The sequence below is a fragment of the Pseudomonas sp. FA117 genome, from assembly GCF_057370475.1.
The window spans coordinates 2,206,808-3,110,657 of record NZ_CM170675.1 but is presented as its reverse complement, the minus strand read 5'-3'; the positions used below and the strand labels follow the sequence as shown (position 1 = coordinate 3,110,657).

The window sequence follows — 903,850 nt, the reverse complement described above, 5'->3', positions numbered from 1 at the left end:
CCGTCAAACCCGGCACGCCGGCCCAGCAGGGTGAACAGGCGGCTGAGGTTGATGCCGATCAGCCAGTCGGCTCGCGCTCGCGCCAGCGCACAATAATACAGCGGCAGGGTCTGCTCTCCTGGGCGAAGGGCGGCCAAGGCCCGGCGGATCGAGGCTTCGTCCAGGGCGGACAGCCACAGACGCAGGACCGGTCCGCGGTACTCGCAACGCTCAATGATTTCGCGAGCGATCATCTCGCCCTCGCGATCGGCGTCGGTGGCGATTACCACCTCGGAGCATGACTGCAGCAGGCCCTGGATAACCTTCAGCTGCTTGGCCACCTTCGGTTTGACGACGACTTGCCACTGCCCGGGGATGATGGGCAGATCCTCCAGGGTCCAGCGCTTGTAGCGCTCGCCATAGCTTTCCGGTGGCGCGGTCTCCAGCAGATGGCCCACGCACCAGGTCACCGTCACTCCCGACCCCGCCAGGTAGCCGTCGCCGCGCCGCGTGGCTTGGAGCACGCGAGCGATATCGCGCGCTTGCGAAGGTTTTTCACAGATGAACAGACGCATGAGCAGGCACTCCCAGTCGGTTCATAACAGCGTGCCGGGGTGGGAAGGCGAGGCCAGCGGAAAGCCGAATGGGCGGTGATCACTTCAGCCATCGGCCCGAGGGGGAAGGGAGGATAGTGCGCGGATCAACGGCGGGCGAGGTGTACGGCCAGTTGGCGTAAATTTTCCACAGCATACAGCCGATCGGCTTCATTCAAGTCTTGCAGCAGCTCAGCGATCACCAGCCCTTGATCGAGAGGCCGGCTGCTCGCGGCCAGCAACAGTTCGTCTGCCGTGCATTGGTAGATGTCCGCCAACCGCAGCAACTTGCTTACTGACAGGTCGACCTGACCCCGCTCCATACGGGAAATGGCCTCGCTGGTTACGTGCAGCTGCACGCCCACTTCTTCCTGCGTCAGATTGCAGGCAGTGCGTACCTTGGCCAATTGGCGGCCAATATGATGGCGTAGGCTAGGCTTCTTCGCGGGCAATGGGGCGCTCTCCAATTCGACCCATATGGTTGACCATCAACCCGCGCATATGAACGCCTCATAAGGTTGACTATCAACCTTTTGAGGCGTATCACCCCAATAAAGTGCAGTTGCCAACTCTCGTGGAGGGTAGGGACATGAACGAAAGCAAGGACGGTGGGGCCGAGGCTCTGCAATTGAAGGCGTACGAGTTGTTGCTTGCCACGCACCTGGAACCGGACAACCCTGGCGCTCGCACACGGCTTGAGCAGTGGCTGCGCGAAAGTCCCGAACACTGGCGCGCGTTCCGCGCTTTGGATGAACACCTGGAGCAGGCCTCATTGCTGCTGGCTCATAGCAGACTAGCGTCATCATCCCGCCATTGAGCGCACCCCTTATGGCGTTTCCCGCGTTGGTGGATGGCCGTGCTGAACCAGCTTCGCGCTGGCTCGGCCAGTCCACCGAGTACCACAGGATCAGCCTACTTGCGTGGGCTCTTCTTGCTCGCGGGTTTACGACTATGGCTGGCGCCGTCGCCTTTGCCGCCGTCCTGGTTCTTCTCGCGCATGGTCACCGACGCCAGCCGGTGGGGCAGGATGCCAATGCGCCGGGCCTCGACCTTGAACGTCACCCGCGCGTTATCCTCGCTGTCTTCCCACTCCTCCTTGACCGTACGGCCCTCGACCAGGATGCGCATGCCCTTTTGGAACAGCGTGCTCCAGTGCTCGGCTTCACGATGCCAGAGTTCGACCGGGGCCCAGTAGCCGCCGCGGTCCTCGTAGTTGCCGTCACGCGGTACCGGGTTGTCGAAATACACATTGAGCCGTAGGAGGCGGCGCGGCTCTTCGGGGTTGGTGTTGAACTCCTGAAACTCGGGGACGCTGCCGATGTTGCCTTCGCCAACAAATAAGGTGCTCATGGGATTGACTCCAGGTGGGGGGGAACGGAACTGCCGAGGGCGACCTCGGCGTCGAGTAACTGGTTGGCGGACGCCGAGGCCTGGCGGTGCAGTGAGTGCAGGCTACTCATTTGCAGGTTCAGCACCACGCGGTTGACCTCCAACTGGTGCAGCGCCTCGCGCACAGCAGGTGCCAGGTGCGGCTGCTCCATCGCCTGCTTCCACACCTCGGCGCCCATGCGGCTGAAGTCCCGGCTGCGCCAGCGCAAAAAATCCGTCCCGGCTGCGCTGTGCTGCACCACCAACCGCAGGTCTAGCAGCGAGAAGGGCGGCTGCGCCACGATCGCCAGCATGCCCGCCATCAGCCCGGCGACCTGGGTACGCAGGCGCAGGATCGATTCGGCGAACTGCTGCAGCTCCCCCTTACCCTTAAAAGGCTTTAAAAGGCCTTTTAGGGAGGCACCCTGTTCGAGCTGACGATAGGTATCCGTTGAAAGGCGCCGCGCGATGGCTTCGGCCAGGCTCATGCGTCACCGCCTTCCGGCACCGGTGGCACGATCGGGGGCTTGTCGGGGATCTCAGTCGGTGGTGTGACCAAACTCGCATCCATCGCCTGGCGCAGAATGGGCGGAGCAAAGCGGGAGCGGCGCGTACCCTCGAGGACGTCTTGCGGCGGTATGCCGAACTTGTCGACGGCCTCACGCGCGCGGGCGTTGTTGGCCGCCACGTCGTCTCGGCTGACGCCGGCCAGGCGGTAGCGCTGGGCCAAGCCGAACACGCTGCGCAGCAGGTGCGCGCCGCGGTCGATCCAGATCTCCATGTCGCCCCGGCCAATCAACGCGGTGTGGTGCGCCAGCAGTACCCGTCGCACCAACGTGTCGTAATCGGTCAACAGGTACACGGCGAGAAATCCCAGCTGACTGCCGATGAACAGCGGCAGGGTTACCGGATGGATATTGAGGTTGTCGCCGACATCGACCTGCGTGGGGAGATCGCGCTCCACCAGGCTGACTTGTTCGGTCAACGTCTGCAGATCAGCCTTCGCCTGCAGCAGCTTGTCTTCGAGCTGCAGCATGAACCAGTCGGCGAAGGGATCGTCCTGGCTGCAGGCCTGCTTGAGCAGGTTGGTCACGCTGATGTAGCCGGCCATCCCGAGGATGCCATGGACGCCCTCGCGGGCAGCTCGTCCCTGCCACAGTCGCGCGGCATGGTGGGTGTGCAGGGTGAGCGTAATGCTGCTGCGCAGTGAGCCCAGGTTGAGCTGGTAGTGGTCGACCATCGCCGGATCCTCGCCGTTGAATTGAGGCAGACGATGAGCTGTGTCATCGCCCTCGGCGTGGATCAACGCGAAGGTGCTGGGCTCGCATTTTCAAACAGTGGACGTCTGTGGATTTGATCACACTAGGCATCAAATCCACTGCGTTCCAGCACTAGGTCGACGCAGAGGGGACGCGGCAACGCAGTTTGAGTTCTTCCAGGCAGGCGAGAGCAAGTGGCGAGGCGGTGCGCTGATCTCCGGGCTGCCGGCGCTCGCGAGGTGGTTCAGCTTCCGGCGCCGCAGTCGGCGTGCGCCGAGGTGTGTGCTCTGGAGCAGTGGTATCGCTGCGTGCGGCCCACAGGTTGAATTCGCCGCGGCACGCCCGCTTGATCAAACCCATCAGATAGGCGACCGGTTTTCGGATCTCGCCGCGGGCGCATCGCACCGCCGCCTCGTTGATTACCGCTTGTTGCTGTTCCGGCTCGAGCGGGCGCATCGCCTGGGAGGCCATGCGCCGCTCGGATGGGCTCAGTTTTAGATCCTCTGGCCAGCGCGCTCGGCCGAACTCCACTTGCGCCAGTACTGTACTTTTTTTGCTTTTGTCTTTCTGTACTGTACGGCCGTCGTCGGCATTCCGAACGGCAGCGGTAATCGGGAGTTTGCCGCAGGATTCGGAATCCGGCCCCGGGGTCGTGAGATTCCGAACCGGGTGACTTTCGCCGCGTTCGGAATCCGCCGCCTCGTGGTTGGTCAGCGGCAGCGAGTGTTGCTCCGCCACGGCCGGGGGCGTCGCAAGCATGGTCTTGTCGACAGCGACCACCTTGGGGTCGGCCTGGATGTCCGCGATCACATGCTCGGTGACATCCCTGACGCCCTTGGTGGCATGGGTCAGATTCTGTAGCAGTAGTGACCGGTAGCCACTGTCGAGCTCCAGCTGCTCGGCCGCCGTCAACGGATCTCCGTGCAACACATAGACGCAGCCGCGCAGACAGCCTTGGGCATCCCGCGACCGCTCGACCAGACTGAGCCAGCGGGTGGTGCGTAAGACATTGAGCGCCCGGGCGATCGTTTCACGGGAAGCCTGGGTACCGCAGGGGCTGGTGGCCAGGTAGGGCTGAAGGTCCTGATAGCGCGGTGTCCGCACCTTGCGCTCGGTAATCAGCCAGCGCAGGACCTGCCAGGTATTGCGCTCCAGCGGCGTGAGGCGGCGGTCGTGCAACAGCTTCAGCGGTAGTGGATCGTTGTCGCCGTAGTAGATGGTGCGTACCGGAGCCTCTGCAGCAGCGGCCTCTGCCAGTTTTGCCTGGGCGGCCTGCCATTCCAAGCGCCGCCGGAGTGCGTCGTAGCACTGGCGCACGACGTCCTGCCAGTCGACCTCGTAGAAGCTCAGCATGGGGCACCTCCGTACAGTTCGATCTGTTGCCAGATTAGCGTCAGGCTGATGTGCTGCTCTTCAGCAAGCATCATCATCGCGTCGAGGGGGTCATTCTCCGGGTCTTCATGGCGTAGTTGGCTCCAGCGGTTCCAAACCGCATGCTCCTGCGCCTCGGTGAGTTGCACCGGTCGACCGCGGTGGGTTTCGATCTTGAGTACCCGCCGGCGCAGGGCGGTTTCCGAATGGTCCAGGCCGAAGCAGCGGTACATGATGCTGGAGCTGGCGCCGAGCTTCAGGGCTCGGTTGATCAACCGCTCGTTCAATTCATCCCGCTCGGCCTGGGCGATCAGCCGTCGCAACACGGTGGTATCCACCTTAATCTCTACCCAACTGATCGTCGAATGCGCCAGTTGCGACAGCGTGGTCGGCGGCAGCGACTGCAACACCTCAATGTCCTCATCTGCAAGACCGAGCGCTTTGCAGCGCTGCAAGCGTCCGTGGCGCAGCTCATGCAGCACCTGGTTCAACATGGCATGGTTCAACAGGTTGAAAGTCGTGGTCATGAGGTGGCTCCTCACGTTAGCGAAGGGTCGACAGCGTGGTATCGATCAGCTGCCGAGCATGGCGGATCAGGGCAAACAGCTGCTCAAGCTGTTCGTCTGGTAAGCGCTCGAGGCCAATGGTCAGGGCCGGGCGCTCGGCAAACGGTAGGTCGTAAGCGCCAATCAGCAATTGCCCAAACAGGGCGGCAGGGAGTTGTTGGCGTTGCGCCCAGGCCACGTCGTCCTGCAGACGCAGCAGCGCCGAGAGCAGCAGCTGGATGCCCGTGCGTCGAGGGGTGAGAGTGGCGTCCTGGTCCTGAGCGAGGATGAAGCCGAGGCCCTCTGATTGCCGACGCACCAAGTCGTCGGCATCGGCGTAAACCGCCAGGTTCTGCGCCAGCTCGGCACAGCGTTCCCGCAGGCCTTCGATGTCATCGGTAGCTTCAAATCCGGTGTCCGCCGGGGACGTGGTGCTTCGGTCTGAATCATCAATCTCAGATGGCCCGGTCCCGGACGATTCGCTTCCAAGCGCTTGCAGGATATGCGGCAGCCGAGGCCTCGGATCGGGAGTACTTTCAACTCTGGCCACGCCTGGATCAACGTGCGGCAACTTAGGCATCTGTACTGACTCGATAACCTGATCCGCTGATGGTGCTGGGCTGGGGTTTGCGGCTTGTCGCGACAGGCACGGCGTTGGCGGTGCCGGGTTCGACAGCGCGCGAAAGTCCTGTTGGATATCCAGCGCCAGGACTCGCGGCGATTGGTTCAGGTACACGGCCATCTTGGCGATGAGCTCATCCTGTAGCTCGCTGGTATCCAGCTCGGGTTTTTCGTCATCGAAGGCGGACAGCACCTCCATCCAGAGCAGCGCAAACTGCTGGGGATCACCGAAATACTGATTCCAGGTCGACTCTGCTCGGCGTCGCAGAGTAATCACGCGCTCGATGTTGGGTTTGCCGAGGCCTGCATAGAGCACTTGAGGAATGGAGGGCAGGAGAAACTCGAGTGCATCGAACATGCGGCTGATGTGCGATTGCGAGACGGGATACCCACCCTTGCTTAAGCGTGTGGCGAACTCACGCTGGCTGAGGGCCTCGCCGGGCTCCTGAAGCATGTCAAACAGCTTCGCGACTGCCAACGCTCGCTCGATGAACGCCAGTTGGCCATGCAGATCGCTTTCCGCCAGGTGTCCAAGCAACACATATGACTCGGACTGCCAGGGGCGGAACAGGCAGTTGAGACGAAAGAAGCGCTCCTCACGGGTTTCCTGCCACAGCTCACCGAGGATGCTCAAGCGAGTGTTGCCGCCGTTGCAAATGATGAAGTGCTGCTCGTTGGGCCGACGGGTGATGGACGGTGGATGGTCCAGGCCGCGTTCGCGAATGGAGGCTTTAAGCTCGTCGTACAGCGGGTTGCGGACCACGCGAGGATTGAGTTCGTAGGGTCGCAATTGCTCCAGCGTCACGACCATTGCCGTTTCACCGACCGGGTTGGCCGGCTGTTCACGGCTCTTCTGCGGGAAGTGCGCCTGCTGCAGTTGGCGGGTGACGTCTTCGGAGGTTGGCGGTTTCATCTTGCATCCTCCGATCAACTGTGCCCGGCCAGTCGACTGCTGTTGGCAGGTGCTAGCCGGCGACCGTTCACGGTCGCCAGGCAGAGCTTGTCCGCCCATTCGGGAAACAGCTCGATCGCCAAGCTGGTCATGACAGCCGCCGCGCAGCGGCTTCGGCTACCGGCTGGAGGCGTGGCTTCGACGCGATGCACCGGCAGCCCCAGCGACGCGGCGTTGAGGTACGCGACTCGGTCCGGAATGACCGTGTCGCACACGCTGACATGCGGATCACCTTCAAAGGTGTTCTGCAGGCTCTGCATGATCAAACGGGTGTCGCGGCGGTTGGCATTGACTTGGTTGAGCAGCAGCTTCACCGACGGCAGTGCCACACCCAAATACCGGTACGGCTCGAGCTCTTCGAACAACCCCAGCGTGCCACGCCGGAGTTCGCGTGCAGCGAGCATTTCCGGGGGGAGGGGACACAGGGCGCAATCGGAGGCCAGCACGGCCATCTCCACTACTACGCTGCGGGCACCTTGGGTATCCACGATCATCACATCGAACTGGTCGGCGAACGCCGGCAGCAGATTGCGCAGGCGCAGGCGGCCATCGGCGGCATGCAGTAACAGGGTGCTCAAGTGACCCGCTCGGTCGTTGGACACAATGAGCGACAGGCGCGGAATGACCGTAGCCGTGATGATCTGTTGTGTGTCCGTGAGCCCTTCGGTGATCAGCTCGTAGCACCCGACCTCACGCGGTAAATTCAAGGCGTAATAGCTGGACAGCGTAGGCTGACTGTCCAGGTCCAACATCAACACCCGCAGCCCCGCATCAGCCAGCAGGCCGCTGAGATTGGCGGCGACCGTGGTCTTGCCAGCGCCGCCTTTGGTCGAGATCAACGAGAAGACTTTCATGATCTCAATCTCCGGTGGAAAGGCGCTCTGTCACCCACTGCTCGATCTCGAGCGAATCCCACCCGACAGCCCGCGTGCCGATACGCCGGCACTGGGGAAACTGTCCGGCCTTCATCAGGTTGTAGATGTGTGAGCGTTTGAAGCCGGTTTTTTGTTCAACCTCATCTCGCCGCATGATGTGGCGGTCGGCGGAAGCGGAGGTGGGGGCTGTCAGTTGCATGATGTCACTCCTTAGCACCGAATGGCGCGTGGTGGGATGTGACATTCAGTCAACAACTGGAATCGCTGAAAGTCATTGCCAGGCAATCGCTCGGATTGCCTGGCAATCGCGGCTCATGCCCGCCCGGCTTGGGCGAATCGGCGTCGGGCTTCCGCAAATTTCCGATCAAGGGTGCGTTTCTTCAAACCCCGGACACCCGGGAAAAGCGTTGTCATGGCATCAACGATCGCTGCCTGATCGTCGAAGATGGATCGAGGAAGGCCCTTCTCCGTCTTGCCCAACATCAGCGCGAGCAGGGCACCTACGATCACGTAAAGCAGAAGTGCGGCATTTTCGGATAGGACTCCGGATTTCGACTTGGATTTTCTTGCCTTGGTTGGATCGTCGAGTTCAGGCGACTCCTTGTCGCAGAGCGCCGCATACGTGCGACGCAGGCTTTCGAGCTCGCGCAGCAAAACATCTCGATCCGCTTGAAGTGCGAGATGCACGCCCAGGCTTACGCAAAGGGAATGATCACTCTCCCGGGAAAACAGAAATGCTGGCTTTTCGTGCGGATAGGTGCGGGCGAACCAACCGTACAAATCTGGGTGGCGAATGGACCAGTAGGCGCGCTGCACGGGGTCGCTTAACCCAATGGGGCCTCCCAGGTAGGTTGCGGGCAACTCTCCGTTGATAATTGCGTCGCAGATGCGCTCAGCGTAGAGGTGGAGCGTAGGCCATTGGGGAAAGTGCTTGAGCAAGCCGCCTGGGTGCGTTAGCTCTACGTGCAGAATTTCGGCTTCGTGATCGGCGAGATCGCACCAAAGGATTGCCGCATCGATGGGGTGATAGGAACTTCTATACGAGACCATGGGACAGCCTCCTGCTTAACTATCCTTGTTCGCTGCGGGGCCGAGCAGGCCTCAAATCAGCGAGCCAGATCCGAACGTTTTTTGGGATCCAGTGGTGGTGACCAGAGTCTGAAAGGCGAGTTCTGCCTAATTGAATCGATTGCGACAGGTTTCGACGCGATCTTACCTCCATGTTCTGCTCTTGATCCTGCAGAATACATTAAGCATAAAAAGCTGATCGCTGTACCGGGTGCCCAATACGCAGGTACGGGGGAGTTGCCCTATGAGACTTTGCCTCGAGAACCTGCAGCTGCAACGTCGGTATTTTGTCTCACCGGCTGCGGGGAGCGGTTAGATGCCACAGGATGCCGTTGGCCTTCGCCGCTTCGGTCGCCTTAACGAAGCCGACCTGATGGCCGCCATGGGTCAGCACCGAAAAGTGCTGTATCGAGGGCATGAGCGCCGACATACTCAATGCACTACCCGTACCTCGAGTGGGTGCCGCTCGTGATCAGGCGGTGACCATTTTCGGTTGCTGATGCGCCTTCCGTGGCGACTGCAGGCTCGTCCGGCCAGTTTCAGAGAATTTCTAGAGGGTACTGAGTAATGATTCGGATCTGGTCAACATCACCATCGGCTTGGGCTGAGTTAGCACGGTGATTGGTCTGTTGGACCGTGAACGAGAGGTTCTTTGCGGGCCCGCTTTGCACTACATATTTGAATTGGATATCGCGCTCCCAGTGCTTACCATTATCCCCCAAAGGCGCGTAATAAGAGTAAGCACCGTTGAGGTCGACTTTGGAGTTGTCAATGTTCGAGCCGCGAAGATAGCGGGTCATGAAACTAAGCCCTGGGATGCCTAACGAGGCAAAGTCAAAGTCGTAGCGGGCTTGCCAAGAACGCTCATTAGGCGAGTTGAAGTCGGAGTAATAGACTGAGTTAGCGAGGTAGATTGAGTCTCCATCACCCAGATAGTCGAAGGGCTGGTCGCCGTCGATGCGCTGGTAGGCCAGCATAAACGCATGCGGTCCAGTCTTGAATCGGACGTAGCTACTCCAGCTGTCCGTGTCGATTTTGCCAGCTCGGGCGCTACCTTGATCCCGAGTGCGATAGAGATTGGCCCCGAGCCCTAGGGAGTTATGGTCATCAAGCACGAAAGTCTTTGAAAGGCTGACGTAGGTTTGATTCCAGACATCATCAAACCGCGCATGGTACAAGCTCAGAAGCCCGTCTCCTGCAAAGGTGTAGTCACCGCCAAAGTAACTTGCGGAGTCGTACGTCGTGCCTCCGTACTCCGTAAACAGCTCTCCGTCGTGGTTGGTGCTAGCCCTGCTGCGGGTGGAATGCACGCGCCCGCCCTGAAGCGTCAGGCCGTCGATTGAGGTATTTGTTAAAGACGCGCCATGGACGCTCTGGGGCTGTAGGCGGCCATCGCCGTGTTGGAAAACGGGCGTGATCGGGAAGAGATCCCCGACTTTGATTTCTGTATCGAAAGCGCGGAGCTTGATGGATCCCCCCGTTGCGGAATACTCATCGTCAGCTGCTCGCTGGCTATTGGGTGGTAGCAAACCTGTGCCTGAAGTGCCTCCGCCGCTGTCAAGCTTGATGCCAAGTAGTGCATGAGCGTCTACGCCGATGCCCACAGTGCCAGCTGTATAGCCAGACTTGAAAAAACCTTGGAAGCCTTGCGCCCATTCTTCTCGATAGCTTTGTTGACGACCATTAAATACACCATCGTCACGACTACGGTAGTCTCGGTTAAAATAGTAATTACGGTTGATCACTTGGAGGGAGCTTCCCTCGATAAAACCCTCTTCAGGTTTTTTTTCAGTGGCCGCCAGAAGCGGGAGGCTAATCATGAACAATGCGGCGCAGAGCCCAGGCTGAATGTAAGCATGAGACACGGAGTAAACCTCTGTTCTAGGTTTTTTATGAGGAGCAGTGTTATGTATGTGCTTACTACATTAGGTATTTGAGTAAGGCGCAGCCTAGCGTGCTGCGCTCTTATTTATTTAAGTCACTGATCAATTACCGCTCTGTTGGCGTTAATCCAAATTTTAGCTCCCTTTTCAGGTTTAGAGCTGCCATTGTCATTGATGGTTGACATCAACTGGTCTAGGGTTTTCTCGTCCATTTTCCATTGTTGGAACCAGCGCTCGACTTCGGGGTGGTTGCCTTTAAAGGACTTTGATGTAATTCCATAAATTGAGTCGGTAGTGCCGAACACACCTTTAGGGTCTTTCAGGTAGCGAAGATTTTTCTTGGCCCATACCCAGTGTGGCTTCCACAATGTGACCACGATAGGCTCTTTGCGCTGCATGGCACGCTCCAAGGACTGAAGCATTGCAGCCTCCGACGATGGCAGCAGGTTGTATTCAAGCTGATACGAGGTGATAGCTTTGTCTGTCAGCCCCATTAACCCTGTGCCCGCATCAATACCGAATATAGACGGCCTTCCGCGCCACTGGAACTGGTCCTTCGATGCATTGAGTTGCTCAATGCTGTCTATGTTGACGTAATCCGGAACTGCCAACCCTAGGTTTGCCTCACTCAACCAAGGGCCTATCAACTCAACCTTATCTTTGATGCTTTCGTAGGCCGGGCGATCTGATGTTGGTAGCCACACTTCGAAAGAGACGTCGATTTTGCCTTGTGCGACACTCTTCGTCCTGCTGTACACCGTCGTCTGGGCCATGGTTCAGACTGTTGATTCCGAGGGGGGGGCGTACATGCTGATCGGAGCGCTGTGTTTCGGGGCTTCATTCGTATATACGAAGCGTTTTATTTCTCCACTGAGAATACCTGCTGTAGCGCTCACCACCTACCAAATGGGCGCTGCCCTGTCCATGCTGGCTATTATTACACCAATGACCGGCATCACTCATCTCGCATCCAGGCCGTCGGCGATGATTGGTATCGTGATTGGCCTAGGCTTACTGAGCACTGGCGTCGCTTATATAGCTTATTATCGCTTGGTCGAAAGTGAGGGTGCAGTTGCTGCGTCTGTGGTGACGTATATACCACCGGTGGTGGCTCTGTTGATAGGTAGGGTGGCAGGGGAGCCTACGACTTCGAGTGAGTGGGTGGCGATGCTACTCATTCTCGGGGGCGTGGGGGTTGTTCAGCTTGGCGGTCGGTTGCACGCGCGTCTGGATTGCAGGTCAACCACAACTGAGCGTGATATTGGTCCCAGGCAATCATCCACTTGATTCCGCACTGGCGGACCAAGTCTTACCCTTGTGTTGCTTACCGTCGAAAATGAGTCCAGAATCAAGGCTATCCCGTTTTCAGGGATGGCTGAAAACCTTTAGATTTCAACAGCTCGCAAGCCCGATGCGAGTCTCGTTTCCCGCTCCAAATATCGATCTACAGAGTTTCATGGAAGTCTGTAAGTCATTGAAAAAAGGGCCTTATGGCCCTTTTTTCGTTCCAGCGGAAACCACCGAAAACCGGAAGTATCCGGAAAGTTTGAGGCCAGATTTTCTTCCGCACATCGGCGACCGCTCCATTCATGACATCACCCGGCATCTGCTGTGGGGCATTCCGCCGGAGATGGTCAAGCAATTGCAGCTCAAGATGCGCAAGAGCCGTAGTAGTGCGTCCAAGGTGCCGCCATACATCGTTCCGTTGTCAGTCCAGGCGATAGAAGTGGTGGCTGCTGCTTGATCGCGTAGTGCCCGCGTGGCGGCATTTGCTTGCCCATCGAAGCGACTTGAGCAAACGCATCAGCGAGAACACTTTGAACAGTGCGCTGCGCCATATGGGCTTTGCTGACAGGCTCAGACACAGGCGAGGTATGCGATGAGATTTTCCCTGAAAGTTGACTAAAAATGATGGGTGTGTTCCTGCAAGGTATGAGGTACGCCGAAAGTGAGCAGCCCATCTTCCTGGATCCAGGACCGAGTCGATTGATACGCCCGCTGCAGCAGTTGATTTGTATGGTTGAAGTCGAAGACCGATGTGTCCAATGGGCACAACGGTGGTACCACATTTATAGTGGACCTAGGACTGTATAGCTCAATGTCCCGTACAAGTTGGCGCATACTCATGAGATTGAGCGAATGCAGGGCTAGTGCCACCAAGCCTTTAGGCGGGCTAGTGCTAGCACAACCGAACCCCGTGGGTACGACAATAATGCGCGTTGCGCCCAGTATCACTGCGCTGGCAATCGGCGTGTTACTGGCCACGCCGCCATCGACTAAAAATTTATCATCAATTCGTGCCGTGGGAAATATTAATGGAATTGCCGCGCTGGCGAGCAACGCTTTTTCCAGGCTGCCACGGGATAGTAGTTCCTCGGCACCAGTGAGTAAGTTTGTGGTAGCGATGTGGAGCGGCAACGCTGCTTCTTCGATCAGTTGTATTGGTAATGATCGATGCAGTAAGGCTTGTAAAGCCGACGCACGAAGTAGGTGACCTCGTTTCAACAGAACGCCTATCAATGTATCGGAAAGCGAAAACGGAAATACATCGGACTTGCGTAGGTCACGCCAGAAGCGGGCAAGCTCGGAGACCCCTTGAGCATTCGGCCTCGCTGCAAAGTACGCGCCATTGATAGCGCCCACAGAAGACCCCACGACTAAATCGAATGTAACACCCACTTCAACGAGTGCCTGCAGCATGCCAACCTGCACTGCGCCCAGGCTTCCACCCCCCGCGAGAACGAGTGCAGTTTTTTCAATAGACAATCCAGCTCTCCTATCAAAATTCTCATGCTAAACGAGCCACTCGCGCAGCTTTTATGAATATTAGACTACCTCAATGTTGGGCGTAGCTATTTCAGAAAGGTGCCAAAAAAGGCGGGACGTGCTCGAAGAGCAAGTTTATGAGATATAAAGCGTCGACAATTGGGTACGTTGGTGCTGAGCTAGCCTGTTCATCCCGTCGCATTCGCATGAGGCTGCCGTTATGATCCATTTTTTTTTCCACCCTACACCCAACCCAGCCAAAGTCGCCCTCTTTCTCGAAGAAACTGCTATGCCATACCAGGCAATAGCCATTGACACGAGCAAAGGCGAGCAGCACACGGCGGCGTTTCGGGCTGTTAACCCGAACGGCAAAGTGCCGGCGATCATCGATACCGATGGCCCTGCAGGCCGGGAAGCGCGCGTGTTTGACTCGACCGCTATCTTGATCTACCTGGCCGATAAGTCGGGCCTACTGCTCGGCGAGCCGGAAGATCGTCCCGAACTTCTGTCTTGGCTGTTGTTCGTGGCTTCGGGTCTCGGGCCGTTTTCGGGGCAAGCCGTCCACTTTCAATATGCTGCCCCGCAGGGGCTTGGCTATGCAGTCAATCGCTATCGTCGCGAGGCTGACCGCCATTATCAGGTGCTCAACGATCATTTGATTGGGCGCGATTTCATTCTCGGCAACCAGTACACCATTGCCGACATTTCGGCCTGGGGCTGGATCGACCGTGCGTCACGTGTATTCAAAGGCTCTGATGATCCGTTGGCAGCGTTTCCCCAGTTACAGCGCTGGTTTGCCAACATTGACGCGCGCTCGGCAGTATGCCGAGCGAGAGCGCTTTTCAAGTGTCACGCCTTCAAAACGGTGAATGATGATGAGACCCGGCGTGCGCTCTTTCCGTCGAACTACCCGCCTGCAGCATGTAAACGCGTTTGAATGGGGAAGCCCTCACTAAATCGCAGGCGCAGTGGCGCCTGCTGTCGTCCAAGGCATCCCAACGTGTGCTTTAGAGGGTGGAGGTGGCATGCATGGGCAGGCTGCTTGGCTGGTTGATGGGCTTGGGTACAGGGCGGTGCTCGCCCGTGTCGGCATGCTTCAGAACTATGGAGATTCCATGTCCAACATCGATTGGTTGAGTCAGCTTTTGAAAATGGTCACCGTCACTGGGCAGCTGGAAGTCCGTTGTTCGTATGGTGCGCCATGGCGTGTGAGTTGGGGAAAATCTGCGGCACACGTAATTCCCTATCATGTTGTGCTAAAGGGGCGAGCCCTCGTCGAGGACTTGGCGAGTGGCACCACCAGAGAGCTCGTGGGTGGGGATATCGTGCTGCTACCTCAGGGTGAGGCACATGTTTTGCACGATGGCAGCGGCGAAGTGCCTGGTGCGGCCTCCCTCCGCCAGAGCGCAGCGGGGTGGAAGGTCAGTGAAAATCTAGGTACGGGAGAACGCCTGGATATGTTATGCGGGCGTTTCTTTATAGCGCCACCTCATCATCGATTGATTCGAGATTATCTGCCAGTGGATTTGGTAGTCCGGACTCTGGATAGTCAATTGGCAGACAATGATCTTTCTGTGTCAAGCCATTTGGCTGGCTTACTGGGGATCATGCGTATGGAATCCGCCGACGATAAGCCCGGCGCAGGTGCCATTCTCAATGCGCTGACATCTGCGTTGTTTGCATTGGTGCTGCGTGCCGCCAGTGAAGCTGCACAAGCGCCTGCGGGCTTGTTGACGCTTGCTGGCAATCCGCGACTGGCCCCGGCCATATCAGCCATGTTCACCCACCCTGCGCACCCTTGGAGCCTGCCCGAATTGGCCGAGCTTTGCAGTATGTCGCGCGCGACGTTCATGCGTCATTTCCACGACAAGCTAGGACGATCCGCCAACGAACTGCTGCTCGACATCCGAATGAGTTTGGCGGCTAATGAATTGCAAAAGACGACTATGACGACGGAGGCTGTGGCCGACTTGGTCGGCTACCGATCAGTGGCTGCTTTCCGGCGCGCGTTCACCGACAAGATGGGCATAACACCAGGGCAATGGCGACGGCAGGCACTCCGCTCGAGCGAATTTTACGTATCGTCATGAATCGCAGTTAGCAGGCGGGTTGATTTGATCCGACTTATTCGTCGCCCGCGATGTTGGATGCCCTGGCGTCTTGCCGACCGCGGCGGCCGCCACGAACGTTGCTATCTGATGGAGCGTTGCAGCAATCCTGATTGATCTTTTCTGGCATTCTCTTGATCCTATGCGGTCTCGAATGAGTTATCGAGTAGGCCTAGAGTGAAGTCTCCAAATCGACGCAGCAAACGACGGAGACATCGCATGACTAGAACTGCTGTTCTTAAATCCGAACAAGTCCCAGCCGAATCGCTAGCAACGCTCGACGCGTTCAGCAAGGGGTTGGGGTTCACCCCAAACATGATGGCGAGCTTTGCGCAAAGTCCGATTGCGTTCAACGCTTGGGCGACGTTGCTCGGCTCTCTGAGCAAGGCGCTCGACGTGAAGACTCGAGACAGCATTGGGCTCGCCGTTTCCGAAGTGAATGGTTGCAACTATTGCCTGGGTGTTCACAGCTTCACGGCTGAGCATATGGCGAAGATGCCATCCGAAGAAATCATGCTGGCACGCAAGGGCCGGGCGACTGACCCGAAGCGCGATGCGGCGGTGCAGTTCGCACGCAAAGTTGTCAAGGCCCGCGGCCAAGTCAACCACGCGGACCTGCAGGCGATTCGTCATGTTGGCTATACAGATGCGAATATCATGGAAATTATCGCCCTAGTGGCAATGTACTCGCTGACCAACTTCTTCAATAACGTCTTCGAGCCAGAGAAAGATTTCCCTGCAGTCACTCCTGCAGGCGCAATCTGAACGAACCGGCCGCGCCATATAACGGCGCGGCTGGCCAATGGAAAACTAGCGAGGGCCGCTTGGTCGTTGCATGTTCAAGCGCCGGCCGTTGCGCCACCTTGAGCCGCTGCAGCTACACACCTCACCGACACCCGACCGAGAGAAGGTCGGCATTTAACTGGCATGATCATCAGGATTGTTAGGAGCGGCGGCACCAAAGGCTTGCAGGTCCGCTTCCGTCGAGCGTCGCTGGCCCGGAGGCTACCGGGTCAGCGAGGCGCGATGGCTGTTCCGCGGAACGATCAACACGGGCCGGCCGGTTTCAATTGGGTGAGGTTTACACATGAAGGAACTCGATTGGTTGTGCCACTTTCAAAAAATGATCGCAATTAGCGGGCAACTTGAAGAACGCTGTGTCTATCGGGCACCGTGGTCGATGACTGGTGGGCGATCGTCGGCGTTGGAGATTCCCTACCATATCGTGCTTAATGGGCGGGCTACGATTGAAGATATCGACACGGGAGAAAAAGCGACATTGACAGAGGGCGATGTGGTGCTGCTGTTACACGGTACAACCCATGCCTTGCACGACGGCAGTGGGTATAGGCCGCACCGTAGTTGTCAGTATCAAAGTTTGTCAGGGTGGATGCTCAGTGAAAACGACGGCCACGGTGAGCGCCTTGAGATGCTTTGCGGCAGACTTTTCATCGACGCCCCTCACGATCGGCTTCTGCGCGTTTATTTTCCCCGGACATTAATCGTGAAGTCCAGCTGCACGCTAACTGAAAGCCTGACGAATACAGGCGCCAGTCGACTAGCCAGCCTCATTGCGCTGATGCGTGGGGAATCCTCTGCTGACAAGTCGGGCGGGCACGCGGTTTTCAAAGCATTGAGCGCCGCCTTGTTTACCCTCGTCATACGCACAGCGAGCGAATCCGGCATCGTTTTGACGGGGTTATTGGCGGTTACTGGAAGCCGACGCTTTGAACCTGCTATTTCAGCCATGTTTTCCAATCCGGCGAGAGACTGGAATTTGCCGGACTTGTCCAAGCTTTGCAATATGTCACGAACTACCTTCATGCGCCGTTTTCAGGGCAAGCTGGGTTGCTCTGCCTTTGAGTTGCTAACTGACATTCGCCTGGGCCTGGCGGCCAATGCATTGAGCAAAACGTCCATCGCCACGGAATCGATTGCGGCCTCTGTAGGCTATCGATCCGTTTCTGCCTTTCGCCGTGTATTCTGCAAAAAATTAGGGATGACGCCAAGGCAGTGGCGCCGAATGTCGAAAGACTCTGGTGCCCTTAACACTCCCCGCGATCCTCAAGACCTTGATCTCTCTGCCTGGAAAGACTTGAGGATGGTCTGAGCCCAGTGGCACATGTGGTGCTTACATGTTGATGTTCCGATTGATCCTTTTGGGCAGGTGATTGAGCAGATAGGGTCTCGAAGCCGCTATCTGGTTTTTCTAAAGTGAGGCCGCCCAACCATTTCCAAGGTGCGAACACCGTGAACAACCCCGTCATTGAAAATATCTTGAGCCGTAGCTCCGCCAAGTACTACGATCCTGCCGCCACGCTGAGCGATGATCAGATTCGTGACCTCGTACGCATCGGTACTTGTGCGCCAACTTCCTTCCATCTGCAAAACTGGCGTTTTATTGCTGTACGGACGCCCGAGGCCAAGGCTAGGTTGCGACCCATTGCATGGGACCAACCCGCAATCACCGAGGCCGCGGTCACCTTTATCGTCATCGGTCGACTGGCCAATGCTAGCACTATCCCTAATCGTCTAGCGCCGGTGGTAGCAGCCGGCATCATGCCCGGCCACCTGGTGCCTGAGTGGGAAAAGCCGGCGCGCAGTTTGTATGATGACCAACCTCAACAGCAGCGGGATGAAGCGGTGCGCACAGCAACCTTTGGCACGGCGGCGATCATTTACACCGCGCGTTCGCTGGGCTGGGGTTCAACACCAATGATTGGCTTCGATGCCGAAGCGGTGCATCGCCAATTTGGCCTGTTCGACGATGAAATTCCGGTGATGCTGCTGAGCGTTGGACCAGAGCGCGCCGGCAATTGGCCGCAAAAGCCGCGCATGCCCATAGCGGATGTACTGGAATTTGCTTGATCGTCGGCGCTTTTGGTAACCGGAAGGGTAAAAATTACCCTGCCGCAAGCGCTGTGCTGGGTCCCGAACACTACCGACCCGCGGTGAGCGGGTCCATCAACCCGACTTTCTCGCGCCCTATTCATCGCGTACGCTGACCACCATAGGGCTAAAGAAACGGGCCAGCATCGCAGTACTGAGTTCCTCGCTTTTCTGAGAGTGATCGATGCGTCAGTGCCTGCCGATATGCCGGTTCATCTGATCATGGATAACTACGCAACGCACAAGACTGACAAAGTCAGAGCCTGGCTTGCGGCGCGTCTACGCTACAACATCCATTTCACACCGACTTCGGCCTCGTGGCTTAATTTGGTCGAGCGCTTTTTCACAACGCTGAGCGAGAAATTGGATTAAGCGGCAAGCACACGTTAGCGTCAAAGATTTAGAGGCTTCGATTGAGCACTACCTGGAAACTTACAAGTAGAATCCGAAGACGTTTCGGTGGCATAAGAAGGCAGAAGATATTCTCGCCTCAGTCGCTCGTGCAGTGCAGCACGAGCGCTGGGAAAGTGATTTTTCGCGGTACTTCTGAAATACCACACTAGGCCAAAAGGTCTTCTGAGGGCACAGAAGACCCTTTGCAGCAGGGGGGGTTATTTCCCTTCGAGTTCGGTAATGGAGGTGCCGGCAATGAAGATTGAAGCCGCGAGAAGGCCTAGGTCTTTCAGCAGAAATTGACCAGGAACCACCGATATCGCAGGGAAGCCTAAGCTGGGTTCGAATACACCGGGCGTGGTGATCATGAATGAAAGCGTGGTAATGAACAAGCCTGCCGAGAGCACACCGCCCACGGCTGAGAACTTAGCTGAAAATATTCGGCCGGCGATGAGCAGGCCAACGGAGACCTCAAGTACTCCGAGGAAATTGGAGAAGCCCTGAATGCTCATGAAATTGTACATCCACGAAAGCAGGGGGCTATTGCTGACAAAGCCATGGATACCGTTTGCCTCGTAGCCGGTGAACTTCATGCCTCCAAACCAGAAGTATATGACGGCCATGGCAAAATAGATGCCTATAACCCCGATGCGAGTGACGCGGGTACCTAAGCCCGTTCTAAAAGAGCGAGCGGCATGGGTACGTTCAGCAATTGAAGTGTTCATTAGCAATCTCCAAAGTATCGTGGCTGCAGGGCTGTTCATCACGGTGTTCATCGCCTACATCGATTCGAAGCGAATAGCACGTCTGAGTACGGCTTCATCATGCAACGTGAAAGGTATTCTTTGGCTGCTGAACGTCTCGAATTTGATGCAGATCATCCAGAATCCAGGGCAACGCCGCCCTGCATCGCCTACCCAGGCTGCTGACGCCATACGGTGCCCGTACTGCGCAGTACTACGGCGGTGGCGATACGGCATTATTCTGTTGCTGCGACATCTTCCCGATCACCATCAGCTCGCATCGGGAATGGTGGCAAGCCTTGCTGATGAAAATTGCGTGGGTGGAGCGTCGCTCGATTCAGCCTTCAGCGGCGATGCGTGATGTTTTCGGTGGGACCGCACTCGGCAGAAAGCGCTATATTTTCCAATGACATAGCTCGCCACTGCGCGGGCGTTATCCCAGTGTGCCTTTTAAACGCCTTTTGGAAGGCCGCATCCGACTTATACCCGCTGTCTTGCGCGACCGTGGCGATGGAGTCGGAGGTCTCGGCGAGCTGCTTGCTAGCTTTCGTCATACGTATGTCGATCAGCAACTCGCTCGCTGATTTCCCTGCGGCTTCAGTAAACTGACGTGCGAAGGTGGCTCTAGACATTAGGCACAGGGCTGCAAGCTCATCGGATGTCCATGGTTTGGCGTAATCCTCGAAAATCGCGTTGAACGCAGGTTCAAGCCTAGGTCGCTGAGAGAGCCGCAATATACCGGTGGGGGGCGCATCGCTTGAGCACGCTAGGCGCATGACTACGCAGAAGAGTGCGCCCGACAGATGGTGCATAAGTTGTTGGCTAGCAGGGCCTTGCTCCAACGCTTCTTCATGCATCAAATTCACTAATCGAGCCAGGCGGGTGCTGGAAATTTCTTCATCGATGTCGGGGTCATTCGAGAGGTTGTCCGGTCGCCTGCGGATCACCAGTTGCTTAGGTAAAGTTTTTTCGAAGAGTGTTTTATGCGACGCAGGGAGGATGAATTTCCCGCACAACATGTTAACGGGCAAGAGTTGTGTGCCGTTGGTTCGTATTTGCAAACCTTTAACACACCGCATCGATTTCACATTCACAGGCCCATCGCCATTCTCATACAATAGATGGGGCACACCAGAGGGTATCAGTAAAATATCACCTGCCTGCATAACGGTAATAGGGTGAGAACCGTCATCCACATGGGCTGAGCCGCGCAGAAGGATGTGGTAAGGAATTTCGTCTGGGCCAGATGCCGCGTATTCAAGGCACCAGGGCGGGCTAAAATGACATCGGGTCTCCAGTTTACCAGTGACCGGCATCAGGTAAAGGAGTTTGCTTAATATATCCATTTGAAACACCCGTGTACAATAACAATGTATTATAGCACTTGTTTGCTCACCGTCTATCATTCGGTTGGTTTCGCCAGGGCTTCGTAGTGCCATAGACCTGATAAACGTTGCCAAAAAACTGTCGTCCGTGACAGCTAAGAGTATCTTGAAATCAACAGGCGTTAGGCGCTTGCTTATCCGGCGCAGCCATCTTCTGTGCGATAGGATGGGAAGTCGACCGCTGTATCATTTACTCTGTTGATCAAGGTGATCAAAATGGTATTGCTGACGATCAGGCATATCTCAATGAGATTTTTCTCTGTATAACCTGCTGACATGACTTTATGAATATGTTCAATGTCAATCACGCCCTTGGAATTAATCAAGGTTCTGCTGAAATTCAGAATGGCGTCCATCTGCGCATGTTCTGCGGGGCGTTTGTGAATGATATCTGCAATTACAGATTTCGCTAAGTCGGAGAACTGGCCGAGAAAGGCATACGCATTTATGCAGTATTCACAGTTCAGTTCTACACTGACCTGCAATCTGATGGCGGTGATCTCGGCTTCGGTAAGATTGCTTTCGCTTATCGCTTTATCCAAATCGATTGTTGCTTTGAGTCCATTCGGGCAATGAGACGCGAAGGCGGCATAAACATTGGGGACTATGCCGGCTGATTTTTTTATTTCAGTATAAATTTCTGCAGTAATACCTTTGGCAGTCGAAGTGGGGGTCGAGGGTAAACGAGACATTGGAGCTATTCCTTTTTTATAAAGCATCTTTATTCGGGATGCCTTTACAATGCGGGCTATTATTGTTTTGACGAGTAAGGTTGTTGTCCGTTGAGGGTGGACGAATCAAGCAACAGGCCAACGGCTAGCGTCAGTTCCTCCTTGTGAGTCGGTGCCTGCGCCAAACATATATCGTTGCCAAAGCATGCGGCTTGAAATGGTGTCGCTGTCGCTCGTGAAGAGCAAGTATCGATCGTCATCGGCGCTTGATATGAATTCCCTAGCGTAGTATTCGAAGGGGCTAGTGTGCGACACACAATGGGCGCGTTGCGACGGCCTTGATGGTGATCTACATAACTACCAGTCTCGCTATAAATTTTTAAGGTTAACTGTTCATGGAACAGCGTTTGGGGTTGTTTGAATGACAACTCATGATGGTGTTGCATGTTTAAATTTTAGCGATAGGCGTTTGCCTAGCCACGCGCAATGGTGACCTTCGAGCACGCATTGGCTCAAGTCCCCATCATTATTTAGAGCATACTCACGCCACTCGGCTCGGTATTTCAAAATCGTGCTTGATTTCATTGGCTTCGGACTTAGAAAGTGCACGCGTCATCGCTAATGATAAGTATATGCTTGTGCGAATTTGATCCGCCGCGACTGGCCAGTCCGGCGCGGCTCTTTAGATGATTGCTGCAGTATCGGGTTGGGGCACCAGCGAGCGACTCGGTGTTGCGGGATTGCTTGCCAGATCCTGGCGCGTGGGTCATTCAGCTTGCGGGTTTTTCCGCCATATATTCGCGGCGCTTCTCGAGGAACAGGAAGTGCTATAGCAATATTTTGAAAGAATGCGCTGGGTCGGCGAGGCTAAGGTGGTCACCTGCACGACGCCGCGCTGCCCCGTGCGCCCTAGGCGTTATCTGACGATGATCGCGGAGAAATACTTGATGAGTTCCGGTGAAAACAAGGTTCAAGTGTCATGCAGGGTACTGCTTTGGAAGCTTGGGCTATGCGGATTGGCATTGGGCCTGATCTGGATGGATATAGCAGTATATAAAACAAAAATAGTTGAGTTGTCTTTCGTGGAGGTGGCTCAAGAGATGATGCTGTTCATGTGCGCTGTGCTATATTTTGCAGCTGCATGGAAAGGAAAAAGGCGCGGTCTAAACGTGCTGGTGGGGGGCTTTTTTTCGTGCCTGCTTATGCGAGAGTTGGACGGTCTGCTCGATCCACTTAGCCATAGTGCCTGGTGCTGGCCCTTTATCGTTATCGCGTTCGTCTCGTTGTCATATTCACTCAATGAACGAAATCGGCAAGCGACGATGCGCGACTTTGCCTGCTTTTCGGGTACTCACACATTTGGTGCGATGACGACGGGGTTAAGTATCCTTCTCTTTTCTCGTGTGTTTGGAATGGGCGAGCTTTGGCATCTGATTTTAGGCGAGGGCTACGTGCGGCTTGCAAAAACAACCGCGGAGGAGGGGATCGAGTTGCTAGCCTATTCGGTGTGGCTCGCCGCCAGTATCGAAAGTATCACTTTCGGTTATAAGTCGGTGGCTGGCACTGTATCCGCACAGCCGCGCGCTGAGCCTGCGGTTCATCGGTCTTTAGGGCGTGAATGACTCACGCTTAGCTATCACTGGCCCAGTCCCGGGCACGTTAACCTATCGTGGCCGGTTCGGCAAAATTAGCACTTTTTTGAAATTAGCGCTCCGTCGTGAATGCTAGTATACCGAGGGTGGTTCCTCAGGCTTCCTTTACGGTTCACCTGTGCGCGATCTGGAGTATGAGTGCGAAATAAGAAAAGGTGCTACATACCTGGTTCGTATGCAACGTTTTTTAAATAGCCTGATCAGGAATGGCAAATGCAAATGATGGAGGTACGGCAAACATCAACAGACCACATATCAAATTCTCGAACGAGCGCCGGAGTGAGTGATGAACATTAAATTAGCTTTGACTTTATTCGTTGTTACCAGCGTTGTCTCGATCCCATCCTACGCGGCAGAAAATCTCTGCGACGTCAACTTGCGCAAAATTGACGACTTGCTTCATACGGCAGGCCAAAAACTAGGCGGGGGGATAGGCGGCGACCTCAAGCAGGCGAAGATAGACGGTATGAAGGCAAAGGAAGACGGAGATATTGATAAGTGTATTGCCTTGACCTTGCGCGTGCTGACCCGCACAGAAAATGCCAGCATGGGCGGAGGTTGATGAAATAAGTGCTGTCGACTTGGGGGCCTGCGCAGGCAGCCCAGAGACGCAAGCCAGCACAATAAACAATGGGCCTTGAGGGTCTGGCGGCTCAACGTCGGTTCGATAGATGATGTTCGTACCAGCAGGCACATCTACGAACCGGCGACCGTTTCAGGCCTCGGTATGTTTCTGTCTTTTGAGGGCTGCCTTTGATCGTCATTCGGGCTGTTGGCAATGACCCGCTGATCCGCTTCAATCCGCACCCCACGGTCTGCCCATCTGCCGCGATTGCCAGCATCCCGGTGGCCAGCGACGAAACTGCCCAGTGGAACGCCTCGATCAGGGCCTGGCGATACGGTGTTGGCGTGCTCGCATCTCTGCTGAAGCGGAACATGATGATGCCACGGCACAAAATATTTGGATCGCAATCATAGCTCAACCGCGTTAATAAACTGCTCTACGTTCTGTGGCGTTTTGTAAGAGGCTCGCTGGCCGCCAGCCACCATGAGTTAGGGTGCTACCCCACTTAATGCACAATAATGACTTGTCTTCCAGCAGGGTGCTGATATGAATACTCGAAAAATTAGAGCTGTATGTGCCTGCATGATGTTGACCACTTGCCTTTACACCGCGCTGTCAGCTACGGGTGTGCAGGCGGCCAGTGATAAGCCCACATACTCGGAAACATTCAAGCTGTATGTCGACCAAGATGGCAATATAAAAGTCCCCCAGAATTACAGAACTTCCTTCATCTTTCTTGGCTCTTTTGCCGTGCCGGGAGGAGATTCATTGGGGGGGCTGAAAGAGCTGCACCAGGTATACGTAGATCGCGACTCAGTGGAATACTACAAATCCCATGGTGAATTTCCTGACGGCGCTATTTTAGTCAAAGAATTGCAAGAAACCGCTGCGGCTGACCTGACCACGGGCCACGCGTCTTTTTGGAATAAAAACGTTGGCTGGTTTGTGATGATAAAAGACAACAAGGGGCGTTATCCGAAAAGTGGGGTATGGACGGACGGTTGGGGCTGGGCGTTGATTGCTCAAGAAGCCCCAGCAGTGACAACCAACAAAGATACGGGCACTTGCATCTCCTGTCATACGCCAGTCAAAAAAACGGATTGGGTGCATGTTTGGGGTTATCCGTTACTCGAGGCAGGTGACAAAATATCTACCCTTAATACTAAATAATCCTGGGTGGCGAGCGTTGTTTTGCGCTGCATAACGCTTCGCTTGAGTCTGATCAGTGCACCTGGACGGTGTAGGGGATTCATCTTCAGCATGGCATTGAAGGAGCATTAGTTGCGGCATTGTTGAAATAGGTAAATCGGCCGCGGGTGTGAGGGTGTCAATCACGTTCCCACCCGCGTACCTCCCTCCCAGTACCCGCCGGGCCGGCTAAATCAAACGGTTTGAACATCCAGGCGATGCGCTCGAATTTTCGATTTGGCGGGCTCCTCCATTTCAATTGTTTTCGACTTTCGCCTATCCGACCCGAATCCCACAGGGGAATGATACTTGTCTATTCAGCGAATTTTTACACTCATTTTTGCCACCATCATTGTCAGCGCGATCGCGCTCTGCCTGTTCGTATTGGCAATGATCAATAACCAGAAAAATCTAATGGAGCGCGAAGAAAATCGTTATAGATCCTATCTGCTAGCTGATGAATTCAGGCAAAGTTCAGATGATTTGAGTCGCATGGCGCGCTCCTTTGCGGTTACCGGAGAAAATCGCTACGCCGAGCTGTATCAGAAAATTTTGGCGATCCGCAATGGGCAAGATGCTCGACCCGCTAATTACAATGCGCCATACATTGATTTTCTGGCCGCTGGTCAGCCGGTTGATACGGCCTCCACGCCGGCAACTGCACTGCTAGAACTAATGCGCCTTCAGGGAATGAGCGATGAAGAGCTTGCACAACTCAGGGAGGCGGAGCGTGCATCGAACGAACTTTCGCAAATTGAGTCCCGGGCGATGGATACCGCCTGGGGGACGAATGGTTTACCAGCTGATCTAACGGTCTCTACACAGCTTGTCTACAGCCCTCGGTATGATGCGGAAAAAGCACGCGTCATGGGGCCTGTTAAACAATTTTTTGTCTTGCTCGATCAACGCACGCAGCACGAAGTCAACGACTTGCGCTCTACAAGTGCGATGTATATGACAGTGGTTTGTGCGATGGTGATCTTGCTCATTGTCATTGCGGTCGTTGGCATCGTCACCATACGTCGAAAAGTCGGTGGTGCGCTACTGCGGCTTTCCAATGATGCTCAACGCGTAGCTGAAGGCGATCTCAGTGCCACTTTGGAGGCTGAAAAGGGGGGGGAGTTTGGTGTTTTATCGAGTGCGTTCGCAGCGATGGTTAACCGGTTGCGCGAAGTGGTAACCAATGTGGTGAGTTCTAGTAGCCAACTGGGAGTCTCGGCTGAACAACTGAGCAACACGACACGCGTCACGTTGGAAAACGTGAGGCAGCAAGAGCTTTATACTTCTGAAGTAGCCACAGCCATCACGGAAATGGCGGCAACCGTCCAAGAAGTGGCGCATCATTCTGCGCAGACCGCAGAAGCCGCCCAGAAAGCGGACAGCTCAGCGGCGAATGGTCGTGCGGTGGTAGAGCAAATGGTGAGCATCATCCAACAGTTGTACGATGATATCGGTGATGCCGCTGAGGTGATAGAAGCGCTGGCCGCTGACACTGCCAGTATCGGCGGTATTCTGGACGTGATCCGCAGTATCGCCGACCAGACAAACCTGCTAGCGCTCAATGCTGCAATCGAGGCAGCCAGGGCTGGAGAACAAGGCCGAGGTTTCGCGGTGGTCGCAGACGAGGTACGTAACCTCGCCAAGCGCACTCAGGATTCTACCCAAGAAATTCAGGCGATGATCACGCGACTGCAGGAAGGTGCCAAGCATGCAGTGTGCGTCATGGATCAAAGTCGCAGTCAAGCAGGCGCGGGCTCACGGCAAGCTGACAACGCCGGCGCTGCGCTTGGGAGCATTACCCATGCAAACCGGGTGATCAGTGACATGGCCGCCCAGATTGCCAGTGCAGCCGAAGAGCAAGCTGCGGTCGCGAATGATATAAGCCGACGAATCGAGCAGATTCGCGAGTTAGCGAGCCATAACGCTGCCGGGTCTGATCAAGTGACGAGCGCTAGTGAGGGCGTTGCTCGTCTAGCTGAAGGTTTGTACGCTCAAGTCAGCCATTTCAACATCATAAAAAAATGACATTGAGTTTTTGGGAGGGCTACCAGCTTCACGGTGAGCAACCCGGTACGCGGTGAGTTCGCTTAAACAAAACCCCCTGCGAAAGTGGGACTTTCCAGGGGGCGGGTTGTGGGCTGACGAAAGGAGTTAGGGCAAAAAGAAACCGAACGATTCGATCGCGTTCACCCGCGCCTCGACACGCGGAAGAGGCGCGCAAAGTCAACCATAAGCGCTACAAGTCAACGGTCACCAACCCCTGCGCTCTGGAATTCGAAGGGAACCCGTCTTTCAAAAGCTCGGCTGAGGAAACAAACTTCAGCAACCCGTCTTTATCGACAGCAAAACTGTGTATTGCGTTGCCCGACTCGTTGGTATTTTCCTTGGTCTGATTGATCCTTTGATTGATGACGTAGAGGAAGTCTTCAGCAGGGGAGAGCGCTACCTCGAATGAGGTGCTGCCCGGTTGTTTAAGGTTTCGATTGTTGATGAAAGATTCGCCAGGCATTGGAACTTCAAGGACCTGCAGCTCCAGGGGCGAAAGCGCGTTTTCCCCGGAAATGTCATAAACCGATAGGGTACTTGCAGTTTGCGGGGTGCCCTGCCGTGGTAGGTTATTGACGGTGTACAGCCGAGTTGCCTGTTTGTTGACCAGAATCCAACAGATATCTTGACCACCATTGGTGACGGCGTTCACGAACTTCAAGCTCCCCGAATCGTCATGGGAAAATACACCTAGCTGATTTCTCGTGACAAAACCGGCGTACAATAAATTTCGTGATGGATGACTCCAAAGGCCCAGCGGCATCGAGGGTACTCCGGGCATACCCATGTAAAGGTAATCCTCAATCGTTTCCGGCAGTGTGGTCTCATTGACAACCGTTATCTTTCCGTTGTCATCCACCTTCAAGGTTTTAATCTGCCCTTGCACGCTGGTTTTCGGTCCTGCCAAGAATGAGCGTGTGCCATCCCCATCAAAGTCAGCATCCACCTGGAATTCGTCAGCGAAAAATAGATTTTTGACAGTCTGCGATGCATGAATCTGCGCAGGTTTTTGGAAGCCCGGCACCTTCAATGTATCGGCATGTACCAAGGTGCCATTTTGCTGGATTTGGAATGAAGTGTAACTGGCACCGTCGGGGTCGGCCAAACTAGCTTTTTGATGGTAATCCTCGTTCCGGTTGGCGGCGACCAAGATATTACCTGAAATGTTGATGCTCACTGGCGCAATGCCCTTTGATGGAAAAGGGGACCCGGGGAGTTCAGTGAGAGTGCCATCCTGCTCGATACTGAAACCGGAAATATCGTTGCTGTGGGTGTTCACGGCATACAGGTGTTTTCGATTCCCGCTAATAATGATTTGTGAGTCGTTGTCCTGCGGGCCAAGTTTCCCATGGGTATCGTTATTGATGCCTGTGCCGTTGGTCTTATAAAATTTTACAAACCGAAGGGAACCATCGCTTAGTCGTTGGTACTGGGCGACCGCATTTTCGTGTGCTTTAATATTGTTCGTCAGTGTGTACAGGTACTGTTTATGGCCGTCTGCGAATGTCGCGCAGCTGGCACAGAGTGCCGCGGCGGTTAAAATTATTTTTGGTATGGCTGGCATACGAACGTCCTCAAGTAAATTATCTATTAATGGTTTAGATAACTGCTGCGGTGAGCGCCGATTCATGCTGCTCGAGTGAAAAACCTAGCATTAACTTTAATCAGTTTGCTTTCAAGAAAGTGCCTTTTTCTTTACAGAAGATGAAATCGAAAGCACACAGCCGGAGGCGTCTAAGCCTGGCTGGCTAATGGGTGGGTGATTGAAATTCGGAGCCGAAGTTTTTCGGCCATGGAGTCACGCCTGGACGGGAATCGTTAAGCTCACTCAAGAGCGTATTCAGACCTGCTCAGGCGCTGAAAACACATGCACTGTCCACCTGTCGCAACTCGGGACGATAGGGCAGTGTTTGGTGAGGGTTTAGAACTTATACCCCAAGCCAACCATGTACACCCAAGGGTCGATGTCCACGTTCAGCTTCAAGTCGCCGACCCCGGCCAAATCGGCGTGAGCATTAGTATCAATGTCGATGTACCGCAACTGCCCGTTGATCATCCAGCGGTCGCTAATCATATAGTCAACGCCAACTTGTACGGCCATACCCCATGAGTCATCTAGATCCAGATTGCTGTACCCTTTGGCTTCAGCGCTGCTCGAGGTGTGCGTGTCATAGAAGGCGGTGTAGTTGATGCCAATGCCGGCGTACGGCTGAAACGCGGATCTTTTATCAAGCGGGTAATATATCAAGCTCAGGGTGGGAGGCAGATGCTTGATACTGCCCAAGTCACCGTTGAGCCCCGCTAAGTCTTGAGGTAAGCCGTGCACACCTACATCGTGCTTGAAAGTGGCGGCCAACAATTCGATGCCTATATGGCCAGTCACCATGTAGGCAACGTTGAGGCCAAGTTGAGTATCGCTGTCCACTGTTGCTTCGCCACCCAAGTTGCCAAGCCTGCTTTTCACGCCGGAACTGTCTTCGTTCGGTTCCACGGTGATTGCGCCAGCCCGAATGATGATGTCACCTGCATCATAAGCGCGCGCAAAACCTGAAGGTATCGCCAACATAAGTATAAAGCAATAAAGAGTCTTTTTTTTCATGGCTGTTCCGCTCAATTGCTAGGACGTTCACGAATGCTGATGTTTGGCTACTGAGTTCTAATGTAAGCTTGGATTGATCCGGCTGTAGGTGTGCGAAAACCCTATTGTGACAGTGCGGCATAATACCGTCGTTGGCGGGTGGCCAAAAACATGTTCGTGTAGACGCTAGCACGGTCGTTATCGGCCTGCTTTCAAAAAACTGCTGCATTCGTCGAGGGGTGAGTGCTACTCATTAGCGGCTTCTTGGGGGGGGGGGCACTGCGCAGGGTTGATGACAATGTTAGCAAGTTTTTGGAAGCGGCGCGCTTGGCACCGCGCTAGCCTTGACCGTGCATCAACAACATAATTGCGCATAGGAGAGCTTGCGGTGAAAAGTCTCAACTCCAAGACAATCAAGGTATTAACGATCACGGCGTGTTTGGGGTTATATATCTCGACCGCCCATTCCTCAGAGTATCCGGACGTAAAAATTGGTCCAAAATTTAACGATAAAGGGCAACTGATACAACCCAAGGATTTCCGCCAGTGGGTCTTCATAGGGGCACCGCTCACTCCCAATGGATTGAATAACGGAAAAGCGGGCTTCCCTGAATTCCATAACGTTTACGTGGAGCCAGCGGCGTTTGAGCATTATCGAAAAACGGGAGTTTGGCCCGAAGGGACGATGATGGTGAAAGAGCTGCACCTTACAGAAAAAGGACAACTGTCTGATGGCTCAAGAGTTGAGCCCTCGGGCAGAGGTTATTTCCCCGGCGGCGGCCCCAGTGGGCTAGACGTGTCGGTGAAAGACAGTAAACGATTCGCCAAGACAAAAAACTGGGGTTTCTTCAACTTCGGCCATCACGCTCCACCCTTTGCAGCAGTATCAACCGAAGCGCCAAAAGAAGCCTGTGCTGGTTGCCATATCGATAATGCCCAGGAAGATATGGTTTACGTCCAATTCTATAAGCCCATCCTGGATCCACTGCCGCTGCCTAAGCAATAACGTATCAACAATAAGCCTTACTTTCGGATCGGTAAGGCTTTTTTAGTTTCGGTGCAAGAGAGCGACTGACGATTTCGTTTCTCGATCAGCCAGCACAGCATACTCAAAACAAGTCGCCGTCGGTGCGATAGGCTGACGGGTCCATGAAAACCACGGAAAAGCGCACGTTTTTGTAATCTCCCTCTCGTTGATTGGGCTAGGCTTATCTCCAGAGCCGTCAACGGTAGCGCCGTCACGGACCTTGAACAGCCCGGGCTTGACCCGCTGGCCCAGGCGCGCACTGAACCCATCCAAGGGCAATACGATTCATTGCACACCTAACGGGATGGAGCGGACCGTTTGGGCGAGTAAGCTTCAAGCAAGAACTGTGCCTGTGCGTGCTACTGGAGCTTCCTGCAGATGTCAGCAACTCTGGTTTGCGTTAGAATGCCGCATCGCACCGTAAACAAGATTTGGGTTCTGATCGTACTTTAAAATCTTGCATAAAGCCGCAGGATATTTAATAAGTGAGGCGAAGATGACAACCCACCCCCTCTCCCTATCTCCTTCCAATCCTACAAAGACACAGGTTTACAATGTTGTCTCCGCGCGATTTATGAAGCAAAAAAGTAATCAGACTTACTCATCTAAAACGGGACAGTTGATAATATTAATTTTTCTTTCGGAAAATGGCATTTTGACATTGAAGGAACCCGAGGCGCCTTTTGAGGTAGAAATAAGATGCGGCACATGTATTGTGCTGGGGGGCGCCGAAATCGAAAAAATAGCTGCGTGGGATCATTCAAACGATTTTGTCGAAATCATGATAGACCATCATTTTTTATCAAGTTCAATTGAGTCGTTGAAATTAGATTTTGCGTCCCTGAAAAAAATCGTTGCACATTACGGTCCTGAGTTCGGCTTCGATTGCGTCGCACGTCGTATGGCCAATAAAATCGGGGAAGGTATCACATCCTACGCCAGCTTGATTAGAAGTGGCGTACATTGCCCGGCTGCGGCAAGATTCATTCTCGCGATGGTACTGAAAAGCGGCAAGACGACAGAGGCTGAATTTGACATCTCGCGCAGGAAATTACAATTGCCTGAGCCTAGGTTCAATAAGGTTGCCGATTATATCGGTGAACGTATCAGCTCGGCCATTCATGTTGGCGAACTGGCGAGTATTGCAGCGCAAAGTCATTTTCATTTTACCCGCACGTTCAAAGCCAGGACCGGGCAATCTCCGCATGCTTATGTTCTGGAGCATCGTATCCGTCGCGCCGAGCGCTTGCTGGCGGAAACCAGCATCAGTTTGTCGCAAATTTCACAGGATTGCGGGTTTAGCTCTCAGTCTCATTTCACCACTGCCTTCAAACAACATATCGGGTTAACGCCTGGTCACTATCGATGCCTATGGTTAAATTAAACGCTGATCCATCCTCGGTGACAGTGTTGCGAGTCCGCGTCTGGCCTGCCTTCTAGCGCTCGACGTATAGAGCGTTACACAAATAGCACATCGTGCAGCGCGGAAAGTAGGCAATTACCTATGATCGCCCGCGCTTGCACCTCGCCACCTCATGCACAGGCTAAATATTCGTTATCGTGTCGAGCGAACGTGGCGGACGATATCAGCTCCTTGATTCCTGGTCATCACGAGGTGTTACCCATTGCCAACACTACATGTTTTATTGTGCGTCAGTGTGTTGCTCGCGTTCATCATGGGCTTCGCTATAGTGCGCGGAGATATTTGTGCGGTCGCGGCGGTAAACTATTGGATAAATCAAAAACGTACCGCATACCTTAGGGCTTTCATCGCAGCATCAGCATCGGCCGGTCTCGCGCTTTTGCCCTGTGCTTGGTTTTTCCAGGACTTCGTAGCATTATCGAAAATTCACCCGGTTTCTACCGCCACGCTTGTCGGGGGCGCTTTTTTTGGCTTGGGTGCTTTTCTGAATGGCGCTTGTGTCTTTGGAACCATCGCACATATATCAAGAGGTGAAACTAATTATCTGGGCTCGATAGTGGGTATGTTTCTCGGGGGACTTTCTGCACCGTTTGCCACTTCGAACGCTGAGGTTTACAGCACTTCTCCATTGTCAAGTCCCACTATTTTGGCGGTCCTTGTCTGGCTGGCATTCATTGGTATCCTCATTCATCAGTTGTTTTCAAGGCACCGACTGATCCGGCTCAATTATTTTAAACTGACTGCGAAATATGAGTGGGATCCTATCTTGTCAATGACAGTGATCGGCATGACGGGGGGCTTGCTCTACGGTACAGTCGGCAACTGGGGCTATTTAACTGTGCTTTCTCAGGACGCTGCCAAGCTCACCAACCCGTACACGCCCAGTGTCGCAACCCCGGTTCTGACGGCCACGTCTGCGCTTTTCCTGGGCGCTATAGTGGCTGCCTGGAAGATGCATCGGCTAAACCTACGTAAACCCGAGGTTTTCAAGTTTGGTCAAAAGGTAATAGCGGGTATGTTAATGAGTGTTGCCGCGACTCTGATTCCTGGGGGGAATGATGTGTTATTGCTCTACGGTATACCATCGTTCGCGGTTCATGCGCTTGTGGCCTACCTCGTCATGCTCGCGACGCTGGCGATACTTTTTAAAAGCAGGAAAGCTCGCTGATTGAACGTTGTTTGCCTCCGTACGTGCGAGCTTAGGCCATTGGGCGTGTGAAAGTGTTGCAGTCGATCGTACTTTGAATTCATTAGGGCCGACCAGTGCCATTCATACTATCGCCGCATCGGGCCCCCCTGATCGTCAGCAGAGGAGCTCCGGTGTTCAGCTCTGGTTTTATGTGGCCAGCCTGGGGCTTCAAGCCATGGCTATATTTTTCGGCCTTCGATAGCCGAGAGGGAGTGACCAACCACTAGGATTGAAGCAGCCAGCAATCCGATATCCTTTAATAAAAACTGCCCAGGCACCACACTTATCGCTGGGAAGCCAATGGTCGGTTCGAATACCATAGGTGTACTGATCATGAATGAGAGCGTGGTGACGAACAGCCCTGTGGACAGCACGCCTCCGATGACTGACAGTTTCGGGGAAACGCACCTGGCTGCAATCAATAATCCGATAGCAATTTCAAGCACGCCTAGGAAATATGAAAACCCCCTGATGCTCATGAAATTATACATCCAGGACAAGAGCGGGCTGTTGCTGACGAAGCCGTGGATCCCATTGGCCTCGTAGGCGGTGAATTTCATCCCGCCAAACCATAAATAAATTATCGCGAGGGCAGCGAATATAGCGATCTCGCCGAGCCGGGTAATGAGTGACCCCATTGGCTCAGCTTCGCTGATGAGCGTGAGTTGGTCTTCCGGGTGATCAGTGGAATTACGCATGATACGTCCTCGAGGTGTGGATATTGGCTGGCGTCGATTATCCATCAATAGCAGGGTTTTGTTTGATGTTGCGGGTAGGCCACCGTAGCAGAACGACAAAGCCGTAAGAGATTTGAATTCCTGAGGTGAATGCATAGAAAGGCGATGTAGGAAAAAAGGAGCGGGCGCATAACCCTAAAGTTTGCGCCCGCCCAAGCGACGATCTTACTGGTTCCTTTAGCAAGACCCTTGGAGCATAGCGTACATAACGTTCTGGGGAGGTATTTCAGTTTTAGTGCAGGTACAGATTAACTTCGCCTTAACGCGATTTATTCCAGAATCGTGCTGACTTTTCGCCGTTTCGAGCTTTAAAGTGAATGGCGCCGGGCCAATTCACTGAACGTCGCCATCCCCTGCAGGGTGGATTGAAGGCTTCGCTGCGCGCAGCCAGGCACGCCGAAGATGCCCTCGTGCAGGTCTCGGGGAGCGCGCTGCCAGTCGCCGTATGTTTGGTCCTCCAGCACCGGCTGAATCGGCATTCATGGTTTCTCGTTGGTCACAGGCATAGCGGCAAACAAGGTTGGCCATGACGCTATTTGAGACGATCGAGCATAATAATCGTGAATGCTGACATTAACAGGACCACCCTCCAGGGCTAAGCTGACACGTGTCATAAATCGCTGTTGGAAGCCGTATCCAGAGGAGTTGCAGATGTCACGTCTTACCACTATGGATCCGCATGAAGCTACCGGATTAGTGGCTGAAACGTTTGCGTCTATAAAGCGAGCTGCGGGTATAATCCCCAACACCTATGTCACCATCGGTACGCACAGCCCTGAGGGCTTGGATGCTGTATTACGGTTGGATGAGGTTGTCGCCCAGAGCGGCATTTCAGACGCGGATTTGGAAGTCATAAGATTAGTCGTCAGTGTCTGCTCGGGCTGCCGCTACGGTGTTGCAGTCCACAGCCTCAAGGCTAAATTGTCCGGTCTATCGTATGATGTCATTACTCGGGTGCGAGGAGGTAGAAACACTGAAGATTCACGACGCGATGCGCTCATTGAGTTTGTTCGCCATATCGTATCCGGTACAGGAACGCTTAGTGCGTTGGATGTGGAGTCGATCATTGCCTTAGGTTATTCTGAACGCCAGATCATTGGCATATCATTAACGATAGCCTCAACTATTTTTATCAATGCAGTCAATCGTATCAATGATACCGTGCTGGATTATCCAGAAATTTGATCATTCAATTCCCGTGTTTTAGCGAGCCACAGTACCGCATGTGTTCGAATGGATTCAGGGTTCTCGTCCAGGATCGTTGACAACAGACATGGCTGATAAGTCCGACGTTACCGTCTAGTGTCCCGCTCGGGTGGTTCGTTAACCTGAAGGCCCCGGAATTATTGGGCGAAACAAGTTAAGTAGGTAAACGAATTATTCTTTGGGGCACTAGCACGGTGCGGTCGGCCCTTGTTAGTCGGCAGATCTTGAGCTTTTAATCTTGAAGGTGTGTCATGTTGCTTATTGCTTTTGTGGGCGGTATGTTGACTATTCTGAGTCCTTGTATTCTCCCTGTCGTGCCATTTCTATTCGCCGGTGCCAATCGCACCCGCTCATCGATCATCGTGACGCTTGTCGGGATGTCGCTCACGTTTGCCTTGGTATCCAGCCTTGCTGTCGTCAGTAGCGAGTGGGTGATCCAAGCCAGTAACAGCGGGCGGCATGTGGCGTTGGTGGTGATGGTCGTGTTCGCCTTATCGCTCATTTTCTCTCGGCTGGGGGATTGGTTAACTCGACCTTTTGTACACCTTGGGAATGTCCTCGATCCCATTGGCCGCGGCCTGTCAGGCCTGCCCGGCTCACTGATGATTGGCGTTGCCACAGGTTTGCTTTGGGGGCCGTGCGCTGGACCAATTCTTGGCCTGATTCTCACCGGCGCGATACTTCAAGGTGCCAATGTCAACACGAGCCTGTTGTTGGTGGCATACGGTTTAGGAAGTGCGGTCTCTCTTGGCGTCTTTATCTTCGCTAGCCGCAGTCTGGTCAGTCGCTTCAAACCCTCTGTCTCGGTGATGGGATGGATACGGCGAACCGGGGGGATAGCAGTGCTGTTCGGGGCGGGCGTTATTGCTACCGGCGTTGACAGTGTACTCCTCGCCGGTGTCTCGTCAGCGCGAGGTGATAAGCTGGAAGAAGGCATATTCAAACTACTTCCCCAATGGACAGGCAACCTCTCCGGTGCAGCCAGCGACCCAACCGACGAAAATGACGCGTATCCGATGCCGTCTTTGGCGGGCGCTGTTGAGTGGATCAATTCGTCAGAGCTCTCAAGCAACAGGTTGAGAGGTAAAGTCGTACTTGTGGAATTCTGGACGTTCGACTGCATCAATTGCAGGCGCTCGTTGCCTTTCGTCAAGCAATGGGCAAAAAAATACGAAAAGGAGGGGTTGGTGGTGATTGGTGTCCACACGCCTGAGTACGGCTTTGAGCGAATCATTGATAACGTCAAGAGCAAGGTGAAAGAATACGGGATCACTTACCCTGTTGCGGTTGATAATGACGGCCTGATCTGGCGCAGCTTTCAGAATCATTACTGGCCCGCACATTATTTCATTGATGCCAAAGGGCAGGTGCGGCTTTTTCATTTTGGTGAGGGCAGTTACCAAGAGCAGGAAGATATGATCAAGCAGTTATTGGCGGAAGCCAAGGGCGACGTTGCGACTGGCATGTAAATACCAAATTTTTATCTTGCGGTCTTTCAGTTGCATGCGGTTTTTCATCTTTGGTGGGTGACTGGGCCCAGGGCTTATTGGTGATCCAAGGTGAATGTGGTTTGATAAAACCTTTCAAAAACGTGCGGACTTTGCCGTTCACTTGATACGTAGCTTGACATCGAAGGGTTGCGTTCCGAGACTAACGTCGACTGAGGCATGCCTTAAGCATTCTGCAAGTGACCAAGTTAAATTCGCCTGTCGCGCATGAACGTGGTTTTTTCGTCCCTTGTTGCTGACCAACATGCCTTCATTTTTTGGGATTGAACTCTTTCATCATCCAGTGGTTAACGTTTGCATACGTGGGAGTGCTCTATGAAAACTTTTATCTTTGCTTCAGCCTTTATCAGCCTGTTGACTATTGTTTTGACGCCCTCCGCAGTCGCTGAGGAAGGCGATCCAACGCGAGGTGAAACAGTATTTCAGCAATGCTCAATTTGCCATCAGATTGGGCCGGGCGCGACAAATGGGATCGGCCCGAATCTGACAGGTGTGTTGAACCGAAAAATGGGGTCTGTAGCAGGGTTTTCGTACGACACAGGACTGAGCAAGGCATCGATGGCAGGACTCAGTTGGGATAAAGACAAGGTCTTCAACTGGCTGGGGGATCCCCAACGCTACATAAGAAGCATCGTGAAAGATGAGTCTGTTACCACGAAAATGACCGTGAAAGTCAGCGATGAGCAGGCCCGTCGTGATGTGATCTCGTACATCGAGACCTTTGTCGAAAAATGAGCGGCTCACCGTTGCCAGTGTGTCGTCGATCAAACAGCTCGCTGCCACAACCCAGCGCTGGGGCTCATAATTCGGAGATAACGCTATGAACTTCATCTGGTTTCATCGGCTGGGTTCACCCAAATGGTTTTATGGAATCAGTGGTCGTTTTCTTCCTTGGTTGAGTGGGTGTGCTGCATGCCTGGTGATGACGGGCATCATCTGGGGATTGGCCTTTGCTCCACCGGATTATCAGCAAGGTAACAGTTTTCGTATCATGTACGTCCATGTTCCAGCCGCCATGCTTGCACAGTCGTGTTACGTCTTGTTGGCGGTGTGTGGGGTGGTGAGACTCGTTTGGAAAATGAAACTTGCTGATGTCGCTTTAAAATGTGCCGCGCCTATTGGAGCCTGGATGACAGCGATAGCGCTGATCACTGGATCTATCTGGGGCAAGCCCACTTGGGGCGCATGGTGGGTCTGGGATGCACGGTTGACGTCTATGCTCATTTTATTATTTCTGTATTTCGGAATCATCGCGCTAGGTCACGCGATCACTAACCGTAACAGTGCAGCGCAGGCATGCGCGGTACTTGCGGTCGTGGGGGTCATCAATATACCCATCATCAAATACTCTGTCGAATGGTGGAATACGCTGCATCAAAGTGCCAGCTTTACACTGACTGATAAACCCGCCATGCCAGCTGGCATGTGGCTTCCGCTGTTACTCACTTCGCTCGGCTTCTACTGTTTTTTTTGTGTCGTGCTCGTGTTGCGTATTCGTTTGGAATTGCTCATGCGTGAGTCTCGCGCCGGGTGGGTACAAAACGAGGTTCTAAAGAGCCAGTCGGCCGCTGCCAGCAGGAGCTGAAACGATGATGTTTTCTTCTTTCAGTGAATTTATCACCATGGGGCAACACGGCCTGTTCGTTTGGTCAGCGTACGGCATATGTTTTTTGATTCTTTCTATCAATGTCCTGTTGCCGCTACTGGCGAGGCGGCGTTATCTGCAACAGGAGTCTCGGCGGTTACAGCGGGAGGGTGATACATGAGCAAGCTGCATAAATTGCGTTTGATGTTCGTGTTGAGCATGCTCGCCGGCATTGGCACTGCGTCCACGTTGGTATTAAGTGCTCTACGCGAAAACATCAATCTGTTTTACACCCCCACCCAGATCGCCAACGGCGAAGCACCCATTGACACACGCATTCGAGCGGGCGGTTTAGTCAAGGCCGGGTCATTGCAGCGCTCCAGCGATTCTTTGGAGGTTACATTCGTTGTCACTGACTTGAACCAGTCCGTGACTATCACCTATCGCGGTATCTTGCCTGACCTGTTCCGAGAAGGGCAGGGGATCGTTGCCTTGGGCAAGCTCAAGAAGAACGGTGTGGTAGCCGCCGACGAGGTGCTCGCCAAGCACGATGAGAAGTACATGCCTCCGGAGGTAGCCAAGGCCTTGGAACAAACTAGCCGGTTGCCTGCTGTTTCTGCGGAAAAGGGGTAACTGGTGGCGATGGGAATTGTTATCCCTGAACTGGGCCATTTGGCGATGATTCTGGCGTTTTGTTTAGCGCTGGTTCAGGCGGTGATTCCTTTACTCGGTGCGTGGCGCAGCGACCGGTTGTGGATTAACGTGGCCCAGCCCGCCGCCTGGGGCCAGTTCGTCTTTCTGTTGTTCGCCTTCGGTTGCCTGGTTTACGCCTTCGTGACGGATGATTTCTCCGTCGCTTATGTGGCCAGCAACTCTAACAGTGCCTTGCCGTGGTACTACAAATTCAGTGCGACGTGGGGCGCTCATGAGGGGTCGTTGCTGTTATGGGCCTTGATTCTTGGTGGCTGGACCTTTGCCGTGTCGGTGCTTTCGCGACAGTTGCCGCCGGTGATGCTAGCCCGCGTGCTGGCGATAATGGGCATGATCAGCACGGGTTTTCTGCTGTTTCTGATCCTTACCTCCAACCCATTTTCGCGCATCCTGCCGCAAATACCGGGTGACGGACGCGACCTCAACCCGCTGCTGCAAGACATCGGCCTGATCGTTCATCCCCCGATGCTCTACATGGGCTACGTCGGGTTCTGCGTGCCATTCGCGTTCGCCATAGCGGCACTGCTGGACGGCCATCTGGATGCAGCGTGGGCACGCTGGTCACGGCCATGGACCATCGTTGCCTGGGCCTTCCTCGGCATCGGCATTACCCTCGGCTCATGGTGGGCTTACTACGAACTCGGGTGGGGCGGTTGGTGGTTCTGGGACCCTGTGGAAAACGCCTCATTCATGCCATGGCTAGTGGGCACAGCGCTGATTCACTCACTGGCGGCCACGGAAAAACGTGGCGTATTCAAGAGTTGGACCGTGTTATTGGCAATTGCTGCATTCTCGTTGAGCCTGCTGGGCACCTTTCTTGTGCGCTCAGGGGTGCTGACTTCGGTTCACGCGTTCGCCTCCGACCCAGGGCGTGGCGTGTTCATCCTGATTTTCCTCCTGCTGGTGGTTGGCGGTTCGCTGGCCTTGTTCGCCCTGCGTGCGCCAGTGGTCAAAAGCCAGGTTGGCTTCAACCTCTGGTCGCGGGAAACGCTGTTGCTGGGCAATAACATTGTGCTGGTTGTGGCGGCCTCCATGATCCTGCTCGGCACACTGTATCCACTGGTTCTGGATTCAATCACCGGGGCCAAGCTGTCGGTTGGCCCGCCGTATTTCAATGCGTTGTTCATGCCGTTGATGGCAGTGCTGATGTTGGTGATGGCAGTTGGTGTGATGGTTCGCTGGAAGGATACCCCAGCGAAATGGCTGATGAGCATGCTGACCCCGGTGTTGCTTGGCAGCATTGCCATGGCGGGGGTGGCAGGTGCCGCGTACGGTGACTTCAACTGGGCGGTGCTCGCCACCTTCCTGCTCGCTGCCTGGGTGGTGCTTGCCGGAGTGCGCGACATCTTCGATAAAACCCGCCACAAAGGGCCGATCAACGGGCTGTTGGCACTGAGCCGCAGTTATTGGGGTATGCAGTTGGCGCACTTGGGTGTAGCGGTCTGCGCCTTGGGTGTGGTGTTGTCGAGCCAGAACAGTGCCGAGCGCGACCTGCGGCTTGCGCCGGGCCAGTTCATGGACCTGGCGGGCTACCACTTCCTGTTCGAAGGCGCAGAACATTTCGAGGGCCCGAACTTCAGTTCCGACAAAGGTACCGTGCGCGTGTTTAGCGATGGCCGAGAAATCACCGTGCTCCATCCGGAAAAGCGCCTCTACACCGTACAGAACGCGACGATGACCGAAGCGGGGATCGACCCCGGCTTTACCCGTGATATTTATGTTGCGCTGGGTGAACCGCTGACCGAGGGTGCCTGGGCGATGCGGGTACACGTCAAGCCGTTCGTGCGTTGGATCTGGGCAGGCGGCCTGCTCACTGGGCTGGGTGGATTGTTGGCAGCGCTCGATCAGCGTTATCGGGCCAAGGTAAAAAGCCGTGTGCGCGAGGTACTTGCCTGCTCGGGCGCTATGGAATGAAACGTTGGTTGATAATCGGTTTGCTGGTGGCGCTACCCATGGTGCGCTGGCCTGCCGCAACGGTTTTTGGCATGAGCAATCAAGCATGATTGATTTCTGGCTGGGTGTAGGCTTGCTGCTTCTGGTGGCCGCTGGCTTTTTGTGGATTCCGTTCGTGCGCGGCTGTCACGCTCTGCGCGAAGAGGACCGCACTGCGCTGAATGTAGCGCTGTATGAGGAGCGAGTAGCTCAGTTGCACGCTCAGCAGGTCGAAGGCGCGCTCGGTGCCGCGCAGGTGGAGGCTGCTCACGCCGAGATGGCCCGCGAATTATTGGCCGATACCGAGGGCCATGCCGCACCGCCGACTTTCAATCTTGGCGGGCCCGCCCCCTTAATGATCACGCTGGTGGTTCCGGCGTTCGCCTTAGGGTTGTATCTGCATTTTGGGGCTCGCGAACAGGTTGAGCTGGCTCGCGAACTTGCCCAGCCCCCCAGTTCATTGGCGGCCATGACCGACCGTTTGGAGCGTGCCGTTGCCATTCAACCCGAGTCTGCTCAAAGTGCTTATTCACTTGCTCAGAACTACAGGGCTCAGGGGCGCTCAAGTGATGCCGCTAAAATGTTTGAACGAACGGTGTCATTGGCCGGCCGCCGACCAGAACTATTAGGGCGGTGGGCTGAAGCACTGTATTTTTCTAATGGGCAGAAATGGTCAGCAACGATTCAATCCCTCACAGCCGAAGCGCTGGTGAATGATCCAGGTGAGAGGGTTAGTTTAAGCCTTTCGGGATTGGCGGCCTTTGAACAACAGCGCTACCGCGACGCCTTGAAATATTGGAATCAAGCGATAGCAACGTTAAGCCCTGACGATCCATCACGCTCAGCGTTGGTTGAGGCAATAAGGCAAGCTCATGAAAACATTTCAAAAAGGCGCTGAGAACATTCGTACCATCAAGGGTGATAGATTGTAAGGGGCCGGTGAACACACCTTCCGAACCTGCCCGGTAAGGGTAATTGTGTCCGCGTTTTTTTAAGCGGACGCAATTACCCTTAACGCCAGGATCGCTATGCGCCAACGTAAGTCCTATCCGAAATCCTTCAAAGCCCAAGTCGTCCAGGAGTGCGAGCAGCCTGGCGTTTCCGTCGCCGCCATTGCGATGAGTCACGGTATCAATCCAAACGTGGTTCGACGGTGGATACCCCTGTTTCGCGATCAGCGGATACTCGCGCTGCCAGCGTTTGTTCCCGTGAGAGTCGCGCCGACTGAGCCCAAACCAAAGGATCACGCTTCAGCGGTCATCGAGCTACTAGCTGGCAAGCAATTGGTCACGGTGAAGTGGCCAACGTCAGATCCAGAGGGATGTGCCCGCTTTATCAGAGGGCTTGCTTGATGATCCGCATCGACGCCATCTGGCTCGCCACCGAGCCTATGGATATGCGTGCTGGTACCGAGACTGCATTGGCCCGAGTGGTCGCGGTGTTCGGTGCGGCGAAGCCGCACTGCGCTTATCTGTTCGCCAACCGCCGCGCCAATCGAATGAAAGTACTGGTGCACGACGGCGTGGGTATCTGGCTGGCCGCGCGCCGCCTGAACCAAGGTAAATTCCATTGGCCAGGCACACACCGTGGCCACGAAGTTGAACTCGACGCCGAACAACTTCAAGCGCTGGTGCTCGGCCTGCCTTGGCAGCGGGTTGGTGCTAACGGGGTCATTACGTTGCTCTGAATCGGGTCTTTTAGCTGTGTCGAGTGCGCGGCGTTGGTAAAATACACGACATGACTTCCTTGCCCGATCTCGACCAAATGACCCCCGAACAACTGCGCACACTCGCTGCGCAGTTGCTGTCGAAGGTCGACACCATGGGCCGGAAGATCCATCGTGGCGAAACGATCATCGAGCAGCTCTCTCACGAGATCGCCATCCTCAAACGCCACAAGTTTGCCAAGCGCAGTGAGCAGATCAGCCCGGCGCAAGGCAGTTTGCTGGATGACTTGCTCAACACCGACCTCGAAGCCATCGACGCCGAATTGAAAGCACTTCGTCCTGCCCCAGCGCCGGATGAAGTACGCCAACAACCCAAGCGTGCAGCATTGCCACCGCAGTTTCCTCGTACCGTCATTTATCACGAGCCAGAGAGCACTCAGTGCTCCTGCGGCTGCCAACTTCAACGCATCGGCGAAGACGTCAGCGAGAAGCTGGACTACACCCCCGGCGTGTTCACCGTTGAACAGCACGTACGTGGCAAGTGGGCCTGCCGCCAATGCGAAACACTGACTCAAGCGCCGGTACCGGCACAAGTGATCGATAAAGGCATCCCGACTGCTGGCCTGTTGGCGCATGTCATGGTCGCCAAGTTCGCTGACCACTTGCCGCTGTACCGGCAGGAAAAGATCTTCGACCGTGCCGGCCTGGCGATCCCGCGTTCGACGCTGGCTCAGTGGGTCGGCCAAACCGGCGTACAACTGCAACCGCTGGTAGATGCACTGCGCGAAGCCCTGGTGGCCCAGCGAGTCGTCCATGCCGATGAAACACCGGTGCAGATGCTGGCGCCAGGAGAAAAGAAAACACATCGCGCGTATGTCTGGGCCTACTGCACCACGCCGTTCTCGGCACTGAAAGCAGTGGTGTACGACTTCAGCCCCAGCCGTGCTGGCGAACACGCACGCAACTTCCTGGGCACCTGGAACGGCAAGCTGGTGTGCGATGACTTCGCAGGCTACAAAGCCGGCTTCGAGCAAGGCATCACCGAGATCGGCTGCATGGCCCACGCCCGGCGCAAGTTTTTCGACCTGCATGCGGCGAATAAAAGCCAGTTGGCCGAACAGGCGCTGCACTCCATCGGCGGGTTGTACGAAGTCGAACGGCAGGCCAAGGAAATGAGCGATGAAGATCGCTGGCGATTACGTCAGGAAATGGCGGTGCCCGTCGCTGGGAAGTTGCATGAGTGGATGCTGGCCCAACGCGCACTTGTGCCCGAGGGATCGGCCACGGCGAAGGCGCTGGATTACAGCCTGAAACGCTGGGTAGCGCTGACGCGCTACCTGGATCATGGTGCTGTGCCCATAGACAACAATGCGGTCGAGAACAAGATCAGGCCGTGGGCGCTCGGTAGGTCGAACTGGCTCTTCGCTGGGTCACTGCGCAGCGGTAAGCGGGCAGCGGCGATCATGAGTTTGATCCAGTCAGCACGCATGAATGGGCATGATCCGTATGCTTATCTCAAAGATGTGCTGACGCGGTTACCGACCCATAAGGCTGGTGAGATCTCGAGTCTGCTACCTCACCATTGGTGTTAACGGGCTCCTCATCCTGCGGCACTGCCTCGTTGACCGGGGTGCGGTTGTAAGATTGCGCCTTTCACCGGTATTATTCGTGGGTCATTTCTACGACATCTCGAAGGGAATTACCTTTGCCCCGTTCCAACTGGCTGCCTACGCCGCCTTAGCGCTATGCCCCCTCGCAATACTCTGACCGCCTCATAGCTGCGGTCGCGTTCTGCTGCGCCTGATTTTTGGCCGCGGCTATCCCACAACCTAAATGAAGACAGAAGCACCTGCATTGCTCAGCGCTGGCCGCTGTGCGTCATGCCGTGCCTGCTATAGGTAAACCATGCTTGAAAAAATCAAAGCTGCCTGGCTATCAAATGTCCGGGCTGACGTTCTTGCTGGGCTCGTTGTTGCGCTCGCCCTCATTCCCGAGGCTATCGCCTTCTCGATCATTGCCGGAGTCGACCCCAAGGTTGGCCTTTACGCCTCATTCTGCATTTGTACCGTGATCGCATTTGTTGGTGGTCGGCCCGCAATGATCTCTGCGGCCACGGGTGCGATGGCTTTGCTTATGGTGAATCTGGTCAAGGATCATGGCCTTCAGTACCTGCTCGCTGCCTCATTGCTTTGCGGCGTGCTACAAATAGCAGCGGGATATTTAAGGCTGGGAGAGCTGATGCGCTTTGTATCGCGCTCGGTTGTGGCTGGTTTCGTAAACGCTTTGGCTATCCTGATTTTCATGGCGCAGTTGCCCGAACTGACTGGTGTTACGTGGCCGGTTTACGCCATGACCGCTGGAGGCCTCGCGATTATCTATCTCTTCCCTCGACTGCCTTTTGTAGGGAAGCTGCTGCCATCGCCGCTAGTGTGCATCATTGTGCTCACCGCAATCTCGGTATACATGGGCCTGAAAATTCATACGGTGGGAGATATGGGCTCATTGCCTGACAGCTTGCCGGTATTCATGTGGCCAAGCGTACCGTTGAATTTGGAGACCCTGCTGATTGTGCTTCCTTACTCAGCCGCGCTGGCAGTGGTAGGACTTTTGGAGTCCATGATGACCGCGACCATCGTGGATGACCTGACGGACACCACCAGTGACAAGAACCGTGAGTGCAAAGGTCAGGGAGTTGCCAATATCGCAACCAGCCTCATAGGAGGCATGGCCGGCTGCGCCATGATTGGCCAGTCTATGATCAACGTTAAGTCAGGCGGTCGCACGCGTCTTTCTACCTTGTTTGCCGGAGTTTCTCTGCTGATCATGATGATCTTCCTGGGCGATTGGCTGGCCCGGATACCAATGGCCGCGCTGGTTGCAGTAATGATCATGGTGTCTATCAGTACCTTCAGTTGGGGATCGATCCGAAATCTCAAGGAGTATCCGCTCTCAACCAACATCGTTATGGTTGTCACCGTTGTGGTTGTAGTTGCGACTCATAACCTGGCGTTCGGAGTGGTCGCAGGAACCCTGCTAGCCGCGATGTTTTTCGCAAACAAAATCGGCCACTACCTGGACGTGTCCTCTAAGCGTGATCCGGAAAATGCTCACCGGACGTACTACGTGACGGGGCAAGTATTCTTTGGTTCAGCAGACAGATTCTCCAATGCTTTTGACCTCAAGGAGCGGCTAGACACCCTGACGATTGACCTGCGTGAAGCTCATTTTTGGGACATCACAGCCGTGGCTGCGCTGGACAAGGTTGTGCTCAAGCTTCGCCGCGAAGGTATCCAGGTAGATGTGATCGGGATGAACCAAGCGACTTCGACGCTGGTGGATCGCTTCGGAGTACATGACAAACCCGATGGTATTGACACGCTGATGGGACATTAATGGTGATCCCCAAGGGCGATGTCTACCGACTCAATTAGATACATCCACGACCAATGGGAAGCCATTGGTCTGTGGCTAGCGGTCAATATGTGTTCACGGGACGCTTACGTACCGGAAACAAATCGGCAGCCTATACGCCAGCCAAAACGGCCTGTGTTTGCTCTGCAAGCAACCGATCACCAAGGAAACAGGGTGGCACGACCACCACATCATCCACCGGGCCTTTGACGGTGGTGACGCTTTGGCCAATCGGGTACTCTTGCACCCCAACTGTCATAACCAGCTCCACACGCGTGGTCTACACGTGACCAAGCCGGCTCCCCTTGGGGGCTTAAAGAAGGCTTGAGCCGTATGCGCTGAAAGGCGCACGTACGGTTCTTAGGGGGGAGTCAGCCAGCAATGGCTGGCTCCCACCCGACTTTCCAGCCGGCTCGGTGGGCTTCGATGTAATCCTCGGCTACCTCTTTGAAAGTCCTAGTGGGGGCGCTTCCTCTACTTGTTGAGGTTTGGAAAGTTGCTGCCTCAGCAGGACGGGATCTGATCCGGCCTTGACGATCCTCCTTGCCTGACTGGCTGAGTCCCTGGCTTGGACGAGCGTGATGTCGTCCACGGTACCCAGCCCCATATCTCTGGATCTCCCATTCAATTTGAATCGGTAAATCCAACTCCCGCTGCCCATAGCCGACACCTTCAGATACAAGCCCTGGCCATCGCTGTGCATGGCTTTTTCGCCCGAGCGGAGTAACCGCTCTACTGACTTGACCGTTAACAGGTTCGATTTCATTGCCGTCCTCCTCACTCTCAGCCCATACTCCAGCCCATACTTTGGATGCTGGCTTGGGTTGGAGCTCAATCGGTCTTATTGGAAGATGCTAACGCCTGATGCCCGATCTAGAGGTGCTGTTCGTCGGAAAAGCGTGCCGCAGTGGAAGGCAGTGGATGTCTATTTGGCGGACTACGCTGCATTCGAACTGATTTTCATAAGATACTGATTTCAATCAATAAAAATTTCGAAGTATCTAGCGGCCGTGTTGAGTTCGAATCCCTGATCATTCGCCAAATTCGGTTGTCATGCTGCGGGAAAGAAGGTTGGGTCGTTACAGTTGGGCTTTAAGTCAGGGGGAGACGCTTAATCTGCAAGCGCTAGCCTTGTATTGTTCCGAAGCTGATCTAAGTAGTTCGCCCACAGTTGCGCGGCTTCCCGGCGCTGACTCAAGAGTTGAGCGCGTGCATAAACGGCTCCCAGCGCACCTGGCATCCGATGCGAGAGCGACAACTCCAGTACAATTGGATCGATACCCAAATGCTCATGAGCGATCGTGCGGTAGGTAGCCCTAAAGCCGTGAGCGGTGATGGCGTACTCAGGCCAGACTTTTTGCAGCGACTTGAGGATGGACGTAGCATCGATTGACCTTCCTGGATAGACAGGCGATCCGAAAACCCAGCCGTTACCAGCATCATCAACCACCCGATTTTTGTGCAGCTCGCGCAGCAGGACTAGCGCTTGATCTGGTAGCGGCACGATATGCTTGCTCTTGTCCAGATGTTTGGTCTTGCTGACCACATATCGCCAATCGGCGCCGATCAGATCGACGTCCTCCCAGCGCATCTTCACAAGTTCACCCGGCCGAACCGGCAACAGCACCAGTAGGCGCATTGCATAGGCCACGCTGCCAAGGTTCAGATCATCGAGGCGCAACAGAAACCTACCCAGATCAGCTGGACGCTCAATGGCCGGGTTGCTGGTCACCACGTGGCGTATCTTAAGTTCTTCGGTATTGCTCAGGGCCACGTTTCGCTCAACCCAACCTCGTCCTTCGGCAAAGCCAAGGATGGAGCGAATAATTGTCCGCACGCGCCTAGCCATCGCCATGATTCGCTTATACCGCAGCTCGGTAATGATGGCCGTTATGTGCTCGAGCTTGATTTCGCTGACCGGCCGCTCGCCGATGGCGGGCAGAATGTGGTTGTTCAGTGCGCCGCGAAATCCTGAAACGGATTTGCTGACCAGGTCGGCGGATTTGAACTTCATCCACTCCTCAGCGACGTAGGCGAACGTACGTGCCTCGTTTAGCCATTGCGCCTCGATCTTGGCTTTTTTGGCTTTGAGTGGGTCGATGTGATTGGCCACACTATTGCGCGCTGCCCGGGCGAGCTCACGAGCTTCTTTCAAGCCCACATCCGGATACCTGCCGATCACGAACACATTTTCCTTGCCGCGAAGACGGTACTTCAGCCGCCAGTGCCGTGAGGGTGATTTACCAGGCTTGAGCGAGGCACGCACTTGGAGATAGAGACCCGAGACGTCGCCATCGGCATACTTGCCCGATGTGGTCAGCGAACGAATGAAAGCATCGCTGAGTTTCTGGCGGAAGGGTGGCGGTTTTTCGGGGGGCATGGTGTGGGGGTATCTTTTTTAAATCGGGCTTGGTGTCCCCCAAAGATACCCCCAGTCAAGCTGGAATTGAGTGGATTCCGATGGACGGCTACGGAAGATTATTTAATCTAACGCTATGAATTTAAAGGCTTTATGGCTCTTGGTGGAACTCGATCAGAGACTATCGGGGTCCCCAAAGAACATCTGTATCCGCGAACGCAACCACCGCTCCGCCGGATCGTTGTCCTGCGCACCGCGCCAGGCCATGTGCAGCTCGAAGGTGCGCACGTCCAGCGGCATGTCCTCGGCGCGCAGGCCGCCGGCGGCGGTGAGGGTTTCGGCGGCGTAGTCGGGCACGGTGGCGATGATGTCGGTGCCGGCCAGCAAGGTGCCCAGGCCGTTGAACTGCGGTACGGCGAGCACTACATGGCGCTTGCGGCCGATTTCCTCGAGGGTCTCGTCGATGAAACCGGACAGGTCGCCGGCGAACGACACCAGTGCGTGAGGACGGGCGCAGAAATCATCGAGGGTGATGTTGCCGGGCACGCTGTCGGCGCGCAGCAGCTTGGGCTTGCTGCGCCGCAGCACCTTGCGCTTGGCGTTGGCCGGCAGGTCGGCGGTGTAGCTCACACCCACCGAGATTTCGCCGGAGGCCAGCAGTGTCGGCATCAGCAGGTAGTTGACCCGGCGCACCACCAGGACGATGCCAGGCGCTTCGGCGCGGATGCGCTTGAGCAGCTTGGGCAGCAGGGCGAACTCGGCGTCGTCCGACAGGCCGATGCGAAACACCGAGGTGCTGGTGGCCGGGTCGAACTCGGCAGCGCGGCTGACCGCCGTGGAGATCGAGTCCAGCGCCGGGGAGAGCAGGGCGAAGATCTCGTGGGCACGGGCCGAGGGCTCCATGCTGCGGCCGGTACGCACGAACAGCGGATCGTCGAACAGGTTGCGCAGGCGCGACAGCGCCGCGCTGATCGCCGGCTGGCCGAGGAACAGCTTTTCGGCGGCACGGGTCACGCTGCGTTCGTGCATGAGCGTTTCGAACACGATCAGCAGGTTCAGGTCTACGCGGCGCAGGTCGTTACGATTCATCGGTGCGTTTCGCCTTGCTCAGGTGGGTCGGGGTGAATATTAAGGCCAAAGGCTGTTACCCTGCACGGGTTTACGGGGGCCAATGCAGCGATTTGCCCGTAGCCCAATCAATGACAGGCATGTCGACTATTAACAGCCACTGATGGTCTAACGTGCAAAGCCCGGATAAAGTCCGTGGTAATACGAGGTTCACAAAGGCGAGGTATGCGATGTCCCGCATGATCCGTTTCCACAAGTTCGGCGCGGCCGATGTGCTCCGTTGCGAGGAGCAGGCCGAACCGTCCCCCGCGGCGGGCGAGGTGCAGGTGCGCGTCGAGGCCATTGGCCTGAGCTGGTACGACGTGCTCTGGCGCCAGAACCTGGCGCCGTCGCAGGCACGCCTGCCGGCAGGGATCGGCCATGAAATGGCCGGTGTGGTCACACAGGTTGGCGAGGGTGTCGAGGATATCGCCGTGGGCGACCGCGTTGCCAGCTTCCCGGCCACCAGCCCCAACGAGCATCCGGTATACGGCGATGTGATCGTGCTGCCACGCACGGCCATCACCCGTTATCCCGAGCACCTGACGCCGATCGAGGCCAGTGTGCATTACACGCCGCTGCTGATCGCCTACTTCGCCTACGTCGACCTGGCGCGGGCCAAGGCCGGGCAGACGGCGCTGGTGACCGATGCCAGCCACTGCGCAGGGCCTGCCTTCGTGCAGTTGGGCAAGGCCCTGGGGCTGACCGTTTTCGCGGCTACCAAGGAGCCCGAGCAGCGCGAGTACCTGGTTGAGCTGGGTGCGGACAAGGTGATCGTCACCGAAGAGCAGGACTTGTTGATGCAGATCGGCAAGTACACCGATGGCCGTGGCGTCGACATGGTCCTGGATGGCATGGGCGGCCCGCAGATGTCGCTGCTCGGTGACGTGCTCGCTCCGCGTGGCAGCCTGGTGCTGTACGGCCTGCAAGGCGGCAACCAGACACCTTTCCCGGCGTGCGCTGCGTTCCAGAAGAACATCCAGTTCTACGTGCACTGCATCGGCAACTTCATCGGCAAGCCGGAGCTGGGGATTGCCCAGGACCAGGTAGCCTTGCAACGTGCGCTGCGTGATATCAACCAGTTCACTGCCGACAAGCTGCTGACACCGCAGATCATCAAGGTCTATCCCTTCGACAAGGTGGTGGAGGCTCACCGCCTGATGGACGAGTGTCCCTGTGGCGGGCGCATTGTGCTGGATATGGCCTCCCATTGATCGTTCAGCTTTCTGCAAGTATGAAAAAACCGGGCGCTGCCCGGTTTTTTTCTGACATTTCCTACAAGTAATTAATAACGAGCTTACATTGTGCAAGGGCTGGTGATATGCCCGGCCTGCTTGTTCGTGTGCCCGTCGAAAGGCTGCTGGGTTATTCTGTTTCGCGCTGCGTTTATTACCATCCCCTGAATGGTTTTTTTACCCTGATCTGTATCTTTTATTCAGTTGCCAACTCTCGATAATGGCTTCGTGATGCTTGTTGGCAGCCCAGCGCCGCAGATACCTTGGCGCCGGGGCTGTGGAGGCGCTGCGGGGTGGCATTCGATGTCTGGTAGACAGTAATGCGTCGAATCCTCCTAAGTGCTTGTAGGAAAAACCTTTGAACTTAACCGCGATCCATTTGCACGCCGGTGCATGCCGGATTTCTTTGCGCTCAAGGAATGGAGTGGAATACATGAGCAATATCCATGAGCAGGCCCTGCACTACATATACCAGCAAGTACTGGACCGCTTGCTGGAACATATGTCCCAGGCGCAACGAGCTTCTGTTCAGTTGTTGGTCCAGCGGTTGCTGGTGGCAGCAGGTGGCGTGGAGTACATCGGCGGGTTTCGTCTGCTGGTGGTGCAGGGGCCTGATGAAGGCAGCGCGCGTCTGCTGGCGTTCCTGCGAGCGGCCCAACTGAGCATTGCACTGCGTACCCCTGCGACTTTCCGGCTACAGGTGGTAGTCGCCTCGCGTCCGACGCCTGCACCTGACGCCCTGGAACAACTGGAACGTACCTTCAGTGCGTTGTTCCTGCAGGACGACCCGCGCGTCGAATTGCTCGTTCCTGGCGCCCATCACCTGCAGCCATTCACTCGCCAGGCTGGAGCGGTCACGGAAGATATCCAGCTCGGTCGCGAGGCATTGCTGGTGTTCGGTCATCTGTGCGGCGGTCAGCCTGAGGCCCTGTTTGGCAGTCGCCTGCACCTCGAGATGGCCGACGCCCTGCAGGCGGCATTGTCCCAGGCAACGCCGCCCGATGCCCTGGTCACGGCAGTACCCTTGCGCCAGCGGCGCCGATTTCTTGGCTGGAGCCGTGCCGCGGCGAGGCAATGTGGTGAGCGTGGCAACCATGTCATGCACCAGTGTGCCGCGGCCTTGTGCGAGACGCTGGGGCGCCTGCGTGCGCGCATTGCCCGGCCCCTGGACAGTCGCGCGGCAAACGCATCGGCGCATCTGGCAAAGGTGGCGGTACGGGTCATTGCGGTCGATGATCTGGTCCTGCCTGCGCAGGAGGGCGACCTCCTGCACTGCGTACTGGGTGTGCAAACCGCGCAGGGGCAGGGGCCGCTTGGCGCCGCCTTCGACCATGCCTATCTGGCTTACCTTCAACGCTTGCGCGACCGCTGGTTGCCGGGCACGGGCGAGCCGGGGCGGTTGCTCGCACAGCCGGTGCCGGACTTGTTCCAGCGCGGTTTTGGCGTCGATGACGAGCAACTGACCTGCCTGCTGTTCGCCCCTTTCGCCGAACAGGGGCGCCGCCTGGCGGCCTTTGTCCAGCGCTGTCACCCGACCATGCGCGTGGCGTTGCCTTACTTGCACCGAGCGCTGCAGGGGCAGCCGTGCCCCGAAGCGGTAGTCAACTGGCTGATCGGGACCAGCGGCTTGAGCCTGGCCCAGTTGCGCGCCATCTACTCGGGGCGACTGGCGCAGCCGCATGCCAGCCTGATGGCACGCATGGCCCGGCGTGATGTCGGGCTGCGGCTGCTGGCGCCGCCCTTGCCATGCGCCGACGCGATGGCCCGGATCGCCAGCTGATGGGCCGCTCCGTACAACGCGAATTCGCCTATCAGGCGGTGTATCACTATCTGGAGACATTGATCGCGCAGGCAGGCAACAGCGGCGCTCAATCACGCTTGCCCTCGCTGCGAGACCTTGCACGTCGCCTGCGTGTATCGCTGGCCACGGTGCAGTACGCCTACAGTTTGCTGGAGCGAGAGGGGCGGGTGCATTCGGTGCCCAAGTCCGGTTATTTCGTCAAGCTGCCGGTCAATGATCCGCCGGCGATGCGCCTGGCGCGGGCGCAGGCTGCGCCCTTCGTCCTGCCGCCGCTGCCGTGCGAAGCCCTTGAAACCTTGTTGCTGGCGCATGAGCGGCGCCTGGCGCGCCAGCGCACACAGGCCCAGGCGGGGAATGCGCTGTTGCGCAATGCATTGGCAGTCCGTCACACCCGCTCATCGACGCAGTATTGGCGTGCCGAGGATGTACACCTGGCCACGGATGTCCAGGCACTGCTGCAGACACTGTTGATCGCCCTTGACCTGCAGGGCTGTACGGTGTTGGTGGCCACGCCCTGCTGCTGGCGTCAGTTGCAGGTGCTGCAGCAATTGCAGATGCGCGTTCTGGAGTTACCCCTGGACGCCGTCGGCGGCCTGGACCTTGACACGCTCGCACAGTTGCTCAAGCACGAGAGCGTACGTCTGCTGCTGATGCCTTCGTGCCTGGCAACCCCTCCGGGCAGGCAGGTATCGGCGCACGAGCAACGCGAGGTGGCCCGCCTGCTTGCGGTCTATCCAGCCTGGCTGCTGGAGAACGACCTCGACAGCGAGCAGTGCTTCACGCTTGCCCCTGCATCGCGCCTGCGCGACTGGGTCGATCCGCACGGCTTGCTGGTACTGGGTTCGCTGGAGGGTATCGTCGGGGCAGAGGCGCCCTATGCCTATGTACTGAGTCGGCACCCGGCGGTGTGCGAAGCCTTCCTGCGCCGCAGCTTCGTGTTGCCGCCGCGACGACAGCACGCACTGGCCTGCCTGTTGACGCGCAACGATATCGACGGCCATCTGGAGCAGTCGCGCAGGAACCTCGAACTGCGCATGGCCATCCTCTGTCACGCCGTCGAGCAGCATTTGCGCGCCCTGGTGACCTTTGTCAGCCCCGAAGGCGGGCGCACGCTATGGTGCAGCCTGCAACGGGCGGTGGATGTGCGCCAGGTGCCGGACACGCTGGGGGATTCGACGCTGTGGGTCGCACCCGGTGGGCTGTTCAGCCTGCAGGGGCGCTATGCGCACCATCTGCTGCTGGCCTGGCTGGGTGATGACGCAGCAGAACTGGAGCGGGCGCTCGCCGAACTTGCGCAGCACCTGACGTATCTGGGAGAAGATCAGCCGCACGCGTTGAATTGACCACTGATCCGGCGTACTTGTCAGGCCTGCCGATCTGTATGTATAAACAGTACCTTCTGATTCCTGCGACGTTCCGCCGTGATTGCCCATTCCGTCGACGACCCACTGTATTACCTGCATAACTTCCGGCAGGTCCTGAGCTGGGTCGAACACCGCTATGCCGACCTGCTCGATGTCGATGAGCAGGATTTTCTTCGCGCGTTCGCCCGTCTGGCCGAACCTGCACAGGCCATGCTGGTGCGCATGGTGATGCGCAAGGGCGAGCTGTTTCGCGATGATCGCCTCGAGTATGCGGAAATCGGCAACGCAAGCGCGGCGCTGGCGCCTCTGCAGGCATTGGGGTGGGTCTGCGCGGCGCCGACGCTCAGCCTCGAGCAGCTGTTCGGGTTGCTGCGCAAGGATGAACTGGCGAGTTGTTTCGCCGACCGTCTGTCCCGTCCCAAAGCTGGCAAGGCAGTGTTGCTGGCCGAGCTGCAGGCGCTGGAGTTGACGGCAAGGCCGCTGGCTGCGTGGTTCGAGCAGGCGCCTGTAGGGATTCTGCACTGGCGCCTTCAGCCCTTGTGCGACCGGCTGCGTCTGCTGTTCTTCGGCAACCTGTACCAGGACTGGTCGGAGTTCGTCCTGGCCGATCTCGGGATGTTGCGCTACGAACAGGTGAACTTCAGCGCTGCTGATCGCGCCCTGCGAAAGCGCACCGAAGTCGACCTGGCGATGGCCCTGCACGCCTGTGCCGAGCGCCTGGACAACGGCGAGTCTCCCTGCACCGTGCTCGCCACGCTATCGTCGATGAACAGCGACAACGCCTGGCTGGCCAGGCGACGCGCACGGCTTCTGTTCGCCATCGGCCAGCGCTGCGAGCGCCTGGGCGAGTGGGACATGGCGCTGTCGGTCTACGACGGGCTGGATCATCCCGAGGCGCGCATCCGTCAGATTCGAGTGCTGGAGCGCAGCGAGCGATGGCAACAGGCGCATGATCTGGCGCAAGGTGTGGCCGGCTCAGCGGTCAATCCACTGGAGGCGCAGGCGCTCGCGCGCATGCTGCCGCGCCTGGCGCGCAAGCTGGGTGGCCCGCCGCGGCGCAGGGCGCGTGCTGCGGTGCAGACGCTGATCGAGCTCGAGTTACCGCTGGAGATGGCTGGCTCCGGGGTCGAGGAGGCCGTTCGCCAGCACTTGGCCGAGGCCGGTGGCCAGGTGCATTACGTCGAGAACACACTGTTCACCAGCCTGTTCGGCCTGCTGTGCTGGGAAGCGATCTTCGCGCCACTGCCCGGGGCCTTTTTCCACCCCTACCAGGCTGCCCCCCAGGACCTGCACGACAGCGACTTCCACGGGCGCCGAGAGGCACTGTTCGCGCGCTGCCTGGGGCGTCTGGACGATGGCAGCCACCGTGACGCGATCCTGGCCTGCTTCGCCGCCAAGCAGGGGTTGCAATCACCTTTCGTGTTCTGGCAGTTGCTCAGCCCGGCGTTGCTCGAGCAGGCACTGGCGTGCGTACCTGCCGAGCACCTCAAGCACTGCTTCCTGCGCTTGCTGCAGGACATCCGCAACAACCGCACCGGCATGCCCGACCTGATCCAGTTCTGGCCCGAGCAAGGGCGTTACCGGATGATCGAGGTCAAGGGGCCTGGCGACCGCCTCCAGGACAACCAGTTGCGTTGGCTGGATTTCTGCGCCGAGCACGACATGCCGGTCGCCGTCTGCCATGTACGATGGCAGGAAGCGCTGGCGTGAGCCTGAGCGTTGCAGTTCGCGCACTCTGCGAGTTCAGTGCCAAGGCTGGCGACCTGGACCTGCGTTTTACCCCCTCGCCATCCGCGCAGGAGGGTATCGACGGGCACCGGCGGGTGGTTTCGCGGCGCGATCCGGGCTATCAGGCCGAGGTGGCGCTGGAGGGCCAGTACCAGGGCCTGCGTGTGCGTGGCCGGGCCGACGGCTACGATCCGCTGCGCAATCGCCTGGAGGAGATCAAGACCCACCGCGGCGATCTCGAGCGCCAGCCAGACAACCATCGCCAATTGCACTGGGCGCAGGCCCGGGTCTATGCGTGGTTGTTGTGTCACCTGCACGGGCTGACGCGCATCGAGGTCACCCTGGTGTATCTGGATGTCGACAGCGACCGTCAGACCCTGTTCAGCGAACAGCAGGACGCCGCCGATCTTCAGCGTTTTTTCGAAGCCCTGTGCCAGCGTTATCTGGGCTGGGCGCAAGCGCAGTCCTCGCGTATCGGCCGCCGCGACGACGACCTGCAACGGCTGGCGTTCCCCTATCCGCAGTTTCGCCAGGGTCAGCGCCAGCTGGCCGAAACCCTGTACAAAGCCGTGGCCACCGGCCGCTGCCTGATGGCCCAGGCCAGCACCGGCATCGGCAAGACCCTCGGTACGTTGTTCCCACTGCTCAAGGCCATGCCCCTTCAGCAGTTGGACAAACTGTTCTTCCTCACCGCCAAGACGCCAGGGCGGGCATTGGCGCTGGAAGCCTTGCGCCAGATCACCGATTCCACTGCGCAGCCGCAACTGCGTGCGTTGGAGCTGATTGCGCGGGACAAGGCGTGCGAGCATCCGGGCAGTGCCTGCCATGGCGAGTCCTGCCCGCTGGCCAAGGGCTTCTACGACCGTTTGCCGGCTGCACGTGAAGCGGCCGCGCAGCGGCCATTGCTCGATCGCGCGACGCTGCGCGAGGTAGCCTTGGCGCACCAGGTCTGCCCCTATTACCTGGGCCAGGAGATGGCGCGCTGGGTCGACCTGGTGATTGCCGACTACAACTACTATTTCGATGCCCATGCCTTGCTGTTCGGCCTGGCCCAGCTCAACCAGTGGCGGGTAGCCGTGCTGGTTGACGAGGCGCACAACCTGGTCGAGCGCGGCCGGGCGATGTACAGCGCCAGTCTCGACCAGGGGCAGTTGCAGGCCTTGCGCCAGAGCAAGCCTGCCGGTCTGACGAATGTGCTGGATCGCCTGAACCGCCAATGGAACGCCCTGTACAAGGCGCAACAGGCGCCGTATCAGGCCAGCGAGAAGTTGCCCGACACCTTTGTACGAAGCCTGCAGCAGTGCATCGGTGCGATTCAGGAGCGTATGGAGCAGGCACCTGCTCAGCTTGATCCGCCGCTGTTGCAGTTCTACTTCCAGGCCCTGCAGTTCTGCCGGGTGGCGGAACTGTTCGATGAGCACTTCCTGTTCGATGTGGGGGTGCGCAACGGCCCAAAGCGTCGGCGTCTGGCGACCCTGACCCTGCGCAACGTGGTACCGGCCCGCCTGCTTGGCCCACGGATGCGCGCCGCACGCAGTGTCACCCTGTTTTCCGCCACCCTCGGGCCACGACGCTTCTACGCCGACCTGCTGGGCATGCCGGCCGACACCGCCTGGCTGGAGGTGGCCGCGCCGTTTCGCGCCGAACAGTTGCAGGTGCACATCGTCAGCGACGTCTCGACCCGTTACCAACAGCGCCAGCTTTCGCTGGCTCCGATCGTCGAGCTGATCGCCGCCCAGTATGAGCGTCAGCCCGGTAACTACCTGGCGTTCTTCAGCAGCTTCGAGTACCTGGAGCAGGTGGCCACGCTGTTTGCCCAGCGCCACCCCGAAGTGCCACATTGGCAGCAGGCGCGGGGCATGGACGAGAACGCCCGCGAGGGTTTTCTGGCGCGCTTCGTGGCAGACGGGCAGGGGATTGGCTTCGCCGTGCTGGGCGGTGCCTTCGGTGAGGGCGTCGACCTGCCCGGCAGCCGCCTGATCGGCGCCTTCGTCGCCACCCTGGGCCTGCCCCAGGTCAACCCGGTCAACGAGCAGTTCAAGCAGCGCCTGGGTCGCCAGTTCGGTGCCGGCTTCGACTACGCCTACCTGTATCCCGGCGTGCGCAAGGTGATCCAGGCAGCTGGGCGGGTCATTCGGGGAGACCAGGACCGTGGTGTGCTGTTCCTGATCGACGAGCGCTTCAGCGAGCCGCGGGTGCGGCAGATGTTTCCCGCCTGGTGGCAGGCCGGGATCAACTAATCCCGGCCTGCCATCGCGCGACCGTGCAACTCCCAGTACACTGCGCGTTCCAACACCTACATCCGTTGAACTCGAGGTTCTGCATGACGCTCAGTCCTTTGGCAGGCAAGCCGGCTCCGGCCAGCGTGCTGGTCGATATTCCCCGCCTGTTGACCGCCTACTACACCGGTCGCCCGGATGCGTCGATCGCATCGCAGCGCGTGGCCTTCGGCACTTCGGGGCATCGAGGCACTTCGTTCGAGCTGAGCTTCAACGAGTATCATGTGCTGGCGATCACCCAGGCGATCTGCCTTTATCGCCAGGAGAAGGGTATCGATGGCCCGCTGTTCATCGGTGCCGACACCCACGCGTTGTCGGCGCCGGCCAGCGCCAGCGCGCTGGAGGTCCTGGCGGCCAATGGCGTTCAGGTTCGGTTGTCCAAGGACGATGAATACACCCCGACCCCGGCGGTGTCCCATGCCATCCTCTGCTACAACCGCGGGCGCAAACAGGGCCTGGCCGACGGTATCGTCATCACGCCTTCGCACAATCCTCCGCAAAGCGGCGGTTTCAAGTACAACCCACCCAACGGCGGGCCGGCCGACAGCGACGTGACCAAGTGGATCGAGGCCAAGGCCAATGAGCTGCTGGCTGCAGACCTTGCGGGCGTCAAGCGCATCGAGCACGCCCAGGCCCTGCAGGCCGCCACCACCCAGCGCCACGACTACGTCGGCAGCTATGTGGCCGACCTGGGGAACGTCATCGATTTCGAGGTGATCCGCAAGGCCAACCTGCGCCTGGGCGTCGATCCGCTGGGCGGTGCCGGTGTCCGCTACTGGTCGGCCATTGCCGAGCACTATGGGCTGAACCTGGAAGTGGTCAACACCGAGGTCGATCCGACGTTCCGCTTCATGTCGGTCGACTGGGACGGGCAGATCCGCATGGACCCGTCCTCGCCCTACGCCATGCAGGGCCTGATCGGCCTGCGCGAGCGTTTCGACGTGGCCTTCGCCTGCGATCCGGACCACGACCGCCACGGTATCGTTACCGCTGATGGCCTGCTGCAGCCGAACAACTACCTGGCCGTGGCCATTGACTACCTGTTCCGTCACCGTCCGCAGTGGCGCCAGGACGCCGCCGTCGGCAAGACCGTGGTCAGCAGTGGCATGATCGACCGTGTCACGCAGCGCCTGGGGCGCAGGCTGCATGAGGTGCCGGTCGGCTTCAAGTTCTTCGCCCAGGGCCTGTTCGAAGGCTCGCTCGGCTTTGGCGGGGAGGAGAGTGCAGGGGCTTCGTTCCTGCGTCTGGACGGCAGCGTCTGGGCTACCGACAAGGACGGCCTGATTCCGGCCTTGCTGGCCGCCGAAATGACTGCACGCACCGGACGCAACCCGAGCCAGGCCTATGATGACCTGACCGCCGCCCTGGGCAAGCCCTACGCCACCCGTGTGGAAGCCAAGGCCGATGCGCGGCAGAAAGCGCTGCTGGGCAAGCTGGTGCCCGAGCAGGTCAAGTCCACCGAGCTTGCCGGCGAGCCGATCGAGCAGATCCTCAGCCACGCGCCCGGCAACGGCCAGGCCATCGGCGGCCTGAAGGTGATGACCGCCAATGGCTGGTTTGCCGCACGGCCTTCGGGTACCGAGGACATCTACAAGATCTACGCCGAGAGCTTCGTCGACGAGGCCCACCTGCAGCGCCTGGTGCAGGAAGCCCAGGCTTTGGTGGATGCTGCGATCAGCTGATTGGCACGAGGCAGCCGAGAAGCACCGGATCGTTCCTTTCGCCGCTTGATCCGCGACGGGAACGATCCGGTGATCTGCCTCAGGCCACATCCACCAGCACGATCTCGCTGTCTTCGAGCGCTGTCACCCGCAACACCTCTTCACCTTCCACGGCGATCCCGTCACGGGCCTTGGCCTGTACGCCGTTGGCCTCCACCACACCCTTGGCCGGCACCAGGTAGCCGCGCCGACCGGTATCGAAGCGGTACTCGGCGCTTTCACCTGCGCGCAGGGTGGCAGCTACCAGGCGGGCATCGGCACGAATGCGCAGGGCATCCTGGTCCTCGACACGGCCACTGGCCAGGGTCACGAAGCCTTCGCCTCGCTCGCCCTTGGGGAAGGGACGAGTGCCCCAGGATGGCGCCTCGCCAACCTTGTCCGGCACGATCCAGATCTGGAAGATGCGCGTATCGACCTTTTCCAGGTTGTACTCGCTGTGCACGATACCAGTCCCTGCGCTCATTACCTGGACGTCACCGACTTCGGTGCGGCCCTTGTTGCCCAGGTTGTCCTGGTGGCTGATCGCGCCTTCACGGACATAGGTGATGATTTCCATGTCCCGGTGCGGGTGCGGCGGGAAGCCGCTGCCAGCGGCGATCAGGTCATCGTTCCAGACGCGCAGGTTGCCCCAGTGCATACGCTCGGTGTCGTAGTACTCGGCAAACGAGAAGTGGTGGTGGGCGTCGAGCCAGCCATGGTTGGCGTGACCCAGACTTTCGAAGGGGCGCAGTTGCAGCATGATCAGGTCCTCGGTAAGTGGGAATGACGCCATGATGCCCTGTTCATGTATCGAAAATAAGCGTAAATATCGGCTCAAAAGTATCGGTTAAATCGATTTATAATGATGCTGTAAATTCTACGTTTCATCGCCTAATCCCATGATATGCAAGCATTCGCTGGCACTTTTCAGCATATCGGTGGAACATGCCTGATCGATCTGATCAGCGATGGAGTGAACGTGTCCCTCGAGCAGCCACCGGTGCCCCCGGACCTGACCCCGCCTGCCCAACTGCCCTGGTTGCGCCGGCTCGCCGCACGCCTGCTCGGGCGCGGGCTGAGCCGCTTGCAGGCACAGCACCGTGACTCCTGGTTCCTCGGCCACGCGACCGGTCAGCGCACCGGTCACGCCGACGGCCTGCGCGACGGCTATGAGCGTGGGCGCGCAGAAGGCTTCGAGGCGGGGCGCCAGGTGCTGGTGATCCGTGACAACCGTGCCGATAACGCGGCCGTGCCCGGCCAGGATGACAAGCTGTTCGACGATTGGCGCCTGCCCCTGAGCAGCGAGCTGAAGAAGCGCTTCAAGGCCGACGTCGCCCAACGCCTGCCTGCCGATGCCCAGCCGAGCGCCGCGCAGTGGAAACTGATCTTCAGCGACACGCCCACCACCTGCGTGGTCGCCGGCGCCGGTGCGGGCAAGTCCACCTCGCTGGTGCTGCGCATTCTACTGCTGCGTCACTACCTGGGCTTCGAGCTCGACGCGATGACGGTGGTCACCTTCACCCGTGAGTCGCGCAAGGACTTCATCAAGCGTCTGGTACAGGTGTTCACCCTGTGGCAGATCGATCTGCAACCGGCCCGTGCCCGTGAGTTGGTGCGGACCTTCCACTCGCGCATCCTGCCTCTGGTGCGCAGCCTGCCGGGCTTCTCCCAACTGCGTGCGTTCGAGACCCTGGGCAGTGATGTTCCGGCCGGCGCAGAAGCCGAAAGTGAAGGCAATGCCTTCGACCTGCGTCTCAACGATGCCCAGCGCCAACAACTCAATCTGTGCTACCGCGACCTGCTGCGCGACAGTCCGCGCTTTGCCGAGCTGGTTGCGGTGATGCGGCGCGAGGCCCTGCAACTCAAGGCGCTGGACCCTGATCATCCGGATGTGCAGAAACGGGTGCAGGTGACCCAGCTCGCGGCCCAGCGTGACGAAGAACTGTGTGACGTGATCGAGGACCTGTGGTTCGCCGCAGGGGCTTGGCCGATCAAAGGGATCGAACCGTGCCGGGATACGGTGCAGATTCGCGGCCAGCGTTTTCATGTGCATGGCCGCCTGGAAGGGCTGGATGCCTGGGTGGTGCTGGGGTTCGATTCGAGCGAAAGCGCGCAGTACCAGCGTCCCGGGGCCAAGCTGTCGGTGCGTGCAGAGTGGGCTGTGAAACGCACCCTGTTTCAAGCTTTCTGCGATAAGCCACTGATTTGGCTTGATAACTACGTTGCTGCCAAGCGCCTCGCCGCATCACTCGCAGGCGATGCGGTGGCGGGGCCAGGGTTCGAGTTCAAGGTCAAGGGCGAACTGGCGGCGGCGCCCTTGCTCGATGCCTTCGTCGGTGCAGCGAGCTTCATCGAGAACCTGGGGCTGGAGGTTGGCCCGGCAGTGGCCGGGATGAGCTTTGCGCCTGGCGACAGCGATGCAGCTTTCTTTGAAGCGCTGGCGCTGTACTGGAAAGCCCTGGAAGCGCACCTGCTGGGTCTTTCGCCGCCGGTGATGACCTACAACCGCATGTTCGCGCTGTTCGGCGAGAACAACCCGGAGAACCTGCAACTGCTGCCCGACCCGTTGCTGCGCCCGCTGGCGCACCTGATGATCGACGAATTCCAGGACGTCTCGCCACAGATCGTCAGCTGGCTGCGCGCCACGCTGGCGGAAATCCGCAGGCGCGGGCCGGGCATGCACACCGGGCGCAACGCCACGTATTCGTCATTGATGTGTGTAGGTGATGACTGGCAGTCGATCTACGGCTGGCGGGGCAGTTCGCCGCAGTACTTCATGGACTTCGCCAGGACCTTCCCGTCGCCGGCCACTACCCGGGTGATGCTGACCGAGAACTATCGCAGCCAGCAACACATCATCGATGCCGCGGAGCATCTGGTACGGGCGACGCCCGCGATCAGCGGCAAGAAGGCCAGGGCCAGTGGTGCTGCGGCCGACCTGCCGCTTTCACCGGTCAAGGTTTTCGAGCGCGATGAAGCCGCATTGGCGCAAACGCTGATCGAGCATTACCAGCGTGGCGAGTCAATCTTGATGTTATTTAGAAAAAGTAACGATAAGTTATTGATATCTGAGCATATCGACCACTTGATAAAGGCTGAATCCAACCTGCCGCCCGAGCAGCGCCGGTTACGCCAGCTGACGTACCACAGTGCCAAGGGGCTCCAGGCCGATGCGGTATTCATGCTCGGCGACTGCCAGTACCTGAGCAGTTCACCCTACAAGAACCAGGCCTACCGCATGGCAGGCCTGGGGCGTGCAGGTGATGCGCAGCCTTTCGATACCGCGCAGAAAGACGAGGTGCAGCGACTGGCCTACGTCGGGGTGACCCGGGCGATCAGGCACTGCTACTGGCATGTGGAGATGGCCTCGGGTGAAGCTGCGGCGCTGGCCCGTGCTTCTGCCCAGGTCCAGGGGCGGCAGGTCTTCTTCGAAGACCTGCGCGGCCAGTGAACGGCCTCAGGTGTTTTCCTCCTTGCGGGTGTAGCTTTCGTACAGCCCATTTTCTACCTTGGCCTGCTCGTCCATCAGTGCCCGGGCAGCGGTGTGGTATTGGCCATCGTTGAGCTCCATGCGCTGCAATTGGCCATCCTGCGCGGGCAACTGGACAGACAGCGCAGTTTCCAGCGTGCTCCTGACCGATGCGGATAGGCGGGTGATGGCTGGGGCAGTGGCGTCCAGGCAGTAGTCCAGATAGTCAAGGCCCGGTTGCCAGAACTCGATGTTGTCGGCGAACACCTGCGCGTGAGCCATGCGCAGGCTCTTCTTCCAGGTCGGTTGCTCGAGCAGCCAGCGTACCCGTGCGTCAGCGTTGGCTCCCATGCGCCTGACGTGCTCCACGACGTTGAACCTGACCCTGGTGTTGAGCCTGGCGGTAGCGGCGTACAGCATGTCACTGCCGGGCTCGGGGTAATCGAGCTCGTCAGCCAGGTCCTGGCGCAGAGACAGACGGACTTCGATGTCATCCACCGGACCGTCGATCAGTTCGTTGTCTGGATAGGCTGCTGCGTCGTCGAGCGGGTCAAGCGGTGGTAGGGCCTGTTGTTCACCGCTGCGCCGCGCTTGCAGGGCTGCCTTGCGCAAGGTTCGCGCGAGTGCAATGCGGTCGGCCAGGTCGTTGACCTGTGCCCTGCGGTAGAGTTTGCCCAGCAGCTGCCACTTGCTCCTGAGTGTCTCGTCGCCTGTGCTGATTTCCTCCAGGCTGACCTCCGCTTCCAGTGCGCTGAAGGCGTCCGAGCCCGCGTCCCCACAGGTCACCGGATAGGCGCCAGCGACCTCGTTCAGGTGCTCGCGCAGCTCGGTATTGCTTGCGGCCTTCTCGAGCAGCCGCCAGACGCGCACGCGCAGTCGCTGCGGTTGATAGCGGGCCTCGGCAGAATTCCTGAGGATGGACAACTGGTCGAACAATGGGGCGTTTTCCTGCATACCTTGCATTTCCTGCCAGTTCTGCAACTGGCTGTCGTTCATGCCCTCCCGCCAGAACTGCTGCCACTCCTGCAATTGCTCAAGGTCATCCTCGTACACCGTCAGCCCGATGCTGCGCAGGCGTGCGCGGGTCTGCTCTTCGTGCAGGTTGTAGTTGAAACTCCAGCGCCGGCCGGGAACGTGCGCGGCGATGTCCCGTGCGTAGGGTGTGACCAGGATGGTGTCGAGGTCTTCAGGGGTATCGATCTCATTGAACGACAGGTCGAGTTCGCGCAACTGGTACTGGGCCTGGCTCATCAACGTCGTCAGGCCATCCGGCCATTCGGTGAGCGCGGCGTTGGACAGTCTGAGGCTGGACAGGCGCGCCATGTAGCGAACGTCCGGCGCTTGTCCGAGGGGATTCATCGACAGGTTCAGCTCGCGAAGATCGATCATGTCCTGGAACTGCTCGGCCATGGCCTGATCGAGGGTGATACGGTTGCGGCTCATATTCAGGGCATCCAGCCGGCGTCCTGCGAGCAGAGCGAGATCTGGAGCGGCAAGCACCAGGTCGTTTCTGCTCAGGTCGAGTGTTCGCAGGTGAGGCATGTTGCCCAAGGCCGCCTTCAGCTCTGTGGAAAGTCCTGTCAGGGCATTGTTCTGCAGATTCAGCGTGCGCAGGCCAGGTGCCGACTGCAGTGCCTGGGCCAGCTCAACGGCATTGATCCGGGGATTACCCGTGATTGCGAGTTCCTCCAGAGCCGGGAACGATGCGAGGAGTGTCGGTTGCACGCTCTCCAGCTCAAGGCCATTGATCTTCAAGCGGGTAATCGCCGGGAATTTTGCAGGCAGGTCAGGCAGCGTGGCCAGTCTTGCCTGGTCCAGCGTCAGTTCGCCCGCCCCCTCGCGGCGCCAGGCCTGCTGCAACCGTTGTGAAACTTGCGCTCGGGCGTCGTGCTCGATGACATCGGTGGCGGACCACTCCCAGGTCCGCAGGCTTGCTTGTAGTTGCAGGTATTCGGCTTCCAGGCTTGCGAGGGCTTCTCCGAGATTTCCTGCACGGCCGAGCGTGCCTTCAAGCGTTGCACGCTCACTATCGGGCATCTCCGGATAGAGTGCACGCAGCCGTGCAGCGGGCCCTCCGCGTCCCATACGTCCGCTGAGGGGGTATCCCAGACGCCCGTTGCTCAAGCGCAGGGGGGAACGAAATCCGGGACGCACGGGTTGCTGGCCAATCAGACGGGCGGCTGCGGTGCGATCGGCAATCGCCGCTTCGAAGAGCTGCGCTCCTGTCTGTAGCGGGTTGCTTTGCAGCCCCGTGCGCAGCAAGGGCGTATCGGCCGTGGCAAGGTTCGGCTCGCGAAGGCCGAGAATGGCGCGGCTCAGGCGAATATCGGCTTGCAGCAGCCGGGCCTCCTCCAGTATTCGCAGCGGCACCCGGCCGTCGTCTGCCATCAGCAGTTCCAGCTCTGCAGTGCTGGCGCGCGCAACGAGCTCCTCCTGTGCACAGCCTGGCAAGCTGCCGAACTGCGCCTTCAGGCGTTGCATGCCGACGTCCGGAGGTATCTCGTTGCCTTGCACCAGTTTGGCAGCGAGATCCTTGCGCTGCACCTGCATCTGTTCGGCCAGCCGCGCTTGCAAGGCGGCGACGCGTGATTCGTGCGCATTGTCGAGGGGGGCCAGGGTCTGGCCCTGGGTTTCGTCCATCTGTTCGAGAACGACCTTGACCAGCTCTGCGTTTTCCAGTTCGTCGCGGCTGATCTGGATCCGTGTATCGGCGAAACGGGCAGGGCGCGGATAGGTGGTCGATTCGCCCCAGCGTTCGCTACCTGCAAATACTTCCAGCACATGGTCCTGTGGCCATTCGGGCAGGCTGGTCAGGATAGTGGCAACGGGCGTTCTGTGGGCAGCGATCGGCAAGCCTTCGCGCACTCGGGCGATCATCCGGCTGACCTCCTGATCGGCGCTCAGGCGCAGCAGCGCGTCCTGCAGCTGAGAAGGTGCCGGCTTCTGCTCGATCAGTTGGCGGCGCAGCACGTCCTCGTCGATGCCTGTGCTGGACAGCGCGGCCCTGCGTGTCTCGGCATCCAATCGTTGCGCTGCCGGACCTTGTCGCTCGATCAGGGTGTCGCTGTCCCAGCCGAGCGGGCTGTCGTAGGCCAGGCGCCAGCCCCCGGCCTGGTTGTGCACCAGTGGCGGGTTGTATGCCTGGTTGTCGCTGGGATGGCGGACGCGCCATTGACCATCGTTGTCCTGGAATTGCTCGTAGAGGGTGTCCTGCAGCCGGATGTACGTCTTGCCCGCATACCGATACTGGCCCTGGGGGTCAGGGTCCAGCGTCACCGGGAGCTCGTCGTTGCTGGCGTACCCCTGCATGTCCGGATGCCAGAGCAGTTCCTTCCCGGCGTGGTCGATAGGGGTCATTTCGTCGACGAAGGTGGAGGAGTGAATCGCAGCACCTCCTGCGACGGTCAGGCCGGTGATGGCCACGTTGACCAGCAGCGACTTGAGCTGGGCCAGAGCCTGGGCATTGTCGCCATCCTCCCAGGCCTGTACCGCATAGAACGCGCTGCCAACGATCTGCGAGCCACCCAGTGCAAGCATGACCGGCGACAGTGCCGGCACATAGAATGCGGCAATGTTGACCACGTTCATGCCCATCTCAAGCCAGAACTCGATGCGCTCGCGCCTGGCGTCGGCGTCCACATCGGCGGTCGGTACGGCGATGGCCCTGGCATCTGCCTTGATTCGTGCGACGTGCAGATGCTCCAGCTCCAGCCAGGGATCGGCGAGGAGGGCGGTGCTGACCTCGAGCTTTACTTTCGGGCGAGCGCTCAGCGCTGTACCGTCGCTCGCATCGGCATTGCTGTAGAGACGACCGAGCAGCTTGCGCTTGAGCGCGGGCTGCAGCTTCGCCGGCGCCTGGGCGATGATTCGATTGCGAAAAGGTTCTTCAAGCAGGCGTTGAGCGAAATGCGTACGGGCTTTGCTCCACGAGGCGAACTCGCGTACGGGTTCGTCGTCTCCAGGGAAGTACAGCACGACGGGATTCACGGCATTGTCGTCCGCCGGGCCGATCAGCATCAGGTCATGGATAGGCGTGCCTTCCAGGCTGATCAACCAGCAGTGCAGGGCTTTGCCAGCATAGGTCGGCTTGTCGCCCGGGCTCGCCAGGCCGTGCAGCGCGAGGAAGCCGGTGCTGCTGATGTGCCCTTTGAGTTCGGCGATCCGGGTGTGGACGCGCAACTGTTCCTGACGTGCCTGTATCGACAGAGCCTGAATCTGCGGCCCGTCGTTGCCATCGAATACCGAGGCCAGGTGGTTCTGGTAGTTCTGACCCAGATCTGCCGTGCGGCAGGCGAAGATGAAATTGGTCAGGCTCAGCCTCGAGGGCGCGCGAGTATTGTTGCGATCGGTTTGCAGGCCCGCGAAGCGGGCCGTATCGGTCACGCCCTTGAAGTTGTGCAGGGCGGCTTCCAGCAAGGTCTGCAGCCGCCGTTCGCCGTGGGGGCTGATCGTCGACTCGCCGAGCGGAGCGAGCCCGTCCTGTCTCGGTTTATCGACAGTGGCGGACTGTTGGTAGACGCACATCGTGTCGACCGATACCTGACGGGGCAGGTGTTTTTGCAGCAGTGGCCTGCAGTACTCGGAAACCCCCTGCAATGGCGCCAGCAATGACGCGAGCGCCTTCACCGTGCGGTCATGTGCCTCGATGGCGTTGCGCAAGCGGGTTTGCTGCGCGTCGGTGGCGTCGACATACCAGTCGTAGGGAAAGCCATCGGCATCGATCCAGGCTTTGCGCTGGCTGGCTATCAGTTGGCTGGCGTGTGCAGGGTGCAGGTCTTTGCTCCAGGTGGGCAGGTTCCTGAGAATCTGTTTGTGGTGAATCGGAGGAGAGGTGGTCATGACGGACTTCCGGATCTAGGGAACATGCATCAAATCGCGAAACCCCTGGCCCAGAGCGGTAGATACCTAGCACAATGACGGAGGCCACTACCAGGAGTCATGCCATGCAGCCTTTCGCCATTCGCCATATCGATCACCTGGTCCTGCGGGTCAGCGACCTTGCGCGCAGCGTGGCGTTCTACCGCGACGTGCTGGGGTGCCGGGTAAGCAAGGAGCGCCCCGACCTGGGCATGATTCACCTGGCGACCGGTACTTCGATGATCGACCTGGTCAGCCTGGAGGGTGTGCTCGGCCAGCCAGGTGGCGCAGCGCCGGGGCAGAGCGGGCGCAACCTCCATCATTTCTGCCTGGGGATCGAGCCGTTCGATGAGCAGGCACTGACGGCCTACCTGCAGGCCGCCGGCGTGGTCGTCGAGCCCGCCGAGCAGCGCTACGGCGCCGAAGGTGAAGGCTGGTCCCTGTACTGCTACGACCCTGATGGCAACCAGGTCGAGCTCAAGGGGCCGACCCGCCTGCAACAGGCGGACTGAGCCGCAGCTGGATATCCGCGCAATCCCGATTATGCTTCAACTTACCTTGCTGCGATCCTGGGCAGCGCGCCCCGTCGTGCTTCGCGCAACCGTAGTCCTGCTTAGACCCGGGGCCAGGGTGCGATGCTGTTTCTTTTGAGGTGCTCCGGCCTGACATGAACAAGACGGAGGCAACCCATGGCGGCAATCGACAGCACATCGACGGGCAGTGCGCCCCAACGCGGTATCAGTCGGGAGGAGCGCAAGGTCATCTTCGCCTCGTCCCTGGGCACGGTGTTCGAGTGGTACGACTTCTACCTCTACGGCTCGCTGGCGGCGATCATCGCCAAGCACTTCTTTGCCGGCGTCAACGAAACCACCTCGTTCATCTTCGCCTTGCTGGCCTTTGCCGCAGGCTTTGCCGTGCGGCCGTTCGGCGCGATCGTGTTCGGCCGACTCGGCGACATGATCGGGCGCAAGCACACCTTTCTCATCACCATCATCATCATGGGCCTTTCAACGGCGGTGGTCGGGATATTGCCCAGCTACGCCAGCATCGGTGTGGCGGCACCAGTGATCCTGATCACTTTGCGCCTGCTGCAGGGCCTGGCACTGGGTGGCGAGTATGGGGGCGCCGCCACGTACGTGGCCGAGCATGCACCGCCCGGCAAGCGCGGCTTCTTCACCTCGTGGATCCAGACCACCGCGACGCTGGGGCTGTTCCTGTCGCTACTGGTGATCCTCACCTGCCGCACGGTGATGGGCACCGAAGCCTTCGAAGCCTGGGGCTGGCGGATTCCGTTCCTGATCTCGATCCTGCTGCTGGTGATCTCGGTGTACATCCGCATGCAACTCAACGAGTCGCCGGTGTTCCTGAAGATGAAGGCCGAGGGCAAGGCGTCCAAGGCACCGTTGACCGAGTCGTTCGCGCGCTGGGACAACCTCAAGGTGGTGATCATGTCGCTGCTCGGCGGCACGGCAGGGCAGGCGGTGGTGTGGTACACCGGCCAGTTCTATGCGCTGTTCTTCCTCCTGCAGACCCTGAAGATCGACCCCCAGACCGCCAACCTGCTGATCGCCGGCTCGCTGCTGATCGGCACCCCGTTCTTCATCCTGTTCGGCAGCCTGTCCGACCGCATCGGACGCAAGAAGATCATCATGGCCGGCTGCATCCTCGCGGCGCTGACCTACTTCCCGATCTTCAAGGGCCTGACCGAGTATGGCAACCCGGACGTGTTCGTTGCCCAGGAGCAGAATCCGGTGGTGGTGATCGCAGATCCGGCCCAGTGTTCGTTCCAGTTCGATCCGGTGGGCAAGGCGAAATTCACCAGTTCCTGCGACATCGCCAAGAGCCTGCTGGCCAAGCGCGCGACCCCCTACGAGAACGAGCGTGCAGAGCCTGGAAGCGTGGCGCAGATCCGTATCGGTGAGCGCGTCATCCCGAGCTTCGAAGGCACTGGGCTGGCCGCAGCGGATCTCAAGACGCAGGGTGATGCATTCACAGCAACCCTTACCGGCGCGCTGAAGGAGGCCGGTTATCCCGAGAAGGCCGACCCTGCGAAGATCCACTACCCGATGGTGCTGTTGCTGCTGACCATCCTGGTGATCTACGTGACCATGGTCTACGGACCGATCGCCGCCTGGCTGGTCGAGCTGTTCCCGGCGCGCATCCGCTACACCTCGATGTCATTGCCTTACCACATCGGCAATGGCTGGTTCGGCGGATTCCTGCCGACGGTGGCGTTCGCCATGGTGGCCGCGACGGGCGATATCTACTACGGGCTGTGGTACCCGATCGCGATCGCGGTGATGACGGCAGTGCTGGGTATCTTCTTCATGCCGGAAACCAAGGATAGGGACATCAATCACGCCTGAACGCCCAGGACCGGACCGGGGAAAATCCACAGGAGCGGGCCAGGCCCGCTCCTGTGCTGTTCAGGGCTTGCCGCCGTTACCCTGGCCGCCAGTGCCTTCCGAGCCGCTGCCATCCATCCCGGGCAGGTCGCGGTTGTCATTCTGCTTGGCAGGCGGGCTTTCCGGGTCATTGCCCTGGATACGCGGATCGGTGTCGCGTGGCATGGGCTTTTCCACCGGGTTCAGGGTGCTGTCAACGCCCGGCTGCGGTGCCGGGTTGTGTGGGTCGTCCGGATAGGTGGTGCCAGTGCCCACCGCCATGGCCAGCGGCGAGCAGAGCAGGGCGGCGAGCAGGCAGGTACGGGTCAGGGATCGCTTCATGGGGCAAACTCCTTTGCGCAGGACGGGAGGGTCTTCCACTTGGGCTCCGTCCTGTGCAGCTAGGTGCCATGACTCCGACCGACGGTTACACCACCATCGACAGCAGCATGATGAAGATGATGCCGACCACCGAGAGGAGGGTTTCCATCATGCTCCAGGTCTTGAAGGTTTCGGCCACGGTCATGTTGAAGTACTGCTTGACCAGCCAGAAGCCGGCATCGTTGACGTGGGACAGGATCAGCGACCCAGCGCCGGTGGCCAGCACCAGCAGTTCGCGGTTGACCCCCGGCACCAGTTCGATCACCGGCGCGACGATACCGGCACCGGTGATGGTGGCCACGGTTGCCGAACCGGTGGCGATACGGATCACCGCCGCCACCAGCCAGGCCAGCAGGATCGGCGAGATCTCGGCCTGCACCGCCATCTGCCCGATGACGTTGCCGACGCCGGTATCGACCAGCATCTGCTTGAAGCCGCCACCGGCACCGACGATCAGCACGATCGCCGCTGTCGGTGCCAGGCTCTGGTCGAGCATCTTCATGATCTGCTGGCGACTGAAGCCGCGGGCCGAACCGAAGGTGTAGAAGGCCAGCAGCAGGGCAGCGAGCAGGGCGGTGATGGGGTGGCCGATCAGGTCCATCCACTGGCGCACGATATGGTCGGTGGGCAGTACCACGTCGGCGAAGGTCTTGAGCAGCATCAGCGCCACCGGCAGCAGCACGGTGACCAACGTGATGGTGAAGCTGGGCAGGTTCTTCTGGTCGGACTCGCGGGCGATCTGGTCCATCAGCTCCTGGGACGGGTTGCCCGGGATGTAGCGGGAGATGAAGTTACCGAACAGGGGGCCGGCGATCACGGCGGTGGGCAGTGCCACCAGCAGGCCGTAGAAGATGGTCTTGCCGATGTCGGCGTGGAAGATGCCGATCGCCAGCAACGGGCCTGGGTGGGGCGGCACCAGGCCATGCACCACCGACAGCCCGGCCAGCAGGGGAATGCCGATCTTGACCAGCGACACCCCTGAGCGGCGGGCGACGATGAACACCAGCGGGATCAGCAGGACGAAGCCGATCTCGAAGAACAACGGGATGCCCACCAGAAAGGCGGCGAACATCATTGCCCAGTGCACCTTCTGCTTGCCGAAGGCCCGGATGAGTGTCTGCGCGATCTGGTCGGCACCGCCGGAGTCGGCCATCAGCTTGCCGAGCATGGTGCCCAGGGCCAGGACGATGCCGACGAAGCCGAGTACGCCGCCGAAACCGTCCTGGAACGACTTCATGACCTTGGCCACCGGCATGCCGGAGGTCAGGCCGAGAAAGCCTGCGGCCAGGGTAAGGGCGACGAAGGGATGAACCTTGAAATGGGTGATCAGCAGGATGAGCCCGACGATGGTGACCAGCGCGTCGAGCAGCAGGTAGGTATCAGTAGCCAGTCCGAACATGGTGTCTATGCCTCGGTCTTGTCGTTGTTGTAATGGCGCAGCGTTATTGGGCGTTTCCGATTGAACTTCTCGCGCACAATGGCGTCGAGACAGCGCTGTCTTTGGTGAGCCGGAAAAACCGCCTGATCAGGCAGTTCGCGCCAGGGTCCGCTCACCGCAAGGCTTTAGCCAGTCGTGTACCGACTCGGCGAGCGCCTCGATAGGCAGGCTGGCATCGAGCGCCAGGGTAAGCGGCTCGCCCACGGGCGACTCGAGTGCGGCGAACTGGCTGTCGATCAGGCTGGCCGGCATGAAATGGCCGGGGCGGGCGAGGACGCGCTTCTCGGCCTCTTCAGGGCTCAGCTCGAGGAAGACGAAGCCCAGCCCCGGCATGGCCTGGCGCAGGGTGTCGCGGTAGCGCTGCTTGAGCGCCGAACAGGTGAGGATGGGGCGTTCGCCGGCCTTGACGATGGCCTGCAGCTCCTGGCCCAGTCGCACCAGCCAACCGGCACGGTCGTTGTCGTCCAGGGGAATGCCGGCGCTCATCTTCTGGATGTTCTCGGCAGGGTGGAAAGCGTCGCCCTCGATCAGGCGGCCGCCGCTGCGTGCGGCAATGGCCGAGCCGACGCAGCTCTTGCCACAGCCAGCGACGCCCATGACCACGATGGCACGAAGGGAAGGGTTCATCGGTACCTCCTGCGGGGTAAGACAGCGCTGTCTCACGCTCGACGAGCAGTGGTGCAGGCGCCACCCTCCCGGGTGTTATTGATCTTGTGATACGCAGTATGGACGCTGCGACGATTATTACGTTGCCTGCGTCCTGAGACAGCGCTACCTTAGTGACCGTTCCCACTTCTTGCAAGTAGTAAAATTACAACATTCATGACCCGCACCGGCTCCCGTACCACAGGTCGTCCCACCCTGGCCGAAGTCGCCAGGCTTTCCGGGGTTTCCCCCATCACCGCTTCGCGCGCGCTGCGCGGCGTCAGCACGGTTGCCCCGCAGCTGGTGGAAAAGGTCGTGGCCGCCGCTGCGAGCCTGGGCTACGTGGCCAATCCGGCTGCCCGCGCCCTGGCCTCGGCACGCAGCCAGTCGGTGGTGGTGCTGATTCCGTCGCTGTCCAACCAGCTGTTCATCGACACGCTGGAGGCGATTCACGAGGTGATGCGCCCGCGCGGCCTGGAAGTGCTGATCGGCAACTACCACTACGATGTCGCCGAGGAAGAGAACCTGATCCGCAACTACCTGGCCTACCAGCCCTGCGGCATCCTGCTCACCGGTTTCGAACGCAGCGAGGCGTCGCGGCAGATGCTCGCCGCCAGCGGCGTGCCCTGCGTGCACATGATGGAGTTGGGCGGCGAGCCTGGCGCCTTGTCGGTGGGTTTCTCGCAGCAACAGGCAGGCCGTGCCGCCGCCCGCCATCTGATCGAGCGCGGGCGGCGGCGCCTGGGATTCATCGCTGCGCAGCTCGATCCGCGGGTCATGCAGCGCGCCGAAGGGTTTCGCCAGGCGCTGGTGGAAGCGGGGCTGCAGGCACCCGAGCTGGAAATGCTCGACCCGCAACCCTCGTCCATCGGCCTGGGCGGTGAGCTTTTCAGCCGCCTGCTGGCCAAGGCGCCGGATGTCGACGGCCTGTTCTTCTGCAACGACGACCTTGCCCAGGGCGCGGTACTCCAGGCCTTGCGCCAGGGTATCGAGGTCCCCCGGCAGGTGGCGATGGTCGGTTTCAACGACCTGCCGGCCTCGGCGCACATGGTGCCGCGACTGACCTCGATCCGCACCCCCCGGGCGGCGGTGGGCCGCAGCGCCGCGCAGGCGCTGTTGAGCCTGCTCGACGGCAAGCGGGTGGCAGATGAGCAGCAGGACCTGGGCTTCGAGCTGGTGGTGCGCGAAAGCTCCTGAGCGCCAGGTCGCGCTCGCTTCAGGCGTGGCTGATATCACATGGCTTGCACGGCGCTGGCGCCCATCTATGCTCAGGAAATCCCTGCGCATACAAGGAGGCCCGGCGCATGTTCGAGTACCATCGCAAGTCCGACCTGATCGAGATTCAGCGCTGTCGCCAGGCGTTGGCGGGCATGGAAGCCAAACTGGCTGCGGTCAGCCGTTCCATGGCGATGATCGAGTTCGCCCCGGATGGCACCATCCTCGAAGCCAACGACAATTTCTGCGCGACCATGGGCTACAGCGCCGACGAGATACGCGGCAAGCACCATCGGCTGTTCTGCGACCCAGGTTATGCCAAGAGTGCCGAATACCAGCAACTGTGGCACGAACTGGGTCAGGGCAAGGCAATTAGCGGGACTTTCGAACGGCTCGACAAGGCCGGCCGCGAGGTGTGGCTTGAGGCAAGCTACATGCCGGTGCTTGACGACCAGCAGCAGGTTACCAGCGTGATCAAGGTCGCCGCCGACATCACCCGCCGAGTCAACGACGAGCACGAGAGCGAAAGCCTGCTCAAGGCGATCGGGCGCTCGATGGCGGTCATCGAGTTCACCCCTGAAGGGCGTGTGATCACGGCCAACCAGAACTTCCTCGACACCATGGGTTATCGGCTGGACGAAGTTACCGGCCGGCACCATGGCCTGTTCTGCCAGCCGCACGAGCGGGAATCGGCGCAGTACCGGGAGTTCTGGGCGTCGCTCAACCGTGGCGAGTACCACTCCCACCGCTTCGAGCGGGTCAACAAGCAAGGGCAGACGGTGTATCTGGAGGCTTCCTACAACCCGATCTTCGATGGCAAGGGGCGTCTGTACAAGGTGGTCAAGTTCGCCAGCGACATCACCAACCAGGTCAGCACCCAACAGAGCGCTGCCGATGCTGCCCACGCCAGCTCCGTGCAGACCGATGCCTGCGCGCGCAAGGGCACCCAGGTGGTGCAGCAGACGGTCCAGGTGATCGAGCAGATTTCCGAGGAACTCAACGATGCCGCGCGCAGCATCGATGCCGTGAGCCGGCAGTCGGAGCTGATCGGGCAGATCGTCCTGACCATTCGCGGCATCGCCGACCAGACCAACCTGCTGGCCCTCAATGCCGCGATCGAGGCAGCGCGGGCCGGCGAACACGGGCGCGGGTTCGCCGTGGTGGCCGACGAGGTGCGCAGCCTGGCCGCTCGCACCAGCAAGGCCACGCTGGAAATCGTCGAAGTGGTGCGACAGAACCACGACCTGTCGCTGACCGCAGTCGCCAGCATGCAGTCGAGCCTGTCACGCACCGGGTTGGGTGTGGAACTGGCCAACGAGGCCGGCACGGTGATCATGGAGATCCAGCAGGGCTCGCGGCATGTGGTCGATGCGATCAGCCAGATCAGTTCGACGCTGCAATTGCACTGAGCCCTTCGCGTAGCTGCTGCTCCAGCCCCTGGAGGTTCGCCTCCAGGCGCTTGAGCAAGGCCTCGCTGGGCTGATCATCGAGCAGCGCCTGCTCCACGGCTTCGCAATCGCGCACCACCCCCCTGACCCTGAGCATGCGTGCACCGCCCTTGATCCGGTGCACCAGTGCGTGCGTCTGGGTAGAGGCAGGATCGGGGCCCAGCGTGCGCAGGGCGTGGAGGTCCTGGGCAGTGCTCTGGGCCAACTGCTCGAGCAGGCGCCGTGTCACGATTGTGTCGTCCTGGGTGAGATGGCGCAGGTGGGCCAGGTCGAAGCCGCTATCCGGCGTCTCGTCCTCGCGCGAGCACGCCTGCCCACCGGCCTGGGGCAAATGCGCCTTGAGCGTCTGCAGGCCGATCGGCTTGAACAGGCAGTCGTCCATGCCATCGGCCAGGCACTGTGCCTTCGCATCGGCCTGGGCGTTGGCGGTGACGCCGAGTATTCGGCACGGCGTCTGGCCACGTTCACGCTCCAGGGTGCGGATGCGGCGGGTCAGCTCATGGCCGTCCATGACCGGCATGCTGCAGTCGGTGATCACCAGGTCGAACTGTCCGGCTTGCCAGAGGGCCAGGGCGACCTCGCCGTTTTCAGCCAGGCTCACCCGGTGCCCGAGGGTGCGCAGTTGTTTTTCGAGCAGTGTCAGGTTGGCAGGGTAGTCATCCACGATCAGCACCTGCAAGGGACCGGCCTGGAGCGCGTCCACCTGCTCGGGCGGGGGCGGGGGCGCCATCGGTTGCTCGCTTGGCAACCGCAGGTGCACATCGACCCGCGTACCGGCACCCGGCTCGCTCTGCAACTGCAGGGTGCCGCCCATGAGCTGGCATAACGTCCTGCTGATGACCAGCCCCAAGCCCGCGCCATGCCGTGCACGCTGACCGTCGAGCTGAGCGAAGGCCTGGAACAGCCTCGCCTGGTCGGCCTGGCTGATGCCGACACCGCTGTCCTGCACCTGCAGCTCCACGAGCGATTGGCCGTTACCCTGGGTGTGCACGGCAAGGCTGAGCTCGATTCGACCCGACTCGGTGAACTTGATCGCGTTGCTCAGCAGGTTGGCCAGCACCTGGCGCAGTCGTACCGGGTCGACGCTGACCCATACCGGCCTGTCCGGGAGCCTGGCGTGCAGTGCCAGGCCCTTGAGCCTGGCACTGGCATCGAAGGTCCGCAGGGTCGAAGCCATCAGCTCGACCAGCTCGGTGGTCACCGGCTGCAGGGTCATGTGGCCGGATTCGATGCGCGAGATATCGAGGATGTCGCCGACCAGGTCGAGCAGGCCGAGCGCCGAATCATGTGCCGTCTGCAGGCCATCAGGATCGCTGCGGCCCTGGCGGTTTTCCTCCAGGGCCAACTCGAGCAGGCCGATCACGGCATTCATGGGGGTACGGATCTCGTGGCTCATGATCGCCAGGAAACTGCTCTTGGCCCGGTTCGCCCGCTCGGCGTCTTCCTTGGCCTGGCGCAGTTGCTCCAGCAGGCCGCGGCTCAGTGCCAGCTGCGACTGCAGCGCACGCTGTGCTTCGCTGCGTTGACGGATCAGCGTGCGCAGGTAGCCGTTCCAGAAGCCGACCCCGGCGAGCAGCACGGCGGCCAGCACCAGCACCTGCAAGACCAGCGACCGGTAGTTGCCCCACAAGCTGTCGCTGACCACGGTGCTGGTACGCCAGCGATTGACCAACTGGTCGAGCTCCTCAGGGGGAATGCTGAGCAGGGCCTTGTCGAGGATCGATTGCAGTTGCGGCAGTTCGGGTGTCACGGCGAAGGCGGCGACCGCCTGGGTGTCGTCTTCGAGGCCGGCGATGCGCAGCTTGCCCTTGAACACGTGCGCCAGGTAGTAGGCTGCAGAGATATGGCTGATCAGCGCCACATCGGCATCGCCCTTGGCCACGGCCTCCATCAGCGACAAGGCGTCGCGGGCCTCGACCAGCCGCGCCTCTGGAGCGTGCTGCAGCAGGGAGGCGTACAAGGCGGTGTCGCGCACCAGTGCCACGCGCTGGCCGTCGAGGCTCTGTGTCGTCGCCGCCTCCTGACGCACCACGCGCACAGTTGGGCTGACCAGGTACGGGCGGGTGTAGCGCAAACGGGCTTCGCGCTCGGGTCCGTAGTCGAGGGCGCCGATTACTTCGGCATCGCCGCGGGCCACTTCGTCGATCATCGCCGGCACCGAATCGCGCTGCAGGATCTCGAAGCGCAGGCCGGTGCGCAGGGTGATCTGCTTGAGCAGGTCCAGGGTCAGGCCGCTGGGCTGTTGCTGGGTGTCATTGAAGGTCAGCGGCGCAAGCGTCGGGTTGATCAGCACTCTCAGGGTGGGGGCGTTCGCCAGCCAGGCCTGCTCCTCGGCGGTCAGGCTCGAAAGCTGGCGCTGCAGCAGCAGACTGGTGTTGCCGCTGGACCAGCGCCGCAGGATATTCAAGCGCTCGCTGTCGGTGATTCGCGCCAGGGCCTTGTCCACCAGGCGCAGCAGGCGGTCGTTGTGCTGGTCCACGGCAAAGGCGAACGCGCCAGCCGGGGCCTGCACGAAGTGATCGATGCGCACCAGGCCCTGATAGGCCCGGCCGATGGCGAAATCCGAACTGATGGCGTCACCTATGTAGGCGTCGGCCTCGCCCAGCGCAACGGCGCTGAGCCCGGCCAGGGTCGAGCGGTAGAGCACCGGTTGTGCCTTGGGATACAACGCACGGACGGTTTCGATCGGCAGATAATGATCGACCATCGCCAGCCGCAGCCCGTCCAGTTCGTCACCGTCGGGCAGGTCGCGGTCCTGGCGCACCGCGATCACCGGCAGGTCGTCGGCATAGGGTTGGCTGAGCCTGAGTTGCCGATCGGCCATTTCGTAACCGTTGGAACTGCCCAACAGGTCGATCTCGCCATGCTGCAGTGCAGCGATGGCCTGCGTCCGGCTGGGGTAGCGACGCACCTCTATCGGCACGCCGAGCTGTTCACCGATCAGGCCTGCGTAATCGGCGCTCAGGCCTTCGTAGTCGCGGGGGCTGGTATTGATCTCGAAGGGTGGGTAGTCAGGGCTCGAGCTGCCCAGCACCAGCACCTTGCGCTGCAGCAGCCATTGACGGTCCGCCTCGCTCAGTGCCAGGGGCGGCGTGGCACTGAGCGAGCGGGCAAGCAGCTCGCGTGGCTGGCTGCCTGCCTGGGCAGGGGCGGGCAGAACCAGGAGCACTGCCAGCAGCAGGGCTCCGAGGGCACCGTTCATGCGCGCGGTGCTCAGTTCACGCTGTTGCGCTTGGCGAGGTCGACCATTTCGACCAGCGACTCGGTCTTGAGCTTCTCGCTGATCCGGCCGCGGTAGGTGCTGATGGTCTTGGCGCTGAGGTTCATGGCTGTCCCTATGTACTTGTTGTTTTCACCCCGCGCGAGCCTGCGCAGGACTTCCATTTCCCGGTTCGACAGGCTGTTGAGCCTGACGGTCTCCGACTCGAGGGTACTGCTGTTGACCGACATCTGCGGAAAGGTCGAATAGCCCTTGACCAGTGCCTTGAGGGCGAACAACACGGCATCGAGGTCTTCATCCTTGTTGACGAAGGCCGCGATCCCCGCATCCAGGCAACGGCGTACGTAGAGCTCGGACGATTGCCCGGTCAGCACCATGATCTTCGGTGCAGGCTCGAGCATCTGCAAGCGCTTGATCACCTCCATGCCGTCCAGCCCGGGGAGCCCGATGTCGAGGATGACCACCTTGGGAGTGAGCTGGCGCGCCATCTGCACGGCCTCGATGCCGTTACCCGACTCACCCACCACCTGAAAACGTTCACGTTCGAGCAGAATACGCACCGCCAGCCGGACAGTAGGGTGATCATCGACCATCAGTACGGTGGTCATTGGGAAGCTCCTGTACGAAATAAGATTCTCTCCTGGGTTATCCAGGAATACGTCTGTAGGGCCAATCTGGCTGCGGGCACGATACGTCGCTCGACATCATTTGATAATGGCGAGTATAGGTGTGTGGAAAAAGCCACAATGGTTAGTTGAAAAGCCCTACAAAACAATCGCAGGTGAGCGGCGAATGCCGCCCGCGAACTGCGGTTGGGTGGGTGTTCCGCGGTGCGTCAGGTTCTGTACGAACAGTTTTGGGCCGGCCTTCAGGTTTTGGCGGATGACCGTACTGTTCGTACAGAACCAGGCTCAGGCCTGCCCAGGGCAGGACGGATGTGTCTTGTTCACACGCTGTATCGAGGCCGGGTTGTTCAGCAATGCCCGACCGGTGCGTGTCGGGCGTTGCAGCAGTTGGCCGGCACAGTTCGGGCACTGCCCGTGCAGATGCTGTTCGGCGCATCGGCGGCAGAAGGTGCACTCGAACGAGCAGATCAGCGCATCCACGCTGTCCGCGGGCAGGTCGGTGTTGCAACATTCGCAATTGGGGCGTAGCTCGAGCATGGGGCGACTCCTGTGCGCACGGGAATGCCAGTGTCCATCCGCGCCCCGCTTGCTGGCAATCCCCTCAACCGCCCGGGCGGTACAGATGGGCATGGCCGGCACGGTACAGTGCCGAGTCGGCGAATGGCGCATCACCGAGCACGTGGCCGACCAGAATCAGTGCAGTGCGCCGGAAGTCCTTCGTGCTGACGCCCTCGACGATGTCGCCCAGGGTACCTTTGACCCAGTCCTGGTCGGGCCAGGTCGCCCGATGGATCACCGCCACCGGGCAGTCGCGCCCATAGTGGGGCAGCAGTTCGGCAACGATGCGCGGCAGATGCCGAACCCCAAGGTGAATGGCCAGGGTACTGCGATGGCGCGCCAGATCGGCCAGTTGCTCGCCCGCAGGCAGGGGAGAGCTGTCGCCGTAACGGGTCAGGATCACCGTCTGCGACACATCCGGTAACGTCAGCTCGCAACCAAGCAGTGCGGCGCTGGCGGCGGTGGCTGTCACGCCAGGGATGATCTGGTAATCGATGCCGCGTTCGCGCAGGTGGCGGATCTGCTCGCCGATGGCGCCGTACAGGGACGGATCACCGCTGTGTACCCGGGCAACGTCCAGGCCTTGTTCATGGGCATCGGCAATGGCCTGGACGATCTGTTCAAGGTGCAGTTCGGCACTGTTGATCACGGTGTGCGCACAGTGGCCTTCGAGCACTGCCGGTGGCACCAGGGAGCCGGCGTAGATGATCACCGGGCATTGACGAATCAGGCGCTGGCCCTTGACCGTGATCAGCTCGGGATCGCCGGGGCCGGCGCCGATGAAATAGACCGTCATGGCAAGTCCTTGAAATGAATGGAACGCGATTATCCGCTGCACGCCAGCGCAAGGGTAGCGCTGTCGAGCACTTGCCGGCTGACCCGCAGAACGGGATCCGCGTGCCGGTCGCCGGCCGCTGCCAGCGCGGCACTTTCGGCCACGCCCCAGCAGCCGGTGGCTTCGAAGGCAATCGCGGAGCGGTGGCTGAGTCGGGGAAGGTAGGGCTGTAGCTGCAAGGCCGAGTAGAACACCAGGGGTAGTCCGAGTCGTTCGGCCAACTGCCGCAACCCTGGCTCGTCGGCCTTAAGATCGATACTGGCAATACCTCGCAGCTCTGCCAGCGCCAGGCCGTTGTCGGCCAGGGTGCGCCGCAACAGGGTGTCCAGCACCTGCAGCGGACACCCTCGACGGCAACCGAAACCGGCGTACAGCGCCGTCATCAGGCCTGCGCGGATCGGCGGTAGAGCCAGGCGCTGATCAGGCCCAGGGCCACCCAGAACGCGGCATTGGTCAGCCAGGAGGCGACCTTGAACTGTGCCTCAAGCGCTTCGGGCGCCAGGCTTTCGTGGACTTCGGGCTGAGGTGCGCCGATCAGGTGAGGCACCACCAGCAACGCTGCGCCCAGCACCTTGAGCAACCAGTGGCGGGCGAACACCAGCAGTGCCAGGCCCACGGCGGTGGCGGCAGCGGTGCCGATCCACCAGGTCTGGCGCTGGGCCAGGTCGGCAGCGGCGGTGCCGGGCAGTTCCGGTGGCAGGCCCAGGGTTGGCGCCAGGCAGAACACTGCGAAGCCGCCCAGGCCCCACAGCGCGCCAGTGCTGACCCGTCCAGGCTCGCGCAGGCTGTACAGCGCCGCAAGAATCAGGGCAAAGCCGACCGCCACCACCAGGTTGCCGCCCGTGGTCGACAGCACGCGCTGCCAGCCGTCTTCCGGCGACCAGGCTTCTTCACTGTGTTCATGGCCTGCGCCGGCTTCGCCGCCGGCATGTTCGTGCTGTTCGGCCGGCGCGGCGTTCTCGTAGGTTTCAGCCTGCAGAATCAGCGGCGCGACCCAGAAGCTTTGCAGCAGGGTCAGCAACAGGGCGGCCAGCAGACCGCTGAAGCCCGCGGTTCGGGCAATACGCTTGATCATTGCTGGGCACTCAGTGGCAAGGGAAGGCGGCGCTGTGGCGCGTGTCGTGGGCCGCGTTGTGCACGGCCTCCAGGTGCGAGAACCCGGCGAAGTACACCAGGCACAGGCCCAGCAGGCTGGCGCCGACCGCGACCACGAGGCGCTGGCTGAGGCTGACGGGAGTGGCGATGCTGTGTTTGGCGCTGGTGACGGACATGACGCATTCCTCTGCTTTTTTTTCATGGCGACAGGAAGCGCGGCGACCCCGGACGAACATCGCCCGGGGTCAGCAACAGCGCCCGCCCACCGCGGGGTGTGATCAAGGTACGTCGGGCCGGTCTCCGGGCTGACGAGCAGGAGCGGGGCTCCCGGTGTGGCGTCACCTTCCCATGCCGTACTGCCGACACAGTGGATCAGACGCGCGCTCGCTTACCGTTGCGGGGGCAGCACCGGACTTGTCCGGCCCATGACTGGACCTGGACGCACCGGTTTCCCGTTTCACCCCTGTGCGGGGCACCCTACGTAATGTATTAGCAAATCACGGCCGTGTTTGGCCGTCAATTCTTGTTACGAAATGCTCGGCAAGTGCGGCGCGGTGCCCGCTTTGCGCGGTTCGCCGCACTTTTTCCGATTCCCAGGCTCTATCCATGGCCAGGCTGCGCCGATCACCGGCCCGGCCACTGACCCCGGATCCCGGAGCAGATGCCCGTTTCTGTCTTTCATCGCTGCACCCGCCTGTTGCTTGCGGGTGTCATGACCGGCCTGTGCGCCTGTACCGCGCAGGATGGCCGCGACCTGTTCACGCAGTTGGGCAATGGCCAGCCGAGCGAGTTGTTCCAGACCAGCGTCGACCGCATGGCGACCCTGTCGATGCGTGACAACCTGCAGAGCCTGTACCTGCTGATGAACAAGCTGTACCTGCGCAATCCCAACCAGTGGAGGCAGTCCGGCTACCTGGATGCCGCCACCGCCGAACGGCAGATCCGCCAAGCCATCGAGCAGCGCCAGCCGCTGCCGCAATTGGGCGAGCGCCGCGACCTGGCAGCCTTGAGCTATGCCTTGAGCCCGGAGTTTCGTGGCGACCGGGTCGGGGCGTTCATCTATGCCATCGGCAGCATGCTGGTCACCGCCCATGGCGGTCGTACCGAGTTCTACATGACCGACGCCATCGATCCGTTGTTCGTCAACAACGCTGCGCGCAACATCGAGAAGGCCACCTGGATGCTCAGCCAGCGCCAGGACGCCAACGGCGTTTTGCTGCTGTTCTCCAACGAAATCTCCGAGGAAGGCAGCAATCTGAGCTTCGCGGTCGAATTCGGCAAGATCGTCGCGCGCCTGGACCTGCTGGCGCAGATGCTCGACGAGCGCTACCGGCGTATCGGCCTCAACTATGCGCAAAGCCTGTTGTTGATGAACTTCCTGCCGGTGCAGTGAGTGTCGGCACGCTCAGAGCAACGCCTCGATTGCCCGCCGGTAGCGCTGACCCGCCAGGCTCATGCTGTTGTTGTGGGTGGCCCCGGGCACCAGCAGCAGGGTCTTGGGCTCCTGCGCGGCGTCGAACAGCGCCTGACTGAAACGTGGCGGGACGAAGCGATCATCCTGGCCGTGCACCAACAGCAGCGGCAGGCCGACCTCGGCGATCTTGCCCAGCGAGTCGAACTTCTGCGACAGCAGCCAGCGCACCGGCAGCGAGGTGTCGGCCACTGCGGTGGCAACGTCGCCAAGGGAGGTGAAGGTCGACTCCAGGATCAGCCCGCGCGCGGGGACCGGCTGGCCATCCTCACGCGCATGGCGGCTCAGTTCCGAGGCCAGTTCCACCGCCACCGCACCGCCCAGCGAATGGCCGAAGATCAGGCGTTTGCCCGCTACCGGCTGCAGCTGGGCGAAGCGCTCCCAGGCGATGCGTGCATCTTCGTAGACCGTGGCCTCGGACGGCAGGTCGCCCCGACTCTGGCCAAAGCCGCGGTAGTCCACGGCGAGCACCGAATAGCCCATGGCATGCAGTTGCTCGATGCGGAACAACTGGCCGGTGAGGTTCCAGCGCACGCCGTGCAGGTAGAGAATCGCCGGGGCATCGGCGCGCCTGGCCGGCCACCACCAGGCGTGCAGGCTCTGGCCGTCGGTGAAGCTGCGCGGGCGCAGGTCCAGTTCCTGCACCTCGGCCGGCAATCCGCGGAACCAGCTGGCCTGGCCCGGTTCGATGCGAAACACCAGTTCCCGCTCCTTGTGCTGGAGCACGGCGCAGCCTGCCGGCAGGCCCACCACCAGCAGGGTCATGGCCAGCCAGGCCAGCCAGCGGCGTTTGAAGTGGGTCAGCAGGGATTCGGTCATGGGCGTCTTCGGCAGCAGGGGAACCGTCGCGTTTTAGCAGAAGCCGTGGTCCGTAGGCAGGAAATTTCTCCCCAGTGGTTGCATGACATGTTTGCAAGCTGTTTCCCAGGCGCTGTTCGTGCCGCTCAGGGCCTTGCCCGAGCGGGTGCCTGAGGGTAGGTTTGCCTGATTCAACCGATGGAAGGCTCACCTTGGACTCGATCACCCAAGCCGTACTCGGCGCCGCGTTGCAAGGGACGGTGCTCGGCCGCATCCAGGGCCGTCGCTCGCTGCTGTACGGGGCGGCACTGGCCACCGTGCCGGACCTGGACGTGGTGATCCACTACGCCGACCCCGTCTCGCAGATGACCTACCATCGCGGCTTTTCGCATTCGATCTTCGTGCTGACCGGCCTGGCGCTGCTGCTGGCCTGGGGTGTCGCCTGGCTCGGCCGACGGCGCTGGCCCGACAAGGGCTACCGCTGGCCGCGGCTGTTCCTGGCGTTCTGGCTGGTGCTGGTCACCCATCCTGTGCTCGATGCCTTCACGGTCTACGGCACACAGCTGTTCTGGCCGCTGGCGCTCACGCCGCAGAGCTGGGCCGCCGTGTTCATCATCGACCCGGTGTACACCGTGCCTTTGCTGTTGGCCGTCGCCTATGCCGCGTGGCATGGGATCAAGGATCGGGCGACCACGCTGATGGTGGTGGCGCTGGCCTTCAGCACGGCCTACCTGGCGTTTGGCCTGGCCGGGCGCATGACCGTCGAGCAGCGCTTCGAAGTGGCGCTGGAGCGCCAGGGTGTGGTCGCCAGCGAGGTGCGTGCGGTGCCCATGGCTTTCAACAGCCTGGTCTGGCGGGTCCTGGCCAAGACCCCTTACGGTTTCTACTACGAAGGGGTCGGCAGTGTGTTCGACCGCGAGCCGCCGGAGATGCTGCGCCTGCCGCTGAACCTGGACGCCGCGAAGGTGCTGGCCGATGCCCCGCTGCATGCGCGCCTGCGCTGGTTCACCGATGACTGGCTGCGCTACGACGTGATAGGCGATGCACTGGTGGTGACCGACCTGCGCATGGGCATTCCCGGCAGCTACAGCTTCCGCTTCCGCATGGCCCATCGTGACGGCCAGGGCCAGTGGATCGTCGATACCCCCTCGCGCTGGCTCGACGATGGCGTGGGCTCGATGTTCAACGGTCATGACCTGAGCCTGATCTGGCGGCGCATCTTCGAGCAGCAACCGCCGCTGCCGCTGGCTGCCTGGACGGCACGGGCCATCGGCGCGCCGCCGCATGCCGAGGTGACCCGCTGAACAGCCGCAGCGCCGGGCTCGACCGGGTCAAGTGGACGGCGATCCTGTGCATGGTCGCCGACCATCTGCGCTACCTGTGGCCCAACGCCGACGGGCTGTTTGTACTCGGTCGCCTGGCGTTTCCACTGTTCTGCCTGGTCATTGCCTGGCACGTGGCGCGCAGCCGGCCTGGCGCGGTGTATACAGCGGCCAATGCCCGCTACCTGGGCTGGATGCTGGCATTCTCGGTGCTGTCCGAAGGCCCTTATCGCTGGCTGGACACCGGCTCGCAGACCTTCAGCGTGATGCCCACACTGACACTTGGCCTGCTGATTGCGTGGAGTGTGCACCATCCTCTGCGCGTGGCACGTCTTGTCGGCGTGGCCAGCGTGCTGCTCGCCGGGTGGTTCGACGACCTGCTGATGTACGGCCTGCCAGGGGTGCTGCTGCCTGCAGCCTGCCTGATGCTGTGGCGCAAAGGTTGGCTGGCCTGGGTGTTGCCATGCCTGCTGGCGGTGGCTGGCAACCTGACCAACAGTTGGCTCCAGGCTCATCCGTGGCAGCCGTTTTCGCTGCTGGTGATGGCCAGCGCTGCCATGGCGATACCGCTGGGCTGGCGCATACTGGCTTTTCAGAGCGGGTCGATCATGCCCGTGGGACGCTGGGCCTATGGGTTCTACCCATTGCACCTGCTGCTGATCAAGGCCTTGCAATCTCTGGTTTTGCCCCCAACCTGAGCAACCCCGCCATCCAGGAAAATGCCCATGGAACCCAACCGCTTCGGCGATATCGCCGCCTTCGTCAGTGCCGTGAAGGCCGGCAGCTTCACTGCTGCCGCGGCTGGCCTGGGGCTGACTCGCTCGGCGGTGGGCAAGAGCATCGCGCGCCTCGAGGCGCGCATGGCCGTGCGCCTGCTCAACCGCACCACGCGCAAGCTGAGCCTTACGGACGAGGGGCAGGTCGCCTTCGAGCGCTGGCGGCAGATCCTCGATGACCTGGACGAGGTCGAGACCACCATGGCCCAGCGCCGTGGGCGGCCGACCGGTACCTTGCGCCTGACCGCACCGCTGTCGCTCGGTCAGCGCCATGTGCGGCCGATCCTCGACATCTACCTCAAGCAGTGGCCGCAGCTGCGCGCCGACATTCGTTTCACCGACCGCTTCGTCGACCTGGTGGAAGAGGGTGTGGACGTGGCGATCCGGATTGGCGCGCCGAAGGAGGACTCGCAGCTGTTGACGCGCACCGTGGGCTGGCAGCGGTTCGTCACCTGCGCCTCGCCCGAGTACCTGCAGCGCCATGGCGTGCCGCAGGTCCCGGCGGACCTGTACGGCCATGACAAGATCGCCTTCCTGGCGGGCGAGAAACCCAGCCCCTGGCGCTTTCACACCGATCAGGGGCTGCACCTGTGCCAGGAGCCGGGGCGGCTGAACATCGACAGCTCGGAAGCCATGCTCGATGGCGCCCGTGCAGGTTTCGGGCTGATCCACCTGCCCACCTACATCACCGGTGACGACCTGCGGGCCGGCACGCTGGTCGAGGTGCTGGAAAGCTATCGACCGCCGGCCGACCCGATCCGCATCGTCTACCCGAGCAAGCGTCACCTGTCTCCGCGGGTACGCGGCTTCATCGACCTTTTGGTGGCCGAGTGGGAGCAAGGCGTACCCTGGGAGCGCTGAGTGCAGGATCGGGCCGGGACGATCAGCCTTTCTTGAGCACCAGCGTCAGGATGTCGTAGCTGGCCACCAGCTCACCCATCTGGTTGGTCACCTCCACATCCCAGGCCACCACGCCCTGTGGCTGCCCGAGCGGGCTGGTCTTGCCCTGGTCGATCTTGCGCTTGCAGGTCAGCCGCGCCTGGATCGTATCGCCGATGCCCACCGGGTTGATGAAGCGCAGGGTGTCGAGCCCGTAGTTGGCCAGCACCGGCCCTTCGCCCGGTGAGACGAACAACCCGGCAGCCGCCGACAGCACGAAGTAACCGTGGGCGATGCGCTTGCCGAACTGCGACTGCTTCGCCGCGATCTCGTCGAAGTGCATGTAGAAATGATCGCCCGACAGGCAGCCGAAGTTCACCAGGTCTGCCTCGGTGACGGTACGTCGGTGGGTCAGCAGCGACTCGCCGATGCGCAGTTCATCGAAGTAGCGACGGAACGGATGTACCTCGGTCTCGATCACTTCGGCGCCGCGTACATGCTCGCCGGTGATCGCCGCCAGCATGCTCGGCGAGCCTTGGATCGCGGCACGCTGCAGGTAGTGCTTGACCGCGCGCAGGCCGCCGAGCTCTTCGCCGCCCCCGGCACGCCCAGGGCCGCCGTGCTTGAGCTGCGGCAGCGGCGAGCCGTGGCCGGTGGACTCTGGCGCAGCCTCGCGATCGAGTACCAGCAGGCGGCCGTGCCAGGCGGCGGCGGCGGGAATGGCCTTGGCGGCGGTGGCGCGGTCGCGGGTTACCAGCGTCGCCACCAGGCTACCCTTGCCACGGGTTGCCAGGGCCAGGGCTTCGTCCAGGTCGTTGTAGGCCATCAACGTGCTCACCGGGCCGAATGCCTCGATGTCGTGGGCGCCACCCTCGGCGTGCGGATTGCGCGCCTGCAGCAGGGTCGGGGCGAAGAACGCGCCCTCGGCCACGCCCTCGCCACGCGGTGCGAAGCCATCGTCGGCACCAAACAGCAGGTCGCAACTTTGCAGCAGGCTGTGCACGCGCTCACCGACGTCACGCTGCTGGTCGTGGGAGGCCAGCGCGCCCATGCGCACGCCTTCGACCGACGGATCGCCCACCACCACCTTGGCCAGGCGCTCGCGCAGACGGGTGGCAACGGCGTCCAGGTGTTTCGCCGGCACGATGACGCGGCGAATCGCGGTGCACTTCTGTCCCGCCTTGGTGGTCATCTCGCGCACCACCTCCTTGACGTACAGGTCGAACTCCTCGTCGTCCGGGGTCACGTCGGGCGCGAGGATGGCGCAGTTCAGCGAATCGGCTTCGGCGGTGAACGGCACCGAGTTGCGTACCAGGTTCGGGGTCATGCGCAGCTTGGCGGCGGTATCGGCGGAGCCGGTGAAGGTCACCAGGTCCTGGCCCTGCAGGCGCTCGAGCAGATCGCCGGTACTGCCGATCACCAGTTGCAGGCTGCCGGGCGGCAGCAGGCCGGATGCGTCGATCAGGCGCACCACGGCTTCGGTCAGGTAGCTGGTGGAAGTTGCCGGCTTGACGATGCACGGCATGCCGGCGAGGAAGGTCGGTGCGAATTTCTCCAGCATGCCCCAGATCGGGAAGTTGAAGGCGTTGATGTGCACCGCCACACCGGTGCGCGGCACCAGGATGTGGCTGCCGGCGAAGCGGCCCTGCTTGCCCAGCGCGATGGCCGGGCCTTCGTGCAGCAAGTTGCCGGACGGCAGTTCGCGGGTGCCGATGCCGGAGTAGGAGAACAGCGTGGCGTTGCCGCCTTCGATGTCGATCCAGCTGTCGGCGCGGGTCGCGCCGCTGTGGTGGGAGAGGGCGTAGAGCTGTTCCTTGCGTTCGGCCAGGTACAGCGCCAGGGCCTTGAGCCGGGCCGCGCGCTGCTGGAAGTCCAGGGCCATGAGCCCGGTCAGGCCCTGGCGCCGACCGAAGTCGAGCGCTTCGGCGAAGTCGGGGCGTTCTTCGTGGCTGTAGGCCAGGACATGACCGTCCAGGGCGCTGCGCAGGGCCTGGGCGCCGTGCTGGCCGATCCAGCGGCCGGCGATGAAGCTCTGCAGGGTGTGGGCGTCAGACATGCTGTTCTCCTTTGAGGGGCGCGGTTACCACAGCGCCAGGGTGTAGCCGATGATCAGGCGGTTCTCGTCCAGGGCATTGGTCAGGCCATTGCCGGAACGGAAGGTGACGTTGCGCCAGCGCAGGCTGACGTCCTTGAACGGGCCGCTCTGGATGACGTAGGTGATGTCGGTGTCGCGCTCGCGCTCGCGGCCATTGCTGACCGTCGCGGTTTCGGCGTGGCGGCCATCGGTGTAGCGGGTCATGAAGCTCAGGCCGGGAATGCCCAGGGCAACGAAGTCGTAGTCGTAGCGCAGTTGCCAGGAATCGAGCCCGGCACGGGTGAAGGTGTTGTAGGTGACCAGGTTGACCGTGTACGGATCACCGCCATTGAGGAAGGGGAAGGCGCTGTCACCGGACATCTGCTGCCAGGTGGCCGTGAACTTGTGGGCCTGTACGCCCAGGGTGAACATGGCGTTGAAGTTGCGGTTGTCGATGCGCCCGGCACGCTCGGCGCCGTCGCCGCGGCTGTCGAAGTAGCGCAGGTCGCTGCGCAGGCTCATGCCTTCGGCCAGGGGCTGGGTGTGCAACAGGCCCAGGTACTGCTGGCGGTAGATCTCGTCGAGCTTGGCGTAGTAGTAGCTGACGGTGGTCTGCGGGGTGATCGCGTAACTGCCGCCGCCGAAGTCGAAGTGGTCGCTGCTGGCCGTGCCGTAGCCGATGTCGTCGCGCCCGGAGGAGTCGCGCAGGTTGGCCTTGGTCAGGCGTCCGGCGTTGACGGTCAGGCCGGCGAGCTCCTGGATGGTCAAGAGCCCTCCCTGGAAGGTCGACGACAGCAGGCGCGTGTCGTTGTACACCACCACCGGCAGGATCGGCTGCAGCGTACCCAGGCGCAGCGTGCTCTTGGAGACGCGTAGCTTGGCGGTCAGCCCCAGCTCGCTGTAGTCGTCCACCGGCTCCAGGCTGTTCGCACCAAAGGGCAGCAGGCCGGTGTTGCGCCGGTCGCGGCTGGAGTCGAGCTTGATCCCCAGTTGCCCCATGGCATCGACACCCACGCCGACCGGGCCTTCGGTAAAGCCCGACTCGAAGCGTGCAGTGAAGCCCTGGGCCCATTCCTCGGCCTTGGATTGCGGCGCGCCGGACTGGCGGAAGTCGCGGTTGATGTAGTGGTTGCGCAGTTCGACGCGGGCGTGGCTGTCGGCGACGAAGTCGGCCAGGGCCGGCAGGGGCAGGGCAAGGGTGGCCAGCCAGGCGGCCGACTTGAGACGAGTGTGGTTCATTGTTGTTATATCCGACATTCGAGGTTCAAGGGTTCAGTGCTTGCTGGCGCCTGCGGCGCCGATACCGGTCATCGAGCGAATGAACTGGCCCAGGTAGCGGCCACGTTCCTCGCTGGCACGCTGCGAGCCGTCGCTGACCGAGAACGCCCAGGCACCGAGGAAGGCCAGGCTCATGGAGAACAGCGCCGGGTTGCTGTAGGGGAACAGCGCGCGCTCGTTGTGCAGCACGTTGACCCACACCGCAGGCCCCAGCACCACCAGCACGATGGCCGAGACCAGCCCTGCCATGCTGCCGGCCACGGCGCCGCGGGTGGTCAGGCCCTTCCAGAACATCGAGAGCAGCAGCACCGGGAAATTGACCGAGGCGGCGATGGCCAGCACCAGGCCGGAGAGGAAGGCGATGTTCTGCGACTCGAACAGAAGCCCCAGCAGCACGGCGAGCAGGCCGATCAGCAGGGTGGCGATGCGCGACATGCGCATTTCTTCCTGCTCGCTGGCCTGGCCCTTGCGCACCACGCAGGCATAGAGGTCGTGGGAGATGGCCGAGGCGCCGGACAGCGCCAGGCCGGCGACCACGGCAAGAATCGTGGCGAAGGCCACCGCGGAGATGAAGCCCAGGAACAGGTTGCCGCCTACCGCTTGGGCAAGATGGACGGCGATCATGTTGCCGCCGCCGATGATCGCGCCGCTGGCATCGCGGTAGGCCGGTTCAGTGCCGACCATGACGATGGCACCGAAACCGATGACGATCAGCAGCAGGTAGAAGTAGCCGATGAAACCCGTGGCATAGAACACGCTCTTGCGCGCTTCCTTGGCGTCGCTGACGGTGAAGAAGCGCATCAGGATGTGCGGCAGCCCGGCGGTGCCGAACATCATCCCCAGGCCCAGCGAGATGGCGTCGATAGGGTTGGACAGCAAGGCGCCGGGGGCCATGATCGCCTGGCCCTTGGCATGCACGGCCACGGCGCTGGCGAACATCGCCTCGGTGCTGAAACCGAAGTGCCTGAGCACCATGAACGCCATGAAGGTGGTGCCCGACAGCAGCATCACCGCCTTGATGATCTGTACCCAGGTGGTGGCGAGCATGCCGCCGAAGGTCACGTACAGCACCATCAGCACGCCCACCAGGGTGACTGCATAGAGGTAGCTGATACCGAACAGCAACTCGATCAGCTTGCCGGCGCCGACCATCTGCGCCACCAGGTACAGCAGCGCCACGGTCAGGGTGCCGAAGGCCGCGCTCAGGCGTACCGGTGCCTGCGCCAGGCGATAGGAGACCACGTCGGCGAAGGTGTACTTGCCCAGGTTGCGCAGGCGCTCGGCGATCAGGAACAGGATGATCGGCCAGCCGGCGAGCACGCCCAGGGCGTAGAGCAGGCCGTCGTAGCCGTTCATGAACATCATCGCCGAAATGCCGAGGAAGGAGGCCGCGCTGATCATGTCGCCCGCGATCGCCAGGCCGTTCTGCATGCCGGTCAGGCCGCCGCCTGCGGTGTAGAAGTCGCTGGTCGAACGGGTGCGTGCCGCGGCCCAGCGGGTCACCAGCAGGGTGAAGCAGACGAACACCATGAACATCGAGATGGCAGTCCAGTTCATTGGGCGCACTCCTGGCGAACCTTGTCGTTGAGCGGATCGATGACGCGGTTGGCGCGGTGCATGTAGATGCCGGTGAGGGCGAACGACAGCAGCACCATCAGTACGCCCACCAGCATGCCGACGCTGGTCACGCCGCCGCTGAGCGACTGGCCGAGAAGGCCGGGGGCGAAAGCCACCAGCAGCACGAAGCCGTAGTAGGCGGCGAGCATGGCCAGGGTCAGGCCGCCGTTGAGGCGGCGCTTGCGGCGGATCAGTTGCTGGAAGTCCGGGTGGTTGCTGATGGCGTCGATGTGCTCGGGTGTCATGGGAAGCGGTCCTCTGTCTTGTAATTGTTTTTTCAGGTCACGCAGGGGTTGCGGGGTTGCTGGCGGCCTCATCGCGGGACGAGCCCGCGATGAAGGCGACGCGGTCTCAAAGCTGATCGAAATCCAGCACCACCCGATCACTCAGCGGATAGCTCTGGCACGACAGCACATAGCCGGCGGCCACTTCGTAGTCCTCCAGCGCATGGTTGCTGTCCATTTCCACCTCGCCCTCGATCACCCGGCACTTGCAGGTCGAGCACACCCCGGCCTTGCACGAATAGGGCAGTTCGGCGCCGATGGCATTGCCGGCATCGAGAAGGTTCTGGCTGTTGCGCGGCAGGTCGAAGGCCAGTGCGCGGCCATCGCTGATCACGGTGATATGGCTCAGCGCCGAGTCCAGTTGGCGCGCGGCCTCGCGGGCTTCGCGCCGGGTTTCGCTGCCAGCGGCGGCGAACAGCTCGAAATGGATGCGTTCGCGTGGCATGCCGTTGTCTTCGAGGCTGGCGCGCACGGTTTCTGTCATCGCCTGCGGCCCGCAGATGAAGGCTGCATCGAGGGCCTGCACGTCGATCCAGCGGGAGAACAGCTGACCGCACTTGTCGGCGTCGATACGGCCGTTGTACAGATCGACATCCTGCTGTTCGCGGCTGAACACGAAGATCAGGTTGAGGCGATCCAGGTAGCGGTTCTTCAGGTCTTCGAGGCGGTCACGGAACAACGCGCTGTTGCTGGCGCGGTTGCCGTACAGCAGGGTGAAGCGGCTGTTGGGCTCGCAGGCCAGGGTCGTGGCGATGATCGACAGGATCGGCGTGATGCCGCTGCCTGCGGCCACGCCCAGGTAGTGGCCGTGACGTTCGGCGTCCAGCGGCACAAAGAAATTGCCGCTCGGGGGCATCACCTCCAGGCGGTGGCCGGCCTTGAGCGTCTCGTTGGCAAAGGCGGAGAAACGCCCGCCGGGCACGCGCTTGACCGCGACCCGCAGCTCCCCCTCCTGCACGGCGCTGCAGATCGAATAGGAGCGGCGCACTTCCTCGTCGTCGAGAAAGGTCCGCATCACCAGGTACTGCCCCTGGGTGAAGCGGAACGCCTCCTGCAGGTGGTCGGGGACCTCGAAGGCAATCGACACCGCGTCACGGGTCTCGTTGCGCACATGCTTGATGGTCAGGCTGTGAAACTGGCTCATGGTCGTCTCCACGGCTCAAATGCATTTGAAATAGTCGAACGGCTCCAGGCACTCGCGGCAGCGATACAACGCCTTGCAGGCCGTGGAGCCGAACTGGCTGAGCAATTCGGTGTGTGCGCTGCCGCACTGCGGGCAGCACACCTGGGGCGTCTCGCCAAGCAGGCTGCGCTTGCTGGCGCTGCCCTGCGGCGGAGCGATGCCATAGACCTGCAGGCGCTGGCGACCCTGCTCGCTGATCCAGTCGGTGCTCCAGGCCGGGGTCAGGCGCCGCTCCAGTTCGGGTTGGGCGAAGCCGGCCTGTTCCAGCGCCTGGCGGATGTCGCCTTCGATCACCTCGGTCGCCGGGCAGCCGGAGTAGGTCGGCGTCACCACCAGGTGCAGGTGGCCGGCGCGCCAGTTCAGGTCGCGCACGATGCCCAGGTCGACCACGCTGACCACCGGCACTTCCGGGTCCATGACCTGCTCCAGTACCGTCCAGGCCCGTGCCAGGTCACCCTCGCGCAGGCTGCGGGCGCCGCGGTCGCCGGCGATCAGCTCACCAGGTCGCATCGGGGTAGGCCCGTGGCAGGAACTGCATCTCGGCCAGCAGCAGGCCCAGGTGTTCGGTGTGCAATCCCTTGCGACCGCTCAGGTAGAAATGACTGGCGGGCGCGGGTTGCGGCAGCTCGACCGAGGCGAAGACGGCGCTGACCTGGACGAGCCAGGCGTGACCCACTTGCGCAGGATCTGCGGCGATACCCGCTGCGGCCAGGCGTGTCTCGCTTTCACTGCCCTGGCTCAGCTCCACGGTGAAGCGCCACAGGGCCGGGATCGCAGCGAGCATGCGGCGACGGCTTTCGTCGGTGCCGCCTCCCAGGCGTTGCACCCACTCAGCGGAGCGGCGCAGGTGGTAGGTGACCTCCTTGAGCGCCTTGGCGGCGATGCCGGCGATGCGCGGATCGCTGGAGGCGCACAGGCCCTCGAGCATCGCCAGGTGCCAGGCGTCGTAGAGGAACTGCTTGGTCATGGTCACGGCAAAGTCGCCGTTGGGTTGCTCGACCAGCAGCAGATTGTGGAAGGCGCGTTCGTCGCGGCGAAAGGCCAGGGCATCGGCATCGCGGCCGTCGTCCAGCAGTTCGGCGGCGTACTCGAGCCAGTTGCGCGCCTGGCCGACCAGGTCGAGGCCGACATTCATCAGCGCCAGTTCTTCTTCCAGCGCCGGGGCGTGGCCACACCACTCGCACAGGCGCTGGCCCTGGATCAGGGCGCTGTCGCCGAGCAGCAGCAGGTAGGGGATCAGATCGTCTCTATGCATGGTCGGCCTCACATGTGTCCGACTTCGTCGGGCAGTTCGTAGAAGCTGGCATGGCGGTAGACCTTGTCGTCAGACGGCGCGAACAGCGGGTCTTTCTCGTCGGGCGAGGAGGCGGTGATCAGCGCCGAAGGCACCACCCACAGGCTCACGCCTTCGCTGCGTCGGGTATACAGCTCGCGGGCATTCTCGATGGCCATGGCGGCGTCGGCGGCATGCACGCTGCCGACATGCTTGTGGTTCAGGCCGTGCTTGCTGCGCACGAATACTTCGTAGAGGGTCCAGACAGACATGTTCGATCTCCGCATCGGTCGCCGCTTCAGGCGGCGTTCTTGTTCTGTTGCTTGCGTGCGTAGGCCACGGCGGCCTCGCGGACCCAGGCCCCGTCTTCGATGGCCTGGCGGCGGGTGGCGACCCGCTCCTGGTTGCACGGGCCGTTGCCCTTGATCACTTCATAGAATTCATCCCACTGGATCTCGCCGAAGTCGTAGTGGCCGCGCTCGGCGTTCCACTTCAGTGCCGGGTCCGGGGCGGTGCAGCCGAGCAGTTCGAGCTGGGGCACGGTCTGGTCGATGAAGCGCTGGCGCAGTTCGTCGTTGGTCTGGCGCTTGATCTTCCAGGCCATCGACTGGGCGCTGTTGGGCGAGTGTTCGTCGCTGGGGCCGAACATCATCAGCGAGGGCCACCACAGGCGATTGATGGCGTCCTGGACCATGTCCTTCTGCGCCTGGGTGCCGTGGCGCATCATGGTCAGCAGCAGCTCGTAGCCCTGGCGCTGATGGAAGCTCTCTTCCTTGCAGATGCGGATCATCGCCCGCGAATAGGGGCCGTAGGAGGTGCGTTGCAGTACCACCTGGTTGACGATCGCCGCGCCGTCGACCAGCCAGCCGACCGCGCCCATGTCGGCCCAGCTCAGGGTCGGGTAGTTGAAGATGCTCGAATACTTGGCCTTGCCGCTGTGCAGCTTGGCGATCTCTTCGTCGCGGTCGGCGCCGAGGGTTTCCATGGCGCTGTACAGGTACAGGCCGTGGCCGGCTTCGTCCTGGATCTTGGCCATCAGCTGCAGCTTGCGCTTGAGGCTGGGGGCGCGCGTCACCCAGTTGCCTTCCGGAAGCATGCCGACGATTTCCGAGTGGGCGTGCTGCGAGATCTGCCGGATCAGGGTCTGGCGGTAGGCCTCGGGCATCCAGTTTTTCGGTTCGATCTTGATCTCGGCGTCGATCTTCTCCTGGAAGTGCCGCTCTTCGGGCGACATCTCTTCCAGTGACTTGACACGTTTGACGCCGGTTTCGACTAGCTGTGCGTACATGTTCGGGCTCCCGCCTCAGGGGTGGTTGGGGCATGGAGTCTTTTATAAGCGATACGCGATCTAACATCAAACATAAAATAATGTATCAGATAAAATTGTGTATCACATTACGCCCCATTGCGGGGCTGTGGGAGCGGGCTCGTCCCGCGATAGGGCCGGCAAATCCGGGGCAAAAAAAAGCCCCGGGCCAGGCCGGGGCGGAAAAGGCAGCCGAATCGAAAATCAGCTGGCCAACCGTTTGTCATAGACGTGGCAAGCCTTGCCCTCCGAGCGCTTGAGCGTGCCGCAGGGCTGCAGGCGGATCTGCGTGCTGATGCCGATGTAGGTCTTGATCTGCTTGCTCAGTTCACCCACAAGCGCCTTGCGCGCGGCCTCGTCCAGGTGCTGGCTGTCGGCACGCAACTCCACGTGCACCTCGACGCTATCGAGATTTCCGTTGCGATACAGATATATCTCGTAAAGCTCTGAAAGCTGTTTTATTTTCAGCACCTGTTCTTCGATCTGCGTGGGGAACACGTTGACCCCGCGGATGATCAGCATGTCGTCGCTGCGCCCGGTGATCTTGCCGATCCGCCGCATCGGCCTGGCCGTACCCGGCAGCAGGCGGGTCAGGTCGCGAGTGCGGTAGCGCACCATGGGCAGCGCTTCCTTGCTCAACGAGGTGAACACCAGCTCGCCCAGTTGCCCGTCCGGCAGTACCTCGCCCGTGACCGGATCGATGATCTCGGGGTAGAAGTGGTCCTCCCAGATGGTCGGGCCGTCCTTGGTCTCGAGGCACTCCATGGCCACGCCTGGCCCCATGATTTCCGACAGGCCATAGATGTCCAGCGCATTGATCCCGAGGCGTTGTTCGATGGAGCGGCGCAGTTCGTCGGTCCAGGGCTCGGCACCGAAGATGCCCAGGCGCAGCTTGAGGTCGTGGGGGTCGATGCCCTGGCGTTCGATCTCGTCGGCGAGATTGAGCATGTAGGAGGGCGTGACCATGATGATGTCGGGCTGGAAGTCGCGGATCAGTTGCACCTGCTTCTCGGTCTGGCCACCGGACATGGGGATCACCGTGCAGCCCAGGCGCTCGGCGCCGTAGTGCGCCCCCAGGCCGCCGGTGAACAGGCCGTAGCCATAGGAGACGTGCACCTTGTCGCCCTTGCGTCCGCCTGCGGCGCGGATCGAGCGGGCGACCACGTTGGCCCAGGTGTCGATGTCGTTCTGCGTGTAGCCGACCACGGTCGGCTTGCCGGTGGTGCCGCTGGAGGCGTGCAGGCGCACCACCTCCTGCTGCGGCACGGCGAACATGCCGTAGGGGTAGTTGTCGCGCAGGTCGCTCTTGCCGGTGAAGGGGAACCGCGCCAGGTCTTCGAGGGATTTCAGGTCATCGGGGTGAGCGCCGCAGGCGTCGAAGCGCTGGCGATACAGCGGCACATTGGCGTAGGCGTGACCCAGGCTCCAGCGCAGGCGCTCGAGCTGGTGCTGGCGCAGGGCGTCGACACTGGCGGTTTCCATCGGGTCAAGCAGGGCGCGTTCGGCATCGTGGTACATGTTCATGGCTTCACTCGAGTTGTTCTTGTACGGCGGCCCGTCGAGGGGCCGTGAGTGTCATGCAGGGCAGCATACTGCCCGTTGTTGCGTGGGTCGCGGTCCGTTGGTCGAAGGGCCTCAGAGGCGCTCGATGACCATGGCGATGCCCTGGCCGACCCCGATGCACATGGTGCACAGCGCATAGCGGCCAGCATTCAGCTCAAGCTCGTGCAGCGCCGTGGTGACCAGGCGTGCGCCGCTCATGCCCAGTGGGTGGCCCAGGGCGATGGCGCCACCGTTGGGGTTGACCCGTGGATCGTCGTCGGCAATGCCCAGCTCGCGCAGCACCGCCAGGCCCTGGGCGGCGAAGGCCTCGTTGAGTTCGATCACGTCCATGTCGGCCAGCGACAACCCGGTGAGCTCCAGCACCCTGTGTGTCGCCGGTACCGGGCCGATGCCCATGATCCGTGGTTCGACGCCTGCTGCGACCATGCCGACGATCCGTCCGCGCGGCTTGAGGCCGTGACGGCGGGCGGCGCTGCTGCTGGCCAGCAACAATGCACAGGCGCCATCGTTGACTCCCGAGGCGTTGCCGGCCGTGATGCTGCCGCCTTCGCGAAACGGCGTGCCCAGGCGCGCGAGTTGCTCCAGGGTGGTGTCGCCGCGTGGGTGCTCATCCTGCTCGACCAGCTTGGGAGGGCCCTTGCGCTGGGCGATCTCGACCGCAACGATTTCCCTCGCCAGACGGCCATTGGCCTGGGCGGCGGCTGCCTTGTGCTGGCTGCGCAGGGCAAAGGCGTCCTGGTCGGCGCGGGAGATGCCGAACTGCTCGGCAACGTTCTCTGCGGTCTCGGGCATCGAGTCGATGCCGTACTGTGCTTGCATCAGCCGGTTGACGAAGCGCCAGCCGATGGTGGTATCGAACAGTTCGGCCCCGCGACCGAAGGCCTGCTCGGCCTTGCCCATGACAAAAGGCGCTCGGGACATGGACTCGACGCCTCCCGCAAGCATCAGCCCGGCCTCGCCGCAGCGCAGGGCACGGGCGGCGTTGCCGATGGCGTCCAGGCCCGACCCGCACAGGCGGTTGAGGGTGGTGCCGGGCACGTCCACCGGCAGCCCGGCCAGCAGCGTGGCCATGCGCGCGACGTTACGGTTGTCTTCGCCGGCCTGGTTGGCGCAGCCGAGGATCACATCGTCGATGGCGCGCCAGTCCAGCTGGGGATGGCGCTCGACCAGGGCCTTGATCGGGATCGCTGCCAGATCGTCGGCACGCACGCTGCTCAGGGCGCCGCCGTAACGGCCGATGGGCGTGCGCACGGCATCGATGATCAGGGCGTCCTGAAGGGTCGGTTCAGTCATCTTGGGTCTCCTGCGCCAGCACGCTGCCGCGCAACTTGTAGGATTTGCCATGGAAGATCGCCACCAGCTCGCCGCGCTGGTTCTCCAGGCGCACGTCGTACAGGCCGGTGCGGCGCTTGCGCACCTGCTCGTGGGCGATGGCGGTGAGTTGGTCGCCCAGCAGAGCCGGGATCACGTAGTCGATGCTGCAACCCAGGGCCACGGTGGCTTCGTCGTGGCTGTTGCAGGCAAAGGCGAACGCCGAATCGGCCAGGGCGAAGAGAAAGCCGCCATGGCAGGTGGCGTGGCCCTGGATCATGTCGGCGCGTACGGTCATGCGCAGGCGTGCGCTGCCGGGGCCGGCATCCAGCAGTTCGATGCCCAGGCCCTGGGTGGCGTGGTCGCGGGCATACATGGCGTTGGCGCAGGCACGGGCCAGCGCTTCGGCGCTGCGGGGGGTGTCAGTCATGCAGGCGACCTCCTTCGGCGAGGGTACGGCGCAGCAGCAGGGACGGGCGGTAACGGCTTTCACCGTAGGCCTGCTGCAGGTGCTCGAGGGTGCGCAGGGTGTGCGCAAGGCCCATGTGGTCAGCCCAGGCCAGCGGCCCTTGCGGGTAATTGACCCCGGCGCGCATGGCCAGGTCGATGTCGGCCGCCGAGCCGACGCCCTGCAGGACGGCGTCGGCCGCTTCATTGGCGAGCATGGCCACGGTACGCAGCACCAGCAGGCCGGGGACGTCGGCCAGGGCGCTGACGTTCAGGCCGGCACTGCGCAGCAGGGCGACGACCTGGTCGCGGGCGTGCGCTGCAGTGCTGCTGGCCCAGCTGATGGCGATGCGGCTGGCGCTGGCGTAGTCCAGGGCCAGGTCGATCAGCACCAGGTTTTCCAGGCCCTCGTCGCGGGCGCGCTGGCTGGCCAGGCGGCCGTCCGACAGGGCCAGGGTGGCATCGCCGACCCGCAGCAGGCCGCTGCCGGCGCGTTCGGTCAGGGTGACGCCGGCAGTCCGCAGGCGCGGCAACAGGGCCTGCATGGCGCCCAGGTGACCTTCGACCACGCAGTGCGGGACATCGGCGTCGCTGTGCAGCTCGACAGGCTGTGGACGTTCGGCGTCCTGGGCATAATCGTAGAAGCCGTGGCCGCTCTTGCGTCCCAGGCGTCCGGCATCCACCAGGTCTTTCTGCAGCAGCGAGGGCTGGAAGCGGAAGTCGCCATAGTAGGCGTCGAATACCGAGCAGGTGACAGCGTAGTTGACGTCGTGGCCGATCAGGTCGGTGAGTTCGAAGGCGCCCATGCGAAAGCCACCGGCCTCACGCAGCAGTGCGTCGAGGGTGGCGCAGTCGCCAGCGCCTTCCTGCAGCAGGCGCAGGCTTTCGGCGTAGAACGGCCGGGCCACGCGATTGACGATGAATCCCGGGGTCGAGCGGGCGTGTACCGGTTGCTTGCCCCAGGCCTTGGCGGTGGCGTACAGGGTGTCGAGCACTTGCGGGTCGCTGGCCAGCCCTGCGACGATTTCCACCAGTGCCATCAGCGGCGCGGGGTTGAAGAAGTGCATGCCGACCACGCGCCCGGGCCGCTCAAGCCCTGCACCAAGACGGGTGATCGACAGCGACGAGGTGTTGCTGGCGAGGATGCAGCGGTCGCTGCACAAGGCTTCGAGCTGACCCAGCAGGCGCTGCTTGACGGCCAGGTCTTCGACGATCGCCTCGATCACCAGGGCGGCATCGGCCAGCGCTTCGAGACTTTCCACCGGCTCCAGGCGAGCGCTGATGGCTACGCACTCGGCTGCACTCAGCCGGCCTTTGTCCACCTGTCGCGTCAGCTGCCGGACGATGCCGTCGATGGCCTGCGCGGCGGCGCCCGGGCGGTTGTCGTAGAGGCGAACCGGATGCCCCGCCTGGGCGGCGACCTGGGCGATCCCGGCACCCATGGCGCCGGCGCCGATCACTGCAACCTGGGCGTCGAGCTGCAAGGGGCTCATCTCAGCACCCCTTGAACGCAGGGGAGCGTTTGTCGATGAAGGCGCTGACGCCTTCGCGGTAGTCGTCACTGCGCCCGGCCAGGCGCTGCAGGTCGCGCTCGAGGGTAAGCTGTTCATCGAAACTGTTGTCGAAACTGGCGTTGAGGCTGCGCTTGATCAGCGCCAGGCCGTAGGTGGGCTGGGTCGCAAGGTGCCGCGCCAGGCGCAGGGCTTCGTCGCGCAGTTCGGCATCGTCGACCACGCGGTGGATCAGCCCCCACTGCTCGGCCTGCTCGGCGCCCAGGCGCTCACCCAGCATGGCCAGCGCCTTGGCCCGGGCCATGCCGACCAGTCGCGGCAGTAACCAGGTGCCGCCGGAATCGGGGATCAGGCCGATGCGGCAGAAGGCCTGGATAAAGCTTGCCGAGCGGGCGGCAAGCACCAGGTCGCAGGCCAGCGGGATATTGGCCCCGGCACCGGCCGCCACGCCGTTGACCGCACAGATGACCGGCATAGGCAGGTCGCGCAGGCTGCGGATCAGCGGGTTGTAGAACTGCTCGATGGATTGGCCCAGGTCAGGCCGCTCGGCGCCGGGTGCGACGTTGCGGTCGGACAGGTCCTGGCCCGCGCAGAAACCCCGGCCTTCACCGGTCAGCAGCAGTACCCGGGCCTGCTCGCTCTGGCGCACTTGCTTGAGCGCCTCGCGCACTTCGAGGTGCATGGCGCTGTTGAAGCTGTTGAGTTGCTCGGGACGGTTGAGCGAGAGGAGGGCGACGCCGTCCTCGATGGAAAACAGGATGTGCTGGAAGCTCATGGGCAGACGCGCTCCGTCGGTCGGTGAAGTCGGGTTGTTCAGCGGCCGATGAAGCTGGCCGGACGTTTTTCCTGGAAGGCACGGATGCCCTCGTCGCGGTCGGCAGTGCCGGCCAGCAGGGTGAAGGCGTGGCGCTCGAAGCGCAGGCCGCTGGCAAGGTCGGTGTCCTGGGCCTTGAGCAGGGCTTCCTTGGCCAGGCGCACGGCCAGCGGCGCCTTCTGCGCAATGCTGCGGGCGACCTGCAGGGCGCGTTCGACAGTGAGCTCCGGCTCGCTCAGCTCACTGATCAGCCCGGCCTGCAGGGCATGGCGGGCGTCGATGCTCTCGCCGGTGAGTACCAGCTGCATGGCCAGCGGCTTGCCGACGGCGCGCAGCAGGCGCTGGGTGCCACCGGCACCTGGAATGATGCCGAGGTTGATCTCGGGCTGGCCGAAGCGGGCATCGGTTGCGGCGATGACGATGTCGGCGCACATGACCAGTTCGCAGCCACCACCCAGGGCGAAGCCGTTGACTGCAGCGACCAGCGGTTTGGGGAAGGCGGCGATGCGTTGCCAGTGCATGACCCGCGGGTCGTTGAGCACGCCGACCAGGTCGCGCTCGGCCATCTCCTTGATGTCGGCACCGGCGGCGAAGGCCTTGCGGTTGCCGGTGATCACCACGGCACGGGTGTGTTCATCCTGGGCGGCGGCGTCGAGTTCATCGGCGAGCTCGGCCAGCAGCGCGGTGTTCAGCGCATTGAGCGCCTGCGGGCGATGCAGGGTGATCAGGCGGACACCGTCCGCCGGGGCCTGCACAACGAGGTTGCTTGGCATGGTGGTACCTCAGGCTGCACGTTTGGCGCCGGCAGGGGCCGGCTTGTTCTTGGAGTCGGTTGCAGAATGGGGCAAGTATATGCCTAAAGCGATACGCAATATCAAGATAGAAATTAATAATGTGTATCTTGTTATGCTGTCGCTTCGGTTGTCGCCGCTTTGCGCTCGTCGCGCGATGTGACGCCGCTCCTGGGGCGCGTACCTGTTCACTTTGGGATAGCCTGGGATGTAAAGCGATACGCAAGGGGCGAAATTGACTGGTGGCCTTAAAGTGATACATGATTTATCAAATCCATGAATCACAATGAGTCATCAATCATGCCTTGCTACCGCCTCGATGGCCTGACCCCCGTGGTGCATCCCACTGCCTATGTCCACCCCACTGCCGTGCTGATCGGAGACGTGATCGTCGGCCCTGGCTGCTATGTCGGCCCGCTTGCAGCGCTGCGCGGCGACTTCGGGCGCATCATCCTGGAGGAGGGCGCCAACCTGCAGGACACCTGTGTCATGCATGGCTTCCCCGGCGGCGACACGGTGATCGAGCGCAACGGCCATGTCGGCCATGGCGCGGTCTTGCATGGATGCCGGATCGGTGCCGATGCGCTGGTCGGCATGAATGCGGTGGTGATGGATGGCGCGCACATCGCGCCGCGCTGCATCGTGGCAGCCACGGCATTCGTCAAGGCCGGGTTCGAGTGCCAGGCGCAGCACCTGGTGGTCGGCTCTCCGGCCCAGGCCCGGCGCATGCTGAGCGACGATGAAGTGGCCTGGAAACAGCGTGGCACCCAGGAATACCAGGCGCTGGCCCGACGCTGCATGGTCTCGATGGTGGAGTGCCCGCCACTCGCAGAGCCCGAAGCTGCACGACCGCGCATGGGCGACACCGGCCTGCGGCCCAAGACGGGGCAGGGCGCATGAACATCGCGCTGTCGCGCCATGGTCAGGGCAGGCGGGGTAAAGGTATAGTCGGGGCTTTCCCTGCGCCCAGTTCCCCCATGAGCAGCCTTGCACCCCTGAATCACCTGATCACCCGCTTCCAGGAACAGACCCCGATCCGCGCCAGTTCGCTGATCATCACCCTGTATGGTGACGCCATCGAGCCGCATGGCGGCACGGTCTGGCTGGGTAGCCTGATCGGTCTGCTCGAGCCCTTCGGCATCAATGAGCGGCTGATCCGCACCTCTATCTTCCGCCTGACCAAGGAAGGCTGGCTGACCGCCGAGAAAGTCGGTCGACGCAGCTACTACAGCCTCACCGGCACCGGTCGGCGCCGTTTCGAAAAGGCCTTCAAGCGCGTCTACAGCGCAAACCTGCCGGCCTGGGATGGTGCCTGGACGTTGGTGCTGCTGTCGCAGCTGGACAGTGCCAGGCGCAAGGCGGTGCGCGAGGAGCTGGAGTGGCAGGGCTTCGGTGTGATGGCGCCCAATGTGCTGGGTTGCCCGCGCGCCGACCGGGCTGACCTGCACGCCACCCTGCGCGAGCAGGACGCCGAGGAAGACAGCATCGTCTTCGAGACCCACGCCCAGGAAATCCTCGCCTCCAAGGCCATGCGTGCGCAGGTCCGGGAGAGTTGGGGTATCGAGGAGCTGGGCCAGCACTACAGCGAGTTCATCCGCCTGTTCCGCCCGCTGTGGCAGGCGCTGCGCGAGCAGGAGACGCTCGATGCGCAGGATTGCTTCCTCGCGCGCACCTTGCTGATCCACGAATATCGCCGCCTGCTGCTGCGTGATCCGCAGTTGCCTGACGAACTGCTGCCAGGCGACTGGGAGGGGCGTGCGGCGCGCCAGTTGTGCCGCAACCTCTATCGACTGGTATCGCCCAGGGCGGAAGCCTGGCTCAACGATACCTTGGAGACGGCAGACGGGCCGCTGCCCGACGCCAGTGAAAGTTTTCACCGGCGCTTTGGTGGGCTGAGCTGAGTCAGGATTCGTAGTACGTATCACGGTACGATACGCAAAGCCGTAGCGGTTGCCTCAGGCGCGCTCGACCAACCCGGTCAAGACGGTGTGCAGGTCGGTGCCTGCCCGCCGCGGTTCCCCCTCGAAGTCGATCCAGCCAGCATTGAAGCCGTCGAGCATCTGCAGGCGCGGGGTGGGGTTGTGCATGCCTTGCTCGCGGAACAGCGCCTCCCACGTCTCGCGCGGCACCGCCTGCGCCTGGACGTCACGGCCCAATACCCGACCGAGCGTGGCGGCAAGCTCCAGCGGCGTCACCGCGTGCGGCCCGGTCAGTTCGACCACCCGTACGCCTTGCCAGTGTTCCTGCAGCAGCTGCGCCGCCACGCGGCCAACATCGGCCGTGGCGACCATCGACACTGGCTTGTCCAAAGGTTGCAGGAAGCTGTGCAATACCCCCTCATCCCGCGCCGGGGCGATATCCCACAAGCTGTTTTCCATGAACCAGGCCGCGCGCAGGAAGGTTACAGGCATCGGCAGTTGGCCGAGCACGCGCTCCATCTCGCCCAGTTGTGAAAGCAGGTTGGGCTGGCTGGCCTGGGCACCGATGGTGGACAGGCACACCACACGCTCTGGCTGGCTGGCCACCAATGCCGCGTGCAGGTTGGCGATGACTGCGCGGGTCTGTGCAAAATCCGGGGCCGGATCGAAGTTCGGTGGCAGCAGTACGAACACCGCGGTTGCATTGGTGAAGGCCTCGGTCAGCGCGAGGCGGTCGTGCATGTCGGCGATGGCAACGCTGCAGCCCTGTGCCTGCCAGGGCTCGCCCTTGGCGGCATCGCGAACCACGGCACGCACTGGCTGGCCGGCAGCGAGCAGAGTGCGTGCCAGGGTGCTGGCGACCTGGCCGGTGATACCGGTAACGACGTACATGGTGTGAAACTCCCGAGTGCGGGCGGCGTTGTGCCGCGTTCGAGGCCAGTCTATGGCGGGCTTATTGATTAACCGATAACATGAATGTCATTTGATAAATGACCCTTTGGCATCAATATGCATTTCGACGAACGCAGCCTCAGCGGCATGAGTGTCTTTGTCGCCATCGCCGACAGCGGCAGCTTCGCTGCAGCGGCTGAGGTGCTGGACATGTCCCAGCCTGGAGTCAGCCGTGCGCTGGCCCGCCTGGAAGGGCGGCTGGGCATCCGCTTGTTCGACCGCACCACGCGCTCGGTCACCCTGACCGACGAGGGCCGCCAACTGTACGAGCAAGTGGTGCCGCTGCTGACGGCACTGGATGAAGCCGCCAGCTCGGTAACCGCAGGTGCGACGAGGGTTCGCGGGCGCCTGCGGGTGCATGTCGACCCGTTCTTCGCCCGGCTGATCCTCGGGCCACGGCTGGGCGGATTTCTCGAGGCGCACCCGCAGCTCGAGCTGGAGCTGATCACCCGCGATCGCCTGGGAGACATGGTCGCTGACGGCTTCGACCTGGCCGTCCGCTTTGGCGAACCCAGGGCCTCCAGCCTGGTGGCGCGCAAGCTGCTGGACACCCGTATCCTCACGGTCGCCGCACCGGCCTATATCAAGCGTTTCGGTCGGCCGGCGCAACCGCAGGCGCTGCTGGAGCATCGCTGCATCCAGTTTCGCGATCCACAGACTGGCCAGCCTTTCCCCTGGGAGTTTCATCGCGGCAGCGAGCGTGTGGTGGTCGACACCCGCGGGCAACTGCTGGTCAACGATGTCGGCAGCCTGCACAGCGCCTGCCTCGCCGGCTACGGGATCGCCCAGGTGATGGCGCTCGGCAGCGAGTTGCTGCTGGCCGAGGGGCGCCTGCTGGACATCTTCGAAGACTGGCCTGACGAACGATTCCCGCTGTACGCCTTCTACCCGTCGCGGCATCACTTGCCGGCCAAGGTGCGGGCGTTTCTCGACTTCGTGCTGGAACTGGTCAATCCGTTGCAGGCCTGAGGGCAGGGCAGGGCGAGCCTGCGCTGTCACGCAGGGCTTCGGCGAACCAGGTCATGAACCACAGCGCATCGTCGCTGGGCGGATGGGGTGGGGTCAGCAATTGATAGCTCTCCAGCGCAGCCGCAGCAGGGGTGCAGCGCACCAGGCTGCCTTCCTGCAGTTCACGCGCCACCAGCACTTCGTTGGCCAGGGCGATGCCCTGGCCGCGCTGGGCCAGGGTCAATGCGATGTCGTTGCTCAGGTGCGAGGTCTGCGCCTTGACCTTGACGCGCAGGCCCATGGCCGCGAACCAGCTGTTCCACCAGGCGCCATCGTCGACATGGATCAGGCGCGAGGAGGGCAGTTGCTCGAGCGTCGGCGGCGCTGGCAACTGCGCCAGGAACCCGGGCGAGCACACGGGAAACAGTTCCGGGCGCAGCAGCACCTCGCGCACACCGGACATTTCGCCAGGCAGGCCATAGGCAATGGCCAGATCGGCGCGGCGCGCCTCGACGCTGGTGAACGAAGCATCCGGCTCGATGGCGATACGCAGGTCCGGGCGCAGGCAGCGCAGCACTTCGATACGCGGCGTCAGCCAGCGCGAGGCGAAGGCGGGGCCGCAGAGAATGCGCAACCAACGCTCGTCATCACGGCGGCCGACCTCGCTGCCGGCGTCGGCCAGCAGTTGCAGGGCCTGGGCCACCGCCTGGTAATAGCGTGCGCCGGGCACCGTCAGCGACACGCCGCGGGAGGTGCGCTCCAGCAGGCGAATACCCAGCCAGTCTTCGAGGTTCTTCACGTGGCGGCCAATTGCCGGTTGCGTCACATGCAGCGCCTGGGACGCCGCGACATAGCTGCCCAGCCGCGCTGCTGCCTCGAAAGCACGGACTGCGTTGAGCGGTGGCAAGCGGTCGATCGCCATGGAAACACCTCGTCTGCTATTAGTTTTTGTATCAGCAGAGGCAAATTTATTGAGCTTTTCCCCGCGACTCAAGTTGTCGAGACTCGAGATGGCGCAATTTCGCGCCCTTCGAGGAGTCGACGATGTTCGCAACACCCATAATAAAACAGTCGCTCATGGGGCTCTCGGTACTGGCGCTGACTGGCGCCATGGCCAACCTGGCACAGGCTGCTACCCCGTCTCCCTGCGGCGTCCCTGGTCTGACCCAGTGCCCGCAGCCATTCGACCAGAGCCTTCCTGCGGCCAAGGACATGCTGACCTGGGACCAGGCCGCGCGGGTCGTGGGCTTTCGCAACACCTATCGAATGTACGAAGGCGACGTGTTCGCCCCGCGCGGCGCCACGCCATTCCCCTTGCCAGCCGCCAGCCAGCCCCTGACCGATGTGCACTACAGCCTGGGCGGCAAGCAGCACAACCTGGCCGATTACCTGGCCAACCAGAGCGTCACCGGCCTGCTGGTGATCAAGGACGGCAAGATCGCCTACGAGCACTATGCCCAGGGCAACACCGCGCAGACCCTGTGGACCTCGCGCTCGGTCGCCAAATCGGTGGTCAGCGTGCTGATCGGCATGGCGGTCAAGGAAGGCAAGATCCATTCGCTGGATGACCCCATCAGCCGCTATGTACCGGAGCTGGTGGGCAGCGAATGGCAGGAGGTGACCTTGCACCAGTTGATGCAGCACACCTCCGGCGTCACCTGGGACGAGAACTACGCCTCGAAGGATTCGGACTTCTCCCACATGACCCAGTGTGAAGCCAAGCCTGACCCGTACGCCTGCGTGCTGACGCTGGTCAAGTCGGTCAAGCGCAAGCCGGGGGTGAAACCGGGCGAGGTCTGGTCCTACAACACCGGTGGTGCCTGGCTGGTGGGCAGGGTGCTGGAAAATGCCACCGGCATGACCATCGCCCAGTATCTGGAAAGCCACCTGTGGAGCCGTTATGGCATGGAGCAGCCGGGCGTCTGGCATGCGCTGGTGCCGGGCAAGGTCGACATGGGCGGCCATGGCTTCAATGCCACGCTGCGCGACTGGGGACGCTTCGGACAGTTCGTGGCCAGCGGCGGACAGTTGCCGGACGGCGAGAAACTGCTGCCGGACGACTGGATCGCACGCTCGACGCAATGGACCCAGGCCAAAGGCTCGGTCACCGAGGCCGCGCCGAAAGGCCAGTACGGTTACCAGTGGTGGTACAACGACCCGGCACCTTCGGCTAAGGCGGTACCCGCAAGTCCGGCGCAGGGTGGCCAGACGTTCTGGGCACTGGGGATCTTCGGCCAGAGCATCGCGATCAACCCCAAGGAGCGTCTGGTCGTGGTGCAGTGGTCGACCTGGAAGAATGCCGAGTCGCCCAGTTCGCTGTATGACGAACAGGCCGTGTTCGTGAATGCGGTGAGTGCGGCGTTGGCCAACAAGCCGTAAGGACATTGGTGAATGTCACGCTGGCCGAGACCGGCGTGACATTCACAATGGAGCAGGGCATCGAGATCATTCATATAACTCAACTAAATGGTTATTTAGTTGAGTTATTTTTTTGGACTCATGCAAGGGCAGGGTGGTGGGGCCGACCTGCGGCGGCTTCGAGCACTATTTATTGTCGCACGATTACCATCGCCGACGGCAATAGTCTATTCCAGGTGGCGCATATAGAGAAGGCGATCGGGCTGCTTTACGCTGGCAGCGGTTCAAATTCAATTGATCGTATTCTCATATTTAAATGCTGAGCGAATGGTATGGACAACATTGTTTTCACACCCCTCGATTTCTCCCGAGGCCCTGCGCTGAAGAGCCGTATATTGCTGGCGCCGTTAACGACAGAACAAAGTCACGATGACGGTACTGCGTCGCAGGATGATTTCGACTGGATAGAAACCTGTGCCCGTGCCGGATACAGCATGGTGATGACCTGCGCAGCCCATGTCATGGAAAATGGCAAGGCATTCAACAGGCAGCTTGGCATTTACGATGACAGGCACGAGCCGGGATTACGCAAGATTGCAGACATCATTCGAGCCCATGGCGGCGTGTCGTCGGTTCAACTGCACCATGCGGGAATGCGTGCGCAGTTCAATGGCGACCAACAGAACCTGGGCCCGTCCGACATTGAAGAATACAACACCCGGGCAATGACCTTGTCGGAGGTGGAAGCGCTGAGGGACGCCTATATCAGCGCGGCGTCAAGGGCAGAAAGAGCAGGTTTCGACGGTGTCGAACTGCATGGCGCCTTCGGATGGGTGCTCACTCAGTTTCTTTCGCCCACATTGAACCGCAGGACGGACAGGTATGGCGGATCCCTCGATAATCGCGTTCGGCTGATGTTTGAAATTATTGATGGCATCAGGGCGCGTTGCCATCCTGACTTCCAGATCGGTGTGCGCCTGTCCTTCGAGCGCTATGGGCAAACGTTCGAGGATATTTATCAAATCTGCCAGATGCTGGTAGACAAGCAGCAAATCGACTTCCTCGACCTTGTGCCGTGGGATGTGCAAAAAACCGTAGAGTCAGGTCCCTTCGAAGGGCAGAAGATGCTGGAAGTATTCGGTCGCCTTGCCGGGACCTCGGTGAAAATCGGCACCTCGGGGAAAGTGATGAATGTACCCACGTTGATGGGCGTCTTCGAGCATGGCCTCGATTTCATCATGATCGGTCGCTCGGCCATCTTGAACAAAGACTTCATCAGCGAGATACAGGCCAATCCGGGTTACAGGTCTCCGCAAACCCCCGTGAGCAAAGCGCATCTGAAGCAGCAAGGCCTGGGTGATGCGTTCATCAAGTATCTGGATAACTGGAAAGGCTTTGTGGAGTGATGCTGCCGGTGAAATGGGTATCTCGCTGGTTGATGCAGTGCGCGTGACTTGATGCGTTCAGGGCGGTCCCGCATTATCGAGCCTTTGAAAGGAGATTTGCCCATTGAAAATGCCCGGACATCAAGCACCTGGCGCTGGCGATCGAGAGCGCTGGGCATCAGTTGCGCAGTCCCGTCCAGGAGCGCTGGTACCGCGACAATGACCGTTTGCACGGGCAACTCAATTTCCTGGTGCTCGATCCTGATGGCTATCTGTTGCGATTCGACCAAAGCCTCGGCTCGAAGGCTGCATGAGGGCGGTGAGGGTTTTCAGGTCTGCGGATGGTTTCAATCTGTCCACCTCACGGAGTGATGGCTGCATACGAAGGTTCGCATAATGTATATTATGTTAAATTGAGTATTGTCTTGTGTGCCTGTGCCTGGACATTTTCACGATCCTGTCTCGCGAATGCGGAAATTCGAGACTTTCCTTGCGAAACTCGCACGCACCCACGCCTAATTCGTAGAAATCTAGAACAGCCTCGCCCTAAAATTCTCAATTTTGAAATTTCCTCGCCCTAGGGGCTGCTTTCAGCCCTTATGTCTTGCACGTTGAATCCATCTAGAATTGACTAGACCTAGTCTTCATCCGTCACCCAACGTCACAAGTGAACCCTATGGATTCTCATGATGCGCAAATGCCTGCGTCAGGCCACCAGGTCCGAAAACCAACCGAGTATCTGACTCAAGCCAGAATCGATGAGCTAAGCCAGTTCAGCATTTTCTTGCTGGCGAAAGAAGGTTTCACGCTCCAAGACGTCCGTGCCATGGTCTCGACCTCCAAGCTCTATGCATCGTCGAAGGTCATCGAACGGATCGTTGGCAAGCCGAGGCATAAAAAAATCGGCAAGATCGAAGACTACTTGGGACGAGTCGAGTTTGGGATCTACCAGTAGGCCTTTCTATGCTTTTGTTGGTGCTAGAGAAGTGTTGTGGAAGCATCGTGTCGACGGTGCCCTCCCTCTACCCTTCCCCACTTGCTCACTTAGCGGCGCTTTAGCTTCGTTGGGATAGGTGTTCAAGAGAGGTTACCTCGGCCAGTTCATCCCTGATCGTCTGAAAAAGACGTTCAACGTCTTGATGGTCGTCTCTACCGATGTAGGTAGCGACGAGGATCGTGAGGGGATGCACCTTAAGGGCTCCAGCGAGTTGATTGATTTTCTCCAGCGTAGGGCTTTTCAGGCCTCGTTCCAGCGAGCTGAGATACGTACGGCTGCTCACTGTAGAAAAATCCTCTTGCGTGAGGTTTTTACTGGCTCGAACCTTTTTGAGCGCCTGGCCGAAGGCGATGTTGAGTTCCAATTTTCCGTTCCCACAAAAGGAACGATGAAGCGCTATCGAGCCCTATAGGGCTACAATCTATAGTGTTCATTTTAGGGGGTGCCATGTTTACTACCTATCCGCGTGCCGAAATAGCGTTTGACCTGCCCGATGAGCCAGCGTCTCCAGCCGGGCAAAGGGTGTGGAGCTTCGTTGAGCAGGAACTGATGTTGGGGAGCCCGCAGAATTCGGAAAAAATCGTACGCTAAGGTTTTCCGGGCAACCGTAGCGGCCTGAACTTCCCGTCCTCCAGCCTGCGGCTCTGCCGCCAGACGTAATCGCCGGTCAGGTTGATGTGTTCCCAGCCCAGCGGCGACAGGTATTGCAGCAACTCACCGTTCACCGGCTTGCCGACCTCGACCAACCCCTGAGTGGCGCGCTCCAGGTACACCGTGTTCCAGGGGTTTGGGGAGCAACGGAACAGAAAGTGCACTTAAGCCCTGCCATTTCCTCTCAGCGCCATAATCCAGGACCTTCATCTCCATCTCTCCTTGATTCCGTACTTAACTACGGAGATAGAGTCGGCTCGTGGGTAGAAAACCCGAGAGGAGGCTGTTATGAAATACCTAAGACTACTGCTGATAGTTGGTGCGACTCTGCTGTCATCCACCGTATGGGCCGAGAGCGGGAGCGACCGTTCAATCGAGCGAATCGCCGCTATGCGCGACAAGGCTGAGGCGGCCTTGGTGGCGGAAACCGCCAAGAAGATTGAGCAACTGGGGGCCACGGCGGCTGGCCGGGTCGAGGCGCAGCCCGGCTGTCCGCCTGCAAAGTAGAACATGAGCTGCTGATGCAGTACTAACCTGTGGCCTATGCAAGTGCTCCTTTGGCCATTCAGCGGCGCTCAATGAGCGCCGCTGTTTTGCCAAGCGCAAGCCGACCCCGGAGGTGCCTCACGCATCGGGAAATCCTCGGTTAACGCGCGGAGTCAGCGCAGTTCCTTTTCCCCCTGCAGCGAAACGATCAGCGGACAGGAAACCGTCCCGTGGCTCGCACAACAATCGTGAACCAGCCGCGCCAACACCGACTCGATCCGCCGCAGATCCGCGAGTTTCCCCCGCACATCCTCGAGCTTCTGCTCGGCGAGCACGCGCGCTTCGTCGCAGTGAGCGCCGTCATCCAATCGCAACAGCCCGGCCACCTCATCGAGGCTGAAGCCCAGTCGTTGCGCGGATTTGACGAATTTCACCCGGGCCACGTCCGCCTCGCCGTAGCGGCGAATGCTGCCGTAGGGCTTGTCCGGTTCGGGCAACAGCCCCTTGCGTTGATAGAACCGGATGGTTTCCACGTTGACCCCGGCCGCCTTGGCGAAGGCGCCGATGGTCAGGCTTTCCACAGTGTTTTCCATACTGCTTGACTCCGTACTTGACTACGGAAGTAACCTTAAACCATCGCTCACATGCTCGAAAGGAGAAATGCATGTCTGAACCATCAAACGGGCGCGCCCCTCTTGTCGCCGGGGGGCTTGCGGCGATTCTCGCCTCGACTTGCTGTCTTGGGCCGCTGGTTCTGATCGCACTGGGATTCAGCGGGGCCTGGATCGGCAACCTGACCGTGCTGGAACCTTACCGCCCGCTCTTCATCGGTGCGGCGTTAGTCGCGCTGTTCTTCGCCTGGCGACGCATTTTCCGCCCGGCTCAAGTCTGCAAACCGGGTGAGGTCTGCGCCGTGCCCCAGGTACGCACCACCTACAAGCTGCTGTTCGGGCTGGTAACGGCCTTGGTGCTGGTCGCGCTCGGCTTCCCCTACATCCTTCCCTTGTTCTACTGATCAGGAGTCCGCCATGAAAAAACTGCTTGCATCCTTCGCCCTCGCCACCCTAGTCGCCGCACCTGCCTGGGCGGCCACGCAGACCGTCACTCTGGCGGTGCCGGGCATGACCTGCGCCGCTTGCCCGATCACGGTGAAGAAGGCGCTGACCAAGGTCGAGGGCGTGACCAAGGCCGAGGTGAGCTATGAGAACCGCGAGGCCATCGTCACCTTCGATGATGCCAAGACCAATGTCCAGGCGCTGACTAAGGCGACCGAGGACGCCGGCTACCCGTCCAGCGTCAAGCAGTAGGCGGGCATTCCGATGGCAAACCCTTTCAATTTGTTCACGCGGATCGGTGACAAAGCCGGGTCCGTTGGCGTGCTGATTTCTGCCATAGGCTGTGCCTCGTGTTTCCCCGCCCTTGCCGGTCTGGGGGCCGCGATCGGTCTGGGCTTTCTGAGCCAGTGGGAAGGCCTGTTCATCACCACGCTGCTGCCGTTATTTGCCGGGCTGGCCCTGCTCGTCAATGCCCTCGGCGGGTTCAGTCACCGGCAGTGGCGACGCGCTGCGCCTGGCCTGATCGGCCCGGCCCTGGTGCTGATAGCGGTGTATTTGATGCTGGCTCACGGCTGGCGGAGCGGCTGGCTGCTCTATATCGGCCTGGCCCTCATGTTTGGGGTGTCCATCTGGGATCTCGTGTCGCCCGCCCACCGCCGTTGCTCCCCGACGTCCTGTCCGACTCCGCCAAAATGAAGGAATAACACTATGACCAAACTACAAATCGTCGGCATGACCTGCGCCTCCTGTGTCGAGCATGTGAAAGAGGCCTTGGAGAAGATCCCCGGCGTGCATCGGGCGGATGTTTCCTACGCCAGCGGGAAGGCCGAACTGAAGGTCGACGAGGGCGTAAGCCGTGAACAGATGCAGGCCGCCGTCGAGGCCCTGGGGTATCGAGCGGCGTTCGAAGACGCCACGGCACCTACCCGCTCAGGCCTGCTCGACAAGGCGCGGGGCTGGTTGAGCGGCAGCATTGGCGCCGGGAAAGATGGCGACAGGCTCCACGTGGCGGTCATCGGCAGCGGTGGCGCCGCCATGGCGGCCGCGCTCAAGGCGGTGGAAGGCGGTGCGCGCGTCACCCTGATCGAGCGCGGCATCATCGGCGGCACCTGCGTCAACGTTGGCTGCGTGCCCTCCAAGATCATGATTCGCGCCGCGCATGTGGCCCATCTGCGGCGCGAGAGCCCGTTCGACGCCGGACTGTCCACCACGAGCCTGACCGTCCTGCGCGAGCGGTTGCTCGCCCAGCAACAGGGTCGTGTCGACGAACTGCGCCACGCCAAGTACGAAGGCATTCTGGAGAGCACGCCGGCGATCACCCTGGTACGCGGCACCGCCCGTTTCCAGGACGGCCGCACGCTCAGCGTGGAACTGGCCGAGGGCGGCGAGCGCATCGTCGCCTTCGACCGCTGCCTGATCGCCACCGGCGCGAGCCCGGCCGTTCTACCGATTCCCGGACTCAAGGACACCCCGTACTGGACCTCGGACGAGGCGCTGGCGAGCGACACCATTCCTAAGCGGCTCGCCGTGATCGGCTCCTCGGTGGTGGCGGTGGAACTGGCGCAGGCCTTTGCCCGGCTGGGCAGCAAGGTCACGGTCCTGGCACGCAGCACGTTGTTCTTCCGCGAAGATCCGGCCATCGGTGAAGCGCTGACGGCAGCCTTCCGTATGGAGGGCATCGAAGTGCTGGAACACACGCAAGCCAGCCAGGTGTCCCACGTCGACGGCGAGTTCATCCTGAGCACCAATCATGGCGAGCTGCATGCCGACCGACTACTCGTCGCCACCGGCCGCACGCCCAACACCCAAGGCATGAATCTGCAAGGCGCCGGCGTGAAGCTGGACGAACGCGGTGCCATCCAGATCGACTCGGGCATGCGCACCAGTGCCCCGGATATCTATGCGGCCGGCGACTGTACCGACCAGCCGCAGTTCGTCTACGTGGCGGCGGCCGCAGGCACCCGTGCGGCGCTCAACATGACCGGCGGCGAGGCGAAGCTCAATCTCGACGCCATGCCGGCCGTGGTGTTCACCGATCCGCAGGTGGCCACCGTGGGCTACAGCGAAGCGGAGGCGCACCACGCCGGCATCGAGACCGACAGCCGCACCTTGACCCTGGATAACGTGCCACGCGCACTGGCCAACTTCGACACGCGGGGTTTCATCAAGCTGGTCATCGAGGAAGGTAGCGGACGGCTCATCGGCGTGCAGGCGGTGGCCCCGGAGGCGGGCGAACTGATCCAGACCGCCGCCATCGCCATCCGGGCGCGGATGACGGTGCAGGAACTGGCCGACCAGTTGTTCCCCTACCTGACGATGGTCGAGGGGCTGAAGCTCGCGGCGCAAACCTTCGCCAAGGACGTCAAGCAGCTGTCCTGCTGCGCCGGGTAATGAGCGCGCGAGGTTGAAGCATGAACGACACGGCAAGCGATCTCGGCAGTCGCGACAGCCTGCGCAAGACCTGGCAGGTAATCAGCTTATGGGGGCTGCCTGCCGTCGTGGCGACCATAGCGCTTGTTCTGGCGGATCGACGCCCTGCGTTGTTCCTGGCAGCGAGCGCCGCGCTACTCGTGATGGGCGGCGCCTGCCTGGTCAACGCCGCGCGCTGTCGCCGCCTTCACTGCTACATCACCGGGCCGTATTTCCTGATGCTCGCGCTGGGTGCGCTGCTGGCTTATGGGTTTGCCCCAAACGGCGAGTATCACTCCCGGCTGTGGTTGCTCCTGGCACTAGGGGTTACGCCATTGCTCATCTGGCTACCTGAACGCCTAGCCGGAAGGAAATATCTGAGCGCCCTAGTTTGCGGGGAAGACCGGGAGTGTCGGTGATGAATGCCTACACCATATCCAGACTGGCCGAGGACGCGGGCGTCAGCGTGCATGTGGTGCGCGACTATGTGCTGCGTGGCTTGCTGCACCCCGCGCGGCGCACGGAGAGCGGTTACGGCATTTTCGATGAGCGGTCCCTGGCGCGTCTGCGCTTCGTGCGCGCCGCCTTCGAGTCTGGTATCGGGCTCGACGAATTGGCACGGCTCTGCCGGGCGCTCGATGCGGACGATGGCGCCGACTTGATCGGCTGCGTCGAGTGCCTGCTCCGGCTAGTCACGGCACGGCAGGCGGCCTTAGCCGCAGTGGCAACCCAGCTGGCCGGGCTGACTCATTGCGCCGGCGAAGGTTCTGCCTATGCGTAACGCCGATCACGTTGAGTCAAGCAAGGTCTTCCGCTGGCGTGCTTACACCTGGGGCGTGCTCGCCGCGCTCACCTGCCCTTGCCATCTGCCGGTGCTGGCATTGCTGCTTTCGGGGACAGCGGCCGGCGCGTTCGTCAGCGAGCAGTGGAGCCTCGCGACGCTCGTGCTGGCGGTTTTCTTCATCCTCTTCCTGCGAGCGGCATTGCAGGCCTTTCGGAAGCGACCGTGACCCGCTCGGAGCACGGCGCGACCACCACTGCCGAGTTGGGCAGGGAGGCTGCAGGTCGATCGGCGCTCAGTCACGGGGGGAAAGCGTTGCTAGGTTTTCTTGGACGATGGAGGAACCCCCATCATGAACACAAACAACACCTCCACCATCAGCTGCTGCGAATGCTGCAAGGACATTCCCCTTGACGCCGCACTGACGCCGGAAGGTTCCGAGTATGTCGTGCACTTCTGTGGCCTGGAGTGCTATCAGCGTTTCATGTCGCGAGCAGATAAGAGGGCGGCATCCGAGCCTGATCACCCCTGCACACAAAAGGTCAGTACCCGTCAGGACGGCTAATTCGCGCTGCACCGGAAAAGTGGCTCTTGCTGGTCGCAGAAAGCGTGAGCCCGAGGACTCCGTCAGTCGCAATCCGTCTGAGCTGGAAGTGGCATCGAGTGCGGTGCCCGGCCGATTTCGAACCCAGGCCGTTACACCTACTGGTCGTCGTCCGGATTGCGCAGCGGCCGCAGTTCGCCGCGGGTAACCTCTTCCGGCACCGCGAAGGAGTAACGGCCCAGCATGTTGATGTGCTCGTGGATCAGTGGCGAGAGCCGCGCGACATCCTCCTCCAGCACCGGGTAGCCGTGCTGCCTGAGCCGTTCTACGGCCGCCGTCATGTAGAGGGTGTTCCACAGCACGATGATGTTCACCACCAGGCCGAGGGCGCCGAGCTGGTCCTCCTGGCCTTCGCGGTAGCGCTGGCGCAGCTCGCCGCGTTTGCCGTGGAACACGGCGCGGGCCAGGCTGTGGCGGCCTTCGCCCCGGTTCAGCTGGGTCAGGGTGGCGCGGCGCTTGGACTCGTCGTCGATGTAGGTCAGGGTGTGCAAGGTCTTCTCGATGCGACCGAACTCAGCCAGCGCCTGGGCCAGGCGGGTGGGACGATCCCCTGTTTGCAGGGTGCGCATGATGCCGGTGGCCGGCACTCGGCCGAGCTTGAGCGAGCCGGCCAGGCGTAGCAGGTCGTCCCAGTGCTCGGCGATCAGATCGAGCTTGACCGACTGCCGGGCCAGGCCGTTGAGTTTGCCGTAATCCGCCTCCGGGCGCGTGCGCCAGAAACGGGTACCGCCGACGTCGGCCAGGCGCGGGCTGAAGTGGTAGCCGAGCAGGCGGAACAGCCCAAACACCACATCGCTGTAGGCCCCGGTGTCGGTCATGATCTGCGTCGGCTGCAACTCGGTCTGCTGTTCCAGCACCACGGCCAGCAGCACCAGGCTGTCGCGCAGGGTGCCGGGCACGGTGATGGCGTTGAGGCCGGAGAACTGATCGGAAATCAAGTTGTACCAGGTGACGCCCCGGCCGGTGCCGAAATACTTCGGGTTGGGGCCAGCATGCACGGTGCGCACCGGTACCACGAAGCGCATGCCATCGGCGGAGGCGACCTCGCCGCCGCCCCAGACCTGGGCCAGCTCCAGTTGGCTCTGCGCCCCCACCAGAATGGCGTTTGCCACTGACAGCGTGTCGTCACGGATATAGTTCTGGCTGACCCAGGACAGCCGATCGCGGCGTAGCGCCTGATTGTCGGTGCGGATCAGCGGCTCCAGGCCGGTGTTGCAGGCCCCACCCAGCAGCACCGCGCAGAGGCTGGTGACCAGGTTGTCGGCCCGCGCATTGCGCTCGGACACATGGGTGAAGGCCTCGGCGAAGCCGGTGCGAGCGGCGATTTCCAAGAGGATTTCCGGCAGATCGACACGCGGCATCAGATCAGCCACGGCTGCTCGCAGTTGCAGCAGCGAGTTCGGCTCCTCCAGCTTGTCCAGTGTGCCGAGCGAGAGCTCGGTCTTGCCCTCGGCGTTCTCGCTCAGCTGGATCGCGGGGTTGTCGGGTAGGCGGGCCGCGACCGCCTGCCAGGTCGCATCCAACTCGGCGCTCAGCGCATCCAAGGTGGTGCCGGCGTCAATGGTCAGGCCCAGCGAGCGGCAGATGATCGGCCGCGCCGCCAGCCATTCGGCACCGTCGAGCAGGCCGAGACGCGGGTCGGCATAGCGCCAACTGGGCGAGACGAACACGTCGCGCCGGCGCAGGGCCGTGCGCAGCGCATCGAGCGTGCAGAACACATAGGCGCCCATGTCGAGGGAGCCATCCTCGCGGGTAATGTGCTTCTGCCAAGCCTTGGCCACGATCTCCTGCGGCGCGTCATCCTCCGGTTTCCGGCGGGGCAGGTTCAGCTGCAACCAATCCAGGCCGGCGACCACGCCTTTGCCGGCCGGGCTGAAGCCGAAGCGGATGTGCTTGAGCAGGTCGGGCAGGAAACGGCGCACACTGCGGTAGCGCGCCTCCAGGGCGAGAAAATACACATCGTCAACCGGGCGGATCAGCGCATTGACATCTTCCAGGGCTTTCTCCAGCGAGGCCCTCGGCAGGTCGTTGAACAGCCGGGCGCGCACGTTGTCATCGCTGATTGAGCTGTCCAGCACGACCTTGCACGCGGCGGCGAGCGTCGCCGCCGAGCGATCCAGGTCTTTCAGGCTGCGCATGCGGGCTTTCTTGTCGGCCTTCTCCGCGTTGCTGAACAGGTCGCGTAACAGCGCTTCCAGGACCTCCAGGGCGTCGTCGTGCGCGGTGGCCTCCAGGCACAGGGCGAACGCCACCAGTGTCGCCATCCGCCGCGACGCCGGCAGCCGGTTGATCGCCGTGACCTTGGCGGTGTTGGCGAAGCGAGCCAGGGCCGCGATACGGCTGGGCGGGATGTGCGCCGCCGCTGGCAAGGCGATGCCGATGCCGCGCACGTCATCAAGCCGGCGCAGCGCCCGAATCAGTGCGGGGCCACTGACCATCACCGGGCCGGAGCGCAGTTGATCCAGCCGGGAACTGCGGTTGCCTTCGGCGACCAGCAGCAAGTCCTGTAGCTGCTGCCGTTGCGCCTCGCTCACACTGCGGCCAAGGGTTAGCCAGAGGCGTTCTTCGACCCGGCTGCGCAGTTGGGCGATGAACCGTTCCAGAACGGTGACGCCGGGCAGTAAAACCTTGTGCGTCAGCAACCAGGTCGTCGCCCGATTGAACAACTCGCCAGGACGATCTGTCCCTGTCCAACAGAGCGCATACAGCCAGCGGGCAAGTCGAAAGCCGACGCTGGAATCAGCAAACACCCGATAGCCGTAACGCTCCTGAATCTCGGCGGCATGACGTTGACGTTGGCGGGTTTCGGCATAGGCCAGGATACAAGTTGGATCGGTAATGCCTAACTGGCGACTGAGCGCTTGCAGCACCTCTTGGGGGACGGCTGAAAAGTCGTCGGGAAAAGTGCCCAGGTAGCGGATGCTGGTCAGTTGGGTGGCGTAGCCAAGGCGGTTGTGCTCGCCGCGCAGCGGTAGGAGGATTTTGTGGTCGTCGTCGCTCAGGTGGAAGTAGCGTTCCAGCTCCTCACGACTGGGGGCATCGACATAGCGGCCAAAACCGTCGCGTTGCTCCTGGGTCAGAAAACCGACCGGCATCGATCACAGCACCTCGGCGCAGAACACGGCGGGCGTGACAATCCGCGTGCGTTCGATGTGCCCGCGTTGCAGCAGGCCGGCGCGGCGATCACCGGTCACCAGGTAGTCCGCATCGCCTGCCAGGGCCATGGCCAGCAGAAACGAGTCATCCGGATCATCGGCTTCGACCTCGATGGTCAGACGCTCCAGTACCACAGCCCGTTGCAGGTTATTGATCATGGCTCCCACTTTGGCGGGCTGAAGGATGGCCTGGAGCTTGGGGTAGCGGCTGGCTCGGCGGATTTCATCGAGCTGCATCCGCGAGGTCACTACCTCGAAACGCGCCGCCCGCCAGGCACGGTAGATCGCATCGGGCGCGCCATGCGGCGAGATCAGTGCGCTGAACAGGATGTTGGTATCCAACACGACCCGCATCAGCGCTTACGTGCCCAGTCGAGCGCTTCGTCAACCGCTTCGGTCAGCTCTGCCTCGCTCAGATGGGCATTAGCGGCCTTGGCCTGTTCGGCCGTCAGTTCCAGGATGTGGGCCCGCACCGCCTCTTCAATGAAGCGCGACAGGTCGCCTTTCCGGCCACCGCCCTGGCTGGCCAGAAACATCCGAAGCGACTGGTCGGTGTCGGCCGAGACGGCGACATTCCAGCGAATCGTATTCATGGCGTTCCCCGCTAGTAGGTGTTTGTGTGTTTATACGCCAATCACAAAGGGCTATGCAATGGTTCAAAAAAACCTTCGTTTTGCCGAACTTTAAGTGGACAGGAATCGGCTGGTTAACCTACCTGCGCTACGGTTCAAATAACTGGTACGCTTAATCAAAGTTCAACTATTACTAACGTAGTCGAGTAAACGGTACTTTTGATGAAGATCGGTTATGCGCGGGTGAGCACTCGGGATCAGAACGCCGACCTCCAGGTCGATGCCCTGAAACAGGCCGGGTGCGAACGCATCTATCAAGACATCGCCAGCGGCGCGAAAAGCGCCCGGCCGGAGTTGGACAAGTTGCTAGCCCATGTTCGAGCGGGCGACACCGTGGTGATCTGGAAGCTGGATCGCCTCGGGCGCTCCCTCAAACACCTGGTCGAGCTGGTCGGCGAGCTGGCAGAGCGCAAGGTCGGCTTGCAGAGCCTGAATGACCCAATCGACACCACCCACGCCCAAGGTCGCTTGGTGTTCAACCTGTTTGCCTCGCTGGCCGAGTTCGAGCGCGAGCTGATCCGCGAGCGGACTCAGGCGGGTTTGTCGGCCGCGCGGGCGCGGGGCCGGATCGGTGGCCGTCCCAAGGGCCTCCCAGCCAAGGCCGAGGCCACCTCCATGGCGGCCGAGACGCTGTACCGCGAGGGCCGCCTGAGCGTCAGCGCCATCGGCGAGAAGTTACACATCTCCAAGAGCACGCTGTACAGCTACCTGCGCCATCGTGGTGTTGAGATCGGCGCACACCAGAAGAGCGCCCAGCCGCGAGGTCAGCAACGCAATGTCGCGTCGCCGGCAGAGCCCGCCGCCGAGCAGGTGGCCACCGTCACGCTGCGCCTGGCGGTGGTGAACAACAGCAAGTTCGTTCGCGGCCGGAAACGGGCCAAGGAAAATATCGAGCGCTACTGCTTGGAGCCCTACAGTATGAAACGGCTGGAGTCGGGCAACTACGAACTGGCCATTCCGTATCGGAGCGACGATGAGCTGGACAAGACCGTGCATGACTTGCTGACCGAGATCAGCCAGGAAGCCGACATGCGCAACTGCTTTATCGAAGCCGATGCCTGGGAAGAAGGCTCTGAACGGCGCTGGTAGGGCTTAAGTGCACTTTCTGTTCCATTGCTCCCCAAACCCCATGTTCATTGAGAGTTAATCTATAGCTTGCTGCGATCAGGCTATTGGACTTTGTGACCTTATGGCACTTATGCATAAGTGCCTCCTCGCTGAGTCATTCGCTCGGACTTCCGAGGTCGACCAGGCTTTCGTTTTGCGACAGGCCCAGCAGAGTCAATTAAGTCGAGTTGAACAACATGCAGCTGCAGCCAACTCTCAACATCCGCACGACGCCACAATAGTCTGCCTGCACCAGGAATGCGGCAAACAGGAGGCAAGCGCGAGGGATTCTTTGAATGCTGGTTTTTGATGGTGCCGGTAGACCGGCCTAGGATCTCAGCGAGATCAGTAACGGTGAGAAGCTTTTCGAGCGACATGATTCATCCTCGCCCGACCAGAAGGTCAGGTTTGGATGGGTCCACGGCAGCGCTGGTGATTGAGCAAGTGGAACTGCTGCTTCAGTTCCAGGATGCGATCATCCAGACGCGGGGTTGTACCCACAGTCGCCCACGCTTTCCTCCGCACCGCGCCGATTATTTTCCGGCCCCATCAATGCCGGTAGCTTGGTGTCAATCAGGCGATTACCCCCGAGAGAGGGCATCCTTTCTTCCGTGACAGTCTCGTCCGCTTACTACTGCCACGGTGCCGGGCCGAGGGACCCTGCTAACCTTCATCGGCTGCCACACCATTAACAGATAGTGGGGGGCCTCAGGCCAGGGCATTTCTCGTACCTCGCCGGCGCGTTCGTATTCAGACTAATCATTGGCAGTCATCCGCGCAACCACCATGGCACACTTTTGTCACACTGAAGCTGTGAATAATGATGATTCAGCGTGATCGACGATTATCGAGAGCGCCGACGCAGCCCAGGGAAATAAAGGGATTTAACGCTTACAGGCTGTACTTTAAGGCCCCGGCATGACGCCAGGCTTTGCAGTTGCACTGCAAAGGCCCGACGGGGAAGGTTTCGCGGATCAGCTGGGGAGGCGTGGGTTGCATCGGGGTTCCTGCGGGTGGGTGGTGGTTTCTGGCAGGTGCAAAGGGTGAGCCCAAGGGGCGGCGTCATTCAAGCCCTGCCGCCGTGTTCATCGCGCCTGCGCAGCCCCGGCGCCCTGGCCCGGCAGCAGGTGTGCGCCGGGCGGGTTCGTTACCAGCGCAGCAGGTAGGGGCCGACGATAGCGCCGAACAGGGCGGGCAGCAGCATGCCGGACAGGTACCAGACGCCCCAGAACGGTACCTCCATTTCCGGGCAGTGCAGGCAGTAGGCCAGGGTTGCGGTGGAGCCGGCAAGCAGGCCGCCGCCTGCGCCTGCCAGGCGCAGACGGGTCGGGGCCAGGCCACGCAAGGCCCAGAACACCGAGATAAAACCCGGCACGGAAAGCATCGCGATGTTGAATGGGCATTCTTTCCAGCTTATGCCCAGCAGCATGGGCATGCGTGCCTCGGTCGGTGCTTGCCACAGGGCCGCTATCGCGGCCAGCCACACAACGATGATGGGCAGACACAGCGACGCCCAGGCCGCACCGCCTTCGACACCCGGCCGAGCCAGGCGCGTGGAAAGCCACAACGAGCCCAGGGCGAGACTCCCGGGCAAGGCGAGCTTGGCCCAGAACACCGGTGTGCGCGCCACTTCGGCCAGGTCTGGCCGCACCCCGAAATACAACGCCATCAGCACAACTGCCGCGACACCGCCGACGAGCAGTGCCAGGGCGAAACGCTTGGCCATGGCCAGCCTGTCCATTGCAGGCTCACCCGCAGCAAGCATGGAAATCAGGTCATCCGTTTTCATGGCTCTGTTTACCTCTGATCACCATCGCCAGCGCTTTCAGGCCGCGATGGATACCTACCTTGACCGCAGAACTGGAAAGACCGGTCAGTTGAGCCGTTTCCTCTACCGAACGGCCTTCCAGTTTCACATGAATGATGGGCAGACGCTGACGCTCGGGCAGGTGCTGTAACAGCTTGCCCAGATCACGCCGGGCCTCCGCCGGGCGGCTATCCTCCACCTCGAACATGTCTTCGTCCAGCGAATCGGACAGCGCATCGCGGCGGGCGAACGCACGGAAGTGATCGGCCAGCTTGTAGCGGGCGATCGCCTGCACCCACACGGTCAGCGGCTGTTCGGCGCGATAGGTGTGCCTTGCGTTGTGCACGGCCAGCAGTACCTCTTGCAACAGGTCCTCGACCTCTCCCGGGCGCTGCGCCAGGCGTCGGCGAAGGAAACCGCGCAGGTGCGAACTGAGCGCGGTGAGGAATTCGCGGTATGCGGCCTCGTCGCCAGCCAACCCACCCAGAAGCAATGACTGCAGGCGCTCTTCGCGCGTGGCCATGACCTCATAGCTTGTAGTTCGCTCCATTGGCCGCCTTAGTTACACCGCAGGTGGATATTTTTCATTGAGCCCAGACTGCATCATATCGGCCGCAACGCCAAAGGTTTCAATCGGCGCAGGTGCACCGAAAGAAATCTCAACATTTTTCTGCCGCGCTGTAACCGTATCGACTGCTACGACGAATTACCTGTCGGACCGTCACACCGAGCTGACGGCCATCCAGTCCATTACGGAGATATGCCATGAAAAGCATCGCCCTCGCTACCGCCGCACTCGCCCTCGCCTCCATTGCATCCACCGCCATGGCCGACAACCAGGCCACGCCAAGCGTGGAAAAATGCTACGGCGTCTCCCTGGCCGGCAAGAACGACTGCGCCGCCGGTGCCGGCACCAGCTGCGCCGGCACCTCCAAGGTCGACTACCAGGGCAATGCCTGGAAGAACGTCCCGGCAGGCACCTGCACCTCGATCAAGACCCCCAAGGGCATGGGTTCGCTCACGCCGATCAAGTCCTGACCCACGGGGTTGCCGACCACGCCCGCACGGCACCGATGCGTGGCGTGGCCGGCGCACCGCTTTAGCACCGCCTGCCCGTCACCACGCTGCGCCCATGCAGGCCGCAGCCCGGCGGGATGCAAGCACCAACGTTGTGTATTCCCTGACGCCTTGCCGATACGACAGGCAACGCGCCAGGCCGTTTCAACGATCAGGGAGCGTTCAGCATGTTCGCCGTAGTGGGTCGGTTCTTCGGTAAGTCAGTCCATGGCAAATTGACCCTGGGCTTTGGCGCGGTGCTACTGCTATCGATCACGCTGTCCGGGATCGCCCTGCGCAGCATCAATCAATTGACCGACCGCAGCGAAGCGCTGGTCGAGAGTGCCTCTCTCGCCACCCTGATCGCGGCGGTTCGCCTCAAGGAAAACGAATTCGACCGCAATGGCCAGAGCAGTGCTGCCCAGGCCTACACCCGCGAGGTCGAGAAGCTGGGTGCGCGGGTGAATGAAATCCGCGCCAGCCTGGGCCCCGAGGCCAGCGAAACCCTGGATCACATCAGCGCCGTGGCGGGAGACTACGAACAAGCATTCGACAAGCTGGTAACGGCACGCCACCAGGCGACAAGCGCAGAAAAGGCCATGCTCCCCGCCATCGAGGCCATCGAGCAGCACTTCGGCAATGTCCGCCAGGCACTGTTTGACCTGCTGCCGGGCGGCGACCCGCAGAGCATCGAGCGGGCGCGCATGATCGTTGAGCTCGAAACCATCATTTCCCGGCTGCGCGAGCAGGTCCAGAGCTACATCGCCCGCCCCACAGCCGAAGGCGAACAGCGGGTGGCCCAGACCGCCGACAGCATACGCAATCGCGGCAATGAACTGTGGGAGCGGCTACCCAACGACACCCTGCAGGCGCAACTGGTGGAAGGGTTGCGGGCCGTGCTGGCCTACCAGGACCGGGTAAAGGAGTTGCAAAGCAGCGTGAGCCAGAGCGAATCGGTGAAGCAGACCCTGCTCGCACACTCCGAGGAGCTGCAACGACTCGCCACGATCGCCTACCAGCAACAGGTGCAGGGGCGCGATACCGATGTGCGCTCCGCCCATGGCGAACTGCTGGTGGCCCAGGCACTGGCATTGCTGCTGGGCCTCGGCGCCGCCTGGCTGATCACCCGGCAGATCGTGCCGCAACTGCATCGGGCCCTGGCCCTGGCACGGCACATCGCCGCCGGGGACCTCACCGGCAACCTGGACCATCGCCTGCACGATGAACTGGGTCAGTTGATGGATGCCATGCGGGAAATGGCGCGTCATCTCAGGCAGATCATAGGCCATATCGGTGCGAGCACCGAACGCCTGACGGTATCGGCGACCGACCTGTCGGGCGTGGCGACCCGCAGCAGTGCCGGGCTCAGCGACCAGCGCCACCAGACCGAACAGGTGGCGACGGCCATGGGCGAAATGGTCGCCAGCGCCCGGCATGTGGCCGAGGACGCGCGCCAGGCCTCACAGTTGGCGATCACCACCGAAGCCCGCAGCGTCGAGGGCGACCGGGTCATCAGAGAAGCGGTCGAGCAATTCGAAGCCCTGGCCAGCAATGTGCAGGTGTGCAACCAGGCCATGGCCCGCCTGCGCCATGATGGCGAGCGCATCAGTGGTGTACTCAACGTGATTCGTGACGTCGCCGACAAGACCAACCTGCTGGCGCTCAATGCCGCAATCGAAGCCGCCCGCGCCGGTGAATCGGGGCGCGGGTTCGCCGTGGTCGCCGATGAAGTGCGGGCGCTGGCGCAGCGCACCCAGAGTTCCACGCGGGAAATCGAAGCGCTGGTCCATGCCCTGCACACCGGCACCCAGGAAGCCACCACGCTGATGGAGCGCAGCGAAAGCATGAGCCACACCAGCGTGCAGCTTGCGCACAGCGCCGGGCATGTACTCGAGGAAATCCGTGAGTCGGTGGCGTCGATCCAGGCGGCCAACCAACAGATCGTCGTCGCCGCAGACCGGCAGACACAGCTTTCCGAGCATATCAACGAAAACATCACCACCGTGCGCAGCATCACCGAAAACTCGACCAAGGCGGGTGCTCGCATCGCCTCGGCCAGCCAGGAGCTCTCCAGCCTGGGCGCAGAACTGAACGAGCTGATACGGCACTTCACGTTCTAGGCATTCGACTGAAACCATACGGCCCGACCAAGGAACGCCTATGAACATTCTCCACTTGCTGGGCAAGCGCCCCGCGCGCCCTGTCATCGACGAAGCCTTGCTGTCCAGCCTGCTGACGCTGGCCTGGGTCGTGGAAGCCCGCGATCCCTACACCGGCGGCCATCTCTGGCGCGTTGCCCAATACTGTGCGCTGCTGGCCGAAAAAAGCGGCTTCGCACCAGCGGAGGTGGCGCGCCTTGCCCTGGGTGGTTTCGTTCACGACCTGGGCAAGGTCGGCATCCCGGATGCCATATTGAGAAAGCCCGGCCCGCTGAACGATGACGAATACGCGGTGATCCGCACGCACCCGGAAATCGGCCGGCGCATGCTCGAAACCCATCCGATAGCCGCGCTGGTGATGGATGCCGTGGCCTCGCACCACGAAACCCCAGACGGCAGCGGTTATCCCCACGGGCTCGGCGCAGCGGATATTTCCACGATGGCCGCCATTACCGGTATCTGTGACGCCTTCGACGCCATGACCAGCTCCCGCGCCTACCGCCCGGGCATGCCGCTGGACAGGGCGCTGGGCATCATCGGTCAGAACCTCGGCACGCAGTTCAATACGCACTATGGCCGCCTGTTCATCGAACTGGGGCACGAGGGCCTGCTCGACGCCGTAATGGGGCATACCGACGCGGGCATTCCCCTGCGTCGCTGCGCGATGTGCGGCCCTACCGTGGTCCTACAGCAGGCTCACGTCGAGGGCGATCATGTCTTCTGCCCTTCGTGCGCCAGCGGCTACGAGTTGGTTCGCCCCACCCCGGACGCTGCCCTGGCACTGCGTGCAACCGGGCAAACCGGCAGCGCGGACGACCTTGCGCCCCAACCCGATACCGACCTGCTCGCCCGCCTGGCCCGGCAATTCAGCCCGGCCCGTGGCCCGGCCTGAGCCGACAGCCCCTACCAGCGCAACACACAACGCCCCAGCAACGCCCCCAATGCGGTGGGCAGGGCCATGCCCAGCACATACCAGACGCCCCAGAACGGCACGGTCATTTCCGGGCAGTGCAGGCAATAGACCAGGGTGGCCAGCGTACCGGCCAATGCACCGGCACCCGCCCCGGCCAGGGGCAGCCGGGTGGGCGCCAGGCCGCGCAGCGCCCAGGAAAAGGCAACGATACCGGGGAGCGAGAGCAGCAGGATCTTGAACGGGCAACCCTTCCAGGTTCTACCCAGGGTCAATGGCAAGCGGGCGGCCAGCGGTGCCTCCAGCAGGGTATAGGCACTGGCCAACCACAGCACCAGCAACGGTATGCACAGCATGACCCAGGCGCCGCCGACCCGCCCGCCCGGACACGCGGTGCGCCGCGTCAGGTACAGCGCCCCCGGCAGCAACGCGACCGGCAACGCCAGCTTGGCGTAGAAAAGCGGCAAGCGAGCCACCTGCGCCAGATCGGGACGTACCCCGAACAGCAGGGTCATCAGCAACGCGGCCCCCAGGACACTGACCACCAGCGCCAGGGCAAAGCGCTTGCCGAACAGGTGCTTGTCGACCGCCGGCACACCGGTCGCCAGCAGGGTAATCAGCTCGTCAGTCCTCATCGTCCAACTACCTCTGCTACCCGATGCCAAGCGGGCCTTGGCACCAGCGGGCGCCCGGCCATCGAAGCCATGTGCGGCCGAGCGCGGTGCCGTTGGCACCGGCCAGGCCCTGTGGAGGTAGTTCGCTGCCAAGGGGGTAACGGTTACAGCCTGGGTGAATTTTCCCGCGCTGTAGCACCAGGTGGTTGCGCCCCCGGGGCATGGGCAGGCGTCAAGGCGGCGAGCGTGAGCACGTCGAAGGAAATATTCGATGTGCTGTAACCAAGTGCGCCGCCAGAGCGAATTACTGGTCGGACCGTCACGTTGCGCTGGCGGCCATTGAGCCTCTCACGGAGATACACCATGAAAAGCTTCGCCCTCGCTACCGCCGCACTCGCCCTCGCCTCCATTGCATCCACCGCCATGGCCGACAACCAGGCCACGCCAAGCGTGGAAAAATGCTACGGCGTCTCCCTGGCCGGCAAGAACGACTGCGCCGCCGGTGCCGGCACCAGCTGCGCCGGCACCTCCAAGGTCGACTACCAGGGCAATGCCTGGAAGAACGTCCCGGCAGGCACCTGCACCTCGATCAAGACCCCCAAGGGCATGGGCTCGCTCACGCCGATCAAGTCCTGAGCGCAGGCGCCGCCGATCATGCACGCTCCTATGCCACTGGGTGCCGGCCTTGGTTTGAAGGCCGAGCACTACGACGCCGCCCGGGACTGCAGCGCAGCCGGGCTGTGGTTTGAGGTCCACCCAGAGAACTACATGGTTGGCGGTGCTCGCCTGGCCCACCTGGAAGCGGTGGGCGAACGGCATCCGCTGTCGCTGCACGGGGTCTCCCTGTCCCTGGCGGCGGACGCCGCCCCCGACCCGACGCACCTCCAGCGCCTGCGCAGGCTGGCAGACCACGTGCGACCGGCGCTGGTATCCGAACACCTCGCCTGGTCCACCTGGCGCAATCACTATTACCCGGACCTGTTGCCATTCCCGCGCAGCCACGAGGCCCTGGTACGCATCGCAGACAACATACAGCGTACCCAGGATGCCCTGGGGCGCAGCATTGCCATCGAAAATCCCAGCCATTACCTGCACCTGGACGGCCACGACTGGGATGAAATCGACTTTCTCACCGAGCTGACGCAGCGCACTGGTTGCGCCCTGCTGCTCGACATCAACAACGTGCACGTCAGCGCGCACAACATCGATTTTGATCCGGCCGCCTACATCGATCGCTTCCCGGGCCAGGCCGTCGCGGAGATTCATCTGGCGGGGCACAGCCATGACGCCGGCGGTGCGTTGCTCATCGACTCCCACGACGCCCCGGTCGCTGACCCGGTCTGGGCCCTGTATCAGCGCTTGATCCAGCGCATCGGCCCGCGCCCGACGCTGATCGAGCGCGATGACAACGTACCCGCGTTCACGGCATTGCTCGGCGAACGCGCGCACGCCCAGGCCATGCTCGACCGACTGGGAGCGACGCAATGATCAGACGTCTCGAACACTTCCAGGACGCCTTCATCGAGGCCTTGCAGGTACGTGCCGCCCCGGAACTGTCCGCCCTCACCGCGCAACCCGGCTTTCAGGTGTACCGCAATACCGTACTCAAGGGCTGCGTCGAGGCGCTGTGTGACAACTTCCCCAGCGTCGAACGCCTGGTCGGCCGTGACTGGCTGCGCGCGGCGGCGGTCGTTCATGCCAACGCCTGCGCACCAAGCGATGCCCGCCTGATCTTCTACGGGGCGGACTTTCCCGCGTTTCTCGCGGCCTTCGAGCCGGCCCGGGAGCTGCCCTACCTGGGCCCGGTGGCCCAACTCGACTACCTGTGGATAGAGGCCTTCTGTGCCGTGCAGGAGCCCGCGCTGGAACTTGCCAGCCTGGCCGGCGTGTCGCCCGAGGCACTGGCAACCTGTCACCTGCGCCCGCGCGCCAGCGCACGCTGGCGGTGGTTCGACGAGCAACCGATCTACAGCCTCTGGCGCTGCAACCGCGAAGGGGTGGACCTGCCTGACAACCTGCCCTGGCAGGGCGAAGGCGCTTTGCTGGTGGGCCATTGCGATGGCGTCACCTGGCACGCGCTCGAACCCGCTGGCTGCGTGTTTCTGGACGCCTGCGCTGCCGGACACGATCTGGAGCGGGCCTCGGCCCTGGCCTTGCAGCGGCAAGGCGACCTGGACTTTACCGACCTGCTCAGCCGCTTGCTGGGTGCCCGCGTGTTCTCTCCCCTTGTTCTTGCATGAAGGAAATAGCCATGGATATCACCCAGCCGTCGTCCAACAACAGCCGCGCCACAGTGCGTCAACGCTGGGACCAGGTGTGCGACCTGCTTCAGCGCCTGATCAGCGACTCGACGCTCAGCCTGGTGGCGCGCATCAGCGTTGCGGCGATCTTCTTTCTCTCGGGGCGCACCAAGGTCGAGGGGCTGTTGACCATCACCCCCGGTACCTATGAGCTGTTTCGTAGCGAATACGCCCTGCCGCTGCTGTCACCGCACCTGGCCGCCCACCTGGCGACCTATGCCGAGCATGTGTTTCCGCTGCTGCTGATCGTCGGCCTGTTCTCGCGCCTGTCTGCCCTGGCGCTGCTGGGCATGACTGCGGTCATCCAGGTATTCGTCTACCCCGATGCCTGGCCAACGCACCTGTCCTGGGCCGGATTGCTGCTGGTCATCATCGGCCGGGGCGCCGGGGCGTGGTCGCTGGACAGGCTGCTGCGCATTCGCTGAATGCGACTGGCGCAGGCAATGCTGTGCGCTTCAGGTCGTGGGCGCTCCGTGCCCCTCTACCGTTTATGAGAGAGGGGCAGGAACCGAGGCCCACGGCTGAATGCATCAAGGCTATTACGGCAGGTACGGCAGGCTCAGGGGCTCATTGCCCGGCCGGTACATTGCCCGCCGTCTGCCCGAAGAGGATCTTCTTGCCCGCCTCGGTCACCGTCGGGCGGCTGGAGAACGGCTCACCCCTGGCGTAGGCCCTGACCGTGGCCGGGCGCTGGGCGATGGCCTCGAACCAGCGGCGCACATGGGGGAAGTCGTCGAGGTTCTGCTGCTGGTTCTTCCACGGCACGATCCAGGGGTAGCACGCCATGTCGGCAATGCTGTACTGCTCGCCGGCAACGAAGGTGCTGTCCGCCAGGCGACGATCCAGCACGCCATAGAGGCGGTTGGTTTCGTTGACGTAGCGGTTGATCGCGTAGGGGATCTTTTCCGGTGCATAGATCCCGAAATGATGGTTCTGCCCGGCCATCGGCCCAAGCCCGCCCATTTGCCAGAACAGCCATTCCGTCACCGTCTTGCGGCCACGCAGGTCGGTGGGCAGGAACAACCCGGTTTTTTCCGCCAGGTACAGCAGGATGGCGCCGGATTCGAACACCGTCACTGCTTCCCCGCCATCGGCCGGCGCAGTGTCGATGATGGCGGGCATGCGGTTGTTCGGCGAGAACGCGAGGAAATCGGGCTTGAACTGGTCGCCCGCGCTGATATCCACCGGGTGGATGCGGTAGTCCAGGCCGGCCTCTTCCAGAAACAGGGTGATCTTGTGGCCGTTGGGTGTTGGCCAGTAGTAGAGCTCGATCATCGTTGGTGGTCCCCGTGAAGGTTCAAGTGACTGTCAAGCAGGGTCAGCGCTGGCCGTACCATGCCTTCGAGCAGTTCACGCTCCGGCCGCGTTCGGGCCAGGACGCGAACGCCCAGGAGAATGCCCAGCAGCAGGCGCGCCAGATCGTCCGCCGGCTGCGCGCAGGTAATGGCGCCGCTGTGCTGGCCGGCCAGCACGCAGCGCCGGAAAAAGGCCTCGATCTGTATCAGGACAGCAGCCACGGCGCGCTGGAAGTCGGGGTCGTCCGGTGAGGCCTCAAGGGCGGAATTCACCAGCATGCAACCCTTGTGCTGGGGGTCGTTGAGCGAGCGTTCGAGTATCTCGTCGAAGAACGCCCCGATGGCCTGGCGCGGCGGCAGGACGCCTTCGAATCGCCGCACCCGGTCGGCAAAACCCTCTTCGACGTAATGGTCCAGCGCACGGCGATACAGCGAGCGCTTGTCGCCAAAAGCGTTGTACAGGCTGGCACTGGTCAGCCCCATGCCCTGGGCCAGGTCACGCACCGAAGTGGCCTCATAGCCACGGGCCCAGAAACATTGAACGGCTGCATCGAGCACCGCCCTCTCATCGAACTCTCTTGGCCGAGCCATCCGTACTCCCATTGCCAGGCCAACACAGGTGTTGCCCTTTTTCTGTAGACGGCCCTATTCTAGATCGAACGATCTAAAACACAAGACAGGACCCCACCCGCATGATTCATTTCTACTACCACCCCACGCCCAACCCGGCCAAGGTCGCCCTGTTTCTGGAAGAAACCGGGCTGCCCTACCAGCTGGTTCCTCTCGATACCGGCAAGGGCGAACAGCACACCGCGCAGTTCCGGGCCATCAACCCCAATGGCAAGGTCCCGGCCATCGTCGACAGCGAAGGCCCCGGTGGCCGCGAGGCACGGGTGTTCGATTCGACCGCCATCCTGCTCTACCTCGGCGAAAAGACCGGGCAGCTCATGGGCGCGCCGACCGACAAACCCGAACTGCTGTCGTGGCTGATGTTCATCGCCACGGGTATCGGGCCGTTCTCCGGCCAGGCCGTGCACTTCCAGTATGCCGCGCCGGAGAGCATCCCCTATGCAATCAACCGTTACCGGCGCGAAGCCGAACGGCACTACCAGGTGCTGGATGAGCACCTCGCCGGGCGCGACTACATCGTGGGCGACAGCTACACCCTGGCGGACATCTCAGCCTGGGGCTGGATCGACCGTGCCTCGCGCGTGCTCAAGGGCGAAAGCGACCCGCTGGCCGCCTACCCCAACATCCAGCGCTGGTTCCAGGCCATCGATGCGCGCCCGGCGGCGGCCCGTGCCCGTGAAGTGGGCAAGGACCACGCCTTCAAGAAAGACCTCGACGAGCAGATGCGCCGCGCGCTGTTCCCCTCCAACTACCCGGCGTAAGCCTCACCGGGTCAGCGTGCCCAGCGCACGCTGACCCCCGGACACGATCCCCAGAGAGGTGTGGCATGCAACCCATTGAAGGCATCGTTTTTGATCTCTACGGCACGTTGTACGACGTGCACTCCGTCGTCCAGGCCTGCGAAAGCGCCTACCCGGGCCAGGGTGAGGCCATCTCCCGCCTGTGGCGACAGAAGCAGCTCGAATACACCTGGCTGAGCAGCCTCATGGGCCGCTATGCCAGCTTCGAGCAACGAACCGAAGAAGCCCTGCGCTACACCTGCAAGCACCTGGGGCTCGCCACGGATGAAACCACTCTGCGGCAGCTCGGCCAGGCCTACCTGCACCTGGCTCCCCACCCGGACACGACCGCGGCCTTGCGGCGGCTGAAAGCAAGCGGCCTGCCCATGGCCATCGCCTCCAACGGCTCGCACCACTCCATCGAGCAGGTCGTCAGCCACTCGGACATGGGCTGGGCATTCGACCACCTGATCAGTGTCGAAACGGTCAAGGTGTTCAAGCCGGACAACCGCGTCTACAGCCTGGCCGAACAAACCATGGCCATCCCCAGGGACAGGCTGCTGTTCGTCTCGTCCAACAGTTGGGATGCGACCGGCGCCCGGCACTTCGGCTTTCCGGTGTGCTGGGTCAATCGTCAGGGGGCCGTGTTCGATGAATTGGGCGCCACCCCGACCCGTGAAGTACGTGACCTGGGCGAGATGAGCGACTGGCTGCTCGATTGAAGCTGTCCGCGCGAACGGCGCCCATGGATGATGGCCGGGGCGCCGTTCGGGCCAGGGCTGCTAGTGAACAAGGCGAATGCCGTCGATGCGTACCTGTTCCCCAGGCGAGAAGGCTTGCCCCGGCGTACGGAAACGCTCGCGAGTGCCGTCATCGTTTTTCACCCTGTAGGCGTTTTCACTCAGGCCCGCCGATGCCATCGCTGCGCGGTGGGCTCAGAGGTTGTCGCTGTCGGTCAGGTAATTGACCAGGCGCCGAAGCCAGGGCGCGATCAACAGCACCACCGGAATCATCATCAGCCAGGACAACACCCAGGCCTTCGACCAGTGCCCCATGAACCGTTCCACGGGAAACAGCGGACGGCTGGCAATTGCCGAGGCAATCGCACAGGTAATGGCCGACTGCAACAACGCAAAAAGATGGTGCCCGTGGCGTTTCGATAGCTTGATCACTGTACATGCCCCCTGGTTACGGGAAGCGCGCCATGCGCCTCCGCCTCGATGCCCTCAACGTGTTGGCGCTGATGGAAAATTGACCCACCCTGCCGATTGAAATTTGACCCAGGGCGGATTGCTGATTTTGTTACCAGCAACTGTGGATAAGTCTACCAGCGCAGCTGCTGTTGCCCCCACTCCTTCGCTAGCCCAGTTCAGTTGTTTAAGACCTGCCACACGCAGCCATGTAGCAGGCCGTCGTCGCCATGAAATCAGAACGACTCATCGTCCTCCGGTTCCTGGCCGCCCTTACGCTTTCGCTCCCGTGATTTGATCTTGGCCTGGGCCGCCAAGCTACTGTGTTGCAGGCGATAGGACTCGTTACCGGTTTCGACGATGTGGCAGTGGTGGGTCAGCCGATCCAGCAGGGCGGTGGTCATCTTGGCGTCGCCGAACACGCTCGACCATTCGGCGAAGCTCAGGTTGGTGGTGATCACCACGCTGGTGTGTTCGTACAGCTTGGACAGCAGGTGAAACAGCAACGCACCGCCAGCCTGGCTGAACGGCAGATAACCCAGTTCGTCGAGGATGACCAGATCCATGCGCAGCAGTGCCTGGGCGATCCGCCCGGCTTTGCCGTCGTGTTTTTCGCGCTCCAGCAGATTGACCAGATCGACCGTGGAGTAGAAGCGCACGCGCTTGCCATGCCGGGTGATGCCGGACACGGCCAGCGCGGTGGCTAGGTGGGTTTTACCGGTGCCTGGCCCACCGATCAGCACCACGTTCTGCGCGGTGCCGGTAAAGGCCAGGCTGGCCAGCTCGCTGATCAGGCGTGCGTCGGCGCTAGAGGCGTTGAAATCGAAGCTGGCCAGATCGCGGTGCATCGGCAGCTTGGCCATGTTCATCTGGTGGCTCACCGAGCGCATGGCGCGATCTGTGTGCTCTTGTTCCAGCAGGTGTTCGAGCAGCCACTTGGACGAGGCTGTGTTCGACTCACCCTGTGCAGTTAACTCCGCCCAGGCCGTGGCCATGCCGTGCAGGCGCAGCTCCTTGAGTTCCGCCATCAAATCACGCATGACCGACCTCCTCGGTCTGGCCACGCAGGCGGTCGTAGCGCGCCGTGTTAGCGACGGGGGCTTCCTTGAGCAACAAGTGGGTTTCGACGCTGGGTGGTGGTTCGGTCGCGGCCAGGCGCGCCACGACATTGAGGATGTGTTCGGCGCTCAGGCTGCCGCTTTCCAGTACCAGCTCAACAGCCACCAGCACCGCATCGAGCCCGGCGACCGGTACGGCAGCCAGAACTTGCGCCATGATCCGGTCACCGCCGGCATGACGCCCCAGACCGTGCTTAAGCTGACGCAGCGGCGCCGGCAGATCAGCAAAGGGCGCGCCGTTGCGCAGCGCACCGGGCTTGCGTTCGATCAGCGGGAGGTAGTGCTGCCAGTCATAGCTGACCTGGTCGCGATCCAGCAAGCGGACATGGCTGGCGATCAGCGCGTCGTCAGCCACCACCTCGATTCGCGTCGGATACAAACGGCTGCTGACCCACTTACCCGCGTACTCACACGGCACCGAGTAGCGGTTGCGCCCGACGCTGACCAGGCAGGTGCTGGAGACCCGCGCAGGCCGCTCGACGTAACCGTCGAATGGCGCTGGCACAGGCATCAGTTCAGCGCGCTCCAACTCCAGCACTTCGGCCACACTCAGACCGCTGTATTGAGGGTGCGTCAGCTCGTTCCAAAGCGCGCGGCAGCGCTGGCCCAGCCAGGCATTGAGTTCCTCGAAGGAGTGAAACTGGCAGTCCTGGGCGTCTAGCCAGATACGCCTGCGGCTGTCTTGCACGTTCTTTTCAACGATGCCCTTTTCCCAACCAGCGGCGACGTTGCAGAAGTCCGGATCGAACAGGTAATGCGCGCACATCACCGCAAAGCGCGCATTCACCGCCCGGCCTTTGCCCTTATTGACCTTGTCGACGGCGGTCTTCATGTTGTCGTAGATGCCCCGGCGCGGCACGCCGCCCAAGGAGCCGAACGAGCGTGTATGGGCGTCAAATAACATCTCATGGCCCTGGCTCGGATACGCCACAAGCCAGAACGCACGGCTGGCACACAGCTTCAGATGTGCCACCTGCATACGCCGGTAAATGCCGCCGACCAGCAAGCCTTCCTCGCTCCAGTCAAACTGAAACGCCTCGCCAAGAGCAAAGGTCAGCGGCACAAAGGCCTGCGACGCCTTGCCCTGTCCCCCTCGCCAGGCACGGATAAACGCGGTGAGCTGGCTGTAGCCACCGTCATAACCTTCGGCTTTGATTTGCGCCAACAGCGCCTTGGCACTGCGCCGCTGTTGCTTGGGCCGCAGCGAATCGGCTTTTAGCGCCTGCTCCAGCGTGGCGTGAAAAGGGCTGAGTTTGTTGAAGATCGCGCGGCGTTGGTAGACCGGCGGCTTGGCCTCAGGTGCTCTGACCCACTTGCGAATCGTGTTGCGCGCCAACCCGGTGCGCTTGGCTATCTCATGCAGCGACAGCTTGTCGCGGAAATACATCCGGCGGATTTTGCCCATCATTTCCATACTGATCACCCTGTGTTCTCCTGCTCAAAAATTGAGCAGAAGCAGTTGAACACCTGGGTCAGTTTTCAGTCGGCAGAACAGCCTCTACTGGGTCAGTTTTCGGTCAGCGGCAACACTCTAGCTCCAATAAAGATGACTCTAAACCGGACGTGCTTAATGCCAGGGCGACACTATCGACATAATCGCCTTGTTTGAACTCAATAGCAGAGCAGTTCACCGCGACTATGAGTGCTCCAAGGCCCATGCGTTGCCAAGCCACGGCCTGTTCGCATGCAGTGGTAAGCAACCAACGCCCGATGGGCACGATTAATCCACTGGACTCCGCTTCAGCAATGAACTCCCCCGGGTATATCATTCCTCGAGAAGGGTGGCGCCAGCGCAATAATGCCTCTGCTCCGACTACCTCACCGCTGTCTAGATTCACCTGCGGCTGGTAGTGCAGCTCGAACTCATCGTTGTGTAGTGCAGCCCGCAACTCAACTTGCAGTTGTAGTGACTTCAGCGCGCGCTCCCCCATCGCAGGGGTGTAGAAGGTATGCCGGGCCCGACCGCATTTCTTTGCTTGATTCAGCGCAATGTCTGCAGCCTTGAATAAGTCGTCAAAGCTCGTCCCGTGATCAGGATGACAGGTAATACCAATGGAAGTCCGCACCTCCAACAAGCAGTTATGTACCAGCCAAGGCTCTCGCAGACGACTGTCAAGGTCGCGCAGCAACTGCTCCAACTGTTTTCTGGTCGTGGCTCTGACCAACATCAGATACTCATCTCCCCCCAAGCGGGCAGTAGTATCGATGCCCTGCAGACTTGTAAGACGCTGCGCCAGTTCGCACAGCACCTGGTCTCCGGCCACATGACCGAGGGAATCGTTGATGGTCTTGAAATTGTCCAGATCGAGGTACAGCAGGTGGAAACCTTCTGCGTCGACAATGGCTTCTTCAATGCGCTCACTGATGCGATGCCGGTTCGGCAGCCCGGTCAGGGCATCGTGGTACGCCATAAATGCGAGGTCGGCTGTCGCTCGTGACTCACGCCGTTGCGCACGATGCAGACGACGGTCCAGAGAGATGATCACCAAAAAGAACACGGCGCTGAGCGCACAGGCCCAACCGAAGGTGTAGTGCCATTCCTTTCGGTAATCGTCGGTGGCAAGGCCGATAGTTAATGCCAGCGGATACTCGCCTATACGTTTAAAGCCATACAGGCGCTCAATGCCATCCAGCGGTGAACGCATATAGAAGTCACCGTCACGGCGTCCGCTCACATGCTGCTCGTCCAGGGCGACGCGTTCCTGAGGATCAAGAGGATTGGCCAGGGGGGGATCGCGCAGCACGCTTTCCGGCCGATCCACTCGACGTACACTGATGACGCCGTGGAGCCCGACGTCTACCTCGTGGAACAGTTCGAGCACCGTTGCCAAATTTAGCGACGTGGCGACCCAACCCTGCCTGCTTCCCAAGCGATCAAAGATAGGTATGGCGAAGTGCAGCCGCGGTTGATTAGGATCTTGCTCGATCACCAGCGAGTCACCGTCTTGCGCTTGCCGAGCAAGCAGTGACCAGTATCGAAGTTGGTCGAAGGAAGGCGCGGCGGTGCCATCGAAGCTGCTAGCAACCAGGCGCCCCTTTTCGTCGATCAGTTCGAAGGGCATCTGGCTTGGCAGGCTAGCCGCCTCTTCGTGAAAGCGCCTGATCAACGTGGCATCCAAACCGTGGTTACTTACCTCCCCGCCCGATAGCCGGGTAGCCAGAGTACGCAGATTGGCGTGTAGAGGTTGTAGCAAGCCAGAATCAAGCCGCGCCTCTAGTGCGAGCCCCAGATTGCGAACATCCAGCCGCGCCTGACGCTCTGTCTGTCGGTAAGCCACCACCAAGAGGGCTGCGAGCAGCACGAACAGACCGCAGCCGAATACCTTCCACAGATGTCCACGCCATGTTTGTAGTGCCGAGCGTGCGCTGTCACGGGTCGAAATCATGGGGTTACACCGAAAAACGCGAAATCATACCCTTGAGCTGGACCGCCAGTTGTGACAACTGCAGGCTTGCCACAGACGTCTGGGTCGCACTCGTGGCGCAATGGTTGGACAAGGTGCGGATGCTGACCAGGTTGCGGTCGAGCTCACGGGCCACGAGGGCCTGTTGTTCGGAGGCGCTGGCAATGACCAAATTGCGTTCGTTGATCATTGAAACGGCCTCCGTAGTTCGCTGTAACGAACCGCTCACAGCCTGGGCCCTCTCAAGGGTCTGAGCCACTTGACCAACACTCATCTGCAAGGCCTCAACTGTGACGACTGTGCCCTGCTGGATCGCAGTGATGATGCTCTCAATCTCCAGAGTTGAACTCTGCGTACGCTGAGCCAGTGAGCGAACCTCGTCGGCTACTACCGCGAAGCCTCTCCCCGCCTCTCCGGCGCGGGCTGCCTCGATCGCGGCGTTCAAGGCCAGTAGATTAGTCTGCTCGGCAATGCCACGGATGACCTCCATAACCATGCTGATGTCTAGTACCTGATCCGACAGTCCACTTGCCTGCCCCGAGGAACGCGTGATGCCCTCGGCTAGAACCTGAATCTGGTCAACGATGTTGGCGACCTGGCTGTGACCATTGCGCATCTCCTCGTCCGACTCGCGGGACAACTCGGAGGTGGAAACAGCATTGCCCGCCACCTCATCCACGGCGCTGCTCATCTGGGTGATCGCGGTCGCGGCCTGTTCGATTTCCTCGCTTTGCTGTTGAAGGCCTCGAGTACTCTCGTCCATCGCCGTGCTCATCTGCTCCGAGGCGGTGGCCAATTGACCGGCAGAGTCACTGATCAGGCCGATAGTTGTGCGCAGGCTATGTTGCATTTCCGCCATCGCATGCAGCAACTGCGCGGGCTCATCCTTGCCGGAGGGTACGATCGGCCTGTCTAGGTGACCGTCAGCGATGGCACGTGCCGCCTGCAGCGCGGTATGCAACGGCCTGACGATGCTGCGGGTGAGTAGCAACGCAAGCAGTACGGTGGCCGCAATCGAGGCACACAAGGCAGAGGCGACGACCACGACCACTCGTTCGTACAGCGCTTGGGCCTGAGTGATGGCCTTCGCCCCCCCTGCTTGGTTCTGCGAAACAAGTGCGTCGATCTGTTCGCCGATCAGGCTCCCACTTTGTGCCAGGGCCGCATTGATTTCCGCCTGTTGCGAAGCATCTGGGGTGCCAACCTGCAAGAGCCGAAGCAACCGGTCCAGATTGCCCACGTAATTTGCTAGCTCTACCTCTAGCATCTCGACCATTTGTTTCTCTAGCGCCGAAATCCCGCGGTTCTTGTATCGCGCTAGCTCTTCGGTCAGCCGCTGCCGGGCAGAGATGATCAAGTCTTCACTGCGAACCAAGGCCTGTGGATCAGATGTCGACCGAATGCGCACGCTCTCAATTCGCATAACGGCAACCTGAGCACTGAAGGTTTGCAGGATGCTCATTCCCGACATCCAAGTATCATTCACATGTCGTGCTACTCGATTTAGCTCGGCCATGCGCGACAAGCTGAAGATTCCAGTGAGCAGGAAGATTAGTGTGACCACCGCGAAGCCCAAGGCCGCACGCTTGCCTATCGTAAGATTGCTCAAAAGCACTGCGACCCCCATCCAGATAAACCCAGGAGATACCTCTCCTACTCTTCTGCCGTGAGATAGCCAGATGCCATCTCCGGATGAGTCTCAATGATGGAGCAACGTCACGATCACGCCTGCCACACCTTGGACGAGCCGGCGTCATATCATGGTGCTAACGACTCATACCTTGGTATTAACGCCCGCGTCCAAGTCGGCCCGCCCGCTCGATCAGGCTTACCAACGTGCGACCATCAAAGGGTTTGCCAAGGAACTCCAGAGCCCCGGCGGCCAGAGCCTGCTCACGCCAGCGAGCCTCAGGAAACGCGGTAATGAAAATTAGCGGCAGGCATACGCCCAAGGTCAGTAGCTGCTGTTGCAGCTCGAGCCCGGACAGCCCGGGCATCTGCACATCAAGGATTAGGCAATCGCAGGTGTGCAATGCTTGCGACGCCAGGAATTCAGTTGCCGACCCAAAGGTGTCAGCGCAATGGCCCATCGAACGGACCAGCCCATCGAGCGCCATCCTGACGCTTTCATCGTCATCGACGATACAAATATGGTAGGGAGACAAGACGTACTACCTGAAAAGCCAAAGACCGAGCTTTAGACTATGCTGCACTTGGCCTGCTGCAAATCATGCTCTGGTATGCCCCTAGGCTTGACCTTGTGCTTGCCATTGCACTGATAACGCTTGAGCCATGCGCACTAATTCGGCGAACGAGCCGGCGTTCATCTTGCGCATCGCACTGCCTCGATGAATCTTCACCGTGACCTCGCTAATCCCTAGCTCGGCTGCAATTTGCTTGTTCAACAGGCCAGTCGTGGCCATGGCCATCACCTCCTGCTCACGTGTGCTTAGGCGGTTGTGGCGCTCACGCAACTCGATGATGCCTTCCTCGCTCACTCGGCGTTGACGATCATGCTCAAGAGCCTCTACTACAGCATCGAGTAGATCCTGATCGCGAAATGGTTTGGTGAGAAAGCCCAAGGCGCCGGCCTTCATGGCCCTGACGCTCATTGGGATATCCCCGTAGGCAGTCATCATGATTACTGGAATGTTCACCCGCAAATCGTCCATACGAGCTTGGAAGTCCAGGCCGCTAGCGCCTTTGAGGCGCACATCGAGAATCAAACAACTAGGAACCTCCGGACGCGGAAACTGGAGGAACTCATTCGGCGAAGCGAAGGTTTTCACGGCCAGATCAACCGAACGCAGAAGCCCAACTACGGCCTCGCACAGGTCGTGATCATCGTCCACCATGTAGATGCAGGTGTTTTTCATGCTATTACCTCCTCGCAGACTCTAGGCAGTACAAACGACAATGTCGCGCCTTCTCCCGCTCGGCTGTCGGCCCAGATGCGACCGCCATGCACCTCGATGATTGAGCGGCAGATGGGCAGGCCAATACCGATCCCCTCATCCTTGGTGGTGAAGAATGCGCTGAACAACATGTCGAGGTGCTCTTCCTCTATACCTGTACCACTGTCTCTGACCGTGACCTGCACCTGCTGATCCTGCTCACAAACCTCGATGTACAAATGGCGAGCTGAGCCTTCACGCTCGTCGATAGCGTCGATGCCGTTAATCAACAGGTTGATCATGACCTGTTGCAGCTGAATCCGGTCACCGCGTACCGTCAGACGACGGACCGGGCTTCGAAAGAGTTGTATCCGGCGATGCTGGATATCCCGCTCAAGGAGGGTCAGGGATTCGCTCACAACACTCTCTATATCCAGGCATTCATGCCGTGGCTCGGCCTTGCGGGTATGTTCGCGAATCCGCTGTATCACATCGCTCGCCCGTCGGGCATTGCTGGCCACCCTGCCAATTGCCACGCGCGCTTCATGTGCGTCGGCACGGTCCAGCCAACGTTGGGCCGCTTCGGCATTGGTTACGATGGCAGCCAGTGACTGGTTAACTTCATGAGCTATTGAGGTGCCCAACTCGCCCAACATGCTGACTCGGCTTACGTGGGCCAGTTCAGCCTGGGAGCGATGTAGTGCGACCTCGGCTAGGCGCCGGTCGGTCACATCGTTGTTACTGGCCAGAATCGCCCTGGGATTGCCAAGTTGGTCTCGGTGTAGCGACCATCGGCTGAGGATTGTGACCTCTTTGCCGGCGCGTGTTGTCTCGATCAGTTCGCCTTCCCAAACACCTTTTTCCAACAGCTCGGCCTTGATTGCCTGCGGTGCCTGTGATGAACGACTGCAGAGCAAATCCCAGCAGTCTCGTCCGATTACTTCATCGGCGGTCCAGCCGTAGAGCGCCTCGGCACCGGAATTCCAACTGCGAATACGGCTGTCAAACGTACAGACGATAATCGCATCATGGGTCTGCGACAGCAGTGCAAACTGCTCTCGTAAACGGTCGGTGACCTTCCGACTTTTCACGGCAAGCCAGCCAGCGACTGCAATGGCAACAAGGCTGACTAGGCAGCGGGCCAAAGCCTCACTGAAGAACTGGTTGTGGTGCGAAAGCAGGAAAGCCGCCAACGTCAGGCAACTACAAATCGCTGCTAGCAGACGTATGCCCCTCACCGAAAGACGGGTCGTGGCGATCATGATGACCAGTACGTAGAGGACGGCAACGGCGATCTCGAACGAAGTCAGAGTGTCGACAATGAAGATCGCCAGGGTGATGAGGCAGATGAAGCGCAAAAGCAGATCGTTGAACGCGCCACGCTCTGGCGCCATTGCATCGATCTCCTGGCCAGGAAAGCCCTGCATAGACAAATCCACTAATGAAGAAGGGTAACGGCGACGTCGCTACGGAAACGAGTGATATCCGCGCTTTTACAGCAAAAAAAATCCGGATTGGTAACACCGGAACTGGTATTCGTTTTTGCAGGTCCTCACAGCCCAAAGCTCAGTGCAATAGGTTGAAGGTACAACCTTCGAAGATGGCGCATACATACTTGGGCTTGATCCTCACTGGTTCCGGGGGCTGACAAAGGCATACGGCGCTATAGCTGTTTTTGAATCCTTCGCCATCGAGCAAGAGCACGGCCTCGTCTGCATACGAAGGTGCCGTCCAATATGTGGGGGTGTCATTATCCAATGATGGTACGGCTGTTCACATCCCCTACTGGCACAACACCTATGCTCTTTGGGGGCTTAATCCTCCTCCCCCACGTTTGTACAGTGACCTCGCACCACCGCTTTCATCGTTTATCAAGAGGTCATACCGTGAACAAACCCCTGAACGAGCAGATCATCTCAGCACGTCCGAGCTACTTAGCCGAAGCCGAATTCTTCGAGTACAGCAAAGCCGCCAATCCCATTGGCGCGAAGCTGATCTCTCGGGTGCCGTACCATACGTTTCCGGCGTCCCTATGTCAGGAGGGCGAGTCTCGAGTCATACCACTGGACTTAAGCCAAGCACTGGGTTGCGAAGGACCTGCCACGGGGCCGGGACTGTGCGCTAACTTCGTACGAGTACTTGCTGGCGACAGCTTGCGTCTAGCTCCTAACGCCACCTCGCAAGTGCTCTACGTCATCGAGGGTGAGGGTCGGTTGACCTATGACAAATCCACCTTCGAGTGGCATAAAGGCTGCTTCGTTGCGCTGCCGGCCATGCATGCGAGCATCCTTCAGGCGTCTAGCGACAGCCGATTCTACTATGTGCACGACGAACCGCTGCTTCGTTACCTGGGCGCCACACGCAGTGAGGACCGTTTTGCACCGACGCTGTATGCCAGCGAGGTCGCCAACGCCCACTTGCGCCAAGCCGCCGCCGACCCGCGGGCCAAGGACCGCAGCCGAGTCAGCATTCTGCTCGGTAATCGTAACTTCCCGCAAACTCGCACCGTCACCCACGTGCTTTGGGCGATGTATGGCCTGGTCCCGGCTGGTGCCGTGCAGAAACCCCACCGACACCAGTCCCTCGCGCTGGACTTTATCGTCGACTGCCCGCCAGGTTGCTACAGTCTGGTCGGTACACAACTCGACGAAGCCGGTGAAATCGTTAACCCGACTCGGGTCGACTGGACCCCAGGCCTGGCTTTCGTCACCCCGCCCGGTTACTGGCATGCCCACTACAATACTTCCGATCGTGAGGCGCTGCTGATCCCGATCCAGGACGCAGGGCTGCAGACCTGGTTGCGCGCCTTAGATATCCGTTTCAGTTGAGTACTGTGGCCGGCACTCAAAGACGCCAGTATGGAGCCTCGCCAATGCGTTGCACCATGAAGTCGATGAAGCTGCGCACCTTAGAGGAAACGATCCGTTTCGGCGGATAGATAAACCACAGCGAGGTACCTACCTCTCCAGGCTGGCACTGCCATGCTGATAACCAGCGCACCAACGTGCCTTGGCGGATCGCCGTAGCGACCAGCCAAGCCGGCAGCAGGACGGGGCCCTGCCCCGCCTGCGCGGCGACTAGCTGAGCCTCAAGGTCGTTGGTTCGCAACGTAACCGTGTGACTTTGCCGGACTGTCTCGCCAGCGTGGCTCCAATACAGGTCCAGACGTTGGCTGGACGCAATGAAGCCTTGATCCGCCAGGGCCTCTGGATGCTCTGGTCCGCTCGGCTCATGCCACAATGAGGGCGCGGCGCACAGCACCCACTGCTCGTCAGCAATCTTCCTGGCTTTAAGCGAGGAGTCCGGCAAGCAACCGAGACGTATTGCTAAATCGGCTCCGGCGTCGATGAGATTGACCTGACTCTCCTCACAGGTGAGATCGACTTGGATTTGTGGAAATCGCGCCCTGAACTCGCTCAGCGCCGGCACGATGTGGTGCCGGGCAAACGCCGGTGGTGCGTTAAGTTGGAGCACGCCACGGGGCTCGTCATTCAACGAAGAGGCTGCGGCGCGCGCGACTTCCAGTTCATCCAGCACGCGCTGAGCATGTACCAGGAATGTTCTCCCGCCCTCTGTCAGCCTCAGCGCGCGGGTTGAGCGATTAAACAAAGCAATACCCAGGTCCGTCTCTAAGTCTCTTACGTACCGAGAAATAGTTGAGGCCTTCACCTCCAGTCGTTCTGCCGCCCGTGAGAAGTTGCTCTGCCGCGCCGCCTCGACGAAGGCATTCAAAGCACTGAAATAATCCAAACCCCGACCTCTATAGCATCCATAGGGTGCATCGCTGCCCCCATCACTGTTCCCAATATCCGGGGCTCTGGTACACCAGCTTCAGGTACTCAATAAAATGCCGCACCTTGGCTGGCAAGAAGCGCTGCTGTGGATACACCGCTTGGATATCGTAGTCATCGAGGGCAAAGTCATCCAGAACCGTGACCAGTTCGCCGCTTAGCAACTCCTTCTGAATCTCCCACGTCGAGCGCCAGCCGATCCCCAAGCCTTGGCGCATCCATGAGAACAGCAGTTCGCCATCGTTACACGCGAGACTGCCGCTGACCCGCATCGCTACCTGTCGGCCATTCCGCTGGAATACCCAGCCCCGTTGCTGGCCGCCCTGCAAAGTAAATGCCAAGCAATTGTGGTCGGCCAGGTCCTCCAGGGTGGTCGGACGGCCATTCCGGGCAAAGTATTCAGGAGTGCCACAAACTACCCGACGATTGCTGAACAACTTGACCGCTACATAGTTCGGGTCGGTTACCCCGCCAATGCGGATGCTCATGTCGTAGCCCTCGCTAACCAGATCGACGAGGCTGTCGGTGAGGTTGAACGAGAGCTTCAAGTTGGGAAACTCTTGGTGAAACCCCAATGCGTGCGGGGCAACGTGAACTCTGCCAAAAGAAGCGGGCGCCGAAACCATCAGGTTGCCTTTGACCATAGAGCCGCAGCCACTGATATCGGCCTCCATGTCGTCAAAATCACGCAGCAGTAACCTAGCGCGCTCCAGCAATTGCTCCCCAAGTTCGGTCAGGCGCAAACCCCGAGTCGATCGGTGCATCAGTTTCACGCCCAAGCGTTTCTCCAATGCATCTAGTCGCCTACCGAGTATTGCCGGGGTCACCCCTTCGCTCAGCGCGGCAGAAGCGAAGCTGCCCTTCTGGGCAACCTGAACGAAGCTATGTAGCTCTGTGTACCGTGCCATTCGATACCTTTCATATCGACAGAAAACATTTTTCAGGTGTTCTAACGCACGCAAGCCTAATACAGACTGACCTCCACTACAAAAATTATCGACCCGTGCGAAGGAGTACACAATGGCCAAAATGAGAGCAATCGAGGCCGCCGTTCTGGTGCTGCGCCGTGAAGGTATCGATACCGCATTCGGTATCCCCGGAGCCGCAATCAATCCGTTCTACGCTGCCTTGAAAAAAATTGGTGGAATCGACCATGTATTGGCCCGCCATGTCGAGGGTGCCTCGCACATGGCCGAGGGCTACACCCGTACCCACGCAGGTAATATCGGCCTGTGCATCGGCACATCCGGCCCGGCTGGCACCGACATGGTCACTGGCCTGTACAGCGCCTCGGCAGATTCCATTCCGATTCTCTGCATCACAGGGCAAGCCCCTCGAGCTCGACTGCACAAGGAAGACTTCCAGGCCGTCGACATCACCAGCATTGTCAAACCGGTGACCAAGTGGGCCACTACTGTGCTGGAGCCGGGTCAGGTGCCCTATGCCTTCCAGAAAGCTTTTTACGAAATGCGCAGTGGCCGGCCCGGCCCAGTACTGATCGACCTGCCATTTGACGTGCAGATGGCCGAGATCGAGTTTGACATCGACGCCTACGAGCCGCTACCGGTGCACAAGCCCCAAGCCAGTCGCGTTCAGGCCGAGAAGGCTCTTGCCATGCTCAATGCCGCTGAGCGCCCGCTGATCGTCGCCGGTGGCGGTATCATCAACGCCGACGCCAGTGACAAGCTGGTGGCCTTCGCCGAACTGACCGGCGTGCCGGTAATCCCTACCCTGATGGGCTGGGGAACCCTGCCCGATGACCACCCGTTGATGGCGGGCATGTGTGGCCTGCAGACCTCGCACCGCTACGGCAACGCTACCCTGCTCGAGTCGGATCTGGTGTTCGGCATCGGCAATCGCTGGGCCAACCGCCATACTGGCTCTGTCGACGTCTACACCGAAGGCCGCACGTTTGTGCACGTGGACATCGAACCGACCCAGATCGGTCGTGTGTTCACCCCGGACCTCGGCATCGTCTCCGACGCAGGCGCCGCCCTCGATGTATTCCTCGAGGTAGCTCGCGAGTGGCAGGCCGCTGGCAAGCTCAAGGACCGCAAAGCCTGGGCTGAAGCCTGCCGTGAACGCAAACGCACCCTGCAACGCAAGACCCACTTCGACGAAGTGCCGGTCAAGCCGCAACGGGTATACGAGGAAATGAATCGTTTCTTCGGCAAGGATACTTGCTACGTCAGTACCATCGGTCTGTCGCAGATTGCCGGCGCCCAGTTCCTGCACGTGTACAAGCCGCGTCACTGGATCAACTGCGGCCAGGCGGGGCCGTTGGGTTGGACCATCCCCGCTGCTCTCGGCGTGGTGAAAGCCGATCCAGAGCGCCAGGTCGTCGCGTTGTCTGGTGACTACGACTTCCAGTTCATGATCGAGGAACTGGCGGTGGGCGCACAGTTCAACCTGCCGTACATCCACGTGCTGGTGAATAACGCCTACCTCGGTCTGATTCGCCAAGCCCAGCGTGGTTTTGACATCGACTACTGCGTGCAGCTGTCGTTCGAAAACGTCAACGCGCCAGAACTGGGTAGCTACGGCGTGGACCACGTGACCGTGGTTGAGGGCTTAGGCTGCAAGGCCATCCGTGTATTCGACGCGAACCAGTTGCCCGCCGCCTTCGCCCAGGCCCGCGAACTGATGGAAACCTTCCGCGTACCGGTGGTGGTCGAGGTAATCCTGGAGCGCGTCACGAACATCGCCATGGGTACTGAGATCAACGCCATTAACGAATTTGAGGCGCTGGCTACCAGTCGAGCCGACGCCCCTACTTCCATCCTGCCACTGGACTGACCCGGAGCCGATCATGCCTCGTTTTGCCGCTAACCTGTCCATGCTGTTCACCGAGGTGGACTTCCTGGACCGTTTTAAAGCCGCCGCCCAGGCCGGATTCCGTGGTGTCGAGTACCTGTTCCCCTACGATTACCCCGTAGAGGAGATCCGCGCCCGCCTGGATGCCAACCAACTGCAACAGGTGCTCTTCAATCTGCCCGCTGGCGACTGGGCTAAGGGTGAGCGTGGTATCGCCTGCCTGCCGGAACGGGTCGAGGAGTTCCGTGCCGGCGTCGACATTGCCATTGAATACGCCAAGGTGCTGGGTAACACCCAGGTTAACTGTCTGGCTGGCATCACGCCGCAGGGTGTAGACCCGTTCATGGTGCAAAACACCCTGCTCGACAACCTCGAGTACGCTGCCGACCGCCTCGAAGCGGTGGGCATCAAGCTGGTGATGGAGATGATCAATACCCGTGACATCCCCGGTTTCTACCTGAACACCACGAAGCAAGCGCTGGAGATTCGTGAACAGGTCGGCAGCCCAAACCTGTTCCTGCAGTACGACATCTACCACATGCAGATCATGGAAGGGGACCTGGCACGCACGATGGCAGCCAACCTCGCTGCGATCAACCACATCCAGTTGGCCGACAATCCTGGGCGCAACGAGCCCGGCACTGGCGAGATCAATTATGCGTTCCTGTTCGAACACCTGGACCGCATTGGCTACCAAGGCTGGGTGGGCGCGGAATACAAGCCACTGACAACAACCAAAGCGGGGCTCGGCTGGCTCAAGGCCTGATCGAGACCAAAGCCCCCATACAGTTCCGTGACACGTAACTGTATGGGGTCAATAAATAGAAAAGAGGCAATTTCTCATGGCTAAAATCGGTTTCATCGGCACTGGTATCATGGGCAAGCCCATGGCCCAAAACCTGCAAAAAGCAGGTCATGAACTGTTCGTTTCTACCCACCATGACCCGGTGCCCGCCGACCTCATCGCCACACCACTGCCCAGCCCAAAAGCGGTGGCCGAAGCAGTTGAGTTCATCATCGTCATGGTGCCCGACACCCCTCACGTTGAGGATGTTCTGTTTCGTCAAAACGGTGTAATCGAGGGCGTGGGCGAAGGCAAGGTGGTGATCGACATGAGTTCGATCTCACCAACCGCCACCAAGGTTTTCGCCGAGAAGGTCAAGGCCACCGGCGCTGCCTACCTCGACGCCCCAGTGTCCGGCGGCGAAGTCGGTGCCAAAGCCGCGACCCTGAGCATCATGGTCGGTGGCTGCCCGAACGCCTTCGAACGCGCTCTGCCGCTGTTCCAGGCCATGGGCAAGAACATCACCCGCGTCGGTGGTAACGGTGACGGCCAGACCGCCAAGGTCGCCAACCAGATCATCGTCGCCCTGAACATCCAGGCCGTCGCCGAAGCGCTGCTGTTCGCCGCCAAGAACGGCGCAGATCCTGCCAAGGTACGTGAAGCACTGATGGGCGGCTTCGCCTCCTCGAAGATCCTCGAAGTGCACGGCGAGCGCATGATCAAGGGCACCTTCGACCCAGGCTTCCGCATCAGCCTGCACCAGAAGGACCTGAACCTGGCCCTGCAAGGCGCCAAGGAACTGAACATCAACCTGCCCAACACTGCCAACGCGCAACAGGTGTTCAGCACCTGCGCGGCCATCGGTGGCAGCAACTGGGACCACTCCGCACTGATCAAAGGCCTTGAGCACATGGCCAACTTCTCGATCCGCGACGAGAAGTGATTCCCTAGCGACTACAGCGGTTTCTTCGCTGGAAGTTCGCAAAGCGTCCAGCACTGTCTGACTTGCGACCACGGGTCAGGCAGCGGCAATGAGCAATACCCGCCCTTGGTTCGGCCTGCACGGAGGCAGTTCCAGGGGCGTTTTCGATTCTGCAGAACAACAAGAATTTTGGGAGCCTGCCATGTCGGTCGATCCGCAAAAAATCCTTCGCAAGCTGTTCGATACAGCCATCAACGCCGCGCATCCCCGCCAGGTGCTCGAAGCCCATCTGCCCAGCGACCGCACCGGCCGCGTCATCGTCATCGGCGCTGGCAAAGCCGCCGCAGCCATGGCCGAAGTGGTCGAGCGCAGTTGGCAAGGCGACGTCTCGGGCCTGGTGGTCACCCGCTACGGCCACGGCGCCAACTGCTCGAAGATCGAGGTGGTCGAAGCCGCCCACCCGGTACCGGACGCCGCGGGCCTGGCCGTTGCCAAGCGCGTGCTGGAGATGGTCAGCAACCTCACCGAAGACGACCGTGTCATCTTCCTGCTTTCCGGCGGTGGCTCTGCCCTGCTGGCCCTGCCCGCCGAAGGCCTGACCCTGGCCGACAAGCAGCAGATCAACAAGGCGCTGCTCAAGTCCGGCGCCACCATCGGCGAGATGAACTGCGTGCGCAAGCACCTCTCGGCGATCAAGGGCGGCCGCCTGGCCAAGGCCTGCTGGCCGGCCACGGTCTACACCTATGCGATTTCCGATGTACCGGGCGACCTCGCCACGGTCATCGCCTCCGGCCCCACCGTGGCCGACCCGAGCACCAGCGCCGAAGCCCTGGCGATCATCAAGCGCTACAACATCGCCGCACCAAAAGCGGTGATCGACTGGCTGAACAACCCGGCTTCGGAAACCGTCAAGGAAAACGACCCGGCCCTGGCCCGCAGCCACTTCCAGTTGATCGCCAAGCCCCAGCAGTCGCTGGACGCCGCCGCCGTGATCGCCCGCAAGCACGGCTTCAGCCCGTTGATCCTTGGCGACCTGGAAGGCGAGTCGCGTGAAGTGGCCAAGGTGCACGCCGGCATCGCCCGGCAGATCCGCCTGCATGGCCAGCCGCTGGCCGCGCCCTGCGTGATCCTTTCCGGCGGCGAGACCACCGTGACCGTGCGCGGCAACGGCCGTGGCGGGCGCAACGCCGAGTTCCTGCTGAGCCTGACCGAAAGCCTCAAGGGCCTGCCGGGCGTCTACGCCCTGGCCGGTGACACCGACGGCATCGACGGTTCGGAAGAGAACGCCGGGGCGATCATGACCCCCGACAGCTACGCCCGCGCCCAGGCCCTGGGCCTGTCGGCCGCCGACGAGCTGGACAACAACAACGGCTACGGCTACTTCGCCGCGCTGGATGCGCTGATCGTCACCGAGCCGACCCGCACCAACGTCAACGATTTCCGCGCCATCCTGATCCTCGAGACTGCCCAACATGACGCCTGATAAAAAAGTAAAGATCCTTGCCACCCTGGGCCCTGCGATCAAGGGCATCGACGACGTACGCCAGTTGGTCGAGGCCGGGGTGAACATCTTCCGCCTCAACTTCAGCCACGGCGAGCACGCCGACCATGCGATGCGTTTCAAGTGGATCCGCGAAGTGGAAAGCCAACTGAACTACCCACTGGGCATCCTCATGGACCTGCAAGGTCCGAAACTGCGCGTTGGCCGCTTTGCCGAAGGCAAGGTCCATCTGCAACGTGGCCAGTCTCTACGCCTGGACTTGGATGGCACGCCGGGCGATGAGCGTCGAGTTAATCTGCCGCACCCTGAGATCATCGCCGCCCTGGAGCTGGGCATGGATCTGCTACTGGACGATGGCAAGTTGCGCCTGCGGGTGACCGCCAAGCACGCTGATGCTATCGACACCGAGGTGCTCAATGGTGGCGAGCTGTCCGACCGCAAGGGCGTGAACGTGCCGCAGGCGGTGCTCGACCTCTCTCCGCTCACCGAGAAAGACCGCCGCGACCTGACCTTCGGCCTGGAACTGGGCGTGGACTGGGTGGCGCTGTCGTTCGTGCAGCGCCCGCAGGACATCGTCGAGGCGCGCCAACTGATCGGCGACCGTGCCTTCCTCATGGCCAAGATCGAGAAACCGTCGGCCGTTACCCAACTGCGCGAGATCGCCGAACTGAGCGACGCGATCATGGTCGCCCGTGGTGACCTAGGTGTGGAAGTGCCGGCCGAAAGCGTGCCGCAGATCCAGAAGAGCATCATCACCATCTGCCGCCAGTTGGGCCGCCCGGTGGTCGTTGCGACCCAGATGCTCGAGTCCATGCGATTCTCCCCTGCCCCGACCCGCGCTGAGGTCACGGACGTAGCCAACGCCGTGGCCGAAGGTGCGGACGCGGTGATGTTGTCGGCCGAGACTGCCTCGGGTGACTACCCACTGGAAGCGGTGCAGATGATGAGTAAGATCATCCGCCAGGTTGAAGCGGGCCCGGATTACCAGGTGCAGTTAGACGTTGGACGGCCTCAGGCCGAGGCCACTGTCTCGGATGCGATCAGTTGTGCGATCCGCCGGATCAGCGGCATTCTGCCGGTGGCGGTGCTGGTGAATTATAGCGAATCAGGGGCGTCGACCCTGCGTGCCGCCCGTGAGCGCCCGAGAGCTCCTATCCTCAACCTGACACCAAATCTGAACACAGGTCGACGTCTGAGCGTCGCCTGGGGCGTCTATTCGGTCGTCAATCAACGGTTGCGGAAGGTCGAGGATGTTACGAGTACAGCACTCTCTCAAGTGCAATTGCTGGAAATGGCCAAGCCCGGCGACACGGTTGTCATAACCGCCGGTATGCCGTTTGGACGCCTTGGCAGCACCAACACGTTACGCATAGAACAAATTCCCATGAGCTAGGACCCTCAGGCCATAGTCCCGAGCACAGGCGCTTACAAGCGCCTGTTTTTATTTCCAACCTTCCAGGCGCATAGTCGCTCGAACCAGGCGTTGTTCTTCTTGCTCAATCTCTTGCAGGTTGTCACGGACGCTAGTGATGTGTTCTCGAGCAGCTCGTTGGGCCTGTTCGGGTAACTGCTCCATCACCGCATGGTAGAGCCGAGAGTGCTGGCGATCGATCTGCCGTTTCTGCGCTGGCCGACAGTAGAGATTATTGACGGAAGCAAACACCGTGCTGAGCGTCAAATCGCTGAGTGACTGCAAGGTGTGCACTAAGACCGGGTTATGCGAAGCCTCACTAATCGCTCTGTGGAAGGCATGGTCGCGCCGGGCGTGCTCACGTGGGTCATGGGATTCTGGATTCTCATGGGCGTCTACCATCTCGTCGTAGCGACGTTTGATCAGCACCCGATCAATATCAGTCGCACGTAGTGCGGCCAGTCTGGCCGACTCTGCTTCAAGAAGTGCTCGCACTTCCAGCAGGTCGAACAGCGTCCGCGGTTGTGAGCTAAAAAGGTGCATCAAAGGGGTCGCATTACCTGTCCTACTCAAATCTGCAACGAATGAACCCCGCCCTTGTTCGGTCTCAACAATGCCTCTGCCACGTAGCACTCGCAAACCTTCCCGTAATGCTGATCGCGAGCATCCCAGCTTCTCCACCAGACGTCGCTCAGAAGGCAATGCCTGGCCAACCTTGAGTACACCATCGACGATCAGCTTTTCGATACGTTCGGCCACTTGATCGGCGATCTGTACTTTTTCATGCTTCTGCGAAACCACGGTGTTCATTGCCACCTCTCAACTGGTAGGACCAGCTTCTTATTGTTATCTCGTTAGAGAAAGATTTTCACGCAAAAACCTCTCTACCACCACATTCATTTTAGCCATGCGGCAAAAAAGTGGTCCTACCAGTTGGCGTGCTCATCGACTCCCCGCGATAGAACGAGCAGCCTAATCTCGACTTCGGTCTGGTGAGCCAGCGTCGTATGGGTGATCCCCCCAGGCGCCCCGGCCACGCCAAAAAACAACAAAAATACAAGTGAGCCTTATGAATATTCTCTACGATGAGCGAGTCGACGGTGCCCTGCCGCGGGTCGACAAGGCTGCCCTGCTTTTTGAGCTACAAGAGTCCCTTCCAGATCTGGAAATCCTCCACAGCCAAGAAGATCTCCTTCCCTACGAGTGTGATGGTCTTTCCGCCTACCGTGTGGTTCCGCTGTTGGTGGTACTGCCTAAGCGGATCGAGCACGTCCAAGCCCTTTTAAAGATTTGTCATGCCCGTCAGGTCCCGGTGGTCGCACGCGGCGCTGGCACAGGTCTATCCGGAGGCGCCCTGCCACTGGAGCAAGGCATTCTGTTGGTAATGGCCCGCTTCAACCGAATCATTGAGGTCAATCCCGAAGGTCGTTACGCACGGGTTCAGCCCGGTGTTCGTAACCTGGCGATTTCTCAGGCGGCTGCGCCTCATGGGTTGTACTACGCACCTGATCCTTCCTCACAGATCGCTTGCTCAATCGGCGGCAACGTCGCCGAGAACGCAGGTGGCGTGCATTGTCTGAAGTACGGTTTAACCGTACACAACCTGCTCAAGGTTGAGATTCTCACCATCGAAGGCGAGTACATGACCTTGGGCAGCGATGCGCTAGACGCCCCAGGGTTTGACCTGTTGGCGCTGTTTACTGGTTCTGAAGGCATGTTGGGCATTGTCACTGAGGTGACTGTCAAACTGTTGCCCAAGCCCCAGGTCGCACGCGTTTTGCTGGCTAGCTTCGACTCGGTGGAAAAAGCCGGGCGCGCAGTTGGCGATATCATCGCCGCCGGCATCATCCCCGGGGGGCTGGAGATGATGGACAACCTGTCTATCCGCGCCACGGAGGACTTCATTCACGCCGGTTACCCCGTGGACGCTGCTGCCATCCTGTTGTGCGAGCTTGACGGCGTAGAGTCCGACGTGCAGGAGGACTGCGAATGCGTCGAGGCAGTGCTTCGGGCTGCGGGCGCGACCGACGTGCGTCTGGCCTGCGATGAAGCCGAGCGCGCGCGCTTCTGGGCCGGACGCAAGAACGCCTTCCCGGCGGTGGGGCGCATCTCTCCAGACTATTACTGCATGGACGGCACCATTCCACGCCGTGAGTTGCCGGGCGTGCTCAATGGCATCACGGAGCTTTCGGAACAATACGGTTTGCGTGTCGCCAACGTATTCCATGCCGGCGACGGCAATATGCATCCGCTGATTCTCTTCGATGCCAACCAGCCTGGTGAACTGGAGCGTGCCGAGGCGTTGGGCGGGAAGATCCTCGAGCTGTGCGTGGCAGTCGGTGGCAGCATCACCGGTGAGCACGGTGTGGGCCGCGAGAAAATCAACCAGATGTGCGCGCAATTCAACAGCGATGAGCTGACCCTGTTCCACGCCGTCAAGCACGCCTTCGACCCGCAGGGCCTGCTCAACCCCGGCAAGAATATCCCTACCCTGCACCGCTGCGCCGAATTTGGCTCGATGCACGTGCACCACGGCAAGTTGCCCTTCCCTGAACTGGAGCGCTTCTGATGCGACACGATCACGACGCTAGCGCTGCCCTGCTGGAGCAGGTCAATCAGGCGCTCAACGAACGCACGCCTCTGCGCATTCAGGGCAGCAACAGCAAGAATATGCTTGGCCGTCCGGTCACGGGCGAGGTGCTTGATACCCGCAGCCACCGCGGGATTGTCAGCTATGACCCCACCGAGTTGGTACTAACCGCCCGCGCCGGTACGCCGTTGGTGGACATCGAGGCCGCGCTCGACGCCGCCGGCCAGATGCTGCCTTTCGAGCCACCGCATTTTGGCCCTGGAGCCACCCTCGGCGGCATGGTCGCCGCCGGACTTTCCGGCCCACGCCGCCCTTGGGCCGGCTCGGTACGGGACTATGTACTGGGCACCCGCGTTATCACCGGTCACGGCAAACTGCTGCGCTTCGGTGGTGAAGTAATGAAGAACGTCGCTGGCTACGATCTCTCGCGGCTGATGGCGGGTAGTTTCGGGTGCCTGGGGGTGTTGACCGAAGTGTCGCTGAAGGTGCTACCCAAGCCGCGCAAGTGCCAGAGCCTGCGCTTGGAAATGGACCTGCACCAGGCCTTGGGCGAGCTGGCCGAATGGGGCCAGCAACCGATACCGATCAGTGCAGCCTCCTACGACGGGCATGCCCTGCACCTGCGCCTGGAAGGCGGCGAAGGCTCGGTGGCCTCCGCGGTCGAGCGTCTGGGAGGTGAGGACCTCGATGGTAGTTATTGGACTGACCTGCGTGAGCAACGCCTGGGCTTTTTCGAGGCCCCTCAACCGCTGTGGCGCCTTTCGCTGCCACACAACAGCGCGCCGATCGAATTGCCAGGCAGGCAGTTGCTGGACTGGGGGGGCGCACAGCGCTGGTTGAAGTCCGACGTCCCCGCAGAACTGATTCGCCAGGCGGTAGCCCGCATCGGCGGTCATGCGACTCTTTATGAATCAGATCCGGCGTCGTTCCATCCGCTGGTGGCACCGCTGCTGCGCTACCACCGCAATCTCAAGTTGCAACTCGATCCCCAGGGCATCTTCAACCCGGGCCGCCTGTACGCCGAAGTCTGAGAGTGCACCATGCAAACTAATCTGAGCGAACAAGCCAAAAGTCTTCCCCGTGCAGAGGAAGCCGAACGTATTCTGCGCTCCTGCGTGCATTGCGGGTTCTGCACGGCCACCTGCCCCACCTACCAACTGCTGGGCGATGAGTTGGATAGTCCACGCGGACGCATTTACCTGATCAAGCAGGTGCTCGAAGGCCAGCCGGTCACGGCCAAGACCCAAGCTCACCTGGACCGCTGCCTGACCTGCCGCAACTGTGAAACCACCTGTCCGTCCGGAGTTCAGTACCACAACCTGCTCGACATCGGCCGCGCCGTGGTTGAGCAACAGGTGCCTCGCCCGCTGGGCCAGCGGCTACTGCGTGAGGGCCTGCGTGCAGTGGTACCGCGTCCTGCACTGTTCAGGGCCTTGACCAGCACCGCCAAAGCCTTCCGTCCGTTGCTGCCGCAAACCCTACAAGCCAAGCTACCGCGCCATCCGCACCCGGCTAAGCCTCGTCCTCAACTGTTGCATGCACGTCGTGTGCTAATGCTCGAAGGCTGCGTGCAACCTGCCCTCTCGCCCAACACAAATGCGGCGGCAGCACGTGTGCTTGACCGCTTGGGCATTTCTGTGACTGCGGCCCGCGAAGCCGGTTGCTGTGGTGCAGTGGACTACCACCTCAATGCTCAAGAAAAGGGCTTGGAACGCGCCCGGCGCAATATCGATGCCTGGTGGCCAGCTATCGAGGCAGGTGCCGAAGCCATCGTACAGACGGCCAGTGGCTGCGGCGCTTTTGTGCGCGACTACGGCCATCTGCTCGAAGACGACCCTGCATACGCCGAAAAGGCCGCGCGGGTCAGTACTCTGGCTCGTGACTTGGTCGAGGTGTTGCGCGACGAGCCATTGGAACGGCTGGGTATCCACGGCGATCGTCGCTTGGCCTTCCACTGCCCCTGCACTCTGCAACATGCACAAAAGCTCGGTGGCGCTGTTGAAGGTGTGCTTGAGCGACTGGGCTTCAGCCTAACCGCCGTGCCTGACAGTCACCTGTGTTGCGGTTCGGCAGGCACCTATTCGCTGACTCAGCCGGAACTGTCATTTCAACTGCGCGACAACAAGCTCAACGCCCTGGAAAGCGGCAATCCGGAAGTTATCGTCACCGCCAACATCGGCTGCCAGACCCACCTCGACGGCGCTGGACGCACACCTGTGCGCCATTGGATTGAACTGGTGGAAGAAGCACTCGTTTAGGTGACTCCGATGATCTCCCACGGCGCTACGTTCCGTCCGTGGGAGTTCCCGAAGTGCCATTCGATACCTTTTGTATCGGCAGAAAACGCTTTCCAAGTGTTCTGCCGCTAACAAGCCTCATCCAGACTGATAGCCACAGAAAACCTAGTGCCATGCAACGCATAGCAGTATGCAAGAAGCACTAGCCAGGAGAACACCATGCAACGCAAAGCTGTGCTCGAACAAGCCGAAGTCGCCCGCATCCTCGCTGCCGCACGCGAAGAGGCGCAGCGTAACCAGTGGGCGGTGTGTATCGCCGTAGTCGATGACGGCGGCCACCCGCTGGCCCTCGAGCGCCTCGATGGTTGCGCCCCCATCGCTGCTTACATCGCCACCGAAAAGGCTCGCAGCGCAGCGCTCGGCCGACGCGACACCAAGGGTTACGAGGAAATGGTCAACGGCGGGCGCACCGCGTTTGTCAGCGCACCGCTGCTGACATCGCTCGAAGGGGGCCTTCCGCTGCGGGTGGACGGGCAAGTGGTTGCTGCCGTGGGCGTTTCCGGAGTGAAGGCCGAACAGGATGCCCAAGTGGCTGCAGCCGGGATCGCTGCGCTCTGAGCGCGGCTTCAAGAACAGATGAACCAAGCGATAGGAGAGACGAGAATGACCGAGCGCGTGCCATGCCAGCGTTTGCAGGTGGCTGAGAACTTCAAGCACTTCATCGAGGATGAGGTGCTCCCCGGCACCGAGATTACGTCGGATCATTTCTGGAGGGGGCTCGATGCCCTGGTGCACGATCTGGCGCCGCGCAACCGCGCTTTGCTGGCCGAGCGTGTTCACTTGCAGGGCGAATTGGATACCTGGCACCGCGCCCACCCCGGGCCGGTAACGGACATGGAGGCCTATCAGCGCTTCCTTGGCTGCATCGGTTATCTGCTGCCACAACCTGAAAAGGTTAAGGTCGGCACGGACCATGTCGACCGTGAGGTAGCAGTGCAGGCCGGCCCGCAGTTGGTGGTGCCGGTGATGAACGCACGCTATGCGCTCAACGCCGCTAATGCCCGTTGGGGCTCGTTGTACGATGCCCTGTATGGCACCGACGCCATCGCCGAAGACGGCGGCGCCAGCAAGGGGCCTGGATACAATCCGGTGCGTGGCGCTCGAGTCATTGCGTTCGCCCGCGCCTTCCTCGACCAGGCCTTCCCCCTGCAGGGCGGTTCTCACGTCGATGCCAGCGCCTACCAGGTAGTGGATGGTCAATTGCGGGTATCGCTGCATAGCGGTGAAGCGATCGGTTTGGCCCAATCGGATCAATTCGTTGGTCACCAGGGCGAAGCATTGTCACCGACCGTCGTACTGCTCGTGCATCGTGACTTGCACGTGGAGATCCAGATCGACCCGACCAGCCCAGTCGGCAGCACCGATGCCGCTGGCGTCAAGGACCTGGTGCTGGAGTCGGCCTTGACCACCATCATGGACTGCGAAGATTCAGTGGCCGCGGTCGATGCCGATGACAAGGTGGCTGTCTACCGTAACTGGCTGGGCCTGATGAAGGGCGACCTGACTGAAACCGTGAGCAAGAACGGGAAGGCATTCACGCGTACCCTGAACCCTGACCGCACCTACCAGGGCCGCGACGGTAAACCAGTAACCCTGCCGGGGCGCTCGCTGCTGTTCGTGCGCAACGTTGGTCATCTGATGAGCACCCCAACCATCCTCGATCAGGAAGGGCAGGAGATTCCCGAAGGAATTCTCGATGCCGTAATCACTAGCCTTGCAGCCGTTCACGACCTGCGCCGCCGCGGCAACTCGCGTAGCGGCAGCGTCTATATCGTGAAGCCCAAGATGCACGGCCCTGCTGAGGTAGCATTTGCCAACAGGCTGTTTGGTCGAGTTGAGGATCTTCTTGGCCTGGCCCCTCATACCTTGAAGATGGGCATCATGGACGAGGAGCGCCGCACCAGCATCAACCTCAAGGCGTGCATCGCCGAAGCCGCCAACCGAGTGGTGTTCATCAATACCGGGTTCCTCGACCGTACGGGCGACGAGATGCACTCGACCATGGAAGCCGGCGCCATGCTGCGCAAGGGCGACATGAAGTCGACTCCCTGGATCCAGTCCTATGAGCGCAACAACGTACTGGTGGGGCTGGACTGTGGCCTGCGTGGACGGGCGCAAATCGGCAAGGGCATGTGGGCCATGCCGGACCTGATGGCAGCCATGCTTGAACAGAAAATTGCTCACCCCAAGGCCGGCGCCAACACTGCGTGGGTACCTTCGCCTACCGCCGCGACGCTGCATGCGCTGCATTACCACCAAGTAGACGTGCGTCAAGTGCAACAAGAGTTGGAACGCATCGACCTGGACAGCCAGCGCGCCGAGTTGCTGCAAGGCCTGCTCAGTGTGCCGGTCAGTGTCGATCGCAACTGGAGCCCGGCCGAGATCCAGGCAGAACTGGATAACAACTGCCAGAGCATCCTTGGCTATGTAGTGCGCTGGATCGAACAGGGCGTTGGTTGTTCCAAAGTGCTCGATATCCACGACGTAGGTTTGATGGAAGACCGCGCCACCCTGCGTATCTCCGCCCAGCATATTGCGAACTGGCTGCACCATCGTGTGGTTAGCACTGGCCAAGTCCGTGCAGCGCTGGAGCGCATGGCTCAGGTGGTCGATGGGCAGAATGCTGGGGACCAAGCCTACCGCCCGATGGCGCCGGACTTTGAAAGCAGCCATGCCTTCCGCGCCGCCTGTGACCTGGTGTTCAAGGGACGTGAGCAGCCAAGTGGCTACACAGAGCCGCTGCTCCATGCCTGGCGGTTACGCTTCAAACAGGCTCGCTGAACCCGTACCTGCCCGTCGCTGATGAGCTCACTCCCACATGACTGCACCGCGTCTGTGGGAGATCCCAAATAACGTTTTCGCAGCATCCAGTGCCGACAGGATCTGGCTTGCCAGCGAGGAGGCATTGCTCACCGTCATACACATTCGACCAGCTAACCCCGTCGAAACATCCGCATCACCCTTACAAGCTATCAACAATAAAAAGAGGCTTTTAACATGCAAACTTGGGAACAGATGTACACTCCCCTCGGCAGCCTGGGCTTGTCAGCCTTGGTCGCGCTGATCCCGATCATTTTCTTCTTTATTGCTCTCGCCGTCTTTCGCATGAAAGGCTATATCGCCGGCACCATTACCTTGGTGTTGTCGATCCTAGTCGCCACCCTGGCCTACGACATGCCCTTGGACATGGCCTTTGCCGCTGCCGGTTACGGCTTCGCTTATGGTCTGTGGCCAATCGCCTGGATCATTGTCGCGGCCGTATTTCTCTACAAGCTTACGGTCAAAAGCGGTCAGTTCGAGGTGATTCGCAGCTCGGTGCTGTCGATCACCGATGACCAGCGCCTGCAGGTACTGCTGATCGGCTTCTCCTTCGGGGCTTTCCTCGAAGGTGCGGCCGGCTTCGGCGCGCCAGTGGCGATCACCGGTGCCTTGCTTGTGGGGCTGGGTTTCAATCCGCTGTACGCCGCAGGGCTGTGCCTGATCGCCAACACCGCACCGGTGGCCTTCGGTGCTTTGGGTGTGCCGATTATCGTCGCTGGGCAAGTGACTGGCATCGACGCGTTCAAGATTGGCGCCATGGCCGGACGCCAACTGCCGCTGCTCTCGGTCATCGTACCGTTCTGGCTGGTAGCGATCATGGACGGTTGGCGCGGCGTCAAAGAAACCTGGCCTGCCGCGCTGGTGGCCGGCGCGAGCTTTGCCATCACCCAGTACCTGACCTCGAATTACATCGGCCCGGAACTGCCGGACATCACCTCGGCGCTGGTCAGTATCGTCTCGCTGACGCTGTTCCTCAAGGTCTGGCAGCCGACCCGTGCCGCCGATCGTGAGGTGGTCAGCGTGTCCGGCGGTGCGGCGGTCATGGGCGGCTTCTCCGGCCCTCGCGGCGGTACGCCGTCGCCGTACAGCTTCGGGCAGATCCTCAAGGCTTGGTCGCCGTTCCTGATCCTCACTGTGCTGGTAACCATCTGGACGCTCAAACCATTCAAGGCGATGTTCGCCCCAGGTGGCGCGCTCGAGCAGTTGGTGCTGATGTTCAAGATTCCGCACCTGGACCAACTGGTGATGAAGGCCGCACCCATCGTCGCCCAACCCACCCCAATGGCGGCGGTGTATAAGTTCGACTTGGTGTCGGCGGGTGGTAGTGCAATCTTACTGTCGGCGCTGGTCTCGATGTTTGTCCTGCGCATCAACTGGAAGACCGGACTGGTCAGCTTTAAGGAGACCCTGGTCGAACTCAAGCTACCGATCCTGTCCATCGGCATGGTGCTGGCTTTCGCCTTCGTCACCAACTATTCCGGTATGTCTACCACCTTGGCGCTGGTGCTGGCCGGTACTGGCGCGGCGTTCCCGTTCTTCTCGCCGTTCCTGGGCTGGCTGGGGGTATTCCTGACCGGCTCCGACACCTCGTCCAATGCCCTGTTCGGCTCGCTGCAAGCCACCACCGCGCACCAGATTGGCGTCAGCGACACCCTGCTGGTCGCTGCCAATACCAGTGGCGGCGTAACCGGCAAGATGATCTCGCCGCAGTCGATCGCTGTGGCATGTGCTGCCACCAGCATCGTCGGCAAGGAGTCGGATCTGTTCCGCTTCACCTTGAAGCACAGCCTGATCTTTGCCGCCATCATCGGTCTGATCACCCTGTCCCAGGCATACGTGTTCACCGGCATGCTGGTGCACTGATACCCACCGGGCGCCGGGTTCACCGGCGCCTTTCCACCCCAATCATGATCGGTGAGAACCCATGACCTCCAATTTCAAGCAAGCAGCCCTGGACTATCATGAACATCCCACGCCAGGGAAAATCCGTATCGAACTGAGTAAGCCGGCCAACACCGCCAACGATCTTGCCTTGGCTTACAGCCCAGGCGTCGCCGAGCCAGTAAGGGCTATCGCTGCCTGCCCAGATGATGCGTACCGCTATACCAGCAAGGGCAACTTGGTCGCCGTTATCAGCAACGGTTCGGCGATCCTCGGCCTCGGCAACCTCGGCCCGCTGGCCAGTAAGCCAGTGATGGAGGGTAAAGCACTGCTCTTCAAGCGCTTTGCGGACATCGATTCGGTAGATATCGAGGTCAAGGCCACGACGCCCGAGACGTTTATCGATACCGTGGCACGCATAGCCGACACGTTCGGTGGCATCAACCTTGAAGATATCAAGGCGCCGGACTGCTTCGAGATTGAGCAGAAATTGATTGAGCTGTGCGACATCCCTGTCTTCCACGACGACCAACATGGTACGGCGATCGTGACTGCGGCCGGTCTACTCAATGCGCTAGAAATCCAGGACAAGCGCTTAGAGGACGCTCGCATCGTTTGTCTTGGTGCCGGTGCGGCAGCAACCGCTTGCATGAACCTGCTGGTTGCACTCGGCGCCCGTCGCGACAAGCTGTATATGCTGGACCGTCAAGGCGTGATCCACTCTGGTCGTGAAGGTCTCGATCCGCACAAGTTGGCATTCGCCAATGACTCAGGAGCACGCACCCTGGACGAGGCCTTGCAAGGCGCCGATGTATTCTTGGGTCTTTCTGGTGCGAACCTGTTGACCCCTGAGGCACTCGGCAATATGGCAGCGAGGCCAATCCTGTTTGCCTGCTCCAACCCTGACCCAGAGATTAGCCCTGAGTTGGCCAAATCCGTGCGTGACGATCTGATCATCGCCACCGGTCGATCTGACTACCCCAACCAAGTGAATAACGTGCTGGGCTTCCCATTCATCTTCCGTGGTGCCCTGGATGTGAGGGCTCGACATATCAATGAAGCGATGAAAATTGCGGCGGTAGAGGCACTGCGACAGTTGGCCAAAACCCCGGTCCCAAGTGACGTACTGCAGGCCTATCAACTGGACAGTCTGGCATTTGGCCGGGATTACATCTTGCCCAAACCGATGGATGCCCGCTTGCTGGTAGCGATTTCGAGCGCAGTTGCCAAGGCTGCAGTCGAGTCAGGCGTTGCCCGCCTGCCATACCCGGCGCATTACCCCGTATAGGGGTAAAGCAACACTCAGGCAGGCCACAGGGAACTGATCAGGGGGACGATCACTGCGGTCAACAGTCCATTAAGGCCAATGCCGACCGCCGCGAACGCAGCCCCCAACCCACTGAGCGGAGCAATCTGCGCGGCGGCTACCCCACTGCCGGCGACCCCAGCAGCCAGCCCATGGGCACGCCAGTCGTCGACACGTAGCCAACCCAACACACTCCGCCCCAAGACTGCGGCTACGATTCCCCCGGCAATGGCCAGGCTGGCGGTCAGTGCGGGGACTCCACCAACCTCCTCCGACAATGCCATGGCGATTGGCGTAGTGACCGATTTGGGTGCCATAGAAAGCGCCACACTCCGATCCCCTCCCAGTAACCAGACCAGCACAACACCGCTGAGCGTCGTGGTGAGCGAACCGGCCAGGAGGGCCAACCCTACCCCACTCAAGCTGCGCCTCACATGGCTGAGGTTAAGTGCGAGTGGTACCGCAAGTGCGACAGTTGCTGGTCCCAAGAGGAAATTGATGAATTGCGCACCAGAATAGTAGGTGTCGTAACCGGTCCCGGTCGCTTGCAGTACCACGACCATCAATACGATGGCTATCAACACGGGATTCGCCCAGGCGGCCCCTGCACATCGACGTTGCACCTGTTGACCGACCACGAAGGCTAACAACGACAGCGACAGCCATAACAGAGGAGAGACTGCCAATGGTGTCCATAACGCAAGCAATGAACTAATCATGCCCGATCCTCTTCACTCGCCGATGCTTGACGCCGTTCAGCCAGACGCGTCAGGTGATGCATCACCAAGCCAGTGACCACCAGGCCAAGCAGTGTAGAAACTAGAAGGCCGACCGCAATCGGTATCCAGTCTCGCTCGAGTACACCCAACTCGGCCACAATACCTACGCCAGCCGGTACAAACAGCAATCCCATGTTACCGATCAGCGACTGCGCCACTTGCGTCAACGGCGCCGGTGCCCCATCACTTGGGACAATCCAATGGTTGGCAAAAGTGACCAGTGCCACTGCGAGCAGGAACATACCAATCACTGGCCCAGGTAACGGCAGATGGAACAGGCGCCGGGCAATTTCCCCCAGCAGTTGTGCACCGATGAGCATGGCGAAAGCAGCGGGCATATGAACCTCAGTCTAAGGTGTTGCGACCCGCGACCAGTCTAAAAACCTGAGCCACCCAGAGGTTGAAGACCAGTACAATGGACCGAACAGAGTCAGAACATGGCCCGTTCCCCTTTGCATCTGGAAGGACCGACGAGGTCATGCTGGCCTTTCGGGGGCGCGCTGAAAACCACCCGACTGGCAAATGATTTGTGCGGAAAGGGTATTTGAATGGGTATCCGCTGTGGAGAAGACATGGATACTTTGGCGAGCACGCTTTCTGACCTTTCAATGGCAACGCTGCAGGGTTGAACGTTACCACCACAGCCCGCTGGCCAATCGCCTGTTTGCTGCCCTACTTCGCCTCATACCCCGGCCTCGGTGGCCTGGCCGGGTAGCGTCAATATCGGCATTGAGCGCCAGCAAGTTGGTCTGCTCGCCATCCAAGTGAAGCTTACGATCGGCGGGACATTACCGCCGAGGCAAGGGAGAACTGAAACGCCCCTCGACCGGGTAGCTAGGGTCAGTGTAGTGCGGCGTGGAGCAATGCCCGGGCGGTACCAGGCTGTCGACGAAGCACTCGTCCTGCTCCTCGATACGCACCTGCAATGCTTCTAGGTAACCGTACCACTGCGCCTCGGTGCGAGGCCCGGCGATGACCGAGCTCACGCAGCGGTTGTTGAGGACCCAGGCCAGAGCAAAGGCAGCGCTGCTGGTGCCGCGCGAGGCGGCGTGGGCGGCGACCGATTGGGCAATGTGCAGGGATTCGCGCCGCCATTCGGTTTGGCGGATGCGCTGGTCGCCGCGCCCTGCCCGGCTGTCCGACGGTGGCGGGCCGTCTGGAGCGTACTTGCCGGTCAGAACACCCCGCGCCAGCGGGCTGTAAGGCACAACACCCAAACCGTAGTGATGGGCGGCAGGCAAATGCTCGACCTCAACGCTGCGGTTGACCAGGTTATACAGCGGCTGGCTGGCCACCGGCCGGTCCAGGCCCATATCGTCGGCCAGACGCACCACTTCGGCAATGTACCAACTGCGGAAGTTTGACACCCCGAAATAACGTACCTTCCCCTGGCGGATCAGGTCGCCGACGGCGCGCACGCCTTCTTCCAAGGTCACACCGGGAACGGCACGGTGGAAGTAAAGGATGTCGAGGTAGTCGGTGCCGAGGCGCTTGAGGCTCGCTTCGACGACTTGGTTGATCCATTTGCGCGACTGACCCTGGCGGTTCGGGGCAGTATCGACGGGTGAGCCGAACTTGCTGGCCAGCACCCAGTCGTCGCGCTGGGAGGCGATGCCCCGGCCGACGATACACTCGGCGGCACCGCCGGTGTAAACGTCGGCGGTGTCGATGAAGTTGACACCCTGGGCATGGGCGTGGGCAATGATGCGCTGGGCGGTCGGTTCGTCGGTCGCGCCGCCGAACATCATGGTACCCAGGCACAAGGGGGAGACCTTCAGGGCGCTGTGGCCCAAGTAGCGGTAGTCCATGAATATCACCGTGGGGAGGGTTGGAAGTGTGCCTGCAGCGGCTGAGTCACGGGGCGAACTCGCGATAGCGCTGACGCGAGAGCCCCGTGCCAGGGCATCAACCCTGCTGGAACACCTCACGGGCACAGCGGAAGCTGTCCACTGCCGCCGGCACCCCAGCGTAGATCGCCGCCTGCAGGAACACCTCGCGGATCTCGTCCTTGCTCACCCCGTTGTTCAGCGCGCCACGAATGTGAAGCTTGAGCTCGTGGGGCCGGTTGAGCGCAGTCATGAACGCCAGGTTAAGCAGGCTGCGGGTGCGCCGGTCCAGGCCCGGCCGGTTCCATACATCGCCCCAGCAGTATTGCGACACCAGTTCCTGCATCGGCATGCCGAACTCATCGGCGTTGGCCAGGGCGGCGTCCACGTAGGCGTCGCCCAACACTTCACGACGGGTCTGCAGCCCGCGTTCAAACAGTTCCTGATTCATGCAAGGTTCTCCGTTTCGATACTGGATAAGTGCCGGGGCGCCAGCCGCCCCGGCGTGACTGTCACTTGGCCGCGGCGATCCACTGATCGAACTGCGCCTGGTTGGCGCCGATCCACTGGTCGGCGAGCTTGCGGATCATTTCCGGCGAGCCGCCCTCCTTACCGATCGCTGCCTCCCACTGCGACCACACGGCAGTGGGGAAATGCACCTGCTGCATCAGTTGCCGGATCGCCGGGTTGTCGGCGAGGAACTGCTTGTTCGCCACCGTGTGGTAGTTCCACGAGCCCATGGCCATACGGCACGGGTTGGCATCGCCGGCGCAGCCCTCGACGTCCTTGACCAGCGCCGAGCCGTCGTTGGGAATGTCCGGGGGCAGCGCGTCCTTGGGCGTAGGCAGCCACAGCACGTCGCTACCCGGTACCAGCGCATTGGTCACCCACGACGGGCTCCAGGCATAGAAGAACACCGGTTTGCCGCCCTTGACCTTGGTCACCACGTCGGCCATCAGCGCCTCGTACTTGCCACGCACCTGGCGCACCGTGCCGGTCAGTTCGAACGCCTTCATCTGGTAGTCGATCACCTTGCCACAGCTCCACGCCGGGTCGCAGCTGGTCAGCTCGGCCTTGCCACTGGAGCCGAACAACGCGGCGACCTTCGGATCTTTCAACTGTTCCAGGGTGGTGATGTTGTTGGCCAGTTGGCCAGTGCGGTCTTCTTGTCGATCAAGTATCCGAGCAGTTGGAGTACGGCATGGTCGCGCTCAACACGCCGAAATTCACCGGCGCACCGATTCCTTTCGGTGGCTGGAAACAGTCCGGCCTGGGCCGGGAAGGCTCAAAACATGGCCTGGCCGAGTACATGGAACTCAAATACGTCTGCGTCGGCGGCCTTTGATCAAATAACAGGAGAACAACCATGGACAAGCAAAAGATCGACCTCATTTCGGCCCAGGATCGTGGCGCGGTACTGCACCCGTTCACCCACCTGAAGGACTTCGCTTCCGGGAAACTGGGAGACCCAACAATCGTCGAGACCGGCAAAGGTATCACCATCACAGACGCGACCGGCCGTGAGTACATCGACGGCTTCGCCGGCTTGTATTGCATGAACGTCGGCTACGGCCGCACCGAGGTAGCCGAAGCCATCTCCCGCCAGGCCCACAAGCTCGCGTACTACCATACCTATGCCGCGCACACCACCGACGAGTTGGCGCGGCTGTCCGATCGGCTGGTAAAAATGGCCCCGGGCAAGATGAGCAAGGTGTTTTACGGCCTGTCGGGCTCCGACGCCAACGAAACCCAAGCCAAGCTGGTGTGGTACTACAACAACCTGCGTGGTCTGCCGAAGAAGAAAAAGATCATTTCCCGTGATCGCGGTTACCACGGCTGCTCAGTCGTTTCGGGGTCCATGACCGGTATGTCGTTCTACCACGACTTCATGGACCTGCCGGTCTCCGGTATCTTGCGAACCGGCGCTGCGCACCACTACTAGTGATCAGAACTGAAAAGACCAAAAAGCGGTAAGTCAATCCCCCAAATCGACCCTGCCGCACATTCCCTAAACATTAGTTCCAGGCCGCCCACCGCCATCACGCGGCCTTAGTCGTTCAACCTGGCCCTTTCTGTGTCTACTGTGTCATTGGGGGATTCCAAGCCGTTGCTTGAAAGCTCCACATCCGTGACGTACATACGATTCCGCTGAACGACCGCCCTTGCCACGTCGACCATAAAAACCACAAAGCTATGGCTTTGCTTACTGTTGATTTGGGGGCATGCTGTTAACGAAAGGTCGCGAGGGGAACAAGTCATGAACCAAGAGGCATTTCAGTTAACCGCGCTGTCGGCTGCAGAACTGGCTGATTACCTATGCAACACGAAAGGGACAACCTCTCCAGGGGAGCGTTACGCCAAGGTCTTTGGCCTCAACCCAGCTGAGTTTGACGTTTACCTCACTACTTATCGCCAAAGCCAGTCAGATGGTGCAACCATGCCTGACTCCGAAGCAGCGCTACGCTTCATAACAGATGTCCTACGGGTGGTTCTGACGGTGACTGAGACCGGAGTTACTGTCGAGCAAGCCATTGGCTGGTTCCGCCAAGATCAATTGTTAACTTTCGAAGGGCGAACTGCGGAACAACTGGTCAGTCAGGGCCAAGCTGAGCAGGTGCTGCAATTTCTGGCCTCCTGGCAGGCCGGGAGCCAAGGATGAGTAACGACGCCTACCTACAGACCGGCCAGAAACCGAACTATCACTTATGCTATCGAACCATCCTTTGCGCCATGGATGAGCGATACGACATACGCGGCTATGTACTGGCGGAAATGGTGAGAACATGTCTGAAACACCGAGCTTGTCTATCTGCGGAACAGCGCGAGTACTTTATGCGATATGCGCAACCGGCGGCGATCACCTATCTCGAAAATCTAACGGCCGATTTACTGTTTGGTCCACAGGGACGCTTTTCACCTGAGGAGTATCGTTATTCACAAACAGCAGATATCAATCAGTTTCGAGGTCTCTGGTGAATACATGAAAAGAGCGCGCGCAGGACATTGGGCAGGATCGAACTCGCGCTTTATTTCGAAACCGATGAATCGGAGTATCACCAGCGAGCTATAGGTCCAACCTTGATCAACCAGCGCTGTTTTGCACTCACCTGAAACCCGTTCCACATTGTCCGCCAGACAAAGAAGGCGGGGTCGTTGCTACTGAGCCTTTTGTTTTTCACTCTAGCTTAGCGGGCCGCAACGTCCGATCAGTCGCACATCAGTAATGACGCGATGATCCCTGGCGGCATCTCCAACTGATGAGTCCTCTTGCGTTCAAATCAACGGGCAGCGATTTCGCCCAGTCGGCATCAAAATAGTCGCCGTCTTCATTGCACGAGTGACAGCGACACGCATGCTAAACGGGCCTGACGCACGCGATCCGCGATTGCTTCGGTCGGCAAGAAAGGATGCTACGTTTAATGAGATTCAACTGACCACCTCTAAGGTAGTCAGCTGAGCCTGATCCTTATGATCTCATGAGCGCTTCAGGGGTGTGCTTCCTTCAAGTAATGCCTTAACTCTCTGATGCGCACCGGGCATTGACGACTCATGGCTCCTCCTATTTGGGCAATTATGAGGCTTGGAGGTGTCTAGGAAACCAGGGGCGATTCAGTACGCGGGTATTCCGATCACCGCGTTCCTGTTGGTATGCGCGGTGTTCGTACTGGTCCAACGTTTCGGCGTCGATCTGATCCGACTTAGCTACGACGCCTGCCACTACCTGCATCCAGGGTATTCGCCGTGACCTGCAGCAAGGAATTCCGTGGAGCCCATGGGCAGGTGGGTGCTGGACAGTGGTTTTCTCGATCGCCAATGAGGTAGTCATTGATCCGATCAGCAACGGGGTCCCTTTCACGTCCGCCTATAGCAATTTGCTAGCAGATCTGGTCGGTGTTGGCAGCTTTCTCTTGATCGTCCACCTGCTTCAGATGCGCTCTGTAGCTGGATCCTGCCTATCCGGAAACAACTGTCCCTAACCGCGAGACAGCTTGCTCGTCCTGGGCGCAAACATTGCGTTCCAGCAGCAGTTGTCGAGCCAGTATGGCGCGATGAATGAGACTGCAGAAAAGACCTCCGTAACGATCGCCAACAAGCCGTGAGGGCCAGAACTGGCGGTTGAGCGTACGCTCAAAACGACCCGGCCAGTCACGGGGAGTGACTGGCCGGGCAACTGAACTTCAAAACTAGAACAGATCCACCTACGATTTAAACAGCGATTGTACCTTCAATTGGGCGTTCGCCAGATCCGAGCGTAGCAGGTACTCGTTGAGCCCGATCACTGCGTGAACTCCTGCAGTGCCGCCAATGGGTTGCTGGCGCTCCAGACTATCGATGAGCCCCGGGTAGCAGCCCACCGCTACCGTTTTACCCTCTCGGTCAACCAGCAAGGGAGCAGAGGGAATCGAGCCAACCCTACAGGCATACCCTGCTAACTCAAGGCTGGCTCGAAGCTGGGCCAGTTTCACCATCTGCCCCGTCGCCGGCAAACATGCCGGCTCCTCTCCTCGTATGGCGTACCGCAAGAGCATCGAAGCCAAATGTCTATCAAGGCGGTGTTGAAGATGTTGGTTATGGAAGTGATTGAGGCATTCTGTGCAGGAGCTCTCACATGTACAGTTCTCTAACAGCTCAAGAGTCGCGTCCAAAACCTCCTCCATGTGTCGAGCTGCAATCTCTGCGTACCCTGCCCCCCCTGACAACGTGTCATACAAAAATACATCCAGGATGCGAGCCTCATCCAGCAGCGCGGGTTCAATCCTAAAGCCAGAGCCGAATTCGGCAGGGTCCAGATCTAATTGCCGATGCCGACTGGCCGCTAGCCGCAGCGCTTCTGCAAGCGAATGCAAGGCATCTTCGAGAATGCGCAACACCACCCCGTTGACCGTATCGGTAACAATTGGCGAGGCGATTTTGAGGCGTAACAGGAGAAGGTCCGTATCGAAGTCATGGCCTAGCAACACGCGTGCGAATTTACCAGAGCACTTCGGCGGTGTTCCTTTTGGACCGAGTTGTTTGTATGGACGTTCATGGGCCCCCGCGTTTGCCTCCTGATCGAAGACCGAGGCATTGCCGCATTCCATGCAGACTGAAAAGCCACCCTCGCCTGTGCCTTCCTTGCCTCGGTTGACGGTGACGAGCGTGCGGTCTACCGCATGGGTAAAGCTCGCGTAGGGACCACATGCGGAAAAACTGAAAATCTCCGGATCAACGGGTTGTGGCAACTGGGCCATCGTCGCGTAGGTGATTTCTTGCTCACGGTCATTATCTGGCAAGTCAGCGGCGCTCTCCGGCCCGAAAACTTCTGGCACAATCATCAGTTCAGTTATCAACTGTTGGCCGCAGACGGGACAACCCGTTTGTTCCTTCGCTGACCGATTGGGGTCACGCACAAACGAGCAGGCTTTACAGTGTGTATGCGGTTTGGCGTTCTCGAAGAGCGGGCCCGCACGATTCACAACTCCCGGCGGTAGATCTGCAAAGACGCCTCCCGAACGGTAGGTTTTCTTGTCAATAACGATGAGGCGCCCCGGGGCATACTCGCTTAACGCTTTGATAATCGACTGCTGCGGTCGTTGCACCGTGCGCACGTCCCAACGATCTCGCGCGTTTTTAGTCAGCTTTTCTACTAGGAAGCTGCATAAGCTGGTCGGAAACGCGTAGCTGGGGAGCAATCCGTGATAGAACAGAAACTCCAGAAGCTCCGCCTGTTCGATACTTGATGAGGGATTTTCAATGTCCTGGGCTTCTTGTCCAGCGATTTCCTCATGCGTGGCATTCACCTGGATGGTTGAACCAAGCTTCTTAAGTTCCACGAGTAAGCGTTGACTGGTCGCGGCTAACCACTCCATCAACGAAAGGCCGCGGGTATCCAACCCCGGCGGTAGCCAAGCCACAATTGACTCTCGGAGATCGCCGTCGCTGGCGAGCACCCGACGTGTCACCCAAGCCTCAAAGCTCTTCAAGTTCGGGCCGGATTGGTCGGAACTGCAGAAGAAATCCTCGGTCGGACCAAGCGCTTTGAGCAACGACGAGGTTTTTTCAGTCGACGCGCCAGTGCCTTGCGCCATGATTTCATGGAAGAAAGTCTGGATCAGGTACGCGTGAAGATGCCGGCGCGCGATTTTCGCATTGTCTATCTTGACCTCCGGTGTACGTGGGGGGCCCGCCACGATACGCGCTGGGTTCAAGAAGTAGTGGCTGTCATGTGGTCCATTCTGTGAATAGGTTACGACGGTGGATACCGACGAACCGCGCCGCCCTGCCCGGCCGGCGCGTTGCTGGTAATTTTCCCGCTGCGGAGGAACGTTCCTCAGCGCCACCGCTACCAGCGAGCCAATGTCGACCCCTACCTCCATCGTCGTTGTGCAACTGAGCACGTCAATCGGGCGGTCCCGATCCTCAATAAGCACGTCCTGGAATCGCATTTCGTAGAGTTCGGTGGTGGCATGCACTCGACTGCGGTCACGGTTCGACAACTGCGCCGTGTGTTCCTCGACGCTCATGTTGGATAGCTCTGCACCTGGTGTTAGGGCGCGCGCCACCGGAAGTCGCCAGAACTCTTTGCGAGCCGTGACGTAATCGCTGTTTATCGGATCGATGGAGGACGCCGCGTCGCTGCCGCACGCCAGGCAAACCTTACCTGCCAAAGCGAAGGGCATCAGGGCTGTGCAGTCAGCGCATTGCGCCCAACAATGCGCCAAGTCGACGACAATGGCTAGGGAGTCAGGCACCAGGAACCAGTGACCATCGTCCTCCTCTGCCAACTGATCTCGGAAGATCGCTTCAACGCGCTGAACCACCTCACTCGACCAACCGAAATGGTTGATCAGGCTCTCTTTCAGCGATTTACCAAATTGACCGTTGCTGCCCCATGCCGGTTTCGAGTAGCCCGCAGCCTTGTAGCGGTAGGCTGACTCAATCGATCTATCGAATGCGTACTCTTGCAGCATCGAGTCTATCCAACCTACGGCCAACTCGCGGACGTTCGCTTCGCTTATCGCAAGCTCGGCATTCACCAGGTGCTGCCTCAACTTTCTAAGTTTCAGAGGCGTTGGCTCAACGAAACCGACCATGGTTCCGGACAGTGAGTAGTAGTTGCCACAAAGCAATTTAAGAAGGGCAATTTGGTAGCGCGCCGGAATCTCTTGTAGTGAAAAATTCGCCTCAATGGCTTCCGCCAAGTCAGAGTCATAATTGTCATCAAATAACTTGCGTGCGCTCTCAACTCGTCTTGAATCACCGCCATCGAACATAGGGAGGTCATGCTTGGTCAACACGGAAAGAAATGCCAAGTAAAGCAAGCCGGCGGGTTTGGCGGGTTTGTCTAAGTCCTTCAGTTTCTGACATGCCAAGGCGACAGCCTGCCGAAACACGTCAAGTTCAATGTCGCGCGGAATGTCACGCGCTAGTCGAGCGGCCTTTTGTCGACCATCCGAGAAAATCAAAACCTTTCGCCCTGCATTGGGATGCCGGGCATCTTTGGCTCGACTGGCAGGCTGCTTCGCCATTTGCGTCCTAACGAGCGCAGTGAACGGAGCCTCCCCTTTGGTAAGGTGATCCATGATTTTCGATGGATCATCTTTGGTATTTCTAATCTTACGCGTGCAGACAGGGCAATGATCAAAAGTCAGATCACCTGCGTCTGCCGCCTTGTCCGGTACGCGGACCCTACGGAACCCGGTTTCGTCTCTCGGCTGATCATCCGTGAGGATGCCGCTGGCCATGTGTAACCATTTATCGATGTGACGACTGCGGGGATGAGTGGCATCCTCAACGCACAACTCTATCGGCATCAGCGCAGAAATCGCACCATCTGAAAATGGACCGCTGGGCTGGTGCCAAACGAAGTTCTGCTCCTCGTTCACAAAACCACGCAAGAAAGCTGCCCCGCAATCACGATGCGTAAGCAGTTCATACACACGTCCATTGGACTTACAACCGCACTGGGTCGAGGGTTTCGTATACAGGCGGCCGAGAATCGTGGGCCCGTCGTGATCACCTAAGCGCTTGGAGCAAGTAGGGTTCACGCAAGCGAACAACCCTGGCAACCCCCGATGGAAGAGGTGCAGGCGAGTCGGCAGCAAGACCCGGCCATCCGTGCTCCGCTGTGCGTAACTCCCCAGCGCCAAAAGCGTGTCGGTAGCTTTTTGTGCGTCGACCGCTGGGTAATTGCCAAACAGGAGATCACTTAACTCATCTAAGCGAACTGCGCGACCCGATACAGCGGTAATCAAGTTTTCCAGCGGTTCGAACCCCGTGAGACGTTCAAACAACCAGTTGCGAAACGCGGCATGGTCCTGACTCGGCGGTTGGCTCCAGCCCAACCGTCGTGCCAGTTGCGCTGCGGCCTCGGTGGCCGCGACGAGGTCATCGGCCGAGCGCTGGAAGTCCGCCAAATTGAAATCCGCCAGCGCATTGAGTTGTTCTGCTGGCGCTGCCTGTGATGCGGAACGTTCCTCCGGCGTCCCCTGGATTACCCTGACGCGCCGTGGTGATGTATCAGCCAAACCGGTCAAGTCCCGCGCAAAGCGCTCGCCATCGACTGCCGCAGTTTCAGCAGGTCCCAGACTCGCACTGGTCATAATGCAGCGCATGCGTTCTCGTGGAATATCGAGCCGAGCGCAGAGACGTCGGATCAGCAGGGCCACCTCGGCCCCCCCGGCCCCCCTGTACATATGTGCCTCATCCAGCACGAGGATAAACTCGTTACGCGAGTCCGCTTTGAGCCATGCCTTCGTCTGATCAAAGATGTCGCGCTCGATAGGCCGCATGAGCATGTATTCGAGCATGGAGTAGTTAGTAATCAATAACTCGGGACAACGTGCTTGCATTTCATGGCGAGTCATCATTTCGCGGTCGCCAGGCTGGGTTTGAAGCCGACCGGTCCAGTTTTTTTTGGTGAAATTGTCGCCTTTTTTCTTACCCGATCCGTAGGTCTTCGTTTCGATGGCTGCAGCGCCATAGAAACCTACCAAATCCTTGCTTGGCCAGCGCCCAATCCTCACGAGCTCACCTTTCACGGCAGGCTTTTCGGCGACTTTGTTATAAAACTCTTCAAACAGCGGCTCTATGAAGCGCTCGTCACGCTCTTTGGAGCGCTCTCCCGGGTAGGGGGTGCGCCCGGTATAACTGCCGAAGCGGATCGGGTGGGAACGAGTCTGCGTTAAGATCGACGATGCGTCAGTGTTTCCTACTAGGCGACGGATTCGCGCCAATTGATCATTAACCAAGGCGTTCATCGGATAAAGCAACAGTGCCCGACAACCCGGCAGTTGCGCCGAGTCGGGCCGTTCCTGTCCCTCAATGGCTAATTGACCAATAATTGGCATAAGAAAGCTTTCGGTTTTGCCGGAACCGGTACCTGTTGCGACAACTAAATCTGCAGCCTCGTCACCTAGAAACGCAGTTAGCGCTTGCGATTGGTGCTCGTAGGGCCGAGGGTAAAGCCCGAGCCCCATGAGCGACAACTGGGTGAGCATATCGGCGGCGACCTTGGGAATGGGAAGTCGGTTGAACGGATCTCCAATTTTGTAGACTGAGGTCGCTTCCACATAAGGCGTCTGGACAATCGTTTCAGAACTTAGGAGAAGAGCGTGGCGCTCTCTCACGAGCCCTTCATCGCGAATATGGTATTGAGCTTCGATATATTGTCGAAGACTATCCGCCAGGCTTTTCGCAGTCTCATGAACACCAGATGCTTCATTCATAGAAATCCCACCCATTATTAACTTCCCTCGGCAAACTGGCGCTCAGCCACTTCCACGCTCAACCCTGCAAGTGCTTGGCGCACGAGCGGAAACAGCTCACGTGGTATCACATAGTCGGTCGTCCCTACGCCGCCGCCGAGTGACGGCAGTTGCCAGCCCAGTAGCAGCGCTTTTGTCTCTTCCCGTGGCAGGTAACGATGCAGGCGCAGTCGAACATGTACTTGCGACACATGCGCTTCAACCTTCATGGGATGACCGGCTTGCACGTCGAAATAAAACTGCAAGCGCCTCGCCTGTTGCGGTCGCAGTCCCGTCAGTTGCCGCAGACACCCCCGCGACACCTGGACCACAAAATACTCAAACCGTAGACCTGTACGGCATCTGGCGAGGAAGAGCCCTTCGGCGGTCGCGCAAGCAGACAGCGCGATCCATTTACCACTGGTCCGAATTGAAATGTCCGCTAATTCAGTCGTCGCGGGCGCCAGTTGCTCTTTGGCGCTGGTTAACAACTGGGTCGACCACGCCTGCAATCCTTCGATGGGGGAGCCAATCCATTCGTTTGGCTCCCAGAGGTCAATCCGTTCCGCGCAGGCATCGACGTTGACTAGTCTGACCCGCCCTGCCCCGCGCATCGCGATTGGCCAGGGAAAGGTTTGTGCGGGCCCCCCGCCGATGATCACTGCCTGCTTGTCCCCAAGTCTGACCGCCTGGGGTGAAGGCGTTAACCAACGTCCGCCGTCGAGTCGCACCAAATCCCCAAGGTCACCCAGACTGTACAGAATCGCCTTGATACCTGGTTCAGCAGCGTGTTCGTCGTCGAGAGTCGGCCACAGAGGCGTCAAACGCTGGCGGACTATACTTGTCAAACTGAGCGTGGTCGCAGGCACCCAAGCTTCCCGGTCATTCCTGGGCGCGGAACAAAGATAGGATGCAGCCCGCAAGCACTCCGCTACTGCTGCGACCCTTAATCCTTCACCGTCGTTTCTGCAGCCCAAAGCGGCGGCCAAGGTTTTCCGGGTGGCGTCGCGATTAACCCCCACCCACTTCACTCAACACTCTCCGCGTGCACGGCGTCCGCGTCGATGTCGCTCAGTAACTCGGTCGTGCTGCGGGTAAGCGCCTCTACTGGCCCCCCGAGTGATTGAGCCCATGGCAGTGCCCATTGCTTCATCACGGTGTGAAGCGCTCGCTCAGAAGGACCTTGCAATACTAGTCGCAATTGAGCGTACGCTCGGTCAGCGATCCTGAGCCACAGGTTCCCTGGAGCAAAGTCCACCTGCCCTAGACGCTCCCTCAGCGTGCTTAGCAGTGCCAATGGAGTGTTTTCAGCCTGGTTGTGCAGGGCTTTCCAATCATCCACGGTCAGTTGGCCGAACTGCATTAACGGCATCTGCGCCGATAACCCACGCATAGCAAACTCGTCCGTATCAAACACCGGCCCGAGTTCTGACAGCGTCCCGCCGTCCGGAAACGCCGCAGGGCCGTGGGTCCAAGACGCAATCAGAACCAAGCGACTGTTAACACTCGTGGCGAACTGACGACGTGCCACAACATCGCGAATGGCACTGCCATACACCTCGAATGCCGACCTGTTCGCGCCTTTGAGCAACAAGCATCCAGACGACTCGGCTACCACTTCGAGGCAATCTGTCGCTGCGTCCTCTGATACTAGCCCTACGGGAACTCGCCACTCATGGAAGATCGCCCCTCCTACCGCTGCTGCGACCGCATCTGCGATTAAATCCGCGGTTGAACCTTTGAACTGAATAAGTTGGCCGCAGATGATTGCCGCCAAAATATGCCGCGCGTAGCTGTTGGCCTCGCGCTTCACTACGCCGCTTGCCTGAAGGTTGTTGGCAATGACCTGGCAGGCAACTTCTATGGAGTTTATTTCGACGAACGGACCTGTTGCTTCGTTCTCGATCAAGCGGACGCGTGATTGACCCCCGACTTCATGGCTCGGTCCGACGACTCGAGACTCCTGGGTGTTGACGCGCGCGTGCAGTGAAGCAAGGTTGGCTGCCGCGGCATCCCAGTCGAGACCCCGGGCGTTGAGGATCGCCAGTGCTTCCTCGAGCACTAAAACCCGCGCACGCTCGGCAACCAAGTTCTCTACCTGGGCAGCTAGGGCGCTTACCCTCTCCGAAATGAGCTCGCCGCGCACGTCTGAGTCAGCCAGTGCTGTCGACGCCTCCTGCTGCGCGCTACCCGTTGACTGAGCCAGTTCGCTTACCTGCTCCAAGCGCAGATCGACGCTTTGCAGTGCGGTACGCCACTCAGCGATATCCTTGTGAACACCACTGAGGTTGGCCGTCATCTGCTCAACCGCTTCGGTGGTTACTGTCGCCGTCAGTTCAAGTTGGTCAATGCGCTCGGCGATTTCCTCGGCCGCCGTTTCAGCTAAGTCAAAATAACCCTCAATTTTATCCAAACGGCCCGGCAAACCATCAATCATCCGATCCCTGGCGAGGGTGGAAGCCGGATGAAAGCTATTCAGGGCGGCCTGCATGGCAGGATCTTCGGCGAAACCACTGTACGTCGCCAGCCGCTCTACCGTTTCCCTTGAGGCATCAGGATACAACTCGGCTAAGCGCTTGAAGAAGCCAGCACCCGCATCCGCCAATTGGGGGGAGGTGTCTGCGGTGGGAAAGGCACTGTCCAAGCGGCTTTTGGCCCACGCTACCCACAGGCTAGCGAAGGCTTGCCAGTCAGCCTCGCTTTTATGTCCGGGCTGTGGATGCGCCAGATGCCCGATCAAGCGCCTCTGCTTTTCCTTGAATTCAGGTGGGGATCCTCGCCTAAAGCCGGGAATTGAGGCTTGACGATCAAAGAACGACTTGCGAAAGGCATGGGGTACCTCTTCGATGAACTCGGTAATCATCATTGTTCCGAGCGCCGAGATCCGCTCTCTTGCCTCTTGGCTGTACAGGTAACTCATCGCGAGACCCCATCTCCTGAAGATCGAATATCAAATCCACGTGCACGCACATCAGCCGCCAATTGCCGATAATTCGGTACCAGTCCCGGATTGGGACGCGCGGCCAAGAAGGCGTTGACCAACCCTTGGTCACTGCCAGAGAGTGCAATCGCTCCGCCAGCGTGTAGCTGAGATAGAAAACAACGCAGGCGCAATCTTAAAGACCGCCCAAGCGAAAGCAGTACGGTTGTTGGGTTGTCCATCGGCTGCGTAGCGCCGATGGACAACCGTCCGAACCCGCCGAAATCCAGGTAGATCTGGTATTTGGGGTCGGTGATATAAAGTTTGAGCAGGCTATTCAACGCAGGGGACAACTGGCATTTCTGCGAGGTGTGGTCATCCGTCACGTCGCTAGACACAAGGTGCCGGCTCTCCCTATGCCCATTAGGTGAAATAGCCTCTAGCCTTCCCCTGGTGCCCATCGGCATTGCCAGAGAATCGAAACACAGTTCCTGTGCTCTCGTCGCCATGACATAGGTTTGGCATCCCCTGCGGTGCAATGGGGCAACAACACGTTCCCCTTTATCGTCAATGAAAACCAAGTCTACCGTAGGGTGTTTGTAGCTTCGCGCCAGCGAATTATTCTTGGAAAAATACTTATCGACATCCGGATGCCCGGTTTTTCCGATCCTGAAATCATCGCTTCCTTCGCGTATCACAGTGAATAGCGCAGGTGACCGATCGGGCGCCGTTACAGAAATGCGATCATTCTGGTTAACGGCTTGCAAGGTTGGCCCGCCGTCGTGTGCTCCTCCCGGCATCCGGTGAGCGGCGAGGATGACCGCTTCAGACTCGATGTATTCAACCGTATTGATGCTGGAGTAACGGGTAAGGAACGGCCAAATGGTTGTGATCGAGGGTGTCGCAGGCATAACGCTCAGTTGGGTAAATTCTTCCAACCACTTTATGCAGGCCTCTGACGGGGTATCCGGAACCGTTACCAGGGCCAACTGCCATCCATGCCTTGACTTGAACCTGTCCACCAGCAGTTCCTCAGGGAAGACTGGTGTCGCCGGTACTGACCATAACAGGGCATAAGTCTCGGAGCGACTTAACACCTGCGCGCGGGGGAAGCCGCTGTCGCCATCCCGACCAATGGCGGTGAACACGGCTGCACCCACCGCAGATAGGCCTGGGCATGTCCTGGCAACGCCTGATACGAACAAAGGGTCCGGCTTGCCTTCGAAGGAAATGATTTTGTAGTCGTTTGCTGTGGGCTCTGCGGTTACCCTGAAACCTGAGCCCATCCCGCGCATATTAAGCTTCTGCACCCTGCCGCCGACATCGAGGTTGATGTAAGCGTGACATGTACGACAGGGAGGCAAGACTAATTCAATCCACCACGCCCCTGCGTTCTCACCTTTTTTTATCATCAAGCGCAGATCCATCTGCCGCATCGATGCTGGTTGAGCCTTATCAGAGTTGACATGGCTCAGTGGCCCGGACATGAAATAAGCGCAGGAACTGGAGGACACGCCACGCCAGTGGGCGAAGTAGTTTTTCCGCGATGGCCCTGAGCGAAGCCCCACCCGCATGCGGCAGAAAGAACAAATATAATATCCGGAGCGTGTCGCTAAATCTGCGGTAACCGGTTTATTCGTCACTCGATCTATGGCGTAATCCATCGCTCATACCCTTCGCATTCATCCGCGCAAACTGATAATACGCCGCGGCTCAGTGGCTAAATGACCGTGAGCCGCGAAAAGCCGTGCCTGATGGCCGTAGAGGTGGATGAGATCCGTAGATTTCCAACAGCGAAAGTCAGGCCTGTTCATTGAACGCGGGATCAACCACCGATTCAGTGCTAACTCACCGATTTCACGGACTGACAACAGTGATTGGGTATCCGGCTTTCCGCTGCCGCTGTGGAGAAGCTTCGCGGCGTTGGTTGCCAATTGACAAATAAATACTTCACGCTGGATGCCGTGGCGCATGAGGTCGTCCTTGAATCCTAGCGCCTTAAGCGCCGCTCGCGTGGTGCGCAACCGCCAGTTAGGACCTTGGCCAAAGGCGTGCTGGTCTGCATATTGATGATCGAGATCTCGGAGATAATCTCGAAGCTCAACAAACAACCAGTCGGGTATATGGAAATGGCCCCAGCCGCCGGTAAAGCCAATGGACTTGAGGTATTGCGTGCCACCCAGCTTCAATCGGTTGTAGACCGCGGAGCGCCCCATGGATGAGGTCGTCACGACCGCCAACAGACGCGCATTTTTTTCCGCCTGCGAGATAATGCCGGTGGACCCGCCGTAGGCACTGGCAAAATCATCATAAATGTCCCGACTGCGAAGGAGACAAGCAATCAGCTTACCGCCCAGCAAGGCGTTATAGGGTGGGATCGCGCCAAGGACATATGCATCCATCAGGTTGACCAGTCGGGCAGCTCGGTCATTAGTATTCCAGCCGATGAATTTGTCTCTTACGCCAAGGTTGAAAACCGGATCCCCTATGGCGATCAACCCCATCAGTTTGCCATTCGCCTGGTCCCAGACTAGGTAACGCAAGCGCCTGCCAAAACCATTGGACACGGGCACAGACCACGACAACGATGCGAGCCGAAAGAGTTCGCTCTGCCACGTACCTGACGAGACGCGCTCAAGAACAGGGGAAATTTTTTCTGGCACCACCTCTCGGCCATCGGCAAAGTACTGCATTAGCTTGGCGCCGCTGCGTACAACGAAGGCTTCACTGGCGGAGAGCCGTTCTTCTCGTTGGGCCCCATGCAATGCGCGGATCGCCTCTTTGCCATTTCCAGGTGGGCAAAGAGCACCTTCCTGGGTTTTAGTGAAACCTAGCTGGTGCAAATGCTCTCGCACTTTTCGCTTGAGATTCGCTTCTCTCGGATTAACTCCAATAATAATCGCACTGCCGGTTGGCATACTGTTGCATCCCTGCTTGGAGTTTATCTCAACGAGGTAGGCGAAATACAAGCCATGCTGTTTCGCTTCTGCCGCCCTCAAAAGTAATGCGCACAGACGCCAAAAGCACCGCGCGTCGAGGGGGAATACGGGTCACTGCCGCACGAGGTCCGATCCTACACCGCCCCCGCCATTTTATGAAGAGGCGTACAGGCAAACTGACATTACCGGCACCGAGTTCGCCTGTATGCAGAATGGAGCAACCATTCTCCTGCCCCATTGCCGAGACGATAAGGGTAGCGCCGGAATCAGCCCGATCGACCGCCCCGACCAAGGCCATCCTGAGGCACGCCTCATCCAGATCTTGAACGCAACCCAGAGCTGCCGCACCAAGCGGTAATTGCCCAGCGTTCTCACTCCGCCGCCCACAGGGCTTTCGCCCCAGCTTGACGAGGCGGACGCGAAGCACCTACCCGCCAAAGCGATGGGCAACGTTCGAATTGCTCAGCAAGCGTGTCGGCACGTGTACAGCCAGCAGCACACTGCTCACTAGCGCCAGCCAGGCCGACCTCGCAACGCAACGAGCGCTGCTGCACGACATCGTGCTGCTCGGTCCGCCTCCCCTGCGGCCAGCCGGAACTGTTCGACATGCTCCAGCAGTGTCCGCGCTTTGATCAGGGCGAATAGCCCCTGGGTTTCGCAGACCTCCCCAGACCATATAATGAGTCCCCAATAGGCAATACCATGGCCTTCGACGGGGGCATCGGAAAGTGTGTTGGCCGAACGGCTACATCAAATCGCCGAAGCCGTTGACACTGGGAACACCGCCGGCACCAGATCCTTCGAAAACTTTGCTCCGTCGGGAAGCGAGATGACCTTCAGGCTGTTCTTGGCGCGCCCCGCCGCGATCAGTTCTGCCATCGGTCCCGCGCCGCCGGCTGCCAGACAGTCTAGGTGCCCCAGGATGATGACTGAGTCACGCGCTCTGGAGAGCGCCACATTCAATCGATGGCGATCCAAGAGAAACTGGGTGTCCCCACTTGCTCTGGTCATCAACAGGATCACCATGTCAGCTTCTCCCCCCTGTACAGCATCGACAGTTGCAACGGACAACTGGAACGCATAGTGCTTATCCGCCGTATCACGCGTGACAATTTCCAGTTGCCCCTTGTATGGGCAGATAACCAACAGCTTCAAGGAGACTCTCGCTGCACTAACCCTTTTGTGCAGAGCATTGAGCAATTGATAGAGCGCGGCGCGCTCTGTGGAGTTGACCAACGAGTTAGGCGTGTCTCCCGTACCTGCCTTCCTATGCCGGTAATTCTGCATCTTGGAGAAATCTACAAACAGTGCGCGGGCATCGGTCAGGGACCAGTTCCCCGCTTTGCGATGAGACGTCAGTTGCTTCTGGTAAAACAGAGTACTGACTAGGTCACCAATGTTTTCATGCATCCGGTATTGCACGGTTAGCATGCCCTTGGCTTGCGGTCCTAGCCCCTCATACAGTTCCTGGAAAAAGTTCTTGCGCAGCAGGGTTTCGACCTCCGCCAGCGGCAACGTATACCCGATGCGCTCATCCAGCACATCAGTGGTCACCGTTGGCGGCAACTGGTTGTGATCCCCGACCAGGACTACCCGCCGAGCAATGGCCGCCGGGATCATCAGTTCGGCAGCAAAGGCCTTGCCTGCTTCGTCCACAATCACGCAATCGAAAGGTTCCTTCAACAAGGCGAAATCAGTACGCGCCATGCCCGTGCAGGTAGCACCGTGGATCAATTTGTCACGGAATGTCCAGCGGCTAGCAGCCTCACGCCCCTTGCGCGACTTCAGCAGAGACAGCCAAGCTTCGTGCAATTGAGGACTGATTTCTGCATCTCCCGCGCTCAAAGCATCGACTTTAATTTGATGCCAATTGGGCTCAAGCGCTTCACTAATCTTGTCCTGTTTTCCGTAACGCACTGTAACTGGCCGCAAATACTCTGCTGCCTCAAGCAGATCCTCGATCAGCTTGGTCACCGCGACGTGAGTAGGGCCGGTAATCAGGATACGCGGCCAGAGGTGGGGAGCTTGTTCCGGGAACAGTGTCTTGAGCCACTGAACCAGCGTGGTTGTCTTCCCGGCACCTGGAGGTCCCCACACCGCCACTACGGGCTCGCGCGACGCCAATACTTGAAGCACAGCGTCCTGCCCCAGATTCAACGTCTCGCCAGGCTCCGGGCTGAGTGTAAAGATGGCGTTGTGAACCGAGGGTGCCACAAAATCACCAGTGATCGCTTTCTCAAGAGCTTTGGATAGCGTTTCTTTTTGATTGCCCTCCCTGACCAATTCAAGCCGAAACAAATCGAAAGGGTTGATCTCGGCTTCGCTCATCCGCTTATGCGTGTCCAGGATGAATTCGCAAATACCAAGTTGGGCATCCAAAAGCTTGAACGACTGCAGAGGCCATACACGATCTCGCCCGACTGCTCGTAGGCGAGGTGAGCCTTGCTCGCCCAACGCGTCCTTCAACCAGCCAGGAACACCTTGGGAACCGAGCAAGCCTGTCACCTTACGCCCGTTTTCCTCGACCTGGCCGGGAAGAAAACCACAGCTTGCACTTTGCTCCAGGTAGAGCTGCTGCTCACGGTACACCAACGAGAGTTTGCGTAAATGCAGGGCAACCTGTCGTTGACGGGCAGCCTCGCGCTGGCCAAGGCGCTCTTCATTCAAGGCACACACAAAGGACTGGAAACGATTGCGGTTGGCCAACTCTTCATCCGTACTCCCTATGAGGACGGGGGTAAGGGCCACGTAGCACCGCAAAACGTCTTCAGGCGACTCACGAGCCTCAAGCGCGTCCAGCAACCGAAAACATCGCTGCTCGGCATCGGCCTCAGTGACTAGGGCATAACGGCCCAACTGAAAGACAAGACGGCCGTCATCATTCTCATAAATGTGCCAAGGCCTATCCTGGATTGCCGGTGTTTGAAAATAGTCCCACATCTGATGGATCAGGGGGATGTGCTCATCACAGATGCCCAGGGCGACTGGCCACCAATACTCTTCCAGGCCTGAGATACGAGGGTGCAATCTCACCGGCAAACTGTGGGACCGCGAATCACCGAGCACGTCGGTGAGCGTCCAGCCGTCCGCAAATACTTCCAACTCCGCGCCTGGTTTAATCCATTGCCCTTCCTGCCTGCCAAGTGGCAAACGCAAGGTGGCATCCTGCATCTGCAACTGGGCCTCATTGTTATCCAGGCGCACGACTGTCGCTGTCAACGGCTCGCCACTGCTGCCTCTTGCTGCATCCAACAATTTCACTTTGGCACTGCCAATGCGGGCGAAGCGTGCTTCATGATCAACCGCATAGAATACTCCTCGACCATCAAACGCTTCGGCCTCGACGGTATAATTCTGCAGACGCCCGCGTAGACCGTGTGGCAACGAAATCACGGCGCCCTCGCAAGGGTAGTCCGCAGGCATTTCCAGCCAGGCAACGGTCGGCAACTGTGCGGGCACCTCACCAAATAAGGTGCGAATATACTGCGCGGTGGTTTGAAGGTAGGCGCGTTCGGCTGTGACGCGCCCCCGGGCAAGCTCAATTTCAAGCATCATCTGACGGAAGCTAGCTGATTCACGCGCGCCAAAGCGGGCTTTCAGTATCTGTCTGGCCCGTGCGTGCGCCCGTTCCAACTCACTGGCGATTTCGGACCGCATCGCCAACTCTCTTTCAAACATCTTCACGAGTTGAACCAGGTAGGGACGAATCAGCGCAGCAGTTTTGCGTTCATGTGCACCATGAATAGCAGCCAGTTCAGCTTCTAATGCTTCAATCTCAGTATTTACATCATCCAGACGTTTCCCATTCCACCAACTGATGGCAGTGGAAGTCAGAGTGATGCCAGCCAGCAGTAGCATGAACATTGATCAGCGTTTCCCTGGTTGGACTAATTCGACCAGGCGACCTACCAGAACCTCCATGCTCGCCCGCACCTCGCGCTGGTGATCATCGTTGATCAAGGACGGATCCATGACGGCTTCAAGCTTCTCGAATACTCTCAGAAGGGGCTTGAGCACATCGTCAACTTGGTTCAACCGCTGAAGCTCGGGCGCATTCTGCGCCTGGATTTTTTCGAGCTCTTTTTGTGCATGTTGCACTTGCGCCTCGGCCAGGCTTACGCGTCCCTTCCATTCAATAGAGGTTTTGTGCAGTTCCACCGCCGAATGCAATACACCAACCAGATCACGAAGTAGACCAATACCCTCGGTAAGCACTTGGGCGCGATCGCCACTCATGGCGGTATCACGCTTGATCCGCGCCTGGCGCGTCTGCTCCTTGGCCAGGTCGAGGGCATCATTGCCCCCGTTGGTGGACTTGCTGCGGGGTGTAGCCTTGGCAAGACTGGCGGGTAGTTTGAATCGTTCATTGGTCATGGTTGAGACTCCGGTCAAGCAACACTGGTGTTGAAGTATTCCACGCTACGACGCAAGCCTTGATCAGCCTCCATTAACCGCTCCAGAGCCGTTTCAAATGACTGAACATCAGGCAGGTCGCCTTTCCTGATCAGCGCCAATTCATCCAGGCAATGGCGGGTCAGTTGAACGCAACGCAGCGTCATCCGCCCCACAACCTGACGAACAGCGGCTGCTTGTGTCATCTCCCTTCGCGCCAGATCAATATCCTGGGCAAGTGCCTCACGCTCAAGCTCCAGACGCTTTTCCTCCTTGGGGATCAGAGCCTTCAAGCCGTCGCGGTGCACCTGGGCTTGGCGTAAAGTCAAGTAGGAGTCGATCGCCCCGAGTACCGCTGATGCTGCTTCAATGCTCATGAGCACCGGGTTGGCGCCTGCAGTGGCTTTCTTCAGGCCTCCCGCAATGCCATGTCGACTGGCCGCCGAGATGAAGGTTTTTGTAAAGTAGAACGCATGCCTTGGTAACTGAGTGCCCATAGTCCTTCCACGTCAAAGCTGAACCCAACACCATGTACCAGGGCCTGCCTTTGCCAAGCGCTGAGCGATGTCGTCAGGCATGTGTTGAATGAAATCCTCCGCACACACTGAAGCCTCCTGGGCCTTGACGCCGCCCTCGCGCGGCGCCCAGAGCGTGCCCGTTGCAGGCTCCCAGTAGAGCTGTTGCGCTGAATCCCGATAACGCACCATGAGCAACGCGTCACACCCTCTCTCCTTGGGAGGTGGCCTGAACGGTGGTCGCCCTACAGCGTGAAAACTCTTCCACAGCCCTGCGAGCACCCAATGCTGGGATACCTCAAGTTTCAAGGCTCTCCAGTTGGGGGTATGCGACAGGAACAAGTGGACATGGGGGTTGCGGAGCATGGCCGTAAGCTGTTCACGTTGCACCTCGCCGATCTGAGCGCGGAGCAGCAGACCATCAGGCAACTCGTCCCCCCTCAATCGCATGAAACGGCTCTGTTGTTTGTGGCTGAATACTGGGGTGGGCAAATGTCGAGGGTACGTTTGAGCCACAGCGTCAATGGGATGAACTTGCTGCTCTGCAGGTGCCGCGCTTGCAAACAATCCAGCGACGCCAGAGTCATTGAGCAGTTTTGAAGTAGCCACGCCTGCTAATAATCGCTCGCCTGATTGAGTGATGGTCTCACCGGCCGCCAGCCCCTCTTCTCCAAGCAACGCCACAATCTCCTGGATTGAAACCAACGGAAGGCCAGTCAGTTCGGCGATTTCACTCACGCTCAAATGCTGGTTCAACGCCTCAAGTGCGAACAGTGCAACCGCGTCGCAGCGTCTGGGGACCCGCGCGAACGTGCGCACCTGAAACTCGGTTGCTTTGAAATACAACGTGATTCGTGGCGACTCAGGCTGTGGCAAGCAAGCCTTGATGCTGGCAGTAACACGCCCGTTGCGAGCACGCTTCTCCGTCAGCCAATTTTCCTCAAGCAAAATAGTACTGATCTGCACAATGTATTCTTGAGCAAGGTCCAGCACCTCTGAAGGATGATCTATCCAGCTCCAACTGATCTCGGCCAATGGCACCCGGAGCACAAGCGCGCCAGCCAACAGCCAGGCGCCTCGATCATCAAAACGCTCGACCCGCGCACGCACTGCCGTGCCTGGCTGCAGGTTGCCCAAAGCGTTACGCAGCCGGGCCTCGGTCAGCGCGTGAACGCTGCCCCGCCAGCCCCTCTGGTCCCGGCTGGTCAGCACGAACTCCACATTGTCGCCTACGCTGAATAGACTGACCGGGTTCTCGAACTTGGCGTTTGGGCTCAACAATTCATGTTGAGGAATCAGTACGGTCGTGTCTTGGTACTGTATCAATACAGATTTCGGCAAGATCTTGACAACGCTACCTGCAACGATCCTTCCACAGTTCTCCGCACCAAGCGAAGTACTCGGCCCCTTGGGAGGACGTGAGGGGGAAGCCGCGCGATGCGTGCGCTCCGGTTGAGAATTACGCCCCGATAGAGACGGCTCAAACGCGTTCAGTAATCGTGAAAGAAAATCGAGCAAGCAGCGTCTCCGTCCATTGAAGGCTGATAAAGATTGCCATCCGCATCATCGCATCATGTTGTGGACTGCCGGTGCGGTTTTCGCACTCGGGCCTTCAGCATCCGCTAACGGCTATCGACTCGCATTTGCCCTCCGCAATGTACGGTTGTGAAAAGTACTAAAACGCACTTTTCAATCCTCACGCAAGCCGCATTGGGCTTGTGCTGGATTGGCAGAAGGATGATTCATTCACCCCACTACTGTGGTGGAGTTCGGGCAAGCGCATTGCAAGCCTTATGTTAGAGGCTTTCTGCCATACCCACAACCAACGCACGGTCATGCATCAGGTTTCAGGCGCACACAATCAGATCCTCATGTGCTTGCAGCTACTGTTGGCCCAGCTTGGTAAACACGGCACCATAAGGATCCTGCAAACGCTCATCGCTGATGGGTAGCGGTCTGCGCAGAAAGCTACGCCACTGCTGCGCGTCACTGATCCTTAGCTGTTTGTCGAAGTGCACCTGTACGCACGCATCCATTTGCTCTTCCACCTGATGCTTGCGCTCGATGAACGAAGCAACCTGGTCTTCATCAACCGATCCCTGCAGAAACGGATAGTGAATGCTCAACTCCGCGTTACCTGACCGCTGCAGCCGCTGGTTCACGCAGCCAAACAGGCGATCCAACCGGCCCACGCGCTGCTCATTGTCACCGGGTGAGCCGGCTAGGCCGTAGTGATGGATCTGGTGGCACTGCAAATGCAGGTTGACCCCTTCCTGGAGTACCGAAGTGGACACCAACACGTTGGGATAGAACGGGCTATTGAAGCCGAGGATGAGACGCTGACGACCTTCGCTGTTGTCTCCACTGGCGTACCAGCATGGGCTGGTGAGGCGCTTGAGGCTGCGCCACTCCTCGTCCCATTGATCCAGGCCATGGTCGATGATCTTGCCGCATAGCGTGTCAAACGTTTCCAACGCGGCGGTGAAATAGCGCAGCATCAACGAGCCATCGACCCGTAGGCTTACCCAGTCATGAAAACCACGGTACGCACGCTGCACCTCACGCTCGCGGGTCTGCTGCCGGTATTCGACAAACCAGGCGTAGAGCTCGACGACGACAGGGCTCGCATAAAGAAACCCGGCCTTGATGTAGTTCGCGAAGTTCTCCGCAATCGCCTTGTTGTCGCGCGCCCAGCCTTCGAGCTTGCGATACAACGCCGGCGGCAGGCGCGGTACCAACAGCGACCAGACGCTGTGGAGCGGATGTTCCAGGCGGTCGCGCGGTGCACCTCGCATGCGGGCGGCGGCATCGTGGACCCCCGGCACGTCCCAACCGTGCAAGCGTACGTACTTGGCGGCATTGGCATAGTCGATCCGACCTGTCTCCGCCTTGGCGTAGAACGCGGAGTAACCGCCAGTCAGGTAGTCCGATGCCGGCTCGAGGAACAGTGCAAAGACGCTTTCCGGCTTGCTGAAGCGCAGGCGCACATTGGCGCAATCGGTTTGCCCACCTGAGCCTTTCTTGACCACGAACAGCTCGGCGATGCGCGATGCCAACTGCGTACCCTCCCCCTCGCCCTCGTCTTGCCCTGCCTCCTCGTGCGCGTCCACTTCGGCAAGCGAGTGCTTCACGCCTTCATGAAACTGGGCATAGCCATCGCGTGACCAACCCTGATGACGCCAATGCCTGACTGCGGGATCGTCCGCTTGCTTGCCCCATGCATTGACGATCATTCCGGCCAACAACTCGTCGTAGCGCTCGTTGATGCGCTGGGTCAGTTCACGAACAGAAGGTATACGCCGAACGAAAATCAGGTGCTTCAAGTCCTCGAGCGCAGTGCCGAGGCCATCAGCCGCCTTCGGCACGCACTGGTCGATCATCAAGCCGTACTTGGGGTGATCCGGGAAGGTGTGAAACTGGTCGCGATAGCGACGGGTAAGGTCGCGCAACAGCTCGGTATCGGTAGCCTTTGAGAAATCCTCCACCATCCGGTCTTCGACCGCATCCTGATAATCCGCATCGGCACCAGAATCGATCTGCGGTTTCCAGCCAAACGACTCGAACCCTTCCAGGTAGCCATAAGTGAGACTCTTGTTCTCCTTCTGCCGGCCCAGGTCGGCCACCAGCCGCTTCTGATACAGAGCAAAAAACATCTCGGCATCCGGACGCCCATCGAAGCTCGCAGGTACGGCTTTTTCGTGGCGGTAGTGCCGCTTGCCGTACAAACCGCCCTGTCCCTCCATCAACCGCAGACGCCGCAAGGCATACCGTTGCAGCAACTGACGCGTGCGCTCGGCGCCGCTCATGGCTTCAAGGGCAGGATCACGATCGAGCTGGGTAAAATAACCCAGGATGTTCTGCACATCATCCAACCGGGTATGGCTGGGCGTCGCAGTGAGCAATAGGTTCCAGACACCCAGCCGGCTGTCAGCGTTGCCAAACAGCGCTTTTGCGGCACTCACACGCTGCGATCCACCCGAGACGTTGCGCAGGTAATGCGCCTCATCGACGATGATCAGGTCAAAGCCCGAGGGCCCCAAGTGCTGCTTTAATCGATGATGGCAATTGGCCGCGATACTGCCTGCGCCCTCGGGGCCTTCCGCGCGCCGCTCGGGGCCGAGCAAGCCACTGAGCGCGTAGACCGTGGTGAGGTAAAGCTGCCCCTCATTGTTTTGCACCGACTGCACCAGGTGCTCCAGCTGGTAGCACTCACAGACCGTGGCTACGGGCATGCCATCTTCGGTTTTAACTCGGTCATCGGCTTGGCGAATGTGCTCACGAATGAAGCCTTCGAACTCCCTGCGCCAATGCCCGCACAAATGTCGATTGGGCGCCATTACCAGCACCTTGGCATCAGGCTTGTTTTTCCACAGCCATGCAGCCACACCCAACGCCTGGAAGGTCTTGCCCATGCCGACTTCATCCGCCAGTAGCGCCACTTTGCCCGCTACCAACAGGTTCCACAGGTAGGCCACCCCTTCGGTCTGCTTGGCCGCCATGGATTCGCGATCATCTGCCTGATAGGTCCAGTTGGAATCCTTACGCCCTTTGAAGTTGATCCACTGGGATACGGTTTCAGGGATGAGCACACCCTCTTCAAATCGACTCATGTCCCACCCCACTTGCTTTCCAATCCGCCGAGCTCCTGCTCAAGCATTTGCCGAAAATCATCATTGGTCTCGGCAGGTAACGGTGGCATATCGACCTTCAGTGTCCGCCAACGCGACAAGGCAATCCTGCTGTCATCCTTGGGCAAGCGTTGACGGAGTGCCAGCGCCAACTTGCAGAGCGCGTTAACCTCCTGGACCAGGAACCAGTCGAAAACATTGGGCGTAGATCCACGAAGTCGCTGGCGGGTCTTGTCTACCCATTCCTGCAGGCATCCCGGTCGCACGAACACCCAGTGTTCAAGCACTGACAATCGTTCAACCCCACGCAACCGGGCCGCGAATTGGTAGCTGGCCGTGAATAACCGAAAGTAGCTGATATGCGCAGAGTCTGAACCGTCTTGCTCGCTTGCCACGGCGCCTAGGTCGGCGCTCAGCCCATCAACCTGTGGCTCACCCGTTGCAGATTCGCGGACACGAAATCCGACATCATCCTGATTGGGCACAATATCGATTTGCGCCATGGCGTCGACCAGGCCAACCAAGTCGTCGTACCGCTGCGCGCGTCGGAACTCGGGGGTAGTCTCCAGCAACATGCCGACGAAGCACTCCCGGCCGTCCTTGAGCACCTGGAAGCTGTGATCGAACAACAGTGCATGCACGTGCGCCACCGGCACTCTGCACGCCTTCAATCCGTGGCTTCGTGGTTTCCAGTCGAGCGCGAATGCAGCGTCGATATCCGGCAACTTGATCCTATATCCCTGATCCGGTTCTTGCCCTATATGCCATTGGCCGCGCAGTTGGTAAACCTGCTCCGCCCAGTCGAACTCCACCACGATGTCAAAGGGAAGGTTCTGCGGGATTTTCAACGCTTGCGCCTGTAATGCTTCGTCGCTCAAGAACAATGCCGGGCTGGTGTCCATCGTGGCGCCGAGGACGCTTTCCACTGCACTGTTGTTCGGCAAGATAAAGCCCGCCTCGATGTTGTTGCCGGGTAGCCTTTTACCCCGTGAGTCGAGCAGCGAATTGCTGCCCGCCCGAGTGAAGTTCCACGAGCCGATGGCCAGGTGCGTGGAGGTTTTCCAAAGCTTGGCATGGGTCATCGGTGTGCGCTCATCGACCGTGGTCGGGTTGTGCCGCAAGCGCAACTCATCGTTTGCCAGCAGGTCTCCAAGCGCCTCGGTCCAACCGGTACGCAGGAACTGCCCATCGAGCCGGTCCGGCACCAGGCTGACCTTCATGCGCGCCTGCTCGTAGCTGCTCCTCAGGTGGCTGACGAACAGAGCCAGATCCTTCGGCAGATAAGGGGACCAGACTGCCAGGTGATGGCAAGCACGCTCGCCCAGCAACTGGACGAGAAACGGTTGCCTCTGAAAACTGTGGCAGAACCGCACGGCTGACTCAGCGCTGGCGAACGAGCTACTGCGCCTATTTTCCAAGGGGCACGGTACGCCCACATTTGTGAACAGTGCCTGGAAGAACGCTTTAACGGACTGGTAAAGCGAAAGCGCATTGATCGGCTGGAAGTGGAATACCTCCTGATTGCGCGCCCATCCGCTAAGTGTGAGGTTGGCACTGCCCGCGCCGAGCACGCGCCCCTGCTCACCTTCCAGATAGATCACCTTTGCATGCAACAAGCTGTCTTCGCCAACACCTGGGTAGCTCCATTCCGTTTTTTGCGCAGTACAGACACCGTGCACCTGGAGCGCCGTGCGCTTGTTCTGGTCGGCACCGATGAAACGCCGGTCACAAAAGACCCTGAGGTCGATTTGCTGCTCCGTCAGCGCCAACTGAAGCGCCTCGTACTCCATGCGTGTGCGGGGAGTCTCGGCACCCAGTACGGTTGGCAACACATAGGTTTCGATGAATTCGATATCGATGTTGAAGCTGGTAAGCCAAACCCTGCGCAACCGGCCGCAGGCCTTCACTTGCTCGCTGAATGCTGAATGCAGTTTCATGCCTGGCCGCCCCGATAACCGGTCACCAAATGGTCAAACTGGGGAATGTAGTACGTGTTCACCCAGCGCTGCATGGGCGTATCCTGCGCCTCAGGCAATGCCCTGGTACGAGCACTGAGCTTGACCTTCTCGGCCTGGTCGATTTGAACCCAGGGTATCTGGCCACGCTCGCGCATCACCGTCGCGTGGTAGTCCACCATGCCGAGAAACTGGTCACTGAAGCGTTCCTGACGCGCCAAGCTCATGAGTCGCTCCAGCCGTCGGCGGCCGGTGTGCGAAAGAATGCCGAGCAGTTCTGAATGCGCATCGATACGCGCGGCGGCCGCCGGCAAGGTTGCGGCATCGCGCCCCAGCCCTTGCCAGTGCGCCTCGATTTCGCCAAGGCTCTGGTGCCGGCCATGACAGGCCAGGGTAAACAGCAGATCGACCTGAGCAAGGAGTGGTTCGACCTGCTGCACGTGCACGAGCTTGCGTCGCTCGGGCGTTTCGCTGCAGTTTTTTTCGGCCAGGGCGAACAACTGCTGGATCGGCAGGTGGCCGTCTGGATTGTGTTGAACTTGATCATCCATCACCCGCAGCAGTGCACCCGCAGCGCCCGTGTCGAGGCCAGTCAAGGCTAGCCAGAAGTCGCGCGTGGCAGCGCCTACTTGCGCGGAGTTCGGCAGTGCTCTTCGGTAGGCCTTGATCAGACTGCCCGGTACTTGCTTGAGCGCGCTTCCGCCACCTGCTTTGAAGCGCAGGAAAATCCCCTGCAAATGCATGCGCGCTTCTTGGAACAACCTGTGAAACGGCTCGTGAGTTTGAATCATCCCCTTAACTTTCACCCACAACAGTCCTGCTTCTTGACTGTGGTGGTAGTTGTAGCGGTCGTTGAAGAAGCCTATCTGCATGAACGGTGTCTTATAGCGCCCACTCACACCCAAGCCCAACTGACGCACCAACAGGTGTCCGGCTGGTTGATGGGTGAAGCGCAGAAATGGGTTACTGTCGACCTCCAGACGTGCACGAGCCTTGCTGGCGCCCAGCACGCCTTGACTGTCAACGCCGGTATCGGGCGCAGCAGTCACCATGGCATACGTGAATATGTTCTCCAGATAGACTAGACAAGCCTGGCACAGCGCCAGCCCATGACGTCCTCCTGACTGCTCACGCAATGCTTTGCTCGGGCCGGTATCAACATCGTCGAACAGGTCCTTAATCACTGCATGATGCAGCAGATTGAGCGTGTAGTTTCGTACGTCGTTCGAAACCGAATTGACCCGGTTGCGAAAGATTTCCTGGCCAAAGGCAGACCAGATGGTCAGTACACCCAACGGATCAATCTGGCTGTCGCCACTGAGGTCTTCATCGTATTCAGTCAGGTATTGGCTCAACCGCATGAGGTTTCTCAAGACAAAGGATATCAACAACGCGACCGAGCAGCTGAGATTATGCTACGCCAGTCTCACGATACAGATTTCAAGCGAGGGTTAGGTGCTGCGGGCTACAGGGCAGGCGCGGGTGCAAGGCCTTCGACGCACCTTGTACGGATCGCCGACACCACGCCTCGCGTCAGTCGCGCAGCCCTGTTGCACTCTAGACATGGTATTGCGACCGCTTGCGGTGCTCCTCCCCGACCCATCACCGCTCCTTGATTCTGGACTTACGCAGCTTCGGCGCCTGCTGCTGGACCAGTTGCTGCTCCAGCGTGTCAGCACGCGCCTGCTGGGCCGCGGCCGTATGTCGCACCTCGTCAAGCATTTGCTGCATGGCATGTAAGCGGCCTTCCAGAGCTTGCCGCTGCTGCTCGCCCTGCTCCGCCGCCACTTCGGCCCGCGCCTGCTGGGTGGCTGCCTGGCGCTGCGTCTCGCTCAAGACGTGACGGTCTTGCTCCGATCGTTGCTGAAGTTGGTCGAACTGGCGCTGGAGCTCTCGGCGTTCAACCTGGCGTGTTTTGCTCTCCTCGCGCGCTCGGTCAATTTCGCGGTAGGCGCGCTCCTCGACACCGCGCACGTAGGCTTCTTGTGCCAGCCGAGCCTGCTCGACTTGATGCAGGGTGTCGTGCTGTTCGGCCTGCAGACCATGCAACTGCTGTTGCAAGGTGTCGCAGGCCAATTGCAAGGCGCCACGTTGTTCCTGCAGATCCTTAATCTGCGCCTGACGCTGGGCCAGCAGTAGCTCTAGATCGGTCAGGCGGGTTTCAGCGCTCTGCCGCACAGATATTGCCTCTGCCGTCTGCTGTCGCGCCTGAGCAACGTCCAGCCGGGCGCGGGTATCCAATGCTAGGAGCTCCTCTCTTTCCTCCGCGAGCACCTGCCGCTGGCTGGCCAGTGACTGCTCGACCACGCCTTGAGCCAAGGTGGTCGCCTGCTGCCAGATAGCGACAAAGGCCTGGGCCACTTCCGCCGGCAGTCCGGGCAACCGCGTTTCACCGCGCAGGCGGCCGGCCAACTGTTCCCACCATTGGTCGAGCAAGGCGCCGACCCGCGCCGGGCTGCCGCGACCCAGTTCCAGGCGCACCCGTTCTACCGTCGGCCGCTCGCCACGGGCCAGCACCGCGTCTGCCGCGGCAAACACCTCGCTTTCCGGTACGCCTACCGCCATGCCCTGCCCTCCGCTATATTAGGTCTGATAATGAATGATTATCCGACCTTATTAGATTGAATCTAAATTAATAATACGTAGAACGTAATGAATAATACAGAATCATTGCAGCCATCGATTGACACGCCACTGGCGCCGCACGAGTTGGCGGCCAGCACCCGCGCCGCCGCCGAGGCGTTCATCGCCGCCGGCACCGCCGCCAACACGGTGCGCAGCTACCAGAGCGCCCTCGCCTACTGGTCAGCCTGGCTGCGCCTGCGTTACCGGCGCGCGCTCGGCGACGCTGCCTTGCCGCCGGAGGTCGCAGTGCAATTCATCGTTGATCACCTTGCCCGCCCGGGCGCTGACGGCGGCTGGAGCCACCTGCTGCCCGCAGACCTCGATGCCGCCCTGGTCGCAATGGGAGTCAAGGGCAAGTTGGGAGCACTCGCGTTCAGTACGGTCAGTCATCGTCTCGCCGTGCTGGCCAAGTGGCACCGGTTGAAGCAATGGGACAACCCAACCGAGACGCCGGCGGTGAAGACCTTGCTGCGGGAAGCGCGCAAGGCCCAAGTGCGCCAGGGGGTGGCACAGCGCAAGAAAACTGCCGTGGTCCTGGAGCCATTGCAGGCAATGCTCGCCACCTGCAGCGACGGCGTACGCGGCGTGCGCGATCGCGCCCTACTGCTGTTGGCCTGGAGCGGTGGCGGCCGACGCCGCTCGGAGGTGATCGGCCTGCAGATCGAAGACCTGCGCCGGCTGGATGCCGACACCTGGCTGTACACACTTGGGGCGACCAAGACCGACACTGGCGGCGTACGCCGAGAAAAACCGCTGCAGGGGCCGGCGGCGCAGGCACTGAGTGCCTGGCTGGAAGCAGCACCGGCCTGCCGCGGCCCGCTGTTTCGCCGCCTGTACAAAGGTGGCCGGGTCGCACCGCATGGACTGTCCGGCGACCAAGTCGCGCGGATAGTCAAACGCCGCGCGGCGATGGCAGGTCTTGATGGGGACTGGGCAGCGCACAGTCTGCGCTCAGGCTTCGTCACCGAGGCAGGACGCCAGGGCGTGCCGCTCGGTGAGGTGATGGCAATGACCGAGCACCGCAGTGTGAGCACGGTGATGGGCTACTTCCAGGCGGGCGCCCTGCTTGACAGTCGGGCCAGTAAGCTGCTCGGATCGACACCGGGCGCGAGCGAACCCCCACCAGAATAAGCAGCCAGGTCAAAAGGGGGGGGCGCCTTCTGCGTCTCAACCATGACAAACGCGAAACACTGAAGCGGTTGTGCCACTGAACGATGTAAGCAAGTGCAGCGCATACCTGAGGTTACATGGGGAACAAGTCAATGGCGAAAATAGTTTTGCTGGGAGTACTGTTGTGATAGGACACTCGCGGCACCAACACACCCACGGGCAGACTACTTCTCAAGTGGCGTTCGACGCAGGCATACACAGAGAGGAAGAACCGCTCCAGTGCGTTGATCGCGGTACCTTCGTGATCCTCGTAGAAGTACGAGAGATAGCCCATGGCATCGCGGTCGTGGATAACCATGTCTCTATGCAAATGGTAGGAATGATCTAGGCCGGTGATTTCGTCCGGGAGGAACTGGAAAGTATCATGATCGAACTCCTGATAGCTGCCTGGGTGTCGAAATGAATGAAAGTGCCTGCTGACAGTCCCCAACGTCGGAGCGTTGAACATGAACAAGTACGTCCTCGCCGCCAATCGCAGGTTCTGGAAACTCTGGAAATAGCGAATCACCTCATGAAATCCGGCTCGGTTGATCGAGGTTTTTACTTCGATAATAGCAATCACCGCCTCCGCCGGCACCACAACCACACCCTCTACTCGATAGAACGGGGCATACCGGTGCGAGTCGTAAATCAGAATGTCGCACTGCTTGGATAAACCGCCCGCACTGTCGATGATGAAGCCCTGCTCCACGCTGACCGCCCCCGGCAGGTGGTCTTTGAGGAACTGGCGAAGCACCGCTTCGGCCAGTGCGCCAGTGGTCGGGTTGTGCCGGGTGATGTACACCTTGGCCTGGGCGATCTTGCTGTTGAGTTCCTGACTCGCATGATCAAAGTAGTGACTCATGCCTTCTCCCTTTAAAGGTAAGCTGCAAAGCTGATGGCCGCCGCCGGCCAATCCCCATCGATTGTCGGTATGACGCGCCATCTCGACGAGACGCCGCCGCGCTGGCAGTTGTACGCCTGCGGCAGCTCATCCTGCAGCGCCAACGCAGTGGCTTCCAAAAATTACGCGGAATTCAAAGGTCGAAGATCCGCGAACCGCCAGCATCCACGCGGAAATTTGACCACGCCCGCCGTCCTTGGCGCATTTCCTTGAGGCCGTCCTCACCAAATCGCGCGAGAATCTGCCCAAATAGCTGATCGGGCTCCAGTACTTCCAGGAGCCGGTAGGTGACCAGCGGACGGAGTAAAGACTGATGCTCCAGGGTGGGATCGTGAAACTGCCCTGCGTGCTCGATCAGTGCATGCCCCTCGACCCCTGCCTCCGGGTGATGAATGAGTGACAGTGCATAACGAAGCTGCGGATGTGAGGCCTGAAGACTCAGGATGGTGAGCAAACAGTTTTGCCAACAGAAAGTGGGCTGAGTGAGCATCGGCTTCCTGGCGTGCAGCTCCCGGATGAACGCCGGCGTAGGCGTCACCTGACCTGTAATGTCAATTCCTTGGAGGAACGGCTCCGGAAGCAGTGCAGTTTTCTTGTAGTTGAAGACTACGGCGTCCCCGGTGTAAGTATCCACAATCCGGTAGTGCTGGCCCTTGAAACTGCGCTGAGCCAAGACCTCGGCCTGTTTCAACGACGCAAACCGGCCGAACGGAAGTGGTGCAGCTCCGTTGACATACAGATCAAAGCGGCCAGCGCGACTGACGCCTTCTTCCGAAGGTGCACCCGCAGCGACCGTGGAGAACCACTTGCGAATCCATTGCAACACCATGATCTCTCCCGTGAGACGCCAGCGCTGGCACCGGGTAATCGCTTACTTTTCAGAACACGGAAAATAACACGGCGCTGCTCTTTTGGCACCAAGCGAGCATCTGTTGTTTGCCACTGTAGGTAAGCAAGGCTGACCACAAATAGTGGTCGCCCGGAAAGCCGAATGACCTACACAAGAATCGTCGTTACACCGTATCGCGGATGGAACTGACGGACGCTGCCGCTAGGATAGAAGCGATCACAGTCATGAATCGAGCAATTGCCTGTATCGCCTCCGACCATTTAGAGATCGTGATGCGTCGTGTCACAGCAATGCTCGACGAGCCCTGCAGGATTGCCCACTACTGCCGTTTGGACAATCTTAGACTCAGACCCTGCGCTAGAAAGGTGGTCACCAGAACCTTGTTGTCTCTCCCGAGACCGCGCGTTTATGGTTCGCGCAGCCGCACTTGGTGAAGTATTCGTTGTGGACGTGAAGCGTGGCTATTTGATATCGTCCAGAGCCCTATCTCGCACCTGTCGACATCCACAGTCGGCGTCACGCACTGGAGATGCCATGGAGTGGCCGAAACTCGACCTTAACGTTCCTTTCCGGTTGCTACTGACCTTCAATGCGACGTCTCTCCTAGTAATCGTATTTTTGGTTCAGAAGGGCTACGTGCTGGGGTCTTTTTTTCCTGAGCATGGCCTTGTTGTTGCGCTTCCCAATTTCGTGTCGTACGGCCTCTATCTCTGCGTCCCCGTGCTGCTCACAGGCTTAAGCTTGGTGCTAAGTCCATCGCTGGGCAAGGATGAGTTCAAGCCAGGCCAAGTTGACTCCATTGATCATGCTAATAATAGTTTTTTACCGAGCTATCTCGGATATTTTTTCGTGGCGCTCAGCGTTCCAAATTGGGAAACCCTGCTCTTTGTATACGGCGTTTTGTTTGTTTTCACCTACCGCTCGCAAGCACTGTATTTCAATCCGCTGTTTTTATTGTATGGCTACGAATTTTATAACATAACCACTACAGCGCGCGCGTCAATTTTCCTAATCTCACGAGCCGGGTACAAGTTACCGGATGACGTCGTGATCGAAAAAGCTTATAGAATCAATAACTACACATTCATAGAAAAAGGCTGAGCATATGGATTGCGTACTGGTAAAGGTGAAAAAACTCAGAAAAAAACCATTCTTCAAGTTGATTTCTGATTACACGCTTTTCGACGACTTGGGCATTGATCCCGCCGCTTGTGTAAATTACTGTCCTGATCACAATCTGGACGAGGATTCTTGGTTCAAAGTTGAGGAGTTTTCCGCACAAACATTTTGTGTGGAGATGCTGAAGGGCGATTTTGACGCAAAAGTGTATGACGATCTGGCCAAGCGACAGTTTAATGACATCTCTTACCTAGTGGCGAGCCAAGGGGAAGATTTTTATTTTCAGAAAGTCACACCTTCACTTTTTCTTAAACGGAAGACTGTAGTCTTCGGCGAGGTTGCGGAGATTGAAGAGTCCCAGAGCCGCTTAGTGATTAATGCTCAGCCAGATGCTGTCTACCTCAGAGCTTCTGACACCCTTATCTTCAAAAACCTAGCCACTATTTCCAGTATTTTCCCCGGGATCGATGAACTGTACAAAGAAGCAACGCAAGAGGAGGTTGAGCAGTTCCTTGATAAACCATTTATCACCTTATCCAACGATTTTGCAGCGGAGAAGGTTTCCAAACCGAATCGCAAGCGTATTGCTTTGGCGATGGCGACATTAGAGGCGTTACCCGAACAAGATAAAGCAGGAATGCTGACCTACATTGATGGCTACTGCGGCCAACAACTCGTCTTTAATGCCAACAGTGGTCAGTTCGAAATTTCGACAGACAATGAACTGAAACTCCTTATTTATGGCATTGAACAACGGTTCTATACCACCCAATTCGGACAAGAGAAAAGACTGGCCAACTCAGTTCAGGCCCTTGGCTGATGTGCCCGAGACGATGTAAAAAGCAAATCTGATGATAGCGAGATCTTCCATTTTTTGAGGCACTCTCGCCTACGGGAGAGTAGACGCGCTAAGGAAACCAGCGAAACGGATCCTCAGCCTTACGGCAACTGCCCGTAAAGCGAAAGTACGAACAGACATAGTTGGCGAATGTACCAGTGCATCGTTGCTTATCGCTTGAAGATGATGTGACAGCGGGCGGCTTGCACGTTGCGTGATTTCTTCCGTTTGCTAGGCTAGAACTAGATCTCAGTCAGGCGCAACGCAGGGATTTAGCATGAGCGCTAACGCACTCAATGATCACCACTTAGCACATCGTGCGCCGCTGCCTCGGGGTATCCAGTCAGCAGGCCTAGGATTAGTGTGCTTCTGGACCGCAACGACCGCCCTGTGAGCACGACCGTTCATAAGTCCATGGTTTCAAAGAAACCCTGCTGCAATACGCTTCGCTTGATCCGCGACGTGCGAATCTGTGCAACTGAAAGCCCCCCGTGCACGACTCATCAGTGATGATTGCCTGTCGGAGCAGCCCATGGCACTACTGCAAACTCTCTATTTCATCCCCTGTCTCGGTCAGGAAATCACCGATTTTCTGTTGCAAACCGTACCCCTACGTAGACGGCGTAAAGTGGCGCGTTACCTTCAGCATGTCGACTTATGGTTGCGCCACACACAGTACAAGTCGCTCAGTGATAGCCTGCTGCCGCTAGAGGCCTATGTGTATTTTTATCTTTCACATATCACTGTATACCCCGGACCGGCAGAACCCACAGAGCCCAGGAATTACTACCTTCCAGTCTACATTGATGACTTGCTCATCCAGCGTGAACTGAAAGGCTTGGGTCGACTGAGCAATCGCCAGGCCGCTTCCAGAATCGCCGCGGCCATGAACTGGCAGGAACATCGCTTCGGCGAAAATCTGGACCCCCTGCGTTCCCAGATGAAGAAGCTCTACCGTCAAGCCACTCGCTTTGCCCATGCTACTGAACTCACAGCACACACAAAACTGTACTCAGGCGAAAGCCTGGAACTGATTTGCGGAACCTGCAGAGGTGTGGAGCACTGGGTGAGGGATCTCGCGATGCTTCGTTTGTTACAAGAAACAGGATGCACCACATCGGATCTGGCCAAAGCAAAATGCACCGATCTTCTTTACGGATACAATGATGAGTGGTATTTCCAATTCGGCAAGGATAAGAAGATCTGCCTCAGCGAAGGGAGCGCGACCCTCCTGCAGGTGTTACTCGGCCGACATCATCATTTGGAGAAATATCGCGCTGGTCACCAACAATTGTTCAGCATGGGAGACGTTGGGGTCGAGTTCGAGATGAGTGCCCACGAGGTAGAAGTCGTATTGGAACGCCGCTACCGCTTTGCGCTAATGCTGAGCAGTGTGAACTGCCTATCGGTTGCCAATCTTTACGACCCTGTCGCCACGCCCTTCCCGGAAGGATTTGTCAGTGAACGTGCCGCACCCACTCCACACCTTGGAAAAATCCACAAGGCCGTCAACCTCCAATTTACGGCCGACTTTGATAAAGCACTTGAGCGCCCCACCTCAGCAGCCTCAGAAGACCAATACTTTTACGAAGATTGGGACGCTGCGATTCGTAACTCTCGACTAGCATTGACAGAGCCGGAGGATTTACACGCCACTGAAAGACCTGCCGAGACGCAAAATGCCAACCTGCGACAGAAGCGCGTGCTGATTGCCGGGGAAGGCATCGATGAAGCGGCCTGGGCCAATTGGGGCGTAGACTAATCGCTTATTACTGTGACAGCGACGCATACGTCTCTCGCTGCGCCGGTTTGCTCACCTTTGACCGACCGAGTTCAGCGAAAACGGAGCGGGCTGTAAAATGGAATTCACAAGCGGACTGCTGGGGAAGGACAATCAGCGCCCACGCAGCGGGCCCTACCCACCGGCGATAGACCACTTGACTGGGGGTCGTCCTAGAGCAGGTTAGATCCGATTCGGATAGCCGGCGTATCTGCCTGGTCATGAAAAAAATAATTTCATGAGCTAGTATTTTCGTCATCAGCCAATTTTTTTCGCGCTCCCCTTTGAGTGAAGCAAATACTTCGTGCGTCCGTTTCGATTCAAGCCAGGCTCCCAGTTTTTTTTTGACACATGACCTTGCTTTCGCGCACAAGTCGGATGGCGTTTTAACTCCGTACCAAAAACATAGCCAGTCAAGATAGCCGACGAGTTGATAGCCTTGCCTGGGCACATCACACTCCTCAATACTTCGCCAAATTCCGGCAAGATTTTTCTTGCTCAGTTTGATTTCAGGAAGAAAACACTTTCTAATTTTTCGGAAGATACACTTCAAAATCGGAAGTAGGTCATTGACTGTCAGCTCTATTACCGAGCTTTTCACTGTCGAGCAACGACTGATGTTACTGATTCTGTAAAAGCCCACTTTTTTATCACCCTGACCTGATGCCGCCCTAGCCTGAACCTCATTGAACAGCGCACGCTGATGCACCGCAAAATCGGTGATAGCCGAGGAAAACTGAGCGGCATTATCAAAGTAAATATTGGTCGGCTGATTGATATCAAAAAACACCTGACGATCCCTGCCGCGCTCAAAAATTCGATGGGCTAAAATCAGCCGGTTCAGCCCGGATCTATTCAAATAGGACCGGCCACTTTGACTTCCCTTGAGTCGCAGCAGATGGCCACAATAGTTGCAGCCGTATGGTTCACGGAACAACCTGCTGTTTAACGAGTAATCCATCGCCCCGCCGCAGGTCTGACACGCTTGGCTCAACTCGACCTGATGGATCGGGCACTTCTTGATGAGTAGGTATTGAAATAGGGAGTAGTGCACACCACGCACCATGCATACGGGACAAACTCTTAAATTGGCTGCAATGTGATCATTGCTCGGTACAGCTGAAGGTACTAAGAAAAGTGCATCTTGTTGCGCTCTATCAAGGGTAAAGCATTCGCGAATCGCTACCGGATTCACAGCCGCGCTGTGGGCGAGGTTTGGGAATCGGCTACGCTTACCATTACCCTCTCTCTGTGATGGCGCAAAGATTTTAACCAGTGTATCTCCGTGGATGACGTTATAAAGTGCAAACCGGCTTAGAATCGAATACGCAGATTCGTAAGCCATGTACAGTGGGGCCACCGGACAATACCTGGGATTGATGCTCATCGTTTTAGTATCCGGGACGATTATCATCATCAGGCGCTCGGATCAGCAGCTTTACTATTGCGCGTTGCGGCTTGAAACCAAGATTCACGGATAGATCGCAAGCTGAACTCCCTGGTAATCGTGTAGCCTGGGTGATCCATGTCAACACTATCGCGCAAAATAATTTCTATCGTTTTGCTGAAATACTGCATCGGTATTTCCATTTTGCTTTTTAGCTTTAATTCCTTGTAAGCATCACAAAAGGCATCCCACAGTATGTCTTTCACTTGCGCCAGCCTAAAGCCATTGGCATATGCCTGTGGGACAAAAAATTTGGTGAAAGTCCATGTGGAATTGGCCGGATAAGGGGTACTGTCAAAAAAGCCAAGGCAGGTCGCGAAATCTTCTTTTTCGCGTATGCCGCGGAAAGGGTGCTCGTAAAGCATGAACCTATTAACAATAGCCTCCCCCTCCACCCCGGTTTTGAGGAAGGCTTCCTTCTGATCAAGCAGTTGCTGCTGTCCTACCAGGATGGGAAGCAATGTCACACCCTTTAGCCGCAGGTCATTATAGATATCCTTGACCCAGTCAAAATGCTGCTGCTGAAGCCGCTGAGCTTCATCCATGAATAGAATAAAGACCTGCCGTGAATCCCTGCGCGCCGCTTGCTCCATGAAATTCACTAACCGAAGATGTTTTTTTGAGAGGCTAACATTGTCATTCCACTGCTTGTGACCGACAACCGCCAGCAGTGAGTTATAAAAATTACCTTTCGTGGCTGATATTTCTCGCTTCGCATTGTAAATAACAACAGGAAAATCAGGAAAATCTTGTGCAAGGCATTGCTGACAATAAAGCATTGCCCAAGTCTTACCGTAACGGGTATGCCCCCAGATCACTAAACCAGAGTCTCTGCGACGAATAACCTTAAGCACAAGCGCGTAAGTCTCACCGATCGAAAATGTCGGGATCAAATACCGCTGATTGCAGACAGGATGAAGATCAACCTCGACGGGTCGCGTATCCTGGATGTCCATTTGCACCCTCTATTCAAAAAGTGAAAACTTTAAACAGCTTTACTCTGTCGACTTGTGATTCCGATGTCGGAGGAGACGTTTCTTCCTCGACAGACGAACCTACTGAAGTCATGCCAGTATTTTTGTAGAGACTAGTCGCTCTCTCTCGAGTCATTTTGTTACCTTTCAATTGAAACCTACGGACAGCTTCAATGAATGACTCATTTTCCGTAAAGCGGAATTGTCCGTCCTTCACGGCCTTTGAAATCTCAGTCTGCAATCTGTAGCTGTGTGGCGTGTTTGAGTAGGGTGGCGGTGGTGTTAGCACACCAACAAATGCACCAGACTCATCAAGCAAATTGATCGAAGATACATCTCTACGAGAATACTCGATGATCATTTTCCGTCCTGCCGAATTACTCCGCAATACATCCGGATTTCGGTATTTCTGGTAAGCAAAGTTAATGAACGCGCCCCCGTATTTGGCATTTGACTGAACGATCTTTGGCTCGCGAATTCGCGTAAACGCTGCCTCATTTTGATAACGGGTAGGCAGTGTGTTCGGCGGCAATGCCCTTGCCTCCATACGCATGAGGAACAAGTCCAATGGGGTGTGGCCTTGGATTGACGCGTGCGGACGACCATTATAGTCAGAGATCACAATGTCTACGGAACTTTCCAACTCTTCTAGAGACAGCAACATCTTCAAAGGGTTTTTGGACTTTGGCGATAAACGTGCCTTGATCTCATCTGTGGATTCACTCCCCGTGGTACCAATTATTTTGTGAGAAAAGTTTTGCACCAAATAGAGAAAAAAACGCTCCACAATAGGGCGATCATTGGGGGTGTACGGTCTACCGAACTCCACCACACAGCCAAGCCTATCATTTAGCACCTCAATCACATGCTTCGCCTTATGCGCCCAAGCATTATCCAGTTTTAATGTGGACCACGTTTGCCACGCCCCCGAACTTTCTGAGGGGAATCCCCCTTCATCGCGATAACGGGTATCAGGAATATTCAGCGGTGGACGAACGTGCGGGCTCAGGGCTCTATAAATCGCCGTAAGCAAGTCTACTTGATCATACTGGTGGCCCAGTGCCAATGAATACCCCAACACACACCTTGAAAATTTTTCGATTAGACAAATTAACCAGACCCTGAGAATTTCATATTCAACAGGCTCCCCATAGGCATCCCTTTCGCGAATAACCAAGCGAAGATCCAATTTGTGTCCATCTGCTTCAACTTGCTCCAAGATGTCCGATGGATCAATATCTCGGACGCTCTCGTTAGCTTGTGAGGACTTCAGTTCTTGCTCCGCTTTCAATTCTCGGTGTTTATCCTGCAACCACCTCCTAAGCCCGCTTATACCTTCGGTTTTTTGATTTAATGGGTATTGATGTCTGGCAACTCCAGCCTCAATGCACCTGCGCACGAACGCTTTATGAATCGCTATAAAGTAGTCGCCGCCAGATTTTCGGGGTCTATATCTACGGGCTTGAGCTTTCAGCCACTCATCCACATCTGGATGTTGCTCAACGAAATGCGTAAAAGCGCCGGAATAGCCTTGCGTAGCGGATGAGCCGGGCTGCGCTTTCCGATTGTATTTTTTTTCACCACTGCGCTTATAAGGTATTGCAGCCACCCAGCCAGCGGGACTTCCGGACTTGTCTAGTGCTTCGCATTTGTCGATGACTCGATAAAGCGTTGAGCGAGGTATCCCATATTTTTCTTGAATTTCCTCTAGCGATGCGCCTTCCTTCAAGAACGCCCGGATAGCTTTAATACGATTCTCCGTCGGACCTCGAAGGGCGTCCGGCAAGACCGTTAAGTCAACCGCACGCCACTTGTCACAATCATAGCCTTCTCGTTCGCGTTCGGACCTAGAAAATCGTTGATCACTCATCCTGGGCATCTCCATGGCCTAATTGGGATGCCCCACTCAATTTAGTCGAACTCAAATTCTTGACGTTTAATCGGCCCTTTCTGACCAACTCGAACACCAAAGCTGCGCCCTTCTCGCCAAAATCCTGCTCAACCGCCTGCATAGCGCTGCTCACCGTAAGTCCATGCCTTGGGAGGAGTCTCATCACTTCGCGAAGATTGCGCTCAGTCAGTGCATCTCTCTGCTTGTTGATATAGGAAAGCATGAGTAGGTAGTTTTCGTAGCGGGTACGTTCAGATTTCAGGAAATCAGTATCTAAAATTTCGCAGAGAAAGCCGTTATCGTCGGCATAATTCTGGACTTCAACGCTCGTGCTGGAACCCAGGCATGACTTGGACACCACAATGAGTGACGCGTGGCTATTCTCAAAAGCGAGCGCGACCGGGATTCGAACTTTGTCCAATTCGATGAAACGCTGGTTCACGGTCAAATCGCTCACCCAAGGATCAAACTCCACCTCGGCGAATCGCCATAGAGTGGGTCGGCAGAACAAGCTGACCTTCTCGTTTTGCTTATGACTGAACACCACGAATTCTGGAGCGCCCGCTGGTCTTGAAGGATGGGAGAGTGGGTCCATTGCCTACCTTTTTGAATAATGCCATTGAAATCAACAAGTTACGAAGTTTCAAAATTGCACATGCACTCGATAGTTTCACAATTAGAGAGGGATTATGGGCGACAGATAGCGCATCGCTATATTTTATAAGAATAAAAATATATTATTTATTCCAGAATGGATTAATAGCTCAGCGAAAATGCTTAGGCGTGGTTGTTAAATACGATGAATCCATTTCAAATGCTGAGTTTCAAATTTTGAGAGTCTCGAATTTTCGAAGTCGCAAGCCTGTGAGCTTTCTTGTCAGCATCGAGAATCAATCGACGCCTCCCCTGAGCCTCGTCACCCACATAAGCTACGGCTTGCGCTCACGCCAAGCCTTTGGCAAGCAGATCTTGCAGCCGCATACTCGCCAACCTAGCGGATATCGATGCTATTTTTCATATTCGAACCAGCGTCCACGAAAATCACTTGTCCCTTGATCAGCTGGCGGCAATGGGGATTACTCCCATCACCATACGACAGGCAATTCTAGAGGCTCCATGCGCTTGGGTCGCCGAGGTCAATGGTGCCCCTGTAGGTTTTTCCATGGCTGATGTCGAGGACGGATGCGTATTTGCCGCTTTCGTTCTACCCGAATTTGAAGGGAACGGCCTGGGCCGCAGGCTGATGGATGAAGCAGAGACTTTCCTCTTTCAACACCACCAGACGATCTGGTTGGAAACAGCTGAGGCTAGCCGCGCGAATGGCTTCTATCGAAGCCTCGGCTGGCAGCCTGTGGAGAAATTACCAGAAGGTGATATTCGCTTCGAAAAGTGCCAGGTCGCGGGACAAGCCCGCTACCACGACTAAACCTGAAACTGTTCACGCAGCCGCGCCCTCCTCCAGGCCGTATGCGCGGCCTTCTGCGCAGCAAGCGCAGCCCCGCCTGGCCAGACGTATCTGGGCAAGCGGGAGGTGCCTTGCGAATGCAAGCTTCCAGGTTTCAAATCATGCAATCATGAATCCTGGCTAGATGATCCTGCACACCTCATCAAAACCCAAGCGAGGTTCCCTTGGGTAAAGTTTTTCTTCATCACCATAACCAAAAGTGCAAATGAAGTTTGACTTCCACGTAGTGCCCTGGAAGAAAAGCTCATCGACTTTTTCATTGTCGAAGCCCGACATGCCACACGCGTCGAGCCCCAGGGAGCGGATGGCAAAGATTAGATATGCCCCCTGCAGCGTACTGTTTCTGAACACGGTTTCCTGAACGAGCTTTTCATTGCCGTCAAGCAGAGGACGAGGATCATAGGTTTGAAAAAGCCTGGGAAGAAGCTCTATCCAGCGTTCATCGTAGGCCAGGATGGCCGTCACCGGTGCTTGCTTTACTTGACCTGGGTTCGACCCCCACATGGCAGGCGCCAGCTTTTCTTTTTCGGCCTCACTCTTGATGAAAATAATGCGTGCCGGATTTGAGTTGAGCGCTGTTGGTCCCCACTTCATGATTTCATATATCTCATGAACGACGTCATCAGAGACCCGACGGTCCGTCCAGTAATGGTACGTTCGCGCCTTGAGAAACATCTGCTCCATCGCTTCTTTTGAAATTGGTTTTCTGGACATCTGACTGCTCTTGACCTCTTGATGAATGCTGCTTGTTTGCTGGATTCGTGTTGCTTGCCGTACATCTTGATTTCCATGACCCCGCCCTCCTTCGTCTCCTTGGCATGTTCACGCCCCTGTGACACACCATTCTTTACTGATCAGTAAAGAATTGGTCGAAAAAAGGACCGCTCGTAGGCGGTCACCCTTTCAGGGTCAGAGGCGGGCTACCGTACCTTCCATGACATCCGTCAACACAGCTTTGTCGTCCACAGAGTGCCTGAAAATATTCAGCCCACAATAACTCGCTAGAAACACACGCGTCACTTCCAGGGCCGGGCGATCACTCGAGAACTCGCCATCGCGCTGCGCAGCAGAAATCGTCATGCACACGGCAGCCTCCAGGCTGGCAAAATAGTTCTGATTGATGTCGTCCACCATGGGGTCTTTCTTACTGCGCTCCAACGCTGAAAACAGTGCCATGCATGGGCGCTCGCCATTCGGGTCAAGCCCGCCAGTCACGACCCACTGCAACAAGGCTCTCAAACGATCCCTGGCCGAACCGGGCCCTTCCAGTATTTCAATTTGCGCTTTCAGTCCGCGCTCCTGGTAGCGACGCAGTGCTTGCTCGTAAAGGTTTTTTTTGCTGCCAAAGGCATGGTAGAGGCTGCCGCGGCCAAGGCCTGTCCGTTCACAGAGTTCCTGGGTTGAACTGGCCTCATAGCCCGCATCCCAGAAGACCTCCATCGCAGCATCGATCACACGCGTGTCATCGTATTCCTTGGGCCTTCCACTCATTACCGTATCCTTTGCGCTGTTCCGGTAGATGTATAACAATAATTTACCGATCAGTCAAAAATTCAGGATTGGTAGATAACGCCTCGGTGGAGTACGCAGCAACCGCAGCCTGCCAAGCCAGTGCCTCTCAGTGGGTGCCCTTGAACGGACAGATCAGGTACTTCTCTGCGGTTGTTCGCCTGGCGATCATTCGAGCTGTGTCCGGCTTCAACACCTCCTCCAGCGAAATCTGCGCTTTGTAGTGCATCGCGAAGGTTGTACGCAGCGCCTTGTTGGCACGCTCGCGCAGACGTTGCGCCGCTTTAGGCCCGATTTTTTCGAGGAAGTCGAACAAGAGCCACCCCCCTACTCCCCATGCCATGCCTACACGGGGAAGCACAATCGGGCGAGGATCCAGTATCCCGTACATGTAGATCTGCTTGTGGGTGGTTGAACCGTAGCGCTGATAGCCGCTGCTCAAACGGCCCAATGCCTGTTCCATGCAGTCCAGAACCGTTCCCGCAACGGGACCGCCCGACAGTGCATCAAAACACAAGGTGGCGCGGGTCTGGACAAGCGCATCGAGCAGGTCGACCTCGAAGGTCAGGGATGTGCTGTTCAGAACATGGCGTGCGCCCAGGTCTTCCAGCAGTTTTACCTGACTTTCGCTGCGCACTATGTTGACGAGGGCTATGCCCTCTTCGCTGCAGAGCTTGATCAACATCTGCCCTAGACTGGAGGCTGCAGCTGTATGGACGAGTGCCTGATGGCCTTCGCGTCGCATCGTCTCGACCATCCCCAGTGCAGTAAGGGGATTGACGAACGCAGCCGCGCCTTCGGCGGGAGTTATGTCGTCGTCCAGCACCATGCAGTCATCCCTGTGTATACGCCGATAGTGCGTGTACATCCCCCCTCCCACCATCGAAACAGTCTTGCCGAGCAAATCCGATGCCTGGGCCCCGGCTCGGATGACCACCCCTGCACCCTCATTACCGATCACAAGCGATTCATCGATGCGCGATCCAAGCCTGTCCATCGCTGCAGCACTGACCGGCGCAGTCATGCAAGGCCGTTCGCCTGTACCACACGCCTTTGCTTCGGACAGGTCGGCAGGACCGAAAAGCAGGCCGATATCCGACGGGTTGAGAGGGGTTGCCTCGACGCGAACGATCACTTCATTTTCCAGGAGATTACCCTGCTCTACCTGCTCCAATGTCAACTCGAGCATGCCTCGACTTGAAATGCAGGATCTCAACTCGAGCCCCATCAGCGGCTCGGTATGTTTCACCGATACTGGTTTTTTCCTGCTTGACGGATCGTTTCTCATTTATCAATTCCGGGGCGTTCAAAGGGGTAAATGCCTGCTGCTTCAGCTATGCATCACTGCTGCAGGACGTCCTCGAGAAAACGCACCCCGTTCACCAGTGCCTGCTCTCCCTCTGGAAGGATGTCAGCGAAGATCGGCCAAACGTGGAACATGTTCGGCCAGACTTCCAAGGACGTACGCACCCGGTTCTCGGCCAGATGGGTCGCCAGCCTTATTGCATCGCTGAGCATCACTTCATTTTCCCCGATCTGAACGAGTATCGGCGGTAAGCCTCGTACGTCTGCGAAGACCGGTGATGCTTCTGGATTATTCGCCAGGGCGCCGTTCAGGAAGCGACGGGCAATCAGGTCCAGTGCTTCTTTTGAGACGATAGGATCGATGCCGTTGCGGTTTTCCATCGACGCGCCTGTGTGCTCAAGATTCGCCCAAGGCGAAATAGCCACGCCACCGGCGGGCATCGGCAAACCCGCATTTCGCGCGGCGACCATCAGGGATACCACCATGGCGCCACCTGCCGAGTCGCCGGAAAAAACAATGGACCTGGCGTCATGACCTTGGGCGAGAAGCCATCGATAGGCTTCAAATGCATCATTGATCGGCGTCGGGTAGGGATGTTCAGGCGCCAGTCGGTAGTCTGGCATGAACACCTTCGCGTCAAGGCGCTTTGCATATTGACCGGCTATGCCGTGATACCCCTCGGGGCTGCCGCTGAAATAGCCACCTCCATGCAAGTAGAGCATGACTCTGTTGCTTCCCGACTGGACAGGCGCAACCAGTGTCCCAGAGACTGGCCCCATTTTTATCGCCTTGATCGCTACACCTTCGGGAGGTTGGTTGGAGGCCAGGAACTGAACGTATGCCTTACGCGCAACCTCGATGCTGACCTCACTCGGTTCCCCCCTCAAGTGCGGTGCCAAGTCGCTGAATGCAGCCTTCCAGTTCTTCAGTGCCGCCTGTACCTCATTGCCATACGTCATACTTCACCTCTTTGTAGATTAAAAACCGACAAATGGGATAGTATACAAAGTATTGGAGAATGGGCGTCTACACGCAGGCGACAGAACGGCGACACTGGAGGCGAGTGAGTGGCTGATTTCACCGAAGTCATGGCATTTGTGGGAGCCGTCGATGCGGGAAGCTTTGCTGCCGCCGGGCGCGCCCGAGGCTTAACCCGCTCGGCCATTGCCAAGGCAATTACCCGTCTTGAATTGCGACTCAACGTCAGGCTGATACACCGGACTACACGCAGTTTCAGCCTCACTGACGAGGGGCGCCGTTACTACGACAGATGCTGCCAGATACTTGCCGACCTGGAAGATGCCGAGGCCAGTCTCGGGCAGACCACACTTGCGCCACGAGGGGTGTTGAGACTGACTGTCCCGGACGCATTCGGACGGCGTTGCGTGCTGCCCGCAGTGTATGACTTCCTCAAGACGTGGCCTGCGGTCGAAGTGGAGGTCAGCTTCACCGATCGTATCGCCGATATTGTTGAAGACGGCTTTGACCTCGCGCTGCGTGTAGGCGGCACCCAGGTGGAAGCACACCTGATATCACGGACAGTGGCTCAGCACCGTTCAGTGATATGCGCCTCTGCGTCATATCTGGAAAAGCACGGCGAACCTCATCGGCTCGAGGATCTTGCCAATCATGACTGCCTGATCTTCAGTAGCTTGGGGCAGCAGCAGACGTGGTCTTTTCGCGTGGACCGCGAGTGGGTCGAGGTGAGCACACGCAGCCGGATGCGGCTGGACAGCGCGGAGGCGATTTGTCATGCCGCTGGCGCAGGCATGGGGATAGCCTGTCTCCCCTCCTTCCTGGTCGATGACGAGCTGGCACAAGGCACGCTCGTCCCCCTGCTCCCTGGCTTTGAAACCCGCCCGATCCCTATCTGCGCGATCTACTCGAACAAGCGTCACCTTTCGCCCAGGGTTCGGGTCTTCATAGACACTTTGGTTCGACGATGGCAGCCATGAGACGAACGACAGTGCGTGCCAAGCGCTCCCCGTTGTCTCGACTGACTCAACCCCGCCTCTTCGCTGCGTCTCAGAAATCCACGCTGGCCGAAACCCGCAATACCCGGGGCGTTCCCTGCGTCAGGTAATTGTTCGAAGTCGACGCCGACGCCCAATAGGCCTTGTTCGCAACGTTCTCGACATTGGCCCGCAGGGTCACTTGCTTGTCATCCACGTTGAAACTGTAACGCCCGCCCAGGTCAACCCGGGTCCAGGCGGGGATATTCAGGCTGTTGCTGGTGTTGACGTACTGCCCGCCGGTGCGCAGCACACGGGCACTGAGTGCGGCGCCTTCAATGCCGGGCACGTCCCAATCGGCACCGAGGTTGTACTGGAAGCGTGGCACTCCAGGGGCGCGGTTGCCGTCGTTGCTGCCATTGGCGGTGTTCTTCAATTCGGTGTGCATGAACACCGCGCCGGTCAGCAGGCGCAAGCCCTCCACCGGCTCGCCGAACAGATTCAGCTCGACGCCCTTGTTGATCTGCTCGCCATCCATGCTGAACGTGTCCTGGCTGGCGCCTGGAGAACGGAAGGTGGTACTGCTGGGCTGCTCGATGCGGTACACGCCGAAGGTAGCGCCAAAGCTGTCCCAGTCGAGCTTGACCCCCGCCTCCACCTGCTTGCTGCGCCTGGGCGGGAATACCTCATTGGCGTTGCTCACGCTCGACGGTGCGGTTGGCCCTTGAGCCAGGCCTTCGATGCGGTTTGCATAGAGCGATACATGGTCCCAGGGCTTGAAGACCAGGCCATACACTGGGGTCGTCACCGTCTCGCCATAATTGGCGTTGCGCACACCTGTGGCAGTGGCCCAGCCATCCACCTCGATCGTTTGCCTGCGCACGCCCACGGTCAGCAGCAGACGATCGTCGAACAGGCCCAGGGTATCGGACAGCGCCGCGCTCTTGACCCGGTTCTTGCCGACGATGCGTGGGTCGTGGAGGTCGCTGCCGGTGTAGGTTTTGGTGGGTCGCGGCACCTTGACCGGGTGGTAGAGATTGCTGTCATAGCGGTTGGCAGCGGTTACTGCCGCGTAGGCCGAGCGCTGCTCGCCCCACATGCCAGAGAGGCCGAAGTTGACCCGGTGGCTGACTGGCCCGGTGGCAAAGTGGCCATTGATTCCGGCCATGGCGCTCTTGTTATCCTCATCGTGCGGCGGGTACAGGTAGCCGCCGCGCGCGGTACCCTTTTCATCACTGACGTAGAGCGAGGAATACTCGCCGTTCTCGCGGGTGTGCTTGGCGCCGGCGCCAGCGTACAAGGTCCAGTTGTCGTCGAGGTCGTATTCACCGTTGACCATGCCATAGGTGTCCTCGAGCTGCGACCAGGTCCAGTCCTGGGTGTAGTTGTCGCGCGCCGAGGGGGCGTGGGGCACCTTGGTTCCGGTCGGGTAGATCACCGCACGGCCCTGGTTGATGCGCTCCTTCTGATAACCGAGGTCGGTGGACAGTCGCAGGCGCTCGCCGCGGTAGTCCAGGGCCACGGCCACCAGCGTGGAATGCTGCGCCTCCTCGTGCACGCCAGTGCCGCCGTCGTGCTGGGCCAGGTTGATACGTGCGCCGAAGCGGTTGTCCTCACCGAATCGCTTGCCCAGGTCAAGGTGACCACCGATGTTGGCACCCGTGGCGTAGTCGAGGGTGACGTGGCGGGTCGGGGTGTCCTCGGCGCGCTTGGGTACCAGGTTGACAGCGCCGCCGATGCCGCTGCCCTGAGGGGCGACGCCGTTGAGGAAGGCGTTGGGGCCTTTGAATACTTCGACGCGCTCCAGGGCTTCGGTGGTGATGATTTGCCGTGGCAGCACGCCATACAGGCCGTTGTAGCTGATGTCGTCGGTATTGAGCGGCAGGCCGCGTATGGTGAACACCTGCGAGAAGTTGCCAAAGCCTGCCGACTGGCGCACGGCGGCGTCGTTGAGCAGCACATCGCCCAGCGTGCGGGCCTGTTGGTCGGCAATGGTCTTGGCGGTGAAGCTGCTGACGCTGAACGGCACGTCGTTGATTGCCTGGTCACCGAGCACACCCAGGCGCGCGCTGCGGGCTACCTGGCCACCTTGCCAGGTGTCGCTGCTGGCCGCCATGTCGCTGTTGATGGTGGTCGCGCCCAGTTCCAGGGCATTGCCCAGGTCAACTGCCGGCGCCAGGGTGTAACCGCCGCTGTCGGTGCCGATCAGGCTGTAGCCACTGCCGGCGAGCAGGCGCTCGAAGCCTTCCGCCACGCTGTAGCTGCCCTGCAGGCCCGGGCTCTGGAGGCCGTTTAGCAGCGCCGGGTCGAACGATAACGGTGTTCCGCTACTGGCGGCAAAGCGCGCCAGCACATCGGCCAGCGGGCCTGCGCCGATGGTGTAGTTGTGGGAGCCGTTGCTGGCCATGGCATCGGCCGCCATCAGTGCCGAGGCCGGGGCGAAGGTACCGATGGCCACGGCCAGGCTCAGGGTCTTGAGGCGCAAGCGAGGGCTGGAACGATGCATCATGGGTTGATCCTGTGAATACAGAAATGAGGGTTCTGCACTCAGTACCGGACGACGCGGAAAAAGGTATCAGGCAAACGCAAGAAATCTTCAAGCCTGTGGTTCGACCGTGACCCAGTAGCGGGTCAGGCCATTGACCGTCACCGGGAGGGTGTCGACGAGCAGGCGCAGGCTGGTGTCGCTGTCGGTCAGCGGGAATGCGCCGGAAACCTTGAGCTCGGCCACGCCCGGGTGGCAGCGCAGCACCCCCGGTCGATATCGGGCCAGCTCCTGCAACAGGTCAGCCAGGCGCATGTTGCGCGCCAGCAGCATGCCGTGCTCCCAGGCCAGGTCCCCGGCGTCCAGGGGGCTGACCGGCTGCACCCGAGTGCTGTCGAAGGCGCTGCGTTCGCCGGCCTTGAGCAGCAGGTGGCTGTCGCCATGCAGCGGCTGGGTATCCACCGTGCCTTCGACCACGGCGACACGGGTCAACGGGCCGTCCAGCCGCACGCTGAAGCGCGCACCTGCGGTTTGCGCCTGGCCGTGCACCGTGCGTACAAGCAGTGGGCGCGCTGGCGTTGCGGGATCGGCCGCGCTGGTGACGAGGATTTCGCCAGCAAGCAGGTCGATGCGCCGTTGCCAAAGATCGAAGCGGATATCGATGGCGCTGTCGGTGTTCAGCAGCACCTTGCTGCCGTCTGCCAGGCTCAGCGGGCGCTGCTCCCCTACCCCTGTGTGGGCATCCGCTGTCCATTGCTGCCAGGGCATGTTGCGCCACGCCAGCCAGGCGGCGGGGGCCGCCAGCAGCATCAGGCCCAGGCGCTGCATGGCCTGGCGTCGGCTCAACGTGCCATTGCGGCTGAGCCGACGCAGGGTCTCGCCGCTGACCGGCTCCGGCAAGCACTGCAGGTCGCCCAGCAGCCTCTCGGCGCGTTGCCAGGCCTGGGCATGCTGAGCGCTGCGCTGGCACCAGGCCCGGACCGCGCGATGGTCATCCTCGGTGGCGCTGCCCGATTGCAACTGCACCAGCCAGTCGGCGGCCTCGCCAAGGATGGACGGGTCGATTCGGGCGCTCATCAGTCAAGGCTCAGGCAGGCAAGGAAGGCCGCACGCATGTCGCGCTTGATGGTGACCAATGACACCTGCAACTGCTCGGCGATCTGCGCGTAGGTCAGGCCGTCGAGCTGAGACAGCAGGAACACCTGGCGCACCCGTGCAGGCATTTCGCGGAGCATGGCATCCACCCGATAGAGCGTTTCGAGGATCAGCCAGCGGGTTTCCGGTGACGGCGCCTCGGGTTCGGGTAGATGGGCGATGGCTTGCAGGTAGGCCCGCTCGACATCCAGCCGCCGCCAACGGTCGACCAGCAGGCCCTTGGCGATGTGCGTGAGCAAGGCCCGCGGTTCGCTGCCAAGGTCCGCTTCGGCTTGGCGAACGAGCAGGCGCACGAAAGTATCATGGGCAACGTCCGCGGCATCGCAGGCATTGCCCAGCTTGCGCCCAAGCCAACCCAGCAGCCAGCCGTTGTGCTCGGTGTACAGCGTCTGGACCTGCAGGTTGAGGGGGATGTTGGCGGGCGGCATCGCGATCTTGTTCAAATGGCGCAATTAAGAATTGATCGCATTCTAATCATGGGGCCAGTGCCCTGGCAATGCACATCGCGTGTCGCGAGGGCGCCAGCCTATCGCGCGCCCTCGCAGAAGCGCTGAATAGCCTGGCACGCCGCACGCAGCGAGTCGTCATCGAGGGCGTAGGCGATGCGCAGGTAGCTTGCAAGGCCAAACGCACTGCCGTGGACGACTGCAACGTTGGCCTCCTCCAGCAACGCCAGGGCCACTGCCTCGTCGGTGAGCAGCTCACGACCCGCGGATGAGCGCTTGCCGATCAGCCCGGAGCAGTCGGCGAACGCGTAGAACGCCCCGCCTGGAACCTCGCAGCGGATGCCCGGGGCCTGGTTGAGCAACTCGACCATGAAATCGCGACGGCGCTGGAACACTTCTCGGCTGTGGGCGATGAAGTCTTTGGGGCCGTCGAGGGCAGCGATTGCGGCGTGCTGCGAAATGGAACAGGCACCCGAGGTCTGCTGCCCCTGAAGCTTCTCCATCGCGTCGAGCAGCCAGCGAGGACCGGTGGCGAAGCCGATTCGCCAACCTGTCATGGCATAGGCCTTCGACACGCCGTTCATGGTCAGTGTCCGTGCCGCCAGCTGGGGTTCAACCTGGGCAAGCGTGAGGAAGTCACGATTGTCGAAGATCAGGTGCTCATAGATGTCGTCGGCCAGAATCAGCACCTGCGGATGGGCTGACAACACTTCGGCCAGCGCCCGCAGCTCGTCGCGACTGTACACGGCGCCCGTGGGGTTGGACGGCGAGTTGAGGATCAGCCAGCGGGTTTTCGCGTCGATGGCCTCGCTCAGTGCCTGCGGGGTCAGCTTGAAGCTCGACGCGGCGCCGCAGGCAATGATGCGCGCCTGGCCCCCACACAGCTCGACCATTTCCGGATAACTGACCCAGTACGGCGCGGGAATCAGCACTTCGTCGCCTTCGTTGAGGGTCGCGGCCAGAGCATTGAAGATGACGTGCTTGCCGCCGCTGCAAACCAGCGTGTCCTGCCAGCTGACATCGAGGCCGTTTTCACGCTGGTACTTGCGCGCGATCGCTTCACGCAAGGCGCGAAGGCCGGACACCTGGGTGTAGCGCGTGTGCCCTTGGTTGATCGCACCGATGGCTGCAGCGCGGATGTGCTCCGGCGTGTCGAAGTCAGGCTCCCCCGCGCAAAGCGAAATGATCTTCGCCCCTGCTGCGCGCCGCTCGGCCACGCGGTCGATGATCCTGTAGGTTGCCGAAGGCTTGGCAGCCTGCAGGCGGCGGTTCAGCGTTTCCAGGCTCATGTGCGCTCCTGCAGGTGGGTAAGACCCATCAGATCCATGCTGGTATGACCCTCGCGCAGCTTGGCCATGAACACTGCCTCCTTGTCTGCACGCTTCTGACCTTCGCGCAGCGTGCGTTCGACCGCAGCCGCCGGGACGATGATCACACCGTCCTCGTCCGCGACCACCAGATCGCCAGCGCTGACCCGGGCACCGCTGAAGTCGAACGGCGTGCCGACCGAGGGCGTGGTGGCCTTGACGGTGCCCTTGACCGAGATCCCCCGCGCGAAGACCGGGAAACCCTGCGCTTCAAGCGCGGCGATGTCGCGTACACCGCCGTTGATGACCAACCCGACAATCCCTGCGGCTTGCGCCGCCACGGTGAGCACCTCACCCCAGTAACCTGCGATGAAGTCGGCGCAATCACAGACCAGGACGCTGCCGCGCGGCGCTTTGGCCACCGCCAGGTGCAGGCCCAGGTTGTCTCCGGGCGAACACTGCAGCGGATAGGCAGGCGCGGCTATGAATGCGCCCTTCCATACCGCGCGAATCTCGCGGTCGACCGCACATGGCAGGCCGCAGGCCTCGTACAGGGTCGAGCTGCCGAGGATCTTTGCAAGGTTCTGATAATCGTGTGGGAGGCTCATGCTTGTTTGCTCTGCAGGGTGTGATAACCGAGGGCGGCACGAGCGTCCTCGAGGCTTGTGCCAGTGGCGATGCGCTCGCGGATCTGCGCTTCGACCTGTTCGATGCGACGTGCGGTTTCAGCGACCTCCTGTGCACGGTCGCGCGGGACGATGACGACGCCATTGGCGTCAGCCACGACGATGTCGCGGGCGCACACGCGAGCCTGGCCCACCGATACCGGCTGGTTCACGGCTGCGACTTGCACGCGGTCCTTGCCGGTACGCATGAAGCGGCCTTTGCTGAACAGTGGGTAGCCTTCGCCCAGCGCCGTGTTCACATCGCGGCAGACACCGTCGATGACCGTGCCGGCAATTCCCCTGGCCAGCGCGTACTGGGTCATGATGTCGCCCCACACCGTGCAGTCGGTGCGGCCTTCATTGGCGATGACCAGCACGTCGCCTGGTGCTGCTTCATCGATGAAGTCCCCGACCGTGCCGGGCGGCGCGCTCGCACTGATGTACTGAACGGTGAAGGCAGGGCCGACCACGACCTGGCTGTAGTTCGCCAGTGGCGCGATACCGAAGGCCTGGCCTGCAAGGCCCAGCCTGTCCAGCGCGTCGGATACACCCGGGGTATCCAGGCCTTCGAACAAGGCAACCAGGTCTTTGTCAGAAAGGTTCATGTCACTGCTCCACCTTGATGGCTTCGAACTGCGTGTCGTGCATCACTTCCTCGACTGAGCGACCGGCGCGCACGGCGTCCACCATGCCGGCCTGGCGCCGGTCAATGCGCTCGGCCAGGTCCAGCACCTGCTCGATGGCATGGGCTGGAACGAATACCGTGCCGCATTCATCGGCGATCACATAGTCGCCTTCATCTACCTCGACGCCCGCCATGCGAACCTTGACGGCTGCGTCGACCTGGATGAGCCTGTTGCGCGCGCTGATCATGGTCACCCCGCGAGCGAAGACCGGGTACCCGATATCGGCACTGCCGCGGATGTCGCGGCTGAAGCCATCGATGATCGAACCGCGGATGCCTTTGCGCTGGGCCGCGTTGGCCAGGATGTCTCCCCAGCTGGAGATCCCGTCGACGCCACCTGCGATCACCAGCACGCGGTCGTCGCTGGTGACGCGTTCTACAGCCGGGGTAATCAGGTGCGCAGTGAGCGCCACGTCCTGCTTGGGGCCCAGCTGCACAGTGCTGGCCCGGCCGACGATTCTGGGGCAATTCCACAGCGGCATCAGGCCATTGGTGGCGCCGGGCAGTTCAAGGAAATCCAGCGCGTCCGACACCGTGTTGGTATCGAGCGCGGCCAGGCGTTCAAGCGGGGCTTTCAAGCTCATCGGTTGCAGGCCTCTTGTGGGTGAGGCTTGAGTATCTGCGGCGACGTTTGATACGTATATTCCGAAGAAGCTAAGCTTGTTATATCCGCAACCTATGGAAAGATACCGTGATCAACTTTCGCCTGATACGCCACCTCTGGCTGTTCCTGGCTGTGGCTGAAGACCAGAACTTCAGCCGCGCGGCCAGGCGCCTGGGCATGTCACAACCGCCGTTGACCGAGCAGATCCAGGCGCTCGAGCAATCGCTTCGCGTCCAACTGTTCACCCGGTCGCGCCGCGGTGCGCAGCTGACGGCCGCCGGCGCGGCGATTCTTCCGGCGGTGCGCAAGTTCGCTGATCAACTGGAGCGACTGGAGCTGGCGGTTCACGAAGCCGTCGCGGGCCATGCCGGTGTAGTGACGATCGGCGCGATCACCTCGGCCATGATCGACGTGCTGCCGCCTTTGATCGAGCGCTTCAAGCAGAGTCATCCCTTGATCACGGTATCGGTTCGGGAGATCGACAGTGCGCAAGCCATACCCGCACTGGAGGCAGGCGATATCGACATTGCCTTCGCCCGCCTGGAGGGGAACCTTGGCCGGCATCTTCAATCCTTGCCGTTGGCGCAAGACAGGCTGGCAGTCGCACTCCTCCAGGATCATCCTCTGGCTGCCAGTGAGTCCATCTCCCTTCAAGCCCTCGCGGACGAAACCTTGGTCATGGCTTCGCGGGATGTCAGTCCCGTGTACTTCGACTACCTGGTCGGGCAGTGCAAAGCCTGCGGCTTCTCGCCGCGTATCCTCCACCAGGTACGCTCCGTTTCGTCACAGGTCGCCTTTGTCAGTTGCGGTCAGGGCATCGCACTGGTACCCACGTCCATGGGCAAGATCGCACCGGACAACGTGGTTATCCGCCCACTGCATCCCGAGGTGAACGTGGTCACCACCGCCATGGCCTGGCATGACGAGCACAAGAATCCGCTGGTTGCGGCAATGGTCGATCATGCAAGACAGGGTGTGCTGTCTTAAGTCAGGGAACACGAAAAAACCGGGCCTTTTCAGGAAAAGACCCGGCTTTACGCTTGCTATGGCGTGTAAACGCGCAGCTTAGGCGGCCTTCTTGAGCTGGCCCTTGGCTGCGAGGATCCACTTCTCGATGTTGTCCTCGGTGAGATCATTGATATCGTGTACTTCGGGCTGATAGCCCAAGTTGAACGAGGTGAAGTCAAACTTTTGCTGGCTGTCGTTATTGATGACGAAGATCGGTACACCAGCTTCTTTGGCCAGGGTAATCTCTTCGTCGATGAACGCACGGCCTTTGGTATGGGCCCCGTTCAATACAACGAGGGCATCCTTGCCCTTGATCATTTTCTTGGCCCAGTCGCGGGGGCCATGTGGGGTGCTCTTGATCTTGTTCCATTCGGGCTCGGAGACCGTTTTGAAGTCCTTGACCGCGTTCAGGCTGCGGATCTTCGTCAGCGCGGAGCAATCATTTTTAAAATCCAAAACGCAGAAAACGTCGAACTCTTTCATGTTTTCACCTTCCATTTTTTTGGTGATTTCCGGACTTGAATTTCCGTTTCCACGTAGCGACCAGACTGTTTGGTTCACGCTGCGTCGTTCCATGGAACCTGTGTTAACAGGTGGCTTGATTGTTGGCGAGATTAACGGGCGGCGATACTGGCAAAAATACTAGGTCGCGCAGCGATGCGAGGGGGTAACGCAAGCGCTGGCATCTTGTTAATCGATATCTATGGGCGACATGGATGGCTTCAATAATCAATCTGATCGATAGCTTGAATCGCTGAGCTTCGTTTCCCGACGATATCCAACTCAGCCATGCTCGGCCTCACACGCAACCTGTGGAGCTGCCGACATGGCCACTGCCCTTCTCACCTCGTTCAAGCAAGGCGCCTACGCCGCAATCCTTGGCTACATCGTGTTGATGCTTTCGCTCATGGCCCTCAACGCCCAGGGGCTGCTGTCATGACGCGTGCCCCATCAGAACCCGCGCGCTCATGATTGTTTGTTCTGATGGAATTCTGATAACGATTAATGGCTGATTATTAGAGCTGAACCACCCTTTACTGTATGAGCCATATCCCCACCACGCACCGCAGTACGCGTGGCCTGATCCGGATAGCTTTCAATCTTCCATTGATAAAGGGTGCCTCTCATGTCGCAAATCATCCTCGTCACCGGTGCATCGTCCGGCTTCGGACTCATGACCGCCCAGGCATTGGCACGCGCAGGCCATACCGTGTACGCCTCGATGCGTGAAACCCAGGGTCGCAACGCTCCACGCGTGCTGGAACTGGCCCAGTGGTCCAGCGACAACAATGCCGATCTGCGCACCGTCGAGCTGGACGTGCAGTCGGACTCGTCCTCGGTTGCCGCCATCGAATACATCATCAAGGACGCGGGCCGGCTCGACGTGGTGGTGCACAACGCCGGGCACATGGTGTTCGGTCCGGCCGAGGCCTTCACGCCAGAGCAACTGATGCAGCAGTACGACGTCAACGTGCTGGGCACCCAGCGGGTCAACCGTGCTGCCCTGCCCCACCTGCGCAAGCAGGGCAAGGGCCTGCTGGTGTGGGTGGGTTCGTCGTCCACCCGTGGCGGCACCCCACCGTTCCTGGCGCCCTACTTCGCCGCCAAGGCGGCCATGGACGCTCTCGCCGTGGCGTACTCCACCGAGCTGACGCGTTGGGGCATCGAGACCACCATCATGGTGCCGGGCGCCTTCACCAAAGGCACCAACCACTTCGCCCACTCGGGCAAGCCGGCCGACACCGCCATCGCCGCCGAGTACGAGAATGGTCGCTATGCCGATGTGCCCGGCAAAGCGCTCGAGGGTTTGAAAAGCCTGGAACCGGAAGATGCCGACCCCGCCGAAGTGGCGCGGGAGATCGTACGTGTGGTTGATCTGCCGTTCGGCAAGCGTCCGTTCCGTGTGCACGTCGACCCGTCCCAGGACGGCGCCGAAGTGGTCAATGCCGTAGCGGACCGGGTTCGCCGCGAGATGTATCGAGCCATCGACCTCGAGGACCTGTTGTCGCCGGCACTCCCACAGCAGTGACAACGACGCTATCGAAGTCAGGGCACAGCGCGTTTGCGGCGTGTGCCCAGCTCGATCCATACAGGCGCATGGTCACTGGCCTTGGCTTCATTGCGCACCCAGGCATCGACCCCGGCCTGTTTCAGGTACGGGGCGAGCTCGGGGTTGAGCAGCAGATGGTCGATACGCAACCCGGCGTTGCGCGCCCAATGGTCACGGAAGTAATCCCAGAAGGTGTAGACGCGTGCCTGCGGGTGCAGGTGGCGCAGGCAATCGAGCCAGCCCTGCACCAGCAGTCGCTGGTAACACGCTCGTGACTCGGGCTGCAGCAGCGCATCCTTCAGCCAGGAGCGCGGGTCGTAGATGTCCAGGTCGGTGGGCACGACATTGAAATCGCCCGCCAGCACGGTCGGATGACCACTGCTGTACAGCCCTTGCGCGTGGGCGATCAGGCAGTCGAACCAGCGCAGCTTGTAGTCGAACTTCGGGCCGGGCTGCGGGTTGCCGTTGGGCAGGTACAGGCAGCCGACCAGAACGCCGTGCGCTGCGGCTTCCAGATAGCGGCTCTGTGGGTCTTCCTCCATGCCAGGCAAGCCACGGCGGACCTCCAGCGGTTCGCTGTCGCGGGCCAGGATGGCCACGCCATTCCATGAGGGCTGTCCGTGGAACAGACAGCCATACCCTGCCGCTTCGATCTCCTGGCGCGGAAACTGTTGATCCGCCATCTTGAGTTCCTGCAGGCAGGCAATGTCGGGCTGCTCGCGCTGCAGCCAGGCGAGCAGCGCCGGCAAGCGGCTGCGCATGCCGTTGATATTGAAGGTGGCGATCTTCAGGGCTTTCATGAGTCGGGATCGCTGACGTGCGCCTGCACGGCATCCTCCAGCGCCCGTACATGCGCTTCGTCGGCCAGGGCCTTGAGGGCCAGCCAGTCGTCCCAGTCGAGGGCGCCGTCGTCGCGCAGGGCCTGGGCAGTGCGCAGCAGTTCGTGATGATAGGCGTCTGGCGACTCGCGCCGGTAACTGACGTCGTCGTATTGCGCGTACCAGGCTTCAAGCTCGGGAATGCTGCGTTCGATGCTCATGAGGGTACCCTCGGCTCTTTTTCAGTCAGAGCGCTGCTCGTTGCCCGGCGTTCAATCGCAGGTCTCTCAAGCGCGCTCGGCAGCGCTCTGGGCCTGGGCCACGGGCGGCCTGGCAAAGTACTCCGCTGCAGCAACGCCCAGCAGCGCAACCCCGCCCCCCACCAGGTGATAGGCCCGGACCCCCTCCCCCAGCACCACTACGGCAATGGCTGCGGTCAGTACCGGCAGCAGGTTCATGAACGCTGCACAACGCGCCGGCCCCAGCAACTGCACGCCGCGTATCCAGAAGTACGGCAGCGCCACCGACGCCAGGCCACCGGCATACAGAATCAGCGGCAGTGTCTGCAGGTTCAACTGCCGCTCTGCTTCATGGGTGACCAGGAAGGCCGGCAGCATGATCACCAGCGCGCACAACGACTGCACATAGGTCGACTGCCAACTGCCGATCGGCAGCGCCCAACGCTTGAGCAGGACGCCATACAACGCATAGCCCAGTGCGGCGATGAAGATCAGCAGGTCGCCAATGTGGGCGCCGCCGTTGAACAGGCTGGCCGGGTCGCCCTTGCTCACCAGGTAGACCAGCCCCAGCAACGACACCACACCGCTGGCGACCGTGGCGGGTGTGGGCGAGTGCCTGAGCACGAGCGCACCGAGCATCAAGGTCAGCAATGGGGTCAGCGCGGTGAACACGGCAAGGTTGGTGGCGGTGGTCGAGGCCGCAGCGGTGTACGACATCACCTGGAAGAAGCACAGCGCCAGAAATCCGAGGATCGCCAGCTTGCCGATATGCGGCCAGATCAGCGCGCGGTTCGTCCAGGCGGGTGCGGCGACGAACAGGCTCATGATCAGTACCGCCAGCAGCAGCCGGTAGAAGGTGATAGCGCCGGGGCCGATGCTGTGTGCGGACAGGCGGGAAACGATGACATTGCCCGACCAGATCAGGATGGCGAGCAAGGGAAAGAGACAGGCAGCTCGGTTTCGCATGGACAGGTCCTCCGGATGCGATGATTATCGAGCTGAGAGACTAGGTGTTCTGCAGGCGTCCTTCCTGCTCTATAGTGGCCTGAACTGTAGGGATTGGGACATGCAGCAGGATATCTCGACCAAATACCTTGGCTACCACGATACCGGCTCGCCGCTGGTGGCCATGCAAGTCGACTGGCCGGATGGCGCGTCCACCGGCTGGCACAGCCATCCCAGCACTCAACTGCTGTACGCCATCGAAGGCCTGATGCTGGTCAGTTCGCGCGATGGCTGCTGGGTGGTGCCGCCTGACCGCGCCTTGTGGCTGGCGCCTGGGCTCGAGCATGAGGTGCGGATGACCGGCGACGTGCGGATGAGGACGGTGTTCATCGACACGTCGGTGATCGACGGGCTGGCGGGCGGTACGCGCGTGCTCGAGGTATCCGGCCTGCTGCGTGAGCTGGTGATCGCGGCTGCCGATTTGCCGGGCGACTACCCCGCCCACTCAAGGTCTGATCTGCTGATGCGCCTGCTGATCGAAGAGCTGCGTCTGTGCAAGGCGTTGCCCCTGCACCTGCCGCTGCCCCGTGATGAACGGCTCAGGTTCATCTGCGAGCACCTGCTCAGCTACCCGGACAACACCTTGACGGTCGCCGAGTGGGCCGAGCGCATCGAGGTGACGGCCAAGACGGTGCACCGCTTGTTCGCCCGGGAAACCGGCATGTCGTTCGCCCAGTGGCGTGACCAGGCCAGATTGCTGTTCGCCCTGCGCCAGATCGCCAGCGGGCGCAAGATCATCGACATCGCATTCGATTGCGGCTACTCGAGCCCGAGCGCTTTCACCGCGATGTTCAGGCGCCACTTCGGCGTGCCGCCTTCGACTTTCTACGACTGAACCCAGACTCAGCGCTGGCGCAAGAACGCCAGCATGCTCTGCGCATCGCTGACCTCGAACTTGCCGGGCGCCTCGACCGCCAGGTGCCTGACCACGCCATCTTCGACCAGCATGGCGTAGCGCTGGGAGCGACGGCCCATGCCGCGGGCCGAGAGATCCTGCCCCAGGCCGAGGGCATCGGTGAACGCCGCATTGCCGTCGGCGATCATCTGCACCGCATCGCCCACCTGCAAGCTGTTGCCCCAGGCATTCATGACGAAGGCGTCGTTGACCGAAAGGCACAGGATCTCGTCGATGCCGGCGGCAAACAGCTCTGCGGCCGAGTCCACGTAACCTGGGACGTGACGTTCAGAGCAGGTCGGCGTGAAGGCACCGGGCAAGGCGAAGATCACCACCTTGCGCTGCCTGCAACGCTCGAGCACGGAAAAGGCATCGGGGCCGATCGGGCAGCCGCCCTCGCCGTCGCTGTATTGGTGCAGCGTTGCCTCAGGCAATGAATCGCCGATCTTGATCATGGTCGCTCCTGGATGAATGTGGGCTTGCTTGGGAGGTTGTTTTAACAGCTTTGCGCGTCAGTGGCGTTCCTGAAAAAACTTTCATGATCCAAGGCGCCGAAAAGCAGGCTCAGCTAGTCATCTATATGAATCCATCCGGTATATTCCTTCAAGAGACGTAACAAGACATTACAAGAAGGGGTTTCCGTTGGATATTTCACATGCCGCGTGGCTCGCCCACGACACCCGCCTGGTGATCTGTTGCCTGGCGGCCATTGCCAGCATCATCGTGCTGATCAGTGTCACCAGGTTGCCGCCCTTCCTGTCGATCCTGATCGGTACCTTCGTCGCCGGCCTGGGCGCAGCCCTGCCGCCGGAAGAAGTCGCCAAGGCCTTCGGCAAGGGCGCTGGCAGCCTGCTGGGTGAAGCTGGGATCATCATCGCCCTGGGCGCGATGCTCGGTGCGCTGATGGCTGAATCCGGAGCTGCCGACCGGATTGCCTCGACGTTGCTGCGCCATGCCCGTGGCAAAGCCCTGCCCTGGGTCATGGCGTTGGTGGCGATGGTCATCGGCTTGCCGCTGTTCTTCGAGGTCGGCCTGGTGTTGATGGTGCCGGTGATCTTCGTCATCGCCCGCCAGTCCGGGCAGCCACTGCTCAGGGTGGCGATCCCGGCGCTGGCCGGCATGACCACCCTGCACGCTCTGATGCCCCCGCACCCGGGACCGCTGATCGCGGTCAGCGCCCTGCATGCCGACCTGGGTCTGACCATGCTGCTGGGCCTGTGCATTGCCGTGCCGGCCGTGGTTCTCGCCGGGCCGCTGTACGGTATCTGGCTGTCGAAGCGACTGGATGTACAGGAGCCTGCCGAGCTCGGGGCGCTGTTCACCGCCAAGGTCGAGACACGGCGCACGCCGAGCTTTGCCGTGTCGCTGCTGATCATCCTGCTGCCGGTGCTGCTCATGCTCGGCAGCACCCTGGCCAAGATCGCCATGGCGCCGCAGAGCACCCTGGCGATCAGCCTCAAGTTCCTCGGTGAGCCGTTGATCGCCCTGGGCCTGGCGGTGATTGCCGCAGTGATCTGCCTGGGCTGGTCGATCGGCATGGCCCGTGACCAGGTCGGCAGCGTGCTGCGCAAGAGCCTGGCGCCGATCGCCGTGCTGCTGCTGACCATCGGTGCCGGCGGCGGCCTCAAGCAGACGCTGCTCGAAGCCGGTATCAGCGACACCATCAGCAAGGTCGCCAGCGGCGCACACCTGTCGTATGTGCTGCTGGCCTGGCTGATTGCCGTGGCGCTGCGCCAGGCGACCGGCTCGGCGACTGTCGCCACCACCACGACCGCAGGCATTCTCGCGCCGCTGATGGCCGGCCTTGCATCCACCCAGAGCTCGCTGGTGGCCCTGGCCATCGGCGCCGGTTCGGTGTTCTTCTGCCACGTCAACGACGCCGGGTTCTGGATGGTCCGCGAGTACTTCGGACTGCAGCTCAAGCAGACGATCTGGGTGTGGTCGGTATTGCAGACCATCGTTTCGGTGGTCGGACTGGCCGGCACCCTGCTGCTGTGGCAATGGTTCCAGTAGTACGCCAGTGACCGCGCAGCCCGCAGGGCTGCGCGCCTGGCCCCTCGCTTACAGCGCAGACCTGCTGCGCTGTGTCCTGATCCACCAGGCCTGAACGGCCGCACCGATCACGAAGACCCCCAGCCAGGCCACCAGTGCGCCCCGTACCAGCGGCGAGGTCGGGCCGTCTGCCAACGGATGGCCGCTGGGCAGGCGCGTCAGGGTTTCGTTGATGCCCGGCACCAGCAGCAGGAAGAAGCTGAAGGCGAACGCCAGTTGCGTCAGGTACGGCCGCGCGCGGCCCAGCAGGCTGAGCCTGGGAATGACCAGCGCTGCCGCGACCACCAGCAGCGCAAGGATGCCAAGCGCATGTCCGACGTTGAATCCCCCCGTGCTGGAAAGCCCGAACGCGGTGAGCACCGACAGCAGCAGCCCGAGCTGGTAGCTGCGCGCAGCGGTCGTTCGGGGCTCGATCCGTTGGTAGCGCACATAGCTGTAGAGCCCGGCGGCGAAGGTTGCGACGCTGACGAGCGTGTGGATGGCGCCTAGCGGTGAGATGGGATGTGGCATGGCTGGTGTCTCCGTTGTGCTGAAATGTAGCTACCGACTAGTCGGTAGGTTGACGGGTGCAAAAAAAGCCGCTGCGACTGCACAGCGGCTTTTCACGGTGAAAACTTCAGGTTCGTTCCTGCCCCTCGAAATGCCGGGCGATCCAGGTCTCGCACACGGCCCAGAGTTTCGGCGCACCGCGCTGGATGACCGGGCCGTAGCGCTCGATCACCTGCTGGCGCGACACAGCGCTTTCAGACCAGGTTCCACCCCCGGTGAAGACGTTGATCAGCAACGGCTGGAAACGGTCGAGCGCCTTGGCGAAGCGCGCATCGTCGGTCTCGGCCTGCTCGAACTCCTGCCACAGCGCAAGCATCTGCGCGCCCTGCGGCTGCGGCAAAAGCCCGAACAGACGCTGCGCCGCCTCGGCTTCCTGTTCGGCCTGCAGCTGGCAGGAAGATCCGCCGTGGATCGGATAGTCGCCGACATCGATCTCGACGATGTCGTGCAACAGCAGCATGCGCATGACCCGGTTGCTGTCCACCACCCCGCTGGCGTATTCCCCAAGCACCAGGGCGTACATCGCCAGGTGCCAGGAATGCTCGGCGGAATTTTCCTTGCGGCTGCGGTCGAGCAAGGGTGACTGCCTGCGCACGCTTTTCAGCTGGTCGATCTGGCGCAGGAATTCCAGTTGCTGTTCCAGCGGGCCTGGGGTCATGGCTCAGGCTCCCGGCGCTGCGCTGCTGGCTGTGAGGCGGTCGAGCAGCGGCTGGGTGATCAGGGCGAAGACGCCCGGATCGCCATAGGCCCGGGCCGACAGCATGGCGCCATGCACCGAGGCGATGAAGCGCTCGGCCTCCACCTGCGGCGTGTCCGACAGGGCCAGGCTGCCCTGCTGTGCGCCACGCTCCAGCACCGAGGCGATCCAGCCCGAGAGGCTGCGAAAATGCGCTCGCACCTCCGTCACCACTTCGGCCGGCAGCACCGGGATCTGGGTCGCCAGCAAGGCGCAGACGCAATAGCCCCTGCTCGCCTCGCCCACACACTCCAGCCAGTAGCCGATGTAGGCATTGAGCTGTTCGGCGGGCGTGGGGAAATAGCGCTCCAGGGCCGCCATGCCGGCCTTGGCCTCGTCGCGGTATTGCGCCACCAGCACGCGTACCAGCTCTGCCTTGGTGGGAAAGTGATGGTGAATGCTGGCCTTGCGGATGCCGACGTGCTCGGCGATGTCCGCGTAGCTGAAACCGTTGTAACCCCCGGTGATGATCAGGGTGCGGGCGCATTGGAGAATGTCGGAGTAAGTGCTGGACTGAGTGTTCATACTCGCACCCTACCTTCTGGTAGGGAAGCGGTCAACCTCCGCCGAATCACGTTCATCAGGATTGAAAACATCAGCGGGATACATTTGTACTCTTTACCTTGAAAGCCCATGAAACTGCAGCTTTGCGGCACTGCACCAGGCAAAAGTTAAAATATTATTCACATGCGCTAATGATTCTCATTGAAGTAGATTCCCCGGCGACCTCCCCGCGAGGTCGATGCCCTCAGCCATTTCGGGAGAATCATGCTAGTCCCCTTCCTCATCATGCTCCGCGAGGGCATCGAAGCTGCGCTGATCGTCGGCATCATCGCCAGTTACCTGCGCCAGACCGGCCGCGGCCAATGGATGCCTGCCGTATGGATCGGCGTGTTCCTGGCTGCCGCCCTCTCCCTTCTGGTTGGCGCGGGCCTGGAGCTGATGAGCAGTGAATTCCCGCAGAAGCAGCAGGAACTGTTCGAGGCGCTGGTCGGCCTGGTCGCGGTGGTGATCCTGAGCTCGATGGTGCTGTGGATGCGCAAGGTCGCGCGCTCGATCAAGCACGACCTGCACGCCTCGCTGGATGCGGCGCTGGGTGGCTCCAGGCACCAGGCCTGGGCGCTGATCGCCATGGTGTTCTTCGCCGTTGCCCGCGAAGGGCTGGAAACGGTGTTCTTCCTGCTCGCGGTGTTCCAGCAGAGCGAAGGCCCCGGCGCACCGCTGGGTGCGTTGCTCGGGCTGGTGGTGGCGGTGCTGGTCGGGCTGGCGCTGTATTCGGGCAGCCTGCGCCTGAACCTTGGGCAATTCTTCCGCTGGACCGGCCTGTTCATCCTCGTGGTGGCCGCCGGCATCCTCGCCAATTCGGTACAGGCACTGCATGAGGCCGGAGTGTGGAATGCGCTGCAGGGCGTGGTCTTCGACATCAGCCATATCCTGCCGGTAGACGGTCCGACCGGCTCGGTGCTGGCGGGCATGTTCGGCTACCAGGACACCCCGACCGTGAGCACCCTGGGCGCCTATCTGCTCTATCTGGCCGGAGCGCTGCTGATGTTCTTCTGGCCGGCGTCGGCCAAGCCTTCCTCTTCCCACGCTGCGCAGAAACAAGGGTAAGCATGACCAGTCACCAGGCCGGCGCCGCTGGCAAGCCCCCCTCTTCCCGCCTGCTGCGCCTGGCGGTTGCCGGCAGTGCCCTGCTGATGGTCGGTGCAGGGGTGGTGTTCTACTACGCCGCGCACCAGGCCCAGGCCCGGCGTGCGGCCAACAGCGGGCACGAGACGCTGATCACCATCCATGACCACGCCTGCGAGCCGAACGACCTGAGCGTGCCGGCCGGGGCCAACAGTTTCCGCATCGTCAACCAGTCCCAGCGCGCCGTGGAGTGGGAGATTCTCGACGGCGTGCTGGTGATCGAGGAGCGCGAGAACATCGCCCCGGGCCTGTCGCAGGTGATCAACGCCACGCTGCAACCGGGCCGCTATGCAATCACCTGCGGCTTGCTCAGCAACCCGCGCGGCAGCCTGACCGTCACCCCGACCGCGGCGTCCGAGGCAGCTGCCAAGGCGCGTCCTGCACTGACCGCCTTCATCGGGCCGCTGTCGGAATACCGTGTCTACCTGAGCAGCCAGGGCAGCGCCCTGATCCGCGCTGGCCAGGCGTTGCAGCAGGCAATCGAGGCTGGCGACCTGCAGCAGGCGCAGACCGCCTACGCCGCCGCGCGGGTGATCTACCAGCGTATCGCCCCGGCGAGCCAGCGCCTGGCCGAGCTGGACAACCGCATCAATGCCCGTGCCGACTACTTCGAACAGCGCGAGCAGGATCCGGCGTTCACCGGTTTCCACCGTATCGAGTCCGGACTGTTCCAGCAGCGCAGCACCGCAGGCCTTGGCCCGGTGGCCAGCACCCTGCTGGGCGACCTGGGCCAGCTCAAGACCGAGCTGCTTGCCCAGGCAATCGCGCCGGAGCAGTTCATCGAGGCCTTGATGCGCCCCTTGCACAGCCTTGCGCAGATCCGCGCCAGCGGTGAGGAGGAACGCTACAGCCATCTCGACGTGGCCGGTTTCGCCGCCAACCTCGAAGGCATCCGCAAAGGCATCGACCTACTGCGGCCGCTGCTGGCCAGAAACGGCAGCCAGCAGCTGGCAGCCGCCGACGCCGTCCTCGCCCGCTTCGACCAGCACCTTGCAGCGCTGCGGGTGGGGGACGGCTACCTGTCCTACGACCAGGTGGCTCAGGCACAGAAACAGCAGATCGCCACCGACGCCCAGGCGCTGGCCGATGCCATTGCCGATATCGGCCAGGCCCTTGGCCTTGCCGGCCAGTAAAGACAAGCGAGTTCCAGATGACAGACCGCGATACCCGTAACGCCCCGCAGTCCCAAGAGCGCCGTCGCCTGCTGGCCGGCCTCGGTGTCGCCGGTGTGGCCATGGCGGGCGCGGGCCTGGCCGGCAATGCCCTGGCCGCGCCCTCGCCCGCCAAGGTCACCGAAGCACCGCACAGCGATCGTACCCAGGAGCGCAACGCCTGGCTCGGCACCCATCAACCGGGGGTGGTGACGCCGCGCCCGGCTGCCGGGATGTTCGTCTCTTTCGATGTGCTGGCCCAGGACCGCCAGGACCTGGAGCGCCTGTTCCGCACCCTGGATGAGCGTATCCGCTTCCTGATGAGCGGCGGTCCGGTGCCGCAGGTCGATCCGAAGCTGCCGCCGGTGGACTCGGGCATCCTTGGCCCGGTGGTCACCCCCGACAACCTGACCATCACGGTATCGGTCGGTGAGTCGCTGTTCGACGAGCGTTTCGGCCTGGCCGAGGCCAGGCCCCGGCGCCTGAGCCGCATGGTCGGCTTCCCCAACGACGCCCTGGAAGCCGAGCGCTGCCATGGCGACCTGGGCCTGCAGTTCTGCTCCAACGCCCCCGACACCAATATCCACGCCCTGCGCGACATCATCAAGAACCTTCCCGACCTGCTCTACGTGCGCTGGAAACAGGAAGGCACTGTGCCGCCGCAGGCGCCGCGCAAGGCGTCCGAGCCCGAGCAGAGCGCGCGCAACTTCCTGGGTTTCCGTGACGGTTCGGCCAACCCCGATTCCAGTGACAGCGCCCTGATGAACCAGCTGGTCTGGGTGCAGCACGGCGATGAGCCCGCCTGGGCGGAGAATGGCACCTACCAGGTGGTGCGGATCATCCGCAACCTGGTCGAGCGCTGGGACCGCACGCCGCTCCAGGAACAGGAGTCGATCTTCGGCCGCAAGAAGGCCAGCGGCGCGCCCATGGACGGCCAGCGTGAAACCGACGTGCCGGACTATGCCCACGACCCGCAAGGCAAGCTGACCCGCCTGGACGCCCATATCCGCCTGGCCAACCCGCGCACCGCCGCCAGTCAGCCCAACCTGATCCTGCGCCGGCCGTTCAACTACTCCAGCGGCGTTAACAAGAACGGGCAGCTGGACATGGGGCTGTTGTTCATCTGCTACCAGGCCGACCTGGAACGCGGCTTCATCACCGTCCAGAACCGCCTCAACGGCGAGCCGCTGGAGGAATACATCAAGCCGGTCGGAGGCGGGTATTTCTTCGCCCTGCCCGGTGTGAAGGACGACCGCGACTACATCGGTCGTTCGCTGCTCGGCGCTGCCAAACCCATAAAAACCGCATGACACGACACTGAACCCGATCAGGACGCCCCCATGAACAAGACCCGCCTCGCTCTGCTGCTCACCCTCGCCCCGCTGTTCGCCCACGCCGCCGGCACGGTCGATCCGCTGACCCTGGTGCAACCGGTATCGGACTACAAGATCTATGTCACCGAAAAGGTCGACCAACTGGTGAGCGACACCCAGCGCTTCACCGACGCCGTGAAAGCCGGCGACCTGGCCAAGGCCAAGGCGCTGTATGCCACGACCCGGGTCAACTATGAGGCGGTCGAGCCGATCGCGGAGCTGTTCAGCGACCTGGACGCGGCCATCGACTCGCGGGTGGACGATCACGAGAAAGGCGTCGAAGCCGATGACTTCACCGGCTTCCACCGCCTGGAGTACGCACTGTTCGACAAGAACAGCACCGAAGGCCAGGGCCCGATTGCCGACAAGCTGATCAGCGATGTGAAGGACCTGCAGGATCGCATCGCCACCCTCACCTTCCCGCCGGAGAAAGTCGTCGGCGGCGCTGCCGCCTTGCTCGAGGAAGTGGCCGCGACCAAGGTCTCCGGCGAGGAAGACCGCTACAGCCACACCGACCTGTACGACTTCCAGGGCAACATCGACGGGGCCCAGAAGATCTTCGAGCTGTTCCGCAGTCATCTGGAATCGCAGGACAAGGCGTTCGTCGCCAAGGTCGACAAGAACTTCGCCAGCGTCAACAAGCTGCTGGCCAAGTACAAGACCAGGGACGGTGGCTTCCAGTCCTACGACAAGGTGGCCGAGCGTGACCGCAAGGCCATGATCGGGCCGGTCAATACCCTGGCCGAAGACTTGTCTACCCTGCGCGGGAAGTTGGGTTTGAACTGACTTTCAATAACGCTGTTGTTCCCTTCGCCGTTGCGGCTTGCCGGCGAAGGGAACACCCCGCGGCTGGGCAATAACTGCCGCGCGAATGAAAGATATTTAAAGCATTCCACCCTGCCCCGCTTTTCTAAACTTTGTTTCATCGAAAACCCGGCGAATCTCTCCTTCTATTCATCGTCCCCTCTTCACAAAGCGTGGAGAATGGCGCGCCGCTCGCCATGCCCGCCACCGGAGCCGCGCCGCAACGGGCACAGGCAAGCCTTCCATGGCACTGTTGCGCCCCTTTCAGCGTTGAACGGATCGGCGCTGCGCTAAACAGAGTTTGTCTACCCGGGCAAGTTTCTCAAGGCGAACAAGTCAGTCCCAACGAACGTCTGCAATTCACTGATGACTTTAAGTTCATTACAACGTTTCGATGTTGCCACTTAACATTGAACGACGGATGAATGACCCGTCTTGAGGAAATATATGAACACGCACGCACCGATCACCTTTACCGCTACCCCCGAACGCATTCTGATCACCGGCGCCACGGGCTTTCTTGGCGGATCGGTGGTTGCCCAGTTGATCGCCAGCGGCCAGGGCGCCCAACTGGTGTTCCTGGTCCGCGCCGAGAACGCCGAGCAGGGTCTGGAGCGCTTGCGCAACAACCTGCAGCAGCATGGTGTGGAGCAGGAACAGCGCCTGGCCCTCAACGCCGGGCAGATCATCTGTGGCGATTTCCTCGACACCTCCTGGCTGGCCCGCGAAACGCCGCGCCTGCTGGAGATCGAGCGGGTCATCAACTGCGCCGCCGTGGCCTCGTTCTCGAAGAACCCGACCATCTGGCCGGTGAACGTCGAAGGCACCTTCGCCTTTGCCGAAGTGATGAGCCGCTCCAAGCGCCTGAAGCGCTTCCTGCACGTCGGCACCGCCATGTGCTGCGGCCCTGAGCGCGAGTCGCCGATCAGCGAGTCCTGGGAGTTCCCCGAAGCCGAGCAGCAACTGGTCGACTACACCGCGTCCAAGGCCGAGATCGAGCGACGCATGCGCGAAGAGTTGCCATCGCTGCCGCTGGTGGTGGCGCGCCCATCGATCGTGGTGGGCCACCGCAGTCTGGGTTGCCAGGCTTCGGGCAGCATCTTCTGGGTATTCCGCATGGGCTTCGCCCTGGAAAGCTTCACCTGCGGGCTGGACGAACAGATCGACGTGATTCCCGTGGACTACTGTGCCGAAGCCTTGATCGGCCTGACCCTCAAGCCGCGCCTGAGCCACGACCTCTACCACATTTCCGCCGGCCATGATTCGGCCTGTACCTTCGCCGAGATCGACAAGGCATTCGCCCAGGCCAACGGTGCCGCGCCGGTGGGCGAGCGCTACCGCAAGATCGACGTGGACAACCTCAAGGAGCTGGCGGCCAGCTTCGAGACCCGCATCGGCCCGGCCAACCCGCGCCTGGTCCTGCGTGCCCTGCGCCTGTACAGCGGCTTTGCCGACCTGAACTACCTGTTCGACAACCGCCGCCTGCTCGACGAGGGCATCGCCGTGCCGCCGCGCTTCACCGATTACCTGGATGTCTGCGTACGCTCCTCCAGCGGTGTCAGCATCGCGACCCAGATGCAGTGGGACTTCAAGTAGGCCGCATCGCTGCGGGCGAGCCCTTCGCGGGCAAGCCCGCTCCGACACGGGTCAGATCGTCACCAGGCCATGCTCCAGCGCGTACTTGACCAGCGCTGCCGGGGTATCGATGTTCAGCTTGCGCCGGATGCTCAGCCGGAAGGTTTCCACCGTGCGCACGCTGATGCCCAGCTCCCGGGCCATCTCCTTGTTGTTGCTGCCCTTGGCGATCATCGCCAGCACCTGCATTTCACGCGGCGTCAGGTCGTTTTCGTCGCGCCCGCCGCTGACCAGCTTGCGGGCGATTTCCGGGCTGTAGAAACTGCCGCCGGCGGCCACCGCCTCGATTGCGGCGATCAGCTCGCTGGACGGCGCGTTCTTCAGCACATAGCCCCTGGCGCCTGCGGTGATCGAGGTGCGCACGTACTCCTGATTGTCGTACATGCTCAGCATCAGCACGCGGATGCCGGGGTACAGCCGGCACAGCTCGCGGGTGAGTTCCAGGCCGTTCATGCCCTGCAGGCCGACGTCCACCAGCAGGATGTCCAGCTCCAGCGAGCGCACCAGTTCAAGGGCCTGGGCCGCCGATTCGGCCTGGCCGACCACCTGGAAATGGGCGATGACACCCAACAGCGCCTCGACGCCGTCGCGCACCAGCACATGGTCGTCGACCAGGGCGATTCGGATAGGGGTGGACAGGTTCATGACAGCCTCGACAGGTTCATCGGTATCTGGACCAACAGTTCGGTGCGCCCGGGCGAGGACGCGAGGGTGAAACTGCCCTGGTGGTGCTCGACCCGCTCGCGCAGGTTGCGCAGCCCGATGCCCTGGCTCTCGTAGGCAGCCCCCGGGTCGAAGCCGACGCCATTGTCCTCCACGCGCAGTACCAGCAGGCCGTCATCGGCGTGCATGGAAATGATCGCGACACTGGCCTTGGCGTGCCGATCGATATTGGCCAGCGCCTCCTGGATGATGCGAAACAGCGTCAGCGCCAGCCCTGCATCCACCTCGACGTCGGCCAGCCCGCATTCGTACTGGGTGCGGATGCCGGTGCGCTGCTCGAAATCGCGCACATGCTGGTCGATGGCCGGCGACAGGCCCAGGGTGTCGAGCAGTGAGGGCCGCAGGTCGTGGGAGATCCGCCGCACCTCGCCGATCGCCGCAGCCAGGCGGGTGGTGCCATTGCGCAGGTTGTCGCGCCCGCCCGCGCGGCCGTTGTCCAGCTCCATCGCCGCGAGCTCGAACTGGAACTTGATCGACACCAGCTCCTGGCTGATGCCGTCGTGCAGTTCGCGCGCCACCCGCGAGCGTTCTTCCTCCTGCAGGTTGACGATACGCTGGTTGAGCGCCGAGAGCTTGCGGTCGGCCAGGCGGTGCTCGCTGACATTGAGCATCAGCCCACCAGCGAAGATCACCAGCACTGCCAGCAGCGAGAACGAGGCAATCGCCAGCACCGTGGTCAGCACGCCGGAGGCTACCTCCTGGCGCGACTTGAGCGTGGCCACCTCGACGTCGTCGATGTAGATGCCGGTGCCGAGCATCCAGCCCCAGCGCTCGAGCATGACCACGTAGGCCAGCTTGCCGGTGGACTGCCCGGTGGAGGGTTTGCGCCAGTCGTACAGCTGGTAGCCGTCACCACGTTCGGCGCTCTTGAGCAGCGCCTGGATGACCAGCAGGCCCTTGTTGTCGGTCATGTCGATCAGGTCCTTGCCCACCAGATCGGCCTGGCGCGGGTGCATCAGGCTCTTGCCATGGCTGTCGTAGACGAAGAAGTAGCCGTCCAGGCCGAAGCTGGCGCGCGACAGGATCTGCAAGGCGTGCTCCCGGGTTTCGGCATCGTCGGCGCCGCTGTCGTACAGCGGTGCGATCAGGCTCATGGCCAGGCCCAGGTAGTTCTTCAGCTCGGCCTTTTTCGCCGCCATGATGCTGCTTTCCACCAGGCGCGCCTGGTCTTCCTCGAGCTTGCGGCTCTGGGCGAACACCAGGATGCAGATGAACAGCACCGACACGATCAGCGGCAGGACACTGAGCGTGACGATCTTGTGCTTGAGTTGCATGGTCACTCCGGTTGCGGGGGCGGCGCGGCGTCAGACTGGCCTGCGGCCCCGGCAAATGACAAGGGCGCCACGACAAGCGTGGCGCCCCTTTTTACACGGCCATGGCCTCAGCAGCAACGCGTCGGGCGTCCGCTGGCGCCGTTGTAGCGCGCGTTCTGGCGTTCGCAGAAGAACGCCTTGCGGCTCATCACCGGCTGGTCCGGGTGCTTGCTGTGCATGTGCGCGACATAGGTGTCGTAGTCGGGCATGCCCACCAGCATGCGCGCGCCCTGCCCCAATTGCCTGGCCATGCGGCTCAAGTGCTTGAACATTTCGCGTCTCCTCAGGCTTCGGCAATCGGTTGGAACGGCGACTCCTTGTCGCTGCGCTCAGGCTTGACCCATGCCTGCCGTCCGACCTTCACGGCGAAGCACAGGATGCTCAGCACCACGAACAGGAACAGGCCGGTCAGCACCGCGTTGGTATAGGCGTTGAAGATCACATGCTGCATCTGCGCCAGATCCTTGGCCGGTGCCAGCACCTGGCCGGCAGCGGCGGCGTCGCTGTATTTGCGTGCCAGGGCGAGGAAGCCCATGCCCGGATTGGGGTCGAACAGCTTGATCAGGCCTGCGGTGGTAGTGCAGATCAGCAGCCAGACGGCCGGCAGCAAGGTCACCCACACGTACTGCTGGCGTTTCATGCGGATCAGCACCACCGAGGCGAGCATCAGGGCGATACCTGCCAGCATCTGGTTGGAGATGCCGAACAGCGGCCACAGGGTGTTGATGCCGCCCAGCGGGTCGATCACGCCCTGGTACAGCAGCCAGCCCCACATCGCCACGCAACCGGCGGTGGCCACCAGGTTGGCGGTCCAGGAGTCGGTCTTCTTCAGCGCCGGAACGAAATTGCCCAGCAGGTCCTGGAGCATGAAGCGTCCGGCACGGGTGCCGGCATCCACCGCAGTGAGGATGAACAGCGCCTCGAACAGGATCGCGAAGTGGTACCAGAACGCCATGGTGTTCTCGCCCGGCAGCGCCTGGTGCAGGATCTGCGCGATGCCCACGGCCAGGGTCGGTGCGCCCCCGGCACGGGCCAGGATCGAGTGCTCGCCGATGTCGGTGGCCGTCTGCTGGAGGATCTCCGGGGTGATGGTGAAGCCCCAGTTGCTGACCGTCTGCGCGACCGTCACCACATCGCCACCGACCACGGCGGCCGGGCTGTTCATGGCGAAGTACACGCCAGGCTCGATCACCGAGGCGGCGACCATGGCCATGATCGCGACGAACGATTCCATCAGCATGGCGCCGTAACCGATATAGCGGGCGTGGCTTTCATTGGCCAGCAGCTTGGGCGTGGTACCCGAGCTGATCAGCGCGTGGAAGCCCGACACCGCACCACAGGCGATGGTGATGAACAGGAACGGGAAGAGCGCGCCCTTCCACACCGGGCCGGTGCCGTCGACGAACTGGGTGATGGCCGGCATCTTCAGTTCGGGCGCGATCACCAGGATGCCGATGGCCAGGGCCACGATGGTGCCGATCTTGAGGAAGGTCGAGAGGTAGTCGCGTGGCGCCAGGATCAGCCAGATCGGCAGCACCGCGGCGACGAAGCCATAGCCGATGAGCATCCAGGTGATCTGCACGCCGGTGAAGGTGAAGGCCGGGCCCCATACCGGGTCCGCAGCCACCAGGCCGCCGCCCCAGATCGACGCCAGCATCAGCACCACGCCGATCACCGAGATTTCGCCGATGCGGCCCGGACGCAGGTAACGCAGGTACACGCCCATGAACATGGCGATCGGGATGGTCGCCATCACCGTGAACATGCCCCATGGACTCTCGGCCAGGGCCTTGACCACGATCAGCGACAGCACCGCGAGGATGATGATCATGATCAGGAAGGTGCCGAACAGGGCGATGGTGCCGGGGATCGAACCCATTTCCTCACGCACCAGGTCGCCCAGCGAGCGGCCGTTGCGGCGGGTGGAAATGAACAGCACCATGAAGTCCTGTACCGCACCGGCCAGGACCACGCCGGCGATCAACCAGAGCGTGCCGGGCAGATAACCCATCTGCGCGGCGAGTACCGGGCCGACCAGCGGACCGGCGCCGGCGATGGCGGCGAAGTGATGGCCGAAGAGGATGTGCTTGTTGGTCGGCACGTAGTCCAGACCGTCGTTGTGCAGCACGGCCGGTGTGGCGCGGGTGGGGTCCAGTTGCATCACCTTGTTGGCGATGAACAGGCTGTAGTAGCGGTAGGCAACGAGGTAGATGGCGACTGCAGCGGTGACGATCCACAGGGCGCTGATGGCTTCGCCCCTGCGCAATGCGACGGTACCGAGCGCGAAGGCGCCGAGCAAGGCAATGGCGAACCAGGCAATTCGGGTAGCCAGTTTGGTCATCGGGATTTCTCCTGTCGCGACGGGTGTGCCGGCGACGGTTCTTGTTTTTGTGAGTGCCCGGGTAGGACGACGACACTCTCTGCGCACTGGGTCCACAAGAACATTCGCAGTACTACGCGTAAGTGCTACGTAGAACTACGTAGAGGGGTGTCAAGCGCAATCCCTGTGGGAGCAACTGTCTTGCTCAAAATCTAGAGGCCAGTCCATTCCCTGTGGTAGCGGGCTTGTCCCGCGAACACGGGCGTAGCCCGTGCCACGCAGCGCGGTGCCAGTTCCAACTATATTCCCGACTGACATTGGCACGAATATTGATAAATGTTTCCACACCGATTGTTGAACAATCATAAGTGGAGCGTCCCCATGTCCCGAGCAACAGCCCTTGTCCTCGCCCTGACCCTGAGCGCCGCTGCGCAGGCCGATGGCACCCTGCAGCCTGATCGCCTGTCGATCGGCTCGGACCTCACCTACCCGCCCTACACCTACCTCGACCAGGGCAAGCCTGCCGGCTTCGACCCCGAGTTCATGACCCTGCTCGCTCAGCACCTCAAGCTCGCCGCGCAGTTCCAGGACACCCGCTTCGCCAACCTGGTGATGGGCGTCAACGCCCGGCGCTTCGATGTGGTGGCCTCGGCGCTCTACGTCACCCCGGAGCGAGCGGCGCAGGTCGATTTTCTGCCCTACCTGAAAAGCGGCGCCTCGCTGATGGTGCGCGCCGACGACAGCTTCCGCCCCCTGGCGCCGGAGGACCTGTGCGGCAAGCGCATCGGCTCGATCAAGGGCGGCTCGTGGATTCCCAAGCTCATGGCGCTTTCCAGAAGCCACTGTGAAGCCAACGGTCAGGCACCGATCGATTCGCGCGAATTCCCCACTTCGCCCGAGGCCGCACAGGCCTTGCTGGCCAAGGCGGTCGACGTGCAGTTCGAGGACGCTGCCGTGGCGGCGATCACCGCCGACAAGCTCAAGGGCCGGGTGCTGATCAGCTCCCATGAGCTGATCTACCCGGTGGTCATCGGCCTTGCCGTGCGCAAGGGCAACCACGCGCTGCTCGGCGAACTGAACCAGGGTCTTGCGGCGATGAAGCACAGCGGCGAGTACCAGACGCTGCTCAGCCGCTACAACCTCGGCGAGCCGAGCCCGGCAGAAGTCGCCCAGGCCCTGGGGCAGACGCCTCAGGCCGCAGCGCAGTAAGCGGGAGTGCCGAGCATGCAATTCGATTGGCACTATGCCGCAGGCCTGCTGGTCAACGGCGATTTCTGGAGGGCGGTCGGCACCGTGGTGGCGCTGAGTGTCCAGACCTGGCTGCTGGGCATCGTCTTCGGTTTCATCCTGGCGCTGGCGCGGCAGTCGGCCAACCGCGCCCTGAATCGCAGCGCAGCGCTGTATATCTGGTTCTTCCGCAGCCTGCCGCTGCTGGTCCTGCTGATCTTCGTCTACAACCTGCCCCAGGTCTTCCCCGGCACCAGCGTACTGTTGTCCAACCCCTATGCGGCCGGTCTGATCGCCCTGGTGCTGAGCGAATCGGCGTACATCGCCGAGATCCATCGTGGCGGCCTGCTGGCGGTGGCCAAGGGGCAACTGGAGGCCGGCAAGGCGCTGGGCATCGGTTACGGCGGCGTGCAGCGGCTGATCGTGATCCCCCAGGCGTTGCGGGTGGCGCTGCCGACCCTGGCCAACGAGTACATCACCATCGTCAAGCTGACCTCGCTGGTGTCGGTGATCTCGCTGTCGGAGATCCTGCTGGTCGGCCAGCAGCTGTATACGCAGAACTTCCTGGTGATGGAAACCATGCTCGCGGTCGCCTTCTACTATGTGCTGATCGTCACCGTGTTCAGCTACCTGTTGCGCCGGCTCGAGCAGCACCTGGATGTCACCCGCCGCCAGCCCCGGGCCATCGCCGCCAACGCGCCAGGACCGGCACCGGCGCCACGGCAAGGGGCTGCACGCCAGGGTGACTTCGCCCTGCGGGTGAGCGGTGCGCGCAAGCATTACGGCCCGCTGGAGGTGCTCAAGGGCATCGACCTGGACATCCGCTTCGGCGAGGTGGTGTCGATCATCGGACCTTCAGGGTCGGGCAAGACTACCCTGATCCGTACCCTCAACGGCCTGGAAGGGCTTGACCGTGGCCAGGTGCAGCTGTGCGGCGCGCCGTTCCTGCGTGGCCGCGACGAAGACGGCGGCAGCCTCGGCAACCGCCTGCACATGGCCGGCATCGTCCAGGTCGGCATGGTGTTCCAGGGCTTCAACCTGTTCCCGCACAAGACGGTGCTGGAGAACGTGGTGCTCGCGCCGCGCCATCATGGCCACGCCGCTGAGGCCGAACTGCGCGCCCTGGGGTTGTCGCTGCTGGACAAGGTTGGCCTGCGCGAGCATGCCGGCAAGTACCCGCACCAGCTCTCCGGCGGCCAGCAGCAACGGGTGGCGATTGCCCGGGCGCTGGCGATGCGCCCGCAGGTGATGCTGTTCGACGAGCCCACCTCGGCGCTCGACCCGGAGCTGGTCGGCGATGTGCTCAAGGTGATCGAGGACCTGGCCCGCGAAGGCATGACCATGGTCATCGTCACCCACGAAATGAAGTTCGCCTTCCAGGTTTCCGACCGTGTGGTGTTCATGGAGCGCGGCGAAATCATCCAGGCCGGTGCGCCGCGCGAGTTGCTCGACAACCGCAGCGAGCGCATGGGCCGCTTCCTCAAGGACGTGCAACTGGCATGAATGGCAAGATTCCCGACAAGACCGGCGACAACCTGCCCCTGGCCGACCAGGTCGCGCTGGAGCTGCGCGAAGACATCATCGGTGGTCGCCTGGTGTCCGGCATGGCGCTGGTCGAGGCCGAACTGACCGGCCGCTACAACGCCTCGCGCAACACCGTGCGCGAAGCCCTGCACCAGCTCGGCCACGAAGGCCTGACCACCTATGTGCGCAACAAGGGTGTGATGGTGCGCCGGCTGGGGGTTGCCGAAGTGCGCGACATCTTCCTGGTGCGCCGCACCCTGGAGGTGCAGGCGATCCATGGCAGCAAGCCGCTGCGCGAATACCAGTCCGATCGCATGCTCGATGCCATCGAGGCGGCCGAGCTTGCCCGCGACCGCGAGGACTGGCAGGCCTTCGGCACCCACAGCCTGCGTTTTCACCAGCATATCGTCGGCTTGCTGCGCAGCCCCTTGCTCGACGCTTTCTTCACCAATATCGCCGCGCAGATGCGCCTGGTGTTCGCCGTCGCGCCCGATGAAAAGAACTTCCAGAGCCCGTGGCTCGAACGCGACCGGGAGATTCACGACCTGCTCGCCGACGGCCTGCGCCACGATGCCGCCGAAGCCATGACCCGTTACCTGGACGACTCCGAGCATGCCCTGCTCGACCTGTTCAGCCATCCACCCCGTTCCTGAAACCGGAGACTCAACCATGTACAAGGACTATCCCGCCGCCTACCAGGTCAGCAAGGGCGCCGCCCTGCAGATCGACAAGGCGTTCTACGACCGTGTGCGCGAGCGCCAGGATGCCCGGACCCTGATCGAAACCTTCGAGGTGCCGATCCGTACCGGTCGTGCCTGGAAAGTGCCGGCCGGTCACGTGTTCCGCGTCACCACCCCGGTCGGCCCGCAGGTCGGCGACTTCAACATCTGGAACGCCAACGACCCGCGTGAACGCCTGTGGGCCGCACGCACCCGGCAGTTGCAGGGCGCCCATGTCACCACCTACGACCGGCTGTGGTCGAACCTGCCGTTCCTGCGCCCACTGGTGACCATCACCGACGACAGCCTGGCCGACTACGGCATCGACGAGCATGGCGGACGCCTGCACGACCTGCTGGGCACCCGCTGCGACCCCTACGTCAACAAGATGCTGACCGGCGAGGACTTCCACCACCACTGCCACTCCAACCTGACCCGCGCCGTGCTGCCCCACGGGCTGACCGAGTTCGACGTGCACGATGTGCTGAACATCTTCCAGTGCACCGGCCTGAACCATGACGACATGTACTTCATGAAAGCCTGCCCGGCCAGGCAGGGCGACTATCTGGAGTTCTTTGCCGAGATCGATGTGCTGTGCGCGTTGTCGACCTGCCTGGGGGGCGACCTGTCGCTGCCGATGTGGGGCCCCGAGGCGCAGGATCCGCTGTCGGTGTGCAGGCCGCTGGGGGTGGAAATCTACAGGCTCGACGACAGCCTGCTCGAAGGCTGGGAGCAACCCAGGCGTGCCAGCTACAACGGCCTGCATGGGCTGGCAATCGGCAAGGCCGAGTGGGAATGAACGGCTGAGCATTGATCGCGGTGTCCGTTTCTCGGGCAAGCCCGCTCCCACAGAGGTACCAGGTGGTTTGTCCAGTGGGAGCGGGCTTGCCCGCGAAAAGGACACCGCCGTGATCGGCTCAGGTCAACGATCGGAAACCTGCTCCAGGAAGATCAAGCGCAGCGGCTCGCCCAACAGCATTTCGCTCTGCGCCGCAAACCGCTGGAAATACGGTGCGGCGAAATGCGCATCGAGCGCGGCCTGGTCGACGAACGCCTCGCGCATGTAGAACGTCCCCGGTTCATCCTTGCCCTCGAACAGCACATAGTCCAGGTTGCCCGGCTCCGCGCGGGTCGGCTCGATCAGTTCCAGCAACGCCTGCTTCAGCGCCAGTGCCCTGCCCTCGCGGGCCTTGAGCACGGCAATCGATACCAGGGGATTGTTCGTTACCTGCGCACTCATGGTGACATCTCCAGAAGATTCGAAGTGCGCAGTGTTACCGGGGCTGTGATCGGGAAACAGCCGCGCAGCCCGACAACACTTTCGCCATGGTGCGGAAAATCACTCAGGCCAGGGCCTGCTGCACCTGGCCAACGGTTTTCGCCAGGCTGTTCAGGTGCAGCCCCAGCACCCGCTCCACCGGTGCCTGGTCGAGCGGCCAGTGCAAGGCGATGCTTCCGGCCAGGCGCCCTTGCGTATGCACCGGCAAGGCGATCGCGCGGATCAGGAACGGCAGGCGCACGGGATATTCCCAGTAGCCCTCGGTGCGCCGGGCAAAGCCGCGCTGGGTCTCGTCCTCGATGTCACGCAGCAACGCCTCATCGCCCAGATGCGCATGCTCGGCCAGGCGCTGCACTTCCTGCGCGTCGAGCTCGCCCAGGCAGGCACGGCCCATTGCCGAGTGGAACAGGCTGGCATGGTGTCCGACGATCTGGCAGTTGTTCGGATAGCGTTTGCGCAGCACCTGGGGGATCGCGCTCTCCATGACCTCCAGGCGCTGGCCGTCGAAGCACGACAGGTCCGCCACCAGGCCTGTGCGCTCGCTGAGCTCCAGCAGCAGCGGCGCGGCGCGTTCGACCAGGTGCCGCTTGAAGCGCAGTTGCCCATCGCCGAACAGCCGGCGGGCGCACAGGCGGTAACGTCGATCGCTCAGGCCGCGGTAGGTCCAGCCCTGCTCCTGCAGGGTGGCGAGCATGCGCGACACCGTGGCCTTGGGTAACGCGGTCAGGTAGTGCAACTCTTCCAGGCCCAGGGCCTGGTGCTCACCCAGCAGCTCGATGATGGTCAAGGCGCGCTCGACCGAGCGTACGCCACCGCCGTCCGCATTGCTGTTCATGTTCGCCTCCGTGTCTGCACCAGGACCTTCACAGTGCCCAGCAAGATACGCGCCTGCAAGCCCCTCAACGGCCCAGAAGGCTTGGCGGCGGGCACCGCTCGACCCAGCGGGTCAACTGCTCGTGGGCATGGGCCAGGCGCAGCACCTGCCGGTCCGCCTGGGCCGGACCGATGATCTGCAGCCCCATCGGCAAGCCCTGGGCATTGAAGCCGATGGGCACGCTGAGGCTCGGCAGCCCGGCCAGGGTCGGGCCTATCACCACTTCCATCCAGCGGTGATAGGTGTCCATCGTCCGCCCCCCGACCACCCTTGGCCAAGGCTCATGTGCGTCGAAAGGAAACACCTGGGCCGAAGGCAGCAGCAGGAAATCGTAGCGCTCGAACAGCCGGCTCATCGCCTGGTACCAGTCGCTGCGTGCCACTGACGCCTGGTAAAGCGCATCGGCACTCAGTTGCAGCCCGCCCTCGACCTCCCACTGCGCTTCGGGCTTGAGCAGGGCGCGTCGTTTCGGGTCGGCATAGGCGGCGCCGAGGTTGCCGTGCACCAGGAAATGGCGATGGGTCAGCCAGCACTGCCACAGGCGCTCGAGCGGGTAGTCCGGCTCACAGGCCTCGACCTTGCAGCCCAGGCTGACGAAGTCGGCCAGTGCGGTCTCGCACAGGCTCAGCACGCCGTCGTCCATGGGCAGGTAGCCGTTGTAGTCGGCGAGCCAGCCGATCCGCACATCGGTGAAGTCCTGCTGCAGGTCGGCGGCGAAATCCTGCGGCCCGTCATTGATCGACAAGGGCACGCGGGCATCGAAGCCGGCCTGCACCGACAGCAGCCGGGCCAGGTCGGTGACGCTGCGCGCCATCGGACCCTCGGTGGCCAGTTGCTGGACGAAGACTTCCGGGGCCGGGCCATGGGGCACCCGCCCTTGCGAGGGGCGCAGGCCGAACACGTTGTTGAACGCCGCCGGATTGCGCAGCGAGCCCATCATGTCGCTGCCATCGGCCACCGGCAGCAGCCGCATGGCCAGCGCCGCCGCCGCACCGCCGCTGCTACCACCGGCGACCCGGCTTGGATCGTAGGCATTGCTGGTGGTGCCGAACAGGGGGTTGTAGGTCTGCGAACCGAGGCCGAACTCCGGCACGTTGCTCTTGCCGATGATGATCGCCCCGCTGCGCCGGACCCGCGCCACGCTGATCGCGTCGTGCTGTGGCACTTGCTCGGCGAACAGCGGCGAGCCCAGGGTGGTGCGCAGCCCCGCCGTGGCAGCCAGGTCCTTGATGGCCTGGGGCATGCCGTGCATCCAGCCACGGGACTGACCCCGATCCAGTTCGCGGTCACAGGCAACGGCCTCCTCGAGCAACTGCTGCGCCGGTCGCAGCGACACCAGGGCATTGACCTGCGGATTGAACCGCTCGATGTGCCCAAGGTAGGCCTGCATCACTTCACGGCAGGACAGCCGGCGAGCGTGGATCGCCCGGGACAGTTCGCTGGCATCCAGGGCGACCACGGGGTCGATATCTAGCGCTTTCAAGGTTTCACTCCAAGATCGAGTACGGCAGGCTGGCGCGGACGCACCAGGTCTTTCAGGCAGTAGATGCCCAGCAACGTGAGCACGCAGGCGAACAGCACGTAGAACGAAGGCGCCACCGGCGTACCCAGCACCTTGGTCAACCAGGTGACGATCAGCGGTGCGAAGCCACCGAACAGCATCACTGCCACGTTATACGCCACCGACACACCCGTTGAGCGCACGGCGATGGGAAATTGCTCGGCCAGGGCGGTCGGTGCCGGCCCGTAGAATCCGCCGATCATGCTGCACAGCAGCAGTTGCATTACCAGCAGGCGCTCTATCGAGGGCGCAGCGGCAACCCACAGGTGCAGCGGATAGACCATGACGAAAAAGCCCAGGGTGAAGGCCATCAGCACCGGCCGGCGCCCGATCCGGTCGGACAACGCCCCGGAGAAGGGAATCACCACGGTCATCAGGCCCACTGCAAGCATCTGCACCAGCAGCACCTGATCCAACGGCAGGCCCAGGCTCTTGTGGGCGAAGGTCGGCATGTTCACCAGCACCACGTAGAAGGACACCGTCGCGCCACTGGCCAGCCCCATCGACACCAGCAAGGCCCGCCGATGCTCGCGCAGTACCTGCCACAGGCTTGGCGCCTGGCCCCGGGCCTGCCTGCGCGCCTCGAGGAACTCCTCGGGTTCCTGCATGTGCTTGCGAATCCACAGCCCCACCGGGCCGATCAGCAGCCCGAACACGAAGGGAATCCGCCAGCCCCAGGCGTCCAGCGCCTCGGGCGAGCACAGGTGGGTCACCAGCGCGACCATCGAGGCCCCGGAAAACACCGCCAGGCATTGCCCGACCAGTTGCCAGGATCCATACAGCCCCTTGCGATGGGCCGGGGCGCTCTCGACCAGAAACGCCGTGGCACTGGCGTATTCACCGCCGGTGGCAAAGCCCTGCAGCATCCGTGCGACCACGATCAGCAGCGGCGCACCCATGCCGATGGCCAGGTAGTTGGGGGCGAAGGCGATCATCGCGATGGACAGGGTCATCAGGCGGATGATCAGTTGCATCGCTGCCTTGCGCCCCTTGCGGTCGGCATACACGCCCAGCAGTACACCGCCCACCGGGCGCATGAAGAAGCCGACACCGAAGGTCGCCAGGGCCATCAGCAGCGATGCGTAGTCGTCGTCGGAGGGAAAGAACTGGCGGGCGACGATGCTGGCCAGAAAGCCGTAGACGATGAAGTCATACCATTCCAGCGCGTTGCCGATGACGGCCGCGACCACTTGCCGGGTGCGCGAAGCGCCTGCGTTCGTAGCGTGCATGGGGAATTCTCCACAAACCAGTGAGATGAACACCCGCGCGGGCGCGGGCTCCAGCGGCAGTCGATGAAGAAGCGTTCAGGCCGGGGCCAGCCAGCGCTCGGTCAGCGCGCCCCAGTAGGCGGCGCCGGTCAGCAGGATGTCGTCGTTGAAGTCGTAGGCCGGGTTGTGCACCATCGGCCGGTCCACGCCGTTGCCGATGAACAGGTAGGCGCCGGGGCAACGCTGCAGCATCCAGGCGAAGTCCTCGCTGCCCATCAGCTTGCGGGTGTTGCCGTCCACGGCGGCCTCGCCGAGCAACTCGACTCCGACCTGGTGGGCGAAGGCGTTTTCCGCCGCGTGATTGACCAGCACCGGATAGGCCGGGCGGTGGTCGATGCGTGCACTGCAGCCGAAGCTTTCAGCCTGGGCGCGGATGATCGCCTGAACCCGGTCCAGGGTCAGGCGCCGCACCTCGGCATCCAGCGCCCGCAGGCTCAGGCGCAGCACCGCCTGCTGCGGGATGACGTTGGCGGCTTCGCCGGCCTGCAGCGCTCCGACGGTGACCACCGCTGCCTCCTGGGCATCGATGTTGCGCGCCACCACGGTCTGCAGCGCCATCACCACACTGGCCGCGGCAACCAGTGGATCGACGGCCAGGTGCGGCATCGAACCGTGGCCGCCGACGCCCTCCAGGGTCACGGTCAGCAAGTCTTGCGAGGCCATCATCGGCCCCTCGCGAAAGCCCAGGTGCCCGGCCGCCAGCCCTGGCATGTTGTGCATGCCGAACAAGGCATCGCAGGGAAAACGCTCCAGCAGGCCATCGGCAAGCATCGCCTCGGCGCCGCCCTGCCCCTCCTCTGCTGGCTGGAAGATCAGGGTCAAGGTGCCGTCGAAGCGCCGGGTCGCGGCCAGGTAGCGGGCCGCGCCCAGCAGCATCACCGTGTGTCCGTCGTGCCCACAGGCATGCATGCAGCCCTGGTGCCGGCTGCTGTAGGTCGCGCCGGTGGCTTCGACGATCGGCAAGGCGTCCATGTCGGCGCGCAAGCCCAGGCGGCGCGCACTGCTGCCGTTGCGCAACACAGCGACCACGCCGGTACGGCCGATCCCGGTGTGGACCTCGTAGCCCCAGTCGCGCAGGGCCTGGGCTACCAATGCCGAGGTGCGGTTCTCCTCGAAGCCCAGTTCGGGGTGGGCATGGATGTCCTGGCGCAAGGCGTGCAGCTCGCCGGCAACGTCGGCAAGCCAGGCCAGGATGTGCGGGTACTTGGATGGGGTCATCGGGCATCTCCTCGCGCGGGTTGCAGTCCCGCTTCTTTTTGTTCGCTCGGGGATCGCGGCACGAAAGGCAGGCCGCGCTTGCCGTCAGATAAACGCGCCGACGCGGCGACGACAATCGAATGTGGTTCCGCCCTGTGGAACCTGGTCGGCGAAGCGCTGTGCAAAGCATGCTTGCTTCACCTGGGGTGCATCGCTATATACTTTTGTAAATAACGATAGTGATTCAGGGTTGTTTCCTGCCATGGCAAGCGTTCAGTGCCTGTTCTGCCCCGCGGTGGCCATCGATGGCTAGCATCCGCGAACGCAATCTCGAGGCGATCGTCGAGGCGGCCAGCCGCGAATTTGCCCAAAGGGGCTTCCAGGCGGCGCGCATCGAGGAGATCGCCGCTCAGGCGGGTGTGCCCAAGGCCAATGTGCACTACTACTTCCAGACCAAGCGCATGCTCTATCTGGCGGTGCTGGAAAAAGTCATGGCGCCTTTGTCCAGGGCGTTCCAGGCCTTGGATCCGCAGGCATCGCCCGAATCGGCCCTGCGCCGCTACATTCGCGCCAAGCTGGATGTCTGTCGGCATCAGCCACATGCGGTGCGAGTGATGCTCGGCGAACTGCTGCATGGCGCCCACCATCTGTCAGGTATGCGCAATGAAGAGGTCCGCGGGTTGGCACAAAAGGCCGTGACGTGCTTGCAGGGCTGGATGGATCAAGGACTGATCGAGCGCACCGAGCCGGAGCACCTGCTGCTGTTCATCTGGTCGACGACCCTGGCCCACGTGCGCTTTGCCGCCTTGCCGCAACCCGGGCAAGTGAGCTGGCCGGTGGAGGATGCCAAAGGGCAGGCACTGGTGCAGATGCTCACGCGCATGGTGCTCGGAAGCATCTGCCACGCCCCCGAAACAGAAGCGCCTCTGAACACGAAGGCGCCACTATGGCAATCCGCAGCAGGCGAGTCGCTATAACCAGTAATCTATAGCGATTCGCCCTGCAGTACGTTCATCAAGCGCTGCACCAGCTCGTCCGCCTGCGATTCCTCGGCCAGTGCCTGCACCCCCACCCCGTGCACGGACAAAAATGCCTGCTCTGCCAATACCGGCACTTGCCGCGCATGGGGAACCAGCAACCAGGCGGCCGAGGGCGCGATATCATCGCAACGCAGGCTGTCGTGATAGATATGCGCCGAACTCATCGCCTCGAGTATCACGTCGCGGCTGGTACTGTATTTCGCATCCAGCACCACGAACCGGGTGCGGCCGGGTCTACGCAGGATCGCCGTGATATCCGGGCGGCGCTCTTTCGACAGGCTCCTGCGCCCGGCACTTGGTGTTTGGTCGATTGCGGGAAAGCGGGCCTGGAGCCGGATCTCGAGCGTCGTTTGCAGGCCTTGGCCCAGCCAGCAAATACGATCTCTGGCAGTGCTGCTCCTGCTCCATTGCAATTGGGGATGGTGGGCTCTGAGCCGCTCCGCCAGAACCAGATAGCACCAGCGCTCGTAGATCTCCCAGGTGGGGCTGATCCACAGCGATTCATCTCCCGCTCCCGTGACACCTGGGCGCAGTGTCTGCCAGGCGAGGCGATAAGCGCGGGCATAGGCAGGATGCGCACTGATTGCATTCAGCCCGGCAGCGCAGAGGCGGCGCTGGCTGAGATTGGCGAACAACGGGAGACGCGCTGTGCGCTCAAGCCTTGCGCGCAGGCCATCGAGATAACCGATTCGACGCTGTATACGCGGTGCGAGCAACGAACGGGTATCGCTCTCGCGCTCTGCCAGGGCCGCCCGTTGCAATTCGCCACGCACCTGGACACAGCGGCGAAGCAACTTGTGGAGCATCAAGGCCAAGGCCTGGTTGGCAGGATTGTCGTAGCTGTCGTGAGGCGTTCCGACTTGCAGCCCGATGCGGCTTGGCGGCGGGCGCTCAAGGCTGTCGGGATGCAGCAGCGCACGTCCGTTCGGGCTCATCAGGGCCTTGCGCAGCGCGACGCTATCGACACGCTTGACCCGATGTGCTGGCACCACAGCGGGCGTTCTGTGCAGCCGGGACAGCGGTCGATCACTGACCAGCCTGAACGCTGCGAGCACGCTCTCGGCATGGCGGCGCAGCCTTGCATAGCGCAGGTGTGGATCGGTCCAGGCCATTTGCTCGCCGATGCGCGCCTGCCCCGCCTCATTGCCCAGCAGCAACCCGGGGTCGACATCGAACAGGTGGTCGAGCATTGCCTTGAACTGTTCGCTGCCCAGTTTTTCCGGGTGCGCACTGACGTCGAGACGGTAGCGCCCCAGCAAGCCGCCGTCCTCGGCCATCAGCTCGACGTTTACCTGGCCGGCATAGAACCCCGGGGACCATTGCCAACTGGTATGAGCACTCTGGATCGAAGCTGCCAACGGCATGTCATCGACGTACAGAATGCGCCCGGACGATGCAGTGAAGGTGTAGGTGCCACGCTCGACGAAGCCCTGTGCCAGAACATCGGGCTCGACCGCAAAGGTTTCGCCACCTTCGACAGTGCACTGCAGCACGATCCTGGTCATCGCCAGAACCGGGCCGAGCCGCTATGGCTCAGGTCATCGAGCATGTCGCCGACCTTGGCGGCGCACACCGGCAATCGGGAGGCCAGCAGCGCGCGTTGCAGTTTTTCGAACACCTCCGTCAGCCGCGGACTGTCCTCACCGCGCAACTTGGGCAGGATCCGCGAGTAGATGGCCTGGTCCAGCGCCTGGTCGAATGTCAGGAGCTTGCCGCGCTCGGTCTGCTCCAGGTAACCGAGAATCGCCTGCAAGGTTCTCCAGCCAAAGTGCAGGCGCACCGGTCGCAACAGTTGCGCCAGCTCGGTGACCACCGTTCGCACCCGGTTCACCTGCTCGCTGCCAAGGCGACTCTGGCTCCAGCCTGGATAGGCCTGGACATCGATGTCCCAGAATTCGATGACAGCCGCTCGGTCGAGTACCTTGTCGCTCAGCCCATGGGTGGTCTCATCCATGTTCACGGTACCGATCAATAGCAGATTGCTCGGGTACGGCAACCTGTCGGGCACACCGCCCAATTCGTCGGGCTCGTTGTGCAACACGATTGCATCGCCGGTTTCCATGGCCGAAAGCAAGGCGGCCATGTACTGCTCTGGATGCGCCAGGTTCATTTCGTCCAGGACCAGGGTATAGGGGCGCGAAGGGTCGCTGGCGGCCTGCAGCAGAAACTCCAGCGCTGGGGTACGCACATAATGGTCGGTATCCAGCGGATTGACATAACCCAGCAAGCTGGAATCGTCGTGCCAGCCGGGTTGCACAGGCACTATCAGGGTGCCCTGTTTCGCTGCTTGCGTATCGCTCCACAGGCTCAGCCCGTAGTTGCGCGCAAGCTGCGTCTTGCCGGCACCGCTCAGACCGGTCAGTACTGCGAAGTGCCGGCGCGGGTGCGACCACAGCCCTGCATCGAGCTGGGCAATGAGGGTCGCGGGGAAGCTCAGGTGTGGATCGAAGCGCTCGATGATCTGCGTGAGGCTCGGGCGCTCCTCGGCTACATCCTCCACCTCGTCCTCATCGTCCATGAATTCGGTCAGATCGACAGGGTCTGCGTCACTCGGCAGTGCAAGTGGTGTCCACGTCACCAGTTCCTGCCATTGCCGGCCTCGTTCGCTCAACTGCATTTTCTTGCCGGTGAAGTCCACCAGTTGCAGCTTTGGCATCCAGGTGATCAGTGCGCTGGGACGCCCGTCCGAGGTCCAGGCACGGTTGAGGGTTTTCAGGGCTTCTATTGCCTGGCGCCTGGACATGCTTGTTTGCGCCAGTTTGCAGAGCAGGAAGTCGAAGCCCAGGATGCGCGTGAGCATCCAGTCCTGCACCTCATCCGGATCGCCGGACTCCAGCAAGGCTTCTCCTCGCGCAGTGAGTTCCAGGCCCCCGGGCACTGCCTTGATCACGTCCCATTCTGCGATCAACGCATAGATGAGCCCGCGCAGCGCCTCAGGTTTTGCCTTGGGGTTGAGCGTTTGCAAGTGCACGGTGAAGTCTTCCCGGCTGCAGCCATCACCGACGAACTCGATCATCGAGCGGATCGCCCCAAGGCCGCCAGCGATAGTCAGCATCCCTCGACGGCGCCTTTCCGGTGCAAGAGGATTGAGCTGCAGTACCCCCGAGGCCGAGCGCACCTGGGTCGCTTCGCTGTCGGCGCTGCGCAACTCTTCAACCAGTAACCAGGGCAGGGTCAGACGCTTGACGCCTTCTTCGCTGCGAGGCTCGGCGATGGGGCCCAGGACCTCGGCCAGGCGTTCGAGCACATCTTCCTGAAGATGTACGAGCGAGGCACGGTGGTGCTTGATGCCCAACGCCTTGGCCAGTTCGCTCAGGCTGCGATACGCCGCGACGGTGCTGAATGCGCCTGGGCACAGCAAGGTGAAGATTCGACTGAGTTTCAAGCGCGGCGCACGCCCGGTATGTTCGGTGGCCCGACGTAGAATTTCGTTCCAGCTCTCGTGCAGGATGGCGCTACGCTTATGGCTGTCTTCAGCGAACGATGCCTGATAGTCGCAGCGCAACGTCCAGAGCAAACTGGCTATCTCTGGATCATTGGCGGCCGCGGCGATCTTCACGCTGCCCGATCCGGTGGTGGTGACCGCCTCGCTCTCCCACAGACTGAGCTGAAACGCAGGCTCGATGAACGCCTCGCGGCTCATGTTCGCGATGTCGTTCATCCAGCTCAGCACATTGTCGACCCATTGCTGATTGCCCTGTGTCGATGCGACGTTTGCCAGCAGATCCTCGCAGATCCGTTTCAGTTGTGCGTTGTCTGTCAGGTCCCGTGACATTGTTACTCTCCTGGGCGGGGCATGGGGCAAGAAGGCGATAGGGGTGAATAGTAGCTCATAGCCACCTTCGCGGCAGCAGGCTCGGTCTACACTTCCCAGGCTTCGCAACACTCGCCAAGCCTTTGGAGGTGTCCCATGAGCAACCCCACGTCAACCCCGTCATTCACCGGCTGGGCGGCGACCGCACCGGGCGCACCGCTGCAGCAGCACAGCTACGACCCGGGCCCGCTGGCCGACGACGAAGTGCAGGTGGCCGTCGAGTACTGCGGCGTCTGCCATTCCGACCAATCGATGATCGACAACGAATGGGGCTTGACCCAGTACCCGTTCATCCCTGGCCATGAGGTGGTCGGGCGCATCGAGCAGGTAGGCGAACAGGTGAACGGGCTACAGGTCGGCCAGCGGGTCGGCATTGGCTGGTACAAGGGCAGTTGCATGCACTGCACGCCGTGCATGGAGGGCTCGCACAACCTGTGCGGCTCGGCGCGGCCGACGATCATCGGCAGCAACGGCGGGTTCGCCGATCGCTTGCGCGCGCACTGGGCCTGGGCCATCCCGCTGCCGGAAGGCCTCGATCCGGCCTTGGCCGGGCCGTTGTTCTGTGCCGGTTCGACGGTGTTCAATCCTCTGCTGTCGTTCGGGGTGAAGCCCACCGACCGGGTCGGGGTGGTGGGGATCGGGGGCTTGGGGCACCTGGCGCTGAAGTTTCTCAATGCCTGGGGCTGCGAGGTCACCGCCTTCACTTCTTCGCTGAGCAAGCAGGACGAAGCCCGGCGCCTGGGCGCGCACAAGGTGGTGGCGTCCACCGACAGCCAGGCGCTCAAGGGCATTGCCGGCACCCTGGACTTCCTCCTGGTGACAGCCAACGCCGACCTGGACTGGACAGCCATGATCGGCACGCTCGGCACCCGTGGCCGGGTCAACTTCGTCGGCGTGGTGCCAGGGGCGATACCGGTGCACGTGTTCAACCTCATGCTGCAGCAGAAGAGCCTGTCCGCCTCGCCGGTCGGCTCCCCGGCGGGCATGGCGAAGATGCTCGAGTTCTGTGGCCGCCACCAGATCCTGCCGCAGGTCGAGCAGTTCCCGATGAGCCAGGTCAATGCGGCGATCGAGCATCTGCGCAGCGGCAAGGCACGTTATCGGGTGGTGCTCGACGCTCGTCGCTGAACGAAAGCGGTGCATTGACGCAGCGGATGATCGACAATGTCGCGGCCGCAGGCTCCGTCCTGCGGCCAGACACGCACAATCGGACTGCCGCCCGCCATGACGCTCTTCTACCTCAAGCTCGTTGTCACTCCCCTTCTGATGTGGGCCGTCTCCCTCGCCTCGCGGCGTTGGGGGGGATTGCTCGGTGGACTGTTGTCCGGCATGCCGATCACCTCGGCGCTGGTCATGGTATTCCTGTGCCTGGAACAGGGTATGGCGTTTTCCCTCGGTGCAGTGCCCGGCGCACTCGGTGGGCTGGCGGCGGTCCAGGCCAGCTATGCCTGCTACCTGTTCGCCAGTCGCCGGTTCGGGGTTGCACTGACGGCGCTGCTGTCATTGGCGCTGTATGCCGTCGCAGCCTATGTGCTGACCCACTGGGGCGGCCTGCCGGTGTCGATCGGCGTCGCCCTGTGCCTGGTGGTGCTGCTGGTATGGGCCACCGCCCGCGAGCCACGCCCGGCGCAGTTGGCGCAGATCAGGCCGCGCTGGTGGGAAATCCCTCTGCGCATGGTTGCTGCCACCGGCCTGCTGATGCTCACCACAGGCGCTGCCAGCTGGCTGGGGCCAGCGGTCAGCGGCATGCTGGCGCCGATTCCGGTGATCGCCTGGCCGCTGGTGGTGTTCTCCCACGTGCAGGGTGGGCGTTTCGCCATGGCCGGCATGATCCGGGGCAACGCCATTGGCGCTGTCGGGGTGATTGCCTTCTACCTGAGCCTTGGCGCGCTGCTGCCGCACCTGGGTATCGCCCTGACCTTCCTGCTCGCCGTGGGGCTGGCGGTGGTGCTGACCGTGGGGCTGGCGACTATGCTGCGCTCGCGCACGGCATCAACGGGCAAGTAAGGGCACCCGATCATGCAATTGAACAACCTCATCCGTCGTCTTGACCTGGTGACCCTGCAGTTGTTCGTCGCCATCCACGAGGAAGGCAGCCTGACCCGCGCCGCGGCGCGCGAGGCGATCGCATTGTCGGCGGCAAGCAAGCGCCTCAACGAGCTGGAAGCCGCGCTCGGCTCGCCGCTGTTCGCCCGCCAGGCCCGTGGCATGAGCCTGACCCCGGCCGGGGAAACCCTGCTGCACCATGCGCGGCGCATGCTGTTCAACCTGGAGAAGATCGGCCTGGAACTGGGCGAGCACCTGCAGGGGGTACGCGGGTATGTGCGCATGCTCGCCAACCTGTCGGCGATCATCCAGTTCCTGCCCGAGGACCTGGCGCTGTTCGCGGCCCAGCACGAACGAATCAAGGTCGACCTAGAGGAGCGCCCCAGCAATGGCGTGATCCAGGGGCTGCTCGATGGCGTAGCCGACCTGGGTATCTGCTCCAGCGACAGCGACACCCGCGACCTGCTCAAGATGCGCTACAAACGCGACCAATTGGTGCTGGTGGTCCGTGAAGGGCATCCGCTGGCGCACCAGGCGCAGGTGGCCTTCGCCGAAACCCTGGACAACGACTTCGTTGGATTGCATTCGGCGAGTTCCATCAACATGCGCACCCATGAGGCAGCACGCCGCGCCGGGCGGGTGCTGCGCCTGCGTATCCATGTGCCGAGCTTCGATGCGGTGTGTCGCATGGTCCAGGCCGACATGGGTGTGGGGATCCTGCCGCGCAAAGCCTTCGAGCTGTTTGGTGGCGCGCTGGGTTTACGTGCGGTGGCGCTGAGCGACGAGTGGGCCGAGCGCGAATTGCTGCTGGTGGCGCGTGACCTGGAGTCGCTGTCGCCGGTGAGCCGGTTGCTGTTCGAGCATTTGCGCGGGGCCGAGCCTGGCGGCTGAGGAGTAATGCCCCTACCCTTCGCGTTTGGCGAACGGTTGTTGCCGACACAGGGTTGGTGCGTTCTGCGCGGCAGCCTTAGCCTCTGGTTCAAAGTCCAAGAACAAAGAGGTACGCACCATGCCTGCCCCGCTCGAAGGCATCAGGGTCCTGGAAATAGGTACGCTGATCGCTGCCCCCTTCGCCGCTCGCCTGCTCGGTGAGTTCGGCGCCGAAGTCATCAAGATCGAAGCCCTGGGTCAGGGCGACCCGCTTCGCAAGTGGCGAAAGCTGCACGACGGCACCTCGCTGTGGTGGTACTTGCAGTCGCGCAACAAGAAGTCGCTGGCCCTGGACCTGAAGGCTGCCGAAGGCCTTTCCATCGTCAAGCGCCTGCTGGCCGACACGGACGTGCTGATCGAGAACCTGCGCCCCGGCGCGCTGGAGAAGCTCGGCCTGGGCTGGGACGTGCTGCACGCGCTCAATCCACGCCTGACCCTGGTACGCATCTCCGGCTACGGCCAGAGTGGCCCGTACCGCGACCGGCCGGGCTTCGGCGCCATTGGCGAGGCCATGGGCGGGATCCGCTATACCACCGGCGAGCTGGGCTCGGCTCCGGCCCGCGCCGGTGTCAGCCTCGGCGACTCGCTGGCGTCGCTGCACGCAGTGATGGGCGCCCTGCTGTCGCTGTTCAACGTGCGCGCCAATGGCGGCGTCGGCCAGGTGGTCGATGTGTCGCTGGTCGAAAGCGTCTTCAACCTCATGGAAAGCCTGGTGCCGGAGTACGACCTGCAGGGTCATGTGCGCGAACGCAGCGGCGGCGCCCTGCCCGGCATCGCGCCATCGAACACCTACCGCACTGCCGATGGTGCCTTCGTGGTGATTGCCGGCAACAGCGACCCGATCTTCCGCCGCCTGATGCAGGCCATCGGTCGCCCTGACCTGGGCGAGGCAGCAGAGTTCGCCCACAACGATGGCCGCGCCGCACAGTCCGCGCTGCTCGACGACGCGATCGAAAGCTGGACCCGGCGTCTGCCGATCGAGCAGGTGCTGGCCGCCCTGGAAACGGCCGAAGTGCCCGCTGGCCGCATCTATTCGGTGGCCGACATCGTCAGCGACCCGCATTACCTGGCCCGTGGCATGCTGCTCGACAGCCTGCTCCCCGACGGTACTGCAGTGCGCATGCCCGGCATCGTGCCCAAACTCTCGGCGACGCCCGGTCGTGTCGACTGGCAAGGTCCGGCGTTGGGCGAGCACACCGACGCCCTGCTGGCCGGACTCGGCCTTGACCCCGACGAAATCACCGGCCTGCGCGCCAAGGGGGTGGTGCAATGATTTACGACAACGCCGACCTGCTGGTGGTCCAGGAGGTCTCCCCGCGTGATGGCTTGCAGATCGAGCCGACCTGGGTGCCGACCGAAGACAAGATCCGCCTGATCGACGGCCTGTCGCGGCTGGGCTTCAGCCGTATCGAGGCAGGCTCCTTCGTGTCGCCCAAGGCGATCCCGGCGCTGCGCGATGGTGATGAGGTCTTCCGTGGTATCGAGCGTCAGCCAGGGGTGGTCTATGTCGCCCTGATCCCCAACCTCAAAGGTGCCGAGCGCGCACTGGCTGCCGGGGCCGATGAGCTGAACCTGGTCCTGTCGGCCAGCCAGTCACACAACCTGGCCAACATGCGCATGCGCCGCGAGCAGTCGCTGGCTGGTTTTGCCGATATCGCCCAGGCGGTGCAGGGCCGGACCGTCAGCCTCAACGCCAGTGTCGCCACCGCCTTCGGTTGCCCGTTCGAGGGCGCCGTGGATGAAGACCTGGTGCTGCGCCTGCTCGACAGCTACCTGGAACTGGGCGTGCAAGGCGTCACCCTGGCCGACACCACCGGCATGGCCAACCCGCGCCAGGTCGCGCGCCTGGTCCAGCGCAGCCTCGAGCGCCTGCCTGCGTCGATGCTCACCTTGCATTTCCACAACACCCGCGGCCTGGGGCTGTGCAACGTGCTGGCTGCCTATGAGGCCGGGGCGCGGCGCTTCGATGCCGCGCTCGGCGGGCTGGGCGGTTGCCCGTTCGCACCTGGCGCGTCGGGCAACATCTGCAGCGAAGACCTGGTCAACCTGTGCGTCGAGACCGGCATCCCCACCACCATCGACCTCGATGGCCTGCTGAGGATGTCACGTACCCTGCCCGCACTGCTTGGCCATGAAGTGCCAGGGCAACTGGTCAAGGCCGGGCGCAACCGCGACCTGCACCCACTGCCCGAAGGCCTGCCGGCCTGACAAGACGCTTCACCCCCGGGGCGATGACCCCACCAGACAACAAGAACAACAAGGTCGTCCACAGGGCGACCCTACTGGAGAACTTCGATGAGTCTTTCCGCCCTGCCGCTGGGCGCCGCCGACGGCGCCGACAGCGAAAAAGCCCTGGTACGCAAGGTCGCCTGGCGCCTGATGCCACTGATCATGGTGTGCTACCTGTTCGCCTTCTTCGACCGCATCAACATCAGCTTCGCCAAGTTCCAGCTGCAGGCCGACCTGGGCTTCAGCGACACTGCCTATGGCCTGGGTGCCAGCCTGTTCGTGGTCGGCTACGTGCTGTTCGAGGTGCCGAGCAACCTGATGCTGTACAAGGTCGGCGCGCGCCGCTGGATCGCGCGGATCATGATTTCCTGGGGCCTGGCCACCGCGGCCATGGTGTTCGTCACCAGCGAATGGCAGTTCTACGCCCTGCGCTTCATCATCGGCGCCATGGAGGCCGGGTTCGCCCCCGGAGTCCTGTACTACCTGACGTTGTGGTTCCCCCAGCATTTCCGTGGCCGCATCACCTCGCTGCTGTTCCTGGCCTCGGCCTTCGCCGGACTGTTCGGCGCGCCGTTCTCGGGCCTGGTGCTGGATCATCTTGACGGTGTCATGCAGATCCGCGGCTGGCACTGGCTGTTCATGCTCGGCGGCCTGCCCTGCGTGGTGCTGGGCTTGATGGTGCTGACCCTGCTCAAGGACCGCATCGAGGACGCCGGTTGGTTGAGCGATGGGGAAAAGCAGCTGCTGCGCTCGCGGGTCGAGCCGGCGCAGTCGGCCCACGGCCAGGGCTCTTTGCTGCAGGCGATCCGGATTCCCGGGTTCCTGATGCTCGGGCTGATCTACTTCCTCATCCAGATCGCCTCCTATGGCCTGAACTTCTGGGCACCGCAACTGATCCGCAGCGCCGGCACGGAAAACCCGTCGATGATCGGCCTGCTGACCGCCGTGCCCTACATCTGCGGCGCGATCACCATGGTGATCTGCGGGCGCTGGTCGGATGCCACCGGCGAGCGACGCTGGTTCACCGCGGGCCTGATCAGCCTCGGCGCACTGGGGTTCCTCTGCGCCGGGCTGTTCGATGACCACACGCCGCTGCTGATCATCTCCCTTGGCTTGCTCGGTGCCGGCGTGGTGGCAGCGATCCCGAGCTTCTGGGCGCTGCCGCCGAAGCTGCTGGCCGGTGCGGGCGCTGGCGCAGCCGGCGGGATTGCGCTGATCAACACGCTGGGGCAGTTGGGCGGGATCGTCAGCCCGGTGCTGGTGGGGCGCATCCGCGACCTGTCGGGCAGCACCACGCCGGCGCTGTACCTGATTGCCGCGACAAGCGTGGTGACCGCCCTGCTGCTGGTTTTCGCCCTGCCGCAGAAGCTGCGCACGCGCGACCTGCCCAAAGGCTGAGGCGCCGACCGTGTTCCACCGTGCCGGTCAGCCCGGTCACGGTGGAAACCAGGCCGACCAGCGGTCAGACTTTCGATTGTTGTTAATCCTGAGAAAATCCTGGCCCTCCATCATCTGTCCATCGGCCTCACTGCGAGGCCTGAACAGCCTCGAACTACGATGGAGAGTCGAACCATGAAATCCCTGCGATACGCCCTGGCCCTGCTGGCCGCCACCGCTGTGACCTCGGCCTTCGCTGAAGGCGGCGCTGACCGTCTGCAGGAGCACCACGCGCGCTGGGCCCTGCAACAGCAGCAAAGCAAGGACATGATGGCCAAGCGCGAAGCCGCCAAGGCCGCCGAACAGGACGCACAGGCCAACAGCAGCAGCGGTCAGGACGCAACTGCCAAGCCTTCGTCCTGAATGCCCGAGGGTGCGGCCTCCTGTCGCACCTCCAGGGCTTTGGCAACTGACCGGGCCAGGGCGTAGAATGCCGCGCCCTTTTCGCCCAGTCGCCTCGTACGGTGGCTACCGGCAGCAATGACAGAGTCCGTGCCTCAGCCACATCGCGCATGTGCAACAGGCTCAACCGACCCCGCCTGACCTCGTGCCCCGAGTCTGCGGTTGAGTCTTGCCCTGGTCGCATCCCCGCCCTGGCACATACGTGCAGCCCCGGCCTGTCAAGGTCCGGTTCGGCGTGTGCGGTCGAAGAGGCCTATCCGCTGATCGATCTCTTGAGGTACGTATGTCTCCGCGTTTGCTGGCGATGGCGCTGGCACCCCTGCTCGGGCTGTTCATCATTGCCCTGGGCAATGGCCTGCTGTATTCCCTGACCACCCTGCGCCTTGGCGAAGCCGGCGAATCGGCGACGATGATCGGTATCGTGTCGTCGGGCTTCTTCATCGGCCTGACCCTCGGCGCAATCTTCAACGACCGCCTGATCCTGCGCATCGGCCACATCCGCGCCTACAGCAGCTTTGCCTCGCTGATCGCCGCGACCATCCTCCTGCAAGGGCTGTTCGTCGACACCTGGGGCTGGTTCGCCCTGCGCCTGCTCAACGGCTGGGCCACGGTGGGCGTGTTCCTGGTCATCGAAAGCTGGCTGCTGCTGGCCGGTGACGCAAAGATCCGCGGGCGCCTGCTGGCGTTGTACATGATCGCGCTGTATGGCGCCGGTGTGCTGGGCCAGGCCATGCTGGGCGAATTGGTCAGCCTCGGCGCCAGTGCACCCTTTACCGTCGCCGGCATGCTGGCGGCGCTGTCGGTACTGCCGATCGTGATCCTGCCACGGGTGTCGCCGCTGCTGGAGCAGGTCGAGCCGCTCAAGCCACGCCAGTTGCTCGGCGTCACCCCGAGCGGGCTGGTCGGCTGCTTCGGGTCGGGTGTGGCCATTGCGGCGGTCTATGCCCTGCTGCCGCTGTACCTGCAGCGCATCGGCCTGGATGTCGGGGAAGTCGGGCGCATGATGGCCTGGGTGATCCTCGGCGCGATGCTGCTGCAATACCCGGTCGGGCGCTGGTCGGACCGCAAGGACCGCCAGGACGTGCTGATTGCCCTGGGCGCTCTGTGCGTGGTGCTGTCGCTGGTGATCCTGGCGCTGCCATCGACCTCGGCCTGGCTGCCGGTGGCGCTGTTCCTGCTCGGTGGCGGGGTGTTCGCGGTGTACCCGGTGGCGGTCAGCCATGCCGCCGACCGCGCGCCGATGGACGCGCTGGTGCCGATGATCCAGGGCCTGTTGCTGATCAACTCGCTGGGCTCGGCCATGAGCCCATTGGCGATTTCGCCGGTGATGACCTCCTACGGCGAGACCGGGCTGTTCTGGGCCTTCGCGGTGATCAACCTGGCAATGGTCAGTTTCTTTGTCTGGCGCCGCGGCAAGCGTCCGGCGCCTGAGCATCCCGCACCGTTCGCCCCGACCGCGACCTTCTCGCCGACCGGCGCCGAGTTGCGCATGACCGAGGAACTGATCCACGCGGCACAGGATCACCCGCCGATCGTCGATGCCGTGACCGGTGAAAGCGTCCCTGCGACACGCAGCGAACCAGCCTGATCCTCCCGACGTCGTGGGCTTGCGCACAAGCCCACGACCGCTCGTCGCCCACCGGGCACCCCGCTCCCCTGCACGCAGCCGAACCAAAGACGATCATCCGCACAGGAGATTCACCATGGTTCGCATTCGCCCGCTTTTTCTCTGCCTCGCCCTGGGCCTGGCCTCGACTGCCAGCATCGCGGCAACCGACATGAACAGCACCGATCACAAGGCGCCCGCTACCCAGCGCGAGACGCCCGGTGACGGCACCAGTGTCAACAGCCCGGGCGGTACCAAGGACAACGACAGCAGCGCCACCGGCAGCCATTCCGGTGCCGCCGACGGCAGCACGGGGGGCTCGAGCAGCACCGGCGAAGCCACTGGCAGCGGCGCCGGGTCAACCGGCGGCAAAGCCGAGGATCAGGACAACCCCTGAGGTTCAGCGCCAGCAGCGCGGGTCGTCCACCAGCCGCTCATGGGCCTGGAACAGCAACGGTAGTTGCTCCTTGAGGAAGTCGAGCCAGGTGCGCACCTTGGCATCGAGGTAATGCCGCGACGGGTAGATCGCGTAGATCTCCCGTTGCCGCAACCGATGCGGCGCCAGCAGCCGGCACAGGCGTCCGTCTTCCAGGGCCTGGCTCGCCGAGTAGTACGGCAGCAGGCCGATCCCCATGCCCAGCTCGGTGGCCTTGACCATGGCGTCGGCAACGTTGGTGAGGAAGGTGTCCTGGGGCGAAATCACGCAGCTGTCGGCAGTGTCGCCGAACGGCCAGTCTTCCTCGAACAGGGGGTCGACCGTGCGCAGGCAGATATGCTGGTGCAGGTCTTCCGGGCGCTTGGGGACGCCGTGGCGGGCCAGATAGTCCGGCGACGCGCACAGCACGCTGGAGATGGTGCCCAGAGGAATGGCGATCAGTTGCGAATCGGGCAGCCCCTGGCCGATGGCGATGACCACATCGTGCCCTTCGGCCAGCAGGTCAGGGTTGCGCTGCGACAGGGTCAGCTCCATCACTACTTCCTTGCACGCCGCGTTGTAGCGCGCCACCAGCGGCATCATCAGCAACCCCAGGCCATGGCTGCAGTGCACGCGCAGGCGTCCACGCGGGGTGAGGTGGGCGCCGCGCGCCTCGTCGAAAGCCTCTTCGGTCAGCAGCATGATCTGCCGTGAACGCTCGAGAAAGCGCTCGCCGGCCTCGCTCATGCGCAGGCGCCTGGTGGTGCGGTGCAGCAGGCGGGTCTGCAGCTGGTTTTCCAGCTCGGCGACGATCCTCGACACCTGGGCGGCGGAAATATCCAACGCGTTGGCCGCTGCGGCGAAGCTGCCGCATTCCACGACCCGGGCAAACGTACGCATCGCATGCAGCATGTCCATGAGCAGCTCCGTCAGGATGGATTCATACCTTGAAGGCATGAATCTATCACGGATTAGCCCATTTATTGTGAAACACCAATGAATGGATCATGAGGGAAACCTCATGTGGAGTTCATCATGAAACGTTCGATTGCCGCTTTGGCGCTGTGCAGCGCCCTCCTCCCACTTGCCGCCCTGGCCGACAGCGGCCAGCCGGTCGTTGGCCAGACGTACGAATACGGCATGCCGCTGGATGTCGCCAAGGTGCTGTCCATCACCCCGGCCAGCAATGCCGCCGACTGCCAGGTCGGCACCGCGCAGATGGTCTATGTCGACCACCAGGGTCAGACCCACAAGGTCGCCTACCGCGAAATGGGCAACTGCTCCCAGCAGTAAGCCTCAGGCCAGCAGCTGGTCGATCCAGCCGATGTGCAAGGCGAAGGCCCGGGCCTTGTCCTGGGGAACTTCCCTGGCACGTTCGAAATTGGCCAATGCCTGTTGTCGCTGACGGCGCATGCGCTGCCATTTGTGGATGAAGGCCGGGCTCTTCTCGCGCATCAGCAACGGTCCGAACAAAAGCTCCTGGGGGCTGTAGCTCACCGCCCCGGCCTGCTCGGCGACGATGATCTCGTAGTCGAAACGGTTCTCGCGCAGCACTTCTTCGTTGACGATCCGATAGCCATGCTCCATCAGCCACTGACGCAGCGGCTGTTCGCCGCCGTTGGGTTGCAGGACCAGGCGTTCGTCACCGCGCAGGCGCGCCTGGCCTGCGTCGAGAATCTCGACGATGGTCTCACCACCCATGCCGCACAGGCTGACGGTGTCGATGCGGTCAGTCGCCTCGATGGCCGCCAGGCCGTCGGCCAGGCGCACGCTGGCGCGCTCATCCAGCCCGTTCCTGCGCACGTTGCGTCGGGCCGATTCGAACGGCGTCAGCGCCGCTTCACCGGCCACTGCCGCCTCGATGGCGCCGCGCAGCAGCAGCGCCACCGGCAGGTAGCCATGGTCCGAGCCGATGTCGGCCAGGCGTGCACCCGCCGGGATGTGAGCCGCGACGCGTTCCAGCCGCTGCGACAATGTCTGTTCGTTCAACGCCAACCCCTTGCATGAAATCCGGCGCGATTCTGCCGGGGCTGGCCAGTCATTACAATCTGCGCGCGACGGGTGTGGCCGCTCGACCCACGCCGAGTGCTCGCGTAGGCTTGCGGTTTTCCTTCCGTAGCAAGGCAGAATCGTTCATGGCACAGACAGGTATCACCTTCACCCCCGATGCGGACGCCGAGTCCATCTCCTCCGATGTGGCCGAGTACAACGGTGTGCTGGTCACCACGCAGATCCCGGTGCGCGCCGACGGCGAGCTGGAGCTGGGCGATATCGTCACCCAGAGCGAATGCACCCTGCAGGCGCTCAAGGACGCGCTGGAGCGTGCCGGCAGCTCGATGGACCGTGTGCTGCACCTGACCATCTACCTGACCGACATGGCCGATCGCGCCGCCTTCAACCAGGTGTACCAGCGCTTCTTCGCCAGGCCGTGGCCGGTGCGGGCAGCGGTGGGTGTGGCGTCGCTGGCCTTCGAGGGGATGAAGGTGGAAGTCACGGCCATGGCCGCCAAGGCCTGACGGCCTTCAGGGCGATGGCGGTATTTCCATCGCCAGCAACGCTGCGCCCAGGCACTTGCCATGGGCATCCAGGGCCAGCGAGCGGGTCACCCCGCCGCGTAGCAGGCCCGGCAGCACGAAGTTCAGGGCCTTGAGCTGCGGCAACGCATAGCGACGCACAGGCCCTGCGCTGTCATCGCGCAGGTGGGCGAACCACGCGGCCACACGCTCGGCCGTCAGCAGCTGTTCGAGCAGCGGGTAGTCCTCTTGGCGATAGGCGATCAACGAAATGTTCGAGGTATCGCCCTTGTCTCCGGTGCGGGTGTGGGCAAGCTCGTGCAGGCGGCGATTCATGGGCATTCCTCCAGGTGGACGTGGGGCAGCGCCAGCTCACGCGGCAGGTAGAGGCTGGCCACGGCCAGCACTTCGCGTACCTGGCGGGTGGCCCCGCCGCCACCAGCCGGACCATTGGTGTACAGCGTCTCGACCTCGTTGGCGACCGCCTGCGCCGCGTCACGCCCCAGGCACCGTGCAGCGACCCGCAGTCGCACCTCCCAGGGCTCGCTGCCCTTGCCGAAATCGCTGCCATGCAGCGAATCGACCCCCATCAGTTCGCAGCGCAGTTCTTCGCAGGCCACCCCGGTGAGCGCCAGGCGCTGACGTACGATCTCACCGGCCAGACGGGCGCGTGCCACCGCATTGGGGCCGCCGTAGGATATCTGCCCCTCGCCGATCCAGCCATCGCGGTAGCCGACCGTGACCTTGAGTCGCTGGGGCCGCTCCCGGCCATCGGCGCCGCTGACCTGGACACGGTCCGCGCCACGGTCGAGCAGGTTCACGTCCGAGAAATCCGCGGTCACGTCCGGCGTCAGGTACTGGCGTGGGTCATGCACTTCGTAGAGCAGTTGTTCGGTGCAGGTCGCCACATCGATACGCCCACCGCTGCCGGCGACTTTGCCGAGGGTGGCCTGGCCGTCGCAGTCGATGTCGGCGAACGGGAAGCCGAGGCGTGCCAGGTCGGCAACGTCCTTCACGCCCGGGTCGGCAAAATAACCACCGCTGACCTGGCCTGCGCATTCGAGCAGGTGTCCGGTCAGCGTGCCTCGGCCGCGGCGGCGCCAGTCGTCGGCGGCCCAGCCGAAGTGGTGCACCTGCGGTGCGAGGAACAACGAAGGGTCGGCGACGCGGCCGGTGATCACCACATCGGCGTCCGATGCCAGTGCCTCGACGATGCCTTCGATGCCCAGGTAGGCATTGGCCGAGACCAGGCGCTCGCCCAGTCCGGCGACCGTCTGGCCGTTGTCCAGCGTCCACTGCGGATGCTGGCGCAACACTGCGAGCACATCGTCGCCCTCCACCGCAGCGACCTTCAGCCCATGCAGGCCAAGCTCGCGAGCGATGGCCAGCACCTGTCGCGCAGCGCCACGCGGGTTGGCCGCGCCCATGTTGGTGATGATCCGCAGGCGCCGTGCGTTGTGGCGTACATAGGGCAGCACGGCGCGCATGCGCACCGCCAGCAGCGGATCGAAGCCCGCCTGCGGGTCGGCCAGGCGGGCCTGCTGGGCCAGGGCGATGGTCCGCTCGGCCAGGCACTCGAAGACCAGGTAGTCCAGTTGCCCGTCGCGGGCCAGTTCGACCGCAGGTTCCAGGCGGTCGCCGGAATAGCCGGCGCCGGCGCCGATTCGCAAGGTGTTCATGTTCAGAAGACTCCCAGTGCCAGCGCGGCCAGGGTCATCAGCACCGACGCGGCGAACAGAAATGGCAGGGTGAAGCGCTGGTGGTCGGCAAGGTCGAGCTTGCACAGGCCCACCAGCAGGAAGGTCGCCGGGGTCAATGGGCTGACCGGGAAGCCCGTGGTGTGCACGCCCAGCAGCGAGGCCTGGGCCACCTGCACCGGATCGACGCCCAGCGACCGCCCGACTTCGGCGATCACCGGCATGACCCCGAAGTAGAAGGAATCCGGGTCGAACAGCAGGCTCAGCGGCATCGACAGGAAGCCCACCAGCGCCGGGATCAGTTGCCCGTGCCCTGGAGGAATCTGCTGCACCGCCACCTCGGCCATGGCCTTGAGCATGCCGGTGCCCTGCATGATGCCGGTGAATACACCCGCGGCGAGCAGGATGCTGGCCATGGTCAGGGCGGTCTTGGCATGGGCGTCGATGCGCTCGCGCTGCTGGTCCACGCGCGGATAGTTCAGGCACAGGGCCGCAACGGTGCCGAGCATGAACATCACCACCGGGTCGACCCAGCCGGCGATCATCACGGCCATCACCAGCACGGTCAGCAACAGGTTCGGCCAGAACATCCGTGGACGGCGCAGGGTCTGTTCCTCGGCGCTCAGCACCCGCTGCGGCGCTGTGCCGCCGTCGGCGCCGGCCAGCAAGCCAAGGCGCTTCTCTTCACGCCGCCCCAGCCAGTAGGCGCAGGCGAACACGAACGCCAGCCCCACCACCTGCACCGGAATCAGCGGCTGGAACAGGTCGGCCACCGGCACGTGCAAGGCGGCGGACGAGCGCAGCACCGGGCCGGTCCAGGGCAGGAAGTTCACCCCGGCCGCCATCGCCGCCACGCAGGCCAGCACCCGTCGATCGATGCCCAGCCGGGTGTACAGCGGCAGCATCGCCGGCACGGTGACGAGGAAGGTCACCGCCCCCGAACCGTCCAGGTGCACCAGCAGGGCCAGCAGCGCGGTGCCGCAGACGATGCGTGTGGGTCGCGTGCCGACTGCACGCAGGATGCGGTCGATGATCGGGTCGAGCATGCCGGCATCGGTCATCACCCCAAAGAACAGGATGGCGAAGATGAACATGCCGACCACCGGCGCGACGTTCTTGATGCCGCCGAGAATGAAACCGCTGGTCTGCAAGCCGAAGCCGGCGAGCAAGGCGGCGATCACGGGAAAGGCGATCAGCGCCACCAGGGGCGAGATGCGCTTGCTCATCACCGCGATCAGCAGGCAGAGGATGGTAATGACGCCGTAGAGGGCGAGCATGGGGGACTCCGGCTTGTTTTTGTTGTTGCTGCGAGTATCGCGACGGCTCGAGTTGTGTGTAAATTGCAATTTAACGCCGTGCACATTCGAAAAAACAAAATGAAGAATGCCCTGCAGCACATCCGCGCCTTCATCACCGTTGCCCAGCGCGGCAACTTCGCCCGCGCCGCCGACGATCTGCACCTGTCGCCCTCGGCCCTGACCGTGCAGATTCGCCAGCTGGAAGGCTGGCTGGGCGTCGCCCTGCTCGAACGCAGCCCCCGCCATGTCACCCTCACCGCCGCCGGACGCGAGGCGCTGCCGGCGATGGAAAAACTGCTGCTCGACCTTTCCAACATCGTCACCGCCAGCCAGGGCCTGGCCGCAGTGCGCCGCGGCGTGGTCACCGTGGCCGCCCTGCCCTCGCTGTGCGCGGGCGCGCTGGCCGAACGCCTGGCGGTATTTCGCCAGGCGCATCCGGGCATCGAGGTGCGCCTGCGCGACCTGGTCGCAGAACGCATCGTCGAGCGCGTGCGCGACGGCGATGTCGACTTCGGCGTGGGTGGGCGCAGCCCGTTCGGCCACGGGCTGGGCTTCACTCCACTGCTGCATGACCGGCTGAGCCTGTTCGTGCCGGTCGAGCACCCGCTGGCCAGCGGCCCGGTTAGCCTGCAGGCCCTGGAGGGTCAGCCGATGATCCTCACCGGGCGCGACAGCAGCGTGCGGGCGCAGATCGAGCAGGTGTTCCGCGAGCGTGGGCTGGTGCTGCAAACGGCGATGGAGGCCAACTACATGTCCACGGTGCTGGCCCTGGTGCGCAACGGGCTGGGGGTGACCTTGCTGCCCGAGTCGGCCGACGACGGCGAGGGGCGGCTGGTGCGCCGGCAACTGGATGAGCCGGGGCTGCAGCGCGAACTGGGGGTGATCACCCGCAGCGAGAGCAGCCTGTCGCCTGCAGCGCAGCGGCTGGTGGAATGCCTGGCCGGCATGACGCTGTGAGGGCGGGCCTGGCGGGGCCTGGGCTCATGCAAAGGTGCCAGCGACCCATTTCATCGCTACAATGCCGCCCTAAACCGTGACAGCCCGAACCTATAACGACATGTCCCTTCCAAAGAATCACCTGGAACTGCTCAGCCCTGCCCGCGATGTGGCCATCGCCCGCGAGGCTATCCTGCATGGCGCCGACGCCATCTACATCGGCGGCCCGAGCTTCGGCGCACGGCACAACGCCTGCAACGAGGTGGGCGAAATCGCCGGGCTGGTGGAGTTCGCCCGGCGCTATCACGCCCGGGTGTTCACCACCATCAACACCATCCTCCACGACAACGAACTGGAGCCTGCGCGCACGCTGATCCACCAGCTGTACGATGCCGGTGTCGATGCGCTGATCGTCCAGGACCTGGGGGTCATGGAGCTGGACATTCCGCCGATCGAGCTGCACGCCAGCACCCAGACCGACATCCGCACGCTGGAGCGGGCCAGGTTTCTCGACCAGGCCGGCTTCTCGCAGCTGGTGCTGGCCCGTGAGCTGAACCTGCAGCAGATCCGCGCCATCGCCGCCGAGACCGACGCTGCCATCGAGTTCTTCATCCACGGTGCGCTGTGCGTGGCCTTCTCCGGCCAGTGCAACATCTCCCACGCCCAGACCGGTCGCAGCGCCAACCGTGGCGACTGCTCCCAGGCCTGCCGCCTGCCCTACACCCTCAAGGATGACCAGGGCCGCGTCGTCGCCTTCGAGAAGCACCTGCTGTCGATGAAGGACAACAACCAGACCGCCAACCTGCGCGACCTGGTCGATGCCGGCGTGCGCTCGTTCAAGATCGAGGGCCGCTACAAGGACATGGGCTATGTGAAGAACATCACCGCCCACTACCGCAAGGAGCTCGATGCGATCCTCGAGGATCGCCCGGACCTGGCGCGTGCCTCCAGCGGCCGGACCCAGCACTTCTTCGTCCCCGACCCGGACAAGACCTTCCACCGCGGCAGCACCGATTATTTCGTCAGCGACCGCAAGATCGACATCGGTGCCTTCGATTCGCCAACCTTTACCGGCCTGCCGGTCGGTGTGGTGGAAAAAGTCGGCAAGCGCGACCTGATGGTGGTCACCGAGGTGCCGCTGACCAACGGTGACGGCCTGAACGTACTGGTCAAGCGCGAGGTGCTGGGGTTCCGCGCCAACATCGCCGAACCGCGTGGCGAGTTCGAGGAAGACGGCCAGACCCGCTATCGTTACCGCGTCGAACCCAATGAAATGCCCGAGGGCATGTACAAGCTGCGGCCGAACCATCCGCTGTCGCGCAACCTGGACCACAACTGGCAGCAGGCGCTGCAACGCACCTCGTCCGAGCGCCGGGTCGCGGTGCAGTGGCATGCCGTGCTGACCGAGCAGCGCCTGGCCCTGAGCGTGACCAGCGAGGAAGGCATCAACGTCCAGGTTGCCCTGGACGGCCCGTTCGGTGCGGCCAACAAGCCGCAACAGGCGCTGGAGCAGTTGCATGACCTGCTCGGCCAGCTGGGCACGACCCAGTACCATGCCGAAGCGATCGAGCTGGACGCGCCCCAGGCCTACTTCATCCCCAACTCGCAGCTCAAGGCCCTGCGCCGCGAGGCCATCGAGGCCCTGACCGAGGCGCGGATCAAGGCGCACCCACGGGGCAGCCGCAAGGCCGAGACCAGCCCGCCTCCGGTCTACCCCGACGCGCACCTGTCGTTCCTGGCCAACGTCTACAACCAGAAGGCCCGCGACTTCTATCACCGCCACGGGGTCAAGCTGATCGATGCCGCCTACGAGGCCCACGAGGAACACGGCGATGTGCCGGTGATGATCACCAAGCACTGCCTGCGCTTCTCCTTCAACCTGTGCCCCAAGCAGGCCAAGGGCGTGACCGGCGTGCGCACCAAGGTCGCACCGATGCAGCTGATCCACGGTGACGAGGTGCTGACCCTGAAGTTCGACTGCAAGCCGTGCGAGATGCACGTGGTCGGGCGGATGAAGGACCACATCATCGACCTGCCCTCCCCTGGCAGCGCGGTCAGCCAGGTAGTCGGGCACATCAGCCCGGAAGACCTGCTCAAGACCATCGTGCGCGCGCCGCACTGAGCCGGGGCCCGGACGCTGTCACACAGCGTCCGGGCTTTTTGCTCGAAAGAGTCAGAAAAGTCTCAGCTGAAGCCTTTTCATCTCGAAAATATTGAATAGCCCGGTATTTTCTGCACAATGGTTTCCATGCGATCACGCGAGGAACCCTGATGCACCCCACCCCCCATGACGAACGCCTGCTCAAGGCGCTTGCCCATGCCATCGTCGTCCAGCCGCGCGCCACGCTCAAGGAGCTGGCCGAAACCGCCGGCATCAGCAAGGCCACCCTGCACCGCTTCTGCGGCACCCGCGACAACCTGGTCGACATGCTCGAGCAGCATGGCGAGCGGGTCCTGAGCCAGGTCATCAGGGACGCCGACCTGGACAACGCCGAGCCGCTGCATGCCATCCGCTACCTGATCACCGAACACCTCAAGCACCGCGAGATGCTGATGTTCCTGATGTTCCAGTACCGTCCCGAAACATTGCTCAACCATGACGATGACTGCCGCTGGGACACCTACACCCAGACCATGGATGCGTTCTTCCTGCGCGCCCAGCAGATGGGAGCGCTGCGCATCGACATCAGTGCTGCGGTGTTTACCGAGATGTTCCTGACGATGATCTTCGGGATGGTCGATGCCGAAAGGCGGGGGCGCGCGGCCAGTGCCAATTCGGCGCAGGCGCTGGAGCAGTTGTTCCTGCAGGGCGCCCGGGGCCGGGGCTAACGCTGTTCATCGCATTGCCCAGCGGTTTCCTGGGTTGAAAAAAAAGCCCCGGGACAAAAAGTCCTGGGGCCGAACGGTTGGTTGCCCAACCAAAGGAGCCTCTGAATCCCGGCCGCCTGTCGCGGCGCCCGGGCGTTACTCTGGCTGAGGGGCCGCAGGGGCTACAGCGGGTTCGGCAGCCGTTCTCCCCGCCTTGCGCTTGAGCAGCGACAGCACCCAGACGAAGCAGATCGGCACGAATACCACCCCCAGCAAGGTCGCGCTGAGCATGCCGCCGATCACCCCGGTGCCGATTGCCCGCTGGCTGGCAGCGCCGGCGCCGGAGGCGATGGCCAGCGGCACCACGCCGAGGATGAAGGCCATCGACGTCATCACGATGGGCCGAAAGCGCAGGCGTGCAGCCTCGATGGCGGCCTCACGCAGGCTATGGCCTTTTTCCAGCAGCTCCTTGGCGAATTCGACGATCAGGATCGCGTTCTTCGCTGCCAGGCCGATGATGGTGATCAGGCCGACCTTGAAGTACACATCGTTGGGCAAGCCGACCACCATGACCGCGAGCACTGCGCCCAGGGCGCCGATCGGCACGATCAGCATCACCGTCAGCGGAATCGACCAGCTCTCGTACAGCGCCACCAGCAGCAGGAACACCACCAGGATGGCCAGGGCGAACAGGCTGCTGGCCTGGCCGCTGGAGACCTTTTCCTGGTAGGACAGCCCGGTCCAGGCGTAGCCGATGCCCGGCGGCAGGTCGCTGACCAGGTGCTCCATCTCGGCCATCGCCTGGCCGGTGCTGTAGCCCGGTGCCGCGTCGCCGGCGATACGGATCGACGGGTAGCCGTTGTAGCGCACGATCTGCACCGGCCCTTGCTCCCAGCGCGTGGTGACCAAGGCACTGAACGGCACCTGCTGCCCATCGCTGTTGGGCGCATACAGGCGCAGCACCGCTTCCGGGGTCATGCGCTCCGCCTGTTCGGCCTGGATCACCACCCGTTGCTGGCGACCGGCGTTGGTGAAGTCGTTGATCACCTGCGAACCGAATGCCGCCGACAGCGTGCTGTTGATGCTTTCGAAGGTCACACCCAGGGCGCGGGCCTTCTCGCGGTCGATATCGACCCGCAGTTGCGGTGCTTCGGCCAGGCCTTCCATCATCGCGTAGAGGATGGCCGGATTGCCGTTGGCCTGCTGCAGCAGGCGGTCACGCGCGGCCAGCAGGGCCTCGCGCCCCAGGTTGCCACGGTCGAGCAGGCGCAGGGCAAAACCGCCGGAATTGCCCAGGCCATCGATCGGTGGCGGGTTGACCGCCATGATGCTGCCATCGGTGTGGCTTGCGAAATGCGCGTTGATCACCTGGGTTTCGGCGTCCACCGACTGCGCCGAACTGCGCTCGGACCAATCCTTGAACGTGGGGAACGCCAGCGCGGCGTTCTCACCCATGCCGGAGAAGCTGAAGCCACTGACCACGAACGCCGAGGCGATGGCCTCGCGAGACATCAGGAACTGCTCCAGCGCCTGCCCGGTGGCATCGGTGCGTACCCGGCTGGCCCCTGGCGGCAATTGCACGTCGACGATGGCATAGCCCTGGTCTTCGACAGGCACGAACGACTCGGGCAGGCGCAGGTAGAAATAGCCCAGCACGGCAAGGATCCCGGCATAGACCAGCATGAAGCGCCCGGCACGTGCCACCAGCGCGCTGTTGAGCGAGGAATAGCGCTCGGTCAGCCGGGCAAAGCCGCGGTTGAACGCACCGAAGAAACCGCGCTTCTCGTGATGCCCCTGGGGCACCGGCTTTAGCAGCGTGGCGCACAGCGCTGGAGTGAAGGTCAGGGCCAGGAAGCCCGAGAACAGGATCGACACCGCCAGCGACAGCGAGAACTGCTGGTAGATCACCCCCACCGACCCGGACATGAACGCCAGTGGCAGGAATACCGCCGACAGCACCAGGGTGATGCCGATGATCGCCCCGGACACCTGGCCCATAGCCTTGACCGTCGCCTCCTTCGGCCCCAGCCCTTCCTCGGCCATGATCCGTTCGACGTTCTCCACCACCACGATGGCGTCGTCGACCAGGATGCCGATGGCCAGGACCATGCCGAACATGGTCATCATGTTCACCGAGAAGCCCAGCAGCTTCATCACCAGCAAGGTGCCGAGCAGGCACACCGGCACGACGATCGACGGAATCAGGGTATAGCGGATGTTCTGCAGGAACAGGAACATCACCAGGAACACCAGCACCATCGCCTCGATCAGGGTGTGGATGACCTTCTCGATGGCCACGTCGACGAAGCGCGAGGTGTCGTAGGGCACCGAGTACTCGACGCCTTCAGGGAAGAACTCGGACAGCTCGGCCAGGCGCTCCTTGACCAGCGCCGCGGTCTTCAGGGCGTTCGCTCCGGGCGCCAGCTGCACCGCACCGGCCACTGCCGGCTTGCCGTCCAGGCGCGATGAAAAGTTGTAGCTCTCGCTGCCGACCTCCAGCCGCGCGACATCGGCCAGGCGTACCATCGAGCCGTCGGGGTTGGCGCGCAGCACTACCCGGCCGAAGGCTTCGGGATCGTCGAGGGTGCCGTGCACCGCCAGGGTCGCGGTCAGCTCCTGCTGGCTGCTGCCCGGCGCGCTGCCGAAGGCACCGGCCGGGACCTGCACGTTCTGGCCGCGGATGGCCGTGCCGACATCATCGATCGACAGGCCGTAGCCGACCAGCTTCTGCGGGTCGATCCACACCCGCATGGCCGCTTCCGAGGAAAAGAACTGCAGCTTGCCCACCCCGGGAATGCGCCGCAGCTCATTGTTGATGTTGCGCGCGGCATAGTCGCCCAGCTGGGTGGTGTCGCCGTGGCTGACCGCATCGGTGTAGCTCAGGGCATAGATCAGCAGGAAGCCTGCGCTGGTCTGCTCGACCTCGACGCCTTGCGTGGTCACCGCCTGCGGCAGGCGTGCCTCGGCCTTCTTCAGGCGGTTCTGCACATCGACCTGGGCCAGTTCAGGCTCGGTGCCCGGCTCGAAGGTGACGACGATCTCGGCGATGCCGTTGGAGTTGTTGGTCGACTCGAAGTACAGCAGGTTCTTGGCACCGTTGAGCGACTCTTCGATGACACTGGTGACCGACTCCACCAGCACCTTGGCCGAAGCGCCGGGATAGGTGGCGGTGATGGTGATCTGCGGCGGCGCGACGCTGGGGTACTGCGCCACCGGCAGGGACGGGATCACCAGCAGGCCGGCCAGGGAAATGAACAACGCCACGACCCAGGCGAAGTTGGGACGGTTGATGAAGAACTTGGACATCTCGCTCCCCTCGCCTCAGCGTGCCGCAGCTTGCTGGGCCGCCGACGGCGCCACCGGCACCCCCGGTGCCAGGCCTGCAGGGCTGCCGACGATCACCTGGTCGCCGGGTTGCAACCCTTCGGTGATCAGCCAGCGTGCGCCGTGCATGCTGCCGGTCTGCACGCCGCGGGCCTCGGCCATGCCGTCGGCGCCCACCAGCATCACCCGCGCCTGGCCATCGGCGCTGCGCTGCACGGCGCGCTGTGGCACGAGAATGGCGCGGCTGTCCGTACCCTGCGGGGTGTGAACGCGCACATACATGCCGGGCAGCAGGATGCCGTCGGCGTTGTCGAAGCGCCCGCGCAGGGTGACCTGGCCGGTGCCACGGTCCACCGACACATCGGTGAACACCAGTTGCCCGGCCCGTTCGTAGTCGGTGCCTTCGACCCGCGCAGTCAGGTGCTGGTCGCTGCCGCTGGCCAGTGCACCGTCCTTGAGTGCCTGGCGCAGGCGCAGGGCATCGGCGGCGGACTGGGTGAAGTCGACATAGATCGGATCGAGCTGCTGGACGCGCGCCATCAACGTCGCGTCGCCCTGCCCGACCAGTGCCCCTTCGGTCACCAGCGCACGACCGATGCGCCCGGAAATCGGCGCCTTGACCGTGGCATAGCCCAGGTTCAGGCGCGCGGTCTCGACATCGGCCTGGGCCGAGCGAATCGATGCCTCGGCGCTGCGCAGGTCGGCGCTGGCGGTGTCGAAGTCCTGCTGGCTGACGGCCTGGATCTCGACCAGCGGCGCATAACGACGGACCCGGGCCTGGGCTTCCTGGCGCACCGCCTGGGCGCGGGCCAGATCGCCCTCGGCCCGTGACAACGCGGCCTTGAACGGCGCAGGGTCGATCTGGAACAGCACATCACCGGCCTTGACGTCGGCGCCTTCCTCGAAGCGCTTGTGCAGGACGATACCGGCTACCCGCGCACGCACTTCGGCGACGCGCATCGGCTCGACCCGGCCAGGCAGCGTGGAGCTCAAGGTCAGCGCCTCGCTGGCGACGGTCAGGGTCTGTACGGGCAATGCCGCCTGGGCATCGGCCTGAGGTTCTTCGGAACTGCCGCAGCCGACCAATAGCAGGATCGCTGCCAGCCCACCGGCCCATCCTGTTGCACGCAAATTGCTCATTTATGCTCACCGAGCCTTTGATTAAAACGGCTCGAATGGTACTAACCGACCATTAATGAGTCAATTTAGTCTCATTTGATATTTGTGTTAAAGATTGTAAGCTGGCTGGTTTCAATCCTGGAGTGGACGGCCTTTGCAAGCAAGCATCCGCGAAGCGCGCAGATCAGACTCAGGACGCCTTGCGCGGCTTCTTCTCGCCCTTCCCGCCCTTGCCACCCAGGCTGCGCTTGAGCAACTCGGTCAGGTCGAGGATGTCCGCACCTTTCTCGCTGGCGGCGCCCTTGCCCTTGTCGACGCTGGCGATCTTGCCCTTGCTGGCCTTTTCCTCCACCAGGTCGAGAATGGTCTGGCGAAACACATCGTGGTACTCATCGGGCGACCACGGCCCGCTCATGTCCTCGACCAGCCGCTTGGCCATGTCCAGTTCCTTCTTGTCGACCTTGACCTCGGTGACGCTCTTGTCCAGTTCCAGGCTGTCGATGCCGCGCACCTCGTCAGGCCAGCGCAAGGTGATGAGCACCAGTGCATCGTCCAGCGCGCGCAACAACGCCAGGTGCTGACGGGTGTGCAGCACCACGGTGGCCAGGGCCACCTTGCCGGTTTTCGCCAGGGTTTCGCGCAGCAGCGCATAGACCTTGCCGCCGCGCTTGTCGGGGCTCAGGTAATAGGGTGTGTCGAAGTGCTGCAGGGGAATGTCGCCTGCCTCGACGAAGGAAAAGATATCGATCGTCTGGGTGGCTTCGGGCCGCGCCTTGCGAATCTCCTCTTCGCTGATCACCACGTAGCGGCCCTTCTCGTGCTCAACACCCTTGACGATGTTGTCCTTGTCGATTTCCTTGCCGGTGACCTTGTTCACCCGCTTGTAGCCGACCGGCTCCATGCTGCGCTTGTCGAGCCAGTCGAAGTCGATGCGTTCGCTGCGCACCGCGGTGTTCAGCGACACCGGGATGTGCACCAGACCGAAACTGATCGCGCCTTTCCAGATTGCACGGGCCATGGCCGGCTCCTCCTGCGGGTTGGCCTCTGTCCAGAGGCGCTCGGATGGGGTTCAGGGTAGCGGATTGCCGCCGGTGACGCCGAACACCTCGCCGGTGATATAGCTCGACTCCTGGCTGGCCAGCAGTACGTAGAGCGGCGCACATTCGGCTGGCTGGCCGGGACGTTTCATCGGCGTCTGCGCGCCGAACTCGGGGATCTTCTCTGGAGGCTGGCCACCGCTGGGCTGCAGCACGGTCCAGATCGGACCCGGCGCCACGGCATTGACCCGGATGCCGCGTTCGATCACCTGCTTGGCCAGCGCCTTGGTGAAGGCAACGATCGCCGCCTTGGTGGTGGCGTAGTCGAGCAGTGTCGCCGACGGCTGGTACGACTGGATCGAGGCGGTGTTGACGATGGTCGCCCCGGCCGGCATCAGCGGCACCGCCGCCTGGCACAGCCAGAACAGCGCGTAGACGTTGGTCTTGAGCGTATGGTCGAACTGTTCGTGGCTGATCTGACCGATATCCTTGCGCGCCTCCTGCTTGCCGGCGACGTTGACCAGGATATCCAGGCCGCCCAACTGTTCATGGGCCTGATCGACGAGGGTCTTGCAGAAGGCTTCGTCCTTGAGGTCGCCGGGGATGGCGATGGTCTTGCGCCCTTCTGCCTCGATCAGCTTGATCACTTCGCGGGCGTCTGCCTCCTCCATCGGCAGGTAGTTGAGCGCGATATCAGCGCCCTCCCGGGCATAGGCGATGGCCACGGCGCGGCCGATGCCTGAGTCGGCACCGGTGATCAGGGCCTTGCGCCCGGCCAGGCGGCCGAAGCCTTTGTAGGTGCTCTCGCCGTGATCGGGCTTGGGCGTCATGTGCGCATCCAGGCCCGGCGCTGCCTGGCCCTGGGACGGAAACGGCGGGTGGGGATACTGGGTCAGCGGGTTCTGCATGCTGAACTGGTCATGAGGTCGGTTAGGCATGGAGCCTCCTGGGTGGGGATGATGAATGGGGAGATGTCGATGGGCGTTCGCCTGGCTGGGCGTCGGCCAGCACGTGCTCGATCACCCGGCGCAGGGCCTGGCGTTGGTCGTTGCCATTGGCACGGGCCTGCGCCAGGCAGGCGAGCTGGCGGTCGGCACTGGTGCCGTCGGCGAGGATGTGGCGGGCATGGATGAAGGCGCGCTCGGCGTCGGCTGTTCGTTCGGGAAACACTGACTGCAACTGGGCCAACCAGGCCTCGGCATTGACCGGGTGCTGCTCGTGGACGCCAATGAACTCGCCATGACGCCCGTGGCGCATGGCGCGCCAGTAGTTTTCCTGGGTCACCCAGCGCAACTCGCGGGTCAAATGGCCAGGGCGAGCGTGATCCAGGCAGCAGTGCTCGACCATGTGGCGAAACAGCGCCGCGATGCACAGTGCGTCTTCCAGGCGCGGACATGCGTCGCAGATACGCAGCTCGACGGTCGGATAACGCCGCGATGGACGGATCGCCCACCAGAAGTCGCCGTCCGTAGACAGTGAGCCGGTGCGTTCGAGCAAGGCCCGATAACGTTGATAGGCAGCCCAGTCGGCGAGGGCTTCGGGCAGCCCCATGTGCGGCCACTCACCGCAGATCACGCGGCGGTAGCTCATGTAGCCGGTCGACTGGCCAACCCACAACGGCGAGGAGGTGCTCAGCACCAGCAGCAACGGCAACCAGCAAAGCACCCGGTTGATCAGCTGCATGCGGTCGCAATCCGGTGGTACACCTACATGCACATGCAGCCCCGACAACAGACTGCGCCGCGCGACGTGCTGGTAATCCTCGAAAAGCTGCGGGAAGTGGCCACTGCTGCGTGGGCGTTGGCGCAACCACTGGGCGCTGGGGTGGCTGGCGGCGCAGAACAGCCCGATGCCTTCCCGGGCCAGGACAGCGCCGAGCCGATGACGGCAGTCGCTGAAGAACTCACGCGCCTGGTGCAGGTTGCCGAACACCGGCGAAGCGATCTCGATCTGGCTGTGGAACATCTCTTCGGCAAACGACGCGCCCGCTGCTTCCCGGCACAGCCTTGCCACCGACTGACCCGGGTTGGCGATCACCTTGCCACTGGCCAGGTCGACCAGCAGATACTCCTCCTCGATGCCGAATGAACTGGACCGGTACATGAGCGCCTCAGCGGTTGCGCGTGACACTGAGCAGCACCGCAGCGATGCGCTCGACCTGTTCATAGCCGGGTTCCAGCAACTGCTCGCCGAACACATCCGGGTCGAGTTCGCGGTACACCCAGCTCCACTTCGGACCGCCCAGGCGCAGGCGTGCAGCCTCGAGCAGCGGATCGCGCCCCTCGATCACCGCGACACCGGTATAGAGCAGCAAGGTGCCGCCAGGGCTCAGGCGCTCGCAGGCCTGCTGCAGGATTCGCAGGGACAGCTGCATGCCCAGGCCGCTGCCGCCGTGGCGGTACTGGCGTTTGTCGGCGTCGAGCATGTAGGGCGGATTGGCCACGATCAGGTCGAACAGACCGCTGATGCCATCGAGTATGTCGCTGGGCTCGACCGAGACATTGCCCAGCCCGGCCAGTGCCGCGTTGATGGCGGTGTAACGCAATGCCAAGGGGTTGATATCCACGGCGCTGACCTGCGCGTGCTGCGCGGCGCGCGCAATCAGCAACGCGCCCACGCCGGTTCCGCAGCCGATATCCACGGCATGCTGCACCGGCGCAGCGCTGGCTTGCAGGTGCTCGTGAATGACCTGGGCGAAGCGGTAGCTGTCCGGGCCGAAGAACACCGCGTCGTCGGAGTCGGTCGGGTAGGCAGAGTGCAGCAGCAACAGATCGTCCAGGTTGGACCAGCGTACCGTGCAGCGCAGCAGGCTACCCTCCTCCTTGATCACTTGTGCGGTGCGCAGTTGATCGAGTTCATCGGCAGACACCAGCGACACCGGAAACGCCCGGCTCCACCCGAACACGTCGCGCAGGGTGTAGGCACGGGTACCGCCGGGCCGGGCGTTGTTGTGCGCGTGTGTGGCCGGTGTGACGCAGGTGAAGCGGTAGCCATCGGCGCGCAGGCGCTGGCCGAGGTGCAACAAGGCCTGGTCGGCCTGGGCCTGTTCCTTGCTCAGTTGCATCCGCTCGGCCCTCCTGCACACAGCCCGGTCGCCTTGAGATAGCTGCGGGTGGCGGCCAGCCCCTCGGGCAGCGCATGCCGATTGCCCGCCATCAGCTCGATCAGCGTGGCGACATCCATGGGTGATGAGCTCGGGCTCGGGGATTGCTCGAGATCGAGTGCCGCCTCCCAACTGCCAGGCCGCAGCCTGCGGGTGGGAGGGGCCTGCCAGTCAGCCGCGATCCAGTCATGCCAGAGTTGTTTTTCGTACGGGCTGAACACCCCGAACATCGCCGCCGTCGGCCCGTCGATCAGGCCCCAGAAGCGGCTGAGTCGAGGGTCCTGCCCACGGCGTACCCAGCCCTGGGCTTGCAACGCCTGCAGAAACTCGCCCATGCCCGCCTCGCTGGCCAGCCACTGGTTGAGGCTGCGACCCTGCAGCCGGCAGTGATCGGAATGCATGAACTGGCCGAACAGGCGCTTGCGCTCCAGCGCATCGATCAATTCGGCTTGCAGATCGAAGCCTGCGATCAGCGCTTCGGCGCCGATACCCAGCTCGTTGAGCCTGTAGCCGCGGCGCACCCGTTGTTCGAACGCCTGCACGTCGTTGCCGGGGCGCAACTGCGCGAGGGCTTGCAGGGAACGGTGGGCATGGCCGCTGGCGGCGTTGTCGATCGTCACGTGGAGCTGGAAGTAGAAACCGTCGATCCCCAGTTCAGCCAGTTCGTAGGTGGTAATCAGCAAATGCAGCGGCGGCTGCTCGTAGCCAAGGTTGTAGCCGATGACTTCCGGCAGGTAGTCGTCGCCATACTGGCCCAGCGCAAGCTGCACACAGCCCTGCAGGTAGCGCGCGTCATCCAGCGGTGCGAGTTCGAGGCAGCCCAGACGGCTGAGCAGGCGTTGATAGACCAGCACATGGTTGCTGCGTGGGTCGCCGTCGCCGAGTTCCTCGAGATAGGTGCGGATAAGGCCGTGGTAACGAGGATCGCGCCAATGCGCCAGCGTGCTTTGCAACCAGGTGCCATCGACCGCCTTGGTGGGTGCGACCTGCTGCAGGAAATACAAGGCCTGGGTGCGATTGGCGAAATAACGCCGGGGCGCACCCTGGCGGCGTTGCTCGAGGTACTCGGCGTAACGCCGGGACACCTTGGCGGCTTGTTCGGCACTCCAGCGCTCCAGGCCGCCGAGTGACGACGGCAGCGCGTCGTCCAGGGCGTCAGCCAGTTGCAACTGTTGCTCTAGCCAAGTCCGCGAATCGTCATCCCGGCCTTCGAGCAGGCGGTGATAGCGATGCTGCAGCGGTGCATCGGCGCGCTTGGCGCAGGCTTCGAGGGTCGGATTGCAGGTCAGGACCGTCATGCCCTACTCCTTGCGCGCTCAGGGGGTTTTCTGTGGCTGCGTCTCGGGCATCGGCTCGGAGGCTGGGGCGTCCGGCTTCTGCATCTGCAGCGAGGGCTTGCTGGGATCGGCGTCCTTGGCCGGGTGGTCGGTGTCACGGTCGAAACAGCCGCCGGTCAGTGCCAGGCTGGCGATCAAGCAGAGCAATGGGATCGTGCGCATGGGATAGCCTCCCCGGAAAACGGTTGCAGTGCCGGGCTGCCCCGGCACCGCGCAGCATCACTTACGAACGACCGCCCTTGCGGCCCATGTCGTCGGTCTGCTTGTTGCCACCGGATTGCTGGCCGCCCTTGCGCCCGGCGTCGGAAGCTTTCTGCCGGTCGTTGGCGAAGTTGCCAGGATTCTTGGTACCACCCTGACTGCCAGTCTTGTTCTGGTTGTTGGCCATGGTCTTGCACCTCTTGTGGCTGGGGAATGCACGGTCGTGTGCCGTACATAGGTTCGGAGTTCGGCGATAACGGCGGATTCGTTTTATTGCCGAACCGGCAGACCGGTGGCGCTAAAGGTGCGCAAGGGATGTATTTGGTGCAGCGTGCTTTGCCTGATTCAGCGAGGGGTTTCGAGCTGGCGCTGACGGCGCCCGAGCCAGGCACCGGTGAGCCCCCAGCCCAGCGCCAGGAGGGCGCCGATCGACATGGCCAGTTGCGGGTGCTCGCCCAGCAGGTCGAGGCCGCGCTTGACCCAGCCGCTCAAGGCATCGCCGCCGCGATAGACCACGGTGTCGATGAAGTTCTTGGCCTTGTACTTGTCCTCGGCGGGCAGCACGGTGAAGAGCATTTCCCGACCCGGTCGCACCAGGGCGTATTCACCGGCGCGACGGATGACCATGACAACCACGAACACAGCGAATACCGGTGCCAGCGCCAGCCAGAGAAAGCCTGCCGCCATCACCAGCGGCACCGCCACCAGCAATACGCCGACTCCCAGGCGCCGAGCCAGGCGTCCGGTGAGGAACAGCTGGGTCAGGATCGCCAGTGTCTGCACCACCGTGTCGATCAGGCCGAACACCTGGGTCTGGCGGGTGCGATCGCTGAAGGTCTCGCTGACGATGCGCGCCTGTTCGAAATACAGGAAGGTGCTGACGCTGGCCAACAGCACCACGAACAGCCCGATGCCCAGCAGATAGGGCGATCGCAGCACTGCCGTCGCCCCGGCGAAGGGGTTGCCGCCCAGCGGTCTTGAGTCCGGATGCTCGGTGGCTGCCGGCAATGGCTGGCGTGCGCGCCAATGCTGCAGGTACAGCGCAGCGGCAACGCTGCCGAGCAGGAACACGCCTGCCAGCACCAGCAAGCCTGCATGCCCCAACGGTGCAACCAGCAGCGTGCCGAGTATCGGCCCGCTGAGGCCGCCAAGGCTGGCCCCGGCGGCCAGCAAGCCGAACAGGCGCTTGCCCTGCTCGCTGGAAAACAGGTCTGCCAGCACACTCCAGGCCAGGGAAATGGCCAGCAGATTGAACACCGACAGCCAGATGTAGAAGGCCCGCGCATTCCAGAGGTCGTCCGGATCGCGGGCAAAGAGCACAGCGAACAGCAACAGGTTGCTGATGAAGAACACGTAGGTCCACGGCAGGATACGCCGCCGTTTCACCCGCGAGGCCAGCCAGCCGAACAGCGGCAGGCAGGCCAGGGTGGCAACGAAGGTGCCGGTGAACAGCCACTGCAGGTTATCCACTCCACCGGCTATCCCCATGGTCTCGCGAACCGGACGCAGCATGAAATAGCCGGTGAACAGCAGGTAGAACAAGGCGAGCCCCGCAACCACCGCCGGACCTTCACCGGGCTGGATGTCGAGGCTTTGCTGCAGACGCCGTCGCCAGCCGTGCATGGCTCAGGCGAACTGCTTGATCAGCGCCTGGCGCTGGCTTGCGGTCAGCAGCGGGCCGCTGCCGGCCTTGAGCTGGTCGAGCTGGCGGTCCGGCCGCCCGGTGGCCGGAATCACCGTGGTCACCGCGGGATGGCTGATGGCGAACTTGAGGAACAATTGGGCCCAGCTGCCAATTCCTGCCTCTGCCGCCCAACCCGGGAGTGCCTGATCCTTCACTCGGGCAAACAGCCGGCCATCGTCGAAGGCGCGATTGATCAGCACTGCGACGCCCTTGTCCTGGCATAGCGGCAGCAGTTCGCGGGCCGCATCCGGGGCATTGACCGAGTAGTTGATCTGGATGAAGTCCAGCGGCTCGCTGCGCACGATGCGCGCCACTTCGTCCTGCCCGCTGTCGAGGTAGTGGGTGATGCCGACATAGCGGGTCTTGCCCTGCTGCTTGAGTTCGCGGGCATAGGGCAGTTGCCTTTGCCAGTCACGCAGGTTGTGGATCTGCAGCAGGTCGACTTTGTCGCTGCGCAGGCTGGCCAGGCTTTGCGCCCACTGGCGTTCGGCCGCCTCGCGGCTGTCGGCGGCGATCTTGGTGGCGATGAAGCACTGGCGATGCCAGCCGCCCTCTTCCAGCAGTTGGCCGAGTATGGCATCGGCGCCGCCGTAGTTCGGCGAGGTGTCGATGACCCTGCCACCGCCCTTGAAGAAGGTCTCGAGCACCGCCTTGAGCTGTTGGTACTGGGGGGAGCCGGCCTCGACCTCGAAGCTGCCGGAGGTGCCGGCGCCGATCACCGGCAAGGCTTCACCGGTGGACGGGATCTTGCGGCTCAGCAGGCCGCCGGCGGATTCGGCGCGCAGCCAGGGGCTCAGGGCCAGTGCGCCCAGCGCGGCACTGGCCCGCAGGACATCACGACGTGCGTACATGGAGGGCTCCCGTTTGCAGGGGAAACCCTCAAGGCTAGTCGCTGCATCGCCCTGTGCAGGGCGATTTCTGTATCGGGATATTTAGCCGAGCAGCAGGCGCAGGTCCAGGCCGTGCTCACCCATGGGTGGGCACCAGTAATAGCCACCGGTCAGGGGGCGGCTGAAGCGGTACAGGGCATCGATCACGCCGTCTTCCAGCCCGCTCATGCGACGCAGCTGAACCTCGAAGGCATCGAACGAATGCCCCAGGGCGACGAAGGCCAGCCCGGCGCCACGGGTGTCGGCCCAGGACACCGAACGGCGCACCATGAAGGCCTCGGGGTCATAGCTCTCCTGGGCGGTGCGCTTGACGTGGGCCGACGCCGGCGCGTCGTCCAGTCCTCGTTGTCGCTCAGACGACGACCGATGATGTCGTCCTGCTCGGCTTGGGGCAGCGACTTGAAGTAGTCAAGGTCATGCTTCCACAGCTGGAATGCGGCGAAGCTGGAACCGGCCAGCCCAGGCTGTTCGCCGGGCACGATGGCGGCATCGACGGCGTCCTCGTCGCGCGGGTTCTCGGTGCCGTCTTCATAGCCGGTCAGGTCGCGGCCGCCACGGTGCAGGAAGCCGTCGACGCTGTCGACCAGGGTCAATGCCGGAGCCAGCGCCTGTTCCAGGGCCTGGGCGCGCAGGAACAGGTCGCCGCGTTCTTCACCGCGCAGCCACAGCCACAGTGCATGCTGGGTGGCCGGGTTCTCGACCACGGCATCCAGTTGCGGGAAGCTGCGCAGGCCCGGCACCTCACGCCCCAGCGCCTTGGCCAGCGGAGCGCCGACGGCCATGATCAGGCTGCGGCCATCGACTTCGGCGAGCAAGGCATCCAGTACCGCCGGCAGCGCCTCCCCGGCATGCAGGGCGAAAAACAGGTGGCGGGCGTGAACCGGCACCGGGGTGGCGAGCAGACCTTGCTGGAACGACATGACAAGCTAATCCTTCGGCAAAAGCGCGAATCCTACTGCGCCGCGCGCCCCATCGCAACGCGTCAGGTCGCCGCGAGCCCAGGCTCGCGCGGTAACAAACGGTTACCAAAGGCTGGCGTCTTGCAATTATTCGTCGGCTGAAGCCTGCCTACACTTCTGCGCAGACTTCACCCTAGAGAATGCCGATGACCGCCTCCCCCCTGCTCACCGCCTTCCTGCCCATTGCCCTGGGCATCATCATGCTGGGTCTGGGGCTGTCCCTGACCCTCGCCGACTTCGCCCGGGTGGTGAAGTACCCCAGGCCGGTATTGATCGGCCTGGCCTGCCAGATCCTGCTGCTGCCCTTCATCTGCTTCCTGATTGCCAACGGCTTCGGCCTCGAGGCCGCCCTGGCGGTGGGCCTGATGCTGCTTGCCGCCTCGCCGGGCGGCACCACGGCCAACCTGTTCAGCCACCTGGCCCATGGCGACGTTGCGCTGAACATCACGCTGACGGCCGTCAACTCACTGATCGCCATCCTGACCATGCCGCTGCTGGTCAACCTGTCGCTGATCTACTTCATGGAGTCGGACCAGGCCATCCCGCTGCAATTCGCCAAGGTCATGCAGGTGTTTGCCATCGTGCTGCTGCCCGTGGGCCTGGGCATGCTGATTCGCCGCTACGCATCGGCCTTCGCTGCGCGTATGGAAAAGCCGATGAAGCTGGTGGCGGCGCTGTTCCTGGCATTCACCATCGTCTTGGCGCTGGCCAAGGACTGGCAGACGGTGGTCGAGTATGCGCCGGTGGTGGGTGTCGCCGCGTTGCTGTTCAACCTGGTCAGCCTGGGGCTGGGCTACTGGGTGCCGCGCCTGCTGCGCATTCCCAAGCGCCAGGCGATCGCCATCGGCATGGAGATCGGGATCCACAACGGCACGCTGGCCATCGCCCTGGCGTTGAGCCCGAGCCTGCTGAACAACGCCACCATGGCGGTGCCGGCGGCGATCTACAGCCTGATCATGTTCTTCACGGCGGCAGCGTTCGGCTGGTGGGTCAGTCGTGGCCACAAGGCGGACGTCGCCGTGCAGGAAACCTCGGGCTGAACCATTGAGAGTCAGTCGCCGCGTCGCTCGCGCAACTGCCGCTTGAGCACGCGCAGCGGCGGTGCATAGAAGAAACCGAACGACACGCTGCCGGCACGGCCTTTCACCGCATGGTGCAGCCGATGGGCGCGATACAGGCGCCTCAGGTAGCGCTGCACCGGCCGGGGTTTGCGCGGCCAGTGACGGTGGAAGAAGCCGTCGTGTGCCAGCACGTAGAGCACGCCATAGCCTGCGACGCCACCCCCCACCCATTGCAGTGGCGCGTAGCCGGCCTTGCCCAGGGCCATCAAGGCGGCGGCGATCAGTGCCAGCGCCACCAGGTAGAGGTCGTTGGTCTCGAGCACACCCAGGTGCGGTTCATGGTGCGAGCGGTGCAACCACCAGCCCCAGCCGTGCATGACGTACTTGTGGGCCAGCGTACCGACGCCCTCCATGGCCACCAGGGTGGCGAGCAGCACGGCGATGTTGAACAGCATGGGACGGTCCGGCGTGGATGGCGAAAGGCGCAAGGGTAGCATTGCTGGCCAATCCTGAGGAATCGGTAGGAGGTTTCGGCAATGAAGCAATTGTCATCAATCCGCGCTTGATTCATCGCCAGCGGGGGCGTAAGGTCCGCTGCGCAATTTCGCATCCCCCACAGGAGTCCTGCATTGGACAGTAGCCCCAGTCGATTGCGACAGGTCCACACGGCAAGCTAGTCCGGCAGCATTCCTGCCGCTGTCTTGCCGAACACGGTAGACGGCGGTCCATCACGCCTGCACAGGCGGATCCCCCTCTTCTTTCCCCACTTGGCCAGCATTTGCCGGCCAGTGTCGTGGCCCTGCGCGCTCATTCATTTGATCGGCGCCCTCGATGACAGAGGCGCATGCGCGGGCCGTTGCCCGTGGAAAGAGGTTTGCTATGGATTGGAAAGTATTTCTGCTGCGCGTCAGCGTAGCCCTCGTACTCGGTGCCCTGATCGGCGCCGAACGTCAACTGCGCCAGCGCCTCACCGGCCTGCGCACCAACGCGCTGGTCAGCACTGGTGCCTGTCTGTTCGTGCTGATGACCCAGGCGGTGCCAGGCATGGAGCCCAGCGATGCCTCGCGCATCGCCGCCTATGTGGTATCGGGGATCGGTTTTCTCGGCGGTGGCGTGATCATGCGCGACGGTTTCAACGTGCGCGGCCTGAACACCGCAGCCACGCTCTGGTGCACCGCCGCCATCGGTGTGCTGTGCAGCCTCGGGCTGCTGCTGGAGGCGACCCTCGGCAGCCTGGTGGTGCTGTGCGCCAACATCCTGTTGCGCGACATCGCCCAGCGCCTGGATCGCCAGGACGTGGTCCCGGCCAGTGAAGTCGAGCAGCGTTTCGAGGTGCGCATCGTCTGCCGGGCCGAGGACGAGATCCAGGTACGCAGCCTGATGCTGCACAGCCTCAGCGACCCGGGCCTGCGCCTGCAGTCGCTGCACAGTGAAGACCTGCACGATCCGCTGCGTCTGGAAGTGCGCGCCGAGCTGCTGGGCACGCCGCAAGCGCCCGCCCAGCTCGAGCGCCTGGTCAGCCGGGTGAGCCTGGAAAAAGGTGTCAGCTCGGTGCGCTGGCAGCTGTATGCCCAGCCGGTGGTGGTCGACTAGGCATCGTCGCGCAAATGCCGTTCCCTGAGCTCCTGCCGCTCCTTGGCCTCGATGCACAGCGTCGCGGTCGGGCGCAGCAGCAGGCGGCGCAGGCCGATCGGCTCGCCGGTTTCCTCGCACCAGCCGTAATCGCCCCGGGCCAGGCGTTCCAGCGCCTGGTCGATCTTGTCGAGCAGGCGCTTTTCCCGCTCAAGGGTGCGCAACTGCCAGTGGCGCTCTTCTTCGGCACTGCCCAGGTCGGCTGGATCGCTGTGCACTTCCTGCTCGCGCAGCGCCTGGAAGTCCTGCTCTATGCGCTCCTGCAATTCCACCCGCTGCCCCAGCAACAGGTTACGGAAGTACTGGCGCTGGGGTTCGTTCATGTAGGCCTCCGCCGGTTGGCGGAGCAGGTCTTCTTCGGTCATCGGGCACGCTCGTGCAATAAAGGATTCATCGATCGAACATCAGTGGCAGGCCCTGGCAGCGTGGCTGCACCCGGCCCTGGTGCCAGGCGAGCTGGCCGGATACCACGGTGCTGCGCACCACATGGTGAAAATGCCGATGCTGGAACGGCGTCCAGCCGCAATGGGCCAGCACCGGCTCCTCGGCGACGGGTCGCGGCTGCGCCAGGCGCTCGACCAGGGCAAGGTCTGCCCAGTAGCCCTCGCGCAGGAAACCGCGCTCACGGATGGCGAACAGGCGAGCCACCGCGTGGCTGGTCTTGTCGACCACCTGCGCAAGGCTCAGCACGCCTTCGCTGACCAGCTCCAGCGCCGCGGGCAAGGCGTGCTCTACCAAGGGCAGGCCAGACGGTGCGCGGGCGTAGACCCGGCGTTTCTCTTCCAGGGTATGGGGGGCATGATCGGTGCCGATCACGTCGATCACATCGCTGGCCAGTGCCTGGCGCAGCGCGTCGCGGTCACTGCGCGCCTTGATCGACGGATTGCATTTGATCAGGTGGCCGAGCTGCGCGTAGTCACCGTCGTCGAACAACAGATGATGCAGGCAGACCTCGGCGGTAATGCGCTTGTCCTGCACCGGCCCGGGGCTGAACAGCGCCAGTTCGCGGGCGGTGGTCAGGTGCAGCACGTGCAGGCGGGTGCCGAAACGTCGGGCCATGTCCACCGCCATCGACGAGGAGCGGTAGCACGCCTCGGCATCGCGGATCAGCGGGTGGGCAGTCGCGGGAATGAACTCGCCATGGCGCTCGCGCCACAGCGCTTCGTTGGCCAGGATGCTCGGGGTGTGTTCGCAATGCGCCAGGAGGATGGTCGGGCAATAGATGAACAAGCGCTCGAGCACCTCGGGATCGTCCACCAGCATGTTGCCGGTGGACGCGCCCATGAACACCTTGACCCCCGCGACCTCGCGCGGGTCGAGCGAGGCGATGGTGTCGAGGTTGTCGCGACTGACACCGAAGTGGAAGCCGTAGTTGGCCTGCGAGACGGCGGCGGCGCGGCGCTTCTTGTCGGCCAGCGCAGCCGGGGTGAGGGTCGGTGGATCGGTGTTGGGCATGTCCATGAAACTGGTGATGCCGCCGGCCACGGCCGCGCGCGACTCGCTGGCCATGCTGCCCTTGTGCGCAGCCCCCGGCTCGCGGAAGTGCACCTGGTCGTCGATCATCCCCGGCAGCAGGAACTGGCCGCGGGCGTCGATCTCGAGCCTGGCGTTGACGCCGTCGATACTGGGGGCGATCTTGTCGATGCGCCCATGGGTCACGCGCACGTCGGCGTCGAACTCACGCCCTTCGTTGACCAGCCGGGCATTGCGAATCACCAGGTCGGCCATGATCAGAACTCGTTCTGCAGGGCCTTGTAGCCCTGGACCAGGTCGATGTTGGTGCGCGCCACATCCTCGGAAAACTCCGAGGCCGACACGCTGACCGGTGGATAGCGGCCAAGGTCGGTGTGCGGGCCGATGTGTTCGGTGGGCGGCACGTAGAAACGCTCCGGCAGGTCCCGGCCATCGACCACCGAGTTGTGCCGCACCACGCAGCCATCGCCGACGCGGCAGTTGAACAGCACGCTGTTGAAACCGATGAACACCCGGTCACCAACCACGCAGGGGCCATGGACGATGGAGCGGTGGGCGATGGAGGTGAACTCGCCGATGCTCACAGCCGCCCCGGACTTGGAATGGATCACCACGCCATCCTGGATATTGGAGTTGGCACCGATGACGATCGGCTCCATGTCACCGGAGGCGTCGACTTCGTCGGCGCGGATTACCGCATAGGGGCCGACGAACACATTGTCCTTGATGATGACCTTGCCGCAGATGATCGCGGTCTTGTCGATGTAGGCCGATTCGGCGATTTGCGGGAGATGGCCGGAGGGGTTTCTGCGGATCACGGTGCGGTTCCTGACACAGGCTGATTCAGGCAAATGTTACGTTATAACAATTTACTTGCAACCCCCCTCTCCCATTCCCTTGCCGCATGGCATGAGGCCGACGAGAAATTTCAAACTTTCGCCGCCCGCCAGCGCTCAACCGTACGCGACACCGACGTCGCGCCTACGGACAAGGAGAGACACATGAGCACTCTGTTCCTCAAGCGAGCCGGCCTGTGCATGGCCATGGGCCTGGCCTCGATGCAGGTAATGGCCGCCTCCTCCGACGACTTCGTCGATGCTGCCACCGAGGCTGGCATCGCCGAAGTGGTGACCGGCAACCTGGCGCTGGAAAAGAGCAAGGACGCCGAGATCAAGACCTTCGCCCAGCAGATGGTCACCGACCACACCCAGGCCAACCAGAAACTCGGTGACATCGCGCGCAAGCTGGACCTCAGCGTACCTGACGAAGCCGCACTCACCGACAAGGTCAAGAAGATGATCCTGGAATGGCGCGACGAGTCGTTCGACAAGTCGTACGTCAACAACCAGGTCGATGCCCACGAAAAAGCCGTGGAGCTTTTCAAGAAGGAAGCCGGCTCGTCGGACAAACCGGAGCTCAAGGCGTTCGCCAGCGAGACCCTGCCGACCCTCGAGAAGCACCTGGAGCATGCCAGGCAGCTTCAGGCCAAGCACGGCAAGTGATCAACAGCTGACCAGAGAGGCTTGATATGAGTAATGATGCCCTGCGCGCCGAAGTCCTGACTCGGCTGTTGCACGCCCACCCGGAAGGCCTGGGCAAGGAAGTGCTGGACAATTATCGCGGCGAAAAAGCCGTGGCGGGAATGCTCAAGACCTTGCAGGAGGCCGGCCTGATCCACGACGGTAGCGTCAGCGTCGATGCCGATCACCAGATCAGCGTGCGCTATCCGATCAAGCTGTCCAGTGCGGGCGTGGACGCGGCGCGCCAGGCCGAGGCCTGACCACCCAGCGAACGGGCACGGTACCGGGTACCGCGCCCGTTCGCTTCATTCAGGCTGCTTTTCGTGATCCCGGGGTGGTTTTGCCGGCCCCTGCGGGTCGACCTGCGGATCCTCCAGGTCGGGTGAATCGGGGTCGAAGCCCAGGTCCTGCTTGCTGGACGCATCCTCGGACGAATGAGGACCCTGTGCGGGATTCGGTGGCCGTTTCTGTTCGCTCATCATGCGCTCTCCGTACAAGTGTCTACGGAAGAAAGCCTCAGCCTGGCGAAGTTTGATTTATCTGCACATCCCTGTCGCGAACGGCTTCGAGCTCGCTGCACCGGGCCTCGCTGAGCGTCAGGCGGTCCTGCAGCCGCTCGATCAAGCGCGTCTGCTCGCCCAACAGGTCTTGCTGGCTGACCCGCGCCTGGCGTTCGACATCCAGCTGACGGCGCATTTCCTCACTCGCGCCCTGTGCCTGGGCCAGGATCGAACGCAGCCCCTGCACCTGGGCATCACGCTGCTCCAGTTGCTCGTCGAGCTGCTGCTGGCGGGCACCGCTCTGGCGGTTCTCGGTGAGCAGGCGTTCGTTGTCGCGGTGCAGGCGGGTCAGCTCTTCCTGGCGCACGATCGCGCCCTGCTGCAACTGACGCAGCTCGACATTCAGTTGCTGTACCTGCGCCTCGTGGCGGCGCTGGTCCTGTTCGCGCTGCTCGCGGCTGGCACTGCGGTAATGCTCGAGCGCGTCGCGGGCATTGCGGTGCTTTTCTTCCAGCGAGCGGACCTGCTCGTCCTTGTCGACCAGCCTCAGTTGCAGCTCGCCGACTGACTGATTGAGGCTGGCGCTGCGCAGTTGCTCGGCCTGCAGGGTGCTCAGGGTGGTCTCGAGCTTTTCCGACTCGGCCTGCAGGGCGCTGGCCTGGATCTGCTGTTGCTGGTGGGCGGCGGCCAAAGCCTGCTGGGCCAGCTGCAGTTGTGCCTGCAACTGTTCGCGTTGCTCGTCGAATTCAGCCTGGGCCTGGGCGATGCGCGCCTCCCCTTCCTCACGCAGTTGCTCGGCCAATTGGCCAACGAAGCGGCCGAGGGTGTCGCTGAGGGCCGGCGAGCGCTTGTCGGCCAGCGGCTGCTGCGCCTCGAGTTCCTTCAGATAACGATGGATGGTGGTTTTCGAGCCGGTATTGCCCAGTTCGATGCGTACTGCATCGATGCTCGGATGTTCGCCCCGGGCGATCAGCGCCTGGCGCGCCTGCTGCACGACCGCCTTGTTGATACCGCCCCGGGCCATGTTTGCTCCTACGATTTCGTACCGTGGTATGTAGCCTGTAATTACATACCATATCAAGATCAATCGCCAATGTAATTTGATGAAATAAAAGATGGGATAATCACGGGTTATCGAATGTTATGGACGAAAATGCGCACGAACAGGCGCCTGGCTGTACCAGGTCGCAGGGAGGGAATGGTCGAAACGGGCGGGCAGCGCAGGCCTTCAGGCACGCTGAGTGGGGTGTCAGCCCTGGCGTAGCCAGTCGATGAAGCGGGCGAACAATTCCGACTGGGAGTTGATGCCGAGCTTGAGGTAGAGGTTCTTGCGGTGCATGCGCACCGTTTCGGGCGAGATGCCCAGTTCGATCGCGGTGGACTTGACCGAATGCCCGCGCAGGATCATGTGCGCGACCTCGCGCTCGCGGTCGGTCAGCACCTGGCATCCAAAGCTGTCGAACGCCGCCTGCAGGCTGACATGCTCCAGCGGCGCGGTGCCGGGCTCGAGGTTGTACCGGGCGTAGCGGCCGAGCAGTTCGCGAACCATCGGCTCGACGGCCCGCAACAGGTCGATCTGCTGCGGGCTCAGGCGTGTGCCGCTGCAGCCCTGGAACAGGCTGAGGGAAAGCTTGCGGCCCTCGCTGAGGTCGACGATGTAGTAGCTGTCTTCGCTGCAGCCGGTGCCCAGGTAATAGGCCTGGTAGTAGTCGCTGTCGAAGAAGTTGTCCGGGGCGATGTCCTGCAGGTGGTAGAAGCCCTCGGCCAGGCCGCTCTGCACCGCCAGGCAGAACGGATCGAGCAGGTAGCCTGCGGCGAAGTAGCGGTTGAGCACCGCATCGCGGTGAACCTGCGGAATCCCCTGCTGGTACAGCAGCCGCGGCGCCTGCCCCTGGCTCTCCAGGCTGATCATCATCGACTCGACCGCCACCAGTTGACCCAGTGCCGCAGCAAGCTGGCGCAGGGCATCCGGCGATTCGCTGCTGGCCAGCGCGCCCTGCAACGCTGCATGCCACTGCTGCAGGGCACCGAGGGTCAGGGTGAGGGGCGTATCGGGAGAGGCCTGGGTCATGCCCGGCAGTCTAGCCTGCCGGACACCCCCGCGCACAGCCCGCTGCAGGCTGCTCATCGGCCCTGGTACAGCCCTTGTGCGGTGAGCTCGCGCGCCGTTTCCAGGATGCACTGGCGCAAGGTCTCGACGATCTCGTCGACCTGGGCATGGGTCACGATCAGCGGCGGCGACATCACGTTCAGGTGCATGATCGGCCGCACCAGCAGGCCTTTTGCCTGGGCTTTGCTGTGGATGCGTTCGCCGATGTTGATGGCATCGTCGAACAGCGCCTTGCTCGCCTTGTCGGCGACGAACTCGACGCAGGCCATCAGCTTCATGCAGCGCACGTCGCCCACCAGCGGCAGCTCGCGCAGGCTCTGCAGGCGCTGCTCCAGGTAACTGCCGACGTCCTGGACATGGGCCAGCAGGCGCTCGCGCTCGATGATCTCGATGTTCTTCAGCGCTGCGGTGCAGCACACCGGGTGTCCGCTGTAGGTGAAGCCATGGGTGAAGCAGCGACCCTTGCCCGGCTCGGCGATCACCTGCCAGATGCGCTCGGAGAAGATGCACGCGCCCAGTGGCAGGTACGCCGAGGTCAGCCCCTTGGCGGTGGTGATGATGTCGGGCGTCACGCCGAACAGTTCTTCACTGGCGAAGAAGGTGCCCAGGCGCCCGAACGAGGTGACCACCTCGTCGGCGACGAACAGGATGTCGTAGGTCTGGCACAGCTGCCACATGCGTGCGAAGTACCCCTTCGGCGGGATGATCACCCCGCCGGACCCCATGATCGGCTCGGCGAAGAAGGCCGCGACGTTGTCGGCGCCCAGCGAGAGGATCTTGTCCTCGAATTCGGCGACCAGGAAGTCGAGGAATTCGGCCTCGTCCATGCCGTCGGGGGCGCGGTACGGGTTGGGGTTGGAGATGTGATGGATCAGCTCGTGGGCGTAGTCGAACTCCGGCACCCGGTCGGCGGCCTTGTTGCCGATCTGCATGGTCAGGGTGGTGGAGCCGTGGTAGGCGTTGTAGCGGGCAATGATGTGTTTCTTGCCGGGCTTGCCACGGCAGTTCTGGTAGTACTGGATCAGGCGGTACGCGGTGTCCACCGCAGTGGAGCCGCCGGTGGTGAGGAACACGTGATCCAGGTCGCCCGGCGCCAGTTCGGCGAGCTTGCGGCACAGCTCGATGGCCACGTCGTTGGCCATGTCGGAGAACGGGTTGGAATACGCCAGCCTGCGCACCTGGTCGGCGATGGCCAGGGCCATCTCTTCGCGGCCCAGGCCGATGTTGGTGCACCACATCCCGCCGACGGCGTCGAGGAAACGGTTGCCTTGGGTGTCGCGGATATAGGCGCCCTCGCCTTCGACGATGTTCAGCGCGCCCTGCTCGCGGTGCTCGTCGAACATGTGGTAGCCGTGCATGTAGTGGGCCTTGTCGGCTTCCACCAATGGGTCGTGGGCGATGGCGAATGCGGTATTGGGGGTGGCCATGGGCAGCTCCTTGGCAGGAATCGTTCGGGAATGTTCAGAAACCGGTCTTGACCGTGCTCCAGACCCGCGTGATCGCACGCATGTCCTTGGGGCTCTGGGTCTTCTGGGCGAACAGCCGTTCACGGGTCTGCGCGTCCGGGTAGATCGCCGGGTCCTGGCGGATCTCGGGTTGCACCAACGCGGTGGCCGCGGCATTGCTGTTGGCGTAGTGGATGTAGTCGGTCACCTTGGCCATGGTCTGCGGCTGCAGCAGGAACTCGAGGAAACGATGGGCGTTGGCCACATGCGGCGCGTCCTTGGGGATGTACAGGTTGTCGAACCAGATCAGCGAGCCCTCCTTGGGGATGAAGAACGACAGCTTGATATCCTTTTTCGCTTCCACGGCACGGGCCTGGGCGGTGGCGTAGTCGCCCGACCAGGTCAGGGCCAGGCATACATCGCCGTTGGGCAGGCTGGTCAGGTAGTTGACCGAGTCGAACTTGCGAATGTACGGGCGGATCCCCAACAGCAGTTTTTCAGCCGCCTTCAGGTCTGCCGGTGCGGCGCTGCGCGGGTCCTTGCCCAGGTATTGCAGTGCCAGCGGGATCACTTCGGTTGGCGCATCCATCAAGGTCACGCCGCAGTCGGCAAAGCGCGAGACGATGGCCGGGTCGAACAGCATGGCCAGCGAACCGATCGGTGCATCGGGCATGCGTGCCTTGATCTTGTCGACGTTGTAGGTGACCCCCGAACTGCCCCAGGTGTAGGGCGCCGAGTATTTCAGGCCCGGGTCGTAGCCCTGCAGGTTGGCGACTACCTGGGTATCGAGGTTGTGCCAGCTGGGCAGTTGCTGCCTGTCGAGCGGCTGGAACACCCCGGCCTGTATCAGCGGTGGCACCAGCGACGCGTTGAGCATGACCAGGTCGTAGCCGGAGCGACCGGTCAGCAGCTTGGTCTGGACCGTTTCATAACCGTCGAAGGTGTCGTAGACCACCTTGATGCCGGTGGCCTTCTCGAAATCGGCCAGGGTGGTCTCGCCAATGTAGTCGGTCCAGTTGTACAGCCTCAGCGTGTTGCCGGCGTCCGCCTCTGGCGCTGCCTGCGCCAGTGTCGTGGCGGACACCAGCAACAGACCGCCAATCACCTTCAGTGCCTTGCGCATAGCAACTCCATCGTGTGACTGCTCCGGATCGAGCCGATGGGGTCACTATGGGAGTTGGCGTCGCAGGCAGACATACCCCGAATGTGTGGGTGGTCGTTTTTGGGAAGGTCGCAGCGCCCGTCAGTCGCTGTCGGACAGCAGGGTCAGGGTGGCGAGGTCCAGCAGGCTGAAGAACCCGCTGCTCCAGCCACCGGTATCCAGGTGCCAGACATTGCCCAGTACCTTGGGGCGCAGCACCGGGGTATGCCCGACCAGCACCGCGCGTACCCCTTCGACAGCCTGGGTGTCACCGGCCTTCAGGCGCTGACGCGACCATTGACAGGTTTCACGCACATCGCGGTCGTCCCCGGCCAGCAGGCTCTCGCGCAAGCGGCTCCAGTCGCTGAACGGGCTGTCGGCATGCAACAGCCCGACCGCGCCGTGAGCAGTCTGCACCTCGAGGGCGATCGGCAGGGTTTCGAAGCGTTCGACGAAACGCACCTGCTGCGCCGACGGCAGGTCGAGAAACCAGCCTCCGCCGGCCGCACGGTACATGGCAAGGTCGATCCGGCCACCGCGCAGATGACTGATCGCCAACGCTTCGTGGTTACCCTGCACCGCGTGGAACCAGGGTTGCGCCAGCCATTGCAGGACATCCTCGCTATCAGGGCCGCGGTCGACCAGGTCGCCGACGCTGAACAGCCTGTCGCGCGACGGGTCGAACCCGACCTCGTCGAGCGCCGCCTGCAGGCGCTCGAAATGCCCGTGAATGTCGCCGACCGCCAGGTCACGCCCGTGCTCGTTGGCGGGGATGCGCCGAAAACGCGCCATTACATCTTTCCTCTGCTGTGCTGCCAGTGCCCGGCGTAGAATGGGCCGATACACAACCTGAACCGGAGGTGCATCATGCGCTCCACCCTCGCCTGCGCACTGCTGATGGTGCTGGCCTTCGACAGCATGGCACAAGGCACCCCGCCCGCGCAGGTCGAAGTGAGCTTCGATCACCCGGAAAAATTCCGCGATGCCAGCCTCGACAGCCCGGGCTACGAGCGCGGCGCCGATGCCACGGTGATCAAGGCACTCACCCTGCACCTGGAGAAACTCGGTCAGCGCTACCTGCCGCCCGGCCAGCAGTTGCACATCGACATTCGCGACATCGACCTGGCCGGGCGCTACGAGCCCTGGAACAGCAGTGCTCAGGATGTGCGCTTCATGCGCGAGATCACCTGGCCAAGCATCGACCTCAGCTACACCCTGACCCGCCCCGGCCTGCCCGAACGTACGGCGCGGGAGCGTGTGAGCGACAAGATGTACCTGAGCCGCCCGGGTCGGGCGGGCAGCAACGATCGGCTGTTCGCAGAAAAAGCCATGCTCGATGACTGGTTCCGCCAGCGTTTCGCAATTGGGCGCGCGTCCTGAGTTTTGCTGGTTAAAGGTTGGCCTGCGGGGGTATCCTCGGGGTTTGCCCCTGCCAAGGATGGACCCGCGTGAAGTACCTGCTGCTGGCATTGGCCAGCTACGCCGCCTGCTATTACCTGGTCGGCCTGCTGATCCGCGGCAGGCTCGCCGACATCGCCGAAGGCTTGCGTCACCGCCCGGATGCGCCGCCACCGGGCCAGTACCTGCGCGAGGTCGAGGCCCACGCCCGGCGCGCGCAACGGCATTACAGCCTGTTTGCAGGCTCGCTGGTCACCCTCGTGCTGTGCGCACTGGCGTGGTGGCTGGGCTGAACACGCCAATCGGCATCGGCCCCTCAGGCTACCGCTGCCTGTCGAGTCACAAGCGCACGGGCCTGTTCCAGGTCGATCTTCGGAATCAGCTCAGCGGGTATGCGCGAGCGGGCTGACAGGTTGTGCACGCGAAAATGCTCCCCCATCACCTGGCGCGTCATCAGCGTCATCGACGGCAGGATGCGGCTGTCCCAGTGCTGGTCAAGGCCGCAGGGCGAGCGCTTGCCACCTGCAGTTTCGTAGAAGCGCCCGGTGGACTGATCCATGTCCACGCCCACCAGCAGCACGTCCTCGAACCCCAGGTGACAGGCCAGTTGCAGCGCCACGTAGGCCACCGTGCGGGCATCGAAGAAGCCGTGCGAGAGGTTCCTGCTGAAGCCTATGGAGCGGCCACGCTTGCTCCACACGGCACGATTGCGCGCGTAGCGGCCGTCACCGAGCCCCAGCCATTCGGCAAAAGTCGGATCGAGGGCCTTGAGTAGCGGATAACGCTGGCAGTCACCCGGCAGGTCGAACAGTTCGAATTGTTCTGGCCACAGGGCGACTCGCGGGCTGCAGTGCAGCGCTGCGGCAAAGAGTTCGGGCTGCTGGTTGCAGAAGTCCTTGTCGGTGCAGAGGTAGAAGAACGGCCTGATATCCGTGCCGATGAGCATCGAAATGGAGCCGTTCATGGCGATTATCGGCACATCGGCGAATTCATCGAGTGGAAAGTCCCGCGCCGATGCGCCGGACGCCAGGATCACCACGGGACCCTTCTGGGTAGTGCGACACGCCTCGAAACTGGAGAACGCCCCGCGTGCGGCTTCTGGCCGCGACGGAAGTTGGTTCATGGATCTGGGCCGATGCTTTAAGTGGTTTCAGAATACAGTTGTTCACAATTGATAAATGTTTTTTTACATAACCCTTACATACGCCGGCAAGAGTGGCAGTAGGCCACTTTTCCGGTCATCCCAGGGATAGCCACCGGTGTTCCCCTGAAAACTGTCCGCCGAGCAACAGCCGGCCAACACCTGGTTGCACGAAGGCCGACACCACAACCCATAAATACACTCAACCGATTGATTTTGTTGAATTAAAACCAGTGGCACGGTTTCTGCTGAAGCGTTCTGCGTACACGCACAGCATTTAGAGGAAACCATGCCCACCCCAGCCCATTACGACATCCGCGAGCCACGCGCCCATATCATCAGCGACGACGCCGAAGCCCTCGCGGTCGCCCACCGTGTCGCCGGCCTCCTGCGCGAAGGGGCTGCCGAGCGCGATCGCCTGCGCGAGGTGCCCGTCGAGGTGGTCGATGCATACTCCAACAGCGGTTTGTGGGGCATTACCGTACCGCGCGCGTACGGCGGCGCCGAGGTGTCCTTCGCCACCCTTGCCCAGGTCATCGCCATCGTCTCGGCGGCCGATCCCTCGCTGGGCCAGATCCCGCAGAACCATTACTGCCTGCTCGAAGACATCCGCCTGCAGGGCAGCGAAGCGCAATGCCGGTTCTTCTTCGACCTGGTGCTCAAGGGGCATCGCTTCGCCAACGCCTTGTCGGAGACCGGCGGCAAGACCGTCCAGGACATTCGCACCCGCCTGGTGGCTGACAGCGACGGCTATCGCATCGACGGGCGCAAGGGCTACTGCACCGGCTCGCTGTACGCCCACTGGATCGGTGTGCTGGCCCTGGATGCCGAGAATCGCGCGCAACTGGCCTTCGTGCCGCGTGGTACACCGGGCCTGGTAGTGATCGACGACTGGAACAGCATGGGCCAGCGCACCACCTCCAGCGGCAGTGTGCTGCTCGACGGCTTGCGTGTGCCGGCGTTCCAGCTGTTCCCCAGCTACCGCTCCTACGAACGTCCGACCCTCGCCGGTCCCTTCGCCCAACTGACCACCGCTGCAATCGATGCCGGCATCGGCCGCGCTGCGCTCGATGACACCATCGCCTTCGTTCGCGCACATGCGCGGCCCTGGATCGACGCCGGGGTCGAGAACGCCAGCGAAGATCCGCTGACCATCATCCAGATCGGCTCGCTGGAAATCCGCCAGGAAGCTGCCGAGGCCCTGCTCGAACGTGCGGGCAAAGTACTGGATGCCGCCAAGTCGGCACCTGATGAGGACAACGTCGCTGCGGCTTCGGTGGCGGTCGCCAAGGCCAAGGTGCTGACCACGGAAGCTGCGATCGAGGCCAGCAACCGCCTGTTCGAACTCGGCGGCACCCGCTCCTCGCTGCTGCAGCACAACTTCGACCGGCACTGGCGCAACGCGCGGGTCCACACCCTGCACGACCCGGTGCGCTGGAAATACCACCTGGTCGGCAACTGGGCGCTGAACGGTGTCCGCCCGACCCGCCACGACTGGAACTGAGGCCGCGCCATGACCAAGCAGATCCGCCTGAACGCCTTTGCCATGAACACCGTCGGTCATCTTTCGCCGGGGCTGTGGCGCCATCCGCGCGACCAGGCCACGCGCTACACCGACATTCACTACTGGATCGAACTGGCCCGGACCCTGGAACGTGGCTGCATCGACGGCCTGTTCCTGGCCGACGTGCTGGGCGTCTACGACGTCTATGCCGGCAATGCCGACGAAGCACTGCGCAGCGGCGCCCAGGTGCCGCTCAACGATCCGCTGCAACTGGTGCCGGCCATGGCCGCCGCCACCCGTCATCTGGGCTTTGGCGTCACCGCCTCGGTATCGTTCGAGCACCCCTTCCCCTTCGCCCGGCGCATGAGCACCCTGGACCACCTGACCCAGGGACGCGCCGGCTGGAACATTGTCACGTCCTACCTTTCCAGCGGTGCCCGCAATCTTGGCCAGCCGGAACAGATGGGGCATGACCAGCGCTACGCGCTCGCCGAGGAATACCTGCAGGTCTGCTACAAACTGTGGGAAACCAGCTGGGAGGAAGACGCGGTGCGTGCCGACCGTGCCAGCGGCGTCTACACCGATCCTGCCAAGGTCCATGGCATCGGGCATGACGGCACCTATTTCAAAGTCCCCGGCTTTCACCTGAGCGCCCCCTCGCCACAGCGCACCCCGGTGCTCTACCAGGCCGGCGCATCCAGCCGTGGTCGGGCCTTCGCCGCAGCCAACGCCGAGTGCGTGTTCGTCGCCGCGCCCAGCCGCACGGTGCTGAAAAAGCAAGTGGCGGACCTGCGTGCCGCCGCTGTCGCCGCCGGGCGCCAGGGTAGCGACATCCTGATCCTGGAGCAGCTCACCGTGATCGTCGCCGAGACCGACGAGGCGGCGCAGGCGCGTCTGCGCGAATACCGCGAATACGCCAGCGCCAGCGGCTCGCTGGCACTGATGTCCGGCTGGACCGGCATCGACTTCGCCGCCTACAGCCCTGAGCAGATCTTGCGCGAAGTGCCCAGCGAGGCCATCCAGTCGGTGGTCGAAGGCTTCACCCGGGCGGACCCGAGCCGCACCTGGACGGTTGCGGAAATCGCCGAGTACTGCTGCCTCGGCGGCGACGGCCCCCTGCTGGTGGGCTCTGCCGCCACGGTCGCCGACCAGTTGCAGGCCTGGGTCGAGGAAACCGACGTCGACGGCTTCAACCTGTCCAGCGTGGTCGTGCCGGAAACCTTCGTGGCCGTGGTCGACCTGCTGGTGCCTGAACTGCAGGCGCGCGGCCTGTTCAAGCGCGAATACGCCGAAGGCAGCCTGCGCAACAAGCTGTTCGGCCAGGGCGACCGCCTGCGCGCACCGCACCCAGTGGCGGCCCTGCGCCAGTCGAGCGGCCGCGGCCTTGCCCCCGTCCCTGATTTCCGATCCTGATTCCGGACCCTTTGCGGAGCATTCCCATGAAATACCTCCTCGCCACCCTGGCAGCTGCTTTCGTTCTCCAGGCCCAGGCCGGCGAACACCTGGTCGTCGGCGCCACCCCCGTGCCACACGCCGAGATCCTCGAGTTCGTCAAGCCGATCCTGGCCAGGCAAGGCGTCGACCTGGACATCAAGGTGTTCAACGACTTCATCCAGCCCAACCTGCAACTGGCGGAAAAGCACCTGGACGCCAACTACTACCAGTACCGGCCGTTCCTCGACGACTTCAACAAGGCCCGTCATACCGACCTGGTGCCGGTGGTCGGGGTGCACATCGAACCCTTCGGCGCCTATTCGACCCGCTACAAGCGCCTGGCCGACCTTCCCGAGGGCGCCAGCGTGGCCATTCCCAACGACCCGGTGAACGCCGGCCGTGCCCTGGTACTGCTGGCCGAGGCCGGGCTGATCCAGCTCAAGGACCCGGGCAACCCGCAGTCCACCCTGCGCGACATCGTTGCCAACCCGCACAAGTTCAGGATCCGCGAGCTGGAAGGCGCGATGCTGCCGCGCTCGGTCAGCCAGGTCGATCTGGCGTTCGTGTTCGCCAACTACGCACTGGAAGCCGGCATCGACCTGCGCAGCGCACTGATCGTCGAAAAGGGCAAGGACCTGTATGTGGAATACCTGGTGGCGCGCCCGGACAACCTGCAGGATCCCGGTATCCAGACGCTGGCCAAGGCGCTGAATTCCCCCGAGGTGCGCGAGTTCATCCTGACCCGCTACAAGGGCGAGATCGCACCGGGTTTCTGACTTTTTGCCTTTGAAGCTCTTTTCGACATTATCTTCACAACATTTTCACCTGCCCCTTGGCACAGTGAAGCCACATCCGTGAAACACCTTGCCCGCCCTCCCCAGCGGGCTTTTCTTTGCCCGCAAAAAACCTTGACCGTCCTGCACGCTCATCGCTGACAGGAATGGGCAATGCCTGGAGCGTTCCCGGCATAGGGACGATCAACCAATGCGCCTAGCATGTTCGCACCGTCCACCCACAGGATCGCGACCATGAGCGACAGCAAGACGTTCTTCATCACCGGTGTCAGCAGCGGCTTCGGCAACGCCCTGGCCCAGGCGGCCCTAGACGCCGGCCATCGCGTCATCGGCACCGTGCGTAACGCCGACGCGCTGCAAGCCTTTCAATGGCTCGACCGCGAGCGCGCCCACGGCGTGCTCCTCGACGTCACCGATTTTGCCCGGATCGACGCCGTGGTCGCCGAGGCTCAAGCGCTGCACGGCCCGATCGATGTGCTGGTGAACAATGCCGGCTATGGGCATGAAGGCATCTTCGAGGAGTCACCGCTCGATGAAATGCGCCGTCAGTTCGAGGTCAACGTGTTCGGCGCCGTGGCGGTCACCAAGGCCCTGGTGCCGTATTTTCGCCAGCGTCGCGCCGGCCATGTCATCAACATCACCTCGATGGGCGGCACCATCACCCTGCCCGGCATCGCCTATTACTGTTCGAGCAAGTTCGCGCTCGAAGGGATTTCCGATACCCTGAGCCAGGAGCTGCGCCCCTTCGGCATTGCCGTCACGGCAGTGGCTCCAGGCTCGTTCCGAACCGATTGGGCCGGTCGCTCCATGCAACGCTCGCCGCGCAGTATCGCCGACTACGACCAGAGCTTCGATCCGATCCGCAAGGCGCGCCAGGACAAAAGCGGCAAGCAGCTGGGCGACCCGCGCAAGGCCGCGCTGGCCATCCTGCAGGTTGTCGCCAGCCCGAACCCGCCCGATCACCTGCTGCTGGGCAGCGATGCACTGGAGCTGGTCCGCGAAAAGCTGCAACGCCTGGGCGAAGAGATCGATCGATGGCAAGACCTGACCCGCTCGACCGACGGTTGAACAACCGGCAGAGGAACGCACCGTGACCCACATCGATTCACGTACCGCGCGCATGGTGCAACTGCTGGAGCAGCTCGCACCGCAGGAAGGCTACAACCTCAGCCCGCTGCAAGATGTACGCTTCCTGCGCTCGAACCGGCCGCTGAGCCATGTTCCGGTGCTCTACGAGCCCGGCATCGTCATCCTCTGCCAGGGCTGCAAGCGCGGTTATCTGGGCGATGAGGTCTATGTATACGACGCCCGGCACTACCTGGTGGTGTCGGTTCCAGTGCCCTTCACCATGGAAACCGATGCCAGCGAAACCGAGCCGATGCTGGCCATCTACATACGCCTGGACCTGCAACTGGCCAGCGAGCTGACCCTGCAGGTGGACGAACTGCTGGGCAGCAGCAGCGAACCGCCGCAGGGCATGTACGCCTCGCCCATGGACGATGCGCTGCAGGCCACGACGCTGCGCTTTCTTGAAGCCATGGCCATCGCCAGCGACGCACAGATCCTCGGCCCGGCGCTGGTGCGTGAAATCTACTACCGCATCCTCTCAGGCGCACAGGGCGGCTCGTTGCGGGCGGCCTTGGCTCGGCACGGCCATTTCGCCAAGGTGACCCGCGCCCTGCGCACCATTCACAGCCGCTACCGGGAGCATCTGGACGTAGAGTCGCTGGCCCGCGAGGCCAGCATGAGCGTGCCCAGTTTCCATCGGCACTTTCGCAGCGTGACCAACACCTCGCCCATGCAGTACCTGAAGTCGGCCCGCCTGCACCAGGCACGCCTGCTGATGCTGCACGACGCCTTGAGCGCATCGGCAGCCGCCTTCAGCGTTGGCTACGAGAGCCCCTCGCAGTTCAGCCGCGAGTTCAAACGCTTCTTCGGCCGGACACCCCAGGCGGAAATCGACTGGATGAAAGCCACCTACACCCTGCCGGCGCCTGGCGGACCAACGGCCTATGTGTCTTCCCATTGAACCGCCACTGGGTTGCGCTGGGTTCATGTGCGTATCCAGCGCATACAACTTGATGCATTCAGTCAACTAAAGAAACATGAAACCTATAGCGGAAAAATGTGAGGTGTTTCTCATAATGACTTGGTACTGGCGCAGTACTTAAACTTTCCCACCACTAACATGCTGCAACTAATTCCGATCACCTAATGGTTTGGTGCTATTGGATTAATTAAAAGCTTATATTGGTCGCCCTCTCCCTCCGCGCTCCATCATTTTGATTCCAATCAAAAAAAGAAGGAACGCTCATGCGTCGCTCTCTCTTGAAGCTCCCCCTTTGCCTGCTGATCAGTAGTTTGAGTGTCCCCACTTTCGCGGCCAACGAGTTCACCCGGGACTCCGGTGCACCGGTCGGTGACAACCAGAATTCGCAAACTGCCGGTGCCGACGGCCCGGTGCTGTTGCAGGACGCCCACCTGATCGAAAAACTGCAACGTTTCGACCGCGAACGTATCCCCGAGCGTGTGGTTCATGCGCGCGGCACCGGTGCCTACGGCACATTCGAACCAAGCGCCGACATCAGTGACCTGACCCGCGCCGAAGTCTTCAAGAGCGGGACCCGTACGCCGGTCTTCGTGCGCTTCAGCACGGTCATGGGCTATCGCGGTTCGCCCGAGCAGGCCCGCGACCCACGAGGCTTCGCCGTCAAGTTCTATACCACCCAGGGCAACTGGGACATGGTCGGCATCAACGTGCCGGTGTTCTTCATCCGCGACGCCATCAAGTTCCCCGACTTCGTCCATGCCAACAAACCCAGCGCCGTCACCGGCGTCCAGGACCCCAACCTGGCCTTCGACTTCTTCGCCCACAGCCCCGAAGCGACCAACATGCTGACCCACATGTACTCGCTCGAAGGCATGCCCGACTCCTACCGGCACATGAACGGTTCGGCAGTGCATGCCTTCAAGTTCGTCAATGCCCGCGGCGAGGTGCACTACGTCAAGTTCGCCTGGAAGACCCAGCAGGGCCTGCACAGCCTGGAGCCCGGCCAGGTCGCCGCGTCGATCGGCAAGGATCCGAACATGATGACCAACGACCTGTATGGCGCGATCAAGAAAGGCGATTTCCCCAAGTGGGATCTGTACGTGCAGGTACTCAAGCCTTCGGAGCTCGACCAGTTCGCGTTCAACGCACTGGATGACACCAAGGTCTGGACCGGCGTAGCCGAGCGCAAGGTCGGCACCATGACCCTGAACAAGGTGCCGGACAACTACTTCGAGTCCACCGAAGAGTCGGCCTTTGCCCCTTCGCGCCTGGTGCCGGGTATCGAAGCCTCCGAGGACCGCATGCTGCAAGGCCGCCTGTTCGCCTATGCCGACACCCAGATGTACCGCCTGGGCGCCAACTACCAGCAGATTCCGGTCAACCAGCCGCGCAACAAGGTGAACAACAACTCCCAGGACGGTGCGATGAACAGCAGTGGTCGCAAGGGTGAAGTCAACTACGAGCCCTCCGGCCTGGCCGAAATCGCACAGGACCCGCAATACAAGTACGCCAGCACGCCCGTCAGCGGTGTCACGCAACAGCTGGCCATCAAGAAGCAGGCCAACTTCCTCCAGGCGGGCGAGTACTATCGCGCCCTGTCCTCGAAGGAGAAGACCCTGCTGATCGAGGCGCTCAGTGGCGACTTGAACCATGTGACGGACGAGAACAACAAATACGCCATGCTCTCGTACTTCTACAAGGCCGACCCGGACTACGGTACCCGCCTGGCCAAGGCCACCCACGCCGACGTCAAGCGTGTGGACAGCGCCGCCAGCGCGCTGTCGAACTGATCGCCATGTAACGTGCAAGCCTGCCTGCCACGCCGGGCAGGCTTGCCGAGGGAGCCGCGATGAGTATCGCAAGATTCAGCAAAGGGCTCGGTGCAGTGCTGGTCGTGCTGCTGGCAGTGCTGGCCTACCGCGTAGTACACCTGTTCTTCCCGGGGCTCTGGCTGCCGGCGCACGCCGGGCACTTGCAGGCCGATGTACAACGGGTCGATCCCCACCTGTACGACAGCCAGTGGTTCGACGCCGCCAGGGCCGGGCGCGGGGATATCACCGATGCCTTGCTCAAGGCCGGCTATCCGCTCGACAGCCAGACCGACCGGGGCCACACCGCAGTGATCCTCGCCACTTACCACGGCGATCTCGACGAGGTGAACCTGCTGCTGCAGGCCGGCGCCAATCCCTGTATCGCCGACGGTAACGGCAATACGGCGCTGATGGGCGCATTGTTCAAGGGCGAGACGGTCATTGCCCGGCGCCTGATGCCCCTGTGCCCCATCGAGGCGACCAACAACGACGGGCAGACCGCGCTGTCGTTTGCAGCGCTGTTCGGGCGCCTGAACGTGCTGGGTGAGCTGGTTCGGCTCGGCGCTGACCCGAAGCACCGGGATAACAGAGGCAATACCGCATTGATGATCAGCGAGCAGCAAGGCAACGATGCGGCCGTTTCGGCATTGCGGGCCATCGGCGGCTGAGCGCGCCTCAGCTGTCGTGCGGCACGGCCCCCAGATGCGCGAGCAGGCTGCGCATCGGCGCAGACAGCGCCCCGCTGCTGGTGAAACATACGCACAAGGTCCGCCTGGCCCAGGCATCGGTCAGCGCCAGAATCCTGAAGCCATGGCGGCGCTGGTGACGCTTGGCGATACCCAGGGGCAGCACCCCTATTCCCACGCCGTGCCCGACCATTTCGCACAATCCTTCGAAGCTGTTCATGCGAATCCTCAGGTCCAGCGGTTTGCCGGCGGCACGCGCATGCTGGTTGATATGGTCCTGCAGCGCACTGCCCTCGGCCATGCCGACGAAGGCGTGGTTCAGGGTCTGGGCAAAGGCGATCTGCCGACCCTGCGCCAAGGGATGTCCCGGAGCCAGAATCAGCACCAGGTGATCCTGGGCCACGGGTATCACCTGCACGCCTTCGGCCTGCACGGCATTGGAAACCACACCGGCCTCCACCAGCCCCGAGGCAACCGCCTGGATGATGTCCGTGCTGGTGCGCTCCTTGATTTCCACGCGCAGTTCCGGCCGTGCGGCCAGCCACGGCCCAAGGCGCCCAGGCAGAAAATCAGTGACCGCCGCCGTGTTGGCATAGAGCTCGACAGTGCCCTTCGCGCCGCTGGCGAAGTCGTGCATTTCCCGGCCCAGCGCCTGCTGCTGGCGAAGCATCACACGGGCGTGACGGGCCAGGGCCTCGCCCGGCTCGGTGGTGACCACGCCTCGTGCCCTGCGTTGCAGCAAGCGCAGGCCCAGGGCATCTTCCATGTTGCGCAGGCGTTCGCTGGCCGATGCCAGGGCCAGGTTGGCGCGCTGCGCACCGGCGGTGATGCTGCCGGCATCGACAATACAGAGAAACAGGCGAAGGTCCGCCAGGTCCAGGCGCATCGTTAACCTCCAGCCTTCGGACAATCCGAAGGCTCAACTGTGTTTTCCACATTGTGCCCAGCCGGGCCAGAGGCTTCAATCGGGCTTTCCCGTTTTGGCTGGAGCGCCCTGGATGCATGATCCGCTGTTGTATGTGTTGCTGCTGACTGGCACCTTCCTCGCCGCAGGCCTGGTCAAGGGTGCAACCGGGATGGGCTTGCCGACCGTGGCCATGGGTCTGCTCGGCACCGTCATGGCGCCGGCAGCGGCCGTGGCCCTGCTGGCCCTGCCCTCGTTCGTCACCAATGTCTGGCAACTGTTTGCCGGCCCTTCGATCGGCGCATTGAGCCGCAGGCTCTGGCCGATGATGCTGTGCATCATCCTCGGCACCCTTGCCGGATCGGCACTGCTGGTGCTGGTCAATCCGCTGTGGTCCGGGTTCGGCCTGGGTGTCACCCTGATCATCTATGCGGTTTATGCCCTGCTGGCTCCGGCATTTTCAGTCGCGCGTCCGACCGAGCGGTGGTTGTCCCCTGTCATCGGCCTGGTGACCGGCGTGATGACCGGGGCCACCGGTGTGTTCACCATGCCGGCGGTGCCCTACCTCGGCTCGTTGAACCTGGGCCGCGACGACCTGGTCCAGGCGCTGGGGCTGTCGTTCACGATTTCGACCGTGGCCCTGACCCTCGGGCTCTACCTGCACGGTGCGTTGCAGGCCACGCAACTGACCACCTCGACCCTGGCGATCATTCCGGCGCTGGCTGGCATGTGGCTGGGGCAGAAAGTCCGGCAGATGATCAGCCCTGCACGCTTTCGCCAGTGCTTCCTGCTGTTTCTCGTGGTGCTGGGCCTGGAGCTGGCCTCCCGTCCCTTCGTTTGATGCTTCCCTGCGCAAGGCGTCGGCAGCGACGAGGACGTGATGATGCAAAGCCTGACCCTGGAGCTGAGCAACCGACGTGTCGTCTATGACCGAGGCGTCGGCTACAGCGAACGCAGAGTATTGTTCGATGCGTCGCTCGACGCAGCAGACAGGGTGCAGGTTTCATCCGGTGCCATGCTGGATCGGGGCGAGGTCGGCTTTTCGCTGGGCACCTGCAGCCGCCCCCTGGCAAGCCTCGGTTATCAGGCGGGCGATCGACAGGGTGTCGATGTGTTCTCGCTCGATGCCACACTGGAGAGTGCCGCTTTCGAGCACCTGATCCACTTGGATCCAGCAGCCCACGAGATATGCCTGACCTTCAGCGCAGCGCCCTGGGAAACCGGCCTGAGTTGCGCTCGCGCCACGGACGACTGCACGCTCTATTGGGACCTGGCCAAGGCCAACCCGCTGACAGCCCATTCGCTCACCCTCAGTATCCTGCACAGAAAGCCGCTTCTGGACGTCCTCCCGCCCTTGCCTGCGGCCTCACTCGCCAGCCAGGAGGGACGCGATCAGTCGGTGGCCTGGCGCCTGGCGACCTGCACCTTGTTGCTCGCCTGCTGCGTGCTGATGTTCATGCGCGCGCTCTGAAGAAGATACTGGCCGGGGCCTCAGGCTTTTTGCGGGCCTTTTGTCCTCGCCGGCAGCAAAGGTGGCTGTGGTTCGGCGAGCCAGATGCTACAATCGCCGCCTTCATCTCGGCGCCTGCAGCGCTGAACAGCCACGAGCGCCGCCAGTCCGCCACCCGACACACCTTTGCAAGCCTGTGCCCGAGGGCGGGAATTCCCCACTCGGCGGCAGCGTCTGGACGTGCACTCTGCCCCATGCGCAGCGGATCCGCGCCCTTTGTCTCGAGGGGGCTGGAAGCGCTGCTGCCTGGCATCAACCCGGGCGAAACCGCCCCGGGCGTGACGACAGGCCCTACATACACCTCTGGAACTCCCGCAGGACACGCACTTGATTTCTACAGCCAATATCACGATGCAGTTCGGCTCCAAGCCGCTCTTCGAGAACGTCTCGGTCAAATTCAACAACGGCAACCGCTACGGCCTGATCGGCGCCAACGGCTGCGGCAAGTCGACCTTCATGAAGATCCTCGGCGGCGACCTCGAGCCGTCCGCCGGCCAGGTGATGCTCGAACCCAACACCCGCCTGGGCAAGCTGCGTCAGGACCAGTTCGCCTACGAGCAGTTCAGCGTCATCGACACGGTGATCATGGGCCACGGCCAACTGTGGAAGGTCAAGGCCGAGCGCGACCGCATCTATTCGCTGCCGGAAATGACCGAAGAAGACGGCATGGCCGTGGCGGAGCTGGAAACCGAGTTCGCCGAAATGGACGGCTACACCGCCGAATCGCGCGCCGGCGAGCTGCTGCTGGGCCTGGGCATTCCGCTGGAGCAGCACTTCGGCCCGATGAGCGAAGTGGCCCCTGGCTGGAAGCTGCGGGTGTTGCTGGCCCAGGCGCTGTTCTCCGATCCGGACGTGCTGCTGCTCGACGAACCGACCAACCACCTGGACATCAACACCATCCGCTGGCTGGAAAACGTGCTTACCGCACGCAACAGCACCATGGTGATCATTTCCCACGACCGGCACTTCCTCAACAGTGTCTGCACCCACATGGCCGACCTGGACTACGGCGAGCTGCGCCTGTTCCCGGGCAACTACGACGAGTACATGACCGCCGCCACCCAGGCGCGCGAACAGTTGCTCTCGGACAACGCCAAGAAGAAAGCGCAGATCGCCGAGCTGCAGACCTTCGTCAGCCGCTTCTCGGCCAACGCCTCCAAGGCCAAGCAGGCGACTTCGCGGGCCAAGCAGATCGACAAGATCCAGCTGGCCGAGGTCAAGCCGTCGAGCCGGGTCAGCCCGTTCATCCGCTTCGAGCAGACCAAGAAACTGCACCGCCAGGCGGTGGTGGTCGAGAAGATGGCCAAGGCCTTCGACGACAAGGTCCTGTTCAAGAACTTCGACATCACCGTCGAAGCCGGCGAGCGCGTGGCGATCATCGGCCCCAACGGCATCGGCAAGACCACCCTGCTGCGTACCCTGGTCGGCGAAATGCAACCTGACGCAGGCTCGGTCAAGTGGACCGACAGCGCCGAAGTGGGCTACTACGCCCAGGACCACGCCCATGACTTCGAAGACGACGTCACCCTGTTCGACTGGATGGGCCAGTGGACCAGCGGCGAGCAGGTGATCCGCGGCACCCTGGGGCGCATGCTGTTCTCCAACGACGAGATCCTCAAGTCGGTGAAAGTGATTTCCGGGGGTGAACAGGGCCGCATGCTGTTCGGCAAGCTGACCCTGCAAAAGCCCAACGTGCTGGTGATGGACGAACCGACCAACCACCTGGACATGGAATCGATCGAGGCGCTGAACCTGGCGCTGGAAAACTACCCGGGCACCTTGCTGTTCGTCAGCCACGACCGTGAGTTCGTCTCGTCGCTGGCCACGCGCATCATCGAGCTGTCGGCCGATGGCGTGGTCGACTTCAGCGGCACCTACGACGACTACCTGCGCAGCCAGGGCGTGGTGATCTGAACAGCGCCCCACAGGTGCCGGGCGCAATGCCGCACCTGTGGGGGCACTGTGGCGATGCCCGCCGACCATCGGCCTGGGGCATCGCCTGCTACAGCGATACACTGTGCGCTCACCTGCCAAAGCGCATGCCATGATCCAGTCCGACCTCGACCTCTTCGGCCCCCAGCCGCAACACCTGGCCAGCCATACCGTGCTGCTGCCGGGCTTCGCCCTGCCCAGTGTCGAGACTCTGCTCGACGCCTTGCGCCCGGTCCTGCGTGCCGCGCCGTTCAGGCACATGCAGACGCCGGGCGGGCTGCGCATGGCCGTGGGGCTGAGCAACTGCGGCAGCCTGGGCTGGGTCAGCGACGCACGCGGCTACCGCTACACCGGCACCGACCCACTGACCGACAAACCATGGCCCGCCCTGCCCGAGGTGCTGCTGGGCCTGGCCACGCGCGCCGCTGCCGTGGCCGGTTTCGACGGGTTCGTAGCGGACGCCTGCCTGATCAACCACTATCAACCCGGCACCCGCCTGAGCCTGCACCAGGACCGCGACGAGCAGGACCTCAGCCAGCCTATCGTGTCGATCTCCCTGGGGTTGCCGGCGGTCTTTCTGCTCGGCGGGATGCAGCGCAGCGAGCGCACGCAAAAAGTTGCGCTCAGTCATGGCGATATACTGGTGTGGGGCGGCGAGGACCGCCTGCGCTTTCACGGCGTGCTGCCGATCAAGCCAGGCCGGCATGAGCGGATGGGCGAGCGGCGGATCAACCTGACCTTGCGCAAGGCAGGCTGAGTTGCTTCCACCCTTTGGGAGCGGCGGTTAGCCGCTGCGACTTGTCCCGCGACCGGGCGCGCAGCGGCCGCAAACCGGACTACCGAGATACTGCAGACAGCCCCTGGAGGCTTCCCTCCACTACCTGGTTCAACGCCGCCCCATCGATGCTCAGCGTGGCGGTGTCGAACATGCCTTCGACGTAAGTCCTGACCAACTGCTCCTGGCGCTGCGTACGCAGCAACTGGGTCAACTGCGGTGTCACCTCCTCAAGCGTCGCCGCGCGCGGCGGTTGCTGCTCGACCAGCTTGATGATGTGCAAACCAGCGGCACTGCGCACCGGCTCGCTGACGCCGTCGACCTTGAGCCGGGTCACCACCTCGCGCACCTCGGGCAGCAGCTGCTCGAGCGCCTGCAGCCCAGTGTCGCCACCCTTGGCAGCAGTGCCGGTGTCCTGCGAGTGCTCGCGGGCGAGAGCGGCGAAGTCACCATCGCGCGCCTGCCGGGCCAGTGTCTGCGCCTGCTTGAGCACGGCCTCGTCATCCCTGGGGTTTTCAATCCGCAGGAAGATCTGGCTCAGGCGGTAGCGTGCCGGCAGGCGCAGCTCGTCCTTGTTGGCCTGGTAGGCTTGCTCAAGTTCAGCCTGGCTTGGGTAGTCGTCAGGCACCCGGCTGACCGACGCGAGGTAATCGCGCAGGACGATCTGCTCGCTCACCGCGCGGGTCTGCGCCTCGACTTCCGGACGTTGCGGCCAGCCCTTGGCCTCGGCCTGGCGGTACAGTGCCTTTTCCGCCAGGCGAGCACGAATCCACGCCTCCAGCGCCGGGCGGTCGCCGCTCAGGTGCTGGCGCGTCTGCTCCGGCAATTGCGCCAGCAAGGTTTTCAGTTCGTCGCTGCCGACCTTCTGATCACCCAGGCTGGCCAACACCGGCCCCTTGACTGCGGTGGCGTGCGCCGCTGCGACCGGCTCGTCGCCCGAACGCACGATCAGGGCGACCGCCACGGCAATGACGGCCAGCGCGCCAGCGCCGGCCCAGAAGGTGCGTGAGGTCACGAAGCCGAGGCCTCGGCACCGACCTGCGCGGGCGTCTGCCCGGCCACATTGCGGCTGTAGTCACGCAGGTAGACGATGAACTCCTGCAGCAGGCGGTCCCACAGCACCAGGCTGCCCAGCAGGTGCTTGTCGCTGACGCCATCGGCGACCACCACGTCCTTCTCCATCACCAGGAATTCACCCTGGACCGACAGCCGGGCGAAGCGGCGCGAGGCATTCCAGGTTTCGGCCAGGCCGGCCGGCAACTCACCCTGGATGCGCAGCGCGCAGCTGAAGGTGAAATCGAGGAACTCGCCTTCCTTGTCGGCGGCACGGTTGCCGAACCGCACTGCGTAACCCACGCCCTGGCTGGCGCTGAGCAGCTGCACCACGGCATTCTGCTCGCTGCGATTGACCCGGCAGCCAGCATCCTGCAACAGTTTGGTCAGGGAGTCGGCGCTCACGGTTTCAATCAGGGTGACTTCGGTCATGTGTAGCCTTCCTTGTGGTGATGAAACAGCTCGGATTCATTCACGTGCAGCAGGAAGACGGTTGGAGCGGGGGCTGGCAAGACATCAGCGCTGGCGAAACTCCCTGCCTCTGCGACCGTCCATCTGCAATCGCGCGTGTCGATATCAAGTAGTAGCACAAGGTTTGCAGTCAGCCAGAAAATCGCGCTCGACTTTCATCCCCCACACTTCACCGAGCCGCCTGCAGCGGCCTTTCAAAGGCCGTGGGATCTGTGTAAAAAGAGGCAGACGCCTTTTTTCGATGCAAGGACCCCACCCATGCGCTACCGCCCTCTCGGCCGCTCCGGCCTGCAAGTCTCCGCCCTGACCCTGGGCAGCATGATGTTCGGCGAACAGACCGATACCGAGGCCTCGTTGCGCATCATCGACCGCGCCTGGGACCAGGGTATCAACTTCATCGACACCGCCGACGTCTACAACGCAGGCCGCTCCGAGGAGATCGTCGGCGAAGCGGTGGCGCGCCACCGTCACGACTGGATCGTCGCCTCCAAGGCCGGCTATGGCCCGGCCGACGGCCTGCCCAACCGCAGCGGGCTGTCGCGCAAGCACCTGTTCAACGCCCTTGAAGCCACCCTGACGCGGATGGACACCGATTACCTGGACATCTACTACCTGCATCGCGAAGACCACAAGGTGCCGCTGGAAGAAACCGTGCGCGCCATCGGCGACCTGCTGCAACAGGGCAAGATCCGCTACTGGGGCGTCTCCAACTTCCGCGGCTGGCGCATCGCCGAAATCTGCAACCTCGCCGAGCGCCTGGGTGTGGCCAAGCCGGTGGTGAGCCAGCCGTTGTACAACATCGTCAACCGCCAGGCTGAACCCGAGCAACTGAGCGCTGCCGCCTATCACGGCCTGGGCGTGGTCCCGTTCAGCCCGCTGGCCCGCGGTGTGCTCAGCGGCAAGTACGCACCGGGCTCGACACCGGATGCCGGCAGCCGCGCCGGTCGCCAGGACAAGCGGATCATGGAGGTGGAATGGCGCCAGGAATCATTGGCCATCGCCCAGAAGATCCACGCCTACACCGAGGCCAAAGGGGTGGGCATCGTCGAATTCGCCATCGCCTGGGTGCTGAACAACCAGGTGGTCAGTTCGGCTATCGTCGGCCCGCGCACCGAGGCGCAGTGGGAAACCTACGCCGGGGCGCTGGACGTCGAGATCACCGCCGAGGACGAAGCCTTCATCGACTCGCTGGTGACGCCGGGGCATGCCTCGACCCCGGGCTTCAACGACGTCGCGCATTTCGTCAGCGGCCGCCTGCCACGCTGAGGCTGCTGCCTGCCTGCTCACGAACGAAATCGATGAACGCGCGCAATGCCGCCGGTACCTGCCGGCGGCTCGGGTAGTACAGGTACAGACCTGGATAGGCGTAGGACCAATCGGACAATACCTGCTCCAGGCGCCCGCTGGCCAAGTGCTCGCGGACCATGTCCTCGAACAGGTACGCCAAACCCACCCCCTCCAGTGCCGGGCGCCGCATCAGGCTGAGGTCACCCAGCACCAGCGGCCCCTTCACGTCCACCTCCAGGCGCATGCCGTCGCGCTCGAACTCCCAGCGATAGAGCACTCCGCTGGGAAAGCGGTGGCCGATGCACGGCAGATTGCGCAAGTCGTGCGGCTGCTCCGGTCGCCGATGGCGCTCGAAGAACGCCGGCGCCCCCACCACCACCGAACGCTGATAAGGGCCGATCGGCAGCGAAACCATGTCGGGCTGCAGGCGTTCGCCCAGGCGCACCCCGGCATCGAAGCCGGCCGCCACCATGTCGACCAGGGCGTCGTTGTCGCTGATTTCCAGGCGTATATCCGGATAGCGCTGGAGAAAACCGCTGACTAGAGGCATCAACGCCATCTCCACCGCTGCCCGCCCTGCGGTGATGCGCAGCGTACCGGAAGGCTTTTCGCGCAGGCTGTTGAGGTCGTCCAGCGCATCGGCGATGTCGCGAAACGCCGGTTGCAACCGTTCATGAAGACGCTGGCCGGCCTCGGTAAGCGCCACGCTGCGGGTGGTGCGGTTGAACAGGCGCACATCCAGCCGTGCCTCGAGGGTGCGCAGGGCGTGACTGAGCGCCGACGGCGTGAGGCCGAGCTCGACGGCAGCGCGGCTGAAGTTCAGGTGCCGCGCGATGCACAGGAACAGCGACAGATCGGCAGTGCTGGGCGCCTTCATTGATGAATACCACTCACAGGACCATGCAGGATTCTTGGGATTATCACACAACAGCCGCAGCTCTACAGTAGGCCCGTTCATGACCAAGCCCCTGCACCGCGCAGGTCACTTTCCTGGAGAACATGCTATGCGTACCTGGTTCATCACTGGCGCTTCCCGCGGTTTCGGCAGCTTGATTGCGCAACAGGCGCTGGCGGCAGGCGACGCGGTCATCGCCACCGCGCGCAACCCTGCCGACATCGACGCCCGTCTCGGCCAGCACCCCAACTTGTTGGCCGTGCGCCTGGATGTCACCCGCCAGGCCGATGCGCAACAGGCAGTGGCTGAAGGCATCCAGCGCTTCGGGCGCATCGACGTACTGGTCAACAACGCAGGCTTCGGCGTACTGGGCGCCGTCGAGGAAACCAGTGCCGAGGAAACCGAGCGCCTGTACCGCACCAATGTGTTCGGCCTGCTCAACGTCACCCGTGCCGTGCTGCCGAACATGCGTGCCCAAGGCAGTGGGCACGTCATCAACCTCTCGTCGCTGGGAGGCTACCAGGCCTACTACGGCTGGGGCGTATACGCCTCGACCAAGTTCGCCGTCGAAGGCCTCAGCGAAGCGCTGCACATGGAACTGGCGCCACTGGGGATCAAGGTCACGGTGGTCGAACCCGGCTTCTTCCGCACCGATTTCCTCGACGAACAATCGCTGGTCAAGACCGCGCTGGAGCTGCCGGACTACGATGCGACCGTCGGCCAGATGCGCACTTTCGCCGCCTCGGCCAACCATGCACAGCCGGGTGATCCCCAGCGCCTGGCCGAGGCGATCCTGCTGCTGGCCGACGCAGAACAGCCGCCGCAGCGCCTGCCGCTGGGCAGCGATGCCGTGGCGCGGATCGAGGCCAAGCACGCGCTGGTGGAGCGTGAACTGGCGCAGTGGCGCGAGGTGGCTATGTCCACCGACTTCTGAGGGATCCGGCGGGCCGCCGATACGCTGCAAGCGCTCTGCTGCGCGGGATTGGGGAGCCAAGGGCGGGGATACCGGTCCCCCCTTTCCCCAATAGGATCGGTATCGTGCAGCCCATCGTTTCTTCAGTATCCAGAGGCTTCAATGACACTCGAACACTTGTTCCGCCCTGTAGACATCGGTCCGCTGACCTTGCCCAACCGGGTGTTCATGGCACCGCTGACGCGCCTGCGCAGCCTGGAGCCCGGCGACATCCCCACGCCGCTGATGGCCGAGTACTACCGCCAGCGTGCCAGTGCCGGGCTGATCATCAGCGAAGCCACGCAGATTTCCTTCCAGGCCAAGGGCTATTCGGGCTCGCCGGGAATCCACACCGAGCAGCAGATTGCTGCCTGGCGCCTGGTCAACGAAGGCATTCACGCCGCCGGTGGACACAGCGCCGTGCAGGTCTGGCATACCGGCCGCATCTCCCACAGCTCGCTGCAACCCGACCAGGGTGCACCGGTGGCGCCTTCGGCCGTGCCCGCCGATGCGCGCACCTCGGTGCGTGACGCCCATGGCAATGTGGTGCGGATCGAGACCTCGGCGCCCCGCGCCCTGAGCGAAGCGGAAATCGCCGGCATCGTCGCCGACTTCGGCCAGGCCGCGCGCAACGCCCAGCAGGCCGGCTTCGACCTGATCGAGTTGCACGCCGCACACGGTTACCTGCTGCACCAGTTCCTCTCGCCCAGCGCCAACCTGCGCGAGGACCGCTACGGCGGCAGCATCGAGAACCGCGCGCGGATCGTGCTGGAAGCGGTGGATGCGGCCATCGCCGCCTGGAGCGCTGATCGCGTCGCCATCCGCATCTTCCCGCTGGGGCCGTTCAACGGCGTCGACAATGGTGAGGACCAGGAAGTCGCGGCGCTGTACCTGATCGGTGAGCTGGCCAAGCGCAAGCTGGCCTACCTGCACCTGTCGGAGCCGGACTGGGCCGGCGGCAAGCCGCTGCGTGAGGAATTCCGCCAGGCCGTTCGGGCGGCCTATCCCGGTGTGATCGTCGCCGCCGGTGGCTATACCCCGGAGAAAGCCGAGGCGCTGATCGCGCGCGGATTGATCGATGCCGTGGCATTCGGGCGCAGCTACATTGCCAACCCTGACCTGGTCGAGCGTCTGCAGCAACAGGCACCGCTGAACGAGCACCGGGCGCAGTTCGACTATGCCAACGGGGCTGAGGGGTACACCGATTACCCGACGTTGCGCCGGGCGTAGACAGCGCTCTGCAGGCGTGGCACCAGCCCACGCCTGCAGTTATCGGACGGGGTTAAACCGACGTTTGCGGCGCCAGGCTGCTGCCGCCGATGTCGGGACCTTGTCGCGATGGCGCGCTTCTGTCTCCCGACAACCGCCAACTCACCTCGGTGATCCCGTAACGCTCGGCCATCGGCCGACTGACCTTCTTGATCTTCTCCCGCCCGAACTTCGGAATGATCCCGACCCCCGCATCGCAACTGGCCCAATGCCATGCCTCGGCATTGTCCATTCGCTCCGATCGAATGATGAAGCTGCGCACCTGTGCGTGCAGCTTGTATTCGATGATGTACAACTGTGGGGCTGGCATCGCGGGCCTCCTCTTCTCCATGGACGACTCTTGATTGATCAGGGTTTTCCGTGAAGATTCAAAAGATTGTCGAACAACTTCAAAACCAGCCTCAGCGCTGCCCCGCCAGGCTGCGGCGCACCGCCTCGATTTCCGGATCGGGAACAGCGCCCGGTACCAGTATCACCTTGCGGCAACGCTCCTGCATTTCATCGAACATTTCATAGCCCCGCACCGCTTCTTCCAACGCCAGGCGGTGGGTGACGATGGCCTCAGGCTTCAGCCGCCCGGCCTCGATATGCTCGAGCAGCTCGGGCAGGTAACGCTGGACGTGGGTCTGGCCCATTCTGAACGTCAGTCCCTTGTCGAAGGCATCGCCGAACAGGAAGCCATGGATGAAACCCGCGTACACGCCCGGTACGCTGACCACCCCGCCCCGGCGCACCGCGGCGATGCTCTGACGCAGCGCCTTGCCGCTGCTGCCTTCGATCTTCAGGGCCGTGAGCACCGTTTCGGTGGTGCTGCCCTTGGCTTCGAAGCCGACGGCATCGATCACCGCATCCACCCCGCGCATGCCGGCAGTCTGGCGGATGATCGTGTCGGCAGGATCGTCGTCATGGGAGAAATCGACCGGAATCACGCCATAGGCGTCACGGGCGTAATCGAGCCGATAACCGCACTCGTCGACCATGAAGATCCGCTCGACCCCGAGCATCTGCGCGCAGGCCGCCGACAACAGCCCGACCGGCCCCGCACCGTAGATCGCCAGCGATGACCCTTCTCCGACCTCGGCATTGACCACCGCCTGCCATGCCGTAGGCAGGATGTCGGAGAGAAACAGCAACTGGTCGTCGGCCAGATGGCCGGGCACCTTGAACGGCCCGACATTGGCCTTGGGCACCCGAACATAGTCAGCCTGCCCGCCGGCCACACCACCATAGAGATGGCTGTAGCCGAACAGCGCCGCCCCCGGCGGGATCGCCTTCTTGTTGAGGATCGCGCCACGACCGGTGTTGGTCGTCTCGCACGCGGCGAACAGTTCATGCTGGCAGAAGAAGCAGTCGCCGCAGGCGATGACGAAAGGAATCACCACGCGATCGCCCGGCTGCACGGCTGTCACCGCGCTGCCGACCTCTTCGACCACGCCCATGAACTCATGTCCGAGGATATCGCCGGTTTCGACCATGGGGATCTTGCCGCGATACAGGTGCAGGTCGGATCCGCAGATGGCGGTGGCAGTCACGCGCAGGATGATGTCGTCATCGTCGCGCAGGATCGGATCGGCTACCGTGTCCACCCGCACATCGCCGGCGCCGTGATAAGTCAGTGCACGCATGGTTCGCTCTCCCTCGTCGAGAAACCCGATGCGGCCCGACCAATGCCTGGCCGGGCTGCGACACTGCGTGGCGGTCAGGCGTTGCGGCCACCGCCGTGGCTGTTCTGGCCACCTCGCCGGCCGACCTCCGAGGCACGGGCGCGGTCATTGGCAAAGTTGCCACCGGAATTCTGCCCGCCTTTCTGGCCAGCGCGTGAGGCGCGCTCGCGATCATTGGCGAAATTGCCGGGGTTGGTTTCCTTGGTGCCACCGCGCTGGCTTGGGCGGTCCTGGTCGTGAGCCATGTCGTTTCTCCTTTACAGGTCTTGTGGCGTCGGGCATGAAAATGCCCCGTGCATTAGTTCGGAGCCGGTGGTGGACGGTCTGCTCCATCCCGTTGCAAGCGACCTGACGGATGGCGCTAAAAGCCGCGCCCACGCAAGCTTGCGCACGAGTATTTCTGGCGATGTGACAAGACTGTTTTTCCGATAGCAGGGCTCGTGCAATTTTCTCCTGCGCGGTGTGTCTGATTTGCAGGCCACCTCATTCAGGATCCAGCATGTCAATCGCTCGCCGTCATCTTCCTGTCAGGCCTATAATCGCGCTCCAGTGCCCAGCGATGCGTCGAAGGGCGGTTTGCTCGCCCAGCAGAAGGCCGTGACATGAAGTCGTCCTCCAAGCACCCAACCGCCTCGCCGGTCAATCCGAACCTGAGCGTCAGCCATCTCGACTTCCCGGTGGTGGGCATCGGTGCCTCGGCAGGCGGCATCGAGGCCATCTGCACGTTCTTCAGCCAGATGCCTGCCGACTGCGGCATGGCCTTCGTGGTGGTGTTGCACCTGTCGCCCGATCACCAGAGTGTGGCCGACCGCATCATCCAGGGCGTCACCAGCATGCCGGTGCAGCAGGTCACCGCGCCGGTGCCGATCGAGCGCAATCATGTCTATGTGATATCCCCCGCCAATCGGCTCTCCACCAACGACGGTTACCTGCGGGTCAGCCCGGCCAACCGTCGGCGCGGCGACCATGTGGCCATCGACCTGTTCTTCCGCGACCTGGCCGACGTGCACAAGGACCACGCGTTCTGCGTGGTGTTGTCCGGCACCGGCGCCGACGGCGCGGTGGGGCTGTCGCGGATCAAGGAGCAAGGCGGCGTCACCCTGGTACAGACCCCGGACGACGCCCAGCACAACAGCATGCCGCGTGCGGCGATCGCCACCGGGCTGGTGGACTTCATCATGCCCGCCGCCGACATGGCGCAGAAACTGATGGAGATCTGGCAGCGGGCCAGGGAGGTGCGCCTGCCCGAGGTCGACGAACACAACATGCCGCCGGCGCTGGGCACCCGCGAAGGCGACGCGCAGCGCTCCGAGCCGTTGCTCGAGGAAATCCTCCTGCTGCTGCGCAACAATACCGGCCACGACTTCCAGCACTACAAGCGCGCCACCGTGCTGCGCCGCATTGAGCGCCGCATGCATGTCACCGCGCAGACCGACCTGCCCGGCTACTACCGCTACCTCGAGCAACACCCTGAAGAGTCGGCCGAACTGCTGGCCGACATGCTGATCGGCGTGACCAACTTCTTCCGTGACCGCGAGGCCTTCGAAGCACTCGAGCGCCATGTCCTGCCCGAGCTGGTCAGTGATGGCGAAAGCGGCGAAGGCCCGGGGGAAATCCGCCTGTGGTCGGCCGGCTGCTCCACCGGCGAGGAGGCCTACAGCCTGGCCATGCTGGTCAGCGAGCAACTGGCGGTGGAAAAGCGCGCGGCCAAGGTGCAGGTGTTCGCCACCGACCTGGACGACCGCGCCATCGTCCATGCCCGCACCGGCAATTACTCCGAAGCGATCGTCACCGACGTGCCACCCGGGCGGCTGCGTCAGTTCTTCGTCAAGGAAGACCAGCACTACCGGGTGCGCAAGGAAGTGCGGGAGCGGGTGCTGTTCGCCCGCCACAACCTGCTGTCGGACCCGCCGTTCTCGCAGATCGACCTGGTGGTGTGCCGCAACCTGCTGATCTACCTTGACCGCGAGGTGCAGCAGGACATCCTGCAGATGTTCCACTTCGCCCTGCGCCCGGGCGGCTACCTGTTCCTCGGCTCGTCGGAGTCGGCGGACCTGGCCGGCGAGCTGTTCGCCCCGGTCGACAAACGCAACCGCATCTTCCGCGCGCGCCAGGTCAGCACCGGCCTGCGCCGCTCCGGTCGCCAGCTGACCGGCGCCGACCTGCCGGCCGTCACGCCCGACACCCCGAGCAAGGTCCGCCCAGGGCGCAAGCCATCCTATGCCGAGGTGCATCACCGCGCCCTGGCCCGACGCACCCCGCCGAGCCTGATCGTCGATGGCGAAGGCAATATCCTGCACATGAGCGACGGCGTCGGCCGCTTCCTGCAACTGGCCGGTGGCGAACCCAGCCGCAACCTGCTCAACCTGGTACTGCCCAGCCTGCGCCTGGCCCTGCGCAGCACCCTGTTCCAGGCCCGCCAGGGCTCCCAGGCGGTGACCTCAAGGCCAGTCGACCTGGGCGAAGGCGAGCACAAGGTGCAGGTGGAAATCGTCGTGCATCCGCACAAGGACGAACCCAGTGCCAGCGATTGCCTGCTGGTGGTGTTCGAGGAACGCGCCCCCGACCCGTCCATTCCCCTGGCCGGCGGAATCCGCCAGACCGACAGCATGGTACTGACCAACCTCGAGCGCGAACTGCAGCGAACACGTCTGCAACTGCAGGAAACCATCGAGCAATCGGAGATTTCCAGCGAAGAACTGACCGCCTCCAACGAAGAGATGCAGGCGATCAACGAAGAGCTGCGCTCGGCCAGCGAAGAACTGGAAACCAGCAAGGAAGAGCTGCAGTCGATCAACGAGGAACTGCTGACGGTCAACTACGAGCTCAAGAACAAGGTCGAGGAAACCGACAAGGTCAACGACTACCTGAGCAACCTCATCGCCTCCACCGACATCGCCACGGTGTTCGTCGACCGTAACCTGCACATCCGCTGGTTCACCCCGCGCGCCACCGACATCTTCAACATGCTGCCGGTCGACACCGGCCGTTCGCTGCTCGACATCACCCACCGCCTGAACTACCCGGAGCTGGCCGATGACGCCCGCGCCGTGGCCCAGGGCGGCACCAGCATCGAGCGCGAGATCAGCGGCAAGGACCAGCACTGGTACCTGACCCGCCTGCTCGCCTACCGCTCCAGCGAGCAGAAGATCGACGGCACGGTGCTGACCTTCATCGACATCAGCAAGAGCCGCGCCACCGAAGAGCGCCTGCGCCTGGGCGAAGAACGCATGCGTCTGGTCGCCGAGAGCACCCATGACTTCGCCATCATCCTGCTCGATGAACAAGGCCTGATCAGCGATTGGAATACCGGTGCCGCACTGATCTTCGGTTATGGCAAGGACGAGGTACTGGGTCGCCACTATGACCTGATCTTCACCGAGGAAGACCGTCACAGCGGCGTACCCGAGCGCGAGCTGCGCAGCGCCCGGGTCAACGGCCGCGGCCAGGACGAGCGCTGGCACGTGCGCAAGGACGGCAGCCGCTTCTATTGCAGCGGTGAAGTGTCGCTGCTCAAGGGCAGCAGCCTGCGCGGCTACGTCAAGATCGCCCGCGACCTGACCGGGCACAAGCGCCTGCACGACGAGCAGAGCAAGCAGCTCGCCGAATCGCAGAGTTCCAGCCACATGAAGGACGAGTTCTTCGCCGTCATGTCGCACGAGCTCAAGCATCCGCTCAACCTGATCCAGCTCAATGCCGAAATCCTGCGTCGCCTGCCGACGGTGAAGAACACCAGCGTGGCCAGCAAGGCCGTGGCTACCATCTGCGAGGCCGTGTCGAGCCAGGCGCGGATCATCGACGACCTGCTGGATGTGGCGCGGATCCGCACCGGCAAGCTCAAGCTGCGCACCGAGCCGGTGGACCTGACCGCGATCCTGCTGGGCATCCACGCGGTGGTGCTCAGTGAGCAGCACACCTGCAACGTGCAACTGAGCGTACCGGCGGATGGTCAGGCGCTGTACATCGAAGGCGACGGTACACGCCTGGAACAGATCATCTGGAACCTGCTGAACAATGCCTTGAAGTTCAGCCCTGCCGGCAGTGAGATCCGTCTGCTGCTCAGCCGTGAGGGCGAGCAGGCGCAGTTGCAGGTGGTCGACCAGGGAGTGGGCCTGGATGGCGACAGCCTGGAAAAGATCTTCGATCTGTTCAGTCAGGCCGCACCGCAACTGGCCAGCCACAATCGCGAAGGGCTGGGCATCGGTCTGTCGCTCGTGCGCCAGTTGGTCGAGGCCCATGGCGGTACGGTCAAGGCCGATTCCGATGGCCTGGGCAAGGGCTGCACCTTCACCGTCCGCCTGCCGCTGTGCGATCCCGGTCTGATGAAGCTGGCCGAGGTGGCCGAGCAACAGCCCGAAGGGCGGCTGAGCGGCACTTGCGTGCTGTTGGTGGACGACTCGGTCGAGGTGCTGGAAGTGATGCAGCAGTTGCTGGAGATGGAAAGCGCCGAGGTGCACGCCTACAGCGACCCGCGCAAGGCGCTCGAAGCTGCCGAACACGGACGATACGACGTGATCCTTTCCGACATTGGCATGCCGGTGATGGACGGTCATGCCTTGATCAAGGCCCTGCGCGGCCTGGCTCATCTGCGCAGCACTCCGGCCATTGCCCTGACCGGCTACGGCGCCAGTGCCGACCAGCACAAGTCACGCCAGTCGGGCTTCGACCGGCACCTGAACAAGCCGGTGGGCTATGACGAACTGGTCGAGGCCATCGAGTCGCTGAGCGGGTCGGTGCCTTACTGACCGCCCTGCGGGAGCAACTGTCTTGGTCAAAATCCAGAGGCCAGCCCAATTCCTGTGGGGGCGGCGGTTCGGCGCTCCCACAAGTACTGTGTTCCGCTTCTACAGGCCTGGACATGCCGTTCAGGCGTGCACACTCCACTGCACCACATCGGCACCGATCGGCAGCTCATCGATCGCATGGATCAGGCCGCCCGCCAATGCCTCACGCGGTCCCAGGATCCGCGGATAGGCCATCAGATAGCGCATCACGTCGAGGTCCTCGGCTGCCCCCTGCGTACGCTCGGCGACGATCTCGGCGTACAGCCGCAGGTCGTAGTCCAGGCTCATGGCGTACTCGGCCATGCGCGAGTGGTCCACCGAACCGTGCAAGGTCCAGTGGAAGGGATGAAACAGGAACTTGCTGTACTGGCAGGCCGTGCGATGGCTGCCTGCCAGAAACAGGATATTGCCCATCGACTCGACCGTCCCCAGGTTATGGGTATGCACCGGCACCGGCTGTCCGAGCAGGAAGTTGTAGAGGGTGAAGCCGTAGCTGCATTCGCCGCCCATGGTGGCGATGTTGAGCTGCAAGGTGTCGGCGCCCTGCTGCACGGCGCGCGAGCAGGTACTGATCAGGTTGCCGCAGGTCGAGGAATTGATCGGGCCGGTGAAGTGGATGATGTGTCGGGCCATGCGTGCCTCCTAGGTTGGACGCTCGTCGGGCTTTGCGCCCCGGTCGCCCTGCTCGCCCATCTGCTGGTACTGCTTGCGCAGCGCGTGCAGCTCGGCCGGGTCCATGTCTTCGAGGTCGAGCAAGGCCTTGTGCGCCCGGCGTGTGGTGCGCAGCAGTTCGTCGATCTTGATGTGCAACTCGTCGTTGTCGCGGTTCTGGGTGTTCTGGATCAGAAACACCATGAGAAAGGTGATGATGGTGGTCGAGGTGTTGATCACCAGTTGCCAGGTATCGTTGAAGTCGAACAGCGGGCCACTGACACCCCACACCAGGATCAGCACCAGCGCGACGCCGAAGGTCAGCGGACGGCCACTCCAGTTGGCCAGCCATTGGGCGAAACGATCGAATTTCATGCCATGGCGCTCCTCGCAAGGTCACCGGCCAGCCGCAATGGCTCAAGCCCGGCATTCGGTGGAATCGTTCGCCAGGGGCAAAGTTCCCGCCAGTTGTCAGCAGCAGGCCCAGCGCGCCGCTCATCCATCCCACCGGAACCCATGCCCTGCCCGCCCAGTCGCACCTAGGTATCGACCGATTCCAAGGAGACCTCGTGAGCGACATCCGCATCGGCATCTCGGGCTGGCGCTATGCGCCATGGCGCAAGGACTTCTACCCCAGCGGCCTGCGCCAGGACGACGAACTGGCGTTCGCTGCGCGAGCGGTCAACAGCATCGAGATCAACGGCTCGTTCTATGCGCTGCAAACGCCCGAACGCTACGTGCAGTGGCGCGACGCGACCCCGGACGGCTTCGTGTTCTCGGTCAAGGCGCCGCGCTACATCACCCATGTGCGCCGCCTCAGGGATATCGACGAGGCGCTGGCGAATTTCTTTGCCTCCGGGCCGCTGCTGCTGGGTGACAAGCTCGGTCCGTTTCTCTGGCAGTTTCCGCCGAACATGAAGTTCGACGAGGCGCGCTTCAGCGCATTCCTGCAACAGCTGCCACGCGATCGCAAGGCGGCCCGGGAATGCGCAAGGCACTGCGCCGAACGTTTGAAGCACAGCGGCGGCACCGCGATCAAGGGCAACGCCCGCTTGCGTCACGCCATCGAGATCCGTCATGAAAGCTTCCTGTGCGAAGCCTTCATCAAGCTGCTGCGCAAGCACAAGGTCGCCCTGGTCATGGCCGACAGCGCGGGCAAGTGGCCGTGTGTCGAAGATGTCACCGCCGATTTCGTCTACCTGCGCCTGCACGGCGACGTCGAGCTCTATAGCAGTGGCTACACCGCCAGGGCCTTGCGTCACTGGCGCATGCGCATCCAGGCCTGGAGCCGCGGCCAGCAGCCCGAAGACGCCCAGGTGGTACTGGCCAGGCCGCCACACAAGCGCACCAGCCGCGATGTGTACTGCTACTTCGACAATGACCAGAAAGTCCACGCCCCCTTCGACGCCCGCCGCCTGCTGAGCAAGCTGGGCCTGGATGGCGAGCTGGTCACCGAGCCTGGCGTGGAACCGGAGGTGCAGCTGTGATCAGGAGCATGCCCACCCCGCGCACCGTCATCGACAAGGTCACGGCGGTACAGCGCCTGAACGTGCTCACGCTCAACGTGCACAAGGGGTTCGCCCCGTTCAACCGGCGCTTCATCCTGCCCGAGCTGCGCGAAGCGGTGCGCGCCACTGGCGCCGACCTGGTGTTTCTCCAGGAAGTGCACGGCAGCCATCAGCAGCATGCCGAACGCCATCCCGCCTGGCCGCAGACGCCGCAGTACGAATTCCTCGCCGACAGCATGTGGCCGCAGTTCGCCTATGGCCGCAACGCCGTCTATCCCCACGGCGACCATGGCAATGCGCTGCTGTCGAAGTTTCCCATCCTCGATCACCGCAACCTCGACGTGTCGATCAAAGGCAACGAAGAGCGTGGCTTGCTGCACTGCCGCCTCGACGTGCCCGGGCACGAGGAGGTGCATGCCGTGTGCGTGCACCTGGGGCTGCGCGAGGCGCATCGCCAGCGCCAGGTCGCCCTGCTGCTGGAGCTGCTCGACAGCCTGCCCGCCCAGGCCCCGGTGATCGTCGCCGGTGATTTCAACGACTGGCGGCTCAAGGCCGATGACGTGCTTGCCCGCCACCTGGTCGAGGCCTTCGCCGAGCGATTCGGCAGCCCGGCCCGCAGCTTCCCGGCGCGCCTGCCGATGCTGCGGCTGGACCGTATCTACCTGCGCAACGCCATGCCCTGCAAGCCGCAGGTGTTGTCCAAGTACCCGTGGTCGCATCTGTCCGACCACGCCCCCCTGGCTGCGGAGGTGCACCTGTGAGCAAAGCATCCTGGGTCGACGGCAACCATGTCGAGTTGCTGATCAATGGCGAGCAGTACTATCCCCGCGTGTTCGAGGCCATGGCCGCGGCCTGTGAGGAAATCCTCCTGGAAACCTTCATCATCTTCGACGACAAGGTCGGCCAGCAGCTGCGCCAGGTGCTGATCGACGCCGCCCGACGTGGCGTGCGCGTCGAGGTGGTTGCCGATGGCTACGGCACCGCCGAACTGCCGCCCTCGTTCGTGGCGTCGATGACCGAAGCCGGGGTGCGTTTTCATGCCTTCGATCCACAACCCATGCTGGCCGGCATGCGTACCAACCTGTTTCGCCGCCTGCACCGCAAGATCGTGGTGATCGACGGCCAGCGGGCATTCATCGGTGGCATCAACTACAGCGCCGACCACCTCGGCGACTTCGGCCCCATGGCCAAGCAGGACTACGCCGTGGAGGTCACCGGCCCGGTGGTTGCGCAAGTGCATGCCTCCAGCCGCCGACTGCTGGCACCGGTGCTTGAAGAGGCCAGCGCAGCTTGCCCAGCGACGACGCCGGAGGGGGCGGCCCAGGCCGTGCTGGTCGAGCGCGACAACACCCAGCACCGCAACGATATCGAAGACCACTACCTGCACATGTTCCGCCAGGCCAGGCAGCGCATCCTGGTGGCCAATGCCTATTTCTTTCCCGGCTATCGGCTGTTGCGCGAACTGCGCAATGCCGCCCGCCGTGGCGTCGAGGTCACCCTGATCCTGCAGGGCCAACCCGACATGCGCTGGGTACGCGCGTTGTCGCGCCTACTCTACAACTACCTGCTGCGTGACAACGTGCGCATCCATGAGTACTGCCAGCGGCCATTGCACGGCAAGGTCGCGTTGGTGGATGAGCACTGGTCCACGGTCGGCTCGAGCAATCTCGACCCGCTGAGCCTGTCGCTGAACCTCGAAGCGAACCTGATGATCCGCGACCGCGCCTTCAACCAGCAGCTCTACGCACACCTGAGCGAGCTGGCCGGCCAGCAGTGCAAGGTCGTCACCCTGGAGCGGATGATCCGCGGTTACTGGTGGCGTGCGCCGCTGATATTCGTGGGCTTTCACCTCACCCGCTACTTCCCGCGGATCGCCGGGATGTTCCCGGCCCATCGCCAGCGCCTGAAGTCATTGCGCCCCGAGCCAGAACCCCAGGGCGACCTGCACGAGGGCAACGTCTGATGGCCGAGAAATCCTGGCAGGTCTGGGGCAAGCGCGTGCTGACGCTGTTCTTCATCATTCTGGTGCCGACGTTGCTCTACCTGCTCGCGCGCAACCTGGACTGGAACGAGGTGCGCCAGTCATTGCTGGCCTACAAGCCAGGTACCCTGGTGCTCGGCATGCTGCTGGCGCTGGCCAGCTACCTGGTGTTCGCCAGCTACGACCTGCTGGCCCGCGCCTACACCGGGCACACCTTGCCAGCCCGACAAGTGCTGCCGGTGGCGTTCGTCTGCTACGCCTTCAACCTCAACTTCACCACCTGGGTCGGTGGCGTCGCCCTGCGCTATCGGCTCTACAGCCGCCTGGGGCTGGACACCGCAACCATCACCCGGATCCTCACCCTGGGACTGCTGACCAACTGGATGGGCTATCTGCTGCTGGCCGGCAGCGTGTTCGCCCTGCGCCTGGTGAAACTCCCCGAAGGCTGGGCGGTGGGCGCCACAGGCCTGCAGTTGATCGGCGTGGCGATGGTGGCGGTTGCCCTCGGCTACCTGCTGGCGTGTGCCTTCGCCAAGCGCCGCACCTGGCAGGTGCGTGACCACGAAATCACCCTGCCCTCGCTGCGCCTGGCCCTTTGCCAGGTTGCACTGGGCGCGAGCAACTGGTCGCTGATGGCGGCGCTGATCTACCTGCTGCTGCCGCACGAACTGTTCTACCCGTCGATCCTCGGTGTGTTGCTGATCAGCTGCATTGCCGGCGTCGTCGCTCATATCCCCGCCGGCCTTGGTGTGCTGGAGGCGGTGTTTCTGGCGATGCTGCACGGGCAACTCGGCCAGGGCACCCTGGTTGCGGCCCTGCTCGGCTATCGCACCTTGTACTACCTGATTCCATTGCTGTTGGCGGTGATCGCCTACCTGGTACTGGAAAAACGCGCCAGGGCCCTGCGCCAACGCAGCCAGCCGGCGCCCCGCAAGACCTGATCCGGAGGTGTGCGATGGACCTTCACGCAATGCCTGTACGACTGCTGTTGCTGAGCCTGGTGAGCATTGCCAGCCCGCAGGTGCTGGCCGAAGCCTGCGACGTGACCAGCCGCAGCTCCAGCGACAGCGTCACCCCGGTGGTGCGCCACAGTTGCTACAGCTACGGCAACATGCCGGCCGAGGCCATCAACTGGTCATGCAGCAACGAAAGCAAAGGCATGGTCAACAACCAGAAACGCAAGGTCGAGCGCTGCGCCGACGGCAGTGTCGGCAGCTGCATCGCACCGCTGACCCAAGAGTCGCTGGCCAATACCGATGCCGCAGGCCGCGACCAGCCTTCGACCCGTCCTGCCCTGCCCAAGGATGCCCGGGTCATCACCTACTACTACGACACCCCGAGCCTGGGCCAGGCCCGCGACGATTGCGAACGCAACGACGGGATCTGGCAGACCCACTGATCGAGCAATTCCGTCACAGCAGAGGAGACACGATCATGCCCCGTGGAGACAAAGACAAGTACACCGACAAGCAGAAACGCAAGGCCGAACATATCGAAGACAGCTACGAGGCCAAGGGGGTGTCCAAGGCCGAGGCCGAATCGCGCGCCTGGGCCACGGTCAACAAGCAGTCCGGCGGTGGTGAGCGCACTGGCGGTGCCGGGCAGAAGAAGAGCGAGACGTCCAAGGAGAAGGCCCGAGCCTCGTCAGCCAGGCGCGCCGCGGCCAGTCGCAAGGGTATCCCACGCCCCGGCCAGTCACTCGAGGGCATGAGCAAGGCCGAGTTGATGGCGCTTGCGCGCAAGCACGACATCCGCGGGCGCTCGACCATGCGCAAGGATCAGTTGATCGCAGCCTTGCGCAAGGCTGCCTGAGCCACTCGCCGCTGTGGCATGATCGGCGTTCCGACTGCCGCGAGCGCCTGTGCATGCTGATCGACGAAGAACTGACCCTCAAGAAGCTCGAGACCTTTCTCGCCTTCATGCGCAGCGGCAACCTGGGCCGCGCTGCCAGTGAGTTGTCGACCAGCGCAGTCAGCGTGCACCGGGCCATCCATTCGCTGGAGAACGCCCTGCGCTGCCCGTTGTTCAAGCACGAAGGCCGTCAGCTGATCCCACTGGAAAGTGCTTATGTGCTGGAGAAAAAGGCCCGGCAGTTGCTGCAGGACGCCGAGCAGATGGTGCGCCAGACCCGCGAGGCCGCAGGTTTCTACGCCGAGCGTTTCCGTCTCGGTGCCTTGTACTCGCTGACGGTCAAGACGGTACCCAAGCTGGTCATGGGCCTGAAGCTGCGCCGCAGCGAGCTGAACATCGACCTCACCCTAGGCTCGAACGTCGACTTGCTGCACCGCCTGAAGAACCACGAACTGGACGCCATCCTGGTGTCGCTGGACGACAGCACCAATGATCCGGCCTGCGAGCATCTGGCGCTGTTTTCCGACGATATATTCCTCGCCGTACCGACCGATTCGCCCTTCGCCGCCCAGGCCGAAGTCGATCTGGCGGACCTCGCTGATTCGACCTTCATCACCCTCACCCAGGGTTTCGCCACACACCGTGACGGTGGGCGGGTGTTCGAACAGGCTGGTTTCGAGCCGAAGGTGGCGATGCAGGTCAACGATATCTTCACCCTGCTGAGCATGGTCAGTTCGGGGGTTGGCTACGCCCTGTTGCCGGGACGCATTGCTGCGGTGTACGAGAATCGTGTGCGGTTGATTGCGCTGCAGGCGCGGTATCGCTTGCAGCAGCATATTGGCGTGGTGTTTCTGAGGGCGCGGGAGAGAGAGCCGAATTTGTTGGCGTTGCTGGCGGAGTGTCGGATGTATGGCAGGGAGGTTTGATGGGTCACCCTTCCAATCCAACCGCCTCCGTCTTTGCTTTTGCTTTTGCTTTTGCTTTTGATCTTGCTTCTAAGTGCGCGATAGCTCAGGCGCCACAAATCGCGACCTCAGGAGGCCGAGCGTAGGTGTCTGAAGGGCCAGGCGCGTCAGCGCCCTTCGGCGTTAGCCGAAGTCGCCAAGCGAAGTGTTTGCGCAGCAAACCGTAGCGGCGATGGGCCCGTAAGACGCCGGAGCGAGGGGACCCGGAGCGAAGCGGAGGGCCGTATGTGGGAGCCAGCCCTTTTTGGTTCCTTTTTGGGGCTCCAAAAAGGGACCCGCCGTAAGGGCGGAAAGGTGATTGAGCCTCACCCTGGCAAACGGATATTCACTCCATTCATGCAGCCATGCAGCTCGCCTCAAGGCGGTTAAAAAAGCGCGATGATGCGAAAATCGTGTGTATATCCGTTTGCCAGTGTGATGCCCAATCACCTTTTCGCTTTTACAGCGAGTCACTTTGCTCGCGGGCAAAGTAACCAAAACCGCCTCGCTCCCACATACGGCCCTCCGCTTCGCTCCGGGTCCCCTCGCGCCGGCGCCTTCCGGGCCCATCGCCGCTACGGTTTGCTGCGCAAACACTTCGCCTGGCGACTTCGGCTGACGCCGAAGGGCGCTGCGCGCCTGGCCCTACAGGCACCTCTGCTCGGCCTCCTGAGGTCGCACCCTGTGGTGTCTGATCCACCGCGCACTCAGAAGCCAGAGCAACAGCAACAGCAACAGCAACAGCAACAGCAACAGCCCTTATCCGACCAGGCCCCGAACACAGAAGTAAAGAATCGAAGGCCCCATCAAGCACCCAAGCCCCGTATGGAACGTAGCCGTCAACGCCCCATAGGGCACCAACCGCCGGTCCGTCGCCGCCAACCCGGCCGTGACCCCGGAAACCGTTCCCGCCAGCCCCCCGAACACCATCGCCGAGCGCGGATTGTCCAACGCCAGCAAGCGTGCCGACACAGGTGTGAACACCATCACCAGGATCGCCTTGATCAGCCCGGTGGCAATCGACAACGCCATCACATCGGAACTCGCGCCCAGTGCCGCACCAGTGACCGGCCCGACGATGTAGGTCACCGCCCCCGCACCGATGGTGGTGATGCTCACCGCATCACGGTAACCGAAGGCCCAGGCCACCGCCGCCCCGACGATGAACGGCAGCACGGTGCCCAGCAGCAAGGCCACCGCGCCGATCATCCCGGCCTTGCGCGCCTCGGTAGCCTGCACCTCGAACGCCGTGGCGACGATGGCGAAATCACGCAGCATAGCCCCACCCATCAGCCCGATCCCGGAGAACAGGGTGACGTCGGCCAGGCCTTTCTGGCCGCCCGTCAGATTGCCGCCGATCCAGGCCAGCACCAGGCCGATGACAATGGCGATGGCCGAGCCATGGACCCGTCCAAAGGTGAGGTACCTGGACAACATCACCGACACCCACATCACCGCGCCCACGACAGCGAAGGCAGTGATCAGGTCGTTGTGTTCCAGGGCTTTTTCAATGAGTGGCCACATCTCAGCGACCTCCCGCAGGTGCAGGCTGCACGGCGCCCTGAGGCGCTGTTTCCAGAGCAGGCAGCGGCTCGCCGCGATGACTGCGGCTGATCAGCGCGATGGTCGCGCCACACACCAGTACCGCACCGATTGCCGCGACCAGCGCCACAGGCCCACCGTGCAGGGCGGTCACCACGTTCTGCTGGGCGGCCATGGCCACCACCACCGGGATGTACATCGCACCCCAGAAACCGACACCGAACTCGCACTCCTTGCTCATGCCCCCGTTGCGGTGCATGTACAGGCGGGCGCAGATCAACAGGATCATGGCGATGCCGACCCCGCCCACATTGGATTTGACGCCCAGCAGCACGCCCAGGAAGTCGCCGACGATGACGCCGGCCAGCGTACATACCGCCAGCAGAGCCACACCATAGATGATCATTGTTGTTATCCTCAGGATGGATCGAAGTTGTTTGTTGTTGTCCTTCGAGCTACAGCGCGGTCATCGCTTGTCGGCCACCTCCTGACGCAACAGGGCATCGAGGCTGTCCACCCGGGTCGAGGCCACGCTCAGCACCTTGCCCGGCTCGAAGACCCGCCGGGCAAGGCCGGTGAGCACGCTGCCGGGCGGCAGTTCCAGGTGCAGACGCACGCCACGTTCCCAGGCGCTGCGCAGGGTCGCGCGCCAGTCGACGACCCGGGCCATGTTGCCGGCCAGGTCGTCACGCAGTCGTTCAGGGTCGAAGATCGGTCGTGCCGTGCTGCCGCTCAGATAGGTGATGCTCGGGCGGCGCAGCGGTACGTCGGCGAAAGCGGCGGCCAGGGTGGCAGCGGGCTCGGCGAGCAACGGGCAGTGCGACGGCACGCTGACCGCCAGGCGCCTGGCCACGCCCTGGCCCTGGCGGCGTGCCAGGGCGGCGACTGCCGTCATCGCCGCCTCGCTGCCGGCGATGACGATCTGGTTGTCGCTGTTGAGGTTGGCCAGATACACCTCGCCACCGACCTCCTCGAGCAGACGCTCGACACCGGGCACGTCGAGACCGCTCAGGGCGGTCATGCCATAGCCGGTCGGATACGCATCCTGCATCAGTTGGCCGCGCAGCGACACCAGGCGCACGGCGTCGTCCAGGGCCAGTGCACCGGCGCTGACGGCTGCCGCGTAGGCACCGATCGACAACCCGGCGACACAGTCTGGCGCCGGACTGCGCTGCATCAGCCATCGTGCCCAGGCCACGCCAGTCAGCAGCAGGCACAGCTGTACGGCACGGGTATGGCGCAACGCCTCGGCGCTGTCGAGTGCCCTTGCCTGCTCGCCAAGCGCCTCGCTGGCGGCATCGAGCAGGTCGTCACTGCCCTGCGGCAGGCGCTGCAGCATCCCTGCTTCCTGCGCACCCTGGCCCGGAAACGCGAACAGGCTGCTCATGCCGCATCCTCCAGGCGTTGCCACGGATCGCTGACCAGGCAGGCCCCCGTCGGCGATTTCAACAGCACCTTGCGCGCCGCGCCGGCCCACTCGCGCAGGGCGACGGCGCCCTGAGGCGTTTCCAACTGGGCATCGACGCGGCAGGCGAGATCGTCCAGTTGACCCAACAGCCAGGCGGCCCGATCCCGGGCCATTGGCACAGGGGCACGCAGCAGCAGATCAAGATCGCTGTCAGCGTGCAGCACCTCGATCCCGGTCGCGAGCTGGAAGCCGGTACTGCCGGTAGGTCCCCACTCAAGATCCAGGCCTTGCAGGCGCACGCAGACCTGTGCCAGCGCATGCAGGGCCGGCGACGAAAGATCGCCAGCTGCACGCAGCGCCTCGGGGCTCGTCTGCCGACGGACATCCGCCTCGCGCATCTGCCAGGCAAAGCGCTGCTCGCGCCCTCGCCCACGCACTCCAATGGCGATCCAACCCGCCTGCAGGGCAGCCCTGCGCACCACCACCGGCTCACCTGCGGCGAGCACCGAGCGCGCCCAGGCAGGCGCATCGGCGGGCAGCATGGCCGGGGTCATGCCCCAGAGCAGGTCGTGCGGGCGTGGGCTGTGCATCTCAGGCCTCCTGCCACTGGTTACGCAGGCGCTGGCGAACCTCGCGCGACGCGCTGCGGTGCTCGCCTTCCAGGCGTGTGCGCAGGTCGGTGCTGTCACCGATGTCACGCACGGCATCGATCAGGCTGGCACGAACCCGCGCCAGGTCCCCGGCGCTCGGCGTCTCGGCGTTGTCCACTGCCAGGCGCTGGTGCAGCAGGCCCAATGAGGCGTAGCTGGCCAGGTCATAGGCCATCGGTGGCACGTCGGCGGCCAGCGCCTCCAGTTCCTCGACGCTGCGCAGGGTGATGCGCGCCGCCGCCGCCTTGCCCATGGCATGCACCATCACGCCGCTGTCATCCAGGGCAATCAGGCGCTGGGCCTGGTAGCCGTGGGCGAGAAACGCCCCGGACATGGCCTTGCCGACCAGCAGGCCGATCAGCGGATGCCCGGCCAGGCGCGCCTGGGCATACGCCTCCACGGCCCCGGCCAGTGCCTGATGGATGCCCAGCGCTTCCTCACGCCGACCGTAGGCCTGGCTGGGCACATCGATCAGCGCGACCAGCACGCGTTTTTCGCCATTGCGGTCGGCCTCGACCGCCTCGGCTACAGCCTTGGCCAGGCCCCAGCCCTCAAGCAGGCCGACCTCGCCGGCCCTGGCCCGGGGGAAAGGGTTGGCCGGATCGGGCACCACGGCGATGAAGCGCGCCAGGCGATTGTCCAGTTCACCATCGATCACCTGCACCGAGGCGGGAAAGCCTGCCAGCGGCTCGGCGCCGGCAAGGCCCTGCAACCAATTGCGGGCACGGTTCATCAGGCTTCTCCTTGATACAGGGCACGCACGGCGGCGGCATCGAGTTGCGGGCAGTCGTCGCCCAGCTGTGCCAGGCGCTCGAGGAACCCTTCATAACGACCTGCACGCTGCGCAGACGGGGTGTCGAGCAATGTCAGCAACTGGCTGCGGATGGCCTCGACATCATCGCCGACATAAGCATCCGCCAGGCCGCAGGCGTGGCGTTGCTCGCCACCGGTCAGGCTCCAGATGAAGGGGCGATCGCGCGAATCGTATTCGCCGACCCCCGCCTCCTGTTCGATCACCTGCGGGCCGTTGAGGCCCAGGCGCGCTTCGCGGGTCACCAGCAGGTGACTGCACAGCCCGGCGGCGATGGACATGCCGCCGAAGCAGCCGACCGCACCTGCGATCACTCCGATCACCGGCTGATAGGCCCGCAGTTCGACGATCGCGGCCTGGATCTCGGCAATCGCCGCCAGGCCCAGGTTGGCCTCCTGCAGACGCACGCCACCGGTCTCCAGCAGCAGTACGGCGCAGGTGGGAATGCCGTTGCGGTTGTCTTCAGCTGCCAGCTCCAGCGCCCCGGCGATCTTGGCCCCACCCACTTCACCCATGCTGCCACCCTGGAAGGCGCCCTCGATGGCCGCGACCACGGCCGGACGTCCTTCCAGGCGACCCTTGGCGATGACCACGCCATCATCGGCCTGGGGCACGATGCCCTGGCGCGGCAGCCAGGGCGACATCAGGCGGTCGAAGGGGCCGAGCAGTTCGCGGAAGGTACCGGCATCGAGCAAGGCCCGGGCCCGCTGGCGGGCGCCGAGTTCGACAAAGCTGCGGCTGCGCAGCAGGCGTTCGCTATCAGTCATGGCCGATCTCCTCGAAGCCTTGTTCCAGGCGCAGGCGCACCACCCCGGGCGTGGCGCCGAAATCATGGATGTCGATCTTCAGGGCGGGCAGCACGCGGCCGTCGAACAGGCGTTGGAACAGCTGGTTCCAGCGCGCCTGGCTGCCGTTGACCGAGGTCACCACCTGGATGTCGAGGCTACCGGCCTGGCCAGGCTCGATCAGCACTTCGAGATCGCCGGAGCTGACGCAGCCGACCAGGGTACGGCCCCGGCCCGGTTGCGCGGCGGGGAATTGAAAGTTCAGGGTTTCCATGTCACAGGCTCCCGGCTTTGTCGAGGAACAGGCAGGCGGCCAGCAGATCGGCCGCGCCCCCTGCAGAGGCATTGAGTTGCAGCAGGCGGGTATCGAGCGCGCGCAACGCCCGGCGGCCGGCCAGGGTGGCACTGCCACCGGCGTCGAGCACCGCGCGGGCACCTTGCTGCAGCGCTTGCAGGCCTTGCTCGCCGGCGCGCCAGAGCACGCAGGTGTCGCTGAGCACGGCCATGATCGCCAGCAAGGCATCCAGTCGTGCGTGGGATTCACTGGCACCGGCGGCGCGGCTGCGCCACAGTTGCGGCAGGCCGTGTCCGGTGATCGCCGGGAAGCCCTGCTGCGCCTGTTCGCGGGCGCCAGCGACGCCGTAGCGGCGCTGCACCTGGCTGCCATGGCTGTGCTGCGTGGCAGCGGCCGGATCGTCGATCAACGCGAGCCGACCGGCGCGTGCCGTGAGGCTGTACGGATCACTGCTCGCCGGGCCCAGTGCCCGTGCCGCGACCAGCAAACCCAGCGCCCAGATCGCACCACGGTGGGTATTCACACCGGCAGTGGTGGCAAGCATCGCCGATTCGCCTTCGCGCCCCAGGCGGCCAAGTTCGGCCCGCAGCGCAACGCCGATCTCGCCATGCTGTTGCGCGGCTTCGGCCATTTGCCGCAGGCAGGGCCACAGCGACAATGCCGAGGCATGCATCAGGGCCAGGCTCATGTCGCCATGGGCACCGCTGCCGCGCCGGTCCACCAGCCCGGGCTTGGGCGAGAGGTCGGCCTCGTCGATCAGCGCTTCCACGGCCAGGTCGGCCAAGCGGTCCGGCAGGCCCAGCGGCGTTATGCAAAGTGCTTTCATCACCAGCTCCTGAACCGTGCGGGAGGGTTGTACAGGCCGCCCGACCATTCCACCAGGTCGGCGATGCTGCGCGCGGCGAGCAGTTCGCGGGTGGCGTCGGTGCGCCGGATGCCAAGGTCCTCGGGCAAGGCCACCAGCCCCTCCCGGCGCAGGCGCTCGGTATCCTTGGGATCGTGGCGCAGGCCGATGGCCGTGACCCCAGCCACGGCGGCGATCATCTGCTGGCGCTCCTGCAGGCTGCGCGCCTTGTACAGGTAGGCGATACCTTCCTCGGTGAGCAGGTGGGTGACGTCATCGCCGTAGATCATCACCGGCGCCAGCGGCATGCCAGCCTTCTTCGCCACCTCGACGGCGTCGAGGGTCTCGACGAAGGTGGGCTTGCCGCCTTCCTGATAGGTTTCGACCATCTGCACCACCAGCTTGCGGCCGCGCTCGAGCAGAGTGTCCGGCACGGTCATGTCGAGCCAGGCGGGTGTCGCATGGCGACGGCCACGCGGGTCGTGGCCCATGTTCGGTGCGCCGCCGAAACCGGCCAGGCGACCACGGGTGACGGTCGAGGAATGACCGTCACCGTCGACCTGCAGGGTGGCGCCGATGAACAGGTCGACGGCGTACTGCCCGGCCAGCTGGCACATCAGGCGGTTGGAGCGCATCGAGCCGTCGCGCCCGGTGAAGAACACGTCCGGGCGCTGGGCGATGTAGTCTTCCATGCCCAGCTCGGTGCCGAAGCAGTGCACGCTCTGTACCCAGCCGGTCTCGATCGCCGGGATCAGCGTCGGGTGCGGGTTGAGGGTCCAGTTGCGGCAGATCTTGCCCTTCAGGCCCAGGGATTCGCCGTAGGTCGGCAGAATCAGCTCGATGGCGGCGGTGTTGAAGCCGATGCCGTGGTTGAGCGACTGCACCTGGTGTTTTTCGTAGATGCCGCGGATCGCCATCATCGCCATCAGGACATGCACTGGCTTGATATGCCGGGGGTCGCGGGTGAACAGCGGTTCGATGTAGAACGGCTGGTCGGCGACCACCACGAAGTCGATCCACGAGGCGGGGATGTCCACGCGTGGCAGGTCGTCGACGCGGTCCACCAGCTGGTTGACCTGGGCGATGACGATGCCATCGCTGAACGCCGTGGGTTCCACCAGTGCCGGGGTGTCTTCGGTGCTGGGGCCGGTGTAGAGGTTGCCATCGCGGTCGGCCGTGAAGCCTGCGACCAGGGTGACGTTGGGGATCAGGTCCACCAGCAGGCGCGAGTAGAGTTCGATGTAGGTGTGGATGGCGCCGACTTCGAGCAGCCCGTCTTCGAGCAACTGGCCGATGCGCTGGCTCTGCGGCCCGGCGAAGGAGAAGTCGAGCTTGCGGGCGATGCCGCGTTCGAACAGGTCCAGGTGCTCGGCGCGGCTGACGCTGGGCATGATCAGGTGCAGGTCATGCAGACGACCGGGGTCGGCCTTGGCCAGCGAGCGCGAAAGAAAGTCCGCCTGCTTCTGGTTGTTGCCTTCGAGCACCACCCGATCACCCGGGGCGATCAGCAGTTCGAGGGCTTCGACGATCCGCTCGGTGGGCAGCACCACGCCATCGGCGAGGTGACGCACCCGCTCGAGACGGCGCTGCTTTTCAGCGCGCCTTCTCGACCATTGCGGCGGTGGATTCTTCGTTGTGGTCATTGGTGACTCCACGGGTTCGCTGTCGTGAAGTCACATTAGGCCTGGGGATCGAGGCTATCAATCAAGCACGGCGACTGATCGTTACGCTGAACGTAACGAATTTGCGAGCAAGTCGCAGCGGCGCACCGCGGCTGCTACGACTGGCCATCCAGCGGCTGCGTGCGGGCCAGTTCGGCTTCGTCAAGGCCGTTGCCGCCACCTATCTCATCCTCATCGACCTGCCGCAGGCTCTTGTCGGCAGGGCCTGCACTGCCGGGCTCGTGCGGATCGCGGGCGCCGGTCTGGTCGAACAGGGTATCGGGGCTGAGGTCGTCGAGGGTGACGTTGTCCTCGTTCAGGCTTTCACTCAACGCCTCGCCGCCGCTCATGCCGCTTTCGGCCACGCGCTGCGGCGTGAACTCCTGCTCCACCTCGCCGGCCGGGCGCTCATCGCCGACACGGCCTTGGCGCTCGTCCTGGCGCTCGCTGAAGTCCAGTTCGCGGATGCTGCCCATACGGTCTTCGGTGTCGTCGATTTCCTGGGGCCGGTACTTCGGATCGTCTGCTTGGGCCATCACGGCTCTCCATCGAATGTGTTCATGCGGTCGACCGTGGTGTATGCGGGAAGATTCAGATTTTGTCGCACCCGCTTTTTTTGAACTCTGCCCTCGCCCGCTCCCTCAATTCTTCAGAGACCCGCGAATCGTCCCGGAGCCCGCCATGGCCAAGCCGCTGCAGGAATACCAGCGCAAGCGCGATTTCAACGCCACACCCGAGCCTGCCGGCAAGCGTCGGCGAGGCTCGAGCGCCCATGCCCTGCAGTTCTGCATCCAGAAGCACGACGCCAGCCACCTGCACTACGATTTTCGCCTGGAGCTCGACGGCACGCTCAAGAGCTGGGCCATCCCCAAGGGCCCGTCGCTGGATCCGAAGGTGCGGCGCCTGGCCGTGCATGTCGAGGATCACCCGCTGGACTACGCCGACTTCGAGGGCAATATCCCCGAAGGCCACTATGGCGCAGGTGATGTGATCGTCTGGGATCGGGGTGTCTGGGAGCCGGAAGGTGACCCGCATGAAGCCTATCGCAAGGGCAAGCTGCGCTTTCGCCTGCAGGGCGAGAAGCTCGGCGGCATCTGGAACCTGTTCCGCACGCACCTGGCGGGCAAGAAAGAACAATGGATGCTGGTCAAGTCCAACGACGGCCAGGCGCGCAGCGAAGACGACTACAGCATCGTCGAGGCGCAGCCCGACAGCGTGCTCAGCGACCGCACCCTGGTCCCGCGCAAGGCCAAGACCAGCAGCCCTTCCGCCGGCCAGCCGCCGAGCAGACGCCCGCCCCGCAAGCGTGACAAGGTCGAGCTGCCGGAAACGCTGCAACCACAGCTGGCCACGCTGGTCGACTCCCCGCCCAGCGGCGACTGGCACTACGAGGTCAAGTTCGACGGTTATCGAATCCTCGCGCGCATCCTGGGCGAGGAGGTGCGCCTGTTCACCCGAAACGGGCATGACTGGAGCAGCAAGATGCCCCGGGTGGTCAAGGCGCTGCGCGCGCTGAAACTGGACAGCGCGTGGCTCGACGGCGAAGTGGTGGTCAGCGGCGAAAACGGCGTCGCTGATTTCCAGGCCCTGCAGAATGCCTTCGACAGCGACGACGACGAAGCCATCACCTACTACCTGTTCGACCTGCCGTTCCTCGGTGGCCAGGATCTGCGTGACGTGCCCCTTCAGCAAAGGCGCGAAACCTTGCACCAGATGCTGGAGCATGGCGATTCCGACGTGCTGCGTTATTCCGCCGATTTTCACGACCCCGTGCAGTCTCTGCTCGACAGCGCCTGCCGCCTGCAGCTCGAAGGCCTGATCGGCAAGCGCGCCGACAGCCTCTACAGCGGCCGGCGCAGCAGCGACTGGATCAAGCTCAAGTGCCAGCAGCGCCAGGAGTTCGTGATCGTTGGCTACACCGACCCCAAGGGCAGCCGCAGCGCCTTTGGCGCGCTGCTGTTGGCCCTGCACGACAACGACAGCGGTGAACTGCGCTACGCCGGCAAGGTCGGCACCGGCTTCAGCACCGACACCCTGCGGAGCATTCATGCCCGCCTGAAACCCCTGGAAACCACGCGGCCTGACCTCGCCAACCCGCCCACGGGAGCCGAAGCGCGAGGCGTGCACTGGCTCAGCCCGCAATTGCTGGCCGAAGTCGCCTACGCCCAGATGACCCGTGACGGCATCGTTCGCCACGCGGTGTTCCATGGCCTGCGTGACGACAAGCCTGCCACCGACATCGACCTGGAACGCGCCATGCCCAAGCACACCGTGAAGCGCAGCAAGGCCGAGCCCGAGTCGCTCGGCGAACTGCGCCTGACCCACCCGGACCGGGTGATCGACTCCAGCATTGGCGTGACCAAGCGTCAGGTGGCCGAGTATTACGCCGAAGTCGCCGAGTGGATCCTGCCGCAGCTCAAGGATCGCCCTGTCGCGCTGGTCCGCGCCCCCGAAGGGCTGGGCGGCGAACTGTTCTTCCAGAAGAACGCCGGCCAGTTGCACATCCCCCACGTACTGACCTACGACAAGGCCCAGGCCGGTCAGGCCGCCATGGTGCTCAACCGCGCCGACAGCCTGCTCGGCGCGGTGCAGATGAACATGCTCGAACTGCACACCTGGAACGCCACCCACAAGGACTTCGACAGGCCCGATCGTTTCGTCCTCGATCTGGACCCCGACCCGGCCCTGCCGTGGAAGGCCATGCTCGAAGCCACCCAGCTGACCCTGACCCTGCTCGACGAGCTGGGGCTGAAGGTATTCATCAAGACCAGCGGCGGCAAGGGCATCCACCTGGTAGTGCCGCTCACCCGGCGCGCGGGGTGGGACGAAGTCAAGGACTTCAGCCACGCCATCGTCCGCCACCTCGCGGGGCTGTTCCCTTATCGGCTGTCGGCGGTATCGGGGCCGAAAAACCGAGTCGGACGGATCTTCATCGACTACCTGCGCAACGGCAAGGGCGCCACCACCGCCTGCGCCTACTCCCTGCGTGCCCGTGAAGGGCTGCCGGTGTCGGTGCCCATCTGGCGCGAAGAGCTGACCCAGCTCAAGGGCGCCAACCAATGGACGATCGGCAACCTGCGCGAGCGACTGCAGGAAGTCGACGATCCCTGGGCCGACATGAGCAGGACACGTCAATCGATCACCGCGCGCATGCGCAAGCAATTGGGGCTGGATGCCACACCATGAGCATCATCCAGGATTTCGACCTGACCCACCTCGACCGCCTGCTGCGCCAGTTCAGCGAACGGCCGCAGGCACTGAGCCTGGACACCCAGCTGCCGGCGCTGCTGCAGGCGCTGCAGGCCGACCACCTCGACCTGCTGCCGCTGCCCGGCCAGGGCCACACCCTGCAGCGTTGGCAGACCCTGGCGCGCGTCGCCGGCTGCGACCTGGCGCTGGCCAAGCTCTATGAAGGGCATACCGATGCGCTGGCAATCCTGGCCGAGTGCGGCTGCGCACATCTGGTCGGCGAAGGGACCTGGGGCGTGTGGGCAGCCGAGCCCCCCGATGCCCGTGCCCGCATCGTCGCGCGCAAGGGCAGCGAAGTACGCCTCGACGGCGCCAAGGCCTGGTGTTCGGGCGCCCTGCAGATAGACAAGGCGTTGATCACCGCGTGGGCCGACGATGGCCAGCCGCAACTGGTCGCCATCGAGCTGTCGCACCCCAGCCAGTCGATCACGGTGGAGGACTGGCAGGCAGTAGGCATGGCCACCACCACCAGCGTCACCCTCGGTTTCACCGACTCGCCGGGCATCGCCGTCGGCCATCCCGGCCAGTAGCTCGCGCGCCCGGGCTTCTGGCAAGGCGGCGCCGGTATCGCCGCCTGCTGGTACGGCGCCGCCGAGGCCCTGGCCGACTACCTGCGCGAGCACTGTCGCAAACCACGCCCCGATCCGCACGCCGATGCCCACCTGGGCGCCGTGGACGCCGCCCTGTTCGGCGCCCGTGCGGCATTGCGCGAGTGCGCGGCCTGGATCGACCGCCAGCCAGCGGCCGACGCCAGTTTCGAAGTGCGCCGCACCCGTGCCCAGGTCGAGCAGGCGGTGGAACAAGTCATTCGGCATGTCGGCCGCGCCCTGGGCGCAACACCCTTCTGCCGCAACAGCCACTTTGCGCGGCTCAGTGCCGACCTGCCGGTTTATCTGCGCCAGAGCCACGCCGAACGTGACCTGGCGGCCCTCGGACAACAGCTGGCACAACTGCCAGCAGGAGCCTGGCAACTATGACCGAGAACCTGATCCAGGCTGCCCAGGGCACGCCCTGGAGCGAATGGCAGAAATCCGCACACCTGGCCCGGGCTGCCTGGATCAACCCCGAACAGCTCTGCCCGCCCGGCCGGCGCCTGGTGCTGGTGGCGCCGCATCCGGATGACGAAATCCTCATGGCCGGGGGCTTGCTCAGCTATTTCCACGGCCGCGAACAGGACCTGCTGCTGATTTCCGCCACCGATGGCGAGGGCAGCCATCCGGGCTCGCAACAGTGGAGCGAGCGGCGCCTGCGCCATCAACGACCGCTGGAAAGCCATCACGCCCTGCAGCAGCTCGACCTGCAGGTCAGGGATCTGGACTGGCGGCGGCTGAACCTCAAGGACGGCGCCCTGCCCCGCGACGAGGCCTTCCTGGTCAATCACCTGAGCCAGTTGCTGCAGCCGGGCGACCTGCTGATGTGCCCCTGGCGCCACGATGGCCATTGCGACCACGAGGCCGTGGGCCGTGCCTGCGCCCAGGCGGCCCAGGCGCGCAGTGCCGAGCTTGCCGAAGTGCCGGTATGGGCCTGGCACTGGGCGACGCCCGATGACCCTCGGCTGCCCTGGCAACGTGCGCGGCGCATCCAGCTCGACGAAGCCAGCCTGGCACGCAAGCGCCAGGCGATCGCGGCCCACGCCAGCCAGCTGGAGCCGGACGCCGACCAACCGCCGGTGCTGTCCCAACGCTTGCTGGAATGCCTGCTGCAACCCTTTGAACTGGTGTTTCTCTGACAAGGACCTGCCATGAGCCTCGACGCCCGATATTTCGCCGACCTGTATGCCGGCAACGACGACCCTTGGGCCTTCCGCACCCGCTGGTACGAGAAGCGCAAGCGCGACCTGTTGATGGCCAGCCTGCCGCGTCAGTGCTACGAGCGCATCTTCGAGCCGGCCTGCGCCAACGGCGAGCTGAGCGCCCTGCTCGCCGAGCGGTGTGCCAGCCTGCTGTGCCAGGACATCGACCCGACTGCAGTGCAGCTGACCCGCGAGCGCCTGGCCGATGCCAGGCATGTCAGCGTCGAGCAGGCGCGCCTGCCGGCCGATTGGCCGGGCGGCAGTTTCGACCTGATCGTGCTCGGCGAAGTGGGCTACTACCTGGACCCGACCGACTGGCTGCGGGTGATCGAGCAGTCCGTGGCCAGCCTGAGCTATGACGGCGGGCTGCTGGCCTGTCACTGGCGCCACCCCATCGCCGGCTGCCCGCAGGATGGCCGCGAAGTCCATGACCTGCTGGCCAAACACCTGCCGCTGTACTCGGTGCTGCGCCACGAAGAAGCAGATTTCCTGCTCGAGTACTGGTCGTGCCAGCCCAGCGTGGTCGATCTTGACGAGCGCTGCCTATGATTGCCGTGATCATCCCCGCCCACAACGAGGCACGTCGTCTGGGCCATTGCCTGAAAGCGGCCAAGGCCGCAGCGACCGAGGCCGAGAGCTGCGGTCACGCGGTACAGATCATGGTGGTGCTCGACCGCTGCAGCGACGCCAGCGAGCGTATTGCCAGGCAGCACGGCGTCGAAACCCTGAGCCTGGATGCCGGCAACGTCGGCTGTGCCCGCCGGGCCGGGGCCGCCGCGATGCTCGAGCGAGGCGCACGCTGGCTGGCCTGCACCGATGCCGACAGCCGTGTGCCCCGGCACTGGCTGCTGTCGCAACTGCAATGCGCAGCCGAGGCGGTCTGCGGCACCGTGCACGTGGAGCGTTGGCAGCCTTGGCAGGATGCCGCCCTGCGGCGCCTCTACCACAGCCGCTACGAAGCTCGGGAAGACCACCGGCATATCCATGGTGCCAACCTGGGGGTCTGTGCCCAGGCGTACCAACGGGTCGGCGGCTTCCAGGCGCTTGCGGCCCATGAGGACGTGCAACTGGTCAGGGCACTGGAGGCCAGCGGCGCGCAGATCGTCTGGACCGCGCGCCACAGCGTGGCTACCAGCAGTCGCCGCGACAGCCGCGCCCGCGAAGGCTTTGGCGACTACCTGGCGCAGTTGGCGCAACCGTGAAACGCCACGGCCCTGGCGGCGCCGCGCACTGATCAGCGTGCCGCAGCGCCTGCGGCCACCCTGACGCTCGAGCGATCATCGATGAACACCGCACGCATCAGCGAAGCGATACGGCCTTCGCCCAGGCCTGCGCGCTCCAGGCACAGCCCAGCGCTGGCCAGGTGGTCATCCAGGCGCTGGCGGGTGCTGGCTTCGCCACACAAGGCATACAGGGTCGACTTGCCCTGATCCTGGTGGCAGTCCTTGCCGGTGTCGCTGTCACCGTCCCTGAGGTCGTCCAGCAACTGGAACGCCTGGCCCAGCTCGCGGGCGAACCCTCGCAGCGCCTGGCTCACCTCCGGCGAGGCCGCCACCATGGCGCAGGCGATATCGATGATGGCGCCGAACAGCACCCCGGTCTTGAGCTGATTGGTCTCGGCGATCTGCTCCGGGCTGCGTGGGCAGGCGCCCTCGCGCAAATCCTGCAACTGCCCCTTGACCAGCCCCTGCGCGCCGATGGTCTCGGCAAGCGTGGCCACCATTGCGGTGCGCACGTCTGGGTTCAGGGTGGTCAGGTTCGCCAGCAAGCCGAACGCCCGCGACAGCAGGGCAATGGCGGCCAGGATCGCGACGTCCTCGCCGAACGCCAGGTGCAGGGTCGGCCGGCCTCGACGCAGGGCCGCATCGTCCATGCATGGCAGGTCGTCCAGTACCAAGGAGGCCGCGTGCACCATCTCCACCGCACAGCCTGCATCGAGCGCTGCCTGCGCGCAGCCACCCAGGTCTTCGGCCAGCAACGACAGCAGCAGCGGGCGCAAGCGCTTGCCCGGTGCCAGCGTGCAATGGCGCATGGCTGCGGCCAGCAGGTCGCGCTCGTGGCCGGCCTGGGGCAGCAACGCCTGCAGACGCCCGTCGAGATCGGCGCGCAGGCGCGCCAGATGCTCGGCAAAGGCAGTGTCGGTCAGCGCCGCTACACAGGTCATGGTCGTCATTCCGGCCTCTGGATGCTGGCAGCGCGTGCGCTGCGGGAAAAAGGAACGACTGAAACGTGTCGCTGCCTGAAGCTGTACAGTTTTTTCAGCTTAGCTATACAAAACGCAATACGCCGTACAGGTTGTCTCCATCAGAGACCCCGCAGGTCCGCGAATGATTCCCTGCAAGGAAACCGGCATGACCGAAAACAGGCTCAGTCAACGCAAGAACGATCACCTGGACATCGTCCTAGGCGCGGCGTCCAGTATCAGCGGCGACGATGCAGGCTGGTCGGCACTGCGCTTCGAACATTGCGCGCTGCCCGAACTCGACCTCGCTGCGATTGACCTGCAGACACCGTGGCTGGGCAAGACACTGCGTGCGCCGCTGCTGATCAGTTCCATGACCGGTGGCGCCGATCGCGCCGCCGCCATCAACCATCACCTGGCCGAAGCGGCGCAGGCCCTGGGCATCGCCATGGGCGTCGGCTCGCAGCGTGTGGGGCTTCGCAGCGGCAACGACCAGGGCCTCACCGCCGCATTGCGCCGCCTGGCCCCGGACATCCCGCTGCTGGCCAACCTGGGCGCAGCGCAACTGCGCGAGCCCGATGGCCTTGAGCTGGCTCGGCGTGCGGTCGAAACCTTGCAGGCCGATGCCCTGATCCTGCACCTGAACCCCCTGCAGGAGGCCGTACAACCAGAGGGTGACCGGGATTGGCGCGGCATACTCAGGCGCATCGAGGCCCTGGCGGCGGCATTGCCGGTGCCGCTGATCACCAAGGAGGTGGGCAGTGGCATCTCGCCGACGGTGGCCCGGCAACTGGTCGATGCCGGCGTGAGCTGCATCGATGTCGCCGGTGCCGGTGGCACCAGTTGGGCCGCCGTAGAGGCCGAGCGTGCCGCCACTCCGGCCGACCGCGCCGTGGCCCTGGCCTTCCGCGACTGGGGCATTCCCACCGCGCAGTGCGTACTCGGCGTGCGACGTGCCCTGCCGGATGTCGGCCTGATCGCCTCTGGCGGCGTTCGCGACGGTATCGATGCGGCCAAGGCGATCCGGCTGGGGGCCGACCTGGTCGGTCAGGCGGCAGGTGTTCTGGCGGCAGCGACGCATTCCAGCGAGGCGGTGATCGAACACTTCGACGTGATGATCCGCCAGTTGCGCATCGCCTGCTTCTGTACCGGCTCGGCAAACCTGGCGCAGTTGCGTCGGGCGCGCCTGGTCGGCAGCATGCCGCTGCCGACATGAGCTATTTCGCCGTGATCGCCCCCACCTACCCCAGCCATTTCAGCGCCCTGCAGGCGCTCGCCGTGGCGCTGGTCGAGCGTGGGCACCGGGTCAGCTTCGTGCAGCAGCCTGGTGCCGAGCGTTGGCTCGATGATCCGCGTATCGGCTATGTCGGGTTGGGGCCGGACAGGGACGGCGCGGCACGCCTGCACAGGATGCAACAGCTCGCAGGTCGCACCGACAACCCCTGGCACCTGCACCGGTTGATCCGGCAGATGGCGGCCAATTGCGCACTGTTGTGCGAGCGGCTGCCGGCCGTGCTCAAGTGCGAGCAGGTCGATGCGCTGCTCTGCGACCAGATGGCCCCGGCCGGGGCCATCGTTGCCGAAACGATGGGGCTGCCGTTCATGTCCGTGGCTTGTGCCCTGCCGGTGAATCGCGAACCGGGCGTGCCGCTGCCGGTGCTGGGGCATGGCTACGGCCTGTCGCCGGACGACCTGCGCCTGCAACAGGGCACGGAACGGGTGCACGACTGGTTCATGGCACCGCTGTCGAGGGTGCTGCAGCGCGCGTGCCAACATTACCGCCTGCCCCCGCGGCGTGGTTTGCACCAGTTCCTCTCGCCGCTGCTGCAATTGAGCCAGACACCGTCGAACTTCGACTTCCCCCGTCAGCAGTTGCCGGCGCATTACCATGCGCTGGGCCCGCTGCGCAGCGAGCGAACTTCGCCACCCGGGCCCTGGCCGCTCGACCCGCGGCGCCCCCTGGTGTTTGCCAGCCTGGGTACCCTGCAAGGTCACCGCGCCGGCCTGTTCAAGCGAATCGCCAAGGCCTGCCGCCAACAGGAGGCTCAACTGCTGGTCGCCCATTGCGGCGGCCTCGGCGCTGCGCGACAGGCCGAGCTGTTGCGCTGCGGCGCAACCTTCGTCACCGACTTCGCGCCGCAGCAATGGGCGGTGCAACAGGCAGACGTGGTCGTCAGCCACGGCGGCCTGAACACCGTACTCGACGCTGCGGTGGCCGGGACGCCGCAACTGGTCCTGCCCATCGCCTTCGACCAGCCGGGCGTTGCCGCGCGGGTGGTGCACCATCGCCTGGGATTGCGCCTGTCACGACGGGCCGGCGTCGGCGATATCGCCACTGCGCTCGCACAGTTGCTGCGGCCAGCCCCGGGGCTGTTCGCCCCCCTGCAACCGTGCCCGGCCAATGGCGACGCTGCCCGACGCGGCGCGCTGCTCATCGAACAGGCCCTGCTCAGTGGCCGTGCCGTGCCTCGGGAGGACGCCCCATGCCGCATGACCTGATCCTGGCTGGCGCAGGCCTGGCCAACGGCCTGATCGCCTGGCGCCTGAGCATGCTGCGCCCGGAGCTGGACATCCTGTGCCTGGAGCAGGCTGCGACGCTGGGCGGCAATCACACCTGGTCGTTCCACGACGCCGACCTGAGCGCCGCGCAGCAGCGCTGGCTGGAGCCGCTGGTGGTCAAGCGCTGGCCAGCGTACCGGGTGCACTTCCCGGCGTTCTCGCGCACCCTGCCCTGCGGCTATGCCAGCCTCGACAGCACACGCTTCGCCGAAGTCATCAGCCCTGCGCTCGGTCCGCGCCTGCGCACGGGCTGCCGTATCGAACGCGTGTCGCCGACGCAGGTGGTACTGGGCGACGGCAGCCGTCTGCAGGCGCGCCTGGTGATCGATGGCCGTGGCGTGCAGCCGAGTGGGCATCGAGTGCTCGGGCACCAGGCCTTTCTCGGCCAGGTACTGCGCTTCGCCGCACCGCACGGGCTCGAGGTGCCGGTGCTGATGGATGCGCGGGTCGCCCAGGACGGGGGTTACCGGTTCGTCTATGTACTGCCGTTCAGCGACGATACCGCGCTGGTCGAAGACACCCACTACGTGGACCGTGACCCACCCGATGCCGACCGGCTGCGTCGGCAGATCGCCGATTACGTGCGCCAGCAAGGCTGGTCGGTGCAGGCCTGCCTGCGCGAGGAACAGGGCGTGCTGCCCATCACCCTCGCCGAAGACTTCCCGGCCCTGTGGCAAGCCGCCGCTGGCCAGCCCAGCGCAGGGCTGCGCGCAGGCCTGTTCCACAGCACCACCGGCTATTCGCTGCCCGATGCCGTGCGTCTGGCCGACTGGCTGGCTGTCCAGCCACTGCAGGATGCCGGGCAGACCGGCGATGCGCTGGCCCGCTACCTGCAACGGCACTCCCGGCACCAGGGTTTCTACCGGCTGCTCAACCGCATGCTGTTCCTGGCCGGGCGCCCCGAAGAGCGCTGGCGCGTGCTGCAACGCTTTCATCAACTGCCGGCGCCGCTGATCGCGCGCTTCTACGCCGGCAACAGCACCTGGCGCGACCGGCTGCGCATCCTCTGCGGCAAGCCGCCGGTGCCGGTGGCTGCGGCGATGGCCGCAGCGCTGCGTCATTCTCCCCGTCACTTCAAGGATCTTCGATGACCCCAGGCAAATCCGCAGTGGTAATTGGCGCAGGTCTTGGCGGGCTGGCCCTGGCGATCCGCCTGCAGAGCGCAGGCGTGCGCACCACCTTGCTGGAACGGCGCGACAAGGCCGGTGGGCGCGCGTATGTCTATCGGGACATGGGGTTCACCTTCGATGCCGGGCCCACCGTGATCACCGACCCCGGTGCCCTCGAAGCCTTGTTCCTGGAGGCCGGACGCTCGATGGGCGACTATGTCGAGCTGATGCCCGTGAGCCCGTTCTACCGCCTGTGCTGGGAGGACGGGACCGAGTTCGACTACGGCGCCGACCAGGACGACCTCGAGCGACGGATCCATGCCCTGGAACCCGGTGATGTCGAGGGTTACCGGCGCTTTCTGGCCTATTCAAGACAGGTGCTGGACGCCGGCTACGTCAAGCTGGGTGCGGTGCCCTTCCTGTCGTTTCGCGACATGCTCCAGGCCGGCCCGCAACTGGCCCGTTTGCAGGCCTGGCGCAGCGTCTACAGCATGGTTGCGCAGTACATCCGCCACCCCAAGCTGCGCCAGGCCTTCTCCTTCCACGCGTTGCTGGTGGGCGGCAATCCCTTTGCCGCCTCGTCGATCTACAGCCTGATCCACGCCCTGGAACGCGAATGGGGGGTGTGGTTTCCTCGCGGTGGCACCGGAGCGCTGGTCGAAGGCATGGTCCGCTTGTTCGAAGACCTCGGCGGCACCCTGGCCCTCAACGCCGAAGTGGCCGCCCTGCAGACCGAAGGCAATCGCCTGGTCGGCGTCACCACCAGCGATGGCCGCCACTGGCAGGCCGATGCGGTGGCCTCCAATGCCGATGTGGTGCACACCTACAAAGACCTGCTTGCCGCCCACCCCAGAGGCCGGGCGCAGGGCAAGCACCTGGCCGGCAAGCGCTTCAGCAATTCGCTGTTCGTCATTCACTTCGGTCTCAAGCGTCCGCAACCGCATTTGCGTCATCACACCGTGTGCTTCGGGCCGCGCTACCGGGAGCTGATCCGCGACATCTTCAACGGCCCCGATCTGGCCGAAGACTTCTCGCTCTACCTGCACGCCCCCTGCGCCAGCGACCCGAGCCTGGCCCCGGAGGGCTGCTCGACGCACTACGTACTGGCGCCGGTGCCGCACCTGGGCAACGCCGCGATCGACTGGCTGGTCGAAGGGCCGCGCTACCGTGACCGGATCCTGGAATACCTCGAGCGCCACTACATTCCAGGCCTGCGCCAGGACTTGCTCACCTGCCGCATCTTCACCCCCGAAGACTTCCGCGACAACCTCAATGCGCACCTGGGCTCGGCGTTCTCGCTCGAACCGATCCTGACCCAGAGCGCCTGGTTCCGCCCGCACAACCGCGATGCGCAACTGCACAACCTGTACCTGGTGGGGGCCGGCACCCATCCCGGTGCCGGCGTGCCCGGGGTGGTGGCATCGGCCAAGGCCACCGCACAACTGATGCTGGAGGACCTGCACCGATGAATCAGCAAGCCCTGCTGGAGCACGCCGAGCGCAGCATCGCAGTGGGTTCCAGGAGTTTCGCCGCAGCCTCGCGGCTGTTCAGCCCCGATACCCGTCGCAGCGCCGTGCTGCTGTATGCCTGGTGCCGACACTGCGACGACGTCATCGACGGCCAGCAGTCCGGGCATGGCGCCGTGCTGATGAGTGTCGAGGAGGCGTACCGACGCCTCACGGTACTGCGTCACAGCACCAATGTCGCGCTGTCCACCGGCGAGCTGCACGAACCGGCCTTCGCGGCGCTGCGCGAAGTGGCGCAACGGCATGGCTTCGACCGCCACGAGCCCTTCGAGCTGCTCGAGGGTTTTGCCCAGGACGTGCGCGGCCAGCGCTACCAGACGCTGGAGGACGTGCTGGGCTACTGCTATCACGTTGCCGGGGTGGTGGGCCTGATGATGGCCCGGGTGATGGGGGTGCAGGATGCCCGGGTACTCGACCGTGCCTGCGACCTGGGGCTGGCGATGCAGTTGACCAACATTGCCCGGGACATGGTCGAGGATGCCGGCGTCGGTCGCAGCTACATTCCCGAACGCTGGCTGAAGGCCCAGGGGATTCCGATCACCGAGGTAGCCGTCGCACACCAGCGCGAGGCCCTGGCGCGCATCGCCCGGGCCCTGGTCGGCGCCGCCGAGCCTTACTACGCCAGTGCCGAGGCCGGGCTGGCCGCCCTGCCTTGGCGATCGGCCTGGGCCGTGGCGACTGCCGCGCGGGTGTACCGCGGTATCGGCCTGAAAGTGCTGGCACGTGGCAGCGCGGCCTGGGACACGCGTTGCTCGACGAGCAAGGGCGAAAAGCTGCTGGCTGTGGCCGGCGGGTTGTGGCAAGCGCTCAGCGCGCGCTTTCGCCGTTATCCGGATCGTGACCCGACCCTGTGGCAACGTCCGCGTCGCAACGCTTCAGCGCACCACCCTGACGGGCACGCAACTGTTCACGCAAACGGGCAATAGGCGGGACATAGAGAAAACCGAACGAAACGCAGCCCTCGCGGCTACGCACGGCATGGTGCATCAGGTGCGCCTGGTACAGCCGCTTGGCATAGCCGCGTCTTGGCACCAGCCGAAACGGCCAGCGCCGATGCACCAGGCCATCATGGGCAACGAAGTACAGCAGGCCATAGCCGGTCATGCCGGCCCCCACCCACTGCAGGGGATACCAGCCAGCCGTGCCCAGGGCGATGAGCACGATGGCCAGCGCCGCGAACACCGCGGCATACAGGTCGTTCTTCTCGAACCAGCCCTGGCGCGGCGCGTGGTGGGAGCGGTGCCAAGCCCAGCCGAAGCCGTGCATGATGTAGCGGTGCGCCAGGTAGGCGACGGCTTCCATGGCGCCCAGGGTGACCAGGAAGGTCAGCAGGCTGGTGAACATTGGCGGACCTCCTGTGCGGGCATCGAGCAGTTTGGAGTATGGGCGTGACGGATGTGTTCCGTCCGGCAGATGCACATTGGAATGAACGCAGGCCCGTCGGTATCGGCCAAACCAATGACAGTCACGCAGGAGATGCATCATGGCCCATACCCACAAGCCTACACCCGAACACCCACTCGATCCCTATGTCGACCCGATCGCGCACGACCCCGGCGAGCCGATGCCGACGCCGGAACCCGAGCAGGAGGCGCCCGACTGGCCAGAAGGCCAGGTGCCGCCGGAAGAACAATCCGATGGCTGAGCCTCAGCCCGCACGGCGCATACCCTCTCAGCGCCGACGCTTGAGCGTCTCGCTCGGCAGTTCCTGGAACAACTGCCGATAGCTCTCGGAGAATCGCCCCAGGTGCCAGAATGACCAGCGCATCGCCACCTCGGCCACGGTGACCTCGCCGTCATCGCGCCGCAACAGGTCGCGCCGTGCGCCGTTGAGTCGGCGCAGGCGCAGCCAGTGCGCCGGCGGCATGCCGGTGAAGGCCTTGAACGCCTGCTGCAGCTGGCGCAACGACACCCCGGCCACCTGCGCCAGTTCGAGCAGGTTGAGGGTTTCTTCCGGGCAATCGGCGGCCCACTCGCTGACCCGCTGCATGATCGCCCGTTCCTCGCCGCGCTTGCCCAGCGCCTGCCCTTGCAGGCGCTGACAGGCGTTGTCGAGGATGAACAGGCAGTCGTCGAGCAGCTGTTCGGCCAGGGCCTGGCCCTGGAGCGGACAGTCGGCTTGCGCCAGGCGCGTGAGCGTGGCACTCAGCCAACTGCCGAACAAGGCATTCTGGCCGCTGCCCAGCGGCACCATGAACAGCCCCTGCAGGCGCTCCAGGTCCAGGCCGTGACGCTGCAGGAACGGCTGGTCGAACACCACCGCCACCTCCTGGTAGTTCTCCGGGGTGATCCAGATGTTGCGGCTTTGTTCATTGAGCAGGTAAAGGCTGTTCTCGACCTGGTCGAAACAGAAGGTCAGCGATCCGCTGGGCGCACGGAAGAACTGCTCGACCCGGGTATTGAGGCGCTCTTCGTAGACCTCCACGCCATCGAGCCCGAGGCAGCGCAGCTGGCCGCTGAAATGCCCCGGCGACATCTGCCGGTACTGTTGCTGCCAGCCGGGGGTGGCGCGCACCTGCTCGGTGACATCGGTGGTGTTGAAAGCCTGGACCTGCAAGGCGGTTTGCGTATTCACGCGACGTCCTATATGCACTCTTTTGGTGCATTGATTGACGGAGAAAACGGATAGATCACCCAAGGGGGCAGCGCCCAAGATAGTCCTCAGCGTGACCTGTGGGAAGTGGCGTCGTGAAAAGGTTTGTAATACCTCCTGGAGGTCGACGGCCTGCATGCGCTGCACATGCCCACCACCAAAACCCAACCAAGAGGTCTGTATGAACGCCCCCTTCGATCAGCTGTCCGCCTGGCTGAAAGAACACCGGATCACCGAAGTCGAATGCGTGGTCAGTGACCTGACCGGCATCGCCCGCGGCAAGATCGCCCCGACCAACAAGTTCCTCAACGAGCGCGGCATGCGCCTGCCCGAGAGCGTGCTGCTGCAGACGGTCACCGGCGACTTCGTCGACGACGACATCTACTACGGCCTGCTCGACCCGGCCGATATCGACATGGTCTGCCGCCCCGACCCTTCGGCGGTGTACCAGATCCCCTGGGCCATCGAACCGACCGCCATCGTCATCCACGACACCTTCGACAAGCACGGCAACCCGATCGAGCTGTCGCCGCGCAACGTCCTGAAGAAAGTCCTCAAGCTGTATGCCGACAAGGGCTGGCAGCCGATCGTCGCGCCGGAGATGGAGTTTTACCTGACCCAGCGCTGCGAAGACCCGGACCTGCCCTTGCAGGCGCCACTGGGCCGTTCGGGCCGCGCCGAAAGCGGCCGCCAGTCGTTCTCCATCGATGCCGCCAACGAATTCGACCCGCTGTTCGAGGACGTCTACGACTGGTGCGAGATCCAGTGCCTGGACCTGGACACGCTGATCCACGAAGACGGCCCGGCGCAGATGGAGATCAACTTCCGTCACGGCGATGCGCTGGACCTGGCCGACCAGATCACCGTGTTCAAGCGCACCATGCGCGAGGCGGCGCTCAAGCACAACGTCACCGCGACCTTCATGGCCAAGCCGATCACCGACGAGCCGGGCAGTGCCATGCACCTGCACCAGAGCGTGGTCGACATCGCCACCGGCAAGCCGGTGTTCGCCAATGAAGACGGCAGCATGAGCGAGCTGTTCCTGCATCACATCGGCGGCCTGCAGAAGTACATCCCCAAGGTGCTGCCGATGTTCGCGCCGAACGTCAACTCGTTCCGCCGCTTCCTGCCGGACACCTCGGCGCCTGTCAACGTCGAGTGGGGCGAGGAAAACCGCACCGCCGGCCTGCGCGTGCCGACCTCCAGCCCCGAGGCCATGCGCGTCGAGAACCGTCTGCCGGGCGCCGACGCGAACCCCTACCTGGCGATTGCCGCAAGCCTGCTGTGCGGCTACCTGGGCATGGTCGAGAAGATCGAGCCGAGCGCGCCGGTACAGGGCCGCGCCTACGAGCGACGCAACCTGCGCCTGCCGATCACCATCGAGGATGCATTGCAGCACATGGAAGACTGCAAGGTCCTGGAAGACTACCTGGGCCGCCAGTTCGTCCAGGGCTACGTTGCGGTCAAGCGCGCCGAGCACGAGAACTTCAAGCGGGTGATCAGTTCCTGGGAGCGCGAGTTCCTGCTGCTGAGCGTCTGACCCCATGAAGGGCGCCTGCAGGGGCACACGCCCCTGCAGGCAACGCCTTGCCCTGCTTCTGTTTCACCGAACCCGAAGAACAAGATCAACGAGGTGTCGACATGCGTCATTTGCAAACCCTGGTTCCCGCAGCCTTCGCCCTGCTGTTCGGTGCAGCCGCCCACGCCGAGCCTACCGTCAGCGTGTACAACTGGACCGACTACATCGGCGAAACCACCCTGGCCGATTTCCAGGCCAGCACCGGGATCAAGGTGGTCTATGACGTCTTCGACTCCAACGAAACCCTCGAAGGCAAGCTGCTCGCCGGTCGTACCGGCTACGACGTGGTGGTGCCTTCGAACCACTTCCTTGCCCGCCAGGCCAAGGCCGGCGCCTTCCTGCCGCTGGACCGCAGCAAGCTGCCAAACTGGCAGCACCTTGATCCGAAACTGCTCAAGCAACTGGAACAGAACGATCCCGGCAACAAGTACGCCGTACCCTACCTGTGGGGCACCAATGGCATCGGCTACAACGTCGAGAAGGTCAAGGCGGCGCTGGGCATCGACAAGGTCGACTCCTGGGCGGTGCTGTTCGAACCCGAGAACCTCAAGAAGCTCAAGCAGTGCGGTGTGGCCTTCATGGACTCGCCGGACGAACTGTTCCCGGCCATGCTCAACTACCTGGGCATGAACCCGCGCAGCGAAGACCCCAAGGACTACGCCAAGGCTGAAGCGCGGCTGATGGAACTGCGTCCGTACATCACCTACTTCCACTCCTCCAAGTATGTCTCGGACCTGGCCAACGGCGACGTCTGCGTGGCCTTCGGCTATTCGGGCGACGTGTTCCAGGCCGCCAACCGCGCGGTGGAAGCCAAGAACGGGGTGAAGATCGCCTACAGCATTCCCAAGGAAGGCAGCAACCTGTGGTTCGACCTGCTGGCCATCCCGAAAGACGCCAGCAACCCCGATCAGGCCCTGGCCTTCATCAACTACCTGCTCGACCCGAAAGTGATCGCCAAGGTCAGCGCCACGGTCGGCTACGCCAACGCCAACCCTGACGCCAAGGCGTTCATGGACAAGTCGCTGGTGGAAAACCCCGAGATCTATCCGTCCCAGGAAGTGCTGGACAAGCTCTACGTCTCCAGCACCCCCAGCCCGCAGATCATGCGGGTGATGACCCGCTCCTGGAGCAAGATCAAGTCCAACCGCTGATTCGAGTGTTTCCGATGCCTCATCAAACCGAACACACCGCCTCCTACTACGCCGCCACGGCCCGTACGGCGGCGCCCTACCCCACGCTCGAAGGCGAATTGAGCGCCGACGTGTGCGTGGTCGGCGGCGGCCTGACCGGCGTCAACACCGCGCTGGAGCTGGCCGAGCGTGGCCTCTCGGTGATCCTGCTGGAGGCCCGGCGCATCGGCTGGGGCGCCAGCGGACGCAATGGCGGGCAACTGATCCGTGGTATCGGCCATGACGTCTCGGGCTTTGCCCGTTACGTCGGCCAGGACGGCGTGCGTTACCTCAAGCAGGCAGGCCTGGACTCGGTCGAGCTGGTAGCCCGGCGCATCGAGCAGTACGGCATCGAGTGCGACCTGCGCTGGGGCTTCTGCGAGCTGGCCAATACGCCCGCGCAATTCGCGGCGTTCAACGACGAGCTGCAGGACCTGGCCGAGCTGGGCTACCGGCACCAGACCCGGCTGGTCGCGCCGCAGCATATCCACGAGATCGTCGCCAGCGACCAGTATGCCGGTGGCCTGGTGGACATGGGCTCCGGCCACCTGCACCCGCTCGACCTGGTGCAGGGCGAAGCCCGCGCCGCCAGCAGCCTGGGCGTGCGAATCTTCGAGCAGACCGCTGTGCAACGCATCGAACACGGTCCCACCGTGACCCTGCATTGCGCACGCGGCAAGGTCCGGGCGAAGAGTCTGGTTCTGGGGTGCAATGCGCACCTGGACGAGCTGGAGCCGCGCCTGACCGGCAAGGTACTGCCCGCCGGCAGCTATGTGGTGGCCACCGAACCGCTGCCCGAGGCCCTGGCGCGCAGCCTGATCCCGCAGAACATGGCGCTGTGCGACCAGAAGGTCGGCCTCGACTACTACCGCCTGACCGCCGACCGCCGCCTGCTGTTTGGTGGCGCCTGTCACTACTCGGGGCGCGATCCCAAGGACATCGCCGCCTACATGCGGCCGAAGGTGCTCAAGGTGTTCCCGCAACTGGCCGATGTGCGCATCGACTTCCAATGGGGCGGCATGATCGGCATTACCGCCAACCGCTTCCCCCAGGTCGGTCGCCTGAGCCAGCACCCGAATGTGTACTACGCCCAGGGCTACTCAGGGCACGGCCTGAACGTCACCCACTGGACGGCAAAGCTGCTGGCCGAGGCCATCGCCGTCGGTCACAGCCAGGGCCTGGATATCTTCGGCGCCGTGCCCCACCTGACTTTCCCCGGCGGCAAGGCCCTGCGCTCGCCGCTGCTGGCACTGGGAATGCTGTGGTACCGCGTGCGGGAGGTGCTGGGCTGATCAGAGGATGGCCTGCAGGCCTTTGTCGGCAATGACATTGAGCAGCTTCAGCGCAGGCCCGGCTGGCCGTGTTTCACCCTGCTCCCATTTGCGTACGGTAGACGCACTGGTATGCAAGTGCAGTGCGAAAACCGGCTGGCTGAAATTGAGCGCTTCGCGCAGGCGCCTGATATCCAAGGCAGTGAAGTCCCTGACGGGCGCAGGACAGATGGCTTCGAATTCACGCATCGTCACCTTGCCGACTGCTCCAGCCTCGTAAAGCATGGACAGATCGTCACGCAGTGACTCAATCAACTTGCTGGTCACAATACACCTCCTCGAGGACACCACAGCTTACGGCCTTGGCCAGGGCTTGCGACGACATTTCGACCAGTACCCTGCCCACCAACTGCAGCGCCTTTTGTTCAGCTTGGGTGACGTTCGCCTTGTCGCCCTTGGCGAATCCGTGAAGAAACACATAACGCTCCCCCAGACGGGCAGATAGCAAAGTTCTGTAGCTGCCACTCTTCCCGGAGCCAGGCGAGGCTATGCGCTTTTTGAACAACAATCCTCCAAGACTTGCATCCACCAGGCCGGTTTGCATTTCCCTGACCGCCTTGCACAGCAGAAAATCTGGAAGCCTCTCACGGGCCTGCCAACGGGAAAAATCACTGCGTTTGTAAATACTCATTCATCACCCTCAAATCATACCCGTAACGGGTATATGATTCTAGCGATGCACCTAGAGCGGTAGTCAGACCGCTCGGGTTTTCATGTGGGAATTCACATCACAGAACCAAGGACGCATACCAACCCCCCTGCACACTGGCCAACCGCCAAGCACCTGCTAGCGTTGTTCTGGCCCCTTCCTCAATGGACGCTGCACGCCATGAAACCGCTGCCTCGCGCTACCCTGCTGTGCGCTGCCTTGCTTGCCCTGGCCGCCTGTTCCAGCAACCGCGTCGATCCGAGCCAGTATTCCGGGTTTCTCAAGGACTACAGCCGGCTCACGCCGGCGCAGAGTGTTTCCGGGGCGCCGGTGATGCGCTGGATCGACCCCACGCTCAAGGCCGGGCAGTACCGGCAGGTGTACATCGAGCCCAGCCAGTTCTATCCCCGGCCCGAGCCTACCGCCGTGATCCCCGCGCAGACCCTGCAGGCGATCACCCGTTACTTCGACGAGGCCCTGCGTCGGGAACTGGGCAGCGTGCTGAGCGTGGTCGATGCTCCCGGTGCGGGAACCCTCGTGGTGCGCCCGGCGATCACTGCGGTGTCGACCCGCACCGAGGGCCTGAAACCCTATGAAGTGGTGCCCATCGCCCTGCTGGCCGCAGCGGTGAACACCGCGGCCGGTGGACGTGACCAGGAAGTGGATATCGCCGTGGAAGCGGCCTTCCTCGACGGTGCCAGCCAGAAGGTGCTGGCCCAGGTGGTGCGCAAGGGCACCGGGCAGGCGCTGGAGAACGACACCACGCAGCTCAAGCTCGACAACGTCAAGCCGGTGCTCGATGGCTGGGCCAGCGACATGCGCCGCAGTGTCGTGGCCCTGCGCGAGAAAAACGCACACTGACAGGCTGGGCGGCGCCGTGTTCAGGCTTGCCGGAGCAGGAACGGCAAAGCCTGTTCGAGCAGCGCCGTGGGCGCCTCTTCAGGGATGTAGTGACCGCACGGCAGTTCATGCCCCTGCACCTGCACGGCGGCGGCCTGCCACTCGCGCAGCGGGTCGAAACACTTGCCGATCACGCCGTCGCGGCCCCACATCACCAGCAGCGGCGTCGTGACCCGGTTACCTGCATCGACATCGGCCTGGTCATGTTCCAGGTCGATGCCCGCCGCCGCCCGATAGTCTTCGCACACGCCGCGCGCCGCGCCCGGCAGGGACAGGCAGCGCCGGTATTCGGCGAAGGCCTGGTCGGTGAAAGGCGCAAGGCCGGCACTGCGCCCGCCCATGACACTGCGCAGGTAACCCTCGGGGTTGGCTTCGATCAGGCTTTCGGGCAACGGCGCCGGACGGATGAGGAAGAACCAGTGCCAGTAGGCACGGGCAAAGGCTTCGTTGGTCTGGCGGTACATCGCCAACGTCGGGGCGATATCCAGCAGCACCAGGCGGGTCAGGCGTGGGGAGTGGTCGAGGGCCAGCCGGTGCGCGACCCGCGCGCCACGGTCATGGGCCATGAGGGCGAATTGCTCGAAACCCAGCGCCTGCATGAGCCCGACCATATCTGCAGCCATGCGGCGCTTGGAGTAGGTCTCGTGGCGGCTGTCGCTCTCGGGCTTGGCCGAATCGCCGTAGCCGCGCAGGTCGGCCGCCACCACGGTGAAATGCTCGGCCAGCGTCTCGGCGACCTTGTGCCAGATCACGTGGGTCTGCGGGTGGCCGTGCAACAGCAACAGCGCCGGCCCCTTGCCGCCGATGCGGTAGGCGATCTCGACACCCTCGACCTGCCGCGAGGCCTTGTTGAAACCCTGGAACATGCCAATCACTCCATTCGTGTGCTCGGGCCGCAAGGCGACCCTCCAGGTGCCGAGCATAGCTGCGGCACCGAAGGCATCAAGCACGCAAACGCAGAGTGAAGCTGCACGAATCGTGCAGCATGGCCTCAGGCCGTGAAGCCGTAGAAGATCGCCGACAAGGTGATCAACCCGATCAGGACCACGAACACGTTGGACAGCGCCCCCGAATATTGGCGCAGCGCCGGCACCTTGCGCACTGCGTACATCGGCATCAGGAACAGCAGGCACGCCAGCACCGGGCCACCAAGGCTTTCGATCAGGCCGAGGATACTGGGGTTCAGGGTAGCCACGATCCAGCAGCCCAGCACCATGAACAGCGCGGTGACACGTTCCAGGCGCTTGGCCGACCAGCGTTTGCCACGGCTGCGCAGCCCCTTGACGATCATGCCCTGGAAGCCTTCGCTGGCACCGATGTAGTGGCCCAGGAACGACTTGGTGATCGCCACCAGCGCGATCAGCGGCGCAACGAAGGCGATGACCGGCGTCTGGAAGTGGTTGGCCAGGTACGACAGGATCGAGATGTTCTGCTGCTTGGCAGCCGCCAGGTCGGCTGGGCTCAGGGCCAGCACGCAGCTGAAGCAGAAGAACATCACCGTCAGCACCATCATCACATGGGCGGTGGCCAGGGTGCGGCCGCTCTTGCGGTCGGCGTCGGCGCCGTAGCGGTGTTTCTGGTCGACGGCGAAGGCCGAGATGATCGGCGAGTGGTTGAACGAGAACACCATCACCGGGATCGCCAGCCACAGGGTCAGCAGCAGCCTGGATGCGGTCAGGCCTTCGCTCGCCTGGGCGAAGAAGGCGCCGTTCCAGTTGGGGATCAGGCTCAGGGCCAGCAACAGCAGCGAGGCGACGAAGGGGTACACCAGCACGCTCATGACCTTGACGATGATCTGCTGGCCGCAGCGCACCACCACCATCAGCCCGGCGATCAGCAGCAGCGACAGCAGCGCCCGTGGTGGCGCGCTCACGTGCAACTGGTGTTCGAGGAAGCTGGTCAGGGTGTTGGTCAGCGCCACGCTGTACACCAGCAGGATGGGGAAGATCGCCAGGAAGTAGAGCAAGGTGATGAGCTTGCCGGCGCCCACGCCGAAGTGTTCCTCGACCACCTCGGTGATGTCCTCGTTGCCGCCGCGTCGCCCGGAAAGCACGAAACGGGTCAGCGCGCGGTGCGCATAGAAGGTCATCGGGAAGGCCAGCAGCGCCAGGATCAGCAGTGGCCAGAAGCCCCCTACCCCGGCGTTGATCGGCAGGAACAGGGTGCCGGCACCGATGGCGGTGCCATACAGGCCCAGGGCCCAGGTGGTGTCGTGGCGGTTCCAGCTGCGCGAGGCGGTGGTCGAAGCCGGCGCAGCCGAATCCGCACGAACGGTCGTGGTGTTGTGTACATCAGTCATGGGTTTCGCCTTTGTAGTTGTTTTTGTTGCTCGGTGAAGCGGGTGTTGCAAGTGGATTCAGGCTGGTCGATGCAAAGATGGGAGCCGGTTCAGCACTCGACGAAGGCGACGGCCAGGCCGCCGCGCGAGGTTTCCTTGTAGTTGGCGTGCATGTCCGCCCCGGTGTCGCGCATGGTGCGGATCACCCGGTCGAGGGAGATGAAGTGCTCGCCGTCGCCGCGCAGGGCCATCTGCACGGCGTTGATCGCCTTCACGGCAGCGATGGCGTTGCGCTCGATGCACGGCACCTGCACCAGGCCGCCGACCGGGTCGCAGGTCAGGCCGAGGTTGTGTTCCAGGGCGATTTCCGCCGCGTTTTCCAGTTGCGGCGGCGTGGCGCCCAGCACTTCGGCAAGGCCTGCAGCAGCCATGGAGCAGGCCGAACCGACTTCACCCTGGCAACCGACTTCGGCGCCGGAAATCGACGCGTTCTTCTTGCACAGGATGCCCACCGCCGCAGCGGCCAGGAGGAAGGCCACCACGTCGTCGTCACAGGCGCCGGGGTTGAACTTCATGTAGTAGTGCAGCACCGCCGGGATGATGCCGGCTGCGCCATTGGTCGGCGCGGTGACCATGCGCCCGCCGGCGGCGTTTTCCTCATTGACCGCCAGGGCGAACAGGTTGACCCACTCCATCGCGCTCAGGGTCGAGCCGATCACGTTGGGCTTGCCCAGCTCCTGCAGGCTGCGGTGCAGGCGCGCGGCGCGGCGCTTGACCTTGAGCCCACCGGGCAGGATGCCCTCGTTGCGCAGGCCGTTGTCGACGCATTCGCGCATCGCCGCCCAGATGTTCAGCAGACCGCTGCGGATCTCGGCTTCGCTGCGCCAGGCCCGCTCGTTGGCCATCATCAGCTGGCCAACGCTCAGGCCATGGGTCTTGCACAGCGCCAGCAGCTCGGCGCCGGACGAGAATTCATAGGGCAACTCGACCTGCGCGTCGGCCGTGGCCGGCGCGTCGATCTCGGCCTGCTCGACGATGAAGCCACCGCCGACCGAATAGTAGGTCTGGGTCAGCAGACTGCCCTGCCCGTCCAACGCCTCCAGGCTCATGGCGTTGGGGTGGTAGTCGAGGTTCTCGTCGAGCAGGCGCATGTCGCGGCTGTACTGGAATGCCACCGGCTGGGTGCCGTCGAGCATCAGGCACTGCTCCTGCATCAACTGGTCGATGCGCGGCTCGATGCTGTGCGGGTCGATACGGTCCGGCCACTGGCCCATCAGGCCCAGCAGGCAGGCACGGTCGGTGGCGTGCCCTACACCGGTGGCCGACAACGAGCCGTACAGGCGCACCTCGACGCGCTGCACCCGACCCAGCAGGCCGCGCTCGCGCAGCAATCCGGCAAAGGTCGCCGCCGCACGCATGGGCCCCACGGTGTGGGAGCTGGACGGCCCGATGCCGATCTTGAAGAGGTCGAAAACACTGATAGCCATGCTAATGCCTGACCGCTGCGACTGACTGCGCCGCTGCGCGGCCCTCCACGAAAATTGATGAGTACTGCGAATTTGCGCGATACTGCCGCGCTCGACTTGCGATGACCAACGAAACTTCCTACACAAGCCTTTAGCAGGACTAAACGATGAAAGGGCAGCTCAACGGCCAGGTGTTCGTCTGGCTGCATGTGTTCTCCTGCGCGGCGCGACACCTGTCGTTCACCCGCTGCGCCGAGGAGCTGCACATCACCCCCGGTGCCGTCAGCCAGCAGATGCGCCAGCTCGAGGAGCGCCTGGGCTTTGCCCTGTTCCTGCGGCGCGCCCGTGGCGTGGAGCTCACCGCCGAAGGCCAGCGCCTGGCGCAGACCGTCGCCGAGGCCTACGGCAGCATCGAAGCCGAGCTGCTGCGCCTGGATGCCGGCGAGATCCGCGGCACCCTGCGACTGCGCTCGATCCCCTCGTTCCTGGCCAAATGGCTGACCCCACGCCTGCCGCGCTTCCAGCAGCGCTACCCGGACATCGAACTGCGCATGGTGGCCGAGGACAGCAAGCAAGCGCTGCACGACGGCGACTTCGACCTGGCCATCGACCTCAACGACGGCAGCTATCCGGGAATGCTCTCGACCCCGCTGCTGGACGAGCAGATCTTCCCGGTCTGCTCCCCCGCGCTGCTGCGCGGCCGGCCACCGCTGCACGGCCCGGCCGACCTGGCGCACTACCCGCTGCTGCACGACATCACCGCCTGGCGCGGCAGTTCCGAATACGCCGAGTGGGAGTTCTACCTGGAAGGCATCGGTGCCGGCGGCCTGAACGTGCGCCGCGGCCACACCTTCAACCGCAACCACCTGACCATCGAAGCGGCAATCGCCGGGATCGGCGTGGCCATCGCCCGGCGCACCCTGCTCAACGACGAACTCGAGCGCGGTACGCTGATCATCCCGTTCGGGGTGCCGATCCCCAACCACAAGCGCTATGTACTGCTGTACCCGCCCGGAGGGCTGACCCAGCCCGGTGCCCGGGCGGTGCATGACTGGCTGGTGGAAGAGGCGCAGACATTCCGCGCGCTGCACCCCTTGATGTGATGCCGGGCCTGCTACCCGGGGTACACAGGCCCTGGCGCCGACAAGGCGGTCGAAAACTGGTTCACCGCCCTGGGCAGGCCGAGGTGCTCGCGCAGGGTCCTGCCCTGGTACTCACGCCTGAACAACCCGCGCCGCTGCAGCAACGGCACCACCTGTTCGACGAACACCCGTGCGCCGGAGGGGAACATGTCGGGCATGATGTTGAAGCCGTCCCCTGCCCCGGCCAGGAACCATTCGGCCAGGGTGTCGGCGACTTGTTCGGGCGTACCGACCGCCAGGCGGTGCCCGACCAGGATGCGCCGGGACAACTGGCGGATCGTCAGGTTCTCGCGCCGGGCCAGGTTCAACTGCGCCTCGAGGAACCCGTGCGAGCCTTGTTCGAACGCCTCCACCGGGCCGATCCTGGCCCAGGGCAAGGGTGCGTCCGGGTCCAGCTCGCGGGCATCGATGCCGATGCGCCCGGCCACCTGCTGCAGCAGGCCATGCTCGCCATGCCAGGCGTTGAGCGCGTCGAAACGGGCATGGGCCTCCGCCTCGGTGCTGCCGATCACCGTCGATAACCCCGGCATGATCTTCAAGTGCCGGGGGTCACGGCCCCAGGCCTGGGCGCGGGCTTTCATCTCGCGATAGAAGGCCTGCCCGTCGGCCAAGGTGGTCTGGGTGGTGAAGATCGCATCGGCGTAGCGCGAACCGAGCGCCTTGCCGCCCTCCGACGACCCGGCCTGGACCAGTACCGGCCGCCCTTGGGGCGAGCGCGGCAGGTTCAGCGGGCCCTTGACCTGAAAGTGCCGGCCCTTGAAATCCAGGGTGTGGACCTTGCGCGGATCGGCGAAGCGCCCGGCGGCGCGATCGCCGATCACCGCGTCCTCCTCCCAGCTGTCCCAGAGCTTGAGGGTCACCTCGACGAATTCCTCGGCGCGGCCATAACGGTCGACATGCAGCGGAGCGCCTGGCAAGCCGAAGTTCTGCGCTGCGCCATCACCGGCATTGGTGACCACGTTCCAGGCCGCGCGTCCGCCACTGATGTGGTCCAGCGAGGCAATGCGCCGGGCCAGGTTGAACGGCTCGTTGTAGGTGCTCGAACAGGTGGCGATGACGCCGATGCGTTCGGTGGCCGCCGCCACGGCGGTCAGCAGCACCGTGGGTTCCAGGCGCCCGCCGGGCTGGCTGGCGACATCACCGGGCAACGCCGGGCCGTCGGCGAGGAAGACGGCGTCCAGGCAACCCTGTTCGGAAATCCGCGCGATATCGCGGTAGTAGGCAACATCGACATAGGCGTCGATGGCCGCCTCGCCCTGGCGCCAGGCGCCGGCGTGGGCGCCGAAACCGAGAATGTTCATGCCCAGGCTCATCTGCGCTGCGGGTGTGCTCATGTTGCTCTCCTGCCCATGGATCATCGGTGTTCAGAAACGCAACGCCACGCCGGTGGTGACGTTGAACGCATCGCCTGGATAGAAATTCGCCGAATCGCGCCCGCCCGCGTCGTAGGCGGTATTGGTGGCACTGGCATAACGCTGGTTGGTGAGGTTGCGCAGGTCGGCGAACACCTCCCACTTGCGGCTCGGCGCCTGGTAGCCGAACTTGGCCCCCCACAGCAGGTACGACGGCGTCTGCCAGCTGTTGGCGTAGTCGATGTAGTAGCTGGACGCCGCGCGCAGGTTGAGCGAGGCGTAGAAGCCGCTGGCCTGGCGATAGGCAAGCTCGGCCTGGTACACCTGGCGTGGCAGGCCGGGCAGTTCGTTGTCACCGAAGCGCTCGTCGTGGCGGTACTTGAAGTCGTTGAGGGTGTAGGCCTGACGCAGGTCCAGCGTATCGCCGTTGGCGCCACTCCACAGCAGTGCATTGAGCCCCGCCTCGATGCCCTGGTGCAGCGTCGGGCTGGAGTTGGAGGTGGCGGTCAGCTGGTCCTGGGTGGCGCTCGCCTGTTGCACCACCACGGTCAGCAGCTCTTTCTGCACCCAGGAACGGTACAGGGTCAGGCTGCCGTCGAAGATGCCGTGACTGCCGCGCACACCAACCTCGAAGGTCGTGGCCTTCTGCGGCCGGACATCGTAGAGGAACGGCAGGCTGGTGCTGCCCAGTTGCCAGGTCACCGGTGGGTCGATGCTGCGGCTGACGTTGCTGAACAGCTGGAATTCGGGGTTGATCTGATAGCGCAGACCCAGCCGCGGTGCCAGGTCGTTTTCCACGTATTCCACGCGGGTGGGGAAGTTGCTGGGATTGGCCGCAGTCAAGGTACTCGCCTCGATCTCGGCCTTGCGGCGTATGTTGACGAACGACAACCCCGACGACAGCCACAGGTCGTCGGCCAGTTGCAACTCGTTGGCCAGGGTCAATACGGTGTCGCGCGAGCCGGTGTAGTTGGTTTCCTGGGTCTTGAGCCCGGTGGCGCGGCTGTGCGCCTTGACGTCGGCGAGGTAGGCGCGGGTGTTGCTGAAGATCACGCTGCTGTCGCTGGGCAGGCCGAGGAAGGTATCGCCGGTGCGCAGGTAACGCAGGGTCAGGTTGACGTCCTTGGAGCGCCAGTCCTGCGGCGCCACGGCGTAGCGCCAACCATTGAGCAGCGGGTAGTTGTTGTAGGAAGCACCGACTTCGAGCCTGGCACCGTCGTCGAAGGTGTAGGTGGTCTTGTTGCCGATGAAGGTGGTGCCATCCTTGCGCCGCCCGGTGGGCACCAGGTTGCTGCGCGGGTCGTGCTTGAGCTGCGCACGGGTCAGGGTGTTGCCGTTGATCAACTGCTCTTCGCGGTACTTGAAGAATACCCGGGTCTGCAGCTTGGGGCTGAACACATGGCCGAAGTTGGCCGCGATGCCACGGCCTTCATTGCTGGCGTGGTCCTGATAGCCGTCGCGCTCGTTGTGCAGCACATTGATGTAGTAGTCGCTGTCGCCCACCACCCCGCCAGTACTCAGTTGCTGCTTGCGGTAGCCGTAGCTGCCGACCTCGAAACGCGCGTAGTTGCCAGGGTCGGTACGGCCGGTCTTGCTGACCATGTTGATCGCCCCGCCCAGCGACAGCGCGCCGTACTCGAAGGCGTTGGCGCCGTAGAGCACTTCGGTGTGATCGACCGCCTGCATGTCGAGGAAGTCTTCCTGGGTGCCGCCAGGGCCGGTAATCGGCAGGCCATCGAAGAGAAATTTGGTACCCAGCACATAGCCCTGATAAAAGGTGTTCAGCCCCGAGCCGCGTATCGAGATCTTGTTCGCGGCAGTGCCACTGGTGCCCTGGGCGAATACCCCCGGTTGCAGCGCCAATACGTCCTCGGCATTGGCTGCGCGGCCTTGCTCGACCTTGCGGTTGTCGACCACGGCAGTGTTGCCGGCCACCTTCTGCAGGCGTTTCTGGTCCTGCTGGGCGCCGGTCGCCGCAGCGCCGGTGACCGTCACCGTGCCAAGTGTGGCGTCCTCGCCCGCCAGCGCCGCCGGGCTGAAGGCTGCCAACAGCAAGGGCAGGCTGGCGGCGGTCACCAGGTTGGAACGCGGCTGAACGGAAAATCTGACTTTCGCACGCACTGCTGATACTCCCCATTCAAATAGATGGCCGGGCTTCGCTGTCGATCACGAAGTGCGGCCGGGTATTCAGAGGGTATTAGTGCAGTAGTTGTGCCAAGGGAATGAAGGGGAAGAACTCGGGTATTTATCTGTTTGATTGCCGGTGTTTTGTTTGCCGGCTGTTCGTCAAACAACAGTTTTCATATGCAAATGATCAATCAACTTTGATTCGGGTATTTCGATATAACAGACGCTGTTCGGTACGCAACAATCATTCAGCAGAAGTTAGGTGGAGATACAGACGGCCCTGCACGGAACAGGGCCATCAACGCCATCCGATCAGCGCGGCTCGAACACCGGATACGAGGCCTGCTCGATCGCCGCCATGGCCTGGGCTTCGGTCATCACGCCGGACTCGGCCATGATCGCCAGCAGCGAACGCCCCTCATTGACCGACTGGCGTGCCAGCTTGCTGACCTGGGCATAGCCCAGGCGCGGCACCAGGGCCGTGGCCACTGCCATCGAGTCGGTAAGGTGCGCCAGGTTGCGGGCTTCATCGGCCTGGATGCCGGCCACGCACTTGTCGCGAAACCGCCGGATGCCCTGGGTGAGCAAGGTGATGCTGTCGAACACCCGCGAGGCCACCACCGGTTCGAAGTGGTTGATCTCCAGTTCACCGTACTGCACCGCCTGGGCCACGGCCACGTCGTTGCCAATGATGGCGAAGCTCAGCTGGATCATCGCCATCGGCAGCACCGGGTTGACCTTGCCGGGCATGATCGAGGAACCGGCCTGGGCTTCGGGCAGTTTCAACGCGCCCATCCCGCCCACCGGTCCCGACGACAGCTTGGTCAGGTCGGCGGCGATCTTGGCCAGCGCAGCGGCGCAGGTGCGCAACTCCCCGGAAACGCGACCGAACACATCCATGTTCTGCATCGCATCGAACGGATTGCCCGGGACCTGGTAGGCGACGCCGGTGATGCTCGCCAGGTACCGGTAGACAGCCCCGCGATAGGCATGCGGCGCTCCGAAACCGGTGCCGATGGCCGTGCCGCCCAACGGCAGCGTGTGCAGCTTCTCGCGCACGGCTGCCAGCTCGTCGGCCAGACGCTCGGTCAAGGCAGCGTAACCGGAGAACAGCTGGCCCAGGCGCATGGGCTGCGCGTCCTGCAGGCAGGTGCGCCCCAGATGCAGGACATCGGCGAATTGCGTGGCCTTGGCAGCGAACACCTGGGCCAGCAGGCGCACTTCGTCGATCAACCCGGCGAGCATGGCGTGGGTGGCGATCTTCAGCGCCGCCGGGTACACATCGTTGGTCGACTGCGAGATGTTGACGTGATCGTTGGGGTGCACCACCGCGTAGCTGCCCGGGGCATGGCCGAGTTCCTGCTGGGCGCGGTTGGCGATGACTTCGTTGAAGTTCATGTTGGTCGAGGTGCCGCCGGAGCCTTCGAGCAGGTCGACGATCAGCGAATCGTCACACTCCCCGGCCATCACCGCCTGGCAGGCCAGGGCAATGGCGTCGGCCTGGGGCTGGTCGATCACGCCGCATTCCCGATTGGCCAGGGCCGCTGCCCACTTGCACTGGGCGAAAGCGTCGCGAAACGCCGGGTAATGGGCAATGCTCAGCGGCGACACGCTCAGGTTGTCGAAGCCACGCAGCGAGTTCACGCCGTAGAGCTTGTCGGCGGCAATCTGCACCTGGCCGACGTAGTCCTGTTCGACGCGCACGTCGGGGCGATCAAAAGTAGTCACGGGTATTTCCCTCATCGAATTTGACTAGTGCCTCGACTCCCTTGCCCAGCGCTGCCAGGCGCGCCAGGAAGGCATCGAGGATGACAGCACGCGCCGACTCGCAGGCATCTGCGAAGAAGGCGCCGTATTCATTGCGCCGCGCCACCAGGTAGAGCGAGCGTTCCAGGCTCAGCTCCGGCGTCAGGTGCGCGGTGACGTTGTCGACCCAGGGCATGGCCTGGAGAAAGCACATCGGGCTGGTCACCGCCCAGCCGATGCCCTCGGCGACCATCGCGGTCAGGGCGTCGGCGTTGTCCAGTTCCAGGCGGTTGGGCACCCGTACGTTGAGCCCGCGCAAGTGCCGCTCGATCTGCAGGCCGACCTGGGACAGACGGTTGAAGCGCACCACCGGCAGCACGTTGGCCAGCGCCCGCACATCGTCGATGCTGTGCAGCTCACGCCCCAGCGCCTTGGGCGTGATCACGAAGTAGCGCTCGGTGAACAAGCGGTAGCGGATCACGTCGTTGGCATCCATCAGCGGGTCGCTGGTGACGATCAGGTCCAGATCGCGGCGCAGCAAGGACTCGCCCTGCTGCGGGCTGAGCCCGGTACGTACCGACAGCTGGGTGACCTGGCCGAGCATCTGGCGGGTGAACATCGAGCCGCAGGTGGCCGCGAAGGAGTCGACCAGGCCGATGCGCAGGTCGGGCTTGACCCCGCGCCCGGCATCGAGCACCTGGGCCTTGAGGTTGGACAGCTCCTCGCTCAGCAGCGCGCCCCGGTTGCGCAGGGCCAGGCCGAACGCGGTCAGGGTCAGCGGCCGCGTGGTGCGGTCCACCAGTACAACGCCCAAGTCGTCTTCCAACTGGCGCACCAGTTGCGACACCCCGGACTGGGAGATACCCATGCGACTGGCGGCAGCGGACATGCTGCCCTCCTCGGCCACGGCAATGAATACCTGGACCGCGTACATGCCGATGAGTCTGTTGCCTGGCATGGTCGAGCTCCCGTGGTGGTGATCAGTGGACGTTCAGCGGCCGTTCCCCGGGCTTGCCGGCGGCATCGTCCGGAGTCACGGCAGCCAGGCGCTCCTGGCTGGTTTCCGGCGCGAACAGGTGGCAGAACACACCGCCGAACACCAGCACGCCGACGCACACGCCCAGCGCGGTATGTACCCCCAGGTGCTGCACGGCGATGGGCAGCAGGAAGGTGGCGAAGGCCGAGCCGAACCGGCTGGCCGCCACCGCCAGGCCGATTCCGGAAGCGCGCAGGTGGGTGGGGAACAGCTCCGGCGGATAGACGAACTCCAGGTTGACGGCGGCCGCCAGCACGCAGGCGAAGAAGCCGAAGGCGAGGATGGTGCCCAGCGCGCCGAAACTGGCCCAGGCCAGCACTGCCAGGCCCACGGCACTCAGGTAGAAGGTGCCGATCAGGAAGCTGCGCCGTGAAATGCGGTCGATGATCAGCAAGCCGAACAGCGCGCCGAGCATCAGCAGCACGTTGTACACCAGCCCGCCGACAAACTTGTCCTGCACGTTCAGCGCCTCGAGCACACGCGGGGCAAAGGTGCCAAGGGCAAAGAACGGAATCACCTGGCAGGTGTAGAACACGCAGCCGACCAGGGTGTTCCTGCGCCAGCGCCGGCTGAACAGCTCGCTGAAACTGCCGCGCTGTTGCGGCGCAGCCGGTGCCCCGGCCGGCAGGGTCACATGGGGGCCGAACTTGGCCTGGACGATGGCCAGCGCCTCGGCACTGCGCCCGCGGGCCATCAGCCAGATCGGCGACTCCGGCACGCCCAGGCGCAGCGGCAGGATCAGCAGTGCCGGCAGGCCGCTCAGGGCCAGCATCAGGCGCCAGGCGTCCGGGCCGATATCGCGGATGGCGAAGCCCACCAGGTACGCGGCGACATAGCCCGCCGCCCAGGCCGCTGCCAGCACGCTCAGCAGCCGTCCGCGGTAGCGGCGCGGCGCGAACTCGGTGACCAGTGACTTGCTCACCACATAGTCGAAGCCCAGCACCAGCCCGAGCAGCAGGCGCAGCGCCAGTAACTGCTCGGGTGATGTGACGAAGAACTGCGAAGCGGAAATGACCGCGAACAGCAACATGTCCCAGGCAAAGATGCGCCGCCGGCCGAACTTGTCGGCCAAGGGACCGGCAAACAGGCTGCCGAGGAACAGACCTGCCAGGGATGCTGCGCCCAGCAAACCCATCCACAGTGCATTCAATTGCAAAGGCCCAGCCGCCATGCTCACGGCAATACCGATAATTCCCAGCACGAATCCGTCACTGAATTGACCACCCGTACCACTGAACACCGTTCTGATATGAAAACGGCTGAGTGGGAGGTCTTCGAACGAAACTTGGCTACTCATTCGTGTCTCCACTGGCTTCTTGTAATTGTGGGCCGGCGCCAATGGCCGGTTGCGAATGAGTCTACGGTTACAACTTCAGTAAAACAGCAGGTGCAATGACAGTATCAATGATGCTGATAGTGTAGGCCGCAAATGTTGATGAAGTGCGACGACGGATAGGCGGTCGCTCGTCTGGCTATTGATTGCAACGGGAACTCTGGTGAACGGCATCACCTCTTAATTGCATGCACGAGATCCCTTTGGCCGTGTTGCTTCTGGAGGATTGATCATGCGTTATTCACTGCTTGTTCCGGCGCTGCTGCTGTGCATTCCGGCAGGTTCTGCGCTGGCCCGCGTCGATGCGGGAGATGTCGCCACTTCGGCGGGTGTGTCGGCGTCGCTCTACTCCACGTTCAAGGACGATAAACGGATCATTCCGGCGCGTGACGAACTGTCGGCGTTCGTGGCCAGTGGCGGTGCCATTCGCGGCGCTTATGTGGAGTCGGCGCTGGAGCAGGTGCGCAAGAGCCACCCGGGCTTGCAGGTCAGTGATGAAGAACTGGCCAAGGCACTGTTGTCGCAGGATGAGGTGGTGGCGGACCACTGATTACTGTAGTGCTTTTTATCGCAGGCAGGTCCACGCCTACAGGCATGATTGTCCAGGTGCAAGGGCCTTGCCCGCGAAATGGGTACAACCGATCTCAACCCTCTCCACGCCACTGCGAAGGGCTGACCCCGGTCTTGCGCCTGAACACCCGTGCCAGGGCCGAGGGGCTCTGGTAGCCCACCTCGTCCGCCACCAGTGCCAGCGGCCTGCCCTCGCGAATGCGCTTCTGCGCAAGCCCGATGCGCCAGTCCGCCAGGTAGTCTCCCGGCGTACTGTCTACCACCGTGCGAAAGTGCGCGGCGAAGCTTGCGCGTGACATTCCCGCCAAGGATGCCAGTTCCTCCACGGTCCAGTTGTGCGCAGGCGAATCGTGCATGGCCACCAGCGCCCGCGACAGGCGCTTGTCGGCAAGCCCTGCCAGCATGCCTGAGGTCATCTGCCCATCCCCGAGCAATTGCCGCAACAGTTGGATCACCATCAACTCGAACAGGCGGTTGAGCACCAGTTCACGCCCGCAGTCGTCACCGAAGGCCTCGGTGAACAACCAGTCGCAGCTGGCCTGCAGCCCCGTCAGCGCGCTCAGCGGGCTGACCAGGGCATCCGGCAATGCACGGGTCAGCGGGTTGTCGGGGCCGCCGGTGAAATCGAGGGTGGCGCAGACCAGCTCGGCGTTGTCCGACTCGCTGGCCAGCAATTGGTGGGTCTGGGGCCGTACCAGCAGGATCAGGCTGGGCTCATCCAGCACCTGCTCCTGCCCGCCAGGCCCCTTGAAACGCAGGCGTCCGGCGCGCAGCAGGTGGACATGGCCGCTGCGCTGTTCGCCGTCGAAGCGCGAGATGCCGCAGAAACCGCCCTGGTGAAAGGTCGAGGCATTGAAGTCGAAATGGTTGAGCAAGGTGGCGAGGCGATCCATGACAGGTCTCGATTTGGACGATCAGTTGCATAACGTGGACGATCTGAACCCGAAAGGCAAATCCTGCCCGGTAATCTGTACCCAAGCTTGAACAACAAGCCCCCTACCCAGACAGGAGATTCACCATGACCCGCATCGCCGCCCTGACCCTCGAACAAGCCCCTGCCGCCTCCCGTCCAGCCCTGCAAGGTGTGGAAAAGGGCCTCGGCTTCCTGCCCAACGCTTTCGCCACCATGGCCCATTCGCCGGCCGCGCTGAACGGTTACCTGGCACTGGCCCAGGCCATGGGCAAGAACAGCCTGACCCCGGCCGAACGTGAAGTGGTGGCCCTGGCGGCTTCCCAGGTCAACGGTTGTGAGTACTGCGTGGCCGCGCACAGCTTCTTCGGCGGCAAGTCCGGGCTGAGCGAGGCCGACATCCAGGCCGCACGCCTCGGCACCCTGAACCCGGTGGCCGTGCTCGCCCGTGCGGTGACCCTGAACCGTGGCCAGGTGCCGGACGGTGTGTTGGCCGAGGTGCGTGCCGGTGGGTTGGACGATGCCCGGATCGTCGATGTGATTGCCCAGGTGACACTGCTGACCCTGACCAACTACCTGAACAACGTCGCGCGCACCGATGTGGACTTCCCACCACGCGGCGAATGAACAGGCAGGCTTGACCCTGTACGGGCGGGCTTGCCCGCCACAGGGCCAGCCCTGGCCACGCGCACTTTCAACAAAACCCCGAAAGTCTTCCATACCTGACGGTGTTTTTCAGCCAAACGCCGACAGCTAAGGTATCTCCATTGCATCCGATACCTGAGGAATACCCATGAAAGCCATCGTCTTCACCGAACACGGCCTGCCCATCACCGGCCCTGACGCGCTGCTCGACAGCGAACTGCCACGCCCTGCCCCCGGCCCGCGTGACCTGCTGGTGGAAGTCCAGGCGATTTCGGTCAACCCGGTCGACACCAAGATCCGCGCCGGCAGCGGCAAGACCGCCCCGCGCGTATTGGGCTGGGATGCGGTGGGTGTGGTTCGTGAAATCGGTAGCGAGGTGACACTGTTCCAGCCCGGCGACTCGGTGTACTACGCCGGCGCCATCGATCGCCCCGGCAGCAACAGCGAACTGCACCTGGTCGATGAACGCATCGTCGGCCACAAGCCCCGCAGCCTGGACAACGCCAGCGCCGCCGCCCTGCCCCTGACCAGCATCACCGCCTGGGAGCTGCTGTTCGACCGCCTCGGTGTCGAGGAAGGTGCAGGCCACGGCCAGAGCCTGCTGATCATCGGTGCTGCCGGTGGCGTCGGCTCCATCCTCACCCAGCTGGCACGCCGGCTGACCGGCCTGACCGTGATCGGCACCGCCTCGCGCGCGGAAACCGGCCAATGGGTACGTGAGCTCGGCGCCCACCATGTGATCGACCACAGTCAGCCGCTGGTCGCACAACTCGAGGCCATCGGCCACCGGCAGGTGGACCTGGTGATCAGCCTCACTCACACCGACAGCCATTTCCCGCAACTGGTCGAGGCCCTGCGCCCCCAGGGCAAGCTGGCGCTGATCGACGATCCGGCCAACCTGGATGTGGTACCGCTCAAGCGCAAATCGCTGTCGTTGCACTGGGAGCTGATGTTTACCCGCTCGCTGTACCAGACCGAGGACATGATCAAGCAGCACGACCTGCTGGAGCGAGTGGCGCAACTGATCGACGACGGTGTCCTCAAGACCACGCTGGGTGAGCACTTCGGCCACATCAATGCCGCCAACCTGCGCCGTGCGCACGCGCTGATCGAAAGCGGTCGGGCCAAGGGCAAGATCGTGCTGGAGGGCTTCGGCGACTGATTTCGGCCACGCCCTGGCGGGCTCGCCGGCAGGCCCGTGGCTGCCGGCCTTGCCAGCGCCCTTCACCGCCACATGTGTCGGCATCGATACACCGGCACTACATATCATTCAGCGTGATAATGACCTTCGCGCCATTCGATTCGTTCCTGTAACGCAACACACTCAGAATCCGCCCACTATTCATACATTGGCGGAGTTCTCCATGGACCATTCATTCAAGGCCCTGCGCTACCCCCTTGCCGCTCTGGCAGTGGCGGTGCTCAGCGCATGCGGCAAAACCCCGGACGCCATGCAGGCTCCCGCCGCCCCCAAGGTCAGCGTGGCCAAGGTGATCGAGCAGCCGATCAACGAGTGGGACGAGTTCACCGGCCGTCTGGAAGCCCCGGAAACCGTTGAAGTGCGCCCGCGCGTCTCTGGCCAGATCGACCTGGTGGCCTTCACCGAGGGCGCCCAGGTCAAGAAAGGCGACCTGCTGTTCCAGATCGACCCGCGGCCGTTCCAGGCTGAAGTCCGCCGCCTCGAGGCGCAACTGCAACAGGCCAAGGCCACCGCTATCCGCAGCGCCAACGAGGCACGCCGTGGCGAGCGCCTGCGCGACAGCAATGCCATTTCTGCCGAGCTCGCCGAGTCGCGCACCAGCGCCGCCACCGAAGCCCGCGCCGGTGTCGATGCGATCCAGGCCCAGCTGGACCTGGCCCGTCTGAACCTGAGCTTCACCCGGGTCATCTCGCCGATCAGCGGCCGGGTCAGCCGCGCCGACTTCACCGCCGGCAACATCGTCACCGCCGACGTCACCCCGCTGACCAGCGTGGTCTCCACCGACAAGGTGTATGCCTACTTCGACGCCGACGAACGCGTGTACCTCAAGTACACCCAGCTTGCCCGCCAGGGCCAGCGCGGCCAGACCACCCCGGTGTACCTGGGCCTGACCAACGAAACCGGCAACCCGCACCTGGGCCAGATGAACTTCGTCGACAACCAGGTCAACCCGCGCACCGGCACCATCCGTGGCCGCGCCGTGTTCGACAACAGCGATGGCCAGTTCACCCCCGGCCTGTACGCGCGCCTGAAGCTGGTCGGCAGCGCCAAGTACGACGCCGTGCTGATCAATGACGAAGCCGTCGGCACCGACCTTGGCAAGAAGTTCGTGCTGGTCATGGACAAGGACAACAAGGCCGCCTACCGCTCGGTGGAGCTGGGTCCGAAGCTCGAAGGCCTGCGCATCGTGCGCAGCGGCCTGAACAAGGACGACCGCATCGTGGTCAAGGGCCTGCAGCGCGTACGCCCAGGCTCGCCGGTGACCCCGGAAGAAACGCCAATGGCCAGTGAAGAAACCCTCGCCACCCTCGCCCGCCAGCGCCAGGCGCTGGAAGCCAGCAATCCGGCTCCGGCGGTGGCAGGTTCGAACGTCAAAGTCGCCAGTGCCCAGGCACCGCGCGGTTAAGGGACAACACCGATGAACTTCTCGAAATTCTTCATCACCCGCCCGATCTTCGCCGCCGTGCTGTCGCTCGTGCTGCTGATCGCCGGCGGCATCTCGCTGTTCCAGTTGCCGATCAGCGAATACCCGGAAGTGGTACCGCCCACCGTGGTGGTGCGTGCCAACTTCCCCGGCGCCAACCCCAAGGTGATCGGCGAAACCGTCGCCGCACCGCTGGAGCAGGCCATCACCGGTGTCGAGAACATGCTCTACATGTCCTCGCAGTCCACCGCCGACGGCAAGCTGACCCTGACCATCACCTTCGCCCTGGGCACCGACCTGGACAACGCGCAGGTGCAGGTGCAGAACCGCGTGACCCGGACCCAGCCCAAGCTGCCCGAGGAAGTGACGCGCATCGGTATCACCGTCGACAAGGCCTCGCCCGACCTGACCATGGTCGTGCACCTGACCTCGCCGGACCAGCGCTACGACATGCTCTACCTGTCCAACTACGCCATCCTCAACATCAAGGATGAGCTGGCGCGCCTGGGCGGTGTGGGTGACGTGCAGCTGTTCGGCATGGGCGACTACTCCCTGCGCGTCTGGCTGGACCCGAACAAGACCGCTTCGCGCAACCTGACCGCCAGCGACGTGGTCGCGGCGATCCGTGAGCAGAACCGCCAGGTCGCCGCCGGCCAGCTGGGCGCTCCGCCCGCACCCGGTTCGACCAGCTTCCAGTTGTCGATCAACACCCAGGGCCGTCTGGTCACCGAGGAAGAGTTCGAGAACATCATCATCCGCGCCGGCGCCGACGGCGAGATCACCCGCCTGAAGGATATCGCCCGCGTCGAGCTGGGCTCCAGCCAGTACGCCCTGCGCTCGCTGCTGAACAACCAGCCGGCGGTGGCAATCCCGATCTTCCAGCGTCCGGGCTCCAACGCCATCGAGATCTCCGATGAAGTGCGGGCAAAAATGGCCGAGCTGAAAAAGGACTTCCCGGAAGGGATGGACTACAGCATCGTCTATGACCCGACCGTGTTCGTCCGCGGCTCGATCGAAGCGGTGGTGCACACCCTGTTCGAAGCCCTGGTGCTGGTGGTGCTGGTGGTGATCCTGTTCCTGCAGACCTGGCGCGCCTCGATCATCCCGCTGATGGCCGTACCGGTTTCGCTGATCGGCACCTTCGCGGTGATGCACCTGTTCGGTTTCTCGCTCAACGCCCTGTCGCTGTTCGGCCTGGTGCTGGCGATCGGTATCGTGGTGGACGACGCCATCGTCGTGGTGGAGAACGTCGAGCGCAACATCGGCCTGGGCCTCAAGCCCATGGAGGCCACGCAGAAAGCCATGAGCGAGGTGACCGGCCCGATCATCGCCACCGCCCTGGTGCTGTGCGCGGTGTTCGTTCCAGCAGCGTTCATCTCCGGGCTGACCGGCCAGTTCTACAAGCAGTTCGCCCTGACCATCGCCATCTCGACCGTGATCTCGGCGTTCAACTCGCTGACCCTGTCGCCGGCCCTGGCCGCGGTGCTGCTCAAGGACCACCATGCGCCCAAGGACCGTTTCTCGCGGTTCCTGGAAAAACTGCTGGGCAGCTGGCTGTTCGCGCCGTTCAACCGCTTCTTCGACCGCGCCAGCAACAGCTATGTCGGCGGCGTGCGCCGGGTCATCCGCTCCAGCGGCATCGCCCTGTTCGTCTATGCCGGCCTCATGGGCCTGACCTACCTGGGCTTCTCGTCCACCCCGACCGGTTTCGTGCCGGCGCAGGACAAGCAGTACCTGGTGGCCTTCGCCCAGTTGCCTGACGCGGCCAGCCTCGACCGTACCGAAGCGGTGATCAAGCGCATGAGCGAGATCGCCCTCAAGCAGCCGGGCGTCGCCGACTCGGTGGCCTTCCCGGGCCTGTCGATCAACGGTTTCACCAACAGCCCCAACAGCGGCATCGTGTTCACCCCGCTCAAGCCGTTCGACGAGCGCAAGGACCCGAGCCAGTCGGCGCAGGCCATCGCTGCGGCGCTCAACGCGCAGTTCGCCGATATCCAGGACGCCTACATCGCGATCTTCCCACCGCCGCCGGTACAGGGGCTGGGCACCATTGGCGGCTTCCGCCTGCAGATCGAAGACCGCGGCAACCTGGGCTACGAAGCGCTGTACAAGGAAACCCAGAACGTCATCGCCAAGAGCCGCAGCGTGCCTGAGCTGGCCGGGCTGTTCACCAGCTACCAGGTCAACGTGCCGCAGGTCGATGCCGCCATCGACCGCGAGAAGGCCAAGACCCACGGCGTGGCGATCACCGACATCTTCGACACCCTGCAGGTCTACCTGGGCTCGCTGTACACCAACGACTTCAACCGTTTCGGCCGTACCTACCAGGTCAACGTCCAGGCTGAACAGCAGTTCCGTCTCGACGCCGAGCAGATCGGTCAGTTGAAGGTGCGCAACAACCTGGGCGAGATGATTCCGCTGGCGACCTTCCTCAAGGTCAGCGACACCTCCGGTCCCGACCGCGTGATGCACTACAACGGCTTCATCACCGCCGAGATCAACGGCGCCGCAGCACCGGGCTACAGCTCCGGCCAGGCCGAGGCTGCGATCGAGAAGCTGCTCAAGGAAGAACTGCCCAACGGCATGACCTACGAGTGGACCGACCTGACCTACCAGCAGATCCTCTCGGGCAACACCGCGCTGTTCGTGTTCCCGCTTTGCGTACTGCTGGCCTTCCTGGTACTGGCGGCCCAGTACGAAAGCTGGAGCCTGCCACTGGCGGTGATCCTGATCGTACCGATGACCCTGCTGTCGGCCATCACCGGCGTGATCATCTCCGGCGGTGACAACAACATCTTCACCCAGATCGGCCTGATCGTACTGGTGGGCCTGGCGTGCAAGAACGCGATCCTGATCGTCGAGTTCGCCAAGGACAAGCAGGCCGAAGGCCTGGATCCGCTGGCTGCCGTGCTCGAAGCGTGCCGCCTGCGTCTGCGTCCGATCCTGATGACCTCGATCGCCTTCATCATGGGCGTGGTACCGCTGGTGTTCTCGTCCGGTGCCGGTGCCGAGATGCGTCACGCCATGGGTGTGGCGGTGTTCTCGGGGATGATCGGGGTGACCGTGTTCGGCCTGTTCCTGACGCCGGTGTTCTTCAACCTGATCCGTCGTAACGTCGAACGTCGCCAGGCCCGCAAGGCTGCGCGTCTGCAAGCGCTGGAGAACCCTGCATGAACCTGCTCAAACCCCTGACCCCGAGCCTTCTGGCGCTGGCCCTGGCGGCCTGCGCCGTGGGGCCGGACTACAAGACCCCGGACACCCAGCCGGCGCGCTTCGACACTGAAGCGCCGGCCAAGGTCCTGGACCGCAGCCGCTTCGAAAGCAGCTGGTGGAAACAGTTCGACGATCCGACCCTGAACCAGCTGGTGCAGGCATCGCTGCAGGGCAACCGTGACCTGCGCGTGGCCTTCGCCCGCCTCAAGGCGGCGCGCTCGATCCGTGAAGACGTCTCCAACGACGACCTGCCGGTCGTGACCAGCCGTGCCAGCAGCGACATCGGCAAGGGCCAGATTCCAGGCCAGACCGATCGCCGGGTCAACAGCGAACGCTATGACCTGGGCCTGGACATGGCCTGGGAAGTCGACCTGTTCGGCCGCATCCAGCGTCAGATCGAGGCCAGCAAGGCCCAGGAAGACGCCGCCGAAGCCGACCTGCAACAGCTGCAGGTCAGCCTGATCGCCGAGCTGGTCGACGCCTATGGCCAACTGCGTGGCGCCCAGTTGCGCGAGAAGATCGCCCTGGCCAACCTCAAGACCCAGCAGGATTCGCGCAGCATCACCGTGACCCTGCGCGACACCGGCGTCGGCAACGAGCTGGACGTGGTACGTGCCGACGCCCGCCTGGCCGCGGTCGAAGCCACCGTGCCGCAACTGCAGGCCGAACAGGTGCGGGCACGCAACCGCATCGCCACCCTGCTGGGCGAGCGCCCGGATGCACTGAGCGTTGACCTTTCGCCCAAGCAGCTGCCGGCCATTGCCAAGGCCTTGCCGGTCGGTGACCCAGGCGAGCTGCTGCGCCGCCGTCCGGATATCCGCAGCGCCGAGCGCCAGCTCGCCGCCGCCACCGCCAACGTCGGCGTGGCCACGGCCGACCTGTTCCCACGGGTCAGCCTGAGCGGCTTCCTCGGTTTTACCGCCGGGCGTGGTTCGCAGATCGGCTCCTCGGCCGCCAATGCCTGGGCGCTTGGCCCGAGCATCAGCTGGGCAGCCTTCGACCTGGGCAGCGTGCGGGCCCGCCTGCGCGGTGCCAAGGCCGATGCCGAAGGCGCGCTGGCAACCTATGAGCAGCAGGTGCTGCTGGCACTGGAAGAATCGTCCAACGCCTTCAGCGACTACGGCAAGCGCCAGCAACGCCTGCTGTCGCTGATCCGCCAGAGCGATGCCAGCGGCAAGGCAGCAGAGCTTGCCTCGGTCCGCTACCGCGAAGGCACGGTGGATTACCTGGTGCTGCTCGATGCCGAGCGAGAAAAGCTCGCCGCCGAAGACGCCCAGGCCCAGGGCGAAGTCGAGCTGTATCGCGGCATCGTCTCGATCTACAAGGCCCTGGGCGGTGGCTGGCAGCCTGAGACCGTGGCCAGCGTGAAGTAAGCCTTCACGCCAGCGGCTCTACCCTCTCCTTTGGTTGGTCCTCCCCCAACCCTTCGCCCCGCAGGCTTCGGCCCGCGGGGCTTTTTTATCTGTTGAATCCGGGCTCAGCGCCGCGCCGCCAGCAACCCGATCCCCGCACAGCCCAGCAACGAAGCACTGACCCGGTTGAACACCCGGCGCGACCGGGGCTGGGCAAACCAGCGCTGCAGGTAAGTCCCCAGCCCCGAGTAGAGGGCGATGGCCACCCACTCCAGCAACAGGAACCAGGCCCCCAGCCAGAGGAACTGCTCGCTGACCGGCACCGCGCTGTCCACCGCCACGAACTGCGGCAGGAACGCGGTGAACAGCAGGATTGCCTTGGGATTGCCAGCGGCAACCCAGAACTCCTGGCGGGCCAGGCGCCAGGTGCCCCGTGGCTGCTCAGTGGTCGCCAGCGCCTCGCCCACTGGCGCCCGCCACAGCTGCCAGGCGATGTAGAACAGGTATGCCGCGCCTGCCAGCTTGATGGCCAGGAACAGGTATTCACTGGTGTGCAGCACCACCGCCAGCCCCATCGCCGCCAGCGCGATCATGCCGCTGAAGGCCAGGATTCGCCCGCCGCCGGCCATGCAGGCGGTGCGCAGGCCATAGCGGCTGGCGTTGTGCAATGACAACAGGTTGTTGGGCCCGGGGGCCATGTTCAGGGCGAAGCAGGCAGGGATGAACAGCAGCAGGCTCGACAGGTCCATTGTTTTTCTCCGTGGTGACCGTGGCAGCCTCAGGCCAGGCTGGGCTGCGGTCAAGCACAGTGGTGAAGTCAATGGCCGGAACAGTCCTGAGCCTGCTCATGCTGCCCGTCTCAGAGCCTGCGCCGGGCCTTGAGCCCTGGGATGGTGGTGGCGGCAATCTCGACCTGGGCCTTCTCCCACCCGGTACTCGCCGCCAACCCCGCCAGCGTCGGCTGGCGGAACAACGTCCGCGCATCGGCCTGCAAACCTGCCTGGCGCATGCGCGCCACCAGGTTCACAGCCAGCAGCGAGTGGCCGCCCAGTTCGAAGAAGTTGTCGTTACGACCGACCTGCTCGACCTTGAGCACTTCGCCCCAGATCTGCGCGAGCGTGCGCTCCAGCTCGTTGCTCGGCGGCTCGTAGGCCCGGCTGATCACCGATTCCGGCCCAGGCTCGGGCAGTGCCTTGCGGTCGATCTTGCCGTTGGGGCTCAGCGGCATCTCGGCCAGGGCAACGAACGCCGACGGCACCATGTACTCCGGCAACCGTGCCAGCAAATGGCTGCGCAGCACCTCGAGCGGCGGCACCGGCTGGCCGTCGCGGCAGGTGAAGTAGGCGACCAGGCGTTCGTCGCGCACCAGCACCACCCCCTGCCCCAGCGCAGGATGCCCGGCCAGCAGCGCCTCGATCTCGCCCAGCTCTACGCGCAGCCCGCGCAGCTTGACCTGGAAATCGTTGCGCCCGAGAAACTCCAGCTCGCCGTCTTCGCGATAGCGCACCAGGTCGCCGGTACGGTACAGGCGATCACCGCTGACGAACGGGCTGTCGATGAAGCGCTCGGCCTGCAGCACCGGCAACCCCAGGTAGCCGCGCGCCACGCCGACGCCACCGATGTGCAGCTCTCCCGCCACGCCCAGCGGCACCGGGCGGCCATGGGCATCGAGCACGTACAGCCGGGTGTTGGCGATCGCCCGGCCGATCGGCGGCGGGGTGTCCGGCAGTGCTTGCCCCGGCTGCAGCGTCCAGGCGGTGCTGTCGACCGTGGCTTCGGTGGGCCCGTAGACGTTGTGCAGGCGCACCTGCGGCAGGCGCCGACGCAGGCTGGCGGCCAGCGCCAGGGTCAGCTCGCCGCCGCCACAGAAGATGTCGGTGAGGCTGGTGCAGTGCTCCACCCCCGGCTGCTCGAGAAACTGATGCAGCAGCGCCGGCACGAACTTCACCGTGGTCACCTGGCGCGCCTGGACAAGCTGCACCAGATAGGCCGGGTCGCGATGGCCATCGGGGCGGGCCAGTACCAGGCGCAGGCCGGCACACAGCGGCCAGAACAGCTCCCAGACCGAGCCGTCGAAGCTGAACGGCGCGCGTTGCAACAGGGCGTCGCCCGGGCGCGGTGGACAGATGGACGAGCCCCAGTGCATCAGGTTGCCCAGCCCGCGATGCTCGATCATCACGCCCTTGGGCGTGCCGGTGGAGCCTGAGGTGTACATCACATAGGCCAGGTTCGCAGGGGTCAGGGCAGGCACTTCGGGCGCCTCGACGCCATGCGCCTGCCAGTCGGCCTGGTCGAGATCGACCTGGGTCACCGCCAGCGAGCCGAACAGTCCGCGTGTGGCACCGTGGACCAGCACTGCCAGCGGCGTGCTGTCTTCGATCATGTAGCGCAGGCGCTCGTCCGGATAGCCGGGGTCCAGCGGCACGTAGGCACCACCGGCCTTGAGCACGCCCAGCAGCCCCACCAGCAGCGACAGTCCGCGTTCGATACAGACCCCGACGCGGGTGTCGGGCTGCACGCCCAGCGCGATCAGGTGATGGGCCAGGCGGTTGGCCTGCGCGTCCAGTTCGCGGTAGCTCAGCGTCGCATCGTCGGTCTGCAGCGCCACGGCGTCGGGTGTGCGGCGCACCTGGGCCTGGAACAGCGCCGGCAGGGTCTGGTGCATCAGTTCGTGGGGTTGCTCGGTGGCGTTGAAGGTGTGCAGCAGCCGCTGCAGTTCGGTCTCGGGCACGTTGCACAGCTGTTCGATTGCCAGCGCACCGCCCTGCTCCAGCGCCTCGCCCAGCACCTCGAGGGTACGTTCGAGGTAGGCCAGCACCCGCCTGGCACCCAGTGCCCGAGGAGCACGGACATTCAGGTGCAGGGCATCGCCCTGATCGTCCACCGACAGCACCAGCGCATGGCTCTGCACCTCGCTGGCCTCCAGCAGGTGGGCGCCGGGCAGGGTCGATTGCTCGGCGCTCAGCCCATGACGGAAGTTGATCAGGCTGTTGAACAGCGGCACACCGGCCGGCAGCCCGCTGCAGCGCTGGGCCAGCAGCAGCGGTGCATCCTCATGGCCCAGCAGCGCGGCAAGGCTGGCATGGGTGTCGGCAAGCGCCTGCGCGACGTTGCGCCCGCTCAGGCTGACCCGCAGCGGCAAACTGTTGATGAACATGCCCAGCGCCCGGTCGGCGCCCTCGCCGGCCATCATCCGCCCCAGCAGGACGGTGCCGAACACCACCTCGTCGCGCCCACCCAAGGCACCGAGCACCTGCGCCCAGGCCAGGTGGAACAGGCTGGCGATGCCAACGTCCTGCTGCCGGGCCAGGCGACGCAGGGCCTCGGTCAGCGCCACCGGAACCTCGTGGCCGAGGCTTTCCAGTGCCTCGGCCTGCACGTCGTGTTCGGCCATGCCGGGCAACGCCGGCGGCGCCTCGACGCCGGCGAGCAAGGTCCGCAGGAAGGTTTCGTGGCCCTGCTGGCGTGTCTCGGCACCGCTGAGCGCCACATAATTGCGGTAAGGCACTGGGGCCGGCAGCGCATGGCCCTGGTCGCTCATCAAGGCGCGCAGCTCGCCCAGCAGCACCTGCACCGACAGCGCATCGTTGACCAGGTGATGGAAGCGCAGCAGCCCCAGCCAGCGGCCTTGCGTACGATCCTCGGCACCCGCCAGGGCCATCATCGGTGCCCGGCGCAGGTCCAATGGCCGCTGCGCGGCCTGATAATGCGCCTGGAGTTCCTGCAGCGTGTCGCCCGGCCCGGTGCGGATCACCTCGACAGGCAGTTGCGCCTGGCGCCAGACCACCTGCTGCGGCTGCTCCAGGCCCTCCCAGGCCAGGCTGGTACGCAGGATGTCATGGCGCTCGACCACCTGTTGCAACGCGCTGGCGAAGGCCTCGAACGCAGCCTGGTCGCGGAAGGCGAACAACGCCTGTTGCTGGTAGGGGTCGTGGCTGTCTCGCAGGTGGTGGTACAGCAAGCCTTGCTGCAGAGGCGCCAAGGGATAGATTTCCTGCACATTCGGCGCGCCGCCCGGCACCGCCGCCACGATACCGTCGATCTCGGCCTGGCTCAGCGAAGTCAGGCTGAGCAGCGCCGGCGTGATGCGGCTGCAACCTGGTGGCACGCGGTTGCCTGCTACCTGCACCACTGCCCCCTGGCTTGCCGCTGCCAGGCTCGCCAGGGTCGGCTGGCCGAACAGCACCTGCACATCGGCCTGCAGGCCTTGCTGGCGCATGCGCTCGACCAGCTGCACGGCCAGCAGCGAATGGCCGCCCAGCTCGAAGAAGTGATCGTGCCGGCCGATGCGCTGTACCCCCAGCAACTCGCTCCAGAGCGCGGCCAGGCGCTGCTCCACCTCGCCACGCGGCGCTTCATGGGCACGCCGCACCGAAGCCGCATCGTCCAGCGCCGGCAAGGCGCGGCGGTCGAGTTTGCCGTTGGCCGTCAGCGGCCAGCTGTCGACGCGCTGGTAACCCACCGGCAGCAAGGCGGCCGGCAGCAGACCGCGCAGGTGTTCATGCAGATCCCCTGGGGTCGCCGCACCACCAACGAACCAGGCCTGCAACTGGCCGTCACGCAGCAACACCACCGCTTCCCGAACCTCGGCATGACCGGCCAGCGCCGCCTCGATCTCGCCAAGCTCGACGCGTACGCCGCGGATCTTCACCTGATCGTCATTGCGCCCCAGGTACTCCAGGGTACCGTCGGCCAGCCAGCGCACCAGATCGCCCGTGCGGTACATGCGTGCCCCGGCCACTTCGCCGAACGGATCGTCGAGGAAGCGCTCGGCGGTCATCTGCGTGCGGTTCAGGTAGCCACGGGCAACCCCGAGCCCTGCCACATAGAGCTCGCCCGGCACGCCGACCGGCAATGGCCTGAGTTGCGCATCCAGCACATGCAAACGGGTGTTGGCCACCGGCTTGCCGATGTGCAGCGGCGCTCCGGCAAGCACACGCCCGGAGCTGGCTACCACGGTGGCTTCGGTAGGGCCGTAGTTGTTGATGACTGCATAGGCGCGCTCGCGAGAAAGGTTGCGCAAGCGGTCACCCCCCACCAGCAGGGTGCGCAGGGTCGGATGGTCCTGCTGGGTGAAGGCATGCTCGGCCACCGGAGTCGGCAGGAAGCTGACCTGCAGCGGCTGGTCGCGCCACCAGCGCAGCAAGGCGTCGATATCCTCGCCGCCTTCGCGCACCGGTGCCAGGTGCAACGTGGCCCCGGCGCACAAGGCCGGCCAGACTTCCCAGGCCATGGCGTCGAAGCCAAAGCCGGCCAGGCTCGAGGTGTGGCTGCCGACCCCAAGATCGAAGGCGTCACAATGCCAGTCGATCAGGTTGGCCAGCATGCGGTGTTCGACCATCACCCCTTTGGGCTGCCCGGTGGAACCCGAGGTGTAGATCACGTAGACCAGGCTGTCGGCGGCAAGCCCGGCAACCTGAGGGTTGTCCAGCCGTCTGCCGGGCGTGGCGCAGGTGTCCAGTTCAATGAGCGGCAGGTCATGGCGTGGCAGGCGCTCGCGCAGCGCCTGCTGGGTCAGCAGCACCAGCGGCACGCTGTCTTCGAGCAGGTACGCCAGACGCTCGCGCGGATGGGCCGGGTCGATCGGCACGTAGGCCGCTCCGGCCTTGAGAATCGCCAGCAACCCGACGAGCGTGTCCAACCCACGATGGGCAACTACCGCAACGCGCTGCTCGGGCCCTGCACCCAGCTCGATCAGGCGCTGGGCCAAGGCGTTCGCCCGCTGGTTCAGCTCGTCGTAGCTCAGGCTGCGCCCGTCGTGCCGTGCGGCAACGGCATCGGGCATCGACGCCGCACGGGCCTCGATGCGCCGGTGCACGATCGGCTCGGCGCAGGGTCGCTGCGTGGCGTTCCAGGCTTGCAGTCGACGGTGCTCGGCAGGGGTTGGCAGGTCGAAGTCGCCAAGCGCCAGTTGCGGCGTCTCCAGGCCCTGGTCGAGCACATGCAGCAGGCGCTGCGCCAAGGCCTGCGCCTCGTCGCCGGACAGCCATGCGCGGTGGTGCACCAGGTGCAGCCAGGCCTTGTCGTTATGACGATTGCTGCGCAGGTGAATGGCCAGCGGTGTGGCTTCGTGGCTGTTGGACACCTTCACCGTATGGGCGTTGGCCTGGCCATAGCGGTAGTCGTGGTCGTCCTGTTCATAGGAGACCGACACCTCGAACAGTTGCCCGCGCTCCTCGCGCAACAGGCCCAGTGACCGGTTCAGTTCGCTTACCGCCAGGCGCTGATGGCGGAAATCCCGGCGCAGGGTGTCGCGGATGGCCGTCACCAGCTCGGCGAAGGTCAGCGCCGGGGAGAACGCCAGCGGCACCGCACTGACCTGCACGAAAGTACCCAGCGTGGACTTGAAGCGCGCACCGCCACGGTTGAGCAGCGGCAGGCCCACGACCCAGTCGTCGCGCTGTGCGCTGCGGCTGAACAGGACATGCAGCGCCGCCAGCAGCACATGGAAGGCCGACGCCTGGTGCGCCTGGGCCAGTTGTTTCATGCGCCCGTGCAGGGCGTCGGGAAACGCCTGCACCCAGGTTCGTGAAGGCGCTTCATCGGTGGCACGGCGGTAATGATGACGCGCCGCCAGCAGCGGTTCGGGGATATGCGCGAAGCGCTCGAGCCAGTAGGCGCGGTCGCGCGCCTGGCGCAGCGAGCCGTGGTACTGGCGGTCTTCGTCGATGAAGTCGGCGTAGCCGACACTGGCCAGCGGTGGCTCGCCGCCTTCGAGCAGCGCGGTGTAGTGCTCGCCCAACGCCTTGAGCATCTGGCCGAAGCCCCAGCCATCGAGGATCAGGTGGTGGGCCTGGGTCGCCAGCCAGTGGCGCTCGGGGCCCAGGCGGATCAGGGCAAAGCGCAGCAGCGCCGAGCCGTCGAAACGATAGCCCTGCCCCATCTGCGCCTGGATCAAGGCCTGGGCGGCTGTCGTCGGCTCAGCCTCGGCGGACAGGTCGAACAGCGGCAACGCGAGCGTGGCATGCTCGGCGAACTGCTGCAGCGGCAGGCCATCCTCTCCGGCACCCGGCTGCAGGTGGGTGCGTAGCACCGGATTGGTCGCGACCAGGTTGTCCAGGGCCTGCCCCAGGATGTCCGGCTGCAGGGGGCCGGTGAGCTCGACATAGCCGCCGATGGTGTACAGCGGCGAGTCGCCCCGGCTCAGCTGATCGAGCCAGATATCGCGCTGGGCGCTGGTCAGGGGGTAGGTATCGGCGGCAGGCATGGGCTGGGAGGGTCCTTCTCCGTTGATCGTCGACGGATTCAAACACCGCCTGCGCGCGCTGTATGGCCCCGGAAACCCGGACAGTTTCGGACGCGTCCCAGGTTGCTTATTTTTCTGTAGGAAATCAGCTACATATCACCCCCTTGGATGACCTACCTGCCTGCGCTGGTGCGCCGAACGTGGCGCCAACAGCGGATTTATGACGTCAATTGGCTGACTACCGCTGCAACATCTACTTTCACTCTGTCAGTTTTGTCCCGCCATTTTGTCCGATTTGATGCCATTTTCTGTCCCCGGTTTCCATTACAGACGCAGGCGCCAGGGTCGGGCTGAATAGCACCACCTTCGACCGGCCAAGGCACGAGCCCACTCGCCCGATGCCTGCGCAGTACCCGACTCAAGGACGAACAGGACATGAAGCTGATCCGCAGCCTCGAACACCATCACGATGCGCGCCTCTACCTGCAACTGGGCGAACTGATCGCCAGCAGTGGCGAAGCACATTTCGCCGCACAGATGCTGCGCCTGGTCGATGACCTGGTGCCGGTGCACCGCCTGGACCTCAGCGAGTGGACGCTCGACAGCCGCCAGGCCAGCGTCGAGCGGGTCAAGGTACTCGGCGCTGCCGGCCTGGCCCTGGAGTTTCCACCGCAGGACCAGGCCGGCCATCCGCTGCTGCAGAATATTCTGCAGATGAAAGACCCGCTGCTGATCCAGGTAAAGTCACCGCAGAACGCGAGTGCAGCCCAGCAGAGTGCGCACCAGTGCAACCTGGTGTCGTGCAACGGCGACCGGCGCTGGGTCATCTGTTTCCATCGCCTGCCCAGCCAGGCAGCCTTTGCCCTGGCCGAGCTGTCGTTGCTCAAGAGCCTTTCCGACACCCTGCTGCCGCTGCTCGAGCACCATGCCCAGCACCACACGCACGCCCCGAGCGACGCAGGCGGCCTGCCCGACAGCCTGCGCCACGGCTTTGGCGAGCGGCTGGCGCAGGAAGCGGTGCAGTTGTCCAGCCGCGAACAGGAAGTCTGCCTGGGCCTGCTTACCGGCGGCACGGTACCGGAAATGGCGCAGCGTCTGAACGTGAAGATCAGTTCAGTGGAAACCTACCTCAAGCGCGCCACCGCCAAGCTCGGTGTCAGCGGCCGCCACGGCCTGGCCAGATGGATGGCCGGCGCCTGAAACCCAGAGAACCCGCAATGCCCAGATACCCCGCTGCCCTGCTGGCCATACTGCTGTCCGGCTGCACCCTGGCCCCCGACTATGAACGCCCGGACGCGCCCGTCGCGACCAGCTTCCCCACGGGGGCGGCCTACCAGGGCGACACCACAGCCACCCGCCAGAGCGAAGACTGGCACCAGGTGTTCAAGGATCCGCTGCTGCGCCAGCTGATCGACAGCGCCCTGCTCAACAACCGCGACCTGCGGGTGGCGGCGCTCAATGTCGAAGCCTATCGCGCGCAGTTCCGCATCCAGCGCGCCGAACTGCTGCCCAAGGTTTCCGCCGATACCAAGGGCCAGCGTCAGTATCTGCCGCGCAGCATGACCGGCACCGGCGACGGCGCCATCACCCAGACCTACGCCGCCACCCTGGGCGTGAGCGCCTATGAGCTCGACCTGTTCGGCCGCCTGCGCAGCCTCAGCGACAAGGCCCTGCTCACCTACCTGCCCAGCGAACAGGCGCAGCGCAGCGTGCAGTTGGGCCTGGTGGCCAGTGTCGCCAGTGGCTACCTGACCTGGCGCGCCGACCTCGAACTGCTCGAACTGTCGCGCCAGACCCTTGCCGCCGACCAGCAGAGCCTGCGCCTGACCCAAGGCCAGCGCCGCGCCGGCACCGCGTCAGCGCTGCAACAGATCCAGGCGCAGACCAGCGTCGACAGCGCCCGCGCCGCCGTCGCCCGCTATCAGCGCCAGGTGGCCCAGGACATCAACCAGCTCACCCTGCTGGTCGGTGTGCCCCTGGACGAGGGCAACCCAGGCCTGCCGCTGGCGGCGCAGCAGATGATCGGCCTGCCGGCCGGCTTGCCCTCGGCACTGCTGCAGCGTCGCCCCGACATCCTCGAAGCCGAGTACCAGCTGCGCGCTGCCAACGCCGACATCGGCGCAGCCCGGGCAGCGTTCTTTCCCAGCATCAGCCTGACCGCCAATGCCGGCAGCAGCAGCCGCGAGCTGTCCGGCCTGTTCGACGGCGGCAGCGGCACCTGGCTGTTCCAGCCACAGATCAACCTGCCGCTGTTCACAGCCGGCAGCCTGCGTGCCAGCCTCGATTACGCACGCCTGCAAAAGCAGATCGAGGTCGCGCGCTATGAAAAATCGATCCAGGTGGCCTTCCAGGAAGTCTCCGACGGGCTTGCCGCGCGGGCGACCTACCAGCGCCAGTTGCTGGCCCAGCGTGACCTGGTGGATTCGACCCAGCGTTACTACGACCTGGCCCGCAACCGCTATCGCATCGGCGTCGACAGCAGCCTGACCTTCCTCGACGCCCAGCGCTCGCTGTTCAGCGCCCAGCAGGGGCTGATCAACGACCGGCTGGCCCAGTTGCTCGCCGAGGTCAACCTGTACGCCGCCCTCGGCGGCGGTTGGGCGCCCCATCCATGAAGCCCGCTTGCGCAACCGTCGGTCGGCACTGACGTCAGTTGCATGGACCGCACTGGCTCGACAGCCACTCCCAGATAATGAGGGCTTGCCCAAGGGCGGCCCCTCACTCCTGTGTTGGCCCGCCTGCGGGTGGGCCTTTTTTCAACCCAGCGAGGGTGGACGTCATGAACGAAAAGCACTGGATGGGCGGCGGCGACGCTCAGAGCGACTGGCCCGAGCTCGAGCCTGAGCCCCGCAACGACCGCGTCGATGACCCGGACGTGGACCCTGACCTCAACGAGGATGAAGACAATCGCCCCGGCGTGCCGGCCAGCGATCCGGAGTCCGGTGCCTGAGCGCCTGCGGCCCGGGCCGCGGTTGACTCCCCTGCCCATAAATGCTCAGATGCGCCCCTTGTTTCAGGTGTCCACGACCGCCGTGTCGGGGATTAAACGGGAAGCCGGTGCCTCGCCCAGTGCGACCAGTCCGGCGCTGCCCCCGCAACGGTAAGCGAGCGACGCATTCGATACACCACTGTGCCTGCGGCATGGGAAGGTGAGTGCCTCACGCCCCTCGCAAGCCCGGAGACCGGCCTGTCACTGCAGTTGGCAACACCCGCGGTGGGCGGGCGTGGGCCGGTCTTCGCGGCAGCCTTGCCTGCGCGACGCCTCCACGCGCATCCACCGTTCGGGTTTCACTCACCCTGCGACGGTCCGCTCATGTCACGCCCCACCCTGCATATCCAAGGCCTGCACTGGTCGCCGCACAGCGGTGGGCGCGCCCTGCTCGAGAACATCGACCTGCAGATCGGCGCCGGCGAGTTCGTCGGCCTGATCGGCCCAAACGGCAGCGGCAAGACCAGCCTGCTGCGCTGTGCCTACCGCTTCAATCGCCCGCACGCTGGCCAGGTCCAGCTCGATGGCGAAGACATCTGGCAACGCAACCCACGCTGGGTAGCGCAGCGTATCGCGGTGATGCTGCAGGAATTTCCCGAGGACTTCGGCCTGACCGTGCGCGATGTCGTGGCCATGGGCCGCACGCCGCACCTGGGCTGGTTCGACGGCGACGGCGACCCGGGCCTGATCGACGACACCCTGGCCAGGCTCGGCCTGCTGCCCCGCGCCCTGGATGCGTTCGTCTGCCTGTCGGGCGGCGAAAAGCAGCGCGTGCTGCTGGCCCGGGCGCTGGTCCAGGAGCCGCGCCTGCTGATTCTCGACGAGCCGACCAACCATCTCGACCCCCGCTTCCAGCTGGCCCTGCTGCAGCAACTGCGCGGTACCGGCCTGAGCCTGCTGGCCAGCTTCCACGACCTGAACCTGGCAGCCGCCTTCTGTGACCGCCTGTACGTGATCGACGGCGGCCGCATCGTCACCCATGGCACGCCGGAGCAGGTGCTGACCGAGCAATGCCTGGCCGAGGTGTTCGGCGTGCAGGCCCTGGTCGACCGCCACCCGCTGGCCTCCCATCCACGCATTACCTGGATCAGCCCCGCATGAAACCGCTGCTCACCTGCCTGGCCCTGCTCAGCGCCCTGCCCCTGTTCGCCCAGGCCGAAAGCTACCCGCTGACCGTACGCAGTTGCGACCGTGACGTGACCTTCACCCACGCGCCGCAGCACGCCGTCAGCCACGACATCAACCTCACCGGCATGCTCCTGGCCCTGGGCCTGCGCGATCACATGGCCGGCTACAGCGGCATCAGCGGCTGGAAGACCCTCGACCCGAGCCTGCGCGAGGCGCTGGCAGGCCTGCCGGAGCTGGCACCGCGCTATGTGTCTGTGGAGAACCTGCTCGATGCCGATGCCGACTTTTTCCTGGCCGGCTGGAGCTATGGCATGCGCATCGGCGGCCCGGTCACGCCCCAGACCCTGGCGCCATTCGGTATCCCGGTGTACGAGCTGAGCGAGTCGTGCTCGTGGATCATGCCGCAGCGCCAGGCCAGCCTCGAAGACCTGTACCGCGACCTGGACAACCTGGGTCGGATATTCGATGTGCGCGAGCGCGCCAGCGTGCTGGTCAGCCAGCTGCGCCAGCGGGTCGAACGGGTCGCGGCGCAAGTGGCCCAGGCCGGGCAACGGCCACGGGTGTTCCTCTACGACAGCGGCGAAGACCGCCCCACCACCTCGGGGCGCCTGGGCATGCCGCAGGCTCTGATCAGCGCTGCCGGTGGTGACAATGTGATGAGCGACGTGAGCGCCAGCTGGACCCAGGTCAACTGGGAAAGCGTGGTGGAGCGCGACCCGGAGGTGATCGTCATCGTCGACTACGGCCCGACTTCGTGGCAGCAGAAACGTGATTTCCTCCTGCAGCACCCGGCGCTGGGCAGCGTCGAGGCGATCCGCAAGCAGCGCTTCGTGGTCCTGTCGTACCTGGAGGTCACGCCCTCGGTGGAGAACGCCCAGGCCATCGAGACCCTGGCCGGCGCCCTGCATCCGCAACTGTTCGCCGGGGCCCGTCACTGATGCCGATCCGCAGCCCTGCCGGCTATCGCCTGCTGATCGTCTCGCTGCTCCTGGCCCTGCTGCTGTCGTGCCTGCTGTCGCTGGGCTTCGGCTCGGCACAGGTGGAGCTGGGCAAGGTGCTCGGCATCGTCCTGCAGCAGGTGGGCCTGGATCAAGCCGGCGACTGGAGCCGCGGCCAGGCGCAGATCGTCTGGCAGATCCGCGCCCCCCGGGTGCTGCTCGGGGCGCTGGTCGGTGCAGGGCTGGCGCTGGTCGGCGGCGCGCTGCAGGCGGTGACGCGCAATCCACTGGCCGACCCCCACCTGCTCGGGGTCAGTTCCGGTGCAGTGTTCGGCGCCGTGCTGGTGGTGCTGTTTCTCGGCCCGTTCGCCGGCGTCTTCAGCCTGCCGCTGGCGGCTTTCATCGGCGCGCTGGGCAGCATGCTGCTGGTGCTCGGGGTGGCCAGCCGTGGCGGGCGCCTGGAAAGCGATCGCCTGCTGTTGGCCGGGGTCGCGGTGTCGTTCGTGGTGATGGCCGCAGCCAACCTGCTGCTCTACACCGGCGACCCCCATGCCGCCGCCTCGGTGATGTTCTGGATGCTCGGCGGCCTGGGCCTGGCGCAGTGGTCACTGCTGTGGTTGCCGGCACTCTGCGTGCTGGCCGGCTTTGCCCTGCTGATGAGCCTGGCACGGGCGCTCAATGCGCTGATGAGCGGTGAACAGACGGCCGTGAGCCTGGGGTTCGACACCCGCGGAGTGCGCGCCAAGGTATTCGTCGGCACAGCGCTGCTGACCGGGGTGCTGGTGTCGCTGTCCGGGGCCATCGGCTTCGTCGGCCTGATGCTGCCGCACGTGGCCCGGCGCCTGGTCGGTGCCGAGCACCGGCGCCTGCTGCCGGCCTGTGCCCTGCTCGGTGCGCTGTTCATGATCTGGGTGGACGTCGGCGCGCGCACCCTGATTGCTCCGCAGGACCTGCCGATCGGCATCGCCACGGCCGCCATCGGCGGGCTGTTCTTCATTCTGTTGCTGCGGCGCAAGGCTTGAGATGACCTACACCTGCGTATTGTTCGTCGGCCCCGACCTGGCCGAAGGCTCCAGCAGCCAGGCCTTCCGCCAGCAGCTCCAGGCGGTGCGCGGCCCGGCTGTGCTGGACGACCTGATCGACACTGCCACAGGCTTCGACGGCCTGTGGCGACGGGTCGAGGCATTCATCGGCACCGCCACGGGCAAGCTGCTGCTGATCGATCTCGACCCCGGCGCCGACAGCGCCTACCTCGACTGGCTGCGCGCCGAACTGCTGGCCCTGGCACCCGAGGCTGGCGCACGCTTGTTCGTCAGCGCCGCGCTGCTGGGGCGTCACGTGCTATCGGCGGACAAGGCCTGCGCGCTGATCGAGCAGACCGACGAGCATCTGCCCTGCGAAGGCGCTGGCGAAATCCCCGCCAAGCCTGGCTGGTCGAACATTCCGCCGCACCGTCACCAGTTGTTCCTGTGCATCGGCGCCCGCTGTGTGCGGCGCGGCGCGCTGCCACTGTGGAAGCGCCTGCGTCAGCGCCTGGCGGCGGCCAATGCCATCGAGACCGAAGACGGTGTGCTGATCACCCGAACCTACTGCCAATACCCGTGCAACCGCGGCCCGATCGCCACGGTCCATCCAGCCGGACACTGGTACCGAGTGGCCAGCGAGGCGGATGTGGATCGGCTGGTGGAGGAACAACTGCTGGAGCATCGGGTGGCGCGGCAGGTGCTGATCGCCCGCCAGTGATGTGCCGTCGGCCCGGGTCCGACGGCACACCAACAACCGTTAGAAGCCGGCGCTGTAGAACAACGCGTACGACTCGATACCGTCGTTCGGCTGTTTGATGCCGGCGTTGGAGTAGTGGGTGGCGCGGATGCCGATCTTCTGGTCGCCCGGCAGCTTCAGACCGAAGCCGATGCGGTCTTCGAAGTTGACCGAAGAGCCCAGTTTCTGGTCGCCGACGTCGGTCTTGGAGAAGGCCGCCAGGCCGATACCGGCCTCGATGAACGGCACATAGCCCGAATCACCGAACTCATAGACGAACACCGGGCTGAACGACAGGGAGTGAGCGCCGCTGTAGTCGCCGCCTTCCCAGTAGGTGTAGGCGCCGTCCCAGTAGCCGGTCAGGTGACCGACGCTGCTCTGCAGCCATTTCTTGTCCCAATCGAACGACAGGCCGATGCGATAGGTCATGTCGCCCTGGCTGGTGGCGCCCACGGCACCGGAAATCTGTGCGGCCTGGGCGGCGTTGGCGCCAGCGAACGCCAGCACTGCAGCGGCCAGCGAGGTGGCAAGACGTTTTTTCATCAATGACTACTCCAGAAGGTCTTCACGGGCAGGCGCCCGTTCTGGTCGCCTGCGGCAAGTGGAGGCTTGGCCTCTCGTTGTTGACCTGCGCCCCAGCCCGTCCCACCTGGGGTCACAAGTAGTAATACTTTTGCGATTATCATCATGCAGGAACAAAGATGAAAGTGATTTGCCACCATCGGATATGAAAAATGTTAGCAAGGTATCGGTTTTTCCGCTTGAGCAGCGTCAGCCGGCCTGTTCTTCCAGCAACCGGATGAACATGCTCAGGCTGCGCGATACCGTACCCCTGCGCCATACCAGCCAGGTCTTGAGGTAGCGGAAATCCTCCGACAACGGCCAGGCGCTCACGGTGCTTGCCCCCGGCATGCTGTCGAGCATGCTGCGCGGCATCAGCGCCAGCCCCGCCCCCGCGCTGACACAGGCGAGCATGCCGTGGTACGACTCCATCTCGTGGATCTTGCCGGGCACGGCCTTGTCCTTGACGAACCAGCTCTCGAAGTGATGCCGGTACGAACAGTTGGCACGAAAGGCGTAGATACTCTGGCCATTGACATCCTGGGCCCGGTTGACCGGGGCGTGGTTCAAGGGGGCGATGACCATCATTTCCTCCTCGAACACCGGCATGCCTTCGAGGGTGGGGTGCAACACCGGGCCATCGACGAAGGCGGCCACCAGCCGCCCTGACAGCACGCCCTCGAGCATGGTCCCCGACGGGCCGGTGGACAGGTCGAGGTCGACCTTGGGGTAGCGCTGGTTGTAGGCCGCCAGCACCGTCGGGATGCGCACCGCCGCGGTGCTTTCCAGCGAACCCAGGGCGAAGGTGCCTTGGGGGTCCTCACCGGCCACGGTCGAGCGCGCCTCCTGCACCAGCTCGAGGATGCGCCGGGTGTATTCGAGGAAGTTCCAGCCCGCAGGCGACAGGCGCAGGCGGCTCTTCTCGCGGATGAACAGCTCGACGCCGAGGTCTTCCTCGAGCTGCTTGATGCGGGTGGTCAGGTTCGACGGCACCCGATGGATGTGCTGGGCGGCGGCACTGATGCTGCCGTGCTCGGCCACAGCCTTGAACATTTCCAGTTGCACCAGGTCCACGGGCTTTCTCCATTCGTGAATGTTTCGCTCATTATTATTCAGTTTTCATTAAAGCTGCACGCCACTAGTCTGGCCTCAGTCGAATACGACACCGTGCCAAGACAACAAGAGGACCCGCCATGAGCGAGATCAGCAGCCTGACCCATGCCCTTTCCGTCGACCCCTACAGCGGCGAGCAGATCGGCGCCTACCCCTACGACAGCGAGGCCGCACTGGATGCGGCGCTGCAGCGCGCCAAGGCCGGTTACACCCAGTGGCGCCAGGTGTCGCTGGGTCAGCGCAGCGAATACCTGATCGCCCTGGCCGACGCCCTGCAGGCCAACCACGAGGCCTTCGCCGCGATGATCAGCCGGGAAATCGGCAAGCCGATCACCCAGGCCCGTGGCGAGGTGACCAAATGCGTCGGCCTGTGCCGCTGGTATGCCGAGCACGGCCCGGCCATGCTCGCCCCTGAGGCCACCCAGATCGAGAAAGCGCGCATCGAATACCGCCCGCTCGGCCCGATCCTCGCCGTGATGCCGTGGAACTTCCCGATCTGGCAGGTGCTGCGTGGCGCCGTTCCGGCCCTGCTGGCCGGCAACACCTATGTACTCAAGCACGCACCGAACGTGATGGGCAGCGCCTACCTGCTGGCTGAGCTGTTCCAGCAGGCCGGCCTGCCGCAAGGCGTGTTCGAAGTGATCAACGTCACACCCGAGGGCGTCACCCGCGCCATCAATGACCCGCGCATCGCCGCCATCACCCTCACCGGCAGCGTGCGCGCCGGCATGGCGATCGGTGCCCAGGCCGGTGCTGCGCTGAAGAAATGCGTGCTCGAGCTCGGCGGTTCCGATCCGTTCATCGTGCTGGCCGATGCCGACCTCGATGCCGCCGTCAAGGCCGCCGTGATCGGTCGCTACCAGAACACCGGGCAGGTCTGCGCAGCGGCCAAGCGCTTCATCGTCGAGGAGAGCATCCTCGAGGCGTTCACGCAGAAGTTCGTCGAAGCCACCCACGCCCTGAAAATCGGCAACCCACTGCAGGATGACACCTACATCGGCCCGATGGCCCGCTTCGACCTGCGCGACGAGCTCGATGGCCAGGTCCAGGCAACCCTTGCCGAAGGCGCCACGTTGCTGCTGGGCGGCAAGAAGGTCGAAGGCAGCGCCAACTTCTACGAGCCGACCGTGTTCACCCACGTCACCCCTGAGATGACCGCATTCAAGCAGGAGCTGTTCGGCCCGGTGGCGGCGATCATCAGCGCCCGTGACGCCGAGCATGCGGTGGAACTGGCCAACGACAGCGAGTTCGGCCTGGCGGCGACTATCTACACCGCCGACCTGGCACTGGCCGAACGCATGACCTCGGCACTGGACACCGGCGGCGTGTTCATCAACGGCTACTGCGCCTCCGACCCCCGTGTGGCGTTCGGTGGCGTGAAGAAGAGCGGCTTCGGGCGCGAGCTGTCGCACTTCGGTGTGCGTGAGTTCTGCAACGTGCAGACGGTGTGGCTGGATCGTAACTGAGTCGAGTGCGCGTCGCTCTTTTCGCGGGCAAGCCCGCTCCCACCAAAGATCACGGCAGAGCGTGTGGGAGCGTGCTTGCCCGCGAAAAGGCCAGCACCAACACGGTAGATGCCTGATCATCTGCCACAAAAATGCACTCCGCCCCTGCAGATTTACCGATTGTGTCAGGCAAATACGCATGGCAGGATCCTCCGATCCTCCAGCGTATTTCCAGACTTCACTTGGAAAATCAATAACAAAGCAGGGAGACCGCGATGACCGCGCACGCTCAACCCCAGGCCACGGATCATGTTCTGGCCGACATCCGCAACCACATCGGCCACCTGACCCTCAACCGCCCCGCCGGCCTCAATGCCCTGACCCTGGACATGGTGCGCAGCCTGCAGCGGCACCTGGACGTCTGGGCGCATGATCCGCAGGTCAAGGCCGTGATGCTGCGCGGCGAAGGCCCCAAGGGCTTCTGCGCCGGCGGCGACATCCGCTCGCTGCACGACAGCTTCAAGGCCGGCAGCGACCTGCACGAACGCTTCTTCGAAGAGGAATACGCCCTCGACCTGTGCCTGCACCACTATCACAAGCCGGTGCTGGTGCTGATGGACGGCTTCACCCTCGGCGGCGGCATGGGCCTGGCCCAGGGCGCAGACCTGCGCATCGTCACCGAGCGCAGCCGCCTGGGCATGCCGGAAGTGGGCATCGGCTACTTCCCTGACGTCGGCGGCAGCTACTTCCTCTCGCGCATTCCTGGCGAACTGGGCACCTACCTGGGCGTCAGCGGTGCGCAGATCCAGGCTGCCGACGCCCTGTACTGCGGGCTGGCAGACTGGTACCTGGCCAGCGACAGGCTGGCCGCGCTGGATCAGGGTCTGGATCAGCTGGTGTTCGGCGATCACCCGCTCAAGGACCTGCAGGGCCTGCTGGCAAAGCTCGGCACCCAGACCCTGGACGACGCACCGCTGGCCCGCCTGCGCCCGGCGATCGATCACTTCTTCGCCCTGCCCGACCTGCCCGGCATCCTCGAGCAACTGCGCGCGGTGAGCATCGGCGACAGTCGCCAGTGGGCCCTGGCCACCGCCGATCAGCTGGAAACCCGCTCGCCGCTGGCCATGGCGGTTACCCTGGAGATGTTGCGCCGCGGTCGCCACCTGAGCCTGCAAGCCTGCTTCGCCATGGAACTGCACCTGGACCGCCAGTGGTTCGCCCATGGCGACATCATCGAGGGTGTGCGTGCACTGATCGTCGACAAGGACAAGCAGCCGCGCTGGAACCCGCCCACCCTGGCCGCGTTGTCGCGCCAGCGGGTCGACCAATTCTTCGAAGGCCTGTGAGCCGGGGAGCAGCAACATGCAAGACCTGGAACTGAGCGAAGAGCAGATCATGATCCGCGACATGGCCCGGGATTTTGCCCGTGGCGAGATCGCGCCCCATGCCCAGGCCTGGGAGAAGGCCGCCTGGATCGACGATGGCGTGGTCCGCGCCATGGGTGAGCTGGGTTTGCTGGGCATGGTGGTGCCCGACACCTTCGGCGGCAGCTACACCGACTATGTCGCCTACGCCCTGGCCGTGGAGGAAATCTCCGCAGGCGACGGCGCCACGGGGGCCATGATGAGCATCCATAATTCGGTCGGCTGTGGGCCGCTGCTGGCCTATGGCAGCGCCGAGCAACAGCGGCAGTGGCTGCCGCGCCTGGCCAGCGGCGAAGTGATTGGCTGTTTCTGCCTGACCGAACCCCAGGCCGGCTCCGAAGCCCATAACCTGCGCACCCGTGCCGAGCTGGTCGATGGCCACTGGGTGATCAACGGCGCCAAGCAGTTCGTCAGCAACGCCCGGCGGGCTGGGCTGGCGATCGTCTTTGCCGTCACCGATCCGCAGTTGGGCAAGAAGGGGCTGTCGGCGTTTCTGGTAGAGACCGACAACCCGGGCTTCAAGGTCGACCGCAGCGAACACAAGATGGGCATCCGTGCCTCCGACACCTGCGCCGTGACCCTGGACAACTGCCGCATCCCCGCCGCCAATCTGCTCGGTGAGCGCGGCAAAGGCCTGGCGATCGCTTTGTCCAACCTCGAGGGCGGACGCATCGGCATCGCTGCCCAGGCCTTGGGCATCGCCCGCGCCGCGTTCGAGGCGGCACTGACCTACTCGCGCGAACGCATCCAGTTCGGCAAGCCGATCAACGAGCATCAGAGCATCGCCAACCTGCTGGCCGACATGCAGGTGCAGGTCAATGCCGCGCGCCTGCTCATCCTGCATGCCGCGCGCCTGCGCACCGCCGGCAGGCCGTGCCTGTCGGAAGCCTCGCAAGCCAAGCTGTTCGCCTCGGAGATGGCCGAGCGGGTGTGTTCCATGGCGATCCAGGTGCATGGCGGGTATGGCTATCTGGAGGATTATCCGGTGGAGAAGTACTACCGCGATGCACGCATCACACAGATCTACGAAGGCTCGAGCGAGATTCAGCGCATGCTGATTGCGCGGGAGCTCAAGCACTATCTGCCGTGATCGTCCGGACCCGGGGCCGTGCGCTGCCCCGGAATATCACCGCGATAGCATTTATCCATTGAACAGACGATTGCAGGTGCAGTAAGCTCGACCCCAATCACTGGAGAGCACCATGTCGAACCCCACCTGCAACCACGCCAACACCACCGGTCGCCACGCGCGCCCTGTGCTGGCCGTTGCCGGTCGTAACCTCGGCTGCTCCTATTTCGGGTATTGGTTTAGCCACTAGGCGCCGATACCCACGCGGCGTCCACCTTCGAGGGGCCGCCGAACATGAGAATACTCAACCCCCGGTCGGCTCCCCGACCGGGGGTTTTGCGTTTCCAGGGCCTGTAAAAACATTCATTCGTTCCGAGGACAGATTCATGAACTACACCAGCTACCGCTACGCCTTCACCTACGCCTGGCGATTTAGCCAATCCCGTTCGGGCCAGCCTGCCGCCTCCGTACGGTCCATCACTGGTGGCGAAGCTGCGCACAGCAATCATCCGAATATCTGTCGAACACCTCGATAGGGCCGACAGCGCGGGAAGCACCCGCCGTCCGCCCAGGGAAACAACGCCATGCAATCCTCGAATCTCGCTCTGCCCCTGACCCAGCCTGCCGCTGCCAACACCGCCGTCAGCCAGCGTCTGCCCAGCCCTCACCTGCTCAAGCAGCAGATGCCGCTCTCGAGCGAACTCGCCCAGCAAGTCCAGGCCCATCGCCAGGCCATCCGCGCCATCCTCGAAGGCCGCGATCCGCGCCTGCTGGTGATCGTCGGCCCTTGCTCGATCCACGACCCGCGCTCGGCACTGGAATACGCCGACCGCCTGGCCGCGCTCAGCCGCGAAGTCGACGACAAGCTGCTGCTGGTGATGCGCGCCTACGTCGAGAAGCCCCGCACCACCGTGGGCTGGAAGGGCCTGGCCTACGATCCGCACCTGGACGGCAGCGACGACATGCACGCCGGTATCGCCCTGTCCCGTGGCCTGATGCTGGGCATGCTCGAGCGCGGCCTGCCGATCGCCACCGAACTGCTGCAACCGATGGCCGCCGGCTACTTCGACGACCTGCTGGGCTGGGCGGCCATCGGTGCGCGCACCACCGAGTCGCAGATCCACCGCGAGATGGTCAGCGGCCTGGAGCTGCCGGTCGGTTTCAAGAACGGCACCGACGGCGGCGTCGCCATCGCCACCGATGCCATGCGCAGCGCAGCAGCGCCGCATCGCCACTTCGGCATGGATGCGCAGGGCTACCCGGCGATCATCGAGACCTTCGGCAACCCGGACACCCACCTGGTGCTGCGTGGCGGTCACAAAGGCCCGAACTACGATGCCGACAGCATCGCCCTGGCCCGCCAGGGGCTGGCCAAGGCCGGTTTGCAAGCGCGGATCATGGTCGACTGCAGCCACGCCAACAGCGGCAAGGATCCGGCGCGCCAGCCTGCAGTGTTCGAGGACGTGCTCGGCCAGCGCCTGGCCGGCGACACCTCGATCGTCGGGGTGATGCTCGAGGGGCACCTGTTCGACGGCTGCCAGGCGCTCGGCAAGGGCGCGCTGAAATACGGCGTGTCGATCACCGATGGTTGCCTGGGTTGGGATTCGACCGAGACCATGCTGCGCCAGGCCGCAGCGCGGTTGTAGCAAGACCACGGCAAGCCTTGCGAGACATTTCGCAGCCAAGTGCGCTAGGCTTGCCGTTTCAAATCAAGGAGCAGTTCCCATGGCCCGCGCCACCGCCCGTCACATCCTCGTCAGCAGCGAAGACAAGTGCAACGAACTCAAGGCCCAGATCGAAGCCGGTGCCGACTTCGCCGAAGTCGCCAAGGCCAACTCCACCTGCCCGTCCAGCCGCCAGGGCGGTGACCTGGGCTCGTTCGGCCCAGGCCAGATGGTCAAGGAATTCGACACCGTGGTGTTCAGCGCGCCGGTCAACACCGTGCAAGGCCCGGTGAAGACCCAGTTCGGCTACCACCTGCTGGAAGTGACCAGCCGCCAGGACTGATCCGGTCTTGTTCGCCCGCCCCTGCAGCGCCCTTGTAGGAGCGGGCTTGTCCCGCGACTGGGCGGCAACCGTCATACGCGGCCTCTCGCCGTTCCCGATCACGGGGCAAGCCCGGGCCTGCAAGGCACTGGCTCGTGTGCTGGCGGGCTGCCTGTTGTCATGGCTGGCCGCTGCCAGCCACGCCGCCACCTCCCATGCCCTGACCGTCTACGGCGAAGCCCCGCGCTACCCTGCCGGCTTCCAGCACTTCGACTACGTCAATCCCGACGCCCCCAAGGGCGGCAGCCTGCGCCGCTCGGCCATCGAGATCGGCCAGTTCGACCATATCCTGCCCTACATCGACAAAGGCACCGGCGTCACCGATGTCGACGGCTGGCTGTATGCGCCGCTGGCGGTACGCTCGTTCGACGAGCCCTACACGGTCTACGGCCTGATCGCGCGCCGCATGGAGCGTGGCCCCGACGATGCCTGGCTGCGCTTCGAGATCGACCCGCGCGCGACGTTCGCCGACGGCAAGCCGGTGCGCGCCGAGGACGTGCGCTTCACCTTCGAACTGCTGATGAGCAAAGGCAGCCTCAAGTACCGCACCCAGTTCGCCGAGGTGGCCGGGGTCACCGTCGAGGGCCCGCGCAGCGTGCGCTTCGATTTCAGGCAGCCGCACGGCCGGACCTTGCCGCTGGACCTGGCCACCTTGCCGGTGTTGCCGGAGCACGACTGGCAGAGCCGCGACTTCGCCAATGGCGCCGGCTTCGACAAGCCGGTGGGCAGCGGCCCGTACCGCATCAGCCGGATCGACAACGGCCGCAGCATCACCTTCGAGCGCAACCCCGACTGGTGGGCCAAAGACTTGCCGGTGAACCGTGGGCGCTACAACTTCCAGCGCATGCGCGTCGAATTCTTCGGCGACACCGAGGTCGCCCGCCAGGTGCTCAAGGGCGGCGGCTACGACTACAACCGCGAGTTCTCCGCCACCGCCTACACCCTGGGCTACAACGGCGCGCAACTGGATGACGGGCGCCTGCAGCGTGCCCACCTCGGCCCGGCCAAGCCGCAGAATGCCCAGGGTTTCGTGTTCAACCTCGACAAGCCAGTGTTCGCCGACCGCCGTGTGCGCCAGGCCCTGGCCATGCTCTGGGACTTCGAGTGGAGCAACCGGCAGATGATGCGCAACCTGTACATCCGCCAGCAAAGCCTGTACTCCAACACCCCGCTCGCCGCCCGTGCGCTGCCCGACGCCGACGAACTCAAGCTGCTCGAACCGCTGCGCGGGAAGATTCCCGACGAAGTCTTCACCCAGGTGTTCAGCGCCCCTGTGACCGACGGCTCCGGCATCATCCGCAAGCAGCAGCTTCAAGCACTGGCACTGCTCGAAGCTGCCGGATGGCACGCGCAGGGCGACCGCCTGGTCAACACCGACGGCACTCCGCTGAGTTTCACCTTCCTCAACGGCCAGTCAGGCCTGGAGCGGCTGTTGCTGCCCTGGAAGCGCAACCTGGCGCAGATCGGCATCGAGCTGAACATCCGCAACGTCGATTCGGCCCAGTACATCAACCGGCTGATGGCCCGCGACTACGACATGGTCGTGACCGGCTATCCGGTCACCCTCTCGCCGGGATCGGAGCAGTACAACTACTTCGGTTCGGCGGCCGCCAACGACCCGGGTTCGAACAACCTGATGGTGCTCAAGGATCCGGCCGTGGACCAGTTGCTCGACGGCCTGGTGCGCGCCTCGACCCAGGCCGACATGCTGCGCCACGCCCATGCCCTGGACCGGGTACTGCAGTGGAACTACTACTGGATCCCCAACTACTACCCGCCCGGCAGCTCGACGGTGTGGTGGAACCGCTTCGGCCTGCCCAAGGTGCAGGCCGCCTATGACGAAGGCCTGGACACCTGGTGGGAAGTCAGCCCGACGGCGCTGACCAACCAGCAGATGGCCGAGCACCTGAAGGCCACGCCATGACCGCGTACATCCTGCGCCGCCTGCTGCTGATCATCCCCACCCTGCTGGCAATCCTGCTGGTGAACTTCGCCATCGTCCAGGCGGCACCCGGTGGCCCGGTGGAGCAGGCGGTGGCGCGCCTGCAGGGTATCGGCGGGGGCGCGCCGGGCGCACGGGTCGATCTGGTGCAGGGCGAATCCCGCGCCAGCCGCGGGCTGGACCCGAAGCTGATCGAGGAGATCAAGCGCCAGTACGGCTTCGACAAGAGCGCGCCACAACGCCTGTGGCTGATGCTCGGCCAGTACGCCCGGCTCGACTTCGGCCAAAGCTTCTTCCGCGGCGCCAAGGTCACCGACCTGATCCTCGACAAGCTGCCGGTCACCTTGTCGCTGGGTTTCTGGGCGACGCTGATCACCTACCTGGTGTCGATCCCGCTGGGCATCCGCAAGGCGATCCGCCACGGCAGCCGCTTCGACACCTGGAGTAGCGCGCTGATCGTGATTGGCTATGCCCTGCCCTCGTTTCTCTTCGCCCTGCTGCTGATCGTGCTGTTCGCCGGCGGCACTTCGCTGAACTGGTTCCCGGTGCGCGGTCTGGTCTCGGAAGACTTCGACCAGTTGAGCCTGCTGGGCAAGGTTGCCGACTACTTCTGGCACCTGGTGCTGCCGGTCGCCGCGCTGGTGATCGGCGGCTTCGCCACCCTCACCCTGCTGACCCGCAACGCCTTCCTCGACGAAATTTCCCGGCAATACGTGGTCACCGCCCGGGCCAAGGGCCTGAGCCAGCGCCGGGTGCTGTACGGCCACGTACTGCGCAATGCCATGCTGCTGGTGGTGGCCGGTGTGCCCCAGGCGCTGATCACGGTGTTCTTCGCCGGCTCGCTGCTGATCGAGGTGATCTTCTCGCTCGACGGGCTGGGGCGCATGAGTTATGAAGCGGCCGTGTCACGGGACTACCCGGTGGTGTTCGGCACCTTGTTCATCTTCACCCTGGCAGGCTTGCTGATCCGTCTGATCGGCGACCTGTCGTACACCCTGCTCGATCCGCGCATCGATTTCGACACGAGGGCCCACTGATGCTCTCGCCCATCGCCCGCCGCCGCTTGCAGCGCTTTCGCCGAAACCGGCTGGGCTGGATCTCGCTGTGGCTGTTCGGCGCGCTCCTGCTGCTGAGCCTGGGCGCAGAACTGGTGGCCAACGACAAGCCGCTGCTGCTGTCGTACAAGGGCCAGCTGTACACCCCGGCGCTCAAGCGCTACACCGAGCAGCAGTTCGGCGGCGAGCTGCCATTCCAGCCCGACTACCGCAGCGCCTATGTCCGCCGGTTGATCGAAGGCCAGGGTGGCTGGATGCTGTTCGCGCCCATCCCGTTCAGTGCCGACACGCCCAACTACGACCTGCAGGTGCCCACCCCCAGCCCGCCAAGCGCCAGCAACTGGCTGGGCACCGACGACCAGGGTCGCGACGTGCTCGCCCGGGTACTGTACGGCACCCGCGTCTCCTTGCTGTTCGCCTTTGCCCTGACCCTGGCCAGCGTGTTGATCGGCGTCACGGCCGGCGCGCTGCAGGGCTACCATGGTGGCTGGGTCGACCTGCTCGGCCAGCGTCTGCTGGAGGTCTGGTCGGGGCTGCCGGTGCTGTACCTGCTGATCATCCTGTCGGGCTTCGTCGAACCGGATTTCTGGTGGCTGCTGGGGATCATGGCGCTGTTTTCCTGGCTCACCCTGGTCGATGTGGTACGCGCCGAATTTCTCCGTGGGCGCAACCTGGAATACGTCAAGGCCGCGCGTGCCCTGGGCCTGCCGGACACCCAGGTGATGTTGCGGCATATCCTGCCCAATGCCATGAACGCTACCCTGACCTACATTCCGTTCATGCTCACCGGCGCCATCACCACCCTCACGGCGCTGGATTTCCTCGGTTTCGGCATGCCCGCCGGCACCGCTTCGCTGGGCGAGCTGGTGACCCAGGGCAAGCAGCACCTGCAGGCGCCGTGGCTGGGCTTCACGGCGTTCTTCGCGCTGGCGGTGATCCTGTCACTGCTGGTATTCATCGGTGACGCGCTGCGCGAGGCATTCGACCCGCGGCGCTGATCCGACCCTCGAGCAAGGAGCGGCACATGACTCTCAAAGGCAAGACGGCACTGGTCACCGGATCCACCAGCGGCATCGGCCTGGGCATCGCCCAGGTGCTGGCCAGGGCTGGCGCGAACATCCTGCTCAATGGCTTCGGCGATCCACAGCCTGCGCTCGCCGAGATCGCCCGTCACGGTGTGCAGGTCGCGCACCATCCGGCCGACCTGTCCGAGGTGGCGCAGATCGAAGCGCTGTTCGCCCTGGCCGAGCGCACCTTCGGCGGTGTCGACATCCTCGTCAACAACGCCGGCATCCAGCACGTGGCACCGGTCGAAGCTTTCCCGGTGCAGAGCTGGGACAAGATCATCGCGCTGAACCTCTCGGCCGTGTTCCATGGCACCCGCCTGGCCCTTCCAGGTATGCGCGAACGCGGCTGGGGGCGGATCATCAATATCGCCTCGGTGCACGGCCTGGTGGGTTCCACCGGCAAGGCTGCCTATGTGGCGGCCAAGCACGGGGTGATCGGGCTGACCAAGGTAGTGGCGCTGGAAACCGCGACCAGCAATGTCACCTGCAACGCCATCTGCCCCGGCTGGGTGCTGACCCCGCTGGTGCAGAAGCAGATCGACGACCGCGCAGCCACTGGAACGGATCCGCAACAGGCGCAGCACGACCTGCTGGCCGAGAAGCAGCCATCACTGGCGTTCGTCACCCCCGAGCACCTGGGCGAGCTGGCGCTGTTCCTGTGCAGCGAGGCCGGCAGCCAGGTACGGGGCGCTGCGTGGAACGTCGATGGCGGCTGGCTCGCCCAGTAACGGCAAACGGCCAGATGCCGCAGGCCGCCGCACGATCAGGCATAATGGCGGCCTTTTTTGCCCGAAGCACAGGTTGCCCCAATGAAAGCACAAGCACGCCACATCCTGGTCAAGACCGCCGAGCTGGCCGAACAGCTCAAGCAGCGCCTGGACAAGGGCGAGGCATTCGACGTGCTGGCGAAGAAGTTCTCGACCTGCCCGTCGGGCAAGCGTGGTGGCGATCTGGGCGAGGTGCGCCCGGGGCAACTGGTCGGTGCCATCGACCAGGTGATCTTCAAGAAGGCGCTGCGCGTGGTGCATGGGCCGATCAAGACCAAGTTCGGCTATCACCTGGTGCAGGTGTTCTACCGCGACTGAGATCTTCAACGCCGGGTTGATAGTGTTTCAACGCCAGCCGGCTTTATCCCGCCGGCGCCAGGCAATACGGTAAGCGGCACCTGCCCAGGAGACCACTCGCCGTGACATCACTGCACAACCTGCTCCGCCCCTTCCCCCAGACCACGCTGCTCGACAGCGCCACCCCCATCCAGCGCCTTGGCGGTGTCGAGCGGGCGCTGGGCCTCGAGCAACAGGGTATCGCCCTGTTCGCCAAACGTGACGACCACATGGCCTTGGGCGGCGGCGGCAACAAACTGCGCAAGCTGGAATTCCTGCTCGGCGCCGCACTGCGCGACGGCGTCGATACCGTGATCACCGTCGGCGGCCTGCAGTCCAATCACGCGCGCCTGACTGCGGCAGCCTGTGCCCTGATCGGCCTGCGCTGCGAACTTGTGCTCGGACGCGCCGTGGCGCGCTCGGACAGCGACTACGAACACAATGGCAACGTGCTGCTCGATACGCTGTTCGGCGCCAGCGTGCACATCACCCACGACGGCATCACTCCTGGCCAGTGGGCCGAAACACGGCGCGCCGAGCTGGTCAGTGAAGGTAGCAAGGTATTGGTGATCCCCACCGGCGGCTCGACCCCACTCGGCGCCCTGGGCTACGCCAAGGCTGCGCTGGAGATCGCCGACCAGGGCCGGCAACTGGGGGTCGATTTCAAACGCATCGTGCTGGCAAACGGCAGCTCCGGCACCCACGCCGGGTTGGCTGCAGGCTTTGCCGCGATGGGCGAGGGTCCGGCTGTGGTGAAATCGTTCGCGGTACTGCACGAGCAGGCTGACACCCATCGGCAAACCCTGACGCTGGCCCGCGAAACCCTGGCCCTGCTCGATCCGGCCCTGCAGCTCGATGCCGGGAGCATCCACGTCGACGGCAGCCAGCGTGGCCAGGCCTATGGCCAGCCGACCAGCGCCATGGTCGCTGCCGTACGCCTGATGGCCAGGCACCAGGGCCTGTTGATCGACCCTGTGTATTCGGGCAAGGCCTTCGCCGGGCTGCTCGACGATGTGCACAATGGCCTGTACCGCCGCGGCGACAACCTGCTGTTCCTGATGACGGGCGGTGCACCTGGCTTGTTCGCCTACCGTTCGGTGTTCCAGGACGACTGAGCCGACGGGCCTGGTTTCCCTGGACGCTCCAGGACGGTATGCTCTGGCGCTCTACCACAGGCCTTGCAGGACGGTGAGCATGACCAGGCACGCCCTGTTGCTCAGTGCCGCGCTGCTGTTCAGCCCGCTGCTGGCGGCGCAACAGATCCAGCGGCAACTGGGCGATTTCGATTTCAAGCTCGGCACCACGGCTTCGCGCAGCATGGCCCAGGGGCTGATCTCGCCGAGCGCGGTCGGTGCCTTCCACGGCGGCCTGGACCTCAGTCACCCCAGTGGCTGGTACGTCGGCCAGTACGCGCCGAGCATGGGCCTGAGCGCGGCGTCCACCCTCAAGCTCGACAGCTATCTGGGCTACAAGCAGCGCTTCACCGACAGTTTCGGCTACGAGGCCGGGCTGATCCACTACAGCTACCCCAACCTCTCGCGCCCCGACAGCCACGCCCTGTACGGCGGCCTGTCGCTGCTGGGCAGGCGCTTCGGCGGTGCACTGAACGACAACCCGGACAACCGCACCGGGACCCTGTTCGCCGACCTCGGGCAACTGCCCTTGCTGGATGTCAGCCTGCGGGTGAAGGTCGCCCATCACCGCCTCGGCACCCCCTACACCATCGGCGACGGCAGCCAGGTGGACACCTTCAACGACTGGTCGCTGCAGTTGTCACGGCCCTGGCTGGGCATCGACCTGGACCTGATCTACAGCAGCTCCGACCTCAGCGGCAGCGGTTGCGGCGCCTATTCGGGCATGAACACCTACTGCGACGGCATGCTCACGCTCAAGGCCCAGCGCAGTTTCTTCTGATCCCCCCGGCACTGTCTGCGTCCTCGGAAGATCGGACGCGGAACGGGGCCTGTCGTGTCGGCCACTAGCGCAATTCGCCTGATTTCTTGCCCGATTCTCTGAACCTGCTGCCCAACGGATAGGAAACCTGCGTTCCAGGGTCTAGAGTTTTCAGATCGGGAATCCGGCTCGCTCGCGTGCGCGCGGCATTCCCGCCAGGGCCGCGCCTCGCTGCGCCACCCTGCCTATAACGACGAGACACCAACCGATGATCAGCGGGTGAACGCCATGGAACTACGCATCAACCAGAAGACCTATGAGGTCGACGCCGACGCCGATACGCCCCTGCTGTGGGTGATCCGCGATGACCTGGGCCTGACCGGCACCAAGTACGGCTGCGGCCTGGCCCAGTGTGGCGCCTGCTCGGTGCTGGTGGACGGCAATGTGGTGCGCGCCTGCGTCACGCCGGTGGCCGGTGTGGTCGGACGCGAAGTCACCACCATCGAGGCGATCGAGGCCGATCCGGTCGGCAAGCGCGTGGTCTCGACCTGGGTCGAGCACCAGGTGGCCCAGTGTGGCTACTGCCAGTCCGGCCAGGTGATGGCCGCCACCGCTCTGCTCAAGCACAACCCGACACCCAGCGACGAGCAGATCAGCGCGGCGATGGTCAACCTGTGCCGCTGCGGCACCTACAACGCGATCCATGCCGCCGTGCACGAGCTCGCCAGCCAACCGGCCGGGAAGGAGAACGCCTGATGAATTCGCCTTTCGAACTTCCCGCCGAGCTGCGTGACCTGAAGCTGGATCACCCGGTCAACCTGTCGCGACGGCGCTTCCTGGCCGGCAGCGCCCTGGGTGCGCTGGTGATCGGCTTCGGCCTGCCACTGGGTTCGGCGCGGGTGCAGGCCGCCACCGCTGCGGCCAGCACGCGTGGCACACAGGTGCCCGCGTTCCTGGAGATTCGCCCGGACAACAGCGTGCGCCTGCTCTGCCCGTTCATCGAGGGCGGCCAGGGCACCTGGACCGCCATGGCGCAGATCGTCGGCGAAGAACTGGACATGGACCCGGCCAGCTTCCTGGTCGACAGCGCCCCGCCAGGCGAGGCCTACGTGGTGATGGAGAACGGCCTGCGCATCACCGGCGGCAGCATGTCGGTGCGCATGAGCTACCCGACCATGCGCCGCCTGGGCGCCCTGGCCCGGGCCATGCTGCTGCAGGCCGGTGCCGACAGCCTGAAGGTGCCGGTGGCCGAGTTGACCACCGAGCCGGGCAAGGTGGTGCATGCCGCCTCCGGCCGCTCGCTCAGCTATGGCGAACTGGCCGGGCGGGCCATGGACCTTGCGGTGCCCGACCCCGCCAGCGTGCAATTGCGTGATCCGGCGCAATTCCGCTGGATCGGCAAACCGGTGCACCGCCTCGATGCCCATGACAAGTCCACCGGCAAGGCGGTGTACAGCATCGACCTGAAAGTCGACGACATGCTCCACGCCGCCGTCCAGCACGCGCCACGCCTGGGCATGAACGTCGCCAGCCTGCGCAACGAAGCGCAGGTCAAGGCCATGAAGGGCGTGCACTCGGTGCATGTGCTGCCCGGTGCGGTGGCCGTGGTCGCCGAACGCTGGTGGCACGCCAAGCGTGCCGCCGAAGCGGTGCAGGTCGATTGGCAGGAGGCCGCTGCCGATGCCCAGGTACGGGTGATGCCGGCCGACTTCTCCAGCGACGCCTATCGCGACCACCTGGCCGCCCAGACCGGCCCGGCCCGCGACGACGAAAACGAAGGCGATGTGGCTGCTGCGCTCAAGGGTGCCAAGACCCAGGTCGAGGCGACCTACCACAACCAGTACCTCAACCATGGCCAGCTCGAGCCACCGTCGGCCCTCGCCCGCTTCAATCCCGACGGCTCGCTCGAAGTCTGGCTGCCGAACCAGGCTCCGGACATGTTCCGCGACGACATCGCCAAGCGCACGGGCCTGGCCAAGGAGCAGGTCATCCTGCATTCGCCGCTGCTGGGCGGCTTCTTCGGACGTCACTTCCTCTACGATTCGGCCAACCCCTACCCGCAGGCCATTGCCCTGGCCAAGGCGGTGGGGCGACCGGTCAAGATGATCTGGACGCGCGAAGAAGAGTTCCTGCGCGATGTGCTGCGCCCGCTTGCAGTGGTCAAATTCCGTGCCGGCCTCGATGAGCAGGGTCTGCCCGTCGCCATCGAGGCGGTCAGCGCCACCGAGGGGCCAACCGAATCACTGGCCGGCAAGCAGGGCGAGAAGATCGATCCGACCGCCATCGAGGGCCTTGCCGGCAAGTCTTATGCCATCGCCAACAAGCGCATCGCGCAGATCTACGTCAAAGGCCCGGTGATGCTCGGTTACTGGCGCTCGGTCGGCAACTCGCTGAACGATTTCTTCTATGAATCGTTCCTCGACGAGTTGGCCGACAAGGGTGGTCATGATCCGTTCGAGTTGCGCCTGCACCTGCTGCGCGACAATCCGCGCCTGACCACCCTGCTGCAAGCGGTCGGCGAACTGTCCGGTGGCTGGAAGCGTGGCCCGTTCACGGCAGAAGACGGCAGCAAGCGCGCCCGCGGGGTGGCCATGGCCTCGCCGTTCGGCTCGGAGGCAGCGGTGATCGCCGAGGTCTCGATCGAGAACGGCCAGGTCAAGGTGCACGACATCTGGCAGGCCATCGATCCAGGCAGCGTCGTCAACCCGGCGATCGTCGAGCATCAGGTCAATGGCGCGGTGGCGCTGGGCCTGTCGCAGACGCTGATCGAGGAAGCGGTGTACGTCAACGGCATGCCACGTGCGCGCAACTACGACCTGTACCCGATCCTGCCGCCGTCACGCATGGCCCGGGTGCATGTGCGCATCGTCGAAAGCGGGGCGAAGATGGGCGGCATCGGCGAGCCGCCGCTGCCGGCAGTGGCGCCTGCGGTGGCCAACGCCGTGGCTCGACTCACCGGCCAGCGTGCGCGCAGCCTGCCCCTCAGCCGCCATACCTTTGCCTGACACGGAAGCCCTATGAACAACAGCCGACTGGTAACCACCACGCGCTGGCTGGCACTGCCGTGCCTGGTCGCGGCAGGCCTGCTGGCCTGGTATGTCACTCGCGAGGTCACCTCGCCCTTCGAGCAGGAAACCCCAAACCCCGACCAGGCCCTGATCAGCCGCGGCGAATACGTGGCGCGGGTGAGCGACTGCGTGGCCTGCCACAGCCTGCCCGGCAAGGCGCCCTTCGCCGGCGGGCTGGAAATGGCCACGCCGCTGGGCGCGATCCACGCCACCAACATCACCCCGGAGCGCAACGTCGGCATCGGCAGCTACAGCCTGGCCGACTTCGACCGCGCCGTGCGCCACGGCGTCGCGCCCGGAGGCCGGCGCCTGTACCCGGCCATGCCGTATCCGTCCTACGCCAAGCTCAACGACGACGATGTGCGGGCGCTGTACGCCTTCTTCATGAAAGGCGTGCAACCGTCCACGCAGGCCAACATCCCCAGCGACATCCCCTGGCCACTCAACATGCGCTGGCCGATTGCCCTGTGGAACGGTCTGTTCGCCGCCGACAAGCCCTACGCCGAGAACACCAGCCAAGACCCGCTGTGGAACCGCGGCGCCTACATCGTCCAGGGCCCCGGGCACTGCGGCAGTTGCCACACGCCGCGAGGGCTGGCATTCAACGAGAAGGCGCTGGACGAGTCCGGCAAGGCGTTTCTCGCCGGTGCCCTGCTCGACGGCTGGTACGCGCCCAGCCTGCGCCAGGACCACAACACCGGCCTGGGCCGCTGGAGCGAGCCTGACATCGTGCAGTTCCTCAAGACTGGCCGAAACAAGCATGCCGTGGTGTACGGCTCGATGACCGAGGCGTTCAACAACTCCACGCAGTTCATGAGCGACGACGACCTGGGAGCGATTGCCCGCTACCTGAAATCCCTGCCGGGCGACCCCCAGCGTGATGGCCCGCCCTGGCAGTACCAGGCCGTGTCGGCGGCCAGCCGACTGGATGCACCGGGCGCACACAGCTACGTGACCCGCTGCGCCTCCTGCCATGGCCTGGAAGGCCAGGGCCAGGCCGAGTGGATTCCGCCGCTCGCCGGAGCGACCTCGATGCTGGCCAGCGAAAGTGCCTCGGCGATCAACATCACCCTCAACGGCTCGCAGCGTATCGTCGCGGCCGGGGTGCCGGATGCCTACCGGATGCCGGCGCTGCGCGGGCAGATGTCCGACCAGGAAATCGCCGAGGTGCTGAGCTTCGTGCGCACGGCCTGGGGCAACACTGGCGGTGCAGTCGATGCCAAGGCGGTGGGCAAGCTGCGCGAGCACACCGACCCGGCCAGCAGCAGCCCGATCGTGCTGCACATGCGCTGAACCTGCGCCGCAGCCACAGGCCAGCACGGCCACGGTGGCGGCAAGACCCGCACAGGCGTTGCCAGGCCAGCCTGGCACGCCTGCATTGAAACCAAGGAGCGCCCATGGAAAGTATCGACCTGCTGGTCCTGCGCACCGCCCAGGAGTGGCTTCACGCCGGTCACCGCGTGCTGCTGGCCACCGTCGCCCGTACCTGGGGATCGTCGCCCCGCCCGGTCGGTTCGATGATGGCCCTGCGCAGCGATGGCCGTGTGGTCGGCAGTGTCTCGGGCGGCTGCATCGAAGACGACCTGATCCACCGCTACACCACGGCCCACGGCGGCGCCGGCCTACCCGACGGCGCCCCGCAACGGGTGCGCTATGGCGTCACTGCCGACGAGGCCCATCGTTTCGGCCTGCCCTGCGGCGGCACCCTGGAGCTGATCCTCGAGTTCTCCCCCTCCTGGCAGTCGCTGGCCCAACTGCTCGGCCAGCTCGACCGTGGGCAACTGGTGCGCCGCCAGCTCGACCTGCACAGCGGCGCAACTACCCTGCAGGCCACCGCCACCCCCGAACAGTTCAGCTTCGACGGCCAGCACATGGTCAACACCCTTGGCCCCGGCTATCGGCTGTTGCTGATCGGCGCCGGCGCGCTGGCCGAATACCTGGCGACCATGGCCCTGTTCAACGGCTTTCGCGTCTCGGTCTGCGACCCGCGCCCGGAGTACATCGACGGCTGGAACGTGGCAGGCGTCGAATGCCTGGTCGGCATGCCCGATGATGTGGTGCGCGACTTCGCCCCGGACCTGCGCACCTGCATCGTCGCGGTCAGCCATGACCCCAAGCTCGACGACCTGGCCCTGCTCGAAGCCTTGCACAGCCCGGCCTTCTACATTGGCGCCATCGGTTCGCGACGCAACAGCCAGCAGCGCCGTGCCCGAATGATCGAGCACTTCGGCGAGACCGATGCCAGCCTGGCGCGCCTGCACGGCCCCATCGGCATCTACATCGGCAGCAAGACTCCGGCCGAGATCGCCGTCAGCGTCATGGCCGAGATCCTCGCCGCCAAGAACGGCGTCGAGCTGCCTGGTGCCGTGAGCGTGACCACGGCCAAGCAGGCACGCGAGCGGGCGCTGCCTGCAGCCTGAACCTTGCGGTATGCTTGCCCGCACCTCCGTACAAGGCTGCCCATCATGAACGATCTGCCTGCCCGCCCGCGCTGCGCCGCCCTGGTCCTGGCCGCCGGGCGCGGCACACGCTTTGGCAGCGACAAGCGCAAGGCGCTGCTGGCAGACGGTCGGATGCTCCTGACCAGTACCTTGCAACAGGTTCAGGCAAGCTTCGACCCGGTGTACCTGGTGCTGCGCAGCGACGATGACCCGCAGGCGTGGGGCATCGACGCAGCGGTGCATATCGTGCGCGCCGAACAGGCCGCCAACGGCATGGGGGCCAGCCTTGCGGCCGGTGCCGCCGCACTGGCCCAGGCAGATATCGAAATCCAGGCCGTGGCCGTGCTGCTCGGCGACATGCCCTGGATCGCGCCGCAGACCTTCGAATACCTTCTGCAGCACGTCGATGCACAACGCATCCTGATGCCCTCCCACCAGGGCCGGCGCGGCCATCCGGTCATCTTCGGCCGCCGTTTCTGGCCAGCGCTGCGCGAACTGCAGGGTGACCAGGGCGGCCGCGCGCTGATCGAAGGTCAGCCGCAGGCGTGCCAGGTGTTGGAGATCGAGGATCCCGGTATCCTTCGCGACATCGACACGCCGCTGGACCTTGCGTCCTGCCCCTGACCTGGAGCCTCGCCGGTGACCGCCACGCTGACCACCTACTACCTGGAAATGACGTCGCCCGATGCGCTGCGCGCCAAGCCGCTGCCGCACGCACTGTCCGTCGTCGAGTGCGAAATCGCCCAGCCGCAACTCAACCGCTTCCTCTATCAGCTGGTGGGCAAGGACTGGGGCTGGAACGATCTCGACAGCTGGAGCGACGCGCAGTGGCTGGAGGTGATCGGCCAGGATCACCACCGCACCTGGGTGGCCTATCACCGTGGTGCCATCGCCGGTTACTACGAACTCAACCGACCCGACGGCGAGAACGCCGAGATCCGTTACTTCGGCCTTGCCCCGCAGTTCCTGGCCATGGGCTTGGGCGGCGCGCTGCTCAGCCACGCCATCGGCAGTGCCTGGGCGTGGCCAGGCACCCGGCGTGTGTGGGTGCACACCTGCAGCCTCGACCACCCGGCCGCGCTGGCCAATTACCAGGCGCGCGGCCTGCAGTTGTACAAGCAGGAGCAAGAGCCGCTGACCTGAAGCTTCTGCGCCAATGGCCAAGCCCTTAGAATACAGGCTGCATATTCAAAAGGACCTGCCCCATGACCACCGCACATGTGTTCATCGCCACCAGCCTGGATGGCTTCATCGCCCGCTCTGACGGCAGCCTTGACTGGCTCCCGCACGAGCCCGTGCCCGGCGAGGATTTCGGCTACGAGGCGTTCATCGCCGGTATCGACCTGTTGGTGATGGGCCGGGGCACCTTCGAAACCGTCGCAGCCTTCGACCCCTGGCCCTACCCGGTGCCGGTACTGGTGCTGTCGCGCCAGCTCGCCGGCAGCCGCGTGCCTGCCGCGCTCGAAGGCAAGGTGCGGTTCAGCGCACAGACCCCGGGCGAGCTGATGCAGGCGCTGGCCGAACAGGGGGTGGGCAAGGTCTATGTCGATGGCGGTCAGTTGATCCGCGCATTCCTGCGCGAAGGCCTGGTCAGCGACCTGGTGATCACCTCGGTGCCAGTGCTGATCGGCAGCGGGCGCCCCTTGTTCGGCGAACTGGGCAGCGATATCCGCCTCAGGCTGCTGTCCAGCCGCAGCCTGCCGCTGTCCGGCCTGGTGCAGTCGCACTACGCGGTGCAGCCATGAGCCGCAGCCGCGGTCGGCCGAGCCAGGCCACGGGCCTGGACTGCCTGCTGACGCAGCCCCTGGACTGAACGGCGTCTACACGCCGATACACAACTCCCGCTACCCCGACACACTGCAGATACCCCTGCCCACCACACTCCCCGGCACAACAAGGCGATGACCACCGTCATCGCCGATCGACCTGGGAGCTGTCCATGAAAAACCTCGCGTTACCCTCCGGCTGGAAACTCTTTGCCGCGCTCGCCGGCCTTACCCTGGTGATGACCGGGCTGGCCCTGGGAATGCACCCGAGCGGTTCCTCCGATGCCCTGCGCACGGCCATCCGCGCCACTGCGCGCAGCTCCTTTGCGTTGTTTCTCCTGACTTTCCTGGCCTCCTCGTTGGTCACCCTGCTGCCGGGCACCTTCAGCCGCCAGGTCTTGCGCGAGCGGCGCTTCCTGGGCCTGGCCTTCGCCTTCTCGCACACCGTGCACGGGGTGCTGATCTACCTCTACGCCCAGCGCTTCCCGGAGCTGTTCTGGGCCGGCCGCACTGCGGTGGCGAACATTCCCGGCAGTGTCGGCTACCTGTTCATCCTGCTGCTGACCCTGACCTCGTTCAAAGGCGCCATGCGCCTGCTCGGCGGGCGCCTGTGGCGCGGCCTGCACAGCACCGGGACCTGGGTCCTGGCCGGGGTGTTCTGCCTGTCGTTCTACAAGCGCATCCCCATGGGCGGTTGGTATCCGCTGGCCTTCGCCCTGATATTCGCTGCCATCGCCGTGAAGCTCACCGCCAAGCTGGCCCAGCGCCTGCGCCGCGTCAAACCTGCCCTTTCCTGCTGAAGCGAGATTTCCATCATGTCTACCTTGATCAACCGCACCCTTTCGCGCATCGACCTGGCCGGCAACTGGAGTGCCGACCTGGCGCTGCGGCTGTTCCTGGCCTGGGAATTCTTCGAGTCGGGCCTGGAGAAACTCAATGGCAACAACTGGTTTGTCGACCTGCAGGGCAGCTTCCCCTTCCCCTTCAATGTCCTGCCGGCAGAGTTCAACTGGCAGTTGTCGATGTGGGCCGAGCTGGTCTGCCCGCTGCTCCTGCTGCTGGGCTTAGGTACACGCCTGGCCTCGGCAGTGCTGGCGGTGGTGACGGTGGTGGCGATCGCCTCCGTGCACTGGCCGACGCACTGGTCATCGCTGGCTGAATTGGCCCAGGGCTATACGATCACCGACCACGGCTTCGGCAACTTCAAGCTGCCACTGATCTACCTGGTGGCGCTGTTGCCGTTGATGCTCAAGGGCTCCGGCCGGTTGAGCCTGGACTACTGGCTGGTGCGGCGCTGGCAACAGGCCTGATCAACCCTCGAACAAGCACAAAGCCCACGCCTGGCAACAGGCGTGGGCTTTGTGTTTCGTGTATCGATGACACGCGCGGCTGGGTGGCACCGGGAGCCGTTCAGGCCGCCCGGGTACCGATGATCACGCCTTGCGCGCGCAGCCCTTCGAGCATCTGCAGGCCGCCATCGAGCAGCGCCTCGCCGCCCAGCGCCAACAGGCGTTCACGCCCGCTGCCCGAGGCGCTCAGCAGTTGCCAGGCCAAGGGCGACAAGCGCGAGAACTGTACCTTGAACTGTGCGTCGCGATACACCAGCAGCAGGGTGGGCGCCTCGGGCGCCTGTTCTGGCTGGTAATCCGGACCGATCTGCTCCACCGGCCAATGGTAGGCCAGCACCTGTGCCACGCAAGACAACAATGGCTCGCCTTCGAGCAGATCGCCCATCGGGTCGTGCGTCGGGTCCTGGGCATCGCTCAGGCTCAGGTGCGCCTCGATCCACTCGTAATGGGCCAGTTCCAGTTGCCAGGGCGCATCCAGTGCGACGCCCTGCAGATAGTCGACGAAGTCCTGGGCGATTTCGGTGAACAGCGGCGTCTGGCTGCGGTGGTTGGCGTAGAAGTCGCGTACCCGTGCATGCCAGACGCTGTCGCCCAATGTCTTGCGCATCACCGGGAAACTGCCGGCCAGCAGGCCTTCGATGGCGCCATAGAACAACTCGCGATAGACCTGCAGGCGTCTTGCCTCGATGCCGGGCGGCGCCGGATGACGTTGCGGATCGCGCAGGTGGCGGCTCAGGGTGAATTGTTGTTCGCGCAGTGACTCAGTCATGCTCAGGGCTCCCGGCGTGCTGCTGGATGGCGCGGATGCGTGCGGCCTCAGCCAGCAATTCCGCCATCGGTGGGTAGTTGAAGTCACGCTCCAGAACAGTCGGCTGGTGGCCGAAACGGCGGCAAGCGATGGCGAACAACGACCACACGTCCTCCTTCACCGCAGCCCCATGGGTGTCGACCTTCAGGTCCGGCGCCTCGTCGTAGTGCCCGGCGACATGCATGCCGACCACCCGCTCACGCGGCAGCCCCTCGAGAAATGCCAGCGCGTCGTAACGGTGGTTGCAGGCGTTGACGAACACGTTGTTGACGTCCAGCAACAGGTCGCAGTCGGCCTCGTCGAGCACTGCGCGAATGAACGACAGCTCGCTCATGGCCTGGTAGGGAGCGGCGTAGTAGCTGATGTTCTCCACCGCGATACGCTGGCCCAGGCGGTCCTGAGCCTGGCGGATACGCGCCGAGACATGGCGCACCGCCTCGTCGGTGAACGGGATCGGCATCAGGTCGTAGAGGTGGCCATCGTCACTGCAGTAGCTCAGGTGCTCGCTGTACAGCTGCACCTTGTGGCGATCCATGAAGCGTCGGGTATTGTCGAGCAGATTCAGGTCCAGCGGCTCCGGGCCACCCAGCGACAGGGACAACCCGTGGCAGGCAATGGCGAAACGTTCGGCGAGTTGCGCCAGGCCCTGGCCGAAGGCGCCACCGACATTGATCCAGTTTTCCGGCGCGCATTCGAGAAAGTCGACGGTACCAGGCTCCAGTTTCAGCAGTTCGGGCAACAGGCCGCGGCGCAGGCCCAGGCCGGTAAGCAAAGGTTGGGGATGCATGGGTAGTTCTCCGCAGGGGCCGGAAACGACCACGGGGCAAGGCGTCTCCCGGTGAACGATGGAAGACGCCTTGCCCCGCGCGCGATAACCGGCGAAAGGTCAGGAATTGACGGGCAGACGGCAGCGCGGCGCGTGGATGTTGCAGGGCAGCGACATGACAGGGCTCCACGGCGGTCGAAAGGTCAGTTCATTTCGCCGCAGTGGTATGTCGTCGATGTATCGGCGGGGGCCAGCTTTTGTAAGGAAGTCGGTCGGACGTGGGCAATGATACACAGCGATACAAAAACGCCGGTCTGCAAAGACCGGCGTTGCGGGGTCAATCGTCCAGCGGCTTGGGCGGTGCCGCCGGCCTGGCTGGTTTGGCCGGCTTGCCGGTTTCCTTGACCTTTGGCTCGGCAGCCGGTGCAGCGGCCACCGGCTCCGGCGCTGCGATGGCCTTCTCGCTGGCGGGCAATTCATCGACGGCCTTGAAGATCGCCTGCGGGTCGACCTGCTCGTTGCTGTCGTCGTCCTTGAGCATATGGCGCTCACCGTCCTTGCCGATCAGGATGACCTTGGTGCCCTTGCTGGCGCCCAGCTTGAGCTCGCGGATCAGTGCCATGGTGGTCTGCTGCTCGAGGTTCTTGTCTTCGCGCTTGCCCATCATCTGGGCCACGCTGAACAGCACCAGGTTGCGTTCCTTGAAACCAGCCTGGGTGGCCGGATCCTTCATCGCCTGTTCCAGCCCGCGCAGGGTCGGGTCGGCGCTGCTGGGTGCGATGACGACCAATGGCCGTGCCTTGCCCAGCTCCTTGGCCAGCGGGGCATCGCTGTCGGCGGCAAGCAGTGGTCCGCTGACGGCGAGCAGGGTGGCGAGGGTCAGTGACCGGACGAGCATGTGCATCTCCTTGTGTTCTCGATTAACCAATGACTACAGATCAGGGAGAAAGATCCGAGCGGCAGCCTAAACCAGAGGCTCAGGCGCGCGCTCAGGTCAAAGGTAACTTCCGGTTTCCGAAATGGCCCCAGCCTTTTCAGAAACCTCCCACGACTCACTCAGAGCATAGTCGATCCATTCCCGGAACGGGGCCGGCTCGGCCCAGGCTGTGGCTCCGGCCTCGCGGCGTCGAGGGCCGCACGGGTGCGTTCGAGCACCAGCGCATCCCAGGCCGCATCACGCTCGCTGCCGATGTCGCGCAGCCATTGTGCATGATCGTCTGCGGACAACGTCAGGTTGCGCACGCGTTCGGCGAATCCGCTGTCGGCCTGCAGTGCGGCCAGGTCGTCACGGCCCTCCTGCAGTGCCCGGCTGGCCTCGGCGTGCGTTGCCTGGTTGCGCTGCAGCGCCTCAGGATCATCGACGAGCGTTCGCGCCTGGGCTTCCAGGGCCTCGATCTGTTCCTGCAGTGCTTGCAGTTGCGTCTCTCTGTCGGCCAGCACCCCGTCATAGCGCTTGCCCTGCGCCATGTCCTCGATGACCTGCAACTGCGCGTGGAAACGCCGATCCAGTGCGTCGAAACGCGCCTGGTCGGTGCGCACCACGTGGGTACGCCAGAAGTCCTTCCAGACCATCGACTGCGCCACTGCCTCGTCGGTTTCGCGCTCGAGCAGACGCGTACGTGCGTTGTCCAGGCGCACTGCGTCGACGCCCGCGACCTCCCGATAACTCATGGTCAGCGGCTGGCCAGGCAGGTCGAACTCATCGCGCAGGCCGAGCCGGTAAGCCAGCCCTACTTCGACCTCATCGGGATTGGCTCCGTCCAGACGCCGGGCCTGCAAGTCTTCGGCAATGATCCGGTCGACCTCATCCAGCCGCCACAGCTGGCGCCCCAGGTGCACCAGACCGGCTTGCTCGGCGCCTTGCCCGGCCTCGCAACGCGCACGCCAGACCAGCATATGCACTTCCAGGTCGCTGAAGCGGCCGATCACAGCGTCATCGCAGCCCTCCAGGCCGCTGGCAAGCTCGAACAGTTCCTGGCGCAACGAAGCGTTTTCACGCGCGGCACGCATCACGATGCGGACCCGCGCTCCCAGCCCCGTCGGATCGGTGCGGTAATCGCGGGTCTCGCGCAGCCGTGCCAGCAGCACCATCAGGTCCTGACTGCCGGACTCGGTCGTCAGGTCATCCCAGGTCTGGGCGAATTCGTCGGCATCGGCTTGCGCAACCGTGCGCAACCAGCCCTGCCTGGCATAAGCCAAAGCCTCACCGGGCTCGTAGCCTTCGGCGATCTCCGGCAGCAGCTCTTCCTGCCCTTCCGGCAGCCAGCCATGAACACGCATGAACATGCGCAATCGCCCGGCGGAAACCGGAGTGAGCGGGTTTTCCCCCAGCATTATGGAGCCCGAGACCCACAGCGGCACGCGATAGTACGCCTCAGGTACTTCGGTAATCAGGTTGTTGCGCAGGTCTGCCTCGTCGAGCAGTTCCCGCCTGAGCAGCCCCGGAGGCAACTCACTGATGCCGGTGGCGCGCAGGTGCAGGACGTTCAGCCGCGGCATGCCGGCGACCGAGAAGACCCGCCCCAGCGGGTTGTACGAGAGGACCAGGCGCCTGAGCTGGTAGCAATTGCCCAGGCTGCTCGCCTGGGCTGCGTCGAGCACGATCCGGTTGCCGTACAGGTCCAGTTCGCGTAGTTCCGGCAGTTGCTCCAGGCCAGCGGGCACACGGAGCAGCTCATTGTCGGCCAACAGCAACGACTGCAGGCCGGTGAATGCGCGCAGGAAGCCGGAAGGCACATCGGCGAGGCTCATGCTGGTCATCGACAACGACACGACATGGGAAAAGCTCACCTGCGACGGAATCTCCGGCAACTCCTGCAGTGCCATCGCCCACAGCGACAAGCGATAGCCGATCGGCTCACCTGCGGGGTTGCTCACCCGCGGTGCCTGGCGTCGCCACAAGGCCATGAGCGCGTCCCTGACCGACGAGCGCTCGGCCCGCGCTATCAGGCTATTGCCCTGCTGGACCCAAAGGGCCAGGTGCTCGCGCAGATGATCCAGCTCCACCTGCAGGCGCGCCAGTTCATGATTGTGGTTGACCCCGCGCGCGCGGGTTGCCAACAGCCAGTTATCGACCTCCGCCTCGCTGAAGCTAGGGTAAAGCGCACGTACCCGCGTATGCAGCAGGCGTACCCGTCTGGGGGTGCCGCGGCCGCTGAGCGGATAGCCGAGGCGACCATCGACCATGCGCTGCGGCGGAGAAAACCAGCCCATCGGCTCGCGCAGCCCCAGCCCACGTTCGACCTCGTCACGCTCGACGCTTGCCTGGCGGGCCAGACGCACCCGCAGGTTGTGTGCCAGCGGATCGCCAAGGCCCATGGTTTGGCAGTCGGTCTGGTCGAGCACCTGGGCCATCACGTCGAACAGCTCGCCACGCTCACCAACAGCCTGGCCAGCTTCGACCAGCTGGAACGAGCCGTTGAAATGGATGATCTGGAAAACCCGCGGTGCCTCATCGCTGCCGGCGGACATCAGCAGTGGGCCTGACAGCGATCCCTCGTGCAGGCGCCAGGCGATGGCCTCGGGCGCGCCTGGCAGCCGACCAAACAGGTGCAGCGCCACTCGCGCCAGGTCGGCATCCTGGCCGAGATCCAGGTACAGGCCTTCGAACACCCGTGCAACGCGGATCTGGCGCACCATGGCCCGTGCCGATTCCGCCATCGCCAGGGGCACACGACCACTGCTGGCCAGGCGCGCACTCTCCAGCGCGCCGGCCTGCTCCAGGACCTGCCGCGCACCACGCAGGTGCAATCCCGGGAACTGCCGGCGCAGCGCCTGTACCGAAGCGTCGGCACTGGGTTGGACCGCCTGGTAGAAGCGCTCGAACAACGCGCGTCTCTGCCCCCAGGCCAGCTCGGCCAGCACCTGGTCGAACACCCCGGTAGCCCCCGGCAGACGACGCGTGTGATCGAGCACCGAGAGGTCTGTCACCGCCTGACCCGAGCGCAACTGGTCGATCGCGCGACGGATGCGTGCATCCAGCACATAGCGATCGACGCTGTCCTGCCAGGCCGCATGCGGCGCCTGGCCTTGCACATGAACCGCGCGCAACTGGTCGGCATCGATTGCGTGGATGCGCAGGATTTCGTCGATCTGCTCATCGTCAAGCTGCGCCCAGTTGCCCCCCAGGCGACGACCCAGCCGGCGTGGGTCCTGCCACTGCAGCGGTTGCTCCCACCACAGGCGCCACGCCCCTGCACCATTGTGCTCGAGCCGCGGCCCATGACCGTCCACCGGACACAACTGCCAACTTTGGTCGGCTCGCTGCAACACTGGATAGTGATGCCCTTCGATCTCGATCCAGCACTGCTGCCCAAGACGCCAGACGCCCTGCTCGTCGCGCTGCGCCTCCCGCGCCGGCGCCTCGCTGCGGTAGGGCGCCAGATCCGGCTGCCACAGCCGCACGCTACCGTCGTCCAGCTCGGCGCCCAGCATGTCATCGACCAACGCCGAACGGCTCCAGGCCGTCCTTGCCACGGTGACCCCCGCAGCCATCGCGGCGAACGCGGCAAGGTCACCGGCGACATTCATCAGGTGGTCCAGCGCCTCACTGGCATCACCTTCGCGCCAGGCCTGCACGCCGTGATAGACCTCACCGAGCAACTGCCACGCGCTGACCGCCAGCAGGCCCGCTCCGATCACCGGAACGAACAGCCCGGCGAGGTTCAACAGCGCCCAACCTTCGCTGGCCAGGCGCCGATCATGCTCACGCTGGACCGCCTCGTCGACCGCCGCCACCGGCACTGCGATCATCGCTGCATCATCCTTGATCCGGGCGATATGGGCAGCGGCCAGGCGTTCGAACAGGGGCGCGCCCCATGGCTTCGAGTGCTCCTCCAAGGCAATGTTGGCCAGGTCCGAAACACCTTGGTAACCGCTGACCACGTGGCTGAAGAACGGCTGCGCATCACGGCGGCGCACGAAGCGGGCGAAGAATCGCTGGTAGGCGTCGGTGCGCAGCCGCTTGCCCAGGTCATTGGCAAAATGGCGCAGGCTGGGGAAGGCGCTCCAGGGGCTGTGCGGATCACCGGGGATGTGAACCAGCACGCGATGGCTGAAGCTGTAGACCGGGTTGAAGCTCTCGTCGCGCACATCCAGTACGACGATCCTGTCCAGCACACAGCCCAGAAGTTCCAGGCGCCTGGCCTGCACCGGGAACCCTTCGTAGTCCAGAGCCCCCTTTTCGGCGCAGACTCTGATCACCAGGTGCAGTTCTTCCTCGCTCAGCCTGCCTTGCAAGCGTGAGACATGGGCATCGGCCAGCATCCCGTATCGATGGGCCCGCGCCAGTATCGACGGTGTTTCGGGCGGTTGCAGCTGCTGCGCCAGGTGCTGCTGGTAGCGACCGCCCAGATCCAGTGTCCGACACAGCTGCGCGAAACCGGCGGCAGAAGGCAGCCGCGCGTTGGCATCCTCTGCATCGAACACCCGGTTGTCCGCCATCTGGCTGTCCTCTCGGGCCTGCTCGACGCTGAAGTTGCGCAACGCGGCCTCCAGCAACGGCAACTCCCGATAAACCGCTCTGGTTACCGGGTAACCGACAGGTTGCGAGGTGCCCACCATTTCGTGCGAGCCCCACCGCAAGCGCAGGCGGGCAAGGTCTGACGGGCCTCGAAGATAAGGGCGCAGCGCGGCACACAGCAGCGGTGTGGCAAATTGGTCGGGGCCCTGGAGGCCCTTGAGCAGCGCGGCCGCGCGCTCCTGGAAGTACAGACTGAGGCTCAGGGCATCCTGCAACGCCTCGACCTGGGCGAGGCCGGCGCCTAGCAGCCATTGTGGCAGGCGCCGACCGATGATCCAGTCCTGGTGCTCTACGTAGGTGTCGTGCGGTAGCTTCATCACGGGGGGTCTCCAGAAAACCCCGAGACTAGGCAGCCGCTGCGCTTGGCAGGCGCTAGATAGTTGCCACCCTCAGAACAGCAGGAGCTGTCGGCCGGTCAGCAAGCCGAAATCGTCGCCGACAAAGGGCAGTATCGCATCGGCCACCGGCTGCAGCTGACGGCTCAGGTAATGCTCGTGGTCGATCGGTGAGCGCAGGTTCTCCAGCGGTTCGGGGCCTGCCGTGGTCATCACGTAGCTGATCCAGCCGCCGCGCTGGTATTGCAGCGGGCGCCCGAGGCTCAGGTTGTAGTCGTCGGCCAGGCGAGCTGCGCGCACGTGGGGCGGGACGTTGTGCTGGTAGTCGGCGAGCGGGCGGCGCAGGCGCTTGCGGTACACCAGCAGTTCGTCGTGCGCACCGGCGAGGGTCTGGCGCACGTAGTCGCGCACATAGTCGCGGTACGGCTGGTCGCGGAAGATCCGCCCATACAGCGCCTGCTGGAACTGGCGCGCCAGCGGCGACCAGTCGGTACGTACCGACTCCAACCCCTTGTACACCACCTCCTGCTGCCCGTCGCTGCGCTGCACCAGGCCGGCGTAGCGCTTCTTGCTGCCCTCCTCGGTGCCGCGGATGGTCGGCATCAGGAAGCGCCGGTAGTGGGTCTCGAACTGCAGTTCCAGTGCGCTGTGCAGGCCCATCTCCTGTTGCAGGTGCTCGCCCCACCAGCGGTTGACCTCGGCCACCAGCTCCCGGCCGATGCGTGCAGCCTGATCTTCGTCGTGCGGCCCCTTGAGCCAGACGAACGTGGAGTCGGTATCGCCATAGATCACGTCATAGCCACGTGCCTCGATCAGCGCCCGGGTCTGGCGCATGATCTGGTGCCCGCGAAGGGTGATGGACGAAGCCAGGCGTGGGTCGAAGAAGCGGCAGCCGCTGGAGCCGAGCACGCCATAAAAAGCATTCATGATGATCTTCAAGGCCTGGGACAACGGTGCGTTGCCGGCTTTCTTCGCCGCCTCGCGGTTCTGCCATACCCGCTCGACAATGGCCGGCAGGCCGTGGTGCGAACGCGAGAATCGCGCCCCGCGAAAACCGGCGACCGAGTGGGTGTCGTCCGGCTCGCGCAGGCCCTCGACCAGGCCGACCGGGTCGATCAGGAAGGTGCGGATGATCGACGGATACAGGCTCTTGTAGTCCAGCACCAGCACCGATTCGTACAATCCCGGCCGGGAGTCCATGACGAAGCCCCCGGGGCTGGCCTCGCCCTCGCGGCTGCCCAGGCTCGGCGCGACGAAACCCAGGCGGTGCATGGCCGGGATGTACAAGTGGCAGAACGCAGCGACCGAGCCGCCGCTGCGGTCCACCGGCAAGCCGGTGACCGTGGCGCGCTCGAGCAGGAAGTCGAGCAGGCGGGTGTGCTCGAAGATCCGGGTGACCAGCTCGCAGTCCTTGAGGTTGTAGCGCGCCAGCGCAGGCTTGTCCTCGGCGAACATGCGATTGATCTCGTCCATGCGCTGGTAAGGAGTGTCGATCGCCTTGCCCTCGCCCAGCAAGGTCTGCGCGACATTCTCCAGACTGAACGAGGGGAAACTCCAGGTGGCCGAGCGCAGCGCCTCGATGCCGTCGATCAGCAGGCGGCCAGGGGCGTCGGCGAAAAAGTGCGTGCGGCTGCCGTGCTCGCGCAGGGTCATCGGCGCGCCATCGCGGCCCAGGCACAGCGGAACCTGCAGTCGCTGGGCGTGCTCGTGCAGCACGCGCAGGTCGAACTGCACCAGGTTCCAGCCGATGATCGCGTCTGGATCGTGCCGGGCCAGCCACTGGTTCAGGCATTCGAGCAACTGCGCGCGGTCCTGGCAGTACTGCAGGTCGAAGTCCACGGCCTGGTCGCCGCCGTTAGCCGGACCGAGCATGTACACCTGACGCTGGCCACAGCCCTCCAGAGCAATGCTGTACAGCTCGCCGCGCTCGCTGGTTTCGATGTCCAGCGACACCAGGCGCAGGCGCGGGCGGTAGTCGGGGTGAGGTTTGAGCTGGGCCTGCGTGACCGTGCCCTGGGCATCGACCCGCCCCCCGAACAGCACCGGGGCGGTGATGAAGCGCTCCATCAGGTAGCGCTCCGGCGGGCGGATATCGGCCTCCAGCAACTCGACGCCCGCAGCGCGCAGGCGTTTGTCCAGGGCCATGAGCTGCCGATGCTGGTGACAGTACAGGCCCATGACCGGGCGCTGCTCGAAATCCCGCAAATCGAGGGGCCACAACTCGACCCCGGCTTCATCGGCGAGCAAGGCACGGGCATGGGCAGCCTGGTGCTCGGGCAGGAAGGCCACCGAGGTCTGCGGCGACAGGCGCAGCCGGCGCGGGCCCTGCTCGGTCGCGAGCCAGAACTCCACGCAGGTGCCATCGGCGGTGTCATGCCAATGACGGGTCAGGACAAAACCCTGCTGCAGCGCCACACGGACCTCGGAATCTGATCAAGGCCCTGATTCTACCTGCTTTGCACGGTACAAGGGGTGCCTGACGAGCGGACCTGCCGCCAGGAGAATGTGAAAAATTCGTAGAATTTCTGGCATACCAGACTTTCAGGCCGCGACAAATCCTGACACACTTATTGCTAATCGTTCTCATAAGCACTAGCAACAAGGATAATCCTGGAATGAACGCTGCTGCCCCACCCCGTCGTTTCGCACCCAACCTGCTGACCCTGGCGATCTGCCTCGGCGCCCTGCCCCCTGCCATGGCCGAGCAACAGCAGCCCTCGGGCACCCTCGAGCTGGGCGCCACCGAGATCAGCGACAACCGCCTGGGCAGCACCACCGAGGGCACCACGTCGTACACCACCGGCGCCATGAACACCGCCACCAAGTTGCCCCTGACCATGCGTGAAACACCCCAGGCGGTGACGGTGATCACCCGCCAGCGCATGGACGACCAGAACATGACCAGCATCAACGATGTGGCGCGCTACACGCCCGGGCTGTTCCTCAACCAGTCCAGCGGTCCGGGCCGGCAGAGCTATACCGCCCGAGGCTTCGATGTCGACAACCTGATGTACGACGGCATTCCCAGCGCCTATACCGGTTGGGTGGTTGGCGCCCAGCCCAACCTGGCGATGTTCGACCGGGTCGAGGTGGTGCGCGGTTCCACCGGCCTGGTCACCGGCGCCGGCACCCCGTCGGCGGCCATCAACCTGGTGCGCAAACGCCCCCTGGCCGAGCAGAAGGTGACCCTCACCGGCGCTGCCGGCACCTGGGACAACTACCGCGGCGAACTCGACGCCTCCAGCCCGCTCAACGACAGCGGCACCCTGCGCGGCCGCGTGGTCACCTCGTACCGCGACGCCAACGGCTTCCGTGACGGCCAGGAAGAAAACCACGGCCTGTTCTACGCCATCAGCGAAGCCGACCTGAGCGACGACACCACCCTGACGCTGGGCTTCTCGCACCAGAAGGACAAGACCAACTTCTTCTGGGGCGCGATCCCCACCGACCTCGCCGGCCATCACCTGGACGTGTCGCGCTCCTACAACCCGGCCACCGACTGGGAAGACAAGGACCAGGAGATCAATACCCTGTTCGCCGAGGTGCGCCAGCATCTGGCCAACGACTGGAAACTGCAGGTCAACGCCAACTACAGCGAGCAGAATGCGCTGTTCCGCGGCTCGTACCAATCGCGCTGGAACACCGCCAAGACCCTGACCAGAACGGTCTACCAGTCGGCGCACGACGAGAACCAGCTGGGCCTGGACGCCTTCGCCAGCGGGCCGTTCGAACTGCTCGGGCGCAGTCATGAGCTGGTCCTGGGCGCCAGCAAGCGCATCTACGACATGAACCAGCGCGACTACAGCCCCTACGACACCAATTACCCGCTCAATGGCGGCAAGCCCGATTTCCTGCACAGTGGCAACGATCGCTATGTGATCAACCAGGAAGGTGTCTATGCGACCACGCGCCTGAGCCTGGCCGATCCGCTCAAGCTGATTCTCGGCGGGCGCCTGGACTGGTACGACTACGACCAGCGCGACAACAACGACGGCGACTACAAGGTGACCCGCCACGTCACCCGCTACGGTGGCCTGATCTACGACCTGGACGAGCATCACTCGGTCTATGTCAGCTACACCGACATCTTCACCCCGCAGAACGGCAAGGATACCTCCGGCAAGCCGATCATCCCGATCGTCGGCAAGAACTATGAAGTCGGCATCAAGGGCGAGTACTTCGACGGTGCGCTGAACGCCAGCCTGGCAGTGTTCCGCATCGACCAGGAAAACCGCCAGGTCGAGGTCGGTGTCTCGAACTGCCCGCAGATGACCTGCTATGAAGCCTCCGGCGAGGTCCGCAGCCAGGGTATCGACTTCGAACTGCAGGGCGCGCTGACCGACCACTGGCAGATCGGTGGCGGTTATACCTATGCCCGCGTGCACACCATCAAGGATGAAAAGAACCCGGCCAGCGTCAACAAGCCGCTCAACTCCGACACGCCCGAGCACCAGTTCAAGCTGTTCACCACCTACCGCTTCCAGGGCCCGCTGGAGAAACTGCGGATTGGCGGCGGCGTCACCTGGCAGAGCCGCATGTACAACGACATCCCGGTGGACGGCGGCAACTACCGCTTGATCCAGGGCAGCTATGCGGTCACCGACCTGCTGGCCGGCTACCAGGTCAACCAGCACCTGGACCTGCAACTGAACGCCAACAACATCTTCGACAAGAAGTACTACTCGTCGATCTCCAAGTCGGTGGACTACGGCGGCGACACCTTCGGCGACCCGCGCAACCTGATGCTGACGGCCAAGTACAGCTTCTGACCTGAGCGGGCTGGCAGGCCGCGCCTGTCAGCCCCTGATCGCTTTCTCGATGGCGGCGATGTCGATCTTGCCCATCGTCATCATCGCCTCGAACGCCCGCTTCGCCGCCGCCCGGTCACTGCCCGCGACCGCCTCGGTGAGCACCCGTGGACTGATCTGCCACGACAGCCCCCACTTGTCGCGGCACCAGCCACAGACACTCTCCTCGCCACCGTTGTCGACGATCGCGTGCCAATAACGGTCGGTCTCGGCCTGGTTGTCGGTGGCCACCTGGAACGAAAACGCTTCAGAGTGCTTGAACGCCGGGCCACCATTGAGCCCCAGGCACGGGATGCCCATCACGATGAATTCTACAGTTAGTACATCACCCTCCTTGCCCGAGGGAAAGTCGCCGGGTGCCTTATGCACGGCGATCACACGGCTGTCGGGGAAGGTGCTGGCGTAGAACTGCGCCGCCGCCTCGGCGTCGCTGTCGAACCACAGGCAGATCGTATTCTTGTTCGGCATGGCCTGGCTCCCGCATCGCTGGATGACCTGAGCAGTCTAGCCGCGCCCGCGATCCGTGGCGGACGAGGACGACGCACGGACAGCGCTCGATCGACTCAGAAATGTCCCACACCAAAAGCGGAAAGCATGAAGTCGAACTTGCGACTTCCCCGTCGCAAGATTGCCGTAGTGGCGGATTGACGTCCGCCAGTGAACCTCCGGCCTATCTACGACAAGGAAGCCACGCATGGTGATTCGCGAATTACCCGACAACGACGCCTGGGACTACGGTATCAGCCTCGACAAACATATCGTCAGTAGTGTGCCGATCGGCGAAAACGCCCAGGGCTACATGCAGTTCGAGACCCTGCGCACCGACATCGGCGAAGCGGTGTTCCAGCTCAAGTACCGCGACGACTACGACCAGGTCGAATACCTCGCCCAGTCGGTCGCCGAGGCGATGCGGGACATTCCGGTGGATGTCGTGCTGCCGATGCCGGCCAGCCGCCAGCGCACGCGCCAGCCCGTGCACGCCGTGGCCCAACGGGTCGCGCAACTGCTGGATATCGAGTACAGCGATGAAACGCTGGTCAAGAGCGCCAGCACCGGCGCCATGAAGGACCTGGCAACCTACGAGGACCGCCGCGAGGCGCTGCATGGCTGTTTTGCCACCCACGACAACCTGCACCCCTGCCACATCCTGCTGATCGACGACCTGTTCGATACCGGCGCGTCACTGGAAGCTGCCTGTACCGCCCTGCGCGGATACGCTAGCATCCGCTCGATTGTAGTGGTCACCCTGACACGGAGGCATTGATGCCGAAGGTTTTCATCTCCGGCTCGATTACGCTCAAGCGCCTCGACCCACAGGTCGAGGCCCGGCTCGACAACATCATCACCAGCGGTCATGACGTGCTGGTCGGCGATGCTGCGGGCATGGACAAATGCGTGCAGCAGTACTTCGCCAGGCGCCAGTATACGAGCGTGACGGTGTACTGCAGCGCTGACACCCCGCGCCACAACCTCGGAGCGTGGCCGCTCGTGCCTGTACGCCCGCCGGCCGGCGCCAAGGGCCGCGCCCTTCACACCGCCAAGGACCTGGCCATGGCCGAGGCAGCCGATTTCGGCTTGATGATCTGGGATGGCAAGAGCCCCGGCACGCTGAGCAACGTCTTCGAGCTGCTGGAGCGCGCGCGCAAGTCGGTGGTGTATCTGCACGCGGCCCGCCAGTTCCACAACATCCATTGCGCCGACGACCTGCAGGCGCTGCTTGCCCGGATGGACGAGCCGGCGCGCCTGGAGGCCGACAGGAAGATCGGCTTGTCCAGGCGAATCGAACGACTCAGCGGTGTCGCCGACGATCCGACAGCCCTGCGCCGACAGATCGAGGAGCACCTGGCTGTCATCGCCGATCACCAGCGTCTCGTCGCTCAACTGCAGGCGAAGCTGGACAGGATGTCCGGCACCGACGACCTGTTTTCCTGAGCGCAGGCGACCGGGCGTCGCTTGCCTACGGACAGGGTTGAACATTCGCCCCTGACACGACTCAATCCGGGATTGACGCCCTTTTCGGACACCCGTACGATTTAATCGTACACACGTACGAAACCTTCCCAGCGAGTCTGTCCCATGCCCCTCGACAATGTTCCCGTCACCAGCCGCCTGGCCCGCTACGCCTTGTACCTGCTGTTCCTGCTCCCTGGCCTGACCCTCGCCAGCTGGGTGACCCGCACCCCTGCCCTGCGCGACGGCCTTTCGGCTTCCACCGAGCAGATGGGCATGATCCTGTTCGGCTTTTCCGCCGGCGCGATGTGCGGGATTCTCAGTGCCGGCCGCATGATCGCCCGCTTCGGCGCCCACCGGATGATGGTGGTCGGGCTGCTCGGGTTGTCGGTCGGGATGCTCGCCCTGGCCGGCGGCAGTGCACTGGCAAGCGCCTGGTGCGCCTTTGCCGGGCTGTTCGTCTACGGCATCGGCATGGGCTGGGCCGACATCTCGGTGAACATCGAAGGCGCTGCCGTGGAACGGGAAATCGACGCGCCGATCATGACCACCCTGCACGGTTTCTTCAGCCTGGGTACGCTGGTCGGGGCACTGGCGGGCATGGCCATGACCGCGCTGCAGGTGTCGCTGGAACTGCACCTGGTCGCCGCCTCGCTGTGCTCCGCCCTCGTCACCCTGACCCTGGCACCGCACTCGCCGCGGGCGAGCGAGCGCGCAGCGAACCAGCCATCGGCGCAGGCCGAGGATTTCTCCTGGGGCAGCCTGCTGGGAGACCGGCGCCTGCTGTTGATCGGCTTCGTGGTGCTGGCCATGGCCTTGGCCGAAGGCGCCGCCAACGACTGGATCCCGCTGTTGATGATCGACGGTCACGGCTTTGCCGAAACGGCCGGCACCCTGATCTACCTGGTGTTCACCGTGGGCATGACCCTCGGCCGCTTCGCCGGGGCGCCCGTGGTACGCCGCTTCGGCCGGACCCTGACCTTGCGCGCCAGCGCCCTGCTCGGTGCCGCCAGCCTGGCGCTGGTGGTGTTCTGCGATGTGCAGTGGGTGGCCGCGGCGGCAGTGATGCTGTGGGGAATCGGCGCCTCGTTGGGCTTTCCCCTGGCGATCTCCGCCGCGGGTGAAAGCGGCGCGCACAGCGACCAGCGCGTAAGGCTGGCGGCGACGGCGGGCTACCTGGCGTTTCTGGTCGGCCCGCCGCTGCTGGGCTTCATCGGCGAGCACCACGGCCTGCGCCTGGCGATGCTGCCGGTACTGACGCTGGTGGCGCTGGCCTTCGTGGTGGCCTCGGCGCTGCGCGAAGACAAGCGGATGCAGGCCGCCTGACCGCGGCGCCAGCGCGCTTCAGTCCTTGGTCTTGGCCTCGGCCCAGGCCTGCTCGGCATCCCAGCCGCCGCCCAGCGCCGCGATCAGTTGCACGCTGGCCACCAGCCGGCCCTGCAGCAGATTCAACACGCTGCGCTCGTTGCTCAGTGCCGTGGTCTGGACGTTCACCACATCCAGATAGCCGATCAGTCCGGCGCGGTACTGGTTCTCGGTCAGGCGCAGCGACTCGCGGGCAGCATCCAGCGCCTCCTGGCGCACCACTGCCTCGTCGGCGTACACCTTCAGTTGCACCAGGTAGTTCTCGACCTCCTTGAAGCCATCGAGCACGGTCTGGCGGTATTGCGCCACGGTCTGGTCGTACACCGCCACGGTGCGGTCCACCTCGGCACTGCGCTTGCCGGCATCGAACAGGGTCAGGGCCAACTGCGGCCCTACCGACCAGTAGCGGTTGGGCAGTTCGATCCAGTTGTTGAAACTGCTGCTCGAGTAGCCGCCATTCATGCTCAGCGACAGGTCGGGGAAGTAGGCGGCGCGCGACACGCCGATGTTGGAGTTGGCCGCCATCACCTTGCGCTCGGCCGAGGCGATATCGGGGCGGCGCTCCAGCAGTTGCGACGGCAGGCTCACGGGGATCGACGGCAGCGCCGGAATATCGTTGCTCGCCGCCAGCGAAAACTCGGCCGGCGCCTTGCCCATGAGCACGGCGATGGCGTTCTCGTATTGCGCGCGCTGCCAGGCCAGGTCGATCAGGTCGGCCTGGGTGCTCTTGAGCTGGGTGCGAGCCTGGGCCACTGCATCCGGGCCGGCCACGCCTGCACGGTACTGGTTCTGGTTCATCCGCAGCGAGCGCTCGTAGGCCGCCACCGTGGCTTCGAGCAAGCGCTTCTGCTCGTCGATCACGCGCAGTTGCAGGTAGTTCTGCACCAGCTCGGATTGCTGGCTCAGGCGAATCGCCGCCATGTCGGCAAGGCTGGCCTCGGCGCTCGACTCATTGGCGTTCATGGTTTCGCGCAGCTTGCCCCAGAGATCGATTTCCCAGCTCACGCCCAATTGCGCGTTGTAGGTGTCGCGAATGCCGCTGCTGTTGTTCGACAGGCTCGAGCTGGAACTGCCGGTGCCCTGGGCCGAACGGTTCTTGCTGGTGGTCAGGTTCAGCGAGGGGAACAACGAGGCGCGGCTGCTGCGTACCAGTGCCTGGGCCTGACGGTACTGGGCTTCGTACTGGGCCAGCGTCTGGTTGCTGCGGTTGAGCTCCTCGACCAGGGCATTCAGGCGCGCATCGCCGTACAGCTCCCACCAGGCGCCGCGGGCGATGGCATCCGACGGGTTGGCCTGGGTCCAGCCCTCGGCCTGCTTGAACTGCGCCGGGGTGCTGATCTCGGGGCGGTGATAGTCGGGGCTCAGGGTACAGGCACTGAGCATCGCCACGCACAGGCCGGCACCCAGCAGGCGCGAGCCACGGCCACGGGTCAGCAGTTGCAGGGCGCGGTGCAGCGGAGTCTGGGCAAAGTTCATAGCGGGGTTTCCAGGGCGGCGTCGGTGCGCACGCCGCGCCAACGGTTGAAACGGTGACGCGCGCGGTCCAGGTACAGATAGACCACCGGCGTGGTGTAGAGGGTGAGGATCTGGCTGAAGACCAGGCCACCGATGATGGTCAAGCCCAGTGGCTGGCGCATCTCTGCGCCTTCGGCCTGGCTGAGCAGCAACGGCAGCGCGCCGAGGATGGCCGCCAGGGTGGTCATCAGGATCGGCCGCAGGCGCAGCAGGCAGGCGCGGCGGATCGATTCTTCCGGCGACAGGCCTTCGTTGCGTTCCAGTTGCAGGGCCAGGTCGATCATCAGGATGGCGTTCTTCTTCACCACCCCGATCAGCAGGAACAGACCGAGCAAGGAGATCAGGCTGAACTCCCCTCCCGTGAGGTAGAGGGTCAGCAGCGCACCGACGCCGGCCGACGGCAGGGTCGACAGGATGGTCAGCGGGTGGATGTAGCTTTCGTAGAGAATGCCCAGCACCAGGTACACCAGCACCAGGGCGCCGAGAATCATGAACGGCTGGCCTTCGGCGTTCTTGGTGAAGGCATCGGCACTGCCGCCGAGCTTGGCGATCACCGACTCCGGCAGGCCCAGCTTGGCCACCTCGCGTTCCAGCGCGGCCAGGGCCTGGTCGACGCTGTAGCCCTCGGCGACATCGAAGGAGATATCTTCGGAGGCGAACTGCCCCTCGTGGCTGACGCGGTCGTTGGCCAGGCTGTTCTCGTAGCGGGCGATGGTCGACAGCGGCACGCGCGCGCCGTCGGCGGTGATCACCTGCACCTGTTCGAGCGTGCTTGGGTCCCAGGCGTACTTGGGGTTGATCTCCATCACCACCTGGTATTGGTTGAGGCTGTCGTAGATGGTCGAGATCTGCCGCTGGCTGTAGGCGTTGTTCAACACCGCGGTGACCATGTCCATGTCGATGCCCAGGCGCTTGGCCTGGTCGCGGTCGACCACCAGCGTCACCTGCTGGGTGCCGGCACCGTCACGGGCGTCGATGGCGGTGAGCTCGGGCAGCGTGCGCAGCGCCGCGGCCACTTTCGGGAACCACTCGCGCAGGGCCGCGAGGTCGCCGCTCTGCAGGGTGTAGAGGTATTGCGAGGTGCTCTGGTCGCGGCCACCGCCGCCCAGTTGCAGGTCCTGGTCGGCCATCAGGTAGAGGCGTCCACCGGGCACCTTGGGCAGCTCCTTGCGCAGCCGCTCGATGACCTTCTGGGCGTTTTCCTTGCGCTCGCCGATGGGCTTGAGGCGCACCAGCACGAACGCGTTGTTGGTGCCGCTGTTGCCGCCGATGAAACCGGCGACGCTCTGTACCGCCGGATCCTTGAGCAGTGCGCGGCGGTAGATCTCCATCTTCGGTTGCATCACCGTGAACGACAGGCCGTCATCGCCGCGCACGAAGCCCTGCAGCTGGCCGGTATCCTGCTGCGGCATCAGGGTCTTGGGCACGATCACGTAGAGAGCGACGTTGAGCACGATGGTCGCCAGCAGGCTGACCAGGGTCAGGCGCCGATGACGCAAGGCCCAGCCCAGGCTCCGGTCGTACCCCGCGACCATGCGCTGGTGCACCCGGTCGCTCCAGCGCTGCAGGCCGGTCTGGCGTTGCGGTGCGTGGGGTTTGAGCCAACGCGAGCAGAGCATCGGCGTAAGCGTCAGCGACACCAGCAGCGACACCAGGATCGCCGCCGCCAGGGTGATCGAGAATTCCTGGAACAACCCGCGCACGATGCCGCCCATGAACAGGATCGAGACGAACACCGCCACCAGCGACACGTTCATCGACAGCAGGGTGAAGCCCACTTCCTTGGCGCCAAGAAACGCTGCGCGCATGGGCCTGGCGCCGTTCTCGATATGCCGGGAGATGTTCTCCAGCACCACGATGGCATCGTCCACCACCAGACCGGTGGCGAGGATCAGCGCCATCAGCGACAGGTTGTTCAACGAGAACCCGCACAGGTACATCACCGCGAAGGTGCCCACCAGCGACACCGGCACCGCAAGGCTCGGGATCAGCGAGGCACGCAGGTTGCCGAGGAACAGGTAGACCACCAGGATCACCAGCACCACGGCGATCAGCAGGGTGTGCTCGGCCTCCTTGAGCGTGGCCTTGATCACCGGCGAGCGGTCCATCGCCACGTTCAGCTTGACGCTGGCCGGCAGCAGCGACTGCAGCGCCGGCAACTGGTCCTTGATCTGTTGCACGGTCTGGATGATGTTGGCGTTGGTCTGGCGGTTGACCACCAGCAGCACCGCCGCGTCGTTATTGAAGAAACCGCTGTTGTAGCGGTTCTCGACGCCGTCGCTGACCTTGGCGACGTCGGCCAGGCGCAGGATCGCACCGTTCTGCTGGCGGATCACCAGCGGTTTGTAGTCGTCGGCCTTCTCCAGTTGATCGTTGGCGCGCACCTGCCAGTTGCGCTCGCTGTCCTCGACGAAGCCCATGGGCCGGCGCTGGTTGGCGTTGGCCACCGCCGTACGCACGTCATCCAGGGCCAGGCCGTACTGGTTGAGCAGTTGCGGCTCCAGCTCGATGCGCACCGCCGGCAGCGAACTGCCACCGATCTGCACTTCCCCTACCCCGCTGACCTGCGACAGGCTCTGCGAGAGGATGGTGTCGGCCAGGTCGTACAGCTGACCCTTGGACAACACGTCGGAAGTCAGCGACAGCACCATGATCGGCGCTTGTGAGGGGTTGACCTTCTTGTAGGTCGGCATGCTGCGCATGCCGCTGGGCAGCAGGTTGCGGGTGGCATTGATCGCCGCCTGCACCTCGCGCGCGGCACCGTCGATGTCGCGGCCCAGGTCGAAGCCGATGATGACCCGTGTCGAGCCCTGGCTGGAGCTGCTGGTCAGGGTGCTGACCCCGGCGATGCTGCCCAGCTTGCGCTCAAGCGGCGTAGCCACGGTCGAGGCCATCACCTCGGGGCTTGCGCCCGGCAGGCTGGCCTGCACCACGATCACCGGGAAGTCCATCTGCGGCAGCGGCGACACCGGCAGCAAGCCGAAACTGACGCCGCCCAGCAGCATGATCGCCAGGCTCAGCAGCATGGTCGCTACCGGCCTGCGGATGAACGGACCGGACAGGTTCATGCCTCGGCCTGCGCGGCGTCGTCAACGGGGCGCCAGCGGCGCGCCAGGCGGTCGAAGTACAAGTAGATGACCGGTGTGGTGAACAGCGTCAGCACCTGGCTGACCAGCAACCCGCCCACCATGACCAGGCCCAGCGGCTGGCGCAACTCGGCACCGGAGCCGGTGGCGAGCATCAGCGGCAAGGCACCGAACAGCGCGGCCAGGGTGGTCATCAGGATCGGCCGGAAGCGCAGCAGCGCAGCCTGGTATATCGCTTCACGCGGGCTCATGCCCTGGTGACGCTCCGCCTCCAGGGCGAAGTCGATCATCATGATCGCGTTCTTCTTGACGATACCGATCAGCAGGATGATGCCGATGATGGCGATCATTCCCAGGTCGTTGCCGCTGAGCAGCAATGCCAGCAAGGCGCCGACCGCCGCAGAAGGCAGGGTCGAAAGGATGGTCACCGGGTGGATATAGCTCTCGTAGAGCACGCCCAGCACGATGTACATGGTCACCACTGCCGCGAGAATCAGCAGCAAGGTGCTCGACAGCGACGCCTGGAAGGCTTCGGCGGCACCCTGGAAGCGGGTCTGCACGCCCAGCGGCATGCCGATGTCCTGCTGCACCTTCTCGATCACCTCGACCGCCTCGCCCAGCGACACGCCGTGGCCGAGGTTGAACGACATCATCACCGCCGGGAACTGGCCAATGTGCGAGATCGCCAGTTGCGCCTGGCGCTGCTCGATGCGCGCCAGCGCCGACAGGCGCACCTGCCCGCCATCGGTGGCCTTGACGTGGATCGAATCCAGCGCCTGCGGGCCAATGCTGGCGGCCGCCTGCGATTGCAGGACGACACGGTACTGGCTGGCCTGGGTGTAGATGGTCGAGATCTGCCGCTGGCCGAACGCGTCGTACAGGGCGTTGGTGATCTGCGCCACGCTGATGCCCAGGCGGCTGGCCATGTCACGGTCGATCACCAGGTACACCTGCAGGCCCTTGTCCTGCAGGTCGCTGGCCACATCGGTGAGTTCGGCGCGCTGCTGCAGGGCGTGGACCAGCTTGCCGCTCCACTCGGCGAGCATGTCCGGGTCGGGTGAGGACAGGCTGAACTGGAACTGGGTGCGGCTGACCCGGTCCTCGATGCTCAAGTCCTGTACCGGCTGCATGAACAGGCGGATGCCGACCAGGCGGTCGAGCTGCGGTTGCAGGCGGCTGATCACCTCGGAGGCGGTCACGTCGCGCTCGCCGTGCGGCTTGAGGTTGATCAGCAGGCGGCCGCTGTTGAGCGTGGCGTTGTCCCCGTCCACACCGATGTACGAAGACAGGCTCTGCACTGCAGGGTCCTGCAGGATCACCTTGCTCAGCGCCTGCTGGCGTTCGCTCATGGCAGTGAACGAGATGGACTGCGGGGCCTCGGAAATGCCCTGGATGACCCCGGTGTCCTGCACCGGGAAGAAGCCCTTGGGCACGATGATGTAGAGGAACACCGTCAGCGCCAGCGAGCCCACCGCCACCAGCAGGGTCAGCGGCTGGTGCCTGAGCACCCAGGTAAGCGCATGGCTGTAGCGTTCGATCAGCCAGTCGATCCAGGCGCCGCTGGCGCGGTAGAAGCGGCTCTGCTCCTCTTCCTTCGGTTCGCGCTTGAGCAAACGCGCGCACATCATCGGCGTGAGCGTGAGCGACACTACCAGCGAGATCAGGATCGCCACCGCCAGGGTGATGGCGAACTCGCGGAACAGGCGGCCGACCACATCGGCCATGAACAACAGCGGGATCAGCACCGCGATCAGCGAGAAGGTCAGCGAGATCAGGGTGAAACCGATCTGCCGCGCGCCCTTGAGCGCCGCCTGCATCGGCGTTTCGCCCTCCTCGATGTGCCGGGAGATGTTCTCCAGCATGACGATGGCATCGTCGACCACGAAACCCGTGGCGATGGTCAGCGCCATCAGCGTGAGGTTGTTGATCGAGAAGCCGGCCAGGTACATCACGCCGAAGGTGCCGATCAGCGACAGCGGCACGGCAATGGACGGGATGATCGTGGCACTGACCCGGCGCAGGAAGACGAAGGTGACCATCACCACCAGGGCGATGGCGAACAGCAGTTCGTGCTGCACATCGCGCACGGCGGCGCGGATGGTCTGGGTACGGTCGGTGAGCACGCTGACGTCCAGGCCAGCCGGCAGGTTGTCGGTGATCGACGGCAGCATCTGCTTGATGCGGTCGACCACCTCGATGACGTTGGCCCCGGGCTGGCGCTGGATGTTCAGCAGCACGGCATGGTTTTCATTGGCCCAGGCGGCCAGGCGCTCGTTCTCGGCGCCGTCGACGATTTCGGCGACATCCTTCAGGCGCAGCGGCGCACCGTTGTTGTACTTGAGGATGAGGTTGGCGTATTCGTCGGGCGAACGCAGCTGATCGTTGGCATCGAGCATCGATACGCGGGTCGGGCCGTCGAAGTTACCCTTGGGCTGGTTGACGTTGGAAGCGCCGATCAGGGTGCGCACGTCGTCGAGGTTCAGGCCGTTGGCGGCCAGGGCGTCGACGTTGACCTTGATCCGTACCGCCTGGCGCTGGCCGCCGGCGATGCTGACCATGCCCACTCCGCTGATCTGGGCGATCTTCTGCGCCACGCGGGTGTCGACCAGATCGTTGAGCTTGGGCAGCGGCAAGGTGCCGGAACTGATGGCCAGGGTCAGCACCGGGGTATCGGCAGGGTTGACCTTGTTGTACACCGGTGGCGCCGGCAGATCGCTGGGCAGCAGGTTGCTGGCAGCGTTGATCGCCGCCTGGACCTGCTGCTCGGCGACGTCCATGTTCATGTCCAGATTGAAGCGCAGGGTCAGCACCGAGGCGCCGCCGGAGCTGGTCGAGGCCATCTGGCTGAGGCCGGGCATCTGCCCGAACTGGCGCTCGAGCGGCGCGGTGACCGCGCTGGTCATCACCTGCGGGCTGGCGCCCGGGTAGAGGGTCATGACGCGGATGGTCGGGTAGTCGACCTGGGGCAAGGCCGCCACCGGCAGCATCGTGTAGGCGATCAGGCCGGCCAGGACGATGGCCAGCATGCTCAGCGTGGTGGCGACCGGGCGCAGGATGAACAGCCGCGAGATGTTCATGCGCCCGCCTTGCTCGACTCACCGGTCTGGGCCGAACCCTTGGCTTCCTGGCCCTGCAGGTGCTGGCCGGGTGTGGTCGGCACTTGCGAGCTGTCTTCGACCACCTCGACCTGGGTGCCTTCGCGCAGGCGGTCGGTGCCTTCCAGGACCAGGCGCTCACCCGCCTTCAGGCCCTCGACGATCACGCTGTTCTCGCCGTCGCTGGCACCGACCTTGAGCTTGCGGATATTGACCTTGTTCTCGGCGTTGACCACATAGGCGAAGGTGCCGTCGTTGCCGAACTGGATCGCCGCCGCCGGCGCCAGCACCACCTGCTTGAGAGTGTCGGCCAGCAGGTGGACGTTGACGAACTGGTTGGGGAACAGCGCCAGGTCCTTGTTCTCGAAGAAGCCCTTGAACTTCAGGGTGCCGGTGGTGGTGTCAATCTGGTTGTCGAGACTGCCGAGCACACCGGTGGCCTGCAGCTTGCTGTCGCCGCGGTCCCAGGCTTCGACCGGCAGGCGCGCACCGCTGCGGTAGCGTTCGAGCACCGTGGCCAGCTCGGTTTCCGGGAGGGTGAAGGCGACGTTGATCGGCTCGGTCTGGGTGATCACCACCAGCGCCGTGGTGTCGTTGGCCGCGACCAGGTTGCCCAGGTCGAGCTGGCGCAGGCCCAGGCGGCCGCTGATCGGCGCCCGGATCTGGGTGAACTCGAGGTTCAGCCGCGCATCGTTGACCGCGGCCTGGTTGGTCTTGACCAGCCCCAGGAACTGCCCCACCTGCGCTTCGGCGGTGTCCAGGGTCTGCTTGGCGATGCTGTCTTCGGCGTACAGGCCTTTATAGCGGGCCACATCGACCTGGGCGTTCTTGAGCTGCGCCTGGTTCTGCGCCAGGGTGCCTTCGGCCTGTTGCAGGGCGATGCGGTAAGGGCGCGGGTCGATCTCGGCGAGCAGTTCGCCGGCCTTGACCTGCTGGCCTTCCTTGAAGTGGATCTTGACCAGCTCGCCGGCCACCCGGCTGCGCACGTTGACGGTATTGGTCGCCGTGACCGTGCCCAGCGCCTTGTAGTAGAGCGGGAAGTCGCCGACGCGCACCGGCTCCACGCGCACCGGCACCGGATCGCTGGAGGCGCCGAAACCTGGGCGCCCGCCCTTGCCCATCCGCACAGCCTGGTCCTTGTGCGTCGGCGCGGCAGCAGGCCACAGCCACCAGGCCAGCAGGGCCACCAGCAGCAGGATCAGCAGGCCGAACAGCCAGCGACGGGGGGAACGGGAGGCAGAAGCTTGCATGGGTTGAACGAACCTTGTTCAGAGAGGCGACTGGGGAGGTTGAACGATAAGCACTGGCAACGTTTTAGCAAAGGGCCTTTACCAGGGCTTTACCAACGGCTGACATTGCTAAAACAATGAACTTTAAATGAAAACGGCCCGGAATGGCTTCCGGGCCGGCGTAACAGTGTGTAAACCGCCGGGGCCGCTGCGTGCCCCTGCCCGGCTTACTTCAGGACGGCCAGTGCCGCGTCGTAGTTCGGCTCGTCGGCGATTTCCTTGACCAGCTCGGCGTGCAGCACCTTGTCGTGCTCGTCCAGTACCACCACCGCACGGGCAGTCAGGCCGGCCAGCGGGCCGTCGGCGATGGCGACGCCGTAGTTCTCGATGAATTCACGGCCGCGCAGGGTCGACAGGTTCTTTACATTCTCCAGGCCTTCGGCACCGCAGAAGCGCGCCTGGGCGAACGGCAGGTCGGCGGAGATGCACAGCACCACGGTGTTGGCCAGCTCGTTGGCCTGGGCGTTGAACTTGCGCACGGAGGTGGCGCAGGTGGGAGTGTCGACGCTCGGGAAGATGTTCAGCACCTTGCGCTTGCCGGCGTAGTCTTTCAGCGACTTGTCGGCCAGGCCTTCGCCGACCAGGGAGAAGGCCGGTGCCTGGGCGCCGACCTTGGGCAGCTCACCCTTGACCTGAACCGGGTTGCCTTTGAGAGTCACTTGAGCCATGGCGGGAATCCTTGTACGGGGTTTGAAAAAGGATTCCGAGTAAATCGCTTTTGGCTGCAAGCTGCAAGCACCGCAACGCCTGTCGTGCGATGCCTGCACAGATTCAGCTCAACAGGCCGTAGACCACCGAGCTCAGGGCCACCAGGCCGATCGCCACGACGAACAGGTTGGACAGCGCGCCGCTGTACTTGCGCATCGACGGCACGCGGCGGATGGCATACATCGGCATCAGGAACAGCAGCACCGCCAGGATCGGGCCGCCCAGCGACTCGATCATGCCGAGAATGCTCGGGTTGAGCGTGGCGACGATCCAGCACACCACCAGCATCAGCGCGGCGACCACCCGGTCCAGGGTCTTGGCGCCCGGACGCAGGCCGGTCTTGACGATGATCCCCTTGAGGCCTTCGCTGGCGCCGATGTAGTGGCCCAGGAACGACTTGGCGATGGCGACGAAGGCAATCAGCGGTGCGGCGAAGGCGATGGCCGGGTTGCTGAAGTGGTTGGCCAGGTACGACAGGATCGACAGGTTCTGCGCCTTGGCTTCGGCCAACTGGGCGCTGCTCAGGGTCAGCACGCAGCTGAACACGAAGAACAGCACCATCGCCACCATCAGCAGGTGGGCACGGGCCAGGATCTGCCCGCTGCGCGCATCGGCGTGATCACCATAGCGGCGCTTCTGGTCCACTGCGAAGGCCGAGATGATCGGCGAGTGGTTGAACGAGAACACCATCACCGGGATCGCCAGCCACAGGGTGTGCAGGAAGGCCGAGCCGGACGGCAGCTGGCTGGCGGTGTCGAGGATGCCGCCATTCCAGTGCGGCACCAGGTACAGGGCCAGCAGGGCCAGGGCGACGATGAACGGGTAGACCAGCAGGCTCATGACCTTGACCGTGGCCTGCTCGCCGCAGCGCACGATGGCCAGCAGGCCCAGGATCAGCACGAACGAGAGGATCGCCCGGGGTGGCGGGGCCATGTGCAGCTGGTGCTCCATGAAGCTTGCGACCGTGTTGGTCAGCGCCACGCTGTAGATCAGCAGGATCGGGAAGATGGCGAAGAAGTACAGCACGGTGATCAGCGCGCCGGCGGTGATGCCGAAATGCTCTTCGACGACCTGGGTGATATCGCCGTCCTTGCTGCCGGAGAGCACGAAGCGGGTCAGCGCCCGGTGTGCGTAGTAGGTCATGGGGAAGGCCAGCAAGGCCAGGATCAGCAGCGGCCAGAAGCCGCCGAGGCCGGCGTTGATCGGCAGGAACAGCGTGCCTGCGCCGATGGCTGTGCCGAACAGGCCCAGCATCCAGGTGGTGTCTTGACGCGACCAGCTGCCAAGGGCGGCTTGTTGGGTCGATTCGAAGCGTTGCTCGACGCTTTGGGCCTGCTCATTCATTCCGGGTGCAACTCCACTCGCAAGACTGCAACAGGCTGAGAGTGGCGAAATAGAAGCCTCACGCCACCTCAACCGAAAAAGAGGGGCGCGATTGTGCACTGAATAGGTGCGATTGCGAAGCCCCGTCCGAGGGACGGTGGCTGTTTTTGGAAAGGAAGCGAATCGTTGTGGGAGCGGGCTTGCCCGCGAAGGCGTCGGTAATCTTACCTCTTTATTCGCGGGCAAGCCCGCTCCCACAGCCCAGGCATGCCTGGCCCGGCGGATCAGCCCTGCTGCACCGCGGCGAATGCCTCGGCGACACGCTGCAGGTTGTCCGGACGCAGACCGGCCATGCACACGCGACCGCTGTCGATGATGTACACGCCGAACTCGTCACGCAGGCGGCGCGCCTGTTCGGCACTGAAGCCGGTGTAGCTGAACATGCCGCGCTGGCGCAGGAAGAACTGGAAGTCCTGGCCTGGCAGTCGCTTGGCCAGGGCATCGACCAGCCCCTGGCGCATGTCGAGGATACGCTTGCGCATGGTTTCGACTTCCGCCTGCCACTGGGCGTTCAGGCCAGCATCGCCGAGCACGCCAGCCACCAGCAGCGCACCATGGCTGGGCGGGCTGGAGTAGTTGCGGCGCACGGTTGCCTTGAGCTGGCCCAGCACGCTCTGGGCACTTGCCGCATCGTCACTGACCACCGACAGGCCCCCTACCCGCTCGCCGTACAGCGAGAAGATCTTCGAGAACGAGTTGCTGACCAGGCAAGGTACGCCGGCACGGGCCATCTCGCGAATGGCATAGGCGTCTTCGGCCAGACCTTCGCCGAAGCCCTGGTAGGCGATGTCGAGGAACGGAATCAGCTCGCGCGCCTTGACCACCTCGACCACTTGCTGCCACTGGCCCTGGCTCAGGTCGACGCCGGTGGGGTTGTGGCAGCACGGGTGCAGCAGGACGATGCTGTGCTTTTCCAGCGTTTGCAGGCTCGCCAGCATGGCGTCGAAGTCCAGGCCGCGAGTGGCCTGGTCGAAGTACGGGTAGGTGTGCACCTTGAAGCCCGCGCCTTCGAAGATCGCGCGATGGTTGTCCCAGGTCGGATTGCTGACCCACACCTCGGACTGCGGGAAGTAGCGTTTGAGGAAGTCGGCACCGACTTTCAACGCACCCGAGCCACCCACGGTCTGCACGGTGGCGACGCGCCCGGCGGTCACGGCTGGGTGATCGGCACCGAACAGCAGCGCCTGGATCGCCTGGCGGTAGCTGGCCAGGCCTTCCATGGGCAGGTACAGCGACGCCTCATGCGGCTGGTCGGCCAGGCGCTTCTCGACCTCGCCCACCGATGGCAGCTGCGGCACCACGCCGGCTTCGTCGTAGTACAGACCGATACTCAGGTTGACCTTGTCGGCGCGGGGATCGACCTTGAAGGCTTCCATCAACGAAAGAATCGGGTCGCCGGCATAGGCATCGACATGTTTGAACACAGCGTGCAGCTCCTTGGATCAGGACAGTTCGGAAAGGCTTCCCCGAGCATACCTGCAGTGGCGCGCCAGGAACATCATTGAATGTGCAAGGTGTGCGTGCAGGTTTGCATAGCCAAGCGGCCTCGCCCCTTTGCGGGAGCGGGCCTGCCTGGCACGACAGCAGAAATATCCCACAGCAGGGCCAGATCTGCCTCGCATATCCCAGCATCTGCGTTGCGGCATGGTTCACCTCTTCCAGGAGAGGCGCTGGTATGCAGGCTGAAAAGACTTATCACTATGTCGGACGCTACGGGATCGCATTCGACATCAATGAATTCATCATCCAGCCGGGTCAATGCTGTGAGCTTCCCAAGCTGAGCCTGCCATCTGTTCATGGAGCGCACTACAAGGTGACTATCAAGGTACGGGAATTGTACGACCGGATGCTCCCGGGGAAACGCCCTGTCACATGAAGATCCTCGTACCCAGGCCACTTACGAGGGAGCAGGCCGACCAGCTAAACGAAAACCGGACAACAGTGGCGGCGTTGGTTAGCGGGGCAGTCAGCGCTGCTACAGGAGCGGGAGCTGCGGCAGCCTTCGGGAAACTTGCAGGCAAGATTGCTGGGATGACAACCGGGGCTGCGGCGACAACCGTGGTCAGGAACCAGCTCTCCACCTTTCATTCCTCGGATGTACTGGTTTCACTTGAGGCTCAGGTCAAAGGCGGTATTGGCCCTCAACTCTCAGCTATGACGCTCATTCTCTGAGACGCTTGCGATGCCGGAAATTTATCTCACCATCGCCCTGCTCACGATAACTGTCCTGCTTGAGTGGCAGTGCAAATCCGCAACCATCCGCCGCATTTTGGGGCTGTCACTCATCACAATGGGTATCACGACTTGCTCCCGGCTGGGAGCAGATCAAGTACTGGCATTGGACGGCGTGTGGTGGGGATGGTTTTTTTCAAGCCTCGGGTATTTTCTCCTGTGGAAACGCTCCTCGTTCTTTGATCGTCAAAAGAACTGATCGAGGCGTCCTGGCAAGGGCCGATGCAACTTCAAGACACTGAGATTGCGGCCTGTACTCATATAGGCAGTCGTGAATTCCTCTATTGGGACGTCGGAGAGTGGGGCATATTTTTTATACTTGCTGGTTTTCCTCCACTATTCGAGCGCAACCGCTGGTTCGACCTTCATCAACGACGCTCTTGATAACCCGGAAGTAGCGCGTAGGCCCCTGCTCTACGCCACGATCGGCTGTTTGGCCCTTTTCATGATTCTCAATTATTCGTGCAAACGCACGTCCGTCCGATTGGGCCTGTGCCTTGCGTTCATGATCCTCGGGATGACCTCATGCACCACCATCGGAGGTCATGAACTCCTGCAAGTGGATGGAGTGACCTGGGGCTCCTTGCTATGGGTTACCGGGATCAGCCTGCTTTACCAACTCATTCATCTATCGCGTCATGACGAAAGCTGAGTTTGAGAGCAACGTGTAGATCAGGCCGTGCTTAGTCCAACATCGCCTGAAGCTCTCGCCAGTCATACCCGCCAACCGCCACCCCTTCCCGCTCTGAAACCGCCCGCTCGCTGAACCGCCGCTCCCCGGGCAGGCGTGACAAGCCTGCCGCCTGCATCTGCTCCACCAACGCCCGGCTGCGCTCGGCAAAGCGCCCGCCTTGGGCCTTGCCCGGGTCGATGACGATGATCAACTGTCCGGTCCAGGGTGTCTTGGCACCCGGATGCTGCGCCCAGTCGAACTCCCAGGAAAAGTGCCCGCCAGTGAGCCCTGCGGCCAGCAGCTCGACCATCATCGACAGCGCCGAGCCCTTGTGGCCACCGAACGGCAACAAGGCGCCGCCGTCGAGCATCGCCTTGGGGTCGGTGGTCGGCTCGCCCTGCGCATCGACGCCGACCCCGGGCGGCAATTGCTCACCCTCGCGCGCCGCGATCTGTACATCGCCATGGGCCATGGCGCTGGTGGCCATGTCGAAGACGATTGGGGCAAGCCCCTGGCACGGTGCGGCGAAGGCGATGGGGTTGGTACCGAACAGCGGCTTGCGCGCACCATGGGGCACCACGCAGGTCATGCTGTTGACCACGCTCAGCGCGATCAGGCCCTCTTCGGCAAAGGGCTCGACATCCGGCCATAACGCCGCGAAATGATGGGAGTTGTGGATGGCCAGCACAGCGATACCGGCGTGCCGCGCCTTTTCCACCAGGAGTGACCGCGCCGCTGCCAACGCCGGCTGGGCAAAGCCGCCCCTGGCATCGACCCGCACGAAGGCCGCGGCGACATCGCTCACCTGCGGCACTGCCCGCCCATCGACCCAGCCACTGGCCAGGGTCGAGACATAACCCGGGATACGGAACACGCCATGGCTGTGCGCACCGTCGCGCTGGGCGCTGGCGCAGTTGGCCGCCAGCGCGATGGCCACCGGCTCGCTGCAGCCGTGACGCTGGAAGATCCGCTGCAACACGTTCTGCAACTGCACAAGCGGCACGCGGACGACTGGATCGGTGGACGCTGCGGACATCGGTAACTCCCTTTATTGGATTTGGAATGGGGTCAGCCCAGGGCAATGCCTGTCACTCTTCCTCCGGCAAGGGTCTGCTGTCAAATCCGCCATGCCGGGCGAGCGCCAGGTTTATTGCAGCGCTGCAAAGACCCGACTGCATCGTTAAATATTATTGACCACACCACCTGCCAAACCCTTGCCGCCTCAGGCTTGTAGCGGGTAAAGCCCGCAAAAACCGGCTGAAAGCCCCATGAAACCCACGCGTCAGTCGTTTGACATATTAAACGGCTCTGGCAATCTAGAGAGCATGTCCCGACCGGTATCGCAGCCTTGAGGCCGCGCCGGCAGTGCTCGGGACCACAGGTCACGCATCAATGGCCCAAGGCCGCGGACCTGCACAACAACGACAGGTAAAACCTGTCCCAAGGTGACATATGTCCAACAGCAACATTGGCAACAAGCAACCTTCCCTGCGCAAACCCGTCGTCCTGATGACCATGGGCACCCAAGAGCGCAAAGGTCACGACTATCAGGTCATGACCCACAAGTACATCACCCCGCTGGTCGACTTCGCCGACTGCGTCCCGGTCCTGGTTCCCACCTGCTGCGGCACCGACGCCCTCGAGGCTTACCTGGACATGGCCGACGGCATCTACCTGACCGGCGCGGGCAGCAACATCGATCCGGCCCTGTACGGCCAGGAGAACGAAACACCCGGCAAGGCCCAGGACAAGGATCGCGACCTGTTCGACATCCCCCTGGTGCAACTGGCCATCGCCCGCGGCCTGCCGATCTTCGGGATCTGCCGCGGCATGCAGGAAATCAACGTGGCCCTGGGTGGCGACATCTACCAGAAGGTGTACGCGGAACCGGGTTTCAACGACCACCGCGAAAATCCCGAAGACCCGGTCGATGTGCAATATGCCGCTTCCCACGGCGTGAAGATCGAGCCAGGCAGCTGGCTCCAGGAAAAACTCGGTACCGACGAGATCCGCGTGAACTCGCTGCACGGCCAGGGCCTGCGCAACCTGGGCGAGGGCATCGAGCCGATCGCCCGCGCCGAAGACGGGCTGGTCGAGGCGATCCACGCTCCGAGCATTTCGCCCTTCCTGTTCGCCGTGCAATGGCACCCTGAATGGCAGGCTGCGAAGAACCCGGATTCGATCAAGATGTTCCAGGCCTTTGGCGACGCCTGCCGCGCCCAGGTCCGCAAGTCCCAGGCCAACAAGCGCCACCAGGCGGCCTGATTCCTCTTCGTTGGCTTTGATCGCGGGGCGGCGCACGGTCGCCCCCGCTTCCCCGGTCACCCTCTGCTGGTCCCAGAACACTTCCCGTGGAAGCGGGCGGCGGGCTTGTGCCTGTCTCCGCGATCTTTTTTCCAAGACATACGATGACTGATCGGCACATGTGCCCGATCAGCGTTTTCAACTTCCAGCAACCTCCCCCACCTCCCTGCAATTGCTCCCCACAGTCCTGTTCCTATGGGACAGGGTTCGTCCTGCGATAAAGCACTGCATCCCCAACCTGGAAAAATTTTCCGGGCCAGGACTAGTCATCGTACAAGTTGTACGATAACTTACCTCTCACCTTGGATCTTCTCCTTACCCAAGCGCCCACAGGATGCCTACAACAATGAATCCACAAGAACTGAAATCCATCCTCTCCCACGGCCTGCTGTCGTTCCCGGTCACCGACTTCAACGCCCAGGGCGATTTCAACGCCGCCGGCTACATCAAGCGCCTGGAATGGCTGGCCCCGTACGGCGCCAGCGCGCTGTTCGCCGCCGGTGGTACCGGTGAGTTCTTCTCCCTCGCTGCCAGCGAATACAGCCAGGTGATCAAGACCGCCGTCGACACCTGCGCCACCTCGGTACCGATCCTGGCCGGCGTTGGCGGCTCCACCCGCCAGGCCATCGAATACGCCCAGGAAGCCGAGCGCCTGGGCGCCAAGGGCCTGCTGCTGCTGCCACACTACCTCACCGAAGCCAGCCAGGACGGGGTTGCCGCCCATGTCGAGGCCGTGTGCAAGTCGGTGAAGATCGGCGTGGTGGTGTACAACCGCAACGTCTGCCGCCTCAACGCCACGCAGCTTGAACAACTGGCTGAACGCTGCCCCAACCTGATCGGCTACAAAGATGGCCTGGGCGACATCGAGCTGATGGTGTCGATTCGTCGCCGCCTGGGCGATCGCTTCAGCTACCTGGGTGGCCTGCCGACCGCCGAGGTGTATGCTGCGGCCTACAAGGCACTCGGCGTGCCGGTCTACTCCTCGGCCGTGTTCAACTTCGTGCCAAAGACCGCGATGGACTTCTACAACGCCATCGCCCGCGATGACCACGCCGCGGTCGGCAAGCTGATCGACGACTTCTTCCTGCCGTACCTGGATATCCGCAACCGCAAGGCCGGCTACGCCGTGAGCATCGTCAAGGCCGGTGCCAAGCTGGCCGGCTACGACGCAGGCCCGGTGCGCACCCCGCTGACCGACCTGACCGGCGAAGAGTACGAAATGCTCGCCGCGCTGATGGACAAGATGGGCCCGCAATAAGCGCAGCCCTGCGGCCTGCCAATGCCGCTGCCGGGGCGCCCACGCGCTCCGGCCCACAATCCGAATGCCCCGCACAACAATAAATAGTGGGAGTACACCAGCATGCAAGCGACGAAAAAGACGCATGTACGCTACCTGATCCTGTTCATGCTGTTCCTGGTGACCACGATCAACTATGCCGACCGCGCCACCATCGCCATCGCCGGTTCAAGCCTGCAGAAGGACCTGGGCATCGACGCCGTCACCCTTGGCTACATCTTCTCCGCCTTCGGCTGGGCCTACGTGGCCGGGCAGATTCCCGGCGGCTGGCTGCTGGACCGCTTCGGCTCGAAGAACGTCTACGCGTTCAGCATCTTCACCTGGTCACTGTTCACCCTGTTGCAAGGTTTCGTCGGCGGCCTGCCGGTGGCCTGGGCCGTGGTCACCCTGTTCACCCTGCGCTTTCTGGTCGGCTTCGCCGAAGCGCCATCGTTCCCCGGCAACGCCCGGATCGTGGCGGCCTGGTTCCCCACTGCCGAACGTGGCACGGCCTCGGCGATCTTCAACTCGGCGCAGTACTTCGCCACTGCGCTGTTCGCACCGCTGATGGGCTGGATCGTCTTCAGCTTCGGCTGGGAGCACGTGTTCGTGGTCATGGGCGGGTTGGGCATCCTGTTCTCGATGGTGTGGATGAAGACCATCTACAACCCTCGCCAGCACCCGCGCATCAGCCCGGCCGAGCTCGAGCACATCGAGCACAACGGCGGCCTGGTGGACATGGACCAGAAGCGCGGCAACGACGGCCCGAAATGGGGCTACATCAAGCAACTGCTGACCAGCCGCATGCTGCTGGGCGTATACCTGGGCCAGTACTGCATCAACGCCATCACCTACTTCTTCCTGACCTGGTTCCCGGTGTACCTGGTACAGGAGCGCGGCATGACCATCCTCAAGGCCGGCTTCATCGCCTCCTTGCCGGCCATCTGCGGTTTCATCGGCGGTGTGCTCGGTGGCGTGCTGTCGGACTGGCTGCTGCGCCGCGGCAACTCGCTGACCTTCTCGCGCAAGCTGCCTATCGTCTGCGGCCTGCTGCTGTCGACCACCATGGTCTTCTGCAACTACGTCGACGCCGAATGGATGGTGGTCGGCTTCATGACCCTGGCCTTCTTCGGCAAAGGCATCGGCGCACTGGGCTGGGCCGTGGTCGCCGACACCTCGCCCAAGCAGATCGCCGGCTTGTCGGGGGGGCTGTTCAACACCTTCGGCAACATCGCCTCGATCACCACGCCGATCGTCATCGGCTACATCATCAGCGCCACCGGCTCGTTCAAGTGGGCACTGGTGTACGTCGGCGCCAACGCCCTGGTGGCGGTGTTCAGCTACCTGGTGATCGTCGGCCCGATCAAGCGCATCGAGCTCAAGGACGAACCCAAGCCGCAAGCTGCGCCCAACGCCGAGCTGGCCGCTTCGCGCCAGTGACCGCAAGCATGCCGGCGCCCGTTGCAGGGCGCCGGTGGCCGTACAAAAGCCTGAGAGAATGACAAGAAGGGCCTGACCATGCAGTTGATCGAACATTCCGAGTCGCCCCGCTACGTCCGCCTGCACGATGACGACAATGTCGTGGTGGTGGTCAACGACGGCGGCCTGGGCGAAGGTGCACGCTTCGCCGACGGCCTGACCCTGGTCGAAGGCGTGCCGCAGAGCCACAAGGTGGCCACCGTCGATATCCGCCAGGGCGAGCCTGTGCGTCGCTATGGCCAGATCATCGGTTACGCCCTGGAGGACCTGCGCCAGGGCAGCTGGGTGCAGGAAACCCAGCTCGCCATGCCCGCCGCCCCCGAACTCGACAGCCTGCCCCGCTGCGACGCCGTGCCTGCCGCGCTGCCGCCGCTGGACGGCTTCACCTTCGAAGGCTATCGCAACGCCGATGGTACCGTCGGCACCCGCAACATACTCGGCATCACCACCACCGTGCAGTGCGTGACCGGCGTGCTCGACCACGCGGTCAAGCGCATCCGCGACGAACTGCTGCCCAGGTACCCCAACGTCGACGATGTGATCGCCCTCACCCACAGCTACGGTTGTGGCGTGGCGATCAACGCGCGCGACGCCTACATCCCCATTCGCACCGTGCGCAACCTGGCGCGCAACCCCAACCTGGGCGGCGAAGCCCTGGTCATCAGCCTGGGCTGCGAAAAGCTGCAGGCCGGCCAGGTGATGCACGAGGACGACCCGTCCGTGGACCTCAGCGAGCCCTGGCTTTATCGCCTGCAGGACGCCTCGCTGGGGTTCGTCGAGATGATCGAGCAGATCATGCAGTTGGCCGAAACCCGCCTGAAGAAGCTCGACCAGCGCCGCCGCGAGACCGTGCCGGCCAGCGAGCTGATCCTGGGCATGCAGTGCGGCGGCAGCGATGCCTTCTCCGGCATCACCGCCAACCCGGCGCTGGGCTATGCCGCCGACCTGCTGGTGCGCGCCGGCGCCACGGTGATGTTCTCGGAAGTCACCGAAGTGCGCGATGCCATCTACATGCTCACCTCCCGCGCCGAAACGCCGGAGGTGGCCGAGGCCCTGGTGCGCGAGATGGACTGGTACGACCGCTACCTGCAACAAGGCGCCGCCGACCGCAGCGCCAACACCACGCCCGGCAACAAGAAGGGCGGGCTGTCGAACATCGTCGAAAAATCCCTGGGCTCGATCGTCAAGTCCGGCAGCGGAGCGATCCAGGGCGTGGTCGGACCTGGCGAGCGCGTTGCGCGCAAGGGCCTGATCTTCTGCGCCACACCGGCCAGCGATTTCGTCTGCGGCACCCTGCAGCTGGCCGCCGGCATGAACCTGCACGTGTTCACCACCGGGCGCGGCACGCCGTACGGGCTGGCCATGGCCCCGGTGGTCAAGGTCTGCACCCGCAGCGAGCTGGCCCAGCGCTGGCCCGACCTGATCGATATCGACGCCGGACGCATCGCCAGCGGGCGCGCAAGCATCGAGGAACTGGGCTGGGAGCTGTTCCACTACTACCTCGACGTGGCCAGCGGCCGCAAGCAAACCTGGGCCGAGCGGCACAAGCTGCACAACGACATCACCCTGTTCAACCCGGCACCGATTACCTGACAGCCTTCTCTCTGCGGGAGCGGGTTTACCCGCGAACACCGGCGCCGCCGGTGCCATACACCGAGTCGTCTGTTTCGAGGGTTTACCCGCTCCCACTGGGGGCAAGCGAACCTGCCCAGACAGCATTCTTCCTTCAGCGACTACAGGAGCACCCCATGCCTGAGATACTCGGCCACAACTTCATCGCCGGCCAGCGCAGCGCCGCCGGTCAACAGCGCCTGCAGAGCCTGGACGCCACCACTGGCGAGGCCCTGCCCTACAGCTTCGTGCAAGCCACCGAGGGCGAAGTCGATCAGGCCGCCAAAGCCGCTGCCGCCGCCTTCGCCGAATTCCGCCAGTTGCCGCCAACCCGTCGCGCCGAGTTCCTCGACGCCATTGCCGCCGAGCTGGATGAACTGGACGACAGCTTCGTCGCCATCGTCTGCCGGGAAACCGCCCTGCCTGCTGCCCGCATCCAGGGCGAACGAGGCCGTACCAGCGGGCAGATGCGTCTGTTCGCCCAAGTGCTGCGCCGTGGCGATTTCCTTGGCGCGCGCATCGACCTGGCCTTGCCACAGCGCCAGCCGCTGCCACGGGTCGACCTGCGCCAGATGCGCATTGGCGTAGGCCCGGTGGCGGTGTTCGGCGCCAGCAACTTCCCGCTGGCCTTCTCCACCGCAGGTGGCGACACGGCCGCCGCGCTGGCCGCCGGCTGCCCGGTGGTGTTCAAGGCCCACAGCGGCCACATGGCCACTGCCGACCTGGTGGCCTGCGCCATCGTGCGCGCCGCCGAGCGCACCGGCATGCCCAAGGGTGTGTTCAACATGGTCTTCGGTGGCGGTGTCGGCGAATGGCTGGTCAAGCACCCCGCCATCCAGGCGGTCGGCTTCACCGGTTCGCTCAAGGGCGGCGATGCCCTGTGCCGCATGGCCGCCGAGCGCCCGCAACCAATCCCGGTTTTCGCCGAGATGTCGAGCATCAACCCGGTAATCGTGCTGCCTGGCGCGCTGGCCAAACGCGGCGAGGCCATCGCCGGTGAACTGGCAGGCTCCGTCTGCCTGGGCGCCGGCCAGTTCTGCACCAACCCGGGGCTGGTGATCGGCCTGAAGTCGGCGCCGTTCAGCCAGCTGCTGGCCGACGTTGGCCAGCGCCTGGAACAGCAGGCAGCGCAGACCATGCTCAATGCCGGTGGCCTGCGCAGCTACGTGGGCGGGCTTGAACATTTGCACGCACACGCGGGGATCGAACACCTGGCAGGCCAGGTACAGGAAGGCAGCCAGGCCCGCGCCCAGCTGTTCAAGGCCGATGCCCGCCTGCTGGTCGACGCCGACCCGCTGCTGCAGGAAGAAGTGTTCGGCCCCACCACCGTGGCGGTCGAGGTCAGTGACGATGCACAGTTGCGCGCCGCCCTGCAGGGCCTGCGCGGCCAGTTGACCGCCACCCTGATCGGCGAACCCGAAGACTTCGAGGCCTACGCGTGGCTGGTGCCGTTGCTGGAGGAAAAGGTCGGGCGGATTCTGGTCAACGGCTATCCGACTGGCGTGGAAGTGAGCGACGCCATGGTTCATGGCGGTCCTTACCCGGCCACCTCCGATGCCCGCGGCACCTCGGTCGGCACCCTGGCGATCGATCGTTTCCTGCGCCCGGTGTGCTACCAGAACTACCCGCAGAGCCTGTTGCCGCAGGCGCTTCAGGACGCCAACCCGCTGGGGCTGCGACGCCTGGTCAACGGCCAGTGGAGTGAAGCCGCACTCTGACCGCGCTAGCTGTAGTCGCGGCGGTTCGCCGCCGCGACTTGTCCCGCGAACAGGGGCGTAGCCCGTGCCATTCAGCGCGGTGCCTTCTCGCGGGTAAACCCGCGCCTACAGCGCCAGGTGCAACGGCCCACTTCCAGCGGCCGGCATCGCACAGCAGATCAGCGCCTCACCTTGCTCGACCGCAAACTCCGGTGCCTGCGCATAGGTGACGTCGCCCTTGAGCACGCGGGTGCGGCAGCTCCCGCACGACCCGCCGCGGCAACCGAACGGCGGCTCCAGGCCACGCTGCTCCGCCAGCTCCAGCAGCGAGCCATCTCCAGGATTCCAGCGCGCTTCCTTCGCCGAGTCCATGAACATCACCGCCACCGATTCACTGGCCACGGCCGGCAAGGCCTGTGCGGCAGGCTGCTCGCTGCGCGTACGGCGCACGCTGGAGGGGCCGAAGGCCTCGGCATGGATGCGCGCGTCGCTGATGTCCAGTGCCCGCAGATCGTCGTACATCTGCTGCATGAAGCCCTGTGGCCCACACAGGTAGAAATCGTAGTCGTCGAACGGCAGCAGTTCGCGCAGCAGATCGACACCCATGCGCCCTTCGCGCTCATAGTCCACGCCCGGGGTCGCTCCACTGGCATCGCTGAGCAGGCGCACATGCCTGAGCTTGCCGTCGGCGCGATTGACCAGCGCGGCAAACTCGGCGGCAAAGGCCAGTTGCCCTTTGTTCGATGCCGACTGGAATACCCAGGCCGGCCGTGCATAGCGGGTGCGCAGGCGTTCATTGACCAGGTGCCGGGCCATGGCCAGCGCAGGTGTCACCCCCACGCCTGCGGCCAACAGCACCACCGGGCGGCGCACCGCTGCATCCATGGTGAATGCCCCGGCCGGTGCACGCGCCTCGATCAAGTCGCCGACCTTGAGCTGCTCATGCAGGTGCTGCGATACCACGCCCTCGCGCTTGACGCTGATGCGCAGCTCATCGTCGGCCGGAGCCCCCGACAAGGTGTAGGTGCGCACCAGCGGCGCTTCCTGGCCGGGTACGTGGAGCCGGATCGGCAGGTGTTGCCCGGCCAGGCGAACCGGCAAGCCCAGACCGTCGTCGGGCTGCAGGTGGAACGAGCGGATATGCTCGCTCTCGTCGACGATGCCGGTCACCCGGTAGGGCCGCCAGCTCTGCTGCAGCGCCGCGGCCTTCAGGCGCGCCTGCATGTCCTCCCAACTGCCGGTCATCAGCGAGTTCGGCGAAACCCCGTCATCCATGTCGACCCAGCGCAGGGCCAGCCCGGCGGGGCGGCGTACGATGCGCTCGGGATAAAAGCGCCACATGCGCTCGGCGCCGATGAAGGCCAGGGTCTGAGGGTCGTCGATGATGACTTCGGTGCGCCCGGTCATCTGCAGCAGGTCGCCGCTGCGCATGTCGACGAACACCAGCCCGGCGCGTGGATTGAGCAGCATGTTGCCCAGGGTGTTGAAGAACAGGTTGCCGTTGAAGTCCGGCACGCTCAGCGTACCGTCGGCGTCGACATGCACGAAGCCGGGCTTGCCGCCACGGTGCGAGACGTCCACCTGGCGCGCACCGTCGCGCAGCACATACGAGGCGACGTAGAACGAATCGGCTGCGCTCACCACGGCCCGGTCCTCTGCGCTCAACTCGGTCGATTCGCTGGGCTCGCCCGGGAGGCCGTCGTCGAAGACGTAGCGGCGCAGGTTGATGTAGCGCGGGCAGTTGCCGTAGGACTGGGTCGGCTCGATGCCGAAACCGCTGGCGTCGATGCGACGCACGATACCGTTCAGGCGATTGCGTCGGCGGGTGTGCAGTTCGATGCCGAGCATACCGACACCATCGCCCTCCTCCAGCCCGGCATCGGCCGGATCGGCCGGTACCCGCGGCAGGTCGAGCAGCAGCCGACGTGGATCGGGCGACTGCATGAAGCCAGGCTGGCCGGCACGCAGGGTCGCCCACGGATTACCGTCCGGGTCGACGCTGCCGAGCACCACGAACGGCAACTGCGCATAGAATTCGCGGTGCTGGTCGGGCATGAAGTCGCGTGACATCTGCACCTTGCCGGTACCCACCATGCGCTCGACGGCGCCGACGCTGCGTTGCAGTTCAAGCTCGCCATCGTGCCAGGGCGAGGGCTTGGAGTCCGACGGAGACGCGTTCATGGTGGCACCTGAGGATTGGGTAAGGGGTGAAGCAATGCTCACCCATTCGCCCGGCGCTTGGAATCAGTACGGGTGGCAATTGATTGTTTCGCCGCCCGGAACGATCCACCACTGTCCCGCCGCTCAGGCCCCTTGCACTTGCGCCGCCTCGTGCGCCTGGCGAAGTCGCTCGCGACTGTTGCTCAGGTGCAGGCGCATGGCCATTTTCGCCCCTTCGCTATCGCGCCGGGCAATGGCTTCGTAGATCGCCTCGTGCTCATGGCTCAGGCGACTGAGGTAGTGGGCCTGGTCATCGTGGGCCAGCCGCGCGGAGTTGAGTCGGGTGCGGGGAATGATGCTGGTGCCCAGGTGGTTGATGATGTCGGCGAAATAATGATTGCCGCTGGCCTGGGCAATGCGCAGGTGGAACTGGAAGTCCGCCGAGACGGCATCGGAGGCATGCGCCGCGCCTTCGTTGAGCTCGTCGAGGGCCGCGCGCATGCCGATCAGTTGCTCGTCGCTGCGCCGCTGCGCGGCAAGACCGGCCGATTCGACTTCCAGGGCGATGCGCAACTCCAGCACCGCCAGCACTTCGCGCAGGGTGACCACGGTCGCCGGGTCGATACGGAAACCGCCGGTGCTCGGGGCGTCGAGCACGAACGTGCCGATGCCGTGGCGCGTCTCCACCTGGCCGGCCGCCTGCAGCCGCGAGATCGCCTCACGCACCACCGTGCGGCTGACGCCCTCCTCGACCATGATCTGCGACTCGGTCGGCAGCTTGTCGCCGCGCTTGAGCTGACCGCTGCGGATACGTTCGGTCAGCACCGTGACCAGTTCCTGAGCCAGACTGCGCGGCTTGCGCCGGGTCCGTGCCTGTAGTTGCTGCTCTGTCATGCCCTGTACGTTTCACCGTGAATAGACAGCCGACATCATAGCTCAAGCAGTTGTACGATCACATACATCCGTCAGGGTTTTCATTTCGCCCTCGGGCAACGACTGCCGGACCTTCGAGGGCGATTCGCCCATGGCCCTGCGGTACATGCTGGAAAAGGCGCTCGGGCTGTCGTAGCCAAGGTCCAGTGCGACCCGGGTGACCGCCTCGCCCGCTGCCAGCCGGCTGATGGCGGCCATCAGGCACGCCTGCTGGCGCCACTGGCCGAACGACAGCCCGGTCTGCTCGCGGAAACGCCGGCTGAAAGTGCGTGTGCTCCAGTTCAACTGCTGCGCCCAGGTTGCGGCGGTTGTGCTGATCGCGGGGCTGGCGAGAAAGGCCTGGCACAATGACGCCAGACGCCGATCCGCAGGCATTGGGGCGAATGAAGGCAAACGCTCGGCCCTGCGCAACTCATGCAGGATCAGGCCGACCAGGTGGCCGTCACCGCCCTGGCAGTCATACAGAGCGGGCAACTCGGCACTGGCCAGCAGCAACTGGTGCAACAATGGCGTTACCAGCAACGCCTCGCAGACGAGCCCCGGCCTCGGCGCGGCGGCCGCCTCGATGTACAGGCTGCGCGTGCTGACCCCGCGCATCAACACCTGGTGCGGAGTATCGGCAGGTATCCACACGCCGCTGTAGGGCGGAATGATCCAGGCGCCGTGGTCGGTCAGCACCTCCATCAGACCACTCATGCCGTACAGGAACTGCGCACGCCGATGCACGTGGCGCGCCAGCAGCGTATCCGCCGGGTAATCGGTGGCGATCGCCAGCAGCGGGCGCGGCGTCGCATCGACCTGGGACAACGGAATATTGCGCATCGACTGGCCTCTGGCTGAAACTCGATGATCATTGGCCAACTCTCGAAAGATCGCCAAACCTGACCACCTTAGCCTGCGCTCTCACTTCCGGCAAAGGCTGAGGATCATGCTCTACCCCCTGCTCGGTGTCTTCGGCCTGTGCGCCGGTGTCACCACGTTGCTGTTCGGCTTCGGCGGCGGCTTCTTCGCCGTACCCTTGCTCTATGCCCTGCTGCTGGCCAGCCACACGGCAGACTCCCCGATAGCGCTGCACGCCATGCAGATCGCCGTGGCCACCTCAGCCACGGTAATGATCTTCAGCAGCGCGCTGGCCACCTGGCGACACCAGCGTGCTGGCACCTTGCGCTGGGACCTGGTGCGCCCACTGGCGCCGGCCATCGCTCTGGGCGCGCTGCTCGGCGCCTGGGCGGCGTTGCAGCTGGACAGCCACTGGCTGCGCTGGCTGTTCATCGCCTACCTGCTGTCGAGCCTGCTCGATGCCTGGCTGCGCCCGGGCTTCCTGCGCGTCGGCCACGAGGGGCCGGTGCCGCTGGGCAAAGCCGCGGCTACCCTGATGGGGCTGCCGATCGGCGCACTGGCGGCATTGCTCGGCGTCGGCGGCAGCGTGCTGACCGTGCCGCTGATGCGCCGCCGAGGTGCCAGCATGGGCACCGCAACGGCCATGGCCAACCCCTTGTCATTGCCCATGGCGCTGGCCGCTACGCTGGTCTATGCACTGCTGCCGGCCCCCGGCATGGCCATGGGTAGCGGGCTGCTGGGCTACATCGACCTGCGCGCGGCGCTGGTGATGGCCGCCGGGGCCTGGCTGGGCATGCACCTGGCGGCGCCCCTGCTGGGCCGTCTGAGCGATACGCTGCACGCCCGCGCCTACCTGGCGCTGCTGGCCTGCGTGCTGGTGGTGATGCTGGTGACCGGCAACTGAGCAAAACGGCTGGCGGCCCAGCCAGCGATGGCTGTAGTCTGCGGGTTCGAGCGCCGCCACTCGATGCGGCGCAGCCCAAGGAAGGCACCCCATGAAGACCCTGGACCGCGCCCTGCTCGCGACCGGCCTGATCATTCCATTCTGGTTGTGGTTGGGCGTCTGGCTCACCGCGCTGGCATACCCCGGCTACCAGCACTGGCAACAAGCCATGAGCCAGCTCGGTGCGACCGGCGCGCCGACAGAGGCGTTCTCGCCCTGGATCAACAACTTCCCCCTGGCCCTGCTGTTCGCCCTGTTCGCCTGGGGGCTGGCCCGGCGATGGCGAACCTCCAGGCTGGGCCTGGCCAGCGCGCTGCTGGTACTGCTGCACGGTGTCGGAAGCCTGGGAACCGGGGGGTTTGCCTGCGACCCGGGCTGTGCCCCGGTCCAGCCATCGTTCTCCCAGCACATGCACAACATCAGCGGCCTGTTGATGTTTGCCTCGCTGACCCTGGCCAGCCTGCTGTGGGTCTGGCTCGGCCTGCGGCTGGCGGGCTCGCGGGTGCTGGCTGGCGGCTCGTTGCTTTGCGCGGTCCTGTCCGTCGCCACGGTCGTATTGATGGCGCAGGCGGCCGAGACCGGCCAGCTGTTCGGCCTCTATCAACGGCTCAACTACGGCGTGGCGGTAGTGTGGGTCGCCGGTCTTGCCGGTTACTCCCTGTACACGCCAGGCAAAGGTGCGCGCAGACAGTCTGTCGCCTGACGGCAAATTGCTGGCCCCCAGGCCAGTGAAGGACAGGCAAACTCCCTTTTCCTTCAGACGCTTAGGACAGCAACATGCGGGTATTTCTAGCAACCCTGATCAGCTGCGCCCTGGCCGCCGTTACCCTCGGTGTGCAGGCCAGGCCGCTGAGCCAGAATGATCGCAGTGTGTGTGGCTGGGGTGCGCAGATCGCCGCCGAGGCCCAGCATTCCAAGCTCTCCGGGGCGACGCTATATGCCGCCCGCAAGAAACTGCAGGTACGAAGGTTTGCCAAACCCTGGATGCGCATGACTGCATTCGGGATCACCGAACAGACCTACAACAGCAGTTCGCGCCTGCCACCGAAGGCGATCCAGCAGACGTACTACGAGCAGTGCGTGCAGCACGCAGTGGCGCGCCGCTGAGCGCTCAACATTAATAAAATATCTTATAAATCAAAGTATTGAGAAAGCAACATGAAGTAAATTATCGGAATACTTCATGTGCTTTCTCAAGAGTGAACGCTTCCGTGCGCACTGCTCAGCAACCGGTCAAGGTCGCTGCACGCCGCTCGCCGGCAAAGAACAGCGGGCGCAGGCGCACGCCGATCAGGTTGCCCGCGTAAGCAGCCACCAACCACAGCCAGCCGTGCACGCTGCCCGAGGCGATGCCGCTGAAGTAGGCGCCGATGTTGCAACCGTAGGCCAGCCGCGAGCCATACCCGAGCAACAGCCCGCCGATCACCGCCGCGACCAGTGAACGCAGCGGGATCTTCAGGCTTGGGGCGAACCGCCCGGCCAGACCTGCGGCCAGCAGGGCGCCGAGCACGATGCCCAGGTCCATCACCGTGGTGATGTCCTGCCACAGCGGTGCCGCCAGCGCCTTGGCATTGGCCGGCGCCTGCCAGAACACCCAGCTGCCCACATCCACGCCCAGCCCGCTCAAGGTCTTGGCCCCCCACAGGGCAAAGGCCGAGGTGATGCCCCACGGGCGACCGGCCAATGCCAGGGTGGCGTAGTTGAGCAAGGCCAGGGCAATGGCGCCCCACAGTAGTGGCCATGGCCCGCGCAGAAAGCGGCGCAGCCCCTGGTGCTCGCTATCGAGCGCGGCTTCCAGACCGCCATGGCGACGTTTCTCCAGGACCACCGTCACCCAGGCGATCAGCCCGAACAGTGCCAGGCTCGCCACCAGTGCGGGTCCGACACCCCAGGCCTGGACGATCGAAGTGGCCGGGAACGAGGGCAAGGCGAACCACCAGTCGGCGTGGTGGGTCGCGGTGACCGAACCGATGATGAAGAACAACAAGGTCACCAGCATCCGCGCGTTGCCGCCACCGACGGTAAACAGCGTGCCCGAGGCGCATCCCCCGCCCAGCTGCATGCCGATGCCGAAGATGAAGGCGCCGAACACTACCGAAATACCGGCCGGCGCGACCAGGCCGGTGACCGGGTTGCCGAACAGGCTGCCAGCCGACAGTGCCGGGAAGAACAGCAGCACCGCCAGGGCGAGCATCACCATCTGCGCACGCAGGCCTGCGCCACGGCGTTCGTTGATGAACACGCGCCAGGCAGAGGTGAAACCGAACGCGGCGTGATAGAGGGTCAGGCCCAACGCAGCGCCGACCAGCAGCAACAGCACCTGCTTGAAGCCGGCATTGAGGTTGAGGAACCAGGCGCCTGCCAGCAGCAGGCCCAGGGCGATCAGCGGCGCGCCCAGACGGCGCGGCTCAGGTGTGGCGGTAGCGGAAAAACCCATTGAAATACTCGGATAACAATCGAACGGGCGGCGAGTATACCGCCCGTTCTCGCTCTGTGGGAGCGGCGCAGACTGCGCGGAGCTACCCGCGCTTCTTCTTCACCCCGCCCTGGCGCGCCTTGAACCGCGGATTGGACTTGCAGATGACATACAGCCGCCCACGACGCTTGACGACCTGGCAGTCGCGGTGACGAAGCTTGGCGTGCTTGAGGGATGACAACACTTGCATGGCGATTCTCCGAAATGACAGAGGCTGGAATGTAATAACATTACATTAACGAGAATCATTAGCGATTGGCAAGTCGCTTCGTCGGGGTTTCATCGCTTGTTCGCCCAGACGCCGAACGCCATGTCGCCGATATAGATCCCCTGCGACTGCCTGCGCTCGGCATCCAGCCGCGCCTGCAGGGTGTCGATCCCGACCTGGCGCGGCGTGGCAATGCCGTGGTCGATGATCCGTGGCAGGCAGGCACGAATGATCGCTGCCAGGCCATAGGGGCTGTCCGGCGTCTGCAGCAGGCATTCGGCCCTGAGGCTCTGCACCTGCAGCCCCGCCTCGGTGAGAATGCGGTGCAGGTTGAAACCGATGTGCAGGTCTGCCCCCTCGCAGGCGAGCATCCGCTGCAGCCACTGCTGGGCACGACGGTGCAGGGGAAACGGCTCCAGGCTCGCAGGTGTCAGGGTGCTGTCGTGTTCCTGGAACACCAGCACGCCACCGGGCAACAGCAGCCTGGAGAGCTTGCGCACCGCCAGTACGGCGTCGGCCTGGTACATCAGCACCCGCCGCCCGACGATGGCATCGAACAACCCCAGGGCTTCGGGCAGGCGATACAGGTCACTTTCAATGAACTCGACAGGTGCATGACCTGGTGTCGTGTCGCGCTGACGTGCCCGCTCCAGTGCGTCCGGCGACTGGTCGATGCCGACCACGCCGCCGTGATGCTCGACCAGTTCGGCGAGCAGCAAACTCACATCGCCCGCGCCACAGCCGACATCCAGCACCCGCATGCCCGGCCCGATGCCGGCATCGACCAGCAATCGGGTGGTGAAGTCCGTCATCGAAAGTGCCATGCCCTGCTCCTTGTCCGGGGAGACCAGTGTGGCGGGGCTGACAGCCGCTGCACAAGCCTCAGGGCAGTTCGCGCTCGAGGCTGGCCAGATGTGCTTGCGCCTGCTGCGCGGGAGGCGAGAGATGCAGGACTCGGTCGCGGCCGCCTTCAGCGAGGAAGTAGCCGCCCTGGCCATCCGGGACAATCGATTGCGGCGCCTTGAGGAACGACAGCACGATGTGCCGCGTGCCATCGGCGTCGATGCGCAGCAGCCGCGCACGGTGGGTGGAGTCTTCGCTGATCCACAGGCCACGTGCGTCGCAGAACAGGAAGGTGGGGTTGCGCAGGCCGTCGGCGACCACCGGATCTTCGCCGCCTTCGTTCAGCGCGCGGATCCTGCCGGCAGCCTTCTCGGTGTAGAGCAGGCGCCCATTGCTGCAGCGGGTCAGGCCTTCGGTCTCGGTCAACGCCGAACGCAGCACGTCCAGCTGGCCGCTCTGCCAGTCGTAGCGCATCAGCCGGCCATTGCCCTTGCGGTCTTCGATGGCATACAGGTGATCGCCATCGTTCCATAGCCCCTGCACGCTCTCGCCATCGAACAGCCTGGTGATCTGGCCATCGCGCGACAAGCTGACCGGCGCCAGCCCGCCCTCCTGGCTGAACACCCAGCCTCCCGGGACGGCCACCATGCCGTCGGGCTTGGACAGGCCATCGACCAGCACCACCCGATCACCTTGCGGGGTGATCTTGAGAATGCTGCCCAGCCCGTCATCCAGCTCACGGCTGACCAGCAGGCTGCCATCGGCGAGCGGCAGCAGCGAGGCGGCCTTGGCCACGTCGCGGTGCAGCACCTGTACCGCCCAGCCATCGGAGGCCTGCACCGGATAGAACGTCTGCCAGGCAAAGAAGCCCAGGGCACAGGTCACCACACCGGCTGCGGCCGTCAAGGTCAGCCTGACACCACGCTTGCGCAACACTCGAATCATCAATCGCTCCTTCCAGTCGCGGCGATCCTAGCAAGGCGATGTGAAAAAAATGTCGTGGGCCACGTCCGACACCCGGCGCAAACCAGCAAGATCGTTCAAGCCAGGCGCCCCGCCGCTCTGGCATGCTGGCTGTCCCTGCCCTTCGCTCGTAGCCGCCATGTCCAGCAGTCCCCCGCTCGCCCGCCAGGCCTTCACCCAAGGCACCATCGCCATCCTGCCCTTGTCCCTGGCAGTCGCCCCCTGGGGGCTGCTGGCCGGTTCCATGGCCATCGAAGCCAACCTCAGCGCCTGGCAAGGCCAGGGGCTGTCGGCCATCGTCTTCGCCGGTGCCGCGCAACTGGTGGCGATCGGCATGCTCAAAAGTGGCGCCGGGCTGCTGTCGATCCTGCTGACCACTCTGCTGCTGACCTCGCAGCACCTGCTGTACGGGCTGTCGATGCGCCCTGTGGTGTCCGGCCTGCCGACCCGTTGGCGGCTCGGGCTGGGTTTCCTGCTCACCGACGAGCTGTTCGCCCTGACCAGCCACCATGACCAGCAGCAGTTCAACCGCTGGTACGCCCTGGGCGTGGGCCTGACCTTCTATGTGGCCTGGAACCTGTTCACCCTGGCCGGCATCATCCTGGGCCGAAACATTCCGCATCTGGACCAGCTGGGCCTGGACTTCTCCATCGTCGCCACCTTCGTTGCACTGATCGCGCCGCTGGTGCGCAGCGTGCCGACACTGGTGTGCGTGGCGGTGTCGCTGTTCTGCTCGGTGCTGTTCAGCTACTGGCACTGGGAAACTGCACTGGTGATCGCCGGCCTGCTGGGCATGGCCGCGGGGTTCGTCTGCCAGAAGTTCGCCGGGAGCCGCTCATGATCTGGCTGCTGATCGTCGCCATGGGCGTGGTCGTGTTCCTCAACCGCTATGTGTTTCTCGAGCCGCGCCTGCCCCTGCGCCTGGGCTCCAACGTACGACAGTTCCTGGGTTTCGCCGTGCCGGGGATGCTCACGGCGATCTGCGGGCCGATCATCTTTCTGCCCGAGCATCAGTTGAACCTCGATCCGCTCAACCCCTACCTGCTTGGCTCGCTGGTGGCGATCGCTCTGGTGCTGTTGACCCGCAGCGTGTTGCTGAGCATGCTGGCAAGCATGTTGATCTTCTTCCTCCTGCGCAGCTGGCTGGCATGAACACGCCCCTGCGCGAACAGATCCACCTGTGGCAGGCGCCGGCGCTAGGCGATGTCGAGATGCTGCACGCCCGCTACGTACAGCAGCGCTTCGCTCCGCATGTGCACGAAGGCTATGTGTTCACCGTGATCGAATCCGGCGCCCAGTGTTTCTGGCACCGTGGCAGCGATCACCTGGCACCGGTGGGCAGCGTGGTGCTGATCAATCCCGACGAACTGCACACCGGCGCCAAGGCCCACGAGGCGGGCTGGCGCTACCGCGCGTTCTACCCCGAGCACGAGCGGGTCACCGGGGTGCTCGACGAGCTGGAGCTCGGCCGCCATGGCCTGCCGCACTTCAAGCAGAGCGTGGTCCAGGATCCGACCCTGGCGGCGGCCTTCAGCCGTGTGCACCGCCTGTCTGAGGCCGGAGCGAGCGCGCTGGAACAGCAGACCGCCTGGCGCGAGGCGGTGCTGGCGCTGGTGCAGCGTCATGGCCACTGCACCGAGCCTGCCGCGCCCGGCAACGAACCGCTGGCGGTGGCACGGGCGCGCGAGCTGCTGGAAAGCCAGCTGGCCGATCCACCGTCGCTGGAAGCCCTGGCGGCAGCGGTCAATCTGTCGCCCTTCCATTTTGCCCGGGTGTTTCGCCAGGCCACCGGGCTGCCGCCGCATGCCTGGCTCAAGCAGCGGCGCCTGGCCCGTGCCAGGGAGTTCCTGCGTCGGGGTCTACCCGCCTCGGAAGTGGCGTTCGCGCTGGGCTTTGCCGATCAGAGCCATCTGAGTCGACAGTTCAAGCAGGCCTTCGGCGTCACCCCTGGCGCCTATCGCCTGGCTTGCCTGCACCATTGACCGGGCACCCGGCAAGACCGCCAGCCGCTGCTACACTGAGAGGGCTGAACGGAGGATCCTGCCATGTCAGAACGAGAGCTCACCACCCTCATCACGCTGATGAACCAGCGCCAGGCCTGCCTGAGCAGCGCCTGCAAGGAAATCGCCGACTGGATCGACCGCCAGGGCGATGTGCCCTCGGCCGGCAAGATCCGCGCGAGCCTCAAGGCCCTGGAGGCCGACGAAGCCCAGGTTCGCAAGACCCTGACCTCGCTGACCATCGACCGGCCGCTGCCGCGATTCCGTAGCTGAACGACAGCAAGCTGATCGATTAGGAGGCGGGTTCACACCCGTCGTCCTCCCACACCACCGTGCATACGGTTTCGTACACGGCGGTTCAGGTTATGCGGCTAAGCCGGTTGATCGTATCCAGTATCGGAACCAGTCCGAGTCGATCCCACAGTTTCTTCGGCAGTGCCTGATTCATATGTCGCGCCCCCGAACTCCACCACGGGCCTCGGTCGTTATAGGCCGACTTACAGGCACGCTCTTCGCTTAAACCCAGGTTTCTCAACCAACTCGGCCAATGCGATAGCGGGCTTGGTCATCGTGGTTTCTCTGGTAAGTGTTTGGTCTTCGCAAACTCAACGTTAGCCAGGAACCACGATGACCATCCTCTTTCGCCCACAGGGCGCCTTCGGCTGATTCAGTTACACCACTTCCTTGGACACGATCCCATTTCAACGGGCTCACAATAATTGCAGATGAAATTTTCCATATCTGTTTTGACTTATTTTCTATTCAAAATACTCATGCGGGCATCATATTCCTGAATGCTGTACAGAATGTCTGTGCAGACATAATCGAAACAGGAGAACCCCATGAGCACATCGCTCTTCAGCAACACCCCGACGGTCACGGTCCTCGACAACCATGGCCTGCCCGTGCGCAACATCGCATATCACTGCCATCCTGACATCCAGTCTGTCACTGATACGCGCATCACCCGCCATCAGTATGATGTCCGCGGCTTCTTTGTGCAGAGTGCTGACCCGCGGCTTCACGACGCCGGACTGGCGAACTTCAGCCACCGGACCGACCTGACCGGTAACGTTCTGCGTTCAGAGGGTGTGGATAACGGCACCACAGTCAGCCTGAACGATGCTGCCGGACGGCCGCTTCTGGCGGTCAGCAACATCCGCACGACTGACGACGGCTCGCAGGACAGAAGCCAGGCGGTGAACCGCACCTGGCAGTATGAAGACGCCCCCCTGCCCGGTCGTCCGTTAAGTATGACGGAGCAGATGACCGGCGAAGCCGCCCGTGTCACGGAGCGTTTCGTGTACGCCGGCAGCAGCGAGGCGGATAAAGAGCGCAACCTGGCCGGTGCCTGCGTCAGCCACTACGACACGGCCGGGCTGATGCAGACCGGCAGTGTTGCGCTCACCGGGGTGCCGCTGTCCGTGACCCATCGTCTGCTGAAGGACGCGGATAACCCGGACGCCGTGGCCGACTGGCAGGGCCCAGATGCCATCGCATGGAACGCCCTGCTCGCCGAGGAGAGTGAGGGGTATACCACCCTGACCATCGCGGATGCCACAGGGGCGGTGCTGACCACCACCGACGCGGAGGATAATATGCAGCGGGTGGCTTACGACGTGGCGGGCCTGCTGTCAGGCAGCTGGCTGACGCTGAAAGGCGGAAAAGAGCAGACCATTGTCGCTTCCCTGGCGTACTCAGCCGTCGGACAGAAGCTGCGTGAGTTGCACGGCAACGGGGTGGTGACCACCTGCATGTATGAACCGGAGACACAGCGGCTGACCGGGATTAAAACGGAGCGTCCGGCCGGGCATGCCGCTGGGGCAAAGGTACTGCAGGACCTGCGCTATGAATACGACCCGGTGGGCAACGTGCTCAGCGTCCGTAACGATGCGGAAGAGACCCGCTTCTGGCGCAACCAGAAAGTGGTGCCGGAGAGCACGTACACCTATGACAGCCTGTACCAGCTGGTCTGCGCCGCCGGGCGCGAGATGGCGAATGCCGGGCAGCAGGGCAGCTGCTCACCGGCCGCCACCGTTGCCCTTCCCACCGACGGCTCCGCGTATACGAACTACACCCGCACCTACACCTACGACGAAGCGGGCAACCTGACGCAGATTCGCCACAGCGCCCCGGCCACGAACAACAGTTACACCACGAAAATCACCATCAGCAACCGCAGTAACCGCGGGGTGCTGAGCACGCTGACGGACAATCCCTCTGAGGTGGACGCACTGTTCACGGCGGGCGGGCAGCAGACTCAGCTGCAGCCGGGACAGGCGCTGGTCTGGACACCGCGCAATGAGCTGCTGAAGGTGACGCCGGTGGTGCGTGATGGTGATACCGGAGACCGGGAAAGCTACCGCTACGATGCGGGTAACCAGCGACTCCTGAAGGTGAGTGTGCAGAAAACAAGTAACAGCGCGCAGACGCAGCGAGTGTTGTATCTGCCGGGGCTGGAGCTGCGGACCACGGCATCGGGAGAAACGGAAACAGAGCACCTGCAGATGATTACTGTGGGTGAGGCTGGCCGGGCGCAGGTACGGGTGCTTCACTGGGAGAGCGGCAAAACGGTCGATACCGGCAATGACCAGACAAGATACAGCTACGATAACCTGACGGGCAGTAGCGGGCTGGACCTGGACGGCAACGGCAATATTATCAGTATGGAGGACTACTACCCGTACGGCGGCACGGCGGTGTGGGCTGCCCGTAACGCGGTGGAGGCGGACTACAAGACTATCCGTTATTCGGGCAAGGAGCGTGATGCGACGGGGCTTTACTACTACGGTTACCGTTACTACCAGCCATGGGCGGGCAGATGGCTGAGCGCAGACCCGGCGGGGAAAATAGACGGGCTGAACCTGTTCAGAATGGTAAGGAATAATCCAATCCTACTGCACGATCCTGATGGAAGAATGCCGAAAAAAAAGCAACATGCTGATGACATCATGCCGTCAGATCCGGGTCCCTCAGCACGAACATTGATCGAAGCAGAGAATACAACCACAGGCGTAATGCCCGAACCCGTACTGGGCTCCTCCTATCAACATAGCATTTTTTATTCAGGCAGTCTGGCAACTGCGGCAGAAAATATACCCGAAGTGGTATCTGAACGTGTAGTTCCAGAAGGCTTAAAAAAGATGAGGGGGATCGCATTTTTCAAAAAAATGTTTTCGCAAAAGAAAAAAGACGCGAATACAGAGTTGAACCTTGATCTCGACAAAGACTTCGAACAGGTTAATATTCGACAATCTGATATTGACAGAGTTGCAACGCCTGTGAACGGCCCGGTAAATCTCAGAAAACCTTTTGATCACAAGCGTTGGGTGACTAACGATGAGGAAATTATCGTATATCGTCAGGACCAACGTTCACTCGATGAAGTTATTAATGCGGGGGGTTTTTTCCCCAGAACACTTGAGATTGGCACTCTGGAGGACCATTCGCAAGGTTCGACAAAGGAGTATTCATTTGTATCAACTTCAGATGTAAGGCTAAAAGGAGGCTCTTACGGCAAATATGAATATAAAATGAAGCTTAGTCCTCATCAGGCTGTACACCTTCCCGCTACGCTGGACAAAATTCATGGGAGAAAACCTCAGAAATATAGAATAAATGAATATTCGGTCCCGGGTTTCATTACACCCTCACAAATCATTGGCTGGAGGAAATGGCAGAGGTAGCACATCCTAAGCTGCGCCAGTTTCGCTTATCACTTAGTACAAGTGCCACCACAGCCAAACAGGTTGCGCCTGCGCGCAACGCGCCATGCCTGGCGCACAAACAACAAGGGCCGCTTGCGCGGCCCTTGTGGGTACTCAGTGCTTCATGTGCATGTGATCGTGCCCGGCATCCATCTCGGCGGTCAGCGGCTTGACCGGCGCCTGCACCTCAAGTGTCTGCTTCTGGCCCTTGGCATCTTCGATGGTCAAGGTCAGTGGCACCTGCTGCCCTTCCTTCACCTGCTCGTTCAGGCCCATCAGCATCACGTGCAGACCGTTGGGATCGAGCGTCACCGGCTTGCCGGCCGGCAGCTCCACGGCCTTCACTTCACGCATGCCCATCACATCGCCATTCATGGTCATCTCGTGCACCTGCACGGTCTTGGCCACGGGCGAAGCCACGCTCACCAGCTTGCTGTCGGTGCTGGCGGTCAGGGTCATGAAGGCACCGGTGGACTGCTGGTGCGGCACGCTGGCGCGCACCCAGGCGTCGCTCACGGTAGTGTCGGCCAGGGCCGGCAGGGCCAGGCCCAGCAGGGCGAGAGCGGCCAGGCCGCGCTTGATCGGTTGCATCGACATTCAGCAGATCTCCATCAGGGTGCGCAGGTCTTCGGCGCATTCCTGAGCATTCAGGGAATGGCCCAGGCTCAGGCGCAGGGTGCCACGCGTATCGTAGACGTAGCTGGTGGACGAGTGGGAAATGGTATAGGTGTCGCCGGCCGGGACCTTCTCGTAGAAGACCTTGAACTCCCTGGCCACCTCGTCGATTTCCTCGGGGGTGCCGGTCAGGGCGACGAACGATGGGTCGAAGGCCTTGACGTAGGCGTCGAGCACTTCAGGGGTGTCGCGCTCCGGGTCCAGGGTGATGAACACCACCTGGAACAGGTCGCGGTCGCGGCCCTTGAGCAGTTTGCGGATCTGCGCGGCGCGGGCCAGGGTGGTCGGGCACACCGCCGGACACTGGGTGAAGCCGAAGAAGATCATCGGCATCGAACCGTAGAAGCTCGACAGGGTACGCTCGTTACCCTGGGGATCCTTGAGCTTGAACTTGCGCCCCAGGATCTCGTTGCTCATGTTCTTGCCGTACTTGAAGTCCAGGCCACGGGCCGGGTTGCAACCGGCCAGCAGGCCAAGCCCGAGTACGCCCATCCCGGCGACGACCGCGCGCCGGGTCAGTAGATCAGTCATGGAACCATCCTTTACAGGGAAGGTGCCGGCCCTCGGGCAGGGCCGGTCGAAAAACCGGGGCATTCTGGCATGACACCCCGGGGGCAGCTACCCGACCTCTGGTCAAACAGGCTGCAGCCCTTGATTTACGGGCTGCGGCCTGTTGTCGCAGGGCTTGAAACAGTAACACTTTGTTGCTAGGCGAACACATTTTGGCGGGCTGCGAATGCAATCGCGGGACAAGCCCGCGCCTACAGGCACGACGCCGTACCTGCAGGAGCGGGCTTGTCCCGCGATAGGGCCTATCAGTAGTAGGCGTTTTCCTTCTGCGTGTGGTCGGTCACGTCACGCACACCCTTGAGCTCGGGAATGCGCTCGAGCAGCGTGCGCTCGATGCCGTCCTTGAGGGTGACGTCGGCCTGGCCGCAGCCCTGGCAACCGCCACCGAACTGCAGCACGGCAATGCCGTCGTCGACCACGTCGACCAGGCTCACCTGGCCGCCATGGCTGGCCAGACCCGGGTTGATCTCGGTTTGCAGGTAGTAGTTGATCCGCTCGTTGATCGGGCTGTCTTCGTTGACCATCGGCACCTTGGCGTTCGGCGCCTTGATGGTCAACTGGCCGCCCATGCGGTCGGTGGCGTAGTCGACCAGCGCGTCCTCCAGGAACGGCTCGCTGACGGCGTCGATGTACGCGGTGAAGCTCTTCAGACCCACGGCGGTGTCGTCAGGCTTCTCTTCGCCCGGCTTGCAGTAGGCGATACAGGTCTCGGCGTACTGGGTGCCCGGCTGGGTGATGAAGACGCGGATGCCGATCCCGGGCGTGTTCTGCTTCGAGAGCAGATCGGCCAGGTAATCATGGGCGGCGTCGGTAATGGTTATAGCGCTCATGGAAGTTCCTCACAGACTTGCTGCCCAGTGTACGCCAAGCCAGGCCTCGAACAAAGTCCTAGTAATTGACTCGGGATAGCGCCGGTTGCGCTGTTCGCGCCCCGCGCGCCTCGACCCAGGCCTTCAGGCGCCGGTACAGGCCGCGCTCCAGCCATTGATAGCTGAACCACGACATTAGTCCGATTGACGGCACGCAGAAGGCGAACACCAGGTAGGGGTTGAGCCGCAGCCGCTGGCTGATGAACCAGCCACCCCAAAGCACCAGCACGTGGGTGAGGTACACCGAGTACGAACAGTCGCCCAACGCCTTGAGCACCCGGTTGCCGCGAAAGTACGGCTCCAGGGCGATGAAGGCCAGCACCACCATCGCACTGGGCAGGCCCCAGTGCAGCAGGCGCTGCGAGGCATCGAGCTGGTACAGCGCATAGCCCGCCGCTGCCAGCACTGCCAGTGGCAGCCACAGCCCCTCGCGGATCAGTCCGCGCCGATACAGCACGCCCAGGCCGATACCCAGCAGGAACTCATAGATGATGTCGTTGTTGTAGAAACGACTGAGCACCCCCAGGCGCCCCAGCGCCTCGCTGACCAGCAGCAGCGCCGCAGTGACCAGTACCAGGTGGTGGCGCTGGCGCACCAGGAACGCCAGGCCGAACAGCAGGTAGAAGAACATCTCGAAGTTCAGCGTCCAGCCGACGTTGAGCGTCGGGTACAGCCCGTACCCGCCGGGGTTTTCCGCCGGCACGAACAACAGCGACAGCAGCAGGTGCTGCCACTCGAATACCTGGTGCGGCATCCAGCGGCTGGCCACCAGCAACAGCAGGGCCATGAGCAAGGTGTAGAACCAGTAGGCCGGGACGATGCGCAAGGCCCGGTTGAGCAGGAATTCGCGCGGGGCGATGACCTTGTCGCGGGTCGAGAGGTAGATCACCAGGCCGCTGATGACGAAGAAGATGTCGACCCCCACTGCACCGCGCTCGGCGAGCAGGCGGCCTATGGGGCCTTTGGCGTTGAAGTCGAAGAAGATCTGCATGAAGTGGTGGCAGACCACCACCCAGGCGGCGAACGCCCGGAGAGCCTGAAGCGAATACAGCATGGGTTGTCCTGCGGTGCTTGGTGCATTCAGGCCCGCGGGCGTGCATTGCAGCGCGTCCCCGGGCCACCCACCAGGTCCGACCGCAGAATGCCGGGAAAGGTCAGGCGCCTTTCCCGGCAATCGATCAGAGGTTCTCGTAGCGGTTCATGTCCAGCACCCCGGCCTCGACCGGTTCGGTTTCCTTGATGTAGGTGCTCAGGTCATGGAAGTACTGCCAGAACTGCGGGTGGCTGCGGCGCACACCCCAGCGCTCGACGATGCGTTCGAACTTGCCCTGGTCGTCACGCGCCGCCTCCATGTCCTCGACGAACTCCGGTACATCGCTGGCCGGAATGTTGAAGATGAAGTTCGGGTAGCTGCTGAGCACGCCCGGGTACAGGGTCAGGGTGTCCAGGCCCGGCTGGTAGCGGTAGGCCTCGCCCAGCAGGAAGGCGACATTGCTGTGCGCACGGTTGCGCAGCAGGCTGTAGACCTGGCGCTGACCGCCCTGCCCTTCGATGCGCAGCATGGTCGCCTCGGGCAATTGGCCGATCACCTTCAGCCCTGCCGCCGGACGCGACACCAGGCGGCTCAGGCTCTGCTCGACATCACGGAACTCCTCGCTCATCTGTGGCCGCGAGCAGTAGGCGCCGGTGCAGCGGTTGATCGGATCGGGCGCGGCATTCAGGCTGCCGGTGCGCTGCAGCAGCTTGAGGCCAAAGTCGCGCGTGGCATTGTGCTTGTCCAGCTGCAGGCCGCTGGGGGTGTCGGTGTCGATGTCGGTGTAGTCGAGCCACATTTTCACCTTGCCGCTGTTCTGGTACCAGTCGCTGAGGATCGCGCCGCGCTTGTCGGCCGGCATCAGGCGCAGGAAGTTGACCTCGGCACCGTTGCGGATCAGGTCGAAGTACAGGCGCGTCTGCAGTTGGTGCGAGACGTTGCCGTAGACGTCGAAGTTGACTGCCAGCTGGTAGTAGGTGCGTTCGAGCAATGGGTAGTCGAACAGCCAGATGGTCAACGGCACGTCGCCGATCAGGCCCTTGCTCACCGAGGCGCTGTCGAAGTGACGGAAGATGCTCAGCAGGGCATTGTCATTGCCCGCCCACAGTGTCGACCAGCTTGGCGCCGGCATTTCGGCGTAGGCCTCGCGGCGCAGGGTCTCGTAGTCGTTGCGCTTGTCGCGGTAGGCGCGCCACAGGCTCAGCACGCTGCCGACATCGTCGATCTGCCCGGGCATGGCCAGCAATGGCGTGGCCTGGCCACGGTAGGCGGCATCGGTGACGTAGCGGTCGTGGGCCGGCTCCTGGAACAGTGCCCAGAAGTTGTCGCGGATCACGTCGGTGGCGATCTGTCCGCGGCACACCGGGCCACGGATGAAGGTGCGCACGAAGTACTCGGCGTTGTCGAGCATGAACTGGTAGCGCGCCACCGCCGGGATCGCCTCGAAGGTCTCGAACGGGTTGGCCCGGCGCTGCGGACCGTAGCCCGGCAGCGAGGTGGCGCGCCAGTCGCCGCTGTAGAACAGCTGCTTGACGCGCTTGAGCTTCTGCGGCCCCATCGGGTAGGTGATGTGGGTCTTGTGCACGATCACGCCCTGCACCGGGATCAGCCGGTAGTAGAAATCGTTGCCCGGCGGATCGTTGGGGCGGCGGGTGGCGATGATATCGACCGGCTGACCACTGGGCGTACGCGAACGCACCCACTGGAAGAAGTGGCCCTGCTCGCCGCCGACGAAATAGATGTGCGCCAGGAACAGGTGCTCGTACAGCCAGCGCCCGACCAGGGCCTCGGTGGAGCCCGGGCGGTTGAGCAGCGCCTCCCAGTCGGCGATCTGCTTCGCTTCGCTGGGGCTCGGCTGGATCGGCTGGTACTCGACCGGCGCACCGGCTGCCAGCCAGCGCTGCAGGGTCGAGTATTCCTGGTCGGTGAGCCCGGTGACCGCCAGCGGCATGCCCTCTTTGGGGTGCGCGCCGGCATAGGCGTCGAACTCGTGGGGCAGCGGGCACATGTTGTTGCGGTTCAGCCCCAGCACGATCTCTTCGGGCAGCTTGGCGTTGGGGGTCAGCGGCGTCTTGTGGCCCAGTTCGAGCATGCGCGCCATCAGCGCCGCCTGGCTGCCCTGGTTGTCGAGTACCGAATAAAAGCCCTTCTTGCGCCAGCCTTCTTCATTCTGCGCGTCGTAGAACAGCCGTGTGGTGGCGACTGCCTGGCTGCGCTCGCCCTGGTACACCGGCACCTTGGAGGCACCGCGCTCGGCACCCTCGGCGCTGCCCAGGTTGAGCTGGCAGGCCGCGTCGTTGCAGGCGTGGCAGGCCACGCACTTCTGCGTGAAGATCGGTTGGATGTCGCGGGTATAGGAGATGGCCGGGCTCGATTGAGGGGCCTGCGCCAACGCTGCGCCGCTGACGAGCAGGGCGAAGGTGGCGGCGAGAAAACGATGCACCATGTGCCGAATGTCCTGGTTCTTGATAGCTGTCACGATTTGCCTGTCTGTCCCTGGGCCTGAGCCTGGCACCGCCAACATGAATCAAATTCATGAGACCGGGCGATGCGCCTAAAATCCGTGCAGCTTTGTTATTATTCCGCACTTCCGATATTTGTCCGACCAGGTAGTTCTCATGTCCGACCGCAGCGCTCGTCTCCAAGCACTCCAGCATGCCCTCAAGGAGCGCATCCTGATTCTCGACGGCGGCATGGGTACTATGATCCAGAGCTACCGCCTCGAGGAAGACGACTATCGTGGCACGCGCTTCGCCGATTGGCCAAGCGATGTGAAGGGCAACAACGATTTGCTGCTGCTGACCCAGCCCGATGTCATCGCCGCCATCGAGAAAGCCTACCTGGATGCCGGCGCCGACATTCTCGAAACCAACACCTTCAACGCCACGCAGATTTCCCAGGCCGACTACGGCATGGAAGCGCTGGTGTACGAGCTCAACGTCGAGGGTGCGCGCATCGCCCGCCAGGTGGCCGACGCCAAGACCCTGGAAACCCCCGACCGCCCGCGCTTCGTCGCCGGCGTGCTCGGCCCGACCAGCCGCACCTGCTCGATTTCCCCGGACGTCAACGACCCGGGCTATCGTAACGTCACCTTCGACGAACTGGTGGTCAACTACATCGAAGCCACTCGCGGCCTGATCGAGGGCGGCGCCGACCTGATCCTGATCGAGACCATCTTCGACACCCTCAACGCCAAGGCGGCGATCTTCGCCGTGCAGCAGGTGTTCGAGGATGACGGCATCGAGCTGCCGATCATGATCTCCGGCACCATCACCGACGCCTCCGGCCGCACCCTGTCGGGCCAGACCACCGAGGCCTTCTGGAACTCGGTGCGCCACGCCAACCCGATCTCGGTCGGCCTGAACTGCGCCCTGGGCGCCAAGGACCTGCGCCCGTACCTGGAAGAACTGTCGACCAAGGCCGGCACCCATGTCTCCGCGCACCCCAACGCCGGCCTGCCGAACGCCTTCGGCGAATACGACGAAACCCCGGCGGAAATGGCCGCCGTGGTCGAGGAGTTCGCTGCCAGCGGCTTCCTCAACATCATCGGCGGTTGCTGCGGCACCACCCCGCCGCACATCCAGGCCATCGCCGAGGCCGTGGCCAAGTACAAGCCACGGGCCATTCCCGAGATCCCCAAGGCCTGCCGCCTGTCGGGCCTGGAGCCGTTCACCATCGACCGCCAGTCGTTGTTCGTCAACGTCGGCGAACGCACCAACATCACCGGTTCCGCCAAGTTCGCCCGGCTGATCCGCGAGGAAAACTACACCGAAGCCCTGGAGGTCGCCCTGCAACAGGTCGAGGCCGGCGCCCAGGTGATCGACATCAACATGGACGAAGGGATGCTCGACTCCCAGGCCGCTATGGTCCGCTTCCTCAACCTGATCGCCGGTGAACCGGACATCTCCCGCGTGCCGATCATGATCGACTCCTCCAAGTGGGAGGTGATCGAAGCAGGTCTGAAGTGCATCCAGGGCAAGGGCATCGTCAACTCGATCTCCATGAAGGAAGGCGTCGAGCAGTTCAAGCATCACGCCCGCCTGTGCAAGCGCTACGGCGCCGCCGTGGTGGTGATGGCCTTCGACGAGGTCGGCCAGGCCGACACCGCCGCGCGCAAGCGCGAAATCTGCCAGCGCAGCTACGACATCCTGGTCAACGAAGTGGGCTTCCCGCCCGAAGACATCATCTTCGACCCGAACATCTTCGCCGTCGCTACCGGTATCGAGGAGCACAACAACTACGCCGTCGACTTCATCGAGGCGTGCGCCTACATCCGTGACCACCTGCCCTACGCGCTGTCCAGCGGCGGGGTGTCCAACGTGTCGTTCTCGTTCCGTGGCAACAACCCGGTGCGCGAGGCGATCCACTCGGTATTCCTCTACCACGCCATCCAGAACGGCCTGACCATGGGTATCGTCAACGCCGGCCAGCTGGAGATCTACGACGAGATCCCGCCGGCGCTGCGCGAGAAGGTCGAGGACGTGGTGCTCAACCGCACCCCCGAAGGCACCGACGCCCTGCTGGCGATCGCTGACGACTACAAGGGCGGCGGCGCGGCCAAGGAAGTGGAAAACGAAGAGTGGCGCTCGATGCCGGTCGACAAGCGCCTGGAACACGCGCTGGTCAAGGGCATCACCGCCTACATCGTCGAGGATACCGAGGAGTGCCGCCAGCAAGCGGCGCGCCCCATCGAAGTCATCGAAGGCCCGCTGATGAGCGGCATGAACGTGGTCGGCGACCTGTTCGGCGCGGGCAAGATGTTCCTGCCCCAGGTGGTCAAGTCGGCGCGGGTGATGAAGCAGGCGGTGGCCCACCTGATCCCGTTCATCGAGGCCGAGAAAGGCGACAAGCCCGAAGCCAAGGGCAAGATCCTCATGGCCACGGTCAAGGGCGACGTGCACGACATCGGCAAGAACATCGTCGGCGTCGTGCTGGGCTGCAACGGCTACGACATCGTCGACATGGGCGTGATGGTGCCGGCGGAGAAGATCCTGCAGACCGCACGCGAGCAGAACTGCGACATCATCGGCCTGTCCGGCCTGATCACCCCGTCGCTGGACGAGATGGTCCACGTCGCCCGCGAGATGCAGCGCCAGGACTTCCACCTGCCGCTGATGATCGGTGGCGCCACCACTTCCAAGGCGCACACGGCGGTGAAGATCGAGCCCAAGTACTCCAACGACGCCGTGGTCTACGTCACCGACGCCTCGCGCGCCGTGGGCGTGGCCACGCAATTGCTGTCCAAGGAGCTCAAGCCGGGCTTCGTCGAGAAGACCCGCGAGGAATACGTGCAGGTGCGCGAGCGCACCGCCAACCGCAGCGCCCGCACCGAACGCCTGAGCTACGAGCAGGCGATCACCGCCAAGCCACAGTACGACTGGGCCAACTACCAGGCAGCGGTCCCCTCCTTCACCGGCGTCAAGGTGCTGGACGACATCGACCTGCGCGAACTGGCCGAGTACATCGACTGGACGCCGTTCTTCATCTCCTGGGACCTGGCCGGCAAATTCCCGCGCATCCTCACCGACGAAGTGGTCGGCGAAGCTGCCACCGCGCTGTACCAGGACGCGCGCGACATGCTCGAGAAGCTGATCAGCGAAAAACTGATCAGCGCCCGCGCAGTGTTCGGTTTCTGGCCGGCCAGCCAGGTCAACCATGACGACATCGAAGTCTACGGCGACAACGGCGAGCAACTGGCCACCCTGCACCACCTGCGCCAGCAGACCATCAAGCCCGACGGCAAGCCGAACTGGTCGCTGGCCGACTTCGTCGCGCCGAAGGACAGCGGCATCAAGGACTATGTCGGCGGCTTCATCACCACCGCCGGCATCGGCGCCGAGGAAGTGGCCAAGGCCTACCAGGACAAGGGCGACGACTACAGCTCGATCATGGTCAAGGCCCTGGCCGACCGCCTGGCCGAAGCCTGCGCCGAGTGGCTGCACGAGCGGGTGCGCAAGCAGTACTGGGGCTATGCCAAGGACGAGCAGCTGGACAACGAAGCGCTGATCAAGGAGCAGTACAGCGGCATCCGCCCGGCCCCAGGCTACCCGGCATGCCCGGACCACACCGAGAAAGAGACCCTGTTCCGCCTGCTCGATGGCACGGCCATCGGCGAAACAGGGCCCAGCGGCGTGTTCCTCACCGAGCACTTCGCCATGTTCCCGGCGGCGGCGGTCAGCGGCTGGTACTTCGCCCATCCGCAGGCGCAGTACTTCGCGGTCGGCAAGGTGGAGAAGGACCAGATCGACAGCTACAGCGCCCGCAAAGGCCAGGAGGTCAGCGTCAGCGAGCGCTGGCTGGCGCCGAACCTGGGGTACGAGGGCTGAGCCTGTTGCGGGGGTTGTGAGTGGGATCGGGCTGCGCCGCGAACAGTACGCGGAGCCCGACCCGGCCCTGCGGCCTCAGCGCTCCCGCGCCAGCCCCACACACCGGCGTGCCAGCACGTCGGTCGGGTCCACCAGCGCCACCTGCACCTGGCCGATGGGAAATCCATCGGCCTGGGCCAGGATCAGCGGCAGCTCGGTACACCCGAGAATCAACACCCGAGCGCCCTGCTCCACCAACTGCGCGGCCGCCGTCAGCAAGTCGTGCCGGCATTGCCCGTCGGTGAACCCGGCCTTGACGCCCTCCTCCCCGTAAATCGCCCGCATCACCAAAGCCTGCGCCGCTTCATCCGGCACCAGCAGATGCAATCCGGCACGCTCGGCCGCTTCGTGGTAGACGCGGCTCTGGAGGGTGCCTGAGGTCGCCAGCAGACCCACCTGCCGCTCACGGCCATAGCGGCGCAGGATGAAGTCGACGGTTTCGCCGAGCATGTTGACGATCGGCACGCCTAGATGCTCCTGGATGCGCTCGACATAGGCATGCGCGGTGTTGCACGGGATGGCGATGGCGTCGGCGCCCTCTTCCTCGAGACGCCGACAGGTGGAGTACATCGCCACGGTCGGATCCGCCTCCTGGCGCAGCAGGTTGGCGGTGCGGTCGGGGATCTGCGGATTCTGCTCGACCACCATTCTGATGTGATCCTGGTCGCGCCCGGCGGGGGTGTTCTTCACCACCTTGCCCATGAAGTCCACCGTTGCCGCCGGGCCGACGCCGCCGACGATACCCAGCTTGAACGGCGCCCGGCTGTGCATCGGCTCGGTGGCGCTGGCGAAGTCGGCGTACACCTGGTTGGCATCGACACAATGAACGCCGCGGCGCAGCAGTTCCGGTGCCAGCAGCGACAACTCGGTCATGCCCGGCAGCAGCAAGGTCGCGCCCTGCTCCTCGAGCTCCAGGCAGACCTGATGCAGCAGTTCCACTGCCACCCCATCCAGATGCCCGGCCTTGATGCCTGCTGGGCCGTATACCGCCTCCATCAACGCCGCCTGCTGTACCGGCGAGGGGTGGATCAGCTGGTAGTCGTCGGCGAAGTGCCGCTCGAACAATCCCGAAGCCCGCACATAGTCCGAGGCCAGCACGCCCAACCGCGCTCCCGCCGGGGCGATCCGTGCCACATGGGCCTTGAGCGCGGCCATCAGATCGACGATGGCGATCTGCAGCTCTGCGCGCAGCTCATCGATGAAGGTATGGCTGGCGAAGCACGGTACCAGCACGGCATCGGCGCCGCTGTCGGCATACCCCTGGCAGACCTGGAACACGTACAGCTTGCGTGAAGTCATGCTGGCGTTGGCCGCCAGCGGCAATGCCAGGTCCTTGAACGGGTGCTGCTCGAACAGCAAATGGTAGCGGCCCTGGTCCGCCAGCAACGGCTGGCTCTTGAGCAACTTGAGGAACAGGTCGCCACCGGCCAGCGAGCCGAGGCCGCCGATGATGCCGAGGGTGCGTGCGTTGGCGGTCTTGCGTGGGCTTTTCATGGGCGGTCCGGGTCAGGCGTTGGTAGCAGGTTCGAGGGGCGATGCGGCGGGCGCTGCCGAGTCTTCATGGCGTCGCTCGAGATCAGCGATCACCGCAGTGGCGATGCTGTTGCCGACCACGTTGGTCGCGGTACGGCCCATGTCGAGGAACTGGTCGATGGCCAGGATCAGCAGCAGCCCGGCTTCGGGCAGGTGGAACATCGGCAGCGTGGCCGCGACCACCACCACCGAGGCGCGCGCCACACCGGCCATGCCCTTGCTGGTGACCATCAGGGTCAGCAGGATCAGCACCTGCTGGGTGAAGCTCAGCTCGATGTTGTAGGCCTGGGCGATGAACATGATGGCGAAGGCCTGGTACATCATCGAGCCGTCGAGGTTGAACGAATAGCCCAGCGGCAGGACGAAGCTCGACACGCGCTTGGGTGCACCGAATTTCTCCAGCGCATCGATGGTCTTGGGGTAGGCCGACTCACTGCTGGCGGTGGAGAATGCCAGCAGCACCGGCTCGCGGATCAGCTTGCCGAGGGTGAACACCGGGCGCCCGAGGAAGCAGTAGCCCACGGCGAACAGCACCAGCCACAGCAGCACGATGCCCAGGTAGAACTGGCCGATCAGCTTGCCGTAGTCGAACAGCAGGCCGATGCCCTGGGTGGTCACGGCGGCGGCCAGCGCGGCGAACACGCCGATCGGGGCGAACATCATCACGTAGTCGGTGATGCGGAACATCACCTTGGCCAGCTCGTCCACCAGTTCGCCGATACGGGTGTTGCCGCGCTGCTTGACGAACGCCAGCGCCAGGCCGAAGAACAGCGAGAACACCACGATCTGCAGGATCTCGTTGTTGGCCATGGCTTCGGCGATGCTGCGCGGGAACACGTGGCTGATGAAGGTCTTGAGGCTGAAGTCACCGGCATTGACCGCCACCGCGCTCACCGCCTGGCCGGGTTCCACGCTCAGGTTCAGGTCGGCGCCGGGCTGGAACAGGTTGACCAGCAGCATGCCCAGGGCCAGGGAGAACACCGAGGCGCTGACGAACCAGATCATCGAGCGCAGGCCGATGCGCCCCACCGAGCCGGAATTGCCCAGGCTGCTGATTCCCGCCACCAGGGTGGCGAACACCAGCGGGGCGATGATCATCTTGATCATGCGCAGGAAAATGTCGGTGACCAGGCTGAAGTAACCGGCAATCTGCTTCGCGGCATCGGCGGAGCCTGCATAGGTGTTGCATAGCCAGCCAACGACGATGCCGAGCAGGATCGCCACGGCGATGTAGCGGGGTAGTTTCTTGTTATTCATCTCGACCTCTGTCTGTCGAATGCGGGAGGGACAACTACAGGCTACGACGGCCTCCCGGGGCAGTTGATGAGGATGCGCGATGGGTTCATGCGTAATTCGCATAGTTAGGGAATGGCGGTGAATTTGTGGCGAAGCCGGAATAAAATTCGGGCATTGAACCGAAGCGCGCTCCCACAAGGTTTGGGCTGGTCTTCGGATTTCGAGCAAGACAGTTGCAGCCTCTGCGCGCCACCCACAGGCCCACCACCATGCAAACCAAATGGATCGATGACCTGCTGGCCATCGCCGAAACCAAGAGTTTTTCCCGCGCTGCGGAGATCCGCTGCATCACCCAGTCCGCCCTGTCGCGGCGTATCCGCTCGCTCGAAGAATGGGTCGGTGTCGAGCTGGTGGACCGCAGCACCTACCCCGTGCAACTGACCGCCGCCGGCAAGACCTTCTGCGACGAGGGCCGCGACGCGCTGTCGATCTTCCACGACCTGCGCTCGGCCCTGCGCCGTGGCGAACGCATGCCCGGGCGCTCGATCCAGGTGGTGGCCGGGCATACCCTGTCGATGACCTTCCTGCCCACCTGGTTCGCCGGCTTCCAGCGCCGCTATGGCTATTTCAACGCCCGGGTGCTGGCTGCCAACGTGCAGGAGGCGGTAATCGCCCTGGCCGAGGGCAGCTGCGACCTGATGATCGGCTACAGCCACCCGCGCGCGCCGATCATCCTCGACCCGGACAAGTTCGTCGGCCTGCGCCTTGGCAGCGATGCGTTCTTCCCGGTGTCGGCGCCCGATGCCCAGGGTCGGCCGCTGTTCGCCCTGCCCGGGTCAGCGGACAGCCCCATCCCCTACCTCGCCTATACGGCGACGTCCTTCCTCGGCCGGGTGGTGGATGTGGTGTTGCAGGGCAACGCACAACCTCACCTGAAACGTTTCTACGAAGCCGACATGGCCATGCACCTGATGCGTATGGCCCGCGAGGGCTATGGCATCGCCTGGCTGCCGGAATCGGCGGTGGAGGAAGAACTGGCCAGCGGTCGGCTGGTGCGTGCAGGTGGGGATCAATGGAGCGCGGAGCTTGAGATCTGGTCGTTCCGCTCGATCGGCAACAGCAACCCGACCATGCTCGAGCTGTGGAAGTCGCTGGAACACGACCTGCGCTGAAACGACGCCGGGGCCCTTGCGGCCCCGGCTTCACTGACAGTGGGCGCTGATCAGAACTTCAATTGCCACTGGCCCATCAGCGCATGGTTGCGGGCATTGCTGCCCATCTCGCCGCTGTAGCCCAGGCCCACGCTCTGGCGTGCACTCAAGCCCAGTTCGAGCCCTGCCTCGACCACCAGGCTGTCGCGATCCAGCGCGCTGCCTTCGACGCTGAACGCATCGCCTCCGGCCAGGAAGGCCTGACGGGTGCGGATATCGAGGCTGCCGTAGGTGTGGCGCCAGCCCAGGCTTGCACGCGGGGTCAGGCTCATGCCGTTGTCCAGTTGCCCCAGATGCGCGATACGCACACCGAAGGTGCTGGTGACGTTGTCCTGGGTGTCGGCATCCACTGCCAGCGCGGCATCACCGCCCTTCTCGCGGTAGCTGTCGCGGTGATAGCGCTGATAGCCCAGGTTGGCGAAGGGCTCGGCGCTCAGGCGACCGCTGCCCATGGCATAACCCAGCTCGGCGAAGGCCTGCTGGCTGTCGGCATCGTAGTCGCCCTTCAGGCGCTCGTGGAAGCCATCGAAGGCCACGCTGCGCTTGCTGTCGCCGTCGTGGCTGCTGTAGGCCGCGCCCAGGCGCAGGGCCAGCGGGCCACTCTGGCGCTGGGCGTACAGGCCGGCATGCCAGCTGCGCACCTTGCCGTCCAGGCCGGTGGCGTCCAGGCGGGTACGCGAGTAGCCGCCCAGCACACCCAGGCGCCAGTCGCTGCCGACGGCCCAGTCCAGGCCCATCACCGCACCGCCGGTGCGTTGCTCGAGGCTGCTGGCGCCGTGGCTGCCATCGACCTTGCCGTAGCTGCCCAGCGCCTGGCCCCAGACACGGCCCTGGGCGTTCGGGTCGTTGAGGTTGCGCACGCCCTGGGGCAGGCCGGTGGCGACGAGCACTGGGGTGTCCTGCTGCTCCAGGCCCACCAACAGCCCGGCAGTGCTGCCCATCGACTGCATCGCGCCGAGCATGGTGCTGCCGACCTGGGCGCTACCGGCCAGGGTGGCGGCAGCCAGGTTGGCGGTGTTGCTGCCCGACAACTGCTCGATGGCGTTGCCGGCGCTGGCGTTGGAGGTATTGAGCAAGGCGCTGTACAGCGCGCTGCCGCTGCCCAGGCTGGCCAGGCTGCGCGCCGCCGCACCGCCGTTGGCACTGCGGGCGAACTGGTCGAAGGCAATATCGTTGCGGGTGTAGCTCAGGCCCACCGACTGGCTGGCATAGCTCATCTTCGGGGTGAGGAAGGCGTAGTCGCTGGTGACCTGGCCAAAGGTGCCATTGATCGCCCCGGCATTGAGCACGGTGTACTGGCTCTGCCAGGGGTACTGGCCAGGAGTCGGCTGGATGCGCAGCGTGGCGCCACCCAGATTGGCGGTACCCGTGACGCTGATCGGCGCGCTGCTGCCGTCGGCATTGACGCCATAGACCAGGCTGGCGCCCTGGTCGAACTTCAGATCGCCCTTGACCGTGGCCACGCCCAGGCCAGTGTTGGTCAGCATCGTGCCCTTGACCTCGAGGCCGCCGACAACGCCGCCACCGGCGTAGGTCGCGCCCTGGTCCACCCGCAGGCTGCCAAGCACGCTGCCCTGGTTGACCAGGGTCGCGCCACGGCTGATCTCGCCGCCCTGGCTGAAGTCGTTGACGCTGCTCAGCGTCCAGGTGCCGCCCGAAACCAGCAGCTTCTCGAAGTTGGCACTGTTGCCGAACTGGCCGCTGCCTTCGAGCTGCAGGGTATCGACGCCGTCTCCGCCGTCGACGAGGCCGTTGAACACGCCACCGGTGCGTACGATCAGGCGGTCGTCACCGCCGCCCATGCCCAGCGCCAGGCCATTGCCGCCGCTGATGGTACCGCTGTTGATCACGGTGTCGTCGAAGTTGCCGACCAGCTTGATGCCGAACCCGCGCTCGCCACGGATGGTGCCGGCGTTGTCGATGGTGGTCGCACCGACGCCCGAGCCTTCGGCGCCGTCATCGACCAGGATGCCGTTGTCGACGCTGCGGATCAGGCCGGTACTGGTGTTGGTGACGGTCCCGCCACCCATGGCGATGCCTTCGCTGCCATTGGGTCGGCCGCCGCTGTCCACCCCTTTGGCGCCCAGGCCCTGGATGGTGCCGGCGTTGTAGACGTGGCCGATGAAGTCGATATCGACGCCATCGCCATCGCCATTGATCTTGCCATCGGCAATCGCACCGGTGATGGTGCCCCAGTTGTACACCGTGCCGGTACCGTCGGAGCCGAAGCCCGAACCGTTGCGCCCGGTGACGCTGGCGCCAGCGTAGTTGTAGAGCGTGGCGTCGGTCTTGAGGTCGACACCGTGGCGGTCGGCGCTGATGCTGCCGTAGTTGTGGACGGTAACGCCGGTCGAGGTGCCGATCTTGATGCCGTCGAACTTCTGGTCCAGGCCCTTGGCATCCTGCGGCGCGGTGTCGGTGTAGATGCGCCCGTAGTTGATGATGGTGGCGTTGGAGCCGGTCTTGATCGCGTCATTGCCCACGGCGTGGATCACGCCGCTCGCCTCGTTCACCAGGGTGGTGGTGAACCCTGGGTTGTTCAGCGCCTCGAGGTCGATGGCCTGGCCATCGGTGATCGACTCGATGGTTCCGGCGTTGTTGATCTTCAGGCTGCCGCCCGCAGTCGGGTTGGTCTGGAAGCGGATACCGTCGTTGGTGCCCTGGATCAGCGCGCCGGCCCGGTTGGTGATGACGAAGAAGCTCTGGTCGGTGCCGCCGTCCTTGGTGTCGATACCACGCGCTACGGTGGAGCGGATGATTCCGCCGTTGTCGACGCCTACCGTGGTGCCGGAGGTCTGCTTGGGCAGGATCACACCGTCGTCGGCTCCCGAGACGATACTGCCGCTGGGCGTCACCTTGAGCGTGTCGCCTTTTTTCAGCTCCAGCGTGCTGGTGCTGGCATTGGCGAACTGATAGTCGGTGGCGCAGGCGTCTGCGGCGAGGGCGGCGCTGGCCAGGGCGACACACAGGGCCAGGCGGTGCGGCGTGAAATGCATGTTTGGGCGACCATTGTGATTGTTCAAGGCCGGCCAATATGGCGTTTGGATATTACCGTTTGATTGATCCGCCCATCACCAGCCCCCTGTTGAAGCAGCCGCTGAAACATTTGCTTTCATTTAAAGCTTCAGGTTTCTGATTCTCATTCGTCCTATTAGATGCAGCCTTCACGGTTGAGCCGAAACTCGACCGCAATTTTTTCCCAGAAGAACGACCCGATGGCCCGACAAACCAAGAAATCCAAGTCCAAACTGTGGTTCCTGGTCCACAGCTGGCTTGCCCTGCCGATCTGGTTCTTTGTCCTGATCGTCTGCTTCACCGGCATGCTCGCGGTGGTCAGCCAGGAAATCGTCTGGCTGGCGAACCCCGACGTGCGCGCCAGCCAACCGGACGACGACGCCGAACGCCTGAGTTTCCAGCAGGTGCTCAGCGCACTGAACAAGGCCGAGCCGGACATGGCCGTGCGCTTCATCAGCCAACCGGATGGCTCGCACTTCGCCCTCGAGGCGGCTGTCACCTTCGCCGACGGCACCGCACCGACGCTGTACGTCAACCCCTACACCGGCGCCATCCAGGGCAAGGCCCCGGACTTCAACTTCCAGGCCTTCACCCGCGCCCTGCACGGCTGGTGGCTGGTGCCGTTCACCAACGGCTACAGCTGGGGCTGGTACCTGGTGTCGATCCTCGGCCTGCCGATGCTCGCGTCGCTGGTGACCGGGCTGGTGGTGTACAAGAAGTTCTGGCGCGGTTTCTTCAAGCCGGTACGCACCCAGCACGGTTCGCGGATCTTCTGGGGCGACCTGCACCGCCTGGCCGGGGTCTGGTCGATCTGGTTCATCGCGGTGATCTCCATCACCGGCACCTGGTTCCTGATCCAGGCAATTCTCGGTGACAACCACATCACCATCTCCAGCGAGCCGATCGTGCCGGTGATCGCCCGCGAGCAGGTACCGCAGAGCCCTGACGGCAACCCGGTGCCGCGGATCGACCTGGACGAAGCCACGCGCATCGCGCAGAAGGCCATCCCGGGCCTGGACATCAGCTTCGTCACCCTGCCCGCAACCGCCTACAGCCATATCGGCATGGGCGGACGCGGCTGGTACCCGCTGATGTTCCAGACCGCCGAGGTCAACCCCTACACCCGCAACGTCGACAGCCAGTTCCTGCTCGGCGACCGTTCGACCCTGGAGTTCGTCACCGAGTCCATGCGCCCACTGCACACCGGCGACTTCGGCGGCCTGGCGATCAAGCTGATCTGGTTCTTCTTCGGCCTGGTGCTCACCCTGATGGTGTTCAGCGGCCTGCTGATCTGGACCAAGCGCACCGCCCAGGCCACGGCCGCCGCGCTCAAGCGCAGCGAGCGCCCGGCCAGGCCGCGCAAGGTCCGCGACGAACCCCCCGTGGAGGCGCAACCATGAGCCAGACCCAGACCTTGCCACCCAGCGGCCTGAAACAGTGGTGGCTGAAGTGGCGCTTCCACATCAACATTCTGCTGATCCTCATTCCGCTGGGGTTCATGCCCAAGTACTTCGCCGATGCCAGCCTGTTGCGTGGCGACAGCGGCCTGGGCGCCAACCTGGTCAAGGACATCAGCATCGACCGCTGGCAGCTGGACCTGGCCGAGTTGCGCGACGAAGCGCCGCGTGCCGACGGCCCGGCCGGCTACTTCAAGGTGTTCAACGCGGCGCTGTGCCAGAGCTGCACCCAGGGCGCCAAGGCCATCTACCTGCGCATCGGCAAGCCCCGCAACCTGCGTGCCGCCGGCTCGATCTTCTTCGGCTCGCCGTACCGCATGACCACGTCGCTGCCGATCCCCCCGCGCACCCGTCCCGACGCCGAGATCTGGATCACCATCGAAGGCTGGGACGGCAGCATGCACCAGGCTTCCGTGCCGCTGGCCAAGGCATCGCCGGCCACCGTGGCCTGGCTCGAGAAACAAGGAGGCAAACGATGAAACACCTGTTGCGCAGGCTCGCCCTGCCCCTGCTGGCCCTCACCGCCCTGCCGGCGCTGGCGCACAACCCGATGTGCGAGTGCGAACCGGTGGCGGGCGATCAGATCAAGTGCACCGGCGGCTTCTCCGATGGCAGCGGCGCGCCGGGCGTCACCCTCGATGTGATCGGCTACGACGAGCAGGTACTGGTCGGCGGCAAGCTCGGTGACGACTCGACACTCACCTTCAAGCGCCCCGACGGCGAGTTCTACGTGCTGTTCGACGCCGGCCCCGGCCATGTGGTGGAAGTCGATCATGCCGATATAGGCGCGCCATGAGTCGCGCCCAGGTCATCCGCCCGGCCGGTGCCGGGCACGAAACCCTCTATGTGCTGCTGGCCGCCGTGCTGATCGCGGCCCTCGCCGCCACCGTGGTCGGGCTGCGCGGCGAGCGCGTCGACGAACAGCGCATCGCCAGTCACCAGATCGATGCCCGTCGCGACCTCAACGCCGCCGAACAGGGGGTCTACACCGACCTGCACGTGGCCTACGACGAGATCGTCGCGCTGCGCGAGGACAGCGGCCAGGCCCCTGCCGTGCAGACCCTGGCCGACGAAGCGCTGCCCCCCTTCATCGACGACACCAGCAGCGCCAGCCGTGGCGCCCACCGCTGGCAATGGCTGGACAGCGGCGCCTACCTGGGCCTGAGCCAGGACAGCGACGTCGCTGGCAGTTTCCTGCTGGTCCTGCCCCAGGCTGCAGACAGCCAGGCCCAGGTCTGGCTGCGCCGCGACCGCAGCAGCCTGGCCCCGGACGACCTCGGCCAGGCCGCGCTGGTCGCCGCCGGCTGGCAGGAAATCGTCAGCCACTACGACGCCGGGGTCACCCGCGAACACCGTCACTGAACCCAAGGACCGCGCCATGCTCCGCTCCGCCCTCGCCTTCCTCCTGGCCTGCCTGTTCCCGGCACTGGCCCTGGCCGACAGCGGCAAACCGCTGCGCATCGGTATCACCCTGCACCCCTACTACAGCTACGTGAGCAACATCGTCGGCGACAAGGCCGAAGTGGTGCCGCTGATTCCGGCTGGCTTCAACCCGCACGCCTACGAGCCCCGCGCCGAAGACATCAAGCGCATCGGCACCCTGGATGTGATCGTGCTCAACGGCATCGGTCACGACGACTTCGCCGACCGCATGATCGCCGCCAGCGAAAAGCCCGACATCAAGACCATCGAATCGAACCAGAACGTGCCGCTGCTGGCCGCCACCGGCATCGCCGCGCGCGGCGCCGGCAAGGTGGTCAACCCGCACACCTTCCTGTCGATCAGCGCCAGCATTGCCCAGGTCAACAACATCGCCCGCGAGCTGGGCAAGCTCGACCCGGACAACGCCAGGTTCTATACCCAGAACGCCCGCGCCTACGCCAAGCGCCTGCGCGCCCTGCGTGCCGAAGCCCTGGCCAAGGTCACCGAGGCGCCGGGCGCGGAGTTTCGCGTGGCCACCATCCACGCCGCCTACGACTACCTGGTGCGCGACTTCGGCCTGGAAGTCACCGCGGTGGTCGAACCGGCCCACGGCATCGAGCCCAGCCCGGCGCAACTGAAGAAGACCATCGACCAGCTCAAGGCCCTGGATGTGAAGGTGATCTTCTCGGAGATGGACTTCCCGTCCGCCTACGTCGAAACCATCGAACGCGAGTCGGGGGTGAAGATCTACCCGCTGACCCACATTTCCTACGGCCAATACACCGCCGACAAGTACGAAGTGGAGATGAAGCGCAACCTCGACACCGTGGTCAGGGCCATCCAGGAGAACCGCGCATGACTGCTGCGGCCAACCTGGTCGGCGCCAACGGCCCGCGCATCGACTTTGCCGGCATCGACCTCACCCTCGGCCGCACGCGCATCCTCGAGCAGGTGAGTTTCGCCGTTGCTGCCGGCAGCGTGCACGCCATCGTCGGCCCCAATGGCGGCGGCAAGAGTTCGCTGATCAAGACCCTGCTCGGGCAGATGCCGCACCAGGGCCAGCTGACCCTGCACTGGCCCACCGAGCGCGAAGTGATCGGCTATGTGCCCCAGGCCCTGGAGTTCGACCGCGGCCTGCCGATGACCGTCGACGATTTCATGGCTGCCATGTGCCAGCGACGCCCGGCCTTCCTCGGCCTGTCGCGCCACGTGCGGCCCGACATCGACGCCGCGCTGGCCAGGGTCGGCATGCTCGACAAGCGCAAGCGGCGCATGGGCGCGCTGTCCGGCGGCGAGCGCCAGCGAGTGTTGCTGGCCCAGGGGCTGATTCCCGAGCCGCAACTGCTGGTGCTCGATGAGCCCATGTCGGCGCTGGACGAAGCTGGCATCCAGGTGTTCGAGCAGTTGCTGCACGGCTGGCGCCAGGCCGGCACCACGGTGCTGTGGATCGAACACGACCTGGAAGCCGTGCTGCGCCTGGCCGACCGTGTCACCGGGCTGAGCCGCAAGGTGCTGTTCGACGCCCCGCCCGCCCAGGCCCTGACCCCGGAGCGCCTGCTGGGGCTGTTCTCCGTTCACCCGCGCAGCGAGAGCCTTGCCTGATGAGTTATGAAGCCTTCCGCCAGTTGGTCCAGCAATGGGCCACCGCTGGCTACCTGCCCGAGGCCCTGGCCTACGGGTTCGTGATCAATGCCCTGGTCGCCGGCCTGATGATCGGCCCGGTGCTGGGCGGGCTCGGCACCCTGGTGGTGGTCAAGCGCTTTGCCTTCTTCTCCGAGGCCGTGGGTCATGCCGCACTGACGGGCGTCGCCATCGGCATCCTGCTGGGCGAGCCCTATACCGGGCCGTATGGCAGCCTGTTCGGCTACTGCCTGCTGTTCGGCATCCTGCTGAACTTCCTGCGTAACCGCACCGGCCTGTCGCCGGACACCCTGATCGGCGTGTTCCTTTCCGTGTCGCTGGCGCTGGGCGCCAGCCTGCTGCTGATGCTGGCCGGCAAGATCAACGTGCACATCCTCGAGAACGTGCTGTTCGGCTCGGTGCTCACCGTCAGCCCTCACGACCTGCTGGTACTCGGCATCGTCGCCGTGCTGGTGCTCGCCCTGGCGCTGCCGCTGTACAACCGCATCATCCTCGCCAGCTTCAACCCACAGCTGGCGGCCGTGCGCGGTGTGGCGGTGAAGACCCTCGACTACCTGTTCGTGGTGCTGGTGACCCTGGTCACCGTGGCCTCGGTGAAGGTGATCGGGGCCATCCTGGTCGGTGCCCTGCTGGTGATTCCGGCCGCCGCCGCGCGCCTGGTCAGCCAGTCGCTCAAGGGCTTCTTCTTCGCCTCGGTGCTGATCGCCACGCTCAGCACCCTGCTCGGCATCCTGCTGCCGATCGTCTTCGACCTGCCCGTGCCCTCCGGCGCTGCGATCATCCTGGTGGCCGGCGTGTGCTTCGCTCTCGCTGCCCTCGCCCGCGCCCTCGTCCCACGCCTGCAAGGAAATCCGGCATGAACCTCACGCTCAAACGCCTCACCCTGGCCCTGGCCCTGGCCGGTGCGCCTGCCCTGACCCAGGCTGCGCAGCCGAGCCACAATGCAGCCGCCACCCAGGTGCTGACCACCCTCCCGGTCACCCACAGCATCGCCGCCGCATTGCTCGACGGCACTTCGGTACAGCTCAAGCGTGCCGCACCCGCCAACCTCCCGGCCAGCCGTCAGCCGTCGTACTTCGAGGGCCGCGGCGGTGCCAGCCTGCAAAAGGATGCGCAGAAGGCCACGGCGGTGATCGGCGTGCGCTCGATCTGGCACGACGACCCGCTCTACCCCATGGCGCGGCGCAGCAATATCCGCATCGTCGAGATCGACGCCGCGCGCCCGGTAGACGGCGCACTGCCCGGCATCGCGGTGGATGGCGACAATGCCTTCAGCGGCTATCCGTGGCTGAACCCGATCAACCTCGGACGCATGGCCGACGTCGTGGCCAATGACCTGGAGCGCCTGTCGCCAGCGGACAAGGACAGGATCCAGAGCAACCTGGCCGGGCTCAAGCGCCAGATGCTGGAGCTGACCTCCAGCAGCCAGACACGGCTGGCCGAGGCGGACAACCTGAGCGTGGTGAGCCTGTCGGACCGCCTGGGGTATCTGGCCAGCGGCTTGAACCTGGACGTGGTGTCGCAGGCATTGCCAGCGGACGACAAGTGGGATGACGCAGCGCTCAAGGCACTGGGCGAAACGCTCAAGGCCCAGGATGTGGCCTTGGTGCTGCATCACCGCCAGCCCGATGCTGCGCTGGTGAAGGTGATCGAGGATGCCGGGGCCAGGCTGGTGGTGGTCGAGAGTGATCCGGAGAATACCGTGACTGGCCTGAAAACCAGTATCGATCAGGTGGTGACTGCCTTGAGCCAGGGCTGATCGTACCGGGTGGCTGCCGATATACGGCAGCTGCCCTTTATCAACTGATCTTCCCTGGATGCACGATCTTCAACACCTCGAGAAAGCGGCTGGCGCTCGGTGACAGCGGGCGGCTCGCATCGGTCACCGCGCAGAACCGAGCCGAATAGCTTTGCGACTCGGGAACAACCCTGAAATCCCAGCTCTGCGGCAACAGGTCGGCGTAATGCCTCGGCAGGATTCCGCAGTACTGCCCGGATCGGATCAGCAACGCGACCGAGTCGAGCCCCACGGCATCCGGGCCCCGGTCGAAGTCATGATTGGCAAGTGCTTGCGAAACGAACGGCTGGCCGAGACGATTGACCAGCAGCATCCGCCCGCCACCGTCCAGCGTCGCGCCGGATGCGTAGACGAAATGCACTTCCTCGAACAGCTCGACATAGCGCAACGACGGTGAGCGCTCGTGGGTGCCCTGGATGGCCACATGGATTCGCCGATCCACCAGTGCCCGTGAAAGCTCGTGGAGTGTCAGCGTGTGAATCTCCAGGTGCAGCCCCGTGGCGGTCTGCTCGAGCTGGCGCAGGGCCTCGCTGACACGGCAGTTGGGGTTGCTGAACACATTGTCCGTGATCCCTATCGACAGCTCGCCCGTGACCAGCCCGCGCAGGGCCTCGACCTGGGGTTTTATCCGGTCGAGCGCATCCAGCGCTTCGGCAGTCAGCCCCAGCACGGCCCTGCCCGCCTCGGTCAATTCGAACCCTTGTGGACCGCGGGTACACAACGGCGTGCCCAGCTTGGTCTCGACGTCCTTGATTCGCCTGCTGATGGTGGCCCTGCTCATGCGCAGGCGCTTCTCCGCTGCGCCAAAGCCACCGGCCTCGGCTGCCACGCGAAAGATGCGCAGGCCCTTGAGGTCTTTCTCGACCAGTGAATCTTCAACTTCGGACATGATGGTTTCGCTTTCTGCAATCATGAGTACGGGTTTTGGTAGTTTTCAGCCTATCTGCATCGGTATAGCTTAACTCATATATTCGACATTGGCAGTTAGGTAAGGGAACACTGAGCGCTGAATATCGGGTATGCCCACAAGTTTGCCGAACACTTCCGACAGACTTCATTCAACAATAAAAACAAAGCAACTCCGGAGGCACGATGAGCTCCACGCTGTCAGCAGATATTTCAGTCGGCGAAAAGCCCAGCCGATATCGCTGGTTCCTGGTGACATTGGCATTCCTTGCCATCATTACCAACTACATGGACCGGGCCAATCTTTCGATTGCCCTGCCTTATATGAAAGACGACCTCAATCTTTCGTCTTCCGAAGCCGGTTTCATCCTCGGTGCGTTCTTCTGGACCTACGCGCTCTGCCAGATCCCTGCGGGCATGCTGGTGGACCGCTTCGGGGCCAAGGTCGTGCTTGGCGCCGCAGTGATCTGGTGGTCGGCCTTCACCATGGCCACCAGCCTGGTGCGCAGCGGCGCCGGCCTCCTGGGCCTGCGCCTGATGCTCGGCGTCGGCGAAGCCGGCGCGTTTCCTGCCGCGACGAAATTCGTCGAGCGCTGGTTCCCGCGCACCGAACGGGGCATGGCAACCGGCATCTACGACAGTGGTGCGCGCGGCGGGACGCTGATTGCGCTGCCGCTGTGCACGGCGATCATCGGCGCCTGGGGCTGGCAGGCCTCGTTCATCGTCACCGGCCTGATCGGCATCGTCTGGGCGGTGGTGTGGAAGTTCACCGCCAGCGAATACCCGTCGCAGAACAAGTACGTCAACCGCGCGGAAGTGCGGCATATCCAGGGCGATGCCCAGGAAGAGCGCATCTCCACCGTGAGGATCCGCTGGAAAGCCCTGCTGCGGACCCGGCAGATCTGGGCCATGGCACTGGGCCTGGCGTGCCAGAGCTATGTGATCTACTTCTTTATTACCTGGTACCCGACCTACCTGGTCAATGAACGTGGCTTCTCGCTGCTGCAGTTGGGGTTCTTCGGCGTGTTGCCGGGCATTGCGGGGTTGATCGGATCCTTTGTCGGTGGCTGGGCATCGGACAAGATCGCCAACAGCGGGTACGGCATCAGCGTGGGCCGCAAGGTGTGCATCGTGGTGGGCATGGTGCTGGGCGCCTCCATAGGCCTGGCAGGCCTGGCGACCGAGGCCTGGCTGGCCCTCGCCCTGCTGTCGCTGGCCTTCTTCGGCGTGTCGGCCGCCACCTCGAGCATGCTCGCCATCCCGGCCGATGTGTCGCCGTCCGGTTCCAGATCGATCGTCGGCACACTTGCCGGTTTCCAGAACAGCATTGCCAACTTCGCCGGTATCGCCAGCCCGGTGATTATCGGATATCTGAAAGACCAGACCGGTTCTTTCGCACCCGGGCTCATGTCGGCGTCGGTCATTGCGCTGGCAGGCTGTCTTATCTATGTCTTCCTGCTCGGCCCGATCAAACAGAACATGTTCGATCACGTCGTGGAAGATCGAATCAAATAATCATTTATTTGCAGCCTCCAACTTTATCGCATTCATTTTACAAGCAAGGAGTCCCTCATGACTTTTCCATTGACCGTGCCGCCGTCCAAGAAACACCAAAGTTTCCTCTGGTCCCCCATCTGTACCGACCTGGATCAACTCGACGCCCATGTCGCGATCCTGGGCATTCCGTTCGGCCAGGCCTATGTTGCTGAACACATCAGTAACGACCAGAGCCGGGCCCCCGATGCCGTGCGGGCAATGAGCGATCGCATCTGCCGCGCCCTGCACCACTACGATTTCGATGTCGGCGGCCCGATCTACGACAACCGCGCGCTGAAAGTGGTCGACTGCGGCAACGTCCCTGCCGACCCCCGCGACCTGAGCACCCATGGCCCACGCTCCGAGCAGGCCGTGCGCAAGATCCTCAAGGCTGGGGCCATGCCGATCATCCTCGGCGGCGACCATGCGATCCCGATCCCGGTCCTGCGTGCCTACGATCAGGAAGACGGCCCGATCACCCTGATCCACATCGATGCCCACCTGGACTGGCGCGAAGAAATCAACGGCGTGCGCGAGGGCTTGTCCAGCACCATCCGCCGCGCCTCGGAGATGGAGCACATCGGCGAGATATTCCAGATCGGCCTGCGCGCCCAGGGCAGCGGCCGCCAGACCGATTATGACGCCGCCGTTGCCTATGGCTCCCATCTGATTCCCGCGTACGAAGTACACGAGACCGGCATGCAGGCCGTGCTGGATCGAATCGCCGACGGCGGGCGCTATTACCTGACCATCGATGCCGACGGCCTCGACCCTTCGATCGCACCGGCCGTGGCCGGCCCGGCGCTGGGCGGCATCACCTACGTGCAGATGCGCCAGCTGATCCATGGCCTGGTGAAGAAAGGCCGAGTGGTGGGTATGGACATCGTGGAAATCACACCCTCGCTGGACGTCAACAACATCACTTGCATCACCGCAGGCCGGCTTATCGTCAACCTGATCGGCGCCGCAGTGCGTGCCGACTATTTCGATGCGCCGCCGACGGAGTAAGCACCGACGAGCACTCCCTCAGGCCCTGAAACCTGCGGGAGTGCGCACTCACTCCCCCCTGCGCACCAGACCGACATCCCTGGACGGCGCACACCCAAACTGACGACTGTACTCGCGACTGAACTGCGAAGGGCTTTCATAGCCCACCCGATAGCAGGCGCTCGACACATCCAGCCCCTCCCCCAACATCAGCCGCCGAGCCTCCTGCAGGCGCAATTGCTTCTGATACTGCAACGGGCTCATGGCAGTGACGGCCTTGAAACGGTGGTGCAAGGTCGAACTGCCCAGATTGGCGATCCGCGCCAGCTCCTCGATGCGCAACGGCTGGGTGTAGTGCTTGTTCAACCAGTCGATGGCCTTGCTCACGCGCCGGCTCTGCGAGTCGCCCATGGCCAGCTCGTACAGGCGACGGCCATGCACGCCCCGCAGCAGGCGGTAGTGCAGTTCGCGCAGCGCCAGCGGCGCGAGCATGCCGATGTCGCGCGGCGACTCCAGCAGCCGCACCAGGCGCAGCATGGTTTCCAGCAGCGATACATCGATCTGCTCGAGAAACAGCCCGCGCTCGGGTTCATCCGGTACGCCAGCAGGCGGCGCATCGGCAATCACCTGGGCAAGCTCGCTGGGTTCGAAATCCAGGCGGATGCACAGGTACGGCGCCTGCGCGCTGGCCATCAGTACCCGACCGGTCACCGGCAGCGTCACCGACACCACCAGGTAGTTGAGGGGGTCGTAGAGATAGCGCTCATCACCCAGCCCCACCTCTTTCTGCCCCTGCACGATCAGGCACAGCGCCGGTTTGTGCACGGTATGAATGATGTCTGACGGCGCATCCATCCGAATCACGTGCAGCGGCGCAATGGCCGTTTCGTAGATGCCTGGCGCGGTGAACCGCTGCGTCAGCAGGCGCACGAGCTCGTCGCGATACAGGGCGGTGGATTGCAGGAGAAAAGCATCGTTCTGCGCCATTCAAGGGCTCTCGCAGGTCAGTGTCCGGTTATCGAGGCAACAGCAGGCCGTCCCGGGGGGAGCGGCCTTGTGTCGCGAAAGGCCTGCAAAGCGGGCCTGGCAGGCGCGATTCTCGCTCCGACCACTTGCCCCCTGTTAGGTCGAAACTGCCGCCAACTTGCCCGATCCTCTCGCCCCCGGCGCAGCGCCCACGCACAGACACGATCAGGCAAACCTCGCGCAGGTTTCGGCACGCATCGCACCACCCCTCAACCTTAGTCTGTTCTGCGTACCCCACAGCAACGTCCGCCCTCCCGGCAGACGCCTGAACCTTCACCTACCGGAGATACAGACAATGTCCAACATCAACGCCAAAGTGGTACTGATCACCGGCGCCAGCAGCGGTATCGGCGAGGCCGCCGCCAGGCTGATCGCGGCCAGGGGCGCCCATGTGGTGCTCGGCGCCCGGCGCACCGACCGCCTGGAACGGCTGGTGGCCGAAATCCGTGCTGCAGGTGGCTCGGCCAGCGCCCGCGCACTCGATGTCACCACCCTCGACGACATGCAGGCCTTCGTCGAATTCGCCAAGGCGCAGCACGGCAAGGTCGATGTGATCATCAACAACGCCGGCGTGATGCCGCTGTCGCCACTGCGCTCGCTGAAGGTCGAGGAATGGAACCGCATGCTCGACGTCAACGTGCGTGGCGTCCTGCACGGTATCGCTGCGGTGCTGCCCGGCATGGAGGCGCAAGGGCATGGCCAGGTCATCAACATCTCGTCGATCGGCGGGCTGTCGGTGTCCCCTACCGCTGCCGTGTATTGCGCGACCAAATACGCGGTTCGAGCGATTTCCGATGGCTTGCGCCAGGAGACCGACAAGATCCGGGTGACGGTGGTCTGCCCTGGCGTGGTGGAGTCGGAGCTGGCCGACACCATTACCGACGATACTGCCCGCCAGGCCATGAAAACGTTCCGCCGGGTGGCTCTGGAGGCCGAGGCCATTGCCAGGGCGTTGGTGTATGCCATCGAGCAGCCGGACGATGTGGATGTCAGCGAGATCGTGGTGCGACCGACTGCCAGTCCTTATTGACTGCCGTGCTGACCGCGATAGGCCACCGCCTCGATCTCGACCTTGGCCTGTCGCGGCAGGCCGGACACCGCCACGCAGGAGCGCGCCGGGCGTCGAGCAGGGAAATGACGGACATAGATGTCGTTCAGCGTGGCGTAATCGTCCATGCTGGTGAGGAAGACCGTGACCTTCACCAATCAACCGGCCGTTGCCATGACTGCGCTCGGCGCGACACGGGAGGACAGCCGCCTCCCCCTGCACGACAGCTACACCAAGGCGTTTTTCGCCATCGACAACGACCCCAATCAATACCTGGCCGTGGCCGTATCCGGCGAGAAGGTGGTGGGCACCCTGCAGCTGACCTACATTCCGAATATCTCCCACCTGGGCTCATGGCGAGCCCAGATCGAGGCGGTTCGCGTGCATGAAGACATGCGCGGCAGCGGCCTGGGTCGGGCATTGTTCGAATGGGCCCTCGGGCAAGCACGCGAACGTGGCTGTTCGATGGTCCAGCTCACCTGTGACCGCACCCGCCCTGATGCGCATCGGTTCTATGAATCGCTGGGTTTCGTGCCGACCCACACCGGCTTCAAGATGAAACTCCACGCCTGAACGATCACGGCAGGCAAGCAGGCATCACGGCGGGGCCTGCGGCTTCGCGATGTGAGTCAGGAAGTGTCTGACGCTCCGCTCGGAGCCAAGGCTCAGCACCCGATAAGTCTATGGTGAAAAGAGATTGGCTTTTCAGATTCGGATAGTTTCTACCGAACTGTCCCTTTCAACTCGCCTCCAGAAACCGCCGCCGTCTCACTAGCAGTCCCACCCCTATCCCCACAGCAAAAGCTGATATCAATCCTAGGTCGAGCTCCAGCAACCGAGCCTCGCTTGCCATCAGGGTCCCCCAGACACCAAAAACGATAAAGATCAAACCCAGCCATTTACGAAGTGGATAAGGTTTGAGAAACCGATCCAGGAGAACGGCGACAACAAAAGCGACGACGATCTGCGCGATTTCAGTCATGTGCGCCTCCTTCAGACCTTGATAATCAAAGTTTCGACTGTACGCTGAGGGCCAATACCACCACTGACCAGCGCTTCGATGCTGACCAGCACATCGCCGGTATGAAATGAGCATGCTTTGCTTCGCCAAAATGCAATTCGCGCATTCGGGATCGATCAGTATCGAACAAAGTAACTTGGGAAATACTGAACACTATTCCGTTTGGCGTTATGCGTTGAAAGGTTTTTTCGAACTTCATCGCTCGTACCCTTTCGTACAGAAAAATAACCAGCCATAGTCGCCGGACTGAACGCTCCAGCGACAAATCTACCCGCTCCAGTCAAACGCCATAAACAGGTATTTCCCTATACCGTGTAGTTCATTTCCGAAACGTACTTTTCCCGACTTTTTGGCACTGCGTCACGCCTCTCACCACCCTGCCCTCGTGTAGCTCATCCCGGGCATCGCCATCCTCCTGAACGCAGCGCTGCGGGCGTGCGGGCTTGTCGGGTCGTCGCTAGGAAGGCGAACCTGACACCGCATTGACCCCCTCCAGCGTCGCGAAGGAAATATCCTTCGCGGTCAGCAGAAAGTCACTCACGTAGGGCACTTCCAGCATGTCGCTGCGGATGGCCGCGAACAGGCGCGCCTGCAGCCCCTTTTCCCCCAGGCGCTTGGTAATCACATAGCCACGGGAGCTGTACTCATGCACGGCCCAGTTCGGCAGGCAGCACACGCCACGACCACTGGCGACCAGCTGCATCATCATCACGGTCATTTCCGAAGTGCGTAGCTGGGCCGGTTCGATGTCGGCGGGGTCGAGGAAGCGGGTGAAGATGTCCAGGCGATGCCGGTCGATCGGATAGGTGATCAGGGTCTGCTCGGCGAGGTCGGCCGGCTCCAGGTATGCCTTGTTTCGAAGGGCGTGGTGCTTGTCGAGGGCCAGCAGGGCTTCGTAGCCGAACAGCGGCACATAGCTGATCCCGGGCAGCTCGACCGGATCGGAGGTCACCACCAGGTCCAGGTCGCCCCTTTCCAGCGCGGGCAATGGCGCGAAGGAGAAGCCCGAGGCCAGGTCCAGCTCGACCTCGGGCCAGGCACTGCGGAACTCGTCCAGCGACGGCATCAGCCACTGGTAGCAACTGTGGCACTCGATCGCGATGTGCAGGCGCCCTGCGGTGCCGCCGGCCAGCTTGCCGAGGTCGCGCTCTGTGCTGCGGATGACCGGCAGCACCTGGTCGGCCAGTTGCAGGAGCTTGAGGCCTGCGCTGGTGAAACGCACCGGCTTGGTCTTGCGCACGAACAGCGGCATGCCGATGCGCTCTTCCAGCTCGCGGAACTGGTGCGACAGCGCAGACTGGGTGAGGTGCAGGCGTTCGGCGGCGTCATGCAGGCTGTCGGTTTCGCGCAAGGCGTCGATGGTGCGTAGGTGTCTCAGATCGATCATGGGCACAACTGTCGTGAGTGCAACACCTCGACCTGGGCCTCAGCGCTGAACGCTCAGGCCCCGGCAAGGTTGCAGTACTGTCCTTTGAAATACAGCAACGGCCGTGCAGCAGCTGCCTCCTGCAGATTCAAGGCCTTGACCTCGCCGATCACGATCAGGTGATCGCCAGCGACGTGCTCGGCGTGGATCTCGCAATCCAGCCAGTGCAGGCTGCCGGCGATCAGCGGATTGCCCAGCGGCGATTCATGCCAATCGACGCCACACCACTTGTCGCTGCCACGGCGTGCGAACTGGTTGGAAATCCCCACCTGTTCGCCCGAGAGGATGTTGACGGCGAAGCGCCCGGCCCGGCGAATCAGGGGATAACTGGCCGAGCTGGCCATGACGCTGAACGACACCAGCGGCGGGCTCATCGACACGCTGTAGAACGACTGGCAAGTGAAGCCGATCGGCTCCTCGTCGATCTGCGAAGTGATCACCGTGATCCCGGAGGCGTAGTGCCCGAGCGCCTCGCGAAAGCGCAAGGGCTCGATGGCAGTTTCAAGCAGCGACATGGCGAACCCCGGCCCGATCAGTTCGACAGTTCACGTCGCACGATCGCCGCGCCGGCGGCCAGTGCGTTCAGCTTGCCGCTGGCCACGCGCCGCGGCAAAGGTGCCATGCCGCAGTTGGTGCACGGGTAAAGCTTGTCGGCATCGACGAACTGCAGGGCCTTGCGCAGGGTGTTGGCGACTTCTTCCGGGGTTTCGATGGCATGGTTGGCCACATCGATGGCACCGACCATGACTTTCTTGCCACGGATGAGCTCGATGAGGTCCATCGGCACATGCGAGTTGTGGCACTCGAGCGAAACGATGTCGATGCTGGATTTCTGCAGCTTGGGGAAGGCTTCCTCGTACTGGCGCCATTCCGAACCGAGGGTCTTCTTCCAGTCGGTGTTGGCCTTGATGCCATAGCCGTAGCAGATGTGCACCGCGGTCTCGCACTTCAGGCCTTCGATCGCCCGTTCCAGGGTGGCGACACCCCAGTCGTTCACCTCGTCGAAGAACACGTTGAATGCCGGCTCGTCGAACTGGATGATGTCGACCCCCGCCGCTTCCAGCTCACGGGCTTCCTGGTTGAGGATCTTGGCAAATTCCCACGCCAGCTTCTCGCGGCTCTTGTAGTGGGCGTCGTACAGCGTGTCGATCATCGTCATCGGGCCAGGCAGCGCCCACTTGATGGGTTGGTCGGTCTGCTGGCGCAGGAACCTGGCGTCCTCGACGAACACCGGCTGGCGTCGCTCGACCGCGCCGACCACCGTCGGTACGCTGGCATCGTAGCGATCACGGATGCGCACGGTTTCACGCTTCTCGAAATCGACGCCGCTCAGGTGTTCGATGAAGGTGGTGACGAAGTGCTGGCGGGTCTGCTCGCCGTCGCTGACGATATCGATACCGGCCTGCTGCTGCTCGTGCAGGGCCAGGCGCAGGGCATCCTGCTTGCCCTCGACGAGCCCTTCGTCCTGCAGTTTCCAGGGCGACCAGAGGGTTTCGGGCTGGGCCAGCCAGGACGGTTTGGGCAGGCTGCCGGCGGTGGAAGTGGGAAGCAGTTTTTTCATGATGCAAACCTTGTGAATTCGATGAGTCAGATGACGTACTGAGCGGACCACTGCTCGAGAACGGAGCGATAGGGCTTGATGAAATGTTCTTCGGCAAAGCGCCCTTGCTCGATGGCCAGGCGACTGCGCTCCTCGCGGTCATAGACGATTCGGGTCAACGAATAATCCTGATGCTTGAGGCTCGGCTGATAGGATTGCCCGGCCGCTGAGTTGGCGTTGTAGATTTCCGGACGATAGATCTTCTGGAAGGTGTCCATCGTGCTGATGGTGCTGATGAGCTCGAGATTGGTGTAATCGGCCAGCAGGTCGCCAACGAAGTAGAACGCCAGCGGCGCAACGCTGTTGGCAGGCATGAAGTAACGCACCTGCAAGCCCATCTTGGCGAAGTACTCATCGGTCAGCGAGTAGGCGTCCTGGCGGTATTCGAAGCCCAGTACCGGATGCTGGTTCTCGGTGCGGTGGTAGGTCCTGCTGCTGGAAACGCTCAGGCAGATGACCGGCAACTTGTGGAAGTTGGCCTTGTACGCCTGCGAGCTCAGGAAGCTCTTGAACAGCTTGCCGTGCAGGTCGCCGAAACCCTCCGGGGTGGAAAAGCCCGGCTTGTCCTTGTTGTGCTCGAGCAGCAGGACGCTGAAGTCGTAGTCACGCACGTAGGACGAAAAGTTGTTGCCGACGATACCGGCGCTACGCTCTCCGGTCTTCTGGTCGAGGATGCTGGTTTTCAGGATCTCGATCAGAGGGAGTGCATCGCCATCGTTGCCGGCGCCCAGGTCCATCTCGACGGAAATGATCTCGAGTTCGACCTTGTAGCGGTCACCCTCGGGATTGTCCCAGTGCGCCAGGGCATTGAAACGGTTGTCGATCATTCGCAGGGTATTGCGCAGGTTTTCCTGACGCCGCTCGCCACGCGCCAGGTTGGCGAAGTTGGTGGTGATGCGGGTATTGTCCGAGGGTTGGTAGTCCTCATCGAAGCAAATACGCTTTATCGCGAATGTGAAGTCTTTGGCCATGGTGATCCGAATTCCTGAGTCCTGGAGGAATCCCAGGCGCTGTGTGCAACAGCGCGCCTGGTTCCGAGAAGGTGGATTGTCCAGATCAGGCACTCATGAGACAAACTCATTTTTTTTGCATGCAACCTTAGTTTTTTTCATGATCGGCTTCAGGCCAGGCTGACGCGCCCCGCACATGGCCGGATGATCCTCTCGGACTGACGGCCCCCTCAGCCCTCACCTGGAACCTCCCATCGATCACACTGATGATTACTATCGAACGGCCTGCCTTTGGACCCTTCGCCGCCGACTCCTATAATCGCCGTCCTGTTTTCCCGCCTCCTGCGCCTGTTACAGGCGACAACACCTTGGAATCCGTACCATGCCAAGCGTCAGCCAGGCCCCAGAGGGCCTTCTTGAACATAACCAACAGAGCGTCAAGCAGCAGTGGCTGGCGATTCTCTCGGTTGCCGTGGGTGCCTTCGCCCTGGTAACCAGCGAGTTCTTGCCAGTGGGCGTTCTCAACGACGTGGCCAGCGACCTGGGCATCAGTGCCGGCCGCGCGGGCCTGATGGTCACCCTGCCCGGCATCATGGCCGCGCTTGCCGCGCCCTTGCTGTCGGTGGGCATCGGTGCGATGGACCGGCGCAACCTGCTGATCGGCCTGACGCTGATCATGATCATCGCCAACTCGGTGGTAGCCTATGCCAGCGACTTCAACCTGCTGCTGTTCGGGCGTGTGTTGCTGGGCATCAGCATCGGTGGCTTCTGGGCCACGGCCATCGCCCTGAGCGGGCGCCTGGCGCCCAAGGGCGTGGGGGTCGCCCAGGCCACCTCGATCATCATGGTCGGGGTCACCCTGGCCACGGTGCTGGGCGTGCCGGTCGGCACCTGGCTCAGCGGCCTGATGGGCTGGCGCATGACCTTCCTGGTCACTGCGCTGCTGGGCGTACCGGTGTTGCTGGCGCAGGTCTTCCTGCTGCCCAGGCTCAACCCGGACAAGGCCATCCGTATCAGCGACCTGCCGGCGCTGTTCGTCAACCCGCTGGCCCGAGTGGGCCTGATCGCGGTACTGCTGATCGGCCTGGCACACTTTGCTGCCTACACCTATGTCGCCCCGTTCTTCAAGCAGAGCGCGCATTTCGACGGTGCGACCATCGGTTCGCTATTGCTGCTCTACGGCATCGCCGGGGTGGCCGGTAACATCTTCGCCGGCTTCGCCGCCAACCGCAGCGTGCGCTACACCCTGCTGCTGGTGGCCGTGCTGATCGGCGTCAGCACGGCGCTGTTCCCCTACTACGCCACCAGCATGACCGGCGCGGTGATGCTGATCGGGCTGTGGGGCTTTGCCTTCGGTGCGTTCCCGGCCTGCGCCAGCATCTGGATGTTCGTCGTCGCACCCAAGGATGTCGAACGCGGCATGCCGCTGTTCGTCGCCATGTTCCAGGTGATCATTGCGCTGGGCTCGTTCTTCGGTGGGCGGATCGTCGACCAGATGGGCACTTCGGTGCTGCTGAGCCTGGCCACGGCACTGGTCGGGTGCGGCTTCGTCACCGTGCTGGTTCTGGGGCGCAATGTCAGCAACAAGCTGGCTGCCCAGCCCAGCTGAAGCACCATGGGGCCGTCAGGCGGCCCCCTCTCGCGACACCTGGCCTGCAAACCACCCAACCGCATCGGTTCAGCGCTTCATGCAGCGCTGATAGCGTTCATCCACGCGCCCGGCAAACCACGCAGTGGTCAGCTTGCGGGTGATCTTCGGGCTCTTGAGCACGATTCCAGGCAGCACCGCACGCGGTAGCTGTTTGCCGGCCTTGGCGTCGGCCAGTGCGAATACGCCGCGGTACAGGGCGCTGTCCTCCAGCGCCAGGCTGTTTTCCAGTTCCAGTTGACTGCGGATCTGCGGATTGCGCAGACCCAGCTTCACCCCCAGGCTGCGCGCCGCACGCTCGGTGGTGCCCGGCAGGATCGCCCCCGGGGCGATCAGGTCGCCGTCCAGCGCCAGCTCCGTACCGGTGACGCCGCCCAGCGCCGCCTGGAACGCCGCGTTGCGGCTGGCGTACCAGCCCGCGTTGAAGTCGGCGAAGCGGTACAGCGGCCGGTCATAGTGCGCGGGGTAACCCAGCAGGTGGGCGATACCGAAGTACATGCCGCCACGGCGAGTGAACACTTCCTGGCGAATCGTGCCCTGGCGCGGGTAGGGATAATCCTCGGCATGACGCTCGGCAAAATCGATGCTGACCTGCATCGGCCCGCCGGTGCGCACCGGGTTCAAGCCACCGAGCAACTTCTCGCCCAGCGGCAGGCCGGCGATGAAGTCGTCGAACAGTGCACTGAGCTGCTTTTCGCTGCGCACCGCCAACAAACGCTGCTGGTAGGTCTGGCCATTGGCCGAGGGTGTCGCCAGGGCGCCGTCGACCAGTAGCCCGGGAATGTGCAGACGCGCCGCGCGACGGTCGATTTCCTCACGGGCGATGCGCCCCAGATTCGGCACTTGCGGGTCGGCGCTGAAGGTCGACTCCTGCTCCGTCACTGCCAGTACGGCGCACAGGTTGCTGCGGCTGGGTTCGATGCGCTGGGCGGTAAAGGCCACCTGGATGTCCTCGGCCCAGCCCTGGCGATCCTTGACCGTGGCAGGCAGCAAACGCATGAGCTGGGCGCGCACCTGCACGGGATCGGCTTCCGGCGCCGCCTCGTGACGGCCGGCACAGCCCTGCAGCAGCGCCACGGCCAGCAACCCTCCAGCCAGCACACCGTGTATCAGTGCGCTTCGGCGAGCTGGCAGGTCTTGAGCGGTGGCCGGGAGCGAATCGATCAACATGAAGACAGCCCTTGTCCTGCGCGAAGGCACACAGCCTCCCCCAGACAGGAGAAGAGGTCAATCACGCCGACAGTCGATGCGGCTCCAGCGACGCCGTCAGGGCGGCCAGCACCCGGTCTTCGTGCTCATGGATGAAGAAGTGCCCGCCGGGGAACATCTGCAGCGAAAATTCGCCCAGGCTCTCACGCTTCCAGGCCAGCAGTTGCGCCTCGCTGGCGCGGTCGTCCTGCCCCCCCAGCACATGCAGCGGACAGCGCAGCGCCGGGCGCTGACGATAGGCATAACGCCCGCAGAGCAGGAAGTCGGCACGCAGCACCGGCAAGGTGAGGCTCATCAGCTCCTCGTTGGCCAGCACTTCCTCGGGCGTGCCCTGCAGGTCGCGCAGCTCGCCGATCAGCTGGGCGTCGGTCCTGGGCTCACGCCATCTTGCACCGTCGTACTCTTCGCGGCGGGTCGGCGCTGCGGTGCCGCAGGCGAACAGTGCCACCGGTGGCTGGCAGCCCAGGGCCTGCAGTTCGTGGGCGAGCTCGAAGGCGAGCAGCGCACCGAGGCTATGACCGAGCAGCGCGTAGGGCGTGCTGGCCGCCAGGCGCTGCTCGCCGGCCAGTTGCCTGGCCAGCGCCTGCAGGTCGGTCTGCAGCGGCTCGCCCAGGCGCGCGCCACGTCCGGGCAACTCCACCGGGCGCACCTGCAGCCAGGCCGGCAGCTTGCGCCGCCAGCGGCTGTAGACCATGGCACTGGCCCCCGAATACGGCAGGCACAGCAGGTTGAGTGCAGTCACGCCTTACTGGACCGCAGCTTCGGCCATCTTCTGGCGCAGGCTCAGGGGGCGCATGTCGGTCCACACCTCGTCGATGTAGGCCAGGCATTCCTTCTTCAGGCCGCTCTTGCCTGCCGCGCGCCAGCCGTTGGGAATCGCCTTGTAGTCCGGCCAGATCGAATACTGTTCCTCGTGGTTGATCACAACCTGGAACACGATATCGTCGCGGTCGAAAACGGAAGTCATTGCCTGTCTCCTTGGGGTGATGGTGGCCCGGTCCGCGTGGACGCAGGGCAGCTTTCAGGGAAACGAAGGCAGGCGCCGGAAAATTACGGATTTTTCCCCCAGTGCAGCAGCGAGCGGCTCAGGCAGTCACCCACCACTCGCCAAGGCCACCCCAGCCACGCCCCTCCTGGCCGGAGAACAACACCTCGAACTGTGGCCCATAGCCAATCTCCCGCGGGTGTGCCCGATTGGCCGCCACCCAGGCGAACACCAGCACGCAGGCACGGGCGGTGTCCTGGTCCATGTCCCACAGATGGTTGAGGGCAAAGCCGCCGTTGAGGTCCGGATCCCACCAGGCCAGCAGGAAGTCGGACGTGCGCCGGGCCTGGGCGTCGGAGCCCAGGGCGATGTCGAGCAGGCGTTCCAGTGCCATTCGAGTGGTGGCTCCCATTTCCACCGGCTTCATGCATGCACCCCTTCGAGGGGGTGGCAGCGCAGCGGCTGCAGGAACGACGACAACAGGTACATCAGCGAAATCTCCAGGCATACCGGGCGAGCGAGAGAGGAAAATCTCGCCCGGTACGGCTAGGAGTGTTGCGATATCAAAAAAGTGGCATCGGCTTTGAAAAATATTCGAATGGATAGCCCGATCAGCGCCAATCGTCCTTGTCGGCGAAGAACGCCTGGGCATTGGCCTGCAGGCTTTCCAGGTGGTAGCCACCCTCCTGCACGATCAGGCAAGGCAAGCCGAGGCCGCGAATCCGCTCGCCCAGGATGGCGAAGCCCTCGGTCGTCACCGCCACCTTGCTCTGCGGGTCGAGCTCGTAGATATCGAAGCCCAGCGACAGCACCAGCACCTCGGCGCGGAAATCCTTCACGGCGTCCAGGGCGATATCCAGCTGCGCCAGGAAGTCCCCTTCGCTCGCGCCATGGGGCATCGGCAGATTGAGGTTGTAGCCCTCCCCTTGACCGCTGCCGCGCTCGTCGGCGAAGCCCGCCACGCCGGGGTAGAAGTTGGTCGGGTCACCGTGCACCGAGGCATACAGCACATCGCGGCGGGTGTAGAAGATCTCCTGGATGCCCTGGCCATGGTGCATGTCGGTGTCCAGTACCGCGACCCGGTCGTAACGCTCGCGCAAGACCTGCGCGGCGACGGCGGCGTTGTTCAGGTAGCAGAAGCCGCCAGCCGCCTCGACACGTGCATGGTGCCCCGGCGGGCGGCACAGGGCGTACGCCGCCCGCTCGCCATCGACAATCGCCCGTGCCCCGGCAACGGCGCTCTGCGCCGACCAGTAGGCCGAATGCCAGGTCTGCCCGCCCACCGGGCAGCTGCCATCGGCGAGGTAGCGCGCGGCCTGGGCCAGGATGCCGCGCAATGCATTGGGTTCGCGCACGAAGATGTTCGACATCACCTCGTCGCCCCAATCCTCGGGCACCTCCTTCCAGCGGGCATGCGCCTGTTCAAGGAAGGCCAGGTAGGCCTCGCCATGCACCGCAGCCAGCGGCGCAAGGCCGCCATCCGGTGGCTGGCGGATGTCGAAGCCCAGGTCGCTGGCGGCCTGCAGCAGGCGCTGGGCACGTTCGGGGACTTCCTGAGGCGTGCGCATGGCGCCGCGCGAGTAATAGCTGCGCGGATGGTGCAGCAACTGTTCGGGATGGAAATAGCAACGCATCAGGCTTCTCCTGTTTCGACACGGCCGGCGCGGGCGAGCACGGCGTTGAGCAGTACATCGGCGCCCTGGCGGGCGTCCTCGGGCAGCACGTCTTCGGCTTCGTTGTGGCTCAGGCCGCCGACGCAGGGAATGAAGATCATCGCGGTCGGGCAGTAGCGCGCCAGCAGGATGGCGTCGTGGCCTGCGCCGCTGACGATGCGTTGCTGGGTGTGGCCCAGCGCATCGACCGCCTGCTGCACCGCGGCCACGCAGTCGGCGTCGAAGGGCGTTGCCGGGCTGACCCAATGGCGCTCGAGGCTCACCTGCAGGCCACGCGGCCCGGCGATGGCCTGCAACAACGCCCCCAGGTCACGCTCCATGGCGTCGATGGCATCGTCGCGGTGATGACGCAGATCGACGGTGAAACGCACCACGCCAGGGATGGTGTTGCGCGACGACTTGGCGATGGACAGTTCGCCCACCGTGGTCAGCCCCTCGGGGGCGAAATCCGCAGCCAGTTGCTCCACGGCCTGGATCATCCGCGCAGCGCCGTACAGGGCGTCCTTGCGCAAAGCCATCGGCGTGGTACCGGCGTGGGCGGCCATGCCCTGGACCCTGACGTCGAGCCAGCGAATGGCCTGGCCACCGGTCACGACCCCGATGCTTCGGGCGTTGTCCTCGAGGATCGGCCCTTGCTCGATATGTGCCTCGAAATAGGCATCGACCGGCCCGCCCAATGGCCGCTCCCCGGCGAAGCCGGTACGTTGCAACGCCTCGGCAACGCTGACCCCATCGGCGTCCTCGATGGCCAGGGCCTGCTGCAGGTCGAGCACACCGGTGAACACCGCCGAACCGAACATCGCCGGGGTGAAGCGCGCACCCTCCTCGTTGGTCCATACCGCGATTTCCAGCGGCTTGCGGGTCTGGATGCCCTGCTCGTTCAGGCACCGAACCACTTCCAGGCCGGCCAGCACACCGTACACACCATCGAAACGGCCACCCTCGGGCTGGGTGTCCAGGTGGCTGCCCATCATCACCGGGGCAGCGTGTGCATCCAGCCCGGGACGACGGGCGAACAGGTTGCCGATGGCATCCACCGACAGGCTCAGGCCCGCCTCGCGGCACCAGCCGGCGAACAGCTCACGGCCGGCCTTGTCCTGCTCGCTCAGGGCCAGGCGGCAACTGCCGCCACGGGCGGTGGCGCCGACCTCGGCCATGGCCATGAGGCTCGTCCACAGGCGTTCGCCATTACTCTTCAACATCATGGGGTACTCCAGTCGAATCGGGATATCAGGCCAGCTCGAGGCGCTGGCTGTGGGCATACTGGCGGGCCAGGGCCAGGACGCAGACCAGCGAGATGCTGGCGATCAGGGTGTAGAACAGCGCCATCGGCCACCAATGGCCGCTGAACTGGTGCGCCAGCCAGGTGCCGATCAGCGGAGTCAGGCCACCGGCGATGGCGCCGCACACCTGATAGGCCATGGAAATCGCGGTGTAGCGCACGCGGGTCTCGAACATGCCGCTGACGAAACCGGCGATCACCGCGTAGAACGACGCCATGCATGCCGCCGCCAGGGCGATGCCGAGCACGATCAGCGGCCCTTGCCCGGAGCTGACCAGCACGAACATCGGATACGGCGAAGCCATCGCCAGCACCGCCATCAGCGCCAGGAAACGCGTGGCGCCAAGTTTTTCCGACAGCCAGGCGGCGAGCGGTTGCACGCAGAACTGGATCACCGCCACGAAGAACAGGCACTCGAGGATCAGCGAGCGCTCCAGGTGCAACTGCTGGGTGGTGTAGCTGATCATGAAGGTGTTGGTGAAGTAGACCCCGGCGATGCCCAGGGTGTTGGCGCCGATGCACAGCAGCAGAGGCCGCCAGGCAGTGCGCAGCACTTCCAGCACCGGCGCCTGCTCCTTGCGCTGCTCCTTGAGCGCCTGCTCGCGGCTGGCGAGAAATTCCGGCGACTCGTTGACCCCCAGGCGGATCGCCAGGCCTACCAGCAGCAACAGCGCGCTGGCCAGGAATGGCAGGCGCCAGCCCCAGCTCATGAGGTCCTCTTCGGGCAGGCGGGTGACCGCGCCGAAGGCCAGCAGCGACAGGATCAGGCCCGCCGGGCTGCCCAACTGGGCGAACGAGGCGAAGAAGGTGCGGCGCCCCTTGGGCGCATGCTCACCGGCCATCAATACGGCTCCACCCCACTCGCCACCCACGGCGATGCCCTGGACGATGCGCAGCACGATCAACAGCACCGGTGCGGCAGCGCCGATCTGGGCGTAGGTCGGCAGCAGGCCGATGCCGATGGTCACGACCCCCATCATCAGCAGGGTGATGACCAGGGATTTCTTGCGCCCGATGCGGTCACCCACATGCCCGAAGACGATACCGCCCAGCGGCCGGGCGAAAAAGCCCACGGCGAAGGTACCGAAGGCAGCCATGGTGCTGAACAGGCTGTTGTCGGAGGGGAAGAACAAGGCACCGAACACCAGGGCGGCGGCGGTGGCGTAGATGTAGAAGTCGTACCATTCGATCATGGTGCCGATGAACGCGGCGGCCGCGGCCCGGCGCGGCTGGGGCGAAGCGGAAGGCTTCATGGGGCTGGCTCCTTTGCTTGTTGTTCTGGCAGGAGTTGAGGATCACGGGGGCGCTCTTCGGCGCCTGGCTTTACCACGATGATTTATCGATCCAGGGCTATGATTAGTCAATTTTCTATTTATTATTCGAATTATTAGCACCCCTTATAATCAGAGTTCATCATGCCTGATCGCCTGCTCAACGACCGCCTGGACTGGAACCTGCTGCGCACCTTTCGGGTGATCGGCCAGGAACTCTCGATCAGTCGCGCCGCCGCCCGCCTCCACCTCACCCAGCCTGCCGTGAGCCAGGCTCTCAAGCGCCTGGAGGAACAGCTCGGTCGGCAGCTCATCGTTCGTCGCGGCCCGCGCTTCGTGCTCACGGAAATGGGCGAGCAGCTGTTCCAGCTCGCCGGCGAGGTGTACGGGCAGATGTCGCAGATTGGCGGGCTGCTGGAGCAACCTGCCGACGAACTGGTGGGCAAGGTGCGCCTGCTGATGATCAGCCGCATCGTCAATGCGCGCTTCGACGACTTCCTTGCCGACTTCCACCGTCAGCATCCGCGGGTCGAACTGGAAATCGACGTCATGCGCAGCTCCGACATTGTCGCGGCCCTTCAGGAAAAAACCGCCACCGCGGGCCTGAGCCTCAACCGCCGCGCACAGCCGCGCCTGGAACAGCGCCTGTTCCTGCGTCAGCGCTATGCCTTCTTCTGCGGCAAGCACCATGCCCTGTTCGGCAAGCAGGAGGGTGATCTGCAGCGCGAGAACTTCGTCAGCTTCACCAGCGACCAGATCGGCGGCATGCTCTCGCCACTGACCATCTTTCGCGACCAGCAGGGCTTCTCCGGTCGTATCGTCGCCTCCTCGCCCAGCCTCGAAGAAGTGCGCCGGCTGGTGATCGCCGGCTTCGGCATCGGCTGCCTGCCCGAGCATGTGGTGGCGGAAGATGTCGAGGCCGGTTTGCTGTGGAAGCTGGCACCCCATGAGGGGATTGCCGATGTCGATATCCATCTGCTGTGGAACCGCGAGCAGCGCTTGAGTCGGGCTGAGGGAGTGTTCATCGAAGCCTTGCAGCAATGCCTTGAGAGCTGAACCCTGTTTCACCGAGTCCGAGAACGCGGTCTACACTGCAGGTAAATGTGCAAGGGAATGCCATCCATGGAAAAGGATACGCTGTTCTGGAAAGTCGCCAACGGGGAGCAACCGGTTCCCGACGCTACAGCCTTGCTTGGTTGGAAATTCATCCTCTACGAGCCAAAACAGAAACTTGTACAGGTGATGTTCAGGGCGCGCCAATCGATGACTACTCCCCTGGGCTACATCCAGGGCGGCCTGTTGACCGCCATGCTCGACGACTGCATGGCCCCTGCGGTGCTCGCTACACTGGGCAACGGCCATATACCAGTCACAACCAAGATCGAAACGCAGTTCATCAAGCCAGCCTATCCCGGGCCGATCTTCGGCCACGGTCGGGTGTCAGGTCGAAACAGAACCTATCGCTACACCCGCGGCGTGCTGCTCGATGAAGAAGACAACATCCTCGCCACGGCAAAGGCTACCTACAAGATCATCGACAAACCCGAAGACCTTGCCTGGCCGCCGCTCTCGCAGAAGTGAGCAGGGCCTGTGTCAGGCGCAACATCACCCACTTTGCGAGTAGACTCCCCTGCACACCAGACTGGAGTCCTCCATGGCCAACGCCTATGCTTCCCTGAAATCCGTCCACAGCCCCGCGCACATCTGGACGCTGATCGGCGGCTTCGACAGCCTGCCCGCCTGGCTGCCGTTCATCGTGCAAAGCCTGCCCAGCGAAGGCGGTCGCGTGCGCTCGCTGACAGACCCGGCCGGCAATACCATCGTCGAACGCCTGCTGCACTTCGACGAAGCCGCACGCAGCTACAGCTATTCGATCCTGAGCAGCCCCTTCCCTGTCAGCGACTACCTGGCAACCCTGCGGATCAAGGCCGACGGGGACGGCAGCCTGGTCGAGTGGTTCGGCGAGTTCACCCCCGAGGGCGTCAGCCAGGAGGAAGTCGAAGCACTGTTCAAGGGCGTCTACGAAGACGGCCTGCAGGCGCTAGCCAGGACCCTGGGCTGAGGTCGACGCTCCCGGGTGTCGGGTGACGTCCGGGAATTCACCCTTGCGGACAGGCCTGTTGACCTGCAGGCAAAAGTCATTGTCCCTACCGGCTCTTTTTCCCTGACCGCCCGCTGCCGACAATCTCCTGACTTCAACTGCACACCCCAGGAGATTCCATGAAAGCCTTCACCCCCCTGCTTCTTGCCACCGCCCTGGCCGCCAGTGCGCACACTGCACTGGCCGGCGATTGGCAGGCCTCGCCCTATGGCAAGCAGGATGAAATCGGCGCCGCCAACCTGCTCACCCCCGAAGTGGTGAAACAGGCCGCCGAGCTGATCAAGACCGGCAAGACCTACCCGCTGGCCGTACCTGTAAGCAAGGATCTGCCGGCCTTCCGCCACCGCAGCTTCCACCTCTACAACATCCAGCCTGGCGAGCAGGCCGGTCAGACACTGGGGCGCAACAAGTTCACCTTCAACGACGAACTGGTCAACGGCTGGACCGGCGTCGGCACCCAGCTCAACGGCATCGGCCATATCGGCATCGACAACGTCTACTACAACGGCAACAAGGCTGCCGACTTCGTCACCGTCGAAGGCGTGACCAGACTGGGCGTGGAAAAGGTGCCGCCGATGGTGACCCGCGGTGTGGTGCTGGACATGACCGAGCACTACGGCAAGGCCATCGTGCCCGGCGGCACGTCGTTCACCGTGGCCGATATCCAGGCCGTGCTCAAGCGCCAGCACCTCACCCTGCGCAAGGGCGATGTGGTGCTGTTCAACACCGGCTGGCTGGAACTGATCGGCAAGGACAACGCGCAATTCCTCGCCACCGAACCCGGCATCGACCTGCCGGCAGCGCAGTGGCTCGCCGACCAGGGCATCGTCGCCTTCGGCGGCGACACTTGGGCGTCGGAGGTCTACCCCAACCCCAGCGGCGAGGAATTCCCGGTCAACCAGTTCATGCTGGCCAAGCGCGGGATCTACAACCTGGAGCTGATCGACACCCGGGCCCTGGTCAAGGACAAGGCGTTCGAGTTCATGTTCGTGCTCGGCCAGCCGCTGTACAAGGGCTCGACCCAGGTGAACATCAACCCGGTGGCGATTCGCTGACCGGGCCGCTGCCCACCTGACAGGCCTCTACGCGCTGCCGTCTTCAACACAGCCGCGTAGAAGCTGGCATGCGCGTCAGCCCAACAGCGCTGGCAGGTCGGCAACCGGCGGTGAACCTGCCCACGGGTGCGCTTCGAGCAGGCTCAGGGTAAGCGTCAGCATCAATTCGTGCTCGGCGGCACTGCGTTGACCGGCCAGGGTATCGATGGCCTGGAGCACCCCGTGTTCCGGCAGCGATTGCGCCTGGGCCATCAACGCCTCGAGCTGGTCGTGGTACGGTTGGTTGAGCCCCTCGAACACCGCTGCCTCGGTATCGCGCAGGTAGTCCTGCCAATACGTACGTTGAATCAACGAGGCCGCGATGCGGGCATCCGATTCCGCCGCAAGGATGGCGCTGCCTGCCGCCCGCAACTCAACCTCACCCACATCGGAAAACGCTCGGTGATACATGTAGCGGGACTGCGCCGGCAGCCCCAGCGGACGGACCAGGCCGGCGCGATACGCCAGGTGCACCTCGACCTCATCGAGCAGGCCCGAGGGATCCGCGGCACGTGCCTGGGCAATCTGCTGGCTGGCGAACCGATCGACCTCATCGAGGCGGTACAACTCGCGCCCCAACTGCATCAACGCGGCGCCGGCAGCCTGCGCAGGCAGCCCGGCCGTGCGCGTGACCACCAGCGTGCGGACTTCCAGCAGGCTGAGGATCAGCAGCATCTGGTCGGAGCAGGTCCGTGGACCGGCAACCTGCTGGAAGATCGCTTCGCGGATCTGCGTATTGTCGACGCATGCCTGGATGACGTCCCACACCCGCCTGCGCAGCCCCATTCCCTGCAGGCTGTAGTCCTGGGAACGGCCAAGGTCACGGAGGAAACGCAGCAGGTCGTCACTGCCCGGCTCCTGCGCCAGGGCCAACCAATAGCCACGCCGCATCTCACGCTCGGCAGCAGTGGAATCTGCCAACCAGAGCTCCAGCGATTCCTGCCCGCGCGCTGTATGGCGTCGAACCGGCAGGCTCGCCGGAGCGTTGTCGCCAAGCGTGGCGCGCAGCGAGCTCTGCATCGCCTCAGGCAAGGGGTTGTCATGCAGGCTCAGGCCGGCAAGGCGTCGATGCGAACGGGCGAGCGTCGGGCTCATGTCACTGATCCGGTTGTCGCGCAGGTCGATGTCTTCCAGCACGGGATGCATGTAGACCTGCACGGGTACCTCGCCAAGACCTGTGTCACGCAGCGACAGGCGCTGTAGCTCAGGCAGGTCGTCGAGCGGAGGGAGTTGCCCGATCGGGTTGTGCGCAAGATCCAGGGTGCGCAACCGCGTGAGAGCCCGCAAACGGGCCAGACCGGTATCCTCGAGGACAATCTGGTTGCTGGACAGATTCAGCTCGGTGAGTTCGCGCAAGTGCTCCAGTCCCTGAGGGATGCCGCCCAGCAGGTTGTCACGCAGATCCAGGGTGCGCAGGCGGGGAAAGCGCTGCAGGAAGGTGGCCTCGACGTTCTGCAAGTTCAGGCGCCGGAGGGTGAGGTGGGTGACATGCTCGAAGCTCAATCCCTCTGGCAGCACCGGCAGGCTATCGATGCGCTCGCTGTCGATGACCAGACGGTACTCGCCATCGACATCGGCACGCTTGCGCCGCCAGCAGCGGCGTATCCGCTGGGCGACCAGGCGTCGACGTTCAGCCATGGGGGCTCGTGGGGTCTCGCGGCGCCAGCTTGCCAAGCGTTCATTAAGGCTCGCCAGATGCCGATGCAAGTCGCGCAGGTGATCCCACGCGCGCTCGCCACGCAGGCGGACCTGCTCCAGATAGACCTCGATCTCCATATCGGTCAAGGTCGGGAATATCTGCTGGTACCCCCGCAGCAGTGCGCGACGCGATCCCTCGGGTCGCCCGTTGAGCGGATAGCCGATACGCCCGTCGCCCAGGCGCTGCGGCGGGCGTATACCGACGCCGACAGGCGCCATGCCCAGCAGCGCTGCAATCTGTTCCCGCCGGGCGAAAGCGCGATCCGCCAGGGCACTGGCGAGTTTGCTGGAGGAGGTGGCTGCATCGGCCAGCGCTGCACGCTGTTGTGGCTCGAGGTGCCACAACAGCGCCTGGAACAGATCGTCGGTCGTGTGAGCACCGGCCACGGCGATGCCGGAGCCATCGAGCGCAAGATAACCAGAGGCGCTCTTGATCAGCTGGCGCGTCTGGGGGGCCGAAGCGCTGCCTGTGCGCGCCAGCAGTTGTCCGTCACGCCGCGCCTCACGCACTTCGATACGCACCGACGCAGGCCACGGCGACCAGTCATCGAGCAAGCCCAGGGCAATTTGCGCGGTATCGGCAGTTACCGCGGCAGTTTGCTCGAAGCCCGCGCAGGCACGGTCCAGGCGTGCATCACGCAATTGCCAGCGCACCCGTTCGGCCAGCGCCAGCGGAACACGCTGCTGCTCCAGCAATTGCCTGAGCTGATCGCCATTGGCATGGCTCAGCAGTTCCTGGCCCACGCCAGTGGTCAGTTGCGGGAAATCCCGGTGCAGGGGTTGCGCCGCTGGCGCTGGAGCGGGCTGCGACTCCCGTACATGCGCCTCGAATGCCTCGCCGCGCAACCGAGGATATTGCGCATGCAGTCGATGGCGCTGCAACGCATCGTGCAGCCTGGCAGGCACAGGGGCGTTCTCGAGGTGCAACCGACGCAACTGCGCCTGGTCCATGCCCAGGCTTCGCAACAGCGCGTCAGCCGTGGCATCGTCCACGCGGCGCAGGCTGGAGCCCAGTCGGCGCAGCAACGGACCGGCGCCCTGCCACTGCTGCGGGCGCTCCAGGGCGTGACGAATGCCGCCGACACCATTGTCTTCCAGTGCAATGGCCGCAGCCTGGGGCCGGTCCGGCTGGATCAGCGTCGGCACGTAGGCATCGGCGCCCAAGGGGTACGTCGCCTGTTCGCCTCCCAGATAGACCTGCCCGTCGACCGTCACCCGCTCGCCCGGTGCCAGCGCCTGTTCTTGCGTGGCATAGCCCGAAAGATCACTGTGCGCCAGACGCAACTCACCATCAGGACAATACACCGGTGCCAGTTCATCGACTTGCACGACGCGCTCGAGCACCTTGCCAGCGCCCGCCGTGGCGCCAAGCAACGCCAGGTTCTGCGCCACGGCAAGCAGATGGCCCAGCGCCGCCTCGCGGTCGCCCAGTTGCCAGTCACGGTAACCCTGGTACACCTCCTCACCCACCTGCACAGCGGCAATGGCCAGCAACGGCAAGCCCAACTGTGGTACGAAAAAGCTGGCAAGCCCCAGCAGATCCAGCCCCAGGCCTTTGAGCCAGTGCAATCGCCGGTCCCGCTCGAGACTGTCGACCTGGCTTACCGGAACGGCCAGCACCTGGGCATCAGCCAGCACGGTATCGATCTGAACCTGACGCAGATGGACGAACAGCGGGCCTGCAACAGACTGCCATCGACCATCGAGTTCGATGCTGTCCTGCGGCCCGCCGACGGCCAGCAGCCGGTTCAGCGCCTGGGTGAAATGCACTCGGTCGCGCTCGCTGATGAAGCGCTGGAAGAAGTTGCAATAGCCAGGCTGACGAAAACGCCTGCCCAGCGCCCTGAACAGCTCCGACCCGTTGCGGTGGACGGTCAGGGCACCCTGTTCGTCGTCCGGTATCCAGGCGGCCAGGCGCTCGGCGTCACCGACCTGAAAGACGACCACACCCTGGATACTGCGACCCAGCAGGCGGATGCCCATGGGCGTCAAGGAGGCCTGCTGCTGCGGCGCAGGAGCGAATATCCGGCCCAGCGCCGTCAACATGGGCTGGTCGATCTCCCCCTTGAGTCGGGCCAGCCAGGCCGCAGCCGCCAGCCCGGCTCGCCACCCCTCCTCCAGTACGGCCTCATTGCCTCGACGCACCGCGTCGCTACCAAACAGCACCTGCTTGAGATGCTGCTGGTAGAGGCCTCCCACGTCCAGGGAGCGGCACACCCCGGCAAAGGCCCTGGGGTGCAGGGCAAGCGGCTTGCCATCGGCATCGAGCAGCACCGACTTTGCTTGCCAGGCCACCCTGGATGTCTCTGTGAGCGCAAAATTGTGCAGCGCCGATGCCAGCAGGCTGTGCTCGAAACTGACTATGCGCAGGCCATCGGGCACCCAGCCGACAGCCGACGGAAAGCGGATCTGGACCTCGCGTCGCAGCTTGCTGCGGCGCACATCCAGCGCAGGTTGGCCCAGCCTTTCCAGCGCCTGGCTCAACAAGGGTGCGGCAAACTCATCCAGCGGCTGGATCTGCCCGAACAGGGTGCGCACTGCCTGCTGCGCCTGCTGCTGAGCGCGCAGCGCCTGGTGCAGTGCGTCCAGTTGCGCGGGTGTGGCAGCGCGAAGCCAGTCAGGCAGGCGACTGGCGATCAGCGTGTCGATCGTTTCATCGGAACGGGGTCGGGAAGACATTCTGCAGCTCCATGGCAGTGAAAGTGCGCATGAAGCCAGCTTGTGCAAGGGCTCGAGTGGTAGCTATGTCTAAGCCTGTCTATGTGCCCGGCACACGCAGATCCACGCCCATCGCCTGGGCAAATGTCTTCACCAGCGGACTGCGCGGGGTGTTGTGGCGCAGGATCAGGCAGAACGGTGTGTGAAAGCGCACCACCTCGGCATGAATCGCGCGCAGGCGCCCCTGCTCGACCAACCCCTGGGCATAGTGGCAAGGCAGGAAACCGATGAAGTTGCCGGTCAGCAGCAGCATCGCCACCGCCTCGACCTGGGTGGCCGAGGTCTGGTTGGTCTCCTGCTCGAAGAACTGCCACTTGGCGGTGTGCATGGCGTAGCGGTGGTGCACGAAATTGTGCTCGCGCAGGCTGTCGAGCGGGATGTCCGCGTCGTGTCGGACGAACAAGGGATGCCCTTCGCCGCAATACAGCGCAGAGGCTTCCTGGTACATCTCGAAGTAATCGAATTCTTCCCGGCGCTGGTACAGCGGCACGATACCGGCAATGAACCGGCCTTCGATGACGCCACGCTCCACCTCGTCCAGCTGCGCCACGTTCAGGCGCACGCGCACTTTCGGGTGATCGGTGGAGATTCTTCGGATGGCCGCGATCAGCGGCGAACTGCGATCCGACAGCGTGTTGTCGATGGCGCCGACACCCAGCTCGCCGATCAGCTCGTTCTGCGCGCTGTTGATGCGGTCGCGAAAGTTGTCGACCGAGTTGAACAGCTCGATCGAGGCCTGGTACACCACCTGGCCCTCTTCAGTGAGGCTGAAACCTTCACGTCCACGGCTGCACAAGCGCATGCCGATACGGATCTCCAGGTCGGAAATCTGCTTGCTGATGGCTGCAAGGCCCACGTTCAGTTCGTTCTGTGCTGCGCTGAAGCCTCCTGCCTCGACCACTGCCTTGAACACCTTGAGCAACTTGAAATCCTGGCCGCTCAGGGCCAGGGGTGCACGGATCCGGGTTTTCTCCGGCAGGTTTCCCGCAGTGGAAAGTGAGGTTTCCATTGTAAGTATTTACCTCGCGCTCGGCTTTCAACAGGCTGGATAGCACAACAAGAAATCAGCCGGCCTCGCCATCATGACCCTATGCAACGGCATATTGCAAGACTCTCCAGAATCCCAATATCAACCACAAGTGGTTGATTTAATTCGTTTTTATCCCCTGCCCCTGACCGTATGAAACCTGCCTTCGCAGGTCTCATGACGGCTTGATCCTGCTGACACAAGATTCTCCTTCGAGGAACGACAACAATGAATCAGCCCACCGACCGCCTCTGGGGCGCCCGTTTTGCTTCAGGCCCCGCCGCCGCCCTCGCCGCCCTGTCGCGCTCACCGCAGCGCTACTTCCAGATGGCCCCGTACGACCTCGCCGGCTCCCGCGCCCATGCCCGAGAACTGCAACGTGCCGGCTTGCTCGACAGCGACGAGACCGCACGCACACTGGCCGCCATCGACACACTGGATGCGGATTTCCGCGCCGGCCGGGTGCAACCGATCGAGGCTGACGAAGACGTGCACACCTTCCTCGAGCGTGTGCTCACCGAGCGCCTTGGCCCACTGGGCGGCAAGCTGCGTGCCGGGCGCTCGCGCAACGACCAGGCCGCCAACGACCTGCGCCTGTTCCTGCGTGACCATGCGCGCAAGCTGGCCGACCAGGTGCTGGCCCTGCAGGAGGCGCTGGTAGGCCAGGCCGAGCAGCATGTCGAGACCTTGTGCCCGGGCTTCACCCACCTGCAACAGGCCCAGCCGATCAGCTTCGCCCATCAGTTGCTGGCCCACGCCCAGGCCATGCTGCGCGATGTACAGCGCCTGGTCGACTGGGACGCACGCACCGCCCTGTCACCGCTGGGCGCCGCCGCCATGGCCGGCTCGGCCATCGCCCGCCAGCCGCAGCAATCGGCGCTGGAAATGGGCTATAGCGGTCCGTGCGAGAACTCCATCGACGCCGTTGCCAGCCGTGATCACGTCGCTGAATTCCTGTTCATCGCCAGCATGCTCGGCATCAACCTGTCGCGCCTGTCGGAGGAATTCTGCCTGTGGTCGTCGCGCCAGTTCCGCTGGGTCGAGCTGGACGATGCCTACGCCACCGGCAGCTCGATCATGCCGCAGAAGAAGAACCCCGACATCGCCGAACTCACCCGTGGCAAGGCCGGACGCATGATCGGCAACCTGACCGGCCTGCTGTCCACCCTCAAGGCCCTGCCGCTGTCGTACAACCGCGACCTGGCCGAGGACAAGAGCGAGGTGATGGACACTCTGGACACCCTGGGCCTGGTCCTTCCGGCCATGGCCGGGATGGTGCGGACCATGCAGGTGCGCGTCGACGAGCTGCGCCGCCAGGCGCCGCTGGGCTTCACCCTGGCCACCGAGGTCGCCGACTGGCTGGCCATGCGCGGCGTACCGTTCAAGGAGGCTCACGAGATCACCGGGGCCTTGGTGCGCGCCTGTGAAGCGCAGGATATCGAGCTGTGGCAAGCGAGCCCTGCGATGCTCGCCGACATCGACCCGCGCCTGACCCCTGAAGTGCGCGAAAGCCTCACCCTGGAAGCCGCCATCGCCATGCGCAGCGGCCATGGCGGTACTGCGCCACAACGCGTGCGCGAGCAGATCGTGCGGCTGAAGGTCGCGCTGGAAGCGCAGCAGGCCTGGGCCAGCCAGTACAACGGGCCACGTACCTGAAGAACCGCGGGCAGCGGACATCTCTTCTGGAACCCTTGCCCGCACCGATCCAAACGCCCAGGCGCCCTGCGCCGACTGCGGAGCCACACCATGAGTCAGATACACGCCAAACGCCTGGCCGACGAGCGCCGGCAGCAGGAAAACGAATTCGACATCAGCCGCTACGAGCATGTCCCGCGCCGCTACTACGGGCGCATGTTCTTCGCCACGCTGATCGTCGTCATGTTGCTGGGGCTGGCCAACGCCTTCGCCAACGGCAAGATCGAGTGGGCCTTCGTCGGCCAGTTCCTGACCTCCGAGGCGATCCTCTGGGGCCTGGGCAACACCATCGTCATGTCGGTGATCGCCATGGCGCTGGGGATCATCTTCGGCGTCATCACCGCAGTGATGCGCATGTCGCAGAACCCGATCCTGCAATACGTCGCCCTGGCCTACACCTGGCTGTTCCGCGGCACGCCACTGATCCTGCAATTGCTGCTGTGGTTCAACCTGGCGCTGATCTTCCCCACCATCGGCATTCCCGGGCTGTTCCAGTTCGACACCGTGACGCTGATGACGCCTTTCGTCGCCGCCCTGCTGGGCCTGAGCATCAACCAGGGCGCCTACACCGCCGAAGTGGTGCGCGCCGGCCTGCTGTCGGTGGACACCGGACAGTACGAGGCGGCCAAGTCGATCGGCATGCCGCGCCTGCAGGCGCTGCGCCGGATCATTCTGCCCCAGGCCATGCGCATCATCATCCCGCCGGTGGGCAACGAGTTCATCGGCATGGTCAAGATGACCAGCCTGGCCAGCGTGATCCAGTACTCGGAACTGCTGCACAACGCCCAGAACATCTACTACGCCAACGCCCGGGTGATGGAGCTGCTGATCGTCGCCGGCATCTGGTACCTGGCGGTGGTCACCCTGCTGTCGTTCGGCCAGAGCCGCCTGGAACGTCACTTCGCCAAGGGCGCTGGCAAGCGCTCCTGACCGGACCTGGAGAGAACATGCCCATGAGAAGCATCGTCAAGGCCGTCGGCCTGCAGAAATACTACGGCGACTACCACGCGCTGAACGACATCAACCTGGAGATCGAGCAGGGTGAAGTGCTCTGTGTGATCGGCCCGTCGGGCTCCGGCAAGAGCACCTTCCTGCGCTGCATCAACCAGCTGGAAAAGGTCGATGGCGGCGGCCTGTGGGTCGACGGCGAGCTGGTCGGCTACCGCATGGCCGGCAACAAGCTGCACGAACTGACCGAATCGCAGATTGCCCGCCAGCGCCTGTCCACCGGCATGGTGTTCCAGCGTTTCAACCTGTTCCCGCACCTGACCGTGCTGCAGAACATCATCGAAGGCCCTTGCCAGGTACTGCGCCGCTCGCCCAAGGAAGCCACCGAGGATGCGCTGGAACTGCTGGCGCGGGTGGGCCTGAGCGACAAGCGCGACCACTACCCGATTCAGCTTTCCGGTGGCCAGCAGCAGCGTGTAGCGATCGCCCGTGCCCTGGCCATGCGCCCCAAGCTGATGCTGTTCGACGAACCCACCTCGGCGCTCGATCCGGAACTGGTCGGCGAAGTGCTGTCGGTGATGCGCGACCTGGCCAAGTCGGGCATGACCATGGTGGTGGTCACCCATGAACTGGGCTTCGCCCGCGAGGTGTCCAATCGCGTGGTGTTCATGGACGCCGGCCAGATCGTCGAATCAGGAAGCCCCGAAGAGGTGCTCCTGGCCCCCCAGAATCCGCGGACCCAGAACTTCATTTCCGCGGTGCGTACCTGACTGCCGCCCACAACCATAAAGAGAACCCAAGGCATGAAAAAAACACTTGTTGCGTGCAGCGTACTGACCGCCCTGGCCTTCAACGCCCAGGCCGCCGTGGACTTGCCGGCCTCGATCAAGGCCAAGGGCGAGATCGTCGCCGCGATCGTCCCCAACTACCCGCCGATGGACTTCAAGGACCCGGCCACCAACCAGCTGACCGGTGTCGATGTCGACCTGGGCAACGCCCTGGCCGAGCGCCTGGGGGTGAAGATCAAGTGGCAGGAAACCGCCTTCGAGCAGATGATCAGCGCGCTGGTGACCAAGCGCGTCGACATCATCCTCTCGGGCATGACCGACACCAAGGAGCGCCAGCAGGTGGTGACCTTCGTCGACTACTTCACCAGCGGTCCGCAGTTCTACACCCTGCAGAGCCGCGGCGAGATCAACGAAATGACCGACCTGTGCGGCAAGAAGGTCGGCACCAGCCGCCGCACCACCTGGCCCAGTGACGTCGTCAACTGGAGCAAGGCCAACTGCGAAGCCAATGGCAAGCCGGCCGTGGTCGTGCTCGGTTCCGAAGGCAGCGCCGATGCCCGTGCGCAACTGCGCCAGGGGCGCCTCGATGCTGCGGTGCAAGGCAGCGAGACCCTGCCCTACATCCAGGACCTTGAAAAAGGCACCTTCAAGAGCCTGGGTACGCCGCTGACCACCCAGCTCACCGGGCTGGGCGTGGCCAAGGACAACGCAGCACTGTCGGCGGCGATCCGTACCGAGCTGCAGGCCATGGTCGACGATGGCAGCTACCGCAAGATCCTCGAGAAATGGGGCGCGGCCGATGGCGTGCTGAACCCGATCACCATCAATGGCGGCAAGTGATTCGACCGGTTGACACCGCAGCGCTGTTTTCGCGGGTGAACCCGCTCCCACAGGCCGACTGACTCACGCAGCGCAGGCCAGTATGGGCGGATTCCTCCGCGAAAGCAGCTGCACCCATAGCTTCCAAAGCCCGAGAATGGATTGTGGCCACCTATTCCCCCGTCATCCGCCGCCTGATGCTGAGTTCGCTGACCCTGGTGATCAGCCGCTCGCTCACCAGCCCCCTGCTGGCGTTGTTCCTCACCACGCAGTTGGGCATGGCCCAGCATGACGTGGGTCTGCTGATCAGCGTCGCCGCGCTGTCGGGCACCCTGTTCGGCCTGTACGGCGGCTATGTGATCGACCGTTTCGACAAGCGCCGCCTGCTGGGCCTGGCGATGCTCGGCACGGCGATCGGCTTCCTGCTGCTGACCTTCGCCCAGGACGCCTGGCAGGCCGCCTTGACCCTGGTACTGACCGAGTCAGCCTCGGCCCTGTTCATCATCGGCTCCAAGGCCATGCTCGGTGAGTACCTGGCCGTCGAGCAGCGAGCCAAGGCCTTCTCCTTGCGCTACACCCTCACCAACATCGGCTATGCCACCGGCCCCATGTTGGGCGTGGTGCTGGTCGGGGTACATCCGCTGGCGCCGTTCTGGACTGCCAGTGCGGTGGCGTTGCTGAGCCTGTGGGTGATGAGCGCGGTGCCTGCCAGCACTCAGGGTACCACTGCCAGCGCCCAGCGGCCGACACGCTTTCTTGCCGTGCTGGCCGCGGTGCGCACCGACCGCATCCTGCTGCTGTTCACCGTCGGCAGCCTGCTCAACGCCTTGGTGAACGGGCGCTTCACCATCTACCTGTCGCAGTACCTGCTGGTGAAGTACCCCGCCGAGCAGGCGATGACAACGCTTTCGGCGCTGCTGGCGTGCAACGCGCTGGTGGTGATCGTGCTGCAATTCCAGTTCGGCCGGCTGCTGCGCCGTGACAATCTCGGGCGCTGGATGAGTATCGGCGCGCTGCTGTTCATCGGGGGCCTGGCGGGTTTCATGTATGCCGACGACCTGGTCAGTTGGTGCCTGGCGATGTTCGTCTTCACCCTCGGCGAGATGATCCTGCTGCCCAGCGAATTCCTGTTCATCGACAGCATTGCCCCTGAACACCTCAAGGGCAGCTACTACGGCTTCCAGAACCTTGCGGCCGTCGGCGGTGCGCTGAGCCCGGTACTGTGTGGCTACCTGCTGGGGACAGGCGTGCCCGGCAGCATGTTCATCGCGCTGATGGTCACCGCCGCATGTGGCGGCGGATTGTGTGCCGCAGCCTGCCTGCAGGCGCAGCGCCGACGGCAGGTGGCATCGCAGCCTTGAGTCAGCGTGCCTGGTGTAGCGCCTGTTGCAGGTCGCGCTGCAACGAGCGCACATCCTCAAGCCCCACGTGCAGGCGCACCAGAGGCCCGGCTAGTGACGGTGCGAACTGGCGCTCGCGGGTATCGGCCAGGGTCACCAGGCTTTCATAGCCGCCCCAGGACGCACCGATCCCGAACAGCCGCAGCGCATCGACGAAGGCCTCGGCCTTTGCCTGCGACGGATTGGCCAGGGTAAAACCGAGCAGGCCGTTGCTGCCGCTGAAGTCACGCTGCCACAGCGCATGCCCCGGATGCTCCGGCAAGGCCGGATGGAACACCTGTGCCACCTCGTCGTGCTGCTGCAGCCAGCGGGCAATCTCCACACCCTGGCGCTCGTGCACGGCCATGCGGCTGGCCAGGCTGCGGGCGCCGCGCAGCACCAGCCAGGCATCGTCGGGGCTGACGGTGCAGCCGCAGTTGTCGCTCATGCGCGACAGCGCGTCGAAGGCTTCACGCGTGGTGCAGACACTGCCCATCATCACGTCGCTGTGTCCGCCCAGGTACTTGGTCAGGGCCATGACCGAAATGTCCGCGCCCAGCGTCAGCGGGCGATGCAGGTAGCCCGAGCCCCAGGTGTTGTCGACTGCCAGCAGTACGCCGCGGGCCTTGCACAGGGCAGCCATGGCCGGCAGGTCGTTGAACTCGTAGAGCAGCGAGCTGGGGCTTTCGCTGTAGACCATGCGGGTCTCGGGGCGCAGTGCCTGCTGCAGATCGTGAGCGTCTGCAGCGAAGTACTGCACCTGCACGCCGAAGGGCTCGAGCAGCTCGCGCGCCAGACGCCGCACCGGAGCATAGACGCCGTCACTGACCAGCAGGTGGTCCCCCGGACGCAGGTAAGCGAGGAAGGTCTGGGCGATCGCCTGCAGGCCAGTGGCAAACAGCCGGGTTCGATGGCCAGCCTCCAGCTCGGTCACCAGGTCTTCCAGGGCAAAGGCAGTGGGGTTGCCACGGGCGCCATAGCTGAGCACGCGCTCCTGGTCGCGGCGGCTGCGGGCCTGCTGCAGATCGGCGACGCTGTCGAACAGCACCGTGCTCAGACGATTGACAGGCGGATTGACCCCATGCGCACCTGTGCCCGGCTCGCCTCGACCACCGTGCACCAAGCGTGTGGCCACCGGGTCGATAGGGGTCAGCGGGTTGAAGCTGGTGGTTTCGGCCTCGTTCATCTGCGCAATCAGGCCGGTTTCCCACGCCAGGTACTGGCGCGCTGCGTCCTTGTTGCCGTTGTGCCGGTCATGGACGAAGAACAGAAAGTCGATACAGGCCGCATCCGGCAACGTCAGGTCGTTCTCCACCTGCGGCCAGTCGTTCAGCGATGCCCGGGGAAACAGACGCGCGGCCTGTTGCTGGGCAGGTGTCAGCTCGGCGAGCGCCAACTGTGCCACGTGCGGATCGTCGGCGATGAACACCAGGCGCTGCCCTGCCCCGCTCAACTGCTGCGCCAACTGCGGACGGATCGACCACCGGGCGCCTTGCAGGTGACGCTTGCGGTACGCGGTGCTGGGACGCAAGTCGATCAGCAACGCGTCTGCAAGCTCATCGATGCGGGCTTCGGCGAGGGTCACCGGCAATGGCGCAGCGCCGTCCAGAGCCAGGCCGCTGTCCAGGCCACCTTCAAGCACATGGGCCTCGTGGCCCATCTGCCGCAGCCAGCTGGCGACCACCGGCGCGCGCGCACCATCGTTATCGAACAGCACCACACGGGCCTTGCGCACACCGATGTACAGGTCGGTGCCCTGGATCAACTGACCGCCCGGGCAATGCTGTGCGCCCGGCAGGCTGCCGGCGGCGAACTCTTCAGGAGTACGCACGTCGCAGAGGAACAGGCTGCGAGCGCCGTCGTCGGCCCACTGTCGGACCTGCCGCGCATCCACCCAGGCGACCCCCGCCTGCTGGGCCAGCTGCCGCGCCCGCGCACGTTGCCTGGCCAGAGCGGCACCGCTGTGCTCGGGATACCCAAGCTGGCTGCCGTGGTCCAGCGGCAGGTCCACCAGGTACCAGCCTTGGGTGCCGTTCTCCAAGGCATAGACCGGGTTGTCGATGCCCAGGTTGATCAGCGTCTGCGCACCGATGATGCTGCGGGTGCGGCCAGCGCAATTGATCACCACGGGGGTGTGAGGGTCGCTCACCAGATCTTCCAGGCGATAGCCCAGCTCGCCATTCGGGCAACAGGTGGCACCGGGAATGCTCATCTTGGCGAACTCCTCCAGCGGGCGGCCATCGAGCAGCACCAGCGGCTTGCCCTGGCGTTGCCATTCGGCCAGTTCCAGGGCGCTGATACGTGGAGTCTGGCAGGCGTGCTCGACCAGTTCACCGAAGGCTTTCGACGGCAGGTGAACACCGGCGAACAGTTCGAAACCTGCACCCCGCCACCCCAGGCTTCCCCCCTCAAGGCAGTACACCCTGGAGTAGCCCAGCGCCTGTAGGCGACCCGCTGCGCGCTGCGCCAGCTCACCGCCGGTTTCGTCGTAGACCACCATGCGCACCGCCGGGTTGGGCGCCAGGCGGGGCGCTTCGAGTTCGAGGCGGCTGTAGGGCAGATTGACGGCGTAGAACAGATGGGCCTCGCCGTACTGTCCGTGCTCACGTACGTCGAACAGGGCGATTTCCTGGCCGTCGAACAGCCAGGTGTGCAGCAGCGCAGGGGAAATGCTGGGGATCATGGGACGCAGTCCGTGGGTCGTTGGGTGGGGTGCAGGGCTGGGAGAAGGTGTCGTGCCTTTCGCGGGCAATTCGCAGCGACGAAGGGCGCGACACCCGTGTCAAAGCTCGTAAGCCTTGATCGAAGGCGCCATCTGCGACTTGTTGTAGTTCACCACGCTGCCGTCGTCCCTCACGCCATAGCGGTGCTCGAGCGATTCCAGCGGACGGCCATACAGGTGGAAGTGCAAGGTCGGGCTGTCACCTTCGACGCGGATGCCATGCAGGTCCTCACCGAGGAAGGCCACCGAGATCCCCGGCTGCACCACGACCTCCCGCTCCAGTGCCAGGCTGGCCCGCGCCGGATCGCTGCGGTCGTCTTCACGGCGGTACACACGATTGAGCTCCTGGCCCTCGACAGCGACGATGATCGCCCAGGTCTCGTGGTTGTGCGGCAGCGTCGCCTTGCCCGGCAGCAGCGAGTTGACGTACAGCGTCGGCGACTCGCCGTCGTCGTTCAGGCGATAGCGGAACTGGGTTTCGCCGGTCGAGGCGTCCGGCGCCGGGAAGCGCTCGAAGTTGAACAGCTCGCGGCGCTCGGCCAGGCCTTCGAGCAGCGCGACGATCTGTTGCAGCGCACTGCGGTCGACGCCGCGCTCATGGATGGCGCGCACTTGCGCGAGGAACGGCTGGATCACGGATTCACGGGACATTTTTCGCTCTCTCTTCGGGGTGGAGGCTGCAACTACACACTGAGGCTGTAACGCCCCAGATTACTCAGTACATCAGGGGCCGGGCGGACCGGGCGCTGGCCGCCCTCGCCCAGCGCATGCTGGAGGAAGGCCTGGGTGCGCTGGTGAAGCGGCGCGCGAAACACCTGCTCGGCGCTACCGTGCTCGACGATGCGGCCATGCTCGGTGAAGTAGACCTGGTCGCTGATTTCCTCGGCAAAGCGCATTTCATGGGTGACCAGCACACAGGTCATGCCCTCCTCGGTCAACTCACGAATCACCGCCAGCACTTCGCCGACCATCTCCGGGTCCAGTGCCGAGGTCACCTCGTCGAACAGGATCAGGCGCGGACGCATGGCCAGGGCGCGGGCAATCGCCACGCGCTGCTGCTGACCGCCGGACAGCTCGCCGGGAAAGGCCGCGGCCTTGTGGCCCAGGCGCACCTTGTCGAGCAGCGCCAGGGCTTGCTCGCGGGCTTCGGCGCGTGAGCGACCGAGCACTTTGGTCGGCGCGATCAGCAGATTGTCGAGCACGCTCAGGTGAGGAAACAGGTTGTACTGCTGGAAGACGAAACCGACCTGTTTGCGCAAGGCGATCAAACCAGCCTCGCCACGCAGTTGCTCCACGGCCGTGTCGCCGATGCGGATACTGCCGCGCTGCGGACGCAGCAACCCGGTCATGCAGCGCAGGATGGTCGACTTGCCGGAGCCGGACGGGCCGATGATCGACACCGCCTGCCCAGCCTGCACGTCCAGGTCGATACCGCGCAGCACCGGGTTGTCGGCAAAGGCCAGGTGCACGTCGCGCAAGCGGATCAGGGGTTCAGAAGGCATAGCGGCGCTCCAGGCGTTGAGTCAGGCGGGCAATCGGGTAGCAGTAGGCAAAGAACAGCGCCAGCACGCTGAAATACACCAGCACCGTGAAGCCGCTGCGATTGACGGTGTTGGCGGCGATCTGCGCGCTGTCGATCAGGTCGTGCACGCCCACCAGCGAGGCCAGCGCAGTGCCCATGGTCACGACCGCGTAGAGGTTCATCCACGGCGCCAGCATGCGCCGCAGGCACTGCGGCAGGATGATCGAACGCAAGATCTGCGCGCGACTGAAGGCCAGCGAACGCGCCGCTTCCCATTGCGTGGCAGGAATCGACGCCACTGCACCGCGGAAGATCTCGGCGACGTTGGCGCTGGCCGGCAGCGCCAGCCCGACGGTGACCTTGAGCCAGTCGGGAAACGCTACCCAGGTTCGGCCGACCTGCACATCGAAGGGGAACACATAGGAGGTGAAGTAGATCAGCACCAGCCAGGGCGCGTTGCGAAACACCTGCACCCACAACCGCGCCACACCGCGCAGGGGCGCCAAAGGCGACAGCAGCAGGCTGCCCACCAGCAGTCCGAGCAACGTGCCCAGGCCGATGGCCCCGAGGCTCATGCGAATGTTCTGCAGCAACCCGCTGCCCAATGCGGGCGACCACTGCCAGAGCGTGGCGACATGCTCAATGACCATAACCGGGCATCCTCAGGCGCGCTTCCAGGGCGCGACCGGCACAGTTGACTGCAAAGCTGAGCAATCCGAAGAAGGCCAGGATGAGGATCATCAGTTCGATCACGTTGTCCCCCTGGGTCCAGATCATGATCGCGGCGTAGGTGATGTCGTTGACGGCGATGGCCGAGGCCACGGCGGTCATCTTCACCAGGTCGATCAGGTTGTTGACCAGCGCCGGCAAGGCAAAGCGCACGGCCAGCGGCAGTTGTACCTCGAGCAACTGTTGACGTCGGCTGAAGGCCAGGGAACTGGCGGCTTCGAGCGTCACTGCCGGCACGGCCTCGATACCGGCACGCAGGGCTTCGGCGTGAAAGGCGCCCTTGTGCAGGGAAATCACCAGCACCACCCAGGCGAACGGGGTCATGGGGTTGGCACTGCCCAGGCTCTGATTGATCAGCATGTTCAGCACCAGGAAGGCGCAGTACAGCTGTACCAGGGTCGGCGTGCTGCGCGTCACCTCGATGAAGGCCCGCGCCGGCCAGGCCAGCCAACGCTGCCCGGACGTGACGGCCGCCGCCAGGAGCACACCCACCAGCAGGCTGCCGACGATGCTGAACAGGCACAGGGCAAGCGTTGTCAGCGCGCCGTCGAGCAGCTTGCCGCTGGCGTAGGCGTCGAGCAGAAACGCGTAGTTCAGGCCGAGGTGGGCAAGCTGCCCCACCAGCCACTGCAGGCTGTCGCTCATCAGGCGCCTTCGCCCTGCAGCTTGGCACGCAGTTCCACCAGTGCCGGCGAGGCCGGGGTGATGTGGTTGGCTTGCTCGCGCTCGATCAGCCAGCCACTGCGGTGCCATTGCTTGACGAAGGGATCAAGGCGCTGCTGCGTGTCGGTTTCGCCCAGGCGGGTCCAGATCACCGAGGGTGCCGGATTCAGCTCGGGCGTCAGGGCGCGGTAGCCGCTCCACTCCCCGCCCTTGGCCAGCAAGGGATTGATCAGCGTGGCATCGTGCACCGCAGCTACGCAGTTGTTGCCGCGCAGGGCCAGCAGGGACTCGGCGGAGGTCTTGAAGGCCTTGAGATCGGCACCCAGCTCGATCAGTGCCTGGGTATAGCTGCTGCCTTGCGAGGTGCACACTGCCTGGCCCTTGAGATCGGCCCAGGTCTTGATCGGGCTGTCGTCGGCCAGCGCAGCCGTGCCGCCAACCCGGTAGAACGGCGTCGGCACATGACCGAGCAGCTTGTCGCGCTCAGGCGTCCACTCCATGTTGGCGATCAGAAGGTCGACCTTGCCTTGCTGCAGGAACTGCACACGGTTGGCCGGCTGTACGGCGACCAGGTCGACGTCCACGCCCAGTTGGCGCGCCAGGTCGCGGGCCAGGTCGACGCTGAAACCGATTGGCTCGCGGGTATTCGGGTCGATGGCTCCGAACGGACCACCGGAAAGCACCACACCCACCGCCAGCTTGTGGCGCTGCTGGATCTTGTCCAGGGTGGCGTCGGCATGGGCAAGGCCACTGGCGGCCAGGCTGGTGGTGGCGAGCAATGCGGCAAACAGGCCGTGACGGGCAACGGTGGACAACGACATGGTGGGCTCCTCATCCCGGCAGCCGGAACGCCCGGCCAATGAGGGCGCATCCTAGAAACTTGGCGGGATCAGGGGAAATGCAAATATTGCCTATCGTTATAACTTGGATCGAGCGGGTGGGAGGGCGATTTGGCATAAGCAGCGTAAACAAAGGAGTTTGCATCAGGCCATTGCAAATTCAGCCCGACAAAACATAATGAATCCTTATCATTTACTGATTGGTAGTAATGTAAAAACGGGCGCACCGCCTTCCCCACTCCAACCTCAGGCCCGCCCATGACCACACCCGCCCTGGACCTCGACCTGCTACGCACCTTCGTTGCCATCGCCGATCACACAAGCTTCGCCGAAGCGGGTCGTCACCTGGCCCGCACCCAGGCCTCGGTAACCCAACACATGCAACGCCTGGAACAGCAGGTCGGCGTGCCGCTGCTACGCAAGCAAGGCCGACACAAAGCCCTCACCGATGCCGGCCGCCAGCTGCTGCGCCACGCCCGGCAGATGCTCGCGCTCAACGACGAAGCCCTTGCCGGCCTGCGCCAGGACGGCCTGAGCGGCGTGCTGCGCATCGGCTCGCCACACGACATCGCCGACACCATCCTGCCGCCGCTGCTGGGCCATATCGCCCGTTCGGCACCGAACCTGCGGCTGGAGATCGACGTCGGCCGTAGCCCCTTCCTGATGGACGACCTGCAGCGCGGCAAGGTCGACATGGTCATTTCCACCGTCAGCGCCCCCGGCGTCGAGGGCTTCGCCCTGCGCACCTCGCCGGTGTGGTGGATTTGCGCCGCGCAATACCAGCACATCCCCGGCGAGCCGCTGCCGCTGGTGCTGGTGGACGAGCCGAGCCTGTATCGGCGGCTGGCCCTCGAAGCCCTGGAGCAGGCCGGGATTGCGTGGCGCCAGGCGTACCTGGCATCCAACCTGATCGGCATCAAGGCGGCGGTGCGCGCAGGCCTGGGCATCACGGCGCGCAGCCAGGAAATGGTCGGCCCGGACATGCGCGTGCTCGGCCAGAGCGACGGCCTGCCGCCGCTGCCGGACGTCACCTATCACCTGTGGGTACGGGCCAACACGGTCAACCCGCTGGTGCGCCAGGCCTACGCCATGGTGCGCACCAGCGTCGGGTTGTGAGACCGACCGCCACACGACGACGCAATACGCTACAGTGACCGCCTTCCATCCGGTAAGGATACCCTCCATGCATTTCGCCCCCGCCATCCCTGTGCTGCGCATCTTCTCGGTCGACAAGGCCAAGGAGTTCTACCTCGACTTCCTCGGTTTCTCTCTCGACTGGGAACACCGCTTCGCCCCGGACCTGCCGCTGTATGCGCAGATTCACCGCGATGGGTTGATCCTGCACCTGTCCGAGCACCATGGCGACGCCACGCCAGGCTCCACCGTGTTTGCCCGCGTCGAAGACCTCAAGGCGCTCGAGACCGAACTGCAGGCCAAGCAGTACGGTTATTCACGGCCGCACGCCGAGCGGGTGGACTGGGGGCTGCAGATGCAGATACATGATCCGTTCGGCAATTTGCTGCGTTTTTGTCAGCAGATGGGCGATGCATAGCATTGCTGAAATCTCCTACACACTACTTAGAAGCAAGTGAATAGGCCCAGCAGCAAAAGTCCTGCATTGTGCGCATCTGAAACGGATTCGACACCTATAAGGAACTTCGCTTGCAGGGTGAAAAGACATATCTGGTGGTGGGTGGCTTGGTTGGCTCCTATGTCACCAGCCGTATCCCTACATTCCATTCCGGAGACAGGATTGTCGGTCTTCAAGCCCAAGTTCAAGGCGGCATAGGACCTCAACGCACCAACAAGAGCCTGATCATCAACAGCCGAGCCACTTGATGAACGATCTGACCAGCATCCGGGCTAGCAAGCCTCCTCTCGCATTACCCGCTGGCCTGGTGCAGCCAATTGGACGCCTTCTGGCCACTCATGATCCTGTTTTCGGGCTGGCAACTGTTCGACAAACGTAATCGCCATATCGAATGACTCCCTCGGGCGACAAGCTGCCCCGCCAATTCGTGACTGGCCGTTCCCCATCCTCTGCGGATGTATTATCGTGGCGAGGTGCGCATTTAAAAGCAGCCCGAGCGATCGGGCCTCTGCAAGACAATAGAGGGTGTCATGAGCAACGAGATCAACTGGGACAAGCTGGGCTTCGACTACATCAAGACCGACAAGCGCTACCTGTCCGTGTGGCGCAACGGCGAGTGGGACAAAGGCACCCTGACCGAAGACAACGTGCTGCACATCAGCGAAGGCTCGACCGCCCTGCACTACGGCCAGCAATGCTTCGAAGGCCTGAAGGCCTATCGCTGCAAGGACGGTTCGATCAACCTGTTCCGCCCCGACCAGAACGCCGCACGCATGCAGCGCAGTTGCGCGCGCCTGCTGATGCCGCACGTGCCGACCGATGTGTTCATCGAGGCCTGCAAGCAGGTGGTCAAGGCCAACGAGAAGTTCGTCCCGCCGCACGGCAAGGGCGCCCTGTACCTGCGTCCGTTCGTGATCGGCACCGGTGACAACATCGGCGTGCGCACCGCGCCGGAGTTCATCTTCTCGGTCTTCGCCATCCCGGTGGGCTCGTACTTCAAGGGCGGCATGAAGCCGCACAACTTCCAGATCTCCAGCTTCGACCGCGCCGCCCCGCAAGGCACCGGCGCCGCCAAGGTCGGTGGCAACTACGCCGCCAGCCTGCAGCCGGGCTCGGAAGCGAAGAAAGCCAACTTCGCAGACGCCATCTACCTCGACCCGCTGACCCACACCAAGATCGAGGAAGTGGGCTCGGCCAACTTCTTCGGCATCACCGCCAACAACGAGTTCGTCACGCCGAAATCGGCATCGGTACTGCCAGGCATCACCCGCCTGTCGCTGATGGAACTGGCGCAATCGCGCCTGGGCCTGACCGTGATCGAGGGCGACGTCGAGATCAGCAAGCTCGACCGTTTCATCGAAGCCGGCGCCTGCGGCACCGCTGCAGTGATCACCCCGATCGGCGGCATCGAGTACAACGGCAAGCTGCACGTGTTCCACGACCTGGAAAAGGTTGGCCCGGTCACCCAGAAGCTCTATAACGAGCTGACCGGCATCCAGAGCGGCGACGTCGAAGCGCCCGCTGGCTGGATCGTCAAGGTCGCCTGATTTTCGCGACAAACGAAGGGCATGCCAGCGACGGCATGCCCTTTTTTTTGCTTCGCCGGCAAGCCCGCGCCCCCGCAATAGCTGTTGTGCACGCAGATTGACTGACAAAATGCCCAGAACTGGCACAATGCCCCAGATAGATGAATTTTTCTTAAATCGCCGCTTGTCTATTCTTTGGCACAATCAGTCATCCAATCGCCGCCCAGGTATTAGCATGCCCCGCGTACTGACCATCGAAGACGACGCCGTCACCGCCCAGGAAATCGTCGCCGAACTTTCCAGCCATGGGCTGGAAGTCGACTGGGCAGACAATGGCCGCGAAGGTCTGGCCAAGGCCATCGCGGGTGGCTATGACCTGATCACCGTCGACCGCATGCTCCCGGAAGTCGATGGCCTGACCATCGTCACTACCCTGCGCAGCCTGAAGATCGCCACGCCCATCCTGATGATCAGCGCCCTGTCCGATGTCGACGAGCGCGTGCGCGGCCTGCGCGCCGGTGGCGACGACTACCTGACCAAGCCGTTCGCCTCCGACGAGATGGCCGCTCGCGTCGAAGTGCTGCTGCGCCGCAACAGCGTACCCATGACCCAGACCCGCCTGCAGGTCGCCGACCTGGAGCTGGACCTGATCAGCCACGAAGCACGCCGCGGCGAGAGCAGCCTGAACCTGCTGCCCACCGAATACAAACTGCTCGAATACCTGATGCGCCACTCCGGCCAGGTCATCACCCGGATGATGATCTTCGAGGAAGTCTGGGGCTATCACTTCGACCCGGGCACCAACCTGATCGACGTGCACATCGGCCGCCTGCGCAAGAAGATCGACCCGCCCGGCCAGACACCGCTGATCCGAACCGTACGGGGCTCCGGGTATGCCATTGCTGAACCCGTCTAAGGGCTGGAGTTCGTCGACCAGTCGCCTGCTGGCGCTGTACAGCTTCCTGTTCGTGGCCTGGAGCAGCATCCTCATGGGGGTGCTGTACTTCGAGGTCACCAGCTACCTGAACAAGCTGACCCGCCACTCCATGCTGCAGCGCCAGCACCTGTTCGCGCACATGACGGGCAAGCAGCTGGACGATGCCCTGATCGCCAGCCAGGCCTTCGAAGAGCGCAGCTTCGATGCCTACGGCCTGTTCGACCCGCAGTTGAACCCCATCGGCGGTCGCATCCGCTCGATCCCCCCAGAGCTGGGCCTGGACGGCAAGGTCCACGAGCTCAAGCGCTGCCTGGATGCCGACGACCCGCACCTGCCGCGCGACAGCTGTGACGCCGTGGCGATCCGCATTCCCGACGGGCGCTGGCTGGTGCTGGTGCGTGACAACGGCTCGCTGTTCGTAGTCACGCGCATCATCCTCCACGCGCTGCTCTGGGGTATCTCGCTGACGCTGATTCCGGGTTTCGCAGGCTGGTACCTGCTGCGAAGGCGCCCGCTCAAGCGCATCCGCGCCGTGCAGGCCAGCGCCGAGCTGATCGTCGCCGGCGACCTCACCCATCGCCTGCCGCTGTCGGCGCGGCGCGACGAACTGGACATGCTGGCAGCCATTGTCAACGCCATGCTCGACCGCATCGAACGCTTGATGCACGAGGTCAAGGGCGTGTGCGACAACATTGCCCACGACCTGCGCACGCCGCTGACGCGCCTGCGCGCCCAGCTCTACCGGATCCGCCAGCAAAGCGGTGCCAACTCACCCGAAGCCGAAGCACTGGACCAGGCCATCGCCGAAACCGACACCCTGATGGCGCGCTTTCGCGGCCTGCTGCGCATCAGCGAACTGGAAGATCGCCAGCGTCGGGCCGGGTTCGTCGAACTCGACGCGCAGGCGCTACTGGTCGAGCTGCACGACTTCTACCTGCCGATGGCCGAGGACAGCGACATTCGCCTGACCTTGGAGCAGCCTGCCAGCCTGCCAACCGTGCATGGCGACCATGAGCTGCTGTTCGAGGCGCTGGCGAACCTGCTGAGCAATGCGATCAAATTCACCCCACCGGGGGGGCAGGTGCTGCTGAGGGCGGCCGTGCATGACGGCATCGTACAGTTCAGCGTCGAGGACAGTGGCCCCGGCATCCCGGAAGCCGAGCGGGGTGCGGTGCTCAAACGCTTCTACCGCAGCGAAGCAGGCCACCGGCAACCTGGATTCGGCCTGGGCTTGTCGATCGTCGCAGCCATCGTCGACTTGCACGGTTTCGACTTGACGATCGGCGCCAGTGCCTGGGGCGGGGCACAGCTGATGATCCAGTGCGCGCCGCCCAGTCCGCGCTGAGTACCGAGCAGGCACCGCCCTTGCACATTGAGGCCAGCGCAGACTGTTCAATGCAGGGCAACCTACGTCGCCGGGCGCCTGGCCAGCACCTCTTCGGCCGTGTCGTTCTCATCTTCGGCCACCGTGAACCAGGGGTAGAACTGCGTCCCCCGCTCCCAACCAGCAGCCGTCAGCACCCGATATTCTCGGCCTAGCGCGTCGTACCGGTGAGTGTCGGCGTACACGCTGTCCCGCGCGCTGGCGTCGTATACCGGTTTCCAAGTGTCCAGGTAGAACGGCAGCCATGTACGAACCACTTGCCCTTTCTGGTCATATTCGGTCTTGCCGCTCACTGCCCAGCGCGGGTCAGCCACACTGCTCCTGGCGCGTCCGCTAGCGTCCGTCGCAAGAGCGCCATTGGTCAACAACTCGAACGCCTCACCGCGCGGACTGAGCACAGCCGTCTGCAGGACACGTCCTGAGCCATCGCTGTAAGTCACGCTGATGCGCACTTGCTGTTGCGGATCAGTATCGTAGCGGTCGCTTAGCAGGCTGATCACATGGGGTGGTTCACGCCCCTCCCGCGGGTCTTCTGGTGCCGGCATGCCCAGTTCGTCGCGCCAGCGGCGCAATGCCAGCTCGCCGATACGCGGCACAGCCCCAGGCATCTCCAGGGGTTTCACGGGCATCCAACTGTCAGCCACGGTGCGGTGGGCCGTATGTACCGCTATGCACCCCAAGCCAAGCGCAGCATCCACCGTCAGTGGAACATTGAAAGCCTGCTCTTCGCTCGGCGTATAGCCACTCATTACGCCATTCTCGGTGCCATGGAATCGGGCCTGCGCTGTACGCCCGAGGACGTCTGACTGCGACTCGTGAACATTGTCGTTAGGATCTACCAGCTTCAGCGGCGTCATGAAGCGCCAATCGTACTCGAACGAGGTGGTCAGTCCGGCGGCGTCGGTGGTCCGCATCACCACGTTATAGGCCGCGTCCCACTCCAACAAGGTTGCACCTGTCAGCTCATTGGGGCGTACCGCGCGCAGGCGGTAGAAGGCGTCGGCGCCCAGGTACTCCGGCAGGTTGTAACGCCCGGTTTTGACCACCTGTGCCGGCGAGCCGTCCTCAGCCGGCAGAGGCAGATCGTGATAGCCACCCGTGGCCAACAACGCCTGCAGCTCCTCCTCCGACAGCAGTTCGCGGAACACACCCAGCGAGGCTTCTTCCAACAATGCCGTTTCGGTATAGGCGGCCAGCGCCGGCCGACCAGGCACCACCCCTGGACGCCCATCCTGGTCGAACCAGCGGGTCTGGGTGTAACTGCCCAACGTCGCCGCGCTCAGGTCGCTCAGCGGTCCGTCCGAGGCTGTCAGACGCTCGACACACAAGTCGGGTTCGACCGCTTCGCCCGCCCGCCACAGGATGTCCGAGCGAGCGCTGAGTGCCAGCCCGGTCAGGTGGATGCCCTGCGCTCGGTCATGGCGATTGACCACCACCGTCCGCTCCAGGGTTAGCCACTGCTGATACTGCTGATCGTCCTGCGCTGCGGCGACCAAGCCTTCGGGCAGGGTGTCCGGGTAGTAAGCGCTGGGATCGCCCTGACGCCGTGGGTAATGCACTTGCACAGTGCATAGCGGGGTGCCGAAGGCGTCCATGCCGAGGACCACGGACTGCGTGACCACCGGGTCCTCGATTATCCGCTCGACCGCGAACGACAGGGTCTCCACTGGTATGACCAGCGCCGCTGGGCGCTCCGGGTTGTCGGTGGCACAAGCGCGCACCTGCCAACGCTGGCGGCTGATGCTGTAGGGCACGTCAGCCTTGGCACTGGCATCCAGGCCATACACCTCGGTGCGCACTGGCATGCCCTTGAGGGCACGTAGTAGCCATTGCCGGGCGGCCGCCGTAGGCGTGCAAGGCTCGTCGAGCTGGGCGCTCGTCAACTGAGTCAAGCGCGTCGGGCGCTCTGTGAAGGCATGTTCGTGGGACGCTTGCGGGAGATAGATGTCGTCAGGCAGGCCGTCGTACGCTTCCACCCCGCTCAAGAACCAGGTGCGCACCTCTACAGCGGGTGAGGTTTCGCCGGCCGTGCCCCGGGCATCGTGCGAGGTGTCACGCTGCACCAGCCGGGTGAAGCCGCGGAACTCGCGCTCGCGGCCATCCCACACACCGCGTCGGTAATGCATCTCGGTGTCGGTGACCAAGCCACTGATATCGTCGACCTGGGTTACTCGACTGAGCATGTGTACCGGGAATGGCAAACTGCTCACCGCTGGTTTGCCCGCCGCCTTCAGGGCCGCTTTTTCGTCCAGCCAGCCCTGCGCCGAACTGCGGTAGGTCAACAAGCTCCGGCCACCCATGTTGTCGCAGGTTTCCGACAACAACCACGGACGCGTGGCATTGAAACGGTACAGCCAACTGCGTGGCCGAGGGTGCGATACCGTCAACAGCAACTCAGCCGTGCCCTGGCCGCGCACATCGGCGACCTGCAAGGACCAGGTATCGTCCGGATGCAGCCCCTCGGGCGTCGGGATGGGGGTCGCTTCATGAAACGCGTTGCCGGCCTCGCTGATGAACACGCGGATGCGGTCCGCTTCGACGTAGAGGATGTCGGTAGTGCCAGAGCCGTCGGTATCCCCGAGGAGCACCCGGCTGGCAGCGAAGTGCTCGACGGCGAACCCCTCCATGCTGATGGGCTGGGCAAAGTGTCCGTGCCCCAACGACGGCCAGTAGGTGACTCCGTCACCGCTAATTTCCACCAGGTGTTGCTGGCCGCTGCCCGCTGGGTCGGCGAAGGCGACCAGCCGCGTCTCGTCGCCGCGCGTCGGCAGCGGCCGTGGGCCAGGGTGTTCTGCGCCCTGCGCTGGCAACCAACCACGCGCTCCGGCCGAGGCCCATATCCTTACACTGCGCGGCCCGATCATGACCACGTCCTGCAGGCCGCCGCCGGTCAAGTCGGCCATTTGTGCCGACGGATGCAGCAACTCTGACGGCATCGCATCAAGCGGCATGAAACGATCCCACTTGCCGTCGGCCGAGAGGGTGAAGCTGCCATTCAAGCCCGGTACGCTGACCAGCCATTGCGGGCGGCCGTCGCCATCGAGGTCTATCAACTGCCCGCTGCTCGCATCCGGCGCCAACGGCAGCGCCAGGGCCGTTTCCCAGGTCACAGCGTCCGGCCCGCCAGAGGGGTCGCGTCCAGGAGCCCGGTACCACCAGGCTCCGTCGTCCAGATACAGCAAACCCGGCAACCCCTCGCCGTACAGGTCGGCAAACTGCCAGCGCTGCGGGTAGAAACCCGCCAGCGCTGGCACCGACGCCCAGGCCTCGTCGGTCGGCACGCCACCAGGCTGGCTGAGCGCGAACTCGGTCGGCGGCAGCATCGCCAACGTGCCGTCGGCCTCATAGGCGAACACTTGCGCGGCCAACAACGTACTGGTAATCCGCGTGGCGTCGTAGGTCAGGTGCAGCCGCGAAATCAGCTGTGCTGTGGTGTCTTCGCCACCGGCCATCCGCGCCGTGCGCTGCCACAGCAACAAGTCACGACACAGGCGGCGCGTGCGTACCTCGAAGCCATATCGCCAAAAGGAGAACGTATCGGTGCGCAAAGGCCAATGCACGTCAGTCGGCAGCCGGCCAGGAGCCAACGGCACCACGCTCGGGTCAGCCCCGCGCTCGCCGTAGTCAGCGCACATGAAGCTCAGAAAATCATCGGCGGCGAATGCGCTGTCCGGCACCAGTAGCGCCGCCGCCGGGGCGATGTTACGGGCATAGATGGTGTCCAGATAGACGTGGGTGACATGCGCATGCTGCTGCTTTTCTTTATCGCAGCAGTGCCAGTCGTCTTCGCCACGCCAGGTATACACGACATGCTCGCCGACTGCGTCTACGGTTTCCTCGATATACCAGCCCGCGACCCGTGTCGGGTCCTGCGGGTCGCGCAAGCGCGCGCTGTCCGACCAACCGTACAGTGTGATGCTGCCATCGGCGCTCCACTGCAACCAGAACCCGGCAGACTCCGCCGAACCCGCTTGCGCAGTGTCGGCCATCCAGTGCTCCAGCGCCCCGGCGCGGTTGCCGCTGCGCGGCACCCAACTGGTAACCGTGAAGGTGCCGAGCTCGGCGGTGGAAAACGGGAGGCATTCGGCAGTGCGCGACGCGACCTTGTCACGCAGAATTTCTTCCCCGTCCGGGCCCACCAGTCGATCATCGGCGTTGTAGCGCGGCACCCCGAAGCGGTTCATACGGAACACGGCGGGCGCGCCTAATTCCCAACCCGCGCCGAATGGGCTGTTGCCGCCCCCCGAGGCGTATCGAAGCGCCATCTGCGGCGCAAGCGTGCGGCCACCAGGCAGTGGTAACGGCAGGCTCCAACTCGCACCACCGTCGCTGCCTCCGAACGATAGCATGCCGCCGCCGGCGGAAACGGTACCTCCGCCTTTGGGCAGCGATGGCGGGGTGAAGATCGGCTCGGGGGCGCTGGACGAGCTGTTCGCGGTAGTATCGATCATGGTTCATCCCTATATGCTACGCCTGCCCGGCGCTGGGTTAAGCAGCAGACAGGCCAGGCCAACACAGTGCGCACGATTAACGAACGGTGTACTGGATGTGCAAGATGATGTCGGTCAAGCTCTCCAGCAGCGCTTTCTGAGCATCAGTGGCTTGCGCGAAACTCAGCGTCATGTTGCTCTTCACGCCAAGGTCCAGCCCTTCGAATGGCAACCAACGGGCGCTCGCACGCGGGTCGCTGTGGCCGTCGGCGGGGAACAGTCCGTTGTCATGCATCGCGGAAGAAATAGCGCAGCGCTCGCAACCTGCCGGCAGGCCGTTGGTAGTGGTGTACATGTTCCCGCGCACCGATTGGTATGGCCCCAGCAGCGCCGGCAAGGTTACCGCGATACTGCGTACACGGCCTCGACCAGTGCTGAAGTCGGCCATCAGCTTGAGCTCACTCAAATCAAACGTAATGCCGAGTTCGTCCCCCGCCAACATGAGCTTGAGGTGCCCATCCCCGGCATTCGGGGTGCCCGAGTTCAAGATCGCCCTGACCGCATCCTGCAAGCTGTCGCCGCTATACAGCGCAGCGTAGACCTGCGCCAGCGACACGCTGCGGGTCACCTCCAGGTCGCGCTTCTGGTGCTTGGTCCACGCCACCTCCATCTGCGCCAGGCTGAGCATCAGCCCCTCCCCGCTTATCAAACCGGTCCAGGCGCCTGTCCAGGTACCGGTCTTGAGGTACCTGGTCTCGTCGCCCTTTTCCCATTGCAGCGCTTGCTGGGCCATCAGGCACATCGACGCGGTCAGGTCGTAGTACTGGTAGAAGATCGTCGCCAGACGCCCGCGAAGCCAACTGTACATGGCCTTGCCGGCGAACTTGTCATGGAACAGCGCCAACTGCGCCTGGGCCTGGGCGCAGAGGGTTTCCATGTGGTCTATCTGCATCTGCGAGGAGCGCCTGCGGATCTCCAGCGCCTTGAGCTGAGCCTCCACCGTGTCGAGCTCGGCCCGCGCGATCTTGCGCTGCAGATCCCAGTCCTGCCGACGTCGGCGGTATTGTTCTTCAGTGACGAGCCGATTGGCTCGACCATGGTCACGTTCTGCTGTGGTCTGGATACCGTACCCCGCCGCGTACGCAATTTGACCAGGTTGATGACCTCCGTTGGCAACGCCAAAGATGTTGGGCGCAGCAGCGATAACGGCACCGGCCGTGAAGGCAGTCGTGGCACGCATGGAGCTCTCGACAGCCTTCTGGATGCCCAGCAGGGCAGCCTGCTCTGCGCCGCTGATGTTTTCCTCGTGCAGTTTTTCATAGTGGTCCAGACGTACCTTGATCGCGTCCAAGGAGGCGGTGAGTGTGGCGCGTTCAGCAGCCAGTTCCTCCAATGTCTGCAAATGCAGACTGACGTTATTGGCCGCGACGGCGGCGCCCTGAGTGGCCAGCAGCTCGGCGAGGGCCTCACCGTCCTGGCTGATCAGGATCTGCTGCATGCTGCTGCCGAACTGAATCAACTGGGACGCCATGGAGCGGGCGCTTTCCAGCAAAGGCGTGAAACGCAGCGCCGGTATGTAAGAGAGATCGGGAGGCAACGTACCGCCTGCACCGCTTTCAGCAGCCACAGCGGCGGCCAGCAACGCTTTTGGATTGGCCGGCGCGGCGAACAAGGGCAGATTCAATGGACGACCATCCAGCGTCAGGTTATGCCGCAGGTTGTACAGGCGGATGCGCAGCGTTTCCCAGTAGCCCAGCATCACTTCGTTGGCTTCCGGCAGGAAAAGCGGCTTTGCATTTGCATCCAGTGTCACACCGTCGGCGGGCCGGCGCTGGCCACGCGACAATTGATTGAATGCGGTGAGGAACGCCAGTGTACGATCCTCGGCAGCGCGCTCCAATGTGGGTGTATCACTGGCCCAATCGGCGCCGGATTCGATCCACGGTGCCTCGCCCAGCAGGTCCAGGGCGCGCCCATACCAAACCTTGGCTTCTACCAGGGTATCCCGCTCGAGCTTGCGGTAGGCGGTATCACCCCTGCCGATGATGATGTCCAACAGGCGCATGAAGGCATTGACCTTGTAATGCATGGGATCATTCTGCGCCACGGCGTCCGGGTCGTAGGATTCCAATGGCCGATTGTTCCACGTGGTGTCTTCATGCAGCGGGCGCACATTCCACAGCCGATTGAGGCTCTGCCCACCCGACGAATACCCTGAGGGACTGAAGATATACTTCAGCCACTGCTCGGCGAGGTCATAACGCTCCTCGCTCAAGAACCGCTGCATGACCATCATGGGTGTGTAGTAATACAACTCCCAAAAGTAGATGGCGTTGGCCCCTGCAAAGTCCATCTGGCTGAGTGGAGGGCCTATGAGTTGGGCATCCGTGGTACCGGGGATCTTGTGCTGATTGTTCCTGCCCGAATAACGCCTGGTAGCAGCGACAAATTTGAAGCTGTACCACTGAGTACAAGAACTCATGTCCGGCATGCCACCGAATGTCGCAGCAATGTACAGCGCATCGGTTTGTTGCAAGACCTTGCCACGCAGTTCAGGCATCGGGAGGGTGATGACGGTCTTGTCCCCCTCAAGGTCAAGAGTAGCGCGATAAGCCAGGTAACGGGGCCTGGACTGGGGCTCTTTGTCGTCCAGGATTAATACATAGTAGAAGTCGACGCTGCCATCGCCGTGGATTGATCGATCATACGCAGAGAAGGTAATGGACACATGCTGCGCATAGAGCGGGGGTTCCTCAACCTGCTGAGTCTCGAAGTTCAAGATGGCAGCGATACCGTGCTGAGCCTGTTCGGTCAGCTTGCGGGCAAACAGTGTATTGAGACGAGTGCGGACCCCGCTCCGGTGCTCGAGGTACTGCGCACTGCCGTGGCGTGGAAAGTCTGGCAGTATCAGCCTGTCAATCAGATCGGCGACCAGTTCGGTCCCGGTTGACCTGACGAGCAACGTCCACTCACGGAAGCCGCCAGGGAAATCCATCTTGACGCGCAAGATCGTTTCGTTGCCTGTCATCGTAAAGGGTAGCGTGCTGTCGGAGCGGGGAAAACGCGTACCTGACCACCTCACGGAAACCCCATTACGGGCCCAATTATCATAATCGGTATCTTGCTCCTGCCTATTTTCATAGTCTGCTGTTCCCTGGGCTACCCATAATCTAACCGACTCCTTTTTGACGGGACCGGGCACTGGGCCTACATAGCCAGACAACGGCGCCAATGTGAAACCCTGAAAAATGTTTGTCAGCGGTCGGTCGTAATCAATCCGATCACCGTAGTCGATGTCGAGCGTGCAAAAAATCGGATTATAGGCAGGCGCATCAATCGGGAACTTGAACACATGTACGGGGCCCACGGTCAGGTCTTTTTGTGGACCATAGAAGGTGTCGCCGGCGGCATGATCCTTGAGCCGTGCATAAGGGGGCGTTCTATTGCTCCTAAAATAGGCAAAACCCTCTGCACTTTGGATGTATGCGGCCTGCTCAGAAAATGGAGAAGTCGCAATGAACGCAGGTCGAGCATCATGAAGCTCGGAAAACTTGTTGACGAGAAACCTGAGGCCCGGGTTTTCAAGCGAGGGACGCAGACAATCAACGTACACGTTCAAGTCGAGCTTGACTCTGAACGAAGTGCCCGCAGCCTCATGCTTGACATCCTCGATCTGCGCCCTGAAATGGGTGACGTCGAAGTTCGTGAACCCGCTAGGCTTTGGCGTTTCGCTGGAGAACGCCTGCTCGGCAACAGGGGCTTGCGGCGCAAGCGGTGTCAGGACAGCGGTCGTGGTGCTGGTGTCCAGCCGCGGTTGTATGTAGGCCAAGTTGCCTGAAAGCAGACTGGTCTTCTGGACGGAAAAGTCCTCGTACACCGCTCGCTCACCGATGAATGGATTTGCTTCCTGGTGCACCTGGTCTTTTCTATAAACCGCAACACATATGATTTCGCCATCGGGCCAGAGGCCGAGGTAAAAGCCCAGATCGGTCGGTACTTTATCGGCTGCTTTCAAATAATTGTCCAGGCTTCCCATCTCCCCGTTGGGGTATCGATAAACGTTGGGCACACTCCAGCCCCCGTCGTAGCGCAGCATGGACAGTTTCAGTGACCAGGCGAAAACAGTTTCTTTTGCGCCACCGGCGGCATCGCGCCCCACCACTTCTTCGGTGCGCTCGATCCACCCCAGGTACATGCGCCCCCTGAACACCACGGGGCGAATCAAGTTACCCAAAGGCTGAGGCGCACAGGTGATAGGTGTCCAGCCGGTCCATGCATTGGCGGGCACCTGAGCCTCGGCGCTGCGCTTGCTTTCATCGAGTGTGCGCCACCAGTATTCCAGCGACTGTGAGTGACTGCGGCCAACGAACCAGACTTTTCCGGCATTCTGCACCCTGGAGTCATGGTAGCCACTGATCGTTTCGAGATTGGCGACCTCTTCGAAGCCGGCCAGATAACCCAGGAAGGCGTCGCCCACCGTGTCAGTGTTGATTTGCGCCTGACCCAACTTCTGCAACATATCATCCATCATCGTCGTCTGCCCCAGACGGACAGTCGGGTCTATATAGTTCTCTGGGTAATAGGCGAGCTTCTGGCCGCCGGCCCAGGTACTGAACCGGGCGTTCCACTGCGTCCAGTCACGGAAGAACTGCCGGTCCAAGGCGGCGCGCTGCACGTCCGCGCTTTCCCCGTTATCAGACGCCGTACCAGGCGGCAGGCTCATCACGCGATGAATGAGCAATTGAAGTGAGGCGATCGCCTCGGCTACACGGCTACTCTTCACCTGCGCTGCATTGAGGTTATCCACCAACAGATAACGGGACAGCGCTTCCCGGTTTTGCACCAGGTAGTTCAAGCCGTCCGGTTCTTGTCTGTGCATCAGCAAGTAGCCACAGAGCGCGGCACTGAGCCCCTCGGCCAGGCGCTCGTGGACGCTGTCGCGCTGCGGGTCATCGAGCCCCGTATTGAAAGCGTCAGCCACCTTGCTCCATGCATCCCAGGTACCTGCTGGAGTTGAACCCTTTGTGTAGTCCTTGTTCAGTTCCAGCATGGCCTGGACATCGCGCGGTGAAACCCTGAAAAAATCGCTCAGGTCCAGCCACTGCCCAAGGACTTGAATTTCCGAAGCCGTTTGCAGGTGCCCAGGCTGCACACTATCACCATTCGAATGAACGACGTTCATCGCTTGCCCGGCCAACGAATCCGATACTGCGAATGTTCTGGCGACCTGCGCTATACCAAGCCCCTCACCCGCCAGCGCGCTCAGCACTTCGCCGGCAGCATCGGCGCGTGTGCTCAACCATCGACTGAAGGCATGCAGCGCCTGCACCATTTGCAATGAACAAGGCAAGGTGTCGACAAATACAGGATCCAGCTTCGCCGGACTGTTGGTGAACAACGCCAGCGCATCCGAGCTGACGCCAGTGGCATGAACGATCAGCGCACGCTGCGCCAGGCCGTAAGCAAATTTCACGGCGTCAGCGCAGAACGGTTCGCCCGGGACATGGTCGCTGAGCTGATTCCAGAATTCCTCCACACTGGGCAACCCGTCAGCCGTGCTGGCCCAGCTCAGCACCGCACTGATGGCCGTCTCGCTATTCAACGCAAATACCGCGCCGACCAATGGCGCCAGCTGTGCAACCCGAGAGGATACCGATACCGCGTCCTCGGCCGTACTGATGACAGAGACCACTTGTGCGAGAAAAACATTGATCTCGGTGCTGGATGGAAGCTGCGACACTTCACGTGTCATCAGCACAAGGTCATGCACCGTCCAGCCGCAAGTGTCCAGCCACGCCACTGTGGCCGACAGCCTTTGCCACTGCACCAGCCATACCGCAGGCGGTTGAGCGTAGAGGTTGCGCGGTGCATCCAGCATCGTGAGCAATTGGTGCAGGGACTGGGGGGGGAGTTGCAGTGAGCGGGCCCATAGGCTGAGCGCATACAGCTGAGAGACCTGCTTGTGCGAAAACCTGATGGTGACCTCATCACCCTCGCCCTCCGTCAACGACCTTCCGAGCCAATACAACCCATCGTCATCGACCCCGCAAGCGCTTCTGAGCGCTGCCCGGTCAGCAGCGTACTTCTCCTCATGATGGTCAGGGTGCAGCTTCGCTTCGTCGTCAGGCTTAGGCGTGAACCCGCCTTCTGTAAAGGTAACGCGATTGAAAGTCCTGTCCCAGTGACTCAGCTCATCGCGACGAGGCGACAGCGAGACAGGCACGCCCACCATGACCAAGGCATCCTCGTGCGATACGCCATACTGTTTCTCCAGCAGCGCCGCCAGAAATACCAGGCTGAGCGTCTCATCGGTGATCTGCTCAGCATTGACCGCGTTGACAATGTCTACCAGCATCAACGGCGACAGCCCAGTAGCCCTGTAAAGACGAATGGCTTTATTCAGCTTCAGTACGTACAACAACGTATTCAGCTCATCAGTGCCCTCATCAGGAAGATCCGACGCATTGAAGAATTGCACCACCTCCTCATCTGTCAGCCCATACCACTGACGTAGCATCTGGGGTTGCAGCACCACATCAACGGGTATCGCTCCAAAGTACTGAGTGTACTTTTCTTCTGCATTGGCCTCTGTAATCTCATCTGTCAACAGCCGGTAGAGCCCGGGTGAGATATCGTATTGCAATCCCGCCAAAGCCTGCCCACTCAGGCGCCCAACAACCAGGGACGCTGATCGCAGATGGCGGAACTCCGGATCTTTGGTCTGCTGCACATGCCGCAGGCGAGCGTGCTGATGGTGATAAGGCGTGCCGGCGGATTGGACATCGATCGACAAGGCCTTCAGCACTTCTTGTTCGGTGCCCCCAGAAAACTTCTGGACGAGCGCCATCGATATTTCATTGGACAGTGTCAGTGCGCTGACTTGCGTGTCCATGTTCGCCTGGGACAGCAACAATTCTTTCAGGTCTGGCCGGCGCTGGTCGATGTGCCACAGGCTGTCTGCCTCATACAGGGTACTCGCCTCACGATAGAGCGCGGCCAGATACGCGGCAGGCGAAAACATCGAGGCCACTTCCCCGGGGCGGGCATACTGCGTTGCGCGATCACCGAACCATTCCTGGTAATCGAGTAACGACACACCTGATGGGTTGACGCTTGCCCGAATCACACGCGGCAGTAATGGCGAGGCACGCGTCAGGACGCTCTTTTCCAATATACGCAAATCGTCGTACAGCTTTCGGGCCTCTGCATGCAACGCTTGCACTGTCAACCAATCACAGGGCTGTCCGGCTTCTTCGGCGCGGCGCATGATCTCGGCCGGACTGAACAGCGCTGCCGCCGCTTCACAGGTCAAGCCCAAGCTACTGCTCAGGCTGTTAAGTGTCACAGGGTATTCGCGTTCTGCAGTCATGGAGGCTTCCTCGTAATGCGGATCACACTGGTACACGCCTAGCAAAGCGGCAACTGACAAAACTGTTAGTTGTGCGCATCGCGACAAAACCAGCACGATGACATTGCAAGGCTATGTCCGTCGCCGATGGCCTGGTAGCAGGTGACGCCTGCGCTTCTCGCCGCCCCCACTGGCCACCACAAGCCCAGCCGCCACAGGAGAGGCCCATGAGTACTTCGCTGCACGCCAGGACCCCCTCTGTCATCGTGCGCGACGCTCGTGCGGCACTCGTGCGTGAGATCGCCTGCCATCGGCACCCGGCGGCACCAGCCATCACCACCTTGCGCATTACCCGTCATCGGTATGGCCCGCGCGGTGATTGCACGCACAGTGCCGATCCGCGCCTGGGCGAAGCCGGCTCGAGCAATTTCCGTTATGAAATGACTTTGGCTGGCGCCCCCTTGCGTACACGAGGGGTCGATGACGGTACGAAGTTGACACTGCAGGATACGGCAGGCAGGCCGCTGCTCGCGGTCGGCAACATTGCCCAGGGCACGGGCGATACGCTGGATGTCAGCCAAGCGCTGACCCGCACCTGGCAGTATGAAGATCGCCACCTCGCCGGGCGCTTGCTCAGCATTACCGAGTGCACTGCAGACAGCGAGCCACGGGTCGTCGAGCGTTTTGTCCATGCAGAAAACACAGCAGCCAACCAAGCGCTCAACCTCGTTGGTCGGTGCATCGGTCACTACGACCCTGCAGGCTTGCTGCAGACGGACACCGTTGCCCTTACCGGCATAGCGTCTGCGCTGACCCGCCACCTGAGCGCCGACCTGGGCGCCAGGCAGCCCCATTGGCCCGGCGCAGACCCCAGCGCGTGCAACGACCTGCTCGACGATGAACCCTTCACCACCACGACCACCGCCGATGCCACCGGCGCGATGCTGACCAGCACGGATGCCAAGGGCAATCGTCAGCGGCTGGCTTACGATGTGGCAGGCGGCCTCTCAGGCTCCTGGCTAACGCTTGCGGGCTGCCCTGAACGCGCCATCATCACCGCACTTATCCACTCTGCGGCGGGGCAAAAACTGCAGGAAACCCATGGCAACGGTGTCGTCAGCACTTACACCTACGAGCCGAAGACCCAGCGCCTTGCGGGTATACGGACCGCACGTCCAGCGGGCCATCCCCAAGGCGCCAAGGTCTTGCAGGACCTGCGCTACACTTACGACCCTGTCGGCAACGTGGTCAAAGTAGCTGACGCTGCGCAACCGACACGCTTCTGGCGCAACCAGCGCGTATCAGCCGAAAACATCTACGTCTACGACAGCCTGTACCAGTTGGTCAGCGCCAGCGGACGGGAGATGGCCAAGGGAAGCGAACCCGGCGCTGGCCTGCCGCTGGCAAGCGTCCCCATCCCCATCGATGCTTCGGCCTACACCAACTACACCCGCACTTACCGTTACGATTGCGCCGGCAATCTCACGCAGATCCGCCATAGCGCGCCCGCCGTGAACCGTAGCTACACCACTGAACTGACCGTTTCGCACGGCAGCAACCGCGCCGTGTCGAGCACGCTGACCGAAGACCCGAGCGCTGTCGATGCACTGTTCACGGCAGGCGGACAACAAAGGAGGCTACAGCCCGGCCAAGCGCTGGCCTGGACACCGCGCAACGAGCTGGCGCAGGTAACCCCGATCGTGCGTGACGCAGGCGGCGACGATGTCGAGCGTTATCGCTACGATGCTGCCAGCCAGCGGGTGTTAAAGCTCGGCATGCAAACCACGGGCAGCGGCGTGCATACGCAGCGGACGCTCTACCTGCCGGGCTTGGAGCTACGCACGCATCACACCGGTGCGACGCTCACACAACACCTGCAGATCATCCGCGTGGCCGATGCAGGCCGGACGCAGGTTCACGTGCTTTACTGGGAGCGTGGCAAACCTGCTGGCCTCCCTGACGACTCGATCCGCTACAGTCACGACACGCTGACTGGCAGCAGTGGCCTGGAGGTGGACGGTGAAGGCCAGATGATCAGCCTGGAGGAGTACTATCCCTACGGCGATACGGCAGTATGGGCAGCGCGCAGCCAGGTGGAGGCCAGCTACAAGACTCGCCGCCACTCGGGCAAGGAACGGGATGCGACAGGCTTGTACTACTACGGCTACCGCTATTACCTGCCCTGGTTTGGTCGCTGGCTGTCAGCAGACCCTGCAGGGACAATAGATGGGCTGAACCTGTTCAGGATGTGCCGCAACAATCCAATCATATTTCACGACAGCGATGGCCGTAACCCTGATGATGTAGCCCGGCGCTGGCTACAGATCAGCAGAAAGAAACGGGCGGATGCCAGTTTCGCGCGTATGCATACCTATGGGACGGACTTCGGTGGCACGCCAATCTCCTTTAAATTTATACCCACACCGGAGGCTCTAGCAGAGGAGCAAGAGCTCCTCGCCAGTCTTAGTGACGACGGTGAGAGGCCTACAACATCTCCAGCACCTCGACCGAGCATGCAAGAGCAGGCTAAGCATAACAAACTCAGCCTGATGAATCGCGGCTACTCCTACTCCCAAGAGCAGGAAGAGTTCATCCAGCACTTTATCAAGCAAGATTTCTATCTGGTTCATGCTACGAACACTGATCTCGCAACCGAAAGCGGTAATATCAACATATTTTCACGCAAAATGTTGCAGGACAACGATAAAACCTTTTCGGAAAAAAACACGACCCAATCAGACCTCGACAGATTCGCCACTGACGATTATGTATTTTTCTCGCTAGAACTAGGCACCACGCTGAAAAAGCCACAAAGCAGATTCGGTAATATTGCCTACCGAATACCAGCCACGAATGCTGCCTTCGTACATGCTTCGCTGTCGCTGGTCGATCCCATGAGCGAGGAGTTTCCACGCGCCCAGATACCTGGGCTGTCCGATGATGGGCAGAATCAGTTGGAGGCCCGCATGATGATCGACACCGACAACGCTTTTTTCGATGGCATGGAAAACTCTATATTCAGCTTGGGGTTGCATATCGCACGAGCTACGGATCACCTGAGCGATGCTGCGGATAAAAACCTGATTCTCAATGAACGCGATCCAGACCGCCTGGACACGATCATGAATCATGTATTCCGGCCAGAGGTCAGGGTGCCAAGAATGGCCGGCATCACAAAGGGGAGTTTTACCACGCACCAGATTAAACAGTTCACTACATGAGGTAACCGTCGTTGACTGCTCGGCGCCCGAAGGCAATTCGGCATATACCAAGGTACCGATCAGTCTATGGATTCCTGGCCCGTAGGCCAGGGGGCGGTGTTCAGAAAGCTCGCGGACATCAGCCAGAAGTTGCGCAGCGGTAGCGACCTTGAGCCGTCGGGGCCTGAATCCGTCGCCCTTGATGACCTGAGGTGAAGCGACTGCTGGCGGCTACCTGCGCAAGAATGCAGATTCGTGGGCAGCTCTGATCTCACCACCTGGTCGACTCAAGGGATCAAATAGAGAAACGGGACGCCTCGCACAGGGAGCCGCATCGCGGTTCCCTGCCTCTTGCCTTACGGGACCAAGCGCCAGGTGGTACCGCCTTTACCGTCTTCCAGCACAACCCCCATTGCCGTCAACTGATCACGGATGCGGTCCGACTCGGCCCAGTTCTTGTCGGTACGCGCCTGCAGACGCGCCTGGATCAGCGCTTCGACTTCAGCAGCGTCAACCTTGCCTTCGGCCCCCGCACGCAGGAACTCATCGGCGTCCAGTTGCAGCACGCCCAGCACATCGCCCAGCTCGCGCAGGCGGGCCGCCAGGCCGGCAGCGGCCTCGGGATCGCTGTCGCGCAGACGGTTGATCTCGCGCACCAGGTCGAACAGCACGGCGCAGGCTTCAGGGGTGCCGAAGTCGTCGTTCATCGCCACGCCGAAGCGCTCGACGAACGCCTCGCCGCCCTTGGCCGGCACACGTGGCAGACCACGCAGGGCGTGGTAGAAGCGCTCCAGCGCACCCTTGGCATCGCGCAGGCTGTCTTCGGAGTAGTTGATGGCGCTGCGGTAGTGGCTGGCCACCAGCAGGTAGCGCACCACTTCCGGGTGGTACTTCTCGAGCACGTCGCGAATGGTGAAGAAGTTGTTCAGCGACTTCGACATCTTCTCGCCATTGATACGGATCATGCCGCAGTGCATCCAGGCGTTGGCGTACGGCTTGCCGGTGGCCGCCTCGCTCTGGGCGATCTCGTTCTCGTGGTGCGGGAACTCCAGGTCGCTGCCGCCACCGTGGATGTCGAAACTGTCGCCCAAGCAGCAGGTCGACATCACCGAGCACTCGATGTGCCAGCCCGGACGGCCCGGGCCCCACGGCGATTCCCAGCTCGGCTCGCCCGGCTTGGCGCCCTTCCACAGCACGAAGTCCAGCGGATCCTGCTTGGCTTCGTCGACCTCGATCCGCGCACCGATGCGCAGGTCTTCGATCTTGCGCCGCGACAGCTTGCCATAGCCGACGAACTTGCCGACGCGGTAGTACACGTCGCCGTTGCCCGGGGCATAGGCATAACCCTTGTCGATCAGGGTCTGGATCATCGCGTGCATGCCGGGGATATGGTCGGTGGCACGCGGCTCCTGGTCCGGCGGCAGGATGTTCAGGCGCCGTTCGTCTTCATGCATGGCATCGATCATGCGCGCGGTCAAGGCGTCGAACGACTCGCCGTTCTCGTTGGCCCGGTTGATGATCTTGTCGTCGATGTCGGTGATGTTGCGCACGTACGTGAGCGCATAGCCGCTCTTGCGCAGCCAGCGGGTGACCAGGTCGAACGCCACCATGCTGCGGCCATGGCCCAGGTGGCAGTAGTCGTACACGGTCATGCCGCAGACATACATGCGCACATTGTTGCCATCCAGGGGTTTGAAGACTTCCTTGGTCTTGCTCAGGGTGTTGTAGATAGTAAGCACGAGGATTCCTTAGCTGCCCCACGAATCGCGCAGGGTCACGGTGCGGTTGAACACCGGACGACCTGGCTGGCTGTCTTTCAGGTCGGCGCAGAAGTAGCCTTCGCGTTCGAACTGGAAGCGGTCTTCAGGCTGGGCCTGGCCCAGCGAAGGCTCGGCACGACAACCGGTCAACACCTGCAGCGATTGTGGATTGATGTTTTCAAGGAAGTTGCCGCCCTCGTCGGTCTTCTCCGGGTTGGGCGAGCGGAACAGGCGATCGTACAGACGCACCTCGCACTCGACGCTGCCCTGGGCCGGTACCCAGTGGATCACGCCCTTGACCTTGCGGCCCTCGGGGTTCTTGCCCAGGGTGTCCGGGTCGTACGAGCAGCGCAGCTCGACGATGTTGCCGTCAGCGTCCTTGATCGCCTCGTCGGCACGGATCACGTAGCTGCCGCGCAGGCGCACTTCACCGGCCGGCTCCAGGCGCTTGTAGCCCTTGGGCGGCTCTTCCATGAAGTCGTCGCGGTCGATGTACAGCTCACGGGCGAACGGCAGGACGCGCACGCCCATTTCTTCCTTCGGGTGGCGCGGCAATTCGAGCTGCTCGACCTGGCCTTCAGGGTAGTTGGTGATCACCACCTTCAATGGGCGCAGCACGCACATGGCGCGCGGTGCAGTGCGGTCGAGGTCGTCACGGATGCTGAACTCGAGCATCGACATGTCGACCACGCCATCGGAGCGGTTGGTCCCGACCATCTCGCAGAAGTTGCGGATCGAGGCCGGGGTGTAGCCACGGCGGCGATAGCCCGAGAGCGTCGACATGCGCGGGTCGTCCCAGCCTTCGACGTGCTGCTCGTCCACCAGTTGCTTGAGCTTGCGCTTGGAGGTGATGGTGTAGTTCAGGTTCAGGCGGCTGAACTCGTACTGGCGCGGGTGCGCCGGCACTGGCAGGTTGTCGAGGAACCAGTCGTACAACGGGCGATGACCTTCGAACTCCAGGGTGCAGATCGAGTGGGTGATGCCCTCGATGGCGTCCGACTGGCCGTGGGTGAAGTCGTAGTTGGGGTAAATGCACCACGCGTCACCGGTCTGGTGGTGGTGGGCATGGCGAATGCGGTAAAGAATGGGGTCGCGCAGGTTCATGTTCGGCGAGGCCATGTCGATCCTGGCGCGCAGCACGCGCTCACCGTCCTTGAACTCGCCGGCCTTCATGCGGGCGAACAGGTCGAGGTTTTCTTCGACGCTGCGCTCGCGGAACGGGCTGTTCTTGCCCGGCTGGGTCAGGGTGCCGCGATACTCCTTGGCCTGCTCGGGAGTCAGGTCGCAGACGTAGGCCTTGCCGCGCTTGATCAGCTCGACCGCCCAGTCGTGCAACTGGTCGAAATAGTTGGAAGCAAAGCGCACCGGACCTGTCCACTCGAAGCCCAGCCACTTGATGTCGCGCTGGATGGCGTCGATGTATTCCTGGTCTTCCTTGGCCGGGTTGGTGTCGTCGAAACGCAAGTGGCAGGCCCCACCGAACTCCTGGGCCAGGCCGAAGTTGACGCAGATCGACTTGGCGTGGCCGATGTGCAGATAACCGTTCGGCTCCGGCGGGAAGCGGGTGACGATACTGCTGTGCTTGCCCGAGTCCAGGTCGGCCTGGACGATCGGTCGCAGGAAGTTCGCTGAGACGGCGGGGGCGCCTTTGGCAGCGGCGTTGGTCGCGTTGTCGGTGGGCTTGCTCATAGGATCCTTGAATGCAGATGTCCGGTCCGGGTAGGCCGATTGAATCAAAGGGCCTATCATAGCCGAAGCAGTCAAGCTGCTGACAGCCGGGCACCGACAAACTGGCGCGATTTCTCGCAGCGTTTTGTCGCAAGCTGGCAAAATGGCCGCCGCGCGCCTTGTGTCGCCGCCGCCCGATCCTGCGTCAGGTACAGTACGCGACCTGCGCACCCTATTTCCCGAATGCCTTGAAAGAGCGAATTTCAGCATGTCCAAAGTCAAACTGAGCACCAACCACGGCGACATCGTCCTGCAGCTGGATGCGGAAAAAGCCCCGAAAACCGTCGAGAACTTCGTTCAGTACGTCAAGGACGGCCACTTCGACGGCACCGTGTTCCACCGCGTGATCAAGGGCTTCATGATCCAGGGCGGCGGCTTCGAGCCTGGCATGAACCAGAAGAAGACCCGCGCCAGCATCCAGAACGAAGCCGACAACGGCCTGAAGAACACCAAGTACAGCATCGCCATGGCCCGCACCATGGAGCCGCACTCGGCCTCCGCGCAGTTCTTCATCAACGCCTCGGACAACGACTTCCTCAACCACAGCGGCAAGAATGTCCAGGGCTGGGGCTACGCGGTATTCGGCGAAGTGACCGAAGGCCGTGAAGTGGTCGACGCCATCGAGAAGGTCGCCACCGGCTCCAACGCCGGCCACCAGGACGTACCGAAAGACGACGTGATCATCGAGAAAGCCGAGATCATTGAGTGATCCTGCTGATCTCCGATCTGCACCTGCAAGAAGAACGCCCGGACATTACCCGGGCGTTTCTTGATCTGCTCGATGGGCGGGCGCGGCACGCCAAGGCGCTGTACATTCTTGGCGACTTCTTCGAAGCCTGGATCGGCGACGATGCCATGACGCCGTTCCAGCAGTCGATCTGCCAGGCGCTGCGCGCGCTGTCCGACAGCGGCACGGCGATCTACCTGATGCACGGCAACCGTGATTTCCTCATCGGCGAGGACTTCTGCAAGGCGGCCGGCTGCACCCTGCTGGCCGACCCCAGCGTGATCGAACTGGGCGGCGAACCGGTGCTGCTGATGCATGGCGACACCCTCTGCACCCGCGATGTGGGCTACATGAAGCTGCGGCGCTACCTGCGCAATCCGCTCAGCCTGTGGATCCTGCGGCACCTGCCGCTGTCCACGCGGCAGAAGCTGGCACGCAAGCTGCGCAGCGAAAGCAGTACGCAGGTGCGCATGAAGAACACCGAGATCGTCGACGTCACGCCCGAGGAAGTTCCCCGGGTGATGGCCGAACACGGTGTGCGCACGCTGGTCCATGGGCATACCCACCGCCCTGCCCTGCACAAGCTGGTGGTCGAAGGTCAACCGGCGCGGCGTATCGTGCTGGGCGACTGGGATCGCCGTGGCTGGGCGCTCCAGGTCGACGAGCAGGGCATGCAACTGGCGCCTTTCGAGTTCTCCTGAAGCACGACAGCCCTGGGTGGTGCTTCCACCTCAGGGCCATCGCTTGTGCTTACTTGCCTGCGCTGACCAGCGCTCGCTCGTCGCGCTCACTCACACTGTACTGACGGTACTGGGGGTCAGCCTTGATCTGCGCCTCGGTGAACGGGATCGGCGACAGCTTGCCGGCAGCAAAGGCGCGGGTCTGGTCGAAGGCATGCGCCGACGCCGATTCGCTGGACAGAGAGAATGCCAGCAACCCCTGCGCCTGCGGCCCCTGCTCGGTGAAACTGACCAACTGCAGGTAGCTGGTGCCGCTGACCACCAGGCGCTTGCCCGGCCCGTAAGGTACGCTGACCATGGCGTTGTAGACCCCCAGCTCCTGCGGCCCGCCCGGCACCGGGGTGCCGTCCTGCGCCTGCTGGACCTGCCCCCAGCGCTGGTCACCGGTGATACCGCCTTCCTGCACCTGCGCCAGCGACGCCAGCGCCGCCTCGTGCACCCGCTTGCGCACTGCCGCTTGCTCTATCGCAAGACCACGCGGGGTATGCTGCGGATCGGCCGGGTCGAACGCCACACGCCAGATCTGCGGTTGTTCGGCCAAGGATTCCATGATGTTGGCGAAATGCACCAGCCCGATGCCGCTGTCGGCGCCCGCCTTGCCATTCCAGGCCTGCAAGCTGGTGCACAGCTCCTGCACATCGCTGGCGGCACCCTTGCACCACTCCAGCAACTCCGGCAACACCTGGCTGGCCAGGTAGACCTCGTCATCCAGGACCATGCGCTGCAGCTCGGGCACGCCCAACTTGCCGTTGCCCTGCAGCCGCTGCAGGGCAAAACGGGTGCGCATGCCCAGGGGCTGGTCTTGCTGGCTGATCAACGGCGAAAAACCGGTCAGCGGCTGGGCCGGATTGACCTGCCAGGCCGAATCGTTGGAGTTCTGCACGAAGTCCGCACGCTCCAGGCTCGGCTGCAGGCGCGCCGGGAAAATCCCCGGCTGCGCGGCATCGGCAGCGACCTTCCACTGGCAGGCACTGCGCGAGCCGTCCAGCACCACCATAGGGCCTGTCAGTGCAGGATCACTGCACTGGGCAAGCAATTCCTTGTCGACGTAAGGCACCACCGACTGGTTCAGGTACAGCGCGCGGCCCTTGGCATCCACCGCGAGGGTATTGACCCAGGGAATCCCCTGGAGCCTGGCTACCGAGGCTTTCAAGGCGTCGATGCCCTGCGCGCGGTTGATGCCGTACCACTGTTCCAGCACCCGCGTGTTGTCGAGATTGGCGTCACGCAGGCTGTAGGCATGCTGGCGATCCCAATCAAGGCGTCCCGGCCACTGCACCACGGGGCCGAACTTCGAGAGGTGGATCTGGCGCCGCACCTGGCCTGGCTTTCCGTCTGCACCTTTTACCGTGACACTGAGCGTCTGCTGCTCGAGCGGCAGCGACTGGCCGTCGAGCAGGTAGTGGGTGGGGTCTTTCGGATCGAGCTGCAGACGATAGAGGGTGAAATGCCTGGAGGTGTCGACGGTGTGGGTCCAGGCCAGGTCGCGGTTGAAACCGATGTTGATCACCGGTAGTCCTGGCAGCGCCGCTCCCATCACATCCAGTTCCCCGGGGATGGTCAGTTGCATCTGGTAGAAACGCATCCCGCCAATCCAGGGGAAATGCGGGTTGGCCAGCAGCAGGCCGCGACCGTTGGCCGACCGCTGGGCCCCGACGGCAACCGCATTGCTGCCGCGCTCGCCGGCAAACGCCTGCTGACGCGCCAGGGCGACGCTGTAGTCGGCCTTGGGCTTGTGCTGCGCCAGGCTCGGCGGGGTGGCGGCCACCACGGCCTCGGCGAATTGGCCGACACCGCCCTCGGCCAGCAGGCGTCGGGTCAACTTGACCAGGTCCAGGCTGGTGATCGGCCTGACCCAGTCGCCCTCCCCGCACTCCACCGGCAGGCCTTGGGCCTTGCGCTCGGCCAGGGCGCGGTTGTAACCGGCGACATAGCCCTCCAGCCGATCGCGGATCGGCGCCGACTGCGCCTGGAGGAAGGCATTGACGGCAACGTTGCCATTGAGCCAGGTGAAGAACAGGTCGCTGTCCAGGTTGTCACGCTGCTCGACGCTCTTGCCTTCGGCGCCAAAATACTTCGAGCGCTCGCCATTGACCGTGAGCACCTCGTTGGCTAGCAGGCACAGGTTGTCCTGGGCGTAGGCATAGCCGATGCCGTAGCCCAGGCCGCGTTCGTTCCTGGCCAGGATGTGTGGGACACCGAAGCTGGTACGGCGGATCTGCGCGGCGGTATCGCCTGCCACCTCCAGCGCCTGTACGACGCCGGCACAGCTTGCCAGGGCAATGGCCAGGCCAAGGCAGGACAAAGGTCGCGATAGTGTGATCACGGGCACTCCTCGGGATTGGAAGTCATCCCGATGAGACGAGCGGGCGAATGAAAATTTTACGCGTGGCGCCGTGCAGCAACGTCTTGAAAAGAACGTGGCAGTTTTTTTTCGGCAATACCTGCAGTTTTCCCGCGCTCATTCGTCCTAGTAGATAGGCACTCATGATTTCGGGACAGTCCACGAAAAGGAGCATTCACATGTACAACCCGCAATTGCAGCCAGCGCGCCAGCGAACCCCCGAGCCCGCAGCCCCCGGCGCCGCTGTCGAGGTGCAGGAACGGACCGGCAACGAGCAGATCCGCGAACTGTTGCGTGCCTATGGCCTGCGCACCAGCCTGATCCGCCTGAAAGTGATCGACGCCCTGCACTCGGCCGACCGCAGTGGCCGCAGCATCGGCGTGCGTGGAGTGCATGCGCACCTGGAGCAACTGGATATCCCGCTGTCGTTCCTGAGTGTGCGCGAAGTGCTCAAGCGCCTGTGCAGCGAAGGCGTCATCAGCCTGGGCACCGACAAATGCTACAGCCTTCAGCCCGAGGCACGTGCCGTGCTCGAGCAGACTGCCCTGCGCTGAGATCGCTGGCCGGCCAGGACGGCCGGCTCGCCGACGTCAGGACTTGACCTTGCGCCGCAGAATGCCGTTGATCACCACGACGACCACGGCAATACCGATGGCCAGGTACTGGAAGGTCTGCTCGCTGATGGTGCCCTGTTTCTGCAGGTGGCTCAGACCGAACATGATGCCCATCATCACCACGATGATGAGGATCGAATACTTGAAGCGCTGCATGTGTGTCATCGGCAATTCCCTGGAACATCGGAAGAAGGCTGCTGTCGAGCCGGCCACATGATACATCGCCCGCCCCCCGGCGCGACGCATTTCCTGCTGAGCGTACCCCCGCAACCTTGAAATCATGGACTCCCGGCCACCACATCCTGCGGAGCACCCGTGACCAAACCCCTCCTGATCTGCGCCCTGCTGCTGTTCAAGCTCTCTCCCGCCCACGCCATCGGCACCACCCAGGTGCCCCAGGAACGCCTGTTCGAACTGGGCGCCCGACTGGAAGCCGCAAGCGGCTCCAGCCAGTGGCAGATGCTCTGGCAACGCACCCGCGCCAGCGGCTTGTTGCAAGGCAGGCCAGGGCAGCTGCATTTCGCTGTCGCGCCGTCGGAGCTGGCTGCGATGACCAGGTCGACCCTGGCTCAGGCCCACCAGGTCGAACCTTTCGCCGAGACCGGCGCCCGCTACCGCCGCGCCTTCAGCCCGCAGGTCGTCGGTCGACTGGATGGGCGAGCGCTCCACGCCCTGTGCCTGGACGTGGACTGGCGTGCCCTTCCACCCAACGCTGTTACCAGGCCCCAGGCGTACCTGAACCTGGTGACGCTGCACAAAGCCTACCCCTGCGATTGATTGGGTCTCCATACCCTCGGAATGTCCCAGAGAAAGCCTTCCAGAGAACTCAATGCTTGCGGCGCGGAAGCAGTGCAACTTCCTACAACAAAGCTACCCACTGCCTGCAAACAGTGATCATCGGAAACTACAAAGCATAGGCCGCTTGGCGCCTAGGAAAGGGGCTTGGGAGTGGCTGAGAATTCTCTTCACACCCACCGAGCCGGCTACCGAGCCCAAGGAAATTGCATATGGAACTGCCAGACCTGACTGCCATCGATGTCGCCCAGTTACCCCACTCGCTGCAATCGCTGATCGAATGCATCGGCCTTGAAAACGCCTATCGACTCACCTGCGCCTACGGTGGCCGTCCCAAATACATTCCCAAGCACCGCGAGCGCACCCGCCTGGCAGAAGTGCTGCCAGGCGCCGCACTGGACGCGCTGATCAAGCGCTACGCCGGCATTGCCCTGGAAATCCCCAAGTCCGATCACTTCATGCGGCAACTGCGCAACCTGCAGATCCAGAAGGAAAGTGCCAACGGCCTCTCGCGCAGCCTGCTGGCCGACAAGTACGGGCTGAGCCTGCGCCAGATCGGCAACATCCGCCGCCAGGACAACCACGCTCACTGATCCCCGAGCCCGCCGGGCTCATTACCCTGAGGAAAACCCACCATGTCCATCGATAGCAGCCTGATAGGCTCCGTGATCAACTCCCTGCCCATGGACCGCATGATCGCCGGCCCGCTGCAGGCCATGGTCCAGGCACAGGTCACCGCGAGCAAGTCGTACGCCGACTTCCTCATGAATGTCTGTATCCAGGACGGCAAGGCAGTCGCCATCCAGTTCGACTACGACGAAACCATCGTCGGTGAAGATGGCGAATACAAGGGTGTCGTCGCCAAGAGCATGAAAGTGCCGCTGCTGGCGGCCATCACGCACCCGAACATTGCCATCGACGAAGGCAATATCGAGTTCGAGATGACCATCAACCAGATGGCCGAAGATCGTTCCGAGACCAACGCCGAAGCCACCATGGAGTCCTCGCTCGGCTGGGGGCCGTTCAAACTGAGTGTCAAGGGCAGCGTCAGTCACAAGTCGGAGCAGACCCGCAAGACCGATACTCGCGCACGTTATGCGTTCAACACCACGGTTCGCCGCCAGCAGCCCCCGGAAGCCCTGCAGCGTGTCATGGACTTCCTCACCGATGCGGCGACCAAGCCAACCGTGGCCGGGACCGCAGCACTAGAGAACACGGGCGCGATCTCCAGCAAAGATTCACTTGGCAGGACCAAGGCCGCAGACGCGGCGGGCGAGAAGAAAAAGCCTGACCAGGAGTAACCCTGCAACCGCCGCAGGTGGCCCGCCGGCCTTCCTGCGGCCTTCCAACACAGGAGCCTGATGCTTGGACCAGACCGACAACAGCCCCCAGCCCGCCCCCATGACCTCCAGCGACCTGCGTGACATCACGCGCGGACTCCAGGAAGCCGCCGCCGCCACCAACACCCTGATCGCCCAGCAGTACCTCAGGCTGTTCGACCAGTTCTTCGACCACGATCCCGAACAACCCGGCCTGCCGATGCGGGCCAAGATGGTCGAAGTGGCCATGGACGACGCGCACACCCTTCGCATTCCACTGATCGCCCTGGTGGCGACCAAGGGCCTGGCCCTTGAACGCATGCAGGTCGACCTCTCGGTGCACGTGAAAAACGCCCAGGCGCAGCGGGAGGCGTTGCAACAGGCCGGTGACGAGATGTCCTGCTCGCACTTCAAGGTCACCGTGGGCGCCCAGGGACGTCGGGGTGAAGCGCGCGACCCGGATGAGGTGCAGATCCGCATGCAGTTCCAGGCCTGCGAGCCACCCGAGGCGATCAACCGGCTGATCGAGGAGTACACCAACCTGATCATGCCGGTGCACGCACCTCGCCCGACACAACCGGCACCAGACAGCAACGAGTTCACCGAAGCGGCGACCGTGCGCTGATCAGAAGTCGCGCTTGTAGAAGATATCCAGCGAGCTCGCCAGCCCGCTGGCCGCCTCCAGATAGACCTTCTTGCTGAGTTTGTAGCGCAACGCGATGGTGTTCGCCGGCTCGAACACACCAACGCCGTAACGCAGGCTCAGGCGTTCGGTGAGGTTGCCGCTGGCCACTACGCTGGTGTTGTTGCCCGAGCCCTGGGTATCGAGCTGGAAATCATCGATCCCCAGGCTCGAAGCCAGGCTCCCGGTGATACCGGCGCTTCCCGCCAGCCCCAGGCCCAGCGCCGCCTCGGCAAGCATGTTGTTGTCCTCGCCCGAGTTGCCCAGCGGGCGCCCCAGCACCAGATACGACAATGCCTGCTCCTGGCTCATGGCCGGCTCCGAGAACACCTTGGTGGTGGGTTGCTCGGCACTGCCGCTGAGGCGAATGCCGGCAGTCACATCATCGACCTGGCGGATCGCTTCGATATCCAGGTAAGGCTGGTCGATCGGCCCGGCGAACAGCAGCCGTGCTCGACGGATGGTCAGGCGTTGCCCGTAGGCGCGGTAGCGTCCGTCGGCCAGGCTGAGTTCGCCCCGGGTGTCGAGATTGTCACCGATATGCACGTGCCCCACCAGATTTGCCGTGAGACCGAAACCGCTGAACGACAGCTTGTCACGGCCAACCTCGACATCGATGTCCATGGCCACGGCCATCGGTGGCGTGCCCTGCTCGGTCTGGTGACCGACGATGACGGTGTCGTCGGACACCTTCACCGTCGAGGGTGGCAGTTCGCGTACGGTGATCTTGCCCTTGGGTACCTGCACCTTGCCGGTGACGGCCAGCTTGTCGCCCTGCAGCCGGATGTTCAGGTCCGGCGCCACCTCCAGCGCGGCATAGGGCTCGACGCTGACTGGCAGTTGCTGGCCCTGCAGGCGCAGGTCGACCCCCAGGGCCTGGCCCCAGGTCAGGCCACCGCTCAGTTGTCCACGGCCGGCTTCGCCACTTCGCCAGTCACCACTCAACTGCACCTGCTCGCCAGCGATGAGCGCACGCAGCGAGAGATCCTCGAGGCTGACCGGCAACTCTGCGCCACTGACGTGTCCGCCGCTGAGGGTCACGCTGCCATTGACCTGTGGCGCCAGCAATGTGCCAGACAGACGCCCGTCACCGTTGAGTTGGCCAGTCAGCCGCTCGACCATCGGCACGAAGGGCCGGGCGATCGAAAGGTCGAGCCCCGACAGGCGAAACTCGCCGGACAGCGGCTTGTCGCGGCCCAATGGGTCGATACGGGTCGACAGGTTCAGCTCACCCAGGCGCTCGCCACGAAACACCAGCGAGGTGTCCACCCGACGAGGCGCCAGGGTGCTGTCCAGGCGCAGCGCCTGGTAGGGGAAATCGATCCAGCGCCCGTTGTCGCGCACCCGCAGCGTGCCGCCACTGGCGTCGATACGCACAGTGCCCTTGGGGCCACTGGCCGGAATATCCAGGTTGATGTCGGCATTGAGCAGGCCCTGCCAGGCGAAGTCCTTCGGCAGCCACTGGGCCAGGCTGTCGATCGGGAACTGCTTGAGGTGGTAGCGCAGGCGCGGATCAGGCGCCAGGCGCTGGTCTTCGCCGCACAGGCTGGCGTTGCCGGAGCGCCAGCAATGGGCGCCGAAGTCGAGCTGGCCGCTGGCCAGGCGCTGCAGGCGTGCGGGCGCCTGCAATTGCCAGTCCTGACCACCGGCGCGGATTCGCCCAGAGGCCAGCCGACCGCGCCAGTCACCCTTGGCGAGCGCACCATCGAGGGCCAGGTCGAGCTTGAGCTGCGGCCCGTCGAGCGCGAGAGTCAGGGCCTGCTGACGGATATCACCCTTGCCGGACGCATCGAGCGTGCCCAGCGCCGTTTCACCCAGGCGGATATCGCCCACCTTGAGGTTGATCAGGCCACGCTGGGCATTGTCCAGGCGCGCGTCCAGGTCCAGGCGCTGGATACGGTTGTCTGCCTGTGCCAGTTGCTGTCCCTGGAGAGCCAGTGTGCCCTGCGGCGCAGCCAGCGTGCCGGCCAGGTCCAGGCGCCCCTTGACCTGGCCCTGCAGCCGTGGCCACAACTGACCGAGGCGCGGCAGGTCGATATCGACACGACCGGCCAGGCGTTGCTGCAGGCTGCCACTGCCATTGATACGGTTGTCGCCCAGCTGAATCGCCAGCGCACCCAGCGTCCACTCCTCACCCGCACCCTTGGCGTCGGCCTTGAGTTGCGCCGGCTGGCCTCGCAGGCGCCCCTTGAGGTCGAGCTGTGCTTCAAGCTGCAGGCGCTCGTTCTTCAACTCACCCTTGCTGCGCAGGGGGCCTGCCAGGGTGCCTGGCATCTGCGCCAGCCAATAGGCCGGGTCCAGCGACGAAAGCTGCAGATCGACGTCCCAGGCAAGGCTGTCGGCAAAGCGCAGTGCCACGCTGCCTGCAGCCTTGCCCTGCCCTGCGCTGAGCTCCAGCTTGGGCAGGCGCACCTGACCCAGGTCGCCCTCGAACGGGCTCGACAGGCTGAAGGCACCGGCCGGGCCGTCCAGATCGCCCTTGAAATTGCCGTCGTAGGAACCGTCGCGGTACTGCACCTGGGCATTGAAGCGCTTGAGCGTGACCTGCGGCGCTTGATCCATCGGGTACAGGCGCAACCACGGAAAGTCGAGCCAGTCGACCGTGGCATCGGCCTTGAGCCCTTGCTGCCAGTCGGCACTGGCCTGCAAGTTCAGGCGCTGGGTTTCGCTGGCAGCGAGGTCCAGGGCATCGAGGCGGGCACCCTTGGCATCCACCTTGCCGTTCAGCACCAGGGCTATCGGCCCCTGCTCGGCGGGCAGGCTGGCCGAGCCAGCGAGGACATAGCCCTTGAGCAGGTCGCCCGTGGCCTGCAGGCTGAGCTGGTTCAGTTGCAACGGATCGGGCAACGCGGCGGACGGGCGGAAGCTGTCGGCACGAATCCGCAGAGTGGCCGGCAGATGCTCGGCGAGGGCCTGGAGCTGGCCGTCGATCCTGGCCTCCAGATAGCCACTGCTGCTGCCATCGAGGGCCAGGGTCTGCTGCAGGTCGCCCTTGACGTGCAGCGCCAGTTGCCAGGCCTGTCCGTCCACTGCCGGCAACTGCAGGGTGGCATCGGCCTCGAGCGGCCAGTCGCCTTGCGGCAGCACGGTGCCCTGCAGGGCCAGATGCAGGTCGTCGCGCTGCAGCTGCAGGGTGTCGATGCGCATGCCTTCGCGGGTCCAGTGGGCGGCGAGCTGCACATCGGCAAGCAGGTCACTGCCATCGAGGCGGATCTGATCCACCTTGACCTCCCCCAGCTCGATGGCGATCGGCAGACGCAGTTCAGGCAGTTTCAGCGGCCCGGCATCGGCCTGCGACTCGCCCGGTGCGAACGCCATGTCGATGCGTTCTGCCTGCAGCCGCTGCACGCACAGCGTGGCGCGCAGCAGGCAGAACGGCGACCACTGCAACTGCGGGGCCTGCAGCTCGACGCGACTGCCCTCCTGGGCCCACACCAGATGAGCGGCCTGCCACTGGCCACCCAGGCGGCCCTGGAACGCCTCGACCTCGAGCCCCGGCACCTGGCCGAGAGCCCAGCGGCTGCCCGCCTGCGTTCCCAGCACCAACGCCGCGCCCAGCAACACCAGCAGCAGCAATCCCGACAGGGTGAGCAGCAAGGGTTTGAACACACGCATCACAGTTCAGGCCCCATGGAGAAGTGCAGACGGAATCCACCGTCGTCGTCCAGCGCACGCGCTAGGTCCAGGCGCAGCGGCCCGACCGGCGAGACCCAGCGCACACCGATGCCGACACCGGTCTTGAGGCTGGGCAGTTCCAGCGAGTTGAACGAGTTGCCCTGGTCGATGAAGGTCGCCACGCGCCATTTCTCCGTGACCGAATACTGGTATTCCGCGCTGCCGGCCACCAGGTAGCGGCCGCCGATGCGGTCGCCCTTGTTGTTCTTCGGTGACAACGTCTGGTAGTCATAGCCGCGCACGCTCTGGTCGCCACCGGCGAAAAAGCGCAACGACGGCGGGATGTTCTGCTGGTAGCCGTTGGTGGCACTGCCGCCGAACTGCACGCGACCGAGGAAGCGATGATTCTGCCCGAGGGTGGTCAGCCCCTTGAGCAGGACATTGCCGTGCACCAGGTTGGTGTCCGAGCCCAGCCCCTCCTTGGCAGCCTGCAGGTCGAACTGCAGGCGGTAACCGTTGTGCGGATCGATGCGGTTGTCGCTGCGCAGGTAGGAGAAGCTCACCCCAGGCATCAGCAGGTTGCTCAGTCCGGAGTCGTCGCCCAGGCGATATTCCTCACGCTGGTACTTGAGCGAGATCACCCGCTGCCAGCCGCTGGGCAGCTTGCTGTGCCACTCGGGGCCGACGGTCAGCAGCTTGCTCAGGGTGTCGGTGCCGGCGATCTCTTCGTTCTGGTAGCCACCGGCAAACCGCAGCTTGTCGGTCAGCGGCGGGTCCAGCGGTATGTCGTACCACAGGCCGACGTTCTGCCGCGGCGCGGAAAGCTCGGTCTCCCAGCCATAGCTGTGGCCCTGCGCATTGACCCAGTGCCGGGTCCAGTTGGCCTTGCCGCGTGCCCCCACGTCGGTCGAGTAGCCAAGACCGAGACCCAGGGTGCGGGGCTTGCGGGTATCGAGGCGAACGTCCACCGGCACCACGTCATCGACAGCCGCGGTCGGTGCGGCATCGACGCGCACGCCTTCGAAGTAGCCACTGGACTGCAGATCGTTGTTCAACTCGGCCACCAGTTCCGAGTCATAGGGGGTTCCCGGTTTGAAGCCGACCATGCGCTGCAGCAGGTCGTCGTCCAGCGGTGCATCACCACCAAAGGTCACCTTGCCCAGGCGATAGCGCGGACCGCTCTGGTACACCAGCTCGATGTCGGCGACACCGGCCTGGGGATCGACCGCCAGGCGCTGGCGGGAAAAACGGCCGTCGAAGAAGCCGTAGCGCGAGGCCTGGTTCTGGATCAGTCGCTTGGCGTCTTCGTAGATGCCGTGGTTGAGCGGCTCGCCCTGGCGCAGGGCCTTGCTGTCGGGCACGCGAAACGCCTTCATCTCGCTGGCCGGCCCCTCGATGCGCACGGTCACATTGCGCAGGCGCACCGGTTCGCCCGGGTCGACCCGGATGATCAACCGCACCGGCTGGTCAGCCTTGCTCGGCGGCTTGACCTCGGTGTCGATCTGCGCCTGATAGTAACCCAGCGCCTGGGCGGCCTTGCGCGCCTGCTCCTCGGCGCCACGGCTGAACCGGAGCAAGGCCTCCTCGTCACGATCGCCAAGGCTGCCGATATAGCCCTCGATGTTCGCCTGCAGCGCCTTGTTGGACGGTTTGACCCGCACCAGCAGTTCGCTCTGGCCCCACGCTGTGCAACTGGCGGCCAGCAAAAGCAGGCCCCAGCTGAGTCTTCCTGAATACGTCATGCCGGGCATGCTACCAGAGCGAAGCGACAGCGTAAGCCGCGGGTTGCAGCGATCACGCAATTGCAGTTTTGGGAGACAACGGATTGGGATGGAAGAAGACCCTCTCGCGAACCGGCCCTACAGCAACCTCACCGATTTCCTGGTACCCCAGCCGCTCGTAGAACGCCGGGTAGTGAGGGTTGCCGGTAGTGAGCACGACCCCCTGAGTGTCGCAGTCGCCTGCGCACCACTCGTGCACAGCCTGTAACAATTGCTCGCCGTGGTGCTGCCCCTGGAACTGCGGATGCACTCCCAGCAGGGGCAGCACATGGACCTGCTCTGCGGGCAGGCAGGTTGCCAGCGCCGCCTGGTAGTCCAGGTAACGGCGGGTGCGCTGCCTGCCGACACCCAACAGCATGCGCAGACGCCAGGCCCAGCTGTCGGCCACGCCCAGGCGACGCTGCGGCGGCACGATCAGCGCTACACCGATCAGGCGATCGTCCACCAGCACACCGACGGCCGGCAGTTGCAGATAGAAGTGCTGGCGGACCCATTCGCGCACCACCACCCGCAGCCTGCGCTCATATCCGGCGCGCTGACCGTCGAACAGATAGGCGAAAGTCGGCTCATGGCGGTAGGCGTGATAGAGCAGCGAGCGCACTTCGCGGCTGTAGCCATCGTCGAGCAGGCAGATACGGGCCGAAGCGTCGGACATAGCGGTGATCCTCCTGGAATGTACGGGTCAGAGCCTTGGAGGTGCCAGGCTGCGCATCGTTCCCCCTGGCAGGACGTTAGCAGCGCTCCCGCCTGGCTGCCACGCTGGTGATGACGGCCGATGTCAGCTAGCATCCGAGGCTTTTACCAGGATCGTCCTTCCATGAAGATCGTCTCGTTCAACATCAATGGCCTGCGCGCCCGCCCGCACCAGCTGGCTGCGCTGATCGAGAAGCACCAGCCGGACGTCATCGGCCTGCAGGAAACCAAGGTCAGCGACGATCAGTTCCCCCTGGCCGAAGTCCAGGCGCTGGGCTATCACGTGCACTTCCATGGCCAGAAAGGCCACTACGGCGTCGCACTCCTGTCGCGCCAGGCACCGCTGTCGCTGGTCAAGGGTTTCAGCACCGACGAAGAAGACGCCCAGCGCCGCTTCATCTGGGGCACCTTCGCCGATGCCGACGGCACGCCCATCACCATCATGAACGGCTACTTCCCCCAGGGCGAAAGCCGCGACCACCCCACCAAGTTCCCGGCCAAGCAGCGCTTCTACAGTGACCTGCAAGCCCTGCTCGAAGGCCAGTTCAGCAACGACCAGTCGCTGGTGGTGATGGGCGACGTGAACATCTCGCCCCAGGATTGCGATATCGGCATCGGCGCCGACAACGCCAAGCGCTGGCTCAAGACCGGCAAGTGCAGCTTCCTGCCCGAAGAGCGCGAATGGATGGAGCGCCTCAAGGGCTGGGGCCTGGTGGACAGCTTCCGCCACCTGTACCCGGAAGTGGCAGACCGCTTCAGTTGGTTCGACTACCGCAGCCGTGGTTTCGAGGACGAGCCCAAGCGCGGCCTGCGCATCGACCTGATCATGGCCTCGCAGGCGCTGGTTCCGCGCCTGAAGGCCGCCGGGGTGGACTATGAACTGCGGGCGATGGAAAAGCCGTCGGATCACGCGCCGATCTGGCTGGAACTGGCCTGACGCGGCCAGCGCTCCGGGCTCAGCCGCGCAGGAAGGCGTCGACCTGCTGCGCGGCCGCCGCCGGGTCTTCCTGCATGAAACAGTGCCCACCCGGCACCTGCTGCTCGCGGATGCTGGCATTGAGCGCCACCAGCCGCCGCACCGAGTGAGGCACGAAGGGGTAGGTCTTTTCGCCATGCAGGATCAGCGTCGGGGTGGCGATGCGCTGCAGGCTCGGCCACATCCGCGCCGGGAACGAGCTGAAGATCTCCACCTCGCGGCTGGGTCGGCACTTGAGCACCACGCCTTCGCCGCAATCGCCGATGGCATGGCCTATATAGGCGTGCAATGCAGCATCGCTCCAGCCCTTGAAGATCCCTCGCCCCTGTAGCGACGCCAGCGCCGCCTCGCGATCCGGCCAGTGACTGCGACGGGTCGCGGCCTTGCGCGCCAGGGCATGGCGCCGGTGCAGGCCGACCAGCGCCGCCGCCCCCATCATGCCCAGCATGCGCCGGCTGAACAGTACGGGGTCGAGCAATACCGCGCGCTCGAACAGTTGAGGCTGGCGGGCGATTATCAAGCCGGTCAACACCCCGCCAAAGCTGTGTCCCAGTGCATGACGCGGCACGTCGCCAAACACCTGGCGCCCAGCCTCGAACGCCTCGACCACCAACTCGGCCGTGCGGTTCCAGCCTCGGAAGTCGCCGCCGTGGTCGCTGTCACCATGCCCTTGCACGTCACACAGCCAGAGGTCGAAGTGCTCGCCCAGGCGCATCAGCATCGGTTCGTAGGCCAGGCAGCAGAAGCCGTTGCCGTGCAGGAAATGCAGCAGCGGCTTGCCGCTGGGCTCGGAATGCCAGCCGCGAAGCGTGAAGCCCTCCGCGCAATCATGGGACCAGGGAATCAACTGCATGCTGCACCGCGCTCATCGAACTAGGAAAACGACGATTCTACAAACAGCAGCGGGTACAGTGAAATCACCAGCAGCACGGCCATCAGGACATTGAACAGCATCAGCCAGCGCGGGTTCTGCAGGACGTTGCGCAGTGCGCTGCCAAACATGACCCAGATCCCCACGCTCGGCAGGTTGACCAGGGCGAACAGGGCGGCAATCACGATGACGTTGAGCACGTAGCCTTGCGCGGGGGTGTAGGTGGTGATAGCCCCGACCGCCATGACCCAGGCCTTTGGATTGACCCACTGGAACGCCGCTGCACCCCAGAAGCTCAAGGGCTTGCGGGTGGTTCCGGCGTCGGCGGACATCGGCCCGGAAGTGGCGATCTTCCAGGCCAGGTAGAGCAGGTACGCCGCCCCCACGTAGCGCAGGATGCTGTAGAGCGGCGGCCACGCCTTGAACAGCTCGCCGAGCCCGAAGCCGACCCCCAGCACCATCAGCATGAAGCCGATGCTGATGCCCATCGCGTGGGGAATGGAACGGCGCACACCGAAGTTGACGCCCGAGGCCAGCAACATGGTGTTGTTCGGCCCCGGGGTGATCGAGGAGACGAAGGCGAAGAGGATGAAGGCGGTGAGCAGATCGTATGAGCCAAGCATGGCAGGAACTTCCATCGGGTACTGATTAGGGTGTCCTGCAACACTACTCGAGTCGGCCCGCTTCAATACCAGTACAGTTGCGCGATATTAAACCTATACACATTACTGTACCTACACAGACGGATCGAAGATCTCCTCGATCGCCAATCCGAATACCGCTGCGATCGTGAATGCCAATGGCAGACTGGGATCGTATCGGCCGGTCTCGATGGCGTTGACGGTCTGCCGTGAAACACCCAGGCGTTCGGCCAGATCGGCCTGGGACCAGCCATGCTCGCTGCGCAACGCGCGAATACGGTTGTTCAACGGTAGCGCCTCACACCGATGACGGTGCCCACCGCCCAGAGCGGCCCCATCAGGCTCCAGACCATGAACATCGACAGCCGCGGAAAACCGGCCGTCTCCAGAAAGCCGTAGCTGAATGTCAGCAGCGCGGTAGCGACGAAAGCCAGCCCCAGTGCCTCGAGCTGGATGCGCCTGGCCATTTCATCGAGGCGGCGCAGTTGCTGCACCACCGCCCAGGCCATGCCGAACATGGCGGGGACCGGTATCAAGGCGACGCAGGTCTTGGCAACGCCAGGAGGCAGGTCCGACAGATAGTGGCTACTGATCAGCACCGCGGCGATATAGGCGACAAGAAACAGGATGAACTGGGTGACGTGACGTTTGTGCAACATGCCAACGGCCTCGATGTAAAGTGTGCTTTACATTCAAGGCGAAGCTGAGCGATATGTCAAGCATGCTTTACATCGCACGCTGTTGCCCAGTTAATGAAGCGGGCACCGGCCATCGGGTTTCAGCACACCGCCAGCGCAGAGGCGCAAGATGGAAGCTGGATGTCGGTTGACGCCATGCGCGCGCACCACACCTGTGTGTCAAAAGTGTTACCCACCTCGACGACTCAGCAAAAAATCGGGTAACACGGAAACAATTCGAGAGATTTTCGGGCCTCCAGAAAATCTGTAAAAACAGCAAACTATTGATTTTAAAGGGATTTAAAAAGTTGGCACGGCATCTGCTTTATCTCTGGCACAACAAAAATAAAAAAACGTGACACCCCAATAAAAACAACATGCACCGACTCTGACATAACAAGAACAACACGGCAGAGGCGCAGCAAGCAGATTTTTTTGGAGTAGACACGCGTTCCCGGGGTTCGCCCCCGCGACCTGACGCAGAACAACAAAACTACCTCGAGGTAGCGACGGTCAGGGTCGGATCAGCAATGATGGATGCAGGTCAGCGCTCAAAAAAATACGTTTGCTCTTGGCCCCGGATGGGGGCCCGGCTACACCGAACCAGGCTGACAAAAACAACAACAGGCCGGGTTTCAATAATAAGAAAAGAGCAGGCAACAACGCTTTGAGGGGAGCTTCGGCTCCCCTCAGTGCTTCCTGCCCTCCTCGGTTTTCTTCTCCTCGTTCTCGCCCTCGACCTTCTCCACCAGCACCGGCATGCTGCTCAGCACCAACAGGGCGAGCACCGTACTCACCAGTGCCGTGGCCTCGCGTCCCATGCCTGCCGCCGTACCGATTGCCGCCGTCATCCACAGGCCAGCTGCCGTTGTCAGCCCCTTCACGTGGCTGGTGTCCTGGCCATTGCCCTTGAGGATGGTCCCTGCGCCGAGAAAGCCGATGCCGGCGACGATGCCCTGGATCACCCGGCTCAACGCCTGCTCGTCGGCGCCGGCCATGCTCGGTGCCAGCACGAACAACGCCGCGCCCATCGACACCAGCATGTGGGTACGCACCCCCGCCGACTTGCCCTTGTGTTCACGCTCGAAGCCGAGCACCGCACCGAGCAGTGCAGCCATGGCCAGGCGCACCACGATCCGCGTCACCTCGCCGGCATCGGCGATATCGGTGAACTCGGCCTGCACCGCCTGCCACACGTTCTGCCACCAGTTGTCCATGGGATCTCTCGGCCCGATTACACCCTTGATGAAGGGTTGACCGTCGCGCTGGCCAGGAGTGCGACCTGGCCGCCCGGCGTCGGGATGGAGCAACCAGGCACGCGGCGCGGTCTGAGTCGTTACACCCCGAGGAGGATACCGTCATGCCCGTGGAGATCGATCAAACCAACCAGCGCTGCACCCTGATCGGCGACAAGTTGCGCATCGAGGGCCTGGGCCCGGAAATCGAGATATTCACCGACGAACACCTGCGCATGTCGGTCGCGGTGCTCGCCGGTGAACGCATACCGATCACCGAGGCCGAAGCCGATGCGCTCACTGTGGCCGGTGCGGTGGATAGTCGCAGACACTTGAAGAGCAGCGCGCCAGGCTCGGTAATCTGAGGCCTGCAGGAGCTTTCTCGCGCATCTGATACGGTTTTAATCGCTCTACCTGAGCCTGTGCTGATAACAGATCGGGGGCCATAGTGCCCGGGCCTGATCGAGGCCTGATGAGCGACCACCATGAGCGAGAGAATCCCCTTCAGAGTCATCCAGATCGAACCTGCTGCCAGCGCCCGGAAAAGCCCGGCAAGCGGGGGCATCCACACCCGCAGCTTCACCGGCCTCTACCGCAACCTGCGGATCAGCTTTGCCGGCGTGTTGTTCGTGTTGTTCTTCGGCACGGCCTGGCTGAACTGGAACGGTCGTCAGGCCGTGCTCTGGGACCTCGCCGAGAGCAAGTTCCACATCTTCGGTGCAACGTTCTGGCCGCAGGACTTCATCCTGTTGTCGGCGCTGCTGATCATCTGCGCATTCGGCCTGTTCGCGACGACCGTGTTCGCAGGACGGGTCTGGTGCGGCTACAGCTGCCCGCAGAGCGTCTGGACCTGGCTGTTCATGTGGTGCGAGAAAGTCACCGAAGGCGAGCGCAACCAGCGCATCCGCCTGGCGGCCGCGCCCTGGACTGCGAGCAAGATCGCCCGTCGCACCGTCAAGCATGGTTTGTGGCTCGCCATCGGCGTCATCACCGGGCTGACCTTCGTCGGCTACTTCACCCCCATCCGGCCCCTGGCCCAGGAGCTGCTCAGTCTGGAACTGGGCGGCGTGGCACTGTTCTGGGTGCTGTTCTTCACTGCGGCCACCTATCTCAACGCCGGCTGGTTGCGCGAAGCGGTGTGCATGCACATGTGCCCCTATGCACGTTTCCAGAGCGTGATGTTCGACAAGGACACCCTGGCCGTGGCCTATGACCCACGCCGGGGCGAGACACGCGGGCCACGCAAGAAAGGCAGCGACCGGCAGGCACGGCAACTGGGCGACTGCATCGACTGCACGCTGTGCGTACAGGTCTGCCCCACCGGCATCGATATCCGTGACGGCCTGCAGATGGCGTGCATCGGCTGCGCCGCCTGCATCGATGCCTGCGACGGGGTGATGGACAAGATGGGCTATGCCCGTGGCCTGATCGGCTACAAATCCGAACACAGCCTGCAGGGTGGCAGCACCCACTGGCTGCGTCCGCGCCTGCTGGGGTATGCCACGGCGCTGGTGGTGATGGTCGGCGCGCTGGTGATCGCCCTGCAGATGCGCCCGATGGTATCGCTGGACGTGATCAAGGACCGCGGCCTGTTCCGCGAGAACGCCCAGGGCCAGATCGAGAACATCTACCTGCTCAAGATCATCAACAAGACCCAGGAGCCGCGGCATTACCAGCTACGCCTGGTCGACGCCGACGGCTTCGTGCTGCACGGCAAGCACGAGCTGCTGATTGCCGCCGGTGAAATGAGCGAGCTGCCGGTCTCGGTGGCAATGCTTGCCGAACGCCCAGCCAGCAGTTCGGTGGACCTCACTTTCGAGGTGCAGGACCGCGACCAGCCGCAGCAGCACAGCCGAGCCCGCAGCCGATTCGTCGCGCCGCTGAACCGTTGATCCCTTACACTGCCTTCAACCTTGCCTGCCAGGCCGAAAGACACATAACGATGAAACGCTACGAACGATTCGCCGACGACATCGCCGAACTGATCCGCTCCGGAGTACTCGGCCCCGGCCAGCGCGTGCCTTCGGTGCGCTATGCCAGCCAGACCCATGGCGTCAGCCCGTCCACGGTATTCCAGGCCTATTACCTGCTCGAGCGCCGCGGGTTGATCCGCGCCAGACCGCGCTCGGGCTACTTCGTCAACGCCCATGCGCCACGCCAGTTCAGCGAGCCGCAGGCACTGGAGCCGGCCAGCGAATCCACCGACGTCGATGTCAGTGCGCTGGTGTTCTCCATCCTCGATTCGATCAAGGATCCGCAGACCATCCCCTTCGGTTCGGCGTTCCCCAGCCCGGAGCTGTTCCCACTGCAGCGCCTGGCGCGGTCGCTGGCCAGCGCCAGCCGCGCCATGGACCCACGGGTGGTGGTCACCGATCTGTCGCCGGGCAACCCGCAGTTGCGGCGCCAGATCGCCCTGCGCTACATGGTCGGCGGCCTGATGTTGCCGATGGAGGAATTGCTGATCACCAACGGCGCACTGGAAGCGCTCAACCTGTGCCTGCAGGCGGTGACCGAGCCGGGTGACCTGGTGGCTATCGAAGCACCGGCGTTCTATGTCTGCCTGCAGGTGCTCGAGCGCCTGAAACTCAAGGCGGTGGAAATCCCCGTGCACCCGCGCGAGGGCATGGACCTCGGCGTGCTGGCGCAAACCCTGGAGAAGCACCCGGTCAAGGCTGTCTGGTCGATGACCAACTTCCAGAACCCGGTGGGCGCGAGCATGCCCGAGGCGAAAAAGCAGGCACTGGTCGAATTGCTGCACCGTCACCAGGTACCGTTGATCGAAGACGATGTCTACGCCGAGCTCTACTATGCCCCACAGGCGCCCAAGCCGGCCAAGGCCTTCGACCGCGACGGGCTGGTCATGCACTGCGGCTCCTTCTCCAAGAGCCTGGCGCCCGGCTACCGGGTAGGCTGGGTGGCCGCCGGGCGCTTTGCGCAGAAGATCGAGCGGCTCAAGCTGATGACCTCGCTGTGCGCCTCGATGCCTGCGCAGGCCGCTATCGCCGACTACCTCCAGCACGGTGGCTACGACCGCCATCTGCGCAGGTTGCGCTATGCCCTGGAGGGCCAGCAGGCCAGCATGCTCGCGGCCATTGCCCGGTATTTTCCGGCGCAGACCCGGGTCAGCCAGCCCGCCGGGGGTTACTTCCTGTGGCTGGAGCTGCCGGAGCAGATGGATGCACTCAAGCTGTTCCACATGGCCCTCGCGCAGGGCATCAGCATTGCACCGGGGCCGATCTTCTCGCCGACCCGCCGCTTCGACAACTGCATCAGGCTCAACTACGGCAGCCCCTGGTCCGAAACCATGGAAAATGCCATGGAGACGCTGGGGCGCATCATTCGCTCGTTCTGAGGCTATCAGCAGCTATAGTTGTCGCGGACTGCCCACGGACGAGCACGCAATGGACGAAGCGAATCAACTGCGCCAGCAGATCCTGGCCCTGCAGCAACGTAACGGCGAGCTGGAGGCCCGCCTGGCACAGGCAAGCCAGGCCCAGCCCTTCGATGACCTGATGCTGCGCAGGGTGCACGAGCAACTGGAGCAGCGATTCGACCAGACCCTGGCCGAACGCCGGCTGTTCATCGAACTGATCGACCACAGCCTGGCGAATGTCTTCGTCATCGCGCCGGATCTGCGTCTGCAGGCGATCAACCGCACGGCGCGCGAAACCTTCAAGCGCTTGCACGGCTTCTGCCCGCGAGTGGGCGAGCGCGTCGACGAAGTCCTGGCCGGCCTGCCGTCGATGCTGGAGCGCCTGCGCTCGCTGCTCAGGCGGGCGCTGGCCGGCCAGACGCTGGTGGAGAACGTCAGCTTCGACGGTCCACCCTACCGGCGTCACTATGAACTGCGCGTCAGCCCGCTGCGCAGCGATGGCGCGCCACCGCACAGCGTCTACCTGTTCGCCTACGACATCACCGAACGCACCCTGGAACAGGAACATCTGCGTGAAGTCGAACAGGCCCTGCGCCAGGCGCAGAAAATGGAAGCGGTCGGCCAGCTCACCGGCGGCATCGCCCATGACTTCAACAACCTGCTGGGCGGCATCTTCGGTGCACTGGAACTGGCTGGGCAGCGCCTGATCGAGCCGAGTGACCAGGAAGCCCGTCGCCTGCTCGGCATCATCGAACAGAATGCCTCGAAGGCCGCCTCGCTGGTACAGCGCCTGCTGGCTTTTTCCCGGAGGCAGACACTGCTGCCCCGCGTCACCGACATCCGCCAACTGATCGCCGAGATGCTGCCATTGATCGAGCGTTCGTTGCGCGCCGATATCGAGCTGATCGATCTCACTGCCGACGACCTGCAACCCGCGTGCATCGACGCCTCGCAGCTGGAAAACACTCTGCTCAACCTGTGCCTGAATGCACGCGATGCCATGCCAGACGGTGGCAGCATCGTGATCCATTGCCAGAATCTGCAGATGGACGAGCAACAGGCCCAATACCTGCGTCTACCGGCCGGCCAGTACCTGCACCTGCGGGTCGAAGACCAGGGTATCGGCATGTCCGAGACCGTGGCGCAGCGCGCGACTGAGCCGTTCTACACCACCAAGCCAATGGGCCAGGGCTCCGGGCTCGGCCTGTCGATGGCCTACGGATTCGTGCGCCAGTCAGGGGGCCAGTTGCATCTTGAGTCGAGCCTGGGCCAGGGCACCTGCGTGCACCTCTATCTGCCCAGGGCGCAGATCGCCCGGCAAGACGCGCCGACGCCACCCGCACAAGCGACGCCCCCAGCGGCGCCCACCATCCTTCTGCTCGAAGAGCAAGCGGCGATGAGACTGGTCTTGAGCGAACTGCTGACTGACGCGGGGTACCAGGTGCACAGCCTCGAACATATCGATCAGGCACTGGCACTCATACGCAGCGGGACTGTTGCAACAATGCTCCTGGCCAACGTCACGCTCAACGATAGCGCGCAGGGTCGGCAACTGATCGAGGCGTGCCAGGCTTCATGTCCGGACTGCGTCCTGCTGTTCATGGCCAGCTATGGCGCGGCCTCGAGCCATGCGCCGCATGCCTTGCCCGGCGGCGCACAGGTGCTGGCCAGCCCCTTCGAACTGGACGCATTGCTCGCCCAGGTAGGGCGTGCGATGGGATGAACCTCAACGTCCACCGCCCAGGTCGATGAAGCTGCCGGTCGAATAGGAGGCCTTGTCGGACAGCAGCCAGAGGATTGCCTCGGCCACCTCTTCCGGTTGCCCGCCGCGCCCCATCGGCAACCCGGCCTCAAGCTTGCCTACACGCCCGGCATCACCGCTCAGGGCATGGAAGCCGGTGTGGATATACCCCGGGCGAACGCCATTGACCCGAACGCCCTCGCCCGCCACTTCCTTGGCCAGGCCCAGGGTGAAGGTATCCAGGGCGCCCTTGGAGGCGGCATAGTCGACGTACTCGTTGGGCGAGCCCAGGCGCGCGGCCACCGATGAGACGTTGACGATCGCCCCGCCCTGCCCGCCATGGCGGCGCGACATGCGCAGCAAGGCTTGCCGGGCACACAACATCGGCCCGACCACGTTGGTCTTCATCAGCTTGAGCAGGCGAAACTCGGTCATCTCGTCGACCCGGCTCTGGGTGCCGATGGTCCCGGCGTTGTTGACCAGGGCGGTGAGTGGTCCAAATTCATGGTCGATGCGCTGGAACAGGCGGATCACCTCGTCCTCGACACTGGCATCGGCGCGCACGGCGATGGCCTGGGCACCCAGCGCCCGGACCTCGCCCAGGACCTGCTCGGCGGCCTGGTCGTCGGCGTGGTAGTTGATGCAGATGCGGTAGCCCTGCTGTGCTGCAAGACGCGCAGTGGCGGCGCCGATGCCGCGGCTGGCGCCGGTGATAAGGATGACTTTGTCCATGAAGCCGCCACTTTCCGGGGAATAGACCTACAAGGTTAGGGGAAAAGCCCCGCTCGCGGCAACGCCAGTTACAGCGTTGCCACGCGCCGCATCAGTGCCCCGCCGATGCCGGTCCGGCCTTGGCGGTGAACGGCGGACGCGCCAGCCACACCAGCAGGATCAAGGCACCGAACACCCAGGTCAGCATCGTGAAGTAATCCACCGTCGACATCATGTACGCCTGGCTGTTGAGGATCTGCTCGAGCCGGGCATAGCTTTGCGTACTCGCCCCGCCAAGCTGCTCGAGCGTGTGCCGGGTTGCCGGGTCGTACTGGCTGATGTGCTCGCTGAGGTAGGCATGGTGCTGCTCGGCACGACGAATCCAGATCCAGGTGGTCAGCGAGGCGGCAAAGCTACCACCCAGCGTGCGCAGGAAGGTCGCGAGCCCCGAGCCGTCGGCAATCTGCTGCGGCGGCAGGTCCGAGAGCAGGATGGTCAGCGTGGGCATGAAAAACAGCGCCACGCCGATACCCATGAACAGTTGCACCAGGGCAATGTGCAGGAAGTCGACCTCGCTGGTGAAGCCTGCGCGCATGTAGCAGCTGGCACCAATGGCCAGGAAGGCGATCCCGGCCAGCACCCGCAGGTCGAAGCGGTGCGCGTACTTGCCGACGAAGGGCGACATGATCACCGGCAGCAGGCCGATCGGCGCCACCGCAAGCCCGGCCCAGGTCGCGGTATAGCCCATCTGCGTCTGCAGCCACTGGGGCAGGATCAGGTTGATCCCGAAGAACGCAGCATAGCCACCCACCAGCACCAGGGTACCGACACGAAAATTCCGATACACGAACAGCCGCAGGTTGACCACCGGGTGACGGTCGGTGAGTTCCCAGATCACGAACACTGCCAGGAACACCAGGGCAATCAGGCTGCCGGTGATGATGAACGACGACTCGAACCAGTCCAGGTCGTTGCCTTTGTCGAGCACCACCTGCAATGCGCCCACACCGACGATCAAGGTCAGCAGGCCCACGTAGTCCATGGGCTGGCGGCTGGTGGTCACCGGACGCGTGCGCATCTGCTGGCGCACCACTGCGGCGGCGAACAGGCCGATCGGCACGTTGATGAAGAAGATCCAGGGCCAGCTGTAGCTGTCGGTGATCCAGCCCCCCAGTATGGGACCGGCGATCGGCGCCACCACGGTCACCATCGCCAGCAAGGCCAGGGCCATGCCACGCTTGGCCGGTGGGTAGACGGCGATCAGCAGCGTCTGGGTCATGGGGTACAGGGGGCCGGCCACCACGCCCTGGAGCACGCGAAAGCCCACCAGCTCCGGCATCGACTGGGCGATCCCGCAGAGAAACGAGGCCAGCACGAACAGCAAGGTGGCCCAGATGAACAGCTTCACTTCGCCGAAACGCCGGCTCAACCAGCCGGTCAGCGGCAAGGCGATGGCGTTGCTCACCGCGAAGGAGGTGATGACCCAGGTGCCCTGCTCGTAGCTCACCCCCAGGTTGCCGGAAATGGTTGGCAACGCCACGTTGGCGATGGTGGTGTCGAGCACCTGCATGAAGGTTGCCAGCGACAGGCCGATGGTCGTCAGCAGCAGGCTCGGCGGGGTGAACTGGGCCGCAGCGCCGTTGTTCATCGCTGCGCCGTCTTGCCGCTGGCGGCGCTGTTGTCATGGATCAGTTGGGCGATCAGTCGATCCGCCTCGGCCAGCTGGCGGTCGTATACCTGGGTCGTGTAGCTGGCCTGTTGTGGTGGCTGCTGGGCCAGTGCCGGGCCGCTCTGGTCGTGCAGGTCGACCTCGACCACGGTCGACAGGCCGATCCGCAGGGGGTGATCCTTGAGCTGCTCGGGATTGAGGTGCACACGTACCGGTACGCGCTGGACGATCTTGATCCAGTTGCCGGTGGCGTTCTGCGCCGGCAGCAGCGCAAAGGCACTGCCGGTGCCGGCGCCGAGGCTGTCGACGGTACCGCTGTACTTCACGTCGCTGCCATAGAGGTCGGCGCTGATCTCGACCGGTTGGCCAATGCGCATGTCGCGCAACTGGGTTTCCTTGAAGTTGGCGTCGATCCACACCTCGTCGAGGGGAATCACTGCCATGGTCGCAGTGCCCGGCTGCAGACGCTGCCCCAGTTGCACGGTGCGCTTGGCCACATAACCGGTGACCGGTGCCACCAGGGTGGTACGGGCATTGTCCAGATACGCCTGGCGCAGGTCGGAAGCAGCCGCCATCACCTCTGGATGCGAGGAGACGACCGTGTCGTCGACCAATGCGGTGCTGGTATTGAGCTGCTGGCGGGCATTGTCCAGCGCGCTTTGCGCGGCGGTCAGGTCATCGCGGGCGTGAGACAGTTCCTCGGCGGCAATGGCCCCGCTGTCGGCCAGGACCTTGCGTCGGTTGTAGTTCTCACGGGCCTTCTTCAACTCGGCCTGGCGCGTCTGCACCTGGGCCTTGAGCGCATCGACGTTGCTGTACAGCCCGCGCACCTGGCGCACGGTGCGCGCCAGCCTGGCCTCGCTGGCCTGCAAGGCGACCTGGGTATCGCTGGGGTCGAAGCGCAGCAACACCTGGCCTGCATGCACCAGGTCACCGTCGTCGGCACCGATGCTGGTGACGGTGCCGGTGACCAGTGGGGTGATCTCCACCACGTTGCCGTTGACGTAGGCATCGTCGGTGCTTTCATGGAAGCGCCCGACCAGGGCGTACCAGGCCCAGGCGGCAGCACCGGCGAGGACCACCAGCAGCACCAGGGCAAGCAGCCAGGTCTTGCGCTTGCCAGTGGAATCGGGCGCGGCAGAAGTGTCGGGTGCATCCGAGGGCGTGGCCATGGCAGTACCTTTGAATCAAGTTGGATCGGGGGGGCGATTGCCGAACCGGGCAATCGCCAATGGGTCGCCAGCGGCAAGGAGAACCTTCGCCAGCAGTGCCTCGAGGGTCTTCAGCTCGTCGGGCTCGAGCGCGCCGACCAGCTCGTTCATCGCCATCGCACCGATCTCCGGCAGGCGGTCTGCCAGGCGCTGGCCGTCGGCGGTCAGGGCCAGGCGGACCTGGCGGCGGTCGTCGGGGCAGCGAGTACGCAGGATCAACCCCTTCTGCTCGAGGCGATCGAGCATGCGGGTCATCGAACCGCTGTCCAGACCCAGGTAACGGCACAGCTCGGCCGGGGTGTCGACCTGGTACTGGGTGACGATGATCAGCACCTTGAACTGCGCAGCCGTGACGCCGTCAGCTTCCAGGTGCCAGTCGAGGATACGGTCCTTGAGCACGGCGGCGCGGCCGAGCAGCATGCCGATGGCGCAGGACTGGAAGTTTTCCGGGGTGAAATGGGCCATCGGCGTTACTCGCTAATAATGTGTAAAAATATTACTGCCTAGGCAGTGAATGTCAAAGCTTTTATTAGCAAGCTATCTAAGTCATTGTTTATCCGAAGGTGTCGGCCCCACTGGAAGGCGGGGTCGTTGCAGACGAAAAAATTTCGCAACTGATAGTCATTCGCCATTATCTCGGTTCTCGCGGAGCCCCTGTGGAAGGTAGAATGCGCAAAACCGGGAGCCTCAATGAACCAAGACCGCCTCAACCCCCTCGACGACGACGCCATCACCGATGCTGCAGCGCATTGGTGCATGCGCCTGCATGCCGAGGACTGCTCGGCCGCCGAGCGTGAGGCCTTCGCCCAGTGGTTGGCGGCCGACACCCGGCATGCCGAGGAATACCAGGCGATGCTGGAGATCTGGCAGACCGCCGACCTGCTGCCGCGCGCCGCAACGGTGGTGGAACTGCCGGTGCGCCGCCCGCGTCAGCGCAACTGGCGACCGCTGGCCTCGGCAGCCGCCATCACCCTGCTCGCCCTGCCGCTGGCCGGCTGGGTGGGCTGGGAACAGGGCTGGCTGCCCAATCGCTATCAGCATTTCGAAAGCGAGCACCATCTGCGCACCGTGCACCTGCAGGATGGCAGCCAGGTCGAGCTCAACCTGAACAGCGAGTTGCGCTACCTCAACTACAAGGATCGGCGCCAGGTCGACCTGGTCAAGGGCGAGGCGTTCTTCAAGGTCACCCATGACAGCGAGCACCCGTTCATTGTCCGCGCCGGCCACGGCCAGACCCGGGTCACTGGCACCCAGTTCAACGTGTGGAAGTACCAGGACCAGGTCAAGGTCACCCTGGTCGAAGGCTCGGTACTGGTATCGAGCAACGGCAGCGATGGTGGCTACCGCCTGGGCCCGGGCATGCAGGCCAGCTATCGCACCGGCGATTTCGAGCCGCAACTGGCGCAGAGCGACGACGATACCAACAACCTGGCCTGGCGCAGCGGCCGCCTGGTGCTCGACAACCTCAGCCTGTCCCAGGCCTTGCCGGTGATCAACCGCTACCTGGACAAGCCACTGCTGCTGGCCGACGGCAGCGTCGGCAGTATCCGCATCAGTGGCGTCTACGACACCCGCGAGGTCAGCCGGCTGGTGGACAACCTGCCCCGTGTGCTGCCGATCTACCTGACCCGCAACAATGATGGCAGCACGGTCATCAACCGCATCCTGCCGAACGCCAGCAAGGGCTGATAACCGGCCCTGGCACTGGCATCCGCGCTGCTGATCGCCTTCACTCGCCCATCGAGGTCAGGTCCACCAAGCGCATGCTGTCGCGCCCGCCCCGCTTGGACTGGTACAGCGTGGCATCGCCCTGTTCGATCAGCGCAGCCAGGCTGGGCGGAGGTCGGTCGAACAGGTTGGCACCGATGCTCAGGGTCACCGCCATGGGCGTGACGAACGACTGCGCGGCAATTTCCTGAAAGCGCTCGCGCAACATCGCGCCGAGCACCTCGACTTCGTCACGTCGGGTGTTGCCCAACAGGATGACGAACTCGTCGCCACCCAGACGTGCCGCCAGGGCATTGGTCGGCAGCAGGCCACGGATGGTTTCGCTCAAGGCCACCAGCAGCCGGTCACCGGCGGTGTGGCCATGCAGGTCGTTGACCAGCTTGAAGTTGTCGATGTCGATCAGCAGCACAGCGCCCGGTCGCTCGCTGCAGGTGGCCTGCAGCAGCACCGGCGCGCGCACCTCCAGTGCGCGGCGGTTGAACAGTGCCGTGAGTGGGTCGCGCGCGGCCAGCAATGCAATCCTCTCCTCGCGTCGGTAGCGTTCGGTGCCGGTCATCGACAACGCGATCAGCATGATCGCCATCGCCCCTTCGATCAGCGAAATCTGGATGATCTCGCCGCGAAACGCCGCCAGGTCGATCAGCGTGCCCGGAATCACCACGGTCAGGGCCTTGATCACATAGAACAACCCGTGGACCAGCATGACATAGCGCAGTTGTACCGCCCCCACGCTCAACGATACGCCGTGCGGGCGCAACAGGTAGCTGGCGCGCAGCGACACCAGGGCCACCAGCAGCGAATTGACCACCAGCATGATCTTCGACCAGGAAGGCCCTTCCGGCAGCAGCAGCAGGCTCCCCCACAACAGCACGATCAACAGCCAGACGCGCGACAGGCGCACCTCGGTGAAGCGCGCCACCCCCAGCAGGAAACAGAAATGCGCCACTACCAGCAGGCCATTGGCGAACCAGATGCCGATCAGCAGGAAGCCGTTCATACGCAGCAGCGCGAGGGTGGAACCCACGGTGATGGTGGCGAATCCGGCACTCCAGCAAAGCAGCGAGGACTCGCGCACACTGCGCCATTCGATCGCCAGGTAAAGCGCCGCCGCAGCCGCGAGGGCGACAGTGAGCGCCAGGAGAGTTGGAGGGTCGAGCGTCATTGACCAGCATGCCTGTCTTGAGATGCAAAAGCCGTGATTGTAAGCGCTCCAGACGAGATTGCAGAGTGCCACCTCATCGGACAATTTGAGGCAAGGGTGGGCCAAGACATATCAGCCAGCACGGCAGAGCGACCTGGGTGCTGCAGCAGCAAGCGGATGCTAGGCATGGCTGAAATGAAAAAAGCCACCGCCGCAGGAAGCGAAGGTGGCTTTTGTCCGTCAGGCCAAGGTCTACTCCATACTGGAGCGCAGCCTGGGGCATCGTTCAACGAACACTCGCCCTCAGTTGAACGGCTACAGGCCGGGTGCCCGCCCCAGCCTCTCGCGGAGCTGGCTGAGCGCGGCATATGCCTGGTCGCGGTAAGCCAGAAGTGCTGCGGTCTGGGTCGGCTCTATATCCAGGAAACCCTGCCCTGACTTCACGCCAAGGTTCCCAGCCTCGACCAGCTCCTTGAGCATCGCAGGTGCTTCGAAGCGCTCGCCATAGGTCGCTGCCAATGTTTTGAACGACGACGCATAGACATCCAGTCCCGCCATGTCACCTATGGCGAACGGACCAAACAGCGCCAAGCGAAAACCGAAGGCATTGCTGACGACCAGATCGACCTGGTCAGGCGTGGCCAACCCCTCCTCAACAACCTTGACGGCCTCCTTGAACAGGGCGAACTGCAGGCGATTGGCAACGAAACCTGGGGTATCGGCAACCCGGGCCGGTATTTTCCCCACCGAACGAATCAGTGCTTCAATGGTATCCACGTGATCGGGCAAGGTTTGTGCGCTGGCAATCAACTCGACACCTGGAATGAAAGGCGCCGGATTCATCCAGTGAACGCCCATGAAGCGCTGCGGGTGCGTGACGAATCTGGCCAGATCGCCGATCGGTATCGCCGATGTATTGGTGCCGATAATCGCCTTGCTCGAGGACGCTGCAGAGATGCGAGTCAAGACATCACGTTTGATATCGAGTACCTCAGGGACCGCTTCTGTGATGAAGTCAGCATCCCTCACGGCGTCCTCGATCGAGGCCGCTGAACTCAGACGCTCGTGCAGGCGCTGAACGGCATCCGACGGAAAAAGGCCGGTATCCGCAAAGGCCTGGGCTTGGGTCAACAGCCGCTGCAGTGATTTTTCGGCGATTGCCCCGTCGGCGTCGGCCAGAACGACATCCGCGCCCCCCAGGGCAAGAACTTGCGCAATACCACCGCCCATGTAACCGGAACCGACAACTGCAATTTTCTTGATAGTCATACCTAAACTCCTGATATCTCACACAACACGGCTCAGAGCGAATCGTTACTGCGATCCTTCAATGTGCAAAGCGCCACAGCTGCCACAATCCCACCGAGAGCCAAATAGGTGGCAACCGCGTAGCCGGATCCGAAACTGACCAGTAGAAACGAAGCGATCAAGGGCGCCGGGCCTCCAGCAACCAGTGATGACATTTGATAACCGACCCCCGCGCCGGTGTAGCGCACATGCACCGGAAACTGTTCGGAAATGAGAGATGCCTGGGCACCATACTGGATGGCATGCGGAAGCAGGGACAGGCTGATGGCAATGAAGATCCAGGTGGGATTGCCCGAGTTCATCACCCAGAAATAGGGGTACGCCATCAGGATCAATACAACGCAGCCAATGTAATAGACCCGGCGGCGCCCGATGCGATCTCCAAGATTCGAGAAGACCGGCAACAGGATCAAATCAATCAAGGCCGCCGTCAGCGTCCCCAGCAATACGAATGTTCGGGAAAGTCCGACATGTTGCGTGGCGTAGTCGAGGATGAAGGCCGTAAAAATATAGAAAGGCATTTGTTCCGACATCCGCAGGAACGCAACTTTGATGATGTCCTGCCAATGATGCCTGGCGACGTAGCGCAGAGGGCTTTTCTCAATCTGGTTGGTCTGTTTCTTTGCCGCGAACGACGGTGTTTCCTCAATCGCCAGTCGCACCATCAGGCCCACGATCACAAGCACCCCCGAGAACAGGAACGGCAAGCGCCAGCCCCACTCCAGAAACTGGTCACCGGTGAAGTAACTGGAGCCCATCACTGCCGTGGTCGACAGGATCAAGCCAATGGATGTGCCCAGTTGTGGCCAAGCCCCTGCAGCACCGCGTTTTTTCTGGTCGCCCCATTCCAGTGACATCAGTGCCGCGCCACCCCACTCCCCTCCGACGCCAAAACCCTGCACCAGACGCAGGAAAATCAGTATCCCGGGAGCCCAGAGCCCGATGCTCGCATAGGTCGGCAACACTCCGATGAGAAACGTCGCCACACCGGTCATGACCAGCGTGATGACAAGAGTCGTCTTGCGACCCACACGGTCACCGAAGTGACCAAACACCGCCGCGCCGATCGGGCGAATGGCAAAGGCGATGGCGAAGGATGCGAACGACAGCATCAACGCGACAAGGTGATCATCCGCCGGAAAAAACAACTGCGGAAAAACAAGTGCCGCAGTGGCGCCATAGATGTAGTACTCGTACCACTCGATGGTGGTACCGATCAGGCTGCCTACGGACGCCTTTCGTCGCTGACGCATCCGATGCGACTGACTGGTGGCTGACTCGGCATTATCGGCATCAACGTTCAAGGGAGTGGTGCCATGAAAGGTAGACATCGTGCTGTCTCCGATTGTTGTTATTGGACTGCACCTTGAGCTCGCTTCGTCGACCAGCCACAAGACAAGGCACATCGAGCAAAACACCGTGTTAATTTTTCTTATTATTTGTTATTTTTTCACAAAGTCAACACACGAAATCACAACTATGATCATTTCCTCGAACGGAGGCCATATGACTGCCAGGCTCTACCTGGTCCGCCACGGAGAAACCGACTGGAATGCGCAAGCCAGGCTCCAGGGTCGTCGCGACATCCCCTTGAACCGCGTCGGACGTAACCAGGCCAGGTCGTCCGGAGCTTGTCTGTCAGCGCTGCTGAAGGCCCCGGAACAGCTGGATTTCGTGTGCAGCCCATTGAGCCGTGCGCGTGAAACGATGGAAATCGTTCGCACTGGGCTGAACCTGGAGGCAACGGGATACCGCACCAGCGACAGGCTTGTGGAAATCGACTTTGGGGAGTGGGAGGGACTGACCTACCAGCAGGTTGCCGAGCGCGACCCACGGAACTATCAGGCTCGCCAGGCCGCCCCCCTGGACATTGCACCACCGGGAGGCGAAAGCTATCGCGCACTCTTGGATCGCATCGCATTGCTGGTGCAGGAGCTGAGGGGAGATACCGTTATCGTGGCGCACGCCGGTGTGCTACGCGGCTTCCTGGTCATGCTGGCCGGCGTGCCGGCAAGCCGCATCCACGCCCTGGAAATACCTCAGGATGAGGTGCTGCTGCTGGAGGACGGAGAATTCAGCTGGTTGCGCGCGAGCTCTGGCGAAGTGGCGCGCCGGCGCTGACCCTCAGGCGAGGATCAGCTCGACGCCGATTTTTCGAATACCCGTCGCAGCATCCGTGCTGAGACCATCGTCGGTGATGATCGAATCAAAGCGGTCCAGCCCGGCAATCCTGTACATGCTGAAGGTGCCGTACTTGGAGCTCGTGCACACCAGGATGCTTTGGGAAGCCGACTCCATGGCGGCACGCTTGACATCGATCTTGGCCGCCGAAGGTGTAGTGATGCCGCGTTGCTGGTCCCAGGCGCTGCTCGAAATGAAGGCGAGGTCCGTTGCGATGTTACGCAACGTGTCGGCAGCCAGATTACCCACGCTGGAGCGATTGGGGTGATCCAGTACCCCACCGGTGTGAATGACATTCACCTGCGTGGCATCAGCCAGTGCCATGACGATGTTGAAATCGTTGGTGACAATGGTGATCCCTTGCAAGGTAGACAGGTGCGGCACCATGTAGGCCGTGGTGGTGCCGGCGTCCAGATAGACGGTCATGTTGTCGCGGACCATCTGCGCGGCACACATCGCTATGCGCTGCTTCTGCACCGGTTCAGCGATCGCCTTGCTCTGATGGCTCGGCTCTCCATGGACAAGGCTGGCCAGACGCACGCCGCCCGATACCGAAAACACCCGCCCCTCTTGTTCGAGCACTGCAATATCACGACGCACAGTCATGTGAGAACAGCCAAAGATGTCAGCGATCTGGCTGACGCTCAGGATCTGCTTGCGCCGCAGATGACGGATAAGGATTTCGCGTCTCTGCGATGGAATGATTGGCGCCCCCGGGTCAACGAGCAGCTCGTCTTCTTGCAGCATCTGACTTTCCGATAGTCCTCGATTGGATGGCCCTATGGTAGCTGATAGCGAGCAATCGATCACATTCCTGCGGAATTCACACAAATAAACATTTTCAAACAGATATTCACACAGGCACGCTTTCCACCTAACATGAGCGGTAACTCAACGCGTGGAGGAGACGCACATGGACTCAGTCAAGCCTTTGCTGGGCTGCATCGCCGATGATTTCACCGGGGCTACAGATCTTGCCAACACATTGGTGCGTCAAGGGATGCGGACCGTACAGAGCATTGGCGTGCCCTCCGCCCACTGGAACCCAGGAGCCGATGCGGATGCCGTGATCGTTGCACTCAAATCGCGAACGGCCCCTACGCACACCGCGGTCCAGGATTCGGTTGCAGCATTGCACTGGCTTAGGGCCAGAGGCTGTCGGCAATTCCTGTTCAAGTACTGCTCGACCTTCGATTCCACCGAGCGTGGCAATATCGGTCCGGTTGCCGAGGCGTTGCTGCAAGCGCTCGGCAGTGATTTTACCGTGGCCTGCCCGGCCTTCCCCGAAGCGGGTCGCACTGTGTACCGCGGTCATTTGTTCGTGCATGACAACCTGCTCAGCGAATCAGGAATGGAACAGCACCCCCTGACCCCAATGACCGATTCAAATCTGGTTCGCTTTCTGGGAAAACAGACCGACAAGAAGGTGGGGTTGATTCGCCATCAGCAAATTGCCAGTGGAGAATCGGCCATATACCAACGGATCCAGGCACTGCGTGGGGATGGGGTCAGCATCGCCATCGCTGATGCCTTGTGTGACGCTGACCTGGTCACCCTCGGACGCGCTTGCCGCGATATGCCCCTGATTACCGGTGGCTCGGGTATCGCGCTGGGTTTGCCTCAGAATTTCCGGGATGCAGGCTTGCTGGCCGAGCAGAACGCCACGCACCTCGATGCACTGGCAGGGCGTGGAGTGGTGCTGGCAGGCAGCGCTTCGAAGGCTACTCATGGTCAGGTGCAAGACTGGTTGCATCGCGAACGCCCCGCGATGAAGGTCGACCCCAGGGCATTGGCCCGCGGGGAGCCCGTGGTCGAGCAGGCGGTAGCCTTCGCCCAAGGCAGCGCCGAGCCTGTGTTGATCTATGCCACGAGTGACCATGACGCCGTCCGCGCTGTTCAAGCGGAATTGGGAGTGGAACACGCGGGGCAACTCGTCGAGCAGGCGCTTGGCGCAATTGCGCACAATCTTCACCGGGCCGGCGTCAGGCACTTCGTGGTCGCAGGAGGAGAAACCTCCGGTGCGGTGGTCCAGGCATTGCAGATCCAGGCCCTGCGCATTGGCGCTCAGATCGATCCGGGCGTGCCTGTCACCCGTGCCATCGGCCGCGATGCGCTGCTCGCCCTCAAATCAGGAAACTTCGGCGGCGTTGATTTCTTCAGCAAAGCACTTGCGCAGATGGCGGAGGTCGGTTCATGAGCCGGGAGAGCGAACTGCGGGAAGAAATGTGCATCGTCGGCACCAGCCTCTACCAGCGAGGTTATACGGTTGGAAGTGCCGGCAACATCAGCGCACGCCTTGACGATGGCTGGCTGATCACGCCAACCGACGCTTGCCTGGGGCGTCTCGATCCGGCGCAGATTGCCAAAGTGGACCTGGCGGGCAAATGGGTGTCGGGAGCAAGCCCTTCCAAGACGCTGGCACTGCATCGCGAAATCTACGCAAGAAACCCGGCTGTTGGTGGCGTGCTGCATACACATTCCACCCATCTGGTAGCGCTGACACTTGCCGGAGTCTGGAGCAAGCAGGATATCCTGCCGCCCATAACACCCTACCAGGTCATGAAAGTCGGCCATGTGCCTTTGCTCGAGTATGCCCGCCCAGGTTCGCCGGAGGTTGCCCGCCAGGTCGCCAGACTTGCGTGCGAAGTGCGGGCCGTGATGCTGGAAAGGCTCGGCCCCGTAGTGTGGGAAAGCTCCGTTTCTCGGGCCAGCTACGCGCTGGAGGAACTGGAGGAAACGGCTCGGCTGTGGTTGCTGAGCGACCCCAGACCCAGCCCGCTGAGCAGCGAGGCATTGCAGGAACTGGCGACAGTTTTTGGCGCACGTTGGTGAGCAGGTGTCTGGGCATGCTCCATGGCATCAAGCACAGGAGCGATACGCCACCGGCACCTTGCCTGGCGGCGCACCGCTCTCTGTCCGGTGGCAAATGAAGGGGCTCAGCCTTGGCTCGCTATCGCGCTGGGCAACCAAGGCGTACCTGGACGCTCATCAGGCGCCCTTCATATAAGCCGCAAAGGCTGCAGCATAGGAGGGATGCCAGCGAGACAAGGCTGGACGGTTTTCAACGATATCACTCAACCCCCACTTGATCCGCTTGAGGTCGGTCAGGCGATCAACCTCGTTATCAGGACAGATGATATAGAAGTCCCCTTGATCAAGGCCGCCCTCGAGCGCGTCGATAACCTGCTCCGCGGTCCAGGCTGCTGACGGCTTGTCGCTGACGCCCTTGGCCCGAGTGAAACCGGTGAAGGTGAAGCCTGGAATGAGCAGGTGGGCACTCACGCGGGCGTTGGTCTTGACTACCAACTCATGCGATACAGACTCCGCAAAGGCACGAAGCGCTGCTTTCGAAACATTGTAGGCGGTGTCCCCAGGTGGCAAGGTAATACCTTGCTTTGAACCGGTGAAAATGACGGCTCCCGGGATATCCGCCTTGATCAGGTCAGGCAGGAATACCTGCACGGTGTGAATCGCTCCCCACAGATTCGTGTCGAGCGTTCGACGCCAAATCTGCTCTTCAGCCAACAGCGTGCCGCCGCCCTCACGACCCGCGTTGACCATTACCAGGGAAACAGTCCCGAGCGAGATGGCTTTGAGGTGGGCGGCTTCCAGCTGAGCACGGTCAGTGACATCAACTGCCACCGCATGCGCATCGATACCCTGCGCCCTCAACTCCTGGCAAGCGCTGTCCAGCATTTCCCCAGGAAGATCGCCAAGGACAACAGTCATTCCGGCGGCACCAAAACGCATGGCCGCAGCCAGACCAATGCCGCTCGCCGCGCCAGTTATAAAGGCCACACGCCCTGCTTGAACGGATGGATGAGGCATGACAAATTCTCCTTCAATACTCGACAGTCGAGACATGATGTAATGGGCCACGGTGACATCAGACACCGCTGCTACTCTGCAAAACCTAGATCATCGGATAAAGCTTGTGAAACGTTTTCAACCGATGGGATTGATACCTAAAATAGATAAATCACTTAACTTGCTGACCGATTGCCTTGGCCCATTATAGTCGGCGAGTGGAAACCCGAGCGCGCAGGACAAACCCGGCCAATCTCATAGACAGATCAAACTGATCTGAACATATCACTTATCACCTTGATACAACGAAGGCACAGTAACAGACCAGCCAGTGACGACACTGTGCTGCTGTGAATCCCTTCTTTTAAAAGGTGTACATTGCATGGATAACGTCACAAGCAGGCGTAACTTTTTATTGGCCAGCGCAGCGATCACTGCTGCCGCAGCAGTCCCATCGGTCGTGTCCGCAGCGCCGTCATCCCAAGGAGTAAACAGCATGTCGTCCTCTACTGCTCGAAACCGTGCCCATGCAATATTCAACAAGCCCGAGTACCAATTCGGCATGGGCGGTGTTCCATTCGGCAATGAATTCAACAAGCTTTCGGACCGGGATGTCGAGGAAGCCATGAACGCGGCCTGGGAACTGGGTGTGCGTTACTTTGACATGGCCCCTTGGTACGGACTGGGTCTGGCCGAGCGGCGATTCGGAAACTTCCTGCGTGGTAAACCTCGCAGTGAATACATCATCTCCTCCAAAGTCGGGAAAATTTTCAAAGCTGCCAGAAACAATAATGGCGCGAAGTACTACCCGCTGGCCGACTCGCCAAACAACATCATTTTCGATTACACGGGTGATGGCGTAAAACGCTCAATCGAGGACAGCCTGCAACGCCTGGGTGTGGATAGCCTGGACGTTGCCTTCGTCCACGATATCTCTCCTGACTTCCCCTTCTTTCCCGCCAACGCTCCCTGGGAAGAGCAATTTCGAGTCGCCGCAGGCAAGAATGGCGCTTTCGAAGCACTCACCCGCATGCGTGAGGAAGGCATCATCAAAGCCTGGGGCATCGGTGTAAACTGCCCTGAGCCCATCATCCGAGCCATGGAGGTTGCGGACCTTGACGTTTGTCTCTGTGCATCCCAGTACTCGCTGATTGATCACCACAACACCGTGGAGCATCTTTTCCCTGCAGTGAAACAGAAAAATGTCTCCCTGGTCATGGGCTCCGCACTCAATGCCGGATTCATTTCCGGAAGCCCTCGCTACAACTACGGCCCTGACAGCTACAAGATCAGTCCCGAACATATCAAGAAGCGTGATCAACTTCGCACCATTGCCGGAACCTATGGCGTGGACCTTCGCACTGCAGCGCTGAAATTCTCCGCAGCCGCGGAGCTGGCGGTGGCCATGGTCGTCGGTGTCTCCAACCGCCGTCAGATCGAAGAAGACTACAACTCCCTGCAAACCAGAATCCCTGCAGAGTTCTGGGCCGAGTTGCAAAAGAAAAACCTGATTCATCCGAACGCCGTCATTCCCGCTTAACCCTCTGTCAGCGGCCTCCCTGCAGCCTCCCACACGATTGGCCGCAGGGGGACCGCAGGCCGTGAATTCATTGGAGAAACGCTATGGGCATCTTTGACTGGAAACATTGGATGGTGATTCTGGTGGTCGTGGTCTTGATATTCGGCACCAAGAAACTAAAGACCCTGGGTACTGATGTCGGTGAATCGATCAAAGGTTTTCGCGCTGCAATGAATGACAGCGATTCCTCTCAGCCGTCCCCTGTCTCATCCTCAGATGAGACACCTGCGCGGGTCAATCAATCGACCCGTCTCGATACGCAAGCAGAAGCCATCGAAAAACCGACTCACACCCCCGCATGAGTGCTGACGAATGTTTGGTATCAGCTTTTCCGAACTGCTGCTCGTCGGGCTGGTGGCCCTGCTGGTGCTTGGCCCGACGCGGTTACCGGATGCCGCTCGAGCCGCAGGCCTGTGGGCCGGAAGGCTCAAGCGCACCTTCGCTGCGATCAGGCAGGAGGTCGAGCGTGAAATAGGCGTCCACGAGATCAGGCAGTTGCATCACGAACACACCCGGTCACTGACGCAACCAGCGTTCGATTCGCCTGCGTCAGAACGCGTAGATAACCGGGGGGAGCGCCATGAGTGATCTTCAAAACGATGGCCAGCACATGCCGCTGATCGCTCACCTGACGGAACTGCGCGTGCGCTTGCTGCGCTGCGTCGCAGCGATCCTTCTGGCGTTCTCAGGGCTGTTTGCCTTTGCCCAGCAGATCTACACGTTCGTTTCCACACCGTTGCGCCAGTATCTGCCCGCAGGGGCGACGATGATTGCAACTGACGTTTCGTCGCCGTTCCTGACCCCGATGAAGCTGACCATGATGGTGTCGCTGTTTCTGGCCATCCCAGTGATCCTGCATCAGTTGTGGGGCTTCATTGCGCCTGGCTTGTACAAACACGAGAAGCGTATCGCCATGCCGCTGCTGGTATCGAGTATCGCGCTGTTTTATACCGGCATGGCCTTTGCCTACTACGTGGTTTTCCCGCTGATATTCAAGTTTTTCGCCGCCGCGACGCCCGCCGGCGTCGAAATGATGACCGACATCACCCACTACCTCGATTTCGTCATGACCCTGTTCTTCGCTTTCGGCGCAGCCTTTGAAATCCCGGTGGCAGTGGTCTTGATGGTATGGATCGGTGTGGTCGACGTGAGTTATCTCAAGACCATCCGTCCGTACGTGGTTATCGGTTGTTTCGTGGTCGGCATGATCCTCACCCCACCGGACATCTTTTCACAGACCCTCCTGGCGATACCCATGTGGTTGCTGTTCGAAATGGGGGTGCTGTTTGCCAACCTGGTCAGCCGGCGTGGCCAAACCGCAAATGAGGCAGACCCTGAGCAACGGCCGCCTGCGATCCGGCGACTGTAATCCCCTCGTCGCTCCCTGCCCGTTGCATTTCATGCTGCTGGCGTTTTGCGCCTACAGTCTTAGGGTCTGTCCGAAATGTGTCTGCGCGTGAGCATTCCGAGCCCCGTTTCAACGCACCATGGGCGAGTGCAGATACATTTCAGACAGCGCCTGATATCAAAAAGGACTCTCATCTATGTGGCAGCCCAGTGAAACCTACCCCGATCCCGCGGTGGAAGTATTGGACCCGCGCTTTACCCGCTATCGAATCAGCCACGCCGCTGTAGAACGGCTCGCTACCGGAATGCGCCACGGTGAAGGTCCTGTCTGGTTCGGAGACGGACGGTATCTGTTGTGGAGCGACATACCCAACAACCGCATCATGCGCTGGGACGAGGAGACAGGTGCAGTATCGGTTTTTCGTAAACCCTCCGGTTTCGCGAATGGCAATACCCGCGATCGCCAAGGACGAATGATTACCTGCGAACATGGCGGACGCCGGGTCATTCGCACTGAGTACGATGGTCGAATCACTGTACTGGTCGACCGCTTTGAAGATAAACCGCTCAACTCACCCAATGATGTCGTGGTGAAGAGTGACAACACGCTCTGGTTCACCGACCCTACGTTCGGCATACTTTCCAACTATGAAGGGTACAAGGCCCAGCCCGAACTACCGACCCGGGTTTACCGGCACGATCCTGAGACCCATATCACCACTGCCCTGGTGGATGATATTTCCAACCCCAACGGCCTGTGCTTTTCCCCGGACGAAAAGCTGTTGTATATCGTGGAATCCAGTTCTCGGCCTCGCTGCATACGTGTCTATGAGGTCATCGACAACCAGTTGTTCAACGGTCGAGTGTTCGTGGATGCCGAAGCGAATGGCGCCCCGGATGGAATCCGTTGCGACATCGACGGCAATCTCTGGGCTGGCTGGGGAACTGGGCCAGGCCTTAACGGTGTCCGTATATTCGCCCCGGATGGCGTGGCCATCGGGCATATCCATTTACCAGAGCGATGTGCCAACCTGTGCTTCGGTGGACCCGCACATAACCGCCTGTTCATGGCTGCGGGCCAGTCGCTGTACTCACTGTACGTCGATGCCGAACCCGCGACACGCTAACGCTACTCTTGCACCACCTCGGCCATCAAGGACGCGAGGAAAGCCGCTGGCGCAGCATCTACCGGCCCCTGCCCGGAGCCCGGCGCAACGACATGCGTCACGACCAGCTCCCAGCATGCTTCGACATCGACCAGGGAGATGCAGCACAACTTGTCGCCACGACTGCTGACGATTTCACGTGGCGCCAGGGCGACCCCAAGGCCATGCTCGACCAGACCCAGCAGCGTATCCAGGTCACTGACCTCGAAACGGATCTGGCGATTGATGGCCGTCCTGGCAAAAACCCTGTCGACCACCCGCCTCGTCCCCTGGCCCAGCTCGAAATCGACGAATGCTTCTCCCTCCAATTGCTTGAGGCACAGGGAAGGCTGGCCAGCCAAGGCATGATTCGAGGAACAGATCAGTACCAACTCATCGCAGGCGATCACTTGATTGACCAGCTGATCGCTGGCCTCCTCCTGCGGCAGGATCGCCAAATCCAGTTGACGATCACCGACCTTCTGGATCAGCGTCTGGGCACCACCCTGAATCAACTTGACCTCGATATTGGGATACTGAGCATGGAAGCGTGCCAGCAACCCAGGCAGATCAACGAAAGGCGGCAGACTCTGCACCGTACCGATGGACAGCCGCCCTTGGCGAAGGGCGGCGACATCGGCAACCAGTGCCGCCCCATCTTCGAGGGTCTGCAACGCAGTACGGGCGGTGCCGAGGAATGCATGCCCCACCGCCGTAAGTTTGACCTGACGTGTCGTTCGCATGAAAAGGCGTGCCCCCAGTTCGTCCTCCAATTGGCGAATGGACGTAGACAACGCCGACTGCACAATGTGACATCGCTGAGCGGCGCGCGTGAAGCTTTGCTCTTCGGCCACGGCCAGAAATTGTTTTAACTGCCTGATTTCCATGTAACCTCACAAGAATCGGCTATCTGAAAAACGAGTATTGAACACTCATCAACAGGTAATGTAAGAAAGTGTTGTGGAAGCGCCGTTGCCACGGGGATGGATGCCTGTACTGTTCTTGCAAAATTCCACATTCAGGTTATTGCACAGTCATGCCGAACACCTCGGCCTGCGCCCATGTCAATGGAACCATACTACCCCATAAAAGTTCTCGAATTGCACCCTGGATATTCATCTAAACAATAGATGGCAGCCATCTAAACTTATAATTTCACACCGGTTGATTCCTGAGTGAATATAAGGCCACTCATCAACTAACTACTTTTCTTTTCCGCACTCTCTTGGCTGGCCCAGCACTCAGCGAATATCTACATTCACGCTGAACTCCTTTACAAACCCTCTGCGCCACACCACCAAACAATGTGCCCGGTACTTGCCCGCTTGTTCATCCGCACAGGCACAAGACCGCAGCCTTTCTGGACGATTCATGAACGAGACTTCGCAAGACGCCGCACGTCGCGCGACCCTTCCGACCATGGCCCAGTTCTTCGTGAGCGGGTCGGCCTTTGGCACGTGGGGTGTACAGATTCCTTCGCTGAAAGCTCATTTCGCCGTATCGGACACCCTGATGTCCCTTGCGATGCTCAGTGTGGCTGGAGGTGCCGTAATAGCCATGAAGGGCGTGGGCAAGTGGGTAGCGCGTATCGGTAGCTCACGCGCGTTGACACTGAGTGGACTGTTGTACGCTGGCGCACTGTTGGCGATTCCCCTGGCCAGTCACTTCAGTATCCTAGTCGGCGTGCTCATCGCGTTCGGTGTGGGCATGTCCGCCTTCGATGTCGCGATGAACGTCCAGGCCAGCCGTGTCGAAGCTGCACGCGGCAGACCCATCATGTCGACGATGCACGGCATGTTCAGCGTTGGCGGCATGACAGGCGCTGCGGCAGGCGGACTACTGCTCTCGGCAGGCCTTTCACTCCAGCTTTATTCCGCCTTGATGGCCGCACTCCTGGCCATCAGCGCAATCCTGGCTGGCACACGCCCACTTGCCCACGTTACCGAGCCTGCACTGCAGGAGCACAACGGCAAGGGCCGAATCCCGCTGGTTTTGTGGGTTCTGGGCATCACTGCCTTCCTTGGCCTGGTGTGCGAAGGCGCAATGTATGACTGGGCAGCCCTCTACATGCGCGATGAAGCCGGCGCCTCCATTGAACTCAGCAGCTACGGTTATGCTGCGTTCGCCGGGGGTATGGCGCTTGGTCGATTCGCCGCTGACCCCCTGCGTCAATGGATATCGGACCGAGCCCTGCTGACCGGCAGTGCCTGGCTTGGGTTTCTGGGCATCACCCTGGCAATCGCGGTCCCCCAGCCAGCGCAAGGCCTGCTGGGGCTGGTCATGATGGGGCTGGGAGTGGCCAACTTCATGCCGTTCTTCTTCCTGGCTGGCAGCAAGATACCCGGTATGTCACCTGCAGCAGGCGTCGCGGCAGTAGCTCGCTTCGCCTATGCCGGAATGCTGTTCGGCCCTCCCCTCATTGGCAGTATCGCCTACGCAGCCACCCTGCGCGCAGGACTGGTTCTGATTGCCTTGACCATGGGTTTGATCGCTGCCTTCGGTGTACGTCAGATCCACAAGATCCAGCAGGTTGCCTGACCTGACAGGCCCAGCCCATGCGCAAAGCACGCTGCTTCCTGCGCTCGATCATCCACACCTTGCAAGCGACAGTCGTACGTTTTTCTGGAGATCCAACATGCAGACAGTAGTCCACGACACAATCGGATTTATCGGTGCAGGCCTCATGGGACACGGAATGGCCAGCTGCCTGCTGAATGCGGGATACCCTGTTTCGGTGGTCAGTCACAGAAGCCGCGGATCTATCATGGATCTGCTCCAGCAAGGGGCGAGTGAAGCATCGTCGCTGCAAGAGTTGGCTGAAACCTCGTCCATTGTCTTTCTGTGCTTGCCGAATGCTGCGGTGATCGAAGCGGTCATCCAGGAGATTTCAGGCCACCTGCGCCCGCACACCATCATTGTCGACTGCTCGACGTCTGACCCCACGGTTACCCAGCGCCTGGCCGAGAAGCTCTCTGTTCAAGGGGTAGACTATTGTGACGCGCCCCTGGGAGGAACGCCTGCTCAGGCAGAAGCCGGCAAGCTGCATCTGATGGTCGGCGCCAATGAAGCGTTGTTCGCCCGGCTGAAGCCGGTTTTTTCGGTGCTGGCTGAAAAAGTGGTGCATGTTGGCCGCGTGGCTGACGGCCATCGGATGAAACTGATCAATAACTTTCTGTCCCTGGGCTACGGCGCATTGTATGCCGAAGCCTTGGCGATCGCGCGCAAGTCAGGACTCACCGTCGAGCAGGTTGATCAGGTCATCCGTGGCGGACGCATGGATTGCGGCTTCTATCGGACCTTCATGGACTATGCATTGAACGGCCAGCGTGATTCGCACAAATTCACATTGACCAACGCCTGCAAAGACATGCGCTACGTCGAATCGATGGCTAACGCGGCAGGCTGCGCAACACCGATGACCAGTGCAGTGAAGAATGCCTACGCCATGGCAGTAGCCATGGGTGGACACGGACCGAATGACTACATTCCACACCTTCCGGACTTCGCCCTGCGCTGGAATGGCATGATCATTTGAGGTAGCAGGCAGGTCGCAATGCACAAGGCTTTTCCAAATGCGAATGCCATGTTCCGAAAAAAACGATTCTGGCTTTCCTGCGTTCTGTTCAGAATAAGCCTCTGTCTTATTTTGGTGCGGATCGAGCATGAGCAGCCTGCGTACTTCACTTGAGCGACAATTGCAAAACGGCAGCCTTTATGCGGTGCTGGCCGCGCTGGGCTTCAGCTTCAAGGCCATCTTCGTCAAGCTGGCCTACGCCGCAGGGCCGGTGGACGCAGTCACCCTGCTGGCCCTGCGCATGGGCCTGTCGCTGCCATTGTTCGCCTGGCTGGTATGGGCCAGCAGGCGCCAGGCAAGCACACCCCTGACCCTGGGGGACGGCCTGCGCGTAACGCTGCTCGGACTGCTGGGCTACTACCTGTCGAGCCTGTTCGATTTCTATGGCTTGCAGTACATCAGCGCCGGGCTTGAGCGCCTGATCCTGTTCACCTACCCGACCTTGGTGCTGATCTTCCAGGCCATCGCCCTGCGCGAGCGCCCCACCCCGCGCACCTTGCTGGCGATGGGGCTGTGCTACCTGGGGCTGGGTATCGCCTTCGTCCACGACCTGAGTACCGCCGGCGGTGGCCACGCGGTGCTGGTCGGGTCGTTGTGGGTGTTTGCCAGCGCCGTGACCTACGCCCTGTATTATTCCGGCACTGGAATGATGCTCAAGCGCATGGGCTCGATGCGCATGGCCGGGCTGTGCGGTTCGGCATCGTCGCTGATGGTGCTGGCCCATTACCTGCTGGTGGCGGACCTGAGCCAACTGGCGCAACTGCCTGTTGCGGTGTGGACCAATGCAGCGCTGATGGCCGTGTTTTCCACGGTGCTGCCGATCTACTGGGTGGCGCTGGCGATCCAGCGGCTGGGGCCGACGCACACGGCAGCGGTCGGCAACCTGGGACCGGTACTGACCATGCTGGCTTCCTGGGCGATTCTCAGCGAGGCGATCTCGGGGTACCAGGTGGCCGGGCTGGTGCTGGTGTTGCTGGGGGTCTCGCGGCTCAAGCCGGGCAAGCCCAAGGTGGCCGAGGTGCAGAAGGCCATGGCCTGAGCCCTTGATCACTGCGGTGTTGTTTTCGCGGGTCGCCCGCGAAAACAACACCGCAGCCTCGCTTCTACAAGTCGAACCGATCCAGCTCCATGACCTTGACCCACGCAGCGACGAAGTCCTTGACGAACTTGTCCTTGGCGTCGCTGCTGCCATACACCTCGCTCAAGGCCCGCAACTGGGCATGGGAGCCGAACACCAGGTCCACCCGCGTCCCGGTCCATTTCACCTGGCCGGTCTTGCGGTCACGACCTTCGAACGTCTCGTTGTCAGCCGAGGTCGGCTTCCATTCCACGCCCATGTCCAGCAGGTTGCGGAAGAAGTCGTTGCTCAGGGTGCCGGGCTTGTCGGTGAACACCCCGTGGCGGCTGGCGCCATGGTTGGCGCCCAGCACCCGCAGGCCGCCGACCAGCACGGTCAGCTCCGGCGCGGTCAGGGTCAGCAACTGGGCCTTGTCCAGCAGCAGCTTCTCGGCCTTGACGCTGTACCTGGCCTTGGTGAAGTTGCGCAGGCCATCGGCCAGCGGTTCGAGCACGGCGAAGGATTCGATGTCGGTCTGGGCCTGCGAGGCATCGGTACGCCCCGGATGGAACGGCACGCTGACCGCGTGCCCGGCGTCCCTGGCCGCCTTCTCGACTGCAGCGCTGCCCGCCAGCACGATCAGATCAGCCAGCGAGATGCGCTTGCCACCGCTGTTGAACTCGCCCTGGATCTGCTCCAGCGCCTTGAGCACCTTGTCCAGTTGCTCGGGCTGGTTGACCGCCCAGGAGCGCTGTGGCTCCAGGCGCAGGCGCCCGCCGTTGGCTCCCCCGCGTTTGTCCGAACCGCGGAAGGTCGAAGCTGCCGCCCAGGCGGTAGACACCAGTTCGGCCACGCTCAACCCGCTGGCCAGCACCTTGGCCTTGAGCGCTGCAATGTCCTGCTCGCCCACCAGCGCATGGTCGACCTTGGGAATCGGGTCTTGCCAGAGCAGTTCTTCCTGTGGATTTTCCGGCCCCAGGTAACGCGCCAGCGGGCCCATGTCGCGGTGGATCAACTTGTACCAGGCACGGGCGAAGGCATCGGCCAACTGCTCGGGATGCTCCTTGAAGCGCCGGGCGATCGGCTCGTAGACCGGGTCGAAACGCAGTGCCAGGTCGGAGGTGAGCATCATCGGCGCATGACGCCTGGCCGGGTCATGGGCGTCCGGCACGGTGTTGGCGCCCTTGCCGTCCTTCGGTCGCCACTGGTGTGCACCGGCCGGGCTCTTGGTCAGTTCCCATTCGAAGTTGAACAGGTTGTTCAGGTATTCGTTGCTCCAGCGGGTGGGGGTGGAGGTCCAGGTCACTTCCAGACCGCTGGTGATGGTGTCCCCACCCTTGCCGGTGCCGAACTTGTTGGCCCAACCCAGACCTTGCAGCTCGAGGCCGGCGGCCTCGGGCTCGGCGCCGACATTGTCGGCCGGGCCTGCACCGTGGGTCTTGCCGAAGGCGTGGCCACCGGCGATCAGCGCCACGGTTTCTTCATCGTTCATGGCCATGCGGCCGAAGGTTTCGCGGATATCCTTGCCGGAGGCGACCGGGTCGGGGTTGCCTTCCGGCCCCTCTGGGTTCACGTAGATCAGGCCCATCTGTACCGCGGCCAGCGGGTTCTCGAGGTTGCGCCCGGCAGGCTCGGTGCGGCTCTGTTCCTCGGCGTGCTTGGCCGGCTCGGCCACCAGGTCGCCCTGGCCGGGAGGCTGGGCCTTGCCGTAGCGGGTGTCGCCGCCGAGCCAGACCTTCTCCGAACCCCAGTACACGTCCTCGTCCGGCTCCCACACGTCGGCGCGGCCACCGGAGAAACCGAAGGTCTTGAAGCCCATCGATTCCAGCGCGACGTTGCCGGTGAGCACGATCAGGTCGGCCCAGGAAATCTTGTTGCCGTACTTCTGCTTGATCGGCCACAGCAGCCGCCGGGCCTTGTCCAGGCTGACGTTATCCGGCCAGCTGTTCAGCGGAGCGAAGCGCTGCTGGCCGGAGCCCGCACCACCACGGCCATCGGCGATGCGGTAGGTGCCTGCGCTGTGCCAGGCCATGCGCACGAACAACGGCCCGTAGTGGCCGAAGTCGGCCGGCCACCAGTCCTGGGAATCGGTCATCAGTGCCGTGAGGTCGTTTTTCAGCGCCTGGAAATCAAGGCTCTTGAACGCCTTGGCGTAGTCGAAGGCCGGGTCCATCGGATCGGACTGGCTGCCATGCTGGTGGAGAATCCTGAGGTTGAGCTGATCGGGCCACCAGTCACGGTTGGTGGTGCCGCCGCCTGCGGTTTGATGGAACGGGCATTTCGATTCGTTCGACATCTGCAGTTACCTTATTGGGTCGGTTATCCAGATTTCCGGTCTATGCCAGGTGATCTTCAAGGCCGAGCCAAAGCCCGGCTCGACCTCGGTCCTCATCAGGGGGTGGTCGGTCGCTGCCGACGCAGGCCCGCGGCGCTGCACGCGCACATCGCGAAGCCAAGGAAAGACTAGCCCAGCATCGGCAGAGGTCTAATAGAGCGGCTATTGAAGGCTGATAGGCTGGGTCTGTCAGGCCGGATGATGGCCACGGCCTCCATCGACTGCGTCGATAGCCACCATGAATATCTTCAAGTTCCGCCATCGCTGAGCTGGACGGAAGATAGCCTCATTGAACATCGACGAGGCATCGATCATGGCATCGATCAGCAAAGGCGGCATGCTTGCCGCAATCCTGGCCCTGCTGGCCGCCCTGACCGGCTGCGCCAGCCCTGCCACTTCGCAAGTGGCGCAGCCCTATGGCCACTTTTATTCGGCGACCGAGCTGTCCAGCGTGGCCCTGACACCGGGCCAGCATGTCGCTGTGCTGCTGGGCCGCAACGCCAGCGCCACCCTGGACTACCTGCAGCGCCACCGCGAGGTGCAGCCATCGCTGCCCGGCGCCTCGCGTGCAGTGCCGGTCGCCACCCTGGGGGGTGGCAGCCAGGCCTACAGCTGGCTGGCCCAGTCACTGGCCCAGACCTTCGCCGAAGTGACCTTCTATGACGACCTGGACACCCTGCTCGCCGATCACCCCGACGTGATCGTACTGCTCGATGCACAAAGCCGCCTGGCCAGCAGCGCCAGCCCGGACATCGAGACCCAGGTGGTGGCACGCTTCTACGACGACCAGCTGACCTACATCGGCCGCGCCGAAGGCCAGGCACGCGAAGCGCTGCCGGGCAATGCGACGGACATCGCCGGTCAGTTGCAGGTCGAGCAGACAGTGCAGGCCGACGCCCTGCGCAGCTTCGATGCCTCGCTCAAGGCCTTGATCAAGGGCTGACAGTCACTTGCGCCGCTGCATCCAGGCGGCGCCCAGACCGCTCAGGCAGATGATGGCGATGCCGACGATGCTGGTGGTATCCGGCACCTGGCCGAACACCACCAGCCCCAGCACGCCGGCGAACACGATCTGGCAGTAGCTGAACGGCGCCAGCAGCGCCGGAGCTGCGTGTCGGAACGCCTTGGTCAGCAGCAGGTGGGCCGTCATGCCGCAGCCCCCGAGCGCCAGCATCAGCAGCACGTGCGACCCCTGCGGCGTCTGCCAGAAGAACGGCACCAGTGCGCTCATGATCAGGGTGTTGCACAGGCCCGCGTAGAAGTTGCTGGTGGTCGGGCTGTCGTGGGCTGCGAGGATTCGCGTCAACAGCTGGTAGAAGCAGAAGCCCAGGGCCGAGCCGAACGGGAAGAGGATGGCCGGGGTAAACATCGCCCCGCCAGGATGGACCACCACCAGCACCCCGATGAAGCCCATCACCACCGCCAGCCACTGCCCCGCCGTGACCCGCTCCTTGAGCAGTGGCGCCGACAGGGCGGTGACCAGCACCGGGGCGAGGAAGTTGACCGAGGTGGCCTCTGCCAATGGCAGGTACTGCAGCCCTGCCGTGAACAGCAGGCTGGTGCTGAGCAGGCTCAAGGCCCGCAGGGTCTGCAACAACGGGCGTCGGGTACGCAGCACGCTCAGCCCGGCCTGGGGCATGAAGATCCCGGCCATCAGCAAGGTGTGCACCAGGTAGCGCGCCCACACCACCATGATCACCGGGTAGATGCCGCCGAGGAACTTCGAGAGGCCATCGTGGCTGGCGAACAGAAAGGTCGCTGCCACCACCAGGGCGATACCGCGCAGGGGATGGTTGACGCCTGACAGCGGGGTACGGGTGGTCATGCGGATCTCTGGGCGGGGCGAATCCTGCGAGTTTAGAAGAGATGGGGCGGCGGGTGGCAAGTGTTTTCGCCCGCCCTCGTCAATCCCTGACAATCCGCTTGAGGCGCTCGCTGGCCGGGGCCGGCCGCCCATAGAAATAGCCCTGGAAATGCGAACAGCCCTCCGCTGCCAGGCGCTCCATCTGCTCGACCGACTCCACCCCTTCGGCGGTAGTCTTGATCATCAGGCTGTTGGACAGCTCGGTGATGGCGCGGATGATCGACATCGCCTCGCGGCTGTCGCACATATCGTGCACGAACGACTTGTCGATCTTGATCCGGTCGAACGGGAACGAACGCAGGTAGCCCAGCGACGAGTAACCGGTGCCGAAGTCATCCAGCGAGATCGACACGCCCAGGTCCTTGAGTTCGCGCAGGATGCGCATGTTTTCCTCACTGTTGCCCAGCAGCACCGATTCGGTGATTTCGAGCTCCAGCCGCTGGGGCGCAAGCCCTGAGTCCGACAGCGCCAGGGCCACGGTGTGCACCAGCCCGGCGTTCTTGAACTGCACCGGCGAGAGGTTGACCGACACCACCTCCTGCCCTTCCCAGGTCGCCGCCTCCTGGCAGGCCAGGTTCAGCGCGCGGGCGCCGATCTCGTGGATCAGCCCGGTTTCCTCGGCGATGGGGATGAAGTCCATCGGCATGATCATGCCGCGCCCGGGATGCTCCCAGCGCAGCAGCGCTTCATAGCCGGTGACGCTGTTGCTCTGCTGGTCCACCACCGGCTGGTAGTGCAGTTGCAACTGCCCCAGGTGCAGCGCGGTGCGCAGGTCGGTTTCCACCAGGCGGCGCTGGCGCGCGGCCACATCGAGCTCGACATGGAAACACTCGTAGCGGTTGCGGCCGTTGCGCTTGGCTTCGTACAGCGCCATGTCGGCGTAACCGAGCAACTGCTCGGCGTTGTCCTGGTCTTCGGGGGCGAAGGCGATGCCGATGCTCACCCCGACGCTGAACTGGTGACCCTCGATCTGGAATGGCGGGCAGATCGCATCGATCAGGCGCCGTGCGGTGTTGCAGGCCGCCTCGCGGTTATCCAGCCCGGCCAGGACCACGGCAAACTCATCGCCCCCCAGCCGGGCCAGGGTGTCGTGCTCGCGCAGCTCGCGACGCAGGCGCTTGCCCAGTGCGCGCAGCAGCTTGTCGCCGAAGGCATGGCCGAGCGAATCGTTGATGTTCTTGAAGTTGTCCAAGTCCAGGCACAGCGTGGCCGTCAGCTTGCCGCTGTCTTCGCCGCGCGCCAGGGCCTGCTTGAGCCGCTCGTGGAACAGTGTGCGGTTGGGCAGCCCGGTGAGGGCGTCGTGGTGGGCCATGTGATGGATCTGGGCATGGGCGGCCAGCTCTTCGGTGGCGTCCTCGGCGATGAACAGCACGTAGTCGGCCTGGTTGTCGCGGTTCTGGCTGAGCAGCGCACGGCTGCGCAGGGTGCGTGCGCCGATGACGGTCTCGACACGGGTTTCAGCGGCAAAGCCCTTGGCGCTGCGTGCGCCGCGCACCAACTGCTGCTCGAGGAATTCGGCAGCCGCGGGCACCGCACACTCCCCGGGCAACGTGCCGATGAGGCTGGCACCCTGGCCGCCGAACAGACGCTCGGCCTGCTGGTTGGCCAGGAGGATGCGCTGGCTGGACAGGTCCTGGACGATGACGCAGGCCGGAATGTTGGCGATCACCGAGTCGAGAAACTGCGACAGGGTGCTCATCTCCTGGCTGTACTGCTCGGCCAGCTCCTTGGCCTGCAGCAGTTCGAGCTCGTAGCGACGGCGCTCGGAGATGTCGCGGGTAACCTTGGCAAAGCCGATCAGCTGACCGCTGTCCTCGTCATGGATCGCCTCGATCACCACGCTGGTCCAGAAGTGCGAGCCATCCTTGCGCTGGCGTACGCCTTCGGCCTGGAAGCGCCCTTCGCGGCGCGCGGTTTCCAGGCCCTGCTCGGGCAGGCCGCCAGCGCGGTCCTCGGCGGTGTAGAACACCGAGAAGTGCTGCCCGACGATTTCGTCGGCACGGTAACCCTTGGCCCGCTCGGCCCCGGCGTTCCAGTTGATCACATGACCGGCGCTGTCGAGCATGTAGATGGCATAGTCGCGCACGCCCTGCACCAGCAGGCGGAAGTGCCGCTCCTGCTCGCGCTGGGCCATCTGCGCGTGGTACTGCTCGGTGCAGTCGCGGGTGATCTTGGCAAAGCCCACCAGTTGCCCATGATCATCGCGCACCGCCTCGATCACCACATGGGCACGCAGCAGGCTGCCATCCTTGCGCAGGCGCCAGCCATGTTCCTCGAAGCGGCCATTGCTGCGCGCCTCTTCCAGGTTCGCGGCTGGCACGCCAGCGGCGCGGTCCGCCTCACTGTAGAACAGCGAATAGTGCTGCCCGACGATTTCGCGGGCTTCATAGCCCTTGGCGCGCTGCGCCCCCGGATTCCAGTTGGCGACCACCCCCTCGGGGGTGAGCAGGTAGATGGCATAGTCCACCACGCTCTGGATCAACAAGCGGTACATGATGTCGGGGCTCGCGACTAGCGACATGGCATTCTTCCTGAACCTGCGGAACCGTTTTCAAGGTGCTGGCATTATGCCGTTGGTCGGCAGCGTTTTGTGAAGTGGTTCACAAAAATTCGCAACGACAGCGTCTCAGTGGGTGGTGCCTGAGACCTGCCAGGTCTGCAGCTGCGGGTCGTCGTCGGGTGCGATCACCTTCACCCTACGCGACAGCTGGGCAACCACTGCGGCGCAGAAGGCCACGGCCACGTCGTCTTCGCGGTAGCAGCGCAGCAGCCAGTCATTGTCGTCGGTCATGAGCGTGCAGGCCACCGCAGTGCCGATGCCCTGGCGGCGATAACGCTTGAGAATGAACAGGTCAGCCAGCTCCAACGCCTCGATGCCCGGCAGCTCGCTGCGCTCGATCAGCGCGAAGCCTGCGATCAGGCCATCGACCAGCACCAGGTCGGCATGCCAGCCGGGCGATTGCCAGTAGCGCGCCATGTGCGCCTCGTGCAGATAGAATCGCCCGTCCGCCTCCACGTCTTCCTGCTCCCAGTCCGACGATTCATAGGCATAGAACTGGTAGAGATTGCGAACGATCTGCGCATGCTCGGGGCCTGTGCGGATCAGTTCGAGGGTGGGGGCAGGCATCGCCAGGGCTCGCTGAGAAAGGAAGCGGCGATTCTACCCAAGCGGACAACTTTTTTCACAGGCGTACAGGGCGCCAGCCCTTGCGGCCGGCGCCTGCCAGGGGTCACTTCTCTTCCAGCACGGCCTTGCCCTTGACCGCACGCGGCCCGCGCCACGCCCAGAACAGCAGGCCGGGGAACGGCGCCCAGACCACGAACACGACCCACAGCATCTTGCGCTCGGCACGCCGCTCGCTGCCGATGATGTGCCAAATCGCCCAGATCTGCAGGAGGATCACCAGCACTGCGACGAGGATCCAGATCGTTCCGATTTCCATGAGCGTTCTCCCGTGAGCATGTACTGCGTTTGTGCACGGCAAGCGGCAAGGGTTCATTCGAATCGGCGCCACGCAGACCGAGGGGGCGCGGCATTATCGGGCCAGCGATTGTCTTTCCCCCCGACTCGCAGCACACTCGCTGCGCCACCGAAGGAAACGGAGTCCGCAGTGCCCACGCCTCGCCAGTTCAGCAAGAAGACCAGTACCAGCAACATGCTGCGGCTCAAACCCGGCGCCAGCGACGAACAGGCGCCCTACCGCGTCGATTTCGTGCTGCTGGAGCACTTCTCCATGGCCAGCTTCACCGTGGCGATGGACGTGCTGGTCACCGCCAACTTGCTGCGGGCCGACAGCTTCGCCTTCACCCCGCTGTCGCTGGACGGCGACCGCGTGCTCAGTGACCTGGGGCTGGAACTGGTGGCCAGCGAACTGGATCCGCGGGCGATCAGGGATCCCGACCTGCTGATGATCTGCGGCGGGCTGCGCACCCCGCTCAAGTACCCCGAACTCGACCGCCTGCTGGGCGACTGCTCGGTCCACGGCCAGGCGCTCGGCGGCTTGTGGAACGGCGCCTGGTTTCTCGGCCGCGCCGGAGTGCTGGGCGACTATGGCTGCAGCATCCATCCCGAACAGCGCGCCAGCCTCGCCGAACGCAGCCCGCAGACGCGCATCACACCGGCCAGCTTCACCCTCGACCGCGACCGCCTCACCGCTGCCAGCCCCAACGGCGCCATGGAGTTGATGCTCGGCCTGGTGCGACGACTGTACGGCGATGCCTTGGCCGAAGGCGTCGAGGAGATCCTGTCGTTCTCCGGCGCCCGCTACCGCCAGGTCGGCCCAGGCGCGAAGAAATCCATGAGCCTGCAGCTACGCACCATCGTCGAGCTGATGGAAAACAACCTGGAGGAAACCCTCAGCCTCGATCAACTGGCCGCCTACAGCGGGCGCTCGCGCCGACAGATCGACCGGCTGTTCCAGGCCCAGCTCGGCACCTCGCCACGGCGCTACTACATGGAACTGCGCATCACCAAGAGCCGGCGGCTGCTGCAGTACTCGGACTTGTCGGTGATGGAGGTGGCCGTGGCCTGCGGGTTCGTCTCGGTGTCGCACTTCAGCAAGTGCTACGCGGCGTACTTCGGCTACCCGCCTTCGCGCGAGCAGCGGCTGGGCGAATGAGCGCGCACGCCAGGCAAACTGACAGGGCAATTGTCGCAACGGCCCGGAAAAACCGTTACAGCATGAAGGTTTTTTCATTTCAGCATCGTGCTTCGACGAGCAATCGACAGCCGCTGAGCCATACTCCACAATGCAGCGGTTTTCGGGGGGAAACCCTTGCACAGCCAACGACATACCAACTATTAGTGAGCCTCAACGTGAAAACTTCCCTGTCCATCCTCAGCCTGCTGCTGGCGCTCACAGGAACTGCGATCCTTCCGTCGACCGCTGCTGCACAATCCCCGGCCCAGGAACAACGTGATCCGTCCAAGCTGCACCTGGCTTCCGGCAGCGCCCTGCTGATCGACCTGAACACCAACAAGGAGCTGTACTCCAGCCACGCCGACCGCGTGGTGCCCATCGCTTCGGTGACCAAGCTGATGACGGCGATGGTGGTCCTGGACGCCAAGCTGCCGATGGACGAGATGCTCACCATGACCATCGCCAACAACCCGGACCTCAAGGGCGTGTTCTCGCGGGTGCGGCCCGGCAGCGAGCTGAACCGCCGCGAAACCCTGCTGATCACCCTGATGTCATCGGAAAACCGCGCCGCCAACACCCTGGCCAACCACTACCCCGGCGGCTATGCGGCGTTCATCAAGGCGATGAACGCCAAGGCCCGCAGCCTGGGCATGAGCCAGACCCGGTATGTCGAGCCCACCGGCCTGTCGACCCACAACGTGTCCACCGCCCACGACCTGGCCAAGCTGCTGATCGCCTCGCGCAAGTATCCGATGCTAAGCGAGCTGTCGACCACCCGCGAAAAGACCGTGGCCTTCCGCAAGCCCAACTACACCCTGGGTTTTCGTAACACCGACCACCTGGTCAACAAGAGCAACTGGGACATCAAGCTGACCAAGACCGGCTTCACCAACGAAGCGGGCCACTGCCTGGTGCTGCTGACCCGGATGGACAACCGGCCGGTGGCGATGGTGATCCTCGACGCCTACGGCAAGTATACCCACTTCGCCGACGCCGGGCGCCTGCGCCAGTGGCTGGAAACCGGTTCGGCCAAGGCGGCGCCGGCGGTGGCGATGCAATACAAGTCCGATCGCCAGAGCCGCTCGCGCGTGGCATCCGAATAAGTCATCCCTTCCAGGGCGGCCCCTTGCGGGCACGCCCTGCCCTCACCCTCAGGCCACGGTGCTGATCAGGTTGCCGGAACTGCTGCTGCTCAGTTTGCTCAAGGCCTGCAGCAACTGCGCGGTGGCCTGCTGGATCTGACCGCTGATGGTCGCGATCTGCGCCTGGATACCTGCCACTGCGGCCAGCTTGGCCTTCTCGTCCATCGGCTGCGCCTGGATCTCGGACATACGCTTCTGAGCGTCGGCCAGTTGCTTCTGCATCTGCTTGATCAGCTCGCGCAACTGGCGGATGAACGACGGTTCGCTGCTGTCGTCGCTGCCCTTGGCCTTGTCGGCCTTGTCGGTCTGCGCCGGCATGGCGACCTGGTTGGCCGGCGCCTCGCTGCCCTGCTCGGTGCCACCGGTCTGAGTAGCGGTCTGCAGTGCAGACTGAACGCTCGCGCCGGTGAGGTTGACACTTGTGATCCCTACCATTTTCCTTCTCCGCAAGGATTTCTAGGTAACCGTTGTATCGGCCGCCAGGCGCCAGGCTTGAGCCCCGAGCCTCCAGCAGCAGGCTGGCGGCCGAACGACAGGCGCTCGTAAGGCTGTTGGCAGCGCTCGCCCTATTGCTCTGCAAGCCCGACCGGGCTGCCCTGCACCACGATCTGATCGCCGTCGATGACGTTGTAGAAGCAGCTGCGCCGCCCGGTGTGGCACGCACCGCCGACCTGGTCGACGAGCACCAGCAGCGCATCGCCGTCGCAGTCCAGCCGCACCTCCTTCAGGTGTTGCACGTGCCCCGACGTCTCGCCCTTGCGCCACAAGCCGCTGCGCGAACGTGACCAGTAGCACACCCGCCCGGACTGCAGGGTCTGCATCAGTGCCTCCCGGTTCATCCAGGCCAGCATCAGCACCTCGCCACTGTCGTACTGCTGCGCGACGGCCGTCACCAGGCCCTGTGCATTCCAGGGGACCTGCGCCAGGACCTGGTCCAGCGGGAAGCGCGATCCCGCCACTGCCTGTTCGAGCTTGAGAAACATTGATCGGTACCTGCTATCGGGATAGGACATTCCATCGCAGCCTTGTGCGCAACGGACGGCAATCCGGTCCTGGCTTTTTCAAGGACCGAGACAAGTGTTACTTTATAACATTAATATCCTGTGACTGGGGCGTGCGATGAAGCGCCCGATGCCCTCCAGAATCCACGACCGCCAAGGTGGCTCATGCTAATCCGCAAGTTGTTCAAGTTCGAAAATGCGCACATCGTCCGCGGTTGCAGCACCCGGCGCTGCTCGCACTCGATCCACGGCCACTCCTACAAGGTCGAGTTGATCCTCCACGCCGACGCCCTGGACAACGGCCAGATGGTCTATGACTTCGGTCTGCTCAAGGGCGACGCACGCGAGCTGATCGATGCGTTCGATCATTCGGTCGCACTGTGGACCGAGGATGATCCCGATTACCTGGCCTCGATCCGCCGACACTCCGAACGCTGGGTGGCGATCCCGGTGTCACCGAGCGCAGAGCAGTTCTCCCGGTTGATCTTCCGCCTGGTCGATGCGGTGCTGGAGAGCACCGAGATGGTCAATGGCGAATCTGCGGTGCAACTGCACTCGGTGATCGTGCATGAGACCGAGACCGGCTATGCCCAGTGCTTTCGCGAGGATGTGCTGAATCCACGCATGGGCCTGATCGACCTGGACCGCATCGAGTTCTCCCCGGCCATCACCGCCCAGTGGTCGGACCCTGGCCTGTTCGAGCGTCTGCGGTCTGTGCAGCGCTGAGCCGCACAGGCCACAGGCAGCGCGGCAAACGCCGATTCTTTCCCTCACCCCCTCGTTGCGGCGTGCAATTGTCGGTATGGTGTTGTCAAAGAAGGATGTTTTACCCGCACAGGAAAGACTTAGATGCCCCAACGCAATGTCATCAACGCCTCCGTCAGCCCCAAGGGCAGCCTGGAGACGCTGTCGCAACGTGAAGTCCAGCAACTGAGCGAAGTCGGTACCGGCAGTCTCTACACCCTGTTCCGCCAGTGCGCCCTGGCCATCCTCAACACCGGCGCCCATGTCGACAATGCCAAGACCATCCTCGAGGCCTACAAGGACTTCGAGGTCCGCATCCACCAGCAGGATCGCGGCGTACGCCTGGAACTGCTCAATGCCCCGGCCGATGCCTTCGTCGATGGCGAGATGATCGCCAGCACCCGCGAGATGCTGTTCAGCGCCCTGCGGGACATCGTCTACACCGAAAGCGAACTGGCCAGCCAGCGCATCGACCTGGATAGCTCCCAGGGCATCACCGACTACGTCTTCCACCTGCTGCGCAACGCGCGCACCCTGCGCCCGGGCGTGGAGCCGAAGATGGTGGTGTGCTGGGGTGGACACTCGATCAGCACCGAGGAATACCAGTACACCAAGAAAGTCGGCCACGAACTGGGCCTGCGCAAGCTGGACGTCTGCACCGGCTGCGGTCCGGGCGTGATGAAGGGCCCGATGAAAGGCGCCACCATCGCCCACGCCAAGCAGCGCATGCACGGCAGCCGCTACCTGGGCCTGACGGAGCCGGGCATCATTGCCGCCGAGGCGCCTAACCCGATCGTCAACGAACTGGTGATCCTGCCGGACATCGAGAAGCGCCTGGAGGCTTTCGTGCGCGTCAGCCACGGCATCATCATCTTCCCCGGCGGCGCGGGCACGGCCGAGGAGTTCCTGTACCTGCTGGGCATCCTCATGCACCCGGACAACCAGGACCTGCCCTTCCCGGTCATCCTCACCGGCCCGCGCAGTGCCGAGCCGTTCCTGCAGCAGTTGCACGCCTTCGTCGGCGCCACGCTCGGCGAGGCGGCGCAGCGCCATTACCAGATCATCATCGACGACCCGGCCGAAGTGGCCCGGCACATGGTCGAAGGGCTCAAGGCAGTCAAGCAGTTCCGCCGCGAGCGCAACGACGCCTTCCACTTCAACTGGCTGCTGAAGATCGACGGAGGCTTCCAGCACCCGTTCGACCCGACTCACCAGAACATGGCCGACCTGGCCCTGCGCCGCGAGCTGCCGCCCCATGAACTGGCCGCCAACCTGCGCCGGGCGTTTTCCGGGATCGTCGCTGGCAACGTCAAGGATAAAGGCATTCGCCTGATCGAGGAGCACGGGCCGTACCAGATCCGTGGCGACCAGGCGATTCTCGATCCGCTGGGCAAGTTGCTGCAGGCCTTCGTCGACCAGCACCGGATGAAGCTGCCTGGCGGCGCGGCGTATGTGCCGTGCTACCAGGTGGTGACCTGAGCCCCCCCTGAGAAATTGACTCGATTTCTGTAGGGGCAGCCTTGTGTCGCGCCCGATCGCGACGCAAGGCCGTCCCTACGGGGTACGGGTCAGGCGGCAACATCTTGCAGATAATTCCCACCCCAAGCAGTGAACCTGCCTACAAAAAAACGGTCTTTCGCTGACGGTCAATCCACCGACCGCTTCACGGCCCAGTCATCGGGCCTTCAACCGTACTGTTTCAGCGAAGATCATCATGCCCCCATTGCGCCGCGCCACCCTCGCCCTTGCCGCCTTGTTCGTCACCGCCCCGGCCCTGCATGCCGAAGAAGCCTCCAGCGACGCCCGCTGGGTCAGCGACAGCCTCAGCACCTACGTGCGCAGCGGCCCCACCGACGGCCACCGTATCGTCGGCACGCTCAAGTCCGGGCAGAAAGTGTCACTGGTCGGCAGCCAGGGCAACTACAGCCAGGTCCGTGGCCAGAGCGGCGACCTGGTGTGGATCCTGACCAGCGACCTGCAGTCGGTACCCGGCCAGAACGAGCGCCTGCCACAGCTCGATGCCCAGGTCGCGGAGTTGTCCGGCCAGCTCAAGACCATCGACGACAGCTGGAAGAACCGGGTGCAGGGCATGCAGGAAACCCTCGATTCGCGCAAGGCGCTGATCGACGAACTGCAATCGCGCAACAAGTCCCTCGACGAACAGCTCGAGCAATCGCAGTCGAGCCTGCGCGACACCCAGGCGCGCCTGGGCGACGAGAACAAGCAGGTGATGATGCGCTACATGGTGTACGGCGGCAGCATCGCCGGCGCCGGCCTGCTGGCCGGCCTGATCCTGCCGGCGCTGACCCGCGGACGCAAGCGCAACGACCGCTGGTTCTGAGCAACTCAGGCATCGGGCAAGCGCCCGCCGGCCACCAGGAAATCGATGAACAGCCGCACCCGCAACGGCATGTGCCGGGCCTGCGGATAGATCAGCGTGAACGGTCGCGCCGTACCGCCGAAAGCCGGCAGCACTTCGATCAGCTCGCCGCGCGCCAGGGCGTCCTGCACGGTGAAGCGGTAGGCCTGCATCAGCCCGGCGCCGTGAAGGGCCAGGGTGGAGGTGGCGAGGAAGTCGCCCAGGCAGGTGATCGAGCCACCGACATCGACCTCCACCACGGCGCCGTTGCGACGAAAGGTCCAGGGCGCGCGGCGCCCGCTGCTGGGGATCTCGAACAGGATGCACTCATGCTGCGCCAGGTCTTCCGGCACCTGCGGATGACCTGCGCGGGCCAGGTAATCGGGCGTGCCGACCACCACCAGCTCGGCGTTCTCCAGGCGTCGGGCGACCAGCCGTGAATCGGCCGGGTCGCGGCCACGGATCGCCAGGTCGAACTGTTCCTCGGCGAAATCGACGTTGCGATTGCTCACATGCACATCCACCTGCACTTGCGGGTAGCGCGCACGAAAGCGTGGCAGCCAGGGCAGCAGGCGATGGTGGGCGTAAGGTGTCGGCGCACTGATGCGCAGGCGTCCGCGCGGTTCGAGCTGCCCGCCGGAAACCTCACGCTCGGCCTCGACCAGCTGCCCCAGTGCCAGGCGGCACTGCTGGTAGTAGACCTGCCCGGCATCCGACAGGCGCATCTGCCGGGTGGTGCGCACGAACAGCCGCACCCCCAGGCGCTCTTCCAGGCGCGCCACCGATCGACTCACTGCCGCCGGCGTGACACCGGCCTCGGTCGCTGCAGCGGTGAAGCTGCCGGTGTCGGCAGCCAGGCAGAACAATTCCAGGCTGCCCAATTGAAGGTCATCGAAGTGGCGGGTCATGACGGCTCGATTGATTACATGAAGTATCGATTGAAATGCCATGCGCCTTATTTTTCAACCCCTGACAGGGTTCTACAGTGGCCTCCACAGACGAGCCAGCCGGCTCGCCCACCTGGAGATCCCCCCATGAGCACAGCAAGAACCGTCATCATCACCGGCGCATCCAGCGGCCTGGGTTTCGCCCTGGCCAAGGCCTTCCTCGAACGTGGCGACAATGTAGTCGGCAATGCCCGGACCCAGGCACGCCTCGACCAGGCTGCCAGCGCACTGGGCCACCCGTCCGCTTTCGTGGGCGTTGCCGGTGACATCGCCGATCCCGCCACCGCGCAGCGCCTGATCGAAACCGCCGAGCAGACCTTCGGGGGCGTCGACATCCTGGTCAACAACGCCGGGATCTTCATTCCCAAGCCCTTCATCGACTACACCGAGCAGGACATCGACGCGCTGTTCGCCACCAACCTCAAGGGCTTCTTCTATCCTTCCCAGGCGGCGGCCAGGCGCATGACCGCCCAGGGCCATGGGCAGATCATCGCGATCACCGCCTCGGTGGCCCTGCAGCCCAATGCGCGGGTACCGGCGGTGCTGCCGATCCTGGTCAAGGGCGGCCTGAACCAGGCGGTCAGGGGGCTGGCCCTGGAGCTGGCCGGAAGCGGCGTGCAAGTCAACGCCGTGGCGCCGGGAATCATCGAGACACCGTTGCACAACAACAACGTCGAGGGTCTGGGGGTGCTGTCGCCCAGCGGTCGCACCGGCACCCCGCAGGACATCGTCGATGCCGTGCTGTACCTGACCGACGCCCGCTTCGTCAGCGGCGTCGTACTTCCGGTTGACGGCGGTGGCACCGCCGGCACCTGGCACTGAAACCCGAGGAACCTGCCATGCCATACGTTCATATCCGCGTGACCGAAGAAGGCGTCAGCGCCGAGCACAAGCGTCAACTGATCGAAGGCACCACCGAGTTGCTGCAGCGAGTGCTGAACAAGCCGCCGGCGAGCACCTTCGTGGTGATCGAGGAAGTGCCCACCGACAACTGGGGGGTGGGCGGCGAGACGGTGACCGCAGTGCGCAAGCGCGAGCGCGGTTAGGCCTCGATCACTGGCGCAACCGCGCCAACGCCTCCAGCACATGACCGGTGGCCCGCTCCACCTCTCCCTCCCGACAGGCAACCCCCAGCGCCCGCCATAACCCAGGGCGCAGGGGACGCCGGGCAATGCGCAGGTCCGGTTCGGGCGCTGCGCCTTCCTGCGGCAGCAACGTTGCACCATACCCTGCCGCCACCAGGCTCTTGATCGCATCGTTGTAGTTCAGTTCGATCCGCGCCTGCGGATACAGCCCCGCTGCAGCGAACCAGTCGCTCGTCACCCGCGACAGTTGCGTGCTGCTGTCGTTGAGAATCAGCGCCCGCTGCCCGAGCCAGGCGGGGGTCACCCGTGCCGGTGGCTGCCAGTCGGCCGGCAGATAGGCCATGATCGGGTCGCGCCGCCACGGCGTGAGCCTCACGCCCTTCACCGCCACCTGCGGCAACGCCACCAGGCCGATGTCCAGGCTGCCCTCGCGCAGTCGCGCCAGCGACGCCTGCGAGGTCAGCACCTGAACCTGCACGTCGATCCCCGGATGCTCGCTGCGCAAGGCCGCCAGGGCGCTGGGCAGCAAGTGGGCGATGGCGCCGGTGGAGGCGCCCAGGCGCACCCGTCCGGTGAGCCCGGCGACCTGCCTGCGCACCTCGTCCAATGCCTGGTCGGCGTCGGCCAGCAGGCGGCGGGCACGCGCCAGCAGGGTTTCGCCAACCACCGTGGCGCGCACCTGCCCGCGGGTGCGGGTGAGCAGCGCAGCACCGACCCGCGCCTCCAGTTCGGCCACATGCAGGCTGATGGTCGGGGGCGCCAGGTTCAGCTGGCGTGCAGCCTCGGCGAAGGAGCCCTGGTCGGCGATCACCACCAGGGTGCGCAGGCGGTCGAGGCTGATTTCTCGCATGGTGATGATCCTTGTCTGGCCGTGATTCAGAAAACCTGAACATCTGCATCATGATATTCAAATTTTCTTCAGATCCAACAACGGCGAGCATGGAGCCACTTCTTCATCGAACGGATTTCCACCATGCATCAGCCCATCGTGTTCATCGACGGCGACCAAGGCACCACCGGCCTGCAGATCCACGCACGCCTGCACGGGCGCAGCGACCTGCAACTGCTGACCCTGCCCGAAGCCGAGCGCAAGGACGCGCAGCGCCGCGCCGAGGCCATCAACAGTGCCGACATCGCCCTGCTCTGCCTGCCCGACGCTGCGGCGCGCGAGGCGGTGGCGACCCTGCGCAACCCGGCGGTGCGGGTCATCGACGCCAGCTCCGCCCACCGCACCACCCCGGGCTGGGTCTATGGCCTGCCAGAGCTGGACGACCAGCAGGCCGAGCGCATCGCCCAGGCAACGCGCATCAGCAACCCGGGCTGCTACCCGACCGGCGCCATCGCCTTGCTGCGCCCGCTGGTCAATGCAGGCTTGCTGCCGGCCGACTATCCGCTCACCGTGCAGGCCATTTCCGGTTACTCCGGCGGCGGGCGCGCTGCCGTCGAGCGCCATGAGCAACCGGGCGCAGAGCCGGCACCTGCCTTGCAGCTCTATGGGCTGGAACTGGCACACAAACATGTGCCCGAGATCCAGGCCCACGCCGGTCTCAGTGCCCGCCCGGTATTCCTGCCCGGTTACGGCAACTACCGCCAGGGCATCGTGCTGAGCATCGCCCTGCAGCTGCGCCTGCTGGCGCCTGGCGTGACAGCCGAGCACCTGCAGGCTTGCCTGCAGCAGCATTACCAAGGCGCGCGCCACGTCCAGGTGATGCCGCTGCACCAGCAAGGCCCGGCCACGCCCCTGGACCCGCAATCCCTGAACGGCACCAATGACCTGCGCCTGGCGCTGTACGCCAATCCCGAGCATGGCCAGGTCCTGATGACGGCAGTGTTCGACAACCTGGGCAAGGGCGCCTCGGGCGCCGCGGTGCAGAACCTCGATCTGCTCCTGGCGGCGCTGCGCCAGTAAGGCCAGGACGCTAAAAGCGGTTAGACTGTCCACCCCGCGTCATCCAGGCGCGGGGTGAGTTCAACCGCCGGAGCCTGTCCCCCGATGTTCATCCTGAGCCGCCTCGACGGCGTGCCGCCCGAATCCTTCCAGAACCAGATCCGCCAGCTGGTGATCGAGCATGTCGGCGAGCTGAGCAGCGTCGCCATCACACCGGACAATCCGCTCTATCCCCTGTACCAGTACGGCGTCGGCCTGGAAGTCCACCAGTACCTGCAAGCCCTGGACGGCACCCGTGGCCTGGCCGTGGAACTGATCCTGGCGCTGGATGCCGAGGCGCCGGATCGACTGTGCGGCTTCGCCCTCGCCCTGCCCGCCCAGGACGACGACCAGGCCTGCGTCCTGGCGTTTCTCGCCGTGAACCCCGCCCAGCGCCGCCAGGGCATCGCCCGTGCACTGCTGGCAGACCTGCGCAGCCGCTACGCCTGCGTGGAACTGAGCAGCTTCGCCAACACCGTACCCTGGTTCGAGGCCATGGGCCTGCAGGCGGTGAGCGCCAACGGGCCGCAGGTCCTGATGAGCAGCACCGGCAAGGCCAGCGACGCGCTGGTGGGACGACTGGATATCGCACCGATCTACCAGACCCTCGAAGTGCGCCAGATCCACGCCTACCTGCTCAAGCAGCATGGCGAGGACGCGATGATCGAAGCCGAGCAGCAGCGCGACGAGCGCCTGGACGAACTGGCCCTGCAAGCCCAGGCCTGCGTGGCGACCCGCCGTCGGGTGCACTGACCCCGGGGCGCTGCTGATTTTCTGACCCGCCCCCTTTGCGGGCCTTTTGCACCACAACAGTGCAAAAGACCCGCCACCGCTCTGCACCACGCCCACGGCATGCCCTCTCCAGCCCGCTGGCACAGCGCTTGCGGTCGCACCTTGTGCCCCATTCGCGAACTTAGTTTTTTTAACGTTCATGAGCACATATTTACTAATTTATCCTTCCCCGCCCACGCCCCATGATCGCTCCAACAAGAAAGCGTCGCCTTTTGCCGACGCGCGTCCGGGCACCTGTGAAGTGCCCATCCTTGCCTTGGAGTCCGTCATGACCAGCGCAGCCACATCGGCACCTCTCATAGAAAAACACACGATCGGATACGTGCCCCCCGAAGACCGCCATGGAAAGGTAAAGGACTTGTTCACCCTGTGGTTCGGCGGCAACATCGCGCCGCTGCCCATCGTCACCGGCGCCCTCGGCGTGCAGCTGTTCCACCTCAACCTGATCTGGGGCATCGTCGCGATCCTGGTCGGCCACCTGGTCGGCGGCGTGCTCATGGCACTGCACTCGGCCCAGGGCCCGCAGATGGGCATCCCGCAGATGATCCAGAGCCGTGCCCAGTTCGGCACCCTCGGCGCGCTGCTGGTGGTGGTGATCGCCGGCGTGATGTACATCGGTTTCTTCGCATCCAACATCGTGCTGGCGGGCAAGTCGCTGCACGGGGTAGTCGACAGCGTGCCGGTGCCGGTGGGCATCGTCATCGGCGCCCTGGGCTCGGGGATCATCGGCATCATCGGCTACCGCTTCATCCATGTGCTCAACCGCATCGGCACCTGGGTGCTGGGCATCGGCATCGTGATCGGTTTCGGCTACATCTTCACCCATGTACAGAGCGACGACTTCCTCAGCCGTGGCAGCTTCAACATCTCCGGCTGGCTGGCCACCGTGTCGCTGGCGGCGCTGTGGCAGATCGCCTTCGCCCCCTACGTGTCGGACTATTCGCGCTACCTGCCGGCCGACGTGAAAGTGTCGTCGACCTTCTGGACCACCTACCTGGGTTCGGCGCTGGGCTCGAGCCTGTCGTTCATCTTCGGCGCCGTCGCCGTGCTGGCGATCCCGGCCGGGATGGACACCATGGATGCCGTGAAAATGGCCACCGGCGCCATCGGCCCGCTGATGCTGGTGCTGTTCCTGCTCAGCGTGATCAGCCACAACGCACTCAACCTGTATGGTGCGGTGCTGTCGATCATCACCCTGGTGCAGACCTTCGCCTACCGCTGGATCCCGACCGCCAAGACCCGCGCCGTGCTGTCGCTGGTCGTGCTGGCCGCGTGCAGCGTGGTGGCGGTGTTCGCCTCCTCCGACTTCATTGGCCACTTCGTCGACATGGTGCTGGTGCTGCTGGTGGTGCTGGTGCCGTGGACCGCAATCAACCTGATCGACTTCTACGCCATCCACAAGGGCGAGTACGACATCCAGTCGATCTTCAAGGTCGATGGCGGAATCTACGGGCGCTACAACCCGCAGGCGCTGATCGCCTACGTGATCGGCATCGTGGTGCAGATTCCGTTCATGAACACCCCGCTGTACGTGGGACCGGTGTCGGAACACATCAACGGTGCCGACCTGTCGTGGCTGGTCGGGCTGGCGGTGACCACCCCGCTGTACTGGTGGCTGGCCAGCCGTGACAGCGCCTACCGCCGTCGCCAGATGGGCACCAAGCTCGCTGCCGGACATTGACGCAAAGCGCTCGCCCTGCACCTGTGCAGGGCGAGCTGCGCCGGGCCTGCCCTACGGCTCGAACCCTTCCACGATGATCACCTCGGCCTTGGCCACCCCCTGCCGATAACGGCAGGCCTCCTGATACAGATCCGACCGATAGCAGGCCACCGCCTGTTCGTACGAGTCGAACTCGATCACCACGCTGCGCTGCGGCGTCGCCCTTCCCTCCATCGCCTCGCTCCTGCCGCCGCGGGCCAGGAAGCGTCCGCCAAACGCCACGAACGCTGCTGGCGCCCGCTGGGTGTACTGCTGGTATTGCTCCGGGTCGGTAACGTCCACATGGGCGATCCAGTAGGCCTTCATCCGTCGATCTCCTGTACAGGGTTATTTGTGTATTATGGTATACCATAAAGATCACCTGACCACAGCGAGCGTGCAGCATGGCTTTCAACAGCATCGAAGAACTTCTCGAAGACTATCGCCAGGGCAGAATGGTGCTGCTGGTGGACGACGAGGACCGGGAGAACGAAGGCGACCTGCTGATCGCCGCCGAGCGCTGTGACGCCCAGGCCATCAACTTCATGGCCCGTGAGGCACGCGGGCTGATCTGCCTGACCCTGACCGACGAACACTGCCAGCGCTTGGGCCTGGAGCAGATGGTACCGACCAACGGCAGTGCGTTCAGCACCGCCTTCACCGTGTCGATCGAAGCCGCCAGCGGTGTCACCACGGGGATCTCCGCCGCTGATCGCGCACGCACCATCGCAGCCGCCATGGCCAGGGACGCCCGCCCCGAAGACCTGGCCCAGCCCGGTCATGTCTTCCCGCTGCGCGCCCGCGAAGGCGGCGTGCTCACCCGCGCCGGCCACACCGAGGCCGGTTGCGACCTGGCGCGCCTGGCAGGCTTCGCCCCGGCCTCGGTGATCGTCGAAGTGCTCAACGACGACGGCAGCATGGCCCGCCGGCCTGATCTTGAGCTGTTCGCCAAGCGCCATGGCATCAAGATCGGCACCATCGCCGACCTCATCCACCATCGCCTGAGCACCGAACAGACGGTCAGGCGCATCGGCGAGCGCGAGCTGCCGACGGTCCACGGCACCTTCCGCCTGGTGACCTTCGAGGACCGCATCGAAGGTGGTGTGCACATGGCGATGGTGATGGGCGACATTCGCCGCGAGCAGCCGACGCTGGTACGGGTGCATGTGATCGACCCGCTGCGCGATCTGGTCGGCGCCGAATATGCGGGGCCTGCCAACTGGACGCTGTGGGCGGCGCTGGAGCGGGTAGCGGCAGAAGGTGCCGGGGTGGTGGTGATCCTCGCCAACCATGAGTCGTCCCAGGCCCTGCTCGAACGGGTGCCCCAGCTCACCCAGCCACAGCGCCCCTACCAACGCGGGCAATCGAAGGTGTATTCGGAGGTCGGCACCGGCGCGCAGATCCTGCAGGACCTGGGCGTGGGCAAGCTGCGTCACCTGGGGCCGCCGCTCAAGTACGCGGGGCTGGCAGGGTATGAGCTGGAGGTGGTGCAGAGCGTTGCCTTCGAAACGATCTGATTCGCTATCAATACGTGAAATCTGAACGCCCGCTGCCGCGGGCGTGCGTCATTTGAAGCGAAAAACAGATAACCCCATCAACCAAAGCAGCCCGAGGAAAATGCATAACGTTGCAATCTGTATGCGGCGCTTCAAGCAATACGGAAACTTTTCTACATCAAGAGGATCCAGCGTTCCACGCCGAATACCAATCGAAGGACACGTTAGCGCTGAGCTCATGGCTGCCACTATGAGCATTCGCGACCAAAACGAGGCCACTCCCCAAACTTTGATTTCCGCATCAATCCCCGAGCTTCTTCCAAAAGCACGACACATCGCGACGAAGTGACGAGATGCGGAAATATGAAGCACCATCAAAATCCCCACCAACATAATTGCAAAGGGCGCACCTACGAATACCAATTTGCAATTAGCCGACCAACTGCTGGCATCAATCATCTGAGACCTCGTAGAGCAACTCCCCCCAATACTCTCCGTAACGTCCACCCCATTCTGCGGCACCAAGGGAGCCTGCCCCTACCAACGCGATACCGCAAACTGCTTTTCCCCACACCCCAAAATGGCAGACTAGGTTAGCCACCTTGCCCGCAGCGATACCGCCACCAAAACCTGCTACCAGGCTCCCGCCAAAAGCGCCCGTTTCGGTAAAGCGCACCTTGCGACACTCATCGGTTTCTCCAGACCGACAAGCCTCTTGCACCTTCAGGTACGAAGCTGTCGCACCCAGTCCAATCGCCACATACCCCCCATACTTCAAATACCGCGCTGTTTTCGCCACTTCATCCAAGTGCGTTGCATATCCCGGTATCTGCCCCGGTCCTCCGGCCTTTTTCCAGTGATGCACCAGGCTCTTCGGCGAAATACCCAAGTCCCGGCGCAACGTCTCATAGCCTCCCAGGTTCAGTCGTTTGTGCAGGAACGAACTGCTCAATTGCGCACTGAGCTGCTGATACAAGGCCTGGCGCGAAGTGAAGAACTCGGGACTGTGCAGATGGCCATGCAGTGTGAACTGCCGCTGGTGCAATGCTTCGATGCCCTTGAGCGTGTCCTTGACACGTCCCAAGCCCTGATCGAGCATGTCCTTGCCCACCCCCATGGAACTGCTTGCTCCACTCAACACTCCGGCAATCTCCCCGATGTGTTCCATCATGAAGTTGGCTTCTGCCTCGCTGAGCGTCGCCAAGGCCCCACGCGCGTGTTCGGCAGCCTGCATCAGTAGCGCCTCTTCGTGAGTGCACGCCTGGAGATTGTCAAGGTTACCGACAACAAAGATCTCACCCGCCTTGAAGCCGTGCGCGAAGGTAGGGTTCAGCCGCTGTAGCCGAGCGATAGGGAGCGTCGAGTCTTGCGACAGCAGTCGGGCCAGCACCTGAGGGCCGGACATGCTGCGCGGGACGATGTAGAAGCCAGGCTCCAGTGCAGAGAACCGAGCCCCCTGGCCTGCATAGAGGTTCGATTTCATGGAAGCCACAGCGGGTGCAAGCGATGGTGAGGTGGTTGCCTTAAAAGCACCCGAGGTCAGCCTCGCAGGACCTGCCGCCACTCCATGGCCTAGAGGAGCCACCACGCGATTGCTGCCACTGGGGCATCCACAGCCGACCAACGCCCCATCCACGGCCACTGGGCGACCGTAAGACACAAACCACGGTACACCTTCGACAACGGTGCCGACCTCACCACATACAGGACATGGCGTAGTGCTGTCACCCTGCCGCAGCACGACACGATCGTTCGCCTGATAATTGATACCACTTGCGATACACACAGCGCCGGTGGAGGTCATGTCGCCGTCCAGCGCTTGACCTTTGCCATTCAGATTGACGCGAAGCATGCGCAGACTCCGTTGCTTGAGGAATGCGCAAACCTAACAGGCGCAAGGCGACCTACTTCCTTGGCAGGCACGAAATAGACATTTCCTACAGCGAGAAATGACGATTCAGCGCGCTCTGCAATGTCGCACGTGATCGCCGGTAACACCGAACGCTTGCCAAAAGCTTGGAATACCATAATATGATATCCCGTAGACCTTGAATCTGCCGGCCGCACCTACAATCACACAACGGCCACGAACCACCTGAAAAAGCTGCTCCCGAACACAGTTGGCGGGCGCGACAAAAGCCCCGCCTCGAATAACAAAAGCAACGAGGGCGTAACCATGCTGTTGAGCAAACGAGTCACCGCTGTGCTGTCCGCAAGCCTGCTGGCCTTGGCCTGCCAGGCCACCCAGGCCGCCGACAGCCTCAACTTCGTCAGTTGGGGCGGCACCACCCAGGACGCCCAGAAACAGGCATGGGCCGAGCCCTTCAGCAAAAGCGCCAACATCAAGGTCGTGCAGGACGGCCCTACCGACTACGGCAAGCTCAAGGCCATGGTCGAGAGCGGCAACGTGCAATGGGACGTGGTCGACGTCGAAGCCGACTTCGCCCTGCGCGCCGCCAGCGAAGGCCTGCTCGAACCCCTCGACTTCACCACCATCCAGCGCGAACGCATCGACCCGCGCTTCGTCTCCGACCATGGCGTGGGCTCGTTCTTCTTCTCCTTCGTGCTCGGCTACAACGAGGGCAAGCTCGGCGCCAACAAGCCGGTCGACTGGAGCGCCCTGTTCGACACCAGCACCTACCCCGGCAAGCGCGCGCTGTACAAGTGGCCGAGCCCTGGCGTGCTGGAACTGGCACTGCTGGCCGACGGCGTGCCTGCCGACAAGCTCTACCCGCTGGACCTGGACCGCGCCTTCAAGAAGCTCGACACCATCAAGAAAGACATCGTCTGGTGGGGCGGCGGCGCTCAGTCGCAACAGCTGCTGGCCTCCGGTGAAGCCTCGCTCGGGCAGTTCTGGAACGGCCGCGTCTACGCCCTGCAGCAAGACGGCGCCCCGGTGGGGGTCAGCTGGAAGCAGAACCTGGTCATGGCCGACTTCCTGGTCATCCCCAAGGGCGCGAAGAACAAGGACGCGGCGATGAAGTTCCTGGCCAACGCCAGCAGCGCCAAGGGCCAGGCCGACTTCGCCAACCTCACTGCCTACGCCCCGGTAAACCTCGACAGCGTCGCCGAACTGGACAAGAAACTCGCACCGAACCTGCCCACCGCCTACGCCCAGGACCAGGTCACCCTCGACTTCGCCTACTGGGCCAAGAACGGCCAGGCCATCGCTGCGCGCTGGAATGAGTGGCTGGTCAAATGAAAGTCGCGATCAACGCCCTGCATAACGCCCAGGGCACCGGCGCCGCGCCGGCGCCCATGCGCCGCACGCCGCTGAGCCAGCGCTGGCGCGGCAGCCGCAACCTGCTGCCGGCGCTGCTGTTCCTCGGCCTGTTCTTCTTCGCGCCGCTGGTCGGCCTGCTGTTGCGCGGGGTGCTGGAGCCGGTACCGGGGCTGGGCAACTACGAGCAGCTGTTCGCCAATTCGGCCTACGCCCGGGTACTGTTCAACACCTTCTCGGTGGCCGGCCTGGTCACCCTGATCAGCGTGCTGCTGGGCTTTCCGCTGGCCTGGGCGATCACCCTGGTGCCGCGCGGCTGGGGCCGTTGGCTGCTGAACATCGTGCTGCTGTCGATGTGGACCAGCCTGCTGGCGCGCACCTATTCCTGGCTGGTGCTGCTGCAAGGCTCGGGGGTGATCAACAAGGTGCTGATGGCGCTGGGCATCATCGATGCGCCGCTGGAGATGGTGCACAACCTCACCGGCGTGGTGATCGGCATGAGCTACATCATGATCCCGTTCATCGTCCTGCCGCTGCAGGCGACCATGCAGGCCATCGACCCGATGGTGCTGCAGGCCGGCTCGATCTGCGGCGCCAGCCCCTGGAGCAACTTCTGGAAGGTGTTCATCCCGCTGTGCCGGCCGGGCCTGTTTTCAGGCGCCTTGATGGTGTTCGTGATGTCGCTCGGTTACTACGTCACGCCGGCGCTGCTCGGTGGCGCGCAGAACATGATGCTGCCCGAATTCATCATCCAGCAGGTGCAGTCGTTCCTCAACTGGGGCCTGGCCAGCGCCGCCGCGGCACTGCTGGTGGTGATCACCTTGGTGCTTTTCTACCTGTACCTGAAGCTGCAGCCGGAATCCCCGGTCGGCAACGCGAGGTAATCCGCCATGCTCCTGTCCCCCAACGCCATGGGTCGCCCGCTGCGCGCGGGCCTGTACCTGACCACCGGGATCATCGCCGCTTTCCTGCTGCTGCCGGTGGTGTTCATCGTCCTGCTGTCGTTCGGCTCCTCGCAGTGGCTGGTGTTCCCGCCGCCGGGCTGGACCTTCAAGTGGTACGGCCAGTTCTTCTCCAACCCCGAGTGGATGGACGCCGCACTGGCCAGCCTCAAGGTCGCCGTGCTGACCACCCTCGCCGCCGTGGCCCTGGGCCTGCCCACCGCCTTCGCCCTGGTGCGCGGCCGCTTCCCCGGGCGCGAACTGCTGTACGGGCTGTTCACCATGCCGATGATCGTGCCGCTGGTGATCATCGCCGTGGCGGTCTACGCGCTGTTCCTCAAGTTCGGCTACACCGGCACGCTGTTCGCCTTCGTGGTCAGCCACGTGATCGTCGCCCTGCCCTTCACCATCATCTCGATCATCAACTCGCTGAAGCTGTTCGACCAGTCGATCGAGGATGCCGCGGTGATCTGCGGCGCCTCGCGGCTGCAGGCGATCTTCAGGGTGACCTTCCCGGCGATTCGCCCGGGCATGATCGCCGGTGGCCTGTTCGCCTTCCTGGTGTCGTGGGATGAAGTGGTGCTCAGCGTGATGATGGCCAGCCCCGACCTGCAGACCCTGCCGGTAAAGATGTGGACCACCCTGCGCCAGGACCTGAGCCCGGTGATCGCCGTGGCCTCGACCCTGCTGATCGGGCTGTCGATCCTGGTCATGGTCATCGCCAGCGCCTTGCGCCGCCGCAACCCCACCAACGCCTGAGTGCCGGAGACAACAACAATGAGTGCAGTCATCAAAGAAGCCGCGCACACCAGTACCCTGGTCAGCCTGCGCAACCTGAACAAGCATTACGGCGACTTCGCCGCCGTCGACGACATCAGCCTGGACATCCAGGATGGCGAGTTCCTTACCTTCCTCGGCTCCAGCGGCTCGGGCAAGTCCACCACCCTGTCGATGCTGGCCGGCTTCGAGACGCCCAGCAGCGGCGAGATCCTGGTCGAAGGCCGCTCGCTGGTGAACGTGCCGCCGCACAAGCGCGACATCGGCATGGTCTTCCAGCGCTACTCGCTGTTCCCGCACCTGAGCGTGCGCGACAACATCGCCTTCCCGCTGGGCATCCGCAAGATGGCCAGCGCCGAGATCGCCAGGCGCGTCGATGCGATGCTCAAGCTGGTGCAACTGGAGCAGTTTGCCCACCGCCGCCCGGCGCAGCTGTCCGGCGGCCAGCAGCAGCGCGTGGCCATTGCCCGGGCATTGGTGTACGAGCCACGCATCCTGCTGATGGACGAACCGCTCGGGGCGCTGGACAAGAAACTGCGCGAAGACCTGCAGGACGAGCTTCGCCAGTTGCACCGCCGCCTGGGCATCACCATCGTCTACGTCACCCATGACCAGGAAGAAGCCATGCGCCTGTCCCAGCGCATCGCCATCTTCAGCCATGGCAAGATCGTCGGGCTGGGCAGCGGCTACGAGCTCTACCAGAACCCGCCGAATGCGTTCGTCGCCTCGTTCCTGGGCAACTCCAATTTCCTCAGGGTCACGGCCAGCAGCCATGGCGCGGCGACGTTCGAGGGCCAGTCACTGGCCGTGCGCCTGACCTCGGGGCTGTCGGCCGGGCAGCAGGCGCTGATCATGGTCCGCCCGGAGAAGGCCCTGGCCCTGGGCAGCGAGCAGGCCGCGCGCGAGCCGCTGCCGGCCGGCTGGAACGAGGTGAGCGCCAAGGTCGGCGAAGTGCTGTTCCTCGGTGAAAGCCAGACCTGCCACGTGGTCACCGCAGGCGGCAGCGAGATGACGGTCAAGGCGTTGTCGGCGGCCGGCATGCCGATGCAACCGGGCGACACGGTCAAGGTGCGCTGGGCGGTCGCCGATGCCTGCATCTACACCGAGTGGGCCGAAAGCGACCTGAACAAGGCGGCAGGAGCGCACTGAGGCGCGCGCCTCATCCCGGCAACCGATAGCGCTCGGCAAAGTACTGGCGGAAGAACTCCACCGCCACCCGCACCTTGGCCGATCCGGCCAGGGGCGCGGTGTACACCGCCCAGATATCCGCCGCCTGCTGGTAACCCTCCAACACCTGCACCAGCCGGCCATCGACCAGGTTGTCGTGCACATCCCACCATGAACGCAGGAGGATGCCGCGCCCGTCCAGGCACCACTGGTGCGCCACTTCGCCGTGGTTGCTCGACAGCGGTCCGGTCACCCGCACGTTCTCCTCGCCGTTGGGCCCTTCCAGGTGCCACAGACCGAACGGGTGATCACGCTCCTTGATTACCAGGCAATCGTGGCTGGCCAGCTCTGCCAGGGTGCGCGGCGTGCCGCGCCGGGCCAGATAGGCGGGCGACGCGCAGAGCACCCGGCGATTGCGCGCCAGGGGCTTGGCGATCAGGTGCGGGGCGATGACGTTGCCTACGCGGATGTCCAGGTCGACCCCCTCGGCGATCAGGTCCACCAGGCGGTCATGCACGTCCAGGCGGATGTCCAGGCGCGGATAGCGCGCCGCCAGTTCCGACAGCGCCGGCGCCACGAAACGCCGCCCCAGCCCCAGGCTGCTGGCGATGCGCAGTTGCCCGGCCGGCTCGCGCTGGCCGGCGTTGAGGTCGTCGTCCATACCCTGCAGGGCGTTGAAGATCTGCTGCGCCCATTGATAGACCCGCTCGCCCTCCTCGCTCACCGTGACCCGTCGCGTGGTGCGGTGCAGCAGGCGCACGCCCAGGCTTTCTTCGAGCAGGCGGATGCGCTTGCTGACGAACGCCGCCGACATGCCGCGCTCATCCGCTACCGCAGCAAAGCTGGCGCGCCGGGCCACGTCGAGGAAGATATCGAGGTCATCGAGGTTCGGCAGATTATTCACGATACGTACACTAAGAATAAATGAATGAGCAGATTATCTCTGATTCGCACCCTTATAGCATGAGCCGCATCTGTTCCCACCCACGAGATGCGCTCCATGACCAAGACCTTCAAAATCGCCGCCATCCCGGGTGACGGCATCGGCAACGAAGTCCTCCCCGAAGGCCTGCGCGTGGTCGAGGCCGCCGCGCGCAAGCATGGCCTGGACCTGCAGTTCGAGTTCTTCGAATGGGCCAGCTGCGACTATTACCTGGCCCACGGCAAGATGATGCCCGACGACTGGTTCGAACAGCTCAAGGGCTTCGATGCTCTGTACTTCGGTGCCGTCGGCTGGCCGGACAAGGTGCCCGACCATATCTCGCTGTGGGGCTCGCTGCTCAAGTTCCGCCGCGATTTCGACCAGTACGTGAACATCCGTCCGGTGCGCCTGTTCCCCGGCGTGCCCTGCCCACTGGCCAACAAGCAGCCGGGCGACATCGACTTCGTGGTGATCCGCGAGAACACCGAGGGTGAATACTCCTCGCTCGGCGGCCGCATGTTCGAAGGCACCGACAACGAATTCGTGCTGCAGGAATCGGTGTTCACCCGCCGTGGCGTCGACCGCATCCTCAAGTACGCCTTCGACGTGGCCCAGACCCGCGAGCGCAAGCACCTGACCTCGGCCACCAAGTCCAACGGCATGGCCGTGAGCATGCCCTACTGGGACGAACGCACCGCCGCGATGGCCGCACACTACCCCGAGATCAGCTGGGACAAGCAGCACATCGACATCCTCTGCGCACGCTTCGTGCTGCAGCCGGAGCGCTTCGACGTGGTGGTGGCCTCCAACCTGTTCGGCGACATCCTCTCCGACCTCGGCCCGGCGTGCGCCGGCACCATCGGCATCGCACCATCGGCCAACCTCAACCCCGAACGCAGGTTCCCGTCGCTGTTCGAGCCGGTGCACGGCTCGGCGCCGGACATCTACGGCCAGAACATCGCCAACCCGATCGCAATGATCTGGTCCGGCGCGCTGATGCTCGAGTTCCTCGGCAAGGATGGCAACGACGCCCGCTACCAGGCCGCCCACGACGACATCCTCAAGGCCATCGAAACGGTGATCGCCAATGGCGACACCACCCGCGACATGGGCGGCAGCCGCTCGACCCAGGAAGTGGGCAAGGCCATCGCCGAGTTGCTCGGCGCCTGACCCAGGCCTGCAAGGCCCCATCCCTGGGGCCACTCCCACAGATGTCACACCACCCGTCATGCGGATTGTCCGACGATCCTCTTGCGGCGCTGCACGATTCCATGCACACTTCGTTAACCAAAAGATTTATGTTAATCGATGGTTAACAGGATTACCGAAAGCCTCACCGATACGGACTTCCCCAACGCCTGACTCCTACTACAAGAAAAGCTCCAGGAGACAACTTGATGTCCCCCGATAACAAAAAGATCGACGTGTTCCTGATCGCCATGAGCCTGCTTGCCGTACTGCTCACCGTGATCGGCCTCGCTGCCTTCCCCCTCCAGGCCGAAGGCATGGCCAACCAGCTGTTCGAACTCTCCACCCGCACCTTCGGCACCAGCGTCCAGGTGCTGGTGTTCGGCAGTACCCTCGCGGTGCTGTACATCGCATTCAGCAAGTACGGCAACATCCGCCTGGGCAGCGGCAAGCCCGAATACGCCACCACCACCTGGGTGTTCATGTTCATCTGTGCCGGCATGGGGTCGTCGACCCTGTACTGGGGCGTGATGGAGTGGGCCTACTACTACCAGACCCCCGGTCTGAACATCGCCCCGATGTCGGCCCAGGCCCTGGAGTACAGCGTCAGCTACTCGTTCTTCCACTGGGGCATCAGCGCCTGGTCGATCTACGCCCTGGCCTCGCTGGCCCTGGCCTATCACTTCCACGTGCGCAAGAAGACCGGCCTGAACCTGGCTTCGATCATCGAGGCGGTGACCGGCTTCAAGGCCACCGGCCCGGTCGGCCGTGCAGTCGACCTGATCTTCCTGCTGACCATGATGGGTGCACTGACCGTGTCGCTGGCACTCACCGCCTCGACCCTGACCCGCGGCCTGTCCGACCTTGCCGGCACCCCCAACACCTTTACCGTGCAACTGCTGGTGATCGGTGCCGTGGCGCTGCTGTTCTCGCTCAGTTCCTACATCGGCATCGACGGCGGCCTGCAGCGCCTGTCGAAGATGGTCTGCATCGGCGCCCTGGTGTTCGCCGGTGTAGTGCTGCTGGTCGGCCCGACCCAGTTCACCATCAACAACACCGCCAATGCCGTCGGCCTGATGTTCCAGCACTACGTGCACATGAGCCTGTTCACCGACCCGGCCGGCGATGGCGCCTTCACCCGCAACTGGACGGTGTTCTACTGGTTGTGGTGGGTCTCCTATGCGCCGGGCGTGGCCATGTTCGTCGCCCGCGTGTCGCGCGGCCGGCAGATCAAGGAAGTGGTGTTCGCCCTGCTGATGGGCGGCAGTTTCGGCTGCTGGTTCTTCTTCGGCGCGCTGGAAAGCTACAGCATGCACCAGTTCATCAGCGGCCAGATCGACGTGCCGAAGATGCTCAGCGAACTGGGCGGCGAAGCGGCGGTGACCGACCTGCTGCTGGCCCTGCCATGGGGCACGCTGTTCCTGGCGGCGTACCTGTTCATCATGGCGGTGTTCTGCGCCTCGCACATGGACGCGGCGGCCTACGCGGTCGCCGCTACCAGCACCCGCAACCTGCGCGAAGGCGACGACCCGAGCCCGACCCTGCGCCTGTTCTGGTGCGTGGTGCTGACCCTGGTGCCACTGGCCATGCTGTTCGCCAAGGCCTCGCTGTCGACCATGAAGACCGCCGTGGTACTGACCGCGATCCCGTTCATGGTGATCCTGCTGGTGAAGATCTACGGCTTCTTCAAGTGGCTGGCCGCCGACTACGGCGACATGCCTGCCTACCGTATCGAGGAAGAGGCCGCGCGCCTGGCCGGGGAAGAACCCGAAGCGAAAGCACCGCGCAGTGCGGCGGCGATGCATTGACCGGCGCTCGGTGATGGGTGGTGGGCTGGCCGCTTCACGGGCAAGCCTGCCACCACCGGCATGACCCGCACCCGGAAGGCAAATTTTTTTACCCTGATTGTTAACTGATAGATACGCGTTAACCAAAATAAAACCGAGAGACAGCCATGAACGATTTCAAACGCCTGCCCGCCGACTTCTGCGCCAACCCGGAAGAGGCCTACACCATTCCCGCCAGTTTCTACACCGAGGCGTCGGTGTTCGAGCACGAGAAGGAAGCGATCTTCGCCCGCACCTGGATCTGCGTCGCCCACCGCAGCGAAGTCGCCGAGAAGAACGCCTACATCACCCGCGAAGTGATCGGTGAAAGCATCATCGTCGTGCGCGGCCGCGACGAGGTGCTGCGCGCCTTCTACAACGTGTGCCCGCATCGCGGCCACCAACTGCTCGAAGGCAGCGGCAAGGCCAAGAACGTCATCACCTGCCCCTACCACGCCTGGACCTTCAAGCTCGACGGCGAACTGGCCCACGCGCGCAACTGCGAGAACGTGGTCAACTTCGACAAGGAGAACTCCACGCTGGTGCAGCTGCGCGTCGAGGAATACGCAGGCTTCATCTTCATCAACATGGACAACGATGCAGGCTCGGTCGAAGACCAGCTGCCTGGCCTGCAACAGCGCATGCGCGCCGCGTGCCCGGTGATCGACGACCTGCACCTGGCCGCACGTTTCGTCAGCAAGACCCCGGCCAACTGGAAGTCCATCGTCGACAACTACCTGGAGTGCTACCACTGCGCCCCGGCCCACCCGGACTTCTCTGCCTCGGTGGATGTCGGCCAGTACAGCCACAGCCTGCACGGCAACTGGACCCTGCAGTACGGCGTGGCGACCGCGTCGGATCAATCGTTCAGCTTCGATGATACGGTCAAGGATCCTTCCTTCGCCGGTTTCTGGGCCTGGCCGTGCACCATGTTCAACGTGCCGCCGGGAGCCAACTTCATGACCGTGCTCTACGAGCTGCCGATCGATGCCGACACCACCCTGCAGCACTACGACATCTACTTCCTCGACAAGGAGATCAGCCAGGAGCAGCAAAAGCTCATCGACTGGTACCGCGAAGTGTTCCGCCCCGAAGACCTGCGCCTGGTGGAGAGCGTGCAGAAGGGCCTCAAGTCCCGTGGCTATCGCGGCCAGGGCCGGATCATGGTCGACCCGCAGCGCAGCGGCGTCAGCGAGCACGGCCTGGCCCACTTCCACAACCTGATCGCCGTCGCCCACCTGGACGACTGATTTCCCGGAGTCTGCCCCGCGCCCGGCCGGCGCGGGGCTTCGTTGTCGAGGTACGCCATGGCCAAGCACTACGAGATGTTCAAGGTAACGGTCACCGGTGTGGAGCAGGCCACGCCGCTGATCAAACGCTTCACCCTGGCCCGCGCCGATGGCGGCGCCCTGCCGGCCTTCAGCGGCGGCAGCCATGTCATCGTGCAGATGCAGGGGGCCGATGGCCGCCTGTTCAGCAACGCCTATTCGCTGATGAGCGACCCGCGCCAGCTGTCCAGCTACCAGATCGGCGTGCGCCTGGAGGAGCAGTCCAAGGGTGGCTCGGCGTTCATGCACCACCAGGTCGAAGTGGGCAGCGAACTGACCATCTCCACCCCGAACAACCTGTTCGCCCTGGACCCTTCAGCCGGCCGCCATGTGCTGATCGCCGGTGGCATCGGCATCACCCCGTTCCTGGCGCAACTGCACGAGCTCGAGGGCGGCGCTACCCCCTATGAGCTGCACTACGCATTCCGCGCGCCGGAGCACGGCGCCTTTCAGGCCGACCTGCAGGCAGGTCCGCACGCCTGCAGCACGCAGTTCTACATCGACAGCCTCGAGCGCAAGCTGGACCTGGCCGCCCTGTGCGCCGACCAGCCCGCCGATGCCCACCTCTACGTCTGTGGCCCCAAGCCGCTGATCGACGCCGTGATCACCAACGCTGCAGCCGCCGGCATCGACGAGGCACGGGTGCACTGGGAACAGTTCGCTGCTGCCGCCCCGGCAACTGGCAGCGCCTTCACCGTAGTGCTGGCGCGCTCGGGCACCGAGCTTGAAGTCGAGCAAGGCATGACCATCCTCCAGGCCATCGAGAAGTCCAAGGCCGCCAAGGTCGAGTGCCTGTGCCGCGAAGGTGTGTGCGGCACTTGCGAAACGGCCATCCTCGAAGGCGAGGCCGAGCATTTCGACCAGTACCTGAGCGATGAGGAGAAAGCCTCGCAGCAGACCATGATGCTGTGCGTCTCGCGCGCGCGCAGCGCACGGCTCGTGCTGGACCTGTAGATCAGGCCATCCGGCAGCTCGGCACCGCGGCCTCGCCCGCGGTGCAGTAACATGGAGGCATCCTCCTCATGCCGACCTGCCCATGACCCACCCCGCCCACCTGCCAGATGCCCCTGCTTGCGGTGTCGCCCCGCCACGCCGTGTGCTGTTTCTCGCCTACCCGCACATGGGCCTGCTTGACCTGACAGGTGCACAGACAGTGTTCTGGGCAGCCAGCAAGGCGTGCAGCGAGCGAGGATTGCCAGGCTATGAAGTGCGTACGGCAAGCCTTGCTGGCGGCCTGGTAGCGACAGCCGAAGGCCTGGCAGTGGACAGCGAACCATTGGCCACCCTGCTCGATCAGCACCTCGACACGCTGGTCGTTCCTGGCGCCCCGCACATCATCGGACTGTTGCCCGAACAAGGCGAACTGGTCGACGCGCTACGCCGCGCCAGTCACAAGGCTCGCCGCACGGCTTCGGTCTGCAGCGGCACCTTTCTGCTCGCGGCCGCAGGCTTGCTGCAAGGCCGTCGGGCGGCAACCCATTGGGCGATGTGCGACGCCCTGGAACGGCTGTTCCCTGAGGTGCAGGTCGATGCCGAATCGATCTTCGTCGAACAAGGACACCTGTGGACCTCAGCCGGCGTCAGCGCCGGCATCGACCTGGCACTGGCCCTGGTCGAAGCCGACTGTGGCCGCGAAGTGGCCATGCAAGTGGCGCGCGAGCTGGTGGTATTTCTCAAGCGGCCCGGCGGCCAGACCCAGTTCAGTGAACTGCTCAAGGCCCAGGGCGAAGACAGCGGCGCCTTCGAAGCCTTGCACCTATGGCTCAACGACCATCTGGGCGACCCACGCCTGAGCGTCGAACGCTTGGCGGAGCAGGCAAACATGAGCCTGCGCAACTTCACCCGGGTGTACAAGCAGAAGACCGGACGCACGCCCGCCAAGACCCTTGAGCTGTTTCGCGTGGAGGCCGCGCGCCGTCTTCTGGAGAACTCCGCGCAGCGTATCGAGCAGATCGCACGCCAGTGCGGCTTCGGCAATGAAGAGCGCCTGCGCCTGGCTTTTCAGCGCCACCTGCAGGTCAGCCCACGCGACTACCGCGCCCGTTTTGCCCGCAGCGTGCCCCTGGCCGAAATCCAGGGATCTTTGACCTAGGGCCTGCCCGGCACCGCCCGTAGCATCGCCGCGACAGATCGAGCCTTGTGGCTACGTCTGTCGGGCCACGGCCGCCTGACGAGAAGACGCCTTATCATCGACTGCGGCCAGTCAAGCGAACCGCACTGCGCCGCCAGCCGTTCGAGCGACCCTTGCTGCGCCATCGCGTGCCGTGCCCGCTACCGACAACACCGACAATGAGCAGTATCCGGAATTCTCCAGGAGCACAACGATGAAACAGATCCTGATCCTCGGCGCAGGCTTTGCCGGCCTTTGGAGCGCCCTGGGCGCTGCGCGCCAGCTCGACCTGCACGGACGCGACGACGTCCGGATCACGGTGCTTGCACCGCAAGCCGAACTGCACATCCGCCCACGCTTCTACGAATCTGACGTACACCAGATGGCCGCCCCATTGCAGGCGCTGTTCGACGCCGTGAACGTGCGCTTCGTGCAAGGCAGCGCCCACCATATCGACGAAACCCATCAGCAGGTCGGCTACCGTGGCCACGACGGCGTCGAGGCTACCCTGCCCTACGACCGGCTGATCATGGCGTGCGGCAGCACCCTCAATCGACCGGCGCTTGCGGGTATCGAGCGGGTATTCGATGTCGACAGGATCGCCAGCGCCACACGCCTTGAGGAACACCTCAAGTCGCTGCCTGGCCAACCCGATACACCGGCACGCAATACCGTGGTCGTTGCCGGCGGTGGCTTTACCGGTATCGAGACCGCCACCGAACTGCCCGCGCGGCTGCGCAAGATCCTCGGCGACCAGGTCAAGCATCGCGTGGTGGTGGTCGATCGCGGTGCACGGATCGGTGCTGCACTAGGCGACGGCATCAGCCCGGCGATCGTCCAGGCATCGCAAGCACTGGGGGTGGAGTGGATCTGCGGCGCGTCGGTGACCGCCGTGGATGGCGCTGGCGTGACGTTGGACAACGGGCAGCGCATCGATGCAAATACCGTGATCTGGACCGTCGGTTTCGTGGCCAACCCGCTCACCGCACAGGTCAGCGGTGAGCGCGACCGCCAGGGGCGCCTGCATGTGGACGGCACCCTCAAGGTCAAGGGCAATGCGGCGGTCTACGCGGCAGGTGACGTCGCCTATGCCGCGTGCGACGAGATTGGCAATTTCGCGGTAATGTCTTGCCAGCATGCCATCCCGCTGGGCCGCTATGCCGGCAACAACGCCGCCGCCGAGCTGATCGGCGCGGCGCCGATGACCTACAGCCAGCCCAAGTACGTGACCTGCCTCGACCTCGGCGCCTGGGGTGCGGTGTACACCGAAGGCTGGGACCGCAAGGTCAGCCCGCCGGAGGACAAGCACGAGGCCAAGGCACTCAAGAGCCAGATCAACAGCGTCTGGATCTACCCACCTGCGGCCGAACGCAAGGCGGCCCTCGCCGCAGCCGACCCCTTGATCCCCGTGGCCTGATACGACCCGCTGCGCGCCTGCAAGCTCCAGGCAGACGCGCAGCGGTTATAACCCGCGCGCAATACTTCACTTCCCTTGACCACTTCTCCTGCCCTAGTCTTGGCCAATCGCACCCTGGTCGCATCAGGCGATCGCAATGGGCTCGAAGACCATCAGGAGATTTATCGGATGAGCAGTACTGCCTACGTTCCACCGAAGGTCTGGAAAAACAACACCGGTGCAGGCGGCCAGTTCGCCAGCATCAACCGCCCGATCGCCGGCCCCACCCACGACAAGGACCTGCCGGTCGGCCAGCATCCCCTTCAGCTCTACTCTCTGGCGACCCCCAACGGCGTCAAGGTCACGGTCCTGCTCGAAGAACTACTGGCCCTGGGGCACAGCGGTGCCGAATACGATGCCTGGCTGATCCGCATCGGCGACGGCGACCAGTTCTCCAGCGGCTTCGTCGAGGTCAACCCGAACTCGAAGATTCCGGCCCTGCTCGACCGCAGTGTCGAACCGCCGGTGCGGGTATTCGAGTCCGGTTCTATCCTGCTGCACCTGGCAGAAAAGTTCGGAGCCTTCCTGCCCAAGGATCCTGCGGCACGCACCGAGAGCCTGAACTGGCTGTTCTGGCAGATGGGTTCGGCGCCTTACCTGGGCGGCGGTTTCGGTCACTTCTACGTGTATGCGCCGGAAAAGATCGAGTACGCCATCAACCGCTTCACCATGGAAGCCAAGCGCCAGCTCGACGTGCTCGAACGACGCCTGGCCGAGAGCCGTTACCTGGGCGGCGAGGAATACAGCATCGCCGATATCGCCGTGTGGCCGTGGTACGGGCAACTGGTGCGCGGCAACCTGTACGGCGCGGCCGAATTCCTCGCGGTGGAGGAGTATCCGCACGTCCAGCGCTGGGCCGAGGAGATCGCCCAGCGTCCGGCCGTGCAGCGCGGCACGCGGGTCAACCGCACCTGGGGCGACGAGGCCAGCCAGGTACCGGAGCGGCACTCGGCGGCAGACCTGCAGTAACGGCTCTACCCGCGAACACCGGCCACCGTGATGGCTTTTTCGCGGGTAAACCCGCTCCCACAGGTACGCGTCAACGCACCAGGTGCAGGAAGTGCAGGTGCCGTTCGAAGTGATCGAGGATGTCGCCGATCACTTCGTCCTTCGACCAGCCCATCACATCATGGTCCTGCCCGCCCTCGCGCAAGTGCACCTCGGCGCGGAAATACTTGCGCTCGTCACTGCCGGCATCGCTCAGGACAAAACTGGGCATGGCGTAGGCGCGCGGCCGGATCTCGTAGACGAACACCTCGTCGCTCGGCCCGACCTTGAGCGTCACCCGCCCACCCTCGCCTTCCTCCACGCTGCACTCATAGCCCTGGCGGCGCCATTCCTCGGCCACCGACTGGCAGGCGGGCAGCGCCACGTCGGCAATGAACCGCTGCACGTGGGAACGACGCGGAAACATCGCCAGGGTGCGCAGGCGTCGCTGCCAGTTGCCCGCTGCCCTCGAGGCCGTTGGCGAGATGGCCAGCGCCTGGTAGCGCAGGTCACGCTTGGTGGCGTCGAGTTTCAGCGCCTTGAGCAGCCCGCGCATGCTCAGCAGCAGCGCCAGGGTGAACGGCAACGCACTGGCGATGGTTGCCGTCTGCAAGGCCTTGAGGCCGTCGGCCAGCAACAGGGCGATGGCGACGATGCCCATGCTCGAGGCCCAGAAGATCCGCTGGCGGATCGGCGTGCCTTCCTGCCCGCCCGAGGCCAGCATGTCCACCACCATTGCCCCGGTGTCGGCGGAGGTGACGAAGAACACCACCACCATCACCACCGCCAGGGTGCTGATGATGCTGGCGAACGGGAAGTGCTCGAGGAAGGCGAACAAGGCCAGGGAGGTATCCTGCTCCACCGCCGCAGCCAGGTCGTTGAGGCCCTCGTCGAGGATCATGTGGATCGCCGTGTTGCCGAACACCGTCATCCACAACAGGGTGAAGGCGGTCGGTACCAGCAGCACGCCGGTGACGAATTCACGGATGGTGCGCCCGCGCGAGATACGCGCGATGAACAGCCCGACGAAGGGCGACCAGGCCAGCCACCAGCCCCAGTAGAACAGGGTCCAGCCGCCGATCCAGTCGGTGGGCTGGTAGGCGTAGAGGTTGAGGGTGCGGCTGACGATCTCGCTCAGGTAGCCGCCGGTGTTCTGCACGAAGGTCTGCAGGATCAGCACGGTCGGCCCCAGCAGCATCACCATCAGCAACAGCAGCACGGCCAGGCCCAGGTTGAGCTCGGACAGGCGACGAATGCCCTTGTCCAACCCGGACATCACCGACAGCGTGGCCAGGAAGGTGGTGCCGATGATCAGCGCGATCTGCACCGGGATCGACACCGGCACACCGAACAACGCATTGAGGCCGGTATTGATCTGCGACACGCCGAAGCCCAGCGAGGTGGCCACGCCAAATACCGTGCCGATGATCGCGAAGATGTCCACCGCGTGCCCCAGTGGGCCGTGGATGCGCTCGCCGATCAGCGGGTAGAGGGCCGAGCGCAAGGTCAGCGGCAGGCCGTGGCGGTAGCTGAAATAGGCCAGGATCAACGCGACGATGGCGTAGATCGCCCAGGCATGCAGGCCCCAGTGGAAGAAGGTGATGCGCATCGCTTCGCCGGCCGCAAGCACCGTGCCGCCCTCGCCCAGTGGTGGCTTGAGGAAGTGCATGACCGGTTCGGCGACGCCGAAGAACATCAGGCCGATGCCCATGCCTGCCGAGAACAGCATGGCGAACCAGGTGGCATTGTTGTAATCCGGTGTGCTGTGGTCGGGGCCGAGCTTGATATCGCCGTAACGGCTGATGCCCAGGAACACCACGGTGCCAAGGATCAGCGCTACCCCAAGGATGTAGAACCAGCTGACATTGACGATGATCCAGCCCTGGATCTGCGCGAACAGCGCCTGGGCGTGGGATTGAAACACGCTGGCGTACAGCACCAGGACCAGCAGCAGGACCGCGGAAATCCAGAAAACCGGTGGGTTGATGGTGGGCTTGCGAGGTTGTTCGGGCGGACTTGCCATGTACGGGTACTCTCCATCAGGGCGCTTCATGCGCACGGTTAGCTACGACAAACGGTAGACGCTGATGGTTTTGCCCGTCGTGACATATCGGATGTTTCTGAATTTTTCAAAGCACCCCGCCCGCCGCCGGCCCGGCCAGGTGGCCCGCCTGCCGAGGCGTGCCGTGGTGCAAACAGGTTTTTCCCGGGTGCAAACCTGCGTCCTTCGAGGGCTTCTAGTACACTCCGGGGCATAAAATCCACCTGTACATTTTGGTGACAGCATGATCGAGGTAACCGAGGTTTCCATTGCCGAGCTGCGCAAGGCGCTCGAGTCTGGCCGCACGACGGCGGTCGAACTGGTCAAGGCCTACCAGGCCCGTATCGACGCCTACGATGGAGCCGACACCGCCACCGCGCTGAATGCCGTGGTGGTGCGCAACCCCGAGGCGCTGAAGGAGGCCGAGGCATCCGATGCCCGTCGCGCAGCCGGCACCACGCTCGGCCCGCTGGACGGCATCCCCTACACCGCCAAGGACAGCTACCTGGTCAAGGGCCTGACCGCCGCCTCCGGCAGCCCGGCATTCAAGGACCTGGTCGCCCAGCGCGACGCCTTCACGGTCGAGCGCCTGCGCGCAGGCGGCGCGATCTGCCTGGGCAAGACCAACATGCCGCCCATGGCCAACGGCGGCATGCAACGTGGCGTCTACGGCCGCGCCGAAAGCCCGTACAACCCTGCCTACCTGACCGCCCCCTTCGCCTCCGGCTCCTCCAACGGCGCCGGTACCGCCACGGCGGCCAGCTACAGCGCCTTCGGCCTGGCCGAGGAAACCTGGTCCAGCGGCCGCGGGCCTGCCTCGAACAACGGCCTGTGCGCCTACACGCCTTCGCGCGGGGTGATCTCGGTGCGCGGCAACTGGCCGCTCACCCCGACCATGGACGTGGTCGTACCCTATGCCCGGACCATGGCCGACCTGCTGGAAATTCTCGACGTGGTGGTGGCTGACGACGCCGACACCCGCGGCGACCTCTGGCGCCTGCAGCCATGGGTGCCGATCCCGGCTGCCTCGGGCGTACGCCCCGAAAGCTACCTCGACCTGGCCGCCGACACCGGCGCGCTCAAGGGCAAGCGCTTCGCCGTGCCGCGCATGTACATCAATGCCGACGACGAGGCCGGCACCTCGGAGAAGCCCGGCATCGGCGGCCCGACCGGCCAGCGCATCCACACCCGCGCCAGCGTCATCGACCTGTGGCAACAAGCCCGCAAGGCGCTGGAAGCTGCCGGCGCCGAAGTGGTGGAAACCGACTTCCCGCTGGTGTCCAACTGCGAGGGCGACCGGCCGGGTGCACCGACGGTGTACAACCGCGGCATCGTCAGCAAGGCGTTCCTCCACGACGAGCTGTGGGAACTCTCCGGCTGGGCCTTCGATGATTTCCTGCGGGCCAACGATGATCCCGGGCTCAACCGCCTGGCCGACGTCGACGGACCGAAGATCTTCCCGCACGATCCGGGCACCCTGCCCAACCGCGAGGATGACCTGGCCGCCGGCATGGACGAGTACGTCAACATGGCCAAACGTGGCCTGAAGACCTGGGACCAGATCGAAACCCTGGCCGACGGCCTGCGCGGTCTGGAGCAGACCCGCAAGCTCGACCTGGAAGACTGGATGGACCGGCACGGCCTGGACGCAGTGCTGTTCCCCACCGTCGCCGATGTCGGCCCGGCCGATGCCGACGTCAACCCGGCCTCCGCGGACATCGCCTGGAGCAACGGCATCTGGGTGGCCAACGGCAACCTGGCGATCCGGCACCTGGGCGTGCCGACGGTGACCGTGCCGATGGGCGTGATGGCCGATATCGGCATGCCGGTCGGCCTGACCTTTGCCGGCCGTGCCTATGACGACAATGCCCTGCTGCGCTTCGCGGCAGGCTTCGAGGCCACCGGCTCGCGGCGCAAGGTTCCGCCGCGCACCCCGGCGCTGGGTTGAGGAGGCGCCCATGACTCTGCATGTGCAGACACCTCTGATCGAGTCCCGCCCGCTGTCGCTGACCGCCGGCAGCCGCCTGTGGCTCAAGCTGGACGCGCTGCAGCCCTGCGGCTCGTTCAAGCTGCGCGGGGTGGGCCATGCCTGCGAAGTGCACCATGCACGCGGCGCCCGCCACTTCGTATCGTCCTCCGGTGGCAACGCTGGCCTCGCCGTGGCCTACGCCGCGCGCCAGCTTGGCGTACCGGTGACCGTAGTAGTGCCGCAGACCACCACTGCCCGGGCCATCGAACTACTCGAGCTGGAAGGCGCCAAGGTGGTGGTCACCGGCAGTTCCTGGCAGGAAGCCAACGAGCATGCGCAGGGCCTGCTGGGCCCGGGCGACGCGTTCATCCACCCGTTCGACGACCCGCTGTTGTGGCAGGGTCATGCCAGCCTGATCGACGAAGTCGCCCAGGCCGGGCTCAAGCCTGATGCGGTGGTGCTGTCGGTCGGCGGTGGCGGGCTGCTCAGTGGCGTGGTCGAGGGGCTCAAGCGCAATGGCTGGCACGATGTGCCGGTGCTGGCGGTGGAAACCGAGGGTGCCGCGTCGCTGCATGCCGCGATCGCCGCGGGTGAGCCGGTGGAGCTGCCGACCCTGGCCTCGGTGGCCACCTCCCTGGGCGCCAAGCGCGTGGCGGACCAGGCAATGGTCTGTGTGCGGGAGCATCCGGTGCGCAGCGAACGGGTCACCGATCGCGCTGCACTGGAGGCCTGCGAGCGCTTCCTGCACGATCACCGGCTGCTGGTGGAGCCGGCCTGCGGGGCAGCGCTGGCGCTGGCCTATGAGCCAGGGCGGCTGGCCGGGTACCGCAACGTGCTGATGATCGTCTGCGGGGGCGCCACGGCAACCCTGCAGCAGATCCGCGACTGGCTGGCGGCCTAGGCGGCCAGACTTCGCCGCGAACCGGCAGTCGCGGGCTTGTCCCGCGACTGCCGGCGAAGCCGCCACCGGGCCTGTCTTACCCGCTCAGCGCCCCATCACCTCCACCACCCAATCGATGAACACGCGCAGCCGAGCACCCACGTGGCGGTTCGGCGGATAGGCGATGTACAACGGCATCGACTCCAACTGCCAGTCCTCGAACAGCGGCACCAGCGCACCGCTGGCCAGTGGCGCACGCGCCATGTAGTCCGGTAGCCACAACACCCCCAGTCCAGCCAGCCCCGCCGCCAGGTAGGCATTGCCGTCGTCGACCGCCAGCACCTGGCTGCCCTGCACCTGCAGCCGCTCCTGGCCGCGCACCAGCGCATAGGGCATGGGCTTGCCGGTGCGCGCCCAGAGGAACCCCACCGTGCGATGGGCCGAATGCTCCAGCTCCGAGGGATGCAGCGGCGTACCGAGGCGCTCGAGGTAGGCGGGCGCGGCGTACACGCCCAGTTGCAGGTCGGCGACCTTGCGCGCCATCAGCGACTGGTCCAGCAGCTCGCCCCCGCGCACCACGCAGTCCACATGCTCGCCAATGATGTCGACGATCCGATCGCTGACGCCCATGTCGATCTGGATGTCCGGATAGCGGGCATGGAAGTCCGGCAGGGCCGGCACCAGCACCAGGCTCGCCAGGGGGCTGGGCACGTCGACCCGCAACTTGCCGCGCGGCAGCCCTGCTGCGCCGCTCATGCTGGTTTCGGCGTCCTCGAGGTCAGCCAGCAGGCGCAGCACCCGCTGGTAGAAGCGCGCACCATCGCCGGTCACGCTGACCTTGCGCGTGGTGCGGTTGAGCAGGCGCACACGCAGCCGGGTTTCCAGTTGCTGCACCAGTTGGGTCACGCTGGTACGGCTCATGTGCAGCGTCTCGGCGGCCTTGGTGAAACTCCCCGCTTCCACGACCCGGGCAAACGCACGCATCGCATCGAACCTGTCCATCAGCGCCTCGATTGTTTGTCGTGACCAAACAATGATACCTGGATCTGCACGTTTATCGAGCACAGCCCGCTTCGTACAGTAGCCCCATCAACCCCCTCGATGGAGCATCACCATGAGCACCCGTGACGTCGTTTTCCCTGCCGGCCGCCAGGCCCTGTACGACATCAACCACTACTCCCCGGCGGTGCGCAGCAACGGCCTGCTGTTCGTCTCCGGCCAGGTCGGCAGCCGTGAGGACGGCTCGCCCGAGCCCGGCCTGGAGAACCAGGTACGACGCGCCTTCGCCAACCTCGAAGCGATCCTGCAGGCTGCCGGCTGCAGCTTCGCGCACGTGCAGGACGTGACCTTGTTCATCGTCGACCCGCAAGACAAGTTCCAGCCGATCTGGGACCTGGTACGCAAGGAGTTCTGGGGGGTGGCGCCCTACCCGACCGTGACGGCGATCGGGGTCACCTGGCTGTATGGATTCGACTTCGAGATCAAGGTGGTGGCCAAGCTGCCTGACTGACCCGCTGCATCGCCCGCCGCCACGCCCCGGCGCGCGGGCTTCGAACTCATCGGTCTTGTCCCGGGCACGTAGAATCAGGTGATTGAGACGGTCACAATCCTCTGTTCAACTGAGTGGAGCCAGGGCGCAAGGATTCAATTCGATGGCGGCAACCGCCTCTGCGGGGAGCAGCCCGGACGAAATGCGCCTTGCGCCCTTTCGATATGCGGCAAGTGAAGGCACAATGCGTGTCCTTTTTTTGGCCGGCCTGGCCGGGGGCCTTTGAAATGATCAAGACGCCGTATTACCTCATCGACAAAACCAAGCTGCTGGGCAACCTGGAGAAGATCGCCTACGTGCGCGAGCACTCCGGCGCCAAGGCCCTGCTCGCCCTCAAGTGCTTCGCCACTTGGTCGGTGTTCGACCTGATGGAGCAGTACATGGACGGCACCACCTCCTCCTCGCTCTACGAGCTCAAGCTCGGCCGCCAGAAGTTCGCCGGCGAGACCCACGCCTACAGCGTGGCCTGGGCCGACGACGAGGTCGAGGAAATGCTGGAGAACTGCGACAAGATCATCTTCAACTCCATCGGCCAGCTCGAGCGCTTCGCCGAACAGTCCGAAGGCAAGACCCGCGGCCTGCGCGTCAACCCGCAGGTGAGCAGCTCCGACTACCTGCTGGCCGACCCGGCGCGTCCATTCAGCCGCCTCGGCGAGTGGGACCCGGCGAAGATCGAGCAGGTGATCGAGCAGATCTCCGGCTTCATGTTCCACAACAACTGCGAGAACGGCGACTTCGGCCTGTTCGACAAGATGCTCTCGCACATCGAGGAGCGCTTCGGCCACCTGCTGCACAAGGTGCAATGGGTCAGCCTAGGCGGCGGCATCCACTTCACCGGCGAAGGCTATGCGCTCGATGCGTTCTGCGCGCGCCTGAAAGCCTTCTCGCAGCAGTACGGCGTGCAGGTCTACCTGGAGCCGGGCGAAGCGGCGATCACCAACAGCGCCTCGCTGGAAGTCACCGTGCTCGACACCCTGTACAACGGCAAGCACCTTGCCGTGGTCGACAGCTCGATCGAGGCGCACATGCTCGACCTGCTGATCTACCGCCTCAACGCCAAGATGGCCCCCAACGACGGCGAGCACACCTACATGGTCTGCGGCAAGTCGTGCCTGGCCGGTGACATCTTCGGCGAGTACCAATTCGATCGTCCGCTGGCCATCGGCGATCGCCTGTCGTTCATCGACGCGGCGGGTTACACCATGGTCAAGAAAAACTGGTTCAACGGTCTGAAGATGCCGGCCATCGTCGTCAAGCAACTCGACGGCAGCGTCGAGGTCAAGCGTGAGTTCGGTTTCGAAGACTACGTTTCCAGCCTGTCGTAAGACCGGCTTTCAGTAAGGAGCAAGGGATAAATTGAAGAAGAACGTTCTTATCATTGGTGCAGGAGGTGTCGCCAAGGTGGTGGCCCACAAGTGCGCACAGCATAACGACGAACTCGGTCGTATTGCGATTGCGTCACGGAACATCTCCAAATGCCAGGCCATCATCGACAGCGTCAAGGCCAAGGGTAGCCTCAAGGTACCCGCCGACATCCAGGCCTTCTCGCTCGACGCCCTCGATGTCGAGGCGACCAAGACACTGATCCGCGAGACCGAATCGCAGATCGTGATCAACGTCGGTTCCGCCTTCCTCAACATGTCGGTGCTGCGTGCCTGCATCGATACCGGTGTCGCCTATCTCGACACCGCGATTCACGAAGAACCGGGCAAGATCTGCGAAACCCCGCCCTGGTATGGCAACTACGAGTGGAAGCATCTCGAAGAGTGCCAGCAGAAGAACATTACCGCCATTCTCGGTGTCGGCTTCGACCCGGGTGTGGTGAACAGCTACGCGAAACTCGCGCAGCAGCAGTATTTCGACCGCATCGACTCGATCGACATCCTCGACGTCAATGCCGGTTCCCACGGCAAGTACTTCGCCACCAACTTCGACCCGGAAATCAACTTCCGCGAGTTCACCGGGCAGGTATGGAGCTGGCAGAACAGCCAGTGGACCAGCAACACCATGTTCGAGGTCAAGCGCACCGACGACCTGCCGGTGGTGGGTTCGCAGAACCTCTACCTGACCGGCCACGATGAAGTGCACTCGATCTCCAAGAACCTCGACGTACCCAACGTGCGCTTCTGGATGAGCTTCGGCGAGCACTACATCAACGTGTTCACCGTGCTGAAGAACCTCGGCCTGCTCTCCGAGCAACCGGTCAAGACCGCCGAGGGCCTGGAAGTGGTGCCGCTGAAAGTGGTCAAGGCCGTGCTGCCCGATCCGGCTTCGCTGGCCCCGGGCTACACCGGCAAGACCTGCATCGGTGACCTGGTCAAGGGCAGCAAGGACGGCCAGCCGCGCGAGGTGTTCATCTACAACGTCGCCGACCACGAAGAGGCCTACGCCGAGACCGACAGCCAGGGTATCTCCTATACCGCAGGCGTGCCGCCAGTGGCCGCAGCCCTGCTGGTCGCCCGCGGCGAGTGGGATGCCGGGCGCATGGTCAACGTCGAGGAACTGCCCGCCGAGCCGTTCCTCAAGGCGTTGGACGTGATGGGTCTGCCGACCCGCGTCAAGGATGAAAAAGGCGATCGTCCATGGGACGCTGAAGCCTAAGCAGTAACCGGAATGGCCTCATCGCGGGGCAAGCCCGCTCCCACAGCTACAGCGCAGGTTCCGAGAACCGCGCCGAAACCTGTAGGAGCGGGCTCGTCCCGCGATTGGGCCGGCACAAGCGCTTCATCTCCCCTCGCGCATCACCCCTGGCGCGCATCCTGGCTGGCCTCAGCTTCAGCCGGCAGGTGAAGTCAAGGGCTGCAGTTGCAGCACTTCGTTGGTGTAGTCCCACTCCTCCTGGACCTTGTCCGGGTGCTCGTTGAGCTTGAGGCCATAGGTCGGGATGATCTGGTGCAACTTCTCCTGCCAGGGCGCCGATGCAACCTTGTCCTTGAACACCTTGCGCAGCAAATCGAGCATGATCGGCGGCGCGGTCGAGGCTCCGGGTGAAGCCCCGAGCAGGCCGGCGATGCTGCCGTCGCTGGAGGTCACCACCTCGGTGCCCAGCTTGAGCACACCGCCGAGCGCTTCGTCCTTCTTGATGATCTGCACCCGCTGACCGGCCTGCCACAGGCGCCAGTCTTCCTTCTTCGCATGGGGGAAGTAGGTCTGCAGCGCAGCAAAACGATCGTCGTCCGACTGCATCACCTGGCCGATCAGGTACTGCACCAGGTCGAACTCGCGCACGCCCACGCGCACCATCGGCCAGCTATTGTGCAAGGTCATGCTGCCGAACAGGTCAAGCAGCGAGCCCTCCTTGAGGAACTTCGTGGAAAAGGTGGCGAACGGCCCGAACAGGATCACCCGCTTGCCATCGAGCACCCGGGTGTCCAGGTGCGGCACCGACATCGGCGGCGCGCCGGTCGAGGCGATGCCGTAGGCCTTGGCCATATGACGGTCGGCGATGGCGGCGTTCTCGGTCACAAGGAACGAGCCCCCCACCGGGAAGCCCGCATACTCCTTGGCCTCGGCAATGCCGGACTTCTGCAGCAACGGCAGCGCCGCACCGCCGGCACCGATGAACAGGAACCTGGCGTCGGTGGCGGACTTGCTGCCATCCTTGAGGTTCTTGTACTGCACATGCCAGGAGCCATCGTCGTTGCGGGTGATGTCCTGCACTTCGCTGGAGAGCTTGAGATCAAAGTTGGGACGGGTCTGCAGGTAGGCCACGTACTGGCGGGTAATCTCGCCAAAGTTGACGTCGGTGCCGATCGGCGTCCAGGTTACGGCCAGCTTCTGGTTGGGGTCGCGCCCCTCCATCATCAACGGCACCCATTTGGCGATCTGCGCGTTGTCTTCGGAATACTGCATGGGCTTGAACAGCGGGCTGGCCTGCAGCGCCTCGTAGCGCTTGCGCAGGAAACGGATGTTGTCATCGCCCCAGACGAAGCTCATGTGCGGGGTGGAGTTGATGAACGAACGCGGATTCTTCAGCACGCCCTGCTTGACCTGCCAGGCGAGAAACTGGCGGGTGATCTGGAACGACTCGTTGATCTCCACCGCCTTGCTGATGTCGATCTTGCCGTCCTTTTCAGGGGTGTAGTTGAGCTCGGCCAACGCCGAGTGCCCGGTGCCGGCGTTGTTCCAGCCGTTGGAGCTTTCCTCGGCAACCTTGTCCAGGCGCTCGATCATCTCCATCGACCAGCCCGGCTCGAGTTCGTTGAGCCACACCGCCAGCGTGGAGCTCATGATGCCCCCGCCCACCAGCAATACATCCACCCGCTTGCTTTCGGCGGCCTGCACGGCTGTCAGGCCGAAGGCCAGGGCCAGGCCCGCAAGTGCCGGTTTATATGAGATTGCGACCTTCATGCTTCCTCCGTCGAGGCGTTGCCGGCCCCGGTCCGATCCGTGAATGTGTCCTGCCCCTGGTCCGAGTGCCCGTGCGTGTGCGTGCACAATCCCAGGCAAGCTTAGCTGAGTGATTTACCCAGGTTGGATGCAACTCGTGGAACGGCCTCGAACGGCAGGCTGTCAGCCACCCGGAAAATGCGCTTGCAACTCGACGATTCTGCAAATACTGTATGAAAACACAGTACCAAGAGAAGCCTTCATGCAACTCATCGCCAAGCTCGGCATTCTTGCCGACGCCGCCAAGTACGACGCTTCCTGCGCCAGCAGCGGTGCGCCCAAGCGCAGCTCGCGCGGGCGTGACGGGCTTGGCGCCACCGATGGCATGGGCATCTGCCACAGCTACACCCCCGACGGGCGCTGCGTGTCGCTGCTCAAGGTGCTGCTGACCAATTTCTGCCTGTACGACTGCCAGTACTGCGTCAACCGCCGCTCCAGCAATGTGCCCCGGGCACGGTTCAGCCCCGAGGAAGTGGTGCGCCTGACCCTGGACTTCTACCGGCGCAACTGCATCAGCGGGCTGTTCCTGAGTTCGGGCATCATCCGCTCGGCCGACTACACCATGGAGCAGTTGAACCGCGTGGCCCGCCTGCTGCGCGAAGAGCACGGGTTCCGTGGCTACATCCACCTCAAGACCATCCCCGACGCCGACCCGCTGCTGATCGAGGAAGCCGGGCGCCTGGCCGACCGCCTGAGCGTCAACGTCGAACTGCCCACCGACGCCAGCCTCAAGCGCCTGGCCCCGGAGAAGCAGGCCCATACCATCCGCCAGGCCATGGGCGTGATCCACCGCGGCCAGCAGGCGGTGGCCGCAGAGCCGCGCGCGCCACGCTTCACCCCAGCCGGCCAGAGCACCCAGGTGATCGTCGGTGCCGACAGCACCGATGACCGCACCCTGCTGCGCAACGCCGAATCGCTGTACCAGGGCTACGGCCTCAAGCGCGTCTACTACTCGGCGTTCAGCCCCATCCCCGACAGCCCGAACAGCGTCCCCCTGGCTGCCCCGCCGCTGCTGCGCGAACACCGCCTGTACCAGGCCGACTTCCTGATGCGCGGCTACGGCTACAAGGCCGGCGAACTGCTCGGCCAGGCCGGCAACCTGGCGCTGGACATCGACCCCAAGCTGGCCTGGGCCCTGGCCAATCGCGAGGTGTTCCCGCTGGACCTGAACCGTGCCGAGCCCGCCCTGCTCGCCCGCATTCCCGGCATCGGCCTGCGCAGCGTGCAGCGGCTGGTGGCCCTGCGGCGCGAACGCAGGATCCGCTACGACGATCTGATCCAGCTGCGTTGCGTGCTGGAAAAAGCCCGCCCGTTCATCGTCACCAGCGACTACCGCCCGGCCCAGGCCGATTTGCGCAGTGGCCTGCTGCGCCAGCGCCTGCGCGAACCGCAGGCACCGCTGCAGATGGGGCTGTGGGCATGATCGCGCTGGATTGCGACGACCTTTTCGCCACCTGGCGTGAGCAGGCTCGGGCACTGCTCGGCCATGGCGTCGACCCGGCCGATGTCACCTGGAGCCAGGGCCCGATGGACGACCTGCTCGCCGTGGCGACACCCCTGCCCGAGGGCCTGGGCCCGTTCCGGGCGCGAGTACCGGCGGCCCTGCTCGCACAGCTCGAACAGGCCGCCCGCTATCGCGGCGAGCAGCGCTGGAACCTGCTCTACGAAGTGCTCTGGCGCGTCGCCCACGGCGACCGCACCGCCATGCTCGCCGGTGATCGCCTGGGCAGCGAGCTGCAGCGGCGGATCAAGCAGGTCTCGCGCGAAGCCCATCACCTGCACGCCTTCGTGCGCTTCGTGCCCTTGCCCGAGCCGGTCGCCGAGCGCCTGCAGCTGGACCTGGTGGCCTTCCACGAACCCGCCCATGACATTCTCGAAAGCGCCAGCAGCCATTTCGCCGACCGCCTCGGCCGCCAGCGCTGGCTGATCGCCACGCCCTGCGACGGTATCCGCTTCGATGGCGCCCGACTCGACTACCGCAGGCATTGCCCCGGCGAGTGGGCCGAGTGGGCACGCCACGCCGAAGACCCCGGCGCCGAACTGTGGCGCACCTACTACCGCTCCACCTTCAACCCGGCGCGGCTGAACCCCGATGCGTTGCGCCTGCACATGCCGGGGCGATTCTGGCGCCACCTGCCCGAAGGCATGCTCATTCCCCAGCTCGAAGGCCTGGCACGCCAGGGCAAGCAACGCGACGGGCAGGCACTGGAAGTGGGCCTGCAGCGGGGCAAGCGGGTCGGGCGCTGACCCCGGTCATTGCCTACACTGTGGCTGATTGCCTCTGTTTTTCCGGGAGCCAGACCATGGACGATTCCAGCCAAGGCAAACCGCCGACCTTCTGGCAGATGCTGCACAGCATCCTCGCCGCCGCCTTCGGCGTGCAGAGCGGCAAGAACCGCGCACGCGACTTCACCCACGGCAAGGCCAGCCATTTCATCGTGATGGGGGTGATGTTCACCCTGGTGTTCATCCTGGTGCTGGTGGGGCTGGTGCAGTTGGCGATGCACCTGACGGGACGCTGAGCCACGCTGCAGGTCTTGGGTGGCAGGCCTGCGCACAGCCAAAAACGCATCCGCCCGCGGAATTCCCTCCCGCGGGCGGCTCAGGTTGCTGATCACGGTCTCAAATGTGCGTTACTGATGGCTGACCCAATACACGGCGGTCACCACGACCAGCACGATCAGGCACAGGATGGCCCAGGCGTCGACAGTGCTGTCTGGCTTGCGGAGCTTGGTCGGATTTCCCATTGCATCGCCTCTTGTAGTGGTTATGGGAATGCACGTCACACCAGCAGTTAAGCCCAGCAATGCCCTTCTCTCAAGCAGGGTCTTTCAATAATCGACGGGTGACGTCAGGAACGGATAGCGATAGTCGGCGCCACGCCCCTCGGCGCTGTAGCTACGAAAGTCGACGCCGTGGTCTTTGCGCTGGCCCAGCTGCAGCCAGCGCTGGGCCTTGGCCGCGTCGATGGCCTGCAGCACCGGCAGTTGGTGCAGGGGCTGGCCGTCGCGGTCGAGCGCCAGGCCCAGGGCATCGTCGTGGAGCATCACCATGGCCCAGCCGCCCAGGCTGAAATGCCCACCCATCAGCACGCTGAGCCGTCCATCGACGCGCGCCTGCAGGGCCTCTGGCGAGCTGTTGACCGCACTGAACAGCACATCGCGGCCAGGCACCCGGCCCGTCGCCGCGAACGCCTGCATCGCACCGAAGGCCATTTCGTCGTTCGCCGACCACACCAGGCGCACCTTCGGGTAACGCCTGACCAGCACCTGCGCCTGCTCGAAAGCCCGCTGCCGGCTCCAACCGCCATACACCACCTGACGCAACTGCAGCCGGGGAAGCTCGGCCAGCGCCCGGCGCATGCCCTGCTCGCGCAGCTGCGAGGCCGGCGTGGTGCTCACCCCGGAGAATGCCAGCAGCTCGACCGGCTCGTCGCTGGCGGGCAGGCTGGCGGCCAGCTCGCGCAGCATCTGGTAGCCGGCCTGCTCATCATTGCCGACCAGCGACCCCAGCAGCGGCGCATACTTGCCTGGCTGCGCGGCGATTTCCTCGGCCTGCCCCTCGGTCAGGGCATTGTTGACCAGCACCAGCTTGACCCCGCTGCCACGCGACAGGCGCATGATCTCCGGCGCCACGTACTGCTCGTTGACCAGCACCAGGTAGTCGGGCTTGTGCGCGCCGTGCAGGACTGCCCGCGCCTGGGCCAGTTGCCGCTGGGCCTGGCGCTCGCCGTATTCCACCCGCAGCTCCATGCCCAGCTCCGTCGCCGCCGCCTGCATGAAATGCGAATAGCTGACCCAGAAAGTCTCATCGGACAGACCCGGGTTGAGAAACACCACCGAAGCCGCCTGGGCATTTGCCATCAGTGGCAGCGCCAGGCACAGGCTCCGGTACAGCACCCTGATGAGCATGCACGACATCCCTGCGAAGCAAAGGCTGACAGTATAACGGCGCAGTGCCCGTCACCAGGCAAATAGCAGCCAGTCTCACTTAGTCCAAATGGTTCTTTTCATATGCAAAAACATCACTTTAGCGCATAAACCCAACCTGCTATCGTTCCCCCGCTCCGACCCGGAGTGCGCGGCCGTGCGCGCGATTAGCTGCATGCAGCCTGAGACAGGACTTTTATGTACGTATACGACGAGTACGATCAGCGGATCATCGAGGACCGCGTCAAGCAGTTCCGTGATCAGACCCGCCGCTACCTGGCCGGTGAGCTGAGCGAAGAAGAATTCCGCCCTCTGCGCCTGCAGAACGGCCTCTATATCCAGCGTTTCGCCCCGATGCTGCGCGTCGCCGTGCCTTATGGCCAGTTGAACGCGCGCCAGGTCCGGACACTGGCCAGGATCGCCCGCGACTACGACAAGGGCTACGCGCACATTTCCACCCGCCAGAACGTGCAGTACAACTGGCCTGCGCTCGAAGACATCCCCGACATCCTGGCTGAGCTGGCCACCGTGCAGATGCACGCGATCCAGACCAGCGGCAACTGCCTGCGCAACACCACCACCGACCAGTTCGCCGGTGTGGCTGCAGACGAGCTCATCGACCCGCGTCCGTGGTGCGAAATCGTCCGTCAGTGGACCACCTTCCACCCGGAATTCGCCTACCTGCCGCGCAAGTTCAAGATTGCCATCAACGGCTCGAAGGAAGACCGCGCCGCCATCGAAGTGCACGACATCGGCCTGGAGCCTGTGCGCAACGAGGCCGGCGAGCTCGGCTTCCGCGTCCTGGTCGGCGGCGGCCTGGGCCGCACCCCGGTGGTCGGCTCGTTCATCAACGAGTTCCTGCCCTGGCAGGACCTGATCAGCTACCTGGACGCGATCCTGCGCGTGTACAACCGTTACGGCCGTCGTGACAACAAGTACAAGGCGCGGATCAAGATCCTGGTCAAGGCCCTGACCCCGGAAGTGTTCGCCGAGAAGGTCGAGGCCGAGATGGTCCACCTGCGTGGTGGCGACAGCACCCTGACCGAAGAAGAAGTGCAGCGCGTTTCGCGCCACTTCATCGACCCAGAGTACCTGGCGCTCGACAACGTCGACTACAGCACGCTGGACCAGGAGCACCCAGGCTTTGCCCGCTGGCGCTCGCGCAACACCCGCGCGCACAAGAAGCCCGGCTACGTGGCCGTGACCCTGTCGCTCAAGCCCACCGGCGTTGCCCCGGGCGATCTGACCGACAAGCAGCTCGATGCCGTCGCCGACCTGGCCGAGCGCTACAGCTTCGGCTTCCTGCGGACCTCGCACGAGCAGAACATCATCCTGGCCGACGTCGAGCAGCGCCAGTTGCACGCCCTGTGGCTTGAGCTGCGCGAAAGCGGCTTCGCCACGCCGAACATCGGCCTGCTGACCGACATCATCTGCTGCCCCGGTGGCGACTTCTGCTCGCTGGCCAACGCCAAGTCGATCCCGATCGCCGAGTCGATCCAGCGTCGTTTCGACGACCTGGACTACCTGTTCGACATCGGTGAGCTGGACCTCAACATCTCCGGCTGCATGAACGCCTGCGGCCACCACCACGTGGGCCACATCGGTATCCTCGGCGTCGACAAGAAAGGCGAAGAGTTCTACCAGGTGTCGCTGGGCGGCAACGCCGCTCGCGATGCAAGCCTGGGCAAGATCCTCGGCCCTTCCTTCGCCCAGGACGACATGGCCGACGTGATCGAGAAGCTGATCGACGTGTACGTCGAGCAGCGCAACGAAGACGAGCGCTTCATCGACACCTACCAGCGTATCGGCATCGACCCATTCAAGGAACGCGTCTATGCAGCGAATCATTAAGCACAACCAGCTCGTCGACGAGACCTGGCACCTGCTGCCCAAGGATACCTCGTTCGACGAACTGACCAACTGCGACGACTACATCGTCCCGCTGCAGATGTGGCGCGACCACGCCCACGCCCTCAAGGCCCGCGACGGCGGCCTCGGCGTGTGGCTGGACAGCGACGAGGAAGCCGAGGAAATCGGCGAGGACGTCCAGCACTTCCAGGTCATCGCCTTGAACTTCCCGGCCTTCACCGACGGGCGCAACTACTCCAATGCGCGCCTGCTGCGTGACCGCTACCAGTACAAGGGCGAGCTGCGCGCCATCGGCGACGTGCTGCGCGACCAGCTGTTCTACATGGCTCGCTGCGGCTTCGACGCCTTTGCCATCCGTGCCGACAAGGACCCTGAGGATGCACTGCAGGGTCTGAAGGACTTCTCGGTCACCTACCAGGGTGCCACCGACCAGCCGCTGCCGCTGTTCCGCCGCCGCTGATCGTCCTGCTGTCGCGACGGCCCGCCTTCATGGCGGGCCGTTTCGTTTGCGCTTTTGCTCATGTTCCGTGATGGCCTGCCGATACTACCGTTGTACCCTCATTTCGGCAGGATGCTCATGAACCCGATTTCAGCAGCACAGCGCCTGGCCCCGGTCCTGACGCCCCCGCAGGCGGCTGCGACCCAGGCCGGCAACCCGACCGGCAGCAGCGGCGTTGCCAGTGTGCCAAGCACCAGCGTCACACTGGGCCAGGACAACAGCGTCAGCGACTCCGAGACCTACTCGCGCCGGGGCGTGCTGCCAGGCCAGGTGCGCTACGTCTGGGAAAGCGACGCCCAGGACAAGCTCGCCACCACGCTGCAGACCGCCTTCCAGTCGTCCAGCACTGCCGGGCGCTTCAAAGGCATCGGCGCTGCCCTGATCGAGCAGCTGGTGCAGAACGGCGGCAAGGGCATCTCGCAGTCGGTGTTCGCCGTCAGCGATGACTCGCCGATCGACCCGGCGGTGCTCAAGTTGCAGCAACAACGCCTGCGCGAGAACCCCGACAGCGGCGTCACCTTCAGCCTGACCACCGCCTCCGGCGCCACTGTCCGCCTGTCGTTGGCCAGCGGCGAGAAAGGCCTGGCGGTCAGTGCCGAAGTCGAAGGCGGCAGCCTGACCGATGCGGAACTCAAAGGCCTGGGCAACCTCGCCGACGCGTTCCAGTCCACCGTCGACGGTTTGAACGAGATGCCGCCCCAGTTGAAGCTGGGCGCCCTGGTCAAGCTCGATCCGGCACTGTTCTCTTCCCTGCAGATGAACGCCAAGCTGCAGACCCCGAGCGGTGACCAGACCTTCGCCCTGACCCTCGACGACAAGGCCCGCAGCCTGAGTCTGGATGGCCCGTCCGGCCAGGTCCAGCTGAGCATGGACACCCACGACGTGGAGTTGCTGGGCAAGTCGGCCCAGCGCAAGGCGGCGATCGACAACTACCTCACCCAGTTCGACGCCGCCCAGCGCCGCGGACGCGGTGACGAAAACCTGATGAGCCTGTTCAAGGACGCGTTCACCCAGCTCAACAGCATCGACGACAGCCGCCAGCCCGCTGTACAGCGCCCTGGCAGCCTGACCGAGAAAGACCGCGCCCTGCTCAGCGGCCTGGCCGACTTCAGCGCATCGATCAGCGAAACCACGCGCAGAAGCAACCCGATGCGCCAGGACGAAACCGACGGTTTCACCTTCCGCACCTCGCAGAGCACCACGGTCAAGAGCCGCGGCATGCAGGACCTGTCGGTGGAGCAGAACCAGCAGAGCAAGCTCACCGCCTCGTTCCACCGCGGCCTCAACCCGCTGACCAACCTGGTGATGGGCAACGACCGCGAGTCGCAGAACTACAGCTACCACCTGATCGACGACCAGGCCAGCAGCAGCACACGCCTGGCCTACGACAAAGGGCAACTGGTCGAAGCCAGCGCGACCCAGCAGGCGAGCCAGAAAGAGCGGATCCTCACCTATGTCGATGGCAACCTGAAAAGCGACGTGACCACGCCCAAGGCCGTGACCCAGTCGCGCAACGTGCTGAACCTGCTCAAGGACGCCTTCGAACAGGACCGCATCGCCCAGCGCGACCGCGGCGTCTCGCTGCTCGAAGGGCTGCTGCAGTCGCATCGCAGCCGCTGGCTGCTGCAGGGCGACCCGTCGAAGATCGCTGCCTGATGCCTGGCCTGAGCCCGGCTGGCTCCGTGTGAGTGTGTGGGAGCGGAGGCGTTTGCTTCGCGGGCAAGTCCGCTCCCACAACCACACTCCACATTTTCCGTGGGAGCGGCGCCTGGAAACATCCTGTTAATGTTCACCTAACGCAATTCCCGCTAGACTCGCGCCATGCCTGCCCCCATACGCCGCCTGATCATCCTGCTGCTGATGCTCTCGCTTCCCCTCTCCGGGATGGCGGGCATCGAGCCGCCCGCCGAGCCCTGCCCCATGCAGGCCCTGGGCATGAGCATGATGGCAGGAATGGATCACGACTGCTGCCAGGACCAGGACAAGGCGTCCTCCCACCACGCCTCCAAGGCCTGCAAACCCGGCCAGGAATGCAAGACCGCCACCACCCTGCAGGTCAGCCTCGCAACACCTGCGCTGACCTTCGCCACTCCACGCCCGTCCGACAGCTACGCCCAGAGCCTGCTGTCGCGCGCACCACCCACTCACTGGCGCCCCCCACGCATCTGATCCCTTGCTGACCCTCACTCCATTGCCCTGGCCTCGCAGCCAGGCAATGGCACGCGCCTGTGCGCGAGTGTTTTCAAGGAGTCATCACCATGATGCCCCTACGTTTCCAACCCGGGTGGACGCTTGCGACTGCCCTGCTGTTCCTGCTGCCGACGCTGTCGGTGCAGGCCGCTGCGCTATCCCTGGAAGACGCGCTGCGAATGGCCGAGCGCAACGCCCCTTCCCTGCAGGCCCGACAGGAGCAGATGACGGCAGCACGCCATGCCGTGCTGCCGGCTGGCCAGCTGCCCGATCCACGCCTGAACCTGGGCCTGCAGAACCTGCCGGTGGACGGCAGTGATCGCTGGAGCACCAACCGCGACTTCATGACCATGCAGGTGGTCGGCCTGGCCCAGGAAGTGCCCAACCGCGACAAGCGCAAGGCACGTGTCGAAACGGCACGTGCTGCCGTGGAGCGGGCCGACGCCGACGCGTTGGTCGAGCGCCTCAAGGTCCGCGCAGCCACCGCCCAAGCCTGGATCGTCGCCTATACGGTACAGCGCAAACTGCAGCAGTTCGACGCGTTCTACCGCGAGAATGCCCTGCTGACAGCCGCCGTCCGCGCCCGCCTGGCCGGTGGCGGCGGCGCAGCGGCCGATGCCCTTGCCCCGGAGCAGGAGGCGGCGCAACTGGATGAGCAGAAAGACCAGTTGCTCAGCCAGGCACACCAGGCACGTGCCGCGCTCAAGCGCTGGATCGGCCAGGAAGTCGATCCCCAGGGACAAGGCTTTCCCGAATGGACGGTGGACGCCCCTGCCTACCTGCACGCGCTGCATGCCCACCCGGAGCTGGCCGCCTACGGCGCCATGACTCGCGAGGCCCAGGCACAGGTGCACCAGGCGCAGGCCGAGAAGCAGTCGGACTGGGGCTGGCAACTGGACTACCAGCGACGCGGCCCGCAATTCAGCAACATGGTCAGCCTGCAGCTCAGCTTCCAGTTGCCGCTGTTCACCGCTTCGCGCCAGGACCCGACCATCGCCGCGCGGCAAGCACAGGTGCGTCAGCTCGAAGACGAGCAGCAGGCAGCACTGCGCGAACATACCGCGCAACTGGAGGCGGACCTCGCCGAATACCAGCGCCTGCAACGGGCCGTGGCACGCAGCCGCCAGACCCTGCTGCCGCTGGCCGAAGAACGCGTGCGCCTATCCCTGGCCGACTACCGGGCCGGCAAATCGAACCTGAGCGAAGTACTGGCTGCACGCCGGCAGCGGGTCGAGGCGCATCTGCAGGATATCGACTGGCAGGGGCAGCTGGCGGCAACCGCCGCGCGGCTGCACTTCTCGTATGGCGAGGTACAGGCATGAAACACACTTCAATCGGGGTGATCACGGCACTGGCCCTGGCCATGGGTGGCGCCGTCGGCTACTGGTCGGCGCCGCGGATGCAGGGCGCCGTGGCAGCAGCGTCCGAACAACGCAAGGCGTTGTACTGGTACGACCCGATGTACCCGCAGCAGCATTTTTCCGCACCGGGCCAGTCGCCCTTCATGGACATGCAACTGGTGCCCAGGTATGCCGAAGGCGAGGCTGGCCAGGAGCAACCCGCCGTGCAGATCTCCCAGGGCGTGCAACAGAACCTCGGGGTACGCCTGGCAACGGTGAAGCCCGGCACGCTGCAACGCACCCTGCACGTCAGTGCCGTGCTGGCTTTCGATGAGCGGGACTTCAGCGTATTGCAGGCTCGCACGGCAGGCTTCGTCGAACGCACCTATGGCCGTGCAACCGGCGACCGGGTAGCCAAGGGCGCACCGCTCGCCGATGTGCTGGCACCGCAATGGGTGGGGTTGCAGGAGGAGTATCTCGCCCTGCGCCGTACCGGCGACGCCGACCTGCAGGCCGCAGCACGCCAGCGCCTGCTGCTGGCCGGTATGCCGGCGCAACTGATCGGGCAACTCGCGCGCAGCGGCAAGGTGCAGCAGCGAGTAACCCTGGTGGCGCCTACCGCCGGCGTGATCCAGGCCCTGGAGCTGCGCCCGGGCATGACCCTGGCGCCGGGTGACACGCTGGCACGCATCAACGGTGTAACCCAGGTCTGGCTTGAAGCCGCCGTGCCGCAAGCGCAAGCACAAGGCCTGCATCAGGGCCAACCGGTGGACATCCGCGTACCGGCACTGCCGGGCGAAACACTGCAGGGCCATCTCGACGCCCTGCTCGCCGATGCCGACCTGCAAAGCCGCACATTGCGCCTGCGCATCGAGCTGCCCAACCCGGACGGCCGCCTGCACCCCGGGATGACGGCACAGGTCACGCTGCACCCGCAACCCCAGACCCAGGACAGCCTGCTGTTGCCGGCCGAAGCGGTGATCCGTACCGGCAAGCGCGACCTGGTGATGCTGGCCGAAGCGCAGGGGCGCTTCCGTCCCGTACAAGTGCTGCTGGGTCAGGAAAGCGAAGGCCAGGTCGTGGTACTGCAGGGAGTGCAGGCCGGGCAACAGGTCGTGTCGTCAGGCCAGTTCCTCATCGACTCGGAAGCCAGTCTCAAAGGCATCGAGGCCACCACTGCGGCGGATGCGCCTGTTGACCTGCCGGAGGCCCGGCCATGATCGCGAAACTGATTCGCTGGTCGGTCGGCAATCGCCTGCTGGTGCTGCTCGTCACGCTGTTTCTCGCAGCCTGGGGTGTGGTGTCTCTGCGCAGCCTGCCGATCGATGCCCTGCCGGACCTTTCCGACGTGCAGGTCATCATCCGCACCGCCTATCCAGGCCAGGCCCCACAGATCGTCGAGAACCAGGTCACCTACCCGCTGACCACCACCATGCTGTCGGTGCCCGGCGCCAGGACCGTACGCGGCTTCTCGGCGTTCGGCGACAGCTTCGTCTACGTGCTGTTCGAAGATGGCACCGACCTGTACTGGGCACGCTCGCGGGTGCTGGAGTACCTGAGCCAAGTGCAGTCGCGCCTGCCCGCTTCGGCCAGACCGGTGCTCGGCCCCGACGCCACGGGGGTGGGCTGGATCTACCAGTACGCGCTGGTCGACCGCAGCGGCGGGCACGACCTGGCGCAACTGCGCAGCCTGCAGGACTGGTTCCTGCGCCTGGAGCTCAAGACCTTGCCGGATGTCGCGGAAGTCGCAAGCATCGGTGGCATGGTCAGGCAGTACCAGGTGGTGCTCGATCCGTTGCGCATGGCCAACCTGGGGGTCACCCAGGCCGAAGTCGCCGACGCCATCGGCAAAGCCAACCAGGAGACCGGTGGCGGTGTGCTGGAACAAGGCGAGGCGGAGTTCATGGTGCGCGCGTCGGGCTACCTGAAGACCCTGGACGACTTTCGCGCCATTCCCCTGCGCCTGGCCGCCAATGGCGCACCGGTGACGCTCGGCGATGTGGCCAGGGTGCAGTTGGGGCCACAGGAGCGGCGCGGCATCGGTGAGCTCGACGGCCAGGGCGAGGCCGTCGGCGGCGTGGTGATCCTGCGCAGCGGCAAGAACGCCCGCGAGGCCATCGCCCGGGTCAAGGACAAGCTGCAGGCATTGCAGAAGAGCCTGCCCGCCGGGGTCGAGCTGGTCACCACCTACGACCGCAGCCAACTGATCGACCGAGCGGTGGACAACCTCAGCCACAAGCTGATCGAGGAGTTCATCGTCGTCGCGCTGGTGTGCGCCGCGTTCCTCTGGCACCTGCGCTCCTCGCTGGTGGCGATCGTGTCGCTGCCGGTCGGGGTGCTGATCGCGCTGGTCATCATGCACCACCAGGGCCTCAACGCCAACATCATGTCCCTGGGCGGCATCGCCATCGCCATCGGCGCGATGGTGGATGCCGCCGTGGTGATGATCGAGAACGCGCACAAGCATGTCGAAGCCTGGCATGCGCGCCACCCGGGGCAGGCGCTGCACGGTGAGCAGCACTGGAAGGTGATGACCGAGGCCGCCGTCGAAGTGGGGCCGGCGCTGTTCTTCAGCCTGATGATCATCACCCTGTCGTTCGTGCCGGTCTTCACCCTGCAGGCCCAGGAAGGTCGGCTGTTCGCTCCGCTGGCCTTCACCAAGACCTACGCCATGGCCGCAGCCGCCGGGCTGGCGGTGACCCTGGTGCCGGTGCTGATGGGTTACTGGATCCGCGGGCCGCTGCCCGCCGAGGCGCGCAACCCGCTCAATCGCGGGCTGATCCGGCTCTACCGCCCGGCGCTGGAGTACGTGCTGCGCCGGCCACGGCTGACCCTGGGCGCAGCCCTGCTGGTCCTGCTCAGCAGCCTGTGGCCTCTGACGCACCTGGGCGGTGAGTTCCTGCCACCCCTGGACGAAGGCGACCTGCTGTACATGCCGTCCGCCCTGCCGGGCCTGTCGGCACAGAAAGCCTCGGAGCTGCTGCAACGTACCGACCGCCTGATCCGCACCGTGCCCGAGGTGGCCAGCGTATTCGGCAAGGCCGGGCGCGCCGAATCGGCCACCGACCCGGCGCCGCTGGAGATGTTCGAGACGGTCGTGCGGCTCAAGCCGAAGGCGCAATGGCGCCCAGGCATGACCAGCGAGAAACTGGTCGAAGAACTCGACCGTATCGTGCGCGTGCCCGGTCTTGCCAACATCTGGATCCCGCCGATCCGCAACCGCATCGACATGCTCGCCACCGGCATCAAGAGCCCGATCGGGGTCAAGGTGGCCGGCAGCGACCTGACGCAGATCGACCGGGTCACCCAGGCTGTCGAGCGCACTGCCAAGGGCGTGCCGGGTGTTACCTCGGCGCTGGCCGAACGCCTCACCGGCGGGCGCTACATCGATCTGGACATCGATCGCCAGGCCGCTGCGCGCCATGGCCTGAACATCGCCGATGTGCAGGCCATCGTTGCCGGGGCCATCGGCGGCCAGACCCTCGGCGAAACGGTCGAAGGCCTGGCCCGCTACCCTATCAGCCTGCGCTACCCGCGCGAGTGGCGCGACTCGGTGCAGGCGCTGCGCCAGTTGCCGATCTACACCGCCCAGGGCGGCCAGATCACCCTCGCCGACGTGGCGCAGGTGCGCATCGCCGAAGGTCCGCCAATGCTCAAGAGCGAGAATGCGCGGCCTTCGGGCTGGGTGTACATCGACGTGCGCGGTCGCGACCTGTCGTCAGTGGTGGCTGACCTGCGCCAGGCGGTGGAGCGCGAGGTCAGGCTCGACCCTGGCATGAGCCTGAGCTACTCAGGTCAGTTCGAGTACCTGGAGCGCGCCAACGCGCGCCTGGCCTGGGTGGTACCGGCGACCCTGGCGATCATCTTCGTGCTGCTCTACCTGACCTTCGGCCGCCTCGGCGAAGCACTGCTGATCATGGGCACCCTGCCCTTCGCCCTGACCGGTGGCGTGTGGTTGCTGTACCTGATGGGTTTCAACCTGTCGGTGGCCACGGGTGTCGGCTTCATCGCCCTGGCCGGGGTCGCCGCAGAGTTCGGGGTCATCATGCTGATCTACCTGAACAATGCCTGGGCCGAGCGCCTGGCCCGCGGCGACCGATCCGATACCGCGCTGCTCGAGGCGATTGGCCAGGGCGCGGTGCAACGCATCCGGCCCAAGGCGATGACCGTGGCGGTGATCGTCGCGGGGCTGCTGCCGATTCTCTGGAGCAGCGGCACCGGCAGCGAAGTGATGAGCCGCATCGCCGTCCCGATGGTCGGCGGGATGCTCAGCGCCCCGCTGCTTTCGCTGTTCGTTATTCCCGCAGCGTACCGGCTGGTCCGGCGCCGCGACCTTGCAACTCACCACGATTCCCAACCTGGAGAAACCCGATGAAAAACCTGTATCTCAGTGCTGTAGTGATGATGGCCTTCGCCGCGGGCGCTCAAGCCCAGGACAGCATGGCAGGCATGCAGATGGACGGCATGGACATGACCGTCACCCAGCCTGCGCCAAGCGCGCATGCCGAAGGTACGGTCAAGGCCATCGACCGTGACAACGGCAAGGTGACACTCGCCCATGGTCCGGTGGCGGCGTTGAAGTGGCCCGCGATGACCATGGGCTTCAGCGCCACCGCCGAGCAACTCGAAGGCCTGGCGGTAGGTGACAAGGTCGGATTCGACTTCCGTATGGATGGCGGGGCGGCGAAAATTGTCGGTCTGCGTAAACAGTAGAAGTACTGCTTGAGCCCATCTTGTGGGAGCAGGTGTCTTGCTCAAAATCTAAAGGCAAGCCTGCTCCCACAGGATAAAAAACACACCCCACGGAGCCATCTGCCGAGGCTGTGCGAGCGCTTGAAATGGCATCGCGCAAACAGCTAGCGGCATAATGCCTTTACTGTTGATCTGTTTTTTCGACAGCGGCGCCCGAGCACAGCCTGCTGAGCACCAATCCCCTGATACCCCATTTCTCAACGCAGGACTCGTATGACTCTGGAATCTCTGGTCGACGCCCTTTACGCCGACTCGGATGTGCAACGGATGCTCGCCCTCTCCACCCACAGCGACGCCCTTCAAATCTGCTTCCCGAAGGAAGTGAACGTCTCTCGCTTCCTGGCCTGGCTGCTCGACCCGACCCAAGGCCACGGGCTGGGCGACCAGGCAATCAAGTCCCTGCTCACCCGGGCCGGGCAATCCAGCCAGGTCGACAACCTGAGCCTCAATGACCGCCGCTTCCTGGCAGCCTCCAACGTGCAGACCCTGGCCTTCTCCTCGATCATGGTCATGACCGAGGCCGAACTCGGTCTGCGCAACCAGAAGCGCTACATCGACGTGCTCGCGCTGGACCCTGCAGCCAAGCTGTACATCGCCATCGAGAACAAGTTTGGTCATCACGAAGGAGAAGACCAGACCAAGACCTACTACGAAGCCCTGCGCGATCTCTACCCCAGCTACCGGGGCATCCACATCTTCCTCGACGGCCACGAGAACGATCCCGCACATGATCAGTGGATTGCGGTGGGCTACACCTGGCTGACCGAGTTTCTCGCGCAGATCGAGCAGTTGGCCTGGACCGCGCCCCATGTGAAATCCACCATGGCCCAGTTTCGCCGGGCGATCCAGGAAGAAGAGGAGATCGCCGAGGGCGATGGGCTGGGCAAGCTGGTCACCGCTGTGGCCAGCAAGCATGAGGAGGCACTCGATGCCTTGCACAAGATCCTCACTGCCAATGCCCCCCGTTCGAGGGCCAAGGATCTGGCAGCACTGGTCAATGGCCCGACGGGCAATGATGCCAAGGCCAATGTGCGATTGTTCCAACTTTATGCACGCCGCCCGCAGGTCTGGGACAGGTGCCTGAAGGAACGCAAGTTCGCCAGGTTCCACAGTGCCATGAAGGAAGCCTTCGGTCCTGTCGTCACGGAGCCTCGGCGGGTGGTTACCTTCTTCTGCCTGGAAGCCTTCGCGCGTTTCCTGGATCCGCACTTGGGAGGGATGTGGCCAGCGGCAGTCAAGGTGCGTCAGGAAGGCGAGCATTTCCTGATAACCTCGTACATCTCCTTGAGCAGCGTCGTGACTGAATACCGGGAGCCGCTGATCGAGATTGCCAACACCGAGCGCGCACGCCGTGGCATTCGCAAGACATCGCAGGACGACGGCTATTTCACCATCTGTCGCAGCAAAAGCCTGCCCCCAGCCCAGGCCGCTGCCGAAGCTGTCGCTCAGATGCACAACTTGGTGGCCTTGCTCAAGGATGTTCACTAGCGTCGCCCGTTGGCGCCCGCTTCGGCTGCCAGCCCCCGGTCTGGTGGACCTGTACGAAGCCGGGCCAGGTCGAAATTGCCCGGCGTCGTGAAGAGGGTTTCAACCGGGTGGACTTCGAAAAACGCCTTGTCCCGACGGCCTGAAACCGACCTCTTCTTCTCCATATATTCAGGTTATGCCTGTCGTCATCGCCAGGCTGCGGACCACCTCGATGAAGTCCTTCTCCAGCTTGGACAACGCCGCAGTTTCATGCACCACGGCGGTCAGCACCACCGGCAACCGTGGCATGACCCGCCGCACACCTTGCCCCGGCTGAAGCAGGGCGTCGGCGGTGAACGCATCGATCAGGGCGATGCCGGCCCCGGCCTGGGCCAGGGCGCAGGCGACGTAGTAGGTCTGCACCTGGGTGCGGCTTTCCACACCGCCCAGCCACGGCCGCACCAGTTCGCCGAGCGGGTCCGACGCAGACAGGCCGATGACCCGTCCGGTGTCCAGGGCATCGAGCGACACCGGCGCCGGGTCTTGGGTGCCGTCGTAGCAGACCAGCTCGACCTCATGCAGGGCAATGATCTTGAGGCCGGGCCGCGGCTTGGCATTAAAAGTGAAGGCGATCGAGATTTCGCGTGCCAGCAAGGCCTGCATCAGCTGCTCGCTGTGGGCGGTGACCAGGTCCAGCGACAGTTCGGGGTTGTCGCCCTGGCTCGTGGCAAGCGCGCGCGGCAGCACCTTCAGGCCCAGGGTGGGGATGCAACCGACCCGCAATGCGCCCCTGGACTGATACCTGAGGCTGCGCGACAGCCGCCGCACGTCATCGAGATCGCGGAACACCTTGTCGATGGCCGGAATCAGGATCTCGGCCTCGCGGGTGAGCTGCAGTCGCCCCTTGACCCGTTCGAACAGCACGAACCCCAGGCTCGCCTCGGCGTGTGCCAACAGCTTGCTGGCCGCCGGTTGGGTGATGTTCAGGGCTTGCGCTGCACGGGTCAGGGAACCGGTGCGCAGGATCGCCTGGAACACTTCGATGTGACGGATGCGCATGGTCATAGCCCAAGGTTATGCAAACTGCCGTTATAGGCCTTGGCGCGTGCGGTCGGCAAGGCCGGATACTGAGCACCTGTGGAGTGATTTCGGGAGAAGGCGGATGCATGTGATAGTCGTGGGCGCCGGCGTCATCGGCCTGGCGAGTGCGCTGTACCTGGCACGTGAGGGATTTCAGGTGACCTTGGTCGAGCGCAACCAGGACGTTGCCCTGGAAACCAGCTACGCCAACGGCGGGCAACTGAGCTACAACTACGTGGCGCCGCTGGCTGACCCGTCGGTGTTTGCCAACCTGCCCCGCTGGCTGCTGTCCGGCGACTCCCCCCTGCGCCTGCACCCGCGTCTGGACCCTCGGCAATGGCGCTGGTGCCTGGCGTTCCTGCGGGCTTGCCGGGCGAGCCGGGTCGAGCGAACGGTGACCGAGATGCTCACCCTGTCCCAGCGCAGCGAGCGACTGCTGATGCAGTTGCTGCAGACCACGCCGATCGATTTCCACCTGCGCCAGACCGGCAAGCTGATCATTCATCGCAGCGCAGCTTCGTTGCGCGCGGCTGCCAGGCTGCTCGAGATCCAGCAACGGGCCGGCTCGCAGCAACGCCTGCTGACACCGGCCGAATGCAGCGAGCTGGAGCCCACGCTGGCCGGTGTCAGCGGGCAGCTTGCCGGCGGCATCTTCACCCCCGGCGAGGCCATGGGCAACTGCAGGTTGTTCTGCGAGGGCCTGAAGCGCCATCTCGACAGCCTGCCGAACGTACGCTTCGAACTGGGCCGGACCGTGAACGGTTTCGTGCGTCACGGAAAACGGCTTTCGGCCTTGAAACTGGGCGATGAAACGCTGGCAGGCGATGCCTTCGTCATCGCCTCGGGCATCGCCAGCATCGACCTGGTTCGCCCACTGGGGGTCGATCTGCCACTCTACCCCTTGCGCGGCTACAGCCTCAGCGTGAAGCCAGTGGATAGCAACAGCCTGCCCGGCCTCAGCATTACCGATGCCAACCGCAAGGTCCTCTACGCCCCGCTGGGCAACCTGCTGCGCATTGCCGGGATGGTCGACATGGGCGTGCGCATAGCCGAAGCGCCGAAGCGGCGTATCGAGTTGCTCAAGGCGCAGGCCGCGCAGGTATTCCCGACGCTGGACCTGAGCCAGGCCTTGCCCTGGGCCGGCTTGCGCCCTGCCACCGCGCTGGGCAAGCCGATCATCGACCAGGCGCCGGGGCTCGACAACCTGTGGCTGAACGTTGGCCACGGCGCGCTGGGCTTCACCCTGGCCTGCGCCAGCGGCGAGAGGGTCGCCCGGCAAATCGTCGAGGCCAGGCCACGCGAAGAGGATGCCCCGTTCTCCCTGGCAGCGCACCGTTAGGTCGTGTACGAACAGTTTTGGCGAAGCAGGCTTGGCTGCTCCGCGTTGCGGCAGATCGCGGGGCCAGTCGCAGCGGCGAACCGCCGCTCGATGTCGAGTCCAGGCAGGGTTCAAACCAGCCTGTCTTCCGTGGGAGCGGGTGTGTGGGAGCGGGCTTGCCCGCGAATCAGGCGACGCGGTGGATGGCACCGGCAACGCCGGTGTTCGCGGGTAAACCCGCTCCCACAGGGATTGGGCTCGCCCTTGGATTTTGAGCAAGACAGTTGCTCCCATGGTGAACGACGTGGCGGCCGGAACCTTGTTCATCCGGGCGGGCAGCGCTAAGCTCGCCGCGTTTTCGCCGGCGGATGCGCTCAAGGAGCGCGAATAACCATGAATCGACAGAAAAAGATCAAGCAGCTGTTGCAGGCCCACGCGAAGAAGGCCAACGCCAAGCTCGCGCCCAAAAGCAACAAGCCCAGGTACATCAGCAAGGCCGACCGGCTGAAGCTTGAGGCCGAAGCGGCCCGCGAGCCAGGGCTGACGGTGGCCGCGGACTGACGCCGAGCCCGTCGTGCGGCTTTACCCTGGCGCTGTCAGGCCGCCCAGGTCGACAAGGCCGGAATCTCGCAGGCCAGCAACGCCTCGGCCGCAGGCTTGAGCGGCGCACGCTCCAGCCCGCCTCGCTCGACCCACTTGCAGGCAGCGATCTCGCTGCGTGCGGCAGGCTTGTCGCCTGGATAGAGGTGGGTGGTGAAGATGTGATGCAACACCCCAGCAGCCTCCAAGGTGCACAACGGCAGCAAGCCATGGCCGCTCAGGCCGGTTTCCTCGTGCAACTCGCGGGCAGCTGCCTCATGCGGCTGCTCGCCCTGCTCGATGACGCCGCCCGGAAAATTCCATTTGCCACCTTTCCTGCGCACGAGCAGGACGCGTCCTTCGTGGAAGCAGATGATCGTCGCGCGGTACTTGGCAGGAAGATTCGTCAGGGGCATCAGGCTCACTCGTCACACGTGTCTGGATATATGACAGTTTTGTTACATGCATGGACCAGGGGTGTGACGCCAGGTTCACTTCACACGACACATGGAGCTGATGAGGGGTTCGAGTGACAGAGCAGCAAGGCCGCCGGACGCGCATCCGGCAGCGAGGAACGTGACGCTGGCCTGCGCGGCGTTGCACCGCGCAGGCCCTTGTCTCAGAACGCGACGTTGAGCCCCAGGCGCACACCGTGGTCGTTATAGCCACTGCCGACCTGCCCGGAGTAACCCAGGTCGACGCTCGCCTGTGGCGCTACCTTGGCGCTGACGCCGAACTGCACCAGGGCGGTGTCCCTGGCGACCGGCACACCCTTGACGCTGAAGCTGTCATAGCCGGCCAGGTTCAGGCGACGCTGTTCATCCGGGGTATCCAGCACGCGCTGCCAGGCAACACTGCCCTGCAGGCTTACCGGCACACCGGCCACTTCAGCCACCGGAGCACTGGCGCGCAGGCCCAGGGTGGAATAGGTCGCGCGGTCCTTCTCGCTGTCGCCGCTCAGCGCGCTGCTGCCACCGTGCTCGCGCAGGCTGTCGGTATCGACTTCGACATGCGCCAGCCCTGCGAATGGCTCCAGGACCAGGTTGCCGGCCTGGATCGCGTAGCCCAGCTCGGCGAACACCTGCCGGGTGCTGGCATCGTAGCTGCCCTTGGCGTGCTCCTGCAGGTTGCCGACCTGGACATGACGGCTGCTGTCGATGTCGCTCCAGGCGTAGGAGGCTCCTGCACGCAGGCGCAACGCATCCCACTGGCCGCCGACGTAGGCCGTCAGCGAGGTGCTGTCGATCTTGGCCGAGGCGTTACGGGCGTCGAGGTCCAGGTCGGTCTTGCCGTAGCCGGCAGCGACACCCACGCGCCAGGTGTCGTTCAGCGGGATGTCGACCCCCATCAGCGCCCCCTGGCTGTTGTGATCCAGGTCGCCGACATTGCCGTTGCCATCGTTGTCACCCCAGCTGCCATACCCCTGCACCCAGAAGGTCATGCCGCTGTCGGCATCGACATGCAGCACCCCTTCAGCCGGGGCCTGGCCGTCGGCGCTGCGCAGGCGCGTGCCAATGGCGTCGCGCACGTAGCGGCTGTCATCGAACAGCGCGCTGCGGGTGCTGGCGTGGATCTCGCCGGACAGGCTGTCGTACGCCACACGGGCCTGGTCGGCGCTGAGCGCGGCGACCGCATCGTGCACCGCACCGGCCGCCGCAGCATCCAGCGACCGGGCCACGGCGCGCTGGTTGTAGGTGTCGGCGACCGAAACGAAGGCCACGTCGTTGCGCTGCAGGTTCAGGGTCACGCCATTGCCGGCGTACGCCACCAGCGGCGTGAGGAAAGCCAGGTTGCTGCTGACAGTGCCGAAGGTGCCGTTGACGCTGGCGGCCTGGATGATGTTGTACTGGGTGTTCGCCGCCCAGGTGCCGGTACCGGCCTGGACCTCGAGGTTGGCACTGTTGAGCGCGACATTGCCGGTGGCGATCACCCGGTCCGAGCGCCCGTCCGGGTCGGCTTCGATGACCAGCGTCGAACCGCTGCTGAAGTTCAGGTTGCCATCGACGCGCAGGGTGCCGATGGAGTTGCCTGGATTGAGCGTTGCGCCGTTGGCCAGGTCGATGTTGCCGGTGATAAGGCCATGGCCACCGAGCATCGCGCCCCGGGCCACGGCGACATCGCTGTCGAGCCTGGCGCTGGAGCCGGCAGCACCACCGATGATCAGGCTGCCGGCCTCGACCGTGGTACCGCCCCCCACCGCCGAGACACCGTTGAGCACCTGCTTGCCGTTACCGACCTTGTGCAGCTGGCCAGCGCCACTGAGCGAGCCGTCATAGACGCTGCTGGCCCCTGCCGATCCCACCTGCAGGGTACTGCCGGCCGCCAGCGCCAGGGCGCCGTTGCCGGTGAGCGCATCGAGGTTGTTCAGGCCACCGACGCTGACCGAAGCGGTGCTGGCGACGTTCAGGTCGGCGTTGCCCAAGGCGGTGTTGCCGATCAGGTGCAAGGTGCCGGCGAGCACGTTCAGCGAACCGTCGAAGGTGTTGTTGCCGCTGAGGGTCAGCTCGCTGTTGCCCTGCTTGTTCAGCGCACCGTTGCCGCTGATCACGCCGCTCAGCGTGAGGTCATGGCTGCCAGCCAGGGTCAGGTTGCCATTTAGCTCCACGGCGTTGGCCAGGTTGACCGCCGTACTGTTGTCCAGCGTGGTGCCATTGGCGGTGGTCAGGGTACCGCTGCCCAGCGCATGGCTGTTGCCGACCACCAGGGTGCCGCCGTTGAGCGCGGTGCCGCCGGTGTAGCTGTTGTTGCCATTGAGCACCAGGGTACCGCTGTCGTACTTGCCCAGCTTGCCCGCGCCGCCAAGGGTGACGTCGAGGGTGGCGACCAGGTTCGGGTCGACCCGCACCGAGGCATTGCCCAGGCTGCCGTTGACCAGCGTCAGCTCACCGGCGGAGCCGCCAGCCAGGTGATAGCCGTCGCTGGCGAACTGCATGCCGGTCAGGCGCTGGGCGCCGTTGACCGTGACAGTGCCGGCCGCGCCCTGGAACACCGCGAAACTGTTAGACCAGAGCTGGTTCAGGCTGCCATCGACAGTGGTCCAGTTGCTGCTGCCAGCGCCCCATGCACCGCTGCCACCCTCGATGGCGCCATTGGCCACCTGTTGTGCACCATCCCAGAACTGCACCTGGACATTCGGCGCGGCGACCAGCAGGTTGATTTGGTTGCCGATCACGGTCTGCACGAACAGGTCGCCCGGCACCACGCTGCCCGGCAGGCTGCCAAGCTGCAGGCCGTTGTCGGTCAGCGCACCGCTGTAGTTGGCCAGGCGGTAGATGCCAACGCCAAAGCCGCCGGCATCGGTGATATTGAGCGTGCCATCGAGGGTCAGGTTGCCAGCGACATCGAGCAAGGGGTTGCCGCCACCGCTGACCGGGGCGCCGAGCCTGGCGTCGATGTTGGCATTCGTAGCCAGTACCAACGAACCCACCGCCAGCGTCTGACCGCTGGCCAGTGCCAGGCGCGCGCCGTCGGCCACGCTCACCGCACCGCTGAGGCTGCCGCTTCCGCCCAGGGTGCCGCCGTTATTGACCTGCACCTGGGCACTGGCCAGAGAGCCATCGACCTTGAGGGTGCCGGCATTGATGGTGGTGGCACCGCTCAGGCTGCTGGCTCCCGACAACGTCAGGGTCCCGGCGCCCAGTTTGTCGAGCGCTCCGTTGCCGCCAAGGGTGCCAGCATAGGCGGTGCTCTGGTTGTTGCCACCGACGCTCAGTGTGCTGCCCGCAGCGACGGTGGTACTGCCACTGCCCGAGAGCCCGCCGAGGTTGGTCGAAGCGCCCAGGTTCAGCGCCGCACCTGTACCGACGTTGACGGCCGCGTTGTTGCCCAGGGCCGCACCGCTCAGGGTCGTCAGACTGCCGCCGAGTACATCGACGCTGCCCGTGAAGCTGTTGTTGCCCGACAGGGTCAGGTCGGCAAGTCCCTGCTTGGTCAGCGTGCCCGCGCCTGCGATCACCCCGCCCAGTGTCAGGTTGTTGCTGCCGACGATAGCCAGGTTGGCATCGAGGTTCAGGTTGTTGGCCAGCACCAACGGCGCGCGGTTGTCCAGCGTGCCGGCGCCCGCCACCGTCAGGGCTCCGCTGCCCAGTGCTGCGGACGAGCCCAGGGTCAGCGTGCCAGCGTTCAGCGTGGTGCCGCCCTGATAGACGTTGATACCGTTGAGCATCAGGTTCGCCGCGCCATTCTTCACCAGCCCGCCCACGCCGCCGATCACGCCATTGAGCGTCAGGTCGGCGTTGCCTGCCTGCGTGAGGTTGGCGTTGAGCAGCACTGCGTTGGCCAGCGTCAGGGCACTGCTGCTGGCCAATGTGGCGGCACCGGCAACGCTGAGGTCACCCAGGCCCAGGGCATTGTCGTTGCCGAGCGTCAGGGTGCCGGCTGCGACTGTCACGCCGCCCAGGTGGTTGTTGTTGCCGCTCAGCGTCAGGTTGGCACTGCCGTTCTTGGTCAGGCTGCCCGCGCCATTGATCGGACCCGCGAGGGTCAAATCGTTGCTGCCGACGATGCTCAGGTTGCCGGCGAGGTTGACGGTGTTGCCGATCGTCACCGCCGTGCTGGCGTCCAGGGAGGTACCATTGGCTGCATTGAGGGCGGCGGTGCCAAGCGCAGTGTTCGAGCCCAGGGTCAGCCCACCGGCGTTCAGCGCCACCGGCCCGAGGAAGCTGTTGTTGCCCGCCAGGGTGAGGTTGGCGGCTCCATTCTTGATCAGGCCACCGGTACCACTGACGATGCCATCGAGGGTCAGTGCGTGGCTGCCCAGGGCGCTGAGGTTGCCATTGAGGGTGACGGCGTTGCCCAGGCTTACCGCGGTGTTGCTGTCCAGTTGGGTACCGGCGCTGGCGGTCAGCGTGCCTGAGCCCAGCGCGGTGTTGCTGCCCACCACCAGCTTGCCGCCTTGCAGCGCGGTGCCGCCGCTGTAGGTGTTGGCGCCGTTGAGCACCAGGGTGCCGGTGTCGAGTTTGTCGAGAATACCGCTGCCATCGATATTGACGCCGATGGTGGCCGTCACACCCGGATCGACCCGCACGGCGGTGGTACCCCCCGCGCCGTTGACCGCAGTCAGCTGGGCATTGGCACCATTGACCAGCGTGTAGCCGTCGGTCATTAACTGCATGCCGTTGAATACCTGGGTGCCGTCGACCGTGACGGCGCCCGCAGCACCGCCGAACACGGCAAAGTCGCCTGCCCAGGCCTGGTTCAGCGTGCCGTTGCCGTTGGTCCAGTTGGTGCCGGTCGAGGTCCAGGTGCCGCTGCCGCCGTTCACCGTGCCGTCCGGGAACTGCTGGCTGCCATCCCAGTAACGGATGTTCAGGTTCGGCGCCGACACCTGCAGGTTGATCTGGTTGGCGATGCCGGTTTGCAGCGCAAGGTCTTCAATGCCGAAGCCGACTGGCACGTTGGCGATATCCAGGCCAAGGTTGGTCAGCATGCCGGTGTAGTTGAACAGGCGGTACACGCCCACGCCGAAGCCGCCAGCATCGGTGACGTTGAGGTTGCCGTCGAGGGTCAGGTTGCCGCCGACGTTCATCAGCGAAGTGGTCGAAGGGGCACCCAGTGCCACGTCGAGGTTGCTGCCTGAGTTCAGCGTCAGCGCGGCGGCCGACAGGGTTGCACCGGACGACAGCGCCAGGGTACCGCCGCTGTTGACATTCAGGGCACCGAGCAACGAACCGGACCCGGTGACACGGCCGCCAGCGTTGACGTCGACCTGGGCGCTGGCCAGCGAACCCGAGAGGTTCAGGGTGCCGCCATTGACCGTGGTGGTGCCGGTGAGGCCGCTGATACCCGTGAGGTTGAGCGTACCGCTACCGGTCTTGGTCAGGCCGCCGCTGCCGCTGATATCTCCAGCGAAGGTACTGCTGCTACCGCTGCCACCGACGCTCAGCAGGGTGCCGGCGCCCATCTGCACGCTGCCGCTGCCGGTGAGCGTCGCAATGCTCGCGTTGCTGCCCAGGTTCAGCCCAGCGCCTGCGTCGATGTTCACGCTGGAGGTGTTGCCCAGCGCGTTGGCGCTCAGGGTGGTGACAGTGCCGGAGGCGATGTTCAGCGGGCCGCTGAAGGTATTGCTGCCTGTCAGGGTCAGGTCCGACAGGCCATTCTTGACCAGCCCGCCTGCGCCACTGACAACCCCGGCGAGGACCAGGTTGTCGCTGCCGGCCAGGCTGAGGGTGGCATCGAGTACGAGGTCGTTGGCCAGCACGAGCGCCGAGCTGTTGTCCAGGGTCGCGGCACCGCCGACCGTCAGTGCGCCAGCACCGAGCGCGCCCGAGTTACCGACGGTCAGGGTGCCCGCATCGAGATGGGTACCACCCTGGTAGGTATTGATGCCATTGAGGGTCAGGTTGGACGCGCCATTCTTGGTCACCGAGCCGGTGCCACTGATCACGCCGCCCAAGGTCAGGTTCTGCGAGCCTGCAACGTTCAGCCCGGCATTGAGGACCACGCTGTTCGCCAGGCTGACTTGCGTGTTGCTGTCCAGCGTTGCCGCGCCTCCCACGGTCAGCACGCCCAGGCCCAGAGCGGCGTTGTTGCCGACGGTGAGCCTGCCGGCGTTCAGCGTGGTACCGCCCAGGTAGCCGTTGGCGCTATTGAGCGTCAGGTTTGCCGCGCCGTTCTTCACCAGGCTTCCGGCGCCGTTGACCATCCCGCCGAGCGTCAGGTCGGCGTTGCCGCCAATGCCGAGCGCACCTGCCAGGTTCACATTGTTACCGAGGCTGACGGCGTTGCTGGCGTCCAGCGTGGTGTTGGCGGCGGCGTTGAGGGCTCCACTGCCCAGTGCCGTGTTGCTGCCGACGCGCAAGGTGCCGGCGTTGAGCGAAGTGGTACCGCTGCGGGTGTTGTTGCCCGTGAGGGTCAGGCTTGCGGACCCCGACTTGATCAACGCACCGGTCCCGGACAGGACGCCGGCCAGGGTCAGGTCGTTGCTGCCCACCACGGTGGTCGAGCCGCCCATGGCAATGTTGTTGTTCAGGGTGACGCTGGCCGTGCTGTCCAGGCTACCGCCGGCGATGTTGAGGCTTGAGCTGCCCAGCGCGTTGGCGTTGCCGACCCGCAAGGTCCCTGCGTTCAGGGTGGTTGTACCGCTGTATGCGGCATTGTTGCCGGTGAGGGTCAGGGCGCCCGCGCCGTTTTTGCTCAAAGCACCGGCACCGGATAGCGCACCGCCCAGCGTCAGGTCGTTGGCGCCTTGCACGGTCAGACCGTTGCTGGCGACGTTGATCAGGTTCGACAGGGTCAGGCCGTCAGTGCTGGCCTGCAGGATGCCGCCGTTGACCGTCAGGACGCCGCTGCCGAACGCACCGCTGTTGTTGAACTGCGCCAGCCCGCCGTTTAGGGTGGCAGCGCCGCTGACCAGTGGCCCCTGAAGCGTCCAGGTGCCACTGTTGATCGTCAGGTTGGTGAAGTTGACATAGGTCGCGCTGGATGCCGCTCCGCTGCCGCTGGTACCACCACCGATACCCAAGGTGTTCTGCAGCACCAGGCTGTTGACGCCCCCCGCGCCGCCATCGACCGTACCGGTGGCGGCAAAGGTCAGGTTGACCCCATTCAGCCCGCCCAGACTGTGGCTGACCTGCACCCCGTCGCCGACGTTGATCGACGAACCGGTGACCGCGGTAAAGGTGTTGGTACTGTTGGCCCCCAACGACACGCCACCGGTGATGGTACCGGTGTTGACGAAGGTGTTGCCGCCCGCCGAGCTTTCGAAGGCGACGCGGCCAGCGATGCTGCCATTGTTGGTCATGCTGACCTGCGAGCCGCCCCAGACACCCACCACCGGGGTGTCTGCCTGGCTGATACCGCCTACCGACAGCCCCGTCGAGCTGATGGTGCCGTTGTTGGTGATGCTCGTGGTGCCGCCAATTGCGTTGTTGACGCCCACTGCCAGGCCGTCGACGCTGGTCAGGCTGAGCCCGAGCTGCATGCCGGTACCGCGAATGATCCCGCTGGCGTTGTTGAGCACGTTCACCGTGCTGGTCTGTCCGGTCCCGATGAAGGCGCCACCGCTCAGTACCGACACCAGCCCCAACAGCGCCGGATCGAGGGTCCCTGAGTTGTTGAAGCTGATGTTGGCACCCGTAAGGTTCAACACCCTGCCACCGAGGGTGGCGTTCATCTGCGCGCCGGCGTTGGCGTTCACCGTCAGGTTGTTGGCCGCGCTGGCGTAGTTGTTGAGAAACAGCGGCAGGGAGGGAACACCGGTACAGGTCACGACCGATCCGGCCACGGAACAGGTGGCCAGCGCCGACTGGCTGAAGCCGGCACCGAGCAACAGCGCCGCTACCGCCAGCTTCTGGCTGCGGCCACCGCCCTTGCGCTGTCGCTTGCTGAATTCATGAGTGACCGCCCAACTGCCCAACGACGCATTCCAAACCAACGCAAATACATGGTTCATTGCGGTCACATCCCTGTCTTTTTTCAGTGGGTATGAATTACGAATCCGGGGGGAAACTTGTCCTACAATCGGCGGCCCAAGCACAGCGATGATAGCAGTTCGCCATTTAAGTTCCGCTGTTTCATGAAATATTTTTCAGGAAGGCTCAAGAGCCCTGAAATAGAGGGGTTGAGGGGCTATAGGCAGCTAGCGCGGAGGGGAAAAAGAGGGAGTGGGCGTACGCCAGGATGGGATTTTGCGTGGTGCCGAGGACTGCTTTCGGCTTGGGTTGGCCGGTGGCGCTCTGCCCCCGACTACGGGCGCAGGTGCACTGTAAGGCAGCGCAGGCTAAAGCGGTTGGTATGCAAGGCTGAAGGCCCTTGTGGGAGCGGGCTAGCCCGCTCCCACAGGGTAGACCTTCGGATCTTGAGCCAGACATCTTGCCCAACAATCCAAAGGCCAGCCCAATCCCTGTGGGAATGGGCTCGTGTCGCGAAATGAGGGCCGTATCAGCCGCGCATCCTGCCGCGCGCCGCATGCAATTTCTTGTAGCTCTCGACCAGGCGCAAGTGCCGGTCCAGCCCTTCAAGCTTCATGCTGGTCGGTGTCAGGCCGTGGAAACGCACGCTGCCGTCCACCGAGCCGAGCGCCGCATCCATCCGCTCGTTGCCGAACATGCGGCGGAAATTGGCCTCGTAGTCTTGCATTTCCAGTTCGTCATCCAGTTCCACCTCCAGCACCACGTTCAGCGCCTGGTAGAACAGCCCGCGCTCGACAGTGTTGTCGTTGAACTGCAGGAACATCTCCACCAGCTCCTTGGCCTCCTCGAAACGCTGCAGCGCCAGCTGGATCAGCAGCTTGAGCTCGAGGATGGTCAGCTGGCCCCACACGGTGTTGTCGTCGAACTCGACGCCGATCAGCGTGGTGATGGTGGTGTACTCGTCCACCTCGACCTGCTCCAGGCGCTTGTACAGCAGCTTCAGCGAGCGGCTGTCGAGGCTGTGCAGGTCGAGGATGTCGGCACGGAACCCCAAGGCACGGTTGGTGTTGTCCCAGATCAGGTCCTCGACCGGGTAGATTTCCGAGTAGCCCGGCACCAGGATGCGGCAGGCGGTGGCGCCGAGGTCGTCGTACACGGCCATGTACGCCTCCTTGCCCAGGCCCTCGAGAATGCCGAACAGCGTCCGTGCCTCCTGCTCGTTGGAGTCTTCGCCGGCACCGGAGAAGTCCCAGTCGACGAACTCGAAATCAGCCTTGGCGCCGAAGAAACGCCACGACACCACGCCGCTGGAGTCGATGAAATGCTCGACGAAGTTGTTCGGTTCGGTCAGCGCATGGCTCTCGAAGGTCGGCTGCGGCAGATCGTTCAGGCCCTCGAAGCTGCGGCCCTGCAGCAGCTCGGTCAGGCTGCGCTCCAGCGCCACTTCAAGGCTTGGATGCGCGCCGAACGAAGCGAACACGCCACCGGTACGCGGGTTCATCAGGGTCACGCACATCACCGGGAACTCGCCGCCCAGCGAGGCATCCTTGACCAGCACCGGGAAGCCCTGCTCCTCAAGGCCCTGGATACCGGCGACGATGCCCGGGTACCTGGCCAGCACGTGCTGCGGTACGTCCGGCAGGCACAGTTCGCCTTCGAGGATCTCGCGCTTGACCGCCCGCTCGAAGATTTCCGACAGGCACTGCACCTGGGCTTCGGCCAGGGTGTTGCCGGCGCTCATGCCGTTGCTCAGGTAGAGGTTTTCGATCAGGTTGGAAGGGAAGTACACGGTCTGGCCGTCGGACTGGCGCACGAACGGCAACGAGCAGATGCCACGGGCCTTGTTGCCCGAGTTGGTGTCGTACAGGTGCGAGCCGCGCAGCTCGCCATCCGGGTTGAAGATCTCCAGGCAGTACTCGTCGAGGATCTCCTGCGGCAGGGCGTCCTTGGGGCCTGGCTTGAACCACTGCTCGTTCGGGTAGTGCACGAACGGCGCATTGGCGATGTCCTCGCCCCAGAACTGGTCGTTGTAGAAGAAGTTGCAGTTCAGCCGCTCGATGAATTCACCCAGCGCCGAGGCCAGCGCAGCCTCCTTGGTGGCGCCCTTGCCGTTGGTGAAGCACATCGGCGACTGCGCGTCGCGCACGTGCAGCGACCAGACGTTGGGCACGATGTTGCGCCAGGAAGCGATCTCGATCTTCATCCCCAGGCCCGCCAGGATCGCCGACATGTTGGCGATGGTCTGCTCCAGCGGCAGGTCCTTGCCTGGGATATAGGTGGTGGTATCGGACACCGGCATCAGCAAGGCCTGGGCATCGGCGTCGAGGTTGTCGACCTCCTCGATGATGAACTCGGGACCGGTCTGCACCACTTTCTTCACCGTGCAGCGGTCGATGGAACGCAGGATGCCCTGGCGGTCCTTTTCGCTGATGTCTTCCGGCAGCTCGACCTGGATCTTGAAGATCTGGTTGTAGCGGTTCTCGGGGTCGACGATGTTGTTCTGCGACAGGCGAATGTTTTCCGTGGGAATGTCGCGGGTCTGGCAGTACAGCTTGACGAAGTACGCCGCGCACAGGGCCGACGAAGCCAGGAAATAGTCGAACGGACCGGGCGCCGAGCCATCCCCCTTGTAGCGGATGGGCTGATCGGCGATCACCGTGAAGTCGTCGAACTTGGCTTCAAGTCGAAGGTTATCGAGAAAATTGACCTTGATTTCCATGCGGGGACACCAGCGCGTAAAACGAAATGGGCGCCATTATCCGGTTTTTTCGCCGGGAAGTCTTGCCGGCCAGACTGCCCCACGGGGCCGGGTGCTGCGCGGGGTGCCTTCAACGCCCCGCCACACCCTGGTGCTGTTCCCGCCAGCGCTTCAGGTTCTGCTTCACCAGCTCCTGCGGCAGGTCGCTGGAGACGATGGCCTGCATCTTCGCCGCCAGGCGCTCGCGCAGCTGTAGCTGGTTGCACGGCGAGTCATGGGACATCGCCAGGTACAGCCCTTCGCTGGACACCGGCGGTTCGAGCACCTGCAACTTGTCGTCGACCTCCAGCACCCGTGCCAGGGCCATGCCCGGAAACTGCTCGAAGATCACGTAGTCGGTGCGTTTGTGCAGCAGTTTCTCGAATGCCTGCCGGGCACCAGGCACCGCCTCCAGGTTGAGGTTGGCCCGGGCGTATTCGTCGAAACGCTCGCCATGGCTGTTGTTGACCAGCACCCCGCCCTTCAGCCCGCGCAAATCATTCCAGTTCTTGTAAGAAAAGGCACCGTCGATGCGCACCCAGACCACGCTGGGGGTATGCAGGAACGGCGGTTCGATGAAGTCCACCTCGTTCTGCCGCGCCCGGGTGAGGAAATAGCCCGCCAGCAGATCGACCCGCCCGGTGCGCACCTCTTCCTGGGCGCGCCCCCAGGGCCCGGTGTACTTGACCTCCACCGTCAGCCCAAGGTCGTCGGCCACGCGCTTGAGCAGATCGACATTGGCGCCGATCAGCCGTTGCGGATCCTCTGGATCGCGCCACAGGTACGGTGGGTACTCGGGGTTGCCGGTGGCGCTCAGGTGCGTGCAGTCATCGACCGCCAGCGCAACACCGGGCAACACGGCCGCAGTGAACGACAGCAGCAGGAACCGGCAGAGGCGGCGCTCGATCATCGGTGACCCTCGTCTGGCTGGGTGGAAGGAGTGACGACTGACCGGTAGGCGGCCTGAACGGCGACAGGGTTCAGTCATTCTGGACCAGAAACCGACCGGCGCCAGCGCAGCCCGCCGACGCTGCCATTCGTCGGCGCATGATGCCATCACCGAGGCCTTTCGGCTGCGCCTGCGACTATTTTTCACCGCCATGCTGGCCATAATGGCCAGACCCTGTACGCTGTGCGCTGGCCACGAACGAGCGGTCGACACCACGCGGGGTGTCGGACGCGCGCAGGATGACTCGTCGGCTGTCATGCGATCTGGCCCTGATCGAGTCTCACGACCCGGACACCCGCACCATGCCCGTCGACCTGCAAGCGCTGTACCCCAAGCTCATCCACCTGATGCTCGATACCGTGTTCGTGGTCGACGCCGACGATCAGATCGTCTTCGTCAGCGATGCCTGCGAAGCGCTGCTGGGCTACCGCGCCGCCGAACTCACCGGCACCCCGATCACCCGCTACATGCACCCTGATGATCTGCCCGCCACCCGCGCCTCGATCATCCGGGTGATGACCGGCCAGCCGCACTTCGATTTTCGCAACCGTTACCTGCGCAAGGACGGCGGCATCGTCCATATTCTCTGGGCGGCGTTCTGGTCAGAGGAGGTCGGCGCGCGCATCGGCGTGGCACGCAACGTCACCGCCCTGACCCAGGCCGAGGAGGAACTGCGTTTTCTCGCCCACCACGACCCGCTGACCCGACTGGCCAACCGCGCGCTGTTCAACACCCGCCTGGACAGCGCATTGCAGGCGGCGCAGCGGCGCAACGGCAGGCTGGCGCTATTGTTCGTCGACATCGATGACTTCAAGGATATCAACGACACCCATGGGCACAGCGCCGGCGACCGCGTGCTGCGCCTGGTGGCCCAGCGCCTGGAACGCTGCGCTGGCGCGCAGGCTACGGTAGCGCGGGTGGGCGGCGACGAGTTCACCATCCTGCTCGACGACCTGCCATCGCACTGCACCGTATTCGACAAGGTCGCACAGATCGTTGCGGTGATGGCCGAACCGCTGGACGCCGAATTCGGTGGCCTCGCCATGCCGGCCTGCAGCATCGGCGTGGCCTGCTACCCCGCCGACGGGCGCGATGCCGATACCCTGCTCAGCCATGCCGACGCAGAAATGTACCGGATCAAGCGGCGCCGGTCGCAGGCGGGTTAGGGTCTGTATGAAAAGTCTTGAGACGAAGGTCAGGCAAGGCGAAAACAGCCGAGGAAGCGGAGTTTACGGGTTGTAAATGAGCATTCCGACCGGGCTGGCGTGCCAGGCTGTTTTCAACGCAGCATCACCGAGTATCAAGGCTTTTCGTACAGAGCCTAGCAAGATCACCCTGGTCTTAACGCTGGGTTAATGGTGGGGGCAACAGTATCTGGCGCCTGATGCCCACGCCGGAACCCTGACAATGAAACTCGGATTCAATGCCGCCGCTACCCTGCTCAGCCTGACCCTGGGCGCGCTCTCCCCCTTGTCGTTCGCCCAGACCACTCATGCCGACCACGCAACCTCCGCGCAGGCAAGTCAGGCCGACAAGTCCAGCGACGCGGCGGCGCCGAAACTGGTGCTCTCCACTCCACGCGCCGACTTTCTCGAACAGGGAGTCGTGTACCTGCCGTTTCGTGTCGAGAACATGACCATCCTGCCTGTCTACCCGGAAATCCATGGCGAAGCAGTCACACAGGTACAGCCGATGATCGGGCACCTGCATGTCATGGTCGATGACAATCAATGGGCCTGGGTGCATGCCTCGGCAGATCCGATCTACTTCTCGCCGCTGCCACCGGGCACCCACAAGCTGAAAGTCGAACTGGCTGATGCCAGCCACAAGGTACTGCAGACACAGACGCTGGAACTGGTCGTGCCTTGACCCCCGCTTCTCAAGACGTCGGCGCAGCCAGAAACGCCGACAGCGCCGCCCCCAGTGCCTCGAACACCAGCCTGATCCGCCGAACCCGGCGCAGGTCGCCATGCATCGCGACCCAGACCTCAATCGGGAACGCCACCTGCGGCAACACCCTCTGCAAACCATGGCGCCGGGCAAGTTGTTCGGCGCACACCCCTACCCCCACGCCTGCCCTGAGCGCGGCGAACTGGGCGAGATGATCGTCGCTGCGCAGGACCATGCGCTCGGGTGTGCAGACAACGCCGTGCTGCTCGAGCAACAGCATCTGCGCCAGGTTGCGATCAGGTCCGATCAACGGATAGCGCTCCAGCGCCGCCGGCGAATGCACAGCGCCCTGCTGCTGCAACAGCTCCGGCGTGGCGTACAGGCCGATGCGCAGGTCACCCACATGCCGGGCGACCACGGCGGCCTCGGTCGGCCTGCCAATGCGCACGGCCACATCGGCCTCCTGCCGCGCCAGGGCCTGCAGGCGATTGGAGATGCTCAGCTCCAGCCTGAGCTGCGGCTGCGCTGCGCGGATGTCCCGTAACATCGCCGGCAGCACCTCGACGCCCAGCAACTGCGTGCTGGTGACGCGCACCGTGCCCCCCGGCACCTGGGCCTGGGCAGAGGCGGCGCGGGCGAAGGCCTCGGCGGCCACCGCCATGGACTCGACATGGCCGATCAGGTCCTTCGCGGTTTCGGTGGGCATCAAGCCGGCCGGCGAGCGCACGAACAGGCTCATGCCGACGCTCTGCTCCAGCGCGTCGATGCGCCGGCGCGCGGTGGCCTGGGCGATGCCCAGCAGGCGCGCGGCGCCAGACAGACTGCCGGTGCGCAGCACGGCCAGGAACACCCGCTGGGTTTCCCATTGCAATTGGGGGAGGTTCATACATTTCCTATGAGCAGGCTGGCAGCTTTGATCAATTTCAATCAGGCCGATGCTCGCGCATGCTTCACTGATCGTCGCCGTTCGTCAAACGGCCTGCCATCCACATACGAGGTGAACTGCATGAAGACCCAGGGAAGCTGCCGCTGCGGCCAGGTGACATTCGAGGCGGACCAGCCAGCGGTGATGACCAGCGCCTGCCACTGCACAGGCTGCCAGAAGATGTCGGCCAGCGCGTTCTCGCTGACGGCGCTGTTCCCCGCCGAAGGCTTCAGGGTCACGCAGGGTGCGCCGGTACCGGGCGGGCTTCGAGGCGCCACCCGGCACTACTTCTGCCCGCACTGCCTGAGCTGGCTGTTCACCCGCCCGGCTGGCAACGACGCGTTCGTCGGGGTGCGCAGCAGCCTGCTGGAAAACCCGCAGCAGTACGCCCCGTACATGGAAACCTGGACGCGTGAGCAACTGCCCTGGGCGCGCACCGGTGCAACCGTCAGTTTCGAGGGTTTTCCAGCGCTGCAGGACTACCCGGCGTTGATGGCCGCGTTCGCCCAACGCTAGCGTCAATACCCGCAGCGGAACTGTTGGTACTGCAACAGCAGGGCAACACTTTGCCCGAATCACCACAGCGCCCCACCCTGATCCAGGCGCCAGGCCGCGCAAAACCAGGCCACGTACAGATGGCACGCTGCCTGCAACCGCTCGTGATCCCCTTCCCGACTGGATCACCCCATGCGTCTGCTTGCCCGAACCCTCAAGACCCTGTCCATCGCCAGCATTGCCCTGCTGGCCTGCAACCCTGGCGCACACGCCGAGAGCGCCCCCAGGGAAGTGCGACTGGACTACGCCTACTATTCACCCGTAAGCCTGGTGCTGAAGCACTTCGGCTGGCTGGAGAAAGCCCTGCCCGAGTCGAAGGTGACCTGGGTGTTCAGCCAGGGCAGCAACCGTTCGCTGGAATACCTCAACAGCGGCGGCGCCGACTTCGGCTCTTCGGCCAGCCTCTCGGCCGTGCTGGCGCGTGCCAACGGCAGCCCGATCAAGTCGGTGTATGTCTACAGCCGCGCCGAATGGACTGCGCTGGTGGTGGCCAAGGATTCAGCGCTGAAATCGCTCGACGACCTCAAGGGCAGGAAGATTGCCGCCACCAAGGGCACCGACCCCTACCTGTTCACCCTGCGCGCCCTGGAAAAGGCCGGGCTGAAAAAGGACGACGTCGAGTTGCTGCACCTGCAGCACCCCGATGGCCGCACGGCCCTGGAGAAAGGCGATGTCGACGCTTGGGCCGGTCTCGATCCGCACATGGCCGCCAGCGAACTGCAAGCCGGCTCGCGGCTGCTGTACCGCAACAAGGACTTCAACAGCTACGGCGTGGTCAGCGTCACCGAGGACTTCGCCAGGCAACATCCGCAGACCATTGCCACGGTGATCAAGGCCTACGAGCAGGCCCGCCATTGGGCGGTCGCGCACCCCGACGAATTCGCCCGCCTGCTGGCCGATGAATCCCGGCTGCCGCTGGATGTGGCCAAGCTGCAGTTGTCGCGTACCGATCTCTCGACGCCGCAGTTGAGTGAGCAGGACGTGGCAGCGTCGAAGGCCGCAGCGCCGATCCTGGTGTCCGAGGAACTGGTCAAGCGCGGGGTCGACGTCGACGCGGTGATCGACCAGCTGATCGACCCGTCCTTCGCCAAGGCCAGCATCGAGCGATGAGTCTGTTCAGCTCGACCGGCAGCGCAACGACGCCTGCGCAGGCCCCTGGCGCCTCGTCGTGGCCGCGCCGACTCAAGGGCCTGGCGCTGCCGCTGGCGATCATCCTGCTGCTCGAAGCCGTGGTGCGCCTGGGCTGGATCGCCGCCTACCAGATGCCGGCCCCCAGCGAAGTAGCGCAGACACTGGTGCAACTGGCCGACGGTGCTCTGTGGAAGCACATCGGCGCAAGCCTTTCGCGGGTGCTGGCCGGTTTCTCGATCGGCGCCGCACTGGGGCTGCTGTTCGCCGCCTGGGTGGGCCTGAGCCGCGAGGCCGAGGCCTGGCTGGAGCCGACCTTCGCCAGCCTGCGGGCGATCCCGAGCCTGGCCTGGGTCCCGCTGTTGCTGCTGTGGCTGGGCATCGGCGAAACCTCCAAGGTGACGCTGATCGCCATTGGCGCGTTCTTCCCGGTGTACCTCAACGGCGTGGCGGCGATCCGCAACATCGACCGCAAGCTGGTCGAGGTCGGGCGCATGTACGGTTTCGGTCGCCTGCGCCTGGCCCGCCGCATCCTCTTGCCAGCGGCGATCCCGGGGGTGTTCACCGGGCTGCGCAGCGCCCTGAGCCTGAGCTGGATGTTTCTCGTTGCCGCCGAGCTGATCGCCGCCACCCGCGGCCTCGGCTACCTGCTCAGCGACGGTCGGGAAACCTCGCGACCGGACCTGGTGCTGGCGGCGATCATCGTCCTGGCCCTGCTCGGCAAACTCAGCGACGGCCTGCTGGCCGGGCTGGAACAGCGCTGGCTGAACTGGCGCGACACCTTCGACGGCAGCGACCGGGGAGCCTGAACCATGAACCAACCCTTGCGCATCACCCCACCGTTCTCGGCGCCACTGCTCGACCTTCGCGTCGAGCGCAAGGCATTCGGCGACACCCAGGTACTCGGCGCCGTCGATCTGCAACTTCAACCCGGCGAGATCGTCAGCCTGCTTGGCCCCAGCGGCTGCGGCAAGAGCACCCTGCTGCGCCTGGTGGCACAACTGGACCGCGATTTCAGCGGCAGCCTGCTGCAACGGCCCGAGCAGGTCGGCTTCGTGTTCCAGGAGCCGCGGCTGATGCCCTGGCTGAGCGTGGCCGACAACATCGGTTTCAGTGAAGACCGGCGCTACGACCGGGCCCGGGTCAACGGCCTGATCGAGGAAGTCGGCCTGGGCGGCTTCGCCGAGGCGTTGCCCAAGGCCTTGTCCGGTGGCATGGCCCAGCGCGTGGCCATCGCCCGTGGCCTGTATGCGCAACCGCAACTGCTGTTGCTCGACGAACCGTTCAGCGCGGTGGATGCCTTCACCCGCTTCAAGCTGCAGGACTTGCTGCTGGACCTCGCCCGGCGTCACCGCATTGCCTTGCTGGTGGTCACCCACGATGTCGACGAGGCGCTGTACCTCAGCGACCGCGTGCTGGTGATCGGCAACCGCCCGGGCACGGTGTGCCGCACCCTGGAGGTGGGCCTGAACTACCCGCGCGAACGCCAGGACCCGCGCCTGGTCCGGCTGCGCGGCCAGGCCCTGGATGCCTTGCACGGTGCCCGGGTGATCTGAGCCGGGCGCTTTCATCGATAGTGACTATCGAGCACGACGATTTCTGCCCGGCGGCCGTGCTCGATAACCTTGATTCAACGACTCGCCAGACGAATCACCGAATCAGGAAGCCCTCCGATGAACACCACCGCCCGCCTGTTGCTCGCGGCCCTGGCCGCCCTTGGTATCGCCGCGCTTGCCGGCTGTGCCAGTCATCCGGAACAGCGCCCCTACAGCGCCGAAGAAAGCCGCCAGCTGCAACTCGAAGCCCTGCAGCGTCGTGGCCTGTCCCAGCAGGAGTACGAGCATCGCCGCGCCGCGATCCTGCGCGCCGACCAGGTGGAAGTGGCCACCGACGCCCTGCACCAGGCTCCCGCCATCAGCGGCTGACCGTCACCGTTCAGGCATCGCGGCTGCGCTGCAACCGCGCCTGCATACCCTCGCTGGCCCCCGGCCCCTGCACCAGCTCGCACTGCGTCCAGGGCACCACGCGGCCCGACTCGACCTCGACCATCATCGGCTGCAAGACCTTGCCCGTCCCCTGCTCCACCACCTGCACACTGACCGCCTCGGGAGCGAAATGCCGGTTGCCCCAGGCAATCAGTGCATAGAGCACGCCCTGCAGGTCGCGGCCGCGTGCAGTGGGCAGGTATTCGTGGCGCAGCGGCCGGGTGCTGTAGGCATGGCGCTCGAGCAGGCCGGCCTCCACCAGTGCGCCAAGCCTGCGGGTCAGCATGCTCGGCGCGATGTCCAGGCTGCGGGCGAACTCATCGAAACGCCGCAGGCCCTGCAGGGCGTCGCGCATGATCAGCAAGCTCCACCACTCCCCCACGTGTTCGAGGCTCAGGGCAATCGGGCATTCGGAATCGACAAGGGTCTTGCGTTGCATCGGGCAGGCTCGTCAGGGGTCGGTAAAATTTTTGCGCTGGATGTTACTTCTATAATGATAGTAACGTCTCCTCATGCAAATGGTAGCAAACCGCGAAAGGAGTGGGACGTTCATGAGCAAGCGTATCGTCGTTACCGGAATGGGCGCCGTCACCCCGCTGGGGTGTGGTGTGGAGCGCGTGTGGCAACGCCTGCTGGCAGGCCGTTCGGGGATCGCGCAGTTGCCCGAATCGCTGGTCGGCGACCTGGCCGTGCGCATCGGCGGCCAGGTGCCGGACCTGCAGCAGGACAGCGAGGGCGGCTTCGACCCGGACCGAGTGCTTTCCCCCAAAGAGCAGCGCAAGGTCGATCGCTTCATCCTGTTCGCCCTGGGTGCGGCGCAGGAGGCCCTGGCGCAAGCGGGCTGGCAGCCGCAGGACGGCGAACGGCAAGCACGCACCGCGACCATCATCGGCACCGGGGTCGGCGGTTTCCCGGCCATCGCCGACGCGGTGCGCACCACCGACAGCAAAGGCCCACGGCGCCTGTCGCCGTTCACCATCCCGTCGTTTCTCGGCAACCTGGCCGCCGGTCAGGTGTCCATCGCCCATCAGCTCAAAGGCCCGCTGGGTACGCCGGTCACTGCCTGCGCCGCAGGCGTCCAGGCGATTGGCGATGCCGCGCGGATGATCCTGGCCGGTGAAGTGGACGTAGCGCTGTGCGGCGGAGCCGAAGCAGCCATTCACCGCGTCAGCCTGGCCGGCTTCGCGGCTGCGCGCGCTTTGTCGAGCGATTTCGACGCGCACCCGCAACAGGCCTCGCGCCCGTTCGACAACGCCCGCGATGGCTTCGTCATGGGTGAAGGCGCCGGCCTGCTGGTGATCGAGTCGCTCGAGCATGCGTTGGCGCGCGGCGCCACACCGCTGGCCGAACTGGTCGGTTATGGCACCAGTGCCGACGCCTACCACATCACCTCGGGGCCGGAGGACGGCGACGGTGCGCGCCGGGCCATGACCCTGGCCCTGCGCCAGGCCAACATCAGCCCGGGGGACATCGGCCACCTCAATGCCCACGCCACCTCGACGCCGGTCGGTGACAGGGGCGAACTGGCAGCGATCAGGTCAGTGTTCGCCAACGGCCCGTCCCCGGCGATCAGCGCAACCAAATCGGCCACGGGCCACTTGCTCGGCGCCGCCGGTGGCATCGAGGCTATCTTCACCGTGCTGGCCCTGCGCGACCAGCTGGCACCGGCCACGCTCAACCTGACCGAGCCGGACCCTGCAGCGGCCGGGCTGGACATCGTCGCAGGCCAGCCGCGCCCCCTGGACACCGACTATGCACTGAGCAACGGCTTTGGCTTTGGCGGGGTGAACGCCAGTGTGATTTTCAAACGCTGGAGGGCTTGAGGGGCTGGTCGGCACCGGGCGCTTTCTTTAGGCTTGGGCCATCGCTCAAACACACAGGAAGCCTTGTCGATGTCGAGAAACGAGCGCTATGAAGCCGCGCTGCAGGCGCTGGGCTACACCTTCGATGGCCCGCTGAAGATCGGCGGCGACTATGTGCCGGTGCTGCGCCTGGGCGACCAGGTGTACATCAGCGGGCAGATCCCGCGGGTCAACGACACGGTGGTGCTTCCAGGGCGGGTGGGCGAGAACGTCAGCCTCGCCCAGGCCCAGGAGGCGGCCAAGGTCAGCATCCTGCGCTGCCTGAAGCTGCTCGGCGAAAGCCTGGGTTCGCTCGATGCCGTCAAGGGCATCGCGCGGATCAATGTGTTCGTGCAGTCGGCAGCGGACTTCACCCAGCAAAGCGAAGTGGCCAATGGGGCCTCGGCGATTCTGCACGAGGTGCTGGGCGAGGCTGGCAGGCATACCCGCACGTCGGTGGGGGTTTACCAGTTGCCGAAGAATGCAGCGGTGGAGATCGACCTGATCGCTGTGGTGCAGGGCTTGCCATGACAAGCCGTTTCAGTCGTGGAGGCTTTCCACGGCCTGCGCCGCGGTGGTCACCTGGCGAAAATGATGGGTCCACAGCTCGATTCCCAGCTTGCCCGAACGGTCCAGCGACGAACCGACGGTCAGGTCAGTGACCAGGGTCGGGTTGAGCCCGGCATCGAACAGGGCAAAACCTGCAGCCAGCACGCAGGTCTCGGTCTGCAGCCCGCACACCAGCACACGTTCCACGCCCAGGCGCTTGAGGTAGTCGATGGCCTCGGGCGTCTGTCCGTAGCCATGCTTGACGAACACCGCGTCCGCCTCGACCAGGCTCTCGTCCTCTGCTGCCGGGTGCCAGCCAAGCTGCTGCTGGAATGGTGTGACCTGCTCGTCATGCAGCTCGACCGAAGCAATCGCCGGGAGTTTCGCGGCCAGGGCGCGAATCCCGTCGATCAGCCACTCGGGCGGGCTGAAGGTGGACTGGACATCGACGATGAGCAAAGCCTGCCGCATGAAATTCTCCGAGGGACGACATGAAGGCGCGGAGTATACAGCGTCCAGACGTTGGGACTTGCGCAGGAACCACCGCCCGATTTGGTAACCATCCTTGTCGCCTCCGGCCTTGAGGGTCGGGTGCTGTTATCATGCAGCACATTTTTGTGACTGTTTAATGGCAAGGAAGGACGTTTTAGTGAAGAACATGCTTGGCCATCCCCGCGCACGGCTCGCCACCCTGGCAGTGCTGGTCGTGGTGATCCCGCTGGCCATCCGGACACTGCTGGGCTGGTCCGATCCGCAGGGGTACCTGTCGGACCTGGCGATCGGCAGCCTGCTGGTACTGCTGCTGCAGCGCCGTTCCTGGTGGCTGGCACTGCCGGTGCTGCTGGCATGGGGCGGGTTGCTGGTGGCCTCGGCCGAACTGGTCAGTGCGGTCGGGCGCCTGCCGAACAGCAGCGACCTGGGTTACCTGTTCGACCCGCAGTTCATGGAAAACTCCACCGGCGGCGCCCTCGCCCACCCCTGGCTGCCCTGGACCCTGGGCGCCGGTCTCGCAGCATGGCTGCTGGCGCGCTGGGTGCAGCGCGATCAGCCTGTCCCGGCACTGCCCCGCTCGGCCTGGGCCGCCCCGGCAGTGCTGCTGGCGGCGCACTGGGGCAGCGAGCACCTGCTGCCTTCGGACGCCGAGCAGTGGCGACAGTACAACCTGTCACACCAGTTGCTCTCGGCTGCCACCAGCGACCTGCAGCTCAGGGCCCAGGGCTGGCTCGGCCTCGAGCTGGCCGTCACGCCGCTGCCCAGCAACGGGCTGACCCAGACCGACCTGGACGGGCGCAAGCTGCTCGAGGCCCCTGGACAGGCACGCAACCTGCTGGTCATCACCCTCGAAGGCATTCCCGGCGCCTACGTACGCGCCAACCGCGAAGCGCTGCACAGCCGCTTCGAGGAAAACCTGATGCCCAACCTCAGCCGCTGGGCCGAGCGCGGCATGAACACCCCCGACTACGTCCTGCACACCCACCAGACCATCCGCGGCCTGTACGCCATGCTCTGCGGCGACTACGACAAGCTTGCCAACGGCACGCCCAAGGGTGTCGAACTGCTGACCCAGGACCTGCGCAACCAGGCCTGCCTGCGCAACTGCGCCAGGCCGGTTTCAGCACCCACTACCTGCAAGGCGCCGGCCTGCGCTTCATGGCCAAGGACCGGATCATGCCGCACATCGGCTTCGACTCGGTACACGGCCTGGAGTGGTTCCGTAACGACAACTACCTCGAGTTCCCCTGGGGCAAGGACGACAAGGCCTTCTTCGAGGGCGCGCTGGGCTATCTCGATACACTGCGCAAGCAGCGCCAGCCGTGGATGCTCACCCTGCTCACCGTAGGCACCCACCAGCCCTACTCCGCACCCGACGACTACCTGCAGCGCCACGACACCGCCAAGCAGGCGGCGGTCGCCTACCTCGACGACGCGCTGGGGCAGTTCCTCGATACGCTGGAACGCCAGGGCGTGCTCAAGGACACCCTGGTGGTCATCACTTCGGATGAATCCCACGGCATCGATGGCGTGCGCCTGGCCTCCTCCTGGGGCTTCAACCTCACCCTGGCGCCGGAACAGGCACAACTGCCGCGGATCAAGCAGGGCACCTATGGCCATGTCGACCTGGCCACCTCGCTGCTCGACTACTTCGCCCTGCCGATTCCCGCTGCGCTGGCGGGCCGTTCGCTGTACCGCGACTACGACAGCGGTCGGGAAATGATCTCTTTCACCAACGGCATGCTGCGCTATCACGATGGCCAGGGCACCTTCAGCGAATGCGACTTCCAGCAGCGCTGCCGCCGTTACGCAAGCCAGGGCTTCATTGCCGACCAGGCGCGCTTCCTCGGCCAAGGCGAGCCGCCTCTGGGGCGGCAGATCAGCGCACTGGCCAGTGTGCTGGACCAATCGTTGCTGCAAACGCCGCTGAACCTGCGCTACCAGTTCGGCGGGCCGTCGGCGATTCCCCTGCACAAGCGCATTCGCGACGACTGGGCCGACAACCTGATCGGCGCCCAGTACCTGGAAATGCCCGAAGGCTCGCACACGCGGGTAAGGGTCAAGGTGCGTTCGCTCGACCCTGCGCACCGGGCACACATCCAGCTCAAGGCCAAGCAGCAGGAACAGGACGTGCCGTTGGGGCTGCCCGAGGAAATCCTGGTCACGGCCGACCAGCCGATGGAGCTGGAATTCGGTTTCGACAACCCCATCGAGCGCAAGGCGTTTTCCTTCCATCTGCTCGGTTATGGTGGCGGTGAGGTCGAAGTCAGCGACTTCAGCGTGATCACCGCGCTGCCGGGCGAAGAGGACGTGATCGAGCAGATCCAGGACGACGGGCACATCGCGCAGTCGAGTTGACGCCAAGACCGGCCCGCCCCTGCGCGGTCAGCGGATCTGATGCTTGTGCAGCAAGCGGTAGAAGGTCGGCCGGGAAACCCCCAGTACCTTCGCCGCGATGCTCATGTTGTCGCTATGGCGGTTGAGCACATCGCACAGGGCCTGGCGCTCTGCCCGGTGCTTGTAGTCCTCCAGCGTACCCAATGGCGCCTCGCCCTCCTCCAGCACCTGCAAGCCGAGGTCCTGCGCCTCGATCTGCCGCCCCTCGGCCAGCACCAGCCCGCGACGCACACGGTTGGCCAGCTCGCGCACGTTGCCCGGCCAGTCGTGCCGACCCATGGCGGCCAGGGCGCTGTCGCTGAACGAGCGCGGCCGCCGGCCCGTTTCCAGGCTGTAGAAATGCGAGAAGTGGTTGGCCAGCATCGACAGGTCGCCGTGGCGGTCACGCAGGGGCGCGGTGACCACCTGCAGGACATTGAGGCGGTAATACAGGTCTTCACGAAACCGGCCACGTTCGATGGCCTGCTCCAGGTCCACGTGCGTAGCCGCCAGCACCCGCGCATCCACGGGAATCGGCTGACTGCCGCCGACCCGCTCGATGTGCTTCTCCTGCAGGAAGCGCAGCAGGTTGGCCTGTAGCTCCAAAGGCAGATCCCCGATCTCGTCGAGGAACAGCGTGCCGCCATGCGCCGCCTCGATACGCCCGACCTTGCGCTGGTGCGCGCCGGTGAAGGCGCCCTTTTCGTGGCCGAACAGCTCGGACTGGATCAGATGCTCGGGGATTGCGCCACAGTTGATGGCAATGAACGGCTTGTCGTGGCGCTGCGACTGGCGGTGCAGCGTACGCGCCACCAACTCCTTGCCGGTGCCACTCTCGCCGCGAATCAATACCGGCGACTCGGTTGGTGCCAGCTTGCCCAGCAGCTTGCGCAACTCGCGGACCGGCCGGCTTTCGCCAAGCAGCTCGTGCTCCGGCTCATCCACCCGCACCGTGCCCTTGCCGCGCAGGCGTGCCATACCGAACGCCCGGCCCAGTGTGACCTGTACCCGCGAGACGTCGAATGGCAGGGTGTGAAAGTCGAAGAACCACTCGCAGACGAAATCGCCGACATTCTGCATGCGCAGTTCCTCGGCACTCAGTACGGCGATCCATTCGGTGTTGCTGCGCTTGATCAGATCCTTGACGGCATCCTGGTGACGCAGGTGCGAGGCCTGCAAGCGCAGCAGGCCGACGTCGCAGGGATGCTCCAGTGCAGCGCCCAGGGTACAACTGCGCACATCCCAACCGGCACCCTTGAGGCCCGGCAGTAGACGGTGGCAATCGTCGCAGGGGTCGACAATCAGCAAACGGCGTTGGGATGCAGGATCAAGCATGACCTATCCTTGGCGCCAATTTTCAGTTTTTTAATTAGAAACAGTAAGTTGCGGCGCCCGAATTAACAGTAGCAACGAACCTGACGCTGCCCACTACCGTTTGTCTGCCAAATGCCGTTGCGCAAAGCTCAGCGGGAATCTTTGCATCGACCTGGCGTCACAGGCGGCAGGCATTACCGAGCCCCCGTTATATTTTAAAAAAAATGCCACTGCCGTGTGACTTCACCCACGATCCGGAGCATCAGTACAAATAACCCCGCGCTGCGCGCCTCACTCTTTCAAGCACCGCGGACACACATTTGCTGTTTGGGACTACAAGAGAGACCGAACCATGAATGCCCCGCTCCGTGTCAACGAAGCACTGCTGATCGCCGACCACGCCTTCGAACCTTTCCAGTGCGTTGCCTGGGATGCACCCAACGGTACTGGTGAGCTGAGCCTGGCAGTGATCGACCGGACCAGCACCCGCATCGGCAGCAAGCAGGTATCCTCGCGCATCTATTCGGACCCTGCTCAATGGGCGAGCCTGATCGAGGAAGTCCGCGCCGAACTCTTCGAAAAAGGTTACGACCTGCAACCCTGGTCGATGCCCAAGTAAATAACTTGCGCCGTGCACGTGCGTGTCTTGTCACGCACGTGTGCAACTTCCAGCGGCCTGTCTGGCAACTTTCTGTTGGTGCGCCTTATTGTCGCGCACTGCACTTTATTCAATGATCCTGAACTGCTCGACATGCTGGTAGTGCGCCTGCAGTTGCGCTGCAAGTTGCCGTGCCCGGCCCAGGCGCACGGGCGCCGTCTCGATGTCCACCACGGCACACTGGCACGGCATCGGCTGCAGCGTTTTCCAACGCTGCAGGCGACCGTCGGTCAACACCAGGCATCGTTGGACTTCGCGCGGATGCGCCCGGGCCCGGCGCAGCAACCACTGTCGCGCCTCCTCGAGCGCCGCGAACAACGGCGTACCGCCGCCGGCACCCAGTGCACGCAACCACGGCTGCAATGCCGCCGAAGCCTTGAGCCCGTGGCGCTGCCACTGCGGCGTGCTGCCGCTGGCGGTCAGCAGGGCCAGGCGGGCGCGCGAGCGGTACGCCTGGTCGAAGAAGGTCTCGAGCAGCCCCTTGGCCTGGGCCAGCGACTGGTGACGACGGGTCGACGCCGAGGCATCGACGATGACCAGCCAGAGCTCCGGCGCCTGGCCGTGGCGTTGCTGCCAGCACAGGTCTTCGATGCGGCGCGGCTGCCCCTTGAGCAAGGTGGGAACCCAGGCCACACGCCCGCGTACGGCGGCGCGAGCGCGCCCACGGCTGGCGCCTGTCAGTTTTCCGACACGGGGCCTGGCATCCGCCGCCGAGGTGTCCTGCGCGCGGATGCTCAGGGCTTTTTTGCCCAGTTCGGCACCTCGCGACGGGCGCCTGCCACCACTGCTTGCGCCGGTAAAGCGCCCCAGTCGCCTTGTGCATCCCGGCTTTGCGGCTGCTGGCCCGCTTCAGGGGCAGCGCTCTGGGCGGACGGCGGCTCGGTCTGACGACGACGGTGGCGCAGGGCGAACTCGGCCACTGCCTCGACATCCTCCTCGCCAATCGCTGCCGCGCCGCGCCAGGCAGCGTGCGCACGTGCCGCGCGCAGCCAGACCAGGTCGGCGCGCAGGCCATCGACCCCGGCAGCGAAACAACGCTCGGTGATCCAGGCCAGCGCCTGGTCGTCCAGGGCGATGCCGGGCAGGCGCTCACGCGCCTGCTGGCAACGTTCGCGCAGTTGCGCCTGGGCCGCTGCCCACTGCGCACAGAAGCCTTCCGGGTCGCTGTCGAACGCCAGGCGACGGCGGATGATGTGCTGGCGGTCCTGTGGCTCGGGAGCGCCTTCAAGCGCGATGTTCAGACCGAAACGGTCAAGCAGCTGCGGACGCAGCTCGCCCTCCTCCGGGTTCATGGTGCCGATCAGCACGAAGCGCGCCGCATGGCGGTGGGAAATGCCATCGCGCTCGATGCGGTTGGTGCCGCTGGCGGCCACGTCCAGCAGCAGGTCCACCAGGGGGTCGGGCAGCAGGTTGACTTCATCGACATAGAGCACGCCGCCGTCGGCCTGGGCAAGCACGCCCGGGGAGAAACGCGCCTGGCCCTGGCCGAGGGCGGCATCGAGGTCCAGCGTGCCGACCACTCGCTCCTCGGTCGCGCCCAGCGGCAGGGTCACGAAGGGGCCGGAACCGAGCAGGTCGGCCAGGCCACGAGCCAGGGTGCTCTTGGCCATGCCGCGCGGGCCTTCGATCAGCACGCCGCCGATCTTCGGATCGATGGCGGTCAGGCACAGGGCCAGCTTGAGGTCCTCGGCACCGACCACGGCGGCCAGGGGGAACTGCAGGGGTTCGCTCATTTCAGGCCTCTTCCTCGCCGTCGAGCAACTGCTGCTCGAGGGCCTCGCGGTACTCGCCCGGCGCCTGCCACAGACCGCGCTGCTGGGCTTCCAGCAGACGCTCGGTCAGATCGTGCAGGGCGTGGGGGTTGTGTTCACGCATGAATTCACGGGTCGCCGGGTCGAGCACGTAGGCGTCGGCCAGCGACTGGTAATGATGATCGTCGATCAGTTCGGTGGTGGCGTCGAAGGCGAACAGGTTGTCGACCGTCGCCGCCAGTTCGAAGGCACCTTTATAGCCGTGGCGCTTGACCCCGTCGATCCATTTCGGGTTCAGCGCGCGCGCACGGATGACCCGGTTCAGCTCTTCCTTGAGGGTGCGGATGCGCGGGCGGTCGACCTGGCTATGGTCGCCGTGGTAGCTGGCCACCGTGGCACCGGCCAGGGTCTCGGCGGCCGCGAGCATGCCGCCCTGGAACTGGTAATAGTCATTGGAGTCGAGCAGGTCGTGCTCGTGGTTGTCCTGGTTCTGCAGCACCGCCTGCACCTGCCCCAGGCGTTGGGCGAACTGCGCTCGCGCCGGGGTGCCTTCGTCGGCAGCACCGTAGGCATAGCCGCCATGGTTGAGGTAGACCTCGGCCAGGTCCGCACGTCCCTGCCACAGGCGCCCGTCGATGGCATTCTGCACCCCGGCGCCATAGGCCCCGGGCTTGGCGCCGAACACCCGCCAGCCAGCCTGACGCGCCGCCTGCTCGGCCGCCACGCCCTGGGCGAGCAACGCCTCACGCTCGGTGCGTACGCGCGTAGCGAGCGGGTTGAGGTCGGCCGGCTCGTCCAGCGCCGCCACGGCCTGCACCGCCGCGTCGAACAGGCGAATCAGGTTGCCGAAGGCATCGCGGAAGAAGCCCGACACGCGCAGGGTCACATCGACCCGCGGGCGGTCGAGCAGGCTCAGCGGCAGGATCTCGAAGTCGTCTACGCGCTGGCTACCGGTGGCCCACACCGGCCGCACGCCCATCAGAGCCATGGCCTGGGCGATGTCGTCGCCGCCCGTGCGCATAGTCGCCGTGCCCCACACCGACAGGCCAAGCTGGCGCAGGTGATCGCCGTGCTCCTGCAGGTGACGTTCGAGGATCAGGCTGGCCGAGGCGAAGCCCAGGCGCCACGCGGTGGTGGTGGGCAGGTTGCGCACGTCCACGGTATAGAAGTTGCGCCCGGTCGGCAGCACATCGAGGCGCCCGCGGCTCGGTGCACCGCTGGGACCGGCGGGCACGAAACGCCCGGCCAGGGCAGCGAGCAGGCCATCGATCTCGGCGCTGCCGCAGGCGTCGAGGTTCGGCGCGATGTCCTGCTCCAGAGCCTGCAGCACTGCGTGCACGCCTTGCCACTGCGGGGTATCCGGCGCGATCTGGCGCCCCTCGATCAACGCCAGGGCGAACATTTCGAGACGCTCGCGGGTATCGCCCTGGGTGCGCCATGATGCCGGGTCGAGCGCCTGCAACAGTTCGGGGCGAGGCCCCTCCCAGGGTTGGCCGAGGTCGCAGTCCAGCGGGTCGAACGCCAGCGCCATGGCCCGCGCCAGTGCGCGCAGCAGGCTGGCATTGCTGCCACGGCCGTCGCCACGGTCGACCCGCAGCAGCGCCAGCAGCGTGTCGCTGCGCAGGCGTCCCGCAGGCGATTGGCCGAAGACATGCAGGCCATCGCGGATCTGCGACTCTTTCAGGTCGCACAGGTAGGTGTCCAGGCGCGGCAGCCATACCGCGGCATCGTCCAGTTGGCCCTCGAGCTGCAGGTCGCGGTCGATATGGTTGGCCTTGACCAGCTCGAGGATGTCGCGCTGCAGCTCACGGGCGCGGCGCGGGTCGAGCAGTTGCGCTTCGTAGTATTCGTCGGCCAATTGCTCCAGATGGCGCAGCGGCCCGTAGGTTTCGGCGCGGGTCAGCGGCGGCATCAGGTGGTCGATGATCACCGCCTGGGTGCGGCGCTTGGCCTGGGCGCCCTCCCCCGGATCGTTGACGATGAACGGGTAGATGTTCGGCAGCGGCCCGAGCAGCGCATCAGGCCAGCACTCGGCCGACAGCCCGACGCCCTTGCCCGGCAGCCATTCGAGATTGCCGTGCTTGCCGACATGGATCAGCGCGTCGGCGGCAAAGCCGTTGCGCAGCCAGAAATGAAAGGCCAGGTAGGCATGGGGCGGGACCAGGTCCGGGTCGTGGTACACCGCGCTCGGGTCGACCTGGTAGCCGCGGGCCGGCTGGATGCCGACGAAGGTCAGCCCGTAACGCAGGCCGGCGACCATCATTCGTCCGCTGCGGAACATCGGGTCCTGCTCGGGCGCGCCCCAGCGTTCGAGCACTGCGCGCTGATTGGCCTCGGGCAGGCGCGCGAACGCAGCCTGGTAGTCGTCCAGGCTCAGGCTCTGGGCGCAGGGGCGCTGGTCGAGATGATCCAGGTCGTTGGTCACCCCGCCGAGCAACTCGTGGATCAGCGCCGTGCCTGTCGGTGGCAATTGCGCGACCGGATAGCCCTCGCCCTGCAGGGCATGCAGGATGTTCAGCGCAGCCCCCGGGGTGTCGAGCCCCACGCCATTGCCGATGCGCCCGTCGCGGGTCGGGTAGTTGGCCAGCACCAGCGCCACGCGCTTCTGGGCGTTGGGCAGGCGCGCCAGTTCGACCCAGCGCCGCGCCAGCTCGGCGACGAAATCCATGCGCTCGGGATGGGCCTTGTAGCAGACCACGTCGGACTGGCTGCGCTCGCTGCGCCAGGCCAGGTCCTTGAAACTGATCGGCCGGGTGATGATGCGTCCGTCCAGTTCCGGCAAGACGATGTGCATCGCCAGGTCACGGGCGCCGAGGCCCTGCTCGCTGGCCTCCCAGCCGGGCTGGTTGTCCTGGGCGCAGATCGCCTGCAGCACCGGCACGTCGCGGCGCAGCGGGCGCAGGTTGGGGCGCTCGGGGCTGGACAGGGCGAAGCCTGTGGTGTTGATCACCACCTCGGCGCCCACCTCGTCGAGCCAGGCTTCGACCTGCTCCAGGCAAGCGGCCTCCTTGAGGCTGGCGACTGCAATCGGCAGCGGGTTCAGCCCGGCCGCCTGCAGGCGCTGGCAGAACACGTCGATGAACGCGGTATTGGCCGCCTGCAGGTGCGAACGGTAGAACAGCAGCGGCGCCACCGGGTGCTCCGGGTGCCACTCGGGATACCAGTCCTCGAGCTGCGCAGCGGGCTTGCCGGGGTGGTAGACGCTGGTGCGCGGCAACGGCTGCGGTTCGTCCCAGGCATAGTCACGCCCCAGCCACTGGCTGGCCAGGCACTTGAACAGGTTGACGGCGTTGGCCTTGCCGCCCTGGCGCAGGAAATGCCAGAGCCGCTCGGCCTGCTCGGCCGGCACCGTGCCCAGTTGCGTCAGCTCGGGGTCGGGGCGGTCGTCGCCGGGCACCAGAATCAGCTGCACGCCGCGTGCAGCCAGCTCGACCAGTTGCTCGACGCCATAGCGCCAGTAGCCGACACCGCCGTGCAGCGACACCAGGATGACCTTGGCGTGGCGTAGCACCTCATCGATGTACAGGTCGACCGAGGCATGGTTCTGCACCTGCATGGGGTTGGCCAGGCGCAGGCTGGGGAAATCGTCCGGCAACTGCTCGGCGGTTTCGGCGAGCAGTGCCAGGTGGGAGTCGCCGCTGCAGAGGATCACCAGCTCGGCGGGTGTCTGGCCGAGGTCGGCAATGCTGTCGTCCGGCACGAAGCCGCCGGGCTGGGTCCGCAGCAGGTGCATCGGTCAGGCGCCCAAGGCCTGGCGCAGGCGCGCTTCCAGCTGGGTGGCATCGAGGTCCTGGCCGATCAGCACCAGACGGGTGATGCGCGGCTCGTCGCTGCGCCAGGCGCGGTCGAAGTGCTTGTCGAAACGGGTACCCACGCCCTGGATCAGCAGGCGCATCGGCTTGCCGGGGATTGCAGCGAAGCCCTTGGCACGCAGGATGCCGAACTCGGTGACCAACTGGGTCAGGGCGTCGAGCAGCAGACTTTCATCGGCTTCGGGCAGGTCGATGGAGATCGAATCGAAGGCGTCATGATCGTGGTCGTCATGGTCGTCGCCGTCGTGATGCGAATCGTGGTGGGTGCGGCGACCGTCGATGTGCACCTCGGATTCGGCGCCCACGCCCAGCAACACGTCCAGCGGCAGGCGGCCACTGCTGGCCTCGATCACCTTGACCGCCGGCGGCAGTTCTTCGGCCACTTCGGCGCGAACCTTGGCCAGGCCCTCGGCGTCGATCAGGTCCGCCTTGTTCAGCACCACCAGGTCGGCACTGGCCAACTGGTCGGCGAACAGCTCGTGCAATGGCGATTCGTGATCCAGGTTCGGGTCCAGCTTGCGCTGGGCGTCGACCTGGTCCGGATAGGCGGCGAAGGTGCCGGCGGCCACGGCCGGGCTGTCGACCACGGTGATCACCGCATCGACGGTGCAGGCGTTGCGGATTTCCGGCCACTGGAAGGCCTGTACCAGAGGTTTGGGCAGGGCCAGGCCGCTGGTTTCGATGAGGATGTGGTCGAGGTCGCCGCGACGGGCTACCAGCTCGCGCATCACCGGGAAGAACTCTTCCTGCACGGTGCAGCACAGGCAGCCGTTGGCCAGTTCGTAGACCCGGCCGTTGGCCTCTTCCTCGGTGCAACCGATGCTGCACTGCTTGAGGATTTCGCCGTCGATGCCCAGCTCGCCGAACTCGTTGACGATGACTGCGATGCGGCGGCCCTGGGCGTTGTCGAGCATGTGCCGGAGCAAGGTGGTCTTGCCCGAGCCGAGGAAGCCGGTGACGATGGTGACGGGAAGTTTGGCCAGTGTTTTCATGTGGCGATGCCCTTGGCAGCAGTGGTGCGGGCATGCGGGACGACAACCGCAGCCGGCCGGGCTCGTTCGCCACCGGATCACCCCGCCCGGTTGAAGGTCGAAAACGTTGCGAGGCAGGTCTCCTGGCTTGCACTGCACGATGTCGAGTCGTCAGGTCGGCGCCTTCCCGCGCGGGCGCGCAGTGGCAGTGTCGAACCTGTTCAGTGCCTACAGTTGCGGGGGCAGCCGCGGCTTGTACCGCGTTCCCGTCTTAGCTCCGGCCGGGCCGGAGAACCTCGAAGCGGCAAGGCTACGCAGTGGTGCGCAGGTGGTCAACCGTCTGACGCCGATCGGAGCGCGTCAGATGCCATCCCCGGCGAGCAGTTCGGTCAGCACCTGGGCCAGGGCCTTGACCATCGCATCGGCGCTGGGCCGGTGGACGATGACGATTTCATAGCTGTCCACCTCGGGCAAACCCTCGCTCGCACCCAGCACGCGGTGCTCGCCGGTGGCGGCACGCGGCGGCAGCAGGCTGACGCCCATGCCGTCGGCCACTGCCGCCTGGATGCCGGACAGGCTGGAGCTGGTGAAGCTGATGCGCCAGCGCCGGCCCATGCCCTCGATGGCGTGGATCATGTCTTCGCGATACAGGCCGCGCGGCGGGAAGGTCACCAGCGGCACCGGGTCCAGTTCGAAGGCCGGCATGCGCAGGCTGTCGATCCACTGCAGGCGCTCCGGCCAGCAGGACACACCTTCGCGGCTGTTACGCCGCTGCTTGAGCAGCACCAGGTCGAGTTCACCGTTGTCGTATGCCTGGCTCAGGTCGCGGCACAGGCCGCTGGTGACCTCCAGCTTGACCTGCGGGTGCAGGCGGCTGAAGGCCGACAGCGCGTTGGTGGTGCGTCCGCCGACGAAGTCCTCGGGCACGCCCAGGCGGACGGTGACGCCGACCATCGCCCCGGCCAGCGCCTCGAGCATCTGGTCGTTCAGCGCCAGCATGTGCCGGGCATAGCCAAGCAGGGTCTGGCCAGCGTCGGTCGGCAGCACGTCGCGGTTGCCGCGCACCAGCAAGCGATGGCCAACCATCTCTTCCAGGCGGCGTACCTTCTGGCTGATGGTCGACTGGGTCGAATGCAGGCGCGCCGCGGCCGTGGTGAAACTGCCGCAGTCGGCGACCACGACGATGGCGCGCAGCAGGTCGAGGTCGAACAGGGCCCTATTCGGTTTTACGCTGATGGACATGAGGGTATTGGATTTTCAAATGGCAAAGCTGATTTCTAGCATGCCCCTTGGCGACGGGCAACGCCTGGCCATTGGTAAACGCGCTAGCGGCTTGCAGCGCATGGGCTGGCACCAGGCAGCGCCTGACAAGACGCTCAGCGCGTCGATACGGAAACGATACCGGTGTGTTCGGTGATCGAGGTAAATACCTGCCGCATCATGGGTGTCAGGTTTTCAAGATCGACCGGTTGAAGTGTCTCGGGCGGCAAGTAGGTTTTCACATACAAGGCCTCGATGATGTGTCGCTGTTTCCGGTTGTGATCCAACTCAATATCGGAAAACGGCACGATGCCCACAGGCTTGAAACCTGCCCGTTCCATGAGCTGCTGCATGACGCGGTTCTTCAGGGTGACGTGGGTATAGTTCATCGCCAGTTGCAATTTCTCCGCCAAGGCCTCCATCACCCACAGCGCAAACATCGACGCACCTGATCCGCGATGTTCCGGCGCGCTGACGGCAAACCGGCTGTACATGGTCCTGGAAACAGGATTCATCTGGAAAAACAGCGCAGCAACGAGCTGATCCTGGTGCTTGCCCGCATAAACAATCGTGAGCTTGCCATCATCTTCGACAAAGGAAACTTCTTCATCATAGAACCCAGGTGTGATGTAGGACTTGCCTGAACCCACACGGATATCGGGATACCAATCCCGTATCAGTTCACACAGCTGGGTCACGTCTTCACGCACCAATGCACGAAACGTGTATCCCGGCGGAGTTACATTATCAGGCCCAAGTGTTTCCAATGCTGGCCATCGGAAAGGAGTGGGAGGGTTCATTCAATACGTCTCCATAGGGCTAGTGAGGGACACCTGCTTGCAGGTCATCGACATAGCGTTCGGCTTGCCGGTGGTGATGCACCGCAGGCTCAGGCGATGCTTGCCTGTCGATATCCTTGCCGCATCGGTTTCAGGAGCGGTGTCAGGCACAACATGAATACCTGCACCGCAAACAGCATTTCGTAGGCCGATCCGTAGCCGCCGGTGTAGTCGCGCAGGGCGCCGAACGCGAGAGGGCCGAGGGCTGCAGTCAGGTAGCCGATGAACAGCGTGAATACGGTCCAGGCGCCGGCCTGCTCGCTGGAGCCGGTGTTATCCAACGGCAGGGTCATGGCCAGGGTGAAGCCCATGCCCATTCCAACCGCCACCAGCACCACGTCGACGATCGGTGTCAGGGTCGGCAGGAACGCCAGACCGGCCATGCCTGCCATCGTCAACGTGTTCGACAGCGCCAGCAGGCTGCGGCGGTCTTCAGCCCGACCGGGCAGCAAGCCGGTGCCGAGGGTGGCGACGCAGAACACCGAGGTGAACAGGCCCAGCACAACGCCCGGCGCCAGTGCCGTCACGCCGATGTCCGCTGCCGAGGGTGCCAGCCAGGCGAACAGGGCATAGCAAGTGAACTGACCGGCACCGAAGTTGATCGCCACCGCCCATGCCTGCGCCTGGCGCCATGGCAACCTTGCACGCTGGGCAGTCGACGATGCGGGCTGGCCCGTGGATGCAAAACGCCTGGCCATCCACATCCAGCTCAGCACAGCGGTCAGGCACAGGATCGCCCATGTACCAGCGCCGACCCGCCAGCTTTGGGTCCATTGCACCAAGGGTGCCGTGAGTACGGCCGCGAGGGTCGCGCCCAGGCTCAGGCCGGCGGCAAACAGGCCCATGAACAGCGCCGCACGCTGGGGAAAGTGTGTCTTGACCCAACCGCCAATCAGCGCACCGGCGATGGCGGTTCCGACGCCGACCAGCAAGGTGCTGCCCAGCAGTGACCAGGGATCCTGCGACAGCGCACGCATCAACGTGGCCACGCCGAGCAGCAGCAGTGCGGCAACGACGCAGCGGTCGATACCGAAGCGTCGGGCAAGAATTGGCGCAAGCAATGCCAGCACGCCCATGCACACATCGGGGATGGAGGTCAGCAACGCCGCCTGGGTGAAACTCAAGTGAAAGTGCTGTTGAATCAGCAGTAGAATCGGGCCGATGGAGACAATGCCAGGACGCAGCGCGACGGACAGCACCAACAGGCCGATCATGGCCTGCAGGCCCTGGCGGTGGTCGGGGAAAGCCACGGTATGGCTCATAAGGACGCCTTCGATCAGGGAGCGAAAAGAGAGCGTCATGCTAATAGGCATCAAAAGTGACAAATGCCAGATTTTGTCGAGAAAGTGACAAACAGGCTTGACGACGCGCGTGGTTCAGGGCGACATGGAGTGCCTGTCCATGCGATGTCCTGCCGATGAGAAAAAGCCCGCTTGCCCCCGCCCCCGTCGCCGAGAAACCTCGCAGCGTCGACTACCTGGACTACCGCAACGTGCAGCGGCCGATGATGGTGCTGGTCCGCGACCAACAGACTGGCGAATACAACCCACCGCACACACACCGCCATGGTCAGCTGCTGTATGCCGTCAGTGGTGTGATGCGCGCCGAGACACCTCAGGGGCTGTGGGTGCTGCCGCCACGGTGCGCGTTGTGGGTGCCACCGGGGATGGTCCACGATCAGGTGATGCTGGGCCCGGTACAGATGCGCTCGGTGTACATCGAACCGCTGGTAGGCGCGCGCATAGGGGAAAGTTGCCGGGTGCTGGAGGTCTCTGCACTGCTGCGCGAGCTGATTCTGGCGCTGGCCGGGCAGCCCATCGAGTATGTGCAGGACGGCCGCAATTGGCACATCGTGGCCTTGATTCTCAGCGAGCTGGAAGCGTCTCGCACGCTGCCGCTGGAAATTCCATGGCCGGCGGATCGACGCCTGCTGACCGTCTGCCGTGAAATTCTGGACGCCCCTGAACATCCGCGGTCCATTGAGTTCTGGGCGGACCGGGTTGGGGCGAGTCCGCGCACGCTGATTCGCCTGTTCATCAAGGAAACCGGGCTGACTTTTCGCAATTGGGTGCAGCAAGTGCGCCTGGTGTCAGCCATCAACCGCCTTGAACAAGGCCAGGCGATCGGCGTCATCGCCCGCGACCTGGGCTACACCAGCCAGAGCGCATTCAGTGCGATGTTCCGGCGAGTGATGGGGCAGTCGCCGCGCGAATTTCTGCTGCATGAAGCGGCCAACTGCACCTCATCCAGATAATTCGTTTCAGTTACCTGCAAACTTTTCCTAGGATGGAGGTTCACCACCCGGAGCCCTACGCATGCGCACCCTCATCGCCGCCTGCCTGCTGGCCTTTACCTGCCATGCCGCCCACGCCGAGACCACGCCCATGGACACCCGCCTGCTCTATGCCGCCCAGCGCGGTGACGCCCCCGCCATCCGTCGCCTGCTCAAGGAACAGACGACCCTCGACAGCCGCGACAGCCAAGGGCGTACACCTCTGCTTGCCGCCACCCACGGCAACCACGTCGAGGCGGCCCGGGCGCTGATCGAGGCGGGGGCGGATGTGAACGCCAAGGACGCCATCCACGACAGCCCCTACCTGTATGCCGGTGCTCGCGGCCTGAACGAGATCCTGCAACTGACCCTGAGCCACGGCGCCGACCTCGCCAGCACCAACCGCTACGGCGGCACCGCGCTGATTCCAGCGGCCGAGCGTGGCCACGTGGAAACCGTGCAGATGCTGATCGATGCGGGGGTGGACGTGAACCACCTCAACCACCTGCATTGGACCGCGCTGCTGGAGGCGGTGATCCTGGGTGACGGCGGCCCGCGCCATGTCGAAATCGTCCGCCGGCTGCTGGCGGCCGGGGCGGACCCTGCGATTGCCGACAAGGACGGCGTGACCGCGCTGGAGCATGCGCGGGCGCGCGGGTATACAGAGATGGTAGCGTTGCTGGAGCGTTGATGATCCGCCGACCAGTGCCGGCAATGGGGTGCTTGCTTCGCGGCAACGCGTTCGCGCCCCCCCTACACCGCTTCGTATGGCAGGCCCACATAGTTCTCGGCAATGTTCACCAGGCCAGCATCGGACGACAGGAAGTACTCCCGGTCCGCCTCCTGCATCTTCTGGTCCCAGGCATCCTTGTGCTCGCCAAAATCATGCAGCAGTTGGGTCATGAACCAGCTGAAACGCTCGCCCTTCCACACCCGCCGCAGCGCCAGCTGTGAGTAGCGCTCCAGCAGGTCGGTGCGGCCTTCGCCATAGACCTTGACCAGGATGCGATACAGGTAGTTGACGTCCGAGGCTGCCAGATTCAGCCCCTTGGCCCCGGTCGGCGGCACGATGTGCGCCGCATCCCCCACCAGGAACAGATGCCCGTACTGCATCGGCTCGACCACCAGGCTGCGCAGCGGCGCGATGCTCTTTTCCAGCGCAGGTCCGGTCACCAGCCGTGCGGCGACATCCTCGGGCAACCGCGCCTTGAGCTCGCCCCAGAAGCGTTCGTCGGGCCAGTCCTCCACCCGTTCATCCAGCGGCACCTGCAGATAATATCGGCTGCGGGTGGTGGAACGCTGACTGCACAACACGAAACCACGATCATGATGGGCATAGATCAGCTCGTGGTTGACCGGTGGGGTATCGGCCAGCAAGCCCAGCCAACCAAAGGGATAGACCCGCTCGTACTGCTTGAGCACCCCCTGCGGAATGCTCTGGCGCGAAACGCCATGAAAACCGTCGCAGCCGGCGATGTAGTCGCACTCGACGCGGTGCGTGTGGCCGTCCTTCTCATAGGTCAGCCAGGGACGTTCGTCCTTGAGCCCATGCGGCTGCACGTTGCTTGCGCCATACACGATCGGCGCCCCGCTCTGCTTGCGGGCCTGCATGAGGTCGCGGGTGACTTCGGTCTGGCCGTACACCATCACTGTCTTGCCACCGGTCAGGGCCTTGAGGTCCAGGCGCTGACGACGCCCTGCCACCAGCAGTTCGACGCCTTCGTGCACCAGCCCCTCCCGCTCCATGCGCGCCGACACCCCGGCTTCGCGCAGCAGGTCGACGGTGCCCTGCTCCAGCACACCGGCCCGGATACGGCCAAGCACGTACTCAGGGGTCTGGCGCTCGAGAATGAGCGTGTCGATGCCCGCCTTGTGCAAAAGTTGACCGAGCAGCAGGCCTGAAGGGCCGGCGCCAATGATTGCAACCTGGGTTTTCATTGTTGTTGTCTCGCCTTGTCGATGCCGACCGGGTCACGGCCCGCATGCAGTTTTGGGGTTTGCCCCTGCATTTTTACTGGCGAAAACCACTGAAAAGTGTCATATCCCATTTAAAATCTGCACTTTTGCAAATCTTGTGCGATCAGCGGACAGGTATCCCTGCAATGAAATCCTCTCTTCCCGGCGTGCCGCTGTTCCAGTTGTATGGCGAGAACCACGCCTGGCCTGGCACCGATCTGTTGCACTGCGAATCGATCCCCGCACGCAGCCGTCTGCACCACTGGGAGATCAAGCCGCACCAGCATGCCGAACTGTTCCAGTTGCTCTACGTGCAGCGCGGGCACGCGCTGGTGGAAATCGAAGGCCGACGCAGCGAGATCCACAAGGCGGCGATCCAGGTGGTGCCACCGCTGACGGTACATGGCTTTCGTTTCAGTGCCGACATCCAGGGCCATGTGCTGACCTTCGGTACGGCGCTGGTGGCTGACCTCGAGCAACGCCTGGGTGCACCACTGGCGGTGTTGGCATCGGCGGCCTGCTACCCGCTGGGACGTGACCGCACGCACCTGCGCGGGCTGATCGACACCTTGCAGCAGGAATACCAGGGCAGCGCACCTGCACGAGCAGCGATGCTGCAAGCGCTGGTTACCGCCCTGATGGTGTGGATCAGCCGCCGCCAGCAACTGGGCCAGGCGCCGCGCAACCGCGACGAACGCGACCGCCACCTGCTCGGGCACTACCTGCGCCTGGTCGAAGCGCATTACCGCCAGCACCTGTCGGTCGACGAGTTCGCCGCACGCCTGGGCGTCACCAGCCTGCAGCTCAACCAGCTGTGCCGCGCACTGAGCGGGCAGACGGCGTTGCAGGTGATCCACCAGCGCCTGCTGCTCGAGGCGCGGCGCAACCTGACCTACACGCGCATGAGTATCGGCCAGTTGTCCGACAGCCTGGGTTTCAGCGATCCCACCTACTTCGCACGCTTCTTCAAACGCCTTAGCGGGCAAACACCCAACGCCTACCGACGCAGCGGCACGGTGCAATCATCTTGACGTATACGTCAACCTGCCTTTAGCTTACTCACATTCCACCCCCGAGCCCGAGCATGAGCAGCCAGACCTACAGCATCTCCGACCTGTCCCGCGAACTGGACATCACCACCCGCGCCATTCGCTTCTATGAGGAACAGGGCCTGTTGAGCCCCGAGCGTCGTGGGCTGGAGCGCATCTATTCGGCACGCGACAAGGTGACCCTGAAACTGATCCTGCGCGGCAAGCGCATCGGCTTCTCGCTGGCCGAATGCCGCGAGCTGATCGGCCTGTACGACCCCAGCGGCGGCAACCTCAAGCAGTTGCACAGCATGCTGGCCAAGATCGCCGAACGGCGCGCCCAGCTCGAACAGCAGATGCTCGACATCCAGCAGATGCACCTGGAGCTGGACACCGCCCAGGAGCGCTGCGAACAGGCGCTGGCCGCCACCCTGAACAATCACCGTTGATTCGCCACAGGAACCCTGCCATGTCATTGCCCGCACACGTGCGCCTGGTCGAAGTCGGCCCGCGCGACGGCTTGCAGAACGAAGCCCAGCCCATCAGCGTCGCCGACAAGGTACGGCTGGTGGACGACCTGACCGACGCCGGACTTTCCTATATCGAGGTCGGCAGTTTCGTCTCGCCGAAGTGGGTGCCGCAGATGGGTGGCTCGGCCGAGGTGTTCGCCGCCATCCGCCAGCGCGAAAGCGTGACCTACGCCGCCCTGGCGCCGAACCTGCGTGGTTTCGAGGATGCACTGGCGGCGGGGGTCAGGGAGGTGGCGGTGTTCGCTGCGGCGTCCGAGGCGTTCTCCCAGCGCAACATCAACTGCTCGATCAGCGAAAGCCTGCAGCGCTTCGAACCGATCATGGAAGCAGCGCGTACCCACGGCATCCGCGTGCGTGGCTATGTCTCCTGCGTGCTTGGCTGCCCCTACGAAGGCAAGGTCAGCGCCGAGCAGGTCGCCCCGGTCGCCCGCGCCCTGCACGACATGGGCTGCTATGAGGTGTCGCTGGGCGACACCATCGGCACCGGCACCGCCGGCGACACCCGACGCCTGTTCGAGGTGGTATCGGCCCAGGTGCCGCGCGAGCAGTTGGCCGGTCATTTCCACGACACCTACGGGCAGGCGCTGGCCAATGTCTATGCCAGCCTGCTCGAGGGCATCCATGTGTTCGACAGCTCCGTGGCCGGGCTCGGAGGCTGCCCCTATGCCAAGGGCGCCACCGGCAACGTCGCCACCGAGGACCTGGTCTACCTGCTGCAGGGCCTGGGCATCGAGACCGGCATCGACCTGGAGCGCCTGATCGCTGCCGGTCAGCGCATCAGCGACGTGCTGGGCCGCGCCAACGGTTCACGGGTGGCGAGGGCGCGCAACGCACGCTGAGCGCCACCGGCTGGGTGCAGGCCAGGTTTCAGGCATGCACCCAGCGCCGATGCAGACCACGGGCCAGGGCGTCGAGCATGAAGCCCAGCACGCCGATCAGCAGCACCATCGCCATCAGTTCCGAATAGGCCAGCCGATCGCGGGTATCGAGGATGAAATATCCCAGCCCCGCACTCACACCGAGCATCTCGCACGGCACCAGCACGATCCACAGGATGCCGATCGCCAGGCGCACGCCGGTCAGGACATGGCCGATCACCCCGGGGATGATCACCTTGCACAGGGTTTCCCAGCGCGTGGCGCTCAAGCTGCGCGACAACTGCAACCAGCGTGGGTCGAGCTGCCGCACACCGGCGGCGGTATTGAGCAGTATCGGCCACAGCGCGGCGAACGCCAGCAGGAAATAGATCGGCTGGTCGCCCACGCCCATAAGCATCACCACCACCGGCATCCACGACAGCGGCGAAATCATCCGCAGGAACTGGAACGCCGGCGTGGTCGCGGCCTCCAGGTGCCGGTAGCTGCCCACCAGCAAGCCCAGCGGCACACCGATCAGCAGCGCCAGCAGCAGGCCGATCAGGATGCGCTTGAGGCTCACCCAGACATGCCCGTAGACCTCGCCATGGCCGAGCAGCTCGACCAGGCTCTGCAGCGTCGCCTGGGGCGAGAAGCGCGCCGACAGGCCATCGGCCTCGCCGAACAGCGCCACGCCCAGCCACCACAACAGCAACAGCGCCGCCAGCCCGGCAAGGCCCAGGGCGCCATGTACGACATGCTTGCGCATCAGACCGCGAACTCCTCGCTACGCTCGTAGTTGTCGGCGATGCCGAACACCGACGGGCCGCCTACGGCCGCGATGGCATTGCGCACGAAGCGCTCGTCCACCAGGTCACGCGCGGTCTGCGCCGGATCCAGCCCGGCAAGGAAGCCGCTCTCCCCCTCGATCAGGGTGTTCTTCAGGCGCTTGACCAGTTCCTCGGTGTAGCTGGGGAACGGGTACGGCTGGAAGTCGATGCGCTTCTCGTCCCACTGCTGATGCTGGATCGCGCCACTGGCGATGTAGGCGGCGCGGTCTTCGGCCGAGGGCGCCAGGACCTTGGTCAGCACTGCCGGCTCGTGCGGGGTGTACTTGTTGGGCCCGGCCTTGGACAGCAGCGCGGCAGCCTCGGCACGGTGCTCGCGAGTCCACTGCTGGGCCTTGACGATGGCATTGACCACCTTCTGCGACCACTCGGGGCGATTGTTAAGGTCGTGCTCGTGCATGAACACCACGCAGCACGCATGGTTGCGCCAGACATCGCCGGTGAAGCGCTGCACGCGGCCGACCTTGAGGTTCTCGGCCAGGGCATTGAAGGGTTCGGCGACGATGTAACCTGCGATGCGCTTGCTGGCCAGCGCAGGTGGCATGTCCGAAGGCGGCAGTACCAGCAGGTTGACTTCGTTGGCCGCCAGTTGCGCGTTGGCAGGCTTGGACACAGGCTTCAGGCCGTTGTCGCCGAGCATCTGCTGCAGCACCACGTTGTGGATCGAGTACCAGAACGGAATGGCCACGGTCTTGCCACCGAGCTGTTTCATGTCGGTGATGTCCGGTGCCACGGTCAGGCCCGAGCCGCCGACGTGGTTCCAGGCCACGACCTTGGCCGGCACCTTGCTGCCATAGCGCGCCCAGACGGTCATCGGCGACAGCAGGTGGATCACGTTGACCTGCCCGGAGATGAACGCCTCGATCACCTGCGCCCAGCTGCGCAGCAGCACCGGACGCTCGGCCTTGATGCCCTCGGCCTCGAAAAGGCCATTGTTGTGCGCCACCAGCAGCGGCGTGGCGTCGGTGATCGGCAGGTAGCCGATGCGCACCGGCGCGTCCGGCTCGGCGGCCGCGCGCGCCTGCAGGCTCGACAGCATCGGCAGGGCGCCGGCTGCGGTGAGCATGGCGCTGAGCTTGATGAAATCGCGACGCGAAGTGGAAGAGCAGCAATCATCCATGCACATGGGCAGGCTCCGACGACAAGGGGGTGGAAGACGTTGAGGTGGGGCGGCTCGCCTGCCGTAGGGTTTTGAGGATCTCGATACGCAGCGCACCCAGTTCCTCGACCCGCTGCGCACGCGGCTGCGGCAGGTCGATGTGCCATTGGCCGAGGGTGCGCGCCGGGTGATTGCCCAGTAGCAGCACGCGATCGGACAGCAGCAGGGCTTCGTCGATATCGTGGGTGATCAGCACCGCCGCGGTGTTGTGGGTGGCGATCAGTTGCAGCAGCAGTTGCTGCATGTCGGCGCGGGTCACTTCATCGAGCGCGCCGAACGGCTCGTCCAGCAGCAGCACCTGCGGCTGGCGCGCCAGGCAACGGGCCAGTGCGGTGCGCTGGGCCATGCCGCCCGACAGTTGCGCCGGATACTGGCTGCGCGCATGGCTCAGGCCCACCGCCTCGATGGCATGGTCGATCCGCGCACGACGCTCGGCCGTGGCCAGCTTCGGCTGACGGGCAAAGTCCAGGCCGAAGGCAACGTTCTTTTCAAGGCTCAGCCACGGCAGCAGGCTGGGGTCCTGGAAGGCCACCGCCAGGCGTGGATGCGGCCCCTGCAGCGCCTCGCCGTGCAGCGACACACTGCCACCACCAGGCTGCTGCAGGCCGGCCAGCACCCGCAGCAGGCTGGACTTGCCGACTCCGCTGGGGCCGAGGATGGTCACCACTTCGCCCGGCGACAGCTCGAGGTCGAAGTGTTCCAGCACCGCCTGCCAGCCGCCGTCGCGGGGGTAGCCCAGGCTGATGGCGCGGGCTTGCAGCAACACGTCGGTCATACACTCGCCGCCTGGCGTTGCAGTTCGGCGCGCAGTTGCACCAGGCTGGGGGTGACGATCGGCACGAACGCCGACTCGCGCCAGCGACGGGCGAAGCCTTCGCCGTAGGTGGTGAGATAGGCCTTGCCACCGCTGGCCTGCAGCTCCATCTGCACGGCATCGGCAGCGCTTTCGGCCAGGGTGATGCGCAGCTTGAACAGCGCCGCAGGCTGCTTGAGGAAGCGGCCGTCGAGCAGGCCCTGCTTGAGCTCGCCGACGGTGTTCTCCAGGCGCTCGCGCAGCACCTGCTCGGCTTCGACGAGGAACGAACCACGCCCCTGCAGATGCTCGCGCGCTTCATCCAGGGCGCGGCGGGTCAGGCCGATGGACATGCCGCACTGCAGCGCCAGGAACGCCGGACGGACCCGGGGCAGGAAATCGCGGGCGTTCTCGTGCAGCAGCCAGCTGCGGTCCAGCGCCACGTCGTGGAACGCCAGGGCCGCGGTGCTGCTCGATTGCAGGCCCATCAGTTGCAGGTCGTCGGAGCGCTCCAGGCCCTTGGCGTCGGACGGGATCGCCAGCACGAAAGGCGCCTGCCCTGCCTCGGCCTCGATGGCTGCCGCCACCACGAAACCGCTCTGGCGCAGGTTGGTCACCCAGTGCAGGCGACCATCGAGGGCCCAGCCATCACCCTGCCCGCGCGCCTGCACTTGCAGGGCCTCGATGCCGGAGAGGAATTTCATGGCGTTGGACAGGCCCGTGGCGCCAGCCAGCTCGCCGGTCAGCAGATCCGGCAGCAAGCGTTCGCGCAGCGCCTGGTTGGGGCTGTGCAACAGGTATTCGATGAAAGCACGCTGCCCCCAGCAGACGAACGCCGAGGCCAGCGAGCGGCTGGCGATGGCGGCGATGGCCTCCACCGCATCGGTGACGTCACCGCCCGAGCCACCGAGCGCCGGCTCGACGCCGACCCGCAGCAGCTGCGATTCGGCGATATGGGCCAGCACCAGGTGCGGGTCGCACTGGCCCTGGTCGATTGCCTCGGCATTGGCATCCAGCCATTGTCGAAATGCGGAATCAAGCATGTCCCTACTCCTTTGAAAACGCCGGCGCACCGGCACCAGGCGCGTATTACGCCGAAGGCTGCCAGCGGTACTTGCTCAGCTCGTCGTTGAGCGGCGTCTGGGCGAACACATTAGCAAAGTTGCACAGGGTTGCGAGACTCACGCCCAGAATCACTTCCAGGGCATTGCCTTCGGTGAAGCCTGCCTCGCGGAATGCCTGGTAGGTGGCATCGCTGACATTGCCACGGGTGGCGATGACTTCGCGGGCGAACTCGGCCAGGGTTTCGTAGCGTGCATCGGGCAGTTCGCCCCGGGCACGCAGGGCATCGACCACTTCCTGAGGCAGCTTGGCCTTGTTCAGCGCCACGGCGGTGTGGCCGGCCACGCAGAAGTCGCAGCCGTGCTTGGTGGCGGCAATCAGTTGCACCACTTCACGCTCGGCCAGGGTCAGCTCGGACTTGCCGTTGAGCGCCGAAACCGTGACGTAGGTTTCCAGGGCCGCCGGGGCGTTGGCCAGGATACCCAGCAGGTTGGGGATGAAGCCTGAGTTCTTCTGGGCATTCTCGAGGAAGGGACGGGCAGCTTCCGGGGCGCTCTGCAGGGTGTGTAGAGTAATGCGCGAGGACATGGAGTAGTCTCCTTTGATGTGTGTCTGTACAGTCTGTTGGTTATAAGAAGTAGCATCCATATTCATCAGTCGCCTTTCCTTGCTCCTGAGTCTTTGCATTAGATGATTTCGTCTTGCCATCTCGTCGATTGGTTATTAGAGGGCCTGGAGCTCGACGCCAGCCTCTTCCATGTCGGCCGCTACTGCGGCGGCTGGCATGCGAGCACCCAGGGCATGGGCCGCGCCAGCTTCCACCTGGTGGTCCAGGGACACTGCTGGCTGCACATCGACGGGCAAGCGGAGCCGATCCGGCTCGACAGCGGCGATGCCGTGTTCCTGCTGCGCGACCTCGCGTACCGGCTGTCCAGCGACGCCGATCCGCTCGATGCCTGCGCCCAGCCGCGGCGCAACATGCAGGCGCTGGACCTCGACGCCGGCGATGGCGTGGGCCTGGTGTGCGGGTTCTTCGAGTTCCAGACCGGGCTGTCGTCGCTGATCGTCGAAGGGCTGGCCGACTGGATCCTGCTGCGCGCCGAAGACCCGGCTGGCAGCGCCGCGCGCTCGCTGTTCGAACTGATCCTCGAGGAATGCCGCCGCCCGCCGGCACCGTCACAAACGCTGCTCGAACGCCTGACCCACCTGCTGTTCCTCTATGTGCTGCGCCAGCAGGCACAGGGCGGGCAGTCGCTCGGCGGGCTGATCGCCCTCGCCCGCCAGCCGGCGTTTGCCGGCCTGCTCGAACGCCTGATCGAAGACCCCGGCCAGGCCTGGACCCTGGAGAGCATGGCCGCCTGCACCGGCCTGTCGCGTTCGGCGTTCTTCAAGCGTTTCAACGAGTTGGCGGGCCAATCTCCAGGCCAGGTGCTGCTGGCCCTGCGCATGCGCCATGCCTGCCAACTACTGCGCGCGGGCAATACCGTGGAGCAGGTCGGCGCCCAAGCGGGCTACCAGTCCGTCGCCGCCTTCACCCGCGCGTTCGCCAAGGCGGTCGGCGTGCAGCCCGGGGCCTACCGCAAACAGCACGAACTCAAGGGCTGATCCCGACGTTCGGTGGCGCCGCGCATGCGACCATGGTCGAATGCATCATCCTCCACATACCATGAAGCTTCGCGACAGATAGCTTCTGATTCCTGCCTATTCACGCAAAAATCCGTATCTGGCCACTGCGACAATACGCCACCTCGAGAAATGTACTAACTTGTTAATTAGCTTGCTAAGGGCTTAGACTTCACGCATTCCACCTGCGAGATCCCTGGCATGAAAGACACTCCCCGCGCCTCTGGCGCCTCCACATTCCTCCTGGTCGGCCTGGGCGTGGTCATCGCCCTGCTCGGCCTGCTCCTGGCCGCAGGCGGCGTCAAGCTGGCCGGGCTGGGCGGCTCCTGGTACTTCCTGATCGGCGGCCTGGCCATGGCCGTGGCCGGCCTGCTCATCGCCCGCCGCAAGCCGGCTGGCGCCTGGCTGTACGCCGTGTTCCTGGTCGGCACGGCCATCTGGGCGCTGGCCGATGCGGGCCTGGTGTTCTGGCCGCTGTTCTCGCGGCTGTTCATGTTCGCCGCCATCGGCCTGGTGGTAGCGCTGGTCTATCCCCTGCTGGTACGCGCCAACGGCGGCAGCACCGGGCGCCGCGCCTACGCCCTGTCGGCCGTGCTGGCGGTGCTGCTGGTCGTGGCCGCAGGCAACATGTTCGTCGCCCACCCCAGCGTCGCGCCGACCGGCAAGGGTCCGGGCCTGACTGCCGTGGAGCCCGGCAAGGCGCAGAAGGACTGGGCGCACTACGGCAACACCGAAGGCGGCAGCCGCTTCGCCGCACTGGACCAGATCAACCGGGCCAACGTCGACACCCTCAAGGTGGCCTGGACCTATCACACCGGTGACGTGGCCATCAGCGACGGCAATGGCGCAGAAGACCAGCTCACCCCGCTGCAGGTCGGCGACAAGGTGTTCATCTGCACCCCGCACAACAACCTGATCGCGCTGGATGCCGACACCGGCAAGGAACTCTGGAAGAACGCCATCAATGCGCAGTCCAAGGTCTGGCAGCGCTGCCGCGGCCTGGCCTACTTCGACGCCACCGCGCCGATCGCCCAGCCGACCCGCCCGCACAGCTCGCCGATCACCGTGGCTGCGGTGCCTGCCGGCGCCAACTGCCAGCGTCGCCTGCTGACCAATACCATCGACGGACGCCTGATCGCCGTGGACGCCGACACCGGCGCTTTCTGCGAGGGCTTCGGCAACAACGGCCAGGTCGACCTCAAGGCCGGCCTCGGCGATGTCCCGGACTCCTACTACCAACTGTCCTCCGCCCCGCTGATGGCCGGCACCACCGTGGTGGTCGGCGGACGCGTCGCCGACAACGTCCAGACCGACATGCCTGGCGGCGTACTGCGTGGCTTCGACGTGATCACCGGGCAGATGCGCTGGGCCTTCGACCCGGGTAACCCGCAGGACCGCAGCGCCCCCGCCGAGGGCAGGAGCTACGTGCGCAGCACCCCCAACAGCTGGGCGCCGATGTCGTACGATCCGGCGATGAACACCGTGTTCCTGCCGATGGGTTCCTCCTCCACCGACATCTATGGCGTGGAGCGCAGCAAGCTCGACCACACCTATGGCGCCTCGGTGCTGGCCCTGGACGCCACCACCGGCAACCAGAAGTGGGTCTACCAGACCGTGCACAACGACCTCTGGGACTTCGACCTGCCGATGCAGCCGAGCCTGATCGACTTCACCAAGGATGACGGCAACACCGTGCCAGCGCTGGTGATCGGCACCAAGGCCGGGCAGATCTACGTGCTCGACCGCGCCACCGGCACGCCGCTGACCCAGGTCGATGAAGTGCCGGTCAAGCCGAGCAACATCCCCAACGAACCCTACTCCCCGACTCAGCCGAAATCTGTCGGCATGCCGCAGATCGGCGCGCAGACCCTGACCGAGGCGGACATGTGGGGCGCCACCCCGTACGACCAGTTGCTGTGCCGCATCGACTTCAAGAAGATGCGCTACGACGGCCTGTACACCGCGCCCGGCACCGATCTGTCGCTGAGCTTCCCGGGTTCGCTGGGCGGCATGAACTGGGGCAGCATCTCCACCGATCCGGTGCACGGTTTCATCTTCGTCAACGACATGCGCCTGGGCCTGTGGATCCAGATGATCCCTTCGCAGAACAGCGGCCAGGCCGCCTCCGGTGGCGAGGCGCTGAATACCGGCATGGGCGCGGTGCCGCTCAAGGGCACGCCATATGCGGTGAACAAGAACCGCTTCCTGTCGGTGGCCGGCATTCCCTGCCAGGCGCCACCGTTCGGCAGCCTGACCGCCATCGACATGAAGACCCGGCAGATCGCCTGGCAAGTACCGGTCGGCACCGTCGAAGACACCGGCCCCCTGGGCATCCGCATGCACCTGCCGATCAAGATCGGCCTGCCGACGCTGGGCGGCACCTTGTCGACCCAGGGCGGCCTGGTGTTCATCGCCGGCACCCAGGACTTCTACCTGCGCGCCTACGACAGCAGCAACGGCAACGAGATCTGGAAAGCCCGCCTGCCGGTCGGCAGCCAGGGCGGGCCGATGACCTACGTGTCGCCAAAGACTGGCAAGCAGTACGTGGTGATCACCGCCGGTGGCGCGCGGCAGTCGACCGATCGTGGCGACTACGTGATTTCGTACGCCCTGCCCTAGACCGCACCGCCCCTTCGCGGGCAAGCCCGCTCCCACAGGCCCTGGTGGGAGCGGGCTTGCCCGCGAAGGGGCCCTCAAAGACAACCCGAGACCCCGTAATGTCCCCCGCCATTCGCTTTACCCCGCTCCTCTTTGCACTGACCAGCACCGCGTCGTTCGCCGCCGACAACACCCTGACCGGCGACTGGGGCGGCCTGCGCCAGCAACTCGAAGAAGACGGCATCCACTTCACCGGCGACTACAGCGGCGAGACCGCCTACAACGCCCATGGCGGCCTGCACCGCTCGGCACGCTATTCGCAGAACCTCAAGCTCGGCGTGCAGTTCGACCTGTCGAGGCTGTATGGCCTGGACAACGCCGGCAAGGTCCAGCTCACGATCAACGACCGCCGCGGCAACAGCGCCTCCGAGGACCTGGTCGGCAACCGCCTGCCCATCCAGGAAAACTACGGCGGCCTCTATACCCGCCTCACCGAGCTGAGCTACGAGCGCAGCCTGTTCACCCCGGCCCTGAACCTCAAGCTCGGCTACATGGCCATGGGCAATGACCTTGGCGGGCTGGACAGCGGCATCCTGTGCAACTTCATGAACGCCGGATTCTGCGGCCACCCACTGAACATGTCCGGTGGCAGCGGCTGGACCAACTACCCCAACGCGCACCTCGGCGCCCGCGTCAAATACGATCTCTCGCCGTCCTGGCAACTGCGCGTGGCAGCGTTCAACGTCGACCCGCAGAGCAATGGCAACGCCAGCCGCGCCTGGCACCTGGGGCCCAGGCACAGCACCGGCACCGTGCTCCCGGTCGAGCTGGTGTACAAGCACCCGGGCGAACTGCCGGGCGAGTACAAGCTGGGCTATTACTACGACAGTTCCAACGCCAGACGCATCGGCAGCGACAAGGAGGTGGCAGGACGCGGCGGCCATTACCTGCTGGTCGACCAGGCACTGTGGAACGACCCATCCTCGACCGGCCGCAGCCTGCATGCGTTCGGCCAGTATTCGGCGTCGAGCAAGGCCGCCTCGCCGTTCACCCGCTGGTATGGCGCAGGCGTGGTGCTGTACAAACCTTTCGAGGGTCGCCCGCGCGACACCCTGGCGCTGGGCTATGGTCGCGCGGTGCCGAACCCACGCAGCCGCCAGGCGCTGGAAACGGCCGCCTTCGACGCCGGGCGTGAAATGCCCGGCCTCGACAGCGCCGAGCAGTTGATCGAGCTGAGCTACGGCTACCAGGCCACGCCGTGGCTGAACCTGCGCCCGGATCTGCAGTACATCATCGAGCCGGGCGCCTTCTCCGGCGAAGCGATCGACAACGCGCTGGTCGTGGGCCTGCAGGTCAAGGCGACCTTCTGACCGAGCACGGCCGCTGCAGGGCGCCGCACAATTCATGCAAGGCCGCTATGCAAGGCACATGGAAAGTGGCATATATCCTGGCACCCCTCCAGGAGAACCTCCCCATGCTCGGTGTAACCGACTACGGCGCCTTCGTCATCGCCTTCATCGTCCTGCTGGCCATCCCCGGCCCCGGCAATTTCGCCCTGATCACCGCCACCGGCAAGGGCGGTATCAAGGGCGGACTGGCGGCGACCCTCGGGGTGATTCTCGGCGACCAGGTGCTGATGTGGCTGGCCGTCGCCGGCGTCGCCACGCTGTTGGCCACCTACCCCACAGCCTTCCACGTGGTGCAGTGGGCCGGTGCGGCGTACCTGGCCTGGCTCGGCCTGCGCATGGTGCTGAGCAAACCCGGCGGCGCCCCGCGTGAAAGCCGCATGGACAGCGGCCACTACCTGCGCCAGACCATGATGATCACCCTGCTCAACCCCAAGGCGATCATGTTCTACATGGCCTTCTTCCCGCTGTTCATCGACCCGGCCCAGCACCAGGGTTTCATCACCTTCGCCTTCATGGCCGTGACGGTGGCCGGTCTGACCTTCCTCTACGGGTTGATCGCCGTGCTGCTGACCCAGCACCTGGCCGAACGCATGCGCGCCAACCCGCGGGTCTCCAAGCTGCTCGAGCGGTTGGCCGGCGCCTGCCTGGTCGGCTTCGGCATCAAGCTGGCGGCGATGCGCTGATACTCACGCGCCGCCCAGCAGGTCATGGGCATCGAGCAGGCGGAAGGCGACCTCGGGGTTGCGCTCCAGCCCCTTGCGGATCGCGGCGGGGATCGACTGGCGGGTCTTGCGGCACAGGCCCGGCTGGTCGTCCAGTTCGATGACGAAGCCGCGCATGGTGCGCACCTCGTTGTAACCCGGCGCGATGTGCACGCCGATGCCCAGTTGCGCCTGCAGAAGCGACTGCAGGTGCTGCAGGTCTTCCAGGCTCCTGAGGTTTTCCAGGCGTTCGAGCAGGCGCTTTTCCTCCTGGCGGGTCAGCAGGAGGATGCGCTGGGCCTGGGGCGGGTGCGCGTGCAACTGCTCGCGCCCGCAATCGCAGGCACCGGGAGGGCAAGGCTGGCGCAAGGCGGGTGTGCTGGACATGGGCCTAGCATAGCGTCTTCGAAGACCTTTGGATCTACCTCTGTTCCAGCGTGAGACCAGCCAGCGTGGACCTGGCATTTTTGTCAGTTGTGGCCATCCGGCGCGGCTCGATAGTGTGCAAATCCAAGCCACCCCAGGAGTGCGCACTAAATGGAATGCTCGATCGATGAACTATTTGCAAAGCCGACCCTTCCTGCCTTCAAAGTTGAATGCAAGCTAGTGCCGGTGCACGGTGACGAGGTTTACTGGAAGAATGAGATCGTCGAGCTGACGACCGTTCAGGCTTTCGATGAGTCGCAGCTGATGCTCAGCCACGTTTCCGACCCTGGATCGGACTCGAAGCTGTTGTGGTTCAAGATCGAGGACAGAGTGTTTGAAAAAGGCAGGATCGAGTTCGACGAAAGCAAAGACAATGTCGTATTTGCCGCAACGCCTGACCACAGTGCCTTGGTACCTGCAACAGGTCACCTTGAGATTTCACACTATAGCCCGGGCAAGTCCATGACCGCCGAGTTCGTTCTCGTGTTTCGTCGTGATCAGGTGCTCAATACGGTGACGGGCCGGTTGAACGTGAACATGCCGACTCGCCGTGTCATCGCTGACAACGTGCGGGTGTGAGCCATCAAAGGCTCACTCCCAAGGTCCGCCTGACCTGTTCTGCGCGGACATCGTCCGCCGCACTGACCAGGGCAAAGTTGTAGTCGCCGTGGGACCAGTAGCGCGCCTCGAGCTGCCCGTCGACGCGCTGTCCGCTGGGCATCTGCTCGTAGCGCCCGCCCGGCGAGCGCATGAACAGGCTGATGCGCTCGCCCTTGGCATCCTGGAACACCAGCAGCGCTGCCGGGCCGTCCTCGTTGGCCAGCAGGCGCGCACCGACCGGCTGGAAACCGTAGCCGCTGAGGTCCGGCACCTGGCCGACACGGTTGAAATGACGGCCCAGCCACGACTGCAACTGCGCAGGATCCCCGGCCTGCACATCAAGCGCGGTGGCATCGGCGAACAGCTTGTGCGCCTGCACGGCATCGGCCATCGGCAAATCGCCCGCAAGCATCGTCGATTCCCGCGCCTGCCAGCCACCGAGCCCACCCAACCCAAGCGCCAACAGCAGAACGGCAGCCGATGCGAAGCGCTGCTGGCGGCGCTGGCGCACGCGGCGGCGCAGATGGGCCAGTTCCAGTTGCGGGTTGTGTGGCATGTCGTTGAAACCGGCCAGCGCCGCCCGCAGGCGCCGGGCATCGCTGCGCCAGGCTTCTATGCGCGCGGCCTGCTGCGGATTGGCCGCCAGCCAGGCCTCGACCTCGGCGCGGCGCGCAGGCGCCAGCTGGTCGTCGACGTAGGCATGCAGCTCTTGCTCGGTGGGGATCAGGCGCGTCATTTCAGTCTCCGCAAGGCCGGGGACGATGGCTTGCCCTCGGTCAGTTCACGCAACGCGGCACGGGCACGCGACAGGCGCGACATCACCGTACCGATGGGAATATCCAGGGCCTGGGCGACCTCCTTGTAGCTCAACCCCTCCACGCTGACCAGCAACAACAGCGCACGCTGCTCGCTCGGCAGGCGGGCGAAGGCCTGCAGGTCGGCCTGGGCCAGCACGATGCTCTCGGTCTCGTAGCCCAGCGGTTCCTCGGCCTGCCCAGCGCGCCCGAACCAGTTCAGCCAGCGCGAATGCAGGCGGTCGCGGCGCTTGCCGTCGAGAAACAGCCGATAGAGGATGGTGAACAGCCAGGCGCGCCGGTTCTGCTCCTCGCGCTGCTGGGCGCTGCGGGTCAGGGCGCGCTCGACCGTGGCCTGGACCAGGTCGTCGGCGCTGCCGCTCTCGCGGGTCAGCCACAGGGCGAAGCGCCGCAGGCTCTGCAGCAGTTCGCGCCATTGTTGTTCATCCAGGTCATGCATGGTCAGGTCCCGGCCCCATGGGCTGTCAGTGTAATGGGCAGACGGGGCCTGGCGAAATCTATTCCCGTTGCGGGAATAAATATTTCGCCCCTGCGTCATACCGGCTCATTCACTGACCCGGAACGTCACCATGAACACTCCCCTGCAAGGCCCGGCCAAGGCCCTGCGTCTGGCGGCCATCGCCGCCACGGTCGCGGCGCTGGGTGCAGGCTTCGCCTACGCCGCCGGCTGGATCGGCACGCCCGCCCTGACGCCGCAGCGCATCATCGACACCTTCGAGGCCCAGGCCGGCCATCATCCGGGCTATCGCAAGAACCACGCCAAGGGCCTGTGCGTGAGCGGCTACTTCGAAAGCAGCGGCCAGGCACAGGTGCTGTCCAGCGCGCGGGTGTTCAGCCAGGCACGAGTGCCGGTGATCGGTCGCTTCGCCCTCGGCGGCGCCAATCCCTACGCCCCCGACGCCGGGGTGCCGACCCGCAGCCTGGCGGTGCAACTGAGCACCGACGATGGCCAAGTCTGGCGTACCGGCATGAACAACCCGCCGGTACTGCCAGTAAGCACCCCGCAGGGCTTCTACGACCTGGTGGTGGCCAGCGGCCCAAGCCCGGACACCGGCAAGCCCGACCCGGCCAAGCTGCAAGCCTTCTTCGCCGCCCACCCGGAAAGTGCGGCCTTCCGCCAGTGGGCGGCCAGCGCCAAGCCCAGCGACAGTTTCGCCAACACCGACTACAACAGCATCAATGCCTTTCGCCTGATCGACGCCAGCGGCAAGGCCCAGGCCGTACGCTGGCGCATGGTCGCGCAGACGCCGTTCGCCGCCCTGCCCGCCCAGGTCGAAGACAACCTGTACCTGCAACACGATCTGCAGCAGCGCTTGAGCCAGGCGCCACTGCGCTGGACCTTGCGCCTGACCCTGGCCGAGCCCGGCGATGCCATCGACGATCCGGCCAGCCAGTGGCCAGCGTCGCGGCGCAGCGTCGATGCCGGCACCCTGGTGATCGACCACGTCGATGCGCCCGAGCAAGGCGCCTGCCGCGACCTCAACTTCGACCCGCTGATCCTGCCCAAGGGTATCGAAGCGTCCGCCGACCCGATCCTGGCCGCACGCTCGGCCGCCTACTCGGAATCGTTCAACCGCCGCAGCCGTGAAAGCCTCGAAGCAGGAGCCCGCCCATGAAACCGTCCGCCTTCCACCCCCTGGCCCGCCTGGTGCACTGGCTCATGGCGCTGCTGATCCTGGCCATGCTGTTCATCGGCGTGAGCATGGTCGGCGACCTGTCGCCGCGCCACCCCTGGCTGGTAGAGCTGCACAAGGCCACCGGCCTGGCGCTGCTGGTACTGGTGGTGCTGCGCATCATCCTGCGCCTGACCCTGGCGCACCCGCCGCTGCCAGCCGACCTGCCACCGCTGCAGCGCTTCGCTGCGGGAGCATCGCACCTGGCGCTGTACGGGCTGATGCTGGCCATGCCACTGCTAGGCTGGGCGATGCTCTCGGCCGGTGGCTACCCGCGACCGTTGCAACTGCCGGCCATCATGCCCCACGACCTGCAGCTGTACGCCGTGCTGCGCCAGGCCCATGGCTGGGCGGGCTACCTGTTGTTCGTCACCGTCCTGGCGCACCTGGGTGCGGCGTTGTTCCATGCCTGGGTGCGCCGTGATGGCGTATTGCGTAGCATGTGGCCTGGGCCTCTGCGCCGCAGCGACTGACGCCTGGTTGCAGGCGGGAACGGGGTCGACAGATGTAAATAATTATTACTAACATTGACGCCTTTTCCGCCTGCCCATGGACGTTTCGATGACCACCGCGAAGGACACTGCCCTCCCCCTCACCCCGCTGGACCTGCGCCCGCTGCTGCTGGTGAACATGGCCTGCACCATGTCGATGATGGCCTTCGTCGCCCTGATCGGCCCCATCGCCCGCCTGCTGGGCATGGCCACCTGGCAGGCCGGGGCTGCCGTGACCGTGGCTGGCGTGGTCTGGGTCATCCTCGCCCGCCCCTGGGGGCGCGCCGCCGACCGCCTGGGCCGACGTCGCATCCTGCTGATGGGCAGTGCCGGCTTCACCGTTGCCTACTGGCTGTTGTGCCTGTTCATCGACGGTGCGCTGCGCTGGCTGCCGGGTGCCACCCTGGCCTTCGTCGGCCTGATGCTGACCCGCGGGCTGATCGGCGCCTTCTATGCGGCGCTGCCGGTGGGCGGCAACGCGCTGATCGCCGACCACGTCGAACCCGAGCGGCGGGCCCGGGCCATGGCCTCGCTCGGTGCAGCCAATGCCGTCGGCCTGGTGCTCGGCCCGGCCCTTGCCGCGCTGCTGGCGCGCTACAGCTTGAGCGCGCCGTTCTTCATCATGTCGCTGCTGCCGGCCGCCGCCTTTGTCGTGCTGCTGTTCAAGCTCAAGCCGCAGCCGCTGCCACACACCCATGCACCAAGCCCGGTGCGCCTGGGCGACCCGCGCCTGCGCCGGCCGCTGATCGTGGCCTTCAGCGCCATGCTCAGCGTGACCGTGTCGCAGATCACCGTGGGCTTCTTCGCCCTCGATCGCCTGCAACTGAACAGCGCCGACGCCGCGCAGACAGCGGGTATTGCCCTGACCGCAGTGGGTGTGGCCCTGATCGGCTCGCAGATCCTGTTGCGTCAGTTGCAATGGCCGCCGCTGAAGATGATCCGCGTCGGCGCCAGCATCAGTGCGCTGGGCTTTGCCGCCGGTGCCCTGGCCACCAGCGCGCCCGCCCTTTGGGCCTGCTTCTTCGTCGCCGCCGGCGGCATGGGCTTCGTCTTTCCGGCCTTCTCGGCGCTGGCCGCCAATGCCATGCATGCCAGCGAACAAGGCGCCACGGCGGGGTCGATCAGCGCCGCCCAGGGTATGGGGGCGGTGATCGGACCGCTGGCCGGGACGCTGGTCTACGCCGTTGATCCGCGCCTGCCGTTCCTCGCCGTGGCCGTGCTGTTGCTGCTGGTCGGGCTATGGCCTGCGCCTGCGGCCCAGCGCACCTGACAAGCACAGCGCTTTGCCGATCAGAGTGTGTTTTAATGCGCTGCCCATTATTTTTGACACCTCTGATCACTCACTTCTCAAGGCGGCTATGGACACGGGGACACGACTCAAACTGGTGCGTGAACGCAACAACCTCTCCCAACGGGAACTGGCCCGCCGCAGCGGCCTGACCAACTCGACGATCTCGCAGATCGAACAGAACCGCGTCAGTCCTTCGGTCAGCTCCCTGAAAAAGCTCCTTGAAGGCATTCCCATGAGCCTGGCCGAGTTCTTCAGCTTCGATGAGCCGGCGCGCGAAGAACGCTACGTGTTCCGCGGCGGCGAGCAGCCGGACCTGGGCCGCAACGGCCTGCGCATGTTGCTGGTCGGTGCCAGCGTTGAAGGCCGGCAGATGCGCATGCTGCGCGAGCTGTATGCACCCGGGGCCGACTCCGGCGAGCCGATCGTGCATGCCGAAGGCGAGGAATGTGGCCTGGTCACCCGTGGCACGGTCGAGTTGTGGGTCGATGGCCAGGTCAGCGTGCTCAACTCCGGCGACGGCTACTACATCCCCACCACCCTGCCGCACAGTTTCAAGAACATCGGCCCGGACGAAGCAGAAATCATCAGCGCCAACACCCCGGCCAACTTCTGAGCCCCATGTCCGCGCCTGGCAGCCGCGAGATCTACCAGTGCCTGCGTGACGCCGCCCTCGGCGTCCAGGCGCTGGAGGTGCGCGAGCGCCTGGGCGACGGGCGGGTGACCGTGCAGATCGCCCACTGGCAACTGACCCTGACCCTCGACGACGAGGGCCTCGCCCAGTGCTGCGAATGCCGTTCACCCGACGGGCGCCAGGCGGGGCGCAGCGACTGGCAGCGCTACGGCACCGACCCGGTCGAGCTGCTCAGCGGGTGGGAACGCGAGCAGCTCGAGCGCTTGCTAGGGTCTGCCTGAAATGTGTCTGCGCGAAGGCCAGACAAGGCGAAACGGGGGGAGGAAGCGGAGTGTACTGGAGTACATGAGCATTCCGAGCCCCGTTTCAACGCAGTATGGGCGAGTGCAGATACATTTCAGACAGAGCCTAGGCTAGTGCTTCTTCGATGAAGTCAAGACGATCCTGGCCGAAAAACATCTGCTCCCCGACAAAACAGGTCGGTGCGCCGAACACGCCCCGCGCCACCGCCTCCTGAGTCGACTGCTTGAGCCGCTCCTTGACCTCGGCATCCGCCGCCAGGGCGCGGAATGCCTGGGGATCGAAGCCGGCGTCCTGCAAGGTCCTGTCGAGTACTGCTGCGTCCGACAGATCGCGCTGCTGCGTCCAGAGCCCCTCGAACAGCGCCTTGAGCAAGGGTTCGAGGCGCTCGGGCTCGCGCATCTGCGTGCCGAGCACGCCGCGCATCAAGTTGAGGGTGTTGAGCGGAAAGCCCGGCGGCAGGCTGAACGGCACGTCATAGCGCGTCGCGAAACGCGTCAGGTCGGCGATCATGTAGCGCCCCTTGGCCGGAATCATCGCCGGCGACGCGTTGCCGGTGGCCTGGAACACCCCGCCCAGCAGCATCGGCCGCAGCTCCAGGGTGGCGCCGTGACGGGCGCACAGGGCGGGAAGCTGGGTCCAGGCCAGATAGCTGGCCGGGCTGCCCAGGTCAAAATAGAACTCGACACGCTTGCTCATGCGGCACTCCTTGTGGCGGAAGGTGGTTGGGCTGACAGGGTTACCAGCGTTCGATCCAGGGGCGCAGGTCGAGCTCGAAGGTCCAGGCATCCCGTGGCTGGGTGTGCAGGTACCAGTAGCTGTCGGCAATGTGCCGGGGATCGAGGATGCCGTCCTGGTCTTTCAGGGCATAGCGCTCGGGGAAGCTGTCGCGGATGAATGCCGTGTCGATGGCACCGTCCACCACCACGTGGGCCACATGGATGTTTCGCGGCCCCAGTTCACGCGCCATGCTCTGGGCCAAGGCGCGCAGGGCGTGCTTGGCACCGGCGAAGGCAGCGAACCCTGCCGCACCGCGGGTGCCTGCGGTAGCACCGGTGAAGATCAGCGTGCCGCGCTCACGGGTGACCATGCGCCGAGCCACGGCCTGGGCGGTGAGAAAGCCGGCAAAGCAGGCCATTTCCCAGATCTTGAAGTACTTGCGCGGGGTTTCTTCGAGGATGCTGCAGGGCACGTTGGCGCCGATGTTGAACACGAAGGCTTCGATCGGGGCGATATCGCGCTCGATGGTCTCGATCAGCTCGGCCACGGCCTCTTCCTTGCGCGCATCGGAGCCGAAGCCGTAGGCCTCGCCACCCGCCGCACGGATCTCGTCGACCAGGGGCTGGAGCTTCTCGGCATCCCGGCGGGTCACGCAGGCAATGTAGCCTTCGCGGGCGAAGCGCTTGGCGATCTCGCCGCCAGTGGCATCGCCTGCCCCTATCACCAGGACCGCTTTGGGTTGTGCTGTCATCGGCATCTCCGTTGGCAAACCATCGTTGGGTCAACGAACGCTATGCCATTGGCGGCCCGGTGTCATCCTCTGCCCGCGAAAAGCACAGCCCGAGGGCTGTGCATTGATGCGGGCTGGCCTTCAGATCTTGAACGAGGCAGTTGCTGCTGCGCGGTCGGGCCAGCCGTGCTCAGAGGAAAGTGAACACCGTCTCGGCCGGCAGTCGCGACTTGCTCAGGCCGGCGTTGAAATCGTCTTCGCTGCGATATCCCAGGGCCAGCAGCACGACACTGGTGAAACCCTGCTCGCGCAGGCCCAGTTCGGCGTCCAGCGCCTTGCTGTCGAAGCCTTCGATCGGTGTGGCGTCGAGGCCGTGGGCGGCAGCGCCCAGCAATGCAGTGCCCAGGGCCAGGTAGGTCTGCTTCTCCATCCAGTGCTGGGTATCCTTGAGGTCGTGGCGGTGCAGGTTCACGAAGCCGAGACGGGTCTGCTCCTGCATGGCGCGGGCCTGGTCATCACGAAAACGACCATCGGCCGCCTCCTGAGCCAGCACCGCGTCCAGGTGCGCCTCGGTCATTTCGGTGCGGGTGGCGAACACGATCACGTGCGAGGCGTTGAGGATCTTCGGCGTGTTGTAGGCGAAGGCCTCGGTGCCCTTGGCCAGGCGCGCCTTGCCTTCGGCACTGGAGGCGACGATGAAGTGCCACGGCTGGGAGTTGACCGACGACGGGCTGTGGCGCAACTGCTCGAGCAGCGCATCGATGGTCGCCTGGGGGATGGTGCGGCTGGCATCGTAGGCCTTGGTGGTGTAGCGGCGCTTGGCCAGGGTGACGGTATCCATGGGAACTGCTCCAGTCTGGGAAATAATGGTGTGCATCTTATCTTTCCTGCAGCAAAGAAAAAGCAGCACAATGCAACAACACTTTCACCCCAGGAGTGAAAATGCTGCGTCTCGACGATCTGCACCTGTTCATTCGCTCCAGCGCCCTGGGCAGCTTTACCGCCGCCGCCGTTGAGGCCGGCCTGCTACCGGGCCAGGTGGCGGCGGCGATCAAGCGCCTGGAGCGTGAGCTGGATGTGCGCCTGTTCGCCCGCACCACCCGCAGCCTGCGCCTGACCGCCGAGGGCGAGCTGTACCTGCCCACCGCCCACAGCGTGCTGGAAACCCTGCGCCATGGCCGGGAAAGCCTGCACGGCGACCACCGCGAACTGCGTGGCGTGCTGCAGGTGTCGGCACCTTCGGACGTGGGCCGCAACCTGGTGCTGCCCTGGCTCACCGAGTTTCGCCGCGAGCACCCGGGGTTGAGCCTGCGCTTCTTTCTCTCCGACGAACTCGCCGACCTGTACCGCGACCCGGTGGATGTCGGCATCCGCTATGGCATCGACGACACCGCCAACTACATCTCGCTGCCACTGGCGCCGTGGAACCGCCGGGTATTGGTCGCCGCTCCCGCCTACCTCGCCCGCCGCGGCCGCCCGCATACCCCGCAGGACCTGCAACAGCACGATTGCCTGCTGTACCTGCAGCAGTCGCGAGTGTTCGACCGCTGGCAACTGGGCGAGCAGACAGTGCAGATCAGCGGGCCGCTGTTCTGCGACGATGCCGACGTGGTACGGCGCTGGGCGCTGGCCGGCGAAGGCATCGCCTTCAAGTCATGGCTGGACGTGCGCGCCAATGTTGCCGCCGGCGAGCTCGAGGTGCTGATGCCGGACTTCCCCGGCGACCTGCGGCCCCTGACCCTGGTGTGCCCGCACCGCAAGCAGCTGTCGCCGGCGGTGGCGCGCCTGCACCAGTGGCTGCAGGGCAAGTTTGCGCAGTTGCAGCCCAACCCTGGCTAGTGCGCCTTGCAGGAAGACTCGGCCCGCTCCTGGGCATCCTTGCCAAGCATCAGCACGCCACCATAGATGGCACACAACCAGCCACCCCGGTCATGCACCTGCTGTCGAGCGGTGTCCACGACCGCGAACATCTTGCCCACCGTCACGGTTGGAATGACGTAGGCGGGAATCAGCAACGCCAGCGTCAGCACCCAACGCACTATCCAATTAGCGTTGGCGCCATGCTCGCGCATGACGAAATAACACTGGGCATCGTCAATGACCCGGCCCTGGGCAAGCACTTCCAGAACATGCTCGTCCTGGCTGCTGAAGGGTGTTGCACCCGCAGCCCCGCTCGTCGATTGCCTCGCGCGCAAGCCCGCCAATATCTTGCCAGCCTCGCCACGCAGCACCCTGGCACTGCCTTCACGCCTGATCAGGTCTTCAAAGGTCGAATACCGATACGCGCCGGGCGCGCACAGGTGATACACCACGGAAAACACCAGCAAGCTCAGACCGCTTAGCCAGTACATGAACAAACTGAAGGGCAATTGCTTGATATATCCCGCCAGCTTGAAACCTTCGACCGCCAGAGGTACGACGCTCAGGGCCACAGTCACCAGAAGCATGAGTTTGCTGGAGGCGATCAGCGACAGGAATTTCCAGTCATGGGCAAACCCCACCGTCGGCGCTCGCAAGGATATGCCACAGCACACGAGGATGCACAAGCTGACGAACGCCACGTAGGCGGTCAACAGCCAGGTGCCCGAGGGATCTATGTTCTGGACCAGGGGAATCAGGATCAAGATCGCTGCCACTTGGGCAATCATGGCAGTGACGACCATGACCAGCAGCACCTGCAACCATTTTTTTGAGGTGTCTTTCATCAGACCAACAGCTTCCTGCAAAAAACACCCAGTATACCGGCTCAGTGCCACCATCCGACCCATCCCATGCACATCCGTTCTAAAACCCGCAGCGCTTTTAGGCTAAGGTGAAGACTCCCTTTCGCAGGCCCCGCCCATGTCCAACTGGATCGACCTCAAGCAAGACGCCGACACCGGCATCGAGTCGGTCCGCGCGCATTTCGTCGGCCATGCCTACGACCCGCACTGGCACGACAGCTTCCTGGTCGGGGTCACCGAACAGGGTGTGCAGCAGTTCAATTGCCGGCGGGTGCGGCACCAGAGCACGCCAGGCCAGGTGTTCCTGCTGGAGCCGGGCGACCTTCACGATGGCGACGCCCCCACCCGCGAAGGTTTCACCTATTCCACGCTGTACCTGGACTCGAAGTGGCTGGAAAACGAGCTGCACACTTTGTTCGAACAGGCCCCTGCGGGCTGCCTGCCGGCCTTTGCCGACACCCTGTGCGCCGACCCGCGCCTGGCGGGTGCCACCTCGCGCGCCTTCCAGGCCATGCACGGCGGCGAACTGCGGATCGTGCGCCAGACCGCCATGGACGACCTGCTGTCGTGCCTCACCCGGCACCTGCACTGGCGCAAGCGCCTCGATCCCGACCCACGCCTGCCACTGTGCGCCCAGCGGGCGCGTGACTACCTGCACGCCCATGTCGACCAGGACATCGGCCTGAACGAAGTGGCGCAGGTCTGCGGCGTCGATCGCTTTCGCCTGACCCGCGCCTTCAAGGCCGCCTTCGGCCTGGCACCGCACGCCTACCTGATCCAGCTGCGCCTGGCCCGTGCACGGCGCCTGCTGGCACGCGGCGACACTCCCAGCGAGGTCGCCATGGCCTTGGGCTTCGCCGACCAGAGCCACCTGGGCCGCTGGTTCCGCCGCGCCTACCGGCTGACGCCGGCCGACTACCGGCGGCGCTGCTCAAAGCTTCCAGACTGAACCCGTCCCCAAGCCTGACCATGGTGCTCCGAACCACAGGAGCCTCACCATGTCGTCATCGCTGTTGCCCTTCATCCTTTTTGCCTTGGTCGCCAGCATCAGCCCCGGGCCGACCAACCTGCTGATTCTCGCCCATGGCGCGCACAACGGCCTGCGTGCCAGCCTTGCGCCGATCTTCGCGGCCTGTGCGGCGGCTGCGGCGATCGTCTGGGTAGTAGGCCTGGGGCTGGGAGAGGTGCTGCTGCGCCACCCGCTGGCGCAGCAGGTGATGAGCTGGGTGGGCGTGCTGTGGTTGAGTCGCCTGGCCTGGCAGTTGTTCCGCGCCGCTGGCGAGCCCTTGCATGCCGCCGCGCGGCAGCGCTTCGGGGTCGGCAGCGCGGCGTCGCTGCAACTGGTCAATCCCAAGGTCTGGCTGATGGCGGTGGCGGTGATCGGGGTGTTTGCCACGCCAGGATTGCCGGTGTGGCAACTGGCGCTGGTGTTTCTGGTCGTCGCCCTGCCCTGCATGGGCGCCTGGGCACTGCTGGGGATCGGCAGTGCCCGCTGGCTGCGTTCGCCCAGGCACCTGCAGCGCTTCAACCAGTTGCTGGCCTTGTTGCTGCTGGTCGCGGCCTGGTCGGCGCTGCTCGCCTGAGCGTCAGGGCTGTGCCGTCGGCGTCGCCAGGGCCTGGCGGAAACGCTGGGTGCTGGCCAGCGCAAGGGCCAGCCCGACCACGGCCACCCCGCCACCGACCAGGCCGATGTTGGCCACGCCAAGCTGGCTGCTGACGATACTGCCCAGCAGTGCCCCGCCACCGATACCGATGTTGTAGATCCCCGAGAACAGTGCCATGGCAACATCGGTAGCGTCGGACGCCAACTTGAGCGTCTTCGACTGCAGCGACAGGCTGAAACTCAGGATCGCCACGCCCCAGAACATGCTCAGCACGGCAAACGCGGCGAAGTTCCCCGACAGGGGCAACAGCAGCAACAGGCACGCGGCCAGACAACCGATCGAACCGACCAGGAAACCGTGCGGGAAGCGGTCGCTGTAACGGCTGAACAGCACCGAGCCGAGCACACCCGCTCCACCGAACAGCAACAGGATCAGGGTGGTGTGCTCACCGCTGATCTGCGCCACATGCAGGGCGAACGGTTCGATGTAGCTGTAGGCGGTGAACTGTGCGGTGATCACCAGGGTGACGAGCAGGTAGGTGATGACCAGCGCACGGCGGCGGAACAGGATCGGCAGGCTGCGCAGCGAGCCCGAGTTCTGGCTCGGCAGCAACGGCAGCGATTTCATCAGGCACAGCATGGTGGCCAGCGCCACGCCGGCGATGCTGAGGAAGGTGATGCGCCAACCCAGCGCCTCGCCCACCACCCGCCCGAGCGGAATACCCAGGACCATCGCCAGGGTGGTGCCGGTGGCCAGCAGCCCGAGCGCCTTGGCCTGCTTGCCAGCCGGCGCCACGCGCACCGCCAGCGACGCAGTGATGGCCCAGAACACCGCGTGCGACAGCGCAATGCCGATGCGGCTCACCAGCAGCATGGCGAAGCTCTGCGCCATCCACGACAGCAAATGGCTGACGATGAACACCAGGAACACGAACAGCAGCAGGCGCCGCCGCTCGACGTTGCGGGTCATCAGCATCATCGGCAACGAAGCCAGGGCCACCACCCAGGCATAGATGGTCAGCATCAGGCCCACCTGCGCGGTGGTCATGTCGAAACTGCGGCCGATGTCGCTGAGCAGCGCGACCGGAACGAACTCGGTGGTATTGAAGATGAAGGCCGCCAGCGCCAGCGCGATCACGCTCAGCCAGCTGCCGCCACCTGCCGGTGCAGGGAGGGAATCAGGTACGGGTCCGTTCATGGAGGCCAATGCAATCTCCGCAGGCAAAGCGATAGGACGCGCGCCACATGCCCGGGTTCGGGCCGCGGATGCGCGGTTTGTTATTGAAAGGAATACCCGGCATGGTACGCGTCAAGGCCGGGCCTCACAACCGCGCGTGCACGGAGTACCATGAGCCACTGTAGCAACAACATGCGGAACAAGGAGTCCGATCCGCTCATGGACAAGCAACACCCCCAGCAGCAGTGGCAACAGGCGGTCACCGCCTACGCCGAGGCCGTCAACCGCCATGTCGCGCAGGGCTGCGCACACGGCCACGACCCGGCACCGCCGCCCTGCCCGCCGGCCACCGACCATCTGCTCGACGCCTGGCAAGCCGCCCTGCAGGCAATCAATCGTCCCGGTACCGACGAGCACCAGCGCCAGCTGTTTCGCGACGCCTGGCCGCCGGCCCACCATCCGTTGCTGCCGCTGCTCGAGCGCCATGGCCAGGGTGTCGCCCAGGTGCTGCTGCTCGATGACGGTCGCCTGCTGGCGCGCATCGGCATGCCCCACGAGAAGGGCCAGGTGGTGCAGATCGATCGCCACGGCGTGACCCCGATGATCGGTGTCGAGCACTTCGGTCGCTGCCCGCGGCGGCGCTACTTTGCCCTGGCCAATGCCGAGGGGGTGCGCATCATCGACGGTTGGGGCGGCCCACAGGTCGCCAGGCTGTCCTGGCCGCACGGCCTGGAGGGCCTGCCGCCGGGCTACCCGTTCGACCCCTTCGACCTGCCGCCCACACCGACGCGCCTGCTGCCCCTGGCCGATGGCCGCCGGGTGCTGCTGGTCAGTGCCGAAGGGATCTTCCTGCTGGCCGCACAGGGTGCCACCCGCCTGCTGCACCGCGAGGCAGACATCCTCGCGCAACTGGCCGACGGCACCGACCCGGATGACCTGGTGCTGTCGCTGACCCAGGCTCACGCCGCGCTGTCGCCCGATGGCCGCCTGATGGTGCTGGGCGAGCAACGCGGCAACCACCAGGTGCTCGACGAACACCTGCAGGCACTGACCGAGATCGTGCCGGCCGGCGATCGACCGCACTTCGCCCTGTTCAACCAGTCCGGCGACCACTTGCTGCTCAATGCCATCCAGGGCGAACGCGGTGCCACGCTGGGCCTCGCCGTCGCCGAACTGGCCAGCGATCCGCAGGTCACGATGTTGCAGGAAGGTGCACGGTTTCATGCCGGGGTGGCCCGTGAAGGCGAGTACATCCTCGGCGATACCGAGGGCTATCTGCGCGCCTTTGGCGAAGACGGCGGCGAACGCTGGCGGCATTACCTGGGCTCGGCCATCAGTGCCATGGACATCAGCGCCGACGGCCGTACGCTGGTCGCGGCCAGCCATGCCGGATTCATCTCGCTGATCGCCCTCGATAGCAGGCGACCAGCCTGGCAGATCGGCACCGGCGAGCATGCCGAACTGCGCCGCTGGCTGTTCTGGAAGGGGTGGGAGAAGGCGATGGTCTGGTAGCGCCTGTGCTGGCCCGGTCGCGGGGCGCAAGCGCGTCCCGCGATTGGGCCAGCACCCGGATCAGGCCTGCAACGTCGCCATGTCGATCACGAAGCGATACTTCACGTCACCCTTGAGCATCCGCTCGAACGCTTCGTTGATGTTGCGGATATCCAGCATTTCGATGTCGCAGCGAATCCCATGCTCGGCGCAGAAATCCAGGACTTCCTGGGTTTCGGCAACGCCACCGATCAACGAACCGGCCAGCACCCGGCGCTTGATCACCAGGTTGGCCGCATGCACCGGCGGATCGACCGGTTCGATCAGGCCCACCAGGATGTGCACACCGTCGAACTTCAGGGTTTCCAGGTAGGGATTGAGGTCGTGCTGCACCGGGATGGTGTCGAGGAGGAAATCGAAGCGCCCGGCCGCCTCGCGCATCTGCGCCTCGTCGCTGGAGACGATCACGTGATCGGCCCCCTGGCGCCGCGCTTCCTCGGCCTTGGCCGGCGAGCGGGTGAACAGCGTCACCTCGGCGCCCAGGGCCTTGGCGAACTTGATGCCCATGTGGCCCAGGCCGCCCATGCCGAGCACGCCGACCTTGTGCCCAGGCCCGACGCCATGGTGCTTGAGCGGCGAGTAGGTGGTGATGCCGGCGCAGAGGATCGGTGCCGCGCTGGGCAGGTCCATCCCCTGGGGAATGCGCAGCACGAAGTGCTCGCTGACCACGATGCTGCTGGAGTAGCCGCCCATGGTGTTGCTGCCGTCGATACGGTCGGGGGTGGCGTAGGTCATGGTCGGACCTTCCAGGCAATACTGCTCCAGGTCCTTGCGGCATGCCTCGCAGTGGCGGCAGGAGTCGACCATGCAGCCGACACCGACCAGGTCGCCGACCTGGTACTTGCCGGCCTTCTCGCCTACCGCAGTCACCCGTCCGACGATCTCGTGGCCGGGCATCAACGGATAGACGGCGATGCCCCATTCATTGCGGGCCTGGTGCAGGTCGGAGTGACAGACTCCACAGTAGAGGATTTCGATGGCCACGTCGTCCGGGCGCAGGCCACGACGCTGGAAGGTCATGGGTGCCAGGGGCGTGGTGGGGGACTGGGCGGCGTAACCGATGGCGGTGTACATGCTCTGGACCTCGCAAGGTTGAAACGATTCAGGCTGCGCATTCTGCGCATCGAAACGCCCTCGGCCCACAACCGATTCTCCGGCATTCGTGCCTGATTCTCCGGACTTGACCGGAACGATCTGGCGCTGGACTGTCAATCTGCGAAGATGCCAATGTCTGATCCTCTGCCCCCGGTTCGCCCATGCACCTGACCCAACACGTCGACGCCAATGCCCCGCTCTGTTCGCTGATCCGCGCCCTCGCCTCGCGCCCGGGTTTCGTCGATACCCACCTGCCACAGGTCCAGGTGCTGTCCTGGGACCACTACGTCGCCAGCAGCCCGCAGATCTACGAGCCCAGCCTGATCATCCTCGCCCAGGGCAGCAAGCTGGCACGCCTGGGCCCGCGCACGCTGGAATACGGCGCCGGGCACTACCTGATCCAGGCGCTGTCGGTGCCGTTCATGTGCGAGACCTTCGCCACCCCGCAGGCGCCGATGCTTGGCGTGGCCGTGGACATCGACTGCACCGTGCTCAGCGAACTGGTGCACAGCATGGACCTGCCACCGGATCCGGGCGTGCAGGCGCAGACGCCGCAGTCGATGAGCTCCGCCGCACTCGACGCCCCCATGCGCGCCAGCGTCGAGCGCCTGCTCGAGTGCCTGCAGGACCCGCTGGATGCCAAGGTGCTGGGGCCGACCCGGGTGCGCGAAGTGCTGTATACCGCGTTGCGTGGGCCGCAGGCCGGCGTACTGAGGGCGCTGGTCGAGCAGCAGGGGCATTTCGCGCGCATCGGCACGGTGCTCACCTACCTGCGCGACCACTATGCCGAGCCGTTGACCGTCGAGGCCCTGGCCAGCCGCGCCAACATGAGCGTGTCGACCTTCCATGAGCATTTCAAACGCTGCACCGAACTTGCGCCGGTGCAGTACATCAAGCGCCTGCGCCTGCTCAAGGCCCAGCAGATGCTGATCGGCGAGCGCCTGGGCGTGGCCCAGGTGGCGCACCGGGTGGGCTATCAGAGCACCTCGCAGTTCAGCCGCGAATACAAGCGCGAATTCGCCCGCAGCCCTGGCGACGAACTGCCCTACCGCAGCCTGCCGGTGTAACCCCGGGCTCAGGCCTGGCGCAGGACCATCGCCACGATCCCGGCGCGCAGCTCAGCCTTGGCCTGCGCCGGCTCCACCTCACCCGACGCCGCTGCCTGCGACAACGCCTCGGCCGCGCCGACCAGCAGACGCAGCCCCGCCAGGCCGATATCCGCCCGCGGTGCAAAGGGCGCCAGGGCCTGGCGGCACTTGTCCAGGAATGGATCTTCGTAGCCGCGCTTGAGCGCCTCGAGCTCCGGCGAGCCGGCGAGTGCCGCGCTGACGCCCGGAATTTCACGGCCCTGGGTCATCACGCAATCGACATAGGCCTCGGCGATCACCGCGGCCCGCGCCTCGAGCGCAACCGGGCAATCAGCCAGCACCGCCTCGAGCATGGCGGTCTGACGCGCGTCGTATTCCTCATAGAGCGCCACCAGCAAGCCGTTGCGCGTGTCGAAGTGATCGTACACCACCGGTTTGGTCACCCCCGCCAGCTCGGCCAGGCGCCCCAGGCTCAGGGCATCGGTGCCTTCGTCGCGGACCATCTGCCAGGCGACACCGATCAGTTGCCGTCGACGATCATCGCGAGTCAGGCGTTTGCGCACGGGACGGGTTTCATCGCTTGACATCGATTACCTACCAAAAGTAACTTACTAAACGTAACTTACGCCGAGTATATAACGCCCGGCCCTTTCCTGCACGTCCCCAAGGAATACACCCATGCACGCCCTGATTGTCCTGGCTCATCCCGACGCCAACTCGCTGACCCACGCCCTCGCCCGCCAGGTTGCCGATGGCCTGGCCAGCGCCGGCCACAGCAGCGAAATCGCCGACCTGGCCGCTGAAGGCTTCGACCCGCGCTTCGCCCTCAGCGACCTTGAAGTCCACCGCCACCTGGCCACACCCTCGGCCGACGTGCTCGCCGAGCAGGCGCGCATCGAGCGTGCCGACACCCTGGTACTGGTCTACCCCGTGTACTGGTGGTCGTTCCCAGCCCTGCTCAAAGGCTGGATCGATCGCGTCTTCAGCAACGGCTGGGCATTCGGCTACGAAGACGGCAAGACCACCAAGCTGCTCGGCCACCTGAACGTCCACCTGGTCGCCATCGGCGGTACCGACGCCGGCCTGTTCGACCGCCACGGCTACGGGGCGGCGATGCGCGTACAGATCGAGCACGGCATCTTCGACTGGTGTGGCGCCCAGGTGTCGAGCTCGATCCTGCTGGACGAAAGCGAAGGCCCCGACACCGCGCAGCACCTGCCGACTGCCTACTCCGTCGGCCAGCGCCTGTTCCCGGCTCAGGCCTCGTCCAACGCCCACTCGGCGAGCGGCCAGTAGCGCCCCTTGCGTGATTCGTACAGACCGAACCTGCGGGCGTTGAGAAAGAACTCCGGGGGTTGGCCGGCTTCGGGCGGCGACGCCTTGTAGTCCCGCGACAGGGTCAGGTGCGGGCGGTAATCGCGGGCCTGTTCGGCAATGCCCAAGGGCAGCGTCAATTGCTGCAGGCGGTAGACCAGTTGCCGCAGGCCGTCGGGTGTGGCGCTGGGCTCGAGCACCAGCGCACCCGCACGCCGCCATACCTCGAGACGATCGAGCAGCAGGCGGATCGGCGCAGCCGGGCGCACCATCCCCTCCACGGCGGCGCACAGCGCAGGCACCTGGGCGGCATCCACGTCGCCCAGGAACAGCAGCGTCACATGGAAATTCTCGGCCAGCACCGGCTTGCCGGCCCTCAACTGCAGATCACGACGCCATTGGGCAATCGCCCGCCGCTGGGCCTCGGACAAGGCCAGGGCGAAGAACAGGCGCTTGAAAGGCGCGCCGACCGGGCGGACATCCTGAACCATCACTCACTCCTCAAGGGCCCGCAAGCGCGGGCCGAACAGCATCCAGCACACAGGAAACCGCTGCGTAGAACGTACGATGTTTCATCTTCATCAATCAGCAATGTCTGAACAATAGGTACAAACTGACGACACGATTGTTTATGCTGGCGGGCTACAGCCATGGCGCATGGCCATTTTTATTCGACAAGTAACCGTCCATGAAAATTGCACTCGTACTGATCTTCGTCCTCTCGATCGCCTATGTTCACCTGCGCGGTCGGGTTCGTCACAAGCTGACCCGTCAGTTGGGTGACCATTCCAGCTTCCTCGCCCCGGTCAACAGCTTCCTCTACCTGTTCTCCAGACACCCGGCCAAGCCCTACCTGCCGGTCGAGTCGTTCCCCGAGCTGCAACCGCTCAAGGACCACTGGCAGGAGATCCGCGAGGAAGCCCAGCAGTTGCTCCACGCCGGCGAGATCAAGAAGTCCGACAACTACGACGACGTGGGCTTCAATTCGTTCTTCAAGACCGGCTGGAAGCGCTTCTACCTGAAGTGGTACGGCGAGAGCCACCCCTCCGCCATGACCCTGTGCCCGCGCACCACCGAGCTGCTGCAAGGCATCGGCACGGTCAAGGCAGCGATGTTCGCCACCCTGCCGCCAGGGGCCAAGCTGGTCCGCCACCGCGACCCTTATGCCGGTTCCTATCGCTACCACCTGGGCCTGGACACGCCGAACGACGATGGCTGCTACATCGATGTGGACGGCGAGAAATACTCCTGGCGTGACGGCGAGGCGGTGATCTTCGACGAGACCTACATCCACTATGCGGCCAACACCACCGAGCACAACCGCATCATCCTGTTCTGCGATGTCGAGCGGCCGCTGAAGTATCGCTGGGCGAGCGCCTTCAACCGCTGGTTCAGCCGCAACGTCATGGCCGCCGCCGCTGCCCCGAACGATGCCAACGACAAGACCGGCGGCATCAACCGCCTGTTCACGCGCATCTACAAGATCCGCGAGCGTGGCAAGGCCATGAAGAAGCGCAACCGTACCCGCTACTACCTGGAGAAGTGGGCCGTGGTCGCCGCGCTGGTGCTGCTGTTCGTCTACATCTGACCCATCCTCTGCAGCCTCGTTGCCCTGGCGCAACGAGGCCTGCCCTCCTGCCGATCTTCGACTAGCCTGATAGCTCCTGTTGCCAACCTCGCAAGGTGAACACGATGAGCATGATGGACTGGGACGCCTACCGTAAGCAGTTGATGGCCGGCATCGGCGATCTCAAGCAACTCTCCCCCGATACCGTGGCCGGCTATGCCACGGCCAGCGCTGCCGGCGCCAAGACCCACCACCTCGACGCCAAGACCCGCGAGCTGATTTCCCTGGCCGTGGCGGTGACCACCCGCTGCGACGGCTGCATCGCCGTGCATTCGCAGCAGGCGGTCAAGCAGGGTGCGACCCGCGAGGAAATCGCCGAAGCCCTGGGCGTGGCCGTGGCGATGAACGCCGGTGCGGCCTTGGTGTACTCGGCGCGGGCGCTGGATGCGGTCGGCAAGGCCGGCAGCTGAGCGTCGCGGGCGCCGCCGCACTTGCATGACGGCGCCCATCCACCCAGACTTGCCGGCCCAGCCCGAGCAGGAACCGCCATGATCCACCTTCGCCCCATGACCCCGGACGACTTCGAGCGTTTCTGGCCAACCTTCCAGGCGATCGTCCAGGCGCGCGAAACCTATGCGTACGATCCGCAGTTGTCGCAGCAGCAGGCGCGTCACCTGTGGCTGGAGATGCCGCTGCGCACCCTGGTGGCCGAGGAGGACGGCGAGTTGCTGGGTTCCTACTACCTCAAGGCCAATGCCGCAGGCCCCGGCGCGCACGTGGGCAACTGCGGGTACATGGTGACGCCGCAGGCACGCGGTCGTGGCGTGGCACGGGTGATGTGCGAGCACTCGCAGAAGCTGGCCCGCCAGGAAGGCTTCCTGGCCCTGCAGTTCAATTCGGTGGTGGCGAGCAACGAGGTGGCGGTGGCGCTGTGGCACTCACTCGGTTTCGAGACCGTCGGACGCCTGCCCAAGGCTTATCGCCATGCGACGCTGGGCCTGGTCGATTGCCTGGTGATGTACAAATGGCTGGCCGACGAGCCGGTGACGGAGAAGCCGGCGCTGCTGATCGGGCGCAAGAACATCGAGGCGCGGGTGTCGCGGCGACGGGGGCGTTAGCCCCGGTCACTGCGGTCTGCAGGAACGGCACACGCCCGCCCCTGCATGACGCATACAGCCATCTGAGGCATCAGAACGCCAGGCCGACCTTCACGCCAAACTCGTCACGCTTGAGCTTGTTGTTGTCGGCGACCGGCGAATCCTCGTCGAGCTTGTACTCGGTGCGGGTGTAGTACACGCCGGCCTGGATCGGCATGCCGCCCTGCTGGTTCATCAGCAAGGTGACTTCGGCATAGGGGTTGGTGCGGTCCTTCATGTCGACGCTGTCGCTGCCGAAATCGTCGACCTTCAGGCGCGCGCGACCATCAATGGTGTGACGTGCACCGACTTCGACACGCAGGGTCGAGGCGTCGAACTGGTGGTTGTAACCCAGGGCCGCCTTGGCGAACGGCGACTTGTAGGTCAGCTTGGTGTCCAGATCGTTGATCTCGGGCTCGAAGCGGGTCCAGCTGTAGCCGCCGCCGACGATGACGTCGACGAAGTTGCGCGCATCCAGCGCGGCACGCCAGCCAAGGTCGAGGTCGGCCTGGGCCTCCTTGAGCTTGTTGTCGTTCTTCTTGCCGTATTTGGCTTCGGCACCGATCTGGTAGATGAAGCCGGATTCGGCAGTCATCTTGTTGCCGAAGTTGGCGAACACACCGCCTTGGCCCAGGTGCTCCTTGTCGGAGTCGCCGCCGCCTTCGAACTTGAACTTGTCGTAGGAACCGAGCAGGCCGAAGGTGAACAGCGGGTCGGTGCTGGGGGCTGCCATCGCTGCCAGGGGGGCGCCGAGCAGGGCCAGGGCGCAGGTGTGACGCAGCAGTTTTCCAGTGAACATTCGCGAAAGTCTCCATGACGTGAATAAAAAAGGGCGAACGAGCGGTTCGAGACAACGCATGCAGGAAAAGTTCGAAAAAAATTCAATAAAAACGCGCAACCTCGCAGTCCTTCACAGATTTACGCCCATCCAAACGATTGACTCCCCTTGCGTTCGGTGGTCAGATGCGCGCCAGTTTCAGGTGTCCTGCGCCGCCGTGCGCAGGGTGAAACGGGAAGCCGGTGCGTCTTTGCAGACAAGTCCGGCGCTGTCCCCGCAACGGTAAGCGAGCGAAGCTTTCGACACACCACTGTGCATCTGCATGGGAAGGTGAAGGCTTCACGACCCTCGCAAGCCCGGAGACCGGCCTGACGCTTCAGTTGGCAAACCCGCGGTGGGCGGGCGCAGGCCGGTGTTCGCGTGCGCGCCTGCGTGCGTGTTGCTCGTCTTTGCGTTGTTTCCACCGGGCTCCATTCATTCCTGAACCCGTGGAACGACATGTCCCGACACTTCACGCTTCACACCCTGGCCGCCTGCATGGCCGTCTCCCTGCCGGCCCTGGCCGAGCAGCCGCAAGGCAAGGTCCTGGACCTGCCTTCGACCGCCATCACCGACACCCGTGACGAGCACACCGTCGACCTGGCCACCCCCACCCAGGCAGGTTCGCGCCTGAACCTCAGTGCCCTGGAGACACCGGCCAGCACCAGCAGCATCACGTCCGAGCAAATCCAGCAACGCGCCAACCTCACCGTGCAGGACGCCGTGACCCGCTCACCCGGCATCACCTCGGTCGGTACCCCGGGCAACGGCAACACCGCCCTCTCCGCCCGCGGTTTCACCGGCCATTCCTCGGTGATGACCCTGTTCGACGGTTCGCGCCTGTACACCGGTGCCGGCACCCAGACCTTCCCGGTCGACCCGTGGATGGTCGAGCGCATCGACGTGATCCGCGGCCCGGCCTCGGTGCTCTATGGCGAAGGCGCCACGGGCGCGGTGATCAACGTGATCCCGAAAAAGCCCTTCGACGGCGAGATCCGCAACCACCTGCGCCTGGGCTACGGCTCGTGGGATCGCCAGCAACTGGGCCTGGACAGCGGCGGCAGCCTGAGCGAACGCCTGAGCTACCGCCTGACCCTGAACAAGCAGGAGGGCAACGGCTGGGTCGACCGCACCGACTCTCGCAGCCTGGCCCTGAGCGCCGCCCTGCGCTTCGATGCCACCGACGACCTGAGCTTCACCCTGGCCCATGAGCGCGGCGATGCGCAGCCGGCCAACTATTTCGGCACGCCGCTGATCGACGGCCACCTGCGCGACAGCCTGCGCAAGAAGAACTACAACATCCAGAACGATGTGCAGCGCTACCACGACGAGTGGACGCGCTTCAATACCGACTGGACGATCAGCGACAGCGTCACGGCCAGCAACCAGCTGTACTACATCAAGAGTCGCCGGCATTGGCGCAATGCCGAGGACTACCAGTGGATTGGCGAGCAAGAGCAACTGCTGCGCAAGGGTTATCTGGAGATCAAGCACAACCAGGAGCAGATCGGTGATCGCCAGAGCTTCACCTTCGATCACTCGCTGTTCGGCTTGAACAGCAAGACCGTGGTGGGCGCGGAGTACAACAAGATCCGCTTCAATGTCGACAACAACTCGCCGTACAAAGATATCGGTGGCGACTATATCGATCCGTGGCACCCGGCGCCCGGTTGGTTCCAGAGCCAGAATGCAACCCGGCCCCAGACCCTCTCCACCACCCACACTTTCGCGTTGTTCGCCGAGAACCGCACCCAGCTCACCGATCGTCTGTCGCTGGTAACCGGTATCCGCCGCGACCAGAACCATATCGACCGTGACAACCTGATAGATGGCAGCCGCGTCGACCGCAGCCTGCAGGGCGGCAACTGGCGCGCCGGCCTGGTGTTCGCGGTGACCGACGACCTGTCGTTGTACGGTCAGTACTCCACCAGCGAAGACGGTGTGAACAACCTGATCAGCCTCAGCACGCGCCAGATCAACTACGACCTCACAGAGTCGAAACAGACCGAACTGGGCCTCAAGCAGCGGTTCTGGGACGGTCGTGGCGAATGGACACTGGCGGCGTATCACATCGTCAAGAAGAAGCTATTGGTGAATAACCCGGCGTCTGCTCTACATGAGCCACAGCAAGCCGGGCAGCAGACCTCCGACGGTGTGGAAGCAACGCTGGAACTGGACCTCGGCAATCAATGGCAAATGTCCGCGAACGCAGCGGTGGTACGTGCCAAATATGATGAGTTCAATGAAGTGGACGATGACGATGACGATGTCGTCCATGATCGCGCCGGCAACCGCCCGGCCAACGTCCCGCGCCGCACCGCCAACCTCTGGCTGAGCAAAGGCTTCGGCCAGACCGTCGACGCCGGCGTCGGCCTGCGCTACGTCGACCAGCGCTATGCCGACACCGCCAACGCCTACAGCGTCCCCGGCTACACCGTGGTCGATGCCAACCTCGGCTGGCAGGTGCTGCCCGACGTGCGCCTGGGCCTGCAGTTGAACAACCTGTTCAACCGCGACTACGTGGTTGCCGCCCACAGCGACGAACAATGGCTGCTGGGCGCACCGCGCTCGTACTTCGCGACGGTGGACTACAGCTTCTGATCCTGTAGACCTTGCCGGCCCCATCGCGGACTTGTCCCGCGATAGGGCCCGGCAAATCACCACAACACAAGAGATATAAGATAACATTCCAAATCTTAGTCAATTCTCATTGCAGCCCCATGCCATCCACCCCACTCTCTTCCCGCCTGCACAGCATCGACGCCCTGCGCGGGCTGGTGATCCTGTTCATGCTGCTGGACCACGTGCGTGAAACCTTCTTCCTGCACCGTCAGGTCACCGACCCGATGACCCTCGACGCCACTGAGCCCGCCCTGTTCGCCAGCCGTACCCTGGCCCATCTGTGCGCGCCGGTGTTCGTCCTGCTGACCGGGCTGAGCGCCTGGCTCTATGGCGAGAAATACCAGGGTCGTGCCGATGTCTCGGCATTCCTGTTCAAACGTGGGTTGTTCCTGGTGGTGCTGGAATTCACCCTGGTCAACTTCGCCTGGACCTTCCAGTGGCCGCCGAGCGTGATCTACCTGCAGGTGATCTGGGCCATCGGCCTGAGCATGATCGTGCTGTCGCTGCTGGTGTGGCTGCCGCGCCCGCTGCTGATGGCGCTGGGGCTGATCATCATCGCCGGGCACAACCTGCTCGACGACCTGCACTTCGCCCCCGGCACCTGGTTGCACGCGCCCTGGGCAATCCTGCACGACCGTGGCTGGCTCGAGGTGACGCAGAACTTGCGCCTGCGCACCTCCTACCCGCTACTGCCGTGGATCGGGGTGATCGCCGTGGGTTACGCACTCGGCCCCTGGTTCGCCCGTGGCAGCGACGCCGCCCGTCGCCAGCGCCGCCTGTTGCTTGCCGGTGGCGCTGCGCTGCTGGGCTTCGTCGCGCTGCGGCTGGTCAACGGCTACGGCGAGGCGCCGTGGAGCGTGCAACCGGACCTGACCCAGACCCTGATGAGCCTGCTCAACATCACCAAGTACCCACCGTCGCTGCTGTTCCTGCTGCTGACCCTGGGCACCGGCCTGTTGCTGCTGCGCACTTTCGAACGCGCCGGCCAGGCGCGCTGGATCGGCGTGCTGACTGTCTTCGGCAGTGCGCCGATGTTCTTCTACCTGCTGCACCTGTATGCCCTGAAAATCCTCTACCTGATCAGCCTCGGCCTGTTCGGGCGCAACCAGGGTGAATATTTCGGTTTCGACGGCATAGCCGCGCTGTGGCTGATGGCGGTATTGCTGGCGGCGGCACTGTACTGGCCGGTGCTGAAGTTCGCCGGGTTCAAGGCCCGGCGCCGGGACATACGCTGGCTCAAGTATCTGTGAGCGACAAGGGCCGAATCGTTTACCATCGCAGCCCCCTACGACGGAAAACCTTGAGATGAACAGGATGATTCAGTTCGTGGTGGTGGTCGTGCTGTGCACGGCCATCGGCACGCTCTGCGAACGCTTTGGTGTGAACCAGTACCTGAAATGGCTGCTGATGGCGTTGCCCGCGATCATCTGGGTGCGCTTGCGCAACCCGATGAAGGACTGACCGGGCAACGTCACAGGCTCAGTAGTTGGAGCGGTCGTAGCCCGAGCCATCGGTCGCGCGGATGAACGCATCGTAATAGGCGAACAGATTGCTGCCTTTTTCGTAGAGGACAGTGGCGAAGTCCTGCGGTGGGACGTTGCCCTGCTCCCAGAAGCGGTTCATCTGCCCACTGAGTAGATAAGGCAGGTAGTCTTCGTTCACCGTGTTGCTGTGAATATGCGAGCGGCCGAAGTACAGGGCCGAGATCAGTGCAATCTGGTCATCCGGCGGCAGGCTCGCCAGAAACGCCTGGGTCTCTTCAACCGAGGCGAATGGCAGCCTGGGGGTGATCGCGTTGATCAGCAGGTCGATGTGCATGCAGGTCTCCTGGGTGGGTTCGACGGCTATTTACCCGCCAAGCCGCACACCGGGTCAAAAACACTGCGTTGAACTGCCAGACGCAATACCAGGACGATTGCCCACGATCTTTCCCATGCTGCCACGCCTGCGGGCCTTGCAGTAAACTCAAGCCCTCGAACCCCAGAGCCACCATCCATGCCCCGCCTGCCGAAACTGCTGCTGCCTCTGCTGCTGCTCGCCACCCTCGCCGCCTGCGACCAGAAACCCACCCGCGAAGAGCGAATCCTGGCCAACCTGCCGCTGCAGGAAGCCTACGACCACAACATCGAGCGCATGGCCCAGCTGCTGGCCATGACTCACCCGCAGGTGCCGCAGGACAAGATCAAGGACGTGCTGCGCAAGCACCTGACGGTCGACGACCAGCGCAAGGACCTGTTCAAGCTCTACAGCGAGAAGAACTTCAGCGACGCCGAGTTCGACACCATCGTTGCCGCGACCCAGGACCCGCAAAAAGCCCGGCAGTTGGGCGAGAGCGAGGAAGGCAAGCGCCTGAGCGAGAAACTGACCGGGCTGATGCGGGCTACCGCCCAGGACAAGCAGGTTCAGGCCTTGGCCGAAGAGCGCATGCAGCAGGTCGAGGACGAGCTGTCGAACCTGAGCCCGGCCGGCGGCTGAGTCAGGCCGCAACCGGTCGATGCGCGTCGACCACTACACCCCGTAGCTGCTTTCGCACATTCCGAGTAAGGTTATCCCCACCGTACTGCCAGCGAGATCAGGATTGCCACACGCCAAGAAAGGCCTGCGCCTGGACCTGCGCACGCTCATCCTCGGGTTGTCGACGCTCACTGCCGTGGTGATGCTGACGACCAGCTATTTCGCCAGCTATCGGGTGCAGCGTCAGCTGCTGATCGATCATTCTCTGGAGTCGAACTGGGTATACGCGGCAAAGCTGGCGTCGATCACCGAGCTGTTCCTGGAAAACGCCCTCAAGCAACTGGCGTTCAGCGCCGCCAACACGCGCCTCACGCCCGCTGACGACGTGCGCCTGCAGGCAGAAAGCGAACGCCTGCTGGCCCAGAGCAGTGCCTTCAACTCGACGTTCTTCGTCGACAGTGAAGGGATCCTGCGGGCGATCTCCCCTGCGCCACTGCGCAACATGCTCGGCCAGCACCTGCAAAGCCCTGGCGCGCTCGAGGCGTTGCGCGAGCGCCGCGCGCTGATCTCCACGCCGTTCATGTCAACCGCCAACAACCTGGTGGTAGTGGCCTCGCAGCCGATCTTCACCGAGGACGGCCGCTACCTGGGCTATGTCGGCGGCAGCCTGTACCTGCGCAAGCACAACATCCTCAACAGCTTGCTCGGCGAGCATTTCTACCAGGACGGCTCCTACCTCTACGTGGTCGATCACAACCGTCGCCTGCTCTATCACCCGGACGCCGAGCGCGTCGGCCTGGTGGTGCAGGACAACCCCCTGATCGATCATCTGCAGGCGCGAGGCAGCGGCACCCAGCGCTTCGTCAACAGCCAGGGCGTGGAAATGCTGGCCGGCTTCGCCACGGTGCCCGTCAGCGGATGGGGTATCGTCGCCCAGCAACCGCTGACGCAGACGATCGCGCCCTCGCAACGCCTGATCCTCAATGTGGTCGGCATTTCCGTGCCGCTGGCGCTGCTCGGTGGTCTGGCCCTGTGGTGGTTGGCCCTGACCATCACCCGGCCGCTGTGGCAACTGGCTGCCGGCGCGCGCGGGCTGGACAGGACCGATACCCTCGGGCGCATCCATGCCGTGCGCGCCTGGTATTTCGAAGCAGCCGAACTCAAGCGCGCCCTGCTGTTCGGCCTGAACCTGCTGCAGGAGCGCATCGGCCGCCTGAACCGCGATGTGCAGACCGACCCGCTGACCGGCCTGGGCAACCGCCGTCGTCTCGACTTCAGCCTGTCGCTGCTGCAGGCCGACAACCGGGCGTTCTGCGCCATCGTCCTCGACATCGACCACTTCAAGCGGGTCAACGACCGCCACGGCCACGATGTCGGCGACCAGGTGCTGCGCGCCCTCGCCGAGCTGATGCGCGCCTGCTGCCGCGAAGGCGATGTGCTGTGTCGCACCGGTGGCGAAGAGTTCCTCATGTTGTTGCCCGGCGCCAGCCTGGAGGCGGCCGCCAACGTCGCTGAACGCCTGCGCCTGGTGGTCGCCGACACTCCTGTCGAACCCGTCGGGGCAATCACCATCTCGCTGGGCATCGCGCGCTGGCACGGCGGCGAGGACGATCCGGCACAGGCCCTGAGCGAAGCCGACAGGGCGCTCTATACGGCCAAGCGCTCCGGTCGCAATCGCGTGCAGATCAGTCGCAGCTGAGCTCACGGATCACTTGCCCCGCCGCTGCTGTCCAAGCCACATCTACCCTCAGGAAGCCCCCCATGCCGCGCCTCGGTTTCGCCTGCCAGTACCGCCATCCTCATCGCGACCAGTCGATCAAGACGCTGGAGGCCATCGAGCGTGCCTTCAACCCGCGCACCACCACCCTGCGCTGGCTGTCGGGGGCTACGCGGGAAGCCGCACGCGGGAAGTTGCTGGAGCTGGTGGAGCACAACCTCGATGCCCAGATGCGCCTGCTCGGCTACGTTGCCGAACTGCTGCCGATGCTGCACATGCTGCGCCTGTCCAGCGACCTGCTGCCACTGTACAGCCACCCCGATGTCGCGTCGTTCTACCAGGACCCGGCCATCGCCAGCCTGCTGCAGCCACGCTTTGCCGCCATTGGTGAGTTCGCCCGCGCCCACGACATCCGCCTGTCGTTCCACCCCGGCCAGTACTGCGTGCTCGGTTCGGACCGTCCCGATGTCGTGGAGAACAGCCTGGCCGAGTTCGAGTACCACGCCGACATGATCCGCATGATGGGCTACGGCCAGCGCTTCCAGGACTTCAAGTGCAACATCCATATCGCCGGGCGCCTCGGTGCCGAGGGCGTGCGCGCCGTCTGGCCACGGCTGTCGGAGGTGGCACGCAATGTCATCACCTTCGAGAACGACGAGAAGACCTACGGCGTCGACGACTGCCTGGCCCTGGCCGACCTCGCGCCCGTGGTCCTGGACATCCACCATTGCTGGATCCACGAGAACAACTACATCGACCCACACGACCCGCGGATCGCCCGGATCATCGACAGCTGGCGCGGCGTGCGGCCGACGATGCATTACTCGCAGCCACCCGAGCGCCTGCAGGCGCTGGGCTTTGCCGCCGAAGACAAACTGACCATGGCGGCACTGCTCGAGCAGGTCAGCAAGCGTGACCTGTACCAGCACAGCGATCGCATGTGGAACGACTGGACCAACCGCTATGCCCTGCAGTTCGTCGAGCGCTTCGACATCATGTTCGAGGCCAAGCACAAGAACCTGGCCACCCTGGAATTCTTCGAGCGCTATATACCCGCGTCCCGGTGACTGCGACCTCCGGTCGATCCACCCGCACATTCTCCCTGCCCCGCGACCAGAACAAGGGTAAACCTTTGGACTGGAGACAGATCATGATTGGCAAACGCATACACGCAAGCCTCTTCGCCCTGTGCCTGGCCGCCACTGCGCCGCTGACCCTCGCCGCGACCGACATGAACGACCAGCGCACGCCGGGCCAGCAAACCCAAGGCAAGGGTACGATGCAGGACAACGGCAGTGATACCGACCACGGCAGCGGTTCCGGCACGCCAGGTGACGGCATGGGCTCGGGCGGCGGCGCCCCCGACAGCAACGACACCAACGGCACCGGTGGTGACGGCACCCGCAGCGGCTCGACCGGAGGCGGCACCGGGGGCGGCATCGGCGGAGGGGGCTCTGGCGGATCTGGAGGTTCCGGATCGGGCGGCAGCGGCAGCTAGCGCTTTGGCCGCCTGCGGCCCGAACATCGCAAACCAGCGCGACTCATGTGGAAGCTTCATGTGAGAGCAACCGTCTTGCTCAAAATCTGAAGGCCAGCGCAATCCCTGGGCTGCCCCCCAGGAAGTTGGACACAAATCCAACCCTTGGGTGCAGTCCACCCTGTGGGACCAACTGTCTTGCTCAAAATCTAGAGGCCAGCCCATTCCTGTGGGAGCGGGCTCGTCCCGCGATCACCGGCAGAGCCGGTGCCATGCACCACCCTGTGCCTTTCGCGGGCAAGCCCGCTCCTGCAAGGCCTGCACTGTCCTTCAAGGCAATGGCTTGTACAGGACCCGCTGCACAGCTATGACCTGCCCTCATACCCCCTTGATTTCTTCTCCCTACTGCCTCCCCGCGCCGGCCTGATAAAAATCCTCACGACTGGCCACCGCCAGCACTGCTCGCCCAACAACAACAAAGAGCGTCGCGCCATGCCTGCATTCCAGACACCCCTTCGCCCTTGTTGCGTGTCGAGCACCTGATTTCGTGCCTCGCGCGGCAGGCGCCGCCGAGGCTTCGTTCATCCCGTGAGTGATCGAGGTTTTGTCATGAAGCAACTTGCCCTGTACATCGGCGAAGGTTTCGAAGGCCCCGGCGTCAACGCCGCGCATATCAACATCATGATGGGCCCGCGCAACGGCCCGGCCGGCCAGGCCTTCGCCAACAGCCTGGCCTCCCCCAGCCAGGGCCACTGCCCGTTCATGGTCATCGCCCAGCCGAACATCCCGGTCAAACCCATGACCCTGTACGTCAACAAGGCCGTGATCGGCGGCGACCTGCACGCCAACGCCACCTGGGGCGCCTCCCAGGCAGGTATCGCCAAGGCGGTCACCGAAGCCCTGCTCGACGGCACCCTGCCCGCCGAAGCCGAGGATGAATGGGCCATCGTCACCGCCAACTGGGTCAACCCGGCCTGCGACGACCTCGACGCCGTCTACCTGAACAACTACAACGCCTGCCGCACCGCGATCCGCGCCGCCCTCCAGGGCCTGCCGGCCCGTGCGCAACTGGCTGATGTGGTCAACCAGATCGCCAACCCCTTCTACACCCCTAAAGCCTGAGGTCCGACCATGCAATACATCCGTCTGGGCCACTCCGGCCTGCAGGTCTCCAAGCTGTGCCTCGGCACCATGAACATGGGCACGCCGCAGTGGAAGCCGTGGATCTTCGACGAAGCGGCCAGCGAGCCGATCGTGCGCCACGCGCTGGACAAAGGGGTCAACTTCATCGACCTGGCCGACTTCTACTCCGCCGGTGTCGGCGAGGAAGTGGTCGGGCGCATCCTCAAGCGCCTGGTGCGCCGCGAGGACGTGGTGGTCACCACCAAGGTCGGCTACGGCACCCGCAGCGGCATCAATGCCAGCGGCCACTCGCGCAAGCACATCCTCGACGGCATCGACGCCTCGCTGCAGCGCGCCGGCATGGATTACTTCGACGTGTACATGCTGCATTTCTTCGACGTGAACACCCCCGTCGAAGAAACCATGGAAGCACTCAACGACATCGTCCGCGCCGGCAAGGCCCGCTACATCGGAGTTTCGACCATGCTCACCGGGCAGCTGGCGAAAATCCTCCTGGCCTGCGAGCGCCATGGCTGGGCCAAGCCGATCAACATGCAGCTGCAGCTCAACTGCGCCTACCGCGAAGAGGAACGCGAGATGATCCCGTTCTGCCGCGACCAGGGCCTGGGCGTCTCGGTGTTCAGCCCGCTGGCTCGCGGCCTGCTGACCGGCGACGTGCAGTCGACCCGCAACCAGACCGACTTCTTCACCCAGCAGATGTACAGCGACGAAGCCTCGTTCGCCATCGCCCGCTCGGTGCAGCGCGTGGCCCAACGCCACGGCGTGTCCAACGCGCAGGTAGCCCAGGCGTGGGTCCTGCAGCACCCGGGCGTCGACAGCATGCTGGTCGGCGCCGACTCCACCGCCCAGTTCGACAGCGCCCTGGCAGCCCTGGACATGCGCCTGGACGAAGAAGACCTGTACGAGCTGGAGCGCAACTACACCCCCTGCGACCTGATCAACGACTACACCGCCGGCAAGCGCATCCTGCGTGCCGGCCGTCCACCGCGCGGCGACTTCGCCATCCAGGAGGCCGTGGCATGAGTACGCTGCTCAAGGCAGGCCACTACATCGACGGCCAGTGGCTCAGCGGTGGCGCCACCTACCCGGTGTTCAACCCGGCCACCGGCGAGACCATCGCCCAGGTACCGCGCGGCGGCGCCGAGGAAACCCAGGCCGCCATCGCCGCCGCCGAACGCGCCCTGCCCGCCTGGCGTGGCAAGCTGGCCAAGGAGCGTGCCCAGGTTCTGCGGCGCTGGTCCGAGCTGATGCTCGAGCAACGCGACGCCCTTGCCAGCCTGCTCAGCCGCGAACAGGGCAAGCCGCTGGCCGAGGCCAAGGGCGAGGTGGCCTACGCGGCAAGCTTCCTGGAATGGTTCGCAGAGGAAGGGCGCCGCGTGTATGGCGACGTGATCCCCACGCCCAAGGCCGATGCCCGGGTGCTGGTGACCAAGGAGCCGATCGGCGTGGTGGCGGCGATCACGCCATGGAACTTCCCGCTGGCGATGGTCACGCGCAAGGTCGGCCCGGCCCTGGCCGCCGGCTGCACGCTGATCCTCAAACCGTCCGAGGAAACCCCGCTGTCAGCCTTCGCTTTGGCGCTGCTGGCCGAGCAGGCCGGGGTGCCGGCGGGCGTGTTCAACATCGTCTCCGGCGACGCCCCGGCCATCGGTGGTGCGCTGCAGGCCTCGGCCGTGGTACGCAAGCTGTCGTTCACCGGCTCCACCCGCACCGGCAAACTGTTGATGCGCCAGGCCGCCGACACGCTCAAGAAGGTTTCGCTGGAGCTGGGCGGCAACGCCCCGTTCATCGTCTTCGACGACGCCGACCTGGACGCTGCCGTACGTGGGGCCATGGCCTCGAAGTTCCGCAACACCGGGCAGACCTGCGTGTGCGTCAATCGCTTCTATATCCAGGACGGCGCGTACGAAGCGTTCACCCGCAAGCTTGCCGAGGCCGTGCAGGCCTTGCGCGTCGGTGATGCGCTGCAGGGCGAGACCGAGCAAGGCCCGCTGATCAACGCGGCAGCCCTGGCCAAGGTCGAGCAGCACGTGGGCGATGCCCTGGAGCAAGGCGCACGCCTGCTCTGCGGCGGTCGCCGCCATGCACTGGGCGGCACCTTCTACGAGCCGACGGTGCTGGCCGAAGCGACGCCGGACATGCTGATCGCCAGCGAGGAAACCTTCGGCCCGGTGGCAGCGTGCTTCCGCTTCCAGGACGAAGCCCAGGTCCTGCGCCTGGCCAACGACACGCCCTATGGCCTGTCGGCGTACTTCTACAGCCGCGACATCGGCCGCGTCTGGCGCATGGCCGAAGGCCTGGAAGCCGGGATCGTCGGGGTCAACGAAGGCATCATCTCCACCGAGGTGGCGCCGTTCGGCGGGATCAAGGAATCGGGCATGGGCCGTGAAGGCTCGAAGTACGGCCTGGAAGATTACCTGGAGATCAAGTACGTGCTGATGGGTGGGCTGAACAGCTGACCCAACCCTGTGGGCGCGGCCTTGCGTCGCGCCTGCAGGCATCGATTCCCCTGACCCAAACAATAACAACGAGGTGTCAACATGACGGGACAGACAGTCAAGATCGACGACCTGCCGATCGGGCGCTTTCACATCAAGATCGCCGGCCTGACCTTCGGCGCGCATTTCACCGATGGCTACATCCTCGGCCTGATCGGCATCGCCTTCACCCTGATCAACCCGCAGATGCAGCTCAACCCGTTCTGGCAGGGGCTGATCGGTGCCTCGGCGCTGCTCGGACTGTTCCTGGGCAGCCTGTTCTTCGGCTGGATCTCCGACCGATTGGGCCGGCAGAAAATCTTCCTGATCAGCTTCGTGCTCATCACCCTGGCCTCGGTGATGCAGTTCTTCGTCGAGAGCGCGATGCAGCTGTTTCTCTGCCGGGTGCTGATCGGTATTGGGCTTGGCGGCGACTTCAGCGTCGGCCACGCCATGCTCGCCGAGTTCTCGCCGCGCAAGCATCGTGGCGTGCTGCTGGGCTCGTTCAGCGTGATCTGGACCTTCGGCTATGTTGCCGCCACCTTTGTCGGTACCGCGCTGCTGCCGTTGGGCGACGACGCCTGGCGCTGGATGCTGGCCTCCTCGGCCATCCCCGCGGCGATGATCCTCATCGCCCGCATCGGCACGCCCGAATCCCCACGCTGGCTGATGCACCAGGGCCGCGCCGAGGAAGCCCGGGCCATCGTGCGCAAGCACCTGGGCGCCAACGTGGTGCTCGACGATGAGGTCGCCCGCCCCAGCCACAGCGGCTTCGCCGCACTGTTCAGCCGCGAGTACCGCAAGCGCACGGCGTTCAACTGCCTGTTCTTCATCTGTATCGTCATGCCCTACTTCGCCATCTACACCTTCCTGCCGGCGATCCTGCAGAAGATGGGCCTGGCCGAGGGCTTCGGCACCGAGATGATGCTCAACGCCCTGCTGATCGTCGGCGCGCTATTGGGCATCTGGTGCACCATCCGCTTCAGCCGCCGGGGCTTCCTGATCAACAGCTTCCTGATCCTGGCCGCAGCGCTGTTCCTGCTGGTATTGATGCCAAGCAGCATGGCCTGGGCGATGGTGGCGCTGTTCGGCCTATTCACCCTGGTGCTGTCGGCGGTCAGCAACCTGGTCGGGGTGTATCCGGCGGAGAGCTTCCCCACCGAAGTGCGCGCCAGCGGCATCGGGCTGGCGACAGCCGCCAGCCGCCTGGGATCGGCGATCAGCACCTTCCTGCTGCCGGTGAGCGTGGCCGGCATCGGGCTGAACCCGACCATGGCGATCCTTGCCGGGATCCTGCTGTTCGGGGCGCTGGTGTCGATGGCCTGGGCGCCGGAGACCAAGAGCCTGTCGCTGGCCGAGGCCTGTCGTGGCGAGGAGAGCCCGGCGCCGGCAGGCAAGGTGGCGGCGGTCTGATCTGACAGTGTTGGCTTGCCCGCGAAGAAGACGCCGCGATTTCAGGGATTGCTCACCACCGCCAGCCAATCGGCAAACCGCTCGACCTTGGACAACCCGCGCTTGTCGCCCGGCACCTCCAGCCAGTAGCCATAAGGCCCGATCACCTCCACCGGGGTGATCGGCAACAGGCTGCCGCTGGCCAGTTCGCGCTCGATCATCTGCCGGTCGATCACCGCCAGCCCACCACCGGCGAGTGCGGTATGAATCACCTGGTCCAGGGTGCCGAACTCGATGCCGCTGTCGGCATCGACATCGCTGCGCCCGGTGGCCGTCAGCCAGTTCTCCCATACCCGCAGGCGGCGGCCTTCATGGAGGATGTGCAGCAGCGGGTGATCGCGCAGGCAAGGTTCGCGCCCCTCCTGGAACAGTTCGGGGCTGGCCACGGCAATGTGCCGCTCCATCACCAGCAGGCGGCGGTTACCGGTACCCTCGCCTTCACGGCTGAACAGGATACGGCAGTCGAGCTCGCCGGGATGTTCGTCGTCGCGCTGGCTGGTGACGCTGAGGCTGATGTCCGGGTAGCGCTGCATGAAGCTGCGCAGGCGTGGCGACAGCCAGCGGGTGGCCCAGGTCGGAGGGGCGAGAATGCGCAGGCGCTGGCGCAGGTTGGGCACGCGCACCGCCTCCAGCGCCCGCTCGATGCGGTCGAACGCCTCGCCCAGGTGCGGCGCCAGGGCGCTGCCGGCCTCGGTCAGGGTCAGGCCGCGTGGGCCGCGGACGAACAGCACCACGCCCAGGTAATCCTCCAGTTGCCTCATCTGTCGGCTGATGGCGCCCTGGGTGACGTTCAGCGCATCGGCGGCGCGATTGAAGCTGCGGTGGCGGGCAACTTCCTCGAAAACCTTGAGCATGTTCAAAGGCGGCAGGGTGCGCATGGCGGGGTCTGCTGATGTTGTTTTTGTAGGCCGATTCTACAGGGAGGCGAGCGCCTGCAAACATGCGTTTTTCTCGGGTTACTGCTGCGTAATGCTCGTTTGTGCCGGGGCGCGGGCCTTGGATAGGGTCGCCCCCAATCGCAGCCCCGATAACGACAAGAAACCACCAAAGGTGCCTCCACCCATGCCCGCACTCCCGTTGCGTCACACCCTGCTTCCCGCCCTGCTGACCCTCAGCGCCGCAGCCCACGCCGTGCCGATCACCGAGCACCTCGACGTCGGCGGCGCGATCCGCGCACGCTTCGACCACGACCCTGACCGCAAGCTCGACAAGGCCGGCCTCGACACCATCATGCTGCGCGCCAACTACGATTCGGACAGCTGGATTGGCGCGGTGCGCTATCGCTTCTACGGCAAGGCCTACCCCTACCAGTACACCGACAAGGTCGGCGATATCCAGTTCGCCGAGTACGCCTGGGTCGGCTACAAGTTCGACGAGAACCGCCAGGTGCAGGTCGGCCTGAACAAGATCCCCTTCGGCCTGCAGCCCTACTTCGGCAGTACCTTCTACGAAACCCTGGGCAACGTGATCGGGCTTGAGGATGTCGAGGCGGTGGGCGCCAAGTACATCCACCAGCAAGGCGACTGGAACCTGCAACTGGGCGTGTATGGTCGCCCGGCATGGCCCGGACGCGGCACCAGCAACGGCAGCACCTACTCCAGCGTGGTGACCTCGGCCGACGGCTACGTGGCCAACGGCAGCCGCAACCAGGAACGGCAGATCGCCGTCGCCCGCCTGGCACGCTCGTTCAAGCTCGGCGACTGGCAGTCCGAAGCGGGCATCTCGGGCCTGACCTCGCGCCTGGAAAACCGCGACACCCGCGACGACGGCCGACGCAACGTGATCGGCGTGCACTACCTGGGCAAGAACGGCCCGTGGGGCGTGCAGATGCTTGCCGCACGCCAGCAGATGTCGCCGCGCAACCCGGACAACAGCGAGCGGGTGACTTTCGGTGGGTACGACGGCACCTACAATGTCGCCAGCCGCGGTAACCTGTATGTCGGCGACCTCAGCTACAGCGTACCCGGCACCTTCCTCGGCGACTGGATCAACGGCGTCACGCTGTACGGCAACTACAGCCGCTTCGACAAGTCCGCATCCGGTTTCGACAGCTCCGAACGCTTCATCCTCGGCACCTCGTTCTCGGTGCGCAGTTTCTACATCGCGGTGGAGTGGCTGAACGGGCGCAACGACCCATACATCGGTGGCAGCAGCTACACCGAGAGCCTGGCCCAGGGTGGCACCGACCATTGGGAAAACCAGCTGTACATGAATATCGGCTATTACTTTTGAACCCGCGGGCCGCCATGCGGCCCCACTCCCACCAGGAGAATCCGGCGAGTGAAACGCAAGATCCCGGCACTCAACGCCCTCAAAGCCTTCGAGGTGGCCGGCAGCACCGGCAGTTTCACCCGTGCCGCCGAGCTGCTCAACGTCACCCAGAGCGCCGTCAGCCGCCAGGTGCGCCAGCTCGAGGAACAGCTTGGCGAATCGCTGCTGCAACGCCGCCACCATCACCTGCAGCTCACCGATGCCGGGCGTACGCTGCTCAATGCCCTGCAGCAATCGTTCGACCGTATCGAGCTGACCGTACGCGGCATCCAGCAGCGCCAGCACCCGAACCGCATCCGCCTCAACGCCCCGCCGACCTTCGCCAGCCGCTGGCTGCTGCCACGCCTGGGGCGCCTGCGCGAAGCCTGCCCGGGGCTGGAAGTGACGCTCACCACCCAATTGCAGGACAATCTCGCAGAGATCGCCACCCTCGACTGCGCGATCCGCTTCGGCAATGGCGAATGGGACGGCCTGGACAGCTCGCTGCTGATGCACGAACGGCACATCGCGGTGTGCTCGCCGTCGCTGCTGGCGCAGCAAGAGGAGCGCCGGGTCGACCTGCATCACATGACCCTGCTGCATGTCCTGGCCCGCGAGGATCAGCGTTTCCTGACCTGGCGCCACTGGCTGGACGCCGCCAGGATCCAGGGCGTGGACCTGCGTGGCGGCTATGAGTTCGACCTGCTGGACATGGCCATCCGCGCCGCCATCGATGGCCTGGGCATCACCATCGCCGACCGGCAGATGGTCGCCAGGGAGCTGGCCGCCGGACAACTGGTGCAGGTGTTGGACGTGCAGGTCGACGGGCACCAGTCGTACTGGTTCGTGACTCGACCGGAGCAGCAGTTGCCAGCGCACGTGGAGCAGTTCCGCGAGTGGCTGATGCAGGAAGTGTGGCTGGCCGAGCGCAACCTGGGTGGCGCTTCCGAGGTGGCAGGCTGCGAATAGGCCCTGGTAGCGGGCTTGCCCGCGAAACAGCCTCCCCGCAGTAACATGCATTTAAAGCACATTACCCCCACGCATTAATCGTTTGTTCCCCGCCCCCGCCTGCGACAAATTGTCCGCCATAACCCACAAGAAAAACCGCTGCGTCCGCGTTGCTCCGTGCCCGTTGGCCAGCCCTTGTGGGCCCGTTCACCCCGCAAGCGGACACTTTCATGCGTACAGAACACAACTTCATCGACGGTCGCTTCGTCGTCGCCCCCGAGCAAGCCGCCCTGAGCGTGTTCGACCCGGCCACCGACAAGCCGGTCGGCAGCGTCAGCGCCGCCAGCCCGGCCCAGGCCATCCAGGCCGTCGAAGCTGCCAGCCGCGCCCAGCGCAGCTGGGGCGCCCTGCCCTCGATCGAACGCGCCCAACACCTGCGTCGCCTTGCCGACGCCCTCGAAGCCTGCGCCGACGACATCGGCGCAGCCCTGGCCTGCGAATCCGGCAAGGCGCCCGCCGAGGCCCGCAACGAAGCGCTGTACGCCGCCGAGATCACCCGCTACCACGCCGAATGGGCACGTCGCATCGAAGGCGAGGTGATCCCCAGCGACACCCGCGACGAAACCCTGCTGCTCAAGCGCGAAGCCATCGGCGTGGTCGCCTGCCTGATCCCGTTCAACTACCCGGTCTACACCCTGCTGCGCAAGGTCGCCCCGGCGCTGATCGCCGGCAACACCGTCGTCGTGCGCCCGAGCAACAACACGCCGCTGTCGGCCTTCGCCATCGCCCGCGCCGTGCAGCAGGCGCAACTTCCGGCCGGGGTGATCAACATCCTGGCCATGCAGCACGAGGTCGCCGCCACCCTCTGCACCCAGCCGGCAGTGGGCATGATCACCCTCACCGGCAGCGTGCGCGCCGGGCGCACGGTGCTCGAATACTGCAAGGCCAACATCGCCAAGCCCTCGCTGGAGCTGGGCGGCAAGACCCCGGCCATCATCGAGGCCGACGCCGACCTGGAAGCTGCCGCCGCCGCCATCGTCGCCTCCAAGACCACCCATTGCGGCCAGCTGTGCACCGCCATCGAGCGCGTCTATGTGCAGGCCAGCGTGCACCAGCGCTTCCTCGATCTGCTGCGCGAGAAGTTCGCCGCCGTGCGCATCGGCAACCGCGCCGAAGATGCCGCCTGCATGGGCCCGCTGATCAGCGCAGGGTCGCGTGACGAGATCCACGCCAAGGTGCAGCGCGCCGTGGCCGCCGGCGCCCGGATCGAAGCCGGCGGCTACCTGCCCGAAGGCCCGGGCAATTTCTACCCGGCCACCCTGCTCAGCGCCTGCCGCCAGGACATGGAGATCGTCCAGGAAGAAACCTTCGGCCCGGTGCTGCCGGTACTGGCCTACGACACCCTCGACGACGCCCTGGCCATGGCCAACGACCACCAGTTCGGGCTGTCGTCGGTGCTCTACAGCGAGAACTACCGCAGCGCCATGAAGCTGGCCAATGCCATCGAGGCTGGCGAGCTGTACGTCAACCGCACCCCCGCCGACCCGTACCAGGGCTATCACGCCGGCTGGAAACGCTCGGGCCTGGGCGGCGATGACGGCAAGCACGGCATGCTCGAGTTCACCCAGACCCGCCTGGTGGTCCTCAAGTACTGACGCTTTGCGGGCGCGCTGCCTGCGCGCCCGGCTGCACGGCCCTGCAACACCCCCGACAACAGTTCCGCCCACGAGAACAATAATGAAAAAAACAATAAACCCCGAGGCGCTCAGCGTGCCCAGTACTTCAGCCAACTTCCCGCGCTACCTGCAACTGGCCCTGCTGGTGCTGGCCGCCGGCGCCATCTACCCGATGCTGTACCTGCGCCAGGTGTACCAGAGCACCATGCTCGAGGCGCTGTCGATCAACAACAGCGAACTGGGCTACCTGTATTCGATCCTCGGCACCGCCTTCCTGGTCAGCTACCTGCCCAGCGGCTGGCTCGCCGACCGCATTTCGCCACGTTTCCTGATCAGCTTCTCGCTGGTCGGCACCGGCCTGCTGGGCGTCTGGTACGCGCAACTGCCAGGCTTCGACGCCCTGCTGGCGATCTTCTGCGGCTTCGGCATCACCACCGGCCTGACCTTCTGGGCCTCGCTGATCAAGCGGGTCAAGATGATCGCCGCCGACAACGAGCAGGGCCGCTTCTTCGGCGTGCTCGACGGCGGTCGCGGCCTGGTCGAGGCGCTGCTGGCGACCATCGCCATCGCCCTGTTCGCCCAGGTTGCCGACAGTGCCGGTGGCAGCGCCGTGGGCCTGACCCGGGTGATCCACTTCTACGCCGCCTGCTGCGTGATCCTCGGCCTGGCACTGATGCTGGTACGCGATCCCCAGGTCAAGGCCAATGCCAGTCAGCCCCGCGAGAAGGCCAATCTGCTGCAGGACCTGCGCACGCTGATGGCCATCCCGGAACTGTGGCTGGTGACGGCCATCGTGTTCTGCGGCTACCACTTCTTCTGGGCCACCTACAGCTTCTCGGCCTACCTGCAGGAGGGCGGCTTCGGCCTGAGCGCCACGGCGGCCGGGCTGATCACCACCGTCAAGCTGTGGATGCGCCCGCTGGGCGGCATCGGCGGCGGCTGGCTGGGCGACCGTTTCTCCAGGACCGGGGTACTGGCCTGGGCCATGATCCTCGCCGCCGTCGGCATGATCGGCCTGATCGTGCTGCCGAGCCTGCGCGTGCTGGGCGTACTGGTGTTCCTGGTGATCTTCATCGGCCTGATGACCTACGCCATCCGCGGCCTGTACTGGGCCATTCTCGATGACTGCCAGGTGCCGCTGCGGGTCACGGGCCTGGCGATCGGCATCATCTCCCTGGTCGGTTACTCGCCGGATGTGTTCCTGCCCCTGCTCAACGGCTGGATCATCGATCACTTCCCGGGCTTCGTCGGCTACCAGATCTACTTCTCCTACGTCGTGGTGATGGGCCTGCTCGGCGTCGTCGCCACCCTCATCCTGAACAAACGCATCAAGTCCAAGGCGGGCAAAGCATGAAGATCGTATCCCTGCAAACCCACGTGGTGGCCGTACCGCCACCGCACGTCGGCGGCATGTACTGGCTGTTCGTCACCCTGAAAACCGACTGCGGCATCGAAGGCGTCGGCGAGATCTACGCCGCGACCTTCCACCCCCGCGCCATGGTGCCGGTGATCGAGGACGTGTTCGCGCGCTACCTGCTCGACCAGGACCCGCACCATATCGAGCGGTTCTTCCGCCGCGCCTATTCCAGCGGCTTCACCCAGCGCCCGGACCTGACCATGATGGGTGTGGTCAGCGGCCTGGAAATGGCCTGCTGGGACATCATCGGCAAGGCGGCGAACAAACCGGTCTACGAACTGCTCGGTGGCCAGGTGCACGAGCGTCTGCGCTCCTATACCTACCTGTACCCGGTCAACGCCCAGGGTGAGTACGACTACAGCGACCCAGACCTGGCCGCCGAGTGCGCCGTGCAGAACATGCAACTGGGCTTCACCGCACTGAAGTTCGACCCGGCCGGCCCCTATACCGCCTTCTCCGGCCATCAGCTGTCGCTGGAGGTTCTGGGGCGCTGCGAGACGTTCTGCAAGCGCATTCGCGAAGCGGTGGGCAACCGCTGCGACCTGCTGTTCGGCACCCACGGGCAGATGGTGCCGTCCTCGGCGATCCGCCTGGCCAAACGCCTGGAGAAGTACGACCCGCTGTGGTTCGAGGAGCCGATCCCGCCAGGCCAGGAAGAGGCCATGGCCCAGGTCGCGGCCAAGACCAGCATCCCGATCGCCACCGGCGAGCGCCTGACCACCAAGTACGAGTTCTTCAAGCTGCTGCAGGCCGGCGGTGCGTCGATCCTGCAGATGAACGTCGGGCGCTGCGGCGGCCTGCTCGAAGGCAAGAAGATCGCCAGCATGGCCGAGGCCTACTACGCGCAGATCGCCCCGCACCTTTACAACGGCCCGATCGGTGCCGCGGCAAGCTTCCAGCTGGCCACCTGCACGCCGAACTTCCTGATCCAGGAAAGCATCGGCACCTGGGACGGCTTCCATGCCGAGATCCTCAAGAAGCCGCTGCAGTGGGAAGACGGCTACATCATCCCGTCCCGCGAGCCGGGTCTGGGAGTCGAGCTGGACATGGACGTGGTCCGCCGTCACTCCGGCTACGAAGGCGAGCGCCTGCACCTGCAGATGGCGCCGCATCCGGTCGACGTCAAGGACGTCTCGCCGGCCAAAGGTTGAGCGTCAAGCCGCCCCGGGCTCGGGGCGGCCCTCCATTCACAGGGTTAGCGATACATGAACGATTTTGACTACATCATCGCCGGCGCAGGCTCGGCCGGCTGCATCCTCGCCGCACGCCTGAGCGAGTCGGGACGCCACAGCGTGCTGCTGCTCGAAGCCGGTGGCAAGGACAGCTCGCCATGGTTCAAGCTGCCGGTGGGTTTTGCCAAGCTCTACTACAACCCCACCTTCAACTGGATGTACTACACCCAGCCCCAGGCCCATCTGGCCGGGCGCAACCTGTATGCGCCACGGGGCAAGGTGCAAGGGGGGTCGGGTTCGATCAACGCGATGATCTACGTGCGCGGCCAGGCCCACGACTTCGACGACTGGGCCGCCAATGGCGCAGAGGGCTGGTCGTTCAAGGACGTGCTGCCGTATTTCCGCAAGCTCGAATCGCACCCGGCCGGCCCCAGCGAGTACCACGGTGCCAACGGCCCGGTCGGGATCACGCCGATGAAGGGCCAGGCCCATCCGATCTGCGACGTGTTCCTCGACGGCTGCGAGCAACTGGGCTACCCGCGCAGCGAAGACTTCAACGGCCAGCACTTCGAAGGCGCCGGTATCTACGACGTCAACGTGCGTGACGGTCGCCGCAGCTCCAGCAGCTTCGCCTACCTGCACCCGGCACTCGGCCGCCCGAACCTGCACATCGAGCATCACGCCCTGGTCGAGCAGGTGCTGCTCGAGGGCACGCGTGCCGTGGGCGTGCGCATCTCGCAAAACGGCGTGCTGCGCGAGTTCCGCGCCCGCCGCGAAGTGATCCTGGCCGCAGGGGCAGTGGACACGCCGAAGATCCTGCAACTGTCCGGCATCGGCGACCGCGCCCTGCTCGAGCAACACGGCATCGACACGCTTCATCAGTTGCCGGCAGTGGGCAAGAACCTGCAGGACCACCTGTGCGTGAGCTACTACTACAAGGCCAACATTCCGACCCTGAACGACGTGTTCGGCTCGCTGCTGGGCAAGCTCAAGCTGGGCCTGCAGTACCTGCTGACCCGCAAGGGGCCGCTGGCGTTGAGCGTCAACCAGTCCGGCGGGTTCTTCCGCAGCGATGCGCAGCAGCTGCACCCGAACCTGCAGCTGTACTTCAACCCGCTGTCGTACCAGATCCCCAAGAACAACAAGGCCAGCCTGCAGCCGGAACCCTATTCAGGCTTCCTGCTGTGCTTCAACCCGTGCCGACCCACCAGCCGTGGCGAAGTGCGCATCGCATCGCGTGATCCGCGTGAGGCGGCGCTGATCGACCCCAACTACCTGAGCACGCAGAAGGACATCGACGAGGCGATCCAGGGCAGCCGCCTGATGCGCACCATCATGCAGGCCCCGGCGCTGCGGTCGATCACCGTCGAGGAAGTGCTGCCCGGACCTGCAGTGGACGACGACGCCAGCATGCTGCAGTACTTTCGCGAGAACTGCGGGTCGATCTATCACCTGTGCGGCAGCTGCGCGATGGGCAGCGACCCGGCGACCACTGTGGTGGATGCCCGCCTGAGTGTGCATGGGCTGCAGGGGCTGCGCATCGTCGATGCCTCGGTATTCCCCAATGTGACTTCGGGCAATACCAACGCGGCGGTGATGATGGTGGCGGAAAAAGGCGCCGACCTGATACTGCAGGATGCCGACGCAGCCTGAGCTGCAGCGGCCTTGTGTCGTGCCTGCAGTCGAGCCGGTGTGATGCAGGGCTACATCGCCTCGCGCAGCATCTGCACCATCTGCGCATGCAGGCGCGGATCGCCGCAGGCGACGATGCAGCCGCCGTCCTGCGCCGAGCTGCCATCCCAGGCCGTGATCACGCCACCGGCGCCTTCGATGATCGGCATCAGCGCCTGCACGTCATAGGGCTGCAGGCTCGCCTCGACGATCACATCGACGAAGCCCGAGGCCAGCATGCAGTAGGCGTAGCAGTCGCCGCCGTAACGCATCAGCCGCGACCGCGCGGCGACCTGCTCGAACGCCGCCTTGCGTGCCGGGGTGTCGAACATGTCGGGGGTGGTGCACATCAGCGTCGCGGCCTCCAGCGACTCGCAGGCGCGGGTCTTCAGCGGCGTGCCACTGCGCCAGGCACCTGCAGGCGTGCCGACGAAACGCTCGCCGGTGAAGGGCTGGTTCATCACCCCCAGCACCGGACGGGAGCCGTCGTTGAGCGCGATCAGCGTGCCCCACAGCGGCAGGCCGGTGATGAAGGCCCGCGTGCCGTCGATCGGGTCCAGCACCCAGGTCAGCGGGCTGCTGCCCAGCGCCACACCCTGTTCCTCGCCGAGAATGCCGTGCTCGGGATAACGCGCCTGGATCAGCCTGCGCATGGCCTCTTCGGCGGCCTTGTCGGCCACGGTCACCGGATCGTACAGGCGCCCGCCCTTGTCCTCGACGTCCAGGCTCGCGCGAAAGTACGGCTGGATTGCCGCAGCAGCGGCATCGGCCAGTTGCTCGGCGAAAGCACGCAATTGATCGATCTGCTCGGTATTCAGGGACATGACAAGGGCCTCGGGGACAAAGGACGGGCATCATACCCGAGCACAGGACGCCACAAACGCCTGCCCCGGCATGATTTCAGGCATATCGTCATCGCCATTTCATCAAGCGGTGGCTGAATCGTTGTACTAGGATAGCAAGCAGCCGCGCCGCAGATAATGGCCATAAGCCATGGCGCGACCCCCGGATTACCGCTACTCATGGACGATACGATGAACTCGCACCTGCTCTTTCCGCAGATCGGCAAAGTCATTGCCAGCACCGGCAGCCGCCATTTTCCGCGCCTGCTGCATGACCTGATCCAGACCCACCTGGACATCGACGCCACGCACATCCGCCAGGTGCGCCTGGCCGCCCCCGGGCGGGGCGCCAGCACCACCCTGCTCAGTGAAACCGTGTTCAGCGCCAGCGAGCACGCCAGCAATCACTTCATGGACCCGGCACGCCTGCACCTGATGCGCCGCACGGCCGACTACCACTACGAACTGCATATCCTGCGCGCCGACCGCGCCGCCTTCTCGGCCCATGAGCGCGATTGCCTGCAGGACATCTCGCCGCTGCTGCTGCCGATGCTGCAAAAGCACCTGGACGCCCTGCAGCCCACGCCCAACGAACGCCCGAACACCGAGACGCTGCAAGCCCGCTTCCAGGAGCGCCTGGACCAGTGCGCCCTGAGGCTTTCCGAACGCGAGATGCAGGTGTGCCTGGGGCTGCTGGCCGGGCATACCGCACCGCAGCAGGCCGAGCATCTGCAGTTGAAGGTCAACACGGTGGAAAGCTACCTGCGCAGGGCGGCGATCAAGCTTGGGATCAGCGGCCGACATTCGCTGATGAAGTGGATGTACGCGGTCGACACACCAGCCTGAAACCAGCTCGCCACCCGCAAAAGGGCTGCGAAGCAGCCCAAGGATCGGTGCAGCAACAGTGAATGCGAGGCTTGCGGCAGCCACCGAGCGTATCAGTCGCGCGCCAATGCCTCGATCGGGTCCAGACGTGCGGCATTGCGCGCCGGTACGAAGCCGAACACGATGCCGATCAGGGTCGAGCAGACGAACGCCGTGGCAATCGAGGCCGGCGAGAACACCATCTCCCACTGCTTGACGAACAAGGTGAACAGGTAGCCGATACCATACGACAGACCGATGCCCACCAGTCCACCAAACAGGCAGACCATCACCGCCTCCACCAGGAACTGCTGGCGGATATCCGACTGACGAGCCCCCACCGCCATGCGAATGCCGATCTCGCGGGTACGCTCGGTGACCGACACCAGCATGATGTTCATCACGCCGATACCGCCGACCACCAGCGAGATCACCGCGATCAGCGACAGCAGCAAGGTCAGCGAGCGGCTGGTCTTCTGCACCGTCTGCATGATGCTGTCGAGGTTGTTGGTGAAGAAGTCCTTGGTGCCGTGGCGCTGCAGCATCAGCTTGTTGACCTCTTCCTCGACCCGCTTGCTCGGCATGCCGTCCTTGATCCGCACACTGATGCTGTCCAGGTGGCGTTGGCCGAGCAGGCGCCCTGCAGCAGTCTCGTAGGGCACCCAGACATTCAGCGCGTTGCTCGCGGCGAACAGGTTCTTGTTCTCGGTGGTCACGCCGATCACCGTGCACGGCAGGTTGCCGATCAGGATCACCTGCCCCAGCGGATCGACGCCCTCGCCGAACAGGCGCAGGCGCGTGTTGTGGTCGATCACCACCACCTGCGCCTGGCGCCGCGCGTCGCTTTCGCTGAAGGCGATGCCGGCCGCCAGGTTGATGTTGCGCACCTGGAAGTAGCGCTCGCTGACGCCGTTGAGCTGCACGTCCAGGTCCAGGTTGCGGTAGCGCACCAGCATGCTGCGGCCGATCACCGGCGTGGCGCTGTCGACGTAGTACAGGTGGTTGAGCGCGGTGACGTCGGCCAGTACCAGGGTCTCGATGGCCTTGGCCCGGCTGTCGCCGAAGTTGCTGCCCGAGTAGATGTCGATGGTGTTGCTGCCGATCGCCTGGATATCCTTGAGCACGTAGCCCTTGGCGCCTTCGCCGATGGCCGAGATCGACACCACCGAGGTGATGCCGATGACGATTCCGAGCATGGTCAGCAAGGTACGCATGCGGTGCGAGATCAGGGCGATCCAGGCCATGTTGAAGGCTTCGCGGAACAAACCGAGGCTGGCCACCAAGCGTCGCGCCGGCCGGGGCTTGCGCTGCGGCTCGGGGATCACCGCATCGGGCGCGGCCTGCGGCGTGTTGCGCTGGTCGCTGACGATCTGCCCGTCGCTGACCTCGATGATCCGTTCGGCATGGGCGGCGACCTTGGGGTCGTGGGTCACCAGGATCACCGTGTGCCCGGCGGCATGCAACTCCAGCAGAATGGCCATCACCTCCTTGCCGCTGGCGGTGTCGAGGGCGCCGGTGGGCTCGTCGGCGAGAATCACCTCGCCACCGTTCATCAGGGCCCGGCAGATACTCACCCGCTGCTGCTGGCCGCCCGACAGCTGGCTGGGGCGATGGCTCAGGTGCCCGGCCAGGCCCAGGCGCGTGAGCAGCTCCTGGGCCCGCGCGTGGCGCTGTGCCTGTGGCGTGCCGGCATACACCGCCGGGATCTCGACATTGCGCAGCGCATCCAGGTGCGGCAGCAGGTGATAGCGCTGGAAGATGAAACCGAAGTGATCACGGCGCAGGGCCGCCAGGGCCTCGTCGTCCATGTCGCGGGTTTCCCGGCCGCCGACCTGGTAGGAACCGGCGCTGGCATGGTCCAGGCAGCCGAGGATGTTCATCAGCGTCGACTTGCCCGAGCCCGACGCGCCGATGATCGCCACCAGCTCGCCGGCGTTGATCTGCAGATCGATATGGCGCAGGGCGAGAAACTCGCGCTCGCCTGCCATGAAGCTGCGACTCACCCCTTCGAGGCGCAGCAACGGCTGGCCCGTCTCGACGGCGGTGGTGCGCTGCGAGTCCAGCTCGACGTTCATGTTCATGCTCATGCCCCCGCCGCATCGCCGATGGGCTCGCCGATCACCACCCGGTCGCCTTCGGCCAGGCCCTGGCGGATCTCGACCCTGACGTTGTTGTTGATCCCGGCCTGCACCTCGCGCACCTGGGCGAAGCCCTTGGCATCGACCACCCGCACCGCGAAGCTGCCATCGCCATTGCGCGGCCCGAGCGCCGCCACCGGCACGCTGAGCACCGCCTCGGCAGTAGCCAGCACGATGCGTACCTGGGCGGTCATGGAGATGCGCAGGCGATGCTCGGGGTTCGGCACCTCGAACAGCGCGTTATAGAACACCGCGGTGTTCTGCTTGGGCGCAGCGGCGCCGCTCTTGTCGGTGCTTTCCAGGTAGTTCTGTGGCGCAGGCTCGGTGCCGCGCAGGGTGGCGTAGTAGCGTTTGTCTTCACCGAGAATGGTGAAGTACACCTGCTGGCCTGGGCTGATATGGATCACGTCGGCTTCGGAGACCTGGGCCTTGACCGTCATGGTGTCGAGGTCAGCGAGCTTGAGGATCACCGGCGCCAGCTGCTGGGCGATCACGGTCTGGCCTTCCTGGGTAACGATACCCACCACGTCGCCATCGATGGGCGCGCTGATACGGGTGTAGTCGAGGTTGACCTTGGCCGTGTCGATCTGCACCTGGGCGCTTTTGATCTGTGCGTCGAGCGAATGCAGGGTGGCCTGCTGCACCTGGTATTCGGACTCGGCGTTCTCGAAGTCCTGGCGCGAGATCGACTCGTCGTCCTGCAGCGCGCTGTAGCGCTCGTAGACCCGCCGGGTCTGGTTGACCCGGGCCAGGGTCGAGCGCCGCTCGGCCTGCAGCTTTTCCTCGTCGACCTGGGCCTGGCGCAGGGTATTGCGCAGCACCAGCGGGTCGATCTCGGCCAGCCACTGGCCCTTGGTCACCTTGTCGCCCAGCTTGACCTTTAGCGAGCGCAACTGCCCGGACACCTGGGCGCCGACATCGACCTGGCGGATACCCTCGAGCACGCCGGTGGCCAGCACCGCGTTCTCGATGTCGCCACGTTCGACCGTGGCCGTGATGTAGCGTGGCGGCGTGGCCGGGGCCTGCACCGCATACAGCGTGATCCCGGCCACCAGTGCCAGGGCGCAGCCCAGGCCTATCTTGCGAAAACTGCTCTTGTCCATAAATGCTCGTTCATCCGTTCCAAAGGCCTGCGTGCCATCGCGCAGGGCCCGCGCCAAATCAGTGAGTTACCCGCTGCAGTGCCTGGCCGTCATGCCACCAGGCGGCCAGGCTGAACACATCCGGTGCCTTGAGGATGCTGAAGTGGTTGCCCGGCCCATGCCACACCGCCAGTTGCGGCAGCAGGCGCTGCCACCCGGCAAGCATCGCCGCCTGCTCGCGCTGGTTGCCGGCTGCATCCAGGGTCGCGTCGGCCACCAGCACCAGGCTCACCGGGCCACGGTAGCCGGGCTGTGCCTGGTAAGGCGTGCGCAAGGCGCTGGAGAAGGTCCGGGCGATGCCATGCAGCGCCTTGGCGGTGGAGCGCGCCGGCATCAGCCCGACCCGTACCATGGCCTGGTGCAGGCACTCGAGCTGTTGCTCGTCATCCAGCGCGGCGAAGGCCTGGCGGTCGATGTCCAGCGCGCGTGCGCTGGACAACTGCAACGACTCGATCAGCCGCTCCAGCGCTGCGGTTGCGGTGTAGGGCCGGCCGCAGACACTGTTGCCACCAGGCGACTCGCTGTCGATCAAGGTCAGTGAGCGCACCTCGCGCCCCAGCGCCTGCAGGCGCACCGCCAGCGCATGCGCGACACAGCCACCGAAGGAGTGCCCGACCAGGTTCAACGGCCCCTGCGGATACAGCGCCTCGATCGCCCTGGCGTGACAGGCTGCAGCTGCCTCGACGCTGCTGTGCGCGGTGGCGCTGCCATCGAGCCCGCGTGATTGCAGGCCATACACCGGCCAATCGCTGCCCAGCGCCTCGGCCAGGCCGATGAAGCTGGTCACGCTGTCGCCGGCACCCGGCACGCAGAACAACGGGGCATGTCCACCCTGCCCGCTCTGGATCGCCACCAACGGCTGGTAGGCCGGCGCAGCGGCTTCACCGATCCCGGCGCGGGCGGCCTGCAAGGCCTCGCCCAGCACTCGGCCCAGCACCTGGACGTGCGGTGCCTGCATCATGCTCAGGTGGTCGCCCGGCACTGCGATGCAGTGCAACTGACCAGCCGCCACCGTGCGCTCCCAGCCAAGGCTCGGCTGCTCGGCATGACGCTCAGCCCCTTGTTCGGCACGCAACAGGTGGATAGCGATGCCCAGCGGCTCGGGACGATAATGGGCCATGGCGTGACCATGGGCGATCTCGCGCTCGAAGAACTGCTGCAGCTCCTCGTCGCTTGCCGAGGCCAGCTCCGCATACAGCAGCCCTTGCTCGCGGCAGGCCGCCAGCAAGGTGGCGAAGTCGGCCTGGCCGTCATCCAGGGCATCGACCCTGGCCAGTTGCGACGCCCCCGCCGCGCCCAGCCCTTGCCAGTGACCGGCGCAGTGCAGCAGCAGTTGCTGCTGCAACAGGCGCGGGCCTTGCCAGCGGGCCTTGCCCTGGTCGACCAGGCGTGGCTGCCAGGTGTCGATCAGGCCGAGAAACTCGACCTGCTCGTCCGCCCCCAGCAACTGCGCGGCAATTTCATAGGCCAGCACACCGCCGAACGACCAGCCGGCAAGCCGGTACGGCCCCTGCGGCTGGACCTGGCGAATGCGTTCGAGCTGCGCCCGGGCCAGCGCCTCGAGGGTATCGGGCTGCGCCTGGCCCAGGGCCAGACCCGGCACGCCATAGATGGGGAAGTCACCCTCCAGTTGCCGGCCCAGTACCGGGAAGTAGAAGTCCATGCCGCTGAACTCGTGGATCAGGAACAACGCAGGCGCATCACCCCCGGCCCGTACGCACACAAGGTCGCTGCCCGCAGTGCCGGCCTGCAGGTGCTCGGCCAGCGCCGCCACGCTGGCATGCTCGAACAGCTCGGCCAGCGACACCTGCAGCCCCTGCTCGCGCAGCAGGCCCACCAGGCGGATGGCCAGCAACGAGTGGCCGCCGAGGGCGAAGAAGCTGTCATGGCGCCCCACCTGGCCGATGTCCAGGACCTGCGCCCAGCATTGTGCAAGCTGCTGCTCCAGCGCCGTGACCGGCGCCTCGTAGCGGGTCTCGGCCAGGTCTTGCAGGGCCGGCTGCGGCAGCGCCTTGCGGTCGATCTTGCCGTTGTTGGTCAGCGGCAACGCCTCCAGCACGATACAGGCCGACGGCACCATGTATTCGGGCAGGCGTGCCTGCAGCCAGCTGCGCACACCGGCCCCGTCGAGCTGCGGGTCTTCACGGGTGAACCAGGCCACCAGTTGCGCCGGACCCTGCGTCAGGTTCAGGGCCATGACCACCACTTCGCCAATGCCCGGGCACTGCGCCAGGTGCTGCTCGACCTCGCCCAGTTCGATGCGGAAGCCGCGGATCTTCACCTGGTCGTCGTTGCGCCCCAGGCACTCCAGCTGGCCGTCGTCGCGCCAGCGACCGAGATCGCCGGTACGGTACAGGCGCGCGCCCGGTTGCCCGCTGAATGGATCATCGACAAAGCGCTCGGCAGTGAGCTGTGGCCGGTTGAGGTAGCCCAGCGCCACACCGTCGCCGCCAATGTACAGCTCACCCACCGCCCCCAGCGGTACCGGGCGCAGGTGCGCATCCAGCACATGCACCTGGGTGCTGCCGATTGGCCGACCGATCGGCACAAGCTCGCTATCGGCCGGCACTTCGCGAATCTGCCCGGCGCTGGCGTAGGTGGTGGTTTCGGTGGGGCCGTAACAGTGCACCAGACGCAGGTGCGGGGCCTGCGCCAGCAGGCTGCGGAAGGCTGCCGGATCGGCCCGCTCGCCCCCGCACAGCAGCACGCGCAGCCCTGCCAGCACATCGGGGATCATCTGCACGTACTGGTTGAACAGCGCAGTGGTGACGAACAGCACCGTCGCCCCCTGCTCCGCCAGCGCCGCGCCCAGGCGCAGCGGATCGAGCAGCGTGGCCGGGTCGATCACCAGCACCTGGCCACCGTTGAGCAAGGCGCCCCACACATCCATGGTGCTGGCATCGAAGGCCGGGTTGGAAGCGAAGGCGATGCGGTCCTGATCGGTGAAGTCGGCGTAACCGTCGTTGAGCACCAGCCGGGCGATACCGCGATGGGCCACGCGCACGCCCTTGGGCGTACCGGTCGAGCCGGAGGTGTACATGACATAGGCCACCGTGTCGCCACCCTGCGCCAGGCCGGGGTTGTGACCGGGTTGGCGGTCCAGGTCCAGGCGGTCCAGGTCGATGCGGCGGGCGCGGTACTCCAGGGCCGCCGTGCTCTGGCAGATCAGCGCCACGGCGTCGCAATCCTGAACCATGAAGCCCTGGCGTTCGGCCGGCGCCTGCACGTCCAGCGGCACGTAGGCCGCGCCGCACTTGGCCACCGCCAACTGGGCCTGGAGCAGTTCCAGCGAGCGCGGCAACAGGATCGCCACGTGATCGCCCGGCTGCACGCCCTGCTCGATCAGGTAATGGGCCAGACGGTTGGCCTGCTCGTTGAGCTCGCCATAGGTGAGCGTGCGCACGCCGTGCCGCGCCGCCACGGCCAGAGGATGACGCGCCACCCGCTGTTCGAACAGGCGATGCACCGGCAGATCGCGCGGGTAGTCACGCGCAGTGGCGTTGAAGGTTTCGCGCAGACGCCGGGTTTCGGCGTCCGGCAGCACCGAGAGGCGTTCCAGCCCCTCGCTGGCATCATCCTCCAGGGCCTGCAACAGCCCGCGCACAGCCTGCTCCAGGTAAGCACACAGGCGCTTCGCATCGATCCCCGGCGCGGTTTGCGCGGTCAGCTCGAACGCCTGTCCCAGGTCGTCGACGCTCAGTGCCAACGGATAGTTGCTGCGCTCCCGGGCCTCGACCAGTTCGATACCGTCCCAGGCCGAGCGCTCGGTCACCGCCACCCTGGCCATCGAGCCGTGGCGATAGTTGAGCAAGGCGTTGAACAAGGCGGCACCGGTAGGCAGGCCGCTGCAACGCTGGGCCAGTGCCAGGCGTGCGTGCTCGTGGGCGAGCAGGCCGGTCAGGCGCTGGTGCGCCTGTTGCAGCGCAGCCCGGGCGGGTTGCCCGGCCAGGTCCAGACGCAGCGGCAAGGTGTTGATGTACACCCCCAGGGCACGCTCGGCGCCCTCGCCGCCCTGCAGCCGCCCGAGCAGCACGGTGCCGAACACCACGCTGTCGCGCCCGCTCAGTTGGCCGAGCACCTGGGCCCAGGCCAGGTGCATCAGGCTGGCGGCGCTGACGTTGTGCCGCCGCGCCTGCTCGCGGATGCGCAGGTTCAGGTCGTTGTCCAGGCGCTGCTGGTGCTGTGCCACGGCATGCTGGTGCGGCGCCGCATGGCCGGCGTAGGGCAAGGTCGGCTCGTCGATGTCCGCCAGTTGCTCGCGGAAGAAGGCTTCATGGGCCGTGTCACCGGCACCGCGCTGCATCTGGGCGATGTAGTTGCGGTAGGGCACCGCTGCCGGCAGCGCATCCACCTGGCCGAGCAGGCAGGCTTGCAGCTCGTTGCGCAGTACGTCGAGGGCGACGTGGTCCATCACCAGGTGATGGAACAGCAGCGTGGCACTGATCTGCCCGCTGGCAGCTTCGGCGTGATGCACCAGGCGCAGCAGCGGTGCCTGGGTCAGGTCGAAGCGGCGCGGGTCGGCAAGGTCGCCAGCCTGCACCACCTGCAACGGCGCACGGCGCCAGACCACCTGCACCGGCTCGGCCAGGCCGTCCCAGTGCAACGCCGTGCGCAGGCTGTCGTGGCGCGCGATCACCTGGTCCAGGGCACGGTGCAGGGCCTGCAGGCGGCTACGGTCAGCCAGCAGGAAGCGCGCTTCCAGCACATAGGCCGGCGCCTCTTCGTGGGCCAGGTGGTGATAGAGCATGCCTGCCTGCAGCGGGCCGAGCGGGTAGATGTCCTGCACGTTGGCGGTGCCGCCAACGACCTGCGCGACGATACGGTCGATGGCCTGCTGGGACAGTTCGACCAGCGGCAGCAGCTCTGGAGTGATGCGCTGGCAGTCGGCGCCGATGCGGTTGGCCGGCACCTGTACCTGGTCGAGGGGCGCGACGGTCAGGGCCAGGGCGGCCAGGTCCGGCTCGCTGAACAGTCCCTGGATGTCCAGCGCCAGGCCACGACCGCGCAGGCGCGCGACGAGGGTCACCGCCAGCAGCGAATGGCCGCCCAGTTCGAAGAAGTTGTCGTGCCGCCCTACCCGCTCCAGCCCCAGCAGTTCACCCCACAGTTCGGCGAGCAGTTGCTCGGTGTCGCCTTCGGGGGCCTGGTAGGCGCGGCTCTGCAAGGCTTCGACGGCCGGCACCGGCAGCGCCTTGCGGTCGAGCTTGCCGTTGGGGTTCAGCGGCAGTGTGTCGAGGTGCACGAATTGCGCCGGCACCATGAACTCGGGCAACTGCACCTGCAATTGCGCGCGCAACGCCTCGGTGCTGTGTTCGGCACCGGTGTAATAGGCCACCAGACGCTTGCCGGCCGGTGGCAGGTCCAGGGCCAGCACGGCGGCTTCCTTGATCCCCGCGATGCGGGTCAGGCAGGCCTGGATCTCGCCCAGCTCGATGCGCAGGCCGCGGATCTTCACCTGGTCGTCGTTGCGCCCCAGATACTCCAGGGTGCCGTCGGCCAGGTGCCGGGCCAGGTCGCCGGTGCGGTACAGGCGCGCGCCGGGGCGGCTGCCGAACGGGTCTTCGAGGAAGCGCTCGGCGCTCAGTTGCTCGCGGTTCAGGTAGCCACGGGCAACCTGCACGCCCCCGATGTACAGCTCACCGGCAACGCCTTGCGGCACCGGCTGGCCCTGGGCGTCGAGCACGTACAGCGTGGTGTTGGCGATCGGCTTGCCGATCGGCGTGTTGTCCGGGGTCTGCTCCAGCGGCTCGGCGCAGTGCCAGGCGCTCACATCGACCGCCGCCTCGGTCGGGCCGTACAGGTTGTGCAGCTCGACGCTCGGCAGCTGTGCCTTGAAGCGCCGCACCAGGCTGCCGGGCAGCGCCTCGCCGCTGCACAGCACACGTCGCAACGCGGCGGGTTCGGCATCGCCATAGGCGAGGAACACATCGAGCATCGACGGCACGAAATGCAGGGTGCTGACGGCTTCGTCGGCGATCAGCTGGCGCAGGTAGCCAGGGTCGCGGTGCCCGCCCGGGCGCGCCATGACCAGCCGTGCACCGGTCTGCAGCGGCCAGAAGAATTCCCACACCGACACGTCGAAGCTGAACGGGGTCTTCTGCAGCACCACGTCATCGCTGCCAAGGCCGTAGGCGTCCTGGGTCCAGAGCAGGCGGTTGACCACCCCGGCGTGCTCGTTCATCACACCCTTGGGCAGGCCGGTGGAGCCGGAGGTGTAGATCACGTAGGCAAGATGCTGCGGCGTCAGCCCGGCGACCTGCGGGTTGGCGCTGGAAAGCTGCTGCCAGCTCGGCCGGTCGAGGTCGACCAGCGGTGCGTCGAACGCCGCCAGCAGCTCGCGGGTTGCAGCATGCCCCAGCACGGCCAGCGGCGCGCTGTCGGTGAGCATGTGGCGGATGCGGTCGGCCGGGTAGTCCGGGTCGACCGGCACATAGGCGCCGCCCGCCTTGAGGATCGCCAGCAGGCCGACCACCATCGACAGCCCGCGCTCGACGCAGATGGCCACGCGATCATCCGGCCTGACCCCCAGCGCGATCAGGTGATGCGCCAGGCGGTTGGCCTCGGCGTTCAGCTCGCGATAGCTCAACTGCCCGGCCTCGGCACGCAAGGCGATGCGCTCGGGAGTGAGCTCAACCTGGGCCTCGATCAGCCCATGCACGGTCTGCTGCAGATCATAGTCCACGGCGGTGTCGTTGTAGTCGAGCAACAACCGCCGACGCTCCTGCGCCTGTGGCAGGCAGACGTTGGCCAGCACGGCACCGTCGCTGCCGGCCATGGCCCACAGTAGTTGCTCCAGGTAACCGCAATAACGCTCGACCGTGGCGCGGTCGAACAAGGCCGAGGCATAACTCAATGCCCCGCCGAAGCCCTCGGCGGTCTCGCCCAGGCTCAGGCTCAGGTCGAACTTGGCAAAGCCCTGGCCTTCGCCGAGATTACGCAGGCTCAAGCCCTCCAGGCCGGCGGCGAAGTCATGGCCGCCCTCCCACTCCAGCGTCACCTGGTACAGCGGCGTGTGGGCCAGGCTGCGCGGCGGCCTGAGCAGGTCCACCACCTGCTCGAACGGCAGGTCCTGATGCTCCTGCGCGGCCAGCACCTGGGCCTTGACCCGCGCCAGCAAGGTGGCAACGTCGGGTGCATCGGCAAGGTCCAGGCGCACGGCCAGGGAGTTGACGAACAGCCCGATCAGCCCTTCGACCTCGGCCTGCCGACGGCCGGCCACCGGCGTGCCGACCACCACCTCGGCCTGCCCGGACAAGCGCGCCAGCAGTACCGACCAGGCGCCCATGAAGAGCATGAACGGCGTTACCGCGTGGCGCTTGCACAAGGCCTTGAGGTCGTCGGCCAGCCGCGCATCCAGGCGGATGCGCACGCTGTCGCCGGCATAGTCCTGGCGCGACGGGCGCGGGCGGTCGGTGGGCAGGCTCAGCAACGCCGGTGCGCCGGCCAGCTGCGTGCGCCAGAACTCGCCCTGGCGCTGCAGCGCTTCGCCCTGCAGCCAGCGGTGTTGCCACACCGCGTAGTCGCCGTACTGGATCGCCAGCGGCTCGAGCGGAACCTCGCGGCCCGTGCTCAGGGCCTGGTACAGCGCACTCAACTCGCGGGTCAGCACCCCCATCGACCAGCCATCGGCGACGATATGGTGCAGGGTCAGCAGCAACACGTGATGATTCGCGGCGACCTGCAACAGCCGGGCACGCACCGGCAGCTCGTGGCCCAGTGCGAATGGCCGCGCCGCCTCCTCGCGCGCCAGTGCCCGCAGGGACGGCTCGTTCGCGCCTGGCAGCGACTCGCGCTGCAGCACCAGGCGTTGCCCGGACACCCGCACCTGCGGCTGGCCGTCGGCTTCGAAGAATTCGCTGCGCAGGGCTTCGTGGCGCTCGACCAAGGCCGCCAGCGCCTGCGCCAGCGCCTCGCTGTCCAGCGCGCCACGCAGCTCCAGCGCCAAGGGAATGTTGTAGGCCTGACTGGCACCGTTCATCTGCGCCAGGAACCACAGGCGCTGCTGGGCGAACGACAACGGCAGCGGATGCTCGCGCGGCACCGCCAGCACCGGCGGCAGTTCGCTGCGTGCAGCGCCTGCGACCACTTCGGCCATCGCCGCCAGCTCCGCCTGGGCGAACAGTGTACCCAGTGCCAGCTCCACCCCCAGCCGCTGACGGACCTGCGCCACCAGCCGCATGGCCAGCAGCGAATGGCCGCCCAGTTCGAAGAAGTGATCGTGGCGACCGACCCGCTCGACCTGCAGCAAGGCCTGCCAGATCTGCGCCAGGGTCTGTTCCAGCTCGCCCTGGGGCGCCTCGTAGCTGCGCTCGAACAGGTCGACCCGGGTCGGTGCCGGCAAGGCACGACGGTCGAGCTTGCCATTGGCGGTCAGCGGCAGCGCCTGCAGCCGTACGAAGGCCACCGGTACCATGTAGTCGGGCAGGTGCGCCTGCAACTGCGTTCGCAGTTGCGCCGGGGTGGCCGCCTCGACCTGCTCCTGGCCGGTGAAGTAGGCCACCAGGCGTGGCTGCCCAGGCTGGTCCTCGCGCGCCAGCACCACCGCCTCGTTGATGCCCGGCAGTGTCGCCAGGCGGCTTTCGATCTCGCCCAGCTCGATGCGCACGCCACGGATCTTCACCTGGTCGTCATTGCGCCCCAGGTAGTCGAGGGTGCCGTCGGCCAGCCAGCGCACCAGATCGCCGGTGCGGTACATGCGCGCTCCAGGCGTTGCGCTGAACGGGTCGTCGAGGAAGCGCTCGGCGGTCAGTTGCGGGCGGTTGAGGTAACCGCGGGCGACGCCGGCGCCACCGATGTACAGCTCGCCCGCCACGCCCAGGGCCACCGGCTGGTGCTGGGCGTCGAGCACATAGAGCCGGGTGTTGTCGACCGGCCCGCCGATGTGCAGCACGCCACCGGGTTCCATCGCGCCGGAACTGGCGACCACCGTGGTCTCGGTCGGGCCGTAGTTGTTGACCACCGCAAAGCCGGGATGGCGGTTGAACTGCCGCAGGCGGTCGCCGCCGATCAGCAGGGTGCGCAAGGTCGGGTGGTCGAGCTGGTGGCTGAAGGCATACTCGGCCACCGGGGTGGGCAGGAAGCTGACATCCAGCGGGCAGCCGCGCCACCAGGCGAGCAACGCATCGATGTCCTCGCCCTGCTCGCCGGGCGGTGCGATATGCAGCGTCGCCCCGGCGCACAGGGCCGGCCAGACTTCCCAGGCCATGGCGTCGAATCCGAAGCCGGCCAGGCTCGAGGTGTGGCGCCCCTGGCACAGGTCGAAGGCGCGGCAGTGCCAGTCGATCAGGTTGTTCAGGCTCAGGTGCTCGACCATCACGCCCTTGGGCAGGCCGGTGGAACCTGAGGTGTAGATCACGTAGGCAAGGTTGCCGACGCCATGGCCGGCGACCTGCGGCGCGTGCTCGCTCGACGGCCAGTCGCTGCGGTCCAGCTCGATCACCGGTACGGCGCACTGCCCCAGGCGTGGACGCAGGTCGGCCAGGGTCAGCACCGCTGTGGGGGCACTGTCGTCGAGCAGGTAGGCAATGCGCTCGTCGGGGTGGGCCGGGTCGATGGGCACGTAGCCCGCACCGGCCTTCAGAACGGCCAGCAGGCCGACCAGGGTGTCGAGGCCGCGACGGGCCAGGATCGCCACGCGGTCCTCGGGTTGGACCCCCAGGTTCACCAGGCGCTGGGCCAGGGCGTTGGCGCGGTGCTCCAGTTCCCCGTAGCTCAACGTCAGGCCCGCATGGGTGGCCGCCACGGCCTCGGGTTGCTGCCAGGCCTGGCGCTGGATGCGCTGGTGCACGGTGAGCGTGGTTTCGCGTTCGCCATGGCGCGCGTTGAAAGTCTCGAGCAGCCAGGCGCGCTCGTCGGCGGGCAGCATGTCGAGCTGCCCGACCCTGGCCCCTGTGCTGTGCCCGAGTGCCTGCACCAGGCTCTCGAGGGTCTTCTCCAGGTAGGCGCAGACCCGCCCGGCCGGCACCTCGGCGGTCGACAGCAAGGTCAGGCGCAGGGCATCGCCCAGGTCGTCGATGCTCAAGGTCAACGGGTAGTTGGTGCGTTCCTCGCTGGCCAGCACCTCGATGCCCTCCCACGCCGAACGCGCCTGGTCGTCGGCGACCGGCGCGCTGTGGCGATAATTGAGCAAGGCGTTGAACAGCGGTGTCGGCGCGGCCACGCCGCTGCAACGCTGGGCCAAGGCCAGGGGCGCATGTTCGTGGCGCATCAGGGTGGTCAGGCGCTGGTGGGTGGCCTTGATCGCCGCGACCAGCTCAGTTTCGGCCAGGTCGACCCGCAGCGGCAGGGTGTTGATGAAGATGCCCAGCGCCCGGTCGTTGGCTTCGGCGCCCATCAGGCGCCCCATCAGCACGGTGCCGAAAACCACCTGCTCGCGCCCGGTCAGGCCACCGAGCACCCGCGCCCAGGCCAGGTGGAACAGGCTCGCCAGGCTCACGCCCAGCACGCGCGCCTGGCTGCGCAGGCCGTCGCACAGGGCCGGCGACAAAGTCAGGCTTTGCTCGTGCGGCGCACTGCCGTCGCCCTGCACATCCTGCAGGCCGTAGGCCAGGGTCGGCTCGACGATATCGCCCAGTTGCTCGCGGAAGAACGCCTCGTGCTGCGCCTGGCTGACACCAAGCAGGGCCTGGCCCACGTAGTTGCGAAACGGCACCGGTGCGCCCAGCAGGTGGCCGTCGCCGCGCAGCACGGCCTGCATCTCGTGACGCACCACGTCGAGGGCGCTGTGGTCCATGGCGATATGGTGGAACTGCAACGTGGCTTCGACGCGACCCTGCGCGTCGGCGGGCGCGCCATGCAGGCGGATCAGCGGCGCCTGCGTCAGGTCGATGCGCTCGTCCAGCTGCGGGCCGTCGCACAGCTGCAGGCGGGCCTGGCGCCAGACCACCTGCACGGGCGCCTCCAGCCCCTGCCAATGCACCGAGGTGCGCAGGATATCGTGGCGGTCGATCACCGCCTGCAGCGCTGCGACGAACGCCTGCAGGTGTGCCTGGCTGGCAAAGGCGAAGCGCGACTGCATCACGTAGGGGTCGCTGCCTTCGGCGCTGGCATGATGGTAGAGGATGCCCTGCTGCAACGGTGCCAGCGGGTAGATGTCCTGCACATTGGCGTGACCGCCGGGGATCTGCCCGACAAGCGCATCGATGGCGGCCTGGTCGAGCTCGACCAGGTTGAGCAGCGCCGGGGTGATCTGCCTGCAGCCGGCCGGAATCGCGTTGTCCGGGGCGGCGGCATTGCCCGCCCTGGCAACGTATTCACCGCGCTCGATCAGCGCGATCAGCGCCGGCTTGTGTTCGCGCAGGCGCGCCACCAGGCTGGCATCGGTCAGTGCCTGGCGGTTGCCCTGCACCACCAGCTGGCCATCCTTGAGTGCCAGCTGGATATCGTTGGCCGACAGTGTCGCCAATAGTTCGTTGATGCTCACAGGACGATCTCCATTCTGTCTGTGATGGCTGCATAGCCTGCCAGGGTCGGTTGTTCGAACAGTGCGCGCACATCGGCCTCCAGGCCCTCCTGACGCAGACGGGCCGTCAGGGTCACCGCCAGCAGCGAGTGGCCGCCCAGTTCGAAGAAGTTGTCGTGCCGCCCTACCCGCTCGACGCCCAGCAGTTCGCACCAGAGCCTGGCCAGTAGTCGCTCGGTGTCGCCTTGCGGCGCTTCGTAGGGCCGCGTATCGGCAATCACCGCCGCCGGCAACGCCTTGCGGTCGAGTTTGCCGTTGGGGCTCAGCGGCAAGGCATCGAGGTGCATGAACAGCGCCGGCACCATGAACTCGGGCAATTGCGCCGCCAGTTGCCGACGCAGATGCTCCACAGGTTGTGCAACCCCGGTGTAATAGGCCACCAGACGCTGCTCCACGGCCAGCACCACGGCCTCCTTGATCCCCGCGATGCGGGTCAGGCAGGCCTGGATCTCGCCCAGCTCGATGCGCAGGCCGCGGATCTTCACCTGGTCGTCGTTGCGCCCCAGGTACTCCAGGGTGCCGTCGGCCAGGTGCCGGGCCAGGTCGCCGGTGCGGTACAGGCGCGCGCCGGGGCGGCTGCCGAACGGATCGTCGAGGAAGCGCTCGGCGCTCAGCTGCTCGCGGTTCAGGTAGCCACGGGCAACCTGCACGCCACCGATGTACAGCTCACCGGCAACGCCTTGCGGCACCGGCTGGCCCTGGGCGTCGAGCACGTACAGCGTGGTGTTGGCGATCGGCTTGCCGATCGGCGTGTTGTCCGGGGTCTGCTCCAGCGGCCCGGCGCAGTGCCAGGCGCTGACGTCCACCGCCGCCTCGGTCGGGCCGTACAGGTTGTGCAGCTCGACGCTCGGCAGCTGTGCCTTGAAGCGCCGCACCAGGCTGCCGGGCAGTGCCTCGCCGCTGCACAGCACGCGCCTGAGGTCCGCTGCCTGTGGTTGGCCATGGGCGAGGAACACATCTAGCATCGACGGCACGAAATGCAGCGTGGTGACGCCGCGCTCGGCGATCACTTCCTGCAAATACTGCGGGTCGCGATGGCCACCTGGGCAGGCCATGACCAGTTGCGCACCGGTCTGCAGCGGCCAGAAGAATTCCCACACCGACACGTCGAAGCTGAACGGGGTCTTCTGCAGCACCACGTCATCGCTGCCAAGGCCGTAGGCGTCCTGGGTCCAGAGCAGGCGGTTGACCACCCCGGCGTGCTCGTTCATCACGCCCTTGGGCAGGCCGGTGGAGCCGGAGGTGTAGATCACGTAGGCAAGATGCTGCGGCGTCAGCCCGGCGACCTGGGGGTTGGCGCTGGAAAGCTGTTGCCAGGTCGGCCGGTCGAGGTCGACCAGCGGTGCATCGAACGCCGCCAGCAGCTCGCGGGTTGCAGCATGCCCCAGCACGGCCAGCGGCGCGCTGTCGGTGAGCATGTGGCGGATGCGGTCGGCCGGGTAGTCCGGGTCGACCGGCACATAGGCGCCGCCCGCCTTGAGGATCGCCAGCAGGCCGACCACCATCGACAGCCCGCGCTCGACGCAGATGGCCACCCGATCATCCGGCCTGACCCCCAGCGCGATCAGGTGATGCGCCAGGCGGTTGGCCTCGGCGTTCAGCTCGCGGTAGCTCAGCTGGATGCGCTCGGCGATCAGGGCGATACGCTCGGGGGTACGCTCGACCTGGGCCTCGATCAGCCCATGCACGGTCTGCTGCAGATCGTAGTCCACGGCGGTGTCGTTGAGGCCGACCAGCAGGCGCTGACGCTCGCCCTGCTCCAGCACGGGCAATTGGTCGAGCGGCAGGTCGGGCCGGGACTCAAGCGCATCCACCAGGCCGGCCAGCACCTGTTGCAGTTGCCCGCAAACCCGCGCGGCCCCTATCGCTGGCAGCACCTGCACGGTCAGGCGCAGGCCGTCGCCCAGGTCGTCCACGTTGAGGCTCAACGGGTAGTTGGTGCGTTCCTCGCTGGCCAGGGTCTCGATTCCCTGCCAGGCCTGGCGCTGCGCCTCGGTTTCGGCGGCCCCGGCGCTGTGCCGGTAGTTGAGCATGGCGCTGAACAGCGGCAGGGGGGCGACCACGCCACTGCACCGCTGGGCCAGGGCCAGCGAGGCATGTTCGTGGGTCAGCAAGGCCGTCAGGCAGGCATGGGTGGCGCGTACGCCCTCACGCACGCCAAGCCCGGCCAGGTCCACCCGCAGCGGCAGGGTGTTGATGAACATGCCCAGGCCATGGCCGCTGCCGGCACCACCCTGCATGCGTCCCAGCAGCACGGTGCCGAACACCACGCTGTCGCGGCCGCTGGCGCTGCCCAGCAGGCGTGCCCAGGCCAGGTGCAGCAGGCTCGCCGTGCTGACCCCGAGCTGACGGGCCTGGCTGCGCAGGCGCTGGTTCAGGGCCGGGTCCAGGTGCACCTGGGCCTGCTCGATGCTGCGCACGTCCGCCTGGATGTCGCGCAGGCCGAACGGCAGGGTCGGCTCGTCGATGTCGGCCAACTGCTCGCGGAAGAAAGCCTCGTGTTCCGCTTCGCTGACGCCCAGGCGTGCCTGGGCCACGTAGTTACGGTAAGGCACCGCCGCCTCGGTCGGCTCGTGAAGGCCGTGCAGATAGCCGAGCATCTCGGCACGCACCACGTCCAGTGCAGTGTGGTCGAGCACCAGGTGATGGAACTGCAAGGTCGCTTCGATTCGCGCCCCAGTCTGGCGATACAGCAGGCGCACCAGCGGCGCCTGGTTCAGCGCCAGGCTGTCGAAGCGCTGCCCGGCGGCTGCGTCCAGGTCGATCAGTGGCAGTTCAGCGTGACGCCACACCACCTGCAGCGGCTGCGCCAGCCCTTCCCAGAGCACGGCGGTGCGCAGGATATCGTGGCGGGCGATGACCTTTTCCAGCGCTGCGGCAAAGGCCTGCAGGCGCGCCAGGCTGTCGAACAGCAGCTGCGATTGCAGCAGGTACGGATCGGCGCCATTCGCGCTCAGATGATGGTAGAGAATGCCTTCCTGCAGCGGTGCCAGCGGATAGATATCCTGCACGTTGGCGGCGCCGCCCGGGACGCTGGCGACCACGGTGTCGATGGCCGCCTGGTCAAGCGCAATCAGGCTGAGCAGTTCAGGGGTGATGCGTTTGCAGCCGGGCAGGATGCGGTTGGCCGGCACCTGGACCTGACGGCCCTGACCAAGCGCCGCGCACAGCGCCGCCACGCTCGGCTGGCCGAACAGCAGGCGTACATCGGCTTCCAGCCCTTGCTGGCGCAGGCGCTCGATCAGGCTGACCGCCAGCAGCGAATGTCCGCCCAGCTCGAAGAAGTTGTCGTGCCGCCCTACCCGCTCCAGGCCCAGCAGCTCAGCCCAGACGGCGGCCATGGCCTGCTCGGTCTCACCCTGCGGCGCCTCGAAGGCTGCCACTGGCAGGTCGGCCGGATCAGGATCGGGCAGCGCCTTGCGGTCGAGCTTGCCGTGGCGGGTCAGCGGCATGGCGTCCAGGCGAACGAAGGCCAGCGGTACCAGGTGTCCCGGCAGGCTGGCCTGCAAGGCCTGGCGCAGGCCTTCGACCGGCCCGTGAGCGGTGAACCAGGCCAGCAGGCGCTCGCCGCGCACCAGCACCACCGCATCCATCACGCCCGGCTGGGCGGCCAGGGCCGCCTCGATTTCGCCGAGTTCCACGCGCACGCCGCGGATCTTCACCTGGTCGTCGTTGCGCCCCAGGTAGTCGAGGGTGCCATCGGCGTTCCAGCGCACCAGGTCGCCACTGCGGTACATGCGCGCATCGGCCCGCTCGCTGAACGGATCGGCGACGAAACGCTGCTCGGTCAGTTCGGGCCGGTTCAGGTAGCCACGGGCGACGCCATCGCCGCCGATGTACAGCTCGCCCGCCGCGCCGACCGGCACCGGCTGGCGACGCTCGTCGAGGACGTAGACTCGGGTGTTGGCGATGGCCGTACCGATGTGCAGCGCACCACCGACCTGCACCTGGCCGGAGGTAGCGACCACGGTGGTCTCGGTCGGGCCGTAGTTGTTGATCACGGCAAAGCCCGGATCGCGCTCGAACGAGCGCAGGCGGTCGCCACCGATCAGCAAGGTGCGCAGGCTGGAGTGCTGGCGGTCGCGGCGCAGGGCCTGCTCGGCCACCGGGGTGGGCAGGAAACTGACCTGCAGCGGTTGCTCCAGCCACCAGTCGAGCAAGGCATCGAGCTGTTCGTTGCCCAGCGCGCTCGGCGGCAGGTGCAGCACGGCCCCGGCACACAGGGCCGGCCAGACTTCCCAGGCCATGGCATCGAAGCCGAAACCGGCCACGCAGGAGGTCTGGCTGCCGGCTTGCACGGCAAAGGCCTCGCAATGCCAGTGCACCAGGTTGGCCAGGGTGCGGTGCTCGACCATCACGCCCTTGGGCTGACCGGTGGAGCCGGAGGTGTAGATCACGTAGGCCAGCGCCGTGGCATCCAGGCCGGGCACCTGCGGATCGTGCTCGGCGGCGGACTGCCAGTCGCGGCCGTCCAGGTCCAGGCGGGCGACACCCTGCGGCAGGCTGTGCCGGGCCGAGTCGGCCAGCACCAGTACCGGCGCGCTGTCTTCGAGCAGGTAGGCGATGCGTTCGGCCGGATAACCAGGATCGACCGGCACATAAGCGGCGCCAGCCTTGAGCACCGCCAACATCGCCACCAGGCGCTGCGGCGTGCGCGGCAGGCACAGCGCAACCCGGGCGCCAGGGCGCACGCCCAGGCCGATCAGATGATGGGCCAGGCGGTTGGCGGCACGATTGAGTTCGCCGTAGCTGAGCACCTCGCCCGCCTGCACCACCGCCTGGGCCTGCGGCGAACGGGCCGCGATGGCTTCGACCAGAGCATGCACGGTCTGGCCCTGTGCATAGCTACGGGCGCTGGCGTTGAAGTCGACCAGCAGGCGCTGACGCTCTTCAGCCCCCAGCACCGACAGGTCGTCCAGCCGCGTGCGCGGCGCCTGCTCCAGTGCCTCGATCAGTTGCGCGACGCCGTTGGCCATCCACTGCGCAACGCGTTCGGCGCCGATGGCCGCCAGGGCCAGCACGCTCAAGGTGAAGCCCTCGCCCAGGTCATCGACGCTCAGGGTCAGCGGATAGTTGCTGCGCTCCTCGCCACCCAACAGGCGCACGCCCTGCCAGATGCCCTCGCCATCACGCGGGGCGTCGGCAGCGCTGTGCCGGTAGTTGAGCAAGGCGCTGAACAGCGGCTGGCCGGCGGGCACGCCGCTGCAGCGCTGGGCCATGGCCAGCGAGGCGTGCTCGTGGCCGAGCAGCGCCGACAGTCGGGCATGGGTGGCCCGCACGGCATCGCTCACCGCCGCCTGGGTGTCGACGCGCAACGGCAGGGTATTGATGAACACCCCCAGCGCCCGGTCGGCGCCCTCGCCGCCCTGCAGGCGGCCCATCAGCACGGTGCCGAACACCACCTCGCTGCGATTGGCCAGCACTCCGAGCAGGCGCGCCCAGGCCAGGTGCATGAGGCTTGCAGCGCTGACGCCCAGGCCACGCGCCTGTTCACGCAGACGTCGGGCCAGCGCGGCGTCGAGGGCCAGGTGCGCCTCGTCGATACCATGGCCCTCGCCCTGGACGTCCTGCTGGCCGAACGGCAGGGTCGGCTCGTCGATATCGCCGAGCATGTCGCGGAAGAACGCTTCGGCGCCCGTGGTATCCTGGCCCAGGCGCGCCTGGGCCACATAGTTGCGATACGGCACCGGCGCGCCAAGGCTGGCCGCATCGCCGAACAGCAGGGTGTGCATCTCGGCGCCGACCACGTCCATGGCCGTATGGTCCAGTGCCAGGTGGTGGAACAGCAGGATCGCCACGACCTGGCCGTTGCCAGGGTCCTGGCTGTAGACCAGGCGTATCAGCGGTGCCTGTTGCAGGTCCAGGCGATGATGACGGGCATCGAAACGCGCCTGCAGGCGCTCGACCACCTCGCCTTCCCCGTCCAGCGTCACCGCGCTCACTTCCAGCGGTGCCCGGCGCCACACCACCTGCACCGGCTGTGCCAGCCCTTCCCAGACCAGCGAAGTGCGCAGGATGTCGTGCCGGTCGATGACCTGCTGCAGCGCACCGGCCCAGGCCTGCAGGCGCTCGAGGCTGTCGAAGGCCAGGCGCGACTGCAGCAGGTAGGGATCGCCCTGCGCGGCGCTCAGGTGGTGGTAGAGAATGCCTTCCTGCAGCGGCGCGAGCGGGTAGATCTCCTGCACGTTGGCGGCGCCGCCCGGTACCGTGGCGACGATGCGCTCAATGGCGGCCTGCTCCAGTTCGACCAGAACGAGCATCTCGGGGGTGATCTGTCGGGCATCGGCCGGCACACGGTTTGCCGGAACCTGCACCTCGCGCCCGCTGCCCACGGCTGCGGCGAGCGCAGCCAGGGTCGGCTGGGCGAACAGCACCCGCACATCGGCGCCAAGGCCGGCCTTGCGCATGCGCTCGATCAGGCTCACCGCCAGCAGCGAGTGGCCACCGAGTTCGAAGAAGTGATCGTGGCGACCGATCCGGTCGACCTTGAGCACCTCGGCCCAGATCGCCGCCAGCGCGACTTCCACCTCCCCTTCGGGCGCGGCGAAATCGCGGCTGACCAACGCCGACGAGTCCGGTTGCGGCAAGGCCCGGCGGTCGAGCTTGCCGTTGGCGGTCAGCGGCCACTGGTCGACCCGGACGTAGGCCGACGGCAGCATGTAGTCCGGCAACTGCCCTTGCAGACGGGCATGCAGGTCGGCGATCTGCGGGCCATCGCCCTGGGCACTGAGCCAGGCCACCAGTCGCTTGTCGCCCGGCACGTCCTCGCGCACCAGCACCACGGCCTCCTGCACCCCGTCGCAGGCGGCCAGGCGCGCTTCGATCTCGCCCAATTCGATACGGAAACCGCGCAGCTTGACCTGCTGGTCGTTGCGGCCCAGGTAGCGCAGGGTGCCGTCGGCCTGCCAGCTGACCAGGTCGCCGCTGCGGTACAGGCGCGCCCCCGGCACTTCGCTGAAGGGGTCGTCGAAGAAGCGCTCGGCGGTCAGCGCCGGCTGGTTCAGGTAACCCAGGGCCACACCGTCGCCACCGATGTACAGCTCACCGACTGCGCCGACCGGCACCGGCTGGCGCTGGGCATCGAGCACATAGCAGCGGCTGTTGCCGATCGGTCGGCCGATCGGGATCGGCCCCTCGCTCACCGCGAGGATTTCATGGGTGGTGCTGAAGGTCGTGGCTTCGGTCGGGCCATAACCGTTGAGCAGGTGCGCCGGGGCACCTTCGCGCAGCACCCGGGCGATGACCTGCGGATCGAGCACGTCGCCGCCGACCATCAGGTAGCGCAGCGCTCGGAACGCTGGCAGCAGATGCGTGGCGTATTGATGGAACAGGCCGGCCGTCAGCCACAGCACGGTGACGTCGTGCTCCAGCAGCGCCTGGCCCAGCGCCTGCTGCGAGAGCACCTGGTGCTGGTCGATCACCACCACGCGCCCGCCGTTGAGCAGCGGCGCCCACACCTCCAGGGTGCTGGCGTCGAAGGCCGGGTTGGAGGCGAAGGCCACGCGGTCGTCGGCCTGGAAGGCGGCGAAGCCGTTGTTGATCACCAGGCGCACGATCGAGCGGTGCGCCACCAGCACGCCCTTGGGCAGGCCGGTGGAGCCTGAGGTGTACATGATGTAGGCCGCCGCCCGCGCATCCACCGGGATGCCCAGGCCGTGCGCCGGCCAGGCGCTCAGGTCGAGGGTGTCCAGCTCGACGCGGCGGGCGCTGCCGACCTGCGGCTGGTCGGTGTGGGTCAGCAGCAGCGTGGCGCGGCTGTCGTCGAGCATGAAGGCCTGGCGCTCGACCGGGGCATTGGCGTCCAGCGGCAGATACACCGCCGCGCATTTGCTCACCGCCAACTGCGCAGCCAGCAGGTCGAAGCCGCGTGGCAGCAGCAGCGCCACCCGATGCCCCGCCTGCACACCCAGCTCCAGCAACTGCCGGGCCAGGCGGTTGGCATGCTGGTCGAGCTCGGCATAGCGCCACTGCCGCCCACCGTGGACCACGGCCACGGCCTGCGGGGTCTTCGCGGCGCGCGCCTCGAACAAGGCCGGCAACGACTGCTCGCGCGGGTAGTCGCGATGCGTGGCGTTGAAGCCCTGCAGCACCTGCGCACGCGCCGCCGGCGACAGGCACGACAGCGCCTGCAGCGGTTTTTCCGGCAGTGTTTCCAGGGCCTCGACCAGGTTCGCCAGGGCACTGCCCAGCAACCCGCAGACCTGCGCGCCGTCCACCTGCGGCACGGCCTGCACGGTCAGCTCCAGGCCTTCGCCCAGGTCGTCGACGTTGACCACCAGGGGGTAGTTACTGCGCTCACGCGAGGCCAGCAACTCGATGCCCGACCAACCCAGGCCATCGCCTGCGCCCTTGGCGCGGCTATGGCGGAAGTTGAGCAGGCTGGTGAACAGCGGCTGGGACGCCGGCACGCCGCTGCAGCGCTGGGCCAGTGCCAGCGATGCCTGCTCGTGGCCGAGCAGCCGCGCCAGACGCTGATGGGTACGGCGCACGCCTTCGGCCGCACCGAGGGCATCGACGCTGACCCGCAGGGGCAAGGTGTTGATGAACATGCCCAGCGCCCGGTCGGCCCCGGCGCCACCCTGCAGGCGGCCCAGCAGCACGGTGCCGAACACCACCTCGCTGCGCCCGCCCAGTTGCGCCAGCACCTGGCCCCAGGCCTGGTGCACCAGGCTGGCCACGCTGACCCCGAGCATGCGCGCCTGCACCCGCAGGCGCCCGGCCAGGGCAGCGTCGAGTGCCAGGTGGCTGTCGATCACCTCGACGCCATCGCCCTGCACGTCGCGCAGGCCGAACACCTCCGTGGGCGCATCGATGTCGCCCAGCAGTTCGCGGAACATGGCTTCGTCGGCGGCGGGGTCGGCCTGCAGCCGCGCACGGGCTACGTAATTGCGATACGGCACGCTGTCGATCTGCAGCGGCTGGCCCTGCAGTGCGGCACCGACCTCGGCCACCAGCAGCTCGACGGCGGTGTGGTCGAGCAGGATATGGTGCAGCAGCAAGGTGGCCTGCAGGCGCTCACCCTGGTCATGACGCACCAGTTGCATCAACGGCGCGCAGGTCAGGTCCAGGCGCTGCAGGTCGGCGTGCTCGGCAACGCGCAGCCGCGCCTGGCGGTGCACCACCTGCACCGCCTCAGCCAAGCCCTCCCAATGCAGGCTGGTGCGCAGGATGTCGTGGCGGGCGATGACCGCGTCGAGCGCAGTGACGAACCCTTGCAGCTCTGCTTCACCGGCAAAGGCAAAACGTGCGCGCAGCACGTAAGGGTCGGCGCCGACGCTGGCCAGATGGTGATAGAGGATGCCCTGCTGCAGCGGCGCCAGGCCGTAGATGTCCTGGACGTTGGCCGCACCGCCGGGGATGCACGCAACCAGCGCGTCGATGTCGTCCTGGCCGAGGTCGGCCAGCGCCAGCATCTGTGGTTCGATACGCACGCAGTCGGCCGCGATGCGGTTGGCCGGCACCTGCGCCGGCAGATCGGCACTCACTGCTGCCGCCAATGCCGACAGGGTCGGCTGGCCGAACAGCACGCGCACGTCGGCTGCCAGCTCCTGCTGGCGCATGCGCTCCACCAGCTTGACCGCCAGCAGCGAATGGCCGCCCAGCTCGAAGAAGTTGTCGTGCCGGCCGATCTGCTCCAGGCCCAGCAGTTGTTGCCAGATTGCCGCGATGCGCTGCTCCACCTCGCCAGACGGCGCCTCGAAGGCACGCCGGGCGAAAGACTCGCCCTCAGGTTCAGGCAGCGCCTTGCGGTCGAGCTTGCCGTTGGTGGTCAGCGGGAAGGCTTCCAGGCGCACGAAGGCCGCAGGCACCATGTACTCGGCCAAATGGCGCAACAGGCCGTCACGCAGCGCGGCGGCATCCGGCTCGGCCCCTTGGTCCGCCAGCCAGTAGGCCACCAGGCGCTGCTCGCCAGTGCTGTCGCGGCGGGCCATGACCACCGCCTCGCGCACGCCGTCACAGGCCGCCAGGCGTGCCTCGATCTCGCCCAGCTCGATGCGGAAGCCACGGATCTTCACCTGGTCGTCGTTGCGCCCCAGGTAGTCCAGGCTGCCATCGGCGGCCCAGCGTGCCAGGTCGCCGGTCTTGTACAGGCGCCCGCCGGGGTTGAACGGGTCGGCGATGAAGCGCTCGGCGCTCAGCGCTTCGCGGTTCAGGTAGCCACGCGCGACCCCGGCACCGCCCACGTACAGCTCGCCGGTGACACCGGCAGGCACCGGCTGGCGGCGGGCGTCGAGCACGTACAGTTGCAGGTCGGGGATCCGCGAGCCGATGGGGCTGACCCCCACCAGTTGGGCATCGGCCGCCTGCAGCGGCCGGTAGGTGACGTGCACGGTGGTCTCGGTGATGCCGTACATGTTGACCAGGCGCGTGCCGGCATTGCCGATGCGCGCATACCAGGGCTTGAGCAGGCCCGGCTCCAGCGCCTCGCCGCCGAAGATCACCTGGCGCAGGGAATGCTGCAGCTCGCTGCGCGCCTGGGCGGCGATCAACTGGCGGAAAGCGCTTGGGGTCTGGTTGAGGATGCTCACGCCGGTGCGGCAGAGCAAGGCGTAGCACTCGTCCGGCGAGCGGCTGATGCGCTGCGGCACGATCAGCAGTTGCCCCCCGAAGGCCAGCGCCCCCCAGATCTCCCAGACCGAGAAGTCGAAGGCGAAGGAGTGGAACAGCGCCCAAGTGTCCTGGCGGTTGAAGGCGAACCAGTCGTGGGTGGCCGAGAACAGCCGCGAGACGTTGCCATGCTCGACCATCACCCCCTTGGGCAGGCCGGTGGAACCGGAGGTGTAGATCACGTAGGCCAGGTGCGAGGGCAGCAGGCCGGTGACCAGCGGGTTGCTGCTGGCTTGCTGGTGCAGCGTCGGATCGTCGAGGTCGATCACCGGCGCCGTCACCTCGCCCAGCAGCGCCAGGCTGTCGGCCTGGGTGAGGATCGCCCGGGGGGCGCTGTCGGCCAGGGTGAAGGCAATGCGCTCGGCGGGATAGGCGGGATCGATGGGCACATAGCCGGCGCCGGCCTTGAGCACCCCAAGCAGCCCGACCAGCATGCCCAGGCCACGCTCGACGCAGATCGCCACGCGGTCGTCCGGGCCGATGCCCATTTCGATCAGGCGGTGGGCCAGCTGGTTGGCGCGCTGGTTGAGTTCGCCGTAGCTCAGGCTCTGCTGCTCGAAGATCAGCGCGGTGTCATCGGGCCGCGCCTGGGCGTGGGCTTCGAAGCGCTGGTGCACCAGCGGCGTCAGGGCGAATTCCAGCAAGGGTCGGTTGTGACCGTGGATCAGCTGCTCGCGCTCGTCTGGCGGCAGAATGTCGAGCCCGTTCAGTGGGGCGCCAGGATCGTGGTCCAGGGCCTCGACCAGTTGTTCGAGGGTCCGTGCCAGGTAACCAGCGATGCGCCGGGCGCCGAGCCCGCCACCGGCCAGCGCGGTGATGCGCAGGTCTTCGCCAAGGTCGTCGATATTGATCGTCAACGGGTAGTTGGTGCGCTCCTCGGCGCCCAGCACCTGGATGCCCGGGGCGATGTCGATGACATCGGCCGCATCGCCGGCATCGCTGTGGCGGTAGTTGAGCACCGTGTTGAACAGCGGCGTCGGCGCCGCCACCGCACTGCAGCGTTGGGCCAGGGCCAGGGGCGCCTGTTCGTGGCCGAGCACGCCGGTCAGGCGCGTGTGGGTGCTCTGCAGGCCCTGGCGGACACTCTGCGGCCCTACGTCGATGCGCAACGGCAAGGTGTTGATGAACATGCCCAGTGCCTGTTCGCCACCCTCGCCGGCTTCCATGCGGCCGAGCAGCACGGTGCCGAACACCACCGACTCGCGGCCCGAGACCTGGCCCAGCACCCGCGCCAGGCCCAGGTGGGCGATGGCTGCAGGGCTTACGCCCAGGCGTCGGGCCTGGGCGCGCAGGCGCAGGCTCAACGCGCGGTCGAGCGTGATGCGGGCGTCCTCCACCGACGCGCCATCGACTTCGGCCACACCGAAGGCCAGGGTCGGCTCGTCGATGTCGGCCAGCATCGCGCCGAAGAACGCCTCGTGCGCGGGGACGTCCAGGGCCTGGCGCGCCTGGGCCAGCAGGTTGCGAAACGGCACGGCTGGCCCGACGCGCGCGGCATCGCCGGCCAGCCAGGCGCCGATTTCGCGGCGTACGATATCCAGCGCGGTGTGGTCCATCACCGTGTGGTGGAACAGCAGCAGGGCCACCCTTTCCTCACCGGCGCCACGGGCGTGCACCAGGCGCAGCAGCGGCGCCTGGCGCAGGTCGAGGCGGTAATGACGGGTATCGTGCAGCACGCGCAACTGCGTCAGCGGCTCGTCCTGGCCTGGCAGCAGCAGTTCCTCACGCCCCAGCGGCGCCTCGCGCCAGACCACCTGCACCGGCTCATCCAGGCGCTCCCAGTACATCGAGGTGCGCAGGATGTCGTGGCGCGAGATCACCCAGTCCAGGGCCTGGGCGAAGGCGTCCAGGTGCGCCTGGTCGGCAAAGCGCAATTGCGCCTGCAACAGGTAGGGATCGCCAGCGTCGGCGGACAGGTGATGGTAGAGCATGCCCTCCTGCAGCGGCGCCAGGGGGTAGATGTCCTGCACATTGGCGGCACCACCGGGAATGCTGGCGACGATACGGTCGATGGCCTGCTGGTCGAGCTCGACCAGCGGCAGCATCTGCGGGGTGATCCTGAAGGCCGGGCTCAGCCAGTCGTCGTTGTGCCTGGCGAGCATCTCCAGCAGCGCCGGCTTGTGCGCGGCCAGTGCGTCCCAGAGGGCATCGTCCAGGGCATCGTCGTCGCCATCGACCACCAAGTCCTGGCCGTCACGCTGGAGTCGGATCGCACGGGTGGAGAGCACAGCCATCAGTTCGCTGAAGCGCATGGGTAAGCATCCTGCTTTTTGCCAATCGGAAATGGCGCAAAGCTAAAGGATCAGGCGCGCGAGGGGTGACAGGGTAAGGGGGGACAAAGGGAGGGATGCAGCGGCGAACCGCCGCTGTCGCCTGTGGGCGCGACGCAAGGCCGCGCCAACGACAGCGGATGCAGCCGGTTCAACGCAACGGATACAGCGCCTCGTCGAACTGTTCCAGGCGCGGGAACTCCAGTGGCTGATCGTCCGAGAGCTGTTCCAGCCGCTGGCGGTACTGCGCCAGGAACTCGCTTCGTGCCTCGTCGCTGATGTACGGCACATGCCAGGCCACGAACGGCGCCAATACGTCGAAACCGACATAGGCCAGGGTGCCGCGCAGGATCGGCCGCAGCATGTCTTCCAGCGGCCCATGGATCGCGCCCTCGCCGAACATGTGCTCGCGACCGCCCAGGGTCACGGTCACCAGCGCCTTCTTGCCCGCCAGGCCGCCCTGGTCGTAGAAGCGCTTGCCGCCATAGCACACACCCGACACCAGCACCCGGTCGATCCAGCCCTTGAGCATCGCCGGGGCGGAGAACCAGAAGATCGGGAAGTTCAGCACCAGCAGGTCGGCCCACAGCAGCTTGTCGAGCTCCTGCCGGATATCCGCGGCGATGGAGCCGCTCTTGACCCCCAGGCGTTGTTCCAGCGCATAGACCAGGTACTCGGGGTTCTCGCGCGTGGCGAAGTCATCGGCGCTGGCCACCGGGTTCCAGCCCATGGCGTACAGGTCGCTGACCTGCACCTGATGCCCCTGGGCCTTGAAAGTCTCCACCGCCTGGTCGCGCAGCGCGGCGGTGAACGAATGCGGTTCGGGATGGGCGTGGACGATCAGTACATTCATGAAAGCTGTCCTTCGGCAGTTGGCTGGGGGGTAGCAGCGGCGCGACCGGCCAGCAGGCGGTCGAGCCAGTCCGGGTCCATCTGCGGCTCCGAAGAGAACAGCAGCCCGGTGTAATCCTGATACGGCGGGGTGAAGATCGCCTCGCGGCGGCCATGGTCCACGACCCTGCCGCGCTGCATCACCATCACCTCGTCGGCAATGGCGCGCACCGTTGCCACGTCGTGGGTGATGAACAGATAGGCCACGCCCAGCTGGCGCTGGATGCGGTCGAGCAGCTTGAGCACGCCTTCGGCCACCAACTGGTCGAGTGCCGAGGTCACTTCGTCGCAGATGATCAGTTGCGGCTCGGCGGCCAGGGCACGGGCGATGCACACCCGCTGCTTCTGCCCACCGGACAGCTCGCGTGGCTGACGCTCCATGAACCTGGCAGGGTCCAGTTCGATCATCTCCAGCAGCTCGGCCACGCGCTCACGCAGCGCCCTGCCCTTGAGCCCCAGGTAGAAGGCCAGCGGGCGACCGATGATGTCGACGATGCGCTGGCGCGGATTGAGCGCGGTGTCGGGGATCTGGTAGATCATCTGGATACGGCGCAGTTGCTCCTTGCTGCGCCGCCGGTAGTCGGCCGGCAACAGGTCGCCGTCGTACAGCACCTGGCCGCTGCTCGGTTGCAGAAGCCCGGTAATCAGCCGCGCCGTGGTGCTCTTGCCACTGCCGGACTCACCGATCACCGCCAGGGTCTGCCCGCGCTGCAGCGTCAGCGACACATCGTGCAGCACCGGCTGCGCACCATAGCTGGCCGAAGCGTTGCGCACCTCCAGCAGCGGCCGGGCCTGCGCCTGCATGGCCTTGGGTTCGGTGTGGAAGCTGCGCACCGCCCACAGCGAGCGGGTGTAGTCCTGGCTGGGGGCGCCGAGCATGGTGCGGGTGGCGGCCTCCTCGACCAGGCTGCCGTGGCGCAGGACCATGATGCGGTCGGCGATCTGCGCCACCAGGGCCAGGTCGTGACTGATGTACAGCGCCGCGCTGCCGAAGCGCTTGACCGCATCGCGAATGGCGGCGATCACCTCGATCTGGGTGGTGACGTCGAGTGCAGTGGTCGGTTCGTCGAACACGATCAGGTCCGGGTGGCAGGCCATGGCCATGGCCGTCATCACCCGCTGCAGTTGGCCACCGGAGACCTGGTGCGGGTAGCGTCGGCCGATGTTCTCCGGGTCCGGCAGGCGCAGCACGCGGTACAGCTCGACCGCCTCGGCCTCGGCGGTGGCGCGGTCGATGCCGCCGTTGATCACGGCGGTTTCCACATGCTGGTCGATCAACCGATGCGCCGGGTTGAAGGACGCTGCAGCGCTCTGCGCGACATAGGCGACCCGCAGGCCGCGCAGCTTGCGCAGTGCCTCAGGGGCTGCGCCGACCAGTTCCTCGCCGTCGAAACGTACCGAACCACGGGCAATGCGGCAGCCGTCGCGCACATAGCCCATCGCCGCCAGGCCCAGGGTCGACTTGCCGGCCCCCGACTCACCGATCAGCCCCAGCACTTCGCCGCGTTGCAGGGTCAGGTCGATGCCCTTGACCAGCGGATGCCAGGTGTCGTCGGAGTGACCTTCGATGTGCAAATCACGGATTTCCAGTAGCGGTTTCATGCTCAGCACTCCTTCAGGCCGCTGGACTTGTGCAGCACCCAGTCGACGACGAAATTCACGCTCACGGTGATCAACGCCACTGCCAGCGCCGGAAGCAGCGGGCTGACATCGCCGAAGGTGATCAGCACGGCGTTGTCGCGCACCATGCTGCCCCAGTCGGCGGTAGGCGGCTGGATGCCCAGGCCGAGGAACGACAAGGCACTGATGAACAGGAAGACAAAGCAGAAGCGCAGGCCGAACTCGGCGACCAGCGGCGCCGCCGCATTGGGCAGCACCTCGCGGGTGACCAGCCACCACAGCCCTTCCCCGCGCAGCCGCGCGGCCTCGACGAAGTCCTGCACCACCACGCTCATCGCCACCGCCCGCGACAGGCGGAACACGCGGGTGGCATCGAGCAGCGCGATCACCAGCACCAGCGAAGTGGTGGTGGTGCCGACCACGCTGAGGATCAGCAAGGCGAAGATCAGTTGCGGGATGGCCATGAGGATGTCCACCACCCGCGACATGCCCTGATCGATCCAGCCACCGCGGATCGCCGCCACCAGCCCGCAGAACCCGCCCAGGGCGAAGGCCAGCACGGTGGTCAGGAAGGCGATGCCCAGGGTGTTGCGTGCGCCGTAGACCAGGCGGCTGAACATGTCGCGGCCCAGGTTGTCGGTGCCGAGCAGGAACTGCCCGCCCCAGGGCGCGAAGCCCTCGCCGACCACCTCGGTCTCGCCGAACGGCGCCACCAGCGGCGCGAACAACGCCACCAGCACGTAGACCAGGATCACCAGCAGGCCGAACTTGGCGCTCAGCGGCGCGCGGCGCAATTGCGTGTACAGGCTCATGGGCTACCCCTTCGGATGCATCAGGCGCGGGTTGCTGGCGATCGACAGCACATCGGCACTGGTATTGAGCAGGATGTAGGTGGCGGCGAAGATCAGGCTGCAGGCCTGCACCACCGGGATGTCACGCTTGGCCACCGAGTCCACCAGCAACTGGCCCAGGCCCGGGTAGACGAACACCACCTCGACCACCACCACACCCACCACCAGGTACGCCAGGTTCAGCGCCACCACGTTGACGATCGGCGCCAGGGCGTTGGGCAAAGCGTGACGGAAGATGATCCGCGCCTGGCCGATGCCCTTGAGCCGGGCCATCTCGATGTAGGGGCTGGCGAGCAGGTTGATGAGCGAGGCGCGGGTCATGCGCATCATCTGCGCCACCACCACCAGGCTCAGGGTCAGCACCGGCAGCAACGAGCGCTCCAGCACTTCGCCAAGCGAGGCATCCGGAGCCAGGTTGGAGATGCTCGGCAACCAGGCCAGCTTCACCGCGAACACCAGGATCAGGATGTAGGCGACGAAGAACTCCGGGAACGACACCGCGCTCAGCGCGCTGGTGTTGAGCAGGCGGTCGAACCAGCTGTTGCGGTACAGCGCCGCGAGCATGCCCAGCAGCAGCGCCAGGGGTACCGACACCAGTGCCGCCAGCAGCGCCAGGCTGAAGGTGTTGCCCAGGCGCGCGCCGATCAGCTCGGCGATCGGCCGCTGGTTGGCCAGCGATACACCGAGGTCGCCTTGCAGCAGTTGCCAGCCCCAGTGGAAGAAGCGGGTCAGCGCCGGCTGGTCCAGGCCCAGCTGGGCGCGCAGCGCCGCCACGGTTTCCGGGGTGGCGGCCTGGCCGAGCATGGCCTGGGCCACGTCGCCCGGGAGCATGCCCACCGCCAGGAAGATGATCACCGACACCGCCAGCAGCGACAGCAGGCCCAGGGCCAGGCGCTGGGCGAGCAGTTTGCAGAGACTATTCACCGTACGGTCCTCACGACGAAATGGGGGTTCAGGCCTGCCACCAGCGCTCGATCAGGCGCAGGCCGTCCAGTTCACCGTAAGGGGCGGTGACGCCGCCATGCATGACGCGTCTGGAACGGGCCGCCACCGAGCTTGCGAACAGCGGCACGATGGCGCCGCCATCGTCGCGGCACAGCGCCTGCATCTCGTTGTACATTTCCTGGCGCAGCGGGGCGTTCATCTCGCCGCGGGCCGCGTTGAGCAACTGGTTGAAACGCGCGTTGTCCCAGTGCGTCTCGTTCCACGCCGCGCCCTTGGCGTAGCCGATGCTGAACATGCGGTCGGCGGTCAGGCTGGAGTACCAGAACGAGGTGGTGAAGGGCTGCTTCATCCACACATTGGTGAAGAAACCGTCGGCCGGCTCGCGCACCACGTCGATATCGATGCCGGCCTTGCGCGCCTGCTCCTTGAACAGCACCGAGGCGTCCACGGCGCCGGTATAGGCCGCGTCGGAGGCCTGCAGACGCACCTTGAGGCTGTCCATGCCGGCTTGCTTGAGGTAGAAGCGCGCCTTGTCGGCGTCGTACACACGCTGCTCCAGGGCGGCGTTGATGAAACGGCTGCCGGGCTGGATCGGGTGGTCGTTGCCGATCTGGCCGTAGCCGTACAGCACCGAGGTCAGCAGGGCCTGGCGGTCGATGGCGTGCTTGAGCGCCAGGCGCACGTTGTTATCCTTGAACTGTGCGGCGTCGCAGAGCATCGGGAAGGTGTAGTGCTGCGCGCCCTTGGTTTCCTCGATCACCAGTTGCGGGTTGCGCTTGAGCAGCGCCACGGTCTTGAGGTCGACCTTGTTGATCACATCGACCTGCCCTGTGACCAGGGCATTGACCCGCGCCGCGCCGTCGGCGATGGACAGCAGTTCGGCACTGGCAAAATGCGCCCTGCCCGGCTTCCAGTAGCCCGGGTTGCGCTCCAGATCCATGCGTACGCCAGGCTCGAAGTGCTTGAGGCGGTATCCGCCCGTGCCGATGCCGGCCTGCCAGTCGGCGAGACCGTCCTTGGCGGGCATGATCACCAGGTGATAGTCGGCCACCACATAGGGGAAGTCGGCGTTGCCCGAGTGCAGTTCGAACACCACCGTGGCAGGGTCCTGGGCGCGAACCACGGCGACATCGCCGAGCACGGTCTTGGCCGCCGAGGTCGATTTCTCGCCCAAGTGGTGCTGGATCGAGGCGACCACGTCGCCGGCATCGAGGCTCTTGCCGTCGTGGAAGGTCACGCCCTGGCGCAGGAAGAAGGTCCAGACCTTGGCATCGGGGCTGGACTCCCAGCGCTCGGCAAGCTCCGGGATCGCCGTGCCATCGACACCGATCTCGCTCAGGCTGTTGTACACCGCCGAGAAGCCGACGAAGGTGAAGGTGTCGCTCCAGGTGCCCGGGTCACGCGAGTCGGTGGTGCTGCCACCGGCCAGGCCCATGCGCAGGGTGCCGCCGGCCTTGGGTGTGGCCTCCTCGGCCCAGCCCGGCAGCGGCAGGCCCAGGGAGAAGGCGCCGGCAAAAGTCGCCGCCGCTGCGCTGTACTTGAGGAACTCCCGACGTGGCAGGCCACCGTCGGGCATCGCTTGAGTGATCTTGTTGTTCTTATCGCTCATGGCATTGCCCCTGTTGAACCGCTGAAAGAAGGATCGCAGGCATCGATGACCGGATATTTGTAATTGTCATCGTGACAAATACATTAGACTCATTGCCATGCCCCTGCCAAGATGGATTTTCACAGGGATACCGACTTTGCGATTCACCAGGGATTTTCAACGATGAGCCAATCGACCCGCCTGATCACCGCCTCGTACATCCTCTCGTTCGTGGCCGCCAATGCCCCGCAGAAGTTGCGTACCGAGACCATCGCCAAGTGGGTCAAGGTGCACCCCACGCGGGTACGCAGCCTGGCGTCGCAGATGGTCAAGGCCAACATTCTCAGGTCCTGGCGCGGCGCCCAGGGCGGCCTCACCCTCGCCCGCCCGGCCAGCGAGATCACCCTGCGCGAGGTGTACGACGCGGTGCAGGAAAGCTCGCTGATCGCCGAGAAGATCGACAACCCGTTTTCGGGAATGGAGGATCACTGCAAGGTGTTCGAGGTGTTCACCCGGCTGTTTGCGATGCTCGAGGCGAACATGCGCCTGGACCTGGGGGCAATCACGGCAGATCAGCTGTTCGTCGCGTTCGATCGGCCGGTTGAGGAAGCTGTGGAAGGTTGATGGGCAGGGTCGGCCCTTTCGCGGGCAAGCCCGCGAAAGGGCCATCCGCCTCAGCCTGTAACCACCCTGCCGTCCAGCACCTGCGCCGCACACAGGGCAATCCGCCGACAAGCCTCGGTCAACGCCTCGGCGCCCAGCACCAGCCCCAGGCGGATATGCCCCGCCGCACTCGGCCCGAACGCCTCACCCGCCAGCACCGACACGCCATGCTGCTCCAGCAGCCGGCTGGAAAACGCCTGGGCGCTGAGGCCGGTCTGGCGGATATCGACCATCACGAACATGCCGCCATCGGGCTTGAGCGCCTTTATCCCCGGGCAGTCGGCCAAGCGTTCGCAGACCAGGTCGCGCCGCTGTCGATAGGCCTCGCGCATGGCTTCGAGTTCCGGCAAGCGCTGCTCGAGCGCCACCACCGCGGCATCCTGGATGAAGTCCGGGGAGCCGTACAGCATGCACAGCGCCAGGTTCTCCAGGTGCGCGGCCAGCGGTGCCGAGCCGACCACCCATCCCACTCGCCAGCCGGTCATGGCGTGCGACTTGGACAAGCTGTTCAGGGTCGCGGTCCTGTCGGCCATGCCCGGCAGGCTGCCGGGGCTGATGTGCTCGCCGTCGTACAACAGCTCGCTGTACACCTCGTCGCTGATCAGCCACAGGTCATGGGCCACGCACAGCTCGGCCAGGGCCTCCCAGGTGCTGCGTGGCAGGCTGGCGCCGGAGGGGTTGTGGGGGCTGTTCAGCGCCAGCGCACGGGTGCGCGGGGTGATGCGCGCAGCAACGTCCTCGGCCTGCACACGGAAGCCGTGCTCAGGCTTGACCGGGACCGGTACCACCGTGGCACCGCAGGCACCGAACACCGCTTCGTAGGTGACGTACATCGGCTCGGCGACGATCACCTCGTCCCCCGGATCGAGCAGGCACTGGGCCACGCAGAACAACGCGCACTGGGCGCCGGCCAGCACCGTCACCTGGTCAGCGCCCACGGCCTGGCCGCTGCGCTGCTGGTGGCGCCGGGCGATGGCCTGGCGCAGGGCGAGCTTGCCGCGCACGTCGGAGTAATGGGTGTGGCCGTTGTGCAGGCTGTCGATGGCGGCCTGCACGATTGGCGCAGGCGTATCGAAGTCCGGGTCGCCCACCGACAGCAGCAGGATGTCGCGGCCCTGGGCCTGCAGCTCCAGGGCGCGGTAGTGAATCTCCCAGGCGGCGGCACCGTCACCGGCGATGCGCTGGGTCAGCTTGGAAAAACGCATGAAAAGCCTCCATCAATGGGCGCTGGCGTGCCTGAGTTCGATCAGGGTGACGCCGTTGCGCGCGAATCCGTTCCTGAGGTCCTGCTCCAGTTCATCGAGGCTGCCCGGCTGCGCCACGGCGCAACCGAAGGCGCGGCCCAGGCCGATGAAGTCGGGGTTGCGCGGCAGCACGCCGATGGGCTCGATATCCAGGCCGAGCATGTCGTCGCGGATCTGTCCGAGGGCATCGTTGTTCCACAGCAACACCACCAGCGGCCGGTCCAGTTCCTCGACCGCCGTGGCCAGTTCCTGGGCGGTGTAGAGGAAACCGCCATCGCCCACCAGCACCAGCCCCGGACGCTCGCCACCTGCGAACATGCCGCCGATGCCCGCCGGTAGACCATAGCCCAGGGTTCCGTACCCCGTGGGATGCAGCCAGCTGCGCGGCGCCTTGCTGGGGAACGCATAGTTGCCGGTGTAGGCCAGCTGGGTCATGTCGGTGCTGATGAAGGCGTTGTCCGGCAACGCCCGCGCCACCCGTTCGAGAATGCCCTGGTGCAACCGCTGCAGGGGGCCGTGCCCTGCCCTCACCGCCTCGTGCAGAGCGGCAACGGCCTGAATGGCTGCTGTTGCATCGCGGCGTACGTCGGGCAAGTGCTCGAGGATCCCGGCCAGGGTAAGGCGCGCGTCACCCTGCAGCGCCAGGGCGCAGGGGTAGAAGTCGTTGAACTTGCGCGGGTCGATGTCGATGCGCATCAGTTCGCCGGTGATCGGCAGCCGCTCGCGCCAGTAGTCGGTGTCGGCCATCTCGGTGCCGACCGCCAGCACCACGTCGGCCTCGGCGATCATCTGCCAGCCCGGCTCGATGCACAGGTTGGCCCCGGCTGCGAGCGGCGCCTCGGGCGGCAGCAGGCCCTTGCCCGCCACGCTGGTGAACAGCGGCGCGGCCAGGCGCTCGCTCAGCGCAGCCAGCTCGGACGCCGCGTGCAATGCGCCGCCACCGGCGATGATCATCGGCCGCTTTGCCGCCGCCAGCTTCACCGCCGCCTGCTCGAGCACGGCGCTCGGCGCCACGCTGCGCGCGGGGCGGCGCACCACGTCATGGCTCCAGTCGCGCGCCACCGGCGCCGACAGCACATCCAGCGGCACCGAGATATGCACCGGCCTTGGCCGTTCGCTGTCGAATACCGCCCAGGCGCGGGCGATCAGCTCGGGCAGGTCTTCTGCGCTCAGGGCCAGTGCCGAGAACGCAGTGATCGGCGCGGTCATGGCGCGCTGGTCCTGGGTCTCGTGCAGGCAGCCCCAGCCTTTGCCCAGGCTGGCCGTGTGGTTGACACTGGAAATCACCAGCAGGGGAATCGAGTCGGCGTGGGCCTGGCCGATGGCAGTGGCGGCGTTGGTGACGCCGGGGCCGGTGATGACGAAGCACACACCAGGCTTGCCACTGACGCGAGCATAACCGTCGGCCATGAACCCAGCGCCCTGCTCGTGGCGGGTCAGCACATGGCGGATGCCGCTGCCGGGCAGGCCACGATAGAGCTCAAGCGTGTGCACGCCGGGGATGCCGAACACGGTGTCGACGCCATAGTTGGCCAGCAATCGCACCAGGGCCTGGCCGCCGGTCAAGGGTTTGTCGTGCATGTTCATCTCCTCAGGCCTGGCCAAGACGGATCAGGGCATCCACCGCAGTGGTGCCGTGCGCACCGACCATCAGTGGGTTGACGTCCAGTTCCAGTAACTGGCTGGCGTTTTCGCAGGCGTAATCGGCCACCGCGCGCACCGCAGCCACCAGGGCGTCGAGGTCGGCGGCCGACCGGCCACGGAAGCCCTGCAGCAACCCGGCGCTGCGCAAGCCGAGCAGGGCTGCGCGGATGGCGCCATCGTTGGTCGGCAGCAACAGGCTGGTGCTGTCCTTGAGCAACTCGACCAGCACCCCGCCCGCGCCGATCACCAGCGCCAGGGCAAAGCCGTTCTCGCGCTTGATGCCGACGATCAGCTCGGCCAGCGGCGCTTCGGCCATGGGCTCGAGCAATACGCGGTCGAACGGCACCTGCGGGGCATGGGCGTGGATGCGCTCGCGCATCTGCCGCAACGCCGCCTCGAGCGCCCGGCCATCGCGCAGGTTGAGGGCCACCGCGCCGGCTTCGGTCTTGTGCGGCAACTGCGCGCTGACCGCCTTGAGCACCAGCGGGAAGCCGACCATGGCCGAATCGGCCAGTGCCGCTGCAGGCGTGGTCAGGCGCCCTTCCGGCACCGGCAGGCCAAAGGGCCGCAGGGCTTGCTTGGACTGCCATTCATCGAGCAGGCGGGTCTGGCCGGTCAACGCCTGCGGGCACAACGGCAGCAGTGCGGACTCGCCCAACGCCAGCAGACGCCGGCGGTTGGCCTGGTAGGCGACGATCCGCCCCCAGGCCGCAAGACCGTCTTCCACGCCCTGCAAGGCTGCGATGCCGTGGGCATGCAGGCGCTCGCGGGCGCTGGCCGGCAGCAGCTCGGGGAAGGCCGAGGTGACGAAACCGATCTTGCCGTGGCGCGCCAGGGCCTGGCAGTACAGCTCCAGGAGCAGGTCGCACTCCTTGCGCTCGCCGGTGAATTCAGCCGGGTAATCGAGCACCAGCATGGCCGCGTCGGCGTCGCTGCGCAGGGCGCTGTCGAGCATGCGCTGCAGCGCCTCGCCGTCGCCCCAGATGGCGGTGGTGAAATCCAGCGGGTTGACCAGGTTGGCATAGCCGGGCAGCACCTGGGCCAGTTCATCGACCTGGCTCTGCTCGAGCTTGGGCAGGCTCAGATGATTGCGCTCGGCATAATCGGCGATCAGCCCGGCATCACCGCCCGAACAGGCCAGGGCGATCAGCCGGTCGCCCTGGGGCAGGCGTCCGCAGGCGGCGGCCTTGAGGGTTTCGACGAAGCTCACCGGGCCGCTCACGCGGATCACCCCCAGGCGCTTGAACAAGGCGTCGTACAGTGCATCGGAGCCGGACAGCGAACTGGTGTGGCTGAGCGCAAGTTCGGCGCCGATCTGCGACACCCCGGTCTTCAGGGCGATGATCGGCGTGCCGCGCTCCAGCGCCTTGTGCGCGGCGCGGGCAAAGCCGGGCACGTTCTTCAAGCCTTCCAGGTGCAGGCCGATGGCGGTGACGCGCGGGTCGTCCAGCAGCACGTCCATCAACTCGGCCACGCCCAGTTGCGCCTGGTTGCCGACCGAGGCCATGTAGGCCACTGGCAGCGAGCGGTCGCTCATCGACAGGTTGTAGGCGAAGTTGCCACTCTGGGTGAGGATCGCCACGCCCTTGTCCACCGTCTTGCCGCCATGGGCCACCGGCCACAGTGCAGCGCTGTGCAGGTAGTCGAGCAGCCCGTAGCAGTTGGGCCCGAGCAGGGCCATGTTGCCGGCAGCCTGCAGCAGGCGCTGCTGCAGTGCCTCGCCTTCTGTACCGCTCTCGGCGAAGCCGGAGGCATAGCAGATCGCCCCGCCGGCGCCGAGGGCGGCGAGCTGCTCGACGCAGGCCAGGGTCAGCTCACGGTTGGTGGCGATGAACACCGCATCCGGGCCGCACGGCAGCTCGGCCACGCTGGCTACGCAGGGGATGCCATCGATGCTGGCCTGCTGCGGGTTGACCAGCCACATCTGGCCCTCGAACCCGCCCTCGGCGCAGCGTTTCAAGGCACGGGCCATGCTGCGCCCGCCGACGAACGCCAGGTGACGTGGCGCCAGCAGACGCTTGAGGTTGTCACGAATCGACTGCGACATGAGTATTCTCCGACCCGATCAACGCAACAGGGGGCGCAGCAGTTCGCGGGAAATGATGTGCCGCTGGATCTCCGAAGTGCCCTCCCAGATCCGCTCGATCCGTGCGTTGCGCCAGATCCGCTCGACCGGCCCCTCGTCCATCAGGCCCATGCCGCCGAAGATCTGCACCGCCTCGTCGGCGACCTTGCCCAGCACTTCACTGGCGAACAGCTTGGCCATGCCGGCCTCACCGTCGGTCATGCTGCCCTGGTCCATCTTCCAGGCCGTGTGCAGGGTCAGCAGTTCGGCCGCGCGGATCTGCGTGGCCATGTCGGCGAGCTTGAACGACACGCCCTGGTAGCTGCCGATCGGCTGGCCGAACTGCTTGCGGTCCGCCGACCACTGCAGCGACAGGTCCAGTGCGCGCTGGGCCTGGCCGACACAGTTGGCGGCAACCATCACGCGCCCGGCGGTGAGCCAGGCGTTGGCCACTTCCCAGCCCTTGCCGACCTCGCCCAGCACCTTGCTGGCCGGCACCTTGCAGTCGTCGAAGAACAGCTCGTAGGTGTGGTAGCCACGGTTGCTCACGCACTTCGGCCCGCGGCGGATGGTCATGCCCGGGGTACCGCGGTCGACCAGGAAGGCGGTCACGGCATTGCGCTTGCGGCCGTTGTGCTCGTAGGTGTCGGTGACGGCGAAGACGATGGCGAAGTCGGCGTGCCCGGCATGGCTGATGAAGTGCTTGCTGCCGTTGATCACGAAATCGTCGCCCTGGCGCACGGCGCGGGTCTTGATGGCGTTGGCATCGGAGCCCGCGCCGGGCTCGGTGAGTGCGAAGCAGTCGATCTTCTCGCCCTGCACGCTGGGCAGCAGGTAGTCGTTGATCTGCTCGTCCCTGCAGGCCATGAGGATCTTCGAGGGGCGTGCGACGAACACGTGCACGGCCCACGACACCTTCGACAGCTCACGCTCGATCAGCGCCTGGGACAGGTAGTCGAGCCCGCCGCCACCGACTTCCTCGGGCATGTTGAAGGCATAGAAACCGGCAGCGATGGCCTTGCCGCGAATCTGCGCGGCCAGCTCGGGCGACACCGCGTCGGCGCGGTCGACTTCTTCCTCGTGGGGCAGCAGCTCCTTGGCAACGAAACTGCGTACCGCTTCCACCAACATTTCTTGTTCTTGGGTCAGTTGGAAATTCATCTGGCAGGGTCCTGAGAAGGTACTGAAGGGTTATTGACCGATGAAACGCGCGGGCCGGCGCTCGACGGAGGCACGCAGCGCCTCGGCGCCATCCTCGCTGCGGCCGCACAGCAGCCCTGCAGCCAGCTCCGCCTGCAACTGCTCGGCCAGGGTGCGCTGGGCGCCATCGCGAATCAGGCGCTTGGTCTGGGCGAAGGCGAAGGTCGGGCCCTGGGCCAGGCGTGAAGCGAGCTCGGCGGTGACAGTCAGCAGTTGGTCGTCGGCACAGACTTCGCCCACCAGGCCTGCGGCGAGCGCACGTTCGGCGCCCCACAGCTCGTCGAGGAACAACAGGCGCTTGGCCTGCTCGCTGCCGATCAGCCGCGGCAGATGCCAGCTGGCACCGGCGTCGGGGCTGTAGGCCATGCTGGTGTAGCCGGCCTTGAACCGCGCCGATGCGCCGGCGATGCGCAGGTCGCAGCACAGGGTCAGGTCCATGCCAGCGCCTACGGCGGTGCCGTTGATCGCGGCGAGAGTGGGCTTGTCGAGGCTGTGCAGGCGCTGCATCAGGGCGTGGGCGGTTTCGGTCCAGCCGTAGCTTTCAAGGGCGCCGCGCGCCTCGGCTTCGGCCCATTCGGCAAGGTCGGCACCGGCGCAGAAGCTGCGGCCACTGCCGGTCAGCACCACCACGCGCACGGCGGGGTCGGCGTTGAAGTCTTCGAGCAGGGCGTGCAGGTGCTTGAGGGTGGGGATGTCCAGGGCGTTGCGCTGGTCGGGGCGGTTGAGCGTGATCCAGGCGACACCGGCTTCGAGGGTGGTCAACAGGCTGGTCATGGGAAGCCTCGAGTTGTTGTGGTTGGGGTGGGCTTGGACGAGATACTAAACGAGTGTTCAACAAGGCGGCAATTGGCGGATACGGGGCTGTTACAACTTCGAACAATCGGGATTTTTTGCTGTTGCAGAGGGCCTCATCGCGGGGCAAGCCCGCTCCTGCAGATTGGACTGCCCTCAAGAAGTTGGACACCAATCCAACCGTTGGGGGCAGTCCCGATGCGATCTCTGTGGGAGCGGGCTTGCCCGCGAAGAGGCCTGCAGCTTCAACGAAGATTCAAACCCCAGGCGCCGTCGGCACGAAGGTCTGCGAGCGCCTGCGGTTCATCACGAAGTACGCCAGGTAGCACAGGGCAATGAAGCCAAAGCCCCAGTACAACGACGGTCGCTGCGTTTCATCCAGTGCCAGGAACACGAACAGCGAACTGCACAGGGTGATGCACAGCAGCGGGATCAGCGGGTACAGCGGTGCGCGGTACTTGATGTCCTCGAGCTTGCCGCCCTCGCGCAGGAATGCGCGGCGGAAGCGGTACTGCGCCAGGGCGATGACGATCCAGGTCACGGTACCCGACATCCCGCTCACTGCCATCAGCACCATGAACAGGGTGTCGGCGGCGATGAAGCTGGTCATCAGCGACACCAGGGCAAAGCACAGGGTGATGCTCAGCGCCCGCAGCGGCACCCCACGCGAACTCAGCGGCGACAGGCTTTTCGGTGCCATGCCGCTCTTGGACATGGCCCAGAGGATGCGCGTCGAGGCGTACAGCCCGGAGTTGCCCACCGAGAGAATGGCGGTAAGGATGACGAAGTTCATCAGGTCGGCCGCGTACGGGATGCCGACCATGTCGAACACCTGCACGAACGGGCTTTCCATCAATCCGGCCTGCTGCCACGGCACGATGGCCGAAAGTACCGCGATGGCCAGCACATAGAAGATCAGCACGCGGAACACCACGTTGCGCACCGCCCGCGGGATGCTCTTTTCCGGCTGGTCGGTCTCGCCGGCGGCCACGCCCATGATCTCGCAGCCCTGGAAGGCGTAGACCACGGTCATCATTACCGCGAACACCGCAGGCAAGCCGTTGGGGAACAGCGAGTCGCCGATCAGGTTGTCGAGCATCGGTGCCGGCGCGCCGCTGGCTAGCGGCATGGCGCCGAAGATGACCAGGATGCCGACGATGATGAAGGCCAGGATCGCCGCGACCTTGATCCCCGAGAACCAGTACTCGGCCTCGCCGAAGGCGCGGGTGGCCAGGGCGTTGAGGCCGAACAGCACGGCGACGAACAGCGCCGACCAGTACCAGATCGGCACCTCGGGGAACCAGCGGGTCATCAGCATGCCGGCGGCGGTGAACTCCAGGCCCACGGTGGTGGCCCAGCTCATCCAGTACACCCAGCCGATCATGAAACCGGTGGCCGGGCCGATGTATTTCGTCGCGTGGGCCTGGAACGAGCCCGACACCGGCATCTGCACCGACAGCTCGCCGAGGCAGACCATCACCAGGTACATCAGAAAGCCCGCCACCAGGTAGGCCAGGATCGCCCCCACCGGGCCGCCCTGGTTGATGGTCACGCCCGAGCCCATGAACAGGCCCGTGCCGATCACCCCGCCCAGCGACAGCATGAAGATGTGCCGGCTCTTGAGTGCGCGGGTGAGGTGGATGCCCTTGCGTTCGGTGGGCTCAGACATGGCGCACCTCCGGCAAGGCGTTGGGCTGAGCTTTGGGACCTTTCATTATTGTTATCTCCAATAAGCCTGACGGACCGCGAACCACACGGTTGTCAGGGATTATTGGAAAGCGATGTAAGCGGAGGTTGATGCTGAGGATCGAAGATGTAAAAAGTCGTAAGAATTATGTACGCATGCTCTGGATCAGCTGTTCCAGCAGCACCCGTGCGGCATCCAGGGCCGCTTGCGTGCTGGCTTGCAGCGCCTGCAACACCGGGATGTCCAGCGCCAGTGCCGTCTGTTCGACCTGCCTCAAGGCCTTCGCCAGCGCGCTCAACCCTAGCGAATCGCTGCTGCCGGCCAGGCGATGGGCCAGGTCTGCGGCCTGGGTGCAGTCACCCAGGTGCAGCGCATCGAGCAGAGGCCCGCGCTGCGCCTCGAGCCCCTGTTGCAGGACCATCAGCAGGCTCTGCACCTTCTGTTCGCCGAGCAACTGCCGGTGGGTGTGCAGCAAGGTCCGGTCGAGCTCGCCGTGCGCAGCAGGCTCGGGCACCATCGCCTCGGTCTGCGCCAGCGCGCGGCGCAGTCGGTCCAGGCGCAGCGGCTTGGCCAGCACGCCCTGCATCCCGACCTCCAGATAGCCCTGCACCACCGCCGGTTGCACACCGGCAGTCAGGGCCAGGATCCGGGTATTGCGGTTCGGTCCAGCGCCGGCGCGCAGTTGCCGACACAGCTCGACACCGCTCATGCCCGGCAGGTGCACGTCGAGCAGCAGCAGGTCGAAGCGTCGTTCGCCACAGGCGGCCAGCGCCTGCGGACCGTCCTCGGCGAAACGCACGCGGTGGCCGTCGCGCTCCAGCAGCCCGCCCGCCACCTCGCGGTTGAGCGCCACATCCTCGACCACCAGGATGTCGAGGGCCTGGACAACCCGTTGGTTGCACGGTGTGGACGCAATCTCGCGACCTGCCGGCAGCTCGACCTCGAACCAGAAGCGACTGCCCTGCCCTTCGCGGCTATCGACGCCGATCCTGCCGCCCAGGCGTTCGATCAGGTGCTTGCAGATCGCGAGCCCCAGTCCCGTACCGCCATAACGTCGAGCCACCGCCTCGCTGGCCTGGGTGAAGCGCTCGAAGATCCGCGCCTGCATCGCCGGGGCAATGCCGATACCGTCATCGGTGACCTGCACCCGCACGCGCTGCGCCTGCAACACGCAGACCTCGAGGCTGACCCGCCCGCCCTCGGTGAACTTGATCGCATTGGCCAGCAGGTTGCTCAGCACCTGGCGCAGGTACTGCTCGGCGCCGAACTGACGGGGCGCGAGGGTCGCATCGACCTGGCAGTCCAGCTCGGTGCCGTTGGCGCTGGCGCGGGGTTCGAGCAGGGTGAGTACCTCGTCGCACAGCTGGCGCAGGGAGAAGTCCACCGGCTCGGGGTGGCTTTCACCTTCTTCCAGGCGGGCGAAGAACAGCACCTCGTTGAGGGTGCCCGACAGCCCCTCGCCCGCCTTGTACAGCGCTTCCAGGCGCTTGTGGCCAAGGGTGTCCAGCGGGCTGGCGCGCAGCAGTTCGGCCATGCCGAGAATGCCATTGAGCGGGGTGCGCAATTCGTGGCTCATGGTCGCCAGGAAGCGCGACTTGGCCAGGTTGGCCGCCTCGGCCTCGTCCTTGGCCCGCGCCAGGCTCTGGGTGCGCCGCTCGACCATGGCCTGCAGTTGGTCACGCTTGTCCTGCAGGGCCAGGCGGTCCTGCTCGCGGCGCTCGATATCGCTGAGGATGGCCCGGCGCATGTCGTCCAGGGCATGGGCCACGGTGTCGATCTCGTCGGCGCGGGCCGAGCGGCGCTTGTCCAGGCGCAGCGGCTCCTGCCACTGCCCCGCCGCCACGCGCCGGGCAAACTCGGCCATCACCTGCAGGTGGCGGGTCACCAGGCGGTAGAACAACCCCGACAGCGCCACGGCCAGGCCGCAGAGAAACACGCTCATCCACAACAGGCTGGTCAGCCCGGTGGCGAACAGGCGCTGGTGAACCGCGCCCAGGTCGATGCTCACCTCAAGCTCACCCAGGTGCCTCGGTGGCCCCGAGGGTGGCTGGAAGTCCAGGGGAAAGCGCTCGATGCGCAGCGGCCCGGCAGGTTCGGCCTGACCTTGCAGCAGCTGGAAGTCGCTGCTGTCCAGGCGCACCCGGGCGACATCGGAGAAGTCCACCAGCCCGCGCAACTGCACATTGAGCTGCTCCTGGTCCAGGTCCCACAGGCTGCGCTCCAGGCTCGCCAGGTAACCGGCACGGATCAGCTCCATGCGCGCGTCGATGTCGCGCATTTCGCGGCGGTACTCGAAATACAGCTGCACCGCGCTGGCGAGCACGGTGAAACACAGGCTGAACAGCAGGATGAACAGCAGCAGGCGACGCAGCAGGCCATCGGCGCGCAGGCGAATCATGGTGCCGCCGCCGGTTGCGCGATCATGTCGCGGTAGGTGACTTCGCTCTGGTGCAGCCAGTTGGCGATCTCGCCGCGCTCGGTCATGCGCTGCAACTGCGCGTCGATCTCGTCCATGCGCTCGCTCAGGGGGCTGTGGCGCGACACCGCCACGCGCAGGTAGTCGACGCTCAGTGCCGCAGGCAGTGCCTGGATATCGCCTGCTCCCGGCAGATGCTCGACGAACAGCTCACCGGTGCGCCGCTCCTGGATCACGAAATCGATGCGGCCACGAATCAGCTTGCCGAAGTTCTGCTGGCTGGAGGACACCCATTCGATGTTGCGATGGCGGGCGACGAAGCGGTCGAAGGCCGGCCCGTAGCTCTCGCCGAACAACAGCCCGCCACGGTAACCGGCCAGGTCGTCGAGGCGCTCGAAGCGTACCGGGCGCTGACGGTTGACGAACACCGCGACCTCCTCGCGCAACACCGGCACCCGGGAAAAGCGCATGCCCTGGTCACGCTGGTCGCTGCTGTAGGCCAGCACCACATCCACCCGGCCCTCGGCGGCATCGAGCAGGCAGCGCTTCCAGTTGCCCAGCACGACGATCTCGACCTCGAGCCCGAGGCGGGCGAACAGCTCGCGCACCACCGTCGGTGCCAGGCCGCGCACTTGCTTGCCGTCACTCCAGGACACCGGCGGATACACCGGGTAGTCGCAATAGCGCACCGGCTGCGCAGCGAACACCTGCAGGCTCAACAGCGACAGGCCCAGGCAACATAGGCCGCGCATGGGTTCAGGCCGCCACGCTGGCGGTGAACAGGTAGCCGGTGCCATGGATGGTGATGATCAGTTGCGGTTCGGCCGGGTCGTCGTGCAGCTTGCGCCGCAGACGGCCGACCAGCACATCGATGGAGCGATCGTTGGGCACCCATTCGCGGTTGCGGATCTGGTCCATCAACTGGTCGCGGCTGAGGGTGTGGCCGCTGTTGCGCAGGAACACGCTGAGCAGCTGGAACTCACCGTGGGTGAGCAGGGTTTCGCCGCCACGTGGGTCGATCAGTCGGCGCCGGTCGCTGTCCAGCGCCCAGTCGGCGAACTGCTTGAGGCAGGGGCTGGGTACCGTGCCTGGCCGGGCAAGCTGGGCATGGCGCACGCGACGGACCAGGTTCTTGGCCCGCGATACCAGCTCGCGGGGGTTGAGCGGCTTGATCACGTAGTCGTCGGCGCCGCATTCCAGGCCGACGATGCGGTCGATGTCGTCGTTGCGCCCGGTGATCAGGATGATGCCGACCTCCGAGCGCACCCGCAGCTCTCGGGTCAGGGTCAAGCCGTCCTTGCCCGGCAGGCGGATGTCGAGCATGACCAGGTCCACTGGCTGGCTGGCCAGGTAGCGCTCGGCTTCTTCAGCGGTGTCGGCGCAGTGGACGTCGTAGCCTTCGCCTGCGAGATAGGCCTGCAACAGGTCACGAATGAGCGGATCGTCGTCGACGACCAGTACCCGAGGTGTCATTGCGTGTGGTCTCTTCTAGGTGTTGTTCTGAAACCCGCGCCTGCAGCCTACCCGGTACTGAACGACCGATCAACAGCCTCCCGGCAGGCTGAAGCGCCGACGGCCACCGGCCTGCAGGCCATCGACCCAGGCTTCGCAGATCTGTATGCCCTGCTCCGGGGTGAAGGTATTGGGGTTGAGCCCCGACTCCAGCCACAGGCCATCGAGCAAGGCGCTCAGGCTGATGGCGGCAAGATCGGCGTCGAAGGCTTCCCAGCCGGCCTCCGTGGCCAGCGCAGCCAGCAGCGCCGCCAGTTCGTTGCGGTACTCGGAATAGGAGTGCTCATGGGCCTGGTTGATCGCCTCGGCCGTCTTCACCGCGCCCCAGAATGCCAGCCAGGCGTCGAGCAGTTGCGGATCGAGCAGTTCGGCGCAGAACGAGCCGCGAAAGAAGGCCGACAGCCGTTCACGGGCATTCGGTGCAGCCTGGGCCATGGCCTCGCGCAGCAGGCCCATGACCCGCCCGGTCACCGCGCGGTAAGCCTCGGCGACCAGTTCGTCCTTGCCCGAATAATGATGGCTGATCAACCCGACCGACACCCCCGCCTCGGCCGAGATCTTGCGGATCGAGGCGCCCTGGAAGCCGTCGCGCTTGAGGCACGCCAGGGTCGCCTGGACCAGGATGGCCTTGCGTTCTTCGGGCGCCATGCGGTTGTAGCGGGCTTCCTGGGTCATGCGGATTCTCGTCGCGTCAGGGTGGACTGAACGACTGTACAACAAGGCGCAGCGCGTGATAAACCCTGTGCTCCGGCCAATAACAAGAATGCCCCGCCATGACCGACCTGATCACCCGCACCCTCGACCAGGGCCTGCTGACCCTGACGTTCAACCGCCCCGACAAGCTCAACGCGCTCAACGGCGCGATGTACAGCGAACTGCACTGCCAGCTTCAGGCAGCCAGTGAAGACGCGGCTGTCGAGGTGATCCTGCTGACCGGTGGCGCAGCCTGTTTCAGCGCCGGCAACGACCTGCGCGATTTTCTCGACAACCCGCCACGCGACCTGGACAGCCCGGTGTTTCGCATGATGCGCACTGTGCTGGCGCTGGACAAACCCCTGATCGCCGCCGTCAGCGGGCCGGCCATCGGCATCGGCTGCACCCTTCTGCTGCACTGCGACCAGGTGCTGGCCAGCCGCTCGGCAAAGCTGCGCATGCCCTTCGCACCCTTGGGCGTGTGCCCGGAGTTTGGTTCGAGCCTGCTGCTGCCGCGCCTGTTGGGACAGCAGCGGGCAGCGCGGCTGCTGCTGGCCAATGAACCGCTCGATGGCGAACAGGCACTGGCCTGGGGCCTGGTGAACGAACTGCACGATGATGGCGACCAGTGCCTGACGGCAGCGGTAGCGCTTGCCCGACGTTTGCAGGCCATGCCCCAACAGGCATTGCGGATCAGCAAGCGCCTGCTCAAGGATGGCCAGCGTCGAGAGCTGGAGGAGACGGTGCGGCGCGAGGGTGAGTTGTTCATCCAGTGCCTGGCCAGCGATGAGGCCAGGGCGGCGCTGCAGGCGCTGGTCAAGGCGTAGCAAGCCCGGCCCTGCACGAGATGAGGGCAGTAGAATCATTTAGCCACTAGTCATTCCCTTGTCATCTTGCTGTCTTATTTTGGCTGAACCACAGGGCTCGGGAACAACATGACGTGAACCGCCGCTCCCCCTCGCCGGCAGGCTTGCTGCCCCTGCTGCTGCTGATGCTGTGCACCATCACCCTGGCCTTCCTGTGGGGGCTGCATTTCACCCAGAAAGCCGCGGCACGGCATGACGCCCTGGCGGCCAAGGCCGCCGAGCACCTGAACCTGGCCAGTATCGTCGGCGAGAGCCTGCGTCAGTTGGTCGATCGCGCCCAGGCCGTGGGCCGGGTGACCCAGGATGACCTGCTGAGCATGCGCCAGGGCAATCTCAGCCTGGCCCGGCTGCTGGCCGAAGACCCGGTGTTCAAGCGCATGAGCCTGTACGACCAGCATGGACGCCTGGTGTCTGCCAGCCACCCCGATGGAGCGCCGCAACTGCCGGACGACTGGCTCAGGCAGCTCAAGGAGCACGTCGCCCATCACGGCTTCAAGCCCTTCATGCCGCAGATCGCCCCGGACACATCACCTACCGCGCTGCCCCGCTGGCGCCTGCCGTTCCTGCTGCCACTGACCGACCTGCCAGGGCGCGAGATCGACAACATCCTCGTGGTGCAGCTGGATATCGGCTACCTGGCCGTACTGTTCCAGCACATCGACCTGGGCCACAGCGGCCTGATGCGCCTGCTCCAGGGCGATGGCCAGGAACGGGTACGCATCGACAGCAGCGGCGTGGTGGTGGCCGGCGAATCCCTGGAGCCGGAGCTGCCCAGTGGCAACAGCGACGCCGGCCAGTTCAGCCAGTACACCTACGACGCCACCTACCAGAGCCTGTACCGCAGAGCCTCCGACCGCGGCTTCAGCGTGGTGGTCAGCCAGCGCCAGGACGAAATCCTCGCCCCTGCCAATCTCGCCTCCACCCGCCAGTTCTGGCTGAACCTGTGCATGACCCTGCTGATCCTCGGCGGTCTGTTCTGGAGCCTGCGCCTGTTGCGCAAGCGCCAGGAGGCCTTCAGCGAGCTGGAGCAGGCGCAGCAGGTCAACCAGCAATTGATCGGCCGCCTCGAAGACGAGCACCGACGCAGCAGCCACGCCGCCGCCACCGATCACCTGAGCGGTCTGCACAACCGCCGCCAGTTCGTCGAAGTCGCCGCCCACACCCTTGCCCGGCAACGCAGCCGGCGGCGTCTGACGGCGATCCTGTTCATCGACATGGACCGTTTCAAGTCGATCAACGACTCGCTCGGCCACAAGATCGGCGACCTGCTGTTGCAAGCCGTGGCCGGGCGCATCCAGCGCATGCTCGAGCCCGAGGACGAAGCTTCGCGTTTCGGCGGTGACGAATTCGTGGTGCTGCTGGCCGGCGAGCGCAGCGAGGAGCAGATCGACGCCTGGGTGCGCGCGCTGGTGCTCAAGCTGTCGGCGACCTACGCGCTGGACGGCAAGGAGGTCAACACCAGCCCCAGCGTCGGCGTGAGCATCGCCCCGCGCGACGACCAGGAGATCGACAGCCTGATCCGCTGCGCAGACGCTGCGATGTATTCGGCCAAGCAGGCCGGACGTGCCCAGTATCGTTTCTTCGACCCCTCGCTGAACCTGCCCGACATCCAGGCTTTCACCCTCGAACAGGCTTTTGGCAGCGCCCTGGCCGAGCGCCAGTTCGTCCTGCACTTCCAGCCGCAGATCCGCCTGGACAACCTTCAGGTGCTGGGCTACGAAGCGCTGGTGCGCTGGCAGCATCCCGAGTTCGGCCTGCTCTACCCCGACCGTTTCATCGGCATGGCCGAACGCAGTGGCTTCATCGTCGAGCTGGGCTGGGAAGTGCTGCGCCTGGCCTGCGAAGAGCTGGCGCGCTGGCAGGCGCAAGGGCGGGATACGCGCCTTGCGGTCAATGTCTCGGCGCTGCAACTGCGCCAGGCCGACTTCAGCGAGTGCCTGCTGGCGACCCTGGCGCAGCATGCCATCGACGCCCGTCAACTGGAGCTGGAAATCACCGAAACCACCGTGCTCGACCCCGAGGGCACGGCGCTGGAACACCTGCACCGGCTGCGTGCGGCCGGCATCGGCATCAGCCTCGACGATTTCGGCCGAGGCTATGCAGGCTTCGCCCACCTGCAGGCGCTGCCGCTGTCGAAGCTGAAGATCGACCGCGCGCTGATCGCCACGCTGTGCAACAGCCATGACGACAGCCCGATCGTTTCCTCGACCATCATCCTGGCCAAGCGCCTGGGCCTGGAAGTGGTGGCCGAGGGCGTGGAGACCCGCGAGCAGGTGGTGTGCCTGAAACTCGCAGGCTGCGACATCGCCCAGGGTTATCACTTCAGCCGTCCGCTGTCGCCGGCCCAACTGCGCGAATATCCGCCCTTCAGTGCCCTGGAGGAACCATCATGCGTGCACTGAAGGCGCTCACCCTGCTCGCCCTGATGCTGCTGCCGGTCGCGGCACTGGCCGACTGCACCCCGCGCAGCCTGCGCCTGGCGGTGATCCCGCTGAAGGGGGCCGAGGCCATGCTGCACGAGAACCAGCCGTTGTTGCAGCGCCTGAGCGAGGCCACCGGCGTGCCGGTGGAGCTGGTGGTCGCACCGTCCTACGAGGGGGTGGTCGATGCCATCGTTTCCGGGGGTGCCGACATCGCCCGGCTGGGACCGGCCTCCTATGTGCTGGCGCACCGCCGGGATCCACGGGTCGAGGCCTTCGCCACCTTCACCTTGAGCGCCGGCCCCTATACGCCGGCCGGCAACCACTATCAGGCCCTGCTGCTCACCCGGCGCGAGGGCGCTGCGGACGTGGCCGCACTGCGCGGCAAGCGCGTGGCGCTGAGCGACCCGGCCAGCACCTCCGGCAGCCTGGTGCCCAGCGTCGAGTTCGCTGCGCAGGTGAGCACACCGCTGCAGCAGTATTTCGCGGCGCTGGTGTATGCCGGCACCCACGACAAGGCGCTGCAGGCTCTGCTCGATGGGCGTGTCGATGCGGCCTTCGTCGCCAGCGAGCGGGTCGACGCCTACCTCGCCAGCCACGCCATCGACCCGGCCATGTTGCAGGTGCTGTGGCGTTCGACCCCGATCTACTACGACCCCTACGTGTTCAGCGCCAACCTGTGCCCGGCGCTGAAGACGCGCATCCGCCAGGCCATGCTCGACGACCCTGCCGCCCTCGCCGCCTTCGCCCGTTCGCAGGATGCCAGCGGCCTGGTGGCGGTCAGCCACGCCGAATACGCAGGGCTCGAGCGCATGATGGACGCCGCGCTGCCGCCACGCTGAAAGATTCAACTTTCGCCGTCGCCCGGCATCCAAGCCATGACATTCCCCCCTTTCGGAGGTAGCCCATGGCGATTCGCGCCACCCTGCTGGTTTCCTGCCTGGCCCTGGCGCTGGGCGGTTGCGTCGGTTCCTCGGCAGACAAGCCGCCACCCAGGACCATGGCGGTCAATCTCGAGCAGTACCAGGGCAAATGGTACGAGCTGGCGCGCCTGCCGATGTTCTTCCAGAGAGACTGCGTGCAGTCCGAGGCGAACTACGCCCTGCGCAAGGACGGCCAGGTCGATGTCACCAACCGCTGCCGTGACGAAGACGGCGAGTGGCAGGAGGCGACCGGCGTCGCCCAGTTGCAGCAGCCCGGCCAGACCGACAAGCTGTGGGTGAGGTTCGACAACTGGTTCAGCAAACTGGCCCCGGACACTGCCAAGGGCGAGTACTGGGTGCTGTACCACGACCCGGACTACCGCGTGGCGGTGGTCGGGCATCCGAATCGCGAGTACCTGTGGCTGCTGTCGCGCACGCCCACCGTCAGCGAGCGCACGCGCAACCAGCTGCTGGAAGTCGCCCGCCAGCGCGGCTACGACACCCGCGAGCTGATCTGGCGCCAGCCCGACTGATCCAGGCGGTTCAGCGCAGGTCCTGGGTGACCTGCCCGACCGCCTGCACCACCCGCCGCGCGCCTTCCTGGATATCGGTGATGGCGCTGCCGGCCTGGCCGGCGAGGGTCAGCCCGACGCCAGCCTGGTCGCGGCTGTTCTCGATTTCCACCACCGCCTGATCGGCCAGTTGCTGGTTGCGCGCCACCACTGCGACGATCTCTTCGGTCGCGGCACTGGTGCGTGCAGCGAGCTGGCGCACCTCATCGGCGACCACGGCAAAGCCACGCCCCTGCTCCCCTGCGCGAGCGGCCTCGATGGCTGCGTTGAGCGCCAGCAGGTTGGTCTGCGAGGCGATGCTGCCGATGGTCTGCACGATCGAGCTGATGACCACCGACTGCTTGCCCAACGCCTCGATGGTGGCCGAGGCCGACTGCATCTGCGCGGCCACCGACTGCATGGTCTGCACGGCCTCCTGAACCACGCTGGCGCCTTCGCGGGCACTGACGTCGGTGTTGTGCGACACCTCCAGGGCGACCTGCGCAGCGCGGCGGATGTCGTGTTCCTTGCGCACCTGATCAGTGACCACCGAGGCGAACTTGATCACCCGGCTGATCTTGCCCTCGGCATCGTAGACCGGGTTGTAGCTGGCCTCCAGCCAGACCTCCTGGCCGCGGCTGTCCAGCCGGCGAAAACGCCCGCTGACATAGCGCCCGCTGTTGAGGGTCTTCCAGAATTCGGCATAGGCCGGCGTGGCTGCTTCTTCGGCCGGACAGAACATCCGGTGGTGCTGGCCGGCCAGACGCTCGAGCGAATAGCCCATGACCCCGGTAAACTGCTCGTTGGCGTCGATGATGTTGCCGCCCAGGTCGAACTGGATGACCGCCGTCGAGCGGAACAGGGCTTCGATGAAAGCGCTGTTCTCGCGGATCTGCCCGACTTCGGCAGAGACATCGCTGCCATAGCCCTGGATGTAGTCCAGGCGGCCATCTTCGCCGCGCACCGGCAGCCACCTGAGACGCAGCCAGAGCAGACGGCCATCGGCGGCGAGGAAACGGTAATCATCGCCCACCGGCTCCAGGCGTGAAACGGCCTGGGTGAACTGCCGGTAGCACGGCAGCGACGTCACATAGCCTGGGATGATATCGGCCAGCGCCCGGCCGACCAAAGCCCCGGCGGGCTGACCGAGCACTGCGGCGCAGGCCTGGTTGCAGGCGATGATCCTCAGACTGGCATCCAGGCGCAGAGCCAGGCTGCCCTGCTCCAGAGGGTCGAGCAATGCGCGCAAACGTTTGACCTCGGCCTCGCTTGCCGCGAGCCGAGCTTTGACTTTCCGATCGAACATGGGACACCTTGCAAACAGTTGTGTGGTGGTACACGCATCCTGCAAGCCAGCTTCCCTGGTGGCACTCAGTCCCCCGGTGCGGGGGCCTGTCACTTTCAAACGAGAACGTGATGCAGCATCTCAGGACAGACCGAGTACCGCCATCAAAGTGCTATTAAAACGTTACAAGATAACGATTCATCCGATGAACGGTTGCTCTCTTGGGTCATTCGCCCCGCGATGGCGCTCGCGGCCGGGCTGGTTTAAGGTGTTCTCATCTGCGTTTCGCACCCTGCCGCCATGACCGATATCGAGCGCTATGTCCGCGCCGCCACCCGTGACAACACCCGCCGCAGCTACCAATCGGCCGTCGAGCATTTCGAGGTGCACTGGGGAGGATTCCTGCCGGCCACCGCCGACACCATCGCCCGCTACCTGGCCGAGCATGCCGGCCAGCATGCGGTCAGCACCCTGCGCCAGCGCCTCGCGGCGCTCAGCCAGTGGCATGTGACGCAAGGCTTCCCCGACCCGACCAAGGCGCCGCTGGTGCGCCAGGTGCTGCGCGGCATCCGCACCCTGCACCCGACGCCGCCCCGCCAGGCCGCACCGTTGCTGCTGCAGCACCTGCAGACCGCCGTGAGTTGTTTCGAAGCAGAAGCGCGCAATGCCCAGGCGCAGCACGACCTGCCCGGCCTGCTGCGCGCCCGGCGTGATGCGGCCTTGCTGTTGCTGGGTTTCTGGCGCGGGTTTCGTGGCGATGAACTGGCCCGCCTGCGGGTCGAGCACATCCAGGCCGAACCCGGGGTGGGCATCACCCTGTTCCTGCCGCGCAGCAAGGGTGACCGTGAAGCCTTGGGCGTGCAGCATCGTACCCCGGCGCTCAGGGCATTGTGCCCGGTGAGCGCCTACCTGCAATGGCTCGAAGTGGCGGGCATCGCCCACGGCCCGGTGTTTCGCAAGCTCGACCGCTGGGGGCACCTGGGCGACAGTGCATTGCACAGCAACAGCCTGATCGGCCTGCTGCGACGGATGCTCGAACGCGCCGGGGTGCCTGCAGCGCTGTACACCGGCCACTCGCTGCGGCGCGGCTTCGCCACCTGGGCTACCGCCAATGGCTGGGAGCTCAAGGCGCTGATGGGCTATGTGGGCTGGAAGGATGCCAAGTCGGCCCTGCGCTATATCGAGGCCGGAGAGGCTTTCGGAGAGCTGGCGGTGACGGGGCTTCTCACGTCGGGCAAATCACCACCGCCTCTGTCATAGGCGCGGGTTTACCCACGAACGGGGCTGCGCGCTGCCTGCCACAGGCGGGCGATGTCGCCGGCGCGCGCTTCGAGCAACGCCCCGGCCTCGGCACAGGCGCGCTCGAGCGTCATCGGCCCGCTGGTCAAGGCAAACGCCGCATCGATACCTTGCGCATACAGCGCCTCGTAGCCCTCCCCCAGGGTTCCGGCAATCACCACCACCGGCACGGCATGCCGCTTGGCCACACGGGCCACGCCCAGCGGCGTCTTGCCGCGCAAGGTCTGGGCATCGAACCGCCCTTCGCCGGTGATCAGCAGATCCGCACCTTGCACCAGCGCATCCAGCCCGGCGAGTTCAGCCACCACCTCGACCCCGGGCCGAAACCGCGCGCCCATGAAGGCCTTGGCCGCAAAGCCCATGCCGCCCGCCGCGCCGGAGCCAGGGGACTCGCGCACATCCTCTCCCAGCAACTGCGCGCAATGGTCGGCGAAATGCCCCAGTGCCTGGTCCAGCGCCAGCACCTGTCCGGGGGTCGCGCCCTTCTGCGGGCCGAAGATCGCCGAGGCGCCGTTGGCGCCGCACAACGGGTTGTCGACGTCCGCCGCCACCTCGAACTGCACCTCGCCCAGACGCGGATCGAGGTCGCTGGCATCGATGCGCGCGAGCTGCGCCAGGGCCAGTCCGCCCTCGGCCAGTGGCTCGCCGTTACGATCCAGCAAACGTAGCCCCAGGGCACGCAGCATGCCGCTGCCGGCGTCGTTGGTGGCGCTGCCGCCGATGGCCAGGACGATGCGCTGGGCACCCGCTGCCAGGGCCGCGGCGATCAATTCCCCGGTGCCCCAGGTGCTGCTGCGGCAGGCATCGCGCTCGCCGCTGGGCAACAGCTGGATACCGCTGGCCTGGGCCATCTCGATCACCGCGGTACGGCTCTGCGCCAGCCAGCCCCAGCTCGCCTCGACTGGCGCGCCCAGCGGCCCGCGCACCACCTGGCGCCGTTGCTCGCCCTCGCTGGCCGCGACGATCGCTTCCATGGTGCCCTCACCGCCATCGGCCATCGGGCACTCGATGCGCTCGGCATCGGGCCAGACCTTGGCCAGCCCGGCGCTGATGGCACGGGCGACACCGGCGGCATCGAGGCTGTCCTTGAACGAATCGGGGGCGATGACGACTTTCATGGGAGATCTCCTGGTCCTGATAGCCCGCATGCTGACAGCTGCACGCCAGAGCGGCCTCGGTCGGATGCACAAAGCGCCCGGCCGGTTGTTTGGGCAAATGCCTGTGGCGGGCGCCGTGTCACTCGGCCGGCAGCAACTGCAGGCCCAGGTACAGGCTGAGCATCCCCTCCAGGCGCAACGGATCCACCTCGCCCAGCTCGGCAATGCGCTCCAGCCGATAGCGCAGGCTGTTGCGGTGGATGCCCAGGGCATCGGCGCAGGCCTGGCTCTGCCCGTCGTGGGTACACCAGGCGCGCAGGGTGGCGAGCAGCTGGCCGCTGGCATCCTTGCTGCGGATGCGTTGCAGCGGCTCGAGCAGCTCATCCAGGGCATCGTCGTTGCGGTGGCGCCAGAGCAAGGCCGGCAGGCGGTAGCGCGACAGGCTCAGCACCGCCTCCATGGGCACCACCTCGCGGCCATAAGCCAGCAGGTCGCGGACCCGCCGGTAGCCCCGGCGCAACTGCTCGAGGCTGTGCGCCGCGCTGCCCAGGGCCATGCGCTGGACCTGCCAGCCGTGGCGCTGCAGGCGTTCGAGCAGGCGTACCTCATCCAGTGCCACACTCGCCGGTCGGCACCAGAGCAGCGACTGGCGCGCCGGGCTCACGCACCAGCTGTCCGGATAGCGGCTGCTCAGCCAGGCCGACAACGCCTCGCCCGGCGGCCCGCCCTCCAGCTCGAACAGGCACGGCACACGTGCCAGCTGCGGTTTGAGCCCAAGCTGTCGAGCCTCGTCCACCAGCCGCGTCGACTCGCCGCTGCCGCCCAGCAGCAGTGCCAGCAGGTCATCGCAGCGCTGGCGTCGCCATTGCTGCTCGACCTGCAGATGGCGCTGGGCCAGAAGCATTTCGGCGGTCATGCGCACCAGTTCGCCATAGGTGCGCAGGTGTTGCGGATCACCGGTCAGGCCAAGCACGCCAATCAGCCGGTCGTCGAGCATCAGCGGCAGGTTCACCCCTGGCTGCACCCCTTTCAGGCACTTGGCCGCCTCGCTGTCGAGTTCGACGATACGCCCATTGGCCAGCACCAGTTGCGCACCCTCGTGCCGGGTGTTGATGCGCTCCGGCTCGCCGCTGCCCAGGATCAGGCCCTGGCTGTCCATGACATTGACGTTGCATGGCAGAATCGCCATCGCCCGGTCGACGATATCCTGGGCCAGGTCGTGGTCAAGCTCGAACATGTGGGTTCCTTGCACTGGCAGACTTTGTTCCGCGGCACAGCCATGGCTGCCCTACGCTGTGCAAAAGCACAAAGACAGCAGCGCCCCGCTCGCCGAGACTCGTTTCAGGCGAGCGCCGGGACAGGCGCCGCGGTGACAACCATAACAACAGAGAATTTCATCATGGCACACAGCCCTGCCCCTGACCAAGGCCAAGACCCCAGCCGCAATGCGCTGTACCGGCGCATCACCCTGCGGCTGATCCCGTTCATTTTCATCTGCTACCTGTTCAACTACCTGGACCGCGTCAACGTCGGTTTCGCCAAGCTGCAGATGCTCGATGCGCTGAAGTTCAGCGAGACCATCTACGGCCTGGGCGCCGGTATCTTCTTCATCGGCTACGTCCTCTGCGGCCTGCCCAGCAACCTGGCGCTCAACCGCTTCGGCCCGCGGCGCTGGATCGCGGTGATGATGATCGCCTGGGGCAGCCTTTCGACCTGCCTGCTGTTCGTCACCACGCCGATGGAGTTCTACGCCCTGCGCCTGCTCACCGGTGCTGCCGAGGCCGGCTTCTTCCCCGGCGTGGTGCTGTACCTCTCGCGCTGGTTCCCCGCCGACCGCCGCGGCCGGATCATGGCCTTGTTCATGTCGGCGATCCCGGTTTCGGGCCTGCTCGGCGGGCCGTTCTCCGGCTGGATCCTCGACCACTTCGCCGCCGGCCAGCATGGCCTGGCGGGCTGGCAGTGGATGTTCCTGATCCAGGGCCTGCCGACCGTGCTGCTGGGCATCCTGGCGGTGTTCCTGCTCAGTGACGGCTACCAGAAAGCGGCCTGGCTGTCGGACGCCGAGCGCCAGTTGATCGCCAGCGACCTTGCCGCCGATGCCGCGAGCAAGCCGAGCCCCAGCGGTGACGGCGTGCTGGCCGTGCTGACCAACCCGCTGATCTGGACCTTCGGCTTCGTGTACTTCTGCATCCAGAGCGGGGTCTACGCGATCAACTTCTGGCTGCCGTCGATCATCAAGAACCTGGGCTTCGACAGCCCGCTGCTGATCGGCTGGCTGAGCGCGATCCCCTACCTGCTGGCCGGGGTGTTCATGATCCTCGTCGGTCGTTCGGCCGACCTGCGCAACGAGCGGCGCTGGCATCTGGTGGTGCCGATGCTGATGGGCGCCATCGGCCTGCTGATCGCGGTGAACTTCGCCAGCAACCCGACCATCGCCCTGCTCGGGCTGTCCATCGCGACCATGGGCGCACTGACCGGCCTGCCGATGTTCTGGCCAATGCCCACGGCACTGCTCAGCGCCAGCGCAGCGGTCGCGGGCCTGGCGATCATCAACTCGGTGGGCCAGATGGCCGGCTTCCTCAGCCCGTACCTGGTCGGTTTCATCAAGGACCAGACCGGCTCCACCGACGCAGCGCTGTATTCCCTGGCGGCGGTGATCGTCCTGGGCAGCCTGGTGGCGCTGCGGGTCTCGCGGGCGGGCGCACTGAAGGTTGCCCGGGAGCATTGACCCTGTGCAGGCCGGGCGCTCATGCCCGGCCTGCATCGGCTGCGGTGAAGTGCCGGCCGGTCAATGGAAATCCCGGCTTCGGACATCCAGCCCATGCAATAGCCCGCTGACATCCTCCAGGCGTCGTGCAATCAAGTGCCTGACGCCGTTCTGCTGCTCCAGCCGGCCACTGACCTTGAGCAGTTGCGAACCGACCAGCGCCCGCCGCTGACGCTCGGCCAGCGCCCGCCACACCACCACGTTGAGCATGCCGTGTTCGTCTTCGAGGGTGACGAAGGTCACGCCGCTGGCCGTCTGCGGCCGCTGACGACCGACGACGATGCCCGCCACCGCCACGCTGTCACCGTCGGCCACACCGTCCAGCTCGCAGGAGCTGCGACAGCCCAGGGCGCGCAGGCGCTGCCGCAGCAGCGTCAGTGGATGCGGGCCGAGGGTGGTGCCCAGGGTGGCGTAATCGCTGAACAGGTCTTCGGCGACGCTGGGTACCGGCAGGTTGACCGCGGCTTCCGGGGCCGCTTCGAGACCGGCGAACAGCGGCAGTTGCGCCTGCACCGCTGCGACCTGCCAACGCGCCTGATGGCGATCGCTTGCCAGCGCGCGCAGGGCGCCGGCGTCGGCCAGGCGCGCGCGGGCCCGGCCGTCGAGGGCGGCGCGCAGGCACAGGTCCTCGACATCGCGCCAGGGTCGCTGCTGGCGTGCCTGCTGCAGGCGCAGGGCATCGTCCTCGCTGAAGCCGCGGATCTGCCGCAGCCCGAGGCGAATGGCCAGGGCTCCGTCGTCCCTGTGCTCGAGGGTGCAGTCCCAGGTGCTGTGAAAGACATCCACGGGGCGTACCTCGATACCCTGGCGGCGGGCCTCCTGCAGCAACTGGTCGGGGCTGTAGAACCCCATGGGCCAGCTGTTGACCAGCGCGCAGGTGAAGATCGCCGGCTCGTGACACTTGAGCCAGCTGCTGGCATAGCACAGCAAGGCGAAGCTGGCAGCGTGGGACTCGGGAAAGCCATAGCTGCCAAAGCCCTTGATCTGTTCGAAGATGCGCTCGGCAAATGCCAGCTCGTAGCCGTTGCGCAGCATGCCGTCGAGCAGCCGCAGCCGATGCGGCTCCAGCCCGCCGTGGCGCTTCCAGGCCGCCATGCTGCGGCGCAACTGGTCGGCCTCGCCTGGCGTGTAGTCGGCAGCGACCATGGCCAGCTCCATCACCTGCTCCTGGAACAACGGCACTCCGAGGGTGCGCTTGAACACCGCCTCGAGCTTGTCCGAGGGATAGCTGATCGGCTCCTCGCCCAGGCGTCGGCGCAGGTACGGGTGAACCATGTCACCCTGGATCGGCCCGGGCCGCACGATCGCCACCTCGATGACCAGATCGTAGAAGGTGCACGGCTTGAGCCGCGGCAGCATGGCCATCTGCGCCCGCGACTCGATCTGGAACACGCCCATGGTCTCGGCCCGGCTGATCATCGCGTAGGTGGCCGGGTCTTCCTGGGGGATGCTGGCCAAAGTCAGTTCACGGCCACGGTGACGCTTGAGCAGGTCGAAACAGCGGCGCAAGGCGCTGAGCATGCCGAGGGCGAGCACATCGACCTTGAGCAGCCCGACCATGTCCAGGTCGTCCTTGTCCCACTGGATGACGGTGCGCTCGGGCATGGCGGCGTTTTCCACCGGCACCAGCCGGTCCAGCGGCTGCTCGCTGATCACGAAGCCGCCCGGGTGCTGCGACAGGTGCCGGGGGAAGCCGATCAGCTCGCCGGCCAGCACCAGGATGCGCCGCAACGAAGGGCTCTGCGCCTCGAAACCGGCTTCGGCCAGGCGCTGGGCATCGGGGATGCGATCGCTCCAGCGTCCGCAGCATTTGGCCAGGGCGTCCACCTGATCGGCCGGCAGGCCCAGCACCCGGGCCACGTCACGGACCGCGCCGGCAGCATGGTAGCTGCTGACCACGGCGGTGAGGGCGGCACGGTGCCGACCGTAGCGGCGAAACACATACTGGATCACTTCCTCGCGGCGGTCGTGCTCGAAGTCCACGTCGATGTCCGGCGGCTCGTTGCGCTCGCGCGACAGGAAACGCTCGAACAGCAGGCGGTGGGTCATGGGATCGAGTTCGGTGATGCCCAGCACGAAACACACCACCGAATTGGCTGCAGAACCCCGCCCCTGGCAGAGGATGCCCTGGCTGCGGGCGAAATCGACGATGTCGTGCACGGTCAGGAAGTAGCTTTCGTAGCCCAGCTCCTCGATCAGCGCCAGCTCGCCGTCGAGCGCCTGGTACACCTCGACACTGGCGCCCTGCGGCCAGCGTTTCGGCAAGCGCTGCTCGCACAGGTGACGCAGCCAGCTCGCCGGGCTGTGGCCTTCGAGCACCAGTTCGCGGGGGTATTGGTACTTCAGCTCGCTCAGGTCGAAGCGGCAGCGTTCAGCGATGGCCAGGGTTTCGGCCAGCAGATCGCCGGGATACAGCTCGGCCAGTTGCTCGCGACTGCGCAGATGGCGCTCGCCATTGGCATGGAGGTAACGGCCGGCCTCGGCCACCGTGCAGTGCTGGCGGATCGCGGTCATGCAGTCCTGCAGGGCGCGACGGCCGCGTACGTGCATGTGCACATCGCCACAGGCCACGGCGCGGATGTTCAATTGCCCGGCCATGGCCCGCAAGCGTTGCAGGCGCGAGGCATCGTCGCTGCCACGGTGCAGGTGCACCGCCAGCCACAGGCGCTCCGGGAACAAGGGCTGCAACCAGCGCCCAGGGGCCGGATCGTCGGGGTCATCGGCGATCCACAGCGCCAGCAGCCCGGCGCAATGGGCCTGCAAATCTTCGGCCAGCAGCTGGTAACAGCCCTTCCCGGCCCGGCGACGGGCGCGGGTGATGAGCGCACAGAGGCTCTGGTAGCCAGTCAGGTTTTCCACCAGCAATACCAGGCGTGGCCCCTCCTGCACCTGCACTTCGCTGCCGACGATCAACCGCACGCCGTGCTCGCGGGCCGCCTGCCAGGCGCGGACGATGCCGGCCAGGGTGCACTCATCGGTGATCGCCAGGGCCTGGTAGCCCTGCTCGCAGGCCCTGCGCAGCAGTTCGTCGGCGCTGGAGGCGCCGCGCTGGAAACTGAAGTTCGACAGGCAATGCAGCTCGGCGTAGTCGGGCAGGCTCATGCGAACCAGCCCTGCAGCCACAAGGGGCCGGGCTGGGCGAGGTCGCGGTAGGCCCAGCCTCGCAGGCCCTCGCGGGTTTCGATGCGGTAGTAGTCGCGGCGCACATCGCCGCCGTCCCACCAGCCCGACTCGATGCGCTCGGCCTGGCCGAGCCAGTGCAGACCAACCTCCGGCAAGGCCTGGGCCTGGGCCAGCAACCAGCCGGGGCGGCTGCCGGGCACGACCTGCAGGCTGCCCGCCGCGCCCTGGTCACAGGCCTGCCAGGCGTGCTCGGGGCGGTGGTCGGCTTCGGCGCGCAGGCACTTGACCGCCTCGTCGCCCAAGCGCGCGCGCAGGCGCTCGCGCAACTGCTCCCAGGGCTGGGCCTGCTGCGGGCGCGGGTCGAACAAGGCGCGGCGCTCAGGCACGAAGGGCGGCAGGTCGTCGGCCAGCAGGCGCAGGTTGCGCACCGGCGCCGGGATGCGCAACGGCTCCAGACGGCCACGGGCCAGTTCGAAGAGCATCGCAGGTTCACGCTCGGCCGCCAGCAGGCCGACCTTGAGCACGGTGTCCGGGCCCTCGGCGTGCTCCAGGTGCAGTTCGAAGCGCTGCACGCCGCAGTCACGACCGGCGAGAAAGGCCGCCAGGTCGTTGAGCAGTCGGCGCAGGGGGAACAGCAGCGCCTGGTGCGACTCCACGTCGAAATTGAGTTCCAGCTTCGACTCGAACCGGTCAGGCGGCTGGTAGAACTCCAGGGCGAGCGTGCGCAGGCCGAAGAGTTGGTCGAGGTGCAACTGCACAGGCGCGGCAAACCGCCGGGCCAGGGCGTCGCGGGGCAAGGCCATGACCTCGCCCAGCCGCCGCAGCCCCATGCGCGACAAGGCTTGCGCAGCCTCGGCCGGCAAGCCGACCCGGTCCAGGGGCATACGGGCCAGCGCTGCGCGGGTCTGCTCCGGGCAGGTCAGCGCCAGGCCGTCATGGCCGTTGACCAGCATGCGTGCCGCCACCGGGTTGCCTGCCAGCACGATACGGTGGCGCAGGCCAAGCCCTTCAAGCTCCTGGCGCAGGCGCGCCTCGAAGCTCGACCACGGGCCGAACAGTTGCAGGCTCGAGCCCACTTCCAGCAGCAAGGCCCGCGGGTAATGCAGGCTGACCTGGGCGCTGAAGCGGTAGGCCCAGGCCGCCAGCAGTTGCTGCACCTCGTCGATGCGCGCCGGATCGGCCTCGACACAGGTAAAACCGTCGGCCAGGGCCCGGGCGGCGGTCAGCGTCTGCCCGGCACGCAGGCCGAGGTTTGCTGCCGCGGCGTTGACCGCCTGCAGCACTCGTCGCTGCACCGGGCCACCCAGCAGCACCAACGCCGAATCAGGGTCGTCCCGCCCGCGCAGGACGGTGTCCAGCGCCAGTTGCGGCAGCAGGATGCAGGCCCAGAGCATGCTGCATCAGCCTCGCCCGGGGGCGGCGATGGGCATGGCTGGCGCCAGGCCGCCCCGGCATTTGAGCACGCGCCACTGTGCCGGCCGTACATCGATGGCGATGCGCAGGGCCGCAGGCGACGGGTTGTGCGCCGCCTGCTGCGGGCGGCAGGCGAAGGCCAGCGCATCGCCGGTTTCGGCGGCCACCTGCAAGCGGCGCAATGCACGATCGTCGGCACGCGTCGGCCAACACAGCACCGCCGCGCAACTGCCCGAACGCAGGCATTGCTCGGCGGCCCACAGGGCGTCGTCCGGCTCGGCCTCGACCTGTGCCAGCCAGCGCAGGTCGACACCTGCAGCCTGCCAGGCGGGCGCATAGGGAATGAACGGCGGCGCCACCAGCACCACCCGTCCACCCTCGCCGCTCAACCGGGCAAGCGTGGGCCAGAGCAGTTGCAGCTCACCGCAACCGGGGCTGGCCAGCAGCAACTCGCTGAGCGCTGCCGCCGGCCAGCCGCCGTCGGGCAGGCGTTCGTCCAATGCTGCATGCCCGGTCGGCTGCAGGCCGAGCGGGCGCGCCTGGACCTGCCGCCCACGCCAGATCCGGCGCTGGTCGAGCAGCCCGTCAAGGTCGACTACCGCGCCCATCAGTCACGCCTCAGCAGGCCGCAGAACACGCCTTCGATGCAGAACTCGTGGTCGGGGCCGACGTCGATGGGGGCATAGGCCGGGTTGCGTGGCAGCAGGCGATAACCACCGGCCACCCGCTGCAGGCGCTTGATGGTGACCTCGCCGTCGAGCCGGGCGACGACGATCTGCCCGTCACGGGCATCGGCCTGCTGGAGGATGCCGACCAGGTCGCCGTCGAGGATGCCGTCGCCGATCATCGAATCGCCGCGCACCTTGAGCAGGTAGTCGGGTGTGCGCCGGAACAGGCTCGGGTCGACCAGCAGTTGCTCGTGGATATCCAGGTCGGGGCCGATCGGCGCACCGGCAGCGACCCGCCCCAATACCGGGATCTCGAGGATTTCCGGCCGGCGCAGCGGCTCGGCCAGGCGGATGCCCCGCGCCTGGTTGGGCGTGACCTCTATGTAGCCACCCGCATGCAGGGCGGTGATGTGCTTGCGCGCCACACTGCGCGAGGCAAAACCGAAGCGCTCGGCGATGTCGGCCAGGCTCGGGGGCTGGCCGTGGTCGGCGATGCGCTCGCGGATGAACTCGAGGATGGCGCGGCGTTTGGGGGATAATCTGTCCATGGAGCACATTTGTACTCTTTTCCATGAACACTGAACAGCCCCCTTCGTCGGCGAGTTTGGCTATGATGGCTGCTGAATTGTTTCTCCACTGCCAGGATGCCCGATGCTGACCGCCCTGCTGTTCGACCTCGATGGGACCCTCACCGACACCGATACCCTGCACTTGCAGGCGTTTCGCCAGTTGCTGCATGACTACGACGGACGCGAACTGACCCAGGCGCAGTTCAATGCCCAGATCAGCGGGCGCTCCAACGGCCTGCTGTTCAGGGAGCTGTTCCCCCGGGAGGATGCAGCCGAATGCAAAGCTCTGGCCGATCGCAAGGAAGCGCTGTTCCGCGAATTGTCGCCCATCCTCGAACCGATGCCGGGCCTGCTGAGCCTGCTGGAGCACGCCAAGCGTCATGACATCGGCATGTGCGTGGTGACCAACGCGCCGCGGCTCAACGCCGAGCACATGCTCGGCGCCATGGGCCTGGGCGAGCGCTTCGAGCATGTTCTGGTAGCCGATGAACTGGCCCGGCCCAAGCCCGACCCGCTGCCCTACCTCACCGGCCTGCAGCGTCTGGACGCCGAGGCGGCAGAGGCACTGGCGTTCGAGGACTCGCTGCCGGGCGTGAAGGCCGCGGTCGACGCCGGCATCTTCACTGTGGCCCTGGCCACCACGCAGCCGGCGCAGCGACTGCTCGAGGCTGGCGCCGGGATGGTGATCGACGACTACCACGATCCACGGCTGTGGGCGTTGATCGACGGGATGCAGAAGCAGGGCTGAATCCCACGACACCAGAGGCCCACGCCCCCTTGCAGGAGCAACTGTCTTGCTCAAGATCCAGAGGCCAGCCCAATCCCTGTGGGAGCGGGTTCACCCGCGAACACGGGCGTAGGCCGTGCCAGGCAGCGCGGTGCTTTCTTCGCGGGTAAACCCGCTCCCACACGTACTGTGTTCGGATTTACCTCAGCATTGCACTCTCGTATCGAGGCAGTTCCACATCCTGCCAGGGAGTACCGGTTCCTGGCATCGCATTGAGCCGTACGATGAAACCTCTCATGCATGCCACAATCGCGACCTTGGCTACCTTTCCTCGTGCACGCAGTGCCTGGTACTTCGCCTTGAGACCCCGACGACCGTCGGGGCAGGGTATTAGCCGCGCCGCCCGACCATCAGGAAGATCACCAGCGCCAACCCCGGCAGCACCGCGCCCACCAGCGCAACGCCGCTCCAGCCGAAGCCGGCATACAAGCCGCTGGCCAGCGCCGAACCGAGCGCGCCACCGATGAAGATGCTGGTCATGTACAGCGCATTGAGCCGACCACGGCTGGCCGGATCCAGGGCATACACCTCACGCTGGCCGATGACCATGTTCATCTGCACGGCAAAGTCCAGCAACACGCCGGTAAGCCCCAGGCCGATCACGCTGTAGCCCGGCGCGCTGAGCCCGAACAGCAGCGACAGAGGCGCCAGCACCAGCGCCAGCAGCGAAGCCTGGCGCGCATGCCCGGCATCGGCCAGGCGCCCGGCGATCGGTGCGGCAATCGCCCCCACCGCCCCCACCAGCGCGAACAGGGCGATCTGGCTCTGCGACAAGCCATGCTCGGTCGCCAGCGCCAGGGGCACGGCGGTCCAGTACAGGCTGAAGGTGGCGAACATCAGCGCCTGGTACAGCGAGCGCTGGCGCAGCAGCGGATAGCGCCGCAGCAAACCGCCGAGCGAGGCCATCAGGCCGGCATAGCTGGCCTTGTGCGCAGGCACCCGGCGCGGCAGGGTCGATGCCAGCAGCACCACGATCGCCGCCATCAGCACGGCCGCCCCGATGAACACTGCACGCCAGCCAAAATGGTCGGCCACCAGGCTCGACAGGGGGCGCGCCAGCAGGATGCCCAGCAGCAGGCCTCCCATGATGTTGCCGACCACCCGGCCACGCTGCTGCTCCGGCGACAGGTGCGCGGCCAGCGGTATCAGCATCTGCACCGCCACCGAACTGAAGCCGATCAGCAGCGCATAGCCCAGGAACAGCTCACCCTGGCCATGCCCGCTGCTGCCGGCCAGCACCAGGCTGAGGCAGGCCAGCACGGCAGTGGCGATCATCAACCGACGGTTTTCCACCAGGTCGGCCAACGGCACCAGCAACAGCAGGCCCAGGGCATAGCCCAGCTGGGTGAGCGAGACGATCAGGCTGGCGCGTTCGGTGGACAGCCCCAGGTCCGGTGCGATCAAGCCGACGATGGGCTGGGCATAGTAGATGTTGGCGACGATGGCGCCGCAGCAGAACGCCAGCAGCGTCACCAGGCCTCGGCTCAGTGAGGTACCGGATGAAGCGGGTGTTGCGACAGAAGCAGTCATTTCAGGATATTCACGCATGGCAAGACATGCCGCGCACCTTAACGGCTGCAGCCCGCTCAGGGAATCGGGGCAGCACGCAAAGCGGCTTTGCGCAGGGCGCAACAGCGTACCGCTCACGTCTGCAGCAGCGACTCGCAGAACTCGATGAATGCCGTTACCCGCCGCGAACCGCGATGGTTGGGCAGGTACAGGGCATTGATGTTGCCAGTGGCGCCGATCGGGCTGGCCTGCCAGTCGGGGAACAGGCGCACCAGCCGCCCGGCGGCGACATCGTCGCGCACCAGCCAGTCGGCCAGCAGGCTGACACCGCCGCCCGCCACAGCGGCCTCGCGCAGCAGGTCGGAATTGGCGCAGCGCAACGGCCCGGCGACATCCACCTCGATCAGCGTGTCGCCCTGTCGCAGTTGCCACGGCCGCCCCGGGCCGCCATAGCGAAAGCGCAGGCAGGCGTGCTCGGCCAGTTGCATCGGGTGCTCGAGCGCGGCATGGCTGGTCAGGTAGCCAGGGCTGGCCACCAACCAGCGCTCGAAGGTGCCCAGGGTGCGGCTGACCAGCTCGTCGTTCGGCGCTGGGTCGCCCAGGCGGATCGACAGGTCGTAGCGGCCGTCGAGCAGGTCGTCGAAGCGGTCGCTCAGGTCGATATCCAGCTCCAGGGCCGGATAGCGCGCCATGAAACGCGCCAGGTGCGGGGCGATCACCCGGCGCCCGTATTCCACCGGCAGGCACAGGCGCAACACCCCGACCGGCTCCTGGCCCCGGTCGGCAACGCTGGCATCGGCTTCGGCCAGGGCATCGACGATGGCGCGGGCGCGCTGGTAGTAGCCGACACCGGCCTCGGTCAGGCTGACCTGGCGGGTCGAGCGATTGAGCAGGCTGGTGCCCAGCTCGCTTTCCAGCGCATCGACCAGGCGCGTCACCGACGAGGTGGCTACCCCCAATCGCCGCCCGGCGGCAGAAAAGCCGCGGGCTTCGACGGTCGCCATGAACATTTTGATGGCCAGCAGCTTGTCCATGGGTGCGGTTCCGTAGCCTGGTCGTAGCGTGGGTGGGTGCAGAAAATCACGGAACCTTCCTACAATCACCGCCCGGAATCAAGAAAGGCGAACGCCCATGACCGACAACCTGTTCAATGCCCTGCCCCCGCTCGACCCGACGGCAGCCGAACAATTCGACGACCTGCTGCGCCGTCCCGGGCTGCGCATCGAGCGCATCGTCTCCAGCGGCCAGTGCAGCCCTCCCGGCTTCTGGTACGACCAGGCCGAGGGCGAATGGGTGGTAGTCCTCACCGGCAGCGCCGGCTTGCGCCTGGAGCACGAAAGTGAAACGCGGGTGCTCAAGGCAGGCGATCACCTGGATATCCCGCCGCACTGTCGGCACCGGGTGGAGTGGACCCAGGCCGATGCGACGACCGTGTGGCTGGCGGTGTTCTACGCAGGCGCCAGCCAACCCGGTTAAAGCTGCTTCACCGCGATCTCCCCCGCGGCACCCTTGCCGTCGCGCCGCTCGCTCATCCAGTCGTTGACCTTCTGCCCGAACTCGGCCGGGGCCTTGCGCGCGAAACGCCGCCCCAGGTCGAGGATGGTCTGCTGGGCCAGCGCCTCCTCCATGCGTTTCTGCGCGCCGAGCATCACCGCATGAATGGCGCAGGTGCCCTCGGTCGCCCAGCCGGGCGCCGCACCCTCGAACAACGAGCAGCGCTCGCGGATCTCGCGGCAATCGAAGATCTTCTTCGGCCCATCGATGGCATTGACGATATCCAGCACGGTGATCTCGTCCGAAGGCCGCGCCAGGCGAAAGCCCCCACGCACGCCTTCGGTGGCCACCACCAGCCCGGCACGCGCCAGCTTGGTGAAGACCTTGGCCAGGTACTCCTGGGGCACGCCCTGCAACTCGGCCAGGTCACGCACGCTGCAGTCGCGACTGTCGCCGCGCTCGTCGATGAGAAACAGCAGGCAGTGGATGCCGTACTCGACGCCTGCGCTGTATAACGACATATCAATCTCCGACCAATTTTGTCGCAAATAGTACGCCCTTCTTTGCTGGCTGGCAAAGTCACGCGCCACCGCCGGTCGCCATGGGCATTTTTATCAATCGCCTGCAGCCATTGATTTCTCTGGTTAAAACCGGAAAACGGCACGGCCTCGACAGCGAACGGATGAAAAAAAGCTTGTCGATTTTAACTACGACCAATACAGTCGCAGTTATTCGGCGGTGGCGACACCCCCTGCCGAACCTCGACCCGATACCCATCATCCTGTTTGCGGAGCCCGTCCATGAACCCACACATCCTGATCATCGGTGCCGGATTTGCCGGCGTCTGGAGCGCCCTGAGCGCCGCCCGCCTGCTCGACCTGGCCAAGCGTGGCGACGTCCATATCAGCGTGCTCGCGCCGCAGGCCGAACTGCGCATCCGCCCGCGCTTCTACGAAGCCGACGTGCAGACGATGAAGGCGCCGCTGGCTGAACTGTTCCAGGCCGTGGGCGTGAACTTCATCAAGGGCCATGCCCAATCCATCGACGCCGCTGCCCGCTCGGTGACCTACACCGACGCCCAGGGCCAAAGCCGCCAGCTGGGCTACGACCGCCTGGTGCTGGCCGCCGGCAGCCAGGTGGCGCGCCCTGCGGTACCGGGCCTTGAGCAATACAGCTTCGATGTCGACCAGATGGAATCGGCGGTCAGGCTGGAGCAGCACCTGACCCGCCTCGCCGCCCTGCCCGCCTCCCCGGCGCGCGACACCGTGGTGGTCTGCGGTGGCGGTTTCACCGGCATCGAGACAGCCACCGAAATGCCCGCCCGCCTGCGCGCTGCGCTCGGTGAGCAGGCCAAGGTCCGGGTCATCGTGGTCGACCGGGGCGCCAACATCGGCGCCGCCCTGGGCGCAGGCATCACCCCGGCGATCATCGAGGCCAGCGCACATGCAGGCGTGGAATGGCTCACCGACACCTCGGTGGTGGCGGTGGATGCCGGCGGCGTGACCCTGGACAACGGCGAGTACATCGCCAGCAAGACGGTGATCTGGACCGTGGGCGTCAAGGCCAGCCCGCTGACCGCGCAGATCGCCGGGGAACGTGATGCCCAGGGTCGGCTGCGTGTCGACGGGCACCTGAAAGTCATCGGCCAGGAACATATCTACGCCACCGGCGACGTGGCCTGGGCGGCGGTCGACGATCTGGGCAACCACGCGCTGATGACCTGCCAGCACGCCATCCCCATGGGCCGGCATTCGGGCAACAACGCCATGGCCGACCTGCTGGGGGTGGAACCTGTGGTGTATCGCCAGCCCAAGTACGTCACCTGCCTTGACCTGGGCGACTGGGGCGCAGCTTTCAGCGAAGGCTGGGAGCGTGAACTGAAGCTGCAGAAACTGGAGGGCAAGAACCTCAAGCGTCAGATCAACTCGGTGTGGATCTACCCGCCAGAGGCCGATCGGGCCAAGGCCCTGGCCGCTGCCGACCCGATGATTGCCATCGTCTGAGCCTGTAAACCTGACAGGTCCGTCAAAAAATGACGGACCTGTTTGTACTTGTAGTTACATTGAATGACTGGTCAATAATACTGGCACTGTGACATTATTGACGTCAAAAAAACCTACTAAAGGTGAGGACATCATAACGTATCGCGGGCACAGGGATGCCGGATCGCACAGCGCCACCCGGCCCGTGATCCCGGAACTCGGCCTGCACGCCACATTCAAGGAGCAGTGCCATGCAGTTAAGGAATATGAAGATCGGTATCCGGGCAGCCAGCGTATTTACCCTGCTGGGGGTCCTGGTGCTGGTCATGGGCCTGATATCGCTTTACGAAACCCGGCGCATGGACAGCGCCACCGATGAGATCCGCGTCACCTGGATGCCGGCGATCATTGCCCTGAACGACGTCAGCACCAACCTTGGCCGGGCGCGCGCCCTGACCCTGCGCAGCGTCATCGAGCAGGACCCCGCCGCGCGCCAGGCGACACTCAGCCGCATCGGCGAAATCAACCACGCCCTCGAAGCCGGCATCAAGGCCTACGAATCGACCATCATCGAACAGGACGACCGCGCGCTGTTCGACACCTTCGTCGCCCTCACCGAGCGTTACCATGGCCTGCAGAAGTCCATCCGCGATGCCGTGGCCAGCGGTGATATCGACGAGGCCCTGCGCCTGATCAACGGCCCCCTGGCCGAATACGCCGACAGCATGATGAAAGCGCTCGGCGCGCTGATCCAGTACAACTCCCATGGCGCCGACAACGCCTCGCAGCGCAGCAGCGATGCCTATGACGAGGCCGCCCTGCTGATCGTGGTGTCGCTGCTGGTGATCATGCTGGCCCTGGTCGCCGTCGCCGTGCTGCTGACCCGCAGCATCGTCGTGCCCCTGGCCGATGCGGTGAGCGTCGCCGAGCGCGTGGCCACCGGCGACCTGACCCGCGACATCCAGATCGTCGGCCGTGACGAACCGGCCCTGCTGCTGCGTGCCTTGAGCCGCATGCAGGAAAGCCTGCGCGACACCCTGCGCAAGATCGCCGCGTCCTCCGACCAACTGGCCTCGGCTTCCGAAGAGCTGCATACCGTCACCGAAGACACCAGCCGCGGCCTGCACCAGCAGAGTGCGGAAATCGACCAGGCGGCCACGGCCGTCAACCAGATGACCGCTGCCGTCGAAGAAGTGGCCAACAACGCAGTCAGCACCGCCGACGCCTCCAAGGGCGCCGACCAGACCACCCGCGATGGCCGCGACCAGGTCAACCAGGCGCTGGACTCGATCCAGCAATTGGTCGAGGACGTCACCGGCACCTCCAGCGAGATCGAACAACTGGCCAGCAGCGCCAACGAAATCAGCCGCGTGCTCGATGTGATCGGCTCGATCGCCGGGCAGACCAACCTGCTGGCACTCAACGCCGCCATCGAGGCTGCGCGCGCCGGTGAAGCCGGGCGCGGCTTTGCCGTGGTGGCCGATGAAGTACGGGCGCTGGCCCACCGGACCCAGCAGTCCACTGCCGAGATCGAGCAGATGATCGGTGGCATCCAGAGCGGCACCGAGCGCGCCGTGGGCTCGATGCACAGCAGTCAGGGCCGCGCCACCGGCACCCTGGAGATTGCCCAGGCGGCAGGCCAGGCGCTGGAACTGATTGCCGAGGCGATCGCCGCGATCAACCAGCGCAACCTGGTGATCGCCAGCGCCTCCGAAGAGCAGGCCCAGGTGGCACGCGAGGTGGACCGCAACCTGGTGAACATCCGCGACCTGGCGATGCAGACCTCGGCGGGCGCCAACCAGACCAGCGCGGCGGCCCAGGACCTGTCGCGCCTGGCGGTGGAACTGAACGCGATGGTGGCGCAATTCAAGGTGTGAATTGAAGCACCGGGGGCCGCTTTGCGGCCCTTTTGCAAACCAACTAGTCGTTCACACTTACCGCCTGCCCCGCCTTCAGCGTCTTGCCACGAGTGGCCAGGCAATAGTAGAGCGGCACCGTCACCAGCAAGCCGAACAGCCACGACAGGTCGGCGCCCTCGACGATGTTCGAGTACGGCCCCACGTACAGCGCCGTATTGGCGAACGGCAGTTGCACCAGGATCCCGCACACATAGGCAACGATGGCGTGATGGTTGAAGCGCCCGTAGATACCGCCGTCGGCACGGAAGAACGAGGCGATGTCGTACTCGCCCTTCTTGATCAGGTAGAAGTCCACCAGGTTGATCGACGCCCAGGGCACCAGCACCAGCAGCAACGCCAGGATCAGGCCGATGAACTGGCCGATGAAACCTGCCGAGGCGTTCAGCGCCACCAGCCCACAGGCCAGCAGGATCACCGACGCCAGCGCCACCCGCACGCGGATGCTGGGCGTCCAGTGGGCGACGAAGGTCTGGATTGCGGTGACGATCGACAGCACCGCGCCATACAGGTTGAGTGCGTTGTGGCTGATGATGTTGAGCAGGAACAGCACCATCAGGATCGGCCCCAGCCAACCGGTGGCCTGCTTGACCGCATCCATCGCATCGGTGCCTTCGGGCACGCACAGCACGGCCACCGCCCCGAAGCTGAAGCACAGGATGGTGCCCAGCGTGGCGCCGAAATAGGTCGCCCAGAACGGTTTGGCGATGCCGATCTCGCGCGGCAGGTAGCGTGAATAATCCGAGGTGTAGGGCGAGAAGCTGATCTGCCAGATGGTGCCCAGCGACACCGTGGCGATGAAGCCCGAGAGGTTGAAGGCGCCGCGGCTGAAGAAGTCCGCCGGCAGTTCCTGGGTGAACATCATGATGAAGCCGGCCAGCAGCGCCGAGCCCATCACCCAGGTGCCGATGCGGTTCAGGCCATGGATGAAGCGATAGCCGATCACGCCGATGGCCGTGGCGCTCAGGGCGCCGATGACGATGGCGGTGGGCATCGGCACGCTCGGGGCGATGCCGTGGATCGACTTGCCCGCCAGGACGATGTTGGAAATGAAGAAGCCGACGTAGATCAGCGCGGTGAAGAACACGATCAGCAAGGCACCGTAGCGCCCGAACTGGCCGCGGCTCTGCACCATCTGCGGAATGCCCAGCTGCGGTCCCTGCGCAGAGGCCAGGGCGATGACGATACCGCCCAGCAGATGACCCATCACGATGGCGACCAGCCCCCACAACAGGTTCAGGTGGAAGACCTGGACCACCATCGCGCCGGTGACGATCGGCAAGGGTGCGATGTTGGTACTGAACCAGAGGGTGAACAGGTCGCGCGCCTTCCCGTGGCGCTCGGAGGGTGGAACATGATCGACCGTGTGATTCTCGACAAACTGGTGTTGCGACGACGGCTGGGACATAGGATTTCAGCTCGAAAGGATCATTTTTTATCTTTGTATGGAAACCGCTCGGGGCGGCCTCTCAGCTGAAGACCATATTATGGTATTCCAAGCTTTTGACAACACTGTGCTGCGCTTTTTCGGCGCATCTGATCTGTTCCATGCGCCAGCATGGCGCAGGCATTCAGCGGTCAAGGTCAATGAATACGGGGCCTTGACCGTTCATCGCGGGTTTCGGCGCCTGGAAAATTCTGCTTGCAATATAGGTATTACGGTATACCATCAGACACATCAACGATAAAAACCGCGGACCACCGCACGCCCCTTCGAGGTACTCGCCATGATCGACGCAACCCTCTACAAGAACGTCCTGGGCTCCTTCCCTTCCGGCGTCACGGTCATCACCACCCTGGACGACGACGGCTCGGTCGTCGGCCTCACCGCCAGCGCCTTCTCCTCCCTGTCCATGGACCCGCCGCTGGTGCTGTTCTGCCCCAACTACAGCTCCGACTCCTACCCCGTGCTGATCAAGCAGAAGCGCTTCGCCATCCACCTGCTTTCCGGCGAACAGCAGGCCGAGGCCTATGCTTTCGCCAGGAAGGGCAAGGACAAGGCCAGCGGCCTGCAGTGGAGCCTGAGCGAGCTGGGCAACCCGCTGCTGGCCGGCGCCACGGCGATCATCGAGTGCGAACTGTGGCGCGAATACGAAGGCGGCGATCACGCCATCATGGTGGGCAAGGTACACAACCTGATCGTGCCTGATGAGGCCCCGCGACCGATGGTCTACTGCCGCGGCAAGATGGCCAGCCTGCCCGCCTTCGCCTGATACCTGCGGTCCGACACAAGACTCTGTGGGAGCGGGCCTGCCCCGTGCACCGTTCACGACCGGCTTGCATCACCCGGCCGGGCCGCCCCTGCATCGACAACAACAAGCTTTGAGGAAAGCCCCATGAAATTTTCGCTGTTCGTGCACATGGAACGTTGGGATGACCAGGTCAGCCACCGCCAGCTGTTCGAAGACCTGACCGAACTGACCCTGATGGCCGAGCGCGGCGGTTTCAGCACCGTGTGGATCGGCGAACACCACGCCATGGAATACACCATCTCGCCAAGCCCCATGCCACTGCTGGCCTACCTGGCGGCCCGCACCGAGACCATCCGCCTGGGCGCCGGCACCATCATCGCGCCGTTCTGGAACCCGATCCGCGTGGCAGGCGAATGTGCCCTGCTCGATGTGATCAGCAACGGGCGCATGGAAGTGGGCCTGGCCCGCGGTGCCTACCAGTTCGAGTTCGACCGCATGGCCGGCGGCATGCCCGCCACCGACGGCGGCAAGGCCCTGCGCGAGATGGTTCCGGCGGTTCGCGCGCTGTGGCAGGGTGACTACGCCCACGAAGGCGAGGTGTACAACTTCCCCACCTCGACCAGCGTACCCAAGCCGGTGCAGCAGGGCATGCCACCGATGTGGATCGCCGCCCGCGACCCGGACTCGCACAACTTCGCGGTCAAGCACGGCTGCAACGTGATGGTCACCCCGCTGATGAAGGGCGACGAAGAAGTGCTGGACCTGAAGAACAAGTTCCAGGCCGCCCTGGACAACAACCCTGAGGTACCGCGCCCGCAACTGATGGTGCTGCGTCACACCCACGTGCACAGCCCGGCCGAGCCGGACGGCTGGAAGGTCGGCGCCCAGGCGATCTCGCGCTTCTACCGCACCTTCGACGCCTGGTTCGGCAACAAGACCACCCCGGTCGACGGTTTCCTGGAGCCGAGCCCGGAATCCAAGTTTGCCGAGGTCCCGGCGTTCGCCCTCGAGAACATCCGCAAGAACACCATGATCGGCACCCCCGAGGAGATCATCGCGCGGATCAGGTACTACCAGGAACTCGGCGTCGACGAGTTCAGCTTCTGGTGCGACAACAGCCTGCCGCATGCAGAAAAACGCAAGTCGCTGGAGCTGTTCATCAAGGAAGTGATACCGGCGTTTGCCTGATCGATAGCCCGCTGCACCCCGCCCGCTTTCATGGCCCGTGAGAGCGGGCATTTTTTTGGTCGGTTTGTGGGTGCATCTGCCCACGGGAAAGTCAGTACAGACAGCCTCGCAAACCCCGGTACAGCCGACCTTTCGTCCCGCTGCAGGAGAAATTTCCCGCGCCCTCTTGCACATCAAGTATTATGGTATACCATCAGACAACAAGAGCTGATAACCCTCACCAGGAGCCCTCCCCCATGAGTTTCGAAATCCGCAAGATCGTCACCTACTCCGAAGAAACCCGCATCGAAGGCGGCAAGGCCACCGACAAGCCGGTGACCATGGTCGGCCTGGCCGTGGTGATCAAGAACCCATGGGCCGGTCGCGGTTTCGTCGAAGACCTCAAGCCGGAAATCCGCGCCAACTGCTCCGAACTGGGTGCGCTGATGGTCGAGCGCCTGACCGCCGCCATCGGCGGGGCAGACAAGATCGAGGCCTACGGCAAGGCGGCGGTAGTCGGTGCCGACGGCGAGATCGAGCACGCCTCGGCGGTGATCCACACCCTGCGCTTTGGCAACCACTACCGTGAAGCGGTCCAGGCCAAGAGCTACCTGAGCTTCACCAACAAGCGCGGCGGCCCGGGCACCTCGATCCAGATCCCGATGATGCAGAAGGACGACGAAGGCCTGCGCTCGCACTACATCACCCTGGAAATGCAGATCGAAGACGCCCCGCGCGCCGACGAGATCGTCGTGGTCCTGGGCGCCTCCGACGGCGGTCGTCTGCACCCACGCATCGGCAACCGCTACATCGACCTGGAAGAACTGGCAGCCGAGAAAGCCAACGCTCAATAACAACAACCGGACGGACCGGTGCCACGCCTCAAGGCACCGGCCCCCCTAGGAGCGCCATCCATGATTCAGCCTGTCGCTGAACGTACACCTGCCGGGACCAGCTACCTGAGCCTCGGCCAGGGCCAACCCGTGGTGCTGATCCACGGCGTGGGCCTGAACAAGGAAATGTGGGGTGGCCAGTTCGTCGGCCTGTCCACCGACTACCGGGTCATCGCCTACGACATGCTCGGCCATGGCCAGAGCGCGCTGCCCGCGCCGGACACCGACCTGCAGGGCTACGCCACCCAGCTCGCCGAACTGCTCGACCATCTGCAAATCCCCCAGGCCACCGTCATCGGCTTCTCCATGGGCGGACTGGTCGCCCGTGCCTTTGCCCTGCACTACCCGCAGCGCCTGTCGGCGCTGGTGGTGCTCAACAGCGTGTTCAACCGCAGCCCGGAACAGAGCGCCGGCGTCATCGCCCGCGCCGCGCAGGCTGCCGAACTCGGCCCGGACGCCAACGTCGACGCCGCGCTGGATCGCTGGTTCAGTCGCGAGTACAAGGCCGCCAACCCAGCCCAGGTCGCAGCTATCCGCCAGGTGCTGGCCAGCAACGACCCACAGGGTTACCACACCACCTATTCGCTGTTCGCCACCCAGGACATGTACCGCGAAGCGGACCTGGGCAGCATCCAGGTGCCGACACTGATCGCCACCGGCGAACTCGACGCAGGCTCCACCCCGGCCATGACCCGCCAGCTCGCCGCGCGCATTCCCGGCGCCCGCAGCGTGGTACTGGCCGAACAACGGCATATGATGCCCGTTGAGGCTCCGCGCGAAGTCAACCGCATGCTGCTGGACTTCCTGAGCCAAGCCCGCACCCTCACCGAATCCGCCAAGGGGATAGTTGCATGACCCTCGTTCGTTTCCAGATGTGCATCGACGGCCAATGGCGCGATGCCCAGAGCGGCAAGACCTTCGACAGCCTCGACCCGGCCACCGCCCAGGCCTGGGCACAACTGCCCGACGCCGGCGAGCAGGACGTCGAGCTGGCTGTACAGGCCGCCCAGCGCGCCTTCGACAGCAAGGCCTGGCGCGGGCTCACCGCCACCGCGCGGGGCAAGCTGCTGCGCCGCCTCGGCGACCTGATCGCCGAGAACAAGGAGCACCTGGCCCAGCTCGAAAGCCGCGACAACGGCAAGCTGATCCGCGAGACCCGTGGCCAGGTCGGCTACCTGCCGGAGTTCTTCCACTACACCGCGGGCCTGGCCGACAAGCTCGAAGGCGGCACCCTGCCGCTGGACAAGCCCGACCTGTTCGCCTACACCGTGCACGAGCCCATCGGCGTGGTGGCCGGCATCATTCCGTGGAACAGCCCGCTGTACCTCACCGCGATCAAGCTCGCCCCGGCCCTGGCCGCAGGCAACACCATCGTGCTCAAGCCCTCCGAGCATGCTTCGGCGACTATCCTGGAGCTGGCCCGCCTGGCACTGGAAGCCGGCTTCCCGGCCGGGGTGGTCAACGTGGTCACAGGTTACGGCCCCAGCACCGGCGCGGCGCTGACCCGCCACCCGCTGGTGCGCAAGATCGCCTTCACCGGCGGCGCCGCCACCGCCCGTCACGTGGTACGCAGCAGCGCCGAGAACTTCGCCAAGCTGTCGCTGGAGCTGGGCGGCAAGTCGCCGAACATCATCTTCGCCGACGCCGACCTGGACAGCGCAGTCAACGGCGCGGTGGCCGGCATCTATGCCGCCTCCGGGCAAAGCTGCGTGGCCGGCTCGCGCCTGCTGGTGCAGGACGAGATCTTCGACGAATTCGTCGAGCGCCTGATCGAGCGGGCCAGGCGCATCCGCATCGGCAACCCGCAGGACGACGCCAGTGAAATGGGCCCGATGGCCACTGCCCAGCAACTGGCCGTGGTCGAAGGTCTGGTCGCCGCGGCCAAGGCCGAGGGCGCCAGGCTGCGCCTGGGTGGCAAGCGCGCCGAAGTCGAGGGTGACGGCTGGTTCTACGAGCCGACCCTGTTCGAATGCGACAGCAACTCGATGACCATCATGCAGGAAGAGGTGTTCGGCCCGGTTGCAGCGGTGATCCGCTTCAAGACCGAGGAAGAGGCACTGGCCATGGCCAACGACTCGCAGTTCGGTCTGGCCGCCGGCATCTGGACCCGCGACCTGGGCCGCGCCCATCGCCTGGCGCGCGACGTGCGCTCGGGGATCATCTGGGTCAACACCTACCGCGCAGTGTCGGCCATGGCGCCGATCGGCGGCTTCAAGAACAGCGGCTACGGCCGCGAGAGCGGCATCGATTCGGTGCTGGCCTATACCGAGCTCAAGACCGTGTGGATCAACCTGTCCACCGCGCCGATGCCCGATCCGTTTGTGATGCGTTGAGAAGGAGCACGAGATGATCGAACCAGGCATCTACAAAGACGTGATGGGCTCCTTCCCGTCCGGCGTCACCGTGGTCACCACCCTCGATGGCGATGGCGGCATCGTCGGCATCACCGCCAGCGCCTTCAGCGCCCTGTCGATCGAGCCGGCGCTGGTGCTGTTCTGCCCCAACTACGCCTCCGACACCTACCCGATCCTGCGTGACAGCAAGCAGTTCGCCATTCACCTGCTGTCGGCCGAGCAGACCGCCGAGGCCTACGCCTTCGCCGGCAAGGGCAAGGACAAGGCCAAGGGCATCGACTGGCACCTGAGCGAGCTGGGCAACCCGCTGCTGGCCAAGGCCACGGCGATCATCGAGTGCGAGCTGTGGCGCGAGTACGACGGCGGCGATCACGCGATCATCGTCGGCGCGGTGAAGAACCTGGTGCTGCCGACCGAGCCGGTGACGCCGATGGTCTATCACAAGGGCAAGCTCGGCGCGCTGCCGTCGCTGGGCTGAGTGTTTTCCGGGGGCCGTGCTGTCACCCTCACCTTCGGTCACGGCCCCCTTTTTCATACGTACTGCAGGAACTGCCCCATGAATGACGCGAAATACCAGAAAGGTCTGCAGATCCGCACCCAGGTACTGGGCGAGGACTACGTCAAGCGCTCCATCCAGAATGCCGACGACTTCAGCAAGCCGCTGCAGGAGCTGGTCACCGAGTATTGCTGGGGCCATGTCTGGGGTCGCGACGGCTTGTCGCTCAAAGAGCGCAGCATGATAAACTTGGCGATGATTTCCGCGCTGAACCGGCCCCACGAGCTCAAACTGCATGTCCGCGGCGCCTTGCGCAACGGCCTGAGCCGTGAACAGATCCGCGAAATCCTGCTCCAGGTCGGCATTTATTGCGGCGTGCCCGCGGCGGTGGACAGTTTCCGCCTGGCCCGCGAAGCGTTCGCCGAAGCCGATGCGGAGCCAACCCGTTAACAGCGGGCTGTTCGGACCACTGCAAGGAGCGCCTGGGTTCGTGGCGTTCCGGTGTTGGCGCAACAGCCTCATAAAGAGCGCACCTGATGAAACGCCAGCCACTCGACGACAGCTTCAAGGTCAACCGCAACCCCGTCACGCTCCGCGAGATCGTGCTCGACAAGTTGCGTGGGGCGATCATGAACTTCCACTTGCTGCCAGGCGACCGCCTGGTCGAGCGCGACCTGTGCGATCGTCTCGGGGTCAGCCGCACCTCGGTGCGTGAAGCCCTGCGCCACCTCGAATCCGAGGGCCTGGTGGAGTTTGCCGACGCCAAGGGCCCACGCGTGGCCATCATCACCCTTGAAGACGCCCGTGACATCTACGAGCTGCGTTGCGTGCTCGAAGGCCTGATCGTGCAGCTGTTCACCCTCAACGCCAAGGCCAAGGACATCCGTGCCCTGGAGCGCGCCCTGGAGGTCAACCGCGAGGCGCTGGAGGAAGGCGAGCTGCAGCAGGTGCTGGATTCGGTGCAGGGCTTCTACGACGTGCTGCTCGAAGGCTCCGGCAACCAGGTGGCCGCCACCCAGCTGCGCCAGTTGCAGGCGCGCATCAGCTACCTGCGCGCCACCTCGGTGTCGCAGGAAAACCGCCGCGGGGCGAGCAACCGCGAAATGGAGAAAATGGTCGAGGCGATCAAGAGCGGCGATCCGCAGGCCGCCCACCAGGCGTCGGTCGATCACGTCCGCGCCGCGGCCAAGGTGGCGCTGGACTACCTGCGCCAGAAGCAGGACGACAACGCCAAGGTGCGCGACATGGTCGAGCCCCTGGCCCTGAAAGACCCACGCATAGAACCCCGCATAGGCCGCTGACCATGCCCAACGCCCCGCGCTACTGCCCGCACTGCACCACGGCACTGGACCGGGGCGTCCCCAGCGGCGATACCCACGAGCGCCTGCACTGCAGCGCCTGTGGGTACATTCACTACATCAACCCGAAGATCATCGCCGGCTGCATCATCGAGCGCGACGGCAAGTACCTGCTATGCCAGCGCGCCATCCCCCCGCGCCCCGGCACCTGGACGCTACCTGCCGGCTTCATGGAGGCCGGCGAGACCACCGAACAGGCGGCGCTGCGTGAAGTCTGGGAAGAGACCGGCGTGCGCGCCGACATTGTCTCGCCGTATTCGATCTTCAGCGTGCCGAGGATCAGCGAGGTGTACATCGTGTTCCGCGCCATCGCCATCGAAGAGACCGGCCAGTTCGGCCCCGAGACCCTCGAGTACCGTTTCTTCGCGCCCGAGGACATCCCCTGGGACGAGATCTACTACCCGGCCATCCGGCAGATCCTCGAGCGCTACATCCTCGAGCGCCAGGCCGGGGTCTATGGCATCTACATGGGCAATGACGACACCGGCAAGGTGCACTTCATGCGCTGAGCACCCGCGCCCCACAAAATGCTCGCCAGCCCGGCCTTCTCGGTGCACCCTATCCCTTCTCCACGCAAACGGATCGGCAAACCATGGCGAAATGGCTGGACGGCGGCGGGCTCATGGCCGAACGCATCCGCAACCACGACTGGGCGTCTACACCCCTGGGGCCGCTTGACGCGTGGCCTGACGTGCTCAAGACCACCGTGGCGCTGTGCCTGGGCTCGCGCTTCCCGCAGGCAGTGCTGTGGGGCGATGACCTGCTCACCCTGCACAACGACGCCTTCAGCGAGATCCTCGGCGAAAAGCCGCTGGCCCTGGGCCGTCCGTTCAGCCATGTCTGGCAGGAGGCCTGGAGCGACATCGGCCGCATGACCCGCCGCGCCCTGGACGGCGAAGCGGTGTACATCGAAGACTTCCCGTTGATCATCGACCGCCACGACGGCCCCGAACGCGCCTACTTCACCTTCTGCTACAGCCCCATTCGCGACCAGGACGGCCGTATCGTCGGCATGCTCGACACCGTTACCGAGACCACCGCCAGCGTGGTCGCCAACCGACGCCTGAACTTCCTCGACGACCTGGGCCGCGCCGTGGCCAACGCCACCGACCCCGACCGAATCCTGGCCATCACCACGCGCAAGCTGGGCGAGCACCTGCGCCTGTCCAGTTGCGCCTATGCGGTGATGGAGCCCGACCAGGATGGTTTCACCATCTGCGGCGACTGGGTCACCCCCGGCTCGCCCCGCCTGATCGGCCAGTACCACCTCGCCGACTTCGGGCGCCTGGCCGTGCAGCGCCTGCGCGCGGGGCTGGCGCTGGTGATCAACGACAACCTCAGCGAGCTCGAGCCGCAGGAAGCCGCGACCTTCCAGGCCATCGGCATCACCGCGACCATCTGCATGCCGTTGATCAAGGACGGGCGCCTGACGGCGCTGATGGCCATCCACGACAAGCAGCCGCGGGTGTGGACCGGCTACGAACGGGCGCTGATCAGCGAGGTTACCGAACGCTGCTGGGCGCATATCCAGCGGGTGCAGGCCAATGCCGAGGTGCGCGAGGCGATGCAGGCGCTGGAATCGCTGAACGCCACCCTCGAGCAACGGGTCGAGGAACGTACCGAACAGTTGCTGCACACCGAAGCCGTGCTGCGCCAGACCCAGAAGCTCGAAGCCATCGGCCAGCTCACCGGTGGCGTAGCCCACGATTTCAACAACCTGCTGACCATCATCCGCTCGTCGCTGCACTTCCTGCAGCGCCCGGGGCTGGACGACAGCCGTCGCCAGCGCTACCTCAAGACCGTCTCCGACACGGTCGACCGCGGCGCCAAGCTCACCGGCCAGTTGCTCGCCTTCGCCCGGCGCCAGGCCCTGAGCCCCCAGGTGTTCGAAGTCGGCCCGCGGCTGGAGGCCATGGCCGACATGCTCGACACCGCCACCGGCGCGCGGGTGCAGGTGAACCTGGAACTGCCGGACACGCCCTGCCATATCCGCGCCGACCTGGGCCAGCTGGAAACCGCGGTGATCAACCTGATGATCAACGGCCGCGACGCCATGAACGGCGAAGGTACGTTGCGCCTGTGCCTGCAGGCCGACCAGAGCATGCCGACCCAGCGCGGACAGCCGGGGCAGCCCGGGGTATTTGCGGCGATTTCGGTGGTCGACAACGGCGTGGGTATCGCCCATGACCTGCTCGAACGCATCTTCGACCCGTTCTTCACCACCAAGGCGTCAGGCCACGGCACCGGTCTTGGCCTGTCGCAGGTGTTCGGCTTCGTCAAGCAATCCGGCGGCGATGTGCTGGTGACCAGCGTACCGGGCCAGGGCACCACCTTCACCCTGTACCTGCCGCAGGTCTCGACACCGGCCGCAGAGCAGCCGGCCACCCCAGGCGCGACCGACGATCAGCCACAGGGCCGGCCGCGACGCATCCTGGTGGTGGAAGACAACCGCGATGTCGGCAGTTTCACTGCGCAGATCCTCAAGGACCATGGCTACCAGATCAGCTGGGCGACCTCGGCCGAGGATGCCATCGCGCAGTTGCACATGACCCCGGAAGGCTTCGATGTGGTGTTTTCCGATGTGGTGATGCCCGGCATGGGCGGCCTGGCACTGGCCCGCGAACTGCGCCGCAACCGACCGCAACTGCCGGTGATTCTCACCTCTGGCTACAGCGATGCCATCGCCGAAGGGGGTCACCAGGGCTTCGCCTTCCTGGCCAAGCCCTACTCTGCCGAACAGGTCTGCCAATTGCTGGACAGCGTGCTGAGCGCACAGAACCTGTAGAAGCAACATCCTGACGAAGTGTTTCTGCAAGATCGCAACACACGGCCGCTCCTGCAACAGCGCGTCAGCGCCGGGGGTGGCCGGCCACGCCAGGCAGCAAACGCGCCAGGCTGTGCGCCAGTTCCGCCCGGCGAAACGGCTTGCGCAGCACCTCGAAGCCGTACAGCTCCTGCGGCGTCAGGTTGGCATAGCCGGTGATGATCAACACCGGCAGCTCCGGCATGCGCCTGCGCAGGCGTTGGGCGAACTCTGCACCGGTCTGTCCGGGCATCACCTGATCGGTTACCAGTACCTCGACGGCAAACCCCTGCTCCACGACCGCCAACGCCTCGGCTGCACCCGCCGCCTCCATCACCTCGTAACCCAGGTCACGCAGTTGCAACGCAGTGGCATGGCGCACGATGGCCTCGTCGTCCACCAGCAAGACCCTGACCGGACGTGTAGCCGTGGGCACCGCCTCTGCCTGCGCATCGTGCTGCCCGGCAGCCGTTTCGCTCAGGGGCAGCCACACGGTCGCCACCGTGCCCTGCCCCTGCACCGAGCGCAGGGCAAAGCCTCCGCCGGACTGCAGCGACAGCCCCTGCACCATCGGCAGGCCGAGCCCGGTTCCCTTGCCCACACCCTTGGTGGAGTAGAAGGGTTCGAAACAGCGCGCCAGCACCTCCTCGCTCATGCCGCAGCCGGTGTCGGCCACCGCCAGCCAGAGCATCGGGCCACGCCGAAGGCCCGTGGGGCGGTCTGCGCCAGCAGCGGCGAGGCCGGCACTGATCTTCAGGCTACCGCCGACCTCCATGGCATCGCGAGCATTCACCACCAGGTTGAGCAGCGCCAGTTCCAGCTGGTGCGGGTCCACCAGCGCGGCGGGCAATGCCTCGTCTATGTCGACCTGCATCTCGATGGCAGGCCCCACCGAGCGGCTGATCAGTTCGTGCATGTCACCGACCAGTGCCGCCAGCGACACCGCCTGGGGCTTGAGGGTCTGCCGGCGGGCGAAGGTCAGCAGCCGTGCGACCAGGCTGCGCGCTCGCTCCGCCGCCTGCAGTGCACCCTCGATCAGGCGCGCCGAGCGCACGGCATCGGCCGGCCGTCGGGCAATGAGCTCCAGCGAGGCGATGATGGGCGTGAGCATGTTGTTGAAATCATGGGCAATGCCACCGGTGAGCTGGCCGATGGTTTCCATCTTGCGTGCCTCGTGCAGCTGCATGAGGTCTGACTCGCGCTCGCTGAGCATCGTGACTACCCGCGCCTCGAGCGTGGCGTTGAGCGCCACCAGTTCGGCCAGCGTCGCCTCCAGGTGCGCGGAGCTGGCTCGCAGCGCGGACTCGGCACGGGCATGGGTAATGGCCGACCAGGCCAGCTTGGCCGCCTCCTCCACCAGCCGGCACTCGTCGTCGGCGAACACGTGGGGGCGATTGAAGTAGACGCACAGCATCGCCTCCAGCACGCCACCACGCAGCAGTGGCACCTTGAGGCTGGCGCAGACGTCCCGGGATGATCCGGCCGGATAATCGCCATGCACTTCATGGCCCGCCTGCAACTGCTCGCGCAACAATCCGGGGTGCTGGCGCCAGGCGTGCTCGCCGGTCTGCGACGGTACCCCGTCGACCCAGTCGCGGGCCACGACGTAGCGCTCGTCATCACCCATGTCTTCAGCGAAGAACACCCGCGAAGCGCCCAGCTCCTCGCCGAGCCGCCGAGTGGCGTCGGCTTCTATGTCTTCGGCGGCGCTGATCTGTGGCAGCGCACTGCCCAGTGCCAGGAGAAAGGCCTGGCGCCGCTCGAAATGCACGCGTTCGGTGGTTTCGGTGACGATGCACAGCACCCCGCCAACACTGCCGTCCACCTCGCGCACTGCTGAATAGGAGACATCGAAGTAGGCCGTCTCGCCCAGGCCGCGGCGTTCGATGTAGAACGGCCGGTCACTCGCCGCAAAGGTCTCGCCGGTTTCCCGGACATTGCGCAGCAGCGGTTCGAGGTCGTCCCACAGCTCGCTCCAGTGCTCGCAAGCCGGGCGGCCAAGCGCGCGCGGGTGCTTGGCGCCGATGGTGGGGGCGTAGGCATCGTTGTAGAGCGCCACGTATTCGGCGCCCCAGAACAGCACGATCTGTGTCCTGGCCGGGAGGATGGTGGCCATCAGCGTCTGCAGGCTGGGCGACCAGCCGCCTGGCGCACCCAGCGGCGATTCGGCCCATTCAAGGCTCTGCAGCAGCGAGCCGACCGTGCCGCCGTTGAGGAGAAAGCCGGGCGCCAGGGGCCGGGCGTGTTCGGTATCACCGTCCTGTAGTGATTTCATGTCATGCAGACCATCAGTGTTCCCGCGCACTGTCTTTGGGTGTCTGAGGATATGAAATCGGCGCGGCGCAGATGTTCAATCCATCTGCACATCCAGCGTACTCAGCGTCGCCCCTCGGCCAGCATGCGCACCGCCAGGGCGGCCAGGACCGTGCCCATCAGCCAGCGCTGGGCCTGCTGCCACAGGGGGCGCCCGGCGAGAAACACGGCGATGGAACCGGCCATCAGGGCAATGAGGGCGTTGACCGTGACGCTGACGGCAATCTGCGTGGAACCGAGCACCAGCGACTGCACCAGCACGCTGCCATGACCTGGCTCGATGAACTGGGGCATCAGCGACAGGTACATGACGGCGATCTTCGGGTTCAGCAGGTTGGTCAGAAAGCCCATCATGAACAACCGGCGCGGGCTGTCGGCCGGCAGCTCGCGGACCTGGAAAGGCGAACGCCCACCGGGCTTGAGTGCCTGCCAGGCGAGGTACAGCAGGTACAGCGCACCGCCAATGCGCAGGGCGTCGTAGGCATAGGGCACGGCCATCACCAGCGCGGTGATGCCCAGCGCCGCGCAAAGCATGTAGAACACGAAGCCCATGGCCACCCCGCCCAGCGAGATCAGCCCGGCGACCCGCCCCTGGCAGATCGAGCGCGAGATCAGGTAGACCATGTTCGGGCCGGGGGTCAGGACCATGCCCAGGGCAATCAGGGCAAAGGCCAGCAGGTGGGTGGAATCGGGCATCGGGCGCATCCTTGGCGGTCAATGGAGGCGCCAGTGTATCCGCAGTCCAGGCCTTGGTGAACCACGCCTGCGCTCAGCCAAACTGGCCGAGCAGCAGGCCCAGCGCAATTGCGATCATCACTGCCCCGGACACACGCCCGACCCGCTTCGCCGCCTGCGGCCGAGTCTGCAGCACCGCCTTGGCGCCATAGCCCACCATCAGGTAGATCACCAGCGAGCTGAACAGGTGCACCAACCCCAGCAACAGGATCTGCAGCGGCAACGGCCAGCTCGAGGTCGGGTCGGTGAACTGCGGCAGCAAGGCCAGGAACAGCAGGAACACCTTGGGGTTGAGCCCGCTCACGCAGAAGCCGCGCAGCGCCCAGCGCGAGCCGCTGTCGGCTGTCTGCAGCGCTCCCGCTTCGGGCGCTGCCGGTTTGAGCAGCAGGTTGGTACCCAGCCACAGCAGGTAGAGGCACCCGGCGAGGGTCAGCAGCATCAGCGCCTGCGGGTGCCCGGCAATCAGGCTGCCGACTCCGGCGGCCACCACCAGGGTAGCCATGAAATGCCCCGACAGCATGCCCGCCACCGCCGGCATCACCCAGCGGCCGCGCATCCCGGCCGAAATCGCATAGGCCCAGTCGGCGCCTGGGGTGATGACGAACAGCAACGACACGGCCCAGAACGCGGCCACTACACTGAGGGTCATTTCGGGTATTCCTTTCAGGGGTCTGGTTGAAAGGAAGATTACGGATTTCACCAGGGGATTATCTTTCGTATATTGCTGAGCAACGCCTTCTTCCTGGAAGATTCTTCCCCAATGGACCGTACTGATCGAAAAATCCTTGCCGAGCTGCAAAAAGATGGTCGCCTGTCGGTGACCGAACTGGCCGAGCGTGTCGGCCTGAGCCTTTCGCCCTGCCATCGCCGGCTCAGGGCGCTGGAGGAATCAGGGGCGATCCTCGGCTACCACGCGCGTCTTGCGCCCTCGGCGGTGGGCCTGAACTTTGCGGCGCTGGTGTTCGTCACCCTGCGCGAGGTGACCCGCCAGCCGGTGGCTGACTTCGAAGCGGCGGTGACCGAGGTGCCGCAGATCGTCGAGGCGCAGCGCCTGTTCGGCGATCCGGATTACCTGCTGCATGTGGTAGCCAGGGACCTGCCGGCATTCCAGAAGCTGTATGACGAAGTGCTGACCAGCATTCCCAATGTGAAACGGCTGAGTTCGACGCTGGTGATGAAAGAGGTGATCCAGGATCGGTTGCTGCCCCTGTGACTGAGCATCCTGAAATATATCTGGAGGTGGCTGCGCCTTGAAACGCTTCCCTCGGACCGGTAACCTCTGCGCGCTGCTGTAAGTCCAGCAGTCGGGTTTGGTCACCTGGAATCATCAAGGCGCACTTGGCGACGCTATGCGTTTCAGCAGGAGGTATAACCCCCAGCTGTCTCGATCTATGGCGGCTGTGCGTGGGGCGCCTCCGTGCGCGCCGGTTTCCTTGATTCCCGGTTGACCAACCCGCGTACAGTCGCCACCCATTCGTTTGGTCACGTTGAGTGGCGACTCCATTGAATCAAGGAGCGACACAATGACGAAAGGCCTGCCCGATCCCCCAACACCCCGTACCGCACCTGCGCATTTCGGCAACTGCGACGGTAGCCATCGCGCACTGTTTGCGGTCTGTTCAGGTGTCGCGGCTGAAGACGCGCTGGTGCACTTGTCCACCCTGCTCAAAGGCGCTTGCGCGGCAAACCAGACCGCCATGGAGCTGGCCACCGGTACCTGTCGGGACCTGCTACTGAATAACGATCACGGGCTCGATGCTTGCAAAGCGCTGGTTGAATCCTTGCTTGATGGCCTGGAGCAATAAATCGCCAGGGCCGCTATGCGGCCCATCGCGGGACCAGTCGGAGCGCCGAACCGCCGCCCCTGCAGAGCTCCCACAAGTCTCATGCCGTGGTGCGACATTCATTCAGCCATCACTCCCCGCGGAAGAACCCATCCCCGGCGTTTCTCAACAGCTCCACCATCGCCTCCGCCGCCGGTGGCAGGTAGCCTTCGGCACGTACCGTCACACCCACGGTGCGGCGCATGGTGGTGGCTTCCAGCGGCACTTCGCGCAGCCATGCCATGCCCAGCCCATGCTCCAGCGTTTCGCGTGCAGCGAAGCTGAGCAGGCGAGTCTTGGCGATCAGCCGGGGCAGCAGCGAAATCGAGTTGGTCTCGATCTGCACCTCCGGCAGCGGCAACTGCTGGCTGCTGAACACATTGTCGATCCAGCGCCGCGAGGACACCGTGGGGGCCGCCAGCACCCAACGGTAGGTACACAGGTCCTTCAACTGCACCTCACCCGAGAGCACCGGATGATCGGCGCTGGCCACCACCACCGCTTCGTCCTGCAGGATCGGGTAGGAACGAAATTGCGGATCGTCGACGATCAAGCCGCAGATGATCGCATCCAGTCGGCCTGAGCGCAGCGAGTCCTTGAGCATGTCGTCCTGGCCGATAGAAAGCTTCAAGGTCAGCTCCGGCGCCCGCTCCAGTAGCGATGCGGTCAGTTGTGGCAGCAGGTGCTCGGCCATGCTCGCCGCACAGCCCAGGCGGATGTTGCCCACCAGGCCGCTGGCGAAGTCGCGCACTTCACGCTCGGTCTCGGCGATGCTTACCTGTAACTGCTTGCCGCGCGCCAGCAGCAACGCACCGGCATCGGTCAGCTTGATGCGCCGGCCATCGCGCTGGAACAGCCGCGCGCCCAGTGATTCTTCCAGACGCTGGATGCTCTTGCTCAGCGCCGGCTGGCTGCGGTTGAGCTGCTGCGCAGCGCGCCCCAGGTGGCCGAGTTCGGCGATGGTGGCGAAATAGGTCAGGTCACGTAGGTCCATGATCGATGAATTTCAGTTATGGATTCATAGAAAGTAGAAAATAGACTTGATCAATACAGAGGTCGATAATTTTCTGCGTCAGCCAGCTCGGCTTTCGCCGTACAGGGAGATCGACTTGCCCCCCGCCCTACCCCCCCAAGCAACGCCCAACCCTTCCCGCCCACTGCTGCTGCAATGGCTCGCGCTGATCCTCTGCGCAGGCGCGGCCGGGCAGATCCTGCACACCCTCGCCGTACCGGCCGGGCTGTTTCTCGGCCCCATGCTGGTGGCCATCCTGTTTGGCGTATCCGGCGCGCAACTGCGCCTGCACCGCCAGGTGTTCCGCTTCGGCCAAGGCTGCGTCGGGCTGCTGGTGGCGCACTCGGTCACCTGGTCGGTGCTCGCCTCGCTGGCCGACGCCTGGCCGCTGATGCTGTTCGCCACCTTCGCCACGGTGGTGCTCAGCGCCCTGGTCGGGCTCGGCACGGTGCGCTTCGGTGGCATCCCAGGCAGTACCGCCGCCTGGGGTACGGCACCCGGCGCGGCTTCGGCAATGGTGTCGATGGCAGAGGACAACGGCGCCGACGGTCGCGTGGTGGCGACCATGCAGTATGTGCGGGTGGTCTGCGTGGTGATGATCGGCTCGCTGGTCAGCCACCTGCTCGGCGCCACCAGCGTGGCCAGCGACGCGGCGCAGGTGCCCGTGGTTACCGACAGCCTGCAGTTGGGCAACCTGCTGCTCGCCCTTGGCGTGGTGCTGGCAGGGGTGGCGGCCGGGTCGAAGATGCCCGCCGGAGCCCTGCTGATGCCGCTGCTGCTCGGCGCGGTGCTGCAATTGACCGGCATCCTGCATGTCAGCCTGCCCAGCGAAGTGCTGGCCATCGCCTACGGCGCCATCGGCTGCTACATCGGCCTGCGCTTCGACCGCCAGACCGTGCGCTACGTGTGGAAGCGCCTGCCGACGATGATCGCCGGCGCGGTGGTGCTGATCCTGCTCTGCGCCGGTTGCGCCTGGCTGCTGGCGCGGGTCGCCGGCACCGACTTCCTGTCGATGTACCTGGCCACCAGCCCCGGTGGCCTGGATGCGATGGCGATCATCGCGGTGGAGACCCACGCCGACGTCGGCATGGTGCTGGCGATGCAGACCCTGCGCCTGTTCGGAGTGATCCTGACCGGCGCCTACCTGGCCCGGCAGATCATCCGCCTGACCCAGAAGGCCAGCTGAAGGGTGCACCAGGCCGAGGGGTAGCTATCCTTGCCCCGACAACAACGACAAATGCCTGGTAACCCGCCTGATGAACATCCTGTACGACGAGCGCCTGGACGGCGCGCTGCCCACGGTCGACAAGGCCGCGCTGCTCGACGCCCTGCGCGGCACCCTCCCCGACCTGCACATCCTGCACCGCGCCGAAGACCTGCGCCCCTACGAGTGCGACGGCCTCAGCGCCTACCGGGTGGTACCGCTGCTGGTGGTGCTGCCCGAGCGCCTGGAGCAGGTGCAGGCCGTACTCAGGCTCTGCCACGCGCGCCGGGTACCGGTGGTGGCCCGCGGAGCCGGTACCGGCCTGTCCGGCGGCGCACTGCCACTCGAGCAGGGCATCCTGCTGGTGATGGCGCGCTTCAACCGCATCCTGGAAATCAACCCGGCCGGGCGTTTCGCCCGGGTTCAGCCCGGCGTGCGCAACCTGGCCATTTCCCAGGCTGCAGCGCCACACGGTCTGTACTACGCCCCCGACCCGTCGTCGCAGATCGCCTGTTCGATCGGCGGCAATGTCGCGGAAAACGCCGGCGGCGTGCATTGCCTGAAATACGGCCTGACCGTGCACAACCTGCTCAAGGTCGAGGTCCTCACCATCGAGGGGGAATACCTGGTACTGGGCAGCGATGCCCTCGACGCCCCGGGCTTCGACCTGCTGGCACTGTTCACCGGCTCCGAAGGTCTGCTGGGGATCGTCACCGAGGTCACCGTCAAGCTGCTGCCCAGGCCGCAGGTGGCGAAAGTCCTGCTGGCCAGTTTCGACAGCGTGGAGAAGGCTGGCCGTGCAGTTGCCCAGATCATCGGTGCAGGCATCATCCCCGGCGGCCTGGAGATGATGGACAACCTGTCGCTGCGCGCCGCCGAAGACTTCATCCACGCAGGCTACCCGGTCGATGCCGCAGCCATCCTGCTGTGCGAGCTCGATGGCGTGGAAGCCGATGTGCAGGACGACTGCAAGCGGGTCGAGGCGGTCCTGCAGGCAGCAGGCGCCACCGAGGTGCGCCTGGCCTGCGACGAAGCCGAGCGCGCGCGGTTCTGGGCCGGGCGCAAGAATGCCTTCCCTGCGGTGGGGCGCATTTCGCCGGACTACTACTGCATGGACGGCACCATCCCGCGCCGGGCGCTGCCGGGGGTGCTGCACGGCATCGGCGAGCTGTCACGCGAGTACGGACTGCGGGTCGCCAACGTGTTCCATGCCGGCGACGGCAACATGCACCCGCTGATCCTGTTCGACGCCAACCAGCCGGGCGAGCTGGAACGCGCCGAGGCCCTCGGCGGCAGGATCCTGGAACTGTGCGTGGCGGTCGGCGGCAGCATCACGGGCGAGCACGGCGTCGGGCGCGAGAAGATCAACCAGATGTGCGCGCAGTTCAACCCCGACGAGCTGACGCTGTTCCACGCCGTCAAGCACGCCTTCGACCCGCTGGGGCTGCTCAATCCGGGCAAGAACATCCCGACGCTGCAGCGTTGCGCCGAATTCGGCGCGATGCACGTGCACCACGGCAAGCTGCCCTTTCCCGACCTGGAGCGCTTCTGATGGATCAGGATCACGACGCCAGCGCCCACTTGCTGGCGCAGGTTTGCCAGGCACTGGAGCAGCGCACGCCGTTGCGCATCCAGGGCAGCGACAGCAAGGCCATGCTCGGCCGCCCGGTCGAGGGCCAGGTTCTCGATACCCGCAGCCATCGCGGCATCGTCAGCTACGACCCCACCGAACTGGTGCTCACCGCCCGCGCCGGTACACCGCTGCGCGAGATCGAAGCGCTGCTGCACGACGCCGGCCAGATGCTGCCCTTCGAACCGCCGCACCTGGGCGATCGGGCGACCCTGGGCGGGATGGTCGCCGCCGGGCTGTCGGGGCCACGCCGCCCCTGGGCCGGGTCGGTGCGCGACCATGTGCTGGGCACCCGTGTGATCACCGGGCACGGCAAGTTGCTGCGCTTCGGTGGCGAGGTGATGAAGAACGTCGCCGGCTACGACCTGTCGCGCCTGCTGACCGGCAGTTTCGGTTGCCTGGGCGTGTTGACCGAGGTGTCGCTGAAGGTACTGCCGCGACCGCGCAACTGCCACAGCCTGAGCCTGGCGCTGGACCTGCACCAGGCACTGGCCGGGCTGGCCGTCTGGGGGCAGCAGCCGATCCCGATCACCGCCGCCTGCCATGACGGCGAGGCGCTGCATCTGCGCCTCGAAGGTGGCGAAGGCTCGGTGGCTTCTGCCGCCGAGCGCCTGGGTGGCCAGGTGCTGGACAACCGCTACTGGCACGATCTGCGCGAGCAGCGCCTGGACTTCTTCGCGAGCGACGAGCCCTTGTGGCGCCTGTCACTGCCACACAACAGCCCGCTGCTCAGCCTGCCCGGCAGGCAACTGCTGGATTGGGGCGGTGCCCAGCGCTGGCTGAAGTCCGACGCCAGCCCCGCCATCATCCGCGAGACCGTCGCGCGTGCGGGCGGTCATGCCACCCTGCACGCCTGCCACGACGCTGCCTTCCATCCGCTGGCCGCGCCGCTGCTGCGTTACCAGCGCAACCTCAAGCAGCAACTCGACCCCCGGGGCATCTTCAACCCTGGCCGCCTGTATGCCGACCTGTGAGGCTCCATCATGCAGACCCACCTGAGCGAACAGGCCAAGCGCCTGCCGCGCGCCGAAGAAGCCGAACGCATCCTGCGCAGTTGCGTGCACTGCGGTTTCTGCACCGCTACCTGCCCGACCTACCAGTTGCTTGGCGACGAGCTGGACGGGCCGCGCGGGCGCATCTACCTGATCAAGCAAGTGCTCGAGGGCCAGCCGGTCAGCGCCAGCACCCAGATTCACCTGGACCGCTGCCTGAGCTGCCGCAACTGCGAGACCACCTGCCCGTCCGGGGTGGAGTATCACAACCTGCTGGACATCGGCCGTGCCGTGGTCGAGGCACAGGTGCCCCGGCCCTTGGGCGAGCGCGTGTTGCGCCAGGGTCTACGCCTGATCGCCCCGCGACCGCGGCTGTTCAAGGCGCTGATCGATACCGCCACGGTCTTGCGCCCGCTGCTGCCCAAGCCACTGCAGGCCAAGCTGCCGCGTCAGCGGCGCAGCGCCGGCACGCGTCCGACGCCTCGGCATGCCCGTCGCGTGCTGATGCCCGAAGGCTGCGTGCAACCGGCGCTGTCGCCCAATACCAACGCTGCCGCTGCACGGGTGCTGGACCGCCTGGGCATCTCGGTGATGGCCGTCGCCGAGACCGGCTGCTGCGGCGCGCTGGACTATCACCTCGATGCACAGGCTGCCGGCCTTGCCCGGGCGCGACGCAACATCGATGCCTGGTGGCCGGCCATCGAAGCCGGTGCCGAAGCCATCGTGCAGACGGCCAGCGGCTGCGGAGCCTTCGTGCAGGATTACGGCCATCTGCTGGCAGAGGACCCGGCCTACGCCGCGAAGGCCGCACGGGTCAGCGAACTGGCCCGGGACCTGGTTCAGGTGTTGCGCGAGGAGCCATTGGAGCAGTTGTGCATCCAGGCTGACCGGCGCCTGGCCTTCCATTGCCCGTGCACGCTGCAGCATGCGCAAAAACTTTCTGGTGCAGTCGAGAGCGTGCTGCAGCGCCTGGGCTTCAGCTTGGCCCCGGTGCCGGATGGTCATCTGTGCTGTGGTTCGGCGGGTGCTTATTCGTTGACCCAGCCGCAGCTGTCACGGCAGTTGCGCGACAACCGTATGAAGGCATTGGAAAGTGGCAACCCCGAGCTGATCGTCACCGCCAACATCGGTTGCCAGCATCACCTCGACAGTGCCGACCGAACACCGGTACGGCACTGGATAGAAATCGTGGAAGAGCAACTCGCAGACTGAGCCTGAAGGCGCCGTGGTGTGAATCCCCTCGCCAAGGCGTTTTACATTGACTGGCGCAAACCTTGCTCTTGCGGATGGTATTGCGCCGTCAGGCCTGAAGCGGTCGAGTAGCTGAGTGCGATGACCGGTATCATCTGACCGTACTTCTGGTTGTACCGTCGCTGGTCGTCGTTTGCCCTGTTGCGCGCATCCGCATTACCACTCTGGTAGAAGAACGCCGCAATCGGCAATGTCGCGGGATTTACATTCGGCCACGGCTCCAGGATCACTTCATTCCATGCGTCGCCCCTGCCGAGTGATTGCCGGGCAAGAATGCTTTGATAGAAACGGTCTGCTGAAGTAGGCGAAAACACAACGACACTCCAACCGCAGGCGGCGCCAGGTGCGGACAAACTTCTGTAATGCGTCAACCACTGCCCCGCCGTGGTGATGCCTTGCTGGTCACAGGGCCTGCTGACCTGTGCATAACGGGGGTTGGCACCACAGGCTGGATTACGTTGGTCGGTCGCGCCATCACGCGGGAACACGCACAGCACCTGAATCTGTGCCTTACCGGCGGGTCTTGCCATGACGGGGTAGAAAATGAAGCCGTTACGGAAGTTGAAGGTATTGTAAATCTTGGTGTCCTGACGCATCCATGAGAACGATATCCCCGCCCTTTTAACGGACGGCGGACTTGGCATCCACGGATCAAAGGATTTGTAACTCTCGGTCACACGCATCATCACCCCACCGCACAGAAAGGCGGGGCGCTGCCTTGAACCACAATCTCTTCTCGTGTCCCTGAACCATGCGTCGACCTGGCTGATCGTATTCTGTCCCTGAACATCCAGCGCGGCCAACTCAGACTGAGTCAATGCCCGTTCTGCTGTGGCCGTGGATGTTTGTTCGGTGTGCTCAATGGGCTTTGTGCAGGCAGCGACAAGGATGGCAAGTGGCAGCAACAATAGCGTTTTCATTTAGCACTCCCAAGGATCAGTATCAAAACCAGTATCCACTCCTTATGGATACTCCTGGGGCCGCACTATAACTTCAGCGATACGTCGCGGTAACTGGCACTTCTGTCAGTTGCCCCGTTGTGTCTCTAGTGCTATTACGGCACGTCGAAAACAAGGCCACCTACAACTTGCAGCGAGCAAACTGCCGCGACTGCGCATTCGCCAATGCCAACCACTGCGTTGAGCTGAAATCGGTTTCTGCAGAGCCCTTTTATCGGGGCAGCCGAGCCTCAGCCACGCAACCGCCGCAAACGACGCCGCTGACGCACGATGACATAAGCCAGCATCAGCACCAGCACACCAGACGCCACGACCATCCCGACCAGCACCTGCCCGTAGCGCGCCGTCGTTGCCTGGAAACCACTGACCTCGCGCAGCACCTGGATCCTTGCCGGCCCCTCGGCATGGACGATGCTGATACCGCCCTGGGTGATCTGCGAGAAGTCGGCATCGAAGTACACCCACACCCGGCACACGCCACCCGGCTCGATGGACGGGATCTCGATGATGTTGGTGGCATTCTCCGGGATGCTGTCATCCCCGGCATCGTCACGCACCTGCACCAGGCCCTTGGCCGGCAGGCGGATGTGCACCTGCTTGAGCGGCTTGTCGCCGGTATTGCGCAGGGTGATGAACAGCCCGGTGCGGTGATCCACCAGCCCGGCCTCGAACGGCTTGGCGAACAGCTGCATGTAGGGTGTCTGCGCCTGGGTCACCAATGCCTCGACCTGGTCGCGGCTCAGCGCGCCCTTGGCCAGCGCCTCGACCCCGGCGAACAGGCGCTCGTACTTGAGCTGCTCGCGGGCCTGGCCGATCCGCTCGTTGAACTGGCTGGGATAGGTCAGGGCCTCGTAGGCGACATCGGCCTTCAGGCTGCCGTCATCCTTGAGCGACACGTATAGCGCGGCCACAGCGACGACGATCACCAGCAGGCCCGCGAGGGCTTTCCCGACTTTTTCCCAACTCACCTTGGCGGTTCCTTGTAGCGCAGCATGTGCGGTTGCAGACCGGGGCCAAGCGTGCCAACTAAAGCGACCCGAGGCAAGCCTTCAACGCGCCAGCAGCACCGGCACCGACGCCACCAGCATGGCTACGCCCGACAAGGTCAGCAGCCCCAGCACCAGGCGACGGAACGCCGCTTCGCTGATGCCCAGGTACAGGCGCGTGCCGAGTACCGTGGGCACCAGCATGGCCAGCGCGACCACGCCGAACCAGGGCAACATCGCCGAGGTCACCACGCCGGTGCCCAGGTAGGTGAGCATGGTCACCGCCAGCATCGACAGGTTGAAGTTCTGGATCACCGCACGCTGGGTGTCGCGGTCGAAGCCGCGCACCGTGCACCACAGCGTCGGGACGGTGCCGGTAAAACCGCCAATGCCACCGAGCACCCCGCCGACCATGCCCACGGCGCCATCGGCCAGGCGATTGCCGGCCAGGCGCGGCAGGCGCGGGGCCAGCAGCATCAGCGGGCACCACAGCACCAGCAGGGTGCCGAACACGGCCTTGAACCAGAGCATGTCCAGGTAGGGCAACACCCACACCCCCAGCGGAATGCCCGCCAGGCCGCCAACCACGAAGGGCCAGAGCAGGCTCCAGCTGAAGCCGCGGCGCACGGTGAAGACGGCGATCAGTTGCCCGGTGAGGCTACCGAACACCGTGAGCGAGGCCGCCAGGCGCGGTTCCAGGCCCCAGGCCCAGAATGACATGGCGACCATGCCGAAGGCGAAACCGGAGAGCCCCTGGACGAATCCGGCGACGCACGCGCCCAGGGCGATGAGGTAGAGCGGGTCCATGGGCGGTCCGTACTGCAAAGGAAACCGGCATTCTAGACCAGCTCGCCGTCACTGTGGGCGGCCGATCAACGCCAGGCGCAGGCCAAAACCGATCAGCAGGCTGGCGAAGGTCCAGCGCTGCACCACCTCGACCTTCGGGTTACGCGCCATCCAGTAGCCCAGCGCCGCGCCGATCATGGCGTAGAACAGGTCGAACAGCAGCCCGACGATCACCAGCACCACGCCCAGCAACAGGAACTGCGCGCCTACGTCTCCGGCGCCGGCATCGATGAATTGCGGCAACAGCACCGAGCAGAACAGCAGCGCCTTGGGGTTGCTGATGTTGGTCAGCAGCCCGCGCCACACCGCAGTGCCATAGGCTGGCCGCACCACGGGCAGGCCGGTGTCGTCCAGCGACGGAACCAGGCTGGGTGCGCGAGCGATGCGCAGGCCCAGCCAGACCAGGTACACCACGCCCACCACGCGCACCAGTTCGAAGGCCCAGCCGACCGTCTTGAGCAACACTGCCAGCCCTAGCGCGGCCAGGGTCACGTGCACGGCACGGGCGATCGCAAGGCCGATCGCGGTCGCCACGGCATAGGCACGGCCCTGGGTGCTGGAGGTGTGCAGCACCAGCACCATGTCGGCACCCGGGACCAGGCATACGGCCACCAGCGCGCCAATGAACAACTCCAGATTCGCCATCTCTCGCCTCTCTGCTTTCGGGGATATCTGGCCTGAAAGCTTACCGGTCGACGCTGGTTGACGCGTTGCGTAATCAACTACCCATAAGCATCGTATTGGCATATCGTGCCAAACACGGAAGCCTGATTACGGATTTATGCCAACAATGAAACTCGACAACCTCGATCGCCGAATTCTCTCGTCCCTGCAACGCGACGCCCGCCTGACCAATGTGCAGTTGGCCGAGGAAATCGGGCTGTCGCCCTCCCCCTGCTTGCGCCGGGTACGCCTGCTGGAAGAGGCCGGGATCATCCGCGGCTATCGGGCACAGATCGACCGCGACGGTGTCGGTCTGGGGCTCACGGTGTTCGTCGGGGTGAAGGTGGAGCGGCACACCGAAGCCTCGTCGGCGGCGTTCCGCCAGGCGGTATCGGCGCTGAGCGAGGTGGTGTCGTGTCACCTGGTGTCGGGCGAGTCGGATTTTCTTTTGCAGGTGGTGGTGCCCGACCTGCGCGCCTATGAGCGCTTCCTGATGGAGGCACTGCTCAAGGTCCCGGGGGTGACGGACATTCGCAGCAACTTTGCGATCACCACGGTGAAGGAGCAGACCGGTCTGCCGCTGGGGCATCTGCCCCAGGCGGCGGGTGGGCAGGAGTAGGAGCAAGCAGGCAGTTGCCCCTACCCGCAACCTCAGGCGAAGCGTTCGATCTGCGCAGGGGTACGGCGCATCAGCACTTTACCGCCACGTACCGACACCAGCGCATGGCCCTGGCTGCGGATCAGCTCGTAGTCATCCGGCGCCGACAGCACCAGCAGGTTTGCCGGGCGCCCCACCTCGATACCGTAGCGCTCGCCCAGGTTCAGGGTGCGCGCGCTGTTGTCGGTGATCAGGTCCAGTGCCCGCTGCAGATCTTCGTAGCCGAGCATGTGGCAGATGTGCAGGCCGGCTTCGAGGATGCGCAGGATGTTGCCGTTGCCCAGCGGGTACCACGGGTCGACGATCGAGTCCTGGCCGAAGCAGACGTTCATGCCGGCGCGGTCGAGTTCGGCCACGCGGGTCACGCCACGGCGTTTGGGGAAATTGTCGAAACGCCCCTGCAGGTGGATGCTCTCGGTCGGGCAGGACACGAAGTTGATACCCGACATCTTCAGCAGGCGGAACAGCTTGTAGCAGTAGGCGTTGTCGTAGGAGCCCATGGCCACGGTGTGGCTGGCGGTGACGCGCTCGCCCATGTTGCGTACCCGTGCCTCCTCGGCCAGCACTTCAAGGAAGCGCGACTGTGGATCGTCGGTCTCGTCGCAGTGCACGTCCACCAGGCAGCCGGTGCGCTCGGCCAGGTCCATCAGGAACTTCACCGACGACACGCCCTGGTCACGGGTGTTCTCGAAGTGCGGGATGCCGCCGACCACATCGGCGCCGAGGGCGACCGCCTCGGTCATCAGCTCACGGCCATTGGCATACGACTCGATGCCCTCCTGGGGGAAGGCGACGATCTGCAGGTCGACCAGGTGACGCACCTCTTCACGCACCTCGACCATGGCCTTGAGCGCGACCAGCGTCGGGTCGGTGACGTCGACGTGGGTGCGCACGTGCTGGATGCCGTGATCGACCAGCGCGCCGATGGTTTTCTTGGCGCGGGCCTTGATGTCTTCATGGGTGGTGATGGCCTTGCGCTCGGCCCAGCACTCGATGCCTTCGAACAGCGTGCCGCTCATGTTCCAGCGCGGCTCGCCGGCGGTCAGGGTGGCGTCGAGGTGGATGTGCGGCTCGATGAAGGGCGGGATCACCAGGTTCTGCGCCGCGTCGATGTCCTCGGCGCTGGCCAGCGCGACGACCGCGTCCTGGGGTTCGATGGCGGTGATGCGATCGCCGCCCAGGGCGATGCGGAACAGGCCGGTCTTGCCGCGCAGGCGGGCGTTGATGATGTTCATGGGGTTACTCCTTGCCTTGGCTTTCGCTCATGCGCCAGATCAGCAGCGCGACGGAAGCGTTCATGCGGAAAAGCGTGTCATCGAGCGACTGTCCGCTCAACTGCTCGATGCGTTGGATACGCTGGATGATGGTATTGCGGTGCACGCCCAGGCGTTGCGCGGCCTGCGCGCCGTTGCCGTTTTCCTTGAGCAGCACATCGAGGGTGTGCACCAGGGCATGGGGATGCTTGCGCCCGGTCTCTATCAGAGGGCCGAGGGTCTGCGAGACGAAGGTGTCGATCAGCGAGCGGTCGGAAATGCCCTGCAGCAGGCGCAGCACCCCCAGCTCGCTGAAGTCGCACAGGCCCGCAGCCGGACGCATGTTCTGCGCCACCTCGAGGGCCTGACGGGCTTCGCCCAGGGCCTGGCGATAATGGGCGCAATCCTCGGCCAGGCACGACAGGCCCATGAACAGCTCCATCTCCCCGGCTACCTCGGCCAGCCGCCGGTACAGGCCTGCCAACGCCGGGCGCAGGTCAGGGGCGTCGGCCAGCAGCAGCACGAACAGATCCCCCGGCAATTGCGCCATGACCGCGCCCGGCAGCGTGCGGCACCAGGTTTCCAGGTGCTCCTCGAGCGCCTGCCGGGTGGACTGCCACAGGCGTTCGGCCTGCTCCGGGCGGTGGCGCTCGAACAGCCCGTCGACCGCCGACAAGCGCAGCGCCACGACGCGACGCGGTTCGTCCAGCGCCAGTTGCAGGTGGGCTGCGCGCTGCCGGGCGATGGCCAGGCTCGGGTAGTCGCCGGTGAGCAACTGGCCGAGGATATCGTCGCGCGAACGGCGCACCTGGCCCATCTGCACCAGGGCGGTGCCGATCAGGTGGGTGACCACCACCATCTTCAACGCGTAGGGCTGCTCGATCAGCGGCAGGCCGAGCTGTTCGGCGCGCTCGACCACCGCAGCCGGAATGCGCTGGATGAAAGTCCCACCGGTGAGAATCACCAGGCCGGCGATACCGACCGCGTCGCCGTCTTCCACCAGGCTCAGCAGGTTGGCCTCGCCGCGCGGATGGTTGATGCCGGTGACGAAGACCAGCTCGCCGCCCATCACCCATTCGGCGATGCCTTCGTTCTCCGCCACGTAGGGCCAGCGCACCCGGCGCTGCAGGTTGCGCGCTCCGGCCCGCACGGTCATCACTTCCAGACCGGGCAGGCTCAGCAGGTCGTCGAGCGCCAGGCTCACGGTTTGGCCTGGGCCACCGGACGCACGCGCGCGGCGACTTCAAGCAGCAGGATGTAGCACAGTGCCGAGGCACCGATGCCTACCAGCGGTGCAACCCAGGGCGAGCTGTAGGCCAGCACCGCACCCACGGCGTAGGCGAACAGCCCGGCGCGGTTGTAGCGCGGCAAGCTGACCGACGCCAGCTCCGGGTACTTGCCACGGTGGCGGTACCAGAAGTCGGCCATGATCACCCCGCCCACCGGCGGAATGATCGAGCCCAGCAGCACCAGGAACGGAATCAGCCATTGGTACATGCCGCCGATCGCCAGCACAATGCCCACGGCCGCCGCCACCAGGGTCGCGGTGCGTCGACGCTCGCTGCGCACCAGGTGGCAGGTCGCTGCGGCGACGTTGTAGATGGTCGGCCCCTGGATGGTCCAGAGGTTGAGGCAGAGCATGACCACGGCGGCGAACGACAGGCCCTGCAGCATCATCACGTCGACGATGTCGGCCTGCTGGTAGACCATCGCGCACCAGGCGCCGGCCACCACCATCAGGCCGTTGCCCACCAGGAATGCCACCACGCTGGCCGTCACCGCCGCCCGACCGCTGCGCGACAGACGCGTCCAGTTGGTGGCCTGGGTCGCGCCGCTGGCGAAGGTGCCGAAGACCATGGTCACGGCGGCCGAGAAGCTCATTGCCTCCTGCGGCACCACGGCCAGCAGCCCGTCGAAGCCGCCGACCTGGCGGGTGGCGATGACCATCGAGATCACCAGAAGCACGAACATCAACGGCACCGACACCCGCGACAGCCCGTCCAGGCCCTTGAAGCCGATGATCGCGGTGACGCTGAAGCCCAACCCGAACAGCACCATGAGGGGAATGGTCAGGCCTTCGGAAAGCCCCAGCAGCTTGACCAGCACGATCGCGACCGTGGCCGTGCCCCAGGCGTACCAGCCCAGTTCCGCGAAACCGAGCAGGAAGTCCGAGAGCCGGCTGCCCGACTCGCCAAAGCAGAAGCGCCCCATCAGCACCGTGTTCAGGCCGCTGCGCGAGGCGATGAAGGCCAGCACGGCGGCGTAGATCGCCAGCAGGGTGTTGCCGATGGTGGCGATCCACAGCATGTCGACAAAATTGAAGGCCATGCCCAGCTTGCCACCGGCAAACATGGTGCCGGTGAAGAAGGTGAAGCTGAACAGGACCATGGCAATCGGCAGCAGACCCTTGCGGGCATGCTGTGGGGCTTCGGTCAGGGGGAATTCGCCGGGTGAGCTCATTTTTATAATGTTCCAGTGTTGGGAGGTTGGCGCTGGCAGAGCAATATATGGGCCGGCTTCAGGGTAGACGGTGACCACACGGTGAATTGGGCGCTAGCGCTAGCCATTTATGTGCTCCATGCACATAAATTTTTGATCTTGGAAAAATTTTGTGGGCTTTATATCTCATTTTGAAGCAGGCGTGCACCTTTGGGTGGCGGACCCGCGCCTGAGGCCGGGCGGATTTGCGCCACCGGTGAACAGGTGAATGCCCTCGGCGTGTCCCGGCTATCGTGCAATGGCAGTACAATCATGGTCGCACCGCGCCAGGTTTCGGCGACGCCCTTCCGGTTCAGGATCTCTTCATGCCCTACCCCATCGAACAGAAACTCGTCGTCGGTGTTGCCTCCAGTGCACTGTTCGACCTCACCGAGTCCGACGACATCTACCAGAGCGAAGGGGTCGAGGCGTACCGCCTGCACCACGAGGCAAACCTCGACAATCCGTTCCCCAGGGGCGTGGCCTTTCCGTTCATCCGGCGCTTCCTGAGCATAAACAAGGCGTTTCCCGGGCAACTGCCGGTGGAGGTTGTGCTGCTGTCGCGCAACTCGCCAGAAACCGGGCTGCGGGTGTTCCGCTCCATCGACCATTACGGCCTGGACATCACCCGCGCAGCCTTCATGTCCGGGCGCTCGCCCTACGAGTACATCCCGGCCTTCAATGCCTCGCTGTTTCTCAGCGCCAACGAGGAAGACGTGCAGCGCGCAATCGATGCCGACTACCCCGCAGGCCTGGTGCTGCCCACACGCATCTACGACGACGAGATCGACACCGAGCTGCGCGTGGCCTTCGACTTCGACGGCGTGATCGCCGACGACGAGGCCGAGACGGTCTACAAGCAGCATCACAACCTCGACGATTTCCAGGCCCACGAGCTCGCCCGCAAGGCTATCCCGCACCAGCCCGGGCCGCTGGCGGACCTGTACCGCAAGCTTTCGCACATCCGCACGCTCGAAGACCAGAAGCTCGCGCACGACCCGGACTACACGCGCATCCTGCGCATCGCCATCGTCACCGCGCGCAACGCCCCCTCCCATGAGCGGGTGGTGACGACGCTGAAGAACTGGGGCGTGTCGCCCGACGAGTCGTTCTTCCTCGGCGGGATGGAGAAGGACCGCGTGCTGTCGATCCTCAAGCCGCACATGTTCTTCGATGACCAGCGCAGCCACCTGTTCTCGGCGGCGGGCAACCTGCCGATGGTGCACGTGCCGTTCGGGGTGGCCAACCGCAACGTCGCCAGCCAGCCTGCGCAGGCGCAGGTGATGACTCAGGGCATTGGCGAGGCTGCGGCCGAACAGGCGACAGGCCGATAACGGCCGCATGGCTAGTGCTGGTCCTGCAGCATTTGCCCACGTATTTGCTCCCAGCCCATGCGCCGGTCCGCCGCCTCTTGCCACTGCGCCCGTTGCGGCTCGCGCTGCACGATTGGCAACAGCAGCGGCGGCAAGCGCTCCACCTGGCTGCTGCGGGTGAAGATGCACAGGCGGGTGTAGTCAGGCAGTTGGTGGAGCCTGGCCCCGAGCAGGCTGTGTGGGCACAGCAACAGCAGGTCACCGAAGGCGAACAGCTGGTAGGCCCTGACCTGCACCTTGCCATCGTGACGCAGGCGGCTGTGCCAGAGCAGCGGATCGATATCGGCCAGTGTCACCTGACGGTCGAGCACGTAGCGCTGGGAGAACCCCTGGCGGACTTCCAGGCTGCCGGCCACCGAATAGGTGATGCTCGACATCGCGCCCTTGGCGGTGGTGAGGAAGATCACGAAGAACAGCAAGGCGCCGCCGAGGCCTGCGGCGACTTTGCGGTAGATATCGCCTTTGAACACGAAGTACAGCATCGAAGGCAGCAGGCTCATCAGCAGCGTGAACAGTGAAAAGCCCGCCACGAACGACACCGCCGCCTCGTTGTCGCGCCCGACGTAGGTGTCGATGATCAACAGCATCGACAACGAGCTGGCGATGACGGCAAACACCAGGGTGAACGACAGGAACATCCCGAGAAACCAGCGATCGGCCTTGCCCTTGTTCTTCGGCGCCGCGAGAACGAACAACGACCTGAACGACCGGGAGAAGAACAGCGCGGCAAACGCCAGCAAGGTGGCTGCCGAGATCAGCAGCATGGCAACGCCGGGGCTGAGCATCCGGTGGTAGAAAAAGCCCAGGACGATGAAGGCGGCGTAGCCCACCGCCAACGGAATCATCAGCCACAGCGCGACATGCCGGGTGAGCCAGCGCACCCTGCCGAACAGCGATACCGCCGTGCCGTAGAGCCACGACGAGCCCATCAGGATGATCAGGTGCGAGAACATCACCGCGACGACCACGAACATCCAGGCGGCGAGTGACGACTTGGAATCCAGCGCCGACATGAACAGGTCGGCGCGTCCGATGGCCCGGGTGTAGATGTACAGGCTCACGCTGCCGAGGAAGGTTCCGAGGAACACCAGCGTCACGGTGAACGGCGTCCAGTGCGTCAGCACCCGCTTGAGGTTCTTGCGAAACACCTGGGCGAAGGTCGGGCGCACGCGGCGTACCCGGGGTGTGGCGGATTGCGAGGTCCTGCTCATTTCAAGGCCTGTCCATGGTCTTCAACTACGAGGTCGGGGAATCTATCACGCTTGCTCGCGTGAATCCCGGTGCCTGCTTGCCGATGCATCCTGCATCGACGACTTGCGCTATCGCTGGACTCTGTGTGAAAAGCCCCTAGGATCCCTCCTCGAGCGGTACCTCACCGCGCACGATGGCCAGTTGACCGTCGATCATCGCCTTGCTCATGCCGCTCAGGTAATAGGTGGCGCGCATGAGCGGTTCGGCATCCAGAGGTTTGTCGATGGCCCGGCGGGTGAGTTCGGTCACGCAGCCGAGCAGCGTGGAAATCTCCATCAGGGTTTCCTTCGGCGGCAGCCCGGGTATCGCCTGGACCCAGGCCATGCGCGGCTCGCGGCGGGCACGTGCGAATGCGCTGACCAGTTTCAGGCCACCGCGCGTGTTCGATTGGTCGTCGTTGTCCATGGCTCCCCCAGCGTTGATTGATAAGTGCCCGTCGCACACCCTCGCCCGTATTCCAGCCCGACCCACGCGAACCCGGCGTGTGTCTCTGCCCGTCGGCTGAAAACGCGGTGATGATGTGCGACCGGCCCGGGGAGAGTAGAAGCACGGACGGCGTCACACAACGGCAAAACCCGGGGAAATGGCATCCCCGGAAATACCCTACAACGTATTAGGAAGGTTCGCGAAAACAGCCCTTCGGCCAGCCGCCATCCACCGGCATGCGCCGACCACAGGGCGCCATCAGGAGGTCCATTCCTCGCCACCCGGCCAGTCCTTGGTCGGGATATCGGCCAAGGTGCCGTCCTTGATCCCGTCGATGCCGTAGCGTTCGATCGAATCACCGAGCAGGGAGCCGAACTTGTCCGACTTGACCTGCTCCTGACCTTCCTTGACCAGGCCTGGGATGAGCGCCGCCAGCACCGCCACGCCCGCACCGAGGAAGCCCAGCACGCCGGCCGTGGCCGCCAGGCCGGGAAGGAAGCGTGGCAGGTTGGCACCAAGCAGGCCGAGGCCGCCCTCCACCGCCGAGGCGCTGCCGGCCAGCACGCCCAGCGAGCCTGCGGTGATGCCAAAGCCGCCGGCCAGCTTGTCGCCACGACGCAGCGCGTTCACCCCGTCGAAGATGCCATAGGCCCCGGCGACGATGCCGGCCAGCCCGCCGATGCCTTTGGCGGCTTCCTCGAAGTTCTTCGCCACCACCTTGGCGTGCTTGCCATCCTTGACGTTGGCCTTGACCTCGTCGAGCAGGTCGAGCATGACCTTGCCGTCCTTCATGTCGGCCAGCGTCTGCTCACCGTTCTTGATCGCCTTGGCCAGGTGTTCCTGGTAGCCCTTGGAACCGCCTTCGATCAAGACCGTGGTGGTCTGCACCGAGCCGGTGGTGATGTCGACGATGTTGCGATCGGTGAGCTTGCCGCCGCTCTGCGCACCGCGGGCGATGGTGACACCGGCCAGGAACAAGCCGCTCACCCCGTGCAGTACACCGCTGCCATAGGCACCCTTGGCGTTGCCGTTGGGGTCGAAGTCCGACAGCTTGCCCATCTTGTCCAGGGCCTTGGTGCCCTGGCGGAACAGGTCCCAGTTGCCACGGAAACCCGCCAGCACCTGGTCGGTGGTGGCGACCGTGCCATCCTGGTTGAGCAGCAGCTCGGGGCTCTCGTCGCGCATCTGGTCGATCAGCTTGCGCACCTTGTCTTCGTCCAACTCGTCGCCGCCATCCTTGCCGAACGCGGTCTTGAGGTCGTCGAAGCTGGCGTCCTTGAACAGGTTCTCCTGGGTGATGCTGGAGAAATTGTCGTTGAGCTGCTTGTCGTACTCGGCGGTGAACTGTGGATCGAGCGCCGAATTGTACAGCGCCACCTCCAGGCTGAACTCCGAGGCGGCCTGCTCGGGGGAGTTGTCCTTGAGCAGCTCGCGCATGCGTTCGCCGGTGGCCAGCTGATCCTTGTAGAACGTCTTGAAGTCTTCAGTGTGCGACGACTTGCCGACGGCGTCCTGGATCGCCTTGGCATCGTCGATACCCAGGATCGACTGCAAGCTGGTGGCGGTGGCGTAGAAGCTGGCCAGGGCGGTGTGCTGCTCGGTCTTGCCATCCTTGGTGTTGGCGTCCCACGCGGCGTCCAGCGCCTTGCCGGACTTGACCTCGTCTTCGTAGGTCTTGCCCACCGCGTCCTTGAGCCCGGGGTTTTCCTCGAACAGCGTCTTGACCGCCTCGTCGCCGGCGTTCTTCAGGTACTCGGCGGTTTCCTTGTCGTCCTGCAGGATGGCCATGTGGTCGTTGATGTCTTCCAGCAGCTTCTGCGGCTCCCAGATCGCCCCCGAACGGTTGGCGATGGCCACCTTGCCGTAGTCGCTGTTCCACACCCCGGCATTGGCGCCGTCGACCACCAGCTTCTGCGCCTCCTGCAGGTCGAGCAGCACGGCGGCCTTTTCCTCGGCGCTGTATTTTTCCGGGTGGGCGAAGACATCCTCGCCCAACTTGCTGGTGTCGACCTTGCCGGTGACATTGCCGGCGGCGACATCGGTGATCAGGCTGGCCAGCCCCTGGGCATCGGTGGGCGCGCCGTTCTTCAGCCAGTTCTGCACGTCTTCGCGGCTGACCTTGCCATCGGGCTTGTCGCCAATGCTGTTGCTGGCGCTGTCGACCTTGCGCAGGGCGCCGGGCTGGGCGAAGAAGTTCAGCGCCTCTTTCTCGTCCTTGCCCAGTTGCGGATTCTGCTTGAGGTAGTCCTTGATGTTGTCGGCGGTGACTGCGCCCTCGGCGCCGGTCTTGCCGCGGATCGAGTCGTACTTGGCGTCGAAGATCGCGCCATACTGGGCGATCTGTTTCGAACCTGCGTCGGCGTCGGGGTTGGTTTTCAGGAAGTCCTTGTAGCTGCCGATCTCGTCGTTGGCCGGCGGCTTGGCCAGCGAGTCGAAGCCGAACTTGCCGAAGTCCTGCAGGCGCCCGGCCTCGGTGCCGTGACGTGCCTCGCCACTCTTGGTGAAACCGTCGACACTGCTGTTGGCCACGTCCTTGCCGGTCAGCGCCTTGCCGTTTTCGTCGTAACCCACCACCCGGTCGAGCACCTGGATGGCACGGAAGGCCGCATCCGGATCCTTGTCGAAATCGCCGACCTGCTCCTTCAGCGCATCCTTCACCCCGCTCTGGTTGCCGAGGTTTTTCAGCAACGGGTTGTCGTCGATGATGTCTTGCGCCGAACGCTTGTCGTCGTCGGGCAGTTCCCAGACGATACCGGCGTTTTCCGCCGCCTCGCGGCGCTTGTCATCCTTGCCCACGTCATCGGCATGCTGCAGCTCGCCCTTGAGGCTCTCGAAACCGTACTTGCCGAAATCCTGCAGGCGTCCGGCTTCGGTGCCATGCCTGGCATCACCGCCCTTGGTGAAACCGTCGATGCTGGTGTTGTCGACATCCTTGCCTGCCAGGCGCTCGCCGTTCTCGTCGTAGCGCACCACGTGGTCCAGCACCTGGGTGGCGCGGTAGGCGGCATCGGCATCGTGCTCGAAGTCGCCGACCTGCTCCTTGAGCATGTCCTTCACGCCGCTCTGATTGCCCAGGTTCTTCAGCAGCGGGCTGCCGTCGATGATCTCCTGAGCCGAGCGCTCATCGCCCTGCGGGCGCTCCCAGCGGATGCCCGCCGCCTCGGCCTTGCTGCGCGCCTCGGGGTCCTCGTTGGCCGCCTCGATGTGCTTGAGTTCACCCTTGAGGTTCTCCCAGCCGTACTTGCCGAAATCCTGCAGGCGGCCAGCCTCGGTGCCATGCTTGGCATCGCCGCCCTTGGTGAAGCCGTCGACCTTGCCGTTGTCGATATCGCCGCCCACAAGGCGCGAGCCGCCCTCGTCGAAGCGCTCGATGTGGTCCAGTACCTGGGTGGCGCGGTAGGCCGCGTCGGCGTCATGCTCGAAATCGCCGACACGTTCGCGCAACTTGTCCTTCACCCCGCTCTGGTTGCCGAGGTTCTTCAACAACGGGTTGTCGTCGATGATCTCCTGGGCGGAGCGGTTGTCGTCCTTCGGCCGCTGCCACTCGATGCCCGCCTCTTTGGCCTTGGCACGATCGACCGCATCGCCCCACTCGGCAGTGGCGTCCTTCTTGCTGAGCGTCTTGATATCGGGTGCGTTGCTGACCGGAGCTGACATGCGCGTTCTCCCTGAAGGTGGCTGCCGAGGTGGCGGGCTCGAGGTATGTGAGTGCAGGGAAAAGCAGCAAGGTGACTGAACGATGACAGCCATGCTGGCGATCAGCCCCATTTCGCGGCTGAGAGCCCGTGTTCATTGGGCGAACTACAGCTGTGAAACGTTGTGAAAACGACCCGATGGAACGTCTGCCGACCCCAGGCCTCCCACACTGACGCGGGGCGAAAAGCGCCCTGCCCATGACGATCCGGAGGCTTGTGCCGTATGAAAAAGATCCTGATGGTGCTGACATCCCACGACCAGCTCGGTGACACCGGCAAGAAAACCGGTTTCTGGCTGGAGGAATTTGCCGCCCCCTACTTCGTATTCATCGACGCCGGCGCGCAGATCACCCTCGCCTCCCCCAAAGGCGGCCAACCGCCGCTGGACCCGAAGAGCGACGAGCCCGACGCGCAAACCGACGCCACCCGCCGCTTCCAGCAGGACACCGAAGCGCAGATGGCCCTGGCCGACACGATTCCCCTGGGAGAGATCGACCCCTACGACTTCGATGCCGTGTTCTACCCCGGTGGCCACGGCCCGCTGTGGGACCTGGCCGAAGACAAGGATTCGATCACCCTGCTCGAATCCCTGTACGCGTCGAACAAACCCATTGCTGCGGTGTGCCATGCACCGGGGGTGTTCAAGCAGGTGAAGGCAGCGGACGGTCAGCCGGTTGTCAAAGGCAAGCGCGTCACCGGTTTCACCAACAGCGAGGAAGAGGCTGTCGGGTTGACCGACGTGGTGCCGTTCCTGGTGGAGGACATGCTCAAGGCCAATGGCGGTGACTACTCCAAGGCATCCGACTGGGCGAGTTACGTGGTGGAGGATGGCAACCTGATCACCGGCCAGAATCCGGCGTCGTCTGAAGCAGCCGCGCAGGCGCTGCTCAAACGTCTGGCGCACGAGCCAGGCGCCTGAAACGAATGGCACAGGCGCGGCCCGCTCCCGCAGATGCACGATCGCTGTAGGAGCGGGCTCGTCCCGCGATCACCGGCAAAGCCGGTGCTATCCCCCATAACCCATAGAGACGGATTCAGATCACTCAAAAACCACGCGTCCCCGGCGGCTGGCAACCCCACCCAGCATCGGCGACAATCGCCCCTCATGCCCAAGCCAGGACGCCCAGCGTGCTCACCACCCTCGCCATCGGCAACTACCGTTCGATCAAACACCTCGTAATGCCGCTAGGCCAGCTCAACCTGGTGACCGGTGCCAACGGCAGCGGCAAATCCAACCTGTACAAAGCCCTGCGCCTGCTGGCCGAAACCGCCCAAGGCGGTGTAATCGAAGCCCTCGCCCGCGAAGGCGGCCTCGACTCGACCTGGTGGGCCGGCCCGGAAACCAGCGCCCGCATGAAGCGCGGCGAAGTGCCGATCCAGGGCCAGCACCCGACCGACGTCAGACGCCTGCGCCTGGGCTTCGCCACCGAGGATTTCGGCTTCGCCATTTCTCTCGGCCTGCCCATCCCGCTACCCTACCCGAGCGCATTCATGCTCGACCCCGAGATCAAGTGCGAAGCGATCTGGGGCGCCGGCGCCTACCGCCCCGCCTCGCTGCTGGTCGAGCGCAAGAACGCCCTGGTGCGCGCCCGCGAGGGCAATAGCTGGTCCGTACTCGACCAGCATGCCGACAGCAGCGAAAGCTTCTTCAACATCGTCGGCCGCCCCCGCCAGGCCCCGGAGATCGGCGAACTGCGCGCGTTCATCAACAGCTGGCGCTTCTACGATCACTTCCGCATCGACCGCGACGCCCCCTGCCGCCAACCGCAACTGGGTACCCGCTCGCCCGTACTGCACCACGACGGCCGCAACCTCGCCTCGGCGCTGCAGACCATCATCGAGATCGGCGACGTCGAAGACCTGGTTGCCGCGCTGGATGACGCCTTCCCCGGCAGCCGCCTGGAGATCGATGCACCACCGGGCGGGCTGTTCAGCGTAAGGCTTTACCAGCACGGGCTGTTGCGGCCGCTGGGCGGGACGGAGCTGTCGGACGGCACCCTGCGCTACCTGTTGCTGATGGCCGCGCTACTGACCCCGCGCCCACCGTCGCTGATGGTGCTCAACGAACCGGAAACCAGCCTTCATGCCGATCTGCTGCCGGCACTGGCACGCTTGATCATCCGTGCGTCGCAGCGTAGCCAGGTGTGGGTGGTGTCGCACAGCAGGCCGCTGATCGATGCACTGACGGCGTGTGAAGGGTGCAATGTGCTGGAGCTTGAGAAGGATCAAGGGCAGACGCAATTGCGCGGGGGCGGGTTGCTGGATGAGCCGTTGTGGCGGTGGGTGGACTGAGCTTTCAAGGCCTGATCGCGCCCGGCAGAGCGGACTCGTGTTGCAAAGGGGCTGCAAAGCAGCCCCTCGACCACATGCCTGAACACCGCATTCAGAGGTCCTTCTTGACCTCTTTGTCCACATGTTTGTCAGCCTTGTGGCGCTCCTTGCTCAGGTGATCCGCCCCTTTGTCGACTTCCTTGTCGTCGTGTTTCACGCCTTTATCGACCTCCTTGGCATCATGATCGACATCCCTGTCGACCTCCCGCATATCGTGCCGCACCCCCTTCCCCACCTCGCCCTCGGCCTGGGCGATCGAGGTGAAGGTCAGGGCGCAGAAGGCGATGGCGGTGAGGGTCAAAGTCCGTTTGATCATGGGGTGTTGCTCCTTTGCTGGTTGGAATCCTTGTCTATGTATTTGACCGTAGACGAGAATCGCCAAGGCTGAAGGCCACTGGTCGGCCGTCCACGCGGTGTTACCTGGACGGCGGATGCTCGCTGGAGACCGAGTTGTTGGCGTCTACGTCTTTCATATCATCCTCGCTGGGTACATCGTCAGGTGACGTGGAGGGCTCACGTTTCGGGCCGTCGTCAGTGCGCGCGGTGCCGTTGTCCCGAGGTAGTTGTGAGTCCTGGTCCGAGCCCGGATTGCCCGGGGGAGGATTCCAGTCTTCAGGACGCTTTTGCGACCAGGCCTCGCCTGCACCCTGCTTGGGCTCGGACGGGGCCTTTTCAAGGCCGGAGCCGCCGTCATGATTGACGTCGGTGGGTTTTTCGGAGGGGCCGGCATAGGGATCAGCAGGGCCGTTGTGGTCGATTGTCATGATCGTTCTCCCGTTCAAGGCGCAGGCGTTCTGCGCCTTACCATCGGAAAAACAATTCGTGGATGGAGTGCCTGGACTACGACAGACGGCCAGGCACACAAACAAGCCGCTTGCGTTCAAGGAAAGCGGTTTAGTCCTCAGGGCAAGCGAATGCAGCTCAGTACATTGTCATTCCACCTGGATTCAGCAATCGATCTCCAATGCCTGCTGCAGCAGTCCATGGCTGACATCCTGCACCAGCGCCTTGGCCATCCCGCTCAGATAGTGCGCCACGCATGAGAACGTACCGAAGTGCCCCACGCACAGCCGTCATTGAAACACTGACAGTCCCTCTTGAGACTGCTCTGCGCCCAGTGCTGCGAAAGGGCGATTCAGCTACAGGTCAACGGCTTCGCTTCACGTGTTCGGTGTCCAGTCACAACGCGTTCGAGTATTCCTGTTCAAGCACCGTATAACCTGCGCTGTAGGCTATCCGTGCCTCTTCAAAGTTGTTCACCCGCTCTCCAGACCATCGCACATCTGCTTCCCACGGGAAATCCATGTTCATACTCTTCACTCAATAGTGTTGACAGCCTTTCATCGGCCTGCGAGTCGGACTCAATCTGAAAACCGAGACGAGAGTAGAATGGGGCATTCCACGGTACATCTTTGAAGGTTGTGAGAGTCAGCGCATGCAGCCCATTGACCTCAACAAAAGCCTGCGCCACTTCAACGAGCTGTCGCCCTATGCCCTGCCCTTGCATGGTGTGTCGAACGGAAAGTTCATGGATATGGAGGTCTCTACCGTAAAGATTGGCGCTGAGAAATCCTTGCGGGCGATTTTCAGCATCAATGGCCACCCAGCACGTCGAGTGCTTGATAAGCTCAAGGTGCCGTTCAATGGGCATAGGCGGAGAATCAGCGAGCCAGCTTAACCCTTCAAAACCACGAAAGGCTTGCGCAGCAGAACTCTCGATTGAGGGCAAGAGGCTCGCATCCTCCGGCACGGCAACGCGGACAGTAGTAAACATAGCGACGAGCACTTCCGAATTCAGAATTGCAGAATGAAAACCTGGAGCACGCGAGTGTCAGCAAGCTTTGACCATTGTTGCGCTGCTTCTGGGGTGGCGCTGTCGCTGGGTGTTAGCATTCGATGCCGACGATCCACTGGGTCTTGCCCGCATTGCTGCGGTCCAGATCAGGGCGCCGCACCGCAGGCTGCGTGCAGCCGCGTGGCACGATGTACGGTTGGGCGACCGCAGCCGCTTCGGCGAGATCCATCGGCTTGCCATCGTCACGTTCGACGGTGATGAAAAACGGCTGGTAGAACGGAATGATGTAGGCATCGAGGGTATAGCGCGCACCATTGGCCTCAAGGTTGGCGTGGTACTCGTCGAAACGGGTCAGCCGACTGGTGTCGAGCTTGTCCTGCGCCGCACAACCGACCATGAAAAGCCCGAGCAAGGCACCGGTGCACAGTGACATCGTGTTCATTACAACTCCTTTTGAGGTTTGCCCGGATGGGCGCGCCGGGACATTAAAGGCGTGCGTGGTGGTCGTCAAGCGAGTGGCATTATTTGAGCAGCGGCATGATGCGGTTCACAATCACCGCGCTAAAACAGGACTAAGGCAAGATGAAGCGCAAACCCAAGCGGGTTTGCTTGCGCTTACCGGCGTACTCGAAATCGGAAAAGCTCATCTTACTCATGGGCAAGGCTTGTTGAGGTAGCTGGACAGAGGGTTATTTCAGCACAGGTCAGACCGGCCGATGCTGACTCAACCGGAGAATCCTTGACGAAAGGCGTCCGTCCTTTGAGTCACTGCCGTTCGTGCTTTCGCATGCGTTGCGATGAAGCTTTGCGTTTAATCTTGTGGCCCAACGAAGTTATCCGGTACTGAATACGCCGACGCCGTAGTACTGCCAATTTCAGACAAAACATCCTGTAATGTCGAGTATTCATAAGCCAGAGAGCCCCTAAGGCTGGAAGCATGAGCGCATGCTCGAACATAGCACCACCGTCTCGAACTCTAGCAACACATCCTATTGCGAAAAATAGCAGTAATGTACTGGCCAAGTAGCGAGCGGCGGCTGGACGCCCAAATGCCAATGCGAAAGTCGCAACACTCAGCAGGCATGATATAGCGAGCATCCAGAAATACAGGCTCAGCGCACTGATGGCCAACAACGCAGACATCAGGTGGTATAACTGAACGACAGCCACACCTCCTGCCACTTGCGTAAGACCTAAGACTACCACGAAACAGGGTAGATAACGTCGTGCATAGGTAGTTTGCCATCGAAGGAAGATCATTCTTTCTCTACCTGCACAAAGCTGAAAGCAAATTTCCCGAATAGTCGAATCTAACGAAATACCACCACCCTTCAAACTACCGTCGCTCGCTACTCTGTCTGCGCCGTGACTCACGCTTCGCCGATACCGAATGCACACGACCCCCGTGCGCACGATGAATTCGAAAAACCACCATTTTTCGACAAAACCCTTGAAATCGATAAGTGCTAACTAGGTAAAGAGACATAAGAGCAGGAAAGGAGGCAATCAGATCTGGAAGCCTATGCTGACTGGTCATCAAGGTTACACCAGCGATAGCCAAACAAATTATCAGGCCACCGACCAAATAGCGAAGCGCCGAAATGCGTCCATAAGAGAGGGCCACAATGAGGCCCCCTAAAAGCCCTGAAGCCACCATAATCGCAACCACGACAGTCCCGATATCTACTGGAACCACACGAGATATCAGCACCTCTAGCTGAACTACTGCCGTCGCGTATGCCATCTCCGCAAAGACAGCCGTACACAAGAAGCAGGGCAAGTACCGTCGTGGATAAGTCAACCGCCATTGTGGAAACATTAGTCCTCACCCGCTTGGATTACATTGACCGCGAGCGCCCGAACCGAACCACTCCCTGCTATGCCCAAAACACCGCCTAACGTTTCAAGCAACATAGCTTTAGTGGCTTGATTGAGCTCACGAGGTGTATACCGCTTTCGAACTTGCCCGTTCCTTTGTTTAAGCTTTAGTTGCTTGGCCGATAATGATGGGTGCCGAAGCTTGAGAATCTCTATAGTCAATGAACGTCGCTGCTGCCTGCTGAGGGGGCTAAGCAACTGGTACCATGACGCACCCGTAGCGGCTTTTCTGACCAAAATGGTCTTGATAGTGTTGAATGACGAACCCACAACGGACAGCAACGACACAACATCCAGTAACTGCCCAAGCAGCGTGAACCAAGGTTGATCATCGAGGGTGTCATTTTTCGATGGTTCCGTCACCTCCCAGTAGGTCCGAGCCACACCGAAACCACATTGCCCTACGCTGGCCATAACCCCTGCAGCCCCAATGGACGCGAGAAAAAGTGACGTTCCGCCAGAGAAGGGGCTAAGCGAACCACCTAAAATGAAAACCAGCCCGCTGATGATCACAGTTGAACACGCCAATCCCATGTTCAACGCTTCGGTTAATACTTCCGACGGCCTACCTCCCCCATAAGTCCGTTCAACGTAAGCTTCGGCGGTAGTGGCAATAGCCAGCTCTTGAAGCATGATCTTTACAGGAGAAACTCTACAGACTGGAAGAAACTCACGTAACGTTACAACATTGTAGTCAACATCGACATATACTACCGCTGCGCCCACAATCACCGGATCACGATCGATTGCGGAGTAAAGTTTCTGAAGATCGACAAGTCTTTCAATACGTTGCCGTAAAAAGTAACTCGAAGGGCTGGTGCCTAGCTGACTGAGATCTGGAGGACTCATGGACATCCCGTTCCGGTTGCGAGAGCAGGCAGTTACGTGACAAGCTGATGGCTCGTCGTACAAACGCACTGATGCGTAAACTCGTAACGTACGGATTCGGTGCCCGTGAGTATGTCGGACGCTTCCGAAAATTCAGCTCAGTAGTCCTATCTCACTCTCGTACTTCTACAAACCAAAGCAAAAGCCGCTTTCCTTCAAGGAAAACGGCTTTTTCTTTGGTACTAGCGAAAGCAGGCTAGACAGTTGGCATTGAAGATGGAGTTAACAGTCAATCTCCAACGCCTGCTGCATCAGTCCATGGCTGACATCCTGCACCAGCGCTTTGGCCATCCCACTCAGATAGTGCGCAGCACACAACAACGTACCTACATCGTCGACCTCGACCATCGCTAGGTCAGTCAACTGGTCGACGCAGGACAACAGCAGCGTGGACTGTTCCAGCGCATGGTTCATCGAGTGGCCCGCCACGACTCGAAACAGCGGCTCGGAGAGGTTGGCCACGCCACTGGGGCCGAAGGCACCAATGCCAATGGTTTCGATTGACGGATTACCTGAGGTGTCAAAATCCTTGCTCATGTAGATCTCCTTGTGGGGCGAGCATATGTCACAGAGGAGCGTATGCCCGTACAGCAACAGCCGGACCTGGGCCGCATGAAGGGGTGCGCCACAACGCACGAGCCCACCCAGTCAAACCGCACTGCTGATTTACGAAACGAAAAGCCGCGGACAGCGAATTCCGGCGTGTTCAGTGCTTCAACTGCACGCGGCTTAGCGCCATCTCCACCAGAGAGTGGGCATTTTCTATCTCGTGCATGGTGGCCAACGTCAGGACCTTCCCTGAGGGGCTGGTGTGAATCAGAACGGATTGTTGGGCGACGGTCAGCGCGCAGACAAGGTACTCGGAAACTCGAACCAAGAGGTCTTCGAGGGTGTGGTGGGAGACGTTTGAATGAGGTGGTGGGTCGGGAACAATTTTCAGCATGATAAAGCTCCGATATCTGGTTGGAGCTACCACATCTCTGCTGTCAAACAAATGGGTGGCAGCGGTGCGTGGGTTGACAGACCGAGGATATCGGAACTCGGCGCACCGAAGTGCCCCACGCACAGCCGCCATTGAGCGCTGCGCGTGATCCGGATATCAGGAACGGTCTGTCAAAACCGTGTCGCTGAAATTGCAGCGACACGGCGAGACTAGACGGCTGATAGTGCGGCTGCAACGGTCGCTAGGTGCTGAGAGTATGTTTAGGAAACGTACTACAAGGAAGAGGGAAAATCTGATCCGACTACAAAGCCTGCAACCTAACTGGCATGGAGGCTGACCCGCTGCCTCGACGGCTTAGTTAGAAATCAGCCCCAATTCAAACACTGATAGCCCCTCCCTGCGATTAGCAAACCTGAGATCCCCGTCATTTGTGAGTTGAATTGCCTGAGCGTTTTAGCGAGAGTAGGACTTTTCCTACAGTGCTCAGCGATAAGGGCGACAGACGTGGCGACTACGGCAGTATCGAAGGAACGCATTGAAAAGGCCCTGCAGCAATTTGACGTCGAACTCCGAGGAACGGTCGAGTGGCGGGAGTGGGAAAGCGATCTAACCTACCGCTACGCCATCGACGTGAACGGCGCTCGGTATCCAGTGAAGAAAATCATCTCTCTCGCGACAGGCATTGCCGTAAACGACCTTCGTGGCGGCCATCCGCTTAACAATGTTCTACAAAAGCTGGGTTTGCCAGTTGTTGAGTCGCTGCCAGAGGGCCGTACTCCTGCGTTACACTTCAGGGTAGGAGCTGTTTACGACCGCGCCACTGAGATCAATGGGCCATTCGGCGGCAGCTTACAAAGCGGAATTTCAGTATCAGCATCCCACCCTACGATATTCATTTTCTCTGGCGAAAGCGGTAAGCAGTTTGGCTATGACGATCGCTGGGATAACGGTGTTTATCGTTACACCGGCCAAGGACAACGTGGTCACATGGTACTTAAGGGCGGTAACCAGGCGATTGCTGAACACGCACTAAAGGGCCGAACATTACATCTATTTGAGTCTCTCGGAAAAAGCAAAGGTTACCGCTATGAGGGTGAATTTTGCTGCGCCAACATAGTTGGAAAAAGCTTACCTGATATCAAAGGCGAAGACCGTAGGGCACTTGTTTTTCGATTATTACCAGTCGGTAATCACATCCAAAGAGAGAGCGACGAGGAAATTATCGTCGACCTTCCGGACTCGCTATCAGAAGCAAGAACAGCAGCATTAGCTGCGTGCAAGCTCGTGATCGAGGAACCAGGGCAGTCCGCGCCCCGTACACTTTACCAGCGCAGCCGCAAAGTTGCCCACTATGTAACGATGCGCGCAAAAGGAAAATGTGAAAGCTGCGGAGAGCCAGCACCTTTTGTGAAAAAAGACGGTACTCCATATTTGGAGCCGCATCATGTAAATAGACTCTCAGACGGCGGACTGGATCATCCACGCTATGTTGGGGCTATATGCCCAACATGCCACCGAGAGATTCATTCTGGAATACATGGAACAATAAAAAATGAGCTACTGAAAAATTACTTGAGAGAGATCGAGGCTCAATAATTCTGCATGCTTCATCATTGTAAAGATTTAATTCCGATAAATCTCTCGCTGTAATTAGTCAAAACAAAAAAGCCCAGTCATCTCTGACTGGGCTTTTTCGTTTCAATAATGGTCGGGACGGAGTGATTCGAACACTCGACCCCTTGCACCCCATGCAAGTGCGCTACCGGGCTGCGCTACGCCCCGACTGGGCTTGAAGCATGTTCTCGATACCGCTGAGAACGAAAAGAAATGTACCCTAACCTTTTGATTAATGGAAGCTTTTTTTCAAAAAAATCCATTCATCGACAAGCTGGTCACTTCTTCAACACCACCAGCACATCCTCCAACTCGACAATCATCTGCCGAATCAACTGCTTGTACTGGGTCGTGTCATCCTTGGCCTCATCACTGGACATGCGCAACCGCGCCCCTCCGATGGTGAAGCCCTGGTCATACAGCAAGGCGCGGATCTGGCGGATCATCAGCACGTCCTGGCGCTGGTAATACCGCCGGTTTCCGCGGCGCTTGACCGGGTTGAGCTGCGGGAACTCTTGTTCCCAGTAACGCAGCACGTGCGGTTTTACCGCACAGAGCTCGCTGACTTCACCGATGGTGAAGTAGCGTTTGCCCGGAATGGGGGGCAGCTCGTCGTTATGGCTTGGTTCCAGCATAGGCCTCAACCCGGGCTTTCAGTTTCTGCCCTGGACGAAAGGTGACGACGCGGCGTGCGGTGATCGGGATCTCTTCCCCTGTCTTGGGGTTGCGGCCCGGCCGCTGGCGTTTGTCGCGAAGGTCGAAGTTGCCGAATCCGGACAACTTGACCTGCTCGTTCTCCTCAAGCGCGTGACGAATTTCTTCGAAAAACAGCTCGACCAGCTCCTTGGCCTCGCGCTTGTTAAGCCCCAGCTCCTCGTACAGCCTTTCGGCCATCTCAGCTTTCGTCAGAGCACCCATGCCGTTATTTCCTTAACGTGGTGTTCAACCTTTGTTCGAGCGAGGTGAGGATATTTTGCAGGGTGGTGTTCACCTCATCGTCGTTAAGAGTGCGCGATGGATGCTGCCAGGTCAAGCCGACCGCGAGGCTTTTTCTATCAGGATCAATACCTTTACCCTGGTAGACATCAAACAGCCTGAGGTCTGTGAGCCATTCGCCTGCATTGTCACGAATTACTTCAAGCACGGCGCTCGAGGCCACGTCACGTCCTGCGATCAAGGCCAGGTCACGACGGGTTTCAGGGAACTTGGACAGTTCGCTGAATTTCGGCAGGCGGCCTTCGACCACATCACCCAGTACCAGCTCGAAGACGAACACCGGACGTTCCAGGCCGAGCGTCTTGGCCAGCTCCGGGTGCAGGGCGCCCAGATAGCCGACTTCCTTGCCGTCGCGCTCGATGCGGGCGGTCTGGCCGGGGTGCAGGGCCGGGTGCTTGCCGGCACTGAAGGTGAAGTCGGCCAGCGCGCCGGAGTAGCCCAGCAGGGCTTCGACGTCGGCTTTCACGTCGAAGAAATCGACGCTGTCACGGCCATTGGCCCAACCTTCGGGCAGGCGGCTGCCGGTGATCACGCCGGCGATCATCGGTTGCTGCTTGAGGTCGCCCAGCTGGCCGACGAAGCGCAGGCCGCTCTCGAACAGGCGCACGCGGTCTTGCTGGCGGTTGAGGTTGTGCTGCAGCGCCTTGACCAGGCCCGGCCACAGCGAGGCGCGCATCGCGGCCATGTCGCTGGAAATGGGGTTGGCCAGCATCAGCGGCTCGACGCCAGGGGTGAACAGCTCGAACAGCTTCGGATCGATGAAGCTATAAGTGATGGCTTCCTGATAGCCGCGAGCGACCAGCAGGCGACGCAGGATCGGCAGCTCGCCGCGCGATTCCGAACGGGCCTTGGGCGCCAGACGGGCTTGCGGGTAGCGAACCGGCAGGTTGTTGTAGCCGTACAGGCGGGCCAGTTCTTCGATCAGGTCGACTTCAAGGCTGATGTCGAAGCGATGGCTCGGGATCTCGACAGTCCACACCCCTGCCCCATTGGCGCTGGTTTTCAGTTCCAGGGCGTTGAGCAGTTGTTCGACCTGGGCCGGGGCCATGTCCATGCCGAGCATCTGGCTGATGCGTTCGGCACGCAGGGTGACCGGGGCGACCGTGGGCAGGTGCTGCTCGCTCACGGCCTCGACGATCGGGCCGGCTTCGCCGCCGACGATCTCCAGCAGCAGCGCGGTGGCGCGCTCCATGGCTTCGCGGGCCAGTTGCGAGTCCACGCCGCGCTCGTAGCGGTGCGAGGCATCGGTGTGCAGGCCGTAGGAACGGGCCTTGCCCGCGACGGAAACGGGCTCGAAGAAGGCGCTTTCCAGGAACAGGTCGCGGGTCTTCTCGGTGTTGACGCCGCTGTGTTCGCCACCCATGACGCCGGCGATGGCCAGGGCGCGGGTGTGGTCGGCGATCACCAAGGTATCGCTGCGCAGCGCCACTTCCTGGCCGTCGAGCAGAACGAGCTTCTCGCCCTCCTCGGCCATGCGCACACGGATACCGCCGTTGATTTCGGCGAGGTCGAAGGCGTGCATCGGCTGGCCAAGTTCGAGCATCACGTAGTTGGTGATGTCGACGGCGGCGTCGATGCTGCGCACGTCGCTGCGGCGCAGGCGCTCGACCATCCACAGCGGGGTCGGCTTGCTCAGGTCGACGTTGCGGATGACGCGGCCCAGGTAGCGTGGGCAGGCAGCGGGAGCGCTGACTTCGACCGGGCGAACTTCGTCGTGGGCAGGCGCGACGGTCGGGACCACCGGACGGGTGACCGGGACGTCATACAGAGCGCCGACATCGCGCGCCAGGCCCGCCACCGACAGGCAGTCGCCACGGTTGGGGGTCAGGCCGATTTCGATGCTGGCGTCGTCCAGGTTGAGGTACTGACGAATGTCTTCGCCCACCGGCGCGTCTGCGGCCAGTTCCAGCAGACCGTCGTTCTCTTCGCTGATCTGCAGCTCGGCAGCCGAGCACAGCATGCCGAAGGATTCGACGCCGCGCAGCTTGGCCTTCTTGATCTTGAAGTCACCGGGCAGTTCGGCGCCGATCATGGCGAACGGGATCTTGATGCCGGGGCGCGCGTTGGGGGCGCCGCACACCACCTGGAAGGTTTCCTGGCCGTTGCTGACCTGGCACACGCGCAGTTTGTCGGCGTCCGGGTGTTGCTCGGTGGCGAGGATCTCGCCCACCACGATGCCGCTGAACTGGCCAGCCGCCGGGGTGACGCTGTCGACTTCCAGGCCGGCCATGGACAGGCGGGCAACCAGGTCGTCACGGGAGACTTGCGGGTTTACCCAACCGCGCAGCCACTGTTCACTGAATTTCATGCTGTTCTCCTGAAGATTGCGTCGAGGTGTGGCCTAGCGGAATTGCGCCAGGAACCGCAGGTCGTTGTCGAAGAACAGACGCAAATCGTTGACGCCATAGCGCAGCATGGCCAGGCGCTCGACGCCCATGCCGAAGGCGAAGCCGGAGAATTCTTCCGGATCGATGCCAGACATGCGCAGCACGTTCGGGTGAACCATGCCGCAGCCCATCACTTCCAGCCAGCCGGTCTGCTTGCACACGCGGCAGCCTTTGCCGGAGCACATCACGCACTCCATGTCGACTTCGGCGGACGGCTCGGTGAAGGGGAAGAACGACGGACGGAAACGCACCGCCAGCTCTTTCTCGAAGAACACTCGCAGGAACTCTTCGATGGTGCCCTTGAGGTCGGCGAAGTTGATGTCGCGATCGACCAGCAGGCCTTCGATCTGGTGGAACATCGGCGAGTGGGTGATATCCGAGTCGCAGCGGTAGACGCGGCCCGGGCAGACAATGCGGATCGGCGGCTGGGTGCTTTCCATGGTCCGCACCTGAACGGGCGAAGTGTGGGTGCGCAGCAGCATGTTGGCATTGAAGTAGAAAGTATCGTGCATCGCCCGAGCCGGGTGGTGGCCGGGGATGTTGAGCGCTTCGAAGTTGTGGTAGTCGTCTTCGACCTCGGGGCCCTCGGCAATGCCGTAGCCGATGTGGGTGAAGAACTGCTCGATGCGCTCGAGGGTACGGGTGATCGGGTGCAGGCCACCGGTGGCCTGGCCGCGGCCTGGCAGGGTGACGTCGATGCATTCGGCGGCCAGGCGAGCGTTCAGCTCAGCCTCTTCGAAGCCGGCCTTGCGGGCATTGAGCACCTCGGTGACGCGTTCCTTGGCGTCGTTGATCAGCGCACCGACCTTGGGGCGCTCTTCGGCTGGCAGGTTGCCCAGGGTCTTCATCACCTGGGTCAGCTCGCCCTTCTTGCCGAGAAATTGGACCCGGATCTGTTCCAGGGTAGTGATGTCTTCAGCGCGTTCCACCGCCTCGAGGGCTTGGGAGACCAGCGCGTCCAGGTTTTCCATGTACAGACTCCAGATACGAAAATAGGGGAAGAGCTTTGAAGGCTCTTCCCCTATCGATGACGTTTTACACCCGCCGACACAGAGCGCCGGCGGATGATTGTCGCGGGTACTTAAGCCAGGACGGCTTTAGCTTTCTCGACAATCGCAGCAAACGCCGCTTTTTCGTTCACTGCCAGGTCGGCCAGAACCTTGCGGTCGATCTCGATCGACGCCTTTTTCAGGCCAGCAATCAGACGGCTGTAGGACAGGCCGTTGGTGCGGGCACCGGCGTTGATACGAGCGATCCACAGAGCGCGGAACTGACGCTTCTTCTGGCGACGGTCGCGGTAGGCGTATTGGCCTGCCTTGATGACCGCTTGCTTGGCGACGCGGAATACGCGCGAGCGTGCACCGTAGTAGCCTTTAGCCAGTTTCAGAATTTTCTTGTGACGCTTACGAGCGATGACGCCACGCTTTACACGAGCCATGAGTAACTTCCTCTATCTTTGACCGAAATTAACGTACGCGCAGCATGCGCTCGACTTTTGCCACGTCAGACGGGTGCAGCAAGCTGGCACCGCGCAGTTGACGCTTACGCTTGGTCGACATTTTGGTCAGGATGTGGCTCTTGAAAGCGTGCTTGTGCTTGAAGCCGGAAGCCGTTTTCAGGAAACGCTTCGCAGCACCGCTCTTGGTTTTCATTTTTGGCATGTTGGAACTCCGCATTCGATAAAATTACACAATAATCATCAGGCCTGCCGTGCCCGGGAGATTACTTCTTCTTTTTGGGAGCGATGACCATCATAAGCTGGCGTCCTTCCATCTTAGGATGCTGTTCGACGGTGCCGTATTCGACGAGGTCGGTTTCGACCCGCTTCAACAGCTCCATCCCCAGCTCCTGGTGGGCCATCTCACGGCCGCGGAATCTCAGAGAGATCTTGGCCTTGTCCCCATCGGTAAGGAAACGTACCAGGTTGCGTAGTTTTACCTGGTAATCCCCTTCTTCCGTCCCTGGACGAAACTTGATTTCTTTGATCTGGATCTGCTTCTGGTTCTTCTTCGCCTCGTTGGCCTGCTTCTTCTTCTCGAAGAGGTGCTTGCCGTAGTCCATCACCTTGCAAACAGGTGGGACGGCGTCAGCGGAGATTTCCACCAGATCCAGCTTCGCTTCATCAGCGATACGAAGCGCTTCATCAATCGAGACGATGCCAATCTGCTCGCCATCAGCGCCAATTAACCGAACCTCGCGTGCCGAGATATTCTCGTTGATCGGTGCCTTAGGTGCAGTTCGTTTATCGTTTCTCATTTCACGCTTAATAGTCATTACTCCGATTCTTGGCGACCACGCCGGGAAACCGCATGCGACAGGAGCTCAGCGAATTGCGCGACGGGCATGGAGCCCAGGTCTGCGCCTTCGCGAGTACGCACAGCGACGGTTTGCGTTTCGACTTCGCGGTCCCCTATAACCAAAAGGTACGGGACCCTCAGCAACGTATGCTCGCGGATTTTAAAGCCGATCTTCTCATTTCTCAAGTCGGACTTGGCACGGAAACCGCTTCCATTCAGCGTTTTTTCCACTTCAAGGGCGAAATCGGCCTGCTTGTCGGTGATATTCATGATCACCGCCTGGGTCGGGGCCAGCCACGCCGGGAACACGCCGGCATAGTGCTCGATCAGCATGCCGATGAAGCGCTCGAACGAGCCGAGAATGGCGCGGTGCAGCATCACAGGACGCTTACGGGCGTTATCTTCGGCAATATAGCTGGCATCCAGACGCTCCGGGAGGTTCGGATCGTACTGCAGGGTGCCGCACTGCCAGTTACGGCCGAGGCAGTCGCGCAGGGTGAACTCGATCTTCGGACCGTAGAAGGCGCCCTCGCCCGGCTGGTATTCCCAGGCCAGGCCCGATTCGTTCAGGGCGTCGGCCAGCGCGCCTTCGGCGCGGTCCCACAGCTCTTCGGAACCGACACGCTTGGCCGGACGGGTGGACAGCTTCATGGCGACGTCGGTGAAGCCGAAGTCCTTGTACACGTCCAGCGTCAGCTTGATGAAGTCGGCCGCCTCTTTCTTCACCTGTTCTTCGGTGCAGAAGATGTGGGCGTCGTCCTGCACGAAGCCGCGCACGCGCATGATGCCGTGCAGCGCGCCGGATGGCTCGTTGCGGTGGCAGGCACCGAACTCGGCCAGGCGCAGCGGCAGGTCGCGGTACGACTTCAGGCCCTGGTTGAACACCTGTACGTGGCACGGGCAGTTCATCGGTTTTACCGCGTAATCGCGGTTTTCCGACGAAGTGGTGAACATGTTCTCGGCGTAGTTGGACCAGTGGCCGGAACGCTCCCAGAGGATGCGGTCGACGACCTGCGGGGTCTTGATTTCCTGGTAGCCGTTCTCGCGCTGGACCTGACGCATGTACTGCTCGAGCACCTGGTACACGGTCCAGCCGTTGGCGTGCCAGAACACCATGCCCGGGGCTTCTTCCTGCAGGTGGAACAGGTCGAGTTGCTTGCCGATCTTGCGGTGGTCGCGCTTCTCGGCTTCCTCGATGCGCTGGATGTAGGCCGCCAGCTGCTTCTTGTCAGCCCAGGCGGTGCCGTACACACGTTGCAGCTGCTCGTTCTTGGCGTCGCCGCGCCAGTATGCGCCGGACAGCTTGGTCAGCTTGAAGGCCTTGAGGAAGCGAGTGTTCGGCACGTGCGGACCACGGCACATGTCGACGTATTCTTCGTGGTAGTACAGGCCCATGGCCTGCTCGTCCGGCATGTCTTCGACCAGGCGCAGCTTGTAGTCTTCGCCACGGCTGCTGAACACGTCGATGACTTCAGCGCGCGGGGTCATCTTCTTGACGACGTCGTAGTCCTTCTCGATCAGCTGGTGCATGCGCTGTTCGATGGCGGCGAGGTCCTCGGGGGTGAAAGGACGCTCGTAGGCGATGTCGTAGTAGAAGCCTTCGTCGATCACCGGGCCGATCACCATCCTGGCAGTCGGATACAACTGCTTCACCGCGTGGCCGATCAGGTGGGCGCACGAGTGACGGATGATCTCCAGTCCCTCTTCGTCTTTGGGGGTGATGATCTGCAGGGTGGCATCGTGTTCGATCAGGTCGCAGGCGTCGACCAGCTTGCCGTCGACCTTGCCGGCCAGGGTGGCCTTGGCCAGGCCTGCACCAATGGATGCGGCGACTTCGGCTACGGTTACGGCCTTGTCGAACGAACGTTGACTGCCATCGGGAAGAGTAATGGTGGGCATGGCGCCTCCTCTCCTAGTGGTGACCCCTACCAAAGGTCACGTGGGTTGGGATGAGCCAGTACAAGATCCGACCTGACTTTCCCGGAGGAGAGCCTGCCTCACAGTGGCAGAAGCCTTTCGGCCTTTCAGGGACGAACCAGAGTGACTGGAAAAGGGTTGCGGACTGCAAGGGTTGAGCCGCAAGCCGACCATGCTAGCACGCAGGTTGCAGGCCACGCAGAAATATTTGGAATTTACGCCGCAGCGGTGAACTTGTACGGAAAAATTCCTATCAGACCTTCTGAAGCATCCTACTCTTGATGAGACCTAACCCAAGGAGTGTCTGGTTATGCGAGTTCAGTCTCTTCTGGCCGCGTGTGCCGCGAGCGTCCTGCTGCTGCCACTGGCCGCCAACGCAGGTAACTTCCCCGCCGGCAAGGAGCAGGCCTACATGGCTCAGTGCCAACAAGTCGCGACCGGCCAGGGCGTGGACGCCGCGACGGCGAAGAAGCACTGCGATTGCGGCGCCCAAGCCATCAAAAAGAATTTCAGCGACAAGGAGATCCAGGACCTCGACAGCAAGGACGGCGTCGACGCTGCGCTGATGCAGAAGGCCCAGACCGTGGTACAGGCCGCCTGCAAGCCAAAATGATGACCCGCCGAGCCGTACCGATCACGTATTGTTTGCGCCAGATCAGTATCCGGCTAAGGTAAACAGCGCTACATAAGCAGAATTAGACTATGATGTTGCCGGTGCTCCGTAGCCTCGGCCGCATTGCACCACTGAAAAACTAAATGTTCTGGAGATTCACCTCATGTCCAATCGCCAACAAGGCACCGTCAAATGGTTCAATGATGAGAAAGGCTACGGCTTCATCACCCCAGCAGGCGGCGGCGACGACCTGTTCGTACACTTCAAGGCCATCGAATCCGACGGCTTCAAGAGCCTGAAAGAAGGCCAGACTGTTTCCTTCGTCGCCGAGCGCGGCCAGAAGGGCATGCAGGCTGCTCAGGTTCGTCCGGAGTAATTCGGATACCGCAGTAAAAAAACCCGCCTTCACCGGCGGGTTTTTTTATGCATGCACTGCGGCGTGCATTCATGAGGCAGCCCACCCCTGAAAGGGTTGGGCTGCCTGCCAGGACAGGATCAGCCGCAGTTGGCGCGAATGACCTTGCCCTGCTCGTCGACGTTCAGGTTCAGCCGCTCGGAGCGGTACTCCAGGGTCACCACGTCGTGGGGCTTGAGGATACGGGCGATCTGCGCACCGGTTGCGCTACGGGCCTGCTCGAGCAGCTCGGGCGTGCCCGGCTTGCCGATGGCGAAATCGGCGCCACTGGCGCTGCAGCGGCCATCACCACCAGCCGGGGCTGCCGGCGCGGCACTGCCACCGCCAGACGAACCATCCGTGCTGCAACCGGCCAGGGCAGCAGCCACCAGCAGGGCCGCCAGGGAAGCGCGGGTACGGAACATGAATCCTCCTAATCGATCTTGGGAACTGTCTTATGCGACCGCTCCGCTTTGTATTCGTTGCAAAACCGCTCAAGTCTGCCTGATCTCGCCCGGCGAGGCGAAGCGCAATCGTGACCGGATTTTGCATCGGGACGATTGGTTAGGCTGGGCGCCTTGCTTATGCTTAAGTCGCAGCGCAACAGCTGCACAGGCATGATTTACTTGGGAGACGTGGAGTGCATCCGGCCTCCCCCGCGAACGCCAGGAGCCGGTGTTCGACCCCAGGCACCAGGCACAGTCGCGAGTACCCCATGAATACCCACAGCATCGACGCCGACATCAAGGTCAAATGGGCCGAGGGCCAGAGCGCCTACAGCCCGGGCACACCTGAAGAACTGCTGCTGATCGCAATCGACCTGCTGGTGCGCGATCGCGGCAGCGAGGCGGCGCGCAGCTTCATCGAACAGGTGTTCGAGCGCTACGCGCCGCAGGCGGCTATTTCAATCGAGCCAGACGCGCGCTGAGCAAGTCGAAGAAGCCCTGGGCGTCGCCATTCTCGATCCACATCACGTTGGCCGGCTGCTTGAGCACGCCGTACCAGTCGGCGACGGTCTGGGCGAAGGTCGGGCCTTCACGGCTGTCGACCGTCATGTGGATCTGCCTGCCGCTGAACAGTTCCGGCTTGAGCAGGTAGGCGATGACGGTGGCGTCGTGCACCGGGCCGCCGGTCATGCCGTACTTGTCCATGTCGTACTTGATGTAGGCGTTGAGGATGTCGACCACCTTGCGGCTGGCATCGTTGCCGACGGCGGCGAGCTGCTTGAGGCGGGCGTCGCTGGTGATGATCTTGTGGGTCACGTCCAGCGGCAGGTAGGTCAGCTTGACGCCGCTGCCCAGCACCACTTCGGCGGCGTGGGGGTCGGCATAGAGGTTGAACTCGGCCACCGGGGTGATGTTGCCGCCGTTGAAGTGGGCGCCGCCCATGATCACCACTTCCTTGATGCCCTTGACGATTTCCGGCTTCTGGATCAGCGCCAGGGCCAGGTTGGTCTGCGGGCCGAGCATGGCGATGGTGATGCTGTGGGGCTCGGCGGCATCGAGGGTGTCGACCAGATACTGCACGGCATTGCCTTTGGCCAGAGGCTGCCTGGGCTCGTGCACCGCGACACCGGTCAGGCCTTCCTCGCCATGGACGTCGGCGGCGTAGATCGGCGTACGCACCAGCGGCCGCCCTGCCCCGGCATACACCGGAATGTCTTCGCGCCTGGCCCACTCACGCGCCAGGCGCGCATTGCGCGAGGTCTTGTCGAGACGCACATTGCCGGCGACGGTGGTAATGGCACGGATCTTCAGCTCCTCTGGCGAGGCCATGGCCAGGAACAGCGCCACGACATCGTCGGCACCGGGGTCGGTGTCGATGATCAGGTCACGCGGGGCGGCGAATGCGCTGGCGGCGGCCATCGTGGACATGAGCACGACTCCTTGTAGCAAACGTTTGGCTTTGTTGATCAGCATCCCGCTTCACTCCTTTCGCTTTTATTATTGGCCTGTTCCAGATGGGACGATTGGCACCAGCTCATTGTGGGAGCAGGCTCGTCCCGCGATAGGGCCGCCACGGCCGAGCACTGCCTCAGAACGTGACGCCCGCAATCAACGCAATATTGCTGTAGGGCTTGCACTCCCCCGTGCGGATCACCGCCCGCGCCCGTCGGCTCAGGGCCTTGAACTCATCGTGGGGCATGCGCTCGCGCTCACCGAGCAACCCTAGCGCATGCTGCTCCTCGACCACCACCAACCCAGGTGGCGCCACGCTGAAAATCTCCTCGGCCAGTACATGCCGCTCCACCTGCATCTCGCTGAGCACCACGCGCAGCACGCTGGCGAAGTCCGGGATGCCCGGCGTCAATGCCAGGTCGATCAACTCCACTCCAGGGGGCACCGGCAGGCCGGCATCGCCGATCACCAGGATGTCGCCATGCCCCAGTCCGGCGATGGTCCGCGACAGTGCGATATTGAGCAGCGCAGTCTTCTTCATGGCGCCAGCTCCTTGAGATAGGGAATCGACGGCTGCGCGCCGGCGCGGGTGACCGAGATGGCCGCTGCACGCTGGCCACGCGCGATCGCCTCGTCCTCCGCCAGCCCGCAGGCCAGGCCTGCGGCGAAGCCACCGACGAAGGTATCGCCGGCGGCCGTGGTGTCCAGCGGCGTTACCCGGCTCGCCGGGATATGACGGCTACCGTCCTGGCTGACGAACAGCGCCCCTTGCGCGCCGAGGGTCACGATCACCTTGCCCGCGCCCCATTCCCGCAGGCGCTCGGCGGCCTGGCGGGCGCTGTCGATGTCGTTCACCGCCAGGCCGGTCAGGGCTTCGGCCTCGCTCTCGTTGGGGATCAGGTAGTCGATATGGGCGAACCACTCTCGCGGCAGCGGGCCGGTTGCCGGAGCCGGGTTGAGGATCACCTTCTTGCCCAGCTCGCGACCACGGGCCAGGGTCCAGGCCACGGTAGCAGGCGGCACTTCGAGCTGGCAGATGATCACCTGCGCACCCTGCAGCAAGGCATCGAAACGCTGCACCGAGTCAGGGTCGAGCAAGCCGTTGCCGCCGGGAATGATGACGATGGCGTTCTGGCTGGCGGCATCCACCACGATCAGCGCCACGCCACTGGACACTCCGGGGCAGACACCCACGCCCTGGCAATCGATGCCCTCCACTTCCAGCGCCTGGCGCAACTGCTGGCCATAGGCGTCATCGCCGACATTGCCGACCATCGCAACGCTGGCGCCCAGTCGCGCAGCCGCGACGGCCTGGTTGGCGCCCTTGCCCCCGGGTACGGTGAAGAAACTGTCGCCGGCGAGGGTTTCGCCGCCACGCGGCAGACGCTCGGCACGGGCCACCAGGTCCATGTTGAGGCTGCCGACCACTACGACCTTGGCATGCATGAATCTTCCTTAGCGGTAATCGTTGAACAGGTCCGGGCGGGGCCCGGTGGATTCGCGCAGCACGATACGCGGCGCGACGATGCGTTGCTGCGCCGCATCGCGACGCGGTGTGGCGATGCGCGACAGCAGCAACTGCGCGGCGCTGTCGCCCAGCTCGCGGATCGACTGGCCGACGGTGGTCAACGGCGGATACACATAGCGGCTCAGCTCGATGTCGTCGAAACCGATCACCGACAGCTGGCCAGGCACGTCGATATTGCGCTCGGCCGCAGCACGCAGCACGCCGAAACCGATCATGTCGTTGCCGGCGAAAATCGCCGTCGGCGGCTCGCCTTCGAGCAACCGCGCAGCCGCTGCGTGACCGCCGGGGCTGGTGAAGTCGCTGTGCAGCACGCGATTGTCGGCCACGCTCACTCCGGCCTCGGCCATCGCGCGACGAAAACCGCTGACGCGCAGTTGGCTGACGCCGGTCTCGGCCGGACCGCCGATGCAGGCAATATCGGTGTGGCCGAGCTCAAGCAGATGGCGCGTAGCCAGATAGGCGCCCAGCTCGTGATCGATACGTACCAGGTCGGCATCGACGCCTTCGAGGGCCCGGTCGACGATGACCATTGGCGTGCGCACGGCAGCCAGGCTCTCGAGCAGGTCACGGTCCTCCCCCACCGAGGCGACGATCAGGCCATCGATGCGTTTTTCCAGCAGCACCCGCAGGTAGCTGCGCTGCTTCTTCGGGTCGTCGTCCGAGTTGCACAGGATCACGCAATAGCCGTTGCGCTCGCAGCCATCCTCGATACCACGGGCCAGCTCGGCGAAGTACGGGTTGACGCTGCTGGGTACCAGCAGGCCGATGGTGGCGGTGCTGCGCGCCTTGAGCGAGCGGGCCACGGCGCTGGGCACGTAGTCGAGCTCGGCGATGGCGGCCTCGACCTTCAGGCGCACGTGCTCGCTGACCGGGCGGGTCTTGTTCAGTACATGAGACACCGTGGTGTAGGAAATACCCGCCAGTGCCGCGACGTCTTTGATGGTTGCCATGGCTCAGGTCCGCCGGGTCGCGCGTCGACTGCGATAAGTATCCAGGACCACCGCGATGACGATCACCGCGCCGGTGATGATGCGCTTGGTCGGCTCGGACGCGCCGATCTGCGCAAGCCCGGCCGCCAGCACGGAAATGATCAGCACGCCGAAGAAGGTGCTGATGATCGAACCGCGCCCGCCCATCAGGCTGGTGCCGCCGATGACCACGGCGGCGATCACCTGCAGCTCCAGGCCGGAGCCGGCGTTCGGGTCAGCCGCTTCCAGGCGCGAGATCTGGAACAGCGCCGCCAGCCCGGCGAGCAGCCCCATCAGGGCAAAGACCCCGATCTTGTAGGGGCGCGGGTCGATGCCGGCCAGGCGCACAGCCTCTTCATTGGTGCCGATGCCGATCAGGTAGCGGCCGAACACGGTACGGGTCAGCACCAGCTGTGCCAGCACGATCACCAGCAGGGCGATGATGAACGCCGGCGAGATACCGAAGGCGATCGGGTTGGAGAACCAGGCGAAGGCGTCACCGATGTAGGCAGTACGCGAGTCGGTGAACTGATAGGCCAGGCCACGCGCCATCTCCAGCACACCAAGCGAGACGATGAACGAGGGGATGCGCCAGGCCACGGTGACCGCGCCGGTGATGCTGCCGGCCAGGGCGGCGATGGCCATGCCCAGCAGCGCCGCGGGCAGCACGCTCCAGCCCCAGCCGAGGATGGCGACGCTGACGGTCGAGGCGGCCAGGGCCAGCACCGAACCGACCGACAGGTCGATGCCGCCGATGATCAGCACGAAGGTCATGCCCACGGCCAGCACCATCAGGTCGGGAATCTGGTTGGCCAGGGTGCTGAAGGTGGCATAGGAGAGGAAGTGACTGCTCAGGAACGAGAACAGCACGATCATCGCCAGCAAGGCACCGGCCAGTCCCAGATAGGTGCCCAGGCCGAAATAGGTGCCACTGCGGCGGGCCGGCGTGCTGCCGGCGGAGTCGAGGGTGGGAGTCTTCATGCGTCCATCCTGGGAGCTGCGTCGTGCAGCAGTGCGTCACGTTTCTGGTAACCGGCGAAGGCGGCGGCGAGGATCTGGTCCTGGCTCCAGCCATCGCGGTCGAAGGTCTCGATCAATTGGCCGGCGGAAAGCACGGCGATGCGGTCGCAGATGAGCATCAGCTCGCGCAGGTCGCTGGACACCACCACCAGCGCCTTGCCCTGGCGCGCGAGTTCGGCGAGCAGGCCATAGATGTCGAACTTGGCGCCGACATCGATGCCCCGGGTCGGCTCGTCGAACATCAGCACCTGGCAATCGCGTTCCAGCCAGCGGCCGATCACCACCTTCTGCTGGTTGCCCCCGGACAGCTCGCCGACCGCCTGGGCTGGGCTTGCGCTGCGGATGCGCATGGCAGCGATCTGCCGCTCGGCCAGCTCGCGCTCGGCGCCGGCGTCGAGCACACCTGCGCGCGATACCGCACCCAGGTTGCCCAGCGACACGTTGGCGCTGATCGAGTGCGGCAGCAACAGGCCTTCGCCCTTGCGGTCCTCGGTGATCAGCGCGATGCCGGCACGCACGGCGGCTTTCGGCGAATCGATGGTGACCGCCTGCAATGGCCGCCCCAGTTGGATGCTGCCGCGGTCGGCGTGGTCGGCACCATAGATCAGGC

The 903,850-nt window shown here is 63.8% G+C and carries 783 protein-coding genes, 1 tRNA gene, 20 pseudogenes and 4 riboswitches (2 of these 808 cut by a window edge); of the genes and pseudogenes, 407 read left to right on the top strand and 397 right to left on the bottom strand.

The annotated features are described in order from the left end of the window. Positions 1-554, bottom strand: the start of a protein-coding gene (locus AC1TXO_RS14300) for a DNA topoisomerase III (protein ID WP_486402361.1). The gene continues 1,420 nt to the left of window position 1, outside the view; only the first 554 of its 1,974 coding nucleotides appear in the window; it begins with the start codon at positions 552-554; its stop codon lies off the left edge, out of view. A 125-nt stretch (positions 555-679) separates the two neighbouring features. Then, positions 680-979, bottom strand: coding sequence for a helix-turn-helix domain-containing protein (locus tag AC1TXO_RS14295; protein ID WP_486406843.1), 300 nt, complete (start codon positions 977-979; stop codon positions 680-682). A 182-nt stretch (positions 980-1,161) separates the two neighbouring features. On the opposite strand from AC1TXO_RS14295, the gene AC1TXO_RS14290 reads away from it, so the two are divergent. After that, positions 1,162-1,389 carry a hypothetical protein gene (locus AC1TXO_RS14290; protein ID WP_486402360.1) on the top strand — a complete coding sequence of 76 codons (228 nt, stop codon included), beginning with the start codon at positions 1,162-1,164 and terminating at the stop codon, positions 1,387-1,389. Positions 1,390-1,484: 95 nt separating this feature from the next. Here the strand turns inward: AC1TXO_RS14290 and AC1TXO_RS14285 are convergent, their stop codons facing one another. The 11 genes from AC1TXO_RS14285 to AC1TXO_RS14235 all read right to left on the bottom strand — a co-directional run bounded on the left by AC1TXO_RS14285 (position 1,485) and on the right by AC1TXO_RS14235 (position 11,287). Then, positions 1,485-1,922 carry a single-stranded DNA-binding protein gene (locus AC1TXO_RS14285; RefSeq protein WP_486402359.1) on the bottom strand — a complete coding sequence of 146 codons (438 nt, stop codon included), beginning with the start codon at positions 1,920-1,922 and terminating at the stop codon, positions 1,485-1,487. After that, positions 1,919-2,428 (bottom strand): DUF3158 family protein, encoded by a 510-nt coding sequence (locus AC1TXO_RS14280; RefSeq protein WP_486402358.1) that lies wholly within the window; start codon positions 2,426-2,428, stop codon positions 1,919-1,921. Before AC1TXO_RS14280 ends, AC1TXO_RS14285 begins: the two co-directional genes overlap by 4 nt. Continuing rightward, positions 2,425-3,180 carry a PFL_4669 family integrating conjugative element protein gene (locus AC1TXO_RS14275; RefSeq protein ID WP_486402357.1) on the bottom strand — a complete coding sequence of 252 codons (756 nt, stop codon included), beginning with the start codon at positions 3,178-3,180 and terminating at the stop codon, positions 2,425-2,427. The genes AC1TXO_RS14280 and AC1TXO_RS14275 overlap by 4 nt, the downstream gene beginning before the upstream one ends. 151 nt (positions 3,181-3,331) lie before the next feature. After that, complete coding sequence (locus tag AC1TXO_RS14270; RefSeq protein WP_486402356.1) at positions 3,332-4,552, bottom strand: STY4528 family pathogenicity island replication protein; 1,221 nt, start codon at positions 4,550-4,552, stop codon at positions 3,332-3,334. Further along, complete coding sequence (locus AC1TXO_RS14265; RefSeq protein WP_486402355.1) at positions 4,546-5,097, bottom strand: DUF2857 domain-containing protein; 552 nt, start codon at positions 5,095-5,097, stop codon at positions 4,546-4,548. Before AC1TXO_RS14265 ends, AC1TXO_RS14270 begins: the two co-directional genes overlap by 7 nt. Positions 5,098-5,113: 16 nt before the next feature. Continuing rightward, positions 5,114-6,649, bottom strand: coding sequence for a ParB family protein (locus tag AC1TXO_RS14260; RefSeq protein ID WP_486402354.1), 1,536 nt, complete (start codon positions 6,647-6,649; stop codon positions 5,114-5,116). A 14-nt stretch (positions 6,650-6,663) separates the two neighbouring features. Further along, positions 6,664-7,542 (bottom strand): ParA family protein, encoded by an 879-nt coding sequence (locus tag AC1TXO_RS14255; RefSeq protein WP_486402353.1) that lies wholly within the window; start codon positions 7,540-7,542, stop codon positions 6,664-6,666. Positions 7,543-7,546: 4 nt separating this feature from the next. Further along, the gene (locus tag AC1TXO_RS14250; RefSeq protein WP_486402352.1) at positions 7,547-7,762 is read right to left on the bottom strand and encodes an AlpA family transcriptional regulator; all 216 of its coding nucleotides are present in this window, start codon (positions 7,760-7,762) and stop codon (positions 7,547-7,549) included. A gap of 113 nt (positions 7,763-7,875) precedes the next feature. Further along, positions 7,876-8,613 (bottom strand): hypothetical protein, encoded by a 738-nt coding sequence (locus AC1TXO_RS14245; RefSeq protein WP_486402351.1) that lies wholly within the window; start codon positions 8,611-8,613, stop codon positions 7,876-7,878. Between the two features lie 557 nt (positions 8,614-9,170). Then, positions 9,171-10,496, bottom strand: coding sequence for an OprD family porin (locus AC1TXO_RS14240; RefSeq protein ID WP_486402350.1), 1,326 nt, complete (start codon positions 10,494-10,496; stop codon positions 9,171-9,173). Positions 10,497-10,609: 113 nt separating this feature from the next. Continuing rightward, on the bottom strand, positions 10,610-11,287 hold the full coding sequence (locus tag AC1TXO_RS14235; RefSeq protein WP_486402349.1) for a glycine betaine ABC transporter substrate-binding protein: 678 nt from the start codon (positions 11,285-11,287) through the stop codon (positions 10,610-10,612). Between AC1TXO_RS14235 and AC1TXO_RS14230 the strand changes: the two genes are divergently transcribed. Next, positions 11,286-11,801, top strand: a complete 516-nt coding sequence (locus AC1TXO_RS14230) for a DMT family transporter (RefSeq protein WP_486402348.1) — start codon at positions 11,286-11,288, stop codon at positions 11,799-11,801. The two genes, AC1TXO_RS14235 and AC1TXO_RS14230, sit on opposite strands and share 2 nt — an antisense overlap. 322 nt (positions 11,802-12,123) lie before the next feature. Beyond that, positions 12,124-12,373, top strand: a pseudogene (locus tag AC1TXO_RS14225) (tyrosine-type recombinase/integrase); the annotation flags it as partial. A 43-nt stretch (positions 12,374-12,416) separates the two neighbouring features. On the opposite strand, the gene AC1TXO_RS14220 reads toward AC1TXO_RS14225, so the two are convergent. Next, positions 12,417-13,280, bottom strand: coding sequence for a patatin-like phospholipase family protein (locus AC1TXO_RS14220; RefSeq protein ID WP_486402347.1), 864 nt, complete (start codon positions 13,278-13,280; stop codon positions 12,417-12,419). A gap of 220 nt (positions 13,281-13,500) precedes the next feature. Here AC1TXO_RS14220 and AC1TXO_RS14215 point away from each other — a divergent pair, with 220 nt between their 5' ends. The 6 genes and pseudogenes from AC1TXO_RS14215 to AC1TXO_RS14190 all read left to right on the top strand — a co-directional run. Next, complete coding sequence (locus tag AC1TXO_RS14215) at positions 13,501-14,217, top strand: glutathione S-transferase family protein (RefSeq protein ID WP_486402346.1); 717 nt, start codon at positions 13,501-13,503, stop codon at positions 14,215-14,217. A 178-nt stretch (positions 14,218-14,395) separates the two neighbouring features. Further along, positions 14,396-15,370: a cupin domain-containing protein gene (locus AC1TXO_RS14210; RefSeq protein WP_486402345.1), complete on the top strand. Its 975-nt coding sequence runs from the start codon at positions 14,396-14,398 to the stop codon at positions 15,368-15,370. 237 nt (positions 15,371-15,607) lie between these two features. Then, positions 15,608-16,153: a carboxymuconolactone decarboxylase family protein gene (locus tag AC1TXO_RS14205; protein WP_486402344.1), complete on the top strand. Its 546-nt coding sequence runs from the start codon at positions 15,608-15,610 to the stop codon at positions 16,151-16,153. 322 nt (positions 16,154-16,475) lie between these two features. After that, positions 16,476-17,498: a cupin domain-containing protein gene (locus tag AC1TXO_RS14200; RefSeq protein ID WP_486402343.1), complete on the top strand. Its 1,023-nt coding sequence runs from the start codon at positions 16,476-16,478 to the stop codon at positions 17,496-17,498. A gap of 140 nt (positions 17,499-17,638) precedes the next feature. Beyond that, positions 17,639-18,256 (top strand): nitroreductase family protein, encoded by a 618-nt coding sequence (locus AC1TXO_RS14195; protein ID WP_486402342.1) that lies wholly within the window; start codon positions 17,639-17,641, stop codon positions 18,254-18,256. A 162-nt stretch (positions 18,257-18,418) separates the two neighbouring features. Continuing rightward, positions 18,419-18,827, top strand: a pseudogene (locus AC1TXO_RS14190) (transposase); the annotation flags it as partial. 61 nt (positions 18,828-18,888) lie between these two features. Here AC1TXO_RS14190 and AC1TXO_RS14185 read toward each other — a convergent pair. After that, the gene (locus AC1TXO_RS14185) at positions 18,889-19,395 is read right to left on the bottom strand and encodes a YkgB family protein (protein ID WP_486402341.1); all 507 of its coding nucleotides are present in this window, start codon (positions 19,393-19,395) and stop codon (positions 18,889-18,891) included. On the opposite strand from AC1TXO_RS14185, the gene AC1TXO_RS14180 reads away from it, so the two are divergent. Continuing rightward, positions 19,388-19,774, top strand: coding sequence for a hypothetical protein (locus tag AC1TXO_RS14180; protein ID WP_486402340.1), 387 nt, complete (start codon positions 19,388-19,390; stop codon positions 19,772-19,774). The genes AC1TXO_RS14185 and AC1TXO_RS14180 overlap by 8 nt on opposite strands. Here the strand turns inward: AC1TXO_RS14180 and AC1TXO_RS14175 are convergent. Together AC1TXO_RS14175 and AC1TXO_RS14170 are read right to left on the bottom strand one after the other, a co-directional pair. Continuing rightward, complete coding sequence (locus AC1TXO_RS14175; RefSeq protein WP_486402339.1) at positions 19,758-20,759, bottom strand: AraC family transcriptional regulator; 1,002 nt, start codon at positions 20,757-20,759, stop codon at positions 19,758-19,760. The two genes, AC1TXO_RS14180 and AC1TXO_RS14175, sit on opposite strands and share 17 nt — an antisense overlap. A gap of 173 nt (positions 20,760-20,932) precedes the next feature. Then, positions 20,933-21,490, bottom strand: coding sequence for a carboxymuconolactone decarboxylase family protein (locus AC1TXO_RS14170; RefSeq protein WP_486402338.1), 558 nt, complete (start codon positions 21,488-21,490; stop codon positions 20,933-20,935). 926 nt (positions 21,491-22,416) lie between these two features. On the opposite strand from AC1TXO_RS14170, the gene AC1TXO_RS14165 reads away from it, so the two are divergent. The 5 genes and pseudogenes from AC1TXO_RS14165 (at position 22,417) to AC1TXO_RS14145 (ending at position 26,899) form a co-directional block, all read left to right on the top strand. Further along, positions 22,417-23,091, top strand: a complete 675-nt coding sequence (locus tag AC1TXO_RS14165; protein WP_486402337.1) for a hypothetical protein — start codon at positions 22,417-22,419, stop codon at positions 23,089-23,091. Positions 23,092-23,407: 316 nt separating this feature from the next. Further along, positions 23,408-23,683: a hypothetical protein gene (locus tag AC1TXO_RS14160; protein ID WP_486402336.1), complete on the top strand. Its 276-nt coding sequence runs from the start codon at positions 23,408-23,410 to the stop codon at positions 23,681-23,683. A gap of 585 nt (positions 23,684-24,268) precedes the next feature. Then, entirely contained in the window at positions 24,269-24,856 is a 588-nt protein-coding gene (locus tag AC1TXO_RS14155; RefSeq protein WP_486402335.1) for a cytochrome P460 family protein, read from the top strand. A 408-nt stretch (positions 24,857-25,264) separates the two neighbouring features. After that, positions 25,265-25,987, top strand: a pseudogene (locus AC1TXO_RS14150) (methyl-accepting chemotaxis protein); the annotation flags it as partial. Positions 25,988-26,026: 39 nt separating this feature from the next. Continuing rightward, positions 26,027-26,899 carry a methyl-accepting chemotaxis protein gene (locus AC1TXO_RS14145; RefSeq protein ID WP_486406842.1) on the top strand — a complete coding sequence of 291 codons (873 nt, stop codon included), beginning with the start codon at positions 26,027-26,029 and terminating at the stop codon, positions 26,897-26,899. 211 nt (positions 26,900-27,110) lie between these two features. Here the strand turns inward: AC1TXO_RS14145 and AC1TXO_RS14140 are convergent, their stop codons facing one another. Together AC1TXO_RS14140 and AC1TXO_RS14135 are read right to left on the bottom strand one after the other, a co-directional pair. Further along, positions 27,111-28,484, bottom strand: coding sequence for a lactonase family protein (locus tag AC1TXO_RS14140; protein WP_486402334.1), 1,374 nt, complete (start codon positions 28,482-28,484; stop codon positions 27,111-27,113). A gap of 357 nt (positions 28,485-28,841) precedes the next feature. Further along, the gene (locus tag AC1TXO_RS14135; protein ID WP_486402333.1) at positions 28,842-29,519 is read right to left on the bottom strand and encodes an OmpW/AlkL family protein; all 678 of its coding nucleotides are present in this window, start codon (positions 29,517-29,519) and stop codon (positions 28,842-28,844) included. A gap of 367 nt (positions 29,520-29,886) precedes the next feature. Between AC1TXO_RS14135 and AC1TXO_RS14130 the strand changes: the two genes are divergently transcribed. The 3 genes from AC1TXO_RS14130 to AC1TXO_RS14120 all read left to right on the top strand — a co-directional run bounded on the left by AC1TXO_RS14130 (position 29,887) and on the right by AC1TXO_RS14120 (position 33,116). Further along, positions 29,887-30,504: a cytochrome P460 family protein gene (locus AC1TXO_RS14130; RefSeq protein ID WP_325976134.1), complete on the top strand. Its 618-nt coding sequence runs from the start codon at positions 29,887-29,889 to the stop codon at positions 30,502-30,504. Positions 30,505-31,021: 517 nt separating this feature from the next. Continuing rightward, a complete protein-coding gene (locus tag AC1TXO_RS14125) occupies positions 31,022-31,909 on the top strand; it encodes a helix-turn-helix domain-containing protein (RefSeq protein WP_424476052.1) in 888 nt (295 codons plus the stop codon). A gap of 274 nt (positions 31,910-32,183) precedes the next feature. Then, positions 32,184-33,116, top strand: a complete 933-nt coding sequence (locus tag AC1TXO_RS14120) for a YeeE/YedE thiosulfate transporter family protein (RefSeq protein WP_486402332.1) — start codon at positions 32,184-32,186, stop codon at positions 33,114-33,116. Between the two features lie 200 nt (positions 33,117-33,316). Here AC1TXO_RS14120 and AC1TXO_RS14115 read toward each other — a convergent pair whose 3' ends face one another. Then, positions 33,317-33,835, bottom strand: a complete 519-nt coding sequence (locus AC1TXO_RS14115) for a YkgB family protein (RefSeq protein WP_445672044.1) — start codon at positions 33,833-33,835, stop codon at positions 33,317-33,319. Between the two features lie 690 nt (positions 33,836-34,525). Here AC1TXO_RS14115 and AC1TXO_RS14110 point away from each other — a divergent pair. From AC1TXO_RS14110 to AC1TXO_RS14050, 13 genes and pseudogenes are all read left to right on the top strand, one after another. After that, positions 34,526-35,059 carry a carboxymuconolactone decarboxylase family protein gene (locus AC1TXO_RS14110; RefSeq protein ID WP_325976127.1) on the top strand — a complete coding sequence of 178 codons (534 nt, stop codon included), beginning with the start codon at positions 34,526-34,528 and terminating at the stop codon, positions 35,057-35,059. A 272-nt stretch (positions 35,060-35,331) separates the two neighbouring features. Then, the gene (locus tag AC1TXO_RS14105) at positions 35,332-36,549 is read left to right on the top strand and encodes a cytochrome c biogenesis protein DipZ (protein WP_325976126.1); all 1,218 of its coding nucleotides are present in this window, start codon (positions 35,332-35,334) and stop codon (positions 36,547-36,549) included. A gap of 354 nt (positions 36,550-36,903) precedes the next feature. Then, the gene (locus AC1TXO_RS14100) at positions 36,904-37,323 is read left to right on the top strand and encodes a c-type cytochrome (protein WP_486402331.1); all 420 of its coding nucleotides are present in this window, start codon (positions 36,904-36,906) and stop codon (positions 37,321-37,323) included. A gap of 85 nt (positions 37,324-37,408) precedes the next feature. Next, positions 37,409-38,173 carry a heme ABC transporter permease gene (locus AC1TXO_RS14095; RefSeq protein ID WP_486402330.1) on the top strand — a complete coding sequence of 255 codons (765 nt, stop codon included), beginning with the start codon at positions 37,409-37,411 and terminating at the stop codon, positions 38,171-38,173. Positions 38,174-38,177: 4 nt separating this feature from the next. Next, entirely contained in the window at positions 38,178-38,354 is a 177-nt protein-coding gene (gene ccmD / locus AC1TXO_RS14090) for a heme exporter protein CcmD (RefSeq protein WP_486402329.1), read from the top strand. Then, on the top strand, positions 38,351-38,806 hold the full coding sequence (ccmE, locus tag AC1TXO_RS14085; RefSeq protein ID WP_486402328.1) for a cytochrome c maturation protein CcmE: 456 nt from the start codon (positions 38,351-38,353) through the stop codon (positions 38,804-38,806). The genes ccmD and ccmE overlap by 4 nt, the downstream gene beginning before the upstream one ends. A gap of 9 nt (positions 38,807-38,815) precedes the next feature. Beyond that, positions 38,816-40,798 carry a heme lyase CcmF/NrfE family subunit gene (locus tag AC1TXO_RS14080; protein ID WP_486406841.1) on the top strand — a complete coding sequence of 661 codons (1,983 nt, stop codon included), beginning with the start codon at positions 38,816-38,818 and terminating at the stop codon, positions 40,796-40,798. Positions 40,799-40,883: 85 nt separating this feature from the next. Continuing rightward, positions 40,884-41,699 (top strand): annotated as a pseudogene (gene ccmI / locus AC1TXO_RS14075) (c-type cytochrome biogenesis protein CcmI); the annotation flags it as partial. 145 nt (positions 41,700-41,844) lie between these two features. After that, the gene (gene tnpA, locus AC1TXO_RS14070; RefSeq protein ID WP_486402327.1) at positions 41,845-42,168 is read left to right on the top strand and encodes an IS66-like element accessory protein TnpA; all 324 of its coding nucleotides are present in this window, start codon (positions 41,845-41,847) and stop codon (positions 42,166-42,168) included. Next, positions 42,168-42,503 carry an IS66 family insertion sequence element accessory protein TnpB gene (tnpB, locus tag AC1TXO_RS14065; RefSeq protein WP_486402326.1) on the top strand — a complete coding sequence of 112 codons (336 nt, stop codon included), beginning with the start codon at positions 42,168-42,170 and terminating at the stop codon, positions 42,501-42,503. Before tnpA ends, tnpB begins: the two co-directional genes overlap by 1 nt. Positions 42,504-42,553: 50 nt before the next feature. Beyond that, a complete protein-coding gene (gene tnpC / locus AC1TXO_RS14060) occupies positions 42,554-44,074 on the top strand; it encodes an IS66 family transposase (protein WP_486402325.1) in 1,521 nt (506 codons plus the stop codon). Positions 44,075-44,387: 313 nt separating this feature from the next. Continuing rightward, positions 44,388-45,875, top strand: coding sequence for a SulP family inorganic anion transporter (locus AC1TXO_RS14055; protein WP_486402324.1), 1,488 nt, complete (start codon positions 44,388-44,390; stop codon positions 45,873-45,875). A 103-nt stretch (positions 45,876-45,978) separates the two neighbouring features. Next, positions 45,979-46,221: pseudogene (locus tag AC1TXO_RS14050) on the top strand (HNH endonuclease signature motif containing protein); the annotation flags it as partial. A 111-nt stretch (positions 46,222-46,332) separates the two neighbouring features. Here AC1TXO_RS14050 and AC1TXO_RS14045 read toward each other — a convergent pair. From AC1TXO_RS14045 to AC1TXO_RS14035, 3 genes are all read right to left on the bottom strand, one after another. Beyond that, positions 46,333-46,659, bottom strand: coding sequence for an Arm DNA-binding domain-containing protein (locus AC1TXO_RS14045; RefSeq protein ID WP_486402323.1), 327 nt, complete (start codon positions 46,657-46,659; stop codon positions 46,333-46,335). A gap of 345 nt (positions 46,660-47,004) precedes the next feature. Further along, complete coding sequence (locus AC1TXO_RS14040; protein WP_486402322.1) at positions 47,005-48,273, bottom strand: tyrosine-type recombinase/integrase; 1,269 nt, start codon at positions 48,271-48,273, stop codon at positions 47,005-47,007. 153 nt (positions 48,274-48,426) lie between these two features. Further along, the gene (locus AC1TXO_RS14035; protein WP_486402321.1) at positions 48,427-49,341 is read right to left on the bottom strand and encodes a LysR family transcriptional regulator; all 915 of its coding nucleotides are present in this window, start codon (positions 49,339-49,341) and stop codon (positions 48,427-48,429) included. A gap of 209 nt (positions 49,342-49,550) precedes the next feature. On the opposite strand from AC1TXO_RS14035, the gene AC1TXO_RS14030 reads away from it, so the two are divergent. From AC1TXO_RS14030 to pgm, 6 genes are all read left to right on the top strand, one after another. Next, entirely contained in the window at positions 49,551-50,573 is a 1,023-nt protein-coding gene (locus tag AC1TXO_RS14030) for a zinc-dependent alcohol dehydrogenase family protein (protein ID WP_486402320.1), read from the top strand. 454 nt (positions 50,574-51,027) lie between these two features. After that, positions 51,028-52,374 (top strand): hypothetical protein, encoded by a 1,347-nt coding sequence (locus tag AC1TXO_RS14025; RefSeq protein ID WP_486402319.1) that lies wholly within the window; start codon positions 51,028-51,030, stop codon positions 52,372-52,374. Further along, on the top strand, positions 52,374-53,738 hold the full coding sequence (locus AC1TXO_RS14020) for a GntR family transcriptional regulator (RefSeq protein ID WP_486406840.1): 1,365 nt from the start codon (positions 52,374-52,376) through the stop codon (positions 53,736-53,738). The genes AC1TXO_RS14025 and AC1TXO_RS14020 overlap by 1 nt, the downstream gene beginning before the upstream one ends. Before the next feature lie 78 nt (positions 53,739-53,816). Then, positions 53,817-55,469 carry a VRR-NUC domain-containing protein gene (locus AC1TXO_RS14015; protein ID WP_486402318.1) on the top strand — a complete coding sequence of 551 codons (1,653 nt, stop codon included), beginning with the start codon at positions 53,817-53,819 and terminating at the stop codon, positions 55,467-55,469. After that, entirely contained in the window at positions 55,466-57,727 is a 2,262-nt protein-coding gene (locus AC1TXO_RS14010) for an ATP-dependent DNA helicase (RefSeq protein WP_486402317.1), read from the top strand. Before AC1TXO_RS14015 ends, AC1TXO_RS14010 begins: the two co-directional genes overlap by 4 nt. Positions 57,728-57,810: 83 nt before the next feature. Continuing rightward, positions 57,811-59,448: a phosphoglucomutase (alpha-D-glucose-1,6-bisphosphate-dependent) gene (gene pgm / locus AC1TXO_RS14005; protein WP_486402316.1), complete on the top strand. Its 1,638-nt coding sequence runs from the start codon at positions 57,811-57,813 to the stop codon at positions 59,446-59,448. 79 nt (positions 59,449-59,527) lie between these two features. On the opposite strand, the gene AC1TXO_RS14000 is transcribed toward pgm, so the two are convergent. After that, complete coding sequence (locus AC1TXO_RS14000; RefSeq protein ID WP_486406839.1) at positions 59,528-60,226, bottom strand: pirin family protein; 699 nt, start codon at positions 60,224-60,226, stop codon at positions 59,528-59,530. Positions 60,227-60,370: 144 nt separating this feature from the next. Here AC1TXO_RS14000 and AC1TXO_RS13995 point away from each other — a divergent pair, with 144 nt between their 5' ends. Beyond that, entirely contained in the window at positions 60,371-62,917 is a 2,547-nt protein-coding gene (locus AC1TXO_RS13995) for a UvrD-helicase domain-containing protein (protein ID WP_486402315.1), read from the top strand. Between the two features lie 6 nt (positions 62,918-62,923). On the opposite strand, the gene AC1TXO_RS13990 is transcribed toward AC1TXO_RS13995, so the two are convergent. Further along, positions 62,924-67,594, bottom strand: a complete 4,671-nt coding sequence (locus AC1TXO_RS13990; RefSeq protein WP_486402314.1) for an NEL-type E3 ubiquitin ligase domain-containing protein — start codon at positions 67,592-67,594, stop codon at positions 62,924-62,926. Between the two features lie 284 nt (positions 67,595-67,878). On the opposite strand from AC1TXO_RS13990, the gene AC1TXO_RS13985 reads away from it, so the two are divergent. Together AC1TXO_RS13985 and AC1TXO_RS13980 are read left to right on the top strand one after the other, a co-directional pair. Then, positions 67,879-68,304, top strand: a complete 426-nt coding sequence (locus AC1TXO_RS13985) for a VOC family protein (RefSeq protein ID WP_486402313.1) — start codon at positions 67,879-67,881, stop codon at positions 68,302-68,304. A 177-nt stretch (positions 68,305-68,481) separates the two neighbouring features. Further along, entirely contained in the window at positions 68,482-70,158 is a 1,677-nt protein-coding gene (locus AC1TXO_RS13980; protein WP_486402312.1) for an MFS transporter, read from the top strand. Between the two features lie 60 nt (positions 70,159-70,218). Here AC1TXO_RS13980 and AC1TXO_RS13975 read toward each other — a convergent pair whose 3' ends face one another. From AC1TXO_RS13975 to AC1TXO_RS13965, 3 genes are all read right to left on the bottom strand, one after another. After that, entirely contained in the window at positions 70,219-70,518 is a 300-nt protein-coding gene (locus AC1TXO_RS13975; RefSeq protein WP_486402311.1) for a hypothetical protein, read from the bottom strand. A gap of 85 nt (positions 70,519-70,603) precedes the next feature. Next, on the bottom strand, positions 70,604-71,956 hold the full coding sequence (locus tag AC1TXO_RS13970; RefSeq protein WP_486402310.1) for a GntP family permease: 1,353 nt from the start codon (positions 71,954-71,956) through the stop codon (positions 70,604-70,606). Positions 71,957-72,082: 126 nt separating this feature from the next. Continuing rightward, complete coding sequence (locus AC1TXO_RS13965) at positions 72,083-72,622, bottom strand: gluconokinase (RefSeq protein ID WP_486402309.1); 540 nt, start codon at positions 72,620-72,622, stop codon at positions 72,083-72,085. A gap of 195 nt (positions 72,623-72,817) precedes the next feature. Here AC1TXO_RS13965 and gntR point away from each other — a divergent pair, with 195 nt between their 5' ends. The 3 genes and pseudogenes from gntR to AC1TXO_RS13950 all read left to right on the top strand — a co-directional run bounded on the left by gntR (position 72,818) and on the right by AC1TXO_RS13950 (position 75,264). Further along, the gene (gene gntR, locus AC1TXO_RS13960; protein ID WP_486402308.1) at positions 72,818-73,837 is read left to right on the top strand and encodes an HTH-type transcriptional regulator GntR; all 1,020 of its coding nucleotides are present in this window, start codon (positions 72,818-72,820) and stop codon (positions 73,835-73,837) included. A gap of 107 nt (positions 73,838-73,944) precedes the next feature. Further along, positions 73,945-74,679: pseudogene (locus AC1TXO_RS13955) on the top strand (PAS domain-containing protein); the annotation flags it as partial. A 12-nt stretch (positions 74,680-74,691) separates the two neighbouring features. Continuing rightward, positions 74,692-75,264, top strand: a complete 573-nt coding sequence (locus tag AC1TXO_RS13950) for a methyl-accepting chemotaxis protein (protein WP_486406838.1) — start codon at positions 74,692-74,694, stop codon at positions 75,262-75,264. Here AC1TXO_RS13950 and AC1TXO_RS13945 read toward each other — a convergent pair. The 7 genes from AC1TXO_RS13945 to AC1TXO_RS13915 all read right to left on the bottom strand — a co-directional run bounded on the left by AC1TXO_RS13945 (position 75,239) and on the right by AC1TXO_RS13915 (position 81,813). Beyond that, positions 75,239-78,505, bottom strand: coding sequence for a transporter substrate-binding domain-containing protein (locus AC1TXO_RS13945; protein WP_486402307.1), 3,267 nt, complete (start codon positions 78,503-78,505; stop codon positions 75,239-75,241). The two genes, AC1TXO_RS13950 and AC1TXO_RS13945, sit on opposite strands and share 26 nt — an antisense overlap. A gap of 11 nt (positions 78,506-78,516) precedes the next feature. Further along, entirely contained in the window at positions 78,517-79,131 is a 615-nt protein-coding gene (locus AC1TXO_RS13940; protein WP_486402306.1) for a response regulator, read from the bottom strand. A 303-nt stretch (positions 79,132-79,434) separates the two neighbouring features. Next, positions 79,435-79,686 (bottom strand): DUF1272 domain-containing protein, encoded by a 252-nt coding sequence (locus tag AC1TXO_RS13935; protein ID WP_486402305.1) that lies wholly within the window; start codon positions 79,684-79,686, stop codon positions 79,435-79,437. 64 nt (positions 79,687-79,750) lie between these two features. Beyond that, positions 79,751-80,503, bottom strand: a complete 753-nt coding sequence (gene cobM, locus AC1TXO_RS13930) for a precorrin-4 C(11)-methyltransferase (protein ID WP_486402304.1) — start codon at positions 80,501-80,503, stop codon at positions 79,751-79,753. A 29-nt stretch (positions 80,504-80,532) separates the two neighbouring features. Beyond that, on the bottom strand, positions 80,533-80,925 hold the full coding sequence (locus tag AC1TXO_RS13925) for a cobalamin biosynthesis protein (RefSeq protein ID WP_486402303.1): 393 nt from the start codon (positions 80,923-80,925) through the stop codon (positions 80,533-80,535). After that, positions 80,925-81,617 (bottom strand): CbtA family protein, encoded by a 693-nt coding sequence (locus AC1TXO_RS13920; protein ID WP_486402302.1) that lies wholly within the window; start codon positions 81,615-81,617, stop codon positions 80,925-80,927. The genes AC1TXO_RS13925 and AC1TXO_RS13920 overlap by 1 nt, the downstream gene beginning before the upstream one ends. A 10-nt stretch (positions 81,618-81,627) precedes the next feature. After that, positions 81,628-81,813, bottom strand: coding sequence for a CbtB domain-containing protein (locus AC1TXO_RS13915; RefSeq protein ID WP_063545029.1), 186 nt, complete (start codon positions 81,811-81,813; stop codon positions 81,628-81,630). 98 nt (positions 81,814-81,911) lie between these two features. Beyond that, positions 81,912-82,132, bottom strand: a riboswitch (cobalamin riboswitch). Between the two features lie 166 nt (positions 82,133-82,298). Here AC1TXO_RS13915 and AC1TXO_RS13910 point away from each other — a divergent pair. Continuing rightward, positions 82,299-83,030, top strand: coding sequence for a hypothetical protein (locus AC1TXO_RS13910; RefSeq protein WP_486402301.1), 732 nt, complete (start codon positions 82,299-82,301; stop codon positions 83,028-83,030). Positions 83,031-83,042: 12 nt separating this feature from the next. Here the strand turns inward: AC1TXO_RS13910 and AC1TXO_RS13905 are convergent, their stop codons facing one another. After that, complete coding sequence (locus AC1TXO_RS13905; protein WP_486402300.1) at positions 83,043-83,927, bottom strand: alpha/beta hydrolase; 885 nt, start codon at positions 83,925-83,927, stop codon at positions 83,043-83,045. A 191-nt stretch (positions 83,928-84,118) separates the two neighbouring features. On the opposite strand from AC1TXO_RS13905, the gene AC1TXO_RS13900 reads away from it, so the two are divergent. The 3 genes from AC1TXO_RS13900 to AC1TXO_RS13890 are packed head-to-tail and all read left to right on the top strand — an operon-like array spanning position 84,119 to position 86,865. Beyond that, on the top strand, positions 84,119-85,210 hold the full coding sequence (locus tag AC1TXO_RS13900) for a metal-dependent hydrolase (protein ID WP_486402299.1): 1,092 nt from the start codon (positions 84,119-84,121) through the stop codon (positions 85,208-85,210). A 50-nt stretch (positions 85,211-85,260) separates the two neighbouring features. Continuing rightward, the gene (locus AC1TXO_RS13895; protein WP_486402298.1) at positions 85,261-85,926 is read left to right on the top strand and encodes a TraX family protein; all 666 of its coding nucleotides are present in this window, start codon (positions 85,261-85,263) and stop codon (positions 85,924-85,926) included. Between the two features lie 27 nt (positions 85,927-85,953). Then, the gene (locus tag AC1TXO_RS13890; RefSeq protein WP_486402297.1) at positions 85,954-86,865 is read left to right on the top strand and encodes a LysR family transcriptional regulator; all 912 of its coding nucleotides are present in this window, start codon (positions 85,954-85,956) and stop codon (positions 86,863-86,865) included. 22 nt (positions 86,866-86,887) lie between these two features. On the opposite strand, the gene paaZ is transcribed toward AC1TXO_RS13890, so the two are convergent. The 15 genes and pseudogenes from paaZ to paaF all read right to left on the bottom strand — a co-directional run bounded on the left by paaZ (position 86,888) and on the right by paaF (position 102,317). Continuing rightward, the gene (gene paaZ, locus AC1TXO_RS13885) at positions 86,888-88,939 is read right to left on the bottom strand and encodes a phenylacetic acid degradation bifunctional protein PaaZ (RefSeq protein ID WP_486402296.1); all 2,052 of its coding nucleotides are present in this window, start codon (positions 88,937-88,939) and stop codon (positions 86,888-86,890) included. A 24-nt stretch (positions 88,940-88,963) separates the two neighbouring features. Further along, complete coding sequence (locus AC1TXO_RS13880; protein ID WP_486402295.1) at positions 88,964-90,196, bottom strand: OprD family porin; 1,233 nt, start codon at positions 90,194-90,196, stop codon at positions 88,964-88,966. Between the two features lie 33 nt (positions 90,197-90,229). Then, a pseudogene (locus AC1TXO_RS13875) lies at positions 90,230-91,798 on the bottom strand (cation acetate symporter); the annotation flags it as partial. Next, positions 91,789-92,097, bottom strand: coding sequence for a DUF485 domain-containing protein (locus tag AC1TXO_RS13870; RefSeq protein ID WP_486402294.1), 309 nt, complete (start codon positions 92,095-92,097; stop codon positions 91,789-91,791). The gene AC1TXO_RS13870 and the pseudogene AC1TXO_RS13875, both read right to left, overlap by 10 nt. Positions 92,098-92,203: 106 nt before the next feature. Beyond that, complete coding sequence (paaE, locus tag AC1TXO_RS13865) at positions 92,204-93,280, bottom strand: 1,2-phenylacetyl-CoA epoxidase subunit PaaE (protein ID WP_486402293.1); 1,077 nt, start codon at positions 93,278-93,280, stop codon at positions 92,204-92,206. A gap of 15 nt (positions 93,281-93,295) precedes the next feature. After that, positions 93,296-93,829, bottom strand: coding sequence for a 1,2-phenylacetyl-CoA epoxidase subunit PaaD (gene paaD, locus AC1TXO_RS13860; RefSeq protein WP_486402292.1), 534 nt, complete (start codon positions 93,827-93,829; stop codon positions 93,296-93,298). Then, positions 93,816-94,574, bottom strand: coding sequence for a 1,2-phenylacetyl-CoA epoxidase subunit PaaC (paaC, locus tag AC1TXO_RS13855; RefSeq protein ID WP_486402291.1), 759 nt, complete (start codon positions 94,572-94,574; stop codon positions 93,816-93,818). The genes paaD and paaC overlap by 14 nt, the downstream gene beginning before the upstream one ends. Positions 94,575-94,582: 8 nt before the next feature. After that, positions 94,583-94,864, bottom strand: coding sequence for a 1,2-phenylacetyl-CoA epoxidase subunit PaaB (gene paaB / locus AC1TXO_RS13850; RefSeq protein WP_004374528.1), 282 nt, complete (start codon positions 94,862-94,864; stop codon positions 94,583-94,585). A 26-nt stretch (positions 94,865-94,890) separates the two neighbouring features. After that, complete coding sequence (paaA, locus tag AC1TXO_RS13845) at positions 94,891-95,880, bottom strand: 1,2-phenylacetyl-CoA epoxidase subunit PaaA (protein ID WP_486402290.1); 990 nt, start codon at positions 95,878-95,880, stop codon at positions 94,891-94,893. A 222-nt stretch (positions 95,881-96,102) separates the two neighbouring features. After that, on the bottom strand, positions 96,103-97,422 hold the full coding sequence (gene paaK, locus AC1TXO_RS13840; protein WP_486402289.1) for a phenylacetate--CoA ligase PaaK: 1,320 nt from the start codon (positions 97,420-97,422) through the stop codon (positions 96,103-96,105). A gap of 111 nt (positions 97,423-97,533) precedes the next feature. Beyond that, on the bottom strand, positions 97,534-98,754 hold the full coding sequence (gene pcaF, locus AC1TXO_RS13835; protein ID WP_486402288.1) for a 3-oxoadipyl-CoA thiolase: 1,221 nt from the start codon (positions 98,752-98,754) through the stop codon (positions 97,534-97,536). Beyond that, positions 98,747-99,202 carry a hydroxyphenylacetyl-CoA thioesterase PaaI gene (gene paaI / locus AC1TXO_RS13830; protein WP_486402287.1) on the bottom strand — a complete coding sequence of 152 codons (456 nt, stop codon included), beginning with the start codon at positions 99,200-99,202 and terminating at the stop codon, positions 98,747-98,749. The genes pcaF and paaI overlap by 8 nt, the downstream gene beginning before the upstream one ends. Further along, the gene (paaH, locus tag AC1TXO_RS13825; protein ID WP_486402286.1) at positions 99,195-100,712 is read right to left on the bottom strand and encodes a 3-hydroxyacyl-CoA dehydrogenase PaaH; all 1,518 of its coding nucleotides are present in this window, start codon (positions 100,710-100,712) and stop codon (positions 99,195-99,197) included. Before paaH ends, paaI begins: the two co-directional genes overlap by 8 nt. Position 100,713: 1 nt before the next feature. Then, the gene (paaG, locus tag AC1TXO_RS13820) at positions 100,714-101,505 is read right to left on the bottom strand and encodes a 2-(1,2-epoxy-1,2-dihydrophenyl)acetyl-CoA isomerase PaaG (RefSeq protein ID WP_486402285.1); all 792 of its coding nucleotides are present in this window, start codon (positions 101,503-101,505) and stop codon (positions 100,714-100,716) included. A gap of 38 nt (positions 101,506-101,543) precedes the next feature. After that, positions 101,544-102,317 (bottom strand): 2,3-dehydroadipyl-CoA hydratase PaaF, encoded by a 774-nt coding sequence (paaF, locus tag AC1TXO_RS13815; protein WP_486402284.1) that lies wholly within the window; start codon positions 102,315-102,317, stop codon positions 101,544-101,546. Positions 102,318-102,635: 318 nt separating this feature from the next. Between paaF and paaY the strand changes: the two genes are divergently transcribed. Continuing rightward, positions 102,636-103,235 carry a phenylacetic acid degradation protein PaaY gene (gene paaY / locus AC1TXO_RS13810; RefSeq protein ID WP_486402283.1) on the top strand — a complete coding sequence of 200 codons (600 nt, stop codon included), beginning with the start codon at positions 102,636-102,638 and terminating at the stop codon, positions 103,233-103,235. A 77-nt stretch (positions 103,236-103,312) separates the two neighbouring features. Beyond that, a complete protein-coding gene (paaX, locus tag AC1TXO_RS13805; protein ID WP_486402282.1) occupies positions 103,313-104,236 on the top strand; it encodes a phenylacetic acid degradation operon negative regulatory protein PaaX in 924 nt (307 codons plus the stop codon). A 54-nt stretch (positions 104,237-104,290) separates the two neighbouring features. Here paaX and AC1TXO_RS13800 read toward each other — a convergent pair whose 3' ends face one another. Next, positions 104,291-105,145, bottom strand: coding sequence for an NmrA family NAD(P)-binding protein (locus tag AC1TXO_RS13800; protein WP_486402281.1), 855 nt, complete (start codon positions 105,143-105,145; stop codon positions 104,291-104,293). Between the two features lie 117 nt (positions 105,146-105,262). Between AC1TXO_RS13800 and AC1TXO_RS13795 the strand changes: the two genes are divergently transcribed. Further along, a complete protein-coding gene (locus AC1TXO_RS13795; RefSeq protein ID WP_486402280.1) occupies positions 105,263-106,174 on the top strand; it encodes a LysR substrate-binding domain-containing protein in 912 nt (303 codons plus the stop codon). Here AC1TXO_RS13795 and AC1TXO_RS13790 read toward each other — a convergent pair. Beyond that, positions 106,155-107,075, bottom strand: a complete 921-nt coding sequence (locus AC1TXO_RS13790; RefSeq protein WP_486402279.1) for a LysR substrate-binding domain-containing protein — start codon at positions 107,073-107,075, stop codon at positions 106,155-106,157. The two genes, AC1TXO_RS13795 and AC1TXO_RS13790, sit on opposite strands and share 20 nt — an antisense overlap. 122 nt (positions 107,076-107,197) lie before the next feature. Here AC1TXO_RS13790 and AC1TXO_RS13785 point away from each other — a divergent pair, with 122 nt between their 5' ends. The 4 genes from AC1TXO_RS13785 to AC1TXO_RS13770 all read left to right on the top strand — a co-directional run bounded on the left by AC1TXO_RS13785 (position 107,198) and on the right by AC1TXO_RS13770 (position 110,851). After that, positions 107,198-108,532 carry a serine hydrolase domain-containing protein gene (locus AC1TXO_RS13785; RefSeq protein WP_486402278.1) on the top strand — a complete coding sequence of 445 codons (1,335 nt, stop codon included), beginning with the start codon at positions 107,198-107,200 and terminating at the stop codon, positions 108,530-108,532. Between the two features lie 8 nt (positions 108,533-108,540). Next, a complete protein-coding gene (locus AC1TXO_RS13780) occupies positions 108,541-108,834 on the top strand; it encodes a hypothetical protein (RefSeq protein WP_486402277.1) in 294 nt (97 codons plus the stop codon). A 9-nt stretch (positions 108,835-108,843) separates the two neighbouring features. After that, the gene (locus AC1TXO_RS13775; RefSeq protein ID WP_486402276.1) at positions 108,844-109,917 is read left to right on the top strand and encodes an NADH:flavin oxidoreductase; all 1,074 of its coding nucleotides are present in this window, start codon (positions 108,844-108,846) and stop codon (positions 109,915-109,917) included. Between the two features lie 655 nt (positions 109,918-110,572). Next, positions 110,573-110,851, top strand: coding sequence for a hypothetical protein (locus AC1TXO_RS13770; protein WP_447481651.1), 279 nt, complete (start codon positions 110,573-110,575; stop codon positions 110,849-110,851). A gap of 100 nt (positions 110,852-110,951) precedes the next feature. Here the strand turns inward: AC1TXO_RS13770 and AC1TXO_RS13765 are convergent, their stop codons facing one another. After that, complete coding sequence (locus tag AC1TXO_RS13765; protein WP_079279989.1) at positions 110,952-111,257, bottom strand: helix-turn-helix domain-containing protein; 306 nt, start codon at positions 111,255-111,257, stop codon at positions 110,952-110,954. A 223-nt stretch (positions 111,258-111,480) separates the two neighbouring features. Further along, positions 111,481-111,675 (bottom strand): annotated as a pseudogene (locus AC1TXO_RS13760) (Tn3 family transposase); the annotation flags it as partial. Positions 111,676-111,832: 157 nt separating this feature from the next. Between AC1TXO_RS13760 and AC1TXO_RS13755 the strand changes: the two are divergent. Further along, entirely contained in the window at positions 111,833-112,051 is a 219-nt protein-coding gene (locus tag AC1TXO_RS13755) for a co-regulatory protein PtrA N-terminal domain-containing protein (protein ID WP_004574529.1), read from the top strand. Between the two features lie 152 nt (positions 112,052-112,203). Here the strand turns inward: AC1TXO_RS13755 and merR are convergent, their stop codons facing one another. Continuing rightward, positions 112,204-112,623, bottom strand: coding sequence for a mercury resistance transcriptional regulator MerR (merR, locus tag AC1TXO_RS13750; protein WP_004574528.1), 420 nt, complete (start codon positions 112,621-112,623; stop codon positions 112,204-112,206). Between the two features lie 71 nt (positions 112,624-112,694). On the opposite strand from merR, the gene merT reads away from it, so the two are divergent. The 8 genes from merT (at position 112,695) to AC1TXO_RS13710 (ending at position 116,840) form a co-directional block, all read left to right on the top strand. Continuing rightward, positions 112,695-113,045, top strand: a complete 351-nt coding sequence (merT, locus tag AC1TXO_RS13745; RefSeq protein ID WP_004574527.1) for a mercuric ion transporter MerT — start codon at positions 112,695-112,697, stop codon at positions 113,043-113,045. Positions 113,046-113,058: 13 nt separating this feature from the next. Beyond that, complete coding sequence (gene merP / locus AC1TXO_RS13740; RefSeq protein WP_004574526.1) at positions 113,059-113,337, top strand: mercury resistance system periplasmic binding protein MerP; 279 nt, start codon at positions 113,059-113,061, stop codon at positions 113,335-113,337. Positions 113,338-113,349: 12 nt separating this feature from the next. Further along, positions 113,350-113,781, top strand: a complete 432-nt coding sequence (gene merC, locus AC1TXO_RS13735; RefSeq protein ID WP_004574525.1) for an organomercurial transporter MerC — start codon at positions 113,350-113,352, stop codon at positions 113,779-113,781. 12 nt (positions 113,782-113,793) lie between these two features. Then, positions 113,794-115,476 (top strand): mercury(II) reductase, encoded by a 1,683-nt coding sequence (merA, locus tag AC1TXO_RS13730; RefSeq protein ID WP_004574524.1) that lies wholly within the window; start codon positions 113,794-113,796, stop codon positions 115,474-115,476. A gap of 20 nt (positions 115,477-115,496) precedes the next feature. Beyond that, complete coding sequence (locus AC1TXO_RS13725; protein WP_004574523.1) at positions 115,497-115,913, top strand: hypothetical protein; 417 nt, start codon at positions 115,497-115,499, stop codon at positions 115,911-115,913. Next, the gene (gene merD / locus AC1TXO_RS13720) at positions 115,913-116,275 is read left to right on the top strand and encodes a mercuric resistance transcriptional repressor MerD (RefSeq protein WP_004574522.1); all 363 of its coding nucleotides are present in this window, start codon (positions 115,913-115,915) and stop codon (positions 116,273-116,275) included. The genes AC1TXO_RS13725 and merD overlap by 1 nt, the downstream gene beginning before the upstream one ends. Next, complete coding sequence (merE, locus tag AC1TXO_RS13715) at positions 116,268-116,504, top strand: broad-spectrum mercury transporter MerE (protein WP_004574521.1); 237 nt, start codon at positions 116,268-116,270, stop codon at positions 116,502-116,504. Before merD ends, merE begins: the two co-directional genes overlap by 8 nt. Positions 116,505-116,627: 123 nt before the next feature. Further along, on the top strand, positions 116,628-116,840 hold the full coding sequence (locus AC1TXO_RS13710; protein WP_004574520.1) for a DUF3330 domain-containing protein: 213 nt from the start codon (positions 116,628-116,630) through the stop codon (positions 116,838-116,840). A gap of 137 nt (positions 116,841-116,977) precedes the next feature. Here AC1TXO_RS13710 and AC1TXO_RS13705 read toward each other — a convergent pair whose 3' ends face one another. From AC1TXO_RS13705 to AC1TXO_RS13695, 3 genes are read right to left on the bottom strand one after another with little or no spacing between them, the layout of a single operon-like run. Further along, positions 116,978-119,974: a Tn3 family transposase gene (locus AC1TXO_RS13705; protein WP_004574519.1), complete on the bottom strand. Its 2,997-nt coding sequence runs from the start codon at positions 119,972-119,974 to the stop codon at positions 116,978-116,980. A gap of 3 nt (positions 119,975-119,977) precedes the next feature. Next, the gene (locus tag AC1TXO_RS13700; protein WP_004574518.1) at positions 119,978-120,388 is read right to left on the bottom strand and encodes a putative toxin-antitoxin system toxin component, PIN family; all 411 of its coding nucleotides are present in this window, start codon (positions 120,386-120,388) and stop codon (positions 119,978-119,980) included. Next, on the bottom strand, positions 120,388-120,627 hold the full coding sequence (locus AC1TXO_RS13695; RefSeq protein ID WP_004574517.1) for a ribbon-helix-helix domain-containing protein: 240 nt from the start codon (positions 120,625-120,627) through the stop codon (positions 120,388-120,390). The genes AC1TXO_RS13700 and AC1TXO_RS13695 overlap by 1 nt, the downstream gene beginning before the upstream one ends. A gap of 201 nt (positions 120,628-120,828) precedes the next feature. On the opposite strand from AC1TXO_RS13695, the gene AC1TXO_RS13690 reads away from it, so the two are divergent. Beyond that, positions 120,829-121,755 carry a recombinase family protein gene (locus AC1TXO_RS13690; protein WP_004574516.1) on the top strand — a complete coding sequence of 309 codons (927 nt, stop codon included), beginning with the start codon at positions 120,829-120,831 and terminating at the stop codon, positions 121,753-121,755. Between the two features lie 107 nt (positions 121,756-121,862). Here the strand turns inward: AC1TXO_RS13690 and AC1TXO_RS13685 are convergent, their stop codons facing one another. The 3 genes from AC1TXO_RS13685 to AC1TXO_RS13675 form a co-directional block, all read right to left on the bottom strand. Beyond that, positions 121,863-122,150, bottom strand: a complete 288-nt coding sequence (locus AC1TXO_RS13685; RefSeq protein WP_073656513.1) for a helix-turn-helix transcriptional regulator — start codon at positions 122,148-122,150, stop codon at positions 121,863-121,865. A gap of 770 nt (positions 122,151-122,920) precedes the next feature. Beyond that, positions 122,921-123,562: a DUF1109 domain-containing protein gene (locus AC1TXO_RS13680; RefSeq protein WP_021703084.1), complete on the bottom strand. Its 642-nt coding sequence runs from the start codon at positions 123,560-123,562 to the stop codon at positions 122,921-122,923. Continuing rightward, on the bottom strand, positions 123,549-124,130 hold the full coding sequence (locus tag AC1TXO_RS13675; protein WP_034011917.1) for a sigma-70 family RNA polymerase sigma factor: 582 nt from the start codon (positions 124,128-124,130) through the stop codon (positions 123,549-123,551). The genes AC1TXO_RS13680 and AC1TXO_RS13675 overlap by 14 nt, the downstream gene beginning before the upstream one ends. A 215-nt stretch (positions 124,131-124,345) precedes the next feature. On the opposite strand from AC1TXO_RS13675, the gene AC1TXO_RS13670 reads away from it, so the two are divergent. The 4 genes and pseudogenes from AC1TXO_RS13670 to AC1TXO_RS13655 all read left to right on the top strand — a co-directional run bounded on the left by AC1TXO_RS13670 (position 124,346) and on the right by AC1TXO_RS13655 (position 127,687). Further along, positions 124,346-124,618: a BufA1 family periplasmic bufferin-type metallophore gene (locus AC1TXO_RS13670; protein WP_021703082.1), complete on the top strand. Its 273-nt coding sequence runs from the start codon at positions 124,346-124,348 to the stop codon at positions 124,616-124,618. Positions 124,619-124,824: 206 nt separating this feature from the next. Then, positions 124,825-125,853: pseudogene (locus AC1TXO_RS13665) on the top strand (methyl-accepting chemotaxis protein); the annotation flags it as partial. A 21-nt stretch (positions 125,854-125,874) separates the two neighbouring features. After that, complete coding sequence (locus AC1TXO_RS13660) at positions 125,875-126,756, top strand: methyl-accepting chemotaxis protein (RefSeq protein WP_370649567.1); 882 nt, start codon at positions 125,875-125,877, stop codon at positions 126,754-126,756. Positions 126,757-126,796: 40 nt separating this feature from the next. Further along, a complete protein-coding gene (locus AC1TXO_RS13655) occupies positions 126,797-127,687 on the top strand; it encodes an HD-GYP domain-containing protein (protein ID WP_021703080.1) in 891 nt (296 codons plus the stop codon). A gap of 11 nt (positions 127,688-127,698) precedes the next feature. Here the strand turns inward: AC1TXO_RS13655 and AC1TXO_RS13650 are convergent, their stop codons facing one another. Further along, positions 127,699-128,340, bottom strand: a complete 642-nt coding sequence (locus AC1TXO_RS13650) for a DUF1109 domain-containing protein (RefSeq protein ID WP_021703079.1) — start codon at positions 128,338-128,340, stop codon at positions 127,699-127,701. Positions 128,341-128,682: 342 nt separating this feature from the next. Between AC1TXO_RS13650 and AC1TXO_RS13645 the strand changes: the two genes are divergently transcribed. From AC1TXO_RS13645 to AC1TXO_RS13630, 4 genes are read left to right on the top strand one after another with little or no spacing between them, the layout of a single operon-like run. Further along, positions 128,683-128,955, top strand: coding sequence for a BufA1 family periplasmic bufferin-type metallophore (locus AC1TXO_RS13645; protein WP_021703078.1), 273 nt, complete (start codon positions 128,683-128,685; stop codon positions 128,953-128,955). An 18-nt stretch (positions 128,956-128,973) separates the two neighbouring features. Further along, positions 128,974-129,807, top strand: a complete 834-nt coding sequence (bufB, locus tag AC1TXO_RS13640) for an MNIO family bufferin maturase (RefSeq protein ID WP_021703077.1) — start codon at positions 128,974-128,976, stop codon at positions 129,805-129,807. Beyond that, positions 129,804-130,559, top strand: coding sequence for an HvfC/BufC N-terminal domain-containing protein (locus AC1TXO_RS13635; protein ID WP_021703076.1), 756 nt, complete (start codon positions 129,804-129,806; stop codon positions 130,557-130,559). The genes bufB and AC1TXO_RS13635 overlap by 4 nt, the downstream gene beginning before the upstream one ends. An 11-nt stretch (positions 130,560-130,570) precedes the next feature. Beyond that, positions 130,571-131,044 (top strand): DoxX family protein, encoded by a 474-nt coding sequence (locus tag AC1TXO_RS13630; RefSeq protein ID WP_021703075.1) that lies wholly within the window; start codon positions 130,571-130,573, stop codon positions 131,042-131,044. A 142-nt stretch (positions 131,045-131,186) separates the two neighbouring features. Here AC1TXO_RS13630 and AC1TXO_RS13625 read toward each other — a convergent pair whose 3' ends face one another. Together AC1TXO_RS13625 and AC1TXO_RS13620 are read right to left on the bottom strand one after the other, a co-directional pair. After that, entirely contained in the window at positions 131,187-131,894 is a 708-nt protein-coding gene (locus AC1TXO_RS13625; protein ID WP_021703074.1) for a glutathione binding-like protein, read from the bottom strand. Continuing rightward, positions 131,891-132,505, bottom strand: a complete 615-nt coding sequence (locus tag AC1TXO_RS13620) for a TetR/AcrR family transcriptional regulator (RefSeq protein WP_034011914.1) — start codon at positions 132,503-132,505, stop codon at positions 131,891-131,893. Before AC1TXO_RS13620 ends, AC1TXO_RS13625 begins: the two co-directional genes overlap by 4 nt. Positions 132,506-132,606: 101 nt before the next feature. On the opposite strand from AC1TXO_RS13620, the gene AC1TXO_RS13615 reads away from it, so the two are divergent. Continuing rightward, positions 132,607-133,305: a glutathione S-transferase family protein gene (locus AC1TXO_RS13615; RefSeq protein WP_021703072.1), complete on the top strand. Its 699-nt coding sequence runs from the start codon at positions 132,607-132,609 to the stop codon at positions 133,303-133,305. Between the two features lie 65 nt (positions 133,306-133,370). Then, entirely contained in the window at positions 133,371-134,045 is a 675-nt protein-coding gene (locus tag AC1TXO_RS13610) for a haloacid dehalogenase type II (RefSeq protein ID WP_021703071.1), read from the top strand. Positions 134,046-134,258: 213 nt separating this feature from the next. Here the strand turns inward: AC1TXO_RS13610 and AC1TXO_RS13605 are convergent, their stop codons facing one another. The 9 genes and pseudogenes from AC1TXO_RS13605 to AC1TXO_RS13565 all read right to left on the bottom strand — a co-directional run bounded on the left by AC1TXO_RS13605 (position 134,259) and on the right by AC1TXO_RS13565 (position 143,356). Then, the gene (locus AC1TXO_RS13605) at positions 134,259-134,495 is read right to left on the bottom strand and encodes a DUF2798 domain-containing protein (RefSeq protein WP_021703070.1); all 237 of its coding nucleotides are present in this window, start codon (positions 134,493-134,495) and stop codon (positions 134,259-134,261) included. Positions 134,496-134,749: 254 nt separating this feature from the next. Continuing rightward, entirely contained in the window at positions 134,750-135,553 is an 804-nt protein-coding gene (istB, locus tag AC1TXO_RS13600; protein ID WP_486402275.1) for an IS21-like element ISPst3 family helper ATPase IstB, read from the bottom strand. Further along, on the bottom strand, positions 135,546-137,045 hold the full coding sequence (istA, locus tag AC1TXO_RS13595) for an IS21-like element ISPst3 family transposase (RefSeq protein ID WP_486406806.1): 1,500 nt from the start codon (positions 137,043-137,045) through the stop codon (positions 135,546-135,548). Before istA ends, istB begins: the two co-directional genes overlap by 8 nt. A 103-nt stretch (positions 137,046-137,148) precedes the next feature. After that, a complete protein-coding gene (locus tag AC1TXO_RS13590) occupies positions 137,149-139,017 on the bottom strand; it encodes a putative bifunctional diguanylate cyclase/phosphodiesterase (RefSeq protein WP_486402274.1) in 1,869 nt (622 codons plus the stop codon). 4 nt (positions 139,018-139,021) lie between these two features. Further along, positions 139,022-139,621, bottom strand: a pseudogene (locus AC1TXO_RS13585) (methyl-accepting chemotaxis protein); the annotation flags it as partial. A 306-nt stretch (positions 139,622-139,927) separates the two neighbouring features. Then, positions 139,928-140,662 (bottom strand): annotated as a pseudogene (locus AC1TXO_RS13580) (MCP four helix bundle domain-containing protein); the annotation flags it as partial. A gap of 160 nt (positions 140,663-140,822) precedes the next feature. After that, a complete protein-coding gene (locus tag AC1TXO_RS13575; protein WP_004577346.1) occupies positions 140,823-141,200 on the bottom strand; it encodes a response regulator transcription factor in 378 nt (125 codons plus the stop codon). Between the two features lie 81 nt (positions 141,201-141,281). Further along, positions 141,282-141,911: a response regulator transcription factor gene (locus AC1TXO_RS13570; protein ID WP_004577345.1), complete on the bottom strand. Its 630-nt coding sequence runs from the start codon at positions 141,909-141,911 to the stop codon at positions 141,282-141,284. Then, the gene (locus AC1TXO_RS13565) at positions 141,908-143,356 is read right to left on the bottom strand and encodes a sensor histidine kinase (protein ID WP_042948793.1); all 1,449 of its coding nucleotides are present in this window, start codon (positions 143,354-143,356) and stop codon (positions 141,908-141,910) included. Before AC1TXO_RS13565 ends, AC1TXO_RS13570 begins: the two co-directional genes overlap by 4 nt. Before the next feature lie 330 nt (positions 143,357-143,686). Between AC1TXO_RS13565 and AC1TXO_RS13560 the strand changes: the two genes are divergently transcribed. Continuing rightward, positions 143,687-144,757, top strand: coding sequence for a cupin domain-containing protein (locus tag AC1TXO_RS13560; RefSeq protein WP_012314194.1), 1,071 nt, complete (start codon positions 143,687-143,689; stop codon positions 144,755-144,757). Positions 144,758-144,773: 16 nt separating this feature from the next. Here AC1TXO_RS13560 and AC1TXO_RS13555 read toward each other — a convergent pair whose 3' ends face one another. Next, positions 144,774-145,679 carry a LysR family transcriptional regulator gene (locus AC1TXO_RS13555; protein ID WP_004577342.1) on the bottom strand — a complete coding sequence of 302 codons (906 nt, stop codon included), beginning with the start codon at positions 145,677-145,679 and terminating at the stop codon, positions 144,774-144,776. A 43-nt stretch (positions 145,680-145,722) separates the two neighbouring features. Continuing rightward, positions 145,723-146,628 carry a LysR family transcriptional regulator gene (locus tag AC1TXO_RS13550; protein ID WP_004577341.1) on the bottom strand — a complete coding sequence of 302 codons (906 nt, stop codon included), beginning with the start codon at positions 146,626-146,628 and terminating at the stop codon, positions 145,723-145,725. Positions 146,629-146,740: 112 nt separating this feature from the next. Between AC1TXO_RS13550 and gcl the strand changes: the two genes are divergently transcribed. The 5 genes from gcl (at position 146,741) to pyk (ending at position 153,134) form a co-directional block, all read left to right on the top strand. After that, positions 146,741-148,516: a glyoxylate carboligase gene (gene gcl / locus AC1TXO_RS13545; RefSeq protein WP_004577340.1), complete on the top strand. Its 1,776-nt coding sequence runs from the start codon at positions 146,741-146,743 to the stop codon at positions 148,514-148,516. A 13-nt stretch (positions 148,517-148,529) separates the two neighbouring features. Further along, on the top strand, positions 148,530-149,300 hold the full coding sequence (gene hyi, locus AC1TXO_RS13540; RefSeq protein WP_004577339.1) for a hydroxypyruvate isomerase: 771 nt from the start codon (positions 148,530-148,532) through the stop codon (positions 149,298-149,300). A 76-nt stretch (positions 149,301-149,376) separates the two neighbouring features. Further along, positions 149,377-150,261, top strand: a complete 885-nt coding sequence (locus tag AC1TXO_RS13535) for a 2-hydroxy-3-oxopropionate reductase (RefSeq protein WP_004577338.1) — start codon at positions 149,377-149,379, stop codon at positions 150,259-150,261. Positions 150,262-150,442: 181 nt separating this feature from the next. Then, complete coding sequence (locus tag AC1TXO_RS13530) at positions 150,443-151,723, top strand: glycerate kinase type-2 family protein (RefSeq protein WP_004577337.1); 1,281 nt, start codon at positions 150,443-150,445, stop codon at positions 151,721-151,723. Further along, complete coding sequence (gene pyk, locus AC1TXO_RS13525; protein ID WP_004577336.1) at positions 151,713-153,134, top strand: pyruvate kinase; 1,422 nt, start codon at positions 151,713-151,715, stop codon at positions 153,132-153,134. The genes AC1TXO_RS13530 and pyk overlap by 11 nt, the downstream gene beginning before the upstream one ends. A gap of 48 nt (positions 153,135-153,182) precedes the next feature. Here the strand turns inward: pyk and glcC are convergent, their stop codons facing one another. Continuing rightward, on the bottom strand, positions 153,183-153,962 hold the full coding sequence (gene glcC, locus AC1TXO_RS13520) for a transcriptional regulator GlcC (protein ID WP_004577335.1): 780 nt from the start codon (positions 153,960-153,962) through the stop codon (positions 153,183-153,185). 259 nt (positions 153,963-154,221) lie between these two features. On the opposite strand from glcC, the gene glcD (AC1TXO_RS13515) reads away from it, so the two are divergent. The 7 genes from glcD (AC1TXO_RS13515) (at position 154,222) to AC1TXO_RS13485 (ending at position 164,028) form a co-directional block, all read left to right on the top strand. Beyond that, complete coding sequence (glcD, locus tag AC1TXO_RS13515; RefSeq protein WP_004577334.1) at positions 154,222-155,721, top strand: glycolate oxidase subunit GlcD; 1,500 nt, start codon at positions 154,222-154,224, stop codon at positions 155,719-155,721. Next, positions 155,721-156,773, top strand: a complete 1,053-nt coding sequence (gene glcE / locus AC1TXO_RS13510; protein WP_004577333.1) for a glycolate oxidase subunit GlcE — start codon at positions 155,721-155,723, stop codon at positions 156,771-156,773. Before glcD (AC1TXO_RS13515) ends, glcE (AC1TXO_RS13510) begins: the two co-directional genes overlap by 1 nt. Positions 156,774-156,782: 9 nt before the next feature. Then, positions 156,783-158,000 (top strand): glycolate oxidase subunit GlcF, encoded by a 1,218-nt coding sequence (gene glcF, locus AC1TXO_RS13505; RefSeq protein WP_004577332.1) that lies wholly within the window; start codon positions 156,783-156,785, stop codon positions 157,998-158,000. A 198-nt stretch (positions 158,001-158,198) separates the two neighbouring features. Continuing rightward, complete coding sequence (locus tag AC1TXO_RS13500; RefSeq protein ID WP_004577331.1) at positions 158,199-158,597, top strand: heme-binding protein; 399 nt, start codon at positions 158,199-158,201, stop codon at positions 158,595-158,597. 45 nt (positions 158,598-158,642) lie between these two features. Beyond that, positions 158,643-160,820, top strand: a complete 2,178-nt coding sequence (locus tag AC1TXO_RS13495; RefSeq protein WP_004577330.1) for a malate synthase G — start codon at positions 158,643-158,645, stop codon at positions 160,818-160,820. A gap of 216 nt (positions 160,821-161,036) precedes the next feature. Continuing rightward, positions 161,037-162,722 carry a lactate permease LctP family transporter gene (locus AC1TXO_RS13490; RefSeq protein WP_004577329.1) on the top strand — a complete coding sequence of 562 codons (1,686 nt, stop codon included), beginning with the start codon at positions 161,037-161,039 and terminating at the stop codon, positions 162,720-162,722. A gap of 61 nt (positions 162,723-162,783) precedes the next feature. Continuing rightward, entirely contained in the window at positions 162,784-164,028 is a 1,245-nt protein-coding gene (locus tag AC1TXO_RS13485) for a malic enzyme-like NAD(P)-binding protein (protein WP_004577328.1), read from the top strand. A gap of 14 nt (positions 164,029-164,042) precedes the next feature. On the opposite strand, the gene AC1TXO_RS13480 is transcribed toward AC1TXO_RS13485, so the two are convergent. From AC1TXO_RS13480 to proX, 5 genes are all read right to left on the bottom strand, one after another. Then, positions 164,043-164,765 carry an LrgB family protein gene (locus tag AC1TXO_RS13480; RefSeq protein ID WP_004577327.1) on the bottom strand — a complete coding sequence of 241 codons (723 nt, stop codon included), beginning with the start codon at positions 164,763-164,765 and terminating at the stop codon, positions 164,043-164,045. Then, positions 164,762-165,163 (bottom strand): CidA/LrgA family protein, encoded by a 402-nt coding sequence (locus AC1TXO_RS13475; protein WP_004577326.1) that lies wholly within the window; start codon positions 165,161-165,163, stop codon positions 164,762-164,764. The genes AC1TXO_RS13480 and AC1TXO_RS13475 overlap by 4 nt, the downstream gene beginning before the upstream one ends. A gap of 450 nt (positions 165,164-165,613) precedes the next feature. Next, a complete protein-coding gene (locus tag AC1TXO_RS13470) occupies positions 165,614-166,633 on the bottom strand; it encodes an aldo/keto reductase (protein WP_004577325.1) in 1,020 nt (339 codons plus the stop codon). Positions 166,634-166,730: 97 nt separating this feature from the next. After that, on the bottom strand, positions 166,731-167,102 hold the full coding sequence (gene pcaC, locus AC1TXO_RS13465) for a 4-carboxymuconolactone decarboxylase (protein WP_004577324.1): 372 nt from the start codon (positions 167,100-167,102) through the stop codon (positions 166,731-166,733). 61 nt (positions 167,103-167,163) lie between these two features. Then, the gene (proX, locus tag AC1TXO_RS13460) at positions 167,164-167,769 is read right to left on the bottom strand and encodes a glycine betaine/L-proline ABC transporter substrate-binding protein ProX (protein ID WP_004577323.1); all 606 of its coding nucleotides are present in this window, start codon (positions 167,767-167,769) and stop codon (positions 167,164-167,166) included. 56 nt (positions 167,770-167,825) lie between these two features. Between proX and AC1TXO_RS13455 the strand changes: the two are divergent. The 4 genes and pseudogenes from AC1TXO_RS13455 to AC1TXO_RS13440 form a co-directional block, all read left to right on the top strand. After that, a pseudogene (locus AC1TXO_RS13455) lies at positions 167,826-167,996 on the top strand (aldehyde dehydrogenase family protein); the annotation flags it as partial. Between the two features lie 21 nt (positions 167,997-168,017). Continuing rightward, a complete protein-coding gene (locus AC1TXO_RS13450; RefSeq protein WP_004577321.1) occupies positions 168,018-168,593 on the top strand; it encodes an aminotransferase class III-fold pyridoxal phosphate-dependent enzyme in 576 nt (191 codons plus the stop codon). A 315-nt stretch (positions 168,594-168,908) separates the two neighbouring features. Next, positions 168,909-169,310, top strand: a complete 402-nt coding sequence (locus AC1TXO_RS13445; RefSeq protein ID WP_004577320.1) for a hypothetical protein — start codon at positions 168,909-168,911, stop codon at positions 169,308-169,310. Further along, on the top strand, positions 169,307-169,627 hold the full coding sequence (locus tag AC1TXO_RS13440; RefSeq protein WP_023102075.1) for a hypothetical protein: 321 nt from the start codon (positions 169,307-169,309) through the stop codon (positions 169,625-169,627). Before AC1TXO_RS13445 ends, AC1TXO_RS13440 begins: the two co-directional genes overlap by 4 nt. Before the next feature lie 1,223 nt (positions 169,628-170,850). On the opposite strand, the gene AC1TXO_RS13435 is transcribed toward AC1TXO_RS13440, so the two are convergent. The 13 genes from AC1TXO_RS13435 to AC1TXO_RS13375 form a co-directional block, all read right to left on the bottom strand. Further along, on the bottom strand, positions 170,851-176,358 hold the full coding sequence (locus AC1TXO_RS13435; protein ID WP_031642613.1) for a DEAD/DEAH box helicase: 5,508 nt from the start codon (positions 176,356-176,358) through the stop codon (positions 170,851-170,853). Between the two features lie 17 nt (positions 176,359-176,375). Beyond that, positions 176,376-177,245 carry a hypothetical protein gene (locus AC1TXO_RS13430; RefSeq protein WP_049955556.1) on the bottom strand — a complete coding sequence of 290 codons (870 nt, stop codon included), beginning with the start codon at positions 177,243-177,245 and terminating at the stop codon, positions 176,376-176,378. A gap of 158 nt (positions 177,246-177,403) precedes the next feature. Next, positions 177,404-179,296 (bottom strand): hypothetical protein, encoded by a 1,893-nt coding sequence (locus AC1TXO_RS13425; protein WP_004577317.1) that lies wholly within the window; start codon positions 179,294-179,296, stop codon positions 177,404-177,406. After that, on the bottom strand, positions 179,293-180,723 hold the full coding sequence (locus AC1TXO_RS13420; RefSeq protein ID WP_104443851.1) for a hypothetical protein: 1,431 nt from the start codon (positions 180,721-180,723) through the stop codon (positions 179,293-179,295). The genes AC1TXO_RS13425 and AC1TXO_RS13420 overlap by 4 nt, the downstream gene beginning before the upstream one ends. Positions 180,724-180,978: 255 nt before the next feature. Continuing rightward, positions 180,979-182,265 carry a Druantia anti-phage system protein DruA gene (locus tag AC1TXO_RS13415; protein WP_228379868.1) on the bottom strand — a complete coding sequence of 429 codons (1,287 nt, stop codon included), beginning with the start codon at positions 182,263-182,265 and terminating at the stop codon, positions 180,979-180,981. 720 nt (positions 182,266-182,985) lie between these two features. Then, positions 182,986-186,099: a DEAD/DEAH box helicase gene (locus AC1TXO_RS13410; RefSeq protein WP_004577314.1), complete on the bottom strand. Its 3,114-nt coding sequence runs from the start codon at positions 186,097-186,099 to the stop codon at positions 182,986-182,988. A 3-nt stretch (positions 186,100-186,102) separates the two neighbouring features. Then, positions 186,103-186,609, bottom strand: a complete 507-nt coding sequence (locus tag AC1TXO_RS13405) for a hypothetical protein (protein ID WP_004577313.1) — start codon at positions 186,607-186,609, stop codon at positions 186,103-186,105. Between the two features lie 14 nt (positions 186,610-186,623). Continuing rightward, entirely contained in the window at positions 186,624-187,124 is a 501-nt protein-coding gene (locus tag AC1TXO_RS13400) for a hypothetical protein (RefSeq protein WP_004577312.1), read from the bottom strand. Positions 187,125-187,136: 12 nt separating this feature from the next. Beyond that, complete coding sequence (locus tag AC1TXO_RS13395; RefSeq protein ID WP_023102079.1) at positions 187,137-188,660, bottom strand: hypothetical protein; 1,524 nt, start codon at positions 188,658-188,660, stop codon at positions 187,137-187,139. A 365-nt stretch (positions 188,661-189,025) separates the two neighbouring features. Further along, on the bottom strand, positions 189,026-191,752 hold the full coding sequence (locus AC1TXO_RS13390; protein ID WP_004577310.1) for a DEAD/DEAH box helicase: 2,727 nt from the start codon (positions 191,750-191,752) through the stop codon (positions 189,026-189,028). After that, entirely contained in the window at positions 191,749-193,707 is a 1,959-nt protein-coding gene (locus AC1TXO_RS13385; protein WP_004577309.1) for a phospholipase D-like domain-containing protein, read from the bottom strand. The genes AC1TXO_RS13390 and AC1TXO_RS13385 overlap by 4 nt, the downstream gene beginning before the upstream one ends. Then, positions 193,704-195,086: a hypothetical protein gene (locus tag AC1TXO_RS13380; RefSeq protein WP_023102082.1), complete on the bottom strand. Its 1,383-nt coding sequence runs from the start codon at positions 195,084-195,086 to the stop codon at positions 193,704-193,706. The genes AC1TXO_RS13385 and AC1TXO_RS13380 overlap by 4 nt, the downstream gene beginning before the upstream one ends. Positions 195,087-195,327: 241 nt before the next feature. Continuing rightward, the gene (locus AC1TXO_RS13375; protein WP_004577307.1) at positions 195,328-196,290 is read right to left on the bottom strand and encodes a DNA-binding protein; all 963 of its coding nucleotides are present in this window, start codon (positions 196,288-196,290) and stop codon (positions 195,328-195,330) included. A gap of 87 nt (positions 196,291-196,377) precedes the next feature. Here AC1TXO_RS13375 and AC1TXO_RS13370 point away from each other — a divergent pair, with 87 nt between their 5' ends. Next, positions 196,378-197,481, top strand: coding sequence for a site-specific integrase (locus AC1TXO_RS13370; RefSeq protein WP_024717480.1), 1,104 nt, complete (start codon positions 196,378-196,380; stop codon positions 197,479-197,481). Positions 197,482-197,593: 112 nt separating this feature from the next. Here the strand turns inward: AC1TXO_RS13370 and AC1TXO_RS13365 are convergent, their stop codons facing one another. Beyond that, positions 197,594-198,364, bottom strand: a complete 771-nt coding sequence (locus AC1TXO_RS13365; RefSeq protein WP_004577305.1) for a DUF6602 domain-containing protein — start codon at positions 198,362-198,364, stop codon at positions 197,594-197,596. A 172-nt stretch (positions 198,365-198,536) separates the two neighbouring features. Then, positions 198,537-199,232: a hypothetical protein gene (locus tag AC1TXO_RS13360; RefSeq protein ID WP_004577304.1), complete on the bottom strand. Its 696-nt coding sequence runs from the start codon at positions 199,230-199,232 to the stop codon at positions 198,537-198,539. Positions 199,233-199,787: 555 nt separating this feature from the next. Here AC1TXO_RS13360 and AC1TXO_RS13355 point away from each other — a divergent pair. The 3 genes from AC1TXO_RS13355 to AC1TXO_RS13345 all read left to right on the top strand — a co-directional run bounded on the left by AC1TXO_RS13355 (position 199,788) and on the right by AC1TXO_RS13345 (position 202,972). Further along, positions 199,788-200,354: a hypothetical protein gene (locus tag AC1TXO_RS13355; RefSeq protein WP_004577536.1), complete on the top strand. Its 567-nt coding sequence runs from the start codon at positions 199,788-199,790 to the stop codon at positions 200,352-200,354. Positions 200,355-200,358: 4 nt separating this feature from the next. Continuing rightward, positions 200,359-201,192, top strand: a complete 834-nt coding sequence (locus AC1TXO_RS13350; RefSeq protein ID WP_004577537.1) for a hypothetical protein — start codon at positions 200,359-200,361, stop codon at positions 201,190-201,192. Positions 201,193-201,742: 550 nt separating this feature from the next. Next, on the top strand, positions 201,743-202,972 hold the full coding sequence (locus AC1TXO_RS13345) for a hypothetical protein (protein ID WP_004577538.1): 1,230 nt from the start codon (positions 201,743-201,745) through the stop codon (positions 202,970-202,972). Between the two features lie 7 nt (positions 202,973-202,979). Here AC1TXO_RS13345 and AC1TXO_RS13340 read toward each other — a convergent pair whose 3' ends face one another. From AC1TXO_RS13340 to AC1TXO_RS13325, 4 genes are read right to left on the bottom strand one after another with little or no spacing between them, the layout of a single operon-like run. Further along, positions 202,980-204,377, bottom strand: a complete 1,398-nt coding sequence (locus tag AC1TXO_RS13340) for a TniQ family protein (RefSeq protein WP_157404876.1) — start codon at positions 204,375-204,377, stop codon at positions 202,980-202,982. 29 nt (positions 204,378-204,406) lie between these two features. Beyond that, positions 204,407-205,393 (bottom strand): ATP-binding protein, encoded by a 987-nt coding sequence (locus tag AC1TXO_RS13335; RefSeq protein ID WP_004577540.1) that lies wholly within the window; start codon positions 205,391-205,393, stop codon positions 204,407-204,409. Between the two features lie 13 nt (positions 205,394-205,406). Beyond that, positions 205,407-207,281: a helix-turn-helix domain-containing protein gene (locus AC1TXO_RS13330; protein WP_033727105.1), complete on the bottom strand. Its 1,875-nt coding sequence runs from the start codon at positions 207,279-207,281 to the stop codon at positions 205,407-205,409. Next, entirely contained in the window at positions 207,274-207,897 is a 624-nt protein-coding gene (locus AC1TXO_RS13325) for a hypothetical protein (protein WP_023102086.1), read from the bottom strand. The genes AC1TXO_RS13330 and AC1TXO_RS13325 overlap by 8 nt, the downstream gene beginning before the upstream one ends. 450 nt (positions 207,898-208,347) lie before the next feature. Here AC1TXO_RS13325 and AC1TXO_RS13320 point away from each other — a divergent pair, with 450 nt between their 5' ends. Continuing rightward, positions 208,348-208,728 carry a GNAT family N-acetyltransferase gene (locus AC1TXO_RS13320; RefSeq protein WP_486406770.1) on the top strand — a complete coding sequence of 127 codons (381 nt, stop codon included), beginning with the start codon at positions 208,348-208,350 and terminating at the stop codon, positions 208,726-208,728. 159 nt (positions 208,729-208,887) lie between these two features. On the opposite strand, the gene AC1TXO_RS13315 is transcribed toward AC1TXO_RS13320, so the two are convergent. From AC1TXO_RS13315 to AC1TXO_RS13300, 4 genes are all read right to left on the bottom strand, one after another. Next, positions 208,888-209,481, bottom strand: a complete 594-nt coding sequence (locus AC1TXO_RS13315) for a malonic semialdehyde reductase (RefSeq protein WP_486406769.1) — start codon at positions 209,479-209,481, stop codon at positions 208,888-208,890. 195 nt (positions 209,482-209,676) lie between these two features. Next, on the bottom strand, positions 209,677-210,258 hold the full coding sequence (locus tag AC1TXO_RS13310) for a TetR/AcrR family transcriptional regulator (RefSeq protein WP_486406768.1): 582 nt from the start codon (positions 210,256-210,258) through the stop codon (positions 209,677-209,679). A 127-nt stretch (positions 210,259-210,385) separates the two neighbouring features. Next, a complete protein-coding gene (locus AC1TXO_RS13305) occupies positions 210,386-211,564 on the bottom strand; it encodes an MDR/zinc-dependent alcohol dehydrogenase-like family protein (protein ID WP_486406767.1) in 1,179 nt (392 codons plus the stop codon). Positions 211,565-211,617: 53 nt separating this feature from the next. Next, positions 211,618-212,541, bottom strand: a complete 924-nt coding sequence (locus tag AC1TXO_RS13300; protein ID WP_486406766.1) for an alpha/beta hydrolase — start codon at positions 212,539-212,541, stop codon at positions 211,618-211,620. A 108-nt stretch (positions 212,542-212,649) separates the two neighbouring features. Here AC1TXO_RS13300 and AC1TXO_RS13295 point away from each other — a divergent pair, with 108 nt between their 5' ends. Beyond that, on the top strand, positions 212,650-213,537 hold the full coding sequence (locus AC1TXO_RS13295) for a LysR family transcriptional regulator (RefSeq protein ID WP_486406765.1): 888 nt from the start codon (positions 212,650-212,652) through the stop codon (positions 213,535-213,537). 70 nt (positions 213,538-213,607) lie between these two features. On the opposite strand, the gene AC1TXO_RS13290 is transcribed toward AC1TXO_RS13295, so the two are convergent. The 7 genes from AC1TXO_RS13290 to AC1TXO_RS13260 form a co-directional block, all read right to left on the bottom strand. Then, positions 213,608-216,043, bottom strand: coding sequence for a TonB-dependent siderophore receptor (locus AC1TXO_RS13290; protein WP_486406764.1), 2,436 nt, complete (start codon positions 216,041-216,043; stop codon positions 213,608-213,610). A gap of 87 nt (positions 216,044-216,130) precedes the next feature. After that, on the bottom strand, positions 216,131-217,096 hold the full coding sequence (locus tag AC1TXO_RS13285) for a FecR domain-containing protein (protein WP_486406763.1): 966 nt from the start codon (positions 217,094-217,096) through the stop codon (positions 216,131-216,133). Next, on the bottom strand, positions 217,096-217,602 hold the full coding sequence (locus tag AC1TXO_RS13280) for a sigma-70 family RNA polymerase sigma factor (protein ID WP_486406762.1): 507 nt from the start codon (positions 217,600-217,602) through the stop codon (positions 217,096-217,098). The genes AC1TXO_RS13285 and AC1TXO_RS13280 overlap by 1 nt, the downstream gene beginning before the upstream one ends. Positions 217,603-217,700: 98 nt before the next feature. Next, positions 217,701-218,909, bottom strand: coding sequence for a pyridoxal phosphate-dependent aminotransferase (locus AC1TXO_RS13275; RefSeq protein WP_486406761.1), 1,209 nt, complete (start codon positions 218,907-218,909; stop codon positions 217,701-217,703). Further along, on the bottom strand, positions 218,906-219,535 hold the full coding sequence (locus AC1TXO_RS13270) for an RraA family protein (protein ID WP_486406760.1): 630 nt from the start codon (positions 219,533-219,535) through the stop codon (positions 218,906-218,908). The genes AC1TXO_RS13275 and AC1TXO_RS13270 overlap by 4 nt, the downstream gene beginning before the upstream one ends. Next, the gene (locus tag AC1TXO_RS13265) at positions 219,532-220,197 is read right to left on the bottom strand and encodes an RraA family protein (protein WP_486406759.1); all 666 of its coding nucleotides are present in this window, start codon (positions 220,195-220,197) and stop codon (positions 219,532-219,534) included. The genes AC1TXO_RS13270 and AC1TXO_RS13265 overlap by 4 nt, the downstream gene beginning before the upstream one ends. 1 nt (position 220,198) lies before the next feature. Then, the gene (locus tag AC1TXO_RS13260; protein WP_486406758.1) at positions 220,199-220,861 is read right to left on the bottom strand and encodes an RraA family protein; all 663 of its coding nucleotides are present in this window, start codon (positions 220,859-220,861) and stop codon (positions 220,199-220,201) included. Between the two features lie 107 nt (positions 220,862-220,968). Between AC1TXO_RS13260 and AC1TXO_RS13255 the strand changes: the two genes are divergently transcribed. After that, the gene (locus tag AC1TXO_RS13255; RefSeq protein ID WP_486406757.1) at positions 220,969-221,868 is read left to right on the top strand and encodes a LysR substrate-binding domain-containing protein; all 900 of its coding nucleotides are present in this window, start codon (positions 220,969-220,971) and stop codon (positions 221,866-221,868) included. A gap of 78 nt (positions 221,869-221,946) precedes the next feature. Here the strand turns inward: AC1TXO_RS13255 and AC1TXO_RS13250 are convergent, their stop codons facing one another. Then, positions 221,947-222,372 carry a TIR domain-containing protein gene (locus tag AC1TXO_RS13250; protein ID WP_486406756.1) on the bottom strand — a complete coding sequence of 142 codons (426 nt, stop codon included), beginning with the start codon at positions 222,370-222,372 and terminating at the stop codon, positions 221,947-221,949. 643 nt (positions 222,373-223,015) lie between these two features. Here AC1TXO_RS13250 and AC1TXO_RS13245 point away from each other — a divergent pair. Continuing rightward, positions 223,016-223,918, top strand: a complete 903-nt coding sequence (locus tag AC1TXO_RS13245; protein WP_486406755.1) for an SDR family oxidoreductase — start codon at positions 223,016-223,018, stop codon at positions 223,916-223,918. Between the two features lie 17 nt (positions 223,919-223,935). Here the strand turns inward: AC1TXO_RS13245 and xth are convergent, their stop codons facing one another. The 3 genes from xth to AC1TXO_RS13230 all read right to left on the bottom strand — a co-directional run bounded on the left by xth (position 223,936) and on the right by AC1TXO_RS13230 (position 225,962). Beyond that, positions 223,936-224,739: an exodeoxyribonuclease III gene (gene xth, locus AC1TXO_RS13240; protein ID WP_486406754.1), complete on the bottom strand. Its 804-nt coding sequence runs from the start codon at positions 224,737-224,739 to the stop codon at positions 223,936-223,938. Then, positions 224,736-224,978, bottom strand: a complete 243-nt coding sequence (locus tag AC1TXO_RS13235; protein WP_486406753.1) for a hypothetical protein — start codon at positions 224,976-224,978, stop codon at positions 224,736-224,738. The genes xth and AC1TXO_RS13235 overlap by 4 nt, the downstream gene beginning before the upstream one ends. A gap of 66 nt (positions 224,979-225,044) precedes the next feature. Next, positions 225,045-225,962, bottom strand: coding sequence for a DMT family transporter (locus AC1TXO_RS13230; RefSeq protein WP_486406752.1), 918 nt, complete (start codon positions 225,960-225,962; stop codon positions 225,045-225,047). Positions 225,963-226,062: 100 nt separating this feature from the next. Between AC1TXO_RS13230 and AC1TXO_RS13225 the strand changes: the two genes are divergently transcribed. Next, positions 226,063-226,836, top strand: a complete 774-nt coding sequence (locus AC1TXO_RS13225) for an AraC family transcriptional regulator (RefSeq protein ID WP_486406751.1) — start codon at positions 226,063-226,065, stop codon at positions 226,834-226,836. 8 nt (positions 226,837-226,844) lie between these two features. On the opposite strand, the gene AC1TXO_RS13220 is transcribed toward AC1TXO_RS13225, so the two are convergent. Next, complete coding sequence (locus AC1TXO_RS13220; RefSeq protein ID WP_486406750.1) at positions 226,845-227,351, bottom strand: redoxin family protein; 507 nt, start codon at positions 227,349-227,351, stop codon at positions 226,845-226,847. Between the two features lie 187 nt (positions 227,352-227,538). Here AC1TXO_RS13220 and AC1TXO_RS13215 point away from each other — a divergent pair, with 187 nt between their 5' ends. Beyond that, positions 227,539-228,909: a GntT/GntP/DsdX family permease gene (locus AC1TXO_RS13215; protein ID WP_486406749.1), complete on the top strand. Its 1,371-nt coding sequence runs from the start codon at positions 227,539-227,541 to the stop codon at positions 228,907-228,909. Between the two features lie 48 nt (positions 228,910-228,957). Here AC1TXO_RS13215 and AC1TXO_RS13210 read toward each other — a convergent pair whose 3' ends face one another. The 3 genes from AC1TXO_RS13210 to AC1TXO_RS13200 all read right to left on the bottom strand — a co-directional run bounded on the left by AC1TXO_RS13210 (position 228,958) and on the right by AC1TXO_RS13200 (position 230,758). After that, positions 228,958-229,458, bottom strand: coding sequence for a hypothetical protein (locus AC1TXO_RS13210; RefSeq protein ID WP_486406748.1), 501 nt, complete (start codon positions 229,456-229,458; stop codon positions 228,958-228,960). A 106-nt stretch (positions 229,459-229,564) separates the two neighbouring features. Continuing rightward, positions 229,565-230,155 (bottom strand): HD domain-containing protein, encoded by a 591-nt coding sequence (locus tag AC1TXO_RS13205; protein WP_486406747.1) that lies wholly within the window; start codon positions 230,153-230,155, stop codon positions 229,565-229,567. Between the two features lie 3 nt (positions 230,156-230,158). Beyond that, positions 230,159-230,758 (bottom strand): TetR/AcrR family transcriptional regulator, encoded by a 600-nt coding sequence (locus tag AC1TXO_RS13200; protein WP_486406746.1) that lies wholly within the window; start codon positions 230,756-230,758, stop codon positions 230,159-230,161. A gap of 243 nt (positions 230,759-231,001) precedes the next feature. Between AC1TXO_RS13200 and efeU the strand changes: the two genes are divergently transcribed. From efeU to cprA, 5 genes are all read left to right on the top strand, one after another. Further along, complete coding sequence (efeU, locus tag AC1TXO_RS13195) at positions 231,002-231,844, top strand: iron uptake transporter permease EfeU (protein ID WP_486406745.1); 843 nt, start codon at positions 231,002-231,004, stop codon at positions 231,842-231,844. A 2-nt stretch (positions 231,845-231,846) separates the two neighbouring features. After that, complete coding sequence (gene efeO, locus AC1TXO_RS13190; protein ID WP_486406744.1) at positions 231,847-233,055, top strand: iron uptake system protein EfeO; 1,209 nt, start codon at positions 231,847-231,849, stop codon at positions 233,053-233,055. A 17-nt stretch (positions 233,056-233,072) separates the two neighbouring features. After that, complete coding sequence (efeB, locus tag AC1TXO_RS13185; protein ID WP_486406743.1) at positions 233,073-234,383, top strand: iron uptake transporter deferrochelatase/peroxidase subunit; 1,311 nt, start codon at positions 233,073-233,075, stop codon at positions 234,381-234,383. A 30-nt stretch (positions 234,384-234,413) separates the two neighbouring features. Next, positions 234,414-235,232, top strand: a complete 819-nt coding sequence (efeO, locus tag AC1TXO_RS13180; protein WP_486406742.1) for an iron uptake system protein EfeO — start codon at positions 234,414-234,416, stop codon at positions 235,230-235,232. A gap of 465 nt (positions 235,233-235,697) precedes the next feature. Continuing rightward, entirely contained in the window at positions 235,698-236,846 is a 1,149-nt protein-coding gene (cprA, locus tag AC1TXO_RS13175; RefSeq protein ID WP_486406741.1) for a cationic peptide resistance protein CprA, read from the top strand. A 51-nt stretch (positions 236,847-236,897) separates the two neighbouring features. Here the strand turns inward: cprA and AC1TXO_RS13170 are convergent, their stop codons facing one another. The 4 genes from AC1TXO_RS13170 to AC1TXO_RS13155 all read right to left on the bottom strand — a co-directional run bounded on the left by AC1TXO_RS13170 (position 236,898) and on the right by AC1TXO_RS13155 (position 241,262). Beyond that, positions 236,898-237,530: a response regulator gene (locus AC1TXO_RS13170; RefSeq protein WP_486406740.1), complete on the bottom strand. Its 633-nt coding sequence runs from the start codon at positions 237,528-237,530 to the stop codon at positions 236,898-236,900. Next, positions 237,527-238,882 carry a cache domain-containing protein gene (locus AC1TXO_RS13165; protein ID WP_486406739.1) on the bottom strand — a complete coding sequence of 452 codons (1,356 nt, stop codon included), beginning with the start codon at positions 238,880-238,882 and terminating at the stop codon, positions 237,527-237,529. The genes AC1TXO_RS13170 and AC1TXO_RS13165 overlap by 4 nt, the downstream gene beginning before the upstream one ends. A 107-nt stretch (positions 238,883-238,989) precedes the next feature. After that, positions 238,990-239,193, bottom strand: coding sequence for a YbdD/YjiX family protein (locus AC1TXO_RS13160; RefSeq protein ID WP_486406738.1), 204 nt, complete (start codon positions 239,191-239,193; stop codon positions 238,990-238,992). An 11-nt stretch (positions 239,194-239,204) separates the two neighbouring features. Then, on the bottom strand, positions 239,205-241,262 hold the full coding sequence (locus AC1TXO_RS13155; protein ID WP_486406737.1) for a carbon starvation CstA family protein: 2,058 nt from the start codon (positions 241,260-241,262) through the stop codon (positions 239,205-239,207). 360 nt (positions 241,263-241,622) lie between these two features. Here AC1TXO_RS13155 and AC1TXO_RS13150 point away from each other — a divergent pair, with 360 nt between their 5' ends. Genes AC1TXO_RS13150 through AC1TXO_RS13135 form a run of 4 tightly spaced genes read left to right on the top strand, consistent with a single transcriptional unit; the run spans position 241,623 to position 245,510 of the window. Beyond that, positions 241,623-242,450, top strand: coding sequence for an ABC transporter substrate-binding protein (locus AC1TXO_RS13150; protein ID WP_486406736.1), 828 nt, complete (start codon positions 241,623-241,625; stop codon positions 242,448-242,450). Between the two features lie 15 nt (positions 242,451-242,465). Beyond that, positions 242,466-243,971, top strand: a complete 1,506-nt coding sequence (locus AC1TXO_RS13145; RefSeq protein ID WP_486406735.1) for an amino acid ABC transporter permease/ATP-binding protein — start codon at positions 242,466-242,468, stop codon at positions 243,969-243,971. After that, complete coding sequence (locus AC1TXO_RS13140) at positions 243,968-244,645, top strand: GntR family transcriptional regulator (RefSeq protein WP_486406734.1); 678 nt, start codon at positions 243,968-243,970, stop codon at positions 244,643-244,645. Before AC1TXO_RS13145 ends, AC1TXO_RS13140 begins: the two co-directional genes overlap by 4 nt. Before the next feature lie 16 nt (positions 244,646-244,661). Next, a complete protein-coding gene (locus tag AC1TXO_RS13135) occupies positions 244,662-245,510 on the top strand; it encodes an urea carboxylase-associated family protein (RefSeq protein WP_486406733.1) in 849 nt (282 codons plus the stop codon). A 123-nt stretch (positions 245,511-245,633) separates the two neighbouring features. Here AC1TXO_RS13135 and AC1TXO_RS13130 read toward each other — a convergent pair whose 3' ends face one another. The 5 genes from AC1TXO_RS13130 to AC1TXO_RS13110 all read right to left on the bottom strand — a co-directional run bounded on the left by AC1TXO_RS13130 (position 245,634) and on the right by AC1TXO_RS13110 (position 250,911). Beyond that, positions 245,634-245,951 (bottom strand): putative quinol monooxygenase, encoded by a 318-nt coding sequence (locus tag AC1TXO_RS13130; RefSeq protein WP_486406732.1) that lies wholly within the window; start codon positions 245,949-245,951, stop codon positions 245,634-245,636. A 103-nt stretch (positions 245,952-246,054) separates the two neighbouring features. Next, positions 246,055-246,825, bottom strand: a complete 771-nt coding sequence (locus AC1TXO_RS13125; RefSeq protein ID WP_486406731.1) for an IclR family transcriptional regulator — start codon at positions 246,823-246,825, stop codon at positions 246,055-246,057. Between the two features lie 64 nt (positions 246,826-246,889). Further along, a complete protein-coding gene (locus tag AC1TXO_RS13120; RefSeq protein ID WP_486406730.1) occupies positions 246,890-248,347 on the bottom strand; it encodes an amidase in 1,458 nt (485 codons plus the stop codon). Then, positions 248,344-249,654: a citrate-proton symporter gene (locus AC1TXO_RS13115; RefSeq protein ID WP_486406729.1), complete on the bottom strand. Its 1,311-nt coding sequence runs from the start codon at positions 249,652-249,654 to the stop codon at positions 248,344-248,346. The genes AC1TXO_RS13120 and AC1TXO_RS13115 overlap by 4 nt, the downstream gene beginning before the upstream one ends. 75 nt (positions 249,655-249,729) lie before the next feature. Beyond that, on the bottom strand, positions 249,730-250,911 hold the full coding sequence (locus AC1TXO_RS13110) for a M20 aminoacylase family protein (RefSeq protein WP_486406728.1): 1,182 nt from the start codon (positions 250,909-250,911) through the stop codon (positions 249,730-249,732). A gap of 284 nt (positions 250,912-251,195) precedes the next feature. On the opposite strand from AC1TXO_RS13110, the gene AC1TXO_RS13105 reads away from it, so the two are divergent. After that, positions 251,196-251,867, top strand: a complete 672-nt coding sequence (locus tag AC1TXO_RS13105) for a TetR family transcriptional regulator C-terminal domain-containing protein (protein ID WP_486406727.1) — start codon at positions 251,196-251,198, stop codon at positions 251,865-251,867. 8 nt (positions 251,868-251,875) lie between these two features. Here AC1TXO_RS13105 and AC1TXO_RS13100 read toward each other — a convergent pair whose 3' ends face one another. Together AC1TXO_RS13100 and AC1TXO_RS13095 are read right to left on the bottom strand one after the other, a co-directional pair. Continuing rightward, positions 251,876-253,435 carry a DUF2357 domain-containing protein gene (locus tag AC1TXO_RS13100; protein ID WP_486406726.1) on the bottom strand — a complete coding sequence of 520 codons (1,560 nt, stop codon included), beginning with the start codon at positions 253,433-253,435 and terminating at the stop codon, positions 251,876-251,878. Then, entirely contained in the window at positions 253,432-255,705 is a 2,274-nt protein-coding gene (locus tag AC1TXO_RS13095; protein WP_486406725.1) for an McrB family protein, read from the bottom strand. The genes AC1TXO_RS13100 and AC1TXO_RS13095 overlap by 4 nt, the downstream gene beginning before the upstream one ends. A 135-nt stretch (positions 255,706-255,840) precedes the next feature. On the opposite strand from AC1TXO_RS13095, the gene ahr reads away from it, so the two are divergent. The 9 genes from ahr (at position 255,841) to AC1TXO_RS13050 (ending at position 264,791) form a co-directional block, all read left to right on the top strand. Further along, the gene (gene ahr / locus AC1TXO_RS13090; protein WP_486406724.1) at positions 255,841-256,872 is read left to right on the top strand and encodes an NADPH-dependent aldehyde reductase Ahr; all 1,032 of its coding nucleotides are present in this window, start codon (positions 255,841-255,843) and stop codon (positions 256,870-256,872) included. Positions 256,873-256,968: 96 nt separating this feature from the next. Further along, a complete protein-coding gene (locus tag AC1TXO_RS13085; protein WP_486406723.1) occupies positions 256,969-257,751 on the top strand; it encodes a hypothetical protein in 783 nt (260 codons plus the stop codon). A 12-nt stretch (positions 257,752-257,763) separates the two neighbouring features. Next, positions 257,764-258,681, top strand: a complete 918-nt coding sequence (locus AC1TXO_RS13080; RefSeq protein WP_486406722.1) for a LysR family transcriptional regulator — start codon at positions 257,764-257,766, stop codon at positions 258,679-258,681. A gap of 118 nt (positions 258,682-258,799) precedes the next feature. Continuing rightward, on the top strand, positions 258,800-259,993 hold the full coding sequence (locus tag AC1TXO_RS13075) for a CaiB/BaiF CoA transferase family protein (protein ID WP_486406721.1): 1,194 nt from the start codon (positions 258,800-258,802) through the stop codon (positions 259,991-259,993). Next, positions 259,990-260,928 carry a hydroxymethylglutaryl-CoA lyase gene (locus AC1TXO_RS13070; protein WP_486406720.1) on the top strand — a complete coding sequence of 313 codons (939 nt, stop codon included), beginning with the start codon at positions 259,990-259,992 and terminating at the stop codon, positions 260,926-260,928. Before AC1TXO_RS13075 ends, AC1TXO_RS13070 begins: the two co-directional genes overlap by 4 nt. Positions 260,929-261,015: 87 nt before the next feature. Then, entirely contained in the window at positions 261,016-262,347 is a 1,332-nt protein-coding gene (locus AC1TXO_RS13065; RefSeq protein ID WP_486406719.1) for an MFS transporter, read from the top strand. Positions 262,348-262,521: 174 nt separating this feature from the next. Next, a complete protein-coding gene (locus AC1TXO_RS13060) occupies positions 262,522-262,749 on the top strand; it encodes a hypothetical protein (protein ID WP_486406718.1) in 228 nt (75 codons plus the stop codon). Between the two features lie 322 nt (positions 262,750-263,071). Then, positions 263,072-264,376 (top strand): MFS transporter, encoded by a 1,305-nt coding sequence (locus AC1TXO_RS13055; protein WP_486406717.1) that lies wholly within the window; start codon positions 263,072-263,074, stop codon positions 264,374-264,376. Between the two features lie 115 nt (positions 264,377-264,491). Beyond that, entirely contained in the window at positions 264,492-264,791 is a 300-nt protein-coding gene (locus tag AC1TXO_RS13050) for a hypothetical protein (RefSeq protein WP_486406716.1), read from the top strand. Positions 264,792-264,794: 3 nt separating this feature from the next. On the opposite strand, the gene AC1TXO_RS13045 is transcribed toward AC1TXO_RS13050, so the two are convergent. Further along, positions 264,795-265,727, bottom strand: a complete 933-nt coding sequence (locus tag AC1TXO_RS13045) for a LysR family transcriptional regulator (protein ID WP_486406715.1) — start codon at positions 265,725-265,727, stop codon at positions 264,795-264,797. A 117-nt stretch (positions 265,728-265,844) separates the two neighbouring features. Between AC1TXO_RS13045 and AC1TXO_RS13040 the strand changes: the two genes are divergently transcribed. Beyond that, positions 265,845-266,102, top strand: coding sequence for a DUF2790 domain-containing protein (locus AC1TXO_RS13040; RefSeq protein WP_486406714.1), 258 nt, complete (start codon positions 265,845-265,847; stop codon positions 266,100-266,102). A 3-nt stretch (positions 266,103-266,105) separates the two neighbouring features. Here AC1TXO_RS13040 and AC1TXO_RS13035 read toward each other — a convergent pair whose 3' ends face one another. Further along, a complete protein-coding gene (locus tag AC1TXO_RS13035; RefSeq protein ID WP_486406713.1) occupies positions 266,106-266,798 on the bottom strand; it encodes a tRNA (adenine(22)-N(1))-methyltransferase in 693 nt (230 codons plus the stop codon). Positions 266,799-266,944: 146 nt separating this feature from the next. Here AC1TXO_RS13035 and AC1TXO_RS13030 point away from each other — a divergent pair, with 146 nt between their 5' ends. After that, positions 266,945-267,325, top strand: a complete 381-nt coding sequence (locus tag AC1TXO_RS13030) for a RidA family protein (protein WP_486406712.1) — start codon at positions 266,945-266,947, stop codon at positions 267,323-267,325. Between the two features lie 6 nt (positions 267,326-267,331). Here AC1TXO_RS13030 and AC1TXO_RS13025 read toward each other — a convergent pair whose 3' ends face one another. Genes AC1TXO_RS13025 through AC1TXO_RS13015 form a run of 3 tightly spaced genes read right to left on the bottom strand, consistent with a single transcriptional unit; the run spans position 267,332 to position 270,296 of the window. Beyond that, a complete protein-coding gene (locus AC1TXO_RS13025; protein ID WP_486406711.1) occupies positions 267,332-267,658 on the bottom strand; it encodes an AtuA-related protein in 327 nt (108 codons plus the stop codon). Then, the gene (locus AC1TXO_RS13020; protein WP_486406710.1) at positions 267,655-269,001 is read right to left on the bottom strand and encodes an acyclic terpene utilization AtuA family protein; all 1,347 of its coding nucleotides are present in this window, start codon (positions 268,999-269,001) and stop codon (positions 267,655-267,657) included. The genes AC1TXO_RS13025 and AC1TXO_RS13020 overlap by 4 nt, the downstream gene beginning before the upstream one ends. Before the next feature lie 2 nt (positions 269,002-269,003). Next, positions 269,004-270,296, bottom strand: a complete 1,293-nt coding sequence (locus tag AC1TXO_RS13015; protein ID WP_486406709.1) for a CitMHS family transporter — start codon at positions 270,294-270,296, stop codon at positions 269,004-269,006. Positions 270,297-270,395: 99 nt separating this feature from the next. On the opposite strand from AC1TXO_RS13015, the gene AC1TXO_RS13010 reads away from it, so the two are divergent. From AC1TXO_RS13010 to AC1TXO_RS13000, 3 genes are all read left to right on the top strand, one after another. Beyond that, positions 270,396-271,274: a LysR family transcriptional regulator gene (locus AC1TXO_RS13010; protein ID WP_486406708.1), complete on the top strand. Its 879-nt coding sequence runs from the start codon at positions 270,396-270,398 to the stop codon at positions 271,272-271,274. 100 nt (positions 271,275-271,374) lie between these two features. Continuing rightward, positions 271,375-273,375 carry a peptidase U32 family protein gene (locus AC1TXO_RS13005; RefSeq protein WP_486406707.1) on the top strand — a complete coding sequence of 667 codons (2,001 nt, stop codon included), beginning with the start codon at positions 271,375-271,377 and terminating at the stop codon, positions 273,373-273,375. 149 nt (positions 273,376-273,524) lie between these two features. Beyond that, complete coding sequence (locus tag AC1TXO_RS13000) at positions 273,525-274,082, top strand: TetR/AcrR family transcriptional regulator (protein ID WP_486406706.1); 558 nt, start codon at positions 273,525-273,527, stop codon at positions 274,080-274,082. A 135-nt stretch (positions 274,083-274,217) separates the two neighbouring features. Here the strand turns inward: AC1TXO_RS13000 and AC1TXO_RS12995 are convergent, their stop codons facing one another. The 12 genes and pseudogenes from AC1TXO_RS12995 to AC1TXO_RS12940 all read right to left on the bottom strand — a co-directional run bounded on the left by AC1TXO_RS12995 (position 274,218) and on the right by AC1TXO_RS12940 (position 287,538). Next, positions 274,218-277,367: a multidrug efflux RND transporter permease subunit gene (locus AC1TXO_RS12995; RefSeq protein WP_486406705.1), complete on the bottom strand. Its 3,150-nt coding sequence runs from the start codon at positions 277,365-277,367 to the stop codon at positions 274,218-274,220. 15 nt (positions 277,368-277,382) lie between these two features. Then, complete coding sequence (locus AC1TXO_RS12990; protein ID WP_486406704.1) at positions 277,383-278,525, bottom strand: MexC family multidrug efflux RND transporter periplasmic adaptor subunit; 1,143 nt, start codon at positions 278,523-278,525, stop codon at positions 277,383-277,385. Between the two features lie 169 nt (positions 278,526-278,694). Beyond that, positions 278,695-279,522, bottom strand: coding sequence for a non-homologous end joining protein Ku (gene ku, locus AC1TXO_RS12985; protein ID WP_486406703.1), 828 nt, complete (start codon positions 279,520-279,522; stop codon positions 278,695-278,697). A gap of 51 nt (positions 279,523-279,573) precedes the next feature. After that, the gene (locus tag AC1TXO_RS12980) at positions 279,574-280,479 is read right to left on the bottom strand and encodes an SDR family oxidoreductase (protein WP_486406702.1); all 906 of its coding nucleotides are present in this window, start codon (positions 280,477-280,479) and stop codon (positions 279,574-279,576) included. Next, positions 280,472-281,644, bottom strand: a complete 1,173-nt coding sequence (locus AC1TXO_RS12975; RefSeq protein ID WP_486406701.1) for a carboxylate-amine ligase — start codon at positions 281,642-281,644, stop codon at positions 280,472-280,474. Before AC1TXO_RS12975 ends, AC1TXO_RS12980 begins: the two co-directional genes overlap by 8 nt. Positions 281,645-281,651: 7 nt before the next feature. Then, positions 281,652-282,605: a methyltransferase gene (locus AC1TXO_RS12970; RefSeq protein WP_486406700.1), complete on the bottom strand. Its 954-nt coding sequence runs from the start codon at positions 282,603-282,605 to the stop codon at positions 281,652-281,654. Then, entirely contained in the window at positions 282,596-283,942 is a 1,347-nt protein-coding gene (locus AC1TXO_RS12965; protein ID WP_486406699.1) for an iron-containing redox enzyme family protein, read from the bottom strand. The genes AC1TXO_RS12970 and AC1TXO_RS12965 overlap by 10 nt, the downstream gene beginning before the upstream one ends. Positions 283,943-283,960: 18 nt before the next feature. Next, the gene (locus tag AC1TXO_RS12960) at positions 283,961-284,143 is read right to left on the bottom strand and encodes a hypothetical protein (protein ID WP_486406698.1); all 183 of its coding nucleotides are present in this window, start codon (positions 284,141-284,143) and stop codon (positions 283,961-283,963) included. Between the two features lie 61 nt (positions 284,144-284,204). Further along, positions 284,205-284,369, bottom strand: a complete 165-nt coding sequence (locus tag AC1TXO_RS12955) for a con-10 family general stress protein (protein ID WP_486406697.1) — start codon at positions 284,367-284,369, stop codon at positions 284,205-284,207. 158 nt (positions 284,370-284,527) lie between these two features. Continuing rightward, positions 284,528-285,805, bottom strand: coding sequence for an NTP/NDP exchange transporter (locus tag AC1TXO_RS12950; protein WP_486406696.1), 1,278 nt, complete (start codon positions 285,803-285,805; stop codon positions 284,528-284,530). Between the two features lie 3 nt (positions 285,806-285,808). Further along, positions 285,809-286,717, bottom strand: a complete 909-nt coding sequence (locus AC1TXO_RS12945; RefSeq protein ID WP_486406695.1) for an aldo/keto reductase — start codon at positions 286,715-286,717, stop codon at positions 285,809-285,811. Positions 286,718-286,798: 81 nt separating this feature from the next. Beyond that, positions 286,799-287,538 (bottom strand): annotated as a pseudogene (locus AC1TXO_RS12940) (Dyp-type peroxidase). Positions 287,539-287,861: 323 nt separating this feature from the next. On the opposite strand from AC1TXO_RS12940, the gene AC1TXO_RS12935 reads away from it, so the two are divergent. Next, the gene (locus AC1TXO_RS12935) at positions 287,862-288,755 is read left to right on the top strand and encodes a bile acid:sodium symporter family protein (RefSeq protein WP_486406694.1); all 894 of its coding nucleotides are present in this window, start codon (positions 287,862-287,864) and stop codon (positions 288,753-288,755) included. A gap of 11 nt (positions 288,756-288,766) precedes the next feature. Here the strand turns inward: AC1TXO_RS12935 and AC1TXO_RS12930 are convergent, their stop codons facing one another. Beyond that, entirely contained in the window at positions 288,767-289,231 is a 465-nt protein-coding gene (locus AC1TXO_RS12930) for a sterol desaturase family protein (RefSeq protein WP_486406693.1), read from the bottom strand. 424 nt (positions 289,232-289,655) lie between these two features. Between AC1TXO_RS12930 and AC1TXO_RS12925 the strand changes: the two genes are divergently transcribed. Next, entirely contained in the window at positions 289,656-290,369 is a 714-nt protein-coding gene (locus AC1TXO_RS12925; RefSeq protein WP_186664602.1) for an MgtC/SapB family protein, read from the top strand. On the opposite strand, the gene dksA is transcribed toward AC1TXO_RS12925, so the two are convergent. From dksA to AC1TXO_RS12910, 3 genes are read right to left on the bottom strand one after another with little or no spacing between them, the layout of a single operon-like run. Continuing rightward, positions 290,366-290,773, bottom strand: coding sequence for an RNA polymerase-binding protein DksA (gene dksA / locus AC1TXO_RS12920; protein ID WP_486406692.1), 408 nt, complete (start codon positions 290,771-290,773; stop codon positions 290,366-290,368). The genes AC1TXO_RS12925 and dksA overlap by 4 nt on opposite strands. A gap of 25 nt (positions 290,774-290,798) precedes the next feature. Next, positions 290,799-292,136, bottom strand: coding sequence for a dihydroorotase (locus AC1TXO_RS12915; protein ID WP_486406691.1), 1,338 nt, complete (start codon positions 292,134-292,136; stop codon positions 290,799-290,801). Positions 292,137-292,138: 2 nt separating this feature from the next. After that, positions 292,139-292,699, bottom strand: coding sequence for a gamma carbonic anhydrase family protein (locus AC1TXO_RS12910; protein WP_486406690.1), 561 nt, complete (start codon positions 292,697-292,699; stop codon positions 292,139-292,141). A 183-nt stretch (positions 292,700-292,882) separates the two neighbouring features. On the opposite strand from AC1TXO_RS12910, the gene AC1TXO_RS12905 reads away from it, so the two are divergent. Then, positions 292,883-293,383 carry a DUF4142 domain-containing protein gene (locus AC1TXO_RS12905; RefSeq protein WP_486406689.1) on the top strand — a complete coding sequence of 167 codons (501 nt, stop codon included), beginning with the start codon at positions 292,883-292,885 and terminating at the stop codon, positions 293,381-293,383. Between the two features lie 26 nt (positions 293,384-293,409). After that, positions 293,410-293,661: a hypothetical protein gene (locus AC1TXO_RS12900; RefSeq protein WP_486406688.1), complete on the top strand. Its 252-nt coding sequence runs from the start codon at positions 293,410-293,412 to the stop codon at positions 293,659-293,661. A gap of 45 nt (positions 293,662-293,706) precedes the next feature. Here the strand turns inward: AC1TXO_RS12900 and AC1TXO_RS12895 are convergent, their stop codons facing one another. The 6 genes from AC1TXO_RS12895 to AC1TXO_RS12870 all read right to left on the bottom strand — a co-directional run bounded on the left by AC1TXO_RS12895 (position 293,707) and on the right by AC1TXO_RS12870 (position 299,389). Then, on the bottom strand, positions 293,707-293,883 hold the full coding sequence (locus AC1TXO_RS12895) for a DUF6021 family protein (protein ID WP_486406687.1): 177 nt from the start codon (positions 293,881-293,883) through the stop codon (positions 293,707-293,709). 34 nt (positions 293,884-293,917) lie between these two features. Next, complete coding sequence (locus AC1TXO_RS12890; RefSeq protein ID WP_486406686.1) at positions 293,918-294,925, bottom strand: DNA-binding protein; 1,008 nt, start codon at positions 294,923-294,925, stop codon at positions 293,918-293,920. A 225-nt stretch (positions 294,926-295,150) separates the two neighbouring features. Further along, complete coding sequence (locus AC1TXO_RS12885; protein ID WP_486406685.1) at positions 295,151-296,029, bottom strand: helix-turn-helix domain-containing protein; 879 nt, start codon at positions 296,027-296,029, stop codon at positions 295,151-295,153. After that, the gene (locus AC1TXO_RS12880) at positions 296,026-297,438 is read right to left on the bottom strand and encodes an aminotransferase (RefSeq protein ID WP_486406684.1); all 1,413 of its coding nucleotides are present in this window, start codon (positions 297,436-297,438) and stop codon (positions 296,026-296,028) included. Before AC1TXO_RS12880 ends, AC1TXO_RS12885 begins: the two co-directional genes overlap by 4 nt. Positions 297,439-297,472: 34 nt before the next feature. Beyond that, positions 297,473-298,579 (bottom strand): polyamine ABC transporter substrate-binding protein, encoded by a 1,107-nt coding sequence (locus AC1TXO_RS12875; protein WP_486406683.1) that lies wholly within the window; start codon positions 298,577-298,579, stop codon positions 297,473-297,475. 120 nt (positions 298,580-298,699) lie between these two features. Then, positions 298,700-299,389: a metallophosphoesterase gene (locus AC1TXO_RS12870; RefSeq protein ID WP_486406682.1), complete on the bottom strand. Its 690-nt coding sequence runs from the start codon at positions 299,387-299,389 to the stop codon at positions 298,700-298,702. A gap of 75 nt (positions 299,390-299,464) precedes the next feature. Here AC1TXO_RS12870 and AC1TXO_RS12865 point away from each other — a divergent pair, with 75 nt between their 5' ends. Beyond that, positions 299,465-299,977: a DUF3016 domain-containing protein gene (locus AC1TXO_RS12865; protein WP_486406681.1), complete on the top strand. Its 513-nt coding sequence runs from the start codon at positions 299,465-299,467 to the stop codon at positions 299,975-299,977. Positions 299,978-300,045: 68 nt separating this feature from the next. Continuing rightward, on the top strand, positions 300,046-300,288 hold the full coding sequence (locus tag AC1TXO_RS12860) for a hypothetical protein (protein ID WP_486406680.1): 243 nt from the start codon (positions 300,046-300,048) through the stop codon (positions 300,286-300,288). Positions 300,289-300,311: 23 nt separating this feature from the next. Here the strand turns inward: AC1TXO_RS12860 and AC1TXO_RS12855 are convergent, their stop codons facing one another. After that, positions 300,312-301,118, bottom strand: coding sequence for a lipopolysaccharide biosynthesis protein (locus AC1TXO_RS12855; protein ID WP_486406679.1), 807 nt, complete (start codon positions 301,116-301,118; stop codon positions 300,312-300,314). A 307-nt stretch (positions 301,119-301,425) separates the two neighbouring features. Between AC1TXO_RS12855 and AC1TXO_RS12850 the strand changes: the two genes are divergently transcribed. The 7 genes from AC1TXO_RS12850 to AC1TXO_RS12820 all read left to right on the top strand — a co-directional run bounded on the left by AC1TXO_RS12850 (position 301,426) and on the right by AC1TXO_RS12820 (position 309,397). Then, on the top strand, positions 301,426-302,640 hold the full coding sequence (locus AC1TXO_RS12850; RefSeq protein WP_486406678.1) for an SfnB family sulfur acquisition oxidoreductase: 1,215 nt from the start codon (positions 301,426-301,428) through the stop codon (positions 302,638-302,640). Between the two features lie 9 nt (positions 302,641-302,649). Next, positions 302,650-304,053 carry an LLM class flavin-dependent oxidoreductase gene (locus tag AC1TXO_RS12845; RefSeq protein ID WP_486406677.1) on the top strand — a complete coding sequence of 468 codons (1,404 nt, stop codon included), beginning with the start codon at positions 302,650-302,652 and terminating at the stop codon, positions 304,051-304,053. Between the two features lie 26 nt (positions 304,054-304,079). Continuing rightward, positions 304,080-304,850 (top strand): MetQ/NlpA family ABC transporter substrate-binding protein, encoded by a 771-nt coding sequence (locus AC1TXO_RS12840; protein ID WP_486406676.1) that lies wholly within the window; start codon positions 304,080-304,082, stop codon positions 304,848-304,850. Between the two features lie 252 nt (positions 304,851-305,102). Beyond that, positions 305,103-305,936 (top strand): oxidoreductase, encoded by an 834-nt coding sequence (locus tag AC1TXO_RS12835; RefSeq protein ID WP_486406675.1) that lies wholly within the window; start codon positions 305,103-305,105, stop codon positions 305,934-305,936. 52 nt (positions 305,937-305,988) lie between these two features. Further along, positions 305,989-306,897: an AraC family transcriptional regulator gene (locus tag AC1TXO_RS12830; RefSeq protein WP_486406837.1), complete on the top strand. Its 909-nt coding sequence runs from the start codon at positions 305,989-305,991 to the stop codon at positions 306,895-306,897. Between the two features lie 284 nt (positions 306,898-307,181). After that, positions 307,182-308,708, top strand: a complete 1,527-nt coding sequence (locus tag AC1TXO_RS12825) for a catalase (protein WP_486406674.1) — start codon at positions 307,182-307,184, stop codon at positions 308,706-308,708. A gap of 59 nt (positions 308,709-308,767) precedes the next feature. Further along, complete coding sequence (locus AC1TXO_RS12820) at positions 308,768-309,397, top strand: ankyrin repeat domain-containing protein (protein WP_486406673.1); 630 nt, start codon at positions 308,768-308,770, stop codon at positions 309,395-309,397. 7 nt (positions 309,398-309,404) lie between these two features. Here AC1TXO_RS12820 and AC1TXO_RS12815 read toward each other — a convergent pair whose 3' ends face one another. Continuing rightward, the gene (locus AC1TXO_RS12815; RefSeq protein ID WP_486406672.1) at positions 309,405-310,301 is read right to left on the bottom strand and encodes a LysR family transcriptional regulator; all 897 of its coding nucleotides are present in this window, start codon (positions 310,299-310,301) and stop codon (positions 309,405-309,407) included. Positions 310,302-310,413: 112 nt separating this feature from the next. Between AC1TXO_RS12815 and AC1TXO_RS12810 the strand changes: the two genes are divergently transcribed. The 4 genes from AC1TXO_RS12810 to alkB all read left to right on the top strand — a co-directional run bounded on the left by AC1TXO_RS12810 (position 310,414) and on the right by alkB (position 314,518). Beyond that, entirely contained in the window at positions 310,414-311,160 is a 747-nt protein-coding gene (locus AC1TXO_RS12810) for a sulfite exporter TauE/SafE family protein (protein WP_486406671.1), read from the top strand. Positions 311,161-311,202: 42 nt separating this feature from the next. Then, a complete protein-coding gene (locus tag AC1TXO_RS12805; protein WP_486406670.1) occupies positions 311,203-311,790 on the top strand; it encodes a hypothetical protein in 588 nt (195 codons plus the stop codon). 366 nt (positions 311,791-312,156) lie between these two features. Continuing rightward, the gene (locus AC1TXO_RS12800; RefSeq protein ID WP_402762090.1) at positions 312,157-313,743 is read left to right on the top strand and encodes an ABC-F family ATPase; all 1,587 of its coding nucleotides are present in this window, start codon (positions 312,157-312,159) and stop codon (positions 313,741-313,743) included. A 130-nt stretch (positions 313,744-313,873) separates the two neighbouring features. Further along, positions 313,874-314,518: a DNA oxidative demethylase AlkB gene (gene alkB / locus AC1TXO_RS12795; RefSeq protein ID WP_486406669.1), complete on the top strand. Its 645-nt coding sequence runs from the start codon at positions 313,874-313,876 to the stop codon at positions 314,516-314,518. A 79-nt stretch (positions 314,519-314,597) separates the two neighbouring features. Here the strand turns inward: alkB and AC1TXO_RS12790 are convergent, their stop codons facing one another. Together AC1TXO_RS12790 and AC1TXO_RS12785 are read right to left on the bottom strand one after the other, a co-directional pair. Beyond that, entirely contained in the window at positions 314,598-315,551 is a 954-nt protein-coding gene (locus AC1TXO_RS12790; protein ID WP_486406668.1) for a peptidylprolyl isomerase, read from the bottom strand. Further along, entirely contained in the window at positions 315,548-316,021 is a 474-nt protein-coding gene (locus AC1TXO_RS12785) for a YbjN domain-containing protein (protein ID WP_486406667.1), read from the bottom strand. Before AC1TXO_RS12785 ends, AC1TXO_RS12790 begins: the two co-directional genes overlap by 4 nt. A 297-nt stretch (positions 316,022-316,318) precedes the next feature. On the opposite strand from AC1TXO_RS12785, the gene AC1TXO_RS12780 reads away from it, so the two are divergent. Next, the gene (locus tag AC1TXO_RS12780) at positions 316,319-317,326 is read left to right on the top strand and encodes an aldo/keto reductase (RefSeq protein WP_486406666.1); all 1,008 of its coding nucleotides are present in this window, start codon (positions 316,319-316,321) and stop codon (positions 317,324-317,326) included. Here AC1TXO_RS12780 and AC1TXO_RS12775 read toward each other — a convergent pair. Beyond that, positions 317,304-318,224, bottom strand: a complete 921-nt coding sequence (locus AC1TXO_RS12775) for a LysR family transcriptional regulator (protein WP_486406665.1) — start codon at positions 318,222-318,224, stop codon at positions 317,304-317,306. The two genes, AC1TXO_RS12780 and AC1TXO_RS12775, sit on opposite strands and share 23 nt — an antisense overlap. A 127-nt stretch (positions 318,225-318,351) precedes the next feature. On the opposite strand from AC1TXO_RS12775, the gene AC1TXO_RS12770 reads away from it, so the two are divergent. After that, positions 318,352-319,176: an oxidoreductase gene (locus AC1TXO_RS12770; RefSeq protein ID WP_486406664.1), complete on the top strand. Its 825-nt coding sequence runs from the start codon at positions 318,352-318,354 to the stop codon at positions 319,174-319,176. A gap of 141 nt (positions 319,177-319,317) precedes the next feature. After that, positions 319,318-320,424, top strand: coding sequence for an N-ethylmaleimide reductase (gene nemA, locus AC1TXO_RS12765; protein ID WP_486406663.1), 1,107 nt, complete (start codon positions 319,318-319,320; stop codon positions 320,422-320,424). 52 nt (positions 320,425-320,476) lie between these two features. Here nemA and AC1TXO_RS12760 read toward each other — a convergent pair whose 3' ends face one another. The 3 genes from AC1TXO_RS12760 to AC1TXO_RS12750 all read right to left on the bottom strand — a co-directional run bounded on the left by AC1TXO_RS12760 (position 320,477) and on the right by AC1TXO_RS12750 (position 322,372). Further along, positions 320,477-320,773, bottom strand: a complete 297-nt coding sequence (locus tag AC1TXO_RS12760) for a DUF6555 family protein (RefSeq protein ID WP_486406662.1) — start codon at positions 320,771-320,773, stop codon at positions 320,477-320,479. Between the two features lie 91 nt (positions 320,774-320,864). Further along, positions 320,865-322,088, bottom strand: coding sequence for a zinc-dependent alcohol dehydrogenase (locus tag AC1TXO_RS12755; protein ID WP_486406661.1), 1,224 nt, complete (start codon positions 322,086-322,088; stop codon positions 320,865-320,867). A 74-nt stretch (positions 322,089-322,162) separates the two neighbouring features. Beyond that, positions 322,163-322,372, bottom strand: coding sequence for a con-10 family general stress protein (locus AC1TXO_RS12750; RefSeq protein WP_486406660.1), 210 nt, complete (start codon positions 322,370-322,372; stop codon positions 322,163-322,165). Between the two features lie 357 nt (positions 322,373-322,729). Between AC1TXO_RS12750 and AC1TXO_RS12745 the strand changes: the two genes are divergently transcribed. Further along, the gene (locus AC1TXO_RS12745) at positions 322,730-326,872 is read left to right on the top strand and encodes a CheR family methyltransferase (RefSeq protein WP_486406659.1); all 4,143 of its coding nucleotides are present in this window, start codon (positions 322,730-322,732) and stop codon (positions 326,870-326,872) included. Positions 326,873-326,992: 120 nt separating this feature from the next. On the opposite strand, the gene AC1TXO_RS12740 is transcribed toward AC1TXO_RS12745, so the two are convergent. Both AC1TXO_RS12740 and AC1TXO_RS12735 read right to left on the bottom strand, forming a co-directional pair. Further along, the gene (locus AC1TXO_RS12740; protein ID WP_486406658.1) at positions 326,993-327,544 is read right to left on the bottom strand and encodes an ATP-dependent Clp protease proteolytic subunit; all 552 of its coding nucleotides are present in this window, start codon (positions 327,542-327,544) and stop codon (positions 326,993-326,995) included. A 9-nt stretch (positions 327,545-327,553) separates the two neighbouring features. Beyond that, entirely contained in the window at positions 327,554-327,937 is a 384-nt protein-coding gene (locus tag AC1TXO_RS12735; RefSeq protein WP_486406657.1) for a low affinity iron permease family protein, read from the bottom strand. A gap of 194 nt (positions 327,938-328,131) precedes the next feature. Between AC1TXO_RS12735 and AC1TXO_RS12730 the strand changes: the two genes are divergently transcribed. The 7 genes from AC1TXO_RS12730 to AC1TXO_RS12700 are packed head-to-tail and all read left to right on the top strand — an operon-like array spanning position 328,132 to position 333,828. After that, complete coding sequence (locus tag AC1TXO_RS12730; protein ID WP_486406656.1) at positions 328,132-329,049, top strand: DUF72 domain-containing protein; 918 nt, start codon at positions 328,132-328,134, stop codon at positions 329,047-329,049. 8 nt (positions 329,050-329,057) lie between these two features. Next, positions 329,058-329,831, top strand: a complete 774-nt coding sequence (locus AC1TXO_RS12725; RefSeq protein ID WP_486406655.1) for an endonuclease/exonuclease/phosphatase family protein — start codon at positions 329,058-329,060, stop codon at positions 329,829-329,831. Beyond that, positions 329,828-331,033 (top strand): cardiolipin synthase ClsB, encoded by a 1,206-nt coding sequence (gene clsB, locus AC1TXO_RS12720; RefSeq protein WP_486406654.1) that lies wholly within the window; start codon positions 329,828-329,830, stop codon positions 331,031-331,033. The genes AC1TXO_RS12725 and clsB overlap by 4 nt, the downstream gene beginning before the upstream one ends. Continuing rightward, positions 331,033-331,992: a lysylphosphatidylglycerol synthase domain-containing protein gene (locus AC1TXO_RS12715; RefSeq protein ID WP_486406653.1), complete on the top strand. Its 960-nt coding sequence runs from the start codon at positions 331,033-331,035 to the stop codon at positions 331,990-331,992. Before clsB ends, AC1TXO_RS12715 begins: the two co-directional genes overlap by 1 nt. Positions 331,993-332,021: 29 nt before the next feature. Further along, positions 332,022-332,450 carry a hypothetical protein gene (locus tag AC1TXO_RS12710; RefSeq protein ID WP_486406836.1) on the top strand — a complete coding sequence of 143 codons (429 nt, stop codon included), beginning with the start codon at positions 332,022-332,024 and terminating at the stop codon, positions 332,448-332,450. A 35-nt stretch (positions 332,451-332,485) separates the two neighbouring features. Continuing rightward, positions 332,486-332,863, top strand: coding sequence for a Rho termination factor N-terminal domain-containing protein (locus AC1TXO_RS12705; protein ID WP_486406652.1), 378 nt, complete (start codon positions 332,486-332,488; stop codon positions 332,861-332,863). A 53-nt stretch (positions 332,864-332,916) separates the two neighbouring features. After that, the gene (locus AC1TXO_RS12700; protein ID WP_486406651.1) at positions 332,917-333,828 is read left to right on the top strand and encodes a LysR family transcriptional regulator; all 912 of its coding nucleotides are present in this window, start codon (positions 332,917-332,919) and stop codon (positions 333,826-333,828) included. A gap of 777 nt (positions 333,829-334,605) precedes the next feature. Here AC1TXO_RS12700 and madM read toward each other — a convergent pair. The 10 genes from madM to AC1TXO_RS12650 all read right to left on the bottom strand — a co-directional run bounded on the left by madM (position 334,606) and on the right by AC1TXO_RS12650 (position 342,378). Beyond that, positions 334,606-335,370: a malonate transporter subunit MadM gene (madM, locus tag AC1TXO_RS12695; RefSeq protein WP_486406650.1), complete on the bottom strand. Its 765-nt coding sequence runs from the start codon at positions 335,368-335,370 to the stop codon at positions 334,606-334,608. Between the two features lies 1 nt (position 335,371). Further along, entirely contained in the window at positions 335,372-335,794 is a 423-nt protein-coding gene (gene madL / locus AC1TXO_RS12690; protein ID WP_486406649.1) for a malonate transporter subunit MadL, read from the bottom strand. Positions 335,795-335,854: 60 nt separating this feature from the next. Then, the gene (mdcH, locus tag AC1TXO_RS12685; RefSeq protein WP_486406648.1) at positions 335,855-336,775 is read right to left on the bottom strand and encodes a malonate decarboxylase subunit epsilon; all 921 of its coding nucleotides are present in this window, start codon (positions 336,773-336,775) and stop codon (positions 335,855-335,857) included. After that, positions 336,772-337,386 carry a malonate decarboxylase holo-ACP synthase gene (locus tag AC1TXO_RS12680; RefSeq protein WP_486406647.1) on the bottom strand — a complete coding sequence of 205 codons (615 nt, stop codon included), beginning with the start codon at positions 337,384-337,386 and terminating at the stop codon, positions 336,772-336,774. The genes mdcH and AC1TXO_RS12680 overlap by 4 nt, the downstream gene beginning before the upstream one ends. A 1-nt stretch (position 337,387) precedes the next feature. Then, positions 337,388-338,179: a biotin-independent malonate decarboxylase subunit gamma gene (mdcE, locus tag AC1TXO_RS12675; protein WP_486406646.1), complete on the bottom strand. Its 792-nt coding sequence runs from the start codon at positions 338,177-338,179 to the stop codon at positions 337,388-337,390. Then, on the bottom strand, positions 338,179-339,024 hold the full coding sequence (locus AC1TXO_RS12670; RefSeq protein ID WP_486406645.1) for a biotin-independent malonate decarboxylase subunit beta: 846 nt from the start codon (positions 339,022-339,024) through the stop codon (positions 338,179-338,181). The genes mdcE and AC1TXO_RS12670 overlap by 1 nt, the downstream gene beginning before the upstream one ends. Then, on the bottom strand, positions 339,017-339,316 hold the full coding sequence (locus AC1TXO_RS12665; RefSeq protein WP_486406644.1) for a malonate decarboxylase subunit delta: 300 nt from the start codon (positions 339,314-339,316) through the stop codon (positions 339,017-339,019). The genes AC1TXO_RS12670 and AC1TXO_RS12665 overlap by 8 nt, the downstream gene beginning before the upstream one ends. 1 nt (position 339,317) lies before the next feature. Continuing rightward, a complete protein-coding gene (locus AC1TXO_RS12660) occupies positions 339,318-340,163 on the bottom strand; it encodes a triphosphoribosyl-dephospho-CoA synthase (RefSeq protein ID WP_486406643.1) in 846 nt (281 codons plus the stop codon). Then, positions 340,163-341,824: a malonate decarboxylase subunit alpha gene (mdcA, locus tag AC1TXO_RS12655; RefSeq protein ID WP_486406642.1), complete on the bottom strand. Its 1,662-nt coding sequence runs from the start codon at positions 341,822-341,824 to the stop codon at positions 340,163-340,165. The genes AC1TXO_RS12660 and mdcA overlap by 1 nt, the downstream gene beginning before the upstream one ends. Before the next feature lie 134 nt (positions 341,825-341,958). Then, entirely contained in the window at positions 341,959-342,378 is a 420-nt protein-coding gene (locus AC1TXO_RS12650; protein ID WP_486406641.1) for a phosphotransferase system, HPr-related protein, read from the bottom strand. A 145-nt stretch (positions 342,379-342,523) separates the two neighbouring features. Here AC1TXO_RS12650 and ligD point away from each other — a divergent pair, with 145 nt between their 5' ends. From ligD to AC1TXO_RS12625, 5 genes and pseudogenes are all read left to right on the top strand, one after another. Continuing rightward, complete coding sequence (gene ligD / locus AC1TXO_RS12645) at positions 342,524-345,028, top strand: DNA ligase D (protein WP_486406640.1); 2,505 nt, start codon at positions 342,524-342,526, stop codon at positions 345,026-345,028. Beyond that, positions 345,025-346,068, top strand: a pseudogene (locus tag AC1TXO_RS12640) (acyl-CoA dehydrogenase family protein). The gene ligD and the pseudogene AC1TXO_RS12640 overlap by 4 nt, the downstream one beginning before the upstream one ends. Further along, positions 346,065-346,820, top strand: coding sequence for a PIG-L deacetylase family protein (locus tag AC1TXO_RS12635; protein ID WP_486406639.1), 756 nt, complete (start codon positions 346,065-346,067; stop codon positions 346,818-346,820). Before AC1TXO_RS12640 ends, AC1TXO_RS12635 begins: the two are co-directional and overlap by 4 nt. A gap of 12 nt (positions 346,821-346,832) precedes the next feature. Continuing rightward, the gene (locus AC1TXO_RS12630) at positions 346,833-347,432 is read left to right on the top strand and encodes a class I SAM-dependent methyltransferase (protein WP_486406638.1); all 600 of its coding nucleotides are present in this window, start codon (positions 346,833-346,835) and stop codon (positions 347,430-347,432) included. Then, complete coding sequence (locus tag AC1TXO_RS12625) at positions 347,429-348,085, top strand: glycosyltransferase family 2 protein (protein WP_486406637.1); 657 nt, start codon at positions 347,429-347,431, stop codon at positions 348,083-348,085. The genes AC1TXO_RS12630 and AC1TXO_RS12625 overlap by 4 nt, the downstream gene beginning before the upstream one ends. A 32-nt stretch (positions 348,086-348,117) precedes the next feature. On the opposite strand, the gene AC1TXO_RS12620 is transcribed toward AC1TXO_RS12625, so the two are convergent. Next, a complete protein-coding gene (locus AC1TXO_RS12620) occupies positions 348,118-349,047 on the bottom strand; it encodes a polyprenyl synthetase family protein (RefSeq protein ID WP_486406636.1) in 930 nt (309 codons plus the stop codon). Between the two features lie 187 nt (positions 349,048-349,234). Between AC1TXO_RS12620 and fni the strand changes: the two genes are divergently transcribed. From fni to AC1TXO_RS12595, 5 genes are read left to right on the top strand one after another with little or no spacing between them, the layout of a single operon-like run. Then, positions 349,235-350,281, top strand: a complete 1,047-nt coding sequence (gene fni, locus AC1TXO_RS12615; RefSeq protein WP_486406635.1) for a type 2 isopentenyl-diphosphate Delta-isomerase — start codon at positions 349,235-349,237, stop codon at positions 350,279-350,281. Further along, on the top strand, positions 350,278-351,564 hold the full coding sequence (locus AC1TXO_RS12610) for a glycosyltransferase (protein ID WP_486406634.1): 1,287 nt from the start codon (positions 350,278-350,280) through the stop codon (positions 351,562-351,564). The genes fni and AC1TXO_RS12610 overlap by 4 nt, the downstream gene beginning before the upstream one ends. Next, positions 351,549-352,715, top strand: a complete 1,167-nt coding sequence (gene crtY / locus AC1TXO_RS12605; protein WP_486406633.1) for a lycopene beta-cyclase CrtY — start codon at positions 351,549-351,551, stop codon at positions 352,713-352,715. Before AC1TXO_RS12610 ends, crtY begins: the two co-directional genes overlap by 16 nt. Then, a complete protein-coding gene (locus AC1TXO_RS12600; protein ID WP_486406632.1) occupies positions 352,712-354,202 on the top strand; it encodes a phytoene desaturase in 1,491 nt (496 codons plus the stop codon). Before crtY ends, AC1TXO_RS12600 begins: the two co-directional genes overlap by 4 nt. Beyond that, a complete protein-coding gene (locus AC1TXO_RS12595; RefSeq protein WP_486406631.1) occupies positions 354,199-355,185 on the top strand; it encodes a phytoene/squalene synthase family protein in 987 nt (328 codons plus the stop codon). The genes AC1TXO_RS12600 and AC1TXO_RS12595 overlap by 4 nt, the downstream gene beginning before the upstream one ends. Here AC1TXO_RS12595 and AC1TXO_RS12590 read toward each other — a convergent pair. Continuing rightward, a complete protein-coding gene (locus AC1TXO_RS12590; protein WP_486406630.1) occupies positions 355,067-355,603 on the bottom strand; it encodes a sterol desaturase family protein in 537 nt (178 codons plus the stop codon). The genes AC1TXO_RS12595 and AC1TXO_RS12590 overlap by 119 nt on opposite strands. 139 nt (positions 355,604-355,742) lie before the next feature. Here AC1TXO_RS12590 and AC1TXO_RS12585 point away from each other — a divergent pair, with 139 nt between their 5' ends. Continuing rightward, the gene (locus AC1TXO_RS12585; protein WP_486406629.1) at positions 355,743-355,904 is read left to right on the top strand and encodes a hypothetical protein; all 162 of its coding nucleotides are present in this window, start codon (positions 355,743-355,745) and stop codon (positions 355,902-355,904) included. Positions 355,905-355,931: 27 nt separating this feature from the next. Here the strand turns inward: AC1TXO_RS12585 and AC1TXO_RS12580 are convergent, their stop codons facing one another. Continuing rightward, positions 355,932-356,834, bottom strand: a complete 903-nt coding sequence (locus tag AC1TXO_RS12580; protein WP_486406628.1) for a helix-turn-helix domain-containing protein — start codon at positions 356,832-356,834, stop codon at positions 355,932-355,934. Between the two features lie 199 nt (positions 356,835-357,033). Between AC1TXO_RS12580 and AC1TXO_RS12575 the strand changes: the two genes are divergently transcribed. The 3 genes from AC1TXO_RS12575 (at position 357,034) to AC1TXO_RS12565 (ending at position 360,892) form a co-directional block, all read left to right on the top strand. Beyond that, positions 357,034-358,392, top strand: a complete 1,359-nt coding sequence (locus tag AC1TXO_RS12575; protein WP_486406627.1) for a glutamine synthetase family protein — start codon at positions 357,034-357,036, stop codon at positions 358,390-358,392. A gap of 101 nt (positions 358,393-358,493) precedes the next feature. Next, complete coding sequence (locus AC1TXO_RS12570) at positions 358,494-359,582, top strand: polyamine ABC transporter substrate-binding protein (RefSeq protein ID WP_486406626.1); 1,089 nt, start codon at positions 358,494-358,496, stop codon at positions 359,580-359,582. 14 nt (positions 359,583-359,596) lie between these two features. Beyond that, complete coding sequence (locus AC1TXO_RS12565; RefSeq protein WP_486406625.1) at positions 359,597-360,892, top strand: NAD(P)/FAD-dependent oxidoreductase; 1,296 nt, start codon at positions 359,597-359,599, stop codon at positions 360,890-360,892. Here AC1TXO_RS12565 and AC1TXO_RS12560 read toward each other — a convergent pair whose 3' ends face one another. Together AC1TXO_RS12560 and AC1TXO_RS12555 are read right to left on the bottom strand one after the other, a co-directional pair. Further along, positions 360,893-361,156, bottom strand: a complete 264-nt coding sequence (locus AC1TXO_RS12560) for a helix-turn-helix domain-containing protein (RefSeq protein ID WP_486406835.1) — start codon at positions 361,154-361,156, stop codon at positions 360,893-360,895. A 22-nt stretch (positions 361,157-361,178) separates the two neighbouring features. Continuing rightward, positions 361,179-361,562, bottom strand: a complete 384-nt coding sequence (locus AC1TXO_RS12555; RefSeq protein ID WP_486406624.1) for a type II toxin-antitoxin system RelE/ParE family toxin — start codon at positions 361,560-361,562, stop codon at positions 361,179-361,181. A 198-nt stretch (positions 361,563-361,760) separates the two neighbouring features. On the opposite strand from AC1TXO_RS12555, the gene AC1TXO_RS12550 reads away from it, so the two are divergent. Continuing rightward, the gene (locus AC1TXO_RS12550; protein ID WP_486406623.1) at positions 361,761-362,441 is read left to right on the top strand and encodes a DUF3313 domain-containing protein; all 681 of its coding nucleotides are present in this window, start codon (positions 361,761-361,763) and stop codon (positions 362,439-362,441) included. Between the two features lie 20 nt (positions 362,442-362,461). Here AC1TXO_RS12550 and AC1TXO_RS12545 read toward each other — a convergent pair whose 3' ends face one another. The 3 genes from AC1TXO_RS12545 to AC1TXO_RS12535 all read right to left on the bottom strand — a co-directional run bounded on the left by AC1TXO_RS12545 (position 362,462) and on the right by AC1TXO_RS12535 (position 366,245). After that, positions 362,462-363,346: an alpha/beta fold hydrolase gene (locus tag AC1TXO_RS12545; protein ID WP_486406622.1), complete on the bottom strand. Its 885-nt coding sequence runs from the start codon at positions 363,344-363,346 to the stop codon at positions 362,462-362,464. Between the two features lie 125 nt (positions 363,347-363,471). After that, positions 363,472-364,779, bottom strand: coding sequence for a serine/threonine transporter (locus AC1TXO_RS12540; protein ID WP_486406621.1), 1,308 nt, complete (start codon positions 364,777-364,779; stop codon positions 363,472-363,474). Positions 364,780-364,868: 89 nt separating this feature from the next. Continuing rightward, the gene (locus tag AC1TXO_RS12535) at positions 364,869-366,245 is read right to left on the bottom strand and encodes an L-serine ammonia-lyase (RefSeq protein WP_486406620.1); all 1,377 of its coding nucleotides are present in this window, start codon (positions 366,243-366,245) and stop codon (positions 364,869-364,871) included. 146 nt (positions 366,246-366,391) lie between these two features. Between AC1TXO_RS12535 and AC1TXO_RS12530 the strand changes: the two genes are divergently transcribed. Continuing rightward, complete coding sequence (locus AC1TXO_RS12530; RefSeq protein WP_486406619.1) at positions 366,392-367,327, top strand: LysR substrate-binding domain-containing protein; 936 nt, start codon at positions 366,392-366,394, stop codon at positions 367,325-367,327. Positions 367,328-367,338: 11 nt separating this feature from the next. Here AC1TXO_RS12530 and AC1TXO_RS12525 read toward each other — a convergent pair whose 3' ends face one another. From AC1TXO_RS12525 to AC1TXO_RS12505, 5 genes are all read right to left on the bottom strand, one after another. Next, a complete protein-coding gene (locus AC1TXO_RS12525; protein WP_486406618.1) occupies positions 367,339-368,700 on the bottom strand; it encodes an LLM class flavin-dependent oxidoreductase in 1,362 nt (453 codons plus the stop codon). 30 nt (positions 368,701-368,730) lie between these two features. Continuing rightward, complete coding sequence (locus AC1TXO_RS12520) at positions 368,731-370,839, bottom strand: TonB-dependent receptor family protein (RefSeq protein ID WP_486406617.1); 2,109 nt, start codon at positions 370,837-370,839, stop codon at positions 368,731-368,733. Positions 370,840-371,157: 318 nt separating this feature from the next. Then, positions 371,158-372,573 carry an aspartate ammonia-lyase gene (locus AC1TXO_RS12515; protein WP_486406616.1) on the bottom strand — a complete coding sequence of 472 codons (1,416 nt, stop codon included), beginning with the start codon at positions 372,571-372,573 and terminating at the stop codon, positions 371,158-371,160. Then, positions 372,560-373,549, bottom strand: coding sequence for a LysR family transcriptional regulator (locus tag AC1TXO_RS12510; RefSeq protein ID WP_486406615.1), 990 nt, complete (start codon positions 373,547-373,549; stop codon positions 372,560-372,562). Before AC1TXO_RS12510 ends, AC1TXO_RS12515 begins: the two co-directional genes overlap by 14 nt. 22 nt (positions 373,550-373,571) lie before the next feature. After that, the gene (locus AC1TXO_RS12505) at positions 373,572-374,924 is read right to left on the bottom strand and encodes an MFS transporter (protein ID WP_486406614.1); all 1,353 of its coding nucleotides are present in this window, start codon (positions 374,922-374,924) and stop codon (positions 373,572-373,574) included. Between the two features lie 268 nt (positions 374,925-375,192). On the opposite strand from AC1TXO_RS12505, the gene AC1TXO_RS12500 reads away from it, so the two are divergent. Continuing rightward, positions 375,193-375,510 (top strand): DUF2388 domain-containing protein, encoded by a 318-nt coding sequence (locus AC1TXO_RS12500; protein WP_186664460.1) that lies wholly within the window; start codon positions 375,193-375,195, stop codon positions 375,508-375,510. Between the two features lie 94 nt (positions 375,511-375,604). Here the strand turns inward: AC1TXO_RS12500 and AC1TXO_RS12495 are convergent, their stop codons facing one another. After that, positions 375,605-376,423: an AraC family transcriptional regulator gene (locus tag AC1TXO_RS12495; protein ID WP_486406613.1), complete on the bottom strand. Its 819-nt coding sequence runs from the start codon at positions 376,421-376,423 to the stop codon at positions 375,605-375,607. Positions 376,424-376,548: 125 nt separating this feature from the next. On the opposite strand from AC1TXO_RS12495, the gene AC1TXO_RS12490 reads away from it, so the two are divergent. From AC1TXO_RS12490 to AC1TXO_RS12470, 5 genes are all read left to right on the top strand, one after another. Beyond that, positions 376,549-377,067, top strand: coding sequence for a carboxymuconolactone decarboxylase family protein (locus AC1TXO_RS12490; protein WP_486406612.1), 519 nt, complete (start codon positions 376,549-376,551; stop codon positions 377,065-377,067). Positions 377,068-377,233: 166 nt separating this feature from the next. Next, complete coding sequence (locus AC1TXO_RS12485; RefSeq protein ID WP_486406611.1) at positions 377,234-378,247, top strand: zinc-binding alcohol dehydrogenase family protein; 1,014 nt, start codon at positions 377,234-377,236, stop codon at positions 378,245-378,247. Positions 378,248-378,449: 202 nt separating this feature from the next. Next, on the top strand, positions 378,450-379,691 hold the full coding sequence (gene mexE, locus AC1TXO_RS12480; RefSeq protein ID WP_486406610.1) for a multidrug efflux RND transporter periplasmic adaptor subunit MexE: 1,242 nt from the start codon (positions 378,450-378,452) through the stop codon (positions 379,689-379,691). 12 nt (positions 379,692-379,703) lie between these two features. Then, positions 379,704-382,883 carry an efflux RND transporter permease subunit gene (locus AC1TXO_RS12475; RefSeq protein WP_486406609.1) on the top strand — a complete coding sequence of 1,060 codons (3,180 nt, stop codon included), beginning with the start codon at positions 379,704-379,706 and terminating at the stop codon, positions 382,881-382,883. Then, positions 382,880-384,295, top strand: a complete 1,416-nt coding sequence (locus AC1TXO_RS12470; RefSeq protein WP_486406608.1) for an efflux transporter outer membrane subunit — start codon at positions 382,880-382,882, stop codon at positions 384,293-384,295. The genes AC1TXO_RS12475 and AC1TXO_RS12470 overlap by 4 nt, the downstream gene beginning before the upstream one ends. Positions 384,296-384,399: 104 nt before the next feature. Here AC1TXO_RS12470 and AC1TXO_RS12465 read toward each other — a convergent pair whose 3' ends face one another. Together AC1TXO_RS12465 and AC1TXO_RS12460 are read right to left on the bottom strand one after the other, a co-directional pair. Continuing rightward, complete coding sequence (locus AC1TXO_RS12465; RefSeq protein ID WP_486406607.1) at positions 384,400-385,023, bottom strand: LysE family translocator; 624 nt, start codon at positions 385,021-385,023, stop codon at positions 384,400-384,402. 110 nt (positions 385,024-385,133) lie between these two features. Beyond that, complete coding sequence (locus tag AC1TXO_RS12460) at positions 385,134-391,481, bottom strand: amino acid adenylation domain-containing protein (protein ID WP_486406606.1); 6,348 nt, start codon at positions 391,479-391,481, stop codon at positions 385,134-385,136. 414 nt (positions 391,482-391,895) lie between these two features. On the opposite strand from AC1TXO_RS12460, the gene AC1TXO_RS12455 reads away from it, so the two are divergent. From AC1TXO_RS12455 to AC1TXO_RS12425, 7 genes are all read left to right on the top strand, one after another. After that, positions 391,896-392,660: a helix-turn-helix transcriptional regulator gene (locus tag AC1TXO_RS12455; protein WP_486406605.1), complete on the top strand. Its 765-nt coding sequence runs from the start codon at positions 391,896-391,898 to the stop codon at positions 392,658-392,660. A gap of 17 nt (positions 392,661-392,677) precedes the next feature. Continuing rightward, the gene (locus AC1TXO_RS12450; protein ID WP_486406604.1) at positions 392,678-394,075 is read left to right on the top strand and encodes an efflux transporter outer membrane subunit; all 1,398 of its coding nucleotides are present in this window, start codon (positions 392,678-392,680) and stop codon (positions 394,073-394,075) included. A gap of 164 nt (positions 394,076-394,239) precedes the next feature. Next, on the top strand, positions 394,240-394,410 hold the full coding sequence (locus AC1TXO_RS12445; RefSeq protein WP_486406925.1) for a hypothetical protein: 171 nt from the start codon (positions 394,240-394,242) through the stop codon (positions 394,408-394,410). Between the two features lie 48 nt (positions 394,411-394,458). After that, positions 394,459-394,665, top strand: a riboswitch (cobalamin riboswitch). A gap of 108 nt (positions 394,666-394,773) precedes the next feature. Further along, entirely contained in the window at positions 394,774-395,550 is a 777-nt protein-coding gene (locus tag AC1TXO_RS12440; RefSeq protein ID WP_486406603.1) for an ABC transporter ATP-binding protein, read from the top strand. Next, positions 395,547-396,515 carry an ABC transporter substrate-binding protein gene (locus tag AC1TXO_RS12435; RefSeq protein ID WP_486406602.1) on the top strand — a complete coding sequence of 323 codons (969 nt, stop codon included), beginning with the start codon at positions 395,547-395,549 and terminating at the stop codon, positions 396,513-396,515. Before AC1TXO_RS12440 ends, AC1TXO_RS12435 begins: the two co-directional genes overlap by 4 nt. Beyond that, positions 396,515-397,537 carry a FecCD family ABC transporter permease gene (locus AC1TXO_RS12430; protein ID WP_486406601.1) on the top strand — a complete coding sequence of 341 codons (1,023 nt, stop codon included), beginning with the start codon at positions 396,515-396,517 and terminating at the stop codon, positions 397,535-397,537. The genes AC1TXO_RS12435 and AC1TXO_RS12430 overlap by 1 nt, the downstream gene beginning before the upstream one ends. Position 397,538: 1 nt before the next feature. Next, entirely contained in the window at positions 397,539-398,258 is a 720-nt protein-coding gene (locus tag AC1TXO_RS12425; protein WP_486406600.1) for a (2Fe-2S) ferredoxin domain-containing protein, read from the top strand. A gap of 39 nt (positions 398,259-398,297) precedes the next feature. Here the strand turns inward: AC1TXO_RS12425 and AC1TXO_RS12420 are convergent, their stop codons facing one another. Then, the gene (locus tag AC1TXO_RS12420; RefSeq protein ID WP_486406599.1) at positions 398,298-398,819 is read right to left on the bottom strand and encodes an acyloxyacyl hydrolase; all 522 of its coding nucleotides are present in this window, start codon (positions 398,817-398,819) and stop codon (positions 398,298-398,300) included. Positions 398,820-399,047: 228 nt separating this feature from the next. Next, on the bottom strand, positions 399,048-399,911 hold the full coding sequence (gene ptrR / locus AC1TXO_RS12415) for a putrescine utilization regulator PtrR (protein WP_486406598.1): 864 nt from the start codon (positions 399,909-399,911) through the stop codon (positions 399,048-399,050). 119 nt (positions 399,912-400,030) lie between these two features. Between ptrR and AC1TXO_RS12410 the strand changes: the two genes are divergently transcribed. The 21 genes from AC1TXO_RS12410 (at position 400,031) to AC1TXO_RS12310 (ending at position 421,579) form a co-directional block, all read left to right on the top strand. Continuing rightward, positions 400,031-401,416, top strand: a complete 1,386-nt coding sequence (locus AC1TXO_RS12410) for an aldehyde dehydrogenase family protein (RefSeq protein ID WP_486406597.1) — start codon at positions 400,031-400,033, stop codon at positions 401,414-401,416. Between the two features lie 254 nt (positions 401,417-401,670). Further along, on the top strand, positions 401,671-402,741 hold the full coding sequence (locus AC1TXO_RS12405) for an enoyl-CoA hydratase/isomerase family protein (protein ID WP_486406596.1): 1,071 nt from the start codon (positions 401,671-401,673) through the stop codon (positions 402,739-402,741). A gap of 16 nt (positions 402,742-402,757) precedes the next feature. Further along, a complete protein-coding gene (locus tag AC1TXO_RS12400) occupies positions 402,758-403,909 on the top strand; it encodes an acyl-CoA dehydrogenase family protein (protein WP_486406595.1) in 1,152 nt (383 codons plus the stop codon). Positions 403,910-404,472: 563 nt separating this feature from the next. Continuing rightward, positions 404,473-405,534 carry a 3-deoxy-7-phosphoheptulonate synthase gene (locus tag AC1TXO_RS12395; protein WP_486406594.1) on the top strand — a complete coding sequence of 354 codons (1,062 nt, stop codon included), beginning with the start codon at positions 404,473-404,475 and terminating at the stop codon, positions 405,532-405,534. A 79-nt stretch (positions 405,535-405,613) separates the two neighbouring features. Next, a complete protein-coding gene (locus tag AC1TXO_RS12390; RefSeq protein WP_325948143.1) occupies positions 405,614-405,895 on the top strand; it encodes a peptidylprolyl isomerase in 282 nt (93 codons plus the stop codon). A gap of 136 nt (positions 405,896-406,031) precedes the next feature. After that, complete coding sequence (locus AC1TXO_RS12385; protein WP_486406834.1) at positions 406,032-407,858, top strand: extracellular solute-binding protein; 1,827 nt, start codon at positions 406,032-406,034, stop codon at positions 407,856-407,858. Next, the gene (locus AC1TXO_RS12380) at positions 407,855-408,913 is read left to right on the top strand and encodes a microcin C ABC transporter permease YejB (RefSeq protein ID WP_486406593.1); all 1,059 of its coding nucleotides are present in this window, start codon (positions 407,855-407,857) and stop codon (positions 408,911-408,913) included. Before AC1TXO_RS12385 ends, AC1TXO_RS12380 begins: the two co-directional genes overlap by 4 nt. After that, on the top strand, positions 408,913-409,929 hold the full coding sequence (locus AC1TXO_RS12375) for an ABC transporter permease (protein WP_486406592.1): 1,017 nt from the start codon (positions 408,913-408,915) through the stop codon (positions 409,927-409,929). The genes AC1TXO_RS12380 and AC1TXO_RS12375 overlap by 1 nt, the downstream gene beginning before the upstream one ends. 26 nt (positions 409,930-409,955) lie before the next feature. After that, on the top strand, positions 409,956-410,726 hold the full coding sequence (hbdH, locus tag AC1TXO_RS12370; protein ID WP_486406591.1) for a 3-hydroxybutyrate dehydrogenase: 771 nt from the start codon (positions 409,956-409,958) through the stop codon (positions 410,724-410,726). A gap of 81 nt (positions 410,727-410,807) precedes the next feature. After that, on the top strand, positions 410,808-411,083 hold the full coding sequence (locus tag AC1TXO_RS12365) for a peptidylprolyl isomerase (protein WP_486406590.1): 276 nt from the start codon (positions 410,808-410,810) through the stop codon (positions 411,081-411,083). Positions 411,084-411,184: 101 nt separating this feature from the next. Continuing rightward, positions 411,185-412,216 carry a D-cysteine desulfhydrase family protein gene (locus tag AC1TXO_RS12360; RefSeq protein ID WP_486406589.1) on the top strand — a complete coding sequence of 344 codons (1,032 nt, stop codon included), beginning with the start codon at positions 411,185-411,187 and terminating at the stop codon, positions 412,214-412,216. A 79-nt stretch (positions 412,217-412,295) separates the two neighbouring features. Beyond that, entirely contained in the window at positions 412,296-413,015 is a 720-nt protein-coding gene (locus AC1TXO_RS12355; RefSeq protein ID WP_486406588.1) for a TorF family putative porin, read from the top strand. A gap of 267 nt (positions 413,016-413,282) precedes the next feature. Continuing rightward, positions 413,283-413,750 (top strand): (2Fe-2S)-binding protein, encoded by a 468-nt coding sequence (locus AC1TXO_RS12350; RefSeq protein WP_486406587.1) that lies wholly within the window; start codon positions 413,283-413,285, stop codon positions 413,748-413,750. Continuing rightward, positions 413,750-415,999: a xanthine dehydrogenase family protein molybdopterin-binding subunit gene (locus tag AC1TXO_RS12345; RefSeq protein WP_486406586.1), complete on the top strand. Its 2,250-nt coding sequence runs from the start codon at positions 413,750-413,752 to the stop codon at positions 415,997-415,999. Before AC1TXO_RS12350 ends, AC1TXO_RS12345 begins: the two co-directional genes overlap by 1 nt. Before the next feature lie 12 nt (positions 416,000-416,011). After that, entirely contained in the window at positions 416,012-417,355 is a 1,344-nt protein-coding gene (locus tag AC1TXO_RS12340; protein ID WP_486406585.1) for a c-type cytochrome, read from the top strand. 104 nt (positions 417,356-417,459) lie between these two features. Next, on the top strand, positions 417,460-418,482 hold the full coding sequence (locus tag AC1TXO_RS12335) for an XdhC family protein (protein WP_486406584.1): 1,023 nt from the start codon (positions 417,460-417,462) through the stop codon (positions 418,480-418,482). A gap of 45 nt (positions 418,483-418,527) precedes the next feature. After that, positions 418,528-419,127, top strand: a complete 600-nt coding sequence (locus AC1TXO_RS12330; RefSeq protein ID WP_486406583.1) for a nucleotidyltransferase family protein — start codon at positions 418,528-418,530, stop codon at positions 419,125-419,127. 15 nt (positions 419,128-419,142) lie between these two features. Further along, positions 419,143-419,646, top strand: coding sequence for a GNAT family N-acetyltransferase (locus AC1TXO_RS12325; RefSeq protein ID WP_486406582.1), 504 nt, complete (start codon positions 419,143-419,145; stop codon positions 419,644-419,646). A gap of 62 nt (positions 419,647-419,708) precedes the next feature. Then, complete coding sequence (locus AC1TXO_RS12320; RefSeq protein WP_486406581.1) at positions 419,709-420,248, top strand: dihydrofolate reductase family protein; 540 nt, start codon at positions 419,709-419,711, stop codon at positions 420,246-420,248. Positions 420,249-420,442: 194 nt separating this feature from the next. Continuing rightward, positions 420,443-421,069, top strand: a complete 627-nt coding sequence (locus tag AC1TXO_RS12315; protein ID WP_486406580.1) for a ferric reductase-like transmembrane domain-containing protein — start codon at positions 420,443-420,445, stop codon at positions 421,067-421,069. Between the two features lie 15 nt (positions 421,070-421,084). Continuing rightward, the gene (locus AC1TXO_RS12310; protein ID WP_486406579.1) at positions 421,085-421,579 is read left to right on the top strand and encodes an HvfX family Cu-binding RiPP maturation protein; all 495 of its coding nucleotides are present in this window, start codon (positions 421,085-421,087) and stop codon (positions 421,577-421,579) included. Positions 421,580-421,679: 100 nt separating this feature from the next. Here the strand turns inward: AC1TXO_RS12310 and AC1TXO_RS12305 are convergent, their stop codons facing one another. The 5 genes from AC1TXO_RS12305 to AC1TXO_RS12285 form a co-directional block, all read right to left on the bottom strand. Then, positions 421,680-422,387, bottom strand: a complete 708-nt coding sequence (locus AC1TXO_RS12305; RefSeq protein ID WP_486406578.1) for an HvfC family RiPP maturation protein — start codon at positions 422,385-422,387, stop codon at positions 421,680-421,682. Then, positions 422,380-423,213 carry an HvfB family MNIO-type RiPP peptide maturase gene (locus AC1TXO_RS12300; protein ID WP_486406577.1) on the bottom strand — a complete coding sequence of 278 codons (834 nt, stop codon included), beginning with the start codon at positions 423,211-423,213 and terminating at the stop codon, positions 422,380-422,382. Before AC1TXO_RS12300 ends, AC1TXO_RS12305 begins: the two co-directional genes overlap by 8 nt. A 316-nt stretch (positions 423,214-423,529) precedes the next feature. Continuing rightward, positions 423,530-424,090, bottom strand: a complete 561-nt coding sequence (locus tag AC1TXO_RS12295; RefSeq protein WP_486406576.1) for a DUF4174 domain-containing protein — start codon at positions 424,088-424,090, stop codon at positions 423,530-423,532. A 158-nt stretch (positions 424,091-424,248) separates the two neighbouring features. Then, positions 424,249-429,030 carry an NEL-type E3 ubiquitin ligase domain-containing protein gene (locus AC1TXO_RS12290; RefSeq protein WP_486406833.1) on the bottom strand — a complete coding sequence of 1,594 codons (4,782 nt, stop codon included), beginning with the start codon at positions 429,028-429,030 and terminating at the stop codon, positions 424,249-424,251. Between the two features lie 72 nt (positions 429,031-429,102). After that, entirely contained in the window at positions 429,103-431,463 is a 2,361-nt protein-coding gene (locus AC1TXO_RS12285; RefSeq protein WP_486406575.1) for a DNA polymerase II, read from the bottom strand. A 200-nt stretch (positions 431,464-431,663) separates the two neighbouring features. On the opposite strand from AC1TXO_RS12285, the gene AC1TXO_RS12280 reads away from it, so the two are divergent. Beyond that, positions 431,664-433,817, top strand: a complete 2,154-nt coding sequence (locus tag AC1TXO_RS12280) for a TonB-dependent siderophore receptor (RefSeq protein WP_486406574.1) — start codon at positions 431,664-431,666, stop codon at positions 433,815-433,817. A 27-nt stretch (positions 433,818-433,844) separates the two neighbouring features. On the opposite strand, the gene AC1TXO_RS12275 is transcribed toward AC1TXO_RS12280, so the two are convergent. Beyond that, complete coding sequence (locus tag AC1TXO_RS12275) at positions 433,845-434,324, bottom strand: VOC family protein (RefSeq protein ID WP_486406573.1); 480 nt, start codon at positions 434,322-434,324, stop codon at positions 433,845-433,847. 226 nt (positions 434,325-434,550) lie between these two features. Between AC1TXO_RS12275 and AC1TXO_RS12270 the strand changes: the two genes are divergently transcribed. From AC1TXO_RS12270 to AC1TXO_RS12260, 3 genes are all read left to right on the top strand, one after another. After that, entirely contained in the window at positions 434,551-435,120 is a 570-nt protein-coding gene (locus AC1TXO_RS12270; RefSeq protein ID WP_486406572.1) for a ComF family protein, read from the top strand. After that, a complete protein-coding gene (locus AC1TXO_RS12265) occupies positions 435,120-435,788 on the top strand; it encodes a hypothetical protein (protein ID WP_486406571.1) in 669 nt (222 codons plus the stop codon). Before AC1TXO_RS12270 ends, AC1TXO_RS12265 begins: the two co-directional genes overlap by 1 nt. A gap of 144 nt (positions 435,789-435,932) precedes the next feature. Beyond that, on the top strand, positions 435,933-437,132 hold the full coding sequence (locus AC1TXO_RS12260; protein ID WP_486406570.1) for an MFS transporter: 1,200 nt from the start codon (positions 435,933-435,935) through the stop codon (positions 437,130-437,132). An 18-nt stretch (positions 437,133-437,150) separates the two neighbouring features. Here AC1TXO_RS12260 and AC1TXO_RS12255 read toward each other — a convergent pair whose 3' ends face one another. The 7 genes from AC1TXO_RS12255 to AC1TXO_RS12225 form a co-directional block, all read right to left on the bottom strand. After that, a complete protein-coding gene (locus AC1TXO_RS12255) occupies positions 437,151-438,647 on the bottom strand; it encodes an efflux transporter outer membrane subunit (protein ID WP_486406569.1) in 1,497 nt (498 codons plus the stop codon). Further along, positions 438,644-441,754, bottom strand: coding sequence for a multidrug efflux RND transporter permease subunit (locus tag AC1TXO_RS12250; protein WP_486406568.1), 3,111 nt, complete (start codon positions 441,752-441,754; stop codon positions 438,644-438,646). The genes AC1TXO_RS12255 and AC1TXO_RS12250 overlap by 4 nt, the downstream gene beginning before the upstream one ends. Then, positions 441,751-444,849: an MdtB/MuxB family multidrug efflux RND transporter permease subunit gene (locus tag AC1TXO_RS12245; RefSeq protein WP_486406567.1), complete on the bottom strand. Its 3,099-nt coding sequence runs from the start codon at positions 444,847-444,849 to the stop codon at positions 441,751-441,753. Before AC1TXO_RS12245 ends, AC1TXO_RS12250 begins: the two co-directional genes overlap by 4 nt. Next, positions 444,846-446,117, bottom strand: a complete 1,272-nt coding sequence (locus AC1TXO_RS12240) for an MdtA/MuxA family multidrug efflux RND transporter periplasmic adaptor subunit (RefSeq protein ID WP_486406566.1) — start codon at positions 446,115-446,117, stop codon at positions 444,846-444,848. The genes AC1TXO_RS12245 and AC1TXO_RS12240 overlap by 4 nt, the downstream gene beginning before the upstream one ends. A 206-nt stretch (positions 446,118-446,323) precedes the next feature. Then, positions 446,324-446,824 carry a thiol peroxidase gene (gene tpx, locus AC1TXO_RS12235; protein ID WP_486406565.1) on the bottom strand — a complete coding sequence of 167 codons (501 nt, stop codon included), beginning with the start codon at positions 446,822-446,824 and terminating at the stop codon, positions 446,324-446,326. Between the two features lie 103 nt (positions 446,825-446,927). Then, complete coding sequence (locus AC1TXO_RS12230) at positions 446,928-448,208, bottom strand: serine/threonine transporter (protein WP_486406564.1); 1,281 nt, start codon at positions 448,206-448,208, stop codon at positions 446,928-446,930. A gap of 263 nt (positions 448,209-448,471) precedes the next feature. Next, complete coding sequence (locus AC1TXO_RS12225; RefSeq protein WP_486406563.1) at positions 448,472-449,671, bottom strand: amino acid aminotransferase; 1,200 nt, start codon at positions 449,669-449,671, stop codon at positions 448,472-448,474. A gap of 251 nt (positions 449,672-449,922) precedes the next feature. Here AC1TXO_RS12225 and AC1TXO_RS12220 point away from each other — a divergent pair, with 251 nt between their 5' ends. From AC1TXO_RS12220 to AC1TXO_RS12210, 3 genes are read left to right on the top strand one after another with little or no spacing between them, the layout of a single operon-like run. Beyond that, positions 449,923-450,123: a hypothetical protein gene (locus tag AC1TXO_RS12220; protein ID WP_486406562.1), complete on the top strand. Its 201-nt coding sequence runs from the start codon at positions 449,923-449,925 to the stop codon at positions 450,121-450,123. Continuing rightward, a complete protein-coding gene (locus AC1TXO_RS12215) occupies positions 450,120-450,419 on the top strand; it encodes a hypothetical protein (RefSeq protein ID WP_486406561.1) in 300 nt (99 codons plus the stop codon). Before AC1TXO_RS12220 ends, AC1TXO_RS12215 begins: the two co-directional genes overlap by 4 nt. Positions 450,420-450,429: 10 nt before the next feature. Continuing rightward, complete coding sequence (locus tag AC1TXO_RS12210; protein WP_486406560.1) at positions 450,430-450,678, top strand: hypothetical protein; 249 nt, start codon at positions 450,430-450,432, stop codon at positions 450,676-450,678. 484 nt (positions 450,679-451,162) lie between these two features. Here AC1TXO_RS12210 and AC1TXO_RS12205 read toward each other — a convergent pair whose 3' ends face one another. After that, on the bottom strand, positions 451,163-452,188 hold the full coding sequence (locus tag AC1TXO_RS12205) for an Ldh family oxidoreductase (RefSeq protein ID WP_486406559.1): 1,026 nt from the start codon (positions 452,186-452,188) through the stop codon (positions 451,163-451,165). 416 nt (positions 452,189-452,604) lie between these two features. On the opposite strand from AC1TXO_RS12205, the gene AC1TXO_RS12200 reads away from it, so the two are divergent. The 5 genes from AC1TXO_RS12200 to AC1TXO_RS12180 all read left to right on the top strand — a co-directional run bounded on the left by AC1TXO_RS12200 (position 452,605) and on the right by AC1TXO_RS12180 (position 459,540). After that, entirely contained in the window at positions 452,605-453,417 is an 813-nt protein-coding gene (locus AC1TXO_RS12200) for a gamma-glutamyl-gamma-aminobutyrate hydrolase family protein (RefSeq protein ID WP_486406558.1), read from the top strand. Between the two features lie 385 nt (positions 453,418-453,802). Further along, positions 453,803-454,714, top strand: coding sequence for a 5-dehydro-4-deoxyglucarate dehydratase (gene kdgD, locus AC1TXO_RS12195; RefSeq protein WP_486406557.1), 912 nt, complete (start codon positions 453,803-453,805; stop codon positions 454,712-454,714). A gap of 102 nt (positions 454,715-454,816) precedes the next feature. Further along, complete coding sequence (locus tag AC1TXO_RS12190; RefSeq protein WP_486406556.1) at positions 454,817-456,172, top strand: MFS transporter; 1,356 nt, start codon at positions 454,817-454,819, stop codon at positions 456,170-456,172. A gap of 78 nt (positions 456,173-456,250) precedes the next feature. Beyond that, positions 456,251-457,804, top strand: coding sequence for a galactarate dehydratase (gene garD / locus AC1TXO_RS12185; protein WP_486406555.1), 1,554 nt, complete (start codon positions 456,251-456,253; stop codon positions 457,802-457,804). A gap of 155 nt (positions 457,805-457,959) precedes the next feature. After that, a complete protein-coding gene (locus AC1TXO_RS12180) occupies positions 457,960-459,540 on the top strand; it encodes an aldehyde dehydrogenase (NADP(+)) (RefSeq protein WP_486406554.1) in 1,581 nt (526 codons plus the stop codon). 105 nt (positions 459,541-459,645) lie between these two features. Here AC1TXO_RS12180 and AC1TXO_RS12175 read toward each other — a convergent pair whose 3' ends face one another. The 3 genes from AC1TXO_RS12175 to AC1TXO_RS12165 form a co-directional block, all read right to left on the bottom strand. Beyond that, positions 459,646-461,700, bottom strand: coding sequence for a pyridoxamine 5'-phosphate oxidase family protein (locus AC1TXO_RS12175; RefSeq protein WP_486406553.1), 2,055 nt, complete (start codon positions 461,698-461,700; stop codon positions 459,646-459,648). Between the two features lie 123 nt (positions 461,701-461,823). After that, positions 461,824-462,573: a FadR/GntR family transcriptional regulator gene (locus AC1TXO_RS12170; RefSeq protein WP_486406552.1), complete on the bottom strand. Its 750-nt coding sequence runs from the start codon at positions 462,571-462,573 to the stop codon at positions 461,824-461,826. Positions 462,574-462,615: 42 nt separating this feature from the next. Then, positions 462,616-463,434, bottom strand: coding sequence for an AraC family transcriptional regulator (locus AC1TXO_RS12165; RefSeq protein ID WP_486406551.1), 819 nt, complete (start codon positions 463,432-463,434; stop codon positions 462,616-462,618). A 106-nt stretch (positions 463,435-463,540) separates the two neighbouring features. On the opposite strand from AC1TXO_RS12165, the gene AC1TXO_RS12160 reads away from it, so the two are divergent. The 3 genes from AC1TXO_RS12160 to AC1TXO_RS12150 all read left to right on the top strand — a co-directional run bounded on the left by AC1TXO_RS12160 (position 463,541) and on the right by AC1TXO_RS12150 (position 465,502). Beyond that, the gene (locus AC1TXO_RS12160; protein WP_486406550.1) at positions 463,541-464,356 is read left to right on the top strand and encodes a sulfite exporter TauE/SafE family protein; all 816 of its coding nucleotides are present in this window, start codon (positions 463,541-463,543) and stop codon (positions 464,354-464,356) included. Between the two features lie 91 nt (positions 464,357-464,447). Beyond that, the gene (locus tag AC1TXO_RS12155) at positions 464,448-465,098 is read left to right on the top strand and encodes a DUF998 domain-containing protein (RefSeq protein ID WP_486406549.1); all 651 of its coding nucleotides are present in this window, start codon (positions 464,448-464,450) and stop codon (positions 465,096-465,098) included. Positions 465,099-465,172: 74 nt separating this feature from the next. Continuing rightward, a complete protein-coding gene (locus tag AC1TXO_RS12150) occupies positions 465,173-465,502 on the top strand; it encodes a hypothetical protein (protein ID WP_486406548.1) in 330 nt (109 codons plus the stop codon). 115 nt (positions 465,503-465,617) lie between these two features. Here the strand turns inward: AC1TXO_RS12150 and AC1TXO_RS12145 are convergent, their stop codons facing one another. The 4 genes from AC1TXO_RS12145 to AC1TXO_RS12130 all read right to left on the bottom strand — a co-directional run bounded on the left by AC1TXO_RS12145 (position 465,618) and on the right by AC1TXO_RS12130 (position 468,867). Then, a complete protein-coding gene (locus AC1TXO_RS12145; RefSeq protein ID WP_486406547.1) occupies positions 465,618-466,832 on the bottom strand; it encodes a YeeE/YedE family protein in 1,215 nt (404 codons plus the stop codon). Positions 466,833-466,914: 82 nt separating this feature from the next. Continuing rightward, on the bottom strand, positions 466,915-467,061 hold the full coding sequence (ykgO, locus tag AC1TXO_RS12140) for a type B 50S ribosomal protein L36 (protein WP_054890826.1): 147 nt from the start codon (positions 467,059-467,061) through the stop codon (positions 466,915-466,917). A gap of 89 nt (positions 467,062-467,150) precedes the next feature. Continuing rightward, on the bottom strand, positions 467,151-467,903 hold the full coding sequence (locus tag AC1TXO_RS12135; RefSeq protein WP_486406546.1) for a methyltransferase domain-containing protein: 753 nt from the start codon (positions 467,901-467,903) through the stop codon (positions 467,151-467,153). A gap of 58 nt (positions 467,904-467,961) precedes the next feature. Next, on the bottom strand, positions 467,962-468,867 hold the full coding sequence (locus AC1TXO_RS12130; protein ID WP_486406545.1) for an NHL repeat-containing protein: 906 nt from the start codon (positions 468,865-468,867) through the stop codon (positions 467,962-467,964). A gap of 157 nt (positions 468,868-469,024) precedes the next feature. Between AC1TXO_RS12130 and AC1TXO_RS12125 the strand changes: the two genes are divergently transcribed. The 4 genes from AC1TXO_RS12125 (at position 469,025) to AC1TXO_RS12110 (ending at position 471,158) form a co-directional block, all read left to right on the top strand. After that, positions 469,025-469,726 (top strand): AzlC family ABC transporter permease, encoded by a 702-nt coding sequence (locus tag AC1TXO_RS12125; RefSeq protein WP_486406544.1) that lies wholly within the window; start codon positions 469,025-469,027, stop codon positions 469,724-469,726. Next, entirely contained in the window at positions 469,723-470,037 is a 315-nt protein-coding gene (locus AC1TXO_RS12120; RefSeq protein ID WP_486406543.1) for an AzlD domain-containing protein, read from the top strand. The genes AC1TXO_RS12125 and AC1TXO_RS12120 overlap by 4 nt, the downstream gene beginning before the upstream one ends. Beyond that, the gene (locus tag AC1TXO_RS12115) at positions 470,034-470,867 is read left to right on the top strand and encodes a helix-turn-helix domain-containing protein (RefSeq protein WP_486406542.1); all 834 of its coding nucleotides are present in this window, start codon (positions 470,034-470,036) and stop codon (positions 470,865-470,867) included. Before AC1TXO_RS12120 ends, AC1TXO_RS12115 begins: the two co-directional genes overlap by 4 nt. Before the next feature lie 63 nt (positions 470,868-470,930). After that, positions 470,931-471,158 (top strand): hypothetical protein, encoded by a 228-nt coding sequence (locus tag AC1TXO_RS12110; RefSeq protein WP_054890833.1) that lies wholly within the window; start codon positions 470,931-470,933, stop codon positions 471,156-471,158. Positions 471,159-471,243: 85 nt separating this feature from the next. On the opposite strand, the pseudogene AC1TXO_RS12105 reads toward AC1TXO_RS12110, so the two are convergent. Continuing rightward, a pseudogene (locus AC1TXO_RS12105) lies at positions 471,244-471,420 on the bottom strand (group II intron maturase-specific domain-containing protein); the annotation flags it as partial. 307 nt (positions 471,421-471,727) lie between these two features. Between AC1TXO_RS12105 and AC1TXO_RS12100 the strand changes: the two are divergent. Beyond that, positions 471,728-474,571, top strand: a complete 2,844-nt coding sequence (locus AC1TXO_RS12100) for an RHS repeat-associated core domain-containing protein (protein ID WP_486406541.1) — start codon at positions 471,728-471,730, stop codon at positions 474,569-474,571. Positions 474,572-474,706: 135 nt separating this feature from the next. Here the strand turns inward: AC1TXO_RS12100 and AC1TXO_RS12095 are convergent, their stop codons facing one another. From AC1TXO_RS12095 to AC1TXO_RS12075, 5 genes are all read right to left on the bottom strand, one after another. Beyond that, positions 474,707-475,189 carry a copper chaperone PCu(A)C gene (locus AC1TXO_RS12095; RefSeq protein ID WP_486406540.1) on the bottom strand — a complete coding sequence of 161 codons (483 nt, stop codon included), beginning with the start codon at positions 475,187-475,189 and terminating at the stop codon, positions 474,707-474,709. Then, complete coding sequence (locus tag AC1TXO_RS12090) at positions 475,190-475,798, bottom strand: SCO family protein (RefSeq protein ID WP_054890835.1); 609 nt, start codon at positions 475,796-475,798, stop codon at positions 475,190-475,192. A gap of 284 nt (positions 475,799-476,082) precedes the next feature. Next, positions 476,083-476,667, bottom strand: a complete 585-nt coding sequence (gene nfuA / locus AC1TXO_RS12085; protein ID WP_063545100.1) for a Fe-S biogenesis protein NfuA — start codon at positions 476,665-476,667, stop codon at positions 476,083-476,085. Positions 476,668-476,725: 58 nt separating this feature from the next. Next, on the bottom strand, positions 476,726-477,760 hold the full coding sequence (locus AC1TXO_RS12080; RefSeq protein ID WP_486406539.1) for an acyltransferase family protein: 1,035 nt from the start codon (positions 477,758-477,760) through the stop codon (positions 476,726-476,728). 124 nt (positions 477,761-477,884) lie between these two features. Beyond that, positions 477,885-480,185 (bottom strand): fatty acid cis/trans isomerase, encoded by a 2,301-nt coding sequence (locus tag AC1TXO_RS12075; RefSeq protein ID WP_486406538.1) that lies wholly within the window; start codon positions 480,183-480,185, stop codon positions 477,885-477,887. Positions 480,186-480,357: 172 nt separating this feature from the next. Between AC1TXO_RS12075 and metH the strand changes: the two genes are divergently transcribed. Next, positions 480,358-484,065, top strand: a complete 3,708-nt coding sequence (gene metH / locus AC1TXO_RS12070; RefSeq protein WP_486406537.1) for a methionine synthase — start codon at positions 480,358-480,360, stop codon at positions 484,063-484,065. 75 nt (positions 484,066-484,140) lie between these two features. Here the strand turns inward: metH and cuyB are convergent, their stop codons facing one another. Beyond that, on the bottom strand, positions 484,141-485,598 hold the full coding sequence (cuyB, locus tag AC1TXO_RS12065) for a cysteate racemase (protein ID WP_486406536.1): 1,458 nt from the start codon (positions 485,596-485,598) through the stop codon (positions 484,141-484,143). Positions 485,599-485,610: 12 nt separating this feature from the next. Next, positions 485,611-486,894, bottom strand: coding sequence for a dicarboxylate/amino acid:cation symporter (locus tag AC1TXO_RS12060; protein ID WP_486406535.1), 1,284 nt, complete (start codon positions 486,892-486,894; stop codon positions 485,611-485,613). A 248-nt stretch (positions 486,895-487,142) separates the two neighbouring features. Between AC1TXO_RS12060 and AC1TXO_RS12055 the strand changes: the two genes are divergently transcribed. Further along, positions 487,143-488,045 (top strand): LysR substrate-binding domain-containing protein, encoded by a 903-nt coding sequence (locus tag AC1TXO_RS12055; protein WP_486406534.1) that lies wholly within the window; start codon positions 487,143-487,145, stop codon positions 488,043-488,045. Between the two features lie 50 nt (positions 488,046-488,095). Here the strand turns inward: AC1TXO_RS12055 and AC1TXO_RS12050 are convergent, their stop codons facing one another. Next, on the bottom strand, positions 488,096-491,080 hold the full coding sequence (locus AC1TXO_RS12050; protein ID WP_486406533.1) for an autotransporter outer membrane beta-barrel domain-containing protein: 2,985 nt from the start codon (positions 491,078-491,080) through the stop codon (positions 488,096-488,098). A 219-nt stretch (positions 491,081-491,299) separates the two neighbouring features. On the opposite strand from AC1TXO_RS12050, the gene AC1TXO_RS12045 reads away from it, so the two are divergent. Genes AC1TXO_RS12045 through AC1TXO_RS12010 form a run of 8 tightly spaced genes read left to right on the top strand, consistent with a single transcriptional unit; the run spans position 491,300 to position 497,378 of the window. After that, the gene (locus AC1TXO_RS12045) at positions 491,300-492,499 is read left to right on the top strand and encodes a PepSY-associated TM helix domain-containing protein (RefSeq protein ID WP_486406532.1); all 1,200 of its coding nucleotides are present in this window, start codon (positions 491,300-491,302) and stop codon (positions 492,497-492,499) included. Further along, positions 492,496-493,035, top strand: a complete 540-nt coding sequence (locus tag AC1TXO_RS12040; RefSeq protein ID WP_486406531.1) for a thiamine pyrophosphate-binding protein — start codon at positions 492,496-492,498, stop codon at positions 493,033-493,035. Before AC1TXO_RS12045 ends, AC1TXO_RS12040 begins: the two co-directional genes overlap by 4 nt. Then, entirely contained in the window at positions 493,032-493,352 is a 321-nt protein-coding gene (locus tag AC1TXO_RS12035) for a hypothetical protein (RefSeq protein ID WP_486406530.1), read from the top strand. Before AC1TXO_RS12040 ends, AC1TXO_RS12035 begins: the two co-directional genes overlap by 4 nt. Then, positions 493,349-493,918 (top strand): DUF6162 family protein, encoded by a 570-nt coding sequence (locus tag AC1TXO_RS12030; protein WP_486406529.1) that lies wholly within the window; start codon positions 493,349-493,351, stop codon positions 493,916-493,918. The genes AC1TXO_RS12035 and AC1TXO_RS12030 overlap by 4 nt, the downstream gene beginning before the upstream one ends. Positions 493,919-493,934: 16 nt before the next feature. Beyond that, positions 493,935-494,837 carry a metal ABC transporter substrate-binding protein gene (locus AC1TXO_RS12025; RefSeq protein ID WP_486406528.1) on the top strand — a complete coding sequence of 301 codons (903 nt, stop codon included), beginning with the start codon at positions 493,935-493,937 and terminating at the stop codon, positions 494,835-494,837. Next, a complete protein-coding gene (locus tag AC1TXO_RS12020) occupies positions 494,834-495,580 on the top strand; it encodes a metal ABC transporter ATP-binding protein (protein ID WP_486406527.1) in 747 nt (248 codons plus the stop codon). The genes AC1TXO_RS12025 and AC1TXO_RS12020 overlap by 4 nt, the downstream gene beginning before the upstream one ends. Beyond that, positions 495,580-496,479, top strand: a complete 900-nt coding sequence (locus AC1TXO_RS12015; protein WP_486406526.1) for a metal ABC transporter permease — start codon at positions 495,580-495,582, stop codon at positions 496,477-496,479. Before AC1TXO_RS12020 ends, AC1TXO_RS12015 begins: the two co-directional genes overlap by 1 nt. Beyond that, positions 496,476-497,378 (top strand): metal ABC transporter substrate-binding protein, encoded by a 903-nt coding sequence (locus AC1TXO_RS12010; protein WP_486406525.1) that lies wholly within the window; start codon positions 496,476-496,478, stop codon positions 497,376-497,378. Before AC1TXO_RS12015 ends, AC1TXO_RS12010 begins: the two co-directional genes overlap by 4 nt. A gap of 40 nt (positions 497,379-497,418) precedes the next feature. On the opposite strand, the gene AC1TXO_RS12005 is transcribed toward AC1TXO_RS12010, so the two are convergent. Beyond that, positions 497,419-498,306: a LysR family transcriptional regulator gene (locus tag AC1TXO_RS12005; protein WP_486406524.1), complete on the bottom strand. Its 888-nt coding sequence runs from the start codon at positions 498,304-498,306 to the stop codon at positions 497,419-497,421. 203 nt (positions 498,307-498,509) lie between these two features. Between AC1TXO_RS12005 and AC1TXO_RS12000 the strand changes: the two genes are divergently transcribed. Further along, positions 498,510-499,838: an MFS transporter gene (locus AC1TXO_RS12000; RefSeq protein ID WP_486406523.1), complete on the top strand. Its 1,329-nt coding sequence runs from the start codon at positions 498,510-498,512 to the stop codon at positions 499,836-499,838. A gap of 57 nt (positions 499,839-499,895) precedes the next feature. Then, complete coding sequence (locus AC1TXO_RS11995; protein WP_486406522.1) at positions 499,896-500,867, top strand: agmatinase; 972 nt, start codon at positions 499,896-499,898, stop codon at positions 500,865-500,867. Positions 500,868-500,915: 48 nt separating this feature from the next. On the opposite strand, the gene AC1TXO_RS11990 is transcribed toward AC1TXO_RS11995, so the two are convergent. Next, positions 500,916-501,833 carry an AraC family transcriptional regulator gene (locus AC1TXO_RS11990; protein WP_486406521.1) on the bottom strand — a complete coding sequence of 306 codons (918 nt, stop codon included), beginning with the start codon at positions 501,831-501,833 and terminating at the stop codon, positions 500,916-500,918. A gap of 334 nt (positions 501,834-502,167) precedes the next feature. On the opposite strand from AC1TXO_RS11990, the gene AC1TXO_RS11985 reads away from it, so the two are divergent. Then, a complete protein-coding gene (locus AC1TXO_RS11985; RefSeq protein ID WP_486406520.1) occupies positions 502,168-502,902 on the top strand; it encodes an SDR family oxidoreductase in 735 nt (244 codons plus the stop codon). Here the strand turns inward: AC1TXO_RS11985 and AC1TXO_RS11980 are convergent. Further along, positions 502,896-503,075, bottom strand: coding sequence for a Rid family hydrolase (locus AC1TXO_RS11980; RefSeq protein WP_486406519.1), 180 nt, complete (start codon positions 503,073-503,075; stop codon positions 502,896-502,898). The two genes, AC1TXO_RS11985 and AC1TXO_RS11980, sit on opposite strands and share 7 nt — an antisense overlap. Between AC1TXO_RS11980 and AC1TXO_RS11975 the strand changes: the two genes are divergently transcribed. Next, the gene (locus AC1TXO_RS11975) at positions 503,065-503,493 is read left to right on the top strand and encodes a GNAT family N-acetyltransferase (protein ID WP_486406518.1); all 429 of its coding nucleotides are present in this window, start codon (positions 503,065-503,067) and stop codon (positions 503,491-503,493) included. The two genes, AC1TXO_RS11980 and AC1TXO_RS11975, sit on opposite strands and share 11 nt — an antisense overlap. Positions 503,494-503,659: 166 nt before the next feature. Here the strand turns inward: AC1TXO_RS11975 and AC1TXO_RS11970 are convergent, their stop codons facing one another. The 5 genes from AC1TXO_RS11970 to AC1TXO_RS11950 form a co-directional block, all read right to left on the bottom strand. Then, positions 503,660-503,902 carry a hypothetical protein gene (locus AC1TXO_RS11970; protein WP_486406517.1) on the bottom strand — a complete coding sequence of 81 codons (243 nt, stop codon included), beginning with the start codon at positions 503,900-503,902 and terminating at the stop codon, positions 503,660-503,662. A 496-nt stretch (positions 503,903-504,398) separates the two neighbouring features. Next, positions 504,399-505,328, bottom strand: coding sequence for a LysR family transcriptional regulator (locus tag AC1TXO_RS11965; RefSeq protein WP_486406516.1), 930 nt, complete (start codon positions 505,326-505,328; stop codon positions 504,399-504,401). 53 nt (positions 505,329-505,381) lie between these two features. Further along, positions 505,382-505,882: a flavin reductase family protein gene (locus AC1TXO_RS11960; RefSeq protein WP_486406515.1), complete on the bottom strand. Its 501-nt coding sequence runs from the start codon at positions 505,880-505,882 to the stop codon at positions 505,382-505,384. A gap of 17 nt (positions 505,883-505,899) precedes the next feature. Then, positions 505,900-506,928 carry a methionine synthase gene (locus AC1TXO_RS11955; RefSeq protein ID WP_486406514.1) on the bottom strand — a complete coding sequence of 343 codons (1,029 nt, stop codon included), beginning with the start codon at positions 506,926-506,928 and terminating at the stop codon, positions 505,900-505,902. Between the two features lie 26 nt (positions 506,929-506,954). Further along, positions 506,955-507,938, bottom strand: coding sequence for a DUF1852 domain-containing protein (locus tag AC1TXO_RS11950; RefSeq protein WP_486406513.1), 984 nt, complete (start codon positions 507,936-507,938; stop codon positions 506,955-506,957). 361 nt (positions 507,939-508,299) lie between these two features. Between AC1TXO_RS11950 and AC1TXO_RS11945 the strand changes: the two genes are divergently transcribed. Further along, positions 508,300-509,526, top strand: coding sequence for an MFS transporter (locus AC1TXO_RS11945; RefSeq protein ID WP_486406512.1), 1,227 nt, complete (start codon positions 508,300-508,302; stop codon positions 509,524-509,526). 69 nt (positions 509,527-509,595) lie between these two features. On the opposite strand, the gene AC1TXO_RS11940 is transcribed toward AC1TXO_RS11945, so the two are convergent. The 7 genes from AC1TXO_RS11940 to AC1TXO_RS11910 all read right to left on the bottom strand — a co-directional run bounded on the left by AC1TXO_RS11940 (position 509,596) and on the right by AC1TXO_RS11910 (position 515,967). Further along, positions 509,596-510,678: a DUF1615 domain-containing protein gene (locus AC1TXO_RS11940; protein WP_486406832.1), complete on the bottom strand. Its 1,083-nt coding sequence runs from the start codon at positions 510,676-510,678 to the stop codon at positions 509,596-509,598. Positions 510,679-510,796: 118 nt separating this feature from the next. Continuing rightward, the gene (locus AC1TXO_RS11935; protein WP_486406511.1) at positions 510,797-511,516 is read right to left on the bottom strand and encodes a thioesterase II family protein; all 720 of its coding nucleotides are present in this window, start codon (positions 511,514-511,516) and stop codon (positions 510,797-510,799) included. A 3-nt stretch (positions 511,517-511,519) separates the two neighbouring features. After that, positions 511,520-511,741 carry an MbtH family protein gene (locus tag AC1TXO_RS11930; protein WP_486406510.1) on the bottom strand — a complete coding sequence of 74 codons (222 nt, stop codon included), beginning with the start codon at positions 511,739-511,741 and terminating at the stop codon, positions 511,520-511,522. 118 nt (positions 511,742-511,859) lie between these two features. Further along, a complete protein-coding gene (locus tag AC1TXO_RS11925) occupies positions 511,860-512,186 on the bottom strand; it encodes a DUF7673 family protein (protein WP_486406509.1) in 327 nt (108 codons plus the stop codon). 184 nt (positions 512,187-512,370) lie between these two features. Beyond that, entirely contained in the window at positions 512,371-513,393 is a 1,023-nt protein-coding gene (locus tag AC1TXO_RS11920; protein WP_486406508.1) for a histone deacetylase family protein, read from the bottom strand. After that, positions 513,393-514,634 (bottom strand): Zn-dependent hydrolase, encoded by a 1,242-nt coding sequence (locus AC1TXO_RS11915; protein ID WP_486406831.1) that lies wholly within the window; start codon positions 514,632-514,634, stop codon positions 513,393-513,395. Before AC1TXO_RS11915 ends, AC1TXO_RS11920 begins: the two co-directional genes overlap by 1 nt. A 28-nt stretch (positions 514,635-514,662) precedes the next feature. Further along, entirely contained in the window at positions 514,663-515,967 is a 1,305-nt protein-coding gene (locus AC1TXO_RS11910; RefSeq protein WP_486406507.1) for an MFS transporter, read from the bottom strand. Between the two features lie 162 nt (positions 515,968-516,129). Here AC1TXO_RS11910 and AC1TXO_RS11905 point away from each other — a divergent pair, with 162 nt between their 5' ends. The 4 genes from AC1TXO_RS11905 (at position 516,130) to AC1TXO_RS11890 (ending at position 519,141) form a co-directional block, all read left to right on the top strand. Next, entirely contained in the window at positions 516,130-517,041 is a 912-nt protein-coding gene (locus AC1TXO_RS11905; RefSeq protein ID WP_486406506.1) for a LysR family transcriptional regulator, read from the top strand. A gap of 66 nt (positions 517,042-517,107) precedes the next feature. Next, positions 517,108-517,566: a PaaI family thioesterase gene (locus AC1TXO_RS11900; protein ID WP_486406505.1), complete on the top strand. Its 459-nt coding sequence runs from the start codon at positions 517,108-517,110 to the stop codon at positions 517,564-517,566. 73 nt (positions 517,567-517,639) lie between these two features. Continuing rightward, positions 517,640-518,047 (top strand): SRPBCC family protein, encoded by a 408-nt coding sequence (locus AC1TXO_RS11895; protein WP_486406504.1) that lies wholly within the window; start codon positions 517,640-517,642, stop codon positions 518,045-518,047. A 158-nt stretch (positions 518,048-518,205) separates the two neighbouring features. After that, positions 518,206-519,141 (top strand): cyclase family protein, encoded by a 936-nt coding sequence (locus AC1TXO_RS11890; protein ID WP_486406503.1) that lies wholly within the window; start codon positions 518,206-518,208, stop codon positions 519,139-519,141. A 75-nt stretch (positions 519,142-519,216) separates the two neighbouring features. Here the strand turns inward: AC1TXO_RS11890 and AC1TXO_RS11885 are convergent, their stop codons facing one another. After that, a complete protein-coding gene (locus AC1TXO_RS11885; RefSeq protein ID WP_486406502.1) occupies positions 519,217-523,557 on the bottom strand; it encodes an NEL-type E3 ubiquitin ligase domain-containing protein in 4,341 nt (1,446 codons plus the stop codon). A gap of 79 nt (positions 523,558-523,636) precedes the next feature. Continuing rightward, positions 523,637-524,605, bottom strand: a complete 969-nt coding sequence (locus AC1TXO_RS11880; RefSeq protein ID WP_486406501.1) for a LysR family transcriptional regulator — start codon at positions 524,603-524,605, stop codon at positions 523,637-523,639. A gap of 246 nt (positions 524,606-524,851) precedes the next feature. On the opposite strand from AC1TXO_RS11880, the gene argH reads away from it, so the two are divergent. The 5 genes from argH (at position 524,852) to AC1TXO_RS11855 (ending at position 530,234) form a co-directional block, all read left to right on the top strand. Further along, a complete protein-coding gene (gene argH / locus AC1TXO_RS11875) occupies positions 524,852-526,279 on the top strand; it encodes an argininosuccinate lyase (RefSeq protein WP_486406500.1) in 1,428 nt (475 codons plus the stop codon). A gap of 90 nt (positions 526,280-526,369) precedes the next feature. Continuing rightward, positions 526,370-527,248 (top strand): amino acid ABC transporter permease, encoded by an 879-nt coding sequence (locus AC1TXO_RS11870; protein ID WP_486406499.1) that lies wholly within the window; start codon positions 526,370-526,372, stop codon positions 527,246-527,248. 23 nt (positions 527,249-527,271) lie between these two features. Further along, positions 527,272-528,036 (top strand): amino acid ABC transporter ATP-binding protein, encoded by a 765-nt coding sequence (locus AC1TXO_RS11865; RefSeq protein ID WP_486406830.1) that lies wholly within the window; start codon positions 527,272-527,274, stop codon positions 528,034-528,036. 33 nt (positions 528,037-528,069) lie between these two features. Then, positions 528,070-528,894, top strand: a complete 825-nt coding sequence (locus tag AC1TXO_RS11860) for an ABC transporter substrate-binding protein (RefSeq protein ID WP_486406498.1) — start codon at positions 528,070-528,072, stop codon at positions 528,892-528,894. Between the two features lie 143 nt (positions 528,895-529,037). Further along, entirely contained in the window at positions 529,038-530,234 is a 1,197-nt protein-coding gene (locus tag AC1TXO_RS11855) for an MFS transporter (RefSeq protein ID WP_486406497.1), read from the top strand. Position 530,235: 1 nt separating this feature from the next. On the opposite strand, the gene metC is transcribed toward AC1TXO_RS11855, so the two are convergent. The 6 genes from metC to AC1TXO_RS11825 form a co-directional block, all read right to left on the bottom strand. Continuing rightward, a complete protein-coding gene (gene metC / locus AC1TXO_RS11850) occupies positions 530,236-532,935 on the bottom strand; it encodes a cystathionine beta-lyase (RefSeq protein ID WP_486406496.1) in 2,700 nt (899 codons plus the stop codon). Positions 532,936-533,034: 99 nt separating this feature from the next. Beyond that, positions 533,035-533,625, bottom strand: a complete 591-nt coding sequence (locus AC1TXO_RS11845; protein WP_486406495.1) for a cysteine dioxygenase family protein — start codon at positions 533,623-533,625, stop codon at positions 533,035-533,037. A gap of 32 nt (positions 533,626-533,657) precedes the next feature. Next, a complete protein-coding gene (locus AC1TXO_RS11840) occupies positions 533,658-534,476 on the bottom strand; it encodes an amino acid ABC transporter ATP-binding protein (protein WP_486406494.1) in 819 nt (272 codons plus the stop codon). Then, positions 534,466-535,146: an amino acid ABC transporter permease gene (locus AC1TXO_RS11835; RefSeq protein WP_486406493.1), complete on the bottom strand. Its 681-nt coding sequence runs from the start codon at positions 535,144-535,146 to the stop codon at positions 534,466-534,468. The genes AC1TXO_RS11840 and AC1TXO_RS11835 overlap by 11 nt, the downstream gene beginning before the upstream one ends. Then, positions 535,136-535,870 (bottom strand): amino acid ABC transporter permease, encoded by a 735-nt coding sequence (locus AC1TXO_RS11830; protein ID WP_486406492.1) that lies wholly within the window; start codon positions 535,868-535,870, stop codon positions 535,136-535,138. Before AC1TXO_RS11830 ends, AC1TXO_RS11835 begins: the two co-directional genes overlap by 11 nt. Continuing rightward, positions 535,870-536,709: a transporter substrate-binding domain-containing protein gene (locus tag AC1TXO_RS11825; RefSeq protein ID WP_486406491.1), complete on the bottom strand. Its 840-nt coding sequence runs from the start codon at positions 536,707-536,709 to the stop codon at positions 535,870-535,872. Before AC1TXO_RS11825 ends, AC1TXO_RS11830 begins: the two co-directional genes overlap by 1 nt. 276 nt (positions 536,710-536,985) lie before the next feature. Between AC1TXO_RS11825 and AC1TXO_RS11820 the strand changes: the two genes are divergently transcribed. From AC1TXO_RS11820 to AC1TXO_RS11800, 5 genes are all read left to right on the top strand, one after another. Next, a complete protein-coding gene (locus tag AC1TXO_RS11820; RefSeq protein ID WP_486406490.1) occupies positions 536,986-537,843 on the top strand; it encodes a LysR substrate-binding domain-containing protein in 858 nt (285 codons plus the stop codon). Positions 537,844-537,910: 67 nt separating this feature from the next. Beyond that, entirely contained in the window at positions 537,911-538,279 is a 369-nt protein-coding gene (locus AC1TXO_RS11815; RefSeq protein ID WP_486406489.1) for a glyoxalase superfamily protein, read from the top strand. 569 nt (positions 538,280-538,848) lie between these two features. Continuing rightward, positions 538,849-539,865 (top strand): branched-chain amino acid aminotransferase, encoded by a 1,017-nt coding sequence (locus tag AC1TXO_RS11810; protein ID WP_486406488.1) that lies wholly within the window; start codon positions 538,849-538,851, stop codon positions 539,863-539,865. 214 nt (positions 539,866-540,079) lie between these two features. Next, positions 540,080-540,760 (top strand): response regulator transcription factor, encoded by a 681-nt coding sequence (locus tag AC1TXO_RS11805; RefSeq protein ID WP_486406487.1) that lies wholly within the window; start codon positions 540,080-540,082, stop codon positions 540,758-540,760. Then, complete coding sequence (locus AC1TXO_RS11800; RefSeq protein WP_486406486.1) at positions 540,738-542,126, top strand: sensor histidine kinase; 1,389 nt, start codon at positions 540,738-540,740, stop codon at positions 542,124-542,126. The genes AC1TXO_RS11805 and AC1TXO_RS11800 overlap by 23 nt, the downstream gene beginning before the upstream one ends. Before the next feature lie 62 nt (positions 542,127-542,188). Here the strand turns inward: AC1TXO_RS11800 and AC1TXO_RS11795 are convergent, their stop codons facing one another. Together AC1TXO_RS11795 and AC1TXO_RS11790 are read right to left on the bottom strand one after the other, a co-directional pair. Continuing rightward, on the bottom strand, positions 542,189-546,616 hold the full coding sequence (locus AC1TXO_RS11795) for a SpvB/TcaC N-terminal domain-containing protein (RefSeq protein ID WP_486406485.1): 4,428 nt from the start codon (positions 546,614-546,616) through the stop codon (positions 542,189-542,191). Positions 546,617-546,692: 76 nt separating this feature from the next. Next, on the bottom strand, positions 546,693-553,964 hold the full coding sequence (locus tag AC1TXO_RS11790; RefSeq protein WP_486406484.1) for a Tc toxin subunit A-related protein: 7,272 nt from the start codon (positions 553,962-553,964) through the stop codon (positions 546,693-546,695). Between the two features lie 206 nt (positions 553,965-554,170). Between AC1TXO_RS11790 and AC1TXO_RS11785 the strand changes: the two genes are divergently transcribed. Further along, positions 554,171-557,164 carry an RHS repeat-associated core domain-containing protein gene (locus AC1TXO_RS11785; RefSeq protein WP_486406483.1) on the top strand — a complete coding sequence of 998 codons (2,994 nt, stop codon included), beginning with the start codon at positions 554,171-554,173 and terminating at the stop codon, positions 557,162-557,164. Positions 557,165-557,499: 335 nt separating this feature from the next. On the opposite strand, the gene cysS is transcribed toward AC1TXO_RS11785, so the two are convergent. Then, positions 557,500-558,882 carry a cysteine--tRNA ligase gene (gene cysS, locus AC1TXO_RS11780; RefSeq protein WP_486406482.1) on the bottom strand — a complete coding sequence of 461 codons (1,383 nt, stop codon included), beginning with the start codon at positions 558,880-558,882 and terminating at the stop codon, positions 557,500-557,502. 9 nt (positions 558,883-558,891) lie between these two features. After that, complete coding sequence (locus AC1TXO_RS11775) at positions 558,892-560,592, bottom strand: glutamine--tRNA ligase/YqeY domain fusion protein (protein WP_486406481.1); 1,701 nt, start codon at positions 560,590-560,592, stop codon at positions 558,892-558,894. A 247-nt stretch (positions 560,593-560,839) separates the two neighbouring features. Here AC1TXO_RS11775 and AC1TXO_RS11770 point away from each other — a divergent pair, with 247 nt between their 5' ends. Together AC1TXO_RS11770 and AC1TXO_RS11765 are read left to right on the top strand one after the other, a co-directional pair. Then, entirely contained in the window at positions 560,840-561,340 is a 501-nt protein-coding gene (locus AC1TXO_RS11770) for a peptidylprolyl isomerase (protein ID WP_486406480.1), read from the top strand. After that, complete coding sequence (locus AC1TXO_RS11765) at positions 561,337-562,059, top strand: UDP-2,3-diacylglucosamine diphosphatase (RefSeq protein WP_486406479.1); 723 nt, start codon at positions 561,337-561,339, stop codon at positions 562,057-562,059. Before AC1TXO_RS11770 ends, AC1TXO_RS11765 begins: the two co-directional genes overlap by 4 nt. 49 nt (positions 562,060-562,108) lie before the next feature. On the opposite strand, the gene pvdQ is transcribed toward AC1TXO_RS11765, so the two are convergent. Beyond that, a complete protein-coding gene (gene pvdQ / locus AC1TXO_RS11760) occupies positions 562,109-564,424 on the bottom strand; it encodes a bifunctional acylase PvdQ (RefSeq protein WP_486406478.1) in 2,316 nt (771 codons plus the stop codon). Between the two features lie 197 nt (positions 564,425-564,621). Between pvdQ and AC1TXO_RS11755 the strand changes: the two genes are divergently transcribed. Next, the gene (locus AC1TXO_RS11755) at positions 564,622-564,996 is read left to right on the top strand and encodes a fe2+ zn2+ uptake regulation protein (RefSeq protein WP_486406477.1); all 375 of its coding nucleotides are present in this window, start codon (positions 564,622-564,624) and stop codon (positions 564,994-564,996) included. A gap of 36 nt (positions 564,997-565,032) precedes the next feature. Here AC1TXO_RS11755 and AC1TXO_RS11750 read toward each other — a convergent pair whose 3' ends face one another. Then, complete coding sequence (locus tag AC1TXO_RS11750; protein WP_486406476.1) at positions 565,033-565,221, bottom strand: hypothetical protein; 189 nt, start codon at positions 565,219-565,221, stop codon at positions 565,033-565,035. A gap of 150 nt (positions 565,222-565,371) precedes the next feature. On the opposite strand from AC1TXO_RS11750, the gene AC1TXO_RS11745 reads away from it, so the two are divergent. From AC1TXO_RS11745 to AC1TXO_RS11730, 4 genes are all read left to right on the top strand, one after another. Beyond that, a complete protein-coding gene (locus AC1TXO_RS11745) occupies positions 565,372-565,833 on the top strand; it encodes a hypothetical protein (RefSeq protein ID WP_486406475.1) in 462 nt (153 codons plus the stop codon). A gap of 230 nt (positions 565,834-566,063) precedes the next feature. Beyond that, a complete protein-coding gene (locus AC1TXO_RS11740; protein WP_486406474.1) occupies positions 566,064-566,444 on the top strand; it encodes a Mor transcription activator family protein in 381 nt (126 codons plus the stop codon). A 42-nt stretch (positions 566,445-566,486) separates the two neighbouring features. Next, complete coding sequence (locus tag AC1TXO_RS11735; RefSeq protein WP_486406473.1) at positions 566,487-567,152, top strand: DUF2589 domain-containing protein; 666 nt, start codon at positions 566,487-566,489, stop codon at positions 567,150-567,152. A gap of 100 nt (positions 567,153-567,252) precedes the next feature. Beyond that, entirely contained in the window at positions 567,253-567,795 is a 543-nt protein-coding gene (locus tag AC1TXO_RS11730; protein ID WP_486406829.1) for a DUF2589 domain-containing protein, read from the top strand. On the opposite strand, the gene AC1TXO_RS11725 is transcribed toward AC1TXO_RS11730, so the two are convergent. Genes AC1TXO_RS11725 through AC1TXO_RS11715 form a run of 3 tightly spaced genes read right to left on the bottom strand, consistent with a single transcriptional unit; the run spans position 567,796 to position 573,903 of the window. Then, positions 567,796-571,470 (bottom strand): translocation/assembly module TamB domain-containing protein, encoded by a 3,675-nt coding sequence (locus AC1TXO_RS11725; protein ID WP_486406472.1) that lies wholly within the window; start codon positions 571,468-571,470, stop codon positions 567,796-567,798. Further along, positions 571,467-573,209 carry an autotransporter assembly complex protein TamA gene (locus AC1TXO_RS11720; protein WP_486406471.1) on the bottom strand — a complete coding sequence of 581 codons (1,743 nt, stop codon included), beginning with the start codon at positions 573,207-573,209 and terminating at the stop codon, positions 571,467-571,469. Before AC1TXO_RS11720 ends, AC1TXO_RS11725 begins: the two co-directional genes overlap by 4 nt. A gap of 52 nt (positions 573,210-573,261) precedes the next feature. Beyond that, positions 573,262-573,903, bottom strand: coding sequence for a GNAT family N-acetyltransferase (locus AC1TXO_RS11715; protein WP_486406470.1), 642 nt, complete (start codon positions 573,901-573,903; stop codon positions 573,262-573,264). 162 nt (positions 573,904-574,065) lie between these two features. Between AC1TXO_RS11715 and xthA the strand changes: the two genes are divergently transcribed. Continuing rightward, positions 574,066-574,878 carry an exodeoxyribonuclease III gene (gene xthA, locus AC1TXO_RS11710; RefSeq protein WP_486406469.1) on the top strand — a complete coding sequence of 271 codons (813 nt, stop codon included), beginning with the start codon at positions 574,066-574,068 and terminating at the stop codon, positions 574,876-574,878. 19 nt (positions 574,879-574,897) lie between these two features. Here the strand turns inward: xthA and AC1TXO_RS11705 are convergent, their stop codons facing one another. From AC1TXO_RS11705 to AC1TXO_RS11685, 5 genes are all read right to left on the bottom strand, one after another. Continuing rightward, positions 574,898-575,770, bottom strand: coding sequence for an alpha/beta fold hydrolase (locus tag AC1TXO_RS11705; protein ID WP_486406468.1), 873 nt, complete (start codon positions 575,768-575,770; stop codon positions 574,898-574,900). Positions 575,771-575,790: 20 nt separating this feature from the next. Next, positions 575,791-576,411 (bottom strand): LysE family translocator, encoded by a 621-nt coding sequence (locus tag AC1TXO_RS11700; RefSeq protein ID WP_486406467.1) that lies wholly within the window; start codon positions 576,409-576,411, stop codon positions 575,791-575,793. 111 nt (positions 576,412-576,522) lie between these two features. Continuing rightward, positions 576,523-576,717, bottom strand: coding sequence for a helix-turn-helix transcriptional regulator (locus AC1TXO_RS11695; RefSeq protein ID WP_486406466.1), 195 nt, complete (start codon positions 576,715-576,717; stop codon positions 576,523-576,525). Beyond that, the gene (locus AC1TXO_RS11690; RefSeq protein WP_486406465.1) at positions 576,714-577,088 is read right to left on the bottom strand and encodes a hypothetical protein; all 375 of its coding nucleotides are present in this window, start codon (positions 577,086-577,088) and stop codon (positions 576,714-576,716) included. The genes AC1TXO_RS11695 and AC1TXO_RS11690 overlap by 4 nt, the downstream gene beginning before the upstream one ends. A gap of 707 nt (positions 577,089-577,795) precedes the next feature. Then, positions 577,796-578,323 (bottom strand): MgtC/SapB family protein, encoded by a 528-nt coding sequence (locus tag AC1TXO_RS11685; RefSeq protein WP_486406464.1) that lies wholly within the window; start codon positions 578,321-578,323, stop codon positions 577,796-577,798. Between the two features lie 143 nt (positions 578,324-578,466). Between AC1TXO_RS11685 and AC1TXO_RS11680 the strand changes: the two genes are divergently transcribed. The 4 genes from AC1TXO_RS11680 to AC1TXO_RS11665 all read left to right on the top strand — a co-directional run bounded on the left by AC1TXO_RS11680 (position 578,467) and on the right by AC1TXO_RS11665 (position 583,437). After that, positions 578,467-578,706, top strand: coding sequence for a DUF3203 family protein (locus tag AC1TXO_RS11680; RefSeq protein WP_486406463.1), 240 nt, complete (start codon positions 578,467-578,469; stop codon positions 578,704-578,706). 120 nt (positions 578,707-578,826) lie between these two features. Next, positions 578,827-580,233 (top strand): cytochrome c oxidase accessory protein CcoG, encoded by a 1,407-nt coding sequence (ccoG, locus tag AC1TXO_RS11675; protein WP_486406462.1) that lies wholly within the window; start codon positions 578,827-578,829, stop codon positions 580,231-580,233. A 50-nt stretch (positions 580,234-580,283) separates the two neighbouring features. Continuing rightward, entirely contained in the window at positions 580,284-581,693 is a 1,410-nt protein-coding gene (gene mapR / locus AC1TXO_RS11670) for a GntR family transcriptional regulator MpaR (RefSeq protein ID WP_486406461.1), read from the top strand. 49 nt (positions 581,694-581,742) lie between these two features. Next, positions 581,743-583,437, top strand: coding sequence for an ATP-binding protein (locus AC1TXO_RS11665; RefSeq protein ID WP_486406460.1), 1,695 nt, complete (start codon positions 581,743-581,745; stop codon positions 583,435-583,437). A 3-nt stretch (positions 583,438-583,440) separates the two neighbouring features. Here the strand turns inward: AC1TXO_RS11665 and AC1TXO_RS11660 are convergent, their stop codons facing one another. From AC1TXO_RS11660 to AC1TXO_RS11645, 4 genes are all read right to left on the bottom strand, one after another. Then, complete coding sequence (locus tag AC1TXO_RS11660) at positions 583,441-584,187, bottom strand: SDR family oxidoreductase (RefSeq protein WP_486406459.1); 747 nt, start codon at positions 584,185-584,187, stop codon at positions 583,441-583,443. Positions 584,188-584,278: 91 nt separating this feature from the next. Continuing rightward, positions 584,279-585,814 carry a DHA2 family efflux MFS transporter permease subunit gene (locus AC1TXO_RS11655; RefSeq protein WP_486406458.1) on the bottom strand — a complete coding sequence of 512 codons (1,536 nt, stop codon included), beginning with the start codon at positions 585,812-585,814 and terminating at the stop codon, positions 584,279-584,281. After that, a complete protein-coding gene (locus tag AC1TXO_RS11650) occupies positions 585,811-587,007 on the bottom strand; it encodes an EmrA/EmrK family multidrug efflux transporter periplasmic adaptor subunit (protein WP_486406457.1) in 1,197 nt (398 codons plus the stop codon). The genes AC1TXO_RS11655 and AC1TXO_RS11650 overlap by 4 nt, the downstream gene beginning before the upstream one ends. Before the next feature lie 15 nt (positions 587,008-587,022). Next, positions 587,023-587,511: a MarR family winged helix-turn-helix transcriptional regulator gene (locus tag AC1TXO_RS11645; protein ID WP_486406456.1), complete on the bottom strand. Its 489-nt coding sequence runs from the start codon at positions 587,509-587,511 to the stop codon at positions 587,023-587,025. 225 nt (positions 587,512-587,736) lie between these two features. Here AC1TXO_RS11645 and AC1TXO_RS11640 point away from each other — a divergent pair, with 225 nt between their 5' ends. Continuing rightward, the gene (locus AC1TXO_RS11640; protein WP_486406455.1) at positions 587,737-588,735 is read left to right on the top strand and encodes a FecR family protein; all 999 of its coding nucleotides are present in this window, start codon (positions 587,737-587,739) and stop codon (positions 588,733-588,735) included. Positions 588,736-588,775: 40 nt separating this feature from the next. On the opposite strand, the gene AC1TXO_RS11635 is transcribed toward AC1TXO_RS11640, so the two are convergent. From AC1TXO_RS11635 to AC1TXO_RS11625, 3 genes are all read right to left on the bottom strand, one after another. Continuing rightward, positions 588,776-589,936, bottom strand: a complete 1,161-nt coding sequence (locus AC1TXO_RS11635) for a GGDEF domain-containing protein (protein ID WP_486406454.1) — start codon at positions 589,934-589,936, stop codon at positions 588,776-588,778. 294 nt (positions 589,937-590,230) lie between these two features. Next, entirely contained in the window at positions 590,231-591,184 is a 954-nt protein-coding gene (locus tag AC1TXO_RS11630) for a 3-hydroxyacyl-CoA dehydrogenase family protein (protein WP_486406453.1), read from the bottom strand. Between the two features lie 32 nt (positions 591,185-591,216). Beyond that, a complete protein-coding gene (locus tag AC1TXO_RS11625; protein WP_486406452.1) occupies positions 591,217-592,554 on the bottom strand; it encodes an MFS transporter in 1,338 nt (445 codons plus the stop codon). 1 nt (position 592,555) lies between these two features. Here AC1TXO_RS11625 and AC1TXO_RS11620 point away from each other — a divergent pair, with 1 nt between their 5' ends. Further along, positions 592,556-593,344, top strand: a complete 789-nt coding sequence (locus AC1TXO_RS11620; protein WP_486406451.1) for a histidine phosphatase family protein — start codon at positions 592,556-592,558, stop codon at positions 593,342-593,344. A 3-nt stretch (positions 593,345-593,347) separates the two neighbouring features. On the opposite strand, the gene AC1TXO_RS11615 is transcribed toward AC1TXO_RS11620, so the two are convergent. Continuing rightward, positions 593,348-594,151 carry a DeoR/GlpR family DNA-binding transcription regulator gene (locus AC1TXO_RS11615; RefSeq protein WP_486406450.1) on the bottom strand — a complete coding sequence of 268 codons (804 nt, stop codon included), beginning with the start codon at positions 594,149-594,151 and terminating at the stop codon, positions 593,348-593,350. A 166-nt stretch (positions 594,152-594,317) separates the two neighbouring features. Between AC1TXO_RS11615 and otnK the strand changes: the two genes are divergently transcribed. After that, positions 594,318-595,601, top strand: a complete 1,284-nt coding sequence (gene otnK / locus AC1TXO_RS11610; RefSeq protein ID WP_486406449.1) for a 3-oxo-tetronate kinase — start codon at positions 594,318-594,320, stop codon at positions 595,599-595,601. Next, positions 595,598-596,236 carry a 3-oxo-tetronate 4-phosphate decarboxylase gene (gene otnC, locus AC1TXO_RS11605; RefSeq protein WP_486406448.1) on the top strand — a complete coding sequence of 213 codons (639 nt, stop codon included), beginning with the start codon at positions 595,598-595,600 and terminating at the stop codon, positions 596,234-596,236. Before otnK ends, otnC begins: the two co-directional genes overlap by 4 nt. A 156-nt stretch (positions 596,237-596,392) precedes the next feature. Here otnC and AC1TXO_RS11600 read toward each other — a convergent pair whose 3' ends face one another. Further along, positions 596,393-597,232: an SDR family NAD(P)-dependent oxidoreductase gene (locus AC1TXO_RS11600; protein ID WP_486406447.1), complete on the bottom strand. Its 840-nt coding sequence runs from the start codon at positions 597,230-597,232 to the stop codon at positions 596,393-596,395. A gap of 264 nt (positions 597,233-597,496) precedes the next feature. Further along, the gene (locus AC1TXO_RS11595; RefSeq protein WP_486406446.1) at positions 597,497-597,709 is read right to left on the bottom strand and encodes a hypothetical protein; all 213 of its coding nucleotides are present in this window, start codon (positions 597,707-597,709) and stop codon (positions 597,497-597,499) included. On the opposite strand from AC1TXO_RS11595, the gene AC1TXO_RS11590 reads away from it, so the two are divergent. From AC1TXO_RS11590 to AC1TXO_RS11570, 5 genes and pseudogenes are all read left to right on the top strand, one after another. Beyond that, a complete protein-coding gene (locus tag AC1TXO_RS11590; RefSeq protein ID WP_486406445.1) occupies positions 597,708-598,751 on the top strand; it encodes an aldo/keto reductase in 1,044 nt (347 codons plus the stop codon). The two genes, AC1TXO_RS11595 and AC1TXO_RS11590, sit on opposite strands and share 2 nt — an antisense overlap. An 83-nt stretch (positions 598,752-598,834) precedes the next feature. Then, complete coding sequence (locus AC1TXO_RS11585) at positions 598,835-599,092, top strand: twin-arginine translocase TatA/TatE family subunit (protein ID WP_486406444.1); 258 nt, start codon at positions 598,835-598,837, stop codon at positions 599,090-599,092. A 10-nt stretch (positions 599,093-599,102) separates the two neighbouring features. Then, positions 599,103-599,324: pseudogene (gene tatB, locus AC1TXO_RS11580) on the top strand (Sec-independent protein translocase protein TatB); the annotation flags it as partial. A gap of 46 nt (positions 599,325-599,370) precedes the next feature. Beyond that, entirely contained in the window at positions 599,371-600,159 is a 789-nt protein-coding gene (gene tatC / locus AC1TXO_RS11575; RefSeq protein WP_486406443.1) for a twin-arginine translocase subunit TatC, read from the top strand. Between the two features lie 175 nt (positions 600,160-600,334). Next, positions 600,335-601,264 carry an SMP-30/gluconolactonase/LRE family protein gene (locus AC1TXO_RS11570; RefSeq protein WP_486406442.1) on the top strand — a complete coding sequence of 310 codons (930 nt, stop codon included), beginning with the start codon at positions 600,335-600,337 and terminating at the stop codon, positions 601,262-601,264. 2 nt (positions 601,265-601,266) lie between these two features. Here the strand turns inward: AC1TXO_RS11570 and AC1TXO_RS11565 are convergent, their stop codons facing one another. Beyond that, positions 601,267-602,169: a LysR family transcriptional regulator gene (locus AC1TXO_RS11565; protein ID WP_486406441.1), complete on the bottom strand. Its 903-nt coding sequence runs from the start codon at positions 602,167-602,169 to the stop codon at positions 601,267-601,269. 484 nt (positions 602,170-602,653) lie between these two features. On the opposite strand from AC1TXO_RS11565, the gene AC1TXO_RS11560 reads away from it, so the two are divergent. From AC1TXO_RS11560 to AC1TXO_RS11550, 3 genes are all read left to right on the top strand, one after another. Beyond that, on the top strand, positions 602,654-603,820 hold the full coding sequence (locus AC1TXO_RS11560) for an MFS transporter (RefSeq protein WP_486406440.1): 1,167 nt from the start codon (positions 602,654-602,656) through the stop codon (positions 603,818-603,820). Positions 603,821-603,917: 97 nt separating this feature from the next. Then, complete coding sequence (locus tag AC1TXO_RS11555; RefSeq protein ID WP_486406439.1) at positions 603,918-604,817, top strand: NAD(P)-dependent oxidoreductase; 900 nt, start codon at positions 603,918-603,920, stop codon at positions 604,815-604,817. A gap of 127 nt (positions 604,818-604,944) precedes the next feature. Further along, complete coding sequence (locus AC1TXO_RS11550; protein WP_486406438.1) at positions 604,945-605,895, top strand: DMT family transporter; 951 nt, start codon at positions 604,945-604,947, stop codon at positions 605,893-605,895. Positions 605,896-605,959: 64 nt separating this feature from the next. Here the strand turns inward: AC1TXO_RS11550 and katG are convergent, their stop codons facing one another. Next, positions 605,960-608,209 carry a catalase/peroxidase HPI gene (katG, locus tag AC1TXO_RS11545; protein ID WP_486406437.1) on the bottom strand — a complete coding sequence of 750 codons (2,250 nt, stop codon included), beginning with the start codon at positions 608,207-608,209 and terminating at the stop codon, positions 605,960-605,962. A 352-nt stretch (positions 608,210-608,561) separates the two neighbouring features. Between katG and AC1TXO_RS11540 the strand changes: the two genes are divergently transcribed. Next, the gene (locus tag AC1TXO_RS11540) at positions 608,562-609,191 is read left to right on the top strand and encodes an ATPase (RefSeq protein ID WP_486406436.1); all 630 of its coding nucleotides are present in this window, start codon (positions 608,562-608,564) and stop codon (positions 609,189-609,191) included. Between the two features lie 3 nt (positions 609,192-609,194). On the opposite strand, the gene AC1TXO_RS11535 is transcribed toward AC1TXO_RS11540, so the two are convergent. From AC1TXO_RS11535 to AC1TXO_RS11520, 4 genes are all read right to left on the bottom strand, one after another. Then, on the bottom strand, positions 609,195-610,073 hold the full coding sequence (locus AC1TXO_RS11535; RefSeq protein ID WP_486406435.1) for a DMT family transporter: 879 nt from the start codon (positions 610,071-610,073) through the stop codon (positions 609,195-609,197). A 79-nt stretch (positions 610,074-610,152) separates the two neighbouring features. Beyond that, a complete protein-coding gene (locus tag AC1TXO_RS11530) occupies positions 610,153-612,633 on the bottom strand; it encodes a sensor domain-containing protein (protein WP_486406434.1) in 2,481 nt (826 codons plus the stop codon). Positions 612,634-612,738: 105 nt separating this feature from the next. After that, a complete protein-coding gene (locus tag AC1TXO_RS11525) occupies positions 612,739-613,239 on the bottom strand; it encodes a GNAT family N-acetyltransferase (protein ID WP_486406433.1) in 501 nt (166 codons plus the stop codon). A gap of 103 nt (positions 613,240-613,342) precedes the next feature. Continuing rightward, positions 613,343-613,555: a PLDc N-terminal domain-containing protein gene (locus AC1TXO_RS11520; RefSeq protein ID WP_486406432.1), complete on the bottom strand. Its 213-nt coding sequence runs from the start codon at positions 613,553-613,555 to the stop codon at positions 613,343-613,345. A gap of 168 nt (positions 613,556-613,723) precedes the next feature. Here AC1TXO_RS11520 and AC1TXO_RS11515 point away from each other — a divergent pair, with 168 nt between their 5' ends. After that, positions 613,724-614,731: a GlxA family transcriptional regulator gene (locus tag AC1TXO_RS11515; RefSeq protein ID WP_486406431.1), complete on the top strand. Its 1,008-nt coding sequence runs from the start codon at positions 613,724-613,726 to the stop codon at positions 614,729-614,731. Positions 614,732-614,928: 197 nt separating this feature from the next. Then, the gene (gene pbpG / locus AC1TXO_RS11510) at positions 614,929-615,855 is read left to right on the top strand and encodes a D-alanyl-D-alanine endopeptidase (protein ID WP_486406430.1); all 927 of its coding nucleotides are present in this window, start codon (positions 614,929-614,931) and stop codon (positions 615,853-615,855) included. A 48-nt stretch (positions 615,856-615,903) separates the two neighbouring features. Here the strand turns inward: pbpG and AC1TXO_RS11505 are convergent, their stop codons facing one another. Then, positions 615,904-616,329, bottom strand: coding sequence for a hypothetical protein (locus AC1TXO_RS11505; protein WP_486406429.1), 426 nt, complete (start codon positions 616,327-616,329; stop codon positions 615,904-615,906). 131 nt (positions 616,330-616,460) lie between these two features. Then, on the bottom strand, positions 616,461-616,877 hold the full coding sequence (hisI, locus tag AC1TXO_RS11500) for a phosphoribosyl-AMP cyclohydrolase (RefSeq protein ID WP_486406428.1): 417 nt from the start codon (positions 616,875-616,877) through the stop codon (positions 616,461-616,463). A 183-nt stretch (positions 616,878-617,060) separates the two neighbouring features. Between hisI and AC1TXO_RS11495 the strand changes: the two genes are divergently transcribed. The 3 genes from AC1TXO_RS11495 (at position 617,061) to AC1TXO_RS11485 (ending at position 619,980) form a co-directional block, all read left to right on the top strand. Further along, the gene (locus AC1TXO_RS11495; protein WP_486406427.1) at positions 617,061-617,621 is read left to right on the top strand and encodes a 6-pyruvoyl trahydropterin synthase family protein; all 561 of its coding nucleotides are present in this window, start codon (positions 617,061-617,063) and stop codon (positions 617,619-617,621) included. 123 nt (positions 617,622-617,744) lie between these two features. Beyond that, entirely contained in the window at positions 617,745-619,118 is a 1,374-nt protein-coding gene (ppnN, locus tag AC1TXO_RS11490; protein ID WP_486406426.1) for a nucleotide 5'-monophosphate nucleosidase PpnN, read from the top strand. A gap of 235 nt (positions 619,119-619,353) precedes the next feature. After that, positions 619,354-619,980 (top strand): TIGR04211 family SH3 domain-containing protein, encoded by a 627-nt coding sequence (locus AC1TXO_RS11485; protein WP_486406425.1) that lies wholly within the window; start codon positions 619,354-619,356, stop codon positions 619,978-619,980. Positions 619,981-619,985: 5 nt separating this feature from the next. Here AC1TXO_RS11485 and AC1TXO_RS11480 read toward each other — a convergent pair whose 3' ends face one another. Continuing rightward, complete coding sequence (locus tag AC1TXO_RS11480) at positions 619,986-620,906, bottom strand: LysR family transcriptional regulator (protein WP_486406424.1); 921 nt, start codon at positions 620,904-620,906, stop codon at positions 619,986-619,988. Positions 620,907-621,032: 126 nt separating this feature from the next. Here AC1TXO_RS11480 and AC1TXO_RS11475 point away from each other — a divergent pair, with 126 nt between their 5' ends. Then, positions 621,033-621,767, top strand: coding sequence for an SDR family NAD(P)-dependent oxidoreductase (locus AC1TXO_RS11475; RefSeq protein ID WP_486406423.1), 735 nt, complete (start codon positions 621,033-621,035; stop codon positions 621,765-621,767). A gap of 17 nt (positions 621,768-621,784) precedes the next feature. Then, complete coding sequence (locus AC1TXO_RS11470) at positions 621,785-621,991, top strand: tautomerase family protein (protein WP_486406422.1); 207 nt, start codon at positions 621,785-621,787, stop codon at positions 621,989-621,991. 7 nt (positions 621,992-621,998) lie between these two features. Here the strand turns inward: AC1TXO_RS11470 and AC1TXO_RS11465 are convergent, their stop codons facing one another. Further along, the gene (locus AC1TXO_RS11465; RefSeq protein ID WP_486406421.1) at positions 621,999-622,880 is read right to left on the bottom strand and encodes a LysR family transcriptional regulator; all 882 of its coding nucleotides are present in this window, start codon (positions 622,878-622,880) and stop codon (positions 621,999-622,001) included. A gap of 123 nt (positions 622,881-623,003) precedes the next feature. On the opposite strand from AC1TXO_RS11465, the gene argC reads away from it, so the two are divergent. From argC to AC1TXO_RS11450, 3 genes are all read left to right on the top strand, one after another. Further along, a complete protein-coding gene (gene argC / locus AC1TXO_RS11460) occupies positions 623,004-623,939 on the top strand; it encodes an N-acetyl-gamma-glutamyl-phosphate reductase (RefSeq protein WP_486406420.1) in 936 nt (311 codons plus the stop codon). A gap of 84 nt (positions 623,940-624,023) precedes the next feature. Further along, positions 624,024-624,710 carry a GNAT family N-acetyltransferase gene (locus tag AC1TXO_RS11455; RefSeq protein ID WP_486406419.1) on the top strand — a complete coding sequence of 229 codons (687 nt, stop codon included), beginning with the start codon at positions 624,024-624,026 and terminating at the stop codon, positions 624,708-624,710. Between the two features lie 307 nt (positions 624,711-625,017). Then, positions 625,018-626,430: a purine-cytosine permease family protein gene (locus tag AC1TXO_RS11450; RefSeq protein WP_486406418.1), complete on the top strand. Its 1,413-nt coding sequence runs from the start codon at positions 625,018-625,020 to the stop codon at positions 626,428-626,430. 51 nt (positions 626,431-626,481) lie between these two features. On the opposite strand, the gene AC1TXO_RS11445 is transcribed toward AC1TXO_RS11450, so the two are convergent. Then, positions 626,482-626,775: a DUF1330 domain-containing protein gene (locus AC1TXO_RS11445; RefSeq protein WP_486406417.1), complete on the bottom strand. Its 294-nt coding sequence runs from the start codon at positions 626,773-626,775 to the stop codon at positions 626,482-626,484. Between the two features lie 77 nt (positions 626,776-626,852). On the opposite strand from AC1TXO_RS11445, the gene ribBA reads away from it, so the two are divergent. Then, positions 626,853-627,965: a bifunctional 3,4-dihydroxy-2-butanone-4-phosphate synthase/GTP cyclohydrolase II gene (gene ribBA / locus AC1TXO_RS11440; RefSeq protein ID WP_486406416.1), complete on the top strand. Its 1,113-nt coding sequence runs from the start codon at positions 626,853-626,855 to the stop codon at positions 627,963-627,965. Positions 627,966-628,013: 48 nt separating this feature from the next. Here ribBA and AC1TXO_RS11435 read toward each other — a convergent pair whose 3' ends face one another. Together AC1TXO_RS11435 and AC1TXO_RS11430 are read right to left on the bottom strand one after the other, a co-directional pair. Continuing rightward, on the bottom strand, positions 628,014-628,403 hold the full coding sequence (locus AC1TXO_RS11435; protein ID WP_486406415.1) for a hypothetical protein: 390 nt from the start codon (positions 628,401-628,403) through the stop codon (positions 628,014-628,016). Continuing rightward, complete coding sequence (locus AC1TXO_RS11430) at positions 628,396-629,796, bottom strand: PAAR domain-containing protein (RefSeq protein ID WP_486406414.1); 1,401 nt, start codon at positions 629,794-629,796, stop codon at positions 628,396-628,398. The genes AC1TXO_RS11435 and AC1TXO_RS11430 overlap by 8 nt, the downstream gene beginning before the upstream one ends. A gap of 324 nt (positions 629,797-630,120) precedes the next feature. On the opposite strand from AC1TXO_RS11430, the gene AC1TXO_RS11425 reads away from it, so the two are divergent. The 4 genes from AC1TXO_RS11425 to AC1TXO_RS11410 are packed head-to-tail and all read left to right on the top strand — an operon-like array spanning position 630,121 to position 634,031. After that, positions 630,121-631,146 carry an ABC transporter substrate-binding protein gene (locus AC1TXO_RS11425; protein WP_486406413.1) on the top strand — a complete coding sequence of 342 codons (1,026 nt, stop codon included), beginning with the start codon at positions 630,121-630,123 and terminating at the stop codon, positions 631,144-631,146. Continuing rightward, the gene (locus tag AC1TXO_RS11420) at positions 631,143-632,048 is read left to right on the top strand and encodes an ABC transporter permease (protein ID WP_486406412.1); all 906 of its coding nucleotides are present in this window, start codon (positions 631,143-631,145) and stop codon (positions 632,046-632,048) included. Before AC1TXO_RS11425 ends, AC1TXO_RS11420 begins: the two co-directional genes overlap by 4 nt. Positions 632,049-632,054: 6 nt before the next feature. Further along, positions 632,055-632,864 (top strand): ABC transporter permease, encoded by an 810-nt coding sequence (locus AC1TXO_RS11415; RefSeq protein WP_486406411.1) that lies wholly within the window; start codon positions 632,055-632,057, stop codon positions 632,862-632,864. A gap of 18 nt (positions 632,865-632,882) precedes the next feature. Beyond that, positions 632,883-634,031: an ABC transporter ATP-binding protein gene (locus tag AC1TXO_RS11410; RefSeq protein ID WP_486406410.1), complete on the top strand. Its 1,149-nt coding sequence runs from the start codon at positions 632,883-632,885 to the stop codon at positions 634,029-634,031. 10 nt (positions 634,032-634,041) lie between these two features. Here AC1TXO_RS11410 and AC1TXO_RS11405 read toward each other — a convergent pair whose 3' ends face one another. Beyond that, entirely contained in the window at positions 634,042-634,953 is a 912-nt protein-coding gene (locus AC1TXO_RS11405) for a LysR family transcriptional regulator (protein ID WP_486406409.1), read from the bottom strand. Positions 634,954-635,049: 96 nt separating this feature from the next. On the opposite strand from AC1TXO_RS11405, the gene AC1TXO_RS11400 reads away from it, so the two are divergent. The 7 genes from AC1TXO_RS11400 to yghU all read left to right on the top strand — a co-directional run bounded on the left by AC1TXO_RS11400 (position 635,050) and on the right by yghU (position 643,848). Next, positions 635,050-636,141: a tartrate dehydrogenase gene (locus AC1TXO_RS11400; protein WP_486406408.1), complete on the top strand. Its 1,092-nt coding sequence runs from the start codon at positions 635,050-635,052 to the stop codon at positions 636,139-636,141. A gap of 227 nt (positions 636,142-636,368) precedes the next feature. Continuing rightward, positions 636,369-637,967, top strand: coding sequence for a BCCT family transporter (locus AC1TXO_RS11395; RefSeq protein WP_486406407.1), 1,599 nt, complete (start codon positions 636,369-636,371; stop codon positions 637,965-637,967). A 146-nt stretch (positions 637,968-638,113) separates the two neighbouring features. Then, a complete protein-coding gene (locus AC1TXO_RS11390) occupies positions 638,114-639,235 on the top strand; it encodes an aromatic ring-hydroxylating oxygenase subunit alpha (protein WP_486406406.1) in 1,122 nt (373 codons plus the stop codon). 57 nt (positions 639,236-639,292) lie between these two features. After that, on the top strand, positions 639,293-640,267 hold the full coding sequence (locus AC1TXO_RS11385; RefSeq protein WP_486406405.1) for a PDR/VanB family oxidoreductase: 975 nt from the start codon (positions 639,293-639,295) through the stop codon (positions 640,265-640,267). A gap of 82 nt (positions 640,268-640,349) precedes the next feature. Beyond that, on the top strand, positions 640,350-641,405 hold the full coding sequence (locus tag AC1TXO_RS11380) for a GlxA family transcriptional regulator (RefSeq protein ID WP_486406404.1): 1,056 nt from the start codon (positions 640,350-640,352) through the stop codon (positions 641,403-641,405). A 232-nt stretch (positions 641,406-641,637) separates the two neighbouring features. After that, the gene (locus AC1TXO_RS11375) at positions 641,638-642,840 is read left to right on the top strand and encodes an NAD(P)/FAD-dependent oxidoreductase (RefSeq protein WP_486406403.1); all 1,203 of its coding nucleotides are present in this window, start codon (positions 641,638-641,640) and stop codon (positions 642,838-642,840) included. A gap of 168 nt (positions 642,841-643,008) precedes the next feature. Then, positions 643,009-643,848, top strand: a complete 840-nt coding sequence (gene yghU, locus AC1TXO_RS11370; protein ID WP_486406402.1) for a glutathione-dependent disulfide-bond oxidoreductase — start codon at positions 643,009-643,011, stop codon at positions 643,846-643,848. Between the two features lie 70 nt (positions 643,849-643,918). Here the strand turns inward: yghU and AC1TXO_RS11365 are convergent, their stop codons facing one another. Beyond that, positions 643,919-645,889 carry a BCCT family transporter gene (locus tag AC1TXO_RS11365; protein WP_486406401.1) on the bottom strand — a complete coding sequence of 657 codons (1,971 nt, stop codon included), beginning with the start codon at positions 645,887-645,889 and terminating at the stop codon, positions 643,919-643,921. A gap of 262 nt (positions 645,890-646,151) precedes the next feature. On the opposite strand from AC1TXO_RS11365, the gene AC1TXO_RS11360 reads away from it, so the two are divergent. Continuing rightward, positions 646,152-647,855, top strand: coding sequence for an amidase (locus tag AC1TXO_RS11360; RefSeq protein WP_486406400.1), 1,704 nt, complete (start codon positions 646,152-646,154; stop codon positions 647,853-647,855). A gap of 10 nt (positions 647,856-647,865) precedes the next feature. Beyond that, positions 647,866-648,777: a pyridoxal-phosphate dependent enzyme gene (locus tag AC1TXO_RS11355; protein WP_486406399.1), complete on the top strand. Its 912-nt coding sequence runs from the start codon at positions 647,866-647,868 to the stop codon at positions 648,775-648,777. Between the two features lie 84 nt (positions 648,778-648,861). Here AC1TXO_RS11355 and AC1TXO_RS11350 read toward each other — a convergent pair whose 3' ends face one another. After that, positions 648,862-649,758 (bottom strand): LysR family transcriptional regulator, encoded by an 897-nt coding sequence (locus AC1TXO_RS11350; protein WP_486406398.1) that lies wholly within the window; start codon positions 649,756-649,758, stop codon positions 648,862-648,864. Positions 649,759-649,870: 112 nt separating this feature from the next. Between AC1TXO_RS11350 and AC1TXO_RS11345 the strand changes: the two genes are divergently transcribed. The 3 genes from AC1TXO_RS11345 to AC1TXO_RS11335 all read left to right on the top strand — a co-directional run bounded on the left by AC1TXO_RS11345 (position 649,871) and on the right by AC1TXO_RS11335 (position 652,906). After that, the gene (locus AC1TXO_RS11345; RefSeq protein WP_486406397.1) at positions 649,871-650,266 is read left to right on the top strand and encodes a RidA family protein; all 396 of its coding nucleotides are present in this window, start codon (positions 649,871-649,873) and stop codon (positions 650,264-650,266) included. A 266-nt stretch (positions 650,267-650,532) separates the two neighbouring features. Then, complete coding sequence (locus tag AC1TXO_RS11340; RefSeq protein ID WP_486406396.1) at positions 650,533-651,630, top strand: carboxynorspermidine decarboxylase; 1,098 nt, start codon at positions 650,533-650,535, stop codon at positions 651,628-651,630. A 31-nt stretch (positions 651,631-651,661) separates the two neighbouring features. Further along, positions 651,662-652,906 (top strand): saccharopine dehydrogenase family protein, encoded by a 1,245-nt coding sequence (locus tag AC1TXO_RS11335; protein WP_486406395.1) that lies wholly within the window; start codon positions 651,662-651,664, stop codon positions 652,904-652,906. Between the two features lie 174 nt (positions 652,907-653,080). On the opposite strand, the gene mqo is transcribed toward AC1TXO_RS11335, so the two are convergent. Next, the gene (mqo, locus tag AC1TXO_RS11330; protein WP_486406394.1) at positions 653,081-654,655 is read right to left on the bottom strand and encodes a malate dehydrogenase (quinone); all 1,575 of its coding nucleotides are present in this window, start codon (positions 654,653-654,655) and stop codon (positions 653,081-653,083) included. Between the two features lie 241 nt (positions 654,656-654,896). On the opposite strand from mqo, the gene AC1TXO_RS11325 reads away from it, so the two are divergent. Genes AC1TXO_RS11325 through AC1TXO_RS11315 form a run of 3 tightly spaced genes read left to right on the top strand, consistent with a single transcriptional unit; the run spans position 654,897 to position 657,216 of the window. After that, on the top strand, positions 654,897-656,117 hold the full coding sequence (locus tag AC1TXO_RS11325) for a putative DNA modification/repair radical SAM protein (protein WP_486406393.1): 1,221 nt from the start codon (positions 654,897-654,899) through the stop codon (positions 656,115-656,117). After that, positions 656,108-656,941 (top strand): TIGR03915 family putative DNA repair protein, encoded by an 834-nt coding sequence (locus AC1TXO_RS11320; RefSeq protein ID WP_486406392.1) that lies wholly within the window; start codon positions 656,108-656,110, stop codon positions 656,939-656,941. Before AC1TXO_RS11325 ends, AC1TXO_RS11320 begins: the two co-directional genes overlap by 10 nt. Positions 656,942-656,997: 56 nt before the next feature. Further along, positions 656,998-657,216 (top strand): DUF2970 domain-containing protein, encoded by a 219-nt coding sequence (locus tag AC1TXO_RS11315; protein WP_054890753.1) that lies wholly within the window; start codon positions 656,998-657,000, stop codon positions 657,214-657,216. A 309-nt stretch (positions 657,217-657,525) separates the two neighbouring features. On the opposite strand, the gene AC1TXO_RS11310 is transcribed toward AC1TXO_RS11315, so the two are convergent. Further along, positions 657,526-658,605: an ABC transporter substrate-binding protein gene (locus tag AC1TXO_RS11310; RefSeq protein WP_486406391.1), complete on the bottom strand. Its 1,080-nt coding sequence runs from the start codon at positions 658,603-658,605 to the stop codon at positions 657,526-657,528. A gap of 216 nt (positions 658,606-658,821) precedes the next feature. On the opposite strand from AC1TXO_RS11310, the gene AC1TXO_RS11305 reads away from it, so the two are divergent. From AC1TXO_RS11305 to AC1TXO_RS11265, 9 genes are all read left to right on the top strand, one after another. Continuing rightward, complete coding sequence (locus tag AC1TXO_RS11305; protein WP_486406390.1) at positions 658,822-660,474, top strand: nitrite/sulfite reductase; 1,653 nt, start codon at positions 658,822-658,824, stop codon at positions 660,472-660,474. Further along, on the top strand, positions 660,458-660,952 hold the full coding sequence (locus AC1TXO_RS11300; protein WP_486406389.1) for a DUF934 domain-containing protein: 495 nt from the start codon (positions 660,458-660,460) through the stop codon (positions 660,950-660,952). Before AC1TXO_RS11305 ends, AC1TXO_RS11300 begins: the two co-directional genes overlap by 17 nt. A 117-nt stretch (positions 660,953-661,069) precedes the next feature. Continuing rightward, the gene (locus tag AC1TXO_RS11295; RefSeq protein ID WP_486406388.1) at positions 661,070-662,647 is read left to right on the top strand and encodes a hypothetical protein; all 1,578 of its coding nucleotides are present in this window, start codon (positions 661,070-661,072) and stop codon (positions 662,645-662,647) included. Positions 662,648-662,812: 165 nt separating this feature from the next. Next, entirely contained in the window at positions 662,813-663,160 is a 348-nt protein-coding gene (locus AC1TXO_RS11290) for a hypothetical protein (RefSeq protein ID WP_486406387.1), read from the top strand. Positions 663,161-663,249: 89 nt separating this feature from the next. Then, positions 663,250-664,503 carry a TolC family protein gene (locus tag AC1TXO_RS11285; protein ID WP_486406386.1) on the top strand — a complete coding sequence of 418 codons (1,254 nt, stop codon included), beginning with the start codon at positions 663,250-663,252 and terminating at the stop codon, positions 664,501-664,503. Beyond that, positions 664,500-665,741 (top strand): efflux RND transporter periplasmic adaptor subunit, encoded by a 1,242-nt coding sequence (locus AC1TXO_RS11280; RefSeq protein ID WP_486406385.1) that lies wholly within the window; start codon positions 664,500-664,502, stop codon positions 665,739-665,741. The genes AC1TXO_RS11285 and AC1TXO_RS11280 overlap by 4 nt, the downstream gene beginning before the upstream one ends. Next, on the top strand, positions 665,738-668,896 hold the full coding sequence (locus AC1TXO_RS11275; protein WP_486406384.1) for an efflux RND transporter permease subunit: 3,159 nt from the start codon (positions 665,738-665,740) through the stop codon (positions 668,894-668,896). Before AC1TXO_RS11280 ends, AC1TXO_RS11275 begins: the two co-directional genes overlap by 4 nt. Then, positions 668,893-669,234: a copper-binding protein gene (locus AC1TXO_RS11270; RefSeq protein ID WP_486406383.1), complete on the top strand. Its 342-nt coding sequence runs from the start codon at positions 668,893-668,895 to the stop codon at positions 669,232-669,234. Before AC1TXO_RS11275 ends, AC1TXO_RS11270 begins: the two co-directional genes overlap by 4 nt. Before the next feature lie 252 nt (positions 669,235-669,486). Next, entirely contained in the window at positions 669,487-670,761 is a 1,275-nt protein-coding gene (locus AC1TXO_RS11265) for a PDDEXK-like family protein (RefSeq protein WP_486406382.1), read from the top strand. Between the two features lie 168 nt (positions 670,762-670,929). Here the strand turns inward: AC1TXO_RS11265 and AC1TXO_RS11260 are convergent, their stop codons facing one another. After that, positions 670,930-671,799 carry a LysR family transcriptional regulator gene (locus AC1TXO_RS11260; protein ID WP_486406381.1) on the bottom strand — a complete coding sequence of 290 codons (870 nt, stop codon included), beginning with the start codon at positions 671,797-671,799 and terminating at the stop codon, positions 670,930-670,932. Between the two features lie 103 nt (positions 671,800-671,902). Between AC1TXO_RS11260 and AC1TXO_RS11255 the strand changes: the two genes are divergently transcribed. Further along, positions 671,903-673,159 carry a D-amino acid dehydrogenase gene (locus tag AC1TXO_RS11255; protein WP_486406380.1) on the top strand — a complete coding sequence of 419 codons (1,257 nt, stop codon included), beginning with the start codon at positions 671,903-671,905 and terminating at the stop codon, positions 673,157-673,159. Positions 673,160-673,531: 372 nt separating this feature from the next. After that, positions 673,532-673,699, top strand: a complete 168-nt coding sequence (locus AC1TXO_RS11250; RefSeq protein WP_486406379.1) for a DUF2986 domain-containing protein — start codon at positions 673,532-673,534, stop codon at positions 673,697-673,699. Positions 673,700-673,734: 35 nt separating this feature from the next. On the opposite strand, the gene AC1TXO_RS11245 is transcribed toward AC1TXO_RS11250, so the two are convergent. The 4 genes from AC1TXO_RS11245 to AC1TXO_RS11230 form a co-directional block, all read right to left on the bottom strand. Then, the gene (locus tag AC1TXO_RS11245; protein WP_486406378.1) at positions 673,735-674,133 is read right to left on the bottom strand and encodes an NUDIX domain-containing protein; all 399 of its coding nucleotides are present in this window, start codon (positions 674,131-674,133) and stop codon (positions 673,735-673,737) included. 203 nt (positions 674,134-674,336) lie between these two features. After that, a complete protein-coding gene (locus tag AC1TXO_RS11240) occupies positions 674,337-682,109 on the bottom strand; it encodes an autotransporter domain-containing protein (protein ID WP_486406377.1) in 7,773 nt (2,590 codons plus the stop codon). 488 nt (positions 682,110-682,597) lie between these two features. Beyond that, the gene (locus tag AC1TXO_RS11235; RefSeq protein WP_486406376.1) at positions 682,598-684,787 is read right to left on the bottom strand and encodes an OsmC domain/YcaO domain-containing protein; all 2,190 of its coding nucleotides are present in this window, start codon (positions 684,785-684,787) and stop codon (positions 682,598-682,600) included. Between the two features lie 109 nt (positions 684,788-684,896). Continuing rightward, a complete protein-coding gene (locus AC1TXO_RS11230; RefSeq protein WP_486406375.1) occupies positions 684,897-685,715 on the bottom strand; it encodes a substrate-binding periplasmic protein in 819 nt (272 codons plus the stop codon). Positions 685,716-686,056: 341 nt separating this feature from the next. Between AC1TXO_RS11230 and AC1TXO_RS11225 the strand changes: the two genes are divergently transcribed. Both AC1TXO_RS11225 and AC1TXO_RS11220 read left to right on the top strand, forming a co-directional pair. Continuing rightward, complete coding sequence (locus AC1TXO_RS11225; RefSeq protein WP_486406828.1) at positions 686,057-686,920, top strand: diguanylate cyclase domain-containing protein; 864 nt, start codon at positions 686,057-686,059, stop codon at positions 686,918-686,920. Between the two features lie 241 nt (positions 686,921-687,161). After that, the gene (locus AC1TXO_RS11220) at positions 687,162-687,623 is read left to right on the top strand and encodes a DUF6130 family protein (RefSeq protein ID WP_486406374.1); all 462 of its coding nucleotides are present in this window, start codon (positions 687,162-687,164) and stop codon (positions 687,621-687,623) included. Positions 687,624-687,633: 10 nt separating this feature from the next. Here AC1TXO_RS11220 and AC1TXO_RS11215 read toward each other — a convergent pair whose 3' ends face one another. Further along, the gene (locus AC1TXO_RS11215; RefSeq protein ID WP_486406373.1) at positions 687,634-688,530 is read right to left on the bottom strand and encodes a LysR family transcriptional regulator; all 897 of its coding nucleotides are present in this window, start codon (positions 688,528-688,530) and stop codon (positions 687,634-687,636) included. Between the two features lie 120 nt (positions 688,531-688,650). On the opposite strand from AC1TXO_RS11215, the gene AC1TXO_RS11210 reads away from it, so the two are divergent. The 5 genes from AC1TXO_RS11210 to AC1TXO_RS11190 all read left to right on the top strand — a co-directional run bounded on the left by AC1TXO_RS11210 (position 688,651) and on the right by AC1TXO_RS11190 (position 692,177). Further along, entirely contained in the window at positions 688,651-689,085 is a 435-nt protein-coding gene (locus tag AC1TXO_RS11210; RefSeq protein WP_486406372.1) for a GFA family protein, read from the top strand. Positions 689,086-689,256: 171 nt separating this feature from the next. Next, positions 689,257-690,234, top strand: a complete 978-nt coding sequence (locus tag AC1TXO_RS11205) for an aliphatic sulfonate ABC transporter substrate-binding protein (protein ID WP_486406371.1) — start codon at positions 689,257-689,259, stop codon at positions 690,232-690,234. Then, a complete protein-coding gene (locus tag AC1TXO_RS11200; RefSeq protein WP_486406370.1) occupies positions 690,231-691,061 on the top strand; it encodes an ABC transporter permease in 831 nt (276 codons plus the stop codon). Before AC1TXO_RS11205 ends, AC1TXO_RS11200 begins: the two co-directional genes overlap by 4 nt. Positions 691,062-691,064: 3 nt before the next feature. After that, positions 691,065-691,808 carry an ABC transporter ATP-binding protein gene (locus tag AC1TXO_RS11195; protein ID WP_486406369.1) on the top strand — a complete coding sequence of 248 codons (744 nt, stop codon included), beginning with the start codon at positions 691,065-691,067 and terminating at the stop codon, positions 691,806-691,808. 117 nt (positions 691,809-691,925) lie between these two features. Next, positions 691,926-692,177, top strand: coding sequence for a hypothetical protein (locus AC1TXO_RS11190; RefSeq protein ID WP_486406368.1), 252 nt, complete (start codon positions 691,926-691,928; stop codon positions 692,175-692,177). A gap of 10 nt (positions 692,178-692,187) precedes the next feature. Here the strand turns inward: AC1TXO_RS11190 and AC1TXO_RS11185 are convergent, their stop codons facing one another. Continuing rightward, a complete protein-coding gene (locus AC1TXO_RS11185) occupies positions 692,188-692,676 on the bottom strand; it encodes a winged helix-turn-helix transcriptional regulator (protein WP_486406367.1) in 489 nt (162 codons plus the stop codon). A 112-nt stretch (positions 692,677-692,788) separates the two neighbouring features. Here AC1TXO_RS11185 and fabF point away from each other — a divergent pair, with 112 nt between their 5' ends. Continuing rightward, positions 692,789-694,060, top strand: coding sequence for a beta-ketoacyl-ACP synthase II (gene fabF, locus AC1TXO_RS11180; protein WP_486406366.1), 1,272 nt, complete (start codon positions 692,789-692,791; stop codon positions 694,058-694,060). 69 nt (positions 694,061-694,129) lie between these two features. Further along, the gene (locus tag AC1TXO_RS11175; RefSeq protein ID WP_486406365.1) at positions 694,130-694,609 is read left to right on the top strand and encodes a RidA family protein; all 480 of its coding nucleotides are present in this window, start codon (positions 694,130-694,132) and stop codon (positions 694,607-694,609) included. A 9-nt stretch (positions 694,610-694,618) separates the two neighbouring features. Here the strand turns inward: AC1TXO_RS11175 and AC1TXO_RS11170 are convergent, their stop codons facing one another. After that, a complete protein-coding gene (locus tag AC1TXO_RS11170; protein ID WP_486406364.1) occupies positions 694,619-695,098 on the bottom strand; it encodes an isochorismatase family protein in 480 nt (159 codons plus the stop codon). Positions 695,099-695,276: 178 nt separating this feature from the next. On the opposite strand from AC1TXO_RS11170, the pseudogene AC1TXO_RS11165 reads away from it, so the two are divergent. Continuing rightward, a pseudogene (locus tag AC1TXO_RS11165) lies at positions 695,277-697,477 on the top strand (LTA synthase family protein). Positions 697,478-697,504: 27 nt separating this feature from the next. Here the strand turns inward: AC1TXO_RS11165 and AC1TXO_RS11160 are convergent. After that, positions 697,505-698,830, bottom strand: a complete 1,326-nt coding sequence (locus AC1TXO_RS11160) for a sigma-54 dependent transcriptional regulator (RefSeq protein ID WP_486406363.1) — start codon at positions 698,828-698,830, stop codon at positions 697,505-697,507. A 331-nt stretch (positions 698,831-699,161) separates the two neighbouring features. Between AC1TXO_RS11160 and AC1TXO_RS11155 the strand changes: the two genes are divergently transcribed. After that, positions 699,162-699,428, top strand: coding sequence for a hypothetical protein (locus AC1TXO_RS11155; protein WP_486406362.1), 267 nt, complete (start codon positions 699,162-699,164; stop codon positions 699,426-699,428). A 105-nt stretch (positions 699,429-699,533) separates the two neighbouring features. Here AC1TXO_RS11155 and AC1TXO_RS11150 read toward each other — a convergent pair whose 3' ends face one another. From AC1TXO_RS11150 to AC1TXO_RS11120, 7 genes are all read right to left on the bottom strand, one after another. Beyond that, positions 699,534-700,100 carry a vWA domain-containing protein gene (locus AC1TXO_RS11150; RefSeq protein WP_486406361.1) on the bottom strand — a complete coding sequence of 189 codons (567 nt, stop codon included), beginning with the start codon at positions 700,098-700,100 and terminating at the stop codon, positions 699,534-699,536. 101 nt (positions 700,101-700,201) lie between these two features. Beyond that, positions 700,202-701,200, bottom strand: a complete 999-nt coding sequence (locus tag AC1TXO_RS11145) for a magnesium chelatase ATPase subunit I (RefSeq protein ID WP_486406360.1) — start codon at positions 701,198-701,200, stop codon at positions 700,202-700,204. A 1-nt stretch (position 701,201) separates the two neighbouring features. Further along, positions 701,202-704,951: a cobaltochelatase subunit CobN gene (cobN, locus tag AC1TXO_RS11140; RefSeq protein ID WP_486406359.1), complete on the bottom strand. Its 3,750-nt coding sequence runs from the start codon at positions 704,949-704,951 to the stop codon at positions 701,202-701,204. A gap of 3 nt (positions 704,952-704,954) precedes the next feature. Then, complete coding sequence (cobW, locus tag AC1TXO_RS11135; protein ID WP_486406358.1) at positions 704,955-706,022, bottom strand: cobalamin biosynthesis protein CobW; 1,068 nt, start codon at positions 706,020-706,022, stop codon at positions 704,955-704,957. A 95-nt stretch (positions 706,023-706,117) separates the two neighbouring features. After that, positions 706,118-706,315, bottom strand: a riboswitch (cobalamin riboswitch). A gap of 46 nt (positions 706,316-706,361) precedes the next feature. Further along, positions 706,362-707,243, bottom strand: a complete 882-nt coding sequence (locus AC1TXO_RS11130; RefSeq protein WP_486406357.1) for a LysR substrate-binding domain-containing protein — start codon at positions 707,241-707,243, stop codon at positions 706,362-706,364. A 134-nt stretch (positions 707,244-707,377) separates the two neighbouring features. Continuing rightward, the gene (locus AC1TXO_RS11125; protein WP_486406356.1) at positions 707,378-708,061 is read right to left on the bottom strand and encodes a GNAT family N-acetyltransferase; all 684 of its coding nucleotides are present in this window, start codon (positions 708,059-708,061) and stop codon (positions 707,378-707,380) included. 89 nt (positions 708,062-708,150) lie between these two features. After that, positions 708,151-709,362 carry an MFS transporter gene (locus AC1TXO_RS11120; RefSeq protein WP_486406355.1) on the bottom strand — a complete coding sequence of 404 codons (1,212 nt, stop codon included), beginning with the start codon at positions 709,360-709,362 and terminating at the stop codon, positions 708,151-708,153. 155 nt (positions 709,363-709,517) lie between these two features. Between AC1TXO_RS11120 and AC1TXO_RS11115 the strand changes: the two genes are divergently transcribed. Beyond that, positions 709,518-710,354 (top strand): AraC family transcriptional regulator, encoded by an 837-nt coding sequence (locus AC1TXO_RS11115; RefSeq protein WP_486406354.1) that lies wholly within the window; start codon positions 709,518-709,520, stop codon positions 710,352-710,354. A 61-nt stretch (positions 710,355-710,415) separates the two neighbouring features. Beyond that, a complete protein-coding gene (locus tag AC1TXO_RS11110; RefSeq protein WP_486406353.1) occupies positions 710,416-711,063 on the top strand; it encodes an ankyrin repeat domain-containing protein in 648 nt (215 codons plus the stop codon). A 62-nt stretch (positions 711,064-711,125) separates the two neighbouring features. Here the strand turns inward: AC1TXO_RS11110 and pobA are convergent, their stop codons facing one another. Beyond that, positions 711,126-712,310, bottom strand: a complete 1,185-nt coding sequence (gene pobA / locus AC1TXO_RS11105) for a 4-hydroxybenzoate 3-monooxygenase (protein ID WP_486406352.1) — start codon at positions 712,308-712,310, stop codon at positions 711,126-711,128. A 164-nt stretch (positions 712,311-712,474) separates the two neighbouring features. Here pobA and AC1TXO_RS11100 point away from each other — a divergent pair, with 164 nt between their 5' ends. From AC1TXO_RS11100 to AC1TXO_RS11090, 3 genes are read left to right on the top strand one after another with little or no spacing between them, the layout of a single operon-like run. Further along, positions 712,475-713,359 (top strand): helix-turn-helix domain-containing protein, encoded by an 885-nt coding sequence (locus tag AC1TXO_RS11100; RefSeq protein WP_486406351.1) that lies wholly within the window; start codon positions 712,475-712,477, stop codon positions 713,357-713,359. A gap of 53 nt (positions 713,360-713,412) precedes the next feature. Beyond that, positions 713,413-713,805: a MerR family transcriptional regulator gene (locus AC1TXO_RS11095; protein WP_486406350.1), complete on the top strand. Its 393-nt coding sequence runs from the start codon at positions 713,413-713,415 to the stop codon at positions 713,803-713,805. A 20-nt stretch (positions 713,806-713,825) separates the two neighbouring features. Continuing rightward, complete coding sequence (locus AC1TXO_RS11090) at positions 713,826-714,725, top strand: hydroxymethylglutaryl-CoA lyase (RefSeq protein WP_486406349.1); 900 nt, start codon at positions 713,826-713,828, stop codon at positions 714,723-714,725. A gap of 28 nt (positions 714,726-714,753) precedes the next feature. Here AC1TXO_RS11090 and AC1TXO_RS11085 read toward each other — a convergent pair whose 3' ends face one another. Genes AC1TXO_RS11085 through AC1TXO_RS11065 form a run of 5 tightly spaced genes read right to left on the bottom strand, consistent with a single transcriptional unit; the run spans position 714,754 to position 719,190 of the window. Then, positions 714,754-715,509, bottom strand: a complete 756-nt coding sequence (locus AC1TXO_RS11085; RefSeq protein WP_486406348.1) for an ABC transporter permease — start codon at positions 715,507-715,509, stop codon at positions 714,754-714,756. After that, entirely contained in the window at positions 715,509-716,714 is a 1,206-nt protein-coding gene (locus AC1TXO_RS11080) for an ABC transporter substrate-binding protein (protein WP_486406347.1), read from the bottom strand. The genes AC1TXO_RS11085 and AC1TXO_RS11080 overlap by 1 nt, the downstream gene beginning before the upstream one ends. Then, a complete protein-coding gene (locus tag AC1TXO_RS11075) occupies positions 716,701-717,522 on the bottom strand; it encodes an ABC transporter ATP-binding protein (RefSeq protein ID WP_486406346.1) in 822 nt (273 codons plus the stop codon). Before AC1TXO_RS11075 ends, AC1TXO_RS11080 begins: the two co-directional genes overlap by 14 nt. Continuing rightward, on the bottom strand, positions 717,519-718,583 hold the full coding sequence (locus tag AC1TXO_RS11070) for an acyl-CoA dehydrogenase family protein (protein WP_486406345.1): 1,065 nt from the start codon (positions 718,581-718,583) through the stop codon (positions 717,519-717,521). Before AC1TXO_RS11070 ends, AC1TXO_RS11075 begins: the two co-directional genes overlap by 4 nt. A gap of 46 nt (positions 718,584-718,629) precedes the next feature. Further along, positions 718,630-719,190, bottom strand: a complete 561-nt coding sequence (locus tag AC1TXO_RS11065; protein WP_486406344.1) for a carboxymuconolactone decarboxylase family protein — start codon at positions 719,188-719,190, stop codon at positions 718,630-718,632. A 102-nt stretch (positions 719,191-719,292) separates the two neighbouring features. On the opposite strand from AC1TXO_RS11065, the gene AC1TXO_RS11060 reads away from it, so the two are divergent. The 4 genes from AC1TXO_RS11060 to AC1TXO_RS11045 all read left to right on the top strand — a co-directional run bounded on the left by AC1TXO_RS11060 (position 719,293) and on the right by AC1TXO_RS11045 (position 724,915). After that, positions 719,293-720,207, top strand: a complete 915-nt coding sequence (locus tag AC1TXO_RS11060; protein ID WP_486406343.1) for an AraC family transcriptional regulator — start codon at positions 719,293-719,295, stop codon at positions 720,205-720,207. Positions 720,208-720,426: 219 nt separating this feature from the next. Beyond that, the gene (locus AC1TXO_RS11055) at positions 720,427-722,844 is read left to right on the top strand and encodes a glucose/quinate/shikimate family membrane-bound PQQ-dependent dehydrogenase (protein WP_486406342.1); all 2,418 of its coding nucleotides are present in this window, start codon (positions 720,427-720,429) and stop codon (positions 722,842-722,844) included. A 98-nt stretch (positions 722,845-722,942) separates the two neighbouring features. Continuing rightward, on the top strand, positions 722,943-724,193 hold the full coding sequence (locus AC1TXO_RS11050; RefSeq protein ID WP_486406341.1) for a carbohydrate porin: 1,251 nt from the start codon (positions 722,943-722,945) through the stop codon (positions 724,191-724,193). Between the two features lie 104 nt (positions 724,194-724,297). Further along, on the top strand, positions 724,298-724,915 hold the full coding sequence (locus AC1TXO_RS11045; protein ID WP_486406340.1) for a LysE family transporter: 618 nt from the start codon (positions 724,298-724,300) through the stop codon (positions 724,913-724,915). Between the two features lie 3 nt (positions 724,916-724,918). On the opposite strand, the gene AC1TXO_RS11040 is transcribed toward AC1TXO_RS11045, so the two are convergent. Continuing rightward, positions 724,919-725,320: a hypothetical protein gene (locus AC1TXO_RS11040; protein WP_486406339.1), complete on the bottom strand. Its 402-nt coding sequence runs from the start codon at positions 725,318-725,320 to the stop codon at positions 724,919-724,921. A 150-nt stretch (positions 725,321-725,470) separates the two neighbouring features. Between AC1TXO_RS11040 and AC1TXO_RS11035 the strand changes: the two genes are divergently transcribed. After that, positions 725,471-725,938 carry a hypothetical protein gene (locus tag AC1TXO_RS11035; protein ID WP_486406338.1) on the top strand — a complete coding sequence of 156 codons (468 nt, stop codon included), beginning with the start codon at positions 725,471-725,473 and terminating at the stop codon, positions 725,936-725,938. A 4-nt stretch (positions 725,939-725,942) separates the two neighbouring features. Here AC1TXO_RS11035 and AC1TXO_RS11030 read toward each other — a convergent pair whose 3' ends face one another. After that, positions 725,943-726,695: an anti-sigma factor family protein gene (locus AC1TXO_RS11030; protein WP_486406337.1), complete on the bottom strand. Its 753-nt coding sequence runs from the start codon at positions 726,693-726,695 to the stop codon at positions 725,943-725,945. After that, the gene (locus AC1TXO_RS11025) at positions 726,692-727,213 is read right to left on the bottom strand and encodes a sigma-70 family RNA polymerase sigma factor (RefSeq protein ID WP_486406336.1); all 522 of its coding nucleotides are present in this window, start codon (positions 727,211-727,213) and stop codon (positions 726,692-726,694) included. Before AC1TXO_RS11025 ends, AC1TXO_RS11030 begins: the two co-directional genes overlap by 4 nt. A 130-nt stretch (positions 727,214-727,343) precedes the next feature. On the opposite strand from AC1TXO_RS11025, the gene AC1TXO_RS11020 reads away from it, so the two are divergent. The 5 genes from AC1TXO_RS11020 to AC1TXO_RS11000 all read left to right on the top strand — a co-directional run bounded on the left by AC1TXO_RS11020 (position 727,344) and on the right by AC1TXO_RS11000 (position 731,141). Next, complete coding sequence (locus AC1TXO_RS11020) at positions 727,344-728,390, top strand: catalase family peroxidase (RefSeq protein ID WP_486406335.1); 1,047 nt, start codon at positions 727,344-727,346, stop codon at positions 728,388-728,390. Continuing rightward, complete coding sequence (locus tag AC1TXO_RS11015) at positions 728,387-728,920, top strand: cytochrome b (protein ID WP_486406334.1); 534 nt, start codon at positions 728,387-728,389, stop codon at positions 728,918-728,920. Before AC1TXO_RS11020 ends, AC1TXO_RS11015 begins: the two co-directional genes overlap by 4 nt. Before the next feature lie 88 nt (positions 728,921-729,008). Continuing rightward, positions 729,009-730,208: an MFS transporter gene (locus AC1TXO_RS11010; protein ID WP_486406333.1), complete on the top strand. Its 1,200-nt coding sequence runs from the start codon at positions 729,009-729,011 to the stop codon at positions 730,206-730,208. A gap of 88 nt (positions 730,209-730,296) precedes the next feature. After that, positions 730,297-730,842: a cupin domain-containing protein gene (locus AC1TXO_RS11005; RefSeq protein WP_054890862.1), complete on the top strand. Its 546-nt coding sequence runs from the start codon at positions 730,297-730,299 to the stop codon at positions 730,840-730,842. A gap of 5 nt (positions 730,843-730,847) precedes the next feature. Then, positions 730,848-731,141, top strand: coding sequence for a DUF7693 family protein (locus tag AC1TXO_RS11000; protein WP_486406332.1), 294 nt, complete (start codon positions 730,848-730,850; stop codon positions 731,139-731,141). A gap of 127 nt (positions 731,142-731,268) precedes the next feature. Here the strand turns inward: AC1TXO_RS11000 and AC1TXO_RS10995 are convergent, their stop codons facing one another. The 3 genes from AC1TXO_RS10995 to nfsB all read right to left on the bottom strand — a co-directional run bounded on the left by AC1TXO_RS10995 (position 731,269) and on the right by nfsB (position 733,451). Next, positions 731,269-731,859 carry a 2-hydroxychromene-2-carboxylate isomerase gene (locus tag AC1TXO_RS10995; RefSeq protein WP_486406331.1) on the bottom strand — a complete coding sequence of 197 codons (591 nt, stop codon included), beginning with the start codon at positions 731,857-731,859 and terminating at the stop codon, positions 731,269-731,271. Between the two features lie 40 nt (positions 731,860-731,899). Then, complete coding sequence (locus tag AC1TXO_RS10990) at positions 731,900-732,631, bottom strand: SDR family oxidoreductase (protein ID WP_486406330.1); 732 nt, start codon at positions 732,629-732,631, stop codon at positions 731,900-731,902. A 169-nt stretch (positions 732,632-732,800) separates the two neighbouring features. After that, on the bottom strand, positions 732,801-733,451 hold the full coding sequence (gene nfsB / locus AC1TXO_RS10985; RefSeq protein ID WP_486406329.1) for an oxygen-insensitive NAD(P)H nitroreductase: 651 nt from the start codon (positions 733,449-733,451) through the stop codon (positions 732,801-732,803). A gap of 101 nt (positions 733,452-733,552) precedes the next feature. Here nfsB and AC1TXO_RS10980 point away from each other — a divergent pair, with 101 nt between their 5' ends. Next, a complete protein-coding gene (locus tag AC1TXO_RS10980) occupies positions 733,553-734,449 on the top strand; it encodes a LysR family transcriptional regulator (protein ID WP_486406328.1) in 897 nt (298 codons plus the stop codon). Here AC1TXO_RS10980 and AC1TXO_RS10975 read toward each other — a convergent pair. Then, positions 734,446-735,315 carry a hypothetical protein gene (locus tag AC1TXO_RS10975; protein WP_486406327.1) on the bottom strand — a complete coding sequence of 290 codons (870 nt, stop codon included), beginning with the start codon at positions 735,313-735,315 and terminating at the stop codon, positions 734,446-734,448. The genes AC1TXO_RS10980 and AC1TXO_RS10975 overlap by 4 nt on opposite strands. Positions 735,316-735,451: 136 nt before the next feature. Here AC1TXO_RS10975 and AC1TXO_RS10970 point away from each other — a divergent pair, with 136 nt between their 5' ends. Together AC1TXO_RS10970 and AC1TXO_RS10965 are read left to right on the top strand one after the other, a co-directional pair. Then, on the top strand, positions 735,452-736,282 hold the full coding sequence (locus AC1TXO_RS10970) for an AraC family transcriptional regulator (protein ID WP_486406326.1): 831 nt from the start codon (positions 735,452-735,454) through the stop codon (positions 736,280-736,282). Between the two features lie 49 nt (positions 736,283-736,331). After that, positions 736,332-736,916, top strand: a complete 585-nt coding sequence (locus AC1TXO_RS10965; RefSeq protein ID WP_486406325.1) for a LysE family translocator — start codon at positions 736,332-736,334, stop codon at positions 736,914-736,916. Between the two features lie 3 nt (positions 736,917-736,919). Here the strand turns inward: AC1TXO_RS10965 and AC1TXO_RS10960 are convergent, their stop codons facing one another. After that, positions 736,920-738,134 carry a sugar transporter gene (locus AC1TXO_RS10960; protein ID WP_486406324.1) on the bottom strand — a complete coding sequence of 405 codons (1,215 nt, stop codon included), beginning with the start codon at positions 738,132-738,134 and terminating at the stop codon, positions 736,920-736,922. Positions 738,135-738,332: 198 nt separating this feature from the next. On the opposite strand from AC1TXO_RS10960, the gene AC1TXO_RS10955 reads away from it, so the two are divergent. After that, positions 738,333-739,625, top strand: coding sequence for a hypothetical protein (locus tag AC1TXO_RS10955; protein WP_486406323.1), 1,293 nt, complete (start codon positions 738,333-738,335; stop codon positions 739,623-739,625). 60 nt (positions 739,626-739,685) lie between these two features. On the opposite strand, the gene AC1TXO_RS10950 is transcribed toward AC1TXO_RS10955, so the two are convergent. After that, positions 739,686-740,738, bottom strand: a complete 1,053-nt coding sequence (locus AC1TXO_RS10950; RefSeq protein WP_486406322.1) for an NAD(P)-dependent alcohol dehydrogenase — start codon at positions 740,736-740,738, stop codon at positions 739,686-739,688. Positions 740,739-740,920: 182 nt separating this feature from the next. Between AC1TXO_RS10950 and AC1TXO_RS10945 the strand changes: the two genes are divergently transcribed. Beyond that, a complete protein-coding gene (locus tag AC1TXO_RS10945) occupies positions 740,921-741,826 on the top strand; it encodes an AraC family transcriptional regulator (RefSeq protein ID WP_486406321.1) in 906 nt (301 codons plus the stop codon). 8 nt (positions 741,827-741,834) lie between these two features. Here the strand turns inward: AC1TXO_RS10945 and AC1TXO_RS10940 are convergent, their stop codons facing one another. Then, a complete protein-coding gene (locus AC1TXO_RS10940) occupies positions 741,835-742,434 on the bottom strand; it encodes a TetR/AcrR family transcriptional regulator (protein WP_486406320.1) in 600 nt (199 codons plus the stop codon). 91 nt (positions 742,435-742,525) lie between these two features. On the opposite strand from AC1TXO_RS10940, the gene AC1TXO_RS10935 reads away from it, so the two are divergent. Beyond that, on the top strand, positions 742,526-743,143 hold the full coding sequence (locus AC1TXO_RS10935; RefSeq protein WP_486406319.1) for an NAD(P)H-dependent oxidoreductase: 618 nt from the start codon (positions 742,526-742,528) through the stop codon (positions 743,141-743,143). On the opposite strand, the gene thpR is transcribed toward AC1TXO_RS10935, so the two are convergent. Beyond that, positions 743,104-743,652, bottom strand: coding sequence for an RNA 2',3'-cyclic phosphodiesterase (gene thpR / locus AC1TXO_RS10930; protein ID WP_486406318.1), 549 nt, complete (start codon positions 743,650-743,652; stop codon positions 743,104-743,106). The two genes, AC1TXO_RS10935 and thpR, sit on opposite strands and share 40 nt — an antisense overlap. 197 nt (positions 743,653-743,849) lie before the next feature. Between thpR and lpxO the strand changes: the two genes are divergently transcribed. From lpxO to AC1TXO_RS10915, 3 genes are all read left to right on the top strand, one after another. Further along, a complete protein-coding gene (lpxO, locus tag AC1TXO_RS10925; protein ID WP_486406317.1) occupies positions 743,850-744,749 on the top strand; it encodes a lipid A hydroxylase LpxO in 900 nt (299 codons plus the stop codon). Positions 744,750-744,853: 104 nt separating this feature from the next. Beyond that, positions 744,854-745,198 (top strand): carboxymuconolactone decarboxylase family protein, encoded by a 345-nt coding sequence (locus AC1TXO_RS10920; protein WP_486406316.1) that lies wholly within the window; start codon positions 744,854-744,856, stop codon positions 745,196-745,198. A 78-nt stretch (positions 745,199-745,276) separates the two neighbouring features. After that, positions 745,277-745,846: a GNAT family N-acetyltransferase gene (locus AC1TXO_RS10915; RefSeq protein WP_486406315.1), complete on the top strand. Its 570-nt coding sequence runs from the start codon at positions 745,277-745,279 to the stop codon at positions 745,844-745,846. Positions 745,847-745,916: 70 nt separating this feature from the next. Here the strand turns inward: AC1TXO_RS10915 and AC1TXO_RS10910 are convergent, their stop codons facing one another. Beyond that, positions 745,917-746,663 carry an outer membrane beta-barrel protein gene (locus tag AC1TXO_RS10910; protein WP_486406314.1) on the bottom strand — a complete coding sequence of 249 codons (747 nt, stop codon included), beginning with the start codon at positions 746,661-746,663 and terminating at the stop codon, positions 745,917-745,919. A 162-nt stretch (positions 746,664-746,825) separates the two neighbouring features. Further along, positions 746,826-747,028, top strand: a riboswitch (cobalamin riboswitch). Between the two features lie 112 nt (positions 747,029-747,140). Between AC1TXO_RS10910 and AC1TXO_RS10905 the strand changes: the two genes are divergently transcribed. The 3 genes from AC1TXO_RS10905 (at position 747,141) to AC1TXO_RS10895 (ending at position 750,764) form a co-directional block, all read left to right on the top strand. Continuing rightward, on the top strand, positions 747,141-749,282 hold the full coding sequence (locus AC1TXO_RS10905; RefSeq protein WP_486406313.1) for a TonB-dependent receptor: 2,142 nt from the start codon (positions 747,141-747,143) through the stop codon (positions 749,280-749,282). 119 nt (positions 749,283-749,401) lie between these two features. Further along, the gene (locus tag AC1TXO_RS10900) at positions 749,402-750,553 is read left to right on the top strand and encodes an acetyltransferase domain-containing protein (RefSeq protein ID WP_486406312.1); all 1,152 of its coding nucleotides are present in this window, start codon (positions 749,402-749,404) and stop codon (positions 750,551-750,553) included. A 55-nt stretch (positions 750,554-750,608) separates the two neighbouring features. After that, positions 750,609-750,764, top strand: a complete 156-nt coding sequence (locus tag AC1TXO_RS10895; protein WP_486406311.1) for a hypothetical protein — start codon at positions 750,609-750,611, stop codon at positions 750,762-750,764. A gap of 18 nt (positions 750,765-750,782) precedes the next feature. Here the strand turns inward: AC1TXO_RS10895 and AC1TXO_RS10890 are convergent, their stop codons facing one another. Continuing rightward, positions 750,783-751,121, bottom strand: a complete 339-nt coding sequence (locus AC1TXO_RS10890; RefSeq protein ID WP_486406310.1) for a hypothetical protein — start codon at positions 751,119-751,121, stop codon at positions 750,783-750,785. A gap of 177 nt (positions 751,122-751,298) precedes the next feature. Here AC1TXO_RS10890 and AC1TXO_RS10885 point away from each other — a divergent pair, with 177 nt between their 5' ends. From AC1TXO_RS10885 to AC1TXO_RS10850, 8 genes are all read left to right on the top strand, one after another. After that, a complete protein-coding gene (locus tag AC1TXO_RS10885) occupies positions 751,299-751,778 on the top strand; it encodes a hypothetical protein (RefSeq protein ID WP_486406309.1) in 480 nt (159 codons plus the stop codon). A gap of 103 nt (positions 751,779-751,881) precedes the next feature. Beyond that, positions 751,882-753,456: a sensor domain-containing diguanylate cyclase gene (locus AC1TXO_RS10880; protein ID WP_486406308.1), complete on the top strand. Its 1,575-nt coding sequence runs from the start codon at positions 751,882-751,884 to the stop codon at positions 753,454-753,456. 62 nt (positions 753,457-753,518) lie between these two features. After that, positions 753,519-754,541 carry a UV DNA damage repair endonuclease UvsE gene (gene uvsE / locus AC1TXO_RS10875; RefSeq protein WP_486406307.1) on the top strand — a complete coding sequence of 341 codons (1,023 nt, stop codon included), beginning with the start codon at positions 753,519-753,521 and terminating at the stop codon, positions 754,539-754,541. 83 nt (positions 754,542-754,624) lie between these two features. Continuing rightward, positions 754,625-754,972 carry a hypothetical protein gene (locus tag AC1TXO_RS10870; protein ID WP_486406306.1) on the top strand — a complete coding sequence of 116 codons (348 nt, stop codon included), beginning with the start codon at positions 754,625-754,627 and terminating at the stop codon, positions 754,970-754,972. Positions 754,973-755,560: 588 nt separating this feature from the next. Then, a complete protein-coding gene (gene fae, locus AC1TXO_RS10865) occupies positions 755,561-756,073 on the top strand; it encodes a formaldehyde-activating enzyme (RefSeq protein WP_411384305.1) in 513 nt (170 codons plus the stop codon). A 9-nt stretch (positions 756,074-756,082) separates the two neighbouring features. Then, positions 756,083-757,117: an aldo/keto reductase gene (locus AC1TXO_RS10860; protein WP_486406305.1), complete on the top strand. Its 1,035-nt coding sequence runs from the start codon at positions 756,083-756,085 to the stop codon at positions 757,115-757,117. After that, positions 757,114-758,553 (top strand): NAD-dependent succinate-semialdehyde dehydrogenase, encoded by a 1,440-nt coding sequence (locus AC1TXO_RS10855; protein WP_486406304.1) that lies wholly within the window; start codon positions 757,114-757,116, stop codon positions 758,551-758,553. Before AC1TXO_RS10860 ends, AC1TXO_RS10855 begins: the two co-directional genes overlap by 4 nt. 81 nt (positions 758,554-758,634) lie before the next feature. Further along, positions 758,635-759,984, top strand: coding sequence for an MFS transporter (locus AC1TXO_RS10850; protein ID WP_486406303.1), 1,350 nt, complete (start codon positions 758,635-758,637; stop codon positions 759,982-759,984). Positions 759,985-760,025: 41 nt separating this feature from the next. Here the strand turns inward: AC1TXO_RS10850 and AC1TXO_RS10845 are convergent, their stop codons facing one another. After that, on the bottom strand, positions 760,026-760,901 hold the full coding sequence (locus tag AC1TXO_RS10845; protein ID WP_486406302.1) for a LysR substrate-binding domain-containing protein: 876 nt from the start codon (positions 760,899-760,901) through the stop codon (positions 760,026-760,028). A gap of 184 nt (positions 760,902-761,085) precedes the next feature. Between AC1TXO_RS10845 and AC1TXO_RS10840 the strand changes: the two genes are divergently transcribed. From AC1TXO_RS10840 to AC1TXO_RS10815, 6 genes are all read left to right on the top strand, one after another. Next, entirely contained in the window at positions 761,086-762,255 is a 1,170-nt protein-coding gene (locus tag AC1TXO_RS10840) for a porin (RefSeq protein ID WP_486406301.1), read from the top strand. 48 nt (positions 762,256-762,303) lie between these two features. Continuing rightward, positions 762,304-763,242 (top strand): LysR substrate-binding domain-containing protein, encoded by a 939-nt coding sequence (locus AC1TXO_RS10835; RefSeq protein WP_486406300.1) that lies wholly within the window; start codon positions 762,304-762,306, stop codon positions 763,240-763,242. Positions 763,243-763,451: 209 nt separating this feature from the next. Further along, positions 763,452-764,876, top strand: a complete 1,425-nt coding sequence (gene aldA / locus AC1TXO_RS10830) for an aldehyde dehydrogenase (RefSeq protein ID WP_486406299.1) — start codon at positions 763,452-763,454, stop codon at positions 764,874-764,876. An 82-nt stretch (positions 764,877-764,958) separates the two neighbouring features. Then, positions 764,959-766,251 carry an MFS transporter gene (locus AC1TXO_RS10825; RefSeq protein WP_486406298.1) on the top strand — a complete coding sequence of 431 codons (1,293 nt, stop codon included), beginning with the start codon at positions 764,959-764,961 and terminating at the stop codon, positions 766,249-766,251. After that, on the top strand, positions 766,248-767,465 hold the full coding sequence (locus tag AC1TXO_RS10820; protein WP_486406297.1) for a mandelate racemase/muconate lactonizing enzyme family protein: 1,218 nt from the start codon (positions 766,248-766,250) through the stop codon (positions 767,463-767,465). The genes AC1TXO_RS10825 and AC1TXO_RS10820 overlap by 4 nt, the downstream gene beginning before the upstream one ends. 54 nt (positions 767,466-767,519) lie before the next feature. After that, positions 767,520-769,139, top strand: coding sequence for a GMC family oxidoreductase (locus AC1TXO_RS10815; protein WP_486406296.1), 1,620 nt, complete (start codon positions 767,520-767,522; stop codon positions 769,137-769,139). Between the two features lie 50 nt (positions 769,140-769,189). On the opposite strand, the gene hisN is transcribed toward AC1TXO_RS10815, so the two are convergent. Next, on the bottom strand, positions 769,190-769,981 hold the full coding sequence (hisN, locus tag AC1TXO_RS10810) for a histidinol-phosphatase (protein WP_486406295.1): 792 nt from the start codon (positions 769,979-769,981) through the stop codon (positions 769,190-769,192). A 210-nt stretch (positions 769,982-770,191) separates the two neighbouring features. Here hisN and AC1TXO_RS10805 point away from each other — a divergent pair, with 210 nt between their 5' ends. Next, entirely contained in the window at positions 770,192-770,845 is a 654-nt protein-coding gene (locus AC1TXO_RS10805; RefSeq protein WP_486406827.1) for a helix-turn-helix transcriptional regulator, read from the top strand. Positions 770,846-770,937: 92 nt separating this feature from the next. On the opposite strand, the gene AC1TXO_RS10800 is transcribed toward AC1TXO_RS10805, so the two are convergent. The 9 genes from AC1TXO_RS10800 to AC1TXO_RS10760 all read right to left on the bottom strand — a co-directional run bounded on the left by AC1TXO_RS10800 (position 770,938) and on the right by AC1TXO_RS10760 (position 804,398). Continuing rightward, positions 770,938-772,944 carry a MacB family efflux pump subunit gene (locus AC1TXO_RS10800; protein ID WP_486406294.1) on the bottom strand — a complete coding sequence of 669 codons (2,007 nt, stop codon included), beginning with the start codon at positions 772,942-772,944 and terminating at the stop codon, positions 770,938-770,940. A gap of 2 nt (positions 772,945-772,946) precedes the next feature. After that, entirely contained in the window at positions 772,947-774,104 is a 1,158-nt protein-coding gene (gene macA, locus AC1TXO_RS10795) for a macrolide transporter subunit MacA (protein WP_486406293.1), read from the bottom strand. Between the two features lie 58 nt (positions 774,105-774,162). Continuing rightward, positions 774,163-785,565, bottom strand: a complete 11,403-nt coding sequence (locus AC1TXO_RS10790; protein ID WP_486406292.1) for an amino acid adenylation domain-containing protein — start codon at positions 785,563-785,565, stop codon at positions 774,163-774,165. After that, on the bottom strand, positions 785,562-798,464 hold the full coding sequence (locus AC1TXO_RS10785) for an amino acid adenylation domain-containing protein (protein WP_486406291.1): 12,903 nt from the start codon (positions 798,462-798,464) through the stop codon (positions 785,562-785,564). The genes AC1TXO_RS10790 and AC1TXO_RS10785 overlap by 4 nt, the downstream gene beginning before the upstream one ends. 169 nt (positions 798,465-798,633) lie before the next feature. Beyond that, a complete protein-coding gene (locus tag AC1TXO_RS10780; protein ID WP_486406290.1) occupies positions 798,634-799,335 on the bottom strand; it encodes an NAD(P)H-dependent oxidoreductase in 702 nt (233 codons plus the stop codon). Continuing rightward, the gene (locus AC1TXO_RS10775) at positions 799,332-800,975 is read right to left on the bottom strand and encodes an ABC transporter ATP-binding protein (RefSeq protein WP_486406289.1); all 1,644 of its coding nucleotides are present in this window, start codon (positions 800,973-800,975) and stop codon (positions 799,332-799,334) included. The genes AC1TXO_RS10780 and AC1TXO_RS10775 overlap by 4 nt, the downstream gene beginning before the upstream one ends. A gap of 2 nt (positions 800,976-800,977) precedes the next feature. After that, a complete protein-coding gene (locus tag AC1TXO_RS10770) occupies positions 800,978-801,805 on the bottom strand; it encodes an ABC transporter permease (RefSeq protein WP_486406288.1) in 828 nt (275 codons plus the stop codon). Between the two features lie 3 nt (positions 801,806-801,808). After that, a complete protein-coding gene (locus AC1TXO_RS10765; protein WP_486406287.1) occupies positions 801,809-802,768 on the bottom strand; it encodes an ABC transporter permease in 960 nt (319 codons plus the stop codon). 28 nt (positions 802,769-802,796) lie between these two features. Beyond that, positions 802,797-804,398, bottom strand: coding sequence for an ABC transporter substrate-binding protein (locus AC1TXO_RS10760; protein WP_486406286.1), 1,602 nt, complete (start codon positions 804,396-804,398; stop codon positions 802,797-802,799). A 162-nt stretch (positions 804,399-804,560) separates the two neighbouring features. Between AC1TXO_RS10760 and AC1TXO_RS10755 the strand changes: the two genes are divergently transcribed. Next, a complete protein-coding gene (locus AC1TXO_RS10755) occupies positions 804,561-805,001 on the top strand; it encodes an RrF2 family transcriptional regulator (RefSeq protein ID WP_486406285.1) in 441 nt (146 codons plus the stop codon). A 50-nt stretch (positions 805,002-805,051) separates the two neighbouring features. Here AC1TXO_RS10755 and AC1TXO_RS10750 read toward each other — a convergent pair whose 3' ends face one another. The 10 genes from AC1TXO_RS10750 to AC1TXO_RS10705 form a co-directional block, all read right to left on the bottom strand. Next, positions 805,052-806,245, bottom strand: a complete 1,194-nt coding sequence (locus AC1TXO_RS10750; RefSeq protein ID WP_486406284.1) for a pyridoxal phosphate-dependent aminotransferase — start codon at positions 806,243-806,245, stop codon at positions 805,052-805,054. A 12-nt stretch (positions 806,246-806,257) separates the two neighbouring features. Next, a complete protein-coding gene (locus AC1TXO_RS10745; RefSeq protein ID WP_486406283.1) occupies positions 806,258-807,865 on the bottom strand; it encodes a 5-guanidino-2-oxopentanoate decarboxylase in 1,608 nt (535 codons plus the stop codon). 10 nt (positions 807,866-807,875) lie between these two features. Then, complete coding sequence (locus tag AC1TXO_RS10740; protein WP_486406282.1) at positions 807,876-809,975, bottom strand: acetate--CoA ligase family protein; 2,100 nt, start codon at positions 809,973-809,975, stop codon at positions 807,876-807,878. Between the two features lie 18 nt (positions 809,976-809,993). Continuing rightward, positions 809,994-811,154: an acyl-CoA dehydrogenase family protein gene (locus AC1TXO_RS10735; RefSeq protein WP_486406281.1), complete on the bottom strand. Its 1,161-nt coding sequence runs from the start codon at positions 811,152-811,154 to the stop codon at positions 809,994-809,996. A 30-nt stretch (positions 811,155-811,184) separates the two neighbouring features. Further along, a complete protein-coding gene (locus tag AC1TXO_RS10730) occupies positions 811,185-811,967 on the bottom strand; it encodes an enoyl-CoA hydratase/isomerase family protein (RefSeq protein ID WP_486406280.1) in 783 nt (260 codons plus the stop codon). A gap of 274 nt (positions 811,968-812,241) precedes the next feature. Continuing rightward, on the bottom strand, positions 812,242-813,654 hold the full coding sequence (locus tag AC1TXO_RS10725; protein ID WP_486406279.1) for an amino acid permease: 1,413 nt from the start codon (positions 813,652-813,654) through the stop codon (positions 812,242-812,244). A gap of 163 nt (positions 813,655-813,817) precedes the next feature. Beyond that, the gene (locus tag AC1TXO_RS10720; protein WP_486406278.1) at positions 813,818-816,070 is read right to left on the bottom strand and encodes an ATP-binding protein; all 2,253 of its coding nucleotides are present in this window, start codon (positions 816,068-816,070) and stop codon (positions 813,818-813,820) included. Then, positions 816,067-816,840 (bottom strand): substrate-binding periplasmic protein, encoded by a 774-nt coding sequence (locus AC1TXO_RS10715; RefSeq protein ID WP_486406277.1) that lies wholly within the window; start codon positions 816,838-816,840, stop codon positions 816,067-816,069. Before AC1TXO_RS10715 ends, AC1TXO_RS10720 begins: the two co-directional genes overlap by 4 nt. A gap of 4 nt (positions 816,841-816,844) precedes the next feature. Then, on the bottom strand, positions 816,845-817,561 hold the full coding sequence (locus AC1TXO_RS10710) for a response regulator (RefSeq protein WP_486406276.1): 717 nt from the start codon (positions 817,559-817,561) through the stop codon (positions 816,845-816,847). A 69-nt stretch (positions 817,562-817,630) separates the two neighbouring features. Then, positions 817,631-818,275, bottom strand: coding sequence for a TetR family transcriptional regulator C-terminal domain-containing protein (locus AC1TXO_RS10705; RefSeq protein WP_486406275.1), 645 nt, complete (start codon positions 818,273-818,275; stop codon positions 817,631-817,633). A 98-nt stretch (positions 818,276-818,373) separates the two neighbouring features. On the opposite strand from AC1TXO_RS10705, the gene AC1TXO_RS10700 reads away from it, so the two are divergent. The 4 genes from AC1TXO_RS10700 to AC1TXO_RS10685 all read left to right on the top strand — a co-directional run bounded on the left by AC1TXO_RS10700 (position 818,374) and on the right by AC1TXO_RS10685 (position 823,035). Further along, on the top strand, positions 818,374-819,120 hold the full coding sequence (locus AC1TXO_RS10700; RefSeq protein WP_486406274.1) for an enoyl-CoA hydratase: 747 nt from the start codon (positions 818,374-818,376) through the stop codon (positions 819,118-819,120). 113 nt (positions 819,121-819,233) lie between these two features. Further along, a complete protein-coding gene (locus tag AC1TXO_RS10695) occupies positions 819,234-821,561 on the top strand; it encodes a putative bifunctional diguanylate cyclase/phosphodiesterase (protein WP_486406273.1) in 2,328 nt (775 codons plus the stop codon). Continuing rightward, on the top strand, positions 821,549-822,421 hold the full coding sequence (locus AC1TXO_RS10690; protein WP_486406272.1) for a phosphate/phosphite/phosphonate ABC transporter substrate-binding protein: 873 nt from the start codon (positions 821,549-821,551) through the stop codon (positions 822,419-822,421). Before AC1TXO_RS10695 ends, AC1TXO_RS10690 begins: the two co-directional genes overlap by 13 nt. 65 nt (positions 822,422-822,486) lie before the next feature. After that, positions 822,487-823,035, top strand: coding sequence for a lipocalin family protein (locus AC1TXO_RS10685; protein WP_486406271.1), 549 nt, complete (start codon positions 822,487-822,489; stop codon positions 823,033-823,035). 10 nt (positions 823,036-823,045) lie between these two features. Here the strand turns inward: AC1TXO_RS10685 and AC1TXO_RS10680 are convergent. Then, a pseudogene (locus tag AC1TXO_RS10680) lies at positions 823,046-823,480 on the bottom strand (methyl-accepting chemotaxis protein); the annotation flags it as partial. 156 nt (positions 823,481-823,636) lie between these two features. Next, positions 823,637-824,359: pseudogene (locus tag AC1TXO_RS10675) on the bottom strand (PAS domain-containing protein); the annotation flags it as partial. A 279-nt stretch (positions 824,360-824,638) separates the two neighbouring features. Here AC1TXO_RS10675 and AC1TXO_RS10670 point away from each other — a divergent pair. Beyond that, positions 824,639-825,598: a site-specific integrase gene (locus AC1TXO_RS10670; RefSeq protein ID WP_486406270.1), complete on the top strand. Its 960-nt coding sequence runs from the start codon at positions 824,639-824,641 to the stop codon at positions 825,596-825,598. Positions 825,599-825,606: 8 nt separating this feature from the next. On the opposite strand, the gene AC1TXO_RS10665 is transcribed toward AC1TXO_RS10670, so the two are convergent. Beyond that, the gene (locus AC1TXO_RS10665) at positions 825,607-826,755 is read right to left on the bottom strand and encodes a glycerate kinase (RefSeq protein ID WP_486406269.1); all 1,149 of its coding nucleotides are present in this window, start codon (positions 826,753-826,755) and stop codon (positions 825,607-825,609) included. 118 nt (positions 826,756-826,873) lie between these two features. Beyond that, positions 826,874-827,971, bottom strand: coding sequence for a sugar diacid recognition domain-containing protein (locus AC1TXO_RS10660; RefSeq protein WP_486406268.1), 1,098 nt, complete (start codon positions 827,969-827,971; stop codon positions 826,874-826,876). 162 nt (positions 827,972-828,133) lie between these two features. Here AC1TXO_RS10660 and AC1TXO_RS10655 point away from each other — a divergent pair, with 162 nt between their 5' ends. Continuing rightward, on the top strand, positions 828,134-829,462 hold the full coding sequence (locus tag AC1TXO_RS10655) for an MFS transporter (RefSeq protein ID WP_486406267.1): 1,329 nt from the start codon (positions 828,134-828,136) through the stop codon (positions 829,460-829,462). 60 nt (positions 829,463-829,522) lie between these two features. Here the strand turns inward: AC1TXO_RS10655 and AC1TXO_RS10650 are convergent, their stop codons facing one another. From AC1TXO_RS10650 to lexA, 4 genes are read right to left on the bottom strand one after another with little or no spacing between them, the layout of a single operon-like run. Then, positions 829,523-832,603, bottom strand: a complete 3,081-nt coding sequence (locus AC1TXO_RS10650) for an error-prone DNA polymerase (RefSeq protein ID WP_486406266.1) — start codon at positions 832,601-832,603, stop codon at positions 829,523-829,525. Continuing rightward, positions 832,600-834,018 (bottom strand): Y-family DNA polymerase, encoded by a 1,419-nt coding sequence (locus tag AC1TXO_RS10645; protein ID WP_486406265.1) that lies wholly within the window; start codon positions 834,016-834,018, stop codon positions 832,600-832,602. The genes AC1TXO_RS10650 and AC1TXO_RS10645 overlap by 4 nt, the downstream gene beginning before the upstream one ends. A gap of 6 nt (positions 834,019-834,024) precedes the next feature. Beyond that, positions 834,025-834,645, bottom strand: a complete 621-nt coding sequence (imuA, locus tag AC1TXO_RS10640) for a translesion DNA synthesis-associated protein ImuA (protein ID WP_486406264.1) — start codon at positions 834,643-834,645, stop codon at positions 834,025-834,027. Continuing rightward, entirely contained in the window at positions 834,645-835,253 is a 609-nt protein-coding gene (lexA, locus tag AC1TXO_RS10635) for a transcriptional repressor LexA (RefSeq protein ID WP_486406263.1), read from the bottom strand. The genes imuA and lexA overlap by 1 nt, the downstream gene beginning before the upstream one ends. Before the next feature lie 103 nt (positions 835,254-835,356). On the opposite strand from lexA, the gene AC1TXO_RS10630 reads away from it, so the two are divergent. Beyond that, on the top strand, positions 835,357-836,022 hold the full coding sequence (locus AC1TXO_RS10630; RefSeq protein WP_486406262.1) for an HAD family hydrolase: 666 nt from the start codon (positions 835,357-835,359) through the stop codon (positions 836,020-836,022). Positions 836,023-836,200: 178 nt separating this feature from the next. Here AC1TXO_RS10630 and AC1TXO_RS10625 read toward each other — a convergent pair. The 3 genes and pseudogenes from AC1TXO_RS10625 to AC1TXO_RS10615 form a co-directional block, all read right to left on the bottom strand. Further along, positions 836,201-836,365, bottom strand: a pseudogene (locus AC1TXO_RS10625) (IS110 family transposase); the annotation flags it as partial. Between the two features lie 26 nt (positions 836,366-836,391). Then, complete coding sequence (locus AC1TXO_RS10620) at positions 836,392-837,591, bottom strand: MFS transporter (protein ID WP_486406261.1); 1,200 nt, start codon at positions 837,589-837,591, stop codon at positions 836,392-836,394. A 113-nt stretch (positions 837,592-837,704) separates the two neighbouring features. Continuing rightward, complete coding sequence (locus tag AC1TXO_RS10615; RefSeq protein WP_486406260.1) at positions 837,705-838,604, bottom strand: LysR family transcriptional regulator; 900 nt, start codon at positions 838,602-838,604, stop codon at positions 837,705-837,707. Between the two features lie 97 nt (positions 838,605-838,701). Here AC1TXO_RS10615 and AC1TXO_RS10610 point away from each other — a divergent pair, with 97 nt between their 5' ends. After that, complete coding sequence (locus tag AC1TXO_RS10610; RefSeq protein WP_486406259.1) at positions 838,702-839,046, top strand: cupin domain-containing protein; 345 nt, start codon at positions 838,702-838,704, stop codon at positions 839,044-839,046. Here AC1TXO_RS10610 and AC1TXO_RS10605 read toward each other — a convergent pair. Next, positions 839,043-839,585, bottom strand: coding sequence for an RrF2 family transcriptional regulator (locus tag AC1TXO_RS10605; protein WP_486406258.1), 543 nt, complete (start codon positions 839,583-839,585; stop codon positions 839,043-839,045). The two genes, AC1TXO_RS10610 and AC1TXO_RS10605, sit on opposite strands and share 4 nt — an antisense overlap. A 279-nt stretch (positions 839,586-839,864) precedes the next feature. Here AC1TXO_RS10605 and AC1TXO_RS10600 point away from each other — a divergent pair, with 279 nt between their 5' ends. Together AC1TXO_RS10600 and AC1TXO_RS10595 are read left to right on the top strand one after the other, a co-directional pair. Further along, complete coding sequence (locus tag AC1TXO_RS10600; RefSeq protein WP_486406257.1) at positions 839,865-841,067, top strand: NAD(P)/FAD-dependent oxidoreductase; 1,203 nt, start codon at positions 839,865-839,867, stop codon at positions 841,065-841,067. A gap of 230 nt (positions 841,068-841,297) precedes the next feature. Then, the gene (locus AC1TXO_RS10595) at positions 841,298-842,923 is read left to right on the top strand and encodes a methyl-accepting chemotaxis protein (RefSeq protein WP_486406256.1); all 1,626 of its coding nucleotides are present in this window, start codon (positions 841,298-841,300) and stop codon (positions 842,921-842,923) included. Between the two features lie 43 nt (positions 842,924-842,966). Here the strand turns inward: AC1TXO_RS10595 and AC1TXO_RS10590 are convergent, their stop codons facing one another. Continuing rightward, positions 842,967-844,370, bottom strand: a complete 1,404-nt coding sequence (locus tag AC1TXO_RS10590) for a purine-cytosine permease family protein (RefSeq protein WP_486406255.1) — start codon at positions 844,368-844,370, stop codon at positions 842,967-842,969. Between the two features lie 319 nt (positions 844,371-844,689). On the opposite strand from AC1TXO_RS10590, the gene AC1TXO_RS10585 reads away from it, so the two are divergent. From AC1TXO_RS10585 to AC1TXO_RS10540, 10 genes are all read left to right on the top strand, one after another. Beyond that, complete coding sequence (locus AC1TXO_RS10585; RefSeq protein ID WP_486406254.1) at positions 844,690-845,175, top strand: flavin reductase family protein; 486 nt, start codon at positions 844,690-844,692, stop codon at positions 845,173-845,175. 123 nt (positions 845,176-845,298) lie between these two features. Then, positions 845,299-846,342 (top strand): LLM class flavin-dependent oxidoreductase, encoded by a 1,044-nt coding sequence (locus AC1TXO_RS10580; protein ID WP_486406253.1) that lies wholly within the window; start codon positions 845,299-845,301, stop codon positions 846,340-846,342. 236 nt (positions 846,343-846,578) lie between these two features. Further along, positions 846,579-847,175, top strand: a complete 597-nt coding sequence (locus AC1TXO_RS10575) for an amino acid synthesis family protein (protein WP_133327025.1) — start codon at positions 846,579-846,581, stop codon at positions 847,173-847,175. Between the two features lie 60 nt (positions 847,176-847,235). Beyond that, the gene (locus AC1TXO_RS10570; protein ID WP_486406252.1) at positions 847,236-848,069 is read left to right on the top strand and encodes an alpha/beta fold hydrolase; all 834 of its coding nucleotides are present in this window, start codon (positions 847,236-847,238) and stop codon (positions 848,067-848,069) included. Beyond that, on the top strand, positions 848,066-849,547 hold the full coding sequence (locus AC1TXO_RS10565; protein ID WP_486406251.1) for an aldehyde dehydrogenase: 1,482 nt from the start codon (positions 848,066-848,068) through the stop codon (positions 849,545-849,547). Before AC1TXO_RS10570 ends, AC1TXO_RS10565 begins: the two co-directional genes overlap by 4 nt. A gap of 13 nt (positions 849,548-849,560) precedes the next feature. After that, on the top strand, positions 849,561-850,046 hold the full coding sequence (locus tag AC1TXO_RS10560) for a flavin reductase family protein (RefSeq protein ID WP_486406250.1): 486 nt from the start codon (positions 849,561-849,563) through the stop codon (positions 850,044-850,046). A gap of 78 nt (positions 850,047-850,124) precedes the next feature. Then, entirely contained in the window at positions 850,125-850,514 is a 390-nt protein-coding gene (locus AC1TXO_RS10555) for a carboxymuconolactone decarboxylase family protein (protein ID WP_486406249.1), read from the top strand. 86 nt (positions 850,515-850,600) lie between these two features. Further along, entirely contained in the window at positions 850,601-851,365 is a 765-nt protein-coding gene (locus tag AC1TXO_RS10550; protein ID WP_486406248.1) for a GntR family transcriptional regulator, read from the top strand. Positions 851,366-851,367: 2 nt separating this feature from the next. Then, on the top strand, positions 851,368-851,931 hold the full coding sequence (locus AC1TXO_RS10545; protein ID WP_486406247.1) for an NUDIX hydrolase: 564 nt from the start codon (positions 851,368-851,370) through the stop codon (positions 851,929-851,931). Positions 851,932-852,014: 83 nt separating this feature from the next. Further along, entirely contained in the window at positions 852,015-854,207 is a 2,193-nt protein-coding gene (locus tag AC1TXO_RS10540; RefSeq protein ID WP_486406246.1) for a response regulator, read from the top strand. Between the two features lie 64 nt (positions 854,208-854,271). Here the strand turns inward: AC1TXO_RS10540 and AC1TXO_RS10535 are convergent, their stop codons facing one another. The 3 genes from AC1TXO_RS10535 to AC1TXO_RS10525 all read right to left on the bottom strand — a co-directional run bounded on the left by AC1TXO_RS10535 (position 854,272) and on the right by AC1TXO_RS10525 (position 857,922). Beyond that, the gene (locus AC1TXO_RS10535; protein WP_486406245.1) at positions 854,272-856,500 is read right to left on the bottom strand and encodes an ATP-binding protein; all 2,229 of its coding nucleotides are present in this window, start codon (positions 856,498-856,500) and stop codon (positions 854,272-854,274) included. Positions 856,501-856,601: 101 nt separating this feature from the next. Next, positions 856,602-857,234: a LysE family translocator gene (locus AC1TXO_RS10530; protein ID WP_486406244.1), complete on the bottom strand. Its 633-nt coding sequence runs from the start codon at positions 857,232-857,234 to the stop codon at positions 856,602-856,604. 73 nt (positions 857,235-857,307) lie between these two features. Next, a complete protein-coding gene (locus AC1TXO_RS10525) occupies positions 857,308-857,922 on the bottom strand; it encodes a LysE family translocator (protein WP_486406243.1) in 615 nt (204 codons plus the stop codon). Between the two features lie 111 nt (positions 857,923-858,033). On the opposite strand from AC1TXO_RS10525, the gene AC1TXO_RS10520 reads away from it, so the two are divergent. Both AC1TXO_RS10520 and AC1TXO_RS10515 read left to right on the top strand, forming a co-directional pair. Further along, a complete protein-coding gene (locus tag AC1TXO_RS10520) occupies positions 858,034-858,486 on the top strand; it encodes an Lrp/AsnC family transcriptional regulator (protein ID WP_486406242.1) in 453 nt (150 codons plus the stop codon). Between the two features lie 310 nt (positions 858,487-858,796). Beyond that, positions 858,797-859,078 (top strand): hypothetical protein, encoded by a 282-nt coding sequence (locus AC1TXO_RS10515; RefSeq protein ID WP_486406241.1) that lies wholly within the window; start codon positions 858,797-858,799, stop codon positions 859,076-859,078. A gap of 109 nt (positions 859,079-859,187) precedes the next feature. On the opposite strand, the gene AC1TXO_RS10510 is transcribed toward AC1TXO_RS10515, so the two are convergent. Beyond that, positions 859,188-860,090 carry a LysR family transcriptional regulator gene (locus AC1TXO_RS10510; RefSeq protein ID WP_486406240.1) on the bottom strand — a complete coding sequence of 301 codons (903 nt, stop codon included), beginning with the start codon at positions 860,088-860,090 and terminating at the stop codon, positions 859,188-859,190. Positions 860,091-860,205: 115 nt separating this feature from the next. Here AC1TXO_RS10510 and AC1TXO_RS10505 point away from each other — a divergent pair, with 115 nt between their 5' ends. The 4 genes from AC1TXO_RS10505 to glcF (AC1TXO_RS10490) all read left to right on the top strand — a co-directional run bounded on the left by AC1TXO_RS10505 (position 860,206) and on the right by glcF (AC1TXO_RS10490) (position 865,146). Beyond that, positions 860,206-861,294: an AbrB family transcriptional regulator gene (locus AC1TXO_RS10505; protein WP_486406239.1), complete on the top strand. Its 1,089-nt coding sequence runs from the start codon at positions 860,206-860,208 to the stop codon at positions 861,292-861,294. A gap of 70 nt (positions 861,295-861,364) precedes the next feature. Continuing rightward, the gene (glcD, locus tag AC1TXO_RS10500; protein ID WP_486406238.1) at positions 861,365-862,864 is read left to right on the top strand and encodes a glycolate oxidase subunit GlcD; all 1,500 of its coding nucleotides are present in this window, start codon (positions 861,365-861,367) and stop codon (positions 862,862-862,864) included. Further along, positions 862,864-863,916 carry a glycolate oxidase subunit GlcE gene (gene glcE, locus AC1TXO_RS10495; RefSeq protein WP_486406237.1) on the top strand — a complete coding sequence of 351 codons (1,053 nt, stop codon included), beginning with the start codon at positions 862,864-862,866 and terminating at the stop codon, positions 863,914-863,916. The genes glcD (AC1TXO_RS10500) and glcE (AC1TXO_RS10495) overlap by 1 nt, the downstream gene beginning before the upstream one ends. A gap of 9 nt (positions 863,917-863,925) precedes the next feature. Then, the gene (glcF, locus tag AC1TXO_RS10490; RefSeq protein ID WP_486406236.1) at positions 863,926-865,146 is read left to right on the top strand and encodes a glycolate oxidase subunit GlcF; all 1,221 of its coding nucleotides are present in this window, start codon (positions 863,926-863,928) and stop codon (positions 865,144-865,146) included. Between the two features lie 41 nt (positions 865,147-865,187). Here glcF (AC1TXO_RS10490) and AC1TXO_RS10485 read toward each other — a convergent pair whose 3' ends face one another. The 4 genes from AC1TXO_RS10485 to AC1TXO_RS10470 all read right to left on the bottom strand — a co-directional run bounded on the left by AC1TXO_RS10485 (position 865,188) and on the right by AC1TXO_RS10470 (position 868,621). After that, positions 865,188-866,105, bottom strand: a complete 918-nt coding sequence (locus AC1TXO_RS10485) for a hypothetical protein (protein ID WP_486406235.1) — start codon at positions 866,103-866,105, stop codon at positions 865,188-865,190. Positions 866,106-866,374: 269 nt separating this feature from the next. Next, entirely contained in the window at positions 866,375-867,112 is a 738-nt protein-coding gene (locus AC1TXO_RS10480; RefSeq protein ID WP_486406234.1) for a hypothetical protein, read from the bottom strand. Positions 867,113-867,193: 81 nt separating this feature from the next. Beyond that, positions 867,194-867,937 (bottom strand): sulfite exporter TauE/SafE family protein, encoded by a 744-nt coding sequence (locus AC1TXO_RS10475; protein ID WP_486406233.1) that lies wholly within the window; start codon positions 867,935-867,937, stop codon positions 867,194-867,196. A gap of 48 nt (positions 867,938-867,985) precedes the next feature. Next, entirely contained in the window at positions 867,986-868,621 is a 636-nt protein-coding gene (locus AC1TXO_RS10470) for a LysE family translocator (protein WP_486406232.1), read from the bottom strand. Positions 868,622-868,766: 145 nt separating this feature from the next. On the opposite strand from AC1TXO_RS10470, the gene AC1TXO_RS10465 reads away from it, so the two are divergent. After that, a complete protein-coding gene (locus AC1TXO_RS10465; protein WP_486406231.1) occupies positions 868,767-869,258 on the top strand; it encodes an Lrp/AsnC family transcriptional regulator in 492 nt (163 codons plus the stop codon). 32 nt (positions 869,259-869,290) lie between these two features. Here AC1TXO_RS10465 and codA read toward each other — a convergent pair whose 3' ends face one another. From codA to codB, 3 genes are read right to left on the bottom strand one after another with little or no spacing between them, the layout of a single operon-like run. Next, positions 869,291-870,532: a cytosine deaminase gene (gene codA, locus AC1TXO_RS10460; RefSeq protein WP_486406230.1), complete on the bottom strand. Its 1,242-nt coding sequence runs from the start codon at positions 870,530-870,532 to the stop codon at positions 869,291-869,293. Positions 870,533-870,536: 4 nt separating this feature from the next. Then, complete coding sequence (locus tag AC1TXO_RS10455) at positions 870,537-871,754, bottom strand: PucR family transcriptional regulator (RefSeq protein ID WP_486406229.1); 1,218 nt, start codon at positions 871,752-871,754, stop codon at positions 870,537-870,539. Then, positions 871,751-873,010 carry a cytosine permease gene (codB, locus tag AC1TXO_RS10450; RefSeq protein WP_486406228.1) on the bottom strand — a complete coding sequence of 420 codons (1,260 nt, stop codon included), beginning with the start codon at positions 873,008-873,010 and terminating at the stop codon, positions 871,751-871,753. The genes AC1TXO_RS10455 and codB overlap by 4 nt, the downstream gene beginning before the upstream one ends. 344 nt (positions 873,011-873,354) lie before the next feature. Here codB and AC1TXO_RS10445 point away from each other — a divergent pair, with 344 nt between their 5' ends. After that, the gene (locus AC1TXO_RS10445) at positions 873,355-874,362 is read left to right on the top strand and encodes a 5'-nucleotidase (protein WP_486406227.1); all 1,008 of its coding nucleotides are present in this window, start codon (positions 873,355-873,357) and stop codon (positions 874,360-874,362) included. 11 nt (positions 874,363-874,373) lie between these two features. Here AC1TXO_RS10445 and AC1TXO_RS10440 read toward each other — a convergent pair whose 3' ends face one another. The 3 genes from AC1TXO_RS10440 to AC1TXO_RS10430 form a co-directional block, all read right to left on the bottom strand. Continuing rightward, positions 874,374-875,612: a hypothetical protein gene (locus AC1TXO_RS10440; protein ID WP_486406226.1), complete on the bottom strand. Its 1,239-nt coding sequence runs from the start codon at positions 875,610-875,612 to the stop codon at positions 874,374-874,376. Positions 875,613-875,748: 136 nt separating this feature from the next. Beyond that, positions 875,749-876,057 carry a DUF3077 domain-containing protein gene (locus AC1TXO_RS10435; RefSeq protein WP_486406225.1) on the bottom strand — a complete coding sequence of 103 codons (309 nt, stop codon included), beginning with the start codon at positions 876,055-876,057 and terminating at the stop codon, positions 875,749-875,751. Between the two features lie 279 nt (positions 876,058-876,336). After that, positions 876,337-879,735, bottom strand: coding sequence for a type III effector HrpK domain-containing protein (locus AC1TXO_RS10430; RefSeq protein ID WP_486406224.1), 3,399 nt, complete (start codon positions 879,733-879,735; stop codon positions 876,337-876,339). A gap of 261 nt (positions 879,736-879,996) precedes the next feature. Between AC1TXO_RS10430 and AC1TXO_RS10425 the strand changes: the two genes are divergently transcribed. Beyond that, positions 879,997-880,692 (top strand): type 1 glutamine amidotransferase domain-containing protein, encoded by a 696-nt coding sequence (locus AC1TXO_RS10425; RefSeq protein ID WP_486406223.1) that lies wholly within the window; start codon positions 879,997-879,999, stop codon positions 880,690-880,692. Positions 880,693-880,901: 209 nt separating this feature from the next. Further along, on the top strand, positions 880,902-882,065 hold the full coding sequence (locus AC1TXO_RS10420; RefSeq protein ID WP_486406222.1) for an AAA family ATPase: 1,164 nt from the start codon (positions 880,902-880,904) through the stop codon (positions 882,063-882,065). 91 nt (positions 882,066-882,156) lie between these two features. Here the strand turns inward: AC1TXO_RS10420 and AC1TXO_RS10415 are convergent, their stop codons facing one another. From AC1TXO_RS10415 to AC1TXO_RS10385, 7 genes are all read right to left on the bottom strand, one after another. Next, complete coding sequence (locus AC1TXO_RS10415; protein ID WP_486406221.1) at positions 882,157-882,420, bottom strand: hypothetical protein; 264 nt, start codon at positions 882,418-882,420, stop codon at positions 882,157-882,159. 100 nt (positions 882,421-882,520) lie between these two features. Next, positions 882,521-882,868 carry a hypothetical protein gene (locus AC1TXO_RS10410; RefSeq protein WP_486406220.1) on the bottom strand — a complete coding sequence of 116 codons (348 nt, stop codon included), beginning with the start codon at positions 882,866-882,868 and terminating at the stop codon, positions 882,521-882,523. A gap of 482 nt (positions 882,869-883,350) precedes the next feature. Beyond that, the gene (locus AC1TXO_RS10405) at positions 883,351-883,878 is read right to left on the bottom strand and encodes a GNAT family N-acetyltransferase (RefSeq protein ID WP_486406219.1); all 528 of its coding nucleotides are present in this window, start codon (positions 883,876-883,878) and stop codon (positions 883,351-883,353) included. Positions 883,879-883,990: 112 nt separating this feature from the next. Next, positions 883,991-884,341, bottom strand: a complete 351-nt coding sequence (locus tag AC1TXO_RS10400) for a hypothetical protein (protein WP_486406218.1) — start codon at positions 884,339-884,341, stop codon at positions 883,991-883,993. Between the two features lie 1,376 nt (positions 884,342-885,717). After that, positions 885,718-886,626, bottom strand: a complete 909-nt coding sequence (locus AC1TXO_RS10395) for an NAD synthetase (protein WP_486406217.1) — start codon at positions 886,624-886,626, stop codon at positions 885,718-885,720. Positions 886,627-886,887: 261 nt separating this feature from the next. Continuing rightward, on the bottom strand, positions 886,888-887,202 hold the full coding sequence (locus AC1TXO_RS10390) for a DUF3077 domain-containing protein (protein WP_486406216.1): 315 nt from the start codon (positions 887,200-887,202) through the stop codon (positions 886,888-886,890). Positions 887,203-887,371: 169 nt separating this feature from the next. Continuing rightward, positions 887,372-887,608: a hypothetical protein gene (locus AC1TXO_RS10385; protein ID WP_486406215.1), complete on the bottom strand. Its 237-nt coding sequence runs from the start codon at positions 887,606-887,608 to the stop codon at positions 887,372-887,374. Between the two features lie 504 nt (positions 887,609-888,112). Here AC1TXO_RS10385 and AC1TXO_RS10380 point away from each other — a divergent pair. Then, on the top strand, positions 888,113-889,204 hold the full coding sequence (locus AC1TXO_RS10380) for an HNH endonuclease (RefSeq protein ID WP_486406214.1): 1,092 nt from the start codon (positions 888,113-888,115) through the stop codon (positions 889,202-889,204). Positions 889,205-889,313: 109 nt separating this feature from the next. Here the strand turns inward: AC1TXO_RS10380 and AC1TXO_RS10375 are convergent. From AC1TXO_RS10375 to thrS, 9 genes are all read right to left on the bottom strand, one after another. After that, a tRNA-Pro gene (locus AC1TXO_RS10375) sits at positions 889,314-889,390 on the bottom strand. A gap of 110 nt (positions 889,391-889,500) precedes the next feature. Then, positions 889,501-889,857 (bottom strand): MerR family transcriptional regulator, encoded by a 357-nt coding sequence (locus AC1TXO_RS10370; protein ID WP_486406213.1) that lies wholly within the window; start codon positions 889,855-889,857, stop codon positions 889,501-889,503. Beyond that, positions 889,838-890,140, bottom strand: coding sequence for an integration host factor subunit alpha (gene ihfA / locus AC1TXO_RS10365; protein WP_003250679.1), 303 nt, complete (start codon positions 890,138-890,140; stop codon positions 889,838-889,840). Before ihfA ends, AC1TXO_RS10370 begins: the two co-directional genes overlap by 20 nt. Before the next feature lie 4 nt (positions 890,141-890,144). Continuing rightward, positions 890,145-892,526: a phenylalanine--tRNA ligase subunit beta gene (pheT, locus tag AC1TXO_RS10360; RefSeq protein ID WP_486406212.1), complete on the bottom strand. Its 2,382-nt coding sequence runs from the start codon at positions 892,524-892,526 to the stop codon at positions 890,145-890,147. A gap of 33 nt (positions 892,527-892,559) precedes the next feature. Next, a complete protein-coding gene (pheS, locus tag AC1TXO_RS10355) occupies positions 892,560-893,576 on the bottom strand; it encodes a phenylalanine--tRNA ligase subunit alpha (RefSeq protein WP_486406211.1) in 1,017 nt (338 codons plus the stop codon). Positions 893,577-893,686: 110 nt separating this feature from the next. Further along, on the bottom strand, positions 893,687-894,043 hold the full coding sequence (rplT, locus tag AC1TXO_RS10350; protein ID WP_003250671.1) for a 50S ribosomal protein L20: 357 nt from the start codon (positions 894,041-894,043) through the stop codon (positions 893,687-893,689). A gap of 28 nt (positions 894,044-894,071) precedes the next feature. Continuing rightward, entirely contained in the window at positions 894,072-894,266 is a 195-nt protein-coding gene (gene rpmI / locus AC1TXO_RS10345) for a 50S ribosomal protein L35 (RefSeq protein WP_003250667.1), read from the bottom strand. 61 nt (positions 894,267-894,327) lie between these two features. Further along, positions 894,328-894,879, bottom strand: coding sequence for a translation initiation factor IF-3 (gene infC / locus AC1TXO_RS10340; protein ID WP_172964767.1), 552 nt, complete (start codon positions 894,877-894,879; stop codon positions 894,328-894,330). After that, the gene (gene thrS / locus AC1TXO_RS10335) at positions 894,879-896,801 is read right to left on the bottom strand and encodes a threonine--tRNA ligase (protein ID WP_486406210.1); all 1,923 of its coding nucleotides are present in this window, start codon (positions 896,799-896,801) and stop codon (positions 894,879-894,881) included. Before thrS ends, infC begins: the two co-directional genes overlap by 1 nt. A 328-nt stretch (positions 896,802-897,129) precedes the next feature. Between thrS and AC1TXO_RS10330 the strand changes: the two genes are divergently transcribed. Together AC1TXO_RS10330 and AC1TXO_RS10325 are read left to right on the top strand one after the other, a co-directional pair. After that, positions 897,130-897,432: a hypothetical protein gene (locus AC1TXO_RS10330; RefSeq protein WP_486406209.1), complete on the top strand. Its 303-nt coding sequence runs from the start codon at positions 897,130-897,132 to the stop codon at positions 897,430-897,432. A 163-nt stretch (positions 897,433-897,595) separates the two neighbouring features. Further along, positions 897,596-897,808: a cold-shock protein gene (locus tag AC1TXO_RS10325; protein WP_003250656.1), complete on the top strand. Its 213-nt coding sequence runs from the start codon at positions 897,596-897,598 to the stop codon at positions 897,806-897,808. Positions 897,809-897,927: 119 nt separating this feature from the next. Here the strand turns inward: AC1TXO_RS10325 and AC1TXO_RS10320 are convergent, their stop codons facing one another. Continuing rightward, on the bottom strand, positions 897,928-898,251 hold the full coding sequence (locus AC1TXO_RS10320) for an I78 family peptidase inhibitor (RefSeq protein WP_486406208.1): 324 nt from the start codon (positions 898,249-898,251) through the stop codon (positions 897,928-897,930). Between the two features lie 290 nt (positions 898,252-898,541). Between AC1TXO_RS10320 and AC1TXO_RS10315 the strand changes: the two genes are divergently transcribed. Further along, complete coding sequence (locus AC1TXO_RS10315) at positions 898,542-898,754, top strand: hypothetical protein (protein WP_486406207.1); 213 nt, start codon at positions 898,542-898,544, stop codon at positions 898,752-898,754. Here the strand turns inward: AC1TXO_RS10315 and AC1TXO_RS10310 are convergent. From AC1TXO_RS10310 to AC1TXO_RS10285, 6 genes are all read right to left on the bottom strand, one after another. After that, on the bottom strand, positions 898,726-899,691 hold the full coding sequence (locus tag AC1TXO_RS10310) for a nucleoside hydrolase (protein WP_486406826.1): 966 nt from the start codon (positions 899,689-899,691) through the stop codon (positions 898,726-898,728). The two genes, AC1TXO_RS10315 and AC1TXO_RS10310, sit on opposite strands and share 29 nt — an antisense overlap. Before the next feature lie 169 nt (positions 899,692-899,860). Continuing rightward, a complete protein-coding gene (gene rbsD, locus AC1TXO_RS10305) occupies positions 899,861-900,265 on the bottom strand; it encodes a D-ribose pyranase (protein ID WP_486406206.1) in 405 nt (134 codons plus the stop codon). Then, positions 900,262-901,170 carry a ribokinase gene (gene rbsK, locus AC1TXO_RS10300; protein ID WP_486406205.1) on the bottom strand — a complete coding sequence of 303 codons (909 nt, stop codon included), beginning with the start codon at positions 901,168-901,170 and terminating at the stop codon, positions 900,262-900,264. Before rbsK ends, rbsD begins: the two co-directional genes overlap by 4 nt. A 9-nt stretch (positions 901,171-901,179) precedes the next feature. Beyond that, positions 901,180-902,202, bottom strand: coding sequence for a LacI family DNA-binding transcriptional regulator (locus tag AC1TXO_RS10295; protein WP_486406204.1), 1,023 nt, complete (start codon positions 902,200-902,202; stop codon positions 901,180-901,182). A 3-nt stretch (positions 902,203-902,205) separates the two neighbouring features. Further along, positions 902,206-903,201: an ABC transporter permease gene (locus tag AC1TXO_RS10290; protein ID WP_486406203.1), complete on the bottom strand. Its 996-nt coding sequence runs from the start codon at positions 903,199-903,201 to the stop codon at positions 902,206-902,208. Further along, a protein-coding gene (locus tag AC1TXO_RS10285; RefSeq protein ID WP_486406825.1) for a sugar ABC transporter ATP-binding protein crosses the window boundary here: on the bottom strand, positions 903,198-903,850 show its 3' end. It continues 901 nt past the right edge of the window; the window shows 653 of its 1,554 coding nt (coding positions 902-1,554); its start codon lies off the right edge, out of view; its stop codon occupies positions 903,198-903,200. Before AC1TXO_RS10285 ends, AC1TXO_RS10290 begins: the two co-directional genes overlap by 4 nt.

What these genes read in the sequence shown, in the direction of transcription:
- AC1TXO_RS14290 (WP_486402360.1), top strand. Translation starts at nt 1,162, where the DNA reads ATGAACGAAAGCAAGGACGGTGGGGCCGAGGCTCTGCAATTGAAGGCG.
- AC1TXO_RS14285 (WP_486402359.1), bottom strand. Translation starts at nt 1,922, where the DNA reads ATGAGCACCTTATTTGTTGGCGAAGGCAACATCGGCAGCGTCCCCGAG.
- AC1TXO_RS14280 (WP_486402358.1), bottom strand. Translation starts at nt 2,428, where the DNA reads ATGAGCCTGGCCGAAGCCATCGCGCGGCGCCTTTCAACGGATACCTAT.
- AC1TXO_RS14275 (WP_486402357.1), bottom strand. Translation starts at nt 3,180, where the DNA reads ATGGTCGACCACTACCAGCTCAACCTGGGCTCACTGCGCAGCAGCATT.
- AC1TXO_RS14270 (WP_486402356.1), bottom strand. Translation starts at nt 4,552, where the DNA reads ATGCTGAGCTTCTACGAGGTCGACTGGCAGGACGTCGTGCGCCAGTGC.
- AC1TXO_RS14265 (WP_486402355.1), bottom strand. Translation starts at nt 5,097, where the DNA reads ATGACCACGACTTTCAACCTGTTGAACCATGCCATGTTGAACCAGGTG.
- AC1TXO_RS14260 (WP_486402354.1), bottom strand. Translation starts at nt 6,649, where the DNA reads ATGAAACCGCCAACCTCCGAAGACGTCACCCGCCAACTGCAGCAGGCG.
- AC1TXO_RS14255 (WP_486402353.1), bottom strand. Translation starts at nt 7,542, where the DNA reads ATGAAAGTCTTCTCGTTGATCTCGACCAAAGGCGGCGCTGGCAAGACC.
- AC1TXO_RS14250 (WP_486402352.1), bottom strand. Translation starts at nt 7,762, where the DNA reads ATGCAACTGACAGCCCCCACCTCCGCTTCCGCCGACCGCCACATCATG.
- AC1TXO_RS14245 (WP_486402351.1), bottom strand. Translation starts at nt 8,613, where the DNA reads ATGGTCTCGTATAGAAGTTCCTATCACCCCATCGATGCGGCAATCCTT.
- AC1TXO_RS14230 (WP_486402348.1), top strand. Translation starts at nt 11,286, where the DNA reads ATGGTTCAGACTGTTGATTCCGAGGGGGGGGCGTACATGCTGATCGGA.
- AC1TXO_RS14235 (WP_486402349.1), bottom strand. Translation starts at nt 11,287, where the DNA reads ATGGCCCAGACGACGGTGTACAGCAGGACGAAGAGTGTCGCACAAGGC.
- AC1TXO_RS14215 (WP_486402346.1), top strand. Translation starts at nt 13,501, where the DNA reads ATGATCCATTTTTTTTTCCACCCTACACCCAACCCAGCCAAAGTCGCC.
- AC1TXO_RS14210 (WP_486402345.1), top strand. Translation starts at nt 14,396, where the DNA reads ATGTCCAACATCGATTGGTTGAGTCAGCTTTTGAAAATGGTCACCGTC.
- AC1TXO_RS14205 (WP_486402344.1), top strand. Translation starts at nt 15,608, where the DNA reads ATGACTAGAACTGCTGTTCTTAAATCCGAACAAGTCCCAGCCGAATCG.
- AC1TXO_RS14200 (WP_486402343.1), top strand. Translation starts at nt 16,476, where the DNA reads ATGAAGGAACTCGATTGGTTGTGCCACTTTCAAAAAATGATCGCAATT.
- AC1TXO_RS14185 (WP_486402341.1), bottom strand. Translation starts at nt 19,395, where the DNA reads ATGAACACTTCAATTGCTGAACGTACCCATGCCGCTCGCTCTTTTAGA.
- AC1TXO_RS14175 (WP_486402339.1), bottom strand. Translation starts at nt 20,759, where the DNA reads ATGGATATATTAAGCAAACTCCTTTACCTGATGCCGGTCACTGGTAAA.
- AC1TXO_RS14170 (WP_486402338.1), bottom strand. Translation starts at nt 21,490, where the DNA reads ATGTCTCGTTTACCCTCGACCCCCACTTCGACTGCCAAAGGTATTACT.
- AC1TXO_RS14165 (WP_486402337.1), top strand. Translation starts at nt 22,417, where the DNA reads ATGAGTTCCGGTGAAAACAAGGTTCAAGTGTCATGCAGGGTACTGCTT.
- AC1TXO_RS14160 (WP_486402336.1), top strand. Translation starts at nt 23,408, where the DNA reads ATGAACATTAAATTAGCTTTGACTTTATTCGTTGTTACCAGCGTTGTC.
- AC1TXO_RS14155 (WP_486402335.1), top strand. Translation starts at nt 24,269, where the DNA reads ATGATGTTGACCACTTGCCTTTACACCGCGCTGTCAGCTACGGGTGTG.
- AC1TXO_RS14145 (WP_486406842.1), top strand. Translation starts at nt 26,027, where the DNA reads ATGGTTAACCGGTTGCGCGAAGTGGTAACCAATGTGGTGAGTTCTAGT.
- AC1TXO_RS14140 (WP_486402334.1), bottom strand. Translation starts at nt 28,484, where the DNA reads ATGCCAGCCATACCAAAAATAATTTTAACCGCCGCGGCACTCTGTGCC.
- AC1TXO_RS14135 (WP_486402333.1), bottom strand. Translation starts at nt 29,519, where the DNA reads ATGAAAAAAAAGACTCTTTATTGCTTTATACTTATGTTGGCGATACCT.
- AC1TXO_RS14125 (WP_424476052.1), top strand. Translation starts at nt 31,022, where the DNA reads ATGACAACCCACCCCCTCTCCCTATCTCCTTCCAATCCTACAAAGACA.
- AC1TXO_RS14115 (WP_445672044.1), bottom strand. Translation starts at nt 33,835, where the DNA reads ATGCGTAATTCCACTGATCACCCGGAAGACCAACTCACGCTCATCAGC.
- AC1TXO_RS14110 (WP_325976127.1), top strand. Translation starts at nt 34,526, where the DNA reads ATGTCACGTCTTACCACTATGGATCCGCATGAAGCTACCGGATTAGTG.
- AC1TXO_RS14105 (WP_325976126.1), top strand. Translation starts at nt 35,332, where the DNA reads ATGTTGCTTATTGCTTTTGTGGGCGGTATGTTGACTATTCTGAGTCCT.
- AC1TXO_RS14100 (WP_486402331.1), top strand. Translation starts at nt 36,904, where the DNA reads ATGAAAACTTTTATCTTTGCTTCAGCCTTTATCAGCCTGTTGACTATT.
- AC1TXO_RS14095 (WP_486402330.1), top strand. Translation starts at nt 37,409, where the DNA reads ATGAACTTCATCTGGTTTCATCGGCTGGGTTCACCCAAATGGTTTTAT.
- ccmD (WP_486402329.1), top strand. Translation starts at nt 38,178, where the DNA reads ATGATGTTTTCTTCTTTCAGTGAATTTATCACCATGGGGCAACACGGC.
- ccmE (WP_486402328.1), top strand. Translation starts at nt 38,351, where the DNA reads ATGAGCAAGCTGCATAAATTGCGTTTGATGTTCGTGTTGAGCATGCTC.
- AC1TXO_RS14080 (WP_486406841.1), top strand. Translation starts at nt 38,816, where the DNA reads ATGGGAATTGTTATCCCTGAACTGGGCCATTTGGCGATGATTCTGGCG.
- tnpA (WP_486402327.1), top strand. Translation starts at nt 41,845, where the DNA reads ATGCGCCAACGTAAGTCCTATCCGAAATCCTTCAAAGCCCAAGTCGTC.
- tnpB (WP_486402326.1), top strand. Translation starts at nt 42,168, where the DNA reads ATGATCCGCATCGACGCCATCTGGCTCGCCACCGAGCCTATGGATATG.
- tnpC (WP_486402325.1), top strand. Translation starts at nt 42,554, where the DNA reads ATGACTTCCTTGCCCGATCTCGACCAAATGACCCCCGAACAACTGCGC.
- AC1TXO_RS14055 (WP_486402324.1), top strand. Translation starts at nt 44,388, where the DNA reads ATGCTTGAAAAAATCAAAGCTGCCTGGCTATCAAATGTCCGGGCTGAC.
- AC1TXO_RS14045 (WP_486402323.1), bottom strand. Translation starts at nt 46,659, where the DNA reads ATGAAATCGAACCTGTTAACGGTCAAGTCAGTAGAGCGGTTACTCCGC.
- AC1TXO_RS14040 (WP_486402322.1), bottom strand. Translation starts at nt 48,273, where the DNA reads ATGCCCCCCGAAAAACCGCCACCCTTCCGCCAGAAACTCAGCGATGCT.
- AC1TXO_RS14035 (WP_486402321.1), bottom strand. Translation starts at nt 49,341, where the DNA reads ATGAATCGTAACGACCTGCGCCGCGTAGACCTGAACCTGCTGATCGTG.
- AC1TXO_RS14030 (WP_486402320.1), top strand. Translation starts at nt 49,551, where the DNA reads ATGTCCCGCATGATCCGTTTCCACAAGTTCGGCGCGGCCGATGTGCTC.
- AC1TXO_RS14025 (WP_486402319.1), top strand. Translation starts at nt 51,028, where the DNA reads ATGAGCAATATCCATGAGCAGGCCCTGCACTACATATACCAGCAAGTA.
- AC1TXO_RS14020 (WP_486406840.1), top strand. Translation starts at nt 52,374, where the DNA reads ATGGGCCGCTCCGTACAACGCGAATTCGCCTATCAGGCGGTGTATCAC.
- pgm (WP_486402316.1), top strand. Translation starts at nt 57,811, where the DNA reads ATGACGCTCAGTCCTTTGGCAGGCAAGCCGGCTCCGGCCAGCGTGCTG.
- AC1TXO_RS14000 (WP_486406839.1), bottom strand. Translation starts at nt 60,226, where the DNA reads ATGCTGCAACTGCGCCCCTTCGAAAGTCTGGGTCACGCCAACCATGGC.
- AC1TXO_RS13995 (WP_486402315.1), top strand. Translation starts at nt 60,371, where the DNA reads ATGCAAGCATTCGCTGGCACTTTTCAGCATATCGGTGGAACATGCCTG.
- AC1TXO_RS13985 (WP_486402313.1), top strand. Translation starts at nt 67,879, where the DNA reads ATGCAGCCTTTCGCCATTCGCCATATCGATCACCTGGTCCTGCGGGTC.
- AC1TXO_RS13980 (WP_486402312.1), top strand. Translation starts at nt 68,482, where the DNA reads ATGGCGGCAATCGACAGCACATCGACGGGCAGTGCGCCCCAACGCGGT.
- AC1TXO_RS13975 (WP_486402311.1), bottom strand. Translation starts at nt 70,518, where the DNA reads ATGAAGCGATCCCTGACCCGTACCTGCCTGCTCGCCGCCCTGCTCTGC.
- AC1TXO_RS13970 (WP_486402310.1), bottom strand. Translation starts at nt 71,956, where the DNA reads ATGTTCGGACTGGCTACTGATACCTACCTGCTGCTCGACGCGCTGGTC.
- AC1TXO_RS13965 (WP_486402309.1), bottom strand. Translation starts at nt 72,622, where the DNA reads ATGAACCCTTCCCTTCGTGCCATCGTGGTCATGGGCGTCGCTGGCTGT.
- gntR (WP_486402308.1), top strand. Translation starts at nt 72,818, where the DNA reads ATGACCCGCACCGGCTCCCGTACCACAGGTCGTCCCACCCTGGCCGAA.
- AC1TXO_RS13945 (WP_486402307.1), bottom strand. Translation starts at nt 78,505, where the DNA reads ATGAACGGTGCCCTCGGAGCCCTGCTGCTGGCAGTGCTCCTGGTTCTG.
- AC1TXO_RS13940 (WP_486402306.1), bottom strand. Translation starts at nt 79,131, where the DNA reads ATGACCACCGTACTGATGGTCGATGATCACCCTACTGTCCGGCTGGCG.
- AC1TXO_RS13935 (WP_486402305.1), bottom strand. Translation starts at nt 79,686, where the DNA reads ATGCTCGAGCTACGCCCCAATTGCGAATGTTGCAACACCGACCTGCCC.
- cobM (WP_486402304.1), bottom strand. Translation starts at nt 80,503, where the DNA reads ATGACGGTCTATTTCATCGGCGCCGGCCCCGGCGATCCCGAGCTGATC.
- AC1TXO_RS13925 (WP_486402303.1), bottom strand. Translation starts at nt 80,925, where the DNA reads ATGACGGCGCTGTACGCCGGTTTCGGTTGCCGTCGAGGGTGTCCGCTG.
- AC1TXO_RS13920 (WP_486402302.1), bottom strand. Translation starts at nt 81,617, where the DNA reads ATGATCAAGCGTATTGCCCGAACCGCGGGCTTCAGCGGTCTGCTGGCC.
- AC1TXO_RS13915 (WP_063545029.1), bottom strand. Translation starts at nt 81,813, where the DNA reads ATGTCCGTCACCAGCGCCAAACACAGCATCGCCACTCCCGTCAGCCTC.
- AC1TXO_RS13910 (WP_486402301.1), top strand. Translation starts at nt 82,299, where the DNA reads ATGCCCGTTTCTGTCTTTCATCGCTGCACCCGCCTGTTGCTTGCGGGT.
- AC1TXO_RS13905 (WP_486402300.1), bottom strand. Translation starts at nt 83,927, where the DNA reads ATGACCGAATCCCTGCTGACCCACTTCAAACGCCGCTGGCTGGCCTGG.
- AC1TXO_RS13895 (WP_486402298.1), top strand. Translation starts at nt 85,261, where the DNA reads ATGGTCGCCGACCATCTGCGCTACCTGTGGCCCAACGCCGACGGGCTG.
- AC1TXO_RS13890 (WP_486402297.1), top strand. Translation starts at nt 85,954, where the DNA reads ATGGAACCCAACCGCTTCGGCGATATCGCCGCCTTCGTCAGTGCCGTG.
- paaZ (WP_486402296.1), bottom strand. Translation starts at nt 88,939, where the DNA reads ATGTCTGACGCCCACACCCTGCAGAGCTTCATCGCCGGCCGCTGGATC.
- AC1TXO_RS13880 (WP_486402295.1), bottom strand. Translation starts at nt 90,196, where the DNA reads ATGAACCACACTCGTCTCAAGTCGGCCGCCTGGCTGGCCACCCTTGCC.
- AC1TXO_RS13870 (WP_486402294.1), bottom strand. Translation starts at nt 92,097, where the DNA reads ATGACACCCGAGCACATCGACGCCATCAGCAACCACCCGGACTTCCAG.
- paaE (WP_486402293.1), bottom strand. Translation starts at nt 93,280, where the DNA reads ATGAGCCAGTTTCACAGCCTGACCATCAAGCATGTGCGCAACGAGACC.
- paaD (WP_486402292.1), bottom strand. Translation starts at nt 93,829, where the DNA reads ATGCGACCTGGTGAGCTGATCGCCGGCGACCGCGGCGCCCGCAGCCTG.
- paaC (WP_486402291.1), bottom strand. Translation starts at nt 94,574, where the DNA reads ATGCATAGAGACGATCTGATCCCCTACCTGCTGCTGCTCGGCGACAGC.
- paaB (WP_004374528.1), bottom strand. Translation starts at nt 94,864, where the DNA reads ATGTCTGTCTGGACCCTCTACGAAGTATTCGTGCGCAGCAAGCACGGC.
- paaA (WP_486402290.1), bottom strand. Translation starts at nt 95,880, where the DNA reads ATGTACGCACAGCTAGTCGAAACCGGCGTCAAACGTGTCAAGTCACTG.
- paaK (WP_486402289.1), bottom strand. Translation starts at nt 97,422, where the DNA reads ATGAACATGTACCACGATGCCGAACGCGCCCTGCTTGACCCGATGGAA.
- pcaF (WP_486402288.1), bottom strand. Translation starts at nt 98,754, where the DNA reads ATGACTGAACCGACCCTTCAGGACGCCCTGATCATCGATGCCGTGCGC.
- paaI (WP_486402287.1), bottom strand. Translation starts at nt 99,202, where the DNA reads ATGACTGACACCCCCCGCAGCGCCGAAGCGCTGGCCCGTGCCTGCGCC.
- paaH (WP_486402286.1), bottom strand. Translation starts at nt 100,712, where the DNA reads ATGAGCCCCTTGCAGCTCGACGCCCAGGTTGCAGTGATCGGCGCCGGC.
- paaG (WP_486402285.1), bottom strand. Translation starts at nt 101,505, where the DNA reads ATGAGCTTCCAGCACATCCTGTTTTCCATCGAGGACGGCGTCGCCCTC.
- paaF (WP_486402284.1), bottom strand. Translation starts at nt 102,317, where the DNA reads ATGCCAAGCAACCTCGTTGTGCAGGCCCCGGCGGACGGTGTCCGCCTG.
- paaY (WP_486402283.1), top strand. Translation starts at nt 102,636, where the DNA reads ATGCCTTGCTACCGCCTCGATGGCCTGACCCCCGTGGTGCATCCCACT.
- paaX (WP_486402282.1), top strand. Translation starts at nt 103,313, where the DNA reads ATGAGCAGCCTTGCACCCCTGAATCACCTGATCACCCGCTTCCAGGAA.
- AC1TXO_RS13800 (WP_486402281.1), bottom strand. Translation starts at nt 105,145, where the DNA reads ATGTACGTCGTTACCGGTATCACCGGCCAGGTCGCCAGCACCCTGGCA.
- AC1TXO_RS13795 (WP_486402280.1), top strand. Translation starts at nt 105,263, where the DNA reads ATGCATTTCGACGAACGCAGCCTCAGCGGCATGAGTGTCTTTGTCGCC.
- AC1TXO_RS13790 (WP_486402279.1), bottom strand. Translation starts at nt 107,075, where the DNA reads ATGGCGATCGACCGCTTGCCACCGCTCAACGCAGTCCGTGCTTTCGAG.
- AC1TXO_RS13785 (WP_486402278.1), top strand. Translation starts at nt 107,198, where the DNA reads ATGTTCGCAACACCCATAATAAAACAGTCGCTCATGGGGCTCTCGGTA.
- AC1TXO_RS13775 (WP_486402276.1), top strand. Translation starts at nt 108,844, where the DNA reads ATGGACAACATTGTTTTCACACCCCTCGATTTCTCCCGAGGCCCTGCG.
- AC1TXO_RS13770 (WP_447481651.1), top strand. Translation starts at nt 110,573, where the DNA reads ATGGATTCTCATGATGCGCAAATGCCTGCGTCAGGCCACCAGGTCCGA.
- AC1TXO_RS13755 (WP_004574529.1), top strand. Translation starts at nt 111,833, where the DNA reads ATGAAATACCTAAGACTACTGCTGATAGTTGGTGCGACTCTGCTGTCA.
- merR (WP_004574528.1), bottom strand. Translation starts at nt 112,623, where the DNA reads ATGGAAAACACTGTGGAAAGCCTGACCATCGGCGCCTTCGCCAAGGCG.
- merT (WP_004574527.1), top strand. Translation starts at nt 112,695, where the DNA reads ATGTCTGAACCATCAAACGGGCGCGCCCCTCTTGTCGCCGGGGGGCTT.
- merP (WP_004574526.1), top strand. Translation starts at nt 113,059, where the DNA reads ATGAAAAAACTGCTTGCATCCTTCGCCCTCGCCACCCTAGTCGCCGCA.
- merC (WP_004574525.1), top strand. Translation starts at nt 113,350, where the DNA reads ATGGCAAACCCTTTCAATTTGTTCACGCGGATCGGTGACAAAGCCGGG.
- merA (WP_004574524.1), top strand. Translation starts at nt 113,794, where the DNA reads ATGACCAAACTACAAATCGTCGGCATGACCTGCGCCTCCTGTGTCGAG.
- AC1TXO_RS13725 (WP_004574523.1), top strand. Translation starts at nt 115,497, where the DNA reads ATGAACGACACGGCAAGCGATCTCGGCAGTCGCGACAGCCTGCGCAAG.
- merD (WP_004574522.1), top strand. Translation starts at nt 115,913, where the DNA reads ATGAATGCCTACACCATATCCAGACTGGCCGAGGACGCGGGCGTCAGC.
- merE (WP_004574521.1), top strand. Translation starts at nt 116,268, where the DNA reads ATGCGTAACGCCGATCACGTTGAGTCAAGCAAGGTCTTCCGCTGGCGT.
- AC1TXO_RS13710 (WP_004574520.1), top strand. Translation starts at nt 116,628, where the DNA reads ATGAACACAAACAACACCTCCACCATCAGCTGCTGCGAATGCTGCAAG.
- AC1TXO_RS13705 (WP_004574519.1), bottom strand. Translation starts at nt 119,974, where the DNA reads ATGCCGGTCGGTTTTCTGACCCAGGAGCAACGCGACGGTTTTGGCCGC.
- AC1TXO_RS13700 (WP_004574518.1), bottom strand. Translation starts at nt 120,388, where the DNA reads ATGCGGGTCGTGTTGGATACCAACATCCTGTTCAGCGCACTGATCTCG.
- AC1TXO_RS13695 (WP_004574517.1), bottom strand. Translation starts at nt 120,627, where the DNA reads ATGAATACGATTCGCTGGAATGTCGCCGTCTCGGCCGACACCGACCAG.
- AC1TXO_RS13690 (WP_004574516.1), top strand. Translation starts at nt 120,829, where the DNA reads ATGAAGATCGGTTATGCGCGGGTGAGCACTCGGGATCAGAACGCCGAC.
- AC1TXO_RS13685 (WP_073656513.1), bottom strand. Translation starts at nt 122,150, where the DNA reads ATGTCGCTCGAAAAGCTTCTCACCGTTACTGATCTCGCTGAGATCCTA.
- AC1TXO_RS13680 (WP_021703084.1), bottom strand. Translation starts at nt 123,562, where the DNA reads ATGAAAACGGATGACCTGATTTCCATGCTTGCTGCGGGTGAGCCTGCA.
- AC1TXO_RS13675 (WP_034011917.1), bottom strand. Translation starts at nt 124,130, where the DNA reads ATGGAGCGAACTACAAGCTATGAGGTCATGGCCACGCGCGAAGAGCGC.
- AC1TXO_RS13670 (WP_021703082.1), top strand. Translation starts at nt 124,346, where the DNA reads ATGAAAAGCATCGCCCTCGCTACCGCCGCACTCGCCCTCGCCTCCATT.
- AC1TXO_RS13660 (WP_370649567.1), top strand. Translation starts at nt 125,875, where the DNA reads ATGGATGCCATGCGGGAAATGGCGCGTCATCTCAGGCAGATCATAGGC.
- AC1TXO_RS13655 (WP_021703080.1), top strand. Translation starts at nt 126,797, where the DNA reads ATGAACATTCTCCACTTGCTGGGCAAGCGCCCCGCGCGCCCTGTCATC.
- AC1TXO_RS13650 (WP_021703079.1), bottom strand. Translation starts at nt 128,340, where the DNA reads ATGAGGACTGACGAGCTGATTACCCTGCTGGCGACCGGTGTGCCGGCG.
- AC1TXO_RS13645 (WP_021703078.1), top strand. Translation starts at nt 128,683, where the DNA reads ATGAAAAGCTTCGCCCTCGCTACCGCCGCACTCGCCCTCGCCTCCATT.
- bufB (WP_021703077.1), top strand. Translation starts at nt 128,974, where the DNA reads ATGCACGCTCCTATGCCACTGGGTGCCGGCCTTGGTTTGAAGGCCGAG.
- AC1TXO_RS13635 (WP_021703076.1), top strand. Translation starts at nt 129,804, where the DNA reads ATGATCAGACGTCTCGAACACTTCCAGGACGCCTTCATCGAGGCCTTG.
- AC1TXO_RS13630 (WP_021703075.1), top strand. Translation starts at nt 130,571, where the DNA reads ATGGATATCACCCAGCCGTCGTCCAACAACAGCCGCGCCACAGTGCGT.
- AC1TXO_RS13625 (WP_021703074.1), bottom strand. Translation starts at nt 131,894, where the DNA reads ATGATCGAGCTCTACTACTGGCCAACACCCAACGGCCACAAGATCACC.
- AC1TXO_RS13620 (WP_034011914.1), bottom strand. Translation starts at nt 132,505, where the DNA reads ATGGCTCGGCCAAGAGAGTTCGATGAGAGGGCGGTGCTCGATGCAGCC.
- AC1TXO_RS13615 (WP_021703072.1), top strand. Translation starts at nt 132,607, where the DNA reads ATGATTCATTTCTACTACCACCCCACGCCCAACCCGGCCAAGGTCGCC.
- AC1TXO_RS13610 (WP_021703071.1), top strand. Translation starts at nt 133,371, where the DNA reads ATGCAACCCATTGAAGGCATCGTTTTTGATCTCTACGGCACGTTGTAC.
- istB (WP_486402275.1), bottom strand. Translation starts at nt 135,553, where the DNA reads ATGCGTGATTTGATGGCGGAACTCAAGGAGCTGCGCCTGCACGGCATG.
- istA (WP_486406806.1), bottom strand. Translation starts at nt 137,045, where the DNA reads ATGGAAATGATGGGCAAAATCCGCCGGATGTATTTCCGCGACAAGCTG.
- AC1TXO_RS13590 (WP_486402274.1), bottom strand. Translation starts at nt 139,017, where the DNA reads ATGATTTCGACCCGTGACAGCGCACGCTCGGCACTACAAACATGGCGT.
- AC1TXO_RS13570 (WP_004577345.1), bottom strand. Translation starts at nt 141,911, where the DNA reads ATGAAAAACACCTGCATCTACATGGTGGACGATGATCACGACCTGTGC.
- AC1TXO_RS13565 (WP_042948793.1), bottom strand. Translation starts at nt 143,356, where the DNA reads ATGCAGGGCTTTCCTGGCCAGGAGATCGATGCAATGGCGCCAGAGCGT.
- AC1TXO_RS13560 (WP_012314194.1), top strand. Translation starts at nt 143,687, where the DNA reads ATGATGGTACGGCTGTTCACATCCCCTACTGGCACAACACCTATGCTC.
- AC1TXO_RS13550 (WP_004577341.1), bottom strand. Translation starts at nt 146,628, where the DNA reads ATGGCACGGTACACAGAGCTACATAGCTTCGTTCAGGTTGCCCAGAAG.
- gcl (WP_004577340.1), top strand. Translation starts at nt 146,741, where the DNA reads ATGGCCAAAATGAGAGCAATCGAGGCCGCCGTTCTGGTGCTGCGCCGT.
- hyi (WP_004577339.1), top strand. Translation starts at nt 148,530, where the DNA reads ATGCCTCGTTTTGCCGCTAACCTGTCCATGCTGTTCACCGAGGTGGAC.
- AC1TXO_RS13535 (WP_004577338.1), top strand. Translation starts at nt 149,377, where the DNA reads ATGGCTAAAATCGGTTTCATCGGCACTGGTATCATGGGCAAGCCCATG.
- AC1TXO_RS13530 (WP_004577337.1), top strand. Translation starts at nt 150,443, where the DNA reads ATGTCGGTCGATCCGCAAAAAATCCTTCGCAAGCTGTTCGATACAGCC.
- pyk (WP_004577336.1), top strand. Translation starts at nt 151,713, where the DNA reads ATGACGCCTGATAAAAAAGTAAAGATCCTTGCCACCCTGGGCCCTGCG.
- glcC (WP_004577335.1), bottom strand. Translation starts at nt 153,962, where the DNA reads ATGAACACCGTGGTTTCGCAGAAGCATGAAAAAGTACAGATCGCCGAT.
- glcD (WP_004577334.1), top strand. Translation starts at nt 154,222, where the DNA reads ATGAATATTCTCTACGATGAGCGAGTCGACGGTGCCCTGCCGCGGGTC.
- glcE (WP_004577333.1), top strand. Translation starts at nt 155,721, where the DNA reads ATGCGACACGATCACGACGCTAGCGCTGCCCTGCTGGAGCAGGTCAAT.
- glcF (WP_004577332.1), top strand. Translation starts at nt 156,783, where the DNA reads ATGCAAACTAATCTGAGCGAACAAGCCAAAAGTCTTCCCCGTGCAGAG.
- AC1TXO_RS13500 (WP_004577331.1), top strand. Translation starts at nt 158,199, where the DNA reads ATGCAACGCAAAGCTGTGCTCGAACAAGCCGAAGTCGCCCGCATCCTC.
- AC1TXO_RS13495 (WP_004577330.1), top strand. Translation starts at nt 158,643, where the DNA reads ATGACCGAGCGCGTGCCATGCCAGCGTTTGCAGGTGGCTGAGAACTTC.
- AC1TXO_RS13490 (WP_004577329.1), top strand. Translation starts at nt 161,037, where the DNA reads ATGCAAACTTGGGAACAGATGTACACTCCCCTCGGCAGCCTGGGCTTG.
- AC1TXO_RS13485 (WP_004577328.1), top strand. Translation starts at nt 162,784, where the DNA reads ATGACCTCCAATTTCAAGCAAGCAGCCCTGGACTATCATGAACATCCC.
- AC1TXO_RS13480 (WP_004577327.1), bottom strand. Translation starts at nt 164,765, where the DNA reads ATGATTAGTTCATTGCTTGCGTTATGGACACCATTGGCAGTCTCTCCT.
- AC1TXO_RS13475 (WP_004577326.1), bottom strand. Translation starts at nt 165,163, where the DNA reads ATGCCCGCTGCTTTCGCCATGCTCATCGGTGCACAACTGCTGGGGGAA.
- AC1TXO_RS13470 (WP_004577325.1), bottom strand. Translation starts at nt 166,633, where the DNA reads ATGGACTACCGCTACTTGGGCCACAGCGCCCTGAAGGTCTCCCCCTTG.
- pcaC (WP_004577324.1), bottom strand. Translation starts at nt 167,102, where the DNA reads ATGAATCAGGAACTGTTTGAACGCGGGCTGCAGACCCGTCGTGAAGTG.
- AC1TXO_RS13450 (WP_004577321.1), top strand. Translation starts at nt 168,018, where the DNA reads ATGGACAAGCAAAAGATCGACCTCATTTCGGCCCAGGATCGTGGCGCG.
- AC1TXO_RS13445 (WP_004577320.1), top strand. Translation starts at nt 168,909, where the DNA reads ATGAACCAAGAGGCATTTCAGTTAACCGCGCTGTCGGCTGCAGAACTG.
- AC1TXO_RS13440 (WP_023102075.1), top strand. Translation starts at nt 169,307, where the DNA reads ATGAGTAACGACGCCTACCTACAGACCGGCCAGAAACCGAACTATCAC.
- AC1TXO_RS13435 (WP_031642613.1), bottom strand. Translation starts at nt 176,358, where the DNA reads ATGAATGAAGCATCTGGTGTTCATGAGACTGCGAAAAGCCTGGCGGAT.
- AC1TXO_RS13425 (WP_004577317.1), bottom strand. Translation starts at nt 179,296, where the DNA reads ATGAGTTACCTGTACAGCCAAGAGGCAAGAGAGCGGATCTCGGCGCTC.
- AC1TXO_RS13420 (WP_104443851.1), bottom strand. Translation starts at nt 180,723, where the DNA reads ATGGATCTGCGCTTGATGATAAAAAAAGGTGAGAACGCAGGGGCGTGG.
- AC1TXO_RS13410 (WP_004577314.1), bottom strand. Translation starts at nt 186,099, where the DNA reads ATGTTCATGCTACTGCTGGCTGGCATCACTCTGACTTCCACTGCCATC.
- AC1TXO_RS13405 (WP_004577313.1), bottom strand. Translation starts at nt 186,609, where the DNA reads ATGACCAATGAACGATTCAAACTACCCGCCAGTCTTGCCAAGGCTACA.
- AC1TXO_RS13400 (WP_004577312.1), bottom strand. Translation starts at nt 187,124, where the DNA reads ATGGGCACTCAGTTACCAAGGCATGCGTTCTACTTTACAAAAACCTTC.
- AC1TXO_RS13390 (WP_004577310.1), bottom strand. Translation starts at nt 191,752, where the DNA reads ATGAGTCGATTTGAAGAGGGTGTGCTCATCCCTGAAACCGTATCCCAG.
- AC1TXO_RS13385 (WP_004577309.1), bottom strand. Translation starts at nt 193,707, where the DNA reads ATGAAACTGCATTCAGCATTCAGCGAGCAAGTGAAGGCCTGCGGCCGG.
- AC1TXO_RS13380 (WP_023102082.1), bottom strand. Translation starts at nt 195,086, where the DNA reads ATGCGGTTGAGCCAATACCTGACTGAATACGATGAAGACCTCAGTGGC.
- AC1TXO_RS13375 (WP_004577307.1), bottom strand. Translation starts at nt 196,290, where the DNA reads ATGGCGGTAGGCGTACCGGAAAGCGAGGTGTTTGCCGCGGCAGACGCG.
- AC1TXO_RS13370 (WP_024717480.1), top strand. Translation starts at nt 196,378, where the DNA reads ATGAATAATACAGAATCATTGCAGCCATCGATTGACACGCCACTGGCG.
- AC1TXO_RS13365 (WP_004577305.1), bottom strand. Translation starts at nt 198,364, where the DNA reads ATGAGTCACTACTTTGATCATGCGAGTCAGGAACTCAACAGCAAGATC.
- AC1TXO_RS13360 (WP_004577304.1), bottom strand. Translation starts at nt 199,232, where the DNA reads ATGGTGTTGCAATGGATTCGCAAGTGGTTCTCCACGGTCGCTGCGGGT.
- AC1TXO_RS13355 (WP_004577536.1), top strand. Translation starts at nt 199,788, where the DNA reads ATGGAGTGGCCGAAACTCGACCTTAACGTTCCTTTCCGGTTGCTACTG.
- AC1TXO_RS13350 (WP_004577537.1), top strand. Translation starts at nt 200,359, where the DNA reads ATGGATTGCGTACTGGTAAAGGTGAAAAAACTCAGAAAAAAACCATTC.
- AC1TXO_RS13345 (WP_004577538.1), top strand. Translation starts at nt 201,743, where the DNA reads ATGGCACTACTGCAAACTCTCTATTTCATCCCCTGTCTCGGTCAGGAA.
- AC1TXO_RS13340 (WP_157404876.1), bottom strand. Translation starts at nt 204,377, where the DNA reads ATGAGCATCAATCCCAGGTATTGTCCGGTGGCCCCACTGTACATGGCT.
- AC1TXO_RS13335 (WP_004577540.1), bottom strand. Translation starts at nt 205,393, where the DNA reads ATGGACATCCAGGATACGCGACCCGTCGAGGTTGATCTTCATCCTGTC.
- AC1TXO_RS13330 (WP_033727105.1), bottom strand. Translation starts at nt 207,281, where the DNA reads ATGAGTGATCAACGATTTTCTAGGTCCGAACGCGAACGAGAAGGCTAT.
- AC1TXO_RS13325 (WP_023102086.1), bottom strand. Translation starts at nt 207,897, where the DNA reads ATGGACCCACTCTCCCATCCTTCAAGACCAGCGGGCGCTCCAGAATTC.
- AC1TXO_RS13315 (WP_486406769.1), bottom strand. Translation starts at nt 209,481, where the DNA reads ATGTCCAGAAAACCAATTTCAAAAGAAGCGATGGAGCAGATGTTTCTC.
- AC1TXO_RS13310 (WP_486406768.1), bottom strand. Translation starts at nt 210,258, where the DNA reads ATGAGTGGAAGGCCCAAGGAATACGATGACACGCGTGTGATCGATGCT.
- AC1TXO_RS13305 (WP_486406767.1), bottom strand. Translation starts at nt 211,564, where the DNA reads ATGAGAAACGATCCGTCAAGCAGGAAAAAACCAGTATCGGTGAAACAT.
- AC1TXO_RS13300 (WP_486406766.1), bottom strand. Translation starts at nt 212,541, where the DNA reads ATGACGTATGGCAATGAGGTACAGGCGGCACTGAAGAACTGGAAGGCT.
- AC1TXO_RS13290 (WP_486406764.1), bottom strand. Translation starts at nt 216,043, where the DNA reads ATGATGCATCGTTCCAGCCCTCGCTTGCGCCTCAAGACCCTGAGCCTG.
- AC1TXO_RS13285 (WP_486406763.1), bottom strand. Translation starts at nt 217,096, where the DNA reads ATGAGCGCCCGAATCGACCCGTCCATCCTTGGCGAGGCCGCCGACTGG.
- AC1TXO_RS13280 (WP_486406762.1), bottom strand. Translation starts at nt 217,602, where the DNA reads ATGCCGCCCGCCAACATCCCCCTCAACCTGCAGGTCCAGACGCTGTAC.
- AC1TXO_RS13275 (WP_486406761.1), bottom strand. Translation starts at nt 218,909, where the DNA reads ATGAGCCTGGAAACGCTGAACCGCCGCCTGCAGGCTGCCAAGCCTTCG.
- AC1TXO_RS13270 (WP_486406760.1), bottom strand. Translation starts at nt 219,535, where the DNA reads ATGAGCCTCCCACACGATTATCAGAACCTTGCAAAGATCCTCGGCAGC.
- AC1TXO_RS13265 (WP_486406759.1), bottom strand. Translation starts at nt 220,197, where the DNA reads ATGAACCTTTCTGACAAAGACCTGGTTGCCTTGTTCGAAGGCCTGGAT.
- AC1TXO_RS13260 (WP_486406758.1), bottom strand. Translation starts at nt 220,861, where the DNA reads ATGAGCTTGAAAGCCCCGCTTGAACGCCTGGCCGCGCTCGATACCAAC.
- AC1TXO_RS13250 (WP_486406756.1), bottom strand. Translation starts at nt 222,372, where the DNA reads ATGAAAGAGTTCGACGTTTTCTGCGTTTTGGATTTTAAAAATGATTGC.
- AC1TXO_RS13245 (WP_486406755.1), top strand. Translation starts at nt 223,016, where the DNA reads ATGTCGCAAATCATCCTCGTCACCGGTGCATCGTCCGGCTTCGGACTC.
- xth (WP_486406754.1), bottom strand. Translation starts at nt 224,739, where the DNA reads ATGAAAGCCCTGAAGATCGCCACCTTCAATATCAACGGCATGCGCAGC.
- AC1TXO_RS13235 (WP_486406753.1), bottom strand. Translation starts at nt 224,978, where the DNA reads ATGAGCATCGAACGCAGCATTCCCGAGCTTGAAGCCTGGTACGCGCAA.
- AC1TXO_RS13230 (WP_486406752.1), bottom strand. Translation starts at nt 225,962, where the DNA reads ATGCGAAACCGAGCTGCCTGTCTCTTTCCCTTGCTCGCCATCCTGATC.
- AC1TXO_RS13225 (WP_486406751.1), top strand. Translation starts at nt 226,063, where the DNA reads ATGCAGCAGGATATCTCGACCAAATACCTTGGCTACCACGATACCGGC.
- AC1TXO_RS13220 (WP_486406750.1), bottom strand. Translation starts at nt 227,351, where the DNA reads ATGATCAAGATCGGCGATTCATTGCCTGAGGCAACGCTGCACCAATAC.
- AC1TXO_RS13210 (WP_486406748.1), bottom strand. Translation starts at nt 229,458, where the DNA reads ATGCCACATCCCATCTCACCGCTAGGCGCCATCCACACGCTCGTCAGC.
- AC1TXO_RS13205 (WP_486406747.1), bottom strand. Translation starts at nt 230,155, where the DNA reads ATGACCCCAGGCCCGCTGGAACAGCAACTGGAATTCCTGCGCCAGATC.
- AC1TXO_RS13200 (WP_486406746.1), bottom strand. Translation starts at nt 230,758, where the DNA reads ATGAACACTCAGTCCAGCACTTACTCCGACATTCTCCAATGCGCCCGC.
- efeU (WP_486406745.1), top strand. Translation starts at nt 231,002, where the DNA reads ATGCTAGTCCCCTTCCTCATCATGCTCCGCGAGGGCATCGAAGCTGCG.
- efeO (WP_486406744.1), top strand. Translation starts at nt 231,847, where the DNA reads ATGACCAGTCACCAGGCCGGCGCCGCTGGCAAGCCCCCCTCTTCCCGC.
- efeB (WP_486406743.1), top strand. Translation starts at nt 233,073, where the DNA reads ATGACAGACCGCGATACCCGTAACGCCCCGCAGTCCCAAGAGCGCCGT.
- efeO (WP_486406742.1), top strand. Translation starts at nt 234,414, where the DNA reads ATGAACAAGACCCGCCTCGCTCTGCTGCTCACCCTCGCCCCGCTGTTC.
- cprA (WP_486406741.1), top strand. Translation starts at nt 235,698, where the DNA reads ATGAACACGCACGCACCGATCACCTTTACCGCTACCCCCGAACGCATT.
- AC1TXO_RS13170 (WP_486406740.1), bottom strand. Translation starts at nt 237,530, where the DNA reads ATGAACCTGTCCACCCCTATCCGAATCGCCCTGGTCGACGACCATGTG.
- AC1TXO_RS13165 (WP_486406739.1), bottom strand. Translation starts at nt 238,882, where the DNA reads ATGCAACTCAAGCACAAGATCGTCACGCTCAGTGTCCTGCCGCTGATC.
- AC1TXO_RS13160 (WP_486406738.1), bottom strand. Translation starts at nt 239,193, where the DNA reads ATGTTCAAGCACTTGAGCCGCATGGCCAGGCAATTGGGGCAGGGCGCG.
- AC1TXO_RS13155 (WP_486406737.1), bottom strand. Translation starts at nt 241,262, where the DNA reads ATGACCAAACTGGCTACCCGAATTGCCTGGTTCGCCATTGCCTTGCTC.
- AC1TXO_RS13150 (WP_486406736.1), top strand. Translation starts at nt 241,623, where the DNA reads ATGTCCCGAGCAACAGCCCTTGTCCTCGCCCTGACCCTGAGCGCCGCT.
- AC1TXO_RS13145 (WP_486406735.1), top strand. Translation starts at nt 242,466, where the DNA reads ATGCAATTCGATTGGCACTATGCCGCAGGCCTGCTGGTCAACGGCGAT.
- AC1TXO_RS13140 (WP_486406734.1), top strand. Translation starts at nt 243,968, where the DNA reads ATGAATGGCAAGATTCCCGACAAGACCGGCGACAACCTGCCCCTGGCC.
- AC1TXO_RS13135 (WP_486406733.1), top strand. Translation starts at nt 244,662, where the DNA reads ATGTACAAGGACTATCCCGCCGCCTACCAGGTCAGCAAGGGCGCCGCC.
- AC1TXO_RS13130 (WP_486406732.1), bottom strand. Translation starts at nt 245,951, where the DNA reads ATGAGTGCGCAGGTAACGAACAATCCCCTGGTATCGATTGCCGTGCTC.
- AC1TXO_RS13125 (WP_486406731.1), bottom strand. Translation starts at nt 246,825, where the DNA reads ATGAACAGCAATGCGGACGGCGGTGGCGTACGCTCGGTCGAGCGCGCC.
- AC1TXO_RS13115 (WP_486406729.1), bottom strand. Translation starts at nt 249,654, where the DNA reads ATGCACGCTACGAACGCAGGCGCTTCGCGCACCCGGCAAGTGGTCGCG.
- AC1TXO_RS13110 (WP_486406728.1), bottom strand. Translation starts at nt 250,911, where the DNA reads ATGACCCCATCCAAGTACCCGCACATCCTGGCCTGGCTTGCCGACGTT.
- AC1TXO_RS13105 (WP_486406727.1), top strand. Translation starts at nt 251,196, where the DNA reads ATGGCTAGCATCCGCGAACGCAATCTCGAGGCGATCGTCGAGGCGGCC.
- AC1TXO_RS13100 (WP_486406726.1), bottom strand. Translation starts at nt 253,435, where the DNA reads ATGACCAGGATCGTGCTGCAGTGCACTGTCGAAGGTGGCGAAACCTTT.
- AC1TXO_RS13095 (WP_486406725.1), bottom strand. Translation starts at nt 255,705, where the DNA reads ATGTCACGGGACCTGACAGACAACGCACAACTGAAACGGATCTGCGAG.
- ahr (WP_486406724.1), top strand. Translation starts at nt 255,841, where the DNA reads ATGAGCAACCCCACGTCAACCCCGTCATTCACCGGCTGGGCGGCGACC.
- AC1TXO_RS13085 (WP_486406723.1), top strand. Translation starts at nt 256,969, where the DNA reads ATGACGCTCTTCTACCTCAAGCTCGTTGTCACTCCCCTTCTGATGTGG.
- AC1TXO_RS13080 (WP_486406722.1), top strand. Translation starts at nt 257,764, where the DNA reads ATGCAATTGAACAACCTCATCCGTCGTCTTGACCTGGTGACCCTGCAG.
- AC1TXO_RS13075 (WP_486406721.1), top strand. Translation starts at nt 258,800, where the DNA reads ATGCCTGCCCCGCTCGAAGGCATCAGGGTCCTGGAAATAGGTACGCTG.
- AC1TXO_RS13070 (WP_486406720.1), top strand. Translation starts at nt 259,990, where the DNA reads ATGATTTACGACAACGCCGACCTGCTGGTGGTCCAGGAGGTCTCCCCG.
- AC1TXO_RS13065 (WP_486406719.1), top strand. Translation starts at nt 261,016, where the DNA reads ATGAGTCTTTCCGCCCTGCCGCTGGGCGCCGCCGACGGCGCCGACAGC.
- AC1TXO_RS13060 (WP_486406718.1), top strand. Translation starts at nt 262,522, where the DNA reads ATGAAATCCCTGCGATACGCCCTGGCCCTGCTGGCCGCCACCGCTGTG.
- AC1TXO_RS13055 (WP_486406717.1), top strand. Translation starts at nt 263,072, where the DNA reads ATGTCTCCGCGTTTGCTGGCGATGGCGCTGGCACCCCTGCTCGGGCTG.
- AC1TXO_RS13050 (WP_486406716.1), top strand. Translation starts at nt 264,492, where the DNA reads ATGGTTCGCATTCGCCCGCTTTTTCTCTGCCTCGCCCTGGGCCTGGCC.
- AC1TXO_RS13045 (WP_486406715.1), bottom strand. Translation starts at nt 265,727, where the DNA reads ATGGACATGCTGCATGCGATGCGTACGTTTGCCCGGGTCGTGGAATGC.
- AC1TXO_RS13040 (WP_486406714.1), top strand. Translation starts at nt 265,845, where the DNA reads ATGAAACGTTCGATTGCCGCTTTGGCGCTGTGCAGCGCCCTCCTCCCA.
- AC1TXO_RS13030 (WP_486406712.1), top strand. Translation starts at nt 266,945, where the DNA reads ATGGCACAGACAGGTATCACCTTCACCCCCGATGCGGACGCCGAGTCC.
- AC1TXO_RS13025 (WP_486406711.1), bottom strand. Translation starts at nt 267,658, where the DNA reads ATGAATCGCCGCCTGCACGAGCTTGCCCACACCCGCACCGGAGACAAG.
- AC1TXO_RS13020 (WP_486406710.1), bottom strand. Translation starts at nt 269,001, where the DNA reads ATGAACACCTTGCGAATCGGCGCCGGCGCCGGCTATTCCGGCGACCGC.
- AC1TXO_RS13015 (WP_486406709.1), bottom strand. Translation starts at nt 270,296, where the DNA reads ATGCTCGCCCTCTACGGCGTCATTACCATCCTCTGCCTGCTGATCGCG.
- AC1TXO_RS13010 (WP_486406708.1), top strand. Translation starts at nt 270,396, where the DNA reads ATGAAGAATGCCCTGCAGCACATCCGCGCCTTCATCACCGTTGCCCAG.
- AC1TXO_RS13005 (WP_486406707.1), top strand. Translation starts at nt 271,375, where the DNA reads ATGTCCCTTCCAAAGAATCACCTGGAACTGCTCAGCCCTGCCCGCGAT.
- AC1TXO_RS13000 (WP_486406706.1), top strand. Translation starts at nt 273,525, where the DNA reads ATGCACCCCACCCCCCATGACGAACGCCTGCTCAAGGCGCTTGCCCAT.
- AC1TXO_RS12995 (WP_486406705.1), bottom strand. Translation starts at nt 277,367, where the DNA reads ATGTCCAAGTTCTTCATCAACCGTCCCAACTTCGCCTGGGTCGTGGCG.
- AC1TXO_RS12990 (WP_486406704.1), bottom strand. Translation starts at nt 278,525, where the DNA reads ATGAGCAATTTGCGTGCAACAGGATGGGCCGGTGGGCTGGCAGCGATC.
- ku (WP_486406703.1), bottom strand. Translation starts at nt 279,522, where the DNA reads ATGGCCCGTGCAATCTGGAAAGGCGCGATCAGTTTCGGTCTGGTGCAC.
- AC1TXO_RS12980 (WP_486406702.1), bottom strand. Translation starts at nt 280,479, where the DNA reads ATGCCTAACCGACCTCATGACCAGTTCAGCATGCAGAACCCGCTGACC.
- AC1TXO_RS12975 (WP_486406701.1), bottom strand. Translation starts at nt 281,644, where the DNA reads ATGTACCGGTCCAGTTCATTCGGCATCGAGGAGGAGTATCTGCTGGTC.
- AC1TXO_RS12970 (WP_486406700.1), bottom strand. Translation starts at nt 282,605, where the DNA reads ATGCAACTGAGCAAGGAACAGGCCCAGGCCGACCAGGCCTTGTTGCAC.
- AC1TXO_RS12965 (WP_486406699.1), bottom strand. Translation starts at nt 283,942, where the DNA reads ATGACGGTCCTGACCTGCAATCCGACCCTCGAAGCCTGCGCCAAGCGC.
- AC1TXO_RS12960 (WP_486406698.1), bottom strand. Translation starts at nt 284,143, where the DNA reads ATGCGCACGATCCCATTGCTCTGCTTGATCGCCAGCCTGGCACTGACC.
- AC1TXO_RS12955 (WP_486406697.1), bottom strand. Translation starts at nt 284,369, where the DNA reads ATGGCCAACAACCAGAACAAGACTGGCAGTCAGGGTGGTACCAAGAAT.
- AC1TXO_RS12950 (WP_486406696.1), bottom strand. Translation starts at nt 285,805, where the DNA reads ATGCACGGCTGGCGACGGCGTCTGCAGCAAAGCCTCGACATCCAGCCC.
- AC1TXO_RS12945 (WP_486406695.1), bottom strand. Translation starts at nt 286,717, where the DNA reads ATGTACGCACGTCGTGATGTCCTGCGGGCCAGTGCCGCGCTGGGCGCA.
- AC1TXO_RS12935 (WP_486406694.1), top strand. Translation starts at nt 287,862, where the DNA reads ATGACCGCCTCCCCCCTGCTCACCGCCTTCCTGCCCATTGCCCTGGGC.
- AC1TXO_RS12930 (WP_486406693.1), bottom strand. Translation starts at nt 289,231, where the DNA reads ATGCTGTTCAACATCGCCGTGCTGCTCGCCACCCTGGTGGCCATGGAG.
- AC1TXO_RS12925 (WP_186664602.1), top strand. Translation starts at nt 289,656, where the DNA reads ATGGATTGGAAAGTATTTCTGCTGCGCGTCAGCGTAGCCCTCGTACTC.
- dksA (WP_486406692.1), bottom strand. Translation starts at nt 290,773, where the DNA reads ATGACCGAAGAAGACCTGCTCCGCCAACCGGCGGAGGCCTACATGAAC.
- AC1TXO_RS12915 (WP_486406691.1), bottom strand. Translation starts at nt 292,136, where the DNA reads ATGGCCGACCTGGTGATTCGCAATGCCCGGCTGGTCAACGAAGGGCGT.
- AC1TXO_RS12905 (WP_486406689.1), top strand. Translation starts at nt 292,883, where the DNA reads ATGAGCACTCTGTTCCTCAAGCGAGCCGGCCTGTGCATGGCCATGGGC.
- AC1TXO_RS12900 (WP_486406688.1), top strand. Translation starts at nt 293,410, where the DNA reads ATGAGTAATGATGCCCTGCGCGCCGAAGTCCTGACTCGGCTGTTGCAC.
- AC1TXO_RS12895 (WP_486406687.1), bottom strand. Translation starts at nt 293,883, where the DNA reads ATGATGAGCGAACAGAAACGGCCACCGAATCCCGCACAGGGTCCTCAT.
- AC1TXO_RS12890 (WP_486406686.1), bottom strand. Translation starts at nt 294,925, where the DNA reads ATGGCCCGGGGCGGTATCAACAAGGCGGTCGTGCAGCAGGCGCGCCAG.
- AC1TXO_RS12885 (WP_486406685.1), bottom strand. Translation starts at nt 296,029, where the DNA reads ATGAGCAGCCTGCAGCGGGCTGTGCGCGGGGGTGTCCGGCAGGCTAGA.
- AC1TXO_RS12880 (WP_486406684.1), bottom strand. Translation starts at nt 297,438, where the DNA reads ATGGCCACCCCCAATACCGCATTCGCCATCGCCCACGACCCATTGGTG.
- AC1TXO_RS12875 (WP_486406683.1), bottom strand. Translation starts at nt 298,579, where the DNA reads ATGCGCAAGGCACTGAAGGTGATTGGCGGTCTGTTGCTGGTGTCCGCC.
- AC1TXO_RS12870 (WP_486406682.1), bottom strand. Translation starts at nt 299,389, where the DNA reads ATGGCGCGTTTTCGGCGCATCCCCGCCAACGAGCACGGGCGTGACCTG.
- AC1TXO_RS12865 (WP_486406681.1), top strand. Translation starts at nt 299,465, where the DNA reads ATGCGCTCCACCCTCGCCTGCGCACTGCTGATGGTGCTGGCCTTCGAC.
- AC1TXO_RS12855 (WP_486406679.1), bottom strand. Translation starts at nt 301,118, where the DNA reads ATGAACCAACTTCCGTCGCGGCCAGAAGCCGCACGCGGGGCGTTCTCC.
- AC1TXO_RS12850 (WP_486406678.1), top strand. Translation starts at nt 301,426, where the DNA reads ATGCCCACCCCAGCCCATTACGACATCCGCGAGCCACGCGCCCATATC.
- AC1TXO_RS12845 (WP_486406677.1), top strand. Translation starts at nt 302,650, where the DNA reads ATGACCAAGCAGATCCGCCTGAACGCCTTTGCCATGAACACCGTCGGT.
- AC1TXO_RS12840 (WP_486406676.1), top strand. Translation starts at nt 304,080, where the DNA reads ATGAAATACCTCCTCGCCACCCTGGCAGCTGCTTTCGTTCTCCAGGCC.
- AC1TXO_RS12835 (WP_486406675.1), top strand. Translation starts at nt 305,103, where the DNA reads ATGAGCGACAGCAAGACGTTCTTCATCACCGGTGTCAGCAGCGGCTTC.
- AC1TXO_RS12830 (WP_486406837.1), top strand. Translation starts at nt 305,989, where the DNA reads ATGGTGCAACTGCTGGAGCAGCTCGCACCGCAGGAAGGCTACAACCTC.
- AC1TXO_RS12825 (WP_486406674.1), top strand. Translation starts at nt 307,182, where the DNA reads ATGCGTCGCTCTCTCTTGAAGCTCCCCCTTTGCCTGCTGATCAGTAGT.
- AC1TXO_RS12820 (WP_486406673.1), top strand. Translation starts at nt 308,768, where the DNA reads ATGAGTATCGCAAGATTCAGCAAAGGGCTCGGTGCAGTGCTGGTCGTG.
- AC1TXO_RS12815 (WP_486406672.1), bottom strand. Translation starts at nt 310,301, where the DNA reads ATGCGCCTGGACCTGGCGGACCTTCGCCTGTTTCTCTGTATTGTCGAT.
- AC1TXO_RS12810 (WP_486406671.1), top strand. Translation starts at nt 310,414, where the DNA reads ATGCATGATCCGCTGTTGTATGTGTTGCTGCTGACTGGCACCTTCCTC.
- AC1TXO_RS12805 (WP_486406670.1), top strand. Translation starts at nt 311,203, where the DNA reads ATGCAAAGCCTGACCCTGGAGCTGAGCAACCGACGTGTCGTCTATGAC.
- alkB (WP_486406669.1), top strand. Translation starts at nt 313,874, where the DNA reads ATGATCCAGTCCGACCTCGACCTCTTCGGCCCCCAGCCGCAACACCTG.
- AC1TXO_RS12785 (WP_486406667.1), bottom strand. Translation starts at nt 316,021, where the DNA reads ATGACCGAAGTCACCCTGATTGAAACCGTGAGCGCCGACTCCCTGACC.
- AC1TXO_RS12780 (WP_486406666.1), top strand. Translation starts at nt 316,319, where the DNA reads ATGCGCTACCGCCCTCTCGGCCGCTCCGGCCTGCAAGTCTCCGCCCTG.
- AC1TXO_RS12775 (WP_486406665.1), bottom strand. Translation starts at nt 318,224, where the DNA reads ATGAAGGCGCCCAGCACTGCCGATCTGTCGCTGTTCCTGTGCATCGCG.
- AC1TXO_RS12770 (WP_486406664.1), top strand. Translation starts at nt 318,352, where the DNA reads ATGCGTACCTGGTTCATCACTGGCGCTTCCCGCGGTTTCGGCAGCTTG.
- nemA (WP_486406663.1), top strand. Translation starts at nt 319,318, where the DNA reads ATGACACTCGAACACTTGTTCCGCCCTGTAGACATCGGTCCGCTGACC.
- AC1TXO_RS12760 (WP_486406662.1), bottom strand. Translation starts at nt 320,773, where the DNA reads ATGCCAGCCCCACAGTTGTACATCATCGAATACAAGCTGCACGCACAG.
- AC1TXO_RS12755 (WP_486406661.1), bottom strand. Translation starts at nt 322,088, where the DNA reads ATGCGTGCACTGACTTATCACGGCGCCGGCGATGTGCGGGTGGACACG.
- AC1TXO_RS12750 (WP_486406660.1), bottom strand. Translation starts at nt 322,372, where the DNA reads ATGGCTCACGACCAGGACCGCCCAAGCCAGCGCGGTGGCACCAAGGAA.
- AC1TXO_RS12745 (WP_486406659.1), top strand. Translation starts at nt 322,730, where the DNA reads ATGAAGTCGTCCTCCAAGCACCCAACCGCCTCGCCGGTCAATCCGAAC.
- AC1TXO_RS12740 (WP_486406658.1), bottom strand. Translation starts at nt 327,544, where the DNA reads ATGGCCCGACACATCATCCACTTCACCGGCCCGATCAATTCCTCGACC.
- AC1TXO_RS12735 (WP_486406657.1), bottom strand. Translation starts at nt 327,937, where the DNA reads ATGAAATTCGATCGTTTCGCCCAATGGCTGGCCAACTGGAGTGGCCGT.
- AC1TXO_RS12725 (WP_486406655.1), top strand. Translation starts at nt 329,058, where the DNA reads ATGCCCACCCCGCGCACCGTCATCGACAAGGTCACGGCGGTACAGCGC.
- AC1TXO_RS12715 (WP_486406653.1), top strand. Translation starts at nt 331,033, where the DNA reads ATGGCCGAGAAATCCTGGCAGGTCTGGGGCAAGCGCGTGCTGACGCTG.
- AC1TXO_RS12710 (WP_486406836.1), top strand. Translation starts at nt 332,022, where the DNA reads ATGCCTGTACGACTGCTGTTGCTGAGCCTGGTGAGCATTGCCAGCCCG.
- AC1TXO_RS12705 (WP_486406652.1), top strand. Translation starts at nt 332,486, where the DNA reads ATGCCCCGTGGAGACAAAGACAAGTACACCGACAAGCAGAAACGCAAG.
- AC1TXO_RS12700 (WP_486406651.1), top strand. Translation starts at nt 332,917, where the DNA reads ATGCTGATCGACGAAGAACTGACCCTCAAGAAGCTCGAGACCTTTCTC.
- madM (WP_486406650.1), bottom strand. Translation starts at nt 335,370, where the DNA reads ATGTGGCCACTCATTGAAAAAGCCCTGGAACACAACGACCTGATCACT.
- madL (WP_486406649.1), bottom strand. Translation starts at nt 335,794, where the DNA reads ATGATCATCTATGGTGTGGCTCTGCTGGCGGTATGTACGCTGGCCGGC.
- mdcH (WP_486406648.1), bottom strand. Translation starts at nt 336,775, where the DNA reads ATGAGCAGCCTGTTCGCGTTTCCGGGCCAGGGTGCGCAGGAAGCAGGG.
- AC1TXO_RS12680 (WP_486406647.1), bottom strand. Translation starts at nt 337,386, where the DNA reads ATGCACAGCCCACGCCCGCACGACCTGCTCTGGGGCATGACCCCGGCC.
- mdcE (WP_486406646.1), bottom strand. Translation starts at nt 338,179, where the DNA reads ATGAACCGTGCCCGCAATTGGTTGCAGGGCCTTGCCGGCGCCGAGCCG.
- AC1TXO_RS12670 (WP_486406645.1), bottom strand. Translation starts at nt 339,024, where the DNA reads ATGACTGATAGCGAACGCCTGCTGCGCAGCCGCAGCTTTGTCGAACTC.
- AC1TXO_RS12665 (WP_486406644.1), bottom strand. Translation starts at nt 339,316, where the DNA reads ATGGAAACCCTGAACTTTCAATTCCCCGCCGCGCAACCGGGCCGGGGC.
- AC1TXO_RS12660 (WP_486406643.1), bottom strand. Translation starts at nt 340,163, where the DNA reads ATGAAAGCACTTTGCATAACGCCGCTGGGCCTGCCGGACCGCTTGGCC.
- mdcA (WP_486406642.1), bottom strand. Translation starts at nt 341,824, where the DNA reads ATGACCACAACGAAGAATCCACCGCCGCAATGGTCGAGAAGGCGCGCT.
- AC1TXO_RS12650 (WP_486406641.1), bottom strand. Translation starts at nt 342,378, where the DNA reads ATGGCCCAAGCAGACGATCCGAAGTACCGGCCCCAGGAAATCGACGAC.
- ligD (WP_486406640.1), top strand. Translation starts at nt 342,524, where the DNA reads ATGGCCAAGCCGCTGCAGGAATACCAGCGCAAGCGCGATTTCAACGCC.
- AC1TXO_RS12635 (WP_486406639.1), top strand. Translation starts at nt 346,065, where the DNA reads ATGACCGAGAACCTGATCCAGGCTGCCCAGGGCACGCCCTGGAGCGAA.
- AC1TXO_RS12630 (WP_486406638.1), top strand. Translation starts at nt 346,833, where the DNA reads ATGAGCCTCGACGCCCGATATTTCGCCGACCTGTATGCCGGCAACGAC.
- AC1TXO_RS12625 (WP_486406637.1), top strand. Translation starts at nt 347,429, where the DNA reads ATGATTGCCGTGATCATCCCCGCCCACAACGAGGCACGTCGTCTGGGC.
- AC1TXO_RS12620 (WP_486406636.1), bottom strand. Translation starts at nt 349,047, where the DNA reads ATGACCTGTGTAGCGGCGCTGACCGACACTGCCTTTGCCGAGCATCTG.
- fni (WP_486406635.1), top strand. Translation starts at nt 349,235, where the DNA reads ATGACCGAAAACAGGCTCAGTCAACGCAAGAACGATCACCTGGACATC.
- AC1TXO_RS12610 (WP_486406634.1), top strand. Translation starts at nt 350,278, where the DNA reads ATGAGCTATTTCGCCGTGATCGCCCCCACCTACCCCAGCCATTTCAGC.
- crtY (WP_486406633.1), top strand. Translation starts at nt 351,549, where the DNA reads ATGCCGCATGACCTGATCCTGGCTGGCGCAGGCCTGGCCAACGGCCTG.
- AC1TXO_RS12600 (WP_486406632.1), top strand. Translation starts at nt 352,712, where the DNA reads ATGACCCCAGGCAAATCCGCAGTGGTAATTGGCGCAGGTCTTGGCGGG.
- AC1TXO_RS12595 (WP_486406631.1), top strand. Translation starts at nt 354,199, where the DNA reads ATGAATCAGCAAGCCCTGCTGGAGCACGCCGAGCGCAGCATCGCAGTG.
- AC1TXO_RS12590 (WP_486406630.1), bottom strand. Translation starts at nt 355,603, where the DNA reads ATGTTCACCAGCCTGCTGACCTTCCTGGTCACCCTGGGCGCCATGGAA.
- AC1TXO_RS12585 (WP_486406629.1), top strand. Translation starts at nt 355,743, where the DNA reads ATGGCCCATACCCACAAGCCTACACCCGAACACCCACTCGATCCCTAT.
- AC1TXO_RS12575 (WP_486406627.1), top strand. Translation starts at nt 357,034, where the DNA reads ATGAACGCCCCCTTCGATCAGCTGTCCGCCTGGCTGAAAGAACACCGG.
- AC1TXO_RS12570 (WP_486406626.1), top strand. Translation starts at nt 358,494, where the DNA reads ATGCGTCATTTGCAAACCCTGGTTCCCGCAGCCTTCGCCCTGCTGTTC.
- AC1TXO_RS12565 (WP_486406625.1), top strand. Translation starts at nt 359,597, where the DNA reads ATGCCTCATCAAACCGAACACACCGCCTCCTACTACGCCGCCACGGCC.
- AC1TXO_RS12560 (WP_486406835.1), bottom strand. Translation starts at nt 361,156, where the DNA reads ATGCTTTACGAGGCTGGAGCAGTCGGCAAGGTGACGATGCGTGAATTC.
- AC1TXO_RS12555 (WP_486406624.1), bottom strand. Translation starts at nt 361,562, where the DNA reads ATGAGTATTTACAAACGCAGTGATTTTTCCCGTTGGCAGGCCCGTGAG.
- AC1TXO_RS12550 (WP_486406623.1), top strand. Translation starts at nt 361,761, where the DNA reads ATGAAACCGCTGCCTCGCGCTACCCTGCTGTGCGCTGCCTTGCTTGCC.
- AC1TXO_RS12545 (WP_486406622.1), bottom strand. Translation starts at nt 363,346, where the DNA reads ATGTTCCAGGGTTTCAACAAGGCCTCGCGGCAGGTCGAGGGTGTCGAG.
- AC1TXO_RS12540 (WP_486406621.1), bottom strand. Translation starts at nt 364,779, where the DNA reads ATGACTGATGTACACAACACCACGACCGTTCGTGCGGATTCGGCTGCG.
- AC1TXO_RS12535 (WP_486406620.1), bottom strand. Translation starts at nt 366,245, where the DNA reads ATGGCTATCAGTGTTTTCGACCTCTTCAAGATCGGCATCGGGCCGTCC.
- AC1TXO_RS12530 (WP_486406619.1), top strand. Translation starts at nt 366,392, where the DNA reads ATGAAAGGGCAGCTCAACGGCCAGGTGTTCGTCTGGCTGCATGTGTTC.
- AC1TXO_RS12525 (WP_486406618.1), bottom strand. Translation starts at nt 368,700, where the DNA reads ATGAGCACACCCGCAGCGCAGATGAGCCTGGGCATGAACATTCTCGGT.
- AC1TXO_RS12510 (WP_486406615.1), bottom strand. Translation starts at nt 373,549, where the DNA reads ATGCCAGGCAACAGACTCATCGGCATGTACGCGGTCCAGGTATTCATT.
- AC1TXO_RS12505 (WP_486406614.1), bottom strand. Translation starts at nt 374,924, where the DNA reads ATGAGTAGCCAAGTTTCGTTCGAAGACCTCCCACTCAGCCGTTTTCAT.
- AC1TXO_RS12500 (WP_186664460.1), top strand. Translation starts at nt 375,193, where the DNA reads ATGCGTTATTCACTGCTTGTTCCGGCGCTGCTGCTGTGCATTCCGGCA.
- AC1TXO_RS12495 (WP_486406613.1), bottom strand. Translation starts at nt 376,423, where the DNA reads ATGGATCGCCTCGCCACCTTGCTCAACCATTTCGACTTCAATGCCTCG.
- AC1TXO_RS12490 (WP_486406612.1), top strand. Translation starts at nt 376,549, where the DNA reads ATGACCCGCATCGCCGCCCTGACCCTCGAACAAGCCCCTGCCGCCTCC.
- AC1TXO_RS12485 (WP_486406611.1), top strand. Translation starts at nt 377,234, where the DNA reads ATGAAAGCCATCGTCTTCACCGAACACGGCCTGCCCATCACCGGCCCT.
- mexE (WP_486406610.1), top strand. Translation starts at nt 378,450, where the DNA reads ATGGACCATTCATTCAAGGCCCTGCGCTACCCCCTTGCCGCTCTGGCA.
- AC1TXO_RS12475 (WP_486406609.1), top strand. Translation starts at nt 379,704, where the DNA reads ATGAACTTCTCGAAATTCTTCATCACCCGCCCGATCTTCGCCGCCGTG.
- AC1TXO_RS12470 (WP_486406608.1), top strand. Translation starts at nt 382,880, where the DNA reads ATGAACCTGCTCAAACCCCTGACCCCGAGCCTTCTGGCGCTGGCCCTG.
- AC1TXO_RS12465 (WP_486406607.1), bottom strand. Translation starts at nt 385,023, where the DNA reads ATGGACCTGTCGAGCCTGCTGCTGTTCATCCCTGCCTGCTTCGCCCTG.
- AC1TXO_RS12460 (WP_486406606.1), bottom strand. Translation starts at nt 391,481, where the DNA reads ATGCCTGCCGCCGATACCTACCCCCTGACCAGCGCCCAGCGCGATATC.
- AC1TXO_RS12455 (WP_486406605.1), top strand. Translation starts at nt 391,896, where the DNA reads ATGAAGCTGATCCGCAGCCTCGAACACCATCACGATGCGCGCCTCTAC.
- AC1TXO_RS12450 (WP_486406604.1), top strand. Translation starts at nt 392,678, where the DNA reads ATGCCCAGATACCCCGCTGCCCTGCTGGCCATACTGCTGTCCGGCTGC.
- AC1TXO_RS12445 (WP_486406925.1), top strand. Translation starts at nt 394,240, where the DNA reads ATGAACGAAAAGCACTGGATGGGCGGCGGCGACGCTCAGAGCGACTGG.
- AC1TXO_RS12440 (WP_486406603.1), top strand. Translation starts at nt 394,774, where the DNA reads ATGTCACGCCCCACCCTGCATATCCAAGGCCTGCACTGGTCGCCGCAC.
- AC1TXO_RS12435 (WP_486406602.1), top strand. Translation starts at nt 395,547, where the DNA reads ATGAAACCGCTGCTCACCTGCCTGGCCCTGCTCAGCGCCCTGCCCCTG.
- AC1TXO_RS12430 (WP_486406601.1), top strand. Translation starts at nt 396,515, where the DNA reads ATGCCGATCCGCAGCCCTGCCGGCTATCGCCTGCTGATCGTCTCGCTG.
- AC1TXO_RS12425 (WP_486406600.1), top strand. Translation starts at nt 397,539, where the DNA reads ATGACCTACACCTGCGTATTGTTCGTCGGCCCCGACCTGGCCGAAGGC.
- AC1TXO_RS12420 (WP_486406599.1), bottom strand. Translation starts at nt 398,819, where the DNA reads ATGAAAAAACGTCTTGCCACCTCGCTGGCCGCTGCAGTGCTGGCGTTC.
- AC1TXO_RS12410 (WP_486406597.1), top strand. Translation starts at nt 400,031, where the DNA reads ATGAGCGAGATCAGCAGCCTGACCCATGCCCTTTCCGTCGACCCCTAC.
- AC1TXO_RS12405 (WP_486406596.1), top strand. Translation starts at nt 401,671, where the DNA reads ATGACCGCGCACGCTCAACCCCAGGCCACGGATCATGTTCTGGCCGAC.
- AC1TXO_RS12400 (WP_486406595.1), top strand. Translation starts at nt 402,758, where the DNA reads ATGCAAGACCTGGAACTGAGCGAAGAGCAGATCATGATCCGCGACATG.
- AC1TXO_RS12395 (WP_486406594.1), top strand. Translation starts at nt 404,473, where the DNA reads ATGCAATCCTCGAATCTCGCTCTGCCCCTGACCCAGCCTGCCGCTGCC.
- AC1TXO_RS12390 (WP_325948143.1), top strand. Translation starts at nt 405,614, where the DNA reads ATGGCCCGCGCCACCGCCCGTCACATCCTCGTCAGCAGCGAAGACAAG.
- AC1TXO_RS12380 (WP_486406593.1), top strand. Translation starts at nt 407,855, where the DNA reads ATGACCGCGTACATCCTGCGCCGCCTGCTGCTGATCATCCCCACCCTG.
- AC1TXO_RS12375 (WP_486406592.1), top strand. Translation starts at nt 408,913, where the DNA reads ATGCTCTCGCCCATCGCCCGCCGCCGCTTGCAGCGCTTTCGCCGAAAC.
- hbdH (WP_486406591.1), top strand. Translation starts at nt 409,956, where the DNA reads ATGACTCTCAAAGGCAAGACGGCACTGGTCACCGGATCCACCAGCGGC.
- AC1TXO_RS12365 (WP_486406590.1), top strand. Translation starts at nt 410,808, where the DNA reads ATGAAAGCACAAGCACGCCACATCCTGGTCAAGACCGCCGAGCTGGCC.
- AC1TXO_RS12355 (WP_486406588.1), top strand. Translation starts at nt 412,296, where the DNA reads ATGACCAGGCACGCCCTGTTGCTCAGTGCCGCGCTGCTGTTCAGCCCG.
- AC1TXO_RS12350 (WP_486406587.1), top strand. Translation starts at nt 413,283, where the DNA reads ATGGAACTACGCATCAACCAGAAGACCTATGAGGTCGACGCCGACGCC.
- AC1TXO_RS12345 (WP_486406586.1), top strand. Translation starts at nt 413,750, where the DNA reads ATGAATTCGCCTTTCGAACTTCCCGCCGAGCTGCGTGACCTGAAGCTG.
- AC1TXO_RS12340 (WP_486406585.1), top strand. Translation starts at nt 416,012, where the DNA reads ATGAACAACAGCCGACTGGTAACCACCACGCGCTGGCTGGCACTGCCG.
- AC1TXO_RS12335 (WP_486406584.1), top strand. Translation starts at nt 417,460, where the DNA reads ATGGAAAGTATCGACCTGCTGGTCCTGCGCACCGCCCAGGAGTGGCTT.
- AC1TXO_RS12330 (WP_486406583.1), top strand. Translation starts at nt 418,528, where the DNA reads ATGAACGATCTGCCTGCCCGCCCGCGCTGCGCCGCCCTGGTCCTGGCC.
- AC1TXO_RS12320 (WP_486406581.1), top strand. Translation starts at nt 419,709, where the DNA reads ATGACCACCGCACATGTGTTCATCGCCACCAGCCTGGATGGCTTCATC.
- AC1TXO_RS12315 (WP_486406580.1), top strand. Translation starts at nt 420,443, where the DNA reads ATGAAAAACCTCGCGTTACCCTCCGGCTGGAAACTCTTTGCCGCGCTC.
- AC1TXO_RS12310 (WP_486406579.1), top strand. Translation starts at nt 421,085, where the DNA reads ATGTCTACCTTGATCAACCGCACCCTTTCGCGCATCGACCTGGCCGGC.
- AC1TXO_RS12305 (WP_486406578.1), bottom strand. Translation starts at nt 422,387, where the DNA reads ATGACTGAGTCACTGCGCGAACAACAATTCACCCTGAGCCGCCACCTG.
- AC1TXO_RS12300 (WP_486406577.1), bottom strand. Translation starts at nt 423,213, where the DNA reads ATGCATCCCCAACCTTTGCTTACCGGCCTGGGCCTGCGCCGCGGCCTG.
- AC1TXO_RS12295 (WP_486406576.1), bottom strand. Translation starts at nt 424,090, where the DNA reads ATGCTCGTCCGGTCACTGACCCTCGCCACCCTGCTCGCCGTCAGCGGA.
- AC1TXO_RS12290 (WP_486406833.1), bottom strand. Translation starts at nt 429,030, where the DNA reads ATGAAGCTACCGCACGACACCTACGTAGAGCACCAGGACTGGATCATC.
- AC1TXO_RS12280 (WP_486406574.1), top strand. Translation starts at nt 431,664, where the DNA reads ATGAACGCTGCTGCCCCACCCCGTCGTTTCGCACCCAACCTGCTGACC.
- AC1TXO_RS12275 (WP_486406573.1), bottom strand. Translation starts at nt 434,324, where the DNA reads ATGCCGAACAAGAATACGATCTGCCTGTGGTTCGACAGCGACGCCGAG.
- AC1TXO_RS12270 (WP_486406572.1), top strand. Translation starts at nt 434,551, where the DNA reads ATGGTGATTCGCGAATTACCCGACAACGACGCCTGGGACTACGGTATC.
- AC1TXO_RS12265 (WP_486406571.1), top strand. Translation starts at nt 435,120, where the DNA reads ATGCCGAAGGTTTTCATCTCCGGCTCGATTACGCTCAAGCGCCTCGAC.
- AC1TXO_RS12260 (WP_486406570.1), top strand. Translation starts at nt 435,933, where the DNA reads ATGCCCCTCGACAATGTTCCCGTCACCAGCCGCCTGGCCCGCTACGCC.
- AC1TXO_RS12255 (WP_486406569.1), bottom strand. Translation starts at nt 438,647, where the DNA reads ATGAACTTTGCCCAGACTCCGCTGCACCGCGCCCTGCAACTGCTGACC.
- AC1TXO_RS12250 (WP_486406568.1), bottom strand. Translation starts at nt 441,754, where the DNA reads ATGAACCTGTCCGGTCCGTTCATCCGCAGGCCGGTAGCGACCATGCTG.
- AC1TXO_RS12245 (WP_486406567.1), bottom strand. Translation starts at nt 444,849, where the DNA reads ATGAACATCTCGCGGCTGTTCATCCTGCGCCCGGTCGCCACCACGCTG.
- AC1TXO_RS12240 (WP_486406566.1), bottom strand. Translation starts at nt 446,117, where the DNA reads ATGCAAGCTTCTGCCTCCCGTTCCCCCCGTCGCTGGCTGTTCGGCCTG.
- tpx (WP_486406565.1), bottom strand. Translation starts at nt 446,824, where the DNA reads ATGGCTCAAGTGACTCTCAAAGGCAACCCGGTTCAGGTCAAGGGTGAG.
- AC1TXO_RS12230 (WP_486406564.1), bottom strand. Translation starts at nt 448,208, where the DNA reads ATGAATGAGCAGGCCCAAAGCGTCGAGCAACGCTTCGAATCGACCCAA.
- AC1TXO_RS12220 (WP_486406562.1), top strand. Translation starts at nt 449,923, where the DNA reads ATGCAGGCTGAAAAGACTTATCACTATGTCGGACGCTACGGGATCGCA.
- AC1TXO_RS12215 (WP_486406561.1), top strand. Translation starts at nt 450,120, where the DNA reads ATGAAGATCCTCGTACCCAGGCCACTTACGAGGGAGCAGGCCGACCAG.
- AC1TXO_RS12210 (WP_486406560.1), top strand. Translation starts at nt 450,430, where the DNA reads ATGCCGGAAATTTATCTCACCATCGCCCTGCTCACGATAACTGTCCTG.
- AC1TXO_RS12205 (WP_486406559.1), bottom strand. Translation starts at nt 452,188, where the DNA reads ATGTCCGCAGCGTCCACCGATCCAGTCGTCCGCGTGCCGCTTGTGCAG.
- AC1TXO_RS12200 (WP_486406558.1), top strand. Translation starts at nt 452,605, where the DNA reads ATGTCCAACAGCAACATTGGCAACAAGCAACCTTCCCTGCGCAAACCC.
- kdgD (WP_486406557.1), top strand. Translation starts at nt 453,803, where the DNA reads ATGAATCCACAAGAACTGAAATCCATCCTCTCCCACGGCCTGCTGTCG.
- AC1TXO_RS12190 (WP_486406556.1), top strand. Translation starts at nt 454,817, where the DNA reads ATGCAAGCGACGAAAAAGACGCATGTACGCTACCTGATCCTGTTCATG.
- garD (WP_486406555.1), top strand. Translation starts at nt 456,251, where the DNA reads ATGCAGTTGATCGAACATTCCGAGTCGCCCCGCTACGTCCGCCTGCAC.
- AC1TXO_RS12180 (WP_486406554.1), top strand. Translation starts at nt 457,960, where the DNA reads ATGCCTGAGATACTCGGCCACAACTTCATCGCCGGCCAGCGCAGCGCC.
- AC1TXO_RS12175 (WP_486406553.1), bottom strand. Translation starts at nt 461,700, where the DNA reads ATGAACGCGTCTCCGTCGGACTCCAAGCCCTCGCCCTGGCACGATGGC.
- AC1TXO_RS12170 (WP_486406552.1), bottom strand. Translation starts at nt 462,573, where the DNA reads ATGACAGAGCAGCAACTACAGGCACGGACCCGGCGCAAGCCGCGCAGT.
- AC1TXO_RS12165 (WP_486406551.1), bottom strand. Translation starts at nt 463,434, where the DNA reads ATGCGCAATATTCCGTTGTCCCAGGTCGATGCGACGCCGCGCCCGCTG.
- AC1TXO_RS12160 (WP_486406550.1), top strand. Translation starts at nt 463,541, where the DNA reads ATGCTCTACCCCCTGCTCGGTGTCTTCGGCCTGTGCGCCGGTGTCACC.
- AC1TXO_RS12155 (WP_486406549.1), top strand. Translation starts at nt 464,448, where the DNA reads ATGAAGACCCTGGACCGCGCCCTGCTCGCGACCGGCCTGATCATTCCA.
- AC1TXO_RS12150 (WP_486406548.1), top strand. Translation starts at nt 465,173, where the DNA reads ATGCGGGTATTTCTAGCAACCCTGATCAGCTGCGCCCTGGCCGCCGTT.
- AC1TXO_RS12145 (WP_486406547.1), bottom strand. Translation starts at nt 466,832, where the DNA reads ATGGGTTTTTCCGCTACCGCCACACCTGAGCCGCGCCGTCTGGGCGCG.
- ykgO (WP_054890826.1), bottom strand. Translation starts at nt 467,061, where the DNA reads ATGCAAGTGTTGTCATCCCTCAAGCACGCCAAGCTTCGTCACCGCGAC.
- AC1TXO_RS12135 (WP_486406546.1), bottom strand. Translation starts at nt 467,903, where the DNA reads ATGGCACTTTCGATGACGGACTTCACCACCCGATTGCTGGTCGATGCC.
- AC1TXO_RS12130 (WP_486406545.1), bottom strand. Translation starts at nt 468,867, where the DNA reads ATGATTCGAGTGTTGCGCAAGCGTGGTGTCAGGCTGACCTTGACGGCC.
- AC1TXO_RS12125 (WP_486406544.1), top strand. Translation starts at nt 469,025, where the DNA reads ATGTCCAGCAGTCCCCCGCTCGCCCGCCAGGCCTTCACCCAAGGCACC.
- AC1TXO_RS12120 (WP_486406543.1), top strand. Translation starts at nt 469,723, where the DNA reads ATGATCTGGCTGCTGATCGTCGCCATGGGCGTGGTCGTGTTCCTCAAC.
- AC1TXO_RS12115 (WP_486406542.1), top strand. Translation starts at nt 470,034, where the DNA reads ATGAACACGCCCCTGCGCGAACAGATCCACCTGTGGCAGGCGCCGGCG.
- AC1TXO_RS12110 (WP_054890833.1), top strand. Translation starts at nt 470,931, where the DNA reads ATGTCAGAACGAGAGCTCACCACCCTCATCACGCTGATGAACCAGCGC.
- AC1TXO_RS12100 (WP_486406541.1), top strand. Translation starts at nt 471,728, where the DNA reads ATGAGCACATCGCTCTTCAGCAACACCCCGACGGTCACGGTCCTCGAC.
- AC1TXO_RS12095 (WP_486406540.1), bottom strand. Translation starts at nt 475,189, where the DNA reads ATGTCGATGCAACCGATCAAGCGCGGCCTGGCCGCTCTCGCCCTGCTG.
- AC1TXO_RS12090 (WP_054890835.1), bottom strand. Translation starts at nt 475,798, where the DNA reads ATGACTGATCTACTGACCCGGCGCGCGGTCGTCGCCGGGATGGGCGTA.
- nfuA (WP_063545100.1), bottom strand. Translation starts at nt 476,667, where the DNA reads ATGAGCGCTATAACCATTACCGACGCCGCCCATGATTACCTGGCCGAT.
- AC1TXO_RS12080 (WP_486406539.1), bottom strand. Translation starts at nt 477,760, where the DNA reads ATGCTGTATTCGCTTCAGGCTCTCCGGGCGTTCGCCGCCTGGGTGGTG.
- AC1TXO_RS12075 (WP_486406538.1), bottom strand. Translation starts at nt 480,185, where the DNA reads ATGGTGCATCGTTTTCTCGCCGCCACCTTCGCCCTGCTCGTCAGCGGC.
- metH (WP_486406537.1), top strand. Translation starts at nt 480,358, where the DNA reads ATGTCCGACCGCAGCGCTCGTCTCCAAGCACTCCAGCATGCCCTCAAG.
- cuyB (WP_486406536.1), bottom strand. Translation starts at nt 485,598, where the DNA reads ATGAAAAGCCCACGCAAGACCGCCAACGCACGCACCCTCGGCATCATC.
- AC1TXO_RS12060 (WP_486406535.1), bottom strand. Translation starts at nt 486,894, where the DNA reads ATGAATAACAAGAAACTACCCCGCTACATCGCCGTGGCGATCCTGCTC.
- AC1TXO_RS12055 (WP_486406534.1), top strand. Translation starts at nt 487,143, where the DNA reads ATGCAAACCAAATGGATCGATGACCTGCTGGCCATCGCCGAAACCAAG.
- AC1TXO_RS12050 (WP_486406533.1), bottom strand. Translation starts at nt 491,080, where the DNA reads ATGCATTTCACGCCGCACCGCCTGGCCCTGTGTGTCGCCCTGGCCAGC.
- AC1TXO_RS12045 (WP_486406532.1), top strand. Translation starts at nt 491,300, where the DNA reads ATGGCCCGACAAACCAAGAAATCCAAGTCCAAACTGTGGTTCCTGGTC.
- AC1TXO_RS12040 (WP_486406531.1), top strand. Translation starts at nt 492,496, where the DNA reads ATGAGCCAGACCCAGACCTTGCCACCCAGCGGCCTGAAACAGTGGTGG.
- AC1TXO_RS12035 (WP_486406530.1), top strand. Translation starts at nt 493,032, where the DNA reads ATGAAACACCTGTTGCGCAGGCTCGCCCTGCCCCTGCTGGCCCTCACC.
- AC1TXO_RS12030 (WP_486406529.1), top strand. Translation starts at nt 493,349, where the DNA reads ATGAGTCGCGCCCAGGTCATCCGCCCGGCCGGTGCCGGGCACGAAACC.
- AC1TXO_RS12025 (WP_486406528.1), top strand. Translation starts at nt 493,935, where the DNA reads ATGCTCCGCTCCGCCCTCGCCTTCCTCCTGGCCTGCCTGTTCCCGGCA.
- AC1TXO_RS12020 (WP_486406527.1), top strand. Translation starts at nt 494,834, where the DNA reads ATGACTGCTGCGGCCAACCTGGTCGGCGCCAACGGCCCGCGCATCGAC.
- AC1TXO_RS12015 (WP_486406526.1), top strand. Translation starts at nt 495,580, where the DNA reads ATGAGTTATGAAGCCTTCCGCCAGTTGGTCCAGCAATGGGCCACCGCT.
- AC1TXO_RS12010 (WP_486406525.1), top strand. Translation starts at nt 496,476, where the DNA reads ATGAACCTCACGCTCAAACGCCTCACCCTGGCCCTGGCCCTGGCCGGT.
- AC1TXO_RS12005 (WP_486406524.1), bottom strand. Translation starts at nt 498,306, where the DNA reads ATGTCCGAAGTTGAAGATTCACTGGTCGAGAAAGACCTCAAGGGCCTG.
- AC1TXO_RS12000 (WP_486406523.1), top strand. Translation starts at nt 498,510, where the DNA reads ATGAGCTCCACGCTGTCAGCAGATATTTCAGTCGGCGAAAAGCCCAGC.
- AC1TXO_RS11995 (WP_486406522.1), top strand. Translation starts at nt 499,896, where the DNA reads ATGACTTTTCCATTGACCGTGCCGCCGTCCAAGAAACACCAAAGTTTC.
- AC1TXO_RS11990 (WP_486406521.1), bottom strand. Translation starts at nt 501,833, where the DNA reads ATGGCGCAGAACGATGCTTTTCTCCTGCAATCCACCGCCCTGTATCGC.
- AC1TXO_RS11985 (WP_486406520.1), top strand. Translation starts at nt 502,168, where the DNA reads ATGTCCAACATCAACGCCAAAGTGGTACTGATCACCGGCGCCAGCAGC.
- AC1TXO_RS11970 (WP_486406517.1), bottom strand. Translation starts at nt 503,902, where the DNA reads ATGACTGAAATCGCGCAGATCGTCGTCGCTTTTGTTGTCGCCGTTCTC.
- AC1TXO_RS11965 (WP_486406516.1), bottom strand. Translation starts at nt 505,328, where the DNA reads ATGATCGATCTGAGACACCTACGCACCATCGACGCCTTGCGCGAAACC.
- AC1TXO_RS11960 (WP_486406515.1), bottom strand. Translation starts at nt 505,882, where the DNA reads ATGTCGCTGCTTGAAACTGCCATCGAGCCCTTGCGCTTTCGCGAGGCG.
- AC1TXO_RS11955 (WP_486406514.1), bottom strand. Translation starts at nt 506,928, where the DNA reads ATGAAAAAACTGCTTCCCACTTCCACCGCCGGCAGCCTGCCCAAACCG.
- AC1TXO_RS11950 (WP_486406513.1), bottom strand. Translation starts at nt 507,938, where the DNA reads ATGGCCAAAGACTTCACATTCGCGATAAAGCGTATTTGCTTCGATGAG.
- AC1TXO_RS11945 (WP_486406512.1), top strand. Translation starts at nt 508,300, where the DNA reads ATGCCAAGCGTCAGCCAGGCCCCAGAGGGCCTTCTTGAACATAACCAA.
- AC1TXO_RS11930 (WP_486406510.1), bottom strand. Translation starts at nt 511,741, where the DNA reads ATGACTTCCGTTTTCGACCGCGACGATATCGTGTTCCAGGTTGTGATC.
- AC1TXO_RS11925 (WP_486406509.1), bottom strand. Translation starts at nt 512,186, where the DNA reads ATGAAGCCGGTGGAAATGGGAGCCACCACTCGAATGGCACTGGAACGC.
- AC1TXO_RS11920 (WP_486406508.1), bottom strand. Translation starts at nt 513,393, where the DNA reads ATGCGTTGCTATTTCCATCCCGAACAGTTGCTGCACCATCCGCGCAGC.
- AC1TXO_RS11915 (WP_486406831.1), bottom strand. Translation starts at nt 514,634, where the DNA reads ATGTTGAAGAGTAATGGCGAACGCCTGTGGACGAGCCTCATGGCCATG.
- AC1TXO_RS11910 (WP_486406507.1), bottom strand. Translation starts at nt 515,967, where the DNA reads ATGAAGCCTTCCGCTTCGCCCCAGCCGCGCCGGGCCGCGGCCGCCGCG.
- AC1TXO_RS11905 (WP_486406506.1), top strand. Translation starts at nt 516,130, where the DNA reads ATGCCTGATCGCCTGCTCAACGACCGCCTGGACTGGAACCTGCTGCGC.
- AC1TXO_RS11900 (WP_486406505.1), top strand. Translation starts at nt 517,108, where the DNA reads ATGGAAAAGGATACGCTGTTCTGGAAAGTCGCCAACGGGGAGCAACCG.
- AC1TXO_RS11895 (WP_486406504.1), top strand. Translation starts at nt 517,640, where the DNA reads ATGGCCAACGCCTATGCTTCCCTGAAATCCGTCCACAGCCCCGCGCAC.
- AC1TXO_RS11890 (WP_486406503.1), top strand. Translation starts at nt 518,206, where the DNA reads ATGAAAGCCTTCACCCCCCTGCTTCTTGCCACCGCCCTGGCCGCCAGT.
- AC1TXO_RS11885 (WP_486406502.1), bottom strand. Translation starts at nt 523,557, where the DNA reads ATGTCTTCCCGACCCCGTTCCGATGAAACGATCGACACGCTGATCGCC.
- AC1TXO_RS11880 (WP_486406501.1), bottom strand. Translation starts at nt 524,605, where the DNA reads ATGGAAACCTCACTTTCCACTGCGGGAAACCTGCCGGAGAAAACCCGG.
- argH (WP_486406500.1), top strand. Translation starts at nt 524,852, where the DNA reads ATGAATCAGCCCACCGACCGCCTCTGGGGCGCCCGTTTTGCTTCAGGC.
- AC1TXO_RS11870 (WP_486406499.1), top strand. Translation starts at nt 526,370, where the DNA reads ATGAGTCAGATACACGCCAAACGCCTGGCCGACGAGCGCCGGCAGCAG.
- AC1TXO_RS11865 (WP_486406830.1), top strand. Translation starts at nt 527,272, where the DNA reads ATGAGAAGCATCGTCAAGGCCGTCGGCCTGCAGAAATACTACGGCGAC.
- AC1TXO_RS11860 (WP_486406498.1), top strand. Translation starts at nt 528,070, where the DNA reads ATGAAAAAAACACTTGTTGCGTGCAGCGTACTGACCGCCCTGGCCTTC.
- metC (WP_486406496.1), bottom strand. Translation starts at nt 532,935, where the DNA reads ATGATCCCCAGCATTTCCCCTGCGCTGCTGCACACCTGGCTGTTCGAC.
- AC1TXO_RS11845 (WP_486406495.1), bottom strand. Translation starts at nt 533,625, where the DNA reads ATGTCCCGTGAATCCGTGATCCAGCCGTTCCTCGCGCAAGTGCGCGCC.
- AC1TXO_RS11840 (WP_486406494.1), bottom strand. Translation starts at nt 534,476, where the DNA reads ATGCCTTCTGAACCCCTGATCCGCTTGCGCGACGTGCACCTGGCCTTT.
- AC1TXO_RS11835 (WP_486406493.1), bottom strand. Translation starts at nt 535,146, where the DNA reads ATGGTCATTGAGCATGTCGCCACGCTCTGGCAGTGGTCGCCCGCATTG.
- AC1TXO_RS11830 (WP_486406492.1), bottom strand. Translation starts at nt 535,870, where the DNA reads ATGAGCGACAGCCTGCAGTGGCTGGTGGGGCAGCTTGCCCACCTCGGC.
- AC1TXO_RS11825 (WP_486406491.1), bottom strand. Translation starts at nt 536,709, where the DNA reads ATGTCGTTGTCCACCGTTGCCCGTCACGGCCTGTTTGCCGCATTGCTC.
- AC1TXO_RS11820 (WP_486406490.1), top strand. Translation starts at nt 536,986, where the DNA reads ATGACCACACCCGCCCTGGACCTCGACCTGCTACGCACCTTCGTTGCC.
- AC1TXO_RS11815 (WP_486406489.1), top strand. Translation starts at nt 537,911, where the DNA reads ATGCATTTCGCCCCCGCCATCCCTGTGCTGCGCATCTTCTCGGTCGAC.
- AC1TXO_RS11810 (WP_486406488.1), top strand. Translation starts at nt 538,849, where the DNA reads ATGAGCAACGAGATCAACTGGGACAAGCTGGGCTTCGACTACATCAAG.
- AC1TXO_RS11805 (WP_486406487.1), top strand. Translation starts at nt 540,080, where the DNA reads ATGCCCCGCGTACTGACCATCGAAGACGACGCCGTCACCGCCCAGGAA.
- AC1TXO_RS11800 (WP_486406486.1), top strand. Translation starts at nt 540,738, where the DNA reads ATGCCATTGCTGAACCCGTCTAAGGGCTGGAGTTCGTCGACCAGTCGC.
- AC1TXO_RS11795 (WP_486406485.1), bottom strand. Translation starts at nt 546,616, where the DNA reads ATGATCGATACTACCGCGAACAGCTCGTCCAGCGCCCCCGAGCCGATC.
- AC1TXO_RS11790 (WP_486406484.1), bottom strand. Translation starts at nt 553,964, where the DNA reads ATGACTGCAGAACGCGAATACCCTGTGACACTTAACAGCCTGAGCAGT.
- AC1TXO_RS11785 (WP_486406483.1), top strand. Translation starts at nt 554,171, where the DNA reads ATGAGTACTTCGCTGCACGCCAGGACCCCCTCTGTCATCGTGCGCGAC.
- AC1TXO_RS11775 (WP_486406481.1), bottom strand. Translation starts at nt 560,592, where the DNA reads ATGAGCAAGCCCACCGACAACGCGACCAACGCCGCTGCCAAAGGCGCC.
- AC1TXO_RS11770 (WP_486406480.1), top strand. Translation starts at nt 560,840, where the DNA reads ATGTCCAAAGTCAAACTGAGCACCAACCACGGCGACATCGTCCTGCAG.
- AC1TXO_RS11755 (WP_486406477.1), top strand. Translation starts at nt 564,622, where the DNA reads ATGTACAACCCGCAATTGCAGCCAGCGCGCCAGCGAACCCCCGAGCCC.
- AC1TXO_RS11750 (WP_486406476.1), bottom strand. Translation starts at nt 565,221, where the DNA reads ATGACACACATGCAGCGCTTCAAGTATTCGATCCTCATCATCGTGGTG.
- AC1TXO_RS11740 (WP_486406474.1), top strand. Translation starts at nt 566,064, where the DNA reads ATGGAACTGCCAGACCTGACTGCCATCGATGTCGCCCAGTTACCCCAC.
- AC1TXO_RS11735 (WP_486406473.1), top strand. Translation starts at nt 566,487, where the DNA reads ATGTCCATCGATAGCAGCCTGATAGGCTCCGTGATCAACTCCCTGCCC.
- AC1TXO_RS11730 (WP_486406829.1), top strand. Translation starts at nt 567,253, where the DNA reads ATGACCTCCAGCGACCTGCGTGACATCACGCGCGGACTCCAGGAAGCC.
- AC1TXO_RS11720 (WP_486406471.1), bottom strand. Translation starts at nt 573,209, where the DNA reads ATGACGTATTCAGGAAGACTCAGCTGGGGCCTGCTTTTGCTGGCCGCC.
- AC1TXO_RS11715 (WP_486406470.1), bottom strand. Translation starts at nt 573,903, where the DNA reads ATGTCCGACGCTTCGGCCCGTATCTGCCTGCTCGACGATGGCTACAGC.
- xthA (WP_486406469.1), top strand. Translation starts at nt 574,066, where the DNA reads ATGAAGATCGTCTCGTTCAACATCAATGGCCTGCGCGCCCGCCCGCAC.
- AC1TXO_RS11705 (WP_486406468.1), bottom strand. Translation starts at nt 575,770, where the DNA reads ATGCAGTTGATTCCCTGGTCCCATGATTGCGCGGAGGGCTTCACGCTT.
- AC1TXO_RS11700 (WP_486406467.1), bottom strand. Translation starts at nt 576,411, where the DNA reads ATGCTTGGCTCATACGATCTGCTCACCGCCTTCATCCTCTTCGCCTTC.
- AC1TXO_RS11690 (WP_486406465.1), bottom strand. Translation starts at nt 577,088, where the DNA reads ATGTTGCACAAACGTCACGTCACCCAGTTCATCCTGTTTCTTGTCGCC.
- AC1TXO_RS11685 (WP_486406464.1), bottom strand. Translation starts at nt 578,323, where the DNA reads ATGGACAACTGGTGGCAGAACGTGTGGCAGGCGGTGCAGGCCGAGTTC.
- AC1TXO_RS11680 (WP_486406463.1), top strand. Translation starts at nt 578,467, where the DNA reads ATGCCCGTGGAGATCGATCAAACCAACCAGCGCTGCACCCTGATCGGC.
- ccoG (WP_486406462.1), top strand. Translation starts at nt 578,827, where the DNA reads ATGAGCGAGAGAATCCCCTTCAGAGTCATCCAGATCGAACCTGCTGCC.
- mapR (WP_486406461.1), top strand. Translation starts at nt 580,284, where the DNA reads ATGAAACGCTACGAACGATTCGCCGACGACATCGCCGAACTGATCCGC.
- AC1TXO_RS11665 (WP_486406460.1), top strand. Translation starts at nt 581,743, where the DNA reads ATGGACGAAGCGAATCAACTGCGCCAGCAGATCCTGGCCCTGCAGCAA.
- AC1TXO_RS11660 (WP_486406459.1), bottom strand. Translation starts at nt 584,187, where the DNA reads ATGGACAAAGTCATCCTTATCACCGGCGCCAGCCGCGGCATCGGCGCC.
- AC1TXO_RS11655 (WP_486406458.1), bottom strand. Translation starts at nt 585,814, where the DNA reads ATGAACAACGGCGCTGCGGCCCAGTTCACCCCGCCGAGCCTGCTGCTG.
- AC1TXO_RS11650 (WP_486406457.1), bottom strand. Translation starts at nt 587,007, where the DNA reads ATGGCCACGCCCTCGGATGCACCCGACACTTCTGCCGCGCCCGATTCC.
- AC1TXO_RS11645 (WP_486406456.1), bottom strand. Translation starts at nt 587,511, where the DNA reads ATGGCCCATTTCACCCCGGAAAACTTCCAGTCCTGCGCCATCGGCATG.
- AC1TXO_RS11640 (WP_486406455.1), top strand. Translation starts at nt 587,737, where the DNA reads ATGAACCAAGACCGCCTCAACCCCCTCGACGACGACGCCATCACCGAT.
- AC1TXO_RS11635 (WP_486406454.1), bottom strand. Translation starts at nt 589,936, where the DNA reads ATGACGCTCGACCCTCCAACTCTCCTGGCGCTCACTGTCGCCCTCGCG.
- AC1TXO_RS11630 (WP_486406453.1), bottom strand. Translation starts at nt 591,184, where the DNA reads ATGACTATCAAGAAAATTGCAGTTGTCGGTTCCGGTTACATGGGCGGT.
- AC1TXO_RS11625 (WP_486406452.1), bottom strand. Translation starts at nt 592,554, where the DNA reads ATGTCTACCTTTCATGGCACCACTCCCTTGAACGTTGATGCCGATAAT.
- AC1TXO_RS11615 (WP_486406450.1), bottom strand. Translation starts at nt 594,151, where the DNA reads ATGCTGCAAGAAGACGAGCTGCTCGTTGACCCGGGGGCGCCAATCATT.
- otnK (WP_486406449.1), top strand. Translation starts at nt 594,318, where the DNA reads ATGGACTCAGTCAAGCCTTTGCTGGGCTGCATCGCCGATGATTTCACC.
- otnC (WP_486406448.1), top strand. Translation starts at nt 595,598, where the DNA reads ATGAGCCGGGAGAGCGAACTGCGGGAAGAAATGTGCATCGTCGGCACC.
- AC1TXO_RS11600 (WP_486406447.1), bottom strand. Translation starts at nt 597,232, where the DNA reads ATGCCTCATCCATCCGTTCAAGCAGGGCGTGTGGCCTTTATAACTGGC.
- AC1TXO_RS11590 (WP_486406445.1), top strand. Translation starts at nt 597,708, where the DNA reads ATGTCGTCCTCTACTGCTCGAAACCGTGCCCATGCAATATTCAACAAG.
- AC1TXO_RS11595 (WP_486406446.1), bottom strand. Translation starts at nt 597,709, where the DNA reads ATGCTGTTTACTCCTTGGGATGACGGCGCTGCGGACACGACCGATGGG.
- AC1TXO_RS11585 (WP_486406444.1), top strand. Translation starts at nt 598,835, where the DNA reads ATGGGCATCTTTGACTGGAAACATTGGATGGTGATTCTGGTGGTCGTG.
- tatC (WP_486406443.1), top strand. Translation starts at nt 599,371, where the DNA reads ATGAGTGATCTTCAAAACGATGGCCAGCACATGCCGCTGATCGCTCAC.
- AC1TXO_RS11570 (WP_486406442.1), top strand. Translation starts at nt 600,335, where the DNA reads ATGTGGCAGCCCAGTGAAACCTACCCCGATCCCGCGGTGGAAGTATTG.
- AC1TXO_RS11565 (WP_486406441.1), bottom strand. Translation starts at nt 602,169, where the DNA reads ATGGAAATCAGGCAGTTAAAACAATTTCTGGCCGTGGCCGAAGAGCAA.
- AC1TXO_RS11560 (WP_486406440.1), top strand. Translation starts at nt 602,654, where the DNA reads ATGAACGAGACTTCGCAAGACGCCGCACGTCGCGCGACCCTTCCGACC.
- AC1TXO_RS11555 (WP_486406439.1), top strand. Translation starts at nt 603,918, where the DNA reads ATGCAGACAGTAGTCCACGACACAATCGGATTTATCGGTGCAGGCCTC.
- AC1TXO_RS11550 (WP_486406438.1), top strand. Translation starts at nt 604,945, where the DNA reads ATGAGCAGCCTGCGTACTTCACTTGAGCGACAATTGCAAAACGGCAGC.
- katG (WP_486406437.1), bottom strand. Translation starts at nt 608,209, where the DNA reads ATGTCGAACGAATCGAAATGCCCGTTCCATCAAACCGCAGGCGGCGGC.
- AC1TXO_RS11540 (WP_486406436.1), top strand. Translation starts at nt 608,562, where the DNA reads ATGGCATCGATCAGCAAAGGCGGCATGCTTGCCGCAATCCTGGCCCTG.
- AC1TXO_RS11535 (WP_486406435.1), bottom strand. Translation starts at nt 610,073, where the DNA reads ATGACCACCCGTACCCCGCTGTCAGGCGTCAACCATCCCCTGCGCGGT.
- AC1TXO_RS11530 (WP_486406434.1), bottom strand. Translation starts at nt 612,633, where the DNA reads ATGTCGCTAGTCGCGAGCCCCGACATCATGTACCGCTTGTTGATCCAG.
- AC1TXO_RS11525 (WP_486406433.1), bottom strand. Translation starts at nt 613,239, where the DNA reads ATGCCTGCCCCCACCCTCGAACTGATCCGCACAGGCCCCGAGCATGCG.
- AC1TXO_RS11520 (WP_486406432.1), bottom strand. Translation starts at nt 613,555, where the DNA reads ATGGAAATCGGAACGATCTGGATCCTCGTCGCAGTGCTGGTGATCCTC.
- AC1TXO_RS11505 (WP_486406429.1), bottom strand. Translation starts at nt 616,329, where the DNA reads ATGGTAGGGATCACAAGTGTCAACCTCACCGGCGCGAGCGTTCAGTCT.
- hisI (WP_486406428.1), bottom strand. Translation starts at nt 616,877, where the DNA reads ATGTTTCTCAAGCTCGAACAGGCAGTGGCGGGATCGCGCTTCCCGCTG.
- AC1TXO_RS11495 (WP_486406427.1), top strand. Translation starts at nt 617,061, where the DNA reads ATGCTAATCCGCAAGTTGTTCAAGTTCGAAAATGCGCACATCGTCCGC.
- ppnN (WP_486406426.1), top strand. Translation starts at nt 617,745, where the DNA reads ATGCCCCAACGCAATGTCATCAACGCCTCCGTCAGCCCCAAGGGCAGC.
- AC1TXO_RS11485 (WP_486406425.1), top strand. Translation starts at nt 619,354, where the DNA reads ATGCCCCCATTGCGCCGCGCCACCCTCGCCCTTGCCGCCTTGTTCGTC.
- AC1TXO_RS11480 (WP_486406424.1), bottom strand. Translation starts at nt 620,906, where the DNA reads ATGACCCGCCACTTCGATGACCTTCAATTGGGCAGCCTGGAATTGTTC.
- AC1TXO_RS11475 (WP_486406423.1), top strand. Translation starts at nt 621,033, where the DNA reads ATGAGCACAGCAAGAACCGTCATCATCACCGGCGCATCCAGCGGCCTG.
- AC1TXO_RS11470 (WP_486406422.1), top strand. Translation starts at nt 621,785, where the DNA reads ATGCCATACGTTCATATCCGCGTGACCGAAGAAGGCGTCAGCGCCGAG.
- AC1TXO_RS11465 (WP_486406421.1), bottom strand. Translation starts at nt 622,880, where the DNA reads ATGCGAGAAATCAGCCTCGACCGCCTGCGCACCCTGGTGGTGATCGCC.
- argC (WP_486406420.1), top strand. Translation starts at nt 623,004, where the DNA reads ATGCATCAGCCCATCGTGTTCATCGACGGCGACCAAGGCACCACCGGC.
- AC1TXO_RS11455 (WP_486406419.1), top strand. Translation starts at nt 624,024, where the DNA reads ATGTTCATCCTGAGCCGCCTCGACGGCGTGCCGCCCGAATCCTTCCAG.
- AC1TXO_RS11450 (WP_486406418.1), top strand. Translation starts at nt 625,018, where the DNA reads ATGACCAGCGCAGCCACATCGGCACCTCTCATAGAAAAACACACGATC.
- AC1TXO_RS11445 (WP_486406417.1), bottom strand. Translation starts at nt 626,775, where the DNA reads ATGAAGGCCTACTGGATCGCCCATGTGGACGTTACCGACCCGGAGCAA.
- ribBA (WP_486406416.1), top strand. Translation starts at nt 626,853, where the DNA reads ATGGCTTTCAACAGCATCGAAGAACTTCTCGAAGACTATCGCCAGGGC.
- AC1TXO_RS11435 (WP_486406415.1), bottom strand. Translation starts at nt 628,403, where the DNA reads ATGATTGATGCCAGCAGTTGGTCGGCTAATTGCAAATTGGTATTCGTA.
- AC1TXO_RS11430 (WP_486406414.1), bottom strand. Translation starts at nt 629,796, where the DNA reads ATGCTTCGCGTCAATCTGAATGGCAAAGGTCAAGCGCTGGACGGCGAC.
- AC1TXO_RS11425 (WP_486406413.1), top strand. Translation starts at nt 630,121, where the DNA reads ATGCTGTTGAGCAAACGAGTCACCGCTGTGCTGTCCGCAAGCCTGCTG.
- AC1TXO_RS11420 (WP_486406412.1), top strand. Translation starts at nt 631,143, where the DNA reads ATGAAAGTCGCGATCAACGCCCTGCATAACGCCCAGGGCACCGGCGCC.
- AC1TXO_RS11415 (WP_486406411.1), top strand. Translation starts at nt 632,055, where the DNA reads ATGCTCCTGTCCCCCAACGCCATGGGTCGCCCGCTGCGCGCGGGCCTG.
- AC1TXO_RS11410 (WP_486406410.1), top strand. Translation starts at nt 632,883, where the DNA reads ATGAGTGCAGTCATCAAAGAAGCCGCGCACACCAGTACCCTGGTCAGC.
- AC1TXO_RS11400 (WP_486406408.1), top strand. Translation starts at nt 635,050, where the DNA reads ATGACCAAGACCTTCAAAATCGCCGCCATCCCGGGTGACGGCATCGGC.
- AC1TXO_RS11395 (WP_486406407.1), top strand. Translation starts at nt 636,369, where the DNA reads ATGTCCCCCGATAACAAAAAGATCGACGTGTTCCTGATCGCCATGAGC.
- AC1TXO_RS11390 (WP_486406406.1), top strand. Translation starts at nt 638,114, where the DNA reads ATGAACGATTTCAAACGCCTGCCCGCCGACTTCTGCGCCAACCCGGAA.
- AC1TXO_RS11385 (WP_486406405.1), top strand. Translation starts at nt 639,293, where the DNA reads ATGGCCAAGCACTACGAGATGTTCAAGGTAACGGTCACCGGTGTGGAG.
- AC1TXO_RS11380 (WP_486406404.1), top strand. Translation starts at nt 640,350, where the DNA reads ATGACCCACCCCGCCCACCTGCCAGATGCCCCTGCTTGCGGTGTCGCC.
- AC1TXO_RS11375 (WP_486406403.1), top strand. Translation starts at nt 641,638, where the DNA reads ATGAAACAGATCCTGATCCTCGGCGCAGGCTTTGCCGGCCTTTGGAGC.
- yghU (WP_486406402.1), top strand. Translation starts at nt 643,009, where the DNA reads ATGAGCAGTACTGCCTACGTTCCACCGAAGGTCTGGAAAAACAACACC.
- AC1TXO_RS11365 (WP_486406401.1), bottom strand. Translation starts at nt 645,889, where the DNA reads ATGGCAAGTCCGCCCGAACAACCTCGCAAGCCCACCATCAACCCACCG.
- AC1TXO_RS11360 (WP_486406400.1), top strand. Translation starts at nt 646,152, where the DNA reads ATGATCGAGGTAACCGAGGTTTCCATTGCCGAGCTGCGCAAGGCGCTC.
- AC1TXO_RS11355 (WP_486406399.1), top strand. Translation starts at nt 647,866, where the DNA reads ATGACTCTGCATGTGCAGACACCTCTGATCGAGTCCCGCCCGCTGTCG.
- AC1TXO_RS11350 (WP_486406398.1), bottom strand. Translation starts at nt 649,758, where the DNA reads ATGGACAGGTTCGATGCGATGCGTGCGTTTGCCCGGGTCGTGGAAGCG.
- AC1TXO_RS11345 (WP_486406397.1), top strand. Translation starts at nt 649,871, where the DNA reads ATGAGCACCCGTGACGTCGTTTTCCCTGCCGGCCGCCAGGCCCTGTAC.
- AC1TXO_RS11340 (WP_486406396.1), top strand. Translation starts at nt 650,533, where the DNA reads ATGATCAAGACGCCGTATTACCTCATCGACAAAACCAAGCTGCTGGGC.
- mqo (WP_486406394.1), bottom strand. Translation starts at nt 654,655, where the DNA reads ATGAAGGTCGCAATCTCATATAAACCGGCACTTGCGGGCCTGGCCCTG.
- AC1TXO_RS11325 (WP_486406393.1), top strand. Translation starts at nt 654,897, where the DNA reads ATGCAACTCATCGCCAAGCTCGGCATTCTTGCCGACGCCGCCAAGTAC.
- AC1TXO_RS11315 (WP_054890753.1), top strand. Translation starts at nt 656,998, where the DNA reads ATGGACGATTCCAGCCAAGGCAAACCGCCGACCTTCTGGCAGATGCTG.
- AC1TXO_RS11310 (WP_486406391.1), bottom strand. Translation starts at nt 658,605, where the DNA reads ATGCTCATCAGGGTGCTGTACCGGAGCCTGTGCCTGGCGCTGCCACTG.
- AC1TXO_RS11305 (WP_486406390.1), top strand. Translation starts at nt 658,822, where the DNA reads ATGTACGTATACGACGAGTACGATCAGCGGATCATCGAGGACCGCGTC.
- AC1TXO_RS11300 (WP_486406389.1), top strand. Translation starts at nt 660,458, where the DNA reads ATGCAGCGAATCATTAAGCACAACCAGCTCGTCGACGAGACCTGGCAC.
- AC1TXO_RS11295 (WP_486406388.1), top strand. Translation starts at nt 661,070, where the DNA reads ATGAACCCGATTTCAGCAGCACAGCGCCTGGCCCCGGTCCTGACGCCC.
- AC1TXO_RS11290 (WP_486406387.1), top strand. Translation starts at nt 662,813, where the DNA reads ATGCCTGCCCCCATACGCCGCCTGATCATCCTGCTGCTGATGCTCTCG.
- AC1TXO_RS11285 (WP_486406386.1), top strand. Translation starts at nt 663,250, where the DNA reads ATGATGCCCCTACGTTTCCAACCCGGGTGGACGCTTGCGACTGCCCTG.
- AC1TXO_RS11280 (WP_486406385.1), top strand. Translation starts at nt 664,500, where the DNA reads ATGAAACACACTTCAATCGGGGTGATCACGGCACTGGCCCTGGCCATG.
- AC1TXO_RS11275 (WP_486406384.1), top strand. Translation starts at nt 665,738, where the DNA reads ATGATCGCGAAACTGATTCGCTGGTCGGTCGGCAATCGCCTGCTGGTG.
- AC1TXO_RS11270 (WP_486406383.1), top strand. Translation starts at nt 668,893, where the DNA reads ATGAAAAACCTGTATCTCAGTGCTGTAGTGATGATGGCCTTCGCCGCG.
- AC1TXO_RS11265 (WP_486406382.1), top strand. Translation starts at nt 669,487, where the DNA reads ATGACTCTGGAATCTCTGGTCGACGCCCTTTACGCCGACTCGGATGTG.
- AC1TXO_RS11260 (WP_486406381.1), bottom strand. Translation starts at nt 671,799, where the DNA reads ATGCGCATCCGTCACATCGAAGTGTTCCAGGCGATCCTGCGCACCGGT.
- AC1TXO_RS11255 (WP_486406380.1), top strand. Translation starts at nt 671,903, where the DNA reads ATGCATGTGATAGTCGTGGGCGCCGGCGTCATCGGCCTGGCGAGTGCG.
- AC1TXO_RS11250 (WP_486406379.1), top strand. Translation starts at nt 673,532, where the DNA reads ATGAATCGACAGAAAAAGATCAAGCAGCTGTTGCAGGCCCACGCGAAG.
- AC1TXO_RS11245 (WP_486406378.1), bottom strand. Translation starts at nt 674,133, where the DNA reads ATGCCCCTGACGAATCTTCCTGCCAAGTACCGCGCGACGATCATCTGC.
- AC1TXO_RS11240 (WP_486406377.1), bottom strand. Translation starts at nt 682,109, where the DNA reads ATGAACCATGTATTTGCGTTGGTTTGGAATGCGTCGTTGGGCAGTTGG.
- AC1TXO_RS11235 (WP_486406376.1), bottom strand. Translation starts at nt 684,787, where the DNA reads ATGGAAATCAAGGTCAATTTTCTCGATAACCTTCGACTTGAAGCCAAG.
- AC1TXO_RS11230 (WP_486406375.1), bottom strand. Translation starts at nt 685,715, where the DNA reads ATGATCGAGCGCCGCCTCTGCCGGTTCCTGCTGCTGTCGTTCACTGCG.
- AC1TXO_RS11225 (WP_486406828.1), top strand. Translation starts at nt 686,057, where the DNA reads ATGCCCGTCGACCTGCAAGCGCTGTACCCCAAGCTCATCCACCTGATG.
- AC1TXO_RS11220 (WP_486406374.1), top strand. Translation starts at nt 687,162, where the DNA reads ATGAAACTCGGATTCAATGCCGCCGCTACCCTGCTCAGCCTGACCCTG.
- AC1TXO_RS11215 (WP_486406373.1), bottom strand. Translation starts at nt 688,530, where the DNA reads ATGAACCTCCCCCAATTGCAATGGGAAACCCAGCGGGTGTTCCTGGCC.
- AC1TXO_RS11210 (WP_486406372.1), top strand. Translation starts at nt 688,651, where the DNA reads ATGAAGACCCAGGGAAGCTGCCGCTGCGGCCAGGTGACATTCGAGGCG.
- AC1TXO_RS11205 (WP_486406371.1), top strand. Translation starts at nt 689,257, where the DNA reads ATGCGTCTGCTTGCCCGAACCCTCAAGACCCTGTCCATCGCCAGCATT.
- AC1TXO_RS11200 (WP_486406370.1), top strand. Translation starts at nt 690,231, where the DNA reads ATGAGTCTGTTCAGCTCGACCGGCAGCGCAACGACGCCTGCGCAGGCC.
- AC1TXO_RS11195 (WP_486406369.1), top strand. Translation starts at nt 691,065, where the DNA reads ATGAACCAACCCTTGCGCATCACCCCACCGTTCTCGGCGCCACTGCTC.
- AC1TXO_RS11190 (WP_486406368.1), top strand. Translation starts at nt 691,926, where the DNA reads ATGAACACCACCGCCCGCCTGTTGCTCGCGGCCCTGGCCGCCCTTGGT.
- AC1TXO_RS11185 (WP_486406367.1), bottom strand. Translation starts at nt 692,676, where the DNA reads ATGCAACGCAAGACCCTTGTCGATTCCGAATGCCCGATTGCCCTGAGC.
- fabF (WP_486406366.1), top strand. Translation starts at nt 692,789, where the DNA reads ATGAGCAAGCGTATCGTCGTTACCGGAATGGGCGCCGTCACCCCGCTG.
- AC1TXO_RS11175 (WP_486406365.1), top strand. Translation starts at nt 694,130, where the DNA reads ATGTCGAGAAACGAGCGCTATGAAGCCGCGCTGCAGGCGCTGGGCTAC.
- AC1TXO_RS11170 (WP_486406364.1), bottom strand. Translation starts at nt 695,098, where the DNA reads ATGCGGCAGGCTTTGCTCATCGTCGATGTCCAGTCCACCTTCAGCCCG.
- AC1TXO_RS11160 (WP_486406363.1), bottom strand. Translation starts at nt 698,830, where the DNA reads ATGCTTGATCCTGCATCCCAACGCCGTTTGCTGATTGTCGACCCCTGC.
- AC1TXO_RS11155 (WP_486406362.1), top strand. Translation starts at nt 699,162, where the DNA reads ATGAATGCCCCGCTCCGTGTCAACGAAGCACTGCTGATCGCCGACCAC.
- AC1TXO_RS11145 (WP_486406360.1), bottom strand. Translation starts at nt 701,200, where the DNA reads ATGAGCGAACCCCTGCAGTTCCCCCTGGCCGCCGTGGTCGGTGCCGAG.
- cobN (WP_486406359.1), bottom strand. Translation starts at nt 704,951, where the DNA reads ATGCACCTGCTGCGGACCCAGCCCGGCGGCTTCGTGCCGGACGACAGC.
- cobW (WP_486406358.1), bottom strand. Translation starts at nt 706,022, where the DNA reads ATGAAAACACTGGCCAAACTTCCCGTCACCATCGTCACCGGCTTCCTC.
- AC1TXO_RS11130 (WP_486406357.1), bottom strand. Translation starts at nt 707,243, where the DNA reads ATGTCCATCAGCGTAAAACCGAATAGGGCCCTGTTCGACCTCGACCTG.
- AC1TXO_RS11125 (WP_486406356.1), bottom strand. Translation starts at nt 708,061, where the DNA reads ATGAACCCTCCCACTCCTTTCCGATGGCCAGCATTGGAAACACTTGGG.
- AC1TXO_RS11120 (WP_486406355.1), bottom strand. Translation starts at nt 709,362, where the DNA reads ATGAGCCATACCGTGGCTTTCCCCGACCACCGCCAGGGCCTGCAGGCC.
- AC1TXO_RS11115 (WP_486406354.1), top strand. Translation starts at nt 709,518, where the DNA reads ATGAGAAAAAGCCCGCTTGCCCCCGCCCCCGTCGCCGAGAAACCTCGC.
- AC1TXO_RS11110 (WP_486406353.1), top strand. Translation starts at nt 710,416, where the DNA reads ATGCGCACCCTCATCGCCGCCTGCCTGCTGGCCTTTACCTGCCATGCC.
- pobA (WP_486406352.1), bottom strand. Translation starts at nt 712,310, where the DNA reads ATGAAAACCCAGGTTGCAATCATTGGCGCCGGCCCTTCAGGCCTGCTG.
- AC1TXO_RS11100 (WP_486406351.1), top strand. Translation starts at nt 712,475, where the DNA reads ATGAAATCCTCTCTTCCCGGCGTGCCGCTGTTCCAGTTGTATGGCGAG.
- AC1TXO_RS11095 (WP_486406350.1), top strand. Translation starts at nt 713,413, where the DNA reads ATGAGCAGCCAGACCTACAGCATCTCCGACCTGTCCCGCGAACTGGAC.
- AC1TXO_RS11090 (WP_486406349.1), top strand. Translation starts at nt 713,826, where the DNA reads ATGTCATTGCCCGCACACGTGCGCCTGGTCGAAGTCGGCCCGCGCGAC.
- AC1TXO_RS11085 (WP_486406348.1), bottom strand. Translation starts at nt 715,509, where the DNA reads ATGCGCAAGCATGTCGTACATGGCGCCCTGGGCCTTGCCGGGCTGGCG.
- AC1TXO_RS11080 (WP_486406347.1), bottom strand. Translation starts at nt 716,714, where the DNA reads ATGTGCATGGATGATTGCTGCTCTTCCACTTCGCGTCGCGATTTCATC.
- AC1TXO_RS11075 (WP_486406346.1), bottom strand. Translation starts at nt 717,522, where the DNA reads ATGACCGACGTGTTGCTGCAAGCCCGCGCCATCAGCCTGGGCTACCCC.
- AC1TXO_RS11070 (WP_486406345.1), bottom strand. Translation starts at nt 718,583, where the DNA reads ATGCTTGATTCCGCATTTCGACAATGGCTGGATGCCAATGCCGAGGCA.
- AC1TXO_RS11065 (WP_486406344.1), bottom strand. Translation starts at nt 719,190, where the DNA reads ATGTCCTCGCGCATTACTCTACACACCCTGCAGAGCGCCCCGGAAGCT.
- AC1TXO_RS11060 (WP_486406343.1), top strand. Translation starts at nt 719,293, where the DNA reads ATGATTTCGTCTTGCCATCTCGTCGATTGGTTATTAGAGGGCCTGGAG.
- AC1TXO_RS11055 (WP_486406342.1), top strand. Translation starts at nt 720,427, where the DNA reads ATGAAAGACACTCCCCGCGCCTCTGGCGCCTCCACATTCCTCCTGGTC.
- AC1TXO_RS11050 (WP_486406341.1), top strand. Translation starts at nt 722,943, where the DNA reads ATGTCCCCCGCCATTCGCTTTACCCCGCTCCTCTTTGCACTGACCAGC.
- AC1TXO_RS11045 (WP_486406340.1), top strand. Translation starts at nt 724,298, where the DNA reads ATGCTCGGTGTAACCGACTACGGCGCCTTCGTCATCGCCTTCATCGTC.
- AC1TXO_RS11040 (WP_486406339.1), bottom strand. Translation starts at nt 725,320, where the DNA reads ATGTCCAGCACACCCGCCTTGCGCCAGCCTTGCCCTCCCGGTGCCTGC.
- AC1TXO_RS11035 (WP_486406338.1), top strand. Translation starts at nt 725,471, where the DNA reads ATGGAATGCTCGATCGATGAACTATTTGCAAAGCCGACCCTTCCTGCC.
- AC1TXO_RS11030 (WP_486406337.1), bottom strand. Translation starts at nt 726,695, where the DNA reads ATGACGCGCCTGATCCCCACCGAGCAAGAGCTGCATGCCTACGTCGAC.
- AC1TXO_RS11025 (WP_486406336.1), bottom strand. Translation starts at nt 727,213, where the DNA reads ATGCATGACCTGGATGAACAACAATGGCGCGAACTGCTGCAGAGCCTG.
- AC1TXO_RS11020 (WP_486406335.1), top strand. Translation starts at nt 727,344, where the DNA reads ATGAACACTCCCCTGCAAGGCCCGGCCAAGGCCCTGCGTCTGGCGGCC.
- AC1TXO_RS11015 (WP_486406334.1), top strand. Translation starts at nt 728,387, where the DNA reads ATGAAACCGTCCGCCTTCCACCCCCTGGCCCGCCTGGTGCACTGGCTC.
- AC1TXO_RS11010 (WP_486406333.1), top strand. Translation starts at nt 729,009, where the DNA reads ATGACCACCGCGAAGGACACTGCCCTCCCCCTCACCCCGCTGGACCTG.
- AC1TXO_RS11005 (WP_054890862.1), top strand. Translation starts at nt 730,297, where the DNA reads ATGGACACGGGGACACGACTCAAACTGGTGCGTGAACGCAACAACCTC.
- AC1TXO_RS11000 (WP_486406332.1), top strand. Translation starts at nt 730,848, where the DNA reads ATGTCCGCGCCTGGCAGCCGCGAGATCTACCAGTGCCTGCGTGACGCC.
- AC1TXO_RS10995 (WP_486406331.1), bottom strand. Translation starts at nt 731,859, where the DNA reads ATGAGCAAGCGTGTCGAGTTCTATTTTGACCTGGGCAGCCCGGCCAGC.
- AC1TXO_RS10990 (WP_486406330.1), bottom strand. Translation starts at nt 732,631, where the DNA reads ATGACAGCACAACCCAAAGCGGTCCTGGTGATAGGGGCAGGCGATGCC.
- nfsB (WP_486406329.1), bottom strand. Translation starts at nt 733,451, where the DNA reads ATGGATACCGTCACCCTGGCCAAGCGCCGCTACACCACCAAGGCCTAC.
- AC1TXO_RS10980 (WP_486406328.1), top strand. Translation starts at nt 733,553, where the DNA reads ATGCTGCGTCTCGACGATCTGCACCTGTTCATTCGCTCCAGCGCCCTG.
- AC1TXO_RS10975 (WP_486406327.1), bottom strand. Translation starts at nt 735,315, where the DNA reads ATGAAAGACACCTCAAAAAAATGGTTGCAGGTGCTGCTGGTCATGGTC.
- AC1TXO_RS10970 (WP_486406326.1), top strand. Translation starts at nt 735,452, where the DNA reads ATGTCCAACTGGATCGACCTCAAGCAAGACGCCGACACCGGCATCGAG.
- AC1TXO_RS10965 (WP_486406325.1), top strand. Translation starts at nt 736,332, where the DNA reads ATGTCGTCATCGCTGTTGCCCTTCATCCTTTTTGCCTTGGTCGCCAGC.
- AC1TXO_RS10960 (WP_486406324.1), bottom strand. Translation starts at nt 738,134, where the DNA reads ATGAACGGACCCGTACCTGATTCCCTCCCTGCACCGGCAGGTGGCGGC.
- AC1TXO_RS10955 (WP_486406323.1), top strand. Translation starts at nt 738,333, where the DNA reads ATGGACAAGCAACACCCCCAGCAGCAGTGGCAACAGGCGGTCACCGCC.
- AC1TXO_RS10950 (WP_486406322.1), bottom strand. Translation starts at nt 740,738, where the DNA reads ATGTACACCGCCATCGGTTACGCCGCCCAGTCCCCCACCACGCCCCTG.
- AC1TXO_RS10945 (WP_486406321.1), top strand. Translation starts at nt 740,921, where the DNA reads ATGCACCTGACCCAACACGTCGACGCCAATGCCCCGCTCTGTTCGCTG.
- AC1TXO_RS10940 (WP_486406320.1), bottom strand. Translation starts at nt 742,434, where the DNA reads ATGTCAAGCGATGAAACCCGTCCCGTGCGCAAACGCCTGACTCGCGAT.
- AC1TXO_RS10935 (WP_486406319.1), top strand. Translation starts at nt 742,526, where the DNA reads ATGCACGCCCTGATTGTCCTGGCTCATCCCGACGCCAACTCGCTGACC.
- thpR (WP_486406318.1), bottom strand. Translation starts at nt 743,652, where the DNA reads ATGGTTCAGGATGTCCGCCCGGTCGGCGCGCCTTTCAAGCGCCTGTTC.
- lpxO (WP_486406317.1), top strand. Translation starts at nt 743,850, where the DNA reads ATGAAAATTGCACTCGTACTGATCTTCGTCCTCTCGATCGCCTATGTT.
- AC1TXO_RS10920 (WP_486406316.1), top strand. Translation starts at nt 744,854, where the DNA reads ATGAGCATGATGGACTGGGACGCCTACCGTAAGCAGTTGATGGCCGGC.
- AC1TXO_RS10915 (WP_486406315.1), top strand. Translation starts at nt 745,277, where the DNA reads ATGATCCACCTTCGCCCCATGACCCCGGACGACTTCGAGCGTTTCTGG.
- AC1TXO_RS10910 (WP_486406314.1), bottom strand. Translation starts at nt 746,663, where the DNA reads ATGTTCACTGGAAAACTGCTGCGTCACACCTGCGCCCTGGCCCTGCTC.
- AC1TXO_RS10905 (WP_486406313.1), top strand. Translation starts at nt 747,141, where the DNA reads ATGTCCCGACACTTCACGCTTCACACCCTGGCCGCCTGCATGGCCGTC.
- AC1TXO_RS10900 (WP_486406312.1), top strand. Translation starts at nt 749,402, where the DNA reads ATGCCATCCACCCCACTCTCTTCCCGCCTGCACAGCATCGACGCCCTG.
- AC1TXO_RS10895 (WP_486406311.1), top strand. Translation starts at nt 750,609, where the DNA reads ATGAACAGGATGATTCAGTTCGTGGTGGTGGTCGTGCTGTGCACGGCC.
- AC1TXO_RS10890 (WP_486406310.1), bottom strand. Translation starts at nt 751,121, where the DNA reads ATGCACATCGACCTGCTGATCAACGCGATCACCCCCAGGCTGCCATTC.
- AC1TXO_RS10885 (WP_486406309.1), top strand. Translation starts at nt 751,299, where the DNA reads ATGCCCCGCCTGCCGAAACTGCTGCTGCCTCTGCTGCTGCTCGCCACC.
- uvsE (WP_486406307.1), top strand. Translation starts at nt 753,519, where the DNA reads ATGCCGCGCCTCGGTTTCGCCTGCCAGTACCGCCATCCTCATCGCGAC.
- AC1TXO_RS10870 (WP_486406306.1), top strand. Translation starts at nt 754,625, where the DNA reads ATGATTGGCAAACGCATACACGCAAGCCTCTTCGCCCTGTGCCTGGCC.
- fae (WP_411384305.1), top strand. Translation starts at nt 755,561, where the DNA reads ATGAAGCAACTTGCCCTGTACATCGGCGAAGGTTTCGAAGGCCCCGGC.
- AC1TXO_RS10860 (WP_486406305.1), top strand. Translation starts at nt 756,083, where the DNA reads ATGCAATACATCCGTCTGGGCCACTCCGGCCTGCAGGTCTCCAAGCTG.
- AC1TXO_RS10855 (WP_486406304.1), top strand. Translation starts at nt 757,114, where the DNA reads ATGAGTACGCTGCTCAAGGCAGGCCACTACATCGACGGCCAGTGGCTC.
- AC1TXO_RS10850 (WP_486406303.1), top strand. Translation starts at nt 758,635, where the DNA reads ATGACGGGACAGACAGTCAAGATCGACGACCTGCCGATCGGGCGCTTT.
- AC1TXO_RS10845 (WP_486406302.1), bottom strand. Translation starts at nt 760,901, where the DNA reads ATGCGCACCCTGCCGCCTTTGAACATGCTCAAGGTTTTCGAGGAAGTT.
- AC1TXO_RS10840 (WP_486406301.1), top strand. Translation starts at nt 761,086, where the DNA reads ATGCCCGCACTCCCGTTGCGTCACACCCTGCTTCCCGCCCTGCTGACC.
- aldA (WP_486406299.1), top strand. Translation starts at nt 763,452, where the DNA reads ATGCGTACAGAACACAACTTCATCGACGGTCGCTTCGTCGTCGCCCCC.
- AC1TXO_RS10825 (WP_486406298.1), top strand. Translation starts at nt 764,959, where the DNA reads ATGAAAAAAACAATAAACCCCGAGGCGCTCAGCGTGCCCAGTACTTCA.
- AC1TXO_RS10820 (WP_486406297.1), top strand. Translation starts at nt 766,248, where the DNA reads ATGAAGATCGTATCCCTGCAAACCCACGTGGTGGCCGTACCGCCACCG.
- AC1TXO_RS10815 (WP_486406296.1), top strand. Translation starts at nt 767,520, where the DNA reads ATGAACGATTTTGACTACATCATCGCCGGCGCAGGCTCGGCCGGCTGC.
- hisN (WP_486406295.1), bottom strand. Translation starts at nt 769,981, where the DNA reads ATGTCCCTGAATACCGAGCAGATCGATCAATTGCGTGCTTTCGCCGAG.
- AC1TXO_RS10805 (WP_486406827.1), top strand. Translation starts at nt 770,192, where the DNA reads ATGAACTCGCACCTGCTCTTTCCGCAGATCGGCAAAGTCATTGCCAGC.
- AC1TXO_RS10800 (WP_486406294.1), bottom strand. Translation starts at nt 772,944, where the DNA reads ATGAACATGAACGTCGAGCTGGACTCGCAGCGCACCACCGCCGTCGAG.
- macA (WP_486406293.1), bottom strand. Translation starts at nt 774,104, where the DNA reads ATGGACAAGAGCAGTTTTCGCAAGATAGGCCTGGGCTGCGCCCTGGCA.
- AC1TXO_RS10785 (WP_486406291.1), bottom strand. Translation starts at nt 798,464, where the DNA reads ATGCGCTTCAGCGAACTGATGGCTGTGCTCTCCACCCGTGCGATCCGA.
- AC1TXO_RS10780 (WP_486406290.1), bottom strand. Translation starts at nt 799,335, where the DNA reads ATGAATGTACTGATCGTCCACGCCCATCCCGAACCGCATTCGTTCACC.
- AC1TXO_RS10775 (WP_486406289.1), bottom strand. Translation starts at nt 800,975, where the DNA reads ATGAAACCGCTACTGGAAATCCGTGATTTGCACATCGAAGGTCACTCC.
- AC1TXO_RS10770 (WP_486406288.1), bottom strand. Translation starts at nt 801,805, where the DNA reads ATGAGCCTGTACACGCAATTGCGCCGCGCGCCGCTGAGCGCCAAGTTC.
- AC1TXO_RS10760 (WP_486406286.1), bottom strand. Translation starts at nt 804,398, where the DNA reads ATGAGCGATAAGAACAACAAGATCACTCAAGCGATGCCCGACGGTGGC.
- AC1TXO_RS10755 (WP_486406285.1), top strand. Translation starts at nt 804,561, where the DNA reads ATGAGCCAATCGACCCGCCTGATCACCGCCTCGTACATCCTCTCGTTC.
- AC1TXO_RS10750 (WP_486406284.1), bottom strand. Translation starts at nt 806,245, where the DNA reads ATGCGTTTTTCCAAGCTGACCCAGCGCATCGCCGGTGACGGTGCCGCC.
- AC1TXO_RS10745 (WP_486406283.1), bottom strand. Translation starts at nt 807,865, where the DNA reads ATGCACGACAAACCCTTGACCGGCGGCCAGGCCCTGGTGCGATTGCTG.
- AC1TXO_RS10740 (WP_486406282.1), bottom strand. Translation starts at nt 809,975, where the DNA reads ATGTCGCAGTCGATTCGTGACAACCTCAAGCGTCTGCTGGCGCCACGT.
- AC1TXO_RS10735 (WP_486406281.1), bottom strand. Translation starts at nt 811,154, where the DNA reads ATGAATTTCCAACTGACCCAAGAACAAGAAATGTTGGTGGAAGCGGTA.
- AC1TXO_RS10730 (WP_486406280.1), bottom strand. Translation starts at nt 811,967, where the DNA reads ATGACCAGCCTGTTGACCACCCTCGAAGCCGGTGTCGCCTGGATCACG.
- AC1TXO_RS10725 (WP_486406279.1), bottom strand. Translation starts at nt 813,654, where the DNA reads ATGTCTGAGCCCACCGAACGCAAGGGCATCCACCTCACCCGCGCACTC.
- AC1TXO_RS10720 (WP_486406278.1), bottom strand. Translation starts at nt 816,070, where the DNA reads ATGATTCGCCTGCGCGCCGATGGCCTGCTGCGTCGCCTGCTGCTGTTC.
- AC1TXO_RS10715 (WP_486406277.1), bottom strand. Translation starts at nt 816,840, where the DNA reads ATGCGCGGCCTATGTTGCCTGGGCCTGTCGCTGTTGAGCCTGCAGGTG.
- AC1TXO_RS10710 (WP_486406276.1), bottom strand. Translation starts at nt 817,561, where the DNA reads ATGACACCTCGGGTACTGGTCGTCGACGACGATCCGCTCATTCGTGAC.
- AC1TXO_RS10705 (WP_486406275.1), bottom strand. Translation starts at nt 818,275, where the DNA reads ATGACCCAGGAAGCCCGCTACAACCGCATGGCGCCCGAAGAACGCAAG.
- AC1TXO_RS10700 (WP_486406274.1), top strand. Translation starts at nt 818,374, where the DNA reads ATGACCGACCTGATCACCCGCACCCTCGACCAGGGCCTGCTGACCCTG.
- AC1TXO_RS10690 (WP_486406272.1), top strand. Translation starts at nt 821,549, where the DNA reads ATGCGTGCACTGAAGGCGCTCACCCTGCTCGCCCTGATGCTGCTGCCG.
- AC1TXO_RS10685 (WP_486406271.1), top strand. Translation starts at nt 822,487, where the DNA reads ATGGCGATTCGCGCCACCCTGCTGGTTTCCTGCCTGGCCCTGGCGCTG.
- AC1TXO_RS10670 (WP_486406270.1), top strand. Translation starts at nt 824,639, where the DNA reads ATGACCGATATCGAGCGCTATGTCCGCGCCGCCACCCGTGACAACACC.
- AC1TXO_RS10665 (WP_486406269.1), bottom strand. Translation starts at nt 826,755, where the DNA reads ATGAAAGTCGTCATCGCCCCCGATTCGTTCAAGGACAGCCTCGATGCC.
- AC1TXO_RS10660 (WP_486406268.1), bottom strand. Translation starts at nt 827,971, where the DNA reads ATGTTCGAGCTTGACCACGACCTGGCCCAGGATATCGTCGACCGGGCG.
- AC1TXO_RS10655 (WP_486406267.1), top strand. Translation starts at nt 828,134, where the DNA reads ATGGCACACAGCCCTGCCCCTGACCAAGGCCAAGACCCCAGCCGCAAT.
- AC1TXO_RS10650 (WP_486406266.1), bottom strand. Translation starts at nt 832,603, where the DNA reads ATGAGCCTGCCCGACTACGCCGAGCTGCATTGCCTGTCGAACTTCAGT.
- AC1TXO_RS10645 (WP_486406265.1), bottom strand. Translation starts at nt 834,018, where the DNA reads ATGCTCTGGGCCTGCATCCTGCTGCCGCAACTGGCGCTGGACACCGTC.
- imuA (WP_486406264.1), bottom strand. Translation starts at nt 834,645, where the DNA reads ATGGGCGCGGTAGTCGACCTTGACGGGCTGCTCGACCAGCGCCGGATC.
- lexA (WP_486406263.1), bottom strand. Translation starts at nt 835,253, where the DNA reads ATGGACAGATTATCCCCCAAACGCCGCGCCATCCTCGAGTTCATCCGC.
- AC1TXO_RS10630 (WP_486406262.1), top strand. Translation starts at nt 835,357, where the DNA reads ATGCTGACCGCCCTGCTGTTCGACCTCGATGGGACCCTCACCGACACC.
- AC1TXO_RS10620 (WP_486406261.1), bottom strand. Translation starts at nt 837,591, where the DNA reads ATGACTGCTTCTGTCGCAACACCCGCTTCATCCGGTACCTCACTGAGC.
- AC1TXO_RS10615 (WP_486406260.1), bottom strand. Translation starts at nt 838,604, where the DNA reads ATGGACAAGCTGCTGGCCATCAAAATGTTCATGGCGACCGTCGAAGCC.
- AC1TXO_RS10610 (WP_486406259.1), top strand. Translation starts at nt 838,702, where the DNA reads ATGACCGACAACCTGTTCAATGCCCTGCCCCCGCTCGACCCGACGGCA.
- AC1TXO_RS10605 (WP_486406258.1), bottom strand. Translation starts at nt 839,585, where the DNA reads ATGTCGTTATACAGCGCAGGCGTCGAGTACGGCATCCACTGCCTGCTG.
- AC1TXO_RS10600 (WP_486406257.1), top strand. Translation starts at nt 839,865, where the DNA reads ATGAACCCACACATCCTGATCATCGGTGCCGGATTTGCCGGCGTCTGG.
- AC1TXO_RS10595 (WP_486406256.1), top strand. Translation starts at nt 841,298, where the DNA reads ATGCAGTTAAGGAATATGAAGATCGGTATCCGGGCAGCCAGCGTATTT.
- AC1TXO_RS10590 (WP_486406255.1), bottom strand. Translation starts at nt 844,370, where the DNA reads ATGTCCCAGCCGTCGTCGCAACACCAGTTTGTCGAGAATCACACGGTC.
- AC1TXO_RS10585 (WP_486406254.1), top strand. Translation starts at nt 844,690, where the DNA reads ATGATCGACGCAACCCTCTACAAGAACGTCCTGGGCTCCTTCCCTTCC.
- AC1TXO_RS10580 (WP_486406253.1), top strand. Translation starts at nt 845,299, where the DNA reads ATGAAATTTTCGCTGTTCGTGCACATGGAACGTTGGGATGACCAGGTC.
- AC1TXO_RS10575 (WP_133327025.1), top strand. Translation starts at nt 846,579, where the DNA reads ATGAGTTTCGAAATCCGCAAGATCGTCACCTACTCCGAAGAAACCCGC.
- AC1TXO_RS10570 (WP_486406252.1), top strand. Translation starts at nt 847,236, where the DNA reads ATGATTCAGCCTGTCGCTGAACGTACACCTGCCGGGACCAGCTACCTG.
- AC1TXO_RS10565 (WP_486406251.1), top strand. Translation starts at nt 848,066, where the DNA reads ATGACCCTCGTTCGTTTCCAGATGTGCATCGACGGCCAATGGCGCGAT.
- AC1TXO_RS10560 (WP_486406250.1), top strand. Translation starts at nt 849,561, where the DNA reads ATGATCGAACCAGGCATCTACAAAGACGTGATGGGCTCCTTCCCGTCC.
- AC1TXO_RS10555 (WP_486406249.1), top strand. Translation starts at nt 850,125, where the DNA reads ATGAATGACGCGAAATACCAGAAAGGTCTGCAGATCCGCACCCAGGTA.
- AC1TXO_RS10550 (WP_486406248.1), top strand. Translation starts at nt 850,601, where the DNA reads ATGAAACGCCAGCCACTCGACGACAGCTTCAAGGTCAACCGCAACCCC.
- AC1TXO_RS10545 (WP_486406247.1), top strand. Translation starts at nt 851,368, where the DNA reads ATGCCCAACGCCCCGCGCTACTGCCCGCACTGCACCACGGCACTGGAC.
- AC1TXO_RS10540 (WP_486406246.1), top strand. Translation starts at nt 852,015, where the DNA reads ATGGCGAAATGGCTGGACGGCGGCGGGCTCATGGCCGAACGCATCCGC.
- AC1TXO_RS10535 (WP_486406245.1), bottom strand. Translation starts at nt 856,500, where the DNA reads ATGAAATCACTACAGGACGGTGATACCGAACACGCCCGGCCCCTGGCG.
- AC1TXO_RS10530 (WP_486406244.1), bottom strand. Translation starts at nt 857,234, where the DNA reads ATGCCCGATTCCACCCACCTGCTGGCCTTTGCCCTGATTGCCCTGGGC.
- AC1TXO_RS10525 (WP_486406243.1), bottom strand. Translation starts at nt 857,922, where the DNA reads ATGACCCTCAGTGTAGTGGCCGCGTTCTGGGCCGTGTCGTTGCTGTTC.
- AC1TXO_RS10520 (WP_486406242.1), top strand. Translation starts at nt 858,034, where the DNA reads ATGGACCGTACTGATCGAAAAATCCTTGCCGAGCTGCAAAAAGATGGT.
- AC1TXO_RS10515 (WP_486406241.1), top strand. Translation starts at nt 858,797, where the DNA reads ATGACGAAAGGCCTGCCCGATCCCCCAACACCCCGTACCGCACCTGCG.
- AC1TXO_RS10510 (WP_486406240.1), bottom strand. Translation starts at nt 860,090, where the DNA reads ATGGACCTACGTGACCTGACCTATTTCGCCACCATCGCCGAACTCGGC.
- glcD (WP_486406238.1), top strand. Translation starts at nt 861,365, where the DNA reads ATGAACATCCTGTACGACGAGCGCCTGGACGGCGCGCTGCCCACGGTC.
- glcE (WP_486406237.1), top strand. Translation starts at nt 862,864, where the DNA reads ATGGATCAGGATCACGACGCCAGCGCCCACTTGCTGGCGCAGGTTTGC.
- glcF (WP_486406236.1), top strand. Translation starts at nt 863,926, where the DNA reads ATGCAGACCCACCTGAGCGAACAGGCCAAGCGCCTGCCGCGCGCCGAA.
- AC1TXO_RS10485 (WP_486406235.1), bottom strand. Translation starts at nt 866,105, where the DNA reads ATGAAAACGCTATTGTTGCTGCCACTTGCCATCCTTGTCGCTGCCTGC.
- AC1TXO_RS10475 (WP_486406233.1), bottom strand. Translation starts at nt 867,937, where the DNA reads ATGGACCCGCTCTACCTCATCGCCCTGGGCGCGTGCGTCGCCGGATTC.
- AC1TXO_RS10470 (WP_486406232.1), bottom strand. Translation starts at nt 868,621, where the DNA reads ATGGCGAATCTGGAGTTGTTCATTGGCGCGCTGGTGGCCGTATGCCTG.
- AC1TXO_RS10465 (WP_486406231.1), top strand. Translation starts at nt 868,767, where the DNA reads ATGAAACTCGACAACCTCGATCGCCGAATTCTCTCGTCCCTGCAACGC.
- codA (WP_486406230.1), bottom strand. Translation starts at nt 870,532, where the DNA reads ATGAACATCATCAACGCCCGCCTGCGCGGCAAGACCGGCCTGTTCCGC.
- codB (WP_486406228.1), bottom strand. Translation starts at nt 873,010, where the DNA reads ATGAGCTCACCCGGCGAATTCCCCCTGACCGAAGCCCCACAGCATGCC.
- AC1TXO_RS10445 (WP_486406227.1), top strand. Translation starts at nt 873,355, where the DNA reads ATGCCCTACCCCATCGAACAGAAACTCGTCGTCGGTGTTGCCTCCAGT.
- AC1TXO_RS10440 (WP_486406226.1), bottom strand. Translation starts at nt 875,612, where the DNA reads ATGAGCAGGACCTCGCAATCCGCCACACCCCGGGTACGCCGCGTGCGC.
- AC1TXO_RS10435 (WP_486406225.1), bottom strand. Translation starts at nt 876,057, where the DNA reads ATGGACAACGACGACCAATCGAACACGCGCGGTGGCCTGAAACTGGTC.
- AC1TXO_RS10430 (WP_486406224.1), bottom strand. Translation starts at nt 879,735, where the DNA reads ATGTCAGCTCCGGTCAGCAACGCACCCGATATCAAGACGCTCAGCAAG.
- AC1TXO_RS10425 (WP_486406223.1), top strand. Translation starts at nt 879,997, where the DNA reads ATGAAAAAGATCCTGATGGTGCTGACATCCCACGACCAGCTCGGTGAC.
- AC1TXO_RS10415 (WP_486406221.1), bottom strand. Translation starts at nt 882,420, where the DNA reads ATGATCAAACGGACTTTGACCCTCACCGCCATCGCCTTCTGCGCCCTG.
- AC1TXO_RS10410 (WP_486406220.1), bottom strand. Translation starts at nt 882,868, where the DNA reads ATGACAATCGACCACAACGGCCCTGCTGATCCCTATGCCGGCCCCTCC.
- AC1TXO_RS10405 (WP_486406219.1), bottom strand. Translation starts at nt 883,878, where the DNA reads ATGTTTACTACTGTCCGCGTTGCCGTGCCGGAGGATGCGAGCCTCTTG.
- AC1TXO_RS10400 (WP_486406218.1), bottom strand. Translation starts at nt 884,341, where the DNA reads ATGAACACGATGTCACTGTGCACCGGTGCCTTGCTCGGGCTTTTCATG.
- AC1TXO_RS10395 (WP_486406217.1), bottom strand. Translation starts at nt 886,626, where the DNA reads ATGAGTCCTCCAGATCTCAGTCAGCTAGGCACCAGCCCTTCGAGTTAC.
- AC1TXO_RS10390 (WP_486406216.1), bottom strand. Translation starts at nt 887,202, where the DNA reads ATGAGCAAGGATTTTGACACCTCAGGTAATCCGTCAATCGAAACCATT.
- AC1TXO_RS10385 (WP_486406215.1), bottom strand. Translation starts at nt 887,608, where the DNA reads ATGCTGAAAATTGTTCCCGACCCACCACCTCATTCAAACGTCTCCCAC.
- AC1TXO_RS10370 (WP_486406213.1), bottom strand. Translation starts at nt 889,857, where the DNA reads ATGCTGGAACCAAGCCATAACGACGAGCTGCCCCCCATTCCGGGCAAA.
- ihfA (WP_003250679.1), bottom strand. Translation starts at nt 890,140, where the DNA reads ATGGGTGCTCTGACGAAAGCTGAGATGGCCGAAAGGCTGTACGAGGAG.
- pheT (WP_486406212.1), bottom strand. Translation starts at nt 892,526, where the DNA reads ATGAAATTCAGTGAACAGTGGCTGCGCGGTTGGGTAAACCCGCAAGTC.
- pheS (WP_486406211.1), bottom strand. Translation starts at nt 893,576, where the DNA reads ATGGAAAACCTGGACGCGCTGGTCTCCCAAGCCCTCGAGGCGGTGGAA.
- rplT (WP_003250671.1), bottom strand. Translation starts at nt 894,043, where the DNA reads ATGGCTCGTGTAAAGCGTGGCGTCATCGCTCGTAAGCGTCACAAGAAA.
- rpmI (WP_003250667.1), bottom strand. Translation starts at nt 894,266, where the DNA reads ATGCCAAAAATGAAAACCAAGAGCGGTGCTGCGAAGCGTTTCCTGAAA.
- infC (WP_172964767.1), bottom strand. Translation starts at nt 894,879, where the DNA reads ATGACTATTAAGCGTGAAATGAGAAACGATAAACGAACTGCACCTAAG.
- thrS (WP_486406210.1), bottom strand. Translation starts at nt 896,801, where the DNA reads ATGCCCACCATTACTCTTCCCGATGGCAGTCAACGTTCGTTCGACAAG.
- AC1TXO_RS10330 (WP_486406209.1), top strand. Translation starts at nt 897,130, where the DNA reads ATGCGAGTTCAGTCTCTTCTGGCCGCGTGTGCCGCGAGCGTCCTGCTG.
- AC1TXO_RS10325 (WP_003250656.1), top strand. Translation starts at nt 897,596, where the DNA reads ATGTCCAATCGCCAACAAGGCACCGTCAAATGGTTCAATGATGAGAAA.
- AC1TXO_RS10320 (WP_486406208.1), bottom strand. Translation starts at nt 898,251, where the DNA reads ATGTTCCGTACCCGCGCTTCCCTGGCGGCCCTGCTGGTGGCTGCTGCC.
- AC1TXO_RS10315 (WP_486406207.1), top strand. Translation starts at nt 898,542, where the DNA reads ATGAATACCCACAGCATCGACGCCGACATCAAGGTCAAATGGGCCGAG.
- AC1TXO_RS10310 (WP_486406826.1), bottom strand. Translation starts at nt 899,691, where the DNA reads ATGGCCGCCGCCAGCGCATTCGCCGCCCCGCGTGACCTGATCATCGAC.
- rbsD (WP_486406206.1), bottom strand. Translation starts at nt 900,265, where the DNA reads ATGAAGAAGACTGCGCTGCTCAATATCGCACTGTCGCGGACCATCGCC.
- rbsK (WP_486406205.1), bottom strand. Translation starts at nt 901,170, where the DNA reads ATGCATGCCAAGGTCGTAGTGGTCGGCAGCCTCAACATGGACCTGGTG.
- AC1TXO_RS10295 (WP_486406204.1), bottom strand. Translation starts at nt 902,202, where the DNA reads ATGGCAACCATCAAAGACGTCGCGGCACTGGCGGGTATTTCCTACACC.
- AC1TXO_RS10290 (WP_486406203.1), bottom strand. Translation starts at nt 903,201, where the DNA reads ATGAAGACTCCCACCCTCGACTCCGCCGGCAGCACGCCGGCCCGCCGC.